Source organism: Salmonella sp. SSDFZ54, from assembly GCF_004010735.1.
Taxonomy (GTDB): domain Bacteria; phylum Pseudomonadota; class Gammaproteobacteria; order Enterobacterales; family Enterobacteriaceae; genus Salmonella; species Salmonella enterica.
In genome coordinates this window covers 979,563-1,899,874 of sequence record NZ_CP034819.1, presented here as the reverse complement: position 1 = coordinate 1,899,874, position 920,312 = coordinate 979,563, and the positions used below count along the sequence as shown (strand labels likewise).

The following is a 920,312-nucleotide window of genomic DNA, read 5'->3' as shown; positions in this document are numbered from 1 at the left end:
TTGACTGGGCGCGAACGGAACGGGGTATCCGCGAGTTTGATCCGCTGGTCGTGCGGGATTTTAAGGCAAAAGGGTTAACGCATGTCCGTATTCGTGTGGCAGGCGCGCCGACGGAAGCGCGCCTCATCCATTTGCGTAAGCTGGTAGAAGCCTGCGAATACTATGGCGTCATACCCATTATTGCCTATCAGGCGGATGCGTATAAAACCGATCCCAGCGCCAGCCATGAAAAGGAGCTGATCAACTGGTGGAGCGTGGTCGCGCGCTATTTTGGTCAGACATCCCCGCTTCTGGGGTTCGATCTCATTTATGAGCCTGCCGACAAACTCAATCATAATATGGCGTCGCTGAATCGCGTATATGACAAAACCATCCGCCTGATTCACGCCATTGATCCACAGCGGATGATTTTCGTTGCCCCCCGCATGCGCGCCGCGCCGGAGGATTTGTCGGCGCTTAAACTGCCGGCGCAAAGCCAGAACTATGTACTGGCGGAGTGGCACATCTTCCCGTGGGGCCCCCTGAAAAGCGGCGGTAAATATCCGTGGACATCAGGCACGGCGGCGGAAAAAGCGGCGATTCGGGCACGGATCAACGCTGCGGTTCGCTGGCAGCATAAGACTGGCCATGCAAGCTGGGTGGGCGGATGGGCGCCGGGAGAGTCGATAAAAATGACGCCGGTCGCTTCACAGTTCGCGTTTGCCCGTTTTATGGCCTGCGAGCTGAAAAAAGCGCATATTCCGTATGCGATAAACGCGGACACTCAGTTTTATGACGGCGAAGAAGGGGCGTGGCGTCCGGCGCAAGAGCCCCTGCTCAATGCGATGATCGCGCCGGAGTGTGAAACGCCCGGCAAAAAGCCGGGCGAGGGGAACGTTAAACCGTCTGTCCCTGATGCGATATCCGTGACGCCAGCGGCAGCCAGCACGCCAGGATCAGCAATCCCATAAGGGTCATCAACAGTCCCAGGCTGCCCTGACCGGTTTGCGGCAGCATTGCCGAAAGCCACGCCAGTACGCCGGAACCAATATTTTGCAGCCCGCCGACCAGCGCGCCAGCGGTGCCTGCGAGGAACGGAAACGGCTCCATCGCGCCGCTGGTGGCCAGTGGAAATAACATCCCGGCACCGAAGAAAAACAGCGCTGCGGGGATGAGTAGCGTCCAGACGTTCATCACGCCAAACCAGCCGGGAATCCACATCATAAGACCTGCCAGCAGACAGCAAATAACTGACTGCCACATCAGGGTTGAGAAGCGTTTATTCGGGCGTCCGGCAAACCAGGCGCCGAAGAACGCCGCCGGAATCGGCAGAATAAACAGAATGCTTACCACCATACTGCTGAGACCTAATACTGCCCCCATCAGCACGCCGGAACAGGCTTCAAAGACCGCAATGCCAGCCAGCCCGCCGATTAGCATCAGCAGATAACAGTTAAATGCGCCGTTGCCAAACAGCGTTTTATAGCTGGCGATCAGCCGTGTGCGCGGCGCGCCGGCGGGGCGGGTTTCCGGCATCCAGCGCGCCATGCTGAAGGTGACGCCAGCGCAAAGCACCAGCAGGAAAGCGTAACACGCGCGCCAGTTCCACAGGGTGTCCAGCAGACCGCCAATCAGCGGCGCTAACAGCGGGCTGACCAGAATCCCCATATTTAACAGGCTATTGGCATGACGAAGCTGCGTTCCTTCATACAGATCGCGCGGGAGCGTTCTCGCCATTACTCCGCCAACGCCGGTTCCCATCCCTTGCATGGCGCTGGCGGCAATCAACACCGTCAAACTATGCGTGGTCATGGCGATCAGGGTCGCTACCATAAAAATAGACATGCCGACGAGGATTACCGGGCGGCGCCCAACCCGGTCGGAAAGCGGGCCGTAAAACAGTTGCGAGACGCCGTAGGTCAGGAGGTAAGCAGCCATTACGCTCTGGACGGCGCCTTCCCGGACGTTTAGCGCTTGCGCCATATCGGCGATGGCGGGAATATAAATGGTTTGCGCCATCTGCCCTACGGCTACCAGTAACACCAACATCAACAACAAATTGACGTTTCTCTGCCTTTTCATTTCGCTGATTACTTTTCAAAAAAAGAAAAAATAAGAATAACTTGCTGCGCATTCCCATAAATGCGAGAGGAATCTATCACACCAGAAAAAGAAGGCCAGACAGCAACCAGCAATGGCAGACGAAGGAACGGCAGGATATGTAAACAAAAGCGGCAACAAATGTTGCCGAGAATGTGTTACGTCTGCGGCTGTCATTGGGCGATCATGACAGACGGAGTAAAATCGCCCCGAGGGCAATCCCGCCCGCCGCCACCAGACGTAGCCCGGCCACTTTCTCTTTAAGCAACAGCCAGGCTATCAGCGCGCCGAATAAAATCGACGTCTCACGCAGCGCGGCGACCACCGCCAGCGGCGCCTGGGTCATGGCCCATAGCGCCAGCCCATAAGATCCCATAGTGCCAATCCCGCCAAAAATGCCTTTTTTCCACTGTTGCGCCAGATAACGCGACGCTTCCCGCCGCCGCGCAATCATCGCCCAGGTTAACAGGCAGGCGCCGTTGAGAAAAAATGACCATAGCGTATAGCCCAGCGCCGTTTCGGAGAGTCTTACGCCGGTCCCGTCCACCAGCGTATATCCGGCAATAAAACAGGCGTTAGTTAATGCCAGCACGACACCACGTTGAGAGCTGGCGCGGCCATTACAGGCCATCCCAAGTATCGCCATGCAGATCACTGCGATGCCGACCCAGGCCATCGACGACAGGCTGTCGCCAAGAAACAGAACGCTAATGAGCGCCACCAGCAGCGGCGCGGTGCCGCGCATAAGAGGATAGGTCTGGCTCATGTCCGAGACCTGATAGGTTTTCGCCACCAGGACGGTATACACCACCTGGAGCGCGGTAGAGGCCGCTAAAAAAGGGATACTGGCGTGAGCTGGCTGCGGCGAGAAGGGCAAAAGGATCAATGCCATGACCGCCGCAGAACCGCTGACGCCGATCGCGGCGTAGAGCTTATCGTTTCCCGCTTTGACAATGGCGTTCCAGCTGGCATGTAGCAGCGCGGCGAACAGCAAAATGCAGAAAACGGAAAGGGTCATAGCGTCAGGCGTCGTTGAGGGTGTCATAAAAACGTAACATACCCGGGAAGCGAAAGACCAGCGGATAAGGTGAAAGGGGAGCGGTTGCCCGCTCCCCTTCGGTGCGGCTTGAATCTGAATTACTTAAGGTATTTCAGAACAGCATCAAGCAGTTGCAGTGCTGCAACAATGAGTTTCAGGATAAGAATGGTGATATCCACTACGCTCATACGCGTCTCCTGTGGTTAAGGAGCACTGCCAGCCGACGTACCTTTCCGCTGCCTGTTGCCAGCTGTTGCGCACGCGATCCCTTTTGCGAGGAATAGTGTGCGTGTTGACATAACACAGTGTGCTCACGAGGGGGTTAAGGCGCTGACGGCACCACCCGTTTCAGCCAGGACTTCGTTGCGCCGGTTTACGATGCGGCCCCCGCATAACACATTGTGTCAAAGACATTATAGTTAAGTACTGTATAAATGAACAGTAATTTATAGACAGAACGGAGCTTCTGATCCATACTCAAATTCATCAAAATTCGCGCCGAAATTGCGCGTTCTGCACAGAACGCGTATACTTCTGCTGTTGACATAACACAGTGTGCTTCGCGGCTACCACCCGCATTACGCTGTAAGAACCTCGCTTCGGCGAGGTTTTTTGTTTTCCGGCATTGTGAAACGCGTGATCATCAATCCCGGCGATTACCAGAGGGCGCTACGCTTATCACGCCTATACCCCAGGTGCGTAAATTCGTAGAAAAATGTGATCGATGACGCATTTTTGTGCAGATGAAAATTTTTCCGTTGTCATGCTGAAAGCGCTGTGCTTGTATAAAACGTGTTAATAACAAACAGACAAGGCCCCTAATGAACCCTTCCATGCTGAACGCGACCCTACTAACAACTGCGCCATCTCGCGCAGTGGTCGTCGTGCGTGTGGTGGTGGTCGTCGGCAATGCGCCGTAGGGTCCGGAACACACACGATTCCAAAACCCCGCCGGCGCAAACCGGGCGGGGTTTTTTGTTTAAGACACCTTCCCGGAACGTCGGCTCAGAATAAAAGGAATGGAGCATGGCAAGTTCGGGCACAACATCTACACCTCTGCGCTTTACGGGCGCGGAATTTATTGTTCATTTTCTGGAGCGTCAGGGGATTCGTATCGTCACCGGCATTCCCGGCGGTTCGATCCTCCCCGTTTACGACGCGTTAAGCCAAAGTACGCAAATCCGTCATATTCTGGCGCGCCATGAACAAGGCGCGGGGTTTATTGCGCAGGGGATGGCGCGGACGGAGGGTAAACCTGCTGTTTGTATGGCCTGTAGCGGGCCGGGCGCGACCAATCTGGTCACGGCTATTGCCGATGCGCGCCTGGATTCCATTCCGTTAATCTGCATTACCGGGCAAGTTCCGGCGTCCATGATCGGTACTGACGCGTTTCAGGAAGTGGATACCTACGGTATCTCTATCCCCATCACCAAGCACAACTATCTGGTCAGAAATATCAACGAGCTGCCTCAGGTGATGAGCGATGCTTTTCGTCTGGCGCAGTCGGGGCGTCCCGGCCCGGTGTGGATAGACGTTCCTAAAGATGTGCAGACGGCGACAATTGAGCTGGATGCGTTGCCGTCGCCGGCGGAAAAATCACCCCCGCCGGAGTTTAGCGCGGAGAGTATCCGCGAGGCCGCCGCAATGATTAACGCGGCGAAGCGTCCGGTGCTGTATCTGGGCGGCGGCGTGATCAATGCGCCGACACGCGTGCGCGAACTGGCGGAAAAAGCGCAACTGCCGACGACAATGACCTTAATGGCGCTGGGAATGCTGCCTAAGGCGCATCCGCTGTCGTTAGGAATGCTGGGGATGCACGGCGCGCGCAGTACCAATTTTATTCTGCAAGAGGCCGATTTACTGATTGTCCTGGGCGCGCGTTTTGATGACCGGGCGATTGGCAAAACGGAGCAGTTTTGTCCGAACGCCAAAATCATCCATGTGGATATCGATCGCGCCGAGTTAGGCAAAATTAAGCAGCCGCATGTGGCTATTCAGGCGGATGTCGATGATGTACTGGCACAGTTAATTCCCCATATCGAGGCACAGCCGCGGGAAGCATGGCATCAGTTGGTGGCGGACTTGCAGCAAGAATTCCCTTGCAGTATTCCCCAGGAAAATAACCCGCTTAGTCACTATGGGCTGATTAATGCGGTCGCCGCCTGTGTGGCCGACAACGCGATTATTACCACTGACGTAGGTCAGCATCAGATGTGGACCGCGCAGGCTTATCCGCTCAACCGTCCGCGTCAGTGGCTGACTTCCGGCGGGCTGGGCACCATGGGGTTTGGTCTGCCCGCGGCGATTGGCGCGGCGCTGGCGAATCCGGGCAACAAGGTGCTGTGTTTTTCCGGCGACGGTAGTTTGATGATGAATATTCAGGAGATGGCTACCGCCAGTGAAAACCAGTTGGATGTGAAAATTATCCTGATGAATAACGACGCGCTGGGACTGGTACATCAGCAACAGAGTCTGTTCTATAAACAGGGCGTTTTTGCGGCGACCTATCCGGGAAGCATCAACTTTATGCAGATTGCCGCCGGGTTTGGTCTGGATACCTGTGATTTGAATAACGAAGCCGATCCGCAGGCGGCGTTGCAGGCTATCATTCGTCGTCCTGGACCGGCGTTGATCCATGTGCGCATTGGTGCAGAAGAAAAAGTGTATCCGATGGTGCCGCCGGGCGCGGCAAATACAGAGATGGTGGGGGAATAAGCCATGCAGAAACAATCACATGATAACGTTATTCTGGAGCTGACCGTTCGCAACCACCCTGGCGTGATGACCCACGTCTGCGGGTTGTTCGCCCGACGCGCTTTCAACGTTGAGGGTATTCTCTGTTTACCGATTCAGGGTAGCGATCAGAGCCGCATCTGGCTTCTGGTCAATGACGATCAGCGGCTTGAACAGATGATCAGTCAGATCGATAAACTGGAAGACGTGGCGAAGGTGGTACGAAACCAGTCCGATCCCACCATGTTCAATAAAATTGCCGTCTTTTTTGAGTAAGTTATTCACTTTCCGAATCAGGCGTGATGACTTTGACGGAACCATTCCGACAGTGAGCGGCATAATCTGTCGGTAATGGGCGATCGCTAATCAGGACATCAAAGGCAGAAAGCGGACCAATGCTGGCAGGCGCGACCTCATCAAACAGGGCGTGACGCGCCAGCAAAATTTTGCGCAGACCACGCTCCATCGCTTTACGTTTGGCGGCAAGATCATCCGGGTTAAACCAGCTCACGCCAAAATGTTCATGTACGCCGCTGGCGGAAATAAACACTTTGCGCGGATTGAGCGAATCCAGCGCCGAAGGATTATTGGCATCATAAAAGGCATCGCTCTTGGCCCGATAGGTGCCGCCGCACAAAATCGCCGTGGCATTAGGCTTTTCATTCAGCGCGATAAATACCCGATGCGAGTAGCAAATCCCGGTAAAGGTAATATCATCCGGTATCATGCTGATAACTAATGGCATTTCCGGACCGTTATCAAAAAAAACCAGATCGTTTTCACGCACCAGGCCGGCGGCCAGGATCGCAACGGGAAGGTCGTCCCGATGATGCGTTTTTTTCGCCGGCAGCGGCATATTGGTTGAAGACGCAGGCTTATTTACCATGACGATATAGCCGCCGAGCAGCGTCAGCGGTAAAGGGTCATCATCCTGGCTGAGATCGCGGCGAATGGTCATCACCGAAACTTCCAGCATCCGCGCGGCGTCTTTCAGATGGATTCGATCGGTCTTTTTCAGTAACTCCATCAAGCGTCGGATACGTTCTTTTTGCTTGGTCTCCATTCACCCTCTCCACAAATCATGTTGTTATGTTCCATCAGTAACATTTATGTGTTTCTGAGAACATTACAGTGTGGCACTACTATACGTCTGGCCGTCAGGAAATAAAAGTGGGTTTATTCGCGTTTTATAACAATAAATAGTTAATTTTCAGTAAATTGTAACCCTAAAAATGATTTGATGCGCGTATGTTCCGCCAGGGATTGTTCACGAAGTAAATGGCAAAATGATCCTCTAATCGCGATCATAGTCACAAATGATACGGAAGTAACATGATAATGTTATTTTAATATCATTGTCGTGTGACGATTTCTGAGAGGGAGTAAAATGGATATCGCGGTTATTGGCTCTAACATGGTGGACCTTATCACCTACACCAACCAGATGCCTAAAGAAGGGGAAACTCTGGAAGCGCCGGCGTTTAAAATCGGCTGCGGCGGAAAAGGGGCGAACCAGGCCGTGGCGGCCGCTAAGCTCAATTCAAAAGTATTGATGTTGACCAAGGTGGGCGACGATATTTTTGCCGACAACACCATTCGTAATCTCGAATCCTGGGGGATCAATACGACGTATGTAGAAAAAGTACCGTGTACCAGCAGCGGCGTAGCGCCGATTTTCGTCAACGCCAACTCCAGCAACAGCATTCTGATCATCAAAGGCGCCAACAAGTTTCTCTCGCCGGAAGATATCGATCGCGCGGCGGAAGATTTAAAAAAATGCCAGCTTATTGTTCTGCAACTGGAAGTTCAGCTTGAAACGGTTTATCACGCAATAGAATTTGGCAAGAAACACGGGATTGAAGTGTTATTAAACCCTGCGCCAGCATTACGGGAATTAGATATGTCTTATGCCTGTAAATGCGATTTCTTTGTACCCAATGAAACCGAGCTGGAAATATTAACCGGTATGCCAGTGGATACCTATGACCATATTCGCGCAGCGGCACGTTCGCTGGTAGATAAAGGGCTGAACAATATTATCGTCACCATGGGTGAGAAAGGCGCGCTGTGGATGACGCGTGACCAGGAAGTCCATGTCCCGGCGTTTAGAGTGAACGCTGTCGATACCAGCGGCGCGGGCGATGCCTTTATCGGCTGTTTCGCGCATTACTACGTCCAGAGCGGGGATGTGGAAGCCGCCATGAAAAAAGCCGTCCTCTTTGCCGCTTTCAGCGTCACCGGGAAAGGCACCCAATCCTCTTATCCAAGCATTGAGCAATTTAATGAGTATCTTTCGTTGAACGAATAACAATCACCCTGCACTGTTAAAGGTAGCACTATGAACGATAAAAACATCGTTCAGATGCCCGACGGGTATCTGAATAAGACACCTCTGTTCCAGTTTATTTTGTTATCCTGTTTATTCCCATTATGGGGATGCGCAGCCGCGTTAAATGATATTCTGATTACGCAATTTAAAAGTGTATTTTCGCTGAGCAACTTTGCTTCGGCATTAGTACAAAGCGCCTTTTATGGCGGTTATTTTTTAATTGCTATTCCGGCCTCGCTGGTCATTAAAAAAACCAGTTATAAAGTGGCGATACTTATCGGCCTGACGCTATACATTGTCGGCTGTACGCTCTTTTTCCCGGCGTCGCACATGGCGACCTACACCATGTTCCTCGCGGCGATTTTCGCCATTGCGATTGGCCTGAGTTTCCTGGAAACGGCGGCGAACACCTACAGTTCGATGATCGGGCCGAAAGCCTACGCCACGCTGCGGCTGAATATCAGCCAGACCTTTTATCCGATCGGCGCGGCGGCAGGCATTTTATTGGGTAAATATCTGGTCTTTTCCGAAGGGGAAAGCCTGGAAAAACAGATGGCGGGCATGAATGCCGAGCAAGTCCACAACTTCAAGGTGCTGATGCTGGAAAACACTCTGGAACCCTATAAGTACATGATTATGGTTCTGGTAGTGGTGATGGTACTGTTCCTGCTGACGCGTTTCCCGACCTGTAAAGTCGCGCAAACCGCGAGTCATAAACGCCCCTCGGCGCTGGATACGCTACGCTATCTCGCCAGCAACGCCCGCTTCCGTCGCGGTATTGTGGCGCAGTTCCTGTATGTGGGAATGCAGGTGGCGGTCTGGTCGTTCACTATCCGTCTGGCGCTGGAGTTAGGCGATATCAATGAGCGCGATGCCTCAACCTTTATGGTCTACAGCTTCGCCTGCTTTTTTATCGGCAAGTTTATCGCCAACATTCTGATGACACGCTTTAACCCGGAAAAAGTCCTGATCCTTTACTCTGTGATCGGCGCGCTGTTCCTGGCCTATGTAGCGCTGGCGCCCAGCTTTAGCGCGGTATACGTGGCGGTGCTGGTCAGTGTTCTGTTTGGCCCCTGCTGGGCGACCATTTATGCCGGAACGCTCGATACCGTCGATAACGAGCATACCGAAATGGCGGGGGCGGTCATCGTGATGGCGATTGTCGGCGCGGCGGTGGTTCCCGCGATTCAGGGCTACGTGGCGGACATGTTCCACTCGCTACAGCTCTCATTCCTGGTTTCCATGCTGTGCTTTGTTTACGTTGGCGTTTACTTCTGGCGCGAAAGCAAAGTGCGCGGCAACCTGGCTGAAGTCGCCGCGTCCTGAGGAGATCAACCATGACAACACGTATTACATTATGGCGGGAGCTTTTTAGCGAGCAGCCGCGTATCTTGCTGGAAAATGATGATTTTACGGTTACGGCGTTTCGTTACGCCAGCGGCGTGGAAGGACTGAAAATACAAAACAGCCGCGGTCATCTGGTGATTCTGCCCTGGATGGGGCAGATGATTTGGGACGCGCAGTTTGACGGTCATGACCTGACTATGCGCAACATGTTCCGCCAGCCGAAGCCGGCAGCGGAAGTGGTGGCAACGTATGGTTGCTTTGCTTTCCATTCCGGACTATTGGCGAATGGCTGCCCGTCGCCGGAAGATACACATCCACTGCACGGCGAGATGCCCTGCGCTGCCATGGACGACGCCTGGCTGGAGTTAGAGGGCGACAGTCTGCGCGTGACCGGGCGCTACGAGTATGTGATGGGGTTCGGTCATCATTATCAGGCGCAACCTGCGGTGGTAATGCGTAAAGCAAGCGCGCTGTTTGATATTCAGATGACAGTGACTAACCTGGCTTCAGTCGCCATGCCGCTACAGTACATGTGCCACATGAACTATGCCTATGTGCCGAACGCCACGTTCCGCCAGAATATCCCGGATACCGCGCTGAAGCTACGCGAGTCGGTGCCGGCGCATGTCAAACCCACGGCGCAGTGGCTGGCGTTTAATCAACGACTTTTGCAGGGTGAAGCCTCGCTGGCAACGCTCAACGCGCCTGGCTTTTACGACCCGGAAATCGTGTTCTTCGCCGATGAACTGGACAGGTACACGGATACCCCGGAATTCAGTATGATCGCCCCGGATGGCACCACGTTCGTGACACGTTTCGCCAGTGCGGAGCTGAATTACGTGACCCGCTGGATTCTTTATAACGGCGATCAGCAGGTTGCCGCCTTTGCCCTGCCCGCGACCTGTCGGCCTGAAGGTTTTCTCGCGGCGCAACGAAATGGAACCTTGCTTCAACTGGAACCGCAGCAAACCCGGACGTTCACCGTCACGACAGGCATTGTCTGACCGCTCAAGGCTTGAACAGCCGCGCGCTTATCGTTAAGGTAAGCGCGTTTTTTTTATCCATCAGGACAGAATCCATGATCACCGTTGCCCTTATCGACGACCACCTTATCGTCCGCTCCGGCTTTGCACAGCTACTGGGGCTGGAACCTGATTTGCAGGTGGTCGCTGAGTTTGGTTCCGGGCGCGAAGCGTTGGCAGGCTTACCGGGGCGCGGCGTACAGGTGTGTATCTGCGATATCTCGATGCCGGATATTTCCGGACTGGAGCTGCTAAGCCAACTGCCAAAAGGGATGGCGACGATCATGCTCTCGGTTCACGATAGCCCGGCGCTGGTGGAACAGGCGTTGAACGCCGGCGCGCGCGGTTTCCTCTCTAAACGCTGTAGTCCGGATGAACTGATCGCCGCGGTGCATACGGTGGCGACGGGCGGCTGCTATTTGACCCCCGATATTGCCGTGAAACTGGCGGCGGGTCGGCAAGATCCGCTGACCAAACGCGAGCGTCAGGTGGCGGAAAAACTCGCCCAGGGTATGGCGGTAAAAGAGATTGCCGCCGAGCTGGGGCTGTCGCCAAAAACGGTGCATGTCCATCGCGCGAATCTGCTGGAAAAATTAGGCGTCAGCAATGACGTTGAACTGGCGCATCGCATGTTTGACGGTTGGTAATGAACACCTTTTTTTCCCGTTTAATCACCGTTGTTGCCTGCTTTTTTATTTTCTCCGCCGCGTGGTTCTGCCTGTGGAGCATCAGCCTGCATCTGGTAGAGCGCCCGGAGCTGGCGGCGCTACTCTTTCCCTTCGGCCTGCGCCTGGGACTTATGCTGCAATGCCAGCGCGGATACTGGCCAGTATTGCTGGGCGCGGAGTGGCTGCTGGTGTACTGGTTAGCGCAGGAAGTTGCGCTGGCCCATCTGCCGCTTTTGATGATCGGTGGTGTGTTGACGCTACTGCCCGTGGCGCTAACCTCACGTTACCGCCATCAGCGCGACTGGCGCACGTTATTGCTTCAGGGCGCGGCCCTCACCGCCGCGGCGCTACTGCAATCCCTGCCCTGGCTGGGGCAGGGAGAAGCGGCATGGAACGCGCTACTGCTGACCCTCACGGGTGGTCTGACGCTGGCCCCCATCTGCCTGGTTTTCTGGCACTATCTCACCAGCACTACCTGGCTGCCGCTGGGACCATCGCTGGTATCGCAGCCGGTAAACTGGCGCGGGCGGCATCTGATCTGGTATCTGCTGCTGTTTATCGTCAGTCTGTGGCTGCAACTGGGTTTACCTGCTGAACTTTCGCGCTTTACGCCGTTTTGCCTGGCGTTGCCGATTATCGCGCTCGCCTGGCATTATGGCTGGCAGGGCGCGCTCATTGCCACGCTGATGAATGCTATCGCGCTGATCGCCAGCCAGACCTGGCACGATCATCCCGTCGATTTATTACTTTCGCTGTTGGCGCAAAGCCTGACCGGGCTACTGCTTGGCGCGGGCATTCAGCGCCTGCGCGAGCTGAACCAGTCGTTGCAAAAGGAGCTGGCGCGCAACCATCGGCTGGCGGAGCGTCTTCTGGAGACCGAAGAGAGCGTGCGGCGCGATGTTGCACGTGAGCTGCACGATGACATCGGGCAGACCATCACCGCGATTCGAACCCAGGCGGGCATTGTGCAACGACTGGCGGCGGATAACGGCGGCGTGAAGCAGAGCGGGCAACTTATCGAGCAGCTTTCGCTGGGCGTGTATGACGCCGTGCGTCGCCTGCTGGGGCGCTTGCGCCCGCGCCAGCTAGACGACTTAACGCTGGCGCAGGCCATCCGTTCGCTGCTGCGCGAAATGGAGCTGGAAAGCCGCGGTATTGTCAGCCACCTCGACTGGCGAATTGACGAAACGGCGCTGAGTGAAAGTCAGCGCGTGACGCTGTTTCGCGTCTGTCAGGAAGGGCTGAATAACATCGTAAAACATGCCAATGCCAGCGCGGTGACACTCCAGGGCTGGCAGCAGGATGAGCGGCTGATGCTGGTGATTGAGGATGACGGCAGCGGCCTGCCGCCGGGCTCTCAGCAGCAGGGCTTTGGCCTGACCGGAATGCGCGAACGCGTGTCGGCGCTCGGCGGGACGCTAACTATCTCTTGTACCCACGGTACGCGGGTGAGCGTCTCGTTGCCCCAGCGTTACGTTTAAGGAAGGATAATGCTTTCGTTTTTAAAAGCCCCGGCCAACGCGCCGCTCATCACCGATAAGCACGAGGTTGACGCCCGCTATCGCTACTGGCGGCGGCATATCCTGATCACCATTTGGTTGGGTTACGCGCTGTTCTATTTCACCCGTAAAAGCTTTAACGCCGCCGCGCCGGAAATCCTTGCCAGCGGCATTCTGACCCGCAGCGATATCGGCCTGCTGGCGACGCTATTTTACATCACCTACGGGGTGTCGAAATTTGTCTCCGGCATCGTTAGCGATCGCTCTAACGCTCGCTATTTTATGGGCATCGGGCTGATTGCGACCGGCGTAGTGAATATTCTGTTCGGCTTCTCGACCTCGCTGTGGGCCTTTGCGCTGCTATGGGCGCTGAACGCCTTTTTCCAGGGGTTTGGATCGCCGGTTTGCGCCCGTTTGCTGACTGCCTGGTACTCGCGTACCGAGCGCGGCGGCTGGTGGGCGTTATGGAACACCGCGCATAATGTCGGCGGGGCGCTGATCCCTCTCGTTATGGCCGCTGTCGCCCTGCATTATGGCTGGCGCGTCGGGATGATGGTGGCCGGATTGCTTGCCATCGGGGTGGGCATGGTCCTCTGCTGGCGGCTGCGCGACCGTCCGCAGGCGATTGGTTTACCGCCGGTAGGCGACTGGCGGCACGATGCGCTGGAGGTCGCCCAACAGCAAGAGGGCGCGGGGCTAAGTCGCAAAGAAATCCTCGCTAAATATGTGCTGTTGAATCCCTATATCTGGCTGCTTTCGTTGTGTTATGTCTTAGTGTACGTGGTGCGCGCGGCGATCAACGACTGGGGCAACCTGTATATGTCCGAGACGCTGGGCGTAGATTTGGTCACGGCCAACACGGCAGTATCGATGTTTGAACTGGGTGGATTTATCGGCGCGCTGGTGGCGGGCTGGGGCTCGGACAAACTCTTCAACGGTAACCGCGGACCGATGAATTTAATCTTCGCCGCCGGGATTTTGCTCTCTGTGGGGTCGCTGTGGCTGATGCCGTTCGCCAGCTACGTGATGCAGGCGGCCTGTTTCTTCACCACCGGTTTCTTTGTCTTCGGCCCGCAGATGCTCATTGGCATGGCGGCGGCAGAGTGCTCGCATAAAGAGGCGGCGGGCGCGGCCACCGGCTTTGTCGGCCTGTTCGCCTATCTCGGCGCGTCGCTTTCCGGCTGGCCGTTAGCGAAAGTGCTGGAGATCTGGCACTGGACCGGTTTTTTTGCGGTTATCGCCATCGCGGCGGGGATCTCCGCGCTATTGCTGCTGCCATTTCTGAACGCTCAGGCCCCGCGCGAGACCCACGAAGCGTGATGCACCTCACCTTTTTGCGCTGAATGGGGCAAAACTAAGAAATTTTCCCGGTTTTGCCTGGACGCTGTCGCAGGCCCCTTTTCCTGTGGATTTTTACAATGCCTGCCATTCGCAGGTATAAAAATTAGCTCAGGAGTAATCCATGCTGGCCTTCTTAAACCAGGTGCGCAAGCCGACCCTGGATCTGCCGCTCGATGTGCGGCGTAAAATGTGGTTCAAGCCGTTCATGCAGTCCTATCTGGTGGTTTTTATCGGCTACCTGACCATGTACCTGATCCGCAAAAACTTTAACATCGCGCAGAACGACATGATCTCAACCTACGGGTTGAGCATGACCGAGCTGGGGATGATTGGCCTGGGCTTCTCGATCACCTATGGCGTGGGGAAAACGCTGGTTTCCTACTACGCTGACGGTAAAAATACCAAGCAGTTTCTACCGTTTATGTTGATCCTCTCCGCTATCTGTATGCTCGGCTTCAGCGCCAGCATGGGCGCGGGGTCAACCAGTCTGTTTCTGATGATCGCTTTCTATGCCCTGAGCGGTTTCTTCCAGAGTACCGGCGGATCGTGCAGCTACTCGACCATCACCAAATGGACTCCGCGTCGTAAACGCGGCACCTTTCTCGGCTTCTGGAATATCTCCCACAACCTCGGCGGCGCGGGCGCGGCAGGCGTGGCGCTGTTCGGCGCCAACTACCTGTTCGACGGTCACGTCATCGGCATGTTTATCTTCCCGTCGATTATCGCGCTGATTGTTGGCTTTATCGGTCTGCGTTTTGGCAGCGACTCCCCGGAATCTTACGGTCTGGGCAAAGCTGAAGAACTGTTCGGCGAAGAGATCAGCGAAGAGGACAAAGAGACTGAAGAAAACGAAATGACCAAGTGGCAGATCTTTGTTGAATATGTATTGAAAAACAAAGTGATCTGGCTGCTGTGCTTCTCCAATATCTTCCTGTATGTGGTACGTATTGGTATCGACCAGTGGTCAACCGTCTACGCCTTCCAGGAACTGAAACTTTCTAAAGAGGTGGCGATTCAGGGCTTTACCTTGTTTGAAGTGGGCGCGCTGGTCGGCACGTTGCTGTGGGGCTGGCTCTCTGACCTGGCGAACGGTCGTCGCGCGCTGGTAGCCTGTGTGGCGCTGGCGTTAATCATCGCCACCCTCGGCGTCTACCAGCACGCCAGCAACCAGTATGTCTATCTGGCCTCGCTGTTCGCGCTCGGTTTCCTGGTGTTTGGGCCGCAGCTATTAATTGGCGTGGCGGCTGTCGGTTTCGTACCGAAAAAAGCCATCGGCGCTGCGGACGGTATCAAGGGAACCTTCGCTTATCTTATCGGCGATAGCTTTGCCAAGCTGGGTCTGGGCATGATTGCCGACGGCACCCCCGTTTTTGGTCTGACCGGCTGGGCGGGCACCTTCGCCGCGCTGGACGCCGCCGCGATCGGCTGTATCTGCCTGATGGCGATGGTCGCCGTGATGGAAGAGCGCAAGATCCGCCGTGAGAAAAAAATTCAGCAAGTCAATATCGCTTAAATGTGTGCATTTGGTAACGTTTTGCCCGGCTTAACGCCGGGCTTTTTTATGCCTTGCGTTCGTCAGACAGGACATCCGGCGTCTGGCGTGAATGAAGACAGGCGTTAATAAATCACATCCTGACAGGCCAGAACGTCGACAGTTATAAATTTACCGTTATGATGGGCATCCTGTTTGGTGACGGATGTGCGCATGATTTGGTTGATTCTGGCCACGTTTGTGGTGGTGTTTATTGTGGGTTTTCGGGTGCTGACATCGGATACCCGCCGGGCGATTCGCCGCCTGAGCGAACGGCTGAATATTGATGTAGTACCGATAGAATCGATGATTGATCAGATGGGTAAAACGGCGGGCGGTGAATTTTTACAGTATCTGCATCGCCCTGATGAGTCGCATTTGCAAAATGCCGCTCAGGTGTTACTGATCTGGCAAATGGTGATTGTCGATGGCGGCGATCAGAATTTGCAGCGGTGGCATCGCTTGCTGCAAAAAGCGCGTTTAGCCGCGCCGATCACCGATACACAGGTACGGCTGGCGCTGGGCTTTTTGCGCGAAATGGAACCCGATATGCAGGAGATCAACGCGTTTCAACTGCGCTATAACGCCTTTTTTCAGCCGGAAGAGGGTGTCCACTGGCTGCATTGATACTCTTCACTATCTCGTTAACAAAAGACGAGATGAATGAGGCTGGCAAGGGCGGCGAGCCACGATTAACGGCCGGGTGGCGCGATTCATCGTTAACTAAATAAAGCGTAGCCGCCATCGTATTTGCTAAGGGTGAACCACAGAAGTAACGCACCGAATAACCGCTAACGACGCCAAAACATCAGAGGCTTATAGCTCATCATTTCCGTGACATATATCACGGAAATGTGATCTTGTTTTGAACACTAAAACTGTGACTCCTTGCCATACCTCCTGTCTCAAAATTTCTTATCATAAACTCGAAGTTGTACATGATTGTCTATAGACAACTCTAAATGTTTAGGCGCGCACCATGAAAACATTGAGTAAAAGTTCACACATCCCACTGTATCAACAGGTTGTGGAGTGGATAAGGGAAAGTATTTATAGCGGAGAATTAGTTGAGGATGACCGGATACCTTCAGAGTTTCAAATCATGGATATGCTGGAGGTGAGTCGCGGTACCGTTAAAAAAGCGGTTGACCAGCTTGTCCGGGAAGGTGTTCTTGTGCAAGTGCAGGGTAAAGGAACTTTCGTAAAGAAGGAAAATGTTGCTTACCCACTGGGTGAAGGTTTGCTCTCCTTTGCTGAAGCCTTAGCCAGCCAGAAGATAAACTTCACAACCAGTGTTATAACCTCCCGACTGGAGCCCGCTAACCGCTTTGTAGCAGAGAAACTGAGTATCAAACCGGGACAAGATGTTTTATTTCTTAAACGCCTTCGTTGTATTGGCGATGAAAAAGTCATGTTGATTGAAAATCGTATCAACATTGATCTCTGCCCCGGTATTATTGATGTAGATTTTACCAGGGAGAATTTATTTTCAGCAATAGAAAGATTATCTGATAAGAAAATAAGTTTTTCTGAAAGCCGTTACGCAGCTAAATTAATTGGTAATGAGCGAGGCCATTATCTTGATATTGGTGAAGACGCACCTGTTTTGCATTTGGAACAGTTGGTATTTTTCTCTAGAGGATTGGCCATTGATTTTGGTAACGTCTGGTTAAAAGGTAATAAATATTATCTTGGCACTATTTTACAGCGCCTGGATGCCTGACTAGCAAAGAGGAATCTATGCAGGATATTCATTTTCGCCGTCATTATGTTCGCCACCTCCCTAAAGAGGTGAGTCAGAATGACATAATCAAGGCTCTTGCCAGTCCGTTAATTAACGATGGTATGGTTGTATCTGATTTTGCCGATCACGTCATTACGCGAGAACAGAATTTTCCAACGGGTCTACCGGTTGAGCCTGTAGGTGTCGCTATTCCACATACTGATCACAGGTATGTTCGCCAAAACGCCATTAGCGTTGGAATACTGGCAGAACCCGTCAATTTCGAAGATATGGGCGGGGAACCAGATCCCGTACCTGTCAGGGTGGTGTTTATGCTTGCTTTAGGTGAAAGCAATAAGCAGCTCAACGTACTGGGTTGGATTATGGATGTGATCCAGGATGAGGATTTTATGCAGCAGTTACTGGTCATGAATGATGATGAAATTTATCAGTCAATTTACACACGCATATCTGAAAGAGGTGAAGTATGAGTAAAATGATACTATTTGTTTGCGCAACGGGTGTTGCTACTTCCACGGCTGTGGCAGAAAAAGTAATGGAATATTGTAAAGACAATGGGCTTGATGTTAATTATTCCCAAACTAATGTAGCCTCATTGCCAAACAATACCGATGGTGCAGCTTTGGTTGTATCAACAACGAAAGTTCCTTATGAACTGGATATTCCGGTTGTTAGTGGTCTGCCAATCATTACCGGAGTAGGTGAAGATAAAGTTCTTGAAAAAATAGTTTCAATCCTTAAAGGCCAAGCCTGATTTCATAAATAAAAAACAGATAAATTATCCAGGCGCTAACGCGAGGTCTGGTCACATCTGAATAAGAGGTCGGATATGAATGATATAGCACATACTCTCTATACCGTTGTGCAATATGTCCTGGGGTTTGGCCCAACGGTTTTATTGCCGCTGGTCCTTTTTTTCCTGGCATTGTTCTTCAAAGTAAAACCCGCTAAAGCACTTCGCTCATCGTTAATTGTCGGAATAGGGTTTGTCGGAATTTATGCCATCTTTGACATACTTACCAGCAACGTAGGCCCGGCTGCACAGGCAATGGTTGAGCGAACTGGTATTAGCCTTCCTGTTGTCGATTTAGGCTGGCCACCATTGGCCGCAATTACCTGGGGCTCACCAATCGCACCCTTTGTCATTCCGCTGACGATGCTGATTAATGTCGCCATGCTGGCCCTGAATAAGACACGTACTGTTGATGTCGACATGTGGAACTACTGGCACTTTGCCCTGGCTGGAACGCTGGTTTACTACAGCACAGGGAGTTTTGTTTTGGGTCTGTCCGCAGCCGCTATTGCCGCGATCGTGGTTCTCAAACTGGCGGACTGGTCTGCGCCATTAGTGGCAAAGTACTTCGGTCTGGAAGGTATTTCACTTCCGACCCTGTCATCTGTCGTCTTCTTTCCGATTGGATTGCTGTTCGACAAAATTATCGACAAGATCCCTGGTGTTAACCGTATTCATATTGATCCGGAAAACGTTCAGAAAAAAATGGGAATCTTCGGCGAGCCTATGATGGTGGGTACTATTCTGGGGGTCTTGTTGGGCATCATTGCCGGGTATGACTTTAAACATATCCTGTTGCTGGGGATCAGCATTGGCGGTGTCATGTTCATTCTTCCGCGTATGGTACGAATTTTGATGGAAGGTTTATTACCTCTGTCTGAAGCCATTAAGAAATATTTGAATGCCAAATATCCTGGCCGTGATGATCTCTTTATCGGACTGGATATCGCGGTAGCAGTAGGTAACCCAGCCATTATATCTACAGCACTGATTCTGACACCCATCTCTGTCTTTATTGCATTCCTTCTTCCTGGCAATAAAGTCCTGCCACTGGGAGACCTTGCGAACCTGGCAGTCATGGCTTCCATGATTGTACTGGCATGTCGTGGCAATATTTTCCGGGCTGTGATAACCGCAATTCCTGTTATTGTCGCCGACTTGTGGATTGCGACCAAAATTGCGCCATTTATTACCGGTATGGCTAAGGATGTCAATTTCAAAATGGCTGAGGGGTCAAGTGGTCAGGTATCAAGCTTCCTTGATGGCGGTAACCCCTTCCGTTTCTGGCTGCTTGAAATATTCAACGGAAATATTATTGCTATCGGGCTGATTCCTGTGCTTGCGCTGATTATTTATGGTGTTTTTCGCCTGACAAAAGGAACGGTCTATGCCTGATTACCACGCAGCGCTTGTCATTGACATTGGCACAACTAACTGCAAAGTCAGCTGTTATTCCTGTCATGACGTGTCAGTTCTGGAAGTCCGCAAGTTTCCGACGCCAACAATATCGTCGGACAAAGGCGAGGTAGATTTCGATATCGAAGCGCTGTGGCAGGCACTGCGACTGGTAATGGCTGAACTGGTGGCTTCAGTACCGTTTCCGGTAAAAAATATCAGTATTGCGAGTTTCGGTGAGTCTGGCGTCTTTGTGGATAAGGAGGGCGTCATTCTTACCCCGATGCTGGCCTGGTATGATCGACGTGGTGAATCTTATCTCTCGTCATTAAGCAAGGCAGAGGCTGAAGAACTGTATTCTATAACGGGATTGCCACCTCACAGTAATTACTCAGCATTTAAAATGAGATGGTTACTTGATAACTACTCCTTGCATGAAAGAAAAGATATCTGCTGGTTACATGCACCAGAAGTGTTGTTGTGGCGAATGACAGGTGCGAAAAAGACGGAAATATCCCTGGCCAGTAGAACGTTGTGTCTGGACATTGCTCGCCGTACCTGGTCTCGTAATGCTGCCGGGATTCTCGGCATACCGTTCGGTGTACTGGCTCCGTTGATAAAGCCAGGTGAAGTGGCCGGATGGATGACGGCAACGCTTAGAGAGGAATTGGGCTTATCTCATGAGGTAAAAGTCACACTCGCTGGACACGATCATATGGTCGGTGCCCGCGCATTACAGATGCAACCGGGCGATGTGCTGAATTCTACCGGCACGACAGAGGGTATTTTACTGCTGAATACACAGCCAACGCTTGATGTGCAGGCTCGCAGGGATAAGCTGGCAAATGGTTGTTACTCCGATGGTGAATTTTTCACGCTTTTCGCTTCTCTGCCTGTCGGCGGTTATGCGCTTGAATGGGTGAAAAAAACCTTTCGTTTAACTGATAAGGAAATAAGCACAGGCCTGGAAAAAGTCATGGAGCAATACCTCAAACCTTCCTGGTCTGTCGAGCATGTGCCGGTATTTATTCCTCATTTGCGGGGCTCGGGTTCGCCAAATAAAAATCGGCACACTCGTGGCCTGCTTTTTGGGCTGACGGATTCACTTCCTCCGGAGTCTCTGCTTGAGAGTGTCTTTATTGGCCTGGCGATGGAGTTTGCACACTGTCATGGGTGCTTTAATATCCCGGCGGGCAGGACAGTAAAAGTCATTGGCCCTGCGGTGAAAAACCCATACTGGCTCCAGTTGAAGGCTGACATCCTCCAGTGTCCAATTGAGGCCATTGCTTTTGATGAAACCGTCTCCCTTGGAGCATTGTTGATAGCCTGTCCGAATGTTGTCCCCCCGACTGTTCCTGTGGCTGAGCGATATTTTCCTGACGCGGTTCGTTCTGCAAAGTTGAAAATATATCAGCAGCAATGGCTGTCATTTTATCAATTTAAACTGCGGCAAGAAGGGGCGCTTATTAGTGAATAACTGTGATAACTCAATAGTTCGATAATTTACTTACACTGCTCACATAAATATCTGGAGTTAATATGCCTTTAGTTAATGGTAGGATCCTGCTTAATTGTATTCAGGAAAAACATGTCCTTGCGGGGGCATTTAATACAACGAACCTGGAGACAACAATTTCCATTCTTAATGCAATAGAACGTTCCGGATTGCCCAATTTTATTCAAATTGCTCCTACTAATGCACAGCTTTCAGGTTACGATTACATTTATGAAATAGTTAAGCGACATGCCGACAAAATGGATATTCCTGTCAGCCTGCATCTGGATCATGGGAAAACTCTGGAAGATGTTAAGCAGGCTGTCCGGGCCGGATTTACCTCAGTAATGATTGATGGCGCGGCGCTACCGTTCGAAGAAAATATTGCATTTACCCGAGAAGCTGTCGATTTCTGTAAATCATTTGGTGTTCCCGTCGAAGCGGAATTAGGCGCTATTCTGGGTAAGGAAGATGATCATGTCAGCGAGGCTGACTGCAAAACTGAACCTGAGAAGGTTCAGCGCTTTGTTGAGGAGACAGGGTGCGACATGCTGGCAGTGTCAATTGGTAATGTACATGGTCTTGAAGATATCCCACGCATTGATATCCCGCTATTACAACGCATCGCGTCTGTCAGTCCGGTACCTTTGGTTATTCATGGAGGTTCTGGTATCGACGCGGATATTCTTCGCAGCTTTGTTAATTACAAAGTAGCCAAAGTGAATATTGCGAGTGATTTGCGCAAAGCCTTTATTACTACTGTCGGTAAGGCTTGGGTAAATAATAACAACGAGGCTAATCTGGCGCGTGTCATGGCGAACGCAAAACAGGCAGTTGAGGATGATGTTTATTCTAAAATTAAGATGATGAATAAACATCACTCAGCATTCCGCAAAGTCTCTTAAGGAAAATATATGATTAGACAAACAGTACGCGTTATGAACAGTACGGGGCTTCATGCGCGGCCAGCCGCTACACTTGCGAAAATTGTCAAAAAATACCAGTCTTCATTAACGCTAGTTAATAATGACAAAGAAATTCCCATTAAAGGAATGATGAGTATTTTGGGGGCTGGCGTAAAGGGAAACACAATGATTGATTTAATTTGTGATGGACAGGATGAACTGGCTTTTATGGATGAATTAAAATCTGCATTTGCTGATGGCTTTGGTGAGTCAGTATAGTGCAATTCCCGTCAAACGGCGCAGGAAGTTGTAGAGGCTTCCTGCACTCATTATCGTATGAATCGTCTCCACCCGGAAAACAATCCCGTCTGAGACTGTTATTAAATTTGTTTAATTACCCGTTGTTGAAGTGCTCATTTCAACAACGGGACAGGCAAATTATAGATGAAAAGAAACTCAAAGCTCTTGCGGCGGAACTGACTAAAGGGATGACCCCGCGCGAAATTGTCGCTACGTTCGAAAAAATGGAGTATGCCGATCCAAAACTGGCGGTGAGTCGTTTTATTCTCAAGTTAGGTGACCACCTGAGCGATCACCTTTAAAGTTATACAGAATTACTGACAGACTCTTTAGAAATCGAAACCAGGAGAATATCTCACAGGAGACATCGCACCTTTCTTTCTAAGATCCTCTGGAATCTTTTTACCGAGATAAAGCTGTGCTATCGCAGGTGGCGCTACTTTTCCTCGAAATCCAAAGCGGGAATTTTGAGTAGCTTCAAACTCCTCGTCTTCATCCCATGAGGATATCTCTGGGAAATTCTCACGGGTAGATTTGAGCCACTCATCAGCGACATATACACCCCTTACGATTCCCTTCACTGTAGCCAATATAACTTCAGCCTTACGGGCACGCTCAACGCTGACCCGCCAGCTAAAACGTACGGCATCATAAAGATCCACATCTTTTGAACTTCTGTTAACAGAGATCATCAGGGCTTTATGTTGGAATACAATTGTTTCAGGTTGGTATGTGGCGATTAACTCTTTGATGTGTGCAGCACCATATTCATTACTGCCAGCACCGTTCATGATATTAGTTAAACCGGGGTAGGCGTCTATAAGGGCGGCTTCAACCTCGTAAGCGGTCTTTTCATCAGCTATACCGTGTCGGTGAATAACATGAATGACCTCAAGACCAGCTAATCTTATCTCTCGAAGTTGCTTGAGCTTGTTACTAAGTAACTCATCATCATCCACTGCTGCGACCTCACCGCGCATATGAGCAAATACACGATTGCCTTTTCCCTTCCCCACGTAGAAGGTACTTCCGTCCCTTGGATCAATTAATCGATACACATACCAGCCAAGGTGTTCAATTACTCCCGGTGGAAACTCATTAATATCCATGTCATAACGCCTATCAATTGATTCATAAAACCATGATACTGTCGATTAACAACTTATAGTACTCATTAATCTTTCCCGATGATTGATAAAGTGAGCAGCGTCTGCTGTTGGCGCTTAGCGGACATTTTAACTTTGCCCACCCCCAGACATCCGACTTAGTCTTAACAGACCATCGGTAAAACCCTCATACCAGCACCTTTAGCCCGTGTTTTTGGACAACATTAAGTAGTTTCAGTGACATCCCGCTGGGACGCTTGGCGCCGCTTTCCCACTTTTGAACCGTTGATACGCTGGTATTCAGGTACCGAGCGAAAACCGGCTGGCTAACGTTGAGTTCTTCTCGTAACGCTTTTATTTCAAGTGGCTGCAGGTCTTTGATGCTGCTTAAGCAGGTCGTGTCAAAACTGCGCATTGTCTCCTGGGGAATGGCATCCACGCTAAATAATCCAGATGCCGCGCTATGAATCGCTTCAAAGGCAGGGCTTTTGAATTTAGTTTTTGCTGACATGGCGCACCTCTACCAGTTCTTTGTTATTAATGAGTGCCGTTATCTGATCTTCGGTCAGGCAAGCATAGTGTTTTGCTAACTCACGGAAACCCGCGAGTTCGCGATAGCTAATGTTGGCCATATCCTGTTTGGCATACAGGAAGGTGTAAAACCAATGTTCGCCTCCCTTTGCCAACACAATTGCGCGATCGCGGTTTTGATTGAGACGTTTTTTATAAACTCCGCCGCCGAGATTATCTGCTTTTCCTTGCAGTACGGCGTTGATGGCCTCGCTTAACTCGTCGTCTTTTATCGTGTGGGACTTCGCTTCTCTGTTAAACCACCTGGTTTTGAAGATTCGCATCAGGTTGACATCCTGTAATCTAAAGTATAGCACCAGGTGATACACTATGTCTTACCTTTTGGTTTTGCACGCAGCGAGAGAAGATAATTCTCAACGCTCGACCAGCCTCGCAAAATGCAGCGCAACAATGTCAGTTGCTAAAACGTTAATCAGATCACATTTTGTAATGTTACACTGAGTGGATTTCCGCACTAAAACGACGCAGGTAACCACAATGAATGAAAATATCGCAGAAAAATTCCGCGCTGATGGGGTTGCCAGGCCTAACTGGTCAGCCGTTTTTGCCGTGGCGTTTTGTGTCGCCTGCCTGATTACCGTTGAGTTTTTGCCCGTTAGTCTGTTGACGCCGATGGCGCAGGATCTGGGGATCTCCGAGGGCGTCGCCGGTCAGTCGGTCACCGTTACGGCGTTTGTCGCGATGTTTTCCAGCCTGTTCATTACCCAGATTATTCAGGCGACCGACAGGCGTTATATCGTTATTCTGTTCGCCGTTTTGCTGACGGCTTCTTGTCTGATGGTCTCCTTTGCCAACAGCTTTACGCTGCTATTGCTGGGCCGCGCCTGTCTTGGGTTGGCGCTGGGCGGATTCTGGGCGATGTCGGCGTCGCTGACCATGCGACTGGTTCCCGCGCGTACCGTGCCGAAAGCGCTGTCGGTGATTTTTGGCGCGGTTTCCATCGCGTTAGTGATCGCCGCGCCGCTGGGCAGTTTTTTGGGCGGTATTATTGGCTGGCGTAATGTCTTTAACGCCGCTGCGGTGATGGGCGTACTGTGCGTCATCTGGGTGGTGAAATCACTGCCGTCGCTGCCGGGCGAACCTTCTCACCAGAAACAGAATATGTTTAGCCTGTTGCAACGCCCTGGCGTGATGGCCGGAATGATCGCCATCTTTATGTCTTTTGCCGGGCAGTTCGCTTTCTTTACCTATATTCGCCCGGTCTATATGAATCTGGCGGGCTTTGACGTTGATGGTCTGACGCTGGTGTTGCTCAGTTTTGGTATTGCCAGCTTCGTTGGCACTTCTTTCTCATCTTATGTCCTGAAACGTTCGGTAAAACTGGCGCTGGCCGGTGCGCCGCTGCTACTGGCGCTGAGCGCGCTGACGCTCATTGTGTGGGGAAGCGACAAAACCGTGGCGGCGGCAATAGCGATTGTCTGGGGACTGGCGTTTGCGCTGGTGCCGGTGGGATGGTCAACGTGGATCACTCGTTCCCTTGCCGATCAGGCGGAAAAAGCTGGTTCCATCCAGGTCGCGGTGATTCAACTGGCAAATACCTGTGGCGCGGCGGTGGGCGGTTATGCGCTCGACAATTTCGGGCTGCTTTCGCCGCTGGCGCTTTCCGGCGGTCTGATGCTGTTGACGGCGTTAGTCGTGGCGGCGAAAGTCCGTATTACGCCAATGAGTTGATATTGCTGCCATTTGTAGGCCGGATACGACGTTAGTCGTTATCCGGCAATAATAAATGCTTAATCAAAACCGTTATGCTCTGCGGTGGCGGCAAACCATTCTCCGCTTTTTTTCACCGTGCGCGTTTGGGTGGCTAAATCCAGTTGTACAAAACCATAGCGATTTTTATAGCCGTTCAGCCATGACCAGTTATCGATAAAGGTCCACATGTGGTAGCCAAGACAGTGACAGCCCTCGCTAATGCCTTTATGCAGCCATTTAAGATGCTCAGAGATAAAGTCAATCCGGTAATCATCGTGAATCTGTCCCGCTTGCACAAAACGCTGCTCGTTCTCAACGCCCATCCCGTTTTCGGAGATAAAACAGCGCGGATTGCCGTAATTATCCCGTAGGTTGGTAATGATGTCGTAAATTCCTGGCGCGTAAATTTCCCAGCCGCGGTAAGGGTTCATCTTGCGCCCCGGCATGTCGTAATAGTCAAATAACCACTCCGGCATAAACGGCGCTTGCGGATTCACCGCCGTATCACGGCATTTCACGCGGCGCGGCTGATAATAGTTAATCCCCAGTAAATCGATTTTGCCGTCGGCAATAAGCTGACGGTCGCCTGGCTGACAGGCAGGCAACTGGTCATAGGTTTTCAGCAGCGCCACCAAGTCCGCCGGGTATTCTCCCTTTAATACCGGGTCAAGAAAACTGCGGTTGAATAACAGATCCGCATGATGCGCGGCTTGCACATCGGCGGGATGCTGCGAGCGTGGGTAGGACGGCGTCAGATTCAGCACTACGCCGATTTCACCGTCGTAGCGCCCGGCGCGCCAGGCGCGCACGGCGGTCGAGTGCGCCAGCACGGTATGGTACGCCACGGTGGCCGCACGTTTAAAATCCACCACATTGGGATAGTGGAAGTCGTACAAATAGCCGCCCTCCACCGGCACAATCGGCTCGTTAAAGGTAAACCAGTGCTTCACGCGGTCGCCAAACAAGGTAAAACACGTTTGCGCGTACCGACCAAACGCCTCTACGACGTCGCGATTTTCCCAGCCGCCTTTCTCCTGCATGACCATCGGCATATCAAAATGGAACAGCGTAATAAACGGCGTGATGCCCTGCGCCAGTAGCTCGTCGATGACGTGATTGTAGAAGCTCACCGCTTGTGGATTCACCTCGCCTACGCCATCTGGAATGAGCCGCGCCCAGCTTAGCGAGGTGCGAAAACTGTTATGTTTTAACTGTTTCAGTAGCGCGATGTCTTGCTTCCAGTGGCGATAGAACGTTGAGGTTTCCGCTGGGCCGACGCCCTGGTGAAAACGATCAGGCTGGCGCTCGAACCACACATCCCACGTGGTCTGGCTTTTACCGCCATTCAGACTATCCCCTTCGGTTTGCAACGCTGAGCAGGCGCTGCCCCACCAGAAGTTATCGGGAAAACGGTATCGCATTGTCGTACTCCTTGATCGCGTAAATTCGCTCCAGAATACGCGATTTTGGCGAACAGAAACCGGTTACAGTCCGCATTTTCGCGGCCAAAAAACGGAAAAGGTGCGCTACATCTCCGGGCATTCCACCTTACCGAGAGCCTGCCAGTAGTTATGCTGATTGTTGCGCTCTATCGCGATCATCGCCTCCCGAATATGCTGCTGGTTCCCCTCGCTCGCCATGATTTTTTTCTCCCAGGCTTCATCGGTTAGCGCGCCTTTGGGCGTACACATTTTGCGCAAGTCCTTTAAAATCGTATTTTTTTCATGCGCCGACTGGAGCGAGCTAAACGGAGAGTCGGCATACGTGACGCCAGGTAGCGCGACAAGCGCGGCAATAAGCAGAAGCGTTTTTCGTTTCATAAACGGTATCCTTATCGGTTTGCACTTTTTCAAGAGTAAGTGTAGACCGTGCGACGTTCACTCATCGGGGCGTGCTATCCGTTGGCGTTGAAGTCAGGCAAAAGTGGGAAGGCGGTTTCTCGCTGCGCCTTCACTTTCTTGCGTGGCAGAATAGTGTATGTTCTGACTACTCTTTTATTTCGTAAGCGGTAGTGTAATGAGACGTATTGAGATCGTACTGGGAGAGCTGGAACGGCTGACGCGCGGGCTATGTCTTGCCGATTTGGCGCAGGAGACGGCGTTTACGGCGGAGGCGATAGGTTTCAATCTTGGGCTGGCGCGTAACTCCGTCAGCAAAGATCTCAATCAGTTATGGAATGACGGCCTGGCAATCAAAAGCCGTGGCCGCCCGGTCTATTTTCTGCATCGCCAGGCGCTGGAAACGTTGCTGGGACGACAGCTGGAAGAGTCTGAACGCGAGGTGCGGTCGGTGGCGGATGTGCTGCCGCATGAAGAGCATTACGCGCCCGACGATCCGTTTACCAGCCTGATTGGTTACGATCGCAGCCTGCGCGATGCGGTAGAAAAAGGCCGTGCGGCGGTGCTCTATCCGCACGGTTTACACGTTCTGCTTACCGGACCGTCCGGCGTCGGTAAAACCTTTTTTGCGGAACTGATGCACCGTTTCGCCTGTGAACAGGCGAGCGGCGCTATCCCGCCGCTGGTCTACTTTAACTGCGCGGAATACGCCCATAACCCGGAACTGCTCTCCTCGCATCTGTTTGGTCATCGGCAGGGGGCGTTTACCGGCGCGAATGAACATAAAACAGGCCTCGTGGAGCAGGCGGACGGTGGTTATCTGCTGCTGGACGAGGTGCACCGTCTGTCTTATGAAGGGCAGGAAAAGCTGTTCTCTATTCTGGATAAAGGCGAGTACCGTCCGCTTGGCGTGAGCAGCCAGCCGCGATCAATTTCGGTACGCCTGATTTGCGCCACTACCGAGCCGGTCGGGTCGGCGCTGTTACGTACTTTCCAGCGGCGTATTCAGGTATGCATTGATTTGCCGGGCATTCGCCAGCGCTCCGTTGAAGAACAGATCGAACTGATCGTGGGGTTCTTACAGCGGGAAAGCCGCAAAATAGAACGCACGGTCAGCATTGATAAACCGTTGTTGCTCTGGTTGCTGAATAAACCCCTGGAAGGCAATATCGGTCAGCTAAAAAGCGATATTCAGTTTCTTTGCGCTCAGGCGTGGGCATCGGGAATGACCGAGCATAACGACACGCTACAGCTGGATAAGCGGCTGGCGGAGATGTCGGTTAACCCGACGCCGGAACAGCGTCTATTGGTGGATACTCTGTTTGACGGTAAAGCGCGGCTAAATATAGACGCGCGCACGCTGCCCGCATTGAAGACGTCGCTGGCGACCGGGGCGGAAATTGAAGAGAGCGACCTCTTTTACAGCTTCCTGACGCGCGAGTATGTTAATTTGCGCAACAGTAACGTCCCCCCGGCGGAGACGCTGGCGATCCTGAAAAATAAACTCAGCTCGATTTTTGAATACGGTCTCTACAGCCGCGACAGCGTGGCGCATCCGCCGCGCTATGGCGACCAGATTGAAGAGCGCGTGACGCTGCTGATTGGCTGCGTAGAGCAGGTGTTGGGTTTTTCGCTGCCGGAAAATCTGGTTAACCCACTGCGTAAACACTTCCTGGCGCTGATAGGCTACGTGCAGCGCGGCCTGATCCCGCAGCTTTACTCTTCCAGTTTGATCCTGGATCGCTGCAAAGACGAATATGACAACGCCACGCTGCTGTGTCGGAAAATCAACGAACTGCTGCATATTCAGTGTCCGGCGACGGAAGTGGTCTGGCTATGCCTGTTCCTGAAAGAGTGCCGCCATTATCGTCAGCGCATCGATGCCAGCCCCGACTGCGGGGTCATTTTGATCGCCCACGGCGCGACCACCGCCACCAGTCAGGCGCAATATGTCAACCGCGTGCTGGAGCGCGAGCTGTTCAGCGCCATCGACATGCCGTTTGAACAGTCGGTGCATGACACGCTGGAAACGCTGACCCAAATGATTCAAACCCGCCAATATCGGCGGCTTATCCTGTTGGTGGACATCGGTTCATTGATCCATTTCGGCAGCACCATCAGTAAATTATTCCAGATAGATGTTTTGCTCATGCCGAATATCACGCTGACCAGTCTACTGGAAGTCGGGCTGGATTTAAGCTATGAAACCAGCGACTTACCACAGTTGACGGCGCTCCTGCAGAGTAAAAATATCCCCTGCCAGCTTTGTACGCCGCAGCAGGAGAACGGCGGCAAAGTGCTGGTCATCTCCTGTATTACCGGCATGGGAACGGCGGAAAAAATCAAAAAGGTGCTGGAGGAGAGCTTTGGCGAACTGATGTCGCAGGACACCAGGATGGTGATCCTTGATTATAACGAGGTACGTAGTCTGGAGCGCGTTCAGCAGGCATTGAATGCCAGCGAGCGGCTGGCGGGGATTGTCGGCACTTTCCAGCCGGGGCTGCCGGATATTCCGTTTATTTCGCTGGAAGAGCTTTTCTCCGAACAAGGGCCGGAACTGGTGTTGAGCCTGTTAACGCCCGATCTGTCCAACGCTGAACGCCGTCTGGAGATGGAGCGCAGCGCCATGCGCTTTATCAGCGCGCTAACGATGGAGAGCATCATCAACCATATTTCCGTGCTTAACCCGCAGCGTATTCTGAAAGAGATGGAGGGCGTTTTTAACCATCTGACGTCTTCGCTTTCCCTGAAACCAAGCCGCCAGGTGACACTGCGCTTCCTGATCCACTGCTGCTGTATGGTAGAGCGTATTGTGATTAACCGTAAACCGTTACAGATGGCGCTGGAAAGTCAGCTGAATCTGGACGCGCGCGCGTTTAGTGTCATCAAATCCGCTTTTCTGCCCATCGAAGACGCCTACGCCATCCGTTTATCGGATGCGGAATATTTTTATATCTACGAACTGCTCTATAGCTAATCCTTTTACTGGCGGGGCTTCGCGCCTCGCCAGACCTTTCTTCTTCCTCGCGTGACACAAATTCTGGCACAACCTTTGCTCTTCTGATGATGCGTTAGGCCGGATAGCGGCGTAAACGCCTTATCCGGCCTACCAGGAGTGTTCTGTAGGCCCGGTAAGCGCAGTGCCACCGGGCAATATATGCCGGTGTTCTCATGTAATTGCGCCAGGAGGCCATTTTGACTACCACACAACCGTTGCCCCACATCCTGCTGCTGACGCATGGCGGCTGGGGACAACCGCTTTGCAACAGCCTGCGTATGGTCACGGGCGAAATTAAAGGCGTGACGGAAATCGCGCTAATGCCTGTCGATACGCTGGGCGAGTTTTATCAACGCGTCGAGGCCGTGGTGAAAACGCTGCCGGAAGGCTCGCTGATCCTGACGGATTTTGTCGGCGGCACAACGTCCAACGTCGCGGCGCGGCTAAGCGCCGATTATCCGGTGGCGGTGATCGCCGGACTGAATGCGTCGCTACTGCTGGAGGCGCTGGACAGGCGCGAACAAGGGATGCTAACCGCCTGCGTGGACGAGTTAGTTGAGGCCGGGCGCAGTAGCTGCCTGGATGTGGTCGCCCATGTACGTCAGCTACAACAATCACTCTAAGGAAAACATCATGGCCAATATCGTTTTATGCCGCATCGACAGCCGTCTCATTCATGGGCAGGTTGTCACGAAGTGGGTCGGACAATCTCAGGCGAACCGGATAGCCGTTGTGAGTGATGAACTGGACGCCGATCCGTTTATGAAAAATATCTACCTGATGGCCGCGCCGCCAAATATCAAAGTGGATTGCTTCGGCAACCAGAGTTTTGCCGCTGCATGGAAAGAAAATCAGCTTGGCGACGGTAACGTGCTGGTGCTTTTTCCCTCACTGGCGGCGGTGCAGGACGCCATACAACTGGGCTTTGACGTCACCCGCATTCAGGTTGGCGGTCTCGGCGGCGGGCCAAACCGCAAGGCGGTTTTTCAGAATATTACGCTGGATGAAAAAGACGTCGGCATTCTTAACGACCTGAAAAACCGTGGCGTTCAGGTATTTTTCCAGACCATTCCGGAAGATAAGCCGCAGCCACTCGACGATATCCTGAAAAAATTCTAACCCTTTAATAGACACAAAATCATTCTGGATGCATCGAGGCGGCAACTGAGTGAATCCCCTGGAGCTTACTAAAGTAAGTGACTGGGGTGAGCGAAGGCAGCCAACAAAGAGGCAGCCTGAAGGATGAAGTGTATAGGATAACACTATGGATACCTTACTCTTTGCAAGCCTTATGGGGTTGTATTACTGGTTTGCCCGTTTACGCCTCGGCTACACCTTCTCCGCGATGCTGTTACAACCGGTGGTGATCGCGGTATTTGTCGGGCTTTTGCTTGGCAATATGCAGACCGCGATGATTATCGGCGCAGGGATGCAGCTCGTTTATTTGGGCGTGACCTCAACGCCGGGCGGCAACGTGCCGTCGGATCCGGCGCTGGCGGCCTGTATCTCCATTCCTATCGCGGTGAAGGCCGGTATGGACCCAAACCTGGCGATCGCGCTGGCAATCCCGTTTGGCGTGATTGGCGTGTTTCTCGATCAGCTTAGGCGCACGCTGAACGCCGCCTGGGTGCATATGGCGGATAAACACGCGGAAACGGCAAACATGGCGGGCATCATGCGTTGCGCCTTTCTTTACCCGGCATTGCTGGGGCTGGTGCTGCGCTTCCCGGTGGTCTTTGCCGCTAACTACTTTGGCCAGGATGTGGTGGAAAGTTTCCTTAAACTGATGCCGCACTGGTTAACCCACTCCTTTGAAATCATGGGCGGCATTCTGCCGGCGCTGGGCTTTGCCATCACCATTATGGTGATCGGTAAAAAGAGCCTGTTGCCGTGGTTTATCGGCGGGTTCTTCGCGGTGTTATACCTCAAGGTCGACATCATGGCGATGGCCATCTTCGGCACCTGTGTCGCCTTCCTGATTAAAGGCCTGGCGAAAAATGAAGGAGCAGCATGATGAGCAGTGACGTAATGCAACATGAACTGGTTGAGCGCGCGCGGGAAAGCGGGGCGCTGACCAAAGCAGATATCACCAAAGCCTGGTTTATCTACTGGCTGGGCGCCGAGGTTTCCAGCTCCTATGAGCGCTTACAAAGCCTGATTTTCTGCGCCTCGATGACGCCGATCATCAAAAAACTTTACCCACAAAAAGAGGAGCAGGTAGAAGCGCTAAAACGCCACCTTAACTTCTTTAACTCCGAGCAGACCTTCGGCGCGGTGATTCAGGGCATCTCTATTGCCATGGAAGAACAAAAAACGCGCGGCGAGCCGATTAACGACTCGTCTATCACCGGCATTAAAACGGGCCTGATGGGGCCGCTTGCCGGGATGGGCGACTCGATTATCTGGGCGGCGGTGATGCCGCTGTTGATAGCGATCTTTATTCCGTTCGCGGCAAATGGCAGCGCGATGGGCGGTATTATCCCGCTGATTCTCTACCCGGCGATCACCCTGGCGATCAGCTACGGCATGGTCCACAAGGGATATACGCTGGGGCGTGATTCGATTATCGGCCTGTTGCAAGGGGGGCGAATCAAAGAACTGATCTACGGGGCCAACGTGCTGGGTTTGATCATGATGGGCGCGCTTTCCGCCAGCTACGTCAAAATCACCACGCCGTTAAAAATTAGCGCCTTGAAAGGATCTGAAGTGGTGGTTCAGCAGATCCTCGACTCTATCGCGCCGGGCTTACTGCCACTGGCGGCGGTATTCGCCATCTACTTCTATCTGGTAAAAAAAGGGCCGCGCTACACCACCATTTTGCTGTCGATTGTCGCACTGAGCATAGTCTGTTCGTTGTTGGGAGTGCTGTAAATCATGACGCCGAATATCTATCAACAACTGGGGTTGAAAAAGGTCATTAACGCCTGCGGCAAAATGACCATTCTGGGCGTCTCAAGCGTCGCGCCGGAGGTCATGCAGGCCACCGCGCGCGCGGCTTCCGCTTTCGTCGAGATTGATGCGCTGGTGGAAAAAACCGGCGAACTGGTATCGCGCTATACGGGTGCTGAAGATAGCTATATCACCTCGTGCGCCTCGGCGGGTATTGCCATTGCCGTCGCTGCCGCTATCACCCACGGCGATCGGGCGCGCGTCGCCCTGATGCCGGACAGTACCGGTATGGCCAATGAGGTAGTGATGCTGCGCGGGCATAATGTGGACTACGGCGCGCCAGTCACCAGCGCCATTCGTCTTGGTGGCGGGCGCATAGTGGAAGTGGGGTCGAGCAATCTGGCGGCCCGCTGGCAACTGGAAAGCGCCATTAACGAAAAGACCGCCGCGCTACTGTATGTGAAATCACACCATTGCGTACAGAAAGGCATGTTGAGCATTGACGATTTTGTACAGGTGGCGCAGGCCAACCACCTGCCGTTGATTGTCGATGCCGCGGCGGAAGAGGATTTGCGCGGCTGGGTGGCGAGCGGCGCGGATATGGTTATCTACAGCGGCGCGAAAGCCTTTAATGCGCCAACCTCCGGGTTTATCACTGGTAAGAAAACGTGGATTGCCGCCTGCAAAGCGCAGCACCAGGGGATTGCCAGGGCAATGAAAATCGGCAAGGAAAACATGGTTGGGCTGGTGTATGCGCTGGAGAATTACCACCAGGGCCAGACGACCGTGACCGCAGCACAGTTACAGCCGGTCGCGGAAGCGATTTCCGCCATCCATGGGCTTTATGCCGATATCGAACAGGATGAGGCCGGGCGTGCAATCTGGCGTATTCGTGTGCGGGTGAACGCATCTGAATTGGGGCTGAATGCGCAGGACGTCGAAGCGCAGTTGCGCGGCGGCGAGATAGCGATTTACGCCCGCAAATATCAGCTTCATCAGGGGGTTTTTAGCCTCGATCCACGCACGGTAGCTGAAGGGGAAATGGCATTGATTGTGGCGCGACTCAGGGAGATTGCAGAACATGCAGCAGATTAATTTTTATCGTCAGCGGGTAGCGATTAACGTGCTGGCAAAGGATATCGCCAACGCGAAGGCTATCTATGAAGCCGCCGAAGGCCATGCGGTCATTGGCGTACTTTCCGCGCAGTTCGCTACGGTAGAAGAGGGCGTGCCGGAGGTGAAACGCTGGATGGCGGAGGTGCCGTCTATCTCAGTGGGTCTGGGCGCAGGCGACCCGGCGCAGTACTACAAAGCGGCGATGATTGCCGCCCATACTCACCCGGCCCACGTTAACCAGACCTTTACCGGCAGCGGCTTCGCGGCGGGCGCACTGGCGGCGACAGGCGGCGAGCAAACACATATTAACGCCCTGGTCAGCCCGACGGGAACGCCTGGCGAGGTGGTGATTTCTACCGGCGTCAGCAGCAGCCAGGGAACGCCAGCCCGCGTTTCCTGTGAAGCGGCGGTACGCATGATGCAGGATATGGGCGCACATGCGGCGAAGTTTTTCCCGATGGGCGGCGAAAAGTCGTTACCGGAACTCTATGCGCTGGCGACAACCGCCGCCCGCCACGGCATGACGCTCATCGAGCCGACCGGCGGTATCTCACTGGATAATTTCGGTATTATCCTGCAAACCTGCCTGGAAGCAGGCGTGCCGCGCGTCATGCCGCATGTTTACAGCTCGATTATCGATCCGCAAACCGGCAATACGCGCCCCGAAGACGTCATTCGGTTGATGGAGATAGTCAAAGCGCTGGTGTGAGATTTATCGCCGAAGAGCGCTACGTTTACCGGGCCTACAGATGACGTGTATTTGTAGGCCCGGTTAGCGTTACGCTACCGGGCGATAATGCGTAGCAGGCTGGGCAAAAAATGTACGTATTGCAGCCGTCAGTGATTCCCTTTCGAGCCTCCTCGCAGGGTTAAATTTTCCTGAATGCTGTCTGTATTTTTGGCGAGTACAGTGGCGTCATCTTATTCCTCAGGTGACGGATCGCCATGAAAAAAAGCCCCACGTCCACGCCTCATGATGCGGTATTTAAAACGTTTTTACGCCATCCGGATACCGCGCGGGATTTTCTCAATATTCATCTTCCCCATTCGCTAAGAATACGTTGCGATCTGACGACGTTAAAACTGGCGCCGGACAGTTTTATCGAGAAAAATTTACGCGCGTTTTATTCCGATGTCCTTTGGTCGCTAAAAACGTGTGAAGGCGACGGTTATATCTATGTCGTTATAGAGCATCAGAGTACGCCGGACGCGCATATGGCATTCCGGTTAATGCGTTACGCGACTGCCGCGATGCAGCGCCATCTGGATGCTGGCCATAAAACGTTACCGCTGGTGATTCCCATGCTGTTTTACCATGGCGCGAAAAGCCCGTATCCCTTTTCGCTTTGCTGGCTGGATGAGTTTGACGATCCTGCGCTGGCGCGTCAGCTTTATGCGACGGCATTTCCACTGGTAGACATTACGGTGGTGCCGGATAACGAGATTATGCAGCATCGACGTATCGCGATGCTGGAGCTGGTACAAAAGCATATACGTCAACGCGACCTGATGGGATTGGTCGAGCGCTTAGCGGTACTTCTGATTACGGGAAACGCTAATGACAGTCAGCTAAAAGCGCTGTTTAATTATTTGCTAATACAGCATGGCAGCACGCCTCGTTTTGGCAAGTTTATCCGCGAGGTGGCGCGTCGTGTTCCCCAACACAAGGAGAGATTAATGACGATCGTAGACAGAATACGTGAATCGGGGCGCAGAAAAGGTAAGCGTGAAGGCGTGCAACAAGGTATACAGCAAGGTATACATCAAGGTAAGCAGGAGGAAGCCTTGCGTATTGCGCATACGATGCTGGAACAGGGGATCGATCGAGAGATGGTGATGATGATTACCGGGCTTTCTGACGAAGAGATTAAGGCAAAGCGCCATTAAACTTTTCCCTCTTCCGCCCGGTCATCGTGATTATCAACAGCGTTAAGCGGCCCGCGCGCGTCGACGGGAATCGAGGGAGATCAGAATCACTGACGAGAGAATGAGCAGCGTGCCCAGCCAGTCCGGCAAGGTAAAACTAATCCCCAACAGCAGTAGCGACAGCAGGGCGCTGCTTAACGGTTCCGCGCAGCTTAAAATGCTGGCTTTGGGGCCACCAATCAGTTGCGCGCCTTTCAAATACAGGCTGAACGTCAGCGACGTACCGATCACCACAAGGTAGAAAAAGGCCAGAATCAGGCTGCCGCTCACCGCAAAGTGCGTTCCTTCTTTAGCGTAGAAGGGCAGCAGAATAAGGCCGCCAAAGGACATACTCCAGCCGACCACTGGCAGCGTGCCGTATTGGGCGATTAGCCTGGAAGGCCAGGTCGTATAAAAGGCGGCGGCAAATGCGGAGGCGATACCCCAGAACAGCGCGCCTGAAGAGATCGACAGCGATGTTGGATTGCCGTGAGTCACCAGTAAAAAGGTGCCGATAAGCGATGTAAGAATGGCGGTTAAGACCAGAATGCCTGGTCGTGTTCTTCGCGCTAATGCAAACCACGCTACAATAATGGTCGGCGATAAAAATTGCAGCACTGTCGCGGTGGCGGCATTGGATTTTTCAATCGTAAGCAGGAAGGTTAGCTGAACGGTGAGCGCGCCCACCACGGAGAAAATCAGCAGACTCAGTGCATCTTTGCGGTTTTTAAGAATCGAAAATATCTTATCGCCGTGCATAAAGGAGAAGGTCACCAGTATCAGCCCGGCGAATAACAAACGTATCATCGTCAGGAACTGTGACGACATACGGCTTTGCTCCATGATGTACTGCGCGCAAACACCTGAACTCCCCCACAATACGGCGGCAATCAGGACGTTTAGCATCCCTTTTCTGGTGGAACCCATTTTTTCCTCGTCATGTTGTTTTATTTTTTTACGTGCAGGCATCATAACAGAGCTATCGCCAGCATTAAGCAGGAATTTATTGTTTAATGATTTCAGACGAGCCTGTTATTGACATAATATTGTCATTTTTTTGTCATAGAAAATATCAAACAAACTTAAACAAATCGTCACTATCCCCGCCTTTGCACTTTACAGAACATATTGACTGACTATAATAAGCGCAAATTCATGCAGGAGTAATATGTTGGACAGTCACTTTTACGTAAATCATCTGGCAAGTTAACGCACGCTATTCCTGCGCTGCTTGCCGAACCGGTGGGCAGCAATCTCCCCTTGTGACGATTGTCATCCCAATAATGTTACAACACGCGCATTGTCGCGAGGTAATCGTCATGTTCATGTTTAAACACGCTTTATTTCCTCCGCCGTTAACACGACGCTAATTGCCTCAGGGCAGAAATTTGTCGTGTGCTAAATATAGCACGTACTTATTCTTCCAGAAAAAATGGAGGAACGTATGTTAATGTTTCCTTATATTTTGAATTTACTGGCCGCTATGCTGTTGGGCGCGCTGATTGGCGCGGAAAGACAATGGCGTCAACGTATGGCGGGATTACGCACTAATGCGCTGGTGGCGACAGGCGCCGCCGTTTTTATTCTGAGCTCCATGACGACATCGCCAGATAGCCCCGGGAGAATTGCGGCGCAGATTGTCTCTGGTATTGGCTTTCTGGGGGCGGGCGTCATCATGCGCGAAGGGATGAATGTGCGCGGACTGAACACTGCGGCAACGCTATGGTGTTCAGCGGGCATCGGCGTGTTATGCGGCTTAGGGCAGTTCAAAAATGCGCTGGCGGCGACGATCATTATTCTTTGTGCCAATATTTTATTGCGTGAAGCGGCGCAGCGTATAAATCAACTCCCGGTATCCGCCGAGGCAGAAAAACGTTATATCCTGAAAGTAACCTGTAATAAAGAAGATGAGAGCGCGGTTCGTCAGTGGTTACTGAATATCGTAAAAGAGGCCGCGATCTGTTTACAAGGGTTAGGTTCGGTCCCCGCTCAGGAACAGGGCTATAAAGAAATTCGTGCCGAGCTCGTGGGTCATGCTGATTATCGTAAAACGCGAGAACTGATTATATCCAGAATAGGTGATAACGATAATATCACCGCAATTCACTGGAGCATTGATAGTCAATAATAGTTTTTTATTCAATTTCAACATTACGCCAGGCGTATAAGGAGGGAATGATGGATATTCCCGAGTCGATAAAATAAAACCCACTCAAAATAGTGAGTAAGCAATAACCTTTTTTATGCATAGATAATTCTCCCGGGGCATTCACCTTTAAATCGTGAGTTTACTATTCCCTGGGCGTGATATGCAGGAAACACTACACCTTAATTTTGGGGATTCATCATGACTGACATGAACATTGAAAACCGGAAACTCAATCGCCCGGCGTCAGAAAATGATAAGCAGCATAAAAAAGTATTTCCGATCGAAGCGGAAGCTTTTCATAGCCCGGAGGAGACACTGGCGCGGCTGAACAGCCATCGTCAGGGCCTCACGATAGAAGAGGCCAGCGAACGGTTGAAAGTGTATGGGCGCAATGAAGTGGCGCATGAGCAAGTTCCTCCGGCGCTGATTCAGCTTCTGCAGGCATTCAATAACCCGTTTATTTACGTTCTGATGGCATTGGCAGGGGTTAGTTTCATCACGGATTACTGGCTCCCGTTACGCCGTGGCGAAGAGACCGATCTCACTGGCGTGCTGATTATTCTGACGATGGTCAGTTTGAGCGGGTTATTGCGTTTCTGGCAGGAGTTTCGCACTAACAGAGCAGCACAGGCGCTGAAAAAGATGGTTCGCACCACCGCCACGGTGTTGCGTCGTGGGCCGGGCAATATAGGCGCGGTGCAGGAAGAGATTCCCATTGAAGAACTGGTGCCGGGCGATGTGGTTTTTCTGGCCGCAGGCGATCTGGTGCCCGCCGACGTCCGTCTGCTGGCGTCGCGCGATCTCTTTATCAGCCAGTCAATTCTTAGTGGTGAATCATTACCCGTAGAAAAATACGATGTTATGGCTGATGTGGCAGGTAAAGACAGCGAGCAATTGCCTGACAAAGATAAGAGCCTGTTAGATTTGGGCAATATCTGTCTGATGGGAACCAATGTAACCAGCGGCAGAGCGCAAGCGGTCGTGGTTGCGACGGGAAGCCGTACCTGGTTCGGCTCGCTGGCGAAATCCATTGTGGGTACGCGTACCCAGACGGCTTTCGATCGCGGAGTCAACAGCGTGAGCTGGCTGTTGATACGCTTTATGCTGATCATGGTGCCGGTTGTCCTGCTGATCAATGGTTTCAGTAAGGGAGACTGGGTAGAGGCTTCGCTGTTCGCGCTGGCGGTTGCGGTGGGGTTGACGCCGGAAATGTTGCCCATGATTGTCAGTTCCAACCTGGCAAAAGGCGCGATTGCGATGTCGCGGCGCAAAGTGATCGTCAAGCGCCTGAACGCTATTCAAAACTTCGGCGCGATGGATGTGCTGTGTACAGATAAAACCGGCACCTTAACCCAGGACAATATTTTTCTGGAGCATCATCTGGATGTGAGCGGTGTAAAAAGCAGCCGGGTATTGATGCTGGCCTGGCTGAATAGTAGCAGCCAGAGCGGCGCACGGAATGTGATGGATCGCGCCATACTGCGTTTTGGCGAGGGCCGCATCGCACCATCGACAAAAGCGCGCTTCATTAAACGCGATGAACTGCCATTCGACTTTGTACGTCGCCGGGTATCGGTCCTGGTGGAGGATACGCAGCATGGAGACAGATGCCTGATCTGCAAAGGCGCTGTTGAAGAGATGATGATGGTAGCCACCCATCTTCGCGAAGGCGATCGTGTAGTGGCGCTGACGGAAACACGCCGCGAGCTGCTGCTGGCGAAAACCGAAGATTACAATGCGCAGGGATTCCGTGTATTGCTGATAGCGACACGTAAGCTGGATGGCTCCGGGAACAATCCGACATTAAGTGTGGAGGATGAGACCGAACTTACCATCGAAGGGATGCTCACTTTTCTCGATCCGCCGAAAGAGAGCGCCGGTAAAGCGATTGCCGCGTTGCGGGATAACGGCGTGGCGGTCAAAGTCCTCACCGGCGATAATCCGGTCGTGACGGCGCGTATCTGTCTGGAAGTGGGTATTGATACGCACGATATCCTGACCGGAACCCAGGTTGAGGCGATGTCGGATGCCGAACTGGCATCTGAGGTGGAGAAACGCGCAGTATTCGCCCGGCTGACGCCGTTACAAAAAACGCGTATTTTGCAAGCGCTACAGAGAAATGGTCATACCGTTGGTTTTCTTGGAGATGGGATCAACGACGCGCCCGCGCTTCGTGATGCGGATGTGGGAATTTCCGTCGATAGCGCCGCCGATATTGCTAAAGAGTCATCAGATATTATTCTGCTGGAAAAAGATCTCATGGTGCTTGAGGAAGGCGTTATCAAAGGGCGGGAAACCTTTGGTAATATCATTAAATACCTGAATATGACCGCCAGCTCTAATTTCGGCAATGTTTTTTCGGTACTGGTAGCCAGCGCGTTTATTCCGTTTCTGCCGATGCTGGCGATTCATCTGTTGATCCAGAATTTGATGTACGATATTTCGCAGTTGTCGTTGCCGTGGGACAAAATGGATAAAGAGTTCCTGCGTAAGCCGCGGAAATGGGACGCGAAAAATATTGGTCGTTTTATGCTATGGATTGGCCCAACGTCTTCTATTTTCGATATCACAACCTTTGCGCTGATGTGGTACGTCTTTGCAGCTAATAACGTAGAGGCGCAGGCGCTCTTTCAGTCCGGCTGGTTTATTGAGGGTCTGCTCTCGCAGACACTGGTCGTGCATATGCTAAGGACGCAGAAAATACCGTTTATCCAAAGTCGGGCGACGTTGCCGGTATTATTGACGACCGGCTTGATTATGGCGATAGGCATTTATATTCCATTCTCACCTCTGGGCGCGATGGTTGGACTGGAGCCGCTGCCACTGAGCTACTTCCCGTGGTTGGTGGCGACACTATTGAGCTACTGTCTGGTGGCGCAAGGCATGAAGCGCTTTTATATCAAACGCTTTGGCCAGTGGTTTTAATGATGTTTGAGGATCGCCCAGATGAATCGCTCACCCGATAAAATCATCGCGCTGATATTTTTACTGATTAGCCTGTTGGTGTTGTGTTTAGCCCTCTGGCAAATCGTTTTATAACGAGGTGACGCCATGCAAAAAAAAGGGTTGGACAAAATTTTTTATCAGGTTGTCCTGATAGCAATCATCCTGATTTTACTGACTATCTGGATACGATAAGCTGCTGTTGGCGAGCCCCGCTTAAAATAAGAATCGATGTAGTTGTTCTTTTTATGGCGGGGCGCTATTTTCATGGTATCCCACATCAGAAGGGCAATATCATGAATAATCGTCGTGGTTTAACCGCCGTCCTGGCGACGTTGATTACGTTTTCCCTGAGCGCTACGCCTGTGCTGGCGAATCCGGGAAATGGCAATGGCGGCGGACATGGTAATAACGCGGCTAATCAGGGTAATAACGGTAACGGACATAAAGGAAATGCCGGGCAAAAAACGGAACACCGTAAAAATGGCGGCAAACCGGATCACGTCGAGTCGGACATTAGCTACGTTGTCGCCAGGCAACTGGCAGTGAATTTAGGGCTGACGGGTTATCAGTCTTTACCTCCGGGGATTGCGAAAAATCTGGCGAGAGGAAAACCGCTGCCGCCGGGAATCGCTAAAAAAACGGTGCCGGCGTCTATGCTGGGACAATTACCTTATTATCCGGGCTATGAGTGGAAAATCGTTGGGGATAATCTGGTGCTGATCGCGCTCAGTACTGCGGTGGTCACGGCGATTATTAATGGCGTATTTGATTAAGAGCCTATCCCACCAGGCGTTATTGGCGCAGCCAGTTTGGACACGGACAGCGCGCAAAAACCGGAGCGTACACGTAGTACGTGAGGTTTGACTCGCTACGCTCGCCCTTCGGGCCGCCGCAAGCGGCGTTCAAAACGCTAATGCGTTTTGGCGAGCACTGCCCAGGTCCAAAATGGCAAGTAAAATAGCCCCATTAAATGGGGCTATTTAGTCTCTTCAGGGCGTTATTTATGCGCGTTGAGAATCCAGCAGTTCATTATTTTTTACTACTTCCTGCGCTTTGGTATAACTTTCAATCAGTAGCTGATAGGCTGGGAATATTTTGGTATATACATCCGCCCATTCTGCGGCATCTTCCCTATTCCAGGTACGTTGCAGCTCAGAGGCTACCGCCGCGGTATCCATTGGTACTACGCCCGCCTGCACCACGCGGGCCATCGTAATTTCCTGCGCCATTTTACTGTACGTACCGGAGGCATCAATTACCGCAAATACCTTGTACCCTTCCGCGACGGCGCTGATGGCTGGAAAAGCCATGCAGACACTGGTAATAGTACCGGCGATGATCAGCGTTTTACGGCCTGTCGCTTTTACCGCTTGTACAAAATCGGCATTATCCCAGGCATTAATTTCCCCTTTACGCGCGACATATTGCGCGTGGGGTGCATTCGCATGGATTTCCGGAATCAGCGGACCATTCGGTCCCTGTGGTACGGATGCGGTAGTAATGACCGGCATATTGCATAAGGTAGCGATCTTAGCCAGCGCCGCGGCGCGCGCGCGTAATTCCGGCATCGGCATGTCGCCGACGGTCTGAAACAGGCCACTTTGGTGGTCAATCAGCAGCATTACTGCGTCGTTAGCATCAATGGCAGGGCGTTGACCGTTAAAATTCGCGGGTGTAGACATAATTCATTCCTTGTTGTTGCCTTTCACTGATAGTCACTATCAGTGTTAAAGTCATTAATCGCCGGGGCGATTTCCGTTTTTAAGCTGATGACAGTAATCCGTTGCCGATCCTGGATTACCCTGGTGAGTTCTTTCTGAAGGAATATTCATCGGCATCACCTTCAGTCGATTTACTTTCACGCGAATTTGTTATCACAACAATATTCATATTATGAATAAATGTTTCTATTTTACATGTCAGAGAGGATTATTCATTGAAAAAACAAACTATGTCCCTGCAAATTGTTTCTGATAGATAGTTTTAAAATTATTTGGTATAAATTTGAAATATGTGTGTTAAGGATTAACTTATTTATATTTAAATAACATAAAGCACAGCTTAAATATTAAGTGGGAAGCGTGCTTTTATTAATTATGGCTACTGTAACTCTTAATAAATTGGAAACTATCCCTACATAACGAGTGCTGCTTTTTGGGATATTACAAGCCATTATAGGAACACATTGAATAAAACCTTGTCTTTCATGTGGGGTAGATTATCAGGATATTTTTTCTCATGATTTATCTATGAGATATTAAAGCGTAGTGGCACAGTAAATTTGGCCACTTGATTAAAGGTGATATTCTCACCTCAATACAAAACAGGAGACTTAACGAACAAGAAAACCAAACGTACTTTCACCCCTGAGTCTGCTATAATGAGAAAAGCGGTGTCTACGCTTACCTGTTAATGTCTTATGCCTCTCGCTCTTCTATATGATCGGTATGTGCAGGGGACAATCCATGTCCTGCTACGCAGCCACAGCATCAGACTATACTCAGTGGTGTCTATTAACCCTCTCCAACTACGTTATGTTTTGGCATGGTAACAATGCGATGTTATGGATAATTAACGATAATATTGAATTTAATCCAGAAATGAATCGCCTGGCGTCATTATCGAGGCCAGATCTCAACATTATTCTGACAACGCCCGCCAGCCGCTGCTTGCGCCTTCTGCTGGAAAACGCCCCCTCCGTCGTCTCACAACAAACATTCTTTCAAAAAGTGTGGGAAGAAGACGGCATGGTGGTGTCGGCAAATACGCTTTATCAGAATATCTCCATTATTCGCCGCGGATTACGTACCGTTGGCGAAAATGAAGATACGCTGATAATCACGGTTCCGCGTAGAGGCTTTCAGATTGAGCCTGGTGTGAGCCTCATGACCATCCGCAAAGACTTCGCTCAGGCAATAGAAAAAAAGGGTGAGACGCCACCGCGTATGTCAGGGCGTTGGTTTAAACATTATGTACCTGTACTTTGGATGACCGGGACATTTGCTGTCGGTATTTTGCTTGGCACTATAAGTTGGCAAACCGTTCCCGATAAGGATTTTTACGATCGCTACACGCTGGTTGAAACAACTCAGGGCTGTCATTTTTTCTCGCGGAATGAAGATATCGAAAGCGGTAGCCGCTTTGCAAGCTATAAGTCAATGATTCTAAAAACCGGTATGGATTGTCAGAAATACCCATGGGTCTATTTCCCTTCCAGCAGCCGCACCCCAGCGGTTACGGCATTGATTTGTCAGCAACCTTATAAAACGCGCGGTGATACAGGCTGCGTGACGCTTTTTTTCCGCGGGGTGACACATGGGTAAAAAGGCACTGATGTTAGCCTGCCTGACGCTACTGTTTCTGGGAGTAGGGCTTGGGCATCTTTTTCATTTGTATACGGAAAAGAACCGGGATCCAGAGAAATGTACGGCGCCTGTGATTGTGTTTTATAACAACACTCAGGCTAACCTGACGCTGGATTTTATGTATTCGCTGAAAAAACGCACTGGGGTGGTTTCCATCAGCGGAACGTATTACGTCGATAATAAAATGAGCGGCGTGATCCGCCGTGATGTTTCCTATGTATGGAGTGAAAATAAAGACAGCACCCATTTTATATCGACGGATATCAACAAAGTCACGCGTGACGAAACACTGTCCGATGCGGTTATCGAGACGGTTTTACCCGATTTTTATGTCTATCCAGGGAAAAGTATCAGTTACACCATCCTGACTCAGGGCCATCGTGGCTTTATGTTCACCATCGGGAAACGCCCGATATTTTTCTGTACACATTAAGCTGTTTTGGGAGCCGTTTATGGAACGTATCAGCCAAATGAAAGCGCTTCCGGGTAAAAGCCGCTGAAGATCAGCGGCTCTGTTGTTACCTGAATCAGAAACTGTATTTAACCCCCAGTAGGCCTTGGGTATTACTATAGCCCTGGTCACCTACCTGTTGCGCCACGTTACCCCATACGTTCAGGCGCGGGGTAATTTGCCCTTCAATGCCCACTTTCAGTTCACCAATATTTTTCGTACCACGCATATCGCTGCTGACATCGTCCATCTTCACGCTGGCAGGCTGCGTATTATGGATCCAGTTCGCCTCCACGAATGGCTGGAACTCTCGAGATTTATTGTCATCAATGGCATTGTGGCCGTTAATATAGGCTTTTACGCCCATGCGGGTTAGCAGATTACCGGCGGTATCATCCTTGACGAGGGTACCATTGGCTTCGCGATTGTCGTCAGCCTGCACGCCCATCCATACCACCTGCGCTTTGGGCTGCAACCAGTAGCTTTGATGCGCGCTTTCACCTAACCTGAAGCTGTAACCGGCTTCAACCGAGGCGGTAATTCCTTTGGATTTATATTTCTCAGCGGCCTGATCCTGACCCATGACCTTGTTATCAAACCAGTTGTACAGCATCCAGGTATCTACATAAGCCCCAGACCGATCGATATTGTTAGCATACCAGGTGCCGTAAAGGCCGACGCTGTAACCGGTGACTTGACCACGGGAATGATAGTCACTCACGGACGACTGCGTGCGGTTCTGGCTGTTGGCATAACCTGCCATTGCACCAATATGCCAACGGTCAAGACCGTCAGTGCTCCACTGTGCCAGATCGCCTCCCAGTTGTAACACATAGCTGTTGATGCGGGTTTTTAGCTGCCCGCTGCCATCGTTGAAGCGAGTATGGGCGCCGACGTTACGCATCCACAGGCTGGTGACCTTCTTCTCACCCGTCAGCATGTCGGTGTACTGGGTTTCACCCAGACGGTCATGGAGACGCGTCATGAACAGCGTATTTGCCGCATAGTTGTTGGCAAGGTAGCTGCCCACTTCCGGACGGAACTGATGTTCTGTTATCGGCGGTGTGTCAGATTGCCCTATGTCAGGAATTGTCGGATCAGGGATGACCGGGTCTACTGGCTCAGGGTCTACTGGATCAGGGTCCACCGGATCTGGAATCACAGGGTCAGGGATAACCGGGTCTACTGGATCAGGGTCCACCGGATCGGGAACGACAGGGTCAGGGATAACAGGGTCTACTGGATCAGGAATAATCGGTTCGTCCGGCTCAATGTAGCTGGTCAGATACCAGTTTTTACCTTTCTGCACCACGTTGTAGTCATAGGCTCCGGCAACAATACGGCTTGCTTTTTCGAAAGTACCGTTGGAATTGCCAGCAACGTTAACAATTTCAATACCTTCAATGGTTTGCGCCCCGGCTCCTCCAATATTATTTACTGCAACAAATGTGTTGCCTGAAGTATTGCCGAGAACCTGCAGCCTGTCCGTTTCGGAATCATCATCGTTGAGCACAGTATTAAAGACCAGCTTACCGCCGTTGCCTACATAATCTTCATTGATGGTGAGCGTTTGCCATGGTTCGCCATCTTCATGGCTGAAGTTAATGGTTGCGCCACTATTCAGCGTCAGGTCAGTGAGCGTTGAGCTGCTGGTCATATTCCAGGTCGCATCGCTCATTTGTACAGAGATAACGCCTGTGCCCGCCGTAGCGCTGGTGATGTACGACGCCCCGTCCCATCGCGAGTTGTCCGTCATATTGAGCTTAATTGTACTGTTCTGCTGCGGTAGCGTACCGCTGGCAGCGGTGGCGCCAGCAGCACGAATATCACCGTCGATGACGAAACGACCTCCTGAAGAACCGTCAACAATGCCGCCAGTTTCCGTGCTGATGGCGTAACTTTCGCTACTGTTATCGCCCGCCATAGTAATAGCCGCACCGCCTGCCAGATTAATGGCGCCTCGGGAGAGGGCGTATAAACCGGCAGGGGCTTTACTATAGGATGCAGCCTTACTGGCGCTGTTAACGCTAATAGCGGCATTCTCTCCCAAATTAACGGTAGCGTTAGTTGCATATACCGCGTGTGCGCTGGCACCGTTCACCGTAATAGTAGCGTTGTTGCCAAGCTCGGTTCTGGAGGAGGATGCTGCGTAAATCCCCGTTGAGGATGCGCCGGAGGTTTCGATGGTTGCATCGTCACCCAGACGAATCAACGAACCGCTTTGTCCGGTACGCAGCCCCTCCGAACTGTCGCCGGTAGTAACAATATGTGCACGATTGCCGACGACAATCGTATTTTTGGCACGTGACGCATCCCGCATGGCGTTGGCTGTAATTCCACGTCCCTGGCTACCGGTCGTTTTGATATACAGATCGTCGCCGACGTAAATATTGGCCGATCCGGTCCAACCCTGGCCCAGTGAGTTATATCCGGCGTTAATACCGTCACCATCCTGACCATCCACGTAGATGTTGGTACGGTCACCGGTAATAATAAATACCGGGTTATCCGGAGTATTTGCGCCGTGAGTACGGATGCCATCGACGTCTCTACCATTATTCGCGGCATTCGCCGACTGCGTCCGAATGGTCAGGTCGTTGCCAAAAATCACGCCCGGACTTCCCGTCCCGCTGTTTTGAATAACCGTGACAGTGTGTTCAAACGCCTCCGCACCCGGCCCATTAAGCGTGAGGCCATTGCCATAAACCGGGATGGTGCCGGTGTTCCACTGATAAACGTAGTTGGGCATAGTACCGACTTTGGTGAAACCGGTACTGGCCTGAGCGGGAATAATAGCCTGTAATTCCGGCGGCAACTGGCTGACCAGCCCACTGGATGGCAGACTATCAACGTCAACCCAGGCCGCCTGGGAGGGAAATACCATAGAGGCTAACGCTGCTGATACCGCTATGGCGATGAATGAGTAATTTTGGGGAGTTGGCATTCTGCCTCCTGCATTATGGCGTAAAGCGTCTTCCACATCGCAATAATATGGAAATAATAAAAATGGAAACGGATCTATAAAATATTTGATATTATTTTGTGAATGCTATGCCCTAGCTTATTTTCAAGCCGCAGCTTATGCACATAAAGTTTCTTAATATCAATATTGTCAATATTTACAATCTGCTGAATACTTATTCCTGATACAAAGCGCTTCAGTAATATAAATTCCGTATAGTTAAGCGTTCGTCCACGTTTACTGTTGGCGAGCCGACCGGTAAACAAGCGGTGCATCTTTTGCTGTTGCACAATATCATCGTCATCGGAATAAATAATTCCTTGTATTTTATTGCTTTTCAAAATCCAGTAATTGGCCAGCGGAGTTAAACTTCTGTCAGAAATCAGGACAATATGCATACCACTGTTTGCCAGACTGTCAGCCCATTGTAAATCGGTAAATCGTCGAAGATTCGGGAAAGAAAAATCAACAAAGATAAAACCGCTGGATAAATGGTTGTGTCTATCAAGCAATAACTTTTCAATAAACCCTTTTTTCAGGAAAGCATTACCATCTGGCCAGATGGAAAATGCCGCATTATGACAGTATTGCACCCGTACTGCGCTGTCAGGGAATAATTGACAGGATAAATCGCAACTAATGCAATGGACAATTTGTGAAGGCTTTCTCATCATCCTGAACGACTCCCGTCGATGTTTCTATTAATATTTCATTGGTAAATAAATGTGTCAATCCAGATAATATACCGTGCTACGGCTGTCAAAAGTCGCGAATTATTGTCAGTGTCATAAACTCCTGGAAAGACCTAAAATACAGCTTTAAGGAACCATGACAGATCCGACAGTCGTAATACATCATTTCGGATTTGTATTTCACCCATTGGGATTTTTATACATAATCTCCAATATCAGAAAAAATCTTAAAACAGCACTATTTGCTAAATCATGAGGGTGATAAATAACGGTTCTCAATACCATCTGTCTGCTGTCCTCGTCACTATCGGGGTGATGTGATGAAATATAAAAGTAATTCCTGTAAACCTGTAATGAATTCTTATTATTAAAACCTAATTTAAGATTTTTTCTTTTATTGCATTGTTATTCAATGACTTAATGGTGACATTTGTGCTCTCATCAACTTCTTATATACAAATTTAAGACTCTTTTATAGAGACGCATGTAAACTTTAAGGAGGTGTAATGCTAATGCCATGAGAAAATCTTGTAACTTAACGCTGGGAGTTATACCTTGCCAATAAGTCGATCTGACTTAATTCTGATCGTGATAGTCTGAGTAACCGACAGACTTATCGGTCGAGGCTACTTCAGCCTCTGGCTTCTCTTTTCAATTGCTCATCTGATGAAAACTCTTTCCCGGAGCACATTAGTGAGAAACAGGATGTGGTCAAACCTAATGTCCATAGATGTCGTCAGTCACTTCAGAAATATTCGCCTCCTGGCAGATATCTTTAACCGCTCGTCCAGCTTCGACCAACTTAATTACGGCGATGTTCTGATGCTCAGTGAGACGGGCTTTATGCATAGAGATTCCTTCGTCAGCAGATCGATGACGTGATCTCTAAATGTGAATAGCACGATTATGTGGGATACGTACAAAAAATTAAACTAACTACCAGTAAAAAGCAAACGCGCCCGCCGGGAGTGGCAGACATATTATGCGGTGAAATAAAGTTGAATAAATCTTGCGGGTGTAAATCAGGAAGGCGACTCGCAATAAATCACGCTGTCGCCCTGAATCAGGAATAGTGGTATTAAATTAATGCTGGGGCGTGGATCTGTAATACCTGTTCAGCTTCTTGCTGGAAAAACTGGCGTGTAATGCTGAAGAATTCATGCAGTTTATGATCTGGCGAAGGGACCAGCTCAAGCTGAAGTAATTGTTGCAGATCCCAGCCTTTTTCAATATGTTCCTCAAAAAGCTGTTCCAGCTCTTCCCAATGATTACGACGTTCCGTTTGAAGGAATCCGCTGTTCAGATTTAGTAGATCAATGGTGTACTCTGCCCTCTCCATTTCCTGGGCATTTAGCTCATCAGCCGGTACTATTCGGCCATCAGAAAGGTAAGCAAAATAACGAGAACAGTCAGGGAGGTGACAATGAATAAACTTTGCCATATCCACAGATTTATTCTTTCCCTGTGCGTGACCACCGAACGCGTTGATGCCAAGCTGGGGCAAACCATTCTCAGAGTCTAACGCGCTGGCTGCGAAATTTTGATAATCGAAGGTTCGCGCTGGCTGCTGGCTTTTATTTTCGACGTGTTCAATGTGATAGCCGAGGCCACGCAAATCAGCACGGATTTCGCTGTAACAGCAAAGGTGATATTGCTCATTGAGAAGCAGAGTCATTAAGGCTGCTTTATTCTCACGACCAAAGCGATGCCAGCGACGAGTTGATTGATCTGAATTTTGTGGTGGTTGCTCATGTGCAGTGAGTAAGGCATCCGTTCCACGTCGGGTTTTGATCACATGCCTCATTGCGCTTTCCCTTTCAACAGCTTCTGCCGGGCAATACTGCGCTGTAAGCGTTGAAGTTGCGGATGTTGATCACCCAGCGCCACCTGCAATGCAGCCATCAGTTGCTGTGCTTCTGGCTCGCCGAACTTCCCTTGATCCACCCATGCCGTCAGCTTTTGTAGATCGGCCTTTTCCTTAACCGGAGGCTGCGGATCGACACCCATCACACTTTGCAGCACGTCGTTACTCGGCTCGCCGTAGGTCGCTCCGAGCGGCATCAACGCTTTCCCGTTGCCATTCTCATCCTGCTCAAGCAGACGAATGGATTCGCGTTTTACCGTACTGAGCACCTGCGGGCTATGGGTCGTAACAATAAACTGGATCTGCGGAAATGCGCTGCGCAAAGACTGGATAATTTGCTGCTGCCAGGCTGGATGCAGGAACATATCGACTTCATCAATCAGCACTATCCCTTGGGTTTTTAACGCTGTGTCGACGCGCAAATGAGGGTTGAGTTTGACACAGCGAAACGCGATATCCGCCACCATCGCAACCGCATTACGCAGGCCGTCACTGAGCTGGGATAAGGGGATCTTGCCGTGCTGCGGGTGATTCATCACCAGTTGCTGGTTATGGCTGGAACTGTATTCCAGATCGTGCCAGCCTGTCACTTCCTGCGTCAGACAGTTAATGGCTTGCTGGATGGCTTGAATAGCTTCTTTCATCCGCTGAACACGAACACCTTCTTTTAACTTTGCTGAAGGTGATTCAAGTTGTGTGATTTGATGTTCACGGTAGCTAAGCCATAACCAGCTATACCATTGTTCAAATTGCTTATAATTTGATGTGGCAGAAAGGCAATCGTCATAACCAGACAAACGTGAAAAGGCGCTGTTATCCAGACGCTGTTCAGTAGGCTGTGCCTCATAACGTTCCTGATACCACAAGCGAGCAGTCCCCAGATAAAGCATTAGGGGAAGCTCAACCTGCTGCAAATTATGCTCTTCACGCACCAGCGTCTGAAGTTGTTCACCCCAACGGGTAAGCTGCGCCGCTGTCTTATCTTCATGCGGCGGCTGTTCTCCTCGCTTGTCGAGCATCCAGGTTGCCGTTTTTCCACTTTCCCATTCCCCGGTAGCCGTAATCATGGCCGGAGACGACATTTCCATGTTCAGCGCTTCGGGGCGGAAAACCAGACGTACATCTTCTGTACGGATCGCCAGCGATTTATCTTTTACGTAGAGGCTGGCATCAAAACCACGAATAAAGGGAAACAGCGCCAGGCGTATCGCATCTAGCACTGCCGTCTTGCCCGCGCCATTCGGTGCAACCAGAATCGTAATGTGCTCATCAAAAGTAATATCGAGCTGTCTGAAGCAACGAAAGTTAAGCAGTGAAAGTTTGTCGATTCTCATTACACCAGCCTCACCTGTTTTTATGTTTTAGTATAATAACATCTCTTGCCTGCAATCTTGCCCGCTTTAAGCGGGCAAAGGTTACGCCTTTTATCACGTTTTAACTATTTATCCTGTTGATTAACATGGTTTTTCTAAGGAATTAATAAAATCCTTTCCTGTCGTGTCCGTAGAATATCGACAGCCTGGAGACAAGGTGACTGTTGCTGGTAACCATATTCTTTGCGATCGATACCAACTCGTTCATGTTTTTTCTTCAGAAAGTTACGGCATCGACAAACGTAGCGCCTGCGTTGATAAACGTAAGGCTATAGTGCCTTCAAGTAGATGAGTAAGCTGCGACGTTACTGCTCGTATGAACACCATCCACCCTTATGATGTGAGCCTGTACCCCCATGTGGATGTTGACCCTTTGGGCAGGCAAGCGCACCGGATGATGCCGTGACGGTAATAAAAGCGATAATCATCGCTGTAAATAATCTCTTCATATATAACTCACATTAATAAATTAGAACATATTACTACCTACTACAGAATACGCATACTTGATACGGACTTAGGGGATAATATAACGCGTACTTTAGTTTAAATTCTATCCTTCATGTGGCATAGGTTATCAGGATAGGTTTTCGTTATGAATTTTATCTGGGATATTGAAGCAACATATTGGGGGGGATATGAGTTATAAATATGTTGGTAAGCATGGCTGTGATGTTGCATTGCGGATGGGCTATAAAGAATGCCCCGATGAAAATGCTTATGGTGATGCCTATTATATTAAAGATGGGTTAAAATGGATATTTAATATAACAGGCTTAAAAAAACGGCTTGGCGTATACAGCGACGACGATCTCCGTAAACAGAACTATGATGTAGATACCTATTATCGAGTTGAAAACCAACCGGAAGAAAGTGCAGATGATGAAATGCAATCGCTATATCATAATTTAGCGGTAGAAGAAGGAGAACCCGTGTATCTGGAGGGAGGCATGTATCTTTATCCGGATGGCTCTATACGTTGATCTCATAATTTTGGCCTGGTAAGCGTATCTCTTTTGAGAAAGGATGAGCCTGTAAGTATGACCCACAAGTTCGTTTGGTGATTAGTTAAGTCCCGCCCGCGTTAGTCCTGGCGTACTTTTATCCCTTCTTTGCAGACGATATCCCACAATAAATGGACGTTCGGTTTTAGCAATCGGTAAATGGTGATTAATAAAATAATATTCCACTTTCTCTATCCACCTTTCCTTTCGTATTATATGCAAGAACTAGTCTTAATAATAAGCAAATACTTTGTCCCGAAATAGAGGACGAATGGTGGGCATGAGAGAAGGATGTTGGCGGAAGATCACAGGAGTCAAAATTGCCATATAACCATTTGATTCAAATCGTTTATATTTTTCTATTCTAATTCATTTATACACATCCTTATACATATAATATCTATCGATTAATTGTTACACGTATCTTCACGCACGTTAACTCAGGGAAAAAATTTTTTTTCGAAAGAACTGTTCACACTGTTCACCTTTCTTTTTTCTCCTTTTATTTCAGTATGATAGGTGGTGAATAATGGGTGAAGGGTGAACATTCGATTCTTCACCTCCGGCATTCTGCCGGTGTGACTCATACCGGCGATTAGTCCCCTGCACTGAAAATCACGCAGGGAGAAAAAAGTTTTTTTTGATTTGATTGTTCACACTGTTCACCTTTCGTTTTTCTCTTTTAATTTCAGTGTGATAACGGGTGAATATACGGTGAAGGGTGAACAGTGGATTGTTCACCTTCGGGGGAGGTCGGGATAAAAAAAAGACCGGCAGATGCCGGTCAGGTGGGTCAGGTTGTTGCAGGGTCGTCACATTTTGGCAGCCAGTCGCCGTAGCTTTCCTCTTTCAGTGTCAGGTTGGTCTGTATCCCCTGTTTGGTATGGCGCTTCTCGTAATTCAGTCCGTATTCCTTCAGCATCACCGGCAGCCCCAGCCCGAACATTTTCAGACTGAGTACATTCCGGTAGCCGTTTGCCTCCATGTAGGCCAGATAGGCGTGATAGAGGTATTTACGGTAATTACGCGGGATGATACTGGCGTTCCCCATATACATGCCGCTGGTCTGCGGCAGGGTTTCCAGATAGCCGATAAAATCAAACGTCGGGTCGGCATCCCGTTTGATGTTCAGCGCCTCGTCTGAGTTCTGCTGGGACTGAAGCAGTGACCGGGCGAGCATCGGGTCGCTGAACTTCTGCATCAGGTGACGCACGATGACCGCCAGCTCGCGGGTGATTTTGTCCTTAAGCTGCGGGTCGCGCTCCTGCGGGGCTATCTGTTCCGGGAAGTGAATAATCACCCGCCGGCGTGACACGCCGCCGCTGCGGTCGGTGAAGCGCATCGGGTTATTGTTCACGGCCAGAATCACCGCCGGGATATGCGTGGAGTATGCATCCCGGTATTTCGGGTCAACGGACACCGCGTCGCCGCCGGTGATGGCCTTGAGTCCGGCACCGTCGCCGCTCCATTTTTCCTGGTCCGGCAGGCGTATCAGTGAGAAGCCAGTTAACGCGGCACGTTCACGCGGGGATTCCAGCGTCTCGATGGTGGCCGACGTGGCGTTATCCTCCCCGGCCAGCAGGGTGGCTATTTCGGCCATGATACTTTTGCCGCTGCCGCCGGGACCGGTCACCTCCAGAAAGAGCTGCCAGTCGTAGCGGTTTGCCAGCACCATAAACAGTGCGGCCAGAATCACGTCGCGTTTTTCCGCACGACCACCGGCAGCACGGTCAAGCCAGCGCCAGAACGCGGGGGCGTGGGTCTCCAGCGTTTCACCGTCCACCGGCGGGGTGAAATCCACATCGCACAGGGTACGCATCCAGTGTGACGGACTGTGCGGGTGGAACGTGCCGTTCTGCGTGTCGAGCACGCCGTTACGAAAGCCAATCAGGCGGCGGGATGGGGCTTCCTGCTGCGGAATAATCAGCTTCAGGGTGTCCACCACGGAGGCCACCTTCCCGGAGGAGAACGGCGCGCGCAGACGCTGAAACAGCCCGGCCACATCCCGGGCAAAGTCCTGTGGCGGCAGCACCTTCCAGACACCATTTTCATAGCGGGACAGAAGCTGGCCGTTGGCATCAACCGCGAGCGCCTCGCCGTAATGCTCATAGATACGCATGGCCTTTTCGCTGGTACTCATGGCGGAAAACTCCGCTTCGCTCATGGTGTCGAACGGGCTTTCAGCCGGTGGCCGGATGGCATCGTAAATGGCCTTACGGGTGGCCTCCCCGCCGTACTGCGTGAAGGCATCATTCCAGTCACCGAAGACCGGCGGCAGGGCAACAACGCCCTCACACGCATCTGCGGCTGCGGCGGCTTTTTTCTGGCCGTCACCGCTGAGGTCACGGTCTGCGGCAAGGACAATCTGACATGCCGGATGCTTCTGCCGGGCAAGGCTGGCCAGAGAAAGGAGGTTCACGGAAGAAAGCGCCACCATCACCGTTTCACCGGTCAGGTGATGTACGGTAAGTGCGGTCGCGTATCCCTCCGCTATCCACAGACGTTTTCCGGCCTGATTCTGTCCTTCAAGGGTGTGACAGGTGCCCCTGACCTGTCCGCCTTTCAGGGTGCGCTTACGGCCGTCAGCACTGATTAACTGAAGGTTAACCAGTTCGCCGCTGTCGTCATACAGTGGCACCACAAGGTCACCGGCGCGCCAGCTCACGCCACCGGCTCTGTGTGTGCCGGTCAGCATCCGGCATTCCCGGCCGGGAAAGCCCTTGCGGGTCAGGTAGGCGTTACCGGTTCCGGTACGGGTTTTCGCCATCAGGGTTTGTGCCAGTGCGGCGGCGTTCTTCCGGGCAGCGTCTGTTTCAGCAACGGCGGCGGCCGTCACTGCCTGGTCAGCCGGTGGCAGGCTGCCGGTCACGGCAGCCACCTTTGCGGCCGCGTCGGACGGGGAAACACCAAACACCTTTTCAACCAGTTTCAGGCCGTCACCGGCACCACACTGATTGCAGTACCAGGTGCCGCGCCCCTCCCTGTCATCAAAACGGAAGCGGTCACTCCCGCCACAGACCGGACAGGGCTGATGACGGTTCTTCAGCACCTGAATCCCCAGCGCCGGGAGAATACGCGGCCAGTGGCCGAGCGCATGGCTGACGGTGGCGGTTACGTTCATTTTCATGGTGTTGTTCTCCTTCAGTGCAGTACCGGCGCTTTTATGTGACGGGCACAGAGTTCATCCATCACAACCAGCCCGAGAAAGGACAGCGACGGCGCGGCCTTCAGGGGGCCGGATTCCATTAAATCTTCCAGCAGGGCACAGGCTATCTGACGCCCTTTTTCCTCACCGTGCTGGCGCAGATAAAAGCCTTCCAGCTCAGCGGCGATGGCCGCCTCCAGTGACTCAAGGGTGAGATGCGGGTAGCGGTGCTGACGTTCGCACACGGTCAGCCAGGCACAGGCGACAGCGCGACGGTAAAGGGCAGCGCGTAAGACGGGCGGTAAGGGTGTTTTCATTTGCTTTCCTCCCTGTGACAGATGACTGCATTCCGTGCCGGTTGCATTAACTGATAAGGCATATCTGCGTCTCCTGAAGACGTGCGTATCCCTGCGCGAATACGCACATTTAATTTTTCGGGTGTCGTTTTTTAATTACAGATAATTGCGGTAACTGTTATCCGGGGTGATTTCCGGGTCAGGCTCTGTGCGGGGAATTTCCCGCCATTCCCGCGCCACCGGTGCCGCCCGGCTGACCGGAACAGTGTCCTGCGGGTAAATATCCAGATATTTCTCCCGCCATTTCTGTAATTCCGGGTCTCCGGCCATTTCTTTCAGTACCGCATGCCGGTTTACAGGGCTGCGTTTAAACAGGTCAGGACGGTCACAGGTAAATTCCCGCAGAAAACGCCCCAGCGGGATGTCTGTGGTGCGCCCGTCAGCGAGGATACGCACAAGGATACTGAATTTACGGCGGTACGGGTTCCAGACAATGTCCGGGCAGCGGTACGGCATTTCCCACGGAATACCGTCTTCCAGAATGCCGACCACGGCCACATCGGGAAAACCGGCAGAACGGTAAATCTCACCGGGCTGGGGAAAATCAAACATGCGTCCTGTCTCCCCGGTCTTGCTGCTGGGCGAGAAAATCGCGGCACAGGCCTTTGGCTTTCAGTTCATTCAGCACAAAATCAATATCTTCATTCAGGTAACTGAAAATATGCGGAATGTAGAGCTGATGCAGGCCGGAGAGTTCACGGTGAATCAAATCACCCCCAACAAACTGGGATACGGCGCTGGCGCGGTTGAGCTTATGGTAAGCCTCAATGCTGAGGTGTTCACGGGCGTCATGACGCGCTGAGACGGTCTGAGGGGCTTTTTTATTACGCACGGGACACCTCCACCACCGGCAGACGGGCAGCAAGGGAGAGCACATAGTCACGGACAAGGGAACGGCGGGCGCTGCGTTCATCACCGGCGACGGTGCGAAGCATACAGATACGGGGATGACGGTCTGCGCGACGGACAGCCGCAAACACAAAGACAAATTCAGGGTGTGAGGGGGTAAGGGTCGTAGCCATAAGGCAACCTCCGATAACAGCGTAAATGACGCTATCGCCGGAGTTTCCACGCTCGATGGCGATAGCCCAGACGGGGGTGGAAATACCGGCGTTATCGGAAACCGGCCAGCCCGGAGGCTGCCCCGCCTGAGCTACCATTGACTCTGCGGTATAATGAGCGGACGCGGGCAGAATGCACGGAGTGCCATTTGCTCGACTGACCACACACCACACCATAATCTGGCGCTCTGTGGCGTTGATTGCGACACAAAAAAAGACGCATGGCGCGTCATATGTCGCCGATAACATACTCGGGTTTCCACGCCCGGCTGCCGATTTTGCGGCAGCGGAAAAACTATATCCGCAAATGCCGGAAAAAGGCAAGCCAGAAAAAGGGAGTTTTTGCAGAGCGGGCATCATCATGCGTCGTACCCCCGTTTGCGTCCGGCAATGCGCCCGGCCATCCATGCGGTGACTTCAGAGTGCAGCCAGGCCACATTTTTACCGCCAAGACTCACCTGCGGCGGAAATTCCCCCTTACGGATGAGTTCATAGATGGTCGAGCGTGACAGGCCGCACAGGTGCATCACTTCCGGCAGACGTAAAAAACGCTCCTGCGTGATGTCCGGCAGCGGCATCAGTGGCGTCACAGGGGCGGGAGACGGGGAAGAAAAAACAGCTTGCATCGGGCTACCTCGTTAATGTCCATACAGCACCGGATAAGTCCGTCCGGCTTCGGGTAGCGCTTTATTTTGTGAATATTTTCAGCAGACGCAACAGGGGGGATTTGTTCCGGCAGTCTTACAATGGCTGTGTGTTTTTTGTACATCAGCGCCAGATGGCTTTAAAACGCTCTGGAAGGAGCTGGAAAAAATTATAGTGAAATACAAATTGTTTTTTCTTATTTATTTCAGTGAATTAATAAAAATAAAAAGTAATAAACAGCACAAAAAGTCTATGAGCGGGTGAACAGTGGTGAACAGACGGTGAACAGTCATTACTGCGATTGTTCACCCTTTAACTTACTGTATTACTTATCTTTTTTCTTATGGTGAACAGAGGTGAACAGTAAAATATAAAAAAACAAACAGTAAGCCGGTTTTTCCTGCGACCTTTTCCTGGCTTGCCGGTCTGAGGATGAGTCTCCTGTGTCAGGGCTGGCACATCTGCAATGCGTCGTGTTGTTGTCCGGTGTACGTCACAATTTTCTTAACCTGAAGTGACGAGGAGCCGGAAAATGTCTGACAACACCATCCCTGAATATCTGCAACCCGCGCTGGCACAACTGGAAAAGGCCAGAGCCGCCCATCTTGAGAACGCCCGCCTGATGGATGAGACCGTCACGGCCATTGAACGGGCAGAGCAGGAAAAAAATGCGCTGGCGCAGGCCGACGAAAACGACGCTGACGACTGGCGCACGGCCTTTCGTGCAGCCGGTGGTGTCCTGAGCGACGAGCTGAAACAGCGCCACATTGAGCGCGTGGCACGCCGGGAGCTGGTACAGGAATATGACAATCTGGCCGTGGTGCTGAATTTTGAACGCGAACGCCTGAAAGGGGCGTGTGACAGCACGGCCACCGCCTACCGGAAGGCACATCATCACCTTCTGAGTCTGTATGCAGAGCATGAGCTGGAACACGCCCTGAATGAAACCTGTGAGGCGCTTGTCCGGGCAATGCATCTGAGCATTCTGGTACAGGAAAATCCGCTCGCCAACACCACCGGCCATCAGGGCTACGTCGCACCGGAAAAGGCTGTCATGCAGCAGGTGAAATCATCGCTGGAACAGAAAATTAAACAGATGCAAATCAGCCTCACCGGCGAGCCGGTTCTCCGGCTGACCGGACTGTCAGCGGCAACACTCCCGCACATGGATTATGAGGTGGCAGGCACACCGGCACAGCGCAAGGTGTGGCAGGACAAAATAGACCAGCAGGGAGCAGAGCTTAAGGCCAGAGGACTGCTGTCATGATGCGCTGCCCTTTCTGTCGTCATTCAGCGCATACCCGCACCAGCCGGTATGTGAGTGACAATGTCAAAGAAAGTTATCTGCAGTGCCAGAATATTTACTGTTCGGCGACATTTAAAACGCATGAGTCAATTTGTGCCGTGATTCGTTCTCCGGTCACGGAGGAAAAACCAGCATCGGCAAGCACAGCACCGGCTGTTGTCCGAAAAGTTAAAGGCTGTTACAGCTCACCATTCAACCATTAATCAGGAGACGGGGTGTGACCACAATGTCATTACAGCAGGCTTTTGAGGTCTGCCAGAATAACAAAGCGGCATGGCTTCAGCGCAAAAATGAACTGGCTGCGGCCGAACAGGAATATCTGCGGCTTCAGTCAGGAGAAGGCAGAAGCGTCAGTCGCCTGGACGAATTACGCAATATTATCGAAGTCAGAAAATGGCAGGTGAATCAGGCCGCCGGTCGTTATATTCGTTCGCATGAAGCCGTTCAGCACATCAGCATCCGCTACCGGCTGAATGATTTTATGCAGCAGCACGGCACAGCACTGGCGGCGGCACTGGCACCGGAGCTGATGGGCTACAGTGAGCTGACGGCCATTGCCCGAAACTGTGCCATACAGCGTACCACAGATGCCCTGCGTGAAGCCCTTCTGTCCTGGCTTGCGAAGGGGGAAAAAATTAATTATTCCGCACAGGATAGCGACATTTTAACGACCATCGGATTCAGGCCTGACGTGGCTTCGGTGGACGACAGCCGTGAAAAATTCACCCCTGCGCAGAACATGATTTTTTCGCGTAAAAGTGCAGAACTGGCATCACGTCAGTCTGTGTAAAATTCCCCGAAAATCCGCCCGTTTTTACTGAAAAAAGCCATGCATCGATAAGGTGCATGGCTTTGCATGCGTTTTCCCGCCTCATTTCCTGCAGACCAGGCCACGCCCGGCACGGCCTGAGCGTGACTGTGCAACTGCATTAAAACCGCCCTGCAAAGCGGGCGGGCGAGGCGGGGAAAGCACTGCGCGCACGAGAGTAAAACATTACTCAATTGAAAAATGTAACATTCCTCTCTCTCTCGGTGTAATGGTGTTGGGATGAACTAACCGTTCCATTTCAAAACCAAAATCATGATAAGCAGTATTATAAAAAGAGCTTAAAATAAATTTCACAAACGTTACCGGACATAATGGTGACGACAATGGTATCCGGCAATTTTTAAACTGACCTAGGGTTAGGTGTGCTGCTGGATGAATAACATCATTAGCGTCATCAGGGGCATAATCCACTCGTATCGGAACGGGTAAAATTGATTTTTGGACAATGTCAGCATAAAAGTTGCTTTCGTCTAAATATAACTCAGGGTCATTCTGGAATGATTCGTAATTAGGCGCGGGGAAATAACATAGTCTTTCTTTTACAAGTTTCATTCGACGATCAAACTGAAATAAAAGATGGAGTAACCCACCATCTAATAATTTGATATTATATTGCCTTTTTTCGTCCAAGAAGTTATAGATATCAACATACTCAATATTTCTTAATGCAATTGAAGTATCAGCGAATCCGCTATAGCTGACATAATAATATTCTTTATCCCGTGTTATTACAGGATAGTTTTGTGCGTCACTGATACCCACTGATATCAGATGAGATGTGATTTTTCTAATTGCTGCGCAAATGCTACTTGAGTTCATCTCATTCACCCTTCAGTTGCTTAATTAAAGCAAGGCGTAACTCTTCTGGTATATCTTCAACTCTAACTTGTCCATCCAATAGAACCATGAGATTATGGGCGTTCAATTTAGCTTGGTGTACTCTTTTTCTCTCTTGAGAAGTCATATCCCTGTTCACCAGTCGCATTTTTTTACGCTCTGCTTCTGTTGGGTATGTAAATTCCAGTTTAAATCCTCTTTGTTTCACCTCATTGTATTCGTTAATCAGGCCATCAAAGGAAGAACCCACACCACATACACGAAGCCATGCTTTAGTTCTTGTCATTGCAGTAAAAAGGATATTTCTACGCTTTGCCAGTTCATAATCCACGTTGCAATAATGAGCATCCATGATGTATACCATAGCTGCTTCGTTTCCCTTTGCTCTGAATATGGATGTAAATGTTACACTATTGTCTGAGAAAAACTCATCAGGAGAGCTTGTAATTCCAGCTATAGATGTATTAATTCCGTTTTGGAATAAAAGGTCACGCAGATAACCTACTTCATTTCTCATACGTATTGTATCTGGGTGAATTACAACAATGTCGCTAGGTAATATCTCTTCCTCATGAATATTTTTAAATATTTCCTGCGCAATCCAATTAGATTGAGAATGCTTGTCTTCAAATTTAACAAACTGGATCATCTCATCAATTGAGTTATGTGCACTCAATAGGGATGGGCTAGATTTCGTTGTCCTTGATAATATAACCTCCTTTCCCTCAACTAATTCACCATCTATTTTTTCATAACCAATCTCTGTCCATAATCCTTCAAAATCAAACATCTGAATTATTGGTTTATGATAAATACCAAACCCTAAAGCATGAGCCGTGGTTAAGATTGGGCCTGGATTTCGATAACAAATGTCTAAAGTTATATCTTGTTCTTCACTGGTGAAACTAACAATTGGTTTTCCATGCTCGTCTACTCCCCAAATTTGTTCAGGAGAAGGCATGGATGAATCCCCAAGATTTTGTAATTCATCATAAGCGTAAACTAATCGTTTCTTTTCCCCTAGCAAAGAATAACATATGCGGAGAAACTCAATTGAAAAATCTTGAGCCTCATCAATAAGGATGAAATCATATAATTTCTTATCTTCTTTTTTATTATCGAGGAAGTTCTTACAGGCAGCCTGAAAAGGTGTTTCATTAAATTCTGCAAGACGACGTGCGCCGTTATAATCGTAATAAGGTATATTATGTGCCACACATGCGTTGTAATATAAACCTTCTGTTTTAGAGCCGCCCCAGGCATGAATAATGTCTACGTTATCCCAATCAATTCCATTATCATCTGCGAATGCTGAGACTAAATGTTTTAGTTGCTCTTTGAGAGAGCGACTATTGAAAGTAACTGCTATTTTCCAGTGAGGATTTTGTGAGTGTATATGTGCAATTTTTCGAGCGAGAACAATAGTCTTACCTGAGCCAGCAAGCCCACGAATCCTTTGGACATTATCAATATTGACCAAGACGGCAGTCGTTTGACTAGAATCAAGAGTGGCAAGTGAATTCTCCAATTTTTTTAGTACGCTACCCTTTGAGTCAATCTGTCTGACATAGCTTCTTTTTCTCTTGGGCTTCAATTTTGAAAGTGATTGAACATGGGATAGTAAAGTTTCAAGAAGGGAACCATCATCCCAGGTAATGTCATTGAGAATAGATAATATTTCATCAACATTGGAACTAATGCTTAAACCACTGTCACAATCAAAATCATCAATATTTATACAGTTTGGTGCGAAAACAATACTGTTCACAGGTACGTTTAATATTCTGTTTTTAGTCAGTGCTTTTACTTCAGAAAGTTTTGCGACGAATTTCATGTGCATTTCGTCAATGATATCAATATCATCTTGGGTTAACTCTCTTTCCTCATTGAAATGGAAAATGACAACACCATGCTTTGATGAGCAAATTAGACCATCAAGAGTAACATTGTTTTCGCTCAGAAAAATAACAGGAAAACCGCGATAATAATATCCAGTTATATCATTTATCTTTCTTATTGAATTTTCTAGAATATCAGAAACAGTATGATTCTGAGGTTTCATTCCCAATATTTCAATCATTTTGAACTCCGGTAGATAAATTCATCAAAAAATCCGAGTATTTTTGCATCATATATTTTCTTTTATCAAGATACAAAGCATGATTATATGTGCCTCGGATAGTATTCTTATCAACATGTGCGAGCTGAATCTCAATCCATGCGCTCTCAAATCCCATTTCATGAAGAATTGTCGATAGTGTATGCCTAAAACCATGACCAGTAGTTCTTCCCTTATAACCTAATGATTCAATAACTTGGTTTACACTTTCTTTGCTTATCGGTTTTCTACGATCATTTCTGCCAATAAAAACATAGGGATAGTCCGATGTTATCGGTTGTAGTTGTTTAAACAGTTCAATTACCTGAGATGATAAAGGTACTATATGTGGCCGACGCATTTTCATCCGTTCAGCAGGTATTTCCCAGATACCTTTTATCAAATCAATTTCACTCCAAGTTGCAAAACGCATTTCCTGCGTCCTGACTCCTGTCATCATTAGGATCTTGGTTGCGTTTTTGGTAATAATACTTCCAGTATATGACTCTAGATCTCTAACAAAATGAGGTAGCTCTTCCGCGGATAAAAACGGATGATGCTTTTGCTTGGGAATAGCCAAAGCGATTGCTAAATCAGGCGCCGGATTGTATTCAGCACGGCCAGTGATGATCGCGTAGCGAAACACTTCTCCACATCGTTGGCGAACTTTTCTGGTTTTCTCCAACGCTCCACGTTTTTCGATGCGCTTAAGTACTTCAAGCAGTTCTAATGGCTTAATTTCAGATATTGGGCGTTTACCAATGAAAGGAAAAACATCCTGTTCGAATGTTTTAATAATTTCCTCCCGATAAGCGATAGTCCAGCGATCTGCTTTTGCTGCATGCCATTCTCTGCTAACTGACTCAAAAGAATTTTCAGTTGATAATTTTTGAGCAAGTTTCTGAGCCTTCCGTTCTTCTACTGGGTCTATGCCGTTTGCTACCTGCTTACGTGCAGTATCACGTTTCTCTCGTGCTTCTGCGAGGCTAACAAGTTCGTAACTACCAAATGACATTAGCCGTGCTTTACCGGCGAAACGAAAGCGGAAGCGCCAGCCCTTTGAACCGTCTGGCTTGATGAGTAGTGACAAACCGTGCCCATCATTCATTGTATATGGTTTGTCTTGTGGTTTTGCGCGTTTGATTTGTATATCGGTTAGAGCCATGTGTATAACTGAAAACTGCGTATGAAGATTCTATACACATTACTATACATATTTTTCGCGGATTCAGGGAGATGATCTCGGACTATTACGGACAAGATGATTATTTATAATATTGAATATAAAGGATTTTATGGAGTATCTCGGAACTGGCTGGATGAAGTTTGGCGGAAGATCACAGGAGTCGAACCTGCCCGGGACCGCTGGCGGCCCCAACTGGATTTGAAGTCCAGCCGCCTCACCGGAGACGACGATCTTCCGCGCCTCGATTGCTACATGGAGGCGCGCGCATTATAGCTACTTCCTGGCGTTTCCACATCCCCTCCCGTGCTTTTTTAACTTCCCTTTCCTTCTGCCATGATCGGTTTCATATAAACCCCCATAAAATCCATTAGTTACATTTCATCACACTTTTTGACGCTACCCTGATCACAGAAAACAAGAATCGTAATTTGATAACCAAATAACGGAATATTCACGCTCGCAGGGAAGGTTTACAAAAACTGTAACCGGTATCAGTGAGCGTTGTAAGCGTTAAGGATGCGTAATGAAAAGTGAGATTCTCTCCGTTAAGGAGAAGATTGGCTATGGTATGGGCGATGCCGCGAGCCACATCATCTTTGATAACGTCATGTTATATATGATGTTCTTCTATACCGATATTTTCGGCATTCCCGCTGGTTTTGTTGGCACCATGTTTTTACTGGCGCGTGCGCTTGATGCCATCTCCGACCCTTGCATGGGCCTGCTAGCCGACCGCACCCGCTCTCGCTGGGGCAAATTCCGACCCTGGGTGCTGTTTGGCGCGTTGCCGTTTGGTATCGTTTGCGTGCTGGCTTATAGCACGCCGGATCTCAGTCTGAACGGCAAAATGATTTATGCCGCCATCACCTACACGTTGCTTACCCTTCTGTACACTGTGGTCAACATCCCTTATTGCGCGTTGGGGGGTGTAATAACCAATGACCCAACGCAGCGTATCTCCCTGCAATCCTGGCGCTTTGTGCTGGCAACGGCGGGCGGAATGCTTTCTACCGTACTGATGATGCCTCTGGTGAAACTGATTGGCGGCGAGAATAAGGCGCTGGGCTTCCAGGGGGGTATCGCGGCGCTCTCGGTGGTGGCGTTCCTGATGCTGGCGTTCTGCTTCTTTACCACCAAAGAGCGCGTTGAAGCGCCTGCCACCCATACCTCCATGCGTGAAGACCTGCGTGATATCTGGCACAACGACCAGTGGCGCATAGTCGGCCTGCTCACCATCCTGAATATTCTGGCGGTATGCGTGCGCGGCGGGGCGATGATGTATTACGTCACCTGGATATTGGGCAAACCGGGCGTGTTTGTCGCCTTCCTCACCACCTATTGCGTCGGCAACCTGATTGGCTCGGCGCTGGCAAAACCGTTGACCGACTGGAAATGCAAAGTGAGCGTTTTCTGGTGGACCAATGCTTTACTCGCAGTAATCAGCGTGGCGATGTTCTTCGTACCGATGCACGCCACGATCGCTATGTTCGTCTTTATCTTTGTGATTGGCGTATTGCACCAGTTAGTCACGCCTATCCAGTGGGTGATGATGTCTGACACCGTCGACTACGGCGAATGGTGTAACGGCAAACGCCTGACGGGGATCAGTTTTGCCGGCACGTTGTTCGTGCTGAAACTGGGTCTTGCCCTCGGCGGGGCGCTGATTGGCTGGATGCTGGCAGGCGGCGGTTACGACGCGGCGGCGAAAACGCAAAACAGCGCCACGATCAGCATCATCATCGCTCTGTTCACTATCGTTCCGGCCATCTGTTATCTGCTGAGCGCCGCGATCGCTAAACGCTACTACACCCTGAAAAGCCCGTTCCTGAAAACCATTCTGGAACAACTAGCGCAGGGCGCACACCGCAACGAACAAGAATTTACCCATAAAGAATTGCAAAACTAAAGGAACAGACTATGAAAATTAGCGACGGAAACTGGCTGATCCAGCCTGGCCTTAATTTGATTCACCCGGTTCAGGTGTTCGACGTTGAACAGCACGGGAATGAGATGGTGGTCTATGCCGCGCCGCGCGATGTCCGCGAACGAACCTGGCAACTGGATACCCCGTTGTTTACCCTGCGCTTTTTCTCGCCGCAGGAAGGAGTGATAGGTGTACGGATGGAACACTTCCAGGGCGCTTTGGATAACGGCCCACATTATCCGCTCAATGTCTTGCAAGATATCAACGTGGAGATGCGGAACAACGCCGAATTTGCCGAACTCAAGAGCGGCAGCCTGAGCGTGCGCGTCACCAAAGGCGAGATCTGGTCTCTGGATTTTCTGCGCAACGGTGTACGTATCACCGGTAGTCAGTTGAAAAATAACGGCTATGTGCAGGACACCAATAGCGGGCGCAACTACATGTTCGAGCGTCTGGATCTCGGCGTGGGCGAAACCGTCTACGGGCTGGGCGAGCGCTTTACCGCGCTGGTGCGTAACGGTCAGACGGTGGAGACCTGGAACCGCGACGGCGGCACCAGTACCGAACAGTCTTACAAGAACATCCCGTTCTATATCACCAACCGTGGCTACGGTGTGCTGGTAAACCATCCGCAGTGCGTGTCGTTTGAAATTGGCTCCGAGAAAGTCTCCAAAGTCCAGTTCAGCGTTGAGAGCGAGTATCTGGAATACTTCGTCATCGACGGCCCGACCCCGAAAGACGTGCTGAACCGCTATACCCAATTTACGGGTCGTCCGGCGCTGCCGCCCGCCTGGTCGTTTGGCCTGTGGCTGACCACCTCATTTACCACCAACTACGACGAAGCGACCGTTAACAGCTTTATCGACGGTATGGCCGAGCGCAATCTGCCGCTGCACGTCTTCCACTTCGACTGTTTCTGGATGAAAGCTTTTCAGTGGTGCGATTTTGAATGGGACCCGGTGACTTTCCCCGATCCGAAAGGGATGATTCGCCGCCTGAAAGCGAAAGGGCTGAAAGTCTGCGTGTGGATTAACCCCTACATCGGCCAGAAATCCCCGGTCTTCCAGGAGCTGAAAGAGAAAGGATATTTGCTAAAACGCCCGGACGGCTCCTTGTGGCAGTGGGATAAATGGCAGCCGGGACTGGCGATTTACGACTTCACCAACCCGCAAGCCTGCGAATGGTATGCCGACAAGCTGAAGGGCCTGGTGGAGATGGGAGTGGACTGCTTCAAAACTGACTTCGGCGAACGCATTCCAACGGATGTGCAGTGGTTTGATGGTTCAGATCCACAGAAAATGCACAACCATTATGCCTACATCTACAACGAACTGGTGTGGAACGTGCTGAAAGAGACCGTGGGCGTTGAAGAGGCGGTGCTGTTCGCCCGTTCCGCCTCGGTGGGCGCGCAACAGTTCCCGGTGCACTGGGGCGGCGACTGTTACGCCAACTACGAATCGATGGCGGAAAGCCTGCGCGGCGGGCTGTCCATCGGCCTGTCAGGGTTTGGCTTCTGGAGTCATGATATTGGCGGATTCGAGAATACCGCGCCGGCGCATGTCTACAAGCGTTGGTGCGCATTCGGCTTGCTCTCCAGCCACAGCCGCCTGCACGGTAGCAAATCCTACCGGGTTCCGTGGGCCTATGACGACGAGTCCTGTGACGTGGTGCGCTTCTTCACCGAACAGAAGTGCCGGATGATGCCATATCTGTATCGGGAAGCGGCGCGTGCCAACGAAGCCGGTACGCCAATGTTGCGGGCGATGATGCTGGAGTTCCCGGACGATCCGGCGTGTGATTATCTTGATCGCCAGTACATGCTGGGAGATGCGGTCATGGTAGCGCCGGTATTTAGTGAAGCGGGCGACGTGGAGTTCTACCTGCCAGAAGGCCGCTGGACGCACCTGTGGCGCAACGATGAAGTGCAGGGCAGCCGCTGGCATAAACAGCAGCATGACTTCCTGAGTCTGCCAGTGTACGTGCGTGACAATACACTACTGGCGTTGGGCAACAATAGCCAGAAGCCCGATTACGCCTGGCATGAGGGTACGGCCTTCCAGTTATTCCATCTGGATGACGGTTGCGAAGCGGTCTGCGAAGTCCCTGCTACGGATGGTTCGACTATCTTTACGTTGCAGGCGAAACGCACAGGCAATACCATTACGGTGAGCGGCGAAGGCGAGGCGCGCAACTGGACGCTGTGTCTGCGTAATATTACGCAGATTAGCGGTACCAAATGCGGTTCATATGCGGGAAGTGAACTGGGCGTAGTGGTCACCCCGCAGGGAAATGAAGTGGTAATTACGCTTTAAATCTGAATCGCCGGATGGCGCCGTGAGCTGCGCTTATCCGGCCTACAAATGAGCAAGAACCGTAAGCCCGGTAAGCGCCATCGCCACCGGGCAAGCCCTCAATTACAGCGCTGGCTCCGTTGACGTAACTTCACCGCCGGACACCACGCCCGCTTGCATCGTCTGCGTTATCTGCTGCTTTTGTGCGTTGACCGCGTGTAATTGCCCGTTTACCGTCGGTTTCAACGGCGCATCGGCCTGAATATTGCCGCTGGCCGTGAGCTGAATATTGCCATCGCCAGCAATCGGTAATGCCGGCCAGCCCCACTGCTGTAGCACATCCATTGGTACGCCGCGTCCGTTCAGGCTGATTTGCGTCTGACGCTGCGGCAGTTGCGATACGCTGGCAGTGGCTTCCAGTATCCCTTTTCCAGTAAACGCGCTCAGATCGCTGATGTTGACCGTGCTGGCATTAGCCGTCAACGACAGCGACGGGCGGCGCACGTCCACACGGTTAAAGGTTGCCGCTGCGGCGTTGAGGGTCGCATTGCCGCTCCAGACGCCCCATTGATGATGTTGTACCAGCTCCAGGTTTGCGCCGTAGCCGTCAAGGGCGGTGATTTGCCACGGGAAGGCCGGGTCGATATCAATCACCAGATTGCGGCTGGCGCTGAATTTTTTCAGCGTCAGGCTGTTCAGCCAGTCGGGCAACGGCTTCATCCATAACTGCTTCCAGTTTTCCGGCAGCGTATACTCCAGCCCGGCGATAGCGGTATCGTCCAGAATAAGCGCTTTGCCTTCGCGTAACCAGGCGCCGGAAGTTCTGACCATACCGCCTTCCCAGCGGGTAGTGAACTGGCGTAGCGCAACGCCCTGTGGTGAAAATTCGGCGTTCAGGATTGGATCGAGCAAGTGCAGCGAGCCGTAAATAAACTCGCTGGCGTTCATCGATAATTTACCTTCCTGACTTTGCCAGTCTTCTTTGCGCAGAGTCAGATTGCGCAAACTCAGGTCAAGATCGGTGACTGCCCAGTCTGGTCCTTGCAGGCTGGAGTCCGTAACTTCAAGACGACCAATCTGCAAAGATGGAACCGTAGTAAGCGGCGCGAAAAACTCGCTCAGGGATTTATCGCTTTGTAACCGAATATCATTCAGCCGCAGATTTTCAACGACCCAACTACCATCAGCGTTACGCCGGGCGACGCCGGTTAACGCTCCGCGCGCCATATCGGCGCCAACGGTGTTTAACATCACCTGATCATGGTCGATACTGCCTTCAATAAGCACATTCGTGGCGGGAACGTCGTTTAACGTCAGCGAACCGGCGCTCAGTTGGATCTGGGCTTTATTGCCCAATACCCGACCGGCTTCGGGGCGCCAGGGCATAACGCCGCCGTTAACGCGCTGGGCGCTCAACCGCCATTCGCTACCGGGACTATTGAGCGCCATATTGCGAAGTTGCAGGCGGTCGGCCTCAAACGGGAAAGGGGCGGTTTGCACTGAAATATTCAGCGTGCCGTCCTGTAACAGAATCGTGTCGACATGCAGCGGCGCGGTTAACTGGCGAATGCTCAGACCGATATCTACGGTTTTCGCGACCAGGGTAGCAGGCTGACCATCACGACCAAAGGTCACATTCTCCAGTAAAAGATGGGATGGGGCGGAAAAACGATGATCCATCACGTCGAATGTGAGGTGATAACCGCTGTTCTCTGATACCCAGTTGCTGACATGATCTGCGCCCCAGCGCGTTTGCAGCAGAAAATAAAAGCCGAAAATCACCACTAAACAGGCGATCAGCACGTAGAGAAGCAACCTCCCAATCAATTTCATGGTCTTCCATCCCGTGAAATGCACATAGGGGATTTATGCACGATTTGCGTGCAATCCTCAAGACAGGAATGGTGAAAGAGCGTTACAGCAGCGGCGAATCGTGTCGCCGCCGCAGGGTTTTTACGGTTTTTCCGGCGGGAGAATCAGGTTCAGCACGATAGCCGTGATGCCGCCAGCGGCAATTCCGGATGAGAGCAGATTTTTCACCCATTCCGGCGCGAACTGCAGGATCTGCGGCTGTTGCGAGACGCCAAGACCCACGGCTAGCGACAGGGCGATAATCAGAATCGCGCGGCGGTTCAGTGGCTCACGCGAGACAATACGCACCCCGGAGGCGGCAATGGTGCCGAACATCACCAACGTGGCGCCGCCGAGCACCGGTTCCGGGATATGCTGCACAAAACCGCTTACCGCCGGGAACAGGCCGAGCACAATCAGCATCAGCGCGACGACAAATCCCACATAGCGACTGGCGACGCCGGTCAACTGAATTACGCCGTTGTTCTGACCGAAACAGGAATTCGGGAACGTATTAAATACCGCTGAAACAAATGAGTTCAGGCCGTTAGCCAGTACGCCGCCCTTTAGCCGTTTCATGTACAAGGGGCCGGATACCGGCTGCTCGGAGACATCAGAGGTAGCGGTGATGTCGCCGATGGTCTCCAGCGACGTAATCATAAAGACCAGCATCAACGGCAGTAACAGGTTCCAGTCAATGCCCAGACCATAATACAGCGGGGTCGGCACCATCAGGATGTCCTGTGAGACCGGCGTGTTATTCTCAGGCAACATGCCCATAAACCAGGCCAAAAGATAGCCAGCCGCCATGGCAATAACCAAAGAAGCCACGCGCAGGTAGGGATTACGCTGCCGATTCAGCAGGATAATAATGGCCAGGACGACGCCGGCCAGCAGCAGGTTTTTCGGTGCGCCAAAGGTGTTGTCGCTCATGGCGGCATAGCCGCCGCCGATGGAGGTTAGCCCCACCTGAATCAGCGACAGGCCAATAATCATTACCACGACGCCGGAGACTAACGGCGTGATAATCCGGCGCGCCAGATGTAGAATGCGAGAAAGCACCATCTCGGTGCAGCTTGCCAGCATCAGCGTGCCGAACAGCGCCGCCATCATCGTCGGGACGTCCGCGCCGCCGGTTTTCAGCGCGGTACCGCCCATAATCAGCGGGGCGACAAAGTTAAAACTGGTTCCCTGGATGGATAACAGCCCCGATCCTACCGGCCCCCACGCTTTGATTTGAATAATAGAGGCTACGCCGGAGGCGAACAGCGACATGCTGATAATGTGTTGCGTATCCTGCGCCGGTAAACCCAACGCCTGGCAGATTAACAGCGCTGGCGTGATTACCGCGACAAACATGGCCAGCAGATGCTGACAAGCGGCAAAAAGGGTTTGAGGGAGCGGCGGGCGATCTTCAAGACGGTAAATTAATTCGCTGTTTTGCGTCTGCGCAACCGGTTGCGCATCTGCCGGCTCGATGGCGTTAACGGACATCAGGGACATTCTCGTGGTGGAAAAGCGGTGATTTATCTGACCAGATGGTAAAAGCAAACGATTGCGAGCGAATATTCTTAATATTTAAAAAAGATAAATGCACCTTTTTATATAACTTTTTGCCTTTTTCTGCTTAAAATCCATGCCGAAGACTCGCAAAGAGCTACAAAACTGACTCAGGAAATGATTTGTGCGCACGTGTCACAGCGCACTACAGGAGCTTTAAATGTTTGAACTCGATACCTTATCGACCCTTGTCGCCGCCACGCTGGTGCTGCTACTGGGTCGCAAGCTGGTCCAGTCTGTCTCCTTACTGAAGAAATATACGATTCCGGAGCCGGTGGCAGGGGGGTTACTGGTCGCGGTTGCTCTGCTGGTACTGAAAAAAAGCGTCGGTTGGGAGGTCAACTTTGATATGACCCTGCGCGATCCGTTGATGCTGGCGTTTTTCGCGACGATCGGCCTTAACGCGAACCTTGCCAGCCTGCGCAAGGGGGGACGCGTTGTTGGCGTCTTCCTGGTCGTCGTGGTCGGATTACTGCTGATGCAGAATGCCATCGGTATCGGCATGGCGAGTCTGTTGGGGCTGGACCCGTTAATGGGGCTGATTGCCGGGTCAATTACGCTGTCCGGCGGACACGGTACCGGCGCGGCGTGGAGTAAACTGTTTGTCGAACGTTATGGTTTTGCCAGTGCCACCGAAGTTGCAATGGCATGTGCAACCTTTGGTCTGGTGCTGGGCGGGTTGATTGGCGGCCCGGTAGCGCGTTATCTGGTGAAACACTCCACCACGCCGGATGGAATGCCTGACGATCAGGCCGTGCCGACAGCCTTTGAAAAGCCGGATGTGGGTCGTATGATCACCTCTCTGGTGCTAATCGAAACTATCGCCCTGATTGCTATCTGTCTGACCGTGGGCAAAATCGTAGCGCAGCTACTGGCGGGAACGGTGCTTGAACTGCCGGTCTTCGTTTGTGTGCTATTTGTTGGGGTGATCCTCAGCAATGGCCTGGCGCTGGTGGGTTTTTATCGCGTATTTGAGCGTGCTGTTTCGGTGCTGGGGAACGTGAGTTTGTCACTGTTCCTGGCAATGGCGCTGATGAGCCTGAAGCTGTGGGAACTGGCGTCGCTGGCGCTGCCGATGCTGGCGATTCTGGTGGTACAGACCATCTTCATGGCGCTGTACGCGATCTTCGTCACCTGGCGTATGATGGGGAAAAACTATGATGCGGCGGTGCTGGCGGCGGGTCACTGCGGTTTTGGCCTTGGCGCAACGCCGACCGCCATTGCTAATATGCAGGCGATTACCGACCGTTTTGGCCCCTCGCATATGGCGTTCCTGGTGGTGCCGATGGTCGGCGCGTTCTTTATCGATATCGTCAATGCGTTGGTGATCAAGCTGTACCTGATGTTACCGATTTTCGCGCAATAAGGGTTTGTACGGCGGCATTAAAGCCGCCGTGCTCACTAGGCGTTGGAATAACGTTCGGTTTCCGGCATCCAGCGCTCAATCAGCGCTTGTGCCTGCTGCGGATAACGTTCGTGAATATGACGGGCAATACGCTGAACTTCGGGGATCATGGCTTGATCGCGCAGCAAATCAGCTACTTTAAATTCGGCGTTACCCGTCTGGCGCGTGCCCAGTAATTCCCCCGGGCCGCGAATCTCTAAATCTTTTTGTGCAATCACAAAGCCGTCGTTGCTGTCGCGCAATACCTGTAAACGCTTCTGCGCCGTTTTCGACAACGGCGATTTATAGAGCAGCACGCAGTGCGACGCGACCGCGCCACGGCCAACGCGTCCTCTGAGCTGGTGTAACTGCGCCAGGCCCAGTCGCTCCGGGTTTTCAATAATCATCAGGCTAGCGTTAGGAACATCGACCCCCACCTCAATCACCGTAGTGGCGACCAGCAGTTGCAGTTCGCCCTGCTTAAAGGCCTGCATCACCGCCTGTTTTTCGGCGGGCTTCATGCGGCCGTGTACCAGGCCGATATTCAACTCCGGTAACGCCAGCTTGAGCTCCTCCCAAGTGGCTTCCGCCGCCTGCGCTTCCAGCAGGTCAGATTCTTCAATCAGCGTACAGACCCAGTAGGCCTGACGGCCTTCGGTTGTGCAGGCGTTGCGCACACGATCAATGATTTCATGGCGACGGGTATCCGGAATCGCAACGGTAGTGACAGGGGTACGGCCCGGCGGTAGCTCGTCAATCACCGAGGTATCGAGATCGGCGTAGGCAGTCATCGCCAGGGTGCGAGGAATGGGCGTTGCGGTCATAATCAACTGATGCGGATGAAAGCCCTGCTGCTGGCCTTTTTCCCACAATGCCAGCCGCTGGTGGACGCCAAAGCGGTGCTGCTCATCGATAATGACCAGCGCCAGCCCGTTAAACTGCACCTGTTCCTGGAAGATAGCGTGGGTGCCGACAATCATCTGCACCTGACCGCTGGCAATAGCCTCTTGCTGCGCCTGACGCGCTTTACCTTTTTGCTTACCGGCCAGCCAACCCACTTCAACGCCCAACGGTTCGAACCAGTTGCGGAAATTATTTGCGTGCTGTTCAGCCAGCAATTCGGTCGGCGCCATCAGCGCCACCTGCTTACCATGAGCGATGGCGCGTAGCGCCGCCAGGGCGGCAACCAGCGTTTTCCCTGAACCGACGTCGCCCTGAACCAGACGCATCATCGGCACATCCAGCGCCATATCACGTTCGATCTCTGCCACCACCCGCGCCTGCGCGCTGGTGGGTTTAAACGGCAACGACGCCAGCAGCTTGTCTTTCAATATGTTGTTGGTACTTAGCGGCTGAGCGTGATAGCGCTGCGCGCCTGCGCGAAGCGCCAGCATACTGAGATTATGCGCCAGTAGCTCTTCAAGAATAAGCCGCCGCTGCGCTGGGTGTTTGCCGGTTTCTAAATCGGCGAGCTGGAGCGTCGGCGGCGGGCGATGCAAGGTACGTAGCGCCTCCGGCAGGCTCATCATACCCTGCGCCAGTTCCGGCGGCAGTAGTTCGGCAATGGCGCAGGTGTCGAGCAACTCCAGCGCCTGATCGGTAAGCTTGCGCAGTGTCGCTTGCTTCACGCCCTCGGTGGTCGGATAGACGGGGGTGAGTGTTTCCTGAAGTTCCGGCGTGCTGAGATCGCCCTGCAGGCGATATTCCGGATGGATCATCTCTGCGCCATACTTGCCGCGCTTCGCTTCCCCGTAGGCCAGCACACGTCGTCCCGTCGCCAGGCTGTTTTTCATCGCCGCGTTAAAATTGAAAAAGCGCATGGTAAGAATGCCGGAACCGTCGCTAATCTGGCAGGTCATCATCCGACGACCGCCGAAAGTGATATTGCAGTTCAGCACTTCGCCTTCAACGGTGGCGTAGATGCCAGGCAGCAGTTCGCCAATGGGGTAGAGATGGGTGCGGTCTTCGTAACGCAGAGGGAGGTGGAGCAGGAGGTCCTGCACGGTGTGCAGGCCAATTTTCGCCAGTTTACTGCTTTGCGCTGCGCCGACGCCTGTCAGGGAATTGAGCGGAACAGCGTCTAACAAGCGGCCTGACATGGTGATTACCCTGCCGCCTGCATCGTCGCCCACCAGTCAGCATCGGCGTCTATTTCGCCCTGCTGATTGACGCGAGGATAAGGCAGACCTTTACGTTTAGCGACTTTCGCCAGCACCGGATAACCACCCTCAAACAGCAGGCGCTGCTGTTCATCTTCCGGCAACATGCTATTTTCACGCAGATACATGCCCGCGTTCTGACGCTGGCGCTGGGCTTCATAAAGAATGAGCGCGGAGGCGACGGAAACGTTCAGCGACTGTACCATGCCGATCATCGGAATGATGATGTCCCGATCCGCCAGGGCTAATGCTTCCTGAGTAATACCGGTTTTCTCCTGACCCATCAGAATACAGGTCGGGCGCGTGTAATCAATCTCGCGAAAGTCTACGGCTTTATCAGAAAGATGGGTTGCCAGAATCTGCATTCCCCGTCCTTTCAAATGGGCTACCGCATCGCCAATGGTACGGTGAGTTTTCACCTGTACCCAACTGTTGCTGCCCGCCGCCGCGGAAGCCATGGTGCGCATCCGGCTACCAGGCCAGATGGCATGGACTTCATGGACGCCAACGGCATCTGCGGTACGAATGATTGCAGAAACGTTATGAGGTTTGTGGACTTGCTCCATGCAGACCGTGAGATCAGGCTGACGCCTGGCGAGCATTTCGCATATACGCGCATAACGTTTTGGATTCATAGCGCTAGTTTCGGTTACGGGTGACTTTAATAACGTCTGGCATCACGCGGATTTTGCGCATGATATTCGCCAGATGTACGCGATCGCGTGCGGTAAGGCGAATAAAGGTACTATAGACGCGACCATCTTTCTCTTCAGTATTCAGGCTTTGAATATTGGAGGTGGTGGTATTAATCGCCGCCGTCAGGTTAGCCAGCGCGCCCTGATGGTTAAACATTTCCACCTTGATTTCGGTAATGAATTCCTGCTCCGTCTCTTTGTCCCATTCGACCGCCATAAATTTCTCTGGCTCTTTCTGGTATCCACGGATATTACGGCAGGATTCGTGGTGGATCACCAGTCCTTTACCTGGGCTTACGTGAGCGATGATCGGGTCGCCTGGGATCGGACGACAACACTTCGCAAAGGTGATAAGCACGCCATCCGCGCCTTTAATCGGCAGGTGGCCGTGATTCGATTGCGCAACGGTCGGCACCACGGCTTCGCCTTGCTGCAGATTTTTCGCGACCACTACGCTCATCGCGTTGCCGAGACCGATCTCCGCCAGCAGATCGTCAAGCGTTGCCAGCTTCATACGATCCAGTTCGCGCTGAATATTTTCCTGCGGAATTTCCGCCAGCTTACGACTGCCGCCTAAAGCATGGTTAAGCAGACGACGGCCCAGGCTTACGGAGTCATCACGTTTGAGGTTTTTCAGCAACTGACGAATTTTAGCGCGCGCTTTAGAGCTGACGACAAAGTTCAGCCAGGCGGCGTTGGGACGCGCGCCCGGCGCGGTAATAATTTCGACGGTCTGACCGCTGCTAAGCGGCTGCGACAGCGGATAAGGCTGGCGGTCGACACGCGCGCCGACGCAGGCGTGGCCGATGTCAGTATGCACTGCATAGGCAAAATCCACCGGCGTAGCGCCAGCGGGCAGTTCGACAATGCGCCCTTCCGGGGTGAAAACGTAAATCTCATCCGGGAAGAGATCGGATTTTACGCTTTCGATAAATTCAAACGAACTACCGGCGCTCTGTTGTAGCTCCAGCAGGCTCTGCATCCAGCGCTGGGCGCGGATCTGCGCCGTGGTGCTGGTCTCACCGTGTTCTTTATACGCCCAGTGCGCCGCGACCCCCATTTCCGCCATCTGATCCATATCTTCGGTACGGATCTGGACTTCAACAGGAACGCCGTGCGGGCCGATCATTGAGGTGTGCAAAGACTGATAGCCGTTCGCTTTGGGAATGGCAATATAGTCTTTCACCCGTCCCGGACGCGGCTTATAGAGACTGTGCATCTGGCCGAGTACGCGATAGCAGGTATCGGAGTCATGAACGATGACGCGAAACGCGTAAATGTCCATGATCGAGTGAAAACGCTGCTCTTTGAGCACCATTTTACAGTAGATCGAGTAAAGATGTTTTTCGCGACCGCTAACGCGACACGGAATTCCCGCCTCTTGCAAACGTCCTTCGATTTCAGAGAGGATTTTTTGGATCATCTCTTTACGGTTGCCGCGCGCCGCTTTTACCACTTCTTTAATGACGCGGTAACGATTGGGATACAGCGCTTCAAAACCCAGCTCTTCCAGCTCGGTTTTAATGTGATGAATACCTAAACGGTGCGCCAGAGGACTGTAGATTTCCAGCGTTTCGCGGGCAATACGACGACGTTTATCCGGGCGTAATGAGCCCAGCGTGCGCATGTTATGGGTACGGTCAGCAAGCTTAATGAGGATGACGCGGATATCCTGCACCATCGCCATAATCATTTTGCGAAAGTTTTCGGCCTGCGCCTCTTTCTTATCGCGGAACTTGAGCTTATCAAGCTTAGACACCCCCTCTACCAGCTCGGCAACGCTTTTACCAAAAAGCTGTTCCATGTCCTGATAGGTGGCGGGGGTATCTTCAATCACGTCATGCAGCAGAGCGGCCATCAGCGTTTCGTAGTCGAGTTTCATCTCGGCCAGAATACAGGCCACCGCTACCGGGTGCGTGATATAGGGTTCACCGCTTGAACGTGTCTGGCCCTCGTGAGCGTCACGTGCAACGAGATACGCCTGCCGAAGACGCTTAATCTGGTCTTCCGGCAGGTAGGTTTGAATCAGTTGATTCAGGCTTTCAAACAGATACAAGGGCGACCCGCTTTGTGATTAACGACGACCTTCAGCAATAGCGGTAACGGCTTGTAATTCAGCGGCTTCCTGCTCTTGCTGTTCCTGGCGCTCGCGGACGTCGAGGATCTGGTTGTTAATCAGACCTTCTTCGATTTCGCGCAGCGCGATAACGGTAGTTTTATCGTTTTCTTCCGGTACCAGCGGATCCTTTCCGCCTACCTGCATCTGACGAGCGCGACGCGCGGCGACCAGTACCAGGTCAAAACGGTTACCAATTTTCTCTACAGCGTCCTGAACAGTTACGCGTGCCATACTTAAAATGCTCCACAGGTGAAGAAATGACTGGGCATGATACTGAAAGTGGGTTCAGTCTGCCAACAATTTGCTGATTAAAGCGTCATGACGCTGCTTTTGGCGGCTCATACGCAGACGTTCAGCGCGAATGATGGTTTTCAAGTCGCTTAACGCGGTATCAAAGTCGTCATTCACAATAAGATAATCATATTCGGCGTAATGGCTCATTTCTGCAACCGCTTGCGCCATTCGTTTGGCAATGACTTCTTCGCTATCTTGCCCGCGGCCGCGTAAACGGCGATCCAATTCGATCTTTGACGGCGGCAAAATAAAAATGCTGCGTGCTTGCGGCATCTTTTCGCGAATTTGCTGGGCGCCCTGCCAGTCGATATCCAGAAAAACATCAACGCCGGTTGCCAGCACTTGCTCAATGGTTTCGCGCGAAGTGCCGTAGTAATTGCCAAACACTTCCGCGTGCTCCAGAAACGCCTCCCTGCCAATCATGGTTTTAAACTCATCATGATTTACAAAGAAATAGTGCTCACCGTGCACTTCACCCGGACGCGGCGCGCGCGTGGTATGTGAAACGGAAACCTGAGTGTCATACAACGGTTGGGTTTTTAATAAAGCCTGAATCAGGCTGGATTTACCCGCGCCACTGGGGGCAGAAACAATATAAAGCGTACCTTGAGCCATGAGTATCTTACGTCTGTGATTATCGAAATAGAGCCTTGATACGGGCTTATTATACACATCGCCGTTATGCGACGTAGTCTTTGTCACACTTTTTGCGCCAGATTATTGCATTTTGCGTCCCTTTTTCCGCTTTTATCGCGTCGTTGCAGCAACCCACCAAAAAATCTGGAAAGCGGCTCGGATGATGCATTTTTACCTGTCGGTTTTTATTCACTAAAGCGCTATACCTGCCGGGCAATGTGCGCAGGAGGTCGTGATGAGATTATGGAAAAGTATGGCGTGGGGAATTTTATTGTGGCATTCGCAGAGTGGGGCGCTTTGCCCGGCCTGGCCGCCAGCAAGGGCCGCTGAAGAAATCGCCCGTTTACAGCAACAGCTCGCTGACTGGAATGACATCTACTGGAAACAAGGTGTTAGCGCGGTTGACGATAGTGTGTACGACCAACTCAGCGCAAGGCTGGTTCAGTGGCAACGCTGTGTTGGTCAGGATGTTTCATCTACTCCGGTTTCACCGCCGTTAAACGGTACAACAATGCACCCTGTTGCGCACACGGGCGTACGCAAACTTGCGGACCGACAGGCGGTAGAACAGTGGATGCGCGGGCGCAGCGAGCTTTGGGTACAACCAAAAGTGGATGGCGTAGCGGTAACGCTGGTTTATCAAAACGGTAAACTGGCCAGGGCTATCAGCCGGGGTAACGGACTACAAGGCGAGGACTGGACGCCAAAAATTCGCCTGATCCCCTCTATACCGCAGACAACACAAGGCGCGCTAGCTAACGCGGTGTTGCAGGGCGAAATCTTTCTACAGCGCGAGGGGCATATCCAGCAACGGATGGGCGGGATGAATGCGCGCTCGAAAGTCGCAGGAATGTTAATGCGCCAGGATAACGCCTCCGCGCTAAATTCGTTGGGTATTTTTATTTGGGCGTGGCCGGACGGTCCGGCAAATATGCCCGAAAGATTAAGCCAACTTGCTAAGGCTGGATTCAGTCTGACGAAGAAATATTCCCTGGTGGTAAAAGATGCCAGCGAGGTCGAGCGGGCGCGCCAGTCATGGCTGACGTCAGCGTTACCCTTTGTGACGGATGGCGTAGTGATACGCATGGCTAAAGAGCCCGCGGCACAATACTGGCGACCCGGGCAGGGCGACTGGCTGGCAGCATGGAAATATCCGCCAGTAGCGCAGGTCGCGCAAGTGAGCGCTATTCAGTTCTCGGTGGGGAAAAGCGGCAAAATTACCGTAGTAGCGTCGCTTGTCCCCGTTATATTGGATGATAAGCGGGTTCAGCGGGTCAATATCGGCTCTGTGAAACGTTGGAAAGCGTGGGATATCGCGCCGGGCGATCAGATCCTGGTGAGTCTGGCGGGGCAAGGCATTCCCCGGCTTGATGAGGTCGTCTGGCGGAGTCGTGAGCGGAGTAAGCCTGTACCGCCTGATAGCCATTTCAACTCGCTGACCTGCTTTTACGCGTCGGAAACGTGTCAGGAACAGTTTATCTCCAGGCTGGTATGGCTGGGGTCACGGTCGGCGTTGGGTCTGGACGGAATGGGCGAAGCCAGCTGGCGGGCCTTGCATCAGACGCATCGCTTTGAGCATATCTTCTCCTGGCTTGCCCTGACGTCAGCGCAAATAGCCAACACGCCAGGCTTTGCTAAAGGAAAAAGCGAGCAGATATGGCGGCAATTTAACCTGGCGCGCCGGCAGCCGTTTACCCGCTGGATCATGGCGATGGATATCCCCTTAACGCAGGCCGCATTACAGGCCAGCGGCGATCGCTCATGGGAGCAGTTATTAATGCGAACAGAGCAATACTGGCGGCAGTTGCCAGCGACGGGCGAGCGTCGTGCCGGGAGAGTTATCGACTGGCGGGATAATCCGCAGATCACAACGCTGAGCAGATGGCTGGCTGCTCAGCATATTCCCGGATTTGGGTCTTAGTGCCCTTCATGGCGGTAATAAAATACCGGCAGGCCAAGTTTAAGACGTAGCGCTAATAACCTTGCTGTAAAGCCAAACAGTAGCGTAGAGATAACGACGACATCCGGATTCATGACGTAATGTTGCAGCGCAATATAGAGCACCGCCGAGGCGAACGAAATGCCGGCATATAGCTCTTTTTGAAACACCAGTGGAATGCGTTTGCAGAACATATCGCGGAGCACGCCGCCAAAGACGCCGGTAGTGACGGCGGCTACCACGGCGATAATTGGCCCTTCGCCCATATCAAGGGCTATCTGAGCGCCAATAATAGAGAAAACCACCAACCCCAGCGCGTCAAGTACCAGGAAAAGCTTGCGTAAATAGGGCATGACGGGGGCAACAATGGTGGTCAATACAGCGGCAGTCGCCACAATAATGACATATTCGGGATGCTTCACCCAACCCAGCGGATAGTGACCGAGCAGAATGTCGCGAACCGAGCCTCCACCAATGGCGGTGGCGGTAGCAATAATAATTACGCCGAATGTATCCATGCGACGACGACCTGCAGCGAGTGCGCCCGTCATGGCCTCGGCAGTGATGCCAATTAAATAAAGAACGTGCAACAGCATGATTTCCCCCTAATTTACTGGGGGCGAAGATTAACGATTTGTGCGCTGTATCACGATTGAGATTTTCTAAGGCATTACAAGATTAATAAATTTTAGTAATGATTTTAAATTTATAATTAATAATTATTTATTATAAATATCAATAAATTGAACATCATTTTTGTGGTTTATTGTATGCGGGGTTTTTCTGTTTTGACTTAGATAAATTAAAATAACGGCGCCCTGGACGCGCCGCCGGTGAATCATTTCATTATGGCTGCTGTGCGGTAAGTTGTGTGATGAAGCGCTGGCGCGAGCGTTCCACATACTGTTGCAAGCCATTGGAATCAAAGAATGCCTGTGTATCGCCGTTACGAAGTTGCTGTCGTTTCTCCAGTAGCCCGAAGCGGTCACCTTTGTTGGCAATAAAGATATCAACATGCTGGGCGGCCAGTGTCTTAAAGCTACCCTGAATATCAGTAACCAGGTCAGGGTAATTTTTGTTGTTAATCAGCAGATAGTCGGGCGTGGCGAGACTATCTGCGTAAATTAGCGTCTTGCCGTTGCGGAGCGTTACGCGCCAGGAAGTTGAGCCGGGCAGATGTCCAGGCGTGAATAGCGCTGTCACGGTTATCCCTCCGAGGCTGATGCTTTCCTGGTTGTGGATAATTTTATCAGTGGTGACGGGCGGGAAGGGGAGCGCATCGCCAAGCGCAAAATCCTCTCGTCCACCCCTCGCCATCTGATCGGCGTTGGGTTGGCTGGCGACCAATTGTGCGCCGCTCCACGCTTTCAAACGTGCCATGCCCCCCGCTTGATCCAGCCGCGCATGGCTATTCAACAGATAGCGCACGTCTGTGAGGCGGAATCCTGCCGCTTCAATATTCGCTTTAATTTGCGGTGCGCTTTCATCCAACCCCGCATCAATAAGAATATGCCCTGCCGGAGTGGTCAGCAGAATAGAAGAGAGATTTTTCGTGCCGACATACCACACGCCTTCTGTGATTTGAAACGGCTTTATAGGCTTAGCCCACGCTTTAAACAGTGATAACGGAGGCGCGGGTGATAACGGTTGTGAAGGATCTAATGCCGCCATGGCAGGAAGTGCTGATGTTGAAAATATACATACAAAGAATAATGCATAGCGATTCATAATGTTCTCCTGATTGAAGCGCCCGCAGTATACCTGGCAGTAATTTAGCCAGGTTCAATAAGAGAGACGTTTAATGAACTTGCTGCAAATGGATATGAACCTGTTAAAAGTACTCTATGTGCTGCTGGAGACGAGCTCTACGGGGAAAACGGCGCAAAAGCTGGCTTTGTCGCCTTCTGCGGTAAGTCATGCGCTAATGAGATTGCGCGATGCGCTAAACGATCCGTTGTTTCGACGGGAAGGGAACCGCCAGATTGCTACGCCTTATGCGCAGGCGCTGCGTGACAAATTGGCGCCTGTGTTTGTTTCGCTTAATGAGGAGCTGTTTGGCGATAAAGAGAACGGCTCCCGTTGTTTTCGGGTGGTACTTCCTCCCGCATTGAACGCGCTGCTTACGCCCGTTCTCGCAGAGAAAGGTCATCTTCATCAGGCGGTGATCGAGTGCCTTCCTTTTGCCCGCCGACCCTGGCGTGATGAACTGTTGGATAGCTCGGTTGATTTGGTGCTGGCAATTGGCGACCATCAAAAGCAGGTCAGCGCTCTGCATTACGAGCGGGTGGGGACTACGCGTTTGATCGCGGTTTATGGCGCGCCATTGCGTTCACGTCTGGAGAATGCCACAGCGTTGAATTTTGCTGATCTACAGCATTATCAACACATTTACTGTTTGCCGTGGACAAAAGAGAACAACGAACTGGACAGGCAGCAGGCTCGTGCCGGGTTTGAACGTCCGCTGGCGTTTGTTTGTCATGATTACAGTCAACTGGCGCCTGCTGTCCAGTCGGCGCCGCTAATGGCGATTGTACCGCGCCCCTGGTATGAAAATTTATCCGATAAGCGCGGTCTTTTTGTCCTGCCGCTTGCCGGGGAGCAGGCGGAAGGCGCTATTTTTATGCAGTATCGGGCTTCAACGGTAGAGTGGAAGCGACGCCTTATCGACGCTATTCGCCGGAAATTAAAAACGTACTACCGATAAACGCGAGAGCCCGCATAAGGCGGGCGCTGTGACATATTGAGCGCCAGAATTATTCAATATTCTGGATCTGCTCGCGCATTTGCTCGATCAACACTTTTAATTCAATAGCGGAGTTAGTTACATCAGCGTTGATGGATTTGGAGGCCAGGGTGTTCGACTCACGGTTAAATTCTTGCATCATGAAGTCCAGACGGCGACCTACCGCCTCTTTTTTCTTCAGGATGTTGTAAGTCTCTTTGACGTGCGCTTCCAGACGATCCAGCTCTTCCGCCACATCAATGCGTTGCGCCATCATCACCAGCTCTTGCTCCAGACGGTTGTTTTCCAACTGAACCTGAGCATCTTCCAGCTTCGCGACCAGGCGCTCACGCTGCCATTGCAGGATTTCCGGCATATGCGCGCGGACTTTCGCTACTTCGGCGCTGACGCCTTCCAGACGTTGTTCAATCAGCGCTTTCAGCGCCTGGCCTTCCGTTTCGCGCGCGACGATAAAGTCATCCAGCGTACCGTCCAGTGCGGCTAAAATTTCTGCGGCAATCGCGTCCAGATCCTGCTCTTGCGCCGCCATGACACCTGGCCAGCGCAAAATATCAACCGGATTGATTTCCCCTTCGTCGCTCTGCATTTTGACCCAGTTTGCGGCGCTAACTAATTGTTTCGCGAGCTTTTCATTCAGAATAAGCTCGCCTTGCGCGCTGGCATCGGGTTCAAAACGCAGCATACATTCGACTTTGCCGCGCGTCAGGCGTGTACGAATGCGTTCGCGCACGACGGGTTCAAGACTACGGAACTGTTCCGGCAGACGAAAGTAAGTTTCCAGATAACGCTGGTTTACCGAGCGCATTTCCCAGGTCGCGCTACCCCATTCACCCTTGATTTCACGCCGGGCGTAGGCGGTCATACTGCGGATCATAGATGTTCCCGTTTTTAAAGGAGAGATGAGGGGATTATAGCTATCCAGGCCTTGTCAGGATAGGAATAACCATCGGAAGTCCGTATAATGCGCAGCCACATTCGTTTTAAGCCGGAGATCTCAATATGCGTCCAGCAGGCCGTAGCGCTAATCAGGTGCGTCCCGTAACCCTGACCCGTAACTATACAAAACACGCTGAAGGCTCGGTACTGGTCGAATTTGGAGATACCAAAGTGTTGTGCACTGCCTCCATTGAAGAGGGCGTTCCACGTTTTCTGAAAGGACAAGGCCAGGGGTGGATCACCGCAGAGTATGGCATGTTGCCTCGCGCTACCCATACCCGTAACGCGCGCGAAGCGGCAAAGGGTAAGCAGGGCGGTCGTACTATGGAAATTCAGCGTTTGATCGCGCGTGCGCTGCGTGCGGCGGTCGATCTGAAAACGCTCGGCGAATTTACCATTACGCTGGACTGCGATGTAATCCAGGCCGATGGCGGTACGCGTACAGCGTCTATTACCGGCGCCTGCGTGGCGTTGGCGGATGCGCTGAATAAATTGGTTGCCAACGGTAAGCTGAAAACCAACCCGATGAAAGGCATGGTGGCGGCGGTTTCCGTAGGCATCGTTAACGGCGAAGCGATCTGCGATCTGGAATATGTTGAAGATTCCGCCGCAGAAACCGACATGAACGTCGTGATGACTGAAGACGGCCGCATTATTGAAGTACAGGGTACCGCGGAAGGCGAGCCGTTCAGCCATGAAGAACTTCTCACTTTGTTGGCGCTGGCCCGAGGGGGAATTGAATCCATTGTGGCGACGCAGAAGGCGGCGTTAGAAAATTGATTTTAAGGCGACTGAAAAGTCGCCTTTTTTTTGTCCGTAAATTTCGTAAATGATGAAAGTAAGAAAAGGAGCGAATCCATGAAACCGTATCAGCGCCAGTTTATTGAGTTTGCGCTTAACAAGCAGGTACTAAAGTTTGGCGAGTTTACGCTGAAATCCGGGCGCAAAAGCCCCTATTTCTTCAACGCCGGGCTGTTTAATACCGGGCGCGACCTGGCGTTGTTAGGCCGTTTTTATGCCGAAGCGCTGGTGGATTCCGGTATTGAATTTGATCTGCTGTTTGGCCCCGCGTACAAAGGTATTCCGATCGCGACGACGACGGCGGTTGCGCTGGCGGAACATCACGATAAAGACCTGCCGTACTGCTTTAACCGCAAAGAGGCAAAAGATCATGGCGAAGGCGGGAGTCTGGTGGGCAGCGCGCTACAGGGCCGCGTGATGCTGGTGGATGACGTGATTACCGCAGGTACGGCGATTCGCGAGTCGATGGAGATTATTCAGGCGCACGGGGCTACGCTGGCTGGCGTACTGATTTCGCTGGATCGTCAGGAACGTGGCCGCGGCGAGATTTCCGCGATTCAGGAAGTGGAGCGCGACTATGGTTGTAAGGTTATCTCCATCATTACGCTGAAAGACCTGATTGCCTATCTGGAAGAAAAACCTGATATGGCTGAGCATCTGGCGGCTGTGCGAGCATACCGGGAAGAATTTGGCGTGTAAGCGAATTGCCCGGTGGCGCTTTACCGGGCCTATGTTTCTGTCGCCTGGATAAGGCGTGAGCCACTATCCAGTCAGCGTTACTGTAGCTGAGCGGCAATGAGCGGCCAGCGGGCGTCGAAATCGTCCGTTGGGCGGTATTTAAATTCGCTACGCACGAACCGTGAAAGCATACCTTCACAGAAGGCTAACAGTTGGCTTGCCAGCAGATTTTCATCCGTCGTGTAGCCTTCGCCTTCACGCATTCTTTTTTCTCGTAGCACCTGACGGAGCTGCACTTCGATGCGTTCAAAAAGCTGATTAATACGCCCCTGCAGGCGATCCTGTTCAAACATCAGCGCGTGCCCGGTAAGAATGCGCGTCAGGCCAGGGTTGCGTTCGCCAAAACCCAGAATCAGCAACACAATCAGGCGCAAACGCGTGCTGGTGTTTTTTTCATCTTTTAAAATCAGATTGATACGGGTAATCAGACTATCTTCGATAAACTCAATCAGGCTATCGAACATGCGGGTCTTGCTGGGAAAATGGCGGTATAGCGCCGCTTCTGAAACGCCGACCGAGGCCGCCAGTTTTGCCGTCGTGATGCGTTGGCTTCCATCGCTGGATTCAAGCATCAGCGCCAGTGACTGAAGTATTTCTTCGCGACGATTCCTTTTCGCAGTTTGTTTTTCTGCCATGTTACAAAATACCCCTGAAAATAAGCACTTGCCAGGCGAGCACCCACGCTATAACCGCAAACTCAGCGCTTGCGGCAGTATTATGACGTTATGGGGATGCGTAAAATTTACTTACGGCCAGAATGACCGAAGCCGCCCTCGCCACGTTCGGTGGCGTCAAATGCTTCCACCAGATTAAATTCGGCCTGAACGACCGGAACAAACACCATTTGCGCGATGCGTTCGCCCGGTTCAATGGTAAAACTGTCCTGACCACGGTTCCAGATCGAAACCATCAGTTGCCCCTGATAATCGGAATCAATCAGCCCGACCAGGTTGCCCAGCACGATACCATGTTTATGGCCCAGGCCAGAACGCGGCAACATGACTGCCGCCAGTGATGGATCGGCGATATGAATGGCCAATCCGGTAGGCACCAACGTCGTTGCGCCAGGCGCCAGTTCTACGGCGTCGTCGAGACAGGCGCGCAGGTCAAGCCCGGCAGAACCAGAAGTAGCATAAGTCGGCAGCGGAAACTGCTGACCAACACGCGGGTCCAGAATCTTAACGTCGATTTTTTTCATCATAACGGGTCACGATCTCGTCGAGTAATAATTGGCCCAGGAGTTCTTTTCGCTCAAGCGGTAAGACTTTATCTCCATCCTGCCAGAAAAGGTGTAAAGCGTTTTTATCGCTATTAAACCCCTGATTTGAAAGAGAAACATCATTTGCACAAATCAGGTCAAGGTTCTTACGGATACGTTTTTGCCGGGCGTATTCTTCCACATTATTCGTTTCCGCGGCAAACCCAACAACGTAGGGGCGATTGTCACTGAGTGCGGCCACCCCGGCGACAATGTCCGGGTTTTTGACCATTTTTATTAGTAATTCATCACCTTGCGCCGCCTGTTTTTTGATTTTTTCACTGGCGATAGTCTCTGCGCGATAGTCAGCCACGGCGGCGCAGCTAATGAAAATATGCTGCTGTTGAACGGCGGCCTGAACAGCGGCTTCCATGTCCAGCGCGGTTATGACATCAACCCGTTTTACAAAAGGCGGCGTCGGTAACGAAACGGGACCGGAGACCAGCGTGACATTTGCGCCGCGACGCGCGGCGGCCGCCGCAATAGCGAAGCCCATTTTACCTGAGCTGTGGTTGGAAATATAACGCACCGGGTCGAGCGGTTCGCGCGTCGGGCCTGCCGTAATCATGATATTAAGATGTCGCAGATCGTTGACGGCAGCGAAATGCGCGGCGGCCTTATCAACGATAACTAATGGGTCCAGCATTCGGCCTGGGCCTACATCGCCGCACGCCTGACTGCCGCTATCCGGCCCCCAAATGAACAGGCCGCGAGAGGCGAGCACCTCCAGATTATGTTGCGTGGCGGCAGCGCGGTACATCTGTTGGTTCATGGCCGGAAGAACGGCCACCGGGGCTGGCGTCGCCAGGCAGATGGTGGAGACTAAATCATTAGCCATACCCGATGCTACACGGGCGATCAGGTCGGCGGTCGCGGGGGCAAGAATCACCAGGTCGGCCCATTTCCCCAACTCGATATGCCCCATCGCGGCTTCAGCGGCAGGGTCAAGCAGACTGTCGGATACGGGATAGCCCGACACTGCCTGTAAGCTCAGGGGGGTAATAAAGGCTTTTGCCGCCTCGGTCATTGCTACGCGCACGTCAGCGCCGCGCTCACGTAAACGGCGCACCAGCTCCGGCGTTTTATACGCAGCAATACCGCCGCTAACGCCGAGAACAATTTTTTTACCGGCCAGGCTCATCATGTCTTTCCTGTGGGGTGACTTTGAAAGGCGGCTATTTTATCACAATCTCTACGGCGTCGTGTCGTTGCCTGCGTTCCACTTTGCGAGGCGCTACGCAAGAACAAAATCAGGGCGTCGATCTCTCCCAAAGGCTGTGCCACTATGCCGCTTCCTTAAAAAAGGAGGTGCGCGTATGGATACGTTGGACGAATTATTACCGCGTGAAAAAATGCTCAGATCCGGCATTGCTTCCCTCAGCGACGTGGAACTGCTGGCGCTTTTTTTACGTACCGGCACGCCGGGAAAAGATGTTATGACGTTGGCAAAAGAGATATTGCAGCACTTTGGGTCGCTGTATGGCCTGCTGTCGGCGGACTTTGCGCAGTTTCGCGGCGTAAACGGCATCGGCCTGGCGAAATTCGCGCAGTTGAAAGGCATTGCTGAGCTGGCAAGGCGCTATTACAGCGTGCGCATGAATGAGGAAAGTGCGTTGCTGAGTCCGGAAATGACGCGGGAATTTCTGCAAAGCCAACTGACGGGCGAAGAGCGTGAGATCTTTCTGGTGATCTTCCTCGATGCCCAGCACCGGGTGCTTCAGCACAGCCGCCTGTTTTCCGGCACGCTTAACCACGTAGAGGTGCATCCGCGTGAGATTGTTCGGGAAGCGATTAAACTCAATGCTTCAGCGGTCATTCTGGCGCATAACCACCCTTCAGGCTGCGCAGAGCCAAGTAAAGCAGATAAACTTATCACTGAGCGCGTGATAAAGTGTTGCCAGTTTATGGATATCCGGGTGCTCGATCACCTGATAATTGGGCGCGGAGAGTACGTTTCTTTTGCCGAACGCGGCTGGATTTAAGATTCTTTGCGCGATCCATCGGGATCTTTGTCTGTTCGGGACTTGAGCATATCGCCGGGTCAGCGTATACTACGCCACCTTTGAGAATCTCGGGTTTGGCATTTGGGCCTGGCAATCGAGAGTTCAATAGAACTGCGCGATGACCAGGCTGTAAAGCCTGACGAGGCGCCGATACCCCATACGAAGCTCGAGCTAATTTGATTTTTGGAGAATAGACATGTCCCGAGTCTGCCAAGTTACTGGCAAGCGTCCGGTGACCGGTAACAACCGTTCCCACGCACTGAACGCGACTAAACGCCGTTTCCTGCCTAACCTGCACTCTCACCGTTTCTGGGTTGAGAGCGAGAAGCGTTTTGTCACCCTGCGTGTATCTGCTAAAGGTATGCGTATCATCGATAAAAAAGGCATCGAAACAGTTCTGTCTGAACTGCGTGCCCGTGGCGAAAAGTACTAAGTACTAAGAGGAAATAAGTCATGGCTAAAGGTATTCGTGAGAAAATCAAGCTGGTTTCTTCTGCTGGTACTGGTCACTTCTATACCACTACGAAGAACAAACGTACTAAACCGGAAAAACTGGAACTGAAAAAATTCGATCCAGTTGTCCGTCAGCACGTGATCTACAAAGAAGCGAAAATCAAATAATTCTCGCTTTGATGTAACAAAAACCTCGCTTCGGCGGGGTTTTTTGTTTTCTGGCCGTCCCCATATTAATGAGACCTGCCACACAGCCGGAGACGTTATGCCTGAATTACCCGAAGTTGAAACCAGCCGCCGGGGTATTGAACCCCATTTAGTTGGCGCTACTATCCTGCACGCCCATATCCGTAACGGTCGTCTGCGCTGGCCGGTTTCAGACGAAATTTATCGTCTGAGCGATACACCCGTCCTTAGCGTTCAGCGTCGTGCTAAATATTTACTGCTGGAGCTGCCTGACGGCTGGATAATTATTCACCTGGGGATGTCGGGAAGCTTGCGGATACTGTCGGAAGCGCTGCCGGCGGAAAAGCACGACCATGTCGATTTGGTGATGAGCAATGGCAAAATTCTACGTTATACCGATCCTCGCCGCTTTGGCGCCTGGTTATGGACCAAAGAGCTGGAAGGGCATAACGTACTGGCGCATCTGGGACCGGAGCCGCTAAGCGATGAGTTTAATGGCGAATATTTGCGGCAGAAATGCGCGAAGAAGAAGACGGCGATTAAACCCTGGCTGATGGATAACAAGCTGGTGGTCGGCGTGGGGAATATCTACGCCAGCGAGTCGCTGTTTGCCGCTGGTATTCACCCTGACCGCCTGGCGTCGTCACTCTCGACAGAGGAGTGCGACCTGCTGGCGCGGGTGATTAAAGCCGTTTTGCTGCGCTCTATTGAACAAGGCGGGACAACGCTGAAGGATTTTCTGCAAAGCGATGGGAAGCCGGGCTATTTTGCGCAGGAGTTGCAGGTGTACGGGCGCAAAGGCGAGCCGTGTCGGGTATGCGGTACGCCGATAGTCGCAACGAAACACGCACAGCGTGCGACGTTCTATTGCCGTCACTGTCAGAAGTAAAACGCCAGGCCAGGCAAGGAAACTTATTTCAACTTATCCATTAGCGCCTGATACACGTTGTCCGGCAGAAAGTGGGTCACATCGCCCTGATGGCGCGCCACTTCTTTGACCAGCGACGATGAAATAAACGACCACTCTTTGGACGGCATCAGGAAAACGCTTTCCAGTTGCGGCATCAGATGGCGATTCATATGCGCCAACTGCATTTCATATTCAAAATCCGCCACCGCGCGCAGACCACGAATCAGGATATTCGCCTGTCTGTCGCGGGCGAAATTGGCCATCAGGTCGCTAAAGCCCACCACCTCTACGTTATCCAGGTGTGCGGTCGCTTTTTGCGCCAGCGCCACACGTTCGTCCAGGGTGAACATGGGTTTCTTGCCGGGGCTGGCGGCGATGGCCAGAATGACATGGTCGAACATCTGCGTTGCGCGCGTCACAATATCGAGATGACCGTTAGTAATCGGATCAAACGTACCTGGATAAATCGCCCGTTTTTGCATGACAGTCCTCAATGCGTTTTCGGTGGCAGATAAGGTTCCAGCAGTTGCAGCAGACGCTGGAGCGCGCCCTGATTTTGATACAGCACTTCAACTGCGTGACGTCCGTAGAAATTACGATAATCAGCGTCGGTCAGTAAAGAGGAAACTTCTTTTGCCAGCGTAGCCGCATCGGTAATCGTGATAAGTCCGCTCGCCTGATCCAGACGGGCGCAAATATCTTTAAAGTTAAAGGTATGCGGGCCCATCAGTACCGGAATCGCATGAGCGGCGGCCTCCAGCGGGTTATGACCGCCGCGTTCAACCAGCGAACCACCAACAAAGGCGAGATCGGCAATGCCATAGAGCAACATTAATTCGCCCATGGTATCGCCTACCACGACCTGGGTGCTGGCGGACGGCACTTCGCCCGAAGAGCGAGTGATGTAGCTTAACCCTGCCTGACGCACAAGATTGATAGCATCCGGGAAACGCTCCGGATGGCGGGGCACCAGAATCAGTAATAAATTCGGGAATTGATGTAATAACGCCTGGTGAGCGGCGATAACGATACTCTCTTCGCCATCGTGGGTGCTGGTGGCAATCCAGACCGGACGGTGCGGCGCCCACTGGCGGCGTAGCGTAACGGCTTTAGCCGCCAGCTGCGGCGTAACTGAAATATCAAATTTCAGACTGCCGGTGACCGTGACCTGATTGTTCTTCGCGCCCAATGCCACAAAGCGTTCGCCATCTTCTTCGTTTTGCGCGGCAATCAGGGTGATACGGCGCAGGAGCGTACGGACAAACTTGCCAAGCTTCGCATAACCCGCGGCGGAGCGGGCGGAAAGCCGCGCATTAGCGATAACCAGCGGAATATGACGTTTGTGCAGCGCAGCAATCAGATTTGGCCAGAGCTCAGTCTCCATGATCAATACCAGCTTAGGATCAATCTCATTGAGGAAACGATTGAGCGCATCGGGCAAATCATAAGGCAAGTAAACGTGCTGAACATCGTTGCCAAAGGCGGACTGGACGCGCTCCGAGCCGGTCGGCGTCATGGTCGTTACGGTAATAGGCAGATCGGGATAGCGATGACGTAGAGCGCGGACCAATGGGATGGCCGCCAGAGTTTCGCCCACCGAGACGGAATGCAGCATGATTCCGCCCGGTTTCAACGGACGGCGGTAGAATCCGTAGCGTTCACCCCAGCGTTTACGATAGGCCGGCGCTTTACGTCCACGCACCCAAAGCCGTATCCAGATCAGAGGCTGAATAAGGTAGAGAAGAGCGGTGTAAAGCAATTCGAGCATAGTAAATAGCTGACTTATGGATGTGCTGGGGATTCTATGTATTTAGCCTGGGCTTTACCATTACTTTTCCCATTTTTGCGCCAAATTGGCTCAGAAGCGAGGATTCCAGGCGCTGAACCCCATTATTTTTGCATTTTTACGCAATCCATTGAAATTTGCCGCCCTTGTCGCCCCAGACAATGGGAATGACCATTCACAAGAGAGGGGTAAATTAATATCTCTTTGAATTTATGATTAAAAAAATGATTGTGTATAAAAATTATTCGTATCGGATTGCTGCGAAAGAAGTGTTACACTAGCGCATCTAAAATGAGTGCGGTATTAGCCATCGGGTTGCTGTGAAGCCTGGGGCGGTAGCGTGCTTTTTTCTGCTTATTTATCCGGACAATTTCAACCAAAGAGTCGCTTGTGGAAAAGCCATTTCGAAGAATTCTGATTATAAAAATGCGTTTTCATGGAGACATGTTACTTACCACCCCTGTCATCAGTACGCTGAAGCAGAATTATCCCGATGCAAAAATCGATGTGCTTCTTTACCAGAACACCATACCGATATTGTCGGAAAATCCGGAGATTAATGCACTCTACGGCATCAGTAATAAAGGCGCAGGAACAAAAGAGAAGATCAAAAACGCGCTATCGCTAATCAAAAAATTGCGTGCTAACTCGTATGATCTGGTCGTCAATCTCACCGATCAGTGGAGCGTGGCGCTTATTGTGCGTTTTTTAAACGCAAAAATAAAAATCTCGCAGGATTTCGGTAATCGTCAGTCTGCTTTATGGAAAAAAAGCTTTACGCATTTAGTACCTTATGCGGGAGAACATGCTGTTGAGCGCACATTATCCGCGCTAAAGCCGTTAGCGCTAAAACAGTATGTCACGGAAACCACCATGAGCTATCGCCCGGAACATTGGGAAAACATGCGACAACAGCTCAAACAACTTGGTGTGACCCGACAATATGTTGTTATTCAGCCTACGGCACGGCAGCTATTTAAGTGCTGGGATAATGATAAATTCTCTCAGGTTATTGATGCCGTGCAGCGCCGCGGTTATCAAGTTGTACTGACGTCAGGCCCGGCCGCAGACGAGATGGCCTGCGTGGATGCTATTGCACGCGGCTGTGAAACAAAACCGGCTACTGGTCTGGCGGGTAAAACTCGCTTTCCTGAATTGGGCGCGTTGATTGACCATGCGGATCTCTTTATCGGCGTTGATTCGGCCCCTGGTCATATTGCCGCAGCAGTCAAAACGCCGGTCATTTGCCTTTTCGGCGCGACGGATCATGTGTTCTGGCGTCCCTGGACCGACGACATCATTCAGTTTTGGGCAGGAAATTATCAGCCGATGCCTGAACGGCATGAGCTTGATCGTAATAAAAAATACCTTTCCGTGATTCCGGCTGAAGATGTTATCGCCGCGACGGAAAAAATGCTGCCGCATGAGGCACGCACCATAGATTTGGACAGCCTGCTATGAGAGTTGCCTTTTGCTTATATAAATATTTTCCTTTTGGCGGTCTGCAGCGTGATTTTATGCGCATTGCCCAAACCGTGGCGGCGCGAGGTCATCAGGTTCGTGTTTATACTCAGTCATGGGAAGGGGAATGCCCGGATAATTTTGAATTAATCCGCGTGCCGGTTAAATCCCGGACGAACCACGGTCGTAACGCAGAATATTATGCCTGGGTGCAACACCATTTGCGTGACCATCCTGTCGATCGGGTGGTTGGATTCAATAAGATGCCGGGCCTTGATGTGTATTACGCCGCAGACGTGTGTTATGCCGAAAAAGTCGCACAGGAAAAAGGTTTTTTCTATCGCCTGACATCACGCTATCGGCATTATGCTGCTTTTGAACGCGCCACGTTTGAACACGGCAAGCCGACGCAACTATTAATGCTGACGAATAAGCAGATTGCTGACTTCCAAAAACATTATCAGACTGAAGCGGAGCGTTTCCATATTCTTCCTCCGGGGATTTACCCGGACAGAAAATATAGCCAACAGATCCCAAACAGTCGTCAAATTTATCGTCAGAAAAATGGTATCTCAGAACAGCAAAAATTACTGTTGCAAGTAGGGTCTGACTTTACCCGTAAAGGTGTGGATCGCTCTATTGAAGCGCTGGCATCGCTACCCGAATCTTTACGGCAAAATACGGTGCTCTATGTTGTCGGGCAGGATAAGCCGAAGAAGTTTGCAGCACTGGCTGAAAGAAGCGGCGTCGGCACGAATGTGCATTTTTTCTCCGGACGTAATGATATCGCGGAGTTAATGGCAGCAGCCGACCTTTTACTGCATCCAGCCTATCAGGAAGCTGCAGGTATTGTTTTGCTGGAAGCCATTACTGCTGGTTTGCCGGTGCTGACAACTGCGGTGTGCGGTTATGCACATTATATTGTGGATGCAAACTGTGGCGAAGCGATGACTGAACCATTCCGCCAGGATGCGCTAAATGAGGTTTTACTCAAAGCGCTGACACAGCCTTCCTTACGCAACGCCTGGGCTGAAAATGCGCGGTATTATGCTGATACCCAGGATTTATACAGCTTACCGGAGAAGGCCGCAGATATTATTACAGGTGATTTAGATGGTTGAGCTGAAAGCGCCGTTAACCACACTATGGCGCGGTAAAGATGCTTTTGAGGAAGTGAAAACGTTACAGGGCGAAGTGTTCAGAGAGCTGGAGACGCGTCGAACATTGCGGTTTGAGCTGGACGGTAAAAGCTACTTCCTGAAGTGGCATAAAGGCACTTCGCTGAAAGAAATTGTGAAGAACCTGATTTCGTTACGTATGCCTGTTCTGGGCGCTGACAGAGAATGGCACGCTATTCATCGTCTACATGAGCTGGGCGTTGATACGATGCACGGCGTTGGTTTTGGTGAAAAAGGCGTAAACCCGCTAACCAGAACATCATTTATTATCACCGAAGATTTAACGCCTACCATTAGCCTTGAAGACTACTGTGCTGACTGGGCTGTTAATCCACCGGACGCGCAGGTGAAGTGGATGATCATTAAGCGTGTTGCGACTATGGTACGTAAAATGCACGCCGGGGGAATTAACCATCGCGACTGTTATATTTGCCACTTTCTTCTGCATTTACCTTTCACTGGTCGCGAAGAGGATTTAAAAATCTCCGTAATCGACCTGCATCGCGCGCAGATACGCCAGCACGTTCCCCTTCGCTGGCGTGACAAAGATTTAATTGGGCTTTATTTTTCTTCAATGAATATTGGCCTGACTCAGCGAGATATATTCCGGTTTATGCGTGAGTATTTCTCTCTCCCCCTGCGAGAGATTTTGCAAAAAGAATCGGGGTTGATTCATCAGGCAGATGTTAAAGCCGCTCGAATTAAAGAAAGAACAATAAGAAAAAATCTGTAATTATAATAATTATGCACTCAGTGAGTAATTTATGAGTGAGACAAGGATAGACAGAATGTCTGACATTAAAAGTTATATTTCAAACCAAAAAAACATAATTCAACATGATGATTTTTTTGGAAGAAGACTGGACATTGCTCTTTGCTTTGATCATGGTTTTATAATGCCAGCAGGTGTGGCAATATATTCCATTATCGAAAATAATAAAGATATTGACTACGCCTTAAAGCAAAAGAGAGATGTCAGGTAAAAATTACTCTATAGGGTTATATTACTATTTTTGCTATTTAATATCTAAAGTCTTTAGATTAAGGTTTTAACTCTGGGGTATATATGAAAATAGCATTTATTGGCGAAGCGGTATCTGGTTTTGGAGGGATGGAAACCGTTATTAGCAACGTTATCCATACGTTTGAAAATAGCTCTCCGAAAATCAACTGTGAAATGTTTTTCTTTTGTCGTAATGACAAAATGGATAAAGCATGGCTAAAAGAGATTAAATATGCGCAATCATTCTCAAATATAAAATTAAGTTTCCTTCGTCGAGCTAAGCATGTTTATAATTTTAGTCAGTGGCTGAAAGAAACGTCACCGGATATTGTGATATGTATTGATGTCATCTCATGTCTTTATGCCAATAAAGCACGAAAGAAAAGTGGTAAACAGTTTATTATTTTCTCGTGGCCACATTTTTCGCTCGACCATAAAAAACATGCAGAATGTATAACGTACGCGGATTATCATCTGGCCATCAGTAGTGGTATTAAAGAACAGATGATGACACGGGGTATCTCAGCGCAAGATATTAGCGTCGTTTATAATCCTGTCTCTATTAAAACAATCATTGTGCCGCCGCCTGAGCGCGATAAACCCGCTGTATTTCTCTATGTAGGGCGTCTTAAATTTGAAGGGCAGAAAAGAGTTAAAGATTTATTTGATGGCTTAGCTCGTACGACAGGGGAATGGCAGTTACATATTATTGGTGATGGCTCAGATTTTGAAAAGTGCCAGGCCTATAGTCGGGAGCTTGGTATTGAGCAGCGTGTGATCTGGTATGGTTGGCAAAGCGCGCCGTGGCAAGTCGTACAGCAAAAAATAAAAAATGTCACCGCGTTACTACTTACCTCTGCATTTGAGGGATTTCCTATGACCCTACTGGAAGCAATGTCATATGGAATTCCGTGTATTAGTTCTGATTGTATGTCTGGTCCGCGCGATATGATTAAACCCGGTTTGAATGGTGAGCTTTACACCACGGGGACTATAGATGATTTTGTAGGACACCTTAATCGCGTTATTTCTGGTGAAGTAAAATATCAGCATGATATTATTCCCGGCACGATTGAGAGATTTTACGATGTGCTATATTTTAAAAATTTTAATAATGCGATATTCTCGAAATTACAAAAGTGATCACTATGAGCAGAAAATATTTTGAAGAAGAAGTCATTCAACAGACTTTAGATTATAACTATGCACAACATAGTGATGCTGCTAAATTTAATATAGCTTATGGGATTGATAAAAACTTTCTTTTTGGCTGTGGTGTCTCTATTGCATCGGTTCTCCTCGCTAACCCAGAGAAGGCGTTAGCTTTCCATGTTTTTACCGATTTCTTTGGCTCTGAAGATCAGCAGCGATTTGAGGCATTAGCAAAACAGTACGCTACGCAGATTGTTGTTTACCTAATCGACTGTGAGCGCTTAAAATCGCTACCCAGTACCAAAAACTGGACCTATGCAACATACTTTAGATTCATTATTGCCGATTATTTTTCAGATAAAACAGATAGAGTACTTTATCTGGATGCAGATATTGCATGTAAGGGGAGTATTCAGGAACTTATTGATCTTAATTTTGCTGAAAATGAGATTGCAGCTGTCGTTGCTGAAGGCGAGTTGGAATGGTGGACTAAGCGCTCGGTTAGCCTGGCAACGCCTGGGCTGGTTTCTGGCTATTTTAATGCCGGTTTTATTTTAATTAACATACCTCTTTGGACCGCAGAAAATATCTCTAAGAAAGCGATTGAAATGCTAAAAGATCCGGAGGTAGTACAGCGCATAACGCACCTTGATCAGGATGTATTAAATATATTGTTAGTGAATAAAGCGCGTTTTGTTGATAAAAAATTTAATACACAATTTAGCCTTAACTATGAATTAAAAGATTCAGTTATTAATCCAGTCGATGCTGAGACTGTATTTGTTCATTATATCGGGCCAACGAAGCCCTGGCATAGTTGGGGGGCTTACCCTGTGTCACAATATTTTTTACAGGCTAAGAGCAACTCACCATGGTCTCATTGTGCACTTTTAAATCCAGTCACTAGCCATCAGTTACGTTATGCGGCAAAGCATATGTTTAATCAGAAGCATTATACTTCGGGTATAAATTATTATATAGCCTACTTTAAACGTAAACTTCTTGAATAAAACCCATAGGTGATGTAATGGATTCATTTCCTGAGATAGAAATAGCTGAATATAAAGTTTTTGATGAAAGTAATAATAATAATGATGATAACGTATTAAACATTTCTTATGGGGTTGATGAAAACTATCTTGATGGTGTGGGGGTATCAATCGCTTCAGTTGTATTAAACAATAATATCCCGCTCGCTTTTCACATTATTTGTGATTCATACTCCCCGTGTTTTGTAAAATATATAGAGCGTTTAGCCGTACAGCATCACATAAAAATTTCTCTTTATCTTATTAAAGTAGAAAGCCTTGAGGTATTGCCTCAAACTAAAGTATGGTCGAGAGCAATGTATTTTCGTTTATTTGCTTTCGATTATCTCAGCAAGAAGGTAAATACACTACTTTATTTGGATGCCGATGTTGTATGCAAAGGATCTTTGCAAGATCTTCTACAGCTTGATTTGACAGAGAAGATTGCTGCGGTCGTAAAAGATGTTGATTCCATCCAGAATAAGGTAAATGAGAGATTAAGAGCATTTAATTTACAAGGTGGTTATTTTAACTCCGGCGTGGTTTTTGTTAACCTGAAATTATGGAAAGAGAATGCCTTAACTGAAAAGGCATTTTTACTTCTGGCAGGTAAAGAAGCTGACTCTTTTAAATATCCCGATCAGGATGTTTTGAATATTCTCCTACAGGATAAAGTCATTTTTCTACCGCGACCATATAATACCATTTATACTATCAAAAGTGAGTTGAAAGATAAGTCACATAAAAAATATAGCGATATAATTAATGATAATACTGTTTTAATTCATTATACGGGCGCTACAAAACCATGGCATGCCTGGGCAAATTATCCTTCAGTTATCTATTATAAAAATGCACGACTGAACTCGCCCTGGAAGGATTTTCCCGCAAAAGATGCGCGTACCATAGTCGAATTTAAGAAGCGATATAAACATCTTCTCGTGCAGGGTCATTATTTTAAAGGCCTTATGGCTGGAAGCGCATATCTTTATCGTAAACTTTTCCACAAATAATTCCCCTCCCCAAATCTCCATTATGATTATTGAAAAAAAGATTAAAAACTATACCGTCTTTGTCAAAAAAGACGGTGAAAAATACATTGAGATATTCAAAGATTTTCTATCTTATAATCATCAGGTTATTAAAGTCTTTCGTAATATAGAAGATACAAAAGTTGTATTGATTAATACAGACTACGGAAAATATATTCTCAAAGTATTTAGTCCAAAAGTAAAAAATACTGAACGCTTTTTCAAATCGTTAGTAAAAGGAGATTACTACGAAAAGCTTTTTCATCAGACAGATCGTGTGCGGCGTGAAGGGTTTACGGCGCTTAATGATTTTTACCTGCTGGCGGAAATTAAAACATTACGCTATGTAAAAACATACGTGATGATAATTGAGTATATTGAAGGTATTGAACTTGTTGATATGCCAGAAATTTCTGACGAGGTGAGAGGGAAAATCAAACAGTCGATATATTCTCTGCATCAGCATGGTATGGTTTCGGGCGATCCCCATAAAGGTAACTTTATCCTGCAAGGCAATGAGATCAGAATTATCGATTTGTCCGGAAAAAGACCTTCCAGACAACGAAAAGCAAAGGATCGTATTGATTTAGAAAGACATTATGGTATCAAAAATAATGTGAGAGATATCGGATTTTACTTATTGATTTATAAGAAAAAACTTCGAAATTTCTTGCGTCGTATTAAGGGTAAGGAAAAGCGCTGATCAATGTAGCACGTTTGGTTTAATTTAAGGGGCTGACTGACTTTTATTTGCTGCAGCGTTATGACATACTTGAGAGAATTTGAGAAGTAATATTAGTTATTGAATATAACATTTATTTATAGGTTGCATGATAAACATACGAGTTTTTTATGGGCAGCGTTAACTTCATAACTCACGCCGATGTTCTGCAACTTATTGCGAAAAGAACGGCTGAAGATTGTATTATTTTTCTTTCTGGTCCTACGTCCAGAAAGACGCCGCTGTCCTTGTTACGAATGAAAGATGTCATTGCAGTCAATGGTTCTGTTCAATATTTGCTAAACAATAACGTCAAGCCATTTTTGTACCTTCTGACGGATGTTCGCTTCCTCCATCGCCGGCGCGAAGATTTTTATAACTTTAGCCGTAACAGTCAGTTTACTATCGTCAATCTTGATGTGTACGAACAGGCTTCAGTGGATGATCAAAAATATATTGAAGAAAACTGTTTAATTATTCGCTCCTTTTATCGCCGAGAAAAAGGGGGCTTTTTAAAGAAAATTAAATTTAATATCCTCAAGCGGGTTCATAAAGCATTACTTATTTCAGTTCCCCTTTCGAAAAGAGGGAGACTGGCTGGATTTTGCAAGGATATCAGCATCGGGTATTGCTCTTGCCATACTATTGCTTATACTGCTATTCAGGTTGCCTATTCCCTCAAGTATGGCCGTATTATATGTTCTGGGCTTGACTTAACAGGGAGTTGCCCACGTTTCTATGACGAATCTACCAGCCCTATGCCATCTGAGCTTAGTAAAGACCTGTTTAAAATACTGCCATTTTTTACTTTTATGAGAAAAAATGTGAGTGATTTAAATATCTTTAATTTATCAGATGATACTGCAATTCATTACGATATTATTCCATATATTACAGCCTCGGAACTTGAGGATGAAATATATTACGATAAAATTGTCTAGATACTAGATAAATCATTATTTTGCGTTGCTTCGGCACGCATTTCTTTTTCTATAAAGTTAACTATTCTGGATTATAGCTATTATGATTAAAAAAATCATATTTACTGTTACTCCTATATTTTCAATTCCTCCACGTGGCGCGGCTGCGGTAGAAACCTGGATTTACCAGGTTGCAAAACGACTATCAATACCGAATGCTATTGCTTGTATAAAGAATGCTGGCTATCCTGAATATAATAAAATAAACGATAACTGTGATATTCATTACATTGGGTTTAGTAAAGTTTATAAGCGTCTTTTTCAGAAATGGACTCGTCTAGACCCACTACCCTATTCCCAGCGCGTCCTTAATATTAGAGATAAAGTGACTACGCAGGAAGATAGCGTCATTGTTATTCATAATAGTATGAAACTGTATCGGCAGATCAGAGAGCGCAATCCGAATGCAAAACTGGTTATGCACATGCATAACGCATTTGAACCAGAACTTCCTGATAAGGATGCAAAAATTATCGTGCCCAGTCAGTTTCTTAAAGCGTTTTATGAAGAAAGATTGCCCGCCGCTGCTGTTAGTATTGTGCCTAATGGTTTTTGTGCTGAGACTTATAAAAGAAACCCACAAAATAACCTCCGTCAGCAATTAAATATTGCGGAAGATGCCACCGTTCTCTTATATGCCGGGAGAATTTCGCCTGATAAAGGCATCCTGTTGCTTTTGCAGGCGTTCAAACAATTACGTACTTTAAGAAGTAATATTAAACTTGTCGTTGTTGGCGACCCTTATGCAAGCCGCAAGGGTGAAAAAGCAGAGTATCAAAAGAAAGTACTGGACGCCGCAAAAGAGATTGGAACGGATTGTATTATGGCTGGGGGGCAATCTCCCGACCAGATGCATAACTTCTATCATATAGCCGATCTGGTTATTGTGCCATCTCAGGTTGAAGAAGCATTTTGCATGGTAGCTGTAGAAGCGATGGCAGCAGGAAAAGCGGTTCTTGCCAGCAAAAAAGGGGGGATTAGCGAATTTGTGTTAGATGGCATAACGGGCTATCACCTCGCAGAACCTATGTCGAGCGACAGTATAATTAATGATATTAACTGTGCGCTTGCTGATAAGGAACGCCACCAGATTGCCGAAAAAGCAAAATCCCTGGTGTTTTCAAAATACAGTTGGGAAAATGTAGCTCAGCGTTTCGAGGAACAAATGAAAAGCTGGTTTGATAAGTGATTGAGTCCGGACGATGGAAAACGCGCTGATACCGTAATAAGTATCAGCGCGTTTTTTTTATCTATTTCTTAGCGCCAACAGAAAACCAGTAATGATACCAATTTGAGCAATATCGACCTGTTCAAAATTGCCACGAACGATATAAAAACCGACGAAAGATAAAAATAGCAAGAGATGAGCATTGTAGGGGCTTATCTCTACTTTCCTGAAGGTAGAGCTGGCTGTTTCCCTGATGATAGCGCCATATAAATAGACCAGGCTCGCCAGACCCAATATGCCTGCACTAAACCAGATGTACAGAATGGTATTATGCGGACCGATAGATTCTTTAAAGGTCCACGTTGGATAATCGACAACGCGTTTATTATAAACACCATCATACACATCATTACCATAGCCGTAGCCCTTGATCGGGTTTTCCTGAATCAGTATCCACGCGGTGCCCTGGGTTCCGTTAGTATAACGATATGAGCTATCTGTCTGCTGTAATTTATACAGTAAATGTTCTGGGTCTGGTTTGTTATTATGTTGAGTGATAACCAAAGCGCCGATAATGGCTAATAAAATGGCACCAACTCCTATTAACTTCCATTGGCGGTTCAGTATTGCCCACAGAACACCTACTATAAGCACCGCCAACCATGCCCCTCGCGATAGGGTTCCCAGAATAAAGAAAAGGTAGATAGCGCTAAGCACCAAAAAAACCAACTTAATTGCATTTTTTCTAAACAGCCAAATATTCAATAATGCTGGAAATAAGAAAACCATGGAATCGGACATATGTCGATGCGCATAGCTTATGAATGGCATAATCCCTTTATTATAGTCCTCGATATACAGAATACTCTCTGCAAGGCAGCGAAGCCCTAAACTTGTTAAAAAGGAGAAAAGTACTATTTTCGCAACCGTTTCTTTTGTTTCATCTTTTAATAGTACGGGGATTAATAAAGTATATAATAAGAAACCCTCCAGTACCGTATTTTCAAATTCCTTGAAACTTTCTTTCATATCTGGCGATATGAGTATGGAATAAACAAGGATTAATGATAATACTGCTACGCTATAAAATACGCTATTTTTGAAAAGAGGAGAAAAACTTTTCGGTGAGCGTGAGACCTGATAAATCGCGGTGATAACCATAAGTATGATTATCAAATGTTTATAACGCGTAATACCATCCAGAAAATACGTGGCAACAAAAAGAAAAACCAGCGCTTTATTCCAGATCGGCTTCCATTTCTCTTTATTTAACGTTAATGATGTGGTTAGCATCTTTTCTCCACAATAGGTTTGGGATGAGACAGAGTCTCTTTAATGAATCTTTCCAAATACGCTTGTGGCATCTAAATTCGCCAGGTTCTGTTCTGGTGAGCAGCATGCCATTTGGTTCTTCCCATAACCTCCAATTAACCCAGGGTCCGTTGGGCCATATAGCGTAATATTCGGTCTGTCGAGCGCGGCGGTGAGATGGCTCAGGCCGGTATCAACCGATACGACAAATTTTGCGCCAGCCAGCACTCTGGCGACCTCCTCCAGGCTCATGCGCGGTAACACATCCACATAGTCAAATCCTTCGGCCAGTCGTTTAGCACGGGCCTCCTCATGAGGCGCGCCCCAGGGAAGTTTTATCCGTAATCCGGTGTTGCCCACCAGGCCGATAAGCTCGCGCCAGTTTGCTTCCGGCCAGTGTTTATCATCGCGGGTCGTGGCATGTAAAAATACCGCATATGGATCGCTAACCGCCTGCTGGCAATGCAGAAAATGTTTTGCGATGGCATAATCGCCCTGCGACTGCGGTTTATCGTATCCCAGGCTTTTGGCGAACAGCTCGCGCGTCCGTTCAACCGCATGTTGTTGCTTTGCGATATGGTGTTTACGGTTATAAAACAGGCTGGCCAGCGGTTCGCGGGCGGTACTCCAGTCCATACCGTGCTTTATCCCATGCGCCAGACGCGTCACCAGCGCCGCGCTTTTTACCAGCCCCTGCGCATCAATCACAGCGTCGTATTGGTATGCGCATACCGCCCGATGAAAGGCTATGCGTTCCGCTTTAATGGGCGCGGAAAACCAGGCCTTGCGCCAACGGCGAATAGCGACGGGAATCACGCGATCGACAGCACTGTGCCAGGACGGAATTTGCGCAAACCCTTCTTCGACAACCCAATCAAATTGAATCCCCGGAATCGCCTGTTGCGCGTCGGTAAGCGCAGGCAGGGTATGTAATACGTCGCCCATCGATGATGTTTTAACGATCAAAACCCGCATTAAACGCCCTCTTCCGACAACAGCGAATGAAGCTCTTCCAGAACCCGCTGCGGCGTGATATCGATCAGGCTCTGGTGATAGCCTTGCGCCGTATCGCCTTTACGCACTTTGTGATAACCCGTAATGAGACGAATCACCCGGGCCTTATGAGACAGCGGTGGCGTGAAATCCGGGCTACTTGGGCCATACAAGGCGACCAGCGGGCGGTCGAGCGCCGCCGCGACGTGCATCAGCCCGGAATCGTTGGTGACGATGGCTTTACAGGCGGCTATCAGAATGACGGCCTGTTCCAGCTGGGTTTCCCCCGCCAGGTTGCGGCACCATGCCTGCTGCTCGCTATTCAGCGCCGCCAGGATCTCATTTCCGGCTTCATGGTCTTTTGCCGAGCCAAACAGTACGACCTGATACCCTTCGTTAATGAGTTGCTTTGCCAGTTCGGCGTAGTGATAGTGCGGCCAACGTTTTGCCGGGCCAAATTCCGCGCCGGGGCAAAAGCCGATCAGAGGACGTTCAGAAGATAGTGAAAAGTCGCTGCACATCAGCGACTTTTCACCCTCGCTAACCTGGAGCTGTGGCCAGAGTAGCGGCTGCGGCAGATCTTTCGCCGTGCGCATCACGCCCTTGTCATAAGCCAGCGCCACGTAGCGCTCCACCATCAGCGGCCAGGCGTCTTTATCAAGGACGCGCGCATCGTTCAGCAGGCCATAGCGCATTTCGCCGCGCCAGCCGGTACGGTGCGGGATATTGGCAAAGAAAGGAATCAGCGCCGATTTAAACGAATTTGGCAGCACCCAGGCGCGATCGTAGCGCTTCTCTCGCAGGCTATGGCCCAATCTGCGGCGCTCGCCGATTTCCAGCGCGCCGTGGCCCAGCGGCATGGGTATCGCCTCGTTAACTTCCGGCATACGCGATAACAACGGACGGCACCAGGCTGGCGCCATCACGTCGATTATCGCCTGGGGATAGCGCGCTTTAAGCGTGCGATAGAGACTTTGCGACATCATCATGTCGCCCACCCAGGACGGGCCAATGACCAAAATTTTCATACTTACGCGTCGCGGTTCAGCCAGGCCATATACTCCGTGACGCCTTCGGCGACGGTCTTAAAGGGTTTGTCATAGCCCGCGTTGCGTAGATTGGTTAAATCCGCCTGCGTAAACGCCTGATAGCGACCTTTCAGCTTATCCGGGAACGGAATGTATTCAATGCTGCCTTTTTTATGGTATGCCAGCGTCGCGTCGGCGACGGCCTGGAAAGATTCCGCACGGCCTGTGCCCAGGTTAAAGATGCCGGACTTGCCGCTTTCCAGGAACCACAGGTTAACGGCGGCCACATCGCCCACGTAAACGAAGTCGCGCTTGAAGTTTTCGCTGCCTTCAAACAGTTTCGGGCTTTCGCCGTTGTTTAACTGTGTATTCAGATGAAATGCCACGCTTGCCATGCTGCCTTTATGGCCTTCACGTGGTCCATAGACGTTGAAATAGCGGAAACCGACAATCTGCGAGTTCGCTTCTGGCAGGATCTGGCGCACATATTCATCAAACAGGAATTTAGAATAGCCGTAAACGTTAAGCGGTTTTTCGTATTCGCGCGATTCGATGAAATCAGACGTGCGACCGCCATAGGTGGCGGCAGAAGAGGCATAGAGGAACGGGATTTCGCGCTCAAGACAATAGTGCAGCAGCTCTTTGGAGTATTGATAGTTATTATCCATCATATACTTGCCGTCCCACTCGGTGGTGGAAGAGCAGGCGCCTTCATGGAAAATAGCTTCGATATCGCCGAGCTCTTCTCCGGACATAATCTGGATCAGGAAATCTTCCTTATCCATATAGTCAGCAATGTTCAGATCCACCAGGTTTACAAACTTGGTGCCGTCTTTCAGGTTATCCACCACCAGAATATCGGTGATACCTTTATCATTCAGGGCCTTAACGATATTGCTGCCGATAAAGCCCGCGCCGCCGGTAACGATGATCATAACTGTAACCTTTGAATTATGGTGTCAGAGACTGTCTCAGACATGAATGCTCTTATCATAACACTATTCATCCATTCACTGATAACCCGTGAGGATACGCGTGATTTATGCTGCATTTTAAAGAAGTGATGACGCGTCATCTCGTATCAACGTATCGCTTTGGGTAATATGTGCTGAAATTTGCCCAGTCTGGAGAATCGCAATGCGTGGGGATTTTTACAAACAGTTAACCAACGATCTGGAAACCGCTCGGGCGGAAGGATTGTTTAAAGAAGAGCGCATTATTACATCTGCGCAGCAGGCGGATATCACCGTGGCGGATGGAAGCCACGTTATTAACTTTTGCGCCAATAACTATCTCGGGCTGGCGAATCACCCTGAGCTGATTAATGCCGCAAAAGCGGGCATGGACAGCCACGGTTTCGGTATGGCGTCCGTGCGTTTTATCTGCGGCACCCAGGACAGCCACAAAGCGCTGGAGCAAAAGCTGGCAAGCTTCCTCGGCATGGAAGATGCGATTCTGTATTCCTCCTGTTTCGACGCTAACGGCGGCTTGTTTGAGACGTTGCTGGGCGCGGAAGACGCTATTATTTCCGACGCGCTGAACCACGCGTCTATCATTGACGGCGTGCGTTTGTGTAAAGCGAAGCGCTATCGCTATGCCAACAACGATATGGCTGAGCTGGAAGCGCGGCTGAAAGAGGCGCGTGAGGCCGGCGCGCGTCATGTCCTGATCGCCACCGACGGCGTGTTCTCAATGGATGGCGTCATCGCCAATCTGAAAGGCGTCTGTGATCTGGCCGATAAATACGATGCGCTGGTGATGGTTGATGATTCTCACGCGGTAGGCTTTGTCGGCGAAAACGGTCGTGGTTCCCATGAATACTGCGACGTAATGGGCCGCGTAGATATTATTACCGGTACGCTGGGCAAAGCGTTAGGCGGCGCATCCGGCGGCTATACCGCGGCGCGCAAAGAGGTCGTTGAGTGGTTGCGTCAGCGTTCCCGCCCATATCTGTTCTCCAACTCCCTGGCGCCGGCGATCGTGGCGGCTTCTATTAAAGTGTTAGAGATGGTGGAAGCGGGCGCAGAACTGCGCGATCGCTTGTGGGCGAACGCCCGGCAGTTCCGTGAGCAGATGTCTGCCGCGGGATTTACGTTGGCAGGCGCGGATCACGCCATCATCCCGGTAATGCTGGGAGATGCGGTTGTCGCGCAGAAATTTGCCCGCGAACTGCAAAAAGAGGGCATTTACGTTACCGGTTTCTTCTATCCGGTCGTACCAAAAGGTCAGGCGCGTATTCGTACCCAGATGTCTGCGGCGCATACGCCTGAGCAAATTACGCGTGCGGTAGACGCGTTCACGCGTATTGGTAAACAACTGGGCGTGATTGCCTGAGGATGTAAGATGAAAGCGTTATCCAAACTGAAAGCGGAAGAGGGCATCTGGATGACCGACGTTCCGGAACCGGAAGTCGGCCATAACGATTTGCTGATTAAAATCCGTAAAACAGCCATCTGCGGTACTGACGTTCACATCTATAACTGGGATGACTGGTCGCAAAAAACCATCCCGGTTCCGATGGTCGTGGGGCATGAATATGTCGGCGAAGTGGTCGGCATCGGTCAGGAAGTGAAAGGCTTTAAAATCGGCGATCGCGTCTCCGGCGAAGGTCATATCACCTGCGGTCATTGCCGCAACTGCCGTGGCGGTCGTACTCACCTGTGTCGCAACACCACCGGCGTGGGTGTCAATCGTCCCGGCTGCTTCGCGGAATACCTGGTCATCCCGGCGTTCAATGCGTTTAAAATCCCGGATAACATTTCTGATGATTTAGCCTCTATTTTCGACCCGTTTGGTAATGCGGTGCATACGGCGCTGTCTTTCGATCTGGTCGGCGAAGATGTACTGGTATCGGGGGCGGGGCCAATCGGTGTAATGGCCGCCGCGGTGGCGAAACATGTCGGCGCGCGTCATGTGGTGATTACTGACGTCAATGAATACCGTCTGGAGCTGGCGCGTAAAATGGGCGTCACCCGCGCGGTCAACGTCGCGAAAGAGAGCCTGAACGACGTCATGGCGGAGCTGGGAATGACCGAAGGGTTCGATGTGGGTCTGGAGATGTCCGGCGCGCCGCCGGCGTTTCGTACCATGCTGGACACCATGAATCACGGCGGTCGTATTGCGATGCTGGGGATTCCGCCATCAGATATGTCTATCGACTGGACAAAAGTTATCTTTAAGGGCTTGTTCATTAAAGGTATTTATGGTCGTGAGATGTTCGAAACGTGGTACAAAATGGCGGCGCTGATCCAGTCCGGTCTGGATCTGTCACCGATTATCACCCATCGTTTCTCTGTTGATGATTTCCAGAAAGGTTTTGACGCCATGCGTTCAGGCCAGTCAGGAAAAGTTATTCTGAGCTGGGATTAATATGTATAGAGACCCGATAATTTTATCGGGTCTGATATACGTTTCATCGTAAAAGGTTGGTGTCATTCACCAACCTTTTTTGTTAGGGAAAATCTGGAAAGCCGTAAAGAATTGTCATAGACATCAAGCATTCGTAATTGCGCTTTACTCTTATTTTACTCGCTAACGTCACGCTCTACTCTGAGTTTTGTGCTTGCTTTTTACTGTAAAAATTAATTATGGCGGCTTAATAGTTTCTTAATAGAGCCACAGTATAAAGGCAGGGTAAATTAAGGTTTTTCTGGTAATCGTTATGAAAAATAGTAAAACCAAAGTGAGTATCATTGTCCCGTTATATAATGCGGGAGCGGATTTTAATGCTTGCATGGCGTCGTTAATCGCGCAAACGTGGTCGGCGCTGGAAATTATTATTGTGAATGATGGATCGACGGATCATTCCGTTGAGATAGCAAAACATTACGCGGAACATTACCCGCATGTTCGACTGCTTCATCAGGCCAATGCTGGCGCATCTGTCGCCCGTAATCTTGGCCTGCAAGCAGCGACCGGCGATTATGTCGCCTTTGTCGATGCAGATGACCTGGTCTACCCGAAGATGTATGAAACGCTGATGACCATGGCGCTTAACGATGATCTGGACGTTGCGCAGTGCAACGCGGACTGGTGCGTCCGAAAAACCGGGCACGCCTGGCAATCTATTCCGACCGATCGTCTGCGTTCCACCGGGGTATTAAGCGGACCGGATTGGTTGCGTATGGCGTTGGCCTCGCGACGCTGGACGCATGTTGTCTGGATGGGCGTTTATCGACGTGCGTTAATTACCGATAACAATATTACTTTCGTTCCCGGACTACATCATCAGGACATATTATGGTCGACGGAAGTTATGTTTAATGCCACGCGCGTACGTTATACCGAACAATCATTATATAAATATTTCCTGCATGATAATTCGGTAAGCCGTTTGCAAAGACAAGGCAATAAAAATCTTAATTATCAGCGGCATTATATTAAAATTACGCGCTTATTAGAAAAGCTCAATCGTGATTATGCCCGTCGTATTCCGATTTACCCGGAGTTTCGCCAGCAAATTACCTGGGAAGCGTTACGCGTTTGTCATGCGGTACGTAAAGAGCCTGATATTTTGACCCGCCAGCGTATGATTGCCGAAATTTTTACTTCTGGCATGTATAGACGGATGATGGCTAACGTCCGCAGCGCGAAAGCGGCTTATCAGACGCTGCTCTGGTCTTTCCGGCTGTGGCAATGGCGCGACAAAACCTTGTCGCACCGTCGTATGGCCCGTAAGGCGCTCAATCTGTCTTAGCGCTCACGTTTTTAGGCGCGGCGATTTTCCCCCAGCCTTGCCACTGATGCTGAAACCAGACAACCACGGAACTTTGCGTAATGCTCTCGCCGATGACGCTGAAAAAGCGCGTAGCGTAGACCGGTTGCAGCGGTTTTTTCGGCTTGCACATCTTCACGCCGCGAAAGGGATTGCGCGGCGCGTCAATTTTCTGCGGCGTCACACCAGGTCGGGACGTATCTACCTGCGGTTCGTTGAGCAGGCTGCCTGGGCGTACCAGGGTGATATCCGCCGGCAGGCGATAAACCATCTGTTGCAGCACGCGAACCGTTGCGGGATGCGGATGTCCAATCGCGATAGCGGAACCGTTGCGACGGGCCAGTTCGATAGCGCGATTAAACTGACGGCGGATATCCGCCTCGTTTTGCGTATCGTCGAGGAACACTTTACGCTTGATCACTTTCACACCCGTACCGGATGCCGCGCGCATCGCCTGGCTATTGCCAATCGTCATGCTGTCGAGAAAATAGAGATTGTAATGTTCCAGCGCCTGCATAACTTTTTGCATACCGAACAGGCTGGAAGTCATTGCGCTGCCCATGTGGTTATTAAGCCCGACGGCATACGGCACGTTGTTTACCGCCTCGCGGATAATGCGCTCGATCTCATCGCTGCTCATATCTGGTCGCAGCGTATCCTTCTCCAGCGGCTGTTTGCTTAGCGGCGCCATCGGCAGATGGATTAACACCTCATGCCCGCTGTTGTGCGCTTTAGTTGCCATTTCGCGCGCGTGCGGCGCGTTGGGCAGTACGGCGACGGAAATGTTTGGCGGCAGCGCCAGAACCTGGTTTTCCGTGTGCGGGCGATAGCCAAAATCATCAATCACGATGGCGAGCTTGCCAGCGAAAACGGGATGTGCAAACGCCAGCAAAGTGGCCAGCGTGAGAATGGAGCGACGAAACTGAGGCAAAACTTATCTTCCCAACCACGGCTGTGGATTGACGGCCTGACCCTGGCGACGAATTTCGAAATAAAGCGAGGGTCTGCCCTGACCGCCGCTACTGCCCACAAGGGCGATAGGTTGTCCGGCGCGCACCTGCGCGCCTACGCTGACCAGCGCGCTCTGGTTATAGCCGTAAAGGCTCATATCGCCTTTACCATGCTCCACGACCACCACCAGGCCATAGCCTTGCAGCCAGTCCGCCAGAATCACCCTGCCGTCGGCGATGGCTTTGACCTCGGTGCCTTCCGACGCGCCGATCACCATCCCCTTCCAACGTAGCTCACCCTGCAGCCGTTCGCCATAGCGATGCAATATCGGGCCGCGTACCGGCCAGTATGCCTGACCGCGAGGCGCGCCCAGACCGCCGGTGCGGGACATTAGCGAACGCTCGCTTTCCGTCGGCTTATAGGTGCTGCCTTTACGCGAGGCTTCCTGCTGCTTATCGCGTACCGCCTGCGCTTCGCGGGCTTCACGCTCCGCTCGCGCTTTGGCCGCCGCTTCCGCCCGCGCGATACTGTTGCGTAGGCGTGATTCGTTGGCGCGCAGTTCGCTTAACTGTTGCTGGCCTTGCTGAATAGACGACTCCAGTCCGGCAAGCGTTTTCTTACGTTCATTACGCGCCTGCTCCAGCTTCGCCTGTTGGGCGCGCTGCTCATACAGCAACGTTTGTTGTTGGCTTTGCTTCTCTTCCAGCTCGGCTTTTTGCGTGGCGACCTGTTCGCGAGTCTGTTTCAGCTCGGCGATAGTCTCCTGGCGCGCCTGGTTCAGATAGCCGAAGTAGGCCTGCAGGCGTTGCCCACGCTGGCTCTCTTCTCCGCTAAGAATAAGCTGAATGCCGGTGTGTTCGCCCTGGCGGAAAGCGGCGTCCAACTGCGCGGCAAGATTACGCTCCTGGCTGGCTTTTTGCTGCTCCAGTTTGGCAATTGAGGCGTTCATCTCATCAATTTGCGCGTTTAACTGATCCAGAGTGCTTTGCGTTTCGCGCAGCTTACGCGCTGCGGCCGAGATGGCCTCTTCCTGGGCTTTCAGTTGTGCCAGGAGGCTGGCGCGCTGTTGCTGCTGCTGGCGTACGTCGCGTTCTTTCGCGGCGATATCGGCCTGAATAGATTTGAGTTGATCGCGGTCATCCGCGTGGGCGGAAAAGGCGCACAACAATACGCCAGCGCTAAGTACGCTGGCGTAGAACAAAGGCCTGACTGAAAACGTTCTTGGTTTCACGGCCTGTTGAATGGTGTTAATCGCCTTTCCCCTCATGGGGAGGGATTATTCCACGATGAACAGCGGCTTACCAGTCATCTCTTGCGGGATTTCCATCCCCATCAGCGACAGCATGGTAGGCGCAATGTCTGAAAGTTTGCCGCCTTCAACCGCCTTCACGTTTTTCTCGCCGACATAAATCAGCGGCACCGGCAGGTTGGTGTGGGCGGTATGCGCCTGACCGGTCGCCGGATCGCGCATCTGCTCCGCGTTGCCGTGGTCCGCGGTAATCAACAGTTGTCCACCAACGGACTCAACCGCTTTTGTTACCTGGTCAATGCAGTTATCCAACGCTTCCACCGCTTTGATGGCGGCTTCCATCACGCCGGTATGACCGACCATATCGCCGTTTGGATAGTTACAAATGATGGTGTCGTACTTACCGCTTTCGATCGCCGCGACCAATTTTTCAGTCAATTCTGCAGAGCTCATTTCCGGTTGCAGGTCATAAGTGGCCACTTTCGGGGAGTTGATCAGAATGCGCTCTTCACCAGCAAACGGTTCTTCTACGCCGCCGTTAAAGAAAAAGGTTACGTGCGCATATTTTTCCGTTTCGGAAATACGCAGCTGAGTTTTGTCGTTTTTCGCCATCCATTCGCCAAAGGTATTCGCCAGCGACGCTGGTGGGTAGGCAACGGCAGTTTTGATGTCGGCGGCGTATTCGGTCAGCATCACGAAGTTCAGATTAACCACTTTCTTACGCGCAAAGCCGTCGAAATCAGCGTTAACGAAAGCGCGGGTAATTTCGCGCGCGCGGTCAGCGCGGAAGTTCATGAAAATCAGCGTGTCGCCGTCTTCCATCGCCGCATCAGCCTGGCCCTCGGCGCGGATAACGGTCGCTTTGACAAACTCATCGTTTTCATCACGAGCGTAAGCGGCCTGCAGGCCAGCCACAGCGGTATCCGCCTGGAATTCGCCCTGCGCCAGGGTCATCAGATCATACGCTTTTTCCACGCGATCCCAACGGTTGTCGCGGTCCATAGCGTAGTAACGACCGACGATAGACGCCACGCGGCCTTTGCCCAGCGCGGCGAATTTGTCTTCGAATTTTTTCAGCGAGGCTTCAGCGCTGCGCGGCGGCGTGTCGCGACCGTCGAGGAAGGCGTGCAGATAGATTTTTTCTGCGCCGCGCTCTGCGGCCAGTTCCACCATCGCCATAATGTGATCTTCGTGGCTGTGGACGCCGCCCGCGGACAGCAGACCCATAATATGAACCGCTTTACCGGCGTTTTTCGCCTGGTCTACCGCATTGGTCAGGACTGGGTTAGCAAAGAAAGTACGTTCTTTAATTTCAACGTCCAGACGCGTCAGGTCCTGATAAACGATGCGGCCTGCGCCCAGGTTAACGTGGCCCACTTCGGAGTTGCCCATCTGGCGGTCAGGCAGACCCACTTCCAGACCGGATGCGTCGATCAGGGTATGCGGACGTTTTGCCCACAGAGCATCCATCACCGGGGTTTTGGCGTTTAAGATAGCGTTATCCTGCTGTTCTTCACGGTAGCCGTAGCCATCCAGAATCACCAGTACCATAGGTTTTTTAGAAACCGACATTGCGACAACCTCATACTCAATAGACAAAATAATTGCGTAATTTTACTACAGCTGAATCGATAAAATAGCCTCAGAAGATCAAAGAAAGGGATCGCGCTGGCGTGAGAAGGCAAGTAATAGCGTGATTTTTTTTCGTAGCGCCCCGCAAAAATGCATTCCAGTGCACGCTCTGGCTGTATTTGCGCCACTGCACAGGTATACTCCTTTCCTGGTTTTTTAATCACTACGTCGGGAGTTGTTACCCCCCATGCAAGAAATTATGCAATTTGTTGGCCGTCATCCCATACTGAGTATCGCCTGGATTGCGTTACTGGTGGCGGTTTTATTTACCACGTTCAAAGGTCTGACTTCAAAAGTTAAGGTGATTACACGCGGCGAAGCCACGCGCCTTATCAACAAAGAGGACGCCGTTGTTGTGGATTTACGTCAACGTGACGATTTCCGTAAAGGCCATATCGCTGGCGCGACCAATTTGCTGCCGAGCGAAATCAAAGCCAACAATGTTGGCGAACTGGAAAAGCACAAAGACAAGCCGATTATCGTGGTCGACGGTTCTGGTATGCAGTGCCAGGAGTCCGCTAACGCGCTGACAAAAGCCGGCTTTGAAAAGGTCTTTGTGTTGAAAGAAGGCGTAGCAGGCTGGAGCGGCGAGAATCTGCCTCTGGTGCGCGGTAAGTGATTACCCGTCGTTTTCATGACGTAAGGGGAATGACTTGCCCTTGCGTCGACATGAAATCCATCGGGTAAAAAACAGGAGCGAAGTCATGGCCAATATTGAAATCTACACCAAAGCAACCTGTCCGTTTTGCCATCGTGCAAAGGCGCTGTTAAACAGCAAGGGCGTGAGTTTCCAGGAAATTGCGATTGACGGCGACGCCGTGAAGCGTGAAGAGATGATCAAACGTAGTGGCCGAACGACGGTTCCGCAAATTTTTATTGATGCACAGCACATTGGCGGTTGTGACGACTTGTATGCGCTGGATGCGCGTGGTGGACTGGATCCGCTGTTGCGTTAAGGCGTACTCAAGTATTTAAGGACAACACTAAAGGGTTTTACACATGTCAGAACAAAATAACACTGAAATGGCTTTCCAGATCCAACGTATCTATACCAAGGATGTTTCTTTCGAAGCGCCAAACGCACCGCATGTTTTCCAGAAAGATTGGCAGCCAGAGGTTAAACTGGATCTTGATACGGCATCTTCCCAACTGGCGGATGACGTTTATGAAGTTGTGCTGCGTGTTACCGTAACGGCTTCCCTGGGGGAAGAAACCGCGTTCCTGTGCGAAGTTCAGCAGGCCGGTATTTTCTCCATCAGCGGTATTGAAGGTACTCAGATGGCGCATTGCCTGGGCGCATACTGCCCGAACATTCTGTTCCCGTATGCTCGCGAGTGCATCACCAGCCTGGTTTCACGCGGTACGTTCCCGCAACTGAACCTTGCGCCGGTCAACTTTGATGCGCTGTTCATGAACTATTTGCAGCAGCAGGCTGGCGAAGGTACTGAAGAACATCAGGATGCCTGATGAACCAAAGTAATGCGTCAATGACAGTCATCGGTGCCGGCTCGTACGGCACCGCTCTTGCCATCACTCTGGCGAGAAACGGCCACCAGGTTGTCCTGTGGGGCCACGACCCAAAACATATCGCGACCCTGGAGCACGATCGCTGCAACGTCGCGTTCCTTCCCGATGTGCCTTTTCCCGATACGTTACACCTGGAAAGCGACTTAGCAACCGCGCTGGCGGCCAGTCGTAACATTCTGGTGGTGGTGCCAAGCCATGTTTTCAGCGACGTGCTGCGGCAGATTAAACCGCTGATGCGTCCGGATGCGCGTCTGGTATGGGCGACCAAAGGCCTGGAAGCGGAAACGGGGCGCCTGTTGCAGGATGTCGCTCGCGAGGCGTTAGGCGATCAAATCCCGCTGGCGGTGATTTCCGGTCCGACGTTCGCTAAAGAGCTGGCGGCGGGTTTGCCGACGGCAATCTCGCTGGCCTCAACCGATGAGACCTTTGCCGACGATCTCCAGCAACTGTTGCACTGCGGAAAAAGTTTTCGCGTCTATATCAATGCGGATTTTATCGGCGTGCAGCTTGGCGGCGCGGTGAAAAACGTGATTGCGATTGGCGCGGGGATGTCTGACGGCATCGGCTTCGGCGCGAACGCCCGCACGGCGCTAATCACGCGTGGACTGACCGAAATGTCGCGGCTTGGCGCAGCGCTTGGCGCCGATCCCGCCACCTTTATGGGGATGGCGGGTTTAGGCGATCTGGTGCTGACCTGTACCGACAACCAGTCGCGCAACCGTCGTTTTGGCATGATGCTTGGCCAGGGCATGGACGTTAAAGGCGCGCAGGATAAGATTGGCCAGGTGGTCGAAGGCTATCGCAATACGAAAGAAGTTCGTGAATTGGCGCACCGTTTTGGTGTTGAAATGCCAATAACCGAGGAAATTTATCAAGTATTGTATTGCGGAAAAAACGCGCGCGAGGCAGCATTAACGTTATTAGGTCGCGCCCGCAAGGAAGAGCTGAGTCGCCACTAGCCGTAAGGAACTGTTTGCATAAACGACCCAACCCGCACAGAACGGGTTGGTCGTTTTCTGCCCGTCTGGAGTAAGCCATGCCGTGTGAAGAACTGGAAATCGTCTGGAAGAATATTAAAGCTGAAGCCCGCGCTTTAGCTGACTGTGAGCCTATGTTGGCCAGTTTTTATCACGCCACGCTACTCAAGCATGAAAATCTGGGCAGTGCGCTGAGCTATATGCTGGCAAATAAACTGGCTTCGCCCATCATGCCCGCTATCGCTATCCGTGAAGTAGTTGAAGAAGCCTATGCCGCCGACCCGGAAATGATCGCGTCGGCAGCCTGCGATATTCAGGCCGTGCGCACTCGCGATCCGGCGGTGGATAAATACTCCACGCCGCTGTTATATCTGAAAGGCTTTCATGCGCTACAGGCCTACCGCATTGGTCACTGGTTGTGGAATAAAGGTCGCCGCGCGCTGGCTATCTTCCTGCAAAATCAGGTTTCGGTCTCGTTTCAGGTGGATATTCACCCGGCAGCGAAAATTGGCCGCGGGATTATGCTCGACCATGCCACCGGTATTGTGGTGGGGGAGACGGCGGTTATTGAGGATGATGTGTCGATCCTGCAATCCGTCACCCTGGGCGGTACCGGGAAAACGAGCGGCGATCGTCATCCTAAAATCCGCGAAGGCGTGATGATTGGCGCGGGCGCGAAAATTCTCGGCAATATCGAGGTGGGGCGCGGCGCGAAAATTGGCGCAGGTTCCGTCGTTTTACAGCCTGTCCCGCCGCACACTACCGCCGCAGGCGTTCCGGCGCGTATTGTCGGCAAGCCGGGCAGCGATAAGCCGTCGATGGATATGGACCAGCATTTCAACGGGCTACACCATACGTTTGAGTATGGCGACGGCATCTGAATTGCGCGGTACAACTAAAAAACGCTGTTCCGATGGAGTGCAATCCCGGAACAGCGGAGCGAAGAATTCGCAATGTGGACAATCAGGCTGCGGATGATGTCAGCGTGATGCGATCCAGCGGGCCGACGATAAACAGATATGAAATGAGACCAATAAGTCCCATCGAGCCAACGTATAAAATGGCAAAGTCGAACGACTGAGTATTGGCAAGAATCACGCCGATGACCAGCGGCGTAACGATGCTTGCCATATTGCCGCACATGTTAAATACGCCGCCAGCAATACCCAGAACTTCCTTCGGCGAGGTGTCGCTGAGTACGCACCAGCCCAGGTTACCAAACCCTTTGGCAAAAAAGGCCAGACTCATCGCCGCAATGACCACAAATTCTGAAGAGGTGTAGTTGGCGATCACAATTACGCAAGAGAGCAACATACCGCAGATAACAGGCAGTTTCCGCGCGACGGTAAGGCTATAGCCGCGTTTGAGTAGCCAGTCGGAGAACACGCCGCCGAGCAGGCCGCCAATAAAACCGGCAATGGCTGGAATACTGGCCACAAAACCGACTTTCAGAATCGACATGCCTTTCGCCTGGTACAGGTAGGTCGGGAACCAGGTCAGGAAGAACCAGGTGATAGAGGTGACGCAGAATTGCCCGATGTAAACACCGATCATCATCCGGTTAACACAGACGGTTTTAATCTGCGCGAACGTTATTTTCTGCGGCTCCTTTTTACAGCCCAGAGAGGGCTCGCCACCACCGCTACGAATATAGTCAATTTCCGCTTGATTAACTTTTGGGTGGTGCATCGGATCTTTGACTTTCATTAACCAGAATATACCGAGCATCACACCAATAGCGCCAATATAATAGAAGACAAAATGCCAGCTTAAATTATGCAGAATGATCGTCATTAGCGGGGTGATAATGCCCAGCGAGATATATTGCGCAGCCTGATAAACTGAAGTAACGAAACCTCGTTCATTATTGGGAAACCATTGTACGCTTAAACGACTGTTCGCCGGAAAGGCAGGCGCTTCAATCGCGCCCATCAGCAGACGTAGAATAACCAGTACAATTAATGGGCTGCCATACAGATAGATCGTTCCCTGAAACATGGTTACTAACGACCAGCCAATCAATGCGCAACCGTAAACCAGTCGTGAACCGTAGCGGTCTAATAGCCAACCGCCGGGTAGTTGCATAATGACATAGGCAATACCAAATGAGGAGAAGGCCAGGCCCATCGCTTCCGGATCAAAACCTAATTCTTTACTCATTATTGGGGCAACTACGGATAGAGTTGCGCGATCCGCATAATTAAATACGGTAGCAAGAAATAAAAATATAAGAATGGTATGACGCACTTTTGTGCGCTTTATTATTGTGTTCATTATCTACTCCTCAGATAAGGGCAGAATGCATCCTGTAAGGTAAGAGAGGCGGGACGGATTCCCGCCAGTCGGGTTAAGGGCGTTTGCCAAATTCACATGTTAATTGTGTCCAGCGGCGCGCTTGTTCACTGAGCGTGAAACCCAGACCATGACGATCGGAAATCCACATGCGGCCATCGCGCAGCTCAAGTTGCTCGTTGAATAATGGGTTCAGCCACTCGAAATGTTCCAGCCACGGCTCCAGGGGATACGCTGCGGAAAGGTGCAGGTGTACTTCCATCGCAAAGTGCGGCGCCAGCTTACGCCCGTGTTTCGCCGCCAGATCCATAATCTTCAGGAACGGAGAGATACCGCCGACACGCGGCGCATCTGGCTGAACGAAATCGCTGGCATTGCCCAGAATCAACTGCTCGTGTTCCCGGAAACTGGTCAGCATTTCCCCGGTGGCGATAGGCGTATCCAGCGCGGCAGCAAGCTGGGCGTGGCCTTCGATGTCGTAAGCATCTAATGGTTCTTCAATCCAGATAAGATTGAACTGTTCCATTTTACGCCCCATGCGGATAGCCGTTTCGCGATCCCACTGCTGGTTAGCGTCAACCATTAACGGGAACTCATCCCCAAGCGCTTCACGTACTGCGGTTAAGCGGCGAATATCCTCAGCGCAGTTGGGTTGTCCGACTTTCAACTTAATACCGCCAATGCCGTTTTCGCGGGAAATCACCACATTTTTCAGCACTTGATCGAGCGGTGTATGCAAGAACCCCCCTGAGGTGTTGTAACACTGAACGGAGTCGCGGTGCGCGCCCAACAGTTTTGCCAGTGGCAGACCGGCACGTTTAGCCTTCATATCCCATAGGGCGATATCGATAGGGGAGATAGCCTGTACCGCCATCCCGCTACGCCCCACTGAGGCTCCGGCCCACAGCAGCTTGGTGTATATTTTGTCGATATCATTGGGATCTTCGCCCAGTAGATTGTCGGCTATCTCTTTGGCGTGAGCATAAATACCCTGGCCGCCAGCACGTTTGGAGTAGCTAAAACCAACGCCTTCAAAGCCATCGCGACTGCGGATTTCGGCAATGATGATTGCCACTTCGGTCAAAGGTTTCTGGCGCCCGGTCAGTACCTTCGCGTCACTCACTGGCGTCGCCAGCGGTAGAAAAGCCAGTGATAGCTTCACCCATTCGATACGATCGCCGGTTTCTGCCGCGGTTCTGGTATTCGCCGCTTTTGCATACGTTACGGCGTCGGAATTCGCGCTTAAAGCCATTTTTTTTCTCCTGATAATCACAAAATGATTGCGCTAACATTTTTATTATTAAGCGAACGCAGGATCCAGAAAGTTGATGTTGATTTGAACATTTGATCACATATGTCGTATAAAAAGCAGGATTTATTGCAAAATGGATCACGATCCAAAAATATCTGGGGAAATGCATAATACAAAATGATGGCGCTATCATTTTGTAATGACTGAGCTTGATAACCTACTGTATTTACGGCCTTTCCTGATGCGAAGCTGGCAATAGCCGCAGGCATGATGAATAATGCGCGGATAAATCAGCCAATCTTTGCAGGGGCATCAGACGTGAAGAGAACCAAATCACCTCGTGCGCCGACGCTGGAAGATGTAGCACGTAGCGCCGGGCTGTCTCCGATGACAGTCAGCCGGGCATTGAATTCGCCACAACTGGTTCGCCCCAAAACGGTTGAGAAAGTCATGCAGGCGGTTCGCGTCACAGGCTACATACCCAACGCGTTAGCCGGTGGTCTGGCGTCGCGACGGAGTAAATTAATCGCTGTCGTCGTGCCGCAAATTAACAACAACATGTTTGTCGATACCATCCAGTCACTGAGCGATGAACTGGCCCGACGCGGATATCACATATTGCTGTGCGTGGCGGGATATACCGAACAAACGGAAGCGGAGTTGGTGGCGACACTGCTTTCCCGCCGCCCCGATGGCGTGGTGCTTACCGGGATCCATCACACGATAGAACTGAAAAAGGTCATCCTGAACGCGGCTATTCCGGTGGTGGAAATTTGGGACTTAACGCCCACGCCGCTTGATATGCTGGTCGGTTTTTCCCATGAAAAAGTCGGGCAGGCGACGGGGGAGTATCTTTTGAGTAAGGGCTATCGTCGTCCCGGCTTGTTGTGGACCGCCGATCGCCGAGCCGCGCAACGTAAGCAGGGGTTATGTAGTGTTCTTCAACGCCACGCTATTCATGCCGTACCGCAGGTAGATGTCCCCCTTCCGGCATCGCTTTCGCTGGGGCGCAGCGGTTTAAGCCAGCTTTTTGACGAAGGGACGTTTGATGTCATTGTTTGCAGTTCTGATACCCTGGCCCAGGGGGCGATGATGGAGGCGGAAAGCCGTGGTATGCGCATTCCGCATGATTTAGCGGTTATTGGTTTTGGCGACCTTGATTTTGCCGCCAGCAATCGACCATCAATTACTACCGTAAGCGTTGACAGACGCGCCATTGGCCAGCGCGCCGCTACGCTGTTGGCCGATCGTATTGAACAGAAACCGTGCGCAGAAGCTATTGTGGATATTGGCTTTCATTTGATTGAGCGAGAGTCCGCATAAACGGGAACATGCCATCGGGATCGGCCAGGCCGGATCAGGCGTTAGCCGCCATCCGGCATTGAATATATTACGACCGCAATACCGCGCCGGGATATCCTAACTGGCGCCACGCTTCATACACCACCACCGACACCGCATTCGACAGGTTCATGCTACGGCTATCCGGCATCATCGGAATGCGAATCTTCTGCTCTTTAGGCAACGCATCGAGAATGCTGGCGGGCAGGCCGCGCGTTTCCGGGCCAAACATCAAATAATCGCCATCCTGATAACTTACGGCGCTATGGGCGGGCGTGCCCTTTGTCGTCAACGCAAACAGGCGCTGCGGATTTTCAGCGGCGACAAAGGCGGCATAATCGTGATGGCGCTGAACCGCGGCGAATTCGTGATAGTCCAGCCCTGCGCGGCGTAAGCGCTTATCATCCCAGGTAAACCCCATCGGTTCGATGATGTGCAGACGAAAGCCGGTATTGGCGCAAAGACGAATGATGTTGCCGGTATTCGGCGGGATTTCTGGTTCGAAGAGTACGATGTTAAGCATGATGCCCCCTTAAATGCGGGGGGCAGAATAGCAGAAATTTACCGGGCTCTCACGCGCCAGGCGTTCAGGCGGCATCGCCTTTGCTCATTGGCGCCAGCGCGGCGGGCAAACTTTTCCCCAGTTCCTGCACCAGTGAATCGCCACTGATTTCGCTAATGGATTTCGCGCCGGTCAGGGTCATGGCGACTTTCATCTCTTTCTCGATCAGGTCCAGCAGGTTGGCGACCCCCGCTTTTCCTGCCGTCGCCAGCGCGTAGAGATAGGCCCGACCCAGCAGTACGGTATCGGCCCCCAACGCAATCATACGCACGACATCCAGCCCGTTACGGATCCCGCTATCCGCCAGAATGGCGATATCGCCTTTCACCGCATCGGCAATGGCGGGCAGGGCGCGGGCGGAAGAGAGCACGCCATCGAGCTGGCGGCCGCCGTGATTCGACACCACGATACCGTCAGCGCCGAAACGTACCGCATCGCGGGCATCTTCTGGATCGAGGATCCCTTTGATCACCATTGGGCCGTCCCAGAATTCGCGTATCCACTCCAGATCTTTCCAGGAGATGGACGGATCGAAGTTATTTGCCAGCCAGCCGATATAGTCCTCAAGGCCGGTCGGTTTACCCAGATAGGCGGAAATATTGCCTAAATCATGCGGGCGACCGTTCAGGCCGACATCCCACGCCCATTTAGGGTGCATCACCGCCTGCCAGTAACGGCGCATGGCCGCGTTTGGGCCGCTCATCCCGGAGTGGGCGTCACGGTAGCGCGCGCCCGGCGTCGGCATATCCACGGTAAAGACCAGCGTGGAGCAGCCCGCCGCTTTTGCTCGTTCCAGCGCATTACGCATAAAGCCCCGGTCACGCAGTACATAAAGCTGGAACCACATCGGGCGCTTAATGGTTGGTGCAACTTCTTCAATCGGACAGACGGAGACGGTGGAAAGGGTGAACGGAATGCCCTTTGCGTCTGCGGCGGCGGCGGCCTGTACTTCGCCGCGACGGGCGTACATGCCGCACAGGCCTACCGGCGCTAATGCCACCGGCATCGACAACGTTTCGTTAAACAGGGTCGTTTCCAGGCTTAAATCGGACATATTTTTCAGCACGCGCTGGCGCAGAGCGACTTGCGACAGGTCTTCCACATTTCGGCGCAGGGTATATTCCGCATACGCGCCGCCGTCGATGTAGTGGAAGAGGAAAGGAGGCAACGTGCGCTGAGCTGCGGCGCGATAATCGCTGGCTGCTGAAATAATCATGATTTATTCTCCCTGGTCATCTCATTATGGTCGCCGGGCAGGCGGGTAATACGCGCCTGGCGGGCCTGGTCTTCATCAAATCGTTTAATCGTGGTGTGGACAAAACTGAGGTGCGCCATCATCGCTTTACGCGCGCCCTCGGCGTTACCGTCCAGAATGGCGTCCATCACTGCCTGGTGTTGTTCCGTCAGCTTTGAGAATACGGGCGGAACGAGATACATACGCTGGCGACTCTGTTTGACGGAGGATTGCAGGACGTCGAAGAAACCGCGCATGGTTTGCAACAGCACCACATTGTGCGAGGCTTCCGCGATCGCCAGATGAAAGCGCACGTCGGCCTGGGAGGCGAGATCCGGGTCTTCGCTGAGCGTCGCATCAAAGCAGAGTCTGATTTTCTCTTTGTCGGCAGCGGTGGCACGCATGGCGGCGTGCCAGGCCGTACTGGCTTCAATGGCGTGGCGGGCCTCCAGAATGTCGAAACTGTAGTCCGGATCGTTCGCCATCAGCATTTTCAGCGGTTGCACGATATTCTGTTCAGACCAGGTTTCGTGCTGCCAGCGGACAAATGTCCCGCCGCCGCGACGACTCACCAGCACGCCTTCACTGACCAGCTTCGCCAGCGCTTCGCGTAAAGAGTTGCGTGATACGCCAAGCTGTAGAGCCAACTGGCGCTCGGCGGGCAATTTCATGCCCGCTTCCAGGTTTTGTTCTTCAATCAGCGCCCGCACGCGAGAGGCAATCTCGTCTGACAGGCGTTTTGGCATCACAATCACGGAATCATCCAGGTTAAAACATAGGCCTGAAGCGTAGTGATCACGCCCACCATACAGGTGAAGATCAGGCTGTGTTTGACGGTAAAACGGAACAGATCGGACTCTTTCCCTACCAGTCCCACCGCCGCGCAGGCGATGGCGATAGACTGCGGCGAGATCATCTTCCCGGTTACGCCTCCAGTGGTATTCGCCGCCACCATCAGCACATCAGAGACGCCGATTTGCTGCGCCGCGGTAGCCTGTAGAGAGGCAAACAGCGCGTTAGATGAGGTATCCGAGCCGGTCAGGAAGACCCCCAGCCAGCCGAGGAACGGCGAGAAGAACGTGAAGGCGCTGCCGGTGTGCGCCAGCGCTAACGCCAGCGTGGAGGAAAGCCCGGAATAGTTCGAGATAAACGCGAACGCCAGCACCATGCCGATGGAGTAAATCGGCAACGCCAGCTCTTTCAGCGTGCTGCCAAAGGTCTGGATTGCGGCTGAGGGTTTCATTTTCAGCCAGACGATAGACAACAGCGCGGCAAACAGGATCGCCGTGCCGGTGGCGGAGAACCAGTCAAATTTATACACCGCCGCGTAAGCGGTCGCTTCGTGTACAACCGGCGGCATACGGGCGACCAGTTTATCGAGATACGGTACCGGAACGTTAATTACCCAGTCATACAGCGCGCCGCCGGGGGCAAACAACGCTTTAAACGGCGGTACGCTCCAGAGAGTGACCGTGGCGGTCAGGAACAGAAACGGCGACCAGGCGCGAACAATTTGCCCTGTCGTATAGCGGGTGCGGGCCAGCGTCTGATCGACCTGCGACGCGCCCATATCGCCGAAGCGGAAGATGCGCACCGGCTGCCAACGTTTGAGGAACAGCGTCAGGCACACCAGAGACACCAGTGAAGAGATGATGTCCGGCAGTTCCGGCCCGATAAAGTTGGAGCTGAGATACTGGGCGATAGCAAACGAACCGCCAGAGACCATCACCGCAGGCCAGGTTTCTTTCACGCCGCGCCAGCCGTCCATAATCGCCATAATCCAGAACAGGACGATAATGGTCAGGAATGGCAACTGGCGGCCTACCATCTGACCGATTTCAAAGCTGTCCAGGCCCGTGACCTGTCCGGCAACCAGAATCGGGATCCCCATCGCGCCAAAGGCGACTGGCGCGGTGTTTACAATCAGGCACAACCCTGCCGCATACAGCGGATTAAAGCCCAGACCCACCAGCAGCGCGGCGGTTATCGCCACCGGCGCGCCGAAACCCGCCGCGCCTTCAAGGAACGCGCCGAAGCAGAAGCCGACAATCAGCATTTGCAGACGTTGATCGGGGGTAATCGACAGAATTGACGAGCGAATAATGTCAAACTGCCCGGTCTTGACCGAAATTTTATAGACGAAGACCGCGGCGATGATTATCCAGGCAATCGGCCATAGCCCGTAGAAGAAGCCATACACGACCGATGCCAGCGCGTGATCGACCGGCATTTTATAGAACAGCAGCGCGACGGCGAGCGCGATAACCACCGTCCACGAAGCGGCAACGTAGCCTTTCAGCTTGAGTTTAATCAGGGCGAAAAAGAAGAACAGGATTGGGAGCGATGCGATCAGGCTGGAAAGCCAGATATTACCCGCCGGGTCATAGTTTTGTTGCCAGAGGTTCATTGCAGGTCTCCTGAGAACCACACGCATAATGGGATGAATCTTTGCTCATCTCGTTGGGGTCACATTATGTGTAAAAGTGGTCCTGCCAATATTGTTGTGTATGGATAATGACAACAAATAGTTAACCAGATGTTATTTATTGGCAACGGTATTGTAGAGTTAATTTAGTGAAATGTGAGTAGGCTGTGGTAACGGGCTAAAATTGGTAGGGCCAATTGAGGGGAGAGGACAGCAAAGGGAAGTGAAAAGGCAATGGCATTATGCCATTGCCTTTGATGTCGGGAGTGTTGTTACTTCATTACCACTGGAAGCCCGCGCCAATGGCCGCAGAGTAATCGCCCTGGCTGTTGCTGGTTCCTTGCAATTTATACACCCAGCCCCCGCTTTCACTTACCATGGAGACACCAATGGCGACGGCACTTTCACCATTAAACGTACCGCCAGCAATCGAGGTCATGTTGGCGCCCGGGGCGTAGGCTTGTGGCAGACCGGCCATCGCCATCGCTGAAGCGATACCGCCGCTCATCTTGTTTTCTACGCCTTTGATTTTGCTGTTCATTTCACCCATTTTCTGGTCGGTATAGGTGTTTGCTTCTTCGACGCTGCGTTTCAATTGCGCATAGTTAACCGCATCCGTATCATTCACCGCCGCTGAAACATTGCCGATCCGAGTGGTACCGCCACTCCCGTCTCCCAGGTTGAGCACGCTATAGTTAACCGAGCCATCTGCATTGGTTTCATAACGCACGGAGCCTGCTTCTGAGGCTTTCAGTTGCGCCACATTAACCGCGTCAGTGTTGTTCACCCCTGCGGCAACGTTGGTAATACGGCGTTGTTGAGTAGAAGAGCCGACAGACACAGTATTAGCTTCATCTGCGACGGAATTTGTGCCTAACGCCACGCTGTTTTCAGCGGCAGCAATAGAGCCAGAGCCAATCGCGACGCTGTCCGCACCCTGGGCATTTGCATCTACGCCATCGGTGTTGGTCTTGAAGTACTTGGTGCTACCGGTAGTGACGATATCGCCAATACCGTTTTCAATATTGGTGACGCGAGTATCAAGACTACTCACCTGCGTGTTCAGGTTATTGATGCTTTCGGTATTCGCGGCAACACGGCTGTCGGTGACTTTCAATTGACCAACGTTAACGGCATCGGTATCTGCCGAACCCGCCGCGACGTTAGTGATCTGACGTTGACCGTCTTCACTGCCGACAGAGAACTCACCGACAGAGTTCTGCGGTGTGTCCATGTTGTAGGCGGTGTAGTCAGTCTGTGCGCCGCGAGTGGTCTGAGAACCATTACCCATTGCAATACTGTTTGCATGGTAGGCGCGTGCGTTAGAACCGATAGCAATACCGTTGATGGCATCAGCCATCACCAGTGTATTCAGACCAATACCAATACCTGCATCAGCATTGACGATGGTCTTCGCACCCATTGCCAGTGAGTCAGTTCCGACAGCCAGTGAATCTTCTTCCGTTGAGTTTGCGTGGTAGTACTTGGTCGGTGTAGTAGTGACCGCACCAATGGCATTTTGTAACTGACGAACTGTTACCGCATCTTGCGCTTCAGAGCCGTCAGCAACGTTGGTAATTTGACGATAGCTTTCTCCATCCGTCCCCAATGACAACGCGCCCAGCAACTCTCTGTCTGTTGTATTGTAGCCAATGACGACGCCATCGCTTGTTACGCTCGTTTCTCGTATACCGGTTGTAATAGCGCGGTTAGAGGTGGAGCCACTGCCCAAAGCGATACTGCCATCAATGGTGCTGCTGCTGTTTTGGCCAAGAGCCAGGCTGCCAGCGCCAGAGGCGACGGCGTCGTAACCTACTGCCGTTGCGCCGTTACCCGTTGCGTATGCATCCTGGCCTTCAAGCCCGTTATCATTCGTACGGATGTATTTCACGCCGGTACCATTTTCCGTGATATAGGTTTCGCTGGTATCGCCGGCTAGTTGGCTAATAGATTCATTATACTGAGAAATCAGCATGTTAGTTTCATAGAGCTGAGAGCCATTAACAGCGTCAGTACTGTCACTGGCGATTTCACCTGCTGCTACATTGGTTATCTTATTGGTACCGCTGGTACCGTGGCTGGCGCTGAACGCACCCTCTTCGTCATCCCAGCTCAGTGCATCGGTACCAAGATTGGTGATGGACGTATTGATATCCGCGATAGCAGAGGTGTTTTGATCCACCTTCTGGTTGGTTTCATACAACTGTGAGCCGTTTACCGCGTCTGTACTGTCCTCAGAAAGCGCCCCGGCGGCGACATTGGTTATTTTACTGGTGCTTCCACCGTGGTTTGCGCTGAAAGCGCCGATGTCTTCGTCCCATAACAGAGCGTTATCAGTGAGGCCGGTAATGGACGTATTAATGTCGGAGACAGAAGTATTCAGGTTCTCAATCGCGCTGCTGTTCTGAGTGATGTTAGTGGTATTGGCGGCGATATCGGTCGTGTTCTGATCCACTTTTTCATTGGTTTCGAACAGCTGCGAGCCGTTAACCGCGTCGGTACTTTCTTCAGACAGCTCTCCGGCAGCAACGTTGGTGATTTTGTTTGTCGTACTACTTCCGTGGCTGGCAGAGAACGAACTTGTTGTTTCATTCCAGCTCAGATTGTCAGAGCTAAGATTGGTGATGGACGTATTAATATCTGCGATAGCAGAGGTGTTTTGATCCACCCTCTGGTTGGTTTCATACAACTGGGAGCCGTTCACCGCGTCTGTACTGTCCTCAGAAAGGTCCCCAGCGGCGACATTGATGATTTTACTGGCGCTTCCGTTGCGGTTAGCGCTGAATGCGCCAGAGACTGCATCCCATAGCAGTGCATCGTCGGTGAGCGTGGTAACTGAGTTGCTCAGGCTGTTGATACTGGTGGTGTTGGTGGCGATATCAGTGGTGTTCTGATTGATGCTGGTTGTATTGGCAGCGATATCAGTGGTGTTCTGAGACACATTTTCATTGGTGGCAAACAATTGTGAGCCGTTAACGGCGTCGGTGCTGTCCGAAGCCAGGGTACCCGCCGCCAGATTGGTGATTTTGCTGTCGCTTCCGTTGTGGTTAGCGCTGAATGCGCCAGAGGCTGCATCCCACAACAGGGCATCGTCGGTGAGCGTGGTGACGGAGTCGCTCAGGCTGTTAATATTGGTGGTGTTGGTGGCGATATCGGTTGTGTTTTGGTTAATGCTGTCGGTATTGGCAGCAATATCAGTGGTGTTCTGCGTCACATTGGCGTTGGTTGCAAATAGCTGAGAGCCGTTAACGGCGTCGGTGCTGCTTTCTGATATGGCTCCGTTACCAACGTTGACAATTTTGCGCTTTAGGGCATCACTCCCTACAGAAACTACGTTTTCTTCGGTCGCTGTAGAATTGCTCCCTATCGCGACGGAATTTTTTGCAGAGGTTACCGCCCCACTACCGAAGGCAATGCCATTTGCCGCATCTGACGTTACGGATGTATTGTAACCGAAAGCCATGCTATCCAGAGATGCGGCATTCGCCCCTAATCCTACCGTCAGGCTTCTTTCTGCTGATGATACGGTATCGCGTCCAAGCGCTATTGAATTTTTCCCTGAGGCATTTGCATTTGTTCCCAGTGCGATGGCGTAAAGATTTGAGGCAACTGCGTTTGTACCTACTGCCATAGAGTATTTAGCCGTAGAAGTGGTATGTGCACCTGCCCCTAGCGCCACTGAGCCTATACTCTCAGCAAGGCTATATCCGCCCAACGCAGTGCTGGAAGCCCCAGATGCCTTACTATAGTAACCTATTGCAATACCGGCACCCGCTACATATCCTTTGGACGGATCTTCTGCGACCTTTTCTTTAGTTGTTATTGTTGAATCAGCTTCGGCGCCTTCGCCAATGGCTATCCATCCATTCTCAGTGCCGATCCCTTTCCCTGTATCGTTCCCAGCATTGGCCAGTGCGTCCGCAGAAACCATAATGCTGCTAAGACTGATGAGTGCGGAAACCGCCAGCTTTCTGCGGCCGCTTTTTTTGCCGCGGCTTTTTGCGGTTTCGCTGGTGACAACAAATGTTCCCGTAGCGGCATTCCAGAGGACTCTAAATATTCTGTTCATGAATAAATGCTTTCCTTTTCTAAAATAATTGTATCAATGGCTATTATTTTTTTGGCTTCTTTTTCGTATCATTAATAGGCTGTATGCTGTCGAATATGACATTCTCCATGTTAATACCTATTTTTAGATACTTAAGATTATTGGGCGATACGCCTTTTAATGTTAGCGTGACGTTTGTCCATGCTCCCGGTAAGAGTTCGATTGTCGAATCCATTTTTGTGTTGAGCAGGAGTTGTCGCCAGCGAGGCAGATCTTTTGCCTCGGAAGGTTTTTTCGTACCCCATGTCATATTAAACGCAAGGTTTGATACGGGAATGCTGAGTAAGTTAACTAAATCAAGATGAATAACACTTCCATTATCTATTGGTTCAATAGATAGAATACGCCCGGCTAATCCGATATTGCCGTTGTTAATAATAAAATAGTGCGTTTGTGATGGGTCCAGTTCTGTATAGTCGAATAGCCGTTGTTTGCGTTCAACGCGGCCAACGACTTCGGCGACCTTTTGAGTCGTGTTGATAACCGTAGCTTGTTGTTTTTCTAGCAAATTCATCTTTGCTTCTTGTTCTTTTTGTTGTTTTTCTAACAGGTTTATCTTTGTTTCTTGTTCTTTTTGTTGTTTTTTCAGCTCTTCAACAAGGTGTTTATCTGCAAAGTAGTCACAACCAGATAAAAAGAATGTGAATCCCAAAGCAAGCAGGGGGATAAATTTTCCATTTTTGTGCATATAAAATATCCTTGTTAATAATTTATATAATATAAATAGTTAACCTGTTATTTATACAGCTAACTTATCATTTTGCGAGCATTGCCAATAGCCATTAATATATGGTTATAATTAAAACATTCATTGTTTCTATAGAAATGCGCAAATACCCGACGTTGTTTATCAATTACTCATAGCAATGCTTTATAAAAATATAATTATAATATTTATGTATGGGGATTTTTTTCAGGGATGATAATGTTATTTAATTTTGCGGGTCAATCATATTCTGCGGGATATAAGAAAAGAGGATGAAAAAAAATTCATTGTATAAATACAAACAGGCATGATAGTGGAATTTTTCATCTTGAAAAAGCAGGGACTACCGTTAAAAATGAACTTGTATATAAGCGGTGTAAATACTTCCAGGAAAAATTCGGAATATAGCCCGATGCTCTCAAGACACCCTCCGTACAACGGGTGTCCTGAGAGCCTGTGATGCGGAAGGTTTAGAACTCGCTCTTCGCGAAGCCTGTCATCTCTTTGAGCCCCATTTCCCGGCCCAGCGCCGTCATCGGGTGGACCACGATCAGGCCGCGTACGCTTTTTTTGAGTTTGCCCATATCGGCCTGCTCTTTTTTAGTGATCGCGCGGCGAAACGGCAGGTTCATCAGCTTCTGCGCTTCTTTACTCAGTTTCTGGCTGTGTACTTCGCGCAGACGGATAATTTCTGCTTCCAGCGTCTCTTTTTCTTTTTCCAGCTCCGCGTATTTATCGGCGGATTCAACCAGAGAGAGACCTGCCTGCTGGTGGCGAATAGCGTCAAGACGATCGCTCAGGCGTTTAATTTCGTTTTTTTCGACTTCTTTCATGGGATAGCTTCTGATAGAAATGGGATAGATACCTTATAGTATGCGCGCAGTGAGTGATTCTTCACAACTCATGACGTAAAGATAATCAATTATGGCAAGTATTACACTGCTCATTATTTAATTATCTCGTTGAGAATAAAATCCTTTTTGTCGAAAGAAAAGATGAAGCGCCCTTTTGTCGGCAAGAAAAGCGATTAAGCACATTTTCCTCAATGACAACGCTAAATTGATCCTAAACTCAAATAAGCGACCGCGGGAGTCAGACGCGGGTCCCACATGGAGGATCTATCATGGCAAAAATAGGTGAGAACGTACCATTTCTTATTGATAAAGCCGTCGATTTTATGGCGTCCAGCCAGGCGTTCCGTGAATACCTGAATAAAACGCCGCCGCGTGATTATGTTCCTTCCGAAGTGCCGTCGGAGAGCGCGCCCATTTATTTGCAGCGTCTGGAATATTACCGACGGCTGTACCGACCAAAAGAAGAAGAAAGAGGTTAACGGCGGGATTTACTTTTGAAAGGCCTTTTTTAAGCTGATTTTAGAAATCAGCTCGGTCAGAGAGAGGACCATCGTCGAACGCACCGCCTGCTGGTAGCGCTGAATTTGCATGGCGTATAGCGCCGCGTCGGACGTATCAAAATGCGGCGGCGGCGGTAGCGCCATGACGCAGTGCAGTTCGCCAAACGGCCCGAGGATTTCATCGTCGGTAAAGGCGTATTCATTGCCGTCGTGATTCAGCTCTTCGCGCAGCGCCATTAACAGCTCCGCATCTTCATATTCGGTGCGGCTGAGTACGCCCAGGCCATAGATAAGTTTCAGACGTACCGAAAGATCGCCCAGCGGCCCGTCGCCGTCCAGCAACGGTTCCACAGCGTATTTCACGGCATAGTCGTCTTTGCGAAACACCTGAAGCACCAGAATATTCACCGCCTCGGTCAATAACTCGACGGCGGTAATCAGGAAGCTCCGTACGGTTTTGCCAGCATTCAGACGCTCAAGCACACGATTTTCAAAGGCCTGGGTTTGTTCCATTATTGCCTGCATATCTGACAATCTGTTATTTGGGCGCAGGCTAACCTGCGCCGGATTCTGCGTCATTTGGTCGCGTTATATGCGTTAACCGCCTCCGCCACCACATCGCTATTGGCATCCAGCCCGGAAATTTGCGCCAGCGCGGCCTGCGGGCCTTTTTCGGTAATCAGAGCCGCCAACTCCTGCGCCTGCGGATCTTCATCACTACGGAAATGCATCGCCGCCGCTATCCCTTTGACCAGATTCACATGCGGCAGACCATATTCCAGGGTGCCAAGCAGCGGTTTGATCAGACGGTCGCTCGCGCTGAGTTTGCGTAGCGGCTGACGACCTACGCGTTCGACGTCATCTTTCAGATACGGGTTTTCAAAACGACCGAGGATTTTCTGAATGTATGCCGCATGTTTGTCGGCATCAAAACCGTAGCGTTTGATCAGCACCGCGCCGCTTTCTTCCATCGCGCCTTTCACCACCGCACGAATACTCTCATCGAGAATGGCGTCGCGAATGGTCTGATGACCGGCTAATTTGCCGAGGTACGCGGTTATAGCATGACCCGTGTTCAGCGTGAAGAGTTTACGTTCGACAAATGCCATCAGGTTATCCGTTAACTCCATCCCCGGAATGTTTGGCAACGCGCCTTTAAACTGGGTTTTATCGACGATCCACTCGCTGAAGGTTTCTACCGTCACTTCCAGCGGATCGTTGGTCGCAGAAGCAGATGGCGGCACAATACGGTCAACGGCGGAATCGACAAAGCCAACGTGCTGTTCAACCCAGGCTTTATCGCCATCCGCCAGCGCGTTCATTACGTGGCCTTTCAGCTGCGTGGTGCCGCGCACCATATTTTCACAGGCGATGATATTCAGCGGGGCATCCACGCCCTGCGCCTTACGTTTTACCAACCCTTTAGCGATGGCCGGAGCGATACGCTCAAGCACAACCGGACCCACGGCAGTAGTGATTAAATCAACGTGGGCAATCAGGTCGACAACATCATCGCCGATGCTGCTGACAGCGTTGACGCCGGAAACGGTATCCACCTGCTCATTTTCACCCACAACATGAACCTGATAGCTATGACGGGCATTCAGGGCATCGAGTACGACCTGGTTTACATCCGCAAACGTCAGTTGTATCCCCGCGTCAGCCAGCAGTTTGCCGATAAAGCCACGACCGATATTACCTGCGCCAAAATGTAATGCTTTCATAGTATTAACCTTCATTAATGTTTTTACCCGAGAGGGCTGGGGTGAGGGGCTGCATAGATTTCCCCTCAACCTAACCCTCTCCACAAGGGAGAGGATATCGCCTTCATATTTCGAACTGCAGATGCGTTGGCTCTCCTCGCTCACCCCAGTCACGTACTTATGTACGCTCCTGGGGATTCACTGCGTTGCCGCCTTCCTGCAGCTCGAACTATTTTGGGGATACTTAACTGTTAAGCTTTTTTACCTGCCAGCAGTTCCAGCACTTCATCCACGCTGGTGGTGTGCGCCAGACGTTCGATCACGGATTCATCATCCAGCGCGTTGGTCAGGCTGGTGATGACCTGGATGTGCTCATTGTTACGTGCGGCGATACCAATGACCAGACGGGCAATATCGTCTTCTTCTTCACCGAAGCGTACGCCTTCCGGATACTGGCAGAACACCACGCCGGTTTTCAGCACGCGGTCTTTCGCTTCTACTGTACCGTGCGGTACTGCGATGGATTCACCGAGGTAAGTCGGCGTCAGCTTTTCGCGGTCCAGCATCGCCTCGACGTATTCCGGCTCAACATAGCCGCCTTTCACCAGTTGTTCACCGGCAAAGCGAATCGCCTCTTCTTTGTTAGCGGCTTTACGGCCCAGGAAGATATTCTCCGCACCCAGTTTGAACAGGTTGTTATCACCCTCCTCAAAGCTGTCTTTCAGATGGTCGCGTACTTTCTCTTCATTAGTATTGTGGCGCTGTGCGGCAACCAGACGTTCGGTCAGGCTGGTGTACAGGCCGCTATCCAGGAAGTTGGTCAGCGAAATATGCTGCGCCTGCGGTACCTGACGCATCGCGCGCTCGGTAAGGTCACGGTGAGTAATGACCAGATCCACATCCGGCGGCAGATTGTTAATGGCGCTGTTGGTGACGGAGATCTGGCTCAGGCCCGCATCCTGTACTTTCTTACGCAGTACCCCTGCGCCCATCGCGCTGGAACCCATACCGGCATCGCAAGCCACGATGATTTTACGCACATGGCTCAGGTCGTTAGTCACGTCGCCAGCCGCCAGCGGAGAGGCGCCTTTAGATTCCGCTTTCATGTCATGCATACGACGGGTGGCCGCTTCAATGTCATCTTCTTCTTTCACTTTGCTGGTTTTCAGCAGAATTGCAGAAACCACGAAGGAGACCGCCATTGCCGCCACGATGGCAGCGATGTTAGCGAAGTAAGCGCCTTTTGGCGTCATCGCCAGTACGGCCAGAATGGAGCCAGGAGAAGCCGGAGAAACCAGACCGCCGTTCAGGATGGTCAGGGTAAATACGCCAGTCATACCGCCAAGGATAACGGCCAGGATCAGGCGTGGGTTCATCAGCACGTACGGGAAGTAGATCTCATGGATACCGCCCAGGAAGTGGATAATCGCCGCGCCGCCCGCAGACTGTTTAGCGCTGCCGCGACCGAAGAACATGTACGCCAGCAGGACGCCCATCCCCGGACCCGGGTTAGCTTCAATCAGGAAGAAGATGGATTTACCCATTTCATGGGACTGCTGGATACCCAGCGGTGAGAAGATGCCGTGGTTAATCGCGTTATTGAGGAACAGGATTTTCGCCGGTTCAACAAAAATGGACGCCAGCGGCAGCATATCGTGCGCCACCATGAAGTTAACGCCCGCCGCCAGAATTTTGGACAGGACTTCAACCGCCGGACCAATACCGAGGAACGCCAGGATGGCGAGGATCATACCGATGATGCCAGCGGAGAAGTTGTTCACCAGCATCTCAAAACCGGATTTGATCTTACCGTCTACCCAACTGTCGAATTTCTTAATGCAGTAGCCGCCTAATGGACCGGCGATCATTGAGCCGAGGAACATCGGCATATCCGCGCCGACAATAACGCCCATGGTAGTGATAGCGCCCACCACGCCGCCGCGTTCGCCGCCAACCAGACGACCGCCGGTATAACCGATGAGCAGCGGCAGCAGGTAGGTGATCATCGGACCAACCAGTTTCGCCAGCGTTTCGTTAGGCAACCACCCTGTTGGAATAAATAATGCGGTGATAATACCCCACGCGATAAACGCGCCGATATTAGGCATCACCATATTGCTGAGGAATCGACCAAAGCTTTGCACTTTGATCTTAATATCGGATGACATAAAAACACCCCTTCTTATGTTGCTGTCGCGCAGGCTGAAAGCCCGAGGTTTGTTAATGTAGCGGCAGAGGTAGCCGGACCCTGTAGTGTAGATACTGCGCAATCTGGCACTGAATCGTTCAACTGTCCAGACAGGGACAATTTATGTGATTTGTGTCACATAAATATAGGGGGTAGAGAGGTAATTGATGTGATATTGATCACAAAGTGGCTGTGTAAAAAAACAACGAATCTAATTTTTAGCCCTTAAAAGACCATTTTATGTGAGATATTTCACATTTTTATTTTGGTGCTTTGTTGAATTTTTGTGATCCTCTTCACAAGAAATTTTAAGCCCGGGTAACGCCAATACGATCCGGCAAACATTTTGTCGCGAGCCCTCTCACGTTATGTCATTCAGCAACCTCCTTTTGTGTCTCTTTTCGTCTTATTTGAGCCATACTATGATTTTTACTGGTTGGCAAAAAGGACACGGCATGAAACTCATCGGTAGCTACACCAGCCCTTTTGTGCGCAAAATCTCTGTTCTGCTACTCGAAAAAGGCATTACCTTCGAATTTATTAATGAACTACCCTACGAGGCGGATAACGGCGTGGCGCAATACAACCCTCTGGGTAAGGTGCCAGCGCTGGTGACGGAGAAAGGCGAGTATTGGTTCGATTCGCCGATCATCGCGGAATATATTGAGCTGCTGGATATCGCGCCAGCGATGCTCCCGCGTGACCCGATGGCAGCGCTTAAAGTTCGCCAGCTTGAAGCGTTGGCTGACGGCATTATGGATGCAGCGTTGGTTTCTGTACGCGAACAGGCGCGTCCGGCGGCGCAACAATCGGAAACGGAACTGCTGCGCCAGCGGGAAAAAATCAACCGCAGCCTGGATATGCTCGAAAGTTATCTGAGCGACGGGACGCTAAAAACGGATACGGTCAATCTGGCGACTATCGCGATTGCCTGTGCGGTAGGCTATCTCAACTTCCGCCGGGTCGCGCCTGGCTGGTGTGTTAGCCGCCCCCACCTGGTCAAACTGGTCGAAACGCTTTTTCAACGCGAAAGCTTTGCCCGCACCGAAGCGCCAAAGGCTTGACGCGCATTATGTCCGCCTGAGCAAACTCACGTTACAATCCCCCTTATGTCGATATCCCTCTCCCGCCAGGAGAGGGCCACCAACAGCCAGGCATTTTCATGACAAGCGAAACGCGTACACTCTACAGCCAGCTTCCTGCTATCGATCGCTTATTGCACGATAGCGCTTTTCTTTCTCTGCGCAATCGGTATGGCCATACCCAGGTGGTTGATCTGCTTAGGCGGATGCTTGACGACGCGCGCGACGTCATCCGGAATACGCAAACGCTTCCCGACTGGTACGCAGACTGGGCGCAAGAGGCGAAACTCCGGCTGGAAAATGCGGCGCAAAGCGCGCTGCGCCCGGTGATTAACCTGACGGGGACGGTGTTGCACACCAATCTTGGCCGCGCATTGCAGGCGCAAGAAGCGATTGAGGCGGTAACGCAGGCGATGCGCGCGCCGGTGACGCTGGAATACGATTTAGATGGCGCCGGGCGGGGGCATCGCGACCGGGCGTTGGCGACGCTGTTATGCCGAATCACCGGGGCGGAGGACGCCTGTATTGTCAATAACAATGCGGCGGCGGTATTGCTGATGCTGGCGGCGACCGCCAGCGGCAAAGAGGTGGTAGTTTCGCGTGGCGAGCTGGTCGAAATCGGCGGCGCGTTTCGTATTCCGGATGTTATGCGCCAGGCGGGCTGTACGCTGCATGAAGTGGGCACCACCAACCGGACGCACGCGAAAGATTACCGTCAGGCGGTAAATGAAAATACCGGGCTGTTGATGAAGGTGCATACCAGTAATTACAGCATTGAGGGCTTTACCAAAACGGTAGAGGAAGCGGAACTGGCGGAAATCGGGCGAGAGCTGGATATTCCGGTGGTGGCGGATCTGGGCAGCGGTTCGCTGGTGGATTTAAGTCAATATGGCTTACCCAAAGAGCCGATGCCGCAGCAGCTCATTGCCGCAGGCGTCAGCCTGGTAAGCTTCTCCGGCGATAAGTTGCTGGGCGGGCCGCAGGCCGGGATTATCGTCGGCAAAAAAGCGATGATTGCCCAACTGCAAAGCCATCCGCTGAAACGCGCTCTGCGCGCGGATAAAATGACGCTGGCGGCGCTGGAGGCAACGTTACGTCTGTATCTGCACCCGGAAGCGTTGGCGGAGAAATTACCCACCCTGCGTCTGTTAACTCGCAGTGAAGCGTCGATTCGCGAACAAGCGCAGCGGTTACAGGCGCGGCTGGCGGCACGTTACGGCGATGAATTTGCGCTGGAGGTTAAACCCTGCCTGTCGCAAATCGGCAGCGGTTCATTACCGGTAGACCGCCTTCCCAGCGCCGCCATGACCTTTACCCCGCACGACGGGCGTGGTAGTCGGCTGGAGGCGCTGGCGGCCCGCTGGCGCACGCTGCCTGTACCGGTCATTGGCCGAATTTATGATGGCCGTTTATGGCTGGATATGCGCTGTCTTGAAGACGAAAGCCGGTTTATGGAGATGATGCTGAAATGATTATTGCAACTGCCGGACACGTAGACCACGGTAAAACGACGTTGCTCCAGGCGATTACCGGAGTCAATGCCGATCGCCTGCCGGAAGAGAAAAAACGCGGGATGACTATCGATCTGGGCTACGCCTATTGGCCGCAGCCGGATGGTCGTGTGCTGGGCTTTATCGATGTGCCTGGACATGAAAAATTCCTCTCTAACATGCTGGCGGGCGTAGGCGGTATTGATCACGCTTTGCTGGTGGTCGCCTGTGATGACGGCGTCATGGCGCAAACGCGCGAGCATTTACAGATCCTGCAACTGACGGGCAATCTCCAGCTCACCGTCGCGCTGACCAAAGCCGATCGCGTGGACGAGGCGCGTATCAGTGAAGTACGTGAAGAGGTACTGGCGGCGCTCGACAACTATGGCTTCGCCGATACCGTTTTATTTGTCACCGCCGCCAATGAAGGACGCGGTATTGCAGAACTTCGCGCTCATTTACAGCAACTTCCTGCACGTTCGCACGCCGCGCAGCATCGCTTCCGTCTGGCTATCGACCGTGCGTTTACGGTGAAAGGGGCGGGACTGGTGGTGACCGGAACGGCGCTGAGCGGAGAGGTAAACGTGGGCGATACGCTATGGTTGACCGGCGTTAATACGCCGATGCGCGTACGAAGTCTACACGCGCAAAATCAGCCCACCGACCATGCGTATGCCGGGCAACGTATTGCGTTCAATATTGCGGGCGATGCGGAGAAGGAGCAGCTTAACCGCGGCGACTGGCTGCTTTCGGATGCGCCGGTGGGGGAGGCTTTTTCCCGGGTGATCGTTTCTCTGGCGCTTCATGCGCCGCTTTCCCAATGGCAGCCGCTACATATTCACCATGCCGCCAGCCATGTGACCGGTCGCGTCTCTTTGCTGGAAGGCGGGCTGGCCGAGCTGATCTTTGATACGCCGTTGTGGCTGGCCGATAATGACAGACTGGTGCTGCGTGATATTTCCGCACGTGCCACCCTTGCCGGCGCACGCGTGGTGACGCTTAAGGCGCCGCGTCGCGGTAAACGTAAGCCAGATTATTTGCACTGGCTTTCAACGCTTGCCGACGCGCAGGACGATAGCGCGGCGTTGGCCATTCATCTGGAACGCGGCGCCGTCAACCTGCCGGATTTCGGTTGGGCGCGTCAGCTTAATCCTGTCGGTATGCGTCAGCTTATTGAGCAACATGGTTTTATCCAGGCCGGAGACAATCTGTTAAGCGCGCCCGTCGCCGCCCGCTGGCAGCGTAAGATTCTTGATACGCTGGCGACCTACCACGAACAGCACCGCGATGAACCGGGGCCGGGACGCGAGCGTTTACGCCGCATGGCCCTGCCAATGGAAGATGAAGCGCTGGTCCTGATGCTGATCGAGCGGATGCGCGACGACGGCCTGATTCATAGCCATCACGGTTGGTTGCATCTGCCGGATCATAAAGCAGGATTTAGCGATGAGCAGCAGGCCGTCTGGCAAAAAGTTGAACCGCTATTTGGCGATGAGCCCTGGTGGGTACGCGATCTGGCGAAAGAGACCGGAACGGAAGAACAATTGATGCGGCTGGTGCTGCGGCAGGCGGCACAGCAAGGCATCATTACTGCGATCGTAAAAGATCGGTACTATCGTAACGATCGGATAGTCGCTTTCGCCAATATGATCCGCGAGCTGGATCAAGAGAGAGGATCAACGTGTGCGGCGGATTTTCGCGACAGGCTGAATGTAGGGCGGAAACTGGCCATTCAGATCCTTGAATATTTTGACCGGATTGGATTTACACGACGTCGTGGGAATGATCATTTATTACGTGATGCGTTATTATTTCCGCAAAAAGAATGAAATGGTTAAATTAAATAACAAATGAAGCAATACAATTATTGCGTTGCTTTTTATTTTTCTGGCTTCTTAAAATAGCCAGCGTGAACCTGTTATCAGAATAGTTTTGCCCATATTCTTTGCGCCTTAGTCAGGCGACTCACGATGAGATTGTGGAAATTTATCGCGCGGCGATGTAACGCCTTTGCCCGGTGGCGCGGACGCTTACCGGGCCTGCGTAGACGATGCAGGCCGGATAAGGCGTAACTCGTTAGCCTCGGTCGAGCTTTTGCTGCGCCAGCCAGACGGCGCCCAGCCTGCCCGCCTGATTTCCCAGTTGGCAGGGCTGAATCGGTACCTGGAGCGCCTCCCACATTTCAAACGTTTCAAGATGCCGCGTCAGGAGCGGGTAGAGCTTTTCCTGTTCGCTTATTCCTCCGCCGATCAGCACCACGCCCGGATCAAACATAGAGATCACGCTGTAAACGCCGCGTGACAGATAACGCGCCCAGTCATTGACCGCCTCACGCAGATGAACATCGGTCGCCATTCGTTCGAAGATCACATCCGCAGGCGGCATCTCTTCGGCGGGCAGCGCCAGCGCCTGGCGGCACGACGCCATTAATCCGCTGGTTGACGCGATCTTATGCATACTTTCGCCATTATTCCCGACCGGCATGACGCCGAATTCACCGGCATGGAAATGTGCGCCGCGATACAGTTCTCGTCCGACGATAATACCGCCGCCAATGCCGGTTCCAATGGTGATACAGACCATGTTTTCATAATGCTGCCCGGCGCCTCGCCACATTTCGCCCAGCGCCGCGCAGTTCGCGTCGTTCTCCACGACCAGCGGCAGATCGGTCAGCCCGCTGAACAACTCCATCAGGTTGACGTCATCCAGGTAAGCCAGCGCGCCCGCTTTTGCCGCATGACCGTTATGGGGATTAATATGGCCGGGGAAACTGACCCCGATTGCCGCAATGTCATAGTCCTGTTGGCAACGCGCCACCACATCCTGCCATTTGCGGGTAAACGTGGAGGCGTCCTCTGGCGTATCGAATTGATGATGGGTTAATTCTTCGCCGTCACTGTTAATCACGCCATATTTGACGTGAGTTCCTCCCACATCAATGCCGATATATTGCTGCATAGTGTTCTCCGTACGTTAAACAGGCACCTGTTTAGTATGGCTAAAACCAGACGGAGAAACGTAAAGGAAAGTAATTCGTGATTGCTGTCGTAAAGCGGGAAACCATTGGCGAAAAATTCACCAGTACCGTCTACCCTTGTGGAGTACCTTTACAATAAGGAGTTGGTCATGACGAACAATCCCCCTTCAACACGTATTCAGCCAAGTGAATACGGGTACCCACTGAAGTTAAAAGCCCGCTATGACAATTTTATTGGCGGTGACTGGGTTGCGCCCGCCGACGGCGAATATTATCAAAACCTGACGCCAGTGACCGGCCAGCCGCTATGTGAAGTCGCTTCCTCCGGTAAAAAAGATATCGATTTAGCGCTCGACGCCGCGCATAAGGCGAAAGATAAGTGGGCGCATACGTCAGTACAAGACCGTGCCGCTATCTTGTTTAAGATCGCCGATCGGATGGAACAAAACCTCGAACTGTTGGCGACAGCGGAAACCTGGGATAACGGTAAACCGATTCGTGAAACCAGCGCCGCCGACGTACCGCTGGCGATCGATCATTTCCGCTATTTCGCCTCCTGTATACGTGCGCAGGAGGGCGGGATCAGCGAAGTTGATAGCGAAACCGTGGCCTACCATTTTCACGAACCGCTTGGCGTCGTGGGGCAGATAATCCCGTGGAACTTTCCGTTGTTGATGGCAAGCTGGAAAATGGCGCCAGCGCTGGCGGCGGGTAACTGTGTGGTGCTTAAACCGGCACGCCTGACGCCGCTTTCCGTTTTGCTGTTAATGGAAGTCATTGGCGATCTGTTACCGCCGGGCGTCGTCAACGTCGTGAACGGCGCGGGCGGCGAGATTGGCGAATATCTGGCGACCTCGAAACGTATCGCGAAGGTGGCGTTTACCGGTTCGACGGAAGTGGGTCAACAGATCATGCAGTACGCCACGCAGAATATTATTCCTGTGACGCTGGAGTTAGGCGGTAAATCGCCCAATATCTTCTTTGCTGACGTGATGGATGAGGAAGATGCGTTCTTTGATAAAGCGCTGGAGGGATTTGCCCTGTTTGCCTTTAACCAGGGCGAGGTGTGTACCTGTCCAAGCCGTGCGCTGGTCCAGGAGTCCATCTATGAGCGCTTTATGGAGCGCGCTATTCGCCGGGTAGAGAGCATTCGCAGCGGGAACCCGCTAGATAGCGGTACACAGATGGGGGCGCAGGTCTCCCACGGCCAGCTTGAGACTATCCTCAATTATATCGATATCGGTAAAAAAGAGGGGGCCGATATTCTGACCGGTGGGCGACGCAAGGAGCTGGATGGCGAACTTAAAGAGGGCTATTACCTTGAGCCTACTATCCTGTTTGGTAAGAACAATATGCGCGTCTTTCAGGAGGAGATCTTTGGCCCGGTGCTGGCGGTAACCACCTTTAAAACCATGGAGGAGGCGCTGGAAATCGCTAACGATACCCAATACGGCCTGGGCGCTGGCGTCTGGAGCCGCAACGGCAATCTGGCCTATAAGATGGGGCGCGGCATTCAGGCCGGGCGCGTGTGGACCAACTGCTATCACGCCTATCCGGCACATGCGGCGTTTGGCGGCTATAAACAGTCGGGCATCGGGCGCGAAACGCATAAGATGATGCTGGAACACTACCAGCAAACCAAGTGCCTGCTGGTGAGCTATTCCGATAAGCCGCTGGGGCTGTTTTAACTACCAGGTAGGCAGCGACATGCTGCCTACTTTTTTTAGCTATATAAAGCCGCCGTTGCTTTTAGCTCATTACTAAAAGCATAGATATCATCTAAAGTTTCAATTGGATGACGTGTCTCATTTTTTTCTAAATCAAATAAACCTATATATTTTTGCGTGCGATTAAAATGCAGGCGGCATAGTGGTTTTCTATTGTTGTCATCGATCAATATACCAAAATAACTTTTTGTATCTCTATGTACGATTCTGGGAGCATCTATTACTGTTCTTGCGATCGCCTTAATAATATGGAATCCTTCAATTTCGTCCATTGTTGTTGTAATATCAATCTCTTCTTTACTTATAACTGAGTTATCTGTCGCATCGTTTTGAATGGATGGATCTATATGTAGTGCAGAGTTCCCACCCATAGCTGATTTTAATCTTTCATTAATTTGATTGTTAATATATTGACTGGCTGCTTTTTTTGTTAATAATGTAAAAGTATCTTTAACTTTTTGCGTTAACATGCCATCATATATTCTCGATGCAAAAAATTTTACAAATTCTTCTTCAGGAGCATTCATTTGGGTATGAAGAAGTTTCTTAATCAGGCTAACGTATTTTAATTCTCCTGCAGCATTTATTATTGATTCTAAATCGAACGCTGTTTTTGTTAGTTTTTTTATTTCTGGAACAACCGTTTCGTCTAAATCGGTAAGATTAATTTCAAGAAACGGTTTTTCATCCATTTTATTAGGTGCATCTAAGTCTGTGAAAAATTTATATTCTTGACCATTAGTTAATATAGATATTCTGGCATTGGTAACGTGAAAATAGCGGAACAGTTGAGAAGCATGATTTATATTAAGTGGTTCGCCAATTTTTTTACATTCGATCAATATCTGAACCTCACCATTTTTTAATATGGCATAGTCTATTTTTTCACCTTTTTTAGTACCAATATCACATACAAATTCTGGAATAACTTCGGTAGGATCAAAAACATCATAACCAAGCACGTTATTAATAAATGGCATAACAAAAGCATTTTTTGTGGCTTCTTCGGTTTCTATAGCACCAGATTGTTGTTTTATTTTTGATGTCAATGTATTTAGTTTTTCCATAAATTCAATGGACATAAAAGCTCCTTAAGTATCTTTTCATATCTGTGGTTTATTAATGTATGAATAAAATAAAATTTAGTAATATATTTTTTATCTATTGGTGGTGATAACTAATTAATATGATGCCATTCAAGAGATTAGATATATTGCAAGAATAGTATAGTAACTCTACTTCTTTGAAATTTATTAATAAATGAATGAAAAAAGGATCCAGGTCATAGATTCTATAGGCTTATTTATCTGGTTTAACAGTAATGTTACAATATGGATTATTTTTCATTCACCTGATTTTGTGGCTTTGGTTTAGTAAGCACTAGATTTGGGACTATTAGCAAGTAAAATGTATTCTGGCGAGCGTTCGGGTAGCCGTGAACGATAAAACTCTCTTGGGCAATAGCACTTGGTAGAAGGGTATGAATTAAGGAAATTCTTATTCAAGAAATTATTGAAAAAGATTTCTGCGTTATACTGTCCAGAGATAAAGGTATGTTACGGTGTATCCGATATAATAGTGCTTGATGATGACTACGCTTATCCGACCTACGCGCGTTACACTGTTCTGTAGGCCGGATAAGACACGGGAGCGGTAGTATTACTGCCCGTAATAGGCATTCGCGCCGTGTTTACGCAGATAGTGTTTATCGAGCAGTTCAGGCTGCATATCCGGTAGCTGCGGGGCCAGCTGGCGCGAGAACAGCCCCATATAGGCACATTCCTCAAGCACCACGGCGTTGTGGACGGCATCGGCGGCATTTTTACCCCAGGCAAACGGGCCGTGCGAATGAACCAATACCGCCGGGATTTGCGCCGGATCCAGACCGCGCTCTTCAAAGGTTTTAATAATCACCTCGCCGGTCTGATACTCGTACTCGCCGTTAATTTCCTCAACGGTCATCAGTCGGGTACAGGGGATTGCGCCATAGAAATAGTCGGCGTGGGTGGTGCCCCAGGCGGGCAGATCGAGCCCGGCCTGCGACCAGATCGTCGCATGGCGGGAATGGGTATGCACGATCCCACCGATCTGCGGATAGCGGCGATAGAGCGCCAGATGGGTCGCGGTATCGGACGACGGTTTTTTGTTGCCTTCAACGACCTTACCGTTGGCGATCTCTACCACCACCATATCGTCGGCGGTCATCACCTCATATTCGACGCCGGAAGGCTTAATGACCATTAGCTTGCGCGTCTCATCGACCGCGCTGACGTTGCCCCAGGTAAAGGTGACCAGCCCGTGCGCCGGGAGGGCCAGGTTGGCCGCCAGCACCTCGGCTTTCAGTTGCTCTAACATGTGAAACCTCCTTCCTGCATCCGTGATTCAATCCAGCGTCGGGCCTGGATAATTTCCAGCACCGGCTCACTGGCTTTCTCTGTCCACATCTCAATCAGAAATGAACCGCGATAATTCAGCTCATGCAGCGTTTTAAAAATGCCCACAAAATCAACGCATCCTTCGCCAAACGGCACGTCGCGGAACTGGCCGGGGCTGTCACCGGTCACCGGCAGCGTGTCTTTCAGGTGGATAGCGGCGATACGGTCGATACCCAGCTTCAGCTCGGCGGTGACGTCGTTCCCCCAGGCGCTGAGGTTGCCGACGTCCGGGTAGACGGTGAACCACGGTGACGAAAGCATCTCGTCCCACTTTTTCCACTTGCTGATGGAGTTCATAAACGCGGTATCCATGATCTCCACCGCCAGCATCACCTGCGCCGCTGCGGCCTGTTCCACCGCCCACGCCAGCCCTTCGGCGAAACGTTGCTGGGTGCCTTCGTCGTGCTCTTCGTAATAGACGTCGTAACCTGCCAGCTGGATGGTGCGGATCCCCAGGTCGCGCGCCAGGCGAATGGCTTTGGTCATGATTTCACGCGCCCGCTCGCGTACCGCTTCGTCGCGGCTGCCAAAAGGGAATCGACGATGGGCGGAGAGGCACATCGACGGGATGGCGACGCCGCTTTCCAGCATCGCGCTCACCAGCGATGCGCGCTGAGCCGAGGTCCATTCGAGGCGCGAAAGGCGTTCATCCGTTTCATCCACCGACATCTCAACAAAATCAAAACCGCAGCTTTTTGCCAGCACCAGCCGCTCCGGCCAACTGAGATCTTTCGCCAGGGCTTTCTCGTAAATACCTAATGGATGATTACGCATGCTTTTCTCCCCAGATGGCGTCAATTTGGGCGTGGAATTCGGCGGCGACCTGCGCCGGATGGGCGGCACCTGCCAGCGCGCGCCCAGCGATAAATGCCTTAACGTTAATGTCGCGGAACAGCGGCAGATCCACTGGGGTAATGCCGCCGGTAATCGATAGTTCAAGGCCGATGTCGGACAACGCCTTCATGCGTGCCAGGTCCGCTTCTCCCCACTGTTGCCCGCTGGCCTGCGCATCGCGTCCGCGGTGGTAAATCGCCTGGCGAACCCCGACGCGATACCAGTCTCGGGCGTCGTCCAGCGTCCAGTTGCCGAACAGTTCCATTTGAATTTCACCGCCGCAGGACTGGGCAACGGCATGGCCTTTCTCGACGGTCGCGAGCGGCGCAGCGCAGATGATAGTCATCCAGTTAGCGCCAGCGCTAAAAGCCTGCTGCGCCAGGGTTTCACCGGCATCGGCCACTTTCCAGTCGGCGACGATGATTTTTTCCGGGCACTGCGCTCGCAGGGCTTTCACCGCGCTAAGGCCTTCGGTTAAACAAAGGATGGTTCCGGCCTCAACGATATCGACATGATCCTGTAGCAGGGCGACATCGCGTTGGGCTGCTTCCAGACTGGTGTGGTCGAGCGCCAGTTGCAGTAATGGTCGGCTCATAATGCGTGCTCCTTAATACGGGCGTGATAGCCCTGTAGTGCGGTAATCAAATCCTGGTATTGGCGGTATTTACGTTGATAGAGGGCGTGCGCGGCCATGTCCGGCAGCAGCGTGCGCACCGGGTGCCGGAGGTCGCGTTGGGCCTCGTGGAAATCGCGATATACGCCGGTGCCGACGCGGGCTGCCAGCGCCGCGCCGAAGCAGCCGGTCTCCTCCACCTGCGGCAGCTCGATGCGTAAACCGCTGACGTCCGCCAGCATCTGCATCCAGACGTCGGAGTGGGCCGGGCCGCCGGTAACGTGCAGGGCGCAAACGTCGGTAAAACGTTCACGCATGCGGTTGAGGTGGGTCATATGGCTGAAGACCACGCCTTCATAAATCGCCTGCAGCAGGTGCGCGCGGGTGTGCAGCGCCTGCATGCCGTAAAAGCCGCAGGTCATCTCCAGTCCGGCATTGCTGCCGTAGAGAAACGGCAGAAAAAAGAGGTCGCTACCGGCTTTCGGCAGGCTGGCGACCGCCTGATTGATCTCGTCAAAAGAGAGGTAGCCCCACTGGGCGGTAAACCATTCAAGGTTGCCGGAGGAGGTCGGGCTGGCTTCGTGAACGATATACTGCCCGTCATTGACGTAGCGGCCATAGACGTAAGGGTGGGCCTCATGGTCGCGCAGGCCGTGAGCGATGCCGCTGGTGACGGCCCAGGTACCCATCACCGCATTGAGCGTTGATTCATCCTCAATACCGGCGCAAAGGGCGGTGGAAACCACATCAAACAGGCCGCCGACGACGGGGGTACCCGCCGCCAGACCGGTGATGGCGGCTGCCTGAGCGGTGATCTCCCCGCATATTTCGGCTGAACCCACCACGGGGGGCAGCGCGCTATCGATTTCACTGATGCCCAGCCATTCGGTCAGACGCGGGTCGTACTGGCCCGTCGCCATGTTGTAGAGGTTGGACTCGGAGATGTTGCTCTCCTCGCAGCCTTTCACGCCGGTTAAGCACCAGCGCAGATAGTCATGCGTCATCATGACGCAGCCTATCTGCGCGTAGCGCTGCGGCTCATTCTCTTTTACCCAGCGTAAAAGGGAGACCGGATGCCCGGTCCATAGAGTTTGTCGGGTCAGCGGGTAGAGTTTTTGCGGAACCGCTTCTTTTTGCCAGCGCTGGACAATTTCCATGGCGCGACGGTCGGAAGAGAGTATCGCTTTACCTAATGGCCGATCGCTTTTATCTAACAGGAACAGGCCCTTACCCTGAGCGGAAATACCCAGACCGCGGATTTGTGAGCCGCTCACCCCCGTGTGCGCCAGCAGTTTGCTGATGACCGAGCCGCACTGTTGCCACAGTTCGGTCATATCGCGTTCAACCCAGCCTGGCTGCGGGCTTAAAGCGTGCAGCGGCAGGCGTTGCACCGCTACTTCCCGGCCTGCGCCATCGTACAACCCGGCTTTTAGCCAACTCCCACCACAATCTAACCCCAGCCAGTAGTTGCTCATGACTTATTGCACCTCGTCCACGGCTTTCAGGAGATCGGCGCCCTGCGGGTTGTCTTTCAGGAACATATCGCGCACCTGGCTGCCCAGCGCATCGCTGAAGGCTTTACGGTCGATATCGGTCAGGACTTCAACTCCGGCTTCTTTCATGCCATCGATAATTTTTTGCTGATCTTCGGCGACCAGTTTGCGCTGATAGTCACCCGCTTCTTTGGCGGAACTCAGCAGTGCCTCCTGGAACTGCGGGCTTAAAGCGTCGAATTTGGCTTTATTGATCACCAGCAGCAGAGGCGAATAGGCGTGATGAGTGAGGGAGAGGTATTTCTGTACCTCATAGAATTTCGCTGACCACACGACGTTGATAGGGTGTTCCTGGGCATCAATCGTACGGGTTTCGAGGCCGGTATAGACTTCGGAGAACGGCATCGGAATAGGGTTCGCGCCGAAGATTTTAAAGGCCGCGATATTCATTGGGCTGTTGTTAGTGCGGATTTTTAAGCCTTTCAAATCGCCCGGCGTTTTTACCGGCGCGCGGGAGTTGGTGACGTCGCGCCAGCCGTTTTCCCAGTAGGCGAGGACTTTTAACCCTTTTGAATCGAGTGATTTTTTCAGTTCATCGCCGACTTTGCCGTCGAGCGTTTTATGCGCATGCGCGGTATCGCGAAACAGGAAGGGGACATCAAGTAAGTTGAATACAGGGGCCAGGCCGGTGAAATCGTTCGAACCGGACATTTCCATATCAATAGTTCCGCCGCGCACCCCGCTGATCATTGCCTGGGCGTTACCTAATGTGCTGTCAGGAAAGAGTTTTAGCGTTAATTCGCCGTTGGTTTTTTCTTTTAATAGTTCGTTAAATTTTTTCGCGGCAATATGTTGGGAGTCAGTTTGCGGTGTTTCATAACCAAAACGTAAAGATTGCGCCGCCAGAGACGACACGCTGAAAACCGTCAGACCAGCTATCAATAATGAACGAGCAATAACGTGTAATTTCATAATATTATCCTTTAATTAATCCATTTAAGCGGTGTGATAATTAGCTCGGGAATAAAAATAAATAAAACCAGCAGCGACATCAGGACGACAACGTAAGGGAATACGCCTCTTACCGCGTCATCAAATTTCAATTTTGCTACCCCGGAAATAACGTTGAGGACGTTGCCAACGGGCGGTGTGATTAATCCAATAGAGCAGTTAATAATGAACATAACGCCGAAATAAATCGGGTCAATATTGGCTTCTTTAACTAATGGCAATAATACAGGGGTAAGAATTAACACCGTTGGCGTTAAGTCCATCACCATACCGACGACCATAATTGAGATCATAATGACGATAAATAAGAGTCGCGGAGAGTCGACCAGCGGCTGCAGCAAATCTGACACCATCATGGGTAATTCCGCGATCGTAATCAGCCAGGCGGATACCTGAGCCGCGGCCACCAGAAACATGACGACTGACGTCGTTTTGGCGGCATTGACCAGCACGTGGTAGAGACTGGAAAACGTTAATTCCCGATAGATAACCACGGCGACAAAGAGGGCGTAAAACGCGGCAACCGCTCCTGCTTCCGTTGGCGTGAAAAGTCCGGAACGGAAGCCGCCGATAATAATCACCGGTAAAAACAGCGCCCAGATACCTGAAACCAATGATTGCCAGATTTCACGCGGTGTTGCTTTAGGCTGAGAAGGGAGATTTAATCGCCCGGCCTGCCACCACCAGGTGAGCATAAGCGCCGCGCCCATCATGATGCCCGGTGCGATCCCGGCCATAAACAGCTTGCTGATCGACAAGCCGCTGGAAACGCCGAAGATAATAAAAGGAATCGAGGGCGGAATAATTGGCGCAATGATCCCGCCGGAAGCGATTAACCCAACGGAGCGGTTGATCGGATAGTTTGCGGAGCGCATCATCGGCACCAGCAGCGCGGCGACCGCAGCGGTATCTGCTACCGCAGAGCCGGAAAGGCTGGCCATAATCATTGCCGCAATAACGCCCACGTAGCCCAGGCCGCCGGGCTTATGGCCGACCAGCTTCATCGGCAGGTCGACGATTCGCTTTGACAGGCCGCCCGCGTTCATGATTTCACCGGCCAAAACAAAAAAGGGAATGGCCAGCAGGGAGAAGCTGTCCGCGCCGTTAACCAAAGTTTGCGCCATAATCTGCACGTCAAACATATCCAGGTATGCCATCAGAGCAGCGCCGCAAAGCAGCAGCGACCAGGCGATGGGTAAACCTATCGCGATCCCGCCGAGCAGGCAGCAGAGAAATATCACCACGGCCATGATTAGGCTCCTTGCTGTGGTTGTTGAAAGGAATCGTTACGCGTTATTAAGTGATAAAGCCGACGCAGCTCGATTAACGCGATGGCAACGCTTGTGGGCAGACAGGCGATATACATCAGGCCGATCGGTAAACCGAGGATTGGCGAGTGATCGCTCCAGTCCTGCAACGCTTTTTGCAGGCTGCCCCAGCCTAATGCGATGCATAACAATAAAATCAGTGAATGCGTCAGCAGCGAGAGACGACGCTGATTCGCTGGCGAAAGTTTTTCCACCACAAAAGTGACCTGAACGTGAGCGTTATCCATAAATGCAACGATGGCGCCAATAAACGTCAGCCATACAAATAGATAACGTGATAGTTCATCTACCGACAAAATACTGCTCTCAAAACCGTAACGTAAAATAACGTTAATAAATACAATGCAGGAAAGTACGGCAATTAATACCGCAAGTATGCCCTCAAGTACCCGCTTCATAACGACTCCATCAGGTTATAGAAACTTATCTCTTTCGATGCTGAATAGTGGAACTTAATTTCTTATGTTTGGTTTATATTAGGTCGGCGCAACGTTGAGTTGCAGGCCGAGAATTAAGGTGATGATGTTTAATTCAGGTTAGCGGCGTGTGGCCTTTTTCATTATGTTAATACCATCGCGTAATATATTTATGCGGTGATTAATATCGGCGCTGGCATTGATTTCCAACAATTTAATACCGGTAAACTGCAACAGTTCGGGAGCTGCGGCGGTAATCAGTTCTTGAACATGTTTCTCCGTCATCAGGCTTTGTGGACAGAAAGGTGCAAACGGAGCATGGAGGTCCTGCCATTCGCCGTATTCTCCATCCAGCGTTGTACCGGAGAACATCAGCGCCCCGAGTTTTCCAGCATGTTTGGCCTGCTGCGTGTGGATCAGCGGTAGAGAGGTATCCCGCCCTTCAATAGCCGAGCGCGCCCAGTTAATGCAGACGCTTATGTCATAGTCGGCAATAGTTTCCAGTACGTTTACCAACGGTAAGAATCCTTTACGCGGTGCGGGGCCGGTCATCGCGTCGCAGTGTTCAAGCACCAGGTCGCAGGACCAGTCCCAGTTGGCAATCTCTTTTAATGAGCGCGCAAAGGCGTCGGTTGCCTGCGCTACGTTCGGATTGCCCGCCAGCGGGGCGGCATGAAGCTCAAGGGCTATGACTTTGCCGGGGGTTTTCGCATTGAGTTTATTTATCTTCTGATAAAGATGACGGTAGTATTCCACGCAGGCTTTACGCTGTTCCTCGTCACTGGACGCTAATCCAAAACCACCGTTTTCGCTACGGTGGCGCATGGTTTCCATTATCGCGGTGACCACGATTTGCCAGTTTCCCGGTGTATGGCGCAATAACCACTCGTCGCCGAGCGGGTGAAGATGTTCAAGACAAGGCTGCTCCAGCCCCCGGATATCCGGAGTATCAGAGAGTTGCCGCCAGAATTCCGTCTCTTCCTCTTCACTCTTCTGGTGAAATGAGGGTGCACAAGGGTACGCACCGATAATATAACCGGTATTATTTTTCATTTTGTGCTCCAGTAAACTCTATTTTATAAAACGTCTATGGCGACTTTTACGACTATTTTCCGTATCGGCGTAGCAATGCTTTTATTACAACCTGGACGATGAACATCCTGTGGGAAAAACAGGGCATAACTTCCCGGTATCATTTCAATGAATGATTCATGTTCACTGTCGTGATAAAAAATAATATCGCGCTGTTCTAATAATGACTCGCTGATTTGATTATTACCGGTATCAATGGCAACCCCAATTTTCTCTTCACCCCATGCCAGAAACTGAATATCCAGATAGCGGCGATGAACCTCCGGACGATTTTCAGCAGCATCGCGGGTGGTCATATCGATTATCTGCGCGAAGATATTTTGGCCGTCGATTTCCACTACGCCGGGTTCCAGCGTGCGAAAGTCCGTATTGCGCAGGAAATCGAGCGCCTGCTCTATGGCCGACGGTAACCGGCACGGATTAGGCTGCTCGATATGTCCAAAAATCATGATGTGGCTCCTTACAGCGCCTGAATTTTGGCCCAGACGCTGTCGTCAATGGTGATACCGTGACGGCGGTTGTCATCCAGCAGTTTGGTAAATTCGTGGCCGGGCAGCCGAATCGCGACGTTGTCGTCAGCACGTTCAGCAGTGGTGATGAAATCCATAATCCGCTGCAGTTTGGCATCGCGGGTTGCGCCATCGATCAGCTTATCCACTTCTATGGCGATGAAGATCTGCGAAACGCCATACTCATCGCTGTTTTCCTGGGTCACTTCGGCAACGGAAGAACCGTTGGAAAGCAGGGTGGCAATCATGTCCAGCACAATCGACAGACCAGAGCCTTTCCAGTAACCCATTGGTAAAATGCGGCGATTTTTCTCGATAACGCCCGGTTCTTTGGTCAAATTACCTTCATCGTCAAATCCACCGTCAACAGGAAGCTCGCGGCCGGCCAGGCGGTTAACCTCCAGCATGCCGTAAGAGAACATCGACATCGACATATCTACCATCGTGATCGGCGTAGACGGGATGGCGACGATCAACGGATTGGTACCGATACGGCACTCTTTCGCCCCCCACGGCGGCATGACGGCGATGGAGTTGGTCCAGCAAATGCCGATATAGCCTTTTTCCGCCGCCTGCCAGCCGTAGCTGCCGCCGCGCATCCAGTGGTTAGCATTACGTAACGCCACTAGGCCAATACCATGATCGGAAGCCAGCTCGATGGCCCGGTCCATCATCTTTTTCGCCGTCAGGTTGCCGATAGCGCGCTGAGCATCCCACTGTTCGATGGCGCCGAGGCTGGTAACCCGCTGCGGTTTAGCATCAGGAATAATGTCGCCGTTATCCAGTTGCTGAATGAAGCGGGGAAAGCGGTTCACGCCGTGGGAATAGACACCGGACTCAGTGGTGCGAGCGAACATTTCCGCGCAGGCGTCGGCGGTATCTTCCGCAATATTCCGCGACCGCAAGACGCGGTAGAAGGCCCCTTTTAACTCTTCGAAAGCTACTTTCATCCCTGTTCTCCTGGTCGATTGTCAGAAATTTTAGTGTGTTTTTTTGTCGATAAATTTCATAATGCGAAATGTGGTTCCAAATATATAGATCAAAAATTGACATGGCAACGCCAGAGAAGGTTTTTAAAAACGATTAAAATCATCGGTTTATGTTTTTTATGCTGATATCGTGAACTGCAACACACTTTGAGCTACCATCTGATCGCCCAAGAAAGGAGAGAGTTTTCTGATGAGCCAGAACAACGATAAAGAGAAGCCTGCGGGGAGTCAGAGCCTGTTTCGTGGCCTGATGTTGATAGAAATTTTGAGTAACTACCCGAACGGTTGCCCACTGGCGCACCTGTCGGAGCTGGCGGGGTTGAACAAGAGTACCGTCCATCGTTTGTTGCAGGGGCTTCAATCCTGCGGATACGTGACGCCAGCGCCGGCGGCCGGAAGCTACCGTCTGACGACAAAGTTTATTGCCGTCGGCCAAAAAGCCCTGTCATCGCTGAATATCATCCACGTTGCGGCACCGCACCTTGAGGCGCTCAACCTGGCCACCGGCGAGACGGTGAATTTTTCCAGCCGTGAAGATGACCACGCTATCCTGATTTATAAGCTGGAACCGACCACCGGTATGCTGCGCACGCGCGCCTACATTGGCCAGCATATGCCGCTGTACTGCTCGGCGATGGGGAAAATTTATATGGCGTTTGGTCAGCCGGATTATGTGGCGTCTTACTGGGAAAGCCATAAAGATCAGATCCAGCCGCTGACTCGTAATACCATTACCGATTTACCAGCAATGTACGATGAGCTGGCGCAAATTCGTGAAACCAGCATGGCGATGGATCGCGAAGAAAATGAACTGGGCGTTTCCTGTATTGCTGTGCCTGTGTTTGATATTCACCATCGAGTGCCTTACGCCATTTCTATTTCACTGTCGACGTCACGGCTAAAACAGATCGGCGAGAAAAATCTGCTCAAACCGTTGCGTGAAACCGCACAGGCTATCTCTAATGAGCTGGGATTTACCGTTCGCGAATAAGACAGCTCGCCAGGTTTTATCAGGCATCTGACAAAATTTGTCCGTTTGCGTAGTGGGATCAAAGCGGCGGGGAATGGCTCTCTGGCATTCTGGCGTTTTAACGCAGGGGGAGAACAATGAACCGGTTTATTATGGCGGATGCGTCGGCGTGTATCGGGTGTCGTACCTGCGAGGTCGCCTGCGTGGTGTCGCACCAGGAACAGCAGAATAGCGCGGCGGTGACGACGGCGGACTTTGTGCCGCGTATCCGGGTGATAAAAGAGGATAGCTTCACCACGGCCACGGTCTGCCATCAGTGTGAGGACGCGCCGTGCGCGAATGTCTGCCCGGTACAGGCGATTCGCCGTGATCGGGGGCATATCTTCGTGACGCCATCGCGCTGCATTGGTTGTAAAAGCTGTATGCTGGCTTGCCCATTTGGTGCGATGACCGTGGTGGCGTCCGCGTCAGGCGCGCAGGCGATTAAATGCGATCTTTGCTGGCATCGGGAAGCGGGGCTGGCGTGCGTGGAAGCCTGCCCGACCAGTGCGTTACAGTGCGTTGACGCAGCACACGTGCAGCGCCAGCGCCTCTATTCTCAACCTTTCTGAATGTCGTTCCGGCCTGCATGATGGCCGGAATAACCGTCAGCCTTCACGCCAGGCGCGTTCTATCTCTTCTGCCAGAATTTTTACGCCCGCCTCGATTTTGTCCGGTTCAGGCACGTAGTTCATCCGCATACACTGGTGTGTGTGCGGCCAGGGTTTATCCAGTCCGGGAAAGAAATAGTGGCCTGGCACCATCAGCACGCCGCGCGCTTTCAAGCGCTGATAGAGTAGCTCGGTGGTAATCGGCAGATCTTTAAACCACAGCCACAAAAATATTGCGCCTTCCGGTTTATGAATCAGGCAGCGTTCTTCGGATAAATAGCGACGAATGATCGCGATCGTCTGTTGAACGCGCTGATAGTAGAAAGGTTTGATAACCGTTTCCGACAGCCGCAGCAGATCGTTACGCTTAATCATTTCGCACATCATCGCCGGGCCCATGCCCCCGGGCGCAAGGCTGATGATGCCGTTCATGTTGGCAATGGCGGAAATCGTCTTATCATTGGCGATGATAATCCCGCAGCGGGAACCGGGCAGCCCCAGCTTCGAGAGGCTCATGCATAGGATAATATTGGGGTTCCACAGCGGGCGCGCCTCGCTAAAGATAATGCCCGGAAACGGTACGCCGTAAGCGTTATCAATCACCAGTGGGATGTTGTGCTGATTCGCCAGTCTGTCCAGCTTCATCAGCTCTTCGTCGGTGATAACGTTACCGGTTGGGTTGGTCGGGCGCGAGACGCAAATCATCCCCGTTTCTTCGCCGATGTGCAGATGCTCAAAATCGACGTGATACTTAAACTGGCCTTCCGGCAGCAGCTCAATATTCGGGCGCGCCGAAACGAAGAGGTCGTCTTCCAGACCGGAATCCGCATAGCCGATGTATTCCGGCGCAAGCGGGAATAGTACCTTTTTCGTACTGCCGTCGGCGCGACGTCCGGCGAAGAGATTAAATAAGTAGAAAAACGCGCTCTGACTGCCATTTGTCAGCGCAATATTCTGTGGTTCGATATCCCATCCCAGCGTTTCACGTAGCAGTACGGCCAGTGCATTCAGTAGCGCCGTTTTTCCCTGGGGACCGTCATAATTACAAAGCGCATCAGCGGCTTTGCCGCTTTCTACCATATCTGTCAGTAGCGTCTGGAAATAATCCTGCATTGCAGGGATGTGTGCCGGGTTACCGCCGCCAAGCATGATGGCTCCTGGCGTGCGTAAGCCGTCGTTGAGATCCTCCATCAGGCGGGTAATGCCTGAATGGCGGGTAAATTTATCGCCGAAAAGTGAAAATGTCATAACGGGTGATCTATCGAACTGTCTGTCAAAGTGGATAACCATAACGCTACAAATGGCGGGGCGCAAATGGGGGTCAGGCGGTGGTATTGATGTTTTATGCTACAAATTTTTATCAGGTTAGTTTTTTATTTTGAAGGGGCTACCGGTACGCGAGGAGACCGGTAGCGCCACGATTAGCGGCGGCCCGCCCAGACGACCATCACCGTATCGTCGCCGTACTGGCGTACAAAGCCGTACCCGTGTTTTAGCGTCAGCGTGGTTTGTTGGCCTGCGCCGATGGCGGGATGTTTGGCGCGGAACTGGCTAATATGCTGCCAGTGCGCGACGGCTGCGGCTGACTTTCCGCTCACGTCCTGCCAGTTCATATCTGAACGGGTGCCTTGCAGCGGGTCGGAGCCGGTGGGGCCGAAGGGACGAGCGGATTCATCGCCGTAAAAGATCTGCACCGCGCCCGGTGAAAGCAGCAGCAGTTCCGCCGCCTTATCACCGCCCTCACGGAAAAGGCGCGTATCATGCGAGGAGAGGTAACTTAATACGTTGAAATCCTGCATTTTATCCGCCATCTGCTGCCAGACTGGCCCCATTTCCGCCAGGCAATCGACCGCTTTCGCCGCCTGCTCCTGATAATCAAAATTGATCATCGCGTCGAAACCATAGCGATAATAATCACTTTTCATGACGCCGTGGCCCCACGCTTCGCCAGTCATCCAGAACGGGCTATCATCCAGCGCTTTGTCCGGATTGGCCTGCTTCCATTCATGTAACGCCGCGCTGGCCTGGGTTTTTAGCTGTTGCCAGGCAGGAAGCTCAACGTTTTTGGCCGTATCGACCCGGAACCCGTCAATGCCGTAATCATGCACCCACTGGCTTAACCAGTGAGTCAGATAATCCCGTGGCGTATAGCCCTCAATGAACTTTGCTTTAGTATCGGGTTTGTTGGCATAGAACACGGGTAGGCCGGAAGGCGTGGTAGATTCCGTTTTTATATCCGGCAGGAAGGCCAGCGACAGGGTTAAATCGTCAAATCCCGGACTGTCGTAGTCGCCAATATCGGTACGAATCCACTTTTTCCCCCACCATTTTTCCCAGGCGGCGCTGTCGCTGAAGTTGATGTAGTCGTTAAAGCTGTGCCAGCTTTGTCCGGCGGCGGGTCGCCAGTTTGTCCAGCGATCGCCGAGAATTTTTTGCCGTTCCGCGCCGGATAAATAGAGCGCGCCGAACTGATACTCCTGCATATCCGCCAGCGTGGCGTAACCGGCATGATTCATTACTACGTCAAATAAAATACGGATGCCGCGCTGGTGCGCGCCGTCGACCAGCGCGCGGAGATCGGCTTCGCTGCCCATATTGGCATCCAGCGTCGTCCAGTCCTGAGTGTAATAGCCGTGATAGGCGTAATGAGGAAAATCGCCTTTTGTTCCGCCGCCGACCCAGCCGTGGATCTGTTCAAACGGCGAGCTTATCCACAAGGCGTTCACGCCTAATTGCTGTAGATAGTCCAGTTGACTCGTCAACCCGCGCAAATCGCCGCCGTGGAAAGTGCCAATCTCTTGCATACCATCCTTATGGCGACCATAGCTGTGGTCGTTGGTTGCATCGCCATTGCGAAAGCGATCCGTAAGCACAAAATAAACGGTGGCGTTGCGCCAGTTAAAAGGCGCTGATGCATGGGTTTCCGCGCGTTCCAGCAATAAAAGCCCGTGGCTGTCGGCAGGTTGCAGCGTGATTTGCCCGTTTTGGACGGTATCGGTTTGACCACTGTAATAATCGCGCACTACCGTCCCTTCCGGAAAGGTCTGGCGAACATCCAGCGTGAGCGGCGAACCATCCCAGACGGGACACTGACGGGCGAGCTGCGCGGTGCGTTCAGGTTCAGTTTTTATCGATAACAGCAGGGTCGGCGTACCGGAGCGGGTATCTACCGTTATTGTATAGTCGCCATCTTTAAACAAACGCCATTGCGGCGGCGCGCCTTCGCAGGGTTTTAACGACAACATCTGGTTGAGTTTTATGGCGCCGGAGGGCTGCCAGCACTGCTGGTCAATATGGAGCGTTAACGCGCGTGTACCTTTTGTTAATGCAGCATGGCTGGTAAAGCGCCCGGTTTCCTGCGTCGAGAACGTCGGAAAACCGGGTGAGGTCCATGATGAGGCGATCGCGATACCGGGTATCAGCGTCAGAGCGAAGGCGGCAAGTTTCATCACGCTATCCTTTGTGGGCAATATTCATCAGCTTGCCTGGTTTTTAGGCGAATGAACTCCTCCCCAGCAGAGAGTCGCGCAGGAGGAGGCGCGAGGGTGAGCGACGAGGCGCAAAAAAACGCCTCTATTTGCGATAAGCACCACATTTTATTGGCATTATTGCTGCCTGTTATCGTTAATAGTTGACATAGTTTCGGATTAAGACTATTCCCTGAGGTGCTTTTTAAGCCTATTTTTGCTAGAATTTGGGGTTCAAACCTTAACTTCGTGAAAAATAAAAGGTGTTGGAATGTATCAATCCGACCAGGAGACCTAATGATATTGACTCCCATGCGACGATATGGGGCAATGATTCTTATGTTACTCACCATCGCATTTTCGGGTGAGGTGCTGGCAAAGACGCACGCAACACAAACGAGTCAAAAGTCCCACATAACTGAGACAAGTTATAAACAGGTTAGCAGTAAACAAGAGTATTCTCGCAATAGTGCAAAGAGCAGTTCACTTCCTGATTTGCGAAAATACCCTTCCGGAACCCCCAGAAAAAAAGCGTTTCTCCGGACCGTTATGCCTTACATCACTAGCCAAAATGCCGCGATTACCGCGGACCGTAATTGGCTGATCTCAAAACAGTACCAGAACCGCTGGTCGCCGTCTGAACGCGCGCGTATGAAAGATATCGCGAAGCGCTATAAAGTGAGCTGGTCCGGCAACACGCGTCGTATTCCGTGGAATACGTTGCTGGAGCGCGTCGACATTATCCCAACCAGCATGGTGGCGACGATGGCGGCGGCGGAAAGCGGCTGGGGAACCTCTAAACTGGCGCGTAGTAACAATAACCTGTTCGGCATGAAGTGCACGAAAGGGCGTTGTACCAATACGCCGGGTAAGGTGAAAGGTTACTCGCAATTCGCGTCGGTTGAGGAGTCGGTGAGCGCGTATGTCGCCAACCTGAACACGCATCCGGCTTATTCTTCTTTCCGCAAGTCGCGCGCCCAACTGCGTAAGGCGGATCAGGAAGTCACCGCCACGGCGATGATTCATAAGCTGAAGGGTTACTCTACCCAGGGGTCGCGCTATAACAACTACTTGTTCGCGATGTACCAGGACAACCAGCGTCTGATCGCCGCGCATATGTAATTCTGTGTGCCGGATGGCGCTACGCTATCCGGCTTACAAGGCGTCTGTAGGCTGGATAAACTATAACAACGCTTCACTATGCTGGTCGCGATACTCCTTAGGCGTAGTGACGTATTCCTTTTTAAACACCGAATAGAAATATTGCAGTGACGGGTAGCCGCACATTTGCGAAATTTCGTTTATCGCCAACGTAGTAGAAATCAACAAACTACGCGCTTTTTCCAGCTTTTCGGCGTGGATCAGCGCATGTATCGTCTCGCCAACTTCTTCCTTAAAACGTTTTTCCAGGTTTGAACGTGAAATCCCAACCGCGTCCAGCACCTGCTCGACTTTAATGCCCTTACAGGCATGGTTACGAATAAAGTGCATCGCCTGGATAACCGCCGGATCGGTCAGGGAGCGATAGTCTGTCGAGCGGCGCGCAATGACGCGCACCGGCGGCACCAGAATGCGCTGTAACGGCATCTCTTCGCGCGCCAGCAAACGGTGCAGCAGTTTCGCCGCCTGATAGCCCATTTGCCGCGCCCCCTGCGCGACGGAGGAAAGCGCGACGCGCGACAGGTAACGGGTTAACTCTTCGTTATCAATACCGATAACGCAAAGTTTTTCCGGCACCGGAATATGCAGGTGTTCACAGGCCTGCAATACGTGACGGGCGCGGGCATCCGTTACGGCAATGATGCCGGTTTGCGGCGGCAGCGTCTGAAGCCAGTCGGCGAGGCGATTTTGCGCGTGCTGCCAGTTTTCCGGCGCGGTTTCCAGCCCCTGATAGACTACGCCGCGGTATTTTTCCTCGGCGACCAGCTGGCGAAAGGCGTATTCCCGTTCCGCCGCCCAATGTTTGCGGCTGGAGTCGGGCAAACCGTAAAACGCGAAGCGGTTAACGCCTTTTTCTTTTAAATGCAGGAAAGCGCTTTCAACGAGCGCATGATTATCGGTGGCGATGTAATGAACGGCGGGATAATTTTCAGCAAGATGGTAAGAACCGCCGACCCCGACAATGGGTACGTCGACATCGGCTAATAATTGCGCGATATCGTCATCATCGTAATCGGCAATAACGCCGTCGCCTAACCACTCTTTAATGTTATCGATACGGGCACGGAAATCTTCCTCAATAAATATATCCCATTCGGATTGCGAGGCTTGTAAATATTCACCCACCCCCTCCACTACCTGACGGTCATAGGCTTTATTCGCGTTAAATAACAGAGTGATGCGGTGACGTTTATCAAACATGAGGATATATCCTGCAAAAGTGAACCTGGACTCATGGATACTATCAAAACGGCTGACATAACGGTCTGGCGAATGATGACAAATTATTTTGCGCCTGAAACGTTATGCGAAATTCATCACAGCAAACGGCGGATGACAATTGTCATTTCTTATCTATATATTACGGTTTTTTGTTTATTTGCCAGGATTCGATCGCGATCGCTTTTTTCTTCTGTGGTTTTCAGCGTTTTTTTGAGAGCCAGAGCACATTTGGGGATTCTCTTAATAGCGGTGTGAAATAACGTAATTGAGCAATAAATCAGGAAATTCCAGTATGACGTTATGTCGTTTACTTGCCGTCTTATCTGATTATGGAGCTCACTATGCAGGCTTATTTTGACCAACTCGATCGTGTTCGCTATGAAGGCCCTCAATCGACTAACCCGCTGGCATTTCGTCATTACAATCCCGACGAGCTGGTTTTAGGTAAACGTATGGAAGATCACCTGCGTTTCGCGGCCTGTTACTGGCATACCTTCTGCTGGAACGGCGCGGATATGTTTGGTGTAGGCGCGTTTAATCGTCCGTGGCAGCAACCGGGCGAAGCGCTGGAGCTGGCGAAACGCAAAGCGGACGTGGCGTTTGAATTTTTCCACAAACTGAATGTGCCTTTTTATTGCTTCCATGACGTGGATGTGTCGCCGGAAGGCGCGTCGTTGAAAGAATATAAAAACAACTTCGCGCAGATGGTGGATGTGCTGGCGGCGAAACAGGAGCAGAGCGGCGTAAAACTGCTGTGGGGAACGGCGAACTGCTTTACCAACCCGCGCTATGGCGCAGGCGCCGCCACTAACCCGGACCCGGAAGTCTTTAGCTGGGCAGCGACGCAAGTGGTTACGGCAATGAACGCCACGCATAAACTGGGCGGCGAAAATTACGTCCTGTGGGGCGGGCGCGAAGGTTATGAAACGTTGCTGAATACCGATCTGCGCCAGGAACGCGAACAGATTGGCCGCTTTATGCAAATGGTGGTCGAGCACAAACATAAAATGGGTTTCCAGGGCACGCTGCTGATTGAACCGAAACCGCAGGAACCGACAAAACATCAGTATGATTATGACGTTGCAACGGTCTATGGCTTCCTCAAACAGTTCGGCCTGGAAAAAGAGATCAAAGTGAACATTGAGGCGAACCACGCGACGCTGGCGGGCCATTCGTTCCACCATGAAATCGCGACCGCTATCGCGCTGGGTATTTTTGGCTCCGTTGACGCCAACCGCGGCGATGCGCAACTGGGCTGGGATACCGATCAGTTCCCGATTAGCGTTGAAGAGAACGCGCTGGTGATGTACGAAATCCTGAAAGCGGGCGGATTCACGACGGGCGGTCTCAACTTCGACGCCAAAGTTCGTCGCCAGAGCACCGATAAATACGATCTGTTCTACGGTCATATCGGCGCGATGGATACGATGGCGTTGTCGCTGAAAATCGCTGCGCGTATGGTTGAAGACGGCGAGCTGGATAAACGCGTAGCGAAGCGCTATGCCGGCTGGAATGGCGAGCTGGGGCAGCAGATTCTGAAAGGACAACTCTCCTTAGGCGAACTGGCGCAGTATGCGGAGCAGCATAATCTGGCGCCAGTACATCAAAGCGGTCATCAGGAGCTGTTAGAAAATCTGGTTAACCGTTATCTGTTTGATAAATAACCCTATCTACCGGGCGACTCCGCGTTAGCCCGGCCTGTAGTCGTGATTAGCCCGGTAAGCGTAGCGCTGCCGGGCGCTTTCAGTAAAGGAACCCACACTATGTATATCGGGATCGATCTTGGTACATCGGGTGTAAAAGCTATCCTGTTGAATGAGCAGGGCGATGTGCTGGCTACGCATACTGAAAAACTGACCGTATCGCGTCCGCATCCCTTATGGTCGGAACAGGAACCAGAGCAGTGGTGGCAGGCGACGGATCGTGCGGTTAAAGGTTTAGGTCGGCAACAGTCGTTAAGTGGCGTCCGGGCGTTGGGCATCGCCGGACAAATGCATGGCGCGACATTGCTTGATAGCCGTCAGCAGGTGCTGCGTCCAGCGATTTTATGGAATGACGGACGCTGTAGCGAAGAGTGCGCCTGGCTGGAAAAACAGGTGCCGCAGTCGCGTGCGATAACCGGTAATCTGATGATGCCCGGTTTTACCGCGCCCAAATTAGTCTGGGTGCAGCGCCACGAACCGGATATTTTCCGCCAGATAGACAAAGTTCTGCTGCCGAAAGATTTTCTGCGGCTGCGAATGACGGGCGTCTTTGCCAGCGATATGTCGGATGCGGCGGGAACGATGTGGCTGGACGTGAAAAAGCGCGACTGGAGCGACGTTATGCTCAACGCCTGTCATTTAACCCGACAGCAGATGCCAGCGTTATTTGAAGGTAGTGACATTACCGGAACGTTGCTGCCAGAGGTAGCCAGCGCATGGGGAATGCCAGCAGTACCTGTGGTGGCGGGCGGCGGCGACAATGCGGCTGGCGCGGTCGGCGTAGGAATGATCGATGCCGGACAGGCGATGCTCTCACTCGGAACATCGGGCGTCTATTTTGCCGTCAGCGACGGCTTTCTGAGTAAACCGGAGAGCGCAGTACACAGTTTTTGCCATGCGCTGCCGGAACGCTGGCATTTAATGTCTGTAATGTTGAGCGCCGCCTCTTGTCTGGACTGGGCGGCTAAACTCACCGGGCAGAAGAACGTCCCGACACTGATTGCCGCCGCGCAGCTGGCGGATGAGCATACCGATCCGATCTGGTTTTTGCCGTACCTGTCCGGCGAGCGCACGCCGCACAATAATCCGCAGGCAAAAGGCGTTTTCTTTGGTTTAACCCATCAGCATGGCCCGGCGGAACTGGCGCGGGCGGTACTGGAAGGCGTGGGATATGCTCTGGCGGATGGCATGGATGTGGTTCACGCCTGCGGCGTCAAACCCGCCAGCGTGACGCTTATCGGCGGCGGGGCGCGCAGCGAATACTGGCGTCAGATGCTATCTGATATTAGCGGGCTACAGCTTGATTATCGTACTGGCGGCGATGTGGGGCCAGCGCTGGGCGCGGCGCGTCTGGCGCAAATTGCGGTGAATAAACAGACTCCGCTCGCCGATGTATTGCCGCAGTTGCCGCTGGAGCAGGCGCATTATCCTGATGCGCAGCGTCATGCGGTTTATCAACAACGTCGTGAAACCTTCCGTCGACTCTATCAGCAGCTGTTGCCGTTGATGTCCTAAGTCAGAATGCCTTTCGGTTTTGGCTGAAAGGCATTTCCCGTAAATATTGATTCTATTGAATTATATCGAAGTAAGTATGTGTGTTTTCTGATTTTTATATTATTGCTGAGCAGGCGCCTTTTTCATCGCTATTTCTTCGCTTAATGTGTCTCACACAACCACAAGGAGAGTGAGATGGACGATCACGTTGCACGCAGGAAACGGATATTCGGCCTGGGAATGTTAGTTGTCGGTGCAGTGGTATACCTGGTGGGACTGTGGCCAGGCTGTCATACATTAAGCGAAAAGGGATATTTTTTTGCGGCAATCGTCATGTGCGGTTTTCCAGTCTTAATTCGCCAGGAACACACGGGGAATGACCGCTTGCTTTCTCGTTGCAAATCTTTGCTGTTGCTTGGCATCGGCATGGTCGCGGTCGGCGTATTTAACCTGGCGCTGGCGGGCGCGCTGAAAATACTGTGTCTGGTGGCGCTGGGGGTCAGTATATATGGAACCGATCTTTACGCTTCCTACAGTGATGATGAATGATGGCCGGAGCCATCATTCGTTTAGCTAACCCATTTCCGTTTATCAATACGCTGTAACAGCATGGAAAGTAGCAGGCTTCCTGTCACCGTCGCGGCAAAAACCCACACGATGTCTAACGGCGGCCAACGCTTTAACTCCAGACCATTAGTACGTAGCGCATGGATAATCAGCGCGTGGAAACCATAAATACCCAACGAGTGGCGGGAGATAAGCCCCAGTCCAGGTAACGTCCGCGCATTCAGCTTATTTTTAACTACCGTGAACAGTGAGACAGCGCAAATAAACACCATGGGACCGCAATACAGATACCAGGTATCGGCAAAATTTCCGCGCCAGCGTAATTCATGCAATGTGCCGCGAGAAATAACAAATACCGCGATGATGAACAGGGCAGTGCAGATAAGCGTCAGCGATGACTTTTGCGTCTCCATCATTCCAATGGCGCGGCCCAGGATACCGTAGAGAATGTAGTAGAACGTGTCGCCGCTGATATACAGATTGATGGGCAACCATTCAACGCCGCCGATTTTTTGCGGCACAGTATTTGGGTTAGCAATAATACCAATGATCACCATCAGCATCAGGAGCATTTTGCCGCTCACGTTTTTTACCTGGATTAATGGCGATACCAGGTAGATCACCGCAATCGCAAAGAAAAACCACAGGTGGTAAAACACGGGTTTTTGCAGCACATTTTTTAGCGAAAGCTCGACGTTGATCGAAGTAAAAAGTGAAATGTAAGCCAGGGCGACAACGCTGTAAAAGATAAGGCACAGGGCGATACGTAAAAAATGCCGCGGTTGCGCGCAGCGCTCGCCAAAAAAAAGATAGCCTGAAATCATAAAAAACAGGGGAACGCTAACGCGCGAAGCCGAATTCAGGACATTCGCAATATCCCAGTTTAGCGGGCTGACGCTGTGGGCGTTGGTGATGTACCACGTTGTAGTATGGATCATCACTACCATTAAACAGGCGATCCCTCGCAGGTTATCAATCCAGTTAATTTTAGGCTGCATCAGTTCCTCAGCTTCCGTTTGAATAGAGTTCCAGCGCGGTGGCTCACTGGAAAAATCCGACTTTCTACGCTACATCTTGTGATGGCGTAAGGAGATTCGCACAATGTTTCTGTTACCCACAAACCTTAATAATAAGACTGACCAGCAAACCAGACGGTAATAAAAATGATAATGAAGTATTTCTGTACTGTGATGATAGCCATCGCTCTGGTGGGATGCACAGCGACACCGCCACCGACGCAAAAAGCCCAGCAGAGTAAAGTGAGCCCAACACGCACGCTGGATATGGAAGCATTGTGTAAAGCTCAGGCGGCGCAGCGTTACAACACTGGCGCACAGAAAATTGCTGTTACCGGCTTCGAACAGTTTCAGGGGAGCTATGAGATGCGTGGTAATACCTTCCGTAAAGAGAGTTTTGTCTGCTCTTTTGATGCAGATGGGCAGTTTTTACATCTTTCTATGCGGTAAAAGCCGCGCCTGGTGAGGTGTGATGCCGCGAAATCCGGCAATTTTCGCTAAACAAACCGGTTTCATACTGTATATCTCGCATCCAGCGGGTATACTGGCTCCTTCCTTTAAATCCACACGTATCCAGCACGAAATAATATGCAAAAGTTTGATACCAGGACCTTCCAGGGCTTGATCCTGACCTTACAGGATTACTGGGCTCGCCAGGGCTGCACCATTGTTCAACCATTGGACATGGAAGTCGGCGCGGGAACTTCTCATCCAATGACCTGCCTGCGCGCGCTGGGGCCAGAGCCGATGGCGACTGCCTATGTGCAGCCTTCTCGTCGTCCGACCGATGGCCGCTACGGCGAAAACCCGAACCGCTTACAGCACTACTATCAGTTCCAGGTAGTGATTAAGCCGTCTCCGGACAACATTCAGGAGCTGTACCTCGGTTCTCTGAAAGAGCTGGGTATGGACCCGACCATTCACGACATCCGTTTCGTGGAAGATAACTGGGAGAACCCGACGCTGGGCGCCTGGGGACTCGGCTGGGAAGTGTGGCTGAATGGCATGGAAGTGACGCAGTTCACCTACTTCCAGCAGGTCGGCGGCCTGGAGTGCAAGCCGGTGACCGGTGAAATCACCTACGGTCTGGAACGTCTGGCGATGTATATCCAGGGCGTGGACAGCGTTTACGACCTGGTCTGGAGCGATGGCCCGCTGGGTAAAACCACCTACGGTGACGTGTTCCATCAAAACGAAGTGGAGCAGTCCACCTATAACTTTGAATACGCCGATGTGGATTTCTTATTCACCTGCTTCGAGCAGTATGAGAAAGAAGCCCAGCAGCTACTAGCACTGGAAAACCCGCTGCCGCTGCCGGCCTACGAGCGTATTCTGAAAGCCGCCCATAGCTTCAACCTGCTGGATGCGCGTAAAGCTATCTCCGTCACCGAACGTCAGCGCTACATTTTGCGTATTCGCACCCTGACCAAAGCAGTGGCAGAAGCTTATTATGCTTCCCGTGAAGCCCTCGGCTTCCCGATGTGCAACAAAGACAAGTAAGAGGCGGCCATGTCTGAGAAAACTTTTCTGGTGGAAATCGGCACTGAAGAGCTGCCACCAAAAGCACTGCGCAGTTTGGCTGAGTCCTTTGCTGCGAACTTCACTGCGGAGCTGGATAACGCCGGCCTCGCGCACGGTAACGTTGAATGGTTTGCCGCCCCGCGCCGTCTGGCGCTGAAAGTGGCGAATCTTGCTGAATCTCAGCCCGATCGCGAAGTCGAAAAACGCGGTCCGGCGATTGCCCAGGCGTTCGACGCCGAAGGCAAACCGAGCAAAGCGGCAGAAGGCTGGGCGCGCGGCTGCGGGATCACCGTTGATCAGGCCGAGCGTCTGAAGACCGACAAAGGCGAATGGCTGCTGTATCGCGCCCACGTGAAGGGCGAAAGTACCGAAGCGCTGGTGCCGAACATGGTAGCCACCTCGCTGGCGAAACTACCGATCCCGAAACTGATGCGCTGGGGCGCGTCTGACGTCCACTTCGTGCGTCCGGTGCACACCGTGACCCTGCTGTTGGGCGATAAGGTCATTCCGGCGACCATCCTGGGCATTCAGTCTGACCGCATCATTCGCGGCCATCGCTTTATGGGTGAGCCGGAGTTCACTATCGACAATGCTGACCAGTACCCGCAAATTCTGTTGGAGCGCGGTAAAGTCATTGCGGACTACGAAGCGCGTAAAGCCAAAATCAAAGCGGACGCCGAAGAAGCAGCACGCAAGATTGGCGGTAATGCCGACCTGAGCGAAAGCCTGCTGGAAGAGGTGGCCTCGCTGGTGGAATGGCCGGTGGTATTGACGGCAAAATTCGAAGAGAAATTCCTCGCCGTGCCTGCCGAAGCGCTGGTGTACACCATGAAGGGCGACCAGAAGTATTTCCCGGTTTATGACAACGCGGGCAAGCTGCTGCCGAACTTTATCTTCGTCGCCAACATCGAGTCGAAGGATCCGCAACAAATTATCTCCGGTAACGAGAAAGTGGTGCGTCCGCGTCTGGCAGATGCTGAATTCTTCTTCAATACCGACCGTAAAAAACGTCTGGAAGACCATCTGCCGCGTCTGCAAACCGTGCTGTTCCAGCAACAGCTGGGCACGCTGCGCGACAAGACCGACCGTATTCAGGCGCTGGCGGGCTGGATTGCCGGTCAGATTGGCGCTGACGTCAACCACGCCACTCGCGCGGGCCTGCTCTCCAAGTGCGACCTGATGACCAACATGGTCTTCGAGTTCACCGACACCCAGGGTGTGATGGGGATGCACTACGCGCGTCACGATGGTGAAGCGGAAGATGTCGCTGTGGCGCTGAACGAGCAGTATCAGCCGCGCTTTGCCGGTGATGACCTGCCGTCTAACCCGGTGGCCTGCGCGCTGGCGATCGCCGATAAGATGGATACTCTGGCGGGTATCTTCGGTATCGGTCAGCATCCGAAAGGCGACAAAGACCCGTTTGCGCTGCGTCGTGCCGCGCTGGGCGTGCTGCGCATCATTGTTGAGAAGAACCTCAACCTTGATCTGCAAACGCTGACTGAAGAAGCGGCGCGTCTGTATGGCGACAAGCTGACCAATGCCAACGTAGTCGATGATGTGATCGACTTTATGCTGGGTCGTTTCCGCGCCTGGTATCAGGATGAAGGTTACACCGTCGACACTATCCAGGCGGTACTGGCGCGTCGTCCGACCCGTCCGGCAGATTTCGATGCTCGTATGAAAGCGGTATCGCACTTCCGCACCCTGGAAGAAGCCTCTGCGCTGGCGGCGGCGAACAAGCGCGTCTCCAACATCCTGGCGAAAGCCACTGAGCCGCTGAACGATATCGTCCACGCCTCCGTACTGAAAGAAGCGGCGGAAATTGAGTTGGCCAGACATCTGGTTGTGCTGCGTGATAAGCTTCAGCCGTACTTTGCCGATGGTCGTTATCAGGAAGCGTTGATTGAGCTGGCTGCTCTGCGCGCGCCGGTGGATGAATTCTTCGAAAATGTCATGGTTAACGCGGAAGAGAAAGATATCCGTATCAACCGCCTGACGCTGTTGTCGAAACTACGCGAACTGTTCCTGCAGGTTGCGGATATTTCGTTACTACAATAAGCGTTCAGTTAATTAAAAAAACCTGCTTTCGGGCAGGTTTTTTTATAACATAAATAGTATCAGTCGATTCGCTAATAATTCTGTAACTCATAGACGCGGTTATTTCTATTGATTGGCAAAAAATATTTCAGGAATACATTAACGCTGGCGGTACGGATATTGGCGTTAGAATAGCTGCGGGTGCTTGAGACTGTTTGTCTCAGGTATTCACCAAAAGGCAGACAGAGAAAATCCCCACCTGACTATAAATCAAAAGTGCATTGCACCCATTATTGATCTCTTCAATAACGAAGCTATCCCCTACAGTATTTCAGAACGTCCAACCATGCCGATGATCGATGACATACTCATGAAGGCATTTGCCAGACTTGATGCGGGTACCAATCCGGTTCTTCATTCAGATCAGGGCTGGCAATACCGTCATTGATGGTACCAGTATCAGTTACGAGAGTTTGGCATCATCCAAAGTATGTCCCGCAAAGGCAACTGCCTTGATAATGCCTGTGCAGAATGTTTTTTCGGGACTTTAAAATCAGAAAGTTTTTACACCAGTAAATTTAAGGATATTGATGAACTTAAGATAGCTATTGAGGATTACATACGATACTACAATACCCGACGAATTAGCCTTAAATTTAACGGACTCAGCCCGGTTGAATAGCGCCTAAAGAGCTATCCAGGAAGAAATTAACAAGGTCTGTACAGGGATGCTATCAGGAAACCTGAACGTCGGTAGATACGCTCACGCAAATGTCTCAGGGCGTGAAGCGGACATTTAAATATTTGTTCCAGTGGCCAAATTTAGTGCACTACTACAGTATCGGTTGACACCTATCCTTTAAATCTGGTCGGCCTATGCATAAACAATCGATTTTTGAAGTCAAGGTTAGGACAGCTCTTCCCGCTTAACCAATGGAACGCTGTAATCAGGTCGAATACTCTTTGAACCCGGCATAGCTCGCATTTCTTGCGGGAAATGCCAGATATTAAAATCCTTATTCGGGAATGTATCGTAATGGAAAAAATCCCAGCCAAGCAGAGCAGCCATACGTTCAAAGGCAAGCTCCTTAGCCACTGATAGTTCTAGCCGAGGATTAAGGTACTTTAAGTACCCAGAATTCACAGCTCCGGTCAGAATGTCGACAACCTGTAATCCAAGATGATGCTTAGAGTCGTGCATCGTCACAGACTTAATCAGCTTCTTCATCCCTGCCCTAGCCAGCATGTTGTTAGCAACAATACCTGTCACTTCATCGTTCTTTTTGTATTTATCAATCTTCTGGTCGATGATCACCTCAACGTCACTCTTAATCTGCTTAGCAACGTTCTTAACGAGCATTGTGTACGTCTGGTAAAAAGCCAACTCCCTGTCCGTCTGCCAGTTGTTGTAAATGTTCTTAACTACAACAATTGAGTGGAAGCAGCACGAGTTCTTGAGCACCATAGCCAGCAGCTCAATGCAGATGTTTGCCTGCCCTGCACTGTTCTTAATCTTGGACCACTTCAACTCACCGACAATCCCGTACTTATCTTTTAATTTCTGGACGCGCTCATTGAAGATGTGTAACGTGTCTTTACGCACACACAGCAAACCAATGCCATAACAGCGGTCACTCCCTGTCGTACCACTCTCATCACCAAAAGCCACGTATTCCATACAAATACCCACATAAAATTAAATGGGTATTTTATGCTCAACCCAAGCGACAGACAATGTTTGTGGGTCTACTCAAGAGCCTTTAGGTATCTAGTGTATCCATACGCTCGCACAATCTACTCACGGCACTTGACGGGCAGGACGAAGGTCTTATATGAGCGAGGAGTAAAAGTTGATATGCAAGCAGCACAGCACTATGTGGCTGTTTATTGTTCTGACGCCACTGGTGGAAGAGATGTTCTTGCCTTCGAAATCAATTTTTCAATTACTTCCAGAGGAATGTTCTCTTCGTAACAGGTCAAAAATAATTCGTGAGTAATATCAGAAAAGAAGATCTCTGCAACTTGCCGTAAAGGAGATGTCTCGCTGACGTATAACTCTAGGTACATGCTATCACGCAATAGGGGTTCTACGCCGGCACCCCAGATTTTTCTGCGGCCTATAAGGGGCCGCTTGGAAAACGAAAGTTATCCCGCGTCAAGCCTGTTTTTTAGGGAGCCAGAATTTTACAAGCTGCTTTGAGCGAGTAACTGTAGTGACCTGCATTTATAAATGCTCAGGCCCGCATTTATCGCGTCATTTTTGCCCACAATACCTGCATCTATCCGGGTGACCAAACCCGGATTAACTACAAATGAACCTACATTCGAACGCTTCGACCTGCATTTCATTTTGACGAACCCACTTTATTTGTGACCAGCGGTTGTTCCATTAACTCAGCGGTCATCGTTGTTTCTGGTCTTTGATTCCTGTAATGACTAACTGCACTCAGAGCACCAGCGCCCATCAGCCCCGCTCGCCGACTGGCAAAGTATCCAGAAATCGAACGTTTTGTGGAACCCAACAGCCACGATTTTCAGTTGCAGATATTGCGGGTGGGCGATCAGCTAATCGTAAATGCAGGTCGAACCGATTTCAAATACAGGTCACTACATTTATCCTTACGGCAATTGTTGGCAGTAATAAGTTGGCAAGGTCGATCTCGAAGGGGTGGACTGGAAAAAAAGCTGGTTGAGGTGGATTAAAATGACTATGGAAGTTCACGGGTTTATTATTTCGTCTCCGTTCGTGTTCGTCTGCGATGGTAAGGTTTATCGCAGCCAATCGGGGAAAAACTGGACGGTCATATTTAGCCGTTACGGTACGCAAGCCTGGGGGAATGATACCTATGCTTCCCAGCGCGTTGACCGTGCCTGCCCGCCAAATCGTAACGAAGAAGTTCGTTTGGCTTTCCGTGGCGCAGTTATGCGCCACTTCAAGCTGAACTACACCCAAATTGAGGCGTTCTTCCAGCGTCAGATCGACGAGGGCAAGCAAATCCTGGTTGAAGGAAATTCGGTTAAACGCCATGTGGGTGGCCGTAGCAGCTACAGCACAGGCAGTAGCAGCACGACTGTATCTGCTCCCGCGCCCGCTCCAGTCAAAAAGGAATCCCCCCATCCGGCGCTTAAACATGGTTGCCCAGCGAGTCGCTTGGAAGAATTCCTGGCCTGGGAAAAAGCGCACCTTGGGATTTTGAATCGTGTCAAAATGCCCCAGCGCGTTGCCATGTTCTTGGGAACTTGGGAAGAACCGAAAGCGGTCGAACCTGAACCCGTGGTGGTCGAAGAACCCCAGGCTGAAGAACCGCAAGCCGAACGGTCGCTGGCTGAAGAACGCGAACACAAAGAAGATGTACCGTTCTATGGCCGTCGCCGTCGTGATCAGGGGAAATTCCGTGAAGATGTGATGCTTAACTGCGGTGGCCGTTGCGTCTACACGAATGCCATTGCGGTACGCTGTGAAGCCGCGCACCTTAAAGCCCACGCTCGCAAAGGTGGCGCGAGCTTTAAAAACGGTCTGCTGCTGCGCGCTGATATCCACAAGCTCTTTGACGCGGGACTATGCGCCATCGATCCACACACGCTTAAACTCTGGTTCGCGCCAGACCTGGTAAAAAAGACGCAGATCTCGCGGCCATTGATGGGATAACGATGCGCAAAACGCTGCTCCCTATCAACAAAGACAATATCGAAGGCCGCTGGGATGCCTTCGTTAAGATCTTGCTGGCATGATTAACTGGTCACAAACGTCCGCTGCTGGCACAAAGCGGACATCAGTATTCAAAAAATGAAAAAAGACGACTTGATGTATATCGTTTGCTATACATGGTGGTTGTGCTATTCTTGTAAAGCAAATGCTATACAAGGGGTGTCTCATGAAATCAGATGTTCAACTTAACCTTAGAGCTAAGGAATCGCAGCGGGCGCTCATTGATGCAGCTGCGGAAATCCTTCACAAGTCACGTACAGATTTCATTCTGGAAACGGCCTGCCGGGCTGCCGAGAATGTGATCCTTGACCGCCGTGTATTTAACTTTAACGATGAGCAATATGAGGAGTTCATTAATCTGCTTGATGCACCGGTCGCAGATGATCCCGTTATCGAAAAACTGCTGGCAAGGAAACCTCAGTGGGACGTGTAACAGCACCAGAACCTTTGTCCGCTTTTCATCAGGTAGCTGAGTTCGTCAGCGGTGAAGCTGTGCTCGATGACTGGTTGAAGCAAAAGGGCCTCAAAAACCAGGCTCTCGGAGCGGCCAGAACATTTGTGGTGTGCAAGAAAGACACGAAGCAAGTAGCCGGTTTTTACTCTCTGGCCACCGGTAGCGTCAACCATACAGAAGCGACAGGCAACCTTCGGCGTAACATGCCAGATCCCATCCCTGTCATTATACTTGCCCGTCTTGCTGTCGATCTCTCATTCCATGGAAAAGGGCTTGGGGCTGATTTACTTCATGATGCAGTGCTTCGTTGCTATCGGGTTGCCGAGAATATTGGTGTACGTGCAATCATGGTTCATGCACTTACCGAAGAAGCCAAAAATTTCTACATTCACCATGGTTTCAAATCATCACAAACTCAGCAGCGAACATTGTTCCTTAGGCTCCCTCAATAGAATGCAAAGACTGTTATGTTCAAATCGCTATAAGCGATAATTTGATAGAACGTCTAAGGTTAAATTCAGGAAGAATACGACGAACAAAATATTGATGAGACAGGAATCCGCGTGATGCAAGAAAGCAACGGAATGGATAATCCGATTGCGGACAATGTTATTTAGTTATAGCCAGAAACAAAAAAGAGCCCATGTATTAAATGGACTCTTTCGCTGATGCCTCGGTTAATCTGTCCAGGTTTTTGGGGTCAGTACAAAGTGAGCCCACCTCTGCCATTCTTGTGGCGTTATGCATTCTCAAGGCACTCTGTTAATTTTATCTTGTTGGCGTTTTATAGGCCCGATAACCCATTATGTTATCGGGCATTTTTTTAACGTAATGGTAATTCCGTCAGACAGGTCTGGCTGTCATCTCTGGTGGCAATGGCATGTGACGCCGTTTTACCGTTGTAGCTTACTTCCAGCGTCCCTTCCATATTGCGCGGTAGCCAAACACCGATAAATCCGTTTCGATAGCTTTGCATCTCTTTTTGTACGATGACAGCGCCTTTACTGTCTGTCACTTTTACAGTGAACGGTTTATTCGGCATTTCTCCCTGACAGCCGGAAAGGCTGTGGTTAAAACAGGGGTGTGTCCGCCATTCATAGGGCGCAAAAGAGAGATAGAATTTGTCGCCTAACGGCAGCGTATAAATCTGCTCTCCGTCAGATAATTTGAGCTCGGTACTGGTAATCGACGCGGAGTAAGGCAAAGGACGGCTCTGCGGCGTTTGATCAATCGTATCCACGATCTGCTCAACCGTTTTTCCCGCCAGCCCATGTTGCGCCAGAAAAGCGGATTCTGCGGATGCCGCAAGCGCGGAGCCGCTGGCGCATAAACCCAAAAGTAATAACCATGATGATTTCGACATAACTTCAATTCCTTGTGAACAATCTCCTTGCCTACTATAGGGGTTCCCCTAAGGGAAAGGTCAAAGGGACGCAGGGTAAAGTAATGCAAAGTTATGCTGGGGGAGAGGGGGGAATTGGAATAAAAAAATCCCCGCCATCAGGCAGGGATTCAAAATTCTGAGCTTTTTAAGCTTACAGGCTGGTTACGTTGCCAGCTGCCGGGCCTTTAGCGCCGCTTTCGATGGTGAAGGAAACTTTCTGACCTTCGTCCAGAGATTTGTAACCATCGTTCTGAATAGCGGAGAAGTGTACGAACACGTCTTTAGAACCGTCATCAGGAGTAATAAAGCCGAAGCCTTTATCAGCGTTGAACCATTTTACGATACCAGTCATTTTACCGGACATAGTGTATTACCTTTTAAAAAATAAGTGTGCCTTTCGGCGTTATGGCGTGCTTTACAGATTTTTTAAGCGTTAAGGAAATGCGCACTACGAGGGGTATCTAATGGATAACTCTTGAAGGGACTTGCCTTACTAAACTGCTTTAATGGTCTGTACGTCAAACCGTTGAGCACATTAACTCATGTAATGCCGGGCGATGCAACTTTTATTTTACTTTATTTCTCCAGGTCAGTAATCGGGCGGGGAAAACGGTCCTTACGCAGGACCGTTAAAACAGAAAGGGGTAAAAATTACTCCATCAATTGCTTACTTAAGCGTGGGTTCGCCTGTATCAGGCGCATCAATTTGAGCTCTGCTGGCGTGGGTTTTTCGCGTTTCGATTCCCATTCCTGAACCATGGCAACCGTTACGCCCAGCGCTCTGGCGAATTCATCTGTTTTTAGTCCCGTCCCTCTCCGTAACTGTTCAAATTCGGTAAAAGGATTGGGTTTTTGCGTCAGGGTGATCTTTCGCGTTTCATCTTTAAAAACAATTTGTTCTAGGCTGCTCAGCAGCTCAAACATCGGATCTTTATATTCCATTGAGAACTCCTGTAAATCACACAGCGGGATCGTGAAGTGCATCGAAGCCTCTTAAGAATAGTCGGGAAACTTGCGGGTGGGGGGCGACGCGCCGCCAGGAAGCGCTATCGATTCGTTTCGATGCCTTACGCTACGCGACTTTTAGGACGCTAACAATTTGATCCAGGAAGGTATATCCGTCTTTCAGAAAATAATTGTAAAGATTAAAAAAATATTACACTCCCCGCTGGAAAGCTTTCTTGCCGCGTTTTTTATCGCAGTGTCAGGCCAAAAATTAACAATAAAATAACAAATTAAGCATTGATGCAGATAAACATAATTTTCCGCTACAAGATCGCGTGGAAAGGGTATCCTGCAAGCCTGACCTGGACTATCCTTGTAAGCCGTCAGGCACGCAGGTGTCGTTGTGCGCATTTTTGGGTGAAAGGAGTATTAACAATGGCGACAGGTAAGCCCTGCTCTCGCTGGTTTGCGCCTGTTGTGGCGTTATTAATGGTGTTTAGCCTGAGCGGGTGTTTTGATAAAGAAGGCGATCAGCGCAAAGCGTTTGTCGATTTCCTGCAGAATACAGCAATGCGTAGCGGAGAGCGTTTACCAACGCTGACGGCCGATCAGAAAAAACAGTTTGGTCCGTTCGTGTCTGATTACGCGATACTGTATGGCTACTCGCAGCAGGTAAACCAGGCGATGGATTCCGGTCTGCGCCCGGTGGTCGATAGCGTTAACGCCATCCGCGTTCCGCAGGATTATATGACGCAACGCGAGCCGCTGCGGCAGGCAAATGGTTCGTTAGGCGTGCTGGCGCAACAGTTGCAGAATGCAAAACTGCAGGCTGATGCCGCGCATGGCGCGTTAAAGCAGGCCGATGACCTGAAACCTGTGTTTGATCAGGTCTACAAAAAAGTAGTCACCGTGCCGGCAGATGCTTTGCAGCCGCTGATCCCGGCGGCGCAGATCTTTACGCAGCAGTTGGTACAAGTGGGCGATTATATTGCGCAACAGGGCGAGCAGGTGAGCTTTGTCGCGAACGGCATTCAGTTCCCGACCTCACAGCAGGCCAGCCAATATAATGCGCTGATTGGGCCGTTGGCCTCGCAGCATCAGGCGTTTAATCAGGCCTGGACGGCGGCGGTAAACGCGACTCAGTAATGACAGTCTGCCCGATAAGCGCAAGCCAGCGCTTATCGGGCCTGTAGCGTTATCCCGCCGCCTGCGGATTGACGCAGTTCTTCTCTATTTTTCCCTGCAGCGCATCAATCAAATTATCCACCGCACAGGCCATCATGTTGTAGCGCGTCTCATGCGTTGCCGAGCCAATATGCGGCACCGCGACGACATTAGACATGTTCAGCAGGGGGGAATCCACGGATAGCGGTTCATGTTCAAAGACATCCAGACCTGCCGCATATATTTCACCGTTTTGCAGCGCGGCAATCAGCGCGTTTTCATCGACCACCGGACCGCGTCCGGCATTAATAAAAATGGCGGACGATTTCATTCTGGCAAACTGTGTTGCGCCAAACAGATGTCGCGTTTCTGCCGTTAGCGGCAGGATCACGCAGACAAAATCAGCCTCCTGCAACAACGTATCCAGATCGCAGTAGCGGGCGTTAAACCGGTCTTCCGCCTCCTGATGCCGCCGACGGGCGTGATAGAGAACCGGCATGGTAAACCCAAAGTGCGCTCGCTGCGCCAGCGCCATCCCGATACGCCCCATCCCAACGATACCGAGTGTTTTGTGATGCACATCGACGCCAAACCACGCCGGGCCAATGCTTTCCGTCCATTCACCCGCCTTAACCCGTTCTGCGACGTCTACCACGCGGCGGGCAGTGGTCAGCATCAACGCCATCACCGTATCGGCAACGGTTTCCGTCAAAACGGCAGGCGTGTGCATCAGGACTATTTTGCGGGCAGTAAGGGCGTCCACCTCGACATTATCGTATCCCACCGAGATGGTCGACGCCGCGCGTAGCGCCGGCATTTTTTCCAGCAGCGCGCGGTTAACGGTTTCGCTGGCGCCCAGAAGGCCTTGCGCGCTGGCAAATGCCTGCGCGTGTCGCGCTACCGTTTCCGGATGCAGGTTCGGTACCTGGATGACGGTACAATGCGCCTCCAGGCGATGCAGCAAATCATCAGGCAGGGTTTTGTAGAGAATGATGGACGGCTTCATGCGACTCTCCGTAAATCAAAAGGTAAGCGCGGCATGCGCCAACCGGAACAGGCTTATTATTAACCCGTTTAGCCATCATCGACCAGCCAATTTCCCCGCTGTCGGCAGCCGTGTCGTGGTAAATAATGAATACCGAGTAATGCGACGTGTATCCGGTCTGGAGAAGGAATGGCGAGGGAATAGTGCAGGCCGGGTAAAGCATGCCGCCTTACCCGGTACGGTAGTTTACTGCAATGGACTCAAGGTAATTTCGACGCGGCGGTTTTGCGCCTTACCTTCTGCCGTACTGTTGCTGGCGATCGGGTTCGCCGGACCCATTCCGCTGGTACGGATACGGCTGGCGTCGACGCCCTGGGTGATCAGCGAACTGGCGACGGAGTCAGCACGCTGCTGCGACAGACGCATATTCAGATCGTGGCTACCGGTACTGTCGGTGTAGCCCACCACATTGACGGCGGTCTTGGGATACTCTTTCAGCACCATCGCCACGCCGGTCAGCGTGTTAGCGCCTGCCGGTTTCAGCGTCGCGCTGCTGCTGTCGAAGGTGACATTATTCGGCATATTCAGAATGATATTATCGCCGCTTCGCGTCACGCTAACGCCTGTGCCCCGCATTTTGTCACGCAGTTTCGCTTCCTGTACGTCCATGTAGTAACCCACGCCGCCGCCCAGCGCCGCGCCAGCCGCCGCGCCAATCAGCGCGCCTTTACCGCGATCTTTTTTGGAGGAGGAGAGTGCGCCGATGCCTGCGCCGACCAGCGATCCAATACCCGCACCAATGCCGGATTTACCTGCTTCGCGTTCGCCGGTGTAAGGGTTTGTTGTGCAGCCAGATACTGCCAGGGCGCCGCTCACGATGGCAGCAATCACAAATACACGTTTTTTCATCTTAAATCCTTATCACTTTTTTATTTTTACCACAGCGACCGTGGCGGTTGATTATGACGTCTGCACATGAAGAAAATTCCAGGGAAAACTCTGAAATTTGTAAGTAACATTGATCGGCAAAATAAATAATCCCAATAATTCAGGAGCGAACCTTGACCCACGCACCATCGCGTCATTCGGTATTGACCGCCGCACACTGGGGGCCAGTCCGCGTTGAAACCGACGGAGAACGCATTTTTGCCTCGTATGGCGAACTCCCGACGGCACACCAGAACTCCCTGCAAACCGTTGTGCATGACCAGGTGCACAGTAAAACGCGGGTTCGCTTCCCGATGGTGCGTAAAGGGTTCCTGGCTTCCCCCGATAAGCCGCAAGGCATACGCGGGCAGGATGAGTTTGTTCGCGTAAGTTGGGATGACGCGCTGGATCTGATCCACGCTCAGCACAAACGTATTCGCGAAAGTTATGGGCCATCGTCCATCTTCGCTGGCTCCTACGGTTGGCGTTCGAACGGCGTATTGCATAAAGCGGCTACGCTATTGCAGCGTTACATGGCGCTGGCGGGAGGGTATACCGGCCATCTTGGCGATTATTCCACCGGCGCGGCGCAGGCTATCATGCCTTATGTGGTGGGTGGCAACGAGGTTTACCAGCAGCAGACTAGCTGGCCGGTGGTGCTGGAACACAGCGAGGTGGTGGTGCTCTGGAGCGCGAATCCGCTGAATACTCTGAAAATTGCCTGGAATGCCTCGGATGAACAGGGGCTCGACTATTTTGCGGCGTTGCGACAAAGCGGCAAGCGCCTGATCTGCATCGATCCGATGCGATCGGAAAGCGTCGACTTTTTTGGCGATAAGATGGAGTGGATCGCCCCGCATATGGGCACCGATGTGGCGTTAATGTTGGGGATCGCCCATACGCTGGTGGAAAACGGTTGGCAGGATGAAGCGTTCCTTGCCCGCTGCACAACGGGTTATGACCGCTTCGCCGACTATCTTTTGGGCACGACCGACGGTACGGCCAAAACAGCGGAATGGGCGGCGGAAATTTGCGGCGTTTCTGCGGTGAAAATCCGCGAACTGGCGGAAATATTTCATCATAACACCACTATGTTGATGGCCGGTTGGGGAATGCAGCGTCAGCAGTTCGGCGAGCAAAAGCACTGGATGATCGTTACGCTGGCCGCAATGCTGGGGCAAATTGGTACGCCTGGCGGCGGGTTTGGTTTTTCTTATCATTTTGCTAATGGCGGAAACCCGACGCGCCGCGCCGCCGTGTTAGCCTCGATGCAGGGAAGCATCCCTGGCGGGGTCGATGCGGTAGATAAAATACCGGTGGCGCGTATTGTCGAGGCGCTGGAAAACCCCGGTGGGTTTTACCAACACAATGGGATGGATCGCCGCTTCCCGGATATTCGTTTTATCTGGTGGGCGGGCGGCGCGAACTTTACCCATCATCAGGATACCAACCGTCTGATTCGCGCGTGGCAAAAACCGGAACTGGTCGTTATCTCGGAATGTTTCTGGACGGCCGCCGCGAAACACGCGGATATTGTTCTGCCTGCGACCACCAGCTATGAGCGTAACGATTTAACCATGACCGGCGACTATAGCAATCAACATTTGGCGCCGATGAAGCAGGTCGTGTCGCCCCGGTGGGAGGCGCGGAATGATTTTGACGTTTTTGCTGAACTGAGCGAACGGTGGGAAGACGGTGGTTACGCTCGGTTCACCGAAGGAAAAAGCGAGCTGGCGTGGCTGGAGACTTTCTACAATATTGCCGCCCAGCGTGGCGCCAGCCAGGGGGTGACGCTGCCGCCGTTTGCCGCATTCTGGCAGGCTAACCGTTTACTGGAGATGCCGGAAAATCCCGCCAACGCGCAGTTTGTGCGCTTCGCGGATTTTCGCCGCGATCCTGATAACCATCCGCTAAAAACGGCCAGCGGCAAAATCGAAATCTATTCTACGCGCATTGCCAGCTATGGTTACGCGGATTGTCCCGGTCATCCGATGTGGCTGGTGCCGGATGAGTGGCACGGGAACGCCGATGCGGGGCAGGTTCAGCTACTTTCCGCGCATCCGGCGCATCGTCTGCATAGCCAGCTCAACTACAGTTCATTACGGGAGCGGTATGCGGTAGCCGGACGCGAACCGGTGACGATTCATCCGCAGGATGCGACAACGCGCGGAATCGTCGATGGCGATACGGTACGCGTCTGGAATCATCGCGGGCAGGTTCTGGCGGGCGCGGTCGTTACCGACGGAATTCGGCCTGGCGTGATCTGTATTCACGAAGGCGCATGGCCGGACCCTGAACCTACCGCAGGCGGCATATGCAAAAACGGCGCGGTAAACGTCCTGACAAAAGATCTTCCCAGTTCCCGGCTGGGGAACGGTTGTGCGGGCAACACCGCGCTGGTCTGGTTTGAGAAATATACCGGCCCGGCGCTACCGCTTACGGCGTTTGATCCGCCTGCCAACTCATAATCCAGGTGGGGTGGGCGGTATCCTCCTGCCAGGCGCTATCTTCAATACGAAAACCAAGCGCATGGTAGAAGTTTACGGCGGATTGATTTTTCTGGTAAACCTCAAGGCTCAGCAGAGGAAAACGTTGCTGGACATATTCCAGAAGCGCTTTGCCAATGCCCTGTCTTAACGCGTCGGGGGCGACAAACAGCGCCCCGACAAAACGGGCTTCCAGTACGCTGACGAAGCCTTTCAGTTGTCCATTTTCCTCCCATACCCAGGTTTGCGCGGCGGGTAAATAGACGTCGCGTACAATTGCTTCGCTCTCGTGCCAGTAACGTTCTTCGATAAAGGGATGGGCATAAATGGTACTTTTCATCCACAGCGCCAGAATAGACGCCATGTCTTCACTCTGGGATTTGCGAATCATGTTTTTCTCCCGGATGGCAAAAACAGCCGGTAATATGGTCGTTGACCAGTCCGCACGCCTGCATAAAGGAGTAACAGATAGTCGTACCGACAAACTTGAAACCGCGTTTTTTCAATGCCTTAGCAAGCGCATCGGACGCAGGTGTTGAGGTAGGGATCTCATCCAGGCTGGCCGCCTGGGTGATCTGCGGCTGGCCATCAACGAATGACCAGACAAAATCGGCGAAAGACTCGCCGTTTTGCTCCATCGCAAGCCAGGCGCGGGCGTTACTGATAATGGCCTGAATTTTACCGCGATGTCGTATGATGCCCGTGTTCTGCAGCAGGCGTTCAACCTCCTCCTCCTGCATAGCTGCGATGCGTACCGGGTCAAACTGATGAAAACAGGCGCGGTAGTTCTCCCTCTTTTTAAGCACGGTGATCCAGGATAAACCGGCCTGTTGACCTTCAAGACAGATCATTTCAAACAGCTTTCTGCTATCGGTTTCCGGTACGCCCCACTCGTTATCATGATAGGCAATATAAAGGGGGTCCTGGCTGACCCAGTCGCAACGCTGCATAGACTTCCTCGTTATTGTGGTTACCGCGAAAATTTCCTTCAACCCGCCTTGACGGGCCCGCTAAAAGGACAATAGTTAATACAGGGCTGATGCCCGACATCCTTCATTCAATGACAATAATATCGCCGAATTCGGCTCTACTCTGGAGTCGCGTTGATGATTGTAAGAAAACGCCGTGGTCGCCGGACGTTGTGTTGTCTGGCGGGCCTTATGGCCTGCTCGTTTTTTATCAATACCACGTATGCCTGGCAACAAGAATATATCGCTGAAGCGGCTCCGGGGCATACGACGGAACGCTATACCTGGGACAGCGATCACCAACCGAATTACAACGACATACTGGCCGAACGTATTCAGTCTACGCAAAATACGGTGGGTCCGGTGCTTAGCCTGGCGGATGAAACCCCGCTTGATGCGACCAGCGGTATCAGTATGGGCTGGAATTTTCCGCTTTCCCGACGCGTGACCACTGGGCCGGTCGCGGCGTTGCATTACGACGGTTCGACGTCATCAATGTATAACGAATATGGCGATAGCGCGACGACATTAGCGCTTACCGATCCGTTATGGCATGCCAGCGTCAGCACGTTAGGCTGGCGGGTAAACTCGCAGTTCGGCGATGTCCGTCCCTGGGCGCAAATCAGCTATAACCAACAGTTTGGGGAAAATATCTGGAAAGCGCAGTCCGGGTTGAGTCGTATGACCGCAGGAAATCAGGCGGGAAACTGGTTGGATGTCACCGTAGGCGCGGACGTGTTACTTAACCCGCACATGGCAGCGTATGCGGCGTTTTCCCAGGCGGAAAACAGCGCTACGGATAGTGATTATTTGTATACCCTGGGGGTGAGCGCCAGGTTTTAACTTAAAAATTACCATCGAAACGCTGTGATAACAGATCTTGTGGCGGAAGTAGGGTGCTAACCTTCTGCGTTATCTTTGCGCTGTTAATCATCTCGCTGGCAGTTTCCACCACTATTCGCCAGCCGCAGCGAGAGGGGGTTAGCGAAGCGTCTGCGTAATACATGCAACACCAGGCGTACAGCGCACCCATTTGGTGCTCTTTATTTTTATTTAGCACAAATACCTAATCAATTGGAGTTAAAAAAACGTCTAATAAATAAGGAAGGCATTTAACTTATTTATGAATCAGAAGAAATAATATATTAATTATATTAATTTATTCTTAATAAAAATTTACATTTATGTACGTTACATTTGTAACATATTGATTTCTATTTTTTTTAAGATTAACTAAAAATTATTTTTATATATACTAATTATTGTATCCAATCCCCACCTCTATACACTCCATTTCCTCACAGAATGCAGATAACCCTAAGGATGCGTTCTGTTATCTACCGTCATAAATGGAGTTTTTAATGAAAAAAGTTGTTTTTGCTCTGTCTGCTCTCGCTGTAGTTTCCACTTCTGCTTTCGCTGCTGAATCTGGTGACGGCACCATTAAATTCACCGGTGAAATCGTTGACGCGCCATGCGTCGTTTCTACTGACTCTCAGAACCAGGAAGTTGTGCTGGGTCAGGTTAAGAAAAATATCTTCAAAGCCATTGGCGATAAATCTGTTTCCAAGCCTTTCCAAATCAAACTGGAAGACTGTGACATCACCTCTCAAACCAAAGTTAACGTGAGCTTCGCTGGCGTTGGAGATGCAGACGACGCGACACTGGTTTCTGTTAACACTGAAGCAGGTGCGGCAACTGGCGTGGGCATCGGTATCTACGACAACGCTAACAAGCTTGTTGAAATGAACACCGGTAAATCCACCACTACGCTGGCTGCTGGTCAGACCGTGCTGTACTACACCGCTAACTACGTTGCAACAAAAGATACTGTAACCACTGGTTACGGTAACGCAGAAGTGGACTTCAACCTGTCCTACGAATAATCGAATTTTCGTTAATACAGTCAATCATAATGGCAACGGAAATCCCGTTGCCATTTTTTCCAGCGGAGGCTCAGGAAGAGAATCATGAACCGCTCACGTTTGATATCTTGCACAGCACTGGTGCTGGCGCTGATTGCTCAAAACAGTTTTGCCGGTGGCGTGGCATTAAGCAGCACACGTGTTATTTATGACGGTAGTAGAAAGGAAGCTTCTCTTACGGTAAATAATAAAAGCACCACGGATGAATTTCTCATTCAGTCATGGATTGATGACGCTAACGGTAATAAAAAGACGCCCTTTATCATCACTCCACCGTTATTTAAATTAAGTCCGACTAAAAATAACGTTTTACGTATTGTTAATACGACGAGCACGTTACCGCAGGATCGCGAGTCCGTTTATTGGATTAACGTAAAAGCTATTCCTGCCAAAAGTGAAGACGCGGAAGCTAAAAACGTACTGCAGATCGCCGTACGTACCCGCTTAAAACTGTTCTATCGTCCGGCGGGCCTGAAAGGCAATAGCATGGACGGCTGGAACAAACTGCAGTTCACCAGCGCAGGGGCTAACCAGATCAAAGTGGAAAACCCATCTGCCTTTAACCTGACGTTTAATAAATTTTATGCCAACGGCCGTGATATTGAAAAAACGGGAATGGTTCCGGCAAAAGGCTCATTGAATATTGAACTGCCAGCCGGCACCGGCAAGGTAAGCGAAGTTAAATACAACATTATTAATGACTTTGGCACGGCTGGCGACATGTTGACACAGCGCGTTAACTAACACGTTTTAAAGGATTATTACTATGACATGGACGCATCTTCCTCTGGGCAATAAGACCTCGCGTTTTACGCAGTCTGCGCTTGCGCTGATGATAGCGAGTACGCTCCCCGCGTATGCGGGAACATTTAACCCGCGCTTTCTGGAGGATGTGCCGGGTATTGATCAGCACGTTGACCTTTCAATGTATGAATCCAATAAAGCTGAACACCTGCCAGGTAAATACCGCGTCTCGGTGGTGGTCAACGAAAAAAAAATGGAGTCTCGCACCCTGGAATTTAAGGCAGCGACAGAGGCGCAGCGCGCAAAAATGGGTGAATCCCTGGTGCCGTGCTTAAGCCGCGTGCAGCTTGAAGATATGGGCGTGCGTATTGATAGCTTCCCGGCGCTGAAAATGGCCCCGCCTGAAGCCTGCGTTGCTTTTGACGACATTATTCCCCAGGCCGCCAGCCATTTCGATTTTGCAGACCAGACCCTGATCATGAGCTTCCCGCAGGCTGCGATGAAGCAGACAGCGCGCGGTACAGTGCCAGAATCGCAGTGGGACGAAGGGGTGAATGCCCTGCTGGTGGATTATAACTTCTCCGGCAGCAACGCCAGCTATGACGCGCACGACAGTGAGACCAACTACAACAGCGACAGCTACTATCTGAACCTGCGCAGCGGTATGAATCTGGGGGCATGGCGGTTACGTAACTATAGTACCTGGACGCGAAACGACGGTAACAACACATGGGATAACATTGGCACATCCCTAAGCCGTGCCATTGTGCCGCTGAAATCACAGCTGACGTTGGGGGATACCTCCACTGCCGGTGATATTTTTGACAGCGTTCAGATGCGCGGGGTGCAGTTAACTTCCGACGAAGAGATGCTGCCTGACAGCCAGCGCGGGTTTGCGCCCGTCATCCGGGGTATTGCCAAAAGTAACGCCGAAGTCACCGTTGAGCAGAACAACTACGTTATTTACCGTACGTTTGTTCAGCCGGGTGCGTTTGAAATTAACGACCTGTATCCAACCTCAAACAGCGGCGACCTGACGGTCACCATTAAAGAATCGGACGGCAGTGAGCAGAAGTTCGTTCAGCCGTTCTCCTCGGTGGCGCTCCTCCAGCGTGAAGGCCATCTCAAGTACAGCCTTTCCGCCGGGGAATACCGTGCCGGGAACTATAATAGCGCCGAGCCGAAATTCGGGCAGCTTGATGCCATGTACGGCCTGCCGTATGGCTTTACCGTTTACGGTGGTGCGATCTTCTCTGACGACTATTACTCGCTGGCGGGAGGATTAGGTAAAAACTTCGGCTATATCGGCGCGATCTCCATCGATGTAACCCAGGCAAAAAGCAAGCTGGCAAATGAGGAGAATTCGGAAGGTCAGTCTTATCGTTTCCTCTACTCCAAGAGCTTTAACAGCGGTACCGATTTCCGTCTGCTGGGTTACAAGTATTCGACCAGCGGCTATTACACCTTCCAGGAAGCGACGGATGTGCGCAGCGATGCGGACAGCTCTTATAGCCAGTATCACAAACGTAGTCAGATTCAGGGCAACGTAACGCAGCAACTGGGCGCCTGGGGCTCGGTCTATTTTAACGTCACGCAGCAGGACTACTGGAACGATGAAGGTAAACAGCGTTCGCTGAATGCCGGTTATAACGGCCGTATTGGCCGCGTGAACTACAGCATTGCTTACACCTGGACGAAAAGCCCGGAGTGGGATGAGAGCGATCGTTTACTGTCATTCTCCATGTCGATTCCACTGGGACGCGTGTGGAGTAACTACCACCTCACGACCGATCAGCATGGCCGAACCAACCAGCAGTTAGGGGTGAGCGGCACCGCGCTGGAAGACCACAACCTGAACTATAGCGTGCAGGAAGGCTACGGCAGCAACGGCGTGGGTAACAGCGGCAGCGTGAACCTGGATTACCAGGGCGGCGTGGGTAGCGCCAGTCTGGGTTACAATTACAACCGTGACGGCCAGCAGGTGAACTACGGTTTGCGCGGCGGTGTAATAGCCCATAGCGAAGGTATCACTCTTTCTCAACCGCTGGGTGAATCCATGGCCATTATCTCCGCGCCGGGCGCGCGCGGCGCGCACGTGATCAACAACGGTGGTGTGGAAGTGGACTGGATGGGTAATGCGGTCGTGCCTTATCTCACCCCGTACCGTGAAACGGAAGTCTCACTGCGAAGCGACAGCCTGAACAACCAGGTTGACCTGGATACCGCCTCCGTCAACGTAGTGCCGACGCGCGGCGCGATTGTTCGTGCCCGCTTCGATACCCGAGTGGGCTATCGCGTGCTGATGAACCTGACGCAGGCCAATGGCAAAGCGGTGCCGTTTGGTGCTACCGCCACGCTGCTGGATACCACAAAAGAGTCCAGCAGTATCGTGGGTGAAGACGGTCAGCTTTATATCAGCGGGATGCCGGAGAAAGGTGCCCTTCAGGTGAACTGGGGTAAAGACCAGGCACAGCAATGCCGCGTGGCGTTTACGCTGCCGGAACAACAGGATAATACCGGCGTGGTGATGGCGAATGCCGTCTGCCGGTAACAGGGAAGGAAACGATTATGTTGAAAAAGTTGATAATGTTTGCGGGCCTGCTGGGTGGGTCGGTGCTGTTTTCTGGCCAGGTGCTGGCGGCAGCGGATTGGGGGGCGTGTACGCCTGACGGCGGGACTCATGTTTTTTCGGCCACGCTGAATAAAACCATCACCGATACGTCCAAGAATGCCTCAGGTATGGTTTTCCGTGATTTTTGGTCGTGGGATTTAGGGGGGGATTACGATGCTGTTTGTGAATGTCCAGAGGGGACTGCTACGGCATCGACATATTATAAAGCTACTTCCCCCCTCGCTCCTGGCCACAGCGAAGGCGAACGCCAATATTTTATTATCAATAATAATATCCAGATTTCAGTCGATGTTTGGGTTCAGGGACACTATCAGGATTATAAAACAGCGCCATTTTCTAATTTAGATAATCTGTCCGCCGCCAGAGCAGGCTGCACTGTGGGTGATGTACGGTTTACAACAGGAAGCAAAGGAAAATTATCTCTTTATATTAATCATCCATTTGTCGGTGAACTGCAAATACCGAGTACAAAGATACTGGACTTGTTTGGAACCCACAAAGTAGACGTTTATAATGCCAGTCCGTTGGCATCCGTATATTTAAGTGGGAGCATCATCGTTCCACAGGGCTGTGAACTCTCCAGCGGCAGCACGCTGGAAATTCCGTTTGGGGAATTTAAGGCCACTGATTTTAAAGATCGCAAAGGACAAGTTGCAAAGAACGCCACGAAATTCACCAAAGAGCTGCAGTTTAAATGCACCAATATTTCCGATGGCGTAAAGATCTTCCTGCGTATTGAGGGAATGCCAAACGCTAATGATTCGAATGCCATCGACATGGGCAACCCGGATATCGGTGCCATCATTGAGGGTGCTAACGGTAAAATTTTGGTGCCAAATGACGCCAGTGTTAATCAGGAGCTGAGCGTATCGGGTCTTGTTGACGACACGCACCGTACCGCCTCAACGACCATTTCGGCTTACCCCATCAGTACCACCGGCAAATTGCCGGCCGCCGGGGATTTCGAGGGAATTGCCACCATGCGTATTGATGTGGAGTAAGCAGGATGAAAAACCTTCATGCTTTGATGCCAGCGTGTTTACTGCTTACCACTTCCGCGATGGCGGCACCGTCGAATATCGGTTCTGCTGGTGATATCCACTTTACCATTACTATTAAGGCGGCTACCTGTGAACTGGAAAACGACAGTATCGACGTCAATATGGAGACTGTGGTGCTTCAGCGCCCGGTAAAAGTGGGTAAAGAGCTGAACCAGAAAAACTTTAGCATCGGCTTAAAAGATTGCGCGTATGCCACAAAGGCCAGCGTTACGATGGACGGTTCTCCAGACCCGACTGACCCCTCGCTTTTTGCCCTGGATAGCGGCGGCGCGACGGGCGTGGCGTTAAAAATTAAAACATCTGGTGGGACGCAACAATACCCCTCCAGTACCGACTCTACTCCTGTCGAACACACCGTCTGGTTTGATGGTACTAACAAGCTGAACTATATCGCCAGCTATGTGCCTGTTAAGCCGGATGCCACCGTTGGCCCAGCGAATGCGACGGTGAATTTTAGCGTCACATACGAATAATCACTGAGGGCCAGTTCGCTGGCCCTTTTCCATTTTTAGTGATTTTTTGTAAAAATCTTCTCCGATCACACTCTCCGTTGCCACTTTCCCCTCTGCTTGTGGTCTACTTAACCGTGCTTGTAGACTTTCTCACATCTGCGTTAGCCGCATATTTACCTGTTTGATTACAGAATCGTTGTACAGGTCGTTTTTATCCCGATTCCCAGGGTTTGTTTGCATGAGATACATTAAATCGATGACGCAACAGAAACTTAGTTTCTTGCTTGCGCTCTATATCGGTCTGTTTATGAATTGCGCCGTGTTTTACCGCCGTTTCGGCAGTTATGCGCAAGAATTTACCATTTGGAAAGGCCTCTCCGCAGTTGTCGAACTTGGCGCCACGGTGCTGGTCACTTTCTTCTTACTTCGTCTTCTTTCACTGTTTGGCCGACGCGTCTGGCGTGTGCTGGCCACGCTGGTGGTGCTGTTTTCCGCTGGCGCCAGTTATTACATGACCTTCCTGAACGTGGTGATTGGCTACGGCATTATTGCGTCTGTTATGACCACCGATATCGATCTCTCGAAAGAGGTGGTGGGGCTGCACTTCGTATTGTGGCTGATTGCCGTGAGCGTGCTTCCGCTCATCTTCATCTGGAGTAACCACTGTCGCTACACGTTGTTGCGCCAGCTACGTACGCCGGGGCAGCGTTTTCGCAGCGCCGCTGTAGTGGTACTCGCAGGCGTAATGGTGTGGGCGCCTATCCGCCTGCTGGATGTACAGCAAAAAAAGGTTGAACGGGCGACAGGTATCGACTTACCCAGCTATGGCGGCGTGGTGGCGAACTCCTACCTGCCCTCAAACTGGTTATCTGCGTTAGGGCTGTATGCCTGGGCGCAGGTAGATGAGTCGTCGGACAATAATTCGTTAATAAACCCGGCCAGGAAATTTACCTATGTTGCGCCGAAGGATGGGGATGACACCTACGTCGTTTTCATTATCGGTGAGACGACCCGTTGGGATCACATGGGGATTTTCGGCTACGAGCGTAATACCACGCCGAAACTGGCGCAGGAAAAAAATCTGGCGGCGTTCCGCGGCTATTCTTGCGATACCGCGACGAAGCTTTCTTTACGCTGTATGTTTGTACGGGAAGGCGGGGCGGATAATAACCCGCAGCGTACCTTAAAAGAGCAGAATGTTTTTGCCGTACTCAAACAGCTCGGATTCAGTTCCGATCTGTACGCCATGCAGAGCGAGATGTGGTTCTATAGCAATACCATGGCGGATAATATCTCCTACCGCGAGCAGATCGGCGCCGAGCCGCGTAACCGCGGTAAAACGGTTGATGACATGCTGTTGATTGATGAGATGCAGAACTCGCTTGCCCAGAACCCGGAGGGTAAGCATCTGATTATCCTGCATACTAAGGGGTCGCATTTTAACTATACGCAACGTTATCCGCGCAGCTACGCTCAGTGGAAGCCCGAATGTATTGGGGTCGATAGCGGCTGCACGAAAGCGCAGATGATCAACTCTTACGATAACTCCGTGACCTATGTGGATCACTTTATTACCAGTGTGTTCGATCAGCTGCGTGATAAAAAAGCGATTGTGTTCTACGCGGCTGACCACGGCGAGTCGATTAACGAACGCGAACATTTGCACGGTACGCCGCGCAATATGGCGCCGCCGGAGCAATTCCGTGTTCCGATGCTGGTATGGATGTCGGATAAATATCTTGCCAGTCCGCAACATGCGCAGATGTTCGCTCACCTGAAACAGCAGGCGGAGATCAAAGTGCCGCGTCGTCATGTGGAGCTGTACGATACGATAATGGGCTGCCTGGGGTATACATCGCCGGATGGCGGCATTAACCAGAACAACAACTGGTGCCATATTCCCGATGCGCAGAAAGTCGCCGCGAAGTAGGTTGTCTGCCGACTTTCTCGCCGATTGAATTGTATTTTGCGACTAAGGGATTGACGGGCGTGCGCCTGAGCAGTAAGATGCGCCCGCATTCGGTGATTGGCGCAGCCTGGTAGCGCACTTCGTTCGGGACGAAGGGGTCGGAGGTTCGAATCCTCTATCACCGACCAAATTCAGAAACCCTGCTCAACGAGCAGGGTTTTTTTGTATCTGAAGTCTGACGAGGATGAGAACCTCCGGGGGCAAGAGGTTCGACCCGAGCGAAGCGAGAGAACGTTGCGTCAGCAACGGCCCGCAGGGCGAGCCACGCAGTGGCGAGTCATCCTCTATCACCGACAGGTTGACGCTCTCACCACCAGTTCAGGCATGATCCCGTCGCTGTGGCTGACCTTCTTGCCCGCCAGTAAATCAAATAATAGTGTGATTGCCTGTCGCGCCACCTCATCAAGATGCATGTTCACTGCCGTCAGCGGCGGCAGCGATTCGCGCGCGCGGATACCATCATAGCGGGTGACCACGCGCATCCGCTCCGGGATAGCTACTGCTTGTTCCTGGAAAGCCCGTACCGCGCCGCTGGCAAAGGTGTCGATCAACACCAGCACGCCGTCAACGTCGGGATGTGCCTGTAATAGCTGCTGCGCGGCCTGGTAGCCGGCATTTTCACCCTCGCTTTCATTGAGAGAGTAGACGACGGGGTCCTGGCGCTCCGCGCACCAGCGCTGGTAAGCCGCTTCGCTCTCCAGAACTGATGTTCGCCGTGTGTTACCGACAAATAACGCACATTTGCTGGCACCGGAGGCCTCCAGATGCGTTAGCAGAAGCTGTGCTGTTGCCGCCGAGTGCAGCTCAACCCACGGCACAGGCGTGTCGGTCCCCGGCGTGCGGCCAATGGTGACGCAGGGAATGCCCGCTTGCGCCAGCGCCTGGAGCTGCGGGTCGTTCTCCGCCGGCTCAATCAGGATCGCCGCGTCAAAGCTGACGGCATCCAGTGGATTTGCCCCCGGCGGCACCAGAATCAGCGCATGCTGTTTTTCCAGCGCCATCATCGCGGACGTTAACGCCACCTCCATCATAAATCCCAGTCGTGACGCGCCGGAGGCAATCGCCAGCGGCACCGAAGAGAGCAAGGCAATGGTATTGGTTTTGCCGGTTCGCAACTGGCGGGCGCGAATATTCGGCGTGTAGTTGAGCGCAGCAATGGCCTCTTCAATACGCCGTCGCGTCTGCGGCTCGACAAAGCGGGTGTTGTGCAAGGCATTGGATACCGTCCCTGGCGACACGCCTGCATGGCGGGCAACATCAATCAACTTTGCGCGTTTTTTATTTTGAACAGCCATCTGCTTCCTGACCTGCGAAAATTTGCGCACAGGGTAGCATATTTACCAGACGGTAACGTTTGCTTTTTTTCAGTGAGGATCGTAAAAAACTCTTCATTAAAACGTTTTAATGGGGTATTTTGGCGCAAATTTATTCCTCAGGAGGCGATGTGGCACACTTAACTCAGGACTCGACTTTTACCCTTGGACGCCGTCCGGCGGGCCTTATCTACGCTGATAAGGCGAAGAGCTTTGGCGGCTATACGCTTTTTGCGCCGCAAACCGCCGAAGGGCGGGTTTACCTGGTGGACGAGCAGGGCGAAGTCGCGCATCAGTGGCAGCTTCCGGTTCGCGCCGGGCGTGATGCAGTGCTGCTGCCGAATGGTAATCTGGGTTATAACGGCAGCCACCGCACTTCAGCGAACCTCTATCCGGCGTGGGATCTCTGGCACGGCGGCGACTTCTACGAAGTGACGCCGGATAACGAAATCGTCTGGCATTACGAAGATATTTACCATCACCATGATGCGCAATGGTTGGCGAACGGTAATCTGCTGTATACCGCCGCGTCGCCGTTGCCTGCCGATATCGCCGCCCGTGTTACCGGCGGCGACCCGCGACGTGATGCGCCGGACGGCGTGATTCAGAGCGACGTCGTCAAAGAGGTCAATCGCGACGGTGAAGTGGTCTGGGAATGGCGTGCCTGGGAGCATTTGAATCCGGAAGATTTCCCGATTCATGATATTTTCGACCGCCGCCACTGGCCGATGATTAACGGCCTGTCCGTCACCCGTGATGGCCTGGTACTGATGAGCCTGCGCACGACGTCTGGCGTCATTGCCGTGGATAAAGAGAGCGGGAAGGTTATCTGGCATGCAGGGCCGGAAGTCGTAGCGCAGCAGCACACGCCGGTTGAGATGGAGAACGGGTCGATTCTGGTTTTCGATAACGGCAACCTGCGTCCCGGCGTCACCTCGCCGCATTCCACGGTGCTGGAGTTCGATCCGCAGACCAAAGCGATTACCTGGCAGTATCGCGATATCTTCCCGCCGGCATTTTTCTCGCCGTATATGGGGAGCGCGCAGCGGCTGGCGAACGGCAACACCTTTATCTGTGAATCGGCGTTTGGCCGCCTGTTTGAAGTCACCCCCGAAGGCGAAACGGTATGGGAATATATCATTCCGTTCTTTAATGAATATCCGGAGCACCTCAGTAAAGGCATTATTCCTGGAAAACAGAACAGCGCCTTCCGTGCGCATCGCTATGCCGCTGATGCCATTAGTTGGTTGAAATAATACAGACCGCCAGCCCGCGCTGGCGGTTATTTTTTTGATGTTTTATGGGAGTTAATCATGCCGCAACCTGGCCTTACTACGCCGGATAACGATGCATTACCCTGGCAAACCACCTTACTTTTGGCGCTTCAGCATGTGCTGGTCGTTGCCGCCACCCCCATTACCTCCGTCTTTCTGATCGCCAAAGCGCTCCACTTTACCGATACGGTGACCGCCTCGGTACTTAGCGCGACCTTTCTGATGTGCGGTCTGGGCGCTATTCTGCAAAGCCTGGGTGTGAAAGGGGTGGGCGCGCGTTTGCCGTTTATTATGGTACCGGGGGGCGCGCCGATTGCGATTTTCGTTGCGATCGCTTTACAGACCAATATCCAGACCGCGATTGGCGCCGTAATTCTGACCTCGCTGTTCTACTTTATCGCGTTGCCGATTTTCCGCCGCTGCCTGCACCATTTTCCCCCCTTTATCATTGGCATCATGCTACTAATGGTGTCGATTAACCTTATTCGCCTGTACGGCGGGTTGATCATTGGTCAGCCAGGGAGCGCCGACTTCGCTCATCCAACCAGTATCATTTTATCGCTGGGGACTATCCTGATAACGCTGATTTTCGCGCTGGCGTTTAGCGGTATTTTGCGCCAGCTGGCGGTGATGTTCGGCCTTTTAGCGGGAACGCTGCTGGGAATGGCGCTGGGTAGCACCGATTTTAGCGGTGTTGGTCACGGGCCGCTGTTTAGTTTCCCACAGCTTTTGCCGTTCGGCTGGCCGATTTTTGATCTCTCCGCCTCGCTGCCGTTGCTGATTTACGCGGTCATCTCTATGGCTGAAGCAACCGGGCAAACGATTGCTACCGCGGAAATAGTCAATTCCACGCAAAATGTGCAGCGGGCGATTCCACGTACCATTCGTGGTGATGCGGTAATGTCGCTGCTGGGGGGGATTTTTGGCACCTCCTTAATTATCACTTCCGGCGAAAATATTGGGGTGGTACGCACCACTAATGTGAAATCGCGTTTCGTGACTGCGGCTGCCGGAGGATTGTTAATCCTGATTGCCATATTCGCGCCGTTGGTACGTCTGGCGACCTGTCTGCCAGGTTCGGTGGTGTGCGGTACGGCGGTGATTGTCTTCAGCATTATCGGGGTTATCGGCATTGATATGATTGCGCGTGAGCCACTGCATACGCCGGGTAAAACCTACGCGCTGGCGATGGGGCTGGCCATGGGAATGCTACCTATACTGGTACCCGGCCTGTATCAGAATTTCCCGGCGGGCGTACAGATGGTCTTTGGCAACGGCATGGCAGCGGGGACGTTGACGGCGATTCTGGTGAACTCGTTGTTTAACTGGAGCGAAAAGCGCACGCAGGCCAGGGTCAAAAGTTAGTTTTTGTGATCGCGGTAGGCCGCACGACGGCCTACTTATTTACAATTTTGTGACATATTCGATGGTGTTTTTCAATGTCCGTATAACTCTTTTTTGCACACGGCTTATGGATAACCTCAGCATTTTCGCCTGTGCGTTTTAGCGTTAGTGGTATTAATCGCTCAGATAATCAACATATCGAAAGAAATTTTTCAATTAATGTCTAATTGTTAATCACTAACTGTTGCAAAATATTAAGTGAATAACTCTGCCTTTCTGCCTATAGCACAAATTTCCCTGCTGAAAATACCCTTCTGAACTTTTTTTAATCTTTGTTTGTTAATTCTCACCGTTGTTGTAAAAGCTGGTTACCTGTATTGACGTTTTGACATTCTATTGACAGATTGTAGGGAATGAGGGGCATTTTATGGAGAATCCGCACTGCAACTCAGTCGATTATGCGAACGGAATCCCCACCTCTCACTACTGACCTGACCAGGTAAAAAACAAAAAAGGCCGGGCGGTAAAAGCCTTTGCAAAGGGCAAAACAACATACATCACAATTGGAGCAGAAGAATGAGTATTTCCTTGAAGAAGTCAGGGATGCTGAAGCTTGGTTTGAGCCTGGTGGCCATGACCGTTGCAGCAAGCGTACAGGCCAAAACCCTGGTTTATTGTTCAGAAGGCTCGCCGGAAGGCTTTAACCCACAGCTCTTTACGTCTGGCACCACCTATGATGCCAGCTCCGTACCTATCTATAACCGTCTGGTTGAATTCAAAACCGGCACCACGGAAGTGATCCCGGGTCTTGCTGAGAAGTGGGACATCAGCGAAGACGGTAAAACCTATACGTTCCACCTACGTAAAGGGGTGAAATGGCAATCCAGCAAGGATTTCAAACCCACGCGCGAGCTGAACGCTGATGATGTCGTGTTCTCTTTTGACCGGCAGAAAAATGAGCAGAACCCGTACCATAAAGTGTCTGGCGGCAGCTATGAATACTTTGAAGGCATGGGGCTGCCGGATCTGATTAGCGAAGTGAAGAAGGTAGACGATCACACGGTGCAGTTTGTGCTGACGCGTCCGGAAGCGCCGTTCCTTGCCGATTTAGCCATGGACTTCGCCTCTATTCTTTCCAAAGAATATGCTGACAACATGCTGAAAGCCGGTACGCCGGAAAAAGTGGATCTGAACCCGGTCGGCACTGGCCCGTTCCAACTGGTGCAATATCAGAAAGACTCCCGCATTCTCTACAAAGCCTTTGACGGCTACTGGGGCACGAAGCCGCAGATTGACCGTCTGGTCTTCTCCATCACGCCTGACGCCTCTGTGCGTTACGCCAAACTGCAGAAGAACGAATGTCAGGTGATGCCGTATCCGAACCCGGCGGATATTGCGCGCATGAAAGAAGATAAAAACATCAACCTGATGGAGCAGGCCGGTCTGAACGTGGGTTATCTCTCCTATAACGTGCAGAAAAAACCGCTGGATGACGTCAAAGTTCGCCAGGCGTTGACCTATGCCGTGAATAAAGAGGCCATCATCAAAGCCGTTTATCAGGGCGCGGGCGTTGCGGCGAAAAACCTGATCCCGCCGACAATGTGGGGTTACAACGACGATATTAAAGACTATGGCTACGATCCGGAAAAAGCGAAGGCGCTGCTGAAAGAAGCCGGTCTGGAAAAAGGCTTCACCATCGATCTGTGGGCGATGCCGGTACAGCGTCCCTATAACCCGAATGCGCGTCGTATGGCGGAAATGATCCAGGCGGACTGGGCGAAGATTGGCGTTCAGGCCAAAATTGTCACCTATGAATGGGGCGAATACCTCAAGCGCGCTAAAGATGGCGAGCACCAGACGGTGATGATGGGCTGGACCGGCGATAATGGCGATCCGGATAACTTCTTCGCCACTCTGTTCAGCTGCGATGCCGCCCAGCAAGGCTCCAACTATTCAAAATGGTGCTACAAGCCGTTTGAAGACCTGATTCAGCCTGCGCGTGCGACCGATGACCACAACAAGCGTATTGAGCTCTATAAACAGGCCCAGGTTGTGATGCATGACCAGGCGCCAGCGCTGATCATCGCTCACTCCACGGTTTATGAGCCAGTGCGTAAAGAAGTTAAAGGCTATGTGGTTGATCCATTAGGCAAACATCACTTCGAAAACGTCTCTGTCGAATAATTAAAAGAGCGCTGCGCCCCGGTGTTGTGTAGGCCGGATAAGCGCAGCGCCATCCGGCGTAATGCTTTATCCGCGATGCAGTTTGCGTGGGATAAGATTTGTGAGCAATACAGACTCACGGTTCCAGGCCGTGGGTCATGAGAGAGAATTCGGGTTATGTTGCAGTTCATTCTCCGACGTTTGGGACTCGTTATCCCGACGTTTATCGGTATTACCCTTCTCACCTTTGCCTTTGTCCACATGATCCCCGGCGATCCGGTGATGATCATGGCGGGTGAGCGAGGTATTTCCCCTGAGCGCCATGCTCAACTGCTGGCTGAACTCGGTCTTGATAAACCGATGTGGCAGCAGTACCTCCATTATATCTGGGGGGTGATGCATGGCGATTTAGGCATCTCGCTGAAAAGCCGAATCCCTGTGTGGGACGAGTTTGTGCCTCGCTTTAAAGCGACGCTGGAACTTGGCGTCTGCGCCATGATTTTTGCCGTCGCCGTGGGGATTCCGGTGGGCGTGCTGGCCGCAGTGAAGCGCGGTTCTATCTTCGATCACACTGCCGTTGGCCTGGCGCTGACCGGTTACTCTATGCCTATCTTCTGGTGGGGCATGATGCTGATCATGCTGGTCTCCGTCCACTGGAACCTGACGCCGGTTTCCGGGCGCGTGAGCGATATGGTGTTCCTTGATGATACCAATCCGTTGACGGGCTTTATGCTGATCGACACCGCTATCTGGGGCGAAGAGGGTAACTTTATTGATGCGCTGGCGCATATGATCCTGCCTGCGATGGTGCTCGGCACAATCCCGCTGGCCGTCATTGTGCGTATGACCCGTTCGTCGATGCTGGAAGTGCTGGGGGAGGATTACATCCGTACCGCACGCGCCAAAGGGTTGACCAGGATGCGCGTCATTATCGTCCATGCTCTGCGTAACGCCATGCTGCCAGTCGTCACCGTGATCGGCCTGCAGGTCGGGACGCTGCTGGCGGGCGCGATTCTGACAGAAACTATCTTCTCGTGGCCCGGTCTGGGGCGCTGGCTGATCGATGCGCTGCAACGCCGCGATTATCCGGTAGTGCAGGGCGGCGTGTTACTGGTAGCGACGATGATTATTCTCGTCAACCTGCTGGTAGACCTGCTGTACGGCGTGGTGAACCCGCGTATTCGGCATAAGAAGTAAGGGGCCATCATGTCACAGGTTACTGAAAATAATGTTAATGCCGCACCGGCGCCCATGACGCCATTGCGGGAGTTCTGGCACTATTTCAAACGCAACAAAGGCGCGGTCGTCGGGCTGGCGTATGTTCTCATCGTGATCCTGATTGCGGTGTTTGCCAACTTTATTGCGCCGTACAACCCGGCAGAGCAGTTCCGTGATGCGCTGCTGGCGCCGCCGGTCTGGCAGGAAGGCGGCAGTTGGGCGCATATTCTGGGAACGGATGATGTTGGTCGCGATGTCCTCTCGCGCCTGATGTATGGCGCGCGTTTGTCACTGCTGGTCGGCTGTCTGGTGGTCGTCCTGTCGCTGGTAATGGGGATTATTCTCGGCCTGGTCGCGGGCTACTTCGGCGGTCTGGTCGATAACATCATCATGCGCGTGGTCGATATTATGCTGGCCCTGCCGAGCCTGCTGCTGGCGCTGGTGCTGGTGGCGATCTTCGGCCCCTCCATCGGCAACGCTGCGCTGGCGTTGACGTTTGTGGCGCTGCCGCACTATGTCCGCTTAACCCGCGCGGCGGTTCTGGTAGAGGTGAACCGCGATTATGTGACTGCCTCCCGCGTGGCGGGCGCAGGCGCAATGCGTCAGATGTTCGTCAATATTTTCCCGAACTGCCTTGCGCCGCTGATTGTTCAGGCGTCACTGGGCTTCTCTAACGCCATTCTCGATATGGCCGCCCTCGGCTTTCTTGGCATGGGCGCACAGCCGCCAACGCCGGAGTGGGGCACCATGCTCTCTGACGTATTGCAGTTCGCGCAAAGCGCCTGGTGGGTGGTGACCTTCCCGGGGCTGGCGATTCTGCTGACGGTACTGGCATTTAACCTGATGGGTGACGGTCTGCGTGACGCGCTCGATCCCAAACTGAAGCAGTAAGAGGTTCGAGATGGCGTTATTAAATGTAGATCAATTATCGGTGCACTTCGGTGACGAAGGGACACCGTTCAAAGCCGTCGACCGCATTAGCTACAGCGTGAAGCAGGGTGAGGTGGTCGGTATTGTCGGCGAGTCTGGTTCCGGCAAATCCGTCAGCTCGCTGGCGATTATGGGGCTTATCGATTACCCAGGCCGCGTGATGGCGGAAAACCTGCTCTTTAACGGACAGGATCTGAAGCGCATTTCCGAGAAGGAACGTCGCAACCTGGTGGGCGCTGAAGTGGCGATGATTTTCCAGGACCCGATGACCAGCCTCAATCCTTGCTATACCGTTGGCTTTCAGATTATGGAAGCCATCAAGGTACATCAGGGCGGGAACAAGAAAACCCGTCGTCAGCGAGCGATTGACCTGTTGAACCAGGTGGGCATTCCCGATCCGGCTTCTCGTCTGGATGTCTATCCGCACCAGCTTTCTGGCGGCATGAGTCAGCGCGTGATGATTGCGATGGCAATAGCCTGTCGACCAAAGCTGTTAATTGCTGATGAACCGACCACGGCGCTGGATGTGACCATTCAGGCGCAAATTATTGAGCTGCTGCTGGAGTTGCAGCAAAAAGAGAACATGGCGCTGGTGCTGATTACCCATGACCTGGCGCTGGTGGCGGAAGCGGCGCACAAAATTATCGTCATGTACGCCGGGCAGGTCGTCGAAACCGGCGCTGCGCAGGATATTTTCCGCGCGCCGCGTCATCCGTATACCCAGGCATTGCTACGTGCGTTACCAGAGTTTGCGCAAGATAAAGCGCGTCTGGCGTCGCTGCCGGGTGTGGTGCCGGGGAAATATGACCGACCGACGGGTTGTCTGCTTAACCCGCGCTGCCCCTACGCCACGGACAGATGTCGTGCGGAAGAACCTGCTCTCAACCAACTGGACGATGGACGTCAGTCAAAATGTCATTACCCACTCGATGATGCCGGGAGGCCCACACTATGAGCACGCATGAGGCCACCTTGCAACAGCCGCTGTTGCGGGCTATCGACCTGAAAAAACACTATCCGGTGAAGAAGGGGATCTTTTCTCCGGAACGGCTGGTAAAAGCGCTGGACGGCGTGTCGTTTAATCTCGAACGCGGTAAAACGCTGGCCGTAGTGGGGGAGTCCGGTTGTGGAAAATCGACCCTGGGTCGCCTGCTGACGATGATTGAAACGCCAACCGGTGGCGAGCTGTACTACCAGGGGCAGGATCTGCTCAAACACGATCCGCACGCGCAGAAACTGCGGCGGCAGAAAATTCAGATTGTGTTTCAGAACCCCTACGGTTCCCTGAATCCACGCAAGAAAGTGGGGCAAATTCTGGAAGAGCCGTTGCTGATCAATACCAGCCTGAGTAAAGCGCAGCGTCGTGAAAAAGCGCTGGCGATGATGGCGAAGGTGGGGCTGAAAACCGAGCACTACGACCGCTATCCGCATATGTTCTCCGGCGGCCAGCGTCAGCGTATCGCTATCGCCCGCGGTCTGATGCTTGATCCGGACGTAGTGATTGCCGACGAACCGGTCTCCGCGCTCGACGTGTCGGTGCGCGCCCAGGTGCTGAACCTGATGATGGATTTGCAACAGGATATGGGGCTGTCTTATGTCTTTATCTCGCACGACCTGTCGGTGGTGGAACACATCGCCGATGAAGTAATGGTCATGTACTTAGGTCGCTGCGTGGAGAAAGGGACCAAAGAGCAGATTTTTAACAATCCACGTCATCCCTATACCCAGGCGTTACTCTCCGCCACGCCGCGGCTGAATCCGGACGATCGCCGTGAGCGGATTAAGCTGACCGGCGAGTTGCCGAGTCCGCTGAACCCGCCGCCGGGCTGCGCCTTCAACGCTCGCTGCCGCCGTCGCTTCGGACCCTGTACGCAGTTACAGCCGCAGCTTAAAGAGTACGACGGCCAGTTGGTGGCCTGCTTTGCCGTCGATCAGGATGAAAATCCGCAGAACCCGCTGAGTTAATTGCGTTTTATGCCGGATGGCGGCTGCGCCTTATCAAGCCTACACCGTACCTGTAGGCCTGGTAAGCGTAGCGCCACCGGGCATGGCTCTCCGGTACGACTTATTCAATCAATTTTAATAACGGCGACAGGCACAACAATATTCCATATAACAGAATAAGCCAGGTTTTCAGGCCGCGTAATTTTTCCAGTTGCGCTACTTTATAAATCAGGAAAAAGGGAATAATACACGCGACAATGCCATAAAGCGGACTGCCTAACTGGAAAAAGACCAATACTGAGACGCGAAATGAAACCCAGATAACCAGAGTAACCACGATAAAGACACAGATACCAGATGTCAGTAACAGTGGGTTGACGTTTTTGACATCCATAATACGACTCAATACATTCAGCACAATACCTTTAAGCGCTTCGTGAAAACCTAAATAAATACCAAAGAACGCGGTAAGTACGGCAAAAATATTGAGGATGGTAGAGGTAATGTGGATGATATGGCCAGGGATTACCTGAGCTGCCAGCGCAAGGGCGGAAATATTCTGCTCGAACGCTGATACCGCCTCTTCATGGCTAATCGAAAAGGTAAACGAGAACGAGAAAAAGAGAATAATGGCAATCAGCGTAATATAGCTAATGCGATGCGTGCGAATCGCCATCCGGGTGGCCAGCACACGGTCAGGTTCGCGCTTACGATAGGCGATGTTCATTGGGTTTAGCACCTGAATGAAGACCGCAGAAAAGAAGCAAAATGGGATAGTGAGCAGTACGTCGCGAAAGAAAACCGATGCGGCGGGAAAGGCGGAAATATTATCAAGATTCCAGTGTGGGATCATCGCAAAACCGAATATCAGAATGATCCCGACTTTTACCACCACCATCGGGCCGGAAATTTTAAATAATAACTTTTCCCCGCCGGAGGCAATCGCCACCAGCACGGCGAAAATCGCGACTTTATAGATAATAGACTGTGAAAGATCGGCCTCAGTAAGGCCGAAGGTTTTGATATAGGAGGCGCTATCAAACACCACCGACAGGGAGTAAATAAACACCCCGTGAATAATCATAAGAAAATAGATTATACCGAGAAAAACGCCCCAGTTTTTGCCAAGATAGTGACTGATAATATCCGTATAATCGTCACAGGTTTCGCTTTCAGATAACGTTTTTAGATAAATATCCTGCACAATATAGGTAGCGGGATAGGCGATGATAAAAGCGGTAATAAATACCCAGATCCCCTTGAGACCGATTTGCACTGGCATTAAGACGGTACCGGCGCCGATCGCCATACCGATACACAAGAGCACCCAGCCAAAATCATATTTTGTAAACGGTAATCTCGTTGAAAGCGGTGTGGTCGTAGCGTTACTGTTATTTAATGGTAATGTGTCGTCCTGCATAGAGCCCCCTGCCCAAAATATACGCAGCTCTCTCATAAAGAATGCTGCCTATAACCAGGCTATAGTGCCTTGATACCCGATGCGGCAAACCGGTGACAGCGGTTCGCCGAGCAATCGTCAGAATGCTGCTTTTCTGCTGGCGCGTTCAAGGTCATGAATAATATCGTCGGGATCTTCAGGTCCCGCTGAAAGACGGATAAGTTCGTCGGTAATACCTGCTTTTAGCCATTCCTCTGGCGCAACAGGCGAATATGTCATAGACGCAGGATGCTGAACGAGGGTTTCGGTATCACCGGGACTGGCCGCGAGGAGGCATAATTTACAGAATTGAGCGGCTGACTGCCAGCCTCAGAAATGCTGAATGTATTCTGGCAAATAAAAGTAATCGTCTGCGAAGCGTCACGCAGATTGCACGTTAGCGCCGTGCCGGGACGGGGATTTTGCCGTAATATCAGCAGCAAGCCGGGTTTACCCGGTGAGGCGCAATGTTGCGGGGGCTTGATCCCCGGCGGCATAGGTTGCTGGATAGAGAAAACCCCCGCACGTTGACTGGTATAAACCTGGCAACCTGACGGGGGCTAACTTGAACCTCAACACATCAAGGATAGCCGCGAACGGTTGCCATTGCAACAAGGCGGCTATATGACGCTTACGCAGTTGGGCGTGGCCTTCTGGCACGATCTGGCGGCACCGATCATTGCTGGCATTATCGCCAGTGTGATCGTCAACTGGCTACGTGACAGGAAGTAACGCGTTTTGAGCGTTTGTCCGCCGTAATGGCAACATGCGCCCGAACCAGGCCGCAGGGGAAACCTTGCGGCCTTTTTCGGTTTACTGCGGGTAAGGCACCCAGTCGCCGCCATTCAGACGAACGTATGGCTTACCCTGGTACTGAATCACCACCGCATTAGCGTTTTCTGAAACCGGCGCGGTTTGCGGCAGATTGCTGGTCAGCTTGTTCCAGTTCACACTGTCTTCGGTAAAGAGCTTACCGTCCACGGCGCGTACGACCAGTTCGGAAATAGCCAGGTAGCTGCTCGGCTGGTTAATATCAATCGGCGCGCCCTCATGCGGGGCTTTCATGCCAAAAAATTTCACGCCCGCCGGGACATTGGTGATGGAGGGGCTGGGAATATCGCGCAGGCCTGAGATCTGCATTCTGTCGCCCTTCAGCGCGCCGCCGTGCTCCGGTACGACGACTACCATCACCTTACGCCCGGATTTCTCCAGTTCGGTAAAGAAGGCGTCCAGTTCATCGAACAGTTTCTGCGCGCGGATTTTATAATCCGCCGTTTTGCTGACGCCGGGAAAGTGGTTGCCATCGTGCAGCGGCAGCAGGTTAAAGAACGTCGCGGAACGGGAATTGGCTTCACGTTCTTCCCCTGTTAACCAGCGGTTCAGGACCGCCAGATCGTCATATACCGGCGAGCCGTCGAATGACAGCAGGGCGGTTGGCAGGCCGGACTGGTTCATCAGTTCGCTCTGCATACCGCCGTTTTCGCGAACTTCTTTCAGGAAGCCGCCAAATTCACCGTTATGATCCATCATCAGATGCTGAGTAAAGCCCAGTTTCGCCAGATTATCAAACAGATAACATTCATTATCGGCTGGTTGATAAAGTCGGGTATGCGAAGGTTGACCACAGCTGGCGCGCAGCAGACGAATGGCCGCCGGGCCGCTGTAAGACGTGCCGGAATTAAAGTGTTTAAACAAAATGTCAAAGTGCGACCATAGCGGATGTGACATCAAGCCTGCCGCTTCGACATCCGACCAGGAGAGCGAACAAATATTGATGACCAATAGGTCGAACGGCTGCGCATCAGGCGGAAGCTGCGCCGGGAACGTCGTTTTCCGCTTTTCTTCCGCGGCATAGAAGGTGTTCAACCAGGCGTTCAGATTCGCGGTCGTCGGCGGCGCGGTTTGCGCAGGCATATCGCCGATGACCGGCTTATCGCCCGCTGTCGCGACGGTAGCGGCTGCATTACCGCCAGTCGTCGTCACCGTATCGGTTGGCTGGCCTGCCGGCCACAGCGTAAAAACCGGGCCGGTTAATGTCAGGACATTCAGCCATACCATGATGGCGACCACAAACACCGTGACCCGAATCCACTGTGATAAAAAAAGCCAGGCAACCAGCAGTACGAAGATGGCGCCGATCATTTGCCAGTTAATAAAACGGGCGATCAGATCGAGCAGATAACCGGAGCTGAATTCCGCCACCTGCGTCCCCTGGCTCATAATGCTTTGCGGGCCGGGCAGCCAGGTATCATGCCAGAACAGCGCGAAGCCGACGGGAATGGCAATCCAGTGGCGCAACCGGTGAAGGCGATACTTTGGTATTGGCATGAGCAGAAACGCCATGAATACCAAATTCAGTAAAGGATGAAAATTCAGATAGCCTGCCCACAGCAGGCCAAACTTGACCAGAAAATAGAAGTTCCAGCCGGAAAGACCGCGCCAGTACTGCCAGAGCGGAGAAGGCATTGAAGGAGTTTGAGTATGCTGAGTCATTTTTTGTCTGCCTTGACTTTCGTAGCGCGGCGCAGAGTTCCGGCTGGTTTTACATAACGAGGTTTGGCAAATAGCAGCCGGGTTGTATCACTGATACGGCGTAGCGAATGACGCGCCAGATACCCCAGCGGAAAGAAAATCAGCGCGCAAAAAAGAATAATTTGCACGATATCGCTGATGGTCATCATGATGCACGCTCCGCGGTGTCGTCGAGCAATCGCAGGGGTTCAGGAATACGACGCCAGATGCGGCCATCGTGTTCGGCATTTATTACCGGGTCGGCGCGTTTTGCCAGCGGTAGCGGCGTTCCCCACAGTTCCGGCGACAATAAGCGCATCTGCACCAGCTCGGCGCTGATTTGTTTATCTTCGAACCAGACCATACGATTAGAGAAAATATCGCCCGTCGGCAAAGGGAAAATATGGTTTAACGCGGTATCCAGATCGTTGACCCGGCAGAATGATAAAAACAGCACCAGACGGTTGCCGCCGATGGTCATAATATCGCCGGTTCGGCTTGGCCGACATAATGTTAACGCCTGCTCAACCCGAATGCCCGGCACCGGGCGCAGCGCGACCAGAACGCCTTTCCCGTCGGCGGGGAGCAGGGTGTTGCTCATCATCGTATGGATGGCATCGCAGAAGATATCCCACGGCTGAAAACCGCGCAGTTTCAACGGCTGCGTCATTGACAGTAGCGTGGTGATGTCTTCCGGTACGTAACGGCTGAACTGCTGTCCCTGCACGCTTTCAATAAGCGTCAGGCAGCGTGAAAGCGGGGCGTTCCAGGGAATGATCATATTCGCGCCGCAGCCCAGCAGCAGGCGCTCATCGGTGGCGCGCAAACTGGCGATATTTTCGCGCACGACAATTTTCAGCGCGCTTCCCCGCTGGCGCCGCAAAGTATGAATGCGACGAGCAAGCGGCTCGATTTGGTTGTTCTGTGTAAGCGAAAAAATAATTGTCGCGGCCTGCGCCGTGCGCGCGTCGTTGAATAGCGCTTCGTTATTGTCGAAAAGCGTCCAGTGTTCCGAGAGCGGCGGCGCGCCTTCAAGGACGGCGACGTGGCTAAGAATGCGTTTTTCATCGCTACGCGGCTGAATTGCCGTCTCCTCCTGATGGGATAGCGTCCAGCGTTCGTCCTGCTGACACAGCAATAACTGCTGTCGGGCGCTGACGCCTTTTTCGTTACACCAGAAGGCAATATCGAACAAATGTTGGTCGCCCTGAAAACGTAAACTGGCGAGGCCGAAAAGTGAGCGATACTCGCCCATCAACAGCGAGGACTGTTTATCGCTATTATTACAAGGGTTAATAACCAACAATGAACAGTGATGAAAACGAGTCCATTTATTCATTTTTTCCAGCCATTTATGCAGGCTTTCTGACGTTATATTCCGCCACGTGTTATTTGCACAAATAAGAATGAAAAAGTAATGCGTCGGGTTAACAGAACAAAGCAAATCGTGGGGCAAAGAGTATAGCCCTTTTTCTGAATCCGGCATGGTAAATAAGCGGATTTTCTCCGGACCGTGAGATTCATCTAATTTGATTACTTTGCCAGGATCGCCTTCCATGCCGATGACGGCGACATTTGCATTCTCCGTTTGTGACGCAATCGTTTGATTCACCAGGCTGATGGCATCTTGCTGGCGATCGGCGTTAACCCACCAGACGCCGCCGGTTGGCATATGGCGCAGTTCATCCCATAATGATGAGATGCCGAGAGAAAATACGGGGTCCACAGTGTCCCTCATGTCACTATTTTAACTGTTTATCAGTTTACTAGCGAAAGCACAGAAATAAACCTAACATTGAAATTAAAACGCATCAGATTTAGCATGTGAATCAATTTGCCCGGCAGGATGCCCTGTAACTCTGCGCTTTGCATTTTTACACATTATAAATGATGTCACGGAAAGATGAAAAATGCGCGTTCTCCCGTATTGACGACGGGGCGTAATGCTGCCAGTGAGAAATATTTAAAAAGGAGCAACCAGAATGTATAACAATGAACCTGGCGCTCAGTCCGATCCAACGTTGGGCTACACTTTTCAAAATGATTTTCTGGCATTAAGCCAGGCGTTTTCACTACCCGAAATAGATTATACCGATATTTCCCAACGCGAACAGTTGGCGGCGGCGATTAAAAGATGGCCACTCCTGGCTGAATTTGCGCAACCACATTCATTAAGGAAGCCATGAATGGCGATTCTGGGACTGCAGGGCGTGCGCGGCGGGGTGGGAACCACATCTCTCACCGCAGCACTCGCCTGGGCGTTACAAATCTTAGGGGAAAATGTCCTGGTGATTGACGCCAGCCCCGATAACCTGCTGCGCATGTCGTTTAACGTCGACTTCGTCCATCAGGGCGGTTGGGCGCGATCGTTGCTGGACGGCCAGGACTGGCGCGATGCCGGATTACGTTATACCTCACAGCTTGATCTACTGCCGTTTGGACAGCTCACCGCGCAAGAGCGGGAAAATCCGCAGGCCTGGCAGGAGACGCTGGGAGAGATCGGATCGGCTATCCAGGCGCTGAAAGCGAGCGGGCGTTATAGCTGGATTTTACTGGACTTGCCCTACGGCGCGTCACCGCTGACAGGGCAGCTGGTGAGCCTCTGCGACCATACGCTGGCGATAGCCCAGGTTGACGCTAACTGCCATATTCGCCTTCATCAGCAGGCGTTGCCTGCCGGAGCGCATATTCTGATCAATGACTTACGCATTGGCAGTCAGTTACAGGACGATCTGTACCAGGTCTGGCTGCAAAGCCAGCGCCGGTTGCTGCCCATTGTGATCCATCGCGATGAGGCGATGGCGGAGTGCATGGCGTCGAAACAGCCGTTAGGCGAATATCGCAGCGATTCGTTAGCTGCCGAAGAGGTGTTAACGCTGGCGAACTGGTGCCTGCTGCATGATGCGGGCGACAAAACGTCCGCCGGGAGCCTGCGATGAGCGCCCTTTCCCGGTGGCTGCTTATCCCGCCGGTTAGCGCGCGTTTGAGCGAGCGCTATCAGGGTTACCGCCGCCACGGCGCGTCGCCGTTTAGCGCAGCGCTCGGCTGCCTGTGGATGATTCTGGCGTGGATAGTGTTTCCGCTTGAGCATCCGCGCTGGCAGCGTATTCGCGACGGGCATAAAGCGCTTTATCCGCATATTAACGCCGCCCGCCCGCGCCCGCTGGACCCGGCCCGTTACCTCATTCAGACCCTCTGGCTGGTGATGATCTCGTCGACTAAAGAACGTCATGAACCGCGCTGGCGGTCATTTGCGCGCCTGAAGGACGTTCGTGGACGTTACCATCAATGGATGGATACCTTACCGGAACGGGTGCGCCAAAAGACAACGCACCTGGAAAAGGAAAAAGAGCTGGGACATCTTAGCAACGGCGCCCGGCGTTTTATTCTGGGCGTTATCGTGACTTTTTCACTGATACTGGCGCTGATCTGTATTACGCAGCCATTTAACCCGCTATCGCAATTTATCTTTCTGCTGTTGCTATGGGGCGTTGCGCTGTTGGTACGACGTATGCCGGGACGCTTTTCCGCGCTGATGCTCATCGTGCTGTCGCTAACGGTCTCCTGTCGTTATATCTGGTGGCGCTATACCTCGACGCTAAATTGGGACGACCCGGTCAGTCTGGTGTGCGGACTGATTCTGCTGTTTGCGGAAACCTACGCCTGGATTGTGCTGGTGCTGGGGTACTTCCAGGTGGTGTGGCCGTTAAATCGTCAACCGGTGCCGTTGCCGAAAGAGATGTCGCAGTGGCCGACGGTGGATATTTTTGTACCGACCTATAACGAAGACCTTAATGTGGTCAAAAATACCATTTACGCTTCGCTTGGCATTGACTGGCCGAAGGACAAGCTGAATATCTGGATCCTTGATGACGGCGGGCGCGAATCATTTCGTCATTTTGCCCGACATGTTGGCGTGCATTACATTGCCCGCGCCACGCATGAACATGCCAAAGCCGGCAACATCAACAATGCGCTAAAACACGCGAAAGGCGAGTTTGTGGCGATCTTCGATTGCGACCATGTGCCGACACGCTCGTTTCTGCAAATGACAATGGGCTGGTTCCTGAAAGAAAAACAGCTGGCGATGATGCAGACGCCGCATCATTTCTTCTCCCCGGACCCGTTTGAGCGCAACCTGGGACGTTTTCGTAAAACGCCTAACGAAGGCACGCTGTTTTACGGACTGGTACAGGACGGTAACGATATGTGGGACGCCACTTTCTTTTGCGGATCGTGCGCGGTGATTCGCCGTAAGCCGCTGGATGAGATTGGCGGTATCGCCGTTGAGACGGTGACGGAAGATGCGCATACTTCGCTCCGGCTGCACCGGCGAGGTTATACCTCAGCGTATATGCGCATTCCGCAGGCGGCGGGGCTGGCGACGGAAAGCCTGTCGGCGCATATCGGGCAGCGTATTCGTTGGGCGCGGGGCATGGTGCAAATTTTCCGCCTCGATAACCCTCTGTTTGGTAAAGGCTTAAAACTGGCGCAGCGGCTGTGCTACCTCAACGCGATGTTCCATTTCTTGTCCGGCATTCCGCGCCTGATCTTTCTGACCGCGCCGCTGGCTTTTCTGCTGCTGCACGCCTATATCATTTATGCGCCTGCGTTGATGATTGCGCTATTTGTGATACCGCACATGGTCCACGCCAGCCTGACTAACTCGAAGATTCAGGGCAAGTATCGTCACTCTTTCTGGAGTGAAATCTATGAAACGGTACTGGCATGGTATATCGCACCGCCGACTCTGGTCGCGTTGATCAATCCGCACAAAGGGAAATTTAACGTCACGGCGAAAGGCGGGCTGGTGGAAGAGAAGTACGTCGACTGGGTAATCTCGCGTCCGTATATCTTCCTTGTCTTGCTTAACCTGCTCGGCGTGGCGGCGGGCGTATGGCGATACTATTACGGGCCGGAAAATGAAACGCTGACCGTCATCGTTAGCCTGGTGTGGGTCTTCTATAACCTGGTCATTCTCGGCGGCGCGGTTGCGGTTTCGGTAGAGAGTAAACAGGTCAGGCGCGCGCATCGGGTCGAGATTGCCATGCCGGGGGCTATCGCCCGCGAAGATGGACATTTGTTCTCCTGTACCGTACATGACTTCTCCGACGGCGGGTTAGGCATCAAGATCAACGGTCAGGCGCAGGTGTTGGAAGGGCAGAAAGTGAATCTGTTGCTCAAACGCGGGCAGCAGGAATATGTCTTTCCAACGCAGGTGGTGCGCGTAACGGGCAATGAGGTCGGACTACAACTGATGCCGCTCACCACCAAACAACATATTGATTTTGTGCAGTGTACCTTCGCGCGCGCCGATACGTGGGCGCTTTGGCAAGATAGCTTCCCGGAAGATAAACCGCTGGAAAGCTTGCTGGATATTCTGAAGCTGGGCTTCCGCGGATATCGCCACCTCGCGGAGTTCGCGCCGCCTTCAGTAAAAGTAATTTTCCGATCGTTGACGGCGTTAATTGCCTGGATTGTATCGTTTATTCCGCGTCGCCCGGAGCGGCAAGCGGCGATACAGCCGTCGGATCGGGTTATGGCTCAGGCTCAACAATGATGATAATGCGATGAAAAGAAAATTGTCCTGGATGTGTGCGGCGGTAATAGGATTAAGCGCGTTTCCTGCTTTCATGACGGCGGCGGCGCCTGCTACGCCGCCATTGATAAATGCTGAACCCACCGAGCCTGCGCCGTCGCCCGCAACTGAGGCGCCCGTCGTGGCGCAGACCGCGCCTTCGCGCGAGGTCAAGCTGACCTTTGCGCAAATCGCGCCGCCGCCGGGCAGTATGGCGCTGCGTGGCGTTAACCCTAACGGCGGCATTGAATTTGGTATGCGCAGCGATGAAGTGGCGTCGAAAGCGGTGCTGAATCTGGAATATACGCCCTCGCCGTCGCTCCTGCCGGTTCAGTCGCAGCTCAAGGTTTATCTCAATGATGAACTGATGGGCGTATTGCCGGTGACAAAAGAGCAGTTGGGGAAAAAGACGCTGGCGCAGGTACCTATCAATCCGCTATTTATCACCGACTTTAACCGGGTGCGGCTGGAGTTTGTCGGCCACTATCGCGACGTGTGTGAAAACCCGGCCAGCAGTACTCTGTGGTTAGACATCGGGCGAAATAGCGCCCTGGATCTGACCTATAACATGCTGGCGGTGAATAACGATCTGTCCCACTTCCCGGTGCCGTTTTTTGATCCGCGGGATAACCGTCCGGTGACGTTGCCGATAGTGTTTGCTGATATGCCGGACCTGGCGCAGCAGCAGGCGGCTTCTATTGTCGCGTCCTGGTTTGGCTCGCGGGCGGGCTGGCGCGGTCAGCGCTTCCCGGTGTTGTATAATCACCTGCCGGATCGCAATGCGATCGTGTTCGCCACCAACGATCGACGCCCCGATTTCCTGCGCGATCATCCTGCGGTTAACGCGCCGGTTATCGAGATGATGAGCCATCCGGATAATCCGTATGTGAAGTTGCTGATCGTGTTTGGTCGAGATGATAAAGACCTGTTGCAGGCGGCAAAAGGTATCGCGCAAGGGAATATTCTCTTCCGCGGTTCCAGCGTGGTGGTCAACGATGTAAAACCGCTGCTGGCGCGAAAACCGTATGATGCGCCGAACTGGGTGCGTACCGATCGCCCGGTCACTTTTGGCGAGCTGAAAACCTATGAAGAGCAGCTCCAGTCGAGTGGGCTGGAGCCGGCGCCCATCAACGTTTCTTTGAATCTGCCGCCGGACCTCTATTTGCTGCGTAGCAACGGTATTGATATGGATCTCAACTACCGTTATACCTCGCCGCCGACTAAAGACAGTTCACGGCTGGATATCAGTCTGAATAACCAGTTCCTGCAAGCCTTTAGCCTTAACAGCACGCAGGAAACTAATCGACTCCTGTTGCGCCTGCCGGTACTTCAGGGACTGCTGGATGGTAAAACGGATGTGTCTATTCCGGCGCTCAAACTGGGGGCGATGAACCAACTACGTTTTGACTTCCGCTACATGAATCCGATGCCGGGCGGGTCGGTGGACAACTGTATTACCTTCCAGCCGGTACCGAATCATGTGGTGATAGGGGATGACTCCACTATCGATTTTTCGAAATATTACCACTTTATCGCGATGCCGGATTTACGCGCGTTCGCCAATGCGGGTTTCCCGTTCAGCCGGATGGCCGACCTGTCTGACACGCTGGCGGTGATGCCGAAGACCCCAACCGAAGCGCAAATGGAAACGCTGCTGAATACGGTCGGCGCCATTGGCGGGCAGACCGGTTTCCCGGCAATTAATCTGACCATCACCGATGATAGCGCTCAGATAGCCGACAAAGACGCCGATCTGCTGATTATTGGCGCTATTCCGGGCAAGCTAAAAGACGATAAGCGTATCGATCTGTTGGTGCAGGCGACACAAAGCTGGGTAAAAACCCCGATGCGGCAGACCGCTTTCCCGTCGATTATGCCGGATGAGGCCGATCGCGCGGCGGATGCGCAGTCCACCGTCACCGCCAGCGGCCCGATGGCGGCGGTGGTGGGCTTCCAGTCGCCGTTTAATGATCAGCGCAGCGTGATTGCTCTGCTGGCTGATAGCCCGCGCGGTTACCAGCTACTGAACGACGCTGTGAACGACAGCGGTAAACGCGCCGCGATGTTTGGTTCCGTGGCGGTGATCCGCGAGTCCGGCGTTCACAGTCTGCGCGTTGGCGATATCTATTACGTCGGACATCTGCCGTGGTTTGAGCGGCTGTGGTATGCGCTGGCGAATCACCCGGTGCTGCTGGCGGTACTGGCGGCCCTCAGTGTGGTATTACTGGCGTGGGTATTGTGGCGTCTGCTACGTATTCTCAGTCGCCGTCGTCTCGACCCTGACCATGAGTAACGCATGATGACTATGCTGCGCGGATGGATAACGATGATCGTCATGCTGACGGCAATAAATGCGCAGGCAGCCTGTAGCTGGCCTGCGTGGGAACAGTTCAAGAAAGATTACATTAGCCAGCAGGGACGCGTTATCGATCCGGGCGATGCGCGAAAAATTACCACCTCCGAAGGGCAAAGCTACGCCATGTTCTTTGCCCTGGCAGCGAACGATCGACCGGCGTTCGCGCAACTTTTTAACTGGACGCAAAACAATCTGGCGCAGGGATCGCTGCGTGAACATCTGCCCGCCTGGCTGTGGGGGCAAAAAGATCCCGACACCTGGTCGGTGCTGGACAGCAACTCCGCGTCCGACGGCGATATCTGGATGGCATGGTCGCTGCTGGAGGCCGGTCGTCTGTGGAAAGAGACGCGTTATACCGAGGTGGGCACGGCGTTGCTAAAACGCATCGCTCGCGAAGAGGTCGTGAATGTGCCGGGGCTGGGCTCAATGCTGCTACCTGGCAAAATCGGCTTTGCCGAGGCGAATAGCTGGCGTTTTAACCCAAGCTATCTGCCGCCGCAGTTGGCGCAATACTTTAGCCGTTTTGGCGCGCCGTGGTCGACGCTACGGGAAACCAATTTGCGGCTTTTGCTGGAAACCGCGCCGAAAGGTTTCTCGCCGGACTGGGTGCGTTATGAAAGCAAGCAAGGCTGGCAGTTGAAAGCGGAAAAGACGCTGATCAGTAGCTACGATGCGATTCGCGTCTATTTATGGGCGGGAATGATGCATGATGGCGATCCGCAAAAAGCGCGTTTACTGGCGCGATTTAAACCGATGGCGACGTTAACGATGAAAAACGGCGTTCCACCGGAGAAAGTGGATGTCGTCAGCGGGAATGCGCAAGGGACGGGGCCGGTCGGGTTTTCCGCCGCTTTACTGCCTTTCCTGCAAAATCGCGACGCCCAGGCCGTGCAGCGACAGCGGGTCGCAGACCATTTTCCTGGCAGCGATGCCTATTACAACTATGTGCTGACTCTCTTTGGACAAGGCTGGGATCAGCACCGTTTTCGCTTCACCGTCAAAGGTGAATTATTACCTGACTGGGGCCAGGAATGCGTAAGTTCACGTTAAGTCTCATGCACGCTTTTTTGCCGGCTGGCGGTCGAAACGCCTTACCTGGCAAAAGGGGCGTTTCTCGGGCATTGTTGGGGTTATCGCTTGGTATGGCGCTAACACCGCTTGCCGGCGCAGCGACCTCCGCGCAGCAACAGTTGCTGGAGCAGGTTCGGCTGGGCGAGGCCACGCACCGTGAGGACTTAGTCCGTCAGTCGCTCTATCGCCTGGAGCTGATCGACCCCAATGATCCACAGGTTATCGCCGCCCGTTTCCGCTATCTGTTGCGCCAGGGGGATAGCGACGGGGCGCAGAAGCTACTTGACCGGCTGGCGCAACTGGCGCCGGAGTCGACGGCGTATCAATCTTCCCGCACCGCGATGCTGCTCTCCACGCCGCAAGGACGCCAGTCTTTGCAGGAGGCGCGTTTACTGGCGACGACCGGCCATACTGAACAAGCGATCGCCAGCTACGACAAGCTGTTTAAAGGTTATCCGCCGGAGGGCGAACTGGCGGTCGAATACTGGACGACCGTGGCGAAATTGCCCGCCCGCCGTCACGAAGCGATTAACCAGCTACAGAAAATCAATGCCGTCAGTCCGGGTAATAACGCTCTGCAAAATGCGCTGGCGCAACTGTTGTTCGCCAGCGGGCGGCGCGATGAGGGATTCGCGGTGCTAAAACAGATGGCGAAATCCAGTACGGGACGCAGCGCGGCCTCCGCCATCTGGTACCAGCAGATAAAAGATCTCCCGGTGAGCGACGCCAGCGTAAAAGCGTTGCAAGACTATCTGACGCAGTTTAGCGAAGGCGATAGCGTGTCTGCCGCCCGCGCCCAGCTTAACGAGCAGCAAAAACAGTTAGCCGATCCGGCGTTCCGCGCGCGCTCGCAGGGCATCGCGGCGGTTAATGCCGGAGAAGGCGGTAAGGCCATTGCGCAATTGCAGCAGGCGGTGAGCGCCCGGCAGGACGACAGCGAGGCGGTCGGCGCGCTGGGGCAGGCATACTCACAGCGTGGCGATCGCGCCCGCGCCGTCGCGCAGTTTGAAAAAGCGCTGGCGATGGCGCCGCACAGCAGCAGCCGCGATAAGTGGGAGAGTCTGCTGAAGGTCAATCGCTACTGGCTGTTAATTCAGCAGGGCGACGCGGCCTTAAAAGCGAATAATCTGGCCCAGGCGGAGCGTTTCTATCAGCAGGCGCGAGCAGTGGATAACACCGACAGCTACGCGGTACTGGGGCTGGGGGATGTGGCGATGGCGCGCAAAGATAATGCCGCCGCCGAACGTTATTATCAGCAGACGCTGCGTATGGATAGCGGTAATACCAATGCTGTACGCGGGCTGGCGAATCTTTATCGCCAGCAGTCGCCGCAAAAAGCCGCCGCGTTTATCGCTTCTCTTTCCGCCAGCCAGCGGCGCAGTATCGACGATATCGAACGCAGTCTGGAAAATGACCGTCTGGCGCAGCAGGCGGAAACGCTGGAAAGCGAGGGCAAATGGGCGCAGGCCGCAGACCTGCACCGTCGTCGGCTGGCATTAGATCCGGGGAGCGTGTGGGTGACGTACCGACTGTCACGCGATCTGTGGCAGGCCGGGCAGCACGCCCAGGCCGATGCGCAAATGCGCTCTCTGGCGCAGCAGAAGCCAAACGATCCGGAACAGGTCTATGCTTATGGGCTTTATCTTTCCGGCAGCGATCGGGACCGGGCGGCGCTGGCGCATCTCAATACCCTACCGACCAGCCAGTGGAACAGCAATATTCAGGAACTGGCGGGCCGATTGCAAAGTAACCAGGTGCTGGAAAGCGCTAACCGCTTGCGCGATAGTGGCAAAGAACGCGAAGCGGAAGCGTTGTTACGTCAGCAGCCGCCCTCTACGCGCATTGCGTTAACGTTGGCGGACTGGGCGCAGCAGCGTGGCGATAATGCGGCGGCCCGCGCCGCTTATGACGCCGTTCTGGCGCGGGAACCGGGTAATGTCGATGCCATGCTGGGGCGGTTGGAAATCGACATCGCACAGGGCGATAACGCCGCGGCGCGCGCTCAACTGGCGGCGCTGCCTGCGTCGCAAATCACCTCTATTAACATGCAGCGCCGCGTCGCGCTGGCGCAGCTCCAGCTTGGCGATATCACGGCGGCGGCGCGGACCTTTAACCGCATTACGCCGCAGGCAAAAGCACAGCCGCCATCAATGGAAAGCGCAATGGTATTGCGTGACGCCGCCGCTTTTCAGGCGCAAACGGGCGAGCCGCAGCGGGCGCTGGAGACCTACAAAGAGGCAATGGTCGCCGCGGCGATTACGCCGGTTCGTCCCCTGGATAACGATACCTTTACCCGCCTGACGCGCAATGATGAAAAAGATGACTGGCTAAAACGCGGCGTGCGTAGCGATGCGGCGGAGTTGTACCGTCAGCAGGATCTCAATGTCACGTTGGCGCACGATTATTGGGGATCGAGCGGGACTGGCGGTTACTCCGATCTGAAGGCGCATACCACGATGCTTCAAGTGGATGCGCCCTGGTCGGACGGACGGGCGTTCTTTCGTACTGATATGGTGAATATGGATGTTGGCCGTTTCTCTACGGATGCGGACGGAAAATACGATAATAACTGGGGTACCTGTACGCTGGAGAAATGCAGCGGACATCGTAGCCAGGCCGATACGGGCGCGAGCGTGGCGGTCGGCTGGCAGAATGAGACCTGGCGCTGGGATATCGGCACGACGCCGATGGGCTTTAATGTCGTTGATGTGGTCGGCGGCGTCAGCTATAGCGACGATATCGGGCCGTTGGGTTATACCCTGAACGCGCATCGTCGCCCGATCTCCAGTTCGCTGCTGGCGTTTGGCGGGCAAAAGGACGCCAGCAGCAATACCGGCACCAAATGGGGCGGCGTGCGGGCCAACGGCGGCGGCGTCAGTCTCAGCTATGATAAAGGCGAAGCAAACGGTGTCTGGGCGTCGCTCAGCGGCGACCAGTTGAGCGGTAAAAATGTGGAAGATAACTGGCGCGTGCGCTGGATGACCGGTTATTACTATAAGGTGATTAACGAGAATAACCGCCGCGTTACCGTCGGGCTGAATAACATGATCTGGCATTACGACAAAGATTTGAGCGGTTATTCACTGGGTCAGGGCGGTTATTATAGCCCGCAGGAATACCTGTCGTTTGCGGTGCCGGTGATGTGGCGGCAGCGTACGGAAAACTGGTCGTGGGAGCTAGGCGGCTCGGTATCCTGGTCGCACTCCCGCAACCGTACCATGCCGCGTTATCCGCTGATGAATTTGATTCCGGCGGATTATCAGGAGGATGCGCGTGACCAGACCAACGGCGGCGGCAGCAGCCAGGGATTTGGCTATACCGCGCGGGCGCTCATTGAACGCCGTGTTACTGCCAACTGGTTTGTGGGTACGGCTGTCGATATTCAGCAGGCGAAAGATTATACCCCCAGTCATCTGCTGCTGTATGTCCGTTATTCCGCGGCGGGCTGGCAGGGGGATATGGATTTACCGCCGCAGCCTCTGGTGCCTTACGCTGACTGGTAATCATTGCGTCAGGCCTACGAATTGACAGGCGTCGTAGGCCTGAGAAGCGCAGCGCCATCAGACGCTATCATTAACCGTTATTCAGAAAAGTCCTTTTCAGATACAGCCTCTCTTAATGCCGCTGCAATCGGGTATACTCAGGCGGCAGTCCGGGATATCCAGGGAGAGTCAATTTGCGCGTCAGCCGCTCGTTAACAATTAAACAGATGGCAATGGTTGCGGCCGTTGTCATGGTGTTTGTTTTTGTCTTTTGCACCGTTTTGTTGTTCCATCTGGTACAGCAGAACCGCTACAACACGGCTACGCAACTGGAAAGTATCGCGCGATCTGTTCGGGAACCTCTTTCTTCCGCGATTTTAAAAGCGGATCTCCCCGGCGCGGAAACCATTCTGGAAAGTATTAAACCTGCGGGCGTGGTGAGTCGCGCCGATGTGGTATTGCCGAATCAGTTCCAGGCGTTGCGTAAGCGCTTCATTCCTGAACGCCCCGTCCCGGTTATGGTGACGCGTCTCTTCGAACTGCCGGTACAAATTTCTTTGCCGGTTTATTCGCTGGAGCGTCCCGCCAATCCGCAACCGCTGGCCTACCTTGTATTGCAGGCGGATTCGTACCGTATGTACAAGTTCGTCATGAGCGCGCTCTCTACGTTAGTGACCATTTACTTACTTCTATCTCTGATCCTGACGGTGGCCATCGCCTGGTGCGTAAACCGCCTGATTGTGCATCCGCTGCGCAAAATTGCCCGCGAGCTGAACGACATTCCGCAGCAGGAGCTGATCGGACATCAGCTGGCGTTGCCGCGTCTGCATCAGGATGATGAAATTGGGATGCTGGTGCGCAGCTATAACCTCAACCAGCAGCTTATGCAGCGTCAACGCGAGGAGCAAACGGACAACGCGATGCGTTTTCCGGTTTCCGAGTTGCCCAATAAAGCCTTTTTAATGGCGCTGCTGGAACAGGTTATCACCCGCCAACAGACCACCGCGCTTATCATCGTGACGTGCGAAACGTTGCGTGACACGGCAGGCGTGCTGCAAGAAACGCAGCGGGAGATTCTATTACTGACGCTGGTTGAGAAGCTGAAGTCGGTGCTGGCGCCGCGCATGGTGCTTACGCAGGTCAGCGGGTATGACTTCGCCATTATCGCCCACGGCGTTAAAGAGCCGTGGCACGCCATTACATTAGGTCAGCAAATACTCACTATCATTAATGAACGACTGCCCATCCAGGGTATTCAACTGCGCCCAAGCTGCAGTATTGGCATTGCGATGTATTATGGCGATCTGACCGCCGAAGAGCTCTATGGTCGCGCCGTCTCCGCCGCCTTTACCGCGCGCCGAAAAGGTAAAAATCAGATCCAGTTCTTTGACCCGGCGCAGATGGAGGCCGCTCAACAGCGCCTTACCGAAGAGAGCGATATCCTTACCGCGCTGGATAACCATCAGTTTGCCATTTGGCTGCAGCCGCAGGTCGAGATGCGCAGCGGCAACGTATTAAGCGCCGAAGCCTTGTTACGTATGCAACAGCCGGACGGTAGCTGGGAATTACCAGATGGGCTGATTGAGCGCATTGAATCCTGCGGCCTGATGGTCACGGTGGGCCATTGGGTGCTGGAAGAGTCCTGCCGCCAGCTTGCCGCCTGGCAGGAGCGCGGCGTGACATTGCCGCTCTCCGTCAATCTTTCCGCGTTACAGCTCATGCACCCTGGCATGGTGTCGGATCTGCTGGAATTGTTAAATCGCTATCGTATTCAACCGGGTACGCTGATTCTTGAGGTCACTGAAAGCCGCCGCATCGACGATCCACACGCTGCCGTCGCTATCTTACGTCCGTTACGTAATGCTGGCGTGCGTATCGCACTGGATGATTTTGGCATGGGTTACGCGGGGCTGCGCCAGTTACAGCATATGAAGTCGCTACCGGTCGATATCCTTAAAATTGATAAAATGTTTGTCGATGGGTTACCGGATGATCACAGTATGGTGACGGCGATTATCCTGATGGCCCGCAGTCTTAATTTACAATTGATTGCCGAGGGCGTGGAGAACGAGGCGCAACGCGCGTGGCTGGAACAGGCGGGAGTCAACGTCGCGCAAGGCTTCCTGTTTGCTCGGCCCGTTCCCGCGGATATCTTTGAAGAGCGGTATCTGTCGCACGAAAATCCTGATTACAAAAGTTAAAAAAGGTCGCGCTTGTGCGAGCCAGCTCAAACTTTTTAACATTTTTGTTTCAATTATGATCTTGGCGCATTTCTGTCATGTTGTGTGGGTGTTATTTTAAGGCCGCAGGTTACTCATAACCTTACAAGACCTGTGGTTTTTACTTCAAGGACACCCTATGAAAACCTCTCTGTTCAAAAGTCTTTATTTTCAGGTCCTGACAGCAATCGCCATTGGTATTCTCCTTGGCCATTACTATCCTGAACTGGGCGCACAAATGAAACCGCTTGGCGACGCGTTCGTTAAGCTCATTAAGATGATCATCGCTCCTGTCATTTTCTGTACTGTCGTGACGGGCATCGCAGGCATGGAAAGCATGAAGGCGGTGGGGCGTACCGGCGCGGTCGCGCTGCTTTACTTTGAAATTGTCAGTACGATTGCGCTGATTATCGGTCTTATCATCGTCAACGTTGTGCAACCTGGCGCCGGGATGAACGTCGATCCGGCAACGCTGGATGCGCAGGCGGTGGCCGTTTATGCCGCACAAGCCAAGGAGCAGGGCATTATTGCCTTCCTGATGGATGTCATACCGGGCAGCGTGATCGGCGCGTTTGCCAGCGGCAACATTCTGCAGGTCTTACTGTTTGCGGTGTTGTTTGGTTTTGCGCTGCACCGTTTGGGCAGCAAAGGCCAGCTCATTTTCAATGTAATTGAGAGTTTTTCGCAGGTCATTTTCGGCATCATCAATATGATCATGCGCCTGGCGCCGATTGGCGCATTCGGCGCGATGGCCTTCACCATCGGTAAATACGGCGTCGGTTCTCTGGTGCAACTGGGGCAGCTCATTATCTGCTTCTATATCACCTGTATTCTCTTCGTGGTGGTGGTGCTGGGGACGATTGCACGGGTAACGGGCTTTAGCATTTTTAAATTTATTCGCTATATCCGGGAAGAATTACTCATTGTGCTCGGCACCTCCTCTTCCGAGTCAGCGTTGCCGCGTATGCTCGATAAGATGGAAAAACTGGGGTGCCGTAAGTCGGTGGTGGGGCTGGTGATCCCGACGGGGTATTCGTTCAACCTCGATGGCACCTCTATCTACCTGACGATGGCGGCGGTGTTTATCGCCCAGGCGACCAACAGCCATATGGATATCTTCCACCAGATCACGCTGCTGGTCGTGCTGCTGCTCTCGTCAAAAGGCGCCGCGGGCGTGACCGGAAGCGGCTTTATCGTGCTGGCGGCCACTATCTCCGCCGTGGGCCATTTACCGGTTGCGGGACTGGCGTTAATCCTCGGTATCGACCGCTTTATGTCCGAAGCGCGCGCGCTGACTAACCTGGTGGGTAACGGCGTGGCGACGGTGGTGGTTGCCAAATGGGTGAAAGAGTTAGATCACCAAAAGCTGGACGATGTGCTTAATAATCGTGCGCCGGATGGCAAAACGCACGAAATTTCCTCCTAATCTCGCCACTTATGCCCGTAGTCCCTTCCAGGACTGCGGGTGTTTGCGCATAATTGACCCCTGCGCCCAAAGCATACAGCATGATGCTTAGGGATTATTTCACTTCTTCCGTGACATTTTTAGGTTCTCGCGGTCTAACACGAAGTGTTTTTACGTCATATTCAGGCATCCCTGCCGGGGCTGTCTTTTTATTACCAGGATTGTTGATCAGGGGTTCACATGCAGGGCACAAAAATTCGACTCTTAGCGGGCAGTCTGTTGATGTTGGCCTCTGCCGGCTATGTGCAGGCAGATGCGCTCCAGCCCGATCCGGCATGGCAACAGGGGACGCTGGCTAATGGGTTACAGTGGCAAGTGTTGGCTACGCCTCAGCGCCCCAGCGATCGTATTGAAGTTCGTCTCCAGGTTAATACCGGTTCGCTCACCGAAAGTACGCAACAGAGCGGGTTCAGCCATGCGATTCCCCGTATCGCGCTAACGCAAAGCGGTGGTCTGGATGCCGCACAGGCACGTTCTTTATGGCAGCAAGGGTTTGATCCGAAACGTCCCATGCCGCCCGTTATTGTTTCTTATGATTCCACGCTCTATAACCTCAGTTTACCCAATAACCGTAACGATCTGCTGAAAGAAGCGCTGACCTATCTGGCTAACGTCTCCGGTAAATTAACCATTACGCCAGAGACGGTGAATCATGCGTTAAGCAGCGAAGATATGGTTGCGACGTGGCCAGCAGATACTAAAGAGGGCTGGTGGCGTTATCGGCTGAAAGGGTCGGCGTTATTGGGGCACGATCCCGCGGAACCGTTAAAGCAGCCGGTAGACGCAGCCAAAATTCAGGCTTTCTATGAAAAATGGTACACCCCGGATGCCATGACGCTGATTGTTGTCGGCAACATTGATGCGCGCTCCGTCGCCGAGCAGATCAATAAAACGTTCGGTACGCTGAAAGGTAAACGCGAAACGCCCGCCCCGGTGCCGACGCTTTCGCCGCTGCGGGCGGAATCAGTGAGCATTATGACCGATGCGGTGCGCCAGGATCGTCTCTCCATTATGTGGGATACGCCGTGGCAACCGATTCGCGAGTCGGCGGCGCTGTTGCGCTACTGGCAGGCGGATCTGGCGCGCGAAGCGCTGTTCTGGCATATCCAGCAAGAGCTTACTAAAAATAACGCGAAAGATATTGGTCTGGGGTTTGACTGCCGGGTTCTGTTTCTGCGCGCGCAGTGCGCCATCAACATTGAATCACCTAATGATAAGCTCAATACCAATTTGAGCCTGGTGGCGAATGAACTGGCGAAAGTACGCGATAAAGGTCTGTCGGAAGAGGAGTTTACTGCGCTGGTGGCGCAGAAAAATCTCGAATTGCAAAAGCTGTTCGCGACCTACGCGCGTACCGATACTGACATTTTGACTGGACAGCGTATGCGCTCGCTGCAGAATCAGGTGGTGGATATCGCGCCGGAGCAGTATCAGAAGCTGCGTCAGAATTTCCTCAACAGCCTGACCGTCGATATGCTCAATCAGAATCTACGTCAGCAGCTATCGCAGGAGATGGCATTAATTTTGCTGCAACCGCAAGGCGAGCCGGAATTTAATATGAAGGCGTTAAAGGCGACGTGGGATGAAATCATGGTCCCGACAACTGCCGCCGCTGTTGAAGCAGATGAGGCGCATCCGGAAGTGACGGAGACACCGGCGGCACAGTAAGCTGCCGCCTGCCGGCCCGGTAAGCGCAGCGCCACCGGGCAAGAGCAAATGACTTACTGCGGCATCGCGTCGTGCGGAATAATGGCCCCACGGTACTGAATCACCGTGCTGGCCGTCAGGTGTCCGCGCTTCGCGGCATCCGTCGCGCTGCCGCCCGTCAAACGAACGGCCAGATAACCGGCGCTGAAGGAGTCGCCTGCGGCAGTGGTGTCTATCACTTTCTCTTTCGGCAGTTTCACTGCCGGAACGTCAATGAGCGCCTCGCCCTGAATCGAGACCAGGCAAGAGTCCGCCCCGCGTTTTACCACCACTTCCTGCACGCCTGCCGCATGGGTGCGGGCAATGACCTCTTCCACCGGTTGTTGACCCCATAGCGCGTCTTCATCGTCCAGTGTCAGGAAGGCGATATCAGTACATTCCAGCATCTTTTGATAGACCTGCTGCGTTTCTTCGCGACTTGTCCATAAACGCGGGCGATAGTTATTATCAAAAATGACTTTCCCGCCGTTGGCCCGACATTCACGCAATAAAGACAGCAGCTTATCACGGCTGGTCGGGCTTAAAATCGCGAGGCTAATGCCGCTCAGGTAGAGATAATCGAAGGTCGCCAGCGCCTCGCAGATAGCCGCTGACTGCTCGCTCTCCAGCCAGAATTTCGCTGCCGCTTCGTTACGCCAGTAGTAGAAGGTACGCTCGCCAGTATCATCGGTTTCGATGTAATAGAGGCCTGGCAGGCGATTTTCCATCCGCTGCGTTAGCGAGGTATCCACATTTTCATGCTGCCACGCCTCCAGCATCTGTTGGCTGAAACTGTCGGTACCCAGCGCCGTCACATAGTGAACGGCCAGAGCGGCAGAATCGACCTGACGGGCAATATAAACGGAGGTATTCAGCGTGTCGCCGCCGAAGCCGCGCTGAACATCAGCGCCTTTCTGCGACAGCTCAATCATGCATTCGCCAATCACGGCAATCTTTTTAGACATAGTCGTGAACCTGATCTGTAAAAATTAGCGTTAGTGTGCGCTGTGGATGTTTAGTGGTCAATAATATTAAAACATCGGTCCATTATTTTTTTGAGCAAGTGCGTATTTTTGACAAGTTTCGGGGTCTGTTTTTATTTTGCCAGGGACCGAGGGTAAAGTTCTCTGCCTGAACGCCGATAACCTTTGACGAGTCCGGACAGTCACACTCCCATTAACAGGACAACTGAGATGATAAAGCAGGTTATCCAGCAGCTACGCGTTCCTGATGCAGGTATAGAAAATTTGCAGGAACGGCGCTATTGGCTGCAATGCGAGCGTGCCTATACTTACCAGCCGATATACCAGACGGATGGCCGTTTGATGGCGGTTGAACTTCTCACTGTCGTCACCCATCCTGATAACCCTTCCAGACGTATTGCCCCGGATCGTTATTTCGCGGAGTTAGCGGTTCGACACCGCATTGACGTAGTGAAAGAACAACTTCATCAGCTTGAACAAAAAGCGGATTTTTTCACTCGCCATCACTTATTGGCATCGGTCAATGTCGACGGCCCTACGCTGATTGCCATGCGACGACAGCCGGACATTCTGGCAGCGATGGAGCGCTTACCCTGGCTGCGTTTCGAACTGGTGGAACATATTCGTTTGCCGAAAGACTCCTCTTTCGCCTCGATGTGTGAGTTCGGCCCGCTGTGGCTGGATGATTTTGGTACCGGTATGGCCAATTTTTCAGCGCTGAGCGAAGTGCGTTATGACTACATTAAAGTGGCGCGCGAGCTGTTCGTCATGCTGCGCCAGTCCGCGGAGGGGCGCAACCTGTTCACTCTGCTGCTGCAACTGATGAACCGCTACTGCCGCGGCGTTATTGTCGAGGGCGTGGAGACGCTGGAAGAGTGGCGTGATGTGCAGCGTTCGCCCGCCTTTGCCGCCCAGGGCTATTTTCTTTCTCGACCCGTGCCGCTGATATCGCTCGAAGAGGTGATTCTGACCCTGTAACGCCAGACTGTTCCCGTAATACGTGGTATTACGAGGCGCGGTCATCCTCCTTTTTCGTCTGGCTGAACTATCTTTAGGACAGGCAAGGGAAGAAGTGAGGAAATAACACATGACTAAAGCAGGCAAAATAACCGCCGCCATCACAGGGACTTTCTTGTTGTTGATCGCCATAGTGATTTTGTTGATCGCAACATTTGACTGGAACCGCCTCAAACCGACCATCAACCAGAAAGTCTCTACCGAATTGAACCGGCCTTTCGCTATTCGCGGCGATTTAGGCGTGGTGTGGGAACGCCAAAAACAGGAGACCGGCTGGCGAAGCTGGGTACCGTGGCCGCATGTTCACGCGGAAGACGTCATTCTCGGCAATCCGCCGGATATTCCGGAAGTCACGATGGTGCATCTGCCACGCGTTGAGGCGACGCTTGCTCCGCTGGCGCTCCTGACCAAAACCGTCTGGCTGCCGTGGATCAAACTGGTGAAACCCGACGCGCGTCTTATTCGCCTGTCTGAGAAAACCAATAACTGGACCTTTAACCTCGCGCAAGACAAGAATACGGACCCCAATGCTAAACCTTCCGCCTGGTCCTTCCGGCTGGATAATATTCTCTTCGACCAGGGGCGAATCGCGATCGATGATAAGGTCAGTAAAGCGGATATCACTATTCTGGTCGATCCGTTAGGCAAACCGTTGCCGTTCAGCGAAGTGACGGGAACGAAAGGCAAAGCAGACAAATCCACCGTGGGCGACTATGTCTTCGGCCTGAAGGCGCAGGGGCGTTATAACGGGGAACCGTTGACCGGTACGGGCAAAATAGGCGGTATGCTGGCGCTACGCAGCGAAAGTACGCCTTTTCCTGTGCAAGCCGATTTCCGCTCTGGCAATACGCGGGTGGCTTTTAGCGGCGTGGTGAACGAGCCGATGAAAATGGGCGGCGTCGATCTGCGGCTTAAATTCTCTGGCGATTCACTGGGCGATTTATATGATTTAACCGGCGTGCTGCTGCCGGATACGCCGCCGTTTGAGACCGATGGGCGACTGGTGGCGAAAATTGACGCCGAAAAGTCATCGGTATTTGATTATCGTGGTTTTAACGGGCGCATTGGCGACAGTGATATCCACGGCTCCCTCACTTATACCACCGGTAAACCGCGCCCTAAACTGGAAGGCGATGTCGAATCGCGCCAGTTACGACTGGCCGATCTTGGGCCGCTGATTGGCGTGGATTCCGGGAAAGACGCTGAGCAGTCGAAACGGTCTGAACAGCGCAAAGGCGAGAAGAATGTTCAGCCGGCGGATAAAGTGTTGCCTTACGATCGCTTTGAAACCGACAAATGGGACGTTATGGACGCCGATGTCCGGTTTAAAGGCCGACGTATTGAGCATGGCGGCAGTCTACCGATTAGCGATCTTTCGACCCATATCATCCTGAAAAACGCCGACTTACGTCTACAGCCGCTGAAGTTTGGTCTGGCAGGCGGCAGTATTGTCTCCAACATCCATCTGGAAGGGGATAAAAAGCCAATGCAGGGGCGGGCGGATATACAGGCGCGTCGGCTGAAGCTTAAAGAACTGATGCCGGATGTGGAGCTGATGCAGAAAACGCTGGGCGAGCTGAACGGCGATGCGGATATTCGCGGGACGGGCAACTCGGTCGCCGCGCTGCTTGGCAACAGTAACGGCAATCTGAAATTATTGATGAATGATGGATTGATTAGCCGCAACCTGATGGAAATCGTGGGGCTGAACGTCGGCAACTATATTGTCGGGCAGATTTTTGGCGATGACGAAGTGCGGGTTAACTGCGCGGCGGCGAATCTCAATATTGCGAACGGCGTGGCGCGACCGCAAATTTTTGCTTTTGATACAGAAAATGCGTTGATTAACGTGACCGGTACGGCGAGCTTCGCCTCTGAACAGCTCGATTTAACCATTGATCCGGAAAGTAAAGGGATTCGTATTATTACGCTGCGATCGCCGCTGTACGTGCGCGGGACATTTAAAAATCCGCAGGCGGGCGTCAAGCCCGGCCCGCTGATTGCGCGCGGCGCGGTTGCGGCAGCGCTGGCGACGTTGGTAACGCCCGCCGCCGCGCTATTGGCGCTCATTTCGCCCTCTGAAGGCGAAGCCAATCAGTGCCGGACGATTTTAACGCAGATGAAGCAGTAACGTGAAACGTAGCGCCGGATGATGCCATCCGGCGCCCTATTACAACGCCTGATGACGCGTCTCATGGGTTAACAGCAGTGCAATCAGCGTCAGCGCCGCCATTGACGCCAGGTAAACCCCTACCGCCGCCAGCCCGTAGTGGCTTTGCAGCCATGCGGCAATATACGGCGCGACGGAAGCGCCCAGAATCGATGACACATTGTAGGAAAACGATGCGCCGGTATAGCGCACTTCCGTCGGAAATAGCTCCGGCAGCAGCGCTCCCATTGGGCCGAAGGTCAGCCCCATCAGGCTCAGGCCCAACAACAGGAACACGAATACCAGCGCTGGATTGCCTGAACCCAGCAGCGGGGTAAAGGCGAACAACGCGAAGAGAATGATGAGCGTGGTAATGATGACCATGCTTTTCCGACGGCCAAATGCGTCCGCCAGCAGGCCGGCGACGGGCACCATCACGCCGAAACCAATCACCGCCATCATCAGCATCCACAGTATTTCATTGCGCGGCAAGCCAAGCCCCACCGGCGCGGCGGCAGTGCTGTAAGTCATGGAATAGACGGTCATGATATAGAACAGCGTGTAGGTCGCCAGCATGATAAACGTGCCGAGAATGGTTACGCGGACATGCTTCGTCAGCAACGTGCCCAGCGGTATTTTTACCTGCTTTTTCGCTGCGGCGACTTTCGCAAACACCGGCGTTTCATGCAGCGACACGCGCACATACAGGCCGATAATCACCAGCACCGCCGAGAAGATAAACGGCACGCGCCAGCCCCAGCTCATAAACTGCTCGTCGGTCAGCAGCCAGGAGAGCAACAGGAAGGTGCCATTGGCAAAGAAGAAGCCGATCGGCGCGCCCAACTGCGGGAAGGAGCCATACAGCGCGCGTTTGCGCGGCGGCGCATTCTCCGTCGCTAATAACGCCGCGCCGCCCCATTCGCCGCCCAGCCCCAGTCCCTGACCGAAACGCGCCAGCGCCAGCAGCAGCGGCGCGAAAATACCTATCGTCGCGTAGCCCGGTAACAGACCGATAATGACCGTGGAGATCCCCATCGTCAGCAGCGAAGCCACCAGCGTGACTTTGCGGCCTACCCGGTCGCCGAAGTGGCCGAATAGCGCAGAGCCAATCGGACGCGCCACAAACGCGATAGCGAAGGTGGCGAGCGATTGTAGCGTTGCCGCAGTGGGATCGCCCTGGGGGAAGAAGATAAGGGGGAACACGATCACCGCAGCGGTGGCGTAAATATAGAAGTCGAAGAACTCAATTGCGGTGCCGATAAGCGAGGCAATAACGACTTTATTGCGTGAGTTTACCGGAACATGTTCCTGCTCATGGTCGAGTGTTGTGGCGGTTGCTTGCATACTATTTTCTTATTTTTAGCGAACGAATAGCCATATTACGCACAGCAAAAGTTATATTTCAATGTGTAACAAAAGCCAAAAATGGTCAAAAAAAGCGCAAAAAGGGGATAATGTTTAAGCCAGCCATTTTGCGTCTATGAAATGCTTCACATAATTTTAGAATTAGTGGATAAAACTGGTTTATGGTTAAATAAAAGTTAATTACTGGATTTATATGCTGAAACAATGAGATGAGGCGGAAGGACGTGCCTGATTGTACCGCCGGGTACGCTTTGCTTGCCCGGCCTGGGACCACACGCCAGTAGGCCGAATGACGACGCCGTGCGTGCCATTCGGCAGCAAGCCGCAGACTAGCGTTGCGTTTTACCCGGCATTCGCGGGTCGTCCTTGTATTCGGCGGTGGCTATCCAGGCCGCGCAGAATAACGTCAGGCGGGCAAAAAAGTAGAAGAATGCCATCAGACCGAGTACGGAGCCAAACGCCGCGCCGGAAGGCGATTTCACCAGTGACGGCAGCGTATAGGTCATAATGATTTTAATCACCTCAAAACCGATAGCGGCGATAAATGTCCCGCGAATCAACGCTTTTTTACGGGGACGATGGCGAGGCAGTCGCCAGAAAATCCAGAAAAAAAGTAGATAGTTGGCAAAAATAGAGATGGCCAGACCGATCAAATGCCAGGCCGGTTTTAACCATTCGATGCTGTCGAGGTACAAGGCGGAGATGATCATCTGCTGGGCGGAACCGGCAATGGAAGTAATGGACAGCGTAATGATTAAAGCGATTAATAATCCAATCAGCGAGATAAAATCGCGCAGATATTTGAGCCAGATTTTCTCCTGATCCTGCGGCTTGCGCTCCCAGACGTCCCGTGACTGGGCGCGAATCGCTTCCCGCAGGTTGCCCATCCAGTTAACGCCGGAATAGAGCGCGATACCCAGTCCGACCAGCCCTACCGTGGTACGCTGTTGAACCGCCGTATTAATCGTATTTTTAAGCGTGGACGCCAGCGTAGGATCGCTCACATTCATCAATATCTTGCTGAAAATATCTTCCAGTAGATTAGGGTGCGAGGCGAGGATAAAACCTGCCGCGGCAAAGGACACCATCATTATCGGGATCATCGACAGAAACGAAAAGTAGGTGATAGCCGCGCCAAACTGATTACCCAGTCGATCGTTAAAACGTTCGGTCGCGCGAATGAGGTGGGCCACCATTGGTTGACGCTGAATTTTTTGCATCAGGGTGGTGACGGAATGCAACGCCTGATTTGCCTTTTCGTTTTTTTCCGGGGCGTCATGCGGCTGCGTTTCTATTTTTTGTATCGGGTCGTGCTCCAGTTCCTGAATAGGGCGTTTTACGTCATTTTCCTGCGTCATCAGGTCGGTAGTCCTTCATCATTAATAGAATATGTCAGTATAGCTTCTCCCCGGTGGATGCTGAAAATGCGGCTACTCTGCGGCCTCTTTAATGGTTTCCGTCAGCCATACCATAAACAGGTGTACCCGGCGGGAAAGATTACGGCGATGGGGATAATGCAGCGTCACCGGCAGTGGAGCGGCGCGATATTGCGGTAAAATTTCAATGAGCGTTCCGGCGCGTAACGCCTCCCGTACAGCAATGCGCGGCGTCTGAATGATTCCTAATCCTGCCAGACAGGCCGTATGCCAGGTCTCCGTACTGTTTACCGTTAGCATTCCGCCGGTTTTTACCCACTGCATACCGTGGGGAGTTTCAAAGGCAAAACCCGGTGAAGAAACTCCCGGGGTCAATGAATAATGCACCACCGCATGTGAGGCGAGATCGTCAAGGTTTTCTGGATACCCAAAGCGCGCCAGGTATTGTGGGCTGGCGCAGTTCACTCTTCTCAGTTTGCCAAGCGGGCGCGTCAGTATCCCTGGCGCATGTAGCGGCTCTGTGCGCACCACGCAGTCGAAATCTTCCCGTAGTAAATCGACCTGTCGATCGCTACTACAAAGTTCCAGCGCAATGCCGGGATACTGATGCAAAAAAGTGGGCAGGCGCGGCATGATAAGGCTGTTTGCGAGACATGGCGGTATATCTACCCGTATTTTGCCGCTGATACTGGCGGGATCAGGTTGGAAAAGACCCTCCAGTTCATCCAGGTTACTCAACAGATCTTTTGCCCGTTCGTAGTAAACCATTCCGTCCTGAGTAAGCTGTACCCGCCGGGTGGTGCGGTGGAGCAGGCGGATGCCCAGTTGATGTTCTAACGCTTGTATTTGCCGTGAGACGCTGCCTTTGGGAAGGCCGATATCCTCTGCTGCACGGGAAAAACTTTCCCGTTCCGCCACGCGTACAAACAATTTCATTGCATATATTTTATCCATCATCAGGCTCTATTATTGTTTTTATTGAAACAGTGACGCTGAGGCGGCTGGTTTTATTGATTTTCTATCATCTAATAAGCCCTTTCGCAATCATTGCTCGCGTGACGAATACGTCTGATCGCGTTGCGCGGCGGATTTATCGTCTTCCGGCCAGGCTTTTTAGCGCCAAAAAGCCGATAAACGGGACGAGAGCGGTAAAACACGCTGATAGCCGCGGGTGTAGTGGGAGAGAGAAATGCATGTACATATACGGTATTGTCATTGACCCATCGTCGCGGTTTTCAGGCGGATTGGCTATTTTTTAACAAAATGTGCTACTTTATTTTTTGTAACACATCAGGTGAAAAGCAGATATTTCCTTTGTGACGCGCCAGGCGTACTCTTCATTAAATTAATATTCAAATTAGCCTTGGCTGTTCGCGCTAATAAGATATTCCTTACTTTAAAAGGCTAATTTTAGCGAATTCTGTAATCCCGATGTTGAAGCTGTAAATATTCATAACCTTTCTCTTCCTCAACCAATGACTATCGGTAAAATGGCCTATACCAAATGGCGACTTCTTATTTTACCCTACGGGTAATACCCTTCCTCATCTTGAGACTATTATTTTACCCAAGCGGAGAAAAGTAATGCAGGTAATCATGTTTGACAGGCAGTCAATATTTATTCATGGAATGAAAATCAGTTTGCAGCAGCACATTCCAGGAATAAGTATCCAGAGTGTCGGTCAGGCAGAAGAACTCTGGCAAAAAATAGAAAGCGCGCCGGATGCGCTGGTCATGCTGGATAGCGGCCTGGATGCTGAATTTTGCCGCGAGGTGTTACAAAGAATCGCGCAGCAATTTCCGGAGGTGAAGATTATTATCACGGCGATGGATGGCAGTCAAAAGTGGCTGCATGAAGTCATGCAATTTAACGTTCAGGCCGTGGTGCCACGCGATTCTGATGCCGAAACCTTTGTCCTTGCGCTCAATGCTGTCGCTCGCGGGATGATGTTTTTACCGGGGGATTGGTTAAATTCAACGGAGCTGGAGTCCCGTGATATAAAAGCGTTAAGCGCCCGCCAGCGGGAAATTTTACAGATGCTTGCCGCAGGAGAATCAAATAAACAAATTGGGCGGGCGTTAAATATTAGTACCGGGACGGTTAAAGCGCATCTGGAGTCGCTTTACCGGCGGCTGGATGTAAAAAATCGTACCCAGGCCGCCATGATGTTAAATGAATCGAATTAACGACGTTAAATTCGCAGTCCGCTTATTTCTGGCTGTGAAATATCACCCGTATTGATTAATGATAAAAAACGCTGATGTCCGATGCTGAACATCAGCGCAATAAGCGTTTCGCGTTGAAACCGATCATTAAGTTCCGGCAAACAATTCTGTAGCAGCATATCGCAGCTATTGAGGTCATCCAGCAAGAATGCCTCCGCCTGGTCGGGCGTAATGAACGTCAGCGTCTCATCCGGCGTCAACATATGCCCGTAACCAATCACCCAGTTACCCTGCCGATCGCGATACTTTTCCAGCGACAGACCCTGCCACTGTTTAATAAACGCGATGCAGGCGGAGCTAAAGCGAGATGAAATGTGCGGCATGGCATCTTTCTCATAAAAAGCGCGATTATAAAGTGTGCTGCACGCGTGGCTAGCGGTCAGACGGCCAAACGCAGGCAGGGAAAAGGTCTATGCCGTTCAGCGTCACGCCGCGTTGACAGAATGAAAAACTGATGTTTTTGGTTAGTAACCGATCTTCTTATAAATTTGCAATCATTAAGATTAAGTCACTGAAATGTGGCTAAATCTGTTATATCTATGAAAAAACATAATTAAAAGAAAACGAAGATCTCGTCGCGGGATCGTCTTTTTAGGGAAGATAATGACGAATAGCGCTTCGCAGGCGACACGCGCGCCTTTTGAACATAGCCTGGGGATTATCCGCCAGGCATCAATAGAAATCCTGCTGCTGCTGGGTATTCATACCACAGAGGGAAAAGAGCCCCGGTGGTTCATGGAACAACTTGAGCAGGCGCGTCTTAACCTGGGCGGTTGGGGCGCGGTGGCGAAAAAATTGCGGATAAATGACGCGCAGTTGAGCCAGTTTATGCTGCAACTGCGTCACCTTCAGCAGCATGTTCCCCAGTATGACAGCGGGCAAGAGGTGAGCGAAAATCAACTCCTTGCCGCGTTGCGTTTTGTCACCTCGCTGGAACATCTACGTCAGCAGCAGCCGCTACTGACGTATCAAACTGAGCTGGAAGACCCCGACCAGGAGGCGCATCTTGAGGCGCAGCGTCAGCTTCGGGCGATAGAACTGACGTTAAAAGCGCTTATTGCGCGCGCATGGCCGGATCGGGCGTCGCTGAATCACTACCTCAAGCAACATTTTGGCCCGGACCGTTTGCGCCAGTGGTTAAAACAGGGAGAAGATCAACATGCGCTGGAGGGCATGTTGTTCAGCGAACTGGCGCTTATGGTGGTCGATAAAAAATTGTTTGCCCGTCATTACGTCAGAATTTTTAATGATGCCTCAGCGTTAACGCTGTTCGCCGAGTCGCGCACCACTCTGCGTATGTTTCTGGATGATTGTCGCCTCGCGCGAAACGAGGTTATCGCCAGGCAGCCGCTCACCTCAGCGCAGCTTATGCTGCTAAACGTTCAGTATCAGCAAATCGTTCGGCCCATCCAGCGCGCCTATGCCGAAAAACGTACCCGCGTGAATCCCGCTTCGTTTCTGCTGGCGGATGAACGTGAATTGCGCCAGTTCTGGGAAACCGCGCGGCTTAAAGATCGGCAGGCCGGGGGAGATAAGCATGAGATTAGCGAGAGCATAGAACCACCGCGTAAGCGGCCTCCGCGTACGCCTGAAGAGCGTGAGCAACTTATTTCCGGCGCTTTGTGGGGCGCGGTTGGCGTCATGACGCTGGCGATACTGGCGGGCGCGTTCTGGCTATTTAGTTCGTCGTCGCCAGGCTCCGATAACGGGCAAGCTCCCGCAATGGCGCAGGATGAACCGCCGCGCGAGGCGCCTTCCGCGCGGGAAACGCTCAATCATATGGGGATTACCTGGGATGCGTTTACCATGCGGGCGGCGATAGAGCGCAATGATACGCGGGTGACGGCGCTGTTCCTCCAGGGCGGAATGAACTGGCAGCTCGCGTGGACGGAGCAGGCGTTTGCGGCAGGACATACCGAGGTGCTGCAACTGTTGTTGCGTTATCCCGCGCTGATGGATGAGGTCAAACCCTGCCGACGATTTATCACAACGTTAAGTCATGACATGTCGAGCGGCGCGCCGCTGACCGCGATGCATAAAACCTATTTGCAAACGTTTTGCACCGTTCCGGCTGTTGTGACGCGCCAGCAGCACGATACGGAGCAGGCCCGACTGCGCGCTCAGGCCCGGCCCAGCGCAGACAATAAAAAATGGCTGAAAATTCAGTCAGCCATTTATGATGCGATTCACTGAGGCCGGTGCAGGTTAAGGCTCTCCGTAAAGGCCAATCAGGCGGCGCACCACGCCATTGGTCCAGCCGAACCCATCCTGTAGCGGATACTCGCCCCCGCCGCCTTCGCGGGGCGTACCGCCGGAAATATGGTATTTCTCGATCAGTTTATGGTGCTCCTGATAAAAATGGTTCACCGTTTTTAACCAGTTATGGGCGATTTCATCGCCCAGCATATCGTCGCCATACCGTTTGAAGCCCTGAATCGCCATCCATTGCAGCGGTGCCCAGCCGTTCGGTTTATCCCACTGTTCGCCGGTTTCGTATTCGGTCGCCATAATTCCGCCGGGCGTTAACAGACGGCTACGTACCACATTTGCCAGGCGGTCGGCCTGCTCATGGTTCGCCATACCGACATACAGCGGCACGATACTGGCGGCGGAAAAGAGCGCCATTTCTTCGCGTCGCCAGTCATAGTCCCGATAACAGCCGTTTTCATCATCCCACAGATAATGGTTCACGGCGGCGCGTCGATCGCTGGCTTTCTGGCGAAATAGCGCCTCGGTGTCACGTTCGCCTTTCAGCGCTGAAATATTGGCGATAGCGCTCTCCAGTTTATACAGAAAAGCGTTCAAATCGATAGGGATAAACTGGGTCGTACGTATGCTGGCAAGCCGGCCCGCATCGCGTAGCCAGCGTGAAGAATAGTCCCAACCGGACGCCGCCCCGGCGCGCAAATCCCGGTAGACTTCATTGGGCGGACGACCGGAGTGTTTTGCGGTTTCGACATCCTCCAGCCAGGACTCGTCGCGCGGCGTGTCGCGATCGTCCCAGTAGCGGTTCAGCAGGGAACCGTCCGGCATCCGCACAACGTGGCGATAAGCCTGGTTGAGCGCCAGCGATTCGGCGCCGTCCATCCAGAAGGCGTATTCCATTTTGAGATGGTCGAGATAACGCCGCGCGCCGCGCACGCCATCTTCTTCGAACAGTTCAACCATCAGGGCGAAAACCGGCGGCTGCGAGCGGCTCAGATAATAGGTCCGGTTGCCGTTAGGAATATGACCATAGTTTTCAATCATCCAGGCGAAATTATCCGCCATACATTTAAGTAAGTCTTCGCGCCCGCTTTCCGCCAGACCCAGCATGGTAAAATAAGAGTCCCAATAATAGGTTTCGCTAAAACGGCCTCCCGGCACGATATAGGATTGCGGCAGCGCCAGCAGCGAAGACCACGGAATATGATCCTGCGGTTCGCGCGTCAGTATCGGCCAAAGCTGGTCAATATGTTCTTTGAGCGAGTTTTCGGGGTTAGAGACATACTCGCTGGATAAGGTTTCCGGTAGCCAGAAATGGTTCTCGACGAAGCGGCGTAAGTCAAAATCACGGTGGCGTCTGACCTTACGGTAGCGGATCAGGATATCAAGCGGGTCCATCTTCGGCGCGCAGTCCGGGAACGTTTTACTGTCTGGAAACAGTTTTGTTGACTGTACATGCTCGAACAGTTCGAGATACCGATCGGCAGGGGTCAGGGCGTCAGAGGCGGGAAGCCCCTCGATCATCTCCGGCTCCGGTTCCGCCTCGATCATTTCATCCAGCTTTAACTCGCACGGGTCTGTTTCATAAAGCAGATCGACATCAATAGTCAGATCTTCAGAAGGCGTGGGGTTTAATTTCTGGTTGAGCATAATGACAAGGACCTCCGGCTTGCGTCGTAAAAGATACGGGTGTTGCCCGGCTGTCTATTAAGCGTAGACATTCGCTTCGATACCTGAGTGGCAAAGTGTGCGATAGATCACATTTTGCAATTTGTCTCTCAAGAAAAACACTTCATAACTTACTGAATAGTATTGCGAAAATCCTATTTTCATGACGCCCGCCCCAGACCTAAAATCAGAACATTCGTTTCATAGCGGTATCACTACGTCACCGCATGGCGTGGATTCACAAGCAAAGGTAACGTAAATAGTTATAATACAAGCTATGGCACCATGATAATACAAATGGATACAAATGATCGAGCAACCCGACAGTAAAAGCGCCAAACCGCTTTATAAGCAGCTTGAAGCCGCCTTAAAAGAGGCCATTGCGCGTGGAGAGTATAAACCAGGCCAGCAGATCCCGACGGAAAATGAACTGAGCGCGCGCTGGCAGGTGAGCAGGGTCACGGTCCGTAAGGCGTTGGATGCGCTGACGCGTGAAAATTTGCTGACCCGTGTCTCCGGCAAAGGCACCTTTGTCTCTGGTGAGAAATTTCAGCGCAGCATGACCGGCATCATGAGTTTCAGCGAGTTATGCCAGTCCCAGGGACGTCGCCCGGGGTCACGCACTATCAAATCCGTTTTTGAATCGGTAGACGATGAGACAAAAGCGTTACTGAATATGAACGATGGCGAAAAAGCGGTCGTCATTGAACGTATCCGCTATGCCGACGATGTGGCGGTATCGCTGGAAACCGTACATCTCCCCCCACGTTTTGCGTTTTTGCTGGACGAAGATCTTAATAATCACTCTTTGTATGAATGCTTACGCGAGAAATACCATTTATGGTTTACCCACTCCCGTAAGATGATCGAACTGGTTTATGCCAGCTTTGAAGTCGCCCATTATCTTGGCGTCAACGAGGGTTATCCGCTGATCCTGATAAAAAGTGAAATGATTGATAACAAAGGAGAACTCTCCTGCGTTTCGCAACAGTTGATTGTCGGCGATAAAATACGGTTTACCGTATGATGTCAGCATTACGCTAACGAAGAGCAGGCTGAATCGGGATCCAGATCGCGGATCCCGATTTTTTTTGGTTTCCATCTTGATCAAATGTCTTTAAATGTCATATAAAAATAATAATACATTATGAGTCATTTATGGCGAATCCTCGCCTGTATCATTGATGGAACCAGAGGAAAGCATGATGGGTATGAAAGAGACAGTTAGCAATATTGTGACCAGCCAGGCAGAGAAAGGAGGCGTTAAACATGTCTATTATGTGGCGTGCGGCGGTTCTTATGCGGCGTTCTATCCGGCGAAAGCATTTTTAGAAAAAGAAGCGAAAGCGTTGACTGTCGGTCTGTATAACAGCGGAGAATTTATTAACAACCCGCCGGTAGCGCTGGGAGAAAATGCCGTTGTGGTTGTCGCCTCCCACAAAGGTAATACGCCAGAGACAATTAAAGCGGCTGAAATCGCCCGTCAGCACGGCGCGCCGGTCATTGGTTTAACCTGGATAATGGATTCACCGTTGGTGGCGCATTGCGACTATGTGGAAACGTACACGTTTGGCGACGGTAAAGATATTGCCGGAGAGAAAACGATGAAAGGCCTGCTGAGTGCGGTCGAACTGCTCCAGCAGACGGAAGGGTATGCGCACTATGACGATTTTCAGGATGGCGTCAGCAAAATCAACCGTATCGTCTGGCGCGCTTGCGAGCAGGTTGCGGAACGCGCGCAGGCGTTCGCGCAGGAATATAAAGACGATAAAGTCATTTACACCGTCGCCAGCGGCGCGGGCTATGGCGCAGCCTACCTACAGAGCATCTGCATCTTTATGGAAATGCAATGGATACATTCCGCCTGTATTCATAGCGGTGAGTTTTTCCACGGGCCCTTTGAAATTACCGATGCGAATACGCCTTTCTTCTTCCAGTTTTCCGAGGGCAATACGCGGGCGGTGGATGAACGCGCGTTAAACTTCCTGAAAAAATATGGCCGCCGGATTGAAGTTGTCGATGCGAAAGAGCTGGGGCTATCGACCATTAAAACCACGGTTATTGATTACTTTAACCACTCTCTCTTTAATAACGTTTATCCCGTTTACAATCGGGCGTTAGCTGAGGCGCGTCAGCATCCGTTAACGACGCGCCGCTATATGTGGAAAGTGGAATATTAATTACATCAGGATGGATAAAAAAGCAGGGACGCTTTTTATTGTAAAGACAAACAAGGAATAATGATGAGCATCAGCGTATTGGGTATTGGCGACAACGTTGTCGATAAATACCTGCATTCCGGCATCATGTACCCCGGCGGTAATGCATTAAATTTTGCTGTCTATGCGAAATTAGCAGACATCCCCAGCGCGTTTATGGGGGCGTTTGGCAATGACGACGCCGCGCAGCACGTACAGGATGTATTACACCAGCTACAGATAGACATCTCTCACAGCCGCCATTATACCGGCGAAAATGGGTATGCCTGTATCCGTCTCTCGCATGGTGATCGACAATTTGTCGCCAGTAACAAAAACGGCGTATTGCGGGAACATCCTTTTAGTCTGTCTGACGACGATCTTCGCTATATATCACAATTTACCTTAGTCCATTCCAGTATTAACGGCCACCTGGAATCGGAACTGGAGAAAATTAAACAACAAACCGTCTTACTCTCTTTTGATTTTTCCGGGCGCGGTACAGACGACTATTTTGAAAAGGTATGCCCGTGGGTAGATTATGGATTTGTCTCCTGTAGCGGGTTATCGCCAGATGAAATCAAAATAAAACTCAATAAACTTTATCGTTATGGCTGTCGGCATATTATTGCCACCTGCGGGCATGAAAAAGTTTATTATTTTTCCGGCGCGGATTATCTGGAGTGGCAACCTGCTTATATCGAACCTGTCGATACGCTGGGCGCAGGCGACGCCTTCTTAACCGGTTTTTTGCTTTCCATTTTGCAATCGGGTATGGCGGAACCCGATAAAGAAAGCGTGCTACGCGCCATGCGGCAGGGCGGGAAATCGGCGGCGCAGGTATTATCTCATTACGGCGCATTTGGTTTTGGTAAACCGTTTGCACAATAGGTTACGTCCCTCAATGTAAAGCGACACTCACTCCAGATAACCCAGGAGGAAGTATGTTTTGGACGGAATTATGTTTTATCCTTGTGGCCCTGATGATAGGCGCCAGGATCGGCGGCGTATTTTTAGGGATGGTCGGCGGGTTAGGCGTCGGCGTGATGGTTTTTATTTTTGGCTTGACGCCTTCTACGCCACCGATTGATGTTATTCTGATTATTCTTTCTGTTGTCCTGGCGGCCGCTTCTTTACAGGCCTCCGGCGGGCTGGATTTACTGGTCAAACTGGCGGAAAAAATTCTGCGTCGCCACCCTCGTTATATTACGTTATTAGCGCCGTTTATCTGTTATATCTTCACTTTTATGTCAGGAACGGGGCATGTCGTTTATAGCTTGTTACCGGTTATTTCTGAAGTCGCACGGGATTCTGGTATTCGACCGGAACGTCCTTTATCTATTTCCGTTATCGCATCGCAACAGGCGATCACCGCCAGTCCTATATCTGCCGCCATGGCGGCGATGATTGGTTTAATGGCGCCGTTGGGCGTCTCTATTTCAACCATTATGATGATTTGCGTGCCCGCCACGTTAATCGGCGTAGCGATGGGGGCAATAGCGACCTTTAATAAAGGAAAAGAGTTAAAAGACGATCCGGAATATCAACGTCGGCTTGCTGAAGGGTTAATTAAACCTGCGCAGAAAGAAAGTAAAAATACGGTGGTCACTGCGCGCGCCAAATTGTCGGTGGCGTTATTTCTGACCAGCGCGATCGTTATCGTTCTGTTAGGACTGATTCCGGCGCTGCGACCCATGGTAGAAACAGCGAAAGGGCTACAACCGCTTTCGATGTCCGCCGCTATCCAGATTACGATGCTCTCTTTTGCCTGCCTGATTGTGTTGTTATGCCGACCGCAGGTCGATCAAATTATCAGCGGTACGGTATTTCGGGCGGGCGCGCTGGCGATTGTCTGCGCCTTCGGCCTGGCCTGGATGAGTGAGACGTTCGTGAATGGTCATATCGCGTTGATTAAGGCAGAAGTGCAAACTCTATTGCAACAGCATACCTGGCTTATCGCCATTATGATGTTTTTCGTGTCCGCTATGGTCAGCAGCCAGGCGGCAACGACGTTAATTCTGTTGCCGCTGGGGCTGGCGTTAGGGTTGCCCGCTTATGCGTTAATCGGCTCCTGGCCTGCCGTTAACGGCTATTTCTTTATTCCGGTGGCGGGACAGTGTCTGGCGGCGCTGGCGTTTGACGACACCGGTACGACGCGTATCGGCAAATATGTGCTTAACCATAGTTTTATGCGTCCGGGATTAGTTAACGTGATTGTCTCGGTCATTGTCGGGCTGTTAATAGGAAAAATGGTTCTGGCCTGATTGTTATTCATGTTTTTATAGCACACGCCACTTATTATTTTTAATTCAGAGGAAGAAAATGAAAATTAGAGTTTTCATGGCCACCGTGTTGCTGCTCATCAGCCACTGTGTATTTAGCACAACGTCACTACCGCATATTGTTATTCTCGCGACAGGCGGTACTATCGCCGGGACGGCAGCCAATAATACGCAAACCGCCGGATATAAATCTGGTGAACTTGGCGTGCAAACATTAATAAATGCCGTGCCGGAAATGAATAATATCGCTCGCGTTGACGGCGAGCAGGTGGCGAATATTGGTAGCGAAAATATGACCAGCGATATTATCCTGAAACTTTCACAGAAGGTAAATGCGTTATTGGCGCGGGACGATGTTGACGGTGTGGTTATTACTCATGGCACTGACACGCTCGATGAAACCGCCTACTTTCTTAATTTGACCGTGAAAAGCGACAAACCGGTGGTGTTTACCGCTGCAATGCGGCCCGCGTCGGCAATCAGCGCCGATGGCGCAATGAACCTGCTGGAAGCGGTCACGGTGGCTGCTGACCCGAATGCGAAGGGACGCGGTGTAATGGTCGTTTTAAACGATCGTATTGGTTCGGCGCGCTTTGTAACGAAAACCAATGCCACGACTCTGGATACCTTTAAAGCGCCGGAAGAGGGCTATCTGGGGGTCATCGTTAATGGTCAGCCACAGTTCGAAACGCGGGTGGAAAAAATTCATACCCTGCGATCTGTTTTTGACGTACGTAATATCAAGAAATTACCCAATGTGGTGATTATTTACGGCTATCAGGACGACCCGGAATATATGTATGATGCGGCGATCGCCCATCACGCGGACGGTATTATTTATGCCGGAACCGGCGCAGGTTCAGTCTCGGTACGCAGCGACGCGGGGATTAAAAAAGCGGAGAAGGCCGGGATTATCGTGGTGCGTGCTTCCCGCACCGGAAACGGCGTAGTACCGTTGGATAAAGGGCAGCCAGGGCTGGTGTCTGACTCGCTCAACCCGGCGAAGGCGCGAGTCTTGCTGATGACGGCATTAACTCAGACGCGTAATCCGGAACTGATCCAGAGTTATTTCAGTACGTATTAATCATGAAGGCTTGTGCGCCCACCCTCGAAGATGGGCGCACAGAGCGATGAATGCAGGTCGGTGGCCTTTACGTAGTTGAATTCCGGTCTTACAGGTCGGAGTAGTCTAAGGCATGAGCAACATCCGCAAGCATTGGAAAAGAGCTTTGTCCACCATACTTTTGAATTGAGCACATGCTTATTTCAGCAGCAAAAGGGATGGCCTTTGTTAAAGGGATATTATTAACCAGGCAGTAGGCAATGCCGCCGATAAATGAATCGCCAGCACCTGTAGTATCAATAACTTCAGGGCAAAAGACCGCTGGAAAGTGCATGGTTGACTCATCCGAGGATAATACCGCGCCTTTTTCCCCTAATGTTATAATGACATTACTCCTAACCATTTTATGTAACTTAGCGGCACAAGAATGAGCGTCATCAATTGATGAAACTTCACTACCTGCCATAAAGCTGGCTTCTGTTTCATTAACGACCAGGTAATCAACAGAACTTAATGTTGATGGCGCTATACTTCTGGCTGGCGCATTATTAAGTATAACTTTGCATTGATACATACTGGCGACTTTAATAACATATTCAACGATATGTGAAGGTATTTCTGATTGCAGAATCACCAGCGGTTTTCCATCAAATAAATTATCGCTAATATCATTTTCGTTTAACAGATAGTTAGCTCCTTTAATAATGGTGCTACAATAATCACCGGACTCAAGGATCTGTACGATGCCGATACCTGTGGTGGTTCCCCGTTTCAATACGTTAGCAACGGAGACATTATTTTCATGTAGGGCATTAATGAGGTGCTCGCCATAAATGTCGTTCCCTACACACCCCACCATACTCACGTTCAATCCCAGTTTTGAGCACTGTACCGCTTGATTAGCACCTTTACCACCAGGCATTAACATCAATTCATTACCCGTAAATGTTTCTCCTACTTCAGGCAGACGATCTTGCTGAATAAGAATGTCGTAATTAAGACTTCCAATAACAACTACATCTCTTTTCATTTTATTTACCTTTAACTGACAGTGCGTTTGGAGATCACCGCGTTCCTGGTGCTTAATAAGCTATTCTTAGTTATCTCACTGGTTTTACTGGCGATAATAGTAAAAATAGCATCAAGAATATTTAGGTGTACAATTCGGGTAGTGGCGTTCTCTCCGGTGATAGGGTTATTTTTTACCGCAGAGATTATCGAATGACGACAAATCAGGCTAAGAGGACTATTAGGATAGTTCGTTAAGCAAATTGTTTCGGCACCTCTTTCATTTGCAATATTAACCATCTGAATAATGTCAGAAGTTTGTCCTGAGTGTGATACTGCGAGAAGAATATCACCCTGGCGCATAAGGGATGCGGACATCAGTTGCTTATGGCTATCACTGAATACAGTTGAAAAAATACCTATCTTCAATAGCTTATGGTTAAAGTCATCGCAGATGGACGCTGAGCCACCACAGCCAGCAATAAAAATTTTTGCTTCAGCGTTTTTATGGATAAAAAGCCAGGCAACTGATTTGATAATAGAGCAGTCAATAACATTTAACGCCTCTTGCAACGCCAGAATAGAATTCAAGAGTGTGCTTTCGAAAATTTTCTCTATGAATCCTTCAGAATCAGGAATGACAGGAATATCTACGGTATCTTCATTGTTGTTAATATTTTTAGAAATACTGAGCTTTAAGTCATGAAACCCTGTAAACCCGAGTTTTTTTGAAACCTTTGTAATGCTTGATACACTTACTTTAAGATAATGTGCAATATCGGTAATTGACATGTTTGATAAAGTCTGGGGATTATCATGAATGAAACGAGCGATTGCTCGTTCTTTTTTACCCAGTTCAGGAGCAAGGGTTTTTGCAAGTAAAAAAACTTCATTGCCATTAAGTCTGCTGTGCATAACTCCTCCTGTAGATGTAAAAATAAAACTACCATGCTATAACCATATTAAAATGTTATCTCGATCACAGCCTGTAAAATGTTTTATTTTTGCATTTTACTCGCAGTAAAATTTTTAAGACTAATATCATTAAATTACTTTATTTTCAGTAATATTTTATTGTAGATATTTACTGTGCTCATAATCTTTCTTATAAAAGCACCTGAGATACATAACAAGGTGACTATAATGAAATTTTCTTCGCGAATTAATTCTTTCCGCTCAAGACCTGAATTGTTTAATGCAGATAATAAGATGGATACATGTGATCTTATTACAAGAATGGGCAATGTAGATGGATTGACGCATATAGAGCTAAACTATCCTGAGCATTTTATTGGACAGGATAAAAAAATCATTAAACAATGTATTACAGATAACGGATTGAAAGTTAGCGGAATTGCACTACGTTACAATAAAGATTTTATTGATGGTGAATTTACTAACCCAGATTCTGTTCTTCGCGATAAAGCGATTGAGACAACGTTGGAAGCTGCTGAAGTTTGTAAGTTCCTGGGGGGCACTACTGTAACTTTATGGTTTGGCTATGACGGTTATGATTACCCATTTCAACAAGACTATTTTCGAGCGTATGAATTGCTGGTAAATGCCTTACGTAAGGTGACAAGTGCTCATCCAGATCTTCAGTTTAGTTTTGAATACAAGCCTTATGAACCACGGACCTTTTCTTATATTAGTGATGTTTCCTCAACCCTAATGTTAATTGATGATGTCGGTAACGATAACTTGGGGATTACACTTGATTTCTGCCATATGATAATGAAAAAGGAAAACCCAGCATTTTCATTATTCCAGTCAGCACGTAAAAATAGACTTGTAGGCTTCCATTTAAATGACGGATATGGTCATTTCGATGATGGTTTAATGTTAGGTTCAGTCCATCTGTTACAGACTCTTGAATATATTTACTATGCTAAACGCGTTAATTTCAATGGATTGATTTATTTTGATACTTTCCCTAGCCGCGAGGATCCAGTTGCAGAATGTGCGCTGAATATTCGAATGTATAAAGCACTTTCAGACTTTATAGATCAACTCAGTATTCCTGAGATAGAAGCGATGATCAAAAGCCAGGATGCACTAAAAGTACAGGGTATGTTGTTAAGCATGATAGCCAAATAATAAGAAACCACAACTTACCTCTTATCCGTTACCAGTCAGTGTATGACACTGGAGGGAATTATGTTTGAAAAATTAGGTCTGCCAAAAAATCTATTATGGGGCTACATTGGCCTGACAATATTTATGATAGGCGATGGCGTTGAACAAGCATGGATTTCGATTTGGCTTGTTGAAAAGGGTTTGTCTGTTGCCCAGGCATCTTATTTAATAACGGCTTATGGTATTACTGTTACTCTGGCCGCATGGGTTACGGGCGTACTGGTTCAAACGTTAGGGCCTCGTAAAGTGATGTTCTGTGGGCTTGTTGCCTTTATAATAGGTAGTATCGGTTTTATCGGCATTGGCCTGAAGAATATGGATTTGGTCTGGATGCTGCCCTTCTATGCTATTCGTGGGATCGGGTATCCTCTGTTCGCTTATTCATTTCTGATTTGGATTAATTACAGCACGCCTGTCGCGCGTCGATCCACCGCAGTTGGCTGGTTCTGGTTTACTTTCTCATTAGGACTTAGCGTTATTGGCCCTTTCTTCTCCTCAATAGCATTACCTGTACTGGGTGAAATTCATGTTCTGTGGGTTGGGTTACTGTTTGTTCTTATTGGTTCAATATTGGGTATTTGGGTCAACCGTGATGTTGTGCCGGCATCCGAGATTCACCCTTTTAGTGCAGGCGAATTATTAAAAGGTATCACCATCTTACAACGTCCGATTATTGCGATAGGGCTTGTAGTTAAATCAGTCAATGGTATTGCCCAATACGGACTGGCAACATTTTTACCTTTATACCTTATTAGTTATGGCTATAGTAAAACAGAGTGGCTACATATGTGGTCATCTGTTTTTCTGGTAGCTATTTTTGCGAATCTCTTTTTTGGTTTTTTTGGTGATAAATTCGGCTGGCGAAAAACAATCATGTGGGTTGGGGGATTTGGCTATGCCGTGGTCCTCTTACTTGTATGGGCTGTGCCGCAACTACTGGGACATAATTTTTACGTGATGGCATTCGTGCTCTGCCTATGTGGCGTGACGATGGCAGGCTACGTGCCTCTTTCGGCCTTGTTTCCCATGCTGGCCCCTGATAGTAAAGGAGCGGCAATGTCGGTTCTTAATCTGGGCGCTGGGCTTGGCGCCTTTATTGCCCCCGCAATTACCGCTTTATTCTATTCTTCTCTTGGGGCTGGCGGTGTGCTGGGTATTTATGCGGGTCTGTATGTGCTCAGCGGTGTACTTACTCCGTTCCTTAAGACTCCGGAAGAGTTGCGGCAACAGGTTGCGTTGCAAAATGAGAGAGCTTAATCAGTTACGTGTTGAGACTTCGTTAGCTTTTTAGTTGCTATCCGGCCTACATAATATAAAGCGCGTAGGCCGGATAATTATCGTCCGGTATGACGACGATTAACGCATGGTCACAAACTCTTCCGATGCGGTCGGGTGAATAGCGACGGTATTATCGAAGTCTTTCTTGGTAGCGCCCATCTTCAGCGCCACTGCGAAGCCCTGCAACATTTCATCCATGCCGAAGCCGATACCGTGGATACCCACAATTTTTTCTTCCGGCCCGACGCAGACCAGCTTCATACGGCACGGCTGGCGGTGCGTCGTCACCGCGGTATACATAGCGGTAAACGATGATTTATAGACTTTCACCTGCTCGTCGCCGTACTGCTCGCGCGCCTGCGGCTCGCTTAACCCGACGGTGCCGATAGGCGGATGGCTAAAGACCACGGTCGGGATGTTGCTGTAGTCCAGATGCTCGTCCGGCTTGTTGTTAAACAGGCGCTCGGAGAGACGGCGACCGGCGGCGACGGCGACTGGCGTTAGCTCTACCGCGCCAGTGTTGTCGCCAACGGCGTAAATACCTTCAATGTTGGTATTCTGGAATTTATCGACAATGATGTAACCTTTTTCATTGGTTTTCACGCCCGCTGCCGCCAGATTAATATTGTCGGTCGACGGTTCGCGACCAATGGCCCAGATCAGGCAATCAACGGTTTCACTGCGGCCATCTTCCAGTTCCAGAGTCAGACTGCCGTCGGCGTTTTTCACCACCGCTTTCGGCACGGCGTGAGTATGCAGTTGCGGGCCTTCGGCGTTCATCACCTCAACCAGCGTTTCGCTAATCATCGGGTCAAAACTGCGCAGCGGCGCATGTTTACGGACAAACAGATGCGTTTTCGCCCCCAGCGCGTTGATAACGCCAGCCAGTTCAACGGCGATATAACCTGCGCCTACCACTGCGACGCGTTCCGGCAAGGCAGACAGCGCAAAGAAACCGTCGGAATCAATGCCGTATTCCACGCCTGGAATCTCAGGATGGCTCGGACGGCCGCCGGTAGCGATCAAAATATGGTCGGCGGTGATGGTTTCGCCGTTCACTTCAATGGTTTTGGCATCGACAAAGCGGGCAAAGCCTTTAATCACATCCACGTTATTTTTGCCCAGCACGTTGTCGTATGAAGTATGGATGCGGTCAATATACGCGGTACGGCTGGCAATCAGCTTGCTCCAGTCGAACTGATTAATCGTGGTGTCAAAACCGTAGTCCGGGCCATACAGATGAATCGCTTCACGAATCTGCGCGGCATGCCACATCACTTTCTTCGGCACGCAGCCCACGTTAACACAGGTACCGCCCAGCTCTTTGGCTTCGATGAGCGCGCATTTCTGGCCGTACATAGCGGCGCGGTTAATCGAGGCGATACCGCCGCTGCCGCCGCCGATAGCGATGTAATCATAGTGTTTGGTCATGACCGCTCCTTTATGTTCGTTGTCGGACGGATAGATTCTGCGCTACCCGCCAAAATATTCGCGATTGTATACCTGAAGGTGAAAGGTTCCACCGATGGCTGTGATTACTCCGGCACGATCCAGCTTACCGAAGTGTGTCCGTGACCGTTTGGCGCCAACCTGCTGTGCAGCCACGGTAGCACGTTGTTCATCTGCTGCTCCAGTTTCCACGGCGGGTTAACCACGATCATACCGGACGCCGTCATCCCGCGCTGATCGCTGTCCGGGCGGATCGCCAGCTCAATTTGCAGGATTTTACGGATGCCGGTGGCCTCCAGATCATGAATCATGCGCTTAATTTGCTGGCGGAGCACCACCGGATACCATAGCGCGTATGTCCCGGTGGCGAAACGTTTATAACCCTCGCTGATGCCGCTGACTACCGCCTGGTAGTCGGTTTTCATTTCATAAGGCGGGTCAATGAGGATCAGACCGCGGCGGGAAACCGGCGGTAATTTGGCTTTCAGTTGCTGATAGCCGTCAGCGCGTTCCACACGGGCGCGGTTGTCTTTTTGAAACTCCGCGCGCAACAGTGGGAAGTCGCTGGGATGCAATTCCGTGAGTTGCAGACTGTCCTGCTCACGCAGCAACTGGCGGGCGATTAACGGGGAGCCCGGGTAGTAGCGTAACTGCCCGCTGCGGTTGAAATGTTTTACGACGCTAATATACGGTTCCAGTTCGGCGGGCAGGTCGTCCTGCTGCCAGATACGGGAGATGCCTTCCAGATACTCTCCGGTACGTTCAGCATGTTCGCTGCCCAACTGATAACGCCCCGCGCCCGCGTGCGTGTCCAGATAGAGAAACGGTTTTTCTTTCTCTTTTAGCGACTCGATGATCAGGCTCTGAACGGTATGTTTAAGGACGTCGGCGTGGTTGCCAGCGTGAAAGCTGTGACGATAACTGAGCATGGATGCAGATATTCCGGGAAGTAAACAAGTTAGCCGATAGTTTACCGCAGATCCGTAGAGATTACCGCTCTTGCGCTTTTATCGCCGTTGGCCAGGAGGAAAAACAAGTAGGCTGTGGCGTCAGAGCGTAAATAACGTCAACGAAGTGATGCAGGCGTCTGGATTGGCCTGTTTTACGGTCTTAAGGAAGGTGGCAAAATTTCGATTGAATAGGGTGTAGTTATGAAGGAAGCGCGTCTGTTTTCTTTGCCCTTCCGCTGTTATCCAGTCGACTGACCAGACTGAACGACCACTGACTCTCGTTGTTCCCGGTTTCGCCTCAATGATGCTGGTGAGTGGTATCGCGGTGGTGATACCGTCCGCGACTTCATAGAGGTACTGCATGTCAAAGTAGTAATCCGCGTTATAGCCGCGAGAACTGCCAAATTTTCGCAGCATCAGCGAAGAAGATGAAATTAATTTACGGCCATCTTGCAGATGCTTACTCCGACGGAAAATTTTCCGCCCAGGGAAAATAAAGAAAACAATAAATATCAGTACAATAACCTGTAATAACGTGGTCATATACAATCCTTGTATTCCAGAAACGAAAAAGTTGAGAATATTATACATGGGCAGTTTGCGCAAAAATGACAGCGATTGATGCCACGGCCCTGTTTTCAGAAAAACACCCATGAAAAGCCTATCTGAATTTAACGCTAATCATGCCGCGACGCGTCCACTGACTTACCCCTGTCGGGTCTTATTCTGAAATCGTTTTTATTATGATGATAGTGCTGGTTTTACCTTGTTTATTTGATTAAAACGATAGCGCTAATAATAGAAAAGAAAGGATTCATTGATGTTCCATTATGGAAAATGTGTCGTTCGCACGCTGTTTTTATTACTGGTTTGCTGTTCGCTGTCGGGCTGTCTTTCATTTGGGCTGATACTTGCCACCGATAAAGATGGCAATCGTCATCAGTCTACCTGGAAATCGGATACCGTTACCGCGCTTTCCTTAGGTAAAGATAGCAACGGGAAAACGGGCTGGGTGTTTGTTGGCGAACATTTTGACTACCTGTTGACCCAGGGCGGCGATAATGTGGTGGCGCTGTTAAAAGATGCGACTATTCGCCGGGATAAAATGCGAGTAAAGGATGGCGTTAAATTCCTGATTGATACAGATAAGAAGGAGTTTACGGGTGAAGTCAATGTGACTTACGCCTGGGTGGATGAGAAAGATAAACTGGCGGCGGTAGGCTACGGGTTTACTTGTGCAGACGGCGCGGCAAATTGCATGCTATCCGTCATGGACCTGAAGGGGACTATCCATCAGAAAAATAAAGATCAGAGCGTTACTCAGCAGCTAGCGTTTTACCATCCTTTCACCGTTGAGTTCTATCAGTATCAGCGCAGTATGTCCGGGGCAAAATTTGGCAGAGTGTTGCTGCCGGTAACTTTGGCGCTGGATATTGTCACTATGCCGCTACAGCTACTGATCTTCAGTCGTTAAAATTGGATTCAGCAGCAATGCCTACGTTCGGATGCTGGCGTTGCTGCACGGGTGAAATGAGCGCCCACCATCATTGAAATTCCCCCAACTATCCCCCATTCTAGATCCATAGCGAAAGCGCGATAGAGCGCTTCATTTCTTTTTTAGACCAGGACTGCGCATATGACCAATCCATTACTAACGTCTTTTTCACTGCCGCCTTTTTCTGCAATTAAACCGGAGCATGTGGTGCCTGCGGTCACCAAAGCGTTGGCCGATTGCCGGGCGGCGGTAGAAGGCGTTGTGGCGCATGGCGCGCCGTATAGCTGGGAAAACCTCTGCCAGCCGTTGGCGGAAGCCGACGATGTTCTGGGGCGTATTTTCTCGCCAATTAGCCACTTAAACTCGGTGAAAAATAGTCCGGAGCTGCGTGAAGCCTACGAACAGACGCTGCCGCTGCTGTCTGAATACAGCACCTGGGTTGGGCAACATGAAGGACTGTACAACGCGTACCGCGACCTGCGCGACGGCGATCATTACGCCACTCTGAATACCGCGCAGAAGAAAGCGGTTGATAACGCGCTGCGTGATTTTGAACTGTCCGGCATCGGCCTGCCGAAAGAGAAACAGCAGCGTTACGGCGAAATCGCCACTCGCCTGTCTGAGCTGGGCAACCAGTACAGCAATAATGTGCTCGATGCCACTATGGGCTGGACGAAGCTCATCACCGACGAAGCCGAGCTGGCGGGAATGCCGGAAAGCGCGCTCGCCGCCGCTAAAGCCCAGGCGGAAGCCAAAGAGCAGGAAGGCTACCTGCTGACTCTGGATATCCCGAGCTATCTGCCGGTGATGACCTACTGCGACAACCAGGCGTTGCGTGAAGAGATGTATCGCGCCTATTCCACTCGCGCCTCCGACCAGGGGCCGAACGCCGGTAAGTGGGATAACAGCCCGGTGATGGAAGAAATTCTTGCGCTGCGCCATGAACTGGCGCAACTGCTGGGCTTCGAAAATTATGCCCATGAATCGCTGGCCACCAAAATGGCGGAAAATCCGCAGCAGGTGCTCGACTTCCTGACTGATTTGGCGAAACGCGCCCGTCCGCAGGGGGAAAAAGAGCTGGCCCAGCTGCGCGCCTTCGCCAAAGCCGAATTTGGCGTTGAGGAGCTACAACCGTGGGATATCGCGTACTACAGTGAAAAGCAAAAACAGCACCTGTACAGCATCAGCGATGAGCAGCTACGTCCGTACTTCCCGGAAAACAAAGCCGTGAATGGCCTGTTTGAAGTGGTGAAACGTATTTACGGCATCACTGCCAAAGAGCGTACTGATGTTGATGTCTGGCACCCGGAAGTGCGTTTCTTTGAACTGTATGACGAAAATAACGAGTTGCGCGGCAGCTTCTACCTTGACCTGTACGCACGCGAACACAAACGCGGCGGGGCGTGGATGGACGACTGTGTCGGCCAGATGCGTAAGGCGGACGGCACATTGCAAAAGCCGGTCGCTTATCTGACCTGTAATTTCAACCGTCCGGTGAACGGTAAACCCGCTCTGTTTACCCATGACGAAGTGATCACCCTGTTCCACGAGTTTGGTCATGGCCTGCATCATATGCTGACCCGCATTGAGACCGCCGGGGTCTCCGGCATCAGCGGGGTGCCGTGGGACGCGGTCGAACTGCCAAGTCAGTTTATGGAAAACTGGTGCTGGGAGCCGGAAGCGCTGGCGTTTATTTCCGGCCACTATGAAACCGGCGAGCCGTTGCCGAAGGAACTGCTGGATAAAATGCTGGCGGCGAAAAACTATCAGGCGGCGCTGTTTATTCTGCGTCAGCTGGAGTTCGGTCTGTTTGATTTCCGTCTGCATGCGGAATTTAATCCGCAGCAAGGAGCGAAAATTCTTGAGACGCTCTTTGAAATCAAAAAACAGGTCGCCGTGGTGCCGTCACCGACATGGGGCCGCTTCCCACATGCGTTCAGCCATATCTTTGCTGGCGGCTATGCGGCAGGCTACTACAGCTATCTGTGGGCCGACGTACTGGCGGCGGACGCTTATTCCCGCTTTGAGGAGGAAGGCATTTTCAACCGTGAGACCGGTCAGTCGTTCCTTGATAACATCCTGACTCGCGGTGGTTCTGAAGAGCCGATGGAACTCTTTAAACGCTTCCGTGGCCGTGAACCACAGCTGGACGCGATGCTGGAGCATTACGGGATTAAAGGCTGATTTTACGTGCAAATCTGCTTAATGGATGAAACGGGCGCCACAGACGGCGCCTTATCTGTTCTGGCTGCCCGCTGGGGACTGGAGCATGACGAAGACAACCCGATGGCGCTGGTATTGACGCCGCAACATCTGGAGCTGCGCAAGCGCGACGAACCGAAGCTCGGCGGCATTTTCGTCGATTTTGTCGGCGGCGCGATGGCCCATCGACGTAAGTTCGGCGGCGGGCGCGGCGAAGCGGTGGCGAAAGCCGTTGGTATCAAAGGCGATTATCTGCCGGATGTGGTTGATGCCACGGCCGGACTGGGGCGCGATGCGTTTGTGCTGGCGTCCGTCGGCTGCCGCGTGCGGATGCTGGAGCGTAACCCGGTGGTTGCCGCGCTGCTCGATGACGGTCTGACGCGCGGCTATGCCGATGCGGACATTGGCGGCTGGCTTCAGGAGCGTTTGCAGTTGATTCATGCTTCCAGCCTGACGGCGTTGACTGATATCACGCCGCGCCCGCAGGTGGTCTACCTCGATCCGATGTTTCCTCACCGGCAGAAAAGCGCGCTGGTGAAGAAAGAGATGCGGGTGTTTCAGTCGTTGGTGGGGCCGGATTTAGACGCCGACGGACTGCTGGAACCGGCGCGTCAGTTGGCGACCAAACGCGTGGTGGTCAAACGTCCCGATTATGCGCCGCCGCTGGCGGATGTCGCGACGCCCAACGCCATCGTCACCAAAGGGCATCGGTTTGATATTTATGCCGGAACCCCTCTGACGGAGTAACGGATTGCCCGATGACGTTGCGCTTATCGGGCCTACGATTCTCAATTATTTGTAGGCCGGATAAGGCGTAAGCCGCATCCGGCACTGAGTATTACTGTTCGGTGCCTGGCGTATTAATCATTCGGTTTAACCACGGCACCATAATGGCCATCACCACGGTGACCGCCAGCGTTACCAGACCAATTTTGCTAAAGACGCCGGTATAAATTGGCAGCGTCTGTAACGGATCGGTGATGTTTTCCGGTACGGCAGTGAAGGTCGCCACATAACCGCCGAGCAGGAAGGCGGCGGCCTGGGTCAGGAACCACATTCCCAGAATAAAGCCCATCAGATGCTGCGGCACCAGAGCGGCGACCATTGCCAGCCCCAGCGCGCTAATCAGCAGCTCGCCCAGACTCTGGAACAGATACACCAGCACGATAAACCACGGCGACGTCAATCCTTGCGCATCGGCAAACCACATCCCGGCGGCGGCGGCGGTCAGAAAACCCAGCGCGCAGAGGAACATACCGAGCGTAAACTTCATCGGCATAGTCAGATCTTTGCCTTTGCTACCCAGTCGGGTGTAAACCGCTGCCAGTACCGGACTGGCGACGACCACCCAGAATGGGTTCAGCGCCTGAAAACTCACCGGGTTAATGGCGAATCCAAGAATTTCATGATGCACGTTATTAATCGCAAAGAAGTTCAGCGAGGTAGGCATCTGCGCATACAGAATGTAAAACAGCACGGCTTCAATCATCAGAATAAACGCCACGAACATTTTATTGCGGCCGGTTTTATCCAGACGAAACGCTTCGCGAAAGAAGAAAATAGTGACGACGATAGAAAGGACGATGAGCACCAGATTGGCAATCTTAACGTTGTGCATCAGCCAGGCGCAGAGGAAAATCATGACGACGGTGCCGAGCAGTACCAGCAGCAAATTGCGAAAACGTAGCGGTTTATGATCCGGTTCAGAACCGATATTTTTCACCATGCCACGGCAGGCGAAGTACACCAGAAGCGCAACAATTAAACCAGCGCCGCACAGATTATAGGTCACCGCATAGCCAAATTTATCGGCAATCACCGGTGCCAGCGATAGCGATAACAAAGAACCGATGTTAATCGACATATAAAACAGAGTGAAAGCGCCATCCAGCCGGGGATCTTTAGGCTGATAGCATTTAGAGAGCAGGCTGGCGGGATTGGCTTTAAATAACCCGTTGCCCACGGCAATCGTACCCAGTGCGATAAAAATCAGATCGGGATTTAATAGCGACATACCGGTCATAAAATAGCCAATCGCCAGCACAATCGCGCCCAGGACCAGGGTGCGTTTAGTCCCTAACAGATGGTCGCCAACATAGCCGCCGATGGAGATCAGGCCATAAACCAGCGCCGCAAAAGCGCCAAAGGTAATAAAGGCCTGTTCCTGAGAAAAACCCAATTGTTTAACGAAAAAGACCGCCAGGATGCCCTGGACGCCGTAATAGCCAAATCGTTCCCATAATTCTACAAAAAAGATCATGAAGAATGGACGAGGTTGCTGCAGCAAGCCCGTAGGTGCAGTTGTATTCATATTCCTTCGCCTTTTAATGCCATCCCGAAACGTATGAGCGCGTATATCAAAACGCGCCGAAAAGACTTACCCTGATATAGACTGCGGTTATTAGCCTGATCAATAGGTTATTATACAAATGATACGCAAACTAATTAGTGGATCACACTAATTATGTTTGGTGTGATGGAATGATGTACTGAGTACTGCGAAGAAGGGGGGATAAACAAAACGCCCACATAAGCGGGCGTTGTTGTTGATAGCCGGAATTTGCCTGATGGTTCAGGCCAACCTTATTGACTATAGACCAGATGCGGTTTTAGCCGCCAGCCGGCACGGCAAGTATTACTCTTCTTCGTCGCGCAGCGGAACAATCAGCATGTCAACGTGAACGGTGTTGATCAGCTGGCGCGCAGAAGACATCAGTTTGCTCCAGAAGTCCTGGTGATGACCGCAAACGACCAGATCCATATCGTATTTCTTGATGGCGTCAACCAGCACCTGGCCCAAGTCGCCGCTACCGCTCAGGGTTTCAGTGATAGGGTAGCCAGCGTTGGTAGACAGCTCGGTCAGCGCGTGGTGGGTTTCTTCGGAGATACGTTTCTGCATATCGCCCAGATTGACGTCAATCAGACCGGTGTACAGGTCAGAATAGTTCACATCAACGTGGATGAGGGAGATTTTCGCGTTGTAGGGGCGCGCCATAGAGACCGCTTTTTCAACCAGAACTTTACTTTCCGGGGAGAGATCAACTGCGATAAGAATGTGTTTATAAGCCATAGTGTTACTCCTTCCATAAGTTGTCGATGACCATTGAGCTACTGGCGTTTCTTATGCCGCCGCGTCACCCGCGTCCTGCGAACTCTATGCGCGGGGCTAGCTCAGCCGTTTACCATAACTATCCTTACATTATAGCGACCAGGATAATCCGTCAATCTGCCTTGCTTGCCAGTTAGTTAAACAAAATTTTCAGGGAATTGCATTGATAGTGATTAACCTTCTGGTAAAAAAATTAACTGATCTCCTACAATGTGTATAAGAGCCGTTCGAATGCGGAGCGCTAATATGGACGGCTTTCGTAGTACTCTTTCACTGATTGTCTGGCAGGGTATCGGGGAGCGGTAGTCCCGGAGAGGAACTCCGTGGGCGGGTCGCCGGGGAGGAGATATGATAAGCACCGTCTCACTATTCTGGGCTTTATGTGTCGTTTGCATTGTTAATATGGCGCGCTATTTCTCATCGCTACGCGCACTGTTAGTGGTACTTCGTGGTTGCGATCCTTTGCTCTATCAATATGTCGATGGCGGCGGCTTCTTTACCACGCATGGTCAGCCCAACAAACAGGTGCGCCTGGTATGGTATATCTACGCTCAGCGCTATCGCGATCATCATGATGAAGAATTTATTCGCCGTTGTGAACGCGTGCGCCGCCAGTTTCTGCTGACCAGCGCGTTATGCGGTTTGGTGGTGGTGAGCTTGATTGCGCTCATGATTTGGCACTGAATGAAAAAAGCGGGCCAGTTTCCTGACCCGCTCGTGTTAGATAAGCCTCCCGGATGACAGGCTCGGCTGCCTGATGACGCCGCTTGTAGCGGCCTGTCAGGCCTGTGTCGTTTCATCCTGACAGGCCGGATTAGCGACAGCGCTATCCGGCCCATTTGGCTTAAATAATCTTCAGGGAAAGCCAGTACAGCACGCCGGAAAGAATAATCGCCGCCGGTAACGTAAATACCCAGGCCATCAGAATGCTGGTCACGGTTTTACGCTGCAACCCGCCGCCATCAACGACCATGGTTCCCGCCACTGAAGAGGAGAGTACGTGAGTGGTAGAAACTGGCATACCGGTGTAGCTGGCAAGACCGATAGAGACTGCCGCCGTCATCTGCGCCGACATTCCCTGCGCATACGTCATGCCTTTTTTACCAATTTTCTCGCCGATAGTGGTCGCCACGCGACGCCAGCCGATCATCGTACCAATACCCAGCGCCAACGCCACTGCCATAATGATCCACACCGGCGCATACTCAATGGTGCTTAACATATCGGTCTTCAGCTTTTTCAGCAGGCGCTGGTCATCGCTGCTTACGCCAGGCAATTTCACGACTTTATCGGTCGTGTCGGAAATGCACAGCATAATGCGACGCAACTGACTACGCTGTTCAACGCTTAACTTGTCGTAGCTTTCCACGTTTGCCAGCATCCCTTTCGCACGGTTAAGCGCGTTAATGGTGTTAGCCGGATGGCAGTGGAATTCAGTCGGTTCAGTCGCGCCCGGTTCCGGAGAGGGAATCAGTTGGTCAACGCCGGTGACGGCTTTCAGCAGGTCAGGACGCTGCTCAAAGTACGTTTCGACATTGTTGATAGCATCGCGCGTACGGGTGATTTCGTAGCTGGAGGCATTCATATTGACCACGAAACCCGCAGGCGCGACGCCAATCAGCACCAGCATGACCAGGCCAATGCCTTTCTGACCATCGTTCGCGCCATGCGAAAACGCCACGCCGATAGCTGAGAGGATCAGCGCGATACGCGTCCAGAATGGCGGCTTTTTCTTGCCGTCTTTCTTTTCACGTTCGGCTGGCGTCAGGTGGATACGGGCGCGTTTCTTAGTACCGCTCCAGTAGCGGCGCAGCAAGAAAATCAGACCGCCGGCGAATACCAGACCGACAATAGGGGAGATAATGAGTGAACCGAAAATATTGATAACTTTCGGGATGTTAAGCGCATCCACCACTGACGTGCCGGTCATCATCGCATTGGTTAAACCGATGCCGATAATGGCGCCAATCAGCGTGTGGGAACTGGACGCCGGCAACCCGAAATACCAGGTACCGAGGTTCCAGATAATCGCCGCCAGCAACATGGAAAAGACCATAGCGAGGCCGTGCGCGGAACCCATGTTGAGCAGGAGATCCGTCGGTAGCATATGCACAATGGCATACGCCACGCTGAGACCCCCCAGCAAAACGCCAAAAAAGTTAAACACCGCCGCCATGACAACCGCCAGCTGCGAACGCATCGCACGGGTGTAAATCACGGTTGCGACTGCATTGGCTGTGTCATGGAAGCCGTTAATCGCTTCGTAGAACAGCACAAAAGCCAGAGCAAGCAATAATAAAAGCCCGGTATGTAAATCCAGGCCAGCAAACAAATGTAGCATAGGACGTTACGCCATTTTGAGGACATGAACGCGGCGCATTATCAGTGACTTTGGCGGCGCGGGCAAAGTGAAATATAGACTTTTTTTGATGTACTTCGTGCTTTGTTTGATATCACTAAAGAATTATCTTATATATTTCAGATAAATACCATTTTCAGGCGCTTTTCGCGCTGGTGCGACCACTGAGGAAACTTTACAATTCCCGCCCGAATTTGAGAGAGGAAGGCGACGTGGAAAGGTTTGATGCCGTTATTATAGGCGCTGGCGCAGCGGGCATGTTTTGCGCCGCGCAGGCAGGACAGGCGGGTAGCCGCGTGCTGCTCATCGATAATGGCAAGAAGCCAGGACGTAAAATCCTCATGTCCGGCGGTGGGCGCTGCAACTTTACTAATCTTTATGTTGAGCCTGCTGCGTATTTGAGCCAGAACCCCCATTTTTGTAAATCAGCGTTAGCCCGCTATACCCAGTGGGATTTTATCGATCTGGTCGACAGGTATGGGATAGCCTGGCATGAGAAAACGCTGGGACAGCTTTTTTGCGATGATTCCGCCCAACGCATTGTCGATATGCTGGTTGCCGAGTGCGACAAAGGCGGCGTAACGATGCGCCTGCGTAGCGAGGTATTGAGCGTCGAGCGTGATGAGTCGGGTTTCGTACTGGCGTTGAACGGCGAGACGGTGACTACGCAAAAGCTGGTGATTGCCAGCGGCGGCCTGTCGATGCCGGGGCTTGGCGCATCACCGTTTGGCTATAAAATCGCCGAACAGTTTGGTCTCAAGGTGTTGCCGACGCGCGCCGGGCTGGTGCCCTTTACGCTACATAAGCCGCTGTTAGAACAGCTCCAGACGCTGTCTGGCGTCTCTGTGCCCTGCGTGATTACCGCCCGCAATGGCACGGTATTTCGGGAAAACCTACTTTTTACCCATCGTGGGCTGTCCGGCCCCGCCGTTTTACAGATTTCCAGCTACTGGCAACCGGGGGAGTTAGTGAGCATTAACTTATTGCCGGACCTCTCGCTGGAAGATGTTCTCAATGAACAGCGTAACGCGCACCCGAACCAGAGTCTGAAGAACACGCTGGCGATGCATTTGCCGAAACGGTTGGTGGAGTGTTTACAACAGTTGGGGCACATCCCGGATGTATCGCTCAGACAGTTGAACGTTCGTGATCAGCAGGCGTTGGTTGACACGCTTACGGCCTGGCAAGTGCAGCCTAACGGCACCGAAGGCTATCGGACAGCGGAAGTGACGCTGGGCGGCGTGGATACAAACGAACTATCATCGCGGACTATGGAAGCGCGCCGCGTGCCGGGTCTCTATTTTATCGGCGAAGTGATGGACGTCACCGGCTGGTTGGGCGGCTATAACTTCCAGTGGGCGTGGTCGAGCGCCTGGGCCTGCGCGCAGGATTTGGCGGCAAAACGCTAAGTACCATTACAAACAATAAGCGAATAGACATCCCGGACAGAGGTGTTAGTATCGATTTATAGCAGTTATGAGTATGCGTGTTTCATTTACGGCCAGGAACGCTGATGATGACAACATTACTCCCTCTTTTCCGGGTACCTACATCATTCACTCCCTTTGACGGCGAGCGCTTCATCGGCGTCTGTTCGTCGTCTGGCCCCTTTTCTTTTTTCATTCTTATCCCGAATGGAAACCCCCGCTGAGCGCACGCCCGGCGGACTTTGTGACACGCATGGTTAGACAACAGGGATTACGGCGGGTCGATTATGGACAAAATGAAGCGTCATCTGGTGTGGTGGGGAGCGGGGATTCTTGTGGCGGTGGCCGCGATAGCCTGGTGGATGCTGCGCCCTGCGGGAATACCGGAGGGATTTGCCGCCAGCAACGGCAGAATTGAAGCCACCGAAGTGGATATTGCCACTAAGATTGCCGGGCGTATTGATACCATCCTCGTTTCGGAAGGACAGTTCGTTCGTCAGGGCGAGGTGCTGGCGAAAATGGATACCCGCGTACTGCAGGAGCAGCGGCTGGAGGCGATTGCGCAGATTAAAGAGGCCGAGAGCGCGGTTGCCGCCGCCCGCGCCTTGCTGGAGCAACGCCAGAGTGAAATGCGCGCCGCGCAGTCGGTCGTCAAACAGCGGGAAGCTGAGCTGGACTCCGTCTCTAAACGTCACGTGCGTTCCCGTTCGCTGTCACAGCGTGGCGCGGTATCTGTACAACAGTTAGATGACGATCGCGCGGCGGCGGAAAGCGCGCGCGCCGCCCTGGAGACCGCCAAAGCGCAGGTATCTGCGGCAAAAGCGGCGATTGAGGCGGCGCGTACCAGTATTATCCAGGCGCAAACGCGTGTGGAAGCGGCGCAGGCGACCGAGCGGCGTATTGTCGCCGACATCGACGACAGCGAATTAAAAGCGCCGCGCGATGGACGCGTGCAGTACCGCGTTGCGGAGCCGGGCGAAGTGTTATCGGCTGGCGGCCGGGTGTTGAACATGGTCGATCTCAGCGATGTTTATATGACATTTTTCCTGCCGACCGAACAGGCGGGGTTGTTGAAGATCGGCGGCGAAGCGCGACTGGTGCTGGACGCCGCGCCGGATCTGCGTATTCCGGCGACGATCAGTTTTGTCGCCAGCGTGGCGCAGTTCACACCCAAAACCGTGGAAACCCACGATGAACGGCTGAAGCTGATGTTCCGTGTCAAAGCGCGTATTCCGCCAGAGCTACTGCGACAGCATCTGGAATATGTCAAAACCGGTTTGCCGGGAATGGCCTGGGTTCGTCTGGATGAGCGCGTGCCCTGGCCTGACGCTCTAAGCGTGAGGCTGTCGCAATGACGTCGCTGACGCTGGTGCCTGTTCCTCCCGTGGCGCAGCTTGAGGGGGTGAGCCAGCATTACGGAAAAACGGTCGCGCTGAACAATATCACGCTGGACATTCCCGCCCGTAGTATGGTCGGGCTGATTGGTCCGGACGGGGTGGGTAAGTCGAGCCTGCTGTCGCTGATTTCTGGCGCGCGGGTGATTGAGCAAGGGAACGTTATCGTCCTGGGCGGCGATATGCGCGATGCGAAACATCGCCGCGACGTCTGTCCGCGCATCGCCTGGATGCCGCAGGGGCTGGGGAAAAACCTTTATCACACGTTATCGGTTTATGAGAACGTCGATTTTTTTGCTCGTCTCTTTGGTCATGACAAAGCTGAACGCGAAGCGCGTATTACCGAGCTGCTGAACAGCACCGGCCTGGCGCCGTTTCGTGACCGTCCTGCCGGGAAGCTGTCCGGTGGGATGAAACAAAAGCTGGGGCTGTGCTGTGCGCTGATTCATGACCCGGAATTGCTGATTCTTGATGAGCCTACCACCGGCGTGGACCCGCTCTCCCGCGCTCAGTTCTGGGACTTAATCGACAGTATCCGCCAACGGCAGACCAATATGAGCGTGTTGGTCGCAACGGCCTATATGGAAGAGGCGGAGCGTTTTGACTGGCTGGTGGCGATGAATGCGGGCGAGATACTGGCAACCGGCAGCGCGCAGCAACTGCGGGCAAAAACCCATAGCGCGACGCTGGAACAGGCGTTTATCGCCCTGTTGCCAGAAGCGCAGCGCCAGGCGCATAAGCCAGTGGTGATCCCGCCGTATCACGCTGAGCAGGAAGAGATTGCCATTGAGGCGAAAGATCTGACCATGCGCTTCGGTAAGTTCGTCGCGGTTGACCATGTTAATTTCCGCATTCCGCGCGGCGAGATTTTTGGCTTCCTCGGTTCAAACGGTTGCGGCAAATCGACCACCATGAAAATGCTGACCGGTCTGCTTCCCGCCAGCGAAGGCCAGGCCTGGCTATTTGGCCAGCCGGTAGACCCGAACGACATCGATACCCGTCGCCGGGTCGGGTATATGTCGCAGGCTTTTTCGCTCTATAACGAACTCACCGTGCGGCAGAATCTGGAACTTCATGCCCGCCTGTTTCATATTCCGCCAGCGGAGATCCCGGCGCGCGTCGCGCAGATGATCGAACGCTTTATGCTAACGGAGGTGGAAGATACGCTCCCCGCTTCGTTGCCGCTCGGTATCCGCCAGCGTTTATCGCTGGCGGTAGCGGTGATCCATCGCCCGGAAATGCTGATTCTTGATGAGCCAACGTCCGGCGTTGATCCGGTCGCCAGGGATATGTTCTGGCAGCTTATGGTCGATCTTTCGCGTCAGGATAAGGTGACGATTTTTATCTCGACCCATTTTATGAACGAAGCGGAACGTTGCGACCGAATGTCATTGATGCACGCCGGTAAAGTGCTCGCCAGCGGTACGCCGCAGGAATTGGTGCAACAGCGGGGCGCGGCCAATCTGGAGGCGGCGTTTATTTCCTGGCTACAGGAAGCTGCGGGAGCGGCGCCTGAAACCCCAATATCGCCATCCCAGACGCCCGCCGCGTCAGGTAAACCGTCGCGGCAGGGATTGAGCTTCCGGCGTTTGTTCAGCTACAGTCGCCGCGAAGCGCTGGAGCTACGCCGCGATCCGGTACGTTCCACGCTGGCGCTGCTGGGAACGGTAATTCTGATGCTGATTATGGGCTATGGCATCAGTATGGACGTGGAGAACCTGCGTTTTGCCGTACTCGACCGCGATCAAACCGTCAGTAGTCAGGCATGGTCGCTCAATCTGGCGGGATCGCGCTATTTTATCGAACAGCCGCCGCTCGCCAGCTATGACGAGCTTGACCGGCGGATGCGTTCGGGAGAGTTGGCGGTTGCCATTGAGATCCCGCCTAATTTTGGCCGCGATATTGCTCGCGGTACGCCAGCGCAGATTGGCGTCTGGGTGGATGGCGCCATGCCCAGCCGCGCCGAGACGGTGAAGGGGTACGTTCAGGCGATGCACCAAAGCTGGCTGCAGGAGGCGGCAAGTCGTCAGCCGAACCCGGTTAAACAGACCGGGCTGCTCAACATTGAAACGCGCTATCGTTATAACCCGGATGTGAAAAGTCTGCCCGCTATCGTGCCGGCGGTCATTCCGCTGCTGCTCATGATGATCCCGTCAATGCTTAGCGCCCTGAGCGTGGTGCGGGAGAAAGAGCTGGGGTCGATGATTAATCTGTACGTAACGCCGACGACGCGCAGCGAATTTTTGCTGGGTAAACAACTGCCGTATATCGCGCTGGGTATGCTGAACTTCTTGCTACTGTGCGCGCTGTCGGTCTTTGTGTTCGGCGTGCCGCTGAAAGGCAGCTTTCTCACGCTTACCCTCGCGGCGCTGCTTTACGTCATCATCGCCACCGGTCTGGGGCTGCTGATCTCCACGTTTATGAAGAGCCAAATCGCCGCTATTTTTGGGACGTCGATTATTACCCTCATTCCGGCAACACAATTTTCCGGCATGATCGATCCGGTGGCTTCGCTGGAAGGACCGGGAAGATGGATCGGCGAGATCTACCCGACCAGCCATTTTCTGACGATCGCGCGCGGGACGTTTTCCAAAGCGTTGGATCTGTCCGATCTCTGGCCGTTATTTATGCCGTTACTGATTGCCGTCCCGGTGGTGATGGGTCTGAGCATTCTGCTGCTGAAAAAACAGGAGGGGTAATGCGCGGATTACGTAATATTTATAATCTCGGCGTTAAAGAACTGCGCAGTCTGCTGGGCGACAAAGCGATGCTGTCGCTGATCGTCTTCGCCTTTACGATTTCGGTTTACTCCTCCGCTACCGTCCTGCCCGGTTCGTTGCATCTTGCCCCTATCGCCATCGCCGATATGGATCAGTCGCAGTTGTCGAACCGTATTGTGAATAGTTTTTACCGCCCGTGGTTTCTGCCGCCGGAGATGATTACGGCAACGGAAATGGATGCCGGACTGGATGCCGGACGCTATACCTTTGCGGTCAATATTCCGCCGAATTTCCAGCGTGATGTACTGGCCGGACGTCAGCCTGATATTCAGGTTAACGTCGATGCGACGCGCATGAGCCAGGCGTTTACCGGCAACAGTTATATCCAGAATATTATTAGCGGCGAGGTCAACAGCTTTGTGGCGCGCGCGCGGGGAGATAACGTTCAGCCGGTGTCGCTGGAGATTCGAATGCGCTTTAACCCGAATCTGGACCCGGCGTGGTTTGGCGGCGTGATGGCGATTATCAACAACATTACCATGCTGGCGATAGTGCTGACCGGATCGGCGCTGATCCGCGAGCGAGAACACGGCACGGTAGAGCATCTGTTGGTGATGCCGGTCACGCCCTTTGAGATCATGATGGCAAAAGTATGGTCGATGGGGCTGGTTGTGCTGGTGGTTTCCGGTTTGTCTTTGATGTTGATGGTGAAAGGCGTACTTGGCGTACCGATTGAAGGATCGATCCCATTGTTTATGTTGGGCGTAGCGCTGAGCCTGTTCGCCACCACTTCAATTGGGATTTTTATGGGCACCATCGCCCGTTCGATGCCGCAACTGGGGTTATTAATGATTCTGGTGCTGTTGCCGCTACAAATGCTTTCCGGCGGTTCCACGCCGCGCGAAAGTATGCCGCAGGCGGTGCAGGATATTATGCTGACCATGCCGACGACGCATTTTGTCAGCCTTGCCCAGGCTATTCTTTATCGTGGCGCAGGTTTGAGTATCGTCTGGCCGCAGTTCCTGACCCTGCTGGCGATAGGCGGCGTGTTCTTCCTGATAGCGCTGTTACGCTTCAGAAAAACGATTGGCACGATGGCGTAAACATTATTGCCGGATGGCGGCTGCGCCTCATCCGGCCTACAAACGACGACGTGCGAGCGTAGGCCGGGCAAGCGAAGCGCCCCCGGCAAGGCGCTGGGGCGTTAGTCTTCTTTCGGCAAGCACTGCAAGTGGCCGTGGCGCACGCCGCGCTGGGCGATAACATCATCGGCAAAATGCTGTACGTCGCCCATATCGCCCTTCAGAACGGCGATCTCCAGACAGTCATCGTGGTTGATATGGACGTGCAGCGTGGCGACGGATAAATCATGATGATGATGCTGGGTGGAGACGATGCGGCTGGCTAAATCCCGTTTCTCATGTTCATAAACATATGAAAGTACCGCGAAACCCTGTGTGCCGTGTTCCTGAGTGGCCTCCTGCGCCAGAGCGCCGCGCAGAATATCACGGATCGCTTCGGAGCGATTGTTATAGCCGCGTCGCTGGCTCAGGCTGTCCAGCGTTTCCAGTAAATCGTCATCGAGGGTGATGGTGACACGTTGCATCTGACTTAAACCTTTTGGTATGGCGCGTCGGCGCATGGGAAGCTCCGCATTTTGTAACACACGTCCGCCGCCAGAGGGAAAAATTAATGTGTCATAGCGCTTTCGTTATCGTCTGCGGCGTCAGCGTAAACGGTGTGGGGGTACAGACTGCCAGACTGAGCGTATCGAGCTGACACTGGCTGACCGACAAGGCAGAGGGCAACGTGCTGTCCACGCTGACGATTTGCCAGGCGCTGCCGCCGCGTTGTTTTACGATGGCTTCTTTACGCGTCCAGATACGCCAGAAGGCCGTCAGTTGTCGCTCCGGACGTTCCGCTTCCATTTCAGCATGTTCGCCGAGGCTGAATACCGCATTTGCTAGCGAACGCCAGTTATCGCGCGGGCGGATCACTTCAATATCGCAGCCGACTTCACCTTCGTCGCTAAGCAACAGAGCAATAGTGTCGCCGCTATGACTGAGGTTAAACCACAGCGGCGCTCCGGCGGAAAAAGCCGGTTTACCCTGTTCGCCATACACCATCTCCGGTAGCGGCGAGAGCGCACGGGAAAGCAGCACGCGCCCGGCCAGCCAGCTTGCCCGGCGAACGCCCTGCGGCGCCTGAGCGATTAACGCGTCGGGCAATTGACCTGCGCTTAATGTTGACACTTTTCCCAGAACGACCTGGTACATATCAGGACCAACGTTGCCTATGAAGAAGAGGAGATTGTAGCATCTGTCGCCTCATCCCGGTAAACGGCTTTTCGGTCGGCCTGGCCCCAGTAAGATCGCCAGTTTGCTGCCGCCTTTAGTGGTTTCCATCCAGATTTTGCAGACGCTGGTCAAAGGAACGGACAAGAGCATCCCGACCGGGCCTAATAGCCATCCCCAGACCAGTAACGAAAGAAATACCACCAGCGTGGACATTCCCAGACGATGGCCCATCATGCGTGGCTCCATAATGTTGCCAATCACCATATGGACCACCAAAAAGAGCGCGCCGACCAGTACGCACTCGTAAAAACCGTTAAATAACAGCGCCTGAATCATGGGGGGAACGGCGGAAATCACCGAGCCGATATTAGGAACGTAATTGAGCAAAAAGGCCAGTACGCCCCACATTAGCGCAAACTGAATACCCATTAACGCCAGTCCCAGCCAGATAATCGCGCCCGTCCATAAACTGAGCAGCGTTTTCAGCGCCAGATAATGCGAGACGCCTTTCAGGGCGCGGTGCAGGCCGGCAATATGGATTTGTGGATTGTTTAGCGCGAAACGTAATTTATAAGGCACGTGACGCACCTCAAACAGCATAAAAACCACGGTCATCACCAGCAGCACAATGCTTGCCATCGCGCCCGATACGCCGGTCATTAATGTTGTGGTGAAGAGCATGATTTTATCGGAATCCATCCCGCGGAGCATACGTTCCGGCGACATATGTAAATTCAGGAAGGGCATTAACTCCTGAAGGTGTAAGACCTTACGCGTCAGCTCCTTGCTGTATTTAGGCAGCATAGCGATAAATTCATTAAGCGATGCGGCAAGCACACCCACCAGCGCGGTAAGCACGATCAGCATGACGACCACCACGATAGTAATCGCCAGCGGTCGCTTCACGCCCCGACGAATAAACCAGGTCACTAATGGGTTAAGAACGATGGCGAAAAAGAGCGCCAGCAAGAGTTGTACAATAATATCCGCCGCGGCATGAATCCCGGCGAGAATAATAACCAGGGAGGCCAGTTTCAGCAGAATATGCATACCCGTTTTGTCGGGTTGAGCGGTTGCCATGAAGTTTTCCTTGTTGTGTTTTTTTCTAAGTGTAGCGGCTGCCCTGATACCGATAATCTGAATCTCACTACTGATTTTCACCGCGCGCCATGATAGAAAAGAAAACATGTTGTAAAAATGCGGTGATACTCATGCCCGAACCCGTCGCTGAACCGGCGCTAAACGGATTGCGCCTCAATCTGCGTATTGTCTCCATTGTGATGTTTAACTTTGCCAGCTATCTGACCATCGGCCTGCCGCTCGCCGTCTTGCCAGGCTATGTGCATGATGCGATGGGATTCAGCGCGTTCTGGGCGGGGCTTATTATCAGCCTGCAATACTTCGCCACTCTGTTAAGCCGTCCCCATGCCGGGCGGTATGCGGATGTATTAGGGCCGAAAAAAATCGTTGTCTTTGGCTTATGCGGCTGTTTTTTAAGCGGACTCGGCTACCTGCTGGCGGATATCGCCAGCGCCTGGCCGCTGATCAGTTTGTTGCTACTGGGGCTGGGTCGCGTGATTTTGGGGATTGGGCAAAGTTTTGCCGGCACCGGTTCGACACTGTGGGGCGTCGGCGTCGTCGGGTCGTTGCATATTGGTCGGGTCATCTCCTGGAACGGTATCGTCACCTACGGTGCAATGGCGATGGGCGCGCCGCTGGGCGTGCTGTGTTATGCCTGGGGCGGGTTACAGGGGCTGGCGCTAACGGTGATGGGCGTGGCGCTGTTGGCGATACTGTTAGCCCTTCCACGTCCGTCGGTGAAGGCGAACAAAGGCAAGCCGCTGCCGTTTCGCGCGGTGCTGGGGCGTGTCTGGCTGTATGGTATGGCGTTGGCGCTGGCCTCGGCAGGGTTTGGCGTCATCGCGACGTTTATTACCTTATTTTATGATGCTAAAGGCTGGGATGGCGCCGCCTTTGCGCTCACGTTATTTAGCGTCGCGTTTGTCGGCACGCGTTTGCTGTTCCCTAACGGCATCAATCGTTTAGGCGGGTTGAATGTCGCCATGATCTGCTTTGGCGTGGAGATTATTGGTCTGTTACTGGTGGGGACGGCAGCCATGCCGTGGATGGCAAAAATCGGCGTTTTACTCACGGGGATGGGGTTTTCGCTGGTCTTTCCGGCGCTGGGCGTGGTGGCCGTCAAAGCCGTGCCGCCGCAGAACCAGGGCGCGGCGCTGGCGACCTATACCGTCTTTATGGATATGTCTTTGGGGGTTACCGGGCCGCTGGCAGGGCTGGTGATGACCTGGGCGGGCGTGCCGGTGATTTATCTGGCGGCGGCCGGGCTGGTAGCGATGGCGCTATTGCTGACCTGGCGCTTAAAAAAACGGCCTCCGTCTGCACTGCCGGAGGCCGCATCATCATCGTAAAGGTTACTTAATAACTAACGTATTGATGATGTTTTCAGCCGTGGTTTGCGCTTTTTGCTGATTGTCCGCAGGCAGCGTGACCTGAATCGTCAGCAATTGGTTATCCACTTTGCCCAGCACGATGGAAGAGTACGCCGTCTGGCCCTTCGCGGAGATAATGCTGTCCAGTTGTTGCAACGTATGGCCTTTGAGCTCAATAGACTTATTGGTGACGACCTGAAGCTGCGGGTCGCGGCTACGCTGTTGCTCAAGCAGGCGGTTCGCCAGCACCGGCAACGCTTCATCGGTATTATCGCCGACGATAACAATCACCGCTTTCTGGCCCGTCGGGTCAGAATAAACGTGCATATTATTCGCCTGGGTGCCCAGCTTACCGCTTTGATCGGTCATATCCGCCGGCAGCGAGAAACTGAGTTTGCCATCCATCAGGCTGATGGGCTGACCGGAGGCCTGGCTTTCTGCGGCGGCGCTTTCTGCCGACGCTTTTGTATCGTTGTTATCACAGGCCGCAAGCCCCATAACCAGCAGGCCAATACCGGCATATTTAACCAAATTGCGCATTGACTTCTTCCTTTCGATAAACGGCCATAACGGCTCATTCGCTCATCTTATCACAACTCGGAAAACGAACCTTTAACTTGCCGGTAATGGGGAAATTTCAGATTTATCTGCCAGCTTTTTCAGCAACATATTCAGTAGAACGCCGTACATCGGCAGGAAGAAAATAATGCTGATGAGCACCTTAAAGCAATAATCCACCAACGCAATTTCCATCCAGTGCCCGGCCATAAAGGCATCGGGGCTTCGCCAGAACGCAATGAAGAAAAAGGCAAGGGTATCGCTGATATTGCCAAACAGCGTTGAAGCGGTCGGCGCCAGCCACCAGCGACGATTTTGGCGCAGGCGGTTAAACACATGGACATCAAGGATCTGTCCCAGCGCATAGGCCATAAAGCTGGCGGCGGCGATACGGGCGACAAACAGATTAAAGTTCGCCAACGCGGCGAAACCTTGCCAGGCGCCCATATAGAACAGCGATGACACCACATACGACACCAGCAGCGCAGGGATCATGACGGCGAAGATAATGCGGCGCGCCAGCGGTGCGCCAAAAATACGCACGGTAAGATCGGTGGCGAGAAAAATAAAAGGAAAACTAAACGCGCCCCAGGTCGTGTGGAAACCAAAAATAGTGATGGGGAGCTGCACCAGATAGTTACTGGAAATGATCACCAGTAAATGGAATAGCGATAGCCAGAACAACGCTTTTATGCGCTGTGATTGTGTAAACGGAGTCATATTGTGACCTTTTTGTTGGATGGGGTGAGGGAACCCAATAAAGAACCGCCGCATAATACTGTTTTGCGCTAGCATTGCAATGGCTAATTTTCACGCAATCGTTAACCTGCCTGGCTTACTGACGAAGATGGGCGTAAAATATCGCCGTTTTTCTACCATTGAGACGAAGATGAGCGATCTGTTTTCCTCCCCTGACCATACGCTTGACGCCCTGGGGCTGCGTTGCCCTGAACCGGTAATGATGGTGCGCAAAACGGTGCGCAACATGCAAACTGGCGAAACATTGCTGATTATCGCCGACGATCCGGCGACGACGCGTGATATTCCGGGGTTCTGTACCTTTATGGAACACGATTTGCTGGCGCAAGAGACGGAGGGTCTGCCGTACCGCTATTTATTGCGTAAAGCGCATTAACCGCACGGCAGATAGCATTCTGATTAGAAGCTTTCCCAGTTCGCCTGTTCTGCGGCGGGCTGTGGCGTTAAGCCTTTGCTTAACGGCGTCGGCGACGCCTCCCGACGAGGTTGTTTCTGGATGCGGAACGCGGCGACCGCCTGACGAAGCTCGTTAGCCTGATCTTCCAGCGCCGCCGCCGCTGCTGCGGATTCCTCTACCAGCGAGGCGTTTTGCTGCGTCACGCTGTCCATTTCCGATACCGCCTGCGCCACCTGCTCAATGCCTTTGCTTTGCTCATCGGAGGCAGAGGCGATTTCGCCCATAATATCGGTCACGCGGGTCACGGCGTTGACGATCTCTTTCATGGTTTCTCCCGCTTCGCGTACCTGCGTAGAGCCGGTATCAATGCGCGACACGGAGTTTTCAATCAGTACTTTGATCTCTTTGGCGGCCTGCGCGCTACGGCTGGCCAACGTGCGTACCTCTCCGGCCACAACCGCGAATCCTCGCCCCTGTTCGCCGGCGCGGGCGGCTTCTACCGCGGCGTTCAGCGCCAGGATATTAGTCTGGAAGGCGATACCGTCAATCACGCTGGTGATGTCCACAATTTTTTCCGAGCTTTCGGCGATATCGTTCATGGTGCTCACTACGTTATCCACCACGCGTCCTCCTTTACGCGCGGTTTCTGATGCGGTTTTCGCCAGACCCGTCGCCTGTCGTGCGTTATCGGTGTTTTGCCGTACCGTGGCGGTTAACTGTTCCATGCTGGCGGCGGTCTCCTCCAGCGCCGAGGCCTGCTGTTCGGTACGGGAAGAGAGGTCGCTGCTGCCGGCGGAAATTTCGCCTGCGCCAGTATAGATAGAGTCTGCGTTATCGCGCACCGCGCTGACGGTACGGATTAACGACTGCTGCATCGTTTTAAGACCGGCGGCCAGTTGGCCCATTTCACTGCGTCCTTCGGCCTCTATCTCATGGGTAAGATCGCCGTCGGCGATAGTTTGAATGTGCGCCATAATCCGTTGCAGCGGGCGGAGTAGAACGCGTTGCAGCCCCAGCCAGATAAACGCCAGTACGATGAGCACGATAAGTAGAATTATCCCCAGCGTCCATTGCATCTGGGTAAAACTGCTCTGATTCTGATCGCTGGCTAATTTTATTAATTGCGCATTTTGAGAGAGCCACTGGTCATATACCTGCTCCATGTCATCCTGCGCTTTTTGCGCGTCAAGGTTGCCATAGGCGGCGTAATTATCGGCTTTAAGATAGTGGATAGACTGCTGCAAAACGTCATACATCTGCTTAAAGCTGGCTTCGGCCTGGGCATCCAACGCCGGATCTTTGCCTGCGATCGCTTCGGAGTTCACGTAGTTGTTGAAATGCTTTTCCGCTTCGTTGAGCGACGCGCCAGCGTTGGTTAACAGCGTGTTCATGGCGTCCAGCGAGGCGGAATCGCGCTGATTTTTTAACATGCGTATCGCCACGCGGTTAATGGTGACGCGGGTTTCGATCAATGTCTGAAAACTGCCGCCCAGTTCCTGTTGTTGGTAACTCAGCGCGCTCGCATTCTGGAAATTCAGCCGATCGCTGCTGACGGCGGAATAAAACAGTATTCCTGTCACCAGCAATAAGGCGCTAAATATGCCCAGCGTCGCGATAACGCCGGTGATGACTTTGATATTTTTCATAGTGCCTAACATTCCTTATTTTGTAGACGGTATGATCAATATCGGTTGGATAAAAATTAACCTTACATCAAATCGCGCTATTTCTGATTAATGGTTTGATAAGTAATAGAAAATAAATAATTTTCGCGTGAATAATATGCACAAAGAAAGGAATACCGCGGGATAACCCGGCGACATGCCGCCGGGTGGGAGAAGATTAGTTTTTACGCAGCAAACGTAGCGCGTTGGCGGTCACTAATACCGTGGCTCCCGTATCCGCCAGGATTGCCAGCCATAGCCCGGTAAAACCCAGTAGCGTCGTCACCAGGAAAATGGCTTTCAGCCCCAGCGCAATGGTGATGTTCTGTCGGATATTCGCGTGGGTAGCGCGCGCCAGCGTAATCATCTGCGCTAACCCGCGCAGACGGTTATGAGTAAGGGCGGCGTCAGCCGTTTCCAGCGCGACGTCAGTACCGCTGCCCATCGCAATTCCGATACTGGCGGCTTTCATCGCGGGCGCATCATTAATGCCGTCGCCCACCATTGCCAGCGGCGCTTGTTGGTTAAGGGCGGTGACTGCCCGCACCTTGTCTTCCGGCAGTAGTCCGGCTTTAAACGCCAGATCCAGCTCGCCGGCAATCGCTGCCGCCGCCCGTGGGTTATCGCCGGTCAGAATCACGCCGTTAACGCCTAACTGATGCAGTTCGCGGATGGCGTCGCGCGCATCGTCACGCAACGTATCCTGGAGGGCGAGGACGCCAAGTACGGTCTCGTTACGCAGCACCAGAACCACCGTCTGCCCGGCGTTTTCCAGTTCGCTAATTTGCCCGGCAAACGCTGCCGCAGGCTGTTTTCCCGCCGCGCAAATCAGAATACGTTCGCCGTTAACCTGCGCTTCAATCCCGGTGCCGGCCAGCGTTCGCTGCGATTCCGCCGTCGGGATCGCCAGATCGCGTGTCTGCGCTTCGCGGACAATAGCCTGCGCCAGCGGGTGCGTAGCGCCTTGTTCTACGGCTGCCGCCAGCGCCAACAGTTCAGCCTCGCTGATACCGCTTGCCGGATGAATCGCCGTCACCCGTGGTTTACCGATGGTCAACGTACCGGTTTTATCAAAGGCGACCTGCGTGATACGGCCCAGTTGCTCCAGCGCTGCGCCGCCTTTTATCAATGCGCCGCGCCGTGCCGCCGCCGCCAGCCCGGAGGTAATGGCCGCGGGCGTGGAGATCACCAGCGCGCACGGGCAACCGATTAATAGCAGCGTCAGCCCTTTATAAATCCACTCCTGCCAGCCGCCATCGAACATCAGCGGCGGAATAAGCGTCACCAGCAGCGCGATGACCATAATGACTGGCGTATAGATGCGGCTGAAACGGTCAATAAACCGCTCAATGGGCGCACGGCGCTCTTCCGCCTCTTCAATCAGCGTCAGGATACGGTCAATCGCGCTGGCGCCAGGTTCAGATAGCACCTCCAGGGTGACGAGACGGTCAACGCTGGTCGCGCCAGCCGGGACTTTGTCGCCCGTTGCGCGCTCTACAGGGATAGACTCGCCGGTGAGCGCGCTTTCATCAAAGCTGGCGAAACCGGAAACCAGTTTACCGTCAGCGGGTAAGCGCCCCCCGGCGGCGACTTCGATAATATCGCCCGGTCGCAGGGTATTAATAGCGACCTCTTCCCGTACGCCGTCGCGCAGACGGGTCGCCGTTTCCGGTTTAAGCGCCATTAGCGCGCTGACGCCTTTACGGGCGCGGCTGGCGGCCCATCCTTCCAGGCGCTCGCCGATGAGGAACAGCAGCAATACCATTGCCGCCTCCGCCGTCGCGCCAATAAACAGCGCGCCAATGGCGGCGACGCTCATCAGCGTTTCAATAGCGAACCAACTGCCGCTTTTCATCAGCCGCAGCGCCTGGCGGGCAATAGGATACAGACCGACCAGAGTGGTGACGATAAAGGCCAGTTGGCCGAACGGGTGGTTAAATTGCTCCAGCCCCCAGCTTATCGCCATCATAATGATCAGCGTAATAAGCGGCAGGTTCTCTTTAAGACGAGATTCAGGCGCGGCGTCGCGCGAATCTTCGCTACGCAAGGTATAACCCGCCTTCTGTACGGCGCGTTCAATTTGCGCGCGGAGGTCGGTGTCGGCATCGACCACTAACTTTTCGGTGGCGAACAGAACTTGCGCCTGGTTGACACCGCGAATTTGGCGTACCGCATTCTCCACTTTTCGGGCGCAGGCGGCGCAGTCCATGCCGGAGATTTTCCAGGTATAGCGCGTGCCTGCCACGGCAGTAGAAACAGGCGCGCTGGACGCGCAATGTTCTTCGCAGCAGCAGCTATCGGCCTTCTGTATTGCCGGGGCTAATCTGAAGGAGGTAAAGGGCGGGACTTTTTTGCCATCGGTATCAGGGGTCGACATAACGTCCTCCGGTTGATGATAATTTTCTCATTAACCGGAGGATACACTCTGGAGTCGACTCCAGAGTCAAGCGCTATTATTTACAGGTACAGCGAGCGAACAATCAGGAAGTGTCCGGCAAAGTAGCAGGCGGCGGCAATTGCGTTATCCGCCCGGAAACGGCGGCGGTAATGGCTACCCAGCCAGACGATATTGCCGATGAACAGCAGCGTCGCGCCGGTAAAGGCCGAAAGGGCTGGCGCCGTTGGGCGGAAGAACCACAGTTCGCCCGCCAGCCAGACCATGACCAGCGTCATGGCGATAAAAGTACATACCGGCCAGCGTAGCTCCTCCAGTCGCGTCCAGATAACGGCGATAAGCAACGCGCCGACTATTAGTAACGCCAGCGGCAGCGGCCAGAAGAACGACAACGTCATTTGGCTGGCAAAGTAAATGGTGTAGAGCAGATGCGATAAGAAAAATGCCCCGACGGCGTACAGCAGGCGTTGACGCGGTAAGAGCGTTAACGCATCGCCGACCAGCGAGGCGCACAGTCCGGCCAACACAAGATAACTGATGGCGTCAAACATCGGCGCTTGCCAGGCCAGTAACAGCAACAGTAATAACGTGACGGGCTTAAAAACCCAGCGTTGCCAGGCTGGCCCGCGATAGGAGGCGTCCACATACAGCCATGCGGACAGGCAGACAGCGATAAACGACCAAAGCATCTTAATTCCTTGAATTCGTTATTTTTTCGCAAACGGTATGCTTGCGGCTCTATTATTCAGTGTAGAGGCCGTGACGGTCAGATGACAACACTATAACGGGCAGGGTATGCTTATTTCCGCATTTTCTGACAGGTTAACAGTATGAGTAAGCCACCGCTTTTCTTCATTATAATCATCGCATTAATCGTGGTTGCCGCGTCGTTTCGCTTCGTTCAGCAACGGCGGGAAAAAGCCGCTAATGAGGCGGCGCCGTTACAGCAAAAGCTGGTCGTGGTCAGCAGTAAACGGGAGAAGCCGGTTAACGACCGACGCTCTCGCCAGCAGGAAGTGAGCCCGGCGGGAACCAGTATGCGCTATGAGGCCAGTTTTAAGCCGCTCAATGGCGGTCTCGAAAAAACGTTCCGTTTACAAGCGCAGCAGTACCACGCTTTGACGGTGGGCGATCAAGGTACGCTGAGCTATAAGGGAACGCGGTTCGTCGGGTTTGTTAGCCGTACCCCGGATAACGAATAAACCGTCATCCGGCAGCAAACGTTATTTTTTGTTCTTAAACTTCTTCTGCCAGACCAGCAGCTCAAACACGCCGAACAGGAAAATGCGGATTTTTTCTCCCGTCGTCATCTGCGGACCCTCTTTCGGTATCGTTGATTTCAGCAACGCCAACTGCATACCGTGCATCAGCGCCATGAACACCAACGCCACGTTGACGAAGATATTGAGCGGGCGCGGGAAGGGATGCACCAGATTAAGAATCAAAAATGCCCACACGAAGAGCATTAATAAGCGGCCCAGATTAATCAACATCATTTTCTCCTTGCGCGTCGCGCTGATACAGACGATAAGCGACCTGTCCGGCCACCTTTTCTCGATACAATGCCCAGTTCGCCGGAACGGGCGGCAGACCGTTTTCCACCTCGCTTTCTACGTAGATTAGCGCGTCGTCGGCCAGCCATCCCTGGGTTTCCAGCAATTGTAACGTCTCTTCCAGCAGCCCTTTACGAAACGGCGGGTCGACAAAGACGACGTGATGCGGCGTCCCCGGCTGGCTGAGGAAGGCCAGAGTATTGGTATTGACGACGCGAGCATTGTTGGCTTTCAGCGTCGCCAGATTTTTTTGCAACTGCTGCGATACGGCGCGATCCATTTCCAGTAACGTTGCCTGGGCCGCATAACGCGATAGCGCTTCCAGACCCAGCGCGCCGCTGCCGGCAAAGCAATCCAGACAATGGGCGTCTACCATTACCGGAGCCAGCCAGTTAAATAACGTTTCGCGCACGCGATCGGTGGTGGGACGCAGACCCGGGCTGTCCGGAACCGGTAATTTACGGCCACGCCATTGCCCGCCAATAATGCGGATTTGGCCGCTGCCAGAGTGAGTCGGTTTTTTCATTTCTCTTGCTCGAACCGCCTGTTGCAAGTTATTCCAGGCGGTGATGTGAATTAAGTTAAGTGATAGACTATTTCATCATTTTTTTAGCTTCCATGTATATAGCGCCGCGAGGGGTGTAGTCGCAGATGGCAAAACAGAAAAAACGTGGCTTCTTTTCCTGGTTGGGCTTCGGTGATAAAGAGCAGAAGCAGGAACAGACCGAAGAACAGCAGATTGTTGAGGAACAACGACCGGTTGAGCCCCCTGTTGAAACGGCGGCAGACGTAGACGCGCAAACGCCCGCGCACAGCAAAGCAGAAACAGAAGCCTTTGCGGAAGAGGTGGTGGACGTTACTGAGAAAGTTCAGGAGAGCGAAAAACCGCAGCCGGTAGAGCCGGAGCCCGCGGCGGCCATTGAGACGGCAGCGCCGCAGAGCGCGGTGGAACGCGAGGAATTGCCGCTGCCGGAAGAGGTCAAAGACGAGTCTATCTCGCCGGAAGAGTGGCAGGCCGAAGCGGAAACCGTAGAGGTCATTGCCGCGGTAGAAGAAGAGGGCGAAAACGCGGCGAAATTCACCGACGAAGAGCTGGAAGCGCAGGCGCTGGCCGCTCAGGCGGCGGAAGAGGCGGTGATGGTTGTTCCGCCGGCGGAAGAAGACGCGCCGGTGGAAGCGATCGTTCAGGAGCAGGAAAAACCGACTAAAGAAGGTTTCTTTGCCCGCCTGAAACGCAGTCTGCTGAAAACCAAAGAAAATCTCGGTTCCGGATTTATCAGTCTGTTCCGCGGCAAGAAAATCGACGATGATTTGTTCGAGGAGCTGGAAGAGCAGTTGCTCATCGCTGATGTCGGGGTGGAAACCACGCGTAAGATTATCGCTAATCTGACGGAAGGCGCCAGCCGCAAACAGCTTAAAGATGCCGAGGCGCTGTATGGTCTGTTGAAAGACGAGATGGGCGAGATTCTGGCGAAGGTAGACGAACCGCTTAATATTGAAGGTAAAACGCCTTTTGTTATTCTGATGGTTGGCGTGAACGGCGTGGGTAAAACCACTACTATCGGTAAACTGGCGCGCCAGTTTGAGCAGCAGGGTAAATCAGTGATGCTGGCGGCGGGGGATACTTTCCGCGCGGCGGCGGTCGAACAGCTACAGGTCTGGGGACAGCGTAACAACATTCCGGTTATCGCCCAGCATACCGGCGCGGACTCCGCCTCGGTGATTTTTGACGCTATCCAGGCCGCGAAGGCGCGTAATGTGGATGTGTTAATTGCCGATACGGCAGGGCGTCTGCAGAACAAGTCGCACCTGATGGAAGAGCTGAAAAAAATCGTTCGCGTCATGAAAAAGCTGGACGAAGAAGCGCCACATGAAGTTATGCTGACCATTGACGCCAGCACCGGACAGAACGCGGTAAGCCAGGCCAAACTGTTCCATGAAGCGGTAGGCTTAACCGGTATTACCCTGACCAAGCTGGACGGTACGGCGAAAGGCGGGGTGATTTTCTCGGTAGCTGACCAGTTTGGCATTCCTATCCGTTACATTGGCGTGGGCGAACGTATCGAGGATTTGCGTCCGTTTAAGGCGGACGATTTTATTGAGGCACTTTTTGCCCGAGAGGATTAACAATGATTCGCTTTGAACATGTCAGCAAGGCCTATCTCGGCGGGAGACAAGCGCTGCAGGGAGTGACATTCCATATGCGGCCAGGCGAGATGGCGTTTCTGACCGGCCACTCCGGCGCGGGGAAAAGTACCCTGCTGAAGCTAATCTGTGGGATTGAGCGGCCCAGCGCCGGCAAAATCTTCTTCAGCGGGCATGATATTACGCGCCTGAAAAACCGCGAAGTGCCGTTTTTGCGCCGCCAGATTGGGATGATTTTCCAGGATCACCATCTGCTGATGGATCGCACGGTCTATGACAATGTGGCGATACCGTTAATCATTGCCGGCGCCAGCGGCGATGATATCCGTCGTCGTGTGTCGGCGGCGCTGGATAAGGTTGGACTACTGGACAAAGCGAGAAACTTCCCGATTCAACTCTCCGGAGGCGAACAACAGCGCGTGGGCATCGCCCGCGCGGTGGTCAATAAGCCAGCGGTATTGCTGGCGGATGAACCGACCGGGAACCTGGACGATGCGTTGTCGGAAGGGATTTTACGTCTGTTTGAAGAGTTTAACCGCGTAGGGGTGACGGTACTGATGGCGACGCACGATATTGGACTTATCTCCCGTCGTTCCTATAGGCAGCTCGTCCTGAGCGATGGACATCTGCATGGAGGCCTGGCCAATGAATAGGCGCGACGCGATTAACCAAATCAGGCAGTTCGGCGGACGGCTGGATCGACTGCGTAAGTCTCGCGGCGGAACAGGCGGCGGGCGCAACGCGCCAGGACGCCAGAAGCCGACGCCGAAACCGAACTCACGTAAAACAAATGTCTTTAATGAACAGGTGCGCTATGCCTGGCACGGCGCGCTGCAGGATCTGAAAAGCAAACCGCTGGCGACGTTTCTGACGGTGATGGTGATCGCCATCTCCCTGACGCTGCCCAGCGTCTGTTACATGGTCTATAAGAACGTCAACCAGGCGGCGACTCAGTATTATCCGTCGCCGCAGATCACCGTTTATCTGCAAAAAACGCTGGATGATGACGCGGCGGCACGGGTTGTTGGGCAGCTTCAGGCCGAGCAGGGCGTTGAGAAGGTCAACTACCTGTCCCGTGAGGACGCGCTGGGAGAATTCCGCAACTGGTCGGGTTTTGGCGGCGCGCTGGATATGCTGGAAGAGAACCCGCTACCGGCGGTGGCGGTGGTGATCCCCAAGCTGGACTTCCAGAGTACCGCCTCGCTTAATACGCTGCGCGACCGTATCTCGCAGATTAACGGCATTGACGAAGTCCGCATGGATGATAGCTGGTTTGCGCGCCTGGCGGCGCTCACTGGGCTGGTGGGCCGCGTGTCGGCGATGATCGGCGTGCTGATGGTCGCGGCGGTCTTCCTCGTTATCGGCAACAGCGTGCGCCTGAGCATTTTTGCCCGTCGCGATACCATTAACGTGCAAAAGCTGATTGGCGCGACCGATGGCTTTATCCTGCGTCCGTTCCTCTACGGCGGCGCGTTGCTCGGTTTTTCCGGCGCGTTTCTTTCACTGATATTGTCTGAAATTTTGGTGATGCGTTTATCATCGGCGGTAACTGAAGTGGCGCAGGTCTTCGGCACGAAGTTTGATCTCAATGGCTTATCGTTCGATGAGTGCCTGTTGCTGCTGCTGATCTGTTCCATGATCGGCTGGATCGCCGCCTGGCTGGCCACGGTGCAACATTTACGTCACTTTACTCCCGATTGATAAAATCGTGGTATAATCTTTCCCTGCAATGGGCTTCCGTTCGCAGGGAAAGAGTCCCTGTTGTCTCTTCCCCGCGCGTCATCTTTATGTCACAAGATTTGTGCAAATTATGCACAGTGTTACATTGAACTTGTGGATAAAATCACTGTCTGATAAAAGAGTGGGTGATATTCTCGTTGCTCATCGGCTTTGGCACGGTTGTTGCTCGCTGACGGTGCCAGGCAATACTGATTGAGAGGATTTGAATGACCAAAGAAATGCAAAATTTAGCTTTAGCCCCTGTTGGCAACCTGGAATCTTATATCCGGGCGGCGAACGCGTGGCCGATGTTATCGGCTGACGAGGAGCGGGCATTGGCTGAAAGGCTGCATTACCAGGGCGATCTGGAAGCAGCTAAAACGCTGATCCTGTCTCACCTGCGCTTTGTTGTTCATATTGCTCGTAACTATGCGGGCTATGGTCTGCCGCAGGCGGATTTGATCCAGGAAGGCAACATCGGCCTGATGAAAGCCGTACGCCGTTTCAACCCGGAAGTAGGCGTGCGTCTGGTCTCCTTCGCCGTACACTGGATTAAAGCAGAAATTCACGAATACGTGCTGCGTAACTGGCGTATCGTTAAAGTCGCAACCACGAAAGCGCAGCGTAAGCTGTTCTTTAATCTGCGTAAAACCAAGCAGCGTCTGGGCTGGTTTAATCAGGATGAGGTTGAAATGGTGGCGCGCGAACTGGGTGTTTCCAGTAAAGACGTGCGTGAGATGGAGTCGCGTATGGCGGCGCAGGACATGACGTTTGACATGTCTTCGGACGATGAGTCCGACAGCCAGCCAATGGCGCCGGTGCTGTATCTGCAGGATAAATCGTCTAACTTTGCCGACGGCATTGAAGACGATAACTGGGAAGAGCAGGCCGCCAACCGACTGACCGACGCGATGCAGGGGCTCGACGAGCGTAGCCAGGATATTATCCGCGCTCGCTGGCTGGACGAAGACAATAAGTCTACGTTGCAGGAGCTGGCCGATCGTTACGGCGTCTCCGCTGAGCGTGTGCGCCAGCTTGAAAAGAACGCCATGAAAAAACTTCGCGCTGCGATCGAAGCGTAATCTTCGCGAATTGCCAATGAACCCTCGAATGTGAATTCGGGGGTTTTGTTTTTTGTAGGCCGGATAAGGCGTTTACCCTGCCATCCGGTAACACGTTTGCCCGATGGCGCTTCGCTTATCTGGCTTACGGGCCCCTCCTCTCCCCCACCGACACAAATCTGTTATCTGAATGTAAATTTAGCTATTCCAAAATAATAAAAATCGGGTATGTTTTAGCAGAGTATGCTGCTAAAGCACGGGTAGCTAGCCAATAATCGAAATAAAGTGCTGAACAATAACACCACAACACACGTAACAACCAGAATAATGGGGATTATCAGGATGAATATGAAGGGTAAAACGTTATTGGCAGGATGTATCGCCCTGTCATTAAGCCATATGGCATTCGCCGAGGACATTAAAGTCGCGGTTGTCGGCGCGATGTCCGGTCCGGTGGCGCAGTATGGCGACCAGGAATTTACCGGTGCGGAGCAGGCAATTGCCGATATCAATGCGAAAGGCGGTATTAAAGGCGATAAGCTCGTCGCGGTGAAATATGACGACGCCTGTGACCCGAAACAGGCGGTAGCTGTCGCTAACAAAGTGGTGAACGACGGCATCAAGTATGTTATCGGTCACTTATGCTCCTCTTCCACACAGCCAGCGTCTGATATCTACGAAGACGAAGGTATCCTGATGATAACCCCGGCGGCGACCGCGCCGGAGCTGACCGCACGCGGCTATAACCTGATTTTGCGCACGACCGGCCTGGACTCTGACCAGGGGCCAACGGCGGCAAAGTATATTCTGGAGAAGGTAAAACCGCAGCGCATCGCGATTATCCACGATAAGCAGCAGTACGGCGAAGGGCTGGCGCGCGCGGTGCAGGACGGTCTGAAGAAAGGCGGCGTTAACGTCGTATTCTTTGACGGCATCACCGCTGGCGAAAAAGATTTCTCCACTCTGGTTGCGCGCCTGAAGAAAGAGAATATCGACTTTGTCTACTACGGCGGTTATCACCCGGAAATGGGGCAGATTTTGCGCCAGTCCCGCGCCGCAGGGCTGAAAACCCAGTTTATGGGGCCGGAAGGGGTGGCGAACGTGTCGCTGTCTAACATCGCCGGAGAGTCTGCGGAAGGCTTACTGGTCACTAAACCGAAGAACTACGATCAGGTGCCTGCAAACAAACCGATTGTGGATGCCATCAAAGCCAAGAAACAAGATCCTAGCGGCGCATTCGTGTGGACCACCTACGCCGCGCTGCAATCCTTACAGGCGGGGCTGAACCACTCCGACGATCCGGCGGAAATCGCCAAATACCTGAAAGGCGCCACGGTCGACACCGTAATGGGACCGCTGTCGTGGGATGAGAAGGGCGATCTGAAAGGATTTGAGTTCGGCGTATTTGACTGGCATGCGAACGGTACGGCGACAGACGCTAAGTAATTTTCCTGGCGCCTTTCGCGCTGCAGGTGCGTTGGCTACGTTATTCAACCCCGGTCACTTACTTATGTAAGCTCCCGGGGATTTCATAACTTGCCGCCTGCCTGCAACGCGAAATTCTTGGAAAATTGCGAGGTGGTTTTTATCTTTTCTCCCGGCATGTAGGCCGGATAAGCGTCAGCGCCATCCGGCTTTCTTTTAGCGCTTCTCCCAGCCGTCATGCTGTGCGGTAAAGCCTAACGCCTGCATAAACGCGGCCATCACGCTACGGTCTTCAACACCGACATCTGCCATCCACCACGACGAGACGTTGGGATTATCGCGGATGACTTCTTCTACCAGGTATTGTCCGACGCCGCGACGACGGGTGATTTCACGCACGCGTAAGGAATCCAGCGCGCCCTGCGTTCCGCTCAGCGTCACTCTTACGGCGCCCAACAAACGCTCGTTAAACCGCGCGGCATAAATCCGGTGCGTTTCATCTACGCTTAATGAGGAGGCGGAATATTCCGGCCAGATTTTGCCCAGATCGATCTGATCCTGAGCGCTAAAGTGTTCTAAACGAAGAATAGTCAGCTTCATCGACGGCTTGTCCCGATTTCAAAAGATGCGATCAGTGTACCGAAACAGGCAGGTCAGATGCTTTCTCTTTTTTGTGTCATTTACCAGGTTATTAATTTTTTAACAACGATAATTACAGTTTGAAGCATTAGAGAATGGAAAACAGGCAGCATAATTCCCTGAATGCTAGTGAATTATTCCGCTTAATATGCCGTTATTTTATGCTGACAAGTGTGCTTTTTTTTGTTTATCTATAGCGAAAAGCAGAATATTATCTTTCCTTAATAGACTGAAAAATATAGATTTTAATCTTATTATGCTTTAAATGCTGCGCTAACTCATTAATGAGTCAGTAAAAAGCGCATCATTTATAAAAAGTACAGTCTGCTTTTTAACCAGCAAAAAACAAAACATATAACATCACGAATGGGGATACAGGCACATGAAACGGAAAGCGAAAACGATAATCGCAGGGATTGTTGCATTAGCAGTCTCGCAGGGGGCAATGGCAGATGATATTAAAGTCGCCATAGTCGGGGCGATGTCCGGCCCGGTAGCGCAATGGGGCGATATGGAATTTAACGGCGCGCGCCAGGCCATTAAAGACATCAACGCTAAAGGCGGGATTAAAGGCGATAAGCTGGTCGGCGTAGAGTACGATGATGCCTGCGATCCAAAACAGGCGGTGGCGGTGGCCAACAAAATCGTTAACGACGGTATTCAGTACGTTATTGGTCACTTGTGTTCTTCTTCTACTCAGCCAGCATCCGATATCTATGAAGATGAAGGTATTCTGATGATCTCCCCGGGGGCGACTAACCCGGAGCTGACCCAGCGCGGCTATCAGTACATTATGCGTACCGCCGGCCTGGACTCCTCCCAGGGGCCAACGGCCGCGAAATACATCCTGGAAACGGTGAAACCGCAGCGCATCGCTATCATTCACGATAAACAGCAATACGGCGAAGGACTGGCGCGCTCTGTGCAGGATGGTCTGAAGCAAGGCAATGCCAATATTGTCTTTTTTGATGGTATTACCGCCGGCGAAAAAGATTTCTCCGCCCTGATTGCCCGCTTGCAAAAAGAGAATATCGACTTTGTGTATTACGGCGGCTACTACCCGGAAATGGGGCAAATGCTGCGCCAGGCGCGGGCTAATGGCCTGAAAACGCAATTTATGGGGCCGGAAGGCGTGGGTAACGCGTCGCTGTCCAATATTGCGGGCGGTGCGGCGGAAGGCATGTTGGTGACGATGCCAAAACGTTATGACCAGGACCCGGCGAATAAGGCGATTGTTGAGGCGCTGAAAGCCGACAAGAAAGATCCCAGCGGTCCGTATGTCTGGATCACCTACGCCGCCGTCCAGTCGCTGGCGACCGCAATGACGCGTAGCGCCAGCCATGCTCCACTGGATCTGGTGAAAGATCTTAAAGCTAACGGGGCTGATACCGTTATTGGGCCGCTGAAATGGGATGAAAAAGGCGATCTTAAGGGATTTGAATTTGGCGTCTTCCAGTGGCACGCCGACGGCTCGTCAACCGTCGCGAAGTAATGCCAGAAGATAAGTTATCCCACCGCCCGCACGCCGGGCGGGTTTAAAAAGGTTACCTTATGTCCGAGCAGTTTCTCTATTTCTTGCAGCAGATGTTTAACGGCGTCACGCTGGGGAGCACCTACGCGCTGATTGCTATCGGTTATACGATGGTGTACGGCATTATCGGCATGATCAACTTCGCTCATGGCGAGGTGTATATGATCGGCAGCTACGTCTCTTTTATGATCATCGCCGCGCTAATGATGATGGGAATAGACACCAGTTGGCTCCTGGTGGCCGCTGGATTTATCGGCGCGATTATTATTGCCAGCGCCTACGGCTGGAGTATCGAGCGAGTCGCTTACCGGCCCGTGCGCAACTCCAAGCGCCTGATCGCCCTGATTTCCGCCATCGGGATGTCCATCTTTCTGCAAAACTACGTCAGCCTGACGGAAGGTTCGCGCGACGTGGCGTTACCCAGCCTGTTTAACGGCCAGTGGATTGTGGGCAGCAGCGAAAACTTTGCCGCGTCCATCACCACCATGCAGGCGGTTATCTGGATAGTCACCTTTCTGGCTATGCTGGCGCTCACCATTTTCATTCGCTACTCCCGGATGGGCCGCGCCTGCCGCGCCTGCGCGGAGGATCTGAAAATGGCCAGCCTGCTCGGCATTAATACCGACCGCGTCATTGCGCTAACGTTTGTTATCGGCGCGGCAATGGCGGCGGTGGCGGGCGTGCTGCTCGGCCAGTTCTATGGCGTAATTAACCCCTACATCGGTTTTATGGCCGGGATGAAAGCGTTCACCGCGGCGGTGCTGGGCGGTATTGGCAGCATTCCGGGCGCGATGATCGGCGGTCTGATTTTGGGCGTCGCCGAAGCGCTCTCGTCTGCATATTTAAGTACCGAATATAAAGATGTCGTGTCGTTCGCTCTGCTGATTCTGGTACTGCTGGTGATGCCGACCGGTATCCTGGGGCGTCCGGAGGTAGAGAAAGTATGAAACCGATGCATATTGCGATGGCTCTGTTCTCTGCGGCGATGTTCTTCGTTCTGGCTGGCGTCTTCATGGGCGTACAACTGGAGCTGGACGGCACCAAACTGGTGGTGGATACCGCCGCCGACATCCGCTGGCAGTGGATCTTTATCGGTACGGCAGTGGTTTTTTTCTTTCAGTTGCTGCGTCCGATGTTCCAGAAAGCGGTGAAGCACGTCTCCGGACCGAAGTTTATTCTGCCAGCGATCGATGGCTCTACCGTTAAGCAAAAGCTGTTTCTGATGGCGCTGTTGGTTATCGCCGTGGCGTGGCCGTTTATGGTGTCGCGCGGTAGCGTCGATATCGCCACCATGACCATGATTTATATCATCCTCGGTCTGGGGCTGAACGTGGTGGTGGGGCTGTCCGGCCTGCTGGTATTGGGCTACGGCGGCTTTTACGCCATCGGCGCTTATACCTTTGCGCTGCTCAACCACTATTATGGTTTGGGTTTCTGGACCTGCCTGCCGCTGGCGGGACTGGTCTCCGCCGCCGCTGGTTTCCTGCTCGGCTTCCCGGTCCTGCGTCTGCGCGGCGACTATCTGGCGATTGTGACGCTCGGCTTCGGCGAAATCGTCCGTATCCTGTTGCTCAACAACACTGAAATTACCGGCGGCCCGAACGGCATCAGCCAGATCCCCAAACCGACGCTATTTGGTCTGGAGTTTAGCCGCAACACCCGCGAAGGCGGCTGGGATACCTTCAGCAATTTCTTTGGCGTGAAGTACGACCCATCCGACCGGGTCATTTTCCTCTATCTGGTGGCCCTGTTGCTGGTGGTCTTGTCGCTGTTTGTCATTAACCGCCTGCTGCGTATGCCGCTGGGCCGGGCGTGGGAAGCGTTGCGTGAAGATGAGATCGCCTGTCGCTCATTAGGTTTAAGCCCGACGCGCATCAAGCTGACCGCTTTTACTATCAGCGCCGCGTTTGCCGGTTTCGCCGGGACGTTGTTTGCCGCCCGCCAGGGCTTTGTCAGCCCGGAATCCTTCACCTTCGCCGAATCCGCCTTCGTGCTGGCGATTGTGGTGCTGGGCGGAATGGGCTCGCAGTTTGCGGTGATCCTGGCGGCGGTTCTGTTGGTGGTGTCGCGCGAGTTGATGCGCGATTTCAACGAATACAGCATGTTGATGCTCGGCGGTTTAATGGTGTTGATGATGATCTGGCGCCCGCAGGGATTGCTGCCGATGACGCGTCCGCAGTTGAAGCTGAAAAGTGGTCAGGCGAAAGGAGAGCAGGCATGAGTCAGCCATTATTAGCGGTTAACGGCCTGATGATGCGCTTTGGCGGTTTGCTGGCGGTCAACAATGTATCGCTGGAATTGCGTGAGCGGGAAATTGTGTCGCTGATTGGCCCTAACGGCGCGGGTAAAACGACGGTGTTTAACTGCCTGACCGGTTTTTATAAGCCGACAGGCGGTACGATCACGTTGCGCGAGCGGCATCTGGAAGGATTGCCGGGCCAGCAGATCGCCCGCATGGGCGTGGTACGTACTTTCCAGCATGTGCGCCTGTTTCGCGAAATGACGGTGATTGAAAACCTGCTGGTGGCGCAGCACCAGCAACTGAAAACGGGCCTCTTTTCCGGCCTGTTGAAAACGCCCGCTTTCCGCCGCGCGCAAAGCGAAGCGCTGGACCGCGCGGCGACCTGGCTTGAGCGTATTGGCCTGCTGGAACATGCCAACCGCCAGGCCAGTAATCTTGCCTACGGCGACCAGCGCCGGCTGGAGATTGCCCGCTGCATGGTGACGCAGCCAGAAATTCTGATGCTCGACGAACCGGCGGCTGGCCTTAACCCGAAAGAGACCAAAGAGCTGGATGAGCTGATTGCCGAACTACGTAACCATCACAACACCACTATCTTGCTGATTGAACACGATATGAAGCTGGTGATGGGCATTTCCGATCGCATTTACGTGGTGAACCAGGGCACGCCGCTGGCGAACGGCACGCCGGAAGAGATCCGCAACAACCCGGACGTCATCCGCGCTTATCTGGGTGAGGCATAAGATGGAAAAAACGATGTTAACGTTTGAAAAAGTCAGCGCCCACTACGGCAAAATTCAGGCGCTGCACGACGTCAGTCTGCACATCAACCAGGGGGAAATCGTTACCCTGATTGGCGCTAACGGCGCGGGGAAAACGACGCTGCTTGGCACCTTGTGCGGCGATCCGCGCGCCTCCAGCGGACGGGTGGTGTTTGACGGTAAAGACATCACCGACTGGCAGACGGCGAAAATCATGCGTGAAGCGGTGGCGATAGTGCCGGAAGGGCGGCGCGTCTTCTCGCGGATGACGGTGGAAGAGAATCTGGCGATGGGCGGTTTTTTTGCCGAGCGCGATCGGTTTCAGGAGCGTATCAAATGGGTGTACGAGCTGTTTCCGCGCCTGCATGAACGCCGTATCCAGCGAGCGGGCACCATGTCCGGCGGTGAACAGCAGATGCTGGCGATTGGCCGCGCGCTGATGAGCCAGCCGAGGCTATTGCTGCTGGATGAACCGTCGCTGGGGCTGGCGCCGATCATCATCCAGCAGATCTTCGACACCATTGAGCAGTTGCGCGAGCAGGGTATGACCATCTTCCTTGTCGAGCAGAACGCCAACCAGGCGCTGAAGCTCGCCGACCGCGGTTATGTGCTGGAAAACGGCCACGTGGTGCTATCCGATACCGGTGATGCACTGCTGGCGAACGAAGCGGTGCGCAGCGCCTATCTGGGCGGATAAGGCGCAGTTTACAGCTGCCATCTGGCAAACGCGCCCGGTGGCGCTACCGCTTACCGGACCTGGCGGATTACTCGGCATTCGGCAAATCAGTAGAACATTTTTCGTACCAACATGTTATAGTTGAGAATAGTTATCAAATATAACCACCGAAGAAGGAGCAAGGATGATACGTTCAGGCGCCTGCATAATGGGAACGCTGTTGTTCGCGGCTTCGTTCAGTGTTAACGCCTTAACCTCAAACGATTTTGATCCCCGCGATCCTGCTATCTGGCAAGAAGAAACCGCAACGCCTTATCCACTGGCCGCAACGACCTGCGAAGTGCGTCATCATCCGGATTGTGCAACGTGGGAGGATGAAAAATCCGACATTCAGCGTGAACGCGAGCGGCGAGATCAGCGGCGCTTACAAAATCTGTACAAAAAGTATTCTCATCGTGATTAACTGCTGACGCCAGCCAAATAACGCATGTCTGGTCAGCATTACGCTGTCAGACGTGCCGTAGCTCCCACTTTTCTTTTCCGGCGCTTTCACTGCCTTGCCATCTCTCTGTCGCCTTACTATCTTTTTTTTGTAATAAAAAAGTTATTTTTCTGTCATTCGAGCATGTCATGTTACCCCCGCGAACATAAAACGCGTGATATCGCGCATCCCGGCACAAAAAGAGAGATAACCGATGATATCGTTACGACATACAGCTTTAGGACTGGCGCTGAGTCTGGCATTTACGGGTCAGGCGTTGGCCGTCACCACTATTCCATTCTGGCATTCAATGGAAGGGGAGTTAGGCAAAGAAGTTGATTCACTGGCGCAACGTTTTAACCAGGCCAATCCGGATTACAAAATCGTTCCGGTCTATAAGGGGAACTATGAACAGAACCTGAGCGCCGGGATCGCGGCATTCCGTACCGGCAACGCGCCGGCAATATTGCAGGTTTATGAGGTTGGGACGGCGACCATGATGGCCTCGAAAGCCATTAAGCCGGTTTATGAAGTGTTTAAAGACGCCGGTATTAACTTTGACGAGTCCCAGTTTGTACCGACCGTTGCAGGCTACTACACCGATGCTAAAAGCGGGCATCTGCTCTCCCAGCCCTTTAACAGCTCCACGCCGGTACTGTACTACAACAAAGACGCCTTTAAGAAAGCCGGTTTAGATCCGGAGCAGCCGCCGAAAACCTGGCAGGAGCTGGCTGACTATACCGCGAAACTGAGAGCGGCAGGCATGAAATGCGGTTACGCCAGCGGCTGGCAAGGTTGGATCCAACTGGAAAACTTCAGCGCCTGGAACGGTCTCCCCTTCGCCAGTAAAAACAATGGTTTTGACGGTACAGATGCGGTGCTGGAGTTTAATAAGCCAGAGCAGGTGAAACATATCGCGCTGCTGGAAGAGATGAATAAAAAAGGCGATTTTAGCTATGTTGGGCGTAAGGACGAGTCTACCGAGAAGTTTTATAACGGTGACTGCGCGATGACAACCGCGTCCTCCGGCTCGCTCGCCAATATCCGCCAGTATGCCAAATTTAACTATGGCGTGGGTATGATGCCGTACGACGCGGATATCAAGGGCGCGCCGCAAAACGCTATTATCGGCGGAGCCAGCCTATGGGTCATGCAGGGTAAAGATAAAGAAACCTATACCGGCGTCGCCAAATTCCTCGACTTCCTGGCAAAACCGGAAAACGCTGCTGAATGGCATCAAAAAACTGGCTACCTGCCGATTACCACCGCCGCCTACGAGCTGACCCGCGAGCAGGGTTATTACGATAAAAACCCCGGTGCGGATATCGCCACTCGCCAGATGTTGAATAAGCCGCCGTTACCCTTCACCAAAGGCTTGCGTCTGGGCAATATGCCGCAGATTCGTACCATCGTGGACGAAGAGCTGGAAAGCGTCTGGACCGGGAAGAAGACCCCACAACAGGCGTTGGATACCGCAGTGGAGCGCGGGAATCAGTTGCTGCGTCGTTTTGAGAAAGCGAGCAAATCTTAAGTGTATAAGTGCCTGGTGGCGCTGCGCTTATCAGGCCTACAGCGTTTGTAGGCCGGATAAGGTGCTTGCACCGCCATCCGGCACCTTCCAGGAAAAGAACCTTCATGTCATCATTCCGTCCGGTGTTCCGCTCGCGCTGGCTGCCGTATTTACTGGTTGCCCCGCAGTTGGTTATCACCGTTATTTTCTTTATCTGGCCTGCGGGCGAAGCGCTGTGGTATTCGCTGCAAAGCGTCGATCCGTTTGGTTTTTCCAGCCAATTTGTCGGGCTGGAGAATTTTGTCGCGCTTTTTCACGACAGTTATTATCTCGACGCCTTCTGGACGACGATTAAATTCAGCGCGCTGGTCACGTTTAGCGGCCTGCTGGTCTCGCTGTTTTTCGCCGCCCTGGTGGATTACGTGGTGCGCGGCAGCCGTTTTTATCAGACGCTGATGCTGCTGCCTTATGCCGTCGCGCCCGCCGTCGCCGCCGTATTGTGGATTTTCCTGTTTAACCCGGGGCGGGGATTAATCACCCATTTCCTCGGCGAATTCGGCTATGACTGGAACCACGCGCAAAACAGCGGTCAGGCGATGTTCCTGGTGGTATTTGCGTCAGTCTGGAAGCAGATTAGTTACAACTTTTTATTCTTCTTTGCCGCGCTGCAATCCATTCCCCGCTCGCTGGTGGAAGCGGCGGCCATTGACGGCGCCGGGCCGATTCGTCGTTTCTTCCGGCTTTCTTTGCCGCTTATTGCGCCGGTCAGTTTCTTCCTGCTGGTGGTCAACCTGGTGTACGCCTTTTTCGACACCTTCCCGGTGATCGACGCCGCGACCGCCGGCGGGCCGGTACAAGCCACCACGACGCTGATTTATAAGATTTATCGCGAAGGGTTTACCGGCCTGGATCTCTCGGCGTCCGCCGCGCAGTCGGTGGTGTTGATGTTCCTCGTCATCATTCTGACGGTGGTGCAGTTCCGCTATGTAGAAAGTAAGGTGCGTTACCAATGATAGAGAATCGTCGCGGGCTGACAATATTCAGCCATACCATGCTGATTCTGGGGATCGCGGTCATTTTGTTTCCGCTGTATGTCGCGTTTGTCGCGGCGACGCTGGACGACCGCGCGGTGTTTGAGACGCCGATGACGCTGCTTCCCGGCACGCAGTTACTGGAGAATATCAAAACTATTTGGGTCAACGGCGTCGGTGTTAATAGCGCGCCATTCTGGCTGATGATGCTTAACAGTTTCATTATGGCGTTCAGCATTACGGTAGGCAAAATCACGGTATCTATGCTTTCCGCATTCGCCATCGTCTGGTTTCGTTTTCCCCTGCGTAACCTGTTCTTCTGGATGATTTTTATCACCCTGATGCTGCCGGTTGAAGTGCGTATCTTCCCGACGGTGGAAGTGATCGCCAACCTGAAAATGCTCGACAGCTATGCCGGTCTGACGCTACCGCTGATGGCGTCCGCTACCGCCACTTTCCTGTTTCGTCAGTTCTTTATGACGCTTCCGGATGAACTGGTGGAGGCGGCCCGTATTGACGGCGCGTCGCCGATGCGCTTTTTCCGCGACATCGTGTTGCCGCTGTCAAAAACCAACCTGGCGGCGTTATTCGTCATCACCTTTATCTACGGCTGGAACCAGTATCTGTGGCCGCTGTTGATTATCACCGACGTGAATCTTGGCACTGCCGTAGCGGGTATCAAAGGGATGATCGCCACTGGCGAAGGTACCACGCAATGGAACCAGGTGATGGCGGCAATGCTGCTCACCCTTATTCCCCCGGTTGTCATCGTTTTAGCCATGCAGCGCGCGTTTGTGCGTGGCCTGGTCGATAGTGAGAAATAAAATGGCTGGTTTAAAACTACAGGCAGTAACCAAAAGCTGGGACGGCAAAACCCAGGTAATTCAACCGCTGACGCTGGACGTGGCGGATGGCGAATTTATCGTGATGGTCGGGCCGTCCGGCTGCGGCAAATCAACGTTGTTGCGGATGGTGGCCGGTCTGGAACGCGTGACCAGCGGCGATATCTGGATTGATCGCAAACGTGTCACCGAGATGGAGCCCAAAGATCGCGGCATCGCGATGGTATTTCAGAACTATGCTCTCTATCCCCATATGAGCGTAGAGGAGAACATGGCGTGGGGACTAAAAATTCGCGGTATGAGCAAAGCGCATATTGAAGAACGCGTGCGGGAGGCGGCGCGCATTCTGGAGCTGGACGGCCTGCTTAAACGCCGTCCACGCGAGCTTTCCGGCGGTCAACGGCAGCGCGTGGCAATGGGGCGCGCGATCGTCCGCGAGCCGGCAGTCTTCTTATTCGACGAACCGCTCTCTAATCTCGACGCCAAGCTGCGCGTGCAGATGCGTCTGGAGTTACAACATCTGCATCGTCGCCTTCGTACCACCTCGCTCTATGTTACTCACGATCAGGTAGAGGCGATGACGCTGGCCCAGCGGGTGATGGTGATGAATAAAGGCGTCGCAGAACAGATTGGCACGCCGGTAGAGGTGTATGAAAAACCGGCCAGTCGCTTCGTGGCGAGCTTTATTGGCAGCCCGGCGATGAACCTGTTGGACGGCGTTATCAGCGCTTCCGGCGACCGTTTCGAATTGCCTGGCGGTCTGGCGTTGCCGATTGGTGCGGGCTATCGGGGTCATGCCGGACGTAAAATGACGCTGGGTATCCGCCCGGAGCATATTGCGTTAAGCTCGCAGGCGGAAGGCGGCGTGCCGTTAACGGTAGACACGCTGGAGATTCTGGGCGCGGATAATCTGGCGCATGGGCGCTGGGGCGATCAGAAACTGGTGGTGCGGTTGGCGCATCAGCAACGCCCGGCGGCGGGCAGTACGCTATGGCTGCATCTGCCGGAACATCAGCGGCATCTTTTTGATGGCGAAACAGGACAACGTGTATGAGTAACTGGCCTTATCCCCACATTGTCGCCCATCGCGGCGGCGGTAAACTGGCGCCGGAAAACACTCTGGCGGCGATTGACGTGGGCGCGCGATACGGGCACACCATGATTGAGTTTGATGCCAAGCTGTCGAAAGACGGCGAAATTTTCCTGCTGCATGACGATAACCTGGAACGCACCAGCAACGGTTGGGGCGTGGCGGGCGAGTTGAACTGGCAGGATTTATTGCGTGTGGACGCTGGCGGTTGGTTTAGCGGCGAATTTAAAGGCGAGCCGCTGCCGTTGCTCTCGCAGGTGGCGGAGCGCTGCCGTAAACACGGCATGATGGCGAATATTGAGATCAAACCGACAACGGGGAGCGGAAGGCTAACAGGACGCGTCGTGGCGTTGGCCGCCCGCGAACTGTGGGCCGGGATGACGCCGCCGCTGCTTTCTTCCTTTGAGATAGAGGCGCTGGAAGCGGCGCAGGCGGCAGCACCTGAACTGCCGCGCGGGTTACTGCTGGATAAATGGCGTGAAGACTGGCGTGAACTGACGACCCGTCTGGGCTGTGTTTCCCTCCATCTCAACCATAAATTACTCGATGAGACGCGAGTACAAGAGATTAAGGCCGCGGGTCTGCGGATTCTGGTGTATACCGTCAATCAGCCCCAGCGGACGGCAGAGCTGCTGCGCTGGGGCGTGGATTGTATCTGCACCGATCGTATTGATGACATCGGCCCTCACTTTCAGTTTTAAGGGCTGTCAGTTTTAAGGGCTGATGGTTTTCAGCGGGATGTCAGGCTGCGGCGTCCCGCTGCCCTGCTGCAACATTGGCTGGGAATGGTTTAGCATCCGGTCCGGATTTCCGCTGCCGCTGAGCATTCCGCCCTGCGTATTGGGCAGCGTTTGCTGGCCGAGCATACCGTTGCCCGGCTGTCCCTGCTGAACCCGCTGCGTATTGGCATTCAACTGCGACTGTAGATTTTGCTGCTGGCTGCGCGCCTGCGTTTGCATCTGTTGTTTCAACATACCCTGCTGCTGAATCTGCTGCGTTTGCATCTGCGTCTGCATACGCTGCTGGCTGGGAATCTTATAACCTGGCTGATTAGGATTATTCATAGTGTTAATTGGCTGGGCCAATACAGCAAAGGGTAACAAAGCCGTAATAAGTAGTAAGCGTTTCATTGTCGTCTCCTCCCGATGAGGCCTCTTTTTAAGTGTACCTCTATTTCGCCATGATGATGATTTTTTAAGCGTTGTGGACCAGGATTAAACGGGACATACACCCATTTATCTGGAGAAAAACAACGATGAAACCAACGTTTATGCGCTGGGTGGCGATCGCCGCTCTGCTGGCCGGGGGGACGTTTAGCGCGGTGGCCAATCCTCCCGTCGCGCCGCCAGTCTCCTATGGTGTTGAAGAAGATGTCTTTCATCCTGTGCGGGCGACGCAAGGGATGGTGGCGTCCGTGGATGCAATGGCGACGCAGGTTGGCGTGGATATCTTAAAGCAGGGCGGTAATGCCGTGGATGCCGCCGTCGCCGTGGGCTATGCGCTGGCTGTCACGCATCCGCAAGCCGGGAATCTGGGCGGCGGAGGATTTATGCTGCTGCGCACTAAAGATGGCGCTACCACGGCGATCGATTTTCGTGAAATGGCGCCTGCTGGCGCGACCCGTGATATGTTCCTTGACGATCAGGGTAACGCCGATGCGAAAAAGTCGCTGACGTCGCATCTGGCATCCGGTACGCCAGGTACCGTGGCGGGGTTCTCGCTGGCGCTGGAGAAATACGGCACGATGCCGCTGAATAAAGTGGTGCGTCCGGCGATGAAGCTGGCGGAAGAGGGTTTTGTGGTTAACGATGCGCTGGCCGACGACTTAAAAACTTACGGCAGCGAAGTGATCCCCAACCATGAGAACAGCAAAGCCATTTTCTGGAAAGACGGCGAGCCGCTGAAAAAAGGCGATAAGCTGGTCCAGAAGGATCTGGCGAAAAGCCTGGAAATGATTGCCGAAAACGGCCCGGATGCGTTTTATAAAGGGGCGATTGCTGACCAGATTGCCGGAGAAATGCAGAAGAACGGCGGTCTGATGACCAAAGAGGATTTAGCCAGCTATAAAGCCGTTGAGCGTACGCCAATCAGCGGTGACTATCGCGGGTATCAGGTCTTCTCCATGCCGCCGCCATCCTCGGGCGGTATTCACATCGTACAGATCCTCAATATCCTCGAAAATTTCGACATGAAGAAGTACGGCTTTGGCAGCGCCGATGCCATGCAAATCATGGCGGAAGCGGAAAAATACGCCTATGCCGACCGCTCAGAGTATCTGGGTGACCCGGACTTTGTGAAAGTGCCGTGGCAGGCGCTGACCAACAAAGCCTATGCGAAAACGCTGGCCGATCAAATTGATATCAACAAGGCCAAACCTTCCAGCCAGATCAAACCTGGCAAGCTCGCCCCGTATGAAAGCAACCAGACCACCCACTTCTCGGTGGTGGATAAAGACGGCAATGCCGTGGCGGTGACCTATACCCTGAACACCACCTTCGGCACAGGAATTGTGGCGGGAAATACCGGTATTCTGCTGAATAATCAAATGGATGATTTTTCTGCTAAACCCGGTGTACCTAATGTTTATGGCCTGGTGGGCGGCGATGCTAACGCGGTCGGTCCGAAGAAGCGTCCGCTGTCGTCGATGTCGCCCACTATCGTGGTAAAAGACGGCAAAACCTGGCTGGTGACCGGCAGTCCTGGCGGGAGTCGAATCATCACTACCGTGCTGCAAATGGTAGTGAACAGCATTGATTTCGGCATGAACGTCGCCGAAGCGACCAACGCGCCGCGCTTCCATCATCAATGGTTGCCGGACGAACTGCGGGTAGAAAAGGGCTTCAGCCCCGATACGCTAAAGTTGCTGGAACAGAAAGGGCAGAAAGTTGCGCTGAAAGAAGCGATGGGCAGCACCCAAAGTATTATGGTTGGACCGGATGGCGAACTGTACGGTGCGTCTGACCCGCGTTCCGTGGATGATTTAACGGCGGGATACTGATTTTTAATTCCAGGCCCGGTGTCAGACACCGGGCTATTTGCAGATTATGCCGTGAGTAATCGGGCTGGATTATCAATACAAAGCTTGCGCAGAGTATCCTTGTCTACTCCGCGAGCAGCCAGATAGGCGAGGAAGACATTCGGGACAAACCCCCAGCCATTTCCGCCATTTTTCGCCCACATCTGTTTGAGAAAAACATCATGGCTTAAAACGATTTGGTCGGCGTAACCCAGTGCAATCAGATTCGCTACTGCATCTGCGGTCTCCTGAACGCCCGGCGCGACACCTTCTTTTGGAAAGGTGATGTCCAGACCAATCATGTCAAATTCAAGCCATACGCCGCGGTCGAGCATTTTACGTTGATAGACGACATCTTTTCCTGAAGGGTCCGAATGCGCCAGCGAGACTTTTGCCGGAGAGACGTTCATTTCTTCCAGCACGATATCCAGCACCTCATCACCCAGTCGCAGCCACCCTGGCATATGGATATTCATCGCCGTGTGGGGGTTGTTACATTGTGCCAGAGACGCTGCCCGCAGGCTGTTACGCTCCGCTTGGGTAAACGCGGGAGATACGCCGATTTCACCGATCATGCCAGCGCGAATATCCGTCTCGCCAATACCCTGATTCAGTTCTTTATCAATGAGTGAGGCTAACAGCTCAACAGGTTTATGGATCCGGGTACTTTCAAATTTCTCCAGATAAGGTCCGGATGACGCAACGATATTCAAACCCGTTTTTAAGGCAACTTCTCGCAGCGCTGAGGCGTCCCGTCCAATGGATTCTGAACCGGTGGCGTCGACAATCGTCCTGCCGCCCAAAGACATAAAGTTATTGATTTCGAAGATAACATCATCAATCTCTTTGCGGTCCATGTTATCGGCGCAGCAGTATGGGTCGTGTTTCAGCCCCCACTGCAGGTCAGCACTGACTTTCTTTCCCACCAGTTGCTGTGAAAAAGCATAATGTGGCTCGTCTACGACCGAAGACAGATCGTTAAACAGATGTTCATGCGGTAGCGTCAGCCCCATATCCGTATGCGCCACCGGGCCTGTTACGGTTTGCAGGAAACCTTTCATTCTGACACCTCTATTCTTTGCGCCATTTTGGATGCTCTGTATTCAGGGATGGTGGTCACAATCGCACCGACTAACGCGAACAGCGTACCGATGATGGTGACCAGGTAGACCGTATTGCCTAATGAAGGGATCAATTCATCAATTAGCACTGAGCCAAGCAGTTGGCCTGCTGTTGACGCTACGCCCAGCATCAATAGTCCTAAGCCTCTCACCAGAATCGCCATTAGCCCGATGGACAGCAGACCCAGCGGACCACCGAGATACATCCACCATGTATCGGGTAACTGGATGGTGACATGGCCTAATGCGATACGTATCGCCAGCGCCGCGCCCAGGACACAAAAGCCGACGATGAAGTTCCATGTAATGGACACCAGCATGGAGCCCGTTGCCTCGGCGACTTTAGCATTCCCCGCAGGCTGCCAGCCAGCGAGTAACCCTGCCAAAAAGGGGAGGATAGCGAGCAGGATAAACGAGGTTGAGTGCCACTGTGGCGAGACGACAAAAATGGTGGCGATAACGGCGAACAATGCGCCAGTAATGCGCCATGGCGTAAAATATTTCTTCTCCTCCACACCGATGCCAAAACGGTCGCACAGCAGGCCGGAAAGAAGCAGGGCAGAAATTAATGCCGTTTGAAAGGTGGCAACGCCCAGCGCGCTGGCGGATGCGCCTTCAGAAAATACGACCATAGCCCCGCATAATCCTGCAAACCAATTCCATAGCGGGATTTTTCTCTTTTTAATCAGAGTAGGGATTGAGGCGAATTGCTGGCGTGTTTCTTTGCGCGCAATAATAATAAAAAACATGACGACCAGACCGCTGGCAAACGAGATTACTGCGCAAGCATTACCGTCTTGTAACCAATGTCCTAACTGCCCATTAACGGCAGACTGCATCGGGGAAAGCATACCGGCTAAGATGGTGGCAAGCATCAGTAAGGGGGTTGAGTACTTATTCTTGTTCATACATCAATCCTTATATTTTATAAAAGGAGTAACTTTCGTTACTCCATTGTTTTTTATTTTCTGGCGATGAATTGAAGCGTGTTGACCCACAGGTCGGTATAAAATGGCCATGACATAAACTGCTGGGTTCCCCAGTGTGGGGAGCAGTCGCTCATAAAGCAGGCGGTTTTACCCTGTTGGTATTCACCGAACACTAACAATGGGTCATTATTTATTGTTAATACGACATCGGCATCGTCTCTGGCGACGGCCTGGTTATATCCAAGAAATACCGGATAATCTGAGAACCCGTTAACAACAGGATGTTCAGGTGAGACAGCCTCAGCACAGATACCCTCGGGCTTTTCTACCCGGTCATCGCCATCAAGCATAATAACTGGCAGAACCTCAGCAAGAACGGTGTTCTTATAATTGGCTTTTGCCTCAATACCCATGAATGACAGATAACCGCCAATCATGAGTAGTCCACCGCCATTTTTGACGTACTCTTTAATAGACTCCAGAGCGTTTGGTTTTATTTTTAGCTGATAAAATGTCTCGTTTTGCAACAGGAAGGTATTACTACCAATGTCGCTAATAACAATCACATCGTAACGGTTTAATTCGTCAATACTCTCTGGAAAGGCAATTTGTACCGTGTGGGCAGGCATGTAATCAATATCAACGCCGCCCTTCCTCAAGCATTCCAGTAACCATGTGGCGCCTTCTTCATATTTACTGGAGGTGAAACTGTCATAACCTTTTGAATGAATCATATGAATATGCCAGGATTCTCCAATAAAGAGCACCTTTAGTTTTTTCTGCGTATTGTTCATAGTCTGCTCCTTGATTTAGTGAGTAGAGATAGTTTGTTTGTAATGTGAACCCTGAATACGATGAAGAACGGAGTCGTTTTCCGGCATATCAGAGGCATTAGGCGTTTCAACCGCAAGTGAGGCAAATGCGCTGGCGTAGCACAATGCGGATGCCAGTGACTTTCCTTTTGCAAGGCCAGATGCGAGGGCGCCATTGAAAGCGTCACCCGCTCCTGCCGTATTTTTTACAACTGCCGGAAATGCCGGGGAATAGATGAATTGTGTGCCATCATAAGCAAGCGAACCTTTGCTACCTAATGTAATAATGGTATTTTTGACGCCTTTCTGGTGAATAATTTTGGCCGCGCATTTGGCTGATTCGATATCATTAACCGCCATATTGGCCAGCAGGCCTGCTTCCGTTTCATTTGGCGTAATATAGTCAATGTTATCAATGATGGTGTTAACCATGTCATTGTACGGCGCTGGATTGATGATGACCGGTATGTCATTTTTTTGTGCAAGACGAATTGTTTGCTGCAGCGCTTCGTAATTCGTCTCCAGTTGGACAAGAACAATATCTGAATGAACAATGGCTTCTTTCTGAATGGTGATTTCATCAGGGGAAATTGTCATGTTGGCGCCAGGGTAGATAGCGATGACGTTATCTCCGGTATCTCCATTCACCATGATGGTTGCTGTACCTGTTTGTGTTTCTTTGGTCTGGTAGATAATACTTTTATGGATTTTTGATGAGTTTATAAAATTAATGGCGTAATCACTAAAATGATCTGAGCCGACTTTAGTAATAAAATGCACATCAGAGTCGGCATAGCTTGCTGCTAATGCCTGATTACAGCCCTTACCGCCGGGTGAAAAAATAAATTTATCGGCCAGCAATGATTCTCCCGTTGAGGGTAATCTCGGTAGATAACTGATGATATCAACATTGAACGAGCCAATAACACATACATTATTTTTCATGGCAGAGAGACCTTTTTTTATTTTTTGCGCTGATTCATATTTTTCCAGCACATAAGCAATTTCATTTTTTGCGACGTTATCAAGAGAATCAAGGGTAATAAATGCACCACCATGACAGCGAGTAAGATATCCCTGTCCGGCAAGTTCATTGAGATCTGAACGAATAGTTTCCTTTGTTACCTTGAGACTTTTCGCCAGATTTGAAACTTTTACAACTCCCGAAATACTGAGTTCCTTCAATATTCTATGATGGCGTTCAAATTTCATTTTTTACCTCACCGTGGTTAAATTAGTCCCGGGAGGAGTATATTGTTGTGATTGTCACCATAAAGTGATGGCAGAAACCAAAAAAAAACAAAAATGTAATATTAATATTGCTAAAATTACGGAAAAAACGGTGATAAAGCTTAAAGTGGCAATAACCATGAAATTCAGATGGTTATTGTTTTGATATAGGGGAAGTAGGTTGCAATAACTGGAATGTTGTGAAGGTTTGTGACGTTTCGCCCCACAGGGTGGGGCGGGGAAGCGCTATTTCACGCGCGCCATAAAGTACGCATCAACGTACTCACCGTTGCGCAGGCCGTATTTCTTACCAGTGCCTTCGATTTCAAAGCCGTACTTCTTATACACCGCCACGGCGGGCTCGTTATCAACAAACACCGTTAACTCGATACGCTCGACGCGCAGCCAGTTGTCACACATGTCGATCATCGTGCGGATCAGCGCGCTGGCAATGCCGCGATTGTGCCACCGGGCATCCACGCAGATACCAAAATCGGCCACGTGGCTGCGACGGGGACGTTGGGTGACCTGAATAGAAAGATGGCCAACGACAATATCGTCAATGCAGGCAACCAGTTGTTTAACCCCGGCTTGCTCGGTTAGCCGCGCCTGCCACATTTCGAGGGAAGGATGAGGAACCTGTAGCGTGTTGTGATACACCTCCGGCTGGGCGTGGATCTGACGAATGGCGTCGTAATCTTTCGGTTCAGCGTGGCGTATCACTATTTCACTCATTCCTTATCTCCTGCAGGGTTAATTGTGTATTTACACTCGCTGAGAAAGAAAATTCCGTCAACCGCATTTTTTTGCAAAAAGAAGTAGACAAGTGCGAATGAGAATGATTATTATTGCCTTGCATTCAGGGGAACCCCTACGGAGAACCTGAAAGCACGACATTGCTCACATTGCTTCCAGTATTATTTTGGCCAGCTTTTGCTGGCTTTTTTTTTGGTTTTGTTTCAGCCTGGCTTACTTGTCATTTTGTCCCCGGGAAGTGCTCGTGCTCCTCACGTACATTTAGTACGCTCCGGGCCCTGCGAGCTTGCCGTGAACAAACTGACCGCGACGCCGACGGCTGATCTTGAGGCATCTGCTTTTGTAGGCCCGAAAAGTCTTCTCCGCCACCGTCAAAGAATCCAACATTCAGTCTCCTCACGCTTTGCGCTATGGTGTAAACAATCATCTTCAAAAGGATCGTCTCATGACCTTACACTGCGCATTTATTGGATTCGGCAAAAGTACCACCCGTTACCATCTCCCCTATGTTCTGAATCGGAAAGATACCTGGCATGTCGCGCATATTTTCCGTCGTCACGCTAAACCGGAAGAGCAGGCGCCGCAGTATTCACATATTCACTTCACCAGCGATCTGGATGAGGTGTTGGGCGATCCGCAGGTAAAACTGGTGATCGTCTGTACGCATGCTGACAGCCATTTCGAATACGCCAAACGCGCGCTGGAAGCGGGTAAAAATGTGCTGGTTGAGAAACCTTTCACGCCGACGCTGGCGGAGGCAAAAGTGTTGTTCGACCTGGCGCGAAGCAAAGGACTGACCGTCACGCCGTATCAGAATCGGCGTTTTGATTCCTGTTTTCTTACTGCTAAAAAAGCGATTGAGAGCGGGAAACTGGGCAAGATTGTCGAAATTGAAAGCCATTTCGATTATTACCGCCCGGTAGCAGAAACCAAACCGGGCCTGCCGCAGGACGGCGCATTCTACGGACTTGGCGTCCACACTATGGATCAAATTATTTCGCTATTTGGCCGTCCGGATCATGTCGCGTATGACATTCGTAGCCTGCGTAATAAAGCGAATCCGGATGACACCTTTGAAGCGCAACTATTTTATGGCGATTTGAAGGCTATCGTTAAAACCAGCCACCTGGTGAAAATTGATTACCCGAAATTTATCGTGCATGGGACTAAAGGTTCGTTTGTGAAGTACGGTATCGATCAACAAGAAACCAGCCTGAAAGCGAACATTATGCCCGGCGAGCCGGGTTTTGCCGCTGACGAATCCGTCGGTGTGCTGGAATATGTCAATGACGATGGCGTGACCGTGAAAGAAGAGGTGAAACCGGAAACGGGTGACTATGGCCGCGTCTATGATGCGCTGTACCAGACGTTGACCGTCGGTACGCCTAATTACGTCAAGGAATCTGAAGTTCTTACCAACCTGGAAATCCTCGAACGTGCCTTCGAACAGGCAACGCCTGCGACGATAACCCTCGCTAAATAGCCCTTACAGACTCCTCTGCGCTTATTCATATTTTTTGAACAGAGGAGTCAATTTTCACCCTCTATGATCCCGGACGGAATGAGTCCACACTTATTCCATCGAAAACATCTGGGGGTGAACACAATGATCTACTTACGCAAAGCAAACGACCGCGGTCATGCGAATCATGGCTGGCTTGACTCCTGGCATACCTTTTCTTTTGCCGATTATTACGATCCGAACTTTATGGGGTTCTCGGCGCTGCGCGTGATTAACGATGACGTGATCGACGCAGGTCAGGGCTTTGGTACTCACCCCCATAAAGACATGGAAATCCTGACTTATGTGCTGGAAGGCGCGGTGGAGCATCAGGACAGTATGGGCAATAAAGAACAGGTTCCGGCCGGTGAATTCCAGATTATGAGCGCCGGGACCGGCGTTCGCCACTCCGAGTACAACCCGAGCAAAACGGATCGTCTGCGGCTGTACCAGATCTGGATCATTCCGCAAGAAACCGGCATCACGCCGCGCTACGAACAGCGCCGCTTCGACGCCGCGCAGGGCAAGCAACTGGTGCTTTCGCCAGATGCTCGTGATGGTTCGCTGAAGGTCCACCAGGATATGGAGCTGTACCGCTGGGCGCTGCTCAAAGATGAGCAGTCGGTGCATCAGATTGCCGCTGAGCGCCGCGTCTGGATCCAGGTGGTAAAAGGTAACGTGACCATTAACGGTACTAAAGCCACCACCAGCGACGGCCTGGCGATTTGGGATGAGCAGGCAATCTCGATTCATGCCGACAGCGACAGCGAAGTGTTGTTGTTTGACTTGCCGCCAGTCTAAAAATACACGTCATCCTTCAAGCCGCATCTGTGTTGGCTTTATTACTCGGCCCATCCATAGGCCTCGCCCCTTCGGGGCCGCTGCGAGCAGCGTTCAAATCTGCTCCCGGCAGATTTGTCGCTCACCCCGGTCGCGTACTTAATGTACGCTCCCGGGGATTTACTGAGGGACATCCTTGTCCCTCACCAGAGGCAACCTTCGGTTGTTCAAATTCGTTCCTGACGAATTTGTCACTGCGTCGCCGCCTTGATGCAACTCGAATGATTTTGTGTATTTCTCACAATAAAAAAACGACTTTTTTTCTCTGCGAAGGTTCACGCACGTCCGTGGTAAACTGGGCAAATCTATCCCTTTTATACCTTTCAGGACGATGAAAAAGAAAAGACCCGTACTTCAGGATGTGGCCGACCGTGTGGGCGTGACCAAAATGACGGTCAGCCGTTTTTTGCGTAATCCGGAGCAGGTCTCCGTCGCGCTGCGGGGTAAAATTGCGGCTGCGCTTGATGAGCTCGGGTACATTCCTAATCGCGCGCCTGACATTCTTTCCAACGCCACCAGTCGCGCCATTGGCGTTCTGCTGCCGTCTTTAACCAACCAGGTCTTTGCGGAAGTGTTACGCGGCATTGAGGCCGTCACCGATGCCCACGGGTATCAGACCATGCTGGCGCACTACGGCTATAAACCGGAGATGGAGCAGGAGCGCCTGGAATCGATGCTCTCCTGGAATATCGACGGCCTGATCCTCACTGAGCGTACCCATACGCCGCGCACCTTAAAAATGATCGAAGTCGCCGGGATTCCGGTGGTGGAACTGATGGACAGCCAGTCGCCGTGTCTCGATATTGCCGTCGGTTTTGACAACTTCGAGGCCGCCCGTCAGATGACCGCCGCGATTATCGCGCGTGGTCATCGTCATATCGCCTATCTGGGGGCGCGCCTCGACGAACGTACTATCATCAAGCAGAAGGGCTATGAACAGGCGATGCGGGACGCAGGCCTGGTTCCTTACAGTGTGATGATGGAGCAATCTTCATCCTACTCTTCCGGTATCGAACTCATGCGCCAGGCGCGACGTGAATACCCACAGCTTGACGGTATTTTTTGCACCAACGATGACCTGGCGGTGGGGGCGGCCTTCGAATGCCAGCGCTTGGGGCTAAAAATCCCGGGCGACATGGCGATCGCCGGGTTCCACGGTCATGACATCGGCCAGGTGATGGAACCGCGTCTGGCAAGCGTCCTGACGCCGCGCGAGCGAATGGGCAGCATTGGCGCGGAACGTCTGTTGGCCCGCATTCGCGGCGAAACGGTCACGCCAAAAATGTTAGATTTAGGTTTCACCTTGTCACCGGGCGGATCTATTTAGTCTGACAACTTTGAAGTAGCTCACACTTATTCACTTTTGGCACGAATGGTCATTGCGTCGTGAATGGTGCGGTTGGACAATGTTACCGATAACAGTTACCCGTAACAAATTTTGCAACTTGTAGAGTGGGGGCCCGCTTTGAGCACGACTAATCATGATCACCACGTTTACGTTCTGATGGGCGTATCAGGCAGCGGTAAATCCGCTGTCGCAAGCGCCGTGGCGCATCAGCTTCATGCCGCGTTTCTGGACGGCGATTTTCTGCATCCGCGCTGCAATATTGAAAAAATGGCTTCCGGCGAGCCGTTGAATGATGATGACCGCAAACCGTGGTTACAGGCGCTGAACGACGCCGCTTTCGCGATGCAGCGTACCAATAAAATCTCGCTGATCGTCTGTTCCGCACTGAAAAAACATTATCGTGACCTGCTGCGCGAGGGAAACCCGAACCTCTCCTTTATCTATCTGAAAGGTGATTTCGACGTCATTGAAAGCCGTCTGAAAGCGCGCAAAGGTCATTTCTTCAAAACCCAGATGCTGGTGACGCAGTTTGAAACGCTGCAAGAGCCGGGTGCCGACGAACGCGATGTTCTGGTGGTGGATATCGACCAGCCGCTGGAAGGCGTCGTGGCGAGCACCATTGAGGTCATCAATAAAGGCAGTACGCTGTGAGTACATTAACACTGGTTTTAACCGCCGTCGGTTCCGTCTTACTGCTGCTGTTTTTGGTGATGAAGGCGCGTATGCACGCCTTCGTCGCGTTAATGGTCGTCTCGATGGGCGCGGGGCTTTTTTCAGGGATGCCGCTTGATAAAATCGCCGCGACCATGGAAAAAGGGATGGGCGGCACGCTGGGATTCCTGGCGATTGTGGTCGCGCTGGGGGCGATGTTCGGCAAGATTCTGCATGAAACCGGCGCGGTCGATCAGATAGCCGTCAAGATGCTTAAATCCTTTGGCCATAACCGCGCGCACTATGCGATTGGCCTGGCCGGGCTGATTTGCGCGCTTCCGCTGTTCTTTGAAGTGGCGATTGTGCTGCTGATAAGCGTGGCGTTCTCTATGGCGCGTCATACAGGCACAAACCTGGTGAAGCTGGTCATTCCGCTGTTTGCGGGCGTGGCGGCAGCCGCGGCGTTTTTGTTGCCTGGGCCTGCGCCGATGCTGCTGGCTTCCCAGATGCATGCTGATTTCGGCTGGATGATCCTGATTGGGCTGTGCGCCGCCATTCCTGGCATGATTATCGCCGGGCCGCTGTGGGGGAATTTTATCAGCCGTTATGTTGAGCTGCGTATTCCTGACGACATTACCGAGCCGCATCTGGGTGAAGGTAAAATGCCTTCTTTCGGCTTCAGCCTGTCGCTGATCCTGCTGCCGTTGGTGCTGGTAGGGCTGAAAACGATCGCCGCGCGTTTTGTGCCGGAAGGTTCCACCGCTTACGAATGGTTTGAGTTTATCGGTCACCCCTTCACTGCGATTCTGGTCGCTTGTCTGGTAGCGATTTATGGCCTGGCGATGCGTCAGGGGATGCCGAAAGACAAAGTGATGGAAATCTGCGGCCACGCGCTGCAACCGGCGGGCATTATTCTGCTGGTGATTGGCGCAGGCGGGGTGTTCAAACAGGTACTGGTTGACTCCGGCGTCGGCCCGGCGCTGGGCGAAGCGTTAACCGGTATGGGACTGCCGATTGCCATTACCTGCTTTGTGCTGGCGGCGGCGGTGCGCATCATTCAGGGCTCCGCGACCGTGGCGTGTTTAACCGCGGTCGGTCTGGTGATGCCGGTCATAGAGCAACTGAATTTCTCCGGCGCGCAGATGGCGGCGCTCTCTATCTGTATCGCCGGCGGTTCAATTGTGGTTTCTCATGTTAACGACGCTGGCTTCTGGCTGTTCGGTAAATTTACCGGCGCGACCGAAGCGCAGACGCTGAAGACCTGGACGATGATGGAGACTATCCTCGGCACGGTCGGCGCGATTGTCGGGATGATTGCTTTCCAACTGCTGAGCTGAGTCTTGTTGCCCGGTGGTGCTGTGCTTACCGGGCCTGGAAACGGGCACATATCGACACCGTAAGCCGGGTAAGGCGTAATCGCTACCCGGTTTTTTTATTGAGGTGTGAATGCCAATCGCCCAACGACGTTTTGCCTCGCCATGTTTCAGTACGCGCATAAAAGCAGGCAAATTTCTACGCTGATCCATAATTAGGATCAATAAAATAGCGACGGAAATGATTCCCTTCCTAACGCAAATTCCCTGATAATCGCCACTGGACTTTCTGCTTGCGCGGTAAGGCAGGATAAGTCGCATTACTGATGGCTTCGCTATCATTGATTAATTTCACTTGCGACTTTGGCTGCTTTTTGTATGGTGAAGGATGCGCCACAGGATACTGGCGCGCATACACAGCACATCTCTTTGCAGGAAAAAAACGCTATGAAAAATGTTGGTTTTATCGGCTGGCGCGGAATGGTCGGCTCTGTTCTCATGCAACGCATGGTAGAGGAGCGCGATTTCGACGCTATTCGCCCTGTTTTCTTTTCTACCTCCCAGTTTGGACAGGCGGCGCCCACCTTCGGCGACACCTCCACCGGCACGCTACAGGACGCTTTTGATCTGGATGCGCTAAAAGCGCTCGATATCATCGTGACCTGCCAGGGCGGCGATTATACCAACGAAATTTATCCAAAGCTGCGCGAAAGCGGATGGCAGGGTTACTGGATTGATGCGGCTTCTACGCTGCGCATGAAAGATGATGCCATTATTATTCTCGACCCGGTCAACCAGGACGTGATTACCGACGGCCTGAACAATGGCGTGAAGACCTTTGTGGGCGGTAACTGTACCGTTAGCCTGATGTTGATGTCGCTGGGCGGTCTCTTTGCCCATAATCTCGTTGACTGGGTATCCGTCGCGACCTATCAGGCCGCCTCCGGCGGCGGCGCGCGCCATATGCGCGAGCTGTTAACCCAAATGGGTCAGTTGTATGGCCATGTCGCCGATGAACTGGCGACGCCGTCTTCCGCAATTCTTGATATTGAACGCAAAGTTACGGCATTGACCCGCAGCGGCGAGCTGCCGGTTGATAACTTTGGCGTACCGCTGGCGGGAAGCCTGATCCCCTGGATCGACAAACAGCTCGATAACGGCCAGAGCCGCGAAGAGTGGAAAGGCCAGGCGGAAACCAACAAGATTCTCAATACTGCCGCTGTGATTCCGGTTGATGGTTTGTGTGTGCGCGTCGGCGCGCTGCGCTGTCACAGCCAGGCGTTCACCATCAAGCTGAAAAAAGAGGTATCCATTCCGACGGTGGAAGAACTGCTGGCGGCACATAATCCGTGGGCGAAAGTGGTGCCGAACGATCGTGATATCACTATGTGCGAATTAACCCCGGCGGCGGTGACCGGTACGTTGACTACGCCGGTTGGTCGTCTGCGTAAGCTGAACATGGGGCCAGAGTTCTTGTCGGCGTTTACCGTAGGCGACCAGTTGTTATGGGGCGCCGCCGAGCCGCTGCGTCGAATGCTGCGCCAGTTGGCGTAGTGGCTATTGCAGCGCTTATCGGGCCTGCGTGTGGTTCTGTAGGCCGGATAAGGCGCGCTCGCGCCGCCATCCGGCGGGGGAATTTGTGTTAAACCAGGGGTGCATCGTCACCCTTTTTTTTGCGTAATACAGGAGTAAACGCAGATGTTTCATTTTTATCAGGAGTTAAGCAGAGCATTGGCTATTCTTTAAGGGTAGCTTAATCCCACGGGTATTAAGCCTAACCTGAAGGTAGGACGACGCAGATAGGATGCACAGTGTGCTGCGCCGTTCAGGTCAAAGAAGTGTCACTACCTGATGTTGAATTCAGTGAGATGGAGTGACGCCACAAAACAGGATGACAAACCATGTCCAGTCGTATCGATAGAGACGTGATTAATGCGCTAATTGCAGGACATTTTGCGGACCCTTTTTCCGTACTCGGAATGCACCAGACCCAAGCCGGACTAGAAGTCCGCGCCCTATTACCTGACGCCACCGACGTATGGGTGATTGAACCCAAAACCGGACGTAAAGTCGGCAAACTGGAATGTCTCGACGCTCGCGGTTTTTTCTGCGGCGTTTTACCCCGACGTAAAAATTTCTTTCGCTATCAGCTCGCCGTGACCTGGCACGGACAGCAGAACCTCATCGACGATCCTTACCGTTTTGGTCCATTAATACAGGAAATGGATGCCTGGCTATTGTCGGAAGGCACCCACCTGCGTCCTTATGAAACGCTGGGCGCGCACGCCGATACGATGGATGGCGTCACCGGCACCCGTTTCTCCGTCTGGGCGCCTAATGCTCGTCGCGTTTCGGTTGTCGGGCAATTCAACTATTGGGATGGGCGTCGCCACCCGATGCGTCTGCGCAAAGAGAGCGGTATTTGGGAGCTGTTTATCCCCGGCGCGCATAATGGACAACTGTATAAATTCGAGCTGCTTGATGCGAACGGTAATCTGCGCATTAAAGCCGATCCCTATGCTTTTGAGGCGCAGATGCGTCCGGAAACGGCGTCGATGATTTGCGGACTGCCGGAGAAAGTGACGCCAAGCGAAGAACGACAAAAAGCCAATCAGTTTGATGCGCCGATCTCGATTTATGAGGTGCATTTAGGTTCATGGCGCCGCCATACGGATAACAATTTCTGGCTGAGCTATCGTGAGCTGGCGGATCAGCTTGTGCCTTACGCCAAATGGATGGGCTTTACGCACCTTGAACTCTTGCCGGTCAACGAACATCCGTTTGACGGCAGTTGGGGCTACCAGCCGACCGGCCTCTACGCGCCGACCCGCCGCTTTGGTACGCGGGACGACTTCCGCTATTTCATCAATGCGGCCCATGCGGCGGGCCTTAACGTCATTCTCGACTGGGTGCCGGGCCATTTCCCGTCCGATGAATTTAGCCTCGCGGAGTTTGACGGCACCCACCTCTATGAGCACAGCGACCCGCGCGAGGGCTATCACCAGGACTGGAATACGCTGATCTACAACTATGGTCGTCGTGAAGTCAGTAATTATCTGGTGGGTAACGCCCTGTACTGGATGGAGCGTTTTGGGATTGATGCGCTGCGTGTCGATGCGGTGGCCTCTATGATCTACCGCGACTACAGCCGCAAAGAGGGCGAGTGGATACCGAACGAGTTCGGCGGTCGTGAAAACCTGGAAGCCATTGAGTTTCTGCGTAATACCAACCGCATTATTGGCGAGCAGGTGCCCGGCGCGGTCAGCATGGCGGAAGAGTCGACAGACTTCTCTGGCGTGACGCGTCCACCGGAAACGGGCGGCCTGGGGTTCTGGTACAAGTGGAATCTGGGCTGGATGCACGACACGCTGGACTACATGAAGCTGGACCCGGTGTACCGCCAGTATCATCACGACAAGCTGACCTTTGGTATGTTGTACAACCATACCGAAAACTTTGTTCTGCCGCTGTCGCACGATGAGGTGGTTCACGGCAAGAAATCCATTCTCGATCGTATGCCGGGCGATGCGTGGCAAAAATTCGCTAACCTGCGCGCCTATTATGGCTGGATGTGGGCCTTCCCCGGCAAGAAACTGCTGTTTATGGGGAATGAGTTTGCCCAGGGACGCGAGTGGAACCATGACGCCAGCCTCGACTGGCACCTGCTGGAGGGGGGCGATAACTGGCACCACGGGGTTCAGCGTCTGGTACGCGATCTCAACCACACCTATCGCCACCATAAAGCGTTGCATGAGCTGGATTTTGATGCTTACGGCTTTGAGTGGCTGGTGGTCGATGACAATGAACGCTCGGTACTGATTTTTGTACGCCGTGATAAAGCCGGTAACGAGATCATCGTCGCCAGCAACTTTACGCCCGTTCCTCGCCACGACTACCGCTTTGGCATCAACCAGCCGGGACGCTGGCGTGAAATTCTCAATACTGATTCGATGCATTATCACGGTAGCAACACCGGCAATGGCGGCGTGGTGCACAGCGATGAGATCGAAAGCCATGGCCGTCAGCACTCTCTTAGCCTGACGTTACCGCCGTTGGCGACGATCTGGCTGATGCGGGAGGGGGAATGACGCAGCTTGCGATCGGCGAAGCAACGCCGCATGGCGCAACGTATGACGGTCATGGCGTGAATTTCACGCTCTTTTCCGCCCATGCGGAGCGCGTAGAGCTGTGCGTTTTTGATTCCCGAGGGAATGAGCGTCGCTATGACCTGCCAGGACGTCGCGGCGATGTCTGGCATGGTTATCTGGCAGGCGCCAGGCCAGGTTTGCGCTATGGCTATCGCGTACATGGCCCGTGGCAGCCAGCGCAGGGGCATCGGTTTAATCCGGCGAAGTTACTGCTTGACCCTTATGCGCGCCGGGTCGAGGGCGAACTAAAAGATCATCCGCTGTTGCACGGCGGACACGATGAACCGGACTACCGCGATAACGCGGCGGTGGCGCCGAAAAGCGTGGTAATCAGCGACCATTATGACTGGGAAGATGACGCCGCGCCGCGCACGCCGTGGGGAAAAACGGTCATCTATGAAGCTCATGTCAAAGGGCTTACCTACCTGCATCCGGAGCTCCCCCAGGAGATACGCGGCACCTATAAAGCGCTCGGTCATCCGGTCATGGTGGCGTACTTCAAACAGCTTGGCATTACGGCGCTGGAACTGTTGCCGGTGGCGCAGTTTGCCAGCGAGCCGCGCCTGCAACGTATGGGGCTGACCAATTATTGGGGTTATAACCCGATGGCGATGTTCGCGCTGCATCCCGCCTGGGCCAGTTCGCCCGAGACGGCGCTGGACGAGTTTCGCGATGCGGTGAAAGCGCTGCATCGCGCGGGGATTGAGGTCATTCTGGACATCGTATTAAACCATAGCGCCGAGCTGGATCTGGACGGTCCAACCTTCTCCCTGCGCGGAATTGATAACCGTAGCTATTATTGGATAAGGGACGATGGCGATTATCACAACTGGACGGGGTGCGGCAACACGCTCAATTTAAGCCATCCCGGCGTGGTGGAATACGCGTGCGAGTGTTTGCGCTATTGGGTGGAAACCTGTCATGTCGATGGTTTTCGTTTTGATTTGGCGTCCGTCATGGGGCGCACGCCGACGTTTCGCCAGGATGCGCCGCTGTTCGCCGCGATTAAAGCGTGTCCTGTGTTATCAACGGTCAAGCTGATTGCTGAACCGTGGGATATTGGCGAGGGCGGCTATCAGGTCGGGAATTTTCCGCCACCGTTTGCCGAGTGGAACGACCATTTTCGCGATGCGGCCCGCCGATTCTGGTTGCCGCGTAACCTGACGACCGGGGAGTTTGCCTGTCGTTTCGCCGCTTCCAGCGATGTGTTTAAACGCAATGGCCGCGCGCCCGGCGCCTCTGTCAATCTGCTCACGGCGCATGACGGTTTTACGCTCCGGGACTGCGTCTGTTTCAATCAGAAACACAATGAGGCGAACGGTGAGGAAAATCGCGACGGCACCAACAGCAATTACAGCGACAATCATGGTAAAGAAGGATTAGGCGGTCCGCTTGATTTAATGGAGCGGCGGCGCGACAGCATTCATGCCCTGCTGGCGACGCTACTGCTCTCTCAGGGAACGCCGATGCTGCTGGCAGGCGATGAACACGGCCATAGCCAGCATGGCAACAATAACGCCTACTGTCAGGATAATGCCTTAACCTGGCTGGACTGGCAGCAGGCAAACCGTGGGTTAACCACATTTACCGCCGCGCTGATTCGTTTGCGTCAGCAGATACCGGCTTTAACCGGCAATAGCTGGTGGGAAGAAGGCGATGGCAACGTGCGTTGGCTAAATAAAAACGCGCAACCCTTGAGTGCGGATGAGTGGCAAAACGGGCCTAAGCTGATGCAAATTCTGTTGTCGGACCGTTTTCTGATTGCGATAAATGCCACGCTTGAGGTGACAGATATAGTTTTACCCGAAGGGGAATGGCGCGCCGTTCCCCCATTCGCTGGAGAGGATAATCCGGTGATAACGGCGGTCTGGCAGGGACCTGCGCATGGACTGTGTGTGTTCCAGAGAGGATAAAAAAGGAGTTAATCATGGTGAGTTTAGAGAAGAACGATCGTGTAATGTTGGCGCGCCAGCTGCCATTGAAATCTGTTGCCCTAATCCTGGCCGGCGGCCGCGGCACGCGTCTAAAAGATTTAACGAACAAACGCGCCAAACCAGCCGTCCACTTTGGTGGGAAGTTCCGCATCATCGATTTCGCCTTATCTAATTGTCTGAACTCCGGGATTCGCCGTATCGGCGTGATCACTCAGTATCAGTCCCATACGCTGGTGCAGCATATTCAGCGCGGCTGGTCACTGTTTAGCGAAGAGATGAACGAATTTGTCGATCTGCTGCCAGCCCAACAGCGTATGAAGGGCGAAAACTGGTATCGCGGCACGGCAGACGCGGTGACCCAGAACCTGGATATTATTCGTCGCTATAAAGCGGAATATGTCGTCATCCTGGCAGGCGATCATATCTACAAGCAGGACTACTCGCGTATGTTGATCGATCACGTTGAAAAGGGCGCGCGTTGCACGGTGGCCTGTATGCCGGTGCCGATCAAAGAAGCGACGGCGTTCGGCGTGATGGCGGTCGATGAAAGCGACAAGATTATTGATTTTGTCGAAAAACCGGCGAATCCCCCCGCAATGCCTGGTGACGCCAGCAAAGCGCTGGCCAGTATGGGCATTTACGTTTTTGACGCCGATTACCTGTATGAATTGCTGGCGGCAGACGATAAAGATGACGCTTCCAGCCACGATTTCGGTAAAGACATTATCCCCAAAATCACCCGCGAAGGTATGGCTTACGCGCATCCTTTCCCGCTCTCCTGCGTGCAGTCCGATCCACAAGCCGAACCGTACTGGCGCGATGTAGGTACGCTGGAAGCTTACTGGAAGGCGAACCTGGATTTAGCCTCGGTGACGCCGGAGCTGGATATGTATGACCAGAACTGGCCTATCCGTACGCATATGGAATCGCTACCGCCTGCGAAATTCGTGCAGGACCGCTCAGGTAGCCACGGTATGACGCTGAACTCGCTGGTCTCCGGCGGCTGCATTATCTCCGGTTCGGTGGTGGTGCAATCTGTGCTCTTCCCACGGGTGAGAATAAATTCTTTTTGTAATATTGATTCGGCAGTGTTGTTACCTGAGGTTTGGGTAGGGCGCTCCTGCCGTTTACGTCGCTGTGTTATTGACCGTGCCTGTATTATCCCGGAAGGCATGGTGATTGGTGAAAATGCGGAAGAGGACGCTCGTCGTTTCTACCGTTCAGAAGAAGGTATTGTACTGGTCACGCGTGAAATGCTGCGCAAACTGCAGGTCAAACAGGAGCGATAATGCAGGTTTTACATGTATGTTCAGAGATGTTCCCCCTGCTGAAGACTGGGGGGCTGGCGGATGTGATAGGCGCGTTGCCTGCGGCACAAATTGCGGATGGTGTTGATGTTCGCGTTCTGCTTCCAGGGTTTCCCGATATCCGTCGGGGGATACCCGATGCGCATGTGGTGAGCCGCCGCGATACTTTCGCAGGTAAGATATCGCTGCTGTTCGGGCATTATAACGGCGTGGGCATTTATCTGATCGACGCGCCGCATCTGTACGAGCGTCCAGGCAGTCCCTATCACGATACGAATTTATATGCCTATACCGATAACGTGCTGCGCTTTGCTCTGTTAGGGTGGGTCGGCTGTGAAATGGCCTGCGGACTTGATCCATTCTGGCGCCCCGACGTGGTGCACGCCCATGACTGGCACGCCGGGCTGGCGCCCGCCTATCTGGCGGCGCGCGGGCGGCCGGCGAAATCGGTCTTTACCGTACACAACCTGGCCTATCAAGGCATGTTTTATGCAAAGCATATGGATGACATCGAACTGCCGTGGTCATTCTTTAATATGCATGGGCTGGAGTTCAACGGACAACTCTCCTTTTTGAAGGCCGGTTTGTACTATGCCGACCATATTACGGCGGTGAGCCCGACCTATGCGCGTGAAATTACTGAACCGCAGTTTGCTTATGGTATGGAAGGCCTGCTGCGCCAGCGTCATCTGGAAGGGCGCTTGTCCGGCATACTGAACGGCGTGGATGAGAAGATCTGGAACCCGGAAGCCGATCTGCTGCTGGCGTCGCGCTACACGCGCGATACCCTGGAAGAGAAGGCGGAAAACAAACGTCAGCTACAAATTGCGATGGGGTTAAAGGTTAACGACAAAGTGCCGCTGTTCGCCGTGGTAAGCCGTCTGACCAACCAGAAAGGTCTGGATCTGGTGCTGGAGGCGTTACCGGGGCTGCTGGAGCAGGGCGGGCAGTTGGCGCTACTCGGCGCGGGCGATCCGGTGCTTCAGGAAGGGTTCCTCGCGGCGGCGGCGGAACACCCAGGGCAGGTTGGCGTACAGATCGGCTATCACGAAGCTTTCTCGCATCGCATTATGGGCGGCGCGGACGTTATTCTGGTGCCCAGTCGTTTCGAACCGTGCGGCTTAACGCAGTTATATGGCTTAAAGTATGGCACGCTGCCTCTGGTGCGGCGTACCGGGGGGTTGGCCGATACGGTCTCCGACAGTTCGCTGGAAAATCTGGCGGACGGTATCGCCAGCGGTTTTGTCTTCGAAGACAGTAACGCCTGGTCGTTGCTACGCGCGATTCGGCGTGCTTTTGTGTTGTGGTCACGGCCTTCGCTTTGGCGGTTTGTACAACGGCAGGCGATGGCGATGGATTTTAGCTGGCAAGTTGCCGCGAAATCATACCGCGAGCTGTACTATCGCTTGAAATAGTCATCCAGGAATCATTTATATGAATGCTCCGTTTACTTATGCATCGCCCACTCTCAGCGTTGAGGCGCTTAAGCATTCTATTGCCTATAAGCTGATGTTTACGATTGGTAAAGACCCGGTCATTGCCAATAAACATGAATGGCTGAACGCCACATTGTTCGCGGTGCGCGATCGTCTGGTGGAGCGCTGGCTGCGTTCTAATCGAGCCCAATTATCGCAGGAAACCCGGCAGGTTTATTACCTGTCGATGGAGTTTTTGATTGGTCGTACCCTTTCTAACGCGCTGCTCTCGCTGGGCATTTATGATGACGTTAAAGGCGCGCTGGAGGCCATGGGCTTAGATCTCGAAGAGCTGATCGATGAAGAGAATGACCCAGGGCTTGGTAACGGCGGCTTAGGACGGCTGGCGGCTTGCTTCCTGGACTCGCTGGCGACGCTAGGATTACCGGGTCGCGGGTATGGCATTCGCTACGATTACGGCATGTTTAAGCAGAATATTGTCGACGGGCGGCAAAAAGAATCTCCGGATTACTGGCTGGAATATGGCAACCCGTGGGAGTTCAAGCGCCACAATACACGCTATAAAGTGCTTTTTGGCGGGCGCATTCAGCAGGAAGGTAAAAAAGCGCGCTGGATTGAGACGGAAGAGATTCTGGCCGTCGCGTATGATCAGATCATCCCCGGTTACGACACCGACGCCACTAACACACTGCGGCTGTGGAATGCGCAGGCCAGTAGTGAAATCAACCTCGGTAAATTCAACCAGGGCGACTACTTTGCGGCGGTGGAAGATAAAAACCACTCTGAGAACGTTTCACGGGTGCTCTACCCGGACGATTCCACCTATTCCGGACGAGAGCTACGCCTGCGCCAGGAGTATTTTCTGGTCTCGGCGACGGTGCAGGATATCCTGCACCGTCATTATCAACTGCATAAAACCTATGAGAATCTGGCGGATAAAATCGCCATTCACCTCAATGATACGCATCCGGTGCTGTCAATTCCTGAGCTGATGCGCCTGCTGATTGATGAACATAAATTTAGCTGGGACGACGCGTTTGAGGTGTGCTGTCAGGTCTTCTCTTATACCAACCATACGCTGATGAGCGAGGCGCTGGAGACCTGGCCTGTCGATATGCTGGGGAAAATTCTGCCCCGTCACCTGCAGATTATCTTCGAGATTAACGACTATTTCCTGAAAACGTTGCAGGAGCAATATCCCAACGATACCAGCCTGCTTGGACGCGCGTCGATTATTGATGAGTCGAACGGCCGCCGGGTACGGATGGCCTGGCTGGCGGTGGTGGTCAGCCATAAAGTCAACGGCGTTTCTGAACTCCATTCCAACCTGATGGTGCAGTCGCTGTTCGCGGATTTTGCGAAGATTTTTCCGACCCGTTTTTGTAACGTCACTAACGGCGTTACGCCGCGCCGCTGGCTGGCGCTGGCAAACCCGCCGCTGTCTGACGTGCTGGATGAGAATATTGGTCGTACCTGGCGTACCGATCTTAGTCAGCTCAGCGAGCTGAAGCAGCATTGTGATTATCCGCTGGTCAATCATGCGGTGCGTCAGGCGAAGCTGGAAAATAAAAAACGGCTGGCGGTAGTGATAGCGCAACAACTGAATGTGGTGGTGAACCCTAAAGCGTTATTCGACGTGCAGATCAAGCGTATTCACGAATACAAGCGGCAGTTGATGAATGTACTGCATGTCATTACCCGCTATAACCGCATTAAAGAAAATCCGGAGGCCGACTGGGTGCCGCGGGTGAATATTTTTGCCGGTAAGGCGGCTTCCGCCTATTACATGGCAAAACACATTATTCATCTGATCAACGACGTGGCGAAAGTGATTAACAACGATCCGCAGATTGGCGACAAGCTGAAAGTAGTGTTTATCCCGAACTACAGCGTCAGCCTGGCGCAGGTGATCATTCCCGCTGCCGACCTGTCTGAGCAGATTTCGCTGGCAGGGACAGAAGCTTCCGGCACCAGTAACATGAAATTTGCCCTGAACGGCGCGCTCACCATTGGTACGCTGGATGGCGCGAACGTAGAGATGCAGGAGCATGTCGGCGAGGAGAATATCTTTATCTTCGGTAATACTGCCGAAGAGGTGGAAGCGTTGCGCAGGCAGGGTTATAAGCCTCGCGACTATTATGAAAAAGATGAAGAGCTACATCAGGCACTGACGCAGATTGGTAGCGGCGTCTTTAATCCGGAAGAGCCAGGCCGTTACCGCGATCTGGTAGATTCGCTGATTAACTTTGGCGATCACTATCAGGTGCTGGCGGACTACCGCAGCTACGTGGACTGCCAGGATAAGGTGGATGAGTTGTATCGTCGCCCGGAAGAATGGACGACGAAAGCGATGCTCAACATTGCCAATATGGGCTACTTCTCATCGGACAGAACCATCAAAGAGTATGCCGAAAATATCTGGCATATTGATCCGGTGCGGTTGTAGCGGTTTAACGCTTGAGAACGGGGCCAAACGGCCCCGTTTTTTATCGTGGTATATTCGGGGGGTATGCCGATATTCGTCTGCTGAATCTGTTAGCGGCACTTGGTCTCTGTCATGGAAAAAGGGTTGAGTACTGGTGTATAGTATTAGCAGAAAAATCCATAATTAATTGATAATAATATGAAAAAGATTACGACATCTATTCCGGCTCTCGATAAAATTATGCGCGTATTTGCTTACCTTCTGGAGTGCGATGGCGCAACGTTTACCCAGATCCATCAAAATTCAGGGATTGCGAAAAGCAGTACCTCATCTTTGCTCAACGGCATGGTGGAGCATGGGTTATTACGCCAGGAAAAAGACAAGTATTATCTGGGGCTACGCCTGTATGAATTAGGTAATAAAGCGGCGGAACAGTACGATATTAAAAAAATCGCGTTACCGATTCTTGAAGAGATTCGCGATAACACCGGCCTGACCTGCCATCTTGGCGTTCTGGAGGGCGATGCCCCTATTTACCTTCTGAAAGTCGAAAGCCCACAGGCTATTGTGATTCGAAGCTGGGAGGGCAAGCGTCTCTCATTACATAGCTCAGGGCTGGGAAAGGTGCTGATTGCATGGCTTAGCGGGGAAGAGCTGGAGGAGTTGCTGCCTCCAGATCAGATATTAACGCGTTTTACGGATACGACGATCACGGATGTGAATATCCTTAAGCAGGAGTTAGCAGGAATTCGCCGTCGCGGCTGGGGTTATGATAACGAAGAAGACTCCCTTGGCGTGCGCTGCATTGCGGTGCCGGTATTCAATACGCAGGGGAAAGTGATCGCCGCCCTGAGCGTATCCGGCGTTACGTTCCAGATCCCCGATGATAAACGCGAGTCGCTTGCTACGCTGATGATGGATGCCAGCCGTAGCCTGACGCGTCTGATGTGCTGAAATAAAAAGACATAGCGGGCAAGAAGCCCGCTTTCGTCATCGCTTAAAGTCCCGCACGCTGTAAGATCTGCTTCAAATTCGAAATATGTTCTTCATTTGCCGGCAAAACGGGGGGCATTACATGAGTTGAAATATCGACTCCGCTAAGCTGAATTGCCTTTTTGATTATCCCGAAGAAAGGTGAATCCAGGCTGTAAATAGTGGAAAGCGCGGACAGCCTGCGCTGTAATCCGAACATTGTCTCATACTCTTTTTCACACCACGCGCGGTAGATCCCGCAGGTTAGCTGCGGCGCAAAGTTCGCTGTCGCTGGGATCCCGCCGTTGCCGCCTAAGATAAGCGTATCCATCATATATTCATCATAGCCGGAGAAAATAACGAAGTCCGGACGCACTGGCCTGACATTATTGATGATTTCACGAATATGGCTGATATTATCAACGGTATCCTTAATGCCGATAATATTGGGGTGATCCTGCGCCAGCCGGGTAATTAAATCAACGCTAAGGTCCTGCCCCGTCAATGCTGGAAAGTTGTAGAGAATGACCGGGCTTTTTATGTTATTAGCCACGGTTTTGAAATGATGATAAATATACTCATCGGTCAATCTGGCATAGTAGGGATTGAGTACCAGCACGGCATCGACTTCGAGTCGGTCGGCATGTTGACCATACTCAATCACTTCCTGCGTGCTGGTGCTGCTAATACCTAATAGTACTGGAATACGGCGGTTAATATGACGGACGCAAAACTCTGCGGTTTCCAGACGCAGCGCATTGGTCATATGGCAAAATTCCCCCCCGCTGCCCAGCAGTAATACGCCATTGACCTTGCTTGCAATAAGATGATCCAGCAAGGTTGCCATGCCGACTTTATCTAACTCTCCCTGCGCATTAACAATGGTCGGAACTGGCGGAAATACGCCGTGAAATTTCGTAATCTGAGTCATGTATTGATCCTTAAAACAGGCGAGCCGTAGCCCGCCAGGGATATTATTTAAGCCAGGCTCCGGCCATTAATGATGTTGCATTAGCGGTGAACTGTTTAAAGACGCCGCGACGGTTTGAATAATCAGGTTTCTTCCAGCTTGCTCGACGCTCTTCAAGACAGCGGCGTATTTCCTCTTCTGTTTTAGGCATCCCGTCGATCCCTACAATATTGAGCTTGCGGCCTTTCACATCCATTTCGATTAAATCACCATCTTCCACCAGGGCAATCGGCCCGCCATCAGCGGCTTCTGGCGAGACGTGTCCGACACATGGCCCGCTGGTCGCTCCAGAGAAACGACCGTCGGTAATCAATGCGACTTTTCCGTCGAGGCGTTTGTCATACACGATGGCATCGGTGGTCATCAGCATTTCCGGTGCGCCAGAGCCTTTTGCGCCTTCGTAGCGAATGAAAATGACGTCGCCGGGTTCGATATGGTTATGGATGATGGCCTGCTGAGCGTCTTCTTCGGAGTTAAAGACCCGAGCAGGACCGGTATGGTGGTGCATATCCGGCGCACAGGCCGCGTATTTAATGACCGCTCCTTCAGGCGCGATGTTGCCTTTCAGTACCGCAATCGACCCTTTTTTGGTGGCATTTTCTGGTTTACGGATCACCTCCTCCGGACTGACTTTGTAATTGTTGAGGTAACCGTGGTTGCGGGTAAAGAAGCCGGATTGATGGAGCATTTCCAGGTTGTCGCCGAGCGTACGGCCAGTCACGGTAAGAACATCAAGATCCAGATAATCGCGCAGATACCATTGCACCATTGGCACGCCGCCAGCGAACCACATCATTTCGGTAACGTATTCACCGCTGGGCTGAATATTGGTCAGATAAGGGATTTCGTTATTGATCCGATCAAACAGTTCGGGCTTCAGCTCCCATCCAAGTTCATGAGCGATGGCCGGAAGGTGGATCATCGCATTGGTGCTGCCACCAATAGCAGCATGGACTTTGATAGCATTTTCAAACGCCGCAGGAGTCAGGATCTTATGGGTGGTGATATTTTTCTCCGCCAGATACAGCGCCTGGTGGCCTGCGGTTCTGGCAACGCGGCGAATTTCCGCCAGGGTCGATGGCAGCAAAGCGCTGCCTGGCAGGGCCAGCCCCAAGGCCTCCGACATGCACTGCATGGTACTGGCCGTTCCCATAAACTGGCAGGCTCCGGCGGTGGGGCAACCGCATTGCTGCATGGCTTCCACTTGCTGAATGCCGATTTCGCCTTTCTTCAACTTAGCAGTGATCCCGCCGAGGTCAGAAGTACTCATATTCGGTGCCGGACGCATAGAACCGCCGGGAATATGCAGCAGCGGCAGGTTCAGGCGTGCGGCGGCAATCAGATGCGCCGGGATAGATTTATCGCAGCTTGAGATCAGAATACCGGCATCATAAGGCACCACTGAGGCATGAATTTCGACCATGTTGGCAATAGCTTCTCGAGATGCCAGGATGTAATTCATTCCATCGTGGCCCTGACCCCAGCCGTCGCAGATATCCGTCACATGGTGACGGACGGCGCGCCCGCCGCTTTCATGAACACCCAGCACGGCTTCATCGCCCAGTTGGTTAAGATGGAAACTGCCCGGATGGCTTTCGCCATAGCAATCATCCACCAGGACCTGCAGTTTATTGACATCTTCTTTGCTGTAATTCATTCCAAGACGCAGGGCGTCGAGCTGCGACCACAGGTCGCGAGCATGCTGACATTTTTGGCTCATTTGGCGATTCCTTCCTGTTTAAGTGACGCACCCGGCGTCGAGGTGTTAGGCGTGTTGCTGCTACCTGCAGGACGAGCGGTAACAGAAGGCAAGCTGAAAAGCAGTCCAACGGCGATAAGCAGTGCGGCAACCAGTACGGTCATTCCTGCTGTTTGCGAGAACGTCACCGTTAACAGCCCGACGAGGTACGGACCGATAAAGCCGCCGATGTTGCCCAGGGCGTTGATCGTGCCGCGCACGCCGCCCAGAACGTTGGGGGCGAAGAGTAATGGCGGCAGCGTCCAGAATGGACCGGCATAGGCTTGCAGGAAGAACCCGCAAATAACCATCATGCCGTAGGCGAGCCAGACGTTATCTTTCAGTAATAAGGAGAGGGCGAGACAGACCGCGAAACCCAGCAGAGGAATAGCCGTGTAAAGGCGGCGATTCATCGTTTTATCACACCATTTGGCGATGTAATACTGACCGATAATGCACAGAACGTAAGGTGCCGCGGTGAGTACCCCAACGATGGTCATGCCGCTGCCGGTCAGGTGTTTAATCAGATTTGGCATCCACAGCGCGAAGCCATAGAATCCGACCTGTACGAAGAAATAGATACCAACAAGCTTCCACAGGTTGATGCTTTTTAATACGCCACGAATGCTGCTTTGCTCTCCGCCAATACTCAACGCGCGATCGGCCAGCAATTTTTGTTCGATCCAGGCGCGCTCTTTCGGATCCAGCCACTTTGCCTGATGCGGGTGATCGGAAACCAAAGGTAGCCAGACAAAGAGCAGTCCCAGAGAGAGCAAGCCTTCGATGATAAACATCTCCCGCCAGCCGTAGGTTTCAATAAGCCAGCCGGAAAGCGGCCCGGTAATAATAGAGGCGACGGCCAGGTTCATCTGGAAATAGGCGATAGCCCTGGCGCGCTCCTCATTTGGGAACCAGTGGCCAATCAGCGCCAGAATGGCGGGATACACAGCACCTTCCGCCACGCCGAGCACAAAGCGGATAATCAACAACTGCGTCGGTGTCTGAACAAAACCGGTCAGCAGGGCAAAGCCACCCCAGGCGACGATTGTCCAGGCAATTAACTTCTTGGCGCTTAGCCGCTCGGCTATCTGACCGCCGGGAATTTGCAGGAAGATATAACCAATAAAGAAGATCCCGGCGACCAGACCGGCAAAAGAAGCCGTCATGCCTAAATCTTCATCCATGCCGCCTGCGATCCCAATGGCGATATTGGTCCTGTCCATATAGGCCACGATATAAACGAGGATCGTGGCTGGAATAATATGCAGCCAGCGCCCTCGTGTGGTCGGTTTCTCTATTTCAATGCTCATCATTGCATCCCTTTAGTATCAAAAAATTATGTTCTGTATGTGGAACTATTGTTCTGTATATTGATACTATGCCGACGTATTCATACAGCGTCAATTCCATACTCTAAGGAAGGTTATATTTTGTGATTTGCTTCAAAAATGAACGGAGACAAGGTGAGAAAGAGCGGGTAACCCAATGGAAACTGCTCATTGGTCTAATACATAGCCAAAATTGTGCGCTGCCTCACAGGATAAGATGATGCTCTCACCTGGTCATTGTGCGTTCAGAGTAAACAGCATTAAATTCTTTATGTGGAATTTGTGTTCTTTATATTGAACTTTAATGCTTTTTAAGGAGAAACAATGGTTACTACCGCGATCTTTCCGTCACGATATGTTCAGGGTAAAGGAGCGTTGACAACGCATCTCCCGCAGGAATTGGCCGCACTCGGTCATAAGGCGCTGATTTTGCAGGATCCTGTTGTTCACAACACCTACCGGGATACAGTTGCAACAGCACTGCACGGGGTGATTGAATTTGATATCGAAGTGTTCAGTAGCGAGTGCAGTGATGAGGAAATTGCTCGCATCTCCGCACGCGCGCAGGAAATTGGCGCCGATGTGATTGTCGGTATGGGGGGGGGGAAAACCCTGGATACGGCAAAAGCAACCGGCGCCAGCCTGCGGTTGCCTATTGCCGTGGTTCCTACTCTGGCCTCAACGGATGCGCCGTGCAGTTCACTGGTTGTTATCTATACGCCAGAAGGGAAATTCAAACGCTACCTGATGATTCCACGTAACCCGACACTTGTGCTGGTGGACAGCAGTATTATTGCTGCCGCGCCGGTACGCTTTTTGGTTTCCGGGATAGGCGATGCGCTGGCAACCTGGTTTGAAGCGGAAGATTGCCGCATCAAAGGGGCAGGCAATATGACCACCAGGCCAGGACCGATGACCGCATTTGAGCTGGCGCGCTTTTGCTACACCACCTTGATGCGCTATGGGCGCCTGGCGAAGCTTGCCTGTGAACAACATCAGGTTACTCCGGCGCTCGAACATGTTATCGAAGCGAATACGCTATTATCCGGGCTCGGTTTTGAAAGCGGTGGGCTGGCGGCGGCGCACGCCATTCATAACGGTCTGACGGTACTGCCCGCCACGCACAAATACTGGCATGGGGAAAAGGTTGCGTTTGGCACGCTGGCAATGCTTATGCTCACCGATAGAGCGCCTGAGCTTATCGAGGAGGTTTATCAATTTTGTGAAGATATAGGCTTGCCCACCACGCTGGCGGATATTGGTCTGGCTGGCGTTAGCGATGATGAACTGCTGGCCGTTGCCAGGGCGTCTTGTCAAACTGGGGAAACGATGCACAACGAGCCGTTTACCATTACGCCGGAGGCCGTTCAGGCGGCATTGCGGGCCGCCGATGCTGTTGGGCAGGCGCGGAAAAAGATCGATCTTGCAGGTTAATGTGAGCCTGTAAATAAAAAACGGCAGCCGGAACTTTCAACTTCTGTCTGCCGCTATCGTGAATGTTTTAACGTCGCGATTTCAGAAAAATGCATGGGGGGTGCTCAGGACTACCGGGTTTATACTTGCGCTATCGCAGGGATTAGCGGATAGAAAAATGAAAAATGCTAAGTGGCTTTTTTTGTCAATCATAATGGCGTTTATCGGCGTGCCGCTGCTGGTGAACATTATTACGATTATCGTGGGGGGAATGTGGGCGTGCATTAGCGTTCTTGAAAATAGTATCCCCGTCGCGCAATCTATTGAGAAGGCGACCATTATCCCGGTAGCGCTTCTGGGCGCAGGGTTAATTTTTCTTTGTGGCCGAATATGGGGAAAGGGAAATGCATCAGAGGTAAATCCAGAATGGCGTGATTGCTGCCTGCTTATGCCCGCTCTGGTGGTGCTGATGGGGTGGGTCATCCTGATGTTTCTCACCGATCTTAATATTCACGCGATAGGGCGTAAACCCATCGCCCAGGTGGTGCAAACGCTTTGGTTAGTACCCAGCGTAATATCCTTTTTCAACGGCTGGGTATGGGCAGTGTTGCTCATCCCGGTTGGCTCGCAGCTCTGTTTTGCATTGGGGTATGGCGGTGCGCGTTGGGGAGTGCTACGCGGCGGTGCGGGCTACTCTTGTCGTAATCTGCTGGTGATTTGCCTGCTGTTTTTCGGGAGCTGTGCCGTATATCAGTCACATCTTTATGCCGTGAAGTATCCCGCTCCCGAGAGCAGTGAATATCTTTATTTCCGCGATTATCAGGCGCACACATGGGGCAACAAGCTAACCGGGCTGCGCGATGAACCGACACTTTTGCTCACCCAAAATTGGCCGCGGCTCGATGGCGCAACGGCTGGCTTGCCGTTATACGCCTCGGCTTTTTATGCGCTTACGCGCTTTCCGGATGATATCTGCCCTGAAGACTACCTTGAAAACCAGGGAACCATTGAAGCCTATCAAAATATCCTTAACGGCAATGCCGATCTTATTTTTGTCGCCCAGCCTTCCACTGCTCAAAAGCAATTGGCCGAGGCCAGTGGCGTAAAACTGGTTTACACCCCCTTTGCACGTGAAGCGTTTGTGTTTATCGTCAACCAAAACAATCCCGTGTCATCGTTGAGTGATGTACAAATTCGCGGCATTTTTAGCGGAAGAATCACCCACTGGAATGAGGTAGGCGGAGAGGCAATCGACATTAAGCCCTGGCAGCGACCGGAAAACTCTGGCAGCCAAACGGCGATGCTGGCGAAGGTAATGAAAGAAACAAAGCTGATGCCAGCGCAAACAACATCAGTGGCAACCGCGATGGGGGAAATGGTGGATATCGTGGCTGAGTATCGCAATACGCACAACGCCATTGGCTATACCTTTCGTTATTACGCTACGCAGATGCACAGCAATAAAGAGATTAAATTACTGGCGATAAACGATGTTGCGCCGACGGTTGAAAATATTCGTAACGGTAGTTACCCGTACACGGTTGATGTTTATATGGTCACCCGTGAACACCCCACAGCGGAAACACAAAAGCTGGTGGACTGGTTTCTAAGCCCGCAAGGGCAGCAGTTGGTGCAGGATGTGGGATATGTGCCGCTGTATCCGGCCGCGAAATAAAGGGACTAAATGGAAGATGTTAAATTATATGTGGAACGGGTAGGTGTAGACCCGGCCAGTGGCGCTGATATTCGTATTGCACGGCGTGAATCCACTTCGTGGCATAAAGATATTGTTGCTGAGCTGATTAATCAGGTTCTCCGGTGTGGCGCGGCATTAATCATCGTCGCTGTGCTGACCGCCTGCGATGATCGCCAGGTAAGCTATTTTCCTGATTATGCCGCCATACCGGAGCAATCCGGTATCTGGACCTGGCTACCTGTGTTCTTTCCATCGTCCGCCAGTGAAATAGAGATGACGTTTAACCTGGACAGCAATCTTTTTTATGCTGAATTTAGCGTGGCCGACGGTGATAAACGTGCGCATTTTGAAAGCGTGCTGGGGGAGGAGAGCGTGGTTCATTATGCCAACTTTCCTCATAAAAGCTGGTGTAAAACGGGGAAAACTCTCTGGAATAGCGAAGCGCGGGCAAAACCCTTCTTTATTACCCAAATAAGTGTCGATCGCTACCGTATCACTAATCATATGCCCGGCTGTACAAAACCCGGCGAGTGAATGCGGTATGTGGCGAAAAGGGCGGTATAAACCGCCCCGGATTTTATTACGACGCCAGTGAAAGTTGGTGTTTCTCAACATACGCCGCCAGCCACTGGGTGATGCGGGACTGCTGCTCGGCGGTCAGCCACATGCCTTCTTTGGTGCGACGCCAGATAGCATCTTCAGTACGGCGCACCCATTCGTGATCCACCAGGTACTTGAGTTCCGCTTCGTAAAACTCATGACCGAAATCTTCGCCTAAATCAAGCAGCGACGTGGCTTCGCCGAGAATCCACTCCGTGTTGCTGCCGTAAGTGCGCGAATAGTGGCGCGCCAGCGATTCCGTCAGGAACGGATAACGACGACGCAGCTTCGCCGCGTAATCTTCGCGGCTGCCGTCGATGTCGCCGCCGGGCAGTACGCACGTTTTGGTCCATGCCGGCCCGATGCCTGGATAATAAGACGCCAGTTTTTCCATCGCATGTTCGGCCAGCTTACGGTAGGTCGTGAGCTTACCGCCAAACACGGAAAGCAGCGGCGCTTTGCCGTTTTCATCATGAATATCAAGGGTATAATCGCGAGTGATCGCCTGCGGTGAGTCGGACTCATCATCGCACAGCGGACGGACGCCGGAGTACGTCCAGACGATGTCATCGCGCCCCAGTTGTTTCTGGAAGTGCGCGTTATAGACCTTCAACAGGTAATTAATTTCGCTCTCTTCAATTTTTACCGCTTTCGGATCGCCTTTATATTCGACATCGGTTGTGCCAATGATCGAAAACTCTTCCATCCACGGAATGACAAAGACGATACGCTTATCTTCGTTTTGCAGAATATACGCCTGCTTCTGATTATGGACGCGCGGCACGACGATATGGCTGCCTTTGATCAGGCGGATGCCATACGGCGACGGCAGGTGCATCCCTTCGTCGAAGAACTGTTTGACCCACGGTCCGGTGGCGTTAACCAGTCCGCGCGCCTGCCAGACATATTTTTTACCGGTGTCGATATCTTCCGCTTCGACAATCCACAGGCCATTTTCCCGACGAGCGGCGGTTGCGCGAGTACGGGTAAGGACTTCGCCGCCTTTACGCACCACCATCTGTGCGTTAGCCAGCACCAGACGCGCATCGTCTACCCAGCAGTCGGAATATTCGAATCCGCGCACGATTTCAGGTTTGAGCACCGAATCTGCGCCAAACCGCACACCGGTGGAACCGGGTAAGCTGGTACGTTTGCCGAGGTGATCGTACATAAACAGACCGATGCGGATCATCCAGGCTGGACGTAAATGCGGGCGGTGCGGCAGACGAAAACGCATCGGGAAGGCGATGTGCGGCGCCATTTTCAACAACACCTCACGTTCTGCCAGCGCTTCGCTGACCAGGCGGAACTCGTAGTGCTCAAGGTAGCGTAAGCCGCCGTGGATAAGTTTCGAACTGGCGGAAGAGGTTGCGCAGGCCAAATCCTGCGCTTCCAGCATGAGTACGGACAAACCGCGTCCGGCGGCATCAGCCGCGATGCCTGCACCGTTAATGCCCCCGCCTATCACGATCAGATCTTTGGTTTCCATGCTGCCCTCTTGCACTTTCGTTAAAGTTCAAAAATGTTCGTTATCGAACATAATAGCAAAGAAACGCGCTATTGGTAACATCGAAAAAACATTTTAGAGTGATATGTATAACATTATGGCGTTAAGCTACTCCGTCAACGTACACTGGGCGATAAAATGCCTTAATTGGCTTCACCGGCAATAATGAAAGAGCGATTCATGGAACAATTTGAATGTATCACTGTAGAAGAGGCGTATCAGAAACTGCACCAGGGCGCGGCGGTGCTGGTCGATATTCGCGATCCGCAAAGTTATGCCATGGGTCATGCGCCGCAGGCGTTTCACTTGACTAACGATACGCTGGGCGCGTTTATGCGTGAGCATGGTTTCGATACCGCCGTGATGGTAATGTGCTATCACGGCAACAGTAGTAAAGGCGCCGCGCAGTATCTGCTCCAGCAAGGCTATGATGCGGTTTACAGCATTGACGGCGGGTTTGAGGCCTGGCATCGCCGTTTCCCTGCCGATGTCGCGAATGGCGCGTAATCCCATAAAGATGCAGCCTCCGACGAGAAGGGTATATATACTGTCTTCTTTTGTATGGACTAAGCGACAGCAATAATGTTGATGATTACTTCCTTTGCGAATCCTCGCGTGGCGCAGGCATTTGTTGATTACATGGCCACCCAGGGCGTCATTCTTACTATTCAGCAACATAATCAAAGCGATATCTGGTTGGCAGATGAATCGCAGGCCGAACGTGTGCGGGTCGAGCTGGCGCGGTTTATAGAAAATCCCGGCGATCCGCGTTATCTGGCGGCTAGCTGGCAGTCCGGGCAGACTAACAGCGGGCTACGCTATCGCCGTTTTCCCTTTCTCGCCACGCTGCGTGAACGAGCCGGCCCTGTTACCTGGATCGTGATGCTCGCCTGCGTGCTGGTCTATATCGCGATGAGTCTCATCGGCGATCAGACGGTGATGGTGTGGCTGGCGTGGCCGTTCGATCCGGTTTTAAAATTTGAAGTCTGGCGCTACTTCACCCATATCTTTATGCACTTCTCACTGATGCATATTCTTTTTAACCTGCTGTGGTGGTGGTATCTCGGCGGGGCGGTAGAGAAGCGCCTGGGCAGCGGTAAATTAATCGTCATTACGGTGATAAGCGCGCTGCTAAGCGGCTATGTACAGCAGAAATTTAGCGGCCCGTGGTTTGGCGGACTGTCTGGCGTCGTCTATGCGCTGATGGGGTACGTGTGGCTGCGCGGAGAGCGCGATCCGCAAAGCGGAATTTACCTCCAGCGCGGCTTAATTATTTTTGCATTATTGTGGATAGTCGCTGGTTGGTTTGACTGGTTTGGCATGTCTATGGCGAACGGCGCGCACATCGCCGGGCTTATCGTCGGTTTAGCGATGGCCTTTGTTGATACGCTGAATGCGCGAAAACGAACGTGAGGCGTATCCGGCCTGTGGTCGAGATATTTTTCCAGGCCGGGTAGGGCGAATGCCGCTATCCGGCGCAAGGTTGGTTACTTTCAGAGATTATTCATGAAACAAACACAACGGCATGACGCGATCATTGAACTGGTGAAAAAACAGGGGTACGTCAGTACGGAAGAGCTGGTGGAGCATTTTTCTGTCAGCCCGCAAACCATTCGTCGGGATCTTAACGATCTGGCGGAACAGAATATGATTTTGCGCCACCACGGCGGCGCGGCGTTGCCCTCCAGCTCGGTGAACACGCCGTGGCACGATCGTAAGGCGACGCAAACGGAAGAAAAAGAGCGCATCGCTCGCAAAGTCGCGGCCCAGATTCCCAATGGTTCAACGCTGTTTATTGATATCGGCACGACGCCGGAAGCCGTAGCGCACGCCCTGTTAGGGCACAGTAATTTGCGGATCGTGACCAACAATTTGAACGTAGCGAACACGCTAATGGCGAAAGAGGATTTTCGTATTATCCTCGCCGGCGGCGAACTCCGCAGCCGCGACGGCGGCATTATTGGCGAAGCGACGCAGGACTTTATCGCCCAGTTCCGTCTCGATTTCGGCATTCTCGGTATTAGCGGTATTGATAGCGACGGCTCGTTGCTGGAATTTGACTACCATGAGGTACGCACCAAGCGCGCGATTATCGAAAATTCGCGCCACGTGATGCTGGTGGTGGATCACTCTAAATTTGGCCGTAACGCGATGGTAAACATGGGCAGTATTAGTATGGTCGATGCGGTCTACACCGATACCCTGCCGCCGCCGGGCGTGATGCAGGTGTTGACGGAGAACCATATTCAACTGGAGCTGTGTTAATTCTGTAAAACGTCCCACGTCAGCCCAAAACGCGCCAGGTACTTACGCAGCCGGTCAGCGTCATTCACCGTGGCTTTCCCCTGACGGGAAACGTTGAATAGCTGCCGCCCGGCGTCGGAAAGGGTTTTCGCCTGGCGGCAGACCGCAACGACGTTTTCCAGTTGCATACGGTCAAACAGATCCAGCGCCGTTGCGTCAATGCCCGGCAGTCCGTCGAGCGCGGAGGGGCGATGGTCATTCCAGCTATAGCGCAAACGCGCGATTTCATCGTCTACCGTTTCGACCGTGATTCGCCCGTTGTCCGCCAGCGTCGCCATGCGGGTGACGCTGGCGGAGAGTTCGCGGAAGTTACCGCGCCAGGCGGCCTGCGGCGAGGTGGCGAAGCTCAGCCAGGCGCGGCGCGCTTCGGTATTAAAACGCACGCTGTCGCCGGTTAGCGCCGCGTGGCGTTCCAGTTCGTAGTCAAGGTTTGGTTCAATATCTTCCTGGCGCTGACGCAGGCCCGGTAGTTCGAAGGTCCAGAGATTAATGCGCGCGTACAGGTCTTCGCGGAATGTCCCCTCCGCCACTCGCTGGCGCAGGTCGCGCACCGTGCCGGCAATCAACTGGAAATCGCTGCTGACCTGCTGGTCGCTGCCGAAAGGGTAAAAGCGTTTCTCTTCAATGGCTTTCAGCAACATGGCCTGTTCATCCGCGCCCAGCTCTCCCACTTCGTCAAGAAACAACATGCCGCCGTCGGCGCTGCGCAGCAACCCTGCACGCTCCTCTCTCGCGCCGGTAAACGCCCCCTTAACGTGGCCGAACAGCGCCGACATCGCCGTGTCGCCGCGCAGGGTGGCGCAGTTCACTTCGACAAACGGGCCGCTGAACTGGTGGCGGGCCAGTTTTAGTTCATAGATGCGACGGGCGAGAAACGACTTGCCCGCGCCGGTCGGGCCATTGAGCAGGATTGGCGAACGGGAGCGTATCGCGACGCGCTCAATTTGCTCAATCATCCGGTTGAAACACGGGTTGCGGGTTGCAATACCGGACTTCAGGAAGTTGAGCGTCTCCTCCCGCTCCTGGGCGAAGCGGGTGGCGATGTCATTGTAGCGGCTGAGGTCGAGGTCAATAATCGTCACGTCGCCCGTGCTATGCGATTTATCTTTTTTGCGCGGCGGCGAGGTCTGCGCTAATCGCGCCGGTAGATAGCGCGCTTCCGCCAGCAGGAACCAGCAGATCTGCGCGACGTGGGTGCCGGTGGTGATATGAATCAGATAGTCTTCATCTTCGGGATGAAAGGTATGGCTGCGGGCGAAATCGTGCAGGCAGGCGTAAACCTCTTCGAAGTCCCACGGGTTGCGGATCGCGATTTCTACGCCGACGACTTCCGTTTCCGGCGAGACGCTGGCGATATCCTTCTTTAATCCTTCAAACAGCGAGCGAGAGCGGGCATCGTACAGCAGTTCCAGGCGGTGAACGACCAGCGTCTCCTGCTGACACAGACACAAAGTAGGGCGCCATTTTTCCCAACGCTGACTGCCGCGTCCTGCATAGTCGAGCACCGTGCCGACAAAACCAAAGGCCACCGTTTTTCGCATCTTAGATTTCCTTCTAAAAGACGAGATAATTTTATCGCTTTTTAATGGCTGCCGTGCAGGCATTTTTCTTTCATCTGAACGTTAAATAAACAAAGTATTTAAAAATCAATAAATTATAAAATAATTTATTTTCTGGCACGCTGGTTGCAATAACTCTGGCATGGAGAATAACGGAAATGGGAAAAACAAATGGCTAATCCACTTTTGTTCCGTTCGCTGTTAAGGGACGCGCCGCTGGCCAACGCCAGCAATCAGCAAGGCGCAGCGGCCTTTGCCTTCACCCCGCGCCATAAACTGGCGCAAATGGTGATGACCGGCTGCATGAACGAGACTTTTTATGCCAGCGGCCAGGCGCAGCTAAATGATGTTCTGGCGACGGCGAAAGATCTCGACGATCTGTTTTTAGCGCAACTGGCGATTTATGGCCGCGAACGCGGGATGATGAAGGATATGCCCGCGCTGTTGACCGCTATTCTGGCGGCGCGTGGTTCGGCGCTGCTGCCGGTAGTATTTGCGCGGGTGATCAACAATGGCCGGATGCTGCGTAACTTTGTGCAAATGTTACGCAGCGGCGTGACCGGACGGCGCTCGCTGGGGACGCGGCCAAAGAAGCTGGTGCAGCGTTGGTTGCAGAACGCCAGCGAAGAGCGCTTATTGCAGGCATCGGTGGGCAATACGCCGTCGCTGGCGGATATCGTCAAAATGGTGCACCCACGGCCGCAGGCGGCGTGGCAGGAAGCCTTCTTCGCCTGGCTGATTGGTAAGCCGTGCGATAAGACGCAACTGCCGGAAAAAACGCGCGCGCTGCTGGCGTTTCGTGAAGGCGACATGGGCGCGGCCTTACCCGATGTGCCGTTTTTACTGCTGACCAACGCGCCGCTGAGTCGCGAACAGTGGGCACAACTGGCGCAGCGGATGAGTTGGCAAACGTTGCGGATGAATTTGAATACGCTGGCGCGTCATGACGTGTTTGAGAATACAACGCTTGCCGCCAGCGTGGCGCAGCAGCTGGCGGACAGAGCGCAGGTGCGCCAGTCCTGGGTTTATCCTTATCAGTTGCTGTCGGCGTGGAGCAATCTGCAAAGCGGCGTGCCGCAGGTTATTCGCGAGGCTTTAGCGCAGGCGATGGAGTACGCGCTGGAGAACATTCCGCCGTTTCGCGGCAATGTGGTGGTCTGCCCGGACGTGTCGGGGTCGATGAAGTCGTCGATAACCGGCTATCGCAAGGGGGCGACCAGTAAGATCCGCTGCGTGGACGTTGCCGGGCTGATCGCCGCCGCCGTGCTGCGTAATCATCCGCAGGCCCGCGTGCTGCCGTTTGAATGCGATGTGGTCGACGTGCGGCTTGATGCGCGCCAGTCGGTCATGCACAACGCGCAAAAGCTGGCGGCGGTTGGCGGCGGCGGCACCAACTGCTCCGCGCCGCTGCGTAGGTTGTTGAACGAGCGGGCGCGGGTGGATCTGGTGATTATGGTGTCGGATAACGAATCGTGGGTTGATAAATCGCGCCATGGCTCAACGGCCACCATGGAATGCTGGATCGAACTGAAAAAGCGCAACCCGCAGGCGCGCCTGGTGTGTATCGATCTGCTGCCTTACGGCACCACGCAGGCGGCGGAACGAAGCGATATTTTGAACGTCGGCGGCTTCAGCGACGAGGTGTTTACGGTGATAGATAACTTTGTTAACGGTCGCTATGGCAGCGCGCACTGGCTGGAAGAGATTGAAGCCGTGACGCTGTAAAGAGTATTCAGCGCGGCGCGAATGCTGGCCGGGATTACATCTTTCCCGATGCGTATCATCCCGGCTATGAATTTGTCGCGCGGCGCTGAAGGCACGAATGCTGGTGGATCTACACCTTGTATGGCCAGACGCAGGTTCGAATCCTGCCGGGGCTTAGCCCTGTAGCTCAACGGTAGAGCGGGTGATTCACCTTAACTTGTCGTGCCACCCTATTTTGGCGAATGCCTGTGGATCTACATTTGTTGCGGGTTCGAGACCCGTCAGAGCCCGGCTCTGTAGCTCAATGGTAGAGCGGTGTATTCACATAAACTTGTCGCCACCCTAATGATTAAAATGAGAAAAATGATGAATTACGAATTAATGACCACCCAGAACGCACCGGTAAAAATGTGGACCAAAGGCGTACCGGTAGAAGACGATGCCCGTCAGCAGCTGATCAATACGGCGAAAATGCCGTTTATTTTCAAACATATTGCCGTTATGCCGGATGTGCATTTGGGGAAAGGATCGACCATCGGTAGCGTGATCCCGACGAAAGGGGCGATTATTCCGGCGGCGGTGGGCGTGGATATCGGTTGTGGAATGAACGCGCTGCGTACCAGCTTAACGGCGGCCGATCTGCCGGAAAATCTGGCGGAACTGCGTAACGCCATAGAGGCCGCTGTGCCTCACGGGCGTACCACCGGACGCGGGCGTCGCGATGTGGGCGCATGGGGAAACCCGCCCGCCAACGTTGATGAAAAATGGGCGCAACTGGAAGCGGGATATCAGTGGTTAACGCAAAAATATCCGCGCTTTTTGAATACCAATAGCTATAAGCACCTGGGAACGTTGGGAACCGGTAACCACTTTATTGAGATCTGTCTGGATGAAACCGATCGGGTATGGATCATGCTGCACTCCGGTTCGCGCGGGATCGGTAACGCCATCGGCACCTATTTTATCGGCCTGGCGCAGCAAGAAATGCAGGAGCAGTTAGAAACGCTGCCGTCCCGCGATCTGGCGTATTTTAATGAAGGAAGCGAATATTTTGACGATTACCTGAAAGCGGTACACTGGGCACAGCAATTCGCCAGCCTGAACCGCGAGGCGATGATGGAAAACGCGCTGGCGGCGCTCCAGCGCTGCGTGGAAAAACCGATCGCCCTCGATATGGACGAGATCAACTGCCACCATAACTATGTGCAAAAAGAGCAGCACTTTGGCGAAGAGATCTATGTGACGCGTAAAGGAGCGGTTTCGGCGCGGCGCGGTGAGTTCGGTATCATTCCCGGTTCGATGGGGGCGAAAAGCTTTATCGTGCGCGGGCTGGGTAACGAAGAGTCGTTCTGTTCGTGCAGCCACGGCGCCGGGCGTGTGATGAGCCGAACGAAAGCGAAGAAACTGTTTAGCGTTGACGATCAGATTCGCGCCACCGCGCATGTCGAATGCCGTAAAGATGCGGACGTGATCGACGAGATCCCAATGGCGTATAAAGACATTGATGGGGTGATGGGGGCGCAGTCTGACCTGGTGGAAATCATGTACACCCTGCGGCAGGTGGTGTGCGTTAAAGGATAGAAAATGGCAAGGATCATCGCGCTGGATGGCGCACAGGGAGAGGGCGGCGGGCAGATTTTGCGCTCGGCGCTGAGTTTATCAATGATAACCGGCCAGCCGTTTGAAATGAGCGGCATCCGCGCCGGGCGCGCTAAACCGGGGCTGCTACGCCAGCATTTAACGGCGGTGCGGGCGGCAACGGAAATCTGCGGCGCGCAGGTGAACGGCGACGAGCTGGGCTCGCAACAGTTGCGTTTTACGCCGGGGCCGATTCGCGGCGGCGAGTACCGTTTCGCGATTGGCAGCGCGGGCAGTTGTATGCTGGTGCTGCAAACCGTCCTGCCCGCGCTGTGGTTTGCTGACGGTTCATCCCGCGTGGAGGTTCACGGCGGGACGCATAATCAGGCCGCGCCCAGCGCCGATTTTATCTGCCGCGTCTGGGAGCCGCTGTTGGCGAGGATGGGCATCAACCAGCGTACCACGCTGATAAAACACGGCTTTTATCCGGCAGGCGGCGGCGCGGCGGCAACGGTCGTCGAACCGGCAGCGTCTTTACGCGGTCTGACGCTGATATCGCGCGGCGAGACGCGGCGTATCACCGCCGAAGCTTTGCTGGCCTCGGTGCCTCACCACGTTGGCGAACGTGAAGTCGCAACGCTGGAAGCCTACTTCCCGCTGGCGGAGAAAAACGTCGTTGCGCTGGAAGGCGGCTGCGGGCCGGGCAATGCGCTGTTGCTGATGATCCAAAGCGAACAGTTGACCGAACTGTTCGCCGCGTTCGGCGTAAAAGGCACCAGCGCGGAAGCGGTAGCTAATCAGGTTGCGCATGAAGCGCGGCGCTATCTCGCAAGCCCGGCGGCGGTGGGAGAGCATCTGGCCGACCAGCTGATTTTACCGCTGGCGCTGGCGGGCGAAGGCGCGTTTACCGTGGCGCGGGCTTCCGCTCACTTGCTTACCAATATTGCGGTGGTGGAACGGTTTTTGCCGGTAACGTTCAACCTGGAGGAGGCGAGGGAGATGGTGCAGGTTATGGTAAGTAAAAAGGATAGCGGATCATGACATACCACGCTGATTTCCTTGATGCTGAACAACGCGTTGCTGACGCTATCCCGGAGAGGGATGTTAATCCCTTTTCCGGCCCTTCAACGATGCGGCGAAGAGTGCTGGTGAGTCAGGACGGCGAGCCGGTTATCGTGCTGTGTCTTTTTGTCGCGCTGGAAGAGGGGCGCTGGATCGTTGAGCAGTGCTTCAGCGGCATCATGAATAATGATAAGACTATTGCGATATTATACGGTCAGCACGTTCACTTATTTGATACGGATTCACATCAGGTTAAAAGCCTGTTTCTTGATGATTATGTTGGCCATATTTATTCAATACCCGATGTTTGGGATCATAAGACCTCGCTGAGCGAGAATTTCCTGGTCACAACCTTTCAGTATACGTTTCTTATCAACGTGAGTTCCGGCATTATCTGGCGATCGGAACCGTGTGGTATTGATGGCGTCATTATTCATGATATCCGGGAGGGTATTATTTATGGCAGTGGCGAATGGGACCCGCCGGATGGATGGGCGCCATTTAACCTGCGGCTGAGCGACGGCCATCGGGCCTGAAGCCAACTCAGCGTCTGGATTTACGTTTATGCTCCCGGCCTACAAAACCAGCAATATCAATATGATTTAAAATGACTCTGCAGGCCTGATAAGCGAAGCGTTATCAGGCACACGTTAAACCCCGTACCCCATCATCTTCAGCAACTGCTGCGCGTGCTGTACCGCGTCCTGGCGGTGCGCGACGCCGAGTTTCTGGTAGAGGTTGCGGATATGCGTCTTAATGGTGGTCGCGGCCACCGCCAGTTCACCGGCAATTTGTTCGTTGCTATAGCCTGAATAGATAAGCCCTAACACCTGCCATTCACGCTGGGTGAGCGGGCTGGTGCGAATAAGCTCCGGGACATCCGGATGGTTAAGCAGGCGCTCGACGAAGCCTTCGTCAAAATGGGCGAATTTATGCCGGTGATGTTGGTTAATCTCTCGCAGGATGCGCTGCGCGCGATGCTGCTCCATCTCCGGCAGCGTATTGAGCTGGATAAGCTGACGCAATTGTTGCGCCATGGCTTCGCCTTCAATCACAAAATGGCTGATAAATCCGGTCCGGTTGGCGAGCTGTAAGGCATCAAGCAATACGCGCTGGGCATCGTTTTTCCGCCCGGATTGCCAGTAAAGCTGATTGAGTAACAGCAGATTGCGGTTTAAATCGCTCATTAAGCGCAGGCTACGGGCATTCTCATTTAACTCTTCCAGCACGATTTCCGCAGGCTCGAATTCGCCCAGCAGGATCTGCGCGCGGGCGATATTCCGCCATTGCCCTTGCAGAAAATGGTTATTGGCAAACGCCGGTTTTGGCGTATGGCGTAACCAGTTGGCGGCGGATTTCTTGTCACCGGTTAACTGCCAGTAAATGACACGCACTTTATCAGCGTTAGAGATCCAGTCGCAGTGATAACGACCATTGCCTAATAAATTTTCCAGTCGGTTAAGCTGACTACGGGCATTATCCAGATCGCCGCGCGCCAGCGAGCACTGCACCAGTAACGTCAGGCACTGCAACTGTTGTTGCGGCTGGAAGGTGGACAGCACAGCGATACCGCTGCGCGCCGAGGCTTCCGCTTCGTCAAGGCGCGCCCACGCCCACAGCAATTGCGCGCGGATACGTACCAGAAACTCATGCATCGGCAGTTGTTCCAGATGTTGCTCTTTGATCAACTGGAAGGCTCTCTCCTGCGTTTCCCATGCGGCCTGCAGGAATCCCTGGGCGAACTGAATTTCGCTTTGTTGAATTAAGCTCCACAGCGCGTAATGCCAGACGTCATGATGGCGCGCCATTTGTTCGGTTTGCTGCATCAGCGATAAAGACTGGCTGAGATCGCCTTTACAGTGCAGCACTTCGCCGTGAACGGAGGTCGCGACAATGCGGCTATAAAACCAGGCGAGAGGAAGCTCATCCAGCGCCAGTTTCGCCAGCCGCTCAGCCTCCTCCGGATTGCCGTCGTTGATGGCGACCTGGGCGCGCAGCGCGTTAAATTCAGCATGCAGCGTGCCGTCCATAACCCCTTTGATCTCTTGCTCGGCGCGCGCCAGCAACGTATTCACTTCGCTGTAGCGGTGTTGGCTTTGCATCAGCCAGGCCTGTAACAACACCAGCCGCGGATTTTCCAGCAGGCTTTCCCACGGCAGCGCTTTTAATGACTCTTCCAGCAGCGCCAGTTCACTGTGATTAAACAGCCCCCACGCATGGTTAAGCAGGATATCGCGCAGCATTTGCGCGTCACCCGCCGCCAGCGCATGATGTATAGCTTCGCTGGGAAAACCCTGTTCCATCCAGCTTTCCGCGGCCGCACGGTGGATCTCCGGCAGTTCCGCCGCCAGTTCCCACTGGCAACGCTGGCGCAGAAAGCTACCAAACAACGGGTGATAGCTGAACCATTCGCCCGTGTCGTCCATGCGTTGCAGGAATAACCCCTGGCGCTCAATCTCCTCCAGCCGCATCTGGCCGTTTTCTTCGCCGGTCACGCGCACGATCAACGCGTCATTCATTGAGCGTAAAATCGCGCTTTTAAGTAAAAAATGTCGGGTGCTGACATCCACGTTATCCAGTACTTCGTCCACCAGATAATCAGAAAGGTGGCTGGCATTAATCCCGGCAAGACGGCGGGCGGAGTGATGCGCAGAGGTATGGTTCTGGCGCGCGGAGAGGGCGATCAACTGTAGCGCAGTGGCCCAACCGGCCACATCGTCGCACATGCGGCTGCTCTCAGAGGCTTCAATGGGCGACGAAAGACGACGGTCAAAAAATTGCTTTGCTTCCTGATGGTTAAAAGCCAACTGCTGGCTACCGATTTCCAACAGCTGATCGCGCACGCGCAGGTTAGCGATGCCCAGTTGCGGCAAATTACGCGATAACACCACCAGGGTGAAATTTTCCGGCTGATGCCGTAAGAAAAAGCGCATCGCGTCGTGAATCACCGGATTGGTAATCAAATGGTAGTCGTCAATCACCAGATAAAGCGGGCGATGCCACTGCGCCAGTTCAATAAAGAGCTGCGCGAAGAGGGACGTCAGGCTGGCATACTGACGTTTTTGCGCCATCGCTTCGCTGGTAGAGCAGTGTCCGCCGGTGGCCTGTTGGATAGCGGCAATTAAGTAACTGGCGAATCGCTCTTGCTGGTTATCGCCTTCGTCGAGAGAGTACCAGCCTAATTCATTTTTGCCCGCCGCCCACTGTGAGACAAGCGTGGTTTTCCCATAGCCAGCAGGACTGGTTACCAGGGCGAGCCTGAAATTGTTCGCGCCGGAAAGTTTAGCCAACAGCCGCTCACGAACCACGGTATGGTCGAGACGAACCGGACGACTTAATTTAGACGGAATCAACATAGCAATCACTTCACTGTGGGAAATGGGGGGAACTGCGATTTTTTTTGCGCTTCGTAATTAATAGATATAAGGTCGGCCAGAAAGCATTTTAATGCAAGCTAAGCAGACTTTTTATGTGTCTGAATTTGCACTCTGTCACAATTCTAAATAACGATATTAAAAAAGTATTCGGCGCGGTTGAAACGAGCGTCAGAGCTGGGCTGAGGTCATATTTCCGTTATTGTAAATAATGTCCTGGACATCATCCGGATTTAACACAATGGCGATACCAGGCGTTTAATTAATTATGTTTAGTGAGTGAATCTCCCGCCGCTGAATATTTCAGGTAAGAAACTATTTCGGCGTTCATATAATCTTTCGAAAATACCCCTTCGCGATTTACTGTTATTTCTGTTTATTCATTTGATTATGCGTAACACTGGGTGTCGTTGACAGGAATCGGCGCGTTTATACAGGGGTAAGTGGCGGCGATCACACTTTTATGCTCATCCCCGCTCCTCCTCCCTCCCTAATCAGTGCCGGGAGGAGGAAGGTCAACATCGAGCCTGGCAAACTAGCGATAACGTTGTTTTATTACCCGAGGACGGATTTCCTATGTCACAGCCAACCTTCAATAAAGATCAATTCCAGGCCGCCCTGACGCGTCAGTGGCAGCGTTTCGGTTTACTGTCGGCGTCCGACATGACGCCTCGTCAGTGGTGGCAGGCCGTTAGCGGCGCGCTGGCGGAATTACTGAGCGCGCAACCGGTAGCGCAGCCGACGAAAGGCCAGCGTCATGTGAACTACATTTCGATGGAATTTTTGATTGGCCGCCTGACGGGAAATAACCTGTTAAATCTGGGATGGTACCAGGACGTTAGCGATGTACTGAAAGCGCACGATATTAATCTGACCGATCTGCTGGAAGAGGAAGTCGATCCGGCGCTCGGCAACGGTGGTCTGGGACGTCTGGCCGCCTGCTTCCTCGATTCGATGGCCACCGTCGGGCAGTCCGCTACGGGCTATGGTCTGAACTACCAGTATGGGCTGTTCCGTCAGTCATTTGTTGAGGGCAAGCAGATGGAAGCGCCGGATGACTGGCATCGCGGCAGCTATCCGTGGTTCCGCCACAACGAGGTGCTGGACGTCCAGGTTGGGATCGGCGGTAAAGTCACCAAAGAAGGGCGCTGGGAGCCCGGTTTTGTGATTACAGGCCAGGCCTGGGATCTGCCGGTGTTAGGCTATCGTAACGGCGTCGCGCAACCGCTGCGTTTGTGGCAGGCGACCCACGCCCATCCGTTTGATCTGACCAAATTCAACGACGGCGCTTTCCTGCGGGCGGAACAGCAGGGTATCGATGCGGAAAAACTGACGAAGGTGCTTTATCCCAACGATAACCATACGGCGGGTAAAAAACTGCGCCTGATGCAGCAATACTTCCAGTGCGCCTGCTCGGTAGCGGATATTCTGCGTCGCCATCATCTGGCCGGACGCAAACTGCATGAGCTGGCGGATTACGAGGTCATTCAGTTGAACGATACTCACCCGACCATCGCCATTCCGGAACTGCTGCGCGTGCTGATTGACGAGCACCAGCTGAGCTGGGATGACGCCTGGGCTATCACCAGCAAAACCTTCGCCTACACCAACCACACCCTGATGCCAGAAGCGCTGGAGTGCTGGGACGAGAGGTTAATCAAAGCGCTGTTGCCGCGTCATATGCAGATTATCAAGCAGATTAACGACCGCTTTAAGACGCTGGTCGATAACACCTGGCCTGGCGATAAGCAGGTATGGGCAAAACTGGCGGTGGTGCACGACCGTCAGGTACGCATGGCCAATATGTGCGTGGTCAGCGGCTTTGCGGTCAACGGCGTGGCGGCGCTGCACTCCGATCTGGTGGTGAAAGATCTGTTCCCGGAATATCACCAGCTTTGGCCGAACAAATTCCACAATGTCACCAACGGCATTACGCCGCGTCGCTGGATCAAACAGTGCAATCCGCAGCTTGCGGCGTTGCTGGATAAAACGCTGAAAAAAGAGTGGGCTAACGATCTCGACCAGTTGATCAACCTCGAAAAATACGCTGACGACGCGAAGTTCCGTCAGCAGTATCGCGACATCAAGCGGGCGAACAAAGAGCGGCTGGTGAAATTCATCAAGGCCCGTACCGGGATTGAGATTTCAAGCAACGCGATTTTTGATATTCAAATCAAACGTCTGCACGAGTACAAACGTCAGCACCTGAACCTACTGCACATTCTGGCGCTGTACAAAGAGATCCGCGAAAACCCGCAGGCTGACCGCGTACCGCGCGTATTCCTGTTTGGCGCGAAGGCGGCGCCGGGCTATTACCTGGCGAAGAACATCATTTTTGCTATCAATAAGGTTGCGGAGGCCATTAATAACGACCCGGCGGTGGGTGATAAGCTGAAGGTGGTTTTCCTGCCGGATTACTGCGTCTCGGCGGCGGAAATGCTCATTCCGGCGGCGGATATTTCCGAGCAAATTTCTACTGCCGGGAAAGAGGCGTCCGGCACCGGCAACATGAAACTGGCGCTGAACGGGGCGTTGACAGTGGGAACGCTGGACGGCGCTAACGTTGAAATCGCTGAGAAGGTGGGTGAAGAGAATATCTTTATCTTTGGCCATACTGTGGAAGAGGTCAAGGCGCTCAAAGCCAAAGGCTACGATCCGGTGAAATGGCGTAAAAAAGACAAAGTGCTGGATGCGGTGCTAAAAGAGCTGGAAAGCGGTCAATACAGCGATGGCGATAAACATGCCTTTGACCAGATGCTGCATAGCCTCGGCAAACAGGGGGGCGATCCGTACCTGGTCATGGCGGACTTCGCCGCTTATGTCGAGGCGCAAAAGCAGGTGGATGCGCTGTATCGCGACCAGGAAGCGTGGACGCGCGCCGCGATCCTCAATACCGCGCGCTGCGGTATGTTCAGTTCCGATCGCTCTATTCGCGATTATCAGGCCCGTATCTGGCAGGCAAAACGCTAAGGGAGCGCGATGGAAAATAAACGTCTCGATAGTGCCGCGCTGGCGGCGGGGATCAGCCCCAGTTACATCAATGCTCATGGCAAACCGCAGTCTATTGGCGCTGAAACCAAGAGACGTTTGCTGGCGGCGATGCACGGCACGACAACAGGACCACAGGCGGTTGTGCCGAATGTGAAGGTTTATACCGCGGGTAAAAAAATGGCGTTGCCGGTAGAGGGGCATGGTGAGTTTGCCTGGCTGCTGACTACGGAAGAGGGCGTGCATTACAAAGGGCGCGTGACGGGCGGTAAAAAACTTAACCTGCCGGCTACGTTGCCGGAGGGCTACCACACCCTGACGTTGACCCAGGATGAACAGCGTACGCACTGCCGGATTATCGTCGCCCCGCCGCGATGCTATGAGCCGCAGGCGCTGCTGGAAGGGAAAAAACTGTGGGGGGCCTGCGTCCAGCTTTATACTCTGCGTTCAGAAAAAAACTGGGGTATTGGCGATTTCGGCGATTTGAAGTCGATGCTGGTCGATGTGGCGACACGCGGCGGCGCGTTTATCGGCCTGAACCCGATCCACGCGCTTTATCCGGCGAATCCGGAGAGCGCCAGTCCCTACAGCCCCTCGTCTCGTCGCTGGCTGAACGTGATATATATCGACGTCAACGCCGTCGAAGATTTCCGCCTGAGCGAAGAGGCGCAGGCATGGTGGCAAATGCCCGCCACACAGCAAAAGCTGCGACAGGCGCGCGATGCGCAATGGGTGGATTACGCTACCGTTACCGCGCTGAAAATCACGGCGCTGCGGATGGCGTGGACGCGGTTTGCCGCTCGCGACGATGCGCAAATGGCGGAGTTTCGTCACTTTATCGCCCGCGAAGGCGAGAGCCTTTACTGGCAGGCGGCATTCGACGCGCTGCATGCGTATCAGGTAAAAGAGGATGAGCAGCGCTGGGGCTGGCCAGCCTGGCCGGAGGCGTACCAGTCGGTAGAGTCTCCCGCTGTAAAACAATTCTGTGAAGCGCACCGCGAAGAGGTGGAGTTTTACCTCTGGCTTCAGTGGCTGGCCTGGCGCCAATTCGCCGCCTGCTGGGATACCTGCCAGAGTTTTAAACTACCGATTGGTCTGTACCGCGATCTGGCGGTTGGCGTAGCGGAAGGCGGCGCGGAAACCTGGTGCGACCGGGAGCTGTACTGCCTGAAAGCATCTGTCGGCGCGCCGCCGGATATCCTCGGCCCGCTCGGTCAGAACTGGGGGCTGCCGCCAATGGACCCGCATATTATTGTCGCCCGGGCGTATGAGCCCTTTATCGACCTGCTGCGCGCCAATATGCAAAACTGCGGCGCGTTGCGCATTGACCATGTCATGTCGTTGCTGCGTCTGTGGTGGATACCGTATGGCGAAACCGCGGATCGCGGGGCATATGTTCAGTATCCGGTTGACGATCTGTTGGCTATTCTGGCGCTGGAGAGCCAACGTCACCGCTGTATGGTGATAGGCGAAGATCTGGGGACGGTGCCAGTTGAGATTGTCGGCAAGCTGCGCGATAGCGGGGTCTATTCTTATAAAGTGCTGTGGTTTGAAAATGACCTTGAGAAAAACTTCCGCGCGCCAGGCGCGTATCCGCAACAATCGATGGCTGTCGCCTCGACGCACGATCTCCCCACGCTGCGCGGCTATTGGGAATGCGGTGACCTGACGTTGGGTAAAGCTCTGGGGCTTTATCCGGATGAAGTGATTCTGCGCGGGCTGTATGAGGATCGCGAGCGGGCGAAACAGGGGCTATTGGACGCGCTGCATAAATATGGCTGTCTACCAAAACGCGCCGGGCATAAGGCATCGTTAATGTCTATGACGCCAACGCTAAATCGCGGGCTTCAGCGCTACATCGCCGACAGTAACAGCGGTCTGTTGGGGCTTCAGCCGGAGGACTGGCTGGATATGGCCGATCCGGTTAACGTACCGGGCACCAGCGATCAGTATAAAAACTGGCGGCGGAAGCTCACCGCCACGCTGGAGCAGATGTTTGCCGATGAGGGTGTAAACAAGCTGATTAAGGACTTGGATAAGCGCCGAAAAGCGGCCGCGAAGAAGAAGTAATAAAGCCGGGGATTTCCCCGGCTTTATGATGGTGAGAGCACGTAGGCCTGATAAGCGCAGCGCCATCAGGCAATCCTGGCGCACATTGCTGCCTTATCCGGCCTACAATCCGTCTCGCTTAAACCACCATACCCAGTAGCAGACAGCCGATCAGGCCGCAGACGGAGATGATCGTTTCCAGCATCGACCAGGATTTAATGGTCTCGCCGATAGTCAAATTGAAATACTCTTTGAACAGCCAGAAGCCCGGGTCGTTGACGTGAGAGAAAATCACGCTCCCGGAACCGACTGCGATAACCATCAGTTCAGGGCTAACGCCGGTAGTGGCGATCAGCGGCGCCGCAATGCCGCCTGCGGTAATCGCCGCGACAGTCGCAGAGCCCAGCGCGATACGCAGCACCGCCGCGATAGACCACGCCATCAACAGCGGAGAGACATTGGTTTCATGCATCATTGAAGCGATGTATTTATCCACGCCGCTATCGACCAGCACCTGCTTGAACGCGCCGCCGCCGCCGATGATCAGCAGCATCATGGCGATAATTTTGATGGAAGAGACCAGCGTATCGTTAATCTGATCCATTGAACGCCCGCGGTTCAGGCCAAAGGTGAACATCGCAATCAGTACGGCAATTAACGTAGCCATTACCGGGTCGCCCAGGAACTCGGCAACGGGCAGGAAAGCGTGGCCTTTTGGCAGAATCATCTCGGCAACCGCACGCATCGCCATCAGAATCACCGGAACCAGCGACGTCCAGACGCTGACGCCAAAGCCCGGCATCTCTTCTTCCGTAAAAGTTTTCGCGCTGTACAGGCCTTCCGGGATCGGCTTATCGATGCCTTTCAGGAAACGGGCGTAAACCGGTCCGGCAAGGATCACGGTCGGGATCGCCAGAATCGTACCAAACAGCAGCGTCTTACCCATATCGGCATGGAAAATCGTGGCGATTGCGGTTGGACCCGGGTGCGGCGGCAGGAAGCCGTGTGTGACGGAGAGCGCCGCGGCCATCGGCACGCCGACGTACAGTAACGGGATATTCGCCGCTGCGGCAATGGTGAATACCAGCGGCAGCATCAGAACGAAGCCCACTTCATAGAACAGAGCGAAGCCGACGGTAAAGCCGGTTAACACTACGGCCCACTGAATATGCTTTTTACCAAATTTCGCGATCAGGGTAGTGGCGATACGTTGAGCGCCGCCGCAGTCGGCAAGCATTTTGCCCAGCATGGCGCCGAACCCCATAATCAGGGCCAGACTGCCAAGCGTACCGCCGACACCGGCTTTGATGGAGCCGATGACTTTATCCAGCGGCATTCCCTGCATCAACCCGACAGCGAGCGCTACCAGGACAAGGGCGATAAATCCGTTCATTTTGAAGCGGATCATCAGAAGAAGTAACAAGATAACACCGATAGCAACGATGACTAATGGCATGATTTACCTGGCCTTTACTTTGTTATGGGTAACGTCATTGTTTCGACGACAAATTCCTGTTGTTCCCGACGGGAACAGAGTCGCAATAGCACCAATACTGATTACCGTTGAAACGAATGAGCGTAGTCAGATGTTATATGGATGTTAGGTGCCCATAAGAATGATACGGGTAACATATGGGTGTTGAAAATGACCCTGGCAGGCAAAATTTAAATTATGAGACACAGGTCATGTTATCGGCGAAAGAAGAAGGACCATTGTTCTGAGATGTGGCTGATAGCGCCGGATGGCGGCGTATACGCCTTATTCGGCCTACGGTGGGGCAGACAAGGCCCGACAGGCGCAAGCGCCATCGGGCATGGATGCGGGGAAAATCTTAGTAGTAGGAGTGCTCGCCGCGCTGGTGTTCGGTCAGATCGCGAACCCCTTTCAGTTCCGGGAATTCATTCAGCAACTGTTTCTCGATCCCTTCTTTCAGCGTGACGTCAACCATCGAGCAACCGTTACAACCGCCGCCAAACTGCAGAATTGCATAGCCTTCATCGGTAATTTCCATCAGCGAGACGCGACCGCCGTGGCCCGCCAACTGCGGGTTAATCTGCGATTGCAGAGCATATTCCACGCGCTCCATCAGCGGCGCGTCATCGGCCACTTTGCGCATCTTCGCGTTTGGCGCTTTCAATGTGAGTTGAGAACCTAGCTGGTCGGTCACGAAATCAATTTCCGCGTCTTCCAGATAGGGCGCGCTCAGCTCGTCGACATAAGCGGTCAACAGGTCAAATTTCAGTGCAGTATCGGTGGCTTCTACGGCGTCGGGCGGACAATAAGAAACACCGCACTCTGCGTTAGGAGTGCCGGGATTAATGACAAATACGCGGATTTGCGTCCCTTCTTCCTGATTTGCCAGCAGTTTGGCAAAGTGCGCTTGTGCAGCATCGGAAATACGGATCATAGTAATGGCCTAATAGTTGACTATTTTAGTTGGTTATAATACGCCCATCATTGAGGCTCTACAAGGTTCGACACAGGCACCATACCTGGACAGTCGCTGCGCCGTTGCGCAAAAGCAGTTGCGCGATTTCCGCGACGGTACTTCCGGTAGTGACGACATCATCCACAATAACCATATGGAGACCCTGTACCGGCAATTCAAGGCGAAACGCGTTTTTCAAATTGCGTTTACGTAACCTGGCGCTGAGATGATGTTGTGTTGCGGTCGCCCGTACCCGCGTGATGGTCTGGCTGTCCCATGCGCAGCCAAGCCAGCGCGCTAACGGTTGGCATAACAGATCGCTTTGGTTAAATCCCCGCCGCCAGTGTCGGCGCGACCAGAGCGGAACGCTGACGATTCTGTCGGGAAGCTGCAAGCCAGTGCTGCGGCGCGCCATGAGGACTTCCTGCAACAGTAGACGCGCCAGTGCGACGGCAATTTCGCTGCGGCGGGTAAATTTAAGCTGATGCACCAGTAAACTCAAGGGCGGCGTATAGTCACTGACGCTCACCAGACGCTGCCAGGGCGGAGGTTTTTGCAGGCAGCGACCGCAGGGGAGCGAAGGATGCGCGGCAGGTAATCCGCATTGCGGACACAGACTGACGCGCTGGCGGACGGCGCGCGCGCATACGGAACAAATCCCCCAGTGGCTTAACGCCAGCGGCATTCGGCATAGCCAGCATAATCCCGGTACTGTTAGCATAGGTGCATCCTTGTTAGACAAAAGAGAACAGTAACTGATGAATGACATCTGGTGGCAGACCTACGGCGAGGGAAATTGTCATCTTGTGCTGCTGCACGGATGGGGATTGAACGCGGAGGTATGGCATTGCATTCGCGAGGAACTCGGCTCGCATTTTACGCTGCATCTGGTCGACTTGCCGGGCTATGGCCGTAGTTCGGGGTTTGGCGCTATGACGTTTGAAGAGATGACGGCGCAGGTAGCGAAAAACGCGCCGGACCAGGCTATCTGGCTTGGCTGGAGCCTGGGCGGCCTGGTGGCGAGTCAGATGGCGCTCACCCACCCTGAACGCGTTCAGGCGTTGGTGACAGTCGCCTCTTCGCCATGCTTTAGCGCGCGTGAGGGGTGGCCGGGAATAAAACCGGAAATCCTCGGCGGATTCCAGCAGCAGCTTAGCGACGATTTTCAGCGCACGGTGGAGCGTTTTCTGGCGCTGCAAACGTTAGGGACGGAGACGGCGCGTCAGGATGCCCGCACCTTAAAAAGCGTAGTGCTGGCGCAGCCTATGCCGGATGTAGACGTGCTCAATGGCGGACTGGAAATCTTAAAAACGGTCGATCTACGAGAAGCGCTTAAAAATGTGAACATGCCGTTTTTGCGTTTGTATGGTTATCTGGACGGTCTGGTGCCGCATAAAATCGTGCCTTTGCTCGATACGTTATGGCCGCACAGTACATCACAGATAATGGCGAAGGCGGCCCATGCGCCGTTTATCTCGCATCCGGCGGCGTTTTGTCAGGCGCTGATGACGCTAAAATCATCGCTGTAACCAGGGCGTTGCCGGGCCCGGACCATTCTGCCAGATTAATGGCTTTCAGACGCCAGATCGGCAGGCGCCAGCCCGGTAACCCTAAGCACGGTATCGCGATCGAAACCATCGTTTAGCATGGAGCGGGCAATGCGCAATGCGGCGAGCCGTTGGCCTTCCTGCTTGCCTTGCTGTAACCCGTTACGATGTCCTTCCTGACGTAATCTGTCTGCGATAGTCATGATCTTCTCCTTATGCTGTGGGATACGCATAGCCACCTGGCGGATAAACGTATTGAAGCGCGCGGCGTCGCCAGTGTGCATCATGTAATTAAACAAACTTTGAAGCTGGGTGTCATTAGCGTATCCCTTAACCAGCAGGGCGACCAGCTGTTCGACAAGCCCCATCAGATCACGCTGGCGGATGTGTTTTTGTATGAGTTCCAGCAGCGCGACCCGTCGGTGTCGCATAATCTCGTCGTCCGGCACGACCGTAATATCGACCAGAGGAAAGGCGGTGGCGTATAGCTTACGCGCCATCACCGGGTCGGCAAATTCATCCAGCCAGCATAATGAGAACGGATAGGGGCTGCGGTTTCCGTGATAAAACAGCATTGGCACCACTAACGGCAACGTCTTATGCCCGGCCTCCAGATGCCGTTGCATTGCAGCCATTGCGTAACGCATCAGCCGAAATGCCATATGCGCGTCCGGCGTACTCTGATGTTCAATAACCACGTAAATGTAACCTTCACCTTCACTTGTTTCCAGCGACCAAAGAATATCGGAATAATGGGGGCGTAAATCCTCTTCAATAAAGCTACCGGACTCCAGCCGTAACGTATTCAGATTACAGATTTGACGTAATGTCGTCGGGAGATGAATTTCCAAAAAATCCCGTGCAGTATCGGGGTGGCATAGAAACTGTTTGAATACCGCGTCATGCGGCGTGGATGTTGTTGAGGTCGCCATATCGATCCGTCATCGCTGAAGTTCAATGGCGTGACACTACGCGCAGACCGGGCTGATTGCAGTAGGGGATTAGCACGCTTGCGAGGCGCGTGGGGAGATAAATGCGCACGGCGGTAACGCTTTCATCTTTGTGGAAGGCATGACGCAAAATTGCCCGGCAGCGTGACGCGTACCGGGCAACATAACGCGGGATAAAGGTCGGATAAGACGCGTTACGTCGCTACCCGGCGAAGGCTAACGCAAGGCCCACCATTCGCGCAGGCAGGCTTTACCTTCCGGACAACTTTTACAGCTGCCTGAAAGGCAGCCGTCCGCTTCTTCCGGGATACGTACCGCTTTACCCATGATCTCCAGTTGATTCAGCATGGCGTCGATCATGGGCTGCGGAGCGTGCAGCGTATGGCTGATCTGCGTTGCCTCCATACGCCCCCGTAGCGCCAGTAGATCGCGAACCTGTATCAATGAAGCCATTTTTTACATCCCTTAGTGACAATTGCCCGCAGTGCCCGAACAACAGGAACTGACGTTTTTGCGGGTTGCCAGCAGTTCAATGTCTACACGGCTGCGGGCGCGGCGCAACAGGCTTAACACCACAACGTTAAAGACGATCACTGCCAGAATACAGATCAGGCTGTATGTCGGGTGTTGACTGAAGCTGGTAACCTGGTAGAACAGCGTGGCGAGCGAATAGGCGATATTCAGCCCCCACAGGATGGAGAAGCCCATCCAGCCGCGGCTGGACTCGCGGGCGATAGCGCCCATTACCGAGATACACGGTACGTAAAGCAGGACGAAAATCAGGTAACTGTACGCCGCCGCGGCGCTGCCGAATTTTTGATCCATCACGCCCATCGCGCCGGTCGCCATTTCGCCGTCGCCTTTACTCGCTTCGATCGGGTTAGCCAGTACGCTCAGGCTAAAGGTGTCTTTCAGGCTTTGCCAGGTATCGTCAACCGCGCCCAGCAGTTCATCGCCGAGGTGAAAGTCGGCAGGATTAAACGCTTCGTCCTGAATATTTTCGGCGGTGTAGAGCGTGTTCAGCGTACCGACGACAACTTCTTTCGCCATGGCGCCCGTAAACAGACCCACGGTCGCTTGCCAGTTATCCTCATGGACGCCGATCGGTTTAAAGACTGGTGTGATGACCCGGCTTACAGAGGCGAGGGCGGAGTCATTAATGTTATCGACGATTTTGCCGCTCAGCGAGAAACTGTTAAACGCGCTCAGGAAAATACTCACGATGATAATGACTTTACCGGCGCGTAGTACAAAACCTTTCAGGCGTTGCCAGGTCTGGATGATCAGGCTCTTGATATGCGGTACGTGGTAAACCGGCAGCTCCATCACAAACGGAGAGGCTTCGCCGCGCATAATGGTATGTTTCAGCATCAGGCCGGTTAATACCGCCATGACAATACCCAGCACGTATAGCGAGAAGACCGCCAGCGCGCCGTTTTGCCCGAAGAAGGCGGCGGCAAAGACGGCGAAAATCGCCAGGCGCGCGCCACAGGACATAAACGGCGCCATCATGATGGTCATCAGGCGTTCGCGCGGAGCGTCAAGCGTGCGGGCGCCCATCACGGAAGGTACGTTACAGCCGAAGCCGACAATCAGCGGCACGAAGGATTTACCCGGTAGTCCCAGCGCCTGCATCAGGCGATCCATGACGAAGGCCGCGCGCGCCATATAACCGGAGTCTTCAAGGAAGGAGAGGAACAGGTACATCATCCCGATTTGCGGCACCAGCGGCAGGACGGTATTGATCCCGCCGCCAAGACCTTGCGCCAGGAAGATGGTTAACCAATCCGGGAAGTGCAACGTGTAGCCAATCCATTGAATGCCATGAATAAAGATGGCGACGGAACCGGCATCAAACAGGGGTTGCAACGCGCCGCCGATGTTAATGGCGAGCAGGAACATCAGGTACATCACGAACAAAAAAATCGGTAAGCCGAGGAAGCGGTTCAGAATAATTTTATCGACCGCCCTGGTGAAGCGGCTGGGTTCGGCTGTCAGGGTATTGCTGACCACGTCGCAAATAGCGGCGATACACTGGTAACGGGCGTCGGCGATATGCAGCGCCGGGTCGTCCATTTCGTCCTTCAGACGGGCCAGGGAGGTGTCCAGGTTTTGCGCCGCCTCGCCTGCGTAAGCCCGGCTGTAGATATCGCCCTCCAGCATTTGCAGACCCAGCCAGCGGCGCTGTTGTAAAGGCATCTCCTGGGCCATCGCGTCGGCCAGGAAACCCGCTTCGCGCAGCAGCGGCTGGGCATAATGCACCAGTTCGACGTTGTCGTTAGCGTTGTGACGGTCAATGGCCAGTTTCAGCGCCTCGATACCGCGACCGCGAGTCGATACCAGCGGTACGACAGGGCAACCCAGACGCGTGGACAGAGCGTCGACATCAATACGAACCTGCTGTTTTTCGGCGATATCCAGCATGTTGAGCGCGACAATACAGGGAATACCCAGCTCCAGCAGTTGCAGCGTCAAATAGAGGTTGCGCTCCAGATTGGAGGCGTCCACAACGTTTATCAACAGGTCGGCGTCGCCGCTCAGGATGTAGTGGCAGGCGATCTGTTCGTCGAGAGAGGTTTGTGACGAGATGGTCGTCAGAGAATAGGTGCCGGGTAAATCTACCAGCGTGACCTGGTGGTCAGTTGTCGCGAACTGGCCCTCTTTACGCTCGACGGTGACGCCCGCCCAGTTCCCCACGCGCTGACGCGCGCCGGTGAGTTGGTTAAATAAGGTGGTCTTGCCGGAATTAGGATTACCAATTAAACCAATGGTTAATTTTTTCATTTTTATAGACTCACTGTATTAACAGGAAACCGCTTCCACTTCTATTAACGCCAAATCCTTTTTACGCAAAACCAGACTTACGCGTCGTGTTTCGATATGGATCGGATCGCCTAAGGGCGCGACGCGGACGACATTAAATGAAGAGCCGGGCAACATGCCGAGCGAAAGCAGTTTTTGACGATACGCCGGGCTGATTTCACGCGCAAAGCCGGTGATTTTCCACGCAGTGTCAGGAGTGAATTGCATACGACCTACTTGTTTCTTACTAACTGGATGTATACCTCATGCGGCGCTCAGGGGGGCGGCAGGAGACCCGATGTTTAGCCAACGAAGGAAAGAGTAAATAATCAACAACACAATGATAATGAGAATGGTTTCTATCTTCAACGATTAAAATGTGACGGAATGTACAAATAAGCGATAATTTGCGCCGATGTTGATATGGCTCAACATTTATTTGTCTTTTTGCAAATACCCCTAATGTGCAAATATTCACCGTTTTTAATGTTTAATTAAGGTTTCATCTGTTAATAAAGTGATAATTAATAGTGCGGATAGCAGAAGGAAATTAATTAACAGATTCTAATGGGTAAGATTTAATTGTTAATTAAAAAAGAAAGGGTTGGACGTATTGCAAAATCGCAGGCCGGATAAGAAGTAACCCGGCCTGCGTATTACCCAATTAGCGTTTTTTTCCCATTGCCGCTGCCAGCGCGTCCATCATGGCGCTGTTACCGGCTGGCTGGGCGTCACGACCGCGCGGTTTCGCCGCTTTAGATGCCGGGCGGTTGCCCTGAGCGCGATCGGCGCCGCCGCCGCGGCGAGCGGCGGTTTCGCCGGGCTGTTCGTCCAGACGCATCGTCAGCGCAATACGCTTACGTTGCAGATCCACTTCCAGCACTTTCACCTTCACGATGTCGCCCGCTTTCACCACGGTGTGTGGATCGTCGACGAACTTAGTCGACAGGGAAGAGATGTGGACCAGGCCATCCTGATGAACGCCGATATCGACAAACGCGCCGAAGTTAGTGACGTTAGTGACCGCCCCTTCCAGAATCATCCCCGGTAGCAGGTCGTTCATGGTTTCGACGCCATCGGCGAATTGCGCGGTTTTAAATTCAGGACGCGGGTCGCGGCCCGGTTTTTCCAGCTCTTTGATGATATCGCTCACGGTCGGCACGCCGAATTTATCGTCGGTAAAATCAGCGGCCTTGAGGTGACGCAATTCGTTGCTGTTGCCCATCAGATCTTTTAGCGCTTGCTGCGTCGCAGCCAGAATGCGTTCGACAACCGGATAGGCTTCCGGGTGGACGGTGGAGGCATCCAGCGGGTTATCGCCGTGGTTAATACGCAGGAAGCCCGCGCACTGTTCAAACGCTTTCGGCCCCAGACGGCTCACCTTCAACAGTTGCTGGCGGTTCTGGAACTGACCGTTCTCATCGCGCCAGGCGACGATGTTTTGCGCCATCATGCGCGTTAGGCCTGCGACGCGGGTCAGCAGCGGTACGGAGGCGGTATTCAAATCGACGCCGACGGCGTTTACGCAGTCTTCGACCACCGCATCCAGCTTACGCGCCAGCTGCGTCTGGCTGACATCGTGTTGATATTGGCCGACGCCGATCGATTTCGGATCGATTTTCACCAGTTCCGCCAGCGGATCCTGCAGACGACGCGCGATAGAGACCGCGCCGCGCAGGGAGACGTCGAGATCCGGAAACTCCTGCGCCGCCAGCTCAGAAGCGGAATACACGGACGCCCCCGCTTCGCTGACGATCACTTTCTGCGCCGTCACGTTCGGGAACTGTTTTTGTACGTCGAGATAGAAGCGTTCGGTTTCACGCGAGGCCGTACCGTTGCCAATCGCGACCAGTTCGACGTGGTATTTTTCGCACAGCGCGGCGATCACTGTAGCCGCTTTGGCCGCCTGACCGGTATGCGGATAAATGGTATCCGTCGCCACCAGCTTGCCGGTGCCGTCAACGACAGCGACTTTTACGCCGGTACGCAGGCCAGGATCAAGGCCCATCGTGGCGCGCAGGCCTGCGGGGGCTGCCATCAGCAGGTCGTGCAGGTTACGGGCAAACACGTTAATCGCTTCATCTTCCGCACGTTCGCGCACGGTGCCCATCAGTTCGGTTTCGAGGTGCATTAAGACTTTGATACGCCACGTCCAGCTCACTACGCCTTTGCGCCAGCTATCCGCCGGGGCGTTATTTAACCGCAGGCCGAGATGGTCCATGATGATTTGCTCGCAGTAGCTTTCTTTCGGCGGCTCATCAAACTGTGGGTCGGCATTGAGCGAAAGTTGCAGAATGCCTTCGTTACGACCACGGAACATGGCCAGCGCACGGTGAGACGGGACGTTAGCAATGGGCTCATGATGGTCGAAATAGTCGCGGAATTTTGCCCCTTCTTCCTCTTTGCCGTTCACGACTGTGGCGACCAGATGGGCGTTCTTCCACAGGTAATCACGCACTTTCGCCAGCAATGCGGCATCTTCGGCAAAGCGCTCCATCAGAATGTAGCGTGCGCCGTCGAGCGCGGCTTTCGTGTCCGCCACGCCTTTGTCGCCATCAATGTACTTTGCCGCTTCCACGTCAGGATCGTGGGACGGCTCGTTCCAGAGCAGATCGGCCAGCGGCTCAAGGCCGGCTTCAATGGCGATTTGTCCACGGGTGCGGCGTTTAGGTTTATAGGGCAGGTAGAGGTCTTCGAGCTCGGTCTTACTTAACGTAGCGTTGATGGCGCCAGCCAGCTCATCGGTCAGTTTGCCTTGTTCGGAAATGGACTTGAGGATGGCCTGACGCCTGTCTTCCAGCTCACGCAGATAGCCCAGACGCGTTTCCAGGTTACGCAACTGCGTGTCATCCAGACCGCCGGTGATTTCTTTACGATAACGTGCGATAAACGGCACGGTGTTCCCTTCGTCAAGCAGGCGAACGGCAGCTTCAACCTGTCCGGCATTTGCCTGGATTTCACCCGCAATAATGCGGCAGAAAGAATCATTCATCATGGGTTAGCTTCGTCTTCAGGATAAAAATCAGGGGATAGTTATACGGATTGGCTGGCAAAAATGCCAGCCATCAGCGGGGGCTTAGGATTCTTCTTGTCTTATTTGACGTATTCGATCGCATTGACGTACCAGTTTGCTTCGCCGACAGGGGTGTTGACCACCGCCAGATCGCCCACTTCTTTTTTCAGTAGCGCCCGCGCCATCGGCGAGTCGATAGAGATGTAATCCTTACGTCCGAAAATTTCATCGTAGCCGACAATGCGGAACTTCAGCGTATCGCCGTCATCATTTTCGATTTCCACCCAGGCACCGAAGAAGACTTTGCCCTCCTGCTGCGGGGAATAATCCACGATTTTGAGATTTTCCATGCATTTGGTCAGATATCTGACGCGTCTGTCGATCTCACGCAGGCGCTTTTTATTATACTGATAGTCGGCATTCTCGCTGCGGTCGCCCAGACTCGCAGCCCAGGTCACTTTTTTGGTGACCTCCGGGCGCTCTTCACGCCAGAGATAATTGAGCTCTTGTTTGAGTGTTTCGTACCCTTCGCGGGTGATCAGGGGCGTTTTCATCTCGTTGATTTACCTTTGCTGTCGATATTGCGCACACGGGGTATAACGTGATCGTCCCGACAGAATAAATAATGGGGTTGCCGATTAATTGTATATTTAAGCTGCTGTTAAATATGCTTTGTAACAATTTAGCCTGAAATTCATACCAGAATTTGCTGGTGACTCACGTGAGCTTTTTTAAGAATACACACTTACATTTGTTGCGAACCTTTGGGAGTACAGACAATGCAAGAGAATTATAAGATTCTGGTGGTTGATGACGATATGCGTCTGCGGGCGCTACTGGAACGTTATCTGACCGAGCAGGGCTTCCAGGTTCGAAGCGTCGCTAACGCCGAGCAGATGGATCGTCTGCTGACCCGTGAATCTTTCCACCTCATGGTACTGGATTTAATGCTGCCAGGTGAAGATGGTCTGTCGATTTGTCGTCGCCTGCGTAGTCAGAGTAATCCAATGCCGATCATTATGGTCACGGCGAAGGGTGAAGAAGTTGACCGTATCGTCGGGCTGGAAATCGGCGCCGATGACTACATTCCTAAACCGTTTAACCCGCGCGAGCTGTTGGCGCGTATTCGCGCCGTGTTACGTCGTCAGGCAAACGAACTGCCCGGCGCGCCGTCGCAGGAAGAGGCCGTTATCGCGTTCGGTAAGTTTAAACTGAACCTCGGTACGCGCGAGATGTTCCGTGAAGATGAACCGATGCCGCTGACCAGCGGGGAGTTTGCGGTACTGAAAGCGTTAGTCAGCCATCCGCGCGAGCCGCTCTCTCGCGATAAGCTGATGAATCTGGCCCGTGGCCGCGAGTATTCCGCGATGGAACGCTCCATCGACGTCCAGATCTCCCGCCTGCGCCGTATGGTGGAAGAAGATCCGGCACATCCGCGTTATATTCAGACCGTATGGGGCCTGGGCTACGTCTTTGTACCGGACGGTTCTAAAGCATGAGGCGAATGCGCTTCTCGCCGCGAAGTTCATTTGCCCGCACGCTGTTGCTCATCGTCACCTTGCTGTTCGTCAGCCTGGTGACGACCTACCTGGTGGTGCTGAACTTCGCGATTTTGCCGAGCCTCCAGCAGTTTAATAAGGTTCTGGCTTACGAAGTCCGTATGCTGATGACCGATAAGCTGCAACTGGAGGACGGCACGCAGTTAGTCGTGCCGCCTGCGTTTCGCCGGGAAATCTATCGCGAGCTGGGGATCTCTCTCTACACCAACGAAGCCGCCGAAGAGGCCGGGTTGCGTTGGGCGCAACACTACGAATTCTTAAGCCACCAGATGGCGCAGCAGTTAGGCGGCCCGACGGAAGTGCGCGTTGAGGTCAACAAAAGCTCGCCCGTCGTGTGGCTCAAAACCTGGCTGTCGCCCAATATCTGGGTGCGCGTGCCGCTGACTGAAATTCATCAGGGCGATTTTTCTCCGCTTTTCCGTTACACGCTGGCGATCATGCTCCTGGCGATAGGCGGCGCGTGGCTGTTTATTCGTATACAGAATCGACCGTTAGTGGATCTTGAACATGCCGCCCTGCAGGTAGGGAAGGGAATTATTCCGCCGCCGCTGCGTGAATATGGCGCCTCTGAGGTGCGCTCTGTGACTCGGGCGTTTAACCATATGGCAGCCGGCGTGAAACAATTGGCTGATGACCGTACGCTATTGATGGCGGGCGTCAGCCACGACTTGCGCACGCCGCTGACCCGTATTCGTCTGGCGACGGAGATGATGGGCGAGGAAGACGGTTATCTCGCGGAGTCGATCAATAAAGACATCGAAGAGTGTAACGCCATTATCGAACAGTTTATTGACTATCTGCGTACCGGTCAGGAAATGCCAATGGAGATGGCGGATCTCAATTCCGTGCTGGGCGAGGTGATTGCGGCGGAAAGCGGCTATGAGCGTGAGATTAACACTGCGCTTCAGGCAGGCAGTATCCAGGTGAAAATGCACCCGCTCTCGATTAAGCGCGCGGTGGCGAATATGGTGGTCAATGCTGCCCGCTATGGCAACGGCTGGATTAAGGTCAGCAGCGGCACCGAGTCGCATCGCGCCTGGTTCCAGGTAGAAGATGACGGGCCGGGCATTAAGCCGGAGCAGCGTAAACATCTGTTCCAGCCTTTTGTGCGTGGCGACAGCGCCCGTAGCACTAGCGGCACAGGGCTGGGGTTGGCGATTGTACAGCGCATTATCGATAACCATAACGGGATGCTGGAGATTGGCACCAGCGAGCGTGGCGGCTTGTCAATTCGCGCCTGGCTACCGGTTCCTGTGGCTCGCGTCCAGGGGACGACAAAAGAGGCATAAGAAAGGGAGGTATTATCCTCCCTTTCTTCTTAACGCTGGATGACGCTGTTCAAAGCCGCCATCCGGCCTGTTCCTTACAGCTTCGGTCCGGCGCTAACCAGCGCTTCGCCTGCCGGGGTATCCGTATACTTCTCGAAGTTCTCAATGAACAGTTTCGCCAGCGCGGTGGCTTTTTCCTGCCATTGTTCCGGCGACGCGTAGGTGTTACGCGGGTCGAGAATGTGGGTATCCACGCCTGGCAGTTCAGTCGGGATCGCCAGATCGAACAGCGGCAGACGGAAGGTTTCCGCGTTATCAAGAGAACCGTTCAGAATGGCGTCGATAATCGCGCGCGTATCTTTGATGGAGATACGTTTGCCGGTGCCATTCCAGCCGGTGTTAACCAGATAAGCCTGCGCGCCTGCTGCCTGCATACGTTTCACCAGCACCTCAGCATACTGCGTCGGGTGCAGCGTCAGGAACGCGGCGCCGAAGCAGGCGGAGAAGGTGGGGGTCGGTTCGGTGACGCCGCGTTCGGTGCCGGCCAGTTTAGCGGTGAAACCCGACAGGAAGTGGTACTGCGTCTGGTTAGCGGTTAAACGGGAAACCGGCGGCAACACGCCGAAAGCATCCGCCGTCAGGAAGATAACCTTGGTGGCGTGACCTGCTTTGGACACGGGCTTAACGATGTTATCGATATGATAGATCGGGTAAGAGACGCGGGTGTTTTCGGTTTTGGAACCATCGTCGAAATCTACGGTGCCGTCTTCGCGCACGGTGACGTTTTCCAGTAGCGCATCACGGCGAATCGCATGATAAATTTCTGGCTCAGCTTCTTTCGACAGTTTGATGGTTTTGGCGTAGCAGCCGCCTTCAAAGTTGAACACGCCGTCGTCATCCCAACCGTGCTCATCATCGCCAATCAGACGACGTTTCGGGTCGGTGGACAGAGTGGTTTTTCCGGTACCGGAAAGGCCGAAGAAGACCGCGACATCGCCTTTTTCACCCACGTTGGCGGAACAGTGCATTGAGGCGATACCTTTGAGCGGCAGCAGGTAGTTCATTACCGAGAACATCCCTTTTTTCATTTCGCCGCCGTACCAGGTGCCGCCAATAAGCTGAATACGTTCAGTCAGGTTGAACGCCACGAAGTTTTCCGAGTTCAGCCCTTGCTCTTTCCACTGCGGGTTGGTGCACTTCGCGCCGTTCATGACAATAAAGTCAGGTTTGAAGCCTACCAGCTCTTCGTCCGTTGGGCGAATGAACATATTTTTAACGAAGTGGGCCTGCCAGGCGACTTCCGTAATAAAGCGCACGGAAAGACGCGTATCGGCATTTGCGCCGCAGAACGCGTCAACAATGAATAAGCGTTTACCGGAAAGCTGATGCGTCACCAGACCTTTCAGGTGTTGCCAGGTTTCCTGGGAAAGCGGCTTATTATCGTTTTTACCTTTACCCTTATCGGACCACCACAGCGTATCACGCGTGGTGTCGTCGCGAACAATATACTTATCCTTAGGCGAACGACCGGTAAAAATACCGGTATCAACGGCAACAGCGCCCAGGTTAGTTAACACGCCACGCTCATAGCCTTCCAGACCAGGATTAAGTTCTTCCTGATAAAGGGTGTCGTAGCTGGGATTGTAAACGATATCCTGGACGTCGTTGATACCATAAGCCTTGAGATCTTGCGGGGTTAAATTGTTAACGCGCATATCACTGCTCCTTAGCCAATATATATTACCGAAAATAGTAAGGTTTTTTGAGGTTGGTTAACCGCGACAAGGCTCATAGATTTACGTATCTGGACAAAATCACGATTGACGAAAAACACTGTGACTCCTGTCACGCAGCGGCGGTTATTATGGCAGGAAACCTACTTTTGTTGTGGAAAATGTTCTGAAAACGTTAAAAGGAAGTGTTTTTGACCGACATAATGTGACTGTAATCGCATTCATGTAAGAAAGTTACGTAACACCAACATTAACAATATCGATTCACCTCTCTGCGTTTTTTTCTGAATTATGCATGACGACGCCTGGCGGTGAACAGATGATGCAATAATGCGACTTTCTCATCATTCTGGATAACGACATGGAAAGTGTAGCGCTTTCACGTACTACTCGCTGGGGTATGTTGCTCACCGGTTTGCTGCAGGGCGTCTTGTGCTACCTGCTGATGGCCTGGCTGGTACCACAAAATAGCGACTGGCTGTTCTATGGTATGCCTGCGACGATAGCGTTGTCGTCAATGCTATTGCTTACCGTGGTCTCTTTTAAACAGCGCGCGCTGTGGGGCTGGCTGGGGCTGACCTTTGTGGTCGTGCTGGCAATGAGCGGCTGGCTGAAATGGCAGGTTGAGGCGGTGGAGAAATGGCGCCTGGCCGAGCTCCTCTGGCTGTATGGTCTCCGTCTTGTGTTGATGGCGATGCTGGTATTACCCTGGATGCAATATCAGTTACATTCGCAAACCGGTTCGGCGCGTTATCCCCAGTTTTATCTGCGGTTATGGCATAACGTACTGACATTGTTTATCGTCCTGGTCGCCAACGGACTGTTCTGGCTGGTGCTTCTGCTCTGGAGCGCGCTATTCAGGCTGGTGGGCATCCGCTTTTTCAGCACCCTTTTCTTTGAAAATGAAGCCTTTATTTATGTGACCATCGGCCTGATTACGGCGCTGGCGGTCATTCTCGCCCGCACGCAGTCGCGCCTTGTGGCGGCGGTGCAAAAGCTGCTGACGCTGATCGCGACAGGTTTACTGCCAGTGGTGTCGCTGCTGGCATTGCTGTTTATTGTGACGTTACCCTTTACCGGACTGGAGGCGATTTCTGCGCGTGTTTCCGCTGCGGGGCTGCTATCCACGCTGACGCTGATGCTGCTGCTCCTCGTGGCGATTGTCAACGAACCGCAAAAGCGCGTATTACCCTATCCGCGCGTACTACGCGGCATGATTAGCGCCTCGCTGTGCGTTGCCCCGATATATATGCTGCTGGCGGGCTGGGCGTTATGGGTACGCATTCAGCAATACGGCTGGACGCCGGATCGTCTGTATGGCGCGCTGACGGCGTCTGTCTTGCTGGTATGGTCCTTCGGTTATCTGATCGGTCTGTTACGCCGCGGACGCGACCCTGGTGAGTGGCAAGGCAAGGTGATACTGAGCGTCTCTTTGTTGACACTGGTGATATTGCTGTTGCTGGCCTCGCCTGTACTTGATGTCTGGCGTATTAGCGTCAACAGCCATATGGCGCGTTACCATAGCGGTAAAATTACTGCGGATCAGATCAGCCTGTATATGCTGGATCACAGCGGTAAACCTGGCCAGGAAGCGCTGAAATCGTTGCGGGATGACGAGGCGTTTACGCAGAACAGAAAGCGCAATCGTGAACTGATGACGTTTTTGCAGAGAAATAAGATCTCTCCGACGGCGGACGATTTAGCGCGGGTGGTGATGATTGCGCCCGGTAGTCAGAAGCCGGATGCCGCATTTTGGGCGTTTGTCAAAGAGCAGCGTTATTCGGGCGCTTCCTGCCTTGAACCGGATGCCTGCGTGCTGGTGAGTCAGGATCTTAACGGCGACGGTCAGCCTGAGCAGGTGCTGTATAACTTTATTGTTGCCGAGAGCCAGGTCTACGGCTTAAAAGAGGGGAAATGGACGCAGAAAGCGTTCGCCCGATTGCCGGACGGGTTTTCTAAGACGCAACTGTTGCACGCGATTGCCGGGCATCGGTTAGACTCAGCTCCCAAAGCCTGGCGCGATATCATTGTTGATGGCCAGCGGTTGGATGTGGATTACTACAACGAGTAAGCTTTTTGCCGGATGGCGGCATAAATGCCTTATCCGGCCTACGGAGCGGGATGCTGTAGGCCAGATAAGCGCAGCGCCATCAGGCAATGATGTTGTCGACTGAAAGGCGATTAATGAACCTGTGGATCGGCAGGAGAGGCGTTGTTACGGATCTCCGCGATATCCATCGCATTGAACAGGTAATGATTGCCGCAGTAATCGCAGTGCATATCGATTTCACCTTCTTCCGCCAGAATGCTGTCCACTTCTTCATCCGGCAATGTTTTCAGCGCGCCCGCGCAACGTTCGCGTGAACAGGTGCATTTGAATTCAACATCTTGCGGATCGTAGAGCGTGACTTCTTCTTCGTGATACAAACGCCACAGCACGTCATTTGCCGGTAACGTCAGCAGCTCTTCGCTTTTAATGGTTTCCGTCAACATAGCCAGATGGTCGAAATCCTCCGCCTGCGCGTTCTGTGCCGGCATCACCTGGAGCAACATTCCACCTGCCGCCGGTTTACCGTCGACATCGCCGGTACGAATAAACAGGCGCGTCGGCAACTGCTCGGAGCGCAGGAAGTAATCTTCCAGGCACGCCGCCAGAGTATCGCCTTCCAGACCCACCACGCCCTGATAGCGTTCACCCTCTTCCGGCGTAATGGTGATCACCAGATAGCCGTTGCCAACCAGCGTTTTGAGATCCGCATTGTCAGGGATGTCGCCCTGAACGCGAGCCACGCCGCGCATCTGCTGCTGATTATTGCCATTGATCACCGCCAGGCTTAACGGCCCGTCGCCCTGGAGCTGTACCGTAATGTCGCCGGCAAACTTCAGCGTTGCGGTCAGCAGGCTAGTGGCGACCAGCAGTTCGGCCAGTACGTTTTTCACCGGCTGCGGATAGTTATGATTGTCGAGGATCTGTTGCAAGGTTTCCGAAACGGTCACCAGCTCGCCGCGAACGGCAAAGTTTTCAAACAGATAACGATGTAATTGGTCATGTTGCGGCATAATCATCTCTCTTGCGGGTGACAGTTATTCGCTGTCGCCGTGTTTAAATCGTAACAGGTCGCGGCGCTCTTTCTTGTCCGGTCGCCTGTCCGGATGCGGCATGGTCAGGGCGTTAAGCTTGCGCGCCTGCGCCATTTTTTCGCGTTTTTCCACGCTTTCCGCCGTCTCTTCATACAGAGCGGCGGCTTCGCTGGCCGGACGGCGCTGTTCGGTGATGGCTTTAACGATCACCGTCCGTTCGTCATTTCCCTGACGCAGGGTAAGGGTTGCGTTCAGCTCGACGATTTTGCTCGGCTTACTGCGCTGGCCGTTGTAATGCACCTTACCGCCTTCAATCATCTCGCGGGCCAGCGCGCGGGTTTTATAAAAACGCGCGGCCCACAGCCATTTATCCAGTCTGACCTCAACGGAGGACTTTTCTTTCATGGCGTCTCCTTCACATCAGCGAGGGGATCAGACGGCGGTAGTCGTTCAGGGACGGATGGCGCGTATAGTGCTTTTCCGCCAGACCGGAATCGGGATTCGTCACGCCAAGACAGTAGCGAATACCAAACCGGGCGGCGGCGTCGAGTATCGGTTCGCTGTCATCGATAAACAGCGTTTTCTCTGCGCTTATTCCCGTTTCCTCAGTGACAGCGCGCCATAACCGCTGATCCTCTTTGGGATAACCAAATGTGTGGGTGGAAAGTAATAAATCAAGGTGTGAGGCCAGACCGGTATGCTCCAGCTTCACCGCCAGGTTATGTGGATGCGCATTGGTGAGCAGAATCCGACGTTTTCCGCTGGCTTTTAACGCATTCAGAAACGGTACGGTATCGTCGCGCAAAACGGCGCGCGGTCCTTGCGCCGTCGTCATGGCGCAAATATCCAGACCCAGACGCTCGCTCCAGTAATCCAGACAGTACCAGTTTAGCGTATGCTGTACGGCATGATACTGCTGACGAATATATTCCTGCGCGTCCTGCGGCGAAATACCCTGCTGCGCGCCGTAGGTTTCCGGTACCAGCTTTTGCCAGAAATAGTTATCGAACGCGAGATCGAGCAGCGTGCCGTCCATATCCAGCAAAACGGTATCCACGTTTTGCCAGTCAATATCAATATGCATGGGGAACTCCAGGGTAACGCAATTTGCGCGACAGGGTAGCATACCCTGTCGCACGGCGGCGCTATCAGATGAGATTTTCCGGAGAGACGGTTAACCTGGGATTGAGGCAGCTTTCATAGTATTCCTGGATGTCCGCCATACGGGTACGGTGGCGTTGATAACGTCTGAACGCCTGAATACCGTTGTAGACCGCGCTCACTATCATTGCCAGCATCAGCAGCGTGGTGCCGAGGTAACGCCACCAGCCGGATTTATCGGGGATACGATGCAGGCTGATATGCTGCGTGCCGTTGGCATCGGTATACACGCTGGTGACAATGCCCTCGGCGCTAAATGGCGTCTGCATGAGCGTTTGCGCCAGACGCTGGAAGGCGCTCCACTGTTCCTGCGCGGGATAGTCATACAGCGGCGTTGACGGCCAGGCCTGATCAACCAGTTCGCTGCCTTCATCGCTGGCGATCAGGAATCCGCCGGGAGCGGGGCTATTCAGCGACTGGGCGGCACGCGCGGTCTCGCGAGAAATAAACGGCGCCGTTGAGGTCGTGACCAGATTTTCCAGCGACTCTGCGCTTACGGGGCGTAGCAGCACGTTGACGCCGTCCAGTTTGCCGGCGTTCGCGCGTTTCACCAGCGCGTTCCAGTCCTTACTGTTACCGAGATTAACCAGCGCATTTTTCAGACGCACGCACTCGTCTTCCGCCGCGCACAAATCAGCGGTTTTCAGAACAATATCGCCAAAGTCATCTAATAATACCATGCCCGATTTTTGGATCGCGGAGCGTAAAGATGCGCTGACGCGCGAGTCGTCTTCGGGTTTTGGATGGAGCTGACGATTTACCGCCTGGCTTAGCGCCATCGCTTTATTCACCAGGTCTGATTCCGGCAGCGGTAGCGCAGGCGCGTCATTCCAGATGATTTGCGAGCAATCGAACGGCATAAACGGTGAGTTAGACTGCCCGCTCCAGGTCGCGCCGGAATGAATATTACACATTCCTTTACCGCTCAGGTGCAGCGTATCGCCCACCCGCACGCCAGCTTTTTCAAGCTGTTTTACCGTTGTCGCTTCAATGGTTTGCGCGCCTTTCATCCACGATAGCGTGAACTTGATTGGCATATCCAGCGGGATCCAGAACAGCAGCATAAACAACACCAGCAGCGAACCGATAGCAATAACAGTGCTGCGTAACCAGTGCTGCAACGGGAAGTTTTTCACTTCATCATGCAGGGATAAAAACCGGCCCTGGCGGGCGACATGGCGATCAAGGTAAATATCAATATCCGTTTGTTGCCCAAGATCCTGCGTAATGTAGGGTTGCCAGTGGGCAGGGTAAATAAGGTCGATGATGCCCAGGGATATATTGTTAATCTGCTCCTGATTATTCTCCCCAAACAGTCCCCAGCGGCGGGGCGTTCCCCGCAGACAGTGAATTTCCCGCAGCGCGCTTTTCGACGGCGGCGCAAAAAGCCCCCAAAGTCCGGCTGCCAGCAGCAGGATCGCGCCGCCTATCATCCACGGTACAAAAACGTCTGGCGTTATCAGGCAGAAAAAGAATAACAAAAAGGAGGCGACGATTAACAACGCTTCGCGCAAGCCAGCCGGGCGGCTGAGCGCATATTCTTCGTGGGTCTCCTGACGGATATTCAACAGCTCAATCTGCTCGCTCTCTTCGCCGCGAATCGACGCCTGCGTAGAGGCAGTATTCTGTAGCGCGTAGCCGCGCGACTCCTGCATATACTCTTGCAGCGTATGGCCGTTTAAAGAGATCACCAGCGGCAGCGTATCCGTGAGGATCAGCTCAACGTTGTTTTCATCATTGATGTACTGTTCCCAGAAAGGCGGCAGATGGACTTCGACGGAGTCGAGGTAGTAGCGCCATTTATTAGGATCGTCAGTGGTAATGCCGTAGCGGGTGATGGAGTGGGTCAGTATCACGACACTGTTGCTTTCCGCGTTCAGCGTCAGCGAGATGGGCGCAGCACTGGCGCCTGTCGGCCCCGGAACTTGCTGGATCTGGCTAAGGTTATCGAGATAGTTTTCTACCGCGCTGCGCTCTTCGGGCAACAGTTTACGCGTTTGCGCGTCCTGAAAGGCGCTGATCCACGGTAAGCTTCCTCGTCTGGACTTTACCCGGAACCGCCATATTGCCAGTAGAGAGCAGGCCAGCAAAGCAGCTATAAAAATCAGAATGGTGCTCATGCTTTCCCCATCTTACTAAGTCTGTCAGGCGTGGTCAGTCGCACCCTGTCCAATAAACATTTTTCTGTGGTTGGCTATCGGCAAGCGTGGAGTTGAACTTGAGCATTGTAAAGCGCATCCCAGTGAAGGCAAATCATAGCAATACCACCAAAAACGGAATATCAGCAAATTCCTGGAGTTATTTCAACCTATTGACTTTTAATTTGAAATAAGAATTAATTTTTATTACGTTACATAAATGTAAATAAACGGCAATTCGCATTGCCGAAACCGTGCGGTATGTCGCACAATGACCACAGATTACACTGCAAAGATTCTCACAATGAGCAAATCATTACAAAAACCCACCATTCTGAAAGTGGAAACCGTCGCACAATCCCGACTGTTTAACGTAGAAAGCGTGGATCTGGAGTTCAGCAACGGCGTGCGTCGCGTGTATGAACGTATGCGACCATCAACCCGTGAGGCGGTAATGATTGTGCCGATCGTTGATGAGCATCTGATTCTTATTCGTGAGTATGCGGTGGGAACCGAATCCTATGAGCTGGGCTTCTCGAAAGGATTGATCGACCCGGGCGAGACCGTTTTTGAAGCGGCGAACCGGGAGCTCAAAGAAGAGGTCGGGTTTGGCGCGCATAACCTGACCTTCTTAAAAAAACTCAGCATGGCGCCCTCTTATTTTTCCAGCAAAATGAATATCGTGGTGGCGGAAGATCTCTATCCGGAGTCGCTGGAAGGCGACGAGCCTGAGCCATTGCCGCAGGTACGCTGGCCGCTGGCGCATTTAATGGATCTGCTGGAAGACCCCGATTTTAACGAGGCCCGCAACGTCAGCGCGCTGTTTCTGGTACGCGAGTGGTTGAAAGCGCAGGGCCGAATTGCCTGATGGCGTTGCGTTGATCAAGCCAACGGAAAGTTTGTCTCCCCGTTCGCCGTCATCCGCTAAACACAATAAGAAAGGCGCCGGAGCGCCTTTTTTGATCAGAACAGTTCGTGTGTTTCACCATTATCAATAATGGTGGTTCCCACCTCGTGTACCGCCTGTTGTGTCGGCTGCGTGCCTTCGATGAAATACTCTTCACGGCTGTTACCGCCGCTCGCCAGTTGTCCGGTACTGCGGTCGATATTCACCGTGACGATGCCCGGCGGCGGCGTTAGCGGCTGTTCCGGCACGCCTTCCAGCACGGCTTTCATATAGGCGTCCCATGCAGGTTGCGCGCTCTTCGCGCCGCCCTCATAGCCGGAGATTTGATCTTTGATCGCGCCGGAAGCGGTGGTGCGGCCTAAATCACGGCGGTGATCGTCAAAGCCGATCCATACGGAAGTGACGACGCCAGGACCATAGCCGGAGAACCATGCGTCTTTCGAGCTGTTGGTCGTACCGGTTTTGCCGCCGATATCGCGACGTTTAAGGTCGCGCGCCGCACGCCAGCCGGTACCCATCCAGCCGGGTTCGCCGAAGATATTGGTGTTCAGCGCGCTTTTGATCAGAAACGCCAGCGGCGTATTGATCACATGCGGCGCGTATTCCTGCGTGCCGTTTTGCGCGACCAGCGCCTGGTTTGCCTGTTCCAGCTCAGGCATCGGTACGGCGCTGTTTTGCTGCTCTTGCGAAACCGCGACCTCTTCCACATTGGTGTTTTCCAGCACGTCGGATTTCTGCGTATTGCCGTAAATGACCGGGATATCGCACTCCGGGCAGGCGATTTTCGGTTTCGCTTCGAAGATCACGCCGCCCTGATCGTTCTCAATCTTGCTGATGAAATACGGGTCGATCAGGAAACCGCCGTTCGCCATCACCGCATAACCGCGCGCAACCTGCATCGGCGTGAAGGAGGCGGAGCCCAGCGCCAGTGATTCGGTATGCACGATATTCTGCGCCGGGAAGCCGAAGCGTTGTAGATACTCCGCCGCATAGTCGACGCCCATGGCGCGCATGGCGCGTACCATCACCACGTTTTTCGACTGCCCCAGCCCCTGGCGTAAACGAATCGGTCCGGCGTACTGCGGCGGGGAGTTTTTCGGACGCCAGTCTGAACCTGCCCCGGCGTCCCAGCGGGAAATCGGCACATCGTTGAGCATACTGGCGAGCGTCAGCCCTTTATCCATTGCGGCGGTGTAGAGGAACGGTTTGATGTTCGACCCCACCTGACGCAAAGCTTGCGTCGCGCGGTTAAATTTACTCTGATTAAAATCGAAACCGCCGACCAGCGCCAGTACCGCGCCTGTTTGCGGGTTAAGCGAAACCAGCGCGGAGTTCACTTCCGGTACCTGCGCCAGCCACCAGTCGTTATCCACCTGACGAACCCAGATTTGCTGACCTGTCTGGACGACATCGGTAACTTTACGCGGCGTCGGCCCCTGCTGTGTATCCGAGCGGTAAGGCCGCGCCCAACGCATTCCTTCCATATGTAGCGAAACGGACGTACCGTCGGCAAGCGCAGCGGTCGCCTCTTGCGGATTAGCGCTGGTGACCACGGCGGGAAGCAGCGGTCCGTAGGTTGGCAACGCTTTCAACGTATCGGTAATTTTTTTACTGTCCCACGCCGTTTCGCCCACTTTCCATAGCACATTCGCCGGGCCGCGATAACCGTGGCGCATGTCATAGTCCAGCACGTTATTACGCACCGCCTGTTGCGCGGCCTGCTGCACTTTGCGGGTGATGGTCGTGTAAATACGATAACCATCTTCGTAAGCGCTTTCGCCATAACGGTTATACATTTCCTGGCGCACCATTTCCGACAGATAAGGCGCGGAGAAGGCGATTTCCGGCGCGTGATAATTTGCGTCGATAGGTTCGCTACGTGCCTGATCGTACTGCGCCTGAGTGATATATCCCTCGCTTAACATTCGCGAAAGCACTACGTTACGGCGCGCTATCGCCCGATCCATCGAGTAGAGCGGGTTAAAGGTAGAAGGCGCTTTAGGTAGTCCGGCGATAACCGCCATTTCGCTTAGACTAAGCTGGTCGACCGTCTTACCAAAGTAGACCTGTGCCGCCGCGCCAACGCCATAGGCGCGGTAGCCGAGATAGATCTTGTTCAGATAGAGTTCGAGGATCTCATTTTTATTCAGCAACTGCTCAATACGAATCGCCAGAAACGCTTCCTTGATCTTGCGCATCAGCGTGCGTTCGGGGCTAAGGAAGAAGTTTCGCGCCAGTTGCTGGGTAATGGTACTTGCTCCCTGCGATGCGTGACCGGAGAAGAGCGCGACGCTGGCCGCACGGAAAATACCTACCGGGTCAATGCCGTGATGCTCATAAAAGCGGCTATCTTCGGTGGCGATAAAGGCGTTGATCATTTCCGGCGGAATTTGATCGAGCGTAACGGGAATACGGCGTTTTTCGCCATATTGCGCGATAAGTTCGCCATCCGCGCTGTAAACCTGCATCGGAATTTGCAAACGCACATCTTTCAATGTCGCGACGTCAGGTAGCTGCGGCTCAATATAGCGATAAAGGCCATAAATCGAGCCTGCTCCCAGCAGGATGCAACATACTGCAAGGATCAATAAATACTTTACGAACTTCACTGGAGATTTCCCATTTAGTGTCATTTGGGCAGTTTATAAACAAACGCGCGGTAGTATAAAGGCAAGCCAGACGCATTGATATACCCGTTAACGCGACGGGTGATAAGGAGATCGACCGTTATGGCTTTTAAAACCTGGCAAATAGGATTGCATATTCAGCAGCATGAAGCGCTGGCCATCGCCGTTATTCGCGGCGCATCGGGCTGGTCCCTGCAACGTTGGTGGCGACTGCCGCTGATGAACGCCTCCACGGCAGAGGGTACGATTCCTGACCCGCAATCGCTGGCTCACGTACTGCGACCCTGGAGCCGTGAGCTGCCGCTACGTCACCGTATTTATCTCTCTTTTCCCGCAAATCGGACATTGCAACGCGCTTTTCCACATCCGCCGATGCGTCTGCGGGAACGTGAGCAAGTCGCATGGCTTTCACAAACGATGGCGCGTGAGCTGGATATGGATCCGGACTTATTGCGTTTCGACTTTCAGGATGATGCGCTAAGTCCCGCGTTCAACGTTACCGCCGTGCAAAGCAAAGAAATTTCAGCGCTGTTAACGCTGGCGCAAACGCTCAATGTGCGCATCGCTGCTGTAACACCCGATGCCTGCGCGTTACAGCGCTTGCTGCCGTTTATACCTTCGGGGCGGCAATGTCTGGTCTGGCGCGATGAGAGCCAGTGGCTGTGGGCGACGCGCTATGCGTGGGGGCGTAAATCGGCGCGCGAGGCGACGACGCTGCATGATCTTGCCGCGACGTTATCCGTCGTGCCGGAACATATTTCGTTATGCGCCGAAGGCGAATTCGACCCCTGGCGCGTCGTTACCGTCCGCCAACCGCCGGTTCCGCCGGACGGTTATCGCTTTGCGATTGCGCTGGGTTTAGCCATGGGGGAGATACGCTGATGGCGCATTCTGTCAATTTGCTCCCCTGGCGGCGCCAACATTACGTAGCGCGTCTGCGGCTGTGGTGCGTGGTATGGGGCGCGTCCCTGCTGCTGATAGCAAGCCTCGCGACGATCGCCCGGTTGGTTTTTTGGCAGGAGGGGAGGATTAATGAACTGCTACTGACGGCGGAAAACGGACGCACGACGGCGCTTGCGGCGAACATACCGCAGTTGCAGCAGCGTCAGCGGCAGCAACAGGCGCGATTACAACGTCAGGCGCAGCGTGAACTGACGCAAGCCTGGCAATCTATCTTGATTGACCTTGCCAACCTGTTGCCAGAGCAGGCATGGCTGACAAGCCTCAATTATCAGCAAGAGACGCTAGAGCTGGAAGGGCTGGCGAGAACGTTTGACGCCTTGCTCACGCTTGAGACATCGCTTCGTCACTATGTCAGTTTTCCGCTAAACCGCACGGGCGCCACGCGGCAGGATGCGCAAGGGCGCTGGCAGTTCCATTATCAGTTAACGAGGAGCGCCGCCCGTGAACGCGCTCTTTGATATCTGGTACGGGATGTCGCGCCGTGGTCGGGTTTTTTGTTGGTGTGCAGGCGTGCTGTGCCTGACGCTGACGGTTGCGTTATCTGTGGGCTATCCCGGCTGGAAGACGCTGGATACGCAACAAACGCGGTTAAGCCAGCAGCGCGAGGCCGCCCGGCAACAGTGGCGTCATCTGCGCCGTCTGAGCGTCGCGGCTGAACCGCTTTTCGGGGGCACCGTTGAAAATCCGCGTCCTTTTTCGCCGTTAGATTTCCAGGCGCCTCCCCTGCGTTTGCTGCACTGGCAGCCATCGGCGCAGGGGGGAGAAATAGCGCTGAAAACGTCCTGGGATGCGGTGCCGTCGCTGTTTGTCCGGTTGGCCGAAAGCGAGATGAGCGTAAGTCGGTTTTCATTGCGTAAAGAGGGGGCGGAATTATTGATGACGCTGCAACTGGAGCGCCTGGCGAATGAAGGCTAGCCGCGGTGTATTGCTCTGTTTTTGTTTGCTGACGTTGACGGGAATGCGCGATCCCTTCCGCCCGCCGGAAGATCGCTGCCGGATAGCGGAACTCTCGCAGTGGCGGTATCAGGGCGCGGTGCGTAAAGGCGAGCGATGGACAGGCATTCTTAAAGACAGCCAGCAAAAATGGCGACGAGTGGAAGAAGGGCAGACGCTGGAAAACGGTTGGACGATTGTCCGCCTGACGGCGGAAGCCTTAACGTTAACGACCGGTAAAAATTGTGCGCCGCCGCAGTGGCGGTGGCTACGTCAGGGAGCGGACAATGAAGCGATGGATAGCCATAATACTGATAGCCTTGATGCCCGCCGCGCAGGCGGGAAAAGCGGCGAAAGTGACGCTGGTGGTTGACGACGTCCCTGTGGTGCAGGTTTTGCAGGCTTTAGCCGAGCAGGAGCGGCAGAATCTGGTGGTGTCGCCGGACGTCAGCGGGACATTATCGCTACATCTGACGGATGTGCCGTGGAAACAGGCGCTACAGACGGTGGTCAATAGCGCGGGGCTGGTGCTGCGTCAGGAGGGGAATATTCTCCATGTTCATTCACAGGCCTGGCAGAAAGAACACAGTGCGCGGCAGGATGCCGAGCGGTTAAGGCTTCAGGCTAATTTACCGCTGGAAAACCGCAGCATTAGCCTGCAATACGCCGATGCCGCCGAACTGGCGAAAGCGGGCGAGAAACTCCTGAGCGCGAAGGGAACCATCATGGTAGATAAGCGCACCAACCGCCTGCTGTTGCGCGATAACCGCGCGGCCCTGGCGGAGCTGGAAAAATGGGTATCGCAAATGGATCTGCCGGTGGCGCAGGTGGAACTGGCGGCGCATATCGTCACCATTAACGAAAAGAGTCTACGGGAACTGGGCGTAAAGTGGACGCTGGCTGACGCGACGCAAGCGGGCGCGGTGGGTGACGTGACGACGCTTTCCAGTGATTTATCCGTCGCCGCCGCCACCTCACGCGTCGGGTTTAACATCGGGCGCATTAACGGACGCTTGCTGGATCTGGAGCTGTCAGCGCTGGAGCAAAAGCAGCAGTTGGATATTATCGCCAGCCCCCGGCTGCTGGCTTCCCATCTGCAGCCAGCCAGTATTAAGCAAGGCAGCGAAATTCCTTATCAGGTTTCCAGCGGCGAAAGCGGCGCGACCTCCGTGGAATTTAAAGAAGCGGTGCTGGGAATGGAGGTGACGCCCACCGTTTTGCAAAAAGGGCGCATCCGCCTGAAGTTACATATCAGCCAGAATGTCCCCGGTCAGGTACTACAACAGGCTGACGGCGAAGTGCTGGCGATAGATAAACAGGAAATTGAAACGCAGGTAGAGGTAAAAAGCGGCGAGACGCTGGCGCTGGGCGGTATTTTTTCGCGAAAAAATAAATCGGGTAGCGATAGCGTGCCACTGTTGGGGGATATTCCCTGGCTTGGTCAGCTCTTCCGCCATGACGGCAAAGAGGACGAGCGACGCGAATTAGTGGTGTTTATCACCCCCAGACTGGTGGCGACAGAATAATTTATGCATAAAAAAGCGCTGTTTTTGCACTGAACGCATCTGCGGGATTTGACGTGCGGATGTATTTAGCATACAAGGAGTACCGATTTGAGAGTCGTGCTTTTCGTTGCTTACGCATTGATTAATGCGCTTTGCCTTGCCTAAGGTGTGCATAAGACCGATGATAAACGGCTGAATGTCCGCTGATGCAGATGTATTGGTTCTGCGGATTGCGCACAATTGTTTGAAAGTAGAACAATTTGTAGGCCGGATATGTTGTTCTGGCCGCCATCCGGCAACGCTAACTCGGGTTTTGCAACAATCAGGCTTGGTGATTTATTCAGTTGCCAAACCCGCTTGAGTATTGAGATAATTTTCAGTCTGACTCTCGCAATATCTTATGAGGTTTCAGTTCATGTCCTGCTGCGCTGGGTGTCTGTGAAGCGGGTTTACCATTAACGAATAGTCTTAGTAGTACCGAAAAAATGGCAGAGAAACGCAATATCTTTCTGGTTGGGCCTATGGGTGCCGGAAAAAGCACTATTGGGCGCCAGTTAGCTCAACAACTCAATATGGAATTTTACGATTCTGATCAAGAGATTGAGAAACGAACCGGAGCTGATGTGGGCTGGGTCTTCGATGTTGAAGGTGAAGACGGCTTCCGTAATCGTGAAGAAAAAGTTATCAACGAATTGACGGAAAAACAGGGTATTGTGCTGGCAACCGGCGGTGGCTCTGTAAAATCGCGTGAAACGCGTAACCGTCTCTCCGCGCGTGGCGTCGTGGTCTACCTTGAAACGACCATCGAAAAACAACTGGCGCGCACGCAGCGTGATAAAAAACGCCCGCTGTTGCAGGTTGAAGCACCGCCTCGCGAAGTTCTGGAAGCGCTGGCTAACGAACGCAATCCGCTGTACGAAGAGATTGCCGACGTCACCATTCGCACCGACGATCAAAGCGCTAAGGTTGTGGCAAACCAGATTATTCATATGCTGGAAAGCAACTAATTCAAGCAGAATACGCTGGGTAAGCGGGCACAAGTAACTAAGGTGGATGTCGCGTCATGGAGAGGATTACAGTCACTCTCGGGGAACGTAGTTACCCGATCACCATCGCGGCTGGTTTGTTTAACGAACCAGCTTCATTCTTGCCGCTGAAATCAGGCGATCAGGTCATGTTAGTGACCAACGAAACCCTGGCGCCGCTTTATCTGGACAAGGTTCGCGGCGTACTCGAACGGGCGGGCGTTAACGTAGACAGCGTGATTCTTCCTGACGGCGAGCAGTATAAGAGCCTGACGGTGCTGGATACGGTGTTTACGGCGTTACTGAAAAAACCGCATGGTCGTGATACCACGCTGGTCGCGCTTGGCGGCGGCGTGATTGGCGATCTCACCGGTTTTGCGGCGGCCAGCTACCAGCGAGGCGTTCGTTTCATCCAGGTGCCAACTACCTTACTGTCGCAGGTTGATTCTTCCGTGGGCGGGAAGACCGCCGTCAACCATCCCCTTGGCAAAAACATGATTGGCGCGTTTTACCAACCCGCTTCTGTGGTTGTCGATCTTGATTGCCTGAAAACGCTTCCCGCACGCGAACTGGCATCGGGACTGGCAGAGGTGATCAAATACGGCATTATACTTGACGCGGACTTCTTCACCTGGCTTGAGGGTAATCTGGATGCGCTATTGCGTCTGGACGGCCCGGCGATGGCGTACTGTATTCGTCGTTGTTGCGAGCTGAAAGCCGAAGTTGTTGCCGCCGACGAGCGTGAAGCGGGCTTACGTGCTTTACTGAATCTTGGACATACCTTTGGCCACGCCATTGAAGCGGAAATGGGATATGGCAATTGGTTACATGGTGAAGCCGTTGCCGCAGGTATAGTGATGGCTGCGCGCGCATCCGAGCGTTTGGGGCAGTTCAGTTCTGCTGATACGCAGCGCATCATCGCTCTACTCGAACGGGCCGGGTTGCCAGTCAATGGCCCTTGCGAGATGTCCGCGCAGGACTATTTGCCGCACATGCTGCGAGATAAAAAAGTGTTAGCGGGGGAGCTGCGTTTAGTGCTTCCGCTGGCCATAGGGAAAAGTGAAGTGCGCGGCGGAGTGTCGCACGAAGTCGTTCTTAGCGCGATTGCTGACTGTCAGCAGGCGTAACAACAAGAAAGGTCAGACTGATATTGCGTAGATGTCAGTCTTTTAGCTTCAGGTTATGTGCAATGTCGTAAGCATTAACCTTTGAGTGGGGTGTTAAATGGATGAATTCAAACCAGAAGACGAGCTGAAACCCGATCCCAGCGATCGTCGTACTGGTCGTTCTCGTCAATCTTCAGAACGCGATAATGAGCCGCAGATCAACTTTGATGACGTTGATCTGGACGCCGACGATCGCCGTCCGACGCGTACGCGTAAAGCGCGTAGTGAAGAACCTGAAGTTGAAGAAGAGTACGAATCCGATGAAGACGATACGGTGGACGAAGAGCGTGTTGAACGCCGCCCACGTAAGCGTAAAAAAGCGGCCCATAAGCCAGCCTCTCGTCAGTACATGATGATGGGCGTTGGCGTACTGGTGCTGCTGCTGTTGATTATCGGTATCGGCTCCGCGCTGAAAGCCCCCTCTACGTCTTCCAGCGAGCCGTCGGCCTCTGGCGAAAAGAGTATCGATCTTTCCGGTAACGCCGCCGATCAGGCGAATGCGACCCAGCCTGCGCCGGGCGCCACCTCCGCAGAACAAACCGCGGGCAATACGTCGCAGGATATTTCGTTGCCGCCGATTTCTTCAACGCCGACGCAGGGACAGTCGCCTGTGGTTGCTGACGGTCAGCAGCGCGTGGAAGTGCAGGGCGATCTGAATAATGCGCTGACGCAGAATCCAGAGCAGATGAACAATGTTGCGGTGAACTCTACGTTGCCGACAGAGCCTGCAACCGTCGCGCCAGTTCGCAATGGCAGCACGACGCGTCAGGCGGCGGTTAGCGAACCTACCGAGCGTCATACCACGCGTCCGGAACGTAAACAGGCCGTCATTGAACCTAAGAAACCGCAGACCACGGCGAAAACCACCACTGCGGAACCGAAGAAACCGGTCGCGCCAGTGAAACGCACGGAACCGGCAGCGCCAGCCGCGACGCCGAAAGCGACCACCACGACGGCTGCGCCGACAGCGACGGCAAGCGCTGCGCCGGTACAAACAGCGAAGCCAGCGCAAGCCTCGACGACGCCTGTCGCAGGCGGCGGGAAAAGCGCCGGCAACGTTGGCGCATTAAAGAGCGCGCCATCCAGCCACTACACATTGCAGCTCAGTAGTTCTTCAAATTACGACAACCTGAACGGTTGGGCGAAGAAAGAGAACCTGAAAAATTATGTGGTATACGAGACGACGCGTAATGGACAACCGTGGTATGTGCTGGTAACGGGGATGTATGCTTCGAAAGAAGATGCTAAACGTGCGGTGTCCACCTTACCTGCCGATGTGCAGGCGAAAAACCCGTGGGCAAAACCGTTGCATCAGGTTCAGGCCGATCTGAAATAATCCAGGCTGTGTCCTGCAATTGCCTGTGAGTGTCGCTGACAGCTATTTTTGTTCAGGACAGGCGCGAGGGGCGCATTTGCTACCGTCAAATGCGCCGTAAAGCAACGCGGCACAGCCTAAAGCGCAGGATGCTGTCGGAGCTTTCTCCACAGCCGGAGAAGGTGTAATTAGTTAGTCAGCATGAAAAAAAATCGCGCTTTTTTGAAGTGGGCAGGGGGAAAATACCCTCTGCTTGATGATATCAAACGACATTTGCCAAAAGGCGAGTGCCTTGTCGAACCTTTTGTGGGTGCCGGATCGGTGTTTCTTAACACCGACTTTTCTCGTTATATCCTCGCCGATATCAACAGCGACCTTATTAGCCTCTATAACATCGTGAAGTTACGTACTGACGAGTACGTACAGGCTTCGCGCGAGCTGTTTATGCCTGAAACTAACCAGGCTGAGGTCTATTACCAACTCCGTGAGGAGTTCAACACCTGCCAGGACCCCTTTCGTCGGGCGGTACTGTTTTTATATCTGAATCGCTACGGTTATAACGGACTCTGTCGCTATAACTTGCGCGGGGAATTTAATGTACCGTTTGGTCGTTATAAAAGACCTTACTTCCCGGAAGCGGAGTTGTACCACTTTGCAGAAAAAGCGCAGAATGCGTTCTTTTACTGTGAGTCATACGCAGACAGTATGGCGCGTGCGGACAAGTCGTCGGTGGTCTATTGCGATCCGCCTTATGCGCCGTTGTCCGCCACGGCTAACTTCACAGCGTATCACACCAATAGTTTTAGCCTGACGCAACAAGCGCATCTGGCGGAAATCGCTGAGAATCTGGTCAGTAACCGGATACCGGTGCTCATTTCCAACCATGATACGGCGCTCACACGCGAGTGGTATCAACTCGCAAAATTGCATGTCGTCAAAGTTAGACGCAGTATAAGCAGCAACGGCGGCACACGTAAAAAGGTGGACGAACTGCTGGCTCTGTACCAACCAGGAGTCGCAACGCCTGCAAGAAAATAATTCTCAAGGAGAAGCGGATGAAACAGTATTTGATTGCCCCCTCAATTCTGTCGGCTGATTTTGCTCGCCTGGGTGAAGACACCGCCAAAGCGCTGGCTGCCGGTGCTGATGTTGTACACTTTGACGTCATGGATAATCACTATGTGCCGAACCTGACTATCGGCCCGATGGTGCTGAAATCCCTGCGTCAGTACGGTATTACCGCGCCAATTGATGTCCACCTGATGGTCAAGCCAGTCGACCGTATCGTGCCCGACTTTGCCGCCGCTGGCGCGAGCATCATTACTTTTCACCCGGAAGCCTCCGAACATGTTGACCGCACGCTACAGTTGATTAAAGAACACGGCTGTAAAGCGGGGCTGGTATTCAACCCGGCAACGTCGCTCAGTTATCTCGATTACGTCATGGACAAACTGGATGTGATCCTGCTGATGTCCGTGAACCCAGGCTTCGGCGGCCAGTCTTTTATTCCGCAGACGCTGGATAAACTGCGCGAAGTGCGTCGCCGCATTGATGCCTCCGGTTACGACATTCGCCTGGAAGTGGACGGCGGCGTGAAGGTGAACAATATCGGCGAGATCGCCGCAGCAGGTGCGGACATGTTTGTTGCGGGGTCGGCAATTTTCGATAAACCCGACTACAAAAAAGTGATTGATGAAATGCGCAGTGAGCTGGCAAAGGTAAGTCATGGATAAGTTGCAGAATATTCGGGGCGTCGCCTTTGATCTTGACGGTACGCTGGTGGATAGCGCGCCGGGTCTTGCCGCGGCGGTGGATATGGCGCTGTATGCGCTGGAACTGCCGGTCGCGGGCGAGGAGCGCGTAATTACCTGGATTGGTAACGGCGCAGACGTATTGATGGAACGCGCGCTGACCTGGGCTCGCGAGGAGCGCGCCACGCTGCGTAAGACGATGGGGAAACCGCCCGTTGATGAAGATATTCCTGCCGAGGAACAGGTACGCATTCTGCGTAAACTGTTCGACAGGTATTATGGCGAAGTGGCGGAAGAAGGCACCTTTTTATTTCCGCATGTCGCCGACACGCTGGGCGCGCTGCACGCCAGCGGATTGTCATTAGGTCTGGTGACGAATAAGCCAACGCCGTTCGTCGCGCCGTTGCTGGAATCGCTTGATATCGCCAAATACTTTAGTGTGGTTATCGGCGGCGATGATGTGCAAAATAAGAAGCCGCATCCGGAGCCGCTGTTGCTGGTGGCAAGCCGGCTGGGCATGATGCCGGAGCAGATGCTTTTTGTCGGCGATTCGCGTAATGATATTCAGGCTGCAAAAGCGGCGGGCTGCCCTTCGGTTGGCCTGACATACGGCTACAATTATGGCGAAGCGATCGCTCTTAGCGAGCCGGACGTCATTTATGACAGTTTTAACGATCTTTTGCCCGCACTTGGGCTTCCGCATAGCGATAACCAGGAAATAAAAAATGACTAAGCCCATCGTTTTTAGTGGCGCACAGCCCTCAGGTGAATTGACCATTGGCAACTATATGGGGGCATTGCGTCAGTGGGTAAACATGCAGGATGACTATCATTGCATCTACTGCATCGTAGACCAACATGCTATTACCGTGCGTCAGGACGCGCAGCAGCTACGTAAAGCGACGCTGGATACGCTGGCGCTGTACCTGGCATGTGGTATTGATCCTGAAAAGAGCACTATTTTTGTTCAGTCCCATGTGCCGGAACATGCGCAGCTTGGCTGGGCGCTGAACTGCTATACCTATTTCGGCGAGCTGAGCCGTATGACGCAGTTTAAAGATAAATCTGCGCGCTATGCGGAAAACATTAACGCCGGCCTGTTTGATTACCCGGTGCTGATGGCGGCAGACATCCTGTTGTACCAAACCAATCTGGTGCCGGTAGGCGAAGATCAGAAGCAGCATCTGGAACTGAGCCGCGATATCGCCCAGCGTTTCAACGGGCTGTATGGCGATATTTTCAAAGTACCGGAACCGTTTATTCCAAAATCCGGCGCGCGCGTGATGTCGCTGCTGGAGCCGACAAAGAAAATGTCCAAATCGGACGATAACCGTAATAACGTGATCGGCCTGCTGGAAGATCCGAAATCGGTAGTGAAGAAAATCAAACGTGCGGTCACTGACTCCGACGAGCCGCCGGTAGTGCGTTATGATGTGAAAGAGAAAGCGGGTGTCTCTAACCTGCTGGATATTCTTTCCGCCGTGACCGGTCAGAGCATTCCTGAACTGGAAAAACAGTTTGAAGGTAAAATGTATGGCCATTTGAAAGGCGAAGTGGCGGAGGCGGTTTCCGGAATGCTGTCTGAGTTGCAGGAGCGCTATCACCGTTTCCGCAACGACGAAGCGTTCTTGCAGAAGGTGATGAAAGACGGGGCGGAAAAAGCCAGCGCACGTGCGGCCGAAACGCTGAAAGCCGTTTACGAAGCCATTGGCTTTGTGGCGAAACCGTAAGGGTTATTGCTTGCCCGATGGCGCGAGCTTATCGGGCCTACAAACGAGCGTAAGTTGGACAAGGCATCTGCGCCGTACCGTTTATCAGACCTGTAAAAAAACCGGGAAAATCCCGGTTTTTTTGTATCTGCGCAGTCGTTTCTATTATTGATCGGCAGCCGGGCCGCAACCGCCAATAATTTTAGAAATAGAAATTGCAGGGTGCAGCAAATAATCGTAGCTGCAGTTATTTTTTTTGTTTTCGATATGACCAGTACAAGCAGTGAGCGTCGCCAGAACCCCTGCCACAACGGCAATTTTTACAAATTTAAACATTTCAAAATCCTTGTTGATAAAACGAGCACTACTGGTGGAATAAATATAAGATCTATTTAGCGTATAGTACGATAGCAATTAATGAATCATCCAGGTAGTCCAAATAAGGACTTTATCTTTACCAGGGGATATGATTTAAAAAGGCCGCTTAATAATAAGCGGCCTTTATTAGTGTTATATAATGTCGTTTATTTAACGAAATGTTTTCTTAACGTTAAGCATAAAGCCTTTATCGCTGATACCGTCTTCCTTCCACTGGTAGGCATCCAGATGTAGCGCGGTATCATTGCTGCTGTATTTCACGCCGATGGTTGCCAGACCATTAACGCCGCCGCCTTTTTGACCGTCATCCACGCCGAACGATTGACCCGCCGCACCCTGTAATGACGCTGTACGCTGGCTCTTGCTGTAGCTCAGGTTCGGGCCGCCTTCCAGGGTAGCGGTGGCGCTCCAGCCGTCTTTCCCAGCGTAATCCAGCTTCAGGCCGACAATAGAGTCTACCGCCGTTTCGTTGCCAGAGTTCATGGACAGGTTAAAATCTCCGGCGCTGCGCTCTTTGTAGCCATCTTCCATGGTGTGACGGAATTTCACTCCGGCATACGGCGTGACTTTCAGCGTATCACTCATCATGGTGAAAGTTTTCGCCCCTTCACTGCGAAACTCAAGGTACTGCTGACGCATGTCGGAATCGGCAATTTTGTTGACATCGCCATAGGCGACGGAGCGGCTGCTGTCGAGGTTATGCACGTCATAACGCAGGCTGTTGTTCCACGCCAGACCTTCATCAAACGCCATGCTGTGCTTCAGGCCAAAGAACTGGCTGTAGCCACCGGTCAGGCCGTTATCGCCTGCGGTTTTCGAACCGTCGCCATCCAGACGCGCAATACCGTACTCCAGCGTCAGATTCTGGCTGGCGGTGAGATCCAACGTCTGGCGTAATGCCAGCATGTCGTACTGGGTGTCGTTGCCCAGCTCCGCACGTGGGTCGCCTTTCGCTACGACGTTGAACGCCAGGCCATCTTTGATCTGCGGCGCGGCGTCGGCCAGCATGGTAAAGCGGTTGCTGAGTACACGCGCTTCACGGAATACCGTGGTGGCTTGGGCACCGCTCACCTGCTTGAGTGCGCTGTTCAGCTCGGCGGTAGTACCCACGTTGAGGCTGGTGTACAGCTCGTTGTTGGTGTAACCGGCGTCCAGCGCCTGCGCCACGTCGCTTACCGAGCTGTCGGTCGCCACATCGGCATAGGCGTTTTTGGTCATGGTGACGTCAACGTTGCCGTCGGCATCCTGGCTACCCTGGGCGTTCCAGACTACGGAAGTGGACTGAATCGCGCCTGCGTCGGACAGGTTGCTGCCCTCAACCACGTTGTCAAAGCTGACGGTGGTGTCGGCGGTGCCTGCGGTGAACCCGGTGTTAATTTCCACACCGTTCATGCTGGCGTTGCTGACCTTAAGCTTACCGGCGCTGCCGTCGGCGTTAGTGCCAACCACATAACCGTTCAGGTTGTTGGACGTGCCATCGGTGGTGGAGCCGGAAGTCATGTTACCGTCAGGTTCAACCGGCGTTCCCGGCAACGTATAGTCGGCATAATGCGCCTCGTCGCTGTTGCCGTTATTACCGTTTGTCCCTTCGACGTTAACGCTGTCACCCTGTTTAATGAGGCCGGAACCCGTCACGTTATCGTCAATGACGACCGTACCGTTATTGACCACATGACCTGCGCCCGCCACGCTGAACGCGTAAGAGTTATTGGCGTGAATATTAATCGTGCCGTTGTTCTCAATAACCGCGTCGGCGGTGGCATTTTTATCCAGCGCCATCGCCACCATACCCGTGTCGGTGGTGCCTTCTGTACCCAGTTCAATGGTGCCGTTGTTGACCAGTTGCGCATTCTTGCCGCCATACATACCGTAAGCGTTATTACCGCTGATATTCATGGTGCCGTCGTTGACCGCCACGTAATTGCTGTTGGCAGAAAAATCTACCGCGCGGCCATTATCCGCATCGTAGTTGATAACGCCGTTTGACTGGTTCCAGAAGAACGCGTGTTGATCCGGCGCGCTGCTTGCGCCACCGGCCGCATAAGCCAGTGTCGCCGTGGTAGCATTGACCGTACCGTCATTGATGAATGTAGCGCCTGCGCCCCAATAGTTAATCGCCCCCTTATTGGAGGTTGCCGTAAGATCCATCGTCCCTGTGTTATACAGCGTTCCGTTATTCGGATTCAGGTGAATGGCGTTTTTGTTGTTATCAAGGATCAGCGTGCCGGTATTAAAGAATTGTGCGTAATCGTTAATTTCCAGCATTGAGGCGTTGGTCGCGTCTGTTGCGGAGCCAAGCTGGAAGGTACCATCGTTGATGATGGCGCTATTCGCACCGGTGACTTTGGCGCCGGAGGTCATGGTGCCATCCGTGCCGTTAGTTAATACGCCGCCGGTCGTCAGGCTACGGCTGTCAATGGTGCCATTATTAACGATATCACCGCCATTTTGCGTCAGTTTACCGCTTATGGTGCCATCATTGACAAGGTTACCGGATACCTTGGTATCGCTATTGATAACACCGCTGTCGTTGTTGGTCAGCGTGCCGCTATCCAGGACTGTGATTGGCTTGCCGCTGACCTCTCCGGCATTATTGACGTTCCCTGTCACCACGGCGTTATTTTCAAGCGTGGTGCTTGTTCCGGCATCGGCAATAGTTGCGCCATCCGTGTAAGGGATTGAAACGTCACCGTTTGTTGGATTGTACTCTTCACTGTTTTGGCAATCGTCGCCAAAGCAGACCTGGCCATAGTTAATAATCAGGCCACTGCCGTCGGTCAGGAAGGGCTGGCCGTAATCGGCATCAATATTGATGATGCCGCTGGTGTCATTGATGACGGCGCCGCCGCTGAGCGCCGCCATCCCGACCAACTCGTTTGCCTGGCCGGTAACGCCGTCATCGGCGGTCAGGGTGATTACGCCCTGGTTAATGGCGGTACCGCCGTTGAGCGCCATCATGCCGAACCCGGCGTTGTTAACGGTAATGGTGCCGGTGTTGATAGCGGTGGCGTCGCCATAACCGCCATCGGTGGAGCCCGCTACCATTGCGGAACTGGTGACATAAAGTTGCGGCGGCGCCCAGTAAGTTTTGTTGGTGATATGGTTTTCATCATCCAGCGTCGGGACTAAACCGTCCAGGTAAATATCCCCGGCATTGGACGCCGTGCCTTTACTGGCGGATACGCCATATACTCCTGCGCCCTGCAAATATATGTGGGCGCCGGCATCGTTACTCACCTCGCCGTAACCCTCCGCCAGCATGGCGTAAAGCGTGTTGTTGCGCCACGCAAGCGGGAATCCGAATGCGCCACCATCCACAACCGGAGTTAATGACGACACTACCGTGATGGTTCCTCCCGTTTCATTGCTGAACGTGGAGCCCTGGCCATTGGCGGCGGTGATTGCATTACGGTTATCCTCACCGGTTGTGGCATAGGCGGTAATATCGCCGCTGTTTCCTCCCTGTGCGCCGCTGTTCGCCAGCAACAAAGAGACCGCGCCATTATCCACGATCGTTCCCTGATTATTGATCGTGGAGCCCTGACCCGTGGCGGTTAAGAGCGCATTTTCCATGTAATAACCAGCAGGCAGAAGTGTGCTGTTGACATTAATCGTTGAGCTTTGGTCTAACGTTAAGTTGCCGCCGTTTTGCACATAGGCCAGCGTCACCGCGCCGCCGGTGACGCTGGTAATATCAAGCGTGGACTGACCGCTTAGCGTTACGCTGCTGTCGCCGTTGATATTTATGCCGACAACGGGCGATTCGATGCCATCAGCATCCTGGGTGTAGTTGATATTAATACCGCCAGTTAAGTCCACGGAATTACCATCACCCGTTACACTAAGGCCAACGGCATTCAGATATTGCCCGTCTACATTACTCATATCGCTGACGTTAATGTTGAGCGTGCCGGTGAGATCCACCTGATTATTGTCGCCGCTGACGGACATCCCCTGCAGGGTATCAGTGCTGCCAGCCATCACGCTGTCGTTGTCATAATCGCCGTTGACTGTGACGTTACCGACAATATCCAGCGTGTTGTTATCCCCCGTAATGTCGATACCCGTTGCGCCACGATAGACGCTATCGCTGTCTTCGACGGCGGTTACATTGATATCGCCATCCAGCGTAACCTGTGACATATCTCCGCTCACCTGCGTACCGGTGCCGTTAAGGCTGACGTCGATATCCCCTTTATTTTTGAAGGTATTTTTTTCGCCTGCAATCACAAAACCCACCGAGTCCGCATCACGCACGGTGGCGTTGCCGGTATTTTTTGCTTCATTTCCGGTGCCGTAGGTGATGATACCCATCGCGCCGTCGGTGACCAGCAGATCGCCCGCCTGGGTCAGGCTGCCGTTGTCGCCATTGATAATCACGGCGGCAGAGTCCGCGCCATCCACCGCGATATCGCCGGTATTGGTGATATGGGCGTCGTCGCCGTCAATTCGCGTACCGACGGCGCCGTCAGAGATAGTTTGATTACCTTCGTTGATAACGAGCGCGTTGTCGCCATCGATATACAGCGCCGTGGCGTCTGCGCCGCTGACGGTGGTGCTCCCGGCGTTATCGATAACCACGTCGTCGCCGGTAATGTGGGCGCCTGTGCCGCCGTCGGTGATGGTCATATCACCGTCGTTGTTGACGCGGGCGTTATTGCCGTCAATGACGGTGCCGGTGGAGCCTGCGCCGCTGATGTTAGATGTACCGGTATTCTTAATCGTGGCGTTGTCACCGTCGATGATGATGGCGGTGCCGCCGCCGCTCACGGCAATGTCACCGGCGAAATTAGTGGTGGTGCCGTTGCCGGAAATCAGCGCGCCGGTGGCGTTGTCCACCGTTGAGTGGCCAGAAATGGTGTTGGTGGTGCCGTCGCCGGAGATAACCATGCCGGTGGCACCGTCGGTCACACTGGAGTCCCCGGTGAGCGTGTTGACGGTTCTATCGCCGGAAATAATCACGCCGGTGCGATCCTGGCCGCTGATATCCATGCCGCGATCGGAGTTATGCGCCTGGTCATCGCCGCTGATAACGGTGGTTTTATCGTCGGCAATAATCAGATAGCCACGGCTGTCGTACTTCCAGTAGAGACCGTTTTCCTGGGTGCCTTCAATCACGGCGGCATTGGCGTCGGTCACGTCCCAGTCGGTGACGTTCAGCGTTTTGCCGTCCGCGGTGGTGAGCTGCCACTGGTTGTCCTGTTCTGAATAATTCCACACGGCACCCTCGAGAACGCTGCCGTTATCCAGTTTGAAGCTATCGAAGGTCAGGGTGTCTTTGCCTTTATCGATGGTGACGCCGTTGCTGAAGGTAATAACCGAGTCATCCGGGGGCGTGTCGTCGTCATCGCCGCTATCATCGGGCGGGGTTACATCGTCATCGCCGCTATCATCGGGCGGGGTCACATCGTCATCGCCGCTATCGTCAGGCGGGGTTACATCGTCATCGCCGCTATCGTCGGGCGGGGTTACATCGTCATCGCCGCTATCGTCGGGCGGGGTTACATCGTCATCGCCGCTATCGTCAGGCGGGGTTACATCGTCATCGCCGCTATCGTCGGGCGGGGTTACATCGTCATCGCCGCTATCATCAGGCGGGGTTACATCGTCATCGCCGCTATCGTCGGGCGGGGTTACATCGTCATCGCCGCTATCGTCGGGTGGGGTCACATCGTCATCGCCGCTATCATCGGGCGGGGTCACATCGTCATCGCCGCTATCGTCGGGCGGGGTGACGTTGCCGCCATCGTCGGGCGGGGTAACGTCGCCGCCATTATCGGGCGTAGGGGGGGTATAAGAATGATTAGAATCTCCGCCACCGTTATTTTCAACGCCAATAGCCACACCTGCGACCAGTGCAGCAACGCCGCCAGCAACCCAGCCCCAGTGATTATCATTTTCAGGTGTAGCAAGGCAGGTCGGTGAGAGTTTTGCGCGTTTTTCTTTAGGCAGGGAGGAGATATTACTGGGACATTCTTTTTCATCATCGTTATTTTCTGCGGCGATGGCCGGAATGTAATAACTTTGTAGCGTTAAAGCGATAGCGATAGAAATAAGTTTTTTCTTTTGCATAGGGTTCATCCTTAATTAATATTTTCCTTGCGTACTAAACATATGCAGAGAGCGATACAGGCAATGATGAAATGGCCAGAAGAAAAATTATGCTTTAGTGTTTATTTTATCACCCGATAACCAGATCAGGTCAAATTGAGTGCTTAACGGTGTTATTTATTGTATGAATGAATAAGAGGTGAATTTGACGAGTAAAAGGGTTTTTAGGCAGAATTATTACTATTTAAATTTTTCTGGTGTATTTAAAGTTGATTTCTTAATTCACTTTTAAGTAAAAATAATTTGAGATTACGAGTAGTTGTAAAATAAAGCCCTGTTATTCAGGGCTTTATTTTAATTAATAATTAGAGAACCAATTTAATTTATCGCGTAAGCCAACGACCCGGCCAACGATAATCAGCGCCGGGCTTTCAACCTGTTGCGCTAATTCACCGAGCTGCGTCAGCACACCGTGGACGACGCGTTGCTTCACAGAGGTACCGTTTTCTACCAGCGCAACCGGCATATCGGCCTGCATACCGAATGCGATCAGTTTTTCCTGGATAGTCGCTGCCTGATTCAGCCCCATGTAGAACACCAGCGTCTGTTTTTCTGCCGCCAGGTTTTCCCAGTCCAGCTCGCCGCCGGTTTTCAGGTGACCCGTGACCAGACGTACGCTCTGGGCGTAATCGCGATGGGTTAGCGGAATACCGGAGTAGGCGGAGCAGCCGGAAGCCGCGGTAATCCCCGGCACTACCGAGAAAGGAATACCGGCATGACACAGCGTTTCCAGCTCTTCGCCGCCGCGACCAAAGATAAAGGGATCGCCGCCTTTCAGGCGTACCACGCGTTTACCTTTTTGCGCTTCACGCAGCAGGATCTGGTTGATTTCTTCCTGTGGGACGCAGTGGTAACCTGCGCGTTTCCCCACAAAGACCCGATCGGCATCGCGGCGTACCAGGTTCATAATGTCGTCGGAGACGAGGCGATCGTAAACCACGATATCCGCCTGTTGGATTTGTTGTAACCCTTTCAGCGTCAGCAGTCCGGCATCGCCCGGCCCGGCACCGACCAGCACGACTTCGCCACGGTGATCCAGCGGTTCGCTAAACAGGCGTTCGGTTGTCGCGTTAACCGCTTTCTCATCGGCATTCGCCAGCGACTGCGCCAGCCGGTCATTGACGAAAAATTTTTCCCAGAAGCGACGACGTTCGCCCATCGTGGCAAACTGCTTTTTCACTCGGGCGCGGAGTTGCCCGGCATAGCGCGCGACCTGCCCCAGATGCTGCGGCAGCAGCGATTCCAGTTTCTCGCGCAGCAGACGCGCCAGCACCGGGGAAGAGCCGCCCGAGGAGACGGCGACCATCAGCGGCGAGCGGTCAATAATGGAGGGCATGATAAAGCTGGCGGCTTTCGGCGCATCCACCACGTTGCAGAAGATACGGCGTGACTCCGCCGCGTCGCTGACACGCTGGTTGACGGTATCGTCGTCAGTGGCCGCGATCGCCAGCCAACACGAGTCGAGAAGCGTTTCGTCGAACGGACCCTCAACCAGAGTCAACATGCCTTCATTTGCCCATACGGTGAACTGTGGAATGAAGGTTAGCGCATTGACCGTTAAACGTGCGCCTGCTTCCAGCAGTAACCGTGCTTTGCGTTCTGCGACATCGCCACCGCCGACGATCAGACAGTCGCGGTCGCGTAATTGACAAAATATAGGCAAATGGTCCACGACATTACCCCTTAATGGTTGGCTGTAACCTTAATTTGGTTGGTTTTTTGCGGAACAGGACGCTCCGATTTCGGCGTAGCATACCAATAACCCAATCCCATGAACACGACGCCGGACAAAGTATTACCCAGAGTGACCCATAACAGGTTGTGTCCGATTCCGGACAGGGTATAGGCGTCGCTGTGATGACCAAACCAGGAGAGGGCGAACAGCGTCATATTCGCGACGGAGTGCTCGTAGCCGGAAGCGATAAACGCCAGCAGACACCACCAGATAGCAAGAAATTTTGCCGTGCCTTCGGTGCGGATCGCCATCCAGATTGCCAGACAAACCAGCCAGTTACACAGCGCGCCTTTGAAGAACAGTACCGTGGCGGGCGCGGTGGTTTTCGCCAGCGCGACTGAGTGAACGATGCTGGTATCAACCGGCAACAAACTGCCGCCGCCCCAGCTGTAAAGCAGGGCGACAAACACGGAACCGACCAGGTTGCCGAGCCAGGTTTGCGGCAGGATAGCCCACATTTGACCGTGGCTGATGGTGCCTGCTTTGACGCCCAGCGTCAGGAACATGGTGTGGCCGGTAAACAGTTCGGAACCGGCGATGATGACCAGCGTTAAGGCGATACCGAAGGTCGCTCCCATCACCAAAGGACGCACGGACGGGTCGAGCAGATTGCCGAGGGTGAAAATAAGAATGATGCCGAGACCGACATAAGCCCCGGCCATTGCCGAACTGACCCAGAAGCCGAGCGGATTATTCGCCGACAGGCGTGCGATGCGCGCAGCGTTAGCCGCACACTTATTGATAGTGTCTGTAAACATTTGATTATCCTTTTCTCACTTCATCCTTTGCACTGCCTCTTTGTTGGCTGCCCTCGCTCACCCCAGTCACATAGTGAACTATGCTCCTGGGGATTAATGAGGGACATCCTTGTCCCTCACCGAAGGCAGCCAGCGGCTGTTCAAATTCGTTCCTGACGAATTTGTTGCTCAGTTGCCGCCGCGATGCAGTACAAATGATTTTGTGATAACAATTAAAATGAAAAAAATACAAAAAAGGGGAGGCGTTGCGCCTCCCAAAAATAATTAACCGCGCAACTGCACCACGCCGTCTTTCACCCGCGCGTCGTACTGTTTCACAGAGAACTGCTCATCTTCCATGCACAAACCATCGCTCAGGCGGAAGCGCTGCTTTTTCAGCGGGCTGGCGACCCACAGTTCGCCCTGGTGTTCCGCAATCAGTCCACGAGACAGCACACTGGCCTCAAAGAACGGGTCGATGTTGCTGATCGCAAACACCTGATCGCTATGGTAAGGACGGAAAATCGCCACCTGTTCGCCGCCTGACAGCGCGCAGACGCCGGTTCCCGGCAGGATGTCATCGATTTTGCAGATGTTTTGCCACTGGCTCATGCGTTTTCCTCCACCAGAGTGACCGGGATACGTTCATACGGCGTGGCCGGACGATGTTGTTCGCGTTCTGGAACGACCTGGACATTTGGGTCGCGCTTGTCGCTGTTGATAAAGTGCTTAAAGCGAACCTGTGCGGATGGGGTGTTAACGGTTTCTGTCCACTCGCAGACCACCGCTTCACGCAGACGGGCCATCTCTTCTTCCAGATGTTCGTTCAGGCCCAGCTTATCGTCGATGATGACCGATTTCAGATACTCGATGCCGCCTTCCAGGTTGTCTAACCACGGCGCGGTACGGGTCAGTTTGTCGGCAGTACGGATGTAGAACATCATAAAGCGGTCGAGATACTTGAGCAGCGTGTCGCGATCGAGATCGGCTGCCAGCAGATCCGCATGACGCGGTTTCATCCCGCCGTTACCGCAGACGTACAGGTTCCAGCCTTTCTCCGTGGCGATGATACCCACATCTTTGCCCTGCGCTTCCGCACATTCACGGGTACAGCCGGAGACGCCGAACTTCATTTTGTGCGGGGTACGAATGCCTTTGTAGCGGTTTTCCAGCTCCACGCCGAAACCGACGCTGTCGCCCACGCCGTAGCGGCACCAGGTGCTGCCGACGCAGGTTTTCGCCATCCGCAGCGCTTTGGCGTACGCGTGACCGGTTTCGAAACCCGCTTCAATCAGCTGACGCCAGATTTCCGGCAGATCGTCTTTTTGCGCGCCAAACAGACCGATACGCTGAGAACCGGTAATTTTGGTATAGAGGTTAAACTCGCGGGCGATACGCCCCACGGCCACCAGACCTTCCGGGGTGATTTCACCGCCAGCGGAGCGCGGGATCACCGAGTAAGTACCGTCTTTCTGGATATTCGCCAGGAAGTTATCGTTAGTATCCTGTAGCGGCGTGTGCTGCGGTTTGAGGATGTATTCGTTCCAGCACGACGCCAGCAGCGAACCGACGGTCGGCTTACACACTTCGCAGCCGTAGCCTTTACCGTGTTTCGCCAGCAGTTCTTCAAAGGTTTTAATGCCTTCCACGCGTATTAAGTGGAACAGTTCCTGACGAGAATAAGCAAAGTGCTCGCACAGGTTGTTGTTGACTTCAATACCCTGTTTCGCCAGTTCGGCGTTCAGTACCTGCGTCACCAGCGGGATGCAGCCGCCGCAGCCGGTTCCGGCTTTGGTTTCCGCTTTCAGCGCCGCCACGGTATGGCAGCCTTTATTGATAGCGGCGATCAGATCGCCTTTAGTCACATCGAAGCAGGAGCAGATCTGCGCGCTGTCCGGCAGTTTATCCACGCCGATAGCGGGTTTACCACTGCCCGCGTGCGACGGCAGGATCAGCGAATCCGGGTTTTCCGGCAGTTCGATGGCGTTCAGTACCAGTTGCAGCAAATTGCCGTAATCGCTGGTGTCGCCGACCAGTACTGCGCCGAGCAGAGTTTTGTTATCTTCGCTGACAATAAGACGTTTGTAGACTTCTTTGCTTTCATCGAGGTAAACGTAGCTACGCGCGCCCGGCGTGCGGCCATGCGCGTCGCCGATGCCGCCGACGTCCACGCCCAGCAGCTTCAGCTTGGCGCTGAGATCCGCCCCTTCAAAGGCGTTTTCACTGCCGAGGATATGGTCAACGGCGACCTGGGCCATTTTATAGCCTGGTGCGACCAGACCGTAAACGCGGTTGTTCCAACTGGCGCACTCGCCGATAGCGTAGATATTCGGGTCAGACGTCTGGCAGGTGTCGTTAATCACGATACCGCCGCGCTGCGCGACGGCCAGGCCGCACTGGGTAGCCAGCTTGTCGCGGGGGCGAATACCGGTAGAGAAGACGATAAAATCGACTTCCAGCTCGCTGCCATCGGCAAAACGCATAGTCTTACGCGCTTCGTTACCCTGCTGAACAATCTCTTGCGTGTTTTTACTGGTGTGTACACGCACGCCCATGCTTTCGATCTTGCGACGTAGCTGCTCGCCGCCCATCTGATCGAGCTGCTCCGCCATCAGCATTGGCGCAAATTCAATGACGTGCGTTTCCACGCCGAGGTTTTTCAGCGCGCCAGCGGCTTCCAGCCCCAGCAGACCGCCGCCGACCACCGCCCCGCGCTTGCTGCGACGGGCGCAGGCTTCGATAGCGTTGAGGTCTTCAATGGTACGGTAAACGAAGCAATCCTGGGTTTCGGAGCCTTTAATCGGCGGGATCCACGGATAGGAACCGGTCGCCATGATCAGCTTGTCATAATAAACGGTACGACCCGCGCTGGAGTGAATCACTTTCTCCTGACGGTTAATGGTAATTGCGCGTTCGCCAACCAGTACCTTCACGCCGTGCTTCTCGTAAAATCCTTCACGCACCAGAGAGAGCTCTTCCGCGGTGTGGTGAGAGAAGTAGGATGACAGGTGGACACGGTCATAGGCTTTACGGGGTTCTTCACAGAACACGGTAATGTCGAACAGGCTAGCGTCGGATTTATCAAGGAGATCCTCAATAAAGCGGTGGCCGACCATACCATTACCGATAATAGCGAGTCTGACTTTGCTCATTTTTGCCTCGATTTCTTTTCTATTACCGCCTACCTTAACGATTCAGCAACCCCGCTTATTGATGTAAATCAAATTCACCTTTATATACCTCTTAATGGGTATATGGCTGATTTGTCTGGATTTTTATAAGTGGCGGAATTGTCAGGCTTTTCAGGTTTGTACAAATAACATACAAAATGAGGGGTTTTTAGACCAACAGGCCTACCTAGTCAGGAGGGGGATAGAGTGCCGGAGGGCGACGTCGCCATCCGGCAAGGATTATCAATGCGTAGCCGGCGCGCTATGCTGACGATGACGGGATACAAAGCCGAGCGCAAAGCACATCACAAAGACCACCGCATACAGACCATTCGCGGTGAGTAACGCCGCCTGTGGACCGCTGTGCGCCACAATCGGGCCGGTGACGACGAAGGTCAGCATCGTTCCGATAGTGCCGCAGGTCAGAATAAAGTTAACCAGCTTAGGCGAGGCCACTTTCGTTTGCTGCGATCCCAGCGTAATGATAGAGGTATAAATGGCGCTGGAGAAGAAGCCCAGCGTCAGAATAAACCACGGCATATGCGCCTGCGTGCCGGTAATAAACAGATACATCAGTACCGCCGCCATACCCGCCAGTACGGTCAGAATGCGTTGCAGATCGAAAAAGCGCAGGATAAAGCTGAACGCCCACATGCCAAACATATAGGACATCCAGAAATCACTCACCAGCGCCCCGGCGTCATTCAGGCTCATGCCGAGGCCTTTGGCGTATTCCGGCACCCAGGAGATAAAGCCCAATTGACCGAGGATATAGCACAGCGCGGCGACGGCGAGAAACAGTACGCCAATGCCCCATTTTTCTTTGACGACAGGCGCCTGAGAGTGCTGCGCATGTTTACCCAGCGCCGGAAATTCACAGCCGAAGGTCAGGATGAAAATCGCCAGGTAGACCAGGCCGATGCAGGCGTAGACCCAGTACCACTCAATACTACGCGCCAGCAGGAAGGCGGCGACCATAGGAAAAATCATCCCCGCCATGCTGAAGAAGGAGTCGGTAAACAGCAGTCGGGAACCGCGCTGACGCCCTTCATACAGTTGCGTAATCAGGAAGGTGCCAATCGACATGGTGATCCCGCTGACCAGCCCCAGCACAAACATCGCCGCTGAGAACAACGCCAGGCTGTGGCTGAACATCAGCCCGGCCACCGCCAGCACCATCAGGATAAAACCAAAGCGTAGCTGTGTTTTCAGCGGGATGATTTCCATCAACCACGCATTGAGGAAGATCGAGATCAAAATCCCGGCGTTCAGGAAAGTAAAGGTGTTACTCATGCTGGAAACGGGCAGATGAAAATAGTCTGCGATATTTCCCATCACCATCCCGGTGACAATCACCAGCGCCCCGGTCAGGGCGTAGGAAAGAAAGCTGATCCATGTGAGCTTGATGCGGTTGCTGTTAGTCATGTCTGGCCTTGAAGAGAAGTGAAGCGCGTGGAGGGCGCGTTAAGCGGGCAGATTTTAGGCGCTTTTGTGATGCATTTAAATAATTATTAGTGATAGTAATGTTCATTGCATTTTTTAATGTGATGTTTGTCACATCATATTGCAAGAATACGGCGTTGCGTCGTAACGTTACATTTGTTTCATATACGTAAAATTAGGTAAAGGGCTGGCCTGGCCCAGGAAGGCTCTTTAGAATCATTCCACTTGCTTTATTTCTGCTCTCTTTAAGGAAATCTCATGCTCAAATCGACTCTGGCGGCTGTCGCAGCTGTTTTCGCTCTTTCTGCTCTTTCTCCCGCAGCGTTGGCAGCAAAAGGCGATCCTCATGTGCTGTTAACCACCTCCGCCGGGAATATTGAGCTGGAGCTGAACAGCCAGAAAGCGCCGGTTTCTGTGAAAAACTTTGTCGATTACGTCAACAGTGGTTTCTATAACAACACTACGTTTCACCGCGTTATTCCTGGCTTCATGATTCAGGGCGGTGGTTTTAACGAGCAGATGCAGCAGAAGAAACCGAATCCGCCGATTAAGAATGAAGCCGACAACGGTCTGCGTAATACTCGCGGCACGATCGCGATGGCGCGCACCGCAGATAAAGACAGCGCCACCAGCCAATTCTTTATTAACGTCGCGGATAACGCTTTTCTCGACCACGGCCAGCGCGACTTTGGCTATGCGGTATTTGGTAAAGTGGTAAAAGGTATGGATGTCGCCGATAAAATCTCACAGGTACCGACGCACGATGTCGGGCCTTATCAGAATGTGCCGACAAAACCAGTCGTTATCCTTTCCGCGAAAGTCCTGCCATAAAACATGCCTGCGCGGGCGCGAGCCGCCCGCGTTTTCTCCCTGTCTCAGCGTAACCTGAAATTGCTGCTTATACTTGTGGTCAAGCACAGGCATATTCAGGGAGGCAAGGTGAAGAAACTTACCGATAAACAAAAGTCACGCTTTTGGGAACAGCGGCGCAACGTTAACTTCCAGCAAAGCCGCCGTCTCGAAGGTATTGAGATCCCCTTAGTAACCCTGACCGCCGATGAAGCGCTGGCACGTCTTGACGAGCTTCGGAGGCACTATGAGCGATAAATTTGGCGAAGGGCGCGATCCGTACCTCTATCCGGGGCTGAACGTGATGCGTAATCGGCTGGGGATTCATCAGGCCCAGCGACTGGCGCAAGCGGCATACGAAATGACCGCGCTCCGCGCCGCCACGATTGAACTGGGGCCGCTGATACGCGGCTTGCCTCATCTGTGCGCGATTCATCGCCAGCTCTATCAGGATATTTTCGACTGGGCAGGGCAACTGCGGGAGGTCGATATTTACCAGGGTGATACCCGTTTCTGCCACTTTGCCTATATCGAAAAAGAGGGCAACGCTCTGATGCAGGATCTGGAAGAAGAGGGCTATCTGGTCGGTCTGGCGCACGAGAAGTTTGTCGAGCGGCTGGCGCATTACTACTGTGAAATTAACGTGCTTCATCCGTTTCGTTTGGGGAGCGGGCTGGCGCAGCGCATCTTCTTTGAACAGCTGGCGCTACATGCAGGCTACGCGCTGAGTTGGCAAGGTATTGCGGTTGAAACATGGAAGCAGGCGAACCAGAGCGGCGCGATGGGCGATCTCTCCGCATTGCAGGCGATTTTTCAGAAAGCGATAAGCGAAGCTCGCGAAACTGAGTAAAATAGTGCGGTTCTACTGACCCGGAGCCGCCATGATCCTGCTTATCGATAACTATGATTCCTTTACCTGGAACCTCTACCAGTATTTTTGTGAACTGGGCGCGGAAGTGCAGGTCCGGCGCAATGATGCGCTGACGCTGGCGCACATTGACGCTTTGAACCCGCAAAAAATCGTTATCTCTCCTGGCCCCTGTACGCCGAATGACGCTGGCATTTCACTGGCGGTCATCCGCCATTATGCCGGACGTATTCCGATGCTGGGCGTTTGCCTGGGTCATCAGGCGATGGCGCAGGCCTTTGGCGCGTCGGTGGTGCGGGCAGCGAAAGTGATGCACGGTAAAACGTCACCTGTTACGCATAATGGACAGGGCGTGTTTCGGGGATTGCCCAGCCCGTTAACCGTGACACGTTACCACTCGCTGATTGTCGACCCTGCCACGTTGCCTGAGTGTTTTGAGATCACCGCCTGGAGCGAAACGCAGGAGATTATGGGCATTCGCCACCGCGAGTGGGATCTGGAAGGCGTGCAGTTCCACCCGGAAAGTATTCTCAGCGAACAAGGACACGCTCTGCTGGAAAATTTCCTCCGGCGTTGATTTGTGGTTGCTATTGAGTGATTTTTTATTCATATTTTGTGATTATAATTTCACTGGCATTTCTACTTAACCGGGTGGTAATGATATGGCAACTGAACAAACGGCTATTACGCGCGCAACTTTTGATGAGGTGATTCTGCCTGTTTATGCACCGGCGGACTTTATTCCGGTCAAAGGTAAAGGCAGCCGCGTATGGGATCAGCAGGGCAAAGAGTATATCGATTTCGCCGGCGGGATTGCAGTGACTGCGCTGGGCCATTGCCATCCGGCACTAGTCGAGGCGCTGAAATCCCAGGGGGAAACCTTGTGGCATACCAGTAACGTTTTTACCAATGAACCGGCGTTGCGTCTGGGACGTAAACTGATCGACGCCACGTTTGCCGAGCGCGTGCTGTTTATGAATTCCGGCACCGAAGCGAACGAAACCGCTTTTAAACTGGCGCGTCATTATGCCTGCGTGCGCCATAGCCCGTTCAAAACGAAAATCATTGCCTTCCATAACGCCTTTCATGGCCGTTCCTTGTTTACCGTCTCTGTCGGCGGGCAGCCGAAATATTCCGACGGCTTTGGGCCGAAACCCGCCGATATTATTCACGTTCCCTTCAACGATCTTCATGCGGTGAAAGCGGTAATGGATGACCACACCTGCGCGGTGGTGGTCGAGCCGATTCAGGGTGAAGGCGGCGTGCAGGCGGCTACACCGGAATTCCTCAAAGGGTTACGCGACCTGTGTGACGAGCATCAGGCGTTGCTGGTGTTTGATGAAGTGCAGTGCGGGATGGGGCGCACCGGAGACCTGTTTGCCTATATGCACTACGGCGTCACGCCGGATATCCTCACCAGCGCCAAAGCGTTAGGCGGCGGTTTTCCGGTGAGCGCCATGCTGACCACGCAGGAAATAGCCTCGGCCTTCCATGTCGGTTCGCATGGTTCAACCTATGGCGGTAATCCGCTGGCCTGTGCGGTGGCTGGCGCGGCATTCGATATTATTAATACGCCAGAAGTACTACAAGGCATTCACACTAAGCGGCAACAGTTTGTGCAACATTTGCAGGCGATTGACGAGCAATTTGACATTTTCAGCGATATTCGCGGCATGGGGCTGCTGATTGGCGCGGAGCTGAAGCCGGAGTACAAAGGTCGGGCGCGCGATTTTCTGTACGCAGGCGCGGAGGCCGGCGTGATGGTGCTCAATGCCGGAGCCGACGTGATGCGTTTTGCCCCGTCGCTGGTGGTGGAAGAGGCGGATATCAATGAAGGAATGCAGCGCTTTGCGCAGGCGGTAGGGAAGGTGGTGGCCTGATGGCGGATTGCCGGATAAGCGTAGCGCATCCGGCAGTCGGTCTTAACCTTTTGTATCCCGTAGCCGCTTACTCAGCCAGATACCGTGATGCGGACGCTGACGCCAGGCCATCGACGAAATGGTGTGCATGGTGTTCAGATGGCCAATGATGCGCTGTAAATGTTGTTCCAGAGTGCTCAATAAGCCATGTGACGGCATGTCCGGCGACTCCAGAATATTGACATCGCCGGAGCCGCCTGGCCTGTCGTACTCCAGGCGCTGCTGGCAGCGCTGAATCGCAATCTCGCAAGATTCCAGATAGCGCTGCGCCAGATCCGGCGTCAGCATGGTGTGTTCCCGCGCCAGCGTCGTCATGGCGTTGATATGCTCGACAATAAACTGGCTGTGCGTGACCCATAGTTTCATATCAGACAGATAGTGGGTATTGAATCCGGGTTCCTGCATTGCCTGATTTAACGAGTTGAATAACGTGTTATGCGCCTGGTTGACCCGCATTCTTTGATAAGCGAGCGGGGTGGCCTGCGGATCGTTACTGAGGATCAGTCGGATAGCTTCTTGATCGGCTTCCAGCGCATCATGGGCGTTTTTACGTAATAGCCCGCTTTGCCATTGCGGCCACAGCCAGACCATGCCGCCAAAGGCAATTAAACAGCCAATCAGCGTATCGATCAGCCTCGGCACAATAAACTGTTCTCCGTTTAACGTCAGTAACTGGATGGTGTATACCGCCGTCACCGTAAAGCCGACCGTCGCCCAGCCGTAGTTTTTACGAATAATCAGATAACTTGCCAGCGTTAGTACCAGCATGACCGCCAGCGTAATGCTTTCGGGAATATGTAAGTGCAGCGTGACGCCGGCAATCACCAGGCCGACCAGCGTTCCGACCGAACGGTGCAGAATACGTACGCGCGTCGCGCCATAGCCGTTTTGGGTGACAAACAGCACTGTCATGAGTATCCAGTACGGTTTAGGCAGGTGCAACGCGCTGCCCATCAGACTGGCGATGCTCATCATCACGCTAATGCGTCCGGCGTTGCGTAGCGCCGGCGATTTTAGCGACATATAATTTTTCAGCGCCGGAAGTAGCGGCAAACGACGCTGTTTATCGGCCATCAGGTCGCGGGCGTACAGCGGTCGCTGAGTACGCAGCACACGGGCGATTCGACTGAAGTGCCAATAGCAGAACTGGCCTACCGGATTTTCAGGATGCTGATTAGCGATCTTCTCCAGAGCGCCAATCTGTTTTTCCATGGAGAAGCGCGTCGGCAGACGATGATAAAGAATGTCATCCGCCAGCACGCGCAGACGGGCGGCGACCGTTTGCGCATTCCAGCGAATCACCTCTTCCGCATGGCTGCGTTCTACCAGTTTCTGTACCTCTTCCGGCTGATGCAAGCTGACGGAGATGTGCTCCTGCAAATCCATCGCTTCCTGAAAAGCCCGTAACAGGCGCTTGTAATCATTATTGTTGTGCGCCGAAAGCATATGCATCTGTTGGTAACACTGGGTAATGAGATCGACTGCTTTTTGCTGGCGTATCAGCAGGGGAGGCAGCGCTTTTTCCGGATCGATATGTTGGGTGAGCAGGCTGTATTTCGCTTCACAATAATCGGCCAGTTCACGGTATAACAAACTCAATGACTCGCGCAGCGGCTGTTCGCGCCATAGCCAGAACCAAAACCAGTTAAACACTCCGTACCATAGCGTGCCCAGCGCATAAATGAGCAGCGGCTCCCAGACGGGCATGTATCCCGCAAGACTCAGGGTAAAGATGGCGGCAATCAGCGATGCTGGCAGTAGCCGCGCGTGAAGCGGGCTAATTTCCGCCGTCACGCCAAGCACCAGCGTGAGCCCGGTCAGGATCAACGGCAGGGGGATGGATTCCGCCAGCAGAAGTTGCGTTACCAGACTGCATCCGGCGAACAGCGATGCGCCGATGATCAGACGTTTAAAAAAGCGTTTGTGCGGGGTATCCAGACCTGCAATGTTGCAGCAGGCGGGAACGAGAGAGAAAAGCAAGCCCAGGTGTAGCTGGCCTATCAATAAACCAACAGCCACAGGCAGGCACAGCACCAGCGTTTGCCGTAGTGCGTAATTAATCTCTGGGTGATAAATCAGTCTTCGCCACATCGATGCAAACAAAAATGGCGCATGATAAAACGCGCCATTCTGACGGGATTAACGGGTGCCGTAGACGACGATGGTCTTGCCATGCGCGGAGATCAGGTTTTGATCTTCCAGCATTTTCAAAATACGACCAACGGTTTCGCGGGAGCAGCCGACGATCTGGCCGATTTCCTGACGGGTGATTTTGATCTGCATCCCATCCGGGTGCGTCATGGCATCGGGCTGTTTCGCCAGATTCAGCAGCGTCTGAGCGATACGCCCGGTGACGTCAAGGAAGGCGAGGTTACCTACTTTTTCAGAGGTGACTTGTAAGCGACGAGCCATCTGGGAAGAGAGGCGCATCAGAATATCCGGGTTGACCTGGATTAATTGGCGAAATTTTTTGTAGGAAATTTCAGCGACCTCACATGCGGTTTTCGCACGTACCCAGGCGCTGCGTTCCTGGCCTTCTTCAAACAGGCCCAGTTCACCAATAAAATCACCCTGATTCAGATAAGAAAGGATCATTTCTTTCCCTTCTTCATCTTTGATCAGCACTGCCACGGAGCCTTTAACGATGTAGTACAGCGTTTCTGCTTTTTCACCCTGGTGAATCAGCGTGCTCTTTGACGGGTACTTATGAATGTGGCAATGAGACAAGAACCATTCAAGAGTCGGGTCTGTTTGCGGTTTGCCAAGCACCATGCGCGGTTATCCTCTGTTATAAGCTGTCTCCAGAGCCAGAAAACGGCACTGTCTCTGGGGTTGCAAAAATATACTTCCCGCTACCTGGGAAGGGGGCTACGAAAATAGATTGTAGCCTGTAATGTGATGTCCTCTGCATACATGCAGTACGTCAATGTATTACTGTAGCATCTTGTCTGTTTTAGCATAGCTTTCGCCGTGTGTCTCCTGGTGTCTCGCTTCAGCATGACCCAGGTCGCCTTCCATTGCGACTTTTGTTGTATGCGCGTAATCTTTCAGGAAAATTGAAACATTGGAGTTACGAAATATGCAAGCGCGTGTAAAGTGGGTTGAAGGGCTCACGTTCCTCGGAGAGTCCTCCTCCGGCCACCAGATTTTAATGGATGGCAACTCCGGTGACAAAGCGCCGAGTCCGATGGAGATGGTATTAATGGCGGCTGGCGGATGTAGCGCTATTGATGTGGTATCAATCCTGCAAAAGGGCCGTCAGAATGTCACCAACTGCGAAGTGAAGCTGACATCTGAGCGCCGGGAAGACGCGCCGCGCCTGTTTACGCACATTAATCTGCATTTTATCGTTACCGGCAGCGATCTGAAAGAGGCTGCCGTCGCGCGCGCTGTCGATCTCTCCGCGGAAAAATATTGCTCGGTGGCGCTAATGCTGGAAAAAGCGGTCAATATTACCCATTCGTATGAAGTGATTGCGGCGTAACACGTGATGCCGGATGGCGGCGTGGCCTTATCCGGCCTACCCGTTTTTATCTCGTAGGCCCGATAAGCGTAGCGCCATCGGGCATTTCACCGCGGTTATTCGATTTTTTGCCTTCCATTAATCGCTGCACCAGCGGCAACATAATCAGCTCCATCGCCAGCCCCATTTTGCCGCCCGGCACCACTAATGTATTAATGTGAGAAATAAACGAGCCCTGGAGCATCGCCAGGAGCCAGGGAAAATCGATCCCTTCCAGATTGCGGAAATGGATCACCACAAAACTCTCATCCAGCGAGGGAATACCCTTTGCGGCGAACGGATTGGACGTGTCGACGGTCGGCACGCGCTGGAAGTTAATATGGGTACGCGAGAACTGCGGCGTAATGTAATTGATGTAGTCGTCCATGGAACGCACCACGGAATCCATCACCGCTTCACGGGAGTGCCCGCGCTCGCTGGTGTCGCGAATCAGTTTCTGAATCCACTCGAGGTTGACGATAGGCACCACGCCAACCAACAGATCAACATGACGCGCGACATCATGTTGCGGGGTGACGACGCCGCCGTGCAGTCCTTCATAAAACAGCACATCGGTCGGTTCGGGAAGCGGCTGCCAGGGGGTAAACGTGCCGGGAACCTGATTCCACGGGACGGCTTCATCATAGGTATGCAGATATTTACGCGACTGGCCTTTACCCGTCTGCCCGTACTCAATAAAGGTATGTTCCAGTAGGCTGAAGTCATTGGCTTCAGGCCCGAAATAGCTGATATGCCGCCCGGCGTCACGCGCTTTGCGGATCGCCATGTCCATTTCCGGGCGGGTGTAACGATGAAAACTGTCGCCTTCCACCTCGGCGGCGTGCAGATTTAACTGCGCGAAAATTTTACGAAACGCGAGGCTGGTGGTGGTGGTCCCCGCGCCGCTTGACCCTGTTACTGCTATCACCGGATGTTTGGCTGACATGGCAACTCCATGATTGAGCTTTAGTAATAATGTATTGTCGGCAAAGGCGTTTTATTCGCGAAACTGCTTTTTCGGCATAATATTGACCGTTTCATGTAATTCAGACCATACCAGCACGGCCTCGCCGGATTGCAGTTGGCGTTTTACGTCAGCGACTTTTTGTTCAAGCGAACGTTCATGTTCACCATAATCGGTGCCTTCGCGCAACACAAAGCTTTCGATCAGGTTGTCCAGCGTGTCGGGGGCGAGCCCCTGCCAGGGAATGATCATGATGACGCCTCCAGGTACGTTGTCAGCCAGTCAGGAATTCGGCGTTCCAGCCACATTTCAGGGCGCAGCGGCGTACCGCCGATAAATCCTACGTGTCCGCCATGCTCAGTTAGCTGATACTCCACCTGCGGGGGCAGATCTTCCGCTTTAGGGATCACATGATGATCCATAAACGGATCGTCTTTAGCGTGAATAATCAGCGTCGGTTTAGCAATCTGGTTAAGCAACGGCATGGCGCTACACTGACGATAGTAGTCGATGGCGTCGGCAAAGCCGTGAATTTTCGCGGTGATCAGGTCGTCAAACTCGCGAATACGGCGCATTGATTTCAGTTGCGCCAGATTCACCGGCAGCGACCCGGGGTACGCCGCCAGCTTGCGTGACGCATTCGCTTTTAACAGATTAAGCAAATAACGCTGATAGACGCGGGAAAACCCTTTGTCCATATGGTAGCTACAGGCTTCGAGAACAAAGGGCGCAGAAACAATCACCGCCGCCTCGATGGGAATATCGCGGCCTTCTTTCGCCAGCAGGCACGCCAGCATATTACCGCCGAGCGAATAGCCCACGGCGGCTGTCGGAACGGCGCCGAACTCCCGCTGTAACCAGCGTAAAAACCAGGCTCCGTCCTCCGTTTCACCGGAGTGGTAAATACGATTCAGACGGTTGGGTTCGCCGCTACAGCCGCGAAAGTGCATCACCACGCCCAGCCAACCGCGCTTTTGCGCCGCCTCAATCAGCCCGTGGGCATAGGGGCTGTTCAGGCTGCCTTCCAGACCGTGAAAGACCACCAGCCGCGGTTTATGCTTTGCCTGTTGCGGTTCTTCGCTCCATGCCAGATCGACAAAATCGCCGTCCGGTAGCTCCAGCCGCTGCCAGTGGGCGTTGAACTTCACTTTGCGGCGGATTAAGCGCGGCAGCATAGTTTGTAAATGGCGATTACGAATGCCACGCATGGGAATAAATTCATGCGAGTCATTGACAGGCGGGGTCATTTCTGTGGACGTGATCTCAACCATAGCACCAGAACAATTGATAATTGGAAACAATACTATACCGCGCATAAGGTTCACAGATTAGTCAATATGTGATTTTACGTTCAATTGGTCGTCTGGCGAAATAAAATTGCGCCTCATTTCACCAGAGGGGGCGGTATGCAAGGCGCGCGCAATACCCCACAGAAATCGCGTGAACCTCTGCATCAGCCGAATTAATCGTGGTAGTGTGGCAACACGATAGTTATGTGACTCAAGGAGAAGGCATGTCGAAAACACTTTTACAGATCCATTTTAACTTTAGCGGCCCTTTTGGCGAGGAGATGACTCAGCAACTGGTCGGGCTGGCGGAGTCTATCAATGAGGAGCCGGGCTTCATCTGGAAAATCTGGACAGAAAGCGAGAAAAACCAGCAAGCTGGCGGCATTTACTTGTTTGAATCCGAAGAAACGGCGCAGGCTTATATTAAAAAACACACTGCGCGTCTGAAAAATCTTGGCGTTGATGAGGTGACGTTTACATTATTTGGCGTGAACGACGCGCTGACGAAAATAAATCACGGCAACCTTTGCCGCTAAATCACATAACGCAGGCTTCTGTTCCGGTGCTGCCGACCGCAACGGTAATCTTTATACCGGGACGAGTACCGAAGAGGCCTTTATGGACGAACAGCGGACAACGAACGTTCTCTTTCAGCGTGTGCAGCGCCTCGGCGGTGCGGGCGATGTTACCCTTCTCCACAAACATCATGAAGATGGTGAGCTTGCGGAAGGTAATGTCATCGGTGATTGACAGGTTCATCGCCCACCCCGCGCGTTAGTCGTTCTGCATCATTTGCTCAAGCTGCTCCTGCGCCTCAAGCCATGCCATTTCACACGCTTCCAGCCCGGATTTGGCGCTGGCCTGCAGTTGCAGACACTCGGTCATCTCCGCTTTACGGCTGGGGTCATACAGGCTGCTGTCGCCGAGCTTCTCTTCCGCCTGCGCTAACTGGGCGTTGAGCTTTTCCATCTCTTTTTCCAGACGGGTAATCTCTTTACGCAGCGGCTGCGTTAGAGTGCGTAGCTCGGCTTCGCGACGCTTCTGATCTTTGCGTGACTGGGCGCTGTTGGCGTTGTTTTCCTTCGGCGCGTCGTCGGCCTGGTTTTCCTGCTTCTGCACGTCACTCAGCCACTGCTGATAATCTTCCAGGTCGCCGTCGAACGGTTCGACCTTTTTGTCGTGAACCAGATAGAGGTCGTCAGTGGTGGAGCGAATCAGGTGGCGGTCGTGCGACACGACGACCAATGCGCCTTCGAAATCAATCAGCGCTTCGGTGAGCGCCTGACGCATGTCGAGATCCAGGTGGTTGGTCGGTTCATCGAGCAGCAGCAGGTTTGGACGCTGCCAGACGATCAGCGCCAGCACCAGACGCGCTTTCTCGCCGCCGGAGAAACGTTGCGTCTCTTCCGTTACTTTGTCGCCCTGGAAACCGAAGCCGCCGAGATAGTCGCGCAGCTTCTGCTCCAGTTCCTGCGGCGCCAGACGCGCCATATGTTGCAACGGGGATTCATCGGCGCGCAGGAACTCCAGTTGGTGCTGGGCGAAGTAGCCGAGCTTAATGCCTTTGGCGAGGCCGATTTCACCGTGCAACGGTTCCAGTTCGCCCGCCAGCAGCTTGATCAACGTCGATTTCCCCGCGCCGTTGCGGCCCAGCAGGCCGATACGCGAGCCGGGCACCAGGTTCAGCTTGATGGATTCCAGAATGATGCGATCGCCATAACCTGCGCTGACTTTTTCCATCTTCAGCAGCGGGTTCGGCAGGCTTTCCGGCGCGCGGAAGCTGAAATGGAACGGGTTGTCGACATGAGCCGGCGCAATCAACTCCATACGCTCGAGCATCTTGATACGGCTTTGCGCCTGCTTGGCCTTGGTGGCCTTGGCGCGGAAACGGTCGATGTAGCTTTGCAGATGCGCCACACGCTCCTGCTGACTCTCATACATCGCCTGCTGTTGCGCCAGGCGCGTGGCGCGCTGAACTTCAAACGCGCTGTAGTTGCCGGTGTACTCGAACAGAGTCTGCTGTTCGATATGGATAATTTTATCCACTATCGGGTCAAGAAAATCGCGATCATGGGAGATCAGAATCAGGGTGCCCGGATAGCTCTTCAGCCATTTTTCCAGCCAGATAACGGCATCCAGATCGAGGTGGTTGGTCGGTTCGTCGAGCAGCAGTAAATCGGAACGGCAAATCAGCGCCTGGGCCAGATTAAGGCGCATCCGCCAGCCGCCGGAAAAGTCGCTGACCGGACGTTCCAGCTGATCGTTAGAGAAGCCGAGACCGTGTAGCAGGCTGGCGGCGCGCGAACGAACGGTCCATGCGTCGATGGCATCCAGCTTACCGTGTATGGAGGCGATAGCATGTCCGTCGTTACGTTCGTTGGCGTCGTTAAGCTGCGCCTCCAGCTGCCGGTATTCACGGTCGCCGTCAATGACATACTCAATCGCTGGCTGAGGCAACGCAGGTGTTTCCTGATTCACCCACGCTAATTGCCAGGTTCCGGGCAGGGTAAAACTCCCGGCATCGGCGCTGATTTCATTTTTTAGCAATGCCAGCAGGGTAGATTTACCGCAGCCGTTTTTACCCACCATGCCGACTTTCTGGCCTGGATTAATGGTAGCCGAGGCATTGTCCAGTAGGACGCGCACGCCGCGACGAATTTGTAACGAGGAGAAAACAATCATAAGGCGCCGTATGTTCAGACTATGTTAATTTATCATTATGATAATGTAATATTCGGGCGTACCGCCGCGCTGGAGCGCAATGGTAGCTCAAAACAACAACGATACACAAAATCATTCAGGCCGCCTTTGGTGAGGGACAAGAATATCTCTCATTAATCCCCAGCGGCGGACATGGAGTACGTTTCTGAGTTGAACAAACGCTGTCAACGTAGAAGCGGCCTGAAGAATGGCATGTATCGACCCAAAACAACCGGGAGGGGGATTGATGTCTCAGCCAGCGAAAGTCTTGCTGTTGTATGCCCATCCGGAATCTCAGGACTCGGTTGCTAACCGGGTACTGCTTAAACCGGCCATACAGCACAATAACGTAACCGTGCACGATCTTTATGCGCGCTATCCTGATTTTTTTATCGATACGCCCTATGAACAAGCCCTGTTACGTGAGCACGACGTCATTGTTTTTCAGCATCCCCTTTACACCTATAGCTGTCCGGCTTTACTGAAAGAATGGCTTGATCGCGTTTTGAGTCGGGGGTTCGCCAGCGGACCAGGGGGAAACCAACTGGTGGGAAAGTACTGGCGTAGCGTGATTACGACCGGCGAGCCGGAGAGCGCTTACCGGTATGACGCGCTAAACCGCTATCCAATGAGCGATGTACTCCGCCCCTTTGAACTGACCGCGGCCATGTGCCGGATGCACTGGATGCCGCCCATTATTGTGTACTGGGCGCGCCGCCAGTCGCCGCAGACGCTGGCCAGTCATGCGAAAGCCTATGGCGAGTGGCTGGCGAATCCTGTGAGCGCGGGAGGCTATTGATGGAAGGTGCTGATTTATTGACCGCGGGAGTGTTGTTCCTCTTCGCGGCGGTGGCGGCGGTGCCGTTAGCCGCCAGGCTGGGCATCGGCGCGGTGCTAGGGTATTTGCTGGCGGGAATCGCCATCGGTCCGTGGGGGCTGGGATTTATCAGCGACGTTGACGAGATCCTGCACTTTTCCGAACTGGGCGTCGTGTTTCTGATGTTTATCATTGGTCTCGAACTCAATCCGTCCCGGCTTTGGCAACTGCGGCGCTCTATCTTCGGCGTCGGCGCTGCTCAGGTGCTGTTAAGCGCGGCGGTGCTGGCGGGATTATTGATGCTTGCTGATTTCTTATGGCAGGCGGCGGTCGTCGGTGGGATTGGCCTGGCGATGTCTTCGACGGCGATGGCGCTACAACTGATGCGCGAGAAAGGCATGAACCGTAGCGAGTCCGGGCAGTTAGGGTTTTCCGTCTTGCTGTTTCAGGATTTAGCGGTGATCCCCGCGCTGGCGTTGGTGCCTTTACTGGCGGGATCGGTCGACGAGCACTTCGACTGGTTTAAAGTGGCAATGAAGGTACTGGCTTTCGCGGTAATGCTGATTGGCGGTCGTTACCTGTTGCGTCCGGTATTTCGTTTTATTGCTGCGTCCGGCGTGCGGGAGGTCTTCACTGCCGCGACGCTGTTGCTGGTGTTGAGCGCCGCCTTATTTATGGACGCGCTGGGACTGTCGATGGCCCTGGGAACCTTCATTGCCGGCGTTTTACTGGCAGAGAGTGAATACCGGCATGAGCTGGAAAACGCTATCGATCCCTTTAAAGGTTTACTGCTTGGGCTGTTCTTTATCTCCGTCGGTATGTCGCTAAATCTCGGCGTACTTTATACCCATTTACTGTGGGTGGCGGCGAGCGTTGTTATTCTGGTCGTCATAAAAATGCTGACGCTGTATCTGCTGGCGCGGCTATATGGAATAAGAAGTTCTGAACGGATGCAGTTTGCCAGCGTGCTGAGTCAGGGGGGCGAGTTCGCTTTTGTGCTCTTTTCTACCGCCTCTTCTCAGCGCCTGTTTCAGGGCGATCAGATGGCGTTATTATTGGTGACTGTCACGTTATCAATGATGACCACGCCGCTACTGATGAAAGGGATTGATAAGTGGTTATCGCACCGCCTTAATGGCCCGGAAGAGAATGATGAAAAGCCGTGGGTTGAGGATGATAAGCCCCAGGTAATTGTCGTCGGCTTTGGCCGTTTTGGTCAGGTGATCGCTCGCTTATTGATGGCGAATAAGATGCGTATCACCGTGCTGGAACGCGATATCGGCGCCGTTAATCTGATGCGCAAATATGGTTATAAAGTGTATTACGGCGACGCTACACAAGTCGAGCTGCTGCGTTCTGCGGGCGCGGAGGCGGCGGAGTCGATAGTCATCACGTGTAATGAACCGGAAGACACGATGAAGCTGGTGGCGCTGTGTCAGCAGCATTTTCCTCATCTGCATATTCTTGCGCGAGCGCGTGGACGTGTGGAGGCCCATGAGTTATTACAGGCTGGCGTCACGCAGTTTTCCCGTGAAACGTTTTCCAGCGCGCTGGAATTGGGACGTAAAACTCTGGTGTCGTTAGGTATGCATCCGCATCAGGCGCAACGCGCGCAGTTGCATTTTCGCCGGCTGGATATGCGAATGTTGCGGGAACTGATCCCGGAGCATAGCGACATGGTACAGATTTCGCGCGCCAGAGAGGCCCGACGCGAACTGGAGGAGATTTTTCAGCGCGAAATGCAACAGGAACGGCGCCAGTTGGATGGCTGGGATGAATTTGAGTAGGGGTAAAACAATGGCAATCCGTAAACGTTTTATTGCAGGCGCGAAATGTCCGGCCTGTCAGGCGCAGGATACAATGGCGATGTGGCGTGAAAATAATGTCGATATTGTTGAATGCGTTAAGTGCGGGCATCAAATGCGGGAAGCGGATAAAGACGTTCGCGAGCATGTTCGCAAAGAAGAGCAAGTGATCGGGATTTTTCATCCGGACTAGCGATATGCCGCAGGTTTTTTTAAGCTAAGGGGTACACGGCTGCAGAATTCCGCTACAATCTGCGCCACTATTCTTCCCATGCTCAGGAGATATCATGAAAGTAGCAAAAGACCTGGTGGTCAGCCTGGCCTATCAGGTACGTACAGAAGACGGTGTGTTGGTTGATGAGTCTCCGGTGAGTGCGCCGCTGGATTACTTGCACGGTCACGGCTCCCTGATCTCTGGTCTGGAAACCGCGCTGGAAGGCCATGAAGTTGGCGACAAATTTGATGTCGCTGTTGGCGCGAACGACGCTTACGGCCAGTATGACGAAAATCTGGTGCAGCGTGTGCCTAAAGACGTCTTTATGGGCGTTGATGAACTGCAGGTAGGGATGCGTTTCCTGGCGGAAACCGACCAGGGCCCGGTACCGGTAGAGATTACCGAAGTGGAAGACGATCACGTTGTGGTTGATGGTAACCACATGCTGGCGGGCCAGAATCTGAAATTTAACGTAGAAGTTGTTGCGATTCGTGAAGCGACTGAAGAAGAACTGGCTCACGGTCATGTTCACGGCGCGCACGATCACCACCACGATCACGGTGAAGACGGCTGCTGTGGCGGTCATGGTCATGACCATGGTCACGAGCACGGCGGCGAAGGCTGCTGCGGCGGTGGTGGTAAAGGCGGCTGCGGTTGCCATTAATCCCCGTCGTCTTTCAAGCCACCGCGGTGTTGGCTACGCTTTCAAACCCCGGTCACATAGTTATCTATGCTCCCGGGGAATTTTCAAGCTTGCCGCCTTGCTGTGACTCGAAATCCTTAGGGTATTATCATTGGTTCGATAAATCATCGGGCACAAAAAAAGCGGGTTAACCCCGCTTTTTTTTCGTCTCAATAATGCGGCGGCGGCGTTTCTTCTGCCTGAGAGGCGATATTTGACGGCTGACTGGCTTTTAACTTTTCCGTGAGCAAACGCAGATGATCGCGCAGCTTCGCCATCTCCATTTCATGTGCGGTTACCGTCAGGTTTAGTTCTTCTATGGTAATCTCCTGGAACGCCAGACGGCTTTCCAGTTCAGCCAGACGAGCTTCCATCGTGATATCCTGCATGATGTACCTCTTTATGTTGTCTCCGTCGGCGGATTCTACTTAACTTTACCGGCTTTCACAGCAACCATTACGCGCACTACGAAACTAATTTAAACAAAAAGAGTCTGAAAAGAAGTGATAATAGGGCGTGTTCGTATGTTGATTTGTTCTGCAACGATTTATAGTACGCTTCTTACGTAAGTTAACATGGGGCGAGATGCCCCGGCCCTGGAGATATGGATGAAATCACTGTTTAAAGCCACGCTGCTGGCAACGACGATGGCCGTTGCTATGCACGCACCGATCACTTTTGCTGCTGATGCGGCGAAACCGGCAGCTACCGCTGATAGCAAAGCAGCATTTAAAAACGACGATCAAAAAGCGGCTTATGCGCTGGGCGCCTCGCTGGGTCGTTACATGGAAAATTCGCTTAAAGAGCAGGAAAAGTTAGGCATCAAGCTGGATAAAGAACAGTTGATTGCCGGCGTTCAGGATGCCTTTGCCGATAAGAGCAAACTGTCCGATCAGGAAATTGAGCAAACGCTGCAGACGTTTGAAGCACGTGTGAAGAGCGCTGCTCAGGCGAAGATGGAAAAAGACGCTGCCGATAACGAAGCAAAAGGTAAAACGTTCCGCGACGCTTTTGCTAAAGAGAAAGGCGTGAAAACCTCCTCTACCGGTCTGCTTTACAAAGTAGAGAAAGAAGGCACAGGCGAAGCGCCGAAAGATAGCGATACCGTTGTGGTGAACTACAAAGGTACGCTGATCGACGGTAAAGAGTTTGATAACTCTTACACGCGCGGCGAACCGCTTTCCTTCCGTCTGGACGGCGTTATCCCTGGCTGGACTGAAGGCCTGAAAAATATTAAGAAAGGCGGCAAGATCAAGCTGGTTATCCCACCGGCGCTGGCCTACGGTAAAACGGGCGTTCCGGGTATCCCGGCGAACTCCACCCTGGTATTCGACGTAGAGCTGCTGGATATCAAACCAGCGCCGAAAGCGGATGCTAAACCTGCCGATGCGGCTGACGCTAAAGCCGCAGATGCTGCTAAAAAATAAAAACTGAGAGCCGCCGCTTGTAATAGCGGCGGTTTTTTTTATTCAGGCTGGATATATTACTCACCATAATTTGATTTGCGGATAACGGCGCTTGCGCTGGTCGTTAAGGGCGAGACCGTAGGCTGAATGACCGCCAACGCACACGTAGTCTGAAATAGACGAGCAAATTAGTACTGGAAAGATGAACCCTCACTGTATTAATTTAATCATCCGCGTAAATAATGAGCCTGCCCTGAAAACATAACGACAGGCTCCTGAAAAGGAGTGTTTTTTTTCATGTCCAGGTCGCTTTTAACCAACGAAACCAGTGAACTTGATTTGCTGGATCAGCGTCCCTTCGAGCAAACCGACTTCGATATTCTGAAATCCTACGAAGCGGTAGTGGACGGGTTAGCGATGCTTATAGGTTCCCATTGTGAAATCGTATTGCACTCTTTGCAGGATCTAAAATGTTCAGCCATTCGTATTGCCAATGGTGAACATACGGGCCGTAAAATTGGCTCGCCGATTACCGACCTGGCGTTGCGCATGTTGCACGACATGACAGGGGCGGACAGTAGCGTGTCGAAATGCTATTTCACGCGCGCGAAAAGCGGTGTCTTGATGAAGTCGTTGACGATTGCCATTCGCAACCGCGAGCAGCGCGTCATTGGTCTACTGTGCATCAACATGAATCTTGATGTGCCATTTTCACAGATTATGAATACCTTTATTCCGCCGGAAACGCCGGAAGTCGGCTCAGCGGTTAATTTTGCCTCCTCAGTCGAAGATTTAGTCACCCAGACGCTGGAGTTCACGATCGAAGAAGTGAATGCCGATCGTAATGTCTCTAACAACGCGAAAAATCGTCAGATCGTCCTTAACCTGTACGAAAAAGGCATTTTCGATATTAAAGACGCCATTAACCAGGTAGCCGATCGTCTGAATATCTCAAAGCACACGGTTTACCTCTATATTCGCCAGTTCAAAAGCGGCGACTTTCAGGGGCAGGATAAATAATGCGTTATGCCATTATGGTCACCGGGCCGGCATATGGCACCCAACAGGCCAGCAGCGCATTGCAGTTCGCCCACGCGCTGCTCAATGAGGGGCATGAGTTAGCCAGCGTCTTTTTCTATCGGGAAGGTGTCTATAACGCCAATCTCCTGACCTCGCCGGCGAGCGATGAATATGATCTGGTACGCGCCTGGCAGAAATTGAATACGCAGCATGGCGTAGCGCTGAACATCTGTGTCGCGGCGGCGCTTCGTCGCGGTATTATTGATGAAACTGAAGCTGGCAGACTGGAGTTGCCGTCCGCCAATCTTCAGCCGGGCTTTACGCTAAGCGGCCTGGGCGCGCTGGCGGAGGCATCTCTCACCTGCGATCGGGTGGTGCAGTTTTAATGAAACGTATTGCATTTGTCTTTTCCACCGCGCCGCACGGTAGCGCCTCAGGCCGTGAAGGGCTGGATGCGCTGCTGGCGACGTCAGCGCTAACGGAAGCGCTGGGCGTCTTTTTTATCAGCGACGGCGTCTTTCAGTTATTACCGGGACAAAAACCAGACGCTGTGCTGGCGCGTGACTATATTGCTACTTTCAAGCTCTTTGATTTGTACGATATTGATCAATGTTGGATCTGCGCGGCATCGCTGCGCGAGCGTGGTCTGGAAAACGTTAATTTTGTGGTAGACGCCACGCCGCTGGAACCCGTGGCGCTACGCCGCGAGCTTGGCAACTATGATGTCATCCTGAGATTCTGAGGCGTTTATGCTGCATACCTTACCTCATTGCGCTTCGAGCGTTGATTTTCCCGCTTTGCTGCGCCTGCTAAAAGAGGGGGATGCGCTTTTGTTGCTCCAGGATGGCGTTACCGTCGCGATTGAAGGTAACCGCTTCCTTGAAAGTCTGCGCGATGCCCCCATAACGGTCTATGCCTTGAAAGAAGATATTGACGCCCGTGGTTTGGGTGGTCAAATTTCAGACAGTGTCGTCAGGGTTGACTATACTGAGTTTGTCAGACTCACGGTTAAGTATGCCAGCCAGATGGCCTGGTGATGGCGGGATCGTTGTATATTTCTTGACACCTTTTCGACACCGCCCTAAAATTCGGCGTCCTCATATTGTGTGAGGGCGTTTTATTACGTGTTTACGAAGCAAAAGCTAAAACCAGGAGCTATTTAATGGCAACAGTTAACCAGCTGGTACGCAAACCACGTGCTCGCAAAGTTGCGAAAAGCAACGTGCCTGCGCTGGAAGCATGCCCGCAAAAACGTGGCGTATGTACTCGTGTATATACTACCACTCCTAAAAAACCGAACTCCGCACTGCGTAAAGTTTGCCGTGTTCGTCTGACTAACGGTTTTGAAGTGACTTCCTACATCGGTGGTGAAGGTCACAACCTGCAGGAGCACTCCGTGATCCTGATCCGTGGCGGTCGTGTTAAAGACCTCCCGGGTGTTCGTTACCACACCGTTCGTGGCGCGCTTGACTGCTCCGGCGTTAAAGACCGTAAGCAAGCTCGTTCTAAGTACGGCGTGAAGCGTCCTAAGGCTTAATGGTTCTCCGTTAAGTAAGGCCAAACGTTTTAAATTAATGTCAAACTAAACTCGTAGAGTTTTGGACAATCCTGAATTAACAACGGAGTATTTCCATGCCACGTCGTCGCGTCATTGGTCAGCGTAAAATTCTGCCGGATCCGAAGTTCGGATCAGAACTGCTGGCTAAATTTGTCAATATCCTGATGGTAGATGGTAAAAAATCTACTGCAGAATCAATCGTATACAGCGCGCTGGAGACCCTGGCTCAGCGTTCTGGTAAATCTGAACTGGAAGCTTTCGAAGTCGCTCTCGAAAACGTTCGCCCGACTGTAGAAGTTAAATCCCGCCGTGTAGGTGGTTCTACTTATCAGGTACCAGTTGAAGTCCGTCCGGTCCGTCGTAATGCTCTGGCAATGCGTTGGATCGTAGAAGCTGCTCGTAAACGCGGTGATAAATCCATGGCTCTGCGCCTGGCGAACGAACTTTCTGACGCTGCAGAAAACAAAGGTACTGCAGTTAAGAAACGTGAAGACGTTCACCGTATGGCAGAAGCCAACAAGGCGTTCGCACACTACCGTTGGTAATCCCTTCGGAGTCATAGTCACCAGGCGGGCGCTTCAGGTAAGTCGCCCGTTTTGGATAACTTAACTGAACGCCTAAAGATATCAACGAGGAATCAAATGGCTCGTACAACACCCATCGCACGCTACCGTAATATCGGTATCAGTGCGCACATCGACGCCGGTAAAACCACTACTACCGAACGTATTCTGTTCTACACCGGTGTAAACCACAAAATCGGTGAAGTTCATGACGGCGCAGCTACCATGGACTGGATGGAGCAGGAGCAGGAGCGTGGTATTACTATCACCTCCGCAGCGACTACTGCATTCTGGTCTGGTATGGCTAAGCAGTATGAACCGCATCGCATCAACATCATCGACACCCCGGGGCACGTTGACTTCACTATCGAAGTAGAACGTTCCATGCGTGTTCTCGATGGTGCGGTAATGGTTTACTGCGCAGTTGGTGGTGTTCAGCCGCAGTCTGAAACCGTATGGCGTCAGGCAAACAAATACAAAGTTCCGCGCATTGCGTTCGTTAACAAAATGGACCGCATGGGCGCGAACTTCCTGAAAGTTGTTGGTCAGATCAAAACCCGTCTGGGCGCGAACCCGGTTCCGCTGCAGCTGGCAATTGGTGCTGAAGAAGGTTTCACCGGCGTTGTTGACCTGGTGAAAATGAAAGCTATCAACTGGAACGATGCCGACCAGGGCGTTACCTTCGAATACGAAGATATCCCGGCTGACATGCAGGACCTGGCTAACGAATGGCACCAGAACCTGATCGAGTCCGCCGCAGAAGCTTCTGAAGAGCTGATGGAAAAATACCTGGGTGGTGAAGAACTGACTGAAGAAGAGATCAAACAAGCTCTGCGTCAGCGCGTTCTGAACAACGAAATCATCCTGGTAACCTGTGGTTCTGCATTCAAGAACAAAGGTGTTCAGGCGATGCTGGATGCGGTAATTGATTACCTGCCATCCCCGGTAGACGTACCTGCGATCAACGGTATTCTGGACGACGGTAAAGATACTCCGGCTGAGCGTCACGCAAGCGACGACGAGCCGTTCTCTGCGCTGGCGTTCAAAATCGCTACCGACCCGTTTGTGGGTAACCTGACCTTCTTCCGTGTGTACTCCGGTGTGGTTAACTCTGGTGATACCGTACTGAACTCCGTGAAAACCGCACGTGAGCGTTTCGGTCGTATCGTTCAGATGCACGCCAACAAACGTGAAGAGATCAAAGAAGTTCGCGCGGGCGACATCGCGGCTGCTATCGGCCTGAAAGACGTGACTACCGGTGACACCCTGTGTGATCCGGAAAACCCGATCATTCTGGAACGTATGGAATTCCCTGAGCCGGTAATCTCCATCGCGGTAGAACCGAAAACCAAAGCTGACCAGGAAAAAATGGGTCTGGCTCTGGGCCGTCTGGCGAAAGAAGACCCGTCATTCCGCGTATGGACTGATGAAGAATCTAACCAGACCATCATCGCTGGTATGGGTGAACTTCACCTGGATATCATCGTTGACCGTATGAAGCGTGAATTCAACGTTGAAGCTAACGTGGGTAAACCTCAGGTTGCTTACCGCGAAGCGATTCGCGCGAAAGTTACCGACATCGAAGGTAAACACGCGAAACAGTCTGGTGGTCGCGGTCAGTATGGTCATGTTGTTATCGACATGTACCCGCTGGAGCCGGGCTCTAACCCGAAAGGTTACGAGTTCATCAACGACATCAAAGGTGGTGTAATTCCTGGCGAATACATCCCGGCCGTTGATAAAGGCATCCAGGAGCAGCTGAAATCTGGCCCGCTGGCGGGTTATCCGGTAGTTGATCTCGGTGTGCGTCTGCACTTCGGTTCTTACCATGACGTTGACTCCTCTGAGCTGGCGTTTAAACTGGCTGCGTCTATTGCCTTTAAAGAAGGCTTTAAGAAAGCAAAACCAGTTCTGCTTGAGCCGATCATGAAGGTTGAAGTAGAAACACCTGAAGAGAATACCGGTGACGTTATCGGCGACCTTAGCCGCCGTCGTGGTATGCTCAAAGGTCAGGAATCTGAAGTTACAGGCGTTAAGATCCACGCTGAAGTACCGCTGTCTGAAATGTTCGGATATGCAACTCAGCTGCGTTCTCTGACCAAAGGTCGCGCATCGTACACTATGGAATTCCTGAAGTATGATGATGCGCCGAACAACGTTGCTCAGGCCGTAATCGAAGCCCGTGGTAAATAAGCCGCAGGGTTAAAAACCAAAATCCCGTGCTCTCTCCTGAAGGGGAGAGCGCTATAGTAAGGAATATAGCCGTGTCTAAAGAAAAATTTGAACGTACAAAACCGCACGTTAACGTCGGCACCATCGGCCACGTTGACCACGGTAAAACTACCCTGACCGCTGCAATCACCACCGTACTGGCTAAAACCTACGGCGGTGCTGCTCGTGCATTCGACCAGATCGATAACGCGCCGGAAGAAAAAGCGCGTGGTATCACCATCAACACTTCTCACGTTGAATACGATACCCCGACCCGCCACTACGCACACGTAGACTGCCCGGGGCACGCCGACTATGTTAAAAACATGATCACCGGTGCTGCTCAGATGGACGGCGCGATCCTGGTTGTTGCTGCGACTGACGGCCCGATGCCGCAGACCCGTGAGCACATCCTGCTGGGTCGTCAGGTAGGCGTTCCGTACATCATCGTGTTCCTGAACAAATGCGACATGGTTGATGACGAAGAGCTGCTGGAACTGGTTGAAATGGAAGTTCGTGAACTTCTGTCTCAGTACGACTTCCCGGGCGACGACACTCCGATCGTTCGTGGTTCTGCTCTGAAAGCGCTGGAAGGCGACGCAGAGTGGGAAGCGAAAATCATCGAACTGGCTGGCTTCCTGGATTCTTACATTCCGGAACCAGAGCGTGCGATTGACAAGCCGTTCCTGCTGCCGATCGAAGACGTATTCTCCATCTCCGGTCGTGGTACCGTTGTTACCGGTCGTGTAGAGCGCGGTATCATCAAAGTGGGCGAAGAAGTTGAAATCGTTGGTATCAAAGAGACTCAGAAGTCTACCTGTACTGGCGTTGAAATGTTCCGCAAACTGCTGGACGAAGGCCGTGCTGGTGAGAACGTAGGTGTTCTGCTGCGTGGTATCAAACGTGAAGAAATCGAACGTGGTCAGGTACTGGCTAAGCCGGGCACCATCAAGCCGCACACCAAGTTCGAATCTGAAGTGTACATTCTGTCCAAAGATGAAGGCGGCCGTCATACTCCGTTCTTCAAAGGCTACCGTCCGCAGTTCTACTTCCGTACTACTGACGTGACTGGTACCATCGAACTGCCGGAAGGCGTAGAGATGGTAATGCCGGGCGACAACATCAAAATGGTTGTTACCCTGATCCACCCGATCGCAATGGACGACGGTCTGCGTTTCGCAATCCGTGAAGGCGGCCGTACCGTTGGCGCGGGCGTTGTTGCTAAAGTTCTGGGCTAATTACTCGTTAATTAGTTTTGAATTGAAGAGGGCGCTTCGGCGCCCTTTTTGTTGCCTGCTATTTAGCCGCTGTTATATTTATTCACCCTTTTTAACGCTTCTCCCGTGGCGTAAATCGCTTTGTGCTATTGTAATCATAACCATTCTCATTTACACTTTGTGCGGAAATTGAACGGGAGCGATCATGTACGTTTGTTTGTGTAATGGTATAAGCGATAAAAAAATCCGCCAGGCTGTACGACAATTTCATCCACAGTCATTTCAACAGTTGCGTAAATTTATTCCTGTGGGAAATCAATGTGGTAAGTGTATTCGCGCCGCGCGAGAAGTGATGCAGGATGAGTTAACGCAAATGCCGGAATTTAAAGAGATCGCCTGAGTCACACTCTTTTTTTTGACATCCCTGTAGCCCCATCTACGCTCTAGAGAGTGGAAGCGGAGGGACTATAAAATGAAAGGTGATGTTAAAATCATAAATTATCTCAATAAACTGTTGGGAAATGAGCTTGTCGCAATTAATCAGTATTTTCTTCATGCCCGTATGTTCAAAAACTGGGGGCTGACCCGGCTTAATGATGTTGAGTACCATGAATCCATTGATGAGATGAAACACGCCGATAAGTATATTGAGCGTATTTTATTTCTGGAAGGCATACCGAACCTACAGGATCTGGGCAAGCTGGGCATCGGTGAAGATGTCGAAGAGATGCTACGATCGGATCTCCGACTCGAACTGGAAGGCGCAAAAGATCTACGTGAGGCAATAGCCTATGCTGATAGCGTTCATGATTATGTCAGCCGGGATATGATGATTGAAATTCTTGCCGACGAGGAAGGCCACATCGACTGGCTGGAAACTGAGCTGGATTTGATTGCCAAACTTGGTATGCAAAATTATCTGCAATCACAAATTAAGGTGACCGATTAACCGTCTGGAAAGAAAACTTTCCAACCTGTTATGAAACCCGCCACCGCCAGCCATGGCCCAAAAGGTAGCGGGTTTATTAATGCCGATTTACCTCTCACCAGTAGCGCGACGCCAAACCTGCCACAGGCCAACATGGCGGCAAGGAAAACCAGTAACGGCAGTGTTTCCCAACAATGCCACGCCCCTAAGGCAGCAAGGTACTTGACGTCGCCATATCCAAGCCCCTCTTTCTGATAACGCAGGCGATAGCCCCAGTAAATTAACGCGAATCCACCATAGCCGGCGATAGCACCCCAAAGCGCATCCGGTAAACGCTCCGGCAGGCAAATCTGGTGATAAAGCAGACCACCCCACAGTAATGGACAGGTAAACCGGTCAGGCAGCAGTCCGGTACGCGCGTCGTATATGCCAAGTAATAAAGAGAACGACGCATAAAAAATGAGAAAGGGGAGGGCAACAAACATAAGCAAATCCTCGTCAAGGCTTGTGCTCACCTTTATAGATTTATGCGACAGCGACAACGACGTATTGCCAGGTTTGCCTGATACCTTCCAAAGAAAAGATGCGCGTTACCATCCCATGCGTACCATCTGGAATCGTGCTCGCATAAGAATAAAGCGCTTAATTTCTATCCGACACTTGCGTCAGGCTGAGATTTACGTATAATGCGCGGGCTTGTCGTAATTGACGGCAGGTTCGATTTGAACCTCGAATAGCCGATTTGGCTATTTAACAATGCTCCCAATCGGGGAGCTACGTAAGAACGGTTACACTCTCCCATCAATCGTAATGGGTGTGAGGAGTAATCATTTTCGTTTATAAAATAATTGGAGCTCTGGTCTCATGCAGAACCAAAGAATCCGTATCCGCCTGAAAGCGTTTGATCATCGTCTGATCGATCAATCAACCGCGGAAATCGTCGAGACTGCCAAGCGCACTGGTGCGCAGGTTCGCGGTCCGATCCCGCTGCCGACCCGCAAAGAGCGCTTTACCGTTCTGATCTCTCCGCACGTTAACAAAGATGCGCGCGATCAGTACGAAATTCGCACTCACAAGCGTCTGGTTGACATCGTTGAGCCAACCGAGAAAACCGTTGATGCTCTGATGCGTCTGGACCTGGCTGCCGGTGTAGACGTGCAGATCAGCCTGGGTTAATCAGGTCATCGAGCGATTGAGAGGTTGATACAATGATTGGTTTAGTCGGTAAAAAAGTGGGTATGACCCGCATCTTCACTGAAGATGGCGTCTCTATCCCAGTAACCGTAATCGAAGTTGAAGCAAACCGTGTTACTCAGGTTAAAGACCTGGCTAACGATGGCTACCGCGCTGTTCAGGTTACTACGGGTGCTAAAAAAGCTAACCGTGTCACCAAGCCGGAAGCGGGTCACTTTGCTAAAGCTGGCGTAGAAGCTGGCCGTGGTCTGTGGGAATTCCGTCTGGCTGAAGGCGAAGAATACACCGTAGGTCAGAGCATCAGCGTTGAACTGTTTGCTGACGTTAAAAAAGTTGACGTAACCGGTACCTCTAAAGGTAAAGGTTTCGCTGGTACCGTTAAGCGCTGGAACTTCCGTACCCAGGACGCTACTCACGGTAACTCCTTGTCTCACCGCGTTCCGGGTTCTATCGGTCAGAACCAGACTCCGGGCAAAGTGTTCAAAGGCAAGAAAATGGCAGGTCAGATGGGTAATGAGCGCGTAACCGTTCAGAGCCTTGACGTAGTACGCGTTGACGCTGAGCGCAACCTGCTGCTGGTTAAGGGTGGTGTTCCGGGTGCAACCGGTTGCGACCTGATCGTTAAACCAGCTGTGAAGGCGTAAGGGGATAGCAATGGAATTAGTATTGAAAGACGCGCAGAGCGCGCTGACTGTTTCCGAAACTACCTTCGGTCGTGATTTCAACGAAGCGCTGGTTCACCAGGTTGTTGTTGCTTATGCAGCTGGTGCTCGTCAGGGTACTCGTGCTCAGAAGACTCGTGCTGAAGTAACTGGTTCCGGTAAAAAACCGTGGCGCCAGAAAGGCACTGGCCGTGCGCGTTCAGGTTCTATCAAGAGCCCGATCTGGCGTTCCGGTGGCGTGACCTTCGCTGCTCGTCCGCAGGACCACAGTCAAAAAGTTAACAAGAAGATGTACCGCGGCGCGCTGAAAAGCATCCTGTCCGAACTGGTACGTCAGGATCGTCTGATCGTTGTCGAGAAGTTCTCTGTAGAAGCGCCGAAAACTAAGCTGCTGGCACAGAAACTGAAAGACATGGCTCTGGAAGATGTGCTGATCATCACCGGTGAGCTGGACGAGAACCTGTTCCTGGCCGCACGTAACCTGCACAAGGTTGACGTACGCGATGCGACTGGTATCGACCCGGTTAGCCTGATCGCCTTCGACAAAGTCGTAATGACTGCTGATGCTGTTAAGCAAGTTGAGGAGATGCTGGCATGATTCGTGAAGAACGTCTGCTGAAGGTGCTGCGCGCACCGCACGTTTCTGAAAAAGCGTCTACTGCGATGGAAAAAACTAACACCATCGTTCTCAAAGTTGCTAAAGACGCGACCAAAGCAGAAATCAAAGCTGCTGTGCAGAAACTGTTTGAAGTCGAAGTCGAAGTCGTTAACACCCTGGTCGTTAAAGGGAAAGTTAAACGTCACGGACAGCGTATCGGTCGTCGTAGCGACTGGAAAAAAGCTTACGTCACCCTGAAAGAAGGCCAGAATCTGGACTTCGTCGGCGGCGCTGAGTAAGTCGGAGGAGTAATACAATGGCAGTTGTTAAATGTAAACCGACATCTCCGGGTCGTCGCCACGTCGTTAAAGTGGTCAACCCAGAGCTGCACAAGGGCAAACCTTTTGCTCCGCTGGTTGAAAAAAACAGCAAATCCGGTGGTCGTAACAACAATGGCCGTATCACCACTCGTCATATCGGTGGTGGTCACAAACAGGCTTATCGTATTGTTGACTTCAAACGCAACAAAGACGGTATCCCGGCAGTTGTTGAACGTCTTGAGTACGATCCGAACCGTTCCGCGAACATCGCGCTGGTTCTGTACAAAGACGGCGAACGCCGTTACATCCTGGCCCCGAAAGGCCTGAAAGCTGGCGACCAGATTCAGTCTGGCGTTGATGCTGCAATCAAAGCAGGCAACACCCTGCCGATGCGCAATATCCCGGTTGGTTCTACCGTTCATAACGTAGAAATGAAACCAGGTAAAGGCGGTCAGCTGGCGCGTTCCGCTGGTACTTACGTTCAGATCGTTGCTCGCGATGGCGCTTATGTCACCCTGCGTCTGCGTTCTGGTGAAATGCGTAAAGTCGAAGCAGACTGCCGTGCAACCCTGGGCGAAGTTGGCAATGCTGAGCATATGCTGCGCGTTCTGGGTAAAGCAGGTGCTGCACGCTGGCGTGGCGTTCGTCCTACCGTTCGCGGTACTGCGATGAACCCAGTAGACCACCCACATGGTGGTGGTGAAGGTCGTAACTTTGGTAAGCACCCGGTAACTCCGTGGGGCGTTCAGACCAAAGGTAAGAAGACCCGCAGCAACAAGCGTACTGATAAATTCATCGTACGTCGCCGTAGCAAATAATTTTAGAGGATAAGCCATGCCACGTTCTCTCAAGAAAGGTCCTTTTATTGACCTGCACTTGCTGAAGAAGGTAGAGAAAGCGGTGGAAAGCGGAGACAAGAAGCCCCTGCGCACCTGGTCCCGTCGTTCAACGATCTTTCCTAACATGATCGGTTTGACCATCGCTGTCCATAATGGTCGTCAGCACGTTCCGGTATTTGTTTCCGACGAAATGGTCGGTCACAAACTGGGTGAATTCGCACCGACTCGTACTTATCGCGGCCACGCTGCTGATAAAAAAGCGAAGAAGAAATAAGGTAGGAGGAAGAGATGGAAACTATCGCTAAACATCGCCATGCTCGTTCTTCTGCTCAGAAGGTTCGCCTTGTTGCTGACCTGATTCGCGGTAAGAAAGTGTCGCAGGCTCTGGATATTCTGACCTACACCAACAAGAAAGCGGCTGTACTGGTCAAGAAAGTTCTGGAATCTGCCATTGCTAACGCTGAACACAACGATGGCGCTGACATTGACGATCTGAAAGTTACGAAAATTTTCGTAGACGAAGGCCCGAGCATGAAGCGCATTATGCCGCGTGCAAAAGGTCGTGCAGATCGCATCCTGAAGCGCACCAGCCACATCACTGTGGTTGTGTCCGATCGCTGAGACTCTGGAGACTAGCAATGGGTCAGAAAGTACATCCTAATGGTATTCGCCTGGGTATTGTAAAACCATGGAACTCTACCTGGTTTGCGAACACCAAAGAATTCGCTGACAACCTGGACAGCGATTTTAAAGTACGTCAGTACCTGACGAAGGAACTGGCTAAAGCGTCTGTATCTCGTATCGTTATCGAGCGTCCGGCTAAGAGCATCCGTGTGACTATTCACACCGCTCGCCCGGGTATCGTTATCGGTAAAAAAGGTGAAGACGTAGAAAAACTGCGTAAGGTCGTAGCGGATATCGCTGGCGTTCCTGCACAGATCAACATCGCCGAAGTTCGTAAACCTGAACTGGACGCTAAACTGGTTGCTGACAGCATCACTTCTCAGCTGGAACGTCGCGTTATGTTCCGTCGTGCGATGAAGCGTGCTGTACAGAACGCCATGCGTCTGGGCGCTAAAGGTATCAAAGTTGAAGTTAGCGGCCGTCTGGGCGGCGCGGAAATCGCACGTACCGAATGGTACCGCGAAGGTCGCGTACCGCTGCACACTCTGCGTGCTGACATCGACTACAACACCTCTGAAGCGCACACCACTTATGGTGTAATCGGCGTTAAAGTGTGGATCTTCAAAGGCGAGATCCTGGGTGGTATGGCTGCTGTTGAACAACCGGAAAAACCGGCTGCTCAACCGAAAAAGCAGCAGCGTAAAGGCCGTAAATAAGGAGCGTCGCTGATGTTACAACCAAAGCGTACAAAATTCCGTAAAATGCACAAAGGCCGCAACCGTGGTCTGGCTGCAGGCGCGGATGTTAGCTTCGGCAGCTTCGGCCTGAAAGCTGTTGGCCGTGGTCGTCTGACTGCCCGTCAGATCGAAGCAGCACGTCGTGCTATGACCCGTGCAGTTAAGCGTCAAGGTAAGATCTGGATCCGTGTATTCCCGGACAAACCGATCACTGAAAAGCCGCTGGCAGTGCGTATGGGTAAAGGTAAAGGTAACGTGGAGTATTGGGTTGCCTTGATTCAGCCGGGTAAAGTCCTGTATGAAATGGACGGCGTACCGGAAGAGCTGGCCCGTGAAGCATTCAAGCTGGCAGCAGCGAAACTGCCGATTAAAACCACCTTTGTAACTAAGACGGTGATGTAATGAAAGCAAAAGAGCTGCGTGAGAAGAGCGTTGAAGAGCTGAACACCGAGCTACTGAACCTGCTGCGTGAGCAGTTCAACCTGCGTATGCAGGCTGCAAGTGGCCAGCTGCAACAGTCTCACCTGTTGAAGCAAGTGCGTCGTGATGTCGCACGCGTTAAGACTTTACTGACTGAGAAGGCGGGTGCGTAATGACCGATAAAATCCGTACTCTGCAAGGTCGCGTGGTTAGCGACAAAATGGAGAAATCCATTGTTGTTGCTATCGAACGTTTTGTGAAACACCCGATCTACGGTAAATTCATCAAGCGTACGACCAAAATGCACGTACATGACGAGAACAACGAATGCGGTATCGGCGACGTGGTTGAAATCCGCGAATGCCGTCCGCTGTCCAAGACCAAATCCTGGACTCTGGTTCGCGTTGTAGAGAAAGCGGTTCTGTAATACAGTACGCATTCTCAACGAATAAACGGCTCAGCGATGGGCCGTTTATTTTTTCTACCCATATCTGATTTGCGGTGTTATAATGCCGCGCCCTCGATATGGGGTTTTTTTAACGACCTGATTTTCGGGTCTCAGTAGTAGTTGACATTAGCGGAGCACTAAAATGATCCAAGAACAGACTATGCTGAACGTCGCCGACAACTCCGGTGCACGTCGCGTAATGTGTATCAAGGTTCTGGGTGGCTCGCACCGTCGCTACGCAGGCGTAGGCGACATCATTAAGATCACCATCAAAGAAGCGATTCCGCGTGGTAAGGTCAAAAAAGGTGATGTGCTGAAGGCGGTAGTGGTGCGCACCAAGAAGGGTGTTCGTCGCCCGGACGGTTCTGTCATTCGCTTCGATGGTAATGCATGCGTTATTTTAAACAATAACAGCGAGCAGCCTATCGGTACGCGTATTTTTGGGCCGGTAACTCGTGAACTTCGTAACGAGAAGTTCATGAAAATTATCTCTCTGGCACCAGAAGTACTCTAAGGAGCGAATCATGGCAGCGAAAATCCGTCGTGATGACGAAGTTATCGTGTTAACCGGTAAAGATAAAGGTAAACGCGGTAAAGTTAAGAATGTCCTGTCTTCCGGCAAGGTCATTGTTGAAGGTATCAACCTGGTTAAGAAACACCAGAAGCCGGTTCCGGCTCTGAACCAACCGGGCGGCATCGTTGAAAAAGAAGCTGCAATTCAGGTTTCTAACGTTGCAATCTTCAATGCGGCAACCGGCAAGGCTGACCGTGTAGGCTTTAGATTCGAAGACGGCAAAAAAGTCCGTTTCTTCAAGTCTAACAGCGAAACTATCAAGTAATTTGGAGTAGTACGATGGCGAAACTGCATGATTACTACAAAGACGAAGTAGTTAACAAACTCATGACTGAGTTTAACTACAATTCTGTCATGCAAGTCCCTCGGGTCGAGAAGATCACCCTGAACATGGGTGTTGGTGAAGCGATCGCTGACAAGAAACTGCTGGATAACGCAGCAGCAGACCTGACAGCAATCTCCGGTCAAAAACCGTTGATCACCAAAGCACGCAAATCTGTTGCAGGCTTCAAAATCCGTCAGGGCTATCCGATCGGCTGTAAAGTAACTCTGCGTGGCGAACGCATGTGGGAGTTCTTTGAGCGCCTGATCACTATTGCTGTTCCTCGTATCCGTGACTTCCGTGGCTTGTCCGCTAAGTCATTCGACGGTCGTGGTAACTACAGCATGGGTGTCCGTGAGCAGATCATCTTCCCAGAAATCGACTACGATAAAGTCGACCGCGTTCGTGGTTTGGATATTACCATTACCACTACTGCGAAATCTGACGAAGAAGGCCGTGCTCTGCTGGCTGCCTTTGACTTCCCGTTCCGCAAGTAAGGTAGGGTTACTAAATGGCTAAGCAATCAATGAAAGCACGCGAAGTAAAACGCGTAGCTTTAGCTGATAAATACTTCGCGAAACGCGCTGAACTGAAAGCGATCATCTCTGATGTGAACGCAACCGACGAAGATCGTTGGAATGCGGTTCTTAAGCTGCAGACTCTGCCGCGTGATTCCAGCCCGTCACGTCAGCGTAACCGCTGCCGTCAAACTGGTCGTCCGCACGCTTTCCTGCGGAAGTTCGGGTTGAGCCGTATTAAGGTCCGTGAAGCCGCTATGCGCGGTGAAATTCCGGGTCTGAAAAAGGCTAGCTGGTAATTGTCACCAATTGAATCACGGGAGTAAAGACAGATGAGCATGCAAGATCCGATCGCGGATATGCTGACCCGTATCCGTAACGGTCAGGCCGCGAACAAAGCTGCGGTCACCATGCCTTCCTCCAAGCTGAAAGTGGCAATTGCCAACGTGCTGAAGGAAGAAGGTTTTATTGAAGATTTTAAAGTTGAAGGCGACACCAAGCCGGAACTGGAACTGACTCTTAAGTATTTCCAGGGTAAAGCTGTTGTAGAAAGCATTCAGCGTGTCAGCCGCCCAGGTCTGCGCATCTACAAACGTAAAGATGAGCTGCCGAAAGTTATGGCCGGTCTGGGTATCGCAGTTGTTTCTACCTCTAAAGGTGTTATGACTGATCGTGCAGCGCGCCAGGCTGGTCTTGGTGGCGAAATTATCTGCTACGTAGCCTAATCGGAGGAAAAAATGTCTCGTGTTGCTAAAGCACCGGTCGTTGTTCCTGCCGGCGTTGATGTCAAAATCAACGGTCAGGTTATTACGATCAAAGGTAAAAACGGCGAGCTGACTCGTACTCTCAACGATGCTGTTGAAGTTAAACATGCAGATAATGCACTGACCTTCGGTCCGCGTGATGGTTACGCAGACGGTTGGGCACAGGCTGGTACCGCGCGTGCCCTGCTGAACTCAATGGTTATCGGTGTTACCGAAGGCTTCACTAAGAAGCTGCAGCTGGTTGGTGTAGGTTATCGTGCAGCGGTTAAAGGGAATGTAGTAAACCTGTCTTTAGGTTTCTCTCACCCGGTTGACCATCAGCTGCCGGCAGGTATCACTGCTGAATGTCCGACTCAAACTGAAATCGTGCTGAAAGGCGCTGATAAGCAGGTGATCGGCCAGGTTGCAGCAGATCTGCGCGCCTACCGTCGTCCTGAGCCTTACAAAGGCAAGGGTGTTCGTTACGCCGACGAAGTCGTGCGTACCAAAGAGGCTAAGAAGAAGTAAGGTAACACTATGGATAAGAAATCTGCTCGTATCCGTCGTGCGACCCGCGCACGCCGCAAGCTCAAAGAGCTGGGCGCAACTCGCCTGGTGGTACATCGTACCCCGCGTCATATTTACGCACAGGTAATTGCACCGAACGGTTCTGAAGTTCTGGTAGCTGCTTCTACTGTAGAAAAAGCTATCGCTGAACAACTGAAGTACACCGGTAACAAAGACGCGGCTGCAGCTGTGGGTAAAGCTGTCGCTGAACGCGCTCTGGAAAAAGGCATCAAAGATGTGTCCTTTGACCGTTCCGGGTTCCAATATCATGGTCGTGTCCAGGCACTGGCAGATGCTGCCCGTGAAGCTGGCCTTCAGTTCTAAGGTAGAGGTGTAAGATGGCTCACATCGAAAAACAAGCTGGCGAACTGCAGGAAAAGCTGATCGCGGTAAACCGCGTATCTAAAACCGTTAAAGGTGGTCGTATTTTCTCCTTCACAGCTCTGACTGTAGTAGGCGATGGTAACGGTCGCGTAGGTTTTGGTTACGGTAAAGCGCGTGAAGTTCCAGCAGCGATCCAGAAAGCGATGGAAAAAGCCCGTCGCAATATGATTAACGTCGCGCTGAACAACGGCACCCTGCAGCACCCGGTTAAAGGTGTTCACACGGGGTCTCGTGTATTCATGCAGCCAGCTTCCGAAGGTACCGGTATCATCGCCGGTGGTGCAATGCGCGCCGTTCTGGAAGTTGCTGGGGTTCATAACGTTCTGGCTAAAGCATACGGTTCCACCAACCCGATCAACGTGGTTCGTGCAACTATTGATGGCCTGGAAAATATGAATTCTCCAGAAATGGTCGCTGCCAAGCGTGGTAAATCCGTTGAAGAAATTCTGGGGAAATAAACCATGGCAAAGACTATTAAAATTACTCAAACCCGCAGTGCAATCGGTCGTCTGCCGAAACACAAGGCAACGCTGCTTGGCCTGGGTCTGCGTCGTATTGGCCACACCGTAGAGCGCGAGGATACTCCTGCTGTTCGTGGTATGGTCAACGCGGTTTCCTTCATGGTTAAAGTTGAGGAGTAAGAGATGCGTTTAAATACTCTGTCTCCGGCCGAAGGCTCCAAAAAGGCGGGTAAACGCCTGGGTCGTGGTATCGGTTCTGGCCTCGGTAAAACCGGTGGTCGTGGTCACAAAGGTCAGAAGTCTCGTTCTGGCGGTGGCGTACGTCGCGGTTTCGAGGGTGGTCAGATGCCTCTGTACCGTCGTCTGCCGAAATTCGGCTTCACTTCTCGCAAAGCAGCGATTACAGCCGAAGTTCGTCTGTCTGACCTGGCGAAAGTAGAAGGCGGCGTTGTAGACCTGAACACGCTGAAAGCGGCAAACATTATCGGTATCCAGATTGAGTTCGCGAAAGTGATCCTGGCTGGTGAAGTCACTACTCCGGTAACTGTTCGTGGCCTGCGTGTTACTAAAGGCGCTCGTGCTGCTATCGAAGCTGCTGGCGGTAAAATCGAGGAATAAGTAGCAGATGGCTAAACAACCGGGATTAGATTTTCAAAGTGCCAAAGGTGGCTTAGGTGAGCTGAAACGCAGACTGCTGTTTGTTATCGGCGCGCTGATTGTGTTCCGTATTGGCTCTTTTATTCCGATCCCTGGTATTGATGCCGCTGTACTTGCCAAACTGCTTGAGCAACAGCGAGGCACCATCATTGAAATGTTTAACATGTTCTCTGGTGGTGCTCTCAGCCGTGCTTCTATCTTTGCCCTGGGGATCATGCCGTATATTTCGGCGTCGATCATTATCCAGCTGTTGACGGTGGTTCATCCAACGCTGGCAGAAATTAAGAAAGAAGGGGAGTCTGGTCGTCGTAAGATCAGCCAGTACACCCGTTACGGTACTCTGGTGCTGGCGATATTCCAGTCGATCGGTATTGCTACCGGTTTGCCGAATATGCCTGGTATGCAGGGCCTGGTGATGAATCCAGGCTTTGCATTCTATTTCACCGCTGTTGTAAGTCTGGTTACAGGGACGATGTTCCTGATGTGGCTCGGCGAACAGATTACTGAGCGCGGTATCGGTAACGGTATCTCAATCATCATCTTCGCTGGTATCGTTGCGGGACTCCCGCCAGCCATTGCCCATACTATCGAGCAAGCGCGTCAAGGCGACCTGCACTTCCTCGTGTTGCTGTTGGTTGCAGTATTAGTATTTGCAGTGACGTTCTTTGTAGTATTCGTTGAACGTGGTCAACGCCGTATTGTGGTAAACTACGCCAAACGTCAGCAAGGTCGTCGTGTCTATGCTGCACAGAGCACACATTTACCGCTGAAAGTGAATATGGCGGGGGTAATCCCGGCAATCTTCGCTTCCAGTATTATTCTGTTCCCGGCGACCATCGCGTCATGGTTCGGGGGCGGTACTGGTTGGAACTGGCTGACAACAATTTCGCTGTATTTGCAGCCTGGGCAACCGCTTTATGTGTTACTCTATGCGTCTGCAATCATCTTCTTCTGTTTCTTCTACACGGCGTTGGTTTTCAACCCGCGTGAAACAGCAGATAACCTGAAGAAGTCCGGTGCATTTGTACCAGGAATTCGTCCGGGAGAGCAAACGGCGAAGTATATCGATAAAGTAATGACCCGCCTGACCCTGGTTGGTGCGCTGTATATTACCTTTATCTGCCTGATCCCGGAGTTCATGCGTGATGCAATGAAAGTGCCGTTCTACTTCGGTGGGACCTCACTGCTTATCGTTGTTGTCGTGATTATGGACTTTATGGCTCAAGTGCAAACTCTGATGATGTCCAGTCAGTATGAGTCTGCATTGAAGAAGGCGAACCTGAAAGGCTACGGCCGTTAATTGGTCGCCTGAGAAGTTACGGAGAGTAAAAATGAAAGTTCGTGCTTCCGTCAAGAAATTATGCCGTAACTGCAAAATCGTTAAGCGTGATGGTGTCATCCGTGTGATTTGCAGTGCCGAGCCGAAGCATAAACAGCGCCAAGGCTGATTTTTTCGCATATTTTTCTTGCAAAGTTGGGTTGAGCTGGCTAGATTAGCCAGCCAATCTTTTGTATGTCTGTACGTTTCCATTTGAGTATCCTGAAAACGGGCTTTTCAGCATGGTACGTACATATTAAATAGTAGGAGTGCATAGTGGCCCGTATAGCAGGCATTAACATTCCTGATCAGAAACACGCCGTGATCGCGTTAACTTCGATCTACGGTGTCGGCAAGACCCGTTCTAAAGCCATCCTGGCTGCAGCGGGTATCGCTGAAAATGTTAAGATCAGTGAGCTGTCTGAAGAACAAATCGACACGCTGCGTGACGAAGTTGCCAAATTTGTCGTTGAAGGTGATCTGCGCCGTGAAATCAGCATGAGCATCAAGCGCCTGATGGATCTTGGTTGCTATCGCGGTTTTCGTCATCGTCGTGGTCTCCCGGTTCGCGGTCAGCGTACCAAGACCAACGCTCGTACCCGTAAGGGTCCGCGCAAACCGATCAAGAAATAATCGGGGTGATTGAATAATGGCAAAGGCACCAGTTCGCGCACGTAAACGTGTAAGAAAACAAGTCTCTGACGGCGTGGCTCATATCCATGCTTCTTTCAACAACACCATCGTGACTATTACCGATCGTCAGGGTAATGCGCTGGGTTGGGCAACAGCCGGTGGTTCCGGTTTCCGTGGTTCTCGCAAATCCACTCCGTTTGCAGCTCAGGTTGCAGCAGAGCGTTGCGCTGACGCCGTGAAAGAATACGGTATCAAGAATCTGGAAGTTATGGTTAAAGGTCCGGGTCCAGGCCGCGAATCTACTATTCGTGCTCTGAACGCCGCTGGTTTCCGCATCACTAATATTACTGATGTGACTCCGATCCCTCATAACGGTTGTCGTCCGCCGAAAAAACGTCGCGTATAACGCTTCGTTTTCCAGGTTAGTTGGAGAAAGAAAATGGCAAGATATTTGGGTCCTAAGCTCAAGCTGAGCCGTCGTGAGGGCACCGACTTATTCCTTAAGTCTGGCGTTCGCGCGATCGATACCAAGTGTAAAATTGAACAAGCTCCTGGCCAGCACGGTGCGCGCAAGCCGCGTCTGTCTGACTATGGTGTGCAGTTGCGTGAAAAGCAAAAAGTTCGCCGCATTTACGGTGTGCTGGAGCGTCAGTTCCGTAACTACTACAAAGAAGCAGCACGTCTGAAAGGCAACACCGGTGAAAACCTGTTGGCTCTGCTGGAAGGTCGTCTGGACAACGTTGTATACCGTATGGGCTTCGGCGCCACTCGTGCAGAAGCACGTCAGCTGGTTAGCCATAAAGCAATTATGGTAAACGGTCGTGTTGTTAACATCGCTTCTTATCAGGTTAGTCCGAATGACGTTGTTAGCATTCGTGAGAAAGCGAAGAAGCAGTCTCGCGTGAAAGCCGCTCTGGAGCTGGCTGAGCAGCGTGAAAAGCCAACCTGGCTGGAAGTTGATGCTGGCAAGATGGAAGGTACGTACAAGCGTAAGCCTGAGCGTTCTGATCTGTCTGCGGACATTAACGAACACCTGATCGTCGAGCTTTACTCCAAGTAAAGCTTAGTACCAAAGAGAGGACACAATGCAGGGTTCTGTGACAGAGTTTCTAAAACCGCGCCTGGTAGATATCGAGCAAGTGAGTTCGACGCACGCCAAGGTGACCCTTGAGCCTTTAGAGCGTGGCTTCGGCCATACTCTGGGTAACGCACTGCGCCGTATTCTGCTCTCATCGATGCCGGGTTGCGCGGTGACCGAGGTTGAGATTGATGGTGTACTACATGAGTACAGCACCAAAGAAGGCGTTCAGGAAGACATCCTGGAAATCCTGCTCAACCTGAAAGGGCTGGCGGTGAGAGTTCAGGGTAAAGATGAAGTTATTCTTACCTTGAATAAATCTGGCATTGGCCCTGTGACTGCAGCCGATATCACCCATGATGGGGATGTCGAAATCGTCAAGCCGCAGCACGTGATCTGCCACCTGACCGATGAAAACGCGTCTATTAGTATGCGTATCAAAGTTCAGCGCGGTCGTGGTTATGTGCCGGCTTCTACCCGAATTCATTCGGAAGAAGATGAGCGCCCAATCGGCCGTCTGCTGGTCGACGCCTGCTACAGCCCTGTAGAGCGTATTGCCTACAATGTTGAAGCAGCGCGTGTAGAACAGCGTACCGACCTGGACAAGCTGGTCATCGAAATGGAAACCAACGGCACAATCGATCCTGAAGAGGCGATTCGTCGTGCGGCAACCATCCTGGCTGAACAACTGGAAGCTTTCGTTGATTTACGTGATGTACGTCAACCGGAAGTGAAAGAAGAGAAACCAGAATTCGATCCGATCCTGCTGCGCCCTGTTGACGATCTGGAATTGACTGTCCGCTCTGCTAACTGCCTCAAGGCAGAAGCTATCCACTATATCGGTGATCTGGTACAGCGTACCGAGGTTGAGCTTCTTAAGACGCCTAACCTGGGTAAAAAATCTCTTACCGAGATTAAAGACGTGCTGGCTTCCCGTGGACTGTCTCTGGGTATGCGCCTGGAAAACTGGCCACCGGCAAGCATCGCTGACGAGTAACCGGATCACAGGTTAAGGTTTTACTGAGAAGGATAAGGTCATGCGCCATCGTAAGAGTGGTCGTCAACTGAACCGCAACAGCAGCCATCGCCAGGCTATGTTCCGCAACATGGCAGGTTCACTGGTTCGTCATGAAATCATCAAGACGACCCTGCCTAAAGCGAAAGAGCTGCGTCGCGTAGTTGAGCCGCTGATTACTCTTGCCAAGACTGATAGCGTTGCTAATCGTCGTCTGGCATTCGCCCGTACTCGTGATAACGAGATCGTGGCAAAACTGTTTAACGAGCTGGGCCCGCGTTTCGCGAGCCGCGCCGGTGGTTACACTCGCATTCTGAAGTGTGGCTTCCGTGCAGGCGACAACGCGCCGATGGCATACATCGAGCTGGTTGATCGTTCAGAGAAAACAGAAGCTGCTGCAGAGTAATCTGTAGTAACGTAAAAAAACCCGCTTCGGCGGGTTTTTTTATACCCTCCTGAACCCCACATATCTACAATAATTGTATTCTTTTCGTTCAATCCCTGGAGCGACGTATGTGGTTACTTGACCAGTGGGCAGAGCGTCATATTATCGAGGCACAGCGTAAAGGCGAGTTTGATAATCTGCCTGGCCGCGGCGAGCCGCTTATTCTGGACGATGACTCTCATGTGCCGGCGGAACTTCGTGCGGGTTATCGCTTACTCAAGAATGCGGGCTGTCTTCCCCCTGAACTGGAGCAGCGCAGAGACGCTATTCAGTTACTTGATATCCTCAACAGTATCCGGGAAGATGACCCTCGATACCATCAGGTTAGTCGCCAGCTCTCGCTGCTTGAACTAAAACTTCGGCAGGCTGGGTTGAGTACCGACTTTTTACACGGTGAGTATGCAGAAAAACTGCTGCATAAAATCAACGATAATTAACGGAGCTTGTATGTATCGCATTGGTGAGCTGGCAAAGCTGGCAGACGTAACGCCTGATACCATTCGCTACTATGAAAAACAGCAGATGATGGATCATGAGGTACGTACTGAAGGCGGATTTCGTCTGTATACCGAAAACGATCTTCAGCGTCTCAAGTTTATTCGTTATGCGCGACAGTTGGGTTTCACGCTCGACTCGATCCGCGAGCTTTTATCGATCCGAATTGATCCTGAGCACCATACCTGTCAGGAGTCAAAAAGTATTGTGCAAGAGCGATTGCAGGAGGTTGAAGCCAGGATTGCGGAACTGCAAACGATGCAGCGTTCGTTACAAAGGCTTAATGATGCTTGTTGCGGAACGGCCCACAGTAGCGTCTATTGTTCCATTCTGGAAGCCCTGGAGCAGGGGGCCAGTGGGGCGAAATCAGGATGTTGATTTATTGAACCGGCGGGGCTACACTCGCGCCGTTAATTTATACAATCGGGAGACATTATGAGTCGTTATCAACATAAGAAAGGGCAGATAAAGGACAATGCCATCGAGGCATTACTGCACGATCCCCTTTTCAGGCAACGCGTTGAAAAAAATAAGAAAGGCAAAGGAAGTTATCTGCGTAAAGGTAAACACGGTAATCGAGGGAACTGGGAGGCCAGTGGCAAGAAAGTAAGTGACTTTTTTACCACTGGCCTTCTGCTTATTAAGAACGGTTATTTTGTTCTTTCAGCAGATCGCGGATTTCGCCCAATAACACTTCCTCTTTAGAAGGCGCTGGCGGAGCTGCCGGCTCTTCTGCTTTTTTACGGTTGAGTCTGTTGATAAGCTTAATGGCAACAAAGATAGCAAAGGCCACAATCACAAAATCAAATACGTTCTGGATAAACACGCCGTAATGCATGACGACCGCCGGAATATCTCCCTGCGCTTCGCGTAACGTAAAAGCAAATTGTTTAAAGTCGATCCCGCCGATTAACAATCCCAACGGCGGCATAATGATATCGGCAACCAGTGAAGAAACAATCTTACCGAATGCCGCGCCAATAATGACACCCACTGCCAAATCCACAACATTCCCGCGCATCGCGAATTCGCGAAATTCTTTAATAAAACTCATTTTTATTCTCCCTATGCAGCTGACGTTATAAGTTTAACAAATGCTAAGGCATTTTCCATTTACGGCTTCTGTTTAGCGAAATAAATTAAACCTTGATAAATAAAGGGAATTAAAAAGGGCGCTGAATGAGCGCCCCTTAAATTAGAGGAAGAAAGGACTTGGCTGGAACAGACGTTCGACGTCGGTAATAAACTTTTTATCGGTCAAAAACATAATGACGTGATCGCCTTGTTCAATGCGCAAATTGTCATTAGCAATCATGACATCATTACCGCGAACGACCGCGCCAATAATGGTGCCTGGGGGCAGTTTAATTTCGTCAATGACGCGGCCAACCACGCGGGAAGTGCTTTCATCGCCGTGCGCGACGGCTTCGATGGCTTCGGCAACTCCGCGACGTAGTGAGGAAACGCCGACGATATCCGCTTTACGCACATGGCTCAGTAATGCAGAGATGGTGGCCTGCTGCGGAGAAATCGCAATATCTATAACGCTACCCTGCACAAGATCGACATAAGCTCGACGCTGAATCAACACCATCACTTTTTTGGCGCCCATCCGCTTAGCCAACATCGCGGACATGATATTGGCTTCATCATCGTTAGTGACCGCGATAAAGAGATCGACCTGATCAATATGCTCCTCCGCCAGCAATTCCTGATCGGAGGCGTCGCCAAAAAAGACGATCGTGTTTTGCAGTTTCTCAGCCAATTCTGCGGCGCGTTGTTGATCGCGTTCGATCAATTTAACGCTATAGTCTTTTTCCAGACGCCTTGCCAGCCCGGCGCCGATATTGCCGCCGCCCACCAGCATGATGCGCTTGTAGGGTTTTTCCAGACGCTGTAATTCGCTCATTACTGCACGGATATGCTGTGAAGCCGCAATAAAGAAGACTTCATCCCCTGCTTCCACGATAGTCGAGCCCTGAGGACGGATTGGTCTGTCATGACGGAAAATTGCGGCAACGCGGGTATCGATATGCGGCATATGTTCTCGCATTGTCGAGAGCGCGTTACCTATTAGTGGACCGCCATAGTAGGCTTTTACTACTGCCAGACTGACTTTCCCTTCAGCAAAGTTTACAACCTGTAATGCTCCCGGATACTCGATCAGACGATAAATATTATCGATAACCAACTGCTCCGGCGCGATCAGATGATCAATCGGAACCGCTTCAGAATGAAAGAGTTTATCCGCATCGCGAACATAGTCCGGGGAGCGAATGCGGGCGATACGGTTTGGAGTGTTGAAGAGTGAATAGGCTACCTGGCAGGCAACCATATTAGTTTCATCTGAACTGGTGACAGCGACCAGCATATCCGCATCGTCAGCGCCCGCTTCGCGCAACACGCGGGGATGCGAACCATGCCCCTGAACTACGCGTAGATCGAACTTATCTTGCAAACTGCGTAACCGTTCGCCGTTGGTATCAACCACCGTGATGTCGTTGTTTTCGCCGACCAGGTTTTCCGCCAGTGTTCCGCCAACTTGCCCTGCGCCCAGTATGATAATTTTCATCAGTCGTGGCCCGTTATCTCATCACTTCTTGATTAGCTTAGCGTAAAAGAACCCATCACCTTCTTCGCCGCCCGGCAGATTTTGCTGTCCTGGCTGATCAGGTGTTCCCGTTTCGCTGAGCGCGGCATCGGGAGTGCGTTGCAAAAAGGTTTTGATCTGATCGCGGTTTTCTTCCGGCAGTACGGAACAGGTGGCGTAAACCAGCGTCCCGCCGGGCTTCAGGCGCGGCCAGACGGCATCAAGAATTTCCGCCTGTAATTGCGCCAGTTCCGCGATATCGCGATCGCGACGCAGCCATTTGATATCTGGATGACGGCGAATGACGCCGGTTGCGGAGCAGGGCGCATCCAGCAGAATACGGTCAAACTGCTGCTCGCCGCACCATTGGGCGGGATAACGTCCATCCCCTTGTTTAACTGTCGCTTTCATCCCAAGACGCTTTAGGTTGTCGTAAACGCGGGAGAGTCGTTGTTCATCAATATCAACCGCCACCACGTCTGCTTCGGGGGCCACTTCGAGAATATGCGTGGTTTTACCGCCGGGCGCGGCGCACAAGTCTAAAATGTGCTCACCGTTCTGAGGAGCGAGAAAAACCGCACATCCCTGCGCAGAGACATCCTGGACAGTTACCCAACCCTCAGCAAAACCGGGTAAAGCATGTACCGGAGCTGGCGTTTCCAGACGTACAGCGTCGGGATAATCGGGATGGGGATATCCCTTCATGCCTGCGTCTTCAAGTAAGCCAAGCCAACCGTCGCGGGTGTGGTGTGTACGATTTACACGTAGCCACATCGGTGGACGCTGGTTATTCGCTTCAATAATGCGTTGCCACTGTGTGGGGTAAGCATTTTGCAAACGCTTTACCAGCCAACCTGGATGTAAAAAGCGCGCATCGCTGGTCGCAAACTCATTAAGCAACGTTTCCTGCTGGCGCTGGAACTGGCGCAGGACGCCGTTAATTAACCCTTTCAACTGCGGACGTTTGATGGAGACCGCGCCTTCAACGGTTTCAGCCAGCGCCGCATGGGGAGGAACGCGGGTGTACAGCAACTGATAAAAGCCGACCATAATTAAGTAATGCACTGTACGCTGCTTGCCGGTCATTGGACGAGACATCAGCTTATTGATCAGCCATTCCAGCTGTGAAAGGGTGCGCAGGACGCCAAAGCACAGCTCCTGAAGTAGCGCTTTGTCTTTATCGGCGACTTTTTGTTGCAGCGGCGGGAGCACATTACTTAATGATTGTCCCTGCTCGACGACCTGTTCAACGGCCTGTGCCGCCAGACTACGTAAATTGTTTTGTTTTTTCATATGTATAAAATAAAAATGCCCGGTAACACCGGGCTTATAAAGACGTGACCGTCAGGCAAGACGGTTACCAGGAATAAACCATTCCCGGCGTGAATTTAACAGATCCTGGGCGCTCATCGCTTTTTTGCCGGCAGGCTGAAGCGAAAGCAAATTTAATATCCCCTTGCCTGTTGCAACCTGAATGCCCTGTTTCGTCGCGGCCAGAATAGTTCCCGGCAGCGACTGCGTGGCGTCCTCAATGACGGACGCCTGCCAGACTTTTACCGGCTGACCGTCGATTTCCAGCCAGCTCATTGGCCACGGATTAAAGGCGCGAATGCAACGCTCCAGCTGTGCTGCGGAGAGAGACCAGTCAATACGCGCTTCTTCTTTACTGAGCTTTTCCGCATGAGTGACCAGCGCTTCATTCTGCGCTTCAGGCGTCGCTGTGCCGTCCGCCAGTTGTTTTAGTGTGGTAATTAACCCCTGCGGGCCAAGTTCAGCCAACTTATTATACAGTGAGCCACTGGTATCTTCTGCGGTAATCGGGCACGCAAGTTTATACAGCATGTCGCCGGTATCCAGCCCTACATCCATCTGCATAATTGTGACGCCGGTTTCCGCATCGCCTGCCCAGAGTGAGCGCTGAATAGGCGCCGCGCCGCGCCAGCGTGGAAGCAGAGAACCGTGAACGTTGATACATCCGAGACGGGGCATATCCAGCACTGCCTTTGGGAGAATCAGACCATATGCTACGACAACCATGACGTCGGCATGTAAGTCAGCAACCAGATGCTGGTTTTCCTGAGGACGAAGCGACACGGGCTGGAAAACGGGCAGGCCTTTTTCTTCCGCCAGCACTTTTACCGGGCTGGGCATCAACTTTTTGCCGCGACCTGCTGGACGATCGGGTTGGGTAAATACGCCGACAACGTTATGTCCAGAAGTTAACAGCGCGTCGAGATGACGCGCTGCAAAGTCAGGTGTACCCGCAAAAATAATACGTAGTGAATCTGACACGTTGGTTCTTGTCCTTTAAGCTCGGGCGTTCAGGCGGTCGAGTTTTTCTACTTTCTGACGAATACGTTGTTGCTTCAGCGGCGACAAATAATCGATAAACAGTTTACCGACCAGATGATCCATCTCATGCTGAATGCAAATTGCCAGCAAACCATCCGCTTCAAGCTCAAACGGGTTGCCGTCGCGATCCAGCGCGCGGATTTTCACTTTCTCGGCGCGCGGCACTAAAGCGCGCTGTTCCGGAATCGACAGACAGCCTTCTTCTATACCCGTTTCGCCACTTTTCTCCAGCAATTCCGGATTAATGAGTACCAGGCGCTCGTCGCGGTTTTCCGAAACGTCAATCACGATGATCCGCTGGTGGATATCGACCTGCGTTGCGGCCAGACCGATACCTTCTTCCGCGTACATCGTTTCGAACATATCATCGACGATACGCTGAATTTCTGCATTCACTTCTTCAACCGGCTTTGCGACTTTGCGAAGGCGCTCGTCCGGAATATGTAACACTTGCAAAACTGACATAATTATCCAGAGTTGTGTTCAGGAGTTGAAAAGATTATTACCTCTATTCTAGACAAATCCCCACCTGATTGACAGCATCAGTGACCAATCGCAAAGATTGTTCAGACTGCTTGTGGCAGGGGAGGGAAAGGATGGCCCGTACCGAAATTTGGTTACGTTTAATGTACGTCGGCGACCTTTATGGCGAGGCGATGTTGAACATGGCGAACTCGCTTATTCGCCAGCCTCAGATAAATCGCACGCACCTTCAGGAGGCTGGTCTTACCGCGCGACAAGCTGAACGTTTTTTACAGCTTCCAGCAGGTGTGCTTGATGAGACATTACGCTGGCTTGAACTACCGCAGCACCATTTTCTGTGTGCGGATAGTGAGATTTATCCTCCCCAACTGCGTGCTATTGACGATTATCCCGGCGCTATTTTTATTGACGGCGATCCTGCCTGTCTGCATACCTGCCAACTTGCCGTCGTAGGGAGCCGGAGCCACTCCTGGTATGGAGAACGCTGGGGACGTCTGCTTTGCGAAAGCCTTGCGAAAAGCGGTTTGACGATCACCAGCGGCCTTGCCCGGGGAATTGATGGCGTAGCACACAACGCCGCGGTGAGTATGGGGGGAAAAAGTGTAGCGGTGTTAGGGAATGGCTTGGCAAAGATTTATCCTCGCCGACATGCCATGCTGGCTGAAAACTTGATTGCCACCGGCGGCGCAGTGGTCTCAGAATTTCCGCTTTCAACGCCTCCGCTACCGCAACATTTTCCTCGCAGAAACCGTATCATCAGCGGACTGAGCAAAGGCGTGCTGGTGATTGAGGCGGCGTTGCGCAGCGGTTCGTTGGTGACGGCGCGCTGCGCGCTTGAACAGGGGCGGGACGTTTTTGCATTACCAGGTCCTATCGGTAGTCCGGGAAGCGAAGGCACACACTGGTTAATTAAACAAGGGGCCACGCTTGTGACGACGCCGGAGGATATTCTGGAAAATTTGCAATACGGCTTACACTGGTTGCCAACTACGGCGGAAAATTCACTTTATTCACTAAATCAGGATGAGGCGGCATTGCCATTTCCTGAGCTCCTGGCTAACGTAGGAGATGAGGTAACACCTGTTGACGTCGTCGCTGAACGTGCCGGCCAACCTGTGCCAGCGGTAGTGGCTCAGCTACTCGAACTGGAGTTAGCAGGATGGATCGCAGCTGTACCCGGCGGCTATGTCCGATTAAGGAGGGCAAGCCATGTTCGACGTACTAATGTATTTGTTTGAAACATACATCCATAACGAAGCCGAGCTGCGCGTGGATCAGGACAGACTGGAGCGTGATCTCACCGACGCTGGGTTTGATCGCGAGGACATCTACAATGCGCTGCTGTGGCTGGAAAAACTCGCTGACTATCAGGATGGCCTCGCGGAACCCATGCAACTTGCTTCCGACCCTCTTTCAATGCGCATTTATACGGTTGAAGAGTGTGAAAGGCTTGATGCCAGTTGCCGGGGGTTTCTGTTATTCCTTGAGCAGATTCAGGTGCTAAACCTCGAAACACGAGAAATGGTGATTGAGCGTGTGCTGGCGCTGGATACCGCAGAGTTTGACCTGGAAGACTTGAAATGGGTTATTTTGATGGTGTTATTCAACATTCCGGGCTGTGAAAACGCCTATCAGCAAATGGAAGAATTACTCTTTGAGGTAAATGAAGGTATGCTGCATTGATAGGTGTTAATGCTGCATGAGTGAATATGGCTAAATCAGCACTGTTTTCGGTGCGTAAAAATGAGCCCTGCCCGCAGTGCGGGGCCGAACTGGTAATTCGTTCCGGGAAACATGGTCCGTTTCTCGGCTGTTCTCGCTATCCGGAATGCGATTACGTTCGTCCGCTGAAAAGTCAGGCGGACGGGCATATCGTTAAAATTCTAGAGGGGCAACTGTGTCCTGAGTGTGGCGCCGTACTGGTGCTGCGTCAGGGGCGCTTTGGTATGTTCATCGGATGCAGTCAGTATCCGCAATGTGAACATACAGTGGTTATTGATAAACCGGATGAAACGGCGATAGCCTGTCCAGCCTGCCAGCAAGGACATTTGGTCCAGCGCCGTTCTCGTTACGGTAAAATCTTTCATTCCTGCGATCGCTACCCGGAATGTCAGTTCGTCATTAACTTCACACCGGTTGCGGGGGAATGCCCCGAGTGCCATTATCCGCTACTCATCGAAAAGAAAACCGCGCAGGGCGTGAAGCGCTTTTGCGCCAGTAAACAATGTGGAAAGCCGGTTCCGGTGGAATAAACAAGTGAATAATAACCTGCCAACAGGATCTATCGCCGCGGCGGTAGATCTCCTGAATAAAGAAAATGTCATCGCTTATCCAACAGAAGCCGTTTTCGGCGTCGGCTGCGATCCCGATAGTGAAACAGCCGTTACGCGCCTGTTGGCGTTAAAACAACGGCCCGTCGATAAGGGACTCATTTTGATTGCCGCCAGCTTTGAGCAGTTAAAACCTTATATTGATGACAGCATACTTACCGCCGCACAGCGTAAAGCAGTATTTGATTGCTGGCCCGGGCCGGTAACGTTTGTTTTTCCTGCGCCCGCGACAACGCCGCGGTGGCTCACGGGACGTTTTGATTCCCTGGCCGTTCGTGTTACCAACCACCCGCTGGTGGTCGCGCTATGCAATGCGTATGGCAAACCGCTGGTTTCCACCAGCGCCAATCTGAGCGGATTACCGCCATGCCGTACCGTTGAAGAGGTGCGTGCGCAATTTGGCGATGATTTTCCGGTGGTTGAAGGCGCAACGGGTGGGCGTTTAAATCCTTCAGAAATTCGCGATGCTCTGACGGGCGAACTGTTTCGACAGGGGTAATATGATGGAAACCTATGCTGTTTTTGGAAATCCGATTGCGCACAGCAAATCGCCATTTATTCATCAGCAATTTGCTCAGCAGCTAGATATTGTTCACCCCTATGGTCGCGTGCTGGCCCCCATTAATAATTTCATTAATACGCTTGATGCCTTTTTCGCGGCAGGGGGAAAAGGCGCAAACATTACAGTACCTTTTAAAGAGGAGGCGTTTGCGCGTTCGGATGAGTTAACGGAACGAGCATCGCTGGCGGGAGCCGTCAATACATTAAAACGGCTGGAAGATGGTCGTTTGCTTGGCGACAATACTGACGGTATCGGTTTATTAAGCGATCTCAAACGTTTAAATTTTATCCGCCCAGGATGGCGTATTTTGCTGATTGGCGCGGGCGGCGCATCCCGGGGCGTGCTGTTACCTCTGCTTTCTTTGGATTGCGCGGTCACTATCACTAACCGTACAGCTTCACGTGCCGAAGCGTTGGCGAAAATCTTTGCTCATACCGGCAGCGTTCATGCCATGGATATGGACAAGCTGGATGGTTGTGAGTTTGACCTGATTATTAATGCGACCTCCAGCGGCATACGCGGCGAAATCCCGGCGATACCAGCGTCACTTATTCACCCTTCCCTCTGTTGCTATGACATGTTCTATCAAAAAGGGAATACGCCATTTCTCTCCTGGTGTGTACAACAGGGCGCGAAACGTTACGCAGATGGGCTGGGAATGCTGGTGGGGCAGGCTGCACATGCCGTTTTGCTTTGGCACGGTGTATTACCGCAGGTCGAGCCAGTGATTGAGCTGCTACAGCAGGAATTATTAGCGTGAACCAGGCCATACAATTTCCTGACCGCGAAGAATGGGATACTGCTGCCAGCGCTGTCATCTTTCCCGCCCTGGTTAATGGGATGCAACTCACGTGTGCAATAAAAAAAGATGTACTAGCGTATCGCTTTGGTGGAGAAACAGCGGAGCAATGGCTGGCCATTTTTCGTGAGTATCGCTGGGACCTGGAAGAAGAGGCTGAAGCATTAATCCTGGCCCAGCAGGAAGACGATCACGGTTGGATATGGTTATCCTGAGAAAGATAGTCGTCTTTCCATTTTACATAGTTATTGGCGGAGTACTGCAGGCCCGATCTCTCAGCATCGCTCAGGGGGCGGATCTGTTTTACCGGACTGCCAAGATATAAATAGCCGCTTTCCAGCCGTTTGTGCTGCGGCACCAGGCTTCCCGCACCAATCATTACGTCATCTTCTATTATCGCGCCATCCAGCACAATGGAGCCCATACCGACCAGTACGCGGTTACCGATGGTACAGCCGTGCAGCATAACTTTATGGCCAACGGTAACATCTTCGCCAATGATTAATGGGTTGCCGTGTGGATTGGATGGAGACTTGTGGGTTACGTGAAGAACGCTGCCATCCTGAATGTTCGTACGAGCCCCTATCGCAACGTAATTCACATCGCCGCGAATCACCACAAGCGGCCAGATCCCGATATCATCCGCCAGACGGACATCACCAATAACCACGCTGCTGGTATCGATCATCACGCGCTGACCGATTTCAGGAAAAAGATCCTTATAAGGACGTAATGTGTCAGACATGTCTACCTCATCATAAATGAATAGTCATGAAGACTTTGGTTGCTTTAACGGCGTTGTGCAAGGGGAGATAGCATCAAAAAATCGCCACTTTGCGCAGGAATGGAGCGAAAGGGATGAAAAATCAACAAACAGAAAAAAAGATCCAAAAAACGCTTGTGCAAAAAAATGGGATCCCTATAATGCGCCTCCATCGACACGGCGGATGTGAATCACTTCACACAAACAGCCGGTCGGTTGAAGAGAAAAATCCTGAAATTCAGGGTTGACTCTGAAAGAGGAAAGCGTAATATACGCCACCTCGCGACGGTGAGCTGAAAGCCGCGTCGCACCTGCTCTTTAACAATTTATCAGACAATCTGTGTGGGCACTCGAAGATACGGATTCTTGACGTCGCAAGACGAAAAATGAATACCAAGTCTCAAGAGTGAACACGTAATTCATTACGAAGTTTAATTCTTTGAGCATCAAACTTTTAAATTGAAGAGTTTGATCATGGCTCAGATTGAACGCTGGCGGCAGGCCTAACACATGCAAGTCGAACGGTAACAGGAAGCAGCTTGCTGCTTTGCTGACGAGTGGCGGACGGGTGAGTAATGTCTGGGAAACTGCCTGATGGAGGGGGATAACTACTGGAAACGGTGGCTAATACCGCATAACGTCGCAAGACCAAAGAGGGGGACCTTCGGGCCTCTTGCCATCAGATGTGCCCAGATGGGATTAGCTTGTTGGTGAGGTAACGGCTCACCAAGGCGACGATCCCTAGCTGGTCTGAGAGGATGACCAGCCACACTGGAACTGAGACACGGTCCAGACTCCTACGGGAGGCAGCAGTGGGGAATATTGCACAATGGGCGCAAGCCTGATGCAGCCATGCCGCGTGTATGAAGAAGGCCTTCGGGTTGTAAAGTACTTTCAGCGGGGAGGAAGGTGTTGTGGTTAATAACCACAGCAATTGACGTTACCCGCAGAAGAAGCACCGGCTAACTCCGTGCCAGCAGCCGCGGTAATACGGAGGGTGCAAGCGTTAATCGGAATTACTGGGCGTAAAGCGCACGCAGGCGGTCTGTCAAGTCGGATGTGAAATCCCCGGGCTCAACCTGGGAACTGCATTCGAAACTGGCAGGCTTGAGTCTTGTAGAGGGGGGTAGAATTCCAGGTGTAGCGGTGAAATGCGTAGAGATCTGGAGGAATACCGGTGGCGAAGGCGGCCCCCTGGACAAAGACTGACGCTCAGGTGCGAAAGCGTGGGGAGCAAACAGGATTAGATACCCTGGTAGTCCACGCCGTAAACGATGTCTACTTGGAGGTTGTGCCCTTGAGGCGTGGCTTCCGGAGCTAACGCGTTAAGTAGACCGCCTGGGGAGTACGGCCGCAAGGTTAAAACTCAAATGAATTGACGGGGGCCCGCACAAGCGGTGGAGCATGTGGTTTAATTCGATGCAACGCGAAGAACCTTACCTGGTCTTGACATCCACAGAACTTTCCAGAGATGGATTGGTGCCTTCGGGAACTGTGAGACAGGTGCTGCATGGCTGTCGTCAGCTCGTGTTGTGAAATGTTGGGTTAAGTCCCGCAACGAGCGCAACCCTTATCCTTTGTTGCCAGCGATTAGGTCGGGAACTCAAAGGAGACTGCCAGTGATAAACTGGAGGAAGGTGGGGATGACGTCAAGTCATCATGGCCCTTACGACCAGGGCTACACACGTGCTACAATGGCGCATACAAAGAGAAGCGACCTCGCGAGAGCAAGCGGACCTCATAAAGTGCGTCGTAGTCCGGATTGGAGTCTGCAACTCGACTCCATGAAGTCGGAATCGCTAGTAATCGTGGATCAGAATGCCACGGTGAATACGTTCCCGGGCCTTGTACACACCGCCCGTCACACCATGGGAGTGGGTTGCAAAAGAAGTAGGTAGCTTAACCTTCGGGAGGGCGCTTACCACTTTGTGATTCATGACTGGGGTGAAGTCGTAACAAGGTAACCGTAGGGGAACCTGCGGTTGGATCACCTCCTTACCTGAAAGAAGCGTACTTTGCAGTGCTCACACAGATTGTCTGATGAAAAGTAAATAGCAAGGCGTCTTGCGAAGCAGACTGATACGTCCCCTTCGTCTAGAGGCCCAGGACACCGCCCTTTCACGGCGGTAACAGGGGTTCGAATCCCCTAGGGGACGCCAGCGTTCAAACTGATGAGGTCAAACCTCCAGGGGACGCCACTTGCTGGTTTGTGAGTGAAAGTCACCTGCCTTAATATCTCAAAACTGACTTACGAGTCACGTTTGAGATATTTGCTCTTTAAAAATCTGGATCAAGCTGAAAATTGAAACACAGAACAACGAAAGTTGTTCGTGAGTCTCTCAAATTTTCGCAACACGATGATGAATCGTAAGAAACATCTTCGGGTTGTGAGGTTAAGCGACTAAGCGTACACGGTGGATGCCCTGGCAGTCAGAGGCGATGAAGGGCGTGCTAATCTGCGATAAGCGCCGGTAAGGTGATATGAACCGTTATAACCGGCGATACCCGAATGGGGAAACCCAGTGTGATTCGTCACACTATCATTAACTGAATCCATAGGTTAATGAGGCGAACCGGGGGAACTGAAACATCTAAGTACCCCGAGGAAAAGAAATCAACCGAGATTCCCCCAGTAGCGGCGAGCGAACGGGGAGGAGCCCAGAGCCTGAATCAGCATGTGTGTTAGTGGAAGCGTCTGGAAAGGCGCGCGATACAGGGTGACAGCCCCGTACACAAAAGCGCATATGCTGTGAGCTCGATGAGTAGGGCGGGACACGTGGTATCCTGTCTGAATATGGGGGGACCATCCTCCAAGGCTAAATACTCCTGACTGACCGATAGTGAACCAGTACCGTGAGGGAAAGGCGAAAAGAACCCCGGCGAGGGGAGTGAAAAAGAACCTGAAACCGTGTACGTACAAGCAGTGGGAGCACAGGTTTACCTGTGTGACTGCGTACCTTTTGTATAATGGGTCAGCGACTTATATTCTGTAGCAAGGTTAACCGTATAGGGGAGCCGTAGGGAAACCGAGTCTTAATTGGGCGTTAAGTTGCAGGGTATAGACCCGAAACCCGGTGATCTAGCCATGGGCAGGTTGAAGGTTGGGTAACACTAACTGGAGGACCGAACCGACTAATGTTGAAAAATTAGCGGATGACCTGTGGCTGGGGGTGAAAGGCCAATCAAACCGGGAGATAGCTGGTTCTCCCCGAAAGCTATTTAGGTAGCGCCTCGTGAATTCATCTCCGGGGGTAGAGCACTGTTTCGGCTAGGGGGCCATCCCGGCTTACCAACCCGATGCAAACTGCGAATACCGGAGAATGTTATCACGGGAGACACACGGCGGGTGCTAACGTCCGTCGTGAAGAGGGAAACAACCCAGACCGCCAGCTAAGGTCCCAAAGTCATGGTTAAGTGGGAAACGATGTGGGAAGGCCCAGACAGCCAGGATGTTGGCTTAGAAGCAGCCATCATTTAAAGAAAGCGTAATAGCTCACTGGTCGAGTCGGCCTGCGCGGAAGATGTAACGGGGCTAAACCATGCACCGAAGCTGCGGCAGCGACACTGTGTGTTGTTGGGTAGGGGAGCGTTCTGTAAGCCTGTGAAGGTGTGTCGTGAGGCATGCTGGAGGTATCAGAAGTGCGAATGCTGACATAAGTAACGATAAAGCGGGTGAAAAGCCCGCTCGCCGGAAGACCAAGGGTTCCTGTCCAACGTTAATCGGGGCAGGGTGAGTCGACCCCTAAGGCGAGGCCGAAAGGCGTAGTCGATGGGAAACGGGTTAATATTCCCGTACTTGGTGTTACTGCGAAGGGGGGACGGAGAAGGCTATGTTGGCCGGGCGACGGTTGTCCCGGTTTAAGCGTGTAGGCTGGTTTTCCAGGCAAATCCGGAAAATCAAGGCTGAGGCGTGATGACGAGGCACTACGGTGCTGAAGCAACAAATGCCCTGCTTCCAGGAAAAGCCTCTAAGCATCAGGTAACATCAAATCGTACCCCAAACCGACACAGGTGGTCAGGTAGAGAATACCAAGGCGCTTGAGAGAACTCGGGTGAAGGAACTAGGCAAAATGGTGCCGTAACTTCGGGAGAAGGCACGCTGACACGTAGGTGAAGTGATTTACTCATGGAGCTGAAGTCAGTCGAAGATACCAGCTGGCTGCAACTGTTTATTAAAAACACAGCACTGTGCAAACACGAAAGTGGACGTATACGGTGTGACGCCTGCCCGGTGCCGGAAGGTTAATTGATGGGGTCAGCGCAAGCGAAGCTCCTGATCGAAGCCCCGGTAAACGGCGGCCGTAACTATAACGGTCCTAAGGTAGCGAAATTCCTTGTCGGGTAAGTTCCGACCTGCACGAATGGCGTAATGATGGCCAGGCTGTCTCCACCCGAGACTCAGTGAAATTGAACTCGCTGTGAAGATGCAGTGTACCCGCGGCAAGACGGAAAGACCCCGTGAACCTTTACTATAGCTTGACACTGAACATTGAGCCTTGATGTGTAGGATAGGTGGGAGGCTTTGAAGTGTGGACGCCAGTCTGCATGGAGCCGACCTTGAAATACCACCCTTTAATGTTTGATGTTCTAACGTGGACCCGTAATCCGGGTTGCAGACAGTGTCTGGTGGGTAGTTTGACTGGGGCGGTCTCCTCCTAAAGAGTAACGGAGGAGCACGAAGGTTGGCTAATCCTGGTCGGACATCAGGAGGTTAGTGCAATGGCATAAGCCAGCTTGACTGCGAGCGTGACGGCGCGAGCAGGTGCGAAAGCAGGTCATAGTGATCCGGTGGTTCTGAATGGAAGGGCCATCGCTCAACGGATAAAAGGTACTCCGGGGATAACAGGCTGATACCGCCCAAGAGTTCATATCGACGGCGGTGTTTGGCACCTCGATGTCGGCTCATCACATCCTGGGGCTGAAGTAGGTCCCAAGGGTATGGCTGTTCGCCATTTAAAGTGGTACGCGAGCTGGGTTTAGAACGTCGTGAGACAGTTCGGTCCCTATCTGCCGTGGGCGCTGGAGAACTGAGGGGGGCTGCTCCTAGTACGAGAGGACCGGAGTGGACGCATCACTGGTGTTCGGGTTGTCATGCCAATGGCACTGCCCGGTAGCTAAATGCGGAAGAGATAAGTGCTGAAAGCATCTAAGCACGAAACTTGCCCCGAGATGAGTTCTCCCTGAGACTTAGAGTCTCCTGAAGGAACGTTGAAGACGACGACGTTGATAGGCCGGGTGTGTAAGCGCAGCGATGCGTTGAGCTAACCGGTACTAATGAACCGTGAGGCTTAACCTTACAACGCCGAAGATGTTTTGGCGGTTGAGAGACGATTTTCAGCAGTGATTCCGGATTTTCGGGAACGAAAGATTTTACGCTGAGGCAAGGCGGCAAATGAAGGAAAGGAAGGAGCATACAGAAGTATGTGACTGACTTTGCGAATGCAGCCAACGCAGCATCGGTGTAAAAGATTCGTTTCCGGCAACAGAATTTGCCTGGCGGCCGTAGCGCGGTGGTCCCACCTGACCCCATGCCGAACTCAGAAGTGAAACGCCGTAGCGCCGATGGTAGTGTGGGGTCTCCCCATGCGAGAGTAGGGAACTGCCAGGCATCAAATTTAGTGTGCTGATATGGCTCAGTTGGTAGAGCGCACCCTTGGTAAGGGTGAGGTCCCCAGTTCGACTCTGGGTATCAGCACCACTTAATACGGTTAAAGTTCGGCATTTGAAAAAGAATTTGTCTGGCGGCAGTAGCGCGGTGGTCCCACCTGACCCCATGCCGAACTCAGAAGTGAAACGCCGTAGCGCCGATGGTAGTGTGGGGTCTCCCCATGCGAGAGTAGGGAACTGCCAGACATCAAATAAAACAAAAGGCTCAGTCGAAAGACTGGGCCTTTTGTTTTATCTGTTGTTTGTCGGTGGGCACTCTCCTGAGGAGGAGAAATCCGCCGGGAGCGGATTTGAACGTTGCGCAGCAACGGCACGGAGGGTGGCGGGCAGGACGCCCGCCATAAACTGCCAGACATCAAATAAAGCAAAAGGCTCAATCGAAAGATTGGGCCTTTTTGCATTTATCTCTCTATGGAAAAAGTTATCGGTTAATGGCGCCGACGCGTTTTAAACATCTTCGTAGAGTGGATAAAAACCGTTTTAGTCAACGTGATTTTCCGCCATATATCCGCCTGAACCATCGAATGTGAACCGTGCTGAAGTAGATGTACAAACGGCTTTTACTTACGCCTCTAATAAGCAATAGAGATATTCGCTGAGGACTAAGAATCTGGCCCATTAGGCTATTTTATTTGCCAGTTTGGCCCTGGGGCAGTGCTCAAAATCCTCATGTATTACGTGTATGCTCCGGTTTATATCCAGACTGTCTGTAATAATTTACGCCTAATGACCACGCTCTAAGTCTTACTGTATAAAGCGTGTTTGTAATGCGGCTTACGATGCTATCAAGCTACAATTTTGTCTGCATCGGACAAGGAATAGAATAAATACCATCGGGATGGGCGAGTAAGAAAAGAGAGCGTTTTATCGTGTTAACTTTCGGGGGATAGGCTGAACAGATTACGTCGCTGAGTATCCTTACGACCTTTATATTATTACTGAAAGCGCGGCATTGCCGCGCCTGCATGTATCATTTAGAAAGCGCAATGATACCCATCGTCAACCCTGCTACCGCCGCAGCGCCGCCAGCAATAGCGCCTGCTGTCTCCCAGTTATCCTGCGTTGTACCTTTCATACATGTATTGGTATGAACCAGCCGCCCTTGATCGTCATAAACCGGTACGCAGGGAGAATCATGTGCACAACCTGCCAATAAGGTGGTAAGCAATGCAACTGGAATTAGTCTTTTCATGGTGTTACCTCATTAATCAGCGTTTCGCGAAGTACAGCAACGTAAATGCTGGCTCTAACCGCTGCGAAAACGAGAGTTATTTTACCACCACAGAAAAAATGGCCGACATGAGGAATCATCTCAATTCATGTGAATTGTAAAAACTATGGAGAATGCAGAGGTAAGCGGAGAGGGGGAATAGCGGAGATAAAGACGTACCGTTTAAAAAGGCGTCCGAAGACGCCTCTGTTTACCGGTTAATCATGATGGCGATTAAATCGGCGTTTTACAACAACGAAGAATACTGGCACGAAGAAGATAGCTAATAAGGTTGCGGTTAACATTCCCCCCATAACCCCTGTGCCTACTGCGTTCTGTGCCCCACTACCTGCGCCACGACTGATAACTAACGGCATTACCCCGAGAATAAAGGCCAGCGAGGTCATTAGAATAGGACGTAAACGCATACGGGATGCTTCCAGCGTCGCTTCAATCAATCCACGTCCTTCTTTTTCCATGAGATCTTTGGCGAACTCGACAATCAGGATGGCGTTTTTAGCAGAAAGGCCAATAGTGGTTAACAAGCCAACCTGGAAGTAAACGTCATTGTTCAGACCGCGCAATGACGCTGCAAGCAGAGCGCCAACCACGCCGAGCGGTACGACCAGCATTACCGAGAACGGAATTGACCAGCTTTCATACAGAGCGGCAAGGCAGAGGAAAACGACAATGAGTGAGATTGCGTACAGCGCCGGCGCCTGGTTACCTGACAACCGTTCCTGATACGACATACCTGTCCAGTCATAGCCAATACCGTTTGGCAGCTGTGAAGCCAGGTTTTCCATTAACGACATGGCTTCACCGGTACTTCGTCCGGGCGCTGCTTCACCGAGCAGTTCCATTGACGGCATCCCGTTATAGCGTTCCAGGCGTGGCGAACCATAAATCCACCGTGCTGAGCTAAAGGTAGAGAAGGGCACCATCTCGCCATTAGCGCTGCGAACATAAAGATTGTTGATATCTCCCGGCAGCATACGGAACTGAGCGTCAGCCTGAACGTATACTTTTTTCACTCGTCCGCGATCGATAAAGTCGTTAACGTAATAGCCGCCCAACGCCGCGGAGATGGTTTCGTTGATATCAGACAGCGAAACACCGAGCGCCTGCGCTTTTTCTTGATCGACATCCAGCTTGAACTGTGGCGTGTCTTCCAGCCCGTTCGGGCGTACGCGCACTAATAGGTCAGGATGCTTCGCGACCATACCCAGGAGTTGATTACGCGCTTTTGTTAACGCATCGTGACCGAGTCCTCCCTGATCAATCAGTTCAAAGTCGAAACCTGTCGCGGTACCTAACTCGACAATTGCTGGCATGTTGAAAGGGAACACCAACCCGTCGCGAATCTGGCTGAAGGCGCGTGTCGCTCTGGCGATAACGGCTTCGACGCTATTTTCTTCACCGTTACGCTCTTCCCAGGGTTTAAGGCTGACAAATGCCATCCCTGAGTTTTGTCCCTGACCGCTAAAGCTAAAGCCGTTTACGGTAAACACGCTTTCGACGTTCGCTTTTTCATTATTCAGGTAGTAATGAGTGACTTGATCCAGCACTTTCTGCGTACGTTCTTGCGTAGCGCCAGAGGGGAGCTGAATCATGGTCAGGAATACCCCCTGATCTTCTTCCGGCAGGAAGGAGGTCGGGAGGCGTAAAAACAGAACCGCCATTCCGACTACAATAAGTAGATAGATAATGAGATAGCGACCCGTATTACGCACGATACCGCTTACGCTGTTAGTATAGTGGTTAACGCTGTGGTCAAACCTGGTATTGAACCAGCCAAAGAAGCCGCTTTTTTTCTCGTGATGTTCAGCAGATACGGGTTTAAGCAGCGTAGCGCACAGCGCTGGCGTCAGAATCAACGCAACCAGAACGGATAGCGCCATTGCTGAAACAATAGTAATAGAGAACTGGCGATAAATTGCCCCGGTCGAGCCGCCAAAAAAGGCCATCGGGATAAATACCGCAGACAGTACCATCGCGATACCAACCAGCGCTCCCTGAATCTGCGACATGGATTTTTCCGTCGCCTCTCGGGGAGAAAGGTTATCCTCCATCATTACACGTTCAACGTTTTCTACGACCACTATCGCATCATCAACCAACAGCCCTATCGCCAGTACCATGCCGAACATCGTCAGGGTATTGATGGAATAGCCAAAGGCGGCGAGCACCGCAAAAGTGCCTAGCAACACGACAGGAACAGCGATGGTAGGAATCAGGGTTGCCCGGATATTCTGTAAGAACAGATACATTACCAGGAACACCAGAATAATCGCTTCAAACAGCGTTTTTACCACTTCGTGGATAGATATTTTTACGAAGGGCGTTGTGTCATAAGGATAAACCACCTTCATTCCCTGAGGGAAGAAAGGCTGCAGTTCTGTCAGTTTCGCTTTGATTGCGGTTGCGGTATCCAGCGCGTTAGCGCCGGTCGCCAGTTTAATACCTAGACCGGAGGCCGGTTTACCGTTAATGCGCGCTACAACGTTATAGTTTTCACCGCCAAGCTCAATACGCGCGACATCTTTGAGATGGACGACAGAGCCGTCGGTATTGACGCGCAACGTAACTTTGCCGAACTCTTGCGGATCTTTCAGACGCGTTTGGGCGATGATTGAGGCGTTAAGCTGCTGGCCCGGTAATGCTGGCGTACCGCCCAGTTGGCCTGCCGCAATCTGGTCGTTCTGTACTTTTAACTGGTTGATGACGTCAACTGGCGTGAGTTGGTATTTATTTAGCAGATTCGCATCCAGCCAGATACGCATGGCGTACTGTGCGCCAAAGAGCTGAACGTCGCCCACACCATTCAGACGGCTGATAGAATCCTTAATGTTAGAGGCGACATAGTCAGAGATGTCGTCCTGGGTAGTGTTCGGATTATCCGAGACGAACCCGGCGACCATCAAAAAGCTGCTGCTGGACTTTTCAACGCTAATCCCCTGCTGCTGGACTTCTTGCGGCAGTAAAGGCGTGGCGAGCTGCAATTTATTTTGCACCTGAACCTGCGCGATATCCGGATCGGTTCCGGACTGGAAGGTCAGGGTGATGGTCACGCTACCAGCAGAGTCGCTGGTAGAGGACATATACATCAGGTTATCGATACCGTTCATATTTTGTTCGATAACCTGAGTGACCGTATCCTGTACCGTCTGCGCATCCGCGCCAGGATAGGTTGCAGAAATAGAAACCGCTGGCGGCGCAATGGTTGGATACTGCGCAACGGGAAGTTGCATTATTGCCAGTGCGCCAGCCATCATCAGGATAATGGCCAGAACCCAGGCGAAAATAGGACGTCTAATAAAAAAGTTTGCCATGTACGGTTACCTTATTGCGCCGTTTTCGCTGCAGGAGCATCGGTAGTGGCTTTCACCTGGACGCCCGGTCGCGCTTTTTGTAAGCCGCTGACGATGACTTTATCGCCCGGTTTTAACCCTTCGCTGATGAGCCATTTATCGCCAATAGCCTGCGCCGCCACGACATTGCGGGCTTCGACCTGGCTTTTATCGTTAACCACCATCACCATTGCGTCGCCGCGCGGCGTGCGGGTCACGCCCTGCTGGGGGACAAGGATGGCATTGGGCTGGACGCCTTCATCAATGCGTGCGCGAACAAACATACCGGGAAGCAGACTGTGTTGCGGGTTAGGGAAAACCGCCCTGAGCGTGATAGAGCCGGTGCTTTCATCTACGGTAACGTCGGAAAATTGCAGCGTGCCTTTAATCGGGTAGACCTGACCATTTTCCATTACCAGTTGAACCGTGCTACTGGCGCTGTCTTTATGCAGGTTACCTTGTTCGACGGATTGCTTGAGTCGCATAAAGTCGTTGCTTGATTGCGTCACGTCGACATAAATCGGGTCGAGTTGCTGCACGGTAGCCAGTTCAGTTGACTGACCATTAGTCACCAGCGCGCCTTCAGTCACATTAGATTTTCCTATACGGCCGCTGATGGGTGAGGTGACTTTGGTATACGCAAGGTTAATACGCGCGCTTTCAACAGCGGCTTTTGCCGCCACAACGGCGGCATCGGCCTGGCGGGCGTCGGCAATCGCCTGATCATATTCCTGTTGGCTGATATATTTTGTGCCGACCAGTGGAACATAGCGTTTGACCGTCAGGTGCGCGATAGCCGCAGCCGCTTCGCTTTTAGCAAGTTCGCCTTTAGCGCTGTCATAATCGGCCTGATAAGTGGCAGGATCGATCTGATAAAGCGACTGCCCGGCCTCTACATCGCTACCTTCGGTGAAGTTTCTTTTAAGCACGATCCCGCTCACCTGGGGGCGAACCTCCGCAATGCGAAATGCGGACGTACGTCCGGGAAGTTCGGTCGTTACGGCTAGCGGCGCTGTTTCGACCACATGGACGGTGACTTGCGGCTCGCCGGCATGAGCCTGGGTATCTCCCTGGTCATTACAACCGGCCAGCAGCGCAGCAGAGAATATGATGAATGAGGGCAGGAGTGAAAACCTGGCATGTTTCGTCATTACTGTTCCTTAAAAAACCGAAAGCTCGTTATTCACCGGATAACGGTAAGGCGTTAACGCGCGAAAAATAGAATAGCAGTGGGGTATCCTACAAATTATTAGCTTGTGATGTAAGCAATACTTATTTTGGGATGGGGTTCACGGCACATAAAAGCAAAAAAAAAGAACTATTCCCTGTCGTTTCATAATGTCCCGATTAGTAAAATCATGATGTTGAATAACATAATTAGAAATATATATTTTATATGAATATGTTTTATTAATTTATTTGTTTTTATTATTGATTTGGCGATATTGTGCGAAATAAAAATGGCTGTCTCTCGTCTGACTAAAAAGGACATGGTAAAGTTGTTTTTTGTGCTGAGTATTTTATCAGCGTATTTATCGTTTTTATGGTCCAGGATATCTTAATTATGGCGAAGAAAACGAAGGCGGATGCGCTTAAAACGCGGCAACATTTGATTGAAACCGCTATTGCGCAGTTCGCTTTGCGCGGCGTTGCCAACACGACGTTGAATGATATCGCTGACGCCGCTGATGTCACGCGGGGCGCCATCTACTGGCACTTTGAGAATAAAACGCAGTTGTTTAATGAGGTTTGGTTACAGCAACCACCTTTACGCGAACTTATTCAGGATAGGCTTACGGGATGCTGGAATGATAATCCTTTACAGGATCTACGAGAGAAATTTATTGCAGCCTTACAATATATTGCGGCAGTGCCTCGTCAGCAGGCATTAATGCAGATTTTATATCATAAATGTGAATTCCATAATGGTATGATATCGGAACAGGCCATTCGGGAGAAGATGGGTTTCCATCATCAGTCGCTGCTTGAAGTATTACAGCGATGTATGGATAAAAAACTGATCTCAGGCAGTCTTGATCTGGATGTCATATTAATTATTCTGCATGGTAGTTTTAGCGGAATAGTAAAGAACTGGTTAATGAATCCCACAAGTTATGATCTTTATAAGCAGGCGCCTGCATTAGTCGATAATGTATTAAAAATGCTAAGCCCGGATGGCAGTGTGAGGCAATTAATGCCAAATGAACAACAGGCGGAAGAAGCCTGAGATTATTTTGAGTTGATATTATATATTGGCCTTGTGAATATATTGGCAGAGTCCCGAATATCGCGAGCAATTTCCTCTGCCGTACGCGGCTTGCCAAGCAGGAACCCCTGAAGCGTATGGCATCCTAACTGGGTCAAAAATTGTTGCTGTGTTTCATTTTCTACCCCTTCTGCCACAATTTGCAGATTTAACGCTTTCGCCAGCGCGACAATAGCCGCAACAATAGTCGCGCCGTCGCCTGCCTCGCTGAGTTCATGTACGAAAGCGCGATCAATTTTTAGTTCGCACGCCGGAAGACGTTTCAGATAGAGAAGGCTGGAATAACCGGTGCCAAAGTCGTCAATAGAGGCCTTAACCCCCATTTCCGTTAATCTGGTGAGTATAGCGACGCTTTGCTCTGGCTTGTTCATCGCCGTGGTTTCGGTGATTTCCAGAATCAATAAATCGGGACGGATACTGTGTCGGGCCAGGCTCCGCGTAATGGTGTCCACAAGCCCGGGCTGCTCAAATTGTAAGGCGGACAGATTTACCGCCACTGACCATAAGGCGTATCCCTGTAAGTGCCACTCGCGGAGCTGTCGACACGCCTCGTCTATCACCCAGCTACCGATAGTGACGATAAGACCCGTTTTTTCCGCCAGCGGTAAAAACTGGTCAGGATTCAGTACGCCTTGTTTTGGATGATACCAGCGCAACAGGGCCTCAAATCCTACAATGGGGCCGGCAGGAGCCTGAAATTTAGGCTGATACACCAGCCTGAGCTCTTGTCTTTCCAGCGCCAGCCACAGGTCATTCATTAGCTGAAGTTGGGTTTGCGCCAGCATATTCATTGATGGCTGAAAGAAATGGTATCCGTTACGCCCTGTATGCTTCGTGTGGTACATCGCGGCATCGGCGTTGAACATCAGTTCCCGTTCGTTTTTTCCGTCCAGCGGATAGAGCGCTATTCCCACGCTAAGGGTGACGACCAGTTCGTACGGATCTATCGTAAAGGGCGCATCTATCGAATGTACCAGCGCGCTGGCAAGGGAAGCCGCTTCGTCAGGCGCGCTGACTTCTGCAAGCAGCACAAATTCGTCGCCGCCAATCCGCGCCAGGGTAAACTGCCCGCTCAGCGGTTGGTTCAGACGATGCGTGACCGCTACCAGTAGCTTATCGCCGATATCATGACCATAAGCGTCATTAACGGCTTTAAAGCCATCCAGATCCATAAACAGTAGCGCGAAAGACGAGCTTTCCCGATTCGCTTTGCTGATGGCCTGTTCCAGACGATCCTCAAGGAGTACCCGGTTTGGTAAACGGGTGAGCGTATCATGCAGCGCCAACTGCGCCAGTTCCTGGTTCGCCTGCGCCAGCGAAGAGGCAAGTAGTGCGGTGCGGGCCTGAAGCCGGGCGTCAAATAAAGAAACCAGAAGAGTAATGCCCAGGATAGTCAGCGCGACCACGCTGACAAGAACAGCCAGCCAGTTGCTATCGACGCCACGATGCTCCATCGGCCAGTTTTGGGGAAAGTGTGCGGCCTTCATGCCGGCGTAATGCATGCCGGCGATAGCTATCCCCATTAATACCGCAGCGCCTGCTCGCCTCAGGGCGACATCTGTTCCCTCATGACGCAGGCGGAACGTGAGCCACAGCGCGCCGCAGGACGCCAGTAGCGCGATAATGATAGAGAGGGCAACCCACGCGCTATTCCAGACGATAATGGAAGCAAATTGCAGCGCCGCCATCCCGGTATAATGCATTGCGCTGATGCCCAGTCCCATCACCAGCGCGCCCGGCAGTAAACGGCGCAGGCGCAGTTTTTCAGCGCTAACCAGCCATAGCGCAAACAGGGAGGAGCCGATCGCGATCAGCATGGAGAGGCCGGTGAGGAACGGATCGAAGCGCATGTTCATCGCGTGATCCATCGCCAGCATCCCGACAAAATGCATCGCCCAAATACCGACGCCCAGCGCGAAGCCGCCGCCCATTAGCCATATTCTGGCGTTTGATCGGGCGCTTCCGGCTACGCGTCCGGCCATATTTAATGCGGTATAGGACGCAAAAATAGCGACAGCAAATGAAACCGCCACAAGGATGTGGTTGTACTCACTAACCGGCATGTATCATTAGCTCATTGGTTATGCAGGAAAAGAACAGGACGAGACAGTATCACCCCTTCTTTTATCCTCAACGTGTTTTAATTCCCTGTTTTTATAAGGGATAAAAGAAATCCGGGCGATAAATAATCATAGGTTAAATCGCCCGATTCGCTACTCCAGATCGGTACAATTGATCAATTTAAGAGGGTTAACCGAGTCCATGTTTCGGCACTTATCCTGTTCAGTCGCCATCAATTCGATCCATTGCATCAAAAGCGCATCAAAAAGAAAAACGGAGACGGCAAAAACAACCAGCCACCAATACTTACGTATCATCGTCAAATCCTGTGTATTCATGCCCATGCGTGCTGGGAATATACATGAAATTTTGACGCTGAAAAGCGGACTTACAATGCTTTTACTTCTCTGAAGATAGCGCGTTTATCCCGACATTTCGCTGCTTTTTGGACAGGTTTTGTGTTTTTCTCTTTTTGACTTTTGCAAGTTCATTTTCTGAATAATGCGAAGTGACGCTCAATCTTCTGAGCCCCATTTTTACGTACTCATTATTGAGTTCAATACCGATAAACTTACGACCTGACGCCGCTGCGACAGCGCCTGTGGTGAAACTGCCCGCGAAAGGGTCCAATACGGTATCGCTCGGGTTAGAAGAGGCCAGTATGATCCGTTTTAACAGCGCGCTGGGCTTTTGCGTAGGATGGTTTTCATATTCATCCATCAGATAACGTACGCGAGGAAATGACCAGACGTTGCCCGGCACTTTTTTCTGATTGTATGGTTGGGGCGGGTTTTTTCGATAATCGATTAGCGCGCGCTTAGCGCCCGTCGTGGTTTCGACCAGAATCGCGTCACGGTTAAAGGTATAGCTTTTCGGGTTTTTTACCATCATCAGGATCGGTTCATACATAGAACCAAAGTATTTTTTCGCCTGCACCCCGGAACTATCATAGGACCAGACGATACGGCTTTTGATGGTAAAAAGAGTTCGGCATTTGAGATCGATATACGGCATATTTTCTGTGCTATTCATGATGTACATGGTGCCGTGTTTCTTCAGTACGCGGTGGCATTCATCAATGCATTCATACAGCCAGGCCAGAAAAGACGCTTCGTCCCAGGATTCCACCATACCGTCGAAATCTTTTCCGATATTGTAAGGCGGATCGGCAAAAATTAAGTCAATGCTTTCAGAAGGCAGTTTTTTAAGTTCTGTTAGCGCGTCACCGTGAATAATCTTCTTCGATTCATCGCCAAAGTACTGAGGTTCACATTCCGCTTTCATGACCAAATTCCATGTGATGCGTATAAAAAAGGCGCTTCCCCATGCCGAGTAGCGCCTTTTTAAACAAGCAGTTAGCTAATCGAAATTAGTTCATGCCGTATTTTTTTAATTTTTTACGCAGCGTACCACGGTTGATGCCCATCATCAGAGCAGCACGGGTCTGGTTACCACGGGTGTATTGCATCACCATGTCCAACAGGGGCTGTTCTACTTCAGCCAGTACCAGCTCATACAGGTCATTAACGTCCTGACCATTCAGTTGAGCAAAATAGTTCTTCAGTGCCTGTTTAACCGAGTCACGCAGGGGTTTTTGGGTTACCTGATCCTGAGAGTTAACGGTAGAAACGGTCAGTACGTCAGAATTTACGCGTTGTTCGAACATAGTTCTGTCAGCTCTTTATTTCTGTTTACGCAAAATTTTCGAAGTATGCCTCCAACGCCTCCAGCTGTTCGCTGGCGTCCTCAATAGCGTTGAATGTGCGCCGAAACTGGTCGTCTGGAGCGTGCTCCTGGAGATACCAGGAGACGTGTTTACGCGCGATTCGGTACCCTTTTGCCTGACCGTAAAAGTCATGCAGTTCCCGAACATGCGTGCAAAGCAAGCGCTTTACCTCTGCCAGCGGCAGCGGCGGAAGCAGCTCCCCAGTGTCCAGATAATGCTGGATTTCCCGAAAGATCCAGGGTCTTCCCTGAGCTGCGCGGCCTATCATCAGGGCATCCGCCCCTGTATAGTCGAGAACAGCTCTGGCTTTATGCGGGTTAGTAATGTCGCCATTCGCGATAATCGGAATGGAAACTTTCTGCTTAACTGCCCGAATACTGTCGTATTCAGCTTCTCCGTTGAACAAACAGGCGCGGGTGCGGCCATGGATGGTCAGAGCCTGAATACCACAATCTTCAGCCAGTTGGGCAATCTCTACGCAGTTACGGTGTTCCGGCGCCCAGCCGGTGCGAATCTTGAGAGTCACAGGAACGTCCACTGCGTTTACGACCCCGATGAGTATAGACTTCACTAAATCCGGGTACTGCAAGAGGGCTGAACCTGCCAGCTTACGATTCACTTTCTTCGCCGGGCACCCCATATTGATATCAATAATCTGGGCGCCGCTTTCCACGTTAATACGTGCGGCATCGGCCATCTCAACAGGGTCGCTACCGGCAATTTGCACCGTGCGAATTCCTGGCTCATCAACGTGCACCATCCGTAAACGAGATTTATCGCTTTCCCACACTTGCGGGTTAGAAGACATCATCTCGGATACTGTCAATCCTGCTCCCATCTCATAGCACAGCGTCCGGAAAGGTCTGTCAGTAATGCCAGCCATGGGCGCTGCGATCAGGCGATTTCTGAGCTGATATTGTCCGATGCGCATGAGTTAAGAAATGACCATACTGTGACTGCAAGGCGGCGTATATTACGCATTTTTTGCACGAGATGAAAGGCCAAACTTTGAACAATCCACTGTTGTAGATCAATGAATCGTGCTTAAAAACAGCAAAATAAATTTATAATTCAGTAAAATCATAGAGTTATTTATTGTCGGCGGTTTTGTACGCGCTTACAAATTCCCGTAACTTCTCTCTATTTCTTCGACCAGAAACAAGATAAACGGAATAATCTGCTTTTTTTATAAGCTAATTACCCCAAATGAATGGGATCGCCGTCTCGTTTCAGGACAAGATCACTTCCCGCTGCGCGTGACTTTTCTTCATTGCCAGTCGGAAGGGGGCGCACAGACGCGCTTTTGTGTTCATGAATGGCACGGATAAATTTTTCCAGCTGCGCTGAAGAGAGGGTTAGCGGATGCTGCAGAACAACCCAGACAGCATTTACTAAGCACGAGGACGATGGCTGCCACCCGTTAAAACGCCAGTATCTTTTGTCCGCTGATAGCAGCTGTTTATCCAGACGGATAGTGACAAAGAAGTTATTTCAGGCATTCATTTGATGAATTTAATGATGTCTCGGTGCCTGAAAGGCGTTAAGGCAGTTGTGTGGAGAAAAGCGTGGCCGGGCGACCACGCTGACAAGAATTATTTCTTACGGCCAGTAATGCGGCACCATTCTTCTTTTTCGACGACCGGGTCGAGAGTGAAAAGCTCGGCGTAAGCATCGCAGACGCTTTCCGCCTGGCTGGCGAGAATACCTGAAAGCCCCAGCAGACCGCCCTCAACGGGCAGTACGCTGATTAACGGGGCCAGTTCGCGTAATGGGCCTGCCAAGATGTTAGCGACGACCACGTCGGCTTTCATGGCTTCTGGCTGGTCTTTCGGCAGGTACAGCTCCAGCCGGTCAGACACGCCGTTGCGTTCGGCATTATCGCGACTGGCCTGAATAGCTTGCGGATCGATATCAATACCAATCGCCTTTGCCGCTCCCAGCTTCAGCGCGGCAATCGCCAGAATGCCTGAACCGCAGCCAAAGTCGATCACGGTTTTGCCGTTGAGATCGAGCCCGTCCAGCCATTGCAGACATAAAGAGGTGGTGGGGTGCGTACCCGTACCGAACGCCAGTCCCGGGTCGAGCATCACGTTGACGGCATTCTCGTCCGGAATGTCGCGCCAGCTGGGACAAATCCACAGACGCTCGCCAAAACGCATCGGATGGAAATTATCCATCCATTCGCGTTCCCAGTCTTTATCTTCCAGTTGTTCGATTTTATGGGCAAATCCGGCACCCAGCAGCGGATGTTGCTCCAGAATAGCGACAACGTCTTTCATGTCGGTTTCGGCGTCGAACAGACCGATCACATCGGTATCGCCCCACAGACGGGTTTCGCCCGGCAATGGCTCAAAAACCGGCGTATCGTGCGTATCCTGAAAGGTAATGGAAACGGCGCCCGCTTCCATCAGCGCATCACTCAGCTCTTCAGCATTCGCGCCGGTGGTATTCAGTTTCAATTGGATCCATGGCATGGCAAAACTCTTTATTTATCAGTAGACAATACGGTGGCTTGCGAAGCGGAAGAGCCGAATCGGTTTCCGATCAGAAAAGCCAATAAACTTAACAGTAACGCGGGCACAATCGGATGAAAGCCCTGGTACTGAATATTAAATGTGGCAAGCAGGGCATATAGCACGCCGCCCACGATCATGGCGCTTAATGCGCCTGCCGCGTTTGCCCGCTCCCAGTAAAGGCCCAGTACCAGCGGCCATAAGAACACCGCTTCCAGGCCGCCAAACGCCAGCAGGTTGAGCCAAATGATCATCTCTGGCGGTTTCCATGCTGCCAGCAGCAACAGCGCGCCTAGCAGTAATGTAATCGCTGCCGACATACGCTTCAGCCGGATCTCATTTTGCATCTGATCGGGGCGCAGGTTGAGATAGAGATCTTTAATGATCGTCGCGGAACTTTGCAGCAGTTGGGCGTTAATTGTTGACATGATCGCCGCCATTGGCGCAGCGAGGAAGATCCCGGCGGCAAACGGCGGCAAAACTTTCACCATTAGCGTTGGGATCACCAGATCCGGCACCGTCAGATCCGGAAGCACCGCGCGACCCAGCGCGCCGGCAAGGTGCATCCCGAACATTAAAATCGCCACGACAATCGTACCGATAATAATGCCCCGGTGTACCGCTTTACTGTCTTTATAGGAGATGCAGCGCACCGCCGTATGCGGCAGGCCAATCACGCCAAAACAGACCAGTACCCAAAAAGAGGTCATAAAGGCGGGAGAAAGTATGTCATCGGCGCCCTGCGGCGTTACCAGTTTGGGGTCGAGAGCGTCCAGCGTGTCAACGGCCTGACTTAGACCGCCCGCCGCATGCACCACGCCCACCAGCAGCACTATCGTGCCGACCAGCATCACCAGGCCCTGTAGCGTATCGTTAAGTACGCTGGCGCGAAAGCCGCCAAACGCCGTATAGAGTGCGATACTGACGCCAAATATTAGCAGGCCGGTTTCGTAGGGAATTCCCGCCGCGGTTTCCAGCAGTCGCGCGCCGCCGATAAATTGTACGGTCATTGCGCCAATAAACGCGACCAATAAACTCAGGCTTGCCAACCACACCAGCAGGCGGCTTTGGTAACGCGCGAATAGCATATCGTTAAGCGTGACGGCATTATAGCGACGCGCCAGGATAGCGAATTTTTTACCCAGAATACCCAGTGAAAGCCAGACGGCGGGAAGCTGGATCATCGCCAGCAAGACCCAGCCCAGACCGTATTTATAAGCCGCGCCGGGACCGCCGATAAATGAACTGGCGCTAATATAGGTGGCGGTAAGCGTCATCGCGAGCACGATCCCGCCCATCGAACGGCTGCCAAGAAAATATTCGTTTAAAAAGGTGCCGGCGGTACGCTTGCGCATAGCGTAAATCGAGACCCCGAAGACCACGACCAGATAGGCTACCAGCGGTAGAATGACCTCAAGCTGCATCGTCATCCTCCAGCGAAATATCGCGATAAATGAATTTCACCATCGCCCAGCACAGCAAAATAAAGACCAGCGGCGTCAATAAGCAGGCCATCTCGAACCAGTGCGGCAGACCGGTAATTCCCGGCGAGTCTCCAGGTAAGTAAGCAGCCACTAACCATGCCGCCAGATAGCAAAGGGTCAGCCACAGCGCCCAGCGCGCCTCTTTATGGGCCTGAACAAAACGAGCGTCCATTTTTTGTCCCTTATGGGTGAAGAAAGCGGGAATTGTACATGATGGGGCATCGCTATCCCCAGAAATAAAAAAGGCCGGATTCACCGGCCTTTTGAGACTAACGTGCGATTACTTTTCCTGAAGACCGAGTTTTTTCTCCAGATAGTGGATGTTGGTTCCACCGTGCTGGAAGTGCTCGTCATTCATGATGCGGGTCTGCAGATCGATATTGGTTTTGATACCATCGATAATCAGTTCCTGCAGGGCATTTTTCATACGGGCAATCGCCACGTCGCGGTTTTCACCGTAGCAGATGAGCTTGCCGATCATGGAATCATAGTACGGCGGCACCGTGTAGCCCGCGTAGATATGAGATTCCCAGCGAACGCCAAAGCCGCCAGGCGCATGGAAGCGCGTGATTTTGCCTGGGCTTGGCAGGAAGGTGTTCGGATCTTCGGCATTGATACGGCATTCTACCGCATGGCCTCGAACGACAACTTCGTCCTGTGTGATCGACAGCGGCTGACCCGCCGCGATGCGCAACTGCTCTTTGATCAAATCGACGCCGGTAATCATTTCAGTCACCGGGTGTTCAACCTGAATACGGGTGTTCATTTCGATGAAATAGAATTCGCCGTTTTCGAACAGGAATTCGAACGTTCCTGCGCCGCGATAGCCGATGTCTACGCACGCTTTCGCGCAGCGTTCGCCGATATAGCGACGCAGTTCCGGCGTAATGCCTGGCGCCGGGGCCTCTTCAACCACTTTCTGGTGGCGACGCTGCATGGAACAGTCGCGTTCCGCCAGATAGATAGCGTTGCCCTGGCCGTCCGCCAGCACCTGAATTTCGATGTGGCGTGGATTTTCCAGGTATTTTTCCATGTATACCATGTCGTTGCTGAAAGCCGCTTTCGCTTCCGCTTTGGTCATGGAGATGGACTGCGCCAGTTCAGCATCGCTACGAACCACGCGCATACCGCGGCCGCCGCCGCCGCCGGACGCTTTGATGATCACCGGATAGCCAATACGTTTGGCATGAGCGCGGTTCGCATTCATATCGTCGCCCAGCGGGCCGTCAGATCCTGGTACGGTCGGCACGCCCGCTTTTTTCATCGCGGTAATCGCGGACACTTTATCGCCCATCAGGCGGATGGTGTCCGCTTTCGGGCCGATAAAGATAAAGCCGGAGCGTTCAACCTGCTCGGCAAAATTGGCGTTCTCAGAAAGGAAGCCGTAACCCGGGTGGATTGCCACCGCGCCGGTGATTTCAGCGGCGCTAATGATAGCCGGGATGTTCAGATAACTTTTTACGGACGGTGCCGGGCCAATACAGACCGTCTCATCCGCCAGCAATACGTGTTTTAAATCGCGATCCGCGCTTGAGTGCACAGCGACGGTCTTGATGCCGAGTTCTTTACAGGCTCGAAGAATACGTAGTGCGATCTCGCCGCGGTTGGCGATGACAATTTTATCCAACATGTTCGCCTCGTTACTCGATGACGACCAGTGGCTCGTCAAATTCTACCGGTTGACCACTTTCGACCAGAATCGCTTTCACAGTACCTGCTTTGTCAGCTTCGATCTGGTTCATCATTTTCATGGCTTCAACGATGCACAGGGTATCGCCCACGTTCACTTTCTGGCCCACTTCGATGAACGCTTTCGCGTCCGGGCTTGGGGTGCGGTAGAAAGTACCAACCATTGGGGAGCGTACGATGTGACCACTGATTTCCGCTGCGGCAGGCGCTTCCATTGCTGGAGTAGCCGCTGGCGCGACAGCGTTAGACAGAGCGGGTTGTTGCATCATCGGCGCCGCATAAGCCTGCTGCATCACCGGAAAACCGGCGTTTGCCGTTGTGCGGCTGATGCGAACAGATTCTTCGCCTTCAGAAATTTCCAGTTCGGAGATACCTGATTCTTCAACCAGCTCGATCAGTTTTTTAATCTTACGAATATCCATGAGTGGGTTCCGTACTCTTTGTTTAGTGTGATTGTGACAGGCGTTTTAGCGCCGTCTGTAAAGCATGTGAATGACTGCCGCGGGTAAAATACCGCGCATCTTTGATTTGCCTGTTATGCCGTAGCACCCGAAGGTGAAATTCATGATTTGCCAGTCATTGTGTGGCTATCTTCTGCCATTTTCGGGCAAAAAACAAAATATACCTTCATTGCTCGATTGTCACCCTTTCTGCGAACGAAAATCGCCGTTGGGGAATGTAAAGTCGCACATTATAACTATTTCGTCGCAATTGGCAGCTAAATACTGGTCTTATCAGGGAAGATAATCAACCCGAAACATAAAAAGGACATTACCTGTTTTGCGTTTTGCAATCGACCGCACAGTTCACCAAACTAGCGCCACCACTGGCGAAACTTCCGGTAACGCAACGCTAAAAGGGCTAACGCTAATGCCGCGTAGATGACCGGTTGCGGTGATAAAATCTTTACCGACCACAGGTAATGTATGGGAGCCAGGATCGCGACAAGATAGACGACGTTATGCAGTGTTTGCCAGCGTTTGCCCAATTTACGCTGCGCAAATTGCGTTGAGGTCAACGTCAGCGCCAATAACACCAGCCAGCTAATGATCCCAAGCGTCAAATAAGGGCGTGAAATCAACTCGCTTCCTAACAACGCCAGGTTATGTATCCCCAGTTCCAGTAAGGCATAGCTGGTTAAATGCAGCGTAGCCCAAACGAAACACCATAATCCTAACAGGCGGCGTGTGCGTATCAATAATGGCTGTTTAGCGTAGCGCGCCAGCGGTGAAACCAGCAAGGTGGCGAGCAAAAATTTGAGCGCGGTTCTGCCGGTAAAGTGTTGGATATCCTTTACCGGGTCTGCGCTGAGTCCACCGTGATTTATCGCCCAAAAGAGCCACAGAAGCGGCAAAAAACCGGCAAGATGCAGACAAACTTTTAGCCAGGTTATCTGTTTTGCTGTCAGACGCACTTAAAAATTCTCCCGCAAATTGAGACCGCGATACAGCGAAGCGACTTCATTGGCGTAGCCGTTAAACAGCAGCGTCGGCTGTCTTTGTACATCGAGGATACCGCCTGAACCAATAAAGCGTTCGGTAGCCTGAGACCAGCGTGGATGATCCACATGCGGGTTCACATTGGCATAAAAACCATATTCGTTGGGAGCCGACAAATTCCAGGTGGTTGGCGGACGTTCGCGGGTGAGTTTAATGCTGACAATAGATTTAATACCTTTAAAACCATACTTCCATGGAACGATGAGTCGAATAGGCGCGCCGTTTTGCGGGGGTAACGCCTTACCATAGACGCCAACGGTCATCAGAGTCAGCGGATGCATGGCTTCGTCCAGACGTAGCCCTTCGACATAAGGGTATTTCAGTCCGCCGCCAATAAAGCGATCTTTCTGTCCTGGCATATCATCCGGCGCGTATAGCGTTTCGAATGCCACATATTTAGCGTGGCTGGTGGGCTGTGCCTGCGCGAGTAGCTTATATAAAGGGAAACCAATCCACGGTACGACCATGGACCACGCTTCGACGCAGCGCATTCGATAGATACGCTCTTCTAATGGGAAACGATGTGTTAAATCGTCGTAATCCAGCGTAAATGGCTTCGCGACTTCCCCGCTGATTTTCAACGTCCACGGTTCGGTTTTCAGACTTCCGGCATTGGCCGCCGGGTCGGCTTTATCAAGGCCAAACTCATAGAAATTGTTGTAGCCCGTCACCTTATCTTCCGGCGTTAACGCTAAATCGCTTCGCCAGGCGGCAGGCTGACTAAACTCAAGCGGTTTACCGGCAGGCGCTTTCGGACGATCGTTGCCTTTAAACCAACTGAAGAGATCGGCCTGCGCCGTTGAGGGTAAGGATAAGGCGGCCGCGCTGATGCCTAATGCTTTTAGCACCTGTCGGCGCTGCATAAAAAAAGCCGATTCCGCAGTCACATCGGCTTCTGTTAATGGACGTATCTTTTTCATCACAGACTCCCGGTCTACCCACCACAACATGGCGTGTAGTGAATATGACAGGGAGTGTGTCAATGTGTAAAAATAAATAGTTAATTAAGTGTAAATTTTTTTATACGTGACGTTATTTTATCTTCACCAGCGTACGGCCCTGAACCTGATTATTGATGATGGCATCGGCGAACTTCGGCGCATCCGCCAGCGTAATCTCTGTGGCGGCCTGAGCATAGAACGATTCCGGCAGATCCTTAACCAAACGCGCCCAGGCTTCTGCGCGACGTGCCGGTGGGGTCATCACCGAGTCCACCCCTTGCAAACGCACATTACGCAGAATGAATGGCATAACGGTGGTCGGCAGCGCGAAGCCGCCCGCCAGGCCGCAGGCGGCCACGCAACCGCCATAGTTCATCTGTGCCAGGACTTTCGCCAGCACTTTATCGCCAACGGTATCAATTGCACCGGCCCACAGCTGTTTTTCCAACGGGCGAGATTCAGCAAACTCATCGCGGCTGAGAATACGGTTAGCTCCCAGGCTCTTAAGATAGCCGTGGGTGCTTTCACGTCCTGATACTGCTGCAACCTGATAGCCCAGCTTATGCAGTAATGCAACGGCAGTGCTGCCCACGCCGCCGCTGGCGCCGGTGACGACAACCTCACCGTCTTGCGGGCGAATACCTGCATCTTCAAGCGCCATGACGCACAGCATGGCGGTAAAACCGGCGGTGCCGATGATCATGGCGTTACGGCTGCTCAGTCCCGCAGGCAGCGCGACCAGCCAGTCGCCTTTAACGCGTGCGCGTTCGGCCAGGCCGCCCCAGTGGTTTTCGCCCACGCCCCAACCAGTCAGTAGTACTTCCTGGCCTGCATGAAAGCGAGGATCTTCGCTTGCGTGAACGGTGCCGGCGAAATCAATACCAGGAATCATCGGAAAATGACGGATAATTTTCCCTTTTCCGGTGATAGCCAGAGCATCTTTATAATTCAGGCTGGACCAGTGGACATCCACCGTCACATCACCTGCCGGCAGTTGACTCTCTTCGAGATGTTGCACGGATGCGAGGGTTTTACCGTCCTGCTGTTCTAAGATCAACGCCTGCATAACCTGTCCTCACTTTACATGGTAGATTGGAAAAATAGCTACGAAGACTATACTCGCTAATTAAAACGTGATGCCGATGCAACGCAATAAATTGCCAGATAGATCCATTTTGGTAGTATGCCTGCTTCATTGCGCGCCGTGGCGAATTCCGCCTTCAGATTCGCTTTTTCATACTGTTTATAACCGTCGGAGTTAACTCAAGGATGCGATTAACGACGAAATTCTCAGCTTTTATCACGCTGCTCACGGGGTTAACGATCTTCGTGACTCTGATAGGTTGCTCGCTAAGCTTTTATAACGCCGTACAGTATAAGTATGTCAGCCGTGTGCAGGCGACGGCGACAGCCATTGATACGCACCTGGTGACCCATGATATTGTCTCGCTGACGCCGCAAATCGACGAGCTCATGATTGCTTCCGATATTGTGCGTGTCGATCTGTTGCAGGGGGAGCGCAGCGTCTACAGCCATTCTCGCGCCAGAGGTTATCGGCCAGCCGGCACCAGCGACATGTATCGCGAGCTGGTCGTACCGCTGATAAAACATCCAGGAATGTCGCTACGTCTGGTTTACCAGGACCCGATGGGTAACTATTTTCACTCACTGATCACCACGGCGCCGCTGACGCTGGCGATCGGTTTTATCGTTCTGATTTTGTTTTTATCGGTGCGCTGGCTGCAGCGGCAGCTTTCCGGGCAAGAGCTTCTGGAAATTCGCTCAACGCGCATTCTGAACGGCGAACGCGGGGCGAATGTCCGCGGTTCTGTTTACGAATGGCCAGCGCGCACCAGTAGCGCGCTTGATGTATTGCTTTCCGAAATTCAGTTTGCTCACGAACAGCGTAGCCGCCTGGACACCCTCATTCGCTCCTACGCCGCGCAGGACACCAAAACCGGACTCGGTAACCGTCTGTTCTTTGATAACCAGCTGGCGACGCTGCTGGAAGATCAGGAAAAAGTGGGAGTGCATGGCGTGGTGATGATGATCCGCTTGCCAGACTTCAATCTTCTGCGCGACAGCCTGGGAGGCAATCAGGCGGAAGAGCAGATGTTTATGCTTATCAATCTGCTATCGACATTTATTATGCGTTACCCAGGCTCGCTGCTGGCGCGTTATCACCGCAGCGACTTTGCCGTGCTGCTACCGCATCGAACGCTGAAAGAAGCGGAAAGTATTGCCGGACAACTTTTAAAAGCTGTCGATGCGCTACCGGCTAACAAAATGCTCGATCGTGACGATATGGTACATATCGGCATTTGCGCCTGGCGCAGCGGACAGTCCACCGAGCAGGTGATGGAACATGCTGAAGCCGCGGCGCGGAATGCCGCCCTGCAGGGGGGAAATAGCTGGGCTATCTACGACGACACTCTGCCGGAAAAAGGGCGCGGCAATGTGCGCTGGCGCACATTGATTGAGCAGATGCTGAACCGGGGCGGACCGCGACTTTATCAAAAACCAGCGGTCACGCGAGAAGGTCGCGTACATCATCGGGAATTGATGTGTCGCATCTATGACGGTAAAGAAGAGGTGAGCTCGGCGGAGTATATGCCGATGGTGTTGCAATTTGGTTTATCGGAAGAGTATGACAGATTACAAATTAGCCGCCTGATTACGTTGCTGGGCTACTGGCCGGATGAAAATCTGGCAATGCAGTTGACGGTTGAGTCGCTGATTCGTCCGCGTTTTCAGCGCTGGTTGCGCGATACGTTAATGCAGTGTGAAAAATCACAGCGAAATCGCATAATTATTGAACTTGCGGAGGCAGATGTTTGTCAACACATCAGCCGGTTACAACCCATCCTTCGCTTAGTCAATGCGCTTGGCGTTCGGGTGGCGGTGACACAGGCGGGTTTGACGCTGGTTAGCACGAGCTGGATTAAAGCGCTCAATGTGGAATTACTCAAGCTGCATCCGAGTCTGGTCAGAAACATTGAGAAGCGAACGGAAAACCAGCTTCTGGTTCAAAGTCTGGTAGAGGCCTGCGCGGGTACGCCTACGCAGGTTTACGCGACGGGCGTCCGTTCGCGCGGCGAGTGGCAGACGCTGACAAAACGCGGCGTGGCTGGTGGGCAGGGTGATTTTTTTGCCTCCTCCCAACTACTTGACACAAACGTGAAAAAATATTCGCAAAGATACTCGGTTTAACCTGCCGTTTAATTTGTTTTCACGTAGAATAACGCGCGCTGCGCCTCATGGGGGTGTGCTTGTCTGCTCGCCAGATTGTTGCAGCAAATATGCAGGTGAATGACCTTTGACAGGTTGCAAACGAAGGCGAGGATTGCTGCTGATTTTTTCAGCCCTGAGGGACTCAGGCCGAGATTTGTAACAAAGGAAACGAACTGCACTAATTTTCACCGTAGCAGATGATTTTTGCGCCTTGTCGCTGCTGCGTGTGGTTGGTAAAGTAAGCGGATTTTGTTTTCCGCCCCAGCTTTCAGGATTATCCCTTAGTATGTTGAAAAAATTTCGTGGCATGTTTTCCAATGACCTGTCCATTGACCTGGGTACCGCGAATACCCTCATTTATGTAAAAGGACAAGGCATCGTATTGAATGAGCCTTCCGTTGTGGCCATTCGTCAGGATCGTGCCGGTTCGCCGAAAAGCGTGGCTGCAGTCGGTCATGATGCGAAGCAGATGCTGGGCCGTACGCCGGGCAATATCGCTGCGATCCGCCCGATGAAAGACGGCGTTATCGCTGACTTCTTTGTGACCGAAAAAATGCTCCAGCACTTTATTAAACAAGTGCACAGCAACAGCTTTATGCGCCCAAGCCCGCGCGTACTGGTATGCGTGCCGGTCGGCGCGACGCAGGTAGAACGCCGCGCGATTCGTGAATCCGCTCAGGGCGCAGGCGCCCGTGAAGTCTTTTTGATCGAAGAGCCGATGGCGGCCGCGATCGGCGCAGGTCTGCCAGTTTCTGAAGCAACCGGTTCAATGGTTGTGGATATCGGTGGTGGTACCACTGAAGTTGCCGTGATCTCCCTGAACGGCGTGGTTTACTCTTCTTCTGTCCGTATTGGTGGTGACCGCTTCGACGAAGCCATCATTAATTACGTTCGTCGTAACTACGGCTCTCTGATTGGTGAAGCCACCGCAGAACGTATTAAACACGAAATCGGTTCCGCTTATCCGGGCGACGAAGTCCGCGAGATCGAAGTGCGTGGCCGTAACCTGGCGGAAGGCGTTCCACGCGGCTTTACCCTGAACTCAAACGAGATTCTGGAAGCGTTACAGGAACCGTTGACCGGTATCGTCAGCGCGGTAATGGTGGCGCTGGAACAGTGTCCGCCGGAGCTGGCGTCAGACATCTCCGAGCGCGGTATGGTGCTCACCGGCGGCGGCGCGCTGCTGCGTAACCTTGACCGTCTGTTAATGGAAGAGACGGGCATTCCTGTCGTGGTTGCTGAAGATCCGCTGACCTGTGTGGCGCGCGGCGGCGGCAAGGCGCTGGAAATGATCGATATGCACGGCGGCGACCTGTTCAGCGAAGAGTAGTTGGATACGGGCAGGATTATCCCTGGATTGTCCTGCCTCTCCGACGCGAGAATACGCATAGCCTATGAAGCCAATTTTTAGCCGTGGCCCGTCGCTACAGATTCGCCTTATTCTGGCGGTGCTGGTGGCGCTCGGCGTTATCATTGCCGACAGCCGCCTGGGGACGTTCAGTCAAATCCGAACGTACATGGACACTGCCGTCAGTCCTTTCTATTTTATTTCAAACGGCCCTCGTGAACTGCTCGACAGCGTGTCACAAACGCTGGCTTCTCGCGACCAGCTTGAGCTGGAAAACCGGGCGCTGCGCCAGGAATTACTGCTAAAAAACAGCGACCTGCTGATGCTGGGGCAGTACAAACAGGAGAACGCGCGGTTGCGCGAGCTGCTGGGGTCGCCGCTGCGTCAGGACGAGCAGAAAATGGTGACGCAGGTTATTTCAACGGTTAACGATCCTTACAGCGATCAGGTCGTTATCGATAAAGGCAGCGTTAATGGCGTATATGAAGGTCAACCGGTCATTAGCGACAAAGGTGTCGTAGGGCAGGTTGTCGCCGTGGCGAAACTGACCAGCCGCGTGTTGCTGATTTGCGATGCGACTCATGCGCTGCCGATTCAGGTACTGCGCAATGACATCCGCGTGATTGCCGCCGGTAACGGCTGCACTGACGATCTTCAGCTTGAACATCTGCCCGCCAATACCGATATTCGCGTTGGCGATGTGCTGGTAACGTCCGGACTTGGTGGGCGTTTCCCGGAAGGGTATCCGGTGGCGGTGGTCTCCTCCGTCAAGCTGGACACTCAGCGCGCCTATACCGTCATTCAGGCACGTCCAACCGCGGGTTTGCAGCGTTTACGCTATCTGCTGCTGTTGTGGGGAGCCGATCGTAACGGCGCCAATCCGATGACGCCGGAAGAGGTTCACCGCGTCGCCAATGAGCGCCTGATGCAGATGATGCCGCAGGTGTTGCCTTCTCCGGATGCGATGGGGCCGCCGGCGCCAGTGCCGGACCCGGCGACGGGGATTACTCAGCCATCTGCGGGCCAGACTGCGCCGGTATCAACGCAACCATCGCCTTCGGGCGCGACCACGCCGCCTGCGCGTGCGCCGGGAGGGTAATGGTGGCGAGCTATCGTAGCCAGGGGCGCTGGGTTATCTGGCTCTCGTTTCTTATTGCGCTGTTGCTGCAAATCATGCCCTGGCCGGACGACATCATTGTTTTCCGGCCAAACTGGGTTTTGCTCATCTTACTGTACTGGATTCTGGCCCTGCCGCACCGCGTAAATGTGGGGACGGGATTTGTGATGGGTGCCATACTTGATCTCATCAGCGGTTCCACACTTGGCGTGCGCGCTCTGTCGATGAGTATTGTCGCCTATCTGGTCGCTCTGAAATTCCAGCTCTTCCGTAACCTGGCGCTCTGGCAGCAGGCGCTGGTGGTAATGTTGCTTTCACTGGCCGTGGACATTATTGTTTTCTGGGCCGAGTTTTTAGTGATCAACGTCTCTTTCAGACCGGAAGTGTTCTGGAGTAGTGTAGTCAATGGCGTGCTGTGGCCCTGGCTCTTTTTGCTGATGCGTAAAGTACGCCAGCAGTTTGCTGTGCAATAAAGGTCGATATGACAACTCTGTATCTTGCTTCCGGTTCCCCGCGTCGCCAGGAATTATTGACTCAACTTGGATTTTCATTCGAGCAGGTCGTGCCTGGTATTGAAGAGCAACGGCGTGCTCAGGAAAGCGCGCAGCAGTATGTTGTTCGGCTGGCGCGCGAAAAGGCGCAGGCTGGCGTGGCGCTGGTTCCCCGTGATCTGCCGGTGTTGGGCGCGGATACGATAGTCGTGTTAAACGGCGAGGTGCTGGAAAAGCCGCGCGACGCCGCTCATGCCGCAGAAATGCTGCGTTTGCTTTCCGGAAATACGCATCAGGTGATGACTGCTGTTGCGCTTGCGGACTCGCAGCAGACGCTGGATTGTCTGGTGGTAACGGAGGTGACTTTCCGCACGCTTTCTGCGCAGGATATTACTGGCTATGTCGCCAGCGGCGAGCCTTTAGATAAAGCAGGTGCATACGGTATTCAGGGGCGGGGTGGCTGTTTTGTCAGGAAGATAAATGGCAGCTATCACGCCGTGGTCGGCTTACCGCTGGTTGAAACGTATGAGTTGTTGAGTCATTTTAACGCACTGCGTGATAAAAGGGATAAACATGACGGCTGAATTGTTGGTAAACGTAACGCCATCGGAAACGCGCGTGGCGTACATTGATGGCGGTATTCTTCAGGAAATCCATATTGAGCGCGAAGCGCGACGCGGAATCGTAGGCAATATCTACAAAGGTCGTGTAAGTCGTGTACTTCCAGGTATGCAGGCGGCTTTTGTAGATATTGGGCTGGATAAAGCCGCATTTCTTCATGCTTCCGACATTATGCCGCATACCGAATGCGTGGCAGGCGACGAGCAAAAACAGTTTACCGTGCGCGATATCTCCGAACTAGTGCGTCAGGGACAGGATCTGATGGTGCAGGTAGTGAAAGATCCGCTCGGCACGAAAGGCGCGCGTTTGACCACGGACATCACGTTGCCCTCCCGTTACCTTGTTTTTATGCCCGGCGCGTCACACGTTGGCGTTTCCCAGCGTATCGAAAGCGAAAGTGAACGCGAGCGCCTGAAAAAGGTGGTGGCGGAATACTGCGACGAACAGGGCGGGTTTATTATCCGTACCGCGGCGGAAGGCGTGTGTGAAGAGGATCTCGCGTCTGACGCCGCCTATCTCAAGCGCGTCTGGACGAAAGTCATGGAGCGCAAAAAGCGTCCGCAAACGCGCTACCAGATGTATGGCGAACTGGCGCTGGCGCAGCGCGTGCTGCGCGATTTCGCCGATGCGCAGTTGGACCGAATTCGCGTCGACTCACGTCTGACCTATGAGTCGCTGCTGGAGTTTACCGCAGAATACATCCCGGAAATGACCAGTAAGCTGGAGCATTACAGTGGCCATCAGCCGATCTTCGATCTTTATGACGTGGAAAATGAGATCCAGCGCGCGCTGGAGCGTAAGGTTGAACTCAAGTCCGGCGGTTATCTGATTATCGACCAAACCGAAGCGATGACGACGGTAGATATCAATACCGGCGCGTTTGTCGGACACCGTAATCTCGACGACACCATTTTTAATACCAATATTGAAGCGACTCAGGCCATTGCCCGCCAGCTACGCCTGCGTAATCTGGGCGGCATTATCATTATCGATTTTATCGACATGAATAATGAAGATCATCGCCGCCGGGTGCTGCATTCGCTGGAACAGGCGTTAAGTAAGGATCGCGTGAAAACCAGTATTAACGGTTTTTCGCCGCTGGGGCTGGTGGAAATGACCCGTAAACGGACTCGTGAAAGCGTGGAACATGTGCTTTGTAACGAGTGTCCAACCTGTCATGGCCGCGGGACGGTAAAAACGGTGGAAACCGTCTGCTATGAGATCATGCGTGAAATTGTACGTGTTCATCACGCTTATGACTCCGATCGCTTCCTGGTTTATGCTTCTCCTGCGGTGGCGGAAGCGCTGAAAGGCGAAGAATCACACGCGCTGGCGGAAGTCGAAATCTTTGTCGGCAAACAGGTTAAAGTTCAGGTCGAACCGCTTTATAACCAGGAGCAGTTTGACGTCGTAATGATGTAATTGAGTAGTAGCACCAGCGCATGTAGGCCGGATAAGGCGCAAGCGCCGCCATCCGGCAATATACCTTCAAGGGGTGTGAGTCGTATTTTTTGGCAGACAAGGAGAGACGCGTGAGGCGATTGCCGGGGATTTTATTGCTCACTGGAGCCGCGCTCATCGTCATTGCAGCGCTGCTGGTTAGCGGGCTGCGCCTGGCGTTGCCTCATCTTGACGCCTGGCGTCCAGCTATCCTGAATAAAATTGAGTCTGTGACCGGCGTGCCGGTGGCCGCCAGCCAACTCTCCGCAAGCTGGCAAAATTTTGGCCCTACGCTGGAAGCGCATAATATTCATGCCGCCCTGAAAGATGGCGGCGAACTGTCGATAAAACGCGTTACGCTGGCGCTGGACGTCTGGCAAAGCCTGTTGCATATGCGCTGGCAGTTTCGCGACCTGACCTTCTGGCAACTCAATTTCCGCACCAACACGCCTCTTCAAAGCAGTGACGGCGAAGGCATCGAAACCAGCCGTTTAAGCGATCTTTTCCTGCGGCAGTTCGATCATTTCGATCTGCGCGATAGCCAAATCAGTTTTCTAACGCTTTCCGGACAACGCGCGGAGCTGGCGATCCCACAGCTTACCTGGCTAAACGGCAAAGAGCGGCACCGCGCCGAAGGCGAAGTCAGCCTCTCCAGCCTGACCGGCCAGCACGGCGTGATGCAGGTGCGGATGGATTTACGCGATGACGACGGTTTGCTAAATAACGGCAGAGTCTGGTTACAGGCCGACGATATTGACGTCAAGCCGTGGCTGGGCAAATGGATGCAGGATAATGTGGCGCTCCAGACGGCGCGTTTCAGTCTGGAAGGCTGGATGACGCTCAGTAAAGGCGAAATCGCCGGAGGAGACGTCTGGCTGAAACAGGGCGGCGCAAGCTGGCTGGGCGATAACACGACGCACACGCTGTCTGTCGATAACCTGACGGCGCAGATTAGCCGCGAGCAGCCGGGCTGGCAGTTTTATATTCCGGACACACGGATTACGCTTGATGGTAAACCCTGGCCGAGCGGAGCCTTAACCGTGGCCTGGCTCCCGCAGCAGGACGTCGGCGGCGAGAATCACACACGTAGCGATGAGCTACGCATTCGCGCCAGTAATCTTGAACTGGCGGGGCTGGAAGCATTACGTCCGCTGGCGGCTAAACTGTCGCCTGTGCTGGGCGAAATATGGCAGGCTACGCAGCCGAGCGGAAAGATCGCCACACTGGCGCTGGATATTCCGCTACAGGCCACCGAAAAAACGCGTTTTCAGGCATCGTGGGAAAATCTTGCCTGGAAACAGTGGAAGCTGTTGCCCGGCGCGGAACATTTTTCCGGTACGCTGGCGGGAAGCGTAGAAGACGGGCAGATGAAGGTTGCGATGCAGCAGGCTAAGATGCCCTATGAAACCGTTTTTCGCGCGCCGCTGGAAATTGAAAACGGCGTCGCGACGCTTAGCTGGTTGAAGAATGAGAACGGCTTTCAGCTTGATGGCCGCGACATTGACGTCAAAGCAAAGGCGGTACATGCGCGCGGCGGGTTCCGCTATCTGCAACCGACGGGCGACGAACCGTGGCTGGGTATTCTGGCCGGAATCAGTACCGACGATGGATCTCAGGCGTGGCGCTATTTTCCGGAAAACCTGATGGGCAAAGCGCTGGTCGATTACCTTAGCGGCGCGATTCAGGGCGGCGAGGCGGATAACGCCACGTTGGTTTACGGTGGTAACCCGCACCTCTTTCCCTATAAGCATAACGAAGGTCAGTTTGAAGTGCTGGTGCCGCTACGCAATGCGACGTTTGCTTTTCAACCCGACTGGCCGGCGCTAAAAAATCTCAACATTGAACTGGATTTCCTGAACGACGGCCTATGGATGCGTTCGGATAGCGTCGATTTGGGCGGGGTGAAGGCCAGCAAACTCGCGGCGGCGATTCCGGATTATTCCAAAGAGAAACTGCTCATTGATGCCGATATTAACGGGCCGGGAAAAGCCGTTGGGCCTTATTTTGACGAGACGCCGCTAAAAGACTCGCTTGGCTCGACGCTGGCGGAGCTCCAGTTAGATGGCGATGTGAATGCTCGCTTACATCTTGATATTCCGCTGGACGGAGAACAGGTTACCGCCGAGGGCGATGTCTCGTTGCGTAATAACAGTCTGTTTATTAAGCCGCTAAACAGCACGCTCAAAAATTTGAACGGTAAATTCAGCTTTGTGAATGGCGCGCTAAAAAGCGGGCCGCTGACGGCAAACTGGTTTAATCAGCCGCTGAACCTGGATTTCAGTACGACGGAAGGGGCAAAAGCCTATCAGGTCGCCGTCAACCTGAACGGTAACTGGCAGCCAACGCGTATGGGCGTCTTACCGCCGCAACTGAATGACGCCCTGAGCGGCAGCGTGACGTGGAATGGTAAAGTCGGCATCGATCTTCCATATCACGCTGACACCACTTATCACATCGAGCTGAACGGCGATCTGAGAAATGTGAGCAGTCACTTACCTTCTCCGCTAAATAAACCCGCAGGCGAAGCCATTCCGGTGAACATTCAGGCTGACGGCAACCTGAAAAGTTTTGCGCTAACGGGGAGCGCAGGGAGTAAAAATCACTTTAACAGCCGCTGGTTATTAAATCAGAAGCTGACGTTGGATCGGGCTATCTGGACGACGGACAGCCGGACGATTCCGCCATTACCTGCTCAACAAGGCGTTGAGCTCAATCTGCCGGCGCTGGATGGCGCGCAGTGGCTGGCGTTATTCCAGAAAGGCGCGGCGGATAACGTGAGCAGTTCGGCCGAGTTTCCTCAACGCGTCACGTTGCGTACTCCCGCGCTATCGCTGGGCGGCCAGCAGTGGAACAATTTGAGCGTTGTTTCAGCCCCCTCGCTGAACGGAACAAAAATTGAAGCGCAGGGGCGTGAGGTGAACGCCACGCTGCTCATGCGCAACCATGCGCCGTGGCTGGCGAACATTAAGTACCTGTACTACAACCCTGGCGTCGCAAAAACGCACGCCTCGTCACCAACGCCGACATCGCCGTTGGCTTCGGCGAACACGATTAGCTTCCGCGGCTGGCCGGACTTACAGCTTCGCTGCGAAGAGTGCTGGCTGTGGGGGCAAAAATATGGGCGTATTGATGGCGATTTCGCCATCAAAGGCAATACGCTGACTCTGGCGAATGGCCTGATCGATACCGGATTCGCCCGTTTGAAAGCGAACGGCGAGTGGGTGAATGCGCCGGGTAATGAACGAACCTCGCTGAAAGGTAGTCTGCATGGTAGTAACCTCGACACGGCTGCCGGGTTCTTCGGCATCTCGACGCCAATCCAGAACGCGTCTTTTAACGTAGATTACGATCTGCACTGGCGAAACCCGCCCTGGCAACCTGAGGAAGCCACGCTCAACGGGATTTTACGTACGCGTCTGGGTAAAGGCGAGTTTACTGATCTCAGTAGCGGTCATGCCGGACAGTTACTGCGGCTGCTCAGTTTTGATGCGTTGCTGCGTAAGCTGCGGTTTGACTTCAGAGATACCTTTAGCGAGGGCTTCTATTTCGACTCTATTCATAGTACCGCGTGGATTAAAGATGGCGTCCTGCATACTGACGATACGCTGGTGGATGGGCTGGAAGCGGATATTGCAATGAAAGGTTCTGTTGATCTGGTGCGTCGTCGTCTTGATATGGAGGCCGTTGTCGCGCCGGAAATTTCCGCCACCGTGGGCGTCGCCGCCGCGTTTGCCGTTAACCCGATTGTCGGCGCGGCGGTATTTGCCGCCAGTAAAGTGTTGGGGCCGCTATGGAGCAAGGTCTCCATTTTGCGATATCGCATTACCGGTCCGGTCGATGCGCCGCAGATCAACGAAGTTCTGCGCCAACCGATAAAAGAAAGCCAGCAATGATTTGACGGGGGCGAGGAATTGCCCCACTCTCAGTAAATAGTCATGCCGGACGGCGCTGCGTTTATCCGGTTTGTACAATCTAACAACGTAGTCCGGATAAGGCGTGAACCGCCATCCGGCAGAAATCAACGAGTAGCAAAAACGATGAGTCTGAACCTGGTAAGTGAACAATTGCTAGCGGCGAATGGCCTGAACCATCAGGATCTGTTCGCTATTTTGGGCCAACTGGCCGAACGCCGTCTTGATTATGGCGACCTCTATTTTCAGTCGAGCTATCACGAATCCTGGGTTTTAGAAGACCGCATCATTAAAGATGGTTCATATAATATCGACCAGGGCGTTGGCGTTCGCGCCATTAGCGGCGAAAAAACCGGTTTTGCTTATGCTGACCAGATAAGCCTCCTGGCGCTGGAGCAGAGTGCGCAGGCAGCGCGAACCATTGTACGCGAGAACGGCGAAGGCAAGGTAAAAACGCTCGCCGCCGTAGCGCATCAGCCGCTCTACACCACCCTTGATCCACTGCAAAGTATGAGCCGCGAAGAGAAGCTGGATATCCTCAGACGCGTTGACAAAGTGGCGCGAGAAGCCGATAAACGCGTGCAGGAAGTTAACGCCAGCCTGACCGGCGTATATGAATTAATCCTCGTGGCGGCGACCGACGGGACGCTGGCGGCGGATGTCCGTCCACTGGTGCGGTTGTCCGTTAGCGTGCAGGTGGAAGAAGACGGTAAACGCGAGCGCGGCGCCAGCGGCGGCGGCGGTCGCTTTGGTTATGAGTATTTTCTTGCCGATCTCGACGGCGAGGTGCGCGCCGACGCGTGGGCGAAAGAAGCGGTACGCATGGCGCTGGTTAATCTCTCCGCGGTCGCTGCGCCAGCGGGGACGTTACCGGTGGTTCTGGGCGCCGGGTGGCCGGGCGTATTGCTGCACGAAGCGGTCGGTCACGGGCTGGAAGGTGATTTTAACCGTCGTGGGACATCTGTGTTTAGCGGTCAGATCGGCGAGCAGGTTGCCTCCGCGCTTTGCACCGTAGTGGACGACGGCACAATGATGAACCGTCGCGGCTCCGTTGCTATCGATGATGAAGGTACGCCAGGCCAGTACAACGTATTGATTGAAAATGGCGTGCTGAAAGGATACATGCAGGACAAGCTGAACGCGCGCCTGATGGGCGCTGCGCCGACCGGTAACGGGCGTCGCGAATCTTATGCGCATCTGCCGATGCCGCGTATGACGAATACCTATATGTTGGCGGGGCAGTCAACGCCGCAGGAAATTATCGAATCCGTTGAGTACGGCATCTATGCGCCTAACTTTGGCGGCGGTCAGGTGGATATCACCTCCGGCAAGTTTGTGTTCTCTACCTCGGAAGCGTATTTGATTGAAAACGGCAAAGTCACGACGCCGGTGAAGGGCGCGACGTTGATTGGATCAGGCATTGAAACGATGCAACAGATCTCCATGGTCGGCAATGACCTTAAGCTGGATAACGGGGTGGGGGTTTGCGGTAAAGAGGGGCAAAGTCTGCCGGTAGGCGTAGGCCAGCCGACGCTGAAAGTCGATAACCTGACGGTTGGCGGCACCGCATAACTGTCCGCCTTATCAGGCCTGTGGTGTGTGCCGCCCAGGCCTGATAAGCGCAGCGCCATCAGGAAATGTCTGCGTCGGGTGGCATCTGGCTACAATCGTCTTCAGCAATTACCCGGTGTTTTTATTTTTCTTTCCCTCGCCCGTGCATCCCCTGAAACAGGTGTGCGACATCGACAAAATAGTCAGTTAACGCGTTAATCACTACCTGCACTTTAAGCGGCAGCTTATCTTTTTCGGTGTAAAGCGCGTACACCGGACGGGGATCGGACTGATAGCGAGGCAGCAGGATCTCCAGATCGCCACGATTGATCTCATCGATCACCCACATCAGCGGCACATAGGCGATTCCGGTTCCGGCGGTCAGCCAGCGTACCAGCGTCATCGGATCGTTAGTGACGAACCGCCCCTGTGGAATCAGTCGGGTAGAAATTCCTTCCGGCGCGATAAGTTCAAACTCATTATCCGGGCGCACGCTATATTCCAGCCAGGAATGGCTACTGAGATCGGCGGGTTTTTCCGGGACGCCGTACTGAGCGAGGTACGGCTTGGCGGCGCACACAACCATCGGCATCGCGCCGAGTCGACGGGAAAACAGGCTGGAGTCTTGCAGCGCGCCCACGCGGATCACCACGTCCAGCCCGTCGGCAATTAAATCCGGGGCCGGAATTCCTGTCACCAGATTGACCGCCAGACCGGGATACTCTTTTAATAATTTTGCGGTAAGCCCGGCCAGCACATTTTGCGCCATGGTTGAAGAACAGCCGATACGCAATGTACCGATAGGCGTGTTATTAAAAGCGTAAAGCTGCTCGTGAACATCCTGCACTTCATGCAGCATACGACGACAGCCCTGATAATAGATTTTTCCAGCTTCGGTGAGCCCAATGCTGCGTGTGCTGCGGTTGAGCAATTTAACCTGAAGCTCATCTTCCAGTTTCGCCACAGTCTGGCTGATGGACGATACGCTCATTTGCAGCTGTCTGGCTGCGGCGGTAAAAGAGCCAAACTCGACAACTTTGGCGAATACCGACATTCGTTTTAATCGTTCCATTATTCACTCTGGCTTAAAAGTGATTTAGATCACATAATATAGATAACAGCATAACAATTACGTTAATATACTATTATTCGAATAAGAGCTATGTCGCTCTCGCCTGGCGTCTCTTGCCCTTCTCTGCGGCGATGTAGCTTAACAATCTATCGCCTGCTCTCTCTCAGAAATCAAGGTCAACATGAGTCTGTTTCCCGTTATCGTGGTGTTTGGTCTTTCCTTCCCACCGATATTTTTCGAATTGCTTTTGTCACTGGCTATTTTTTGGCTGGTGCGTCGGATGCTTGTGCCGACGGGCATCTATGATTTTGTCTGGCATCCGGCTCTGTTCAATACCGCGCTGTATTGTTGTCTGTTTTATTTAATATCGCGCCTGTTCGTTTGAGGTTGAAGTGAAAACACTAACAAGAAAACTCTCCCGTACGGCCATTACCCTCGTACTGGTTATTCTGGCCTTTATCGCCATTTTCCGCGCCTGGGTGTATTACACCGAATCTCCCTGGACGCGCGATGCCCGTTTTAGCGCCGATGTCGTCGCTATTGCCCCGGATGTCGCGGGCCTGATTACCCATGTAAACGTGCATGATAACCAACTGGTGAAAAAGGATCAGGTTCTGTTTACCATCGATCAGCCACGCTATCAAAAAGCGCTGGCGGAAGCGGAAGCTGATGTAGCCTATTATCAGGTCCTGGCGCAGGAAAAACGCCAGGAAGCCAGTCGCCGTAATCGCCTCGGCGTACAGGCGATGTCCCGGGAAGAGATCGATCAGGCGAACAATGTCTTGCAGACTGTACTGCATCAACTGGCTAAAGCCCAGGCGACGCGCGATCTGGCTAAACTCGATCTGGAACGCACCGTCATTCGCGCGCCTGCCGACGGCTGGGTGACTAACCTCAATGTTTATGCCGGTGAATTTATTACCCGCGGTTCCACAGCCGTCGCCCTGGTGAAAAAGAACTCTTTTTACGTGCAGGCCTATATGGAAGAGACCAAGCTGGAAGGCGTGCGTCCGGGATATCGTGCCGAAATCACGCCGCTTGGCAGCAACCGGGTATTAAAAGGTACCGTCGATAGCGTGGCGGCAGGGGTAACGAATGCCAGCAGTACCAGCGATGCGAAAGGGATGGCGACGATAGACTCTAACCTCGAATGGGTGCGTCTGGCCCAGCGTGTCCCGGTGCGCATCCGGCTCGACGAGCAACAGGGGAATTTGTGGCCTGCCGGTACGACGGCAACCGTCGTGATCACCGGTAAGCAGGATCGTGACGCAAGCCAGGACTCCTTCTTCCGTAAACTGGCGCACCGGCTGCGCGAATTCGGTTAATCGTCATGGGCATTTTCTCCATTGCCAACCAGCACATTCGCTTTGCGGTAAAGCTGGCGTGCGCCATTGTGCTGGCATTATTTATCGGCTTCCATTTTCAACTGGAGACGCCGCGTTGGGCGGTGCTGACCGCCGCGATCGTGGCGGCAGGCCCGGCATTTGCCGCTGGCGGGGAACCCTATTCCGGCGCTATCCGTTATCGCGGAATGTTGCGTATTATCGGGACGTTTATTGGCTGTATCGCCGCGCTTATCATTATTATCTCTATGATCCGCGCGCCGCTATTGATGATTCTGGTGTGCTGTGTCTGGGCCGGTTTTTGTACCTGGATCTCCTCTTTAGTACGGATCGAAAACTCTTATGCGTGGGGACTGTCAGGTTATACTGCGCTGATTATTGTGATTACCATTCAGACGGAGCCGCTGCTCACGCCGCAATTTGCGCTTGAGCGCTGTAGCGAAATCGTTATCGGCATTGGCTGTGCTATTTTAGCGGATCTGCTTTTCTCGCCGCGATCGATAAAGCAGGAGGTTGATCGCGAACTGGACAGTTTACTGGTAGCGCAATATCAGCTAATGCAACTTTGTATTAAGCATGGCGACAGCGAAGAAGTCGACAACGCCTGGGGCGATCTGGTGCGACGCACGGCGGCGCTGGAGGGGATGCGAAGTAATCTGAATATGGAATCTTCGCGCTGGGTACGCGCTAACCGCCGCCTGAAAGCGTTGAATACGCTTTCGCTCACGCTGATTACGCAATCCTGTGAAACTTATCTTATTCAAAACACGCGGCCGGAACTGATTACCGATACATTCCGGGAACTGTTCGAGACGCCGGTTGAAACGGTACAGGACGTCCACAGGCAGTTAAAACGGATGCGGCGTGTCATTGTCTGGACCGGTGAGCGCGAAACGCCCGTCACGCTTTATAGCTGGGTAGGCGCTGCGACGCGCTATCTGCTGCTTAAACGCGGCGTGATCAGCAACACCAAAATCAGCGCGACGGAAGAAGAGATCCTGCAAGGCGAGCCCGTAGTTAAAGTGGAATCCGCTGAACGCCACCATGCGATGGTGAACTTCTGGCGCACCACGCTTTCCTGCATTCTGGGGACATTATTCTGGCTATGGACCGGCTGGACATCGGGTAATGGCGCGATGGTGATGATTGCCGTGGTGACCTCGCTGGCGATGCGTTTACCCAATCCGCGCATGGTCTGCATTGATTTTATTTATGGCACTCTGGCGGCGTTGCCGCTGGGATTGCTCTATTTCCTGGTGATTATTCCCAATACGCAGCAAAGTATGCTGTTGTTATGTTTGAGCCTGGCGGTATTGGGGTTCTTTATCGGCATTGAGGTCCAGAAACGGCGTCTGGGGTCGATGGGGGCGCTGGCCAGTACGATTAACATTATTGTGTTGGATAATCCGATGACGTTCCATTTCAGCCAGTTCCTCGACAGCGCGTTGGGGCAAATTGTCGGCTGTATGCTGGCGTTTATCGTCATCCTGCTGGTGCGTGATAAATCCAAAGATCGAACCGGTCGCGTGCTGCTTAATCAGTTTGTTTCCGCTGCGGTCTCGGCAATGACGACCAACGTGGTACGTCGTAAAGAAAACCGTCTGCCTGCGTTATATCAGCAACTCTTTTTGCTGATGAATAAATTCCCTGGCGATTTGCCGAAGTTTCGCCTGGCGCTAACGATGATCATTGCTCATCAACGTCTACGCGACGCGCCGATACCGGTTAATGAAGATCTGTCAGTGTTCCACCGCCAGCTTCGTCGTACTGCAGACCATGTTATTTCCGCCGGAAGCGATGATAAACGGCGACGCTACTTTGGTCAGTTGCTGGATGAGCTGGATATCTATCAGGAGAAATTACGTATCTGGGAGGCGCCGCCGCAGGTGACGGAACCGGTTAAACGCCTGACGGGCATGTTACATAAATACCAGAACGCGCTTACCGATAGCTAACCCACAAGAACCGATGCCAAAAGCGTCGGTTTTTTTATGACTATACTTATTTGAGATACAAAAACAGCGCAAGAGTGCTCCGGGGCTAAAAGCGTTTCTGGAAGTGAAACCTCTGCATAATGATGCTTAGTAGTAAAACAGACAATTGTCTGTCGGGGATGGTGGCTGGCTATGAATGTCTATACTTTTGATTTTAATGATATTAAAAACCAAAGCGATTTTTATCGCGAGTTTACGCAGACGTTTGGTCTTGCCAGTGAGAAAGTAAGCGATCTTGATACATTATGGGATGCGGTAATGAGCGATATCTTACCCCTACCGCTAGAGATTGAGTTCGTTCACCTGCCTGATAAACTGCGCAGGCGCTACGGGGCGCTGATTTTACTCTTTGATGAAGCGGAAGAAGAGCTGGAGGGACGGCTACGATTTAATGTCCGGCATTGAAAAAGCATAAAAAAGCCCCCGACAGGCGGGGGCAAGTCGTCGGGTTAGACGACGAGGGTTTACTTATACAACTCGGCGGTGGCGTGCCAGTTATCACCTTCTTTTAATTCGATGATGCGATAGCTATTAGCGCCTGCTTTTTCGGCTTTAGCGACGATCTCCTGGCGCATATCCATTGGCGTACTGCCAATCTGCGAGACGGAAATGGTACCCATCGGTTGCAGATTCTGCGCCTGTTCCGCGTTGACCTGATGTACTGCGGCATTTGCGCCGAAAGAGAGCAGAGTGGCCAGGCCGAGTGATGCGATAATGTATTTCGTTTTCATGGTCTTTTATTCCTTTATAGGGTCAACCTCGCGGATTAATGGGCTTTTCTTATGCGATATCTCCGCGAAGCAATGACACGTTATATGCGATGGCAGGTGAATTTTATTTGTACAGTTCGGCAGTGGCGTGCCAGTTGCTGCCGCTACGCGCTTCGGTAATATGGTAGGCTGTAGCGCCTTGTTCATCCGCTTTTTTGCTCAGCATGGCATTCATATCCATAGGCGATGAGCCGATAGCGCTGACTGAAACCGATCCGATTGCTTCACGATTTTGCGCTTGCTCTGCGCTGATAGGTTCTGCGGCGAAAGCGCCAAAAGAGAGAACGGACAGAATACTTAATGTTGCAACAGTGGTTTTGATTTTCATGATTTTTACCTCGTCGAATTCCTTTACTGGGGTCTTTGTTTCGTGACCCTCATCACAAAATTAAGTATACACTAATCACGCAATTAATTAATACCACGCTAATTGTTTCTGCTTTTTAAAGACATTAAAAATTTTATTTTTTATAACGTTATGGAATTAAAATTGCTGTTTTTCGCCGCTGTCGTTTGAAAAATAAAAGAAAATCAATTGGTTAAAAAAATTGACATTTTGTGCGTTTTTTTGATTTTTCATTCATGTGGTGAATGTTTAAGGGCATGATTTGCCAAATGATAGCCGTACAGGAAAGCGGCGAGGGGGAGAGGACAAAAAGATGCCTCCGCCGTACGACGACGGAGGAAGTGGGACTAAAGCTCTTGTTCAAAAAGTTCCAGAATGGCTTCGTACAGATCTCTTACGGAAAAGCCGCTGGCAGGCGTGGTGAAGATAGTATCGTCGCCGGCAATCGTGCCGAGAATACCTTCTGCTTTCCCCAGTGAATCCAGCAGGCGCGCAATGAGTTGTGCCGCGCCGGGGCTGGTATGAATCACCACGACAGCGTCGTTATAGTCGATATCCAGCACCAGATTTTTCAACGGACTGGATGTTGTTGGGACGCCCAGTTCAGCCGGAAGACAGTACACCATTTCCATTTTTGCGTTACGTGTACGCACTGCGCCGAACTTAGTCAACATGCGCGAGACCTTGGACTGATTGATATTTTCAAAGCCCTGATCCTGCAACGCGAGGACGATTTCGCCCTGTGAGCTGAATTTTTCTTCTTTGAGGAGCGCTTTAAACGCTCTTACTAGTTCTTCTTGTTTAGCCGAGCTTCGCATAAGTCACCCGTAATATGGCGGTAGAAACAACATTATTGTGCATACAGATGAATTTTTATGCAAACAGTCTGCCTTGTTTAAGGCTGAAATAATGTTATGAAAGAGCGGAATTTTATCAAATTTCGTTATCAAGAAACATGCCTGTGTCACGCCTCGCAAATAAGATTAAAAGTAAATTAATTGTTATCAAAATGATGTTGTTTTGAGAGGATAGTAGGGTATATTGTCACCACCTGTAGGAACGTTGCTCTCTGGTTGCAGTCGATCCGGATTACGCAAATTAAATGCATAAAAGCCAAAATTGCGCGACTCCGCATTCTTGATGAGTGAGGATTGTAATCATTGAATTTGTGAATTAAGGTCGCCGCCGCGGAGCAATAGACACTTAGCTAATCATATAATAAGGAGTTTAGGATGAAAGTCGCAGTCCTCGGCGCTGCTGGTGGTATCGGTCAGGCGCTGGCATTACTTTTAAAAAACCAACTGCCTTCAGGTTCAGAACTCTCCCTGTACGACATCGCTCCAGTGACTCCCGGTGTGGCCGTTGATTTGAGCCACATCCCCACCGCTGTAAAAATCAAAGGTTTCTCCGGTGAAGACGCAACCCCGGCGCTTGAAGGCGCTGACGTAGTACTGATTTCTGCGGGTGTGGCGCGTAAGCCGGGTATGGACCGTTCCGACCTGTTTAACGTTAACGCCGGCATCGTGAAAAACCTGGTGCAGCAGATCGCTAAAACCTGCCCGAAAGCGTGCGTGGGCATTATCACCAACCCGGTGAACACCACCGTTGCGATTGCGGCGGAAGTGCTGAAAAAAGCAGGCGTATACGACAAAAACAAACTGTTTGGCGTCACCACGCTGGATATCATCCGCTCTAATACCTTTGTTGCAGAGCTGAAAGGTAAGCTGCCAACGGAAGTTGAAGTCCCGGTGATTGGCGGGCACTCCGGCGTGACGATTCTGCCGCTGCTGTCGCAGATTCCAGGCGTAAGTTTTACCGAACAAGAAGCGGCCGAGCTGACTAAACGTATTCAGAACGCCGGTACTGAAGTCGTCGAGGCGAAAGCCGGCGGCGGATCGGCAACCCTCTCTATGGGTCAGGCTGCCGCACGTTTCGGTCTTTCTCTGGTTCGCGCTCTGCAGGGCGAAAAAGGCGTGGTGGAATGCGCCTATGTGGAAGGCGACGGTCAGTATGCCCGTTTCTTCTCTCAGCCGCTGCTGCTGGGTAAAAACGGTGTAGAAGAGCGTAAATCCATCGGCACACTGAGCGCTTTCGAGCAACATTCGCTGGACGCTATGCTGGATACGCTGAAAAAAGATATTCAGTTGGGTGAAGATTTTATTAATAAATAAGCTGTTCCTGCCCGATGCCGGGGCTTTTGCTCCGGCTTCTTTGACTGTAAACAAGCCACGAAATCAAGTACTAAATCTGCTAAACTCCTCACGTCTTATCGGTTATTAACGAGAACGTCGTGAAAAAGATCCAAAGAACGCAAACCCGCGATCACATTACGCAAATGCTTCGCTATGAAATTCTTTCCGGCAATATAAAAGCGGGAGAAGAACTCGCGCAGGAAAGTATTGCGGAGCAGCTTGGTCTTTCACGAATGCCGGTTCGAGAAGCGCTACAGTCACTCGAACAGGAAGGTTTTTTAATCCGACTGCCCAACAGGCACATGCAGGTCGCGCATCTTGAGGCCGATCGCGTGAGTCATATTTTTCGCGTGATTGCCGCGATGGCCGCCGAAATGTTTTCGCTGATACCCAGCGAAGTAGGCGATGCCCTCCTGATATGTGCGCAAGCGCTGGCTGTCGCAGAAGATAAATCCTGCGAACTGGAGTGTCATGCGATGCTGATTTCTTATGTGAATAACCGCTATCTGGAAAAGGTGTATCAGCAGTTCCTGGACGGTTATGTCTCTTATGTTATTTTGCATCTGAAAAAAGATAATCAGGAGTCGGCGCAGCTTTTCGCTGAACTGGCTGACGTCATACGCCAGGGGCGGCGTGATGAGATTGGGCAAGTTATGCAGCGTTATTTCCTCTCTTTAGCAGAAATAATGCGTCAACATATGAAGGATTGGGAAAGTGCAGAAGCCTAAGTTAGGGAAGATTAAGCTTCTTTCAGCGAAAGAACAGGTCGCGGCAGTGCTGCGTAAAGCGATTCTTTCGAGGGAGTTAGTGGAAGGGCAGGAGATTACGTTAGAAGGCATTGCCGGAATGGTCGGCGTGTCCAGTATGCCAGTGCGCGAGGCGTTTCAGATTCTGGCGGCGGATGGGCTGATAAAAGTGCGCCCTAATAAAGGGGCGGTGGTGTTGGGCATCAATGAACAAACGATCCGTGAACACTATGAAATTCGCGCGCTGTTAGAAAGTGAGGCGGTGGCTAAAGCTTCTCGTCCTGGCACCGATATCTCGCGGATAGCCCAGGTGCATTATGCCGCTGAAAAGGCTCTCGCGGAAAATAACTCGGCGGAATACTCCGACCTGAATCAGGCATTTCATATGGAAATATGGAATGTTGCTGGCAACGAAAAAATGAAAATGTTGCTCTGTAATATGTGGAACGGCCTGTCGATGGGCCATAAGGTCACCGAAGAAGAGTATGCCGTGATTTCCATTCAGGAACATAAAAGTATTCTGCAAGCTCTTGAACTTCATGATGAAACATTGGCACGCCAGCGCATGCGCGAACACATTATTCGCTCAATGGAGAATATGCTGACCCGCTATGTTGGTGACCCTTCTGCCTGATCTTTTCGCCTGCGTGAGCATCGCAGGCGCTTCAACCAATTCTTCAATTCTATTAATCACGTCCAGTAACGATCTAACCACGATCTTGATGTAGATCCCACTCCTGCATCTTTCCTGAGAAACGATTTGACTTAGTTTTTGTATGGGAATAATTTCTCCCTGTCAACATTGGATACAATATCATATATCATTGATTGGATAATTATAAATATGGAACCCATTACCCTTACCTTATGTTTACTGGTGTTCGCTATCGTCATGTTTGTATGGGAAAAAGTGCCACTGGCCGTCACTTCCATGATTGTCTGCGTGGCCTTAGTGATCACCGGAGTTCTGAATATCAAACAGGCCTTTGCTGGCTTTATCGACACTAACGTCATCCTCTTTGTCGCGATGTTCATCGTAGGCGGTGCGTTGTTCGAGACCGGTATGGCAAACAAAGTGGGCGGCGTCATCACGCGCTTCGCGAAAACAGAAAAACAGCTGATCTTCACCATTATGGTGGTGGTGGGGTTGATGTCTGGCGTCCTCTCTAACACCGGTACCGCTGCGGTTTTGATTCCGGTGGTGATCGGCGTGGCGGCAAAATCGGGCTTCTCGCGTTCTCGTCTACTGATGCCGCTGGTTTTCGCCGCTGCGTTGGGCGGTAACCTGTCGTTAATTGGCGCGCCGGGAAATCTTATCGCGCAGTCTGCGCTACAGAATATTGGCGGCGGCTTTGGCTTTTTTGAATACGCAAAAATCGGTCTCCCGATGCTCATCTGCGGCATTCTCTACTTCCTGACTATTGGCTATCGCTTTCTGCCGAATAATGCGACCGGCGGTGAGGTGGGGAGCGTCGGGGAGCAACGTGACTACAGCCATGTTCCACAGTGGAAACAACGGCTCTCACTCGTGGTGTTGATCGCAACGATCCTCGGCATGATCTTTGAGAAGAAGATCGGTGTCAGCCTGGCCGTGACCGGTTGTATTGGCGCTCTTGTGCTGGTAGTAAGCGGCGTACTCACGGAAAAACAGGCCTATAAAGCCATTGATTCACAGACTATTTTTATCTTTGGCGGCACACTGGCGCTGGCAAAAGCGCTGGAAATGACCGGGGCAGGCAAGCTGGTTGCGGACTATGTAATCGGCATGCTGGGGCAAAACTCCTCACCGTTCATGTTGCTGATCGCCGTTTTCGCCTTATCCGTTGTGATGACCAACTTTATGTCCAATACCGCCACGACCGCGCTGCTGGTGCCGGTAAGTCTGTCGATTGCCGCAGGCATGGGGGCCGACCCGCGTGCGGTTCTGATGGCGACGGTCATTGGCGGTTCCTGCGCCTACGCAACCCCTATCGGTATGCCTGCCAACATGATGGTGCTCTCCGCGGGTGGCTATAAATTTGTCGACTACGCTAAGGCCGGTATCCCCCTGATTATCGTTTCAACCATTGTCAGCTTGATCCTGCTGCCAATCCTTTTCCCTTTTCATCCGTAATTAACGGAAGCTGTTCTGACTAAGGAGCATTTATGAGTAAAAGTGAACAGATATCCCATATGACCGACGTTATGGCCAAGTTTGTGGGATATACCGGCAAAGTTTTGCCTGATGATGTCACTGCAAAACTGGAAGATTTGCATAAGAAAGAGACCAGTAAACTGGCCGACGTCATCTTTACTACCATGATTGAGAACCAGCGTCTGGCGAAAGAGCTGGATCGACCTTCCTGCCAGGACACCGGTGTCATTCAGTTTCTGGTGGAGTGCGGGACGAACTTTCCGCTGATTGGCGAGCTGGAAGCGTTGTTGCGTGAGGCGGTGATCAAAGCAACTGTAGATTCTCCGCTGCGCCACAACAGCGTAGAAACTTTTGATGAATACAACACCGGTAAAAACGTGGGTAAAGGTACGCCGACGGTCTTCTGGGAGATCGTTCCCAATTCCGATCAGTGCAGCATTTATACCTATATGGCAGGCGGTGGTTGTTCTCTGCCGGGGAAAGCGATGGTGCTGATGCCGGGTGCAGGCTATGAAGGTGTGACCCGCTTTGTACTGGATGTGATGACCAGCTACGGCCTCAACGCGTGTCCGCCGCTGCTGGTTGGCGTGGGCGTAGCGACCTCTGTTGAAACGGCGGCACTGCTATCGAAAAAAGCGCTGATGCGTCCGATCGGTTCGCATAACGAGAATGAGCGTGCAGCCTCGCTGGAAAAAATGCTGGAAGACGGCATTAACAAAATTGGCCTGGGGCCGCAGGGGATGTCCGGTAATACCTCCGTTATGGGCGTGAACATTGAAAACACCGCGCGTCATCCTTCTACCATCGGCGTGGCGGTAAACGTCGGCTGCTGGTCGCACCGTAAAGGGCATATCGTTTTCGATAAAGATTTGAATTACACCATTACGTCTCACAGCGGAGTGAATTTCTGATGACTAAAAAAATCCTGACTACGCCAATTAAAGATGAAGATTTAGCGGATATTAAGGCTGGCGATATTATTTATCTCAACGGTCATATTGTTACCTGCCGTGACGTAGCCCATCGCCGTTTAATTGAAGGTGGTCGCGAACTTCCGGTAGATGTTCGCGGCGGCGCTATTTTACACGCTGGCCCCATTGTCCGCCCAATTAAAGGCGAAGACGATAAGTTTGAAATGGTCTCCGTGGGACCAACCACCAGCATGCGTATGGAGAAATTCGAAAAAGAATTTATTGCGCAGACCGGCGTGAAATTAATTGTGGGTAAAGGCGGTATGGGTAAAGGTACCGAAGAGGGCTGTGCTGAACACAAAGCGCTGCACTGCGTATTCCCTGCCGGTTGTGCGGTTGTAGCCGCCGTGTGCGTGGAAGAAATTGAAGATGCCCAATGGCGCGATCTGGGGATGCCGGAAACGCTGTGGGTCTGTCGGGTTAAAGAGTTTGGCCCGCTGATTGTTTCTATTGATACCCATGGGAATAATCTGTTTGAACAGAACAAAATTATTTTTAATCAGCGTAAAGAGATCGTCGCTGATGAAATATGCCAGAACGTAAGTTTTATCAAATAAACCTGATTACGTAAATTGCACGATAATGGTGGTAATACGTTATGACGATAATAATAACCAAGGGCTCTGGCCGGGGGCGGTTCAGGGAAATCCACCCTTATTATTTCATCGTCATAAATAGCCCCATTATCGTGCCTCCTGCCTGAAGGCTATTTTATGACTAATGCAGCTCTGCTATTAGGTGAAGGCTTCACCCTGATGTTCCTCGGCATGGGGTTCGTGCTGGCGTTTCTGTTCCTGCTGATTTTCGCCATCCGCGGCATGTCCGCCGTGATTACTCGCTTCTTCCCGGAACCCGTCGCCGCGCCCGCACCGCGCGCCGTTCCCGCCGTGGACGACTTCACCCGCTTAAAGCCGGTGATTGCCGCCGCCATTCACCATCACCGCCTTAACGCTTAATTTCCGGAGGGATCCATGACTATTGCCATTACCGATGTCGTCCTGCGCGACGCCCACCAGTCCCTGTTCGCCACCCGCCTGCGTCTTGACGATATGCTGCCGATTGCCGCTCAGCTCGACGACGTGGGCTACGGCTCGCTGGAGTGCTGGGGCGGCGCCACCTTTGACGCCTGTATCCGCTTTCTCGGCGAAGACCCGTGGCTGCGCCTGCGCGAACTCAAAAAAGCCATGCCGAAGACTCCCCTGCAGATGCTGCTGCGCGGCCAGAACCTGCTCGGCTACCGCCATTACGCCGATGACGTGGTGGAACGCTTCGTCGAACGCGCGGTGAAAAACGGCATGGATGTGTTCCGCGTCTTCGATGCCATGAACGACCCGCGCAATATGAAAGCCGCACTGCAGGCGGTGCGCAGCCACGGCGCGCACGCCCAGGGCACGCTCTCCTACACCACCAGCCCGGCGCACACCCTGCAGACCTGGCTGGATTTAACCGAACAGCTGCTGGAAACCGGCGTTGACTCGATTGCCATCAAGGATATGTCCGGCATTCTCACGCCGATGGCGGCGTATGAGCTGGTCAGCGAAATCAAAAAACGTTTTGAGGTGCGCCTGCACCTGCACTGTCACGCCACTACCGGGATGGCGGAGATGGCCCTGCTGAAGGCTATCGAGGCTGGCGTCGACGGCGTGGACACGGCGATTTCCTCCATGAGCGCCACCTACGGCCACCCGGCCACCGAAGCGCTGGTGGCGACGTTGGCAGGTACTGAGCACGACACCGGGCTGGATATCCTGAAGCTGGAGAGCATCGCGGCCTACTTCCGCGAGGTGCGCAAAAAGTACCACGCCTTTGAAGGCCAGCTGAAGGGCTACGACAGCCGCATTCTGGTGGCCCAGGTGCCGGGCGGGATGCTCACCAACCTGGAAGGCCAGCTGAAGCAGCAGAACGCGGCGGACAGGCTGGACCAGGTGCTGGCGGAAATCCCCCGCGTGCGCGAGGACCTCGGCTTTATTCCGCTGGTGACCCCGACCTCACAGATTGTCGGCACCCAGGCGGTGCTCAACGTCCTGACCGGCGAGCGCTACAAAACCATTGCCAAAGAAACGGCGGGCATTCTGAAAGGCGAATACGGCCACACCCCGGTGCCGGTGAACGCGGCACTGCAGGCGCGGGTGCTGGAAGGGGGCGCTCCGGTGACCTGCCGTCCGGCGGATTTACTCAAACCGGAGCTGGCTGAACTGGAAGCGGACGTCAGGCGCCAGGCGCAGGAGAAGGGCATTCAGCTTGCGGGAAACGCCATTGACGACGTGCTCACCGTGGCGCTGTTCCCGCAAATCGGCCTCAAATTCCTCGAAAACCGCCACAACCCGGCGGCGTTTGAGCCATTGCCGCAGGCGGAAGCCGCGCAGCCGGTGGCAAAAGCAGAGAAGCCTGCCGCCTCCGGTATCTACACCGTGGAAGTGGAAGGCAAAGCCTTTGTGGTGAAGGTCAGCGACGGCGGCGATATCAGCCAGCTCACTGCGGCTGCACCTGCTGCCTCTTCTGCTCCTGCCACCGCCCCGGCAGGCGCCGGCACCCCGGTCACCGCCCCGCTGGCGGGCAACATCTGGAAGGTGATTGCCACTGAGGGCCAGACGGTGGCGGAAGGCGATGTGCTGCTGATTCTGGAAGCCATGAAGATGGAAACCGAAATCCGCGCCGCGCAGGCCGGGACGGTACGCGGTATCGCGGTGAAGTCCGGGGACGCGGTCTCCGTGGGCGACACCCTGATGACGCTGGCGTAACGGAGAACTGAAATGGAAAGTCTGAACGCCCTGCTTCAGGGCATGGGGCTGATGCACCTTGGCGCAGGCCAGGCCATCATGCTGCTGGTCAGCCTGCTGCTGCTGTGGCTGGCGATAGCGAAGAAGTTCGAGCCGTTGTTGCTGCTGCCGATTGGCTTCGGCGGGCTGCTCTCCAACATCCCGGAAGCGGGCATGGCGCTGACCGCGCTGGAAAGCCTGCTGGCGCATCACGACGCCGGGCAGCTGGCGGTGATTGCCGCGAAGCTTAACTGCGCGCCGGACGTGCACGCCATTAAAGAGGCATTAGCGCTGGCGCTGCCGTCGGTGCAGAGCCAGATGGAGAACCTGGCGGTGGACATGGGCTACACGCCGGGGGTGCTGGCGCTGTTCTATAAAGTGGCGATTGGCTCCGGCGTCGCGCCGCTGGTCATCTTCATGGGCGTGGGCGCGATGACCGACTTTGGCCCGCTGCTGGCCAACCCGCGCACCCTGCTGCTCGGCGCGGCGGCGCAGTTCGGCATCTTCGCCACCGTGCTGGGGGCGCTGACGCTGAATTACTTCGGCCTGATTTCCTTCACCCTGCCGCAGGCGGCGGCCATCGGCATTATCGGCGGCGCGGACGGCCCGACGGCGATTTACCTGTCGGGCAAGCTGGCGCCGGAGCTGCTGGGGGCCATCGCGGTGGCGGCGTACTCGTATATGGCGCTGGTGCCGTTAATCCAGCCGCCGATTATGCGCGCGCTGACCAGCGAGAAAGAGCGCAAAATCCGCATGGTGCAGCTGCGCACCGTCAGCAAGCGGGAAAAAATCCTCTTCCCGGTGGTGTTGCTCATGCTGGTGGCCCTGCTGTTGCCGGACGCCGCACCGCTGCTGGGGATGTTCTGCTTTGGCAATCTGATGCGTGAAAGCGGGGTGGTGGAGCGTCTGAGCGACACGGTACAGAACGGTCTGATTAATATCGTCACCATCTTCCTCGGGCTGTCGGTGGGCGCGAAGCTGGTGGCGGACAAGTTCCTGCAGCCGCAGACGCTGGGCATTCTGCTGCTGGGGGTGATTGCCTTTGGTATCGGGACTGCCGCCGGGGTGCTGATGGCGAAGCTGCTGAACCTGTGCAGTAAGAACAAAATCAACCCGCTTATCGGTTCGGCGGGGGTGTCGGCGGTGCCGATGGCGGCACGCGTATCGAACAAAGTGGGGCTGGAGTCGGACGCACAGAACTTCCTGCTGATGCACGCGATGGGGCCGAACGTGGCGGGGGTTATCGGTTCGGCCATTGCGGCGGGCGTGATGCTGAAATACGTGCTGGCGATGTAATCCAATCTAACCGGGGGCAGTGATTCTGCTCCCGCAAAATGAGGACACAGTAATGAGTGAAATGGTTGCGTTTCGGCAAGGTACATCCATGCCATCCAGAGAAACCATCTTGCATTATGTTGTTGAGACGGTGAATCAGATAACTGAGCTTGAGCCAGCGCTGCATTTGCTGCCGTGGTCTGGCGTCAACTCAGCAATATATGAGCAACGTTTTGCACAGTGTTACGACGAGGGGCTTTGTGCCGCACAGACGTCGGCACCGAATGTTCCGCAGGGGATTCTGCCATCGACCGATTGGGCTCAGGGTATCGGGTTACTCTGTTTTGCCGCAGGGTATATGAGCGCAGGCGAGCGGCCATTAACACACAATCAGTTATGCGATTTCGTCAAACAGGCGGCTGTTGGTTTATCGCCGATTGAGGGGGAGGCGGCGAGCGGTTTCTCGACGGTACGTAGTATTGCATTACCCGTATTCAGGCGATTACAACGCGATGGTCACGCGTCTCGGATCCTGCTGTTACAAACGTTGCTGCATCTGGTCGCCTGGAAAAGCGCATCGCAGTATGCGCGTCAACAGGCGCAACGACTGCTCTGGATGGGCGGCATTCTGGGGGAAGGGGGGGAGCACAGCCTGCTTACACTGGATAAGGCGCTGCGTGAAGAGGCCGTCGGGGAGAAAAGTCTCCCCGCTCTGCTGATCTTCACGAGTTTCCTGGCGCATTTTCCGGCAGGGCCAGTCTTCATTGACTAGCCGTCGAACGACGCGGGCAAAAGCCGCGTCGTTTTAGTTCGACGCCGGGTATTCCTGCACCGTCACCTGGAACGTGAGCTGCTTATCATCCCGCATTACCACGACCGGAATGACGGAGCCCGGGCGGATTTCCGCCACCTGATCCATCGTCTCCAGCGCGGACACAGCGGGTTTATTATTGACCGAAATAATCAAATCATTAACCTGAATACCGGCAAGCGCGGCGGGGCCGTTTGGCGTCACTTCATTAACGACAATGCCCTGAATCGGGTCCATGCCGCTACCCTGCTGCGCGTGCAGCGGCGCGATTTCTCGTCCGCCAATACCGATATAGCCGCGAATCACGCGACCGTCGCGGATAAGCTTATCCATAATTTTCGTGGCTAGCTGGAAGGGAATCGCAAAACCAAGGCCTTCCGGCGTTTCGCCATCGTTACTCTTATCAAAGGAGAGGGTGTTGATCCCCATCAGTTCGCCTAACGAGTTGACCAGCGCGCCGCCGGAATTACCGTGGTTAATCGAGGCGTCGGTCTGGAGAAAATTCTGTCGCCCCGTCGGGTTCAGGCCGATACGACCCGTTGCGCTGATGATCCCCTGGGTGATGGTCTGTCCCAGATTATATGGGTTGCCGATAGCCAGTACGACGTCGCCAATATGCGGTGTACGCTTTGTATTAATCGGGATGGTAGGCAGCCCGCCAGTGGCGTTGATCTTCAGCACCGCCAGGTCGGTAAGCGAATCGGAGCCAACCAGTAGCGCTTCAAAGACGCGGCCATCCTGTAGCGCGACGATAATCTGATCGGCATCGTTAATCACGTGCTTGTTGGTAATAATATAACCGCGTTGATCCATGATCACGCCGGAACCCAGCGTGCGGATCTCCAGTTGATTATGCGCGGTACTGTTCATACTGCGGTTATAGACATTGACGACGGCAGGCGCGGCGCGGCGAACCGCAAAATTATAACTGGCTGGCGTCTCATCGGTACTGTCGAATTGCGGGACGGCGATAGGATTAATTTTGCGCAAAGAAGGCATGACGGCCAACAGAATAGCGCCGACAATTAAACCTATTGCGACCGAACGTAAGAGCTTCACAAACATGATGGAGGCGTCGTTAAAAAAGGGAACGGCAGCAGCATACCATGAGTTAACCGGACATCACATCGCAGGCTGATGCCCGGTTTAAGACAGGATTAGCGCAGCAATAGATAAATGTTCTCGTTGCCGCGTACTACCTGAAGAGCAATGATGGACGGTTTTGCCGCCATCACTTTGCGCATTTCGGCGATAGAACTGATGCGATCGCGATTAACGCCGATGATAACATCATCTTTTTGCAAACCGGCCTGCGCGGCAGGACTGCTTTTTTCGACGCTATCAACCTTAACGCCTTTCGTCCCGTCTTTCAGCTGGCCGTCGCTCAACGTCGCGCCTTGCAACGCCGGGGCGATCATTTCGGCGCTGGCGGAAGAAGAGGTATTGGAATCCAGCGTGACTTCCACCTCCAGCGGCTTACCATCGCGCAGCAGGCCCAGCTTCACTTTCGTGCCCGGTTCGGTGGTGGCGATACGTGAACGCAGTTCGGCAAAGCTATTCAGCGGCTTACCGTTAAGACTGATAATCACGTCTCCGGATTTCACCCCGGCCTTCGCCGAACCTGAATTGGGTAAAACCTCGCTGACAAAAGCGCCACGCTGAACGTTCAGTTTGAATGCCTTGGCGATATCAGCGGTCATTTCAGTGCCTTTAATTCCCAGCAATCCGCGTTTGATTTCGCCGAACTGAATCAACTGCTGTGCCAGCGTCTGCGCCATATTGGAAGGAATAGCAAAGCCAATGCCGATGCTCCCGCCCCCTGGCGCGAGGATCGCGGTATTAATCCCGATCAGCTCGCCGTTCAGGTTAAGCAGCGCGCCGCCGGAGTTGCCGCGGTTAATAGAGGCATCGGTTTGAATAAAGTTCTCAAGCCCTTCCAGATTAAGTCCGCTGCGTCCCAGCGCTGAAATAATCCCGGAGGTGGCGGTTTGTCCAAGACCAAACGGATTACCGACCGCCACGGCAAAATCGCCGACGCGGAGTTTGTCGGAATCGGCGATGGCAATTTGCGTTAACTTGCTGGGATTCTGAATTTGTAACAGAGCGATATCGCTCTGGTCGTCGCCGCCGATCAGCTTCGCGTCGAATTCGCGTCCGTCATTCAGTTGAATACTGATCTTCTGTGCCTGATTAATCACATGATTATTGGTTAATACATAGCCTTTCGCGGCATCGATAATCACCCCCGAACCGAGTCCTTCAAACGGCTGGGACGGCTGGTCTGGCAGATCCTCGCCAAAGAATTTTTTAAACTCCTCCGGCACTTTTTGGCTCTGGGCGGCGGTTCCCTCGACTTTTACGCTGACGACAGCAGGCAGCACTTTCTCCAGCATAGGGGCAAGGCTTGGCAGCGTCGCCTGGCCTGGCACCTGGCCTGGTATCGATGCAAGGGCTGGAAACGGTGCCGAAAGAGTTAATCCGACACTTAACGCTAATGCACTTAACAGCTGGGTGTGTTTTTTCATGGATGCTGCTCTCGTACCTTGAATGAACGGATAGACAATTCAAAACAGATTGATGTTATTGAATTTTCAGCCTGGTAACAATGATAATAGCTGGGACAGGAAAGATAGAGAGAGGGCGCAAGCGATGCGCCCGATAATTTTCTTAACGGCGTGCGATTAATCGCGTTTCGCGCCGCTACGTAACAGGCCAGACGCGCCTTCAGAATAATCACGTGGCATTTGTACTGGCGCCTGATCGTTGCTCGCCTCAGACTCCGCCAGACGGTTACGGAACGGATTCGACTCCGCAGACATTTCCGGCAGCAGGCTGCTGGAGCTTTTCGCCATATGCTGATACAGCTGGCGGTAATCATGCGCCATGGTATCCAGCAGTTCCGCGCTGCGGGCAAAGTGGCTAACCAGCTCTTCACGGTACTCTTCCAGCTCAGCTTTGTTTTTTTCCAGTTCGTACTGCAATGCCTGCTGTTGACGTAACTTACGATTACCAAAACGCATGGCCACGGCACCAATGATGATACCGACGACTAATCCAATTAGCGCATATTCCCAGGTCATGAACATCTCCCGTTGTCTTATGTTTCCGTAGGGTGTTGGCTCCAGGCTCCATGCCCGCGCCTGATTATGCCACTATAACCGCTAATTCCGTAGAAGTGGAATCCCGACAGCATATCGCGTAGTGTAGAACGGCCTTTTTTTCGTCAGCCGTGAACGACGGCACATCGATTTTCAAGGAATAACAATAACATTATGCAAAGCCTTTCCCCTACATCGCGTTATCTCCAGGCACTCAACGAAGGCACCCATCAGCCTGACGACGTACAGAAAGAGGCGGTCGACCGTCTGGAAACCCTTTATCAGGCGCTCACCGCGAAAAAATCGTCGGCTACGCCACCCGGCGGTCTGATAGCGCGACTGGGGAAATTATTAGGCAAAAACGAACCGGACGCGCAAATACCGGTTCGCGGGCTGTATATGTGGGGGGGCGTGGGGCGCGGCAAAACCTGGCTCATGGATCTCTTCTACCACAGCCTGCCGGGCGAGCGAAAACTACGTCTGCATTTTCATCGGTTTATGCTGCGCGTGCATGAAGAGCTTACCGCGTTACAGGGACAGATCGATCCGTTAGACATTATTGCCGATCGGTTTAAAACCGAGACGGACGTACTGTGTTTCGATGAGTTTTTCGTCACCGATATTACCGACGCCATGCTGCTGGGCGGTTTAATGAAAGCGCTGTTTGCACGCGGCATTACGCTGGTCGCGACCTCCAATATTCCGCCGGATGAACTCTACCGCAACGGTTTGCAACGCGCCCGCTTCCTGCCGGCTATCGATGCCATTAAACAGCACTGCGACATTATGAATGTGGACGCCGGCGTCGATTACCGGCTGCGGACGCTGACGCAGGCCCATTTATGGCTAACGCCGCTTAATGATGAAACCCGGCGGCAAATGGATAAACTGTGGCTGGCGTTAGCGGGGGCCGCGCGCGAGCACGCTCCGACGCTGGAAATCAATCATCGCCCTTTATCCACCCTGGGCGTTGAAAACCAAACGCTAGCGGTCTCTTTCGCTACGCTGTGCGTCGAGGCCCGCAGCCAGCATGATTACATTGCGCTCTCAAGGTTATTTCATACGGTTCTGCTGTTTGACGTGCCGGTCATGACGCCGCTGATGGAGAACGAAGCGCGCCGCTTTATTGCGCTGGTGGATGAGTTTTACGAGCGCCACGTTAAGCTGGTGGTCAGCGCCGCCGCGCCGTTATATGAGATTTATCAGGGGGAGCGGCTCAAGTTTGAATTTCAGCGCTGTCTGTCGCGCCTGCAAGAGATGCAGAGTGCGGAGTACCTCAAGCGGGAGCATATGCCGTAAGCCGGACAAGCGCAGCGCCCCGGCATTGTGCGGTATCATATCTGTGCAACCTCCCCTACCGGAGGGTGAACCAGGCCTGAACAAAACCCGCGGCAAATCGCAAAAAGGGGTCGATCTTTGACCTGGACTTCTCTATAATCCTGCGACCCCACGTTACAAGAGAGTTTTTTCCCAAACTTTCTCTGTGCCGGCCAAACATATCCGAGGGGGTAGGTTTACCGGACTTTGTCGTGTGAACCTCAACTATTTAAAACGTTTGGGTGTTCACCAACGTGTAACTTATTTATTTGGGTAAGCTTTTAATGAAAACTTTTACAGCTAAACCAGAAACCGTAAAACGCGACTGGTATGTTGTTGACGCGACCGGTAAAACTCTGGGCCGTCTGGCTACTGAACTGGCTCGTCGCCTGCGCGGTAAGCACAAAGCGGAATACACTCCGCACGTAGATACCGGTGATTACATCATCGTTCTGAACGCTGACAAAGTTGCTGTAACCGGCAACAAGCGTACTGACAAAGTGTACTATCACCACACCGGCCACATCGGTGGTATCAAACAAGCGACCTTTGAAGAGATGATTGCCCGCCGTCCTGAGCGTGTGATTGAAATCGCGGTTAAAGGCATGCTGCCAAAAGGCCCGCTGGGTCGTGCTATGTTCCGTAAACTGAAAGTTTACGCGGGCAACGAGCACAACCACGCGGCACAGCAACCGCAAGTTCTTGACATCTAATCGGGATTATAGGCAATGGCTGAAAATCAATACTACGGCACTGGTCGCCGCAAAAGTTCCGCAGCTCGCGTTTTCATCAAACCGGGCAACGGTAAAATCGTTATCAACCAACGTTCTCTGGAACAGTACTTCGGTCGTGAAACTGCCCGCATGGTAGTTCGTCAGCCGCTGGAACTGGTCGACATGGTTGAGAAACTGGATCTGTACATCACTGTTAAAGGTGGTGGTATCTCTGGTCAGGCTGGTGCGATCCGTCACGGTATCACCCGCGCTCTGATGGAGTACGACGAGTCCCTGCGTGGCGAACTGCGTAAAGCTGGCTTCGTTACTCGTGACGCTCGTCAGGTTGAACGTAAGAAAGTCGGCCTGCGTAAAGCACGTCGTCGTCCGCAGTTCTCCAAACGTTAATGGGTTTCTGCTTCGGCAGACAACTGTTAGCGAAAAACCCGCCTCGGCGGGTTTTTTTATGGCTAAAGTCCGAATCCAGTCTCTTTTCCTCCCTATCTTTAGCATTATTCTCATCTTATTCATCTTTCATGCACGCTCAGAGAAAAGGAAGTCACAGTGGGATTTTTTAACGCATTGTTTACTAAGAAAGAGTCGTTAATGCTGTCGAATAAATGGGAATTCTTTATAACAACGGTGGATGACCATGTTACGGGTATACGTGTGGATATTGGCGCCATTCAGGATGAAAAATTTGATCGCCTTATCCATACCTGGTTCTTACGTGTTCATTACACCAACTGTTATGAAAATGGTTTGCCGCAGCCCGATGAAACACAGCGTTTAAATCGTATAGAGGACTGGCTTGATGAAAAGGGGAAGACGTTTCCGATCTGGCTGGTGGGTGTGGTTACCCAACAAGGCTGGCGCGATTTTGTGTTCATGTCGGAAGAGGATCTTAACTGGGAAAATACGCTGGATAAATTGCTCGCTGGTGGCCCGGAAATCTCTTTTAGTTATAGAGAGAGTCACAATGATAAAGGAAACTTTTACCGCCAGTTCTTGTATCCAACCCGATACGACTGGAACTGGATACACGATTCCCGTGTGTGCCGGGGATTACAGGAACAAGGTGATGATCTGACGCTTCCGCGCGCTATTGATTATTATGCGACATTGCCTACAGAAGTCGCAGCGCGTGACCTGGCGCAAGATATTGCTGCATTACCGTATGGCATAACGCTGGTCAGTATTCGAATGAATGACCCGCAACAGGGGTTTATGGCGTCTTTTATCAGCACCGATGCTCCGCAACAATGGCATATGACAGAAATCACTTGCCAGCTTACCGATCTGGCTGAAAAACATGGCGGCAGTTTTGATGGCTGGGGCGCACCGGTAGTACAGGCATAACAGGCGAAAGACAATATCTCAGGTGGGGCGAGCATTTCAGACCAGGAATATCTCTTTTTCCTCATTTCCAGAATCGACTCACCACAAAGGTCACAAAATCTGGTAAACTATCATCCAATTTTCTGCCCAAATAGCGGGGAATGTTCATTTTTTGTCTCGTTTCTGAGCAATGATGGCTTTTTTCGCCCTGGGTGACATAACATCTGGCTGGTCACATTGTGGCTGGTAGCAGTAAAAATTCTGAATATACCTGGAGGTTTTCATGGCTGTCGCTGCCAACAAACGTTCGGTAATGACGCTGTTTTCTGGTCCTACTGACATCTATAGCCATCAGGTCCGCATTGTGTTGGCTGAAAAGGGTGTTAGTTTTGAGATCGAACATGTGGAAAAGGACAATCCACCTCAGGATCTGATTGACCTCAACCCGAATCAAAGCGTTCCGACACTGGTGGATCGTGAGCTGACCCTGTGGGAATCTCGCATCATTATGGAATATCTGGATGAGCGTTTCCCTCATCCGCCGCTGATGCCGGTTTATCCGGTCGCGCGCGGTGAAAGCCGTCTGTACATGCACCGTATTGAAAAAGACTGGTATACGCTGATGAACGTCATCGTAAACGGGTCTGCTTCCGAGGCCGACTCTGCGCGTAAACAACTGCGTGAAGAGCTGCTGGCGATTGCGCCGGTATTTGGTCAGAAACCGTATTTCCTGAGCGACGAATTCAGCCTGGTTGATTGCTACCTGGCGCCTCTCCTGTGGCGTTTACCGCAGTTGGGTATTGAATTCAGCGGCGCAGGGGCGAAAGAGCTGAAAGGCTATATGACCCGCGTCTTTGAACGTGATTCTTTCCTGGCTTCTTTAACCGAAGCTGAACGTGAAATGCGCCTCGGTCGGGGTTAACCTGTATGGATTTGTCACAGTTGACGCCGCGTCGTCCCTATCTGTTGCGTGCTTTCTACGAGTGGTTGCTGGATAACCAGTTGACCCCGCATCTGGTGGTGGATGTGATGCTGCCTGGCGTGCATGTCCCTATGGAATATGCGCGCGATGGGCAAATCGTCCTCAATATTGCGCCGCGGGCGGTAGGTAATCTGGAGCTGTCTAATGATGAAGTGCGTTTTAATGCGCGCTTCGGCGGCGTTCCCCGTCAGGTTTCTGTGCCTTTGGCTGCGGTGCTGGCGATTTACGCCCGTGAAAACGGCGCAGGCACTATGTTTGAGCCTGAAGCCGCCTATGATGAAGACGTTGTCAGCTTAAATGATGATGACAATACCGCAGGCGCGGAAAGCGAGACCGTGATGTCCGTCATTGATGGCGATAAGCCCGACCACGATGACGACAGTAGCCCTGATGACGAGCCGCCTCCGCCGCGTGGCGGACGTCCGGCGCTACGCGTAGTAAAATAATCAACAGGCCCTGAAGGGCCTGTTTTGTTTGGTCTCCTCGCGGGTTCACCCTGCTTTTGAAGCTGTGTTACGATAAGCTTGCTATTATTTGCCACCGACCACTCATGAATGGACGTTATGAACGCATTTGATTCGCAAGCAGAAGATTCACCGACATCCCTCGGGCGTAGTTTGCGCCGCCGTCCGCTGGCGCGTAAAAAACTGTCTGAAATGGTTGAGGAAGAGCTGGAGCAGATGATCCGCCGTCATGAGTTTGGCGAGGGAGAACAGCTACCGTCTGAACGTGAATTAATGGCCTTCTTCAATGTGGGACGTCCCTCCGTGCGTGAAGCGTTAGCTGCGCTGAAGCGTAAAGGTCTGGTGCAAATCAATAACGGCGAACGCGCCCGCGTCTCGCGCCCCTCTGCTGATACCATCATCAGCGAACTGTCGGGTATGGCGAAAGATTTTCTTACTCATCCTGGCGGCATCGCTCACTTTGAACAGCTACGGCTTTTCTTTGAATCCAGCCTGGTGCGCTATGCGGCGGAACATGCCACCGACAAGCAGATCGCGTTGTTAACGAAAGCGCTGGAAATTAATAGCCAGTCGCTGGATGACAACGCGCTGTTTATTCGTTCGGATGTCGAGTTTCACCGGGTGCTGGCTGAAATTCCCGGCAATCCGATCTTTATGGCTATTCATGTTGCTCTGCTGGACTGGCTAATCGCCGCTCGCCCAAGCGTTCCCGATCGTGAGCTGCATGAACATAATAACGTGAGTTATCAACAGCATATTGTGATTGTTGATGCCATTCGCCAGCGAGATCCCGATAAAGCGGATCGCGCTCTGCAAACCCACCTCAATAGCGTTTCCGCTACCTGGCACGCGCTCGGTAAAAAAAGTCAAAAAATGCGGTAGCGATCGCGCCTCCGATCCCAGTTTAGTGAAGCAGATCGCACTATAAGCGTTCTGTATTATTTGCTGCTTATTTGATCTGGTATAACAGGTATAAAGGTAGGTAGTTAATATATTCATCATCCGTAGAGGTAGGTATGGCAAAAGCATTGCAAGGCGTAATGGCGGCGTTGTTGACCCCATTTGATCATCAGCAGCAACTGGATAGCGAAAGCCTGCGCCGTCTGGTGCGTTTTAACATCGGCCAGGGTATCGACGGGCTGTACGTTGGCGGTTCCACCGGGGAAGCATTCGTACAGAGCCTTGCTGAAAGAGAGCAGGTGCTGGAGATTGTCGCCGAAGAGGCGAAGGGAAAAATCACGCTGATCGCCCATGTCGGGACGGTAAGCACCGCAGAAAGCCAGCAGCTTGCCAGCGCCGCAAAGCGTTACGGTTTTGATGCGGTCTCTGCGGTGACGCCTTTTTATTACCCTTTCAGTTTTGAAGAGCACTGTGACCATTATCGGGCAATCATTGATTCCGCAGATGGATTGCCGATGGTGGTATACAACATTCCGGCGTTAAGCGGTGTAAAACTTACCCTCGATCAGATCAATACGCTGGTGACATTACCGGGCGTGAGCGCGCTGAAGCAAACCTCCGGCGATCTCTTCCAGATGGAGCAGATCCGCCGTGCGCATCCGGATCTGGTGCTGTACAACGGTTATGACGAAATCTTCGCTTCCGGCCTGCTGGCGGGCGCGGACGGCGGTATCGGCAGCACGTACAACATTATGGGCTGGCGTTATCAGGGGATTGTTCAGGCATTACGTGAGGGCGATGTGGCGAAAGCGCAGCGTCTGCAAACCGAGTGCAATAAGGTTATTGATTTACTGATTAAAACCGGCGTATTCCGCGGCCTGAAAACGGTCCTGCATTATATGGACGTGGTATCGGTGCCGCTATGTCGTAAACCGTTTGCGCCTGTTGATGAAAAATATCTGCCGGCGCTCAAGGCGCTGGCTCAACAACTGATGGAAGAAAAGGCGTAACAGCATAATGCCGGGGGCGCTACGCTTGCCCGGCCTACAACAGTGTGAGCGGTAGGCCGGATAAGGCGGAGCCGCCATTCGGCATAACGACAACAAAAATCGTCGGGAGAGTAAAATGAGTACTTCTACCCAGAACATCCCGTGGTATCGCCATCTCAACCGGGCGCAGTGGCGGGCATTTTCCGCTGCCTGGCTGGGATATCTGCTTGATGGTTTTGATTTTGTGTTGATTGCTCTTGTACTGACTGAGGTACAAAGCGAATTTGGGCTGACGACGGTACAGGCGGCAAGCCTGATTTCTGCGGCTTTTATCTCTCGCTGGTTCGGCGGGTTATTACTGGGCGCGATGGGCGATCGCTATGGGCGTCGTCTGGCGATGGTCAGCAGCATCATTCTGTTTTCGGTGGGAACCCTGGCATGCGGGTTTGCGCCCGGTTACACCACCATGTTCATCGCCCGACTGGTGATTGGTATGGGCATGGCGGGCGAATATGGTTCCAGCGCGACCTATGTGATTGAAAGCTGGCCAAAACATTTACGCAATAAGGCCAGTGGTTTTCTGATTTCCGGCTTCTCCGTCGGCGCGGTCGTTGCCGCGCAGGTGTACAGCCTGGTGGTGCCTGTCTGGGGCTGGCGCGCGCTGTTTTTCATTGGCATTTTGCCAATTATCTTCGCTCTCTGGCTGCGAAAAAACATTCCGGAAGCGGAAGACTGGAAAGAGAAACACGCGGGTAAAGCGCCGGTACGTACGATGGTCGACATTCTTTATCGGGGCGAACATCGCATCATCAACATTTTAATGACTTTCGCCGCCGCCGCTGCGCTGTGGTTCTGTTTTGCCGGTAACCTACAAAATGCTGCGATTGTGGCGGGGCTGGGACTACTGTGCGCGGTTATCTTTATCAGCTTTATGGTGCAGAGCAGCGGTAAACGCTGGCCCACTGGCGTCATGCTGATGCTGGTGGTACTGTTTGCTTTCCTCTATTCCTGGCCGATTCAGGCGCTATTACCCACTTATCTGAAAACCGAGCTGGCCTACGATCCGCATACGGTGGCGAATGTCCTGTTCTTTAGCGGATTTGGCGCGGCGGTTGGTTGCTGCGTAGGCGGTTTTCTTGGCGACTGGCTGGGAACGCGTAAAGCATATGTCTGTAGCCTGCTGGCCTCGCAAATCCTCATTATTCCGGTCTTTGCGATTGGCGGCACAAACGTCTGGGTTCTGGGTCTGCTACTGTTTTTCCAACAGATGTTGGGGCAGGGGATTGCCGGGATTCTACCGAAACTGATCGGCGGTTACTTCGATACCGATCAGCGCGCGGCGGGGCTGGGCTTTACTTATAACGTCGGCGCGCTCGGCGGCGCGCTGGCGCCGATCCTGGGAGCGCTGATCGCTCAACGTCTGGATTTGGGCACTGCGCTGGCATCGCTCTCTTTCAGCCTGACGTTTGTCGTGATCCTGCTTATTGGGCTTGATATGCCGTCTCGCGTACAGCGTTGGCTACGTCCGGAAGCGTTACGCACCCACGATGCTATTGACGACAAACCGTTCAGCGGAGCCGTACCGCTTGGCAGTGGTAAAGGTGCCTTTGTAAAAACGAAAAGTTAATCCGCTTGCCCGGTTTTCAACCGGGCAATATTTGTAAGGGAGTAGTATGTCGTTACTTGAACAACTGGATAAAAATATTGCCGCTTCTGGCGGCCTGATTGTCTCCTGCCAGCCCGTTCCGGGCAGTCCGCTGGATAAGCCGGAGATTGTAGCGGCAATGGCATTGGCGGCGGAACAGGCGGGCGCGGTTGCGGTGCGTATTGAAGGCATAGACAACCTGCGTATGACCCGCTCGCTCGTTTCGGTACCCATTATCGGCATTATCAAACGCGATCTGGACGACTCTCCAGTGCGCATTACCCCTTTTCTCGACGATGTAGATGCGCTGGCGCAGGCCGGCGCAGCTATTATCGCCGTTGATGGAACCGCTCGGCAACGGCCGGTAGCCGTTGAGGCGTTGTTGGCGCGCATTCATCACCACCATCTACTGGCGATGGCCGACTGCTCATCCGTGGACGATGGTCTCGCCTGTCAACGGTTGGGCGCGGACATTATCGGCACGACAATGTCCGGCTACACCACCCCCGATACGCCGGAGGAACCCGATCTGCCCTTAGTCAAAGCGTTGCATGACGCCGGATGCCGGGTAATAGCCGAAGGGCGCTATAACTCGCCAGCACTGGCGGCGGAGGCGATCCGCTATGGCGCATGGGCGGTGACGGTGGGGTCCGCCATTACCCGTCTGGAACATATCTGTGGATGGTATAACGACGCATTAAAAAAGGCGGCGTCATGACTACGTTAGCAATCGATATTGGCGGTACTAAACTTGCCGCCGCGCTCATCGACAACAACTTGCGCATTAGCCAGCGTCGCGAGCTACCGACCCCCGCGAGCAAAACGCCGGATGCGTTACGTGAAGCATTAAAGGCGCTGGTTGAACCACTACGGGCAGAGGCGCGTCAGGTAGCGATAGCTTCTACCGGGATCATTCAGGAAGGGATGCTGCTGGCGCTAAACCCCCATAATCTGGGCGGCTTGCTACACTTTCCGTTAGTACAAACACTGGAAACAATCGCAGGCCTGCCGACGCTGGCGGTGAACGACGCGCAGGCGGCGGCCTGGGCGGAGTATCACGCGCTCCCTGACGATATCCGCGATATGGTATTTATCACCGTTTCAACCGGCGTTGGCGGCGGCGTTGTCTGTGACGGCAAGCTCCTTACCGGAAAAGGCGGTCTGGCCGGGCACCTGGGACACACCCTGGCGGACCCACACGGGCCCGTATGCGGCTGTGGACGCGTTGGCTGCGTAGAGGCCATCGCCTCCGGACGAGGGATGGCCGCGGCGGCGCGGGACGATCTGGCGGGATGCGACGCCAAAACCCTATTTATTCGCGCTGGCGAAGGTCATCAGCAGGCGCGACATCTGGTAAGCCAATCCGCGCAGGTAATAGCGCGAATGATCGCCGATGTGAAAGCGACTACCGACTGCCAGTGTGTGGTCATTGGCGGCAGCGTAGGGTTAGCTGAGGGATACCTGGAGCAGGTTCGCGCGTTTTTGATGCAAGAGCCTGAGCCTTATCACGTGGCGCTGAGCGCCGCTCGCTATCGGCATGACGCAGGATTATTAGGCGCTGCTTTGTTAGCTCAAGGAGACACATTATGATGATGGGGGAAGTACAGTCGTTGCCTTCTTGCGGGTTGCATCCGCGACTGCTGGATGCCTTGACTCTCGCGCTGGCGGCAAGGCCGCAGGAGAAAGCGCCGGGGCGCTATGAATTGCAGGGCGACAATATCTTTATGAATGTAATGCAGTTAACGACGCAAATGCCGGCCGAGAAGAAAGCGGAATTGCATGAACAATACATTGATATTCAGCTACTACTAACCGGCGTCGAGCGTATTGCGTTTGGGATGTCCGGTGCCGCTCGCCAGTGCGAGGAGATGCACGTTGAAGAGGATTACCAGCTTTGTAGTCAAATTGCCGACGAGCAGACTATTACGCTGCAAGCGGGGATGTTTGCTGTGTTTATGCCGGGAGAACCGCATAAACCGGGATGTGCAGTGGGTGAGCCGGATGACATCAAGAAAGTGGTAGTGAAAGTACGCGCCAGTTTGCTGGCGGCCTGAATCTCTTGCCGGAGCAGTCTTCCGAACGCAGCCCCCTTACGGGGCTGCGTGGTGAATGTGCCGGAGAGCGCGGGTATGACGGGTTAACGCTTAAACGTCACGGCTTCCGGCTGGGTCAGGTGCAGCGTCGTCTGGCTCGGCACCGTCTCGGCAATCACCCGCCCGTGGCGAATCGAGTAACGCGCAGGCGTCTGGCGACGTACCGCATCGAATCCATTCTCAGCGGGTAAGATAACCAGATTCGCGGCATTGCCGACGCTCAGACCGTAGTCCTGTAAATGCAGGGTTTTTGCGCTGTGGGTAGTGATCAGATTTAACCCGTCGTTGATTTGCCCATACCCCATCAACTGGCAAACGTGTAACCCCATATGCAGCACCTGCAGCATATTTGCCGTGCCTAATGGATACCACGGGTCGAAGACGTCATCATGGCCAAAGCAGACATTGATCCCCGCTTCCAGCATCTCTTTCACTCGCGTGACGCCACGACGTTTAGGGTAAGTGTCAAATCGCCCTTGCAGATGAATATTCACCAGCGGGTTGGCGACGAAGTTAATCCCCGACATTTTCAACAGGCGGAACAGGCGTGACGCATACGCGCCGTTGTACGAGTGCATAGCCGTGGTGTGGCTGGCGGTCACGCGCGCCCCCATGCCATCACGATGCGCCAGCGCCGCGACCGTTTCGACAAAGCGAGACTGCTCGTCATCAATTTCGTCGCAGTGCACATCGATCAAGCGATCGTATTTCTGCGCCAGGGCGAAGGTTTTGTGCAGCGATTCAACGCCATATTCCCGCGTGAACTCAAAGTGCGGAATGGCGCCAATAACGTCAGCGCCCAAACGCACGGCTTCCTCTAACAGCGCTTCACCGTTAGGATAAGACAGAATACCTTCTTGCGGAAAGGCGACGATTTGCAGGTCTACCCACGGCGCAACCTCTTGCTTCACTTCCAGCATGGCTTTCAGCGCGGTGAGCGTAGGATCTGAAACGTCAACGTGAGTACGAACGTACTGGATGCCATTAGCCATCTGCCATTTCAGGGTCTGCATCGCGCGCGCTTTCACATCTTCATGCGTGAGCATTGCTTTACGTTCTGCCCAGCGCTCAATCCCTTCAAACAGTGTGCCGGACTGGTTCCAGCTCGGTTCACCCGCCGTTTGCGTGGTATCCAGGTGGATATGTGGCTCAACAAACGGTGGAATAGCCAGACCGCCTTCGGCATCAAGCACTTCGCCCTGCGGTAACGATGCGGCTTCCTGAGGCTCAATCTGGCTAAAGCGCCCGTTTTCAATCGTAATCTGCCATAATCCTTCGTGTCCCTGCAGACGCGCCTGACGAATGGTGATGTTATTGTTCTGCATGGCTGACCTCTGGTGATTTAGCAAGGCTGCGGTTGAAAAGTGGATTCAGCAGGATATAGCTGAAGACGCCGCCGAGTACGGCGTTGACGGGCACAATACCAGGAACATAATGTCCGGCGGCGATGCCCAGCGCGACGGAAAGAATAGCAATCCAGTTAACGGGAATAAAGCGCACGGTGTTGAAGTCGGCATAGCGGCGGCGGTTCACCAGATAGTCGGCAATAATCACTCCGCCAATCGGTGGGATGGCAGATGACAGGAACGTCAGCCAGCCGACAAAATTATTGTAAAGCCACAGCGCGCACACGGTACCGATAATCCCGTTCACCACCGACAGCGTGCGGCTGGAAAGACCGGTAATATTGGCGAAGCCCAGACCCGATGCGTACAGCGCGTTATCGTTGGTGGTCCAGATATTCAGGCCGAGCACCACGATCGCGGGCAGCAGCAGCCCCTGCGCTATCATCACGTCAGAGATATCCGCCTGACCGACGGCGGCAGCGCCTGCCGCGCCAAAGATAAACATCAGCGAGTTGCCGAGGAAAAAAGCGACCATCGCAATCAGTACGGCGCTTTTGGCATGACGCCCGAAGCGGACGAAGTCGGCGGTCAATGTACCGGCGCTGACAAACGAGCCCACCACCAGCGCCAGCGCGCTGGAAAAATCCAGCGGCGTCTGCGGCACTATCGTTTTTAAATGCTCCAGCCCACCCACGCCGCTGATCGCCAGCCAGACGGAGTAGCTGCCCAGTATAACGATCGCGGGTACGGCAATGATAGACAAAATGGTCAACGCCGAGATGCCGAAAAAAATGGTCAGGGTCATCAGCAGACCCGAAACGGCAATCAGGATATTGGCATCAATGCCCGTCGCTTTACTGACCGGAATAGCGAACATCGCTACGCCAACGCCAAACCAGCCTACCTGTGTGCCGCCTAGCAGCAGCGAGGGAAGCCATGATCCTTTAACGCCAAAGGAGTAACGTGCAAGGAGGTGGGTGGAGAGTCCGGTTTTTGCGCCGATGTAACCAAGAAATGCAGTGTAGATACCGAGGAGGAGATTACCGAAGAGAACTGCGAGGAAGAAATCATTATAAGAAAGACCGGTGCCGAGTGTCCCTCCGGTCCACATACTGGCGGAAAAAAACGTTAAACCCAACATGACAAACGTCAGTGGAATCACGCCCTTCCGCGCCGCCAGAGGGACGGGGCCCTGGCTATAATTGTTGTCCTGCGACACAACGCCTCCATGAATTTTGCCCAAAAAATCCGCCGCATAATATACAGTTCTCAGAATAAAGCAAACGTTTTCGTATGATATTTTTTTGATAATTATTCATGGCATTAATGGTTCGCTAGTTTTTCTCCGTTGTCAGTGAACCACCGCGTGTGAGTTGAGTTTCCAGCATGGTTTGCGAACGAATAAGTTCGTCTGTGAGTAATTTTTCGTCGGGCAACTGCACTTTGTACTCGCTCGCCATGATGGTGTTTGGCAGGCCAGTCAGCGCGTAATGCGCTTCCCCCGCGCCTTTCCCTGCGCACAAAACCAAGCCGACTGGCGGGTTTTCTCCGGGCATTGTCCAGTGCTCTTTGGCATAGTTCAGGTACATATTCATCTGCCCGGCATCCGCATAACCGAATTTGCCTACCTTCAGGTCAACGAGCAACAGGCAGCGCAAGCGACGATGGAAGAACAGCAGATCGACGCGGAACCAGCTGTCGTCTATGCGTAGTCGGCGTTGGCGGCCAACAAAAGCAAAATCGTCACCAAGTTCCAGCATAAAGTCCATCAGGTGGCTGAGCAGCGCGTCTTCGAGATCTGATTCGGAATACTCGTCCTTCAGGTTAAGAAATTCCAGTATGAACGGGTCGCGTATGGCTTGCTCCGGCAAAACGTTTGGCTCGGCGGGGGCAGGCTGCTGCAACATGGCGGATTTGTCGTGGGACAGTAGTGTTCGTTCGTAAAACTGAGTGGCGATTTGCCTGTCGAGCTGCCTAACTGACCAGCCGTTACGTAGCGTCTCTTTCTCGTAAAAAGTGCGGGCATCGGGATTTTTTACCGACAAGAGGCGGACATACGCTGACCAGGGGAGAGGGAATGTTTTGGCGAGCGGTATGAGATTTGAAGATTCCGCAGACAGTGTCTGCGGAATTTCAATATGTTGAAAACAAAGATAAAATGTACGGATTTGCCATAGGTTTCTGGTGGAAAAACCGCGCTTATAGCGCTGACTTAAATCTACCGATAATCGTTCGATAAGCTGAGTACCATAGGCCGCTCGCGCTTCTCCTCCCTGTTCAAATTCGACAATACGTCGGCCAATTTCCCAGTAGGTGGCAGTCATAATGGCATTGATGCTGCGCACGGTCTCGGTACGTGCCGTATCGACCAGACGAATAATACCGTCATGAATTTGCTGATATTCATCAGACTGTGGCGCTAAAGTTGGATTCGTCATGTCATCCCTTACGTGATAGTTTCATTGTGAAATTAGAACGCTATCAATACGCTTCAGGCGTAAACGGATCAATCTATGAACGGATTTTACATGGCATTACATCTCGATTTACGAGCGGGTTTCCAGAATCGGCAGGAGAGATATTGAGGAGAGGAATATCGGTTCCCCAGCCATCAGCACAAGGCATCAACCGGGGAGCCGGAAGGGTTACACTTCGAGGTAGTTCATAATCCCGTCAGCCGCCTTACGGCCTTCGGCAATCGCCGTTACCACCAGATCGGAACCGCGCACGATGTCGCCACCGGCGAAGATTTTCGGGTTGCTGGTCTGGAAAGCATTATCGCTGCGTTCCGGCGCGATAATTCGTCCCTGCGAGTCCAGTTCCACGCTGTGTTTCGCCAGCCATTCCATGCTGTGTGGACGAAAACCAAACGCCATCACCACCGCATCAGCCGGAACCACATGCTCGGAACCGGCGACGATATCCGCCCGTCGACGGCCTTGGGCATCCGGTTCGCCCATTTCAGTGCGCACCATTTTTACGCCGCTCACTTTGCCGTTGGCATTGACTTCAATGCCCAGCGGTTGAACGTTAAACTGAAACTCGACACCTTCCTCGCGCGCGTTTTTCACTTCGCGTCTGGAACCCGGCATGTTCTCTTCATCACGACGATAAGCACAGGTTACGTGCGTTGCGCCCTGGCGTATGGAAGTGCGTACGCAGTCCATTGCGGTATCGCCGCCGCCCAGCACCACCACGCGTTTGCCTTCCATGCTGACATATGGTTCGTCGCTGGTTTCGCCAAACCCCATGATCTGCTTCGTATTGGCGATCAGGAACGGCAGAGCGTCGAAAACCCCGTCCGCATCTTCATTTTCCAGCCCGCCGCGCATCGACTGATAGGTGCCGACGCCAAGGAATACCGCATCGTAATCTTTCAGCAGATCTTCAAGCTGTACATCACGACCCACTTCGGTATTAAGTTTGAACTCAATACCCATGCCGGTGAAGATCTCGCGACGACGGGTCATCACCTCTTTTTCCAGTTTGAAAGCTGGAATACCGAAGGTCAGCAGGCCGCCGATTTCCGGATGGCGATCAAAGACCACCGCCTTCACGCCGTTGCGGGTCAGCACGTCGGCGCACGCCAGCCCTGCCGGACCTGCGCCGATAATCGCTACCCGTTTGTCCGTCTGGCGCACGCCGGTCATATCCGGGCGCCAGCCCATTTCGAACGCTTTATCGTTGATATAGCGCTCAATGTTACCGATGGTCACTGCGCCGAACTCATCGTGCAGCGTACAGGAGCCTTCGCACAGGCGGTCCTGCGGGCAGACGCGGCCACACACTTCCGGCAGGGTGTTAGTCTGGTGCGATAGCTCTGCCGCCTCAAAAATACGCCCTTCGTTAGCCAGTTTCAGCCAGTTCGGGATGTAGTTATGTACCGGACATTTCCACTCGCAGTAGGGATTCCCGCAGGACAAACAGCGATCCGCCTGGGCTTTCGCCTGACCTTCAGAAAACGGTTCGTAGATTTCAACAAACTCGATCTTACGGATCTTCAGCGGTTTCTTCGGCGGATCAACGCGCTGCAGGTCGATAAATTGATAAACATTCTGGCTCATTTCAATTCCTTACTGCGCCTGCACGCGCAATTCTGCCGCACTACGACTACGGTGGCCCAACAGGGCTTTGACATCGCTGGACTTGGGCTTCACTAACGCGAATTGGGTTGAGAAGCTTGACCACCTGGACAGGATCTCTTCGCCGCGTTGCGAACCAGTATGCTGTACGTGCTCGGTGATCAGGCCGCGCAGATGCTCTTCGTGGATAGCCAGCGAATCAACGTCCAGTACTTCTACCAGTTCCGGGTTCACGCGTTTACGGAATTCGCCATCTTCGTCCAGCACATAGGCGAAGCCGCCGGTCATGCCCGCGCCGAAGTTAACGCCGGTTTTACCCAGCACGCAGACGATGCCGCCGGTCATGTATTCACAGCCGTTGTCGCCGATGCCCTCTACTACGGTAATCGCCCCGGAGTTACGCACGCCGAAACGTTCGCCCGCGCGGCCCGCCGCGTACAGACGGCCACCGGTCGCTCCATACAGGCAGGTGTTGCCGATAATGCTGGCTTTATGACTGAGGAAGGCGGAACCTACCGGTGGTCTGATGGCGATCAAACCGCCTGCCATACCTTTACCGACATAGTCGTTGGCATCGCCAGTCAGATATAACTCTACGCCGCCCGCGTTCCACACGCCAAAGCTCTGGCCTGCGGTACCGCTGAAGTGTGCTTTAATCGGATCGGAAGCCAGCCCCTGATCGCCGTGGGTCTGTGCGATGTAGCCGGAAAGCGACGCGCCGACGGAACGATCGGTGTTGCGGATGTCGAACCAGAAGGTTTTGCTCTGGCGCGCATCGACAAACGGTTTCGCCTGCTGCAACAGTTGCGCATTCAGCACGCCGTTATCAAACGGCGGGTTATTTTCGGTGCAGTACAGCGCTTTACCCGGATGAGGTTCAGCGGTTTCCAGTAGACGAGACAGCGCCAGCTTCTGCTGTTTAGCGGTGAAGCCCTCCAGCTCTTTCAGCAGGTCGGTGCGGCCAATCAAATCCACCAGGCGGGTCACGCCAAGCGAAGCCATCAGCTCGCGCACTTCGCGGGCGATAAATTCAAAGTAGTTGGTTACTTTGAACGGCAGGCCGTGATAGTGGTTCTTACGCAGTTTTTCATCCTGCGTCGCCACGCCGGTTGCGCAGTTGTTCAGATGGCAAATGCGCAGGTATTTACAGCCCAGTGCCACCATCGGGCCGGTGCCGAAGCCGAAACTTTCTGCACCGAGAATTGCCGCTTTGATGATATCGACGCCGGTTTTCAGACCGCCGTCCACCTGCAGACGAATCTTGTGACGCAGACCGTTGGCGACCAGCGCCTGCTGCGTTTCGACCAGACCCAGTTCCCACGGACAGCCAGCGTATTTCACCGAAGAGAGCGGGCTGGCGCCGGTACCGCCGTCGTAACCGGCGATAGTGATCAGGTCCGCATAGGCTTTCGCCACGCCGGTCGCGATGGTGCCAACGCCCGGTTCGGACACCAGCTTCACGGAGATCATCGCCTTCGGGTTGACCTGTTTGAGGTCGAAAATGAGCTGCGCTAAGTCCTCGATAGAGTAGATATCGTGGTGCGGCGGCGGGGAGATCAGCGTCACGCCCGGCACTGAATAGCGCAGTTTAGCGATATACGGAGTGACTTTATCCCCCGGCAACTGACCGCCTTCGCCCGGTTTCGCGCCCTGCGCGACTTTAATCTGAATCACATCGGCATTGACCAGGTACGCTGGCGTCACGCCAAAGCGACCGGAAGCCACCTGCTTGATGCGCGACACTTTATTGGTGCCGTAGCGCGCCGGGTCTTCGCCGCCTTCGCCGGAGTTGGAGTTGCCACCGAGGCTGTTCATCGCTTCCGCCAGCGCTTCGTGCGCTTCCGGACTTAATGCGCCAATAGACATGGCTGCGGTATCAAAGCGTTTAAACAGCTCACTGGCGGGCTCAACCTCGTCGATAGTCACCGCCTCGCCGTCTGGATGTATCGCCAGCAGATCGCGCAGCGTTGCCGCCGGACGCTCATTGACCAGTTTGGCGTATTCCTGATAATCGCTGTACTCGCCGCTCTGTACCGCCTGTTGCAGGGTACGCACGACATCCGGGTTATAGGCGTGATATTCGCCGCCGTGGACGTACTTCAGCAGGCCGCCCGGGCTAATGGGTTTGCGCGCCAGCCAGGCGCGTTTGGAGAGATTCAGCAGATCCTGCTGGAAGTCATCAAAGCTCGCGCCGCCGATACGGCTGACCACGCCCTGGAAGCACAGGTTTACCACATCATCGTGCAGCCCGACCGCTTCAAACAGTTTGGAGCAGCGGTAAGAGGCAATGGTCGAAATGCCCATTTTGGACATAATCTTGTACAGCCCCTTGTTGATGCCGTTACGGTAGTTCTGCATCACGGTACGGTAGTTTTTAGCGATGGCCTGGGTATCAATCAGGCGCCCCAGCGTTTCGTAGGCCAGGTACGGATAGATGGCCGTTGCGCCAAAGCCGAGCAGTACCGCAAAGTGATGCGGATCGCGGGCGCTTCCGGTTTCTACGATGATGTTGGCGTCGCAGCGCAGGCTTTGTTCCACCAGACGCGTTTGCACCGCGCCCACCGCCATCGGCGCGGGCACCGGCAGGCGATTCTTACCGATATTGCGATCCGAGAGGACCAGCAACACGGTGCCGTTACGCACCATCTGTTCCGCTTTATCGCACAGCGCCTTAACCGTCGCGTCCAGTGTGGTTTCGGTGACATCAAAGGTAATGTCAAGCCAGTCGGCGCGGTAGTGATGCTCGCTCATGGTAGTGAGCTGTTTGAAATCGGAGTACAGCAGAATTGGCGATTTAAAACTCAGGCGATGGGCCTGACCTTCCGCTTCGCAGAAGACGTTCATTTCGCGACCGATGCTGGTGGCGAGCGACATGACGTGCGCTTCACGCAGCGGGTCGATAGGCGGGTTAGTGACCTGCGCGAACTGCTGGCGGAAGTAGTCGTAAATAATACGCGGCTGGCTGGAGAGCACGGCAAAGGGGGTGTCGTCGCCCATTGAACCGACGGCTTCCTGGCCGTTTTCGCCCAATACGCGGATAACCGAGTCCAGCTCTTCGGCGCTGTAGTTAAACTGTTTCTGATAGCTGGCGAGCAGGTCATCGTCCAGTTCGCGGCTACCGACTTCTTCATCTGGCAACTCTTCAAACGGCACCAGACGGCGAACATTCTTTTCCATCCACGCTTTATACGGATGGCGGCTTTTCAGATCGTCATCGGTTTCCGCGGAATGCAGAATACGTCCGCCGCGGGTGTCGATCACCATCAGTTCGCCTGGGCCGACGCGGCCTTTCTCGACCACTTCATCCGGCTGATAGTCCCAGATACCGACTTCGGAGGCGCAGGTGATCAGCTTGTCTTTGGTAATGACATAGCGTGCCGGGCGCAGGCCGTTACGGTCAAGGTTACAGGCGGCGAAGCGCCCGTCGGACATCACGATGCCTGCCGGACCGTCCCACGGCTCCATATGCATGGAGTTAAAGTCAAAGAAGGCGCGCAGATCCTGGTCCATATCGGGGTTGTTCTGCCAGGCGGGCGGCACCAACAGGCGCATGGCGCGGATAATGTCCATCCCGCCTGCCAGCAGCAGTTCCAGCATGTTGTCCAGCGAGCTGGAATCCGAACCGGTTTCGTTAACAAACGGCGCAGCGGACTGTAAATCCGGGATCAGCGGCGTCTGGAATTTATAGGTACGGGCGCGCGCCCACTGGCGGTTGCCGGTGATGGTGTTAATCTCGCCGTTATGCGCCAGGTAGCGGAACGGCTGCGCCAGCGGCCAACGCGGCACGGTGTTAGTGGAAAAGCGCTGGTGGAACAGGCAGATGGCCGATTCCAGACGCAGATCCGCAAGATCCAGGTAGAAGCGCGGCAGATCCGCCGGCATACACAGACCTTTATAAATGTTGACCAGGTTCGACAGGCTGCATACGTAGAAATCTTTGTCGTTCTGCAGGCGTTTTTCAATGCGTCGGCGGGCGATAAACAGACGGCGCTCCATATCGCGCGGACGCCAGCCCGCCGGAGCGTTGACAAAAATCTGCTCAATACGCGGCAGGGAGGAGAGGGCGATTTCACCGAGCACGCCTTCATTGGTTGGCACATCGCGCCAGCCGACAATCGATAGGGTTTCCTGTTGTAATTCTTCTTCGACAATATGGCGTGACGCGGCGGCCAGTTCAGGATCTTTATTCAAAAAGATCATCCCGACGGCGTAGTTTTTGGCTAAGCGCCAGCCGCGCTCTTCGGCCACGATGCGAAAGAAACGGTCAGGTTTTTGTAACAGCAAGCCGCAACCGTCGCCGGTTTTACCGTCGGCAAGGATCGCGCCACGGTGCTGCATCCGGGCCAGCGCGTGTATGGCGGTACGCACTACCTTGTGGCTAGGTTCGCCTTCTATGTGGGCGATCAGGCCGAAACCACAGTTATCCTTCTCAAGGGATTTATCGTACAACATATCAGTGAACCTCCCCAGGCTCTACGGGACGCTCTCCCAACCGACGGCGCGCGGGCACAGCAAGAGCATGGCGACGGGGCTGGCGCATCATACGCTTACCTCGCATTCGCCCTCTTTGTGTCCTTTGCGCATTGGTAAATACGGTTAAGAGGGAATCTCAATTACTGCATAAATATGATGAGCAGACGGCTCATCCAGAAAGCTTCCAGCGGATCCCCAACTTATCGGGAATCCACACCCAGGTCAAATGGCAAACTGATTTATGCAAAAGTGTGCTGTAGCACAGATAACTTTTTGAATCTGTTGAAATTAAAAGGTTTTTATAGAAGGGCTGCTAATACGGAGCGGCAGAAAGCCTGTGATCTGTCTCACTATAAGAGCCGCTCGCCAGGCATTATCTGACCTTGCTTTTTCAAAAATCTTGGCATTTTATGCTGTTTTAAGCGTGAGCAGTATTGAATGCTACTGTTTTTATCGATGACCCAGCAAACGCTGAAAAAAGAGGGGAATATCAGGAAAAATCATCAGCGGGATTATGAATGAAATATCGTTTATTTTGCTTGATTATGCAATGGATAAAAGCCTTCCGGGACGATTGATCCAGGTCATCGCCAAAGGAGACTAAAAATGGCAGGCTTTGGCCTCTTTTTAAGAGGCGGTCTATCAGATTATGCAGTTACAGAAATTAGTCAATATGTTTGGTGGGGATCTTTTACGTCGGTATGGGCAAAAGGTTCATAAGCTGACGCTTCATGGCGGTTTTAGCTGCCCTAATCGCGACGGCACCATCGGGCGTGGCGGTTGCACCTTCTGTAATGTCGCCTCTTTTGCCGATGAGGCGCAGCAGCATCATTCGATTGCCGAGCAGCTTGCGCATCAGGCGCATCTGGTGAACCGCGCTAAACGCTATCTGGCCTATTTCCAGGCCTACACCAGCACCTTTGCGGAAGTGCAGGTGCTGCGTTCCATGTATCAACAGGCGGTCAGCCAGGCCAGTATCGTCGGGTTATGCGTCGGTACGCGTCCGGATTGCGTCCCGCAGGCAGTAGTAGATTTACTGTGTGAATATAAAGATCAAGGCTACGAGGTGTGGCTGGAACTGGGATTGCAAACCGCGCACGATAAAACCCTGCGCCGAATTAACCGCGGGCATGACTTCGCCTGCTATCAGCGTACCACCCGGATTGCCCGGGAGCGCGGGCTGAAAGTGTGCGCGCATCTGATTGTGGGGCTGCCGGGCGAAGGGCAGGCAGAATGCCTGCAAACCATGGAGCGTGTGGTGGAGACGGGCGTTGACGGTATTAAACTGCATCCGTTGCATATTGTGAAAGGCAGTACGATGGCCAAAGCCTGGGAAGCGGGGCGGCTGAACGGCATCGAACTGGACGACTACACGCTAACGGCAGGTGAGATGATTCGTCATACGCCGCCGGAGGTGATTTATCACCGAATTTCAGCCAGCGCTCGCCGTCCGACGCTGCTTGCCCCGCTGTGGTGCGAGAATCGCTGGACGGGGATGGTTGAGCTGGACAAATACCTGAATGAGCATGGCGTGCAGGGCTCTGCGCTGGCCCGTCCCTGGATACCACCTGTAGCGTAGCGTGATGAGGGGCGCTACGCATATTTCGCACAATATTCAACGCGGTTCCCATAATTGGGTATTATGTGCGAAGTTGTGGTGAAGGAATCCTCTATGAAGCAAATTCGTATGCTGGCGCAATACTATGTCGACCTGATGATGAAATTGGGTCTGGTGCGCTTTTCCATGCTCCTGGCGTTGGCATTGGTGGTGCTGGCGATTGTCGTGCAGATGGCGGTGACCATGGTGTTGCATGGTCAGGTTGAAAGTATCGACGTTATTCGCTCCATCTTTTTTGGCCTGTTAATTACGCCCTGGGCGGTCTATTTCTTATCCGTTGTTGTTGAACAACTGGAAGAGTCAAGGCAGCGACTGTCGCGTCTGGTGCAAAAGCTGGAGGAGATGCGCGAGCGCGATCTCAAGCTTAACGTACAGTTGAAGGACAATATTGCCCAGCTTAATCAGGAAATTGTCGATCGCGAAAAAGCGGAAGCGGAGCTGCAAGAGACATTTGAACAGCTAAAAGTAGAAATTAAAGAGCGTGAAGAGGCGCAAATCCAGCTAGAACAGCAATCCTCTTTTCTGCGCTCCTTTCTGGACGCCTCGCCGGATTTGGTTTTTTATCGTAATGAGGATAAAGAGTTTTCCGGCTGTAACCGCGCAATGGAATTGCTAACCGGCAAGAGCGAAAAACAGCTGGTGCATTTGAAGCCGGAAGATGTGTACTCTCCCGAAGCGGCGGAGAAAGTCATTGAAACCGATGAAAAAGTATTCCGCCATAACGTCTCCCTGACCTACGAACAGTGGCTGGATTATCCGGACGGACGAAAGGCCTGCTTTGAAATTCGTAAAGTGCCTTATTACGACCGTGTCGGTAAACGTCATGGCCTGATGGGATTTGGTCGTGATATTACCGAACGTAAGCGTTATCAGGACGCGCTGGAACGCGCCAGCCGCGACAAGACCACATTTATCTCTACCATCAGTCATGAGCTGCGCACTCCGCTTAACGGCATCGTCGGTTTAAGCCGCATCCTGCTGGATACCGATCTCACCGTCGAACAGGAAAAATACCTTAAAACAATCCATGTCTCCGCCGTGACGTTAGGCAATATTTTCAATGATATCATTGATATGGATAAGATGGAGCGGCGTAAGGTTCAGCTTGATAACCAACCGGTTGATTTCACCAGCTTTATGGCCGATCTGGAAAACCTTTCCGGTTTGCAGGCGCAGCAAAAAGGGCTACGTTTTGTGCTTGAGCCGACGCTGCCGCTGCCGCACAAAGTCATTACCGACGGAACGCGTCTGCGCCAGATTTTATGGAATTTGATCAGCAATGCGGTGAAGTTTACTCAGCAGGGCCAGGTGACGGTGCGGGCGCGCTATGATGAAGGCGACATGCTGCACTTTGAAGTGGAAGATTCCGGGATCGGCATTCCGCAGGATGAGCAGGATAAAATTTTCGCCATGTATTATCAGGTGAAAGACAGTAACGGCGGCAAACCGGCAACGGGTACCGGTATCGGGCTGGCGGTCTCCCGTCGGCTGGCGAAAAATATGGGCGGCGATATTACCGTTTCCAGTCTGCCGGGCAAAGGATCGACCTTTACGCTAACGGTTCATGCGCCAGCGGTGGCGGAAGAGGTGGAGGACGCCTTTGATGAAGACGACATGCCGCTGCCCGCGCTGCATGTTCTGCTGGTCGAAGATATTGAACTGAACGTGATTGTGGCGCGTTCAGTACTGGAAAAACTGGGGAACAGCGTGGATGTCGCGATGACCGGCAAGGCGGCGCTGGAGATGTTCGCGCCGGGCGAATATGACCTGGTCTTACTGGATATTCAGCTACCGGATATGACGGGTCTGGATATCGCCAGAGAACTAACCCGTCGCCACACGCGGGAAGATTTACCGCCGCTGGTAGCGCTTACGGCTAACGTTCTGAAAGATAAAAAAGAGTATCTGGACGCTGGTATGGACGATGTGCTGAGTAAGCCGCTGTCGGTGCCAGCCTTAACCGCGATGATTAAAAAATTCTGGGATGCCACCGATAAAGAGGAGAGTACCGTGACGCCTGAAGAGAGCGATAAAGCGCAAGCGCTGCTGGATATCCCGATGCTGGAACAATACATCGAGTTGGTTGGGCCTAAATTGATCACCGACGGTCTCGCGGTGTTTGAAAAAATGATGCCTGGCTATTTAAGCGTGCTGGAGTCCAATCTGACGGCGCGTGACAAAAAAGGCGTTGTTGAGGAAGGGCATAAGATTAAAGGCGCCGCCGGTTCGGTAGGGCTGCGTCATCTGCAACAACTTGGCCAGCAAATCCAGTCGCCGGATCTTCCCGCCTGGGAAGATAATGTCGCGGAATGGATTGAAGAGATGAAGCAGGAGTGGCAGCACGATGTCGCGGTGCTGAAAGCCTGGGTGGCAAACGCGGAAAAAAAATGACCCCGGTTTGACCGGGGTGCGCGAATACTGCGCCAACACCAGGGAAATCGTGGCTGCGCCGTGCTTATTATGATGATGTCAAAGGCGCAGTCCTGTTTTCAGGCCGCACGCAGTTAAGATAGCAAATCCTAAATGATTTGTTACATGAATCATTTAAATGTGTGAAGCGTAGCATTTTAATCAAAATTATTAATGGGCTTGAGTCGGTTGCAGGAGGATGTTCACCATGAAAAAAATTGGCGTAGTGCTCAGCGGATGCGGCGTCTATGACGGCGCCGAAATTCATGAGGCCGTTCTGACGCTGTTGGCCATTGCCCGCAGCGGCGCGCAGGCTGTCTGCTTCGCGCCGGATAAACCACAAGCGGATGTTATTAATCACCTGACCGGCGAAGCGATGGCGGAAACGCGTAACGTCCTGATTGAGGCGGCGCGTATTACGCGGGGCGATATTCGTCCCCTGTCCCAGGCTCAGCCAGAGGAGCTGGATGCGCTCATTGTGCCTGGTGGTTTCGGCGCGGCGAAGAACCTGAGTAATTTCGCCAGCCAGGGGAGCGAATGCCGGGTGGATAGCGATGTCGTCGCGCTGGCGAAGGCCATGCACCAGTCCGGCAAGCCGCTGGGATTCATCTGTATCGCGCCCGCAATGTTGCCGAAAATCTTTGACTTCCCGCTACGTCTGACAATAGGGACGGATATTGATACCGCTGAAGTACTTGAAGAGATGGGCGCCGAACACGTACCTTGCCCGGTTGATGATATCGTTGTGGACGAGGATAACAAGGTCGTGACCACCCCTGCCTATATGCTGGCGCAGGATATCGCCCAGGCGGCAAGCGGCATTGATAAATTAGTGTCGCGCGTGCTGGTTCTGGCGGAATGAGCAAACGACGCATCGCGCCGTTAACGTTTTTGCGCCGTTTACTTTTACGTATCCTTGCTGCGCTCGCCGTCTTTTGGGGCGGCGGCATTGCGCTGTTTAGCGTGGTTCCGGTGCCTTTTTCGGCGGTGATGGCGGAACGGCAGATTAGCGCCTGGCTCGGCGGAGAGTTCGGTTATGTGGCGCATTCTGACTGGGTCAGTATGGCGGATATCTCGCCGTGGATGGGGCTGGCGGTAATTGCGGCGGAAGACCAGAAGTTCCCTGAGCACTGGGGCTTTGATGTTCCGGCGATTGAAAAAGCGCTGGCGCATAATGAGCGGAATGAGAGCCGTATTCGCGGCGCCTCTACGCTTTCGCAGCAAACGGCGAAAAATCTCTTTTTATGGGATGGACGCAGTTGGCTGCGCAAAGGTCTGGAGGCCGGGCTAACGCTGGGCATTGAAACTGTCTGGAGCAAAAAGCGCATTCTCACGGTTTATCTGAATATCGCGGAGTTTGGCGATGGTATTTTCGGCGTGGAGGCTGCGGCGCAACGGTATTTTCATAAACCTGCCAGTCGCTTGAGTATGTCTGAAGCCGCGTTGCTGGCGGCGGTATTGCCAAATCCGTTACGCTATAAGGCGAATGCGCCTTCCGGCTATGTGCGTAGCCGGCAGGCGTGGATTATGCGCCAGATGCGCCAACTGGGCGGGGAATCTTTTATGACGCGCAACCAGCTTAATTAATTTTGCCGATTGGCGGCGCGAACGCCTTATCCGGCCTGCGATCTGTGTCGTCCAGGCCTGATAAGTACAGGCCATTAAGCTTCGTGAGAAGTAAGCGCCAGCCGTTTCTTGTCTTTTGGCTGCGCGCCCCTCTCCAGGGCAACGGTCAGCGCAGGCTGGGCGATAAACCGCTGCCACACTCTCTCCAGTTTGCGTTCACAGCACCATGTTGACCAGGTTGCCAGCGGGATAAAGGTACTTTCCCCCAGATTGTCGCAAACCACCGGAACCACTTCTGACTCGCTGATACGCTGGCACAGGATGTTTTGCGGCTTCAGCGACATCGTCACAATATGGTTATCCAGCAGGTAACGTTTCAGTTTTTTCAGTAGCCGCCGCAGGACAGCGACATCCTCTTCATAACGACATTGCGCGGCGAACTCGGTCAGGGTAATAGAGGGCGCGCCGTTGAAATCGGTAATCATGTCGTAGACATAGCCAGTGCCGCAATCGGTTTCTACCGTGCCGTAATAACGGGGGATAGCGCTCCAGTCTGTCAGGTAGCGAGACAGATGCGCATAGTAGCTCAGTTCACGCCGAATCTCTTTATCACCGCCGTGGTCACGGTTGTAAATGACTTTTATGCAACGCCGGGCATTATCCGGATGCGTATAGCATTTACGATGTCGACCGGCGCCCAGCGGAGTCTGTTTCGATAAGAGGATCATGACAAGTCCTGGAAAAATTTATTCACATAAATTTAGTATGGACAAAGAACTTAAACAAAACCTAAACGAAATTTTTTAAGGTTTTCTTAATGTTTTTATGCATAGGTAAAGCGCACGAAATGTACAAATCTTACGAAAGGGTGGGGCTGCGGGACAAGTGGCAGGCAGGCGTAACACGCCCGGTTTTGGGGTGACTGTCATCAAATACCGGGACGGCGTTGGGGGAAATAGAGTATAGAGGGGGAGGTTTAGTCTTCGTCAAAGCCGGAATTGAACAGCGCGATAACCGCCGCCAGCGCTTCAACTTCTTGCGGGCCGGTGGCTTCAATTTCAATCTGACGCCCTTTGGCGGAGTCGAGCATTAACAGCGCGATGACGCTGTTCGCTTCCGCTTCGGTGCCTTCGTCATTGCGTAATAGCACCTCGGCGTCAAAACCCTGCATCAGTTCGAAAAGCTTCATGGCAGGCCGGGCATGCATGCCCAGCTTATTGGTGACTTCAACAGTTTGCTTTACGGTCATGTTTTGCGTTTTTCCAGCGTGCGATGGCGAGACTGGACATTTTTACCGCGCGAGCGGAAGTAGTCTGCCAGCTGTTCTGCAATATACACCGAACGGTGTTTCCCGCCGGTACAACCGATAGCGACGGTAAGGTAGCTGCGGTTGTTGGTCTCCAGCATCGGTAACCATAGCTCAAGATAGCTGCGAGTCTGATAGATAAAATTGTGAACTTCTGTGTGTCGGTCAAGAAACGCGGCTACCGGCTTATCAAGCCCGGTCATGGGGCGCAGTTTTGGGTCCCAGTGCGGGTTGGGCAGAAAGCGGACATCGAACACATAGTCCGCATCAATCGGGATACCATGTTTAAAGCCGAAGGACTCAAATACCATCGTCAGTTCGCGCTCGCGTTTGCCCAACAGCCGGGTACGCAGCATCTCCGCCAGCTCATGGACGGACATTTCTGAAGTGTCGACGATCAGATCCGCACGTGAGCGTAACGGCTCCAGCAAGTCACTCTCTTTATCGATCGCACTCTCTAAAGAAAGATTTTTGCTGGAAAGCGGATGCAAACGGCGCGTGTCGCTGTAGCGGCGAATCAAGGTATTGCGGTCGGCATCAAGAAACAGCAATTGCGGCGAGAAAGCGCCAGGCAGATTATTCATCGCCTGTTCAAAAATCTCAGGTGATTCAGGCATATTGCGCACATCAATGCTGACGGCGGCGGAAATCTGGCGATCGGCCAGCGTTCGCGCCAGATCGGGCAACAGCACGACGGGGAGGTTATCCACGCAGTAAAATCCCATATCTTCCAGCGCGCGCAGAGCGACAGATTTACCTGATCCGGAACGCCCGCTGACGATCATCAGTACCATGTACCGTTTCTCCTCACAACGACAGAAATAAATGCCATTGAGTTGTTATGCCTCATTCTGCTCACCTTCGGTGTCAGTAATGATTTGATACAGCTCTTCATCATTCAGCGCCGCGCGCAGGCGGCGGCAGATCGTTTTATCCGCCAGACGTTTCGCCACCAGCGACAGCGTGTGCAGATGCGTTTTAGTTTGATCGGCGGGCACCAGCAGGGCGAAGAGGAGATCGACCGGCTGGTTATCGATGGCGTCGAACGCGATTGGCGTTTCGAGCTGAACGAACACGCCGACGGCGCGTAAGGTATCTTCTTCCAGTTTCCCGTGCGGGATGGCGATACCATTACCAATACCGGTACTGCCCATTTTTTCGCGTGTCAGAATGGCTTCAAACACGACCTGAGGAGGTAAACTGAGCTGTTTTGCCGCCAGTTCGCTGATGATTTCCAGCGCGCGTTTCTTACTCTGACAATGAACGCCGCTACGCGTACACTCCTGGTTAAGTACACTGCTCAGTTGTAGAGTCGTATCGTTATTTATCATAATTTCACCTAAGAACCTGTCCTGTCAGGTTGATGGCCAGGTTCGGAGCGCTAACTGTACAAATGGCCCGTTGTGTCACACAACAGGCCGTCCTGCACTGGCTAACTGCCCGGACAATTAGTGTTGTTTCAGTTTATCTTTATGCCTTGTTAACTGCCTTGCCAGTTTATCAATCAAGCCGTCAATGGCGGCATACATATCCTGGCCTTCCGCGCTGGCGTGAATTTCGCCGCCGTTAACGTGTAGCGTCGCATCCGAGATGTGCGTGACCTTCTCCACTTTCAACACCACGTATACCTGATTAATCCGCTCAAAATACTGTTCAAGTTTGGCGAATTTTGTCGTCACAAATTCACGCAGGGCTTCAGTAATTTCGACATTATGTCCGGTGATATTGAGCTGCATAGTGTCTTCCTTATCGGTTGGGTCAAACCAGCTGTTTGCGTTGGTTTGACGGCGGAATGGATAAAGACTCTCGGTACTTCGCAACAGTGCGGCGCGCCACCATGATACCTTGTTCTGACAGCAGAGAGGTTAACTTGCTGTCGCTCAGTGGTTTCGCGGGGTTTTCCGCCGCAATTAACTTCTTCACCAGCGCGCGAATCGCGGTGGAAGAGGCTTCGCCTCCGCCTTCGGTATTGACGTGGCTGGAAAAGAAATATTTGAGTTCAAAAATACCGCGCGGGCTGTGCAAATACTTCTGCGTGGTCACGCGGGATATAGTGGATTCGTGCATCTCGACGGCCTGGGCGATATCCGCCAGTACCATCGGTTTCATATATTCTTCGCCCTGTTCAAAAAAGGCTTGCTGTTGCTCGACGATGCAGCGACTGACGCGCAGCAGCGTGTCGTTGCGGCTTTCAAGGCTTTTTATCAGCCATTTCGCATCCTGTAAATTACTGCGGATGAACTGGCTGTCGGCATCGTTGCGCGCGCTATTGCACATGGCGGCATAGTGCTGGTTAATCTGTAAACGGGGAATACTGTCGCTATTAAGCTCCACCGTCCAGCGACCGTTATGCTTGCGTACCAGCACATCCGGGATAACGTACTCCGGCTCGCCGGTCTGGATCGATTGACCGGGTCTGGGATCGAGCGACTGAATCAGGTTTACCGCCTCTTTCAGCACCTCTTCTTTCAGTCGGGTAACGCGCATCAACGTGCGGAAATCGTGGTTGGCCAGCAGATCAAGGTGATCGCAGATAATAAGCCGCGCCTCTTCCAGCCACGGCGTGGATTTGTCGAATTGTGAAAGCTGGATCAGCAGACAGTCGCGAAGATCTTTTGCCGCGACGCCCACCGGATCAAAACGCTGAATGCGCTTCAGAACGGCTTCGACCTCATCGAGATCCACCTCTACATCGCCCATGCTTTCGCGAATTTCGTCCAGGGATACGGTGAGATAGCCGGTATCATCTACCGCATCGACAATGGATGTCGCAATAGCGCGATCGGTGTCCGAGAAGGGCGTTAGCTCAACCTGCCACATCAGATAATCCTGCAACGACTGCGTCGTTTCGCCCTGATAGACGGGCAGCTCATCGTCGATATAATCGCCGCTGGGGCCGGATGGCGTCCCGGCGGTGTAAATTTCATCCCAACTGGCGTCAAGCGGCAGCTCTTCCGGCATCTCTTTTTGTTCGAGCGCGTCGGCGGTATCGAGAGGATCATTATCCTGAGGTTGCTGAGTGTCGATTTCGTCATGAAGATCGGTTTGCTCAAGCAGCGGGTTATTTTCCAGCGCTTGCTGGAGTTCCTGCTGAAGTTCCAGCGTAGACAACTGCAACAGACGGATGGCCTGTTGTAGCTGAGGCGTCATCGCCAGTTGTTGGCTAAGCCTGAGTTGCAAACCTTGCTTCATATTCAGAGTCGTTTTCTCCCGCTAGAGCAGCATAGCCCTCTACCCTATCAGAGTCTGAAGTCTTCCCCAAGATATACACGCTTAACGTGTTCGTCTTGCAGGATTTCTGTCGGCGTACCGTGGGCAATAAGGTGGCCCTGGCTCACGATATAGGCACGTTCACAGACTGCCAGCGTCTCACGGACGTTATGGTCGGTGATCAGCACGCCGAGCCCGCTATCGCGCAGATGCTCGATAATGCGTTTGATGTCGATAACGGAAATCGGGTCAACGCCGGCAAAGGGTTCATCCAGCAGGATAAATTTGGGATTAGCGGCCAACGCGCGGGCTATTTCTACACGACGGCGTTCACCACCGGACAGCGCCTGTCCCATGCTGTCGCGCAGATGCTCGATATGAAACTCTTCCATCAGCTCGTTGGCGCGGTCTTCTCGCTGTTCTGCGGTCAAATCGTCACGAATTTGCAGTACCGCCATCAGGTTATCAAATACGCTGAGACGGCGGAAAATAGAGGCTTCCTGCGGCAAATAGCCGATACCGCGGCGCGCGCGCGCGTGCAGCGGCAGCAGACTGATATCTTCATCATCGATGATGATATTGCCCGCGTCACGCGGCACGATACCGACGACCATATAAAAGGTGGTGGTTTTACCCGCGCCGTTTGGACCGAGCAGCCCGACAATCTCCCCGGAGTTAACGGTCAGACTGACATCTTCCACTACGCGACGGCCTTTATAGGCCTTCGCCAGATTCTTTGCAGTTAATGTTGCCATAACGAATTAGTTACTCTTCTTTTGCGCCGGAGTCTGGCCTTTGTTTTTGTCTTGCAACTGCGACGGCACCAGAACGGTGGTGACGCGTTTGCCTTTCTCGCTGAAGGCCTGCATTTTCTGCTCTTTCACCAGGTAGGTGATTTTGTCGCCGGTAATGTTGCTGTCAAGCTGCTCCAGATAAGCGTTGCCGGTCAGCACCACAAAATCTTTCGCCAGCTCGTAATGCATATGGGAAGCGTGGCCTTTCACCGGCTTACCGTTGTCCTGCATCTGGTAGAAGGTGGCCGGATTGCCGTAACCGTCGATCACCTCTTTCCCCTGTTCGCCGCCAGGGCGGGTAACCACGACTTTATCGGCGTTGATCTTAATCGTGCCCTGGGTCATTACCACGTTGCCCGTAAAGGTCACGACGTTGCCTTGCATATCCAGCGACTGTTGATCCGAGTCAATATGAATAGGCTGTTCGGTATCGCCCGTGACGGCGAAGGCCGGAATGCTGGCGGCCAGCAGCGAGCCGGCAAGCATAAGATTAAGGCTGAGTTTGTTTGTTTTGAATTTCATAAGAGGTTCTAACCTTTTCAATCAGCTCGGCGTTCTTGCTGCGTAAGTTACCGCGCATTTTCAGTCCGCTGGAGTTAAATGTTGTGCCGTATAACGTCACCAGATCGTTCGAGGTAACATCCTGCGTCACCAGATTAATCTGCGCGTTATCGGTGGTAATTCTGCGTAATTGAGCGTCAGGCACCAGGGCGTTGACTTCAACATGGCCATACAGATAGAGCATCCGATCGTTAGTCAATTTGGCTTTATCGGCCTTGATCGACCATGTCGGCACTTTATCCTTATCAAAGGTGGTTAATACCGGTTGCGTAAACCATGAGACCGCCTGATCGGAAAAATATTCAACGTGCTGCGCGATCAGACGATAGCTCAACGCGCCTTCCGGACTGTACACGACGGTATCCGTATGCTCGCTTTTATACGTGGGATCGTTGCTGTTGACCATCACGGCAGCAGGATCGTCTTTATCCGCCAGATTGATACCAATCAGTACCAGAATGGCCAGCGACAGTAGAATGATAACCCAACGTCTGGTTTTACTCATATCGATTGCCCTTTGGCCTCATCCAGCTTGCCCTGCGCCAGCAGCAGCAAATCGCACACCTCACGTACCGCGCCGCGCCCGCCGGCAATGTGCGTCACATAGTCAGCGCGGGGGATCAGCAGCGGATGCGCATCCGCAACGGCAACGCTTAACCCCACTTTTTCCATCACTGGCCAGTCAATCAGATCATCGCCGACATAGGCAACATTTTCCGGCGCAATGGCCAGTTTTTCCAGCAGATCGCTAAAGGCGATCAGCTTATTCGACTGTCCCTGATAAAGATGGACAATCCCCAGCGTGGCGCAGCGATCTTCTACAAGTTTAGCCTTTCGTCCGGTAATAATGGCAACCTCGATATTGGAGGTCAAAGCACAGCGAATACCATAGCCGTCACGAACGTTGAAAGCCTTCAGCTCTTCGCCGTTATTGCCCATATAAATCAGGCCGTCAGACAATACGCCATCCACGTCCAGGATGAGCAGGCGGATATTCTCCGCTTTGGTCATGACATGGGTGCTGACGGGGCCATAACAGGTCGCAAGCGACGCACCTGCTTTACTCATCGTTAATTATCCTTGAGTTTCTACACGACGCCTGCACGCAGGAGATCATGCATATGTAACACACCGAGTAACTGGTCGCCATCAGCAACCAGTACGGAGGTGATATGGCGGGACTGCATTAAATTCAGCGCATCGACAGCGAGAATACCGGGACGCACGCGAATGCCCCCTGGCGTCATCACCTCGGCGATCCCCAACTGGCGCATATCGCCGCCCATATCGAACACGCGACGTAAATCGCCGTCGGTGAAGATACCGTCGATCTTCATGGATTCATCGCAAATGACGGTCATACCGAGATTTTTACGCGTAATTTCTAACAGCGCATCACGCAGGGTGGCATGTTTATTAACATGCGGGATCTCATCGCCAGTATGCATAATATCGCTTACACGCAGCAGTAGCTTACGTCCCAGCGCGCCGCCAGGATGCGACAGAGCGAAATCCTCGGCAGTAAAGCCGCGCGCTTTTAACAACGCCACGGCGAGCGCGTCGCCCATCACCAGCGTTGCGGTGGTACTACTGGTAGGCGCCAGGCCTAACGGACACGCTTCTTTGGGCACTTTAACACACAGATGCACATCTGCCGCACGCGCCATGCTGCTTTCCGGTCGCCCGGTAATGCAAATTAACGGTACGTGCAGACGTTTAAGCACCGGTATTAGCGCCGCGATCTCGCTGGATTCGCCGGAGTTGGAGATAGCGATAACCACATCCTGCGGCGTAACCATCCCCAAATCGCCGTGCGCGGCTTCGCCTGGATGTACAAAAAAGGAAGAGGTGCCGGTACTGGCGAATGTGGCGGCCATTTTCCGTCCGATATGGCCGGATTTCCCCATCCCCATGACCACCACTTTTCCGGTGCAGTTGAACATTTTTTCACAGGCCAGCGTGAAATGCTGGTTGATATATTGATCAAGCTCCGCCAGGCCTTCACGTTCAATTTCCAGGACCTCTTTGCCTGCCTGCTGAAAGTCAAACCCCGGTTGCAACGCTAAATGCGACATAATCCGTTTCCAGTTATCCAACAAGAAGTGGCGATAGCCAATAGAGCATCGCCAGCCATACGATAAACCCGCCGGTCAGCAGTATACCTGCGCCCCGACCAATCTGACGCGGATGCCGCCAGCAAAGTAAAGCGAAAACCACGCTAACCAGCAACATCACGCTATAATCACGCCCAAACGCCAGCGGGTTGATCTCCCCCGGCGCGATCAGCGCAGGCAGTCCCAGCACGATGGCGAGATTAAAAATATTGGCGCCAATGAGATTACCAACGGCAATATCATTTTCGCCTTTTCGCACGCCGGCAATCGCCGTCGCCAGTTCTGGCAGACTGGTGCCGACGGCGATGACTGTCAGACCGAGCGTTAATTCACTCATGGCGAAATAGTTCGCCAGCACCGTAGCGTTATCGATTACCATGCGCGTCGCCATCGGCATGATGACCAGCGCAATGCCCAGCCATAAGAACGCGACGGGGAGCCCGCCTTCGCGCGGCAGCTCCGCCAGTTGTTCGCGGGTGAGGCTGTCATTCCCCTGGCGTTCGGCCAGACGCGCGATTTTAACAATGAATAACAGCCATAGCACAGCCAGAAGCAGGAGAAAGATACCATCACTGCGGCTTAACTGTCCGTCATGCAGTACGGAACCGGCTACCACGCTAACAAATAACATTAATGGCAATTCGCGACGTAGAACATCGGAATGCACGGTAAATGGACGAACCAGCGCCGCCAGCCCTAAGATCAGCAAAATATTGGTGATGTTAGAACCGAGCGCCGCGCCGACGGCCAAATCGAGCTGACCGTGTAGCGATGCGGCGGCCGACACAATAATTTCCGGCAGCGAGGTGCCGATACTCACGACCGTCATCCCGATGATCAGCGGGGGAATACCGAATGTACGGCATAAAATAGAGGCCGCAAACACCAGACGATCGGCGCCGTAGGCCACCAGAAGCAAACCAATTATGAGTAGCGCCATCGCTAAAAGCATCTAAAGTCCTTTCTTCAGGTATACTCGCCGGTCCCCTGGAAGGGATATCTGGAAGCCGTAACGAAGTCCTAATTTTGACTTTATGCGGCTAAAAAGTAAAACGAATGCCAGCTTTCGCTAACCCTGTCAGTTAATATTCTGTAATTATGTCGAACCCATGGTTAAATTCAGCGCCATGGTTACCTCAACAAGGCAATACGAAGGATGAATCAATGGGTCAGTCTGCGGCCAATTTAGTCGATATGCGCGACGTCAGCTTTTCCCGTGGCGAACGCTGCATTTTCGATAATATTTCCCTGACGGTGCCGCGCGGGAAGATCACGGCGATCATGGGGCCGTCGGGCATCGGTAAAACCACGCTGTTGCGCCTGATTGGCGGACAGATCCCGCCGGATAAGGGCGAGATCTTATTTGATGGCGAGAATGTGCCGGCCATGTCCCGTTCGCGGCTCTACACCGTCCGTAAACGTATGAGTATGCTGTTTCAGTCGGGAGCGCTGTTTACCGACATGAACGTGTTTGACAATGTGGCCTATCCGCTACGGGAGCACACCAATTTACCCGCGCCGCTGCTAAAAAGCGTCGTGATGATGAAACTGGAAGCTGTCGGGCTGCGCGGCGCGGCAAAACTGATGCCTTCCGAGCTCTCCGGTGGGATGGCGCGCCGCGCCGCGTTGGCGCGCGCCATCGCTCTGGAACCGGATCTCATCATGTTCGATGAGCCGTTTGTCGGCCAGGACCCGATTACCATGGGCGTTCTGGTGAAGCTGATTTCAGAATTGAACAGCGCGCTGGGCGTGACCTGCGTGGTGGTCTCGCATGATGTGCCAGAGGTGCTCAGTATTGCGGATCACGCCTGGATCATGGCGGACAAAAAAATCGTCGCTCACGGTAGCGCTCAGGCGTTGCAGGAGAATACGGACCCGCGCGTGCGTCAGTTCCTTGACGGTATTGCCGACGGGCCGGTTCCGTTCCGCTATCCGGCGGGCGACTATCACCTTGATTTACTCGAAACAGGGAGTTAAGCCACTCATGCTGTTAAATGCGCTGGCAGCACTCGGACACAGCGGGATCAAAACCGTCAGGACGTTCGGGCGCGCCGGGTTAATGTTATTCAATGCGATTATCGGTAAGCCGGAGTTTCGCAAACATGCGCCGCTGCTGGTGCGCCAGCTTTATAATGTGGGCGTCTTGTCGATGCTTATCATTATTGTCTCCGGCGTATTCATCGGTATGGTGCTGGGGCTGCAAGGCTATCTGGTTCTGACTACTTACAGCGCGGAGACCAGTCTTGGCATGTTAGTGGCGCTTTCGCTGCTGCGCGAGCTGGGGCCGGTGGTCGCGGCGTTGCTGTTTGCCGGGCGGGCCGGGTCGGCGTTGACGGCGGAAATCGGCCTGATGCGGGCGACGGAGCAGCTCTCCAGTATGGAGATGATGGCGGTCGATCCATTGCGCCGGGTGATTTCGCCGCGCTTCTGGGCGGGCGTGATTTCGTTGCCGCTACTGACCATTATCTTTGTGGCGGTCGGTATCTGGGGCGGCTCGCTGGTCGGCGTAAGCTGGAAGGGAATCGACGCCGGGTTCTTCTGGTCCGCGATGCAGAATGCCGTCGACTGGCGTATGGACCTGGTGAACTGTCTGATAAAGAGCGTGGTGTTCGCCATTACGGTAACATGGATTGCGTTATTCAACGGTTATGACGCAATACCGACTTCTGCCGGGATTAGCCGGGCAACGACGCGTACCGTGGTTCACGCATCGTTGGCCGTTCTGGGGCTGGATTTTGTGCTGACCGCACTGATGTTTGGGAATTGAGTTCATGCAAACGAAAAAAAATGAAATTTGGGTAGGCGTTTTTTTGCTGGTAGCGTTGCTGGCGGCGCTGTTTGTTTGCCTGAAGGCGGCAAATGTGACCTCTATGCGCACGGAGCCGACCTATAAGGTTTATGCGACCTTCGATAACATCGGCGGTCTGAAAGTGCGCTCCCCGGTACGCATCGGCGGGGTGGTTGTCGGGCGGGTTGAAGATATCTCGCTTGATCCGAAAACATACCTGCCGCGCGTAACGCTCGACATCGAAGAGCGTTATAACCATATTCCCGATACCAGCTCGTTGAGTATTCGTACTTCCGGGCTGCTGGGGGAGCAATATCTGGCATTAAACGTCGGTTTTGAAGATCCTGAGCTGGGAACGTCTATCCTCAAAGATGGGAGTACGATTCAGGACACCAAGTCTGCAATGGTGCTGGAAGATATGATTGGCCAGTTCCTTTATAACAGCAAAGGCGACGACAATAAGAATTCTGGCGATGCGCCAGCCGCAACGGAAGGTCATACTGAAGCCACAACGCCCGCGGGCGAAACGAAATAATCTCAGGAGAATTGAGGCATGTTTAAACGACTGATGATGGTGGCCCTGCTGGTCATTGCGCCATTAAGCGCAGCAACGGCAGCGGATCAGAGCAATCCTTATAAACTGATGAACGAGGCGGCGCAGAAAACGTTTGATCGCCTGAAAAACGAACAGCCGAAAATTCGTGCCAATCCGGATTACCTGCGAGACGTTGTTGATCAGGAACTTCTGCCGTACGTGCAGGTAAAATATGCCGGCGCGCTGGTGTTGGGCCGCTACTACAAAGAGGCGACCCCGGCGCAGCGTGAAGCCTATTTTGCAGCGTTTCGCGAATACCTGAAACAGGCATACGGTCAGGCGCTGGCGATGTACCACGGTCAGACTTACCAGATAGCGCCTGAGCAACCGCTGGGCGATGCGACCATTGTGCCTATCCGTGTAACGATTATCGATCCCAACGGTCGTCCGCCGGTACGCCTGGATTTCCAGTGGCGCAAAAACACCCAGACCGGCAACTGGCAGGCGTATGACATGATTGCGGAAGGCGTCAGCATGATCACCACCAAGCAAAATGAGTGGAGCGACCTGCTGCGTACTAAAGGCATCGACGGCCTGACCGCACAACTGAAATCTATCTCTCAACAGAAAATTACTTTGGACGAGAAACAGTAATGACGCCGCAACTCACCTGGACGCGTGAGGCGGACACTCTGGTGCTGGCGGGAGAGCTGGATCAGGACGTGTTGGCGCCGCTATGGGACGCGCGCGTAGAAGCGATGAATGGCGTTACCCGTATCGACCTGAGCCAGATCTCCAGGGTAGATACGGGGGGACTGGCGCTGCTGGCGCACCTTGTGAACCAGGCAAAAAAGCAGGGCAATGCCGTGTCGCTGTCTGGCGTTAACGACAAGGTTTACGCGCTGGCGCAATTATATAACTTGCCCGAAGACGTACTTCCCCGTATGTAATGAATGCCGGATGGTTTATCCGGCCTACACTTCGCATGATCCCCGTAGGCCGGATAAGTTGCGTTAGCAGCACCATCCGGCACTTTTACCGCGCTGATTTATCAGCGTAATCTTTTGCTTATTTAAGACGGCGCGACTTTGCTCTAAGATGTTGGGCTGTTTTCACTATTTGACGAATAAAGAACCCATGGAAAATCATGAAATTCAGAGTGTGCTGATGAATGCCCTCTCCCTCCAGGAAGTCCACGTCTCCGGCGATGGCAGTCACTTTCAGGTTATTGCCGTGGGCGAGATGTTTGACGGCATGAGCCGGGTCAAGAAACAGCAAACGGTCTATGGGCCGCTAATGGAGTACATTGCGGACAACCGTATCCATGCCGTATCGATCAAAGCATATACCCCGGCGGAATGGGCGCGCGATCGTAAACTTAACGGATTTTAAGCTACGGGTAACCTGCCGGTAGCGGAGATGAATGCTTAACTGAGAATACAATAATGGATAAATTTCGTGTACAGGGGCCAACGACGCTCCAGGGCGAAGTCACAATTTCCGGCGCCAAAAACGCCGCGCTGCCGATCCTGTTCGCCGCTCTGCTGGCAGAAGAACCGGTAGAGATCCAAAACGTTCCAAAACTGAAAGACGTGGATACGTCGATGAAGCTCCTGAGCCAATTAGGCGCGAAAGTGGAACGCAATGGATCGGTACACATTGACGCCAGCCAGGTGAACGTGTTCTGCGCGCCTTATGATCTGGTTAAGACCATGCGCGCCTCGATATGGGCGCTGGGGCCGCTGGTTGCCCGTTTTGGTCAGGGACAAGTCTCTCTGCCGGGGGGCTGTACTATTGGCGCGCGTCCGGTTGATCTGCATATTACCGGTCTGGAACAACTGGGTGCGACCATCAAGCTGGAAGAGGGCTACGTAAAGGCCTCCGTCGAAGGGCGTCTTAAAGGGGCGCATATCGTGATGGATAAGGTCAGCGTCGGCGCGACCGTCACCATTATGTGCGCCGCTACGCTGGCGGAAGGGACGACCATCATTGAAAACGCCGCGCGCGAGCCGGAAATTGTCGACACCGCTAACTTCCTGGTTACGCTGGGGGCGAAGATCGCCGGGCAGGGCACCGATCGTATTACGATCGAGGGTGTAGAGCGTCTGGGCGGCGGCGTTTATCGTGTGCTGCCGGATCGTATCGAAACGGGGACTTTCCTGGTGGCGGCTGCGATCTCTCGCGGCAAAATCCTCTGCCGTAACGCGCAACCGGACACTCTGGACGCGGTACTGGCGAAACTGCGCGATGCTGGCGCGGATATCGAAGTGGGCGAGGACTGGATTAGTCTGGACATGCACGGCAAACGACCGAAGGCGGTCAATGTCCGTACCGCGCCGCATCCGGCATTTCCGACCGATATGCAGGCGCAGTTCACGTTGCTGAACCTGGTGGCGGAAGGGACGGGCTTTATCACTGAAACCGTCTTTGAAAACCGTTTTATGCACGTGCCTGAACTCAGCCGCATGGGCGCGCGTGCGGAAATTGAAAGCAATACCGTCATATGCCATGGCGTAGAAACGCTCTCTGGCGCCCAGGTCATGGCGACAGATCTGCGAGCATCTGCGAGCCTGGTGCTGGCGGGCTGTATTGCGGAAGGCACGACGATTGTGGATCGCATTTATCACATCGATCGCGGTTATGAGCGCATCGAAGACAAACTGCGCGCGCTAGGCGCGAATATTGAACGCGTGAAAGGCGAATAACCTTCTGTACGCTTAATAACCCCCGCGAACGCGATTGCGGGGGTTATTTTACAGGCACTTACTCTACATTCTGTTTGTCTTTATTACGCGCTCTCATAAGCCGCGTTCTGTCGATAAACTCATGCGTGCGCGGATCGTGATAACGCGATGGCCAAATAACCCAGGGTTCCGTTCCCAATGCTTTCGCGATAATCAACTCTCCTTTCGGCCACGGGCGCGTTAATGCATTGGCCAGCGTGGATGAACTCAATCCATTCCGGCGTGACTCAGCGGCCATTGAAGTCCCTTTTTTACGTAGTCCGGCAATGATATCGGCCGGATGCCAGTCAATAAGCTTGCTTTCCATACATCCATCACTCCTTAGGTTAATCACTTACGGTTTTAACAACCCGACGACGTTCGATACTATAACGCTTCGTGAAGGAATGTTCTAAAAAGTTCATGTAAGTGGCGGCAATATTCAGAATATGCCAGGGGAAATCCTGGATGAGTATGTGAAAGACAGGCGATAGGGTATCTGGAGTTTATTAGAACTTAATGGGATATCCCGCGCAGTACGCGGGATAAGAGAACGGCATTAACGATCGCGCTGCACCGCGATGTGTGCGAGACCGATAAGCGCCTCACGCCATGGAGTATCCGGCAATATCTGCAACGCGGATATCGCTTTGTCGGCTTCTTCTTCCGCTCGCTGACGCGTCCATTCCAGCGAGCCGCAGGTGGTCATCGCTTCCAGAACCGGTTCCAGAAGATGACGGCCATTACCTTGTTCAATAGCGGTACGGATCATCGCTGACTGTTCTGGCGTACCGTGGCGCATGGCGTGAAGCAACGGTAAGGTAGGTTTGCCCTCATTGAGGTCATCACCCACATTTTTACCGAGATGCTCGCCGTCGGCACTGTAATCCAGCAGATCGTCAATGAGCTGGAAAGCCGTACCAAGGTAGCGGCCATAGTCCTGCAACCCTTTCTCTTGCTCAGGCGTACAACCGGCAAGAATACCGGAGCACTGGGCGGCGGCTTCGAACAGACGGGCCGTTTTACTGTAAATCACCCGCATGTAATTTTCTTCGGTAATGTCCGGGTCATTCACGTTCATCAATTGCAGCACTTCGCCTTCTGCAATCACGTTGACCGCTTCCGACATCACTTCCAGCACTTTTAACGAGCCGAGGCTGGTCATCATCTGGAAGGCGCGGGTATAGATAAAGTCGCCGACCAACACGCTGGCGGCATTACCGAAAGCGGCATTTGCCGTCGCTTTGCCGCGACGCATATCGGATTCATCCACCACATCATCATGTAGCAGCGTCGCCGTGTGGATAAACTCGATCAGAGCGGCGATAGTCACGTGCGCGTTACCCTGATAACCCACCGCGCGCGCGGCAAGAACGGCAATCATCGGACGAATGCGTTTTCCGCCGCCGCTAATAATGTAATATCCTAGCTGATTAATCAGTTGAACGTCGGAATTAAGCTGTTCAAGGATTGTCGCATTGACACCCGCCATATCTTGCGCGGTTAACTCGTTGATTTTTTCTAAATTCATCGCAAAAGCCGGGCTTATCGCCCCGATTATCCCATGTCTGAATGAGGTAACGTAGGGTTTATGGTTAGAAATATACCCTGATTGTACTGAAAAAACGCCGCAGATAAACGTTACCGTATGCGTTGTGTTTTTTTTCTTCATGTATTGATGGTAGCACTTGTCAAAGCCGTGCAATTTGCGTAATATTCGCGCCCTATTGTGAATATTTATAGCGCGCTCTGAATCATTGAAAGGTGTGCGCGGAAGCGGAGTTTTTTATGTACGCGGTTTTCCAAAGTGGTGGTAAACAACACCGAGTAAGCGAAGGTCAGACCGTTCGCCTGGAAAAGCTGGACATCGCAACTGGCGAAACTATCGAGTTCGCTGAAGTTCTGATGATCGCAAACGGTGAAGAAGTCAAAATCGGCGTTCCTTTCGTTGATGGCGGCGTAATCAAAGCTGAAGTTGTTGCCCACGGTCGTGGCGAGAAAGTTAAAATCGTTAAGTTTCGTCGCCGTAAACACTACCGTAAGCAGCAGGGCCATCGTCAGTGGTTCACTGATGTGAAAATTACCGGCATCAGCGCTTAAGATTAGGGGAGCAGATTAAATGGCACATAAAAAGGCTGGCGGCTCGACTCGTAACGGTCGCGATTCTGAAGCTAAACGTCTGGGCGTAAAACGCTTTGGCGGTGAAGCAGTTCTGGCAGGCAGCATCATCGTTCGTCAACGTGGTACTAAATTCCACGCTGGCACCAACGTTGGTTGCGGTCGTGACCACACTCTGTTTGCTAAAGCAGACGGTAAAGTGAAATTCGAAGTTAAAGGCCCGAAAAACCGTAAATACATCAGCATCGTTGCTGAGTAAGTTTTTTGTGGTCCGGTAACGGATGAAAGCCCCGCACCTGTTGCGGGGCTTTTTACATTCGATGGCCGACTAAAATATACCCGTGTGGCTGTGCGAATGCCGTTAACGGGTCTTTGCAGGGAACACGGCATGAAGCAGCAGGCAGGCATTGGCATTCTTTTAGCGCTCACTACCGCGATGTGCTGGGGAGCGTTGCCAATAGCAATGAAGCAAGTGCTGGAGGTGATGGAGCCTTCAACCATTGTCTTCTACCGCTTCTTAATGGCCAGTATTGGCCTCGGGGCGATACTGGCAGTAAAAAGAAAGCTGCCGCCGCTGCGTATTTTTCGTAAGCCGCGCTGGTTGGTGTTATTGGCGATAGCGACCTGCGGACTGTTCGGTAATTTCATTTTGTTCAGTTCTTCCCTGCAATATTTAAGCCCAACCGCGTCGCAGGTTATCGGCCAGCTCTCGCCGGTTGGCATGATGGTCGCCAGCGTCTTTATTCTGAAAGAAAAGATGCGCGGTACGCAGGTGATTGGCGCGCTGATGTTATTGAGCGGGCTGGTGATGTTTTTTAACACCAGTCTGATCGAGATTTTTACCCGACTGACCGACTACACCTGGGGCGTTATTTTTGGCGTAGGCGCGGCGATGGTGTGGGTGAGCTATGGCGTGGCGCAAAAAGTATTATTGCGACGTCTGGCCTCGCAGCAGATCCTGTTTTTACTGTACACTTTATGTACGATAGCGCTCTTGCCGCTGGCAAAACCGATGGTGATAGCGCAACTGAGCGACTGGCAGCTCGCCTGTTTGATTTTCTGCGGGCTAAATACGCTGGTAGGATATGGCGCCCTGGCGGAAGCGATGGCGCGTTGGCAGGCGGCGCAGGTGAGCGCGATAATCACGCTTACACCGCTATTTACCCTGCTGTTTTCAGATCTTTTATCTATGGCCTGGCCCGATTTCTTCGCCAGACCGATGTTAAACCTTTTAGGTTATCTCGGTGCGTTTGTCGTGGTTGCGGGCGCGATGTATTCCGCCATTGGTCATCGTATTTGGGGCGGTTTACGCAAGCATGAAACGGTGGTTTCGCAACCCCGCTCAGGCGAATGATTTACGGAGAATAAAATGAAGTTTGTTGATGAAGCATCGATTCTGGTCGTTGCAGGCGATGGCGGTAATGGCTGTGTGAGCTTCCGCCGCGAAAAATATATCCCGAAAGGCGGCCCGGACGGCGGTGATGGCGGCGACGGCGGCGACGTCTGGATGGAAGCCGATGAAAACCTGAATACGCTGATCGATTACCGCTTTGAAAAATCGTTCCGCGCTGAACGTGGTCAGAATGGCGCGAGCCGCGACTGTACCGGTAAACGCGGTAAAGACGTGACCATCAAAGTGCCGGTCGGTACGCGCGTTATCGACCAGGGAACCGGTGAAACGATGGGCGACATGACCAAACACGGTCAGCGTCTGTTGGTCGCGAAGGGCGGCTGGCATGGGTTAGGCAATACCCGTTTTAAATCCTCGGTTAACCGTACGCCGCGCCAGAAAACCAATGGTACGCCGGGCGATAAGCGCGACCTGCTGCTGGAACTGATGCTGCTGGCGGATGTCGGGATGCTGGGGATGCCAAACGCCGGTAAATCAACGTTCATTCGCGCGGTATCGGCAGCAAAACCGAAAGTCGCGGACTATCCGTTTACCACGCTGGTGCCGAGCCTGGGCGTGGTACGTATGGACAGCGAAAAGAGTTTTGTGGTGGCCGACATTCCGGGGTTGATCGAAGGCGCGGCGGAAGGCGCGGGCCTGGGGATTCGCTTCCTGAAGCACCTCGAACGTTGCCGCGTACTGCTGCACCTCATTGATATCGATCCGATCGACGGTTCCGATCCGGTGGAAAACGCCCGTATCATTATTGGCGAACTGGAAAAATACAGCCAGGATCTGGCGGCTAAACCGCGCTGGTTAGTGTTCAACAAGATCGATCTGATGGATAAAACCGAAGCGGAAGAGAAAGCGAAAGCGATCGCCGAAGCGTTGGGCTGGGAAGGGAAATACTATCTGATTTCCGCTGCCAGTCAGCTAGGGGTGAAAGATCTCTGCTGGGATGTGATGACCTTTATCATCGAGAATCCGATCGCGCAGGCTGAAGAAGCAAAACAGCCGGAAAAAGTCGAGTTCATGTGGGACGATTATCATCGCCAGCAGTTGGCTGAAGTGGAAGAAGACGCAGACGATGACTGGGATGACGACTGGGATGAAGACGACGAAGAAGGCGTCGAGTTCATCTACAAACGTTAATCTCGTAGCCGGATGGCGCTTACGCTTATCCGGCCTATAAAAGCCAACGGGCCGCATTTGCGGCCCGTTTTATTATGTTCTTTGTTGGCCGGATAAGACGAGTTAGCGCCGCCATCCGGCAATAATGCACTCAGTTATTCTGATAAATATCCTTGTACAATCGACTCTCGAAGCGTACCAGCGGAATACGTCGATTACGCTGATCGGCAGGTGGAACCGCGTAGCCGGACAAATACTGTACAAATGCCATCCGTTGTCCGCTTGCGGTGGTAATAAAGCCCGCCAGATTATACACGCCCTGCAGTGATCCGGTTTTCGCCGAAACCTTACCGTCTACGCCCGCCTGATGCAGCCCGGCGCGGTATTGTAATGAACCATCATAGCCCGCCAGCGGCAGCATAGAGATAAAGTTCAGCTCGTTATCGTGTTGGGCGATATATTGCAGCACCTGCATCATCGTGGCGGGAGCGATCAGGTTATGGCGGGAAAGACCGGAACCGTCGGCAATAATGGTATTGCCGATATCAATTCCCGCCTGTTGGCGTAGGATCTGGCGAACGGCATCCGATCCCGCCCGCCAGGTGCCAGGCACGTTAAACCTGACATGACCAATCATCCGAAAAACAGTATCGGCGATCATGTTGTCTGACTTTTTCAGCATAATCTTAAGCAGATCGTGCAGTGGCGCCGACTGTTTACTGGCGACGATCGTTCCGGGCTCGTTAACCTGCGTCTGGCGCAGCAGCGTGCCGCGGTAAGTTATCCCGGCCTCTTTCAGTTCCTGCTTGAGGATCGCGCCCGCGTAGCTGGCGCCGTCCTGAATAGCAAAGGCCAGCGGCAGCGGGTCGGCGCGCTGTGGTAAACAGCCGGTAAGCGTATAACGGTTCAAATCGCCAGGCACCACATCCAACTCGCAATACTGCGCGTCTGCCGAACCGCGCGGCAGAGTCCGTACCTGGCTGAACATCGTTACCGGATAATAAGAGGCCACGCGAATAAAGGCTAAATCGTTTGGTTTTTGCGCGCTATAAAGCGACACAGAAAAACAGTTGCGGTCAACAATGGCGGCGGCGGGAGGCGCGCTGAAACACTGCGTCAGGTCGTTCCACGGCCAGCCTGGCGCTTTATCGTGGCTGGCGAAAATCGACGTATCGATAAGCACATTACCGTCGATTTGCGTGACGCCGGACTTTTTCAGCGTCGCGACCATATTGCGAATATCCTGACGTCTTAGCGTTGGATCGCCACCGAAGCGCGCAATTAAGTCACCTTTCAGGATGCCGTTATCGACGTTGCCTTTAGTCTCCAGCGTGGTCGTAAAACGGAAATCCGGGCCGAGTTGAATCAGCGCCGCCAGCGCGGTAATCACCTTTTGGGTACTGGCGGGAAGCGCCATCTGCTGACTATGATAATCAATAGCCGGCGCGGGCGCGCCAATCTTTTGCACCATCAGCGCGAGGTTGGCGCCGGCCGGAAGCTGTTTGATGTATTCGTCAATATTCGCGGCCTGAACGCTGAACGCTATACTGGTGGTCAATCCGATGATAAATCTGGAAAATCGCATAATCTCGCGCTAACACCCTGGAAACAAGCCGTCATACTACGGCGCAACGCCCTAAAAAGTAAACGATGACCCATAGGGAACTCCAGGGTAAAATGGTTATCAAAGAGGAAATTGTAGCTGACCTGGGACTGCGCGCCCGGGTTGGTGTTTTTTTGCTTCTGACCCTGGTATGGCATATGCCGGGGCTGGCTTAGCAGCCGGGGTAGAGTTCATTGCCCCCTACAGGAATGTTCAAGAGGTATAACAAATGCAAGCTATTCCGATGACCTTACGCGGAGCCGAAAAACTGCGCGAAGAGCTGGATTTTCTGAAATCTGTGCGCCGTCCTGAAATCATCGCCGCTATCGCCGAAGCGCGCGAACATGGCGATTTAAAAGAAAACGCGGAGTATCATGCTGCACGCGAACAGCAGGGTTTCTGCGAAGGGCGCATTAAAGATATCGAAGCAAAACTGTCGAATGCGCAGGTGATTGACGTCACCAAAATGCCGAACAATGGTCGCGTGATTTTCGGCGCTACCGTCACGGTGCTGAACCTGGACACCGACGAAGAGCAGACCTATCGTATTGTTGGCGATGATGAGGCGGATTTTAAGCAAAATCTCATTTCGGTAAACTCGCCAATCGCTCGCGGCCTGATCGGCAAAGAGCAGGATGACGTCGTGGTGATCAAAACGCCTGGCGGCGATGTGGAATACGAAGTGCTTAAAGTGGAATACCTTTAAGCAGTACTCAATACGCAAATTGTTGGTGTATTGTAAAGAAAGGAAAAAGGCCGCATAGCGGCCTTTTATCAACGGAGAGAGCGTGGCATTTTGCTCTCCTGCTCGTGGAAAACCCCTCGTTTTACACAGATTTTGTGTTCGACTTTAGGATATCCTTAACGCGGCAGCGAGATTTTACGCTCTTTAGTTGGGCGATACAGCACCAGCGTTTTACCGATGACCTGTACGTTACAGGCGCCGGTTTCGCGCACGATAGCGTCCACGATCAAGGTTTTTGTTTCGCGATCTTCCGAGGCGATTTTCACCTTGATAAGTTCATGGTGCTCTAACGCTTGTTCAATCTCGGCCAGTACCCCTTCGGTCAAACCATTATTGCCAAGCATAACAACAGGCTTGAGCGGATGTGCCAGACCTTTTAGGTGCTGTTTTTGTTTAGTACTCAGATTCATCGTATATTTTTGCTTACGTTGGGATTGAAAACGGGTCATTCTACCGCCATCTCCCTTATATCGCCAAATAGGCGTGTAGAAATTTACGCCATTGGCTACGATGAACTGCCCCGACGGGAAAGTTAAATGACAGGTAAAAAGCGTTCTGCCAGCTCAAGCCGCTGGCTTCAGGAACACTTTAGCGATAAATATGTTCAACAGGCGCAGAAAAAGGGGCTACGCTCCCGTGCCTGGTTTAAACTTGATGAAATACAGCAAAGTGACAAACTTTTTAAGCCGGGAATGACGGTAGTCGATCTCGGCGCTGCGCCAGGAGGCTGGTCACAGTATGTGGTCACGCAGATTGGCGGCAAAGGCCGCATCATCGCTTGTGATCTTTTACCTATGGATCCTATCGTTGGTGTGGACTTTCTTCAGGGCGATTTTCGTGATGAACTTGTCATGAAAGCGTTACTGGAACGCGTGGGTGACAGTAAAGTACAAGTTGTCATGTCGGATATGGCACCAAACATGAGCGGAACACCGGCGGTGGATATCCCCCGCGCCATGTATCTGGTGGAGCTGGCGTTAGAGATGTGCCGCGATGTGCTGGCGCCAGGCGGAAGTTTTGTAGTGAAGGTGTTCCAGGGCGAAGGTTTCGATGAGTATCTAAGGGAAATTCGCTCCCTGTTTACGAAGGTTAAAGTTCGTAAGCCGGACTCTTCGCGTGCGCGTTCGCGTGAAGTGTACATTGTAGCGACCGGGCGAAAGTGATAACCGGCAGATTTCAGACGTAAGGTTTGAAAGAAACTGGATATAGAGTATCCTGACGCTGTTTTTAACACAGTTGTAATAAGAGGTTAATCCCTTGAGTGACATGGCGAAAAACCTAATACTCTGGCTGGTCATTGCCGTTGTGCTGATGTCAGTATTCCAGAGCTTTGGGCCCAGCGAGTCTAATGGCCGTAAGGTGGATTACTCTACCTTCCTGCAAGAGGTCAATCAGGACCAGGTTCGCGAAGCGCGTATCAACGGACGTGAGATCAACGTTACCAAGAAAGATAGTAACCGTTACACGACTTACATTCCGATTAATGATCCGAAGCTGCTTGATAACCTGCTGACTAAAAACGTCAAGGTTGTTGGCGAACCACCTGAAGAGCCAAGCCTGCTGGCTTCTATCTTCATTTCCTGGTTCCCGATGCTGTTGCTGATCGGCGTCTGGATCTTCTTCATGCGTCAGATGCAGGGCGGCGGTGGCAAAGGCGCCATGTCGTTCGGTAAGAGCAAGGCGCGTATGCTGACGGAAGATCAGATCAAAACCACGTTTGCTGACGTCGCGGGCTGTGACGAAGCGAAAGAAGAAGTGGCGGAACTGGTTGAATACCTGCGTGAACCGAGCCGTTTCCAGAAGCTGGGCGGTAAAATTCCGAAAGGCGTCCTGATGGTCGGCCCGCCGGGTACCGGTAAAACCCTGCTGGCAAAAGCCATTGCGGGTGAAGCGAAGGTGCCATTCTTTACGATTTCCGGTTCTGACTTTGTGGAAATGTTCGTCGGTGTCGGCGCGTCTCGTGTGCGTGACATGTTCGAACAGGCCAAAAAAGCGGCGCCGTGCATTATCTTCATCGATGAAATCGACGCCGTAGGCCGCCAGCGTGGCGCAGGTCTTGGCGGTGGTCACGATGAACGTGAGCAGACGTTGAACCAGATGCTGGTTGAGATGGACGGCTTCGAAGGTAACGAAGGTATCATCGTTATCGCCGCAACTAACCGTCCGGACGTCCTTGACCCGGCGCTGCTGCGTCCTGGTCGTTTCGACCGTCAGGTGGTGGTAGGCCTGCCGGATGTTCGCGGTCGTGAGCAGATTCTGAAGGTGCATATGCGTCGCGTACCGTTAGCGACGGATATTGATGCGGCGATCATTGCGCGCGGTACGCCGGGCTTCTCCGGTGCGGACCTGGCGAACCTGGTCAACGAAGCGGCGCTGTTTGCCGCACGCGGCAACAAACGCGTAGTGTCGATGGTTGAGTTCGAGAAAGCGAAAGACAAAATCATGATGGGCGCCGAACGTCGCTCCATGGTGATGACGGAAGCGCAGAAAGAGTCGACCGCGTACCACGAAGCGGGCCACGCGATTATCGGTCGCCTGGTGCCGGAACACGATCCGGTGCACAAAGTGACGATTATCCCGCGCGGTCGTGCGCTGGGCGTGACCTTCTTCCTGCCTGAAGGCGACGCGATCAGCGCCAGCCGTCAGAAGCTGGAAAGCCAAATCAGCACGCTGTACGGCGGCCGTCTGGCGGAAGAGATTATCTACGGCGTTGAGCATGTTTCTACCGGCGCGTCGAACGACATTAAAGTCGCGACTAACCTGGCGCGTAACATGGTCACCCAGTGGGGCTTCTCGGAGAAACTCGGTCCGTTGCTGTACGCGGAAGAAGAGGGCGAAGTGTTCCTCGGCCGTAGCGTCGCAAAAGCGAAACATATGTCTGATGAAACTGCGCGTATCATCGACCAGGAAGTGAAAGCGCTGATTGAACGTAACTACAATCGCGCTCGTCAGATCCTGACTGACAATATGGATATTCTGCACGCGATGAAAGATGCGCTGATGAAATATGAAACCATCGATGCGCCACAGATTGATGACCTGATGGCGCGTCGTGAAGTGCGTCCGCCTGCGGGCTGGGAAGATCCAAACGGCACCAATAACTCTGACAGCAATGGTACGCCTCAGGCGCCGCGTCCGGTTGATGAACCACGCACGCCGAACCCGGGCAACACGATGTCAGAGCAGCTGGGCGACAAATAAGCGTTTGTTGTACAACATTATGTTTAGCGCTCACCGAAACCCTGGGGCTTGCCCCGGGGTTTTTCTTTTTTTAACTCACCACAAATAAAACAGGGATTTTGACCATGAAACTCTTCGCTCAGGGCGCCACGCTCGATCTCACTCATCCGCATGTTATGGGGATTCTGAACGTAACGCCGGATTCGTTCTCCGACGGCGGCGCGCATAACACGCTGATTGAGGCGGTGAAACATGCGAATTTAATGGTGAATGCCGGGGCGACAATTATTGATGTGGGGGGGGAATCAACGCGACCAGGCGCGGCGGAAGTGAGCGTGGAAGAAGAGCTGGATCGCGTTATTCCGGTACTGGAAGCAATCGCGCAACGCTTTGAAGTGTGGATTTCTGTGGATACCTCTAAACCCGAGGTGATCCGTGAAGCGGCAAGGGCGGGCGCGCATATTATCAATGATGTCCGTTCGCTCTCCGAACCCGGCGCGTTGGAAGCGGCAGCGGAAACCGGCTTGCCGGTCAGTCTTATGCACATGCAGGGCAACCCCAAAACCATGCAGGAGGCGCCGAAATATGACGATGTCTTTGCCGAGGTGAATCGCTACTTTATTGAGCAAATAGCACGTTGTGAGAAGGCCGGCATCGCAAAAGAGAAATTGTTGCTCGACCCCGGATTCGGTTTCGGTAAAAATCTCTCTCACAATTATACCTTACTGGCGCGACTGGGTGAGTTTCATCATTTTAACCTGCCGCTGCTGGTGGGAATGTCACGTAAAACGATGGTTGGTCAGTTACTTAACGTGGGACCATCAGACCGTCTGAACGGCAGCCTTGCGTGCGCGGTAATTGCCGCGATGCAGGGCGCGCAGATCATTCGCGTCCATGACGTCAAAGAAACCGTAGAGGCGATGCGGGTGGTAGAAGCCACTCTGTCTGCAAAGGGAAACAAACGCTATGAGTAATCGTAAATATTTCGGTACCGATGGGATTCGCGGACGTGTAGGCAATGCCCCCATTACACCTGATTTCGTGCTTAAACTGGGTTGGGCTGCCGGAAAAGTGCTGGCGCGTCATGGCTCGCGTAAAATCATTATCGGTAAAGATACGCGTATTTCCGGCTATATGCTGGAGTCAGCGCTGGAGGCGGGCCTTGCCGCTGCGGGGCTGTCGGCCTCGTTTACCGGACCTATGCCAACGCCAGCCGTCGCCTATCTGACGCGGACTTTCCGCGCGGAGGCGGGTATCGTTATCTCGGCTTCACATAACCCGTTCTATGATAACGGCATTAAATTCTTCTCTATCGACGGTACGAAACTGCCTGACGATGTGGAAGAAGCCATCGAAGCCGAAATGGAAAAAGAGATCACCTGCGTAGACTCCGCCGAGCTGGGGAAAGCGAGCCGCATCGTCGATGCCGCCGGACGCTATATTGAGTTCTGTAAAGGCACCTTCCCGAACGAACTGAGCCTCAATGGCCTGAAAGTGGTTGTGGATTGCGCCAACGGCGCTACCTACCATATCGCGCCGAATGTGCTGCGCGAGCTGGGCGCGACCGTTATCGCCATCGGCTGTGAGCCAAACGGCGTCAACATTAACGAAGAAGTGGGCGCGACCGACGTGCGCGCGTTGCAGGCGCGCGTGTTGGCGGAGAAGGCGGACCTCGGCATCGCGCTTGACGGCGACGGCGACCGGGTCATCATGGTTGACCATGAAGGCAATAAAGTCGATGGCGATCAGATTATGTATATCATCGCGCGCGAAGGGCTGCGCCAGGGGCAACTGCGCGGCGGCGCGGTGGGGACGCTGATGAGCAATATGGGGCTGGAGCTGGCGCTCAAGCAGCTTGGCATTCCGTTTGCCCGGGCGAAAGTGGGCGACCGCTACGTGCTGGAAAAATTGCAGGAAAAAGGCTGGCGCATCGGCGCGGAAAACTCTGGTCACGTTATTCTGCTGGATAAAACGACCACTGGCGACGGTATTGTAGCGGGGCTACAAGTTCTGGCGGCGATGGTGCGTAATCATATGAGTCTGCACGATCTGTGCAGCGGTATGAAAATGTTCCCGCAGATTCTGGTTAACGTGCGTTACACCGCTGGTAGCGGCGATCCGCTGGAAAATGAAGCGGTGAAAGCGGTAACGGCAGACGTAGAAGCCACGCTCGGCAATCGTGGGCGGGTACTGCTACGTAAATCCGGTACCGAACCGCTGATTCGCGTGATGGTGGAAGGCGAGGATGAAGCGCAGGTTACGGCATTCGCCCATCGTATCGCGGATGCGGTAAAAGCCGTTTAAGTGACTAAAAAGGCGGCGGTTGCCGCCTTACTGCCCGCAAAAAACAACGCTTTTGCTGTTTTTTTCCGCAGTTGATACAATGCGCTTAAATTGCCCTTGCGAAGGTCATTCGCTTTGGTTAGTATTCACACCCGCTTCAGTGGGAAACAGTAAAAATCCCGCTTTATTGGTAGAAGCATTGGTACGCGGCAACTCCGCAAGGAACAGGTTGATTATGTACGAAGCTCTTTTAGTTGTTTTCCTTATTGTGGCAATTGGCCTTGTAGGTCTGATCATGCTGCAGCAAGGTAAAGGCGCTGATATGGGAGCCTCCTTCGGAGCAGGCGCTTCCGCTACGCTATTTGGTTCAAGTGGTTCTGGTAACTTCATGACCCGAATGACGGCGGTATTGGCGACGCTGTTCTTCATCATCAGTCTGGTGTTGGGTAATATCAATAGCAACAAAACCAATAAAGGAAGCGAGTGGGAAAATCTGAGCGCGCCGGCGAAGACCGAGCAGACTCAACCTGCTGCACCGGCCCAGCCGACCAGCGATATCCCGCGCTAATAGCAGTATCCGTGCCGAGGTGGTGGAATTGGTAGACACGCTACCTTGAGGTGGTAGTGCCCAATAGGGCTTACGGGTTCAAGTCCCGTCCTCGGTACCAATATTCCGAAAGAAAGACGCTGAAAAGCGTCTTTTTTTTCGTCTGTTGAAACTGCTCTCAGAGAGGAGGTTGAAGCACGCTTACACGCGTCCCTGGCATGGCCCCGTCAATACGTTGAGATAGCCCTCCATACATACTCATGTATGTCCTCTCTGGTGATCTCCCTGCGTCAGGTTCACTCCACCGATTACGAGATCATCTCCGTTCATTGAAGACGGTAGTTGCTCAGCTATAATCTGAAATGCTTGTATCTGTTATCCCCCTCCATATCTTTTGCTCAAGTAGTTTTATCTAATCTTCCTTTGCACTGAGCCGAATATCTAAGGAAGAGATTAATGAGTTTATTTTTCGATCGTGCTGGATTGATTGCCGAATTGCGCACATCCAATTTGAGCTCTGCTATTCAGGAGAAAGTCGTGCAACAGGCACGTGCTGCTATTTCATTTAAACGTTGTCTGCGGGATATGGAAACAGTAAAGGTGGGGGCATCGCGGTTGGGCGGTCTACCCGACTGGCCATTAGGACAAAACTGGCCTATACGAAAAAAATCGGTTAATGCCACATCTCGCGTGCTAAAGCTGAAAGCTGAAAAAACGCGAAATGCCATGTTTGTTCATGAAATGAAAATGAGTTATGAACTGCTTAATGAAGGGCGTAAGCTGCTTGGGCAGCCAGCGGAAGATTTTGACGAGGAGAGGTGTCGGTTGGTGCAGCAACGGTTATTAACCGAAATTGACATCCGCATAGAGAATCAGTTGGTTGATTTTCCGCTTGCTTTTGTTGCCCAACTAAATTTGAGTGACCTGGCGTTACTCCCGGGGTTTGATCCACTGCTTCCCAGGCGGGGGTTATTGAGCTTCTTTGTCGATGTTACCTGGGAAGATCGGCAGCCCTTTGTTTTCTGGCACGATGTTGAGGTAGATACATTAAGCACGCTAGCTGTGCCAGATGACTTGCTGGCTTTTTACAATAAGATTGAATTTCGTGAACCATGGCAATTGTGTACACAGGTTGAGTGCCTGGAACCTCTTTCCGTTATCAGTGTTCCGTCAGTCTGCGAGGGGTTAAGCGTTACGCAGCAGAAAGCGTATGAATCATGGTATGACGCGTTAAGTGATTACGAACAGGATAACCCGTATCGAGTTGATGCCTGCTATTCCGGCGATCTTCTGGGAGGGTGGACAATTCCTCTCCAACGTAGTGTGGAAGATGAACTGAATCAAAATGATACAAGGTGGCGACAGCTTTTTAGCTGGGATGAAGAAATTCATTCTACAACAGCATTACTGGCTGTCGCTGGGCCGGATTTTGGCGGGGGCATTGACTATATAATGATGACTGAAAAAGACATGGCTGCACAATGCTTTGACAGGGTGCGAAACGTTGTCCAGTTAGATTAACCGGCAAATCAGCCATTTGCATCAACCTGGGGTGATGTTCCACAAAAAAGGCCGCTTTCGCGGCCTGTTGCATCAACGACGCGGGCTTATTTGCCTTTGTTTTCCAGATTCTCAACCTGCGGCAGACCGGTCGCGGAAGAGGCGGTTAACAGACCGGCTTTCGCGTAGCCGAACAGTTTCTCGCGGGTATCGGTAATGTCCAGATTACGCATGGTCAACTGACCGATACGATCGTCCGGTGAGAACACGGAATCGCCTTTTTCCATGGTCAAACGTTCTGGCTTATAGGTCAGGTTGTCTGACACGGTGTTCAGGATGGAGTAGTCGTTGCCGCGACGCAGTTCCAGCGTCACTTCACCGGTAATCTGGCTGGCGACCCAACGTTGCAGGCCGTCACGCAGCATCAGCGCCTGCGAGTCGAACCAGCGGCCCTGATACAGCAGTTTGCCCAACTGACGACCATGAGAGTGATATTGCTCAATGGTGTCTTCGTTGTGAATACCGGTCAACAGACGCTCGTAAGCGATGTGCAGCAGCGCCATTCCGGGGGCTTCATAAATACCGCGGCTTTTTGCTTCAATGATGCGGTTTTCAATTTGGTCGCTCATACCCAGGCCGTGACGGCCGCCGATGCGGTTTGCTTCCAGCATCATCTCAACATCATCGCTGAAGGTTTTACCGTTCAGGGCAACAGGGTGACCCTGCTCGAAGCGGACGGTCACCTCTTCTGCCGGGATCTTCACGCTCTCGTCCCAGAACTTCACGCCCATAATCGGGTTGACGATCTTGACGCTGGAGTTAAGAAACTCCAGATCTTTCGCTTCATGCGTGGCGCCCAACATGTTGGAGTCGGTGGAGTAGGCTTTTTCGACTGACATCTTATAGTCGAAACCGCAGGCAATCATAAATTCAGACATCTCATGGCGACCACCCAGCTCATCGATAAAGTCGGTATCCAGCCACGGTTTGTAAATCTGTAATTCAGCATTCGTCAGCAGGCCGTAACGATAGAAACGTTCAATATCGTTGCCTTTATAGGTGCTGCCGTCGCCCCAGATATTCACGCCGTCTTCTTTCATCGCGGCGACCAGCATCGTGCCGGTCACGGCACGGCCCAGCGGCGTGGTATTGAAATAGGTCAGTCCGCCAGTCGTATTATGGAAAGCGCCGCACTGAATCGCTGCGATCCCTTCTGCAACCAACTGCTTGCGGCAATCAATCAGGCGAGCATTCTCTGCGCCATACTCCATTGCGCGACGAGGAATGGCGTCATAGTCATCCTCATCCGGTTGTCCCAGATTCGCAGTATAAGCATATGGGACAGCTCCTTTTTGTCGCATCCACAGCAGCGCGGCGCTGGTGTCCAGACCGCCGGAAAAAGCGATACCAATACGTTGACCTGCTGGAAGATGCTTAAGAATCGTCGTCATAGAATAGAACCCTGCTTGATTGACTGATAATGAGATCGGTTTCTGCTTTAGTGCATTTTTATGCAAAATAAATGAGTTTTCATTTAATCATCTTTTAGCAGAGACAGGAAGCGTTTAGTGAAGGTTTACTGAAATAACGTTGTGAAATGCATGTATAAGCCGGAGAGGTGGGATGAGTATAACGAAGAGTGGTATTCATTCATCTGCATATTGGGAATAGGGTTGACATAACTCATGCCTGGTCACTATACTGTGCGCAGATTTTACGTCCCGTCCTCGGTACCAAATCCCAGCAGTATTTGCAAATTTTGCCCAAAACGAGTAGAATTTGCCACGTTTCAGGCGCGGGGTGGAGCAGCCTGGTAGCTCGTCGGGCTCATAACCCGAAGGTCGTCGGTTCAAATCCGGCCCCCGCAACCACTTTCCCTTAGAGTTCTTTTTCAAATATACTGTGAAGATTATGTCCTTCGTAGCTGGATTTGAAAAAAATTCTTTCGGAAGGTACACCAGACCGCCGTTGCGGTTATAGGGTTCAGTTATCTAAAGCCCCGATTTATCGGGGTTTTTTGTTATCTGACTACAGAATAACTGGGCTTTAGGCCCTTTTTTTATGTCTTGGGGGTGGGCTTGTCCACATTAGAGCAAAAATTAACAGAGATGATTACAGCGCCAGTTGAAGCCTTAGGCTACGAGCTGGTCGGCATCGAATTTATTCGCGGTCGCACATCCACACTGCGCATCTATATTGATAGTGAAGATGGCATCAATGTTGATGGTTGTGCTGATGTGAGCCACCAGGTAAGCGCGGTGCTGGACGTTGAAGATCCTATCTCCGTGGCTTACAACCTTGAAGTCTCGTCACCGGGTCTTGACCGTCCTATGTTCACTGCCGATCATTATGCGCGTTTCCAGGGTGAAGAAGTCGCGCTGGTTCTTCGCATGGCGGTACAGAACCGTCGCAAGTGGCAGGGCATTATCAAAGCGGTGGACGGTGAAATGATTACCGTCACAGTCGAAGGCAAAGATGAAGTGTTCGCGCTGAGTAATATCCAGAAGGCGAACCTGGTTCCCCACTTTTAACAGTCTGGATGAGGTGAAAAGCCCGCGATGAACAAAGAAATTTTGGCTGTTGTTGAAGCCGTCTCCAACGAAAAAGCGCTGCCACGCGAGAAAATTTTTGAAGCGCTGGAAAGTGCGCTGGCGACAGCAACAAAGAAAAAATACGAGCAGGAGATCGATGTTCGTGTAGAAATCGATCGTAAAAGCGGTGATTTTGATACTTTCCGCCGTTGGTTGATCGTTGAAGAAGTGACCATGCCGACGAAGGAAATTACGCTGGAAGCGGCGCGTTTTGAAGACGAAAGCCTGAATGTCGGCGACTATGTTGAAGATCAGATTGAATCTGTCACCTTTGACCGTATCACCACGCAGACTGCGAAACAGGTTATCGTACAGAAGGTCCGTGAAGCTGAACGCGCGATGGTTGTCGATCAGTTCCGCGACCAGGAAGGCGAAATCGTCACTGGCGTGGTGAAGAAAGTGAACCGCGACAATATCTCTCTGGAAATTAAATCCGAAGGGATGGCCGGTAACGCTGAAGCGGTGATTCTGCGTGAAGATATGCTGCCGCGCGAAAACTTCCGCCCTGGCGACCGTATTCGCGGCGTGCTGTATGCTGTTCGACCGGAAGCGCGTGGCGCGCAGCTGTTCGTCACCCGTTCCAAGCCGGAAATGCTGATCGAACTGTTCCGCATCGAAGTGCCGGAAATCGGCGAAGAAGTGATTGAAATTAAAGCGGCGGCTCGCGATCCGGGTTCTCGTGCGAAAATCGCAGTGAAAACCAACGATAAACGTATCGATCCGGTCGGCGCTTGCGTGGGGATGCGCGGCGCGCGCGTTCAGGCGGTCTCTACCGAACTGGGCGGTGAGCGTATCGATATCGTGCTGTGGGATGATAACCCGGCGCAGTTCGTCATTAATGCGATGGCGCCGGCAGACGTCGCGTCTATCGTGGTGGACGAAGATAAACATACCATGGATATCGCCGTTGAAGCCGGTAATCTGGCGCAGGCGATCGGACGTAATGGTCAGAACGTCCGCCTGGCTTCGCAATTGAGCGGCTGGGAACTCAACGTAATGACCGTTGATGACTTGCAGGCTAAACATCAGGCTGAAGCACATGCCGCTATCGAGATCTTTACTAAATATCTTGATATTGATGAAGAGTTCGCGACCGTTCTGGTAGAAGAAGGTTTCTCCACGCTCGAGGAACTGGCCTATGTGCCAATGAAAGAACTGCTGGAAATTGACGGCCTTGATGAGCCGACCGTTGAAGCACTGCGCGAGCGTGCTAAAAACGCACTGGCCACTCTGGCGCAGGACCAGGAAGCAAGCCTCGGTGATAACAAACCGGCTGACGATCTGCTGAATCTGGAAGGATTAGATCGCGATATGGCTTTCAAACTGGCGGCTCGTGGTGTTTGTACGCTGGAAGATCTCGCCGACCAGGGCATTGATGATCTGGCTGATATCGAAGGGTTGACCGACGAAAAAGCCGGTGAGCTGATTATGGCTGCCCGTAATATTTGCTGGTTCGGCGACGAAGCGTAATAAACTGTAGCAGGAAGGAACAGCATGACAGATGTAACCCTAAAAGCGCTGGCCGCAGAGAGACAGGTTTCCGTGGATCGCCTGGTACAGCAGTTTGCTGATGCAGGTATCCGGAAATCTGCTGACGACTCTGTGTCCGCACAAGAAAAACAGACTTTACTGGCGCACCTGAACCGCGAAGCGGTTTCTGGTCCCGATAAACTGACGCTGCAGCGTAAAACGCGCAGCACCCTGAATATTCCTGGTACCGGTGGAAAAAGTAAATCGGTACAAATCGAAGTCCGCAAGAAGCGCACCTTTGTGAAACGCGATCCGCAAGAGGCTGAACGCCTGGCCGCGGAAGAGCAGGCGCAGCGTGAAGCGGAAGAGCAAGCCCGTCGTGAGGCAGAAGAACAGGCCAAACGCGAGGCGCAACAAAAAGCTGAACGCGAGGCCGCAGAACAAGCTAAGCGTGAAGCCGCTGAAAAAGCGAAACGTGAAGCTGCGGAAAAAGACAAAGTGAGCAATCAACAGACTGACGATATGACCAAAACCGCCCAGGCCGAAAAAGCCCGCCGTGAGAATGAAGCTGCAGAGCTGAAGCGTAAAGCGGAAGAAGAAGCACGTCGCAAACTCGAAGAAGAAGCGCGTCGTGTAGCAGAAGAAGCTCGCCGCATGGCGGAAGAAAACAAATGGACCGCAACGCCTGAGCCAGTAGAAGACACCAGTGACTATCATGTCACCACTTCTCAGCACGCGCGCCAGGCCGAAGACGAAAACGATCGTGAAGTAGAAGGCGGTCGTGGTCGTGGCCGTAATGCAAAAGCGGCGCGTCCGGCGAAAAAAGGCAAACATGCCGAATCCAAAGCCGATCGCGAAGAAGCGCGTGCTGCGGTTCGCGGCGGTAAAGGCGGCAAGCGTAAAGGGTCTTCTTTACAGCAAGGCTTCCAGAAGCCCGCTCAGGCCGTTAACCGCGACGTGGTGATCGGTGAAACCATCACCGTTGGCGAACTGGCGAACAAGATGGCGGTGAAAGGCTCTCAGGTCATCAAAGCGATGATGAAGCTGGGCGCCATGGCCACCATCAACCAGGTCATCGACCAGGAAACCGCACAGCTGGTTGCCGAAGAGATGGGCCACAAAGTTATCCTGCGTCGTGAAAACGAACTGGAAGAAGCGGTAATGAGCGACCGTGATACCGGCGCTGCGGCTGAACCGCGCGCACCGGTTGTGACCATCATGGGCCACGTTGACCACGGTAAAACCTCTCTGCTGGACTACATTCGTTCCACGAAAGTAGCCTCTGGCGAAGCGGGCGGCATTACCCAGCACATCGGTGCTTACCACGTTGAAACTGACAACGGGATGATCACCTTCCTGGATACCCCGGGTCACGCCGCGTTTACTTCTATGCGTGCTCGCGGCGCCCAGGCAACGGATATCGTGGTTCTGGTGGTAGCGGCAGACGACGGCGTGATGCCGCAGACTATCGAAGCTATCCAGCACGCGAAAGCGGCAGGTGTGCCGGTCGTGGTTGCGGTGAACAAAATCGATAAGCCGGAAGCCGATCCGGATCGCGTTAAGAACGAACTGTCCCAGTACGGCATTCTGCCGGAAGAGTGGGGCGGCGAGAGCCAGTTTGTTCACGTGTCTGCGAAAGCAGGTACCGGTATTGACGAACTGCTGGACGCTATCCTGCTGCAGGCCGAAGTTCTGGAACTGAAAGCGGTACGCAAAGGTATGGCGAGCGGTGCGGTTATCGAATCCTTCCTGGATAAAGGTCGTGGTCCGGTGGCTACCGTGCTGGTTCGTGAAGGTACGCTGCATAAGGGCGATATCGTGCTGTGTGGCTTCGAATACGGCCGCGTGCGTGCGATGCGTAACGAACTGGGTCAGGAAGTGCTGGAAGCGGGTCCGTCCATTCCGGTGGAAATCCTCGGCCTGTCCGGCGTTCCGGCTGCGGGTGACGAAGTGACCGTCGTTCGCGACGAGAAGAAAGCGCGTGAAGTTGCTCTGTATCGTCAGGGTAAATTCCGTGAAGTTAAACTGGCGCGTCAGCAGAAATCTAAACTCGAGAACATGTTCGCCAACATGACCGAAGGCGAAGTTCACGAAGTGAACATCGTGCTGAAGGCCGACGTACAGGGTTCCGTGGAAGCGATCTCCGACTCCTTGCTGAAACTGTCTACCGACGAAGTGAAAGTGAAGATCATCGGTTCTGGCGTAGGTGGTATCACCGAAACCGACGCGACCCTGGCGGCGGCATCCAACGCCATTCTGGTGGGCTTCAACGTTCGTGCTGATGCCTCTGCGCGTAAAGTGATTGAATCCGAAAGTCTGGATCTGCGTTACTACTCCGTCATCTATAACCTGATCGACGAAGTGAAAGCGGCGATGAGCGGCATGCTGTCTCCAGAACTGAAACAGCAGATCATCGGTCTGGCTGAAGTGCGCGATGTGTTCAAATCGCCGAAATTCGGCGCGATCGCGGGCTGTATGGTTACCGAAGGTACGATTAAACGCCATAACCCAATCCGCGTTCTGCGCGACAACGTGGTTATCTATGAAGGCGAGCTGGAATCCCTGCGCCGCTTCAAAGATGACGTTAACGAAGTCCGTAACGGCATGGAATGTGGTATCGGCGTGAAGAACTACAACGACGTTCGCGTTGGCGATATGATTGAAGTATTCGAGATTATCGAGATCCAACGTACCATCGCTTAATCTTCGTCGTCTTTTGGGCCGCAACGGCGTTGGCTGCGCTCGCTCACCCCGGTCACATAGTTATCTATGCTCCCGGGGATTTACGAGCTTGCCGCCTTGTTGCAATCCAAAATCCTTAGAAGATGATTAGGCGTAGGCCGGGTAAGCGAAGCGCCACCCGGCAAGAAATTTAAAAAGGGGCTTATGGCCCCTTTTTTGTCTTTATTCTGGAGAATTTATTATGGCGAAAGAATTTGGTCGCCCTCAGCGCGTAGCGCAAGAGATGCAGAAAGAGATCGCGCTCATCCTGCAACGCGAAATCAAAGATCCACGTGTAGGTATGATGACCACCGTATCGGGTGTTGAAATGTCCCGCGATCTGGCATACGCCAAAGTATTCGTGACGTTCCTCAACGATCAGGACGAAGCGGCTGTGAAAAACGGCATTAAGGCCCTGCAGGAAGCGTCTGGTTTCATCCGCAGCTTGCTGGGTAAAGCGATGCGTCTGCGCATCGTGCCGGAACTGACCTTCTTCTACGACAACTCGCTGGTGGAAGGGATGCGTATGTCCAACCTGGTGACTAACGTGGTGAAACATGACGAAGAACGTCGTGTGAACCCGGACGACAGCAAGGAGGACTGATGAGTCGTCCTCGTCGTCGTGGCCGCGACATTCACGGCGTTCTGCTGCTGGATAAGCCGCAGGGTATGTCCAGCAATGACGTGCTGCAGAAAGTTAAGCGCATCTACAATGCCAACCGCGCCGGGCATACCGGCGCGCTGGACCCGCTGGCGACCGGCATGTTGCCGATTTGCCTCGGCGAAGCGACAAAATTTTCGCAGTACCTGCTGGATTCTGACAAACGCTATCGTGTTATTGCCCGTCTGGGGCAGCGCACGGATACCTCTGACGCCGATGGTCAAATCGTGCAGGAGCGTCCGGTGACTTTCAGCGCTGAGCAGCTTGCGAGCGCGCTGGAGACCTTTCGTGGGGATATCGAACAGATTCCCTCGATGTATTCGGCGCTGAAGTATCAGGGCAAGAAACTGTACGAATATGCCCGCCAGGGTATCGAAGTGCCGCGCGAAGCCCGCCCGATTACCGTCTACGAACTGCTGTTTATTCGCCATGAAGGTAACGAGCTGGAGCTGGAAGTTCATTGCTCCAAAGGCACCTATATCCGTACCATTATTGATGATTTAGGTGAGAAACTGGGCTGTGGCGCGCACGTAACCTACCTGCGTCGTCTGACGGTCAGCAAGTATCCGGTGGATCGTATGGTGACGCTGGAGCACTTGCGCGAGCTGGTAGCACAGGCGGAACAGCAGGGCGTTCCGGCGGCGCAGTTGCTCGATCCATTATTGATGCCAATGGACAGTCCAGCTTCGGACTATCCTGTTGTTAATCTGCCGTTAACATCTTCGGTATACTTCAAAAATGGCAACCCGGTTCGTACCACGGGCGCGCCGTTGAAGGGACTGGTTCGTGTGACGGAAGGTGAAGACGATAAATTTATCGGTATGGGCGAAATTGACGACGAAGGCCGTGTCGCGCCTCGTCGGCTGGTAGTAGAGTACCCAGCGTAATGTCGCTTCGTCTTGCGATAAGAGAGCGCTGCGAGTAGAATACCGCCGCTTAACGTCGCGTAAATTATTTAACAGTTTACGCGGCGTACACTGGGATCGCTGAATTAGAGATCGGCGTCCTCTCATTCTTAAATACTTTGGAGTTTTAAAATGTCTCTAAGTACTGAAGCTACAGCTAAAATCGTTTCTGAGTTTGGTCGTGACGCAAACGACACCGGTTCTACCGATGTTCAGGTTGCTCTGTTGACTGCACAGATTAACCACCTGCAGGGTCACTTTGCAGAGCATAAAAAAGATCACCACAGCCGTCGTGGTCTGCTGCGTATGGTTTCTCAGCGTCGTAAACTGCTCGACTACCTGAAACGTAAAGATGTTGCACGCTACACCGCGCTGATTGAGCGTCTGGGTCTGCGTCGCTAATTCTTTCGAGTTTCAGAAAGAGGGGGCCTTCATGGCCCCTTTTTTCCAGCAGATGGCAGCAATTCGCTGGAAACTAATGTATTGTTGCTATGAATGATCTTCCGTTGCAGAGGTTCGCGCGGCTAATGAGAGGCTTTACCCGTATCAGGGTTAGGGTTGTCATTAGTCGCGAGGATGCGCAGAAGATCGGGTATTAACGACGGCGCGTATTATGCCGTCAAAAATTGGAAAGGATATTATTTTGCTTAATCCGATCGTTCGTAAATTCCAGTACGGTCAGCATACCGTTACGCTGGAAACTGGCATGATGGCGCGTCAGGCCACTGCCGCTGTTATGGTAAGCATGGATGACACCGCCGTATTCGTTACCGTTGTCGGCCAGAAAAAAGCCAAGCCAGGCCAGGACTTCTTCCCACTGACCGTTAACTATCAGGAGCGTACCTACGCTGCTGGTCGTATCCCGGGCAGCTTCTTCCGTCGTGAAGGCCGTCCAAGCGAAGGCGAAACCCTGATTGCGCGTCTGATTGACCGCCCGGTTCGTCCGCTGTTCCCGGAAGGCTTCGTTAACGAAGTGCAGGTTATCGCGACCGTCGTTTCCGTTAACCCGCAGGTTAACCCGGACATCGTTGCCATGATCGGCGCATCCGCTGCGCTGTCCCTGTCCGGCATTCCGTTCAACGGCCCAATCGGCGCGGCGCGCGTAGGTTACATCAATGACCAGTACGTGCTGAACCCGACCCAGGACGAGCTGAAAGAAAGCAAGCTGGACCTGGTGGTTGCCGGTACCGAAGCGGCTGTGCTGATGGTGGAATCCGAAGCTGAACTGCTGAGCGAAGACACTATGCTGGGCGCGGTGGTATTCGGTCACGAGCAGCAGCAGGTTGTTATCCAGGCGATCAACGATCTGGTGAAAGAAGCCGGCAAACCGCGTTGGGACTGGCAGCCGGAAGCCGTCAACGACGCGTTGAACGCGCGTGTTGCTGCGCTTGCTGAATCTCGTCTGAGCGACGCGTACCGCATCACCGATAAACAAGAACGCTATGCTCAGGTTGACGTAATCAAATCCGAAACCATCGAGCAGCTTATTGCAGAAGATGAAACTCTGGATGCTAACGAGCTGGGCGAAATCCTGCACGCCATCGAGAAAAACGTGGTACGTAGCCGCGTACTGGCAGGCGAGCCGCGTATTGATGGCCGTGAAAAAGACATGATCCGTGGTCTGGACGTGCGCACTGGCGTACTGCCGCGTACTCACGGTTCCGCTCTGTTTACCCGTGGTGAAACGCAGGCGCTGGTTACTGCGACTCTGGGTACTGCCCGTGACGCGCAGGTGCTTGATGAACTGATGGGCGAGCGCACTGACAGCTTCCTGTTCCACTACAACTTCCCTCCGTACTCCGTAGGCGAAACCGGCATGGTCGGTTCTCCGAAGCGTCGTGAAATTGGTCACGGTCGTCTGGCGAAGCGCGGCGTGCTGGCAGTGATGCCGGACATGGATAAATTCCCGTACACCGTTCGCGTGGTGTCTGAAATCACCGAATCCAACGGTTCTTCCTCTATGGCTTCCGTGTGCGGCGCTTCTCTGGCGCTGATGGACGCTGGCGTGCCAATTAAAGCCGCCGTAGCAGGTATCGCTATGGGTCTGGTGAAAGAAGGCGACAACTACGTTGTACTGTCTGACATTCTGGGCGACGAAGATCACCTGGGCGATATGGACTTCAAAGTGGCGGGTTCCCGCGACGGTATCTCTGCGCTGCAGATGGATATCAAAATTGAAGGTATCACCAAAGAGATCATGCAGGTTGCGTTGAACCAGGCTAAAGGCGCGCGTCTGCACATCCTGGGCGTGATGGAACAGGCGATCAACGCGCCGCGCGGCGATATCTCTGAATTCGCGCCGCGTATCCATACCATCAAGATCAGCACGGACAAGATCAAAGACGTGATCGGTAAAGGCGGTTCTGTGATCCGCGCGCTGACTGAAGAGACCGGCACCACCATCGAAATCGAAGATGACGGTACTGTGAAGATCGCGGCGACCGACGGTGAAAAAGCGAAATACGCTATCCGTCGTATCGAAGAGATTACCGCGGAGATCGAAGTCGGCCGTATCTACAATGGTAAAGTGACCCGTATCGTTGACTTTGGCGCGTTTGTTGCCATCGGCGGCGGTAAAGAAGGTCTGGTTCACATCTCTCAAATCGCGGATAAGCGTGTAGAGAAAGTGACCGACTATCTGCAGATGGGTCAGGAAGTCCCGGTTAAGGTTCTGGAAGTTGACCGCCAGGGCCGTGTACGTCTGAGCATTAAAGAAGCAACCGAGCAGTCTCAACCTGCGGCTGCGCCGGAAGCTCCGGCGAGCGAACAGGCCGAGTAAGGTAGCCTTTTGCCCTCCGCAGTGCGGAGGGCTTTAGACCTGGCTGGACGCCTTGTTGAGCCACCGGGGAACAGGACGTTCATTCAATCGTTGTCTTCGGGAGTGGGAAATGAAGCCTTTTTTGCGCTGGTGTTTCGTTGCGACAGCACTTACGCTTGCAGGATGCAGTAATTCCGCCTGGCGTAAAAGTGAAGTCCTCGCAGAACCATTGCAACCGACTTTACAGCAGGAAGTGATTCTGGCGCGTATGGAACAGATTCTTGCCAGTCGGGCTTTAACCGATGACGAACGCGCACAGCTTTTATATGAGCGCGGAGTGTTGTATGATAGTCTTGGTTTGAGAGCATTAGCGCGAAATGATTTTTCACAAGCGCTGGCAATCAGACCGGATATGCCTGAAGTATTCAATTACTTAGGCATTTATTTAACGCAGGCAGGCAATTTTGATGCTGCCTATGAAGCGTTTGATTCTGTACTAGAGCTTGATCCAACTTACAACTACGCGCACTTAAACCGCGGTATCGCATTGTATTACGGCGGCCGTGATAAGTTAGCGCAAGATGATCTGCTGGCGTTTTATCAAGACGATCCCAATGATCCTTACCGCAGCCTGTGGCTGTATCTTGTTGAGCAGAAGCTTAATGAGAAGCAGGCGAAAGAAGCGTTAAAAGCACGCTTCGAAAAATCGGATAAAGAGCAATGGGGATGGAACATTGTCGAGTTCTACCTGGGCGACATTAGCGAAGCAACGCTGATGGAAAGGCTCAAGGCGGACGCAACGGATAACACCTCGCTCGCTGAGCATCTCAGTGAAACCAACTTCTATTTAGGTAAGTATTACCTAAGTCTGGGGGATTTGGACAGCGCCACGGCTCTGTTCAAACTGGCGGTGGCCAACAACGTTCATAACTTTGTTGAGCACCGATACGCATTGTTGGAATTATCGCTCCTGGGCCAGGACCAAGATGACCTGGCAGAATCGGACCAGCAATAGCTGACGAACATATCAGCCCGTAATCTTTTTGATTGCCATCACCTTCGCGGGTGAGGGCGTTGTTGTTCGTTAATACACCTACTTTGAGCCGGTTCACACTTTTCAATGAAAATTGCAGATCAATTTCATGATGAGTTATGTAGACTGGCCGCCATTAATTTTGAGGCACACGTACTACATGGCTGAATTCGAAACCACTTTTGCAGATCTGGGGCTGAAGGCTCCTATCCTTGAAGCCCTTACCGATCTGGGTTACGAAAAACCATCTCCAATCCAGGCAGAGTGCATTCCGCATCTGCTGGGCGGTCGCGACGTGCTGGGCATGGCCCAGACCGGTAGCGGCAAAACCGCAGCGTTCTCTTTACCGCTGCTCAACAATCTTGATCCTGAGCTGAAGGCACCTCAGATTCTGGTGCTGGCGCCAACCCGCGAACTGGCGGTACAGGTTGCCGAAGCCATGACGGATTTCTCTAAACACATGCGCGGCGTAAACGTGGTTGCCCTGTACGGCGGTCAGCGTTATGACGTGCAGTTACGCGCCCTGCGTCAGGGGCCGCAGATCGTTGTCGGTACGCCGGGACGTCTGCTTGATCACTTAAAACGCGGCACCCTCGACCTCTCTAAACTGAGTGGTCTGGTGCTGGATGAAGCCGACGAAATGCTGCGTATGGGCTTCATCGAAGACGTTGAAACTATTATGGCGCAGATCCCGGAAGGTCATCAGACCGCTCTGTTCTCCGCCACCATGCCGGAAGCGATTCGTCGCATTACCCGCCGCTTTATGAAAGAGCCGCAGGAAGTGCGCATTCAGTCCAGCGTGACTACCCGTCCTGACATCAGCCAGAGCTACTGGACTGTCTGGGGTATGCGTAAAAACGAAGCGCTGGTGCGTTTCCTGGAAGCGGAAGACTTTGATGCGGCGATTATCTTCGTGCGTACCAAAAACGCGACCCTGGAAGTAGCAGAAGCGCTGGAACGTAGCGGCTACAACAGCGCCGCGTTGAATGGCGATATGAACCAGGCGCTGCGTGAGCAGACTCTGGAACGCCTGAAAGATGGTCGTCTGGACATCCTGATCGCTACCGACGTTGCGGCACGTGGTCTGGACGTTGAACGTATCAGCCTGGTGGTGAACTACGATATTCCGATGGACTCCGAGTCCTACGTTCACCGTATCGGTCGTACCGGCCGTGCGGGTCGCGCCGGTCGCGCGCTGCTGTTCGTTGAGAACCGCGAGCGTCGTCTGCTGCGCAACATCGAACGCACCATGAAGCTGACCATTCCGGAAGTGGAACTGCCGAACGCAGAACTGCTGGGTAAACGCCGTCTGGAAAAATTCGCCGCGAAAGTTCAGCAGCAACTGGAAAGCAGCGATCTGGATCAGTACCGTGCGCTGCTGGCGAAAATCCAGCCGTCTGCCGAAGGTGAAGAGCTGGATCTCGAAACGCTGGCCGCCGCACTGCTGAAAATGGCGCAGGGCGAGCGTCCGCTGATTCTGCCGCCGGATGCGCCGATGCGTCCTAAGCGTGAATTCCGTGACCGTGACGACCGTGGTCCGCGCGATCGTAATGACCGTGGCCCGCGTGGCGATCGTGAAGAACGTCCGCGTCGTGAACGTCGTGACGTTGGCGATATGCAGTTATACCGCATTGAAGTGGGCCGTGATGACGGCGTTGAAGTTCGTCATATCGTGGGCGCTATCGCTAACGAAGGCGATATCAGCAGCCGTTACATTGGTAACATTAAGCTGTTCGCGTCTCACTCCACCATCGAGCTGCCGAAAGGTATGCCGGGCGAAGTGCTCCAGCACTTCACGCGTACCCGCATTCTGAACAAGCCGATGAATATGCAGCTGTTGGGTGATGCTGTTCCGCACGCGGGCGGCGAACGTCGCGGCGGTGGTCGTAGCTTCAGTGGCGAACGTCGTGAAGGCGGTCGTAATTTCAGCGGCGAACGTCGTGAAGGTGGTCGTGGCGATGGTCGTCGCTTCAGCGGCGAACGTCGTGAAAGCCGTGGTCCGCGTCGTGATGACTCTACCGGTCGCCGTCGTTTCGGCGGTGATGCGTAACTCACGCTGACCTGCGCATTCACAGCGTAAAGTAAAATATACAGCCCCGATCGTCACAATCGGGGCTTTTTTTATTTCTTTTGTACTCATGTACTGGTACAGTGCAGCGTATTGAGAGATAGTCACATTATAAATGACTGGAGAGAGAGCTGAATGGCAACACTTACCACCACCCAAACGTCACCTTCGCTGCTTGGCGGCGTGGTGATTATCGGCGGCACCATCATTGGCGCGGGGATGTTCTCCCTGCCGGTGGTCATGTCCGGGGCGTGGTTCTTCTGGTCGATGGCGGCGCTGGTCTTTACCTGGTTTTGTATGCTGCACTCCGGGCTGATGATCCTCGAAGCCAACCTTAACTACCGCATTGGTTCGAGTTTCGACACCATCACCAAAGATCTGTTGGGGAAAGGCTGGAACGTGGTAAATGGCATCTCTATTGCCTTTGTGCTCTACATCCTGACTTACGCCTATATCTCGGCGAGCGGCTCAATTCTGCATCATACCTTTGCTGAGATGTCGCTGAACGTTCCGGCGCGAGCGGCAGGTTTTGCCTTTGCGCTGCTGGTGGCGTTTGTCGTGTGGCTGAGTACGAAGGCGGTCAGCCGGATGACGGCGATTGTGCTGGGCGCGAAAGTGATTACTTTCTTCCTGACCTTCGGCAGCCTGTTGGGGCACGTTCAGCCTGCCACGTTGTTTAACGTGGCTGAAAGCCACGCGTCATATACGCCGTACCTGCTGATGACGCTGCCATTTTGTCTGGCGTCGTTTGGTTATCACGGTAACGTACCGAGCCTGATGAAATATTACGGCAAAGATCCGCGTACCATCGTCAAATGCCTGATTTATGGGACGTTACTGGCGCTGGCGCTCTATTCCGTCTGGCTGCTGGGGACGATGGGCAACATCCCGCGTCCGGAATTTATCGGCATTGCGCAGAAAGGCGGCAATATTGATGTGCTGGTACAGGCGTTGAGCGGCGTGCTGAACAGCCGCAGCCTGGATCTGCTGCTGGTGGTGTTCTCTAACTTTGCGGTAGCCAGTTCCTTCCTTGGCGTGACGCTGGGGCTGTTTGACTATCTGGCGGATCTGTTTGGCTTTGATGACTCGGCAATGGGGCGTTTTAAAACGGCGCTGCTGACGTTTGTGCCGCCAATTGTCGGTGGCCTGCTGTGGCCGAACGGTTTTCTGTACGCCATTGGCTATGCAGGTTTAGCTGCAACTATCTGGGCGGCCATTGTGCCTGCGCTGTTGGCGCGTAAATCTCGCGAACGTTTCGGCAGCCCAAAATTTCGCGTCTGGGGCGGTAAACCGATGATTGCCCTGATTCTGGTCTTCGGTGTCGGCAACGCGGTTATCCATATTCTGTCGAGCTTTAATTTGCTGCCGGTGTACCAGTAACGTTATTGTGCCGGATGGCGGTTGCACCTTATCCGGCCTACTTGATGCTGTAGGCCCGGTAAGCGAAGCGCCACCGGGCAAAACAACGCACTACCCCAACAATTCCTGCTTCACATCCATCGCCAAATCAAACGAATGCAGCCGCGCCTGATGATCGAAAATCTGCCCATTTACCATAATTTCATCCGCCTTGGTCTCCCGCAGGATGGATTCCAGCCCGTGGCGGACTTTCGCTTTATCACCGACCAGCGACATACTCAGCGCCTGCTGCACGCCATACTGCTCGGATGGCGACCAGAAGGTCTCCATATTCTCAATCGGCGGCGGCAGTTGGCCGGTTTCCCCACGGCGTAGCTTCACAAAAGCCTGCTGTATGGAGGTAAACAGGAATTCGGCGTCGCGGTTGCTGTCGGCGGCGATAATATTGATACACACCATCGCGTACGGTTTTTCCAGCCGCGCTGAAGGTTTGAACTGGGTACGGTACAGATGCAGCGCCTGGAACAACATATCCGGCGCGAAATGCGAAGCAAAGGCGAACGGCAGGCCAAGCTGGGCCGCCAACTGTGCGCTATACAGGCTGGAGCCCAGCAGCCAGACCGGGATCTGCTCGCCGTAGCCGGGCACCGGGCGCACATGCGGATTAGGGTCGCGAGCGTCGAACCAGTCCACCAGCTCTGCGACATCGCGTGGAAAGTTATCGATATCGCCGCTCATATGGCGACGCAGTGCGCGCATCGTCGGCTGATCGCTACCCGGCGCGCGTCCCAACCCTAAGTCGATACGTCCCGGGTAGAGCGTATTCAGCGTGCCGAACTGCTCGGCAATCACCAGCGGTGAATGGTTAGGCAGCATCACGCCGCCGGAGCCAAGATGTAATGTTGTGGTATTGGCCGCCAGATAACCAATCAATACCGAGGTCGCCGCGCTGGCGATACCGGTCATGTTGTGATGTTCCGCCAGCCAGTAGCGGTGATAACCGCGCTTTTCAGCCAGCCGTGCGAGAGCCAGCGAGTGCGTGAAGGCTTCTTTTGCCGAAGATCCTTCAGGGATCGGCGCCAGATCCAGCACCGAGAACGGAATAGTTTTGTCAGTCATAACGGCTCACTTTGTTACCGGTTAATCTTTTAATACTGCATTAAAGATTAGCGAATGTTGTTAACAAAGTGAGCTTTATGAGACTGACGGCAAAAACAATGCCCGATAGCGCTGCGCTTATCGGGCCTACGGGAGCGCTATTTGTAGGCCGGATAAGGTATTGATGCCGCCATCCGGCTAGGCCTGTAGCTCCAGCCCGGCCAGCCGCTTCCAGTAGCCGTTACAGTCGCTATGCGCGGCAAGCGGTAATGGTGCGCCGCCGTTTTCGTTAGCGCGAAAGGCATCAAGCATGGCAAATGTCTCCGTACCCAACGGCGACAGCCGCACGATATCGACCAATCCCTGCATCGACGTCAGTTCGTTGCCAAGGTTATAGACATAGCCGCTCATGGTCTGAATACCGTTAAGCACAAACACCTGCTGATTCTCTTGCGAGAGCACGTCACGACCGTTTGGATACTTGATACAGCAGGTTTCGCACTCATCTTTCGGGCGGTCTTCCGAACGGGCGGTAAAGCAGCGAGCGGAGTAGGCCAGCGGCAGATGCCCGTAGCTCAACACTTCCACTTCAAACTGATTGCGGATGCCCAGTTCATCGCACTGATTAAGCAAATTCACCAGCCAGTCGCGGGACAGCTCCACCGGCATACACCAGCGTACCATGCCTTCTTTCAGCAACCGGCGCAGCGTGACCGCGTTGTAGCAATTCAGCGCATGGCCGGCGACAAACGGCAGTTTGCGCTCGGCGCACAGATTCACCACGCCAAGATCGCTGGCTTCCAGCAGAAAATCGCCGTTGTCCACATAGCGTTTCAGCTCGCTTAATTCAGATGACGCCTGTACCAGCGCCAGGGTGGAGAGCGCCACCTGCTTACCGCTGGCGGCGAGGGATTTCGCCATTTCCAGCCAGTCGCCGACTTTGGTCGCGCGACGCTTGCTGCACACCGCTTCGCCCAGATAAATGACGTCAGCGCTGCTCTTTGCGGCCTGCTGATAAAAATCTTCCAGCGTCTCTTTCGGCCAGTAATAAAGCACCGGTCCTAAGGAATATTTCATAGCTCCTCTCACTGCCATTTACGGTGATATGCGCCAAGCGTGGTTTGGGTGCCTTCGGACATCGCGCCGAGCGTCTCCATCCAGTCGCGCTGTGGAACGAAGTTTTGCGGGGCGGCTTTGCAGCAATCGATCGCCTGGCGCCACACTTTCGCCACCTGGCTGACGTAGGCCGGGCTGCGCTGGCGGCCTTCGATCTTCACCGAAGCGATGTTCGCCGCCATGAGCTCCGGCAGCAGTTCCAGCGTGTTCAGGCTGGTTGGCTCCTCCAGCGCGTGGTAGCGCTCGCCGTCCACTAAATAGCGGCCTTTACACAGCGTTGGGTAGCCCGCGTTTTCGCCATCCTGGTAACGGTCAATCAGGACATCATTCAGGCGCGATTCCAGCCCCTGCGGCGTTTGCTGCCAACGGACAAAGCGGGCGGGAGAGCAGGCGCCGACGGTATTGGGCGACTCCCCCGTCAGGTAGGAAGAAAGATAGCAGCGACCTTCCGCCATAATGCACAGGCTGCCAAACGCGAATACCTCCAGCGGCACCGGCGTGACGCGGGCCAGTTGTTTTACCTGGTGAATCGACAGTACACGCGGCAGTACTACGCGGTGGACATCAAAGTTGCGGTGATAAAAGCGAATCGCCTCTTCGTTGGTTGCCGAGGCCTGAACGGAAACATGGCGCTCAATATGTGGGTAACGCTCTGCGGCATATTCCAGCATAGCGAGGTCGGCAAGAATCAGTGCGTCGGCGCCAAGCTGCGCCGCCATATCCACGGCGCGCTGCCAGCGGGCATAGCCGTCCGGATGCGCAAAAGTATTAATGGCGATGTGTAATTTGCGGCGATGCTGGTGAACAAAACTCACCGCTTCCTGCAATTTTTTTTCGGTAAAGTTAAGGCCGGCAAAATGACGGGCATTGGTATCGTCTTTTAACCCGATATAAACGGCGTCAGCGCCGTTTTCGATGGCCGCCTTCAGCGCCGGGAGATTTCCGGCAGGGCAGAGCAGCTCCATAATTTATCCTGAGGGTTACGTCTGAGACGCAAAATTGTTAACGAACAGGGATTTTAGTTAACCTTGCTGCGACAATTTTTGATTTAAGGCAGTTAAAGGCGTATTGGTAACACCAATAATGGGGTAGAAAATCAGACCCAATTGTTGATTTACGCCGCCATGTGATTTATTGGATATGGCAAAATAACAGGACTATTGAAACAGGGAGTAAAGCTCGTGTTAGATAAACTGCGTTCACGCTTAGTCCATGCTGGCCCGTCTCTGATGAGTGTACCGGTTAAACTGACGCCCTTTGCGCTAAAGCGCCAGGTTCTGGAACAGGTTCTGAGCTGGCAGTTTCGTCAGGCGCTGGCCGATGGAGAGCTGGAATTCCTCGAAGGTCGTTGGTTAAGCATTCATGTTCGTGACATCGACTTAAAATGGTATACCACAGTTGAAAATGAAAAGCTGATCGTTAGCCAGCAGGCGGATGCCGACGTCAGTTTTAGCGCCGACGCCAGCGATCTGCTAATGATCGCCGCCCGTAAACAGGATCCGGATACGCTCTTTTTCCAGCGTCGACTGGTCATTGAAGGCGATACTGAGTTAGGGTTGTATGTGAAGAATCTGATGGACGCCATCGAACTGGAGCAGATGCCGAAAGCGTTACGCGTTATGCTGCTGCAACTGGCGGATTTTGTTGAGGCGGGTATGAAAAACTCGCCGGAAACCAAACAGACCTCGGTAGGTGAACCATGCTAATTCGAGTAGAAATTCCCATTGATGCGCCTGGTATTGATGCGCTGTTACGCCGTTCATTCGAAAGCGATGCGGAAGCGAAGCTGGTTCACGATTTGCGTGAAGATGGTTTTCTGACGCTCGGACTGGTGGCCACGGATGATGAAGGTCAGGTGGTGGGCTATGTCGCCTTTAGCCCGGTTGATGTGCAGGGCGAAGATTTACAGTGGGTCGGCATGGCGCCGCTGGCGGTCGATGAAAAGTATCGCGGGCAAGGGCTGGCGCGCCAGTTAGTGTATGAAGGGCTGGATTCGCTCAACGAGTTCGGCTACGCGGCGGTCGTGACGCTGGGCGACCCGGCGTTATATAGCCGCTTCGGTTTTGAACTGGCCGCGCATTACGATCTTCACTGCCGTTGGCCCGGTACGGAAAGCGCTTTCCAGGTACACCGTTTGGCTGAGGATGCGCTGGAAGGCGTGACGGGGCTGGTGGAGTATCACGACCACTTCAATCGTTTTTAAGCACCGGCGTTTGCAGGCTGGACAGCAGCGCCTCAAACGCTTCGCGTTCCGTCACAAGGCGCTCCTTCTGGCGCTTTGTGAGCTGTTTGATGCGATACTCTATGCGCAGGGCCAGCGAGCGATCGCCGACCTGCGCCGCAAACGCCAGCGTTAACTCGCCTTTTCCCCGTAATGCTTTTGCGCCTTTTCCCGTTTGATGCTGCCTGTAACGACGCGCCACATCGGTGGTTATTCCGGTGTAAAGCGCATTGTCTGCAGTACGAATCAGATACAGATACCAGGGTGTCATTGTCGCCATCAGCATGATAATTTTCAGGTTCCCAGTATAAGCGAGAATAAAGATGGACACACTTACCGCTATTGGCCGTTGGCTGGCGAAACAACACGTGGTGACCTGGTGCGTACACCATGAGGGAGAGCTGTGGTGCGCCAATGCGTTTTATTTGTTTGATGCGCAAAACGTCGCGCTGTATCTGTTAACGGATGATAAAACCCGCCATGCGCAAATGTCTGGCGCGTGCGCGCCAGTTGCGGGAACGGTCAATGGTCAGCCGAAAACGGTGGCGCGCATTCGCGGCGTACAGTTTAAAGGGGAAATTCGCCGTCTGGAGGGGCAGGAGAGCGACGCCGCGCGTAAAGCTTACCTTCATCGCTTCCCGGTCGCCAGGGTGCTGCCAGCGCCGGTATGGGAAATCCGGCTGGATGAAATTAAATTCACCGACAACACGCTGGGGTTTGGTAAAAAACTGCACTGGTTACGCGACTCACGCGCCCAGCAGGCGTAGCGCCTCGCGGTTAAATGCCGGCAGGTCGTCAGGCGTGCGGCTGGTCACCAGCTGATCTTTATCGACGACGACTTCCTGATCGTAAAATTCCGCGCCCGCATTCTTCACATCGATAATAATCGGTTTCACCGCCGTGAGTTTGCGGCCACGAATGACATCGGCGCTGATCAACAACTGTGGGCCGTGGCAAATGGCAAAAACCGGTTTACCGCTGTTAACGAAATCGCGGGTAAAATCCACGAAACGGCTGTCGCCGCGCAGGTAGTCCGGCGAATGACCTCCCGGCAATAGCAAGGCGTCGAACTCGTCGGGACGAACGTCATCAATAGCCTTATCAATGGTGACGCTGGCCTCGCCTTTTTTTCCTTTCACCGTTTTACCCGCCTCTTTTTCGATGGTGATGACCTCATGGCCGGCCTGACGGAATTCTGCTGCCGGCGAGGTAAATTCTGAATCTTCAAATTCATCGGTAATCAAAACGGCAATTTTCTTACTCATGCGTTTCCTCCGCAGTGGTGGCGTCGGGTAAGGCAAATTTTCCACAATGATGGATACTTACCTCGTAGACTATTAAGCCTGGTCGATAGGGCCGAGAGTGCAAGGTGGACAAATCTGTAAAGGAGCGAGGATGAGTCAGGTACTGATTACCGGCGCGACCGGACTGGTCGGCGGACATCTGCTGAGAATGTTAATCAACACGCCGCAGGTGAGCGCTATCGCCGCGCCGACGCGTCGCCCGCTGACGGATATTGTCGGCGTTTATAACCCTCACGATCCGCAGCTTACCGACGCGTTAGCTCAGGTGACCGACCCGGTAGATATTGTTTTTTGCTGCCTGGGCACGACCCGGCGTGAAGCGGGAAGTAAAGCGGCGTTTATTCATGCGGATTATACGTTGGTGGTTGATACCGCGCTGACCGGGCGTCGACTGGGCGCGCAGCACATGTTGGTGGTCAGCGCAATGGGAGCAAACGCGCACTCTCCGTTTTTCTACAATCGGGTGAAAGGAGAAATGGAGGAGGCGTTAATCGCGCAAAATTGGCCTCGTTTGACGATTGCCCGGCCTTCTATGCTGCTCGGCGACAGAACAACGCGGCGGGTGAATGAAACGCTTTTCGCTCCGCTATTTCGGCTGTTGCCAGGAAACTGGAAATCGATTGATGCGCGGGATGTGGCGCGGGCCATGCTGGCGGAAGCGCTGGCGCCAGCACAAGAAGGCGTGACGATTCTGACCTCATCGCAACTGCGGGAAAAAGCGGGGTAGCGAAGCCGGATGATTTACCGGATGGCGACGCGGTTTACACATTCTTATCGCCACCCGGCACACCGGTTACTTAATATACGTAAAGGCGGTGGTCACGCGTTTCACGCCGCTCACCCGGCTGGCGATGTCCGCTGCCGCTTTACCTTCACGTTCAGTCACCAGGCCCAGCAGGAACACTTCGCCATTTTCGGTGGTGACTTTCACGTTTGACGATTTTACCTGATCGCTGGTCAGTAGCTGTGAGCGAACTTTCGTGGTGATCCAGGTATCGTTAGAGGCGGTCCCCAGGCCGATAGGCTGACCCTGGCGAATCTCGTTATAGACCTCGGTGGTGCCTTCAACGCCCATCGCTATCTGTTTAGCGCGTGCGGAGAGTTCGCTGTTTGGCGACTGGCCCACTAACAAAACTTTGCCCTGATAAGCCGTGACATTGATGCGCGTCTCTTTTTTGATTTGCTCATCTTTCGACAGCGCGCTGCTGACACGCAGTTCCAGCGTTCCGTCATCCACCTGGGTGCCCACGCTACGCGGGTCGGTTGCGGCTTTGGTGCCGACGGCTGCCGTACCCACTACCGCGGCGGCGACGCAACCTTGCAATAGCAACGCAGAAATAAGGACTGCGAGCGGCGAAAATGCCTTCATGTGTACTCCTTAATCATCCTGGTGAGGAAAAAGCGTGTTATCGATCAAATCGCACAGGCAGTTTACCGTCAGCATATGCATTTCCTGAATGCGCGCGCTGTGGTGTGAAGGGATACGAATTTCAACATCCTGCGGCCCTAATAGTCCGGCCAGCTCGCCCCCGTCATACCCGGTTAGCGCCACAATGGTCATGTCACGTGTGACGGCTGCTTCAACGGCTTTTACGATATCGCGACTATTACCACGCGTAGAGATCGCCAATAAAACATCGCCTGCATGTCCCAGCGCCCGGACTTGTTTTGCATAAACTTCATCGTGCAGGCGATCGTTAGCGATCGCAGTTAAGACCACATTATCGGTATTTAGTGCAATGGCGGGTAAACTGGGTCGCTCCGTTTCAAAGCGGTTAATCATGCTGGCAGCAAAATGCTGTGCGTTGGCCGCGGACGTCCCGTTTCCACAACAGAGGATTTTGTTGCCGTTAAGCAGGGAATGAACCAGCGTCATGGCGGCGCGGGAAATGGCATCCGGAAGCGCTTCCGCCGCAGCAATTTGAGTTTGAATGCTTTCTGTAAAGCAAACTTTGATTCTTTCGAGCACGCTAATCCTTAAAATCTTCAATTATGAGTGGTCGTTAAACGCATCCCGAAACCACTCAATCTCATTTCCGGTGAAGGCTAACACATCGAACCGACAATCCACAGTATCAAAACTCCCATTCTGGCGGGCGAGCCACAAGCGGGCAGTATGTAATAATTTGTGTTGCTTGCTGCGGGTCACACTAGCCGCCGCGCCGCCATAAAGCCCGGAGCGCCGATAGCGGACCTCAACAAAAACCGTCGTTTTTCCGTCGCGCATGATCAGATCGATTTCGCCGCCGCGCTCGCGCACGTTGGCGGCGATAAACCGCAGTCCTTTGCTTTCCAGCCAGCGACGCGCGGCAGCTTCCCACGCGTCGCCAGCCTGTTTACGCGTTAGCTGGCGGGAACAATCTCCCCTTGCTGGTATTTGAGCCATGATAACTTCCTGTTAATCACACAATCCGGGCTGGCGGTTAATGCGCCGGTATTACCATTGATCTCAAACCCCTGCACCTGACGCATCTGCGAAAAGTGGTTCGCCAGCGTCCAGGCATCCACGCCCATGGCGTACATCCGCGCCAGAGAATAGTCGTTATGTACAGCGCTCAGCGCCTGCTGCATCAACGGCATATTGCCGCCTGCCAGCATAGGAATTTCACTGTATTGTAAACCCTCCATTTCCAGACGGAAGTCGGGGCCGGAGGTGCCTTGCGCGCTGCGAGAGCTGGCATACAGCGTCGCGCCGCTCTGGGTGCCGTTACGCATGGCGATCATCGGTTTGATAAAGCCAATCTCTTCCGGCGTAGCCAGAATATAGACCGCGTCTACGCGTCCGCCGCCGGTGATTTGCGCGTCGGTCGGCGGCGCAGGGATAGTCAGACCGCCAATGGTGACGCCAGGCTGTGCAGGCACGCTGGCGGCGACCGGACTGCCCGTCAACGCGATACCCGCGCCGCCGTTCACGCCCATTTTCAGCTCGGCTACGGAGCCGAATTTTTGCTGTAACACGATGCCGCCGCCCAGTTTTTGCCACTCCTGGGTGAAGGCGTTCGCCACGCGATCGCCAAGCGTGCTGCGTGGGATCAACAGCAGCGGCGACTGCTTGCCCTGGTCATAAATATGATGCGCCGCATCACGGGCTTCATCTTCTGGAGAGAGCGCGAAATAGCAGATATTAGGGAAGCTACGTACCGTTTCCGGCTGGTTGAGCGCCAGCACGTTGAGCGGCGTGTTGCTTTTCATCAGCGCTTCCACATTGTTTTTCAACAGCGGCCCGACCACGATACTGGCGCCGTCTTGCTGAACCTGAGCAAGCACCTGATCCAACGGCTGGGAAGAGGTATCGTAGATTTTTAATTCAGCGGAGGGATCCGCCGGCGCGCTTGCTGTAGCAGGGGGAGTTTGTGGCGCGCTGACTGGCGTAGCGGACTGGGCTGGAGCGTCATCAGTCAGATCGCTCACCGAGGCCTGCGACGGACTGGCGACGCCGTTGGTCATTTGTGGCTGCGTCTCCTCCACGCCAGGTTCTACCGGCGCGTCAGGCGCGGCGGCAGGCTGCATCTCTACCGCCTGGGTGCCGAGGTTTTTCGCGGCTTCGAAACCTTGCTGGATGGTACGGCCAAACACGGCAGCCTGACCGTTCAGCGGCAGCAGCAGAGCGATTTTGCTGGTGGAAGCTGGTTTAAAACGTTGTACATTGACGAGCTGCGTCGGCAGCATTTTCGCCCCCGGATTTTGCGGGTAGCGTTTTTGCCAGTCGGCGATCCCGGCTTTCAGCATGTCTGGATCGTTGCGGTTGTCAAACCAGACGCGTTGCAGATCCAGCCAGCCCTGAAGCACATTTTCATCAGCGTTGATAACTAACGTCCTGGCCTGATCCGGCGTCATGGCGGAGAGCGCCTGCCAGGTGGCGTCGATATTTTTTTGTTTATCTTTCGCCGCCAGTAGCGGTTCCTGGGCGATTAACGCCCGCAACAGGGTAAGCGACGGGCGTCCCTGGCTGGCAACGATCTGCGCCTGCCAGTAACGCGCTTGCTGATTTGGCGCAAAGTCGGCGGGTTTTAGTTTATCCAGCAAGGCCTGCGCGCCTGCGACATCTTTTTGCGCCAGTTTGATTTCTACCGCTAATAAAGACTGTTCGCGACGCTGGGTATCGTTCAGATTTTGCGGGAGTTGGTTGAACAGGTCGACGGCCTGCTGGCTTTTTCCTTCTTTCAGCAGTGCATGAATGGCGAGTAATTGCCAGTTGGTCTTGCTATCATCTGCGCTTTGCTGCATCTGATGCAGGTAAAAGGCGGAGTCAGCTTGCGCTGAACCCTGCATATAGGCTGCGCTTTGATCTGGCGCCTGGGTGCCGCACCCGGCGAAAAGTAGCGCAGCCAGGACGACAGGCAGCGCGCGTGCGGCGTTCAAACGAGAAAATGTTGAGGGTACCATACTGTATCCAGTGATATTTTTTTACGCAATGCTCAATATTAAATCGGCAATACGGACGACACAATGAAACAAAACGAATCGGCGGATAATTCTCAGGGCCAACTCTTTATTGTACCTACTCCTATCGGTAATCTGGCGGATATCACCCAGCGTGCGTTGGAGGTGTTACAGGCTGTAGATCTGATTGCCGCCGAGGATACTCGTCACACCGGTTTATTGCTGCAACATTTTGGGATTAATGCCCGATTGTTCGCGCTGCACGACCATAACGAACAACAAAAAGCGGAAACGCTGGTCGCGAAGCTAAAAGAAGGGCAGAACATTGCGCTGGTTTCCGACGCCGGTACGCCGCTGATTAACGATCCGGGCTACCACCTGGTGCGTACCTGCCGTGAAGCGGGGATTCGCGTGGTGCCGCTACCGGGGCCATGTGCGGCGATTACCGCCCTGAGCGCCGCTGGCCTGCCATCTGACCGTTTCTGCTATGAAGGCTTTTTACCGGCGAAATCCAAAGGCCGCCGTGATGCGCTAAAAGCCATTGAAACGGAACCGCGAACGCTGATTTTTTATGAGTCAACCCACCGCCTGTTAGATAGCCTGGAAGATATCGTCGCGGTATTGGGAGAATCCCGTTATGTGGTGCTGGCGCGTGAGCTGACCAAAACCTGGGAAACCATTCACGGCGCGCCCGTTGGCGAGCTGCTGGCGTGGGTCAAAGAAGATGAAAACCGTCGCAAAGGCGAAATGGTGCTGATTGTCGAAGGCCATAAAGCGCAAGAAGACGACCTGCCCGCCGACGCGCTGCGCACGCTGGCGCTGCTACAGGCAGAACTGCCGCTGAAAAAAGCGGCGGCGCTGGCAGCAGAAATTCACGGCGTGAAGAAAAATGCGCTGTATAAGTATGCGCTGGAGCAGCAGGAAGAGTAAAAGCGAGCGCCCGGGAACCGCCTTTTATCGCCATCGCGTTAATACTCAATCAGGTGATTGATGTGGGTAAAGTGATGGGGGCATTGGGCGGTAATAGCGGACCGGACCTTTCCTTCGGGCTTACTCTCGCGATCAGCAGCGCATAACCGACTCCTTTTTAGACGATCATTAGTTCCACGCCTGTTTTCGCTAATGCCGCTTTATCCTGTTTGCTGATGGTGTCATCGGTTATCACACAGTCGATCTTGTCCATCGGCAATACCTGGTTAAAGCCGCGACGGTTAAATTTGGTCGCGTCCAGTACCGCGATAACTTTGTGTGCCGCCGCCGCCATGACGCCGCTAATGGAATAACCTTCGTTAAACGTGGTAATACCGTTTGTCGCATCAATGCCATCCGCCCCGACAAACATGACATCGGCGCTGATGCCGTGTAGCGATCGTTCCGCAATCGTGCCGTGCATTGAGTGGGTTTTATGCCGTACCGTACCGCCGCAGACCACCAGCGTGAGATCTTTATTTTCTGATAGCGTAAAAGCGGCAGGCAAGCTGTTAGTGATCACCGTAATATTGCTTTTTCGCGCGAGCGCTTCCGCAATCAGTAATGTTGTGCTCCCGCTATCCAGAATGATGGTCATTCCTTCTTCAACCATTGCCGCAGCCGCCTGGGCAATCCGCTTTTTCGGATCGCTGGCGAGTTGATACCGATCTTCCAGAATGACTTCCTGATTGTCGCCTTCCGCCAGATGACTTCCCGGTTTTGCCGCGCCGCCATGAAAACGGGTGACAAGGCCTTTCTCTTCCAGCAGACGCAGGTCAGCACGGATAGTCACTTCAGAAATACCAAAGGTATTTGAAAGATCCATCACCAGCACGCTGCCTTGCGTATTAATCAGGTCGACAATTTTATTTCTTCGCTCAAATGAGTTCATATTGATTTGCCTGATAATTAACTGTAACTAGTTTAAACGAAGGATTGCGAAAGGTGAACGCTAAATTTCGAAAGGAAATGTGAGCCAGCGCAGGTTGCTGGCTCGTACCATCAGGAAAGTTGAAGTAAGATTTTGCCCTGCATGGGCGCGCCATTAAGCGCTTTGACTGCTTCTGCAAAGCTTTCCGCATCGCCGCGATGGGCAATGAGAGGGGCCAGTTGAAGACGTTTTTCAGCCAACAGGCGCGCTGCGGTTTCCCATTCTTCTCCTGGCCATGGCGCGGAGTAGTTCATCCAACTGCCGAGGAGCGTGAGCTCTTTACGCAAAATTAACCCGAATGTGCGCGTTGTCAGGGTGAGATCGTGATGTAACGTCCCCACCAGCGCCAGTTGCGCGCGCGGCCCGGCGATATCGATAGCCAGCGAGACGGTCTGGGGAGTTCCTGCCGTTTCGAGAACCAGTTGATCAAACTGAATGTCGGACAACGCGGTCTGGATGTCGTCGGCGGTCATTTCCCGGCTATTACACGTATGCGTTGCGCCGAGCGCTTTCGCCAGTTCCAGTTTCTGCGGATTGATATCAATCGCCGTTACGCTTCGCGCGCCCAGTTCCCGCGCGCACTGTAAGGCCAACAGGCCAATTGTCCCGGCCCCGACGATAATTACGTTTTTCCCCTCGCAGCCCTGCGCCAGATGAAAGGCGTGTAAGCCCACGGTAATCGGTTCGATAAACGCGCCATCTTCAATTGACATATCAGACGGCAAGCGGAAAAGATTGGCCCGTTTGACCACCACATATTCCGCATTACCGCCTTCGCTGCGCGATCCTACAAACTGATACTGTTTGCATAAAGAAAAGTAACCGCGTTCGCATTGCGGACAGTGAAAGCAGGGAAGAAGCGGGACACAAGCGACGGCATCGCCGGGCTGCATATCCGTTACGCCTGTGCCGTAGGATTCAACGTAGCCGCTGAATTCATGACCTAACGTAATAGGATAATAATGGGCGCCCTGCGCGAAAATACGCGGGATATCCGACCCGCAAAGCCCTGAGCTAACGACCTTGACCAACACATCGTCCTCGGCTTGCAGTTGTGGTAAGGGGCGTTCTTCAACGCGCACGTCTCCCTCAGCGTGAATAACCACTGATTTCATAACATTCTCCAGGAAGGTGAGGGGAGCGATTGCTCCCCTAAAATTAAGAGGCGATTTGACTTTGCTGTAGCGCCGTGGCTTTCTCAGCCGCGACAAACTGTCGGGCGCGACGCCAGGTCAGCAGTACGCCAGCCAGATAGATAATGGCAATGACGGCGAAGCCGACGATATTCTGCCAGGTAAAAAGTTGAATCAGCAGCCAGGTGATGGGGGAACCGCCCTGATCCAGCGAGGCGACTTGTCCGCCAGCTTTTAGCGCTCCGGCATTGGCAGCCAGTTGGGTATGCAGGCCAATCGTCTGGGTGGCTATCCACAGGGTGATACCCATAATAATGACACCTGAAATCAGCGTGCGGAACAGGTTGCCCTGGTGTACCGCAACCGCCATCGCAATAAAGAAACCGATGGTGGCGAGGTCGCCGAACGGCAGCACCTGGTTCCCCGGTACTAAGACGGCAATCAGGATGGTCAGCGGAATGAATATCAGGCTCGCGGAGACAACAGAGGTATGACCGAGCAGTAGCGCTGGATCAAGGCCTATCAGGAACTCCTGCCCGCCAAATTTGGCCTGTAGACGTTTACGCGCATGTTTGGCGATAGGCGTTAGGCCATCCATAATAGGTTTAATGACGCGTGGCATAAGCAGCATCACCGCTGCGGTTTTGACCGCCAGTTGCAGAACGGCTTTGGTGTCGTAGCCTGCCAGTACACCAATCACCAGCCCCATCACGAAGCCGACAGTCACCGGCTCGCCAAACGGTCCGAAGCGTTTCTGGACATCGTCTGCGCTAAAGTGAATACGATTGAGGCCCGGAATTTTTTCGATAATGGTATCAACGAGCACCGCCACGGGGCCCAGGTACGCGGATGAACCGTGTGGGATTGCAATCCCCTCCAGGCCAAAATAGTCGCGGGTATCTTTGGCAAACCAGTCCCCCAGTTTGTAGACAAAGGCGGCATGAACCACAACGCCCAGAATCCCCAGCCAGTATGAACCGGTCGCCAGATGCAGCATGGCGCCCGTGAAGGTCATGTGCCAGATATTCCAGATATCGACATTCACCACGCGGGTCATGCGGGTCACCAGCATCAGGACGTTAACCCCGATGGCGACAGGGATCGCGACCAGCGCGATTTGTGACGCCCAGGTCATGGGCGATGAACCTGGCCAGCCGACGTCAATAACGTGGAGATTGATTTGGAAATGTTCCGCCATGGCTTTCGCCGCGGGGCCGATAGAATCCAGCATCAGGCCGATGACCAGACCAATACCCACGAAGCCGATACCAATATGCAAACCCGATTTAAAACAATCCCCAAGCTTCATTCCCAGCAGTTTAGAGAACACAATGATCACCAGAGGCAACATCACCGTTGGGCCTAAGTCGAGGATATAACGCATTATTTCGCTAAACATACGTTACCCCATGAGAATGGACAGAATTTTTTGCTGTAATGCTTCAATACCCACGCCGGAAACAAAAGGCATACCGTGAACGACGGGAATATCGCCGAAGGCGCGATCGACCCTGGCAGTGGTACAGATAAGATCGGCGCCGTCCATATAGGTTTCGATTTCGGTGACCCGGCATTGCACTAAGTCGAGCTCAATATGGTTGGCATCACATAGCTCTTTAATTTCTTCCGCAGCCATCGTTGAGGTTGCAACCGCACCGCCACAGGCCACAATTACTTTACGTTTCATAGGGTATTCCTCATTATTATCAATTTATTATCAAACCTGGACGCACTGCTCAGGCTCAAGGATGGTTTCCTGAAAGCGTATCGCCAGTTCGGCATCCGGCGCGCTTAACAGGGCATCGAGGGTGCTTGGGTTCTGTAGCTCACTAAACAGGCGGCGCAGAAGTTTTAGCTGTGCCGCCGGGTTTTCAACGATTAAGGCGATGATTAACGAAACGGCAATCTCTTCGTCATCATCCGCCTGTTGAAACATGACCGGCTTATCTGGACGAATCAGATAGATAGCGGGTGATTTCGCATGAACCGCCTCGCAATGAGGGATAGCGACGGCGTGACGCTCCAGCGCAATGCCGGTAGGAAAAGACGCTTCACGTTCCACCAGCGCCTGCGGATAACTATCATGTACCACGCCTTTCGCCAGCATCTCTTTGCCAATGTGCGCCAGCGCCTGTTGGCTCGAGTCGAATGTGATTCCGGTTCGGACAAATAGTTGGCTCATAAATTCTCCATTATTCAGGCGACATCCGGCGTGCAACCGAAGCGATAAGCGCGCAGAACATCCTGAATTTTGTCAATAATCAGGTTATGCGGCGTGGGGGTGAGCACGCCCTCAGACAGGCGTTCAAACTGTACGGGCATAAACTGGCTAATTAATCCCAGCGGCAATGTGACGTTGTTCAGATTGGCGATTAACTTTTCTACGCTTTGACGAATACGCGGGTGCGGCCAGTAATAGCGAATACGGTCAGACAAACTAAAGTGGATGTCGACCATCGCCTGGCTCCAGGTTGGACGGTAGTATTTTTTCCAGTAGCCCGGTTCGTTTAGCATAACTTCATCAATGACCTCCAGTACCCGACTACGTTGTTCCGGGGAGATCAGCTCGTTTTCCATTTGCGCAAGTGCGAAAATGGCTTCGCGCAGCGCGAAAGTGAGCGCCGGGCCGACCTTCAGAATGGCGTAATGATCGCGTACCAGCGCACGGTAGGCCTGGCGAGTTTGGTAATCGGTGGAGTGTGCTTCATAGACCATCGGCGTTTCTTTTATCCAGTCGGAAAGCGCTTTAGCGGCCTGCGGTTGATAGTGGATAATCTGGGTATAGTCGAATTCTACGCCCGGCTGTACGACAATCGCGATAACCCGGTTCAATGCCTCCTCCAGCCCCAGGGCGCGAAAAGCAGCCTGATGCGTTTGCAGCGTGCGGGCCGCATCCTGTTCGCGGGTAACATGCACGGCGTTAATGGCGCTGGCTTCCCCGCCAGGAACCGGAACTTCAGTGCCGATAACATAGGTTAAATGGCGTTTTTGTTCGTCGGTCGCCGTCGTTTCCGCTGCCTGGCAAAGCAGGGCGGCGCGTTTAGCGACAACCATTGGGTCCAGCGGCGTCGGGTCGTCAGCGCAGGACATAGAGGCATCAAGATGGATTTTGCTAAACCCGGCAGCGACGTAAGCCTTAATGAGTTCGACGGATTTTTCCATCGCCGTATCTGCAGGTTCGTTTTGCCAGCAGTTAGGTCCCAGGTGATCGCCGCCTAAAATAAGCCGTTCTCGTGGAAAACCCACTTCCTGGGCGATGCCATAGACAAAATCACGAAAGTCAGCCGGTTTCATGCCGGTATAACCGCCAAACTGATTAACCTGGTTAGAGGTCGCTTCGATCAGAACTTTGTTCCCGCTATTCAGATCAAAACGTAATGCGGATTCAATCACCAGCGGGTGTGCTGAACATACGGAACAGATCCCTATCTGTTCTCCTGCTTTGTGACGAGAAATTATTTCTTTCACTTCTGGCTCCGATATCTTTTGTTTATCTTCATAATATTTTTGGTTTGAAGGCAAAGGATAATAATGGCTTTCGTGATCCAGCTATGAAAACGCCCTTTGCCGTGCTAAATCCGGGGGCTTTAGAGCTTCCCTTCACAACCGCAGTCGGCAATCACTTTACGTACAACCTCTTTCATGGCCGCTTTCGCCGGGATCATGTAATGGCGGGGATCGCTGGCCTCTGCGTGTTGCGTTAAATAGTTTTTAAGCGCGCCGGAAAAGGCGATTTTAAGCTCGGTCGCGACGTTAACTTTGCAGATGCCCAGCGAAATAGCGCGGGTAATATCGCGGGTCGGCAGGCCAGAGGCGCCGTGAAGGACTAAGGGGACATCAACCCGCTGACGAATTTCCGTCAGTCGTTCAAAATCAAGTTTTGGTTCAGCGGTGTAGAGGCCGTGAGCGGTGCCGATAGCAATGGCTAACGAGTCGATACCCGTTTTTTCTACAAATTCCCGGGCCTGTTCCGGATGGGTATAAAGCGCATCTTTGCCGTCAACGATAAGATCGTCTTCCTGCCCGCCGAGACGCCCAAGTTCAGCTTCAACGCTGACATCGTAGCGATGACAGTAATCAACCACGCTTTTCACCAGCGCAATATTGTCGGCAAAGGGGAAATGCGACCCGTCGATCATGACCGAGCGTACCCCGGCGGCGACTTTCATTTTGATGTCGGCCAGTTTTTCATGATGATCGAGATGTACCGCGAGAGGATGGTTCCAGCTTTTCGCCAGTTCTGCGGCGATGGCCACGATATTACCGACGCCTGCGTAGCTAAAGGTGCCTGGCGTACCGGCGACAATCAGCGGAGAGCGCAATTCTGCGGCGGTTTCCACCACCACTTGCAATGTCTCCAGGTTGTGGATGTTAAACGCCGGCACAGCATAGCCTTCCTGCTGCGCCTTCTTTAGCATTGTTCTGCCTGAAATGATAAACATCCTTCCTCCGAAATCTTTCGTTTGTTTTCTTTGAAAGAATTTATAGGCTTTCGGAATGTTTTTTTGTGATTTTGATCTGATAAATGAAAGTTTCGAAATAAAATGGAAGTTATCGAAAGTAAGGCATAAAAAAAGCATGTCGGGCAGACATACTTCAGGCTACAGACTAAGGGCGAAAAAATACCGGGTAGCGCTGGCGCTTACCCGGTCTACAGATTATGCGGTTATACCCTGATCGGAGAAGGGTACTGACTGGATCAGGTCACTGGCGCCGGGTTAAATATCGCCAGTTGGTTATGTAGGCCCCACTGGTCCGAGAAAGTCTTTTTCCGGCCGCTGGCGACATCGAGAATAAAGTGAAACAGCTTCCAGCCCACATCTTCGATTGTCTCTTCACCCGTGGCGATGGTGCCTGCATTGATATCCATTAAGTCATACCAGCGGTTCGCCAGCTCGGTACGCGTCGCCATTTTAATTACCGGCACCGCCATCAGCCCGTACGGCGTGCCGCGTCCGGTGGTAAAGACCTGTACGGTAATGCCGGAAGCGACCTGCTGCGTGCCGCAGACGAAATCGCTGGCGGGCGTCGCGGCGTAAATCAGGCCGCGTTTGGTGGGGCGTTGGCCCGGCGACAATACTTCGACAATGGCGCTCTTACCCGATTTAGCGATAGAGCCCAACGCTTTTTCCACGACGTTCGCCAGGCCGCCTTTTTTGTTGCCAGGGGACGGGTTAGCGCTGCGATCGGTTTTCCCCATATCAAGATAGTTATCGTACCAGGCCATCTCATCCAGCAGGCGTTTACCCACGGCTTCGTTGATGGCGCGCGGCGTCAGAAGATGAATGGCATCGCGCACTTCGGTGACCTCCGAGAACATGACGGTCGCGCCGCAGCGTACCAGCAGATCGGAAGCATAACCCACCGCCGGGTTTGCCGTGACGCCGGAAAACGCATCGCTGCCGCCACACTGCATCCCGACGACCAGCTCGGAGGCCGGGCAGGTTTCGCGCTGGCGCTGGTTCAGTTTCGTCAGATGGCGTTCGGCGACCTGCAAAATATCGTCGACCATTGATTTAAAGCCGACATGCTGCTCGTCCTGTAAACGCACAATACTGGCGCTTTCAACGGCGATGGCGGGAACATCCTCGGTGCCTTCCAGCAGTCGTTCCGGCTGCAGTTTTTCGCAACCGAGGCCAATCACCATCACTTCGCCGCCAAAATTGGGGTTGAGCGCGATATTATGAATCGTGCGAATCGGCACGACCGCCGCCGGCGCGTTGATTGCCACGCCGCAGCCGTACAGATGGTTTAGCCCTACAACGCCATCGACATTCGGGTATTTGGGCAGCAGATCGCGCTCAATCACTTTCACCACATAATCGACCACGCCCGCCACACAGTGCACGCTGGTGGTAATGCCAAGCAGATTTTTGGTGCCGACGCTGCCATCGGCGTTACGATAGCCCTCAAACGTATAGCCTTCCAGCGGCGGCAGCGGTTCCGGTACTTTGGTCGCCAGCGGTAGCGTATTCAGCGGCGGCGCTTTTGGCAGTTCAACCAGCGACTCGTCGATCCAGCTTCCGCGTGGGATGTCGCGTACCGCATAACCGATGACTTCGCCATAACGGATGATTTCGCCGTGAGCGGGGATATCCGTCAGAGCAACTTTATGGCCTTGCGGAATATGTTCAGTCAGTTCCAGGCCATCCGGAAAACGTGTTCCGGCTTTAAGACCGTGGTCATTAACAATAATTGCGACATTATCGGTTTCATGTACTTTTATATAAAACGCCGATGGCGATTCCTGGCGAATTTCGATATTGGCCATTGTTCAACATTCTCCAGCCTGGATGATAGAAATAGGATTATCTATTTTGGTTATGGTTAAATCGTTAAATCTCAATATAAGAAATAAAGTTCATGCATAATGAAATAAGAATGACAGGAGTATAAATATAAGAATGTGATCCAGATCACCGCAAATTATGAAATTTTTTATGTAGGCCGGGTAAAGCGTAAATGTGTGCATTAGCGCCCAGTATCATGGGCGTATGCTCAAAAATAAGCGTTAAATAATCCCTTTTTAATGAGCGTTTGCACAATGATTATCCGCCATAGGCTGTTTATACTGAATGGCGAATTCAGTGTATCTGACGAGTTATTTGAAAATACCATGATAATAATAAAAGACGATAAAGATATCAGAACGGTATATTGTGCTACAGGATGTGTACCACATTAGAAATAGAATGCGGAGACCCATTCTGATTTCAGATAAGCATTTTATTGTCGTTGCTATAAGTTATGGTGGCGGCATCACATGTAGAGAATTAAAGAAATAAGCGAAGGTATAAGCGATGAATAACGCTATTTTCCCGAATAAGTTTAAAGCGGCGCTGGCGGCGCAACAGGTGCAGATTGGCTGCTGGTCTGCACTGGCAAGCCCAATCACCACCGAAGTTCTTGGTCTGGCGGGATTTGACTGGCTGGTGCTGGATGGCGAACATGCGCCGAACGATGTGACCACCTTAATTCCGCAGTTAATGGCATTGAAAGGCAGCGCCAGCGCGCCTGTGGTACGTGTGCCAACCAATGAACCGGTCATTATCAAACGGATGCTGGATATTGGGTTTTATAACTTCCTGATCCCCTTTGTTGAAACGCAAGAGGAAGCGGCTCGCGCCGTCGCCTCGACGCGTTACCCGCCGGAAGGCATTCGCGGCGTCTCCGTTTCTCACCGCGCGAATATGTTCGGTACGGTGCCTGATTACTTTGCGCAGTCAAACAAAAACATCACCATTATTGTTCAAATCGAAAGCCAGTTGGGTGTCGACAATGTTGATGCCATCGCCGCAACGGAAGGCGTTGATGGCATTTTTGTCGGCCCAAGCGATTTGGCCGCCGCGCTGGGTCATCTCGGCAATGCTTCTCACCCTGACGTGCAGCAGACGATTCAACATATTTTCGCCCGCGCTAAAGCGCACGGTAAACCGTGCGGCATTCTGGCGCCGGTAGAGGCGGATGCCCGCCGTTATCTGGAATGGGGCGCGACCTTTGTCGCCGTTGGCAGCGATTTAGGCGCATTCCGCGCCAGCACGCAGAAGCTTGCCGACACCTTTAAAAAATAATCCTGGTATGGAAAGAGAGAACGCTATGACGATGAAAGTTGGCTTTATTGGCTTAGGCATCATGGGTAAGCCCATGAGCAAAAACTTACTGAAAGCAGGGTATTCGCTGGTGGTGTCCGATCGTAATCCTGAAGCGATTGCTGACGTCATTGCCGCAGGCGCGGAAACGGCCTCTACGGCGAAGGCGATCGCTGAACAGTGTGACGTCATCATCACGATGCTGCCTAACTCTCCGCATGTGAAAGAGGTTGCGCTGGGCGAGAACGGTATCATCGAAGGCGCGAAGCCGGGAACCGTATTGATTGATATGAGTTCTATCGCGCCGCTGGCAAGCCGTGAAATCAGCGATGCGCTGAAGGCGAAGGGCGTTGAGATGTTGGATGCGCCGGTCAGCGGCGGCGAGCCGAAGGCGATTGATGGCACGCTGTCGGTGATGGTAGGGGGCGATAAAGCCATTTTCGACAAGTACTACGACCTGATGAAAGCGATGGCGGGTTCCGTGGTGCATACCGGCGATATCGGCGCAGGCAACGTCACAAAACTGGCTAACCAGGTGATCGTGGCGTTGAATATCGCCGCCATGTCTGAAGCGCTGACGCTGGCGACTAAAGCGGGCGTCAACCCGGATCTGGTCTATCAGGCGATTCGCGGCGGTCTGGCTGGCAGCACGGTACTGGATGCGAAAGCGCCGATGGTCATGGACAGAAACTTTAAGCCAGGTTTCCGTATCGATCTGCACATTAAAGATCTGGCGAATGCGCTGGATACCTCCCACGGCGTTGGCGCGCAGCTCCCGCTGACCGCCGCCGTTATGGAAATGATGCAGGCGTTACGCGCGGATGGACACGGTAATGACGACCATAGCGCGCTGGCGTGCTACTACGAAAAACTGGCGAAAGTGGAAGTCACTCGCTAACGACGTTGTGCCCGGATGGCGTGTAGCGATCCGGGCCTGAATTTCAGGCTGGATAAGTGAAACGCCATCCGGCGTTGTGCAGTAACAGGCTACCACTATGAAAATCGTAATTGCCCCCGACTCCTATAAAGAAAGCCTTTCTGCCGCCGAGGTAGCGCAGGCGATAGAAAAAGGATTTCGGGAAATTTTCCCCGATGCGCAATATGTCTCTGTTCCGGTTGCCGATGGCGGCGAAGGAACGGTCGAAGCCATGATTGCCGCGACGCAGGGCGTTGAACGCACCGCATGGGTGACCGGGCCGTTGGGTGAAAAAGTGAAAGCCTGCTGGGGAATGTCCGGGGATGGTAAAACCGCGTTTATTGAAATGGCGGCGGCCAGCGGACTGGCGCTGGTTCCACCAGAAAAACGCAACCCTTTGATTACTACCTCGCGGGGAACGGGGGAGCTGATATTGCAGGCGCTGGAAAGCGGCGCAAGCAATATCATTATCGGCATTGGCGGCAGCGCGACAAATGACGGCGGCGCAGGGATGATGCAGGCGTTAGGCGCAAAACTGCGCGATGCAAACGGCGCGGATATCGGTTACGGTGGCGGAAGCCTTCATTGTCTAAGCGACATTGATATTTCAGAGCTCGATCCCCGTTTAAAACTCTGCGCGATTCGTGTCGCTTGCGATGTCTCTAATCCTCTGATCGGCGACAACGGCGCATCACGAATTTTTGGGCCGCAGAAAGGCGCGACCGAAGAGAACATTGTTGAGCTGGACAGAAATCTTGCTCACTATGCCGACATCATAAAAAAATCGCTGAATGTCGACGTAAAGGCGGTGCCCGGCGCAGGCGCGGCAGGCGGTATGGGGGCGGCGTTAATGGCTTTTCTCGGCGCGGAATTACGCAGCGGGATCGAAATTGTCACGGCGGCACTGAACCTGGAGGAGCATATCCACGACTGTACGCTGGTGGTGACGGGAGAAGGGCGGATTGATAGCCAAAGTATTCGCGGTAAAGTGCCGATTGGCGTCGCGAATGTGGCGAAAAAATATCATAAGCCAGTGATTGGCATTGCCGGCAGCCTGACGCACGATGTAGGGATAGTGCATCACTATGGCATCGACGCTGTCTTTAGCGTACTCACGCGCATCGTGACGCTGGAGGAGGCTTTTCGGGGCGCTTTTGACAATATTTATCGGGCATCCAGAAATGTTGCTGCCGCTCTGGCGATAGGAATGCGCAGCGCAGGGTGACAAAGTCGCGCGAACCCTCTATACTGCGCGCCGAAGCTGACCAGACAGTCGCCGCTTCGTCGTCGTCCTTTCGGGGAGACGGGCGGAGGGGAGGAAAGTCCGGGCTCCATAGGGCAGGGTGCCAGGTAACGCCTGGGGGGGAAACCCACGACCAGTGCAACAGAGAGCAAACCGCCGATGGCCCACGCAAGTGGGATCAGGTAAGGGTGAAAGGGTGCGGTAAGAGCGCACCGCGCGGCTGGTAACAGTCCGTGGCACGGTAAACTCCACCCGGAGCAAGGCCAAATAGGGGTTCATAAGGTACGGCCCGTACTGAACCCGGGTAGGCTGCTTGAGCCAGTGAGCGATTGCTGGCCTAGATGAATGACTGTCCACGACAGAACCCGGCTTATCGGTCAGTTTCACTTCTTCATAAAACCCGCTTCGGCGGGTTTTTGCTTTTACAGGGCGACAGGATGAATGACTGTCCACGACGCTATACCCAAAAGAAAGCGGCTTATCGGTCAGTTTCACCTCTTCATAAAAACCGTCAGTGTAAGCTGGCGGGTTTATGCTTTTACCGGGCGGCAGGATGAATGGCTGTCCACGACGCTATACCCGAAAGAAAGCGGCTTATCGGTCAGTTTCACCTCTTCATAAAAACCGTCATTGTAAGCTGGCGGGTTTATGCTTTTACCGGGCGGCAGGATGAATGGCTGTCCACGACGCTATACCCGAAAGAAAGCAGCTTATCGGTCAGTTTCACTTCTTCATAAAACCCGCTTCGGCGGGTTTTTGCTTTTACAGGGCGACAGGATGAATGACTGTCCACGACACTATACCCAAAAGAAAGCGGCTTATCGGTCAGTTTCACCTCTTCATAAAACCCGCTTCGGCGGGTTTATGCTTTTACCGGGCGGCAGGATGAATGGCTGTCCACGACGCTATGTCCAAAAGAAAGCGGCTTATCGGTCAGTTTCACCTCTTCATAAAACCCGTCAGTGTAAGCTGGCGGGGTTTTGCTTTTACAGGGCGGCAGGATGAATGACTGTCCACGACGCTATACCCAAAAGAAAGCGGCTTATCGGTCAGTTTCATCTCTTCATAAAACCCGCTTCGGCGGGTTTTTGCTTATCAGGCCGGTGAAGGGTATAGAGGTTGCAGAAGACGCCAGCGTCACTATCCGGCAATTAATTGACAGCCGTGGTGACATAATATTATTCGTTTTTGTGATGAGAAACACAAAACGCTATGGATTGCGCTCTTTTTAGTTGAAGTGAAAAGCAATCGATTTCTTTCACAAAATTACATTCTGAAAAACAGCAAGAAAGCGGTGTAAATTATTTGTTGTAAATGAAAATTAAATGTATGAAATATTTTGGTTAAAATTTTATTAAATGTTTCTTTACAAACAAATAAGGTAAAAAAATGTGACGCGTAACGGTTTTTAAGCGCATTTACCTTCGGTTTATACTTAAATTTGAGAAATTACGCTTTAAATTTAACGCTGGAATTGCCGATAAAATGTCCCGTAATTGATTGAAATATCGTCTTCATGGGATGTCGAAAATAGGAGGTAAAATAGACTGGTTATCGCCATAATATATCGTTATCCCGACCCTATTTTTTGATTGAAATCAGACTAAGTTGCTGTTTTATTTTTGTAACTCATTGAAGTAATAGGCTTTCTTTATTTAATAAAGACCATCTAAAAATTGCGGTAAGTTAATTTGTGAGTGGTCGCACATAACCTTTAAGATTTAATTTGCTACACTTCCTGCCGTTCACAATGTTATTTCAGAGCGGTAGATATGAATACTCTTGTTCTCCCTAAAACACAGCATTTGGTGGTCTTTCAGGAAGTCATTAGAAGTGGTTCTATCGGTTCTGCCGCAAAATCGTTAGGGTTAACCCAGCCCGCCGTCAGTAAAATCATTAGCGATGTTGAGGCCTATTTTGGCGTTGAGCTAATTGTACGTAAAAATACCGGCGTTACGTTGACCGAAGCGGGACAGGTACTGCTTTCCTGGTCTGAATCTATCACCCGCGAAATGAAAAACATGATCAACGAGATGAACAGTATGACGTGCAATACCGTTGTCGACGTCTCGTTTGGCTTTCCTTCGCTGATTGGCTTTACCTTCATGTCCGATATGATTCATAAGTTCAAAGAGGTCTTTCCAAAAGCGCAGGTATCCATGTACGAAGCCCAGCTCTCTTCATTCCTGCCGGCCCTGCGCGACGGGCGGCTGGACTTTGCTATCGGTACGCTCAGTAATGAAATGCAGCTACAGGATCTGCATGTCGAGCCGCTGTTTGAATCAGAGTTTGTCCTGGTAGCCAGCAAGTCCCGAACATGCACCGGCACCATCACACTGGAATCGTTAAAAGACGAACAGTGGGTGTTGCCGCAAACGAATATGGGCTACTACAGCGAATTACTCACCACTCTACAACGAAATGGCATCAGCATCGAAAACATTGTTAAAACAGATTCCGTTGTCACAATATATAATCTTGTTCTCAATGCTGATTTCTTAACTGTTATTCCCTGCGATATGACCACGCCTTTTGGCTCTAATCAATTTATCACGATACCCATAAAAGACACGTTACCCGTCGCACGTTATGCGGCGGTATGGTCTAAAAATTATCGTATCAAAAAAGCCGCTTCAGTATTAGTGGAATTGGCTAAGCAATATTCATCATATAATGGATGCAGACGCAGGCAGTTAATAGAAATTGAATGATATGGAATAAACATATTTAGCGAAATTGACGCCACCTGTTTCTTTTGAACAGTGGGCAACGGTAACTTATTTTTAATACCCAGGTTAAGAGGTTATAATGCACATTACATACGATCTCCCGGTTGCAATTGAAGATATCCTCGAAGCGAAAAAAAGACTGGCGGGGAAGATATATAAAACGGGAATGCCTCGCTCTAACTATTTTAGTGAACGTTGCAAAGGCGAAATATTTCTCAAGTTTGAAAATATGCAGCGTACGGGTTCATTTAAAATTCGTGGCGCTTTTAACAAACTTAGCTCGTTAACGGAGGCGGAAAAACGTAAAGGCGTCGTGGCCTGTTCCGCAGGTAATCATGCACAGGGCGTTTCTCTTTCTTGCGCAATGCTGGGTATTGACGGCAAAGTCGTGATGCCGAAGGGCGCGCCAAAGTCAAAAGTGGCGGCCACCTGTGATTATTCGGCGGAAGTGGTGCTCCACGGTGACAACTTCAATGACACCATTGCTAAGGTGAGTGAAATTGTCGAAACCGAAGGCCGCATTTTTATTCCGCCTTACGACGATCCAAAAGTCATTGCCGGGCAGGGCACTATTGGTCTGGAAATTATGGAAGATCTGTACGATGTCGATAATGTCATCGTGCCTATTGGCGGCGGCGGTTTAATTGCAGGTATTGCCATTGCGATTAAATCGATTAACCCGACCATTAAAGTTATCGGCGTACAGGCCGAAAATGTTCACGGTATGGCGGCGTCTTATTACGCTGGCGAAATAACCACGCACCGAACGACCGGCACCCTGGCGGATGGTTGTGATGTCTCCCGCCCGGGTAATTTAACCTATGAAATTGTTCGTGAATTAGTCGATGACATTGTTCTGGTTAGCGAAGATGAAATTCGTAACAGCATGATCGCTTTAATTCAGCGCAATAAGGTTATTACTGAAGGCGCTGGCGCTCTGGCCTGCGCCGCACTATTAAGCGGGAAATTAGATAGCCATATTCAGAACAGAAAAACGGTCAGTATTATTTCTGGCGGCAATATCGATCTTTCTCGTGTATCACAAATTACGGGTTTAGTTGACGCTTAATCTTTTCGTGAGGATAGGATATGAGTACTACTGATAGCATTGTATCCAGCCAGGCAAAACAGTCGTCATGGCGTAAATCGGACACGACGTGGACGCTGGGTTTATTTGGTACCGCCATCGGCGCCGGGGTGCTGTTCTTCCCTATCCGCGCCGGGTTTGGCGGGCTTATCCCCATTCTGCTGATGCTGGTTTTAGCTTATCCCATTGCGTTCTATTGTCACCGGGCGCTGGCGCGTCTGTGTTTATCCGGATCTAATCCGTCCGGCAATATTACGGAAACGGTCGAAGAGCACTTTGGTAAAACGGGCGGAGTAGTTATCACGTTCCTTTACTTCTTTGCGATTTGTCCGCTGCTGTGGATTTATGGCGTCACCATCACTAACACGTTCATGACGTTTTGGGAAAACCAGTTGCAGATGCCAGCGTTGAATCGCGGTTTCGTGGCGCTGTTCTTGCTGCTGCTGATGGCCTTTGTGATCTGGTTTGGTAAAGATCTGATGGTTAAGGTGATGAGTTACCTGGTATGGCCATTTATCGCCAGCCTGGTGCTAATCTCATTATCGCTGATTCCTTACTGGAACTCGGCGGTTATCGATCAGGTTGATCTCAGTAATATCGCGCTGACCGGGCACGATGGCATACTGGTTACGGTGTGGCTGGGAATCTCTATCATGGTGTTCTCCTTTAACTTTTCGCCCATCGTCTCTTCCTTCGTGGTGTCTAAGCGGGAAGAGTATGAGAAAGAGTTTGGCCGCGAATTTACCGAGCGTAAATGTTCACAGATCATCTCGCGCGCCAGTATGCTGATGGTCGCCGTGGTGATGTTCTTCGCCTTTAGCTGCCTGTTTACGCTCTCTCCACAGAACATGGCGGATGCGAAAGCGCAGAACATTCCGGTACTTTCCTACCTGGCCAACCATTTCGCCTCTTTGTCGGGGACAAAATCTACTTTTGCAACGGTGCTGGAGTATGGCGCGTCTATCATCGCGCTGGTTGCTATTTTCAAATCTTTCTTCGGTCACTACCTGGGGACGCTGGAAGGGCTGAACGGCCTGGTGCTGAAATTCGGTTATAAAGGCGATAAAACCAAAGTCTCTATGGGCAAGCTTAATACCATCAGCATGATCTTCATTATGGGGTCTACCTGGGTCGTAGCTTACGCAAACCCGAACATTCTGGACCTGATTGAAGCGATGGGCGCGCCGATTATCGCCTCGCTGTTATGCCTGCTGCCGATGTACGCCATTCGTAAAGCGCCGTCGCTGGCGAAGTACCGTGGTCGTCTGGATAACGTGTTCGTCACCCTGATTGGTCTGCTGACCATCCTGAATATTGTCTACAAATTGTTCTAATCCTCACGTTTAGCCTGCGTTCCGCCCCAGGGCGCGGACGCAGGCTGACATCGACGGAGGCACTACATGAATGAATTTCCGGTCGTTCTGGTCATTAATTGCGGATCATCTTCTATCAAATTCTCTGTACTGGATGTCGCTACCTGTGATGTTTTAATGGCGGGAATAGCAGATGGAATGAATACTGAAAACGCCTTTTTATCTATTAATGGCGATAAGCCGATAAACCTCGCGCACTCTAATTATGAGGACGCGTTAAAAGCCATTGCCTTTGAGCTGGAAAAACGTGATTTAACGGATAGCGTGGCATTAATTGGCCACCGTATCGCGCACGGTGGAGAGCTATTTACACAGTCCGTCATTATTACCGATGAGATTATCGATAATATTCGTCGGGTATCACCTTTAGCGCCGCTGCATAATTACGCTAATTTAAGCGGCATTGACGCGGCGCGACACCTTTTCCCGGCCGTGCGTCAGGTGGCGGTATTTGATACCAGTTTCCACCAGACGCTGGCGCCGGAAGCCTATTTATACGGATTGCCGTGGGAATATTTTTCCAGCCTGGGTGTGCGTCGCTACGGCTTTCACGGTACGTCGCATCGCTATGTTTCGCGGCGCGCGTATGAACTGCTTGACCTCGATGAAAAAAACTCGGGTCTGATTGTCGCGCATCTGGGCAATGGGGCGTCTATCTGCGCGGTACGCAATGGTCAGAGCGTGGATACCTCAATGGGGATGACGCCGCTTGAGGGGCTGATGATGGGTACTCGCAGCGGCGACGTTGATTTCGGCGCGATGGCGTGGATAGCCAAAGAAACCGGGCAGACGTTGAGCGATCTGGAGCGAGTGGTGAATAAAGAGTCCGGTTTGCTCGGCATCTCCGGGTTGTCATCCGACCTTAGAGTCCTGGAAAAAGCCTGGCACGAAGGACATGAGCGCGCCCGGTTAGCGATAAAAACATTTGTCCACCGTATCGCCCGTCATATTGCCGGACACGCGGCATCGTTACATCGGCTGGATGGCATTATTTTTACCGGCGGTATTGGTGAAAATTCAGTATTAATTCGCCAGTTGGTAATTGAACATTTGGGCGTACTGGGGCTTACGTTAGACGTTGAAATGAATAAGCAGCCGAATTCTCACGGCGAGCGCATTATTTCCGCTAACCCTTCTCAGGTTATTTGCGCTGTTATTCCCACGAATGAAGAGAAAATGATTGCCCTTGATGCCATTCATTTAGGCAACGTGAAAGCACCAGTGGAATTTGCATAACTTAACGGCTGTTCTGTAGAGAGATTATTTTTCATGAAGGTAAATATCGATACCAGCGATATGCTGTATGCCGAAGCATGGCGTGATTTTAAAGGTACGGACTGGAAAGAAGAAATTAATGTCCGTGATTTTATTCAGCATAACTATACGCCCTATGAGGGGGATGAATCTTTTCTCGCCGACGCGACGCCAGCGACCACGGCGTTGTGGGAAAAGGTGATGGCGGGGATACGTATCGAGAACGCGACCCATGCGCCGGTGGATTTCGATACCAACATCGCGACGACGATTACCGCGCACGATGCGGGGTATATTGAAAAAGAGCTGGAAAAAATCGTCGGTTTACAAACGGATAAGCCGCTTAAACGCGCTTTGCATCCGTTTGGCGGCGTTAACATGATCAAAAGTTCATTTCACGCTTATGGCCGCGAAATGGACGCCGATTTTGAATATACCTTTACCGACCTGCGGAAAACCCATAATCAGGGCGTATTCGATGTTTACTCGCCGGATATGCTGCGCTGCCGTAAATCCGGCGTATTAACCGGTTTGCCGGATGGTTATGGTCGCGGGCGCATTATTGGCGATTATCGTCGTGTCGCGCTGTATGGCATCCGTTATCTGGTGCGCGAACGCGAGCTGCAATTCGCCGATCTGCAGTCGAATCTGGAGCAGGGACAGAATCTTGAGGCGACGATTCGCCTGCGTGAGGAGTTGGCGGAGCATCGTCGCGCGCTGCTGCAAATGCAGGAGATGGCGGCGAAATACGGCTACGATATCTCCCGCCCGGCGCGGAACGCGCAGGAAGCGGTACAGTGGCTCTACTTCGCTTATCTGGCGGCGGTAAAATCGCAAAATGGCGGTGCAATGTCGCTGGGAAGAACCGCCTCGTTCCTTGATATCTACATTGAGCGCGATTTCAACGCGGGTCTTCTGACAGAGCAGCAGGCGCAGGAGCTGATCGACCATTTCATCATGAAGATCCGCATGGTGCGCTTCCTGCGCACGCCGGAATTTGATTCGCTCTTTTCCGGCGATCCGATCTGGGCCACCGAAGTTATTGGCGGGATGGGGCTTGATGGCCGCACGCTGGTGACGAAGAACTCTTTCCGTTATCTGCATACCCTGCACACGATGGGGCCAGCGCCGGAGCCGAACCTGACCATACTGTGGTCAGAAGCGTTGCCGGTGGCATTCAAGAAATATGCTGCGCAGGTCTCCATCGTGACCTCATCTTTGCAGTATGAAAACGACGATTTAATGCGTACCGACTTTAACAGCGACGATTATGCTATCGCTTGTTGCGTCAGCCCGATGGTCATCGGTAAGCAGATGCAGTTCTTCGGCGCGCGCGCCAACCTTGCCAAAACGTTGCTGTACGCTATCAATGGCGGCGTTGATGAGAAACTGAAAATCCAGGTTGGGCCGAAAACCGCGCCGTTAACGGATGAGGTGCTGGATTACGACACGGTAATGGAGAGCCTCGACCATTTTATGGACTGGCTGGCGGTGCAGTACATTAGCGCGCTGAACATCATTCACTACATGCACGATAAGTACAGCTATGAAGCTTCGCTGATGGCGCTGCACGACCGTGATGTGTATCGGACGATGGCGTGCGGCATCGCCGGACTGTCGGTGGCGGCGGATTCCCTGTCCGCCATCAGGTACGCTCAGGTGAAGCCGATCCGCGACGAAAATGGCCTTGCCATCGACTTTGCTATTGAAGGCGAGTATCCGCAGTACGGCAACAACGATGAGCGCGTGGACAGCATCGCCTGCGACCTGGTGAAACGCTTTATGCAAAAAATTAGCGTGTTGCCGACGTATCGCAGTGCGGTGCCGACGCAGTCCATTTTGACCATCACCTCGAACGTCGTGTACGGGCAGAAGACCGGCAATACGCCGGATGGACGCCGCGCCGGAACGCCATTCGCGCCGGGGGCGAACCCGATGCATGGTCGTGACCGCAAAGGGGCGGTAGCCTCGCTGACGTCGGTGGCGAAACTGCCGTTTACCTACGCCAAAGACGGTATTTCATACACCTTCTCGATTGTGCCTGCGGCGCTCGGGAAAGAAGATGCGGTGCGGAAAACCAATCTTGTCGGCCTGCTGGACGGCTATTTCCATCATGAAGCACAGGTAGAAGGCGGGCAGCATCTGAACGTCAATGTCATGAACCGTGAAATGTTGCTGGATGCGATTGAACATCCGGAAAACTACCCGAACCTGACGATCCGCGTTTCCGGCTATGCCGTGCGCTTCAATGCGCTGACTCGCGAGCAGCAACAGGACGTTATTTCGCGCACCTTTACTCAGGCGATGTAACGTGAACGGGGCGATCGTGTGGATCGCCCCGCGACGGATCTTCACTGAACGGTAATCTTAGGGGGAGATATGATTAGCGCATTTGATATTTTTAAGATTGGCATTGGACCTTCAAGCTCCCATACCGTAGGGCCAATGAATGCAGGAAAATGTTTTATCGATCGGCTGATCGGCAGCGGCGACCTGCCGCGAACGACGCGCATCACGGTTGATCTTTACGGATCGCTATCGCTGACGGGCAAAGGCCACGCGACCGATACCGCCATCATTATGGGCCTGGCGGGCAATACGCCGCAGGATGTTAATATTGATAGCATTCCGGCGTTTATCCAGGAGGTTGCCCGCAGCAGCCGTTTATCGGTGGCGGGTGGCGCGCATGTGGTGGATTTTCCCGTCGCCGACAGTATTCTCTTTCACGCTGAAACCCTGGCGCGCCATGAAAACGGTATGCGAATTACCGCCTGGCACGGGCAAACGCCGCTTTTACACAAAACGTATTACTCTATTGGCGGCGGCTTTATTGTCGAAGAGGAACGCTTTGGTCAGTCGCACGATGTAGAAAAATCGGTGCCGTATGATTTTCATTCCGCCAGCGAACTGTTGACGCTGTGTGAAAGACAGGGGCTCTCGGTTTCCGGCCTGATGATGCAAAATGAACTGGCGTTGCGGAGCAAAGAGCAGATTGACGCTGGCTTTGCCCGCATCTGGCAGGTGATGGCGACCGGAATTGAACGTGGCATGAATACTGAGGGCGTGCTGCCGGGGCCGCTGAACGTTCCACGCCGCGCGGTAGCGTTACGGCGTCTGCTGGTCTCCAGCGATAATCTTTCCCGCGATCCGATGAACGTCATCGACTGGATTAACATGTTCGCCCTGGCCGTGAGCGAAGAGAACGCGGCGGGCGGGCGAGTGGTCACCGCGCCGACCAACGGCGCGTGCGGCATTATTCCTGCGGTGCTGGCCTATTACGACAAATTCCGTCGTCCGGTCAATGCCAACTCTATCGCCCGCTATCTGCTGTCGGCGGGGGCGATTGGCATGCTGTACAAGATGAACGCCTCGATATCCGGCGCGGAAGTGGGGTGTCAGGGCGAGGTTGGCGTCGCGTGTTCGATGGCGGCGGCGGGGCTGACAGAACTGCTGGGCGGCAGCCCGGCGCAGGTCTGTATTGCGGCGGAAATTGCGATGGAGCATAACCTTGGCCTCACCTGTGACCCGGTGGCGGGTCAGGTACAAATCCCTTGTATTGAACGTAATGCGATTAACGCCGTTAAAGCGGTAAATGCGGCGCGAATGGCGCTACGCCGTACCTCTGAGCCGCGGGTTTCGCTCGATAAAGTGATCGAAACCATGTACGAAACGGGTAAAGACATGAACGACAAATATCGCGAGACGTCGCGCGGCGGTCTGGCGATTAAAGTCGTTTGTGGATAGGCCCGACAGACGCAGAGTGAGCAGGCTATGGGATAACGTAGAAGACAGAAGTTGAGAAAAGGGCGCACCAAAGTGCGCCCTTTTTTGTTGTGATACGCGTCAAATAGAGAAAATAACAATATTAAACCAATAGTAAATAGAAAATAATTCTTAACCCACAATAAATGCAGGCGTTTTATTGGTAAGTTTTTCTCTTATCGTGCGCGTATGATTTTCTTATTACAAGAAAGTACCTGCACCTCACGTTCTGCATATCGCCTTGCTGCGGCACGAAAAATAAAAAAACCTCTACCTACACATTGAGCGAGAATTCTATGGAATCGGCTAGTAATACCAGCGTAATCCTCGACGCATCAGCCCCGGCGCGTCGGGCAGGGATGACAGAAAGCGAATGGCGTGAAGCCATCAAATTTGATAGTACCGACACCGGTTGGGTCATTATGAGTATCGGGATGGCGATCGGCGCAGGGATCGTTTTTCTTCCTGTCCAGGTTGGCCTGATGGGACTTTGGGTCTTTTTACTTTCTTCTATTATTGGCTATCCGGCCATGTACCTGTTCCAGCGGCTGTTTATTAATACGCTGGCGGAATCCCCGGAATGTAAAGACTACCCCAGCGTGATCAGCGGCTATCTGGGCAAAAACTGGGGTATTTTATTAGGCGCGCTGTACTTTGTGATGCTCGTCATCTGGATGTTCGTCTATTCTACGGCGATTACTAACGACAGCGCCTCTTATCTGCATACTTTCGGCGTAACGGAAGGATTACTTTCCGATAGTCCATTTTATGGTCTGGTGCTGATCTGCATCCTGGTGGCGATTTCCTCACGCGGTGAAAAATTACTGTTCAAAATCTCCACCGGCATGGTGCTGACCAAGCTACTGGTAGTGGCGGCGCTGGGCGTCTCTATGGTGGGGATGTGGCATCTGTATAACATTGGCGCGCTGCCGCCGATGGCCCTGCTGATTAAAAACGCCATTATTACCCTGCCATTTACGCTGACCTCGATTTTGTTTATCCAGACGTTAAGCCCAATGGTGATCTCTTACCGTTCACGCGAAAAATCTATTGAGGTCGCACGTCATAAAGCGCTGCGCGCCATGAATATCGCGTTTGGCGTCCTGTTCGTTACCGTCTTTTTCTATGCGGTTTCCTTTACCCTGGCGATGGGGCATGACGAAGCGGTGAAAGCCTATGAGCAGAATATTTCCGCCCTGGCGATCGCCGCGCAATTTATTAGCGGCGATGGCGCAGGCTGGGTCAAAGTGGTTAGCGTAATTCTGAACATCTTTGCCGTCATGACCGCCTTCTTTGGCGTTTATTTAGGATTCCGCGAAGCGACGCAAGGCATTGTGATGAATATCCTGCGCCGCAAAATGCCCGCCGAGAAGATTAAGGAAAATCTGGTACAGCGCGGCATTATGATTTTCGCTATTTTGCTGGCCTGGAGCGCCATTGTGCTCAACGCGCCGGTACTGAGCTTCACCTCTATTTGTAGCCCTATCTTCGGTATGGTGGGTTGTTTAATTCCGGCATGGTTGGTCTACAAGGTTCCCGCATTGCACAAATATAAAGGCGCTTCGTTGTACCTGATTATTATTACCGGCCTGCTGCTATGCGTTTCTCCGTTCCTGGCATTCTCTTGATATACCTGAGATTAAGGTTGTTGTTATGTTTGAATCTAAAATAAATCCATTGTGGCAAAGTTTTATCCTGGCCGTACAGGAAGAAGTAAAACCGGCGCTGGGGTGTACTGAGCCAATTTCACTGGCGCTGGCGGCAGCGGCGGCGGCGGCTGAACTTGACGGCACTGTTGAACGCATTGACGCATGGGTTTCGCCCAATCTGATGAAAAATGGTATGGGCGTTACCGTTCCAGGAACGGGAATGGTAGGGTTACCGATCGCCGCGGCGCTGGGCGCATTGGGCGGTGATGCGAAAGCCGGGTTGGAGGTGTTAAAAGACGCTTCCGCTAAAGCCGTTGCCGATGCAAAAGCGATGCTGGCCGCCGGACATGTCGCAGTGATGTTGCAGGAGCCATGTAACGATATCCTGTTTTCACGGGCGAAAGTGTATAGCGGCGATAGCTGGGCATGTGTCACGATCGTCGGCGATCATACAAATATTGTGCGGATAGAAACCGACAAGGGCGTGGTATTTACCCGGGCCGATAATGCGCAGGAAGAAGAAAAAACCTCGCCACTGGGAGTGCTGTCTCATACCTCGCTGGAAGAGATCCTGGCGTTTGTGAATGCGGTGCCCTTTGACGCTATCCGCTTTATTCTCGATGCGGCCAGGCTAAACGGCGCGTTGTCGCAGGAGGGCCTGCGTGGTTCCTGGGGGCTGCATATCGGTTCGACGCTGGCCAAACAGTGCGATCGCGGTCTGCTGGCGAAAGATCTCTCCACGGCGATTTTGATCCGTACCAGCGCGGCGTCAGACGCCAGAATGGGCGGCGCCACGTTGCCCGCGATGAGCAACTCCGGCTCCGGCAACCAGGGGATTACCGCCACGGTGCCAGTCATGGTGGTTGCTGAACATGTCGGCGCCGATGACGAGCGTCTGGCGCGCGCGCTAATGTTATCGCATTTGAGCGCTATCTATATTCACCATCAGCTTCCGCGTTTGTCGGCTCTGTGCGCGGCAACCACGGCGGCGATGGGCGCGGCGGCGGGTATGGCGTGGCTGATAGATGGTCGTTATGACACTATCGCAATGGCTATCAGCAGTATGATCGGCGATGTCAGCGGGATGATTTGCGATGGCGCGTCGAATAGCTGCGCGATGAAAGTCTCTACCAGCGCGTCGGCGGCGTGGAAAGCCGTACTGATGGCGTTGGATGATACGGCGGTGACCGGAAACGAAGGGATTGTGGCGCACAATGTCGAACAATCTATTTCGAATTTGTGTTCGCTGGCGTGTCGCTCAATGCAGCAGACAGACAAGCAGATCATCGAGATTATGGCCAGTAAAGCGCATTAATAATAACGCCCCGGCATGTCGTCGGGGCAGCGTGTTGCCCGATGGCGCTGCGCTTATCGGGTCTACCCGTTATCAGCCGGATCGGGCGCTTGCGTCGCCATCCGGCATGATTTCAGGCTGCGGCCTCTTCTTCTGCCAGCCGGGCTTCGGCGTCCGCCACGATGGCTTCCAGTTCGGTTAGCATCTCTTCATAGCCCAGCGGCACAGTGGCGCTCATCGCCTCCTGTACGGTAGGTTTTACCACGGGCTGACGTTTCTTCGCCGATTTTTTGCTCATCTTGTGACTCCTTTTCTGGCTGACTACACCGGTAAATCTACCAGTAATGCGCGCAGCGGCGTATCGGCAACCAGCGTAATGTTAGGTTCATCACGAATAAATGCGCCATCTCCGCAGGTTAACGCCTCGCGTTCTTCGTTGTGCGTCAGCGCGTGGAACGTACCGTGAATCGACTGCAAATAGGCGCGCGGCCCGTGAAGCTGGAAATTAAGCGATTCGCCTTTCTCCAGCGTAATATGATGTACCCATACCTGTTGGCGCAGTTGTAAGCTGTTTTGCTCACCGTCGGGCGAGGCAAGAAGCTGTTGTTGCGCCGCCAGGAGTGGGATTTTTTGTACCAGCGCGTTTTCCCGTTCAGGACAGGCGTCAAGCCACAGTTGCATTCGGGTTAACGGCTTAACTTTGCTGAGATTATGTTCGCTGTAGCTAATGCCTGGCTGCGCGGCGAGCAGTAGCGCTTCGCCCGCTTTAGCCTGTACATGGTTGCCGTCGCTGTCGCGGTATTCCGCTTCGCCGTCCAGAATCAGGTTTAAAATATCCACCTTTGGATAAGTTCGAGGCTGAAAAGAGGCGCCCGGCGCCAGCACTTCCTGGTTCAGTACGCGCAACGACGCGTAGCCCAGCAGTGTAGGGTCGAAGTAGTGTCCAAAGGAGAAGGTATAGCGGGCCTGTAGCCATCCGTAGTCTGCCTGTCCACATTGTTTGGCGGTTCGGGTCGTAATCATCGTTATTAACCTCTCTTTACTTCCTTTTATGTTAAGGGGCTGGACGCTGCATTGTTAGCCAGATATTCTGCCCGGTATGTTCAAATTTCCTGAATGAGAACGTTATGGCTAAAGAGAGAGCGCTGACGCTTGAAGCATTGCGTGTGATGGACGCCATTGACCGCCGGGGCAGTTTTGCCGCAGCGGCTGATGAGTTGGGGCGGGTGCCCTCCGCGCTGAGTTACACCATGCAGAAGCTGGAAGAAGAGTTGGACGTTGTACTGTTCGATCGCTCCGGCCATCGTACAAAATTCACCAACGTCGGACGTATGCTGCTGGAACGCGGGCGGGTATTGCTGGAAGCGGCAGACAAGTTAACGACGGATGCTGAAGCGTTGGCCCGCGGTTGGGAAACGCATCTGACGCTGGTCACTGAAGCTCTGGTACCGACGCCTGCTTTTTTTCCGCTGATCGACCGGCTGGCCGCTAAAGCCAATACGCAGCTTTCATTGATTACCGAAGTACTGGCTGGCGCATGGGAGCGGCTTGAGCAGGGACGGGCGGATATCGTTATCGCCCCGGATATGCATTTTCGATCGTCGTCGGAAATTAACTCCCGTAAGTTGTATACGTTAATGAATGTGTATGTCGCCGCGCCTGACCACCCTATTCATCAGGAGCCGGAGCCGCTTTCGGAAGTGACGCGGGTTAAATACCGCGGCGTAGCGGTAGCGGATACCGCGCGCGAGCGGCCGGTATTAACGGTACAACTGCTGGATAAGCAGCCACGTCTGACGGTAAGCACGATTGAAGATAAACGTCAGGCGCTGCTGGCCGGGCTTGGCGTCGCGACCATGCCATATTCGATGGTGGAACAGGATATTGCCGAAGGGCGGCTACGCGTGGTCAGCCCGGAATCGACCAGCGAAATCGATATTATTATGGCCTGGCGGCGCGACAGTATGGGGGAGGCAAAAGCCTGGTGCCTGCGGGAAATACCTAAGCTATTCGCCGGAAAATAAATAGCGCGCGGCGCTTTAAAAGCGGCGCCGCGCCGCCATCAGGAAAAACGTTTCGGATCGGGGCCGAAGCGGTTGTCGCCCGGCGTACCATTCTGGCAGTTGAACGCGATGATGATAAGCCAGCCGATAATGGGGATAAGTAGCAACAGTAGCCACCATGCGGAGCGGTCAGTGTCATGCAGACGACGGAACTGCACGGCCCACCACGGTAAAAAGATCAGAACGCCGTAAATGGTGGTCAGAACGCCTTCACCCCCGGCGCGTTGCCAGCCAAGCATGGCGTCCAGCAGGCCCAACACAAAGGTAAAGATGATATTGACCAGAATAAACATCCAGTACTCTTTGCGTCGCGCGCGGCCGCCAAATCCCAGATAATTTTTTAAAACCTTTAAATACCAATCCATTTTCGCCTCAATAATGGTTCAATCACTTGTTTTTAAAGTAATCAAACTAAGAATAGCCGCGAATGAAATGTTGGTAAATATTTGTGGTATTTATTAATAAGGCATCCCGGAGGACGCCTGAAATTAGCCAAAGCGCACGTCGCGCCCGTGAGGTTCGAGCAGATCCTGCCACGGTCCGACAGAAATGATACCTGTGGGGTTAATCGTTTTATGGCTACGGAAATAGTGGTGACGAATATGGTCAAGATTAACGGTTTCAGCAATGCCCGGTATTTGATAGATATCGCGCAGGAAACCGTACAGATTCAGGTAGTCGCTGATTCGGTATTTGTCGCATTTGAAATGAGTCACGTAAACCGGATCAAAGCGTACCAGGGTCGTCCATAAGCGGATATCCGCCTCGGTCAACTGGTCGCCCGTCAGATAGCGGTGCTGTCCGAGAATCTGTTCCAGGCGCGCCAGCGCAGTAAATACCTTTTCTACCGCTTCATCATACGCTTGCTGGCTGGTGGCGAAGCCTGCTTTATAAACGCCGTTATTAACGTTGTCATAAATCCAGCCGTTTAACTCGTCAATTTTGCTTTGCAGCGCGGGGGGATAGTAATCCCCGGCTTTAGCGCCCAGCCCATCGAAGGCGGAGTTAAACATACGAATGATTTCGGCGGACTCATTGCTGACGATAGTATGATTTTTTTTATCCCATAAGACCGGTACGGTGACGCGGCCGCTGTAGTGTGGATCGGCGTGCAGATACAACTGGTAGAGAAATTCATGCTGATAGAGGGTATCGCCGGTGGCCGCCGGAAAATTATCATCAAACGTCCAGCCGTTTTCCAGCATCAATGGATTCACGACGGAAACCGGAATAAACGGCTCCAGACCTTTCAGTTTACGGAAAATGAGCGTGCGATGCGCCCAGGGGCAGGCAAGGGAAACGTACAGATGGTAACGATCTTTTTCTGCGGCGAATCCGCCTTCGCCGGAAGGTCCGGGCGCGCCGTCAGCGGTAAGCCAGTTGCGGAAAGCCGACGCTGAACGCTGAAATTTCCCCCCGGAAGATTTGGTGTCATACCAGGTGTCGTGCCAGACGCCATCGATCAGTTGTCCCATGTCTCTCTCCTTCAGATGACAAAAGCGAGGCGCTATTCCCTCGCTTTTTTAATTGAGTATAGATTGCTTACCACTTTTTATTCAGCAGACGGTCAAGGCTGAACGCGCCAGGCCCGGTTAACGCCAGTAATAAGAAACCACCGGCAATGGTCAGGTTTTTCATAAACATCAGCGAGTTTACACCTTCTGCAAAATTGCTATGGAAGATCAATGCCGTCAGCAACGTAAAACCAGCGGTAAAAAGCGCAGTGGTGCGGGTGAGGAACCCCAGCAGAATCGCCAGACCGCCGCCGAACTCAAGCAGTATGGTGAGCGGCAGCAGGAATCCTGGTACGCCCATCGCTTCCATATACTGCTGTGTGCCCGCATAGCCGCTAATTTTTCCCCATCCTGCGGTAATAAACAGAACTGGCATTAAAATACGCGCTATCAGTACACCAACATCTTCTAATTTTTTCATTTTATTCTCCAGGAGGCCGATTCGGCGGCTGCTGCTATTTTCATGAGAAATGACGCGGTTTGGCGCATCATTGTTATTGCTGGAGAGAATCATAAACGTGGCGTGCAGGAATTGTTAGCAAGGAAAATTGCCAATTTTTTTCAAAAAATTTGAGTAATTGATAAAGAGACGATATGCATAAAAGTATCGCGCCACCAGGTGTAATCGGGCGATAACCTGATGGCGCGATGCTATAAAAGAAAAGATATTAACCGCGGAGCTGTTGTTGACGGAGGGTAGTTTTTACCAGGCGCCAGGCGCTCCAGATACCCAGGCCGCGTTTCGCCCAGCGTACCAACATATTAGGATGACGGATGGTCCAGATGGCCATTACGCTGCTACCGACCAGCGCCCAGGAGCGCAGGCTTAACACCGTATTCCAGCCGCGATCGTACGCGCCGGTGGTCTCCAGCCAGTCGCGACGGCTGGCGGACAGATCCAGCCGTTGCTGCTGGATCTGACTGAGAAGCAGCGCTTTACGTTTTTCGCGTTCGCCTTTGCTGCTCACGACTGATCGTCCTCCAGAATTTGCCGATCGTTAGCCAGTTCGTGCCGCGTATGGCGCAATAGCGTGGACTGACGCGCTTTGCGCAAAGTCCAGATGCCGCCGATTAGCGCAAGCACTAACAGCACAACAGTGGTAGCGATCATCGCGTTCAAACGGTACTGAGGATCGATAGCCCAGATGACCAGAACCATCAGGCTCATTAAGCCAAACGCCGCGAAGAGCATGGTAAGACCTACCATCAGCAAAAGCTGAAAGAGGTTCGCTTTCTCTTCTTCCAGTTCTACTACCGCCAGTCGCAGCCGGGTTTCCACCATCTCAACGATAATGGTGATAATCCGCTGCCCGATACCCAGTACGCTTTTGCCTGGTCCTTGTGCCTGTCGAGAGTCCGCCATAATTAACGACGCGTCAGCAGTACGCCCAACACCAGACCGACAGCGGCGCCAATGCCTACGCCTGTCCAGGGATTTTCGCGCACATAATCATCGGCACGGGCGGCGGCGACGCGAGTCTGTTTGGCAATCACATCACCCGTTTCGCCCAGGCGGTAACGGCTCTCTTTCAGCGCGCGCTCGGCTTTGCTACGAATCTTACTCAACTCTTCTTTCGACTTTTCGCCCGAAGAGCTCAGCACTTCTTCAAGCGTATCGGTCAGGGATTTCAACTCAGCGCGCAGATGTTCCGTAGTGTTATCTTTCGACATAGTTTTCTCCAGGTGAGTGAGTATTTACATTCGGCGTTAATTTAGTAGTCTCTGGCCTCAAGTTTTTTTAGCTCATCCTGAGCCTCGGCCAGCTTACGTTCACGTTTGTCTATTTTATCCGCATCGCCTTTTGCTTTTGCCTCGGCTAAATCACGTTGGCGTTCGGCTACCTCTTCTTTTTGCTCAGCGATCTTTTTCTGATGCTCGGCGCGCAGCTTGCTGTCAGTACAATTGGCGCGTACTTCGCTGAGCGCCTTGTTCAGACCCTCAATACGGCGCTGATTGTTGTGCTTTTCAGCGTAGCTAATTTCCTTTTGTATATCCTGCTCTTTTTCCTGACAAAGCGAATTAGCGTAGCTACCGGCGCTAAGTGTAAAAAGCGTGATAGCCAAAGCGATGCGGTATTTCATTCCTGAACTTTCCCTTATGTTCGGACCCGTTGTCCGGGGCGGTGATCCCGATAATAACGCGGTGGGTTAAACACCGCTTTATTAATCATAGTCATTAAACAATGAAATCACCAAAGTGAGTGATATGATTCGGATTCCTGGAGATTAGCCAAAGCGGTGTGAGCTTTCCCGTAAGCGGGACAGCCACTGTACCGTTTCGTTGTCATCGTCCTGCTGAGCGACGACATAACCGTGTGGTAACGTTTGATCAAGCACTGTTTTTGCTGCGGCGCTTTGCGCAGGGGAATCGAAGGTAATGAGCAACATGTCATTTTTAGGCGTAATGCTTTTAAAATGAATGCCGTTCGCATCCAGATGATGCAGAACTGAGAAGCCGTCTGGCATACTGGCGCCCTGGTTAACCGCGCGAATGGCCAGCGTCGACTCTTGCTGACGCAGCGTTGACCACGTCATCATGAGTATGGTCAGCATCAGTAGAAAAGCGCTGATCCAAATGAGTTGTCGGGCAGTTATGCGTGGTTTAAGCATAAGTTATCCCCGGCTCCCATACTTCTTTTTCCACAGCATGACCAGTGAACCCGCCAGGCCAAAAAAGAGCAGCACCACGGGCAGCAGCATCAGGCATGACATTAACTGATCTTCATATTTCATAAAGACGGGCGTTTTGCCCAGCAGATAGCCCAGCGACGTCAGGATAAGCACCCACAACAAGCCGCTCATCCAGTTGAAGAACTGAAAGCGCGCGTTATTCAGGCCGGATATGCCGGCAATGGTGGGCAGCAGCGTTCTGACAAACGCGATAAAACGGCCTATCAATAATGCCGACAGGCCGTGCTTATGGAAAAGGTGATGGGCGCGTTGATGATAATGTGCGGGGAGATGAGAGAGCCAGTTTTGCACGGTGCGGGTATTCCCCAGCCAGCGGCCCTGAATATAGCTGACCCAGCAACCCAGGCTGGCCGCGACGGTAAGCAGCAAAATGGTTTGTGGATAACCCATCGCGCCTTTGGCGATCAGCACGCCGACCAGGATCAACAGGCTGTCGCCAGGCAAAAAGGCGGCAGGGAGCAGCCCATTTTCCAGAAACAAAATCATAAATAACACAAAATATAACATGCCAATCATGGAAGGATTGGCCAGTGTTTCAAAGTCCTGAGCCCACAGGGCATTCAGCAATTGAGTCAGTAGTTCCATTCAGTATTCCTGGAGAATCGGTTAACGTCACGCCGGTGATCTGAGGTTTGCACTGCCGCAACAGAGTTGGAGTTTTTATCAGCGTTGCGGAAACGGCAAATTCGCGGCCTGAACTATTCCTTGTTAAGTTGTGAAGTAAGCAAGCACTAACACACAAAAATTCAAAATGCATCTAATTGTAACAAAGGTCAACGAAGTCCGTTATAGAAATTACGCGTCGTTGAGCTTTGATTTTGCTTATCGCAAAGGAGGGTGGCGAGAGGATTTACACAGGCTGACACTTTATACTGTATGCTGACCGAGCGCCGCGGCAGACGCCATCTACATATAACGTTACGCGAGGATGTCGCGCGTGAACATCAATTCGCTTTAGGTCACAGCCTATGGATTGGGAGATTCAGATCTATCGTCACGCCGGATGGCACGCGCCATCCGGCATCGATAATCACTTAGCTACGCAAGGCGTTATTCGCCAGACGTTCGTCCTCTGCCTGGCAGGCTGCCGCAGTGAACAGAACATCGGTAGATGAGTTCAGCGCCGTTTCACACGAATCCTGCAATACGCCGATAATAAAGCCGACCGCCACTACCTGCATCGCGATATCGTTCGGAATGCCAAACATGTTGCACGCCAGCGGGATCAGCAGCAATGAACCGCCTGCCACGCCGGAGGCGCCGCAAGCACACAGCGAGGCCACCACGCTCAGCAGCAGCGCTGTAGGCAGATCCACCGGGACGCCTAACGTATGGACTGCCGCCAACGTCAGAACCGTAATGGTAATTGCCGCGCCGGCCATATTGATAGTGGCGCCCAGCGGAATGGAAACGGAGTAAGTATCCCTGTCCAGATTCAGTTTTTCGCACAGCGCCATATTTACTGGAATATTGGCGGCAGAGCTGCGGGTAAAGAAGGCATAAACACCGCTTTCACGCAGGCAGGCGAACACCAGCGGATAAGGGTTGCGACGAATTTTCCAGAATACCAACAGTGGGTTGACCACCAGCGCGACCAGCAGCATACAGCCAATCAAGACGACCAGCAGGTGCGCATAGCCCCACAGGGTGGAGAAGCCGGTGGTTGCAAGCGTTGATGAAACCAGACCAAAAATACCGACTGGCGCGAAACGGATCACCAGTTTCACCATAAAGGTCACGGCGTTAGACATATCGTTCACGAGGTTTTTGGTGGTTTCATTACCATGACGCAGGGCAAATCCCAGACCGACGGCCCATACCAGAATCCCGATATAGTTAGCGTTCAGCAGCGCGTCGATGGGGTTCGACACCATGCTCATCAGCAGACCGCGCAAGACTTCTACAATGCCGGACGGCGGCACGATATCCTGGGCGCTACTGGACAGATGCAGCGTTGAAGGGAAGGCGAAGCTGAACACAACGGCCGCCAGCGCGGCTGAAAAGGTGCCTAGCAGGTAAAGAAAGAGAATAGGGCGAATATTGGTTTTTTGGCCGTGCTGGTGGTTGGCGATCGAGGCCATTACCAGCATCAGCACCAGAACGGGGGCGACCGCTTTTAAGGCGCCGACGAACAGGGTGCCAAGCAAGCCAACCGCTTCTGCCGCAGGCTTAGAAATCCATGCCAGTAAAATCCCCAGTACCAGACCCACTAAAATTTGTTTAACCAGACTGCCTTGCGCTAAACGCTGCAGTAGCCCTGATGCTCGTTGCGTAGCCATTTCATATTCCTTGTATTGTGTTGCTGGTCATCCCCTGTACGCTCTTACGGCGCATCTTTCAGGATGTAACAAAGTGTTTGCCTGGTTGAGTATAAGGAAAGTTGAAGGTTCGGGAAGCGAAATATCCTGGATTTTTTGCTGTGATCATGTTTTATAACTTTGTATTAACAGTATTGTGACATGTTAAACAAAAACGCCCGACAGGTGTGCGCTGCCGGGCGTTTTTGACGGGGCTGGTTTACCCCGATAAAAGATTATTGCGCTCGTAGTTTCTTATCGCGCTGATGGTTAACCCAGGCGTTAATCACCAGCGTAATGGTCAGAATACCAAACACTACGCCCAGCGAAATCGCGATAGGAATATGGTAGAAGTCGACGATCAGCATCTTAATGCCGATAAAGACCAGAATGACCGCCAGACCATATTTCAGCATCGAGAAGCGTTCCGCCACGCCGGACAGCAGGAAGTACATCGCGCGCAGTCCTAAGATGGCAAACAGGTTAGAGGTCAGTACGATGAACGGGTCGGTGGTGACCGCAAAGATCGCCGGAATACTGTCAACGGCGAAGATCACATCGCTGAACTCAACCATAATCAGCACCAGCAGCAGCGGCGTGGCATACAGCAGGCCGTTTTTACGTACGAAAAAGTGCTCGTTCTCGATCGTATCAGTCATGCGCAGATGCCCGCGCAGCCAACGCACCATCGGTTTTTCGCCAATGCCGGATTCGTCTTCCTTCGCCAGCGCCATTTTTACGCCGGTAAACAGCAGGAAGGCGCCGAACACATACAGCAGCCATTCGAACTGAGTGATAAGCCAGGTACCGGCGAAAATCATGATAGTACGCAACACGATCGCGCCAAGAACCCCATACACCAGCACCCGGCGTTGCAGAGCCGGAGGGACGGAGAAATAGCTAAACAGCATCAGCCAGACAAAGACGTTATCTACGGCCAGCGACTTCTCAATCAGATAGCCGGTAAGGAACGCCAATGCCTGCGGGTCAGCAACTTCGCGCCCTTGCGTTTCAGCCAGATACCACCAGAAAGCGGCGTTAAACAGTAGCGAGAGCGTTACCCACAGGATTGACCATCCTGCCGCTTGTTTCATCGACATCGCATGTGCGCCGCGGCGCCCCTGCAACAACAGGTCGATGGATAGCATTATCACCACAACAACCGCGAATCCACCCCATAATAATGGCGTACCGACAGTATTCATTATTTCTCCCTATGCAAAAAAAAACGGCTAACGCCGAATGGCATTAGCCGCTGCTTTTATGCATAGACCTTGCCATTCGGCAAGGTCTCACTTACAACAATAAAGGAATACGCTGACGCATTCCTTTATGGCTGCCCGGTGACCGGATGTGGTTTTGCACACATCGTAATGACGATCGACCGGCAATGAAGTTACTCCCCTTTGCGCGTAACAAAGTATGACAGGCCACGCGTAGAGTCAATGGCCTGTAACATATGATTTACATAATTTTACGCAGTAAGGGGATGAGTCAGATCGTCCGCCGGGAAGATGACCCCAGTTTGACGGCGTATTTCTGTCAGCCATTTTGCCGTGGCGCGACTTAGCGACAACCCCGGATGTTCCACGGCGTGGTTTTCAATAAGCTGGGCAAACGCCCCGGCTTCATACAGCATGGTATTAATATGCTGAGGCTGTGTCAGATCCTGCATCAGCGCGCCGCGCGGCGCAAAACACACTTTCTGGCATTCCGACAGCTTTTCAATGACCAGCGATCCCCTCTCGCCCTGAATTTCACTGGCCAGTACCGAGTCGCTGACTTTGGAATGCTGTAGCGTGACGCTAAAATCGCCGTAATCCATAACCACGACGCCGTGCGCATCTACTCCGCTTTCCAATAAATTCGCCGACGCCTGAACACTGCGCGGCTCGCCCCATAGCGCGATCGCCGACGCCAGACAGTAATACCCGATATCCATAATCGAACCATTGGAGAAGGCCGGATTAAACGTATTCGGATTTTCACCGTTCAGATAGCGCTGATAACGTGAAGAGTACTGGCAGTAATTTAGGAATGCTTTATGCATTCTGCCGATTTTCGGCAACGATTCCCGCAGCAGCAGGAAATTGGGCAGGCAGGCGGTTTTAAAGGCTTCAAACAGTACCCGCTGATTATCGCGCGCGCAGGCGATAGCGGCATCAACCTCCGCCAGGTTAGAAGCCAGCGGCTTTTCGCACATGACATGCTTTTTATGCTGCAAAAAGCGCTGCGTCTGGGAGAAATGCAGGGAATTCGGGCTGGCGATATAAACCGCCTCAATCGCGTCGCTTTGCGTCATCGCTTCCAGCGAGGTAAACAGATGCTCGACGGGATAATCATTTGCGAAAGACTGCGCCTGTTCAAGACTACGGGAGTAAACGGCGGCGAGCCTGAATTTGCCGGTTTCATGGGCGGCGTCGACAAACTGGCGCGTGATCCAGTTAGTCCCAATTACAGCGAAACGTATCATAAACGTCAGCGGACTCCAGAAAGGGATTTTTCGTCAATGTAGCACGCCTTTCCGCCCTTGCCAGTGCGCTGCGACGCACTCTGGCATTTTACTGGCGAGAAGGGCACCCGTGTGCGCTATCAGCCCCAATAGTGACGCCAGCGCCCAGATATTTAGGCTGACGGTGCAAAATTTTGGCATCCAGCACCGCGCTAACCCGCGCCAGCTTTTCCCGAAGTCGTGTGTAGGTTCCGTGCCTTTTATTCAGATCCGGCGCGTTAACGCCGATAGCGTCAATGCCATATTGTTGCGCCAGCCAGATCGCCCGTTGATTATGAAATGCTTGCGAGATAATCGTAATGCGGCTTTCGCCAAACACTTTCCGGGCGCGAACTACGGAGTCCAGCGTGGAGAATCCGGCATAATCACAAAAAATGGCCGCTTCCGGCACACCTTTCGCTATCAGCGCCTGCTGCATCGCCGAAGGTTCATCGTACTCTTTTTTGCCATTATCGCCGCTGACTAACAGCCACTTCACTTTACCGGCGTGATACAACGCGGCGGCAGTATTAATCCGCCGGGTAAAATACCGATTGCCGGGTTTAGCGCCTAACACCAGCCCGACGTTGCGGGCGGGAACGGTCTGAATGTCATTCCATGTCAGATGCTGTGAGGCGTTGACGATAAGCCAGTTGGAATAGAAAAGCGCGACGCCTGCTGCGACAAGCAGAAAACACGCCACTGTTAACGCCCGGCGTGTAAAACAGAGGCGGCGGATAAAACGGGCACATTGTGAGAGCATGGTTGTTGCGCGGTTCCGTTGGCGGTGGATAAAAAATACCCTCTACAGATCGTCATCCTTGACGTGGCGGCAGGCAATGAGCGAAATGTGAACGCGCCGATTTTATGCCCACGCCGTTAAAAAGATACGGGGGAAGGGGCATTTTCAGAATTTATTGTGCCGACAGCGCCTGATGCGTCAGCCACAGTCGCGTATCAAACTCCAGTTGATGGTACTGCGGTTCCATATGGCAGCAGAGCTGATAAAACGCTTTGTTATGATCTTTCTCTTTCAGGTGCGCCAGCTCGTGAACCACAATCATCCGTAAGAATGGCTCCGGAGCGTTGCGAAACACGGTGGCGACGCGGATCTCCGCCTTTGCCTTGAGCTTGCCGCCCTGAACGCGCGAGACAGCGGTATGCAGTCCCAGCGCATTTTTCAGCACATGGATCTTGCTGTCATACATCACTTTATTAATGGGCGGCGCATTGCGTAGAAACTGACTTTTCAGTTCCTGAGTATAGTGATATAGCGCTTTGTCAGTGGCGTAATCATGCGCGCCGGGATAACGTTTTTCCAGCACCGCTCCCAGGCGCTGCTCGGCGATTAAGGCGCGCACCTGGGCAAGGAGATGTTCCGGATACCCCTGAAGGTAAGTTAGTGAGGTCATCAAAGCTCCATGTTGCTGATAAAAAGTGTATACTCACGCACCCTTTTCAGGGATAACGCCGCAATTTTACCATTCAGGAGGCCTAATGAGCCACGTAGACGACGGTTTCCGTTCACTGACGCTGAAACGTTTTCCGCAAACGGATGATGTTAACCCGCTTCTGGCGTGGGAGGCGGCCGATGAGTATCTGCTGCAACAGTTGGATGAGACGGAAATTCGCGGCCCGGTGCTGATCCTGAATGATACGTTTGGCGCGCTAAGCTGTGCGCTGGCGGAGCATTCGCCATACAGTATTGGCGATTCGTATTTAAGCGAACTGGGTACGCGAGAGAATTTACGCCATAACGGCATCGCGGAGTCCAGCGTAACGTTTCTCGACAGTACCGCTGACTACCCGCAGGCGCCGGGCGTGGTATTGATTAAGGTACCGAAAACGCTGGCGTTGCTGGAACAGCAGTTACGCGCTTTGCGTAAGGTCGTTACGGCGCAAACGCGTATTATCGCCGGCGCGAAAGCGCGAGATATTCATACCTCTACGCTGGAACTGTTTGAAAAAGTGCTGGGCCCAACCACGACGACGCTGGCGTGGAAGAAAGCGCGCCTGATTAACTGTACCTTCAGTCATCCGCAACTGGCCGACGCGCCGCAAACGCTAAGCTGGAAACTGGAAGATACAGGCTGGACGATTCACAACCACGCGAATGTGTTTTCTCGTACCGGATTGGATATCGGCGCGCGCTTCTTTATGCAGCATTTGCCGGAAAACCTCGACGGGGAGATTGTCGATCTCGGCTGCGGCAATGGGGTGATTGGCCTGAGCTTACTGGCGAAAAATCCGCAGGCGAACGTGGTATTTGTCGATGAATCGCCGATGGCGGTAGATTCCAGCCGTTTGAATGTAGAAACGAACCTGCCGGAAGCATTCGAACGCTGCGAATTTATGATCAACAACGCGCTCTCCGGCGTGGAGCCGTTCCGTTTTAACGCTGTGTTCTGCAACCCGCCGTTCCACCAGAAACATGCGCTGACGGACAATATCGCCTGGGAGATGTTCCATCACGCCCGCCGCTGCCTGAAAATCAACGGCGAACTGTATATTGTGGCGAACCGCCATCTGGACTATTTCCACAAGCTGAAGAAGATTTTCGGTAATTGCGCGACGATAGCAACCAACAATAAATTTGTTATTTTGAAAGCGGTGAAGCAGGGACGCCGTCGATAAGGCGCTCAAGCGTCATACCGGCCTATAAAACCGGTATGACGGCGTAAGCCCGATAAGCGCAGCGCCATCAGGCAAAGTCGTTAAATCTCCAGCGCCAGTCGGGTGCCCTGGGCAATCGCCCGTCGGGCATCCAGCTCCATCGCGACATCGCATCCGCCGATAAGATGTACCGTTTTACCTGCGGCGCGTAACGGGTCCGCCAGCTCGCGGCGAGGTTCCTGTCCGGCGCAGATCACCACATGATCCACTTCCAGCAACTGCGGTTCGCCGCCGATCAAGAGATGTAATCCGTCGTCGTCGATCTTCTGGTAACTGACCGCCGGGATCATCTTCACGCCGCGCGCCAGTAACGTCGCGCGATGGATCCAGCCGGTGGTTTTACCTAATCCTTCGCCCGGCTTGCTGGCTTTGCGTTGCAGCATGACGATTTGCCGTGGACTACGTGCCAGGCGTGGGCCTTCCGGGCGCAGACCGCCTGCCTGTTGCAGGCTGGTATCAATTCCCCATTCCGTACAAAATTCAGCAATATTTTGGCTGGTGGATTCGCCGTGCTGGCTCAGATACATGGCCGTGTCAAAACCGATCCCGCCGCAGCCGATGATCGCCACTCGTTTACCAACCGGCGCCTTATCGCGCAATACCTCCAGGTAGGTCAATGCCTTTGGATGATCGATACCGTCTATCGGCGGGCGTCGCGGTACTATTCCGCAGGCGAGGATCGCTTCGTCAAAGGGCTGAAGATCCTCTGCGTTCACCCGTTGGTTCAGTTTCAGCGTAACGCCAGTAACATCGATCATTCGACGGTAGTAGCGCAGCGTTTCGTAAAACTCCTCTTTACCCGGGATCTGCCTGGCGATAGTAAACTGACCGCCAATTTCACTCTGGGCGTCAAACAGCGTGACATGATGGCCGCGCGACGCGGCGTTAATCGCGAAAGCCAGCCCCGCCGGGCCTGCGCCGACAACGGCCAGATTCTTTTTGCGTATGGCCGGCGTTATCGGCATGTGGGTTTCGTGACAGGCGCGTGGGTTCACCAGACAGGAGGTCACTTTGCCGATGAAGATCCGATCCAGACAGGCCTGATTACAGCCGATACAGGTGTTGATCTCATCTGCGCGTCCGGATTGCGCTTTAGTCAGGAATTCGGCATCGGCAAGGAAGGGACGCGCCATCGACACCATATCGGCATCGCCGCGCGTCAGGATCGTCTCGGCGACCTGCGGATCGTTAATGCGATTGGTCGCGATCAGCGGAACCGACACATGACCTTTGAGTTTCCGCGTCACCCAGCTAAAGGCGCCACGCGGTACTGGCGTGGCGATGGTCGGGATTCGCGCCTCATGCCAGCCAATGCCGGTATTAATTAGGCTTGCGCCTGCGGCTTCAATGGCTTGCGCCAGTTGTACCGTTTCGTCGAACGTGCCGCCATTTTCCACCAGATCGAGCATCGACAGGCGATAGATAATAATAAAGTCGTTCCCTACCCGCTGGCGTACCGCGCGTACTACCTCAACCGCGAAGCGCATACGATTGGCATAGTCGCCGCCCCATTCGTCATCGCGATGGTTAGTTCGCCGGGTGAGAAATTCATTAATCAGATAGCCCTCTGATCCCATCACCTCTACGCCGTCGTAGCCTGCTTCCCGCGCCAGCTGCGCGCAATGCGCGAAGTCGTCGATTAACTGCAAGATTTCATCATGCGTCAGTTCATGCGGCATAAAGCGGTTGATTGGCGCCTGAATTGCCGACGGCGCGACCAGGTGCGGCTGATAGCTGTAACGCCCGGTGTGCAGAATTTGCAGCGCGATTTTACCGCCTTGCGCATGTACGGCATCGGTCACCACGCGGTGAGGCGTTAACTGGCTGGCATCGTTCAGCATCGCGCCGCCGGTCATCACGACCCCGGAGGGAACGGGCGCAATACCGCCGGTGACGATTAACGCTACGCCGTGTCGCGCGCGCTCGGCATAAAATGCCGCCAGGCGCTCGGCGCCATCAGGATGTTCTTCCAGACCCGTGTGCATCGATCCCATCAGCACGCGGTTTCTGAGAGTAGTAAAGCCCAGATCGAGCGGGGCGAACAGCGATGGGTAGCTCATAAGCGTATCCAGTATGTAAAATTATTGTTATGTGGTCGGATGAGTTACTACTGTAGCCGTCGCGAGGTAAAAGGGAAAAGGGGAATGTGGTGATTGTGATGGGATTCAAAAAAGAGGCCGCGACCCGGGGAAAACAGGCCGGATAAGCACAGCGCCATCCGGCATCGTTTTTAAACCTCTTCAACGCTCACCTGCATCGCCGCCAGCGCATTACGCGCTGATTTCAACACCTGTTCGCACAGTTCAATGGTTAGCGTGAGCGGTGGCTCAATACGAATTGTTTTCGCATTATTCAGCGTACCAGCGACCAGCACGCGTTGACGGAACATCTCACTGGCAAAACGGTAGCCCGTTTCGTTATCGACAAATTCAATGGCCATCAACATACCTTTGCCGCGAGCATCGTGTACCAGATTGGGATATTCACGCGCAAGTTGTCGAAAACCATCCAGGAGCGTATCGCCTTTTTGTTCCGCCTGGGCCGGGAGATTTTGCTCCAGCAGGACGTTAATGGTCGCCAGCGCGGCAGCACAAGCCAGCGGATTACCGCCAAAAGTGGTGGTATGCAGGAAGGGGTTGTCGAACAGAACCGAAAACACCTCTTCAGTCGCGATGGTGGCGCCAATCGGCATCACGCCGCCGCCCAGGGCTTTCGCCAGACACAGAATATCAGGCTGCACATTTTCGTGCTCACAGGCAAACATCTTGCCGGTACGCCCCATGCCGGTTTGTACTTCATCCAGAATCATCAGCGCGCCGAATTCGTCACAGAGCTTACGTACCTCTGTCAGGTATCCCTGTGGCGGCAGGATCACGCCGCCTTCACCCTGAATAGGCTCCAGAATCACGGCTGCTATCTCGTCGCCCGTTTTTTTGCCTTCGCTAAATGCCATGCTCATCGCGTCGATATTGCCAAACGGCACATGGCGGAAGCCCGGCAGTAAAGGCATAAAGGGTCTGCGGAAGGTGGATTTGGCCGTGGCGGAGAGCGCGCCCAATGATTTGCCATGAAATGCGCCGCTGGTGGCGATAAAGGTAAACTTGCCGCGCGGCGACTGATACGCTTTTGCCAGTTTTAGCGCCGCTTCGACGGATTCGGTGCCGCTGTTACAGAAAAAGCTGTACTTGAGTTTCCCCGGTGTCAGCGCCGCCAGCGTTTTTGCCAGCATCGCCCGCAAGGGATCAAGTAACTCCTGGCTGTGGAGAGGTTGTTTTGCGAGTTGATTCTGGACGGCGGATACCACAACAGGATTACGGTGCCCCACGTTAAAGATGCCAAACCCCCCAAGACAGTCGATAAACTCCTGCCCCTGGGTGTCGACAAGCGTATTCAAACTGCCCGCTTGCCACTCTACGGCTCCGTAATCCCCGCCGGCGGTAACAGATTTCCGGTATTCCAGAAATCCTGGATTTACATGCTCTTTAAAGTAGTCAATGACCTCTCGGTTTAGTGCTTTCATTTCCTCATGGTTTAGCGTTCGCTTCTCGATGAGATTCAGTGCGTGCGCGCTACAGGCCAAAGCCGATGCGCTGGAAGGTAACCTGTTCAAAATGAGCTCCAGAGGGCCGTGTATCACATGATACTGAATTAAGTATTGCAGGGATTAGCGGGGGTCTAAGCCCATAGTGAAAATCGGGATAAACACCAGGAATAATCACATTTACACAACATTTAATGTCATGTGTTAACAATTGGATGCATTTTGAGCAGATCTTGTTTTACGGTTTACGGTGTGTTGCGTTAGCGGCGGCGTGAGAAAAAGGTGAGCCAGGGCAGATTTTAAAGAAAAAGGTTGTCCACGCTAAACAATTTCATAATGAAAATAAGGCGCAGGATGAGGTGAAAATCGTACAAATATTAAGGATTAATCGCAAATTGCGATCCAGAGCAATTTTAACAACTAAAGATAAATAGATTAGCGCCGAAATAACATCTGAGCGAAAAATTAACATCCAGATAACCTGCACAGGACGCTATCATGTCTTCTCATCCCTACGTCAGCCAGCTAAATACCCCGCTGGATGATGATACCACTCTGATGTCTACGACCGACCTGGAAAGCTATATCACTCACGCCAATGACACTTTTGTCCAGGTGAGCGGCTATCAGTTAAACGAGTTACTGGCGCAGCCACATAATCTGGTGCGTCATCCGGATATGCCGAAAGCTGCCTTCGCAGATATGTGGTATACCCTAAAACAGGGCGAACCGTGGAGCGGCATTGTGAAAAACCGGCGTAAAAACGGCGACCATTATTGGGTGCGGGCCAACGCGGTACCGATGATACGTGAAGGGCGTGTGACGGGATATATGTCGATCCGTACCCGCGCCACGGATGATGAGATTGCCGCCGTCGAGCCTTTATATCAGGCGCTAAATGAAGGGCGGTGTAGTAAACGTATTCATAAAGGCCTGGTGGTTCGTCAGGGCTTGCTGGGCAAACTGCCCGCTATGCCTGTTCGCTGGCGAGTGCGTAGTATTATGGGGCTAATGGCCGTAATGCTGGCGTTGGCGCTGTTCGGTACGGATGCCTCATGGCAGGCGTTGTTGTTGGGCGCGTTGGCGATGCTGGCAGGTACGGCGCTATTTGAATGGCAAATTGTGCGTCCCATTGAAAATGTGGCGACGCAGGCGCTGAAAGTGGCGACCGGCGAACGCAACAGCGTACAACATCTTAATCGTAGCGATGAGTTGGGGCTGACGCTGAGGGCCGTGGGGCAGCTTGGCTTGATGTGCCGCTGGCTGATCAATGACGTATCAAGTCAGGTTTCCAGCGTCAGAAACGGCAGTGAAAGGCTGGCGAAGGGTAACAATGATCTGAACGAACACACCCGTCAGACCGTGGAGAATGTTCAGGAAACGGTAACGACCATGAACCAGATGGCGGAGTCCGTGAAGCTCAATTCCGAGACGGCTTCCGCTGCGGATAAGCTTTCCATGGCGGCCAGTAGCGCGGCGACTCAGGGAGGTGAGGCGATGGATACGGTGATTAAAACGATGGATGATATCGCTCACAGTACGCAACGTATCGGGACGATCACCACGCTAATTAACGATATCGCTTTTCAGACGAATATCCTGGCGCTGAATGCGGCGGTAGAAGCGGCGAGAGCGGGCGAGCAGGGGAAAGGGTTTGCCGTGGTTGCTGGCGAGGTACGCCATCTTGCCAGCCGCAGCGCTAACGCGGCGAACGATATTCGTAAATTAATTGATGCCAGCGCAACAAAGGTGCAGTCAGGCTCCGAGCAGGTTCACGCCGCAGGCCGTACCATGGATGACATTGTAGCCCAGGTGCAAAATGTCACCCTGCTTATCGCACGGATCAGCCAGTCGACTCAGGAACAGACAGATGGGCTTTCCAGCCTGACTCGCGCCGTGGACGAGTTGAACCGCATAACCCAGAAGAATGCGGCGCTGGTGGAAGAGAGCGCACAAGTCTCCGCGATGGTAAAACACCGTGCCAGCCGGCTGGAGGATGCGGTCACGGTACTGCATTAAGTTTATTTGTAGGTAGCAACGGTAATGACATCCGCCCGGTAGCAACAAGCTTACCGGGCGGATGTGCTCTGATAGAAGGCGGTGCCTGCCATCATAGAGAGTATCAGTGGCCTGTGATGTTAAAAATAATGTGATATTTATTCCTTCTTCTTGTCTACCTATTAATAGGTATAAGCTCAGTTGATAAATAAGAAATGGTTAACCTTTTAGCGTATTTCTTTCATTATTAGTGCCAATTTATGTCACTTTTGGTTCATCTTTCTGTGAACAATAAATATTACTTACTAATAATGTTCCGAAATAAAAAGCGATCAATATCATAAAGTTAGTAACATTATTGCCGATAAATCTTCCTGTATGAGGATATGCAATCCCAGGGAGAAAATATGTTTTTGCATAACATTAAAATACGTTCAAAATTATTTATGGCCTTTGGCTTATTCATTGTTCTCATGGTGGTGAGTTCCGCTCTGTCTTTGTTTAGCCTTGATCGGGCTAATACGGGTATGCAGGACATTATTACCAATGATTATCCCACCACGGTAAAAGCCAATCTGTTAATCGATAATTTTAATGATTTCATCATCGCGCAGCAGCTCATGTTACTGGATGAAGAGGGGCGCTGGAGCCAGAGCTCGCAGAAAGAACTCAGTGAGATAAGCCAGCGTATTTCGGCGTTACTGGATGAGCTTTCCAGGGAAAATAGTCACGATGCGGATTCACAGAAAATCATTAATGAGATCCGTGAAGCGCGCCAGCAATACCTGGAGTCCAGATTCCGTATTTTGAAAGATATTCAAAGCAATAATCGTCAGGCGGCCATTCAGGAGATGATGACCAGAACGGTGCAGGTGCAAAAAGTCTATAAGGACAAAGTCCAGGAACTTATCGCTGTTCAGGACGCGCAGATGCATGAAGCGAGCGTGCAGGTCAAAGAGGATTTTAAAAATAATCGGACGCTGTTAATCACTTTGGCGCTGATAAGCATCGCCGCCGGAGGCGTAATGGGATGGTATATTGTGCGTTCTATTACCCGGCCGCTTGATGACGCAGTACGCTTTGCCGAGGCGATCGCCGATGGCGATCTGACTCGTCATATCACCACCGACTATAAAGATGAAACAGGCGTACTACTGCAAGCGTTAATGGCGATGAAAACGCGTCTGCTGGATATCGTACAGGAAGTGCAAAACGGTTCGGAGAGTATCTCCACGGCGGCGGCGCAAATTGTCGCCGGTAACCAGGATTTGGCGGCGCGTACGGAAGAGCAGGCCAGCTCGGTTGAAGAAACGGCGGCGTCGATGGAACAGATTACCGCCACGGTTAAAAATACGGCTGACCATACCAGTGAAGCGACCAAACTCTCTGCCGGTGCCGCCAGCGTGGTGAAAAACAATGGGGAGATGATGAATCAAGTGACGCAGAAAATGCGCGTCATTAACGACACGGCAAATCGTATGTCGGATATCATCAATATCATTGATTCCATTGCCTTTCAGACCAATATTCTGGCGCTGAACGCGGCGGTTGAAGCGGCGCGCGCGGGCGAACATGGACGTGGTTTTGCCGTTGTCGCCGGAGAGGTTCGCCAGTTGGCGCAGAAGAGCGCCTCGTCGGCCAGTGAAATCCGTAATTTGATTGAAGATTCAACCAGTCAGACTCAGGAAGGGATGCACCTGGTGGAGAAAGCCAGCGCCCTGATTAATGGCATGGTGGATAACGTCGAAGAGATGGATGTGATATTACGTGAGATTGGGCAGGCCAGCCGCGAGCAAACTGACGGTATTTCGCAGATTAACAGCGCGATTGGCCTGATTGACGCCGCCACGCAACAAAACTCCTGCCTTGTGGAAGAGTCTGTTGCCGCCGCAGCGTCGCTGAACGAACAGGCGTTACATTTAAAAGAGCTGGTTAACGTGTTCCGCGTCCGCGAAGAGGACACGCAGCCCGCTTAATCCAGTTCGGCGATTTCCAGCGCCGCGCGATCAATCACGCCGATAATGCGTTTGATTTGCGCGTCGTTGATATCGCTGTGGTTTATCCGCAGATCCAGCACGGCCTTGAAGTTATCCAGCGCCCGCTTCATCTGCGGATTTTTACGTAACTCCATGCCCACACAACGGGCTTTTAGCCGCGCCTGAATATGCGTCAGATGTTCGCGATTTTCATCAAGCCATTGCGCGCCGTTCGCGGTAATCGCGATTTTTTTCCGCCCGCCTTCTTCGTCGCTAATCGTGATAAATTGCTGATCCTGTAAAAAATCCAGCGTAGGGTAGATCACGCCAGCGCTTGGCGTATAGCCACCCCCCGTCAGGTTTTCTATCGCTTTAATCAGTTCATAGCCGTGGCTGGCGTCCCGGGTCAGGATATCAAGAATGACCAGCCGAAGTTCCCCGTGGCCAAAAAATCGCTGACGTCGACCACCGCCCTGTCCATGACGACCACAGCCGTGTCCGTGACGGTGTTCGCCGCCGCAACTGGCGTTCTCATGCTGATGCGCGCTATGGCAGCCTTCATGCTGATGTTCTCGATCTTTGCAGCAACCATCGTGCTTATGATCCCGGTTTTTGCAACACCCTTCATGTTGATTTTGCATCATTGCCTCCTGCTTATTTAGATATATCTAATTTATATCTAAATGATGCTTTTTAGCAAGGGTAAAAGCGATTGTTTCTATAAGCCATTAATTTATAAGTTTTTATTTTAAGGTTATAGTTAGCGACGTGTTGCCAGAACACTATCAAAAAACAGTTGCATTTTTACTGATTAACAATCATTATCATTTAAAACTTTAATTTAGATATATCGTATTACTTCACGAAGGCAAAAAATGACGACATCATCCGCACGCTACCCACAGCGTGTTCGTAATGAACTGCGTTTTCGCGAGCTGACCGTTCTGCGGGTAGAACGTATTAGCGCAGGATTTCAGCGGATCGTACTTGGCGGCGAGGCGCTGGACGGTTTCATCTCCCTGGGCTTTGACGATCACACGAAAGTTTTTTTCCCTGAGTCAGGCTGTCGCTTTACGCCCCCGACAGTCACTGAGGAAGGCATTATCTGGGGGGAGGGCGTTCGTCCGGTCTCCAGGGATTACACGCCGCTGTATGATGAGGCGCGTCGCGAGCTGGCGCTGGATTTCTTTATCCACGATGGCGGCGTAGCCAGCCGTTGGGCAATGGAAGCCCGTGAAGGCGATACACTGACGATTGGCGGGCCGCGCGGCTCGCTGGTGGTGCCGGAAGATTATGCCTGTCAGGTTTATGTCTGCGATGAGTCCGGTATGCCTGCGCTACGTCGTCGTCTGGAATCGCTTAGCCGTCTGCCTGCGCGCCCTGCGGTAACCGCGCTGGTGAGCATTCAGGATGCGGCATACCGCGATTATCTCGCCCATTTGACGGACATTACTGTGGAATATGTTGTTGGCGGCGATGAACAGGCAATGCAAACGCGCCTGTCGCAGCTGACAATACCAGAATCAGACTATTTCATCTGGATTACTGGCGAAGGCAAAACGGTAAAACGTTTAAGTCAGTGCTTTGAAAAGGGGTTTGATCCACACCTGGTACGTGCGGCAGCCTATTGGCATCGTAAATAGCGGTATGGGGCGAGCCCTGTCAGAAACAAAAAAGCCACTCTTTAGAGTGGCTTAATTATATGATTTTAAAGATAAAATTTGGTGGCCCCTGCTGGACTTGAACCAGCGACCAAGCGATTATGAGTTAGAATGCAACTTCTTACCTGAAAATACTTATCTATAATTTTCAGTAACTTAATTGATATGAAAATACTGTATAAATAACCAGAAATACTCTAAAATACTCCTTTGCGGTATCCTATAGGTATCCTAGAGCAAAACAAGCGATTTTCAGGATACCCCGATCGCTTGGTGTGGAGTGTTTGTGGAAACATTCAAATTTACGAAAACTAAGCTCGAAAACCTCCCACCTGCCGAACGTGGCCAGGTTGAGTACGGCGATACCATCGTTAATGGTCTGCGCATCCGTATTGGCACCAGTGGTGTGAAAAGCTTCTGTATCTCACGTAAGAGAAATGGAAAATTCATCCGGGCCACGCTGGGCCGTTTTCCGGATCTTACTATTGATAATGCCAGGGCAAAGGCACTCGAAATGTTGGGTGACGTAGCGACCACCGGGAAAAATCCTAATGTGGAAAAGCGTGTCAATGAGAAGGCATCTGTCACGCTTGCTGATGCGCTGGATGCCTATATTAAGAACCGTGGCCACCGCCTTAAACCCACAACCGAAAAGCAATATCGCGCTATCTTGCAAAATTACTCCGGCGACTGGATGAAACAGTCCCTCGCTACTATTTCGCGTGATCGTGTTGAGCATCGTCACAAAGCAGTAACTGATGGTTCAGTCTGGTTTGGCGCTGATAAAGAAACGCTCAGGGCTGGGGTAGGAAGCGGTAGCAAAGCTCAGGCTGACCTGTGGGCCAGAGCTCTGCGCGCCGTATATCGTTTCGCACATGATCATTATCGTGATGAAGAAGGGAGAACGCTGTTACCTGACCCGCCAACACAGGTGCTGAGTACAAAGCGTCAGTGGCATGGCACGATCAGAAAGACAGAGCGCATCCGCACCCATGACTTTGCTCGTTGGTTAAATGCCGTCGCTGTAGTTCGTGATAAGGCCGAAGAAGGACGAGATGATGTAGCTGCCGCAATATGTGACGCTGTAGAAATGTCGATGTTCACCGGGCTGCGTAAATCTGAAATATTCGAACTAACCTGGAATCGGGTGAATATTGGCGGTCGTTATTTCTGGATAGATACCACCAAGAACGGCGATCCGCTCGAGCTTCCGATCACTGAAACTCTGCTGAATCTGTTCCGGCGCCGACTGAAAATGAAAAACGGAAATGAGGCTTTAGTGTTTCCTGGAGTTAAAGGAGTCATTAAAGAATATCGCCATGTAATTGATCGAATCAGTGCCGCCACCGTCCCAGACCCCAATCCTGATTTGCTCCAGCCAATCCCATTCAAATGGCACGATGCCCGCCGTACATTCGGTACAGTTGCCGAGCTGGTGGGCGTTGGTAGTTATATCCTCAAGCGACTAATGAACCACCGAACGATGAGAAGTGCAGATGTTACTCAGGGCTATCTTCATTTTGGTGCTGATGAACTACTCGAGCCAGCTATCAGAATTGAACGGGCTGTTCTTGAATATGCTGGCTTGGTGGAAAGTAAAAGAGGAATAGATGCTCAGTTACTGTCCGTCATGGAAAATTTAAGTGATGAAGATAAACGTAAGCTTTTATTTGATCTGCTGAATTCTAACAATGCTGAGGAAAAATCATGAGCCTGGAAAAATACTTAGATTCTGGACGGCTAAATTTTGTTGATGTTTTCATGCGCACTGCTAGAAATTTTGGAGATCTACAATTTAACTATAAAAGAGACTTAGGTAACGAACTAAAAAAAGATATCAACAGAATATCTCGTGGGCATTTGAAGTCTATTTTACAAAAAATGCGCAAAGATAAACCGTCAAAGGATGATGCTGATTTTGAAGAGCAAACACTGGCCAAGGTGTTTTTTATATTGGAGGCTCATGATTTTACTACATTAGCGGAAGATATGGCTTTAGTTATTGAAAGAAGAAATATAAAAGAGCGCTGTCAGAAAATTATATATAAAGAAATTGCTGAGGGCTCAGCATTTAAGCAGCGTAGCATTGCGGCATCTGGCCCACGACACCGCCTATATGATGAAATCGTGGCAATTATGAAATCTACCTGGAAACATAATCCGGCACTTTCAAAAAGAAAAATGATCTCAAAATTATTGATACGTTATGAAGATAAAGTGGATGAAAAAACGCTAAAAGATTGGATAACAAAAGGAAAACTGGCTCCACCAAGACCCAGACAGAACAAAAATTCAGATCTGGTTATCCCACCAGAATATGCCAGCAAAAAAATATTTGAGGGAGGGGGGAAGTAGCTCCTCACCCCCATAATCATGTACTCACCTTATAGAAAAAAATCAAAAAATTATAGTAGCTCCGTTGCTAACCAGACATACACGGAGCTACTTATGCATTTGGTTGAATCGAATTATTCTAAAAGACTCACTCGTAATGAGGCCGCAGCTCATCTTGGTGTGAACCCATAGACGCTGGCGAACTGGGCGCATACTGGCAAGGTAAAAATTCCCTTTCATAAGGTCGGTAGGAAGGTCATTTACTTCAAGTCTGATCTGGATGCTTATCTGGATTCCACCCGCAGAACGCAGACGGTTTAAGGAGCTGGATATGGCACATAAAACAAAGGCGGCCATGCCGGGCCGCTATTTATCTAAGATGTTCATTTCTATTTATAACATCTTATGCATCCATAATGAGATAGGCTCAATGATTTTTATGTATCCTCCATATGCCCAAACAAATGTGCCAAATATTGTTAAACCGACACCGATGACCTCTGCTTTTATTTCTTCTCGTACTTCAATGCGAGCTTTTGAAATATTTTCTTCTCTCATTCTCTTAGATTCTTCAGGACTTAGCGGAGGACCTGTAACCCCACTACGTGAGTTAATTTCAGCTTCGCGGTTAGATAGTTTTTTTAAAGTTGTGAATTTTATTGTATACAGTAATCCGAATACTGAAATGATCGCTCCAGAGCTTGCAAATAAATTCATGTCATTAAGATATTGCCCAAATAAAAAACTTGCACCGCAGAATACAATTAATAGGATTAGTGATGTTTTTGCACCAAGTATCTTGAAAAAGATGGTTCTGAATTTTTTCATTACTAATTATCTCAATATTATAAGCGTGATTCAATTTTTTGGCTCAATACCACGTCTCCGTAACTCCGCTCTACCTAACTCCTTTAGCCAGTTACTGGTACTGGTGTTTTCAGCTTGCGCTAGCTCATCAAATTGTTTGCGTAGTTCAGCAGGAATGCGGATTGGTAGCATTGGTGACTTGCCGCCACCCTTAGGTTGTTTATCTCGAGATATTGACATGTATATGCCTATAGGTTTATGGTTAACTCAAATAGGCATATACAATAACATGTGTGAGTCTATAAAAACAACGCCCCGTAGTGCTCGCAACACATACAGGGCGTCTAACCAAACCGTTAGTTGAGGTAACAGTTATGGCTGATAAACAGCATACCCAAACTCACCCCAAATTTACATGGCTATTCCTCGGTATAACGAAAGGACAGACCTGCACGCCTGTAGTTATCCGCATCGCTGCCGACACCGAAGAAGAAGCTCACGAGTGGTATTTCCGCAGGGATCTGACCTTTGTTACAAAGATTCGCTCTGAATGTTTGCTGTACCAGTACGTCAACGGCGCCTATGAGTTGACGATTCCCGGACAGGAGGTACTTCATGGCTAACAAAACCACCCTGATAAATGACCTCCCCATTTGGCAGGAAGTTGATAGCGCGTTGGGGCAGGTTTTGTCCCTACAAATTGCGCTTGAGCTGGCTGCTCATGAAATGGATAAGGACGATGTTGTTGCCGCGATGTGTGGCATACGGCATCTGGTTTACCACGTGGCTGGGGAACTCGAGAATGTTGGCAAAATGGAGGTGCGTCATGCCTAACCAGCCACAAGTTTACGAAATTTTTGACGTGGTTCGTCGGTCTGATGGGATGGTTATGAATCATATCTCATCTGGCAATCGCTATATGGTCTATACGCTAAACGGATTGGTATCGGTTAGGACATTAATGGCAGACGAAATTGTGGGTACTCCTAAACTCTTTGAGCTGATTCTTGAACGCGCCGGTTATCGCGTAACACCAGTCAAAAAGGACTAACGCCATGAAAAAGAAAATTAACAGCTTAACTGCTGGTGGTCAGACTCGGCCTGAAATCCTTCCGGGCGATATTTTCAAGGATAACCGGGGCGAACGGGTAACGGTGAAAATGGTTACTGATAACCGGATTACGTATATCAGGGAGGGTTATTCCGGAGAGTGTGTTTTCCCGGTCGAACGGTTTGAAAGGGAGTTCAGCCTGGTGAAACGTCAGACATTCAGCGAATGGTGCAAGTCAAACAACACAGTAGAAAAAATTCAGTATTTGCGGGCTTTAATTGCTGCTAAGAGAGCTGGCAAATGAAACGTGCTCCGAACTTAAAATTTCTGCCAAAGGAAAAATTCACAGAGGCAATCATTTTTGCCGGGGCTGATGCTTACGCTCATGCAAAGGGATGGGAAGAGGGCCTGGGTAAACAAATTGCCGAAGATACAACGCCTCCTGTCTGGCTGGGGCCTAAGCAACTGGCGGAACTGGATAACCTGCAAATTATTGATAAGGGGCGGCATAGTGCTCGTGTATATCTGGCAGGGAACATTGAACCGAGACTGATAAACGCCATTGGCGAGAAGCTGGCGCAGGCAGGAGTGCAAGATGCCAAGCTATACAAGGGGATTCCCGACCACCAGCCGGAGAACTGGAAAGAGTATCTTTCACGTTTGCGCGAACGGATTGAGGATTCTGTACTAGAGGATTCTATGCGTCATAGTTTGCCGCTGAGCGTTGGATCTGATGGATATGACCAAGAACAAGATTACACGCTAAAAAGCTATCTCCCTGCTAACAGCCTGAGCAGTATTTACGGCCCCAGTGGATCTTACAAAAGTTTTCTAGCTGTATCCTGGGCCTGCCATGTTGCGGGGGGATTTAAATGGGCTGGAAAATCTGTCTCACCAGGTGCTGTGATGTACGTTGTTGGAGAAGGGGGGATCGGTGTTCCACGCCGTATTAAAGCATGGGAGAAATTGCATCATGTGAAGCTGGATAATCTTTTTCTGGTCAATCGTCCTGTCTTCCCGGTGCGTCGTGAGGAAACAGAAGAGATGATAAAAGCTGCAAAGGATGTGAAATACCGAACGGGACAGCCGGTACGCCTGATCGTCGTAGATACGCTGGCCCGTTGTTTTGGCGGTAATGATGAGAATGATGCCCGGGATATGGGGGCGTTTATTGAAGGCTGCGACGTTATAAAGCGTGAAACCGGTGCCACATTACTAGTGGTCCACCATTCTGGTAAGGATGATACAAAGGGAGCTCGGGGCTCCAGCGCATTCAGGGCTGCACTTGATGCAGAGTTTAACATTCGGCGTGAGGGGGAAGGTGGGGCAATAATTCTTACCTGCACCAAGATGAAAGATGCAGAAGAACCCAAACAAGCTGCTTTCGATTTGCGTACGGTAGAACTGTTCACCGACCGCGATGGTGAAATAGTCTCGTCGCTGGTTGTTCGTGATATACCACGTGAAGCAAGGGAGTTGGACCCTGAACTGGCGGAGATTAAGAATCTGACGGGCAATCATGCAGCACTCTGGCAGAGTATTCGCAGCAGGAAAGCAAAAGGAGAAACATGCAACAAAGCTGTTTTGCGTGATGATATGGAGGCCATGATGGGAGATAAGGCTAGAAAATCCTTTCACCAAATGGCTGGAGAAACTGATCCGCGATGGGCTAATAGAGGTCGATTATCAAGGCGTGATTACACTACTCTCAGGCGAATAATTGCGGCAGCAAATGCGGTTGGTGCGCTAATTATTTAAAATCTGTGCTGTTGCCGCACTTCTTTCATATATACCTGGAAAAAGTGCGGCGGTAAGTTGATATGTCCTTAACTCCGCATGAGCACTGGGTTTGTGCCATTTTAACCCATATTGCTTGCCGCACTCACATGCGGCAAAAGAAAATGCGGCGTGAAATGCGCAAAGAGCGGCAAGGGTGATTTGGATTTTAGAACGTAAGCGAGCAAAGGTACTATGTACACTTTGATTCAGCTTGTTCGTACTACATTATCGCCATTCACTCCTCATCACTCCAATTCACAATACTATGCTAATCCTACAGATCTTTTAAAGATCTTGTGTGTTGTGATCTTGCGCAATGAGAAATGTTGTGCCATTATCCTTACAAGTTGAGTTCTATCTGCTTAAGGAGGTTAGAATTATGGACTTGTCCAAGGCTAACTTTTACAGTTTTATCGACCAATATGCTGACATAACTGGCGCGTCGCCAAGTACTGCAGGTAACGTCCGTAGCGTTTGCTATTTGGTTAAAGAGTCCCTTTCTGACAGTGTACCTGCAGATAAGTGGGATACGACCGGCATTATTAACACTTACGTTATGGCCAATGGTATTGCTGAGGATACGCAAAAATCCTACATCAGCCGCTTTAACGGAGCTGTCGCAAAATTTATTGCGTATGAGAAAGGCGAAGATGTGACAGTGAAGCAGCGTAGATCGCCTGTGAAAAACAGCCAATCATCGCCGGTCAGTTTGCAGAATACTTTAGTCAAAACCTTTGAACTGCCGATTCCTCTTCGTGACGAACTTACCGTAATCATTGGTAATCTTCCTCGTGATTTGACCAAAGACGAGGCGAGAAGGATCAGTACCATTATTGAGTCCTTTGCGGTTTCACAACCAGCAAACGACTAAACAAAAAAGCCCTGCTTGGTAGCAGGGCTTTAGGGGGAAGAAAATGGATTTTCTTCCAGAGTGCAGATTAACCGCAGCTCTTTAAGCGTGAGAACTTAAGAATAGCGGTTAACCTGCGTAGTTACAAGGCTGGATAGGATTACAGCTTGTACATAAAAACAGGTAATGTTTATGGCTAACGGAATCTGTCCAAAATGTGGTAACGCTTGTGAGGTCATATTTAGACCCTACAAACGCAACCCTGACGGGACCCTGAGTTATCCTAAACGGGCGAAGGTATTTGCTATCCCCGTGTGCAACTGCTAAGTGTTAGTTGCTTTGAAATCAACCCGACTTCGGTCGGGTTTTTTGTATTCAAAACATCCTTCTATAAGATAAATTATCTAGCGGATCTACTTAGCTAAATAATCAACCACTTATCAGTCAATTGATATAATAGACAGTATCGCATACTTTAAAGTTTGCTTTGTTTTTTAATGCATTGAATTTATTGGTTAATTTTCAAAATCAGAAAGGTTAGTGGTTTAAGGGATATTTATTTAATTTTATAGGTCTGGAGTCGAGACATGCCAATCACAAATGAAGAACGTATTGAACATATGGAAAAGTTTAATCTAACCAGTTTGGACACAATGCCTACTGCTGATTACCGGGAGGCATTAGAACAAGAAGCTTTTTTTTGGGACGATCCGCACGGTTTCATTATGCATACCCTTTCTGGGGAACGTATCGTCACAAATACAGAACAACTTGATGCCTTACTTGAGCATTTGGAAGGATACAGGGCTCTGTTACCAGATCCCCCGATGTGGATGAGCGAGAAGTAAACAACAGGCCTGGACTAGTGCCAGGCCTGTAATCAGTCAGAAGTCGATATCAACTTCTCTTTGAAATTTTGAAGTTAGACTAAGCGCCTCGCTCGGGCATTTCCCGTTCTCAACTAGCGCAGACCAAAACTCATTATCGTAGCAACCGTCAAGGTACAGATATCGGCAAATATCGATTAAATCACCTCTATTCCATCCTTTAGAGCTGTAGCCTCGAACGCCTAATTCATCCTCCAGGTCATAAAATGTGAGCCCTTCATTTTTACGCCAAGCATCATCAAGACGCTTTAACAGAAACTCTACTTTCTCTTTTGATGCGGTGAAATACTGAGCATAAAACTCGTGAGGTTTACGGGGGACGCTGCCATCGGTATCGCTCATCAATGGGTAAACGCCGGACTCCCAGGCGTGGAGATATGCGTCGCTAAATTCATCATGATGCTTGCCAATGTGAAGAATCTGTATCCTTTGCTGAGCGAACAAGGCACCCATAACGTCATTTTCAGTCATAAAATCCCTTATTAATTTAATGGTTTCCGTCTCGCATAATAATTTTACTCGCTTGTTTTGTAAATTATTTGTGCGTCATCTTTCAAGACTGTTCGGAGTAAAAATACATCATTTACAACGATAATTTGATCCATATCTTGAAGAGTGGCCCTCAGACGTGAGCCGCCACTGTCCACCCGGTTCTTCCGGCAGATCCGCGGTTTTCTCTCCGGGTGGACATCCCTTAAAGCGCTGGTTTCACGTCTCAACGTTAATTGTTACGGAAACCACTCCATGAAGAAATTACTCGAATTACGTCAGCAAAAAACCGAAATCAAAACGCAGATGCGTAACCTGCTTGAAAAAGCCGACAGCGAAAAACGCAGCCTGACCGATGAGGAAGGCACGCAGTTTGACGAACTCCGCATCCGCGCCGGGACACTCGATACTGAAATCAGTCGCTACGAAGCCATAGCCAGCGAAGAACGTAACCAGCCAGGCCACCCGGTGAACGAAAACGGCGTAAGCAACGACGAACTACGTACCTACATTCTGACCGGGGAAGCCCGCAGCCTGTCTACCAGCGTTCCGGAGGACGGTGGCTATACCGTTATTCCTGAACTTAACAAACAGATTATGCAGCAGCTTAACGATGAGTCCGTTATGCGCAAAATCTGCACCGTGAAAAAAATCGGCAGTAACGAGTTTAAACAGCTTGTCTCTGTGGGCGGAGCGGGGGTGAACCACGGCGAGGAAGGAAAAGCCCGTGGTGAGACAACTACGCCGAAACTGGAAGAAGTCAGTATCCGCCTGTTCCCGGTTTACACCTATCCGAAGACCACGCAGGAAATTATCGATTTTTCTGGTGTGGATATCATGGGCTGGCTGTCCTCTGAAATTGGCGATGCTTTCGTCGATACCGAAGAAGCGGATCTGGCATCTGGAGACGGCGTGAAAAAAGCGAAGGGTTTTCTCTCTTACCCACTCAGCCCGGACGGTGACAAAACGCGTCCGTTCGGCACAATCCAGAAGGTCACCGTGAGTGTACTTAATGCGGATTTTCTGATTGACCTGAAATTTAAACTTCGTGCGAAGTATCGCAAAAATGCCGTATGGGTAACGAACTCCACCACGGCGGCCTCCGTTCAGAAACTGAAAAACGGTAACGGGGATTACATCTGGCGCGACCGTTTACAGGCAGGTGATCCAGATACGCTGCTGGGCCTCCCGGTTGAATATCTCGAAACCATGCCGGACGACCTGATCGGTATTGGCGACTTTAAACGTGGCTATTTCATCGTTGACCATGAGACAGGCACCCGCACCCGCCCGGATAACATCACCGAACCGGGCTTTATCAAAATTCATACGGATAAATACCTGGGCGGTGGTGTGGTTGATTCCGGCGCCATCAAGCTGCTCGAAATCTCTGCTTCCTCCACCAAATAATTCACAGGGGCTTCGGCCCCTTTCTGGTCTTTATGGAGTCCGTTATGGATACCGTTAATTTTGAAATCCGCACCTCTGAACTTATCGCCAAAGAGCGCAGGCTGGTGGGCTATGCGGTGCGCTGGAACAGCCTGTCAGAAATTATCTGGGACGAATTCCGCGAACAGTTTACGCCGGGAGCATTTGCTGGCTATCTCGCATCCGGTAATGATGTGCGCTGTTTATTTGAACATGACTATACCCAACTGCTGGGGCGTACCAGATCCGGCACGCTGATACTGTCGGAAGATGATACGGGTCTGCGATTTGAACTAACACCACCTAATACTCAGTTAGGTAATGATGTGCTGGAGCTGGTGGAACGGGGCGATATAGAAGGCATGTCGTTTGGATTCCGGGCGTTGAAAGAGAACTGGGATATTACCCAGTCGCCTTATCTGCGTATCGTCACCGCTGCTGAACTGCGAGAAATTACGATCACTTCTCTGCCTGCTTACCCGGAGTCCGGTGTGGAAATTGCACACCGCTCGCTTTATTCCCAGTATCCTGAGTTACGCCGCGCTGGCGATAACCGCCGACGCTGGGCCGAACTGGTGGAGATCTGATATGTGGACTCTCTGGCCTTTCAGCCGTAAGGCAGAACAACGCAGCATGGCCATCGATGAATGGCTGGCGATGGTGGGCATACCTAATACCGGATCCGGCGAATATGTATCTGCGGGGACGGCGGAATCTCTGCCGGCTGTCATGAACGCCGTATCGGTCATCAGTGAAGCAGTGGCAACCATGCCCTGTTATCTCTACCGGGTAACGAATGATAAAGGGCGTGAGGCGCGGGAGTGGCTGAGTAATCACCCGGTTGATTATCTGCTGAATGAGCAGCCGAACGACTGTCAGACACCGTACCAGTTTAAACGCACGATGATGCGGCACTGTCTGCTGAACGGTAACGCTTATGCGGTGATCCGCTGGGGCCGTGACGGACAGCCTGAATCATTGCATCCATATGCACCGGGGACCGTAGTTCCGGAGCGTCTGTCCAGACACCGTTACAAATACACTATTACTGAACCCTTTAGCGGAATCACCCGTACTTATCTTCAGGAAGAGATTCTGCATCTGCGTTATGCCACGGACGATGGTTTTCTGGGGCGCTCACCGATAACCATCTGCCGGGAAGCGCTGGGCCTTGGACTGGCCCAGCAGCGCCACGGCGCTAACATCATGAAAGAGGGCATGATGGCGGCGGGCATTGTCAAAGCAAAAGACTGGCTTGACGGCGTGAACGGTAAAAAAGCCCTGGATGCACTGGAGCGGTACAAGGGTGCACGAAATGCCGGGAAAACGCCCATTCTTGAAGGAGGAATGGATTACGAAAAATTGGGCATGAGTAATCAGGATGCTGAATGGCTGGCTTCCCGGCGTTTTTCCATTGAAGACATTGCCCGTATGTTTAATGTTTCTCCGATCTTTCTTCAGGAATACAGCAACAGTACCTACAGCAACTTTAGCGAAGCGAGCCGCGCATTTCTCACTATGACCATGCGTCCCTGGCTGGCGAATTTCGAACAACAAATCAAATCCGCTTTGCTGGTGGCCCGTCCTGCATCCGGTACCCGTTACCAGGTTGAGTTCGATTCTGCTGACCTTCTCCGCGCTACACCAACCGAACGCTACGCCACTTACGAACGCGGTATTAAAAACGGGATTATGAATCCGAATGAAGCCCGCGAACGTGAGGGGATGCCACCGCGTGAAGGTGGGGACGAATTCAGCCAGGCATGGAAGCAGCAGATCGAAGTAAATAACAATAAAAGTAAGGAGGGTAGCGAATGAGAGCCGGAGGATTAAAACATCGTATAACGCTGCAGCGCTATGAACAAAGTCAGGGGCCATTGGGAGAACCGATAAAACGCTGGGTGGACTACGCCACGATCTGGGCTGAGGTAAAAGGTATCTCTGGCCGGGAGCTTCTGGCTACCGGTTCGTGGTCCTCTGAGGCCACAGTCAGAATATGGATACGCTATCGCAGTGATGTTAAGCAGGGACACAGGGTGAAATATCTGTCACCCGCAGTCAGTGGTGATATTTACGGTATAGAGGCGGCCCTTCCGGATAACGACCGCACCAGTCTTGAGCTCCTTTGTAAAGGAGGCGTGGCCAATGGCTGAATTAATAACTCTGGAAGAAGTAAAACTGCATTGCCGCATCGACGGGGATGATGAGAACGCCCTGATAAACGGGTATATCGTCGCCGCGCTGGAGATTTGCCAGAAACATATCGGCAGGCGTTTTGATGACGGACTCGAGTTTAATCCTGCGCTGAAGGTCGGGTGTCTGCTACTGGTCGGTCACTGGTATGAGCACCGGGAAATAGTGGCGGAAAAAACGTCCGAGCTTCCCTTTAGCACTTCGTCATTGTGGAACTACTACCGGGAACCTGGAGTGTATTAAATGCCATGGCAACCTTTACGACGCTGTACAGAGCCCGGATGTAATAAACGGGTAAAGTCCGGCAAATGTGATGAACACAAACGGAATGCACAACGGCAGAGTGATAGCCGACGAGGCACACGCACAGAACGCGGTTACTCCAACCGATGGGGAGAATACCGGCTCCTCTTTCTGAAGACTAATCCGCTGTGCGCCCACTGCCATAGTGCTGGCGTCTATAAGCAGGCAACTATCGTTGATCACATCATACCTATTGAGGGCGAAGGTGATGTGTTGTTCTGGCCATCCAGTAACCACCAGCCGTTATGTGCTGCCTGTCATGGTCGCAAGACAGCCACAACGGACCCGCTAACTAAGCAGCAGCGTAAAGCCGGAATGTTCCGGGAACAGGAAGAAGCAGCGCAGCGCCGCAACGACTGGGTCTATGAGGTTGCTCATGAGTGAACAGGAATACATGAGTCAGCGTGAACGGGGTGGGGGAGGTTTCAAAGACAACCCCCTCCCGGCGAGGAACCACCCGCTCCCTCAAATTTTTATGCACAGTGATTTTTTTGAAAATAAAACGAAAAGGAAAATAGTGATTTATGCCAAGACCACCGAAACCGCCCGCTTACCTTGATGAAATCGCGGCGCAGCAGTGGAAAGCAAAGGCGAAGCAACTGGCGGAACGTGGTGATCTGACGCCTGCCGACTGGAACAACCTTGAGCTTTATTGCGTCAACTATTCGATGTACCGCAAAGCTGTGGAAGACCTTGCCACACGGGGATTCAGCATTGTGAACAGCCAGGGCGGTGAGAGCCGGAACCCGGCACTGAGCGCAAAGGCTGATGCCGAAAAAATTCTCATAAAAATGTCGTCGTTGCTGGGCTTTGATCCGGTGAGCCGTCGCCGTAACCCGCCTGAAACTGAAGAGGAAGACGAACTTGACCGTATGGAATGATTACGCCAGCGCTATTAAATCTGGCGAAATTCCGGCCTGTAAGCGGGTAAAACAGGCCGTCGAAAGGTACTTTTCAGACCTGAATGATCTCCGTTATGAGTTTGATACGGCGACAGTAGAGCGGTTTATCGCGTTCTCGCGACTTTGCCCTCACGTCAAAGGTCCGTTGCGCGGCCAGCCAATCGCGCTGGAACCGTGGCAGCAATTCGCCTTCGCTAATCTGCTGGGCTTTAAGGTCAGGGAGACAGGTCGCAGAAAGTACAGCAGCGCCTTTATCGAAGTGCCGCGCAAGAATGCCAAATCCACTGTGGCCGCCATGCTGGCTAACTGGTTCCTGGTAATGGAAAAAGGCCAGCAGGATATTTACACGGCGGCGGTGAGTCGGGATCAGGCCCGTATCGTGTTCGACGATGCCCGCCAGATGTGCCTGCTGTCAAAACCGCTGAAAAAGCGCGTCAATATTCAGGCGCACAAGATCATTTTCCCGAAGAGCAACAGCCTGTTAAAACCGCTGGCGGCAAAAGCGGCCACTATTGAAGGGACTAACCCAAGCCTGGCGATTGTCGATGAATACCACCTTCATCCGGATAACGGAGTTTATTCCGCGCTTGAGCTGGGTATGGGCGCACGTCCTGAGGCGATTTTGTTCGCCATCACTACTGCCGGGAGTAACGTCGTTTCCGCCTGTAAACAGCATTATGACTACTGCTGCCAGATTCTGGCCGGGGAAGAGAGCAACGATTCTCTGTTTGTCCTGATCTACGAGTTGGACGACGAAAGCGAGGTTGAACAGCCGGAAATGTGGAGCAAGGCTAACCCTAACCTGCATGTGTCCGTTGACGCCGCGAAACTGGAATCCACCATCCAGAAAGCTCGTAGCATACCGTCGCAGTGGGTGGAAATGCTGACCAAACGTTTCAATATCTGGTGTCAGGGATCCACGCCGTGGATGGGGGCCGGGGCATGGGATGCCTGTGCACTCGATTATGCTGAAGAAGATCTGGCCGGAATGGAGTGTTACGCCGGGTTTGATCTGTCCTCAACCAGCGATATTACCAGTGTAAGTTACGCTTTCCAGTTCGACAGGGAGATCCGACTTCTTACCCGTCATTATCTGCCGGAAGCGCAGCTGCTTAACGTCGCTAACAAAAACCGCACCATCTATCGCCAGTGGGTGAACGCGGGCTGGATACGCACCACGCCCGGCGACTGTATCGACTATGACCGCATCCGTGATGATATCCTGCGAGATGCTGAAAAATTCAGTATCCGGCTGGTGGGCTTTGATACGTGGAACGCGACGCATTTGCGTACCCAGTTACAGGGGGCGGGGCTCGATGTGGAGCCTTTCCAGCAAACTTATCTGCGGTTCAGCCCGGTTGCTAAATCTTTTGAGGTGTTCGTTAACCGTAAGGTATTACGCTATCGTGGCGATCCGGTTCTGTCCTGGGCTATGGGTAACGTGGTGATGGAGTCCGACGCTAACGCCAACATAAAACCTAACAAAAAGAAATCCGGTAACAAGATCGATCCTGCGGTCGCAGCGTTGATGGCGTTCGGTACTTTCCAGGCAGAGCATGAAGAATTCGCTTTTGATATGAGCATGTTTCACAAAGAAAGATTGTTGAAGTTCAATGGTATATAGAATGCTTTTGATGTTAATTTAAACGTAAAAGCATGAATGTAAAAACGTTACTCGTTACTGCATATTTAGAACGATGAGGAAATTAAAATGTCATTTTCGGCAACTGTGTTGAATGTGCTAATTGCATCTCCATCAGATGTACCTGAAGAAAGGGAAGCTATTACAGAGAGTCTTTATGAATGGAATGCCTTAAATTCACAAACGACTGGTTTTGTATTGTTACCAGTAAGGTGGGAGTCCCACAGTGCTCCAACAATGGGGGATAGGCCGCAGGGCATCATTAACAATCAGGTGGTTAGAAACTGCGATATGTTAATTGGTGCTTTTTGGACTCGTTTAGGGTCTCCAACAGGTGTTGAAGAAAGTGGCACCGTTGAGGAGATTAAGTGGTTTTTGAAACAACAAAAACCAGTGATGCTTTACTATTCAAAAAAACAAGTGGATCTCGATCTTATTGATACACAACAGCTTGAGAAATTAAAAGAATTTAAAAAAAGCATCAGAGACAAAGGGATACAAGAGCAATATACGAATGTTGATGAGCTTAAAATGAAGCTATCGCGTCAGTTAACAATCGTTTTGCGAGAAGTTTCAGTTAACACAGTGGTGGATGTGAAAGCTGTTGTAAGTATCCCGCATAATCGTGCCATTCACATTTAGAGATCATCCGGCATAATCAATCTGCCAACGAAGGAGATCGCTATGCGTAAAGCCCGTTTTACTGAGCATCAGATCATCACTGTGATTAAGTCGGTTGAAGCTGGACGAACCGTTAAAGATGTCTGCCGGGAGGCCGGTATCTCTGAGGCCACCTACTATAACTGGAAGTCCAGATACGGCGGCATGGAAGCTTCTGATATTAAAAAGATAAAAGATCTTGAGGACGAGAACCGACGCCTCAAACAGATGTTTGCCGACCTGAGCCTTGAGAACCGGGCGCTGAAAGACGTTATCGAAAAAAAGCTTTAAAACCAGCCTTTAAGCGTGAGCTGGTCACTCATCTGATAACGGCATTCGGACTCAGTATCCGTCAGGCCTGCCGGAGCCTGAACCTGAGCAGAACGGTTTATCATTACCGTCCGGATAACACACGTGACGAACCCGTTATTACCGCATTGCAGGCAGCAGCTGAACGGTATCCACGATACGGTTTTCCGAAGCTTTTTCAGGTTCTGCGGCGGCAGGGATACATGTGGAATCACAAAAGGATCCACCGTATTTATTGTCTGCTGAAGCTGAATTTTCGCCGTAAGGGCAAACAACGGCTGCCGGTGCGTAACCCCTCGCCACTGGCCACACCGGAAGCGCTGAACCAGAGCTGGTCTGTCGATTTTATGCATGATGCCCTGGTCTGTGGGCGTCGTTTTCGCACGTTCAATGTCGTTGATGACTTTAACCGTGAGGCGTTGTCGATTGAAATAGATCTGAATCTGCCAGCCCCACGAGTGGTCCGTGTACTCGACAGGATCGCGGCAAATCGTGGCTATCCGGTCATGCTACGCATGGATAATGGTCCGGAATTTATCTCACTTGCACTGGCTGAATGGGCAGAGCAACATGCAGTAAAACTGGAATTTATTCAGCCGGGTAAGCCGACGCAGAACGCTTTTATTGAGCGCTTTAACCGAACATACCGTACAGAAATACTCGATTTTTATCTGTTCAGAACGCTGAATGAAGCGCGGGAAATCACGGAAAGATGGGTGTCAGAATATAACTGTGAACGCCCTCATGAATCACTGAACAATATGACGCCGGAGGAATATCGGCAACACAATCATTTGGCCGGGATCTCAAAAAATGCCTGGAACTAAAACGGGTCTATTTACACTGTCAAGGCAGCGAAAAGTCACGAAGATAAGAAATTTGATGCCGATAGCTCTACGCTTGCTACTTCGAGCCCAAAAGCTAAGGTAAAAAAAACTACTAGCTCTAATGAGATCCGCTTAATTGATTACACCGAAAAGGCGTTTGTAGTGGTAGGAGACACAAATGATTATGCGGAACAACTTAAAGAACTGAGCGGAAAATGGATAACTGTTCGTTGGGGTGGGAAAGCTTGGATGTTTTCTAAGAAGCGATTAAGTGAAGTCTCTGAACTTTTGGATTTAGCGCCAGAAATGTTAAGTGAGGATGAAGCACTCTAAGAGTGGGTGGCCCGGCTTTCGCCGGGCCGGGCTTGTTACGCTGTTACTTACGTAATACATAGACAAGAGCAACACTAACTGGCAGAGCAACAAATGGGCTTAGACCAATATTGCTTAGCGTCATTAGCAAGCCACTCAAGGCAAGCATACGCTTTGACAGCAGGTCTGAGCCCTTAATAGAGTTAGTCATTGAGACCTCCATTAGGGGTTTCTGCCGTCTCATGAAGAGTTGGGAGCAAGAAATACAGACCCGTAGCGCTTGTGTTCTTAGAACATCTTCCAGTGAAAGAGGCCGCTACGACCCAACTGGACGTTTAGGCTTTTAGCCAAACCGTTACTCCAAAATACCTAGTTAAAGTATCCTATAGGTATCCTAGAGATTCTTTAAATTCGCGATTCCTCGCAAATCCTTGATATTTGGTGGCCCCTGCTGGACTTGAACCAGCGACCAAGCGATTATGAGTCCCAAACTTAAAGCTTATAAAACAATAAGTTACTTTGATTTCAACGCCTTGCGCCGTCGAATAGTGGGGAATATGAAAGCATAGTGAATAGGTTTGCTGCCATTTTGCTGCCATCAAATCAGATTTAAGGGGTTGTACTCCACTGCTTCTGTCAGATGGTCTGGGGCGAAATGAGCATAGCGCATCGTCACCTTAATATCAGTGTGTCCAAGGATACGCTGCAGTACAAGAATGTTACCCCCGCGCATCATAAAGTGGCTTGCAAATGTGTGCCGTAGAACGTGTGACAGCTGCCCGTCAGGTAGCTCAATCCCCGCTCGCTTAATTGCCCCACGAAACGCAGAATAGCACCCCGTAAAGACTGGTTTTGATGTTCTTACTTTTGGGAGTATTTCGTAAAGCTCATCACTTATTGGAACGGCGCGGTTTTTCTTGCCCTTGGTTTTGATATAAGTGATTTTGCCGGGGCTTATTTGCTTGCCTGTCAGTGACTCCGCCTCGCCCCATCGTGCTCCGGTTGCAAGGCATATTTTTACGATGGTTACTAAATCTACCGCTTTGCTTTTCTCACACTCTGCCAGCAGTTGCTTGACTTCTTCGACTGTTAGCCAAGCCAGCTCTGCCTCGTCTATTTTAAATTCCCGGACGTTTTCGAGCGGATTGGGCGCGCTCCAGTCATCCAGTCTTTTCAGTTCGTTGAACATGGCGCGGAAATACGCCAGCTCAAGATTGACAGTACGGGGAGTCACTGCTTTTACCCGATCTGAACGTGTAATTTTCCCGCTTAAACGCTGTTCACGGTAGGTTGCAAAAAGTTTGGCGTTAAATTCAGTGGCGAGAGGGTTTCCCATAGCAAAGCAGGCAAATTCCATTGCACCTTTACGCTTGAGGCCATCAGAGAGTGTAACGCCATGTGCGTTGAACCAGGTTTCAACAAGATCAGTAACTCGCCGCTTATCTGCTTTTTCTCCTAACCAAGGCTTGTCCTGCGCTTGATCCTTAATGTGACGCTCAAAGGCCATGGCTTCGCCCTTGGTGGCGAATTGGCGACGGATGCGCCGCCCATCCCTACCGTTGGGGAAGACCTGAGCCTGCCACTTACCATTAGCTAACTTTGAGACAGCCATAATCAGTTTTTAGAGCAAATTCGCTTTGATTTACTGATAGTGCCGTCATTGCAAACAAATTTGCCATCAGATGTGCAGTGTGAGACGCCACCTTTTTTCCCAGAGCATGGGTAATTGCGTGCATATGATGGCTGTGTTGCCAAAAACACTAAACCTAACGTAACGATTGCCATTAATTTTTTCATGCTAGTAGCCTTAACTTATTTCCGTATAAAGTCGAATTCGCTCATTCTGTAAATGCTGTTTTGCTGATCACCCTACCGTTAACCTCAATATCCGATGGGGTGCATTCAAAGGATGCGGGACCATTCTCTACACGTAAGCGTCCGCCAGGAAGGCGATAAACTTGCCTGATGCTCAGAAAACCATCTAATTTAATCAACCAGATTCCATCGTTGATTTCTCCCCTGAACTCATCCACAAGATAGAAAGCCTTTTCAAACTTCACCAAGAACGGAGCTGTTGTATCTGGGGGGATAAGGCAGGAGTCATAACGGACCTGTTCAGATGATGAGTAAATCCCGTTTGAGATTTCTTTTAATTGCAAAAGCAATCCATTGTCATTGATTATTTTTGTGGTGGGAGTGCCTTGTCCTGTAGTTAACCAAAGCATGGATGCACCTGTATCAAGATGGCAGGCAATGAGCCAGTCATGCGGAAAAGTATCGCGCATCCAACGGTTTGCCATAGTGCTCTGGGATACCCCAAGGTGATCGCACAAAGCCTGTCTGGTACTGAATCCATAGGCCTGGAGAATACGAGTTATCGCTTCCTTCCCACCACTTTGAGATGGGAAATTGTATTCTGAGATCGCGAGAGGGGTCTCTTTTGTGTTTGACATATTTAAAATGCGATCCTATCATCGGTTTTGTGGTGTTCGGAATGATTGCGAATAGTTCCGAATAGTGAAGTTTTTAAACACAAACTGAGGAATAGTGCATCATGAAAAGCAATTTTTCAATGCGCCCCAGCATCAACCTTGTGGTATCTGAGCCATTCATCACACTGGATGAGTTCTGTCGCCGTACTGGTTACAAGCCTAGTTATGCCCGTCAAATGATCCGGGAAAACCGCCTGCCCATCAGGAAAAAAGCCGGAGTTAACAGCCTTATCGAAATCAACATGTTCGCGTTGACGATGGAAGCGGCCCAAGGCTGCGAAGTCGCAATGCAAGCCTGATAGTTCCATTTTGGGATAGAAAAGGATTTACATCATGTTTGATTATCGTGTTTCCAAACATCCGCATTTTGACGAAGCCTGCCGGGCTTTTGCGCTGCGTCACAACATGGCGAAGCTGGCAGAACGCGCGGGAATGAACGTCCAGACGCTGCGTAACAAGCTGAACCCGGAGCAACCGCATCAGCTCACTCCATCGGAAATCTGGCTGCTTACCGATCTTACTGAGGACTCCACGCTGGTTGACGGTTTTCTGGCGCAGATTCACTGCCTGCCATGCGTACCGATGAACGAAGTGGCAAAAGAGAAGCTGCCGCATTACGTCATGAGCGCTACTGCTGAAATCGGACGTGTTGCTGCCGGTGCCGTATCGGGTGATGTGAAAACCACCGCAGGCCGCCGCGATGTTATCAGCAGCATTAACTCTGTTACTCGTCTGATGGCACTGGCTGCCGTTTCGATGCAGGCGCGTTTGCAGGCTAACCCGGCGATGGCAAGCGCGGTGGATACCGTGACGGGCCTCGGCGCTTCGTTCGGTCTGATCTGAGGTGGTTATGCTGACTAAAGAACCATCTTTCGCGTCACTTCTCATAAAGCAAAGCCCGGCAATGCACTACGGTCATGGCTGGATCATGGGGAAAGATGGCAAGCGCTGGCACCCGTGCCGCTCTCAGGATGAACTGCTGGCTGACCTGTCCACAACCAAACAGGGGAAATCATGGCTATTGAAGGCGCTACGGCGACTGTTCCATTAAGCCCCGGTGAACGCCTGGATGGCCTGAACCATATTGCGGAATTGAGGGCTAAAGTGTTTGGTCTGAATATTGAGCCGGAGCTTGAAAGGTTTATTAAAGATATGCGCGACCCACGCGACGTAAATAATAAACAGAATGAGCGGGCACTGGCAGCCATTTTTTATATGGCAAAAATTCCGGCAGAACGTCACGGCGTCAATATTAGTGATCTGACTACTGACGAAAAGCGGGAACTGGTGAAAGCAATGAATCATTTTCGTGCAGTGGTGAGCTTATTTCCAAAACGGCTAACCATGCCGAATTAATCCACAACAGAAATTAATGGCGTAAACCCGCCGGGCTTCTTATTGCCCAAATTCAGGAGAAACAACTATGCGAAATATTGAAACCCGTACCACTAAAACCGGACCAGATGATGCTGGACTCAACCTGCTGCTGACTGAGGCACGCAAAGAAGAACGCCGTGGACGCGCAGATGTGATGGCTGCGCGTCTGGATTCTTTAGCTGCTCGTATCGTGTCACGTCAGCTTAACCACACGGAAGCGGCTGAGCTGCTGCGTCAGGAAGCTGTGAAGATTCAGAACGAAGCACAGGAGATCCACTGATGGCTGATTCAATGGACCTCGTACAGCTGCGCGTTGAAGAAGAACGCCAGCGCCACATCCACACCGCCCGCAATAAAGCGCCGGGCGTTTCCCGTGTTCTCTGCATTGATTGCGATGCGCCGATCCCGCCAGCTCGCCGCCGCGCCATTCCGGGCGTGCAGTGCTGCGTCACTTGTCAGGAAATAGCAGAGCTGAAAGGCAAACATTACAACGGAGGTGCTGTATGAGCACTATCCTGAAATGGGCGGGAAATAAAACCGCCATCATGCCGGAACTGAAAAAACACCTTCCTGCTGGCCCGCGACTGGTTGAACCTTTTGCGGGTTCATGCGCTGTAATGATGGCGACAGACTATCCTCATTATCTTGTCGCGGATATTAACCCTGATTTAATAAATCTATATCGGGAGATAGCAACAAACGCATCAGATTTTATTGAGCGTGCCAAACATCTGTTTAAAACATTCAATAGTGAAGATGGTTATTATGATAGCCGAGATTCATTCAATCACGATAAAGCCCCTGAATGGCGCGCGCCGCTGTTTTTATTCTTAAATCGCCACTGTTACCGTGGTCTTTGCCGTTATAACAAAAAGGGTGAGCTTAACGTCCCTTACGGTAATTATAAAAAACCGTATTTTCCTGAAAATGAAATACGCGCTTTTGCTGAAAAAGCTACCCGCGCCACGTTCATTTGCGCCAGCTATGACGAAACTTTGGCATTGTTAGTGCCTGGGGATGTTATTTATTGCGATCCGCCTTATGACGGTACTTTCAGTGGCTATCACACTGCCGGTTTTACTGAGGACGATCAGTATCATCTGGCCTCTATTCTTGAGCGCCGTGCATCAGAAGGCCATCCGGTCATCGTTTCGAACAGCGACACTTTCCTGACTCGTTCCCTGTATCGCAATTTCACTCATAACCGCATTAACGTAAAACGCAGCATTGGTATTGCTGCAGGCGAAGGGAAAACCGCAGACGAACTAATTGCTGTACTCAAACCGAAAGTATGGGCTGGCTTTGATCCAGCTGGCGGCCCTGATTACTCGGTCGTGCATGAGGTGCGCGCGTGATTCATCACGAAGTTGAAAAGCACGGCGGTGCAGAAGATTCCGCCGCTGCTTTTGCCTGGAATGTACCTAAAAAGGCGATTAACCCCTACATGGACCCGGCGGAAGTAGCGCCGGTTTCTGCGCTTTCAAACCTGATTACTCTCTATGCTGCGGATAACGAGCAGGAGCAGCTGCGCCGCGAGGCCCTGAGTAATGAGGTCTGGGAACGCTATTTCTACAATGAATCCCGTGATCCTGTTCAGCGAGAAATGGAGCAGGATCAGCTGATAAGCCGCGCCAAAATGGCCCGCGAGCAGCAGCAATTCAATCCCGATCTGGTCATCGTTGCTGACGTGAGCGCCCAACCGGCGCACATCAGTAAGCCGCTGCTTGAACGGATTAAATATTTCGAGGGTCTGGGCAAGCCGAAGGCTTATTCCCGCTATCTGCGTGAAACCATCAGGCCGTGCCTTGAACGCCTGGAGCGCGTGCGTACCAGCCAGATTTCTGCGTCATTCCGTTTTATGGCGAGCCACGACGGGCTGGAGGGCCTGCTGGTTCTGCCGGAAATGAACCAGGAGCAGGTCAAGCGGTTATCTACCCTGGTGGCGGCACACATGAGCATGTGTCTGGATGCTGCCTGCGGTGAGCTGTTTACGGATGAAGACGTTACGCCGGAAGAGATCCGCCGGTCATGGGAAAGGGTGGCCGCTGAGGCAATGCGCCTTGATGTTATCCCGCCTGCTTTCGAGCAGCTGCGCCGCAAAAAGCGCCGCCGTAACCCGGTCCCATACGAACTTATTCCGGGCTCGCTTGCCCGTATGCTTTGCGCGGACTGGTGGTATCGCAAGCTGTGGCAGATGCGGTGTGAATGGCGGGAAGAACAGCTGCGTGCTGTCTGCCTGGTTAACAAAAAGGCGTCCCCGTATGTCAGCTATGAGGCAGTGATCCACAAACGCGAACAGCGCCGCAAATCACTGGAGTTTTTCCGCTCGCATGAGCTGGTTAACGCCGAAGGTGACACGCTGGATTTGGAAGAAGTGGTAAACGCCAGCAGCAGCAATCCGGCGCACCGGCGCAACGAAATGATGGCCTGCGTTAAGGGGCTGGAGCTGATCGCAGAAATGCGTGGCGAATGCGCCGTGTTCTATACCATCACCTGCCCGTCACGCTTTCACGCGACGCTTAATAACGGCAGGCCAAACCCGAAATGGACCAGTGCTACGGTCCGCCAGAGCAGCGATTACCTGGTGAATATGTTCGCCGCCTTCCGTAAGGCGATGCACAAAGCCGGGCTGCGCTGGTATGGCGTCCGCGTTGCTGAACCACATCATGACGGCACTGTGCACTGGCACCTGCTGTGCTTCATGCGCAAGAAAGACCGCAAATCCATAACCGCGCTGCTGCGTAAATTCGCCATTCGTGAGGACCGGGAGGAGCTGGGCACCAATACCGGGCCGCGCTTCAAGTCCGAGCTTATCAACCCCCGCAAGGGTACGCCGACCAGTTATATCGCCAAATACATCAGCAAAAACATCGACGGTCGCGGGCTGGCGCAGGAAATCAGTAAAGAAACGGGCAGATCACTGCGCGATAACGCTGAGAACGTGAACGCCTGGGCTTCGCTGCACCGTGTCCAGCAATTCCGCTTCTTTGGTATCCCTGGCCGCCAGGCGTACCGCGAGCTGCGCCTTCTGGCTGGACAGGCTGCCAGAGTGCAGGGGGACAAGAAGGCAGGCGCGCCGGTACTGGAAAACCCGCGTTTGGATGCTGTGCTGGCCGCAGCTGATGCTGGCTGTTTTGCCACCTACATCATGAAGCAGGGCGGCGTTTTGGTTCCCCGTAAACATCACCTTGTCAGGACTGCCTACGAGCTCAACGAGGAGCCGAGCGCCTACGGCGATCATGGTGTTCGTATTTATGGCATCTGGTCCCCGCTCATTGAGGGCCGGATCTGCACTCATGCAGTGAAGTGGAAAATGGTTCGTAAAGCCGTTGACCTTCAGGAGGCGACAGCCGACCAGGGCGCTTGCGCCCCTTGGACTCGTGGCAATAACTGTCCCCCTGTTGAAAATCTGAACAAATCAGGGGGTGATTTACCCGATATTAAAACCATGGATGAGAAGGAGCTGCAGGAATATCTCCACAACATGGGCCATAAGGAACGGCGGGAGCTGACAGCCAGGTTAAGGCTGGTAAAACCGAAGCGGAAAAAAGCATATAAACAGAATATTTCGGATCAGCAGCGCCTGCAGCTTGAGGCAGAACTGAGTTCCAGAGGGTTCGATGGTAGCGAGTCAGAGATTGACCTGCTTCTGCGCGGCGGCAGTATTCCGTCAGGTGCCGGGCTGCGTATTTTATACCGCAACCACCGTCTGCAGGAAGATGACAAATGGCGTCAGTGGTACTGATGCCGCCGCTTTAACAATTCTTGCTCTTATTGATCCGCATCAGAGCGATCTAATTGACAGATAAAAAACGGTTTACATTCGCAAATCCCTACTATACTGTAATTATAAACAGTGGATATATATACAGTTGTTGTGTGTCCGAGGTAGTGATAGGAGGGAAAATGCAGGATTATCTTTTGGAGTCATTGAAGCTCCAGCGCATTGATTTTTTTATCAAGCTTGTAGCGGCTAGTGAGTGCAGCGATGAAGAAAAACGGCTGGCTATCCAGTGGGTGTCCGAACTGACCGACGAGCTGATGGCGAAAATCCGCAGCCATGAATACTGCCGGTCGATGGACGTAACCAGTTAAGGGGAATCTGTATGCGCATTGAAATAATGATCGATAAAGAGCAGAAGATTAGCCAGGCTACACTGGACGCCCTTGAATCCGAGCTTTACCGTAATTTGCGCCCTCTGTATCCCAAAACAGCAATTCGTATCCGTAAGGGCAGCGCCAACGGCGTCGAGCTGAGCGGGTTAAAACTGGATGAAGATAAAAAGCGAGTGATGGAAATAATGCAGCAGGTCTGGGAGGACGACAGCTGGTTACATTAGCGAACGTTGCGGACGATAAAACTGGTTTTTACCGTCCGCAACGTTGAACAACGAGCCACGCGAGGCGTTAGTGCTGTTGTGCATGTCTATGCCGCATGAAATCGCATGATCGTTTGAGGATCGTTTTTGCTCAGGCCCGCCAGAACTGGCGGGCTTTTGCTTATGTCATGCAGGTGCATGAAAACCACTACACAAAGCGGGCAGGCGTGGCGGGGATACGAGCGCGCAGTTCGGGGTTAAATCCCTAAAATCAGGCGCATCCTCCGGCCCGCTGGCGGCTTCAATCCTAAAGGGTAGGGGTAGAGGCAAAAAATATCAGCGCCCCGCAGAAGGCTGCTGGCGCGTTGGTAGGGCATAAGCAACAGATGGCTTTTTGTGCGGATAAAAACAAGTGAGCCAAAAAAGATGTTGAATAGGATGCAAGGTTGCCTGTAGATTTTGTGTTCTATCACAAGTTGCAGTGATAGGTGGCAGACCTTGAAAAGATTCTGCTAAAGTCCCATTAAAGATTTATAGTCTTTGTCCGAAAATGACATTAAAGTAGTCGCCTTTAGTGCTGTTAGTGTAAGGGACAAGGAATTGAACTTAGAGCAGATTGCTAGTCTAAGCATCAGTAATCTTCAGATGCTTCTAGACAACATGAAGATGCCGATAGCTGTCGGTCCTATCAATGACGAAGACTATGTAATCTTGACTTCAGGTTTTGCTCAGCTTGAATGGGATCATGGTTTTTCACGTTATGGAAACCGGGACGATAAGTTTGAGTTTTGTCTGAAACTGTTGTCTGGTCCGCTAAGGCATATTCCATCTGGCGCAGCTTTGTGTACCTTTGATGAGGACACTGGTGTTATTGAGATTCATTTTGTTGAATCCTTCGTGAAGGACGGTGACGTAGGTCATCCTCTTTACGGCAACATGTTTATGATCACGCTTTGGGGTGTGTATCTGTTTGGGGCTGCTGTCGGGTGTACAGAGATTAGAATCCCGGAAGCTCTGAATCATAGAGTGGCTGCCCACTACAAAAAATTTGGCTTCGAAGGTGATATCAACTTGCTTTCGGCACCATTTGCTACAATCAGTGATGTAGTAAGACGCTATATTACTTCTAACAAACAGTAGATAAATTTTTGCGCAGTGGTACAATGCTGCGCCAACCATCCACCACCGGATGATGAGGCTAGGCCTCTAAGAGGAAATCATGACTATGACGCATAGTGACAAGAAAACTCAGAAGCATTACTCAGTATCTGACGTTTTCACCCGTATGGGCGTCGCAATGGAAGAACTACTTCAGGCGGCCCCACACATGATGCAGGAAGGCAAGTTTGAAGGGAATGAGCTGCATGGCAGACTCAAAGAGAAGCAGAAAGCTGCTTAATTCCATACTGCGTTTTGCATGAAGCCCGGACAAACCGGGCTTTTTTATGCCTGTTATTCAGCTTCCAGAGCGTAAGGACTGAAGCTGATCACTTCATCACCCAACCATTCGTTTATCTCTTCGAAGCGCTTTTGAAGTGGGATGAGTTCATTGCGAACAAAGACGCGACTTGCCTTTTCAACATCACCAAATCCGCCGGTATTCGTTGGAATAATCCCCATCAGCTGCGGCGGCACGCGATGAGCTGCCAGCATGTCATCACGGCTCACATTCTTGATGTTAAGAAACTCATCTTTCGCTGCGACTTCTGACAACGGGATGATCTGAATGCCGTCTTTCTTGCCGTTCGGGCTGTACATAAACAGGTTGCGGAAGTTGCCTGGCCCTTTCGATTTTTTCAGCGCTTCGCGTATGTTGTCCACGTCTTTCTGATCGGCGGCGGGGTCGCTCATGTACATGATAAAACCAGCATGGCTACCGTTTAGGTAATACTTACGGCGAAACAGCGTGGCCGATTCATTCAGCAGGGCGGAGGGAATGGCGGAGAGGTATTCCGGCATCCCGTAAAGCTCCTGGTTAACGTCGGGTTCCATCAGGTGAAACACGCTTCCCTCATCGAACTGATAGGGCTGCGAGTTGTAGCCATACTGTGCAAACCAGTAGGTGTCCTGGTCAATGCCACGACGGGTATATTTGGCAAGCGAGGCGCACAGCTCCATGATCTGCCCTAACCGGTTCATGCGTTTTTCAAGGTAGGCATTGCCGAATACCAGAAAGTCCTGGGCGAACCGGGAAAAGGCTTGCTTAGACAGCCAGCGGTGAGGGATGAAGGTACTGGTAAGAATATTGCGTTTTACCTGAATAGCGCTGGAGTGATGCACGGCGGCGCGGTAAGTTCGCGCCAGGCCATCCATGCTGATCGGTGGTTCGTACCAGCGGTCTACCTGCACGCACTCCAGGTAATCAAATAACTCCCGGCGGTCCATCACGGGGATCGGATCGCCAAAAGTAAACGCCTCCGCATGTGCATTACTGACCATGTTGGCCGTATTGGTGGCGGTCTGGCCGCGCGGTGCCTTGCTGCGGTTTTTGCGGTTAGCCATTAAAAAATCTCCACGATGTTGCTGGTACTGGCGGAAGCTCCTGCCAGTGGTTCGTTATAAAGTGCGTGCATGGTTGCCCAGGCTAAATCCGCGTGGCTGGCTTCCTCTGTGCGGGCTGCTTCGTAGGTTGGCCGGTTGCCGCTGGCGGTGGTTGAACGGCGAATGGACATAAAGGACTGCGCGATATCCAGCATCCCCGCATCAAACTCCAGACGGCGCCCGCTGATGATGTCGTAGGCTTTAAGCACCAGGGCATTTTTTACGGTCGGGTTGTAGACAAACTCACGCGCGGCAGGGAAGAACTGCTTAACCGTTTTGTAAACGCCATCGCCAACGCCGGTCGAGTCAATGCCGATGTAGGTCACGTTGTAGCGTCTGGTGATTTCCTCAATCGCTGAGGCCTGGGCGCGGAAGTCCATCCCGCGCCACTGGTGACGCTCAAGGATACGGAATTTACCGCCGGGGACGACGGGAGGCGCAATGACCACGCAACCGGCGCTGTCACCGTTCTGCGTTCCTTTTGCCGGGTCATAGCCGATCCAGACAGGGTGGTATGCAAACGGACGCAGTAAAAGCGGTTCGAAATCGTCCCACACATCCCAGCTGTCAACCATGCAGGACTGCAGCAACGCCAGCGGGAACACGGACGCCAGGTCGTCAACAAACTGACACATCAGCAGGTTGTTGTATTCGTCCGGGCTGTACTCCAGGCGCAGCTGGTCCAGGTCGAAAAGGTTACACCCGCCGTTTACGGCATCTTCAATGGTGACTATCTGGCGGTACTGGCCGTCAGGGCATAAAACGCCGTGCGCCAGGCTACTGTGAGAAAGGTCAAATTCTACCCTGTCGGCTTTCGGGCGCCCTTTATTGAACAGGGCGCCAGACCAGAACGGGTAGGCGCTGTGCGTCAGGCTGGAAGGTGTAGAAAAATAGGTCTGGCGCCATTTTTTGTGCAGCGCCATACCGGAGGCCACCTTACGCAGCTCCTGGAATTTAGGTATCCAGAAATACTCATCAAGATACAGATTGCCGTGATAGCTCTGCGCGGTACGGGCATTTGTACCGAGGAAGTAAAGACAGGCGCCGTTAGGCAGCACCATCGGATCGCCTTTCAGCTCAACATCCACCTCTTTTGCGAAGTCGATGATGTACTGTTTAAAAACGTGTGCCTGAGCTTTACTCGCTGACAGAAAGATTTGATTTCGCCCCGTGGTCAGGGCGTCTATCAACGCTTCACGGGCGAAATAGTAGGTTGCACCGATCTGGCGTGACTTTAAGAGGTTGCGGATACGGTGTTTGATACCAGCGTCCCACCAGTGGCGCTGGTACTCGAACATACCGGCGCGGAAAATCTCTTCCAACTTTTCGATCTGTTCGTCGGTAAACAGGTTTTTTTCCGGCGGCTTGCGCGGGCCTTTATTGCGGTTGGCCACGTTGGGGTTCAGGTCTGCTTCATTCCCGCCATTGTTAAATTTGCCGATCCTGGCCTGTCGTTCGGACTGACGCGCCAGCAAGTCAATTTCTTTAAAATCCTTTCCTTCTTTCTGCTCCTTCATGACGAGCTGGCAGTAACGTGCGGCGGTGGTGAGCTGCATCTGATCCAGTGGGCCATATTCGCCCCACTTATCGCGTTTTTTCCAGCTGTGAACGGTTGCAACTTTCTCGCCCAGCATTTCAGCAATGCGGGCTACGCGGTATCCCTGAAAGTACATCAGCATTGCCTGACGACGGGGATCGAGGTCTGCGGGGGTCAGTGTTGTCATGGCACAAACATACGGCCTCAAATCAGCACTTTCCCCGGCTTCGCATTGTGTGGGAGTTCGCACAAACCCAACGCGTTGTTTACACGCGCCTATCACCGCAAACATAAGGCTCTGAACGTGTTACGAACTAACTAACCGGAGCCGGACCGATGGCAAAAAAATCTAAGCGTTTTCGTATTGGGGTCGAAGGGGCCACCACTGACGGGCGCGTAATTGAACGTGACTGGATCACCCAGATGGCGGCGAGCTATAACCCGCAGGTATACACCGCGCTGATCAATATGGAACACATCAAGGGTTTTACCCCTGATGGGCCTTTCCGTCGTTTTGGCATGGTGGAAAAACTGGAAGCGGAAGAAATCACCGAAGGGGCTTTGTCCGGGAAGATGGCGCTGTATGGCTGGATTGCCCCGACGGACGATCTGGTCACCATGACCGGTAACTGGCAGAAGCTTTTCACCTCAATGGAAGTTAACACCAGTTTTGCCGATACCGGCTCCGCTTATCTGGTTGGTCTGGCGGTTACTGACGATCCGGCAAGCCTCGGTACTGAAATGCTGCAGTTCAGCGCCAGCGCAGAACATAACCCCCTGGCGCGCCGCAAGCTGGACAAAGACAACCTGTTTACCGCAGCTCTTGAAACGCTGATCGAGTTTGAGGACGTGCCGGAAAAAACCAGCCTGTTTACCCGCGTGAAAGAGCTACTGTCCCGCAAAGGCGCCGATGATAACGCCCGCTTTGCTGATGTGAATCAGGCTGTTGAAACCATCGCGCGTGAGCATCAGACGCTGGCGGAGCAGGTCAGCACCCATCAAACCGATTTCAGCAACAAGCTGAGCAATATGCAAAAGGTTGTTGATGAGACAACCAGCGCACTCTCCACCCTGCGTGAGCAGCTTTCCACTCAGGACAGCCGCAGCGAACGCCGCCCTAATGCGACCGGCAATAACGGCGCAGAACAAACCACCGATTGCTGACGGAGCAAAAGCACAATGAAAAAAGAGACACGTTTTAAATTCAACGGCTATCTGACGCAGCTCGCCAAACTCAACGGCGTATCTGTGAGCGATATCGCCTCGAAATATACGGCTGAGCCGTCAGTCGCGCAGACGCTGGAAACGAAAATCCAGGAGTCTTCCTCGTTCCTGCAGCAAATCAACATTATCCCGGTTGATGAGCAGTCCGGCGAGCGTCTGGGGCTGGGTATTGGTTCCAGTATTGCCGGAAATACTGATACCACCCAGAAAGACCGTGAACCCGTTGATCCGACTTACATCGACGGTGAAGGGTACAAGTGTACCCAGACCAACTCTGATACGGCGCTGCCCTATGCGAAGCTGGATTTATGGGCCAAATTCCAGGACTTCCAGACGCGCATCCGTGACGCCATCATTACCCGCCAGGCGCTTGACCGCATCATGATCGGCTTCAACGGCGTGAAGCGTGAGAAAACGTCAGACCGCGCGACCTATCCACTGCTGCAGGATGTGAATATCGGCTGGCTGGAGAAAATCCGCCAGGAGAAACCCGTTCAGGTAATGGATAAGATCGTGTCCGAAGGCGAGGTGATTTCTCAGACTATCCGTGTTGGTAAAGGCGGTGATTTCCTGAATCTGGACGCGCTGGTTATGGGCGCCGTGAATGAGAAAATCGCGCCGTGGTATCAGGAAGATACGGAGCTTGTGGTTATCGTCGGGCGCCAGTTACTGGCGGATAAATATTTCCCGATCGTCAACCGTGACCAGCCAAACAGCGAAGCGATGGCGGCCGATCTCATCATCAGCCAGAAGCGTATCGGCAACCTCCCGGCCGTTCGTGCGCCGTTCTTCCCGGCTAATGCCATGCTGATCACCCGCCTGGATAACCTGTCTATTTACTGGCAATCAGGCTCCCGCCGCCGTTCGGTCATCGACAATCCGAAGCGTGACCGCGTGGAGAACTTCGAGTCCGTTAACGAGGCGTATGTTGTCGAAGATTACGATGGCGTTTGCCTGGTTGAGAACATCGAACTGTTACCCGTGCAGGCAGGTGGCAATGCCAGCCCAGCGCTGACAACTGAAACCATCCAGGAAATCGTCACGGCAGCGGTGAAAGGCGCGCTTGATGCGCAGGCAGCTGGCGGTGCTGGCGCCGGAGCGTGATAAATGAATCCGTTCCGTGCTCACACTCAGTATGTACAGGCACAGGATGCCGCCCGGCAGGGCGGCAGTAATGCCAGCCTGACGGGCTACAACCAGATGCTGTTACAGCTGACAGAACACCGCAGGCGCCTTAAAACCGTCCAGTCAAATGAGCGCAAGGCTCAGCTCAAACGTGAGTTTCTTCCCGCTTATGCCTCATGGATTGCCGGTTTACTGGATGCTGACGCGTCAGGCCAGGACGACGTGGCGATGTACGTCATGATCTGGCGCATTGATGCCGGAGACTATACCGGCGCGCTGGACATTGCCCGTCATGCCATTAAACACGGCTGGGTCCTGCCGCAGCGCTTCAACCGGACCTGCGGGACCGCTGTTGCGGAAGAGTTTGCCGACGCGGCAATGCGCGCTTTTTCTGCCGGTGAATCATTCAGTGCCGCCATTCTTACCCAGGTGCTCGATATCGTTGAAGGTCAGGATATGCCGGATCAGTCCCGCGCCCGACTTCATAAGGCGATGGGCTACGCGCTGCGGGATAACGATCAGGCAGTGGCGGCACTTAACCATCTGAAGCGTGCCCTGCAGCTGGATAACAGTTCTGGCGTCAAAACCGAAATCAACAAGCTTGAAAGCCGATTGCGACAGGCAATGTCGGCTTAACGAATCGTGCCAACGCGCGGGGCGGCACGGGGTGGCGACAGGCTTTATGCCGCGTCAAAACCCCGTCCACCGCCCAACTATTTGGGAGTGCCAGAAATATGCAATTCGTTTCGCCGGAACAGGCCGGGGAAAGTACCCAGGACGTGATTAAAAACACCAGTTTCTGGCCTGATGTCAGGGTTTCAGAGTTCCGCCGTGATATGCGCATGGATGGGAGTGTCACCGATCCACGCCTGCGTCTGGCGTTGCTGACAGCGATTGCTGAAGTTAACGCCGATCTTTATGAGTTCCGCGAGAAACAACGGGCGCAGGGGTATGAGAGCCTGGCCGACGTCCCTGCTGATGTGATCGACGGCGAAAGCCAGCGGCTCATGCTGTATCGCCGTGCGGTGTTTTGCTGGGCAAAAGCAAACCTGGTTGAGCGCTATCGCGATTTTGACGCAACCGGCGACGGAAGCAAGAAAGCCGAAGATATCGAAACAACCTTAGGCGAGCTGTGGCGCGATGTGCGCTGGGCAGAGTCCCGCCTGCGCGATATGCCGCATATGACGGTGGAGCTGATTTGATGAAAGTGCGTGCGCATCAGTATGACACGGTGGACGCACTCTGCTGGCGCCATTACGGACGCACGCAGGGAGTCACTGAACAGGTGCTGCAGGCGAATCCGGGGCTGGCTGAATATGGCCCCTTTTTACCGCACGGGCTGCAGGTGGAGCTGCCGGACATTACGGCGTCAACCACGGCGCAGACCGTCCAGCTATGGGACTGAATTATGACGCTTGAACGAATCAGCGCCTTTATCACTTACTGCATCGCCGTGCTGCTGGCATGGCTGGGCGATCTGTCGCTCAAGGATGCGTCAACGGTTGGCGGCGTACTGATTGGCGTGCTGATGCTGGCTATCAACTGGTACTACAAACACCAGTCTTTCAAATTGTTACGTGGCGGCAAAATTTCGCGGGGGGAATATGAATCCTTCAATCGTTAAGCGCTGCCTTGTCGGGGCGGTGCTGGCTATCGCCGCCACGCTGCCCGGATTTCAGTCGCTTCATACCTCCGTTGAGGGGCTGAAACTGATTGCCGATTACGAGGGATGCCGCCTGCAGCCTTATCAGTGCAGCGCGGGCGTGTGGACTGACGGGATCGGCAATACGTCCGGTGTGGTGCCGGGCAAAACTATCACGGAACGGCAGGCGGCGCAGGGGTTAATAAACAATGTGCTGCTGACTGAAAAAAGGCTGGATGCCTGCCTGACAGTGAAGCCCCCGCAACATGTCTACGATGCGCTGGTGAGCATTGGTTTCAATGTGGGGACCGGCGCGATCTGCAGGTCAACCATGGTGTCATTTATCAATCGCCAGCAGTGGTGGCAGGCATGCAACCAGCTACCTCGCTGGATTTACGTTAACGGTGTGAAAAATAAAGGTCTGGAGAACCGCCGCGCGCGGGAAATGGCCTGGTGCTTAAAAGGAGCATAACGGAATGAAAAAGAAAGTCATGAGCGTTTTTTTCCAGCTGGCATGGGTTGCGCTGTTGGTTATCAGCCTGCTGTATCCGCGCAGCGGTGCGCCGGTTCTGGTTGGTGCGTCTGTCCAGGTGTCATGCTTCCTCGCCTGGCTGCTTGCTGCGCTGTGCACCGTCGGGTGGTTCGCCGGAGATCGGGCGCGCGATGAGGTCAGGGCGGCATTGCTGAAATTCAGGGCGCACCCCGTAAAACCCGTGCGTACATGGGTAATCAGGCTGCTTATTGTTCTGTGCCTGGCGTTTTCGGGATGGGTGATCACCCTGGTCTTCTACCTGCTGACTCTGGTTTTGTATCAGATTGCCCGCGCGCAGCTTCATGAGCCGATGGCGGCCTGATGCGTGCGCTGGCGGTAGTGCTGGCCCTGGCACTTGCGGCGCTGGGCTGGCAGTCGTGGCGGCTTAACAATGCCAGCCACACCATCGAGACGCAGGGCGTGGCGCTGAAAAGCAAAGCGCAGGAGCTGACGAAGAAAAACAGCCAGCTAATCGGCCTGTCCATTCTGACCGAAACCAACAGCCGGGAGCAGACGCGGCTTTATGCGGCAGCGGAACAGACCACCGCACTGCTGCGAAGCCGTCAGCGCCGGATCGAGGAACTGAAACGTGAAAACGAGGATTTGCGCCGCTGGGCTGACACTCCTTTGCCTGCTGACATTATCCGGCTGCGGGAGCGTCCGGCCCTTGCCGGAGGTGCAGCTTACCGTGAGTGGCTGTCCCAGAGTGACGCAGTGCCGCCTGGAAAGGTCAGCGCCGCGCAGTAACGGCGATCTGAATGCGGTGCTGGATGAAACTGAGGCCGCCTGGGCGGTCTGTGCTGACAAAGTGGACACGATTATTGCGTGTCAGGAGCGAGACAGTGAACAAACCGCAGTCCTTACGCAGCGCCCTGAATAAAGCGGTTGCCTATGTCCGGGACAACCCGGACAAGCTGCACCTTTTCGTTGATAACGGCTCACTGGTGGCAACAGGAGCCAGCTCCATGTCATGGGAATACCGCTACACCCTGAATGTGGTGATCGAGGATTTCAGCGGCGACCAGAATCTGCTGATGGCTCCAGTCCTGCTGTGGCTCAGTACCAGCCAGCCGGATGCCATCAACAACCCGGATCTGCGCGAAAAACTGTTCACCTTTGAAGTGGATATTCTGCGCAACGATGTGTGCGATATCAGTATGAATCTGCAACTGACTGAGCGTGTGCTGGTCAGCACTGACGGCAGCGTGTCGAGCGTTGAAGCGGTGCCGGAGCCGGACGAACCCGAAGAAATGTGGACGGTGAAACGTGGATGAGCTGCAGAGGGTGGATGACTGGCTGACGGCGCTGCTGGCAAATCTGGAGCCTGCTGCACGCAACCGTATGATGCGGCAACTGGCGCAACAGCTGCGCCGGACGCAGCAGCAGAACATCAGGCTACAGCGTAATCCTGACGGCAGCGGCTATGAGCCGCGACGGGTGACAGCCCGCAGCAAGAAGGGGCGCATCAAACGCCAGATGTTTGCAAAGCTTCGCACCACAAAATACCTGAAAACCGCCGCCAGTGCGGACTCCGCCAGCGTGCAGTTTGATGGCAAGGTGCAGCGCATTGCCCGTGTTCACCATTACGGCCTGCGTGATCGCGTCAGCCGAAAAGGCCCGGAGGTCCGCTACGCAGAGCGCCGCTTGTTAGGCGTGAATGATGAGGTGGAAACCATCACCCGTGACACTCTGCTGCGCTGGCTGGCGGGGTGATCTTTGTGTCACCGCTGGCACAAGCGCCCACGCTGCCTCCCTTTCCCCTCTGATGGCAACCTTTCGTTATGAATGCACAACTGACCGAAATCATGCGCCTTATCACTAACCTGATCCGCACCGGCACCGTGACCGAAGTGGACCGGGAAAACTGGCTGTGCCGGGTGAAAGTGGGCGAGCTTGAAACTAACTGGATTAACTGGCTGACGCTGCGTGCCGGTGGCGCCCGTACATGGTGGTGCCCGTCGCCGGATGAGCAGGTGGTGGTGCTGAGCATGGGCGGCAATCTGGAAACCGCTTTTGTGCTGCCCGCCATCTACTCCAATCAGTTTGCGCCGCCGTCGGATTCTGTGGACGGCTGCGTGACGGAGTACCCGGACGGGGGCTGGTTTGAGTATGAACCCGCCACCGGGCGGTGGCATGTCCGGGGTATCAAATCCATGGTGATCGAGGCGGCGGACAATATCACCCTCAAAACCGGTGAGTTTGTGGTGGAGGCTGATACCACGCGCATTAACAGCGAGATGGTGATCAATGGCGGCGTCACCCAGGGCGGCGGCGCGATGAGTTCCAACGGGATCGTGGTGGATAAACACGGTCACACCGGCGTGAAGTCCGGCGGTGATACGTCAGGAGGCCCGGTATGACGCTGTATATCGGCATGAGCCAGGGTAACGGCAAGGCCATTACTGATACGGACCATCTGCGCCAGTCAGTGCGGGATATTCTGCTGACGCCGCAGGGCAGCCGGATTGCCCGTCGGGAATATGGTTCCCTGCTATCCGCCCTGATTGACCAGCCGCAGAACCCGGCGCTACGCCTGCAGGTCATGTCTGCGGTCTATGTGGCGCTGAGTCGCTGGGAGCCACGGCTTACGCTGGATTCCATCACCATCAGCAGCAATTTTGACGGCTCCATGGTGGTTGAGCTTACCGGGCAGCGCAATAACGGCGCGCCGGTTTCCCTTTCGGTAACTACAGGAGCAGACAATGGCAGTGATTGACCTTTCCCGGTTGCCCGCGCCGCAGATAGTGGACGTGCCGGATTTTGAGACGCTGCTGGCTGAGCGCAAAGCCGCTTTTGTGGCCCTTTATCCGGCGGATGAGCAGGACGCGGTACGGCGCACGCTGGCGCTGGAATCTGAACCCGTCACCAAGCTGCTGCAGGAAAGCACCTACCGCGAAATCCTGCTGCGCCAGCGTATTAACGAGGCCGCGCAGGCGGTCATGGTGGCGTATGCCATCGGCGGCGATCTCGATCAGCTGGCAGCTAACTACAACGTGAAGCGCCTGACGGTAGTACCTGCCGACAATGACGCTGTGCCGCCGGTTGCTGCCGTCATGGAAAGCGATGAGGAGCTGCGTCTGCGTGTCCCGGCTGCATTTGAGGGATTGTCCGTTGCGGGACCGACGGCGGCCTATGAGTTTCACGCCAAAAGCGCGGACGGGCGCGTGGCAGATGCCAGCGCAACCAGCCCGGCACCGGCGGAGGTGGTGCTTACCGTGCTGAGCCGTGAGGGTGACGGTACGGCAGAGGCTGATCTGCTGGCGGTGGTGGAGCAGGCGCTTAACAGCGAGAACGTGCGCCCGGTGGCGGACCGCCTGACGGTGCGCAGCGCCGAAATTATCCTGTACAGCGTGGATGCAACGATTTTTCTTTATCCGGGACCGGAGGCTGAGCCGGTGATGGCAGAAGCAAAAGCCAGCCTGCAGAAGTACATCGCCAGTCAGACGCGGCTGGGCCGTGATATCCGTCGCAGTGCCATTTATGCCGCGCTGCACGTTGAGGGCGTCCAGCGTGTGGAGCTGGCCTCCCCGCTTGCAGATGTTGTGCTGGATAAGACGCAGGCGGCGTCCTGTACTGAATGGAGCGTAACCAACGGGGGCACGGATGAATAGCCTGCTGCCGCCCGGTTCATCGCCGCTTGAGCGCCGACTGGCGCAGACCTGCAGCGGTATTTCAGATCTGCAGGTGCCGCTGCGCGATTTGTGGAACCCGGCAACGTGTCCGGTCAGATTTCTGCCGTATCTGGCGTGGGCGTTTTCCGTTGACCGCTGGGATGAGAACTGGCCGGAAGAAACCAAACGTGACGTTATTCGCAGTGCGTATTTCATTCACTGCCACAAAGGCACGATAGGCGCAGTCAGGCGAGTTATTGAGCCGCTCGGTTACATCATCAACGTTACGGAATGGTGGGAGACAGGCGACCCGGCAGGCACATTTCGTCTTGATATTGGTGTACTGGAAAGCGGTATTACTGAGGAAATGTATTTAGAAATGGAGCGGCTCATTGCAGATGCAAAGCCAGCCAGCCGCCATCTTATCGGCCTCAATATTATTCAGGATGTGCCTGGCTATCTGTACACCGGCGCGTTGACGTATGACGGCGACATCATCACGGTTTACCCGGATAAGTGAGAGGACAATGACAGTAAAATATAAAACGGTCATCACCAAAGCCGGTGCAATCAAGCTGGCTGCAGCGACCGTCCCGAACGGGAAAAAAGTGAATTTTACGGCGATGGCAATCGGCGACGGTGGCGGTACATTGCCGGTGCCTGATGCCAACCAGACAAAGCTCGTCAATGAAGTCTGGCGCTATAAACTGAACAAAATCAGCCAGGACAATAAGCATCAAAATTATGTGGTCGCGGAGCTGCTTATCCCGCCTGAAACCGGCGGTTTCTGGATGCGCGAAATGGGGCTCTATGACGACACTGGCACGCTGATTGCCGTCGGTAACATGGCGGAAAGCTATAAACCTAAACTTGATGAGGGGTCAGGCCGCGCACAGACCGTGCGTATGGTCATCATGGTAAGCGATATCGAGTCAGTCGAGCTGACGATTGATACCTCAACGGTGATGGCAACGCAGGACTATGTCGACGATAAGCTCGCTGAGCATGAGCAGTCCCGCCGTCATCCTGACGCCACGCTCACTGAAAAGGGTTTCACGCAGCTCAGCAGTGCGACCGACAGCGCGTCTGAGGCGCTCGCAGCAACGCCGAAAGCGGTTAAGGCGGCGTATGACCTTGCTAATGGTAAATATACGGCTCAGGACGCAACCACGGCGCAAAAGGGTATCGTCCAGCTCAGCAGTGCAACCGATAGTACGTCTGAGACGCTCGCAGCGACCCCGAAAGCGGTGAAAATCGCAATGGAGAATGCCAGTGCGCGACTCGCAAAAGAAAGGAATGGCGCTGATATTCCTGATAAGCCTATGTTTGTTCAGAATATTGGGCTGGGAAATGTGCTTTTCAAAGGTGACGGACGGTTCCTCGCGGGAACATTCGTCAGTGATGACGTTGACCGGGTCTCTATCGGTGCGCGGGCGGCTACAGGCTGTCAGTTTATGCGTGCGCATCAGGCTCCTGATGCACCAGATCAGGTAAGTTACTGGCAAATTATCACTCTTACTGAGGTCGTGAGTCCCACGTCCGTGGTGGATGTGCTGGCCATCAGTGGCAATAACGTATTGTTTGGTCATGGCACCGGTGCGGGTATTACCTCATGGCGTAATGTGGCGATGCTGGAAGGTGCTGCCTTTACAGGGGATATTTCCGCTTCCAATGTACGCGGCAGCACTTCTGTCACAGTTGGGGATGGCACAGGAGGACTGACTAAAGGTGGCGCTGATGGGGCTGGGTTTGACGGTAACAACCTGAATATCAAGTCCTGGAATGGTATTGGCTTTCAGTGCTCTTCAGATGACGTTATCCGGGCTTATATCAGCACAAAACTAGGGATTATCGCGGCCAGTGAATCTGTGTATGCAGGTAGCGCTAATCTGTATAAAAACGGTGATGTCTATGGTGACAAATGGAGCACCGGAAATGGTCCTAACTGGCTGAGTTTGTTCCTGGAACATCATGATTCACAAATCAGAAATGATCTGACGACATGGACATCAAATAATTTTCCGACAAAATCTGATGTTTCAGGCGCTCTTTCATTAAAACCAGGGCGTCAGTACATCACTCAGATCGGTGTTTATCAGAATGACAAAACAAAGCCATTTATGCTTCATGATGATAACAGTGGAATATTCCTGGCACCTATGTCCTCAGCAGGATTAGGTGCGAATGGATGGCATAAAGATTCCTCCACCGGGGTGATTACACAGTGGGGTTCTGGCAATGTCCCCGGAAGTCAACAGCAACGAGTTAACTTCCCAATGACATTTCCCAATACCTGTACGACTGTTATTGCCAGTGACACAGGAGCTGGCTCAATAGCCCTATCAACTATGTCAAAGGATAATGGCGGTTTTACTGTTAGGGGTGCTTCGTCAACTTTTGGCTTCAACTGGTTTGCAATGGGATACTGACATGTCACAAGAAAGCAGAAGTAACATGTATATTTACGATGCCAAAACAAATGGCTTTTATGCGGTCTTGCTTAAAGAAAGCTATGAGTTGGCAGGGACATGGCCAAAGGCTGGAGTAGAAGTTACTGAAGAAGAGCACAAGGCTCTGATGGATGGCCAGTCAACAGGAAAAGTAGTTTCAGCCGATAGTGAAGGTAAGCCGGTTCTTACTGATATAGAGATTGATTATGTTGCTTTAGCAACAGCAGAACGCGACAGGCGCTCGGCTGCTGTCACGGCAAAAATCAATCAGCTTATGGAAGCTCAGGATGATAACGATATTACGGCGACAGAACTGCTGGAACTTTCAGCACTGCGAGAATATCGAACTAAACTAAGACGAATGGATTTAACTGCTGCGCCGGATATTAACTGGCCTGAACCTCCCGAAGATTAATCCCGTCCCCGCAACTGCGGGGATTTTTTTACCCCTTCCATTGTGCCATTCACCATACATAGCCCGGCGCGTGCGCAGCGTGCATATCAACCAGAACATAGGCACACCCCCTGTAAACCGGAGAGACTGCCATATGGCTCAGGATTACCACCACGGGGTGCGCGTTGTTGAAATCAACGAGGGCACCCGACCTATCACCACGGTGAGCACCGCCATCGTGGGCATGGTCTGCACCGGCGATGATGCTGATGCGTCCATGTTTCCCCTCAATAAGCCGGTTCTGCTGACCGATGTGCTGACCGCCAGCGGTAAAGCGGGTGAGTCCGGCACGCTGGCCCGTTCGCTGGATGCGATTGCAGACCAGGCTAAACCCGTAACCGTCGTTGTGCGCGTGGCGCAGGGCGAAACCGAAGCGGAAACCACCTCCAACATTATCGGCGGCGTGACCGCTGATGGTAAAAAAACGGGCATGAAAGCGCTGCTTTCGGCGCAGTCGCAGCTGGGCGTCAAGCCGCGAATCCTCGGCGTGCCGGGACACGACACGCAGGCGGTTGCTACTGAACTGTTGAGCGTGGCGCAGAGTCTGCGCGGGTTTGCCTACCTGTCAGCCTACGGCTGCAAAACGGTGGAAGAAGCGATTGCCTACCGCGCTAATTTCAGCCAGCGCGAGGGGATGCTGATTTGGCCTGACTTCATCAACTTTGACACCGTGCTGAATGCAGATGCGACGGCCTATGCCTCCGCCCGCGCGCTCGGCCTGCGCGCCAAAATTGACGAGCAGACCGGCTGGCACAAAACCCTGTCCAACGTGGGCGTGAACGGCGTCACCGGAATTTCCGCCGATGTGTTCTGGGATCTGCAGGACCCTGCAACCGATGCGGGACTGCTCAACCAGAATGACGTCACCACGCTTATCCGCAAAGACGGCTTCCGCTTCTGGGGTTCCCGATGCCTCAGTGACGATCCGCTGTTTGCCTTTGAGAACTACACCCGCACGGCGCAGGTGCTGGCAGACACCATCGCAGAAGCGCACATGTGGGCGGTAGATGGCGTGCTCAACCCGTCGCTGGCCCGTGACATTATCGAAGGTATCCGCGCCAAGCTGCGCAGCCTGAAAACGCAGGGCTACATCATCGGCGCAGACTGCTGGCTGGATGAGTCGGTGAACGATAAAGACTCCCTGAAAGCCGGGAAACTCACCATCGACTACGACTACACGCCTGTGCCGCCGCTTGAAAATCTGATGCTGCGCCAGCGCATCACCGATCGCTACCTGGTCGATTTTGCCAGCCGTGTCAGCGCATAAGGGGGATACATGGCATTACCACGCAAGTTAAAACACCTGAACCTGTTCAACGACGGGAACAACTGGCAGGGGATCGTTGAGTCTCTGACCCTGCCGAAATTCACCCGCAAGTTTGAGAAGTATCGCGGCGGCGGTATGCCGGGCGCAGTGGATGTGGACATGGGGCTGGATGACGGCGCACTGGACACGGAATTTTCAATCGGCGGCACCGAACTGCTGTTATTCAAGCAGATGGGCAAGGCAACCGTTGACGGCATCCAGCTGCGTTTCACCGGTTCCATTCAGCGTGACGATACTGGCGAAGTGCAGGTCGTTGAGCTGGTTGTGCGCGGGCGTCATAAAGAAGTGGATTCCGGTGAGTGGAAAACCGGCGAGAGCAGCAGCACCAAGGTCAGTAGCACCAACAGCTACGCGAAGCTGACCATTAACGGCGAAGTGCTCTATGAGGTCGATCTGGTCAACATGGTTGAAATCGTTGACGGCGTGGACCTGATGGAAGAACACCGTAACGCCCTCGGCCTCTGATTAACCTTAACGGCGCGGGCAGCCGCGCCAGTAGTTTATTAACAGGAAACGAACATGAGCGACAAACTGACTGAAAAGACCGTAAAACTGGATACTCCCATCATGCGCGGTAAAACTGAAATTACCGAAATTGTGCTGCGCAAGCCGCAGTCCGGCGCACTGCGTGGCACCCGTCTGCAGGCCATTATGGATATGGACGTGGGCGCGATGATGACTGTGATCCCGCGAATCTCCACTCCGACGCTGACCGCGCAGGAAATGGCAGAGCTGGACCCCGCCGATCTGACAGCAATGGCTGTAGAGGTGGTGACTTTTTTGTTGCCGAAGTCGGTGCTTGCCGATTTGCCGACAACCTGACGGTTGATGATCTGGTGGCAGATATTGCCACCATCTTTCACTGGTCGCCGTCCATCACTGACGTTATGCCGCTGACTGATGTGCTGGAGTGGCGGCATAAGGCAATTCAGAGAAGCGGGGCCAGCGATGAGTGATAATAACCTGCGACTGCAGGTAGTTCTGGGGGCGGTGGATAAGTTAACCCGCCCATTTAAAAATGCACAGGCTGGCTCTAAGGAGCTGGCATCAGCTATTCGACAAACCCGCGATCAGATTAAAAAGCTGAGTGATGCTGGAGGTCAGCTTAAATCTTTCGATCAGCTAACTCAAAGTGTTAGCCGTACTGGTGCCGAACTGGATCAGGCGAGGCTACGTGCTCAAATGATGACGCGCGAAATGTCATCTTTGGAATCCCCGACAAAAAAACAAACGCAGGCGCTTGAAGCTCAGTGGCGTGCTGTTTCACGTCTTGAACAAAAACAGCAACAGGAAACTCGCCAGATGGCGGCAGCCAGGGCTGAGCTTTATCGGCTGGGGTTATCTGCTGGGGGCGGAGCGCGTGAGACGGCACGGATTGCACGAGAAACTGAGCGGTATAACCGACAGTTGGCTGAGCAGGAGCGCAGGCTGCGTGACGTTGGCGAGCGTCAGCGAAAGCTCAACGCCATCAAAGCCAAGGCTGAAAAGACCCGCGAGTTAAGGAACTCTCTGGCAGGTAATGGTGCAGGGGCGATGGCGGCTGGGGTAACTACTGGCATGACGTTGTTGGCTCCAGTAAAAGCCTATTCAGAATCAGAAAATGCAGCGAATCAGCTCGCCGGTTCAATGATGGGACCGGGCGGAAAGGTAGCGCCTGAATTTGAAAAAATTAACCGGCTTGCAGTTGCTTTGGGCGATAAGCTGCCGGGAACAACAGCCGACTTTCAGAACATGATGACTATGCTACGCCGTCAGGGTATGTCGGCGCAGGTCATCCTGGGCGGCTTGGGAGAGTCAGCAGCTTATCTTGGCGTGCAGTTACAGATGGCTCCCACTGCAGCAGCTGAGTTTGCGGCTAAGTTACAAGATGCTACTCAGACCTCAGAAAAAGATATGATGAATCTGATGGACGTGATCCAGAAAGGATTCTACGCGGGGGTAGATTCAGGAAATATGCTGCAGGGGTTCTCAAAAATCAGCAGCGCGATGGATATTATTCATAAAAAGGGATTGGACGCGGCTAAGACATTTGCTCCTCTATTAGTTATGGCTGATCAGGCTGGTATGGCTGGAGAGTCAGCTGGTAATGCCTACCGAAAAGTATTTCAGTCCGTCATGAATACGGAAAAAGTGAAGGATGCTAATGATGAACTAAAAGGCACTGGCGTTAGGTTCGATTTTACTGATGGAAAGGGGGAGTTTGGCGGGCTGGAGAAAATGTACACGCAATTAGCTCAACTCCAAAAGCTTAATACTGAGAAAAGGTTAGCTACGTTAAAAGGTATTTTTGGGGATGATGCGGAAACGCTGCAGGTGCTAAATATTATGATTACCAAAGGCATCTCAGGGTATCGTGAAACGGCTTCAAAGCTACAAAATCAGGCTTCTCTGCGCGAGCGTGTTGATGCCTCCTTAAATACTCTTGGTAATAAATGGGAAGCCGCTACAGGTTCCTTTACCAATGCTATGGCTAGTATCGGTGAAACAGTTGCCCCTGCATTAAAGAAGCTGGCTGACTGGTTGGGTGAACTGGCTTCGCGTCTGGATGGTTTTGTTAAACGACACCCACAATTGACCTCTGCGCTGTTTAAGCTGGCAGCTGGCTTTGCCATTGTTGCCACCGCCGCTGGGGTTGTTTCACTGGCGCTGGCGTCCGTGTTAGGGCCGATGGCAGTAGTGCGAATGAGCGCAGGGGTGATGGGGCTAAAATTTTCATCTGCATTTGGTCTTATTGGGAAAGCAATCAGTTCTGTTGGCAAGTCAGTTATATGGCTGGGCCGATTGATGTTTGCAAATCCTATACTGGCTGTCATTGGGCTGATCGCCGCTGGTGCTATTTATATCTGGCACAATTGGGACACGCTTGGGCCAAAGTTCAAGGCCATGTGGGATGCCGTATGTAATGCCACAGGTACGGCATGGGATTGGATTAAAGAAAAGGCCAGCGCCGCATGGGAGGGGATTAAATCACTGTTCTTTAATTATACCTTGCCGGGATTAATAGCTAAAAATTGGGATGCAATAAAATCTGGCGTTTCTGAGGCGTGGGCTAATATCAGGCAATCTATTAGTGATAAATGGAATTCGATCTTGGCTGATGTTGCCGCGCTTCCTGCGAAGTTTCAGGACATGGGCAGCGCCATTATTGACAGTATTCTTAATGGAATTAATGCCAAATGGGAGACACTAAAAAGCAAGCTTTCCTCAGTCACCGATTATCTGCCTGACTGGATGACCGGAAATAATAAAACACAAGGCAAAGCACAGGTGCAGGTGGTTGGTGGAGCAGCGGCTGCTGCGGTTCCGTTTGCAGGCATGTATGACAGCGGTGGCACGATCCCGCGTGGTCAGTTTGGCATCGTCGGGGAGAACGGCCCCGAAATAGTGAACGGTCCCGCAAATGTGACCAGCAGACGGCGCACTGCTGCGCTGGCTTCCGTCGTTGCAGGCGTCATGGGCGTAGCGGCAGCGCCTGCAGAGGCTGCTCCACTACATCCTTACAGTCTGCCTACTGTGGCATATAAACAAAGCCAGCCAGCGAAACCAGCCAGCGCGCCGCCTGTGATGCACTTTGAAACTCACGCGCCTATCACAATCTATGCTCAGCTAGGGCAAAGTGCGCAGGATATTGCCCGTGAAGTTGCCCGACAGCTTGACGAACGCGAGCGCAAGACCAGGGCTAAAGCACGCAGCAATTTCAGTGATCAAGGGGGATATGAATCGTGATGATGGTACTGGGGTTATATGTCTTCATGCTGCGCACAGTGCCATATCAGGAGCTGCAGTATCAGCGAAGCTGGCGACACGCCGTAAACAGCCGGGTGAACCGGCGACCATCAACGCAGTTTCTTGGCCCGGATAATGACTCGCTGACGTTATCTGGCGTACTACTGCCGGAAGTCACCGGGGGCAGGCTGTCATTGCTCGCGCTGGAGCAAATGGCAGAGCTGGGAAAAGCATGGCCCCTGATTGAGGGAAGCGGGACCATTTACGGCATGTTTGTGATCGAGAGCCTGAGTCAGGCAAAAACGGAATTTTTTGAAAGCGGAATGCCTCGCCGTATTGAGTTTACGCTGACCCTGAAAAGGGTTGATGAGTCGCTGTCCGATATGTTCGGCAGTCTCAGCGATCAGCTCAGTAACCTGCAGGACTCTGCAACGTCTGCGATAGGTAATATTAAAAATACGGTTGGAGGGTTGCTGCAGTGAATTTTAGCTCTGATCTTTTTGACCTGAACAGCAAAAGCCCGGCTTTCAGTATCACCATTGAAGGTAAGGACGTGACTACCGCGCTGGATGCGCGCCTGATAAGTCTGACGCTGACCGATAACCGGGGTTTTGAGGCTGACCAGCTTGATCTGGAGCTGGACGACACCGACGGGCAGATCGTTCTGCCACGACGTGGTGCCGTTATTCAGCTGGCGCTGGGGTGGAAGGGCCAGCCGCTTTTCCCAAAAGGGGCATTTACGGTGGATGAGATTGAGCACAGCGGTGCTCCTGATCGTCTGACTATCCGTGCCCGTAGCGCTGATTTCCGTGAAACCCTCAATACCCGGCGCGAAAAGTCATGGCACCAGACAACCGTTGGCGATGTGGTAAAGGAAATTGCAGCACGGCATAACCTCAAAATGGCGCTGGGTAAAGACCTGACGGACAAGGCGCTGGATCACATGGACCAGACCAATGAAAGCGATGCCAGTTTCCTGATGAAGCTGGCGCGCCAGTATGGGGCGATTGCTTCCGTGAAGGATGGAAACCTGTTGTTTATCCGGCAGGGGCAGGGAAGAACGGCGAGCGGCAAGCCGCTGCCGGTTATCACCATAACCCGCCAGGCCGGTGACGGTCATCGTTTTACCCTGGCTGATCGTGGTGCTTATACCGGCGTAATTGCCAGTTGGCTGCATACCCGCGAACCCAAGAAAAAAGAAACAACCAAGGTTAAGCGCCGTCGGAAGAAAACCTCCGCGCCAAAAGAGCCGGAAGCAAAACAGGGTGATTATCTGGTGGGAACGGATGAAAACGTGCTGGTTCTTAATCGTACTTACGCAAACCGCAGCAATGCTGAGCGTGCGGCAAAAATGCAGTGGGAGCGCCTGCAGCGTGGTGTTGCGTCATTCTCTCTGCTGCTCGCTGAGGGCCGGGCAGATCTCTACACCGAAATGCCAGTAAAAGTGAGCGGCTTTAAGCAGCCTATCGACGATGCCGAATGGACCATTACAACTTTGACGCATACGGTCAGCAAGGATAATGGTTTCACTACCAACCTTGAGCTTGAAGTAAAGATAGATGGCTTAGAGATGGAATAATTTTGTTCACAAAACGGATGTCTGATGTATCATTATGTGATTAATTAAATCGGCGGGGAGACAGGGATATGATGAATTGTCCGAAATGTGGACATGCGGCACATACCCGTAGCAGTTTTAGAGTTTCTGATAACACAAAAGAACGATACTGCCAGTGCCAGAATATCAACTGTGGCGCAACTTTTGTTACTCATGAAACTGTTGTGAGATACATCGCTACCCCCAACCTAATTGACCACGCCCCGCCACACCCATCAATGGGAGGGCAGGGCCATATGAGCTTTTAAAGCCACTGATAAGGTTTACATTTTTTCGATTAAACTGGTTCTGTATTTTTCAGCCTGCTTGAAATCCATGGAACCAGTTTTTTTACACTCAATCCCACCGCCATTTATTTTGTAGCCCTGATCGGATGTGACGTTCCATAGAGTGATTTTTTTGATTGTCTCTGGATTCCACTTGTTCATAAAGTAGTCGTCACATATCGCACTGAACATGGATTTAGCCGCATCTATCATTAGTGCTTGCTTGTTATATCTGATGGTCAGCTCACCACCTTCCAATACCTGAGTCCTAGTATCATAACCAGCTATCAGGTTTTCTATGGAGTTGGGTATTTTGTCCGCGAATGCGCTCTGAGATGCGATTAGTAACAGAGCTACTAAAGGTTTTTTCATGCGAGATCGTCCTTTAAAAGTAAGAGTACGTGAAAAACCTGCTGCCATTTTGCTGCCACTGGCTCTAAAGATAAGAAAAAGCCACCTAAAAAAGGTGGCTTAACTTAATGATTTTAAAGATAAAATTTGGTGGCCCCTGTTGGGTTTGAACCAACGACCAAGCGATTATGAGAACTATTATGACCAATCTAAAAACAATAACTTATTTAAAAAACATTGAGTTATAAAATTAATATAGGGCTAAAAAAGGCAAAATATCTAAGTTTGTGCGACACTTTTGAGACACTTTAGTGGGTTGAGCTTCGCTGCTTCTTCAAGGTGGTTAGGTGCAAAATGAGCATAGCGCATAGTCATTTTGATATCGGTATGACCCAGTATTTTCTGTAATACAAGGATGTTCCCGCCGTTCATCATAAAATGACTGGCGAAAGTGTGGCGTAAAACGTGAGTTAACTGCCCAGCCGGTAGTTCTATTCCCGCACGTTCCAGGGCTGAACGAAAAGCATAATAGCAAGGTGAGAACAGATTTCCGTTCTTTTTTGGGAGTTCTGCCGCAAATTCAGGGTCTAAGGGAATAGTGCGGTTACGTTTCCCCTTTGTTTTAGTAAATGTGATTTTCCCTGCCGCTATCTGGCTACGTTTTAGTTTTTCTGCTTCACTCCATCGAGCGCCGGTTGCAAGACACACTTTTACAACCATTTCCAGATCCCTGGCGGAACTGCGCCGACACTCTTCAAGCAGCAACTCAATTTGTTCGGTGGTAAGAAAAGCCATCTCGCTTTCGTCGGTTCTGAACTGACGAACATTTTCGAGAGGATTAGGGGCTTGCCATTCTCCAAGTCTTTTTAACTCATTGAAAACAGCCAAAAAGTAAGCGTGCTCAAGGTTCATGGTTCGTGGTGAAACCTTCAATACTCGCTTGGTTCTGGCAAAATTGCCATCAAGGCGCTTTGCTCGGTATGCAGTAAAAAGCTGGGCGCTGAATTCTGTAGCCAGTGGTGATCCCATACATTCAGCAGCCCAGAGCATAGAGCTTTTTCGCTTTTCCCCATCCTTCAATGTGATGCCATGTCTATCAAACCACAAATTTACAAGGTCAGAGAGGCGTCGGTTATCTTTACCATCACCGAGCCACGGTGAATCCTCTATTTTCTGAAGTGTATAATTTTCAAAGGCCAGCGCTTCCCCCTTAGTAGAGAATTTTTTGCGGACGCGTTTGCCTTCTTTTCCATTCTTTCTATCAACGGTATAGAAATCAGCGATCCATTCTCCAGAGGGAAGTTTACGAACACTCATAATCGATACCTATAACGTTTTTCAGCCAATCGTGAAAGTAATATTTCTTATGTCCCTCAGTTACTAACATTGTTTGAAATCTGCTTGAAATAAAGGTTCGTCTTTCCTTTCTTAAATGGCAAAATCCTGATAAATAATAGTCATTTTTATCATTTTTTAATACTTGGTCTATATCCACGGTTCTTCTTTCTTTACCATTAGATGATAAATATGTGAATGATGTTGTTATTGGCGAAAATTTGGCAATTACATATGGTTCATTAGCTGCTTTACGTATTTCTTTTGCTTGCTCAAACAAATCGGAGAGATCAATTTTCAACACCTTTCTACACAGTTCCACAAAATCATAAGTCTGTGAATTAATTTTAATTCTAGATTGTATTTCTCTTTCCTTTACCAGAGTAATCTCACCTGTGGATTGGTCTACTAGATAAAAATAAAAATCACCATCCTTGTGAATTTCTAATTGTGTAAAAATACCCTCTCTACGCTCTTTCTCAGAGAGTATGCGAAATGAAACTGGTTTAGTCGTTCCGCTCCATACAACAACAGGCCTATTGTGAAATGGTTTCTTCTCAGCAGTAGGAACAGATGCGGGAGTAGGCATAGGATTTCGTGTGAGCGAATCTACGTAAGTTTCATAAGAATTTACATTATGGCTACGCGATTTCTGTATTTTTTTTGTTGATTTCGCCTTGAGTAGCAATGGCTTAATTAGCCATTTATGAAAAAAGAAAAGCAGTAATATTGAAAATAATGGAGCCAGAATAAAACGTGCGGTACTTGATACGTTTTCGTCTATGCTAAACCCAATCGCGCATATCATTAATAAAAATACGATTACTGCTTTTAGTAAATTTAAAAACAATATCTTTAACATATCAATAATGTTCCCTTGCATTGATGAATCAGCTTATTGTTAGAACAACCCGACCAATAACAACAATATCATCAATAGCACAATCAAATGCCATTCCAACACCGCTTACTCTAACCTTTCCCACGGGGATGCGTGTCAGTGTTCTAACGCTGGTTTTACCTTCAACTTCGACAAGCCAAACATCGTCATAAACTTCAGTAAAGTGTTGATCAACAATGTATTGCATTGTGTTATCAATCACACAGATAGGATTCTGCGGTAAAGGTTTGCCAGGTAAAAAAGTAACCTTATCGAGCATTAGGAAACCAGACTCATAGAGTTTTCCGTCCACAATCTTCTTGCGTGGCAGTTTCATGATGTCTAATTCGTCATCGTTAAACTTTCTACCTTGTCCAGTCGCAAGCCATTCCAGAGTAGCTCCTGTTTCAGCCATACATCTAACAACGATATCAGCTGGAAAAAAATCCCTCTTATACCGGTTAGCCAGACTGCTGCTTGCTATATCAAGATGTTCAGCTAGGGCTAGTTTTGTGTTGAATCCATACGCTTGGATAACTCTATCTAGTACCTCAGATCCGCCCTGAGAAAACTCAATTTGTAGGTTCACGAAAGTTTTACCTTGAAATCTTGTGCGGAGTGAGTTTAAACTCCGCTTTGTAGGTTTAAGTGAATATTGACAGTTACAGCCCTGTATTGCCGTACAGGTTAACTTATGGAGTTTGCCTCATGCGTCCGAACATTACAATCATCATCCCAGAACCATACCTGCCTTTAGACGAGTACTGCCGCCGTACTGGCACCAACAAAGAAACCGCCAGGAACCTCATCGAATACGGAAAGTTACCTATTAAGCCGAAGGGTAAGCAGAAGAAAGGCCTGGTCGAAGTCAACATGGCCGCGCTCACTATTCAGGCTTTAAGTGAATGTGACATTTCGCTTAACGCGTAATCCATCCTACGGATTAGGGAGAGGCAAACAATGTTTGATTACCAGACCTCTAAACATGCGCACTTTGATGCGGCTTGCCGAGCATTTGCAACTGAGCACAATCTGGAAGATGTGGCCGCTGCCGTTGGTATGAGACCACAGATCCTGCGTAACAAACTGAACCCAGCACAACCGCACCGCTTAACCTGTGACGAGCTTTTAGCCATTACGGATTACACCGAAGATGCGCGTTTACTGGATGGGATGCTGGGGCAGATTAACTGCCTTCCATCCGTGCCGGTGAACAATGCTACAGAAGCCAACATGCAACTGTGTGCTCTTAGCGCCACAGCCAGTGTGGGCGCAATTGCTGGGGAAGCCGTATCAACTGGTCATATGACCGCCGCCCGCCGTACACAAATTCTTGATCGCGCTCGCGATGCTATCCGTAGCCTTTCCGTGTTGGCTTACACCGTTGAAAGCCGTATCCATTCTGCGCCGGTTTTAGCCGCGGCGGTGGATCTGGTCACGACGAATGCCACTGGCCTGATGTGAGGGAACATTATGAAAGCGTTTGTGACTTACCTGAAAAAAGAATCACCGGCTATGCAGTTACCCAGTGGTTCAACCGGTTGGATAGAACTGCCGAACGGCCAGCGCTGGAATCCTGGTCACACCTATAAATTCAATGCACATGAGTCTGTCCAGATGAAGGGCGGTTCTGTTCTGCGTTTCCTGACGACTAAAACCCGCCGCCTGCTGGGAATGGTTGGGGGGCGTTATGGCAATTAACCAGGAACAGCAAAAGCGTGGGCTGGATCATCTTAAAAATATTCGGCGCAAATATTTCAGTACTAGCAGTGAAGCCGCTGAATGGTGGGACAACCTGACACCAGAATGGCGCGGGGTGGTTCTTCATGCTGCTGCAATCAATTCCAGAAACGGCGTTTTTAAACGCAGCTTAAGTAATTGTTGCTGGCGCGAACTTTTTGAGCGGTTGGAGTATCGGGACATGATACAGCTGCGCCAGGGAATTTCCCGTGCTCGTTTAACTTTTAGCGGATTCGGGAGTTTACGGGACAGTGATTTCTCCAGACGAACCGCTGAACGTCCAGTAAAAATCGTCCATCCCATTAATACCAGGAACAAAGTGCAGATGATTATCGCACCTCATATTGTCCATAAATTGCAGCAGGGGAATCACTGATGAGCATTATTTCTGTAGAGGGTAAATCGTTGGGGGCTGAACTGGCTGTGTGGGGAGTCCCGCATAACTACGCGGTAGCGTTTGCAGAGAAAAGCGCCAGTAAAAATGGCCGTATTGCGTTGCATCCGTTCTTCTTCAATGACACCGAACACATGACTAACCAGCGCCACTGGCTGGCGATCAATGCCGCTTTCTGGTGCTGCGTGTACCGCGAAGCTGAGAGCAAAGAGGCACAGATTGAAGCGCTGGCGGGGATTCGCGCAATTTTCTATACAGCCGGGGCGCTGGGTGTTGGCGAGATAAAGGCGCTGATCCAGGAGTGGTGGCGGACAACCTATGAACTGCACCTGATTCCGGCACCGAACTACTCAGCCGCCACAGTACAACCCACTTTTCACTAATTAACTGCCCGAATTTTTTGGCCACGGTTCAAGTGGTCGGGGGATTCTTTTGCCTTAAGGAACTGAAAATGAATAAAGAAAGAGAAATTTTTGCCAAAAAACAATTCGAATATCGGATTGAGTCTGCTTTTTCCGTGTGGCAGGACATGCTCACCAAAGCCACGCAGGAAGGCAAAGCCGCAACTGCTGATCTTTGTTCCACCCGTCTGGATAAGCTGGCCACTCATGCGGCCAATGAAGGTTTAAGTGCAGCGGAAATCGTTGAGTTAATCCGCGAAGAAGCCGCAGCAATTTGCAGCAAAGGGGGCGCGGCATGGAACTGAATACTAAGCAATTGAAGTATTCTATCAGCCTGTTAGCACAACAGTGGCTTGACGATAATCGCCTATTTATTGATACCGAAACCACGGGGCTGGGTGATGATGCAGAAATAGTAGAAATATGCATCATTGATAGCCATGGATTTATTCTGCTTAACACGCTTGTTAAACCTACTAAGCCTATTCCTGATGAAGCAATTGCCATTCATGGGATCACAAATGAAATGGTTGCCTATGCTCCTGCGTGGACAGATATATGCGGCGCAGTGGAAGAACTTATTAGACGTTTTGGCTTTGTTATCTATAACGCCGATTATGATCTCCGGTTAATTCGTCAGACCTACGCATTGAATGGAAGACCTTCTGAAGGTGCGCCATGGATGCTTGCTGCTCATTCTGTTTGCGCAATGAAACTATATGCAGAATATCGTGGCGAGCCGGGGAAATATCACGGTTATAAATGGCATAAGTTAGTTGATGCCGCCGCGCATGAAGGAGTTGTGATCGAGGGGAAGGCACACCGTGCTTTAGCTGATTGCAAAATGACATTAGGTGTCATCAAAGCTTTAGCGCAAGGCGGTGCAAAATGACAATCAAAGTCCACACGATAAAAATTGCGCCTAAATATCTTGATGCCGTTATTGCTGGTCAGAAAAAAGCAGAGCTGCGCAGAAATGATCGTAACTATAAGGTCGGTGATGTTCTTTCATTGAAGGAATGGAAGCACGGCAAATACACCGGTAGAGAATGGTCAGCGGTGATAACTCATGTTCTGCCGATAAATGAGGTTGTTGCTGGCTTTGAAAGCTGGGTTGTTTTGTCCATTAATTCAATGTCTCTTTTTGACGTTGCTGCTTACCTCTACAACAACGGTGGCTTGTTTCAGTTGCAGGCGGGGGCTAAACATGGCCGTTAAAACTCCGCTTAAATGGGTGGGCAGCAAAGCCCGCCTTATGCCTAAGCTGCGTCAGCATCTGCCAGAAGGTAAACGCCTGGTTGAACCGTTCGCCGGTTCCTGTGCTGTCATGATGAATACGGATTATGACGAGTATCTGATCGCAGATGTGAATTCTGATCTGGTTAATCTTTATAAGGCAATGGCATATCACACGGATGCATTGCTGAATGAGCTGGAGACTTTGTTTACTGCCGGTTCGTTAGGTGATGAAGAAAGCCGCGCAGTTTTCTATTACGCGGTACGTGATGCTTTCAACCAGTCAGGTAAATCCTTTGGTTCGGAATCCGTTGAAGCTGCTGCGCGTTTCCTGTACCTGAACCGACACTGCTTTAACGGTCTGTGCCGGTACAATCGCCGCGGTCAGTTCAATGTTCCGTTCGGTAAGTACAAAAAGCCTTATTTCCCTGCTGATGAAATCCGCGCCTTTGCTGAAAAAGCAAAGCGCGCAACGTTCATTACTGCCCACTATTCAGAAACGCTCGATTTGGTTCGGGACGGGAATGACGTTGTTTACTGCGATCCGCCTTATCTGACTGATAGCGATAATTTCACCGCTTACCATGAGCGTGGTTTTTCGCACATGGATCAGGGGCGGCTGGCGCGTAAGCTGCGGCGCCTGGCTGAACGTGGAATTCAGGTAGTAGCGTCAAACAGCGATCTGGAAATGGTGCATTACCTTTACGCAGGGTTTGAAGCCTTAAAGGTTAATGCGCCGCGTAGTGTTGGGGCGGCAGCTGCAAGCCCGAAAATGGCGGCAGAACTGATTCTTAAATGGCCTTTACCGGCGACTCCTGAGGCCAGCGCATGACGCTGGCAATAAACGAAGATTGCTACGCCGTTGATGCCTGGCGGCGTGAAACCTTCGCACCAGGTACACCGGCAGACGTGACAATCACGGAGCGCCGCCTGTGGGCTGTAAACCCGCAGGATCATAAATGGCGTGCTCAATACCTGCATGAAATACCCGACTGGTTAGCCGGGTATTTTGGCCGTCGCTACGAAAAGCTTTTTACTGGCCCTGACGGGCGTCGCCGTGCCAATACATTCCTGCGTCAGACTATTGGAGGGAATGTATTGCCACGTCTGCGCAAAGTGGCTGCTCGTTATAAGCTGGCCGCTGATGCAATAGACCTTCCTTTTGGCAAGTCGCTGGAACGCCTGCCGTCACTTGACCGCCCGGAACTTAAAAAACTGGCTGGCCAGATATCTGGCTGGATCTCCCAGTCGCTGTATGACTTCACCGAACGGTTTGATTCCGGCACTGATGACACTAAAGAGCTGCACCGCCGAACGATGGAGTCTTATCGCTATCTTTGTGCGTACAGCCTGATGCTGAATAATCAGCCGCCATACTGGGCAGAACATGAAGCTAATGCCGGGCAACTGGAAACACGTAAGGCTGAATCCGGCATTCTTCGCATGATGGCACCTGAATGGTGGTATCTGCGCCTGAAGCGAGCGCGTGACGTACAGCGTGAGCATATGGCCATAGCCGTGGGGCAGGTGCAGAAAGCGGCCAGCGCTTATGTATCCCGTAAAACCCTGGGGGAATGGATAGAACAGAAAAAGCGAAATCTGGAGTTCTTTAAAAAGTTTGATCTGCTGAATGATGAAGGGCTGCGCATTGCACTGGACAGCATGGTACACCGCAGCGTTGCAAATCCGGCGATCCGTCGCTGTGAACTAATGGTAAGAATGCGAGGATTTGAAGATATGGCCAATGAAGAAGGGCTGGCCGGTGAGTTTTACACTATCACCGCGCCATCTCGTTTCCATGCGGTACACAGCAAAGGGGGCTTTGTATCGCAATGGGATGGAAGTACGCCGCAGGATACCCAGCGCTATTTATGTGGCGTATGGGCAAAAGCCCGCGCCGCGATCTCGCGTGCGGGTATCCATGTATTTGGGTTCAGGGTTGTCGAACCTCACCATGACGGGACACCGCACTGGCATATGTTGCTGTTCATGCGCCCGCAGGACGTGGGCACGGTGCGCGATATTCTTTGTTATCACGCCAGAATTACCGATTCCGAAGAACTGCAAACGCAAAATGCGCTAAAGGCACGTTTCCATGTTGAAGCTATCGATCCCGCTAAGGGGTCAGCGACGGGCTACATCGCCAAATACATTTCCAAAAACATTGATGGATTTGCGCTGGATGGCGAGCAGGACGAAGAAACCGGCGAAAACCTGCGGGATATGGCCAAATCCGTTTCTGCATGGGCTTCACGCTGGCGTATTCGCCAGTTTCAGCAGATTGGTGGTGCGCCGGTGACGGTCTGGCGTGAGCTTCGTCGGTTGCGGGATCAGGTGCTGACCGATCGCAGAATGGATGCGGTTCTGGCTGCTGCTGATGTCGGGGACTGGGCTGCATATACCCAGGCGCAGGGCGGCGCGCTGGTTGCCCGCCGTGATCTGGTTGTTCGTCTGGCCTATGAAATTACGGAACAGGGTAACGAATATGCGGAGGACGTGCAGCGCGTACAGGGTGTTTATTCTCCTTTGGTTCCAGATTCAGAGGTCTGCACCCGTCTGGTTAAGTGGCAGAAGGTTGCGAAGTTGGCCGAAGCGTCAGCGGAGGCGGGTTTTTCTGGCGGCAACGCCGCCCCTTGGAGTTCTGTCAATAACTGTACGGAGGGTGGAACCCGCAGACGGTTAAAACTGGAATTAAGAAGCCGGGGGTTCGATGGTTCTGATGAAGAAATAGACATACTGAAACGAGGGGGAGGGCTTCGTTTCGGTCAGTCAGCACTCATTTACCGGAACGGACGACTACAGGAGAAGCAAAACGAGCCAATGCAGGAGCTTTGGCCGGGATGGTTATGACGCTGTAACTCTGTGAAACATATCTATTTGTCACCTGGTTAACAGAAAAATATGTTTCACAATTAGTGCTTAAAGGTGTACTGTATGTTTATACAGTTATTGTTTGTATGGGAGGGTAAATGGATATTCTGGAGGCGTCGGCACAGCTGGAACGCATTGAGTTGTTGGCCAAGATTGCCCATATTTACGAAAGTAACCAAAGAGAGAAAACGATAGCTTTGTATTGGATTGGAGAGATTGCAGGAGAAATGCGGGAAAAGGTTAGTAAAGCGATGAAAAGCCCCCAAAAAGGGGGATTGTCAGGCGGCGGGAGTCGCTTTCAGTAAGTCTAATGCCATCTGACGCTGATCGGGTGAAAGGGCATTCAGTATTTTTTGTACCATAGCATCACCTGTTTTAGCGCTTGGGCTGAGAGTGTGGGAGAACGTCAGATTCATGACAAACGTGTGGCCACACTCAACATCTGAACAGGCGCAGTAAATATCGGCAATCTGCCGGTGTTTCCGGTTCGTTTTACGAATAACAGCTTTTGAGCCGCATTCCGGGCATTCGATTTTCAGAACTCGCATATTCCATGCTCCAGCTGTTAAATGATGCCTGGATTTTAGCCTTTTTTGCCTCATACCGCACCCTTATCCGTTGATTCTGTGTAACTTAAATCAAAGTTCAGGTGCAGGTTTTCCGGTATTTCTGGATCATTGTTTACGGCCATCATAAACCGGCGCTGAACAGGGGCGACTTCGCTTTTTTTATAAATCCGTTCGGCCTTTTCTACGTCACCCAGTCCGGCAGTATTTTGCGGGACAATGCCGGCAAGCCCGGCAGGAAAACGGTGCGCGTTCAGAATGTCCTGGGCACTGATATTCTTGATGTTGGCAAATTCATCCTTAGCGGAAATATCCCCCATTTCAATGAATTTGATGGCGTCACCGTCTCCGCCGGGAATGTTTACCAGGATGGTGGAGAAGTTGCCGATCCCTTTGCTGTCACGCAGCTGCTGTTCAATTTCCTCTTCCATTTCATCCGTCATGCTGGGATCGCGCGTGTAGAGAATGCCGCCAGTGTGGGCGCCATTGTGGTAGTAACGGCGACGGAAAATGACCGCTTCACTGTTGAGTAATGCAGAATGTACGCCGCCGATGTAGTCCGGCAGTCCGTAAATATGCTGTTGCGGGTCATACATTTTGATGAAGATAATATCTTCTTCAGGCCATATCTGCGGTTCGCCTTCCTGTAGCACCACGTAATCACCAGGTTGATCAGTTGCGTTGTTCCTGTCTTTCCTGCGTCGGATATAGAGGCCGGGTAAGGGTTCCAGTCCGATCACGTCTCCCCATCCGTTACGAACTTTTCCAAGCGCAATATCCCCAAATGTGATGTAGTCAAAAGCTGCGGCTTCCAGCTGGTCGTAAGTCAGGCCGCCAGACAGATAATCAGACACAATCATGTTTTTACGGGCGTGGATGATGCCGCCATGCTGACCGTTAAGGTTAATCAGTTGTGCCAGTGCCAGCCGGTCAATTGGCTGGGTAAAATGATCGGCGGCATTGTCGTACCAGATATCCCGGTAGTCGGTGCCGGTAGTCAGAACCGGTTCCGGTTTGCCGAACGTAATGATGCTCATTTTTTTTGACTTATCGCCGCGCTGGCCGCGCTTAACGAAGTGTTTCTTTTTACTCATGCTGCCTTGTTCCTTAAATTCCAGCGTGATTTAGGTTTATTTTCATAGTTCAGAGGTTCGTTATGCAGGGCGTGGGTTATCGCCCAGAACGCTTCGGCGTGTCCTGTGTCCTGGCTGCGGTCTGCAACAAAGGTCATGGCATTACCGCTTTGTGTGGTTGTGCGGCGTACGGACATAAAGCTGGCCGGGATCTCTTTCAGGTTTTTGTCCCATTCAATTCGCTGACTTTCGACCACGTCAGCCGCCTTCAGTACCAGCTGATTTTTCGTGTTCAGGTCGTAACGAATGGCGACGGCCACACGCATGGCAAAATGCTGAATGTTGTCAAAAACGCCCTGGCCAATACCGGTAACGTCCACGCCCAGATAGGTGAAGTTGTATTTTTTAAACAGCTGCTCGATCTGCTTTGCCTGGTACCGGAAGTTCATTCCTTTCCAGTAAATCACCTTCAGAACGCGGAATTTCTCCACGGCGAACATCGGCGGCGCCACAATCACAAAACAGGACAAATCCCCGCTGCGAGCCGGGTCAAAGCCGCCCCATACTGGCCTGTCACCAAATGGCCGGGCGGCGTCCGGGTTATGATCCTGCCAGGTATCCACTTCCACGCCGCAGGCTTCCAGGTCGGAAAAGCTGAAAACGGAATCTTTACTGTCCACGAACACGCACATATAGAGCATGTTGAAAGTGGCTGTGTTGTAGCGGTTGCGCAGCTTCTCGATGTTGGCCAGATTGAAGCCGCCCGCAATGGCATCCTCCATCGTAATGACGTAGCGCCACTGGCCATCCGGACAAACCCGCCCGCCGTCGCGCAATTCATCAAAGGTCGGAAACTTAATGGCAGTACGTTTTTTACTGCCCTGTTTCCATTCATCGCCTGTCCAGAACGGGTACGCCTGGTGAGTTTTAGCTGACGGTGTTGAAAAGTAGGTGGTACGCCACTTGTCATGTGTGGCCATTGCGCTGGCCACTTCATTAAGTTTTGTGAAATTTGGAACCCAGAAATATTCATCACAGTACAGGTGGCCGCTGTAGGACTGGGCGGTGTTCTTGTTGGTGGACAGGAAGCGCAGCTCCGCGCCGTTGGACAAGCGGATGGGGTTACCGGTCAGCGTGATCCCGAAATACTGTTCAGCAATATTTACGATGTAAGACCGGAACACTTCCGCCTGCGGTTTTGATGCCGACAGGAAGATTTGCGGATCGCCTGTCATGACCGCGTTTTCAAAGGCTTCAAATGCAAAATACCAGGTCGCACCTATCTGGCGGCTTTTGAGGATGTTTCTGACCAGCTGGCCAATGTTCCGGCGCAGGTGTTTCTGGTATTCAAAAAGATGTTCTTCCGCCCAGGTGTCAAAATCCTCCTGCGTCAGCGAGGAAATATCGTTTTTCTTGTATTTCCGTTTGCGGCGGGGTTCGTCATCATTGCTGTCCCGCGCATCTGCCTGCCCGGAGTTCTGACCGCTGGCCATCTTTTCTTTATGCTTATTGCTTTGCGCACGCAGTTTTGTGGCATGAGCAATGAGCATGTCCATTTCTTTCAGGTCGAGATCGGTTTTGTTATCCCGGCTGGCCAGTAGCTGGTAGCGGCGTTCGATAGCCTCTTCAGTGCTTTCAAAACTGAGCAAATCAGCCCAGCTATATTTTTCAGCCCAGTAGTAAACGATCCGCGCATTCGGCAGATTTAATTCAGATGCAATTTCTTTTGGCGTATAGCGGCGCAGATAAAGTGCGCGGACAACGCCTTTTAATTCTTCAGAGTATTTAGCCATGCGGTAATTATGCCGTGGCTGTAATAAAAAAACGGTGGTGATAATTCGTCTGTATTCGGTAAAGCGTTATATCCGAACTGTTCAGAATAAAACGTAATGCAGCAATGGTTTTATTTGGCAATAATTGATTTGCAGCGTCAGGGAGTGGAACAGGGGGGATATGTCACATTTAAAAACTGACTGGCTGTGTGTTGCTACTGAAGGGGATACCGTTGACGGACGGATTATTGAACGTCAGTGGATTATCGATATGGGGGAAACCTATGACTATAACCACTATGTCGCTTTAATCTGGCCGGAACACCAGAAAGGCGGGGGTAATTTCGGTGAAGTACTGGAAGCCACCTGGCGGGACGGGGATGACGGACTGGCGCGGTTGTATGTCAGTCTTTGCCCGAATATGCGGCTGATATACGCTAACGAAGAAGACCAGCTTCTTTTCTTCTCCATAGAGCCGGAGGAAGACTGGCGCGGAACAGGACGAACATACCTCAAGGGACTGGCAGTGACGGATACTCCTGCCAGCATTGGCACCACACGGCTGCGCTTCAGTCGGCAGCGCAAATTATCTGAACAGGGTTATTACCGTTATGTAATTTCCCGCGATGGCAAAATTAAGCAGGAAGGAAAAATGAAGAACTGGCAAAATTTGTTTGGTATTAAACCGAAGTTTGAAGATGAAACGCCGCCAGATAATACCGCGCAGGGTGATGATAAGTTACAGGCACTGGCAAACGCGGTAAACGAGCTGGAAGGCCGTGTGGCCAAAATTGAAAATCAACTGAATGATGTTCAGGGTGATGTGGATACTATTGCGGAAGTGGTGGATACAGAAGAATTTGCCGCCATTCGTGATAATGCAAAAGATATCGTTAAGCGTTTTAACGATTTGGGAAATAAATCAGTCCGTACACCAGGACGCAAAATTTCAGAGAAAGCCGGGAAGTTTAATTTCCTGTAATTCACTTTAGCGCTGATTAGTTTCAAATATTTTTATTATCGCTTAATCGCGAGGGAGTTTTATGCACCTTAATAACCGTGCGCGGGAATTACTGGACGGATATTCGGCGGGCATGGCGCAGCAGTTTGGGGCGCGTGATGCCAGTCGTTATTTTTCCCTGAATAACCCGCAGGAAAATGCGCTGCGTCTTGCGCTGCTGGAATCCGTCGAATTCCTGGACATGCTTACCTGTCTGGATGTTGATCAGCTGAGTGGCCAGGTGATTTCCGTTGGTTCTTCCGTATTACACACAGGACGTAGTGAAAGTGGCCGTTTTATTCGCCAGGTTGGTGTGGACGGAAACGACTATTCACTGGTGGAAACAGACAGCTGCGCCGCGTTGCGCTGGGATCTGCTTTCGGTCTGGGCAAACGCCGGTAAAGATGAAAACGAGTTTTACAACCTTGTCCAGGCATTTACCACGCAGGCTTTTGCACTGGATATGTTGCGTATCGGCTTTAACGGTAAGAGCCGCGCAAAAACCACTGATCCCGAAGCTAACCCGAACGGTGAAGATGTGAATATCGGCTGGCATGAGCGCATGAAAACGCTGCTGGGCGGCAATCAGATTATGACCGATCCGGTGGTGCTGGATGCAGCCGGGGATTACAAATCACTGGATGCAATGGCGTCAGACCTGATTAACGCCAAAATTCCGGCGCAGTTCCGCAATGACCCGCGTCTGGTGGTTCTGGTAGGGGCTGATCTGGTTGCAGCTGAACAGTATCGCCTGTATCAGGCCGCAGACCGTCCGACTGAAAAAATCGCAGCGCAGTTGCTGGGGAATACCATTGCTGGCCGTCCGGCCATTATCCCGCCTTTTATGCCGGGAAAACGCATGGTGGTGACGCCGCTGAAAAATCTGCACATCTATACCCAGCGCAATACCCGTATGCGTAAGGCGGAGTTTGTGGAAGACCGTAAGCAGTTTGAAAACAAATACCTGCGCAATGAAGGATATGCGGTGGAAGTGCCGGAACTGTATGCGGCCATTGATGAATCCGCCGTAACTATCGGCAAGGTTTCCGAACCAGCGGAGGGCTGATAAATGGCACTTTCTCCCGCGCAGCGTCACAGCCAGCGCATTGCGATGGAACAAAAGCTGAAGCGAAGCCAGGCGCTGGAAACCACGGAAAGTATGCACCTTCTGGTCAAAGCGCTGGAAACGGATGTGGAACACGTACGCAGCCTGCCGACAATCGCGGATCGCATTGAGTTTAAAAGGGATGTGTTGCTGCCGCGCTGGGTACCGACTGTTGAAGCGTATCTGGAAAGCAAGCAGGTGTACGCCAATCCGGTATTTGCCTGGTGTGTTATCTGGCTGTTTGACGTGGGCGAGCTGGATCAGGCGCTGGAATGGGCTGATATCGCAATCAGTCAGCAACAGGCCACACCGGATCAGTTACGCAGCAATTTTCCCACGTTTGTGGCCGATACGATGCTGGCATGGGCGCAGGAAAGCGCCGGGCGCGGAGAAAGTATTGAGCCGTATTTCTCCCGTACGTTTGAACGTGTGGCAGGGGTATGGCGACTGCATGAGCAGGTAACAGCCAAGTGGTACAAATTTGCGGGGCTGGGGCTGCTGCGCAATGAGGATGGCCAGCAAACTGCTGCGGGTGTGGATGATATTGAAACGCTGGAAAAAGCCGATCATTTGCTGGCCATCGCAGAAAAACACTACTCAAAAATTGGCGTCAGAACAGCGCGGCAGACCATTGCCGCCCGTGTCCGAAAACTGACGCAGGGGTAAAGACTACCGTACGCCAGGCGGACGCGGTGGAGGGCAAAACACCTTGTGTGTCATTGCGCCGTGGAAACCGGTCAGTCCGCCTTTTTCGGGGGATTTATGTTTAGTGGAAAACCGCTGGATTATCAGGACGAGCCGCTGGCCAATAACGGTTTCTGGCCGGATCTGAACCTGAAGGATTTTCAGGCGCAGCGGTCACTACCGCCAGATATTGACGCTGATACCATCAGCCAGGCGCTGCTTGCCGCTGTCGCGGAGGTGAATGCCGAGCTGGAAAACGTGGAGGCCAGCTGGAAAGCGAAAGGCCATACGCTGGCGGCAGATGTGCCGGGTGTAAAGATGGGCGGACTTAACAGCCTGTGCGCCCAGTACATGAAAGCCGTTTTTGCCAGGGCAAAAGCGGATCTGTTGGGTGAGTTCGCCACTATCGGACGGCGTGATACCCATCCGGGGCAGGAAAGCCAGGAGACACGGGCCGGGTTACTGGCTGAGGCGTCCGTGGTGATCCGTCGCATGAAGGGGCTTAAACGGGCAACGGTGAAAAAAGTATGAGCCAGACGCAGATCCAAAGCCTGACCGCTTTTTTTCAGGAGAACGTTCCGCCGCGGGCGATGCAGTCATTTGACAGCGTACTGGATGAAATGAAGTTCATCCCCGCCGCGAAGGATTACGGGCTGGGGCAATATCGCCAGGCGGTTATTCGGTATGACGCAGTTCTGAGCTGGGCGCGTTTTCCCTATCGCCTGTGTCCGCCGCAGTTACTTATGTCCTTACTGGCGGCGTGGCTGGACGATGCAGACAGAGACCTGCTGGATGAAGTCGGGCTGAGTGAAGCCGAACCTGACTGGGATGTGTCGGTGGAAGATGAGGAAACCGCCACTGTGGTGCTGACCGTTCCGATGGTGGAAGAACTGGTGATCAGGCAGGACGAAAACGGGGCTATTCCGTGGCGTGGTGAACGCTGGTCACTGGCAGATCCTGAAATCTGGACGGCGTTAACTGCCAGCATTTTCAGTGTGGATGAAACCGGGGCGCCGGTGAGCGGGGAAATATGATAGCCGGTGGCGAGCTGAATAAAAAACAGCTGACTGAATTACGTAATGCGCTGGCCAGTATGGAGTTGCCACCGCAGAAGCGCCAGCGGCTGATCTGGCGTCTGGCGAAATATGGCGTGATTGCTGCTGCAAAAAGACATGTTCGTAACCAGGAATCCCCGGACGGCCAGAAATGGCCGGGACGTAAGACAAAACGCAAAGGGAAGATGCTGCGTAACCTGCCAAAGCTGCTTCATATCCGCGAAATGCCTGAGATTCAGGCCGTACGGATCTATTTGCAGGGCGGCGGGTACCGGAACGGGGAAGCGCCGGTTCCGGCAGGAACCGTAGGTTATGCGCAACAAAACGGAATGCGGGTAAAGGTCAGCCGCAGCAGTCAGCCACGTAAGGCGGACGCCGGAAAAATGGCGACACCTGCCCAGGCTAAAAAACTGCGTGCGCTGGGATATCGGGTGAGAACCGGAAAACGCTGGAAAAAGCCCACGCTGGGCGATATCACGCGGACGATACCATACAGCCAGGCCGGATTACTGATTCGAAAGCTGAGTGGTAAAGCAGTGAAAACCAGCTGGACAGTGGATCTTCCTGCCCGCGTATTTCTGGGCATGAATGACGATGAATTTGATAAAGCGCTGGCGCGTCAGCTTCAGGCTATAGGCTTTGGCTGGAATGTAAAGGCGCAGGATATTAAGGGGAAAACATGACCTGGCCAACCGTGACCGTTAACCAGGTAAACCAGCTACTGGGTGAAACCAATGAGGTGGAGCGCACGTTGCTGTTTATCGGTACGGGTACCAAAAATGTGGGTAAAACGCTGGCTGTTAACGCACAGAGTGACTTTAACGCGCTACTGGGTGAGGGGAGCAGCCCGTTAAAAAGTGATGTACTGGCGGCAATGGCGAACGCCGGCCAGAACTGGTGGGGATTTGTTCATGTACTGGCCGCAGACAGTGAGCCGGGCGCGTGGGTGGATGCCGTCAAAGCTGCACAGGTTTCCTGCTCGGTGGAAGGCGTGGTGCTGTCGGATGATGTGGCGGCAAAAGAACAGATTAACCAGGCGGCAACGCTGAGATCTGAACTGATTGCGCAATACGGGCGCTGGGTGTGGTTCATCCTGGCGGTTCAGGGAATGCAGGAGGATGAAGCCCAGGCGGATTACCTGAAACGTCTGTCCACCCTTCAGCAGGGTATTGCAGAGAAAGCGATTCAGCTGGTTCCGCGTCTGTGGGGGAATGAACCGGGCGTGCTGGCCGGTCGCCTGTGTAACCGGGCGGTGACGGTTGCTGACAGTCCGGCGAGGGTGAAAACCGGGGCGTTGCTTAATCTGGGCAGCGATGAACTGCCGGAAGATGGCACCGGGAAAACACTGGAGCTGGCCACCCTTAAAGCGCTGGAAGCGCAGCGCTACAGCGTGCCGATGTGGTATCCGGATTATGACGGCTTTTACTGGGCTGACGGACGTACGCTGGATGTGGAAGGGGGGGATTATCAGTCCATTGAGACGCTGCGTATTGTGGACAAGGCCGCCCGTCGTGTCCGCCTGCTGGCTATCGGTAAAATTGCCGATCGTTCGCTGAACAGTACGCCGGGCAGCATCGCGGCACACCAGACGTTGTTTGCCCGCCCACTGCGCGAAATGTCCACGGCGGCCAACATTAACGGTGTGTCGTTTCCGGGAGAGGTGAAGCCGCCGCAGGATGGAGATGTCTCTATTGTCTGGAAGAGCAAGAAGGCGGTGGATATTTACATTGTGGTACGCACGTATGAAGTGCCGCTGCAAATCACTATCAGCCTGTTACTGGATGCCAGTCTGGAGGCCGCAGCATGACCAAACGTATTTCAGGCATGTCATTTGATGCCTACATCGATGGTGAACTGATCCATATAGAAAAAATTTCGCTGGATATCACGGATAACAGCGCCGCCGCCCAGACCCGTGGTGTGCCGGACGGCCATGTTGATGGTGATGTGGCCGCAGAGGGAGAAATTGAAGTCAGTTCTAAAGTGCTTCAGGTACTGACAGCCAAAGCCCGCGCCGCAGGTTCGTGGCGAGGTATTGAACCGCTGGATTTTCTTTTCTACGCCAAAGCAGGCAGTGAAGAAGTGAAGGTCGAGACGTTCGGCAATAAATTGCAGTTAAGCAATCTGCTGGATATTGATCCAAAAGGCGGCAGCGTATCCACGCACAAAATTAAATACTTCGTGACCAGTCCGAAGTTCGTCAACATCAACGGGGTTCCGTATCTGGAAGCGGAAGCTACGGAAAATCTGATCGGGTAAGGAAAAGGGATGCAGGACTACGAAAAAGGGTTTATTGCGCTGGCAATTATGGGGGCGCTGATTGCCCTGGGCAAGATGCTGAACAGTGACGAGCCGATCACGGCACGTCTGGTTCTGGGGCGTGTCATTGTGGGAAGCGCGTTATCAGTAGCGGCAGGGGTGGCGCTTTACTTCGTACCGGATATCCATCCGCTTGCGCTTGCCGGCATTGGTTCAGCGTTGGGGATTCTTGGCCTTAATGGTGTTGAAGCCTGGCTACGTAAGAAAGGGATCGGTTTTCTGGGGAAGGGGGCTGACAAATGACACTGAGTGAAAAACAGCAGCTGTTTACCGTTATGGTGGCAAATCTGATCCACTGGGCAGAAGAACACGGCTACCGGCTGACGTTCGGGGAGGCGTACCGCACGCCGGAACAGGCGGCGCTGAACGCGAAAAAGGGCAGCGGTATTACCAACAGTCTGCATACACGGCGTCTGGCAGTGGATTTTAACCTGTTTGTTAACGGCCAGTACCAGACCCGCACAGAGGATTACCTGCCGCTGGGCGAATACTGGGAGTCACTGGGCGGCAGCTGGGGCGGGCGCTTCAAATCCAGGCCGGATGGTAATCATTTCAGTCTGGAACATGATGGGGTTCGCTGATGGATCGTGTGGTGGCGGGCTGGCTTGTGACGGTTGTTCTGGCCTTCTGGGCAGGCTGGAAGGCGGCTAACTGGCAGCGTGACAGTATCGATCTGGCCATCAGCCGGTCAGCCAGCGCTACCGGGGAAACGCTGGCGAGCATGGCCAGTGAATCCGGGCGAAAACTGGAAGAACAACTGGAGGCTTTGAAAAATGCACCGCCGCGTGAAATTCGTACGGAGGTGGTTAAGCCGGTGTTTACTAACGTGTGCCTGTCTGACGACTTTGTCCGCATGTACAACGACGCCGCCGCCAGTACCGAACGTGCGTTATCAGGAAAACCTGAAAACTAAATGCGTCACGCAGCTGCCGCGCCTGAAAGGGACTACGGGTAAAGATGCTGCGGAACTGTTGAATGCGTATCTTGAAATTTATGGTCAGTGCGCAGCACGCCATAATCAGTTAATAGATGAAATTAATCGTAGAGAGAGTCTTTTATATGGAAAAAATTAAACTGTGTGTCTGTGGGACTGATATTATTTTTGAACCAAATCAGACCGCCTATAATAAGTTTATTAATGAAATGGCAATGGACAATAAAGTGGCACCTGCGCATAACTACCTGACGCGTATTGTTGCAACGGAAAGCAAGGAAGCTTTAGCTGAAATATTAAAACGTCCGGGCGCTGCGCTTCAGCTTGTCAGTAAGGTTAATGATATTTACGCCCCTGAACTGGAAATTGAAGTAAAAAACTGACAAAGCGAGTCCGGGCAATTGAACAGAACGGACTCGAACAATATTTAATACTTCGCCGTCATTATTTACCACATGGTCAGGATTCCGTTGACGATATTGCCGCCGCTATCTGGCTGGATAATCGTCACTGGGAATATACAGGAATTGCTGTAGCCAATGGTGTGGCTAAAGCATTTAAAGGCACAGAATGAAACAGTTAGATTTTACATTAAGCCTGATTGATAAGTTGTCCCGCCCGTTAAAACAGGCACAGAGCAGCGTCACCGGCTTTGCGGAAAAATCAAAAGCGGCCTTTATGCAGATTGGCGGTGGTGTGCTGGCTTTAGCGGGTACAGGAATGGCCATACGGGGTGCGTTATCACCGGCAATTGAAATGTATGATGCGCTGAATGATGCAGCATCAAAAGGGATTGATGATCAGGCATTAAAAGCCGTACAGCGGGATGCGCTGCGCTTCAGTACAACTTATGGTGCCAGTGCGGTGGAATTTGTTCAGTCCACTGAAAGCATTAATTCCGCTATTGCCGGGCTGACCGGTAATGAACTGCCGAAAGTGACAAAAGTTGCTAATACCCTGGCGTTTGCCCTGAAATCCACCGCCGCAGAAACGGCGGAATTTATGGGGCAGATGTTTGGTAATTTTTCCGCCGATGCGGAGCGTCTGGGCAAGGTTCAGTTCGCTGAGCAACTGGCCGGAAAAATGGTGTATATGCGCAAGGTCTTCGGTACCGAAATGGGCACTATCAAAGACCTGATGGAAGGGGCGCGGGGCGTCGGTACCAACTACGGCGTCGGACTGGATGAACAGCTGGCCGTACTGGGGCAGCTTAACCGCACGCTGGGAACGGAAGCCAGCAGCGCTTACGAAGGCTTTATGACGGGGGCAGTTGAAGGGGCAAAAAAACTGGGTCTGTCCTTTACGGATGCCACCGGCAAAATGCTGTCCATGCCTGAGATGCTGATTAAATTGCAGGGCAAATACGGCAAGAGCCTGGAAGGGAATCTGAAAGCCCAGGCGGAACTGGATGCGGCATTCGGTGACAGTTCGGCTGTGGTCAAACACCTTTACGGTAATGTGGCGCTTCTCCAGAGGAACATCACCGAACTGGGCGGATCTGACGGTCTGAAACGTACGCAGGAGATGGCCAGTAAACTGGTGAAACCGTGGGATCGGTTTGTACAAATCCTGAAAGCTATTCAGACCGTAATAGGGCTGACACTAATCCCGGTATTGTATCCGGTGCTGAACCGTCTGGCGGATATGGGACAGACATTTGCCAGATGGATGCAGCTATTTCCCAACATTGCCCGTGTTATCGGCTATGCCGCTATGGCTTTGCTGGGGTTTGCGGCAGTGGGCGCTGTAGCCAATATCGTCATGGGAGTTTCAAAGTTCATCATGATGGGTTGGAAGGGGGTATGGAAGTTACTTACAGCGGTTACTAAAATCGATACGGCCTGGACGTGGCTTAACACAAAAGCAAAGCTGGCGTGGGCTAATGTAATGAAATCATTGCGAGGCATTCTTCTTGCACTCCGTATGCAAGCTATTATGACAGGCACTGCCATTAATTTTATGAGCTGGCCGGTCTTGCTTGTGATCGGGGCGATAGCGTTGCTTGCGGCGGGTTGTTGGTTGCTGATTAAACACTGGGATACGGTGAAAGCGGCTGTTATGGAAACATCCGCGTTTCAGGCATGTGCCAGGGTGGTGGCGTGGCTGGCCGGGGTGTTTTCCACAGCGTGGCAATTTATCAGTGAAGGATGGAACAGTTTTATTGCGCTATTAACAGGGTTTTCACCCTCACAGGCATTAAGTGGACTGGCGTCGGGTATTGTATCCATGTTTGATAATGTCTGGCAGTCCGTTAAAGGTGGTTTTCTGAAATCGTGGAACTGGATTGTTGAGAAGCTAAATAAAATACCCGGCGTTGATATCTCAATGGCTAATGAAACCTCTTCGCCACCATTAACAGTAAATAGTTTATCTACAGGTGGCGAGCTAAAAGGTATTGATAAAGGTGGTATCAGTAAATCTGTCAGTAATAACTCAAGGGCTGTAACGGATAACAGCCGGAAAATTAATACTGTCAATATCTATCCAAAAGAAATGATAACGCCGGGGCAGTTAATGGAGTTTCAGGAGCTGGGCGTATGAATGAAATCCTGTATGTTGATTTATTAATTCAGGGGAATGACTTTGTCCTGAATACCGGTAATGAACCTGAATTATGTAATAACCGTAAAAGTATCGGGCAGGACATTATTCATTCCATTATTGAAAGCGGTCTGGCGACAGAATTAATCGCCGAGAGAAGCCCGACCATGCGGGCAGATATTTTTACCCGTATGGAATTGCTGATTGAAGATGATGAGCGCATCGTTCCGGGGACGGTGGAAATCGGTGAAGAAAGCCGGACACGGTTGTGGATCACGGCCAGTACTTATGACTTTGGCGGAATATCGGTACAGGTGGATTTATGACGGAAAAGCCACAGGTTGACTTTGAAGAGGTGGTGAAAGCCAGCGGTATGCCGGTGACGGAAGAAGAGATTCGCGATCGCTTTAATGCCATTGCGACGGAGGAGGGGATTATCACGAATACCTCCCGTATGTCTCCGTTCTGGCGACTGGTCACGGCCATTGTAACCGCGCCGGTGATGTGGCTGAAGGAGGTTCTGATCTCCACCGTACTGGCCAATATGTTTGTGGCCACGGCCAGTGGAAGCATGTTACGGCTGCTGGCATGGGCGGTGAATATCACGCCGAAGCCCGCCAGCGCTGCACAGGGCGTTATCCGTTTTTACAAGGAAGACGCCAGCGCCGTGGTGACGGTGAAGGCCGGAACGGTGATACAGACAGAACGTATTAACGGCAGGGTGTATGAACTGGCCATCACGGAAGATGTGGTGATTGCCTCCGGTACCGCCAGCGCACTGCTGCCGGTAAAGGCAACGGGAACGGGCGGCGCATATAACCTTGCGCCGGGATATTACCGCATTCTGCCGGTGGCCGTGGACGGCATCAGCCATGTGGCCAGTGAAGAAAACTGGCTGACCGTACCGGGCGCGGATGAGGAAAGCGATGATGAACTGCGTGAGCGTTGCCGTAACCAGTTTAACCTGGTGGGCAACTACCATACGGACGCGGTGTACCGGTCGATGATAGCCGGTGTTGCCGGACTGAGCATTGACCGGATTTTCTTTGAGCACGAAGCACCGAGGGGGCCGGGGACAGCCAACGCCTATTTATTGCTGGACAGCGGCGTGGCTTCTGCGCCGTTTGTGGATGCCGTGAATGACTATATCAACACTCAGGGACATCACGGCCACGGGGACGATATGCAGTGTTATGCCATGCCGGAAACCCTGCACGATCTGGTGGTCACTGTCTGGGTCAGGAACCTGAACAACATCAGTGATGATGAACAGAAGCGCCTGAAGGACGGTATTGAAAACCTGATCCGGTGCGCCTTCCGGGAAAATACGGACTATGACGTCAGAAGGACGTGGCCGTATTCACGGTTCTCCTTCTCGCAGCTGGGGCGCGAAATCCATAAAAATTTTCCGGTAACAGAATCGCTGAATTTTTCGCTGGATGACATTGCCAGTGAGCTGAATGTGCCGCGCCTGAAATCGCTTGTGGTGAGTATTGAGAATGAATGAGTTCATGAAAAAACTGGCCGGAATGGTACTTCCCTCCTGGATGGACAGGGGAGAGCCGCGAAAACTGCTGCAAACGGCGCGGCGATTCTGGGCGGAGGTGTACGTCTGGGTGACGTGGCCACTGAACCAGTTTGATCCGCTGACCTGTACACCGGCGTTACTTAACCTGCTGGCGTATGACCGGGACATTTCCCGCTTTGACGGGGAGCCGCTGGAACTGTTCCGCAGGCGTGTGGCGTATGCCTTCGTGAATGCGCGTGACGCCGGTTCTGTTGAGGGATTTATCAGTATCTTTGAGCGTCTGGGGATCGGGTACGTTGAACTGATGGAGCGCCAGCCGGGTATTGACTGGGATGTGATTCAGGTTCGCGTCACGGACAGCCAGATTGCAACTAACACGCAGCTGATGATCCAGATTATCCGGCAGTACGGGCGGACATGCCGCCGTTACCAGTTTGAAGTGATCACGTCCGAACGGCTGACTATCCGGGCGGGATGGGATCAGGGGGAATATGTGGTTTATCCGGCAGCACTGAGCGGTACGGAAACCAACAACGCGACATACAGCGCAGGGTTATAAGGGGATTATATGTCACAGACAGCAATTACACTGGCATTTGAACAGTGGAAAGCGCAGCAGGGCACCACGGGGGAGCCTGTTCTGCTGGATGAATTTGTGTTCGCTAATGTGCCGGCACTTGACCCGGATCAGCCGGTTGACCGCAATGAAACCCTGCCACCGGCTGAACAGATTGTTCACCGGCAGGCCGTCAGCCGTAAGGGCGTGGTGAATGACAACGCTGTGGTGCATTCCGTCGTACTGGGGGCTGATGTGGGGGATTTTTCCTTTAACTGGATTGGTCTGATTAATAAGGCCAGCGGTACGCTGGCAATGATTGTTCATGCGCCATTACAGCAAAAACTTAAAACAGCTGAAGGGCAACAGGGGAACGTGCTTACACGCTCGTTTCTGATGGAATATAACGGCGCACAGGCTGAAACCGGAATTAATACGCCTGCTGAGACCTGGCAGATTGACTTTACCGCGCGTATGGCCGGAATGGACGAGCGCCAGCGCCTGGAAAATATCGACATCTTCGGGGCGGCGGCGTTTTTTGGGGACGGCTATCTGGTCGGGAAAAGCGGGAATCAGTTTTATGTGACCAAAGGTACCGGCTATGTGGCAGGTCTGCGCACAACGCTTGCAGAAAACCTGAATATTACCGTGACAACCAGGCCAGTCAAAGTCTGGCTGGATGTATGCTGGACAGGAACGCTTACCAGCGTGTGGGGTGTGCAGTCCCGTATTACGGTTGCTGACAACCTGGCGGATTATGTGCAAAACGGCGTACAGCATTATGTGTTTGCGGTGGCGGGTATTGATGAAAACGGCAATATTACGGATTTACGCCCGAAAGGGACACTGAATGAGCAGCAGGCCAGCGATGCGCTGAGAAAACATGAGCAATCCCGTAATCATCCGGACGCCACTACCAGCGCGAAGGGGTTCACTCAGTTAAGCAGCGCGACAGACAGCACCAGTGAAGAACAGGCCGCTACGCCGAAAGCAGTCAAGATTGCTATGGATAATGCCGCAGCACGACTAGCGAAAGACAGGAACGGATCGGATATTCCTGATAAACCTCTGTTTGTTCAAAATATTGGACTGGGAAATGTGCTTTTCAAAGGTGATGGCAGGTTCCTCGCGGGAACATTTGTCAGTGACGCAATTGACCGAACATCAATTGGTGCCAGGGCGGCTACAGGCTGTCAGTTTATGCGCGCACATCAGGCACCTGATGCGCCAGACCAGGTAAGTTTCTGGCAAATTATTACCCTTAGCGAGGTGGTAAGTCCGACCACTGTTGTGGATGTTCTTGCAGTCAGTGGCAATAACGTATTGTTTGGTCACGGTACAGGAGCAGGTATTACCTCATGGCGTCATGTGGCGATGCTGGAGGGGGGCGCCTTTACGGGGGGGATTTCTGCTCCAAATATGCGTGGCGATACCCTGGTTACGGTTGGGGATGGCACTGGTGGGATGGCTAAAGGTGACGTTGATGGTGCAGGTTTTAATGGTAACAATCTGAACATTAAGTCATGGAATGGTATCGGATTTCAGAACTCAGAAGACCTGGCTATCCGGGCATATATCAACACCCGACTCGGTGTTATCGCAGCTGCTGAAAATTTGCAGGCCGGAAATGCGATATTCAACAAAAACGGCGATGTTTACGGCGATATATGGGGCACAGGCAGCGGGCCTGGCTGGTTGAGTGCGTATATTGCAGGCAGACCGTTACGACAATACATCACCATGGTCGGTGTGTACCAGAACGACAAAACAAAGCCATTTATGCTTCATGATGATGGTTCTGGTGTATTCCTTGCTACAACTGACATGCTAAGTGGGTATGTTCAGTCAATTCGATTCGGTGCCGTTGAGCATGGAAACTTATATCGTTCGCCCGGATTTGCAGACCAGTTAGGTTACGTCATTACAGGTGTTGAGAATGGAGACTCGAACGATACACCAGACCGGATCCAACGACGCTTGTTACAGCTTAAAGTGAATGGTCAGTGGTATACGGTAGGGACATAAAAATGAGACATTTTAAAAAATTCACTAAAACAACGGAATTAACCCCTGTTCAGCAGGAGTTATCAGAGAACTGCAGCGTTCAGTTTATCCACGATGAATCAGGTGTTGACTGGTATGTGCTACAGAAATTATTTCAGCCAGACACACTGAAAATACAGTATGACAAAACAGGGCTGATTATTGCTGCGGATAAAGATGCAACAAAGTTATTTCCGCTGAATTGCTCTGTTGTGGAACTCGCTGATACTGATATTCCTGATGGTTTCCAGGCTGGTAATTTTACCTATAGCAACGGCGTTATCGCACCTGTTCAGGTTGATTATGTTGCTTTAGCGACAGCAGAACGCGACCGGCGCATGGCGTCGGTCACGTCAAAAATCAATCAGCTTATGGAAGCGCAGGATGATAGTGATATTACTGATGCCGAGCTGGTCGAACTTTCCGATTTACGTGAAGTGCGTACAAAATTGCGCCGTCTGGATCTGACTGGTGCGCCAGATATTGACTGGCCGGAGGTACCGGATGTGGCGTGAAGCGCGTCTGGCTTTTACGGATTCTCTGGCTGCGCTGGATTGTTCCGTCGTTCCGGCGCATCCGTGGATTCACGGTCTGGGGCAGCAGACTGATAACGGGGCATACCTGAGTCCGGTCAATGCAATCCATTATCTGGCGGAAAGGCTGGCCGGAACGGGAGGCAATACCGATGTGGTGATCATGATGGTAACGGGACAGACCCATGAAAACTTCATGAAGGGGCTTAACAGCCTGGTGGATGTTTTCCCCGCGCCCGCATTCACCCAGGTTAGACGTCTGGCTGAGTCTGCGGCGACACTGGCTACTGAGAAAATGCAGATCCCCGCGAAAGCCGGGGCAGGACTGCCGGTTGCCATTCCGCTGTCCGTTCCGACCAGCAGGGCAGCGTTATCCGCTGCCGCTATCAGTGAGGCGCAGAAAGCGGCTGGCGCCGGATTCAGCCTGGACGGGCTGAAACAACAGCTGGGGGAATTTACGCAACTGCGTGACAGCCTGATTAACGATGTGGCCAGCGGCCTTGCTGATTTGCAGGGGAAAAGCGCCAGGGCATGGGTATTTACGGCCAGTGGCGACACCGCCGCCACCCTTCTGGCGCTGGTAAAGGACATTCCGCAGCCTTCAGCTGTTTATACTGCGGCAATCATGCTGGCCGGAAAAAATCTTGATGGAATAAGGGGCATGATTCATGACGTCGATCCCGACACTGGCGCTTAATGGTGAGGCCATTCTGCTGAAAAACATGCGCGTGACCGTTTCCCAGCAGTTTCAGGATAAAGACCAGTCCGGCCAGACCAGCGCGACCACCAAATCAGAGCAGGGGGCAAAGGGCAAAGAGCTGCGTATCAGCGGCGAAATCCCCTTTAAAAACCCGGAGATCCTGACGCGTATTTTTGAACTGGCCAGCGCCACCGATGCAGACGGGAAACGCATGAAATACCGCGTTGCGCATGAGGTGGCCAGAGCAGTGAATTTTCGTGAGGCCACCTTCAGCGGAATGCTGGATGCACCGCCGCAGGACGGGAAAATGGCCTGGCTGGTCACGTTCACCCTGGCGGAACATGTCAGCGTACAGGAGAAGCGGGAAGCCAGGGCAACCGGTAAAACAACGGCAAAAAAACAGACGGCCAGCAGTACGGGACAATCCGGTGGCCAGAGTGCCGGAGAGGATGAAGAAAAACTGACGTGGTTTGAACGCAGGGTGCTGAAGCCCGTCAATGATGCTTTAGGTTAATGATGAAACCAGTAAAACGCCTTTACCTTTCAACGGATGAAATACACCTGGCTGACGCCAGTCTGGTGCTGGAGCTGAACAGCTGTGGACGTGGCTTTATTACGGCACAGACAACCACAGACTACACCGGCAAACTGGTACGGCTGGATGTGGGGTATTCCGGTTTACTTCTGCGCTGGTTTACCGGCTATGTGGAGCGCTCACAGCCTGCCGAAAACGGTTATCAGCGTCTGTTTGTCCGCGAGCTGGCTGGCGTGTTTGAGCGGATGTGGCCATGCTCATTTCAGCATCCCACACTGCGCGATGTGGCCGGATGGCTGGAGGAAAACAGCGGGATCAGCATTGCGGTACCGGATGTGCCGTACAGTGATAAACCGATCCCCCATTTCACCCATAACGGGACGGGATACCAGCTGCTGAATAACCTGGGCAGGGCATTCAGTATCACGGATTACATCTGGTATCCATTGCCGGATGGTTCGCTGTATGTCGGCGGCGCAGAAAAGGCGCTGTTTGCCGGACGCCCGGTAGAAATCCCGGCAGAGTTCAGCCAGGGAACGGCGGGCGGTAATTCCATGACATTGCCGGTGATCCAGAGTCTTCGTCCGGGCGTGGACGTGAACGGGGAACGCGTGACCAAAGTTCATCTGACGAATGACACAATGACCATCACCTGGACACCACGGAACCGCGCCACAGGTCAGCCATTGCAGAAAACACCGGCGCAGCGTCAGATAGAAAACCATTACCCGGAACTGGCTTCAGGTCTTCACCTGCCCAAACTGGCCAGGGTGGTGGCACCCAGCGAGGCCGTAAAAAGCGGTAATTTTGCCGACCCGTTCCGGCCACGGTACGCTGTTGACGTGCAGCTGCTTGACGCGGACGGCAACCCGGACAACCAGACGCCGGTATATTCCGCCGTACCGCTGCCAGTGCCAATGGCCGGTAACGATTCGGGAATGTTCCAGTTTCCACCGGAAGGAACGCTGGTAGAGGTGGCGTTTACGGGCGGCAGGCCGGATAAGCCCTTTATCAGGCAGACGCTGCCGGATGGCACCAGTCTGCCGGACATTAAGCCCGGCGAACAGCTGCAACAGCAGCGGGCGGAAGTCTCGCAACGCGTGACACAGGCAGGAGACTGGGTACGCCAGACGGATCAGACCATCAGTGAAACATCGATGGCGCGGACGGTGAAAGCCGATACGGAACGGCGCGAACTGGTCAGCCGTGAAACCACGGTGAAAGCCACGGATAAAATCACAGTACTGGGTACCGCCACGCTGATGGCTGGAGCCATACAGCAGGTCAGCGCTGGCGACTTCAGCCAGGCGGTAAAAGGAAACCGGCTGGCCAGTATTACAGGAAATGAAGAAACCGAAATCGCCGGGCAGCAGTCCACGAAAGTGGCCGGTGCCATGAATGTTGATGTGGGGGGAACCCTGACAGAAAAGATTGCCGCATTGCGTAAGTCGGTGGCATCGGGCGGTCAGCAAATTATGGGGCCAACCGTCCATATTGGCAGTGAGAGCGTCAACACACTGACCATGATGCTGGACACCATTGATTTACTGGCAGAGCTGGCGCAGCAGTGCGCGAGCCATTCACACCCCAGTGTTGGCACGCCGACCAATGCCGGAGCATTCAACCAGACGGCAGTAAAGGCCGGGCAGACCCGGAGCAAGTACCAGAACATCATCGCCTGATTCTCTCTTTTCAGCCCGCATAATGCGGGTTTTTTTACATCCTTCATCAGGCGTCACCAGACGCATTCTAAGCGCTTCTTTTATCTGACCACTACCGCGCAACACCACAAAAGGATCTGTGCTGTCACGTTACGCTGACGACGCCACACGTTGACAAAATAAATCTTTCGCAGACAAAAACGGCGCTACACCGCACCCGCCTGCGGTTTCTGGATCGTAAAAATTTTTCAGTTTTATTTTTCTTCAAATCATATCGCCAGCCCGCACCAGTACTGGCAGTTTTGCGGAGACTGGAAACTGAAAAGATTGAAAGGAATTTCAGTAATTTTCAGTTTGAAGGATCGATAAAGGATCTAACGGAAAACGTAACACACAGATAAATAAGGTGAAAATAAATTTTATGTGAGTTGCGGTGGATCGTTTGTGTGCCAGTGCGTTCTGGCGGTAAACGTGATAAGCCCAGCGGCGGCGGGGCTTCAGGGGAGTTTATTGATTTTTACAGAACTGAAAAGCGTCGCAGAGCTTGCAGAGGTCGAGAGAACAGATTTTGCACACATATGGTTCAGGTACAACTGAACAAAAGTAGAGTTATGTGCCGAGTTTGCGACGCGGGCTGTAGAGAGTGTGATCCACCACAATGAATTTTTTATCCAGCCATTGCGTCACTTGGGCGGGCTGAACGCCGGTCAGTCGGGCAAAGGATGCCTGATTGCCATTGTAGTATTTCTTGATGTAGTCGATAAGTGGCATCAGTACACTCTCTATAGTGATTATCATATAGTAAAATACTATATGATAATTTTAATTAAAAAAATAGCAGCCGCAAAACCGCAGAGGTATCAAAGCAGTCTGATCGGTTTCTATCTGGGAATGAAAAATATCAGCGCGACACTTTTGCGACACTGGGGGTTATGAAAACAAAAAAGCCACTCGTTAGAGTGGCTTAATCATATGATTTTAAAGCTAAAATTTGGTGGCCCCTGCTGGACTTGAACCAGCGACCAAGCGATTATGAGTCGCCTGCTCTAACCACTGAGCTAAGGGGCCGTGGCGGTGGATTATAATGTAACTTTACGCTGTAATCCAGCCGTAACCGTGCGGGTGCTGTTTTTATAAACAATGTGTTTTCAACCCGTTATACTTAAAGAACGTTGTATTGCTCAGGAGTAATAATGGTTAAGGACATACTGGCGCCAGGGCTACGGGTGGTTTTTTGCGGCATCAATCCGGGACTCTCCTCGGCGAATACCGGCTTTCCGTTTGCGCATCCCGCGAATCGTTTTTGGAAAGTTATTCATTTGGCCGGTTTCACCGATCGACAGTTGAAACCGGAAGAGGCGGAAAAATTACTGGATTTTCGCTGCGGGGTAACGAAACTCGTCGACCGACCGACGGTACAAGCGACTGAGGTGAAGTTGCATGAATTACGTAGCGGCGGACGCAACCTGATTGAAAAGATAGAGGACTACCAGCCCGCGGCGCTGGCGGTGCTTGGTAAACAGGCTTTTGAACAGGGATTCAGCCAGCGCGGTATCGCCTGGGGTAAACAAAAGATCGCCATTGGCGCGACGATGGTGTGGGTGTTGCCGAATCCCAGCGGCTTAAACCGAATTAAAACGGAAAAACTGGTCGAGGCCTATCGCGAACTGGATCAAGCGCTCATTATGCGTGGGCTATAGCAATGGGGAATGAGGGCGCGAATACTCGCGTTGTGTAGAGATTCTGCAGGCCAAATAGGGCGCTCGCGTATGACCGGATAAAAAAACGCCGCCTTGCGGCGGCGTTTATACGTATGCGGCGAATTAATCGTCGAGGAAGCTGCGCAGCACTTCAGAACGGCTCGGGTGGCGCAGTTTACGCAGCGCCTTCGCTTCGATCTGACGGATACGTTCGCGGGTAACATCGAACTGTTTACCCACTTCTTCCAGCGTGTGGTCGGTGTTCATATCGATACCGAAACGCATACGCAGCACTTTCGCTTCACGAGCGGTCAGGCCAGCCAAAACGTCGTGAGTGGCGGCACGCAGGCTCTCGGTAGTGGCAGAGTCCAGCGGCAGCTCGAGGGTGGTATCCTCGATGAAATCACCCAGATGCGAATCTTCATCGTCGCCGATCGGCGTTTCCATGGAGATTGGCTCTTTGGCAATCTTCAGCACCTTACGAATTTTATCTTCCGGCATCAGCATCCGTTCAGCCAGCTCTTCCGGCGTTGGCTCGCGGCCCATCTCTTGCAGCATCTGGCGAGAAATACGGTTGAGCTTGTTGATGGTCTCAATCATATGCACCGGAATACGGATGGTGCGCGCCTGATCCGCGATAGAACGGGTGATCGCCTGACGGATCCACCAGGTTGCGTAGGTGGAGAACTTGTAACCGCGACGGTATTCGAACTTATCTACCGCTTTCATCAGACCGATGTTGCCTTCCTGAATCAGGTCAAGGAACTGCAAGCCACGGTTGGTGTATTTCTTGGCGATAGAAATAACCAGACGTAAGTTCGCTTCAACCATCTCTTTTTTCGCACGGCGGGCTTTCGCTTCCCCGATAGACATGCGACGGTTGATGTCTTTCACCTGTTCGATGGTCAGACCGGTTTCTTCTTCAATCTGCCGCAGTTTTTGCAGACAGCGTTGCACTTCTTCCGCGACATCGTGCAGTTTTTCCGACCACGGTTTGTTCATCGCGATAGCGGCGTTGAACCAGGTTTCGCTGGTTTCGTTACCGGTAAACAGCGTGATAAAGTTCTTCTTCGGCATTTTGCACTGCTCGACGCAGAGCTTCATGATCAAACGTTCCTGAGTACGCACGCGATCCATCATCACGCGCATACTGTTGACCAGATAGTCGAATTGCTTCGGTACCAGACGGAACTGTTTGAACACTTCAGACAGCTTCAGAATCTCTTCCTGCGCGGCAGCATGGCTGCGGCCTTTCGCTTTGATGGTGTCGCGCGTAACGACGTATTGCGCGCGCAGCTCAGCGAATTTTTCGCGTGCCAGTTCAGGGTCAATGCTGTTGTCGTCATCGGCGGCGTCATCGTCGCCGTCTTCTTCATCTTCGTCTTCGTCATCATCCAGGTCTTCCTGGGAGAGCTCAGAACCGACGTGAGTTGCGGTCGGCGCCATCTCTTCTTCCGCGTTCGGATCGACAAAGCCGGTGATAAGATCGGACAAACGAGCCTCTTCAGCCTCAACGCGATCGTACTGTTCCAGCAGATAGGTAATGGCTTCCGGGTATTCGGCAACGGAGCATTGAACCTGGTTGATCCCGTCTTCGATACGTTTAGCGATGTCGATTTCGCCTTCCCGGGTCAACAGTTCAACAGTGCCCATTTCACGCATATACATGCGTACCGGGTCAGTCGTACGACCGATTTCAGACTCAACACTGGACAGAACTTGTGCAGCAGCTTCTTCCGCATCTTCATCGGTGCTGGTGGTATTTTCAGCCAGCAGCAGATCATCGGCATCAGGCGCTTCTTCCATTACCTGAATACCCATGTCGTTGATCATTTGGATGATATCTTCAATTTGATCTGAATCGACGATATCTTCCGGCAGATGGTCATTGACCTCAGCATAGGTCAGATAGCCTTGCTCCTTACCACGGGTGACAAGAAGTTTCAGCTGTGACTGCGGGTTTTGCTCCATAAGACGGTATCCACACTTATTCGTTTGATTGGTGTCGACGGTATAGCTGTCGACATTTAAAGCGAGGGCATACTTATATTTTGGCCGCTGCCTCTCACTGCGGCTGTCGGGGGCTTCCCGATCGATATGCGGCATTTAAGCCGTTAAATTCATTTTCTGGCCAGCTCCTGGTTTAACGTCCAGAGCTCTCGGCGTTCTTCGCTGCTTAAACCATGAGTGCGATCGCGAGCGATCAGCTCTTCTTGTCGCAGTTGCAGCAGCGAATCAAACATATGGTTGAGTGAGTCGGTAAAGGTCTTTTCGGCAATCGCCTTATCTGCTATATCGTCCCACATCGATAATTTTTCAAGGGTCGCAGCATCATTTGTGCCACGGTAGAGTTCCAGAAGTTGTCCGGTAGTAAGACCTGGCTGAGCCAAACAAGTTTTGACCAATTCTTTAAATAAGCCAAGTCCAGGCAGCTTATTCTGATCCAGCGCGTCTAAGGGCGGCACTAACGGCGCGAGATCCGGGTTTTGCACCAGTAATCCTATCAGTATACGCATGGTCGTACGTTTTAGCTGCGGAGCCGGGCGGGAAACGCCGCTTTCCGCCTGTTTTGGCACTAAACGATCAAGCTGACTATCATCGAAAATGCCTAACTTCAGCCCCAACGTCTGGCGCAGCTGAATACGGTGCGCGTCGCCAGGCACCTGATTAATGAGCGGCAGCGCCAGCGCGGCTAACTGCGTGCTGCCATCCGGCGAGCTTAAATCCACCTGCGGCAGGAGGCTATTAAACAGAAACGTAGAGAGCGGCTGCGCCTGCTCCATCCGCGCTTCAAAAGCCGCCTTGCCTTCTTTACGCACCAGCGTATCCGGGTCTTCGCCGTCAGGTAAAAACATAAAGCGTACCTGCCGACCGTCGGTCATATAAGGCATTGCTGTTTCCAGCGCTCTCCAGGCGGCATCACGGCCAGCTCGGTCGCCGTCGTAACAGCAAATTACGTTGTTCGTCGCCCGGAATAACATATGCATATGGTCTGCCGTGGTTGAGGTACCCAGCGAAGCGACCGCATAGTTAATGTCGTATTGCGCTAGTGCGACGACATCCATATAACCTTCGACCACAAGCAAGCGTTGCGGTTCAGCACTATATTGCTGAGCCTCATAAAGACCATATAGCTGGCGGCCTTTATGGAAAATGTCCGTTTCCGGAGAGTTAAGGTATTTCGGCGTGTCGTTCCCCAGAACTCGGCCGCCAAAACCAATCACCCTGCCGCGTTTGTCCCGAATAGGGAACATGACCCGATTACGGAAACGATCGTAAGTGCTGCCCTGCTCGTTATTGACCAGCATCCCGGCATCCAGCAACAATGCCTTGTTATCGCTGTTATTACCGAAGCGCTTTAACGCGTTATCCCAACCTGGCGGCGCGAAGCCAATGGCGAAACGCTGAATAATTTCAGCGCTCAGACCGCGCTTTTGCAGATAGTCACGCGCAGGTTTTGCCGCAGGGTGGGTAAGCGACTGCTGATAAAAGTCATTCAGACCATTCATCAACTGATAGAGGTTTTGCCGTTGATGGCGCTCTATCTGGCTAAGCCCGGTGCCTGCTTCATAGGGAATTTCCAGGTTATGCATGGCCGCTAATTCTTCGACGGTTTCGACAAATTCGAGCTTGTCGTAATTCATCAAAAAGTCGATCGCATTGCCATGCGCGCCGCATCCAAAGCAGTGATAAAACTGTTTTTCACCGTTTACGGTGAAAGAAGGGGTTTTCTCATTATGGAATGGACAACACGCGTGATAGTTCTTGCCCTGTTTCTTGAGTTTTACGCGCACGTCGATCAGATCGACGATATCGGTTCTCGCCAGCAGGTCATTAATGAATACGCGTGGGATTCGTCCAGCCATATGCCCCTTTTATACACGTCATTCTTCAGGCTGCCGTAGTGTTGGCTACGCTCGCTCACCCCTGTCGCTGACTTGCGTAAGCGCCGGGGACTTGCTCTCTTGCCGCCTGGACGCAGCATGAATGATTTTGTGTATATGCTAATGCATAAACGAAAACAAGCCGCGCATTCCTTTCGGAAGCACGGCCTTACAACTACAACTCGATCTGAATTGAGAGCAGCCCGCTCTCAAAAGATTAGTACAGACGAGTACGGCGTGCGTTTTCGCGAGCCAGTTTCTTCGCGTGACGTTTCACTGCAGAAGCTTTAGCGCGCTTACGTTCGGTCGTCGGTTTTTCATAGAACTCACGACGACGAACTTCCGCCAGAACACCTGCTTTTTCGCAGGAACGCTTGAAGCGACGCAGAGCTACGTCGAACGGCTCGTTTTCACGTACTTTAATTACCGGCATGTGCCTCTCACCTTTGATTAATTCGGTTTGCCGCTGGCATCAACGCCAGCTTATTTCAAAATGGTGCGGAATTTTACTGCAATTGCTGCTGCTTTGTAAAGCACCGCGGCCTTTTTTGAACGGGACTTTTATAAGGTGAGGGAGTATACACGAAGTCGGGACTGAGGGTATACATCCACCCGCATTCGACCTACACTGCGCGGTATTAGAGCGAGGTAAAACAAGTCATGCGTGTACTGGGTATTGAAACATCTTGCGATGAAACCGGCATCGCTATTTACGACGACAAAAAAGGTCTGTTAGCCAACCAATTGTATAGTCAGGTGAAATTACATGCTGACTACGGCGGCGTAGTGCCTGAACTGGCTTCCCGCGATCATGTGCGTAAAACCGTGCCGCTGATTCAGGCGGCATTAAAAGAAGCCGGTCTGACGGCGAGCGATATCGACGCGGTGGCCTATACCGCAGGCCCGGGCCTGGTCGGCGCGCTGCTGGTCGGCGCAACCGTCGGGCGTTCGCTGGCATTTGCCTGGAATGTGCCGGCCATTCCTGTACACCATATGGAAGGTCATCTGCTGGCGCCGATGCTGGAAGATAACCCTCCGGAATTCCCGTTTGTGGCGCTACTGGTCTCCGGCGGACATACGCAGCTCATTAGCGTGACCGGAATCGGTCAGTACGAACTGCTGGGAGAGTCGATTGACGATGCCGCCGGTGAAGCGTTTGATAAAACCGCCAAATTGTTGGGGCTGGATTATCCTGGCGGCCCGATGCTGTCGAAAATGGCGTCGCAGGGGACGGCGGGACGTTTTGTCTTTCCGCGCCCGATGACCGATCGCCCGGGGCTGGATTTTAGTTTTTCCGGTCTGAAAACCTTTGCCGCTAACACCATTCGTAGTAATGGCGACGACGAACAAACTCGCGCTGATATCGCGCGCGCTTTTGAAGATGCGGTCGTGGATACGCTGATGATCAAGTGCAAGCGCGCGCTGGAAAGCACCGGTTTTAAGCGTCTGGTCATGGCGGGCGGCGTCAGCGCTAACCGCACGCTGCGCGCGAAGCTTGCCGAAATGATGCAAAAACGCCGCGGCGAAGTGTTCTATGCGCGCCCGGAATTTTGTACCGACAACGGGGCGATGATCGCCTATGCCGGAATGGTGCGGTTTAAGGCGGGCGTTACGGCGGATCTTGGCGTAACGGTACGTCCGCGCTGGCCGCTGGCCGAGCTGCCGGCGGCGTAAAAGCGGAAAAAGGGGGCGACATCATGCCGCCCCAACGGGTTTACAGCAAAACGACGGGCATCCACAACAGCCTGGAGACGATCAGCAGCACCAGGAAAATCAGGCCGAAAATCGCGCCTAACCACGCCAATGGTGGAAGGGTGACGCGCGGCGGATTCGATATGTACGCCCATCACCGAGCTATTGCCGGTCAACCCTTGTGGGCCAATCCCTAGACGGTTGAGGCCCTCTTCCAGACGCAGTTCCAGCTCAATCTTTCTGGCGTTTCTTTTTCAGCTTCGTCCAGATTTTCGTCTCCTGGCGACGCCACAGACGCTGGATGTTGTCATGATGGCGCAGCAAAATGAGACATGACAGCATCGACACCGGGAAGGTGAACTGCGGTTTAAACCACCAGACGTAAAACGGCGCAATCAAGGCGCTGACAATCGCCCCTAACGATGAATAACCGCTTAACAGGACCGTCAGCAGCCAGGTGCCAGCCATAACGCCGGTTAAATCCCAGCCGATGGGCGCAATGGCGCCAAATGCGGTTGCTACGCCTTTCCCACCTTTAAAGCCAAAAAAGACCGGCCAGATATGCCCCAGACAGGCGGCGATAGCGATAAGCCCCAGCCAGAAAGGGGTAACGCCTAACGCATACGCGCCCCAGACGGGCAACATGCCTTTAAGGATGTCAAAAATAAGTACCGCGACAGCCGCTCCCTTGCCACCGATTCGTAATACGTTCGTCGCGCCCGGGTTGCCGGAGCCGCTTTCACGCGGATCGGGCAGCCCGGCGATGCGGCAAACCAGAATGGCACTGGAAATTGAGCCGCAGAGGTACGCGAAGAGGATCATTCCAGGCGCGATTGCACTCATAAGCTGTTCCGTATTGAAAGTGTCGTTTTATTTACTATTTCTGTGGATAATACGCACATTTCGCCGGAAGTGGTATCCGGGTTAGCCAAAAAGCAGGCAGGTCGTGATGGATATTGTATTTATAGAGCAACTTTCGGTAATCACCACTATCGGTGTTTACGACTGGGAACAGACTATCGAGCAAAAACTGGTGTTCGATATCGAAATGGCATGGGATAACCGCAAGTCGGCGAAAAGCGATGATGTCGCAGATTGTCTAAGTTACGCGGATATCGCCGACACGGTGATAAATCATGTTGAAGGCGGGCGTTTTGCTCTGGTCGAGCGTGTGGCGGAAGAGGTGGCGGATCTACTGCTTAGCCGATTCAATTCTCCGTGGGTTCGCATCAAACTGAGCAAGCCTGGCGCCGTCGCGCGCGCGGCGAACGTAGGGGTAATTATTGAGCGTGGCAATAATCTGAAATAAAAATAAATAATTTTATATTTTTTAAACCAAACGGTTATATATGGGGTCTTAACGCGAGATCCATTTTTGCAGTGTTTTTCATTTTAGGGGTTTATTGATGAGCGATATGCACTCGCTGCTGATAGCGGCAATTTTGGGTGTGGTCGAAGGATTGACGGAGTTTTTGCCGGTATCCAGCACGGGCCATATGATTATTGTGGGTCATCTGCTGGGGTTTGAAGGCGATACGGCCAAGACATTCGAAGTGGTGATTCAACTTGGATCTATTCTGGCGGTCGTGGTGATGTTCTGGCGGCGGTTGTTTGGCCTCATCGGTATTCACTTTGGCCGCCCGCTACAGCGTGAAGGTGAAAGTAAAGGTCGATTAACGTTGATTCACATCCTGCTGGGCATGATTCCGGCGGTGGTGCTGGGGTTAGTCTTTCATGACACGATCAAGTCGCTATTTAACCCGATTAACGTGATGTACGCGCTGGTGGTAGGCGGTCTGTTGCTGATTGCCGCCGAGTGCCTGAAGCCGAAAGAACCGCGCGCGCCGGGGCTGGATGATATGACGTATCGTCAGGCGTTTATGATTGGCTGTTTCCAGTGTCTGGCGCTGTGGCCGGGCTTCTCGCGTTCCGGAGCGACTATTTCCGGTGGGATGCTGATGGGCGTCAGCCGTTACGCCGCCTCTGAGTTCTCGTTCTTACTGGCTGTGCCGATGATGATGGGCGCAACGGTTCTGGATCTCTACAAAAGTTGGTCATTCCTGACCGCAGCGGATATTCCGATGTTCGCAGTGGGCTTTGTGACGGCGTTTGTGGTGGCGCTGATCGCCATCAAGACCTTCCTGCAACTGATTAAGCGTATCTCGTTTATTCCGTTTGCGATTTACCGCTTTGTGGTGGCGGCTGCCGTTTACGTTGTCTTCTTCTGATGATTGACCTGCCGGATGGCGGCGTACCGCCTTGTCCGGCCTAACTGTTTTGTCGGTCTGATAAGCGCAGCGCCATCAGGCAATTTATCGTGCCGGATGGCGTTTAGCTGGCGGGGTTCGGGCAGCGCTTCTCTTTCCAGTTGGCGACCGCTGCAATTCGTCGCTTTGTCAGCTCCTCGCGAATCTCAATGCCCTTAAATCCGGCCTCCACCACCTCTTTCGTCGGTACCGTCTGCGCCACCTGCCAGGCTTCGCGCAGCCAGCGCCCCTGCGGGTAATCCGACGCTTCAAATCCGGTACGTCCACGGACATCGGCCTCGCTGGTCAGCGCAATCTGCTCGACGCGCTGCGGTTTACGCCATGCATCAATGGCGTCAAACAGCTTAACGATCGTTTTCGGCTGGAGTATCGGAAAGGTGTGGATCAGATCGTGGTATTCGGCGACCAGTTTAGCTAAATCACGCAGGTCATTGGGGACGCGCAAACGCTGGCATAACTGTTCGACCAGTTTCACGCCCGCCGGGCCGTGGCCATGATGGCGCGGCCAGAGGTTTTTCGGCGTTAAGCCTTTGCCCAGATCATGACAAAGCGTGGCGAAACGGACATCAAGCTGCGGACTGAGCATAGCGGCCATCGACAGCGTCATCAGCGTATGAACTCCGGTATCAATTTCCGGATGCCACTTTGCCGGCGCGGGTACGCCAAACAGGGCGTCGATTTCCGGAAACAGGACGCGCAGGGCGCCGCAGTCGCGCAATACCTGGAAGTAAACCTGCGGATTGCGGGTGGTAAGCGCATTTTCCGTCTCTTTCCATACCCGTTCCGGCGTCAGATGTTCCAGCTCGCCTGCCGCGGTCATTTCGCGCATTAGCGCCAGTGTTTCATCGGCGATACGGAAACTAAGATGAGCGTAACGGGCGGCAAAACGCGCCACGCGCAATACGCGCAAGGGATCTTCGCCAAACGCGGGAGAGACATGGCGCAGTAGACGCGCCTCCAGATCCCGGCGCCCGTGGTAAGGGTCGATAATCTGGCCGTCATCGTCGCGCGCCAGAGCGTTAATGGTCAGATCGCGACGCTGGAGATCGGCTTCCAGGGTAACGTCCGGCGCGGCATAACAGGTGAAGCCCGTGTAGCCGGAACCGGATTTACGCTCAGTACGCGCCAGCGCGTATTCTTCGTGAGTTTGCGGATGGAGAAACACAGGAAAATCACGGCCTACCTGCTGGTAGCCCGCATCAAGCATCTCCTGCGGCGTGGCGCCGACAACGACCCAATCTTTATCTTTAACCGGTAGCCCTAACAACGCATCCCGAACCGCACCACCGACCAGATAAATCTTCACGCCACTTTCCTTTTAAAAACGATCATCCTCTAATGATAAGACAGTGCCGCAGAGAAGGCGATTTAGTTCATCCAGCGGTCTTTGCGTTTACGGCTTGGGATCATATGCGGCAGCACCAGCCCTAACAGCAAGCCAATACCCAATACGCCGCCGCCATACATAAACCACTGCATAATAATGGTGCGCTGTTTGTCATCCAGTTGCAGATTCGCGGCGCTAACTTTTTTCTGCGCGACAATCAGCTCGTTTTTCAGCTTCTGGTTCTCTTCTTTTAGCCCGTTGATGACGCTGTCGCTTTGCGCCACTTTCTGCTGCATGTCGGCGGTGCGCTGATTCCACGTGGTATCAATATTGTTGAGTTTATCGGTCAACGTTTTGACCTGATTTTCCAGATCCGGCACGCGGGTACGCAGGCTTGGCGTAGTATTCAGTTCTTTTAACGGTATCCAGGCAGTACGACCAGAACTGTCTTTAATTTGACCATAGTTGGCATCGCTCTGTAAGAGCGTGACTTCCTCGCCGGCGTTGACGGTACCCACAAGGCGATAATTATCTCCCGGACCGCTGCGGACCCAGGTATTCAGTTCATCAGAAACGTAACGCGTCTCTTCAGCATGAGAGACGGCGGTGGCGCTAAGCGCAAGTAAAGTTAGTCCAATCAGGCGTAATTTTGGCATCAGGCTGTCGTTATTGTCAGAGAAAGTGGAACGATAGTAACGGCATCAGTGTCGCTACGCAAAGTAGTCGACATCAATCGGAATCATCTGTGTCGCCTTTGCCGCTACGTCAAACTTTTACGCCCGTCAAATTGCTCGTTGCATGGCAATTTGGCGCAAAATACTATCTACTGACAAAAATAATGCGGGTAAGTTCGCCAAGAATCTTCCCAGATGTGACATAACCCATAAGTACAAGGCCATGGCTCAGGAAATCGAATTAAAGTTTATCGTCAATCACGACGCCGTAGATGCGCTGCGAAATCATCTTCATACGCTCGGCGGCGAGCATCATGCGCCCAGCCAGTTGCTGAATATCTACTTCGAAACGCCTGATAACTGGCTACGCCGCCATGATATGGGGCTGCGTATTCGTGGTGAAAATGGGCGCTATGAAATGACCATGAAAATTGCCGGCCGGGTAACGGGCGGGCTGCACCAGCGACCCGAATACAATGTCGCGCTAAGCGAACCCGTGCTGGATCTGACGCAACTTCCGGCGGAGGTCTGGCCGGATGGCAACCTGCCCGCCGGCCTGGCATCAAGCGTACAGCCGCTGTTCAGTACCGATTTTTACCGGGAAAAATGGTGTCTGGACGTTGACGGCAGCAGGATTGAAATTGCGCTCGATCTCGGCGACGTAAAAGCGGGCGAGTTTGCCGAACCGATTTGTGAGCTGGAGCTTGAGTTGCTTCGCGGCGATACGCGCGCCGTGTTAAAACTGGCGAAGCAACTGCTGTCGCAAACCGGTTTGCGTCAGGGCAGTCTGAGTAAGGCGGCGCGAGGTTATCACCTGGCGCAGGGGAATGCGCCGCGAGAGAATACACCAACGACAATTCTGCGGACCGCCGCGAAAGCCACGGTAGAGCAAGGGCTGGAGGCCTCGCTGGATCTGGCGTTGTCACAGTGGCAGTACCATGAAGAGCTCTGGCTGCGCGGCGACGAGTCGGCGAAAGAACACGTGCTGGATGCTATGGGATTAGTGCGCCATGCCTTAATGCTTTTTGGTGGCATTGTTCCACGTAAAGCGAGCGCTCACTTACGTGATCTACTTACCCAGGCGGAAGCGACGATGACATCCGCGGTGTCCGCCGTCACAGCCGTTTATAGTACGCAAACGGCGATGGCGAAACTGGCATTGACGGAATGGCTGGTGACGAAAGCCTGGCAGCCATTTCTGGACGCGAAGGCGCAGGCCAAAATGGCCGATTCTTTTAAGCGTTTCGCCGACATTCATCTTTCTCGTCATGCTGCTGAATTAAAAAAAGTTTTTGGACAACCGCTGGGTGATAAGTATCGCGACCAGTTGCCGCGTTTGACTCGCGATATCGACAGCGTTTTACTGCTGGCTGGGTATTATGATGCGATGGTCGCGCAGGCATGGCTGGAGAACTGGCAGGGATTGCGTCACGCCATTATTACCGGGCAACGTATTGAAATTGAACATTTCCGTAATGAGGCCATTAACCAGCAGCCGTTCTGGTTGCACAGCGGAAAACGATAATCAGAACCGTAGAAAGCGCCTGATGACGCTGCGCTTATCAGGCTTACGGTATGCGGACTTGTAGGCCGGGTCAGGCGAAATGCCGCCATCCGGCATTATTTAAAGGATATCCCCTAAATGACGCCGCTCTCTTCACCCTTATCGCAGTACTGGCAGACCGTTGTTGAGCGCCTACCAGAAGGATTTACTGAGACATCGCTTAGCGTGCAGGCGAAGTCAGTACTTACATTTAGCGATTTTGCGCTGGATAGCGTGATAGCGCATCCGGAGTGGCTTGCCGAACTGGAATCCGCATCGCCGCAGGCTGATGAATGGCGACATTATGCTGGCTGGTTACAGGAGGCGTTGGCAGGTGTCTGTGACGACGCCTCGCTGATGCGTGAACTGAGGTTTTTTCGTCGTCGCATCATGGTACGCATCGCCTGGGCGCAGACGCTGTCGCTGGTGGACGATGAGACTATTTTACAACAGTTGAGCCATCTGGCGGAGACGCTCATTGTGGGCGCGCGCGACTGGCTGTATGCCGCCTGTTGCCGCGAATGGGGAACCCCCTGTAACCCGCAGGGCGTTCCGCAGCCGCTGTTGATTTTAGGCATGGGCAAGCTGGGCGGCGGCGAACTGAATTTTTCGTCTGATATCGATCTGATTTTCGCCTGGCCGGAACATGGCGAGACCCGGGGCGGGCGTCGTGAACTCGATAACGCCCAGTTTTTTACGCGTCTCGGGCAGCGGCTGATCAAAGCGCTGGATCAGCCCACAATGGATGGTTTTGTCTATCGGGTGGACATGCGCCTGCGACCGTTTGGCGACAGCGGCCCGCTGGTACTGAGTTTTGCCGCGCTGGAGGAGTACTATCAGGAGCAAGGACGCGACTGGGAACGCTACGCCATGGTGAAAGCGCGGCTAATGGGCGATAACGACGACGCCTGGTCTCGTGAATTACGCGCCATGCTGCGGCCTTTCGTTTTCCGCCGCTATATCGATTTCAGCGTCATCCAGTCGCTACGTAATATGAAAGGGATGATCGCCCGCGAAGTGCGACGCCGCGGTTTGAAGGACAACATTAAACTTGGCGCGGGCGGTATTCGGGAAATTGAGTTTATCGTGCAGGTATTCCAGCTCATCCGCGGCGGACGCGAGCCGTCGCTACAGTCGCGTTCGTTACTGCCGACGCTGGATGCTATCGCTGCGCTGCATTTGCTGCCTGAGAATGACGTGGCGCAACTGCGCGTGGCCTATCTTTTTCTACGTCGTCTGGAGAATCTGCTGCAAAGCATCAATGACGAACAGACGCAAACGTTGCCTGCCGACGATCTGAATCGGGCGCGGCTGGCCTGGGGAATGAAGGCGGAGAACTGGCCGCAGCTTGTTGGCGAACTGACGGATCATATGGCTAATGTACGCCGCGTATTCAACGAATTAATTGGCGATGATGAAGCCGATACCCCGCAGGAGGAAGAACGTTCAGAGCCGTGGCGTGAAGTATGGCAGGATGCGCTACAGGAGGATGATTCGACGCCAGTGCTGGCGCATTTAGCCGATGAGGATCGGCGACAAGTTCTGACCCTCATCGCTGACTTCCGTAAGGAACTGGATAAACGCCCTATCGGCCCGCGCGGGCGGCAAGTGCTGGACCAACTGATGCCGCACCTGCTTGCTGATGTCTGCTCTCGCGAAGACGCCGCTGTTACGCTATCGCGGATAACGCCGTTGCTGGCGGGGATTGTCACTCGCACCACCTATCTGGAGCTGCTGAGCGAATTTCCTGGCGCGCTGAAACACCTGATTATGCTCTGCGCCGCTTCGCCAATGATAGCGAGCCAACTGGCGCGTTATCCGTTGTTGCTTGATGAACTGCTCGACCCCGGCACGCTTTATCAGCCGACGGCTACCGACGCTTACCGCGACGAATTACGTCAATATTTACTGCGCGTGCCGGAAGAAGACGAAGAACAACAACTGGAGGCATTACGCCAGTTTAAACAGGCACAGCTTTTGCGGATTGCGGCGGCGGATATTGCCGGTACGCTGCCGGTGATGAAAGTGAGCGATCACCTCACATGGCTGGCGGAGGCGATGATTGATGCTGTGGTGCAGCAGGCGTGGACGCAAATGGTTGCGCGTTATGGTCAGCCAGCGCATCTGGACGAGCGCCAGGGGCGGGGGTTTGCGGTTGTCGGTTATGGCAAGTTGGGCGGATGGGAGCTGGGCTACAGTTCCGATCTGGATCTCATCTTCCTGCATGACTGTCCGATGGACGTCATGACCAACGGCGAACGCGAAATCGACGGGCGGCAGTTTTATCTGCGCCTGGCGCAGCGCATTATGCATCTGTTCAGTACGCGCACCTCCTCCGGCATTTTGTATGAGGTGGATGCGCGTCTACGCCCCTCTGGCGCGGCGGGAATGCTGGTGACTTCAGCGGACGCGTTTGCCGATTATCAGCAGCATGAAGCCTGGACCTGGGAACATCAGGCGTTGGTACGCGCTCGCGTGGTATATGGCGACCCGCAGCTTACCTTACAGTTTGATACGGTACGCCGCACTATCATGACGACGGCGCGCGACGGCAAGACATTGCAGACTGAAGTGCGTGAAATGCGCGAGAAAATGCGGGCGCATCTCGGCAATAAGCATCGTGATCGTTTTGATATTAAAGCTGATGAAGGCGGTATTACGGATATTGAGTTTATCGCGCAATATCTGGTACTGCGCTACGCTCATGAAAAACCTAAATTAACGCGATGGTCTGATAACGTGCGCATCCTGGAGCTTCTGGCGCAAAACGGCATTATGGATGAACACGAGGCGCAGGCGCTGACGGTAGCCTACACCACACTGCGTGATGAACTGCACCACCTGGCGTTGCAGGAGCTTCCCGGTCATGTGGCGCAGACATGTTTTAGCAAAGAGCGCGCGCTGGTGCAGGCAAGCTGGCGGAAGTGGCTGGTAGCCGTTTGAATTATGCTATTATCGCGCGCAAATTTTGAATCTCTCAGGAGACAGGAATGAAAGTAAATCTGCCAGCGTTTGAACGTGCAGGCGTCATGGTTGTGGGTGATGTAATGCTGGATCGCTATTGGTATGGCCCCACTTGCCGTATTTCACCGGAAGCGCCGGTGCCCGTGGTTAAGGTAAATACCGTTGAGGAACGTCCGGGCGGCGCGGCGAACGTGGCGATGAACATTGCGTCTCTGGGAGCGAACGCCCGTCTGGTCGGCCTGACGGGTATTGATGACGCCGCGCGCGCGCTGAGCAAAACGTTGGCGGAGGTCAATGTGAAGTGCGACTTCGTTTCTGTGCCGACGCATCCGACGATTACCAAACTGCGTGTGCTATCACGTAATCAGCAGCTCATTCGTCTTGATTTTGAAGAAGGCTTTGAGGGGGTGGACCCGCAGCCGTTGCACGAGCGTATCAACCAGGCGCTGGGATCGATCGGCGCGCTGGTATTGTCCGATTATGCCAAAGGCGCTCTGACCAGCGTGCAGACTATGATTTCCCTGGCGCGCCAGGCGGGCGTGCCGGTGCTCATCGATCCGAAAGGAACGGATTTTGAACGTTACCGCGGCGCCACGCTGCTGACGCCAAACCTTTCTGAATTCGAGGCGGTCGCGGGGAAATGTAAAAGCGAAGACGAACTGGTTGAACGCGGCATGAAGCTCATTGCCGATTACGACCTTTCCGCGCTGTTGGTCACGCGTTCCGAACAGGGAATGACGCTGCTGCAACCGAATAAAGCGCCGCTACATATGCCGACGCAGGCGCAGGAAGTTTATGATGTTACCGGTGCGGGCGATACGGTGATCGGCGTGCTGGCGGCGACGCTGGCGGCGGGAAATACTCTGGAAGAGGCGTGTTATTTCGCCAATGCGGCGGCGGGCGTAGTGGTAGGTAAACTCGGGACGTCAACGGTTTCCCCTATTGAGCTGGAAAACGCAGTGCGCGGACGCGCGGATACCGGCTTCGGCGTCATGACCGAAGAGGAGTTGAGACAGGCCGTCGCCAGCGCGCGTAAGCGTGGCGAGAAAGTGGTTATGACCAACGGCGTTTTCGATATTCTGCACGCGGGCCACGTCTCTTATCTGGCGAACGCGCGCAAACTGGGCGACCGCCTGATTGTTGCGGTCAATAGTGACGCCTCGACTAAACGTCTGAAAGGCGAAAGCCGTCCGGTTAATCCGCTCGAACAGCGTATGATCGTGCTGGGCGCGCTGGAGTCGGTCGACTGGGTTGTCTCTTTTGAAGAGGATACGCCGCAACGACTGATTGCCGGTATTCTGCCGGATCTGCTGGTAAAAGGCGGCGACTATAAGCCGGAAGAGATCGCGGGCAGCGAAGAGGTCTGGGCCAACGGCGGTGAAGTCATGGTGCTGAACTTCGAAGATGGTTGTTCCACGACCAATATCATCAAAAAGATCCAGACCGAGAGCGAGAAGTAAAACCGCGTCATCAGGCGTTACAGACGCAGCGGGCGCTGATTTTGAAGGCGCGTCGGACATTTTGTTTCGACGCGTATCTCGCGGTTGACGCTGCTTTTTTTTCGACCTAAAGTAAAGGAATAAGGGTGAGAGGGGATCTCTCCCCCCTCTGATTGGCTGTTAGTAAGCTGCGAAACTTATCAGTAACAGAACAATCAGTATGATGACCTGGTGCATCATAACCCTTTCCTTATTAAAGCCCCTTCCTCGGGAGGGGCTTTCCCGTTTCAGCCCCTTGCTGACATCGCGATTGTTGGTGAGTGGCCTGTCTGGCGCAAGGGCTTTATCCCGCCGATTTTGCGTTACTGGATCGCCTACGCAAAATGGCCTGCTGGTCATAACGCTTTGTACAGACAAGGTGGAAAAAAGATAAAAAAATCCCCGGCCTTATGGCCAGGGACAGGAGATATAGCGGGGAGTTATTGCTCTTTTACCGTTGCTTCGCGATTAATCTCATCCGTTGCCGATGAAACCAACGGCGTGGTCAGCGCCTTTAGCGAGCCGCCAGCGATGCCAATCTCGTTTAACAGCGAATCGATCAGCGGTGCCTGGGTACGATAGGTGAGCGCGGCAGATAAGGCTTGTTCCGCCAGGTTTCCCCCGTTAGCGCCGCCAGCGGCGACGTCGCCCGCCGTCGCGCTGCGATTGAGGCCATCGACCTGAATAATCTTAATGCCGTCGATGGATTTCATCGGTTCAACAGACTTCTCAATAACAGCAGGCAACGATTGTAAGAGCGCTAGTTTAAATTTGAGGCTGGTTTGTTCGTCAGATAGTACGTTGATAGCGTCATTCAGCGCCCGTTGCGCTTCGGCTTCCGCCAGACCTTTTTTACGCGTTGCTTCCGCCAGACCTTTTTTACGCGTTGCTTCCGCCAGTTCGATGATGGCGGCGGCTTGCAATTCTGCCGCTTCTTTCTCTGCTTTTGCCCGAACGGTCAGTTCGACCGCTTTGGTTTCCGCATCTTGCGCCGCGGCGATCAGAGCGACCTGCTTGGCGCGATCCGCTTCGGCGGTCTGGCGGGTGGTTTCTACGTTTTGCTGGGCGCGAACCGCATCGGCCAGCGCGTCGTTGGCGCGCGCTTCCGCTTGTGATTGCTGCTCGGATTTGGCGGCAATGGCGATAGATTTCGTCTGGTTGGCGATTTCTGTCACCTGTTGCTGTTCGATCTCTTTAATACGTACTTCACGCTCGGCCTCAACTTTCCTGGACCGTACTGCTTGCTCACGTTCGATCTCCGTCTCCTGGATCTGCCGCTCAGCAAGAATGCGCGTCTGTTCTGCTTCACGATGGCGCTCGGCCTCAAAAGCGGCAATTTTAGCGTTTTGTTCGGCGGTGCGGGTTTTAACCTGTTGCTCCTGCTCCAGAGTCATAAAGGCTTCTTGTTGCTCGATTTCCAGCTTGCGCTCAAGCGCGTCGCGGTTCTTTTCGCGCACCGCCACTTCCACATCCTGTTCCACTTCATTACGTTCACGACGGCGGCGTTCGGTTTCCTGCGTCAGTTTCGTCAGACCTTCGGCATCAAAGGCGTTGTTTGGGTTGAAATGTTCTTTGGACGTTTGGTTAAAGTTGGTTAATGAGACGCTTTCCAGTTCCAGGCCGTTTTTCGACAAATCTTCCGCAACGGTGTTTTGTACGCCCTGAACGAAGTTTTCACGCGTATCCTGTAGCTCATGCATCGTCATCTGGGCCGCGGTAGCGCGTAAGGCGTCAACGAATTTATCCTCAACCAGCATACGAAGATCTTCCGGCGACAGCGTTCGCTGGCCAAGCGTTTGTGCGGCGGTAGCAATACCTTCAACAGAGGGTTTTACACGCACGAAGAAAGCGACGACCACGTCAACGCGCATACGATCTTTGGTGATCAGGCTATCGACGGTAGCACGGCTGACTTCAAGTTTTAGGGTATTCATATTGATCGGAATAATTTCGTGAAAGATTGGCATCACAATAGCGCCGCCGCTCATCACCACTTTTTGCCCGCCAAGCCCGGTACGGACAAACGCCTGTTCCGCAGATGCGCGGCGATAGAGGCGAGCAAAAATGATCCCGATAATTAGTAAGACGATAACCGCAACGATGGCGGTAAACATCCATGATGGCAATATGCCAAAAACATCATCCATTATGTAAGTTCCTCTCAATTAAACGTAGAAGGTACGCTCAGCCAAATAGCGCGTTGCGGAAAGTCGGCAGACAATCAGCACCTTGTCTCCTTTTTTAAATTCTTTTCCCTTTTCGGGTTCCAGCAGTAAATAGTGAATCTGGCCGAACTTATCGGTAAATTTTCCTTCGCAAGGTGTACCGGCGACGGCGGCGTGGCCGGTAATAATCGCCATGCCGCCGATAAATTCCTCTTCCCTGAGGGCGGAGCTTTCATCTCTGGGTAGCCAGGGCGCGAGGATTTTTCCGCTGTAATGCACGGCAAAGACCGACAGGACAATGCTCAACGGGACCAGCAGCAGATTGCTGAGCGGCGCTTGCCAGAGCATGATCCCGCCATGCTGGATGAGGATGCCGAAGAGGCCGAAATAACCGGCCAATAGACAGAGGACGACCAGGGCGGGAACGCGTCCAATATTCAGATAATGAAGCGCCTGGCCCGCAGGGCCGGATGACAGGGCGTCATAATGATCGAGATGGGCGTCGAGCGCGCCTGAAAGAAAGTGGCCAAAAATCAGAGAAATCATCTCCAGCACGCCGATAAAGAAAACGAACGCAATGGCAAACAGATAGGGGCTGTTATACTCCGCAAATAAGGTCATATTTTCTATCCTTGTCGCCGCCTTCAGAAGGGTGTTCGCGTGATAATTTTCATGCTTGTTATTTCACTGCGTTACAATATCATGTGACCCATATCTCCTTAAGTCCGAAAAGCGATTTATCCGTCGTTATCTTTGGTGAATATTGTGATTTTGCGCATTAAATTTGCGCACGTTATGTATAAAACCGCCGTACATATAGGGAAATACTGAAATCAGAAAAAGCATATAGCCTTAACAGAATTCAATAACTGGAGGGTATGCTGATGAACAACAATAACGTCTATTCATTAAATAATTTCGATTTTCTGGCGCGCAGTTTTGCCAGAATGCAGGCGGAGGGGCGTCCTGTTGATATCCAGGCGGTAACCGGCAATATGGACGAGGAGCACCGCGACTGGTTTTGCAAGCGTTACGCGCTTTACTGCCAGCAGGCGACTCAGGCGAAAAGGTTAGAATTAGAACACTAATGCAGGCTTCCTTTACAGGTGCAGGGCATTATTCAGATCTTATATGAGCGGGCCGTCAGGCCCGTTCACGTTTTTACTCTTGTGGATCGACTGGCGGGATGGCGGGCGCAGGTTTTACTTCTTCAGGCTTGTCGCGAGCTTCCAGTTCGCTGAGGCGTTGCTCCAGCAGCGCCAGTTTTTCCCGGGTGCGCAGCAAGACCTGAGTCTGGACATCAAACTCTTCGCGGCTCACCAGATCGAGACGCGTCAGCTGAGATTGCAGCGTTTGACGGATTTTTTTCTCGATATCTTCCCCGAACTCGCGAATACCTTTCGGCATTGACTCATGAACCTGGCGTGCGATTTGCTCAATTTTTTTCGGGTCAATCATTGTGGTTTCCCTGAACTGATAAGTGTTAGCTCTTATTGTAGTGCGATATGTGGACGCCATAAACCAGAATTGTGTGACGTCATACGGAGTAAAGGCGTTGATGAAGGTAATCAATAGCGTTATAGTTAACTCGCTTATTCTCAGGGCGGGGCGAAATTCCCCACCGGCGGTAAATCAGCGATGTTTAACGCATTTCTCATCACGGCGCGCCGTGACGGAACGCGGAGAGCAGGTTGAAAGCCCGCGAGCGCTTTTTGCCATAGCGAAAAGGTCAGCAGATCCGGTGTAATTCCGGGGCCGACGGTTAAAGTCCGGATGGGAGAGGGTAACGATCCAGTCGGGCATGGACCCGCTCACGTTATTTTTTTGCCGCTTGTCGGCACTCCTAAGACTGCCCTGATTCTGGTAACCATAATGTTAATGAGGTTTTTTTACCATGAATCAGACGCTACTTTCCTCTTTTGGTACGCCTTTTGAACGTGTTGAACTTGCACTGGATGCGCTGCGTGAAGGACGCGGTGTGATGGTGCTTGATGATGAAGATCGTGAAAACGAAGGCGATATGATTTTCCCCGCAGAGACGATGACCGTAGAACAGATGGCGTTAACCATTCGTCACGGTAGCGGTATTGTTTGCCTGTGTATTACTGAAGATCGTCGTAAGCAGCTCGACTTGCCAATGATGGTGGAAAACAACACCAGCGCCTACGGTACCGGTTTTACCGTGACCATTGAAGCCGCAGAAGGCGTGACCACCGGCGTTTCCGCCGCTGACCGTGTCACTACGGTGCGCGCGGCAATTAAGGATGGCGCAAAACCGTCCGATCTTAACCGTCCGGGGCACGTTTTCCCACTGCGCGCTCAGGCGGGCGGCGTGCTGACGCGCGGCGGTCATACGGAGGCGACCATCGATCTGATGACGCTGGCCGGTTTTAAACCTGCAGGTGTACTGTGCGAGTTGACTAACGACGATGGGACGATGGCGCGCGCGCCGGAGTGTATCGCGTTTGCAGGCCAGCATAATATGGCGGTAGTCACGATTGAAGATCTGGTGGCTTACCGCCAGGCGCATGAGCGCAAAGCCAGCTGATCGAACGGATCATGGTTGAAAAAAGCCGATGAGATGTCATCGGCTTTTTTGTATTCCTTCGGTGCCATATCGTTCAGTTTCAAAGAACGACGAATAAGCTGAATGGTAAAATTATTGTGAGAAAAGCAGAGGCCTGAATGCAGACCTCTGCTTTGGTTTATCTATTCAGGTTATTTGCCTCTGGCCAGTTTCAATGCCCAGGCGCCGCTCATCACCAGCAGCAGAATCAGGCACAACCCAAAGGCCAACATACATGCCTGCGCCATGTTCATAAAGTGCCAGGGCGGAAGCAGATACCAGCCTTCGGACTGCTGGTAGAGATCGACAAACCACTGCTGTACGCTACTGAGCGTTACGCCATCAGGGACGATAGGCGCGTCATAACCGCAGTCTCCGGTAGGTTTAAACCACTCCGGTGCCCATTCCGCCAACGGTAAGTTGAAAGGAAAGGTCGGGTCAGTCGAACATCCTTGCACGCCAAAAAGTGAATCGGGGTCCGCATTATGTACCGCATGATGGATACCATTAAGCTTAATAGAAAACTTAATGCCCATAATGCTGCCATAAAACGCCGCGATGCAGCCAATCAGCTTCAGCACGATATTTTTGGGATTTATTGCCGCAATCACCCCGCCAATTACCATCACAAACATCGCGTAACGAATGTAAACACACTGTTCGCACGGCGCCATGTAGAGATAGATTTGGAAGAACGAGTGCGCCAGGATAATTAACCCTCCCATCGCGATGGCCATTAACAGCCACAGAAAGCGCTGTTCCTGCCATCTCACCAGCGTATCTACTGGTCTTGCGCGTAGGTCTCGCCATAATCCCTTAATAAAATCCATAATCGTTTCCCTGCTTATTTTTTAGTGGCCAGTTCCCGAACGAGTTCAGCCATAGAATCGATGGATTTGATGTTTTTGGTATAGATAAGGTACTTGCCGTTGACGACGTAAGCCGGAACACCCTGAATTTTGGCAACGTCATAGGCTGCTTTCCATTTTTCCAGAGTCTCCTGAACGGCAGGATCTTTCAGCGCCGCTTCAAAATCAGCCTGGCTCATGCCTGCGGCGTCCAGCCCGGTTTTAATAAATGCCGCCGGATCTTTCCCATCTGACCAGCGCTCTTTCTTATCATGGTAAGCCGCATACCAGGCGAACTTCGCTTTTTTGAATTGTGATTTAGCATCAAATAACGAAATCCCGGCAGCTTTATCTTTGGCGATCAGGACTGCAAATACTTCGCTGGCCTGTTTGCCATATTCGCCTTTTGTTTCCAGGTGGAACGGAGTGAACGTAACGAGATCGGCTACTTTGTCAGAAACCGGACCTGTTACGGCTTTGTCATATTTGTAGCAGAAAGGGCAGGCGTAGCTAAATACCTTAATCAGCGTTTTATCCGCATTAGGAATCGGTTTCTCCAGAACCATATAATCTGTGCCCTCGGTAAAAGCCGATGCCGCAAAAGGAGTGACCAATGCCGCGGTTAATACTACGCTTTTAAATAAAGAGGTAATCCATTTAGATGACATATTAATTCCTTCCCGTTATTTATTTAAACATTTGCGTTGGATGAACCAGTAATGCACGATAGTGAGTCTGGTTGGGTTTATCCGACAGCACATCAATTTCAACTTTCACTTCTTTCGTTTTATAGTCAATCTCATTCAGTTTGCCGACTGTGGGTTTACCAACGTCGAACAGGTTAATAGAACCGCCAAAGCCGAACATGGTGTCGCGGTCTTTTTGATATTCAACAACCGAGGTAATAGGACTATAGAAATCATATCCACGTTCTTTACCGTATTCCCAAACTTGTTGTACGGTGCCTTTCTTCTCATCGATCTTATATTCGACAAAACGGGAATATTTCATGGTCGGTAGAGCCGGTTGCTCCAGGCCGCGACCATCGCCGTTATCAAAGACCGTTAACGTGCCTTTGCTGGAAAGCCATGCCGTATGTTGGGTATAGGTGAAATCGAAATCGGTGTCCTTACACTTGCCGTTTTCGTCACAGGTCAACGGCTTACCATGATCGTCTACCGGTTTCAGCAATTTACTGGCTAGCTGCTTATTCCAGCCTTTAGACGGTGCCAGTATCCATTTCACCTGCTTATCGCGACCAATTTTTACAATACCCTGATGGCGGGAAGAAAGGATGATGGAGTCGTCTTTCGCGTCATAAGCGATAGAGTTGACGTGCGCCCAGTTACGACCGGCACCAACGCCAAGCGCATCGCCATACGGCGTATCCGGTTCGAGTTTCGCCTGCTGTCCGGCATGGGCCAGATCGACGTTCACGCATACTGCGCCCGCATCCAGCGCGCCGAGCAGCGCATCACGCATAGGGTCGAGGATTTTGGTTAAATCCCAAACGTCTACTACGCGGCCAGACTTATCGACCTCAATGATTTGGTCACGAATAGTATGAACATGTATGCCGTCTTCTTTGCGGTAATCGCGTTTGCCGACGCGCAGCAGTACGGTGCCGTTCACGGTTTCGATGGATTCATGAGACGCATCCAGGAACCCGCGCGGTAGTTTATGATCGGCAAGAATTTGCCCCATCATGTCAAACTCGTACCAGTGTTGGCCCTGCACCGCGGTAAAGGTGCCGCGAGGCGTTTCACGAATACCCATCAGGTAGCCGCGTTTGTTGATATTCATATCGTGGCCGTCGTAGAAGGTATCTTGATCCAGCCACCAGCGGTATTCACCCTGGGTGTCGACCACAAACGTATAAGGGGCGATATCGAAAGGCAAAGCCCCGCCCGCCGGACCGGCATCAAGAATGCCCGCATTTTTATCTTTTTCGCCGTGCCAGTGAAATTCAGCGCCCTGCGGCGTAAAGGTATGGGTATTTACCAGATAAAGGCGATCTTCAAATCCTGGCGCAACTTTAATAACTTTCGTTTGCTGGAGATCTGAAATAGAACGGTTATCCATATAATGGTTGACGATGGCGGACGTCTGCACCACATAGTCATCCTTCATGGCTTTGCCGTTTTCTTTATATTCTACCGTGACGTTGTTGGCAAATTTCTGATAAAGGCCAAAAATAGGAATACCGTCATAGGTTTCTAAAGACTCTTTCCCAACGGTATAAGTAACAGGAACGCCTTTTTCCCCTTTGCCATGTACAGTAACTTTAACGTCTGAAATAACATGGCTATCTAATTCCACCAGTGCGGTGAGAGGGGCATTACCGTAAGGATCGACAACGACTGCGCCTAATTTCCCTGCGGGCTGCGCCGGTTGAAAACCTGCGGCAAACGTACTGGCTGCGGTGAGTCCGCATGTCAGTGCGACGGCACCGGCAAGTATTGTTTTCCGGTATTGGTCAAACATGGATATATCTCCTTATATACAACTTCTAAATATAATACTTCTGAATATACTATGTTTTTATGAATGATAAATGAGGTAAATGATTGGTCTTTAAATATAAGTCATGATGCTGTTACTTATTTTAAAGTATATTCTGTATCAATATTTTTTAATTGCCTGAGTGAGTCGATAGTAGGAGTGTGATATTTTAAGAACAATATAAATTAGTACGAAGTGTGATCTTATCGACATTGTTTTCTGCTTAATACCTCTTTCATTATTGTGTTTCACCACTGATTTATATGATCAAAATCATTTATTTGTTCCACAAATATGCCAGTATATGAATACGTCAAAATAAGGGTATGTAAAATTTTAACGTTAAATGTTTAGTGATGTTAAATTTTAAGGGTAAAAAGGATGTTTATTGCCTGGTATTGGATAATATTAATCGTTCTGGTGGTAGTAGGGTATATTTGCCATATGAAGCGTTATTGCAGAGCGTTTCGGCAGGACAGAGATGCATTACTTGAAGCGCGAACGAAACGTTTTCGCCAGACGAGCGAAGGCGACAGCGTGATGAATGAGCAGAAATAGCGCATATCCTTGACGGGCAGCCGGATGTTGCCTGGCTAAAGGCCTGCATCCGGCGCGACGTTTCTCTTAACCGATACCTATAGTCTGCAAAATGACGAGACTGAGCCCCATGATGGACATACCGCAAAGCACGCCATAGCTGGGGTTATTGTTAGGATCGATCTCTTTTGCCAGCGGCATCAGTTCATCGACGGAGAGCGCCACCATAATACCGGCGACTGCCGCCATGATAGCCGCCATAACGATTGGCGAAACCAGGCTGCCCAAAATCAGCCACGCCAGCACGCCGCCAAGAATTTCCGCCATGCCGGAGATACCGGCCCAAAAAATCGCGGTACGTTTTGAGCCCGTCGCGGCATAAACCGGGCCGGCAACCGCCAGACCTTCAGGAATATTGTGCAACGCCACCGCCAGTGCGATGCCGAAACCCAGTTCAAGATTGCTGCTGGCAGTGACAAAGGTGGCGATCCCTTCCGGAAAGTTATGCAGGCTAATGCCGAGCGTCAATAAAATCGCAGTGCGTTTTATCGAGCCGGGAAGCGGCTGCTGCCTTTTTTGCACCAGATCCTGCGGATGAGCGTGAGGAAGCAGGCGATCCAGCCCGAAGTAGCCCAACAGGCCGATAATAAACATTCCGTAGCCCAGTACGGGCGACATTCCCTCGGTATCAAGCGCGGCGGGCAGCATCTCCATCAGCGAGATGAGCAGCATGATCCCTGCGGCGAAACCCAGCGAAAAAGCCAGCACGCGGTTAGACGGTTTTTGGCCGAGAACGCCAAGAAATGCGCCAATAAAGGTGGCGGCGCCCGCCAGTAAGGTCAGAATAAGTGGTACTGACATCCATTACTCCTTATCAATTTGCCGTCCGAACCTGACCTTCAAAATAACTGATGATCTTCATCATAGTTATCTGAGTTCTTCCTCTGTGAAGAAAGCGTATGGTGATGTTAACAAAATGTCTTTCCTGTAAGGATAACATCATGTCTTTAACGTGTATGCCAGCATTGTTTTTGGGGCATGGCAGCCCGATGAACGTGCTGGACGATAACGATTATACCCGCGCCTGGCGGCGATTGGGGGAAGCCCTGCCGCGACCACAGGCGATAGTGGTGGTGTCGGCGCACTGGTATACCCGCGGGACGGGCGTCACAGCGATGGAAAGGCCGCAAACTCTCCATGATTTTGGCGGTTTTCCGCAGGCGCTGTATGACACGCATTATCCGGCCCCTGGATCGCCTGCGCTGGCGCAGCGTCTGGTTGAACTGTTGGCTCCCGTTCCCGTCGCGCTCGATAAAGAAGCGTGGGGATTTGATCACGGCTCCTGGGGCGTATTGATCAAGATGTACCCGAATGCGGATATCCCGATGGTGCAGCTTAGTGTTGATAGTACCAAACCGGCGGCATGGCATTTTGAGGTGGGTCGTAAGCTGGCGACGCTGCGTGACGAAGGCGTGATGCTGGTGGCCAGCGGGAATGTGGTTCATAACCTGCGGACTGTGCGTTGGCACGGTGACAATATACCGTATCCCTGGGCGGCGTCATTTAATGACTTTGTGAAAGCCAATCTGACGTGGCAGGGGCCGGTAGAACAGCATCCGCTGGTGAATTATCTGCAACATGAAGGGGGGGCCTTATCGAACCCGACGCCGGAGCACTTTTTACCTTTGCTGTATGTACTTGGCGCCTGGGACGGCAAGGAACCTATCACCATCCCGGTCGACGGTATTGAGATGGGCAGTATAAGTATGTTGTCGGTGCAGGTGGGGTAGGCCGGATAAGGCGCTGAATGATTGCCCGATGGCGCTACGCGCATCGGGCTTACAGGAGAATCTATCCTTCGACAAAAATATGCGGATAGAAGCGGGAGAGATCCTGGGTGATCAGCGCCCGATCTTCACGGATACCAATTCCGGCGGGCTGATCGTTAATCAGCCAGCTACCAATCAGGGTGTAACTGTCGCCGAATTTTGGCAGCGGATAGAACTGTTGCACGATCATACCCTCTTCGCCATACGGGCCTTCCACGGATTCGATCGTTTTACCGTTCTCAATAATCGATACGTTCGCCCCTTCGCGGGAGAAGATCGGTTTCACGACATATTTATCCATTGGCGGATGTTCTTCTTCGGCGAAATACGCAGGCAACAGATTCGGATGGTCAGGGAACATCTCCCACAACAGCGGCAACAACGCTTTATTGGAGATAATGCTTTTCCAGGCCGGTTCCAGCCAGCGCACGCCGGCATCTTCCAGCTTGGTGGAAAACATCTCGCGCAGCATAAATTCCCACGGATAGAGCTTGAACAGGTTCGCAATGACCTGATCCTGCAGATCCGTAAATTGGCCTTTTTCCCCCAGACCAATATCGTCGATATAGAGAAATTCGGTGGCGATTTCCGCTTCGGCCGCGCAGTCCTGTAAATACTGAATGGTGCCGCGATCCTCAACCGTATCGCGACAGCAGGTGAGATGCAGCAACTGAAAACCGTACTGCTCGCGAAGTTCAGCAAAGCGTTCAATCAGCTTTTCCTGCAGGCTATTAAACTGATCGCTGCCTTCCGGCAGATTGCCCGCGTTGATCTGATCTTCCAGCCAAATCCACTGAAAAAACGCCGCTTCATACAGCGATGTTGGCGTGTCGGCATTATTTTCGAGCAGCTTAGGCTCGCCGATGCCGTCCCAGGCCAAATCGAGGCGGGAATAGAGCGACGGTTGTTGCGTTTGCCAGGACTGGCGAACAAAACCCCAGGTATGTTTTGGAATACGAAACTTCGTCATCAGTTCATCGCTGGCGATGACGCGTTCTACTACCTTGAGGCACATCTGGTGCAGCTCGGCGGTAACGTCTTCCAGTTTTTCCACCTGGGCGAGCGTTAACTTGTAATAAGCGTCTTCACACCAGTACGGTTCACCATACATAGTGTGAAAATTAAACCCGTATTCAGTCGCTTTATCGCGCCAGTCCGGGCGCTCGGTAATACTGACTCTTTCCATGCGTATCAGCCGCCCATCGAACGTGTTGAAGTACCGGCAGCGCTACGCTGCATGGTGCTCTGTTTGGCGACGGATTCGCCAAAACCGCCGCGGGTAACGGTTGTTGTGGTGGCCGGTTTCGGCGCCATCGCGGTTTTTGGTACGGTCATTGTCCGGCCCGGTTGCGCCGCGCCGTAGTTTTTACCTGCCGCATCGGTATATTTGCCGTATGCAGGGCTGGCCGGGTTTTTCGAGCTAAACAGCGGCTGTTGCGCAAAGCCTGCGCCGCCGCCCATCAGACGCCCCATCATGTAACCTGCCATAAGCGGCATCCAGAAACTGCCGCTGGATTGTTGGGCCTGCGCCTGATTTTCCGGCGCCATGCCAGCCTGTGCGGGCGCTTGCTGGCACTGACCTTCGCCAAACTCAGCGACGCAATCTTCGCGTGTAGCGTACTTAGGCGCAGTACGTTCGGCCTCTTTCAGCGCATTGTTATACGCGGTTGTACACTCCGCGCTTTTGCCCGGATTCGCCGCTGAACAGTCATCAGCGTTTTGATACAGCGATACGGTTTCATCGCTTTTTTTACAGCCAGCCAGCATAAAAACAGCCGTAACCGCCAGGGCGACCGGCGTTAAATGCCGCGCGCTCCAGCTTTTGCGAAATGATGCGTGATGGATGGATTTTGTCCGTTTCATATTTGTCTTCCAGGACCCAGTGGTAAATACAACATGCGTTCAGAATAGAGGATGACTGGTCGAAATTGAAGCGAGAAAAGGCGAGAATGCGGCGGAATAGCAGGATCTTTACGTTGTCTTACGTTCAGGCGCGGCTTTATGACAGGTAGCGCCGCGCTTACCAGACCTACAAGGGCATAGGTCTGATAAACGTAGCGCCAGCGAATAACTTATCAATGCCGGAATGGATTGCCGTTATTGCTGTTGGCGCGAGCGGCGGTCGGCTGTACTGCCGGCGCGGCGCTATGGGCATTATAACCGTCTGCGGCAGCATCCTGCTCTGGCGTTTCCGGCGCTACGCTTTCCGGCGACGTCGGGATAGGTTTACCCAACGTACTGTTAAGCGCGAGCAGATCCTGCTCGTTCAGCGTACCGAGCGCATATTTGATATTTAACTGATTAATCAAATAGGTATAACGCGCGTTGGCCAGTTGCTGCTTGGCATCATACAGAGTGGTGGTGGCATCCAGTACGTCAACAATGGTACGTGTACCGACCGAGTAACCGGCTTCCATTGCATCCAAAGAACTTTGCGCGGAAACGACTGCCTGTTTATACGCGTTGATGCTGCTGATGGAGGCGTTAATATTGTTAAAGGAAGAACGTACGGTCTGCACCACGCTACGGTGCGCGCTTTCCAGCTGTTCGCTTGCGCCGACGAAGTTATACTGCGCCTGTTTTACCTGCGAGTTAACCATCCCGCCTTGATACAGCGGCAGGGAGAAGTTCAGGCCGATTTTATTCTGCCCCATGTTGCTATCGTCGTACTGGGCGGAGTTGGTTTTAGAACCGCTATAAGAGGTATCAGAAATGCCGGTTGAGGCCGTTAAATTCAGCGTCGGCAGATGGCCATCCTGCGCCTGACGGATTTGCTCGCGCGCCAGATCCTGACTTAAACGCGCCTGCAACAGCGACAGGTTACGGTTTTCCGCTTCCTTCAGCAGCGCATTAACAGCTTTGGGTTTGTCGGTTTTAAAATGCTCGACGTTAAGCGACGCCAACTCCGGGTAATAATTGCCGGTTACCTGGCGCAGTTCTTCTACCGCGTTATCCAGGTTGTTGCGGGCAGTCACTTCATTCGCCAGTACGGTATCATATTGCGCACGGGCGTTTTGCACGTCGGTAATGGCGACCAGACCCACGTTAAAACGTTGCGTCGTTTGATCTAACTGACGGTAGATAGCCTCTTTTTGCGCCTGGGTATAGGAAAGCACATCAATAGCGTTCAATACCTTAAAATACGCGTTCGCGGTATTGAGGATCAGCGTCTGCTGATCGGTCTGATAGGTGACATCCTGAATGCCTGCTGCTTTTTCTTGCAGGGTGAGCCCACGCCATTTCGACATATCAAATAGCGTCTGCGTTAATTGCAGAGAAGCGCTGGTTTCATTGGAGTTGATACCGTTCGCATCGCGATAACCGTTGCTGTAGGTGTAGTCGGCACCTAAACCCAGTTGCGGCAGTAAAGGACTACGCGCTTCGTTAATTTTTTCGAATGCAGCATCGCGATCGGCAGCGGATTTACGCAATTCCGGGTTGCTCAGGCGTGCTTGCTGATAAACTTGCATCAGGTTCTCTGCCTGGCTTAGTGTGCTGAACCCCGACAGGCTCAGGCCGATAAGGATGGGGAGCAATTTCTTCATTTGCATTCCTTGTTGTGAAGCAGTATTTAGCGCTGATCAATTTGTAAAAATAATTGCTGATTCTAGCAGAATCCGCCACTGCAAAAAGTTGGCGTTACGTGCCATACGAGCCTTAATTGGCACCAATTTACCACAAGGGTGATAAAACAGCAGTCAACCACCCTTGAAATTCATCATTTAATCATTATTGCTAGCAGGGCAGCACAATGCGTAAATCAGACAACTTGCCAGTTACTTTCACCAAAAGCGATGTAGAAATTATTGCACGGGAAACGCGCTATCGCGGTTTTTTTTCATTGGATGTGTATCGATTCCGCCATCGTTTATTCAACGGAGAAATGAGTGGCGAGGTAAAGCGCGAAATTTTTGAGCGCGGGCACGCCGCCGTCTTGCTACCCTTTGACCCTGAACGCGACGAGGTGGTGCTGGTCGAACAGATTCGTATTGCCGCGTATGACACAAGCGTTACGCCGTGGCTGCTGGAGATGGTCGCCGGCATGATAGAAGAAGGCGAAACCATTGAGGCGGTCGCCCGGCGGGAGGCGATGGAAGAAGCGGGGCTGACCGTAGGCCGCACCCGACCGGTCATCAGTTACCTGGCGAGTCCAGGAGGAACCAGCGAGCGCTCATCTATTCTGGTGGGTGAAGTGGACGCCACGACCGCGGCAGGTATTCATGGTCTGGCGGATGAAAACGAAGATATTCGGGTTCATGTGGTAAGCCGGGAACAGGCATACCAGTGGGTAGAAGAGGGGAAAATCGACAACGCAGCCGCAGTCATCGCTTTGCAATGGCTTCAGTTGCATCATCAAGAGTTAAAAAACGAGTGGAAAAAATGAAGCGTTATACACCTGACTTCCCAGAAATGATGCGTTTGTGCGAAACCAATTTTTCGCAATTGCGCCGCCTGCTGCCGCGCAATGACGCCCCCGGTGAAACGGTGAGCTATCAGGTGGGCAACGTACAATATCGGTTAACGATTGTGGAATCGACCCGATACACTACGCTTGTAACGATCGAGCAAACGGCGCCAGCCATCACCTACTGGAGCCTGCCGTCGCTGACGGTGCGCCTCTACCATGATGCGATGGTGGCTGAAGTGTGTTCAAGCCAGCAGATCTTTCGCTTCAAAGCGCGGTATGATTATCCAAATAAAAAGTTGCATCAACGCGACGAAAAGCATCAAATTAATCAGTTTCTGGCCGACTGGCTACGATTCTGTTTAGCACATGGAGCGATGGCGATTCCGGTTTATTAGCGTCGTGAAACCTAAGGACACCATTTGGAAAGCCTGTTAACCCTACCTCTGGCTGGTGAGGCCCGAGTCAGGATTTTACAAATTACAGATACTCACCTGTTTGCCGAAAAGCATGAAACGCTGTTAGGCGTCAATACCTGGGAAAGTTACCAGGCCGTGCTGGAGGCTATTCGGGCGCAACAGTATGAATATGATCTGATCGTGGCGACCGGCGATCTGGCGCAGGATCAATCCGCTGCGGCTTATCAGCATTTTGCTGAGGGTATCGCAAGCTTTCGCGCGCCTTGCGTTTGGCTACCGGGCAATCATGATTTTCAGCCGGCAATGTACAGCGCGCTGCAAGAGGCGGGGATTTCCCCGGCTAAACGCGTGTTAATCGGTGAACAATGGCAGATTTTGTTGCTGGATAGCCAGGTGTTTGGCGTTCCGCATGGCGAACTGAGCGAGTTCCAACTGGAATGGCTTGAGCGTAAGCTCGCCGATGCGCCAGAGAGACAGACATTGCTCCTTTTGCACCACCATCCGTTGCCGGCAGGGTGCAGTTGGTTGGATCAGCACAGCTTGCGTAATGCCGGTGAGCTGGATAGCGTGCTGGCGAATTTCCCGCGTGTAAAATATCTGTTATGCGGACATATTCACCAGGAGCTGGATCTTGACTGGAACGGTCGCCGTCTGCTGGCGTCGCCGTCAACCTGCGTACAGTTCAAACCGCACTGCGCGAACTTTACGCTGGATACTATCGCGCCGGGCTGGCGTACGCTGGAGCTCCGGGCGAACGGCGTCCTGGAGACGGAAGTGCATCGCCTGCAGGATACCCGGTTCCGACCCGATACCGCTTCGGAAGGATACTGATGTCTACGCTTCTCTATTTGCACGGATTCAACAGTTCCCCTCGCTCGGCAAAAGCGTGCCAGCTAAAAAACTGGCTGGCGGAGCGTCATCCGCATGTTGAGATGATCGTCCCTCAACTACCGCCGTATCCTGCCGATGCGGCGGAGTTGCTGGAATCTCTCGTGCTTGAGCATGGCGGTGCGCCATTAGGGCTGGTAGGATCGTCGCTGGGTGGTTATTACGCCACCTGGCTGTCGCAATGTTTTATGCTGCCGGCTGTGGTGGTGAATCCCGCCGTGCGGCCCTTTGAATTACTGACCGACTATCTCGGTCAGAACGAGAACCCCTACACCGGGCAGCAATATGTGCTAGAGTCTCGCCATATTTATGATCTTAAAGTCATGCAGATTGACCCGCTGGAAGCGCCGGACCTGATCTGGCTACTGCAACAGACGGGCGATGAAGTGCTGGATTACCGCCAGGCGGTGGCATATTACGCCTCCTGCCGTCAGACAGTGACCGAGGGTGGTAATCACGCATTCACGGGCTTCGAAGATTATTTCAACCAGATTGTCGATTTTCTTGGACTGCACAGTTGCTGACAATCAATTCGAATTGCTAATTAAACCATGACGCAAACTTATAACGCTGATGCCATTGAGGTACTCACTGGGCTTGAGCCGGTACGCCGCCGCCCGGGGATGTACACCGATACGACCCGCCCCAACCATTTGGGTCAGGAAGTAATTGATAATAGTGTGGATGAAGCACTGGCAGGTCACGCCAAACGCGTGGATGTCATTTTACATGCCGATCAATCGCTGGAAGTGATTGACGACGGACGCGGGATGCCGGTGGATATCCATCCGGAAGAGGGGGTTCCGGCGGTAGAACTGATCCTCTGTCGACTTCATGCCGGCGGTAAATTCTCCAATAAGAACTATCAGTTCTCTGGTGGTCTGCATGGGGTGGGGATTTCGGTCGTGAATGCCCTGTCAAAGCGCGTGGAAGTGACCGTGCGCCGCGACGGTCAGGTCTATAACATCGCGTTTGAAAACGGCGAAAAAGTGCAGGATTTGCAGGTTGTCGGCACTTGCGGTAAACGTAATACTGGCACCAGCGTCCATTTCTGGCCGGACGAAAGTTTCTTCGACAGCCCGCGTTTTTCTGTCTCTCGCTTAATGCACGTTCTGAAAGCAAAAGCGGTGCTGTGTCCCGGCGTGGAAATCACTTTTAAAGATGAAGTGAATAACAGCGAGCAGCGCTGGTGCTACCAGGATGGTCTGAACGACTATCTGGGCGAAGCGGTAAACGGCCTGCCGACGCTGCCGGAAAAGCCGTTTATCGGTAATTTTAACGGTGAAACGGAAGCGGTTGACTGGGCGCTATTGTGGCTGCCGGAAGGCGGCGAATTACTGACGGAAAGCTACGTCAACCTGATCCCGACCATGCAGGGCGGCACTCACGTGAATGGCCTGCGTCAAGGGTTGCTCGACGCGATGCGCGAATTTTGCGAATACCGCAATATTCTGCCGCGCGGCGTCAAACTGTCGGCGGAAGATATCTGGGATCGCTGCGCTTATGTGCTCTCCGTGAAAATGCAGGACCCGCAATTTGCCGGGCAGACCAAAGAGCGTCTGTCGTCGCGTCAATGTGCGGCATTTGTTTCCGGCGTGGTGAAAGATGCCTTCAGCCTGTGGCTGAACCAGAACGTGCAGGCGGCGGAACAACTGGCAGAGATGGCGATTGCCAGCGCGCAGCGGCGACTGCGCGCCGCAAAAAAAGTGGTACGCAAAAAGCTCACCAGCGGTCCGGCGTTGCCGGGGAAACTGGCGGACTGTACCGCGCAGGATCTTAATCGGACCGAGCTGTTCCTTGTGGAAGGGGATTCGGCGGGCGGTTCCGCCAAGCAGGCGCGCGATCGCGAATATCAGGCGATCATGCCGCTCAAAGGTAAGATCCTTAACACCTGGGAAGTCTCTTCCGATGAAGTGCTGGCCTCGCAAGAGGTGCATGATATTTCCGTGGCGATCGGTATCGATCCGGACAGCGACGATCTGAGTCAGCTGCGCTACGGCAAGATCTGTATCCTGGCGGATGCGGACTCCGATGGTTTGCATATCGCTACTCTGCTTTGCGCGCTGTTTGTCAGACATTTCCGCGCGCTGGTGAAGAATGGTCATGTCTACGTCGCGCTACCGCCGCTATACCGTATCGATTTGGGTAAAGAGGTCTATTACGCGCTGACGGAAGAAGAGAAGGCAGGCGTACTGGAACAACTGAAGCGTAAGAAAGGCAAGCCGAACGTACAGCGTTTCAAAGGCCTGGGTGAAATGAACCCGATGCAGTTACGCGAAACCACGCTTGATCCAAATACTCGCCGCCTGGTGCAGCTCACCATTAGCGATGAAGACGATCAGCGTACTAACGCGATGATGGATATGCTGCTGGCGAAGAAACGTTCTGAAGATCGACGCAACTGGCTACAGGAAAAAGGCGATCTCGCGGATCTCGACGTGTAACGGTTGTTGCACGCTTTATCCGGTCTGCGTGCCGCAGGCCGGATAAGCGAATCCGACATGACGCCGCAGCCTGATGGCGACACTTGCGCATCGCATCAGGGCGACGTCAGACGAGGGTAATAACTTAAACGCCGGATTCCAGAATACGAATATTCATTTCCAGCACATCGTCTTTTACCGCGTCGCTATAGGCTTTCATATGCGGGGTTTGCAGATGCGCCTCAAGGTGCGCAACGCTTTCCCACTGTTCAATCATCACGATCGAGTCAGGCGCCAGAGTCTGAAAACTCACGCCCGCGGCGTGATCCACCATCGGCGCGTAACCGTGGCACCCCTCTTCTTTAAGAACGGTTGGAATAATTTTCGCAAACTGATCGAGGACGGCCTGACGGTGATGTTGGCCCGGACGTGTGCGAATTTCGGCAATGACGGTAAGCATGGTTAACTCCTTCTAATTCCAGGATGACCAGTTAAGCAAAAATTTCGCTCAGATGCTTGCGATATTCTGCGGTATAGCGCGGAACATCAGGCATTTTAATCACGTCGTTGGCAATAAACGTTGGCAGCGCGTCCATGCCCAGGAACTGGTTGGCTTTATGGAATGGCAGATAGACGCCATCTACGCCTACGCCGTGGAAAAACTGATCTTTTTCGGTAAATGCTTCCATCGGCGCGTTCCACGTCAGTGACAGCATATATTTTTTCCCCTGCACCAGACCGCCGGAACCGTACTTTTTAGCGGCATCGGAACGCGTGCGGCCATCGCTGGCATAGAGCGTACCGTGACCTTCGGTAAAGACATCATCCATATATTTTTTTACTGTCCATGGCGCGCCCATCCACCAGCCTGGCATCTGCCAAATCACCACGTCAGCCCAGACGAAATTCTGCACCTCTTCTTTAATGTCATAGTCGCTGTCGGCGCGGACGATCTTAACCTGATGACCCAGATCGCGCAGAAGCCCATCGGCAACTTCGGTCAGGGTGTCATTTAACTGGCCGTTGGAGTGCGCGAATTTTTTCGCCCCGTTGATAATCAGGATGTTACTCATTTTGTGTCCTCAAGAAATGCGTTTGCTGCTGATTCTACGCTCACGGGCGGTGCGGTGAAATTAGCAAAATGTGCAAAGTCTTTTGCGTTTTTGGCAAAAATCTCTGCTACCAGCGTACTACGGCCTCAAATCCACCTTCCGCGGCGTTGCCAAACGACACCGTCATGCCGTGCAGCGTAGCGATGCGACGGACGATTGATAATCCCAGACCGCTGCCGGTCACACTTTGGCCTGGCGGGCGGTAAAAACGCTCGCCGATATGCGTCAGAATCTCTGGCGCTACGCCGGGGCCATTATCTCTGACGGTGAAGCTGCGGGCATGTAAGGTAACGTCGACGACGCTGCCTTGCGGACTGTAGCGAATCGCATTATCCAGCAGGTTACGCACTAACAGGCTTAAGAGTAGCGGCTGGCCGGTACGTATGACGTCATGGGCGTTAAGCTGTAAACGCACGTCGATATTCGCCTGCTGCGCCGGATGATAAATATCCATTACCGCGGACTGCAGCAGCTCTTCCAGCGAAATCTCCGCTACATCCTGCAAATTATTGAGCGAGTCGAGACGCGATAACGTCAGTAGCTGATCGACCAGCCGCGTGGCGCGATCGATCCCCGCATGGAGCTGGGTCAGCGCTTTATCACGCGATAGCGGATCGTCGCCCGAGAGCTGCGCCACCTCGGTTTGTACTTTCAGCGCGGCCAGCGGGCTGCGCAATTCATGGGCGGCGTCGGAGGTAAATCGCCGTTCGCGCACCATCATGGAGTGGATGCGGCTAAAAAGCTGATTAAGCGCTTCGACCAGTGGGCGAACCTCGCTCGGTACGCCTTTGGCGTCGAGCGGCGTTTCCGATTCCGGCGACCGGAAGCGTAGCGCCTGCGCCAGTTTTTTCAACGGTCTGAGCTCGCGGTGAAGCAGGAGCAATAAAATCAGCAGCATGAAGGGAAGGGCGATCAGCCACGGCGTTAATTGCGCCGCCACGATCGCCAGCGCCATATCTTCGCGGTAATCCCACTCCTGACCGACGACGATACGATACTTGCCGTCCGCCGAGTTCAACCACAAAAAACGCCAGAGGTCGTTGTCATCCTTCAGATAGCCATTGTCGAAACCTTCCCGGCGATAGCGATACGGAATATCCTGGCCGTTGTCGCCATCATGCAGCAACATTTTGCCATCAGCGGAAAAGATGGCGAACGCCAGCGCATCGTCATCGATATGCCCATGTTTTAATTTCTTTGGCGTATGCGCCATGCGCTGCGGGGCGTTGATCTCGTTAAGATCGAGGGTGCTAAGCCGTCTGGCGAACAACATCAACTGTGTGTCAAACAGCTCGTCGACATTATCCGTCGTCTTTCTCCAGGCCACAAAACTGGAAATTGCCCAAGTGATGGAGACCAGAATCAGGAAAATAAGCGTCAGCCTGACGCGCAGGCTGAGACGTTGCGTCAATTTCATGCGTCACCCAGGGTGTAGCCGATGCCGTGTACGGTGCGAATAAATTCGCTGCCGAGCTTGCGGCGTAAATGATGAACATGGACTTCCACTGCATTGCTGGACACGTCGTCATCCCAGTTATACAGCTTCTCTTCAATAAGCTTGCGCGGCAGCACGCGACCTTTGTTGCGCAGTAAGAGTTCCAGCAACGCGAACTCTTTTGGTTTTAAGGCCAGCGGTTCGCCGGCAAGCGTCGCGACGAGATTGCCTGGATTGAGCGTCACCTGGCCGTGGCGCAATTCGCTACTGGCCTGACCGCTGGCGCGGCGTACCAGCGCCTCCAGACGGGCGGCGACCTCAATGAGCGCGAAAGGTTTACATAAATAGTCATCGGCGCCCAGACGTAGCCCCTCGACGCGCTCTGCTAACGCGTCGCGCGCCGTCAGGATCAGTACCGGTTCCTGTTTACCCTTTTCGCGCCATTCGCGCAAAATATCCCGTCCGTCCATGCCTGGCAGCGTCAAATCTAAAATAACCGCATCATAAGGCGCGCTGTAAAGCGCCTCTTTGCCCGGACGTCCCTCGGTAAACCAGTCGACGCTGAAACCCATTTTACTCAGGCCCGCTTTTATGCCATCGCCAATAAGTGTGTCATCTTCTACCAGTAAAATTCGCATCTGTTCTTCCTTGCGGTAACTCGCGTTGCCGTCAGTTAACCTTGTCGCCGCAGGCGATGTACAGAAAAAAAGATTCTTTTTTTGCCTTAAGAAGTTGTTAAGGATTACCTTATTAAATGGATCTGAAACGACATGAAAGGGAAAAGTAATCATGAAAAAATTAGCTGCAATCGTTGCCGTTATGGCACTGTGTTCTACCCCGGTTCTGGCGGCTCAGCAGGGCGGTTTCTCCGGCCCGTCGGCGACGCAAACGCAAGGCGGCGGATTTGTCGGCCCGAACGGCAGCAGCACGACGGTAGAGAGCGCTAAATCGCTGCGTGACGATGCGTGGGTAACGCTGCGCGGGAATATCGTCGAGCGCATTTCCGACGACCTGTATGTGTTTAAAGATGCGACCGGTACTATCAATGTGGATATTGACCACAAGCGCTGGAACGGCCTGACCGTAACCCCGCAGGATACCGTTGAAATTCAGGGTGAAGTGGATAAAGACTGGAACTCTGTCGAAATCGACGTAAAACAGATTCGTAAAGTGAATCCGTAATCCCACATTGCGCAAGATCGGTCAGGATTCACAGCCGCCCGGTGGGCAGAATAGGCCACAAGGAGGCAGTGATGAATGACCTGATCAGCGCGGCTTATTCCGAACGTCTGCGGCGCGTTTGCGACCACATTGAGCGTCATCTGGATGAGCCTCTGTCGCTTGAGGTGTTAAGCCGGATGGCGCACAGCTCGCCGTTTCATTTTCACCGGCAGTTTACCGTCTGGAGCGGGCTTCCGCTCTATCGCTATATCCAGTGGCTGCGTTTGCGCCGGGCGTCATGGCGGCTGGCGTTTAATCCGCAGGATAAAGTTATCGATATCGCGCTGGATGCCGGGTTTCAGAATCCGGAGTCGTTCACACGTGCTTTCAAAACCGCGTTTGGTCAAAGCCCGCGCCGGTTTCGGCAATCGCCGGACTGGCTGGCCTGGCACCAGCGCGTTCCTAAACTTGCGTTACAGGAGCAGCATGTCATGGACGTAAAAATCGTTGAATTTCCACCTACCCGCGTTGCGATGCTGACGCATCTGGGGCATCCGGATAAGGTCAACGCCAGCGCGGCGAAATTTATTGCATGGCGGCGCGAAACGGGCCAGTCGCCGATTGCCAGCAGTCAAACTTTTGGTATTGCCTGGCACGACCCGCAGACGACGCCGCCGGATCAATTCCGCTTTGATATCTGCGGCAGCGTCCACCAGCCGATAGCCGAAAATGACGTTGGCGTGGTGAATAGCGAGATTCCTGGCGGGCGCTGCGCGGTGGTACGCCATCAGGGATCGCTCGACAGCCTCCCGGAGAGCGTGTGGTATTTATTCCGCGAATGGCTACTGGCCAGCGGCGAGACGCTGCGCGATTTTCCGGTCTTCTTCCAGTACCTGAATTTCGTCAATGAGGTGGCGGAACATGAGCTGCTGACGGATATCTATCTGCCGCTTCGTTAACTTCCTCGTCACCTGGCTCACGGTTTGTGACTCAGACCGTGAGATAGGGTATTATCTGCGGCAATATTGCCGTCCGAACGGTCAGCATGCAGATTGAGGATCCCCTGTTAATGAGCGATATGGCAGAGCGCCTTGCGCTACATGAATTTACGGAAAACGCCTACTTAAACTACTCCATGTACGTGATCATGGATCGTGCGTTGCCGTTTATTGGCGACGGCCTGAAGCCGGTACAGCGCCGCATCGTCTATGCGATGTCAGAGCTGGGGCTGAACGCCAGCGCTAAATTTAAAAAATCCGCCCGTACCGTCGGTGACGTACTGGGTAAGTATCATCCGCACGGCGACATCGCCTGCTATGAAGCCATGGTGCTGATGGCGCAGCCGTTCTCTTACCGTTACCCGCTGGTCGATGGCCAGGGGAACTGGGGCGCGCCGGATGATCCGAAGTCATTCGCGGCAATGCGTTATACCGAATCTCGCCTGTCCAAATATGCCGAGCTGCTATTAAGCGAACTCGGCCAGGGGACGGCGGACTGGGTGCCAAACTTCGACGGCACGATGCAGGAACCGAAAATGTTACCGGCGCGTCTGCCGAACATCCTGCTGAACGGCACCACCGGTATTGCGGTGGGGATGGCAACAGATATCCCGCCGCACAACCTGCGCGAAGTGGCGAAAGCGGCGATTACGCTGATTGAGCAGCCGAAAACTACGCTGGATCAGTTGCTGGATATCGTCCAGGGGCCGGATTACCCGACCGAAGCGGAGATCATTACCCCACGTGCGGAAATTCGTAAAATTTACGAAAACGGGCGGGGCTCCGTGCGTATGCGCGCGGTATGGACCAAAGAAGACGGCGCCGTGGTAATTTCCGCGCTGCCGCATCAGGTGTCTGGCGCGAAAGTGTTGGAGCAGATTGCTGCGCAGATGCGTAATAAAAAACTGCCGATGGTGGACGATCTGCGCGATGAATCGGATCACGAAAACCCGACGCGTTTAGTGATTGTCCCGCGCTCCAACCGTGTGGATATGGAACAGGTGATGAACCATCTGTTCGCCACCACCGATCTGGAAAAAAGCTACCGTATTAACCTGAACATGATCGGTCTGGATGGTCGTCCGGCGGTGAAAAACCTGCTGGAGATCCTTACCGAGTGGCTGGCGTTCCGCCGCGACACGGTACGTCGTCGTCTGAACTATCGTCTGGAGAAAGTGCTTAAACGCCTGCATATCCTCGAAGGTCTGCTGGTGGCGTTTCTCAACATCGACGAAGTGATTGAGATTATCCGTAGCGAAGACGAGCCAAAACCCGCGCTGATGTCGCGTTTCGGCATCAGCGAAACCCAGGCGGAAGCGATTCTCGAACTGAAACTGCGTCATCTCGCCAAACTGGAAGAGATGAAAATTCGCGGCGAGCAGGACGAGCTGGAAAAAGAGCGTGACCAGTTGCAGGGCATTCTCGCGTCCGAACGCAAAATGAATACCTTGCTGAAAAAAGAGCTACAGGCAGATTCCGATGCCTATGGCGACGATCGCCGTTCTCCGCTGCGTGAGCGCGAAGAAGCTAAAGCGATGAGCGAACACGACATGCTGCCGTCCGAACCGGTGACTATCGTGCTGTCGCAGATGGGCTGGGTGCGCAGCGCCAAAGGTCATGATATTGATGCGCCGGGGCTTAACTATAAAGCGGGCGACAGCTTTAAAGCCGCGGTGAAAGGTAAGAGCAATCAACCGGTGGTGTTTATTGATACCACCGGGCGCAGCTATGCTATTGATCCCATTACGCTTCCGTCGGCGCGTGGGCAGGGCGAGCCGCTGACCGGCAAACTCACGCTGCCGCCGGGGGCGACCGTGGAGCATATGCTGATGGAAGGCGATGACCAGAAACTGCTGATGGCGTCGGATGCGGGCTACGGCTTCGTTTGTACGTTTAACGATCTGGTTGCCCGTAACCGTGCCGGTAAAGCGTTGATTACACTGCCGGAAAATGCGCACGTCATGCCGCCGCTGGTGATTGAAGACGAGCACGATATGCTGCTGGCGATTACCCAGGCCGGACGGATGTTGATGTTCCCGGTAGACTCTCTGCCGCAGCTGTCGAAAGGCAAAGGGAATAAGATCATTAATATCCCCTCTGCGGAAGCGGCGAAAGGCGATGATGGACTGGCGCACCTGTACGTGCTGCCGCCACAAAGCACTCTGACTATCCATGTCGGGAAGCGCAAAATCAAACTGCGCCCTGAAGAGTTACAAAAGGTGGTCGGCGAACGCGGACGCCGCGGCACATTAATGCGCGGCCTGCAGCGTATCGATCGCATTGAGATTGATTCACCGCATCGTGTAAGTCATGGCGACAGCGAAGAGTAAGAGAGGGGCGCCCGTAGGCCGGACAAGGCATCTAAGCCGCCATCCGGCGCTCTGCCGTTGCCGGATGACGACGCAGTAGCGTCTTATCCGGCCTACGGTTTCAGATCGGATTAACATTAAAATTTCCCGTAAAACCGTTGTTTATTCGTGCATTGCGATTAACAATACGTTTTTCCAGAGAGCCACACTTACCAAAATCCTAACCTGAATTTCAGGTGACGTAGAATGCCGGGCTCTTAGGCCTTCAGAGGTTGTTATGCTATATATTTTTCGTCTTATTGTTACCGTTATTTACTCCATTCTGGTCTGTGTTTTCGGTTCTATTTACTGCCTTTTCAGCCCACGTAACCCAAAACACGTGGCGACGTTTGGACATATGTTCGGTCGTCTGGCCCCGCTGTTTGGCCTGAAAGTGGAGTGCCGCAAACCCGCCGACGCGGAAAACTATGGCAATGCTATCTATATCGCTAACCATCAGAATAATTATGATATGGTCACGGCGGCAAATATTGTGCAGCCGCCAACGGTGACGGTGGGGAAAAAAAGCCTGCTTTGGATCCCGTTTTTTGGGCAACTGTACTGGCTGACCGGTAATCTGTTGATTGACCGTAATAACCGCGCCAAAGCGCATAGCACCATTGCGGCAGTGGTTAACCATTTTAAAAAGCGCCGTATTTCTATCTGGATGTTCCCTGAAGGTACGCGTAGCCGGGGACGCGGTCTGCTGCCGTTTAAAACCGGCGCGTTTCATGCGGCTATCGCGGCTGGTGTGCCGATCATTCCTGTCTGCGTTTCCAACACCTCTAACAAAGTCAATCTAAACCGCCTGAACAACGGACTGGTTATTGTGGAAATGCTGCCGCCAGTCGACGTCAGCGAATATGGTAAAGATCAGGTTCGCGAGCTGGCGGCCCACTGCCGTGCGTTAATGGAGCAAAAAATCGCGGAACTTGATAAAGAGGTTGCGGAACGTGAAGCGACCGGTAAGGTTTAAGCAGCCTTACTCTGTTATTGTAGAAATCATTTTTTCAGGCACAACTCTTTAGCCTGTTTTACATGGAGCTTATATGTCATTCAGTCGGCGTCAGTTTCTTCAGGCATCGGGAATCGCACTATGTGCAGGCGCGATTCCCCTCAGGGCGAATGCTGCCGGTCAGCAACAGCCGTTGCCTGTTCCGCCGTTGCTGGAGTCCCGTCGCGGGCAGCCGTTGTTTATGACGCTACAGCGAGCGCACTGGTCCTTTACGCAAGGCACGCGCGCGCCGGTCTGGGGAGTGAACGGTCGTTATCTGGGGCCGACAATCCGCGTCTGGAAAGGCGATGACGTTAAACTCATCTATAGCAACCGCCTGGCGGAAAATGTCTCCATGACGGTTGCTGGTTTACTGGTGCCGGGGCCGCTGATGGGTGGCCCGGCGCGTATGATGTCGCCGAACGCGGACTGGGCGCCGGTGTTGCCGATTCGTCAGAGCGCCGCCACGCTGTGGTATCACGCTAATACGCCTAACCGTACCGCGCAGCAGGTGTATAACGGCCTGGCCGGAATGTGGCTGGTCGAAGACGACATCAGTAAAACGCTGCCCATTCCGAACCATTACGGCGTGGATGATTTTCCCGTCATTATCCAGGATAAACGGCTGGATAACTTTGGGACGCCGGAGTACAGCGAACCGGGAAGCGGTGGTTTTGTCGGCGATACGCTGCTGGTGAACGGCGCGCAAAGCCCCTATGTCGAAGTGTCCCGCGGCTGGGTGCGGTTACGGTTGTTGAACGCCTCGAACTCGCGGCGCTATCAGCTTCAGATGAGCGATGGCCGGGCGCTGCATGTGATTTCAGGCGATCAGGGCTTTTTACCTGCGCCGGTTTCCGTCAAACAGTTGTCACTGGCGCCCGGCGAGCGACGTGAAATCCTGGTTGATATGACCAACGGCGACGAAGTCTCGATCACCTGCGGGGAGGCGGCCAGCATAGTCGATCGGATTCGCGGTTTCTTTGAGCCTTCCAGTATTCTGGTTTCTACCCTGGTGCTGACGTTACGGCCAACCGGATTGCTGCCGCTGGTGACCGATAATCTGCCGATGCGTCTGTTGCCGACGGAGATCATGAGCGGCGCGCCTGTCCGCAGTCGGGACATCAGTCTTGGCGACGATCCGGGGATTAACGGCCAACTGTGGGATGTGAATCGCATTGATATTACCGCCCAACAAGGCACCTGGGAGCGCTGGACGGTACGCGCCGATATGCCGCAGTCGTTCCATATTGAGGGCGTCTCTTTCCTGATTCGTAACGTCAACGGCGCTATGCCGTTCCCGGAAGATAGAGGCTGGAAAGATACCGTCTGGGTGGATGGGCAAGTCGAACTGCTGGTCTACTACGGTCAGCCGTCCTGGCCGCACTTCCCGTTCTATTTCAACAGCCAGACGCTGGAAATGGCTGACCGCGGCTCGATTGGGCAAATGCTGGTGAATCCGGCGTCGTAAAGCGTCCGAGTACGGGTCTGAATAGCGCAGACCCGTCAGGGTTTTCAGGAAGGAGCAAACAACGTGGGAAGCAGCAGACTCAACTGCGGGAAGTAGCAAATCATCGCCATGACCACAAAGAGTGCCAGAAACATCGGTAATAGCGGTTTGACGACTTTATCAATACTGATTTTGCCGATACTGCAACCGACGAACAAAATAGTGCCTACCGGGGGCGTACACAGTCCGATGGTTAAATTGAAAACCATAATAATGCCAAAATGGACAGGGTCGATTCCCAGATGTTGAGCAATGGGAAGGAAAATAGGCGTAAAGATTAGAATAGCCGGGGTAATATCCATAAACGTCCCGACGAATAACAAAATGAGATTGATAATCAGCAAGATGACCCATTTATTTTCGGACACGCTGGTAATCATTTCATTAATCAGTTCAGGAACATCGGCATTGGTCATCGCCCATGACATTCCCATTGAGCAGCCGACCAGTAAGAGAACAATAGAGCTGGTTACTACCGAATCCAGCAGAATATCGCGCAACTTACTCACATTAATTTCTCGATAAATGGCCGCCAGCGCCAGGCTATAGATTACCGCGATCGCAGAGGCCTCTGTTGGCGTAAATACGCCGCCGATAATGCCGCCGATAATAATAAATATCAGCAACAGGCTGGGCAATGAATCGCGGAATACCGACAGAAACTGCCGCAGGTTGATACGTTCGGCAACCGGGTAATGGTGGCGATGGGCATACAGCGCCGCTACCGTCATTAAAGCCAGCGCGGTTAAGATGCCGGGCAGGTAGCCCGCCAAAAACAGGGCGGCGACAGAGGTGCCGCCGCTAGCCAGCGAATAGACAATTAGCACATTGCTGGGCGGGATCATCAGGCCAATCGGCGCCGAAGCAACGTTGATCGCCGTAGAGAATGCCGGAGAGTAGCCCTCTTTTTCCTGTAATGGCGACATGATGCCGCCCACCGCGGCTGCAGAAGCGACCGCCGAGCCGGATATCGCGCCAAACAGGGTGTTCGCCAGAATATTGCAGTGCGCCAGCGAACCGGGAAGGCGGCCAACTAACGCCTGAGCCAGATTCACCAGGCGCCGGGCGATTCCCCCAGTATTCATGATATTGCCGGCTAACACAAAAAAGGGGATCGCCAGCAGCGTAAAGCCATCGAGACCGACGGTCATTTTTTGTGAAATAACCGAGATTGCCGCATCCGGGGGAAGGGCTATCAGGATTGAGAATAAGGACGACAGCCCGATAGCGAATGTAATAGGAACGCCGACCGCCAGCATAATGGCAAAGCTGCCAAATAAAACAATTATTGGGTAAATATATTCAAAGTCCATATATCCCTCGTTAGCGAAGATGGCGCTGATGATAATTATCAATAACGTTCACAATGGTGTAGTACACCAGGATGACGCCGCTAATCGGCATGACCCAATAGACTTTATCCATAGGCCATTTTAATACCGGGGACATTTGGCTGACGTGCGCCGCTTTTTCAACAATAATATCACCGCCGTACACCATAAAAATCAGCGCGAACACGGTAATAATCACCTGAATGATACTGTCGAGCACGAGGGCGGGCGTTCGGGAGAGTTTTTGCGCTAACAAATCGATAGCTAAATGTTTTTTTAATCCGGCGGTATAGACGCCGCCTAACAGAATCATCCACATAAAAAGAATCTGGGTGAATTCGTCTAGCGTGCTGCTTGGCGCGTTGAATATAAAGCGCGCCGCCACCTGCCAGGATACGCAGGCAACCATGACCGCCAGAATAATACAGCAGCACCCGGCCAGTATTTTGTTCAGTGCATTGGTGAGTATTAGCATATTACATCCTGTAAAGGGCAGGAGACCCCTGCCCGGCAGATTTACATATTCTCGATGTATTCCAGATCCTTCGCTGACTGAGCATCTTTCGCGCGGAACTCATCAAACAAGGGCTTAACACGCTGTTTGAACGCGGATTTATCGATATCAACAACGGTCGCGTTCATGGCCTTCATGCTCTCATAAGCCTCTTTTTCCGCGGCGGGCCAGATGACGTCTTTCATTTGCTGCATGGATTCATCTGCGGCTTTATATAACGCTTTCCGCTCTTTATCGCTCAATTTGTTAAGTACTTTGGTACTGATGACCAGGACATCCGGCACCATCGTGTGCTCGTCGCGGGAATAGAATTTCGCCACCTCCGCATGACGCATATCGGCATAAACCACGGGGTTGTTTTCGCCGCCATCGACCACGCCTTGCTGGAGCGCGGTATAGAGTTCGCCTTGCGCCATCGGCGTCGGCACACCGCCGAGCGCTTTCACCATCGCGATAGCGCTGGGGCTTTGCTGCACTCTGATTTTCATACCGGCTAAATCGTCGGGTTGAGTGATGGGCTTACTGGCGTAAAAACTGCGGGCGCCGCCGTCGTACCAGGTTAAGCCGACGAAGCCTTTGCTTTCGGAGGACGCGAGAATGCGTTTCCCTAAGTCGCTTTTCAGTACGTTGTAGTAGTGATCGCGGTCACGGAATAAAAACGGCAGGCTAAACACGCTATATTCCGGCGCAAAAGACTCCAGCGATGCCGCATTGACTTTCACCATTTGCAGAGCGCCGGAGTTCATCAATTCCAGCGATTCACGTTCGTTGCCCAGCGTGGCGTTGGGGTAAATACGAATATTTAATTCGCCGTCCGAATAGGCTTTCGCTTTATCGGCCAGATAGCTCATCGCTTTGTGAACGGCGTGGCTTTTATCCTGATTGTGGCTCAGTTTCAGCGTGGTTTTGGCGAGCGTTGGAAATGCCAGTAGCAAACAGCCGGCCAGTAATACCGCTGATGTTGTGAATGAACGTGTGTTTTTCATATCTGCTTCCTTATAGGTTGGGATTCCTGTGGTTATCGTTGATTAATTAATAACCTGCTGATACGTAAGGTGTTGCGTTGGGGAAAGGCGTGGTGATGGTGTTCTTTATCCCCTGAATTCTGTCAGCCAATTTAATTTAATCAATAGACCAAAGAAAGAGATCTGGTTCACAGAAGAAAGTCATGGTAAAAACAGTGTCGTGAGCAATTCAGCGAAGTTTTTTTATATATTGCTGATAATGTGATGTTTTTTTACTTTTTGTTGTTATGACGATACTGCGTTTTTAGACGTGTGTATAATTAATTGCATACCAATTTGAAGATATTCATAAGACCAATTTCAAACACCTCAGGCCAGGCCGTTGAAAGTTGTTTCTATTTCGCGCCAGCCCTGCATATAAGGCGATAATCTCCTTCATTTTCGCTATAGATACGGCTTATAATCCCCGACCTTTGATTATTTTTTTGCCAATCGTTTTGGAAGCAATATGAGCGCTATCTCCCTGATCCAACCGGATCGCGACCTTTTCTCCTGGCCGCAGTACTGGGCCGCCTGCTTTGGGCCGGCACCGTTTTTGCCGATGTCACGTGACGAGATGGATCAACTTGGCTGGGATAGCTGCGACATTATTCTGGTAACCGGCGACGCTTACGTCGACCATCCGAGCTTCGGCATGGCGATTTGCGGTCGTATGCTGGAAGCGCAGGGCTTCCGTGTGGGGATCATCGCCCAGCCTGACTGGAACAGCAAAGACGACTTTATGCGTCTGGGCAAACCGAACCTGTTCTTCGGCGTGACCGCTGGCAATATGGATTCGATGATTAACCGCTACACCGCCGACCGTAAGCTGCGCCATGACGACGCCTACACCCCGGACAACGTCGCGGGCAAGCGTCCGGACCGCGCCACGCTGGTCTATACCCAGCGTTGCAAAGAAGCGTGGAAAGATGTCCCGGTGATCCTTGGCGGCATTGAGGCCAGTCTGCGCCGTACCGCGCATTACGACTACTGGTCTGATACTGTGCGTCGTTCAGTGTTAGTCGATTCCAAAGCCGACATGCTGATGTTTGGCAACGGCGAGCGTCCGCTGGTGGAAGTGGCGCATCGTCTGGCAATGGGCGAAACCATCGATCAGATTCGTGATGTGCGTAACACTGCGATTATGGTTAAAGAAGCGCTGCCTGGCTGGAGCGGCGTCGACTCCACTCGTCTGGACACGCCGGGTAAAATCGATCCAATTCCCCATCCCTATGGTGAGGATCTGCCGTGCGCGGATAACAAGCCGGTCGCGCCGAAAAAGCAGGAAGCTAAAGCGATTACCGTGCAGCCGCCGCGTCCGAAGCCGTGGGAAAAAACCTATATCCTGCTGCCATCCTTTGAAAAGGTGAAAGGCGACAAGGTGCTGTACGCCCATGCGTCGCGTATTCTGCATCACGAAACTAACCCTGGCTGCGCGCGGGCGCTGATGCAAAAACACGGCGACCGCTATGTCTGGATCAACCCGCCCGCCATACCGCTCTCCACTGAAGAGATGGATAGCGTGTTTGCGCTGCCGTATCAGCGTGTGCCGCACCCGGCTTACGGCAATGCCCGTATTCCGGCCTATGAGATGATCCGCTTTTCGATCAATATCATGCGCGGCTGCTTTGGCGGCTGCTCTTTCTGCTCGATCACTGAACATGAAGGGCGCATCATTCAGAGCCGCTCGGAAGACTCTATTATCAACGAGATCGAAGCGATCCGCGACACGGTGCCGGGGTTTACCGGCGTGATCTCCGATCTGGGCGGTCCTACCGCGAACATGTATATGCTGCGCTGTAAGTCGCCGCGTGCGGAGCAGACCTGTCGTCGCCTGTCATGCGTCTATCCGGATATCTGTCCGCATATGGATACTGACCATACGCCGACGATCAATCTTTATCGCCGCGCCCGTGAGCTGAAAGGGATTAAGAAAATCTTAATTGCCTCCGGCGTGCGCTACGACATCGCCGTAGAAGATCCTCGCTACATTAAAGAGCTGGCAAGCCATCATGTGGGCGGCTATCTGAAGATTGCGCCGGAGCATACTGAAGAAGGTCCGCTGTCGAAAATGATGAAGCCGGGTATGGGCAGCTACGATCGCTTTAAAGAGTTATTTGACCTTTACTCTAAGCAGGCTGGAAAAGAGCAGTATCTGATCCCGTATTTTATCTCCGCGCATCCGGGCACGCGGGACGAGGATATGGTGAATCTGGCGCTGTGGCTCAAGCGCCACCGCTTCCGTCTGGATCAGGTGCAGAACTTCTACCCGTCGCCGTTGGCGAATTCGACCACCATGTATTACACCGGCAAAAACCCGCTGGGTAAAATTGGTTATAAGAGTGAAGATGTGGTGGTGCCGAAGGGAGACAGGCAACGTCGCCTGCATAAGGCGCTGCTGCGTTATCACGATCCGGCGAACTGGCCGCTGATTCGCCAGGCGCTGGAAGCGATGGGGAAAAAGCATTTGATTGGCGGTCGCCGTGAGTGTCTGGTGCCTGCGCCGACCATTGAAGAGATGCGCGAAGCGCGTCGCCAGAACCGCAACACGCGCCCGGCGTTGACCAAGCATACGCCGGTGGAACATCAGCGGCAGGGGCTTGCTGCGAATAAGAAGCGCGGGAAAAGCGCGGGGCGTTAATTACCTTTGAATCTGTTGCTTCTGGAAGCTAATGTTTTTGGAAGTAACAGACATCTAAATATATTGTGTCGGTCTTTAGTAATTGCTAAATTACGGGGAGCTTTATATTTTATTTAAATATTATTGATTGTATAAATTAATTATATATTACCTTAATGATTAAGGCATGATGCTTGTATACAGCCCCAGAGGAGGGGATATCATGGGTATGATTATTATTCCCTGTTTTATCGTAATTGCTATAATAGCTGTTGTTATATTCATAATGGCTATTAAAGCATGTAGTATGGAAAAACGTGAAGACAGGCAAATGACTCTTGCAGGGATAATTTTAATGGGTGTTATTGCCGCTATTCCTGGATGGTTTTTGTACGAAATATTTAGCCACGCGCCGTAATATTTAACCTACCAGGGTCGATATATTAAAATAGATAAGAAGTATATAATCTAAGGTATAATGCCTGATGGCGCTGCGCTTATCAGGTCTATGAATAGCACAGTTTTGTAGGCCGGATAAGGTGCTTACACCGCCATCCGGCAGAAGTGCTCCGTATTTATGCCTCACGAATTCTGGCCGCCAGCGCGGCCAGTTTTTCATCATCAGCCCGTTCATGATCGTGCGACGACAGATATCCTTCATACTGTTCGAAAAATTTATTCTGCCGCGATTCAATCGGTTTCCAGTGGGTTAAATCGCCAGTACCGTGCATGGGGCTTAATTTACTGTGCACATGGTCTACGCCGAAACCTTCGAAGAACATTCCCGTACGACTGACATCCGGGAAAGCCTTATCCAGTTTCTTAGCCACTTTTTGGGTCGCCAGCATCAGGTCCGCTAACGCCTGCGGCGGTAGATCGAACGCGTAGCTGGGGTAATGTTTTTTCGGGATCACTACGGTAAACCCATCGGTATTCGGAAAAATCGACAAAAAAGCCAGGTGATGCTCATCTTCCCAAACTTTATGACAAGGTGCTTTACCTTCAACTATTTGACAGAAAATGCAGGTCATTCCATTTCTCCGTTAACCGAGGGGCTTATCGATGCGTTAAGCGTTTAATACAACCCCAGCACTTTCCACCATGCGAGGCCGACTGTCAAAAAGACCGCCTGATTAAAGAGGCTGATAATAAATCCCGTTCGCCACCAGACGCCCGTCGGTACATAGCCGGCGCCAAAAAGAATGGGGCCGCGTGCGTGGGTATACTGCGTAAGAGAGCAGTACAGGCTGCTGGTAAACGCCAGCATAAGCGCCATCGGCGCTGCCGGTATATTCAGATGCAGACCGACACCCAGAAACACCGCATACAGCGCGGCGATTTGTGCGTTGCCGCTGGCGAAAAAATAGTGGGTATAAAAATAGGCTGCGTTAAGCAGCAGCAGGATGATTATCCAACTGGTTCCATGCATCGTACTGCCGATGCTGTCGCCAATCAGGTTGCCAAACCAGTTGGTGAATCCTAGTTTCTTCAACTGGTTAGCCATCATCAGCAGCGCGGCAAACCAAATCAACGTATCCCAGGCGCCTTTTTCGCTTTTAACGTCTTCCCAGGTGAGTACGCCGCTCAGTAATAAAATCGAGAGACCGACAAAAGAGGCCGTCGTGGCATCCACGCCGAGCGAGCTGCCAAAAATCCATAGCACCAGCAACACGCCGACGGTCGCCAGCATGAGCCACTCGCCGCGCGTCATACTGCCCATTTGCGCCAGCTCTTTGCGCGCCAAATCCGGCGCATCCGGCGTATGTTTAATTTCCGGACGCGTCAGCCAGTAGACCAGCAGCGGGACGATAAGAAAAGAGACCAGGCAAGGCAGGAGCGCGGCGATAAACCAGCTTCCCCAGCTCAACGTAACGCCGGCGTTCGCCGCCAGTTTTACCGCCAGCAGGTTACCCGTATAACCGGTCATAAACAGTGCGGCGGTGACGTCGTTAACATTGCCAATACAGGTGATCAGAAAGGTGCCGATTTTGCTGCGAGACTCATCTTCCGGATGTGAATCAAAGCTGCGCGCCAGCGAGTCGGCGATCGGGTAAATCACGCCGCCGCAGCGCGCGGTGTTACTGGGCATCGCGGGGGAGAGGATCAGATCGGCAAACGCCAGACCATAGGCCAGACCCAGCGTTCGTTTACCTAACAGACGGATCATTTGTAGGGCGATACGCCGACCCAGCCCGGTTTTGATAAACCCACGGGCAATCATAAAGGCGACGACGATAAGCCAGATCAGCGAGCTGTTCAGCTCGCTCAACGCCGTGGTAATCGCGCCGCTGGCCGTTTTGTCGCCGGCAGCATAGGCGAGCGCAAAGACGGTGATGCCGATAATACCGACCGCGCCAATAGGCAGCACTTTCGCCACGATAGAGGCGATCGTCGCGACAAAAATAATCGCGGAATGCCAGGCCGGCGCGCTTAACCCGGAAGGGGGCGTTAGCTGCCACAGTCCGGCGGCGATAACCAGAATAAGAATTAATGGGAGCCATTTGACGCCCTGAGATTTTTTTTCCGCCACAATCACACATCCATAAATATTTTATATGTATTAAGTAAATTCATAATAAATATGAATAAATATTCACAAAATCAGAATAATTCTGCGCTTGTGTGTGGGGGAAATATACTGTTAAATGCGCGTAATTGTTTCTTAATGTTTCGGAATGCAAAAAAGCCCGACGACATCGTCGGGCATGGCGTGCGATAAATCTGGCTTAACCGCCGAACTGATCCGGATCGGGGCCGAGGCGTTTGCCTTGATCCAGTTTTGCGATCTCGCCTAATTCATCTTTATCGAGACGGAAATCCCAGACAGCAAAGTTTTCCGCGATACGGGAAGGGGTGACGGATTTCGGAATGACGACCAGCCCGCAGTCCAGATGCCAGCGAATAACAATCTGGGCGGGCGTTTTGCCGTATTTATCCGCCAGTTCGCGAATCACTTTCTGATCGAATACGCCTTCGCCGCCCTGCGCCAGCGGGCTCCAGGACTCGGTCTGGATTTTATGCGTCGCATTCCACGCATGTAGCTGGCGCTGTTGCATCAAGGGGTGAAGCTCGATCTGGTTGATCACAGGGGTAACGCCGGTTTCATCGATCAGACGCTGGAGGTGATGGATCTGAAAGTTACAGACCCCGATACTCTTTACCAGCCCCTCTTTTTGCAGCGCGATCATGCCTTTCCAGGCGTCGACATAGTGATCGATAGCCGGTACGGGCCAGTGCATCAGATAGAGATCGAGATAATCAAGCTGCAGTTTTTTCAGGCTCTCCTGCAGGGCTTCGCGGGGACGTTTTTGATCGTCATTCCACAACTTGGTGGTGATAAACAGCTCTTCCCGCGCTACGCTCGCTGCTTTTAGCGCTTTGCCGACGCCTTCTTCATTCTGATATGCTGTGGCGGTATCAATCGATCGATAGCCCACCTCCAGCGCTTTATGAATCGCCGCGATCACCTCTTCATTGCTTGCTTTCCAGACTCCCAGCCCAAGTTGTGGCATTACGTTGCCATCCTGTAGCCTGATAATGGTTGGATTAGCCATGATGTGTTCCTCTTTTAATTGGCTCGCCGGAGTCGGGTCCGGCGAGACTAAGTGACTTAAGTCTGGACGAAATGGCCAAAAACGAAAGTCAGAGGCGAAAAAACCTTAGCGCGCCGCTTCATAAATCCGACGGCTGACATCCAGCGTAATATCCTGATTTTCACCTAAATTTGTGCATCCATGCGCCTCAAGTTTAGCCAGTAGCGCCGGAATAGCGCTGCCATCCAGACCGTAATCGGACAGACGGGTAGGCACGCCCATCTGTTCAAAGAAACGGCGGGTGGCGGCAATGGCGGCATCAATACGCTCGTCGTCGGAACCGTCGGTGATATTCCATACACGTTCAGCATATTGCAGGAGTTTTGCGCGTTTAACGTCTCGTTTTTCGTTCCATAGCGCAGGCAGAATGATAGCCAGCGTTTGGGCATGATCGAGACCGTGCATCGCGGTAAGCTCATGGCCCAGCATATGCGTCGCCCAGTCCTGCGGAACCCCAGCGCCAATCAGGCCATTTAACGCCTGAGTAGCGGCCCACATCACGTTAGCGCGGACGTCATAGTTTTCAGGCTCTTGCAGCGCTTTGGGACCTTCTTCGATCAGTGTGAGTAAAATGCCTTCGGCGAAACGATCCTGAATTTTGCCGTTAACCGGGTAAGTGACGTACTGCTCAACGGTATGGACGAAAGCATCCACGACGCCGTTCGCAACCTGGCGCGGCGGCAATGTATAGGTGTAGACCGGGTCCAGTACGGCAAACACCGGTTGCACGAACGAGGAGTGGAAGGCTTGTTTGTCGCCAGTGGTTTTACGGGAAATGACTGCGCCGGCGTTCGATTCTGAGCCGGTTGCCGGTAGGGTTAGCACAGACCCCATCGGGATTGCGCTACGAATCTCAGTACCGCCGGTTTCCAGAATGTGCCACGGATCGACGCCGTCCGTATACTGCGCCGCTGCGGCGATAAATTTGGTGCCGTCCAGTACGGAACCGCCGCCAACGGCCAGCAGGAAGGTAATATTTTCGTCGCGCACAAGCTGCACGGCCTTCATCAGCGTTTCATAGGACGGGTTCGGTTCAATACCGCCAAACTCCCGAACATCCAGTCCTTTTAACGCTTCCTGAACTTGCGCCAGTACGCCGGTCTTTTTCACGCTACCGCCGCCATAGGTAATCAGCACGCGGGCGTCCTGCGGGATCTGATCGCGGAGATCGACGATAGCGCCTTTACCAAACAGAATGCGGGTAGGGGTATGTAATTTGAAATTTTTCATTGCTCATTCCCTTATGTGGGTAAAAAGAGGGCAGGCGGCTGTCTGCCTGATGGTCATCATTGTGGTCTTGTGAGAGATGTCTCTCAATGCACATTTCTGCCAATGTTTTGCCTATTTCTCCAGAATGCTGGAGAAAATCGCTAAAAATGCGCACAATCCAGCGGAGTGGATTTGATAAAAAAATGGCGCGTTATGAATCGTGAAGCAATTTGCTTACAGTTGGCGGATAAAATTAATCATTTAAAAAATAATGATAAAATAATCAGCGAGCGGCTGGCGGGCATTCGTCTGTTGTATGGTGTTGAACCGGGGCCGCGCACGCCGGTCATGTATCAGCCTGGCATCATATTTCTCTTTTCCGGCCATAAAATTGGCTATATTAACAAGCGCAAGTTTCGTTATGACGCTAATGAATATCTCTTACTGACCGTGCCGCTCCCTTTTGAATGCGAGACCTGGGCGACGCCGGAGGTACCGCTGGCCGGTATTCGGCTCGATATTGATGTGCTGCAACTGCAAGAGTTGCTCATGGACATTGGCGAAGATGAGCGTTTCCAGTTGCCGATGGCGGCCAGTGGGATTAACTCCGCCACGCTGTCGGACGAGATTTTATGTGCGGTGGAAAGATTGCTGGATGTGATGGAGCGCCCGCTGGATGCGCGGATTCTGGGAAAACAGATTATTCGCGAAATTCTTTATCATGTGCTGATGGGGCCGCGCGGCGGGGCGCTGCTTGCGCTGGTTAGTCGCCAGACGCACTTTAGCCTGATCAGTCGCGTACTTAAACAGATCGAAATGAAATACACCGAGAACCTGAATGTTGAGCAACTGGCGGCAGAAGCGAACATGAGCGTGTCGGCGTTTCACCATAATTTTAAGGCGGTCACCAGCACCTCGCCGTTGCAGTATTTAAAAAGCTACCGACTGCATAAAGCGCGGATGATGATGATTCACGACGGTATGAAGGCCAGCGCCGCGGCGATGCGGGTCGGCTATGAGAGCGCATCGCAGTTTAGCCGGGAGTTTAAACGTTATTTTGGCGTTACGCCGGGCGAAGATGCGGGAAGAATGCGGACAATGCAAGGGAGCTAAGTGGGGCATCCCGCCACGGGTCAACGAAGCGTAACCGGGCCATCCTGGCCGATTATGGATACGTCAGGCGTTACAGTATTTCTTTTTAATCACCACGACCAGCGTACCTAACAGTCCGGCGACCAGTAGCGCGACGGGAAGGATCATTAAAAATGTCATTACCTGGTCTTCATGGCGCTTAACAAACGGGATCATACTGAGCGCGTAGCCGAAGCTGGTCACGACAGTCACCCACAGCAGGCCGCTTAACCAGTTAAAAAACTGAAACCGGCGGTTGGACAGGCCGGAAATACCCGCCATTGTTGGCAGCAGCGTGCGGACAAACGCCAGAAAGCGCCCGGCAAGCAACGCTAACAAACCGTGGCGGTCAAACATGCAGGTGGCGCGCTGATGATATTTTGCCGGAAGCTGCGCCAGCCAGCCTTTGACGGTACGCGTATTACCGAGCCAGCGTCCCTGGATATAACTTAGCCAGCAGCCGAGACTGGCCGCGGTGGTGAGAATGCCAATCGTCGGCAAAAAATGCATCACATCCTGGGCGATCAACGCGCCTGCCAGTAGCAGCAGACTATCGCCAGGTAAGAATGACGCTGGCAGCAGACCGTTTTCTAAAAATAGCGTGGCGAACATGACAAAGTAGACGACGCTAACAACGTGTGGATTCGCCAGCGCGGCAAAATCATGTTGCCAGAGCGCAGCGATAATATCTTGAATGACAGCCATGAACTTTCCTGTGGAACAGCATTTATGCTTTTATTCGCCTATTGTACTCCTGAATCGTCCGGGATGCCTTGATCCCGGACGCAACAAACGCAGACTTTTCCACGGAAATTGTCTGCATATATGTCCATCCCCGGCAACTTTACACAATTCTGGCGAAGCCGGCGGCTAAATCAGCGATCAAATCATCAACACTCTCTAAACCAATATGCACCCGAACCAGCGTACCGGTAAAATCTACGCCGCCTGCGGGACGAATCGCGGCGATCTGTTCCGGCTGATTAGCAATAATCAGCGATTCGTAGCCTCCCCAGGAGTAGGCCATACTGAACAGCGAAAAGTTATCCAGATAGGCTGATAATTCTGCCTCGGTCAGCTTTTTATTGAGCACAAAGGAGAACAGACCGCTGCTGCCTGTAAAGTCTCGTTTCCAGAAGGCATGACCTTTGCTACCCGGTAGGGCCGGATGATTAACGCGCGCGACCTGAGGATGGTTCGCCAGCCATGCGGCGATTTTGAGGCTGCTTTCTTGATGCTGGCGCAGTCGGACACCGAGTGTGCGCAGACCGCGGCTGGTCATATAAGCCGTGTCGGCGTCGAGCATTTGCCCCATCAGATAGGCGTTTTCCCGCAATTGTTCCCAGCAGCGCGCATTTGCAACGGCAGTCCCGACCATCGCATCAGAATGACCAATCAGATATTTAGTGCCCGCCTGGATAGAGATATCAATATCGAACTCCAGCGCTTTGAACAGAACGCCAGCCGCCCAGGTATTATCAATCATGATGACGGCTTCTGGCGCGACGCGTCTGACCGCACTGACAATGGTCGGAATATCATGTACCTCCATGGTAATAGAACCGGGGGATTCCAGAAAAACGACTTTCGTGTTCGGCTGAATATGTTGCGTGATATCAGCGCCGATGAGCGGGTCGAACCAGCTTGTCGTCACGCCCAGTTTGCCGAGAATTTTGCTGCAGAAATCCTGGCTGGGTTCATAGGCTGTGTTGGTCATCAGGATGTGGTCGCCCTGCTCAACGAATGCCAGAATGGTGTTGGCGACCGCCGCCGCGCCGCACGGGAAGAGCGCGCATCCGGCGCCGCCTTCCAGTTCACACATGGCTTCCTGGAGTGAAAAGTGGGTCAGCGTTCCCCGGCGTCCGTAAAATAATTCGCCGTTGGCGCGATTGCGGGTAGCGTGTTTTTTGGCCTCGACGGTGTCAAACACCAGTGAAGAAGCGCGTTGAATCACACTATTCACTGAGCCAAGCGTGTATTTTTTGCTGCGTCCTGCGTTTACCAGTTTGGTATCCAACTGTTTATCCGTCATGTTGCGTTTCCTGATTTTAACCGTCTGGATGTCTAAACTAGCATGAATATAACCATCTGCACCCTGGCGACGTGTGATACAGATGAAAATTTTGCCAAAATAAAAACAGGTGGCTTTTTTAATGCGTAAGCGCAAAGAAAAAGCAGTAAAGGTGCGGCAGTATGTAAATAGTAATGAGAACGACTATCAATTCGACGTTGTTTTGATATTATTATGCTCAGATTTTGTGATTTGCGTCCTGGAGATACAGAGTGGGTAATAATTTGATGCAGACGGATCTTTCCGTCTGGGGCATGTATCAGCACGCTGATATTGTCGTGAAGTGCGTGATGATTGGTTTGATTCTGGCGTCAGTCGTCACCTGGGCTATCTTCTTCAGTAAAAGCGTTGAATTTTTCACTCAAAAGCGCCGCTTAAAGCGCGAACAACTGCAATTAGCCGATGCGCGCTCCTTAGATCAGGCTTCCGACATTGCGGCAGGTTTCAGCGCAAAAAGCCTCAGCGCACAGCTCATCAATGAAGCGCAGAATGAACTGGAACTCTCTCAGGGCAGCGAAGATAACGAAGGGATTAAAGAACGTACCGGCTTCCGTCTGGAACGTCGCGTCGCGGCAGTTGGCCGCTACATGGGACGAGGCAACGGTTATCTGGCGACGATCGGCGCCATTTCCCCATTCGTCGGGTTGTTTGGCACCGTATGGGGCATTATGAATAGCTTCATCGGTATTGCGCAAACGCAGACCACCAACCTGGCGGTGGTTGCTCCTGGGATTGCGGAAGCGCTGCTGGCGACGGCGATTGGGCTGGTAGCCGCGATCCCGGCGGTCGTCATTTACAACATCTTCGCACGTCAGATAGGCAGTTACAAAGCAACGCTGGGCGACGTGGCGGCGCAGGTATTGCTGCTGCAAAGCCGCGATCTTGATCTGAATGCGAGCGCCAGTGCGCAGCCGGTACGCGCCGCGCAGAAATTACGGGTAGGGTAATGCGTCATGGCAATGCGTCTTAACGAGAACCTGGATGACAACGGCGAAATGCATGAAATCAACGTGACGCCGTTTATCGATGTCATGTTGGTTCTGCTGATTATCTTTATGGTGGCTGCGCCGCTGGCGACGGTAGACGTCAAGGTGAATCTGCCCGCTTCTACCAGTACGCCACAGCCGCGTCCGGAAAAACCGGTTTATCTGTCGGTGAAAGCGGATAACACCATGTTTATCGGTAACGATCCGGTGACGGATGATACGATGATTGCCGAGCTAACGGCCCTGACGGAAGGGAAAAAGGATACTACGATTTTCTTCCGCGCGGATAAAACCGTAGAGTATGAAACCCTGATGAAAGTGATGGATATGCTGCATCAGGCGGGCTATCTCAAGATTGGTCTGGTCGGCGAAGAGACCGCGAAAGCGAAATAAGTATTCTGCTGATGCTGTAGGCCGGGTAAGGCGAAGTCGCCACCCGGCTTTTTTATTGCCTAAGATGGCGCCTTGCGTAACAGAAGTGCGCCATCTTAATCGACTTCATGCGTTAGCCTAAATGCTCCCCACCGCACACGCCGTGCACTTCTGCGGTAACGTAACTGGATTCCTGGCTTGCCAGATAGACATACACCGGCGCCAGCTCTGCCGGTTGGCCGGCCCGCTTCATTGGCGTCTGCTGACCAAACTGCGGAATTTTATCCTGGGTTTGACCGCCGGAAATTTGCAGCGCTGTCCAGATAGGGCCAGGCGCGACAATATTCACGCGAATTCCTTTTTCCGCCACCTGTTTCGCCAGGCCACGGCTGTAATTGAGGATTGCCGCCTTGGTTGCCGCATAATCCAGCAGGTGCGGACTGGGCTGATACGCCTGGATAGACGACGTCGTGATAATACTGGCGCCTTTTGGCAGCAGCGGAATCGCTTCCTGGGTTATCCAGAACAGGGCAAAAACGTTAACGGCGAAGGTTTGCTGAAATTGCTCGCTGGTCAGATCTTTTATCTCCGGGATTGCCGTCTGTTTACCGGCCACCAGCGCCAGAATGTCCAGACCGCCCAGCGCTTCACGCGCCTTATGGACCAGCGAACGGGCGAAAGATTCGTCGCTAAGATCGCCTGGCAATAACACCGCTTTACGGCCGCACTCCTCAATCAGCGCTTTAACCTGCTGGGCGTCCTCTTCTTCCGCTGGCAGATAGTTGATCGCGACATCTGCGCCTTCACGCGCGTAAGCGATAGCGGCAGCGCGCCCAATCCCGGAGTCGCCCCCTGTCACCAGCGCCTTACGATCTTTAAGGCGACCACTGCCGACATAACTTTTTTCACCACAGTCAGGAACAGGCGTCATTTTCGCCTGGACGCCGGGCGCCGGCTGTTTTTGCTTAGGATACTCGCCGGTGTAATACTGCGTGGTAGGGTCGTATAGATGAGACATTGAGCTTCTCCCTTCAGGTTGAACACCCTTTAAGCGTAGACACTTTTACTACCGTAAGAGGGAGAATCAGAACGATCCTTATGCTTCGCCCGTATTCACAACAGAGTTAACTAGCCATGAAGGTTATTTTTCTTGCCGTGCGACGGTGGTGACGTTGCGCGTCCGGTAGTCGCCATCGGAAAGCTTACGCATCAGACGTAAGGTTGCCGTCTCGCGAGCCAGCAGATGCTGCCAGTCACTTTCAAGACGAGACATAATTTTGTCTCGTAATTCAGGATGCTGCTCGATAATGGCATTGATGGTCGCGCCATAAATCTCCTCTTTGACCTGTAACGCATACATCTCCCGTCGGTTTTGCCACTTCAGGCGCACTAACGCCGCCGGTATGGATACCACCTCCTGCGTTACCTTTTCCAGGGTGGCATTTTTACTGGCGATTAGCGCTGCAAGATTTTGCTTTAAGATAAATTCATCACTTTTATGGTTGTCTAAAGCCAAATAAACGTTATTGTCTTCAACTTCTTTCATCTTTATCTTCCAGTGAATAAAATAGCGGCATATTGGTTTCGCGAGTGATTAAATTAAGCCAAATGGCATTGCCTTTTTCATTTATCATTGCGGTTTTATCCGCCAGTATTTTACTTAGCGTTTGGGCATCAATATCGCCTTCTGCCTGTAGTGCGTTTATCAGGCGGGCAAACGTTTCAATTTTAGCCACACAATACAGACGTTCTTTAATATGACGGTCGCGTTCTTCAAATAATACGTTTCTGTGTTGCCCGGCAGCGTTAGCGCTAATTAAAATATCGGGCTCGAAATCGCTGAGTTTTGTCTTTCCCTTAGGCAAATTTTTACTGTTTTCTGTGGCTTCAGGGGGCGGCGATGACAGGCGAAAATGAGAGGAAACCAGATGCTCAGGAAGCATGACTAAATATCCTTTACGATCAGTGGTATACTATTTTTAATAGTGTAGGTTTCGTTGACAATAACATGGCGTAATTTTAAAATCAAAAAAAATGGAGCCTGCTATGAACAGTATTTTTTATTCTGTTATTATATTGCTATTACTGACCGGCGCGATACTCTTCCTGATGTGGGAGGTTAATAAAAAACGTCCTGGTGGAAAAGTCGTAAATTTAAATCAAACTGAACCCATGACAAAGGAAGAGGGCGAAGATCATTTCTCAGTATTAATGAATTCGATAACGCCGGTATGGTACTGGCGCGTTAACCATGAATATATCGATTTCCTTCATGCAACGATAAAACGAATGACAATGACTGAGTTGAATGAAACGCCTGGATTATTTGACGCACAGCGTCGTTGCAGCGACCTTAACTCTGCCGTTTATAAGTATTACGACAATATTAAGAAGCGTTGTCTGAACGGAGAAAAGGTGCCGTATTCGGATTTGGACGTCCTGAATTTACGCCAGTGTTTTCGTGAGTTCAGTCTTGAAGCCTACCCGGCGTTGGTCGCGCTGGTATGGCCGGAATATCAGCGCCCACAGGTTAAACTGGATGAGATTTAGAGCCTATCCCATTAGGGCTATTTTACTTGCCATTTTGGACCTGGGCAGTGCTCGCCAAAACGCGTTAGCGTTTTGAACGCCGCTAGCGGCGGCCCGAAGGGCGAGCGTAGCGAGTCAAACCTCACGTACTACGTGTACGCTCCGGTTTTTGCGCGCTGTCCGTGTCCAAACTGGCTGCGCCAATAACGCCTGGTGGGATAGGCTCTTAACTGCATGTTGATCTGATGTTGCATGGTTGAGATATACTGTTGCTGGTTTTAGTTACCTGACAGGTCCCTATGGAACGCTTTCTTGAAAATGTAATGTATGCGTCTCGCTGGCTGCTCGCGCCGGTGTATTTTGGCCTCTCTTTGGCGCTGATCGCTTTAGCGCTAAAATTTTTCCAGGAAATTCTACACGTTCTGCCGAACGTTTTTGCCCTGGCGGAAGCCGATCTGATTCTGGTGCTGTTATCGCTGGTTGATATGACGCTGGTCGGCGGATTGCTGGTAATGGTCATGTTCTCCGGGTATGAGAATTTTGTCTCTCAGCTGGATATCTCTGCGGGCAAGGAGAAGCTGAACTGGCTGGGGAAAATGGATGCGACTTCGCTAAAAAATAAGGTGGCGGCATCGATAGTCGCTATCTCTTCCATTCACCTGTTACGCGTGTTTATGGATGCGAAAAACGTCCCGGATAACAAATTAATGTGGTATGTCATCATCCATCTGACCTTTGTCCTGTCGGCGTTCGTGATGGGCTATCTGGACAGATTGACGCGACATAACCATTGAGCCGCCGTCCACGGCGGGGCAGTCGGGCAAAGGATGCTGAGCCCGGCTGTAAAACAGCGCTTCTTTAACGGCGGATAACCGCCTCCCTGCAGCCTTACGCAATATTTTTACTACATCTATTCATTTACTCAGTAATAAGACTAAAAGATTTTCTCTGCGTTCACAGATATATAACATCTGCGGGTACGTAAACGGCGATAACTGTAAAAAAATGGAGAATGCATTATATATTCTCCGCGCCTTGCCGATAACGAGAGTGCGTCATCATCAGATGACTAATCTCTTATATTCAGCAAGGAAATTCATATGCGTTTGCTGCAAAACTTTACTATTCGTATGGTCATGCTGACGATACTGGGACTTTTTTGTCTACTCTGGTCGGGGGTGGGGTTATACAGCGTCCATGCTTTATCCGAAGTTTCGGAAGGAAATGATATTGACCGGCATCTTGTGCGGCAAATGACGGTGCTAAGCCAGGGTAACGATCAATATTTCCGCTTTGTTACCCGCCTTAGCCGCGCGATGGATGTAAAAATCGGCGGCGGCACGCCCGATTTTGCGCCCGCCCGGCAGTCGCTCGAGAATATGCGTCAGAAGCTGGAGGAGATGAAAGCGCTATCGCCAGGGCCGATGAACCCTGATATCTCAAGGGAGGTCTTGTCCAACTGGCAGGCCTTGCTGGAGAAAGGCGTCGTTCCTCAAATGCAACTGGCGCAGCAAGGATCGCTAACCGCCTGGAGCGAACATGCCAGTACGGTCACGCCCGCACTCAGTCGCGCGTTCGGCGCCAGCGCGGAACGGTTTAGTCATGAAGCTGGCGCCATGCTGGATAACACACGTGTGATGGTCGATGGTAAAACCTATACCATCCGCATCCTGCTTATTACGGCGGTGATTCTGGGCATTGCTATCCTGATTTTTACCGATCGCTATCTGGTTGCAATGATGGTGAAACCGCTGGAGCGCATCCGTCAGCAGTTTCAGCGTATCGCGCAAGGCGATCTTAGCCAGCCGATTGAAGCGTTGGGGCGTAACTGCGTAGGCCGGTTGGTGCCGCTACTGCGCGCGATGCAGGACAGTTTACGCGAAGCCGTGAGTACGATCCGCGCCGGAAGCGACAATATCTGGCGCGGCGCGACGGAAATTTCTACCGGTAATAACGATCTCTCTTCCCGAACGGAAGAACAGGCCGCCGCGCTGGAAGAAACTGCCGCCAGCATGGAACAGCTTACCGCAACGGTAAAAATGAACGCCGAACACGCTCGCCAGGCGAGTCAGCTTGCGGATGCCGCCTCGCTAACGGCAGGAAAAGGCGGTGAACTGGTTTCCGATGTGGTAGAAACAATGAACGGTATTTCCGCCAGTTCGCAGCAGATCGCCGAAATTACTACCGTGATTAATAGTATTGCTTTCCAGACCAATATTCTGGCCTTGAACGCAGCGGTAGAAGCGGCCAGAGCGGGCGAGCAGGGACGCGGCTTCGCGGTGGTCGCCGGTGAGGTACGTAACCTGGCCAGCCGCAGCGCGGGGGCGGCGAAAGAAATTGAAGCCTTAATTGGCGAATCGGTACGTCGCGTAGCGCAGGGCGCGCAGTTGGTCCAGGAGACGGGCGCGACGATGGAAGCCATCCTGCGCGGCGTCACGGAAGTGACGACGATTATGAAACAGATCGCATCCGCCTCCGAAGATCAGAGTAAAGGTATCTCTCAGGTTGGCGTGGCGATCACGCAAATGGATAGCGTTACGCAACAAAACGCCGCGCTGGTTGAGCAGGTTTCCGCGGCGGCGGCGGCGCTGGAACGGCAGACGGAGGATTTGCAACGCTCCGTACAGCAGTTCCGGCTTTCCGCTAGTGAGCCGCAACAATGCGTAACGGCGAAAGCGGCGCCTGGCGTTCAGCGAATGGCGTCGGCTCCCGCACAGTCTACTGATGAATGGGTTTCCTTCTGATGTGAAGCAAAAAAGCGCGTAATGCGCTGGCCTTCATTTAACCAGTCGCTATATAATTTATTATATAGCGACTAAGGAGGTCAGATGAATAATCATTTTGGGAAAGGGTTAATGGCCGGGTTGCACGCGCCTTATGCATATAGCGCGCATCATGCGGTGAATTTCTGTTCTGAGTATAAACGTGGCTTTGTATTGGGTTTTACACACCGTATGTTCGAAAAGACCGGCGATCGTCAACTTAGCGCGTGGGAGGCCGGAATTCTGACGCGTCGCTATGGTCTGGATAAAGAAATGGTGATGGATTTCTTTAAAGAGAATCATTCCGGGATGGCGGTTCGCTTCTTTATGGCCGGTTATCGACTCGAAGGTTGATCCAACAGGGGTATTATCTTGCTTTAATTAATTACACTATCGCCTCTTCCCTTCGTTTTACTGTTCCGTCGAAGTATTATGGCGCACATAACCATAAAAAAAGTGTGGTAAATGGCGTACCGATCGCAATAACTTCTTCGCGAACAGTGCAAAATAAAAGCCAGGTCTTCGTAACGGAATAACTATAAAATGACTGGAGATAATACTCTCATCACTTCTCACGGCATTAACCGTCGTGATTTCATGAAGCTTTGTGCAGCACTGGCCGCTACTATGGGGCTCAGTAGCAAAGCCGCCGCAGAAATGGCAGAATCGGTATCCAATCCACAGCGTCCGCCCGTTATCTGGATTGGCGCTCAGGAGTGTACCGGTTGTACCGAATCACTGCTTCGTGCTACACACCCAACCGTTGAAAACCTCGTTCTGGAGACCATCTCTCTGGAATACCACGAGGTGCTTTCCGCCGCATTCGGTCACCAGGTCGAAGAAAACAAACATAACGCTCTGGAGAAGTATAAAGGGCAATATGTTCTGGTGGTGGATGGTTCTATCCCACTAAAAGATAACGGTATCTACTGCATGGTTGCCGGCGAGCCGATCGTGGATCACATCCGCAAAGCCGCTGATGGCGCAGCCGCGATTATCGCTATCGGTTCCTGCTCGGCATGGGGCGGCGTTGCTGCGGCTGGCGTAAACCCAACCGGCGCTGTCAGTCTGCAGGAAGTCTTACCGGGCAAAACGGTTATCAATATTCCAGGTTGTCCGCCAAACCCGCATAACTTCCTGGCGACCGTCGCGCATATCATCACTTACGGCACGCCGCCGAAGCTGGATGCGAAAAATCGTCCAACCTTTGCCTATGGCCGTCTGATTCATGAGCATTGCGAACGTCGTCCACACTTCGACGCAGGCCGTTTTGCCAAAGAATTTGGCGACGAAGGCCACCGTCAGGGCTGGTGTCTCTACCATCTTGGCTGTAAAGGGCCGGAAACCTGGGGCAACTGTTCTACGTTACAGTTCTGTGACGTTGGCGGCGTCTGGCCAGTGGCGATCGGTCATCCTTGCTATGGCTGTAACGAAGAAGGTATCGGCTTCCATAAGGGCATTCACCAGCTTGCTCATGTCGAAAACCAAACTCCGCGTTCAGAGAAACCTGACGTCAATATGAAAGAAGGCGGCAATATCTCTGCGGGCGCTGTCGGTCTGCTTGGCGGCGTAGTCGGTCTGGTTGCCGGCGTCAGCGTGATGGCGGTACGTGAACTGGGGCGTCAGCAAAAGAAAGATAACGCTGACTCACGGGGAGAATAACCGTGAACAGACGTGACTTTATTAAAGCAGCCTCCGGTGGAGCATTGCTGTTGGGCGCCGCGCCGTCTGTCAGCCATGCGGCTGCAGAAAACCGTCCGCCGATTCCAGGTTCGCTGGGTATGCTGTATGACTCCACTCTGTGCGTGGGCTGTCAGGCCTGCGTCACAAAGTGTCAGGATATCAACTTCCCGGCGCGTAACCCGGAAGGGGAGCAGACCTGGTCGAACAACGACAAGCTGTCGCCGTATACCAATAACATTATTCAGGTATGGCGTAGCGGTACGGGCGTGAACAAAGATCAGGAAGAGAACGGCTATGCCTACATCAAGAAACAGTGTATGCACTGCGTCGATCCTAACTGCGTTTCCGTTTGCCCGGTGTCGGCGCTGAAAAAAGATCCGAAAACCGGCATCGTCCACTATGACAAAGATGTCTGCACCGGCTGCCGTTACTGTATGGTCGCCTGCCCGTACAACGTACCTAAGTACGACTACAACAACCCGTTTGGCGCGCTTCACAAGTGTGAGTTGTGTAACCAGAAAGGCGTTGAGCGTCTGGATAAAGGCGGTTTGCCTGGGTGTGTGGAAGTTTGTCCGGCAGGGGCCGTCATTTTCGGTACTCGTGAAGAGCTGATGGCGGAAGCGAAAAAACGTCTGGCCCTCAAACCAGGCAGTGAATATCACTATCCGCGCCAGACGTTGAAAACGGACGACACCTATCTGCATACGGTGCCTAAATACTACCCACACCTCTACGGTGAAAAAGAGGGCGGTGGTACTCAGGTGCTGGTGCTGACAGGCGTTCCTTATGAAGATCTGGATCTGCCGAAGCTGGATGACCTTTCAACCGGAGCGCGCTCCGAGCATGTTCAACACACGCTTTATAAAGGCATGATACTACCCCTGGCTGCGCTGGCGGGCTTAACCGTGCTGGTTCGTCGTAATAGCAAAAACGACCATCACGATGGAGGAGACGATCATGAGTCATGATCCAAAACCGCTGGGCGGAAAAATCATCAGTAAACCGGTCATTATTTTTGGACCGTTAATCGTCCTGTGTATGCTCCTTATCGTGAAGCGTCTGGTCTTCGGGTTGGGCTCCGTTTCCGACCTGAACGGCGGTTTCCCGTGGGGCGTCTGGATTGCCTTTGACCTGTTGATCGGCACTGGCTTTGCCTGCGGCGGTTGGGCGTTGGCATGGGCGGTGTATGTCTTTAACCGTGGGCAATACCATCCGTTGGTGCGCCCGGCGTTGCTGGCAAGCTTGTTTGGTTACTCGCTGGGCGGCCTGTCGATCACTATCGACGTCGGTCGTTACTGGAACCTGCCGTACTTCTACATTCCAGGTCACTTCAACGTGAACTCGGTACTGTTTGAGACGGCGGTCTGTATGACCATCTACATCGGCGTGATGGCGCTGGAGTTTGCGCCTGCCCTGTTTGAACGTCTGGGCTGGAAAGTGTCGCTCAAGCGTCTGAATAAGGTGATGTTCTTTATTATCGCGCTGGGCGCGCTGCTGCCGACGATGCACCAGTCCTCAATGGGGTCATTGATGATCTCGGCGGGCTATAAAGTGCATCCGCTATGGCAAAGCTATGAAATGCTGCCGCTGTTCTCGGTTCTGACCGCGTTTATCATGGGCTTCTCTATTGTCATATTTGAGGGTTCGCTGGTTCAGGCTGGCCTGAAAGGAAACGGTCCGGATGAGAAAAATTTGTTTGTTAAGCTGACGAATACCATCAGCGTGCTGCTGGCGATTTTCGTCGTCCTGCGCTTTGGCGAACTGATTTATCGCGACAAGCTGTCCTATGCGTTTGCCGGCGATTTTTACTCCGCTATGTTCTGGATTGAAGTCGTCCTGATGGTCTTCCCGTTAGTGGTACTGCGTGTGGCGAAACTGCGTAATGACTCTCGTATGCTGTACCTGTCGGCGCTGAGCGCGCTGTTGGGTTGCGCGACGTGGCGTCTGACCTATTCGCTGGTGGCATTCAACCCGGGTGGCGGCTACCACTACTTCCCAACCTGGGAAGAATTGTTGATTTCTATTGGTTTTGTGGCTATTGAGATTTGTGCATACATCGTACTCATTCGTCTACTGCCGATACTTCCTCCTTTAAAACAAAACGATCATAATCGTCATGAGGCGAGCAAAGCATGAGCCAGAGAATTACTATTGATCCGGTAACCCGTATTGAGGGTCATTTACGCATTGACTGCGAAATTGAGAACGGCGTCGTATCCAAAGCATGGGCGTCCGGCACCATGTGGCGCGGTATGGAAGAGATTGTGAAGAACCGCGATCCGCGCGATGCGTGGATGATTGTGCAGCGTATTTGCGGCGTTTGTACGACAACTCACGCGATCTCTTCCGTTCGTGCGGCAGAAAGCGCGCTGAATATTGATGTTCCCGTCAACGCGCAGTATATCCGTAATATTATTCTGGCGGCGCATACCACCCATGACCACATTGTCCATTTCTACCAGCTCTCTGCGCTGGACTGGGTGGACATTACCTCTGCGCTGAAAGCCGATCCGGAAAAAGCTTCTGCGATGCTGGATGGCGTGTCGAGCTGGCACCTGAACAGCGCGCAAGAGTTCACGAAAGTTCAGAACAAGATCAAGGATCTTGTCGCCAGCGGTCAGTTAGGTATTTTCGCCAATGGCTACTGGGGGCACCCGGCAATGCAGTTACCGCCGGAGGTCAACCTGATTGCGGTCGCCCACTATCTGCAGGCGCTGGAATGTCAGCGTGACGCTAACCGCGTGGTGGCGTTGCTGGGCGGTAAATCGCCGCATATCCAGAACCTGGCGGTCGGTGGGGTGGCGAACCCGATCAATCTCGACAGTATCGGTACGTTGAACCTTGAACGCCTGATGTACATCAAATCGTTTATCGATAAGCTGAGCGATTTTGTCGAGCAGGTGTATAAAGTGGATACCGCAGTCATCGCGGCCTACTATCCGGAATGGCTGGAGCGCGGCAAAGGCGCGGTGAACTACCTGAGCGCGCCGGAATTCCCGACCGACGGTAAAAACGGCAGTTTCCTGTTCCCGGGCGGTTACATTACCAATGCCGATCTGTCGACATACCGTCCGATCACCTCTCACTCCGACGAATTCCTGATTAAAGGTATTCAGGAGAGCGCGAAGCACGCCTGGTACAAAGATGAAGCGCCGCAGGCGCCGTGGGAAGGCACTACGATCCCGGCTTACGACGGTTGGTCGGATGACGGTAAATACTCATGGGTCAAGTCGCCGACATTCTACGGCAAAACCGTCGAAGTCGGGCCGCTGGCGAACATGCTGTGTAAACTGGCTGCAGGTCGTGAATCCACCCAGACCAAGCTCAATGAAATCATTGCGCTTTATCAGAAGCTGACCGGTAAAACGCTGGAAATGGCGCAACTTCACTCTACGCTGGGTCGTATCATCGGGCGTACCGTTCACTGTTGTGAACTGCAAAACATATTGCAGGATCAATACAACGCGCTGATTGTAAATATCGGCAAAGGCGATTACACCACGTTTGTTAAGCCGAACATTCCGGCGACGGGCGAGTTCAAAGGCGTGGGCTTCCTGGAGGCGCCGCGCGGTATGCTGTCTCACTGGATGGTGATTAAAGACGGCATTATCAGTAACTATCAGGCAGTGGTGCCATCGACCTGGAACTCAGGTCCGCGTAACTTCAACGATGACGTGGGGCCGTACGAACAGTCGCTGGTCGGTACGCCGATCGCCGATCCGGCGAAGCCGCTGGAAGTGGTACGTACCATCCACTCCTTCGACCCTTGCATGGCGTGCGCGGTACACGTGGTGGACGCCGATGGCAATGAAGTGGTCTCGGTGAAGGTTTTGTAATGCGGATATTAGTCTTAGGGGTCGGCAATATTTTGCTGACCGATGAAGCCATCGGGGTGCGTATTGTTGAAGCGTTAGAGCAACGATACACCCTGCCGGATTTCGTTGAGATTCTGGATGGCGGTACGGCGGGAATGGAACTTCTTGGCGATATGGCGAGTCGGGATCATTTGATCATTGCCGACGCCATCGTGTCGAAAAAGAACGCGCCGGGAACCATTATGGTACTGCGCGACGATGAAGTTCCAGCGCTGTTCACCAACAAAATCTCCCCCCATCAGCTTGGACTGGCCGACGTATTGTCGGCCCTCCGCTTTACCGGCGAGTTTCCGAAGAAACTGACCCTGGTCGGCGTTATTCCACAGTCGCTGGAACCGCACATCGGCTTAACGCCAACCGTCGAGGCGATGATTGAACCTGCGCTTGAGCAGGTTCTTGCTGCGCTGCGTGAATCCGGCGTCGAAGCAATTCCTAAGGAGACGGCGCATGTCTGAAACGTTTTCCGGATTCGACACGGCGCCCGTCGCCCGGGTTCAGGCGGCGTTTGAAGAGATAGCCCATCGTTCGATGCACGATCTTTCTTTTCTGCATCCGACTATGCCGGTGCATGTCTCTGATTTTACGTTGTTTGAAGGACAATGGACGGGCACGGTAATTACGCCGTGGATGTTAAGCGCATTAATCTTCCCTGGCCCGGACCAGATCTGGCCCGGGCGTACCGTCGGTGAAAAACTCGGTCTGCAACTGCCTTATGGCACGATGACGTTTACCGTTGGCGAACTGGAAGGCGTTTCGCAATATCTTGCCTGCTCGTTGATGTCGCCGCTTTCCCGTAGCCTGTCGCCGGAAGAGGGCGTCCGGCTGGCGGATGACTGCGCGCGGATGCTGCTATCCCTGCCGGTAAGCAATCCTGATGCGCCGCAGACAAGCCGGCGTGCGTTGCTGTTTGGCCGTCGGAGCTGTGAGAATGCATGAGCTGTCTCTTTGCCAAAGCGCCGTTGAAATTATTCAGCAGCAGGCAGAACAGCACGGCGTGGCGCGCGTCACCGGCGTATGGCTGGAGATAGGCGCGCTTTCGTGCGTTGAAGAGCGCGCGGTTCGTTTCAGCTTTGATATCGCCTGCCAGGGGACTTTAGCGCAAGGGTGCGAATTGCACATCGACTACAGACCGGCCCAGGCCTGGTGCTGGGATTGCAGTCAGGTGGTGGAAATTCTCAGGCATGACGCGCAATGTCCGCATTGTCATGGCGATCGCCTGCGGGTGGATACCGGCGATTCGTTGAAAGTAAAAAGTATTGAGGTCGAATAACCCGCATTTTATTTCAGGTGGTTAATTATGTGTATTGGCGTCCCCGGTCAGGTGCTGGCCGTCGGAGATGATATTCACCAGCTTGCGCAGGTGGAAGTGTGTGGCATCAAACGTGATGTCAATATTGCTCTGATTTGTGAAGGTAAGCCAGCCGATCTGATAGGGCAATGGGTATTGGTACACGTTGGTTTTGCGATGAGCATCATTGACGAAGACGAAGCGAAAGCCACGTTAGATGCGCTGCGCCGCATGGAGTACGACATCACCAGCGCGTGATCCCTTAATCACCTCTATTATATCGCTCTATAATCGTTGTATAATTATTTATATATCGATTATGGGGCGAAACCTATGAATAAATTTTTGCGCCAGCTCTCTCTGCTGGCGTTGCTTTTTTGCTGGCCGTTAATGTCACAGGCGGCGCGTACTTTTACCGATCAACTTGGCCGCCAGGTCACGGTTCCCGATACCGTCGACAGAGTGGTGGTGCTCCAGCATCAAACGCTCAATCTCCTTGTACAGATGAATGCCACTGACAAAATCGTTGGGGTCATGGCGAACTGGAAACAGCAATTAGGCGACGGCTATGCGCGTCTGGCGCCGGAACTGGCGCAAAAAGCCTCGCTGGGCGATCTAACGCACGTTGATCCTGAAAAACTGGTGGCGCTGCGCCCGCAGGTGGTGTTTGTCACGAATTACGCTCCGCAGGAGATGATCGACAAGATCAGCCGTCTTGGCATTCCGGTGGTGGCGATTTCGCTGCGCCATGATGTTGCTGGCGAGCAGGCTAAAATGAACCCGACCCTGGCCGATGAAGAGCAGGCTTATAATCGCGGGCTGCGTGAAGGAATAACGCTGATTGGCGATATCGTCAATAAACCGCAGGAGGCGAAAGCGCTGATTGAGGCGATGGATAAAGGTCGCAAGATGGTCAGCGACCGTTTGCAGTCGGTTCCTGAAAATGAGCGGGTTCGCGCCTATATGGCGAATCCGGAGTTGACCACCTACGGTTCCGGTAAATATACCGGTCTGATGATGGCCCATGCGGGGGCGCTGAATGTAGCGGCATCCTCGGTGAAAGGCTTTAAGCAGGTGACAATGGAGCAGGTGATCGCCTGGGATCCACAGGTGATCTTTGTCCAGAATCGCTATCCAAAGGTCGTCAATGAGATCCTGCACAATCCCCAGTGGCAGGTCATTGACGCGGTGAAGCATCATCGGGTTTACCTGATGCCGGATTATGCCAAAGCCTGGGGATATCCGATGCCGGAGGCGGTGGGAATTGGCGAACTGTGGATGGCGAAAAAACTCTATCCGGAAAAATTCCACGATATTGACATGCAAAAGGCCGCTAACGACTGGTATCAACGTTTTTACCGTACTGACTATCAGGGCGTACAGTAATGCGAATACTGGCTGCGGGGAGCTTGCGCGTCGTCTGGCCGCAGCTAATGGCGGCGTTTCAGGCGGATGCGGTATGTGATTTCGGTCCGGCGGGGCTGTTACGTGAACGCATCGAAGCGGGCGAAGCGTGCGACTTTTTTGCTTCGGCGAACCTGGCGCATCCGCAGGCGCTGCTGGAAAGCGGGCGGGCGCTGCGGGTCGCGCCTTTTACGACGAACCGTTTGTGTCTGAGCGTGCGGGCACAGGCGATGCGTGAAGGCGAGGACTGGCTGTCGCTGTTAACCCGGCGGGATCTGCGGATCGGCACCTCAACAGCAGGTTGCGATCCTTCCGGCGATTATACGCAACAGCTTTTTTCGCGGATGGGCAAGGAGGGCGAAGCGGTCCGAAAACGCGCGGTAGCGCTGGTTGGCGGCAGACAGACTTTGCCGTTACCGGCGGGCCGGCTGGCGGCGGAATGGCTCATCAATCATGATTACACCGATATCTTTATCGGCTATGCCAGCTATGCTCCCAGGCTACGGCAGGTTAATTCGCTGCGAGTGGTTGATATCCCGGAACCTTATAATCCCGTGGCTGAATATGGCTTTGCCTGCCTGAGCGAGCAGGGAAAAACGCTTGCCGACTTTTTACTGTCAGCACGGGCGAGGTTGATTCTCATGCAACATGGGTTTAGTGAAGCGCCGCATATGACACACTCGCAGAACTGATAAGCGAAGCGTCAGCAGGGAATACCATGCCGGATGACGACATTACTACCCCATCCGGCATTATGGTTTAACTTTGACGTTTATCTTCGGTATGGTTTTCGAAGTCGCTGGCGTCATGGCGTTCGTGAAGCTGTTCGTTCAATGGGCCGTTGGTCCGGTTGACAATGCGCCCCCGCTTTACCGCCGGACGTTCGGCTACCTGTTTCGCCCAGCGTTGTACGTTTTGATAACTTCCGGCATCCAGAAACTCCGCTGCATCATAGACATTCCCCAGCACCACGTTGCCGAACCACGGCCAGATGGCCATATCGGCAATAGTGTACTCTTCTCCCGCGACATACGGGTGGTGAGCTAACTGCTTATCCAGCACGTCCAGCAGACGCTTGGCTTCCATGGTGAAGCGATTAATGGCGTACTCAATTTTTACCGGCGCATAATGATAGAAATGACCGAAACCGCCACCGAGGAACGGCGCCGCGCCCTGTAGCCAGAACAACCAGTTAAGGGTTTCTGTGCGCTTAGCCAGATCCTGCGGCAGGAAATGGCCAAACTTATCCGCCAGATAAACAAGAATTGCGCCCGACTCAAAAACCCGAATCGGTGGGTTGTGTGAGTGATCGCGCAGCGCCGGGATTTTTGAGTTCGGATTGATGTCAACAAAGCCGCTGGAGAACTGATCGCCCTCGCCGATGCGAATCAACCAGGCGTCATATTCGGCGCCGGTCACGCCCAGCGCCAGGAGCTCTTCCAGCATAATGGTCACTTTCTGGCCGTTAGGCGTCCCCAGCGAATAAAGCTGTAACGGATGTTTGCCGACGGGCAGCGTTTTGTCGTGCGTCGGGCCGGAAACCGGGCGATTAATGTTAGCGAACGCGCCGCCGCCGGATTTATCCCACGTCCAGACTTTTGCGGGTTGATAAGTATTATCTGCCATATTGACCTGCCTTCACAGTGGTGGTGTTGAAGCAGTGTAGCAGCTTGCTAACCGGACATTTAACCGATTGGGACATTCCGGCGAGTGAAATTTTAACCTTCTGGCCTCAGTGTGCCTTATTGAGGTGTATGATTATGTCGACCTCTGTCCGGTTAGTGTCACAGAGCAGACAATCAGAGCGAAATCACGCCAGGCTGCTCAGGCGGTCTTGTTTTGAGGTAAGTGCATGAGCAAAGGAACCACCAGTCAGGATGCCCCCTTCGGGACATTATTGGGTTACGCCCCCGGCGGCGTAGCGATCTACTCTTCAGATTACAATTCCCTCGATCCGTGGGACGACGACGACGCAGCTTTTCGTAGCTACATCGACGATGAATACATGGGGCATAAATGGCAGTGCGTGGAATTTGCCCGCCGTTTTCTCTTTCTGAATTATGGCGTTGTTTTTACTGACGTCGGCATGGCCTGGGAAATCTTCTCGCTGCGTTTTCTGCGCGAGGTCGTGAATGACAATATTTTGCCTTTGCAGGCCTTCCCGAACGGTTCGCCGCGCGCGCCGGAGGCCGGGGCGCTGCTCATCTGGCAAAAGGGCGGCGAGTTTAACGAAACCGGGCACGTTGCGATTATCACCCAGCTCCTGGATAACAAAATTCGTATTGCTGAGCAAAACGTTATCCACACGCCATTGCCGCCAGGGCAGCAGTGGACTCGCGAACTGGAAATGGTCGTAGAAAACGGGTGTTACACCCTGCGCGACACCTTTGATGACACGACGATTTTAGGCTGGATGATCCAGACCGACGACACGCAATACAGTTTGTCACAGCCTGACATCGCGAATCAGTCGCTGGCGATTCGCGGCGCAAGACTGCCAGAGAAAGGTCAGTTTGACGGTCAGTGGCTGGATGAGCGCGATCCGTTACAAAAAGCCTATGTACAGGCGAACGGGCACGTTATCAATCAGGACCCGTACCAGTATTTTACCATCACCGAGAGCGCTGAACAGGAGCTTATCAAAGCGACCAATGAGTTGCATTTGATGTACCTGCACGCCACGGACAAAGTTTTAAAAGACGATAATCTGCTGGCGCTATTCGATATCCCCAAAATTCTTTGGCCGCGTCTGCGCCTCTCCTGGCAGCGCCGTCGTCACCATATGATCACCGGTCGTATGGATTTCTGCATGGATGAACGCGGGCTGAAAGTCTATGAATACAATGCCGATTCCGCATCATGCCATACCGAAGCGGGATTAATTCTCGAAAAATGGGCTGAGCAGGGCTATACCGGTAAAGGGCATAACCCGGCGGAGGGCTTAATTAACGAGCTGGCAGGCGCCTGGAAACACAGTAAAGCGCGTCCTTTCGTCCATATCATGCAGGATGATGATATCGAGGAGGACTATCACGCGCAGTTTATGCAGCAGGCGCTGCATCAGGCTGGTTTCGCGAGCAAAATTCTCCGCGGGCTGGGCGAGTTGCGCTGGGATGACGCCGGGCAGTTGATCGATGGCGACGGACGGCTGGTGAATTGTGTCTGGAAAACCTGGGCGTGGGAAACGGCGATGGAGCAGATACGCGAAGTCAGCGAGACGGAGTATGCCGCAGTGCCTATTCGTACCGGGCACCCGGAAAATGAAGTCCGGCTGATTGATGTATTACTGCGCCCGGAAGTGTTGGTGTTTGAACCGCTGTGGACGGTGATCCCGGGTAACAAAGCGATCCTGCCCATCCTGTGGTCGCTCTTCCCGCATCATCGCTATTTGCTCGACACGGATTTTACCGTTAACGATGAGCTGGTGCAGACCGGCTATGCGGTAAAACCGATTGCCGGACGTTGCGGTAGTAATATTGATTTGGTGAGCCATCAGGAAGAGCTCCTGGATAAAACCAGCGGCAAGTTCGCCACGCAGAAAAATATCTATCAGCAGTTGTGGTGCCTGCCGAAGGTCGCCGGGAAGTATATTCAGGTCTGTACGTTTACCGTGGGCGGTAACTACGGCGGTACGTGCCTGCGCGGCGATGATTCATTAGTCATTAAAAAAGAGAGCGATATTGAACCGTTAATCGTCATCAAAGCGTAACGGGGTCATTCTCGTCGGGATATCGGCGTGGGTGCCGATATCCCGCCTGTTGTGTTTACCAGCGAACGGCTGTCAGCTTGCCATTTACTGGTAACATATGAGAAATAATATCACAAATTATTCTTAACTTTTCTGACGCAGGCGGTGACGCTCGCCGCGTTGGCGCATCCGTTTCCTGATTTTCGACTACTCGATACTTTTTGCGGCTGGTTACGCCGCCCCCCTCCCTTTGGATTTAGGTCATGCCTGTTTGGTTGGTAAACGGACAGCATAATATATTGACGAGTTCAAATGACATTATTAGTCATATAAAAAGTTTACGTTAGGTTATTTTTCTATCGCAAAAGTTTGCGTTTAAACCCTGTCTGCAATCTTCGGAACGAGATATAGATACACCTAAGTAAATGCAGTTAATTATTATTCAACTATTATTGTCAGCCTTGTGAATGATATTTTCGTATAAAGTGAAGCGACTTCCATTATGACTATTAATGGTATTATTGAATAGTTTACTCTGTAATTATTTAAGTTTAGTGGACGTTTTGTCTTATTCTGGTGAACGTATGGTTATGGCAGATGACAGCCGATTTTCATTATGTTAGCATGAGTTGATAATACTTTATCCAGGCATAGATCAGGATGTCCACATATAATAAGGAGAATGGTATATGTTTAAAAAAGTATTAGGCTTGCGCCACTGGAATAATAATGTTGTAAAAATACCGCCGCCAGCAGCAGAATCTGGCGCTAATGCATCTGACGTGGTGGTGGATACTCCTGAGCCTTATGAGCGGATACTGTGTCAAAAAATTCTGATGGGGATCTCGACGATCGATATCATTCGTAATGCCATCATTAAGTCCTGTGAGCAGCTCAACATTGAAAAAGAACGCATTAATGAACTTAACGAACAGAATGATAAAGCCAGAAGTTCATTAAAATCGCTCGTGGAATTTATCACCGAAATTGGCACGACTTCATCGGATATTGGCTGTCGTATGGGCGACTTAAATACCTCCTTAACGCAAATTAATGCGTGTATTAAAGAGATACAGAAGATCGCTAACCAGACCAATTTGATAGCGATTAACTCCGCGATCGAGGCCGCGCGCGTAGGAGATGCCGGGCGTGGCTTTAGCGTTATTTCGAAAGAAGTGAAAAACCTGTCCGAAGATGTTAAACACAGTTCGAAAAGCGTCAGTACGTTAACCTCTGTAATCAAAGATAATACGGCCAGAGTGAGTGAGGTGCTGGATAACCAACAGCCGGTTATTGATAATATTACGACTAACATAAATCAAATTGTGGAGTCTATTGGCATCGTCATCGATAAATCGCTGAGCATGAAATCGGTCATGCAGTACATCTCTACGGTGCAGTTTTTGAATATTGTCAAAGTTGACCATGTTATCTGGAAAATGGAAGTCTACAAATTACTCTTAAATAAAGACATAAACAGTAAAATAACGATGCACGATCAGTGTCGGCTGGGGAAATGGTACTACGGTTTTGAAGGGCAGCAGTTTAGCAACTACTACAGTTTCCGTAGTCTGGAAGCGCCGCATAAAGAGGTGCATACCGCTGGTCACTCTGCGCTGAACTATTTTGCCGCAGGCGATATGAATGCGATGTCGCAAGAACTCGACAGAATGGAGCGATCCAGTAATGAGGTGGTTAACCAGCTGGAAATGCTGGCTGTCGATTTATTAAAGGAAACCACAGTGTGAAGTCATGAGTTATTACCGTATAACCAACAGGAGCCATCATCAACAGGACTGATGTATCACACTTTCTGCACTGGAGTTATTCCGGACAGAGAAAAAAAGCATGACGCAAAAGATGGCTGTGTTTGTTTACCCGAATCACTTACCTTAGTAAGTGATTCGGGATTAATCAGCAACCTCTTTGCTTTTTATCGGTGGCCAGTCTTTGGCTGGAAAAATGCGTTACTGCTAAATTTCTCACTCTCTTACCGCCTTCCTGCCCCTTGAAATACCTGAAACCTGTGCTCACAGATTAATAGCGATTATTTAATCGTGAAATAACGCTGGGCATTATTGAAGCAGATATCCTGAACCATACGGCTTAGCATCGCTTCATCATCAGGAATCTCTCCGTCCTGCGCCCACTGTCCCAGCAGGTTACAGAGAATACGACGGAAATATTCATGTCGCGTATAAGAAAGGAAACTGCGGGAGTCGGTCAGCATCCCGACAAACTGACTTAGCAGTCCCATTTGCGACAGTTGCTCCAGTTGGCGCAGCATCCCGTCTTTCTGATCGTTAAACCACCAGCCGGAACCAAACTGCACTTTTCCGGCAATTCCCGGCCCCTGGAAGTTACCGATCATGGTCGCCAGGACTTCGTTATCACGTGGGTTCAGGCAATAGAGGATAGTCTTGGGCAGTTCATTAGTCACATCCATACTGTCGAGCAAACGGGAGAGCGCCCAGCTAATGTTATTATCGCCAATGGAGTCAAAGCCGGTATCCGGCCCCAGCAGGCGGAACATCCGGGTATTATTATTACGGATCGCGCCAATATGTAGCTGCATCACCCAGCCGCGCGCGGCGTACTGACGGCCCAGCCAGACCAGCACCGCCGTGGTAAACTGGGCGATCTCAAGTTCGCTCAGCGTTTCGCCAGCCAGACGTTTGCCCAGAATGGCGTCAAGCTGCGCGTCGTCGGGCACCGGCGCAAATCGCAGCGTTTCAATGCCATGATCGGACGCGCGGCAGCCGCAGGCGGCGAAATGGTCGAGGCGGCGAGTGAGCGCCTGACGTAAATCGTCGAAACGGGTAATGCTGACATCTGCCGCCGCTTCCAGTTTCCCCAGGTAATCGACAAAGCCGTCCAGTTCGATTTTGAAAACTTTGTCGGGGCGCCAGCTTGGCGCGACTTCAATATCAATGCTGTCGTCGGCGGCTATCTGGCGGTGATATTCCAGAGAATCTATCGGGTCGTCGGTGGTTCCGACCATCCGCACATTCATCTGCTGCATAATACCGCGCGCGGAAAAGGCCGGCGTCGCCAGTTTCTCATTACACTGCGTCCAGATACTTTCCGCGGTATCCGGTCCGAACAGCGTACCTGTAATGCCAAATGGACGGCGTAGTTCAAGGTGCGTCCAGTGATACAGCGGATTGCCCAGCGTTTTTGGTACGGTATTGGCCCAGGCCATATATTTTTCATAATCGCTGGTCTCTTTGCCGGTGATCAGCGACTCATCCACGCCTGCGCTTCGTAGCGCTCGCCATTTATAGTGGTCGCCTTCCAGCCAGATCTGACCGAGGTTATCGAAACGGCGATCGTCGGCGATTTCCTGCGGACTTAAATGGCAGTGGAAGTCATAAATCGGCATGGGCGCGGCGTATTTATGGTACAGCGTGCGGGCAATGTCGTTTTTAAGTAGAAAATCTTCAGTCATAAACGTAGCCATGATTTATCTCCTTACTTAGCCAGCGCTTCTACCGTGGCTTTCGCGCCATTCTGCAATAGCTGTTGGTAAGCGTCGGTAACGGCTTGCACAAATTCGTGGTTCTTCGGCAGGTCGCTGCCAAAGATAGACTCGATGGCCAGTAGCCCGCGAACGCGTTCTTCCGGCGTCTGATATTGCTGATGAATCGCCTGATACTGCGCTAGCAGCGGATCGACGACATCAATGGTTTTACCTTGTTCATCGATACCGCCGACGTAACGCATCCATCCGGCGACGCCCAGCGTCAGGCGGCGATAGTCATCGCCCTGTTGCAAGTGCAGACGTACCGGGTCCAACAAACGCTGCGGCAGTTTCTGACTGCCATCCATCGCGATCTGCCAGGTGCGGTGTTTCAACGAGGGGTTAGTGAAACGCGCGATCAACAAATTCGCATACCCTTCCAGATCGGTGCCTTCCGGCATTGACAACGTCGGCGCTTGTTCATCAAGCATCAGCGCCAGCGCCGCGCGACGGTAAGCCGGGTTGGTCATGGTATCGGCGATAGTGTCATACCCGCCGAGATAACCCAGATAGGCGAGGAAAGAGTGACTGCCGTTAAGCATACGCAGCTTCATCATCTCAAACGGTACGACGTCTGCAACGAATTGCGCGCCGACGGTGTCCCAGTCCGGGCGACCATTCACAAAGTTATCTTCGATGACCCACTGGCGGAAGGGTTCGCAGGCGATAGCGCAAGGATCATAAACCCCTAACTGGTCGGCAACCAGCTGTAGCGTCTCTTCAGTCGCTGCCGGAACAATGCGGTCAACCATGGTGCAGGGGAAGGTCACATTGTCGGCAATCCATGCGGCGAGGGCGGCATCGCGAGCTTTTGCCAGGCCGAGGACGGCAGCCTTCGCGACGTGACCATTCTCGCGTACGTTATCGCATGACAACACGGTAAAAGCTTTCAGTCCTTGCTCCCGGCGCATGTTTAGCGCTTCGACAATATAGCCAATGGCGGATTTAGGCTGCTGTGGATGGGCAAGATCGTTTTGGATCAGCGGGTTATTGACATCAAGCTCGCCGCTGGCGGGGTCGGTGCAGTAGCCTTTTTCGGTCACGGTTAAGGAGACGATGGCGGTTTCCGGGCGCGCCATTGCCGCCAGAATCCCTGCATGGCCGTCGAATTCAGGGTGCAGCGCTTCTTTCATTGAACCGATAATTTTCAGTTCGGTGCTTTCTGCGCCGCGTTCTGCAACGGTGTACAGCAGATTTTGCGCTTTCAGGTTCGCGATCAGCCGCGCGTCGTTACCCGGCATCAGGTTCACTTCACAAATGCCCCAGTCGCTGTCGCTCTTTTCCAGTAAATGATGGGTAAAGAGCGCCTGGTGCGCGCGGTGAAACGCCCCGCAGCCCAGATGCACAATACGGGATACCAGACGTGATTTGTCCCAGTTTGGGCGGGCGACGGAAACCTGGGCGGTGGCGATATTCTGTTCCATTGCAAACTCCTGTCATTCGACGTCTTCGCCCGCGATCTCCGGGGCGAGGCATGTTGCTATTGCATTGAGTAGGGGAAATCGCATGACGCGTCGCGCCATGCGAAAGAAGGTTATTTGCTAAAGAAAGCGCGCTGGATAGCCAGTTCGACGCCGCGGACTTCCGCAAGCCCTTTCAGACGGCCAATGGCGGAATAACCCGGATTCGTTTTCTTCTTCAGATCGTCCAGCATCTGATGACCGTGGTCCGGGCGCATTGGGATCAGATCGTCGCTACCTTCGGCTTTACGACGGTGCTCTTCTTCCACAATCGCTTTAACGACTTCATACATATCCACATCGCCGTGCAAATGGGCGGCCTCGTGGAAGGTCTTCGGATTCTCTTCGCGCAGCGTAGAACGCAGATGCGTAAAGTAGATGCGCGGACCAAATTGCTTGATCATATCAACCAGATCGTTGTCGGCGCGCACGCCGTAAGATCCGGTACACATGGTGAAGCCGTTCGCCATGCTATTAACGGTTTCCACCATCCATTGCATGTCTTCAATGGTAGAGACAATGCGCGGCAGGCCGAGAATAGGGCGCGGCGGATCGTCAGGGTGAACGGCCATACGCACGCCAACCTCGTCGGCAACCGGAATAATGGCTTTCAGGAAATAGGCAAAATGTTCACGCAGTTTTGCTTTATCGATATCTTTATACGTCGCCAGGTGTTGACGGAACTGATCCAGCGTATAGCCTTCTTCCGCGCCAGGTAAACCGGCAATAATGTTGCGGGTCAGACGTGCTTTGTCTTCCTCGCTCATGGTGGCGAAACGCCGCTCTGCCTGAGCAATCTCTTCTGCCGTATAGTCGGCTTCTGCTCCCGGACGCTTCAGGATGTGCAGTTCGAACGCGGCGAATTCAATCTGGTCAAAACGCAACGCTTTTGAACCATCCGGCAATACGTATTCCAGATCCGTACGTGTCCAGTCCAGCACCGGCATAAAGTTATAGCAAACCGTATAGATACCGCATTGCGCCAGGTTACGCAGCGTTTGCTGGTAGTTTTTGATCCATAAATCGTACTGACCGGTGTGGGTTTTGATATCTTCGTGGATAGGTACGCTCTCTACCACAGACCACTCCAGACCCGCCTCTTCAACGATTGCTTTACGTTTCTGGATCTCGTCTACCGACCAAATTTCTCCATTCGGGATATGGTGTAACGCCGTTACCACGCCGGTTGCGCCAGCCTGGCGTACATCTGACAGCGTTACCGGGTCGTTAGGTCCGTACCAGCGCCAGGTTTGTTTCATATCTCGTTTCCTCTTCTTGCGATAACGTCTTCGTGGTTGACCCATTGCCAGCCAACATCGAAACGTGCTTTGTAAACCCGTTCTGACCCCTAAATTCAACCAAAATTTTTCTCATGTCAACCTTATTGTCTAAATTGGCTAACCAAATCACAAATATCATCATTCACGGTCTGCCAATTTTATTTATTTGATCTGTGTCAATTTTTGCTGGGTGAAAAGCATTCACCATTCAACTTGAAATGAGTTGATGTATTTATTTCAAGAATATTAAGTGCGGGAGTTGCCGCCAGATTTTGACCGGTCCGGATGAGAAAATATTGATTGGTCAACCAATTTTTGTGATTTCAGTTTTCCCGCTACAGGTCAGACGGCGCGGAGCTAATGTTTTTTAACGAGGCTTTATCATGAAGATGACAAAATTAAGATGGTGGATTATCGGCCTGGTCTGCGTAGGGACCATCGTAAACTACCTGTCCCGTAGCTCGCTTAGCGTTGCGGCGCCAGCTATGATGAAAGAACTCCATTTTGATGAGCAACAATATTCCTGGGTGGTGAGCGCCTTCCAGCTTTGTTACACCATTGCGCAGCCGATCACCGGCTATTTGATGGATGTCATCGGACTGAAAATCGGCTTCTTTATCTTTGCCTTGTTGTGGTCGCTGATCAACATGGCGCACGCGCTGGCCGGCGGCTGGATAAGTCTGGCATTTCTGCGTGGTCTGATGGGGCTAACCGAAGCGTCAGCGATTCCGGCCGGGATTAAAGCCAGCGCCGAATGGTTCCCGACGAAAGAACGCGGTATTGCGGGGGGCCTGTTTAATATCGGTACTTCAATTGGCGCGATGCTGGCGCCGCCGCTGGTGGTCTGGGCGATGCTGACCTTTGCTGATAGCGGCATCGGTACTGAAATGGCGTTTGTGATTACCGGTGGGATCGGCGTGCTGTTCGCCATCACCTGGTTCCTGATTTATAACTCGCCAAATAAACACCCGTGGATCACCCACAAAGAGCTGCGTTATATCGAAGACGGCCAGGAAAGCTATCTCCAGGACGATAATAAAAAACCGGCCGTTAAAGAGATCGTTAAAAAGCGTAACTTCTGGGCGTTGGCGATTACCCGTTTTCTGGCTGACCCGGCATGGGGAACGCTGAGTTTCTGGATGCCGCTGTATCTGATTAACGTGATGCATCTGCCGTTAAAAGAGATCGCCATGTTTGCCTGGCTGCCGTTCCTGGCGGCGGACTTCGGCTGCGTTGCAGGCGGTTTCCTGGCGAAGTTCTTCATGGAAAAGATGCACATGACCACGATCAATGCGCGTCGTTGTAGCTTTACCATCGGCGCTGTTTTGATGATTTCGATCGGTTTTGTCAGCATTACGACTAACCCGTATGTCGCCATTGCATTGATGAGTATTGGCGGTTTTGCGCACCAGACGCTGTCTACCGTTGTGATTACCATGAGCGCTGACCTGTTCAAGAAAAATGAGGTCGCGACGGTTGCCGGTCTGGCAGGATCTGCGGCATGGATGGGACAGTTAAGCTTCAACCTGTTTATGGGGGCATTGGTCGCTATTATCGGTTACGGCCCGTTCTTCATTGCACTCAGTCTGTTCGATATTATCGGCGCCATCATCCTGTGGGTACTGATTAAAGATCCAGAAAAGCACCACCCGCCAATGACGGAACAGCCGCTGGCGTCTCACCGCTAAAGCTGTCTCGGTTTCACTGGCCTGATAAGCGAAGCGCTACCGGGTTCTAACGGCCACCTTCGGGTGGCCGTCTTCATTACCCTTATCGGTAAAAATACGCGTTGGTTTTATACCAGCGCGTTATCATTTAGTTTGCCTGATTATTTTCAGATGCTGAAAATAATATTGTGGTAAGGGTTATTGTTTTTCGCCTGGATTTTTATCGACTCTCCGTCTCGCTGCGATCATCGATAAAGTCCCCTTTATGTAAATAAAGGTTCAATGCTTCTACTCTTTTCTCCATATATTTTGCGCAGCTTCACAAAAAATAACCTGATGTCGTAATGTCCGCTCCCTAATATTCTCTATGCGCTATACGTTAATTTAAGTTTAAATTTCATGCCGGGGATATCACGATGTCACGTAATTTTACTGTTTCAGCCTGTCAGTATATTGTTACTAAAATAAACACTTTTGAAGATTTCATAACAAAGGTAAGGATACTTCTTAATAAAAGTCAGGGTGCTGATGTCGTTATCTTCCCGGAGCTATTTACCATTGAGTTATTTACATTATTGAAAAAATGGCAAGAAAGACCCATTTCACACCTTACTTTAATTGATCAGTTCACGGATGCCTATAAGCAGCTTTTTCAACAGGAAGCGAAAGAAAGAGGACAGTTCATTATTGCTGGCTCTCATCTGGAGCAGACCGGAGCAGATCGCTATGAGAATGTTGCGCATATATGGGGACCCGATGGCGAACATTATGCTCACAGTAAGACGCATATCTTCCCGGCTGAACGGGGTTGGTATACTCAGGAAGGCGATAAAATGGCTGTTTTTCAACTGCCATTTGCAAAGGTGGGTTTTAATATTTGTTATGAAGCAGAAATACCGGAGTGTGCTGCGACGCTGGCGGAACAGGGTGCTGAGTTAATTTTAACGCCTTCCGCTACGTTTACTGAACAGGGATTTTGGCGAGTCAGACATTGTTGCCACGCACGTTGTATTGAAAATCAAATTTATCTTGTTCACTGTTGCCTGGGCGGAAACCCGGGTGGACCACTGCCAGGCTGCTGGGCCCGAAGTTCAATTTTAAGCCCCTGTGATGTCGTGTGGAAAAATCCACAAGGTATTATCGCAGAGGCGCACGTCAATCAAGAGGATGTCATTTCAGGAGAAATTAACCTCGATGTTCTATATGAAAATAGACTTGGGGGGGCAGCAACAACGTTCAAGGACAGACGCAGAAAAGCAGGCATATATAATATCTGGCCATCACACATTAAATAACAGAATGTGTCCCTTCTATGTATTAGCTGGAGGTCGTTATGGGATATTTAAAATTACCTGAGGGTAAAAGGATTGCGGTCAATCTTGGTGTTGATGTAGATGCTCAGTCTTTATGGCTGGGCGGATTTAATCGACCGTCGCCATCCTTTATGTCACGAGGAGAGTTTGGTGCTCAAGTTGGCGTACCAAGGCTTCTGAAATTGTTCAAAGAAAATAATATCAAAACCACCTTTTTTATTCCCGGACACACTGTAGACACCTTCCCGGAAATCAGTAAAGCAATTTTTGATGCCGGGCATGAAATCGCTCACCATGGCTACTATCATGAAAATCCGACGCTGGTGAATCGTGATACAGAACGCCGACTTATGGATCTGGCGTTCGCCTGTTATAAAAGACATTTCGGCATACGCCCTGTGGGATACCGTTCTCCCTATTGGGATTATAGCGAGAATACGCTGGATCTTCTGGAGGAAGCCGGTTTTCTCTATGACAGTAGCCTGATGGCGAGAGATCTTGTGCCTTACCATCCTCAACGTTGGCAGGTGAATTGGGAGACGGGAAATATCGCAGGCCCGGCCAGCGCGATTCTGGAAATTCCTGTTAGCTGGTATCTGGATGATTTTCCCGCACTGGCGTATACCGGCAACCAGGAGGGGATGAGCGATACTGACGGTGTTCTGCGACGCTGGAAGGATATTTTTACCTATGCTTATAACCATCAGGAAAACGGTTTATATGCGATGGCTCTTCATCCGCAGATAATCGGTCATGGGCATCATATGATGATGTTGTCACGTTTGATTGAACATATTAAAGGGCATGATGGCGTATGGTTTGCAACCTGTGAAGAGATAGCCAGTGTCTGGGTGGATGACGAAGAGGATCGACAAAAAATGCTCCGTCCTGATGTTCGTGGCGTAGCGCCGGTTCCGGATGATTATGGCTGGCCGGGCAAATGATATCACCTCATGACAATGTTAATATCAGTCGGGTAACGGATTACCCGGGCAGAAGTTACCTGTTTGCCCGCTCGGTAATGCATATTGTCCATCAGAAAGGGAGACTATCCCGGGACGTATAAAATCTTTTTTATTTCGGTCAAAACGTTAATCAACGAGAATAGTTTGTTTTTTGATTTAAATCATTTTTTGTGTTCACAGGAAAATAAGCAAATAACATTTATAATGTGAGTATTAAGAAAAATAAAATTTCCACAGTGATTAATTTTTATTTAACGCTTTGATTTTTAATGTTTTTGTATGTGTTGATTGATGTAAATCAATTTGTATTTTTTTATTAAATAAGTAAAAATTAAGTTGATATTTGCTTTTTGATGTGTTTTTTATATATAGCTGATTATTATTCTGAAATGTCAATTTTTGAATAACGACGCTGTGATACCGGCACCAGGGATACTTTGCGATAAAAGGGATTGAATATGGCAGAGAGCATTCAGTATAACCTCAATTGTATTTGGCCACAGCGGGCCAAAACCCTCTATTGCATTGCAACCAGTGGAATAACGTTCATCAGACGTGGGTAAACGTTGGCAAAATCCCTGCAAACCTGGCGCTTTTCACGCTGTGTTTTTTGGTAGTTGCGCTTTTAATAAGAGTCACAAGCGTTGGCCGCCGGTATTCGTCTGGCTGCTGAACTGCCACCTGATCAACAAGGAGATAAATCATGGATGCGATTTTTTTAAAGCTCGACAATATCAAAGGCGAAAGCCAGGTTGGAGGCTTTGAAGATCAGATAGAGATCATGTCTTATAGCCACAATGTGGCAATGCAGGTAAATAACGATGTTAGCCTCACGGAGCGGACCTCCGGGCGTGCGCATGTTGGTGAAATGTCGCTCACCAAATTTGTCGACCTCGCCACGCCTGTGCTCAATGAGTACTGCTGTAGCGGGAGGCTAATTAGAACCGCGGTGCTGACGTTGTGCCGCAATGACGACGGCAAAATGCGGTCGCTTATCGTTTATACCCTGACAAACGCGCTGATATCACAACTCAGTGTTAGCGGCGGCGCCGGCGGTAAGCCGGTGGAAACGATGTCGCTGAACTTCACGAAAATCAAATGGCAAATCACTGCCGAGAAATCAGACAGCGCTCAACAGGAGTCCAGAGCGTCAGTATGGGATCTGGCGATGGACCAGATAGGGAAATGATGATGACGCCAACCATTCCGGTCGCGCTATTCGACAGGCTCTTGGTTGAGGGGATAAGCCCACATGAATTGGTACGCTGCAAGTTAATGTGTTTATTCAACTCTTGCGCCGTGCCAGGTGGCGAGACATTACCGCCGCTGCTCACTCGGGGTATGCCGGAATGGCACGAGGTGAATGTGGGTGACAAACGGGTTCTCAACTGGTTTTGCCGTGAGCTTCGCGCTGCTATTTTACGTTATGAACCGAGCATCAACATGTTGAAAGTCAGTGTAAAAGATGCCCATCATCAGACGCTGGCGTTGTCTTTGGAAGCGATGTTACAGGATGAGTCTGAACCGTTAAGGCTGGAGATAGCCTACTCTAACGGTAGATGGCGCTAGTAATGCAGGAAGGAACGCCGGGCCGGGCGTTTAACATTACCCACAAGCAATAAAACGCAGCGAACGAACCTGATAATCAGGCAGACAGTCCACCTTTCGGTATGGTTGATCTGCCTGCATCATTTTCAGGATGGTTAATAACGGACCATGACCGATTTAAGTTCGGTATAGTCATCAATAAACGCGCTGCCAAATTCACGACCAATGCCCGATCCTTTCATCCCTCCAAAGGGTACCGCGGGATCGAGGAAGGTATGCATATTGACCCACACCATGCCAGCATCAATATCTTCAGCGTAGCGTAATGCCTTAGACATATTTTCCGACCACACACTTGCAGCAAGGCCGAATGGCGAAGCGTTGATATGCGAAAGCGCCTCTTTTTCATTCTGATAACCGATAAAGCTACAGACAGGGCCAAAGGTCTCCTCGTGCATCAGCGTACTGTTTTTACTACGCACTTTTACCGCCGTCGGCTGTAAAAAGTACCCTTCGCCGGGTAAAGTTTCACCGCCGTAAACAATGGTATCCCCTTCTTCCCGTGCGCGTTGAATCAGACGCAGCACTTTTTCAAGCTGAACCTGATTCGCTAGCGGGCCCATCACCGTTTTTTCATCTAAAGGGGAGCCGGGCACGATCTCCGATAACCGTTGCCTGAGGAGCGTCATGACCGTATCCAGTTTTTCCTGGGGCAGATAAAAACGCTCTGCGGCAGCACAAATCTGTCCTTGATTCAGATAACCGGCTTCAAGAATACCGTTGACCATGGCTTGTGCCGTGAGATCATTGAGAAACAGCGCCGCATTTTTCCCTCCTAGTTCGAGGGTAACGCGTTTTCCTGACGATGTTGCCGAACGCCGGACTTTCTCACCTGTCGCAACTGATCCGGTGAAACTCACTTTGGCGCAATCTGGATGCGCGATCAGCTGTTGCGCTATCTCACCGCCAGCACCGTTTACCACGTTAATTACGCCATCAGGGAAACCTGCCTCTTTAGCCAGCTCAGCGACTCGCAGCAGTGTCAGCGGGGTATATTCACTTGGTTTAATGACGATGGTGCAGCCACATACCAGCGCTGCGGCCAGCTTCCAGATAGCAATCATAATTGAGAAATTCCACGGCACAATACCGACGACCACGCCAATGGGTTGGCGTTGGGTAAACGCTGTGTATCTCTCTTCTCCCATTGATGGCAGGGAGACATTCAGCGTTTCACCGGTTATTTTTCCTGCCCAACCGGCAAAGTAACGCAGGAAGGCCACTGACTGATCGAGTTCAAGACCGCGCGACAGCATAATCGTTTTACCTGAACAGACGCTTTCCAGTTGAGCTAACTCTTCACGATGAGCGGCAAGAGTATCAGCCAGTTTCAGCAGTAATGCGCCGCGTTGTAACGTTGGCATTTTACGCCAGACATCAAACGCCCGTCTGGCGCTCTGCATGGCCTGTTCTGCCTGCGCAGGGGTTGCCGACACAACGTCGGCGATAATTTTGCCGGTGGCTGGGTTAGTGACCGAAAAGTTCGTGCCGTTTCCGGCCTGACGTTCACCTGCAATAAATTGTCCGTGTCGTTGGCGTAAAAAAGTCGTTACTTCGGCAAGTAATGTCACATCGCTCATCAGAAGTGCCTGTAGGTCAGGAATGTACGTTTTTCCATCCCAACATACTTTTTCGGAACTGAATATCGTTCCAAAGAACGTCATTCTTCCGGACGATATTTTGTAAAACGTTACCGTGCTGTGATAGCGGTCTTAGTCAAGCGTGATGACAAGGTAACGCGATGAATACAAAAATCGATGCGTTGAATTACTACGGCGCGACGAAAAAATACCCGTTGCATTTTCCTGCTCTGCAAGAGGATATTGATGCCGATGTGGTGATCATTGGCGGTGGCTTTTCAGGCATCAATACCGCGCTGGAACTGGCGGAGCAGGGGATCACTAATGTTGTCGTTCTGGAAGCCCGTCATCTTGGGTATGGCGGCACCGGACGAAACGGCGGTCAGGTAATGGCCGGTATAGGTCACGACATCGAAGCCGTTAAAAAATATGTAGGCGCAGCGGGAATGGAGACGCTGTTTAAAATCTCGAACCTCGGCGCGGGTATTATTCGGGAGCGAATTCGTAAATACCATATTGATGCTGATTTTGTCCCCGGATATGGTTATCTGGCCTACAACCAGCGGCAGTTAAAAACGCTGCAACAATGGGAAAAAGAATTCAAAGCCGCTACGCCGGAAGACGATATTGAACTCTATACCGGTAAAGACGTGCAGCAGGTTATTGGTTCCGACGTCTACTGCGGTGTTCTCAAGCATATGGGGGGAGGGCATGTCCACTCGCTGAATTTATTGCTGGGCTCCGCTCAGGCTGCGAATTCGCTGGGGGTGAAGATATTCGAATATTCACCTGTGGTTGAGGTCAGTTACGGTAAAACTGTGCGGGTACGTACTGCGATGGGCAGCGTAAAAGCGGCCAAATTGCTGTGGGCCTGTGATAGTTTTCTCAATAATCTGGAACCAGAAATTTATAAGAAAACGCTGGTTACTTATTCTTATCAGGTCTCTACAGAACCTCTCTCCAGCGAGCTTGTTGAGCGGATCAGTCCCTTGCGCGGGGCTTTTAGTGATATCCGCCCGGTGATAAATTACTACCGTCTCACAAAAGAAAACCGTCTGCTGTTTGGCAGCGCCACAAGGTTTCTTGAATATACCCCGCACGATTTTGCTGCCTGGAACCGCACTCTGTTGACGGAGGTCTTCCCTTATTTGAAAGACGTTAAAATCGATTTTGCCTGGGGCGGACCGATGGCCTGTAGCGCGAATCTGTTTCCGCAGATTGGCACGCTTCGTGAGCACAATAATGTTTTTTATGTTCAGGGTTATTCCGGATTTGGCGTCACGCCTTCCCATATTGTATGCAAAATCCTGGCCGAAGGAATAAATGGCGGTTCCGAGCGGTATCGTCTGATGAGTAGCATTCCCCACGCGACAATTTATGGTCGCGACAGTTTACGTCTATTGCTGGTCAGTGCGGGAAAACTGATACATCAAACAGCCGGTTTCTGGAAAGGCCGGAATTAACCAGGAGAACATTAATGCACGCTTTTAAACTCAATCAACCTGTTCCTGAATTACAGCCAGTCGGGAGTGTCAGCCTGTTAGGGGCGTTGCCAACAGAAGGCGATCCTCAGGTCGCCGTTGCGATGATTTACGGTAAACCTGAGGATGTATTTACCTGTGGACTGTTTTCATCGACCCGCGGCGGTTTCACGATGATTTATCCCTTTACCGAGCACGCAACCGTGCTGGAAGGGGAAGTGGAACTCACTGTTGCGGGTCAGGAACCGATACGTTTTTCACCAGGCGATAGTTGGTTTGTTGAACAGGGAACCGAAGTGGCATGGAAAGTTTTAACGCCCCGTTTTGTAAAACATTATCTGGCAAACGTCGAAAGCCACAAACAGGGTTGAATCCTTTAATTGTTCGTCAGTAGCGTTGGCATCACTGGGGAGAATAACGCGCTCCCCACTTGCTATTAGCGCATGCGGGGACGGCGTCACAACGTTATTTACCGTTATCCCTCTTCAGGACGATACCTGTTAGATACGGTGCCTGCCATAAATAAGCGTTATTCCGGAGCGGTAATTTATTGTTGTAATAATAGTGAAGAGGTTGACCATGTTTAAAAACAGACTTGCCAGCCATCTTGAACGTGGCGTTATTGGTTTCCCCACGACGCTTGCCAGCTCCGTCGGGCTGATTATGGCAAGCCCGGTGATCCTGACCGTGACCAGTGGTTTTGGCTCAGGGGGAGATACCTTTGCTCTTGCGGTATTACTGGCATTTATTATGATGCAAGCGCAGATTACCACCTTTGCCGAAGCGGCAACGCTTATTCCCACGACTGGCTCCGTCTACGACTATATTTCCTGCGGGATGGGGCGTTTTTTCGCTATCACCGGTGCGCTTTGCGCTTACCTGATCGTACACATTTTTGCCGGCACGGCAGAAACGATTCTCGCTGGCGTCATGGCGCTGGTGAACTTTGAGTCTGTTAGCGAACACGTGGCCATGCAGCACAATACCTGGATGGTTGGCGTCGGCATGGTAGTGGTTTTCGGGTTACTGAATGCCATTGGTGTTGAAGTATTTGGCAAGGTGGAAGTGTTTCTTACATTCGGTATGTGGACTACCCTGACCATCTTCGGTTTATGCGGGATCCTGTTATCCCCGGTCACTCATCATTCCGGGTGGTTTGGCGCACCGCTTGATGTCAGTAATCTTTCTGGTCTGTTTGGTTATATTGGCATGGCGATGTTTATGTTCGTCGGTTGTGAACTGGTCACGCCAATGGCGCCGGAAATTAAAAAAGCGCATCGTACGATTCCCAGAGCGATGGCGCTTGGCCTTTTAGCGGTGGCAGGTTGTATGTTCCTCTATGGCGCTGCGATTAACCGGCAGGTAAATAATGTGGTGGTCGATGCGGCAAACCATATCTTTTTACTGGATACGCCGATGGCTATTCCCGCCTTTGCCAATCGTGTCATGGGACATGTCGGGCAATACTGGCTGGGCGTGGGGTTGTTGTTAGCGGGATGTGCGACGATTAATACGCTAATGGCGGCAGTACCGCGTATTATATACGGCATGGCGCTGGACGGCGCTTTGCCGCGGTTTCTGACCTGGTTGCACCCCCGCTTTAAAACACCGGTCATCGCCATCACATTCGGTGTTGCGATTCCCTGTTTACATGCCTGGTATCTGAACGGTGATATCGACCACATTGTTCCGCTGATCCTCGCTGCGGTCTGCGCCTGGGGAGTAGCTTATCTGCTGGTAACGTTATCGGTCGTTATCTTACGTATTCGGCGCCCCGATTTACCACGCGCTTACCGGGCCCCCTGGTTTCCCTTACCTCAGATTATTTCGAGCGTGGGTATTATTATCGCCATTATTAATATCGCGCCTCCAGGAATGAACAGTCGGGATGTACTTATACCATTCGGTATTATGCTTGGATTGACTGCCGCCTATGCCTTATTCTGGACATTATGTGTGCAACGGGTTAATCCTTTCCTCCCGCTTCCGGTAGAAGAGGTCGTGGAACGGGCGATGGGCAATTATGAAAAGCGAAACAATGAAGAGATGACGCCAGATGTCCTCCGTCCCCTGGTTTAAGAGCACATTAATGAACATGGTGTTACGTGATTTGAGCGGCTGGCGTTGTGAAAAATTGACCGAACATAGCGCCGTGCTGCATCTGAATGCATTTACCCAGGTTATCTGCCATGTTCAGCAAAAACGGTTATTCATGGCCAGTATTCACAGTTGTGAATTCAGGGTGAAAGGCACAATCAATTATCCTTTGCAGGGCAAAATTCGCGCTCATCAGCCCGGATGGCTGAAACGTTATCCCGTCATTTTTACTGGCAGTAAAAGTACCGCCGGGCTGATTAGCTATCTTAATCGTTTCCCCAATTTACAACAGGCTCTGAGTGAACTGGATTATCGTCGGTTTACTCTGGTTTTACATCATAAGGAATGGTATTGCAGCATTGAGCTATGGGCTGCTAGCGAAGTGGTTTGTAAAATGCCGCCGCTGCGCCGTTATCTGCGGCTTGAGCGGCACCAGCGTGTTCTTCTGCTTAGTGTGATAAATATGATCAATCAGGCCATGAATCAATGGCTGCAACAGGATACCGACGCCAGATAATATGACATTTTATTGCGGCATCAGCTCAGAGAGTGGTATTAATTTAGGCATATATGACAATGGGGAAAAGACCCGCAATTGACGCGGGTGAAAAAGAACGCTTTCACATATGCTGTGAATGTTGTACCGAGGACATTCTGGTTCGGGAAACCAGTTCCGTGCGATTTATCACTTCAGTTTTAGCAAAAATATTACGTAAATGCGTTTTCACTGTTGAGAGAGAAATATTCAACTGACGGGCAATCAATTTGTTGCTGGCCCCTTCGCAGACCATTCCCACAATTTCACGCTCTTTGGCGGTCAATATTGACGTCAGATTGTTGTCTTCCTGAAGAGAATCATGAATTGCCAGTCCCAGTAATGGTTGTACTGCCTGGGCTCGCAAACGCTCTTCGCTGGAAAAAGGTATATCGCGCATTAATGAAATGCCCGCGATAATACGATGGCCCCGACGAATAAAGATCTCAATCATGTCGCACACATGATTAGGTAGCATAAATTCATGATAATAATGGCGATGACGAGCACAGATGCCGGGCGTCATCGTCGCTACGGTAATAACCTGTTGGCCGAATCGGGAAGGCGATAGCGGGTCTAATGGTTGAAAATGCTCCAGATATTGTTGGTGTGTGCTATTAGAAATATTATGTAAAACATAGGCTTCCGGCTTTAAATAAGCATTAACACGATAAAAAACCGCCGACGACAGAGGAATGAGTTGCGCAATGCTCTGTAAGCAATGGAGAGTGATCCCGTCATTATGGCCAGTAGTTGATAAGGCTGACATGTTATCTCCTTCCATCCGGATGAGCGCGTCGGGGCGCAGTAAAATAGTGGTATGCTGAAACATACAATTTACATTCGGTTAACACAATCATTCACATGTTAATAATGTGACGTGTGTTGCGATATTTTTTATAACCGATTGAAAATAAATGTTTTTAATTTAAATCTTGTCTGGTTTTCTAAAAAACAATTAAAAATTATTAATATAATTTTTTTCTGTCGCGGTTGACTCATCTCCTGAAAATGCCGTGGGTTCTCGTCCTTCAGGACGATATTCTTTTGAGATGACTGTTCTATGATTTTCTGTAATAGCGCAGGTTAACAGAGACTTAATTTCTGGTTCAGACAGGATTTGCTAAATAACGTTTCAATAGCGTCATGCGCTATGCAGAAAACCGGCGTTTTTACCCACAAAAAGCGGTGGCTGCCAGTATATTTTAATGAACAGTAGTGAACATGGAGATTGGAATAACCTGTTGATTTTATAAGTAAAATCTGGCTATTTAGGGCATCCACATCTGAAGGGTTGGTGCCCGGACTTGGAGAAGTCCTTTGGGCTAATGGACTGTTAAAGCTATTTTTGACCGTTTATCAAGACCACCACAAAACTAACCCTTACAGAATTATCTACGTGATTTGCCTGGTGTGGGTTCGATTCCTGCTACTGTCTGATAATTGTTGAACCAGTTCTTCTGTATAGGGTATCAGCAGAGCAGGCTTTCGAAATTTGACACCCAGTAAGAATCGGTGTGAGACACTCAAGGTTTTTCCTGCCGTCTATTCGTCATTGAAGAATGATAGTATTTTTATGAGAATAAGAGACAAAAATATAGAGGCGCCTATATAAATCCCTCGTTCTGTCCAGGCATCCAGACGAAATAACCAATAGACACATAAAAAAACAAGTAGCCCACCAATAATTGACGCGAGATCGCCAATGATTTTTTTGAGCATATATTTAAAAGTACCTTCATTATATTTCATGGTTTTTCTTTTTGTGTCGCCATTACCATTATTATGACAGTTAATTTTATGCTGAAGAATAACCCTGTCATTATCTGTTTTCTGGCATATCTTATTAGGCGTAAACGTCAACAGGCGTAGCGCATGATAGTAATTTTCTTGTTTTGAAGGCCAGTTTCTATCAACGATTAAATAATCCACTGTACGTATACTATAACGATGCTGACCTGATAAAAATGATACATATTATCAAGTGGAACAGAAAAATGATAATTGCTCTCACCTGGAATTTTAAGCCACTCGTCTGTGTCAAAGACAGAACTAAAGCGGCATGAACCACTTAAATAACGCAGAGTAACCTCGTCATTAATGATACGCTCATCTCAGTATCCAACATCCAGACTCCTGGAAATTTACTGCATTCCTGTAACTCAAATTATTTAGAGTATATTAATATCGGATATTCCTTTTTAATTAACGCCAATCTCCATACTTTCCAGTGACTTTAATATGTATGGCGTAAAATCAATCAACTGATTATCTATTTTTCTGATTAAACTGCCTGCGCCGCATAAAGCATGTGAGCCATCAATCATACAAAAATAAAATTTCTTTTTTATGTTATCATCTTCGTATATTGTTTTATCCATCTCCGAAATATTCTCATCAATGATTAAGAAACCCTGTGCATTCACTGAACTTATATTATATAAAACTGATGGTTTAAATTCATTATTTGTTTTTGTTGCATCATCATCTATCACCCATATGTTTTTATTTTTATCAAAAACGATGTGCTGTATATGTGAGCCATACTCACCAACATCATACACCTCTCTGCTATATGAACAACTCCATAATGTAATTGGATAAAACTCAGGATCATAAACATGGTTTTTATCATTGAGATCTTTAATATTTTCATTTAAGAAAAAGTAATCATTAAATTTTACGTTCTTACACTCAGGGGTTTCCACGCGATAGTCAATCCTTGCATCAATGCGAAGCATTCTTACAGAATATTTCGACTCACTTAATTTGTCTGGTAATGATATAGATGGAATAATATTTGCTTTCAAAGGTAAGATAAGAAACAAACTAATGATAGTGATTTTTTTCATGGCTTTTATCCTGGTTGAGCTTGGTGGAGTTATTTGATTCGATAAGCTTATCATCATCTTTTTTCGGTTGATAAAAATAACCAGAGCCAGAAAATAAAAACATCCGATAATAATTACCACCAGATTCAGCAGACATATATATATCTTTTTTGATACATTTTGATTCTGATTTTATATCAGGAAAACAATAAAATTCATCCTCGGCATCATAGGGCGATAATTTTTGATAACCGTCACCAAAATCCCATATATATACCGAAAAATCATTTTCAGGGAGATTATATTTTTCCAGAATTTTTCTTTCATTTTCTCTCCACCAATTCAGCTTTCCCCTGTCCGTAATGGGGAAATGCCTGGCAAGAATGTTAATGTCTTTACCTGAATAATAATGGACATCCACGATTTCTACTGGTCTGCCTGACCATAAGTATATAACAACAGAACAAAATAATATGGCGATTGTCACAATATAAATGAATTTTTTCGTTATTACCCATGACACAATCACATTCCTTATGCAAAATATCGGACTATGCTATGTTAACAATACAAACAAATACCTTGCCGACAATACATACCAAATCAGGAGTAATATCCTCTGACACCTGAGATTTTTACGGTGGTATTTATTTCTGTAATATACACTTCATCCTTTAAGCTGCCTCTTTGTTGGCTGCGCTCAGAAACCCCGGTCACAGAGTTATCTATGCTCCCGGGGATTTCTTCCCTTGCCGCCGCGATGCATCTTGAATGATTTTGTGTATAAATGGCTTAAACTCATACCCCTCTTTCTCATAATGTTGAAGTACAAACCAAATTTTAAAGACATCCCAATGGCTATAAAGCCAATGTGTTATATCATTACTGTCAAGACTAAAATGATCCTGCATCCTGTAATGCCCGTTTGCTGCGTAGGCATTTTTGATACATTCAATGATGTTATGGTAACGTGTGTGGCATACATATCATGAACAGATAATCTCAGCCCGTAGCTATAGGCCCTCCACGATTTTATTTCCCTCTGTCGGCAATTGTTCCGCATCTTTTGTTGTTGCCTTTTGCTTCCCTGAAGATGTAGAACCGTTACCCGTGTCGACTGTAGGTACATTTGACGGTACAGGGTAATTTGATTTATTCAACAACCCTTATTATGGTGAAAAATAACTATCTATAGGCATCAAAGCGTTACAGATCTTTCCATCAAATAATTCAAAATCATGGACGTTTACTAAAAATTTATCTTTATATGAGTAATGAGCACCAACCACTGGAATAGTAAAAATCTCGATCTCTTCATTTTTTTTATTTATTATTAACATGCCATCAAAACCATGAGGTATTTGATCGTCACTAAAATTATTTAATGATAGTCTAATATTTATTATAGATTTATTATTCCCAGCCAAAAAGGAATTAATTAAAGAATCGGTTATTCCATGAGGATAAGTATCAACATATACTATTCGTATAGAGTTCCCCGCTCTTTCATTCCAACAGGATTTATTGACCGCATATATCCTTTCATCAGCTCTATATTCTTTAAAATATTCCTTCCCTTCAGGGTTACCCCATACGAATAAATAATATCCTCGCTCACCAGCGCTGACAGAAAATGTCACAATCCAGATAAAGAGGAATATATATTTAGCCATATCATCTATCTCTTACATTAGATTTTTTTGAACGGATGTAAATTCGCCACCGCAAAGGTGTCCGACTCCTGGCTGTCAGCCTCCAGCGTGGAACTTTAGCGGGCGAGAGTTCGTCAGGCTCATACTTTATCGTGTTTCCAGAACATGAAACAATGTACAAAAATAGACTCTTAGTGAGTAGGCCGTAGGATCTTTCCCTACAGCCTCTCACAAACCGTACGTAAAGCTCTCACTTCATACGATTCGCGTCAGATAAATATATCCTCTGGCACTACGGTTCAGTGTAAAAACACTCAGGATTATGCCTTTGATGGTCGCCCCATTAACTGACATGTTTTTGCCTTTTAACAGTCACTGCATTATCATCCCGGTTCCGGTTGACAAACTCCTCACCACTGATCGCTACTTATTTTCCTTAAAACAGGGGAGTCTCTGAGACTTCCGCCAGCGTTTTAGCTCTTCAATAACTCCTTCAGGACTATCTTCTCGTTCCTCTGATGGATAAAATATCAAATCACCGCCATCAGGGTGTTGAGTAATTTTATTAAAATGGCGTAGAAGATTATCAATAAACTTCGATAATTCATCTCCAGTCAACTCTTTAGGAGGCTCAAAAAAATTATTTAAAAACTCGATAAACTCATCTTCTGTATAATCTTCAAGGTTATTTTTTAGTTCCATTTTCACCTCAAACCTTACTTATGCAATCGTATATGATTTTTAGGAGTGTTTATCATAAGGTTATCAACATCAAACACCATTCCTCCATACTGGATCTTTCCAACGTGGTGAATTTCATAAGTCCACCTACCTCCGACTTGTTGCCTTATCAAGGAGTACGGCGCTCGACCTCTTTTTATCAAAGTTTGATTCGATTTACTAAACTGCGCCAGTAACTCTGGGCATTCCCCTACACCTGATTTTCATTTACTTTTCTTAAAACAAGGCAATCCTTGAGATGCTCTCCATTCTTTAATTATGTTCAGAATACCCTCAGGTGTTCCATCACTTTCCGTTTCAGGATAATAGATAAGATCTGTTCCATCTGGGTATTCAGTGATCTTCTCAAAATACTCAAGCAATGGATCTAATGTTTCATCTGTATCCGACTCGTTTTCAGAAAATATCACTCTCAAGAAATCAATGAACTCACTTTCCGTATAATCACTAATATTTTCTTTTAATTTCATAGATCGCCTGTGTATGTCAATATGGTGTTCACACGGAGATTGTCTACATTGTAAACATCGCCTCTATTTGCAACTTCATCTATATGATGAAGCTCGAACCTCCGTTTTCCGACTCTGTCAACTTTTCTTACCTTTGATGCCTTACCTGATTTCACTCGAGTCATATAACCACCCCGCCACAGTCCACCGCATCACTCATTCTGGCAACGGGCAGGCCGTCAATAAATACCGAGGGGAGACCCGCTATAATCACGGTCTCGTAATAATCGTCGTACTGGGTGCCTTTATCGTTGAGTCGGGCGGCTGTGGGCATTTTTCTCCATAGCTTCATTACTAAATAATAAGTTGTGAGATTATCCTGGAAAATAAGAATAATTATTTATTAGAAGTTAATAAGTGATAGGATTATTGTACTTACTGCAACTCCAATAGAAATAATTAATTCTTTTGATAAAAATCTAAACTCTGAATCTTTTTTATGCAAATCCAGGATATTAATTAATTCATTTTCTCTTCGATTTGATGGCATAATTCCATCTGGGAATGTATGTATTGGTTTTCTCAATGCACTGCTGATTTTTTTAAAATTTGTTATTAAATAAAGCTTTTCTTTCTTTTTTATGAATTTGGATATAACATGAGTATTCTGTTTGTGTACTAATTTTTTTAGTTACCATGACACGGATTCATTATCAATGATAATCTTACCATCAGAAAATTCAATTTTTTGAATAAAGAAAAATTTTTATTTTCCCGCCCAAAATGTATGCAGGTTCCAAATCAAACATTTCATTATCAGCTAATGCGCCTAATTTTTTAACCGTGCGATCAAAAAGATAATTATTGTTATCATCCACTAAATCAAATCCTTCCTGACTTGAAGATGCAAGAAAAGATGCAATTTCGCTGTCAAGAATATTTTTTGTTTTATTGATAAACCTATTTTCATTAAAAATGATCTTATTAAGTAAAGGTAAGATGGTAATATTTCCTCCTGTGAACCATGGCCTGATTTAATGCTATCATTGGATGCATCATCTGGTGTTTTTAGTCTTTCATTCTTATTCCAGCTTGCACCTGTTGAACTGTTGATACCTCTGGAGGGTGAAGCTGACGACAATGGTTGCCGCCGGCGTTAATCCGTCCACATCCAGCGTAAAACGCAGGCCATTTTGTGACATAACCTTATTCTGGATTTATTGGCGAAAAAGGAACCACGGTCCGCTCGTGGCAGTGGCAATGGGGAGGACAGCCGCTTCAGGCACGCTACCGCCAAAGTTTCCGGCATCCACCATCTCCCATATATGAAACGTAACAGACGTAACTCATTGCTGGCACGGGCTTTTTGTCTCCGTTCCCGGACAAAAACAGCATCCCACCATTAAGGCGGAATGCTGTGGATTTACTCTTATGCTTCCAGCGGCGCACGCCAGTCATCAGCACCTGAAGTGCCTGTTGAAACGTGTTCCCACTCAATTTTGCGGTAAGCCAGAGAAACTCTAACCAGATGTGTGAACTCACGTTTGGTGTTGTCCTGGCAGTGCGGCATACCGGAAAGTGTCGATAGCCGGTATCCGGCCTTGTTGTAGGTGTCGATATAGCCCAGCAATTCAGGCAGGCGTTTCAGGGGAAGGGCGGGGTGATGCTGGGTTATAACAGGAGTTACAACGCCATCCAGATCGAATGCCGGATTATATTTAATCGTTCCCTGCTGTACGGCGTGGCGCATAATTTTGGTCAGATGCTGGCGTATACGTCCGGCAACATCATGCACACCTTTATCATCAATGTCTCTGACCAGTCGCGCGCGATGTAGGATTTAAGTCGCCGAAATATACATTGCGCCGATATCAGGGAAAACGTAGTGTTGGAGGCAGACAAGAATTTTATTGGCGTGACCTTCTGACCAGAGTTTCAGGCAGCCTGTATGCCACAATCTAGAGATGTACTGGAACATTAGTCATTCATTGATAACCTTTTTTCGTCCCGGCGCTGCTGAGAAGGGGTAAAGCCGGATTTTAGTACGCGCCGGGTGGCATCGCGTTTTTCGCGGACAAGGGCGAATGAGGTTTCGGGATAAGGACCGAATGATACCCCGGACTCTTTTCCCTCAAAACGATATTTGAAATACCAGATACGAAAACCGTTGGGTTTTACCAGAAGATACAGGCTGAGTGTATCAGCGAGTTTGTAGGGTTTATCAGAAGGCTTTGCACTACGGGCTTGTTTGTCGGTTAATGCCATTTGAGGGCACTCCTTTATCTAACCGGACTGAGCACCGAGTTGACCACCAAAAGCCCCTGATTTGGGCGGATAAATAGAAATTCGCTGGGAAGAGTTTATCCACTAACTCATTGAATTAAAAACACATGGGGATTTTTAAGGAAGTATAAAAAGGAAAGGTGGTGCCCGGACTCGGAATGAAACTGGTTATATAACCAATTGTTTTGTATCGACTGTTTTATCCTTGTTCTTTTTGAGGCCACCAATGAGGCCCCCATGTGCAATTCGAATTCTTTTGACGCTATAATCCCTCTTTCTTGTGGTTTGTTGTAATCATTTTGTCTGGTTCGATATGCTGAATCGCGGAATCGAAGTGACAACAAAATACAGAGATTTATAAAATACCTGGCTACCTGTGTTAGGGAGCGTTAACGCACAGATTTTGTTTATGGCTGCCAGAAATGATCTGATGGTTTGTCGTCTGGCTCTGCAAGTACCCTGTTGATATCCCGGGAACCATGAACGATACGTTCGATACGAACTTCAGTATCCAGTACCCTGAACAGCAGAAGGTAACGACCATACGAACAACCTCTGATCCCAGCCCCTAACTCGGGTCTTTCTCTGTAGAGTACTGGCGATTCGGCTATCAACAGACATTGTTGGTAAAGCTCTTCGGTAAAACTGATTGCACGGACAGGATTATCCTGAGCGATCCAGTCACCTATAGCTTCAAGATCGTGTTCTGCTAATGGTGAAACAGTCAGTTTCATATTGGCTGTTCACCTTCTGCCATCTTTTTGTATTTGTGCGTCAGTCGCCCGAATACCTCTTCAGCACTTTTACTTTCACCGCTGTTGATGCCTGCGGCCACGGCGCTCTGGAGTGATTCAAGCTTTATCTGCTGTTCCCGTTCTTCCAGAGCACGAAGTCCGGCACGAATGACTTCACTTGTATTGTTGTACCGACCACTTTCTATTTGTTCGCGGATAAACGTTTCAAAGTAAGGACTGAGGGATACACTGGTAGGCATGGTTATTTTCTCGCCGATTGATTACTATCAATTAATAATAGTTAATATTCGCGAATTGTAAAATACCTCTTTTATGCCTTGCGGCTTTTGTTCACTGTGCTTGCCAGGGCTTCCGGGTAGTGTCTGGCAATAATATCATTAAGCCTGTCAACCAGCTCTGGTTTCCTGAACGTGATGTGCGCGGAGCCCTTCTTAAAGTATCTGATGCTGAACATCTCATCTTCATAGTCCTCTTTACCCTGAACAGACTGGATGTGATCATCCAGATGAATGGTGATGTTTTCCCGGTTGTCGGGGATCGGTTTGCCGCTGAACAGGTGCAGCATTCTTTCCAGATCGGCAAGTCGATCGGCCTGTTGTCCGGTGATAAGATGAAACCCCCACCGGTCCCACCTCACCAGATTGTTGACGATAATTTTACTGCCAAATTTGCAGGGTGAATTGGTTTTGTAATTCCAGCTCAGTCCTCTGAAAACGTTGAGCACCCCTCGCTCAAACACTTCATCTTTGTTCTGGTGCAGTTGTTCAAACGTGCTCAGGATATTTGCTTCGCTGATTTCCGGAAAATTATCGTACTCCAGTGACCGGTACCATGTATCACGGGCTTGTGCATCCATTAATGACAGCATCCCTGAACGTTGCATCAGATCACGCCAGATTTCGCGGTCAAGGTTGCGGGTGATGGCTTTCATTGCGGTTTCCGGTTTTTCCATCAGCCAGCAACCGCAGCGAAAATCCTGTTTCATGGCCCAGTCCAGTGCAGTTTTACCTCCGATGCTTTCCGTCAGCACCGAGATTTCTGCCAGTTGCCGGATAAGTGTGTCGATTTGCAGCAGCGCACTCTTTCGTACAGCCAGAATGTGGCGGATGCTGGTTGAGCCGATAACGTCCGTATGCCCGTTGACCACTTCCGGACGGGGGGCTGTGATTTCAGACATAATCGATATTCCTTTTTGCAGATAAATGAAAACGCCAGCCCTGTTCAGGCTGGCGTCAGTGGAATGAAGTCTGGTGAGTAAGACTCACCGGTTCTGTTGCAGAAGCTGCAACTGGCGCAGGATACGGATATCCTCCCTGGCCTGTTCGATACAGGGCAACAGTGCTGCCGAATCCGTTCTATCCTCATCGTTGTCAAAGATAATTCCCGATTCGCAGTCGATATTGTCCTGTAGCCACGCAATCAGAATATCCAGTGCGGTTTCCGTGGTTAATGATTTCATGTTGTTCCTGGTTACCAGTCGAAAGTGGGCAGGTCCGGCAGACATTCAGCGCTGGCATCCAGATGAATGAGACTGACGCCATAACGTCGGGTAAGTGTGACAACCAGACGACGGAACGTTTTTGACAGGCCCAGGCGCTTAAGCCGCAGAACCGGGTATGACCACGCATCGGTACGTAACAGATATCCGCTACCTGTGAAATGAATCCATTCTGATTCGCCGGTGCCATTCGTCTGATGTGACAGCGAGTACAGCCAGGCGTTGTCCTTTGCCGTGATATGCGCGGTACTGCAGCGTATGCCGGTAAGGGCCGCCGCAGATGATGGCGTGCGCTCTGCTGATGTCCGGTCAGATTCATCAACAACACGAAGGGAGTAACCGTTATCGCAGACCACGTTAATCAGTTCAGCGAGAGTAACACCATCGACGTCAACGACAATGCGCCCCATGTTCAGTGCCTGCACGTTAATGCTGTCGGCTTCCAGCGTCAGGGCCAGTTTCATTGTTTCGCCCCCGGATGTTTACCCAGGGTAATGTTATTTACCGTTCTGTAATTGTCGCGGGCCATCAGGCCGGTTGCCCGGCGGGCCCGGAGGATATCAATACTGTTTCCTAGATTCTACGTCAGTACTTCAAAAAGCATAATCAAAGCCTTGATAAATATGCATTCCTTCGAAATTCAGCTTTCACCCATTGGGTGAAAGAAAAGTGCTCAAAAATATGTTAAATTATCAGCTTTTATGACTCGATATATGGTAAAATAATAGTAAGAAAAGTAGTAAAAAGGGGTTCTAATTATGATTAATAAAATTGATTTCAAAGCTAAGAATCTAACATCAAATGCAGGTCTTTTTCTGCTCCTTGAGAATGCAAAAAGCAATGGGATTTTTGATTTTATTGAAAATGACCTCGTATTTGATAATGACTCAACAAATAAAATCAAGATGAATCATATAAAGACCATGCTCTGCGGTCACTTCATTGGCATTGATAAGTTAGAACGTCTAAAGCTACTTCAAAATGATCCCCTCGTCAACGAGTTTGATATTTCCGTAAAAGAACCTGAAACAGTGTCACGGTTTCTAGGAAACTTCAACTTCAAGACAACCCAAATGTTTAGAGACATTAATTTTAAAGTCTTTAAAAAACTGCTCACTAAAAGTAAATTGACATCCATTACGATTGATATTGATAGTAGTGTAATTAACGTAGAAGGTCATCAAGAAGGTGCGTCAAAAGGATATAATCCTAAGAAACTGGGAAACCGATGCTACAATATCCAATTTGCATTTTGCGACGAATTAAAAGCATATGTTACCGGATTTGTAAGAAGTGGCAATACTTACACTGCAAACGGTGCTGCGGAAATGATCAAAGAAATTGTTGCTAACATCAAATCAGACGATTTAGAAATTTTATTTCGAATGGATAGTGGCTACTTTGATGAAAAAATTATCGAAACGATAGAATCTCTTGGATGCAAATATTTAATTAAAGCCAAAAGTTATTCTACACTCACCTCACAAGCAACGAATTCATCAATTGTATTCGTTAAAGGAGAAGAAGGTAGAGAAACTACAGAACTGTATACAAAATTAGTTAAATGGGAAAAAGACAGAAGATTTGTCGTATCTCGCGTACTGAAACCAGAAAAAGAAAGAGCACAATTATCACTTTTAGAAGGTTCCGAATACGACTACTTTTTCTTTGTAACAAATACTACCTTGCTTTCTGAAAAAGTAGTTATATACTATGAAAAGCGTGGTAATGCTGAAAACTATATCAAAGAAGCCAAATACGACATGGCGGTGGGTCATCTCTTGCTAAAGTCATTTTGGGCGAATGAAGCCGTGTTTCAAATGATGATGCTTTCATATAACCTATTTTTGTTGTTCAAGTTTGATTCCTTGGACTCTTCAGAATACAGACAGCAAATAAAGACCTTTCGTTTGAAGTATGTATTTCTTGCAGCAAAAATAATCAAAACCGCAAGATATGTAATCATGAAGTTGTCGGAAAACTATCCGTACAAGGGAGTGTATGAAAAATGTCTGGTATAATAAGAATATCATCAATAAAATTGAGTGTTGCTCTGTGGATAACTTGCAGAGTTTATTAAGTATCATTGCAGCAAAGATGAAATCAATGATTTATCAAAAATGATTGAAAGGTGGTTGTAAATAATGTTACAATGTGTGAGAAGCAGTCTAAATTCTTCGTGAAATAGTGATTTTTGAAGCTAATAAAAAACACACGTGGAATTTAGGTATTCATGTTGTTGTTATTTCGTCTCTTTCAGAATAAGGAATCCCATGGTTAAAAAATCACTGCGCCAGTTCACGCTGATGGCGACGGCAACCGTCACGCTGTTGTTAGGAAGTGTGCCGCTGTATGCGCAAACGGCGGACGTACAGCAAAAACTTGCCGAATTAGAGCGGCAGTCGGGAGGCAGACTGGGTGTGGCATTGATTAACACAGCAGATAATTCGCAAATACTTTATCGTGCTGATGAGCGCTTTGCGATGTGCAGCACCAGTAAAGTGATGGCCGTGGCCGCGGTGCTGAAGAAAAGTGAAAGCGAACCGAATCTGTTAAATCAGCGAGTTGAGATCAAAAAATCTGACCTTGTTAACTATAATCCGATTGCGGAAAAGCACGTCAATGGGACGATGTCACTGGCTGAGCTTAGCGCGGCCGCGCTACAGTACAGCGATAACGTGGCGATGAATAAGCTGATTGCTCACGTTGGCGGCCCGGCTAGCGTCACCGCGTTCGCCCGACAGCTGGGAGACGAAACGTTCCGTCTCGACCGTACCGAGCCGACGTTAAACACCGCCATTCCGGGCGATCCGCGTGATACCACTTCACCTCGGGCAATGGCGCAAACTCTGCGGAATCTGACGCTGGGTAAAGCATTGGGCGACAGCCAACGGGCGCAGCTGGTGACATGGATGAAAGGCAATACCACCGGTGCAGCGAGCATTCAGGCTGGACTGCCTGCTTCCTGGGTTGTGGGGGATAAAACCGGCAGCGGTGGCTATGGCACCACCAACGATATCGCGGTGATCTGGCCAAAAGATCGTGCGCCGCTGATTCTGGTCACTTACTTCACCCAGCCTCAACCTAAGGCAGAAAGCCGTCGCGATGTATTAGCGTCGGCGGCTAAAATCGTCACCGACGGTTTGTAATAGCGGAAACGGAATGGGGAAACTCATTCCGTTTTTGTTTATCGCCTTAGACGGCAAAAGTGCTGTCGCCCACCTGCGCTTGCGCATACCAGGCCATAAGCTCCGTGGTTCCTGGTTCTCCTTCCGCTGGAGCCCAGTGCGCATAGTCATCGGCAGCCACGGGTTGATAGCCACCGTGTTTTACTTCAAAAATTATGCCACCGGTATCCAGCGACAGCACGGCATGCCAGGTTCCTGCGGCCATCTCCAGCACCGTACAGGTTTCCCCTGTTTATTAACTGAGAACGGGTACAGGCGCTGAATCCTGGCTGGTCGGTACGTACCAGTGCGTATTTTTCAACGAGAAAGTTCACCGCATCGCACAGTGAAATGCCTGCCTCAATATGCTGCTCAATCACACGTTCATCAGCGAACGGTGTGTCATTCAGTGTGAGGCCGTAATGCTGGTCCAACAGTCGGGTGAGCAGTGTCTGCCAGATGGTGACGGGAGACGGGCAGCGCGATGCCTCCCGTACGTGTGTGTCAGGTAATGTTTTCATCTTAAGTTCTCTGTAACTGGTAGTGCTAAAGGTGAGATATTCGGGGTTATGAGGTGGTTGCGGGTGCCAGTGTCGGATAAACAGCCATATAAACGTAACCACAACTGCTGAGGGTATCGGCTTTGCAGGTCAGCCCTTTTGCATACAGCGTGACGGTATGCTGATGGCGGGGATTCAGTTCACCGCTGGTGAGCATGAGTTCCAGTTGTTTCATCAGCAGCGGAAAGGCCTGGTCCAGATGGTACGCATCCGCGTCGCTGAACCGGCCTCTGATACCGGCGCGGTCTGCAAGGTAATGCAACCGGTTACCCTCCTGCACCAGACGTGCCCCAAAACAGGGCGTCACGGTGCAGGGTAGCCCCCACCAGGGGCGGTCGTTGTTATCGTCGGGATGCGTTGTCCCGGGGAGAGTGTCTGACACGATAAAATCCTCACAGAAAATTGGTTAAGAATGGTCCGGTGGTGGCGATAATTCTGCTCTTCTGAATGCCCTTCCAGACTCAGTTCAGGGTGACGCTCATCAGCCGGACATACGGGCCAAAACTGTCCTTACGGCGTTCAGCAAACACGGCCAGCACACCGGGAATATCCTGCACTTCACGACCGGTATACGCTTCAGCACTGCCGTGCCAGCGGTATTTGCCGGTACAGAACGGAAAAAGACGGGATGCCGGATGCTGACGGTGAATACGCATGGCTTCGCCACGGGTGATGATTTTCATAGTGGGATACCTCTGAAGACAGAAGATAAAAGTGAAAACAGGTGTGATATGGTTGTGGCGGTGACGGGTTAAAGCAGACCGTGTTCCGCAAAGGAGAAAACCTGGTTGCCACCAACTATCAGATGGTCCGGTACCCGGATATCCACCAGGGCCAGTGCCTGTACCAGGCGTTCCGTGATAAGGCGATCTGCCTTACTGGGGGTGACTTCACCGGACGGGTGGTTGTGTGCCAGTATCACGGCAGCGGCATTGTGGTACAGGGCACGTTTAATTACCTCCCGGGGATGGACTTCCGTGCGGTTGATGGTGCCTGTGAAGAGGGTTTCACCGGCAATCAGCTGATTCTGGTTGTTCAGATACAGTACCCGGAACTCTTCCCGCTCCAGTCCCGCCATGTTCAGAATCAGCCATTCCCGTGCCGCATGCGTGGAGGTGAAGGCCACACCGGGTTCATGAAGATGGCGGTCCAGGGTTTTCAGGGCCCGCAGAATGAGGCTGCGCTCGCCGGGCGTCATCTCTCCGGGCAGAAAGGAAAGCTGTTGCATTGTGCTTCTCTCCATTCAGTCGATGATGCGCATAATGGCGTTGCATTCCGGATGCTGCAGGGCGTAATCCCGCAACCGATAATAATGGACCGTCATGGCATAATTCTCTGTACGACAGGCGTGATGACTGTACGCCATCAGACAGGCGGCAATGCCGGCGGCTTCCGGGCTCATTTCAGCGCGGTTGCCGTTCATGGCATTGAACAGTACCCATGTTTCGTCATCATCGTCATCCGGTTCGGGTACCATAAATGCCCCACCGTTGTTCAGGGTGTACAGATTCCAGATACCACCGCAGTAGTCTTCGCAAAGACGGTCCATCCAGCCGAAGACACGGGGCTCCAGGGTCACCCACTGTGGAATGAGGCCAAAATGTTGCGGCCAGAAACTGATGCGCTGTTCATCAGGGACGGGAGTGGCAACCAGTTGAGACTGGTTATTCCCTGGTGCAGTGGTTACGGAAACAGAAGGCGTGGTGGAGCTATGCGAAAAGGTTGTCATGAGATGATTCCTTATAAAAAGTAAATGAATGGAAGAATGCCCGGGGACTGGTACAGACGTGAGTCAGGGTTGCACTTTCAGGGAAACAGCATCAGCGCATGCTCTCCAGCAGCGTTTCTGCCATCACCCACAATGCGCGATTGAGCTTAATGTCCGTGTCGATGCTGTGAATGGCACGGGTGTGGATACGTTTTCCTTTAGCGCTGCGACCAGAAATCCCGCCTTTCAGCATATTTTCCTGGATGGTCTGATAAGCACTCCACAGGTCCTTACCGTAATCCTCCCGGCGTCGTGGCGTCAGAATGTCGGCGGTGGTGACGGGCTGATGTTCGTCACCATAACGGTAAGTCAGTGCCGCCTGTGCCAGCGCCTGGCGTGCCGGTGGCGGCAGGACCAGCGACTGCATGGCATCACGCTTTTCCTCAATCCGGTCAAAAACGCCCACCACTTCGTAAGCCCCTTCAATGACTCTGTCCACCACATTTCCCCGGTGCGGAACACGCACTTCCCCCAGAGACTGACCACAGACGCAGCCGTTCTGGCAGACGAACCTGAAGTAACCCGGCAGCATCTGGTAGCTGGAGGTACCGTCATGGGAGTTCAGCAGGATGATTTCAGGGACATGTTGTCCGTTTATCTCCCCGTCACGGCGCAGACGCAGCATGTGTTTGGTATACCCCCGGCGGCCCGGGTCACGTACGCGGGTCTGGCAGGCAAAGAAGGGCTGAAAGCCTTCCCGCTGCAGGCTTTCCAGCACGGTGATGGTGGGGATCCAGGTATAGTTCTCGCTTCTGGATGTGTGCTTATCTTCCCCGAATACGCTGGGGACGACCTGCATCAGTTCTTCGCGAGTTAAGGGGCGGTCACGGCGTATCTGGTTCGCATAACCAAAACGACTTGCTAATCGCATGATTTGCTCCTTATGAATGAGTTAGCGATATAAATGAAAAAGCCGCGCCTCCCGGAGAAGACGCGGCCTGATGGATGAAATGAATGACGTTTATTGTCTGAGAAGCCCTTCACTGGCGAGCCACACATTAAGCTGTTTTCCGGCATCGGATTCAAAATTCCAGTACCGCCAGCGCAACTGACCTTCAGCATTACGGATAACCAGCCGGAAATGCGTTCCCTGGTCATCTTCAATAAGCACATTGCGGTAAGCTGTTGTGACGGCAACCGCCTGTTCGCGTGAGAAAGGGCCTTCGGGCAATTAAACAGGGTGACAGTCCGACATACCGGCTATTTTCCGATAAATTCAACGCTGGCACCGGTGGCATTACCGTCAGCACCAACCGTGACGGTCACTTTGTCGTACGCACGGTCTTCAGGATTGAACACTTCAAACTCAACCTTATTGCCTTTTACTTCGTAAGAGCCAAAATCAGCGGTTTCTGTTGTTTCCTCGTCATATTCCCGGGCGTATGCCAGCCGGGCAGCCTGCAGGACGGAATCTTTATTAATGGCGGGTGTCTGTTTCGGGGAAAAACCGGCAAGTGATGTGACAAATTTCGGACAGACCTTCAGCATATCACCGCGGGTGAATTCCATTCGTACACCAAATGCCTGTAAAACGGACACATCACGCTCTGCTATGGAGTGAACGGCTTTTTTGACCATTTCCGGCGCCTGTCCGACTTCCACCTCAACAGCCCTGAATCCTGTCTGCTGATTACACATTTGTGATGTGGGGATCAGGTTACCGTTAATACTGATACGGCTGCCCAGGAGCGTCTGTACGCCATTCGGGCATCCCTGCATCAGGCCGGTAATACCAATCGTGCCATTTTTCAGCATTACCAGCGCCTGACCATCTTCCGTCATGGTCTGACACCAGCCGTTTTTGACAGCCCAGTTACCGGCGGAGGTGGAGAAGGATGCCACAGTGAACAGCAGGGGAAAAAGCATTCTGGTATTCATGACTGACCTCTGAAATTAAAGAGCGTGTTATTGATAATGACAGACGGTATACGGCAGTGGTTACCGTAATCCGTTGTCGTGTAAAGGTATACGGTTGCCACGGGGGACTCCGGGGCGCTCAGAACAGGTGATCCCACAGTGTGACCAGTAGGTGGATAATGCGGGCCCGGGCTTTACGCAGAAGCTGTAACATCCAGGCCGGAAAACTGAACCGGGCAACGGCGTCGTCAAAACTTTTCCCGATGGCGTCACCAAAAGTCTGTTGTGCGTGTTTCCGGGCCTGTTCAGAGCGGTTTTCCCCCCGGATATGTGAATAAACCGCGCTGGTTGCCTGTGGTGGCAGTGCGTGGATCATCAGTGACACCAGTGCCGGAAGATTCCAGCCGACAGGCGCTGCAACGGAGAGTACCGGAAATGATGACGGGAACAGGGTGGCCACCCGGGCTGTTACTGTCGCCAGTGAGAGTTCCTGCTGACGGGACGGGCATTTTTCTGCGTCGTTCCATTCTTCAGCAGGAAACACGCGATCGGCATGGCTGAGAACAAACAGAAAACGCGAGGGATCTGCACCTTCATTCAGTAAAAACTGATGCATGGCAATATCAGCAGCATACGCACGTTCATCAGCCCGCAGGATCCAGATAATCAGATCCAGTTCCGGCAGTAACTGACGGTAAAGCTCCCGGTATTCCTGATCATGCTGCGGTGTTTCACCAATGCCGGGCAGATCGACCAGCGTCATTCTGCGTTCACCAATCTGCAGGGTGAGGCGATGAGCCTGGCGGGTGCAGCCGTTCAGGGGATGCGTGGCGCAGATACGGGACTGAAAAATGGCATTACACAGACTGCTTTTGCCGGTGCCGGATTTACCCATAATGCCAATCACGGGCTCGTAATGAATAACACCGTGGAGATGTTCAAGGATTTTCTGGCGAATTTCTTCAGGAAGAAACGTCAGATATGATTTCACTTGTGCGGAGAGGGAAGAATGGCTGAATGACATACCGGTATCCTGTTGATTTCACTGAACCGGATCACACTAATCCGGTTTATCATTCAGGTAATATGGGCGTGAAAAAATCTGGAGTGACAAAGTGTGGAGGGAAGAGATGACTGCACAACAGATTGATGCATTACGCGACATTGTTAATAAGGCCAGAGTTACCGCCATTTGTAAAAGTCCGGCCTGGAAATATACTCTGCGAATACTGAAGCGCAGCAGACTCGTGTACAGAGGAGAACGGTCAGAATCGTTTGATCCGGAGAAACATTTTAATCGTTATACGGTGCGTTATCTGTACCTGCTTAACATAATGGCACTTGAGCTAAAGTCAGATACACGGATTAAGGTTGAGGTAGGTCAATGGTATCGCATGACGGGTAAACGTTTATCACTTAATGTCCCGCCTTTTATGCTGATTCCGCGTAATATCCGGAGAAAAGTGGATGGATTCAGACAATCAGAAGGCGAAGCAACAAAACAAACGGCTCAACCGTTCACGGGCAGTTTGTATGAGGTTTTGAGCAGGGATAACGATTCGGCTGAGCTGGACGCCTGGTTTGCTGAACCACCGCTGACACGACAGGAAGTGCGGGAGGGGAGGCGTGTCACAGATTTTAATCCATGGGCGCAGTCTTCGTTTATTTGCCGTTCAGCATCCCCGACGTTTGAACTTTTTTACCAGGAATATAAGCGACTGGGATTAAGTGTTTTTTTTGATCCGGAAAATAGAAAACCTTTTGAAAGTATAAAAAAACATTTCGGGGATAAACCACAGTTACTGGAGAGACTGGGGGATGTGTTGTTTTTCACGTCGCTTTATAACCAGGGATGTTTAGGGGAGTTTGTCAATGCGCTTGTGGAAAAGGAGGACATTTATCTGAAAGCGTCCCCCGGGGAAGAAAAGCTGAAAGCACACCAGAAAATGATTAACTACATTGAAGAGTTCTGCAACAAAATGACGGAAAAGTATCTGATATCCGCAGCCAGGAGACACTACCAAAAGAAGAAAATCGGCAGGAGCAGAAGTGGTGAAAGTTAATACAGTCTGTGGTTCTGAATCACCAGCCTGTGGTTCTGAATCAGATGTTCCAGGACAGCCTGTTGTGTTGTTTTCAGTTCTCTGGTCAGTCTGTCCAGAGTACGTTTTGCATCTGATGATATTTTAACGTTGATTTGTACCCGCTTATCTTTTTTTCCGTCGGTAAACTGTTTTCGGAATGCATTGTGCATCTTGTCGAAAAATTTTTCTTTTGCGGCAACCCCATAGTGAAGTACTTTTGGCTGCTGTAAGTATGGTGTATCTGCGGGGAATAAAATTTTTAGTAAAACTACGATAGCAATGTATCTTTCGTTATCACTTACAGGATAAAACCAGGAAAGATACGTGTGCGGGATGCGTGCATTGATATATTTCCATGCCCATTCGAGTTGTTCTGTATTCTTTTTAAGCCATTTGGCTTCGTTTCTCTTTTCGATCTGCAGCCAGTTTTGATGCATTGTTGAGATGAAGCAATCTGATTGATTGTCAAGGATTAATGCATTAATCCATTTGCTTATAACATCCAGTCTCATTTCATGATCTGAAGGAATTGTTGTTATGGGTATACTCCCCGCAGGAATCAGCCCCATCATGGCTGTATTGAACCCTAATTCATTACGAACCCCAAGGAGTTTGGGATCTGTGTTAATTATAACTAACCAGAACCAGAATGCTGCAATTTCATTTTTTTTAACCCATTCAGGTATGTGATTATCTGTCAGTTGTTTATCATTCAACAAATACTCAATTGTTTCATTTTCCCAGCTATATCCATTCACGTTATAACCATCTTCATATTGTTTCATCTGATTACGCCTCAATCGCATTCTCTTCTGGTGATTTTCACTATCACATGGAAATCGAATATGCAAGGAAGTTAACAAAAAAACATTGCATCCGGACTTGTGTTCAAAAAGCAATCACTTCAAGGCTTGATCACTCTGTGAGATGCTGAAGAACTATTCTCTAACTATTCACGATCTATTCTTGATCTATTCATAATAAATTAAAACATGCTATCAACTACTGCTCATATCCTCCTTGGGTGTGTCGTTGTACTGTTCGACTGTTCTTGTGGTCAGATTAACAATCTGAAGAGTAAAAGCGACAGTAATCTGTCTGTTATAGTGGCGATAAAAACACTGAATGCGCATCCTGTATGTGAAATCCTGTCATGTGGAGCAGTAAGCAATGACAGGCATGCATGTTATATGTGAAGGGGGCCGGGAGACGACATAATCAGTATGGCTGTCATTCTGGTTGTAAAACGCGATCACTTTCCGGGGGTAAAAGATGATATGGAAGCTGACAAACGGTTTGCTTCGGATTGTCTTTTCTGGGGCCTGAAATACGGGGACAGAAAAATAATTCCAGAGTAAATCTGCTCCGTTTTCAGAACAAAAATCCCCATGCTGGCCGTGAAAAACTGAAACGAACATTCAGTCTGCATGAGTGTCTGAAGATGTTGAGAATGTCGGTATGATACTATATACACATGTTTTTATTAAGTGTTATATACATATCTTTTTAAATAGATAATTCTACACATATTTTACTAAGTGTTTTTACTAAGCATTTCAGTAAGTGTTATACACGTATTTTCTACTAAGTGTTTTACCAGACATACACATGTTTTCATAAACAATTCTACAAGTGTTTTCATTAAGTATTGTTATACACATTGCTTTGTCTGATACACATCCAGTTTAGTAAACCTGTCAGTCCTGTTTTTACGTTAACTAAAATCAGCTTAATGCTACTACAAAACAATCTTTCCTGTTTAAGCAATCAATATGATATTCTATTTTTCTGATGTTACATTTAACCTTTTATGAGTTTTCGTGTTTTTAGTCGTTAACCTGAGACAAGTGTTTTTATGTAAAACGCAAATCCGGCTGAGATAACCTGGCGTGATTTACTGTGTGCTTACGATGATTTTGTTAAATGGTTTTATGGATGATTTTGTAGCGATAAGATTGATGAGATGATTAACTGGCCCTGGTGTTTTTTCTCAGTGCAAGGTGATTATCTTCATCATAAGGCTCTTTTCAGAAAAAGCGTGATGATTGGTTCTGGTGTTTTGATTCAGATGAGATTTACGTTATCGATGGTTAATCGTTTTTATGGTGTGTTGAAAAGTAACGTTTTCAGGATAAGAAAATCGATTCTGATGTTGGTGGTTTTTGTTCTCGGGGCAGGGTTATCTGTAAACAGGTTTTAAACGCGCTATTCGGCTCTGTGATTGAGTTTTGTGGTTAAGCTGTAGGTTTTGGTATTGTTGTTGATTCACAGCAGCAGAAAGCGTTCTGATTGCGTTTTTGGTGTTTTGTTTGCACGTTCTGTTGATCCGTTTCCCTTCGGGCTTTGTAGTTTTTAAAAACCATTTATGCCGTTGTTGTGTGTTTTACCCTGCGTGTAGGTTTATCTTTTCTTCGTGGGGGATTCATTCTGTTTTAATCAGGAGCCATTGGCGTTGCTCAATGGCGGGATGCCGTAAAGTTTTACCGCAGTGATTAATGATGTGAAGTCAATCCAAATCAACGGAGATCTCTCATCATGAATCAACCAATACACAATGCTTACTGGTTATCCCGTTTTGACAGCCTTCTCGACAGTGCCCTAGTGCAGCACCGTGCCGTCTCGTTAATTCGGGTGGATTTACGTTTTCCTGAGTATATGCCTGCCACTATTATGGATACCGATTTAGATTCAGCAGTGATTTCTCGTTTTTTCGAATCCCTGAAAGCAAAAATTCAGGCTTACCAGCGGAAAAAACGACGTGCCAACAAGCGTGTGCGTGCAACCACTCTGCGTTATTTCTGGTGTCGGGAGTTTGGCAAGGAAAAAGGCAGGAAACATTATCACGTGATATTACTGCTCAACAAAGATACCTGGTGCTCGCCAGGGGATTTCACCGTTCCTTCTTCGCTGGCGACGCTGATCAAGCTGGCATGGTGCAGTGCTCTGCATCTCGAGCCCTGGCAGGGTAATGGACTGGTTCATTTTTCCAGGCGGACGCCTTTCCGTAAACCGACATCATCTGATGCTCGCCCTTCTTCCGATGATACGCCTTTGTCGGGTGGATGTTCTGAAACCAGGAAGGCTTCAGACAAAAAGCCGGGTGAAGCCGCTGTTCTCTGGGTCAAGCGTGGTGATGTGGAAGCGATGCAGAAAGCCATGGAGAGAGCCTGTTATCTCGTGAAGTATGAGACGAAGCAGCATGACGGTTCTGGGCAACGTAATTATGGTTGCAGTCGTGGGCCGGGGCGTCTACTGGATGGCAGGTGAGCCCTGTAAAACGGCATCCGGTGCCTGAGCATACGTCACGTAATTAACTGTCTTGACCAACAAAATTATGGAGTAACCTGATGGCAGGATTCATTACATTTCTTTGTTCTTTCTGAGTATCGCATTCAGGATGGTCAGCAGTTTGCGCATACAGGCTACCAGCACCGCCGTAGTCATTACGCCGATGCCTTTAATGTTGCTCAGGTGCTCAGCTGGTTCTTTAAAATGGTTCCGGATGTGGGTGTTCATCTTCCAGCGCTTTGATGATATTAATGTTTTTTTTTGCTTTGCGGGTGAGCCGGGTACAACCTGTTTTGCTCAGTAACTGGCATTGCGATCAACTGGTGTCTGCAAACGACTATGGCATTAAGAACCTGACGTTCTGCATCCGGCAAAGTCCGGATAAAGCGGTCTCGTTCCGGATGGTAATTAATAACTGCAGCCATCTGGGCAAAAAAACCGCGCATCATGCGGGTCAGTCTTCGCCAGATATCCCATCGCACGGGCAAAGTCACGAGCTTGCCTGGGGTTAACTACGGCGATCTCAAAACCTTCGGGCTGAAACGCACAGGTTATGGCGGCCTTCCATCAACACAAAGGCCATATCGTGCTGCCTCAGTTCAGCGATGATGAAATCAACGCCGTCAGCACCACTGGCAACAGAAAACCGTTCAATAGTGTTGCTGGCGGCAATATCCAGCGTTGTTTTGGACACATCGGTATCAACACAAAGTGGATTTGGCAGACTCATTATTGCCCATTCTTGCTAATGCGTTATGGAGTACGGACAACTGTTCGGGTTTCAGATGAGTGGCTCAGCGTATGCGCCATTTGCTTACATATGGGCTTAAACCCTAAGGGGCCCCAGGCTGCATACGCTTTGCCAAATCTGTTCGCTGCTCATGATAACGAAGAACCAGGATACAAGGTGGAAGATCCTCAACGCTCAGGGGCGCAATGTTCCCTGTGTTTCATGCCCCCATCGTTTGTTGCTGTGGTGCCAGACTTCTGAGGCACCTCCATGTCGTTTTGCTTTTGTCAGCATCATAAATGCGTCGGGACTGGTGAATGGATACAAGCCATTTTATTATCGACGTCAGCGAACATACTCACAATGTCGGTATATTTCTGAACTGAACAGTAAGTTTTGCGTTGATTACAGTATGCGAAGGAGGTCCATTACAATGAATCCCGATTATGTGCAATCCTTGCAGACATCCCACCACTTCCCAGCTGATTTAACCTACAGATTATTTCCTAGTGAGCTTGCGTATCTCATTGACGACTTATATGAAAGTACCCAACTTCCGTTGGAGCTCATTTTTAATACTGTACTGGCAACGCTCTCACTCTCCTGTCAGTCATTGGTTGACGTTGTTCATCCTCACACCAACATGCCGGAACCCTGCTCACTTTATCTGTTGGCAATCGCAGAGCCAGGCGCGGGAAAAACAACGATAAACAGACTGGTGATGAACCCCTGTTACGAATTTGCCGATCGACTCATTCAACAATACGAAGAGAGAAACAAAGATTATAAGACTGAACTACAGATCTGGAATACCCGGCAGAAAGCGCTTGCTGCCAATTTAAGAAAGGTTGTTAACCGGGGGTATCCGGGGGAACAGGAAGAAGAGGCGCTGCGTAATCACGAAAGAAATAAACCGACACGTCCGGTTCGACCGAATTTTATCTATGAAGATGTTTCGCTTAAAGCGCTTGTGGAAGGGCTCAATGAACATCCTGAGGCAGGGGTTATTTCTGATGAGGCGGTCACTTTTTTCAGAAGCTATCTGAAAAATTATCCGGGCCTGTTGAATAAAGCATGGAGTGGGCAACCGTTTGATTTTGGACGGGCTGACGAGAAATACCATATCGCGCCACGTCTGACATTTTCGTTAATGTCTCAGCCGGATGTCTTTACGAATTATATAAATAAAAATGACGTACTGGCGTGGGGAAGCGGATTTCTTTCCCGGTTTCTGTTCAGTCAGGTTGTAAGTTCTTCCTGGATACGTGATTATACGAGAGGTGAGTTCAGAACAATATCAACCCTGGAGAACTTTCATAAAAAGATTAACGGATTCCTGTTAAACCACAACATTAATTTCCCCGGCATGAGCACCGAAAGGAAGACATTAAAACTTGCGAAGAAAGCGTTGGGGGAGTGGCAGGAAAACCAGATTAAGATTGAAAGAAAAGCGCTTGCAGGCGGGGAGTGGGAACACATCAGAGATATTGTTCTGAAAGCAGGTTCTAATATACTGAGGATAGCTGGAATATTCACCTGCTATTGCTATAAAGATGCTGAGGAAATTGAATCAATTGCGCTTTTTAAAGCTATGCATCTCATGGACTGGTATCTGGAGGAGGCGAGCACAATATTTTATCCCATGTCTGCACGATGCCAGTTTGAACAGGATGCCTGTGAACTGTATGCATGGATTATGACCCGAATAAGGCAGAATAATTGGCGTGCTATCAGGAAAACAGACATTGAAAGATATGGTCCCAATCGACTGAGAAGAGCAGAAAAACTTACACCTGTACTCAATCAGTTAATCTGTCAGGGGTATTTATGTATCATCAGAATGCGATCGCATCAGGCACTTTATGTTTCTGTTTATTGTAACAATGGTTACCTCCTTCCTTTAGGCGCAATGTATTACGAACAGTTTGATATTGTTCTACCCGAGAATATTCATAAAGCGAAAGCATATCACGTTAATATTCCACCGGAATTAATTCCGTCATTTGCGTCACCTTTTTCAGAGTATAGCTTATTTTGAAATAACCTTACACAGATAAAACAAAATCAACCAACCTTCATTCGGAGGTTGGTGATAAGGCGTTTTGCATATCCTGCACCTATGCAAATGTTCACCAATTATGGGGGGGGAATGAGAATTTCTCTGAAAAAACCGCTACGGTAGCAACAGTAGCAGCACATGCACCACATCTGTGATTTAATTTTGTTTTCATAATGACCTGCTGTCAGAGCTGGTTGAATACAGGAGTGTGCGCACTGGTGGAAGCATGGCTTTCGTTTTTTATTGATCGAAAGTGAATCGAAAGATTATTTTTAACATAGATTAAAGCTAATCATTAACCATATTGTGTGAGTTTTCATATATAACTTCGTTTGATTTTCGTCGTGATGAGTGTAGGTGTATATGATAATGTCGGTCTCTGCCTGAATAACGAATGGTTATCACTGTTACTGAAAAGAGATGCTGTTCAAGTTTGCATTTCAATAGGAGAGTGAAGAAAAATGATTTGATATTTTTTCTGTAAGATAATGGTTTGTCATGTTCGTATTCAGAACGGATGATTTCTTATTTTTACTCATCAAACATGGATAATTTTAATTTAGGTTTATTACTATAATTAGTATCTACCCCTTTATTTATCATCCATCTCTGCCCTTCATTTTCCCTCTCTGTCTTTACACATTCCATTACTCTTATTCTCATCCAGTTATATTCACTCCCTTCCTTGTCTAATCTTCATTGTCACCATTATCATGGTATCCACCTTCTCCATTCCTCAATCATAACTACTGTAACTCATATGATACTCAGATAAGTTATTCTCTACTACGCTATTGCTGATATCCATCTGTTCCTGTTTTCAGTAAAATAATAATTTATTTTAATTTTATCCATCATGAGCTGTATTTGCTTAACAATGATTGTTTATCTGATATGTTTTAACCATTCTGGTAAATATCAATACTTCTGTCATCACTGATTAACTGAATGCTTACTCTTTAATAAGGTATCCATTATTCTGTAACGATTAGCCGAGCAGGGTAAATAACAGAATTAATAGAGTGAATTTCTGATTGTGTTTGTTCGTTCCTGATTATCTTGTATTTTAAATAAAATGAAAATTATCCATCCATGGTATGTTTCATTCTGGTACCGTGTACCCGTTAACGTTCATATCTTGAACATGAGTTGTTTTTAACAGATAAAATGAGTGCGTGTAAGTTTATTGGGTTACAGGTATCGTGTTGGCCTTGTACACGGTTTTTTAGAACCATTGAGAGCAAGTTTGTAATTTATGATGGTGATTAGTCGTAATATGTTTCTTGAACTTCTGATCGTGGGTTTTTATCGCATATTTTGCAGTATTTCGTGATGTTTATTGATTCTGTATTTTATTCACTCCTCGTTTATCTCATCTCTTTAGCTAATACCATCAGATAATCCATTTATTTCTGCACAACGCTACGTGTCGTTAATAACCGACGTATCCATTCTGTTACAGCATGCCTGATAAATACCGTCTGTAAGTTATTACCGTTTTAGATCTGATTATGAGCGAAAGCATTAATTCGTTTACAGCACTTAAAACGTCATTAACTTTCAGGAGTCATCAGCATGCCTAAATCTTACACACCAAACTGGTTTTTTACCGCTTTACTTGACAATCACATCAATCAGTTGGTCGCACGCTATTCCCGTCTGCGGGCCTTACGCATGGATTTCTTCTACAGGAAAGATACGCCTGATTTCTTACAACCTGATCATCGCTGGCTTGAATTGCAGTTGCGTATGCTGCTGGAGCAGGTGGAACAATTTGAAAATATCGTTGGTTTCTTCTGGGTGATTGAATGGACGGCTGATCATGGTTTTCATGCGCATGCGGTTTTCTGGCTCGATCGTCAGAGGGTTAAAAAAATATATCCCTTTGCGGAGCGGATTACGGAATGCTGGCAGTCTATTACGCATAACAGCGGTTCGGCACACCGCTGTACATATCAGCCGCATTATACATACAACATCAACATTCCTGTGCGCCACAACGATCCTGAAAGCATCGATAATATTCGCGGTGCCCTGCATTATCTGGCGAAAGAAGAGCAAAAAGACGGGCTGTGTGCCTACGGCTGCAGTGAAGTTCCTGAGCGTCCTGCTGCAGGGCGTCCTCGTAAGCCTCACTTCTGAAGCTTAAGGCCTGAGCCTCCGCTCCTGGAAACACTCCGTCGGTAAAAATCTACCGCCCTGATTAATGATGTGAACTGAAGTCAACGGAGATCATTCACCTTAAACCCACCTCAGGAATTTTACACCTGTCTGGTCTCCTGACTGTCCTGGCATACGACATCTGCCATCCCCGGTTCCACGGTTATCACATCAACAATCTCAGTACACGACGCCTTCAGTTTCACCATACGCTCGTCTTTCGCTGGCGGGGATGCGTCGTGCGTTTCCATATGGAGCATATCTTATGAATGGTATCCCTCATTTCGACTATAGCCTGGCGCCCTTCTGGCCGTCTTATCAGAACAAAATCATCGGTGTTCTCAACCGTGCGCTGCGTGAACAGTCCTGCTCCCGGGTACGGCGGATCCTGCTTCGTCTGCCGTGGGAACATGACAACGCCTTCAGTGACAGAAAAATCTGGTTCGGTATGGATTTTATCGAAACCGTCAGTGCGCTGATGAATGCAACACCCGGACGTGACCTCTGCTGGCTCCTGACCCGTCATCCTGAAAAACCGGAATACCACGTGGTGTTATGCGTCAGACAGGAGTATTTCGATGGCCCTGAACTGGACCGGCTGATTCTGGATGCCTGGAGCAACGTACTGGGCTTCGCGTCACCGGGTGAAGCGGCACCGTACCAGAAGCAGATAACACGGGATGTGGTGCTGGACAGTCGTTCACCGGACTGCGAAGACATCCTCAAAGAGTTGATATGGGCGTTCAGTGATTTCGCCCGCGATCGTCGTGGTGTGCGCGATCCGGAAGCCCGTTACCTCGCCGGTAATCCCTGGTATCCCGTAGCAGGCCAGCTCTGAAAACACCGTTCAGCAGATTAATCCGCATTTGCACAACCTTCATAAATCTCATAAAGGACATTCTGACCATGTTGACCTCAATGACAGGCCACGACAGCGTGTTGCTGCGTGCTGACGATCCCCTGATCGACATGAACTACATCACCAGTTTCACCGGTATGACCGACAAATGGTTTTACAAGCTGATCAGTGAAGGCCATTTCCCGAAACCCATCAAGCTGGGCCGCAGCAGCCGCTGGTACAAAAGTGAAGTGGAGCAGTGGATGCAGCAGCGAATTGAGGAATCACGAGGAGCAGCAGCATGAAACGTGTTGTGATGCCGGTACGCTGGCAATGTGCAAAATGCCGGCGCTGGTATTGCGGAAATCAGCCCTGTCCCTGGTGCTGGCGACATTACCGTTCATTTTCCTGCTGACCCTCTCCGGTCAGCCAGCAGGTTGTAGCTCTTTCCTGACTGATTCGTCATTCCATTCACATTGTTTATAACTGGCATTACACCGGTGTTGATGCGCACCTTCCCGTGTGTCTGCACCGGCTTAACAAAATTCAACAGGGTTTGAAAAGGAACATTTCGTGCAAATAACCGAAGCCTTAATTTCAGAGCCGGGAGACATCCGGCGTTTTGTTCAGCAGGCGGTGGACCACTGGCCGCGTCTGCTGGCAGTCCACTTCACGCTCCATTCGGCTGAAGGAAACATCAACGGGCAACAGATTCAGGCATTCTGTACTTCCTTTTACCGACAGGTGCACGAACGTATTACTGAGCGTAATCACACTGCCTGTCCATCCTCGCCGGTGGTATTACGCTGGTTGCGGGAACAACATGGAGGAGCAACAATACGATGCCTGTTGCTGCTCAGCCAGACGAGCATTTGCCATCCGCGGGCCAGTGCCACGGTTGATGAAGAATGTTCGCAACGGGTGGATTTATTGCAACAGACCTGGAAGGTGATAAGCGCTGGCGGACAATGCCAGGTTGAAAGGTGTTTTCGGGTTGCCCGGGGTGATACATCTGGCCAGTATGTTGCGTTAAAAACAGTCGCATTGTCTCTGGGGTTACCGGTTGTGATCGCCATTACCCATCGTCCGGTACAGCGCTGTACATTGATTACAGCTCAGTGAATCAGCGCAGTTGTGCAGTCAACGAGGTTTTCTGGCTTTTCGTCGGTCATTCAGCATCATTAAACGGGTCTCTGCCTCTTTCTGTTCCTGTGGTGTCACTTCCCCGCACGGCTGACCGTTCAGGTTGTAACGGGCGCCACCTGCTATTAACGCACGGTAATAGCGCGGAGACTGCACATAAGACGCCACTGCTGCATGTAATGTACCAGCGCCAAACGCCAGTTCTCGGATGGCGATATCCTGTATCAGGTCGTCAGGTATCCCCACTTTAAGTGGTTTTGTTTTTTTCCCGGTTGAATGACTCAGGCCAGAGTTCCACAAGACGAATAATGCGCTTACGGTTTTTGCTCTGGCGTTTTGTCATGTCGCCACGGTGTTTTATCAGCAGGTTTCTGTTTATCGTTCAACTGTGGTATCTGGTCACCGGCCTTCATTTTGTATGCTGTGTCCGTTTTATCCTGCAGCGGCGTTGCCGGTGATTTACTGAAAATACCCTGCGGTTTACGGTTAATGGTCAGAGTTACCATCAATTTTGTTACCTCGCGCTGTCAATGGAAGTAGTACCTCATCCGATATCTGAAAATGTTTTCCGGTGGATGTTACAGCGAATTTCATGTAAGACATGTTGTTGTCGGTATTGTTCAGTACTGTGCGTTGTGAGCGTATTCGTTATCAGACAGAGGGGCAGGGAACAAACGTCAGAGGTTAAGGATATCCGGGAACAAATGGCGTAAACGGACATCTCAGTGCCTGAGAAACAGTACAGGTCAGGCCATCATGGCCTGCAAACAGAGCCCTGGCGACCCCGTGGCCGAAAACGAAACAATAACCCGCGCGCAGTGCGAGGAATCCGGATGTGAAGCAATCAGCAGGTAATATTAATGGCAGGACCAGCAGGTTCTTTAAACAAACGAAGGTGGTGACTCCAATTAGTAGAACATATATTTTTCGATAAAGGCACCGATGACTTTTTCATGAAGTTCTACAGAGCGCGAGAAACAGATAGTTCTGCGGGCCAGACGTTTGATTCGGGTTCTCAGAGGTAGATGTTGCGCTCAATGCGCTGAGTAAAAATCTTACCAGTCAGATGCTTCTCCTTCGGTAACTCTCTGGTGTAACTACCCCATTCGTCAGTGGTCAACATACCGATGGTAAAAGGGCAAGCAGCGCCAGCAATTCACGACAGGTTTAATCAGTCCGTAGGCCAAAAGTGTAGGCCAGAACGCCACCAGTTTTCGTGTTGTACGTGTACCAGAGCCAGTGCTGTCGCGCTTTACTGCCGACAAAACTCCATTGCTCATCAAGTTCGCAGATGAGAGCCATATCAGCATGAGCGACCGGGTATGACGTTATTCTTCGTGGCGAGAGTTTTTTAAAGTCCGGATGACAGTATTAATGCCGATTTTCAGCGTACGGGCAGTATCGCGAACTCCGGCACCGTTGAAAGCCATTTCAGTGATTTGCTCTTTAACTCCCGGTTTACGGGCCTCGTAACGGTAAGTGAGCTGAAGCACTCGATGACAGTCACGGCAGCGAAATCGATCATGTCCTTTGGGTTCTTCCCGTGACGGTAAACCTGAACGGACTGGCAACAGGAGCAATGAAGGTTAACTGTGACCATGAAAGAACCTTAAAAGTGGCTATTATACCCCTAATTCAACTAATTGGAGTCATGACCGTATTCATAATGGATTAGGTTCAGCAGTTGCTGAAGTGCTTGTAGAAACTTGTCCTGTGCCCATGCGTCGGGTGGGGGTTAAAGAGCGGTATGGCCAGGTTGAAACTCAGGACTTTTTACAGAGAGAGTACGGGTTAACCGCGCAAGCTATTGTGGCGGCAGCCAGAGAGCTATTGTAATTCATGGAGTTTGTTTACCATTCTGTTTTTCTTAAAAGTGAGTGTCTGTGCGGTCACTAAACTCGGTAATAAAGCAGTTCATTGCAGGATAAGAAGCGTTTGGTTGTGTCGTTTTACCGTAAGAACCGACCGCCGTATGTATCCATTAAGCCAGTATTGGTAACGTAGGTGCCCACCTTTTCAAACTGGTGGGCGCCTGTTATGGAGCAAAAACATTATCCGCAGAACCCCGCAGATCATTTTCAAATGAGTTAAACTTCAAATGGTTAAACTGGTTTTGCAACCAGGAGCCTCTGTTGCCCGTATTGCCCGGGAACACGATATCAATGATAACCTCCTGTTCAAATGGCTCAGACTCTGGCAGAACGTAAGGTAAAGGGAGATGAAAAAGGCAATAGCAGAACTGAGTGACAGTGAAACCATTCTGGCGTACAGGGTTGGATGGTGAAACTGATAAAAAACCCCCTCTGAAATTCTGTCAGAGGGGCTAGTCAATAAGGGAATAATATTCAACATGAAGATGTCTTCTGGGAATGTTTATATAGCAAATGCTTTCACTCCGGTAATTAATTTCCGTGATTAACTGCTTTCGATCAATAAAGGAATTGCAAAAGTGTGATCTTGTTCACGACATCGTGGATAATAATATGCCTGATGTCTGAATCCGGAAACAGTGCTCTGGCGGGTTTCATGTGAAGTTGACGGATAAAAAATCCGCACGACCAGACAGACGTGCGGTTTACGAAATTCGTAACAAGAGGCTTTTCTACGGATCACGTGGTGCGTGCCACGTGAAATTTTTGTAGCGCAAAATGTGCAATGTGTAAATACAAGGAAGGAAAAAAGTTAAATTGGTAGAAGTCCATGCCTGCCACATGTACGTCTGCATTCCTCGTTTTGAACAGAATTCTCACCAGACATCGTGAATTTCTCATTCAATCATCAGAGATATTAACCAGGATTTTTATTGTTTTGTGATATCAGCAGTGCAGGTATACAGACGTTAAAGTAATCAGGTTTATTATAACCACCTTTACAAAGTTGTATATGTTTATAATTTAATGATTTTAATGCCAGTCGTTTTCTGCTGCTTAAATTGAGGTCGCATATTATACACAATAATATTCCTGGCATTATTAAATTAATAAAAGAGGATTCTTATCACTGTATTTTTGCTCCGCACTACCGTTCTGGCTGGTGAAGTAATAATACAGGAGAATAACAGAATGCTTAAAAGACGTGATGCTTTTTTAAAGAAAAGCGCGCTGGCAGTGAGTGTGGCCCTGCTGCTCTCGGCTCAGGCTCAGGCTGTTTTGACAGGGCCTGTTGATGCTAATTCTTCCAGCTTACTGATTGGAGAAAACTCTTTTATTACGAATTCAACTGGTACAGCTAATAACACTTTCCTTTTGGGAGGTGGCGCTTTTAACATGGATTCACCAGGAAGTCTTCAGTTTGGCTCTTTTTCGGGAGTGTATAATTCTCCACACAGTGTCACCCTGGGAAGGGATGCCGGTCAGGCTGAGTCAAAATATGGTGTTGCCATAGGTAAGAGCGCTGAGGTACTTAATTCACAGCAGAGTGTTGCTATTGGGGGATGGGCTGGAATAGAAAATTCTTCAGGCTCTGTAGCTCTGGGCCATGGCTCACAGGTGTCGGGAGAAAATAACGTGGTATCTGTTGGTGCCGGACCTGAGGGATATGGAGAGAGTGTCAAAGGAGCACCGGAAACCCACTCTATTGTAAACAAGACATTTTTATCTTTTATATTCAATGGCTTATTTTCCTGCTAATTGGTAATACCATGAAAAATACCATGCTCAGAAAAGGCTTAACAATATTTTGAAAAATTGCCTACTGAGCGCTGCCGCACAGCTCCATAGGCCGCTTTCCTGGCTTTGCTTCCAGATGTATGCTATTCCGCTCCTGCAGCTAATGGATCACCGCAAACAGGTTACTCGCCTGGGGATTCCCTTTCGACCCGAGCATCCGTATGAGACTCATGCTCGATTATTATTATTATAGAAGCCCCCATGAATAAATCGCTCATCATTTTCGGCATCGTCAACATAACCTCGGACAGTTTCTCCGATGGAGGCCGGTATCTGGCGCCAGACGCAGCCATTGCGCAGGCGCGTAAGCTGATGGCCGAGGGGGCAGATGTGATCGACCTCGGTCCGGCATCCAGCAATCCCGACGCCGCGCCTGTTTCGTCCGACACAGAAATCGCGCGTATCGCGCCGGTGCTGGACGCGCTCAAGGCAGATGGCATTCCCGTCTCGCTCGACAGTTATCAACCCGCGACGCAAGCCTATGCCTTGTCGCGTGGTGTGGCCTATCTCAATGATATTCGCGGTTTTCCAGACGCTGCGTTCTATCCGCAATTGGCGAAATCATCTGCCAAACTCGTCGTTATGCATTCGGTGCAAGACGGGCAGGCAGATCGGCGCGAGGCACCCGCTGGCGACATCATGGATCACATTGCGGCGTTCTTTGACGCGCGCATCGCGGCGCTGACGGGAGCCGGTATCAAACGCAACCGCCTTGTCCTTGATCCCGGCATGGGGTTTTTTCTGGGGGCTGCTCCCGAAACCTCGCTCTCGGTGCTGGCGCGGTTCGATGAATTGCGGCTGCGCTTCGATTTGCCGGTGCTTCTGTCTGTTTCGCGCAAATCCTTTCTGCGCGCGCTCACAGGCCGTGGTCCGGGGGATGTCGGGGCCGCGACACTCGCTGCAGAGCTTGCCGCCGCCGCAGGTGGAGCTGACTTCATCCGCACACACGAGCCGCGCCCCTTGCGCGACGGGCTGGCGGTATTGGCGGCGCTGAAAGAAACCGCAAGAATTCGTTAACTGCACATTCGGGATATTTCTCTATATTCGCGCTTCATCAGAAAACTGAAGGAACCTCCATTGAATCGAACTAATATTTTTTTTGGTGAATCGCATTCTGACTGGTTGCCTGTCAGAGGCGGAGAATCTGGTGATTTTGTTTTTCGACGTGGTGACGGGCATGCCTTCGCGAAAATCGCACCTGCTTCCCGCCGCGGTGAGCTCGCTGGAGAGCGTGACCGCCTCATTTGGCTCAAAGGTCGAGGTGTGGCTTGCCCCGAGGTCATCAACTGGCAGGAGGAACAGGAGGGTGCATGCTTGGTGATAACGGCAATTCCGGGAGTACCGGCGGCTGATCTGTCTGGAGCGGATTTGCTCAAAGCGTGGCCGTCAATGGGGCAGCAACTTGGCGCTGTTCACAGCCTATCGGTTGATCAATGTCCGTTTGAGCGCAGGCTGTCGCGAATGTTCGGACGCGCCGTTGATGTGGTGTCCCGCAATGCCGTCAATCCCGACTTCTTACCGGACGAGGACAAGAGTACGCCGCAGCTCGATCTTTTGGCTCGTGTCGAACGAGAGCTACCGGTGCGGCTCGACCAAGAGCGCACCGATATGGTTGTTTGCCATGGTGATCCCTGCATGCCGAACTTCATGGTGGACCCTAAAACTCTTCAATGCACGGGTCTGATCGACCTTGGGCGGCTCGGAACAGCAGATCGCTATGCCGATTTGGCACTCATGATTGCTAACGCCGAAGAGAACTGGGCAGCGCCAGATGAAGCAGAGCGCGCCTTCGCTGTCCTATTCAATGTATTGGGGATCGAAGCCCCCGACCGCGAACGCCTTGCCTTCTATCTGCGATTGGACCCTCTGACTTGGGGTTGATGTTCATGCCGCCTGTTTTTCCTGCTCATTGGCACGTTTCGCAACCTGTTCTCATTGCGGACACCTTTTCCAGCCTCGTTTGGAAAGTTTCATTGCCAGACGGGACTCCTGCAATCGTCAAGGGATTGAAACCTATAGAAGACATTGCTGATGAACTGCGCGGGGCCGACTATCTGGTATGGCGCAATGGGAGGGGAGCAGTCCGGTTGCTCGGTCGTGAGAACAATCTGATGTTGCTCGAATATGCCGGGGAGCGAATGCTCTCTCACATCGTTGCCGAGCACGGCGACTACCAGGCGACCGAAATTGCAGCGGAACTAATGGCGAAGCTGTATGCCGCATCTGAGGAACCCCTGCCTTCTGCCCTTCTCCCGATCCGGGATCGCTTTGCAGCTTTGTTTCAGCGGGCGCGCGATGATCAAAACGCAGGTTGTCAAACTGACTACGTCCACGCGGCGATTATAGCCGATCAAATGATGAGCAATGCCTCGGAACTGCGTGGGCTACATGGCGATCTGCATCATGAAAACATCATGTTCTCCAGTCGCGGCTGGCTGGTGATAGATCCCGTCGGTCTGGTCGGTGAAGTGGGCTTTGGCGCCGCCAATATGTTCTACGATCCGGCTGACAGAGACGACCTTTGTCTCGATCCTAGACGCATTGCACAGATGGCGGACGCATTCTCTCGTGCGCTGGACGTCGATCCGCGTCGCCTGCTCGACCAGGCGTACGCTTATGGGTGCCTTTCCGCAGCTTGGAACGCGGATGGAGAAGAGGAGCAACGCGATCTAGCTATCGCGGCCGCGATCAAGCAGGTGCGACAGACGTCATACTAGATATCAAGCGACTTCTCCTATCCCCTGGGAACACATCAATCTCACCGGAGAATATCGCTGGCCAAAGCCTTAGCGTAGGATTCCGCCCCTTCCCGCAAACGACCCCTGGAAGCCCCGTAGCGACGCGGAGAGGGGCGAGACAAGCCAAGGGCGCAGGCTCGATGCGCAGCACGACATAGCCGGTTCTCGCAAGGACGAGAATTTCCCTGCGGTGCCCCTCAAGTGTCAATGAAAGTTTCCAACGCGAGCCATTCGCGAGAGCCTTGAGTCCACGCTAGATCTATCTCATCTGCGCAAGGCAGAACGTGAAGACGGCCGCCCTGGACCTCGCCCGCGAGCGCCAGGCGCACGAGGCCGGCGCGCGGACCCGCGCCACGGCCCACGAGCGGACGCCGCAGCAGGAGCGCCAGAAGGCCGCCAGAGAGGCCGAGCGCGGCCGTGAGGCTTGGACGCTAGGGCAGGGCATGAAAAAGCCCGTAGCGGGCTGCTACGGGCGTCTGACGCGGTGGAAAGGGGGAGGGGATGTTGTCTACATGGCTCTGCTGTAGTGAGTGGGTTGCGCTCCGGCAGCGGTCCTGATCAATCGTCACCCTTTCTCGGTCCTTCAACGTTCCTGACAACGAGCCTCCTTTTCGCCAATCCATCGACAATCACCGCGAGTCCCTGCTCGAACGCTGCGTCCGGACCGGCTTCGTCGAAGGCGTCTATCGCGGCCCGCAACAGCGGCGAGAGCGGAGCCTGTTCAACGGTGCCGCCGCGCTCGCCGGCATCGCTGTCGCCGGCCTGCTCCTCAAGCACGGCCCCAACAGTGAAGTAGCTGATTGTCATCAGCGCATTGACGGCGTCCCCGGCCGAAAAACCCGCCTCGCAGAGGAAGCGAAGCTGCGCGTCGGCCGTTTCCATCTGCGGTGCGCCCGGTCGCGTGCCGGCATGGATGCGCGCGCCATCGCGGTAGGCGAGCAGCGCCTGCCTGAAGCTGCGGGCATTCCCGATCAGAAATGAGCGCCAGTCGTCGTCGGCTCTCGGCACCGAATGCGTATGATTCTCCGCCAGCATGGCTTCGGCCAGTGCGTCGAGCAGCGCCCGCTTGTTCCTGAAGTGCCAGTAAAGCGCCGGCTGCTGAACCCCCAACCGTTCCGCCAGTTTGCGTGTCGTCAGACCGTCTACGCCGACCTCGTTCAACAGGTCCAGGGCGGCACGGATCACTGTATTCGGCTGCAACTTTGTCATGCTTGACACTTTATCACTGATAAACATAATATGTCCACCAACTTATCAGTGATAAAGAATCCGCGCGTTCAATCGGACCAGCGGAGGCTGGTCCGGAGGCCAGACGTGAAACCCAACAGACCCCTGATCGTAATTCTGAGCACTGTCGCGCTCGACGCTGTCGGCATCGGCCTGATTATGCCGGTGCTGCCGGGCCTCCTGCGCGATCTGGTTCACTCGAACGACGTCACCGCCCACTATGGCATTCTGCTGGCGCTGTATGCGTTGATGCAATTTGCCTGCGCACCTGTGCTGGGCGCGCTGTCGGATCGTTTCGGGCGGCGGCCGGTCTTGCTCGTCTCGCTGGCCGGCGCTGCTGTCGACTACGCCATCATGGCGACGGCGCCTTTCCTTTGGGTTCTCTATATCGGGCGGATCGTGGCCGGCATCACCGGGGCGACTGGGGCGGTAGCCGGCGCTTATATTGCCGATATCACTGATGGCGATGAGCGCGCGCGGCACTTCGGCTTCATGAGCGCCTGTTTCGGGTTCGGGATGGTCGCGGGACCTGTGCTCGGTGGGCTGATGGGCGGTTTCTCCCCCCACGCTCCGTTCTTCGCCGCGGCAGCCTTGAACGGCCTCAATTTCCTGACGGGCTGTTTCCTTTTGCCGGAGTCGCACAAAGGCGAACGCCGGCCGTTACGCCGGGAGGCTCTCAACCCGCTCGCTTCGTTCCGGTGGGCCCGGGGCATGACCGTCGTCGCCGCCCTGATGGCGGTCTTCTTCATCATGCAACTTGTCGGACAGGTGCCGGCCGCGCTTTGGGTCATTTTCGGCGAGGATCGCTTTCACTGGGACGCGACCACGATCGGCATTTCGCTTGCCGCATTTGGCATTCTGCATTCACTCGCCCAGGCAATGATCACCGGCCCTGTAGCCGCCCGGCTCGGCGAAAGGCGGGCACTCATGCTCGGAATGATTGCCGACGGCACAGGCTACATCCTGCTTGCCTTCGCGACACGGGGATGGATGGCGTTCCCGATCATGGTCCTGCTTGCTTCGGGTGGCATCGGAATGCCGGCGCTGCAAGCAATGTTGTCCAGGCAGGTGGATGAGGAACGTCAGGGGCAGCTGCAAGGCTCACTGGCGGCGCTCACCAGCCTGACCTCGATCGTCGGACCCCTCCTCTTCACGGCGATCTATGCGGCTTCTATAACAACGTGGAACGGGTGGGCATGGATTGCAGGCGCTGCCCTCTACTTGCTCTGCCTGCCGGCGCTGCGTCGCGGGCTTTGGAGAAATTCTTCAAATTCCCGTTGCACATAGCCCGGCAATTCCTTTCCCTGCTCTGCCATAAGCGCAGCGAATGCCGGGTAATACTCGTCAACGATCTGATAGAGAAGGGTTTGCTCGGGTCGGTGGCTCTGGTAACGACCAGTATCCCGATCCCGGCTGGCCGTCCTGGCCGCCACATGAGGCATGTTCCGCGTCCTTGCAATACTGTGTTTACATACAGTCTATCGCTTAGCGGAAAGTTCTTTTACCCTCAGCCGAAATGCCTGCCGTTGCTAGACATTGCCAGCCAGTGCCCGTCACTCCGCGGTCTTCACTGCGTGATCGAGTTGATCGACACCCGCCGTGACACGCTCCATGAAGTGCCTGCCTGCGTCTGTTAGCCGAACGCCCCGCGCATGGCGCTCAAATAGCAGGACACCAAGGTTATCCTCCAGCGCTTTCACACGCGCGCTGACGCTCGACTGGCTGATACCAAGTGCCTTGGCCGCATGCCGAAAATTCAGATGCTCGGCGACGGCGATGAACTGAACAAGGGAAATGAGCGGTATCCTGCCAGACAGGATACCGACATTCACGAGGTTTCGATGGTTAGTGCGCCGCATCGGAGCGGGCCTGCTACCAGTCGTCGGTTAGACGACTGGCGACTTCTCGGTGGCAGCCCCACGGAGCCGAAGGAGCACCAGCCCCAACGAAACCAGTACCGCCATCGCCGTGGCGTAACAGATCACGGGCCACGCTGTGTCACCGTTTAAAAGTGCCACCGCCAATGTCCCGACAATGCTGACTATCAGGCTTTGAACGCAGAAGTAGAACGCGACCGCTGATCCCGCGATGTCGTCGAACTCTGCCAAAGCGCCGTTCGCGGTAACGGACACCGTGAAGACAATACCGACCGCGACAACCCACATCGGTAGGATGAAGGTGAGGAATGACGGCGAGCCGTAAAGTTCGCCGATCCCCAACAGGACCGCTCCGCAAACAAGCAACGCCATCCCACGCGCCACGCATCCTGCGATGCCCCATCTGGCGACAAAGGACTTCGCGAAACGGGTTGTCACGATCATTACAAGCGCGACAGTGGCGAAGGCAAAGCTGAATCCGATCTCGGAATATTCCGCTTGGCCTATGAGCACACGGGGAGCCGTCGAGAAGAAGACGAAGTAGGTGCCCATACCGGCGCTAAAGCCGACAGTGTAAACCCAAAAAGCCGGACTCGCGAAGATCGGCAAGACAGATCGGCGCGTCTTGACTTGATCCAGAGGGCGGGTTTCGTGCCACCTGAAACCCGCATTTAGGAGTGCGAGCATCGCCAGTATAGCCAAAGTAATGAATATCGCCTGCCATCCCAAGAACTCGCCGATCAATGTTCCGGCGATAGGGCCGAGCGCAGGCACGAACGCCAGCATCGAACTGAAAAGGCCGTAGATGACGACACCCTCAGGACGGTTGGCATAAACGTCGCGAACCGTCGCGAACGTCGCCACCAGCATGGCCGACGCGCCCACTGCTTGAAGTAGACGGAAAGCGACAAAGGCCGGTGCAGTTGAAGACCAAGCTGCTCCCAGAGACGCAATGACGAAAGCCGTTGCGCCCGCAAGTAGAATTGGCCGTCGCCCGATTCTGTCTGAGAGCGGACCAAAAATCACCTGGCCCACGCCGAGCATCACCATATAGAGGCTCAACGTGAGTTGGATCATAGCGGGCGTCGTGTTCAGGATGCCGGGCATCGCTGGAACGACAGGGAGATAAATATCCATCGCCAGTGAAGCGAGGATGTCGAAAGGAGCCATCAGCAGCAGTGCTGCCGGCAGCGTATAGGCCCACGCGGGGCGTGTGGTGGTCATGACGAATCAACCCTCGATTAAGGAATACCGGGCGACGTCTGCTCGTCAGCAATCAGATGAGACTAGCCTTACAGAGCGCCGCAACAACAATACTGGTTGTTGCGGCTTACTTGTCTGCTGACTTGGAATTTCCCATCTGATTACTCCACGCTTACGAATATGAATTGCTACATTTTATCCGATTATCTTTTGCTTCGCAATGCGGCATGGGCGCACTCAGCGTTCCAGCCCCCTCTGCCGCCCTAACTGCCACGACACCGACCCGCCCTGCACGATGCCCATAACCTCGCGGCCGAGTTGGCGGTCGATGATCGGCCGCCACGGGACAAGGGTGAACTCATGGGATTTCTCGACCACGGCGAACTTGCCGCTCGATAGATGCACGGTTCCGGTAAACTTGCCGCTGACGCTCTCGCCGTCCGTGGCGGCGCGGAACGGCAGGCCCTTACTCAAAGCCATATCCGATCCGACGCCGGCTACCTCGCGCTCCCGCAGGATGGCGAGAAGGTTGCGCCGGTAGAAGACGCGGCTGTCCCGGCTGCGGGTGGCGTCGCCCTGTTCGATATGGTGCTCGCGGCGCTGGTCCATGGCTTCGCGGACTTGTTGCCCGAAGCCGGTTGGCGCAAGGTCGGCCGTCTCGCCGTGGATCAGCCGCCGGTCCAGCCAGGTCGCGCCGTCCGATCCGATCTGTTTGTTCAGATCGACCGGGGAAAGGACGCGAACGCTGGCCTGACTGTCTCGGCCGGCGTCATGGGCGGCGGCACGGCTGACCAGATCATTGGGGATGCGCCATTGGTCGGCGTCGATCCGCTCGACGATACCGGCCCGGCGTAGCGCCTCCAGCCGGCGCACATGGGCATCGACATAGCCCTCATAGTCGCCGCCTGGAACGCGGCACGTATAGGAAGAATAAACGCCCTTTTCACCCAAGTCCAACAGCTTTGGACCGCAGTTGACTCTTTCGACACCCCTGCGATGCAACCCAATCCGGCTGACGGGGAGCCAGCAACGCTGAAAATTTACCCTCCTCTTTCCCACTAGCGGCTCCTTTTCCGACAACCAGCACGGCGGATCCCTGCCGCGGCGCTGTGAACGCAGCATTTTGATTGGTATCGTTGGCCTTCAGGCTCGTCAGTCAAACAGACCCAGGAGCAGCTCAGCCGGTGGCGCCCGGCTTTCGGGTAACGCCCTGGTCCCGCTGGTTTCGGCTTTGTGCTTCAGGTGATCAAGGATCTGCTTGATCACTATAGGGTCTTCAATGCAGGCGATGACTTTCATGGCGCCGCCGCAGCCGCTGCAGGTCTCGATGTCGATATTGAAAACACGCTTGAGCCGTTGCGCCCATGTCATCGACGCTCGCCGTTGTGCTGGTGTTGCCGGTTCATCAGCCACCCTGACCTTGTTGCCCCTGCCCCGTTTTGCCGGCGTGACCAACGCCCGGTGCCGACTGTTGGGTGCGAACACCCCGTGGAAGCGGGTTAGGTTGACTCTGGGCTTCGGTACCAGGGCGGCCAGCCTTGCAATGAAATCCAATGGTTCGAAAATGACGTGCGTGGTGCCGTCCCGGTACGGCGTCTTGAGCTGGTAGCGCACGTTGCCGCCTCGTGTTAACGACAGCCGCTTCTCGGATACCGCCGGGCGGCTGATGTACCGGCACAGCCGTTCGAGCTTCTTGCGTTCATCGGCCCTGGCCGCCACGCCGGCGTGCAGGCTGGACCCGGCTACCTTGCCAATCCCGTCACCGAACGGATCACCACTGGTCGGCAGAGTTTGCAAAGTGAACAACTCTGCCCCGCCTGCTTCTCTCCTTTCAGAAGCCAGTATGTTGCCATGCCCCGTCTTAATGGTGAGCGCTGAACCATACCTGCTTTTTCCAGTAATAACAGGTAATAGCGGGCCTGGTAATCCGTTACCGCCAGCGCCTCCGCAATTTCTGCCGTTTTCCCTCCATCATGCCTGTTCAGAAATTCCAGTATTTCATTCTTCATATATTCACTCATCTCACTGTAACAAAGTTTCTTCGAATAATAAAAATCATGCTTTCTGTTATCAACGGAAAGGTATTTTTATTCTCTGTGTTTGCTGTGTTTGCTGTGTTTGCTTTATTTGTGCAATTTAGTGAATTTGCTTTTTATTTGCTTTATTTGATATGTATCACATTTTGCGTTTTATTTTTCTGTGAAAAGAAAGTCCGTAAAAATGCATTTAGACGATCTTTTATGCTGTAAATTCAATTTACTATGATGTTTTTATCTGAGCGCATTCTTATTATTAGTGTTTTATTCTAGTTTAATTTTATTTTGTGGGTTAAAAGATCGTTTAAATCAATATTTACAACATAAAAAACTAAATTTAACTTATTGCGTGAAGAGTATTTCCGGGCCGGAAGCATATATCCAGGGGCCCGACAGAAGGGGGAAACATGGCGCATCATGAAGTCATCAGTCGGTCAGGAAATGCGTTTTTGCTGAATATACGCGAGAGCGTACTGTTGCCCGGCTCTATGTCTGAAATGCATTTTTTTTTACTGATAGGTATTTCTTCTATTCACAGTGACAGGGTCATTCTGGCTATGAAGGACTATCTGGTAGGTGGGCACTCCCGTAAGGAGGTCTGCGAGAAATACCAGATGAATAATGGGTATTTCAGTACAACACTTGGGAGACTTATACGGCTGAATGCTCTTGCAGCAAGGCTTGCACCTTATTATACAGATGAGTCGTCGGCATTTGACTGAATGATGGCATTCCGGAGTTATCTTACAGATAAAAAGAAGTCCTTATCAGAAAGCAGACAGGTTATATCAGTATTCTGTCGATAAATAACCTGCCCTGAAAATACGAGAATATTATTTGTATTGATCTGGTTATTAAAGGTAATCGGGTCATTTTAAATTGCCAGATATCTCTGGTGTGTTCAGTAATGAAAAAGAGGTTGTTATTTATGATTAAGTCGGTTATTGCCGGTGCGGTAGCTATGGCAGTGGTGTCTTTTGGTGTAAATGCTGCTCCAACTATTCCACAGGGGCAGGGTAAAGTAACTTTTAACGGAACTGTTGTTGATGCTCCATGCAGCATTTCTCAGAAATCAGCTGATCAGTCTATTGATTTTGGACAGCTTTCAAAAAGCTTCCTTGAGGCAGGAGGTACATCCAAGCCAATGGATTTAGATATTGAGTTAGTAAATTGCGATATTACAGCTTTTAAACAAGGTCAAGCACTGATGAATCCCCTAATGATTTTTATCAAAATCATTAGGGGATTCATCAGGACTCAGTATAAATCCAAGACAAAATCCCCCCGTGAATGCATTTAATAAAGACTTTAATGTTCTGTTAAAGGTGCGGATATAAAATGCATAAATAAAAGAAAGAGATCCGGTGATTATACCGGTGCAAAAATATGTTGTCCATTCAGGTACCGTATTTTGTAAAACAGTATAATGAGATATAGCGGATGCCCACAACATATACCAGCACAAACCACCTGTAATAAGATATGTTATTGCTGTGGAAAACCATTTCCTGTATTTATTTTCAGGGTAATTGTTCTTGCCCATCAACGCATTTCCAGAATATTTAAAATAACCTGTCACCGAAACGGAATAAAGGCGCAATAACCATAACGGGAAAATATGCGCCTCTGGTAATCGGCAGTGTTACTTCAGACAGTGAGTTTCCCATTCCTTGACTGCAAATGTATCCATCATACCTGAAATATAGTCAACCACTGCTCGTTTTTTGCTGATTTCAAATATACAGGAATCTGGTTGGGGTAAGGTGAATTTAAGTTCAGGAGGCAGAAATTTATAATTCTCTCCTTCATTGTAAAAGTCATATAAATCCCTGATTATTTTATTTCCCCTGAACTCATAGGTGAGGATATTACGTTTTCGCATGATGACTTTAAAGAGAAGTTTTTTGAGTCCTTCGGATAACGCATTCAGTTTCCCGAACCCCAGTTCCTGAAAACCATTCAGGTTCGTTACTACAGAAATATCTGCAACGAGGCGATTGACAATATTTGAAGTTAACTCCTTGCGGAATATGATGGCAAATTCTTCTGAGGTTTTCAGTAAGTTAGCCTGAAAAGCGGTGTTTCTCGACTGAGTAACGATTTCCCTGAACTGTTCCCTCGCTCCCCGGAATTCGTCAGAAATCTGAAACTCATATTCAATATCTTCAATCGTGACCATGTTCCTGCTAAGGGCATCTTCCAGGTCATGCGCGGCGTAGGCAATCTCATCCGCGAGATCCATTATCTGCGCATCAATCGTTTTCTCTCCGGGATTCAGATCGAGCTGATTTTCAGCAAGCAGGTTAATGTAAAAATAGTAATCATCATCATAAATGAACTTGCCGGCAGTAGCTGCAGCGCGGGGGATGGGATACTTAACAACCGAAAGTAAACTACGGTGAGTCAGATTTAATCCGTTGCAGTATGAAAATTTCTTCTCCAGTTTTCTCAGGATACGTAGCGCCTGTGCATTACCTTCATAGCCGCCGATTTCTTCAGACAGTTCATTAAGCAGTTTTTCACCGGAATGACCGAAAGGAGGATTTCCGATGTCATGCGCCAGCGCTGCCAGTTCAACCACCACCGGGTTAATCAGTTTGAGGTCTGACGCGATACTTCGGGCGATCTGAGCAACCTCAAGACTGTGCGTTAATCTGTTTCTGTTGAATTTTTCAGGATCAATTTCAAAAAGTTGCATCTTTCCCTGCAGCCTGCGAAATGATGATGAATACAGAATACGCGCGTAATCCCGTTGATAATTATCCCGGCTTCTTGTTTCACCATCGGGGGACGGGTGCTCTCTGGTATCAGCAAGCGCACTGATAAGTTTTTGTTCCTGCTCTTGCGCAAATTCTTTTAATTCATTGCAGTACATATTTCTTCCTTTCTGGAGCATGTTACCAAATCAGAATACCGGATGAACAAAACTGGTGGCTACATCCTGTAGGGATTATGTATTAGTAAGCTCTGGCCATTAGTGCCATTTCAGGTTATGTGATCCTACCCACGTAATATGGACACAGGCCTAAGCGAGGTTCTTGTTTTCAAATTGTTCCGGACTGAGGCCGCCACACCAACTGTGCCGCCGCCACCGATTGTAATCACATTCGATATAATTAAACACCGTTGCCCGCATTATTTCCCGGCTGATAAAGTGTTCTCCATGGATACATTCCACTTTCAGCGAATGAAAGAAGCTTTCCACGCAGGCATTATCGTAGCAGCAACCTTTTGCGCTCATACTTCCACGCAGATTATGCCGCTTCAGTTGCGCCTGATAATCTGCTGAACAGTACTGGCCTCCACGGTCCGTGTGAACGATAACGTTCCGGGGCCTCTTACGCCGCCACAGCGCCATCTGCAGGGCATCGCAGGCCAGTTGCGCCGTCATGCGTGGCGACATTGACCAGCCAATAACGGCACGTGACCACAGGTCAATGACCACTGCCAGATACAGCCAGCCTTCATCTGTACGTAAGTACGTGATGTCTCCTGCCCACTTCTGGTTCGGGCCACTGGCGTAAAAATCCTGCTCCAACAGATTTTCTGACACAGGCAGGCCGTGTGCGCGGTAGCTGACCGGGCTGAACTTCCGGGAGGCCTTTGCCCTCAGTCCCTGACGGCGCAGGCTTGCCGCCACGGTTTTTACGTTAAAGGGGTAACCCTGAGCACGCAGTTCATCCGTCAGGCGTGGGGCACCGTAACGCTGTTTTGACCGGGTAAAAGCCGCGAGGACAACGCTGTCGCAGTGTTGGCGGAACTGCTGACGCGTGCTTATCCTTGTCCGCCGCTGACACCACGTATACCAGCCGCTGCGGGCCACCCGGAGCACGCGGCACATTGCTTTGATGCTGAACTCAGCCTGATGTTTTTCAATAAAGACATACTTCATTTCAGACGATTCGCAAAGTATGTCGCGGCCTTTTGGAGGATAGCCAGTTCCTCTGCCTGCTCCGCCAGTTGCCGCTTCAGGCAGGCATTTTCAGCGGCCAGTTCACTTTCACGCTCTGACGAACTCATTTGTTGCTGCAGTTTGCTGCGCCACGCATAGAGCTGTGATTCATACAGGCTGAGTTCACGGGCTGCGGCAGCAACACCGATGCGTTCAGCAAGTTTCAGGGCTTCACTGAGAAATTCAGGCGAATGCTGTTTACGGGGTTTTTACTGGTTGATACTGTTTTTGTCATGTGAGTCACCTCTGACTGAGAGTTTACTCACTTAGCCGCGTGTCCACTATTGCTGGGTAAGATCAAGTCTTACTTACCCTGTGAACCATGTTGATATTGATACTATATTGACTATATGCCATACAGGTGGTAATGATTAGTTACTACCATACAGGAAAAGGTAGAAAATGACTCTTTTGGTAACGGCTGAGTGTGTTGACGATCTGATAAACGATGTTCATCAAGCTATCCTAGCGGATGGACTCAGTAACGATCCTACAAAAGGATCAACTCTAGAGATTCTTGGTGCCTATCTTGTCCTTACCGACCCCCGCCGAAGAATAAGTAGAACAGAATCCCGAGGAAAACTAATTAGTTGCTTAGGTGAATTTCTGTGGTATCTCTCAGCTCAGAACGATCTTGAGTTTATAAAACACTTCATACCACGTTACGCTGAATCCGCTGAGTCAGATGGGAAAATACATGGTGGTTACGGGCCACGGTTGTTTAATATGCGTGGTTTATATAATCAGCTAAAAAATGTTATCAACCTTTTGCAGGAGAAAAAACCTACCAGACGTGCAGTAATACAGCTTTTCGATGCCTCAGACTTGGTGCCCTCAAAAACTGAACAGCGAGAATACGTAGATATTCCTTGTACAATATCTATGCAGTTTATTGTCAGATGTGAAGAGCTGCATCTATTTGTTTGTATGCGTTCTAACGATGCCTTTATGGGGCTGCCTCATGATGTATTTGCGTTCACGATGCTACAGGAATTAGTTGCCCGCTTGATAGGATGCGAATTGGGTCACTATCATCACTTTGTATCCAGCCTACATCTCTATAAAAATGATTTAGAAAAAGTGAAGGCTCTTCAGAAAGAGGGGTTCATGAGCACCCTACCAGTCATGGGATCGATGCCTGAAATGCATTCCTTAGATGATATCTTACCCCTGCTTGAGGCAGAAAAAGCTCTTCGAGAGAATAAGGAATTTGATATTGACACTACTTCCTTGAATGACTACTGGAAGGATTTATTGCGTATATTAAAAATCCACTTTTTGTTACGTTCACATACACCCAACCACAAAGGACTAGCCTTCCAAGAGTTGGCTGCAATGAAAAATCAGGAATATCGGTTTATTTTTGAAGGAAGACTACAATGAAAAGACATAATCAAATCAGTCAGCTGGTTAGTAATTTGCAAAATTTTAGCCGCAATGAACACAACCTAAATGGCCTAAGTTCTCCTGCCTGCTTTGATGTTTTAGCCTGTCAGATTATCGACAGTATACGTCGTATACGCTATGTGGAAACTCTTGCATTACGGACCGATTATATGACTCCGTTACGAAAAGAGCCGAATTCTGATGTTTTTGATCCTCTCCGCGCTGCCTGCCTTTATCTTCGTGACAACAATTACGATGAAGCCTGCTGGCTGGTTTTCCTTGCCACACATTTCGGCAAGAGTAACAAAACCGGCTGGATTTTGTGTCGAGATATATACAGTGGACTCGGTACACAAACGTGGACATGGGATACGATAACTGATGACTTTGCTGCTTTTGAACAATGGTTCGCCAGCGTCTCTGATGAGTTGACAGCTAACAGTAGCCTAAGACAATATGGTAACCATCGGAAATATGAAACGAAGAAATATCACTCTCGTCGTTCAATACCTGCGGTTTTTCGCTCTTACATCGGATTCATTGGTGCTACACACAGTCATGAGGCTAGGTTTGCAGAGGCCAAGAGCTTTTCATCTTCACCAGAATCTTTATTCGAACTATTGTATTCAGGGCTAAATGCCGTGATCTCATTTGGACGAACCGCAAAATTTGATTACCTAACTATGCTCAAGAAAACGGGACTTCTGGATGTAGAGCCGGGTCATGCTTTTCTGAATGGAGCAACCGGGCCCCTTCAAGGAAGCCGGCTACTTTTCAGCAATAGCCGGACTGCTGGTGACACAATAGACGTATTGAATGAAAAACTAGCTGACCTTGCGGCAATTATTCCTGCACCCTACTTGAGAATGCAGGTTATTGAAGATGCGTTGTGCAACTGGCAGAAATCACCTGACCGTTATGTCTATTTCGGCGGCTGATATCAGACGATATCTTCTTTACGGAATCTCACTTTAAACCGATTAAGGTGAGAAAAAGGTATATTACCTTCATGCTGCAAATATCCCAGTACGATCCCTTTGGATACCCCCATTTTCCTAGCTAACCGGATGATCTCTTTCCAATGCCGGACACCATAGCGACTAAGTTGCTGCCGGTATTCTTCTGGGATAAGAACATCAACGGCAAATTTATCTGCTTCCTTTTCCTCTTCCGACGAAAGACTATCTTTACCTTCTACGCGAACTCGGACAGCTTCATGCAAGATGAGATGCCCAATCTCATGAAACAGCGTAAACCAAAAATGGTCATCGGTCAGATAACGGAAACTCATGACTAGGGTTGCGCGATCTGGTGTAAAAAAGCAGGTAGCACCACTTGCCCGACATCCCTTTGGCGTTGGCAACACAACGAGAGAAACTCCAGCAGTGGCGAGAAGGTCGCGAATGTAAGGGATAAAAATCCTCATGTCGGGTTCATTTGTAGCTTTGCGCAGTTCTGGCAACAATGCTATCAGCCCCTCTTTATCCCATACAGCACAGTTTTGGTTTGAGGTAAGTTGTGCAGCCCTAGTCAGCCACACCAAATCGGCCATAGGCTCGGTTGCCAGATTAAGAGATTTACGAAAAGCGACCAAAGGAGCATCTGACTGAATTTTATAAAAAAAATCATTGACGGAATTTATTCCGAAAAACGATAGGCAGTGCTGGAATTTACTTTCCCGAGTTGTAGTTTTGGGGATCCAACCAAACTCCATCATATCACGTACAGGCAATGATTCGAGCCAATCATTATTCACTTTCTCGAGGTATCCAATTTGCTGGCGATAAGCGACTTCGCGCTTGATCCAGAAGTCTGTCGATACGTTGAATAACTCCTCAAGCTTACAAGCCAGAGACTCATTGAGTCGGATTTTTCCTTCAAGAAGTTGCTGACCCCGGATAAGAGACAATCCAATCCTCTTACTCAGTTCTTCACCAGAAAGCCCATGTTCATCCATTAGATCTATAATTGTATCACCGGGTGGAGATACCCAGTCAGGCTGGAAGTCCTGCGTAACTATCATTTCACGTCACCTATGAACACTAACCGTATCCGGCTAACTCGGGACCAGTTAATTGTATTATCTTGATTTTTGGGCTGAACTGTATTCCCACAGACAAATCCCATTTTTACATCACCGAGAATGGTAATTGTAATACACTCTTCCCCATCCTCAAAGCAGACCTCCGGCGAACCTACGGGCAACAGTAATATGTTGTCTGTCACGGAAAGATCGGAAAGTCGCGAGCGTAGTCTTGATGCCACTTTGTCACCAAAGATCTCATTTGCCTCATGCATACTCTCGCAAATAGTCCTTAACTTCTTGCTTTGAAAGGTAATGAACAAAATTATCCACTTTTATTTTTCTTGGTTGCTACGTTTATAGCAAACTCAACGCTCATTCACAAAATGAGATGTAGCGAATTAATGGACTCTGCACATATTAAATGTTAATGATGGACTTAAAATCACGGATTCGTAAGGGAAACATGAAAGGTAAACATCAAGACACTAAAGCCCTGTCTGACGTGCTAGCGGAAATGCAACGGCAGGATGCCAAATGGGGGGCAGACCGTAATCAAGATCCTTTTATCTGGGGAGCGATTCTCGGAGAAGAGGTGGGAGAATTTCATCAGGCTGTCCTCCATGATCGTTTTGGTGGTAAAGCAGCCGGTACCAGTAGGGAGGAAGCAGTACAAATTGCTGCTGTTGCACTGCAAATCATCGAATATTATGATCGCGTAATAGATCGATAAATTAGAATTAATCAACTAAGAGTCTTTTACACGCGAAGATGAACTCTGGCAGCCATCTACCTTCGTGGGCCTGTAGAACACATCTAATTGCAATACTCCCAGTTAATCACTAACCAGCCTCTCCAGTAAGGCTGGTCGATTAGGTTTAATTAAACAGATATAACAAGCAATTCACTTGGTATTACGCGGTTCACACAGACTTCTTTAGTTGTGTCATATCCTATAACTTTCAGAGGCTTATTTACGGTATTATCACGAACGGTGCAAAAGTGGCTCTTCCGCAACCTAGGTGGAGATTTTCATGCCAGTGGACTCATTACCCTCTGCCTAAGTAGTTCAAATCCGGCTCGACCATACATCAGATGTTTCAGCATCTTCAGGCGATTTACATGACCTTCGACAACACCGTTACTCCAGCGGCTGCTGGTTGCCTCACATATAGCCGCAGCATCAGCTTCCATCCCCGCAGCCACGCGCCGAAGTTCTGCTGAACCGTTTTCGTGGACTCGAGTGAACCAACTGCTTAGATTTGATTTATTTGGGGTTTTCAGAATACGGTAGAACTCAAGTACTAGTTGCTGCGCTATTTTCAGCGCCGGTTCTTTTTCACACATCAGACTAATAAATCGGGAAGCATAATTTTCTTCACCCCTGATTATTATCCAGGGCATCAACCAGCGGCTTACCCGGGACACTGAAGGAAGTCTGGCGGCAGTAGTAACTGGTGGGTTCCAGCCTTTACGCCATTTGGCAACAGCATCCCTGACGATGGTTTCACTGCCTGTAACCCCCGGGCCACCATTTCCCGCCATATCCAGTCGCTGGTGTGCTGAATTGGTCATGTATGAAGGAAGATATCAATGGTGGTATCTCCCTTTCAAAAGGAAGTGAAAAGCTTGATGCCTGCTGCCAGGCAATCAATATTACGTGCTTTTAACGACTATCCTAAATGGTGGTAGCTATGCAGAGCTCCCGGTCCTAGCGCTGGGAGCTTATCGCTTATCTTTACCGTAAGCGTAAACGGACCGCCGTATGTAGCCATTAAACCAGTATTGGTAACGTAGATACCCACCTTTTCAAAAGGGAAGTGGATAAAAGATAGCGAAAATGCGAAGAGTTGATTAATGCATTGAAACAAAATTCATTAATGATGAACTTGGAGAAAAGCTCCATCGTTTTATTGGCTCAAAAAACATATCCCATAGATGATCAGCCATACCTTCATTGGTTAGCAAGGTATCCTGTGAGTAGCCATGGCTGAAGATGCCCATTGATGGGCGAAAACCAAGGATCTGACCGTTAGAGCAGTTATGTCGTTAAACACATCACCACCATATGCCATCCGGCTCACTTCGTCGGCCAAATTAGTGTGATATTCTTTCCAGAAATGCTGTTGTATCCACGACATAAGGCGATGATTGATGGAGCAGTCTCTCAATTTTGAAATGTTGCGCAGCCAGTGGCCGGAACTGGCTGAACTCGCGTGTATGGCGGAACGCTATGTTCACTCCGATCCGGAAAGTTGTCTGGTCAAGCTGCGCAACTACACCGAATTGATGGTGCGCTGGTTGTATCGTCAGGAGCGGTTGCCGGAAGGTATTAAGGCTAATCTTTACGATTTAATGAATGCTGATGTCTTTACCAGCATGATGCCGGAAGCCATCATCATGAAAATGGATGCGCTGCGTATCCATGGCAACCGTGCCGCGCACGGCGGACGTATCAAAGCTAAAGATACTTACTGGCTGCTCAAAGAAGCGTATTTGTTGGGAATTTGGCTGTATGTTCGCTACGCCCACGGTAATGTTGATGACTGCCCCAAATTTACACTCCCTCCATTAACACAATCTTCAGGTCGTGCAGATGAAAAACGTCTGGAAGATGCAATCAGGGCTCAGGATGAAAGCCGTGAGCGCGAACTGGCGCTGCAACGCGCACTACAGCAAGAACAGGAAAAGGCCGAACACCTCACTCAACGCCTGAATGAAGCCAGAGCGCGTAACCAGCATGTTGCCGATATTCTCTCTATTGATGAAGCGGAAACCCGCCGTCGCCTGATTGACTCTCGCCTGCTTGCTGCTGACTGGAATGTAGGCGAAGGCCTTAAAAATACCGATCAGGTTACGCAGGAACATCCCGTTAAAGAACAACCTACCGCGACCGGAGACGGTTATGCGGACTATGTCTTGTGGGATGAGGCACACAAACCGCTGGCGGTGGTGGAAGCAAAAAAAACCAGCGTCAATGCCGAGCAAGGACGAATTCAGGCCCGGCTGTATGCAGACTGGCTGGAAAAAGAATACGACCAGCGTCCGATCATCTTCTACACCAACGGCTATGATATCTGGCTGTGGGATGACCATAAAACTCATGGTTATCCCCCGCGTCGGGTGTTTGGCTTCTACAGCAAGGAAAGCCTGCAATATCTTATTCAACAGCGTGAAACCCGTCTTCCGCTGAACAGTGTGCCGCACGTAAAAGATAACGAAGGTAAGGCCGTTGCCGGACGTTTGTACCAGCTTGAAACCATTGCCCGTGTCAGCGAGCGGTTTACCAACAAATACCGGCAATCGCTAATTGTTCAGGCTACGGGTACAGGCAAAACCCGCGTGGCAATAGCGCTAAGCAAACTAATGATTGATGCCCGCTGGGTAAAACGCGTCCTGTTTCTTTGCGACCGCAAGGAACTACGTAAACAGGCGGCGAATGCCTTTAATCAATTCACCAATGAGCCGCTGTATGTGGTCGGGAAATCGAAAAAAGCAGACAGGCAGAATGCTAGGATCTACATCGCCACCTATCCTGGTATGATGAAAATCATGGACCATTTCGATGTTGGTTATTTCGATTTGATCATCGCCGATGAATCCCATCGCTCTATCTACAACGTTTACGGCGATCTGTTTAAGTATTTTGATGCCCTCCAGATTGGCCTGACGGCCACGCCGATTGACATGGTGAGTAAAACCACTTTCGGCCTGTTTGGTTGTGAAGGACGTATTCCTACCGCCAACTACAGCCTGGAAGATGCCATCGCCGATAACAATCTGGTTCCCTATGAGGTTGTCACGCACACCACAGAATTCCTGCGCGAAGGCATCAAACGGGAGAAATTAAGCGACGCACAAATCCGCGAGCTGGAAGAACAAGGCATAGATCCCAATACGCTGGAGTTTGATGGCAAGGCGCTGGATGAGGCGATCTACAACAAAGACACCAACCGCTATATCCTGCGTAACCTGATGGAAAATGGCCTGAAAGATCGGGACGGCCAGTTGCCAGGTAAAACCATCATTTTCGCCCGTAACCACAAACACGCGCTGCTGTTGAATGAATTATTCGACGATATGTACCCGCAGTTTGCCGGGCGCTTCTGCCAGGTCATCGACAATTACGATCCCCGCGCCGAGCAACTGATTGATGATTTTAAAGGGCTGGATGAAAGCACCAACAAAGAGCTGACCATCGCTATCTCCGTTGACATGCTCGATACCGGTATTGATGTCCCGGAAATTGTGAATCTGGTCTTTGCCAAACCGGTCAAATCAAAAGTGAAGTTCTGGCAGATGATTGGCCGTGGTACGCGCCTCTGTCCGGGGTTGTACGGTTACGACGATAACGGCAAACCTCTGGATAAACAGAAATTCCGCATTTTCGATCACTGGGGCAATTTTGAGTATCACGAACTGCATACCGAAGAGGCCGAAGTCACAGCGACAAAATCGCTTGCACAAAAACGCTTCGAAGCGTGGGTTATGCTGGGGGCCGCTGCGCAACGTAAATTCGACAAACAGGCGGTGGATTTAGTTGCTCACCAGCTACGCGAGCAAATCAATGCACTGGATGAAAAGTCGATTGCCGTCCAGGAAAAGTGGCATCAAAAAGCGCAGTACAGCGATGAAAAAGTGCTGCGCCAGCTTTCCCCGAAAACACAGCAGGATTTGCTATCTGTCCTGGCCCCGCTGATGCAGTGGCTGGACGTGCGCGGGCAAAGCGACGCTATGCGCTTTGATATGGATATTCTGGCGGCGCAAACTGCCCGTTATACCAACCCGGAAGAGCTGGATGTGCTCTGGCCGGTCATCGTCGAAAAAGTGGAGCGCCTGCCGCCGCATTTGGCGCAGGTCCAACAGCAAGGACCGCGGATCAATCAGCTTCGTGATTTAGGCTGGTGGAAGCAGGCCAGCCTGGAAGAGCTGGAAGATATCCGCATTCATCTGCGCGGCATCATGCACCTGATGGAAAAAGACGCGACGCCGAAATTTGGTTCGATACAGGTGGATATTACCGAAGATGCGAACCTGATTCAGACGGAAAACCGCAAAACCAACATCCGCTCGATTGACTTCAAACTCTATCGCCAGCAGGTGCAGGGAGCGCTGGAGCCGCTGTTCCAGCAAAATCCGGTGCTGAAGAAAATCCGCAACGGCGAGCCTGTGACGCAAAGCGAGCTGGATGAACTGGCTAAACTGGTGCTGATCCAGAACCCTAACGTTGATATCCGGGCACTGAAAGAGTTCTACCCGCAGGCGACCGCCAGCCTGGATAAACTATTGCGTACCATCATCGGGATGGACAGCGACGCGGTGGAAGTGCGCTTTGCTCAGTTCGCCGCTGATAACAGCCTGACCAGCCAGCAATTGCGCTTCCTGTCATTGCTGAAAAACCACATTCGCGATTACGGCACCATTGAAATGCGGCAGCTCTTTGAACAGCCTTTTACGCATATCCACAACGAAGGCGTTACCGGTGTGTTCCCTGATATAGAGCAGATCGCCCGCCTACAAAAGATAGTCGAAGAGCTGGGTGTTGTGACCGACGCAGCAACGGTATAATACGCACATGACAAGCCCCGGCAGCGGGGCTTTTGTATTTAAAACAGGATATAAAAGCTAACAATGATCACTGGTGACTTAAAAAGTAAAATCGACGGCCTGTGGGAAGATTTCTGGGTGGGTGGTATCACCAACCCGCTGACCGTAATCGAACAGATCACCTATCTAATGTATTCCCGGATGCTGGATACTCAGGAACAACGCGACGAGAAGCGTAAACAAATCGCGGGTATTGATTTTAAACCGCGTTTTGCACCAGAACAGCAGGAGTTCCGTTTCAGTCACTATAGCAATCTTGGCTCGGATGAGATGATGGAAGTGGTGCGCGATGGTGTATTCCAGCATTTTCGTCAGCTCGGCCAGGCTGATGCGTCGAAGGTAACGCTGCTGGGCAACTTTATGAAAGATGCCCGTCTGGAGATTGTTAAGCCTTCATTGCTGACCAAAGCGGTTGAGGTGATCAAAAACCTGCCATTGGATCGCGGCGACACCAAAGGCGACCTTTACGAATACCTGTTAAGCAAGCTGACCACTGCCGGAATCAACGGCCAGTTTCGCACACCGCGCCACATTATCCGCACGATGGTTGAAATGATGGAGCCGAACCCCGCCCGCGGCGAGACGATTTGCGATCCGGCCTGCGGCACCGGTGGCTTTCTGGCAACCAGCTATGAATATCTACTGGAGAAGTACAGCTCGCTGGAATCCATTCATACCGAGATTGGCACCAACGAACGTGGTGAGCTGGAAGAGCAAAAAATCTTTACCGGCGATCTGTTGACCCCGTGGCGTAACCATGTGGATAACAATATGTTCCACGGTTACGACTTTGACACCACAATGTTACGTATCGCCGCCATGAACCTGATTATGCACGGCGTGGAAGCGCCGGATATCCACTATCAGGACACCATGAGCCAGAGCTTCAGCACAAACTTCCCGCAGGCCAGTAAAAACGCTTTCAACCTGATTCTGGCAAACCCGCCGTTTACCGGTTCACTGGACGAAGAAGATATCGACTCCACGCTGTCGGCAATGGTGAAAACCAAAAAAACCGAACTACTGTTCCTGGCGCGTATTCTGCAAATGCTGAAAGTGGGCGGGCGCAGTGCCACTATCGTGCCGCAGGGCGTGCTGTTTGGCTCCAGTAAGGCGCACCAGTCACTTCGCAAAACGCTGGTGGAAGATAACCAACTGGAAGCGGTGATCAACCTGCCTTCCGGCGTATTTAAACCTTACGCTGGCGTGGCGACGGCGATCCTGATCTTTACCAAAGGCGGTCAGACGGACGAGGTCTGGTTCTACGATCTGCAAAATGATGGCTACAGCCTGGATGACAAGCGTAACCCAATTAAAGACAACGACCTGCCGCATCTGCTGGCAAGCTGGAAGCATTACCGTACTTTACGCGGGCTGCCGGTTGATAACTTTATGGGTGAGAAGTTAGCCTCGTTGCTGAAACAGCAGTACCCGGAAGGGATTGATGCTGGCGTTGATTTTAAAGATCGCACTCAGGCGGCGTTTATAGTGCCAAAAGAAGATATTGCTGCCCAGAAATACGATCTCTCTATTAATCGTTATAAAGAAGTGGTGTATCAGGCTGAGGAGTATGAAGATCCGAAGGTGATATTGAAGCGGTTAAAAGATCTGGAAAAAGAGATTCTGGCGGATCTGGATGAGCTGGAGGGGATGCTGTGAAAAAAAATCAATTGGTCACACTTGGCAAACATATAGACATATTGTCCGGGTGTGCATTCCCTTCAAGTGGATTCAATAGGAACAATGGTGTTCCACTAATCCGTATTAGAGATATTCTTTCAGGAAAAACCGAAACTTATTATGAAGGCAGTTATGACTTAAAATATCTTATTAAAAAAGGTGATTTACTAGTTGGGATGGATGGAGATTTCAACCGTGAGTATTGGAAAGGTACTGATGCGTTGTTAAATCAACGGGTATGTAAAATTACGCCAAATCCTGAAACACTTGATAAAAATTTTCTATATCATTTCTTGCAAAAGGAATTGGATAAAATTCATGCTACAACAGATGTTGTGACTGTAAAACATTTGTCTGTAAAAAAGATACAAGATATTAAAATTAGGCTTCCTTCATTAAAAGAACAAAAACGCATTGCTGCTATTCTTGATAAAGCTGATGCTATACGCCAAAAGCGCGAACAAGCCATCAAACTGGCTGATGATTTTTTGCGGGCTAAGTTTCTAGAGATGTTTGGAACTCCTGCAAACAACATACATCGTTTCCCGAAAGGAACGATTCGCGACTTGGTTGATTCAGTAAATTATGGAACTTCAGCAAAAGCCTCTATTGATTCTGGTGAATATCCTATATTACGGATGGGTAATATAACATATCAAGGTAGGTGGGATTTTACAGATTTAAAATATCTTGATCTCAGTGTAAAAGAAAAGGATAAATATTTGGTTAAAGAAGGCGATCTTCTTTTCAATCGTACTAACAGTAAGGAACTTGTTGGTAAAACAGCTGTGTATGAAGAAGACAGGCCTATGGCATTTGCTGGATATTTAATCCGCGTTAGACCTAATTCTATCGGAAATAACTACTATATTTCAGGGTATCTTAATTCCATCCATGGCAAAATCACATTGATGAATATGTGTAAAAGTATTGTTGGCATGGCTAATATTAATGCACAGGAATTGCAGAATATAGAGATATTAATCCCACCTAAGCATCTACAAGATGAGTATGAGATTATTTATAAAAAAATAAAAAAAGGACTAAGCATTTATGATAAAAGCGCAATGCAACTTCAACTTTTAGCATCAAACCTATCGAATAAATATTTCATGTAAGGTTCATTATGAAATTAACTAAACTTGTACTTGAAAATTTCAGATCTGTTAGAGAGCGGCAGGAAATTGATTTTGCACCTGTAACATTACTATTGGGGCCAAACAGCGCGGGCAAGACTACTATTTTAATTGCATTATTTTATCTTCAACAAATATTAGACCGTGAGCAGTGTGATCCTATATATTTAGAAGCTATGGGGAACAGGCGCATAGATGGATTTAGATCTCTAGTCCATAATGGGGATCTGAATAATGTAATTACTATTGGTATCGGTTTCGATCCTGAACAAACAATAGGTGTAGAATATAAAACATATTTAGAAGAACTTGGTGATATTTTCGATATTCATTTTATAAAAATGAAAGACATTGCAGATGAAACTGAAAAGGTTTATGTAGAGTTTAAAATCGCATGGTCACAATTGCACAGAGCAGCATATATAAAGAACTATGCTGTTTCTATAAATAATGAATTTATTGGAGAGCTAAGTAATGATGAGTATACTAAATCATCTTTAGTAAATAGATTGAACTTTACTCATCCGTTGCTTCTTCCTATTGATTATAATTTATGGCTTGAATCTATTGATAAGGAAGGATTAGATACGATTGCCAGTGAATTTGAAATATCTTTAAATGACTTAATTCCTGGCTTAGAACGTAATAAAAGTGGTGCAACAGAGCGAGTAAAAACTGTTGATTATATATTTGAAGAAGATAAAGAAAAACCAATGTTTCCTGTTTTTTTAAAGACGAAAATTGGTGCGTTACCTCAACTGGGAAGAACTGTTGATACAAATTTGAAAGTTTTTGATATATCCGAGCCAGTTGAGTATTTTAATCGAGATATAATCACCAGAGTGCTAACGCAAGTTTTTACTTCTCCGTTAGATAAATTAAATAATTATTTAAAGGCTAGCGTATCTATTGGACCGTTAAGAATTATACCTGATTCTTCATTTACGCCAAATCCTTATCCAGAACAAAATGGATGGTTTGATGGTACATCAGCATGGGATAAGCTGTGTTTATCTCAACAAAATGATAGTGATTTGATTAAAAAAGTAAGTGATTGGTTTTCCAATAGAGATAAACTAAACACTAATTATAATATATTTAGTGGAGGAGAATTTGATATAAAAACCTCCCCTCAACTTTTAGGTCTGAAAGATAATGTTTACTTCTGTAAAATAGATTCAAGCCAAATGTTATTTCCAAATCAAGTCGGTGTCGGATTAACTCAGATAGCACCTCTTATTATTGCAGCCAATATAGTTCAGGATGGATTAATTGCTATAGAGCAGCCTGAGCTACATATTCATCCCGCTTTACAACTCGCTGTAGGTGATCTGTTTACCCAATATCCCCTTGATGTTAAAAGACCTATGTTTTTAGTCGAAACACATAGTGAGCACATTTTGCTTCGAATTTTAAAAAGAATTAGACAAACAACGGACAATGAATTACCTGAATCAAATTACCCAGTAAAACCTGATTTTATATCAGTGATCGTTTTCGAGGATAATAATGGTTCGACTGTTACTAGGAAAATAGATATTACTGATGATGGTGACTTCAAACAAAAATGGCCCAAAGGTTTCTTCGAAGAAAGAAGGGGAGAGCTTTTTTAATGTTCTACGAATGCGCCATTTCACCAGAGGCTTTGTTTGAGATCGCAATTGATCGGAGAAATTATCGTGACTTCATAAAAGGATTTTCTACGGGCGGTAACTTTCTCTATAGTGAATTACCAAAGCTGAAGAGAAATAAAAAACAATTGCTTGGGCTATTAAATGCTAATCATAGTGAACTTCAAAAAAAACGATTAGAGGACCTTATTATTTTTTTGAAAAATAATAAGGTTAGTAGGGTTTATGATTATGTTGGTGACATGTCATGGTCAGATAACATCTCTGCTGTAAATCGAATTGAACAATTTGATCATGTAGTGAGTTCTACTCCTTGTGATAACCTTGATGTAACTAATATAGATGATTTCTTTGGGTTAAATTATGCTCGGCAAAAAATTGTTGCTAGAATTGCTGAGGATATGATATCTATAATCTCACGCTTATTAAAAACATCAGAGCATATTATTATAGTTGACCCATACTTTAGTGACAAACAAAGATGGTGGAATGTATTTATTTCATTACTTAGCGTTAGTGCTAATAACTCTTATAAAAAAAATTTAAAGATAGATGTTATATTTGATGGGAGTAAAGAAAACTCCCCAACGGTGAATTATTTGGCTAATAAGTTGAACCGCGAAAACCTTGTCTTTCCAGACGATTTTAAATTATCAGTAACATTTAAGTCTTTAACTTCTCGCGAGGGTAATGAATGTCTGCATAATAGATATGTTCTTTCTAATGTTGCTGGAGTTTGTTTCATGCATGGTTTAGATGAGGGAGAAGGAACGGATGATGTCTCAATTTTGTCGAAAGAGGGATATAATAAAAGATGGGAACATTACACTACGAATAATGTTTTTGATTTAATAGAAGAGCGTGAAGTTATATGTTAAGTATTTCCCTTACTGTTTTCAATTAAATCCTACAAACTTATTAGGACCCTTTAAAATTTATTCAACACGCCAATAAAAAATCTAATTCTATTAATCTTGACCTGGTCTATCAAAATGATAGACCAGGCTTCTGTTATCTACATTACTTCTAGTGAAATAGCCAACCAATCGTCCCTATAAGGCAGGTTAAATAGTTTTAATTTAGCAAATTTGATAAACAACTCACTCGCCATTACCCCGATTGATCTTCGCATAGTCAAACGGCGTAATCGCTCTCTCCCGATTGGCATCCAGAAAATCTGCCCACCACTGCAGCATCAGCTTGCGCTCATCCAGATGCTCCGCTTTATGGATATACGCTGCCTGCACTGAGTTACGTCCATGTGGCTCATCTGACGTTCAGCCGCTTTATCTCGTGCTGTTCTGGTCTCAATACTTCCATGCCGTTGCAATTACCTCTTAAACCATTCCTTATCATTTTCATGTCTTCGATAAGAAATCTTCATCATTCATGATCGATTTTGTCGATCGATTCGATCGAATTTTCTCTTTTTACCTTGTCTTTTGCATGGTTTTAAAATGAGCAACCTTCTTTATCGGGTGGGGTAAGAACCAACGGAGATGATTGAAATGAAAAAGGTTATTGCTGTTTCAACACTTGCAATGGCAGGCATGTTTTCGGCCCAGACTCTGGCTGATGAGAACAAAACTGGCTTTTATGTGACCGGTAAAGCCGGTGTTTCTGTTATGTCACTTTCAGAGCAACGTTTCGTTGATGGTGAAGGGGCATGGGCGGATAAATACAAAGGCAGTGACAAAAGTGATACGGTTTTTGGCGCAGGCCTTGCGGTGGGATACGATTTTTATCAGCACTACAATGTGCCGGTGCGTACTGAAGTGGAGTTTTATGGCCGCGGTAACGCTGAATCAAAATATCGTCTGAGTTATTGGGAAAGTGCCGGTGGTGCCGAGTTCGATGATGCACAGAACAAGCTCAGTGTAAACACGCTGATGCTGAATGCGTATTATGATTTCAGAAACAGCAGTGCATTCACGCCATGGATATCTGCTGGTCTGGGTTATGCACGGGTTCATCATAAAACTTCGTACATATATACCGATAACAGCCCGGCAGGCAGTGAAGTTTATTCAGCTTCAGCGTCAAAATACGAAAACAACCTGGCATGGAGCCTGGGTGCCGGTGTTAAATACGATGTGACGCAGGATTTCAGCCTTGACCTCAGCTACCGGTATCTGGATGCAGGGGATTCCACTCTGACTTATAAAGATGAGGATGGTGCTAAATATAAATCCTCTGTTGATGTCAGAAGTAACGAGTTTATGTTAGGTGCAACATATAACTTCTGACAGCCATTTCTGCCTGCGCTTTGGAGCACAGTAAAGTGCAGGTATGACAAATCAATAACAGATATCCTGATGATATTCTCCCTCTGGCAACTAATAATTTCAGATGAATGAAATATAAATAGAGCAAAAATATTACTTTCGTTGATTTTTTACAGGGGGCAGGTAGCGCGCAGTATGGTTGTCAGTCTGTTAAATGAAAAAGGACTGTTGTTGGGACACGTTGTTTTTTGTCATATCAGCCCTTCCGGAAACAATAAACCGTATTACGAAGGAGGCTCCCGGACATCTGGTTTAAAGTTTGAACATAATCAAATAAAAATCTGTTGCCGGAGGGCGTAGTTTTGTGGAACTGACAAATGATGTCAGGAGTATTTATATAATTCACTTACACAAGAGTAATACTACAGGTGCAGTGATTTATGGTTGACTCAACGAGAAATCGCTCAGCGGAGCGTTTGATTGATATCCTTGTTGAATTACAAAATTATGGCGTGGTCAGTCGCTATAATTTGATGAAAAAATACAACATCACTGAGCGAACAGCATATCGTGATCTGAATATGCTTTCTCCCTTTATTGAAGCCTGTGGCGATGGAAAATACCGGCTTATTTCGGCAAGAGCAGGAAACCAGAGCAAAGAATCACTGCACAAATCTCTGGCCAGGTTACTGGATACTGATGCGATTTTTCCTGAACGGGATGAAGGTTTCTGGCAGAAATTAGAAAACAGGGCAACCGAAAGGCATATTCGTGTTCAGTTTCATAACCCTGAGCACACCATCAGGGATGATTTAAGAAAATATCTTGATGTTCTTGAAAAAGCGATCTGCAACAGTAATGTTTGCCAGATTGCATATGCCGGTAAGACCAGAATCGTTCATCCCTATAAATTAACTAATCAGAGAGGTATATGGTATTTGCTGGCTACTGAAGAGAACAAGTTAAAGTCGTTTTCATTAGCTAAAATAAAATGGCTGGATATAAAAAAAGAAAAGTTTGCAAAGAGTGATGAAATCCAGTCACTGGTAAGTGAGTCATGTGACCCGTGGGTGAGCGACAAAACATTTGATGTTGTGTTGTTCATTTACAGTAATATCGCCCATTATTTTTTGCGACGGGACTTACTTCCTTACCAGCAATTGCTACACAAACATGACAATGGCATTACGCTGTCATGCAAGGCTGCACATAAAAATCAAATTGTCCCGTTGATTTTATACTGGCTACCGAATGTTGAAATTATTGAACCAGTATGGCTGAAAGAAGCCGTGTTAACAATGTTAGGAAAATACCTTACTGCTGAGAATGTTTCCTGAAATATTTCAGTTGACTGATGATAAAGCAATCTGTACAGGAGGAAAAGAATGGCGTTACCTTTTATTATTTTGGGTGTGGCTGCCGGCGCTGCGGCATTCGGCGGAAAAAAAGCTTACGATGGATATCAAAAAAAGTCAGAAGCAGAGGATATCCTCGAAAAAGCAAAAGAGCGTTACGAGGAGCATAAAGAAAAATTTGAGCAGGCTGAAGCTCAGACATCATCAAAATTAACAACGCTCGGAAATAAAGAGCTTGAGATTGGTAAAGATTTCAGTGAGTTCGACAGGATTGCTGCTGAGCTCCTGGCGCGTCTGGAAAAAGAGGGCAATAAAGACCTGAAACTGAGTGTCCCGCAACATAACATCAATAAGATTCAGAACCTGGCCATTTCAGCGACAGAATATCTCAGTACGGTCGTTGCTGCCGGAGTTTCCGGGGCTGCTGCGGGTTTTGCTGTGTATAGCGGAGTGATGGCATTTGCTGCGGCTTCTACAGGTACACCCATTGCAGCGCTTTCTGGTGCCGCGGCTTATAACGCGACGATGGCGGCAATTGGTGGGGGCTCACTGGCTGCAGGGGGCATGGGAATGGCCGGCGGCGCAATGGTATTAGGCACCGCAGTGGCTGCACCGTTGATTGCCATTGCGGGCTGGGCTTACGACAGACATGCGACGAAAGCTCTTGAAAATGCCCATCAGTGTGCCTGCGATGTTGCACGGGCAGTTAAGAAAATGAATCTGGCCCGGGAGCATTTTGCAAAAGTTAATCAATACGTTGATGAAATTCTCGCTGCACTGAACAGAATGCATGCTGTATTTATTAAACACTATTTTGAGCCGCTTAAATCCATGCATTCTGTTATTACAGAACAACAGGATATCAGTGTATCAGATGAAGTCATTGTGCTTATTGACCATGGATATTCACTGGCCGCTATTATGACGGATATTATTACAACGCCACTGTTTAAACCGCGGAAACAGGAAAATGGTGAGGCAGTGATAAAAGATAACGTTATTGAAATGGAAACGGATGATAATGGAATGAACGTTATTAATAAGGATGAGCTGGATGATGTACTGGCCAGTTCGGTTGTGAAATTTGATGATTTTTCATCCCAGAGTTAATGATTTACCGGGCGTTAAAGCCCGGCTTTACAAGAAGTGAAATAACATGAATGTGGAAAAATTTGACTGGACAGAAGAGTTACATCAGACCATGGTGAAGAGCCTGGTTACATCATTCGGGCTGGATTTTCTGTTGCTAAATGATCGTAAGGGTGGTGATGTTGACACTATCCATAATGTGCGTAATGGCATTTATGCCACGGAGGCTGAGCGACAGCGGTATGAAGGTCGTGGCGAATATGATTCTCATCATTACCACAGCCATGAGAACTATATCGCGACGAACCGGGAAGGAAAGCGTGCGCATCAGGCAGGGACTCTTACTGATGCATATACAGGCGAGGTGTTTGCTTCTGACGACAAAAAAAATCTGGATCATATTATTTCCGCTAAAGAAATTCATGATGATCCGGGGAGAATTCTTGCTGAACGGGATGGTGCAGAACTGGCAAATGACGCTTCAAATCTGGCATTCACTCATGAGTCGCTCAATAAATCAAAGAAAGCAGACTCAATGGATGCGTTTATTTGCACGCTGCAGAAAAACAGAGAAGATACGTTAAGGCAGATAGCAGAGCTTGAATCTCAGGCAACGCTGACAGAAAAGGAAAAGAAACGTCTGATAAGTCTGAGAAAAAAAGCTGATGCAGATACTGAGCGTATGGAAAGGGCTGATAAATATGCCCGGGAAAAATATGAGGCCACGATTAATCAGAGCTATTACCTGAGTAGTAAGTTTGCTACTGCTGTCGCCAGTGCTTCGCTTAATTCCGGTTTTCGTATGGGGACGCGACAGATGTTGGGGCTTATTCTTGCCGAGATCTGGTTCGAACTGAGGGAACGAATCCCGCATATTATCAGGCAGCAACGGAACTCATTCAGCGCCGGCAAATGCCTGTCCGAAATAACGTCAGCATTACGTGCCTGCCAGGAACGAGTACAGGAAAAATTCAGTTCTTTTTTAATTGCCTTTAAAGATGGTGTCATCGGAGGGATACTGTCAGGTATTACCACAACGCTGTTAAATATATTCCTGACAACGGAAAGAATGATTGTCCGGCTTATCAGGGAAATGTGGAACAATCTCGTTCAGGCCTTTAAAGTCCTGGTATTTAATCCGGAGGGATTATCGCCGGGGCAGTTAGCCAAAGCGGTCACTAAACTGATAGCAGCAGGTGTGGCTGTTGCCGGAGGGGTGATGATAAATGAGGCGATGGCGCAGATCCTTATTTTCCCATTTGGTTCAGAGCTTGCTGCCTTTTGTGGTGCGCTGACGACAGGTATTCTCGGGCTGGTGATGAATTATTATCTCGAATATAGCGAGGTTATGCAGCGGGTATGGGCATTTCTGGACAAATTTAAGGACAAATTCCAGCGGTCACTGGAATACTTTCAGGCAGTCAATGCTGAACTTGATCGCTATCTTGTGGAACTTACTGCACTGGAATTTTCTGTTGATGCTGCCGAGTTAAATCATTTTTCACTTCATCTGGATAGCGTAAACAGTGAGATAGAGCGCGGACTTCTGCTGAGAGAAGAAGTCCGCCGACGAGGGATTGCGTTGCCGTTTGAGTCAGGAAATGTGGCTTCTGTTCGTGACTGGTTAAATAAGCGATGAAATTACACCCTCCATTTCCCTGTAACCAGTGTGGGGCCTGTTGTCGTCATGTCAACAGGGCGGGTGAAACGCAATGTCTGGATCGTGGTGACGGTATTTGCCGTTACTATCAGACTGATTCTCATTTGTGTGCAATTTATGATAAACGCCCACAGATTTGCCGGGTTGAAGACCAGTATTTACTGAATTATCAGTCTCAGTACAGCTGGCAGGAGTTTATTGCATTAAACCAGGCCGCATGCCTTATTCTGAATAAACTGTAATACCATTAATGGCGGCGTCAGTACAGAAACTGAGAGAACATAAAGCAGTAAAATGTCATACCGTTCAGCAGCCAGCGTTGCCTTCCCCGGCTGCTGTTATTGTAAGGCATTTTCGTTAAGAATGCAGAAGGAGAGGAGCGTGAGATTGCTGTTAAAAGGGCTCGTCGGAATGGCGCTGGCCTGGCTTGTTATTGGTTTCGGGATGGAGTTATTTTTTCTCGCCGATCGGGTTCATCCGGCATTAAGAGTAATCGTTGGCCTGGGGATGTTATTCCTGATGATAATGATTGCGGGTGGTATGTGCGGTTCTCTTCTGTCACGAAAGAAAACATCATGACGTTCCTGTTTACGCCGCTACATTTGTGGTGGCTTTATGATTATTCAGAATAATGAATTCACCTGTCGCGGCATGTTCAGCGACCAGCGCCGGACAGAAATATCGCTTTTTCTCAATTATTATGAAAATTAATCTTCCGTTCATACACTGGTCACGGATTAGCAATGATAAGCGCCTCGTGTTATCAGTGGTTGTCTTTACCCTTTCTAATCTCCTTGTATCCTCAGGAGCGCATCTGATTTACCGGATATTATTCTTTATCCTGGCACTTCTTATTATTAAGGCAATGAAATCGATTACGTTGCGTTTGATTCTTGCCTTCCCGTTCACATTACTGACTGCTGCAGATATCAGTATCAGCCTGTATTCATGGTGTACATTTGGCACAACATTTAATGATGGTTTTGCAATCAGTATCCTTCAGACAGATCCTGATGAAGTAATAAGAATGTTCAGGATGTATGTTGTTTATGTTATCGCATTTATTATCCTCTTTTTATTGTTCTTCTGTTCAGCAATAAATAAAACGTCCTCATTGCCATCGGAAAAGGTCACGGTAATTACATTTTTATTGTTAATTACAGTAACGTTATATTCTTCCTTCCAGTTTGCGTTGAAGAAACAGTATCAAATAAATGAAGTTGATCCTTACATAGTCGCTTCCCGGTTTGCCACATATACCCCTTTCTTTAATCTGAACTATTTTGCACTGGCCGCAAAGGAGCATCAGAGATTAATGACGATTGCTGATACCATACCTCACTACGATCTGGTGATTACGGATAACAACACTGACGTATTTGTTCTGGTGATTGGTGAATCTGCAAGGACTGATAACATGTCCATTTACGGGTATTCGCGCCCTACCACACCAGAGCTTCAGAAACAGAAATCACGACTGAAACTGTTCACTCAGGCAATCAGTGGCGCACCTTACACCGCGCTGGCTGTTCCACTGGCGTTATCTGCCGATAGTGTACTGCATCATGATATCCGTAATTACCCTGATAACATTATCAACATGGCGAATCAGGCGGGGTTCGATACCTGGTGGCTCAGTGCGCAGTCCGCTTTCCGACAGAACGGAACGGCTGTGGCCAGTATCGCCATGCGGGCCAGAAACAGAATTTATGTCAGAGGCTATGATGAGTTACTGCTCCCACACCTGGCTGAAGCACTGAACAGTAATCCGGGGAGCAGGAAACTGATTGTTCTGCATCTGACGGGCAGCCATGAACCGGTTTGCAGTAACTGGCCCAGAGATAAAGCCGTGTTTAAACCGCTGGATACAGAAGAAGTCTGTTACGATAATTCCATTCATTATACCGACAGTTTGTTGGGACAGGTTTTCACCATGCTGGAAACGCGTCAGGCATCCGTCATGTATTTTTCAGATCACGGTCTGGAGTATGACCCGACAAAAGAACATGCCTATTTTCATGGTGGAATAAAACCCAGTCAGCAGGCTTATCATGTTCCGATGTTTATCTGGTACAGCCCGGCACTGGGAGAGCATGTCGATCGCCAGACGGTGAACAGCGTTTTTTCCACTGCGTATAATGATTATCTGATTAATGCATGGATGGGCGTAACCAGACCGGCTCAACCGAAAACGCCGGAGGAGGTGATTACCCGCTGGCAGGGGAAATCCGTGGTTTTTGATGCCAGTCATAACGTGTTTGATTACAAAGTATTACGAAAGAACTTTAATGAACTCCAGGAATAATTCGTTAAAGTAATTTACGACTCTATTCTTTTTTAAAGGAAACTTTCAGAAAATGCCCCCAGGGCGATAACCTGGGGAAGGGGGACTGTGTTATTACTGGTGGATAAATTATTACTTGTTTGAAAGATACACTAATGCAATATCTACTGATGCTGGATGCTTGAGTGTTTCATTCCTGCTGCTGAAAACGGCAATATCCAGGGCCAGACATATTCACCGTTAATATTTCTGCATTTCTGTACAATTTCCTCAGAAAGTGTCTCATCAATTCTTTCCCGCAACAGCTTCTGCTGTCTTAAAATGCTTTCGCATATTTCGAAATCATCTTCCTGCATCAGCATTTCGGCGCATTTAATGATTTCTGCTCGTTCATGCAGCACAGAGGAATGGTTATAGAGCCAGTTTACAAACAGCAATGCTTCCGGATATTGTCCCCATAATGGTGAGTATGTTGCATAGTAATCTTCTGCCGTATCCAGAGAGCCGGAGAAGTTATGCCGCACAGCAAGTGGAAATGGATGCAAATTTCCGCACAGCATTTCCGCGATGTAAGTGTTTGTAGCAAAGCCATGACGAAAAGCTGTGGCAGCCTTAACATGTTCCCCATTCAGAAAATGCAGAAGACCAAGTTCATACCAGTAAGGTGAAAATTCATCAGCATGCTCTTTCAGTACACTGAAGGCTTGCTTATGATCGCCTGTTCGTAACAGTTCTGAGCCCAACAACCAGCGGGCACCCTGATTATCTTCAGGATTGTATGCCAGTATTTTATCAGTGAGCATAACCGCATCCTGATGACGCTGTAAGTGCACATTTGCGAGAATTGTTGCATAAAGCGCGCGCAGATAAGGGCGGTTTTCGGGATGCATCCAGATGATTTCACCACTGAAACTTTCCGGGATGAGACGATTACCTGCCGCCAGTCCTTTAAGAGCGGCGTTCAGTGCCTTACGCGGGGCATTCTGCTCCAGAAATGCATATGCCAGATGAGCGTGTATATCAATAAAGTCAGGCTCCTGTTGAGCAAGGCGTCTGAGTTTGTTGATATAACCCGTCTCACTGATTTCATCAGTGTCGTATGCATCAAGCACTTCTTCAAACTCCCCCAGTAATGGGCCAAACCAGGTATCCGGAAATACGAAACGACCCTGGTTATTGTTCACTTCAAAGCGGGTGATGCTGCCAACTTACTGATTTAGTGTATGATGGTGTTTTTGAGGTGCTCCAGTGGCTTCTGTTTCTATCAGCTGTCCCTCCTGTTCAGCTACTGACGGGGTGGTGCGTAACGGCAAAAGCACCGCCGGACATCAGCGCTATCTCTGCTCTCACTGCCGTAAAACATGGCAACTGCAGTTCACTTACACCGCTTCTCAACTCGGTACGCACCAGAAAATCATTGATATGGCCATGAATGGCGTTGGATGCCGGGCAACAGCCCGCATTATGGGCGTTGGCCTCAACACGATTTTACGTCACTTAAAAAACTCAGGCCGCAGTCGGTAACCTCGCGCATACAGCCGGGCAGTGACGTCATCGTCTGCGCGGAAATGGACGAACAGTGGGGCTATGTCGGGGCTAAATCGCGCCAGTTCGCCCGGATGTTGGGACTTGAACCGAAGAACACGGCGGTGCGGAGTCCGGAGAGTAACGGCATAGCAGAGAGCTTCGTGAAAACGATAAAGCGTGATTACATCAGTATCATGCCCAAACCAGACGGGTTAACGGCAGCAAAGAACCTTGCAGAGGCGTTCGAGCATTATAACGAATGGCATCCGCATAGTGCACTGGGTTATCGCTCGCCACGGGAATATCTACGGCAGCGGGCCAGTAATGGGTTAAGTGATAACAGGTGTCTGGAAATATAGGGGCAAATCCACTGCATGACAAAGTCATCGGGCATTATCTGAACATAAAACACTATCAATAAGTTGGAGTCATTACCGACGAAGCGATAGCGATAATGACTGAAAGCGGAAAAATAAAAACAAATTGAATAATGTGTTTGGTAATGAATTTATCGGGGGGAATTGGGCATATCTACCGCTTACGTCGAGCCGCTCACACCCGGTCAATGACCTGACAATCTCCCGGCAAGTCCCGACGTCGGGACTTGCGCCCCTGACACCGAAAAATAGCAGGAACCCGCTCGCTACGGGTCCTCAGCTCAGTGCAAACCTGACTCAGCTCCTGCATTGCATCCCCGAAATTACCACACTCAGTACTTCATCACCTGCCACCAATACCCGTGTCAGTCCTTCGTGACCTGACGCAATTACCCGACTCAGAGCTTCAGAGTCAGCCGCCGGTACCTGCCCGGTGCTCGCCCCTGCGCAACCAAGATAAATCGACCATTGGCAGACTGCGATCATTCGTATGCATCGCTGATGACGCGCCCGAAAAACGCGTTAATGTAAGTGTGGAACAATACTTTGTTACTATGCATCAAAAAAAGTATTTGAAACGTAATCGGGCACCGTAACGATCATCGGTAATGTCACAATTACTATATCTACAGTTACTATCCAGAATTGAGTAATAAGCCCCGAGGTAAATATTAAAGTTCTCCATATCCATCACATTAGCAAACTGATAAGATGCATGAATGGTGTGAATGTTGTATATTCCTTCACCATCAATCCAGCAACCATTATTACACACGACACCACTAAATTCATCAATCTTATTATGTGCGTAGATATAACCCAGTTCGAAACGTTTCCACAGAGCATTAATACTGGCAGTGAAATCTTTCTCATTACTGGCATCCAAATAGGCGGTATTAAGAGTAACCACGATGCCATTTTCCGGATCTGTTTTCAGACCGTTCCATGTCATGCTAATACCATAACCGGAACGATTGGACTGATCGACAAAATTCCCCTTATTATCGGTATAGCCATAAGCATTTTTTACCACGTTCGCTTCCATCGCTGCGGAGACTGTGAATTCTTCCGTTGGCGACCAGGCAATTACCGGGCGCAGATAAGCGACATTTTTCTGCTGCTCCATATATCGTCCATGATAATTACCGTTATTATATAAAGATGTTCCGTCTTCAAGTAACGTGTTTAACTCAAAATACCAGTTATCGAGTTGTTTACTGATGAGGAAATTACCACCAGCGTCAGAACGACCGCGTCCCTCTTTCATCATATAGATATAACCACGGCCATCAGCATAAATATCATTAGCTGTATTACCGGAATACTCAATGAAAGTATCCTGATTTAGAGGGAACATATCGTAAGCTTCAAAACGACCGACTTTCACTTTCCACTCGTCATCTTTTCCAAAAAAGAATAATGCATCATCAATATTCACTGAACCGTGCATATCCGCCAGTGGTTGTGCTGAAAATCCAGCGAAATAACCATTATCAAGCTTACGGGTACCGTCAAAACCTAATAGAATACGGCCATTAAGGTCCCACCGTTCATTCACTGACTCACTGTTCGCCCCGGAACTTATCATTACTAACTGACCGGGTTTACTGGCAGCATCTATATTAAACTCCACATCACCATAAAACTTCAAATCATTGTAACCAGAGAGCAGAAAACCTGGAGAAGATGTTTTTTCTTTTGTTGACTCAACTACTGCATAGCTGTTAGCATCTTTTTTATTCTGCTCTGAACTAATTTGACGTATTTCAGAATGTTGTTCTATATCAAAACTCTTTAACATTCTTTCTGCTTTTTCCGCCCTTTTTTCTGCAGCTTCCAGGCGTTCTTCCAGCAATGCCATTCTTTGTTCAAGCGTTAGCCCCCCTGTTTTTGCTGCACACGCATTGTATTCCAGTAATAAAAAAAGAGATAAACCCAAAAGTAACTTATTCATTTTACCCCCTTAAATAAAAACAAATGTGGGTACTCTTATATTCTCTGTATCAACACAAAATACCATTCATATTCTTCACCAGACTGGTATATATAATCGCAACACATTACCAAAAGCACACAGCAAAGATAATTAATGTGTACTGGCAAAGTAATGACAGATAATGTCAGAAAAAATACTGATATCGATATGTCTCAGGTCAGCATCCATAAAGTGCCATCAGTTAATATCGCATCGCCATGAGCGGCATATAACGATAATTGTCTCGAGTCCGCTTGCGGATAAATACGACTTGATAAGGTTGCCTCACCATCGTTAACAAACACTTCAACAGATGAACGATCCAAGAAAATACGAAGAGTCAGATATTCTGTATCAGGAAGTTCAACACTGCGGTAACCATCCAACCCTTCCTCAGGGTAATAGCGCCACAGTACCAGTCGCCCGGCCTGATTATCCACATAAAGTCGCAGACCGTCTCCAAGGCGGACGCCATAGTGCTCCGCATGACTGTCAACCGTATGCCACGTCACCAATAATTCTGCGGCCTGTACATTTTCGGTCAGTAATTGCAAACCCTGTAACCTTACAGGGGATAATGGCTGGCATTTTTTGCGCAGAGATTCGACTTCACGCACAGGTCGCTGGCACAGCCGGCCATCGCGCTCAAAAACCTCTCTGGGCAGCGTCAGACATCCTGCCCAGGCTTCACTGCGGGTGGGCACGGGTGAATCCCACATATTCATCCATGCCATAATGATACGCCTGCCGTCCTCAGCCAGCATGGACTGTGGAGCATAAAAGTCATGACCATAATCCAGCTCTTCAAATCCCCCTTTCAGCGCAAAGACAGAACCAGGCTTCCAGCTCCCTGCCAACACACCGCTCTGAAAAAGGTTACGGAACCGATAACCGGAAGGGGGCATCCCCTGTGGTGAGAACATCAGCCAGTGAAAATTACCACACCTGAAGAAATCGGGGCATTCCCACATATAACTTTTTCCGGCTGCGGAATGAGCAAGAACATGCTCCAGATGCCAGTCCCGCAAAGATGTCCCGCGATACAACAGAACTTGCCCATTGTCAGAAGCGTCCCGGGCACCAATGACCATCCACCAGGAGCCGTCTTCGTGCCAGACTTTGGGATCACGGAAATGCATTATACCTTCCGGAGGTGTCAGCACACAGCCCTGCTTCTCAAAGTGAATACCATCATGACTTGTAGCCAGACACTGTACTTCACGGATAATGCTGTCATTACCACGATCATCGAGACAAATATGACCAGTATAAATAAGTGATAGCACGCCATCATCATCCACGGCACTCCCTGAAAAACAGCCATCACGATCATATTTATCTCCGGGTGCCAGCGCGATAGGTTCGTGTTGCCAGTGCAACATGTCGGTACTGGTGGCATGCCCCCAGTGCATTGGCCCCTGATATGCGCTTGCAGGATGATGCTGGAAGAACGCATGGTAACGCCCATTGAAGTAAATAAGGCCATTTGGATCATTCATCCAGCCGGCAGGTGGAGCCAGATGAAAAATCGGGTACCAGGCATTACCACGACGTGCGCAAAGTTTTTCAAGGGCAGACTGTGCCAAAGCAAGACGCTGTTTCATCAGTTAATCTCCGAATGCGCTGCAGGGGCTTTTTCTACAGAAGGGTGTACGCTCCCGCGGGAAGAACTCAGCGTGAAAACTGATATCACGGTAACAGTCAGAGCAATCATCCCGAGCACAAAATACGTATTCTGGAATCCCATACGATCATACAGGTGGCCGGCAAAGGTAGAGAGAAGTATTGCAGCAAGTTGTTTGGAAAACTGAAAACCTATTAAATAAACGGTCGCTGACAGTCGGGTGTCAAACACTGCCGTAATATATTTGAACGCCCCAACCAGCAAAAATGGAACTTCAAGAGCGTGAAGCATTTTCAGAATCACCACTTCTGTCGCGGTGGTGGCAAAAGCAGAACCGGTAATGCGGATGGTCATAATTCCCCCCGCAACAAGCAGGGTATTTTTGGCACCAATGCGATGAATTATCCATGGTGTACAGAACATGATAATGGCATTACAAATCTCCCCCGCAGTGGTAGCAAATCCGAATGCTTTTATTCCTGCCTGAGGAGTGTCAAAGAATGAACGAAAAAATGTGGCAAACTGCTGATCAAATACATCATAGACACAGGCCACACCAATCGTGTAGAGAACAAACATCCACATCTGACGCATGCGAAACAGGCTGAAGACCATTCTGGTCGAAATCAGGGAAGAATTGGCACCCAGTGTATTCATAACCATTGCCGTCTGGCTGGTACTGGGGCGCGCCAGAAACAACAGAAGAAGCAACAATAATGCGCTTCCTGACCCCATCCAGAAAACCAGAGAAGGATCGACATTAAAAAGCATTCCAGCCATAGCCGCACATAACGCCCAGCCCAGACACCCGAACATCCTCGCTTTACCGTATTCAAATCCACGACTGCGACTGACCCGCTCTATATAAGCTTCAATAGCTCCGGCACCTGCAGAAAACACAAAACCAATAAAGACACCGCCAGTCAGTGCGCCTGCCCAGATATTGAAGCGCAGCAGGGGCGCAAATACATATAAAAAAAAGGGGGCGAAAAATACAAGTAACAGGCTGATACTCCAGATCAGGTTTTTTTTCAGTCCCAGGCGATCTGATATGACCCCAAGCAATGGCTGGAAACTGATGGCAAACAGAGAAAGACATGAAAAGACTATACCTGTATCCGTTTTACTCAGTCCGACCACATCGGACAGCCATACAGGCAAAAACGGAAAACAGGTTGCCATGATGAAAAAGTAGAGAAAGAAGAACAGACCGAAAATCCAGAAATCGGGATTTTTATGCGTACTTGCAGAATTCATTATTCTTACCCTCACGGGATAATATTGAGAAACAGGACGGAGCTGAGGCTCCGTACCTCTCTTCACACAGCTCTTTCAAGTGCTATCAAAATCGCACTCTCCGGATCCAGTACGGGGAGCTGAATCCCTCCCTGTGCCAGCCATTCACCACTGGCCTCAAGGCTCTGATTCATCCAGACAGGTAATTTGCGCATGGTATGACCGCCTTCACCAACCACCTGGAGGTCCGGGTGATCAATAACCCGAAGCCGGTAACGCACTTCCGCCGCCAGACCGGGAAAACGAAGTATGCCTGGTAAGGTGTAATCCGGCATTGCAAGCTGGCTGATCATAAAAAGTGCCTGAGACTGATCAGGGCTGACGACTCCCTGAACCTGTATCGAAGGATCTGGCATATCCACACGCCAGAGAACTCCTGTATGAATCAGTTGTCGCCATTCTTTATAGAGCAAGGCATACCGGCGATAACCGTCAGATTCCTTCGCATCTGCGGCCACCGGATCCAGCTCCAGCCCCATATGGCCGAACAATGCCGTCAGCCCACGAAAAGCGATGCTGTGCTGCCGGAAAGTTGCATGGCAGCGGCGATGGCCAATATGCGCCCCCATCACCTCAGGAGGGAAAAAGTAACTCATGCCACGTTGTATGGTGCAGCGCTCCAGGGCATCATTATTGTCAGATGCCCAGAACCGGTGTGTGCGTTTCAGGACTTCGAAGTCAATACGCCCCCCACCGGAAGCACAGGACTCAAACTCAACATGTGGAAAACGTTCACGGAGGAGATCAAGCAATCGATAGAACTGACGGGTCTGTGCATCTGCTGCCGCACGGCCTTCATGCCCTGCCTGTACAAGCTCACGATTCATGTCCCATTTCACATAATCAACCGGATGTTCTCCCAGTAACCATAAGAAACGTTCATAAATGTAAGCAAAGGCCTCTGGAATATTCAGGTTAAGAACATACTGATATCTTCCGGTTGGCTGGGAATATCCAGGCATTGACAATACCCAGTCAGGATGAAGACGAAACAGGTCAGAATCCGGGTTAATCATTTCCGGCTCAACCCATATGCCAAATTCCATACCGAGAGATTTCACATGTTTAATAACCGGCATCAGCCCGTTCGGGTATTTCTGTTCATCGGTATACCAGTCGCCCAGAGCCGCGCGGTCATCGTTACGTCCTTTAAACCAGCCATCATCAATAATGAAACGTTCAACGCCCAGTGCTGCTGCACGCTCAGCCATCTGCATGATGTAATCAGGATTGTGATTGAAATAAATACCTTCCCAGGTATTGAGATGTACAGGGCGGGGTTTTTGCTCAGGGAAACGGATAATTTCATCACGCAAAAAACGATGGTATTGCTGACTCATTCCATTCAGGCCATCCGCAGAGTGGCAGGCATATAGCCACGGGGTGTACAGGGTTTCATTCTTCCTGAGAGCCTTCTCACCCGGCATCCACAGAGCCTCAGCCTGAACGTAACGCCTGCCGTCAGTTTTTGCCTCACATCTCATGCGGTGATTTCCACTCCACCCCAGATGCACAGCCCACACCTCTCCCTGTTGTTCCGAGAAGCCTGGCGTGCCGACAATCAGCGCCGGAAAATGCTCATGAGATGTCCGCCCTCTGCGATTTTCCAGAACAAAAGCATCATGAGTGAGACGTACCCTGTGCGGCTGAAATTCACGAGTCCAGCGTCCGTGAAAAGCCATGACTTCTTCCGCACGTTCCGCTAAAGGTAAAGTGATGGCGAAACGATTTATCTGCCAGTCCCCCTCTCTGAGGTTGGTCAGTGCATGACGAACTTTCAGAATTCCTGATGGCGTCATCACCAGCTCGCTGACCAGACGCAGGCCGGCTACCGAATCTTCACTGGTAAGTCTCAGAGTGTTTTCGGTATGTTCCACGTCAACTGTATAAAAAACAGGAGATGCATCCAGCCCATTCCTGTGTCCTTCCAGTCCCGGAGAGCTAAAAAGTCCCAGGGCATTTTCAGCCATCAGTGTTAGTGGCGTATCAATATCCAGACGACCATTCGCAACCGGTCTTTCCAGGCTGGCACAGTCATCCGGTGAGAAATGTTTCAGTGCAGAGCCCCACCAGATAATTTCTGCATGTGGACGGGTTTTAATAATTAAATCAGAGCGAGGACTGCTCAGTCTGCAGTACTTTGAAACCATAAGACATTCTCCTTTCTCAGGGATGCCTTACTGTTGATCCGAAACGTTTCGGGTATCAACCAAAACGTTTCGGATATGTGAGCTGGATAAAAAAATCAGGAGCAAGGAGGATGAATCGTCTTTCCCGGATAAAATACCGGGTTCCAGACAACCTGTAGTGGTTTTGATGATGAATCAGTAATTATCTGATATATCATCTCGGAAATCTGGCGACCAACGAGGCTTCGTGTTGACTGAATAACTGCAGCCACATCCAGCTCAATAATACTGTCCTGTGGCAAACCATCATATACAACCAGAGATACCGCATCTTTTCCTGAAAGACGACCGCTCAACTGCAGTGCCATGGCAGCACCATCTCCACTCAGGTCATTGTCAGTAATAATAGCTGTTGGTGGTATCGGTAGTGACATTAACTCCATCACGGCCTGATATCCTGCTCGCCGTGTGGGAGAAACCAGCCGCAGCCATGTATCTTCCAGTTCATGCTCATTCAGTGCATCAAGCCATCCCTGACGTCTTGCAACAACATAGCTATGTGAAGTGTCTTCACTCAACAATGCAATACGTTTATGTCCCAAAGCAATCAGTTTCTGGGTTGCCTGTCCAGTCCCGGCATGATTATCAAAGTCAAACCACGCACAGGGCAGACCAGATGGTACCCGACCAAGAGCCAGAAATGGAATACCTGCTTTATGAAGGTGTGTGATACGGGGATCGTCATCCAGAGTGTGTGCAATGATGAGAGCATCAACCCTGCGACTTTCAACAAGCCGCATATAGCTGTGGCAATCGGCATGCTCATCATCAGCTATCAGTAGTAAGTCAATATCATGGTGAGCAAGTTCCCGGCTGATGCAACTGACCATATCCATAAAAACACCACTGTTAAATGGCACATCACGTCCAGGATAAACCAGACCGACAGCATCGGTTTTACCGGTTTTGAGTCTTCTTGCCTGAGTATTAGGACGGTAACCGCGTCGACGAGCTTCAGCTTCCACCCGTGCACGGGTGGAAGCTGACACATCTGCATAGCCTCCAAGAGCCCGACTGACAGTGGTGACAGAAACTCCGAGTGCAGTGGCAATCGCCTTAAGTGACATATTATCTCCTGCTAATTATTATAGTAGACCGTCCCCCTAAATCTCCAGACAACCAATATCACTTATTGTAAGTTAACGGAATCCCTCTGATCTTACAGATCAGAGGGAAAGGTTATTGATTGTGAGAATAATTTCAGGACAAAGTGTAATTAACTCTCCTGGATGGAAAGTGAATCAATGTAGTCAGCGTACCATTGCATCATTTCACGGCGACCATCGAGATACAGGGCATGATTATAGGTACCCCTGATGGAATTTTTATCCACATGAGCTAACTGCATTTCAATCCAGGCAGAATTAAAGCCCTGTTCGTGCAGAATGGTACTCATGGTGTGACGAAAACCATGACCGGTTGCCCTGCCATCGTAACCGATACGTTTGAGCACCATATTGATGCTGGCTTCGCTCATTGGCTTGTTGATATCACAACGTCCCGGGAAAACCAGCCGGTATTGTCCGGAGAAAGTTTTGAGCTGCAGCAGAATGTCAGTGGCCTGTCGTGACAGTGGTACGACATGTTTACGTCGCATTTTCATGCGGCTTTCAGGGATTGTCCACAGGGCATTATCAAAATCAATTTCTGACCATTCAGCGGACCGTAGTTCAATCGTTCTGAGGCCTGTCAGAAGCAGCAGATTTGTCGCCATGCGGGTAACAGGACTGCCATGATATTCAGCGAGCTTCCGGAGAAAAACAGGGAGCTCATCTGCTCTCAGGTGGGGGAAATGTGCAGCTTTTGGCGCCGCCAGCGTACTGGTCAGTTCAGATGCCGGATTGACAGTGGCTCGTCCGGTGGCGATGGCATAACGAAAAATCTGATTACAGTATTGACGCACCTTACGAAGTTTTTCCAGCGAGCCACGTTTTTCTATGCGGCGCAGAATTTCCAGCATTTCCAGCGGGAGGATATCAGTAACGCTTCGTTTGCCCAGATACGGGAAAATATCTTTATCCAGAGCCTCCAGTACGCTTCTGGCGTAACTTTCAGACCATGACAAAGATTTATGCTGATGCCATTCCGTAGCAAGGGCATGGAACGTATTGGTGGCAGAGATTTTCTGAGTGAGTTTTTCCTTTCGCTTCTTTTCGCCCGGGTCGCCACCTTCGGAGATAATTTTTCGGGCATCGTCGCGTTTGATTCTGGCTTCAGCAAGGGAGACGTCGGGATAGACGCCGAGGGCCAGTTTTTTCTCTTTTCCTGCTATCCGGTATTTAAGCCGCCAGTAGCGGGCACCCGTGGTTTTTACCAGCAGATATAAACCACGTTCGTCAGAGAGTTTATAGTCTTTTTCTTTAGGTCTGGCTGTTTCGACCTGTCTGGCTGTAAGTGCCATATGGGGGCTCCTGAAACTGACTGAACACAATGAGCCCCCACCGGTGCCCCCAATGAACGCTTGATTGAGAGAGAGTTCAGTAGAGTTCGGTGGAGTTCAGGATGTTCAGATTGCTTGTAACGATGTGATTATACTTGAGTTTCGTGGAGTTCGGGAGATGAATCTGGAAGTGAAAGTGGTGCCCGGACTCGGAATCGAACCAAGGACACGGGGATTTTCAATCCCCTGCTCTACCGACTGAGCTATCCGGGCAACGAGGCGCATTAAACCGTAATCGCCTCGCTTCGTCAACGAAATTTCTTCAAATCAACGTAGACTGCACAATCTATCACCACTTTGTTGTTATTGCACGCAGAGTCAGGCAAAAAACATCGCCCATGCGGCGGAGATCGGCATCGCCAGCAACAGCGCCGGGAGCATGTTCACTACCGGAAACATTTTGATTCCACATACACGCAAGCCGGTTGCCACCAGCAGCAGTCCGCCCACAGCGCTAAAGTCGCCCATCATTGCCGGCGTAGTCAGTGGAAGAATGAGAGTGGCGCAGGCGGCAAGCGTTAACTGGATAATCAACATCGGTGCGCAAATCGCCGAAACGGCGATGCCAAGCGAACAGGCGAAAATAATGGCAGTGAAAAAATCCAGAAAAGATTTAGCGATCAAAATGTTTGGATCGCCGGTCATCCCTTCATGCATCGCGCCGAAAATACCGGTGCCGCTGGCGCAAAAAAGTACAATGATAGCGACGTAACTTTGAATAAATGAGTCGTGTGTTGGCTTCTTACCCGATGCCATAAATAATTGTTGGATTTTCGCGACTGCGCCATTAATGCCTTTTTCCAGCAAACAAAACTCGCCGATAAGCGCGCCGACCAGCGTCGCCAGCACCATCACCGGAAGATTAGCGCACTTCATCACCAGCAGAATGCCAATTCCCAGAGAGCACAGACCAAAAATAGACGTCATTGAGACGCGAATCCGTTCTGGCAGACGCTGACTTAACAGCGCGCCAATAACGCCGCCGAATAAAATTGCGCCAGCGTTAATAAAAGGTCCAATTACCACAATGACTCCTGTTATTTGTCTTTCAAATTGCCTTATTATCACGCGATTAAGCTGTTAATAGCTTGATTATCTGTGACGTATAGAGCGCTGATTTTACCTTGCGCCGTCTGGTGAAAGGTGCCATGATTGCGCGAAATTTCTCCTGCCAGCATGGGGCTCGCCGGGATGAACATAGCGCCTTTATATTGTCTTCACTGTCGCCTGACTGCGCGAGGTTTGCCCCTTTCTTTCCTTTTTTTTGTCATCCCCGCTATGCGGTGAGGGCAGCGCACGCTCACTGCAGGACAACAGTAAAATCAGAAACAGTCTGTTTTTACTGATGTCTGGCGGTCGGAGCTGGTATCCAGTTTGACCCGGCATCTCGTTGGGCAAGGCATCGGCCTTGTCCGGGGTTACTCTACTCCCGAAACGGGTATTTGCGCTTATGAAATCAATGAATATTGCCGCCAGCGGTGAACTCATCCCCCGTCTCTCCACCCACCGAAACGTAGTGGCGCTGGACAGTACCGACTTTACCGATGTGGCCGCAGTCGTCATTACCACTGCCGACAGCCGTAGCGGTATTCTGGCGTTGCTTAAACGCACCGGTTTTCACCTGCCGGTGTTTATGCTTGCGGATGAACCCGTCAGCGCGCCTGTCGGCGTTACGGCGGTAATAGGCGGGAACGCGCAGGAATGGCTGGAGCTGGAAAACGCAGCCTGTCGCTACGAAGCGGAACTTCTGCCGCCCTTTTATGGCACCCTGACCCAGTATGTCGACATGGGGAATAGTACCTTTGCTTGCCCGGGGCACCAGCATGGCGAGTTTTTTAGAAAACATCCCGCAGGCCGCCATTTTTATGACTTTTTTGGTGAAAACCTGTTTCGTGCGGATATGTGTAACGCCGATGTGAAACTTGGCGATCTGCTAATACATGAAGGTTCTGCCAAACACGCGCAGAAATTTGCGGCAAAAGTGTTTAATGCGGATAAAACCTACTTTGTGCTGAATGGAACTTCGGCGGCGAATAAAGTGGTCACCAACGCCCTGCTGACGCGCGGCGATCTGGTGCTGTTTGATCGTAATAATCACAAATCCAACCACCACGGCGCCCTGATTCAGGCCGGGGCGACGCCAGTCTATCTTGAAGCGGCGCGTAACCCGTTTGGTTTTATCGGTGGTATTGATGCGCACTGTTTTGATGAAACGTACCTGCGCGACCAGATTCGTGACGTGATGCCGGAAAGCGCCGATGCGTCGCGTCCGTTCCGCCTGGCGATCATTCAGCTGGGTACCTATGACGGCACTATTTACAACGCCCGTCAGGTGGTGGATAAAATCGGGCATCTCTGCGATTACATTCTGTTTGACTCCGCGTGGGTAGGCTATGAGCAGTTTATCAATATGATGGCGGATACCTCGCCGTTGCGGCTGGAGCTTAATGAAAACGACCCAGGGATCTTTGTGACCCAATCGGTACATAAGCAACAGGCGGGGTTCTCACAAACCTCGCAGATCCACAAAAAAGATAACCATATTCGCGGCCAGGCGCGTTTTTGCCCGCACAAACGCCTGAACAACGCCTTCATGTTGCACGCCTCGACCAGCCCGTTCTACCCGCTGTTTGCGGCGCTGGATATCAATGCCAAAATCCACGAAGGGGAGAGCGGTCGCCGCCTGTGGGCGGAGTGCGTTGCGCTGGGCATTGACGCGCGTAAAGCCATTCTCGCCCGTTGCAAACTGCTTCAGCCCTTTATTCCATTGGAGGTTGACGGCAAGCCGTGGCAGGCATATCCGACGGAGACCATTGCCAGCAATCGTCGTTTCTTCAGTTTTGAACCCGGGGCGAAATGGCATGGCTTTGAGGGTTATGCGGATGACCAGTATTTTGTCGACCCCTGTAAACTGTTACTGACCACGCCAGGTATTGATGCCGATAGCGGGCGGTACACCGAATTCGGCATCCCGGCGACCATTCTCGCCCACTATCTGCGTGAGAACGGTATTGTGCCTGAGAAGTGCGATCTCAACTCGATTCTGTTCTTGCTGACACCCGCCGAGAGCGAAGAGAAACTGGCGCGGCTGGTCGCGATGCTGGCGAAATTTGAACGGCACATTGAAGACGATACGCTGCTTGCGGATGTATTGCCGACGGTTTTTCAGAAATACCCGGTGCGCTACCGCGATTACACCCTGCGTGAGCTATGTCAGGAGATGCACAACCTGTACGTTAGCTTTGACGTTAAGGATCTGCAAAAAGCGATGTTTCGCAAAGAAAGCCTGCCGCATGTGGCGATGAACCCACAGGACGCCAACAGCGCCTTTATTCGCGGCGATGTAGAGCTGGTGCGTATCAGCGAGGCGGATGGGCATATTGCTGCCGAGGGGGCATTGCCATACCCGCCGGGCGTACTGTGCGTGGTGCCGGGGGAGATTTGGGGCGGCGCGGCGCAGCGTTATTTTTTGGCGCTGGAAGAGGGCATCAATCTGTTGCCCGGTTTTTCGCCGGAATTGCAGGGAGTGTATAGCGAGACCGATGCCGATGGAATTCAACGTTTGTACGGATATGTTTTAAAGTAACGTTGCCTGCAGGCCGGATAAGGCATTTACGCCTTATCCGGCCTGCGAAACAGGGCAAGAATTAATGTGCAACGGGTTGCGAACCTGCCGGAACGCGAACGTGTTTGTATTTGAACAAGGCTACGAACGCGAAGGCCAGCACCAGCGAGTAGCCTGCGAAGATGAGCCACACGGTCTGCCAGTCGGTAATGCCGTTTTGAGTGTAATACTCCACCACTTTACCGCTCACAATGCCGCCCAGGATACAGCCGAAGCCGTTGGTCATCATCAGGAACATCCCCTGCGCGCTGGCGCGGATTTCCGGACGTACTTCTTTTTCGACAAACACCGAGCCAGAAATGTTGAAGAAGTCGAAGGCGCAGCCGTACACAATCATCGACAATACCAGCAGAACGGTACCGAACGGCGTCGGGTCGCCATAAGCGAACAGGCCGAAACGCAGCATCCACGCCACAATACTGATAAGCATAACGTTCTTAATACCATAACGGCTCAGGAAGAACGGAATGGTCAGGATGAATAACGTTTCAGAAATCTGCGAAATCGACATCATCACCGAGGCGTGCTGCACGATAAAGCTACTGGCGAATAGCGGATCTTTATCAAAGCTATGCAGGAAGGTGTTGCCAAACATGTTGGTGATCTGCAGTTCCGCGCCCAGCATCATGGAGAAGATGAAGAAAATCGCCATCCGCTTATTTTTAAACAGCGCAAAAGCGTCAAGGCCCAGCATTGATGTCCAGCTCTGGTTTTTCTGTTGGTTCGCCACCGGAATGTGCGGCAGGGTAAAGGTAAACAGTACCAGCAGAACGGAAAGCGTCGCGCCGATATAAAGCTGCATATGGCTCAGCTCGAAACCGGAGAAACTCACGCCCCACATCGCCAGAATAAAGCCAATGGTACCCCAGATACGGATAGGTGGGAAGTCAGTCACAATATCCATGCCGGCAGACTGCAGGCGGTAATACGATATAGTATTGATCAAGCCCAACGTCGGCATATAGGCCAACGAGTTAAGCAGGATCACAAAGAACATCGCCCCAGGCGTAGTGACTTCCGCGGCCATGAATAGCGTGATGGCGCCGACAACATGACACAGGGCATAGACCCATTTCGCGCTCAGCCATTTGTCAGCCACAATGCCTAACAAGGTCGGCATAAAGACGGCGGCAATCCCCAGTGAACTATAAACTGCGCCAATAGATGCGCCGTCAAATTTTAAGGTGACGAACATATACGAGCCCAGGGTAGTGAGCCAGCTTCCCCACAGACAGAACTGCAGAAAAGAGAGTATTTTAAGCTGCAGCTTAAGATTCATGTTAATTTCCTCACACCTGAGAGCGGATGAATGTTTTAAAAGGCACATTTGCCGTTGTGATTTGGTGTGATTCTATCAATGAGAGGCGGGCTTTTTTTGTTACCTGTGACAAATATTTGCAAACAATTTCTGATTGCAAAGCAAAAGGGTGACGGAGTTAACACTTTTACCTTTCCCGCCTCTGTCATTTGCCAACCAGAGGCGGGATGCGATGGTTTATCAGCGGCGATACGATCGCTGGGCGGAATTCACCTTATACAGATAGCGGCGCGACTCCGCAGATGGATGTCGGGTGGTTAATATCTGGTACACATCCCCCGGCGACATGCGGTTAATCATATTCGCGGCCTGAATCTTATCGTTCGAGAATACGCGTAATACGCTGCCTGCGCCGCCATTGTAGGCGGTAATGACCGCATAGCGCCGCGACGTCGGATTCTCGATACCGCTCAGATAGACATTATTCAACATCGCCAGATACGCTGTGCCGGTATCGATATTGCTGGCGGGGTCGAACAGGAAGTTACGGCTTGGCGTGCCGGACTTACCCTGAGAACGGAAAACATCTTTCCCGGCGCTGTGTTGCACTACCTGCATCAGGCCCAGCGCATCCGCGTGGCTGACCGCATACGGGTTAAACGAGGACTCCGTTTGCATAATCGCCAGAATCAGCGACTCGTCAACGCCGTATTTACGGGAGGCCTGGCGTACCATGCCAATGTATTTATGCGCGCGTTTATCAAGGTGGTTCGGCACCAGATTAATGGTGACGCTGTAAATAATACGCAGGCCGTTACTGCGGCTTTTGAGCCGCGTTTTCAGCAAGTAATCCGCGAATGTCGTGGCGCGGCCTTCCCAGCGAATAGGCTGGCCGGTATTGTCGAGGACCTGACCATACAGGAAGGGTTCTTTAGAAATTTTTATGTCATCGACATCGGAGTAAAGATCGACGGAGGTTGGGTCGTCACCCATGAGCAACGTTTTAATAATGGCCCGGCGCAGATGTGCGGTAGGTTCCGTCCCGGCGATGGTTTCAACGGTAATGGTCCCATCATCAAAGTTGATGTGGCTACGGGTCTGGAACTGATCGGTATATTTGACGTAGTCTTTCGGCCCGGCAATCAGGACTTCCTTATATCCCCACAGATTTTCAATATTGTTGGCAAATTGCCCCATCAAAATATCAAAGCCGTTGGTATCCTTGACCCAGGCTTCATTATACGTCTCGCCTTTTTTGGTCGAACTGGAGCAGGAGATGAGCAACGGCGCAATAACAGCAAGCGCGAGTAATTTTTTCATCATTCCGGGAGTGCATGTTGTGTTGTCGTTATGCCATGTTGCCGGGCAGCGGCGCTAAGGGCTTATCCGGCATAACTCACAGGCCGAATAAGCGCAGCCTCATTCAGCAACGGGCCTATTTTTTATCTTCCGGCGTATAACCTTCGATATGAACGTCTTTGCCTTCGAACAGGAAGCTCACCATCTCCTGTTCCAGCAGTTTACGGTGCTCGGCGTTCATCATGTTGAGCTTTTTCTCGTTAATCAACATGGTCTGCTTATGCTGCCACTGCGCCCACGCGTCCTTAGAGATCTCGTTATAGATACGTTTTCCCAGTTCGCCAGGGTAGAGCTGAAAATCTTGCCCTTCAGCGTCGCGTTGCAGGTAAGTACAAAAAATCGTTCTGCTCATAAGTCATCCTCTTCATCGACCGGGGCGTTAAACTGGCGCTCCGGTACGTAACTGCTGTAACAAGCGCTCCACGGGGGCCGCCAGTCCGACTGACGGCGGTTGCGCTAAGTTATACCAGAGCGCGCTGCCTTCATCCATGCAGGCGTCCAGTGACGACACGGGAAGCCACATAGGCACAATATCCAGATGGAAATGGCTAAATGTGTGGCGAAACGCATTAAGCTGGGTCAAATTATCAGCGTTAACATGCCGTTGCGCCAGCCATTCACGTAATTCATCTTCGCTGGCGAACTGCGGAAAGCAGTAGAGTCCGCCCCATAAACCGCTGGGAGGGCGCTGCGCCAGGAAAATCTCCTGATTATGCTGTAACAATAAAAAGTAACCCGTCCGCTCCGGCAACGTCTGTTTCGGTTTCTTGCCCGGATAGCGTGACCAGCTTTCATGCGCAGCGGCGATACAACCGTTTTGCAGCGGACACAGGGCGCACTTTGGCTTTGAACGCGTACAAACCATCGCGCCCAGATCCATCATCGCCTGATTAAAACGCTCCACGCCGCGTGCGGGCGTCACTTGCTCGCTCAGCGTCCACAGCGTATTCTCCACCTCTTTTTTTCCAGGCCAGCCGCTAACAGCATAACAGCGAGCCAGCACACGTTTAACGTTTCCATCAAGAATCGGATAATGTTTACCTAACGCGAGGGAGAGAATTGCGCCGGCGGTTGAACGCCCGACGCCGGGTAGCGCGGCGATTTCGGCAAAAGTTTGCGGGAATTCTCCACCGTGAAGCGTCGCCACCTGTTGCGCCGCTTTATGCAAATTACGCGCGCGGGCGTAATAGCCGAGCCCGGTCCATAAATGGAGCACTTCATCCAGCGGCGCATTCGCTAAATCTGTTACCGTGGGAAAGCGCGCCATAAATCGCTCAAAGTAAGGAATCACCGTCGTCACCTGCGTTTGTTGCAACATGACTTCCGAGAGCCATACTTTGTAAGGCGTCTTGTTAATTTGCCAGGGCAGCGTTTTCCGCCCGTATTTGTCGTACCAGTCCAGAACCTGGGCTGAAAATTGAGACGCTTGCATGGAAACTCATTCATTATTGCCGGGGGCAAGATTGCAGCACAGAGGCCGCAGGGTGTAAACCGGAACTTTCCGCAGTGCGCTTCATGCTTGCATCCGGCAACTAACTTTGGATAATGCCCGTTTTCAGAACTCAAACACAGCAGACTACACTTTTATGAAAAACGACGTCATTTCACCGGAATTTGATGAAAACGGTCGCCCGCTGCGCCGTATTCGTAGTTTTGTTCGTCGCCAGGGGCGACTGACAAAGGGGCAAGAACACGCGCTGGAAAACTACTGGCCGGTGATGGGCGTCGAGTTCAGCGAAGCGCCGGTAGATTTCGCCACGTTGTTTGGTCGCGAAGCGCCGGTGACGCTGGAGATTGGTTTTGGCATGGGGGCGTCTCTCGTGGCGATGGCGAAAGCGCGCCCGGAGCAGAATTTCCTCGGCATTGAAGTGCATTCGCCCGGTGTCGGCGCGTGTCTGGCGTCCGCTCATGAAGAGGGCGTTGAAAACCTGCGCGTCATGTGCCACGACGCGGTAGAAGTGTTGCATACAATGATTCCTGACAATTCTTTATCGATGGTTCAGCTCTTTTTCCCTGACCCGTGGCATAAAGCGCGTCATAATAAACGCCGTATCGTTCAGGTGCCGTTTGCTGAACTGGTATTGAGCAAGCTGAAATTGGGCGGCGTTTTCCATATGGCGACCGACTGGGAAGCGTATGCGGAACACATGCTTGAAGTCATGTCTTCTATCGACGGGTACAAAAATCTGTCAGAGAGCAATGATTATGTACCGCGCCCGGAATCGCGCCCGGTAACGAAATTTGAACAACGTGGCCATCGTCTTGGTCATGGCGTATGGGACTTAATGTTCGAGAGGGTGAAATAATGGCAAAGAACCGTAGTCGTCGTCTGCGTAAAAAAATGCACATTGACGAATTCCAGGAATTAGGATTTTCGGTGGCATGGCGTTTTCCGGAAGGTACATCTGAAGAGCAGATCGATAAGACTGTCGATGACTTTATTAATGACGTTATTGAGCCTAATAAACTGGCGTTTGACGGCAGCGGCTACCTGGCCTGGGAAGGGCTGATTTGTATGCAGGAAATCGGTAAATGTACCGAAGAACATCAGGCGATTGTGCGTAAGTGGCTGGAAGCGCGCAACCTTGAAGAAGTCCGAACCAGCGAACTTTTCGACGTTTGGTGGGACTAATGAGTACAGGGTCGGCAAATGCCGGCCCGCTTTGTCTTGAGGGAAAGTTATGATGCGCAAAACGCTGCTGGCGGCAGTGCTAACGTTTACGGCGATGGCCGCTCATGCAGATTACAAATGCAGCGTCACGCCGCGTGACGATGTGATCCTGAGTCCACAAACGGTGCAGGTGAAAGGTGAAAACGGCAACCTGGTGATCACGCCGGACGGCAATGTGATGTACAACGGTAAGCAGTACACCCTTAGCGCCGCGCAGCGCGAGCAAGCGAAAGATTACCAGGCGGAGCTGCGAAGCGCGCTGCCGTGGATTGATGAGGGCGCCCGATCGCGCGTCGAAAAAGGCCGCGTGGCGCTGGATAAAATCATCGCTAAAGAGGTGGGCGAAAGCAGCAACATGCGTAGCCGTCTGACGAAGCTTGATGCGCAATTAAAAGCGCAAATGAACCGCATTATCGAACATCGTACGGATGGCCTGACGTTCCACTATAAGGCTATCGACCAGGTGCGTGCCGACGGTCAGCAGTTGGTGAATCAGGCGATGGGCGGTATTTTGCAGGACAGCATTAACGAAATGGGCGCCAAAGCGGTGCTTAAAGGCGGCGGCAATCCTTTACAGGGCGTGATGGGCAGCCTCGGTGGTTTGCAAACCGCTATCCAGAACGAATGGAAAAACCAGGAGAAAGATTTCCAGCAGTTTGGCAAAGATGTCTGTAGCCGCGTAGTGACCTTAGAAGATAGCCGCAAAGCGCTGGTTGGCAGCCTGAAGTAATCTTTCCTTTTTAAACAATGGCGCAGATCGTATCTGCGCCTTTTTATTCTGTTTTTTCCTGCATTTTGTTATCCATCTCTAAAAAATACTCTCTGTCGGATATATATCGCTGGTTAATCGTATGGCGTCACATTATTCGTCTGCAATATAGAGATAATGCGACCAGTTGACATAACTGGAGATATAACATGGAGTTTTTCAGGAAAACGGCATTAGCTGCTCTGGTAATGGGTTTCAGCGGCGCAGCGTTCGCTTTACCGAATATCACCATCTTAGCGACCGGCGGAACGATCGCTGGCGGTGGTGATTCAGCAACAAAATCAAATTATACGGCAGGTAAAGTCGGCGTCGAAAATCTGGTGGATGCCGTTCCTCAATTGAAGGACATTGCGGTAGTGAAAGGCGAGCAGGTCGTTAACATTGGCTCGCAGGATATGAACGATGAAGTCTGGCTCACGCTGGCGAAAAAAATCAATACCGAGTGCGACAGCACCGACGGTTTCGTGATCACCCACGGTACTGATACGATGGAAGAGACCGCTTATTTCCTCGATCTGACCGTGAAATGCAATAAACCGGTGGTACTGGTCGGCGCGATGCGTCCTTCCACGTCAATGAGCGCAGATGGCCCGTTCAACCTCTATAATGCGGTAGTAACAGCGGCTGATAAACAGTCTGCCAACCGCGGCGTGCTGGTGGTAATGAATGATACCGTCATGGACGGACGCGACGTCACTAAGACCAATACGACTGACGTGGCGACGTTTAAAGCGGTTAACTACGGCCCGCTGGGTTATATCCACAACGGTAAAATTGACTACCAGCGTACGCCAGAGCGTAAACATACCACCTCCACCCCGTTCGACGTGTCGAAGCTGACCGCGTTGCCGAAAGTCGGTATCGTTTATAACTATGCGAATGCGTCCGATCTGCCGGCAAAAGCGCTGGTAGACGCGGGTTATGACGGGATCGTGAGCGCAGGCGTGGGTAACGGCAACCTGTATAAAACGGTCTTTGATACCCTGGCGACCGCCGCGCACAACGGTACGGTAGTGGTGCGTTCTTCACGTGTGCCGACGGGCGCAACCACGCAGGATGCGGAAGTTGACGATGCAAAATACGGCTTTGTCGCTTCCGGCACGCTGAACCCGCAAAAAGCGCGTGTCTTACTGCAACTGGCGTTAACCCAGACTAAAGATCCAAAACAGATCCAGTCGATGTTCAATCAGTATTAAAGATAATGCCCCGGTCGGAAGGCCGGGGCTATCTTTGGAAGACCTCTCGCACAACCAACACTATTATCTTGCTAATTATCATCCTGGTTATGATAATCGTGGGCGTCATGTCTCTGGACGGGAGGTCCACAAGTGGTTCGACAATGGATTGCTGGCGCAGCGCTGTTTGCCCTGATTTCAGGCTATAGTTGGGCAGAGGTTGCTCAACCCTCCGATAACATCTTAAAAGAACAGTTTAGTAAGCAGTACCACGGCATACTTAAACTGGATTCCATTACCTTAAAAAATCTTGATTCGACGGGCAATCAGGCCACCTGGTCTGCCGAAGGGGATATTTCTTCCCGTGAAGATATGTATACCGGCGTTGGTATGGCGGCGGATTATTATTTTGTTGAAAAAACCTGGACCAAAGATCGTCCCGTTAAATTTTCTGCCATGTTAACCAGCAAAGGGACGCCAGCCTCTGGCTGGACGGTGAGCTATTACTCATTACAAATGGCAGCCAGCGATCAGGGCCGGGCTATTGACGACATTAAAACGAATGATAAATACCTGATCGTCAACAGTGATGACTTTAACTATCGGTTTGGCAACATTGAAGCCTCCTGGCGTGCGCAGAAAGCGTCGATCCCCGGTCTTGAAGAACAACTCTCTGCCCTGGATAAGAAAATAGCGGTAGCTAAAAAAGAAGCGGACGCATATTGGGGAAAAGGCGCTGATGGGAAACCGTTGACCCGCGCCGAGGCGTTTAAAAAGACGTTAAAAGAGCGCGATGATTATGTAAAAGCCAACGATAGCAGCGTATATGCCGAGAAATACGAAAAAGAGGTCTATCAACCGGCATTAGACGCGTGTCGTAAGCAGAGTGAGCCGTGCAATGAAGCGGCTATTCAGCAGAAAAGAGATTTAGACATACACGAGCAACGGCGGCAGGTATTTTTGAAATCAGAAGAGCTGCGTCGAAAAGCGCAGAATGACTGGATAACGTTAGAGAAAGGGCAATATCCGCTGAATATAGCGGTACAGAAACTTCAGATGCAACAGAGTGATATCCGCATGAAAATCATGGATATTAATGACGGTTACGAGCGCTGGAAAAAAGATACGGACGATTTGCGTCGTAAAGGGGTTATTAAATAATGCGCTTGCCGGCGGCGCATTAACCGCCACAGGTCGGTAAGCGTCGCGCCATCAGGTATTTTACCCGCTGGCGCGACAGGCTTATTCCTTGTTATTCCGCGAGAAACAACTCAAGAAGAGAGTTTAAAAACAGTTTACCGTGCCGGGTAATCTGCCAGTATTGCTCGCATTCGGTCAGGTAGCCCTGGGCAATAGCCTCGTCGATTGGCTGACGAATAACCGCTTCCGTAAGCCCGGTGTAGTCGACAAATTCGGCGCGAGGCGCGCGCTCCAGCAACCGAAAACGATTCATAAAGAACTCAAAGGGTTTATCGTCATCACTCACGTCACGCTGGCTTTCCTGGTAACGTCCCTGCATATAACCGCGTGGGTGACGGGTTTTGGTGGTGCGCAAGATCCTGCTGTCCGGGAAGGTGACTTTACCGTGGGCGCCGCAGCCAATACCCAGATAGTCGCCAAAGCGCCAGTAGTTCAGATTATGCTGGCACTGATAACCGGGTTTGGCATAGGCCGACGTTTCGTATTGCTGATAGCCCGCGGCGGTTAATAACTGGTGGCCCTGCTCAAAGATATCCCACAGCGCGTCATCGTCCGGTAAAACCGGCGGACGCGAACCGAACAAAGTGTTGGGTTCAATCGTCAATTGATACCATGAGAGATGCGGCGGATTAAGCGCAATCGCCTGTCGCAAATCATTCAGCGCCTCTTCCAGCGTTTGATCCGGCAATCCATGCATCAAGTCGAGGTTAAAGCTGCGTAGCCCAAGTCCATTTGCCAGTCTTGCTGCCCGCATCGCCTCTTGTGGACCGTGAATACGGCCAAGACGTTTCAGCTTAGGCTCACTAAAGCTCTGCACGCCAATGGAGATCCGGTTTACGCCGGCGCGCTGATAGTCGATGAAGCGGTCGGCTTCGACCGTGCCGGGGTTCGCTTCCATGGTAATTTCCGCATCCGCCGCCAGATTCAGGCGCGCACGCACGCCGTCCAGCAGCGTTTGCATCGCCGGCCCGGAAAGCAGGCTTGGCGTACCGCCGCCAATAAAAATGGTCTTTACTTCACGCCCTTGCGCCCAGGCGACATCGGCGTCCAGATCGTTTAACAGATGCTGGACGTAGTCGTCATGCGGCACCTCGCCCTTCAACGCATGGGAATTGAAGTCGCAATATGGACATTTTTGTACACACCAGGGAATATGAATATAAAGACTGAGCGGCGGTAGTTTAGCCATTGCGTAACGCATCCAGCAGCAGCTTGAGCGCTTGTCCACGATGGGAAATCGCGCTTTTTTCTTCACGGGTCAGTTCTGCGGCGGTTTTGCCTTCAGACGGTACGAAGAAAATAGGATCATAGCCAAATCCGCCATTTCCGGCCGCCTGGCGAGTAATGACGCCAGGCCAGCTACCGTGACAGACTATCGGTGTGGGATCTTCCGCATGACGCAAATAAACCAGTACACAATGGAATCGCGCCTGGCGTTTGTCGTCCGGAACATCCCGTAGAGTATGCAGCAGTTTTTCCAGATTTTGCTGATCTGTCGCGTTTTCGCCAGAATAGCGCGCGGAATAGATACCCGGCGCGCCGCCTAAAACGTCAACGGCCAGACCGGAGTCATCGGCAATGGCGGGTAGACCGGTCATTTTAGCGGCATGGCGCGCTTTGAGAATCGCGTTTTCAATAAACGTCAGGCCGGTTTCTTCCGCGGAGTCAACGCCCAGTTCCGTTTGCGCTACCACATCAAGCCCAAAATCGCTTAACAGCGACGCGAGCTCGCGCACTTTACCGGCGTTGCCGGTTGCGAGAACAACTTTTTGCATGGAATACCTACTCAGTTAACGCCGCAATTTCCGGCGGGATCTGTTGCGGGTGAATAATTTTTACCTGTTTGTGACGGCCCAGCTCGCCTTTTTCGATGACGATCTGACTTTTCGCCACGCGAAACTGTTTACCGAGAAACTTGATCAGATGGCTGTTTGCCTGACCGTCAACCGGCGGGGCAGTAATGGCGACTTTCACCTCGTCGCCATGTAAGCCCACAATACTGTCGCGGCTGGCTTTCGGCTGAATATAAAGCCGTAACACCAGACCGTCTTCGCAGCGAGTCACAGCACTCATAACGCCATCCACAGCCCCGGCAGCAACATGTTGCCTGTCGCTTGTAAGACTTCAGCGATCCCCATATTAACGACATACAGTAGCAGCACCAGAACCATCGGCGAGAAGTCGATGCCGCCCATCGCAGGCAGTATACGGCGAATCGGGCTGAGCAGCGGCTCGGCAAGCTGAATCAATACATATTCAATCGGGCTACGACCCTGGCTCACCCAGCTCATGATAGCCATGACCAGCAGCACCCAGAAGATCAGCAGGCCGATTGTTTTAAGTAAGATAAGCACCGCGGCAATCCAGATAATCGCCTGAAACGTAATGACCTTAAACAGCACTATCGCCTTAATAACGCTAAGAATAAACGCCACCAGCAGGGAAGCGCTGTCGATCGGCCCCATTGGTGGGATAATACGACGCAGCGGTCCGATGATGGGCTGCGTAATTTTCACCACGAACTGGGAAAAAGGGTTGTAAAAGTCACAGCGGGCCCACTGCATCCACACGCGCAATAATAGCACCATGGTATACAGCTCAATTACCGTTGAGAGCAGGAAGGTCAACGTATTCATGGCGTTCCTCAGTTTTCCTTAATTTTGTGTGTAATCACGAGCACCAAAGATAGCGGTGCCGATGCGCACCATTGTGCTACCTGCCGCAATCGCGGCTTCCATATCGTCGCTCATACCCAGAGATAGGGTATCAACGTCAGGGTAGCGCGCTTTCAGCCCGGCAAATGCTACAGCCATTTGACGTGCGACTTCAAACTGCCTTACATAATCTGACTCTGGCGCCGGGATCGCCATCAGTCCGCGAAGCCGCAGACGCGGCAGTGTAGCCACCGCAGCGGCCAGCTCATCCAGTTCCGCCAGCGGAATGCCTGATTTGCTGTTTTCATCGCTGATATTAATTTGGATCAGAACATTTAGCGCCGGCAGATTATCCGGACGCTGTTCGCTCAGCCGCGAGGCGATACGCAAGCGATCGATGGTATGACACCAGTCAAAATGCTCGGCCACCAGCCGACTTTTGTTGGACTGTAAAGGGCCAATAAAGTGCCAGTGCAGGCCTTCCACTTTCGCTTCCTGAAAGTGGCGGATTTTTTCCACCCCCTCTTGTACATAATTTTCACCAAATGCCCGTTGTCCGGCGGCAATGGCTTCTGCGATGTCGCTCGCAGGTTTGGTTTTACTCACTGCAAGCAACGTAACTTCTTCTGAAGAGCGGCCGCAACGCGTCGCCGCGGCGGAGATTTTGTCCCGGATGTGTGCCAGGTTATGCGCGATATCGTTCATTTTCCGAGGATGTTTATATGAATATGGAAGAAATTGTGACGCTTAGTGTAAAGCATAACGTCTCGGATCTACACCTGTGTAACGCCTGGCCTGCGCGATGGCGCAAACAAGGACGCATGGAGACTGCGCCTTTTACCGCGCCAGATGTCGACAGGCTTCTGCTTGATTGGCTTAATGACGCGCAACAATATCAGTGGCGAACGCACGGTCAGCTTGATTTCGCCGTCTCGCTGTCTGGCACGCGGCGCCTGCGCGCCAGTGCGTTCACACATCAACAGGGAACGTCGCTGGCGCTACGGCTATTGCCCGAGCGTTGTCCTGATCTGGCGGAAATCCAGACGCCGCCGATAGTACCCGCACTGCTTGCCAGCGAGAACGGACTGATTCTGGTCACTGGCGCTACTGGCTGCGGGAAATCCACTACGCTGGCGGCGATGGTGGGACATCTTAATCAACATGCCGATAAACACATCCTGACGCTGGAAGATCCTATTGAGTACCGTTACACCAGCAAGCGTTGCCTGATACAGCAGCGGGAAATCGGCCAGCATTGCGCCACTTTTGCCGCCGGGCTGCGCGCGGCGTTGCGTGAAGATCCCGATGTCATTTTGCTGGGAGAGCTGCGTGACAGCGAGACCATTCGCCTGGCGCTGACGGCGGCGGAAACGGGGCATCTGGTACTGGCAACCCTGCATACTCGCGGTGCGGCGCAGGCGGTGGAAAGATTAGTGGATAGTTTTCCGGCGCAGGAAAAAGAACCGGTACGCAGCCAACTGGCGGGTAGTCTGCGCGCCGTACTATCACAAAAACTGGAGGTCGACAGACAGGATGGGCGCGTGGCGTTGTTTGAATTACTGATTAATACGCCAGCCACAGGGAATTTGATCCGTGAAGGCAAACTCCATCAGTTGGCCCACGTGATACAAACCGGGCAGCAGCAGGGGATGATGACATTCGCCCAGAGCGCGCAATGGCGTCAGGCGCAGGGACGACTGTAGCGAAGATGGCGGCGTAGGGGCGTTGTAAAGTGTTGGCTGGCGCGGTGGATTGAACGGCATGCAGGCTTGTATCCTGGCGAACCGGCGTTAAAATCGCAGCTTTGTTAAAACCACAGCGAAGCCATTTAACGATGTCATCACAACCGAATCAAAGCCTGATAGATGGCATTCGCTGTCTGCAATATCTGGTCTCCAGCGACCGTGCTATCGGATGTCGCGAGCTTGCCCGGCTGATGGATATTAATACCACGCGCGTTAATCGCCTGTTAATGACGATGGCCTCTATTGGACTCACGATGCAGGATGAGCACCGACGCTATTTACCCGGGCCAGGCATTCATGCTTTGGCGGCGCAGGCGATTCGCGGTTCAGCGCTGTTCTCCCATGCGTTGCCTATCCTTGAGCGCCATGCGCCCAAAGACATCGTGGTGGCATTAGGCGTGCTATGGGAGGATCAGATTATCTATATTTATCACTCTACGCCGGGTTCGCAGGGAAGTCAGGCGTTGGCGGGGTTTCGCATGTGCCCGGCCTGGCAGTCGGTAACAGGAGTGGCGTTACTGGCGGCAGAAAGCGATGAGGCGCTAATGCAGCGTTTTACTCCGGAGCAGTGGCGTAATCTGGCGCCGCATGTGGCGCAGCAGCGCCAGCGGGGATACGTGCTGTGGCATCACGCTGATGGTGAAGTTTCTATGGCGCAACCGCTAGACAAGCACGCCGCAGCGCTGGCCTTTGCGGGAATGTGGCGGATTGATGAGGCGGAGGCGGCTGCGCGTTTACAGGCGTTGAAGGCATTAAACCAGCTTATTGCCCAGTAAGCCTGGCAACCGTGACCGCGTTATCCGCCTGCTGACAAAAACGGCTTTAATACCCCTGTTCAAAATAGCTTTCGAGGATAATCACGGCGGAGGCCGAGTCCACTTTGCCTTTATTCAGCGCGCGATACCCACCTCGTTCAAACAGACCGGAGCGTGCTTCAACGGTGCTGAGTCGTTCATCGTGCAGCGTGACAGTTACCCCGAAGCGCCCATGAATACGGTTGGCGAATTTACGGGCGCGCGCCGTCAGCGGTTGTTCAGTGCCATCCATATTGAGCGGTAGCCCGACAATAATTTCGTCCGGCTGCCACTCTTTCAGCAAACGTTCAATGAGCGTCCAGTCGGGCGTGCCGTCCTGTGCTTTGATTGCCGGAAGCGGACGGGCGGTGCCGGTAATGCGTTGTCCTATTGCAACGCCGATGCTTTTTGTGCCGAAGTCAAAGGCCAGTAAGGTGCCGCTCATCAGGCGTGCCCCGCAACGCCAGGCATGGTCAGAATATCAATGCCAATAAGTTTTGCCGCTTCGCGCCAGCGCTCGGCAATGGGCGTTTTGAACAAAATATTGAGATCGGCGGGCGCGGTAAGCCAGGCGTTATCAAGCAACTCTTGTTCAAGCTGGCCTTTATCCCAGGAGGCGTAGCCCAGCGCGACCAGCACATCGGAAGGCTGTTGTTGGGTACCTAACGTTTCCAGCACATCGCGGGAGGTGGTAATCACGGTATTGTCTGAGATACGAATGCTGGAGGCGAAACGTGACGGCGGAGTATGGAGAATAAATCCGCGATCTTCCGCCAGCGGGCCGCCGAGCATCACGGCTTTATCAAGACGAATTGCCGAATCGCGCGGTTCCGGCGTAATTTTTAGTTTTTCCAGAATCCCTTCAATTTGCAGATTTTCCAAAGGCTTATTAATAATAATCCCCATAGCGCCGTCCTGGTTGTGCTCGCAAATATACACCACGGAACGGCGGAAAATCGGGTCCTGGAGCGCAGGCATGGCAATAAGAAAGTGATGCTGTAAATTCATTGTCAGAGGTTCTGTTTCCTGGTTCAAAAAAACGACAGCGTTCAGTATGTGGGGAAAGCGGACGGTTGTCACTCATATAAGCCGTCTTTTGCCAAAGGACGGCGGCCTTATCGGGCAATAGATTGCCGGATGGCGATGCTGATGCGCCGCCTTATCCGACCGGGGCGGCGTGATTGCTCAGGCCCGGTAAGCGCACGCCACCGGGCAATAAACGTTTACTTCGCCAGACGCGCTTCGATGGCGTCCATCAACATCCCGGTGATAGAGATCGGGTATTCCGCTTCAATTTCACGCACGCAGGTTGGGCTGGTCACGTTAATTTCCGTTAAGCGGTCGCCGATAATATCCAGACCGACGAAAATAAGCCCTTTGGCTTTAAGCGTCGGCCCAACGCGGCGGGCGATTTCCCAGTCGCTTTCGCTCAACGGACGGGGTTCGCCGCGACCACCAGCCGCCAGGTTGCCGCGGGTTTCGCCGCCCTGCGGAATACGCGCCAGGCAGTAAGGCACCGGCTCGCCGTCGACGACCAGGACGCGCTTATCGCCATCTTTGATCGCGGGCAAATAGTTCTGCGCCATGCAGTAGCGGTTGCCCAGCTCGGTCAGCGTTTCGGCAATAACGCCTATGTTAGGATCGCCTTCCTTAACGCGGAAAATGGACGCGCCGCCCATACCGTCCAGCGGTTTCATAATGATATCGCCGTGCTTTTCCCAAAACGCTTTGAGCTGCGCTTTATTGCGCGTTACCAGCGTTTCCGGCGTCAGATCGGCAAACCAGGCGGTATACAGTTTTTCATTACAGTCGCGCAGGCTTTGCGGTTTGTTGACGATCAGCGTCCCTTCTTCTTCAGCGCGTTCCAGAATATAGGTCGCATAAATAAACTCGGTATCAAACGGCGGATCTTTACGCATCAAAATGACGTCCAGATCGGCGAGTTTAATCTCCTGCTCGCTGCCGAACTCGTACCATTTATCGTAATTTTGCTCCACGCTCAACGTTCGCGTGCGGGCGCGGGCTTCGCCGTTAATCAGATAAAGGTCGGCCATCTCCATATAATGAAGTTCATAACCACGACGTTGGGCCTCCAGCAGCATAGCGAAACTGGTGTCTTTCTTGATGTTGATGTGTGCGATGGGGTCCATCACGATGCCGAGCTTGATCATTATTTTCTCCGTTAACGCTTCATCCTAAGTCGCCAAAACGCACCTGTAGCGCGGTAATGGCGGTGAGCGCGGTTGTCTCAGTACGCAGAACGCGAGGTCCTAACAGAATATCAGTAAACTGATAGCGCGCGGTCATCGCGATTTCGTCCGCCGACAGCCCGCCTTCCGGGCCGATCAGCAGTCGGACGCGTTCAACCGGCAGCGGCAGAGTGTTGATGCTGGCATGGGCGCGCGGATGAAGATTGAGCTTCAGCCCGGAATCTTGCTCGGCGCACCAGGCTTCCAGCGCCATCGGCGGGCGAATTTCCGGCACCCGGTTACGCCCGCATTGTTCGCAGGCGGCGATGGCGATCTTTTGCCACTGCTGGCGCTTTTTGTTCAGACGTTCATTATCCAGTTTAACGCCACAGCGCTCAGAGAACAGTGGCGTAATGAGGCTTACACCTAGTTCGATCGATTTCTGGATAGTAAATTCCATTTTTTCACCGCGCGACATCACCTGGCCCAGATGGATATGTAGCGGCGATTCACGATCGTCGATTTCGCCTTTCATCACTTGCACTTCAACGCTTTTCTTACTGGCGCTAATGATTTCAGCATCGAATACCTGATTGCTGCCGTCAAACAGCTGTAACGCTTGTCCCGGTCCCATGCGCAGTACACGACCAATATGGTTGGCCGCATCTTCGCATAACGAAATCTGCGTACCGGACGTCAACAATTCAGGGTGATAAATGCGGGGAATACGCATAATAAAAAAATCCGCGTCATGGCCCCGGCGTTTGGCTATCCAGGGCATGGGTTAACAAGAATCCCGCTAGTGTAGGTTAGCTCTTTCGCGCCTGGCAAGCGCGTTGCACATAGGGATTATGATTACCCTGGACCTTCGCGATACGCGCATCGCGCTCGCACTCCCAGGCGGTAACGGGGTACTGCTTATCCCAGACGTTAAAAAGCTGCGTTTGTTGGCGGGAAAGTTTCAGTTGGTATTGGTCGCGCATATAAAAATAAGTGCGGGCGATTGCGCCACGGGCGCGGGCGGGCGGCTCGGCGAGCTTCGCTTTGAAATCCACTTTCATGGCGCACTGCCCGTACTGACCTTCGCCGCCGTTCCACTGGCTATACATAAAGTTGCCGCGATCGCCATTCACTTCGCCAATCGCGGGTTGCAGGTTATGCATATCGCTTTCCATTTTGCGGTAGACCGGGTCTTTAGCGCAGTTTTTTCGCCCGCCGTCCTGCCAGCACTGGCGCTGATGACCGAATTGCCAGGCGGGGACAACGTGCTCCCACTCAATGCGTCTGGCGCGATTCTCGTTTTTACGCACCTTATAGCCGCAGGACTCCAGGTCTACGACGCCTTTTTTACCCTGCCAGCGGATTTGGCACCCGCAGTAAAAGCTGCCGGGCGCGTCAGCATTGACTTTGACGCTCGCCGCTTTGGCCTGAGAAAAATTGTTAATGCCATCGGCCAGGGCCTGGCCTGAAAACGCTGCGGCCAGCAACGCAGCGGCAAAAGAAAAATTACGGTACATTGCACACTCCATAGCAAAACGAGCCCGCAACGTAACGAAAGTTGTGTCTGTATGCAATCAGTCCGCTCAGGAAAGTTCCCGGACGTTTCGGGAACTACCCGGCGACCAGTGGTTCACCGCAGTGAACGCAACGATAAACCGCTTCGCCGCGTACTACCCGATTATGACGGCGGACGGTGAGTTGATGTTGCTGGCATTGGCAATGGTAGGGAAAGGTATTGCGCCGTACGGATTGCAGAGCAAATTGATGAGTACGTCTGGCCGGAACGCCCAGCACGCTTTCCATCATCCACTTCCATTCCTTGCCATGCGGAGCCTTGCGTCCGAAGTGCTTCCACACCAACAGATGCGCCAGTTCATGCGGCACGACCTCTGCAATAAAGGTGTCGATGTTTTCCAGCAGTAACACCGGGTTGAGGCGGATTTCGTAGCTCTCCAGCCAGGCGGTGCCCGCCGAGGTGCCGCGTTGCGTATACACCAGTTTCGGCTCCGGATAATGTCTATCGAGCTTGAGGTTCGCCTGGGCGAGATTTTCCCGCAGACGGCGCATCACGGCCTGCTGGATAGCGATAGGGAGACGAGGGGTTTTCATAGCGGCAGAGAATAGTGCGACGGAAGAGGGACTGCAAGAAAAACGCTTCCTCCTGTGGCAGGAGGAAGCGTGGAGGGATTAGTCGTGGGCGCCGATTTCGCGCAGTTTACGACCTTTCATCAGGTTACGTTCAATGTGTTCCAGCGAAACGTGTTTGGTTTCCGGCACCAGCCACAGGGTCAGCAGGATAAACAGCACGTTCAGGCCAGCGTAGACCCAGAAAGTGTTGGCGTTACCCAGATTGTTCAGCATGGTCAGGAACGTTGCGCCGACGATCATATTGGCGATCCAGTTGGTCGCGGTGGAGCAGGTGATGCCGAAATCGCGGCCTTTCAGCGGCTGGATTTCGGAGCACAGTACCCAAATCAGCGGACCAGCGCTCATCGCAAATCCAATGATGAACATCAGCAGCATAGCGATAGCGAAGTATTGCGCAGACGGCGAATGGATGCCGATGTGCATCATCGTACCCAGAATCCCCATACCAATCGCCATGACCAGGAAGCCCAGCGTCAGGGTCGGCTTGCGGCCCCAGCGGTCAACCAGGCCGATAGCGATGAAGGTTGCCAGCACGTTAGTCAGACCAACAATAACGGTGCCCCACATCTGCTCCGTGGTATTCGTGTACCCCGCCAGTTCGAAGATTTTCGGCGCGTAATACATAATGACGTTCATCCCGGTAAATTGCTGCATGACCTGCAACAAAATGCCAAGAAACACGGCGCGGCGGAAGTTGCTGTTCTCTTTGAACAGCGCCCAACCGCTCTGTTTAACCTGCAAACTTTCGCGAATTTCATCGAGCTCACGTTTTGCTTCCGCACTGGTGTCACGCAGGCGCAACAGGACGCGTTCAGCATCATGGAAACGGCGTTTCGCCGCAAACCAGCGCGGGCTGTCCGGCAGGAAGAAGACGCCGATCAGCAGCAGAATGGCCGGGATGATGATCACGCCGAGCATCCAGCGCCATGCGCCGCTGTAGCTGAACGCGGTATCGGACAGATAAGCGCCCAGAATCCCGATGGTGATCATGAGCTGGTACATTGAGATCATACTGCCGCGAATTTTTTCCGGCGCGATCTCGGACAGGTACAACGGTGCAGTGTAGGAAGCGACGCCGACGGCCAGACCCAGCAGCACGCGAGAAATAATCAGGACTTCAACGTTAGGCGCCGCAGCGGAGAACAGCGAACCGGCGACGAACAGGATAGCGCCGATCATCAGGCTTTTTTTACGACCCAGCTTAAAGGAGAGCCAGCCGCTGCCGACAGCGCCGACGGCCGCGCCAAACATCATGGAGCTGACCACCCATTCCTGAGTGTGTGCGGTAATCTGAAACTCGTCGGTAATGAAGGGTAAAGCACCGGCGATAACGCCGATATCCAGGCCAAAAAGTAATCCTGCCAGGGCTGCAAGAAAGCAGACAAAAAATGTCATGGCCTTGTTGGAACGCCCTTGTTTTTTATTGTCAGGCATTATGCCCTCCGGTTGGGTTAGCAATTTTATCGATGTTAAGAGTAGGTGAGTACGCCGTAAAAAGATGTGAGGCTAATCACAATGGTGTAATCGTTTACACTGCTATTTATCTCGGTGATTATTTAATTATCTGAAAAATAATAGTTTTAATAATCTTATAACCATATCAATCGCCTGGTATTCAGACAAAGTTGAAAAATTATGTAATATTTTCATCGCAGAATTAGCATACCGATAGTGATGCGGTCAGTTCTTAATGAAAATGAATGTAACCGCTTTCATGATGACTGAAACTGAATGATAAAAAGTGTAGTCGAAGAAACGAAAGGGGAGAGTGGATTGTGCTGCGCATCACAAAAAGGTCAGTATAAATTCACGCTGGAATATCTGATAACGTTGCGTGTATCAGCAATGATAAAGGCCAGCAGGGCGCTGGCCTTGATAAGTACGGTATGGTTTACCTGACTGAAAAACAGCGTCAGGCGCGGGCGATTATTTCAGACCGGCAGCATCGCGCAGCAGTTGCGCTTTGTCGGTTTTTTCCCATGGGAAGTTTTCGCGACCGAAGTGGCCGTAAGCCGCAGTTTCTTTGTAGATCGGGTGCAGCAGATCCAGCATCTGAATCAAGCCGTACGGGCGCAGGTCGAAGAATTCGCGCACCAGCAGAATCAACTGTTCAGCAGGCACTTTTTCAGTACCGAACGTTTCCACCATGATGGACGTCGGCTCCGCTACGCCGATAGCGTAGGAGACCTGGATTTCACAGCGATCCGCCAGACCTGCCGCCACGATGTTTTTCGCGACATAACGCGCAGCGTAAGCTGCAGAACGGTCAACTTTAGACGGATCTTTACCGGAGAAGGCGCCGCCGCCGTGACGCGCCATACCGCCGTAGGTATCAACGATGATCTTACGACCGGTCAGACCACAATCGCCCATCGGGCCGCCGATAACAAAACGCCCGGTTGGGTTGATAAAAAACTTAGTGGACGTATTTAACCATTCAGACGGCAGAATGGGTTTGATGATCTCTTCCATCACCGCTTCTTGCAGCGATTTTTGGTCGATATCTTCTGCGTGCTGCGTAGAGAGAACCACGGCGTCAATACCGACGATTTTGCCGTCGTCATACTGGAAAGTGACCTGGCTTTTTGCATCCGGACGCAACCATGGCAGGGTGCCATTTTTACGCACTTCAGCCTGACGCTGTACCAGACGGTGCGCGTAGGTGATTGGCGCAGGCATCAGTACGTCGGTTTCATTTGTCGCGTAGCCAAACATCAGGCCCTGGTCGCCCGCGCCTTGTTCCAGCGGGTCTGCGCGGTCAACGCCCTGGTTGATATCCGGAGACTGTTTGCCAATTGCGCTCAGTACCGCGCAAGAGTTGGCGTCAAAGCCCATGTCGGAATGCACATAGCCAATTTCGCGCACCGTATTACGGGTAATCTCTTCGATATCGACCCAGGCGCTGGTGGTGATCTCACCGCCAACTAAAACCATGCCGGTTTTAACGTAGGTTTCACAGGCGACGCGTGCTTTCGGATCCTGTTGCAGGATAGCGTCCAACACGGCATCAGAGATTTGGTCTGCGATTTTGTCAGGATGCCCTTCTGATACGGACTCAGACGTAAAAAGGTGTTTTGCCATATTTAATTTCACCTAAGGAGAATTTAGTTAGCTCAAACTGTTGTGCGGAATAGTCATGACAGAAGATTCTACCATGAGTCTGAAGGTTACTGACACTGGCAGTCTGAGTGTTAATCAGTATGGATGGATTAACATCTGGACGGCTATTTTAGGTCACTTCTTCGCCCAATTTCCAGCTTTTTTTGAAGGCCGTCGCAATGTCGGTCAAAATCAGGCGGTAAACGTTTCTGATAATGCTGACATTATGCGCATTTATGCTTTGCTTTTTTTCTGCGTTCTGGGTATAAAACGCGACGCGCGGCTCATACAAAAGCACACGACGTTTTCTTCGTGTCGCCACTTCCAGCCGGGTTAAAACGTTGCTTTGGCTTGTGGGTTCGTCTTACGAGGCGGCCGTGGAGGTGATACGAGATAATGAACCGTTGTATTCTGCTGAATCTGTCGCATCGTTCTGGTGCGCGCATGTCCCCCGCAATCTGCATCTCTGCTTTGCATACCTGCCGATGTTATACCCATCTCGGCGCTTCTCAGGATTCCAGAGCCGGCAATGGCGCTGAAGACTGAACAAGGGCGCTCTTGTTAACGCAAGAGTTTTCTCGTGGTTTCGCCGAACCGTTATCTGTGAGTTCGGTTACGTGTTTACAATGATATGAAAAAGAAACCGGTCGCGCAGGCGGAGCATCAGCGCTATCTGCTGGAAAATCCGCTTGTCTATGGGTTGTTATCGCGTCTTCGGATTGCGATAGTAGTCAACTGTTTTACACTTGCTAATAAAAATTGAGGTTCGCTATGTCTGACGACATGTCTATGGGTTCGCCTTCGTCAGCAGGCGAACAGGGTGTACTACGCTCCATGCAGGAGGTTGCAATGAGCTCCCAGGAAGCCAGCAAGATGCTGCGCACTTACAATATTGCCTGGTGGGGCAATAACTACTACGACGTCAACGAGCTGGGCCATATTAGCGTATGCCCCGATCCCGACGTACCGGAAGCGCGTGTCGATCTTGCCAAACTGGTGAAAGCGCGCGAAGCGCAAGGTCAGCGTCTGCCGGCGCTGTTCTGCTTCCCACAGATCCTGCAACACCGTTTGCGTTCAATTAACGCGGCGTTTAAGCGTGCGCGTGAATCTTACGGTTATAACGGCGACTACTTCCTCGTTTACCCGATTAAGGTCAATCAGCATCGCCGCGTGATCGAGTCCCTTATCCATTCCGGTGAACCGTTGGGGCTGGAAGCGGGGTCAAAAGCGGAATTGATGGCGGTGCTGGCGCATGCCGGCATGACCCGTAGCGTGATCGTCTGTAATGGTTATAAAGACCGTGAATACATTCGGCTGGCGTTGATTGGCGAGAAGATGGGCCATAAGGTTTATCTGGTCATCGAAAAGATGTCTGAAATCGCGATTGTGCTGGAAGAGGCCGAGCGCCTGAACGTGGTTCCTCGCCTGGGCGTGCGTGCGCGTCTGGCCTCTCAGGGGTCCGGTAAGTGGCAATCCTCCGGCGGCGAAAAATCAAAATTCGGCCTGGCGGCGACGCAGGTGCTGCAACTGGTGGAGACCCTGCGTGACGCCGGGCGTCTGGACAGTCTGCAACTGTTGCACTTCCACCTGGGATCGCAGATGGCGAACATTCGCGATATCGCGACCGGCGTGCGCGAGTCCGCGCGTTTCTATGTTGAGCTGCATAAGCTGGGCGTTAATATCCAGTGCTTCGACGTGGGCGGCGGTCTGGGCGTGGATTATGAAGGTACCCGTTCGCAGTCCGACTGTTCGGTGAACTATGGCCTGAACGAATATGCCAATAACATCATCTGGGCGATTGGCGATGCCTGCGAAGAGCATGGTTTACCGCATCCGACGGTGATTACCGAGTCTGGGCGCGCCGTCACTGCGCACCATACGGTACTGGTCTCTAACATTATCGGCGTGGAGCGTAACGAATACACGGATCCGACTGCCCCTGCTGAAGATGCGCCGCGCGCGCTGCAAAATCTGTGGGAAACCTGGCAGGAGATGCATAAGCCTGGCACCCGCCGCTCGCTGCGTGAATGGCTGCATGATAGCCAAATGGATCTGCACGATATTCATATCGGCTACTCTTCCGGCGCGTTTAGTTTGCAGGAGCGCGCCTGGGCGGAGCAACTTTATCTCAGCATGTGCCATGAAGTGCAGAAGCAACTGGACCCGCAAAACCGTGCGCATCGTCCAATTATCGACGAACTGCAAGAGCGGATGGCGGACAAAATGTACGTCAACTTCTCGCTGTTCCAGTCGATGCCGGACGCGTGGGGAATCGATCAGCTCTTTCCGGTACTGCCGCTGGAAGGGTTAGATCAGGTACCGGAACGTCGTGCCGTGCTGCTGGATATAACCTGTGATTCCGATGGCGCTATCGACCACTATATCGATGGCGACGGTATCGCCACGACGATGCCGATGCCGGAATACGATCCAGAGAATCCGCCGATGCTCGGCTTCTTTATGGTCGGCGCCTATCAGGAGATCCTCGGTAACATGCACAACCTGTTTGGCGATACTGAAGCGGTTGACGTGTTTGTCTTCCCGGATGGTAGCGTCGAGGTTGAGCTGTCGGACGAAGGCGATACCGTTGCGGATATGCTGCAATATGTGCAACTGGATCCAAAAACGCTGTTAACGCATTTCCGCGACCAGGTAAAACAGACGGATCTGGACGATGCGTTGCAGCAGCAGTTCCTTGAGGAATTTGAAGCGGGACTGTACGGTTATACTTATCTTGAAGATGAGTAATTAAGAGTATTCCGCTTGTGGGTCGATTTAATTATTTAAGTCGACCCTTTTATATTTTATAAATTCTTAATTATCAGCGGCGTCTCTTCTCTATATGATTTTATGGGCCTACAATCCCCCTAATAATTAAAAAGGGGTGTGAGTATGAGCAAATTTAAATTTAATGCCGTCATTGTTGGCTTGTTTTTGCTGTTAGGCGGCTGTTCCAGCGGAATGCAATCTAATAATGGCTCTTCATCCGACGTCGGCACCGCCTGGGGCGGCGACGTGTATTCATCGGTACAAAGCGTTTCGGTAGAACGTGCCGATCGAGAACCTGCCGAAATGGTGATAATAAATTACTCCACTCAATATCCGTCAGGTTACGATAAAGTTTATAGTATACGTATCAGCGATCTTGAATATGCTGTGCGCGACGCTAATTTTAATTCGATTCCAATTACTCGTCGCTACAACGCATCAATGGGACAATGGCAATATAGTATTCCTGCAAGATCAGGGATGAACTATCAGTTATATATCCGTAATTACAGTCATGATACCAATTACGAAATCGTCGCAACGGTTGATGGCCTGGACGTGTTGAACGGAAAAGCAGGCTCGCTGAATCATCATGGCTATATTGTTAACGCCGGCGATTCACTGGCGATTAAAGGGTTTCGCAAAGATAAACACACTGAGGCGGCATTCCAGTTCGCCGACGTAGCTGACGCTTATGCGGCCCACTCCGCGCAGGGCGACGTACGCAACATCGGCGTCATTGGCTTTGCCGCTTTTGCATTGCAGGGTAAAGCAACAAATACGCTACCGCCTTGTTCCTCGCAGGCTTTCCCGGCGGACAACAACGGGTATGCGCCGCCGCCCTGCCGCAAATAAACCCGGCATCAAACGTCAAATATGCGTTATGGGAATCAGCACCTTTCCTGCCGAGTCTGGTGGGGAAGGACTGTGTGACGCGCATAGCCGTAGGTTGCGGGAAAGAAACGACCACTCTCTGGCAGGGAAATTGTTTACCATAAACATTAGGATTTGTTTACACTACCCTCAAGTGGAGCAATTGCTGTCTACATAGGTATGTGCATGGAACAAATTTTAACCAAGCGGCGCTATTTTGATATAGGGCTGCAAATAGAAGAACTACTCTATTCAGGGGTATTTAAAGCTGGCGAGCGACTTCCGGCGGAGAGAGAACTCAGCGAGCGTTTTCAAACCAGCCGCACGACGATTCGTGAGGCGATTATTATGCTTGAGCTGAAGGGAGTGGTAGAGGTTAAGCAAGGCGCAGGCACTTACTTTATTGATAGTCTGGAAAAAATCAATCAAAAAGCGCTCTTGCCTTACTCAGACATTGGCCCCTTTGAATTGCTACAGGCCCGGCAGGTCATCGAAAGTAACATCACCGGTTTTGCCGCTACGCAAATCAGATTTAATGAACTTAAGCAGCTTAAACGTATTATTGAGCAGCAGGAAAAGCAGATTGGCGGCGACAGCGACAAATTTGAAGAACTGGATCGCCAGTTCCACAATATCATCGCGGAATCCACGCAAAATCGTGTATTAATGAAACAATCTGCCGAGCTGTGGCGGGCTGTCAGGACCGAAAATCCGCGCTGGAAGCAGTTAAACTATAAGTATTTACATAAGAAAGAGTTAAGAATGAAATGGGTGGAAGATCACCGTAGTATCTTCCTTGCATTGCAAAAACGCGATGCTGAGCAGGCCAGACAGGCTTCGTGGACCCATCTTGAAAACAGTAAAAATGAGCTGGTAAAAATCTTCCAACAGGATGATTCGCTGGAAGATTTTGATGATTTTTTCTTCGCCACCTGACGGCTATTTTCAGGCGGATGACATTTTTGTCAGCGATTAACCGGGCCTGCCGCCAAAAACAAGCCCGGAGAGAGGGAATCAGGCTTCGTAAACGCTCAGCTTATCCCAGTCAAACTCTACGCCAATGCCGTAGGTGTCTGGTGCCACGGCGCGATAATTGTCGACCACCAGCGGATGTTTGGTATATTGATCGGGAAGCTGTGAACCTCCAGTCAGCCAGTCTCGAATGCGGAAACCAGGCTGACGTGTAATTCCTGCATACCGAGCGAGCATACCAAACGACCGCCATTCGTCGACAGACGCGCCGCCTTCAACCAGCCATTTTCCACAGCGGCAGTTTTTCACGTTTGCCTTTCAAATCCCAAAGGGCGATATCCACCGCAGACATCGCAGACATCGCAGACATCGCAGACATCGCAGACATCGCAGACATCGCAGACATCGCAAACGACGCGATGCCTCCGCAACCCACATAGTGAATATGCTATTCCATAAAGTCATAGATATCGTCAATCGCAGCGCCCTCTTTCCCTGACAGTACCGGGGCAAGATCGTGGTCGATCATCGCTTTAATTGCATACCCTCCCTTTCCGCCGGTATAGGAATATCCGGTGCCAGTTGAACCGTCTTCCAGCGTAATCGTCGTGGTTACCAGTTCGAAATGGCTATTATGCCATGTTTCGCGTCAACTAAGACCTCGGCCAGAGGGGCTTTGAAAGCTTTGTTTCAACGTGCCTAATCTGCGTCTTCATCAATTTTTTCCTGTGTTCAATCAATGGATTAATTTGCCAATTACGTCTAAAGGCGGCTTACTCCTCATCGCTTTAGCAGCGACCCGGATGATCAAAACCGTAACTGATGTTCTTAGGTTAACGTTGATGCTGATAATAAATTGAGTTCATTAATTCACTAGACAAATTATCAGGTTTGGTTTGCTGTGTTTCGGGTAATTATTGAACCAATCATGCGTAACATATACGCTCGCAGCGGGCGCGTTATTTAATAAGAGATTGTTTTTCATGGTATTTAATGATTTCGGATTGTATGGGTGGTATGCCAATTCGTGGCCGATTCTTCTAATCAAAATCACGATTTTGTGAATCGTAAAATTTATCCTGAGAAGTGCATTTTATAACTAATTGATAAATAAATTATTTTTATTCATTGGCTATTAGTCAGCATACCAGGGTAAAGAATATGGTGCCATGAGTGTGATCATATTCACGGATTTTGGTATGGTGTTTAAGCAGAATTGGTAAACAAAACAGGAGTGGGAAAAATTCATGGACACCATAGCTCGCCAGTTAGACGCCGCAAGGCACCAATTCAAAACGACTTATTCACGTCAGGGAATGGAAGCCAACATCGTACATATTGGATTTGGCGCCTTTCACCGTGGTCATCAGGCTGTTTATAACGATCTCACGAATGAGATAACCGGCAACCGCTGGGGGATTTTTGAACTAAATCTGTTCGGCGATGCGGAGCTGGTGGATGCGCTAAATGCGCAACAGGGGCTGTTTTCAGTGGTGGAAACGTCAGCCAGCGCCATCAATAGTCGCCTGGTTCGTACCATCACCGGCGCGTTGCATACGCCGAAGTCAGGTATTCAGGCGGCGATCGAGAAGCTGACTGAGCCGCAGGTAAAAATTGTTTCGTTGACGATAACGGAAAAAGGTTACTGCACCGATCCACGGTCCAGAACGCTCGATCTCAGCCATCCGCTCATCAAACACGATCTTGCCGATCCTGAACATCCCCGGTCAGCACTCGGACTGATCGTCGAAGCGCTACGGATACGCCGCCAGCAAGGGCTTCCCCCGTTTAGTGTACTGTCGTGCGATAACATTCCGGAAAACGGTCATTTGACCAAAACGGCGATCGTTACGTTTGCCGATAATCTTGATCCGCAACTGGCGGCCTGGATAGCGAAGCATGTCACCTTTCCTGGCACCATGGTCGATCGCATCGTGCCGGCAATGACGCCAGAGCAATTTGACATGATTAAAGACCAGATCGGTTTTGCCGATCCCTGCGGCATCGTATGCGAGGATTTCCGTCAGTGGGTTATCGAAGATAATTTCGTTGCCGGTCGTCCTGACTGGGATAAAGCAGGGGCGATGTTCGTCTCGGACGTGCTTCCCTATGAAGAAATGAAACTTCGTATGCTGAATGGCAGCCATTCGTTTCTCGCCTATAACGGCAGCCTGGCTGGATATGAGTTTATCTATCAGTGCATGGAAGACGACGCTTTTAAAACCGCCGTACATCATTTAATGACGGAAGAGCAGGCAAAATCGCTGCGCCCGAATTTGGCGGTAGATGTACATCAATATGCGCAGTTGCTCATTGAGCGATTCAGCAACCCGAATATTAAACATAAGACCGGACAGATTGCGATGGACGGTTCTCAGAAGCTGCCTCAGCGGGCCGTCGATCCTTATCTGACGCTCCAGGCGCGCGGCGTTAAGGGCAGGGCGTTGGCGACGCTGATTGCGGGCTGGCTCCATTACGTCATTAATACACTCTCTCAGGGGCAGAGTGTGGCCGACCCGCTCAATGATACCTTCAATGCGGCTATTAAAAATAAAAACACGCGATGGGAACAAGCGCTGTCTTTGCTGCAGATAAATAGCATCTTTGGAACGCTGGCCAGCGACAACGCAGACTTTTTAAACAACATTCAGCAGGCCTTTAACCATATTGAATTACATGGCGTCACGGCCACCATTCACCGTTTATCTTCAAAGGGTTAAGTATGAAAACGCTTATCTGTAATAATCCGGGAAATATCGAATACATTGAAAGGGATATTCCTCATTTAAAAGACGATGAAGTACTGTTAAAAATTAAAGCGGTTGGTATTTGCGGCACCGATATCCATGCGTTTGCCGGTCGCCAGCCCTTTTTTGCCTATCCGCGCGTGCTGGGTCATGAAATTTGCGGCGTGGCTGAAATGTTAGGTAAATCGTGCAGCACGGCGAAGGTCGGCCAACGCTATAGCGTTATTCCCTGTATTCCTTGCGGCGCTTGCGCAGCCTGCCGGGAAGGAAAAACCAACTGCTGTGAGAACGTCTCGCTGTATGGTGTTCACCAGGACGGCGGCTTTAGCGAATATCTGGCCGTTCGTGAACAAAATCTGGTTGAACTGTCGGATAACCTCACCGACAGCGCGGGCGCGCTGGTTGAGTGTTTCGCCATCAGCGCCCATGCAGTACGCCGCGCTGACGTGAAGCCGCAGCAAAACATTGTGGTGGTCGGCGCCGGGCCGATTGGGCTGGCCGCCGCCGCGATAGCAAAAGCCAAAGGCGCTCGCGTCGCGGTAGCTGATATTGACGCCGAACGCCGTCGTCTGGTCGCCGAAAAGGTAGGCGTTGCAACGCTCGATCCGTCGTCAGACGACTATATTGATGCGCTGAAAGCCTGTTTCTCCGGTGAATTAGCCGGCACTGTGCTTGATGCCACCGGCAATAAATCCTCCATGAGCCGCGCTGTCGATCTGATTCGTCACGGCGGAAAAATCGTCTTCATCGGGCTGTATATCGGCGAGCTCGTCATTGACGATCCGACCTTCCATAAAAAAGAGACCACGCTATTGAGCAGCCGTAACGCGACGCGGGAAGACTTCGAATGTGTCATTGAGCTAATGGCTCAGGGCGCTATTAGCGAAACAATGATGAAAAACCAGGAATTCGATTTCTATACGTTCGGCAACCAGTACCAGAAGAACGTGGTAGAAAACAAAAAATTGGTTAAAGGCGTTATCAAATTTTAATAGCGGGATAGTTATGTCAACAATATTAGTCAAAGAAAATGAATTGAAAGCGCTGGCGTTTAATAAACTCACCCAGGCGGGTCTTGACGCGCAAACGGCGCAGCAGGTAGCCGACGTTTTGGTTCATGCCGATATTACCGGCGTTCACTCCCACGGCGTTATTCGCGTAGAGCACTATTGTACCCGCCTGAACGCAGGCGGGCTCAATCCAAAAGCAACATTCAGCATCGAACAGATTTCGCCTTCAGTCGCTATTCTGGACTCTGATGATGGAATGGGACACTGCGCGCTGATAAAGGCGACAGATCACGCTATTAGTCTGGCGAGAGAGACGGGGCTGGGTTTCGTCAGCGTCAAAAATACGTCCCACTGCGGCGCGCTCTCGTGGTTCATTGAGCAGGCGACAAGCCAGGGAATGGTGGCTATCGCCATGACGCAAACGGATACCTGTGTTGCGCCGTATGGCGGCGCGGAGCGCTTTCTGGGGACTAACCCAATCGCCTTCGGCTTCCCCGTTAAAGACAGCCATCCGATGATCGTCGATATGGCGACCAGCGCCATTGCGTTTGGTAAAATTCTGCACGCCAAAGAAACCGGGAAACCAATAGGTCACGGCCTGGCGCTGGATAAAGAGGGACATATCACGACCGATCCGCATAAAATTGAAAATCTGCTGCCCTTTGGCGGACACAAAGGTTCTGGTATTGCCCTGGCGATTGATGCGCTCACGGGCGTCCTGATGGGGGCAAACTTTAGCAACCATATTGTTCGGATGTATGGCGACTATGACAAGATGCGCAAGTTAGCGAGTCTGGTTATCGTTATTGATCCGCAGATGTTGGGCAATCCGCTGTTTTCCTCAATAATGAGCACAATGGTCAATGAGCTAAGGGCTGTAAAACCGATGCCCGGTGTTGATAAAGTGCTGGCGCCAAACGATCCGCAAATCGCCTATAAAGAAAAATGTTTAAAAGAAGGTATTCCTGTGGCTGAAGGTATTTACCAGTACCTGATTGGCTGATAATTATAATCACGACCATTATTTAGGATAACTATAGTATGCTATATGGAAATATAGAGCAGCTTACTTTATTACCTTACGTTAACCACATTATTAAAAAACTTATCATCGAAGCGGTGAAGATAGCTGAAGATCAGCCTGCTGGTAGATATGAACTTTCTTTCCCGGAGTCATTTCTTATGATAAGCGAAGGAGAAACACACTCTTCGTTAAACCGCAAAGCTGAACTTCATAAAAAATATATCGATGTTCAGATTTTACTAAGCGGTTATGAGGAGATTGGCTATTCCAACAAAATTGATACCAGGATAAAGGAGCTTGAGCATCTTCCTGATGACATCATCTTTCCTGAATGTGTCGCTAATGAGCAGTTCGTTACATTAAATCCTGGCGATTTCGCGCTTTTTTATCCCAACCAGATCCACCGTCCGCTTTGTACGCGTGGTAAACCTGCGCCGGTTAAAAAAGCGATTGTGAAAATTCCGGCCACGGCATTTAGCGAGTTAAGCTCGCCCTGTCAGACGAAGGAATAAAGAAAGCGCCAAATGCAATTCAGGAAAGGACCTTCAAGTCATCCTGAATTACAGCCAGAATGAATAAGGTGGCACTTTTCTGACTTCAGAGCCTTTTCGCGTTGAGGCTAATCGCGGAAAGGCTTTTTACGTTCTGTAAAAAGAGGATGCGGGGTCTCCCCGGTAAATAAGTGAAAATGATACGAATCGATTTTGATATTGTTTTTTGTTCAATCTGAATAATATGGTCTTTTACACGGAAAGTGATTGGCGAGGTGTTATGAATCATATTTTTAAATTAGCATTTATTTTTATTATCAATATTATATTTTTAATAAATGCTTCAGCAACAACGATGGACAAAGATAAATTTGTGGAAGCGAATGGTATCAAAATTCATTACGTTGAAGAGGGCGAGGGGCCTCCGCTGCTGTTGATTCACGGTGGTGGTCTGACGGCGAAAAGCTGGCAGGGATTAGCGAAAGAGGCATCTCGATATTTTCGCGTCATCATGCCGGACAGTCGTGGACATGGATTGACCAATAACCCGCAAGGAACGTTTAGTTATGATCTGATGGCGGAAGATATGGCGGCTTTTGTTAAAGCGCTGAAGCTGGAAAAACCGCTGGTGATGGGTTACAGCGATGGCGGCATGGTCGTTCTGAAGTTAACCAGCCGATACCCGGATCTAGCGCGCGCTGCTATCGTCGGCGGCGCAACGCATCGCTTTGCTACGACCCATTACATGCAGGGGATGGAAATTTTTTATGGTAAAGGAATGCCTCAGGGGCAATTGACGGATCGCGATCTGGATAAAATGGCTTCGGATGCGCCCGGGATGGTTAAATTTTATCAGAACATGCATCATCCAGAGCAAAAAGACTACTGGCGCACGTTCCTCAAAGGTGTCTGGCCAATGTGGACAACGCCCACATCGCTGGCGGAAGAAGAGGTGAAAAAAATCCACATTCCTGTGCTATTACTGGACGGCGACCGGGATGAATTTTTCACCGTTGAAGAAGTTACCGAGCTGTACCGGCTGCTGCCTCAGGCGGAGATGACCCTCATTCCCGGTAGCGGTCACGCCATTTTCCTGACGCCAGGAAAAACACCGCTGTTTTACGCATTAGTGCTTGAGTTTTTACAGCGGCAAATCCCTAAGGCCTCTTAACTGGCCGCGATGGACGTATGAGCCTACTGATTTGCGCTGGATATATATTTTTTTCGGGCGTTGTCTACTGTACCTGGCTAAACTGACTTCAATAATGCGGTCTGTCAGAGTAAACTTTGAGCCGTAAACAAATTCAAACCCTTCCTCGTCGGGCCTAACGACGCGGGAGGGTTTTTTTATATTGACTAAGAAGAGGTTTTTGCCATGAGCACCTTAGGTCATCAGTACGATAACTCACTGGTTTCTAATGCGTTTGGTTTTTTACGTCTGCCAATGAACTTCCAGCCGTATGACAGCGATGCCGACTGGGTGATCACTGGCGTACCGTTTGATATGGCAACGTCCGGTCGCGCTGGCGGCCGTCATGGCCCGGCGGCGATCCGTCAGGTGTCGACCAACCTCGCCTGGGAACATCACCGTTTCCCGTGGAATTTTGACATGCGCGAGCGCCTGAACGTCGTGGACTGCGGCGATTTGGTGTATGCGTTTGGCGATGCCCGTGAAATGAGCGAAAAATTACAGGCGCACGCTGAAAAACTGCTGTCTGCAGGCAAGCGTATGCTCTCTTTCGGCGGCGACCACTTCGTCACGCTGCCGCTGCTGCGCGCCCACGCGAAACATTTTGGCAAAATGGCGCTGGTACATTTTGACGCGCATACCGATACCTACGCTAACGGCTGCGAATTCGATCACGGCACGATGTTCTACACCGCGCCGAAAGAAGGCCTGATCGATCCGCATCATTCGGTACAGATCGGTATTCGCACTGAGTTTGACAAAGACAATGGCTTTACCGTGCTGGATGCCTGCCAGGTCAACGATCGCGGCGTGGATGATATTCTCGCTCAGGTGAAACAGATCGTCGGCGATATGCCGGTCTATCTGACCTTTGATATCGACTGTCTGGACCCGGCGTTTGCGCCTGGCACCGGTACGCCGGTGATCGGTGGTTTGACCTCCGATCGCGCCATTAAGCTGGTACGTGGTCTGAAAGATCTGAACATTGTCGGTATGGATGTAGTGGAAGTCGCGCCGGCTTACGATCAGTCGGAGATCACCGCTCTGGCGGCCGCGACGCTGGCATTAGAAATGCTCTATATCCAGGCGGCGAAGAAAGGCGAGTAAGTTGTTTTGCCGGATGGCGCTGCGCTTATCTGGCCTACAGCTGATTGATGCTTGTAGGCCGGATAAGGCGTTCACGCCGCCATCCGGCGCTGTTTGGGGATTATTTGATCCCGTCTGCGCTCATACGATCGCGCACATGCTGTGCGCGTGCGGCGGACGCCGGGTGATCGTCGAACATTGAGCTTTGACGACCCGCTTCCAGTTTTGCCAGTTTCTCAAAGCTGGTGGCGAGTCCTGCCGGACTGATACCGCGTTTGCGCAACAGATCGTAAGAATAATCATCCGCTTCGGACTCCTGACGCTGCGAGAACTGCGAGTTCACCAGTTTTTCGCCAAGATCGCCAAGCTGCGATTGCGACAGGCTGCCGACTACTCCTCCTGCCGATGCCGCCGCGACGCGCACGGCGTTAGTGCCCAGCGCGACCTGCATCCCTTTCTTTACATGACCCAGCGCGACATGGCCCATTTCATGGCCGATCACGGCTTCAACTTCGTTGTCGGTCATCATATCCATCAGTCCGCTGTAGACGCGAATACAACCGTTCGCCATGGCAAACGCGTTGACGTCTTTCGTCTCGTAAACCTTATAGTTCACCGGCTGGCCGTTAATGTTATCCCCCAGCGCGGCGGCAATTTTTGTCAGTCGTTTAGCGTATTCGCTGCTCGCCGGCGCGATTTTCGCTTTGCTGTCGAGCTCTTGACAGGATTGATCGCTCAGCGCTTTTACCTGCGCATCGCTTAACGTATAGGCCTGAAAAGCTTCAGCGCCCGAAGAAAGCAGTCCATTAGAGTCCATATTCTGGCAACCGGTCAGCACCGTCGCCATGCCCAAAGCAAGCAGTAAAGCGCGAATTTTCATTTTTCTCTTCCATACGAATTAATATTATTTTGAAATGCGCCCGTTGCAGATGAATTAGCGCCTGGGTTAAGTATAAAGAAAAGCGTGGCAGGCAAGTTAGCTAATTGCGCAACATGCGAGCACGATCCGGAGATTTCTGAAGCGGTAAAAGGATGTTCCATGTACATGACGCGCGGCTTGGGGTAAATTGTTGGC

The 920,312-nt window shown here is 51.9% G+C and carries 894 protein-coding genes, 8 tRNA genes, 4 rRNA genes, 2 other RNA genes, 31 pseudogenes and 1 riboswitch (1 of these 940 only partly in view); of the genes and pseudogenes, 558 read left to right on the top strand and 381 right to left on the bottom strand.

Annotated elements, in window-relative coordinates; genetic code table 11:
- Nucleotides 1-950, top strand: partial view of a cellulase family glycosylhydrolase gene (locus EOS97_RS09505; protein WP_000238925.1) — the 3' portion only. It extends 136 nt beyond the left edge of the window; only the last 950 of its 1,086 coding nucleotides appear in the window; its start codon lies off the left edge, out of view; it ends in the stop codon at nt 948-950.
- Here the strand turns inward: EOS97_RS09505 and emrD are convergent.
- The 4 genes and pseudogenes from emrD to EOS97_RS09485 form a co-directional block, all read right to left on the bottom strand.
- On the bottom strand, nt 877-2,061 hold the full coding sequence (gene emrD, locus EOS97_RS09500; protein ID WP_000828744.1) for a multidrug efflux MFS transporter EmrD: 1,185 nt from the start codon (nt 2,059-2,061) through the stop codon (nt 877-879). The two genes, EOS97_RS09505 and emrD, sit on opposite strands and share 74 nt — an antisense overlap.
- Before the next feature lie 202 nt (nt 2,062-2,263).
- A complete protein-coding gene (locus tag EOS97_RS09495) occupies nt 2,264-3,124 on the bottom strand; it encodes a DMT family transporter (protein WP_001531658.1) in 861 nt (286 codons plus the stop codon).
- Nucleotides 3,125-3,216: 92 nt separating this feature from the next.
- Nucleotides 3,217-3,306, bottom strand: a complete 90-nt coding sequence (gene tisB, locus EOS97_RS09490; protein WP_000117642.1) for a type I toxin-antitoxin system toxin TisB — start codon at nt 3,304-3,306, stop codon at nt 3,217-3,219.
- Nucleotides 3,303-3,417 (bottom strand): annotated as a pseudogene (locus tag EOS97_RS09485) (hypothetical protein). Before EOS97_RS09485 ends, tisB begins: the two are co-directional and overlap by 4 nt.
- 522 nt (nt 3,418-3,939) lie before the next feature.
- Here EOS97_RS09485 and ivbL point away from each other — a divergent pair.
- The 3 genes from ivbL (at nt 3,940) to ilvN (ending at nt 6,127) form a co-directional block, all read left to right on the top strand.
- Entirely contained in the window at nt 3,940-4,038 is a 99-nt protein-coding gene (ivbL, locus tag EOS97_RS09480; RefSeq protein ID WP_001541152.1) for an ilvB operon leader peptide IvbL, read from the top strand.
- Nucleotides 4,039-4,144: 106 nt separating this feature from the next.
- Nucleotides 4,145-5,833 carry an acetolactate synthase large subunit gene (gene ilvB, locus EOS97_RS09475; protein WP_000168435.1) on the top strand — a complete coding sequence of 563 codons (1,689 nt, stop codon included), beginning with the start codon at nt 4,145-4,147 and terminating at the stop codon, nt 5,831-5,833.
- Between the two features lie 3 nt (nt 5,834-5,836).
- On the top strand, nt 5,837-6,127 hold the full coding sequence (gene ilvN, locus EOS97_RS09470) for an acetolactate synthase small subunit (RefSeq protein ID WP_001171826.1): 291 nt from the start codon (nt 5,837-5,839) through the stop codon (nt 6,125-6,127).
- A 1-nt stretch (nt 6,128) separates the two neighbouring features.
- Here ilvN and EOS97_RS09465 read toward each other — a convergent pair whose 3' ends face one another.
- Nucleotides 6,129-6,914, bottom strand: coding sequence for a DeoR family transcriptional regulator (locus EOS97_RS09465; protein ID WP_000448637.1), 786 nt, complete (start codon nt 6,912-6,914; stop codon nt 6,129-6,131).
- A 324-nt stretch (nt 6,915-7,238) separates the two neighbouring features.
- Here EOS97_RS09465 and rbsK point away from each other — a divergent pair, with 324 nt between their 5' ends.
- From rbsK to EOS97_RS09390, 15 genes are all read left to right on the top strand, one after another.
- A complete protein-coding gene (gene rbsK, locus EOS97_RS09460) occupies nt 7,239-8,159 on the top strand; it encodes a ribokinase (protein ID WP_000350272.1) in 921 nt (306 codons plus the stop codon).
- Nucleotides 8,160-8,189: 30 nt separating this feature from the next.
- Nucleotides 8,190-9,506 (top strand): L-fucose:H+ symporter permease, encoded by a 1,317-nt coding sequence (fucP, locus tag EOS97_RS09455; RefSeq protein ID WP_000998359.1) that lies wholly within the window; start codon nt 8,190-8,192, stop codon nt 9,504-9,506.
- A gap of 11 nt (nt 9,507-9,517) precedes the next feature.
- Nucleotides 9,518-10,531 carry an aldose 1-epimerase family protein gene (locus EOS97_RS09450; RefSeq protein ID WP_000213203.1) on the top strand — a complete coding sequence of 338 codons (1,014 nt, stop codon included), beginning with the start codon at nt 9,518-9,520 and terminating at the stop codon, nt 10,529-10,531.
- A 74-nt stretch (nt 10,532-10,605) separates the two neighbouring features.
- Nucleotides 10,606-11,196, top strand: a complete 591-nt coding sequence (gene uhpA, locus EOS97_RS09445; RefSeq protein ID WP_000633672.1) for a transcriptional regulator UhpA — start codon at nt 10,606-10,608, stop codon at nt 11,194-11,196.
- The gene (uhpB, locus tag EOS97_RS09440; protein ID WP_001091268.1) at nt 11,196-12,698 is read left to right on the top strand and encodes a signal transduction histidine-protein kinase/phosphatase UhpB; all 1,503 of its coding nucleotides are present in this window, start codon (nt 11,196-11,198) and stop codon (nt 12,696-12,698) included. Before uhpA ends, uhpB begins: the two co-directional genes overlap by 1 nt.
- 9 nt (nt 12,699-12,707) lie before the next feature.
- The gene (locus EOS97_RS09435) at nt 12,708-14,036 is read left to right on the top strand and encodes an MFS transporter (RefSeq protein WP_000948173.1); all 1,329 of its coding nucleotides are present in this window, start codon (nt 12,708-12,710) and stop codon (nt 14,034-14,036) included.
- A 142-nt stretch (nt 14,037-14,178) separates the two neighbouring features.
- The gene (gene uhpT / locus EOS97_RS09430) at nt 14,179-15,570 is read left to right on the top strand and encodes a hexose-6-phosphate:phosphate antiporter (protein ID WP_000879181.1); all 1,392 of its coding nucleotides are present in this window, start codon (nt 14,179-14,181) and stop codon (nt 15,568-15,570) included.
- Nucleotides 15,571-15,762: 192 nt separating this feature from the next.
- Nucleotides 15,763-16,215 carry a DUF1198 domain-containing protein gene (locus tag EOS97_RS09425; protein WP_001519640.1) on the top strand — a complete coding sequence of 151 codons (453 nt, stop codon included), beginning with the start codon at nt 15,763-15,765 and terminating at the stop codon, nt 16,213-16,215.
- Between the two features lie 352 nt (nt 16,216-16,567).
- A complete protein-coding gene (locus EOS97_RS09420; protein WP_000854956.1) occupies nt 16,568-17,311 on the top strand; it encodes a GntR family transcriptional regulator in 744 nt (247 codons plus the stop codon).
- Between the two features lie 17 nt (nt 17,312-17,328).
- A complete protein-coding gene (locus EOS97_RS09415) occupies nt 17,329-17,802 on the top strand; it encodes a PTS sugar transporter subunit IIA (protein ID WP_001152237.1) in 474 nt (157 codons plus the stop codon).
- Nucleotides 17,799-18,086: a PTS sugar transporter subunit IIB gene (locus tag EOS97_RS09410; protein ID WP_000041396.1), complete on the top strand. Its 288-nt coding sequence runs from the start codon at nt 17,799-17,801 to the stop codon at nt 18,084-18,086. Before EOS97_RS09415 ends, EOS97_RS09410 begins: the two co-directional genes overlap by 4 nt.
- Before the next feature lie 75 nt (nt 18,087-18,161).
- Complete coding sequence (locus EOS97_RS09405; protein WP_000997824.1) at nt 18,162-19,520, top strand: PTS galactitol transporter subunit IIC; 1,359 nt, start codon at nt 18,162-18,164, stop codon at nt 19,518-19,520.
- Entirely contained in the window at nt 19,513-20,997 is a 1,485-nt protein-coding gene (locus EOS97_RS09400) for an L-fuculokinase (RefSeq protein WP_001113559.1), read from the top strand. Before EOS97_RS09405 ends, EOS97_RS09400 begins: the two co-directional genes overlap by 8 nt.
- A 62-nt stretch (nt 20,998-21,059) precedes the next feature.
- A complete protein-coding gene (locus EOS97_RS09395; protein WP_001131797.1) occupies nt 21,060-21,920 on the top strand; it encodes a class II aldolase in 861 nt (286 codons plus the stop codon).
- A 9-nt stretch (nt 21,921-21,929) separates the two neighbouring features.
- Entirely contained in the window at nt 21,930-22,199 is a 270-nt protein-coding gene (locus tag EOS97_RS09390) for an HPr family phosphocarrier protein (RefSeq protein WP_000621109.1), read from the top strand.
- A 350-nt stretch (nt 22,200-22,549) separates the two neighbouring features.
- On the opposite strand, the gene EOS97_RS09385 is transcribed toward EOS97_RS09390, so the two are convergent.
- From EOS97_RS09385 to EOS97_RS09375, 3 genes are all read right to left on the bottom strand, one after another.
- Nucleotides 22,550-23,329 (bottom strand): hypothetical protein, encoded by a 780-nt coding sequence (locus EOS97_RS09385; protein WP_000353908.1) that lies wholly within the window; start codon nt 23,327-23,329, stop codon nt 22,550-22,552.
- A 184-nt stretch (nt 23,330-23,513) separates the two neighbouring features.
- Nucleotides 23,514-23,837, bottom strand: coding sequence for a DNA-binding transcriptional regulator (locus EOS97_RS09380; protein ID WP_001274846.1), 324 nt, complete (start codon nt 23,835-23,837; stop codon nt 23,514-23,516).
- Entirely contained in the window at nt 23,821-24,180 is a 360-nt protein-coding gene (locus tag EOS97_RS09375) for a type II toxin-antitoxin system RelE/ParE family toxin (RefSeq protein WP_001217953.1), read from the bottom strand. Before EOS97_RS09375 ends, EOS97_RS09380 begins: the two co-directional genes overlap by 17 nt.
- A gap of 214 nt (nt 24,181-24,394) precedes the next feature.
- Between EOS97_RS09375 and nepI the strand changes: the two genes are divergently transcribed.
- Nucleotides 24,395-25,588, top strand: a complete 1,194-nt coding sequence (gene nepI / locus EOS97_RS09370) for a purine ribonucleoside efflux pump NepI (protein WP_001004799.1) — start codon at nt 24,395-24,397, stop codon at nt 25,586-25,588.
- Between the two features lie 59 nt (nt 25,589-25,647).
- Here nepI and EOS97_RS09365 read toward each other — a convergent pair whose 3' ends face one another.
- The gene (locus EOS97_RS09365; RefSeq protein WP_001270471.1) at nt 25,648-27,030 is read right to left on the bottom strand and encodes a glycoside hydrolase family 1 protein; all 1,383 of its coding nucleotides are present in this window, start codon (nt 27,028-27,030) and stop codon (nt 25,648-25,650) included.
- A 105-nt stretch (nt 27,031-27,135) separates the two neighbouring features.
- Complete coding sequence (locus EOS97_RS09360) at nt 27,136-27,429, bottom strand: YicS family protein (RefSeq protein WP_000824212.1); 294 nt, start codon at nt 27,427-27,429, stop codon at nt 27,136-27,138.
- Between the two features lie 196 nt (nt 27,430-27,625).
- Here EOS97_RS09360 and dagR point away from each other — a divergent pair, with 196 nt between their 5' ends.
- The 8 genes from dagR (at nt 27,626) to EOS97_RS09315 (ending at nt 36,337) form a co-directional block, all read left to right on the top strand.
- The gene (gene dagR / locus EOS97_RS09355) at nt 27,626-30,424 is read left to right on the top strand and encodes a transcriptional regulator DagR (RefSeq protein ID WP_001252671.1); all 2,799 of its coding nucleotides are present in this window, start codon (nt 27,626-27,628) and stop codon (nt 30,422-30,424) included.
- A gap of 218 nt (nt 30,425-30,642) precedes the next feature.
- Nucleotides 30,643-31,068 (top strand): PTS sugar transporter subunit IIA, encoded by a 426-nt coding sequence (locus EOS97_RS09345; protein ID WP_000214106.1) that lies wholly within the window; start codon nt 30,643-30,645, stop codon nt 31,066-31,068.
- A gap of 10 nt (nt 31,069-31,078) precedes the next feature.
- A complete protein-coding gene (locus EOS97_RS09340; protein ID WP_001284295.1) occupies nt 31,079-31,564 on the top strand; it encodes a PTS system mannose/fructose/N-acetylgalactosamine-transporter subunit IIB in 486 nt (161 codons plus the stop codon).
- A gap of 145 nt (nt 31,565-31,709) precedes the next feature.
- On the top strand, nt 31,710-32,459 hold the full coding sequence (locus EOS97_RS09335) for a PTS sugar transporter subunit IIC (protein ID WP_000380259.1): 750 nt from the start codon (nt 31,710-31,712) through the stop codon (nt 32,457-32,459).
- A complete protein-coding gene (locus tag EOS97_RS09330; protein ID WP_001526325.1) occupies nt 32,456-33,316 on the top strand; it encodes a PTS system mannose/fructose/sorbose family transporter subunit IID in 861 nt (286 codons plus the stop codon). Before EOS97_RS09335 ends, EOS97_RS09330 begins: the two co-directional genes overlap by 4 nt.
- Nucleotides 33,317-33,319: 3 nt before the next feature.
- The gene (gene dgaE, locus EOS97_RS09325) at nt 33,320-34,429 is read left to right on the top strand and encodes a D-glucosaminate-6-phosphate ammonia lyase (RefSeq protein ID WP_000188468.1); all 1,110 of its coding nucleotides are present in this window, start codon (nt 33,320-33,322) and stop codon (nt 34,427-34,429) included.
- Nucleotides 34,416-35,159 (top strand): 2-dehydro-3-deoxy-phosphogluconate aldolase, encoded by a 744-nt coding sequence (locus tag EOS97_RS09320; RefSeq protein ID WP_001186147.1) that lies wholly within the window; start codon nt 34,416-34,418, stop codon nt 35,157-35,159. The genes dgaE and EOS97_RS09320 overlap by 14 nt, the downstream gene beginning before the upstream one ends.
- A gap of 236 nt (nt 35,160-35,395) precedes the next feature.
- Nucleotides 35,396-36,337: an Rpn family recombination-promoting nuclease/putative transposase gene (locus EOS97_RS09315; protein WP_000749538.1), complete on the top strand. Its 942-nt coding sequence runs from the start codon at nt 35,396-35,398 to the stop codon at nt 36,335-36,337.
- Nucleotides 36,338-36,379: 42 nt separating this feature from the next.
- Here EOS97_RS09315 and EOS97_RS09310 read toward each other — a convergent pair whose 3' ends face one another.
- The gene (locus tag EOS97_RS09310; RefSeq protein WP_000535970.1) at nt 36,380-37,282 is read right to left on the bottom strand and encodes an EamA family transporter; all 903 of its coding nucleotides are present in this window, start codon (nt 37,280-37,282) and stop codon (nt 36,380-36,382) included.
- Nucleotides 37,283-37,787: 505 nt separating this feature from the next.
- On the opposite strand from EOS97_RS09310, the gene EOS97_RS09305 reads away from it, so the two are divergent.
- From EOS97_RS09305 to cigR, 5 genes are all read left to right on the top strand, one after another.
- Entirely contained in the window at nt 37,788-38,483 is a 696-nt protein-coding gene (locus EOS97_RS09305; RefSeq protein WP_000392697.1) for an MgtC family protein, read from the top strand.
- 219 nt (nt 38,484-38,702) lie between these two features.
- Nucleotides 38,703-41,429: a magnesium-translocating P-type ATPase gene (gene mgtA, locus EOS97_RS09300; RefSeq protein WP_000131292.1), complete on the top strand. Its 2,727-nt coding sequence runs from the start codon at nt 38,703-38,705 to the stop codon at nt 41,427-41,429.
- Between the two features lie 21 nt (nt 41,430-41,450).
- Nucleotides 41,451-41,543, top strand: coding sequence for a protein MgtR (gene mgtR / locus EOS97_RS09295; RefSeq protein ID WP_001082118.1), 93 nt, complete (start codon nt 41,451-41,453; stop codon nt 41,541-41,543).
- 12 nt (nt 41,544-41,555) lie between these two features.
- Nucleotides 41,556-41,642 (top strand): magnesium transporter protection protein MgtU, encoded by an 87-nt coding sequence (mgtU, locus tag EOS97_RS27365; RefSeq protein ID WP_251009859.1) that lies wholly within the window; start codon nt 41,556-41,558, stop codon nt 41,640-41,642.
- Nucleotides 41,643-41,743: 101 nt separating this feature from the next.
- Complete coding sequence (cigR, locus tag EOS97_RS09290) at nt 41,744-42,223, top strand: anti-virulence regulatory inner membrane protein CigR (RefSeq protein ID WP_001065326.1); 480 nt, start codon at nt 41,744-41,746, stop codon at nt 42,221-42,223.
- A 228-nt stretch (nt 42,224-42,451) separates the two neighbouring features.
- Here cigR and EOS97_RS09285 read toward each other — a convergent pair whose 3' ends face one another.
- On the bottom strand, nt 42,452-43,132 hold the full coding sequence (locus EOS97_RS09285) for an isochorismatase family protein (protein WP_000106461.1): 681 nt from the start codon (nt 43,130-43,132) through the stop codon (nt 42,452-42,454).
- Nucleotides 43,133-43,915: 783 nt separating this feature from the next.
- Between EOS97_RS09285 and EOS97_RS09275 the strand changes: the two genes are divergently transcribed.
- Both EOS97_RS09275 and EOS97_RS09270 read left to right on the top strand, forming a co-directional pair.
- Nucleotides 43,916-44,773, top strand: coding sequence for a transcriptional regulator (locus tag EOS97_RS09275; RefSeq protein ID WP_001278062.1), 858 nt, complete (start codon nt 43,916-43,918; stop codon nt 44,771-44,773).
- Nucleotides 44,774-44,783: 10 nt separating this feature from the next.
- Nucleotides 44,784-45,248, top strand: a complete 465-nt coding sequence (locus EOS97_RS09270) for a hypothetical protein (protein ID WP_001521985.1) — start codon at nt 44,784-44,786, stop codon at nt 45,246-45,248.
- Between the two features lie 94 nt (nt 45,249-45,342).
- Here the strand turns inward: EOS97_RS09270 and misL are convergent, their stop codons facing one another.
- The 7 genes and pseudogenes from misL to EOS97_RS27490 form a co-directional block, all read right to left on the bottom strand.
- Nucleotides 45,343-48,210 (bottom strand): intestinal colonization autotransporter adhesin MisL, encoded by a 2,868-nt coding sequence (gene misL, locus EOS97_RS09265; protein ID WP_001143037.1) that lies wholly within the window; start codon nt 48,208-48,210, stop codon nt 45,343-45,345.
- A gap of 74 nt (nt 48,211-48,284) precedes the next feature.
- The gene (locus EOS97_RS09260; protein WP_000984812.1) at nt 48,285-48,902 is read right to left on the bottom strand and encodes a helix-turn-helix transcriptional regulator; all 618 of its coding nucleotides are present in this window, start codon (nt 48,900-48,902) and stop codon (nt 48,285-48,287) included.
- 735 nt (nt 48,903-49,637) lie between these two features.
- The gene (locus EOS97_RS27175; protein ID WP_000548509.1) at nt 49,638-49,769 is read right to left on the bottom strand and encodes a transposase; all 132 of its coding nucleotides are present in this window, start codon (nt 49,767-49,769) and stop codon (nt 49,638-49,640) included.
- A 229-nt stretch (nt 49,770-49,998) separates the two neighbouring features.
- Entirely contained in the window at nt 49,999-50,595 is a 597-nt protein-coding gene (locus tag EOS97_RS09255; RefSeq protein ID WP_000173547.1) for a retron system putative HNH endonuclease, read from the bottom strand.
- Between the two features lie 125 nt (nt 50,596-50,720).
- Nucleotides 50,721-50,942: a hypothetical protein gene (locus EOS97_RS09250; RefSeq protein WP_127836141.1), complete on the bottom strand. Its 222-nt coding sequence runs from the start codon at nt 50,940-50,942 to the stop codon at nt 50,721-50,723.
- Nucleotides 50,927-52,118 (bottom strand): annotated as a pseudogene (locus tag EOS97_RS09245) (AAA family ATPase). Before EOS97_RS09245 ends, EOS97_RS09250 begins: the two are co-directional and overlap by 16 nt.
- Nucleotides 52,119-52,252: 134 nt before the next feature.
- Nucleotides 52,253-52,416: pseudogene (locus EOS97_RS27490) on the bottom strand (TA system toxin CbtA family protein); the annotation flags it as partial.
- A 379-nt stretch (nt 52,417-52,795) separates the two neighbouring features.
- On the opposite strand from EOS97_RS27490, the gene EOS97_RS09235 reads away from it, so the two are divergent.
- Nucleotides 52,796-53,140, top strand: coding sequence for a hypothetical protein (locus EOS97_RS09235; RefSeq protein WP_000120776.1), 345 nt, complete (start codon nt 52,796-52,798; stop codon nt 53,138-53,140).
- A gap of 814 nt (nt 53,141-53,954) precedes the next feature.
- On the opposite strand, the gene EOS97_RS09225 is transcribed toward EOS97_RS09235, so the two are convergent.
- The 6 genes from EOS97_RS09225 to EOS97_RS09200 all read right to left on the bottom strand — a co-directional run bounded on the left by EOS97_RS09225 (nt 53,955) and on the right by EOS97_RS09200 (nt 58,349).
- Nucleotides 53,955-56,288 carry a primase-helicase zinc-binding domain-containing protein gene (locus EOS97_RS09225; RefSeq protein ID WP_085407991.1) on the bottom strand — a complete coding sequence of 778 codons (2,334 nt, stop codon included), beginning with the start codon at nt 56,286-56,288 and terminating at the stop codon, nt 53,955-53,957.
- A 14-nt stretch (nt 56,289-56,302) separates the two neighbouring features.
- On the bottom strand, nt 56,303-56,623 hold the full coding sequence (locus EOS97_RS09220; protein WP_000856729.1) for a DUF5375 domain-containing protein: 321 nt from the start codon (nt 56,621-56,623) through the stop codon (nt 56,303-56,305).
- Between the two features lie 135 nt (nt 56,624-56,758).
- Nucleotides 56,759-57,214, bottom strand: coding sequence for a hypothetical protein (locus tag EOS97_RS09215; RefSeq protein ID WP_000459301.1), 456 nt, complete (start codon nt 57,212-57,214; stop codon nt 56,759-56,761).
- Nucleotides 57,207-57,494 carry a hypothetical protein gene (locus EOS97_RS09210; RefSeq protein ID WP_001244666.1) on the bottom strand — a complete coding sequence of 96 codons (288 nt, stop codon included), beginning with the start codon at nt 57,492-57,494 and terminating at the stop codon, nt 57,207-57,209. The genes EOS97_RS09215 and EOS97_RS09210 overlap by 8 nt, the downstream gene beginning before the upstream one ends.
- The gene (locus EOS97_RS09205; protein WP_000980232.1) at nt 57,487-58,086 is read right to left on the bottom strand and encodes a host cell division inhibitor Icd-like protein; all 600 of its coding nucleotides are present in this window, start codon (nt 58,084-58,086) and stop codon (nt 57,487-57,489) included. Before EOS97_RS09205 ends, EOS97_RS09210 begins: the two co-directional genes overlap by 8 nt.
- The gene (locus EOS97_RS09200) at nt 58,083-58,349 is read right to left on the bottom strand and encodes an AlpA family transcriptional regulator (protein WP_001149160.1); all 267 of its coding nucleotides are present in this window, start codon (nt 58,347-58,349) and stop codon (nt 58,083-58,085) included. Before EOS97_RS09200 ends, EOS97_RS09205 begins: the two co-directional genes overlap by 4 nt.
- Before the next feature lie 551 nt (nt 58,350-58,900).
- Between EOS97_RS09200 and EOS97_RS09190 the strand changes: the two genes are divergently transcribed.
- From EOS97_RS09190 to EOS97_RS27165, 4 genes are read left to right on the top strand one after another with little or no spacing between them, the layout of a single operon-like run.
- Nucleotides 58,901-59,635 carry a hypothetical protein gene (locus tag EOS97_RS09190; protein WP_010835747.1) on the top strand — a complete coding sequence of 245 codons (735 nt, stop codon included), beginning with the start codon at nt 58,901-58,903 and terminating at the stop codon, nt 59,633-59,635.
- On the top strand, nt 59,632-59,877 hold the full coding sequence (locus EOS97_RS09185; protein WP_071666152.1) for an ogr/Delta-like zinc finger family protein: 246 nt from the start codon (nt 59,632-59,634) through the stop codon (nt 59,875-59,877). Before EOS97_RS09190 ends, EOS97_RS09185 begins: the two co-directional genes overlap by 4 nt.
- A gap of 14 nt (nt 59,878-59,891) precedes the next feature.
- Complete coding sequence (locus tag EOS97_RS09180; RefSeq protein ID WP_001748909.1) at nt 59,892-60,464, top strand: phage polarity suppression protein; 573 nt, start codon at nt 59,892-59,894, stop codon at nt 60,462-60,464.
- Between the two features lie 52 nt (nt 60,465-60,516).
- A complete protein-coding gene (locus EOS97_RS27165) occupies nt 60,517-60,726 on the top strand; it encodes a hypothetical protein (RefSeq protein WP_223601999.1) in 210 nt (69 codons plus the stop codon).
- On the opposite strand, the gene EOS97_RS09175 is transcribed toward EOS97_RS27165, so the two are convergent.
- From EOS97_RS09175 to EOS97_RS09160, 4 genes are all read right to left on the bottom strand, one after another.
- The gene (locus EOS97_RS09175; RefSeq protein WP_001697486.1) at nt 60,669-61,322 is read right to left on the bottom strand and encodes a DUF2290 domain-containing protein; all 654 of its coding nucleotides are present in this window, start codon (nt 61,320-61,322) and stop codon (nt 60,669-60,671) included. The two genes, EOS97_RS27165 and EOS97_RS09175, sit on opposite strands and share 58 nt — an antisense overlap.
- Before the next feature lies 1 nt (nt 61,323).
- Nucleotides 61,324-63,420, bottom strand: coding sequence for a DEAD/DEAH box helicase (locus EOS97_RS09170; RefSeq protein WP_001697485.1), 2,097 nt, complete (start codon nt 63,418-63,420; stop codon nt 61,324-61,326).
- A complete protein-coding gene (locus EOS97_RS09165) occupies nt 63,413-64,603 on the bottom strand; it encodes an integrase arm-type DNA-binding domain-containing protein (RefSeq protein ID WP_001697482.1) in 1,191 nt (396 codons plus the stop codon). The genes EOS97_RS09170 and EOS97_RS09165 overlap by 8 nt, the downstream gene beginning before the upstream one ends.
- A 162-nt stretch (nt 64,604-64,765) precedes the next feature.
- A tRNA-Sec gene (locus EOS97_RS09160) sits at nt 64,766-64,860 on the bottom strand.
- A gap of 287 nt (nt 64,861-65,147) precedes the next feature.
- Here EOS97_RS09160 and EOS97_RS09155 point away from each other — a divergent pair.
- Both EOS97_RS09155 and yicI read left to right on the top strand, forming a co-directional pair.
- Entirely contained in the window at nt 65,148-66,530 is a 1,383-nt protein-coding gene (locus EOS97_RS09155; protein ID WP_000834259.1) for a glycoside-pentoside-hexuronide family transporter, read from the top strand.
- An 11-nt stretch (nt 66,531-66,541) separates the two neighbouring features.
- Nucleotides 66,542-68,860, top strand: a complete 2,319-nt coding sequence (yicI, locus tag EOS97_RS09150) for an alpha-xylosidase (RefSeq protein WP_000703005.1) — start codon at nt 66,542-66,544, stop codon at nt 68,858-68,860.
- A gap of 102 nt (nt 68,861-68,962) precedes the next feature.
- Here yicI and EOS97_RS09145 read toward each other — a convergent pair whose 3' ends face one another.
- Complete coding sequence (locus EOS97_RS09145) at nt 68,963-70,672, bottom strand: AsmA family protein (RefSeq protein ID WP_000766662.1); 1,710 nt, start codon at nt 70,670-70,672, stop codon at nt 68,963-68,965.
- Between the two features lie 120 nt (nt 70,673-70,792).
- Nucleotides 70,793-72,184 carry a xanthine/proton symporter XanP gene (xanP, locus tag EOS97_RS09140; RefSeq protein WP_000115430.1) on the bottom strand — a complete coding sequence of 464 codons (1,392 nt, stop codon included), beginning with the start codon at nt 72,182-72,184 and terminating at the stop codon, nt 70,793-70,795.
- A 226-nt stretch (nt 72,185-72,410) separates the two neighbouring features.
- Here xanP and gltS point away from each other — a divergent pair, with 226 nt between their 5' ends.
- Nucleotides 72,411-73,616 (top strand): sodium/glutamate symporter, encoded by a 1,206-nt coding sequence (gltS, locus tag EOS97_RS09135; RefSeq protein ID WP_000462255.1) that lies wholly within the window; start codon nt 72,411-72,413, stop codon nt 73,614-73,616.
- A 35-nt stretch (nt 73,617-73,651) separates the two neighbouring features.
- Here the strand turns inward: gltS and recG are convergent, their stop codons facing one another.
- From recG to gmk, 5 genes are read right to left on the bottom strand one after another with little or no spacing between them, the layout of a single operon-like run.
- A complete protein-coding gene (recG, locus tag EOS97_RS09130) occupies nt 73,652-75,733 on the bottom strand; it encodes an ATP-dependent DNA helicase RecG (protein ID WP_000016751.1) in 2,082 nt (693 codons plus the stop codon).
- Between the two features lie 5 nt (nt 75,734-75,738).
- Nucleotides 75,739-76,428, bottom strand: coding sequence for a tRNA (guanosine(18)-2'-O)-methyltransferase TrmH (gene trmH, locus EOS97_RS09125; RefSeq protein WP_001068433.1), 690 nt, complete (start codon nt 76,426-76,428; stop codon nt 75,739-75,741).
- A gap of 4 nt (nt 76,429-76,432) precedes the next feature.
- On the bottom strand, nt 76,433-78,544 hold the full coding sequence (gene spoT / locus EOS97_RS09120; RefSeq protein WP_000280481.1) for a bifunctional GTP diphosphokinase/guanosine-3',5'-bis pyrophosphate 3'-pyrophosphohydrolase: 2,112 nt from the start codon (nt 78,542-78,544) through the stop codon (nt 76,433-76,435).
- 18 nt (nt 78,545-78,562) lie between these two features.
- A complete protein-coding gene (rpoZ, locus tag EOS97_RS09115) occupies nt 78,563-78,838 on the bottom strand; it encodes a DNA-directed RNA polymerase subunit omega (protein ID WP_000135058.1) in 276 nt (91 codons plus the stop codon).
- 54 nt (nt 78,839-78,892) lie between these two features.
- Nucleotides 78,893-79,516, bottom strand: coding sequence for a guanylate kinase (gmk, locus tag EOS97_RS09110; protein ID WP_000046966.1), 624 nt, complete (start codon nt 79,514-79,516; stop codon nt 78,893-78,895).
- A 256-nt stretch (nt 79,517-79,772) separates the two neighbouring features.
- Here gmk and ligB point away from each other — a divergent pair, with 256 nt between their 5' ends.
- Nucleotides 79,773-81,458, top strand: coding sequence for an NAD-dependent DNA ligase LigB (gene ligB, locus EOS97_RS09105; protein ID WP_001241827.1), 1,686 nt, complete (start codon nt 79,773-79,775; stop codon nt 81,456-81,458).
- On the opposite strand, the gene EOS97_RS09100 is transcribed toward ligB, so the two are convergent.
- Complete coding sequence (locus tag EOS97_RS09100) at nt 81,455-82,072, bottom strand: trimeric intracellular cation channel family protein (protein ID WP_000924334.1); 618 nt, start codon at nt 82,070-82,072, stop codon at nt 81,455-81,457. The genes ligB and EOS97_RS09100 overlap by 4 nt on opposite strands.
- Nucleotides 82,073-82,322: 250 nt before the next feature.
- The gene (locus EOS97_RS09095; protein ID WP_001082963.1) at nt 82,323-83,204 is read right to left on the bottom strand and encodes an HARLDQ motif MBL-fold protein; all 882 of its coding nucleotides are present in this window, start codon (nt 83,202-83,204) and stop codon (nt 82,323-82,325) included.
- Nucleotides 83,205-83,277: 73 nt separating this feature from the next.
- Here EOS97_RS09095 and EOS97_RS09090 point away from each other — a divergent pair, with 73 nt between their 5' ends.
- The gene (locus EOS97_RS09090; protein ID WP_001050866.1) at nt 83,278-84,180 is read left to right on the top strand and encodes a LysR family transcriptional regulator; all 903 of its coding nucleotides are present in this window, start codon (nt 83,278-83,280) and stop codon (nt 84,178-84,180) included.
- Between the two features lie 49 nt (nt 84,181-84,229).
- Here EOS97_RS09090 and EOS97_RS09085 read toward each other — a convergent pair whose 3' ends face one another.
- Entirely contained in the window at nt 84,230-85,093 is an 864-nt protein-coding gene (locus EOS97_RS09085; RefSeq protein WP_000621352.1) for a YicC/YloC family endoribonuclease, read from the bottom strand.
- A 125-nt stretch (nt 85,094-85,218) separates the two neighbouring features.
- On the opposite strand from EOS97_RS09085, the gene rph reads away from it, so the two are divergent.
- Both rph and pyrE read left to right on the top strand, forming a co-directional pair.
- Entirely contained in the window at nt 85,219-85,935 is a 717-nt protein-coding gene (gene rph / locus EOS97_RS09080; RefSeq protein ID WP_001247078.1) for a ribonuclease PH, read from the top strand.
- Between the two features lie 78 nt (nt 85,936-86,013).
- Entirely contained in the window at nt 86,014-86,655 is a 642-nt protein-coding gene (gene pyrE, locus EOS97_RS09075) for an orotate phosphoribosyltransferase (protein ID WP_000806167.1), read from the top strand.
- A gap of 77 nt (nt 86,656-86,732) precedes the next feature.
- Here the strand turns inward: pyrE and slmA are convergent, their stop codons facing one another.
- From slmA to coaBC, 3 genes are all read right to left on the bottom strand, one after another.
- Nucleotides 86,733-87,329 (bottom strand): nucleoid occlusion factor SlmA, encoded by a 597-nt coding sequence (gene slmA, locus EOS97_RS09070; RefSeq protein WP_000818608.1) that lies wholly within the window; start codon nt 87,327-87,329, stop codon nt 86,733-86,735.
- Between the two features lie 107 nt (nt 87,330-87,436).
- Complete coding sequence (gene dut, locus EOS97_RS09065; protein WP_000976078.1) at nt 87,437-87,895, bottom strand: dUTP diphosphatase; 459 nt, start codon at nt 87,893-87,895, stop codon at nt 87,437-87,439.
- Nucleotides 87,873-89,093 (bottom strand): bifunctional phosphopantothenoylcysteine decarboxylase/phosphopantothenate--cysteine ligase CoaBC, encoded by a 1,221-nt coding sequence (gene coaBC, locus EOS97_RS09060; protein ID WP_000050176.1) that lies wholly within the window; start codon nt 89,091-89,093, stop codon nt 87,873-87,875. The genes dut and coaBC overlap by 23 nt, the downstream gene beginning before the upstream one ends.
- Nucleotides 89,094-89,268: 175 nt before the next feature.
- Between coaBC and radC (EOS97_RS09055) the strand changes: the two genes are divergently transcribed.
- The 4 genes from radC (EOS97_RS09055) to mutM all read left to right on the top strand — a co-directional run bounded on the left by radC (EOS97_RS09055) (nt 89,269) and on the right by mutM (nt 91,483).
- Nucleotides 89,269-89,934 (top strand): DNA repair protein RadC, encoded by a 666-nt coding sequence (radC, locus tag EOS97_RS09055; protein ID WP_000380129.1) that lies wholly within the window; start codon nt 89,269-89,271, stop codon nt 89,932-89,934.
- A 217-nt stretch (nt 89,935-90,151) separates the two neighbouring features.
- Entirely contained in the window at nt 90,152-90,388 is a 237-nt protein-coding gene (gene rpmB, locus EOS97_RS09050) for a 50S ribosomal protein L28 (protein WP_001519051.1), read from the top strand.
- A 20-nt stretch (nt 90,389-90,408) separates the two neighbouring features.
- The gene (gene rpmG, locus EOS97_RS09045; protein ID WP_001051798.1) at nt 90,409-90,576 is read left to right on the top strand and encodes a 50S ribosomal protein L33; all 168 of its coding nucleotides are present in this window, start codon (nt 90,409-90,411) and stop codon (nt 90,574-90,576) included.
- Nucleotides 90,577-90,673: 97 nt separating this feature from the next.
- Nucleotides 90,674-91,483, top strand: a complete 810-nt coding sequence (gene mutM / locus EOS97_RS09040) for a bifunctional DNA-formamidopyrimidine glycosylase/DNA-(apurinic or apyrimidinic site) lyase (protein WP_001114516.1) — start codon at nt 90,674-90,676, stop codon at nt 91,481-91,483.
- 23 nt (nt 91,484-91,506) lie between these two features.
- Here the strand turns inward: mutM and coaD are convergent, their stop codons facing one another.
- Nucleotides 91,507-91,986: a pantetheine-phosphate adenylyltransferase gene (gene coaD / locus EOS97_RS09035; protein ID WP_001171882.1), complete on the bottom strand. Its 480-nt coding sequence runs from the start codon at nt 91,984-91,986 to the stop codon at nt 91,507-91,509.
- 8 nt (nt 91,987-91,994) lie between these two features.
- On the bottom strand, nt 91,995-93,272 hold the full coding sequence (waaA, locus tag EOS97_RS09030; protein WP_000891580.1) for a lipid IV(A) 3-deoxy-D-manno-octulosonic acid transferase: 1,278 nt from the start codon (nt 93,270-93,272) through the stop codon (nt 91,995-91,997).
- Nucleotides 93,273-93,680: 408 nt separating this feature from the next.
- Between waaA and rfaQ the strand changes: the two genes are divergently transcribed.
- The 10 genes from rfaQ to EOS97_RS08980 all read left to right on the top strand — a co-directional run bounded on the left by rfaQ (nt 93,681) and on the right by EOS97_RS08980 (nt 103,033).
- Entirely contained in the window at nt 93,681-94,751 is a 1,071-nt protein-coding gene (gene rfaQ, locus EOS97_RS09025) for a lipopolysaccharide core heptosyltransferase RfaQ (RefSeq protein WP_001805169.1), read from the top strand.
- Nucleotides 94,748-95,872, top strand: a complete 1,125-nt coding sequence (locus EOS97_RS09020; protein ID WP_001261577.1) for a glycosyltransferase family 4 protein — start codon at nt 94,748-94,750, stop codon at nt 95,870-95,872. The genes rfaQ and EOS97_RS09020 overlap by 4 nt, the downstream gene beginning before the upstream one ends.
- The gene (rfaP, locus tag EOS97_RS09015; RefSeq protein WP_000229825.1) at nt 95,865-96,662 is read left to right on the top strand and encodes a lipopolysaccharide core heptose(I) kinase RfaP; all 798 of its coding nucleotides are present in this window, start codon (nt 95,865-95,867) and stop codon (nt 96,660-96,662) included. Before EOS97_RS09020 ends, rfaP begins: the two co-directional genes overlap by 8 nt.
- 55 nt (nt 96,663-96,717) lie before the next feature.
- Nucleotides 96,718-96,912 (top strand): hypothetical protein, encoded by a 195-nt coding sequence (locus EOS97_RS09010; RefSeq protein ID WP_001537634.1) that lies wholly within the window; start codon nt 96,718-96,720, stop codon nt 96,910-96,912.
- Nucleotides 96,913-96,995: 83 nt separating this feature from the next.
- Nucleotides 96,996-98,075: a lipopolysaccharide 1,6-galactosyltransferase gene (waaB, locus tag EOS97_RS09005; RefSeq protein WP_000683979.1), complete on the top strand. Its 1,080-nt coding sequence runs from the start codon at nt 96,996-96,998 to the stop codon at nt 98,073-98,075.
- A 5-nt stretch (nt 98,076-98,080) separates the two neighbouring features.
- Nucleotides 98,081-99,094, top strand: a complete 1,014-nt coding sequence (gene waaO, locus EOS97_RS09000) for a lipopolysaccharide 3-alpha-galactosyltransferase (protein ID WP_000088475.1) — start codon at nt 98,081-98,083, stop codon at nt 99,092-99,094.
- A 17-nt stretch (nt 99,095-99,111) separates the two neighbouring features.
- Entirely contained in the window at nt 99,112-100,125 is a 1,014-nt protein-coding gene (gene rfaJ / locus EOS97_RS08995; protein WP_000376873.1) for a lipopolysaccharide 1,2-glucosyltransferase RfaJ, read from the top strand.
- 22 nt (nt 100,126-100,147) lie between these two features.
- Nucleotides 100,148-100,846: a lipopolysaccharide core heptose(II) kinase RfaY gene (gene rfaY, locus EOS97_RS08990; protein WP_000582810.1), complete on the top strand. Its 699-nt coding sequence runs from the start codon at nt 100,148-100,150 to the stop codon at nt 100,844-100,846.
- A 149-nt stretch (nt 100,847-100,995) separates the two neighbouring features.
- Nucleotides 100,996-101,805, top strand: a complete 810-nt coding sequence (gene waaZ, locus EOS97_RS08985; protein WP_000536017.1) for a 3-deoxy-D-manno-oct-2-ulosonate III transferase WaaZ — start codon at nt 100,996-100,998, stop codon at nt 101,803-101,805.
- A gap of 82 nt (nt 101,806-101,887) precedes the next feature.
- On the top strand, nt 101,888-103,033 hold the full coding sequence (locus EOS97_RS08980) for a lipopolysaccharide N-acetylglucosaminyltransferase (RefSeq protein ID WP_000591822.1): 1,146 nt from the start codon (nt 101,888-101,890) through the stop codon (nt 103,031-103,033).
- A 57-nt stretch (nt 103,034-103,090) separates the two neighbouring features.
- On the opposite strand, the gene rfaL is transcribed toward EOS97_RS08980, so the two are convergent.
- Genes rfaL through rfaD form a run of 4 tightly spaced genes read right to left on the bottom strand, consistent with a single transcriptional unit; the run spans nt 103,091 to nt 107,279 of the window.
- Entirely contained in the window at nt 103,091-104,305 is a 1,215-nt protein-coding gene (gene rfaL, locus EOS97_RS08975) for an O-antigen ligase RfaL (RefSeq protein ID WP_000958466.1), read from the bottom strand.
- Between the two features lie 39 nt (nt 104,306-104,344).
- Entirely contained in the window at nt 104,345-105,298 is a 954-nt protein-coding gene (rfaC, locus tag EOS97_RS08970; RefSeq protein WP_001264610.1) for a lipopolysaccharide heptosyltransferase RfaC, read from the bottom strand.
- The gene (gene rfaF / locus EOS97_RS08965; RefSeq protein WP_000699196.1) at nt 105,298-106,344 is read right to left on the bottom strand and encodes an ADP-heptose--LPS heptosyltransferase RfaF; all 1,047 of its coding nucleotides are present in this window, start codon (nt 106,342-106,344) and stop codon (nt 105,298-105,300) included. Before rfaF ends, rfaC begins: the two co-directional genes overlap by 1 nt.
- A gap of 2 nt (nt 106,345-106,346) precedes the next feature.
- Nucleotides 106,347-107,279, bottom strand: a complete 933-nt coding sequence (rfaD, locus tag EOS97_RS08960; RefSeq protein WP_000587771.1) for an ADP-glyceromanno-heptose 6-epimerase — start codon at nt 107,277-107,279, stop codon at nt 106,347-106,349.
- Between the two features lie 202 nt (nt 107,280-107,481).
- Between rfaD and kbl the strand changes: the two genes are divergently transcribed.
- From kbl to EOS97_RS08945, 3 genes are all read left to right on the top strand, one after another.
- Nucleotides 107,482-108,678, top strand: a complete 1,197-nt coding sequence (gene kbl / locus EOS97_RS08955) for a glycine C-acetyltransferase (RefSeq protein WP_001213790.1) — start codon at nt 107,482-107,484, stop codon at nt 108,676-108,678.
- Between the two features lie 9 nt (nt 108,679-108,687).
- Nucleotides 108,688-109,713, top strand: coding sequence for an L-threonine 3-dehydrogenase (gene tdh / locus EOS97_RS08950; RefSeq protein WP_000645991.1), 1,026 nt, complete (start codon nt 108,688-108,690; stop codon nt 109,711-109,713).
- Between the two features lie 292 nt (nt 109,714-110,005).
- A complete protein-coding gene (locus EOS97_RS08945) occupies nt 110,006-111,040 on the top strand; it encodes a glycosyltransferase (protein WP_000798200.1) in 1,035 nt (344 codons plus the stop codon).
- On the opposite strand, the gene EOS97_RS08940 is transcribed toward EOS97_RS08945, so the two are convergent.
- Genes EOS97_RS08940 through gpmM form a run of 3 tightly spaced genes read right to left on the bottom strand, consistent with a single transcriptional unit; the run spans nt 111,027 to nt 114,830 of the window.
- Entirely contained in the window at nt 111,027-111,989 is a 963-nt protein-coding gene (locus EOS97_RS08940; RefSeq protein ID WP_001135519.1) for a divergent polysaccharide deacetylase family protein, read from the bottom strand. The genes EOS97_RS08945 and EOS97_RS08940 overlap by 14 nt on opposite strands.
- A 3-nt stretch (nt 111,990-111,992) precedes the next feature.
- Nucleotides 111,993-113,252 carry a murein hydrolase activator EnvC gene (gene envC / locus EOS97_RS08935; protein WP_058814511.1) on the bottom strand — a complete coding sequence of 420 codons (1,260 nt, stop codon included), beginning with the start codon at nt 113,250-113,252 and terminating at the stop codon, nt 111,993-111,995.
- 33 nt (nt 113,253-113,285) lie between these two features.
- A complete protein-coding gene (gpmM, locus tag EOS97_RS08930) occupies nt 113,286-114,830 on the bottom strand; it encodes a 2,3-bisphosphoglycerate-independent phosphoglycerate mutase (RefSeq protein ID WP_000116575.1) in 1,545 nt (514 codons plus the stop codon).
- A 247-nt stretch (nt 114,831-115,077) separates the two neighbouring features.
- On the opposite strand from gpmM, the gene EOS97_RS08925 reads away from it, so the two are divergent.
- From EOS97_RS08925 to cysE, 5 genes are all read left to right on the top strand, one after another.
- Nucleotides 115,078-115,509: a rhodanese-like domain-containing protein gene (locus tag EOS97_RS08925; protein WP_001156179.1), complete on the top strand. Its 432-nt coding sequence runs from the start codon at nt 115,078-115,080 to the stop codon at nt 115,507-115,509.
- An 85-nt stretch (nt 115,510-115,594) separates the two neighbouring features.
- Nucleotides 115,595-115,846, top strand: coding sequence for a glutaredoxin 3 (gene grxC / locus EOS97_RS08920; protein ID WP_001273795.1), 252 nt, complete (start codon nt 115,595-115,597; stop codon nt 115,844-115,846).
- A gap of 43 nt (nt 115,847-115,889) precedes the next feature.
- Nucleotides 115,890-116,357: a protein-export chaperone SecB gene (gene secB / locus EOS97_RS08915; RefSeq protein WP_000003370.1), complete on the top strand. Its 468-nt coding sequence runs from the start codon at nt 115,890-115,892 to the stop codon at nt 116,355-116,357.
- Nucleotides 116,357-117,376, top strand: a complete 1,020-nt coding sequence (gene gpsA, locus EOS97_RS08910) for an NAD(P)H-dependent glycerol-3-phosphate dehydrogenase (protein ID WP_001076596.1) — start codon at nt 116,357-116,359, stop codon at nt 117,374-117,376. The genes secB and gpsA overlap by 1 nt, the downstream gene beginning before the upstream one ends.
- 77 nt (nt 117,377-117,453) lie before the next feature.
- A complete protein-coding gene (cysE, locus tag EOS97_RS08905; protein ID WP_001112114.1) occupies nt 117,454-118,275 on the top strand; it encodes a serine O-acetyltransferase in 822 nt (273 codons plus the stop codon).
- Between the two features lie 82 nt (nt 118,276-118,357).
- Here cysE and EOS97_RS08900 read toward each other — a convergent pair whose 3' ends face one another.
- Nucleotides 118,358-119,668 (bottom strand): MFS transporter, encoded by a 1,311-nt coding sequence (locus EOS97_RS08900; RefSeq protein ID WP_001092104.1) that lies wholly within the window; start codon nt 119,666-119,668, stop codon nt 118,358-118,360.
- Nucleotides 119,669-119,741: 73 nt separating this feature from the next.
- Nucleotides 119,742-120,938: an L-talarate/galactarate dehydratase gene (locus EOS97_RS08895; protein WP_001218249.1), complete on the bottom strand. Its 1,197-nt coding sequence runs from the start codon at nt 120,936-120,938 to the stop codon at nt 119,742-119,744.
- A 318-nt stretch (nt 120,939-121,256) separates the two neighbouring features.
- Here EOS97_RS08895 and EOS97_RS08890 point away from each other — a divergent pair, with 318 nt between their 5' ends.
- Complete coding sequence (locus tag EOS97_RS08890) at nt 121,257-122,261, top strand: LacI family DNA-binding transcriptional regulator (RefSeq protein ID WP_001805166.1); 1,005 nt, start codon at nt 121,257-121,259, stop codon at nt 122,259-122,261.
- Nucleotides 122,262-122,328: 67 nt separating this feature from the next.
- On the opposite strand, the gene trmL is transcribed toward EOS97_RS08890, so the two are convergent.
- From trmL to EOS97_RS08855, 7 genes are all read right to left on the bottom strand, one after another.
- Nucleotides 122,329-122,802, bottom strand: a complete 474-nt coding sequence (trmL, locus tag EOS97_RS08885) for a tRNA (uridine(34)/cytosine(34)/5-carboxymethylaminomethyluridine(34)-2'-O)-methyltransferase TrmL (protein ID WP_000932335.1) — start codon at nt 122,800-122,802, stop codon at nt 122,329-122,331.
- 64 nt (nt 122,803-122,866) lie between these two features.
- Complete coding sequence (lldD, locus tag EOS97_RS08880; RefSeq protein WP_000586988.1) at nt 122,867-124,057, bottom strand: quinone-dependent L-lactate dehydrogenase; 1,191 nt, start codon at nt 124,055-124,057, stop codon at nt 122,867-122,869.
- Nucleotides 124,054-124,830 carry a transcriptional regulator LldR gene (lldR, locus tag EOS97_RS08875; RefSeq protein WP_000636696.1) on the bottom strand — a complete coding sequence of 259 codons (777 nt, stop codon included), beginning with the start codon at nt 124,828-124,830 and terminating at the stop codon, nt 124,054-124,056. Before lldR ends, lldD begins: the two co-directional genes overlap by 4 nt.
- Nucleotides 124,827-126,482, bottom strand: coding sequence for an L-lactate permease (lldP, locus tag EOS97_RS08870; protein ID WP_001055309.1), 1,656 nt, complete (start codon nt 126,480-126,482; stop codon nt 124,827-124,829). The genes lldR and lldP overlap by 4 nt, the downstream gene beginning before the upstream one ends.
- A 298-nt stretch (nt 126,483-126,780) precedes the next feature.
- Nucleotides 126,781-130,569: a YadA-like family protein gene (locus tag EOS97_RS08865; protein ID WP_127836140.1), complete on the bottom strand. Its 3,789-nt coding sequence runs from the start codon at nt 130,567-130,569 to the stop codon at nt 126,781-126,783.
- A gap of 43 nt (nt 130,570-130,612) precedes the next feature.
- Nucleotides 130,613-131,296 (bottom strand): DUF3251 domain-containing protein, encoded by a 684-nt coding sequence (locus EOS97_RS08860; protein WP_000549449.1) that lies wholly within the window; start codon nt 131,294-131,296, stop codon nt 130,613-130,615.
- A 488-nt stretch (nt 131,297-131,784) separates the two neighbouring features.
- Nucleotides 131,785-132,147 carry a YibL family ribosome-associated protein gene (locus tag EOS97_RS08855; protein WP_000665687.1) on the bottom strand — a complete coding sequence of 121 codons (363 nt, stop codon included), beginning with the start codon at nt 132,145-132,147 and terminating at the stop codon, nt 131,785-131,787.
- A 290-nt stretch (nt 132,148-132,437) separates the two neighbouring features.
- Between EOS97_RS08855 and EOS97_RS08850 the strand changes: the two genes are divergently transcribed.
- Nucleotides 132,438-132,647 carry a hypothetical protein gene (locus EOS97_RS08850; protein ID WP_001062555.1) on the top strand — a complete coding sequence of 70 codons (210 nt, stop codon included), beginning with the start codon at nt 132,438-132,440 and terminating at the stop codon, nt 132,645-132,647.
- Nucleotides 132,648-132,656: 9 nt separating this feature from the next.
- On the opposite strand, the gene mtlR is transcribed toward EOS97_RS08850, so the two are convergent.
- The 3 genes from mtlR to mtlA form a co-directional block, all read right to left on the bottom strand.
- On the bottom strand, nt 132,657-133,247 hold the full coding sequence (gene mtlR, locus EOS97_RS08845) for a mannitol operon repressor MtlR (RefSeq protein ID WP_000193201.1): 591 nt from the start codon (nt 133,245-133,247) through the stop codon (nt 132,657-132,659).
- Nucleotides 133,244-134,392, bottom strand: coding sequence for a mannitol-1-phosphate 5-dehydrogenase (mtlD, locus tag EOS97_RS08840; RefSeq protein WP_000645392.1), 1,149 nt, complete (start codon nt 134,390-134,392; stop codon nt 133,244-133,246). Before mtlD ends, mtlR begins: the two co-directional genes overlap by 4 nt.
- 230 nt (nt 134,393-134,622) lie before the next feature.
- Nucleotides 134,623-136,539: a PTS mannitol transporter subunit IICBA gene (gene mtlA / locus EOS97_RS08835; protein ID WP_000093287.1), complete on the bottom strand. Its 1,917-nt coding sequence runs from the start codon at nt 136,537-136,539 to the stop codon at nt 134,623-134,625.
- A 475-nt stretch (nt 136,540-137,014) separates the two neighbouring features.
- On the opposite strand from mtlA, the gene EOS97_RS08830 reads away from it, so the two are divergent.
- The 3 genes from EOS97_RS08830 (at nt 137,015) to selB (ending at nt 140,960) form a co-directional block, all read left to right on the top strand.
- A complete protein-coding gene (locus EOS97_RS08830) occupies nt 137,015-137,623 on the top strand; it encodes a glutathione S-transferase (RefSeq protein WP_000766681.1) in 609 nt (202 codons plus the stop codon).
- Between the two features lie 98 nt (nt 137,624-137,721).
- Entirely contained in the window at nt 137,722-139,113 is a 1,392-nt protein-coding gene (selA, locus tag EOS97_RS08825; protein ID WP_000200199.1) for an L-seryl-tRNA(Sec) selenium transferase, read from the top strand.
- On the top strand, nt 139,110-140,960 hold the full coding sequence (gene selB, locus EOS97_RS08820; RefSeq protein WP_000582407.1) for a selenocysteine-specific translation elongation factor: 1,851 nt from the start codon (nt 139,110-139,112) through the stop codon (nt 140,958-140,960). The genes selA and selB overlap by 4 nt, the downstream gene beginning before the upstream one ends.
- Before the next feature lie 247 nt (nt 140,961-141,207).
- Here selB and EOS97_RS08815 read toward each other — a convergent pair whose 3' ends face one another.
- The gene (locus EOS97_RS08815; protein WP_001188274.1) at nt 141,208-142,089 is read right to left on the bottom strand and encodes an ROK family protein; all 882 of its coding nucleotides are present in this window, start codon (nt 142,087-142,089) and stop codon (nt 141,208-141,210) included.
- 168 nt (nt 142,090-142,257) lie between these two features.
- Between EOS97_RS08815 and aldB the strand changes: the two genes are divergently transcribed.
- Nucleotides 142,258-143,796 (top strand): aldehyde dehydrogenase AldB, encoded by a 1,539-nt coding sequence (gene aldB / locus EOS97_RS08810; protein WP_000183999.1) that lies wholly within the window; start codon nt 142,258-142,260, stop codon nt 143,794-143,796.
- Nucleotides 143,797-143,831: 35 nt separating this feature from the next.
- On the opposite strand, the gene EOS97_RS08805 is transcribed toward aldB, so the two are convergent.
- The 11 genes from EOS97_RS08805 to yiaK form a co-directional block, all read right to left on the bottom strand.
- A complete protein-coding gene (locus tag EOS97_RS08805; RefSeq protein ID WP_000020985.1) occupies nt 143,832-144,917 on the bottom strand; it encodes a type I restriction endonuclease in 1,086 nt (361 codons plus the stop codon).
- Nucleotides 144,918-145,494: 577 nt separating this feature from the next.
- Nucleotides 145,495-146,190 (bottom strand): L-ribulose-5-phosphate 4-epimerase, encoded by a 696-nt coding sequence (araD, locus tag EOS97_RS08800; RefSeq protein WP_000893168.1) that lies wholly within the window; start codon nt 146,188-146,190, stop codon nt 145,495-145,497.
- Nucleotides 146,184-147,044 carry an L-ribulose-5-phosphate 3-epimerase gene (locus EOS97_RS08795; RefSeq protein WP_001244040.1) on the bottom strand — a complete coding sequence of 287 codons (861 nt, stop codon included), beginning with the start codon at nt 147,042-147,044 and terminating at the stop codon, nt 146,184-146,186. The genes araD and EOS97_RS08795 overlap by 7 nt, the downstream gene beginning before the upstream one ends.
- On the bottom strand, nt 147,037-147,699 hold the full coding sequence (gene ulaD / locus EOS97_RS08790) for a 3-keto-L-gulonate-6-phosphate decarboxylase UlaD (protein WP_000089540.1): 663 nt from the start codon (nt 147,697-147,699) through the stop codon (nt 147,037-147,039). Before ulaD ends, EOS97_RS08795 begins: the two co-directional genes overlap by 8 nt.
- Nucleotides 147,696-149,192 (bottom strand): FGGY-family carbohydrate kinase, encoded by a 1,497-nt coding sequence (locus tag EOS97_RS08785; protein ID WP_000074082.1) that lies wholly within the window; start codon nt 149,190-149,192, stop codon nt 147,696-147,698. Before EOS97_RS08785 ends, ulaD begins: the two co-directional genes overlap by 4 nt.
- A 3-nt stretch (nt 149,193-149,195) precedes the next feature.
- A complete protein-coding gene (gene yiaO, locus EOS97_RS08780) occupies nt 149,196-150,182 on the bottom strand; it encodes a 2,3-diketo-L-gulonate TRAP transporter substrate-binding protein YiaO (protein ID WP_127836139.1) in 987 nt (328 codons plus the stop codon).
- Nucleotides 150,183-150,193: 11 nt separating this feature from the next.
- The gene (yiaN, locus tag EOS97_RS08775) at nt 150,194-151,471 is read right to left on the bottom strand and encodes a 2,3-diketo-L-gulonate TRAP transporter large permease YiaN (RefSeq protein ID WP_000301822.1); all 1,278 of its coding nucleotides are present in this window, start codon (nt 151,469-151,471) and stop codon (nt 150,194-150,196) included.
- A gap of 2 nt (nt 151,472-151,473) precedes the next feature.
- The gene (gene yiaM / locus EOS97_RS08770; protein ID WP_000832313.1) at nt 151,474-151,947 is read right to left on the bottom strand and encodes a 2,3-diketo-L-gulonate TRAP transporter small permease YiaM; all 474 of its coding nucleotides are present in this window, start codon (nt 151,945-151,947) and stop codon (nt 151,474-151,476) included.
- Nucleotides 151,948-152,085: 138 nt separating this feature from the next.
- Nucleotides 152,086-153,018 (bottom strand): DUF4862 family protein, encoded by a 933-nt coding sequence (locus EOS97_RS08765; RefSeq protein WP_000794965.1) that lies wholly within the window; start codon nt 153,016-153,018, stop codon nt 152,086-152,088.
- A 23-nt stretch (nt 153,019-153,041) separates the two neighbouring features.
- Nucleotides 153,042-153,506 (bottom strand): YhcH/YjgK/YiaL family protein, encoded by a 465-nt coding sequence (locus EOS97_RS08760; protein WP_000576112.1) that lies wholly within the window; start codon nt 153,504-153,506, stop codon nt 153,042-153,044.
- A gap of 11 nt (nt 153,507-153,517) precedes the next feature.
- On the bottom strand, nt 153,518-154,516 hold the full coding sequence (gene yiaK, locus EOS97_RS08755) for a 3-dehydro-L-gulonate 2-dehydrogenase (protein ID WP_000861181.1): 999 nt from the start codon (nt 154,514-154,516) through the stop codon (nt 153,518-153,520).
- 229 nt (nt 154,517-154,745) lie between these two features.
- Between yiaK and yiaJ the strand changes: the two genes are divergently transcribed.
- Nucleotides 154,746-155,546: an IclR family transcriptional regulator YiaJ gene (gene yiaJ, locus EOS97_RS08750; RefSeq protein ID WP_000081338.1), complete on the top strand. Its 801-nt coding sequence runs from the start codon at nt 154,746-154,748 to the stop codon at nt 155,544-155,546.
- A 116-nt stretch (nt 155,547-155,662) separates the two neighbouring features.
- Nucleotides 155,663-156,136 (top strand): 4Fe-4S dicluster domain-containing protein, encoded by a 474-nt coding sequence (locus tag EOS97_RS08745; protein ID WP_001078815.1) that lies wholly within the window; start codon nt 155,663-155,665, stop codon nt 156,134-156,136.
- Between the two features lie 36 nt (nt 156,137-156,172).
- On the opposite strand, the gene avtA is transcribed toward EOS97_RS08745, so the two are convergent.
- Nucleotides 156,173-157,423: a valine--pyruvate transaminase gene (gene avtA, locus EOS97_RS08740; protein ID WP_000144379.1), complete on the bottom strand. Its 1,251-nt coding sequence runs from the start codon at nt 157,421-157,423 to the stop codon at nt 156,173-156,175.
- A 173-nt stretch (nt 157,424-157,596) separates the two neighbouring features.
- Nucleotides 157,597-159,624 carry an alpha-amylase gene (locus EOS97_RS08735; protein ID WP_000761300.1) on the bottom strand — a complete coding sequence of 676 codons (2,028 nt, stop codon included), beginning with the start codon at nt 159,622-159,624 and terminating at the stop codon, nt 157,597-157,599.
- Nucleotides 159,625-159,939: 315 nt separating this feature from the next.
- Here EOS97_RS08735 and EOS97_RS08730 point away from each other — a divergent pair, with 315 nt between their 5' ends.
- The gene (locus EOS97_RS08730; protein WP_001575119.1) at nt 159,940-160,764 is read left to right on the top strand and encodes a protein bax; all 825 of its coding nucleotides are present in this window, start codon (nt 159,940-159,942) and stop codon (nt 160,762-160,764) included.
- 60 nt (nt 160,765-160,824) lie between these two features.
- Here EOS97_RS08730 and xylR read toward each other — a convergent pair whose 3' ends face one another.
- A complete protein-coding gene (xylR, locus tag EOS97_RS08725) occupies nt 160,825-162,003 on the bottom strand; it encodes a D-xylose utilization transcriptional activator XylR (protein ID WP_000459824.1) in 1,179 nt (392 codons plus the stop codon).
- 362 nt (nt 162,004-162,365) lie between these two features.
- Between xylR and xylA the strand changes: the two genes are divergently transcribed.
- The 3 genes from xylA (at nt 162,366) to EOS97_RS08705 (ending at nt 165,770) form a co-directional block, all read left to right on the top strand.
- Complete coding sequence (gene xylA / locus EOS97_RS08715) at nt 162,366-163,688, top strand: xylose isomerase (protein WP_001149561.1); 1,323 nt, start codon at nt 162,366-162,368, stop codon at nt 163,686-163,688.
- A 99-nt stretch (nt 163,689-163,787) separates the two neighbouring features.
- Nucleotides 163,788-165,242: a xylulokinase gene (xylB, locus tag EOS97_RS08710; protein ID WP_000275322.1), complete on the top strand. Its 1,455-nt coding sequence runs from the start codon at nt 163,788-163,790 to the stop codon at nt 165,240-165,242.
- Nucleotides 165,243-165,416: 174 nt separating this feature from the next.
- On the top strand, nt 165,417-165,770 hold the full coding sequence (locus EOS97_RS08705) for a YiaA/YiaB family protein (protein ID WP_000340932.1): 354 nt from the start codon (nt 165,417-165,419) through the stop codon (nt 165,768-165,770).
- Nucleotides 165,771-165,790: 20 nt separating this feature from the next.
- Here EOS97_RS08705 and EOS97_RS08700 read toward each other — a convergent pair whose 3' ends face one another.
- Entirely contained in the window at nt 165,791-166,786 is a 996-nt protein-coding gene (locus EOS97_RS08700) for an acyltransferase (protein WP_001182583.1), read from the bottom strand.
- 165 nt (nt 166,787-166,951) lie between these two features.
- Between EOS97_RS08700 and EOS97_RS08690 the strand changes: the two genes are divergently transcribed.
- The 4 genes and pseudogenes from EOS97_RS08690 to EOS97_RS27160 form a co-directional block, all read left to right on the top strand.
- Nucleotides 166,952-167,254 (top strand): YsaB family lipoprotein, encoded by a 303-nt coding sequence (locus EOS97_RS08690; protein WP_000605592.1) that lies wholly within the window; start codon nt 166,952-166,954, stop codon nt 167,252-167,254.
- Nucleotides 167,255-167,392: 138 nt separating this feature from the next.
- Entirely contained in the window at nt 167,393-168,304 is a 912-nt protein-coding gene (gene glyQ / locus EOS97_RS08685; protein WP_001168551.1) for a glycine--tRNA ligase subunit alpha, read from the top strand.
- Nucleotides 168,305-168,313: 9 nt separating this feature from the next.
- Complete coding sequence (gene glyS, locus EOS97_RS08680) at nt 168,314-170,383, top strand: glycine--tRNA ligase subunit beta (protein ID WP_001291733.1); 2,070 nt, start codon at nt 168,314-168,316, stop codon at nt 170,381-170,383.
- A gap of 259 nt (nt 170,384-170,642) precedes the next feature.
- Nucleotides 170,643-171,044: pseudogene (locus tag EOS97_RS27160) on the top strand (transposase); the annotation flags it as partial.
- Between the two features lie 225 nt (nt 171,045-171,269).
- On the opposite strand, the gene EOS97_RS08670 reads toward EOS97_RS27160, so the two are convergent.
- The gene (locus EOS97_RS08670) at nt 171,270-172,040 is read right to left on the bottom strand and encodes a DUF3800 domain-containing protein (protein ID WP_000456879.1); all 771 of its coding nucleotides are present in this window, start codon (nt 172,038-172,040) and stop codon (nt 171,270-171,272) included.
- 1,026 nt (nt 172,041-173,066) lie between these two features.
- Between EOS97_RS08670 and EOS97_RS27155 the strand changes: the two genes are divergently transcribed.
- From EOS97_RS27155 to EOS97_RS08650, 3 genes are all read left to right on the top strand, one after another.
- A complete protein-coding gene (locus EOS97_RS27155; protein ID WP_001804716.1) occupies nt 173,067-174,011 on the top strand; it encodes an HNH endonuclease signature motif containing protein in 945 nt (314 codons plus the stop codon).
- Nucleotides 174,012-174,216: 205 nt separating this feature from the next.
- Nucleotides 174,217-174,504, top strand: coding sequence for a DUF1778 domain-containing protein (locus EOS97_RS08655; RefSeq protein ID WP_000965889.1), 288 nt, complete (start codon nt 174,217-174,219; stop codon nt 174,502-174,504).
- Nucleotides 174,492-174,977 carry a GNAT family N-acetyltransferase gene (locus tag EOS97_RS08650; protein ID WP_000533909.1) on the top strand — a complete coding sequence of 162 codons (486 nt, stop codon included), beginning with the start codon at nt 174,492-174,494 and terminating at the stop codon, nt 174,975-174,977. The genes EOS97_RS08655 and EOS97_RS08650 overlap by 13 nt, the downstream gene beginning before the upstream one ends.
- A gap of 371 nt (nt 174,978-175,348) precedes the next feature.
- Here EOS97_RS08650 and cueP read toward each other — a convergent pair whose 3' ends face one another.
- The 3 genes from cueP to EOS97_RS08635 form a co-directional block, all read right to left on the bottom strand.
- On the bottom strand, nt 175,349-175,888 hold the full coding sequence (gene cueP / locus EOS97_RS08645) for a copper-binding periplasmic metallochaperone CueP (RefSeq protein WP_000047140.1): 540 nt from the start codon (nt 175,886-175,888) through the stop codon (nt 175,349-175,351).
- Nucleotides 175,889-176,060: 172 nt separating this feature from the next.
- On the bottom strand, nt 176,061-176,273 hold the full coding sequence (cspA, locus tag EOS97_RS08640) for an RNA chaperone/antiterminator CspA (protein ID WP_000014594.1): 213 nt from the start codon (nt 176,271-176,273) through the stop codon (nt 176,061-176,063).
- Between the two features lie 287 nt (nt 176,274-176,560).
- Nucleotides 176,561-176,851, bottom strand: coding sequence for an HTH-type transcriptional regulator (locus EOS97_RS08635; protein WP_000455790.1), 291 nt, complete (start codon nt 176,849-176,851; stop codon nt 176,561-176,563).
- A gap of 438 nt (nt 176,852-177,289) precedes the next feature.
- Here EOS97_RS08635 and EOS97_RS08630 point away from each other — a divergent pair, with 438 nt between their 5' ends.
- Nucleotides 177,290-178,000 (top strand): DUF3053 domain-containing protein, encoded by a 711-nt coding sequence (locus tag EOS97_RS08630; protein ID WP_127836138.1) that lies wholly within the window; start codon nt 177,290-177,292, stop codon nt 177,998-178,000.
- Between the two features lie 49 nt (nt 178,001-178,049).
- Here EOS97_RS08630 and ghrB read toward each other — a convergent pair whose 3' ends face one another.
- Nucleotides 178,050-179,024 carry a glyoxylate/hydroxypyruvate reductase GhrB gene (gene ghrB, locus EOS97_RS08625; RefSeq protein WP_000804670.1) on the bottom strand — a complete coding sequence of 325 codons (975 nt, stop codon included), beginning with the start codon at nt 179,022-179,024 and terminating at the stop codon, nt 178,050-178,052.
- Nucleotides 179,025-179,249: 225 nt separating this feature from the next.
- Nucleotides 179,250-179,912, bottom strand: coding sequence for an OmpA family lipoprotein (locus tag EOS97_RS08620; protein WP_000747548.1), 663 nt, complete (start codon nt 179,910-179,912; stop codon nt 179,250-179,252).
- A 152-nt stretch (nt 179,913-180,064) separates the two neighbouring features.
- Here EOS97_RS08620 and EOS97_RS08615 point away from each other — a divergent pair, with 152 nt between their 5' ends.
- Entirely contained in the window at nt 180,065-182,398 is a 2,334-nt protein-coding gene (locus EOS97_RS08615; protein ID WP_000148459.1) for a molybdopterin guanine dinucleotide-containing S/N-oxide reductase, read from the top strand.
- On the opposite strand, the gene EOS97_RS08610 is transcribed toward EOS97_RS08615, so the two are convergent.
- A complete protein-coding gene (locus EOS97_RS08610; RefSeq protein WP_000619905.1) occupies nt 182,367-182,807 on the bottom strand; it encodes an N-acetyltransferase in 441 nt (146 codons plus the stop codon). The two genes, EOS97_RS08615 and EOS97_RS08610, sit on opposite strands and share 32 nt — an antisense overlap.
- Nucleotides 182,785-183,366, bottom strand: a complete 582-nt coding sequence (tag, locus tag EOS97_RS08605; RefSeq protein WP_001188420.1) for a DNA-3-methyladenine glycosylase I — start codon at nt 183,364-183,366, stop codon at nt 182,785-182,787. The genes EOS97_RS08610 and tag overlap by 23 nt, the downstream gene beginning before the upstream one ends.
- Nucleotides 183,367-183,522: 156 nt before the next feature.
- Here tag and EOS97_RS08600 point away from each other — a divergent pair, with 156 nt between their 5' ends.
- The 9 genes from EOS97_RS08600 to EOS97_RS08560 all read left to right on the top strand — a co-directional run bounded on the left by EOS97_RS08600 (nt 183,523) and on the right by EOS97_RS08560 (nt 192,464).
- Nucleotides 183,523-184,227, top strand: coding sequence for an autotransporter outer membrane beta-barrel domain-containing protein (locus EOS97_RS08600; protein WP_000637063.1), 705 nt, complete (start codon nt 183,523-183,525; stop codon nt 184,225-184,227).
- 518 nt (nt 184,228-184,745) lie between these two features.
- Complete coding sequence (gene lpfA, locus EOS97_RS08595; RefSeq protein ID WP_001518613.1) at nt 184,746-185,270, top strand: long polar fimbria major subunit LpfA; 525 nt, start codon at nt 184,746-184,748, stop codon at nt 185,268-185,270.
- 84 nt (nt 185,271-185,354) lie between these two features.
- Nucleotides 185,355-186,053 (top strand): long polar fimbrial chaperone LpfB, encoded by a 699-nt coding sequence (lpfB, locus tag EOS97_RS08590; RefSeq protein ID WP_001082125.1) that lies wholly within the window; start codon nt 185,355-185,357, stop codon nt 186,051-186,053.
- Nucleotides 186,054-186,075: 22 nt separating this feature from the next.
- Nucleotides 186,076-188,604: an outer membrane usher protein LpfC gene (gene lpfC, locus EOS97_RS08585; RefSeq protein WP_000220316.1), complete on the top strand. Its 2,529-nt coding sequence runs from the start codon at nt 186,076-186,078 to the stop codon at nt 188,602-188,604.
- 17 nt (nt 188,605-188,621) lie between these two features.
- Nucleotides 188,622-189,686, top strand: coding sequence for a long polar fimbrial protein LpfD (gene lpfD, locus EOS97_RS08580; protein ID WP_000914250.1), 1,065 nt, complete (start codon nt 188,622-188,624; stop codon nt 189,684-189,686).
- A 5-nt stretch (nt 189,687-189,691) separates the two neighbouring features.
- Nucleotides 189,692-190,219, top strand: coding sequence for a long polar fimbrial protein LpfE (gene lpfE, locus EOS97_RS08575; RefSeq protein WP_000792961.1), 528 nt, complete (start codon nt 189,692-189,694; stop codon nt 190,217-190,219).
- A gap of 217 nt (nt 190,220-190,436) precedes the next feature.
- Complete coding sequence (gene eptB, locus EOS97_RS08570; RefSeq protein ID WP_001269263.1) at nt 190,437-192,128, top strand: kdo(2)-lipid A phosphoethanolamine 7''-transferase; 1,692 nt, start codon at nt 190,437-190,439, stop codon at nt 192,126-192,128.
- 90 nt (nt 192,129-192,218) lie between these two features.
- Nucleotides 192,219-192,295: transfer RNA gene (locus EOS97_RS08565), tRNA-Pro, on the top strand.
- Nucleotides 192,296-192,330: 35 nt separating this feature from the next.
- Nucleotides 192,331-192,464: non-coding RNA, RtT sRNA (locus EOS97_RS08560), on the top strand.
- On the opposite strand, the gene EOS97_RS08555 is transcribed toward EOS97_RS08560, so the two are convergent.
- A complete protein-coding gene (locus EOS97_RS08555; RefSeq protein ID WP_000290690.1) occupies nt 192,455-193,462 on the bottom strand; it encodes a substrate-binding domain-containing protein in 1,008 nt (335 codons plus the stop codon). The genes EOS97_RS08560 and EOS97_RS08555 overlap by 10 nt on opposite strands.
- 149 nt (nt 193,463-193,611) lie before the next feature.
- On the opposite strand from EOS97_RS08555, the gene EOS97_RS08550 reads away from it, so the two are divergent.
- From EOS97_RS08550 to dppF, 7 genes are all read left to right on the top strand, one after another.
- Nucleotides 193,612-194,736 (top strand): aryl-sulfate sulfotransferase, encoded by a 1,125-nt coding sequence (locus EOS97_RS08550; RefSeq protein WP_000940825.1) that lies wholly within the window; start codon nt 193,612-193,614, stop codon nt 194,734-194,736.
- 57 nt (nt 194,737-194,793) lie between these two features.
- Nucleotides 194,794-196,119, top strand: a complete 1,326-nt coding sequence (locus EOS97_RS08545) for a uracil-xanthine permease family protein (protein ID WP_001136077.1) — start codon at nt 194,794-194,796, stop codon at nt 196,117-196,119.
- Between the two features lie 555 nt (nt 196,120-196,674).
- Entirely contained in the window at nt 196,675-198,282 is a 1,608-nt protein-coding gene (gene dppA / locus EOS97_RS08540) for a dipeptide ABC transporter periplasmic-binding protein DppA (RefSeq protein WP_000028047.1), read from the top strand.
- A 156-nt stretch (nt 198,283-198,438) separates the two neighbouring features.
- Complete coding sequence (gene dppB / locus EOS97_RS08535; RefSeq protein WP_000938843.1) at nt 198,439-199,458, top strand: dipeptide ABC transporter permease DppB; 1,020 nt, start codon at nt 198,439-198,441, stop codon at nt 199,456-199,458.
- A 9-nt stretch (nt 199,459-199,467) separates the two neighbouring features.
- On the top strand, nt 199,468-200,370 hold the full coding sequence (gene dppC, locus EOS97_RS08530; RefSeq protein ID WP_000084690.1) for a dipeptide ABC transporter permease DppC: 903 nt from the start codon (nt 199,468-199,470) through the stop codon (nt 200,368-200,370).
- A gap of 10 nt (nt 200,371-200,380) precedes the next feature.
- Nucleotides 200,381-201,364: a dipeptide ABC transporter ATP-binding protein gene (gene dppD, locus EOS97_RS08525; RefSeq protein ID WP_001196509.1), complete on the top strand. Its 984-nt coding sequence runs from the start codon at nt 200,381-200,383 to the stop codon at nt 201,362-201,364.
- Entirely contained in the window at nt 201,361-202,374 is a 1,014-nt protein-coding gene (gene dppF, locus EOS97_RS08520; protein WP_000103562.1) for a dipeptide ABC transporter ATP-binding subunit DppF, read from the top strand. The genes dppD and dppF overlap by 4 nt, the downstream gene beginning before the upstream one ends.
- Before the next feature lie 100 nt (nt 202,375-202,474).
- Here dppF and EOS97_RS08515 read toward each other — a convergent pair whose 3' ends face one another.
- On the bottom strand, nt 202,475-203,773 hold the full coding sequence (locus tag EOS97_RS08515) for an aromatic amino acid transport family protein (protein WP_001150171.1): 1,299 nt from the start codon (nt 203,771-203,773) through the stop codon (nt 202,475-202,477).
- 117 nt (nt 203,774-203,890) lie between these two features.
- Nucleotides 203,891-204,043: pseudogene (locus EOS97_RS27150) on the bottom strand (PLP-dependent transferase); the annotation flags it as partial.
- A 372-nt stretch (nt 204,044-204,415) separates the two neighbouring features.
- Here EOS97_RS27150 and EOS97_RS08505 point away from each other — a divergent pair.
- The gene (locus EOS97_RS08505) at nt 204,416-204,523 is read left to right on the top strand and encodes a type I toxin-antitoxin system toxin Ldr family protein (protein ID WP_001537650.1); all 108 of its coding nucleotides are present in this window, start codon (nt 204,416-204,418) and stop codon (nt 204,521-204,523) included.
- Between the two features lie 81 nt (nt 204,524-204,604).
- Here the strand turns inward: EOS97_RS08505 and bcsG are convergent, their stop codons facing one another.
- The 3 genes from bcsG to bcsE are packed head-to-tail and all read right to left on the bottom strand — an operon-like array spanning nt 204,605 to nt 208,040.
- Nucleotides 204,605-206,284 carry a cellulose biosynthesis protein BcsG gene (gene bcsG / locus EOS97_RS08500; protein ID WP_000192022.1) on the bottom strand — a complete coding sequence of 560 codons (1,680 nt, stop codon included), beginning with the start codon at nt 206,282-206,284 and terminating at the stop codon, nt 204,605-204,607.
- Nucleotides 206,281-206,472 (bottom strand): cellulose biosynthesis protein BcsF, encoded by a 192-nt coding sequence (gene bcsF / locus EOS97_RS08495; RefSeq protein WP_000988321.1) that lies wholly within the window; start codon nt 206,470-206,472, stop codon nt 206,281-206,283. The genes bcsG and bcsF overlap by 4 nt, the downstream gene beginning before the upstream one ends.
- On the bottom strand, nt 206,469-208,040 hold the full coding sequence (gene bcsE / locus EOS97_RS08490) for a cellulose biosynthesis c-di-GMP-binding protein BcsE (RefSeq protein ID WP_001205769.1): 1,572 nt from the start codon (nt 208,038-208,040) through the stop codon (nt 206,469-206,471). The genes bcsF and bcsE overlap by 4 nt, the downstream gene beginning before the upstream one ends.
- A 244-nt stretch (nt 208,041-208,284) precedes the next feature.
- On the opposite strand from bcsE, the gene bcsR reads away from it, so the two are divergent.
- From bcsR to EOS97_RS08440, 9 genes are all read left to right on the top strand, one after another.
- Nucleotides 208,285-208,488, top strand: coding sequence for a cellulose biosynthesis protein BcsR (gene bcsR / locus EOS97_RS08485; RefSeq protein WP_000282616.1), 204 nt, complete (start codon nt 208,285-208,287; stop codon nt 208,486-208,488).
- Complete coding sequence (gene bcsQ, locus EOS97_RS08480) at nt 208,489-209,241, top strand: cellulose biosynthesis protein BcsQ (RefSeq protein WP_000996115.1); 753 nt, start codon at nt 208,489-208,491, stop codon at nt 209,239-209,241.
- Entirely contained in the window at nt 209,238-211,862 is a 2,625-nt protein-coding gene (gene bcsA, locus EOS97_RS08475) for a UDP-forming cellulose synthase catalytic subunit (protein WP_001275329.1), read from the top strand. Before bcsQ ends, bcsA begins: the two co-directional genes overlap by 4 nt.
- A 10-nt stretch (nt 211,863-211,872) precedes the next feature.
- Nucleotides 211,873-214,173 (top strand): cellulose biosynthesis cyclic di-GMP-binding regulatory protein BcsB, encoded by a 2,301-nt coding sequence (gene bcsB, locus EOS97_RS08470; protein ID WP_000823809.1) that lies wholly within the window; start codon nt 211,873-211,875, stop codon nt 214,171-214,173.
- 3 nt (nt 214,174-214,176) lie between these two features.
- A complete protein-coding gene (gene bcsZ, locus EOS97_RS08465; RefSeq protein WP_000988802.1) occupies nt 214,177-215,286 on the top strand; it encodes a cellulose synthase complex periplasmic endoglucanase BcsZ in 1,110 nt (369 codons plus the stop codon).
- Complete coding sequence (gene bcsC / locus EOS97_RS08460; RefSeq protein WP_001225187.1) at nt 215,268-218,810, top strand: cellulose synthase complex outer membrane protein BcsC; 3,543 nt, start codon at nt 215,268-215,270, stop codon at nt 218,808-218,810. Before bcsZ ends, bcsC begins: the two co-directional genes overlap by 19 nt.
- 173 nt (nt 218,811-218,983) lie before the next feature.
- A complete protein-coding gene (hmsP, locus tag EOS97_RS08450; RefSeq protein ID WP_023165856.1) occupies nt 218,984-220,990 on the top strand; it encodes a biofilm formation regulator HmsP in 2,007 nt (668 codons plus the stop codon).
- Between the two features lie 157 nt (nt 220,991-221,147).
- Nucleotides 221,148-222,434 carry a C4-dicarboxylate transporter DctC gene (gene dctA / locus EOS97_RS08445; RefSeq protein ID WP_000858228.1) on the top strand — a complete coding sequence of 429 codons (1,287 nt, stop codon included), beginning with the start codon at nt 221,148-221,150 and terminating at the stop codon, nt 222,432-222,434.
- A gap of 219 nt (nt 222,435-222,653) precedes the next feature.
- Nucleotides 222,654-224,141 (top strand): pitrilysin family protein, encoded by a 1,488-nt coding sequence (locus tag EOS97_RS08440; protein WP_001163182.1) that lies wholly within the window; start codon nt 222,654-222,656, stop codon nt 224,139-224,141.
- 53 nt (nt 224,142-224,194) lie between these two features.
- On the opposite strand, the gene EOS97_RS08435 is transcribed toward EOS97_RS08440, so the two are convergent.
- Nucleotides 224,195-225,124, bottom strand: coding sequence for a sugar kinase (locus EOS97_RS08435; protein ID WP_000037575.1), 930 nt, complete (start codon nt 225,122-225,124; stop codon nt 224,195-224,197).
- A 228-nt stretch (nt 225,125-225,352) separates the two neighbouring features.
- Between EOS97_RS08435 and pdeH the strand changes: the two genes are divergently transcribed.
- Both pdeH and EOS97_RS08425 read left to right on the top strand, forming a co-directional pair.
- The gene (gene pdeH, locus EOS97_RS08430; RefSeq protein WP_000595624.1) at nt 225,353-226,120 is read left to right on the top strand and encodes a cyclic-guanylate-specific phosphodiesterase; all 768 of its coding nucleotides are present in this window, start codon (nt 225,353-225,355) and stop codon (nt 226,118-226,120) included.
- A 109-nt stretch (nt 226,121-226,229) separates the two neighbouring features.
- Entirely contained in the window at nt 226,230-228,290 is a 2,061-nt protein-coding gene (locus tag EOS97_RS08425; RefSeq protein WP_000158680.1) for an AsmA family protein, read from the top strand.
- A gap of 39 nt (nt 228,291-228,329) precedes the next feature.
- Here the strand turns inward: EOS97_RS08425 and EOS97_RS08420 are convergent, their stop codons facing one another.
- The 3 genes from EOS97_RS08420 to EOS97_RS08410 all read right to left on the bottom strand — a co-directional run bounded on the left by EOS97_RS08420 (nt 228,330) and on the right by EOS97_RS08410 (nt 232,003).
- Nucleotides 228,330-229,652, bottom strand: coding sequence for an MFS transporter (locus tag EOS97_RS08420; RefSeq protein WP_001148981.1), 1,323 nt, complete (start codon nt 229,650-229,652; stop codon nt 228,330-228,332).
- Nucleotides 229,653-230,002: 350 nt separating this feature from the next.
- Nucleotides 230,003-231,031, bottom strand: coding sequence for an inner membrane protein YhjD (gene yhjD, locus EOS97_RS08415; RefSeq protein WP_000191231.1), 1,029 nt, complete (start codon nt 231,029-231,031; stop codon nt 230,003-230,005).
- Nucleotides 231,032-231,103: 72 nt separating this feature from the next.
- The gene (locus EOS97_RS08410) at nt 231,104-232,003 is read right to left on the bottom strand and encodes a LysR family transcriptional regulator (RefSeq protein ID WP_000358046.1); all 900 of its coding nucleotides are present in this window, start codon (nt 232,001-232,003) and stop codon (nt 231,104-231,106) included.
- Nucleotides 232,004-232,633: 630 nt separating this feature from the next.
- Here EOS97_RS08410 and EOS97_RS08405 point away from each other — a divergent pair.
- Complete coding sequence (locus EOS97_RS08405) at nt 232,634-233,236, top strand: response regulator transcription factor (RefSeq protein ID WP_001196081.1); 603 nt, start codon at nt 232,634-232,636, stop codon at nt 233,234-233,236.
- A gap of 5 nt (nt 233,237-233,241) precedes the next feature.
- Here the strand turns inward: EOS97_RS08405 and EOS97_RS08400 are convergent, their stop codons facing one another.
- Nucleotides 233,242-233,598, bottom strand: a complete 357-nt coding sequence (locus EOS97_RS08400) for a lysozyme (RefSeq protein WP_001120251.1) — start codon at nt 233,596-233,598, stop codon at nt 233,242-233,244.
- Nucleotides 233,599-233,878: 280 nt separating this feature from the next.
- On the opposite strand from EOS97_RS08400, the gene EOS97_RS08395 reads away from it, so the two are divergent.
- Entirely contained in the window at nt 233,879-235,468 is a 1,590-nt protein-coding gene (locus tag EOS97_RS08395; protein WP_000185004.1) for an STY4199 family HEPN domain-containing protein, read from the top strand.
- A 12-nt stretch (nt 235,469-235,480) separates the two neighbouring features.
- On the opposite strand, the gene EOS97_RS08390 is transcribed toward EOS97_RS08395, so the two are convergent.
- Complete coding sequence (locus tag EOS97_RS08390) at nt 235,481-237,130, bottom strand: alpha,alpha-trehalase (RefSeq protein WP_000934257.1); 1,650 nt, start codon at nt 237,128-237,130, stop codon at nt 235,481-235,483.
- Between the two features lie 325 nt (nt 237,131-237,455).
- Here EOS97_RS08390 and EOS97_RS08385 point away from each other — a divergent pair, with 325 nt between their 5' ends.
- The 5 genes from EOS97_RS08385 to fraE all read left to right on the top strand — a co-directional run bounded on the left by EOS97_RS08385 (nt 237,456) and on the right by fraE (nt 242,712).
- The gene (locus EOS97_RS08385) at nt 237,456-238,175 is read left to right on the top strand and encodes a GntR family transcriptional regulator (protein ID WP_000572566.1); all 720 of its coding nucleotides are present in this window, start codon (nt 237,456-237,458) and stop codon (nt 238,173-238,175) included.
- Between the two features lie 175 nt (nt 238,176-238,350).
- Nucleotides 238,351-239,328, top strand: coding sequence for a 6-phosphofructose-aspartate deglycase (gene fraB, locus EOS97_RS08380; RefSeq protein ID WP_010989080.1), 978 nt, complete (start codon nt 238,351-238,353; stop codon nt 239,326-239,328).
- A 63-nt stretch (nt 239,329-239,391) separates the two neighbouring features.
- On the top strand, nt 239,392-240,237 hold the full coding sequence (fraD, locus tag EOS97_RS08375; RefSeq protein WP_000028430.1) for a fructose-aspartate kinase: 846 nt from the start codon (nt 239,392-239,394) through the stop codon (nt 240,235-240,237).
- 53 nt (nt 240,238-240,290) lie between these two features.
- Complete coding sequence (locus tag EOS97_RS08370; RefSeq protein WP_000498931.1) at nt 240,291-241,610, top strand: anaerobic C4-dicarboxylate transporter family protein; 1,320 nt, start codon at nt 240,291-240,293, stop codon at nt 241,608-241,610.
- A 58-nt stretch (nt 241,611-241,668) separates the two neighbouring features.
- Nucleotides 241,669-242,712 (top strand): fructose-asparagine asparaginase, encoded by a 1,044-nt coding sequence (gene fraE, locus EOS97_RS08365; protein WP_000702755.1) that lies wholly within the window; start codon nt 241,669-241,671, stop codon nt 242,710-242,712.
- An 88-nt stretch (nt 242,713-242,800) separates the two neighbouring features.
- On the opposite strand, the gene EOS97_RS08360 is transcribed toward fraE, so the two are convergent.
- Together EOS97_RS08360 and EOS97_RS08355 are read right to left on the bottom strand one after the other, a co-directional pair.
- Nucleotides 242,801-243,721 carry a ribokinase gene (locus EOS97_RS08360; RefSeq protein WP_000817628.1) on the bottom strand — a complete coding sequence of 307 codons (921 nt, stop codon included), beginning with the start codon at nt 243,719-243,721 and terminating at the stop codon, nt 242,801-242,803.
- Nucleotides 243,722-243,732: 11 nt separating this feature from the next.
- The gene (locus EOS97_RS08355; RefSeq protein WP_000556200.1) at nt 243,733-244,614 is read right to left on the bottom strand and encodes an SIS domain-containing protein; all 882 of its coding nucleotides are present in this window, start codon (nt 244,612-244,614) and stop codon (nt 243,733-243,735) included.
- 228 nt (nt 244,615-244,842) lie between these two features.
- Between EOS97_RS08355 and EOS97_RS08350 the strand changes: the two genes are divergently transcribed.
- A complete protein-coding gene (locus EOS97_RS08350; protein WP_000672849.1) occupies nt 244,843-245,796 on the top strand; it encodes a sugar phosphate isomerase/epimerase in 954 nt (317 codons plus the stop codon).
- A 60-nt stretch (nt 245,797-245,856) separates the two neighbouring features.
- Complete coding sequence (locus tag EOS97_RS08345; RefSeq protein WP_000461964.1) at nt 245,857-247,092, top strand: MFS transporter; 1,236 nt, start codon at nt 245,857-245,859, stop codon at nt 247,090-247,092.
- Nucleotides 247,093-247,191: 99 nt separating this feature from the next.
- Here EOS97_RS08345 and gorA read toward each other — a convergent pair whose 3' ends face one another.
- The 3 genes from gorA to EOS97_RS08330 form a co-directional block, all read right to left on the bottom strand.
- Entirely contained in the window at nt 247,192-248,544 is a 1,353-nt protein-coding gene (gene gorA, locus EOS97_RS08340; protein ID WP_000160772.1) for a glutathione-disulfide reductase, read from the bottom strand.
- 104 nt (nt 248,545-248,648) lie between these two features.
- Entirely contained in the window at nt 248,649-249,491 is an 843-nt protein-coding gene (locus tag EOS97_RS08335) for a 23S rRNA (adenine(2030)-N(6))-methyltransferase RlmJ (RefSeq protein ID WP_000954242.1), read from the bottom strand.
- 120 nt (nt 249,492-249,611) lie between these two features.
- Nucleotides 249,612-250,055: a hypothetical protein gene (locus EOS97_RS08330; protein WP_000209571.1), complete on the bottom strand. Its 444-nt coding sequence runs from the start codon at nt 250,053-250,055 to the stop codon at nt 249,612-249,614.
- Nucleotides 250,056-250,332: 277 nt separating this feature from the next.
- On the opposite strand from EOS97_RS08330, the gene EOS97_RS08325 reads away from it, so the two are divergent.
- The 3 genes from EOS97_RS08325 to rsmJ all read left to right on the top strand — a co-directional run bounded on the left by EOS97_RS08325 (nt 250,333) and on the right by rsmJ (nt 253,956).
- Entirely contained in the window at nt 250,333-250,986 is a 654-nt protein-coding gene (locus EOS97_RS08325; protein ID WP_000469193.1) for a hypothetical protein, read from the top strand.
- Nucleotides 250,987-251,148: 162 nt separating this feature from the next.
- Nucleotides 251,149-253,191 (top strand): oligopeptidase A, encoded by a 2,043-nt coding sequence (gene prlC, locus EOS97_RS08320; protein ID WP_000184178.1) that lies wholly within the window; start codon nt 251,149-251,151, stop codon nt 253,189-253,191.
- Nucleotides 253,192-253,197: 6 nt separating this feature from the next.
- Nucleotides 253,198-253,956 (top strand): 16S rRNA (guanine(1516)-N(2))-methyltransferase RsmJ, encoded by a 759-nt coding sequence (rsmJ, locus tag EOS97_RS08315; RefSeq protein WP_001165127.1) that lies wholly within the window; start codon nt 253,198-253,200, stop codon nt 253,954-253,956.
- Nucleotides 253,957-254,047: 91 nt separating this feature from the next.
- On the opposite strand, the gene dtpB is transcribed toward rsmJ, so the two are convergent.
- Together dtpB and uspA are read right to left on the bottom strand one after the other, a co-directional pair.
- Nucleotides 254,048-255,520, bottom strand: coding sequence for a dipeptide/tripeptide permease DtpB (gene dtpB / locus EOS97_RS08310; RefSeq protein ID WP_001098280.1), 1,473 nt, complete (start codon nt 255,518-255,520; stop codon nt 254,048-254,050).
- A gap of 324 nt (nt 255,521-255,844) precedes the next feature.
- The gene (gene uspA / locus EOS97_RS08305) at nt 255,845-256,279 is read right to left on the bottom strand and encodes a universal stress protein UspA (protein WP_000323565.1); all 435 of its coding nucleotides are present in this window, start codon (nt 256,277-256,279) and stop codon (nt 255,845-255,847) included.
- Between the two features lie 387 nt (nt 256,280-256,666).
- On the opposite strand from uspA, the gene uspB reads away from it, so the two are divergent.
- Entirely contained in the window at nt 256,667-257,002 is a 336-nt protein-coding gene (gene uspB, locus EOS97_RS08300) for a universal stress protein UspB (RefSeq protein ID WP_000626193.1), read from the top strand.
- A 160-nt stretch (nt 257,003-257,162) separates the two neighbouring features.
- Here the strand turns inward: uspB and pitA are convergent, their stop codons facing one another.
- Nucleotides 257,163-258,659, bottom strand: coding sequence for an inorganic phosphate transporter PitA (gene pitA, locus EOS97_RS08295; RefSeq protein WP_000902764.1), 1,497 nt, complete (start codon nt 258,657-258,659; stop codon nt 257,163-257,165).
- Between the two features lie 230 nt (nt 258,660-258,889).
- Here pitA and EOS97_RS08290 point away from each other — a divergent pair, with 230 nt between their 5' ends.
- The 4 genes from EOS97_RS08290 to EOS97_RS08275 all read left to right on the top strand — a co-directional run bounded on the left by EOS97_RS08290 (nt 258,890) and on the right by EOS97_RS08275 (nt 265,321).
- Nucleotides 258,890-260,086 carry an NAD(P)/FAD-dependent oxidoreductase gene (locus EOS97_RS08290; protein ID WP_000439220.1) on the top strand — a complete coding sequence of 399 codons (1,197 nt, stop codon included), beginning with the start codon at nt 258,890-258,892 and terminating at the stop codon, nt 260,084-260,086.
- A gap of 305 nt (nt 260,087-260,391) precedes the next feature.
- A complete protein-coding gene (locus EOS97_RS08285) occupies nt 260,392-261,459 on the top strand; it encodes an HlyD family secretion protein (RefSeq protein ID WP_000359836.1) in 1,068 nt (355 codons plus the stop codon).
- Nucleotides 261,456-264,197, top strand: coding sequence for a ribosome-associated ATPase/putative transporter RbbA (gene rbbA / locus EOS97_RS08280; protein ID WP_000202927.1), 2,742 nt, complete (start codon nt 261,456-261,458; stop codon nt 264,195-264,197). The genes EOS97_RS08285 and rbbA overlap by 4 nt, the downstream gene beginning before the upstream one ends.
- On the top strand, nt 264,197-265,321 hold the full coding sequence (locus tag EOS97_RS08275; RefSeq protein WP_001214764.1) for an ABC transporter permease: 1,125 nt from the start codon (nt 264,197-264,199) through the stop codon (nt 265,319-265,321). The genes rbbA and EOS97_RS08275 overlap by 1 nt, the downstream gene beginning before the upstream one ends.
- 101 nt (nt 265,322-265,422) lie before the next feature.
- Here the strand turns inward: EOS97_RS08275 and nikR are convergent, their stop codons facing one another.
- From nikR to EOS97_RS08260, 3 genes are all read right to left on the bottom strand, one after another.
- A complete protein-coding gene (nikR, locus tag EOS97_RS08270) occupies nt 265,423-265,824 on the bottom strand; it encodes a nickel-responsive transcriptional regulator NikR (protein WP_001190057.1) in 402 nt (133 codons plus the stop codon).
- A gap of 91 nt (nt 265,825-265,915) precedes the next feature.
- On the bottom strand, nt 265,916-266,494 hold the full coding sequence (gene acpT / locus EOS97_RS08265) for a 4'-phosphopantetheinyl transferase AcpT (protein WP_000285378.1): 579 nt from the start codon (nt 266,492-266,494) through the stop codon (nt 265,916-265,918).
- Nucleotides 266,495-266,545: 51 nt separating this feature from the next.
- Nucleotides 266,546-267,595 (bottom strand): AI-2E family transporter, encoded by a 1,050-nt coding sequence (locus EOS97_RS08260; protein WP_000179589.1) that lies wholly within the window; start codon nt 267,593-267,595, stop codon nt 266,546-266,548.
- Between the two features lie 89 nt (nt 267,596-267,684).
- Between EOS97_RS08260 and EOS97_RS08255 the strand changes: the two genes are divergently transcribed.
- Nucleotides 267,685-268,944, top strand: a complete 1,260-nt coding sequence (locus tag EOS97_RS08255; RefSeq protein WP_077905455.1) for an MFS transporter — start codon at nt 267,685-267,687, stop codon at nt 268,942-268,944.
- A 3-nt stretch (nt 268,945-268,947) separates the two neighbouring features.
- On the opposite strand, the gene EOS97_RS08250 is transcribed toward EOS97_RS08255, so the two are convergent.
- Nucleotides 268,948-269,505, bottom strand: a complete 558-nt coding sequence (locus EOS97_RS08250; protein WP_001245277.1) for a DcrB family lipoprotein — start codon at nt 269,503-269,505, stop codon at nt 268,948-268,950.
- Nucleotides 269,506-269,577: 72 nt separating this feature from the next.
- The gene (locus EOS97_RS08245; RefSeq protein WP_000187489.1) at nt 269,578-270,243 is read right to left on the bottom strand and encodes a 7-cyano-7-deazaguanine/7-aminomethyl-7-deazaguanine transporter; all 666 of its coding nucleotides are present in this window, start codon (nt 270,241-270,243) and stop codon (nt 269,578-269,580) included.
- Between the two features lie 169 nt (nt 270,244-270,412).
- Here EOS97_RS08245 and tusA point away from each other — a divergent pair, with 169 nt between their 5' ends.
- Nucleotides 270,413-270,658 (top strand): sulfurtransferase TusA, encoded by a 246-nt coding sequence (gene tusA / locus EOS97_RS08240; protein WP_001541054.1) that lies wholly within the window; start codon nt 270,413-270,415, stop codon nt 270,656-270,658.
- Nucleotides 270,659-270,681: 23 nt separating this feature from the next.
- Here tusA and EOS97_RS08235 read toward each other — a convergent pair whose 3' ends face one another.
- The 3 genes from EOS97_RS08235 to EOS97_RS08225 form a co-directional block, all read right to left on the bottom strand.
- Nucleotides 270,682-272,325 carry a methyl-accepting chemotaxis citrate transducer gene (locus EOS97_RS08235; RefSeq protein WP_000789692.1) on the bottom strand — a complete coding sequence of 548 codons (1,644 nt, stop codon included), beginning with the start codon at nt 272,323-272,325 and terminating at the stop codon, nt 270,682-270,684.
- 196 nt (nt 272,326-272,521) lie between these two features.
- The gene (gene zntA / locus EOS97_RS08230) at nt 272,522-274,720 is read right to left on the bottom strand and encodes a Zn(II)/Cd(II)/Pb(II) translocating P-type ATPase ZntA (RefSeq protein ID WP_000106672.1); all 2,199 of its coding nucleotides are present in this window, start codon (nt 274,718-274,720) and stop codon (nt 272,522-272,524) included.
- 80 nt (nt 274,721-274,800) lie between these two features.
- Nucleotides 274,801-275,427, bottom strand: coding sequence for a lysoplasmalogenase (locus EOS97_RS08225; RefSeq protein WP_000964735.1), 627 nt, complete (start codon nt 275,425-275,427; stop codon nt 274,801-274,803).
- Nucleotides 275,428-275,568: 141 nt separating this feature from the next.
- On the opposite strand from EOS97_RS08225, the gene EOS97_RS08220 reads away from it, so the two are divergent.
- Entirely contained in the window at nt 275,569-275,940 is a 372-nt protein-coding gene (locus EOS97_RS08220) for a DUF2500 domain-containing protein (RefSeq protein ID WP_000042852.1), read from the top strand.
- Nucleotides 275,941-275,961: 21 nt separating this feature from the next.
- Here the strand turns inward: EOS97_RS08220 and EOS97_RS08215 are convergent, their stop codons facing one another.
- Together EOS97_RS08215 and rsmD are read right to left on the bottom strand one after the other, a co-directional pair.
- On the bottom strand, nt 275,962-276,231 hold the full coding sequence (locus EOS97_RS08215; RefSeq protein WP_000906759.1) for a DUF1145 family protein: 270 nt from the start codon (nt 276,229-276,231) through the stop codon (nt 275,962-275,964).
- Nucleotides 276,221-276,817: a 16S rRNA (guanine(966)-N(2))-methyltransferase gene (gene rsmD / locus EOS97_RS08210; protein WP_000743275.1), complete on the bottom strand. Its 597-nt coding sequence runs from the start codon at nt 276,815-276,817 to the stop codon at nt 276,221-276,223. The genes EOS97_RS08215 and rsmD overlap by 11 nt, the downstream gene beginning before the upstream one ends.
- Before the next feature lie 125 nt (nt 276,818-276,942).
- Between rsmD and ftsY the strand changes: the two genes are divergently transcribed.
- The 5 genes from ftsY to livJ all read left to right on the top strand — a co-directional run bounded on the left by ftsY (nt 276,943) and on the right by livJ (nt 282,662).
- Nucleotides 276,943-278,418, top strand: coding sequence for a signal recognition particle-docking protein FtsY (gene ftsY, locus EOS97_RS08205; protein ID WP_001118691.1), 1,476 nt, complete (start codon nt 276,943-276,945; stop codon nt 278,416-278,418).
- A gap of 2 nt (nt 278,419-278,420) precedes the next feature.
- Nucleotides 278,421-279,089 carry a cell division ATP-binding protein FtsE gene (gene ftsE, locus EOS97_RS08200; protein ID WP_000617729.1) on the top strand — a complete coding sequence of 223 codons (669 nt, stop codon included), beginning with the start codon at nt 278,421-278,423 and terminating at the stop codon, nt 279,087-279,089.
- Complete coding sequence (gene ftsX, locus EOS97_RS08195) at nt 279,082-280,137, top strand: permease-like cell division protein FtsX (RefSeq protein WP_001081705.1); 1,056 nt, start codon at nt 279,082-279,084, stop codon at nt 280,135-280,137. Before ftsE ends, ftsX begins: the two co-directional genes overlap by 8 nt.
- A 245-nt stretch (nt 280,138-280,382) precedes the next feature.
- Nucleotides 280,383-281,237 carry an RNA polymerase sigma factor RpoH gene (rpoH, locus tag EOS97_RS08190; RefSeq protein WP_000159621.1) on the top strand — a complete coding sequence of 285 codons (855 nt, stop codon included), beginning with the start codon at nt 280,383-280,385 and terminating at the stop codon, nt 281,235-281,237.
- A 321-nt stretch (nt 281,238-281,558) separates the two neighbouring features.
- Nucleotides 281,559-282,662, top strand: a complete 1,104-nt coding sequence (gene livJ, locus EOS97_RS08185; protein WP_001528146.1) for a branched chain amino acid ABC transporter substrate-binding protein LivJ — start codon at nt 281,559-281,561, stop codon at nt 282,660-282,662.
- An 83-nt stretch (nt 282,663-282,745) separates the two neighbouring features.
- On the opposite strand, the gene EOS97_RS08180 is transcribed toward livJ, so the two are convergent.
- Both EOS97_RS08180 and panM read right to left on the bottom strand, forming a co-directional pair.
- Nucleotides 282,746-282,880 (bottom strand): hypothetical protein, encoded by a 135-nt coding sequence (locus tag EOS97_RS08180; protein WP_001517957.1) that lies wholly within the window; start codon nt 282,878-282,880, stop codon nt 282,746-282,748.
- The gene (gene panM / locus EOS97_RS08175) at nt 282,858-283,241 is read right to left on the bottom strand and encodes an aspartate 1-decarboxylase autocleavage activator PanM (RefSeq protein ID WP_000778873.1); all 384 of its coding nucleotides are present in this window, start codon (nt 283,239-283,241) and stop codon (nt 282,858-282,860) included. Before panM ends, EOS97_RS08180 begins: the two co-directional genes overlap by 23 nt.
- 421 nt (nt 283,242-283,662) lie before the next feature.
- Between panM and livK the strand changes: the two genes are divergently transcribed.
- The 11 genes from livK to ugpQ all read left to right on the top strand — a co-directional run bounded on the left by livK (nt 283,663) and on the right by ugpQ (nt 294,145).
- The gene (gene livK, locus EOS97_RS08170) at nt 283,663-284,772 is read left to right on the top strand and encodes a high-affinity branched-chain amino acid ABC transporter substrate-binding protein LivK (RefSeq protein WP_000822976.1); all 1,110 of its coding nucleotides are present in this window, start codon (nt 283,663-283,665) and stop codon (nt 284,770-284,772) included.
- 59 nt (nt 284,773-284,831) lie between these two features.
- A complete protein-coding gene (gene livH / locus EOS97_RS08165) occupies nt 284,832-285,758 on the top strand; it encodes a high-affinity branched-chain amino acid ABC transporter permease LivH (RefSeq protein WP_000003005.1) in 927 nt (308 codons plus the stop codon).
- Nucleotides 285,755-287,032: a branched chain amino acid ABC transporter permease LivM gene (livM, locus tag EOS97_RS08160; RefSeq protein ID WP_000803764.1), complete on the top strand. Its 1,278-nt coding sequence runs from the start codon at nt 285,755-285,757 to the stop codon at nt 287,030-287,032. The genes livH and livM overlap by 4 nt, the downstream gene beginning before the upstream one ends.
- Nucleotides 287,029-287,796, top strand: a complete 768-nt coding sequence (livG, locus tag EOS97_RS08155; RefSeq protein WP_000082083.1) for a high-affinity branched-chain amino acid ABC transporter ATP-binding protein LivG — start codon at nt 287,029-287,031, stop codon at nt 287,794-287,796. The genes livM and livG overlap by 4 nt, the downstream gene beginning before the upstream one ends.
- A gap of 1 nt (nt 287,797) precedes the next feature.
- Nucleotides 287,798-288,511: a high-affinity branched-chain amino acid ABC transporter ATP-binding protein LivF gene (gene livF, locus EOS97_RS08150; protein ID WP_000416114.1), complete on the top strand. Its 714-nt coding sequence runs from the start codon at nt 287,798-287,800 to the stop codon at nt 288,509-288,511.
- Nucleotides 288,512-288,674: 163 nt separating this feature from the next.
- Nucleotides 288,675-288,953 carry a hypothetical protein gene (locus EOS97_RS08145; RefSeq protein ID WP_000621260.1) on the top strand — a complete coding sequence of 93 codons (279 nt, stop codon included), beginning with the start codon at nt 288,675-288,677 and terminating at the stop codon, nt 288,951-288,953.
- 232 nt (nt 288,954-289,185) lie between these two features.
- Nucleotides 289,186-290,502, top strand: a complete 1,317-nt coding sequence (gene ugpB, locus EOS97_RS08140) for a sn-glycerol-3-phosphate ABC transporter substrate-binding protein UgpB (RefSeq protein WP_000624749.1) — start codon at nt 289,186-289,188, stop codon at nt 290,500-290,502.
- 104 nt (nt 290,503-290,606) lie between these two features.
- On the top strand, nt 290,607-291,494 hold the full coding sequence (ugpA, locus tag EOS97_RS08135) for a sn-glycerol-3-phosphate ABC transporter permease UgpA (protein WP_000094074.1): 888 nt from the start codon (nt 290,607-290,609) through the stop codon (nt 291,492-291,494).
- A complete protein-coding gene (gene ugpE, locus EOS97_RS08130; protein WP_000572196.1) occupies nt 291,491-292,336 on the top strand; it encodes a sn-glycerol-3-phosphate ABC transporter permease UgpE in 846 nt (281 codons plus the stop codon). Before ugpA ends, ugpE begins: the two co-directional genes overlap by 4 nt.
- A 1-nt stretch (nt 292,337) precedes the next feature.
- A complete protein-coding gene (locus EOS97_RS08125) occupies nt 292,338-293,408 on the top strand; it encodes a sn-glycerol-3-phosphate import ATP-binding protein UgpC (RefSeq protein ID WP_000907842.1) in 1,071 nt (356 codons plus the stop codon).
- Nucleotides 293,405-294,145, top strand: a complete 741-nt coding sequence (gene ugpQ / locus EOS97_RS08120) for a glycerophosphodiester phosphodiesterase (RefSeq protein ID WP_000073549.1) — start codon at nt 293,405-293,407, stop codon at nt 294,143-294,145. Before EOS97_RS08125 ends, ugpQ begins: the two co-directional genes overlap by 4 nt.
- Before the next feature lie 12 nt (nt 294,146-294,157).
- On the opposite strand, the gene EOS97_RS08115 is transcribed toward ugpQ, so the two are convergent.
- Nucleotides 294,158-294,574, bottom strand: a complete 417-nt coding sequence (locus EOS97_RS08115; protein WP_000826035.1) for a DUF2756 family protein — start codon at nt 294,572-294,574, stop codon at nt 294,158-294,160.
- 125 nt (nt 294,575-294,699) lie between these two features.
- Between EOS97_RS08115 and ggt the strand changes: the two genes are divergently transcribed.
- Complete coding sequence (gene ggt / locus EOS97_RS08110; protein ID WP_000805090.1) at nt 294,700-296,442, top strand: gamma-glutamyltransferase; 1,743 nt, start codon at nt 294,700-294,702, stop codon at nt 296,440-296,442.
- Nucleotides 296,443-296,486: 44 nt separating this feature from the next.
- Here the strand turns inward: ggt and EOS97_RS08105 are convergent, their stop codons facing one another.
- The 5 genes from EOS97_RS08105 to yhhY form a co-directional block, all read right to left on the bottom strand.
- A complete protein-coding gene (locus EOS97_RS08105) occupies nt 296,487-297,521 on the bottom strand; it encodes a phosphotriesterase (protein ID WP_000675709.1) in 1,035 nt (344 codons plus the stop codon).
- Nucleotides 297,518-298,489: a DMT family transporter gene (locus EOS97_RS08100; RefSeq protein WP_001038948.1), complete on the bottom strand. Its 972-nt coding sequence runs from the start codon at nt 298,487-298,489 to the stop codon at nt 297,518-297,520. Before EOS97_RS08100 ends, EOS97_RS08105 begins: the two co-directional genes overlap by 4 nt.
- Before the next feature lie 53 nt (nt 298,490-298,542).
- A complete protein-coding gene (locus tag EOS97_RS08095; RefSeq protein WP_001066509.1) occupies nt 298,543-299,304 on the bottom strand; it encodes a glutamine amidotransferase in 762 nt (253 codons plus the stop codon).
- Nucleotides 299,305-299,319: 15 nt separating this feature from the next.
- Nucleotides 299,320-300,534: a PfkB family carbohydrate kinase gene (locus EOS97_RS08090; RefSeq protein WP_000667436.1), complete on the bottom strand. Its 1,215-nt coding sequence runs from the start codon at nt 300,532-300,534 to the stop codon at nt 299,320-299,322.
- A gap of 264 nt (nt 300,535-300,798) precedes the next feature.
- A complete protein-coding gene (gene yhhY, locus EOS97_RS08085; protein ID WP_001290279.1) occupies nt 300,799-301,287 on the bottom strand; it encodes an N-acetyltransferase in 489 nt (162 codons plus the stop codon).
- Between the two features lie 466 nt (nt 301,288-301,753).
- On the opposite strand from yhhY, the gene EOS97_RS08075 reads away from it, so the two are divergent.
- The 5 genes from EOS97_RS08075 to gntU all read left to right on the top strand — a co-directional run bounded on the left by EOS97_RS08075 (nt 301,754) and on the right by gntU (nt 306,985).
- Nucleotides 301,754-302,791 (top strand): oxidoreductase, encoded by a 1,038-nt coding sequence (locus EOS97_RS08075; protein WP_000172396.1) that lies wholly within the window; start codon nt 301,754-301,756, stop codon nt 302,789-302,791.
- Nucleotides 302,792-302,914: 123 nt separating this feature from the next.
- Nucleotides 302,915-303,610, top strand: a complete 696-nt coding sequence (locus EOS97_RS08070) for a pirin family protein (RefSeq protein WP_000639789.1) — start codon at nt 302,915-302,917, stop codon at nt 303,608-303,610.
- Nucleotides 303,611-303,980: 370 nt separating this feature from the next.
- Nucleotides 303,981-304,976, top strand: a complete 996-nt coding sequence (gene gntR / locus EOS97_RS08065; RefSeq protein ID WP_000730242.1) for a gluconate operon transcriptional repressor GntR — start codon at nt 303,981-303,983, stop codon at nt 304,974-304,976.
- 138 nt (nt 304,977-305,114) lie between these two features.
- Nucleotides 305,115-305,648 (top strand): gluconokinase, encoded by a 534-nt coding sequence (gntK, locus tag EOS97_RS08060; RefSeq protein WP_000108342.1) that lies wholly within the window; start codon nt 305,115-305,117, stop codon nt 305,646-305,648.
- On the top strand, nt 305,645-306,985 hold the full coding sequence (gene gntU, locus EOS97_RS08055; RefSeq protein WP_000105950.1) for a gluconate transporter: 1,341 nt from the start codon (nt 305,645-305,647) through the stop codon (nt 306,983-306,985). The genes gntK and gntU overlap by 4 nt, the downstream gene beginning before the upstream one ends.
- Here the strand turns inward: gntU and EOS97_RS08050 are convergent.
- Nucleotides 306,908-307,282, bottom strand: a pseudogene (locus EOS97_RS08050) (MarC family protein); the annotation flags it as partial. The gene gntU and the pseudogene EOS97_RS08050 overlap by 78 nt on opposite strands.
- Before the next feature lie 126 nt (nt 307,283-307,408).
- Between EOS97_RS08050 and asd the strand changes: the two are divergent.
- The 7 genes from asd (at nt 307,409) to EOS97_RS08015 (ending at nt 319,165) form a co-directional block, all read left to right on the top strand.
- On the top strand, nt 307,409-308,515 hold the full coding sequence (gene asd / locus EOS97_RS08045; RefSeq protein WP_000799936.1) for an aspartate-semialdehyde dehydrogenase: 1,107 nt from the start codon (nt 307,409-307,411) through the stop codon (nt 308,513-308,515).
- Between the two features lie 347 nt (nt 308,516-308,862).
- On the top strand, nt 308,863-311,049 hold the full coding sequence (gene glgB / locus EOS97_RS08040) for a 1,4-alpha-glucan branching enzyme (protein WP_000098553.1): 2,187 nt from the start codon (nt 308,863-308,865) through the stop codon (nt 311,047-311,049).
- Nucleotides 311,046-313,022: a glycogen debranching protein GlgX gene (gene glgX / locus EOS97_RS08035; RefSeq protein ID WP_000192491.1), complete on the top strand. Its 1,977-nt coding sequence runs from the start codon at nt 311,046-311,048 to the stop codon at nt 313,020-313,022. The genes glgB and glgX overlap by 4 nt, the downstream gene beginning before the upstream one ends.
- Nucleotides 313,023-313,036: 14 nt before the next feature.
- Nucleotides 313,037-314,332 carry a glucose-1-phosphate adenylyltransferase gene (glgC, locus tag EOS97_RS08030; RefSeq protein ID WP_000253994.1) on the top strand — a complete coding sequence of 432 codons (1,296 nt, stop codon included), beginning with the start codon at nt 313,037-313,039 and terminating at the stop codon, nt 314,330-314,332.
- Nucleotides 314,332-315,765, top strand: a complete 1,434-nt coding sequence (gene glgA / locus EOS97_RS08025; protein ID WP_001197665.1) for a glycogen synthase GlgA — start codon at nt 314,332-314,334, stop codon at nt 315,763-315,765. The genes glgC and glgA overlap by 1 nt, the downstream gene beginning before the upstream one ends.
- Before the next feature lie 19 nt (nt 315,766-315,784).
- Nucleotides 315,785-318,232 carry a glycogen phosphorylase gene (gene glgP / locus EOS97_RS08020; protein WP_000993422.1) on the top strand — a complete coding sequence of 816 codons (2,448 nt, stop codon included), beginning with the start codon at nt 315,785-315,787 and terminating at the stop codon, nt 318,230-318,232.
- 177 nt (nt 318,233-318,409) lie between these two features.
- Nucleotides 318,410-319,165 (top strand): IclR family transcriptional regulator, encoded by a 756-nt coding sequence (locus EOS97_RS08015; RefSeq protein WP_000724553.1) that lies wholly within the window; start codon nt 318,410-318,412, stop codon nt 319,163-319,165.
- A 43-nt stretch (nt 319,166-319,208) separates the two neighbouring features.
- Here EOS97_RS08015 and EOS97_RS08010 read toward each other — a convergent pair whose 3' ends face one another.
- From EOS97_RS08010 to EOS97_RS08000, 3 genes are read right to left on the bottom strand one after another with little or no spacing between them, the layout of a single operon-like run.
- Nucleotides 319,209-320,114, bottom strand: coding sequence for a dihydrodipicolinate synthase family protein (locus EOS97_RS08010; RefSeq protein ID WP_000192193.1), 906 nt, complete (start codon nt 320,112-320,114; stop codon nt 319,209-319,211).
- Between the two features lie 43 nt (nt 320,115-320,157).
- Complete coding sequence (gene ilvD, locus EOS97_RS08005) at nt 320,158-321,873, bottom strand: dihydroxy-acid dehydratase (RefSeq protein ID WP_000078494.1); 1,716 nt, start codon at nt 321,871-321,873, stop codon at nt 320,158-320,160.
- Nucleotides 321,870-323,204 (bottom strand): MFS transporter, encoded by a 1,335-nt coding sequence (locus EOS97_RS08000; protein WP_001518078.1) that lies wholly within the window; start codon nt 323,202-323,204, stop codon nt 321,870-321,872. The genes ilvD and EOS97_RS08000 overlap by 4 nt, the downstream gene beginning before the upstream one ends.
- A gap of 339 nt (nt 323,205-323,543) precedes the next feature.
- Here EOS97_RS08000 and EOS97_RS07995 point away from each other — a divergent pair, with 339 nt between their 5' ends.
- From EOS97_RS07995 to EOS97_RS07985, 3 genes are all read left to right on the top strand, one after another.
- Nucleotides 323,544-324,653, top strand: coding sequence for a glycerol dehydrogenase (locus EOS97_RS07995; RefSeq protein ID WP_000258840.1), 1,110 nt, complete (start codon nt 323,544-323,546; stop codon nt 324,651-324,653).
- A 157-nt stretch (nt 324,654-324,810) separates the two neighbouring features.
- Nucleotides 324,811-326,307, top strand: coding sequence for a PstS family phosphate ABC transporter substrate-binding protein (locus EOS97_RS07990; RefSeq protein ID WP_000786180.1), 1,497 nt, complete (start codon nt 324,811-324,813; stop codon nt 326,305-326,307).
- 9 nt (nt 326,308-326,316) lie between these two features.
- Nucleotides 326,317-326,862, top strand: coding sequence for a hypothetical protein (locus EOS97_RS07985; protein ID WP_000390373.1), 546 nt, complete (start codon nt 326,317-326,319; stop codon nt 326,860-326,862).
- Nucleotides 326,863-326,908: 46 nt separating this feature from the next.
- Here the strand turns inward: EOS97_RS07985 and glpD are convergent, their stop codons facing one another.
- A complete protein-coding gene (glpD, locus tag EOS97_RS07980) occupies nt 326,909-328,417 on the bottom strand; it encodes a glycerol-3-phosphate dehydrogenase (protein WP_000448178.1) in 1,509 nt (502 codons plus the stop codon).
- 198 nt (nt 328,418-328,615) lie between these two features.
- Between glpD and glpE the strand changes: the two genes are divergently transcribed.
- From glpE to EOS97_RS07965, 3 genes are all read left to right on the top strand, one after another.
- The gene (gene glpE, locus EOS97_RS07975) at nt 328,616-328,942 is read left to right on the top strand and encodes a thiosulfate sulfurtransferase GlpE (RefSeq protein ID WP_000434523.1); all 327 of its coding nucleotides are present in this window, start codon (nt 328,616-328,618) and stop codon (nt 328,940-328,942) included.
- A gap of 75 nt (nt 328,943-329,017) precedes the next feature.
- Nucleotides 329,018-329,848 carry a rhomboid family intramembrane serine protease GlpG gene (gene glpG / locus EOS97_RS07970; RefSeq protein WP_000928702.1) on the top strand — a complete coding sequence of 277 codons (831 nt, stop codon included), beginning with the start codon at nt 329,018-329,020 and terminating at the stop codon, nt 329,846-329,848.
- A 93-nt stretch (nt 329,849-329,941) separates the two neighbouring features.
- The gene (locus tag EOS97_RS07965; protein WP_000815085.1) at nt 329,942-330,700 is read left to right on the top strand and encodes a DeoR/GlpR family transcriptional regulator; all 759 of its coding nucleotides are present in this window, start codon (nt 329,942-329,944) and stop codon (nt 330,698-330,700) included.
- Here EOS97_RS07965 and rtcR read toward each other — a convergent pair.
- The gene (gene rtcR / locus EOS97_RS07960; protein ID WP_001232874.1) at nt 330,697-332,280 is read right to left on the bottom strand and encodes an RNA repair transcriptional activator RtcR; all 1,584 of its coding nucleotides are present in this window, start codon (nt 332,278-332,280) and stop codon (nt 330,697-330,699) included. The genes EOS97_RS07965 and rtcR overlap by 4 nt on opposite strands.
- 189 nt (nt 332,281-332,469) lie before the next feature.
- Between rtcR and EOS97_RS07955 the strand changes: the two genes are divergently transcribed.
- The 4 genes from EOS97_RS07955 to EOS97_RS07940 all read left to right on the top strand — a co-directional run bounded on the left by EOS97_RS07955 (nt 332,470) and on the right by EOS97_RS07940 (nt 337,178).
- A complete protein-coding gene (locus EOS97_RS07955; protein WP_000013006.1) occupies nt 332,470-334,023 on the top strand; it encodes a TROVE domain-containing protein in 1,554 nt (517 codons plus the stop codon).
- 345 nt (nt 334,024-334,368) lie between these two features.
- The gene (gene rtcB / locus EOS97_RS07950) at nt 334,369-335,583 is read left to right on the top strand and encodes an RNA-splicing ligase RtcB (RefSeq protein ID WP_127836213.1); all 1,215 of its coding nucleotides are present in this window, start codon (nt 334,369-334,371) and stop codon (nt 335,581-335,583) included.
- 3 nt (nt 335,584-335,586) lie between these two features.
- A complete protein-coding gene (gene rtcA / locus EOS97_RS07945; protein WP_000101026.1) occupies nt 335,587-336,621 on the top strand; it encodes an RNA 3'-terminal phosphate cyclase in 1,035 nt (344 codons plus the stop codon).
- Entirely contained in the window at nt 336,618-337,178 is a 561-nt protein-coding gene (locus EOS97_RS07940) for a hypothetical protein (protein ID WP_000220922.1), read from the top strand. The genes rtcA and EOS97_RS07940 overlap by 4 nt, the downstream gene beginning before the upstream one ends.
- Before the next feature lie 114 nt (nt 337,179-337,292).
- Here the strand turns inward: EOS97_RS07940 and malT are convergent, their stop codons facing one another.
- Nucleotides 337,293-339,998: an HTH-type transcriptional regulator MalT gene (gene malT, locus EOS97_RS07935; protein ID WP_000907043.1), complete on the bottom strand. Its 2,706-nt coding sequence runs from the start codon at nt 339,996-339,998 to the stop codon at nt 337,293-337,295.
- Between the two features lie 594 nt (nt 339,999-340,592).
- Between malT and malP the strand changes: the two genes are divergently transcribed.
- Complete coding sequence (gene malP / locus EOS97_RS07930; RefSeq protein ID WP_000082257.1) at nt 340,593-342,986, top strand: maltodextrin phosphorylase; 2,394 nt, start codon at nt 340,593-340,595, stop codon at nt 342,984-342,986.
- Nucleotides 342,987-342,995: 9 nt separating this feature from the next.
- Complete coding sequence (gene malQ, locus EOS97_RS07925; RefSeq protein WP_000428707.1) at nt 342,996-345,074, top strand: 4-alpha-glucanotransferase; 2,079 nt, start codon at nt 342,996-342,998, stop codon at nt 345,072-345,074.
- Nucleotides 345,075-345,192: 118 nt separating this feature from the next.
- On the opposite strand, the gene gntT is transcribed toward malQ, so the two are convergent.
- From gntT to gntX, 3 genes are all read right to left on the bottom strand, one after another.
- Entirely contained in the window at nt 345,193-346,509 is a 1,317-nt protein-coding gene (gene gntT, locus EOS97_RS07920; RefSeq protein ID WP_001131741.1) for a gluconate transporter, read from the bottom strand.
- Nucleotides 346,510-346,885: 376 nt separating this feature from the next.
- Complete coding sequence (gene nfuA / locus EOS97_RS07915; protein WP_000619387.1) at nt 346,886-347,461, bottom strand: Fe-S biogenesis protein NfuA; 576 nt, start codon at nt 347,459-347,461, stop codon at nt 346,886-346,888.
- Nucleotides 347,462-347,519: 58 nt separating this feature from the next.
- The gene (gntX, locus tag EOS97_RS07910) at nt 347,520-348,203 is read right to left on the bottom strand and encodes a DNA utilization protein GntX (protein ID WP_000958735.1); all 684 of its coding nucleotides are present in this window, start codon (nt 348,201-348,203) and stop codon (nt 347,520-347,522) included.
- A 37-nt stretch (nt 348,204-348,240) separates the two neighbouring features.
- Between gntX and bioH the strand changes: the two genes are divergently transcribed.
- Nucleotides 348,241-349,011, top strand: coding sequence for a pimeloyl-ACP methyl ester esterase BioH (gene bioH / locus EOS97_RS07905; protein WP_000998137.1), 771 nt, complete (start codon nt 348,241-348,243; stop codon nt 349,009-349,011).
- 35 nt (nt 349,012-349,046) lie between these two features.
- Here the strand turns inward: bioH and EOS97_RS07900 are convergent, their stop codons facing one another.
- The 6 genes from EOS97_RS07900 to greB all read right to left on the bottom strand — a co-directional run bounded on the left by EOS97_RS07900 (nt 349,047) and on the right by greB (nt 356,348).
- The gene (locus EOS97_RS07900; RefSeq protein WP_000235955.1) at nt 349,047-349,961 is read right to left on the bottom strand and encodes an Rpn family recombination-promoting nuclease/putative transposase; all 915 of its coding nucleotides are present in this window, start codon (nt 349,959-349,961) and stop codon (nt 349,047-349,049) included.
- Between the two features lie 234 nt (nt 349,962-350,195).
- The gene (feoC, locus tag EOS97_RS07895; RefSeq protein WP_000157587.1) at nt 350,196-350,432 is read right to left on the bottom strand and encodes a [Fe-S]-dependent transcriptional repressor FeoC; all 237 of its coding nucleotides are present in this window, start codon (nt 350,430-350,432) and stop codon (nt 350,196-350,198) included.
- 12 nt (nt 350,433-350,444) lie between these two features.
- On the bottom strand, nt 350,445-352,763 hold the full coding sequence (gene feoB / locus EOS97_RS07890) for a Fe(2+) transporter permease subunit FeoB (protein WP_000736983.1): 2,319 nt from the start codon (nt 352,761-352,763) through the stop codon (nt 350,445-350,447).
- Nucleotides 352,764-352,781: 18 nt separating this feature from the next.
- Entirely contained in the window at nt 352,782-353,009 is a 228-nt protein-coding gene (feoA, locus tag EOS97_RS07885; protein ID WP_001160955.1) for a ferrous iron transporter A, read from the bottom strand.
- A 436-nt stretch (nt 353,010-353,445) separates the two neighbouring features.
- Nucleotides 353,446-355,776: a Tex family protein gene (locus EOS97_RS07880; RefSeq protein ID WP_000980653.1), complete on the bottom strand. Its 2,331-nt coding sequence runs from the start codon at nt 355,774-355,776 to the stop codon at nt 353,446-353,448.
- A gap of 98 nt (nt 355,777-355,874) precedes the next feature.
- Entirely contained in the window at nt 355,875-356,348 is a 474-nt protein-coding gene (gene greB / locus EOS97_RS07875; RefSeq protein WP_000856695.1) for a transcription elongation factor GreB, read from the bottom strand.
- A 225-nt stretch (nt 356,349-356,573) separates the two neighbouring features.
- On the opposite strand from greB, the gene ompR reads away from it, so the two are divergent.
- Entirely contained in the window at nt 356,574-357,293 is a 720-nt protein-coding gene (gene ompR / locus EOS97_RS07870) for a two-component system response regulator OmpR (RefSeq protein WP_001157751.1), read from the top strand.
- A complete protein-coding gene (envZ, locus tag EOS97_RS07865) occupies nt 357,290-358,642 on the top strand; it encodes a two-component system sensor histidine kinase EnvZ (protein WP_001253818.1) in 1,353 nt (450 codons plus the stop codon). The genes ompR and envZ overlap by 4 nt, the downstream gene beginning before the upstream one ends.
- Nucleotides 358,643-358,716: 74 nt before the next feature.
- On the opposite strand, the gene pckA is transcribed toward envZ, so the two are convergent.
- Entirely contained in the window at nt 358,717-360,336 is a 1,620-nt protein-coding gene (pckA, locus tag EOS97_RS07860) for a phosphoenolpyruvate carboxykinase (ATP) (protein WP_001265689.1), read from the bottom strand.
- Between the two features lie 379 nt (nt 360,337-360,715).
- Between pckA and EOS97_RS07855 the strand changes: the two genes are divergently transcribed.
- Nucleotides 360,716-362,425, top strand: a complete 1,710-nt coding sequence (locus tag EOS97_RS07855; protein ID WP_000446450.1) for a DUF4153 domain-containing protein — start codon at nt 360,716-360,718, stop codon at nt 362,423-362,425.
- 110 nt (nt 362,426-362,535) lie between these two features.
- On the opposite strand, the gene hslO is transcribed toward EOS97_RS07855, so the two are convergent.
- From hslO to igaA, 4 genes are all read right to left on the bottom strand, one after another.
- The gene (gene hslO / locus EOS97_RS07850) at nt 362,536-363,414 is read right to left on the bottom strand and encodes an Hsp33 family molecular chaperone HslO (RefSeq protein ID WP_001804940.1); all 879 of its coding nucleotides are present in this window, start codon (nt 363,412-363,414) and stop codon (nt 362,536-362,538) included.
- Between the two features lie 24 nt (nt 363,415-363,438).
- Nucleotides 363,439-363,840, bottom strand: coding sequence for a ribosome-associated heat shock protein Hsp15 (gene hslR / locus EOS97_RS07845; protein WP_000660719.1), 402 nt, complete (start codon nt 363,838-363,840; stop codon nt 363,439-363,441).
- Between the two features lie 10 nt (nt 363,841-363,850).
- A complete protein-coding gene (gene yrfG, locus EOS97_RS07840) occupies nt 363,851-364,519 on the bottom strand; it encodes a GMP/IMP nucleotidase (RefSeq protein ID WP_001520508.1) in 669 nt (222 codons plus the stop codon).
- A 64-nt stretch (nt 364,520-364,583) separates the two neighbouring features.
- Entirely contained in the window at nt 364,584-366,716 is a 2,133-nt protein-coding gene (igaA, locus tag EOS97_RS07835; protein WP_000104092.1) for an intracellular growth attenuator protein IgaA, read from the bottom strand.
- A gap of 322 nt (nt 366,717-367,038) precedes the next feature.
- Here igaA and nudE point away from each other — a divergent pair, with 322 nt between their 5' ends.
- Nucleotides 367,039-367,602 carry an ADP compounds hydrolase NudE gene (gene nudE, locus EOS97_RS07830; RefSeq protein WP_000045725.1) on the top strand — a complete coding sequence of 188 codons (564 nt, stop codon included), beginning with the start codon at nt 367,039-367,041 and terminating at the stop codon, nt 367,600-367,602.
- Nucleotides 367,603-367,697: 95 nt separating this feature from the next.
- Here the strand turns inward: nudE and mrcA are convergent, their stop codons facing one another.
- Nucleotides 367,698-370,250 carry a peptidoglycan glycosyltransferase/peptidoglycan DD-transpeptidase MrcA gene (gene mrcA, locus EOS97_RS07825; protein WP_000673808.1) on the bottom strand — a complete coding sequence of 851 codons (2,553 nt, stop codon included), beginning with the start codon at nt 370,248-370,250 and terminating at the stop codon, nt 367,698-367,700.
- Nucleotides 370,251-370,370: 120 nt separating this feature from the next.
- Between mrcA and EOS97_RS07820 the strand changes: the two genes are divergently transcribed.
- The 12 genes from EOS97_RS07820 (at nt 370,371) to trpS (ending at nt 380,656) form a co-directional block, all read left to right on the top strand.
- Nucleotides 370,371-371,150 (top strand): hypothetical protein, encoded by a 780-nt coding sequence (locus tag EOS97_RS07820; RefSeq protein WP_000874742.1) that lies wholly within the window; start codon nt 370,371-370,373, stop codon nt 371,148-371,150.
- Complete coding sequence (locus EOS97_RS07815; RefSeq protein WP_000951385.1) at nt 371,150-371,689, top strand: PilN domain-containing protein; 540 nt, start codon at nt 371,150-371,152, stop codon at nt 371,687-371,689. The genes EOS97_RS07820 and EOS97_RS07815 overlap by 1 nt, the downstream gene beginning before the upstream one ends.
- Complete coding sequence (locus EOS97_RS07810; protein WP_000992484.1) at nt 371,673-372,146, top strand: hypothetical protein; 474 nt, start codon at nt 371,673-371,675, stop codon at nt 372,144-372,146. Before EOS97_RS07815 ends, EOS97_RS07810 begins: the two co-directional genes overlap by 17 nt.
- A complete protein-coding gene (locus tag EOS97_RS07805) occupies nt 372,136-372,537 on the top strand; it encodes a HofP DNA utilization family protein (protein ID WP_000648115.1) in 402 nt (133 codons plus the stop codon). Before EOS97_RS07810 ends, EOS97_RS07805 begins: the two co-directional genes overlap by 11 nt.
- A complete protein-coding gene (gene hofQ, locus EOS97_RS07800; RefSeq protein WP_023165842.1) occupies nt 372,452-373,690 on the top strand; it encodes a DNA uptake porin HofQ in 1,239 nt (412 codons plus the stop codon). Before EOS97_RS07805 ends, hofQ begins: the two co-directional genes overlap by 86 nt.
- Before the next feature lie 464 nt (nt 373,691-374,154).
- A complete protein-coding gene (gene aroK / locus EOS97_RS07790) occupies nt 374,155-374,676 on the top strand; it encodes a shikimate kinase AroK (RefSeq protein ID WP_000818621.1) in 522 nt (173 codons plus the stop codon).
- Nucleotides 374,677-374,732: 56 nt separating this feature from the next.
- Complete coding sequence (gene aroB / locus EOS97_RS07785) at nt 374,733-375,821, top strand: 3-dehydroquinate synthase (protein WP_000439824.1); 1,089 nt, start codon at nt 374,733-374,735, stop codon at nt 375,819-375,821.
- A 97-nt stretch (nt 375,822-375,918) separates the two neighbouring features.
- Complete coding sequence (gene damX, locus EOS97_RS07780) at nt 375,919-377,196, top strand: cell division protein DamX (RefSeq protein ID WP_000343147.1); 1,278 nt, start codon at nt 375,919-375,921, stop codon at nt 377,194-377,196.
- 180 nt (nt 377,197-377,376) lie between these two features.
- A complete protein-coding gene (gene dam / locus EOS97_RS07775; RefSeq protein WP_000742132.1) occupies nt 377,377-378,213 on the top strand; it encodes an adenine-specific DNA-methyltransferase in 837 nt (278 codons plus the stop codon).
- 17 nt (nt 378,214-378,230) lie between these two features.
- Complete coding sequence (gene rpe, locus EOS97_RS07770; protein WP_000816286.1) at nt 378,231-378,908, top strand: ribulose-phosphate 3-epimerase; 678 nt, start codon at nt 378,231-378,233, stop codon at nt 378,906-378,908.
- Nucleotides 378,901-379,659, top strand: coding sequence for a phosphoglycolate phosphatase (gene gph / locus EOS97_RS07765; protein WP_000359652.1), 759 nt, complete (start codon nt 378,901-378,903; stop codon nt 379,657-379,659). Before rpe ends, gph begins: the two co-directional genes overlap by 8 nt.
- Nucleotides 379,652-380,656 carry a tryptophan--tRNA ligase gene (trpS, locus tag EOS97_RS07760; RefSeq protein ID WP_000165562.1) on the top strand — a complete coding sequence of 335 codons (1,005 nt, stop codon included), beginning with the start codon at nt 379,652-379,654 and terminating at the stop codon, nt 380,654-380,656. Before gph ends, trpS begins: the two co-directional genes overlap by 8 nt.
- A gap of 144 nt (nt 380,657-380,800) precedes the next feature.
- Here trpS and EOS97_RS07755 read toward each other — a convergent pair whose 3' ends face one another.
- The 7 genes from EOS97_RS07755 to tsgA form a co-directional block, all read right to left on the bottom strand.
- Nucleotides 380,801-380,971 carry a YhfL family protein gene (locus EOS97_RS07755; protein WP_000472323.1) on the bottom strand — a complete coding sequence of 57 codons (171 nt, stop codon included), beginning with the start codon at nt 380,969-380,971 and terminating at the stop codon, nt 380,801-380,803.
- A 192-nt stretch (nt 380,972-381,163) separates the two neighbouring features.
- Nucleotides 381,164-387,085, bottom strand: a complete 5,922-nt coding sequence (locus EOS97_RS07750) for an autotransporter domain-containing protein (protein WP_060565562.1) — start codon at nt 387,083-387,085, stop codon at nt 381,164-381,166.
- A gap of 337 nt (nt 387,086-387,422) precedes the next feature.
- Nucleotides 387,423-388,796 carry a siroheme synthase CysG gene (gene cysG, locus EOS97_RS07745; RefSeq protein ID WP_000349891.1) on the bottom strand — a complete coding sequence of 458 codons (1,374 nt, stop codon included), beginning with the start codon at nt 388,794-388,796 and terminating at the stop codon, nt 387,423-387,425.
- A gap of 11 nt (nt 388,797-388,807) precedes the next feature.
- Nucleotides 388,808-389,617, bottom strand: coding sequence for a nitrite transporter NirC (nirC, locus tag EOS97_RS07740; RefSeq protein ID WP_000493576.1), 810 nt, complete (start codon nt 389,615-389,617; stop codon nt 388,808-388,810).
- Nucleotides 389,618-389,881: 264 nt separating this feature from the next.
- Nucleotides 389,882-390,208: a nitrite reductase small subunit NirD gene (nirD, locus tag EOS97_RS07735; RefSeq protein ID WP_000084817.1), complete on the bottom strand. Its 327-nt coding sequence runs from the start codon at nt 390,206-390,208 to the stop codon at nt 389,882-389,884.
- Nucleotides 390,205-392,748, bottom strand: a complete 2,544-nt coding sequence (nirB, locus tag EOS97_RS07730; RefSeq protein WP_000049260.1) for an NADPH-nitrite reductase large subunit — start codon at nt 392,746-392,748, stop codon at nt 390,205-390,207. The genes nirD and nirB overlap by 4 nt, the downstream gene beginning before the upstream one ends.
- Nucleotides 392,749-393,009: 261 nt before the next feature.
- The gene (tsgA, locus tag EOS97_RS07725; RefSeq protein WP_000185212.1) at nt 393,010-394,191 is read right to left on the bottom strand and encodes an MFS transporter TsgA; all 1,182 of its coding nucleotides are present in this window, start codon (nt 394,189-394,191) and stop codon (nt 393,010-393,012) included.
- A gap of 276 nt (nt 394,192-394,467) precedes the next feature.
- Between tsgA and ppiA the strand changes: the two genes are divergently transcribed.
- The 5 genes from ppiA to EOS97_RS07700 all read left to right on the top strand — a co-directional run bounded on the left by ppiA (nt 394,468) and on the right by EOS97_RS07700 (nt 397,806).
- Nucleotides 394,468-395,040, top strand: a complete 573-nt coding sequence (gene ppiA / locus EOS97_RS07720; RefSeq protein ID WP_000920478.1) for a peptidylprolyl isomerase A — start codon at nt 394,468-394,470, stop codon at nt 395,038-395,040.
- Nucleotides 395,041-395,148: 108 nt separating this feature from the next.
- Nucleotides 395,149-395,316: a YhfG family protein gene (locus EOS97_RS07715; RefSeq protein ID WP_001519136.1), complete on the top strand. Its 168-nt coding sequence runs from the start codon at nt 395,149-395,151 to the stop codon at nt 395,314-395,316.
- A complete protein-coding gene (locus tag EOS97_RS07710; protein WP_001280665.1) occupies nt 395,306-395,908 on the top strand; it encodes a putative adenosine monophosphate-protein transferase Fic in 603 nt (200 codons plus the stop codon). Before EOS97_RS07715 ends, EOS97_RS07710 begins: the two co-directional genes overlap by 11 nt.
- Nucleotides 395,909-395,939: 31 nt before the next feature.
- A complete protein-coding gene (pabA, locus tag EOS97_RS07705) occupies nt 395,940-396,503 on the top strand; it encodes an aminodeoxychorismate synthase component 2 (RefSeq protein WP_000601879.1) in 564 nt (187 codons plus the stop codon).
- 85 nt (nt 396,504-396,588) lie between these two features.
- On the top strand, nt 396,589-397,806 hold the full coding sequence (locus EOS97_RS07700) for an aspartate aminotransferase family protein (protein ID WP_000190021.1): 1,218 nt from the start codon (nt 396,589-396,591) through the stop codon (nt 397,804-397,806).
- Between the two features lie 42 nt (nt 397,807-397,848).
- On the opposite strand, the gene EOS97_RS07695 is transcribed toward EOS97_RS07700, so the two are convergent.
- Nucleotides 397,849-399,936, bottom strand: a complete 2,088-nt coding sequence (locus tag EOS97_RS07695) for a YccS/YhfK family putative transporter (RefSeq protein ID WP_000269311.1) — start codon at nt 399,934-399,936, stop codon at nt 397,849-397,851.
- A gap of 48 nt (nt 399,937-399,984) precedes the next feature.
- Nucleotides 399,985-400,617 carry a cAMP-activated global transcriptional regulator CRP gene (gene crp, locus EOS97_RS07690; protein ID WP_000242758.1) on the bottom strand — a complete coding sequence of 211 codons (633 nt, stop codon included), beginning with the start codon at nt 400,615-400,617 and terminating at the stop codon, nt 399,985-399,987.
- A 307-nt stretch (nt 400,618-400,924) separates the two neighbouring features.
- On the opposite strand from crp, the gene EOS97_RS07685 reads away from it, so the two are divergent.
- Nucleotides 400,925-401,329 carry an OsmC family protein gene (locus EOS97_RS07685; RefSeq protein ID WP_001148919.1) on the top strand — a complete coding sequence of 135 codons (405 nt, stop codon included), beginning with the start codon at nt 400,925-400,927 and terminating at the stop codon, nt 401,327-401,329.
- A 46-nt stretch (nt 401,330-401,375) separates the two neighbouring features.
- Here EOS97_RS07685 and EOS97_RS07680 read toward each other — a convergent pair whose 3' ends face one another.
- The 3 genes from EOS97_RS07680 to EOS97_RS07670 are packed head-to-tail and all read right to left on the bottom strand — an operon-like array spanning nt 401,376 to nt 403,627.
- Entirely contained in the window at nt 401,376-402,293 is a 918-nt protein-coding gene (locus tag EOS97_RS07680; protein ID WP_001733415.1) for a phosphoribulokinase, read from the bottom strand.
- Nucleotides 402,294-402,344: 51 nt separating this feature from the next.
- The gene (locus EOS97_RS07675; protein WP_000586568.1) at nt 402,345-402,563 is read right to left on the bottom strand and encodes a YheU family protein; all 219 of its coding nucleotides are present in this window, start codon (nt 402,561-402,563) and stop codon (nt 402,345-402,347) included.
- Nucleotides 402,560-403,627, bottom strand: coding sequence for a hydrolase (locus EOS97_RS07670; protein WP_001214115.1), 1,068 nt, complete (start codon nt 403,625-403,627; stop codon nt 402,560-402,562). Before EOS97_RS07670 ends, EOS97_RS07675 begins: the two co-directional genes overlap by 4 nt.
- Before the next feature lie 197 nt (nt 403,628-403,824).
- Here EOS97_RS07670 and EOS97_RS07665 point away from each other — a divergent pair, with 197 nt between their 5' ends.
- Nucleotides 403,825-404,136: a monooxygenase gene (locus EOS97_RS07665; protein WP_000047690.1), complete on the top strand. Its 312-nt coding sequence runs from the start codon at nt 403,825-403,827 to the stop codon at nt 404,134-404,136.
- A gap of 1 nt (nt 404,137) precedes the next feature.
- On the opposite strand, the gene EOS97_RS07660 is transcribed toward EOS97_RS07665, so the two are convergent.
- Nucleotides 404,138-404,359 (bottom strand): LysR family transcriptional regulator, encoded by a 222-nt coding sequence (locus tag EOS97_RS07660; protein ID WP_001054028.1) that lies wholly within the window; start codon nt 404,357-404,359, stop codon nt 404,138-404,140.
- Between the two features lie 15 nt (nt 404,360-404,374).
- Entirely contained in the window at nt 404,375-406,282 is a 1,908-nt protein-coding gene (locus tag EOS97_RS07655) for an ABC transporter ATP-binding protein (RefSeq protein ID WP_127836136.1), read from the bottom strand.
- A gap of 265 nt (nt 406,283-406,547) precedes the next feature.
- Between EOS97_RS07655 and kefG the strand changes: the two genes are divergently transcribed.
- The 4 genes from kefG (at nt 406,548) to slyD (ending at nt 409,800) form a co-directional block, all read left to right on the top strand.
- Entirely contained in the window at nt 406,548-407,099 is a 552-nt protein-coding gene (gene kefG / locus EOS97_RS07650; protein WP_000081820.1) for a glutathione-regulated potassium-efflux system ancillary protein KefG, read from the top strand.
- Nucleotides 407,099-408,904, top strand: a complete 1,806-nt coding sequence (gene kefB / locus EOS97_RS07645; protein ID WP_023165773.1) for a glutathione-regulated potassium-efflux system protein KefB — start codon at nt 407,099-407,101, stop codon at nt 408,902-408,904. The genes kefG and kefB overlap by 1 nt, the downstream gene beginning before the upstream one ends.
- A 10-nt stretch (nt 408,905-408,914) precedes the next feature.
- Nucleotides 408,915-409,115 carry a YheV family putative zinc ribbon protein gene (locus EOS97_RS07640; protein ID WP_001007735.1) on the top strand — a complete coding sequence of 67 codons (201 nt, stop codon included), beginning with the start codon at nt 408,915-408,917 and terminating at the stop codon, nt 409,113-409,115.
- A 94-nt stretch (nt 409,116-409,209) separates the two neighbouring features.
- A complete protein-coding gene (slyD, locus tag EOS97_RS07635; RefSeq protein WP_000861341.1) occupies nt 409,210-409,800 on the top strand; it encodes a peptidylprolyl isomerase in 591 nt (196 codons plus the stop codon).
- A 188-nt stretch (nt 409,801-409,988) separates the two neighbouring features.
- Here the strand turns inward: slyD and EOS97_RS07630 are convergent, their stop codons facing one another.
- The gene (locus EOS97_RS07630) at nt 409,989-410,207 is read right to left on the bottom strand and encodes a protein SlyX (RefSeq protein ID WP_001152701.1); all 219 of its coding nucleotides are present in this window, start codon (nt 410,205-410,207) and stop codon (nt 409,989-409,991) included.
- A gap of 219 nt (nt 410,208-410,426) precedes the next feature.
- Here EOS97_RS07630 and fkpA point away from each other — a divergent pair, with 219 nt between their 5' ends.
- The 11 genes from fkpA (at nt 410,427) to bfr (ending at nt 418,742) form a co-directional block, all read left to right on the top strand.
- Nucleotides 410,427-411,245: an FKBP-type peptidyl-prolyl cis-trans isomerase gene (gene fkpA / locus EOS97_RS07625; RefSeq protein ID WP_000838229.1), complete on the top strand. Its 819-nt coding sequence runs from the start codon at nt 410,427-410,429 to the stop codon at nt 411,243-411,245.
- A gap of 276 nt (nt 411,246-411,521) precedes the next feature.
- Nucleotides 411,522-412,244, top strand: coding sequence for a transcriptional regulator (locus tag EOS97_RS07620; RefSeq protein WP_000091471.1), 723 nt, complete (start codon nt 411,522-411,524; stop codon nt 412,242-412,244).
- Nucleotides 412,244-412,630: a sulfurtransferase complex subunit TusD gene (gene tusD, locus EOS97_RS07615; RefSeq protein WP_001268011.1), complete on the top strand. Its 387-nt coding sequence runs from the start codon at nt 412,244-412,246 to the stop codon at nt 412,628-412,630. The genes EOS97_RS07620 and tusD overlap by 1 nt, the downstream gene beginning before the upstream one ends.
- Entirely contained in the window at nt 412,630-412,986 is a 357-nt protein-coding gene (tusC, locus tag EOS97_RS07610) for a sulfurtransferase complex subunit TusC (RefSeq protein WP_000820705.1), read from the top strand. The genes tusD and tusC overlap by 1 nt, the downstream gene beginning before the upstream one ends.
- A gap of 7 nt (nt 412,987-412,993) precedes the next feature.
- Nucleotides 412,994-413,281: a sulfurtransferase complex subunit TusB gene (gene tusB, locus EOS97_RS07605; protein ID WP_000903401.1), complete on the top strand. Its 288-nt coding sequence runs from the start codon at nt 412,994-412,996 to the stop codon at nt 413,279-413,281.
- 125 nt (nt 413,282-413,406) lie between these two features.
- Complete coding sequence (rpsL, locus tag EOS97_RS07600) at nt 413,407-413,781, top strand: 30S ribosomal protein S12 (RefSeq protein WP_000246815.1); 375 nt, start codon at nt 413,407-413,409, stop codon at nt 413,779-413,781.
- A 95-nt stretch (nt 413,782-413,876) separates the two neighbouring features.
- Entirely contained in the window at nt 413,877-414,347 is a 471-nt protein-coding gene (gene rpsG, locus EOS97_RS07595) for a 30S ribosomal protein S7 (protein WP_001138043.1), read from the top strand.
- 96 nt (nt 414,348-414,443) lie between these two features.
- Nucleotides 414,444-416,558 (top strand): elongation factor G, encoded by a 2,115-nt coding sequence (fusA, locus tag EOS97_RS07590; RefSeq protein ID WP_000124693.1) that lies wholly within the window; start codon nt 414,444-414,446, stop codon nt 416,556-416,558.
- Nucleotides 416,559-416,629: 71 nt separating this feature from the next.
- A complete protein-coding gene (tuf, locus tag EOS97_RS07585; RefSeq protein WP_000031748.1) occupies nt 416,630-417,814 on the top strand; it encodes an elongation factor Tu in 1,185 nt (394 codons plus the stop codon).
- A gap of 184 nt (nt 417,815-417,998) precedes the next feature.
- The gene (gene bfd, locus EOS97_RS07580) at nt 417,999-418,193 is read left to right on the top strand and encodes a bacterioferritin-associated ferredoxin (RefSeq protein ID WP_000289082.1); all 195 of its coding nucleotides are present in this window, start codon (nt 417,999-418,001) and stop codon (nt 418,191-418,193) included.
- Nucleotides 418,194-418,265: 72 nt separating this feature from the next.
- On the top strand, nt 418,266-418,742 hold the full coding sequence (gene bfr, locus EOS97_RS07575) for a bacterioferritin (RefSeq protein WP_000675530.1): 477 nt from the start codon (nt 418,266-418,268) through the stop codon (nt 418,740-418,742).
- On the opposite strand, the gene hopD is transcribed toward bfr, so the two are convergent.
- Nucleotides 418,739-419,206, bottom strand: a complete 468-nt coding sequence (gene hopD / locus EOS97_RS07570) for an A24 family peptidase (protein WP_000495849.1) — start codon at nt 419,204-419,206, stop codon at nt 418,739-418,741. The two genes, bfr and hopD, sit on opposite strands and share 4 nt — an antisense overlap.
- Nucleotides 419,207-419,585: 379 nt before the next feature.
- On the opposite strand from hopD, the gene rpsJ reads away from it, so the two are divergent.
- The 31 genes from rpsJ (at nt 419,586) to EOS97_RS07415 (ending at nt 434,478) form a co-directional block, all read left to right on the top strand.
- Entirely contained in the window at nt 419,586-419,897 is a 312-nt protein-coding gene (gene rpsJ, locus EOS97_RS07565) for a 30S ribosomal protein S10 (protein WP_001181005.1), read from the top strand.
- A gap of 32 nt (nt 419,898-419,929) precedes the next feature.
- Nucleotides 419,930-420,559, top strand: coding sequence for a 50S ribosomal protein L3 (rplC, locus tag EOS97_RS07560; protein WP_000579838.1), 630 nt, complete (start codon nt 419,930-419,932; stop codon nt 420,557-420,559).
- Between the two features lie 10 nt (nt 420,560-420,569).
- Nucleotides 420,570-421,175 (top strand): 50S ribosomal protein L4, encoded by a 606-nt coding sequence (rplD, locus tag EOS97_RS07555; RefSeq protein WP_000424395.1) that lies wholly within the window; start codon nt 420,570-420,572, stop codon nt 421,173-421,175.
- On the top strand, nt 421,172-421,474 hold the full coding sequence (rplW, locus tag EOS97_RS07550) for a 50S ribosomal protein L23 (protein ID WP_000617546.1): 303 nt from the start codon (nt 421,172-421,174) through the stop codon (nt 421,472-421,474). The genes rplD and rplW overlap by 4 nt, the downstream gene beginning before the upstream one ends.
- Nucleotides 421,475-421,491: 17 nt before the next feature.
- Nucleotides 421,492-422,313, top strand: a complete 822-nt coding sequence (rplB, locus tag EOS97_RS07545) for a 50S ribosomal protein L2 (RefSeq protein WP_000301869.1) — start codon at nt 421,492-421,494, stop codon at nt 422,311-422,313.
- A 16-nt stretch (nt 422,314-422,329) separates the two neighbouring features.
- Nucleotides 422,330-422,608, top strand: coding sequence for a 30S ribosomal protein S19 (gene rpsS / locus EOS97_RS07540; RefSeq protein ID WP_001138115.1), 279 nt, complete (start codon nt 422,330-422,332; stop codon nt 422,606-422,608).
- A gap of 14 nt (nt 422,609-422,622) precedes the next feature.
- Nucleotides 422,623-422,955: a 50S ribosomal protein L22 gene (rplV, locus tag EOS97_RS07535; RefSeq protein ID WP_000447529.1), complete on the top strand. Its 333-nt coding sequence runs from the start codon at nt 422,623-422,625 to the stop codon at nt 422,953-422,955.
- Between the two features lie 17 nt (nt 422,956-422,972).
- Complete coding sequence (rpsC, locus tag EOS97_RS07530; RefSeq protein WP_000529945.1) at nt 422,973-423,674, top strand: 30S ribosomal protein S3; 702 nt, start codon at nt 422,973-422,975, stop codon at nt 423,672-423,674.
- Between the two features lie 12 nt (nt 423,675-423,686).
- Nucleotides 423,687-424,097, top strand: coding sequence for a 50S ribosomal protein L16 (gene rplP / locus EOS97_RS07525; RefSeq protein WP_000941208.1), 411 nt, complete (start codon nt 423,687-423,689; stop codon nt 424,095-424,097).
- The gene (gene rpmC / locus EOS97_RS07520; RefSeq protein ID WP_000644742.1) at nt 424,097-424,288 is read left to right on the top strand and encodes a 50S ribosomal protein L29; all 192 of its coding nucleotides are present in this window, start codon (nt 424,097-424,099) and stop codon (nt 424,286-424,288) included. Before rplP ends, rpmC begins: the two co-directional genes overlap by 1 nt.
- Nucleotides 424,288-424,542, top strand: a complete 255-nt coding sequence (rpsQ, locus tag EOS97_RS07515) for a 30S ribosomal protein S17 (RefSeq protein WP_000130101.1) — start codon at nt 424,288-424,290, stop codon at nt 424,540-424,542. Before rpmC ends, rpsQ begins: the two co-directional genes overlap by 1 nt.
- Nucleotides 424,543-424,705: 163 nt before the next feature.
- Nucleotides 424,706-425,077 (top strand): 50S ribosomal protein L14, encoded by a 372-nt coding sequence (gene rplN / locus EOS97_RS07510; protein ID WP_000613954.1) that lies wholly within the window; start codon nt 424,706-424,708, stop codon nt 425,075-425,077.
- Nucleotides 425,078-425,087: 10 nt separating this feature from the next.
- Nucleotides 425,088-425,402, top strand: coding sequence for a 50S ribosomal protein L24 (rplX, locus tag EOS97_RS07505; protein WP_000729185.1), 315 nt, complete (start codon nt 425,088-425,090; stop codon nt 425,400-425,402).
- A 14-nt stretch (nt 425,403-425,416) separates the two neighbouring features.
- On the top strand, nt 425,417-425,956 hold the full coding sequence (gene rplE / locus EOS97_RS07500) for a 50S ribosomal protein L5 (RefSeq protein WP_001096206.1): 540 nt from the start codon (nt 425,417-425,419) through the stop codon (nt 425,954-425,956).
- 14 nt (nt 425,957-425,970) lie between these two features.
- The gene (rpsN, locus tag EOS97_RS07495; protein ID WP_001118932.1) at nt 425,971-426,276 is read left to right on the top strand and encodes a 30S ribosomal protein S14; all 306 of its coding nucleotides are present in this window, start codon (nt 425,971-425,973) and stop codon (nt 426,274-426,276) included.
- A gap of 33 nt (nt 426,277-426,309) precedes the next feature.
- On the top strand, nt 426,310-426,702 hold the full coding sequence (rpsH, locus tag EOS97_RS07490) for a 30S ribosomal protein S8 (protein WP_000062611.1): 393 nt from the start codon (nt 426,310-426,312) through the stop codon (nt 426,700-426,702).
- A gap of 12 nt (nt 426,703-426,714) precedes the next feature.
- The gene (rplF, locus tag EOS97_RS07485; RefSeq protein ID WP_000091939.1) at nt 426,715-427,248 is read left to right on the top strand and encodes a 50S ribosomal protein L6; all 534 of its coding nucleotides are present in this window, start codon (nt 426,715-426,717) and stop codon (nt 427,246-427,248) included.
- 9 nt (nt 427,249-427,257) lie between these two features.
- On the top strand, nt 427,258-427,611 hold the full coding sequence (rplR, locus tag EOS97_RS07480) for a 50S ribosomal protein L18 (RefSeq protein WP_000358956.1): 354 nt from the start codon (nt 427,258-427,260) through the stop codon (nt 427,609-427,611).
- 14 nt (nt 427,612-427,625) lie between these two features.
- A complete protein-coding gene (gene rpsE / locus EOS97_RS07475) occupies nt 427,626-428,129 on the top strand; it encodes a 30S ribosomal protein S5 (RefSeq protein WP_000940121.1) in 504 nt (167 codons plus the stop codon).
- A 3-nt stretch (nt 428,130-428,132) separates the two neighbouring features.
- On the top strand, nt 428,133-428,312 hold the full coding sequence (rpmD, locus tag EOS97_RS07470) for a 50S ribosomal protein L30 (protein WP_001140434.1): 180 nt from the start codon (nt 428,133-428,135) through the stop codon (nt 428,310-428,312).
- Between the two features lie 3 nt (nt 428,313-428,315).
- Nucleotides 428,316-428,750, top strand: coding sequence for a 50S ribosomal protein L15 (gene rplO / locus EOS97_RS07465; protein ID WP_001238917.1), 435 nt, complete (start codon nt 428,316-428,318; stop codon nt 428,748-428,750).
- 7 nt (nt 428,751-428,757) lie between these two features.
- Nucleotides 428,758-430,089, top strand: coding sequence for a preprotein translocase subunit SecY (gene secY, locus EOS97_RS07460; protein WP_001118864.1), 1,332 nt, complete (start codon nt 428,758-428,760; stop codon nt 430,087-430,089).
- A 31-nt stretch (nt 430,090-430,120) separates the two neighbouring features.
- Entirely contained in the window at nt 430,121-430,237 is a 117-nt protein-coding gene (rpmJ, locus tag EOS97_RS07455) for a 50S ribosomal protein L36 (protein ID WP_000868187.1), read from the top strand.
- Between the two features lie 146 nt (nt 430,238-430,383).
- Complete coding sequence (gene rpsM / locus EOS97_RS07450) at nt 430,384-430,740, top strand: 30S ribosomal protein S13 (RefSeq protein WP_127836135.1); 357 nt, start codon at nt 430,384-430,386, stop codon at nt 430,738-430,740.
- 16 nt (nt 430,741-430,756) lie between these two features.
- Nucleotides 430,757-431,146, top strand: coding sequence for a 30S ribosomal protein S11 (rpsK, locus tag EOS97_RS07445; RefSeq protein ID WP_001029758.1), 390 nt, complete (start codon nt 430,757-430,759; stop codon nt 431,144-431,146).
- A gap of 33 nt (nt 431,147-431,179) precedes the next feature.
- The gene (gene rpsD, locus EOS97_RS07440) at nt 431,180-431,800 is read left to right on the top strand and encodes a 30S ribosomal protein S4 (protein WP_000135226.1); all 621 of its coding nucleotides are present in this window, start codon (nt 431,180-431,182) and stop codon (nt 431,798-431,800) included.
- 25 nt (nt 431,801-431,825) lie between these two features.
- Nucleotides 431,826-432,815: a DNA-directed RNA polymerase subunit alpha gene (gene rpoA, locus EOS97_RS07435; protein WP_001162094.1), complete on the top strand. Its 990-nt coding sequence runs from the start codon at nt 431,826-431,828 to the stop codon at nt 432,813-432,815.
- 40 nt (nt 432,816-432,855) lie between these two features.
- Nucleotides 432,856-433,239 carry a 50S ribosomal protein L17 gene (gene rplQ / locus EOS97_RS07430; RefSeq protein ID WP_001216370.1) on the top strand — a complete coding sequence of 128 codons (384 nt, stop codon included), beginning with the start codon at nt 432,856-432,858 and terminating at the stop codon, nt 433,237-433,239.
- 107 nt (nt 433,240-433,346) lie between these two features.
- Nucleotides 433,347-433,715, top strand: a complete 369-nt coding sequence (locus EOS97_RS07425) for a DUF1992 domain-containing protein (RefSeq protein ID WP_000266515.1) — start codon at nt 433,347-433,349, stop codon at nt 433,713-433,715.
- A 10-nt stretch (nt 433,716-433,725) separates the two neighbouring features.
- The gene (gene zntR / locus EOS97_RS07420; protein WP_000285585.1) at nt 433,726-434,151 is read left to right on the top strand and encodes a Zn(2+)-responsive transcriptional regulator; all 426 of its coding nucleotides are present in this window, start codon (nt 433,726-433,728) and stop codon (nt 434,149-434,151) included.
- A 57-nt stretch (nt 434,152-434,208) separates the two neighbouring features.
- Nucleotides 434,209-434,478 (top strand): alternative ribosome-rescue factor A, encoded by a 270-nt coding sequence (locus tag EOS97_RS07415; RefSeq protein WP_001543084.1) that lies wholly within the window; start codon nt 434,209-434,211, stop codon nt 434,476-434,478.
- On the opposite strand, the gene mscL is transcribed toward EOS97_RS07415, so the two are convergent.
- The 5 genes from mscL to def form a co-directional block, all read right to left on the bottom strand.
- Nucleotides 434,414-434,827 (bottom strand): large-conductance mechanosensitive channel protein MscL, encoded by a 414-nt coding sequence (mscL, locus tag EOS97_RS07410; RefSeq protein WP_000008119.1) that lies wholly within the window; start codon nt 434,825-434,827, stop codon nt 434,414-434,416. The two genes, EOS97_RS07415 and mscL, sit on opposite strands and share 65 nt — an antisense overlap.
- A gap of 141 nt (nt 434,828-434,968) precedes the next feature.
- Nucleotides 434,969-436,345: a Trk system potassium transporter TrkA gene (gene trkA, locus EOS97_RS07405; RefSeq protein ID WP_000691374.1), complete on the bottom strand. Its 1,377-nt coding sequence runs from the start codon at nt 436,343-436,345 to the stop codon at nt 434,969-434,971.
- 21 nt (nt 436,346-436,366) lie between these two features.
- Entirely contained in the window at nt 436,367-437,656 is a 1,290-nt protein-coding gene (gene rsmB / locus EOS97_RS07400; RefSeq protein WP_000744616.1) for a 16S rRNA (cytosine(967)-C(5))-methyltransferase RsmB, read from the bottom strand.
- Between the two features lie 51 nt (nt 437,657-437,707).
- On the bottom strand, nt 437,708-438,655 hold the full coding sequence (fmt, locus tag EOS97_RS07395; protein ID WP_001285165.1) for a methionyl-tRNA formyltransferase: 948 nt from the start codon (nt 438,653-438,655) through the stop codon (nt 437,708-437,710).
- 15 nt (nt 438,656-438,670) lie between these two features.
- Entirely contained in the window at nt 438,671-439,180 is a 510-nt protein-coding gene (def, locus tag EOS97_RS07390; RefSeq protein ID WP_000114987.1) for a peptide deformylase, read from the bottom strand.
- A 131-nt stretch (nt 439,181-439,311) separates the two neighbouring features.
- Between def and dprA the strand changes: the two genes are divergently transcribed.
- Genes dprA through EOS97_RS07360 form a run of 6 tightly spaced genes read left to right on the top strand, consistent with a single transcriptional unit; the run spans nt 439,312 to nt 443,104 of the window.
- A complete protein-coding gene (dprA, locus tag EOS97_RS07385; protein WP_000124529.1) occupies nt 439,312-440,436 on the top strand; it encodes a DNA-protecting protein DprA in 1,125 nt (374 codons plus the stop codon).
- Nucleotides 440,408-440,881, top strand: a complete 474-nt coding sequence (gene smg, locus EOS97_RS07380; protein ID WP_000460663.1) for a DUF494 family protein Smg — start codon at nt 440,408-440,410, stop codon at nt 440,879-440,881. Before dprA ends, smg begins: the two co-directional genes overlap by 29 nt.
- Before the next feature lie 26 nt (nt 440,882-440,907).
- A complete protein-coding gene (locus EOS97_RS07375; protein WP_001129708.1) occupies nt 440,908-441,450 on the top strand; it encodes a type I DNA topoisomerase in 543 nt (180 codons plus the stop codon).
- A 4-nt stretch (nt 441,451-441,454) separates the two neighbouring features.
- Entirely contained in the window at nt 441,455-442,027 is a 573-nt protein-coding gene (gene tsaC, locus EOS97_RS07370) for an L-threonylcarbamoyladenylate synthase type 1 TsaC (RefSeq protein WP_001063613.1), read from the top strand.
- A 4-nt stretch (nt 442,028-442,031) separates the two neighbouring features.
- Nucleotides 442,032-442,850 (top strand): shikimate dehydrogenase, encoded by an 819-nt coding sequence (aroE, locus tag EOS97_RS07365; RefSeq protein ID WP_000451202.1) that lies wholly within the window; start codon nt 442,032-442,034, stop codon nt 442,848-442,850.
- Nucleotides 442,847-443,104: a DUF1488 domain-containing protein gene (locus EOS97_RS07360; RefSeq protein WP_001070575.1), complete on the top strand. Its 258-nt coding sequence runs from the start codon at nt 442,847-442,849 to the stop codon at nt 443,102-443,104. Before aroE ends, EOS97_RS07360 begins: the two co-directional genes overlap by 4 nt.
- Here the strand turns inward: EOS97_RS07360 and EOS97_RS07355 are convergent.
- Nucleotides 443,080-443,634, bottom strand: a complete 555-nt coding sequence (locus EOS97_RS07355) for a gamma carbonic anhydrase family protein (RefSeq protein ID WP_001285628.1) — start codon at nt 443,632-443,634, stop codon at nt 443,080-443,082. The two genes, EOS97_RS07360 and EOS97_RS07355, sit on opposite strands and share 25 nt — an antisense overlap.
- Before the next feature lie 113 nt (nt 443,635-443,747).
- Here EOS97_RS07355 and EOS97_RS26760 point away from each other — a divergent pair, with 113 nt between their 5' ends.
- From EOS97_RS26760 to rrf (EOS97_RS07320), 7 genes are all read left to right on the top strand, one after another.
- Entirely contained in the window at nt 443,748-443,900 is a 153-nt protein-coding gene (locus EOS97_RS26760) for a hypothetical protein (RefSeq protein WP_000795911.1), read from the top strand.
- A gap of 208 nt (nt 443,901-444,108) precedes the next feature.
- Nucleotides 444,109-445,650, top strand: a 16S ribosomal RNA gene (locus tag EOS97_RS07350).
- An 85-nt stretch (nt 445,651-445,735) separates the two neighbouring features.
- Nucleotides 445,736-445,811, top strand: a tRNA-Glu gene (locus EOS97_RS07345).
- Between the two features lie 232 nt (nt 445,812-446,043).
- Nucleotides 446,044-448,948: ribosomal RNA gene (locus EOS97_RS07340) — 23S ribosomal RNA — on the top strand.
- A 196-nt stretch (nt 448,949-449,144) separates the two neighbouring features.
- A 5S ribosomal RNA gene (rrf, locus tag EOS97_RS07330) occupies nt 449,145-449,260 on the top strand.
- Nucleotides 449,261-449,274: 14 nt separating this feature from the next.
- Nucleotides 449,275-449,350: transfer RNA gene (locus EOS97_RS07325), tRNA-Thr, on the top strand.
- A 39-nt stretch (nt 449,351-449,389) separates the two neighbouring features.
- Nucleotides 449,390-449,505: ribosomal RNA gene (rrf, locus tag EOS97_RS07320) — 5S ribosomal RNA — on the top strand.
- The 16S, 23S and 5S rRNA genes sit together here with 2 tRNA genes alongside, the layout of an rRNA operon.
- A gap of 784 nt (nt 449,506-450,289) precedes the next feature.
- Here the strand turns inward: rrf (EOS97_RS07320) and EOS97_RS07315 are convergent.
- From EOS97_RS07315 to EOS97_RS07305, 3 genes are all read right to left on the bottom strand, one after another.
- Nucleotides 450,290-450,511: a membrane protein gene (locus EOS97_RS07315; RefSeq protein WP_000825645.1), complete on the bottom strand. Its 222-nt coding sequence runs from the start codon at nt 450,509-450,511 to the stop codon at nt 450,290-450,292.
- A 236-nt stretch (nt 450,512-450,747) separates the two neighbouring features.
- Complete coding sequence (locus tag EOS97_RS07310; protein ID WP_001273292.1) at nt 450,748-453,861, bottom strand: efflux RND transporter permease subunit; 3,114 nt, start codon at nt 453,859-453,861, stop codon at nt 450,748-450,750.
- A gap of 11 nt (nt 453,862-453,872) precedes the next feature.
- Nucleotides 453,873-455,030, bottom strand: a complete 1,158-nt coding sequence (locus EOS97_RS07305; RefSeq protein ID WP_000160383.1) for an efflux RND transporter periplasmic adaptor subunit — start codon at nt 455,028-455,030, stop codon at nt 453,873-453,875.
- A gap of 413 nt (nt 455,031-455,443) precedes the next feature.
- On the opposite strand from EOS97_RS07305, the gene envR reads away from it, so the two are divergent.
- Nucleotides 455,444-456,106, top strand: a complete 663-nt coding sequence (envR, locus tag EOS97_RS07300; RefSeq protein ID WP_001085725.1) for an acrEF/envCD operon transcriptional regulator — start codon at nt 455,444-455,446, stop codon at nt 456,104-456,106.
- Nucleotides 456,107-456,108: 2 nt separating this feature from the next.
- Here the strand turns inward: envR and EOS97_RS07295 are convergent, their stop codons facing one another.
- The 14 genes from EOS97_RS07295 to EOS97_RS07230 all read right to left on the bottom strand — a co-directional run bounded on the left by EOS97_RS07295 (nt 456,109) and on the right by EOS97_RS07230 (nt 469,124).
- On the bottom strand, nt 456,109-458,208 hold the full coding sequence (locus EOS97_RS07295) for a bifunctional diguanylate cyclase/phosphodiesterase (protein ID WP_001145336.1): 2,100 nt from the start codon (nt 458,206-458,208) through the stop codon (nt 456,109-456,111).
- 150 nt (nt 458,209-458,358) lie between these two features.
- Nucleotides 458,359-458,523 (bottom strand): DUF2556 family protein, encoded by a 165-nt coding sequence (locus EOS97_RS07290; RefSeq protein ID WP_000620015.1) that lies wholly within the window; start codon nt 458,521-458,523, stop codon nt 458,359-458,361.
- Nucleotides 458,524-458,605: 82 nt separating this feature from the next.
- Entirely contained in the window at nt 458,606-459,490 is an 885-nt protein-coding gene (yhdJ, locus tag EOS97_RS07285) for an adenine-specific DNA-methyltransferase (RefSeq protein WP_000642611.1), read from the bottom strand.
- A gap of 85 nt (nt 459,491-459,575) precedes the next feature.
- The gene (fis, locus tag EOS97_RS07280) at nt 459,576-459,872 is read right to left on the bottom strand and encodes a DNA-binding transcriptional regulator Fis (protein WP_000462905.1); all 297 of its coding nucleotides are present in this window, start codon (nt 459,870-459,872) and stop codon (nt 459,576-459,578) included.
- 25 nt (nt 459,873-459,897) lie between these two features.
- Nucleotides 459,898-460,863 (bottom strand): tRNA dihydrouridine synthase DusB, encoded by a 966-nt coding sequence (gene dusB, locus EOS97_RS07275; RefSeq protein ID WP_001219664.1) that lies wholly within the window; start codon nt 460,861-460,863, stop codon nt 459,898-459,900.
- A gap of 266 nt (nt 460,864-461,129) precedes the next feature.
- Nucleotides 461,130-461,387: a carbonic anhydrase family protein gene (locus tag EOS97_RS07270; protein ID WP_223195069.1), complete on the bottom strand. Its 258-nt coding sequence runs from the start codon at nt 461,385-461,387 to the stop codon at nt 461,130-461,132.
- 137 nt (nt 461,388-461,524) lie between these two features.
- Nucleotides 461,525-462,406 carry a 50S ribosomal protein L11 methyltransferase gene (gene prmA / locus EOS97_RS07265; RefSeq protein WP_001145849.1) on the bottom strand — a complete coding sequence of 294 codons (882 nt, stop codon included), beginning with the start codon at nt 462,404-462,406 and terminating at the stop codon, nt 461,525-461,527.
- An 11-nt stretch (nt 462,407-462,417) separates the two neighbouring features.
- On the bottom strand, nt 462,418-463,869 hold the full coding sequence (gene panF, locus EOS97_RS07260; RefSeq protein ID WP_001175747.1) for a sodium/pantothenate symporter: 1,452 nt from the start codon (nt 463,867-463,869) through the stop codon (nt 462,418-462,420).
- A complete protein-coding gene (locus EOS97_RS07255) occupies nt 463,859-464,101 on the bottom strand; it encodes a YhdT family protein (RefSeq protein ID WP_000340018.1) in 243 nt (80 codons plus the stop codon). Before EOS97_RS07255 ends, panF begins: the two co-directional genes overlap by 11 nt.
- Nucleotides 464,102-464,209: 108 nt before the next feature.
- On the bottom strand, nt 464,210-465,559 hold the full coding sequence (gene accC / locus EOS97_RS07250; protein ID WP_000884627.1) for an acetyl-CoA carboxylase biotin carboxylase subunit: 1,350 nt from the start codon (nt 465,557-465,559) through the stop codon (nt 464,210-464,212).
- Nucleotides 465,560-465,569: 10 nt separating this feature from the next.
- Nucleotides 465,570-466,040, bottom strand: a complete 471-nt coding sequence (accB, locus tag EOS97_RS07245) for an acetyl-CoA carboxylase biotin carboxyl carrier protein (protein ID WP_000354626.1) — start codon at nt 466,038-466,040, stop codon at nt 465,570-465,572.
- Nucleotides 466,041-466,432: 392 nt separating this feature from the next.
- Entirely contained in the window at nt 466,433-467,032 is a 600-nt protein-coding gene (msrQ, locus tag EOS97_RS07240) for a protein-methionine-sulfoxide reductase heme-binding subunit MsrQ (RefSeq protein WP_001240053.1), read from the bottom strand.
- Nucleotides 467,033-468,037, bottom strand: a complete 1,005-nt coding sequence (msrP, locus tag EOS97_RS07235) for a protein-methionine-sulfoxide reductase catalytic subunit MsrP (RefSeq protein WP_000723876.1) — start codon at nt 468,035-468,037, stop codon at nt 467,033-467,035.
- A 112-nt stretch (nt 468,038-468,149) separates the two neighbouring features.
- Nucleotides 468,150-469,124, bottom strand: coding sequence for an MDR family oxidoreductase (locus tag EOS97_RS07230; RefSeq protein ID WP_001148246.1), 975 nt, complete (start codon nt 469,122-469,124; stop codon nt 468,150-468,152).
- A 203-nt stretch (nt 469,125-469,327) separates the two neighbouring features.
- On the opposite strand from EOS97_RS07230, the gene csrD reads away from it, so the two are divergent.
- The 8 genes from csrD to tldD all read left to right on the top strand — a co-directional run bounded on the left by csrD (nt 469,328) and on the right by tldD (nt 481,789).
- Nucleotides 469,328-471,268 carry an RNase E specificity factor CsrD gene (csrD, locus tag EOS97_RS07225; RefSeq protein WP_001241381.1) on the top strand — a complete coding sequence of 647 codons (1,941 nt, stop codon included), beginning with the start codon at nt 469,328-469,330 and terminating at the stop codon, nt 471,266-471,268.
- Nucleotides 471,269-471,575: 307 nt separating this feature from the next.
- Nucleotides 471,576-472,619, top strand: coding sequence for a rod shape-determining protein MreB (gene mreB / locus EOS97_RS07215; protein WP_000913396.1), 1,044 nt, complete (start codon nt 471,576-471,578; stop codon nt 472,617-472,619).
- 64 nt (nt 472,620-472,683) lie between these two features.
- Nucleotides 472,684-473,736: a rod shape-determining protein MreC gene (mreC, locus tag EOS97_RS07210; RefSeq protein WP_000802538.1), complete on the top strand. Its 1,053-nt coding sequence runs from the start codon at nt 472,684-472,686 to the stop codon at nt 473,734-473,736.
- Between the two features lie 2 nt (nt 473,737-473,738).
- A complete protein-coding gene (mreD, locus tag EOS97_RS07205; protein WP_000179403.1) occupies nt 473,739-474,227 on the top strand; it encodes a rod shape-determining protein MreD in 489 nt (162 codons plus the stop codon).
- A gap of 8 nt (nt 474,228-474,235) precedes the next feature.
- Nucleotides 474,236-474,829, top strand: a complete 594-nt coding sequence (locus EOS97_RS07200) for a nucleoside triphosphate pyrophosphatase (protein ID WP_000210306.1) — start codon at nt 474,236-474,238, stop codon at nt 474,827-474,829.
- Nucleotides 474,819-476,288 (top strand): ribonuclease G, encoded by a 1,470-nt coding sequence (gene rng / locus EOS97_RS07195; protein ID WP_000123188.1) that lies wholly within the window; start codon nt 474,819-474,821, stop codon nt 476,286-476,288. Before EOS97_RS07200 ends, rng begins: the two co-directional genes overlap by 11 nt.
- Before the next feature lie 110 nt (nt 476,289-476,398).
- Nucleotides 476,399-480,199: an AsmA2 domain-containing protein YhdP gene (yhdP, locus tag EOS97_RS07190; protein ID WP_001253502.1), complete on the top strand. Its 3,801-nt coding sequence runs from the start codon at nt 476,399-476,401 to the stop codon at nt 480,197-480,199.
- A 144-nt stretch (nt 480,200-480,343) separates the two neighbouring features.
- Nucleotides 480,344-481,789 carry a metalloprotease TldD gene (tldD, locus tag EOS97_RS07185; protein ID WP_000055940.1) on the top strand — a complete coding sequence of 482 codons (1,446 nt, stop codon included), beginning with the start codon at nt 480,344-480,346 and terminating at the stop codon, nt 481,787-481,789.
- A 121-nt stretch (nt 481,790-481,910) separates the two neighbouring features.
- Here tldD and aaeR read toward each other — a convergent pair whose 3' ends face one another.
- On the bottom strand, nt 481,911-482,840 hold the full coding sequence (gene aaeR / locus EOS97_RS07180; protein ID WP_000440300.1) for an HTH-type transcriptional activator AaeR: 930 nt from the start codon (nt 482,838-482,840) through the stop codon (nt 481,911-481,913).
- Nucleotides 482,841-483,021: 181 nt separating this feature from the next.
- Here aaeR and aaeX point away from each other — a divergent pair, with 181 nt between their 5' ends.
- From aaeX to EOS97_RS07160, 4 genes are all read left to right on the top strand, one after another.
- Nucleotides 483,022-483,225, top strand: coding sequence for a p-hydroxybenzoic acid efflux pump operon protein AaeX (aaeX, locus tag EOS97_RS07175; RefSeq protein WP_000051840.1), 204 nt, complete (start codon nt 483,022-483,024; stop codon nt 483,223-483,225).
- A 7-nt stretch (nt 483,226-483,232) separates the two neighbouring features.
- Nucleotides 483,233-484,165 (top strand): p-hydroxybenzoic acid efflux pump subunit AaeA, encoded by a 933-nt coding sequence (gene aaeA / locus EOS97_RS07170; RefSeq protein WP_000855138.1) that lies wholly within the window; start codon nt 483,233-483,235, stop codon nt 484,163-484,165.
- 5 nt (nt 484,166-484,170) lie between these two features.
- Complete coding sequence (gene aaeB / locus EOS97_RS07165) at nt 484,171-486,138, top strand: p-hydroxybenzoic acid efflux pump subunit AaeB (RefSeq protein WP_000510913.1); 1,968 nt, start codon at nt 484,171-484,173, stop codon at nt 486,136-486,138.
- A gap of 171 nt (nt 486,139-486,309) precedes the next feature.
- The gene (locus tag EOS97_RS07160; RefSeq protein WP_001103887.1) at nt 486,310-486,582 is read left to right on the top strand and encodes a hypothetical protein; all 273 of its coding nucleotides are present in this window, start codon (nt 486,310-486,312) and stop codon (nt 486,580-486,582) included.
- A gap of 59 nt (nt 486,583-486,641) precedes the next feature.
- On the opposite strand, the gene yhcN-B is transcribed toward EOS97_RS07160, so the two are convergent.
- From yhcN-B to argR, 3 genes are all read right to left on the bottom strand, one after another.
- Entirely contained in the window at nt 486,642-486,908 is a 267-nt protein-coding gene (yhcN-B, locus tag EOS97_RS07155) for a DUF1471 family stress response protein YhcN-B (RefSeq protein WP_000853277.1), read from the bottom strand.
- 103 nt (nt 486,909-487,011) lie between these two features.
- Nucleotides 487,012-487,275: a peroxide/acid stress response protein YhcN gene (gene yhcN, locus EOS97_RS07150; RefSeq protein ID WP_000695693.1), complete on the bottom strand. Its 264-nt coding sequence runs from the start codon at nt 487,273-487,275 to the stop codon at nt 487,012-487,014.
- 365 nt (nt 487,276-487,640) lie between these two features.
- Entirely contained in the window at nt 487,641-488,111 is a 471-nt protein-coding gene (gene argR, locus EOS97_RS07145) for a transcriptional regulator ArgR (RefSeq protein WP_001257852.1), read from the bottom strand.
- A gap of 414 nt (nt 488,112-488,525) precedes the next feature.
- Here argR and mdh point away from each other — a divergent pair, with 414 nt between their 5' ends.
- The 10 genes from mdh to EOS97_RS07095 all read left to right on the top strand — a co-directional run bounded on the left by mdh (nt 488,526) and on the right by EOS97_RS07095 (nt 498,142).
- A complete protein-coding gene (gene mdh, locus EOS97_RS07140; protein WP_000861586.1) occupies nt 488,526-489,464 on the top strand; it encodes a malate dehydrogenase in 939 nt (312 codons plus the stop codon).
- Nucleotides 489,465-489,583: 119 nt separating this feature from the next.
- Nucleotides 489,584-490,213 (top strand): GntR family transcriptional regulator, encoded by a 630-nt coding sequence (locus EOS97_RS07135; protein WP_000723774.1) that lies wholly within the window; start codon nt 489,584-489,586, stop codon nt 490,211-490,213.
- Nucleotides 490,200-490,865 carry a GntR family transcriptional regulator gene (locus EOS97_RS07130; RefSeq protein ID WP_001171581.1) on the top strand — a complete coding sequence of 222 codons (666 nt, stop codon included), beginning with the start codon at nt 490,200-490,202 and terminating at the stop codon, nt 490,863-490,865. The genes EOS97_RS07135 and EOS97_RS07130 overlap by 14 nt, the downstream gene beginning before the upstream one ends.
- A gap of 210 nt (nt 490,866-491,075) precedes the next feature.
- Nucleotides 491,076-492,344: an SLC13 family permease gene (locus tag EOS97_RS07125; RefSeq protein ID WP_000433390.1), complete on the top strand. Its 1,269-nt coding sequence runs from the start codon at nt 491,076-491,078 to the stop codon at nt 492,342-492,344.
- A 32-nt stretch (nt 492,345-492,376) separates the two neighbouring features.
- Nucleotides 492,377-493,276 (top strand): L(+)-tartrate dehydratase subunit alpha, encoded by a 900-nt coding sequence (gene ttdA, locus EOS97_RS07120; protein WP_000045349.1) that lies wholly within the window; start codon nt 492,377-492,379, stop codon nt 493,274-493,276.
- The gene (gene ttdB, locus EOS97_RS07115) at nt 493,276-493,893 is read left to right on the top strand and encodes a L(+)-tartrate dehydratase subunit beta (protein ID WP_000162405.1); all 618 of its coding nucleotides are present in this window, start codon (nt 493,276-493,278) and stop codon (nt 493,891-493,893) included. Before ttdA ends, ttdB begins: the two co-directional genes overlap by 1 nt.
- Before the next feature lie 156 nt (nt 493,894-494,049).
- Nucleotides 494,050-494,292, top strand: a complete 243-nt coding sequence (locus EOS97_RS07110; RefSeq protein ID WP_000180120.1) for an oxaloacetate decarboxylase subunit gamma — start codon at nt 494,050-494,052, stop codon at nt 494,290-494,292.
- 15 nt (nt 494,293-494,307) lie between these two features.
- Entirely contained in the window at nt 494,308-496,077 is a 1,770-nt protein-coding gene (gene oadA / locus EOS97_RS07105) for a sodium-extruding oxaloacetate decarboxylase subunit alpha (protein ID WP_127836134.1), read from the top strand.
- A 12-nt stretch (nt 496,078-496,089) separates the two neighbouring features.
- On the top strand, nt 496,090-497,391 hold the full coding sequence (locus EOS97_RS07100; RefSeq protein ID WP_023165833.1) for an oxalacetate decarboxylase subunit beta: 1,302 nt from the start codon (nt 496,090-496,092) through the stop codon (nt 497,389-497,391).
- Between the two features lie 19 nt (nt 497,392-497,410).
- Nucleotides 497,411-498,142: a triphosphoribosyl-dephospho-CoA synthase gene (locus EOS97_RS07095; RefSeq protein ID WP_000602025.1), complete on the top strand. Its 732-nt coding sequence runs from the start codon at nt 497,411-497,413 to the stop codon at nt 498,140-498,142.
- Between the two features lie 33 nt (nt 498,143-498,175).
- On the opposite strand, the gene degS is transcribed toward EOS97_RS07095, so the two are convergent.
- The 3 genes from degS to zapG form a co-directional block, all read right to left on the bottom strand.
- Nucleotides 498,176-499,246, bottom strand: coding sequence for an outer membrane-stress sensor serine endopeptidase DegS (gene degS / locus EOS97_RS07090; RefSeq protein ID WP_000497705.1), 1,071 nt, complete (start codon nt 499,244-499,246; stop codon nt 498,176-498,178).
- Between the two features lie 92 nt (nt 499,247-499,338).
- Nucleotides 499,339-500,706 (bottom strand): serine endoprotease DegQ, encoded by a 1,368-nt coding sequence (gene degQ / locus EOS97_RS07085; RefSeq protein WP_000716690.1) that lies wholly within the window; start codon nt 500,704-500,706, stop codon nt 499,339-499,341.
- Nucleotides 500,707-500,862: 156 nt separating this feature from the next.
- Nucleotides 500,863-501,261 carry a Z-ring associated protein ZapG gene (gene zapG / locus EOS97_RS07080; RefSeq protein ID WP_001519074.1) on the bottom strand — a complete coding sequence of 133 codons (399 nt, stop codon included), beginning with the start codon at nt 501,259-501,261 and terminating at the stop codon, nt 500,863-500,865.
- A gap of 192 nt (nt 501,262-501,453) precedes the next feature.
- Between zapG and zapE the strand changes: the two genes are divergently transcribed.
- From zapE to nanQ, 12 genes are all read left to right on the top strand, one after another.
- Nucleotides 501,454-502,578, top strand: a complete 1,125-nt coding sequence (gene zapE, locus EOS97_RS07075; RefSeq protein WP_001191220.1) for a cell division protein ZapE — start codon at nt 501,454-501,456, stop codon at nt 502,576-502,578.
- A 302-nt stretch (nt 502,579-502,880) separates the two neighbouring features.
- Nucleotides 502,881-503,309 carry a 50S ribosomal protein L13 gene (gene rplM, locus EOS97_RS07070; protein ID WP_000847559.1) on the top strand — a complete coding sequence of 143 codons (429 nt, stop codon included), beginning with the start codon at nt 502,881-502,883 and terminating at the stop codon, nt 503,307-503,309.
- 15 nt (nt 503,310-503,324) lie between these two features.
- Nucleotides 503,325-503,717 (top strand): 30S ribosomal protein S9, encoded by a 393-nt coding sequence (gene rpsI / locus EOS97_RS07065; protein ID WP_000829815.1) that lies wholly within the window; start codon nt 503,325-503,327, stop codon nt 503,715-503,717.
- A gap of 198 nt (nt 503,718-503,915) precedes the next feature.
- Nucleotides 503,916-504,668, top strand: coding sequence for a DUF695 domain-containing protein (locus tag EOS97_RS07060; protein WP_077906546.1), 753 nt, complete (start codon nt 503,916-503,918; stop codon nt 504,666-504,668).
- A 262-nt stretch (nt 504,669-504,930) separates the two neighbouring features.
- Nucleotides 504,931-505,569, top strand: coding sequence for a stringent starvation protein SspA (gene sspA, locus EOS97_RS07055; protein ID WP_000257298.1), 639 nt, complete (start codon nt 504,931-504,933; stop codon nt 505,567-505,569).
- A 5-nt stretch (nt 505,570-505,574) separates the two neighbouring features.
- Entirely contained in the window at nt 505,575-506,075 is a 501-nt protein-coding gene (gene sspB, locus EOS97_RS07050) for a ClpXP protease specificity-enhancing factor (protein WP_000366112.1), read from the top strand.
- Between the two features lie 108 nt (nt 506,076-506,183).
- Nucleotides 506,184-506,975 (top strand): transcriptional regulator NanR, encoded by a 792-nt coding sequence (nanR, locus tag EOS97_RS07045; RefSeq protein ID WP_000382927.1) that lies wholly within the window; start codon nt 506,184-506,186, stop codon nt 506,973-506,975.
- Nucleotides 506,976-507,109: 134 nt separating this feature from the next.
- Nucleotides 507,110-508,003 (top strand): N-acetylneuraminate lyase, encoded by an 894-nt coding sequence (gene nanA, locus EOS97_RS07040; RefSeq protein WP_001029667.1) that lies wholly within the window; start codon nt 507,110-507,112, stop codon nt 508,001-508,003.
- Nucleotides 508,004-508,118: 115 nt separating this feature from the next.
- Nucleotides 508,119-509,609, top strand: a complete 1,491-nt coding sequence (gene nanT, locus EOS97_RS07035) for a sialic acid transporter NanT (protein ID WP_000108071.1) — start codon at nt 508,119-508,121, stop codon at nt 509,607-509,609.
- A gap of 46 nt (nt 509,610-509,655) precedes the next feature.
- Nucleotides 509,656-510,345 carry an N-acetylmannosamine-6-phosphate 2-epimerase gene (locus EOS97_RS07030; protein ID WP_000054439.1) on the top strand — a complete coding sequence of 230 codons (690 nt, stop codon included), beginning with the start codon at nt 509,656-509,658 and terminating at the stop codon, nt 510,343-510,345.
- Complete coding sequence (gene nanK, locus EOS97_RS07025) at nt 510,342-511,217, top strand: N-acetylmannosamine kinase (RefSeq protein ID WP_000208984.1); 876 nt, start codon at nt 510,342-510,344, stop codon at nt 511,215-511,217. The genes EOS97_RS07030 and nanK overlap by 4 nt, the downstream gene beginning before the upstream one ends.
- Nucleotides 511,214-511,681, top strand: coding sequence for an N-acetylneuraminate anomerase (gene nanQ / locus EOS97_RS07020; protein ID WP_000979900.1), 468 nt, complete (start codon nt 511,214-511,216; stop codon nt 511,679-511,681). The genes nanK and nanQ overlap by 4 nt, the downstream gene beginning before the upstream one ends.
- A gap of 83 nt (nt 511,682-511,764) precedes the next feature.
- Here nanQ and EOS97_RS07015 read toward each other — a convergent pair whose 3' ends face one another.
- The 5 genes from EOS97_RS07015 to gltB form a co-directional block, all read right to left on the bottom strand.
- A complete protein-coding gene (locus tag EOS97_RS07015) occupies nt 511,765-513,045 on the bottom strand; it encodes a cytosine deaminase (RefSeq protein WP_001180669.1) in 1,281 nt (426 codons plus the stop codon).
- Nucleotides 513,032-514,285, bottom strand: coding sequence for a cytosine permease (codB, locus tag EOS97_RS07010; protein ID WP_000076262.1), 1,254 nt, complete (start codon nt 514,283-514,285; stop codon nt 513,032-513,034). Before codB ends, EOS97_RS07015 begins: the two co-directional genes overlap by 14 nt.
- 115 nt (nt 514,286-514,400) lie before the next feature.
- The gene (locus tag EOS97_RS07005; protein ID WP_000184305.1) at nt 514,401-515,504 is read right to left on the bottom strand and encodes a YhcG family protein; all 1,104 of its coding nucleotides are present in this window, start codon (nt 515,502-515,504) and stop codon (nt 514,401-514,403) included.
- A 207-nt stretch (nt 515,505-515,711) separates the two neighbouring features.
- The gene (gltD, locus tag EOS97_RS07000) at nt 515,712-517,130 is read right to left on the bottom strand and encodes a glutamate synthase subunit GltD (RefSeq protein ID WP_000081636.1); all 1,419 of its coding nucleotides are present in this window, start codon (nt 517,128-517,130) and stop codon (nt 515,712-515,714) included.
- A gap of 9 nt (nt 517,131-517,139) precedes the next feature.
- Complete coding sequence (gltB, locus tag EOS97_RS06995; protein WP_023165834.1) at nt 517,140-521,600, bottom strand: glutamate synthase large subunit; 4,461 nt, start codon at nt 521,598-521,600, stop codon at nt 517,140-517,142.
- Nucleotides 521,601-522,270: 670 nt separating this feature from the next.
- On the opposite strand from gltB, the gene EOS97_RS06990 reads away from it, so the two are divergent.
- The 4 genes from EOS97_RS06990 (at nt 522,271) to mtgA (ending at nt 527,235) form a co-directional block, all read left to right on the top strand.
- The gene (locus EOS97_RS06990) at nt 522,271-523,200 is read left to right on the top strand and encodes a TIGR01212 family radical SAM protein (protein WP_001176887.1); all 930 of its coding nucleotides are present in this window, start codon (nt 522,271-522,273) and stop codon (nt 523,198-523,200) included.
- A gap of 93 nt (nt 523,201-523,293) precedes the next feature.
- Nucleotides 523,294-525,630 (top strand): aerobic respiration two-component sensor histidine kinase ArcB, encoded by a 2,337-nt coding sequence (gene arcB / locus EOS97_RS06985; protein WP_000809827.1) that lies wholly within the window; start codon nt 523,294-523,296, stop codon nt 525,628-525,630.
- Between the two features lie 226 nt (nt 525,631-525,856).
- Nucleotides 525,857-526,510: an isoprenoid biosynthesis glyoxalase ElbB gene (elbB, locus tag EOS97_RS06980; protein WP_000719811.1), complete on the top strand. Its 654-nt coding sequence runs from the start codon at nt 525,857-525,859 to the stop codon at nt 526,508-526,510.
- A complete protein-coding gene (gene mtgA, locus EOS97_RS06975) occupies nt 526,507-527,235 on the top strand; it encodes a monofunctional biosynthetic peptidoglycan transglycosylase (RefSeq protein ID WP_000044646.1) in 729 nt (242 codons plus the stop codon). Before elbB ends, mtgA begins: the two co-directional genes overlap by 4 nt.
- 74 nt (nt 527,236-527,309) lie before the next feature.
- Here the strand turns inward: mtgA and yrbL are convergent, their stop codons facing one another.
- The 12 genes from yrbL to EOS97_RS06910 all read right to left on the bottom strand — a co-directional run bounded on the left by yrbL (nt 527,310) and on the right by EOS97_RS06910 (nt 536,151).
- The gene (yrbL, locus tag EOS97_RS06970) at nt 527,310-527,942 is read right to left on the bottom strand and encodes a PhoP regulatory network protein YrbL (protein ID WP_000602199.1); all 633 of its coding nucleotides are present in this window, start codon (nt 527,940-527,942) and stop codon (nt 527,310-527,312) included.
- Nucleotides 527,943-528,190: 248 nt separating this feature from the next.
- The gene (gene npr, locus EOS97_RS06960) at nt 528,191-528,463 is read right to left on the bottom strand and encodes a PTS phosphocarrier protein NPr (RefSeq protein WP_000216797.1); all 273 of its coding nucleotides are present in this window, start codon (nt 528,461-528,463) and stop codon (nt 528,191-528,193) included.
- Nucleotides 528,460-529,314, bottom strand: a complete 855-nt coding sequence (gene rapZ / locus EOS97_RS06955) for an RNase adapter RapZ (RefSeq protein ID WP_000243749.1) — start codon at nt 529,312-529,314, stop codon at nt 528,460-528,462. Before rapZ ends, npr begins: the two co-directional genes overlap by 4 nt.
- A 45-nt stretch (nt 529,315-529,359) precedes the next feature.
- The gene (gene ptsN, locus EOS97_RS06950; RefSeq protein WP_000609332.1) at nt 529,360-529,851 is read right to left on the bottom strand and encodes a PTS IIA-like nitrogen regulatory protein PtsN; all 492 of its coding nucleotides are present in this window, start codon (nt 529,849-529,851) and stop codon (nt 529,360-529,362) included.
- A 117-nt stretch (nt 529,852-529,968) separates the two neighbouring features.
- On the bottom strand, nt 529,969-530,256 hold the full coding sequence (gene hpf / locus EOS97_RS06945) for a ribosome hibernation promoting factor (RefSeq protein ID WP_001176589.1): 288 nt from the start codon (nt 530,254-530,256) through the stop codon (nt 529,969-529,971).
- 22 nt (nt 530,257-530,278) lie between these two features.
- Complete coding sequence (gene rpoN / locus EOS97_RS06940; protein ID WP_000809020.1) at nt 530,279-531,712, bottom strand: RNA polymerase factor sigma-54; 1,434 nt, start codon at nt 531,710-531,712, stop codon at nt 530,279-530,281.
- Between the two features lie 47 nt (nt 531,713-531,759).
- Nucleotides 531,760-532,485 carry an LPS export ABC transporter ATP-binding protein gene (gene lptB / locus EOS97_RS06935; protein ID WP_000224104.1) on the bottom strand — a complete coding sequence of 242 codons (726 nt, stop codon included), beginning with the start codon at nt 532,483-532,485 and terminating at the stop codon, nt 531,760-531,762.
- A 6-nt stretch (nt 532,486-532,491) separates the two neighbouring features.
- On the bottom strand, nt 532,492-533,046 hold the full coding sequence (lptA, locus tag EOS97_RS06930) for a lipopolysaccharide ABC transporter substrate-binding protein LptA (RefSeq protein WP_000669770.1): 555 nt from the start codon (nt 533,044-533,046) through the stop codon (nt 532,492-532,494).
- The gene (lptC, locus tag EOS97_RS06925; protein ID WP_000047845.1) at nt 533,015-533,590 is read right to left on the bottom strand and encodes an LPS export ABC transporter periplasmic protein LptC; all 576 of its coding nucleotides are present in this window, start codon (nt 533,588-533,590) and stop codon (nt 533,015-533,017) included. The genes lptA and lptC overlap by 32 nt, the downstream gene beginning before the upstream one ends.
- Complete coding sequence (gene kdsC / locus EOS97_RS06920) at nt 533,587-534,153, bottom strand: 3-deoxy-manno-octulosonate-8-phosphatase KdsC (RefSeq protein ID WP_000030029.1); 567 nt, start codon at nt 534,151-534,153, stop codon at nt 533,587-533,589. Before kdsC ends, lptC begins: the two co-directional genes overlap by 4 nt.
- Before the next feature lie 20 nt (nt 534,154-534,173).
- Nucleotides 534,174-535,160, bottom strand: a complete 987-nt coding sequence (gene kdsD / locus EOS97_RS06915) for an arabinose-5-phosphate isomerase KdsD (RefSeq protein ID WP_000018617.1) — start codon at nt 535,158-535,160, stop codon at nt 534,174-534,176.
- A 13-nt stretch (nt 535,161-535,173) separates the two neighbouring features.
- Nucleotides 535,174-536,151 (bottom strand): calcium/sodium antiporter, encoded by a 978-nt coding sequence (locus EOS97_RS06910; RefSeq protein WP_000922736.1) that lies wholly within the window; start codon nt 536,149-536,151, stop codon nt 535,174-535,176.
- Between the two features lie 212 nt (nt 536,152-536,363).
- Here EOS97_RS06910 and mlaF point away from each other — a divergent pair, with 212 nt between their 5' ends.
- From mlaF to murA, 7 genes are all read left to right on the top strand, one after another.
- Nucleotides 536,364-537,176, top strand: a complete 813-nt coding sequence (mlaF, locus tag EOS97_RS06905) for a phospholipid ABC transporter ATP-binding protein MlaF (protein WP_000531566.1) — start codon at nt 536,364-536,366, stop codon at nt 537,174-537,176.
- A 7-nt stretch (nt 537,177-537,183) separates the two neighbouring features.
- Nucleotides 537,184-537,966, top strand: coding sequence for a lipid asymmetry maintenance ABC transporter permease subunit MlaE (gene mlaE, locus EOS97_RS06900; protein WP_000925786.1), 783 nt, complete (start codon nt 537,184-537,186; stop codon nt 537,964-537,966).
- Nucleotides 537,967-537,970: 4 nt separating this feature from the next.
- Entirely contained in the window at nt 537,971-538,522 is a 552-nt protein-coding gene (gene mlaD / locus EOS97_RS06895; RefSeq protein ID WP_001193591.1) for an outer membrane lipid asymmetry maintenance protein MlaD, read from the top strand.
- A gap of 18 nt (nt 538,523-538,540) precedes the next feature.
- Nucleotides 538,541-539,176 (top strand): phospholipid-binding protein MlaC, encoded by a 636-nt coding sequence (gene mlaC, locus EOS97_RS06890; RefSeq protein WP_000476475.1) that lies wholly within the window; start codon nt 538,541-538,543, stop codon nt 539,174-539,176.
- Nucleotides 539,176-539,472, top strand: coding sequence for a lipid asymmetry maintenance protein MlaB (gene mlaB / locus EOS97_RS06885; RefSeq protein ID WP_000188843.1), 297 nt, complete (start codon nt 539,176-539,178; stop codon nt 539,470-539,472). Before mlaC ends, mlaB begins: the two co-directional genes overlap by 1 nt.
- A gap of 187 nt (nt 539,473-539,659) precedes the next feature.
- Nucleotides 539,660-539,914, top strand: coding sequence for a BolA family iron metabolism protein IbaG (gene ibaG, locus EOS97_RS06880; RefSeq protein ID WP_001518349.1), 255 nt, complete (start codon nt 539,660-539,662; stop codon nt 539,912-539,914).
- 53 nt (nt 539,915-539,967) lie between these two features.
- Nucleotides 539,968-541,227 (top strand): UDP-N-acetylglucosamine 1-carboxyvinyltransferase, encoded by a 1,260-nt coding sequence (gene murA, locus EOS97_RS06875; protein WP_000357288.1) that lies wholly within the window; start codon nt 539,968-539,970, stop codon nt 541,225-541,227.
- Nucleotides 541,228-541,285: 58 nt separating this feature from the next.
- On the opposite strand, the gene sfsB is transcribed toward murA, so the two are convergent.
- Both sfsB and ispB read right to left on the bottom strand, forming a co-directional pair.
- The gene (sfsB, locus tag EOS97_RS06870; RefSeq protein ID WP_000444167.1) at nt 541,286-541,573 is read right to left on the bottom strand and encodes a DNA-binding transcriptional regulator SfsB; all 288 of its coding nucleotides are present in this window, start codon (nt 541,571-541,573) and stop codon (nt 541,286-541,288) included.
- Nucleotides 541,574-541,804: 231 nt separating this feature from the next.
- Nucleotides 541,805-542,776: an octaprenyl diphosphate synthase gene (gene ispB, locus EOS97_RS06865; protein WP_001047354.1), complete on the bottom strand. Its 972-nt coding sequence runs from the start codon at nt 542,774-542,776 to the stop codon at nt 541,805-541,807.
- Nucleotides 542,777-543,033: 257 nt separating this feature from the next.
- Between ispB and rplU the strand changes: the two genes are divergently transcribed.
- From rplU to cgtA, 4 genes are all read left to right on the top strand, one after another.
- Nucleotides 543,034-543,345 carry a 50S ribosomal protein L21 gene (gene rplU / locus EOS97_RS06860; RefSeq protein ID WP_000271396.1) on the top strand — a complete coding sequence of 104 codons (312 nt, stop codon included), beginning with the start codon at nt 543,034-543,036 and terminating at the stop codon, nt 543,343-543,345.
- A gap of 19 nt (nt 543,346-543,364) precedes the next feature.
- Nucleotides 543,365-543,622 carry a 50S ribosomal protein L27 gene (rpmA, locus tag EOS97_RS06855; RefSeq protein ID WP_000940593.1) on the top strand — a complete coding sequence of 86 codons (258 nt, stop codon included), beginning with the start codon at nt 543,365-543,367 and terminating at the stop codon, nt 543,620-543,622.
- Nucleotides 543,623-543,751: 129 nt separating this feature from the next.
- Nucleotides 543,752-544,717, top strand: a complete 966-nt coding sequence (locus tag EOS97_RS06850; RefSeq protein WP_000813052.1) for a DMT family transporter — start codon at nt 543,752-543,754, stop codon at nt 544,715-544,717.
- 15 nt (nt 544,718-544,732) lie between these two features.
- Nucleotides 544,733-545,905, top strand: a complete 1,173-nt coding sequence (gene cgtA, locus EOS97_RS06845; RefSeq protein WP_000673556.1) for an Obg family GTPase CgtA — start codon at nt 544,733-544,735, stop codon at nt 545,903-545,905.
- Between the two features lie 130 nt (nt 545,906-546,035).
- Here the strand turns inward: cgtA and dacB are convergent, their stop codons facing one another.
- Nucleotides 546,036-547,469 (bottom strand): serine-type D-Ala-D-Ala carboxypeptidase, encoded by a 1,434-nt coding sequence (dacB, locus tag EOS97_RS06840; protein WP_001212675.1) that lies wholly within the window; start codon nt 547,467-547,469, stop codon nt 546,036-546,038.
- Between the two features lie 247 nt (nt 547,470-547,716).
- Between dacB and greA the strand changes: the two genes are divergently transcribed.
- On the top strand, nt 547,717-548,193 hold the full coding sequence (gene greA / locus EOS97_RS06835; RefSeq protein WP_001148008.1) for a transcription elongation factor GreA: 477 nt from the start codon (nt 547,717-547,719) through the stop codon (nt 548,191-548,193).
- 155 nt (nt 548,194-548,348) lie between these two features.
- Here greA and yhbY read toward each other — a convergent pair whose 3' ends face one another.
- Nucleotides 548,349-548,642, bottom strand: coding sequence for a ribosome assembly RNA-binding protein YhbY (gene yhbY / locus EOS97_RS06830; RefSeq protein ID WP_001592995.1), 294 nt, complete (start codon nt 548,640-548,642; stop codon nt 548,349-548,351).
- 126 nt (nt 548,643-548,768) lie between these two features.
- Here yhbY and rlmE point away from each other — a divergent pair, with 126 nt between their 5' ends.
- The 7 genes from rlmE (at nt 548,769) to EOS97_RS06795 (ending at nt 555,763) form a co-directional block, all read left to right on the top strand.
- Complete coding sequence (gene rlmE / locus EOS97_RS06825) at nt 548,769-549,395, top strand: 23S rRNA (uridine(2552)-2'-O)-methyltransferase RlmE (RefSeq protein WP_000145974.1); 627 nt, start codon at nt 548,769-548,771, stop codon at nt 549,393-549,395.
- A 103-nt stretch (nt 549,396-549,498) separates the two neighbouring features.
- Entirely contained in the window at nt 549,499-551,433 is a 1,935-nt protein-coding gene (ftsH, locus tag EOS97_RS06820; RefSeq protein WP_001107481.1) for an ATP-dependent zinc metalloprotease FtsH, read from the top strand.
- A 104-nt stretch (nt 551,434-551,537) separates the two neighbouring features.
- On the top strand, nt 551,538-552,386 hold the full coding sequence (gene folP / locus EOS97_RS06815; RefSeq protein WP_000764711.1) for a dihydropteroate synthase: 849 nt from the start codon (nt 551,538-551,540) through the stop codon (nt 552,384-552,386).
- Nucleotides 552,379-553,716 (top strand): phosphoglucosamine mutase, encoded by a 1,338-nt coding sequence (gene glmM / locus EOS97_RS06810; protein WP_000071169.1) that lies wholly within the window; start codon nt 552,379-552,381, stop codon nt 553,714-553,716. Before folP ends, glmM begins: the two co-directional genes overlap by 8 nt.
- A 214-nt stretch (nt 553,717-553,930) precedes the next feature.
- Nucleotides 553,931-554,263, top strand: a complete 333-nt coding sequence (gene secG / locus EOS97_RS06805; RefSeq protein ID WP_000272680.1) for a preprotein translocase subunit SecG — start codon at nt 553,931-553,933, stop codon at nt 554,261-554,263.
- A 13-nt stretch (nt 554,264-554,276) separates the two neighbouring features.
- Nucleotides 554,277-554,363 (top strand) — tRNA-Leu (locus tag EOS97_RS06800).
- Between the two features lie 335 nt (nt 554,364-554,698).
- Complete coding sequence (locus EOS97_RS06795) at nt 554,699-555,763, top strand: YwqG family protein (RefSeq protein ID WP_000051507.1); 1,065 nt, start codon at nt 554,699-554,701, stop codon at nt 555,761-555,763.
- 86 nt (nt 555,764-555,849) lie between these two features.
- Here the strand turns inward: EOS97_RS06795 and argG are convergent, their stop codons facing one another.
- Nucleotides 555,850-557,193, bottom strand: a complete 1,344-nt coding sequence (argG, locus tag EOS97_RS06790; RefSeq protein ID WP_000207648.1) for an argininosuccinate synthase — start codon at nt 557,191-557,193, stop codon at nt 555,850-555,852.
- A gap of 343 nt (nt 557,194-557,536) precedes the next feature.
- Here argG and EOS97_RS06785 point away from each other — a divergent pair.
- The 12 genes from EOS97_RS06785 (at nt 557,537) to mtr (ending at nt 571,329) form a co-directional block, all read left to right on the top strand.
- Nucleotides 557,537-557,613, top strand: a tRNA-Met gene (locus EOS97_RS06785).
- A gap of 207 nt (nt 557,614-557,820) precedes the next feature.
- The gene (gene rimP / locus EOS97_RS06780) at nt 557,821-558,273 is read left to right on the top strand and encodes a ribosome maturation factor RimP (protein WP_023204988.1); all 453 of its coding nucleotides are present in this window, start codon (nt 557,821-557,823) and stop codon (nt 558,271-558,273) included.
- A gap of 27 nt (nt 558,274-558,300) precedes the next feature.
- Nucleotides 558,301-559,803: a transcription termination factor NusA gene (nusA, locus tag EOS97_RS06775; protein ID WP_001031038.1), complete on the top strand. Its 1,503-nt coding sequence runs from the start codon at nt 558,301-558,303 to the stop codon at nt 559,801-559,803.
- Nucleotides 559,804-559,827: 24 nt separating this feature from the next.
- Nucleotides 559,828-562,506, top strand: coding sequence for a translation initiation factor IF-2 (gene infB, locus EOS97_RS06770; protein WP_000133064.1), 2,679 nt, complete (start codon nt 559,828-559,830; stop codon nt 562,504-562,506).
- Between the two features lie 220 nt (nt 562,507-562,726).
- On the top strand, nt 562,727-563,128 hold the full coding sequence (rbfA, locus tag EOS97_RS06765; RefSeq protein ID WP_001040208.1) for a 30S ribosome-binding factor RbfA: 402 nt from the start codon (nt 562,727-562,729) through the stop codon (nt 563,126-563,128).
- Nucleotides 563,128-564,072 (top strand): tRNA pseudouridine(55) synthase TruB, encoded by a 945-nt coding sequence (gene truB / locus EOS97_RS06760; RefSeq protein WP_000089678.1) that lies wholly within the window; start codon nt 563,128-563,130, stop codon nt 564,070-564,072. Before rbfA ends, truB begins: the two co-directional genes overlap by 1 nt.
- Nucleotides 564,073-564,222: 150 nt before the next feature.
- Nucleotides 564,223-564,492: a 30S ribosomal protein S15 gene (gene rpsO / locus EOS97_RS06755; protein ID WP_000059465.1), complete on the top strand. Its 270-nt coding sequence runs from the start codon at nt 564,223-564,225 to the stop codon at nt 564,490-564,492.
- Between the two features lie 241 nt (nt 564,493-564,733).
- The gene (gene pnp / locus EOS97_RS06750) at nt 564,734-566,869 is read left to right on the top strand and encodes a polyribonucleotide nucleotidyltransferase (RefSeq protein WP_001670767.1); all 2,136 of its coding nucleotides are present in this window, start codon (nt 564,734-564,736) and stop codon (nt 566,867-566,869) included.
- A 109-nt stretch (nt 566,870-566,978) separates the two neighbouring features.
- Entirely contained in the window at nt 566,979-567,863 is an 885-nt protein-coding gene (gene nlpI, locus EOS97_RS06745) for a lipoprotein NlpI (RefSeq protein WP_127836133.1), read from the top strand.
- 105 nt (nt 567,864-567,968) lie between these two features.
- Nucleotides 567,969-568,049: a protein YrbN gene (gene yrbN / locus EOS97_RS06740; protein WP_010723222.1), complete on the top strand. Its 81-nt coding sequence runs from the start codon at nt 567,969-567,971 to the stop codon at nt 568,047-568,049.
- A complete protein-coding gene (gene deaD / locus EOS97_RS06735) occupies nt 568,042-569,931 on the top strand; it encodes an ATP-dependent RNA helicase DeaD (RefSeq protein ID WP_000807248.1) in 1,890 nt (629 codons plus the stop codon). Before yrbN ends, deaD begins: the two co-directional genes overlap by 8 nt.
- Nucleotides 569,932-570,084: 153 nt before the next feature.
- Nucleotides 570,085-571,329 (top strand): tryptophan permease, encoded by a 1,245-nt coding sequence (gene mtr / locus EOS97_RS06730; RefSeq protein WP_000224387.1) that lies wholly within the window; start codon nt 570,085-570,087, stop codon nt 571,327-571,329.
- 90 nt (nt 571,330-571,419) lie between these two features.
- Here mtr and EOS97_RS06725 read toward each other — a convergent pair whose 3' ends face one another.
- From EOS97_RS06725 to EOS97_RS06715, 3 genes are all read right to left on the bottom strand, one after another.
- Nucleotides 571,420-572,427 carry a luciferase-like monooxygenase gene (locus EOS97_RS06725; protein ID WP_127836132.1) on the bottom strand — a complete coding sequence of 336 codons (1,008 nt, stop codon included), beginning with the start codon at nt 572,425-572,427 and terminating at the stop codon, nt 571,420-571,422.
- Between the two features lie 177 nt (nt 572,428-572,604).
- Nucleotides 572,605-573,501, bottom strand: coding sequence for a U32 family peptidase (locus EOS97_RS06720; protein ID WP_001540959.1), 897 nt, complete (start codon nt 573,499-573,501; stop codon nt 572,605-572,607).
- On the bottom strand, nt 573,492-574,487 hold the full coding sequence (locus EOS97_RS06715; RefSeq protein WP_000421308.1) for a peptidase U32 family protein: 996 nt from the start codon (nt 574,485-574,487) through the stop codon (nt 573,492-573,494). Before EOS97_RS06715 ends, EOS97_RS06720 begins: the two co-directional genes overlap by 10 nt.
- Nucleotides 574,488-574,703: 216 nt before the next feature.
- Here EOS97_RS06715 and EOS97_RS06710 point away from each other — a divergent pair, with 216 nt between their 5' ends.
- Both EOS97_RS06710 and EOS97_RS06705 read left to right on the top strand, forming a co-directional pair.
- Nucleotides 574,704-575,228 (top strand): SCP2 domain-containing protein, encoded by a 525-nt coding sequence (locus EOS97_RS06710; RefSeq protein ID WP_000884721.1) that lies wholly within the window; start codon nt 574,704-574,706, stop codon nt 575,226-575,228.
- Nucleotides 575,222-575,725, top strand: coding sequence for a GNAT family N-acetyltransferase (locus EOS97_RS06705; protein ID WP_000908562.1), 504 nt, complete (start codon nt 575,222-575,224; stop codon nt 575,723-575,725). Before EOS97_RS06710 ends, EOS97_RS06705 begins: the two co-directional genes overlap by 7 nt.
- On the opposite strand, the gene EOS97_RS06700 is transcribed toward EOS97_RS06705, so the two are convergent.
- On the bottom strand, nt 575,712-576,029 hold the full coding sequence (locus EOS97_RS06700) for a GIY-YIG nuclease family protein (RefSeq protein ID WP_000928379.1): 318 nt from the start codon (nt 576,027-576,029) through the stop codon (nt 575,712-575,714). The two genes, EOS97_RS06705 and EOS97_RS06700, sit on opposite strands and share 14 nt — an antisense overlap.
- Before the next feature lie 37 nt (nt 576,030-576,066).
- Here EOS97_RS06700 and EOS97_RS06695 point away from each other — a divergent pair, with 37 nt between their 5' ends.
- Nucleotides 576,067-576,510, top strand: coding sequence for a YhbP family protein (locus EOS97_RS06695; protein WP_000380402.1), 444 nt, complete (start codon nt 576,067-576,069; stop codon nt 576,508-576,510).
- On the opposite strand, the gene yhbO is transcribed toward EOS97_RS06695, so the two are convergent.
- Nucleotides 576,490-577,008, bottom strand: a complete 519-nt coding sequence (yhbO, locus tag EOS97_RS06690) for a protein/nucleic acid deglycase (RefSeq protein WP_000037599.1) — start codon at nt 577,006-577,008, stop codon at nt 576,490-576,492. The two genes, EOS97_RS06695 and yhbO, sit on opposite strands and share 21 nt — an antisense overlap.
- Nucleotides 577,009-577,138: 130 nt before the next feature.
- Here yhbO and EOS97_RS06685 point away from each other — a divergent pair, with 130 nt between their 5' ends.
- Nucleotides 577,139-577,774 carry an NAD(P)H-binding protein gene (locus EOS97_RS06685; RefSeq protein WP_001517952.1) on the top strand — a complete coding sequence of 212 codons (636 nt, stop codon included), beginning with the start codon at nt 577,139-577,141 and terminating at the stop codon, nt 577,772-577,774.
- A 66-nt stretch (nt 577,775-577,840) separates the two neighbouring features.
- On the opposite strand, the gene dolP is transcribed toward EOS97_RS06685, so the two are convergent.
- Genes dolP through EOS97_RS06665 form a run of 4 tightly spaced genes read right to left on the bottom strand, consistent with a single transcriptional unit; the run spans nt 577,841 to nt 581,433 of the window.
- Nucleotides 577,841-578,416, bottom strand: coding sequence for a division/outer membrane stress-associated lipid-binding lipoprotein (gene dolP / locus EOS97_RS06680; RefSeq protein WP_000643280.1), 576 nt, complete (start codon nt 578,414-578,416; stop codon nt 577,841-577,843).
- Nucleotides 578,417-578,425: 9 nt separating this feature from the next.
- Nucleotides 578,426-579,016 carry a DnaA initiator-associating protein DiaA gene (gene diaA, locus EOS97_RS06675; protein ID WP_000893481.1) on the bottom strand — a complete coding sequence of 197 codons (591 nt, stop codon included), beginning with the start codon at nt 579,014-579,016 and terminating at the stop codon, nt 578,426-578,428.
- A 21-nt stretch (nt 579,017-579,037) separates the two neighbouring features.
- Complete coding sequence (locus EOS97_RS06670; protein ID WP_000057285.1) at nt 579,038-579,433, bottom strand: YraN family protein; 396 nt, start codon at nt 579,431-579,433, stop codon at nt 579,038-579,040.
- On the bottom strand, nt 579,391-581,433 hold the full coding sequence (locus EOS97_RS06665) for a penicillin-binding protein activator (RefSeq protein WP_000249230.1): 2,043 nt from the start codon (nt 581,431-581,433) through the stop codon (nt 579,391-579,393). Before EOS97_RS06665 ends, EOS97_RS06670 begins: the two co-directional genes overlap by 43 nt.
- Before the next feature lie 63 nt (nt 581,434-581,496).
- Between EOS97_RS06665 and rsmI the strand changes: the two genes are divergently transcribed.
- Nucleotides 581,497-582,360, top strand: coding sequence for a 16S rRNA (cytidine(1402)-2'-O)-methyltransferase (gene rsmI, locus EOS97_RS06660; RefSeq protein WP_000812295.1), 864 nt, complete (start codon nt 581,497-581,499; stop codon nt 582,358-582,360).
- A gap of 157 nt (nt 582,361-582,517) precedes the next feature.
- Here the strand turns inward: rsmI and EOS97_RS06655 are convergent, their stop codons facing one another.
- The 8 genes from EOS97_RS06655 to garD form a co-directional block, all read right to left on the bottom strand.
- Nucleotides 582,518-583,291, bottom strand: coding sequence for a DeoR/GlpR family DNA-binding transcription regulator (locus tag EOS97_RS06655; RefSeq protein WP_001083899.1), 774 nt, complete (start codon nt 583,289-583,291; stop codon nt 582,518-582,520).
- A 110-nt stretch (nt 583,292-583,401) separates the two neighbouring features.
- Nucleotides 583,402-584,445, bottom strand: coding sequence for a galactitol-1-phosphate 5-dehydrogenase (gatD, locus tag EOS97_RS06650; protein WP_000844181.1), 1,044 nt, complete (start codon nt 584,443-584,445; stop codon nt 583,402-583,404).
- 43 nt (nt 584,446-584,488) lie between these two features.
- On the bottom strand, nt 584,489-585,862 hold the full coding sequence (locus EOS97_RS06645; RefSeq protein ID WP_000490604.1) for a galactitol-specific PTS transporter subunit IIC: 1,374 nt from the start codon (nt 585,860-585,862) through the stop codon (nt 584,489-584,491).
- 3 nt (nt 585,863-585,865) lie between these two features.
- Nucleotides 585,866-586,150, bottom strand: coding sequence for a PTS galactitol transporter subunit IIB (gene gatB / locus EOS97_RS06640; protein WP_000824293.1), 285 nt, complete (start codon nt 586,148-586,150; stop codon nt 585,866-585,868).
- A gap of 30 nt (nt 586,151-586,180) precedes the next feature.
- On the bottom strand, nt 586,181-586,645 hold the full coding sequence (gene gatA / locus EOS97_RS06635) for a PTS galactitol transporter subunit IIA (RefSeq protein WP_000080445.1): 465 nt from the start codon (nt 586,643-586,645) through the stop codon (nt 586,181-586,183).
- A gap of 14 nt (nt 586,646-586,659) precedes the next feature.
- Nucleotides 586,660-587,931, bottom strand: a complete 1,272-nt coding sequence (gene gatZ, locus EOS97_RS06630; RefSeq protein WP_127836131.1) for a tagatose-bisphosphate aldolase subunit GatZ — start codon at nt 587,929-587,931, stop codon at nt 586,660-586,662.
- Between the two features lie 119 nt (nt 587,932-588,050).
- Nucleotides 588,051-588,905: a tagatose bisphosphate family class II aldolase gene (locus EOS97_RS06625; protein ID WP_000469979.1), complete on the bottom strand. Its 855-nt coding sequence runs from the start codon at nt 588,903-588,905 to the stop codon at nt 588,051-588,053.
- A gap of 257 nt (nt 588,906-589,162) precedes the next feature.
- Nucleotides 589,163-590,734: a galactarate dehydratase gene (gene garD / locus EOS97_RS06620; RefSeq protein ID WP_001273720.1), complete on the bottom strand. Its 1,572-nt coding sequence runs from the start codon at nt 590,732-590,734 to the stop codon at nt 589,163-589,165.
- Nucleotides 590,735-591,263: 529 nt separating this feature from the next.
- Here garD and garL point away from each other — a divergent pair.
- From garL to EOS97_RS06555, 12 genes are all read left to right on the top strand, one after another.
- Nucleotides 591,264-592,034, top strand: a complete 771-nt coding sequence (gene garL / locus EOS97_RS06615; RefSeq protein ID WP_001057715.1) for a 2-dehydro-3-deoxyglucarate aldolase — start codon at nt 591,264-591,266, stop codon at nt 592,032-592,034.
- 25 nt (nt 592,035-592,059) lie between these two features.
- On the top strand, nt 592,060-592,950 hold the full coding sequence (gene garR, locus EOS97_RS06610; protein ID WP_000178106.1) for a 2-hydroxy-3-oxopropionate reductase: 891 nt from the start codon (nt 592,060-592,062) through the stop codon (nt 592,948-592,950).
- A gap of 97 nt (nt 592,951-593,047) precedes the next feature.
- Nucleotides 593,048-594,193, top strand: a complete 1,146-nt coding sequence (gene garK, locus EOS97_RS06605; RefSeq protein WP_000706465.1) for a glycerate 2-kinase — start codon at nt 593,048-593,050, stop codon at nt 594,191-594,193.
- Nucleotides 594,194-594,225: 32 nt separating this feature from the next.
- Nucleotides 594,226-594,600, top strand: an RNA gene (gene rnpB / locus EOS97_RS06600) — RNase P RNA component class A.
- A gap of 1,383 nt (nt 594,601-595,983) precedes the next feature.
- On the top strand, nt 595,984-596,922 hold the full coding sequence (gene tdcA / locus EOS97_RS06590; protein WP_001094907.1) for a transcriptional regulator TdcA: 939 nt from the start codon (nt 595,984-595,986) through the stop codon (nt 596,920-596,922).
- A 97-nt stretch (nt 596,923-597,019) separates the two neighbouring features.
- Complete coding sequence (tdcB, locus tag EOS97_RS06585) at nt 597,020-598,009, top strand: bifunctional threonine ammonia-lyase/L-serine ammonia-lyase TdcB (protein ID WP_000548368.1); 990 nt, start codon at nt 597,020-597,022, stop codon at nt 598,007-598,009.
- A 20-nt stretch (nt 598,010-598,029) separates the two neighbouring features.
- A complete protein-coding gene (gene tdcC, locus EOS97_RS06580) occupies nt 598,030-599,361 on the top strand; it encodes a threonine/serine transporter TdcC (protein WP_000108129.1) in 1,332 nt (443 codons plus the stop codon).
- A 66-nt stretch (nt 599,362-599,427) separates the two neighbouring features.
- On the top strand, nt 599,428-600,636 hold the full coding sequence (gene tdcD / locus EOS97_RS06575) for a propionate kinase (RefSeq protein WP_001001855.1): 1,209 nt from the start codon (nt 599,428-599,430) through the stop codon (nt 600,634-600,636).
- A gap of 33 nt (nt 600,637-600,669) precedes the next feature.
- Entirely contained in the window at nt 600,670-602,964 is a 2,295-nt protein-coding gene (gene pflB, locus EOS97_RS06570) for a formate C-acetyltransferase (RefSeq protein WP_000867324.1), read from the top strand.
- A gap of 69 nt (nt 602,965-603,033) precedes the next feature.
- Nucleotides 603,034-604,398 carry an L-serine ammonia-lyase gene (tdcG, locus tag EOS97_RS06565; RefSeq protein ID WP_000622085.1) on the top strand — a complete coding sequence of 455 codons (1,365 nt, stop codon included), beginning with the start codon at nt 603,034-603,036 and terminating at the stop codon, nt 604,396-604,398.
- Between the two features lie 314 nt (nt 604,399-604,712).
- On the top strand, nt 604,713-606,044 hold the full coding sequence (locus EOS97_RS06560; protein WP_000443189.1) for an amino acid permease: 1,332 nt from the start codon (nt 604,713-604,715) through the stop codon (nt 606,042-606,044).
- Between the two features lie 25 nt (nt 606,045-606,069).
- Nucleotides 606,070-607,380 carry a serine dehydratase subunit alpha family protein gene (locus tag EOS97_RS06555; RefSeq protein WP_000463073.1) on the top strand — a complete coding sequence of 437 codons (1,311 nt, stop codon included), beginning with the start codon at nt 606,070-606,072 and terminating at the stop codon, nt 607,378-607,380.
- 112 nt (nt 607,381-607,492) lie between these two features.
- On the opposite strand, the gene EOS97_RS06545 is transcribed toward EOS97_RS06555, so the two are convergent.
- Together EOS97_RS06545 and EOS97_RS06540 are read right to left on the bottom strand one after the other, a co-directional pair.
- Nucleotides 607,493-607,657 (bottom strand): hypothetical protein, encoded by a 165-nt coding sequence (locus tag EOS97_RS06545; RefSeq protein ID WP_000039328.1) that lies wholly within the window; start codon nt 607,655-607,657, stop codon nt 607,493-607,495.
- 23 nt (nt 607,658-607,680) lie between these two features.
- Nucleotides 607,681-608,382, bottom strand: coding sequence for a pirin family protein (locus EOS97_RS06540; protein ID WP_000633548.1), 702 nt, complete (start codon nt 608,380-608,382; stop codon nt 607,681-607,683).
- 104 nt (nt 608,383-608,486) lie between these two features.
- Between EOS97_RS06540 and yhaJ the strand changes: the two genes are divergently transcribed.
- Nucleotides 608,487-609,383: a DNA-binding transcriptional regulator YhaJ gene (yhaJ, locus tag EOS97_RS06535; protein ID WP_001041026.1), complete on the top strand. Its 897-nt coding sequence runs from the start codon at nt 608,487-608,489 to the stop codon at nt 609,381-609,383.
- A gap of 38 nt (nt 609,384-609,421) precedes the next feature.
- Here the strand turns inward: yhaJ and EOS97_RS06530 are convergent, their stop codons facing one another.
- From EOS97_RS06530 to EOS97_RS06465, 14 genes are all read right to left on the bottom strand, one after another.
- Nucleotides 609,422-609,787, bottom strand: coding sequence for a DUF805 domain-containing protein (locus EOS97_RS06530; RefSeq protein ID WP_000384139.1), 366 nt, complete (start codon nt 609,785-609,787; stop codon nt 609,422-609,424).
- Nucleotides 609,788-609,910: 123 nt separating this feature from the next.
- Nucleotides 609,911-610,897, bottom strand: coding sequence for a glutathione S-transferase family protein (locus EOS97_RS06525; RefSeq protein WP_000531151.1), 987 nt, complete (start codon nt 610,895-610,897; stop codon nt 609,911-609,913).
- A 67-nt stretch (nt 610,898-610,964) separates the two neighbouring features.
- Nucleotides 610,965-611,357, bottom strand: a complete 393-nt coding sequence (locus EOS97_RS06520) for a DoxX family protein (protein ID WP_001592732.1) — start codon at nt 611,355-611,357, stop codon at nt 610,965-610,967.
- A gap of 247 nt (nt 611,358-611,604) precedes the next feature.
- The gene (locus EOS97_RS06515) at nt 611,605-611,904 is read right to left on the bottom strand and encodes a YqjK-like family protein (protein ID WP_000095496.1); all 300 of its coding nucleotides are present in this window, start codon (nt 611,902-611,904) and stop codon (nt 611,605-611,607) included.
- Nucleotides 611,901-612,299: a phage holin family protein gene (locus EOS97_RS06510; protein ID WP_000785623.1), complete on the bottom strand. Its 399-nt coding sequence runs from the start codon at nt 612,297-612,299 to the stop codon at nt 611,901-611,903. The genes EOS97_RS06515 and EOS97_RS06510 overlap by 4 nt, the downstream gene beginning before the upstream one ends.
- Before the next feature lie 2 nt (nt 612,300-612,301).
- Nucleotides 612,302-612,607: a YqjD family protein gene (locus tag EOS97_RS06505; protein ID WP_000031219.1), complete on the bottom strand. Its 306-nt coding sequence runs from the start codon at nt 612,605-612,607 to the stop codon at nt 612,302-612,304.
- Nucleotides 612,608-612,648: 41 nt separating this feature from the next.
- Complete coding sequence (locus EOS97_RS06500; protein ID WP_000877297.1) at nt 612,649-613,017, bottom strand: DUF1090 domain-containing protein; 369 nt, start codon at nt 613,015-613,017, stop codon at nt 612,649-612,651.
- A gap of 144 nt (nt 613,018-613,161) precedes the next feature.
- A complete protein-coding gene (gene mzrA / locus EOS97_RS06495) occupies nt 613,162-613,545 on the bottom strand; it encodes an EnvZ/OmpR regulon moderator MzrA (RefSeq protein ID WP_000917516.1) in 384 nt (127 codons plus the stop codon).
- 3 nt (nt 613,546-613,548) lie between these two features.
- Nucleotides 613,549-614,211 (bottom strand): DedA family general envelope maintenance protein YqjA, encoded by a 663-nt coding sequence (gene yqjA, locus EOS97_RS06490; RefSeq protein ID WP_000422143.1) that lies wholly within the window; start codon nt 614,209-614,211, stop codon nt 613,549-613,551.
- 449 nt (nt 614,212-614,660) lie between these two features.
- On the bottom strand, nt 614,661-615,905 hold the full coding sequence (gene sstT / locus EOS97_RS06485) for a serine/threonine transporter SstT (RefSeq protein ID WP_000235363.1): 1,245 nt from the start codon (nt 615,903-615,905) through the stop codon (nt 614,661-614,663).
- A gap of 254 nt (nt 615,906-616,159) precedes the next feature.
- Nucleotides 616,160-617,128 carry a TerC family protein gene (locus EOS97_RS06480; RefSeq protein ID WP_001098833.1) on the bottom strand — a complete coding sequence of 323 codons (969 nt, stop codon included), beginning with the start codon at nt 617,126-617,128 and terminating at the stop codon, nt 616,160-616,162.
- Between the two features lie 269 nt (nt 617,129-617,397).
- Entirely contained in the window at nt 617,398-618,396 is a 999-nt protein-coding gene (locus EOS97_RS06475; RefSeq protein WP_127836129.1) for a Gfo/Idh/MocA family protein, read from the bottom strand.
- A gap of 88 nt (nt 618,397-618,484) precedes the next feature.
- Complete coding sequence (locus EOS97_RS06470; protein ID WP_000951045.1) at nt 618,485-619,177, bottom strand: vancomycin high temperature exclusion protein; 693 nt, start codon at nt 619,175-619,177, stop codon at nt 618,485-618,487.
- A 151-nt stretch (nt 619,178-619,328) separates the two neighbouring features.
- The gene (locus EOS97_RS06465) at nt 619,329-619,826 is read right to left on the bottom strand and encodes a M48 family metallopeptidase (RefSeq protein ID WP_000202966.1); all 498 of its coding nucleotides are present in this window, start codon (nt 619,824-619,826) and stop codon (nt 619,329-619,331) included.
- Between the two features lie 85 nt (nt 619,827-619,911).
- On the opposite strand from EOS97_RS06465, the gene rlmG reads away from it, so the two are divergent.
- Complete coding sequence (rlmG, locus tag EOS97_RS06460; RefSeq protein WP_000019989.1) at nt 619,912-621,048, top strand: 23S rRNA (guanine(1835)-N(2))-methyltransferase RlmG; 1,137 nt, start codon at nt 619,912-619,914, stop codon at nt 621,046-621,048.
- 80 nt (nt 621,049-621,128) lie between these two features.
- Here rlmG and EOS97_RS06455 read toward each other — a convergent pair whose 3' ends face one another.
- Together EOS97_RS06455 and ygjG are read right to left on the bottom strand one after the other, a co-directional pair.
- The gene (locus EOS97_RS06455; RefSeq protein WP_000121517.1) at nt 621,129-623,147 is read right to left on the bottom strand and encodes an NADPH-dependent 2,4-dienoyl-CoA reductase; all 2,019 of its coding nucleotides are present in this window, start codon (nt 623,145-623,147) and stop codon (nt 621,129-621,131) included.
- 170 nt (nt 623,148-623,317) lie between these two features.
- Nucleotides 623,318-624,697, bottom strand: a complete 1,380-nt coding sequence (gene ygjG, locus EOS97_RS06450; RefSeq protein ID WP_001520281.1) for a putrescine aminotransferase — start codon at nt 624,695-624,697, stop codon at nt 623,318-623,320.
- A gap of 429 nt (nt 624,698-625,126) precedes the next feature.
- Here ygjG and EOS97_RS06445 point away from each other — a divergent pair, with 429 nt between their 5' ends.
- Both EOS97_RS06445 and EOS97_RS06440 read left to right on the top strand, forming a co-directional pair.
- A complete protein-coding gene (locus EOS97_RS06445) occupies nt 625,127-626,647 on the top strand; it encodes a PAS domain-containing methyl-accepting chemotaxis protein (protein ID WP_000094645.1) in 1,521 nt (506 codons plus the stop codon).
- A gap of 386 nt (nt 626,648-627,033) precedes the next feature.
- Nucleotides 627,034-628,602, top strand: coding sequence for a methyl-accepting chemotaxis protein (locus EOS97_RS06440; protein WP_000478462.1), 1,569 nt, complete (start codon nt 627,034-627,036; stop codon nt 628,600-628,602).
- On the opposite strand, the gene EOS97_RS06435 is transcribed toward EOS97_RS06440, so the two are convergent.
- A complete protein-coding gene (locus EOS97_RS06435) occupies nt 628,599-629,246 on the bottom strand; it encodes a PadR family transcriptional regulator (protein WP_000983434.1) in 648 nt (215 codons plus the stop codon). The genes EOS97_RS06440 and EOS97_RS06435 overlap by 4 nt on opposite strands.
- 231 nt (nt 629,247-629,477) lie before the next feature.
- On the opposite strand from EOS97_RS06435, the gene EOS97_RS06430 reads away from it, so the two are divergent.
- The 12 genes and pseudogenes from EOS97_RS06430 (at nt 629,478) to EOS97_RS06370 (ending at nt 637,932) form a co-directional block, all read left to right on the top strand.
- Nucleotides 629,478-630,245 carry a siderophore-interacting protein gene (locus tag EOS97_RS06430; protein WP_000213679.1) on the top strand — a complete coding sequence of 256 codons (768 nt, stop codon included), beginning with the start codon at nt 629,478-629,480 and terminating at the stop codon, nt 630,243-630,245.
- A gap of 304 nt (nt 630,246-630,549) precedes the next feature.
- Nucleotides 630,550-631,974: an integrase family protein gene (locus EOS97_RS06425; RefSeq protein ID WP_000447271.1), complete on the top strand. Its 1,425-nt coding sequence runs from the start codon at nt 630,550-630,552 to the stop codon at nt 631,972-631,974.
- On the top strand, nt 631,971-632,618 hold the full coding sequence (locus EOS97_RS06420) for a hypothetical protein (RefSeq protein WP_000051126.1): 648 nt from the start codon (nt 631,971-631,973) through the stop codon (nt 632,616-632,618). Before EOS97_RS06425 ends, EOS97_RS06420 begins: the two co-directional genes overlap by 4 nt.
- A 93-nt stretch (nt 632,619-632,711) precedes the next feature.
- Nucleotides 632,712-632,918: pseudogene (locus EOS97_RS27145) on the top strand (helix-turn-helix domain-containing protein).
- Nucleotides 632,919-632,928: 10 nt separating this feature from the next.
- Nucleotides 632,929-633,768, top strand: a complete 840-nt coding sequence (locus EOS97_RS27485; protein WP_001650766.1) for a hypothetical protein — start codon at nt 632,929-632,931, stop codon at nt 633,766-633,768.
- A 10-nt stretch (nt 633,769-633,778) separates the two neighbouring features.
- A complete protein-coding gene (locus tag EOS97_RS06400) occupies nt 633,779-634,027 on the top strand; it encodes a host cell division inhibitor Icd-like protein (protein WP_000764070.1) in 249 nt (82 codons plus the stop codon).
- On the top strand, nt 634,020-634,238 hold the full coding sequence (locus tag EOS97_RS06395; RefSeq protein ID WP_001284750.1) for a hypothetical protein: 219 nt from the start codon (nt 634,020-634,022) through the stop codon (nt 634,236-634,238). Before EOS97_RS06400 ends, EOS97_RS06395 begins: the two co-directional genes overlap by 8 nt.
- Entirely contained in the window at nt 634,231-634,455 is a 225-nt protein-coding gene (locus EOS97_RS06390; protein ID WP_001133617.1) for a hypothetical protein, read from the top strand. The genes EOS97_RS06395 and EOS97_RS06390 overlap by 8 nt, the downstream gene beginning before the upstream one ends.
- Nucleotides 634,456-634,459: 4 nt before the next feature.
- Nucleotides 634,460-634,759 carry a DUF4222 domain-containing protein gene (locus EOS97_RS06385; protein ID WP_000727198.1) on the top strand — a complete coding sequence of 100 codons (300 nt, stop codon included), beginning with the start codon at nt 634,460-634,462 and terminating at the stop codon, nt 634,757-634,759.
- Nucleotides 634,756-636,213, top strand: coding sequence for a helicase RepA family protein (locus tag EOS97_RS06380; RefSeq protein WP_001650765.1), 1,458 nt, complete (start codon nt 634,756-634,758; stop codon nt 636,211-636,213). Before EOS97_RS06385 ends, EOS97_RS06380 begins: the two co-directional genes overlap by 4 nt.
- Before the next feature lie 400 nt (nt 636,214-636,613).
- The gene (locus tag EOS97_RS06375) at nt 636,614-637,105 is read left to right on the top strand and encodes a hypothetical protein (protein WP_000365968.1); all 492 of its coding nucleotides are present in this window, start codon (nt 636,614-636,616) and stop codon (nt 637,103-637,105) included.
- Between the two features lie 566 nt (nt 637,106-637,671).
- Nucleotides 637,672-637,932 carry a hypothetical protein gene (locus EOS97_RS06370; RefSeq protein WP_001123052.1) on the top strand — a complete coding sequence of 87 codons (261 nt, stop codon included), beginning with the start codon at nt 637,672-637,674 and terminating at the stop codon, nt 637,930-637,932.
- A 36-nt stretch (nt 637,933-637,968) separates the two neighbouring features.
- Here the strand turns inward: EOS97_RS06370 and EOS97_RS06365 are convergent, their stop codons facing one another.
- On the bottom strand, nt 637,969-638,442 hold the full coding sequence (locus tag EOS97_RS06365; protein WP_000138190.1) for a hypothetical protein: 474 nt from the start codon (nt 638,440-638,442) through the stop codon (nt 637,969-637,971).
- 273 nt (nt 638,443-638,715) lie between these two features.
- Here EOS97_RS06365 and EOS97_RS06360 point away from each other — a divergent pair, with 273 nt between their 5' ends.
- The 11 genes from EOS97_RS06360 (at nt 638,716) to EOS97_RS26750 (ending at nt 647,057) form a co-directional block, all read left to right on the top strand.
- Nucleotides 638,716-639,870 carry a phage major capsid protein gene (locus EOS97_RS06360; protein ID WP_000734563.1) on the top strand — a complete coding sequence of 385 codons (1,155 nt, stop codon included), beginning with the start codon at nt 638,716-638,718 and terminating at the stop codon, nt 639,868-639,870.
- Nucleotides 639,871-639,914: 44 nt separating this feature from the next.
- A complete protein-coding gene (locus EOS97_RS06355) occupies nt 639,915-640,475 on the top strand; it encodes an HK97 family phage prohead protease (protein ID WP_000381911.1) in 561 nt (186 codons plus the stop codon).
- Nucleotide 640,476: 1 nt separating this feature from the next.
- Nucleotides 640,477-641,706: a phage portal protein gene (locus EOS97_RS06350; protein ID WP_000269850.1), complete on the top strand. Its 1,230-nt coding sequence runs from the start codon at nt 640,477-640,479 to the stop codon at nt 641,704-641,706.
- Entirely contained in the window at nt 641,703-642,041 is a 339-nt protein-coding gene (locus EOS97_RS06345; RefSeq protein ID WP_001201223.1) for a phage head closure protein, read from the top strand. Before EOS97_RS06350 ends, EOS97_RS06345 begins: the two co-directional genes overlap by 4 nt.
- The gene (locus tag EOS97_RS06340; protein ID WP_000818875.1) at nt 642,034-642,324 is read left to right on the top strand and encodes a head-tail connector protein; all 291 of its coding nucleotides are present in this window, start codon (nt 642,034-642,036) and stop codon (nt 642,322-642,324) included. The genes EOS97_RS06345 and EOS97_RS06340 overlap by 8 nt, the downstream gene beginning before the upstream one ends.
- Nucleotides 642,325-642,768 carry an HNH endonuclease signature motif containing protein gene (locus tag EOS97_RS06335; protein WP_023165946.1) on the top strand — a complete coding sequence of 148 codons (444 nt, stop codon included), beginning with the start codon at nt 642,325-642,327 and terminating at the stop codon, nt 642,766-642,768.
- Between the two features lie 140 nt (nt 642,769-642,908).
- Entirely contained in the window at nt 642,909-643,265 is a 357-nt protein-coding gene (locus tag EOS97_RS06330; RefSeq protein WP_001137908.1) for a phage terminase small subunit P27 family, read from the top strand.
- A complete protein-coding gene (locus tag EOS97_RS06325) occupies nt 643,249-644,910 on the top strand; it encodes a terminase large subunit (protein WP_000219413.1) in 1,662 nt (553 codons plus the stop codon). The genes EOS97_RS06330 and EOS97_RS06325 overlap by 17 nt, the downstream gene beginning before the upstream one ends.
- Before the next feature lie 87 nt (nt 644,911-644,997).
- Complete coding sequence (locus EOS97_RS06320) at nt 644,998-645,570, top strand: hypothetical protein (protein ID WP_053521170.1); 573 nt, start codon at nt 644,998-645,000, stop codon at nt 645,568-645,570.
- Nucleotides 645,571-645,612: 42 nt separating this feature from the next.
- A protein-coding gene (locus EOS97_RS06315) for an IS3 family transposase (RefSeq protein ID WP_095055964.1) occupies nt 645,613-646,724 on the top strand; the annotation gives its coding sequence in 2 pieces (ribosomal slippage) (nt 645,613-645,874 and nt 645,874-646,724; 1,113 coding nt in all).
- 162 nt (nt 646,725-646,886) lie between these two features.
- Nucleotides 646,887-647,057, top strand: coding sequence for a hypothetical protein (locus EOS97_RS26750; RefSeq protein WP_153260180.1), 171 nt, complete (start codon nt 646,887-646,889; stop codon nt 647,055-647,057).
- 43 nt (nt 647,058-647,100) lie between these two features.
- Here the strand turns inward: EOS97_RS26750 and EOS97_RS26745 are convergent, their stop codons facing one another.
- The 3 genes from EOS97_RS26745 to EOS97_RS06300 form a co-directional block, all read right to left on the bottom strand.
- Nucleotides 647,101-647,247 (bottom strand): hypothetical protein, encoded by a 147-nt coding sequence (locus EOS97_RS26745; protein ID WP_001804916.1) that lies wholly within the window; start codon nt 647,245-647,247, stop codon nt 647,101-647,103.
- A 387-nt stretch (nt 647,248-647,634) separates the two neighbouring features.
- Nucleotides 647,635-648,648, bottom strand: a complete 1,014-nt coding sequence (locus EOS97_RS06310) for a tyrosine-type recombinase/integrase (protein WP_015386347.1) — start codon at nt 648,646-648,648, stop codon at nt 647,635-647,637.
- Nucleotides 648,649-648,874: 226 nt separating this feature from the next.
- The gene (locus tag EOS97_RS06300; RefSeq protein ID WP_015386349.1) at nt 648,875-649,489 is read right to left on the bottom strand and encodes a phage repressor protein CI; all 615 of its coding nucleotides are present in this window, start codon (nt 649,487-649,489) and stop codon (nt 648,875-648,877) included.
- 101 nt (nt 649,490-649,590) lie between these two features.
- Between EOS97_RS06300 and EOS97_RS06295 the strand changes: the two genes are divergently transcribed.
- The 12 genes from EOS97_RS06295 (at nt 649,591) to EOS97_RS06240 (ending at nt 656,623) form a co-directional block, all read left to right on the top strand.
- Nucleotides 649,591-649,827 carry a hypothetical protein gene (locus EOS97_RS06295; protein ID WP_015386350.1) on the top strand — a complete coding sequence of 79 codons (237 nt, stop codon included), beginning with the start codon at nt 649,591-649,593 and terminating at the stop codon, nt 649,825-649,827.
- 34 nt (nt 649,828-649,861) lie between these two features.
- Nucleotides 649,862-650,371 carry a phage regulatory CII family protein gene (locus EOS97_RS06290; protein ID WP_015386351.1) on the top strand — a complete coding sequence of 170 codons (510 nt, stop codon included), beginning with the start codon at nt 649,862-649,864 and terminating at the stop codon, nt 650,369-650,371.
- Between the two features lie 7 nt (nt 650,372-650,378).
- The gene (locus tag EOS97_RS06285; protein WP_015386352.1) at nt 650,379-650,579 is read left to right on the top strand and encodes a phage filamentation protein Fil family protein; all 201 of its coding nucleotides are present in this window, start codon (nt 650,379-650,381) and stop codon (nt 650,577-650,579) included.
- Entirely contained in the window at nt 650,543-650,884 is a 342-nt protein-coding gene (locus tag EOS97_RS06280) for a DUF5347 domain-containing protein (protein WP_000963477.1), read from the top strand. Before EOS97_RS06285 ends, EOS97_RS06280 begins: the two co-directional genes overlap by 37 nt.
- A 67-nt stretch (nt 650,885-650,951) precedes the next feature.
- The gene (locus tag EOS97_RS06275; protein ID WP_001744223.1) at nt 650,952-651,185 is read left to right on the top strand and encodes a DUF2732 family protein; all 234 of its coding nucleotides are present in this window, start codon (nt 650,952-650,954) and stop codon (nt 651,183-651,185) included.
- Nucleotides 651,185-651,412 (top strand): TraR/DksA family transcriptional regulator, encoded by a 228-nt coding sequence (locus EOS97_RS06270; RefSeq protein ID WP_039505139.1) that lies wholly within the window; start codon nt 651,185-651,187, stop codon nt 651,410-651,412. The genes EOS97_RS06275 and EOS97_RS06270 overlap by 1 nt, the downstream gene beginning before the upstream one ends.
- Complete coding sequence (locus EOS97_RS06265) at nt 651,409-652,260, top strand: DNA adenine methylase (protein ID WP_079792110.1); 852 nt, start codon at nt 651,409-651,411, stop codon at nt 652,258-652,260. The genes EOS97_RS06270 and EOS97_RS06265 overlap by 4 nt, the downstream gene beginning before the upstream one ends.
- Nucleotides 652,257-654,650, top strand: a complete 2,394-nt coding sequence (locus tag EOS97_RS06260; protein WP_039505137.1) for a replication endonuclease — start codon at nt 652,257-652,259, stop codon at nt 654,648-654,650. The genes EOS97_RS06265 and EOS97_RS06260 overlap by 4 nt, the downstream gene beginning before the upstream one ends.
- A 161-nt stretch (nt 654,651-654,811) precedes the next feature.
- Nucleotides 654,812-655,000, top strand: coding sequence for a hypothetical protein (locus EOS97_RS06255; protein WP_001154443.1), 189 nt, complete (start codon nt 654,812-654,814; stop codon nt 654,998-655,000).
- Between the two features lie 11 nt (nt 655,001-655,011).
- Nucleotides 655,012-655,245 carry a DinI family protein gene (locus EOS97_RS06250; protein WP_001217561.1) on the top strand — a complete coding sequence of 78 codons (234 nt, stop codon included), beginning with the start codon at nt 655,012-655,014 and terminating at the stop codon, nt 655,243-655,245.
- A gap of 624 nt (nt 655,246-655,869) precedes the next feature.
- A complete protein-coding gene (locus EOS97_RS27130; protein ID WP_053216779.1) occupies nt 655,870-656,364 on the top strand; it encodes a hypothetical protein in 495 nt (164 codons plus the stop codon).
- Nucleotides 656,365-656,449: 85 nt separating this feature from the next.
- On the top strand, nt 656,450-656,623 hold the full coding sequence (locus EOS97_RS06240; RefSeq protein ID WP_223195148.1) for a hypothetical protein: 174 nt from the start codon (nt 656,450-656,452) through the stop codon (nt 656,621-656,623).
- A gap of 53 nt (nt 656,624-656,676) precedes the next feature.
- Here the strand turns inward: EOS97_RS06240 and EOS97_RS06235 are convergent, their stop codons facing one another.
- Nucleotides 656,677-657,726 carry a phage portal protein gene (locus EOS97_RS06235; RefSeq protein WP_053216774.1) on the bottom strand — a complete coding sequence of 350 codons (1,050 nt, stop codon included), beginning with the start codon at nt 657,724-657,726 and terminating at the stop codon, nt 656,677-656,679.
- A complete protein-coding gene (locus EOS97_RS06230) occupies nt 657,726-659,489 on the bottom strand; it encodes a terminase ATPase subunit family protein (RefSeq protein ID WP_017382378.1) in 1,764 nt (587 codons plus the stop codon). The genes EOS97_RS06235 and EOS97_RS06230 overlap by 1 nt, the downstream gene beginning before the upstream one ends.
- Nucleotides 659,490-659,638: 149 nt before the next feature.
- Between EOS97_RS06230 and EOS97_RS06225 the strand changes: the two genes are divergently transcribed.
- The 29 genes and pseudogenes from EOS97_RS06225 (at nt 659,639) to EOS97_RS06105 (ending at nt 677,259) form a co-directional block, all read left to right on the top strand.
- The gene (locus tag EOS97_RS06225) at nt 659,639-660,466 is read left to right on the top strand and encodes a GPO family capsid scaffolding protein (RefSeq protein WP_053216773.1); all 828 of its coding nucleotides are present in this window, start codon (nt 659,639-659,641) and stop codon (nt 660,464-660,466) included.
- A gap of 15 nt (nt 660,467-660,481) precedes the next feature.
- A complete protein-coding gene (locus EOS97_RS06220; RefSeq protein ID WP_053216772.1) occupies nt 660,482-661,630 on the top strand; it encodes a phage major capsid protein, P2 family in 1,149 nt (382 codons plus the stop codon).
- Nucleotides 661,631-661,633: 3 nt separating this feature from the next.
- Nucleotides 661,634-662,287: a phage terminase small subunit gene (gene gpM, locus EOS97_RS06215; RefSeq protein ID WP_006777754.1), complete on the top strand. Its 654-nt coding sequence runs from the start codon at nt 661,634-661,636 to the stop codon at nt 662,285-662,287.
- 98 nt (nt 662,288-662,385) lie between these two features.
- Entirely contained in the window at nt 662,386-662,853 is a 468-nt protein-coding gene (locus EOS97_RS06210; RefSeq protein ID WP_047746799.1) for a head completion/stabilization protein, read from the top strand.
- Nucleotides 662,853-663,056, top strand: a complete 204-nt coding sequence (locus tag EOS97_RS06205; protein WP_000868184.1) for a tail protein X — start codon at nt 662,853-662,855, stop codon at nt 663,054-663,056. Before EOS97_RS06210 ends, EOS97_RS06205 begins: the two co-directional genes overlap by 1 nt.
- Before the next feature lie 3 nt (nt 663,057-663,059).
- Nucleotides 663,060-663,275: an HP1 family phage holin gene (locus tag EOS97_RS06200; protein ID WP_000171565.1), complete on the top strand. Its 216-nt coding sequence runs from the start codon at nt 663,060-663,062 to the stop codon at nt 663,273-663,275.
- On the top strand, nt 663,256-663,765 hold the full coding sequence (locus EOS97_RS06195) for a lysozyme (RefSeq protein WP_032266129.1): 510 nt from the start codon (nt 663,256-663,258) through the stop codon (nt 663,763-663,765). Before EOS97_RS06200 ends, EOS97_RS06195 begins: the two co-directional genes overlap by 20 nt.
- A 4-nt stretch (nt 663,766-663,769) precedes the next feature.
- Entirely contained in the window at nt 663,770-664,147 is a 378-nt protein-coding gene (locus EOS97_RS06190; RefSeq protein ID WP_032266128.1) for a DNZ54_00345 family protein, read from the top strand.
- Nucleotides 664,144-664,572, top strand: a complete 429-nt coding sequence (gene lysB / locus EOS97_RS06185; RefSeq protein WP_164848160.1) for an Rz-like lysis system protein LysB — start codon at nt 664,144-664,146, stop codon at nt 664,570-664,572. Before EOS97_RS06190 ends, lysB begins: the two co-directional genes overlap by 4 nt.
- Nucleotides 664,457-664,705: an Rz1-like lysis system protein LysC gene (lysC, locus tag EOS97_RS27125; RefSeq protein ID WP_223195149.1), complete on the top strand. Its 249-nt coding sequence runs from the start codon at nt 664,457-664,459 to the stop codon at nt 664,703-664,705. Before lysB ends, lysC begins: the two co-directional genes overlap by 116 nt.
- A complete protein-coding gene (locus tag EOS97_RS06180; protein WP_001039961.1) occupies nt 664,668-665,099 on the top strand; it encodes a phage tail protein in 432 nt (143 codons plus the stop codon). The genes lysC and EOS97_RS06180 overlap by 38 nt, the downstream gene beginning before the upstream one ends.
- Nucleotides 665,092-665,538, top strand: coding sequence for a phage virion morphogenesis protein (locus tag EOS97_RS06175; RefSeq protein ID WP_039505111.1), 447 nt, complete (start codon nt 665,092-665,094; stop codon nt 665,536-665,538). The genes EOS97_RS06180 and EOS97_RS06175 overlap by 8 nt, the downstream gene beginning before the upstream one ends.
- Nucleotides 665,539-665,606: 68 nt before the next feature.
- Nucleotides 665,607-666,185 (top strand): phage baseplate assembly protein V, encoded by a 579-nt coding sequence (locus EOS97_RS06170; protein WP_023223445.1) that lies wholly within the window; start codon nt 665,607-665,609, stop codon nt 666,183-666,185.
- Entirely contained in the window at nt 666,182-666,541 is a 360-nt protein-coding gene (locus EOS97_RS06165) for a GPW/gp25 family protein (protein ID WP_023223444.1), read from the top strand. The genes EOS97_RS06170 and EOS97_RS06165 overlap by 4 nt, the downstream gene beginning before the upstream one ends.
- Nucleotides 666,528-667,436, top strand: coding sequence for a baseplate assembly protein (locus tag EOS97_RS06160; protein WP_023223443.1), 909 nt, complete (start codon nt 666,528-666,530; stop codon nt 667,434-667,436). Before EOS97_RS06165 ends, EOS97_RS06160 begins: the two co-directional genes overlap by 14 nt.
- Nucleotides 667,429-667,956, top strand: coding sequence for a phage tail protein I (locus EOS97_RS06155; protein WP_039505106.1), 528 nt, complete (start codon nt 667,429-667,431; stop codon nt 667,954-667,956). The genes EOS97_RS06160 and EOS97_RS06155 overlap by 8 nt, the downstream gene beginning before the upstream one ends.
- Nucleotides 667,919-668,404, top strand: a pseudogene (locus EOS97_RS27120) (phage tail protein); the annotation flags it as partial. The gene EOS97_RS06155 and the pseudogene EOS97_RS27120, both read left to right, overlap by 38 nt.
- Before the next feature lie 60 nt (nt 668,405-668,464).
- Nucleotides 668,465-668,581: pseudogene (locus tag EOS97_RS27115) on the top strand (tail fiber protein); the annotation flags it as partial.
- A 33-nt stretch (nt 668,582-668,614) separates the two neighbouring features.
- Nucleotides 668,615-668,713 (top strand): annotated as a pseudogene (locus EOS97_RS27110) (phage tail protein); the annotation flags it as partial.
- Nucleotides 668,714-669,400: pseudogene (locus tag EOS97_RS27105) on the top strand (tail fiber protein); the annotation flags it as partial.
- A gap of 466 nt (nt 669,401-669,866) precedes the next feature.
- Nucleotides 669,867-670,301, top strand: coding sequence for a tail fiber assembly protein (locus EOS97_RS06145; protein ID WP_024147848.1), 435 nt, complete (start codon nt 669,867-669,869; stop codon nt 670,299-670,301).
- A gap of 133 nt (nt 670,302-670,434) precedes the next feature.
- Nucleotides 670,435-671,607: a phage tail sheath protein gene (locus tag EOS97_RS06140; RefSeq protein ID WP_039505102.1), complete on the top strand. Its 1,173-nt coding sequence runs from the start codon at nt 670,435-670,437 to the stop codon at nt 671,605-671,607.
- 9 nt (nt 671,608-671,616) lie between these two features.
- Nucleotides 671,617-672,132, top strand: coding sequence for a phage major tail tube protein (locus EOS97_RS06135; protein ID WP_039505100.1), 516 nt, complete (start codon nt 671,617-671,619; stop codon nt 672,130-672,132).
- A 54-nt stretch (nt 672,133-672,186) separates the two neighbouring features.
- Nucleotides 672,187-672,489, top strand: a complete 303-nt coding sequence (locus EOS97_RS06130; protein ID WP_032233623.1) for a phage tail assembly protein — start codon at nt 672,187-672,189, stop codon at nt 672,487-672,489.
- 14 nt (nt 672,490-672,503) lie between these two features.
- Nucleotides 672,504-672,623: a GpE family phage tail protein gene (locus EOS97_RS06125; RefSeq protein WP_000763315.1), complete on the top strand. Its 120-nt coding sequence runs from the start codon at nt 672,504-672,506 to the stop codon at nt 672,621-672,623.
- A complete protein-coding gene (locus EOS97_RS06120; RefSeq protein ID WP_058800070.1) occupies nt 672,616-675,393 on the top strand; it encodes a phage tail tape measure protein in 2,778 nt (925 codons plus the stop codon). Before EOS97_RS06125 ends, EOS97_RS06120 begins: the two co-directional genes overlap by 8 nt.
- On the top strand, nt 675,390-675,875 hold the full coding sequence (locus EOS97_RS06115; RefSeq protein WP_058800071.1) for a phage tail protein: 486 nt from the start codon (nt 675,390-675,392) through the stop codon (nt 675,873-675,875). Before EOS97_RS06120 ends, EOS97_RS06115 begins: the two co-directional genes overlap by 4 nt.
- Nucleotides 675,872-676,972: a phage late control D family protein gene (locus EOS97_RS06110; protein WP_058800072.1), complete on the top strand. Its 1,101-nt coding sequence runs from the start codon at nt 675,872-675,874 to the stop codon at nt 676,970-676,972. The genes EOS97_RS06115 and EOS97_RS06110 overlap by 4 nt, the downstream gene beginning before the upstream one ends.
- Before the next feature lie 68 nt (nt 676,973-677,040).
- Nucleotides 677,041-677,259 (top strand): ogr/Delta-like zinc finger family protein, encoded by a 219-nt coding sequence (locus EOS97_RS06105; RefSeq protein WP_039505088.1) that lies wholly within the window; start codon nt 677,041-677,043, stop codon nt 677,257-677,259.
- A 15-nt stretch (nt 677,260-677,274) separates the two neighbouring features.
- On the opposite strand, the gene EOS97_RS06100 is transcribed toward EOS97_RS06105, so the two are convergent.
- From EOS97_RS06100 to EOS97_RS06085, 4 genes are all read right to left on the bottom strand, one after another.
- The gene (locus tag EOS97_RS06100; RefSeq protein WP_039505087.1) at nt 677,275-677,649 is read right to left on the bottom strand and encodes a hypothetical protein; all 375 of its coding nucleotides are present in this window, start codon (nt 677,647-677,649) and stop codon (nt 677,275-677,277) included.
- Between the two features lie 258 nt (nt 677,650-677,907).
- A complete protein-coding gene (locus tag EOS97_RS06095) occupies nt 677,908-678,945 on the bottom strand; it encodes a tyrosine-type recombinase/integrase (protein WP_001748617.1) in 1,038 nt (345 codons plus the stop codon).
- Nucleotides 678,932-679,825: a WYL domain-containing protein gene (locus EOS97_RS06090; RefSeq protein ID WP_001748619.1), complete on the bottom strand. Its 894-nt coding sequence runs from the start codon at nt 679,823-679,825 to the stop codon at nt 678,932-678,934. Before EOS97_RS06090 ends, EOS97_RS06095 begins: the two co-directional genes overlap by 14 nt.
- A gap of 28 nt (nt 679,826-679,853) precedes the next feature.
- Nucleotides 679,854-680,432, bottom strand: a complete 579-nt coding sequence (locus tag EOS97_RS06085) for a phage repressor protein (RefSeq protein ID WP_001748620.1) — start codon at nt 680,430-680,432, stop codon at nt 679,854-679,856.
- 119 nt (nt 680,433-680,551) lie between these two features.
- Between EOS97_RS06085 and EOS97_RS06080 the strand changes: the two genes are divergently transcribed.
- The 11 genes from EOS97_RS06080 (at nt 680,552) to EOS97_RS06030 (ending at nt 686,790) form a co-directional block, all read left to right on the top strand.
- Complete coding sequence (locus tag EOS97_RS06080) at nt 680,552-680,773, top strand: hypothetical protein (RefSeq protein ID WP_001247709.1); 222 nt, start codon at nt 680,552-680,554, stop codon at nt 680,771-680,773.
- A gap of 30 nt (nt 680,774-680,803) precedes the next feature.
- Nucleotides 680,804-681,307 carry a phage regulatory CII family protein gene (locus EOS97_RS06075; protein ID WP_000460877.1) on the top strand — a complete coding sequence of 168 codons (504 nt, stop codon included), beginning with the start codon at nt 680,804-680,806 and terminating at the stop codon, nt 681,305-681,307.
- A 9-nt stretch (nt 681,308-681,316) separates the two neighbouring features.
- On the top strand, nt 681,317-681,544 hold the full coding sequence (locus tag EOS97_RS06070) for a phage filamentation protein Fil family protein (RefSeq protein ID WP_000643375.1): 228 nt from the start codon (nt 681,317-681,319) through the stop codon (nt 681,542-681,544).
- Entirely contained in the window at nt 681,534-681,959 is a 426-nt protein-coding gene (locus EOS97_RS06065; protein ID WP_024139063.1) for a hypothetical protein, read from the top strand. The genes EOS97_RS06070 and EOS97_RS06065 overlap by 11 nt, the downstream gene beginning before the upstream one ends.
- Complete coding sequence (locus tag EOS97_RS06060) at nt 681,959-682,360, top strand: hypothetical protein (RefSeq protein ID WP_001748623.1); 402 nt, start codon at nt 681,959-681,961, stop codon at nt 682,358-682,360. Before EOS97_RS06065 ends, EOS97_RS06060 begins: the two co-directional genes overlap by 1 nt.
- Before the next feature lie 146 nt (nt 682,361-682,506).
- A complete protein-coding gene (locus EOS97_RS06055; RefSeq protein ID WP_071592686.1) occupies nt 682,507-682,683 on the top strand; it encodes a DUF2732 family protein in 177 nt (58 codons plus the stop codon).
- Complete coding sequence (locus EOS97_RS06050) at nt 682,674-683,270, top strand: 3'-5' exonuclease (RefSeq protein ID WP_000422609.1); 597 nt, start codon at nt 682,674-682,676, stop codon at nt 683,268-683,270. The genes EOS97_RS06055 and EOS97_RS06050 overlap by 10 nt, the downstream gene beginning before the upstream one ends.
- Nucleotides 683,267-683,596, top strand: coding sequence for a DUF3850 domain-containing protein (locus EOS97_RS06045; RefSeq protein ID WP_000153512.1), 330 nt, complete (start codon nt 683,267-683,269; stop codon nt 683,594-683,596). Before EOS97_RS06050 ends, EOS97_RS06045 begins: the two co-directional genes overlap by 4 nt.
- Entirely contained in the window at nt 683,586-684,446 is an 861-nt protein-coding gene (locus EOS97_RS06040; protein ID WP_001748626.1) for a Dam family site-specific DNA-(adenine-N6)-methyltransferase, read from the top strand. The genes EOS97_RS06045 and EOS97_RS06040 overlap by 11 nt, the downstream gene beginning before the upstream one ends.
- On the top strand, nt 684,443-686,464 hold the full coding sequence (locus tag EOS97_RS06035; RefSeq protein WP_001748627.1) for a replication endonuclease: 2,022 nt from the start codon (nt 684,443-684,445) through the stop codon (nt 686,462-686,464). Before EOS97_RS06040 ends, EOS97_RS06035 begins: the two co-directional genes overlap by 4 nt.
- A gap of 119 nt (nt 686,465-686,583) precedes the next feature.
- Complete coding sequence (locus EOS97_RS06030) at nt 686,584-686,790, top strand: hypothetical protein (RefSeq protein ID WP_000353141.1); 207 nt, start codon at nt 686,584-686,586, stop codon at nt 686,788-686,790.
- Here the strand turns inward: EOS97_RS06030 and EOS97_RS06025 are convergent.
- Genes EOS97_RS06025 through EOS97_RS06015 form a run of 3 tightly spaced genes read right to left on the bottom strand, consistent with a single transcriptional unit; the run spans nt 686,764 to nt 689,917 of the window.
- Complete coding sequence (locus EOS97_RS06025) at nt 686,764-687,087, bottom strand: ogr/Delta-like zinc finger family protein (protein ID WP_001552031.1); 324 nt, start codon at nt 687,085-687,087, stop codon at nt 686,764-686,766. The two genes, EOS97_RS06030 and EOS97_RS06025, sit on opposite strands and share 27 nt — an antisense overlap.
- A complete protein-coding gene (locus EOS97_RS06020) occupies nt 687,084-688,145 on the bottom strand; it encodes a phage portal protein (RefSeq protein ID WP_001650413.1) in 1,062 nt (353 codons plus the stop codon). The genes EOS97_RS06025 and EOS97_RS06020 overlap by 4 nt, the downstream gene beginning before the upstream one ends.
- The gene (locus EOS97_RS06015; RefSeq protein WP_001650412.1) at nt 688,142-689,917 is read right to left on the bottom strand and encodes a terminase family protein; all 1,776 of its coding nucleotides are present in this window, start codon (nt 689,915-689,917) and stop codon (nt 688,142-688,144) included. The genes EOS97_RS06020 and EOS97_RS06015 overlap by 4 nt, the downstream gene beginning before the upstream one ends.
- Nucleotides 689,918-690,077: 160 nt before the next feature.
- On the opposite strand from EOS97_RS06015, the gene EOS97_RS06010 reads away from it, so the two are divergent.
- The 23 genes and pseudogenes from EOS97_RS06010 to EOS97_RS05905 all read left to right on the top strand — a co-directional run bounded on the left by EOS97_RS06010 (nt 690,078) and on the right by EOS97_RS05905 (nt 707,111).
- Nucleotides 690,078-690,878: a GPO family capsid scaffolding protein gene (locus EOS97_RS06010; protein ID WP_000018798.1), complete on the top strand. Its 801-nt coding sequence runs from the start codon at nt 690,078-690,080 to the stop codon at nt 690,876-690,878.
- Between the two features lie 61 nt (nt 690,879-690,939).
- Nucleotides 690,940-691,962 carry a phage major capsid protein, P2 family gene (locus tag EOS97_RS06005; RefSeq protein ID WP_000550496.1) on the top strand — a complete coding sequence of 341 codons (1,023 nt, stop codon included), beginning with the start codon at nt 690,940-690,942 and terminating at the stop codon, nt 691,960-691,962.
- A gap of 3 nt (nt 691,963-691,965) precedes the next feature.
- Nucleotides 691,966-692,667: a phage terminase small subunit gene (gene gpM / locus EOS97_RS06000; RefSeq protein WP_001218535.1), complete on the top strand. Its 702-nt coding sequence runs from the start codon at nt 691,966-691,968 to the stop codon at nt 692,665-692,667.
- 96 nt (nt 692,668-692,763) lie between these two features.
- Nucleotides 692,764-693,216 (top strand): head completion/stabilization protein, encoded by a 453-nt coding sequence (locus tag EOS97_RS05995; protein ID WP_001680743.1) that lies wholly within the window; start codon nt 692,764-692,766, stop codon nt 693,214-693,216.
- A complete protein-coding gene (locus EOS97_RS05990; protein ID WP_000084220.1) occupies nt 693,213-693,719 on the top strand; it encodes a phage tail protein in 507 nt (168 codons plus the stop codon). The genes EOS97_RS05995 and EOS97_RS05990 overlap by 4 nt, the downstream gene beginning before the upstream one ends.
- Nucleotides 693,716-694,423 carry a hypothetical protein gene (locus EOS97_RS05985; protein WP_000560084.1) on the top strand — a complete coding sequence of 236 codons (708 nt, stop codon included), beginning with the start codon at nt 693,716-693,718 and terminating at the stop codon, nt 694,421-694,423. The genes EOS97_RS05990 and EOS97_RS05985 overlap by 4 nt, the downstream gene beginning before the upstream one ends.
- Nucleotides 694,420-695,547, top strand: a complete 1,128-nt coding sequence (locus EOS97_RS05980) for a DUF2586 domain-containing protein (RefSeq protein WP_000220204.1) — start codon at nt 694,420-694,422, stop codon at nt 695,545-695,547. The genes EOS97_RS05985 and EOS97_RS05980 overlap by 4 nt, the downstream gene beginning before the upstream one ends.
- The gene (locus tag EOS97_RS05975) at nt 695,544-695,999 is read left to right on the top strand and encodes a phage protein (RefSeq protein WP_000166743.1); all 456 of its coding nucleotides are present in this window, start codon (nt 695,544-695,546) and stop codon (nt 695,997-695,999) included. The genes EOS97_RS05980 and EOS97_RS05975 overlap by 4 nt, the downstream gene beginning before the upstream one ends.
- 9 nt (nt 696,000-696,008) lie before the next feature.
- Nucleotides 696,009-696,302 (top strand): phage holin family protein, encoded by a 294-nt coding sequence (locus EOS97_RS05970; protein WP_001154425.1) that lies wholly within the window; start codon nt 696,009-696,011, stop codon nt 696,300-696,302.
- Entirely contained in the window at nt 696,299-696,640 is a 342-nt protein-coding gene (locus tag EOS97_RS05965; protein ID WP_000175560.1) for a M15 family metallopeptidase, read from the top strand. The genes EOS97_RS05970 and EOS97_RS05965 overlap by 4 nt, the downstream gene beginning before the upstream one ends.
- Nucleotides 696,640-696,972 carry a hypothetical protein gene (locus EOS97_RS05960; protein ID WP_000376375.1) on the top strand — a complete coding sequence of 111 codons (333 nt, stop codon included), beginning with the start codon at nt 696,640-696,642 and terminating at the stop codon, nt 696,970-696,972. The genes EOS97_RS05965 and EOS97_RS05960 overlap by 1 nt, the downstream gene beginning before the upstream one ends.
- Nucleotides 696,944-697,132, top strand: a complete 189-nt coding sequence (locus EOS97_RS27100) for a hypothetical protein (RefSeq protein WP_001270303.1) — start codon at nt 696,944-696,946, stop codon at nt 697,130-697,132. Before EOS97_RS05960 ends, EOS97_RS27100 begins: the two co-directional genes overlap by 29 nt.
- Nucleotides 697,119-697,376, top strand: coding sequence for a putative phage tail assembly chaperone (locus EOS97_RS05950; protein WP_000411339.1), 258 nt, complete (start codon nt 697,119-697,121; stop codon nt 697,374-697,376). Before EOS97_RS27100 ends, EOS97_RS05950 begins: the two co-directional genes overlap by 14 nt.
- A 187-nt stretch (nt 697,377-697,563) precedes the next feature.
- Nucleotides 697,564-699,534, top strand: coding sequence for a phage tail tape measure protein (locus EOS97_RS05945; RefSeq protein ID WP_001650410.1), 1,971 nt, complete (start codon nt 697,564-697,566; stop codon nt 699,532-699,534).
- The gene (locus EOS97_RS05940; RefSeq protein ID WP_001002797.1) at nt 699,531-699,860 is read left to right on the top strand and encodes a DUF2590 family protein; all 330 of its coding nucleotides are present in this window, start codon (nt 699,531-699,533) and stop codon (nt 699,858-699,860) included. The genes EOS97_RS05945 and EOS97_RS05940 overlap by 4 nt, the downstream gene beginning before the upstream one ends.
- The gene (locus EOS97_RS05935) at nt 699,857-701,041 is read left to right on the top strand and encodes a baseplate J/gp47 family protein (protein ID WP_000136922.1); all 1,185 of its coding nucleotides are present in this window, start codon (nt 699,857-699,859) and stop codon (nt 701,039-701,041) included. The genes EOS97_RS05940 and EOS97_RS05935 overlap by 4 nt, the downstream gene beginning before the upstream one ends.
- Complete coding sequence (locus EOS97_RS05930) at nt 701,034-701,621, top strand: phage tail protein (protein ID WP_001001827.1); 588 nt, start codon at nt 701,034-701,036, stop codon at nt 701,619-701,621. The genes EOS97_RS05935 and EOS97_RS05930 overlap by 8 nt, the downstream gene beginning before the upstream one ends.
- A 9-nt stretch (nt 701,622-701,630) precedes the next feature.
- Nucleotides 701,631-702,596, top strand: a pseudogene (locus EOS97_RS27480) (phage tail protein); the annotation flags it as partial.
- A 45-nt stretch (nt 702,597-702,641) separates the two neighbouring features.
- Nucleotides 702,642-703,643: pseudogene (locus EOS97_RS27360) on the top strand (phage tail protein); the annotation flags it as partial.
- A gap of 2 nt (nt 703,644-703,645) precedes the next feature.
- Nucleotides 703,646-704,176: a tail fiber assembly protein gene (locus EOS97_RS05920; protein WP_001215677.1), complete on the top strand. Its 531-nt coding sequence runs from the start codon at nt 703,646-703,648 to the stop codon at nt 704,174-704,176.
- Entirely contained in the window at nt 704,166-704,891 is a 726-nt protein-coding gene (locus EOS97_RS05915) for a hypothetical protein (protein ID WP_000267951.1), read from the top strand. The genes EOS97_RS05920 and EOS97_RS05915 overlap by 11 nt, the downstream gene beginning before the upstream one ends.
- Entirely contained in the window at nt 704,863-705,408 is a 546-nt protein-coding gene (locus EOS97_RS05910) for a hypothetical protein (protein WP_000200796.1), read from the top strand. The genes EOS97_RS05915 and EOS97_RS05910 overlap by 29 nt, the downstream gene beginning before the upstream one ends.
- A complete protein-coding gene (locus EOS97_RS05905) occupies nt 705,408-707,111 on the top strand; it encodes a hypothetical protein (protein ID WP_000977534.1) in 1,704 nt (567 codons plus the stop codon). The genes EOS97_RS05910 and EOS97_RS05905 overlap by 1 nt, the downstream gene beginning before the upstream one ends.
- Nucleotides 707,112-707,699: 588 nt before the next feature.
- Here the strand turns inward: EOS97_RS05905 and EOS97_RS26740 are convergent.
- Together EOS97_RS26740 and EOS97_RS05895 are read right to left on the bottom strand one after the other, a co-directional pair.
- Nucleotides 707,700-707,861 carry a hypothetical protein gene (locus tag EOS97_RS26740; RefSeq protein WP_001128281.1) on the bottom strand — a complete coding sequence of 54 codons (162 nt, stop codon included), beginning with the start codon at nt 707,859-707,861 and terminating at the stop codon, nt 707,700-707,702.
- Nucleotides 707,862-708,082: 221 nt separating this feature from the next.
- Nucleotides 708,083-708,158: transfer RNA gene (locus tag EOS97_RS05895), tRNA-Ile, on the bottom strand.
- Nucleotides 708,159-708,283: 125 nt separating this feature from the next.
- Here EOS97_RS05895 and mug point away from each other — a divergent pair.
- Nucleotides 708,284-708,790, top strand: coding sequence for a G/U mismatch-specific DNA glycosylase (mug, locus tag EOS97_RS05890; RefSeq protein WP_000237776.1), 507 nt, complete (start codon nt 708,284-708,286; stop codon nt 708,788-708,790).
- A gap of 123 nt (nt 708,791-708,913) precedes the next feature.
- On the opposite strand, the gene rpoD is transcribed toward mug, so the two are convergent.
- The 3 genes from rpoD to rpsU all read right to left on the bottom strand — a co-directional run bounded on the left by rpoD (nt 708,914) and on the right by rpsU (nt 713,107).
- Nucleotides 708,914-710,761 carry an RNA polymerase sigma factor RpoD gene (rpoD, locus tag EOS97_RS05885; protein WP_001519776.1) on the bottom strand — a complete coding sequence of 616 codons (1,848 nt, stop codon included), beginning with the start codon at nt 710,759-710,761 and terminating at the stop codon, nt 708,914-708,916.
- Nucleotides 710,762-710,910: 149 nt separating this feature from the next.
- A complete protein-coding gene (gene dnaG / locus EOS97_RS05880; RefSeq protein ID WP_000918865.1) occupies nt 710,911-712,656 on the bottom strand; it encodes a DNA primase in 1,746 nt (581 codons plus the stop codon).
- A gap of 235 nt (nt 712,657-712,891) precedes the next feature.
- Nucleotides 712,892-713,107 carry a 30S ribosomal protein S21 gene (gene rpsU, locus EOS97_RS05875; protein WP_001144069.1) on the bottom strand — a complete coding sequence of 72 codons (216 nt, stop codon included), beginning with the start codon at nt 713,105-713,107 and terminating at the stop codon, nt 712,892-712,894.
- Nucleotides 713,108-713,334: 227 nt separating this feature from the next.
- Between rpsU and tsaD the strand changes: the two genes are divergently transcribed.
- A complete protein-coding gene (gene tsaD / locus EOS97_RS05870) occupies nt 713,335-714,348 on the top strand; it encodes a tRNA (adenosine(37)-N6)-threonylcarbamoyltransferase complex transferase subunit TsaD (RefSeq protein WP_001264391.1) in 1,014 nt (337 codons plus the stop codon).
- Between the two features lie 122 nt (nt 714,349-714,470).
- Here tsaD and EOS97_RS26730 read toward each other — a convergent pair.
- Nucleotides 714,471-714,599 (bottom strand): annotated as a pseudogene (locus tag EOS97_RS26730) (fumarate hydratase); the annotation flags it as partial.
- Complete coding sequence (gene plsY, locus EOS97_RS05860; RefSeq protein ID WP_001272784.1) at nt 714,598-715,209, bottom strand: glycerol-3-phosphate 1-O-acyltransferase PlsY; 612 nt, start codon at nt 715,207-715,209, stop codon at nt 714,598-714,600. The gene plsY and the pseudogene EOS97_RS26730, both read right to left, overlap by 2 nt.
- 106 nt (nt 715,210-715,315) lie before the next feature.
- Here plsY and folB point away from each other — a divergent pair, with 106 nt between their 5' ends.
- On the top strand, nt 715,316-715,675 hold the full coding sequence (gene folB, locus EOS97_RS05855; protein WP_000355776.1) for a bifunctional dihydroneopterin aldolase/7,8-dihydroneopterin epimerase: 360 nt from the start codon (nt 715,316-715,318) through the stop codon (nt 715,673-715,675).
- A 97-nt stretch (nt 715,676-715,772) separates the two neighbouring features.
- A complete protein-coding gene (bacA, locus tag EOS97_RS05850; protein WP_001281933.1) occupies nt 715,773-716,594 on the top strand; it encodes an undecaprenyl-diphosphate phosphatase in 822 nt (273 codons plus the stop codon).
- A 103-nt stretch (nt 716,595-716,697) separates the two neighbouring features.
- Here the strand turns inward: bacA and EOS97_RS05845 are convergent, their stop codons facing one another.
- Together EOS97_RS05845 and EOS97_RS05840 are read right to left on the bottom strand one after the other, a co-directional pair.
- On the bottom strand, nt 716,698-717,939 hold the full coding sequence (locus EOS97_RS05845) for a multifunctional CCA addition/repair protein (protein WP_127836128.1): 1,242 nt from the start codon (nt 717,937-717,939) through the stop codon (nt 716,698-716,700).
- Between the two features lie 62 nt (nt 717,940-718,001).
- Nucleotides 718,002-718,616, bottom strand: a complete 615-nt coding sequence (locus tag EOS97_RS05840; protein ID WP_001125344.1) for a TIGR04211 family SH3 domain-containing protein — start codon at nt 718,614-718,616, stop codon at nt 718,002-718,004.
- 241 nt (nt 718,617-718,857) lie between these two features.
- Here EOS97_RS05840 and EOS97_RS05835 point away from each other — a divergent pair, with 241 nt between their 5' ends.
- The 3 genes from EOS97_RS05835 to hldE all read left to right on the top strand — a co-directional run bounded on the left by EOS97_RS05835 (nt 718,858) and on the right by hldE (nt 724,601).
- Nucleotides 718,858-720,159: an inorganic triphosphatase gene (locus tag EOS97_RS05835; protein WP_000046229.1), complete on the top strand. Its 1,302-nt coding sequence runs from the start codon at nt 718,858-718,860 to the stop codon at nt 720,157-720,159.
- Nucleotides 720,160-720,276: 117 nt separating this feature from the next.
- A complete protein-coding gene (gene glnE / locus EOS97_RS05830; protein WP_023165939.1) occupies nt 720,277-723,120 on the top strand; it encodes a bifunctional [glutamate--ammonia ligase]-adenylyl-L-tyrosine phosphorylase/[glutamate--ammonia-ligase] adenylyltransferase in 2,844 nt (947 codons plus the stop codon).
- Nucleotides 723,121-723,167: 47 nt separating this feature from the next.
- A complete protein-coding gene (gene hldE, locus EOS97_RS05825; protein ID WP_000867682.1) occupies nt 723,168-724,601 on the top strand; it encodes a bifunctional D-glycero-beta-D-manno-heptose-7-phosphate kinase/D-glycero-beta-D-manno-heptose 1-phosphate adenylyltransferase HldE in 1,434 nt (477 codons plus the stop codon).
- Nucleotides 724,602-724,760: 159 nt separating this feature from the next.
- Here the strand turns inward: hldE and EOS97_RS26905 are convergent, their stop codons facing one another.
- The 3 genes from EOS97_RS26905 to EOS97_RS05810 all read right to left on the bottom strand — a co-directional run bounded on the left by EOS97_RS26905 (nt 724,761) and on the right by EOS97_RS05810 (nt 727,405).
- Nucleotides 724,761-724,820: a type I toxin-antitoxin system Ibs family toxin gene (locus EOS97_RS26905; RefSeq protein ID WP_001804776.1), complete on the bottom strand. Its 60-nt coding sequence runs from the start codon at nt 724,818-724,820 to the stop codon at nt 724,761-724,763.
- A 239-nt stretch (nt 724,821-725,059) separates the two neighbouring features.
- Complete coding sequence (locus EOS97_RS05815; RefSeq protein ID WP_000342884.1) at nt 725,060-726,766, bottom strand: flotillin family protein; 1,707 nt, start codon at nt 726,764-726,766, stop codon at nt 725,060-725,062.
- Between the two features lie 18 nt (nt 726,767-726,784).
- Nucleotides 726,785-727,405: an OB-fold-containig protein gene (locus EOS97_RS05810; RefSeq protein WP_000171739.1), complete on the bottom strand. Its 621-nt coding sequence runs from the start codon at nt 727,403-727,405 to the stop codon at nt 726,785-726,787.
- Nucleotides 727,406-727,662: 257 nt separating this feature from the next.
- Here EOS97_RS05810 and glgS point away from each other — a divergent pair, with 257 nt between their 5' ends.
- The gene (gene glgS, locus EOS97_RS05805) at nt 727,663-727,872 is read left to right on the top strand and encodes a cell surface composition regulator GlgS (RefSeq protein WP_000928927.1); all 210 of its coding nucleotides are present in this window, start codon (nt 727,663-727,665) and stop codon (nt 727,870-727,872) included.
- A 73-nt stretch (nt 727,873-727,945) separates the two neighbouring features.
- Here glgS and ubiK read toward each other — a convergent pair whose 3' ends face one another.
- Nucleotides 727,946-728,242 (bottom strand): ubiquinone biosynthesis accessory factor UbiK, encoded by a 297-nt coding sequence (gene ubiK, locus EOS97_RS05800; protein WP_000566824.1) that lies wholly within the window; start codon nt 728,240-728,242, stop codon nt 727,946-727,948.
- Between the two features lie 132 nt (nt 728,243-728,374).
- Nucleotides 728,375-728,573: riboswitch (FMN riboswitch) on the top strand.
- A 105-nt stretch (nt 728,574-728,678) separates the two neighbouring features.
- On the opposite strand from ubiK, the gene ribB reads away from it, so the two are divergent.
- Nucleotides 728,679-729,332, top strand: a complete 654-nt coding sequence (ribB, locus tag EOS97_RS05795; protein WP_001076978.1) for a 3,4-dihydroxy-2-butanone-4-phosphate synthase — start codon at nt 728,679-728,681, stop codon at nt 729,330-729,332.
- Between the two features lie 170 nt (nt 729,333-729,502).
- Here the strand turns inward: ribB and dsbI are convergent, their stop codons facing one another.
- Genes dsbI through EOS97_RS05780 form a run of 3 tightly spaced genes read right to left on the bottom strand, consistent with a single transcriptional unit; the run spans nt 729,503 to nt 732,682 of the window.
- Nucleotides 729,503-730,180 carry a protein-disulfide oxidoreductase DsbI gene (gene dsbI / locus EOS97_RS05790; protein WP_000345576.1) on the bottom strand — a complete coding sequence of 226 codons (678 nt, stop codon included), beginning with the start codon at nt 730,178-730,180 and terminating at the stop codon, nt 729,503-729,505.
- A gap of 14 nt (nt 730,181-730,194) precedes the next feature.
- On the bottom strand, nt 730,195-730,866 hold the full coding sequence (locus EOS97_RS05785; protein ID WP_000096230.1) for a thiol:disulfide interchange protein DsbA/DsbL: 672 nt from the start codon (nt 730,864-730,866) through the stop codon (nt 730,195-730,197).
- A 19-nt stretch (nt 730,867-730,885) separates the two neighbouring features.
- Nucleotides 730,886-732,682 (bottom strand): aryl-sulfate sulfotransferase, encoded by a 1,797-nt coding sequence (locus EOS97_RS05780; protein ID WP_000460265.1) that lies wholly within the window; start codon nt 732,680-732,682, stop codon nt 730,886-730,888.
- Nucleotides 732,683-733,081: 399 nt separating this feature from the next.
- Between EOS97_RS05780 and EOS97_RS26725 the strand changes: the two genes are divergently transcribed.
- Nucleotides 733,082-733,258 (top strand): hypothetical protein, encoded by a 177-nt coding sequence (locus EOS97_RS26725; protein ID WP_000469259.1) that lies wholly within the window; start codon nt 733,082-733,084, stop codon nt 733,256-733,258.
- A 66-nt stretch (nt 733,259-733,324) separates the two neighbouring features.
- Here EOS97_RS26725 and zupT read toward each other — a convergent pair whose 3' ends face one another.
- A complete protein-coding gene (gene zupT, locus EOS97_RS05775) occupies nt 733,325-734,098 on the bottom strand; it encodes a zinc transporter ZupT (protein ID WP_000115874.1) in 774 nt (257 codons plus the stop codon).
- 140 nt (nt 734,099-734,238) lie between these two features.
- Here zupT and ygiD point away from each other — a divergent pair, with 140 nt between their 5' ends.
- The gene (gene ygiD / locus EOS97_RS05770) at nt 734,239-735,027 is read left to right on the top strand and encodes a 4,5-DOPA dioxygenase extradiol (protein WP_001520560.1); all 789 of its coding nucleotides are present in this window, start codon (nt 734,239-734,241) and stop codon (nt 735,025-735,027) included.
- Nucleotides 735,028-735,088: 61 nt separating this feature from the next.
- Here the strand turns inward: ygiD and EOS97_RS05765 are convergent, their stop codons facing one another.
- The 3 genes from EOS97_RS05765 to tolC all read right to left on the bottom strand — a co-directional run bounded on the left by EOS97_RS05765 (nt 735,089) and on the right by tolC (nt 738,617).
- Entirely contained in the window at nt 735,089-736,252 is a 1,164-nt protein-coding gene (locus EOS97_RS05765) for a glutathionylspermidine synthase family protein (protein WP_000442836.1), read from the bottom strand.
- A 5-nt stretch (nt 736,253-736,257) separates the two neighbouring features.
- A complete protein-coding gene (locus EOS97_RS05760) occupies nt 736,258-736,929 on the bottom strand; it encodes a DUF1190 family protein (protein ID WP_127836127.1) in 672 nt (223 codons plus the stop codon).
- 212 nt (nt 736,930-737,141) lie between these two features.
- Complete coding sequence (gene tolC / locus EOS97_RS05755) at nt 737,142-738,617, bottom strand: outer membrane channel protein TolC (protein ID WP_001663008.1); 1,476 nt, start codon at nt 738,615-738,617, stop codon at nt 737,142-737,144.
- A 200-nt stretch (nt 738,618-738,817) separates the two neighbouring features.
- On the opposite strand from tolC, the gene nudF reads away from it, so the two are divergent.
- The 5 genes from nudF to parE are packed head-to-tail and all read left to right on the top strand — an operon-like array spanning nt 738,818 to nt 743,222.
- Nucleotides 738,818-739,450, top strand: coding sequence for an ADP-ribose diphosphatase (gene nudF, locus EOS97_RS05750; RefSeq protein WP_001231950.1), 633 nt, complete (start codon nt 738,818-738,820; stop codon nt 739,448-739,450).
- A complete protein-coding gene (locus EOS97_RS05745) occupies nt 739,447-739,869 on the top strand; it encodes a DUF1249 family protein (protein WP_000833404.1) in 423 nt (140 codons plus the stop codon). Before nudF ends, EOS97_RS05745 begins: the two co-directional genes overlap by 4 nt.
- A gap of 24 nt (nt 739,870-739,893) precedes the next feature.
- Nucleotides 739,894-740,721 (top strand): 3',5'-cyclic-AMP phosphodiesterase, encoded by an 828-nt coding sequence (gene cpdA, locus EOS97_RS05740; protein WP_000444735.1) that lies wholly within the window; start codon nt 739,894-739,896, stop codon nt 740,719-740,721.
- A complete protein-coding gene (yqiA, locus tag EOS97_RS05735) occupies nt 740,721-741,302 on the top strand; it encodes an esterase YqiA (RefSeq protein ID WP_000105725.1) in 582 nt (193 codons plus the stop codon). The genes cpdA and yqiA overlap by 1 nt, the downstream gene beginning before the upstream one ends.
- Before the next feature lie 27 nt (nt 741,303-741,329).
- Nucleotides 741,330-743,222, top strand: a complete 1,893-nt coding sequence (gene parE, locus EOS97_RS05730) for a DNA topoisomerase IV subunit B (protein WP_000195318.1) — start codon at nt 741,330-741,332, stop codon at nt 743,220-743,222.
- A 124-nt stretch (nt 743,223-743,346) separates the two neighbouring features.
- Here parE and EOS97_RS05725 read toward each other — a convergent pair whose 3' ends face one another.
- The 4 genes from EOS97_RS05725 to qseB all read right to left on the bottom strand — a co-directional run bounded on the left by EOS97_RS05725 (nt 743,347) and on the right by qseB (nt 746,386).
- Complete coding sequence (locus tag EOS97_RS05725; RefSeq protein ID WP_000958587.1) at nt 743,347-743,661, bottom strand: putative quinol monooxygenase; 315 nt, start codon at nt 743,659-743,661, stop codon at nt 743,347-743,349.
- Nucleotides 743,662-743,692: 31 nt separating this feature from the next.
- On the bottom strand, nt 743,693-744,274 hold the full coding sequence (locus EOS97_RS05720; protein WP_000065416.1) for an NAD(P)H-dependent oxidoreductase: 582 nt from the start codon (nt 744,272-744,274) through the stop codon (nt 743,693-743,695).
- Between the two features lie 106 nt (nt 744,275-744,380).
- Nucleotides 744,381-745,730 carry a quorum sensing histidine kinase QseC gene (gene qseC / locus EOS97_RS05715; RefSeq protein WP_000779327.1) on the bottom strand — a complete coding sequence of 450 codons (1,350 nt, stop codon included), beginning with the start codon at nt 745,728-745,730 and terminating at the stop codon, nt 744,381-744,383.
- Complete coding sequence (qseB, locus tag EOS97_RS05710; RefSeq protein WP_001221574.1) at nt 745,727-746,386, bottom strand: quorum sensing response regulator transcription factor QseB; 660 nt, start codon at nt 746,384-746,386, stop codon at nt 745,727-745,729. Before qseB ends, qseC begins: the two co-directional genes overlap by 4 nt.
- A 151-nt stretch (nt 746,387-746,537) precedes the next feature.
- Between qseB and EOS97_RS05705 the strand changes: the two genes are divergently transcribed.
- The 5 genes from EOS97_RS05705 (at nt 746,538) to ftsP (ending at nt 752,717) form a co-directional block, all read left to right on the top strand.
- Nucleotides 746,538-746,930: a YgiW/YdeI family stress tolerance OB fold protein gene (locus EOS97_RS05705; protein WP_000731552.1), complete on the top strand. Its 393-nt coding sequence runs from the start codon at nt 746,538-746,540 to the stop codon at nt 746,928-746,930.
- 71 nt (nt 746,931-747,001) lie between these two features.
- Entirely contained in the window at nt 747,002-747,868 is an 867-nt protein-coding gene (locus EOS97_RS05700) for a GyrI-like domain-containing protein (RefSeq protein ID WP_000998808.1), read from the top strand.
- A 110-nt stretch (nt 747,869-747,978) separates the two neighbouring features.
- The gene (parC, locus tag EOS97_RS05695) at nt 747,979-750,237 is read left to right on the top strand and encodes a DNA topoisomerase IV subunit A (protein ID WP_107238611.1); all 2,259 of its coding nucleotides are present in this window, start codon (nt 747,979-747,981) and stop codon (nt 750,235-750,237) included.
- A 256-nt stretch (nt 750,238-750,493) separates the two neighbouring features.
- The gene (gene plsC / locus EOS97_RS05690) at nt 750,494-751,231 is read left to right on the top strand and encodes a 1-acylglycerol-3-phosphate O-acyltransferase (protein WP_000965730.1); all 738 of its coding nucleotides are present in this window, start codon (nt 750,494-750,496) and stop codon (nt 751,229-751,231) included.
- Between the two features lie 73 nt (nt 751,232-751,304).
- Nucleotides 751,305-752,717, top strand: coding sequence for a cell division protein FtsP (gene ftsP, locus EOS97_RS05685; RefSeq protein WP_000010658.1), 1,413 nt, complete (start codon nt 751,305-751,307; stop codon nt 752,715-752,717).
- 44 nt (nt 752,718-752,761) lie between these two features.
- Here ftsP and EOS97_RS05680 read toward each other — a convergent pair whose 3' ends face one another.
- Genes EOS97_RS05680 through EOS97_RS05670 form a run of 3 tightly spaced genes read right to left on the bottom strand, consistent with a single transcriptional unit; the run spans nt 752,762 to nt 755,587 of the window.
- Entirely contained in the window at nt 752,762-754,069 is a 1,308-nt protein-coding gene (locus EOS97_RS05680; protein ID WP_000345259.1) for a TRAP transporter large permease, read from the bottom strand.
- A 10-nt stretch (nt 754,070-754,079) separates the two neighbouring features.
- Nucleotides 754,080-754,562: a TRAP transporter small permease gene (locus EOS97_RS05675; RefSeq protein ID WP_000906484.1), complete on the bottom strand. Its 483-nt coding sequence runs from the start codon at nt 754,560-754,562 to the stop codon at nt 754,080-754,082.
- A gap of 41 nt (nt 754,563-754,603) precedes the next feature.
- The gene (locus EOS97_RS05670; protein WP_000799372.1) at nt 754,604-755,587 is read right to left on the bottom strand and encodes a TRAP transporter substrate-binding protein; all 984 of its coding nucleotides are present in this window, start codon (nt 755,585-755,587) and stop codon (nt 754,604-754,606) included.
- A 487-nt stretch (nt 755,588-756,074) separates the two neighbouring features.
- Between EOS97_RS05670 and EOS97_RS05665 the strand changes: the two genes are divergently transcribed.
- Nucleotides 756,075-758,246, top strand: coding sequence for a YgiQ family radical SAM protein (locus tag EOS97_RS05665; protein ID WP_001274459.1), 2,172 nt, complete (start codon nt 756,075-756,077; stop codon nt 758,244-758,246).
- A 202-nt stretch (nt 758,247-758,448) separates the two neighbouring features.
- Nucleotides 758,449-758,643 (top strand): hypothetical protein, encoded by a 195-nt coding sequence (locus tag EOS97_RS05660; RefSeq protein ID WP_000525384.1) that lies wholly within the window; start codon nt 758,449-758,451, stop codon nt 758,641-758,643.
- A gap of 157 nt (nt 758,644-758,800) precedes the next feature.
- Here the strand turns inward: EOS97_RS05660 and EOS97_RS05650 are convergent, their stop codons facing one another.
- The 4 genes and pseudogenes from EOS97_RS05650 to yqhD all read right to left on the bottom strand — a co-directional run bounded on the left by EOS97_RS05650 (nt 758,801) and on the right by yqhD (nt 763,048).
- Nucleotides 758,801-759,256 carry an HIT family protein gene (locus EOS97_RS05650; RefSeq protein WP_000128242.1) on the bottom strand — a complete coding sequence of 152 codons (456 nt, stop codon included), beginning with the start codon at nt 759,254-759,256 and terminating at the stop codon, nt 758,801-758,803.
- A gap of 44 nt (nt 759,257-759,300) precedes the next feature.
- Nucleotides 759,301-760,786, bottom strand: a pseudogene (locus EOS97_RS05645) (DASS family sodium-coupled anion symporter).
- Nucleotides 760,787-760,951: 165 nt separating this feature from the next.
- Nucleotides 760,952-761,779: a 2,5-didehydrogluconate reductase DkgA gene (gene dkgA / locus EOS97_RS05640; RefSeq protein ID WP_000013100.1), complete on the bottom strand. Its 828-nt coding sequence runs from the start codon at nt 761,777-761,779 to the stop codon at nt 760,952-760,954.
- 105 nt (nt 761,780-761,884) lie between these two features.
- Nucleotides 761,885-763,048 carry an alcohol dehydrogenase gene (gene yqhD, locus EOS97_RS05635; protein WP_000787714.1) on the bottom strand — a complete coding sequence of 388 codons (1,164 nt, stop codon included), beginning with the start codon at nt 763,046-763,048 and terminating at the stop codon, nt 761,885-761,887.
- Nucleotides 763,049-763,240: 192 nt separating this feature from the next.
- Here yqhD and EOS97_RS05630 point away from each other — a divergent pair, with 192 nt between their 5' ends.
- Nucleotides 763,241-764,140, top strand: a complete 900-nt coding sequence (locus EOS97_RS05630; protein WP_001804896.1) for an AraC family transcriptional regulator — start codon at nt 763,241-763,243, stop codon at nt 764,138-764,140.
- A 63-nt stretch (nt 764,141-764,203) separates the two neighbouring features.
- Here the strand turns inward: EOS97_RS05630 and yghB are convergent, their stop codons facing one another.
- Both yghB and metC read right to left on the bottom strand, forming a co-directional pair.
- Nucleotides 764,204-764,863, bottom strand: coding sequence for a DedA family general envelope maintenance protein YghB (gene yghB, locus EOS97_RS05625; protein WP_000268444.1), 660 nt, complete (start codon nt 764,861-764,863; stop codon nt 764,204-764,206).
- 139 nt (nt 764,864-765,002) lie between these two features.
- Nucleotides 765,003-766,190 (bottom strand): cystathionine beta-lyase, encoded by a 1,188-nt coding sequence (metC, locus tag EOS97_RS05620; RefSeq protein ID WP_000130270.1) that lies wholly within the window; start codon nt 766,188-766,190, stop codon nt 765,003-765,005.
- 251 nt (nt 766,191-766,441) lie between these two features.
- Between metC and exbB the strand changes: the two genes are divergently transcribed.
- Together exbB and exbD are read left to right on the top strand one after the other, a co-directional pair.
- Nucleotides 766,442-767,176 carry a tol-pal system-associated acyl-CoA thioesterase gene (exbB, locus tag EOS97_RS05615; RefSeq protein ID WP_000527859.1) on the top strand — a complete coding sequence of 245 codons (735 nt, stop codon included), beginning with the start codon at nt 766,442-766,444 and terminating at the stop codon, nt 767,174-767,176.
- Between the two features lie 6 nt (nt 767,177-767,182).
- Nucleotides 767,183-767,608 carry a TonB system transport protein ExbD gene (gene exbD / locus EOS97_RS05610; RefSeq protein WP_001251476.1) on the top strand — a complete coding sequence of 142 codons (426 nt, stop codon included), beginning with the start codon at nt 767,183-767,185 and terminating at the stop codon, nt 767,606-767,608.
- A 112-nt stretch (nt 767,609-767,720) separates the two neighbouring features.
- Here the strand turns inward: exbD and EOS97_RS05605 are convergent, their stop codons facing one another.
- The 3 genes from EOS97_RS05605 to EOS97_RS05595 form a co-directional block, all read right to left on the bottom strand.
- Nucleotides 767,721-768,605: an SDR family oxidoreductase gene (locus EOS97_RS05605; protein WP_000019032.1), complete on the bottom strand. Its 885-nt coding sequence runs from the start codon at nt 768,603-768,605 to the stop codon at nt 767,721-767,723.
- A 123-nt stretch (nt 768,606-768,728) separates the two neighbouring features.
- Complete coding sequence (locus tag EOS97_RS05600) at nt 768,729-769,133, bottom strand: hypothetical protein (RefSeq protein WP_000665656.1); 405 nt, start codon at nt 769,131-769,133, stop codon at nt 768,729-768,731.
- Entirely contained in the window at nt 769,120-769,530 is a 411-nt protein-coding gene (locus EOS97_RS05595) for a hypothetical protein (protein ID WP_000936441.1), read from the bottom strand. The genes EOS97_RS05600 and EOS97_RS05595 overlap by 14 nt, the downstream gene beginning before the upstream one ends.
- A 103-nt stretch (nt 769,531-769,633) precedes the next feature.
- Between EOS97_RS05595 and EOS97_RS05590 the strand changes: the two genes are divergently transcribed.
- From EOS97_RS05590 to EOS97_RS05525, 14 genes are all read left to right on the top strand, one after another.
- Nucleotides 769,634-770,137 (top strand): ESA_00282 family adhesion-associated protein, encoded by a 504-nt coding sequence (locus tag EOS97_RS05590; protein ID WP_001084410.1) that lies wholly within the window; start codon nt 769,634-769,636, stop codon nt 770,135-770,137.
- Nucleotides 770,138-770,415: 278 nt separating this feature from the next.
- Nucleotides 770,416-770,910 (top strand): TIGR00645 family protein, encoded by a 495-nt coding sequence (locus EOS97_RS05585; protein WP_000439335.1) that lies wholly within the window; start codon nt 770,416-770,418, stop codon nt 770,908-770,910.
- Between the two features lie 306 nt (nt 770,911-771,216).
- Nucleotides 771,217-772,860 (top strand): methyl-accepting chemotaxis protein, encoded by a 1,644-nt coding sequence (locus EOS97_RS05580; RefSeq protein WP_001238435.1) that lies wholly within the window; start codon nt 771,217-771,219, stop codon nt 772,858-772,860.
- A gap of 84 nt (nt 772,861-772,944) precedes the next feature.
- Nucleotides 772,945-773,232 (top strand): DUF2623 family protein, encoded by a 288-nt coding sequence (locus EOS97_RS05575; RefSeq protein WP_001059119.1) that lies wholly within the window; start codon nt 772,945-772,947, stop codon nt 773,230-773,232.
- Between the two features lie 189 nt (nt 773,233-773,421).
- The gene (gene hybO, locus EOS97_RS05570) at nt 773,422-774,540 is read left to right on the top strand and encodes a hydrogenase 2 small subunit (RefSeq protein ID WP_000145429.1); all 1,119 of its coding nucleotides are present in this window, start codon (nt 773,422-773,424) and stop codon (nt 774,538-774,540) included.
- A 2-nt stretch (nt 774,541-774,542) separates the two neighbouring features.
- A complete protein-coding gene (gene hybA / locus EOS97_RS05565; protein WP_001081721.1) occupies nt 774,543-775,529 on the top strand; it encodes a hydrogenase 2 operon protein HybA in 987 nt (328 codons plus the stop codon).
- Nucleotides 775,519-776,697, top strand: coding sequence for a Ni/Fe-hydrogenase cytochrome b subunit (gene hybB / locus EOS97_RS05560; RefSeq protein ID WP_000017678.1), 1,179 nt, complete (start codon nt 775,519-775,521; stop codon nt 776,695-776,697). The genes hybA and hybB overlap by 11 nt, the downstream gene beginning before the upstream one ends.
- Nucleotides 776,694-778,397 (top strand): hydrogenase 2 large subunit, encoded by a 1,704-nt coding sequence (hybC, locus tag EOS97_RS05555; RefSeq protein ID WP_000083044.1) that lies wholly within the window; start codon nt 776,694-776,696, stop codon nt 778,395-778,397. The genes hybB and hybC overlap by 4 nt, the downstream gene beginning before the upstream one ends.
- Nucleotides 778,397-778,891, top strand: a complete 495-nt coding sequence (locus EOS97_RS05550) for a HyaD/HybD family hydrogenase maturation endopeptidase (protein ID WP_001221962.1) — start codon at nt 778,397-778,399, stop codon at nt 778,889-778,891. Before hybC ends, EOS97_RS05550 begins: the two co-directional genes overlap by 1 nt.
- Nucleotides 778,884-779,372 carry a hydrogenase-2 assembly chaperone gene (gene hybE / locus EOS97_RS05545; protein WP_000004951.1) on the top strand — a complete coding sequence of 163 codons (489 nt, stop codon included), beginning with the start codon at nt 778,884-778,886 and terminating at the stop codon, nt 779,370-779,372. The genes EOS97_RS05550 and hybE overlap by 8 nt, the downstream gene beginning before the upstream one ends.
- Nucleotides 779,365-779,706 (top strand): hydrogenase maturation nickel metallochaperone HypA, encoded by a 342-nt coding sequence (gene hypA / locus EOS97_RS05540; RefSeq protein ID WP_000544945.1) that lies wholly within the window; start codon nt 779,365-779,367, stop codon nt 779,704-779,706. Before hybE ends, hypA begins: the two co-directional genes overlap by 8 nt.
- Before the next feature lie 27 nt (nt 779,707-779,733).
- Nucleotides 779,734-779,982 (top strand): hydrogenase maturation factor HybG, encoded by a 249-nt coding sequence (gene hybG / locus EOS97_RS05535; RefSeq protein ID WP_000334887.1) that lies wholly within the window; start codon nt 779,734-779,736, stop codon nt 779,980-779,982.
- A 75-nt stretch (nt 779,983-780,057) separates the two neighbouring features.
- Nucleotides 780,058-781,110: an ABC transporter substrate-binding protein gene (locus tag EOS97_RS05530; protein WP_001032017.1), complete on the top strand. Its 1,053-nt coding sequence runs from the start codon at nt 780,058-780,060 to the stop codon at nt 781,108-781,110.
- Nucleotides 781,110-781,820, top strand: coding sequence for a molybdate ABC transporter substrate-binding protein (locus EOS97_RS05525; RefSeq protein ID WP_001220942.1), 711 nt, complete (start codon nt 781,110-781,112; stop codon nt 781,818-781,820). The genes EOS97_RS05530 and EOS97_RS05525 overlap by 1 nt, the downstream gene beginning before the upstream one ends.
- 67 nt (nt 781,821-781,887) lie before the next feature.
- Here the strand turns inward: EOS97_RS05525 and yghU are convergent, their stop codons facing one another.
- Entirely contained in the window at nt 781,888-782,754 is an 867-nt protein-coding gene (gene yghU, locus EOS97_RS05520) for a glutathione-dependent disulfide-bond oxidoreductase (RefSeq protein ID WP_000774851.1), read from the bottom strand.
- A gap of 226 nt (nt 782,755-782,980) precedes the next feature.
- Between yghU and gss the strand changes: the two genes are divergently transcribed.
- Together gss and EOS97_RS05510 are read left to right on the top strand one after the other, a co-directional pair.
- Nucleotides 782,981-784,837, top strand: coding sequence for a bifunctional glutathionylspermidine amidase/synthase (gss, locus tag EOS97_RS05515; RefSeq protein WP_000033690.1), 1,857 nt, complete (start codon nt 782,981-782,983; stop codon nt 784,835-784,837).
- Nucleotides 784,838-785,505: 668 nt separating this feature from the next.
- On the top strand, nt 785,506-786,564 hold the full coding sequence (locus EOS97_RS05510) for a methyl-accepting chemotaxis protein (RefSeq protein WP_000475247.1): 1,059 nt from the start codon (nt 785,506-785,508) through the stop codon (nt 786,562-786,564).
- A 299-nt stretch (nt 786,565-786,863) separates the two neighbouring features.
- Here EOS97_RS05510 and uxaC read toward each other — a convergent pair whose 3' ends face one another.
- The 3 genes from uxaC to uxuA all read right to left on the bottom strand — a co-directional run bounded on the left by uxaC (nt 786,864) and on the right by uxuA (nt 791,055).
- Complete coding sequence (gene uxaC / locus EOS97_RS05505) at nt 786,864-788,276, bottom strand: glucuronate isomerase (RefSeq protein ID WP_000190180.1); 1,413 nt, start codon at nt 788,274-788,276, stop codon at nt 786,864-786,866.
- An 11-nt stretch (nt 788,277-788,287) separates the two neighbouring features.
- Nucleotides 788,288-789,760, bottom strand: coding sequence for a fructuronate reductase (locus EOS97_RS05500; protein WP_000437127.1), 1,473 nt, complete (start codon nt 789,758-789,760; stop codon nt 788,288-788,290).
- A gap of 110 nt (nt 789,761-789,870) precedes the next feature.
- Entirely contained in the window at nt 789,871-791,055 is a 1,185-nt protein-coding gene (gene uxuA, locus EOS97_RS05495; protein WP_000815487.1) for a mannonate dehydratase, read from the bottom strand.
- Between the two features lie 404 nt (nt 791,056-791,459).
- On the opposite strand from uxuA, the gene EOS97_RS05490 reads away from it, so the two are divergent.
- The 5 genes from EOS97_RS05490 (at nt 791,460) to iraD (ending at nt 796,590) form a co-directional block, all read left to right on the top strand.
- Nucleotides 791,460-792,764: an MFS transporter gene (locus EOS97_RS05490; protein ID WP_000784371.1), complete on the top strand. Its 1,305-nt coding sequence runs from the start codon at nt 791,460-791,462 to the stop codon at nt 792,762-792,764.
- A gap of 395 nt (nt 792,765-793,159) precedes the next feature.
- Complete coding sequence (locus EOS97_RS05485) at nt 793,160-794,038, top strand: carbon-nitrogen hydrolase family protein (protein WP_000089259.1); 879 nt, start codon at nt 793,160-793,162, stop codon at nt 794,036-794,038.
- Between the two features lie 38 nt (nt 794,039-794,076).
- Nucleotides 794,077-795,000, top strand: coding sequence for a polysaccharide deacetylase (locus tag EOS97_RS05480; protein ID WP_000540892.1), 924 nt, complete (start codon nt 794,077-794,079; stop codon nt 794,998-795,000).
- A gap of 724 nt (nt 795,001-795,724) precedes the next feature.
- Entirely contained in the window at nt 795,725-796,210 is a 486-nt protein-coding gene (locus tag EOS97_RS05475) for an Hcp family type VI secretion system effector (protein ID WP_000338761.1), read from the top strand.
- A complete protein-coding gene (gene iraD / locus EOS97_RS05470; protein ID WP_001805643.1) occupies nt 796,210-796,590 on the top strand; it encodes an anti-adapter protein IraD in 381 nt (126 codons plus the stop codon). Before EOS97_RS05475 ends, iraD begins: the two co-directional genes overlap by 1 nt.
- Nucleotides 796,591-796,724: 134 nt before the next feature.
- Here iraD and EOS97_RS05465 read toward each other — a convergent pair whose 3' ends face one another.
- Complete coding sequence (locus tag EOS97_RS05465) at nt 796,725-798,209, bottom strand: NAD-dependent phenylacetaldehyde dehydrogenase (protein ID WP_001286407.1); 1,485 nt, start codon at nt 798,207-798,209, stop codon at nt 796,725-796,727.
- Between the two features lie 161 nt (nt 798,210-798,370).
- On the opposite strand from EOS97_RS05465, the gene EOS97_RS05460 reads away from it, so the two are divergent.
- The 4 genes from EOS97_RS05460 to EOS97_RS05445 all read left to right on the top strand — a co-directional run bounded on the left by EOS97_RS05460 (nt 798,371) and on the right by EOS97_RS05445 (nt 802,304).
- Complete coding sequence (locus tag EOS97_RS05460; protein ID WP_001092825.1) at nt 798,371-799,672, top strand: FAD-binding oxidoreductase; 1,302 nt, start codon at nt 798,371-798,373, stop codon at nt 799,670-799,672.
- Between the two features lie 14 nt (nt 799,673-799,686).
- A complete protein-coding gene (locus EOS97_RS05455; RefSeq protein WP_000542984.1) occupies nt 799,687-800,061 on the top strand; it encodes a cupin domain-containing protein in 375 nt (124 codons plus the stop codon).
- Nucleotides 800,062-800,269: 208 nt separating this feature from the next.
- A complete protein-coding gene (locus EOS97_RS05450) occupies nt 800,270-801,769 on the top strand; it encodes an APC family permease (RefSeq protein ID WP_000475961.1) in 1,500 nt (499 codons plus the stop codon).
- Nucleotides 801,747-802,304, top strand: coding sequence for a DUF3156 family protein (locus tag EOS97_RS05445; RefSeq protein WP_000100107.1), 558 nt, complete (start codon nt 801,747-801,749; stop codon nt 802,302-802,304). Before EOS97_RS05450 ends, EOS97_RS05445 begins: the two co-directional genes overlap by 23 nt.
- A 103-nt stretch (nt 802,305-802,407) precedes the next feature.
- On the opposite strand, the gene EOS97_RS05440 is transcribed toward EOS97_RS05445, so the two are convergent.
- The 19 genes and pseudogenes from EOS97_RS05440 to EOS97_RS05330 form a co-directional block, all read right to left on the bottom strand.
- Nucleotides 802,408-803,091 carry a LuxR family transcriptional regulator gene (locus tag EOS97_RS05440; protein WP_001275358.1) on the bottom strand — a complete coding sequence of 228 codons (684 nt, stop codon included), beginning with the start codon at nt 803,089-803,091 and terminating at the stop codon, nt 802,408-802,410.
- Between the two features lie 1,432 nt (nt 803,092-804,523).
- Entirely contained in the window at nt 804,524-805,174 is a 651-nt protein-coding gene (locus tag EOS97_RS05420; RefSeq protein WP_023165943.1) for a hypothetical protein, read from the bottom strand.
- Nucleotides 805,152-805,676, bottom strand: coding sequence for a DUF943 family protein (locus EOS97_RS05415; protein ID WP_001805649.1), 525 nt, complete (start codon nt 805,674-805,676; stop codon nt 805,152-805,154). Before EOS97_RS05415 ends, EOS97_RS05420 begins: the two co-directional genes overlap by 23 nt.
- A gap of 202 nt (nt 805,677-805,878) precedes the next feature.
- Nucleotides 805,879-806,064, bottom strand: coding sequence for a DUF3289 family protein (locus EOS97_RS05410; protein WP_001729072.1), 186 nt, complete (start codon nt 806,062-806,064; stop codon nt 805,879-805,881).
- Nucleotides 806,065-806,322: 258 nt separating this feature from the next.
- Nucleotides 806,323-806,826: a hypothetical protein gene (locus EOS97_RS05405; protein ID WP_001151808.1), complete on the bottom strand. Its 504-nt coding sequence runs from the start codon at nt 806,824-806,826 to the stop codon at nt 806,323-806,325.
- A 402-nt stretch (nt 806,827-807,228) separates the two neighbouring features.
- Entirely contained in the window at nt 807,229-807,507 is a 279-nt protein-coding gene (locus EOS97_RS05400; RefSeq protein ID WP_000421098.1) for a bacteriocin immunity protein, read from the bottom strand.
- A 14-nt stretch (nt 807,508-807,521) separates the two neighbouring features.
- Complete coding sequence (locus tag EOS97_RS27475; protein WP_327326953.1) at nt 807,522-807,689, bottom strand: hypothetical protein; 168 nt, start codon at nt 807,687-807,689, stop codon at nt 807,522-807,524.
- A gap of 60 nt (nt 807,690-807,749) precedes the next feature.
- Nucleotides 807,750-808,016 carry a bacteriocin immunity protein gene (locus EOS97_RS05390; RefSeq protein ID WP_000768132.1) on the bottom strand — a complete coding sequence of 89 codons (267 nt, stop codon included), beginning with the start codon at nt 808,014-808,016 and terminating at the stop codon, nt 807,750-807,752.
- Complete coding sequence (locus EOS97_RS27470) at nt 808,013-808,180, bottom strand: hypothetical protein (protein WP_001805650.1); 168 nt, start codon at nt 808,178-808,180, stop codon at nt 808,013-808,015. The genes EOS97_RS05390 and EOS97_RS27470 overlap by 4 nt, the downstream gene beginning before the upstream one ends.
- Nucleotides 808,177-808,329: a PAAR domain-containing protein gene (locus EOS97_RS05380; protein WP_001805651.1), complete on the bottom strand. Its 153-nt coding sequence runs from the start codon at nt 808,327-808,329 to the stop codon at nt 808,177-808,179. The genes EOS97_RS27470 and EOS97_RS05380 overlap by 4 nt, the downstream gene beginning before the upstream one ends.
- A 406-nt stretch (nt 808,330-808,735) precedes the next feature.
- Nucleotides 808,736-808,873, bottom strand: a complete 138-nt coding sequence (locus EOS97_RS27090; protein ID WP_022630125.1) for a T6SS immunity protein Tdi1 domain-containing protein — start codon at nt 808,871-808,873, stop codon at nt 808,736-808,738.
- Nucleotides 808,874-809,424: 551 nt separating this feature from the next.
- A pseudogene (locus EOS97_RS26900) lies at nt 809,425-809,565 on the bottom strand (type VI secretion system tube protein Hcp); the annotation flags it as partial.
- A 54-nt stretch (nt 809,566-809,619) separates the two neighbouring features.
- Nucleotides 809,620-810,260 (bottom strand): annotated as a pseudogene (locus tag EOS97_RS26895) (tyrosine-type recombinase/integrase); the annotation flags it as partial.
- Nucleotides 810,261-810,685: 425 nt separating this feature from the next.
- A complete protein-coding gene (locus EOS97_RS05355) occupies nt 810,686-811,012 on the bottom strand; it encodes a type II toxin-antitoxin system RelE/ParE family toxin (protein ID WP_000779483.1) in 327 nt (108 codons plus the stop codon).
- Nucleotides 811,009-811,272, bottom strand: coding sequence for a type II toxin-antitoxin system ParD family antitoxin (locus EOS97_RS05350; protein WP_025492088.1), 264 nt, complete (start codon nt 811,270-811,272; stop codon nt 811,009-811,011). Before EOS97_RS05350 ends, EOS97_RS05355 begins: the two co-directional genes overlap by 4 nt.
- 71 nt (nt 811,273-811,343) lie before the next feature.
- Nucleotides 811,344-812,210 (bottom strand): DUF4942 domain-containing protein, encoded by an 867-nt coding sequence (locus EOS97_RS05345; protein WP_032153714.1) that lies wholly within the window; start codon nt 812,208-812,210, stop codon nt 811,344-811,346.
- A gap of 84 nt (nt 812,211-812,294) precedes the next feature.
- Nucleotides 812,295-812,492, bottom strand: coding sequence for a DUF957 domain-containing protein (locus tag EOS97_RS05340; protein ID WP_000839265.1), 198 nt, complete (start codon nt 812,490-812,492; stop codon nt 812,295-812,297).
- Between the two features lie 11 nt (nt 812,493-812,503).
- Nucleotides 812,504-812,995, bottom strand: coding sequence for a DUF5983 family protein (locus EOS97_RS05335; protein ID WP_023155722.1), 492 nt, complete (start codon nt 812,993-812,995; stop codon nt 812,504-812,506).
- A pseudogene (locus tag EOS97_RS05330) lies at nt 812,992-813,117 on the bottom strand (TA system toxin CbtA family protein); the annotation flags it as partial. The gene EOS97_RS05335 and the pseudogene EOS97_RS05330, both read right to left, overlap by 4 nt.
- 172 nt (nt 813,118-813,289) lie before the next feature.
- Between EOS97_RS05330 and EOS97_RS05325 the strand changes: the two are divergent.
- The gene (locus tag EOS97_RS05325) at nt 813,290-814,552 is read left to right on the top strand and encodes an IS1380-like element ISEcp1 family transposase (protein WP_000608644.1); all 1,263 of its coding nucleotides are present in this window, start codon (nt 813,290-813,292) and stop codon (nt 814,550-814,552) included.
- 252 nt (nt 814,553-814,804) lie between these two features.
- Nucleotides 814,805-815,680, top strand: coding sequence for an extended-spectrum class A beta-lactamase CTX-M-55 (locus EOS97_RS05320; RefSeq protein ID WP_015387340.1), 876 nt, complete (start codon nt 814,805-814,807; stop codon nt 815,678-815,680).
- A 46-nt stretch (nt 815,681-815,726) separates the two neighbouring features.
- On the opposite strand, the pseudogene EOS97_RS05315 reads toward EOS97_RS05320, so the two are convergent.
- The 10 genes and pseudogenes from EOS97_RS05315 to EOS97_RS05270 all read right to left on the bottom strand — a co-directional run.
- Nucleotides 815,727-815,948: pseudogene (locus tag EOS97_RS05315) on the bottom strand (cupin fold metalloprotein, WbuC family); the annotation flags it as partial.
- A gap of 1 nt (nt 815,949) precedes the next feature.
- Nucleotides 815,950-816,219 (bottom strand): annotated as a pseudogene (locus tag EOS97_RS05310) (TA system toxin CbtA family protein); the annotation flags it as partial.
- A gap of 46 nt (nt 816,220-816,265) precedes the next feature.
- A complete protein-coding gene (gene cbeA, locus EOS97_RS05305; RefSeq protein ID WP_032153712.1) occupies nt 816,266-816,640 on the bottom strand; it encodes a type IV toxin-antitoxin system cytoskeleton bundling-enhancing antitoxin CbeA in 375 nt (124 codons plus the stop codon).
- Nucleotides 816,641-816,719: 79 nt separating this feature from the next.
- Nucleotides 816,720-816,941 carry a DUF987 domain-containing protein gene (locus tag EOS97_RS05300; RefSeq protein ID WP_000692345.1) on the bottom strand — a complete coding sequence of 74 codons (222 nt, stop codon included), beginning with the start codon at nt 816,939-816,941 and terminating at the stop codon, nt 816,720-816,722.
- A gap of 68 nt (nt 816,942-817,009) precedes the next feature.
- On the bottom strand, nt 817,010-817,486 hold the full coding sequence (radC, locus tag EOS97_RS05295; protein ID WP_001186715.1) for a DNA repair protein RadC: 477 nt from the start codon (nt 817,484-817,486) through the stop codon (nt 817,010-817,012).
- 15 nt (nt 817,487-817,501) lie between these two features.
- Nucleotides 817,502-817,987 carry an antirestriction protein gene (locus EOS97_RS05290; protein WP_032153711.1) on the bottom strand — a complete coding sequence of 162 codons (486 nt, stop codon included), beginning with the start codon at nt 817,985-817,987 and terminating at the stop codon, nt 817,502-817,504.
- Between the two features lie 91 nt (nt 817,988-818,078).
- A complete protein-coding gene (locus tag EOS97_RS05285; protein ID WP_001234693.1) occupies nt 818,079-818,897 on the bottom strand; it encodes a DUF932 domain-containing protein in 819 nt (272 codons plus the stop codon).
- A 90-nt stretch (nt 818,898-818,987) separates the two neighbouring features.
- Nucleotides 818,988-819,197, bottom strand: a complete 210-nt coding sequence (locus EOS97_RS05280) for a DUF905 family protein (RefSeq protein WP_023155727.1) — start codon at nt 819,195-819,197, stop codon at nt 818,988-818,990.
- Nucleotides 819,198-819,226: 29 nt separating this feature from the next.
- A complete protein-coding gene (locus EOS97_RS05275; protein ID WP_023155728.1) occupies nt 819,227-819,904 on the bottom strand; it encodes a hypothetical protein in 678 nt (225 codons plus the stop codon).
- 118 nt (nt 819,905-820,022) lie between these two features.
- On the bottom strand, nt 820,023-820,907 hold the full coding sequence (locus EOS97_RS05270) for a GTPase family protein (protein WP_024166630.1): 885 nt from the start codon (nt 820,905-820,907) through the stop codon (nt 820,023-820,025).
- A 106-nt stretch (nt 820,908-821,013) separates the two neighbouring features.
- Here EOS97_RS05270 and EOS97_RS05265 point away from each other — a divergent pair, with 106 nt between their 5' ends.
- Entirely contained in the window at nt 821,014-821,946 is a 933-nt protein-coding gene (locus EOS97_RS05265; protein ID WP_023155730.1) for a hypothetical protein, read from the top strand.
- Here the strand turns inward: EOS97_RS05265 and EOS97_RS05260 are convergent.
- Nucleotides 821,943-822,752 carry a hypothetical protein gene (locus tag EOS97_RS05260; protein ID WP_032153709.1) on the bottom strand — a complete coding sequence of 270 codons (810 nt, stop codon included), beginning with the start codon at nt 822,750-822,752 and terminating at the stop codon, nt 821,943-821,945. The two genes, EOS97_RS05265 and EOS97_RS05260, sit on opposite strands and share 4 nt — an antisense overlap.
- 1,750 nt (nt 822,753-824,502) lie before the next feature.
- On the opposite strand from EOS97_RS05260, the gene EOS97_RS05245 reads away from it, so the two are divergent.
- The gene (locus EOS97_RS05245; RefSeq protein WP_032153707.1) at nt 824,503-825,234 is read left to right on the top strand and encodes an inovirus Gp2 family protein; all 732 of its coding nucleotides are present in this window, start codon (nt 824,503-824,505) and stop codon (nt 825,232-825,234) included.
- 93 nt (nt 825,235-825,327) lie between these two features.
- Here EOS97_RS05245 and EOS97_RS27085 read toward each other — a convergent pair whose 3' ends face one another.
- Nucleotides 825,328-825,483, bottom strand: a complete 156-nt coding sequence (locus EOS97_RS27085) for a hypothetical protein (protein ID WP_020923993.1) — start codon at nt 825,481-825,483, stop codon at nt 825,328-825,330.
- A gap of 23 nt (nt 825,484-825,506) precedes the next feature.
- Between EOS97_RS27085 and EOS97_RS27080 the strand changes: the two genes are divergently transcribed.
- Complete coding sequence (locus EOS97_RS27080; protein WP_223362175.1) at nt 825,507-825,767, top strand: hypothetical protein; 261 nt, start codon at nt 825,507-825,509, stop codon at nt 825,765-825,767.
- Nucleotides 825,768-825,778: 11 nt separating this feature from the next.
- Here EOS97_RS27080 and EOS97_RS27075 read toward each other — a convergent pair whose 3' ends face one another.
- Nucleotides 825,779-825,985, bottom strand: coding sequence for a hypothetical protein (locus EOS97_RS27075; RefSeq protein WP_025492114.1), 207 nt, complete (start codon nt 825,983-825,985; stop codon nt 825,779-825,781).
- Nucleotides 825,986-826,418: 433 nt separating this feature from the next.
- Here EOS97_RS27075 and EOS97_RS05235 point away from each other — a divergent pair, with 433 nt between their 5' ends.
- A complete protein-coding gene (locus EOS97_RS05235; RefSeq protein ID WP_001067608.1) occupies nt 826,419-828,023 on the top strand; it encodes a YfjI family protein in 1,605 nt (534 codons plus the stop codon).
- 1,596 nt (nt 828,024-829,619) lie between these two features.
- The gene (locus tag EOS97_RS05230) at nt 829,620-830,186 is read left to right on the top strand and encodes an inovirus-type Gp2 protein (RefSeq protein WP_032153705.1); all 567 of its coding nucleotides are present in this window, start codon (nt 829,620-829,622) and stop codon (nt 830,184-830,186) included.
- Nucleotides 830,187-830,305: 119 nt separating this feature from the next.
- On the opposite strand, the gene EOS97_RS26715 is transcribed toward EOS97_RS05230, so the two are convergent.
- Nucleotides 830,306-830,455: a hypothetical protein gene (locus EOS97_RS26715; protein ID WP_001421645.1), complete on the bottom strand. Its 150-nt coding sequence runs from the start codon at nt 830,453-830,455 to the stop codon at nt 830,306-830,308.
- A gap of 14 nt (nt 830,456-830,469) precedes the next feature.
- On the opposite strand from EOS97_RS26715, the gene EOS97_RS05225 reads away from it, so the two are divergent.
- The 3 genes from EOS97_RS05225 to EOS97_RS27465 all read left to right on the top strand — a co-directional run bounded on the left by EOS97_RS05225 (nt 830,470) and on the right by EOS97_RS27465 (nt 832,164).
- Nucleotides 830,470-831,042, top strand: a complete 573-nt coding sequence (locus EOS97_RS05225; protein WP_032153703.1) for a hypothetical protein — start codon at nt 830,470-830,472, stop codon at nt 831,040-831,042.
- A gap of 68 nt (nt 831,043-831,110) precedes the next feature.
- Nucleotides 831,111-831,347 carry an AlpA family transcriptional regulator gene (locus EOS97_RS05220; protein WP_000958154.1) on the top strand — a complete coding sequence of 79 codons (237 nt, stop codon included), beginning with the start codon at nt 831,111-831,113 and terminating at the stop codon, nt 831,345-831,347.
- A 268-nt stretch (nt 831,348-831,615) separates the two neighbouring features.
- Nucleotides 831,616-832,164, top strand: a complete 549-nt coding sequence (locus tag EOS97_RS27465) for a hypothetical protein (protein ID WP_032153702.1) — start codon at nt 831,616-831,618, stop codon at nt 832,162-832,164.
- Between the two features lie 18 nt (nt 832,165-832,182).
- Here EOS97_RS27465 and EOS97_RS27460 read toward each other — a convergent pair.
- Both EOS97_RS27460 and EOS97_RS05190 read right to left on the bottom strand, forming a co-directional pair.
- Nucleotides 832,183-832,691, bottom strand: a pseudogene (locus EOS97_RS27460) (ProQ/FINO family protein).
- Between the two features lie 402 nt (nt 832,692-833,093).
- Nucleotides 833,094-833,785 (bottom strand): annotated as a pseudogene (locus EOS97_RS05190) (IS1 family transposase).
- 59 nt (nt 833,786-833,844) lie between these two features.
- On the opposite strand from EOS97_RS05190, the pseudogene EOS97_RS05185 reads away from it, so the two are divergent.
- The 7 genes and pseudogenes from EOS97_RS05185 to EOS97_RS05135 all read left to right on the top strand — a co-directional run.
- Nucleotides 833,845-834,021: pseudogene (locus tag EOS97_RS05185) on the top strand (transketolase family protein); the annotation flags it as partial.
- A gap of 188 nt (nt 834,022-834,209) precedes the next feature.
- Nucleotides 834,210-834,385 (top strand): annotated as a pseudogene (locus tag EOS97_RS27060) (transposase); the annotation flags it as partial.
- An 862-nt stretch (nt 834,386-835,247) separates the two neighbouring features.
- Nucleotides 835,248-835,814 carry a hypothetical protein gene (locus EOS97_RS05165; protein WP_000919994.1) on the top strand — a complete coding sequence of 189 codons (567 nt, stop codon included), beginning with the start codon at nt 835,248-835,250 and terminating at the stop codon, nt 835,812-835,814.
- 240 nt (nt 835,815-836,054) lie between these two features.
- Nucleotides 836,055-836,870, top strand: coding sequence for a sulfonamide-resistant dihydropteroate synthase Sul2 (gene sul2, locus EOS97_RS05155; protein WP_001043260.1), 816 nt, complete (start codon nt 836,055-836,057; stop codon nt 836,868-836,870).
- A gap of 60 nt (nt 836,871-836,930) precedes the next feature.
- Complete coding sequence (gene aph(3'')-Ib / locus EOS97_RS05150) at nt 836,931-837,734, top strand: aminoglycoside O-phosphotransferase APH(3'')-Ib (RefSeq protein ID WP_001082319.1); 804 nt, start codon at nt 836,931-836,933, stop codon at nt 837,732-837,734.
- Nucleotides 837,734-838,570 (top strand): aminoglycoside O-phosphotransferase APH(6)-Id, encoded by an 837-nt coding sequence (locus tag EOS97_RS05145; RefSeq protein WP_000480968.1) that lies wholly within the window; start codon nt 837,734-837,736, stop codon nt 838,568-838,570. The genes aph(3'')-Ib and EOS97_RS05145 overlap by 1 nt, the downstream gene beginning before the upstream one ends.
- Before the next feature lie 305 nt (nt 838,571-838,875).
- The gene (locus tag EOS97_RS05135) at nt 838,876-839,118 is read left to right on the top strand and encodes a transposase (RefSeq protein WP_000844627.1); all 243 of its coding nucleotides are present in this window, start codon (nt 838,876-838,878) and stop codon (nt 839,116-839,118) included.
- A 31-nt stretch (nt 839,119-839,149) separates the two neighbouring features.
- Here EOS97_RS05135 and tetR(A) read toward each other — a convergent pair whose 3' ends face one another.
- Nucleotides 839,150-839,800, bottom strand: a complete 651-nt coding sequence (tetR(A), locus tag EOS97_RS05130; protein ID WP_000164043.1) for a tetracycline resistance transcriptional repressor TetR(A) — start codon at nt 839,798-839,800, stop codon at nt 839,150-839,152.
- A 105-nt stretch (nt 839,801-839,905) separates the two neighbouring features.
- Here tetR(A) and tet(A) point away from each other — a divergent pair, with 105 nt between their 5' ends.
- Complete coding sequence (tet(A), locus tag EOS97_RS05125) at nt 839,906-841,105, top strand: tetracycline efflux MFS transporter Tet(A) (protein ID WP_000804063.1); 1,200 nt, start codon at nt 839,906-839,908, stop codon at nt 841,103-841,105.
- On the opposite strand, the pseudogene EOS97_RS05120 reads toward tet(A), so the two are convergent.
- From EOS97_RS05120 to EOS97_RS27355, 6 genes and pseudogenes are all read right to left on the bottom strand, one after another.
- A pseudogene (locus EOS97_RS05120) lies at nt 841,072-841,260 on the bottom strand (IS91 family transposase); the annotation flags it as partial. The gene tet(A) and the pseudogene EOS97_RS05120 sit on opposite strands and share 34 nt — an antisense overlap.
- 111 nt (nt 841,261-841,371) lie before the next feature.
- Nucleotides 841,372-841,677, bottom strand: a complete 306-nt coding sequence (locus EOS97_RS05115; protein ID WP_001255015.1) for a LysR family transcriptional regulator — start codon at nt 841,675-841,677, stop codon at nt 841,372-841,374.
- Nucleotides 841,678-841,704: 27 nt separating this feature from the next.
- Entirely contained in the window at nt 841,705-842,919 is a 1,215-nt protein-coding gene (floR, locus tag EOS97_RS05110) for a chloramphenicol/florfenicol efflux MFS transporter FloR (protein ID WP_023300759.1), read from the bottom strand.
- Nucleotides 842,920-843,135: 216 nt separating this feature from the next.
- The gene (locus EOS97_RS27055; RefSeq protein ID WP_021598067.1) at nt 843,136-844,020 is read right to left on the bottom strand and encodes a DUF3363 domain-containing protein; all 885 of its coding nucleotides are present in this window, start codon (nt 844,018-844,020) and stop codon (nt 843,136-843,138) included.
- 30 nt (nt 844,021-844,050) lie between these two features.
- Nucleotides 844,051-844,707, bottom strand: a pseudogene (locus EOS97_RS05100) (IS91-like element ISVsa3 family transposase); the annotation flags it as partial.
- Nucleotides 844,641-844,919, bottom strand: coding sequence for a FaeA/PapI family transcriptional regulator (locus EOS97_RS27355; RefSeq protein ID WP_001349530.1), 279 nt, complete (start codon nt 844,917-844,919; stop codon nt 844,641-844,643). The gene EOS97_RS27355 and the pseudogene EOS97_RS05100, both read right to left, overlap by 67 nt.
- Before the next feature lie 422 nt (nt 844,920-845,341).
- On the opposite strand from EOS97_RS27355, the gene EOS97_RS05080 reads away from it, so the two are divergent.
- Both EOS97_RS05080 and papA read left to right on the top strand, forming a co-directional pair.
- On the top strand, nt 845,342-845,656 hold the full coding sequence (locus EOS97_RS05080) for an adhesin biosynthesis transcription regulatory family protein (RefSeq protein ID WP_000930062.1): 315 nt from the start codon (nt 845,342-845,344) through the stop codon (nt 845,654-845,656).
- Nucleotides 845,657-845,862: 206 nt separating this feature from the next.
- Nucleotides 845,863-846,126: pseudogene (gene papA, locus EOS97_RS05075) on the top strand (P fimbria major subunit PapA); the annotation flags it as partial.
- A gap of 450 nt (nt 846,127-846,576) precedes the next feature.
- On the opposite strand, the gene EOS97_RS05065 reads toward papA, so the two are convergent.
- Nucleotides 846,577-847,809 (bottom strand): deoxyguanosinetriphosphate triphosphohydrolase family protein, encoded by a 1,233-nt coding sequence (locus EOS97_RS05065; protein WP_000271619.1) that lies wholly within the window; start codon nt 847,807-847,809, stop codon nt 846,577-846,579.
- Nucleotides 847,810-847,959: 150 nt separating this feature from the next.
- Nucleotides 847,960-849,121, bottom strand: a pseudogene (locus EOS97_RS05060) (IS3 family transposase).
- A gap of 167 nt (nt 849,122-849,288) precedes the next feature.
- Between EOS97_RS05060 and EOS97_RS05055 the strand changes: the two are divergent.
- Both EOS97_RS05055 and EOS97_RS05050 read left to right on the top strand, forming a co-directional pair.
- A complete protein-coding gene (locus tag EOS97_RS05055; RefSeq protein ID WP_000174035.1) occupies nt 849,289-850,269 on the top strand; it encodes a thymidylate synthase in 981 nt (326 codons plus the stop codon).
- Nucleotides 850,266-851,210 carry a hypothetical protein gene (locus tag EOS97_RS05050; RefSeq protein WP_000820616.1) on the top strand — a complete coding sequence of 315 codons (945 nt, stop codon included), beginning with the start codon at nt 850,266-850,268 and terminating at the stop codon, nt 851,208-851,210. The genes EOS97_RS05055 and EOS97_RS05050 overlap by 4 nt, the downstream gene beginning before the upstream one ends.
- Before the next feature lie 2 nt (nt 851,211-851,212).
- On the opposite strand, the gene EOS97_RS05045 is transcribed toward EOS97_RS05050, so the two are convergent.
- On the bottom strand, nt 851,213-852,295 hold the full coding sequence (locus tag EOS97_RS05045) for an XRE family transcriptional regulator (protein ID WP_000637419.1): 1,083 nt from the start codon (nt 852,293-852,295) through the stop codon (nt 851,213-851,215).
- A 466-nt stretch (nt 852,296-852,761) separates the two neighbouring features.
- Here EOS97_RS05045 and EOS97_RS05035 point away from each other — a divergent pair, with 466 nt between their 5' ends.
- Nucleotides 852,762-853,028, top strand: coding sequence for a MazG-like family protein (locus tag EOS97_RS05035; protein ID WP_032153698.1), 267 nt, complete (start codon nt 852,762-852,764; stop codon nt 853,026-853,028).
- A 299-nt stretch (nt 853,029-853,327) separates the two neighbouring features.
- On the opposite strand, the pseudogene EOS97_RS05030 reads toward EOS97_RS05035, so the two are convergent.
- Nucleotides 853,328-853,842, bottom strand: a pseudogene (locus EOS97_RS05030) (transposase); the annotation flags it as partial.
- Nucleotides 853,843-854,449: 607 nt separating this feature from the next.
- Here EOS97_RS05030 and EOS97_RS05020 point away from each other — a divergent pair.
- From EOS97_RS05020 to EOS97_RS05000, 5 genes are all read left to right on the top strand, one after another.
- Nucleotides 854,450-857,863 (top strand): DEAD/DEAH box helicase family protein, encoded by a 3,414-nt coding sequence (locus EOS97_RS05020; RefSeq protein WP_000438165.1) that lies wholly within the window; start codon nt 854,450-854,452, stop codon nt 857,861-857,863.
- Between the two features lie 63 nt (nt 857,864-857,926).
- The gene (locus EOS97_RS05015) at nt 857,927-859,561 is read left to right on the top strand and encodes a class I SAM-dependent DNA methyltransferase (RefSeq protein WP_000627728.1); all 1,635 of its coding nucleotides are present in this window, start codon (nt 857,927-857,929) and stop codon (nt 859,559-859,561) included.
- Nucleotides 859,558-860,700 carry a restriction endonuclease subunit S gene (locus EOS97_RS05010; protein ID WP_000742120.1) on the top strand — a complete coding sequence of 381 codons (1,143 nt, stop codon included), beginning with the start codon at nt 859,558-859,560 and terminating at the stop codon, nt 860,698-860,700. Before EOS97_RS05015 ends, EOS97_RS05010 begins: the two co-directional genes overlap by 4 nt.
- An 8-nt stretch (nt 860,701-860,708) precedes the next feature.
- The gene (locus EOS97_RS05005; RefSeq protein ID WP_000778955.1) at nt 860,709-862,331 is read left to right on the top strand and encodes an AAA family ATPase; all 1,623 of its coding nucleotides are present in this window, start codon (nt 860,709-860,711) and stop codon (nt 862,329-862,331) included.
- On the top strand, nt 862,331-863,227 hold the full coding sequence (locus tag EOS97_RS05000; protein ID WP_000499115.1) for a hypothetical protein: 897 nt from the start codon (nt 862,331-862,333) through the stop codon (nt 863,225-863,227). The genes EOS97_RS05005 and EOS97_RS05000 overlap by 1 nt, the downstream gene beginning before the upstream one ends.
- Before the next feature lie 222 nt (nt 863,228-863,449).
- Here EOS97_RS05000 and EOS97_RS04995 read toward each other — a convergent pair.
- Nucleotides 863,450-863,628, bottom strand: a pseudogene (locus EOS97_RS04995) (integrase); the annotation flags it as partial.
- A gap of 229 nt (nt 863,629-863,857) precedes the next feature.
- Between EOS97_RS04995 and EOS97_RS04990 the strand changes: the two are divergent.
- The 6 genes from EOS97_RS04990 to EOS97_RS04955 all read left to right on the top strand — a co-directional run bounded on the left by EOS97_RS04990 (nt 863,858) and on the right by EOS97_RS04955 (nt 870,983).
- Nucleotides 863,858-864,595 (top strand): outer membrane protein, encoded by a 738-nt coding sequence (locus tag EOS97_RS04990; protein ID WP_001398114.1) that lies wholly within the window; start codon nt 863,858-863,860, stop codon nt 864,593-864,595.
- Nucleotides 864,596-865,014: 419 nt separating this feature from the next.
- Complete coding sequence (locus tag EOS97_RS04985; RefSeq protein ID WP_000228490.1) at nt 865,015-865,911, top strand: YafY family protein; 897 nt, start codon at nt 865,015-865,017, stop codon at nt 865,909-865,911.
- A gap of 48 nt (nt 865,912-865,959) precedes the next feature.
- Complete coding sequence (locus EOS97_RS04980) at nt 865,960-867,039, top strand: hypothetical protein (RefSeq protein ID WP_001207396.1); 1,080 nt, start codon at nt 865,960-865,962, stop codon at nt 867,037-867,039.
- A 46-nt stretch (nt 867,040-867,085) separates the two neighbouring features.
- The gene (locus tag EOS97_RS04975; protein ID WP_001100182.1) at nt 867,086-868,657 is read left to right on the top strand and encodes an ATP--cob(I)alamin adenosyltransferase; all 1,572 of its coding nucleotides are present in this window, start codon (nt 867,086-867,088) and stop codon (nt 868,655-868,657) included.
- A 402-nt stretch (nt 868,658-869,059) separates the two neighbouring features.
- Nucleotides 869,060-869,257, top strand: coding sequence for a hypothetical protein (locus tag EOS97_RS04965; protein WP_001238004.1), 198 nt, complete (start codon nt 869,060-869,062; stop codon nt 869,255-869,257).
- 52 nt (nt 869,258-869,309) lie between these two features.
- On the top strand, nt 869,310-870,983 hold the full coding sequence (locus EOS97_RS04955) for a sulfatase-like hydrolase/transferase (RefSeq protein WP_025492097.1): 1,674 nt from the start codon (nt 869,310-869,312) through the stop codon (nt 870,981-870,983).
- Nucleotides 870,984-871,126: 143 nt separating this feature from the next.
- Here EOS97_RS04955 and EOS97_RS04950 read toward each other — a convergent pair whose 3' ends face one another.
- On the bottom strand, nt 871,127-872,161 hold the full coding sequence (locus EOS97_RS04950; protein ID WP_032153697.1) for a tetratricopeptide repeat family protein: 1,035 nt from the start codon (nt 872,159-872,161) through the stop codon (nt 871,127-871,129).
- 49 nt (nt 872,162-872,210) lie between these two features.
- On the opposite strand from EOS97_RS04950, the gene EOS97_RS04945 reads away from it, so the two are divergent.
- The gene (locus EOS97_RS04945; protein WP_023181049.1) at nt 872,211-872,486 is read left to right on the top strand and encodes an IS1 family transposase; all 276 of its coding nucleotides are present in this window, start codon (nt 872,211-872,213) and stop codon (nt 872,484-872,486) included.
- On the top strand, nt 872,405-872,848 hold the full coding sequence (locus EOS97_RS27455; protein ID WP_021547728.1) for an IS1 family transposase: 444 nt from the start codon (nt 872,405-872,407) through the stop codon (nt 872,846-872,848). Before EOS97_RS04945 ends, EOS97_RS27455 begins: the two co-directional genes overlap by 82 nt.
- Before the next feature lie 577 nt (nt 872,849-873,425).
- Here the strand turns inward: EOS97_RS27455 and EOS97_RS04935 are convergent.
- From EOS97_RS04935 to EOS97_RS04900, 8 genes are all read right to left on the bottom strand, one after another.
- Nucleotides 873,426-874,820 (bottom strand): carbohydrate porin, encoded by a 1,395-nt coding sequence (locus EOS97_RS04935; protein ID WP_001037798.1) that lies wholly within the window; start codon nt 874,818-874,820, stop codon nt 873,426-873,428.
- 194 nt (nt 874,821-875,014) lie between these two features.
- Complete coding sequence (locus tag EOS97_RS04930) at nt 875,015-876,445, bottom strand: glycoside hydrolase family 32 protein (protein WP_000813678.1); 1,431 nt, start codon at nt 876,443-876,445, stop codon at nt 875,015-875,017.
- Nucleotides 876,445-877,722, bottom strand: a complete 1,278-nt coding sequence (locus EOS97_RS04925) for an MFS transporter (protein WP_001083368.1) — start codon at nt 877,720-877,722, stop codon at nt 876,445-876,447. The genes EOS97_RS04930 and EOS97_RS04925 overlap by 1 nt, the downstream gene beginning before the upstream one ends.
- Before the next feature lie 62 nt (nt 877,723-877,784).
- Nucleotides 877,785-879,911, bottom strand: a complete 2,127-nt coding sequence (locus tag EOS97_RS04920; RefSeq protein ID WP_000253907.1) for an alpha-galactosidase — start codon at nt 879,909-879,911, stop codon at nt 877,785-877,787.
- A gap of 95 nt (nt 879,912-880,006) precedes the next feature.
- Nucleotides 880,007-881,017 (bottom strand): substrate-binding domain-containing protein, encoded by a 1,011-nt coding sequence (locus tag EOS97_RS04915; RefSeq protein WP_000053331.1) that lies wholly within the window; start codon nt 881,015-881,017, stop codon nt 880,007-880,009.
- Between the two features lie 149 nt (nt 881,018-881,166).
- Nucleotides 881,167-882,351 (bottom strand): integrase arm-type DNA-binding domain-containing protein, encoded by a 1,185-nt coding sequence (locus tag EOS97_RS04910; RefSeq protein WP_001218742.1) that lies wholly within the window; start codon nt 882,349-882,351, stop codon nt 881,167-881,169.
- 176 nt (nt 882,352-882,527) lie between these two features.
- Nucleotides 882,528-882,603 (bottom strand) — tRNA-Phe (locus EOS97_RS04905).
- A gap of 105 nt (nt 882,604-882,708) precedes the next feature.
- Nucleotides 882,709-883,416, bottom strand: a complete 708-nt coding sequence (locus EOS97_RS04900) for a DUF554 domain-containing protein (RefSeq protein ID WP_000234466.1) — start codon at nt 883,414-883,416, stop codon at nt 882,709-882,711.
- 424 nt (nt 883,417-883,840) lie between these two features.
- Between EOS97_RS04900 and EOS97_RS04895 the strand changes: the two genes are divergently transcribed.
- A complete protein-coding gene (locus EOS97_RS04895; protein WP_000839730.1) occupies nt 883,841-885,976 on the top strand; it encodes an ornithine decarboxylase in 2,136 nt (711 codons plus the stop codon).
- A 61-nt stretch (nt 885,977-886,037) separates the two neighbouring features.
- Here EOS97_RS04895 and EOS97_RS04890 read toward each other — a convergent pair whose 3' ends face one another.
- The 4 genes from EOS97_RS04890 to mutY form a co-directional block, all read right to left on the bottom strand.
- Nucleotides 886,038-887,294 (bottom strand): nucleoside permease, encoded by a 1,257-nt coding sequence (locus tag EOS97_RS04890; protein ID WP_001049803.1) that lies wholly within the window; start codon nt 887,292-887,294, stop codon nt 886,038-886,040.
- Between the two features lie 219 nt (nt 887,295-887,513).
- Entirely contained in the window at nt 887,514-888,596 is a 1,083-nt protein-coding gene (mltC, locus tag EOS97_RS04885; protein WP_000976288.1) for a membrane-bound lytic murein transglycosylase MltC, read from the bottom strand.
- 112 nt (nt 888,597-888,708) lie between these two features.
- Complete coding sequence (locus EOS97_RS04880; RefSeq protein WP_000091706.1) at nt 888,709-888,984, bottom strand: oxidative damage protection protein; 276 nt, start codon at nt 888,982-888,984, stop codon at nt 888,709-888,711.
- A 27-nt stretch (nt 888,985-889,011) separates the two neighbouring features.
- Nucleotides 889,012-890,064, bottom strand: coding sequence for an A/G-specific adenine glycosylase (gene mutY / locus EOS97_RS04875; RefSeq protein WP_001148952.1), 1,053 nt, complete (start codon nt 890,062-890,064; stop codon nt 889,012-889,014).
- Between the two features lie 154 nt (nt 890,065-890,218).
- Here mutY and trmB point away from each other — a divergent pair, with 154 nt between their 5' ends.
- From trmB to EOS97_RS04850, 5 genes are all read left to right on the top strand, one after another.
- Nucleotides 890,219-890,938 carry a tRNA (guanosine(46)-N7)-methyltransferase TrmB gene (trmB, locus tag EOS97_RS04870; protein ID WP_000786893.1) on the top strand — a complete coding sequence of 240 codons (720 nt, stop codon included), beginning with the start codon at nt 890,219-890,221 and terminating at the stop codon, nt 890,936-890,938.
- A complete protein-coding gene (locus tag EOS97_RS04865) occupies nt 890,938-891,264 on the top strand; it encodes a YggL family protein (protein ID WP_001107559.1) in 327 nt (108 codons plus the stop codon). Before trmB ends, EOS97_RS04865 begins: the two co-directional genes overlap by 1 nt.
- Nucleotides 891,265-891,313: 49 nt before the next feature.
- Nucleotides 891,314-892,033 (top strand): DUF2884 domain-containing protein, encoded by a 720-nt coding sequence (locus tag EOS97_RS04860; protein WP_000984827.1) that lies wholly within the window; start codon nt 891,314-891,316, stop codon nt 892,031-892,033.
- Between the two features lie 188 nt (nt 892,034-892,221).
- Nucleotides 892,222-893,268: an L-asparaginase 2 gene (ansB, locus tag EOS97_RS04855; protein ID WP_000394188.1), complete on the top strand. Its 1,047-nt coding sequence runs from the start codon at nt 892,222-892,224 to the stop codon at nt 893,266-893,268.
- A gap of 132 nt (nt 893,269-893,400) precedes the next feature.
- Nucleotides 893,401-894,408: a DUF1202 domain-containing protein gene (locus tag EOS97_RS04850; protein WP_000252198.1), complete on the top strand. Its 1,008-nt coding sequence runs from the start codon at nt 893,401-893,403 to the stop codon at nt 894,406-894,408.
- Nucleotides 894,409-894,499: 91 nt separating this feature from the next.
- Here the strand turns inward: EOS97_RS04850 and hemW are convergent, their stop codons facing one another.
- Genes hemW through EOS97_RS04825 form a run of 5 tightly spaced genes read right to left on the bottom strand, consistent with a single transcriptional unit; the run spans nt 894,500 to nt 897,806 of the window.
- The gene (gene hemW, locus EOS97_RS04845; RefSeq protein ID WP_001096520.1) at nt 894,500-895,636 is read right to left on the bottom strand and encodes a radical SAM family heme chaperone HemW; all 1,137 of its coding nucleotides are present in this window, start codon (nt 895,634-895,636) and stop codon (nt 894,500-894,502) included.
- Nucleotides 895,629-896,222: an XTP/dITP diphosphatase gene (locus tag EOS97_RS04840; protein WP_001174769.1), complete on the bottom strand. Its 594-nt coding sequence runs from the start codon at nt 896,220-896,222 to the stop codon at nt 895,629-895,631. The genes hemW and EOS97_RS04840 overlap by 8 nt, the downstream gene beginning before the upstream one ends.
- A gap of 7 nt (nt 896,223-896,229) precedes the next feature.
- Nucleotides 896,230-896,520, bottom strand: coding sequence for a DUF167 family protein YggU (gene yggU / locus EOS97_RS04835; RefSeq protein ID WP_001277203.1), 291 nt, complete (start codon nt 896,518-896,520; stop codon nt 896,230-896,232).
- Nucleotides 896,517-897,083, bottom strand: a complete 567-nt coding sequence (locus EOS97_RS04830; protein ID WP_001094848.1) for a YggT family protein — start codon at nt 897,081-897,083, stop codon at nt 896,517-896,519. Before EOS97_RS04830 ends, yggU begins: the two co-directional genes overlap by 4 nt.
- An 18-nt stretch (nt 897,084-897,101) precedes the next feature.
- Entirely contained in the window at nt 897,102-897,806 is a 705-nt protein-coding gene (locus EOS97_RS04825) for a YggS family pyridoxal phosphate-dependent enzyme (RefSeq protein ID WP_000997791.1), read from the bottom strand.
- 17 nt (nt 897,807-897,823) lie between these two features.
- On the opposite strand from EOS97_RS04825, the gene EOS97_RS04820 reads away from it, so the two are divergent.
- Nucleotides 897,824-898,804, top strand: coding sequence for a type IV pilus twitching motility protein PilT (locus EOS97_RS04820; RefSeq protein WP_001055658.1), 981 nt, complete (start codon nt 897,824-897,826; stop codon nt 898,802-898,804).
- Nucleotides 898,805-898,935: 131 nt separating this feature from the next.
- Complete coding sequence (locus tag EOS97_RS04815; RefSeq protein ID WP_000098324.1) at nt 898,936-899,622, top strand: IclR family transcriptional regulator; 687 nt, start codon at nt 898,936-898,938, stop codon at nt 899,620-899,622.
- A gap of 46 nt (nt 899,623-899,668) precedes the next feature.
- Here EOS97_RS04815 and ruvX read toward each other — a convergent pair whose 3' ends face one another.
- The 8 genes from ruvX to metK form a co-directional block, all read right to left on the bottom strand.
- A complete protein-coding gene (ruvX, locus tag EOS97_RS04810; protein ID WP_000017096.1) occupies nt 899,669-900,085 on the bottom strand; it encodes a Holliday junction resolvase RuvX in 417 nt (138 codons plus the stop codon).
- A complete protein-coding gene (locus tag EOS97_RS04805; protein WP_001053167.1) occupies nt 900,085-900,648 on the bottom strand; it encodes a YqgE/AlgH family protein in 564 nt (187 codons plus the stop codon). The genes ruvX and EOS97_RS04805 overlap by 1 nt, the downstream gene beginning before the upstream one ends.
- Nucleotides 900,649-900,863: 215 nt before the next feature.
- The gene (gshB, locus tag EOS97_RS04800; RefSeq protein ID WP_000593248.1) at nt 900,864-901,811 is read right to left on the bottom strand and encodes a glutathione synthase; all 948 of its coding nucleotides are present in this window, start codon (nt 901,809-901,811) and stop codon (nt 900,864-900,866) included.
- Between the two features lie 19 nt (nt 901,812-901,830).
- Nucleotides 901,831-902,562, bottom strand: coding sequence for a 16S rRNA (uracil(1498)-N(3))-methyltransferase (gene rsmE / locus EOS97_RS04795; RefSeq protein WP_001222488.1), 732 nt, complete (start codon nt 902,560-902,562; stop codon nt 901,831-901,833).
- A gap of 76 nt (nt 902,563-902,638) precedes the next feature.
- Nucleotides 902,639-903,346 (bottom strand): deoxyribonuclease I, encoded by a 708-nt coding sequence (gene endA, locus EOS97_RS04790; protein WP_000286124.1) that lies wholly within the window; start codon nt 903,344-903,346, stop codon nt 902,639-902,641.
- Nucleotides 903,347-903,440: 94 nt separating this feature from the next.
- On the bottom strand, nt 903,441-903,938 hold the full coding sequence (locus EOS97_RS04785; protein WP_000856775.1) for a SprT family zinc-dependent metalloprotease: 498 nt from the start codon (nt 903,936-903,938) through the stop codon (nt 903,441-903,443).
- 78 nt (nt 903,939-904,016) lie between these two features.
- Entirely contained in the window at nt 904,017-905,411 is a 1,395-nt protein-coding gene (gene galP / locus EOS97_RS04780; RefSeq protein ID WP_001113171.1) for a galactose/proton symporter, read from the bottom strand.
- A gap of 492 nt (nt 905,412-905,903) precedes the next feature.
- Nucleotides 905,904-907,058, bottom strand: a complete 1,155-nt coding sequence (gene metK / locus EOS97_RS04775) for a methionine adenosyltransferase (RefSeq protein WP_001062140.1) — start codon at nt 907,056-907,058, stop codon at nt 905,904-905,906.
- A gap of 55 nt (nt 907,059-907,113) precedes the next feature.
- Here metK and EOS97_RS04770 point away from each other — a divergent pair, with 55 nt between their 5' ends.
- The 6 genes from EOS97_RS04770 to EOS97_RS04745 all read left to right on the top strand — a co-directional run bounded on the left by EOS97_RS04770 (nt 907,114) and on the right by EOS97_RS04745 (nt 911,654).
- Nucleotides 907,114-907,413, top strand: coding sequence for a hypothetical protein (locus EOS97_RS04770; RefSeq protein WP_001543499.1), 300 nt, complete (start codon nt 907,114-907,116; stop codon nt 907,411-907,413).
- A gap of 59 nt (nt 907,414-907,472) precedes the next feature.
- Nucleotides 907,473-907,622 carry a hypothetical protein gene (locus EOS97_RS27420; RefSeq protein ID WP_001751809.1) on the top strand — a complete coding sequence of 50 codons (150 nt, stop codon included), beginning with the start codon at nt 907,473-907,475 and terminating at the stop codon, nt 907,620-907,622.
- A gap of 85 nt (nt 907,623-907,707) precedes the next feature.
- Nucleotides 907,708-907,839, top strand: coding sequence for an acid stress response protein YqgB (gene yqgB / locus EOS97_RS04760; RefSeq protein ID WP_000729109.1), 132 nt, complete (start codon nt 907,708-907,710; stop codon nt 907,837-907,839).
- An 8-nt stretch (nt 907,840-907,847) separates the two neighbouring features.
- A complete protein-coding gene (gene speA / locus EOS97_RS04755) occupies nt 907,848-909,824 on the top strand; it encodes a biosynthetic arginine decarboxylase (RefSeq protein ID WP_001278580.1) in 1,977 nt (658 codons plus the stop codon).
- Between the two features lie 144 nt (nt 909,825-909,968).
- Nucleotides 909,969-910,700 (top strand): hypothetical protein, encoded by a 732-nt coding sequence (locus EOS97_RS04750; RefSeq protein ID WP_000032798.1) that lies wholly within the window; start codon nt 909,969-909,971, stop codon nt 910,698-910,700.
- A 153-nt stretch (nt 910,701-910,853) separates the two neighbouring features.
- Complete coding sequence (locus EOS97_RS04745) at nt 910,854-911,654, top strand: FadR/GntR family transcriptional regulator (RefSeq protein WP_001576357.1); 801 nt, start codon at nt 910,854-910,856, stop codon at nt 911,652-911,654.
- 78 nt (nt 911,655-911,732) lie between these two features.
- Here the strand turns inward: EOS97_RS04745 and EOS97_RS27415 are convergent, their stop codons facing one another.
- Together EOS97_RS27415 and EOS97_RS27410 are read right to left on the bottom strand one after the other, a co-directional pair.
- Nucleotides 911,733-911,999, bottom strand: coding sequence for a hypothetical protein (locus EOS97_RS27415; protein WP_023165945.1), 267 nt, complete (start codon nt 911,997-911,999; stop codon nt 911,733-911,735).
- Nucleotides 911,965-912,288: pseudogene (locus tag EOS97_RS27410) on the bottom strand (hypothetical protein). Before EOS97_RS27410 ends, EOS97_RS27415 begins: the two are co-directional and overlap by 35 nt.
- A 649-nt stretch (nt 912,289-912,937) precedes the next feature.
- Between EOS97_RS27410 and EOS97_RS04735 the strand changes: the two are divergent.
- The 6 genes from EOS97_RS04735 (at nt 912,938) to speB (ending at nt 919,258) form a co-directional block, all read left to right on the top strand.
- Nucleotides 912,938-914,410 (top strand): mannitol dehydrogenase family protein, encoded by a 1,473-nt coding sequence (locus tag EOS97_RS04735; RefSeq protein ID WP_000379527.1) that lies wholly within the window; start codon nt 912,938-912,940, stop codon nt 914,408-914,410.
- Between the two features lie 2 nt (nt 914,411-914,412).
- A complete protein-coding gene (locus EOS97_RS04730; protein WP_000853913.1) occupies nt 914,413-915,429 on the top strand; it encodes a zinc-binding alcohol dehydrogenase family protein in 1,017 nt (338 codons plus the stop codon).
- A gap of 13 nt (nt 915,430-915,442) precedes the next feature.
- Complete coding sequence (locus EOS97_RS04725; RefSeq protein ID WP_000104231.1) at nt 915,443-916,450, top strand: Ldh family oxidoreductase; 1,008 nt, start codon at nt 915,443-915,445, stop codon at nt 916,448-916,450.
- A 38-nt stretch (nt 916,451-916,488) separates the two neighbouring features.
- Nucleotides 916,489-916,983, top strand: coding sequence for a YhcH/YjgK/YiaL family protein (locus tag EOS97_RS04720; RefSeq protein WP_001805224.1), 495 nt, complete (start codon nt 916,489-916,491; stop codon nt 916,981-916,983).
- 223 nt (nt 916,984-917,206) lie between these two features.
- Entirely contained in the window at nt 917,207-918,133 is a 927-nt protein-coding gene (locus tag EOS97_RS04715) for an alpha/beta fold hydrolase (protein WP_077906537.1), read from the top strand.
- A 204-nt stretch (nt 918,134-918,337) separates the two neighbouring features.
- Nucleotides 918,338-919,258 carry an agmatinase gene (speB, locus tag EOS97_RS04710; RefSeq protein WP_000105550.1) on the top strand — a complete coding sequence of 307 codons (921 nt, stop codon included), beginning with the start codon at nt 918,338-918,340 and terminating at the stop codon, nt 919,256-919,258.
- A gap of 100 nt (nt 919,259-919,358) precedes the next feature.
- Here speB and EOS97_RS04700 read toward each other — a convergent pair whose 3' ends face one another.
- The gene (locus tag EOS97_RS04700; protein WP_000701825.1) at nt 919,359-920,117 is read right to left on the bottom strand and encodes a M48 family metallopeptidase; all 759 of its coding nucleotides are present in this window, start codon (nt 920,115-920,117) and stop codon (nt 919,359-919,361) included.
- Between the last annotated feature and the right edge of the window lie 195 nt (nt 920,118-920,312).

Coding starts and splice junctions, on each gene's coding strand:
- emrD (WP_000828744.1), bottom strand. CDS start 2,061: ATGAAAAGGCAGAGAAACGTCAATTTGTTGTTGATGTTGGTGTTACTG.
- EOS97_RS09495 (WP_001531658.1), bottom strand. CDS start 3,124: ATGACACCCTCAACGACGCCTGACGCTATGACCCTTTCCGTTTTCTGC.
- tisB (WP_000117642.1), bottom strand. CDS start 3,306: ATGAGCGTAGTGGATATCACCATTCTTATCCTGAAACTCATTGTTGCA.
- ivbL (WP_001541152.1), top strand. CDS start 3,940: ATGAACCCTTCCATGCTGAACGCGACCCTACTAACAACTGCGCCATCT.
- ilvB (WP_000168435.1), top strand. CDS start 4,145: ATGGCAAGTTCGGGCACAACATCTACACCTCTGCGCTTTACGGGCGCG.
- ilvN (WP_001171826.1), top strand. CDS start 5,837: ATGCAGAAACAATCACATGATAACGTTATTCTGGAGCTGACCGTTCGC.
- EOS97_RS09465 (WP_000448637.1), bottom strand. CDS start 6,914: ATGGAGACCAAGCAAAAAGAACGTATCCGACGCTTGATGGAGTTACTG.
- rbsK (WP_000350272.1), top strand. CDS start 7,239: ATGGATATCGCGGTTATTGGCTCTAACATGGTGGACCTTATCACCTAC.
- fucP (WP_000998359.1), top strand. CDS start 8,190: ATGAACGATAAAAACATCGTTCAGATGCCCGACGGGTATCTGAATAAG.
- EOS97_RS09450 (WP_000213203.1), top strand. CDS start 9,518: ATGACAACACGTATTACATTATGGCGGGAGCTTTTTAGCGAGCAGCCG.
- uhpA (WP_000633672.1), top strand. CDS start 10,606: ATGATCACCGTTGCCCTTATCGACGACCACCTTATCGTCCGCTCCGGC.
- uhpB (WP_001091268.1), top strand. CDS start 11,196: ATGAACACCTTTTTTTCCCGTTTAATCACCGTTGTTGCCTGCTTTTTT.
- EOS97_RS09435 (WP_000948173.1), top strand. CDS start 12,708: ATGCTTTCGTTTTTAAAAGCCCCGGCCAACGCGCCGCTCATCACCGAT.
- uhpT (WP_000879181.1), top strand. CDS start 14,179: ATGCTGGCCTTCTTAAACCAGGTGCGCAAGCCGACCCTGGATCTGCCG.
- EOS97_RS09425 (WP_001519640.1), top strand. CDS start 15,763: ATGATTTGGTTGATTCTGGCCACGTTTGTGGTGGTGTTTATTGTGGGT.
- EOS97_RS09420 (WP_000854956.1), top strand. CDS start 16,568: ATGAAAACATTGAGTAAAAGTTCACACATCCCACTGTATCAACAGGTT.
- EOS97_RS09415 (WP_001152237.1), top strand. CDS start 17,329: ATGCAGGATATTCATTTTCGCCGTCATTATGTTCGCCACCTCCCTAAA.
- EOS97_RS09410 (WP_000041396.1), top strand. CDS start 17,799: ATGAGTAAAATGATACTATTTGTTTGCGCAACGGGTGTTGCTACTTCC.
- EOS97_RS09405 (WP_000997824.1), top strand. CDS start 18,162: ATGAATGATATAGCACATACTCTCTATACCGTTGTGCAATATGTCCTG.
- EOS97_RS09400 (WP_001113559.1), top strand. CDS start 19,513: ATGCCTGATTACCACGCAGCGCTTGTCATTGACATTGGCACAACTAAC.
- EOS97_RS09395 (WP_001131797.1), top strand. CDS start 21,060: ATGCCTTTAGTTAATGGTAGGATCCTGCTTAATTGTATTCAGGAAAAA.
- EOS97_RS09390 (WP_000621109.1), top strand. CDS start 21,930: ATGATTAGACAAACAGTACGCGTTATGAACAGTACGGGGCTTCATGCG.
- EOS97_RS09385 (WP_000353908.1), bottom strand. CDS start 23,329: ATGGATATTAATGAGTTTCCACCGGGAGTAATTGAACACCTTGGCTGG.
- EOS97_RS09380 (WP_001274846.1), bottom strand. CDS start 23,837: ATGTCAGCAAAAACTAAATTCAAAAGCCCTGCCTTTGAAGCGATTCAT.
- EOS97_RS09375 (WP_001217953.1), bottom strand. CDS start 24,180: ATGCGAATCTTCAAAACCAGGTGGTTTAACAGAGAAGCGAAGTCCCAC.
- nepI (WP_001004799.1), top strand. CDS start 24,395: ATGAATGAAAATATCGCAGAAAAATTCCGCGCTGATGGGGTTGCCAGG.
- EOS97_RS09365 (WP_001270471.1), bottom strand. CDS start 27,030: ATGCGATACCGTTTTCCCGATAACTTCTGGTGGGGCAGCGCCTGCTCA.
- EOS97_RS09360 (WP_000824212.1), bottom strand. CDS start 27,429: ATGAAACGAAAAACGCTTCTGCTTATTGCCGCGCTTGTCGCGCTACCT.
- dagR (WP_001252671.1), top strand. CDS start 27,626: ATGAGACGTATTGAGATCGTACTGGGAGAGCTGGAACGGCTGACGCGC.
- EOS97_RS09340 (WP_001284295.1), top strand. CDS start 31,079: ATGGCCAATATCGTTTTATGCCGCATCGACAGCCGTCTCATTCATGGG.
- EOS97_RS09335 (WP_000380259.1), top strand. CDS start 31,710: ATGGATACCTTACTCTTTGCAAGCCTTATGGGGTTGTATTACTGGTTT.
- EOS97_RS09330 (WP_001526325.1), top strand. CDS start 32,456: ATGATGAGCAGTGACGTAATGCAACATGAACTGGTTGAGCGCGCGCGG.
- dgaE (WP_000188468.1), top strand. CDS start 33,320: ATGACGCCGAATATCTATCAACAACTGGGGTTGAAAAAGGTCATTAAC.
- EOS97_RS09320 (WP_001186147.1), top strand. CDS start 34,416: ATGCAGCAGATTAATTTTTATCGTCAGCGGGTAGCGATTAACGTGCTG.
- EOS97_RS09315 (WP_000749538.1), top strand. CDS start 35,396: ATGAAAAAAAGCCCCACGTCCACGCCTCATGATGCGGTATTTAAAACG.
- EOS97_RS09310 (WP_000535970.1), bottom strand. CDS start 37,282: ATGGGTTCCACCAGAAAAGGGATGCTAAACGTCCTGATTGCCGCCGTA.
- EOS97_RS09305 (WP_000392697.1), top strand. CDS start 37,788: ATGGAGGAACGTATGTTAATGTTTCCTTATATTTTGAATTTACTGGCC.
- mgtA (WP_000131292.1), top strand. CDS start 38,703: ATGACTGACATGAACATTGAAAACCGGAAACTCAATCGCCCGGCGTCA.
- mgtR (WP_001082118.1), top strand. CDS start 41,451: ATGAATCGCTCACCCGATAAAATCATCGCGCTGATATTTTTACTGATT.
- mgtU (WP_251009859.1), top strand. CDS start 41,556: ATGCAAAAAAAAGGGTTGGACAAAATTTTTTATCAGGTTGTCCTGATA.
- cigR (WP_001065326.1), top strand. CDS start 41,744: ATGAATAATCGTCGTGGTTTAACCGCCGTCCTGGCGACGTTGATTACG.
- EOS97_RS09285 (WP_000106461.1), bottom strand. CDS start 43,132: ATGTCTACACCCGCGAATTTTAACGGTCAACGCCCTGCCATTGATGCT.
- EOS97_RS09275 (WP_001278062.1), top strand. CDS start 43,916: ATGTCCTGCTACGCAGCCACAGCATCAGACTATACTCAGTGGTGTCTA.
- EOS97_RS09270 (WP_001521985.1), top strand. CDS start 44,784: ATGTTAGCCTGCCTGACGCTACTGTTTCTGGGAGTAGGGCTTGGGCAT.
- misL (WP_001143037.1), bottom strand. CDS start 48,210: ATGCCAACTCCCCAAAATTACTCATTCATCGCCATAGCGGTATCAGCA.
- EOS97_RS09260 (WP_000984812.1), bottom strand. CDS start 48,902: ATGATGAGAAAGCCTTCACAAATTGTCCATTGCATTAGTTGCGATTTA.
- EOS97_RS27175 (WP_000548509.1), bottom strand. CDS start 49,769: ATGCATAAAGCCCGTCTCACTGAGCATCAGAACATCGCCGTAATTAAG.
- EOS97_RS09255 (WP_000173547.1), bottom strand. CDS start 50,595: ATGACTCTGCTTCTCAATGAGCAATATCACCTTTGCTGTTACAGCGAA.
- EOS97_RS09235 (WP_000120776.1), top strand. CDS start 52,796: ATGAGTTATAAATATGTTGGTAAGCATGGCTGTGATGTTGCATTGCGG.
- EOS97_RS09225 (WP_085407991.1), bottom strand. CDS start 56,288: ATGAAAATGAACGTAACCGCCACCGTCAGCCATGCGCTCGGCCACTGG.
- EOS97_RS09220 (WP_000856729.1), bottom strand. CDS start 56,623: ATGAAAACACCCTTACCGCCCGTCTTACGCGCTGCCCTTTACCGTCGC.
- EOS97_RS09215 (WP_000459301.1), bottom strand. CDS start 57,214: ATGTTTGATTTTCCCCAGCCCGGTGAGATTTACCGTTCTGCCGGTTTT.
- EOS97_RS09205 (WP_000980232.1), bottom strand. CDS start 58,086: ATGATGATGCCCGCTCTGCAAAAACTCCCTTTTTCTGGCTTGCCTTTT.
- EOS97_RS09200 (WP_001149160.1), bottom strand. CDS start 58,349: ATGCAAGCTGTTTTTTCTTCCCCGTCTCCCGCCCCTGTGACGCCACTG.
- EOS97_RS09190 (WP_010835747.1), top strand. CDS start 58,901: ATGTCTGACAACACCATCCCTGAATATCTGCAACCCGCGCTGGCACAA.
- EOS97_RS09185 (WP_071666152.1), top strand. CDS start 59,632: ATGATGCGCTGCCCTTTCTGTCGTCATTCAGCGCATACCCGCACCAGC.
- EOS97_RS09175 (WP_001697486.1), bottom strand. CDS start 61,322: ATGAACTCAAGTAGCATTTGCGCAGCAATTAGAAAAATCACATCTCAT.
- EOS97_RS09170 (WP_001697485.1), bottom strand. CDS start 63,420: ATGATTGAAATATTGGGAATGAAACCTCAGAATCATACTGTTTCTGAT.
- EOS97_RS09165 (WP_001697482.1), bottom strand. CDS start 64,603: ATGGCTCTAACCGATATACAAATCAAACGCGCAAAACCACAAGACAAA.
- EOS97_RS09155 (WP_000834259.1), top strand. CDS start 65,148: ATGAAAAGTGAGATTCTCTCCGTTAAGGAGAAGATTGGCTATGGTATG.
- yicI (WP_000703005.1), top strand. CDS start 66,542: ATGAAAATTAGCGACGGAAACTGGCTGATCCAGCCTGGCCTTAATTTG.
- EOS97_RS09145 (WP_000766662.1), bottom strand. CDS start 70,672: ATGAAATTGATTGGGAGGTTGCTTCTCTACGTGCTGATCGCCTGTTTA.
- xanP (WP_000115430.1), bottom strand. CDS start 72,184: ATGTCCGTTAACGCCATCGAGCCGGCAGATGCGCAACCGGTTGCGCAG.
- gltS (WP_000462255.1), top strand. CDS start 72,411: ATGTTTGAACTCGATACCTTATCGACCCTTGTCGCCGCCACGCTGGTG.
- recG (WP_000016751.1), bottom strand. CDS start 75,733: ATGTCAGGCCGCTTGTTAGACGCTGTTCCGCTCAATTCCCTGACAGGC.
- trmH (WP_001068433.1), bottom strand. CDS start 76,428: ATGAATCCAAAACGTTATGCGCGTATATGCGAAATGCTCGCCAGGCGT.
- rpoZ (WP_000135058.1), bottom strand. CDS start 78,838: ATGGCACGCGTAACTGTTCAGGACGCTGTAGAGAAAATTGGTAACCGT.
- gmk (WP_000046966.1), bottom strand. CDS start 79,516: ATGGCTCAAGGTACGCTTTATATTGTTTCTGCCCCCAGTGGCGCGGGT.
- ligB (WP_001241827.1), top strand. CDS start 79,773: ATGAGATTATGGAAAAGTATGGCGTGGGGAATTTTATTGTGGCATTCG.
- EOS97_RS09100 (WP_000924334.1), bottom strand. CDS start 82,072: ATGCTGTTGCACGTTCTTTATTTAATTGGCATCACTGCCGAGGCCATG.
- EOS97_RS09095 (WP_001082963.1), bottom strand. CDS start 83,204: ATGAATCGCTATGCATTATTCTTTGTATGTATATTTTCAACATCAGCA.
- EOS97_RS09090 (WP_001050866.1), top strand. CDS start 83,278: ATGAACTTGCTGCAAATGGATATGAACCTGTTAAAAGTACTCTATGTG.
- EOS97_RS09085 (WP_000621352.1), bottom strand. CDS start 85,093: ATGATCCGCAGTATGACCGCCTACGCCCGGCGTGAAATCAAGGGTGAA.
- rph (WP_001247078.1), top strand. CDS start 85,219: ATGCGTCCAGCAGGCCGTAGCGCTAATCAGGTGCGTCCCGTAACCCTG.
- pyrE (WP_000806167.1), top strand. CDS start 86,014: ATGAAACCGTATCAGCGCCAGTTTATTGAGTTTGCGCTTAACAAGCAG.
- slmA (WP_000818608.1), bottom strand. CDS start 87,329: ATGGCAGAAAAACAAACTGCGAAAAGGAATCGTCGCGAAGAAATACTT.
- dut (WP_000976078.1), bottom strand. CDS start 87,895: ATGATGAAAAAAATCGACGTTAAGATTCTGGACCCGCGTGTTGGTCAG.
- coaBC (WP_000050176.1), bottom strand. CDS start 89,093: ATGAGCCTGGCCGGTAAAAAAATTGTTCTCGGCGTTAGCGGCGGTATT.
- radC (WP_000380129.1), top strand. CDS start 89,269: ATGGATACGTTGGACGAATTATTACCGCGTGAAAAAATGCTCAGATCC.
- rpmB (WP_001519051.1), top strand. CDS start 90,152: ATGTCCCGAGTCTGCCAAGTTACTGGCAAGCGTCCGGTGACCGGTAAC.
- rpmG (WP_001051798.1), top strand. CDS start 90,409: ATGGCTAAAGGTATTCGTGAGAAAATCAAGCTGGTTTCTTCTGCTGGT.
- mutM (WP_001114516.1), top strand. CDS start 90,674: ATGCCTGAATTACCCGAAGTTGAAACCAGCCGCCGGGGTATTGAACCC.
- coaD (WP_001171882.1), bottom strand. CDS start 91,986: ATGCAAAAACGGGCGATTTATCCAGGTACGTTTGATCCGATTACTAAC.
- waaA (WP_000891580.1), bottom strand. CDS start 93,272: ATGCTCGAATTGCTTTACACCGCTCTTCTCTACCTTATTCAGCCTCTG.
- EOS97_RS09020 (WP_001261577.1), top strand. CDS start 94,748: ATGAGAGTTGCCTTTTGCTTATATAAATATTTTCCTTTTGGCGGTCTG.
- rfaP (WP_000229825.1), top strand. CDS start 95,865: ATGGTTGAGCTGAAAGCGCCGTTAACCACACTATGGCGCGGTAAAGAT.
- EOS97_RS09010 (WP_001537634.1), top strand. CDS start 96,718: ATGTCTGACATTAAAAGTTATATTTCAAACCAAAAAAACATAATTCAA.
- waaB (WP_000683979.1), top strand. CDS start 96,996: ATGAAAATAGCATTTATTGGCGAAGCGGTATCTGGTTTTGGAGGGATG.
- waaO (WP_000088475.1), top strand. CDS start 98,081: ATGAGCAGAAAATATTTTGAAGAAGAAGTCATTCAACAGACTTTAGAT.
- rfaJ (WP_000376873.1), top strand. CDS start 99,112: ATGGATTCATTTCCTGAGATAGAAATAGCTGAATATAAAGTTTTTGAT.
- rfaY (WP_000582810.1), top strand. CDS start 100,148: ATGATTATTGAAAAAAAGATTAAAAACTATACCGTCTTTGTCAAAAAA.
- waaZ (WP_000536017.1), top strand. CDS start 100,996: ATGGGCAGCGTTAACTTCATAACTCACGCCGATGTTCTGCAACTTATT.
- EOS97_RS08980 (WP_000591822.1), top strand. CDS start 101,888: ATGATTAAAAAAATCATATTTACTGTTACTCCTATATTTTCAATTCCT.
- rfaL (WP_000958466.1), bottom strand. CDS start 104,305: ATGCTAACCACATCATTAACGTTAAATAAAGAGAAATGGAAGCCGATC.
- rfaC (WP_001264610.1), bottom strand. CDS start 105,298: ATGCGGGTTTTGATCGTTAAAACATCATCGATGGGCGACGTATTACAT.
- rfaF (WP_000699196.1), bottom strand. CDS start 106,344: ATGAAAATTTTGGTCATTGGCCCGTCCTGGGTGGGCGACATGATGATG.
- rfaD (WP_000587771.1), bottom strand. CDS start 107,279: ATGATCATCGTTACCGGCGGCGCGGGCTTTATCGGCAGCAATATCGTT.
- kbl (WP_001213790.1), top strand. CDS start 107,482: ATGCGTGGGGATTTTTACAAACAGTTAACCAACGATCTGGAAACCGCT.
- tdh (WP_000645991.1), top strand. CDS start 108,688: ATGAAAGCGTTATCCAAACTGAAAGCGGAAGAGGGCATCTGGATGACC.
- EOS97_RS08945 (WP_000798200.1), top strand. CDS start 110,006: ATGAAAAATAGTAAAACCAAAGTGAGTATCATTGTCCCGTTATATAAT.
- gpmM (WP_000116575.1), bottom strand. CDS start 114,830: ATGTCGGTTTCTAAAAAACCTATGGTACTGGTGATTCTGGATGGCTAC.
- EOS97_RS08925 (WP_001156179.1), top strand. CDS start 115,078: ATGCAAGAAATTATGCAATTTGTTGGCCGTCATCCCATACTGAGTATC.
- grxC (WP_001273795.1), top strand. CDS start 115,595: ATGGCCAATATTGAAATCTACACCAAAGCAACCTGTCCGTTTTGCCAT.
- secB (WP_000003370.1), top strand. CDS start 115,890: ATGTCAGAACAAAATAACACTGAAATGGCTTTCCAGATCCAACGTATC.
- gpsA (WP_001076596.1), top strand. CDS start 116,357: ATGAACCAAAGTAATGCGTCAATGACAGTCATCGGTGCCGGCTCGTAC.
- cysE (WP_001112114.1), top strand. CDS start 117,454: ATGCCGTGTGAAGAACTGGAAATCGTCTGGAAGAATATTAAAGCTGAA.
- EOS97_RS08900 (WP_001092104.1), bottom strand. CDS start 119,668: ATGAACACAATAATAAAGCGCACAAAAGTGCGTCATACCATTCTTATA.
- EOS97_RS08895 (WP_001218249.1), bottom strand. CDS start 120,938: ATGGCTTTAAGCGCGAATTCCGACGCCGTAACGTATGCAAAAGCGGCG.
- trmL (WP_000932335.1), bottom strand. CDS start 122,802: ATGCTTAACATCGTACTCTTCGAACCAGAAATCCCGCCGAATACCGGC.
- lldD (WP_000586988.1), bottom strand. CDS start 124,057: ATGATTATTTCAGCAGCCAGCGATTATCGCGCCGCAGCTCAGCGCACG.
- lldP (WP_001055309.1), bottom strand. CDS start 126,482: ATGAACCTCTGGCAACAAAACTATGACCCGGCGGGTAATATCTGGCTT.
- EOS97_RS08865 (WP_127836140.1), bottom strand. CDS start 130,569: ATGAACAGAATATTTAGAGTCCTCTGGAATGCCGCTACGGGAACATTT.
- EOS97_RS08860 (WP_000549449.1), bottom strand. CDS start 131,296: ATGCACAAAAATGGAAAATTTATCCCCCTGCTTGCTTTGGGATTCACA.
- EOS97_RS08855 (WP_000665687.1), bottom strand. CDS start 132,147: ATGAAAGAAGTCGAAAAAAACGAAATTAAACGCCTGAGCGATCGTCTT.
- EOS97_RS08850 (WP_001062555.1), top strand. CDS start 132,438: ATGGCAAAAATAGGTGAGAACGTACCATTTCTTATTGATAAAGCCGTC.
- mtlR (WP_000193201.1), bottom strand. CDS start 133,247: ATGACGCAGAATCCGGCGCAGGTTAGCCTGCGCCCAAATAACAGATTG.
- mtlD (WP_000645392.1), bottom strand. CDS start 134,392: ATGAAAGCATTACATTTTGGCGCAGGTAATATCGGTCGTGGCTTTATC.
- mtlA (WP_000093287.1), bottom strand. CDS start 136,539: ATGTCATCCGATATTAAGATCAAAGTGCAAAGCTTTGGTCGATTCCTC.
- EOS97_RS08830 (WP_000766681.1), top strand. CDS start 137,015: ATGAAACTCATCGGTAGCTACACCAGCCCTTTTGTGCGCAAAATCTCT.
- selA (WP_000200199.1), top strand. CDS start 137,722: ATGACAAGCGAAACGCGTACACTCTACAGCCAGCTTCCTGCTATCGAT.
- selB (WP_000582407.1), top strand. CDS start 139,110: ATGATTATTGCAACTGCCGGACACGTAGACCACGGTAAAACGACGTTG.
- EOS97_RS08815 (WP_001188274.1), bottom strand. CDS start 142,089: ATGCAGCAATATATCGGCATTGATGTGGGAGGAACTCACGTCAAATAT.
- aldB (WP_000183999.1), top strand. CDS start 142,258: ATGACGAACAATCCCCCTTCAACACGTATTCAGCCAAGTGAATACGGG.
- EOS97_RS08805 (WP_000020985.1), bottom strand. CDS start 144,917: ATGTCCATTGAATTTATGGAAAAACTAAATACATTGACATCAAAAATA.
- araD (WP_000893168.1), bottom strand. CDS start 146,190: ATGTTAGAGCAACTGAAAGCCGAGGTGCTGGCGGCCAACCTGGCCCTC.
- EOS97_RS08795 (WP_001244040.1), bottom strand. CDS start 147,044: ATGCGTAATCATCCATTAGGTATTTACGAGAAAGCCCTGGCGAAAGAT.
- ulaD (WP_000089540.1), bottom strand. CDS start 147,699: ATGAGCCGACCATTACTGCAACTGGCGCTCGACCACACCAGTCTGGAA.
- EOS97_RS08785 (WP_000074082.1), bottom strand. CDS start 149,192: ATGAGCAACTACTGGCTGGGGTTAGATTGTGGTGGGAGTTGGCTAAAA.
- yiaO (WP_127836139.1), bottom strand. CDS start 150,182: ATGAAATTACACGTTATTGCTCGTTCATTATTGATAGCTGGTCTGACG.
- yiaN (WP_000301822.1), bottom strand. CDS start 151,471: ATGGCCGTGGTGATATTTCTCTGCTGCCTGCTCGGCGGGATCGCGATA.
- yiaM (WP_000832313.1), bottom strand. CDS start 151,947: ATGAAGCGGGTACTTGAGGGCATACTTGCGGTATTAATTGCCGTACTT.
- EOS97_RS08765 (WP_000794965.1), bottom strand. CDS start 153,018: ATGAAAAATAATACCGGTTATATTATCGGTGCGTACCCTTGTGCACCC.
- EOS97_RS08760 (WP_000576112.1), bottom strand. CDS start 153,506: ATGATTTTTGGACATATCGAGCAGCCTAATCCGTGCCGGTTACCGTCG.
- yiaK (WP_000861181.1), bottom strand. CDS start 154,516: ATGAAAGTAGCTTTCGAAGAGTTAAAAGGGGCCTTCTACCGCGTCTTG.
- yiaJ (WP_000081338.1), top strand. CDS start 154,746: ATGAGCCAGAACAACGATAAAGAGAAGCCTGCGGGGAGTCAGAGCCTG.
- EOS97_RS08745 (WP_001078815.1), top strand. CDS start 155,663: ATGAACCGGTTTATTATGGCGGATGCGTCGGCGTGTATCGGGTGTCGT.
- avtA (WP_000144379.1), bottom strand. CDS start 157,423: ATGACATTTTCACTTTTCGGCGATAAATTTACCCGCCATTCAGGCATT.
- EOS97_RS08735 (WP_000761300.1), bottom strand. CDS start 159,624: ATGAAACTTGCCGCCTTCGCTCTGACGCTGATACCCGGTATCGCGATC.
- EOS97_RS08730 (WP_001575119.1), top strand. CDS start 159,940: ATGATATTGACTCCCATGCGACGATATGGGGCAATGATTCTTATGTTA.
- xylR (WP_000459824.1), bottom strand. CDS start 162,003: ATGTTTGATAAACGTCACCGCATCACTCTGTTATTTAACGCGAATAAA.
- xylA (WP_001149561.1), top strand. CDS start 162,366: ATGCAGGCTTATTTTGACCAACTCGATCGTGTTCGCTATGAAGGCCCT.
- xylB (WP_000275322.1), top strand. CDS start 163,788: ATGTATATCGGGATCGATCTTGGTACATCGGGTGTAAAAGCTATCCTG.
- EOS97_RS08705 (WP_000340932.1), top strand. CDS start 165,417: ATGGACGATCACGTTGCACGCAGGAAACGGATATTCGGCCTGGGAATG.
- EOS97_RS08700 (WP_001182583.1), bottom strand. CDS start 166,786: ATGCAGCCTAAAATTAACTGGATTGATAACCTGCGAGGGATCGCCTGT.
- EOS97_RS08690 (WP_000605592.1), top strand. CDS start 166,952: ATGATAATGAAGTATTTCTGTACTGTGATGATAGCCATCGCTCTGGTG.
- glyQ (WP_001168551.1), top strand. CDS start 167,393: ATGCAAAAGTTTGATACCAGGACCTTCCAGGGCTTGATCCTGACCTTA.
- glyS (WP_001291733.1), top strand. CDS start 168,314: ATGTCTGAGAAAACTTTTCTGGTGGAAATCGGCACTGAAGAGCTGCCA.
- EOS97_RS08670 (WP_000456879.1), bottom strand. CDS start 172,040: ATGGAATACGTGGCTTTTGGTGATGAGAGTGGTACGACAGGGAGTGAC.
- EOS97_RS27155 (WP_001804716.1), top strand. CDS start 173,067: ATGACTATGGAAGTTCACGGGTTTATTATTTCGTCTCCGTTCGTGTTC.
- EOS97_RS08655 (WP_000965889.1), top strand. CDS start 174,217: ATGCTATACAAGGGGTGTCTCATGAAATCAGATGTTCAACTTAACCTT.
- cueP (WP_000047140.1), bottom strand. CDS start 175,888: ATGTCGAAATCATCATGGTTATTACTTTTGGGTTTATGCGCCAGCGGC.
- cspA (WP_000014594.1), bottom strand. CDS start 176,273: ATGTCCGGTAAAATGACTGGTATCGTAAAATGGTTCAACGCTGATAAA.
- EOS97_RS08635 (WP_000455790.1), bottom strand. CDS start 176,851: ATGGAATATAAAGATCCGATGTTTGAGCTGCTGAGCAGCCTAGAACAA.
- EOS97_RS08630 (WP_127836138.1), top strand. CDS start 177,290: ATGGCGACAGGTAAGCCCTGCTCTCGCTGGTTTGCGCCTGTTGTGGCG.
- ghrB (WP_000804670.1), bottom strand. CDS start 179,024: ATGAAGCCGTCCATCATTCTCTACAAAACCCTGCCTGATGATTTGCTG.
- EOS97_RS08620 (WP_000747548.1), bottom strand. CDS start 179,912: ATGAAAAAACGTGTATTTGTGATTGCTGCCATCGTGAGCGGCGCCCTG.
- EOS97_RS08610 (WP_000619905.1), bottom strand. CDS start 182,807: ATGATTCGCAAATCCCAGAGTGAAGACATGGCGTCTATTCTGGCGCTG.
- tag (WP_001188420.1), bottom strand. CDS start 183,366: ATGCAGCGTTGCGACTGGGTCAGCCAGGACCCCCTTTATATTGCCTAT.
- EOS97_RS08600 (WP_000637063.1), top strand. CDS start 183,523: ATGATTGTAAGAAAACGCCGTGGTCGCCGGACGTTGTGTTGTCTGGCG.
- lpfA (WP_001518613.1), top strand. CDS start 184,746: ATGAAAAAAGTTGTTTTTGCTCTGTCTGCTCTCGCTGTAGTTTCCACT.
- lpfB (WP_001082125.1), top strand. CDS start 185,355: ATGAACCGCTCACGTTTGATATCTTGCACAGCACTGGTGCTGGCGCTG.
- lpfC (WP_000220316.1), top strand. CDS start 186,076: ATGACATGGACGCATCTTCCTCTGGGCAATAAGACCTCGCGTTTTACG.
- lpfD (WP_000914250.1), top strand. CDS start 188,622: ATGTTGAAAAAGTTGATAATGTTTGCGGGCCTGCTGGGTGGGTCGGTG.
- lpfE (WP_000792961.1), top strand. CDS start 189,692: ATGAAAAACCTTCATGCTTTGATGCCAGCGTGTTTACTGCTTACCACT.
- eptB (WP_001269263.1), top strand. CDS start 190,437: ATGAGATACATTAAATCGATGACGCAACAGAAACTTAGTTTCTTGCTT.
- EOS97_RS08555 (WP_000290690.1), bottom strand. CDS start 193,462: ATGGCTGTTCAAAATAAAAAACGCGCAAAGTTGATTGATGTTGCCCGC.
- EOS97_RS08545 (WP_001136077.1), top strand. CDS start 194,794: ATGCCGCAACCTGGCCTTACTACGCCGGATAACGATGCATTACCCTGG.
- dppA (WP_000028047.1), top strand. CDS start 196,675: ATGAGTATTTCCTTGAAGAAGTCAGGGATGCTGAAGCTTGGTTTGAGC.
- dppB (WP_000938843.1), top strand. CDS start 198,439: ATGTTGCAGTTCATTCTCCGACGTTTGGGACTCGTTATCCCGACGTTT.
- dppC (WP_000084690.1), top strand. CDS start 199,468: ATGTCACAGGTTACTGAAAATAATGTTAATGCCGCACCGGCGCCCATG.
- dppD (WP_001196509.1), top strand. CDS start 200,381: ATGGCGTTATTAAATGTAGATCAATTATCGGTGCACTTCGGTGACGAA.
- dppF (WP_000103562.1), top strand. CDS start 201,361: ATGAGCACGCATGAGGCCACCTTGCAACAGCCGCTGTTGCGGGCTATC.
- EOS97_RS08515 (WP_001150171.1), bottom strand. CDS start 203,773: ATGCAGGACGACACATTACCATTAAATAACAGTAACGCTACGACCACA.
- EOS97_RS08505 (WP_001537650.1), top strand. CDS start 204,416: ATGACGCTTACGCAGTTGGGCGTGGCCTTCTGGCACGATCTGGCGGCA.
- bcsG (WP_000192022.1), bottom strand. CDS start 206,284: ATGACTCAGCATACTCAAACTCCTTCAATGCCTTCTCCGCTCTGGCAG.
- bcsF (WP_000988321.1), bottom strand. CDS start 206,472: ATGATGACCATCAGCGATATCGTGCAAATTATTCTTTTTTGCGCGCTG.
- bcsE (WP_001205769.1), bottom strand. CDS start 208,040: ATGAGGGACACTGTGGACCCCGTATTTTCTCTCGGCATCTCATCATTA.
- bcsR (WP_000282616.1), top strand. CDS start 208,285: ATGTATAACAATGAACCTGGCGCTCAGTCCGATCCAACGTTGGGCTAC.
- bcsQ (WP_000996115.1), top strand. CDS start 208,489: ATGGCGATTCTGGGACTGCAGGGCGTGCGCGGCGGGGTGGGAACCACA.
- bcsA (WP_001275329.1), top strand. CDS start 209,238: ATGAGCGCCCTTTCCCGGTGGCTGCTTATCCCGCCGGTTAGCGCGCGT.
- bcsB (WP_000823809.1), top strand. CDS start 211,873: ATGAAAAGAAAATTGTCCTGGATGTGTGCGGCGGTAATAGGATTAAGC.
- bcsZ (WP_000988802.1), top strand. CDS start 214,177: ATGATGACTATGCTGCGCGGATGGATAACGATGATCGTCATGCTGACG.
- bcsC (WP_001225187.1), top strand. CDS start 215,268: ATGCGTAAGTTCACGTTAAGTCTCATGCACGCTTTTTTGCCGGCTGGC.
- dctA (WP_000858228.1), top strand. CDS start 221,148: ATGAAAACCTCTCTGTTCAAAAGTCTTTATTTTCAGGTCCTGACAGCA.
- EOS97_RS08440 (WP_001163182.1), top strand. CDS start 222,654: ATGCAGGGCACAAAAATTCGACTCTTAGCGGGCAGTCTGTTGATGTTG.
- EOS97_RS08435 (WP_000037575.1), bottom strand. CDS start 225,124: ATGTCTAAAAAGATTGCCGTGATTGGCGAATGCATGATTGAGCTGTCG.
- pdeH (WP_000595624.1), top strand. CDS start 225,353: ATGATAAAGCAGGTTATCCAGCAGCTACGCGTTCCTGATGCAGGTATA.
- EOS97_RS08425 (WP_000158680.1), top strand. CDS start 226,230: ATGACTAAAGCAGGCAAAATAACCGCCGCCATCACAGGGACTTTCTTG.
- EOS97_RS08420 (WP_001148981.1), bottom strand. CDS start 229,652: ATGCAAGCAACCGCCACAACACTCGACCATGAGCAGGAACATGTTCCG.
- yhjD (WP_000191231.1), bottom strand. CDS start 231,031: ATGACGCAGGAAAATGACGTAAAACGCCCTATTCAGGAACTGGAGCAC.
- EOS97_RS08410 (WP_000358046.1), bottom strand. CDS start 232,003: ATGGATAAAATATATGCAATGAAATTGTTTGTACGCGTGGCGGAACGG.
- EOS97_RS08405 (WP_001196081.1), top strand. CDS start 232,634: ATGCAGGTAATCATGTTTGACAGGCAGTCAATATTTATTCATGGAATG.
- EOS97_RS08400 (WP_001120251.1), bottom strand. CDS start 233,598: ATGCCGCACATTTCATCTCGCTTTAGCTCCGCCTGCATCGCGTTTATT.
- EOS97_RS08395 (WP_000185004.1), top strand. CDS start 233,879: ATGACGAATAGCGCTTCGCAGGCGACACGCGCGCCTTTTGAACATAGC.
- EOS97_RS08390 (WP_000934257.1), bottom strand. CDS start 237,130: ATGCTCAACCAGAAATTAAACCCCACGCCTTCTGAAGATCTGACTATT.
- EOS97_RS08385 (WP_000572566.1), top strand. CDS start 237,456: ATGATCGAGCAACCCGACAGTAAAAGCGCCAAACCGCTTTATAAGCAG.
- fraB (WP_010989080.1), top strand. CDS start 238,351: ATGATGGGTATGAAAGAGACAGTTAGCAATATTGTGACCAGCCAGGCA.
- fraD (WP_000028430.1), top strand. CDS start 239,392: ATGAGCATCAGCGTATTGGGTATTGGCGACAACGTTGTCGATAAATAC.
- EOS97_RS08370 (WP_000498931.1), top strand. CDS start 240,291: ATGTTTTGGACGGAATTATGTTTTATCCTTGTGGCCCTGATGATAGGC.
- fraE (WP_000702755.1), top strand. CDS start 241,669: ATGAAAATTAGAGTTTTCATGGCCACCGTGTTGCTGCTCATCAGCCAC.
- EOS97_RS08360 (WP_000817628.1), bottom strand. CDS start 243,721: ATGAAAAGAGATGTAGTTGTTATTGGAAGTCTTAATTACGACATTCTT.
- EOS97_RS08355 (WP_000556200.1), bottom strand. CDS start 244,614: ATGCACAGCAGACTTAATGGCAATGAAGTTTTTTTACTTGCAAAAACC.
- EOS97_RS08350 (WP_000672849.1), top strand. CDS start 244,843: ATGAAATTTTCTTCGCGAATTAATTCTTTCCGCTCAAGACCTGAATTG.
- EOS97_RS08345 (WP_000461964.1), top strand. CDS start 245,857: ATGTTTGAAAAATTAGGTCTGCCAAAAAATCTATTATGGGGCTACATT.
- gorA (WP_000160772.1), bottom strand. CDS start 248,544: ATGACCAAACACTATGATTACATCGCTATCGGCGGCGGCAGCGGCGGT.
- EOS97_RS08335 (WP_000954242.1), bottom strand. CDS start 249,491: ATGCTCAGTTATCGTCACAGCTTTCACGCTGGCAACCACGCCGACGTC.
- EOS97_RS08330 (WP_000209571.1), bottom strand. CDS start 250,055: ATGACCACGTTATTACAGGTTATTGTACTGATATTTATTGTTTTCTTT.
- EOS97_RS08325 (WP_000469193.1), top strand. CDS start 250,333: ATGTTCCATTATGGAAAATGTGTCGTTCGCACGCTGTTTTTATTACTG.
- prlC (WP_000184178.1), top strand. CDS start 251,149: ATGACCAATCCATTACTAACGTCTTTTTCACTGCCGCCTTTTTCTGCA.
- dtpB (WP_001098280.1), bottom strand. CDS start 255,520: ATGAATACAACTGCACCTACGGGCTTGCTGCAGCAACCTCGTCCATTC.
- uspA (WP_000323565.1), bottom strand. CDS start 256,279: ATGGCTTATAAACACATTCTTATCGCAGTTGATCTCTCCCCGGAAAGT.
- uspB (WP_000626193.1), top strand. CDS start 256,667: ATGATAAGCACCGTCTCACTATTCTGGGCTTTATGTGTCGTTTGCATT.
- pitA (WP_000902764.1), bottom strand. CDS start 258,659: ATGCTACATTTGTTTGCTGGCCTGGATTTACATACCGGGCTTTTATTA.
- EOS97_RS08285 (WP_000359836.1), top strand. CDS start 260,392: ATGGACAAAATGAAGCGTCATCTGGTGTGGTGGGGAGCGGGGATTCTT.
- rbbA (WP_000202927.1), top strand. CDS start 261,456: ATGACGTCGCTGACGCTGGTGCCTGTTCCTCCCGTGGCGCAGCTTGAG.
- EOS97_RS08275 (WP_001214764.1), top strand. CDS start 264,197: ATGCGCGGATTACGTAATATTTATAATCTCGGCGTTAAAGAACTGCGC.
- nikR (WP_001190057.1), bottom strand. CDS start 265,824: ATGCAACGTGTCACCATCACCCTCGATGACGATTTACTGGAAACGCTG.
- acpT (WP_000285378.1), bottom strand. CDS start 266,494: ATGTACCAGGTCGTTCTGGGAAAAGTGTCAACATTAAGCGCAGGTCAA.
- EOS97_RS08260 (WP_000179589.1), bottom strand. CDS start 267,595: ATGGCAACCGCTCAACCCGACAAAACGGGTATGCATATTCTGCTGAAA.
- EOS97_RS08255 (WP_077905455.1), top strand. CDS start 267,685: ATGATAGAAAAGAAAACATGTTGTAAAAATGCGGTGATACTCATGCCC.
- EOS97_RS08250 (WP_001245277.1), bottom strand. CDS start 269,505: ATGCGCAATTTGGTTAAATATGCCGGTATTGGCCTGCTGGTTATGGGG.
- EOS97_RS08245 (WP_000187489.1), bottom strand. CDS start 270,243: ATGACTCCGTTTACACAATCACAGCGCATAAAAGCGTTGTTCTGGCTA.
- tusA (WP_001541054.1), top strand. CDS start 270,413: ATGAGCGATCTGTTTTCCTCCCCTGACCATACGCTTGACGCCCTGGGG.
- EOS97_RS08235 (WP_000789692.1), bottom strand. CDS start 272,325: ATGAAAAATATCAAAGTCATCACCGGCGTTATCGCGACGCTGGGCATA.
- zntA (WP_000106672.1), bottom strand. CDS start 274,720: ATGTCGACCCCTGATACCGATGGCAAAAAAGTCCCGCCCTTTACCTCC.
- EOS97_RS08225 (WP_000964735.1), bottom strand. CDS start 275,427: ATGCTTTGGTCGTTTATCGCTGTCTGCCTGTCCGCATGGCTGTATGTG.
- EOS97_RS08220 (WP_000042852.1), top strand. CDS start 275,569: ATGAGTAAGCCACCGCTTTTCTTCATTATAATCATCGCATTAATCGTG.
- EOS97_RS08215 (WP_000906759.1), bottom strand. CDS start 276,231: ATGTTGATTAATCTGGGCCGCTTATTAATGCTCTTCGTGTGGGCATTT.
- rsmD (WP_000743275.1), bottom strand. CDS start 276,817: ATGAAAAAACCGACTCACTCTGGCAGCGGCCAAATCCGCATTATTGGC.
- ftsY (WP_001118691.1), top strand. CDS start 276,943: ATGGCAAAACAGAAAAAACGTGGCTTCTTTTCCTGGTTGGGCTTCGGT.
- ftsE (WP_000617729.1), top strand. CDS start 278,421: ATGATTCGCTTTGAACATGTCAGCAAGGCCTATCTCGGCGGGAGACAA.
- ftsX (WP_001081705.1), top strand. CDS start 279,082: ATGAATAGGCGCGACGCGATTAACCAAATCAGGCAGTTCGGCGGACGG.
- rpoH (WP_000159621.1), top strand. CDS start 280,383: ATGACCAAAGAAATGCAAAATTTAGCTTTAGCCCCTGTTGGCAACCTG.
- livJ (WP_001528146.1), top strand. CDS start 281,559: ATGAATATGAAGGGTAAAACGTTATTGGCAGGATGTATCGCCCTGTCA.
- EOS97_RS08180 (WP_001517957.1), bottom strand. CDS start 282,880: ATGACGGCTGGGAGAAGCGCTAAAAGAAAGCCGGATGGCGCTGACGCT.
- panM (WP_000778873.1), bottom strand. CDS start 283,241: ATGAAGCTGACTATTCTTCGTTTAGAACACTTTAGCGCTCAGGATCAG.
- livK (WP_000822976.1), top strand. CDS start 283,663: ATGAAACGGAAAGCGAAAACGATAATCGCAGGGATTGTTGCATTAGCA.
- livH (WP_000003005.1), top strand. CDS start 284,832: ATGTCCGAGCAGTTTCTCTATTTCTTGCAGCAGATGTTTAACGGCGTC.
- livM (WP_000803764.1), top strand. CDS start 285,755: ATGAAACCGATGCATATTGCGATGGCTCTGTTCTCTGCGGCGATGTTC.
- livG (WP_000082083.1), top strand. CDS start 287,029: ATGAGTCAGCCATTATTAGCGGTTAACGGCCTGATGATGCGCTTTGGC.
- livF (WP_000416114.1), top strand. CDS start 287,798: ATGGAAAAAACGATGTTAACGTTTGAAAAAGTCAGCGCCCACTACGGC.
- EOS97_RS08145 (WP_000621260.1), top strand. CDS start 288,675: ATGATACGTTCAGGCGCCTGCATAATGGGAACGCTGTTGTTCGCGGCT.
- ugpB (WP_000624749.1), top strand. CDS start 289,186: ATGATATCGTTACGACATACAGCTTTAGGACTGGCGCTGAGTCTGGCA.
- ugpA (WP_000094074.1), top strand. CDS start 290,607: ATGTCATCATTCCGTCCGGTGTTCCGCTCGCGCTGGCTGCCGTATTTA.
- ugpE (WP_000572196.1), top strand. CDS start 291,491: ATGATAGAGAATCGTCGCGGGCTGACAATATTCAGCCATACCATGCTG.
- EOS97_RS08125 (WP_000907842.1), top strand. CDS start 292,338: ATGGCTGGTTTAAAACTACAGGCAGTAACCAAAAGCTGGGACGGCAAA.
- ugpQ (WP_000073549.1), top strand. CDS start 293,405: ATGAGTAACTGGCCTTATCCCCACATTGTCGCCCATCGCGGCGGCGGT.
- EOS97_RS08115 (WP_000826035.1), bottom strand. CDS start 294,574: ATGAAACGCTTACTACTTATTACGGCTTTGTTACCCTTTGCTGTATTG.
- ggt (WP_000805090.1), top strand. CDS start 294,700: ATGAAACCAACGTTTATGCGCTGGGTGGCGATCGCCGCTCTGCTGGCC.
- EOS97_RS08105 (WP_000675709.1), bottom strand. CDS start 297,521: ATGAAAGGTTTCCTGCAAACCGTAACAGGCCCGGTGGCGCATACGGAT.
- EOS97_RS08100 (WP_001038948.1), bottom strand. CDS start 298,489: ATGAACAAGAATAAGTACTCAACCCCCTTACTGATGCTTGCCACCATC.
- EOS97_RS08095 (WP_001066509.1), bottom strand. CDS start 299,304: ATGAACAATACGCAGAAAAAACTAAAGGTGCTCTTTATTGGAGAATCC.
- EOS97_RS08090 (WP_000667436.1), bottom strand. CDS start 300,534: ATGAAATTTGAACGCCATCATAGAATATTGAAGGAACTCAGTATTTCG.
- yhhY (WP_001290279.1), bottom strand. CDS start 301,287: ATGAGTGAAATAGTGATACGCCACGCTGAACCGAAAGATTACGACGCC.
- EOS97_RS08075 (WP_000172396.1), top strand. CDS start 301,754: ATGACCTTACACTGCGCATTTATTGGATTCGGCAAAAGTACCACCCGT.
- EOS97_RS08070 (WP_000639789.1), top strand. CDS start 302,915: ATGATCTACTTACGCAAAGCAAACGACCGCGGTCATGCGAATCATGGC.
- gntR (WP_000730242.1), top strand. CDS start 303,981: ATGAAAAAGAAAAGACCCGTACTTCAGGATGTGGCCGACCGTGTGGGC.
- asd (WP_000799936.1), top strand. CDS start 307,409: ATGAAAAATGTTGGTTTTATCGGCTGGCGCGGAATGGTCGGCTCTGTT.
- glgB (WP_000098553.1), top strand. CDS start 308,863: ATGTCCAGTCGTATCGATAGAGACGTGATTAATGCGCTAATTGCAGGA.
- glgX (WP_000192491.1), top strand. CDS start 311,046: ATGACGCAGCTTGCGATCGGCGAAGCAACGCCGCATGGCGCAACGTAT.
- glgC (WP_000253994.1), top strand. CDS start 313,037: ATGGTGAGTTTAGAGAAGAACGATCGTGTAATGTTGGCGCGCCAGCTG.
- glgA (WP_001197665.1), top strand. CDS start 314,332: ATGCAGGTTTTACATGTATGTTCAGAGATGTTCCCCCTGCTGAAGACT.
- glgP (WP_000993422.1), top strand. CDS start 315,785: ATGAATGCTCCGTTTACTTATGCATCGCCCACTCTCAGCGTTGAGGCG.
- EOS97_RS08015 (WP_000724553.1), top strand. CDS start 318,410: ATGAAAAAGATTACGACATCTATTCCGGCTCTCGATAAAATTATGCGC.
- EOS97_RS08010 (WP_000192193.1), bottom strand. CDS start 320,114: ATGACTCAGATTACGAAATTTCACGGCGTATTTCCGCCAGTTCCGACC.
- ilvD (WP_000078494.1), bottom strand. CDS start 321,873: ATGAGCCAAAAATGTCAGCATGCTCGCGACCTGTGGTCGCAGCTCGAC.
- EOS97_RS08000 (WP_001518078.1), bottom strand. CDS start 323,204: ATGATGAGCATTGAAATAGAGAAACCGACCACACGAGGGCGCTGGCTG.
- EOS97_RS07995 (WP_000258840.1), top strand. CDS start 323,544: ATGGTTACTACCGCGATCTTTCCGTCACGATATGTTCAGGGTAAAGGA.
- EOS97_RS07990 (WP_000786180.1), top strand. CDS start 324,811: ATGAAAAATGCTAAGTGGCTTTTTTTGTCAATCATAATGGCGTTTATC.
- EOS97_RS07985 (WP_000390373.1), top strand. CDS start 326,317: ATGGAAGATGTTAAATTATATGTGGAACGGGTAGGTGTAGACCCGGCC.
- glpD (WP_000448178.1), bottom strand. CDS start 328,417: ATGGAAACCAAAGATCTGATCGTGATAGGCGGGGGCATTAACGGTGCA.
- glpE (WP_000434523.1), top strand. CDS start 328,616: ATGGAACAATTTGAATGTATCACTGTAGAAGAGGCGTATCAGAAACTG.
- glpG (WP_000928702.1), top strand. CDS start 329,018: ATGTTGATGATTACTTCCTTTGCGAATCCTCGCGTGGCGCAGGCATTT.
- EOS97_RS07965 (WP_000815085.1), top strand. CDS start 329,942: ATGAAACAAACACAACGGCATGACGCGATCATTGAACTGGTGAAAAAA.
- rtcR (WP_001232874.1), bottom strand. CDS start 332,280: ATGCGAAAAACGGTGGCCTTTGGTTTTGTCGGCACGGTGCTCGACTAT.
- EOS97_RS07955 (WP_000013006.1), top strand. CDS start 332,470: ATGGCTAATCCACTTTTGTTCCGTTCGCTGTTAAGGGACGCGCCGCTG.
- rtcB (WP_127836213.1), top strand. CDS start 334,369: ATGAATTACGAATTAATGACCACCCAGAACGCACCGGTAAAAATGTGG.
- rtcA (WP_000101026.1), top strand. CDS start 335,587: ATGGCAAGGATCATCGCGCTGGATGGCGCACAGGGAGAGGGCGGCGGG.
- EOS97_RS07940 (WP_000220922.1), top strand. CDS start 336,618: ATGACATACCACGCTGATTTCCTTGATGCTGAACAACGCGTTGCTGAC.
- malT (WP_000907043.1), bottom strand. CDS start 339,998: ATGTTGATTCCGTCTAAATTAAGTCGTCCGGTTCGTCTCGACCATACC.
- malP (WP_000082257.1), top strand. CDS start 340,593: ATGTCACAGCCAACCTTCAATAAAGATCAATTCCAGGCCGCCCTGACG.
- malQ (WP_000428707.1), top strand. CDS start 342,996: ATGGAAAATAAACGTCTCGATAGTGCCGCGCTGGCGGCGGGGATCAGC.
- gntT (WP_001131741.1), bottom strand. CDS start 346,509: ATGCCATTAGTCATCGTTGCTATCGGTGTTATCTTGTTACTTCTTCTG.
- nfuA (WP_000619387.1), bottom strand. CDS start 347,461: ATGATCCGTATTTCCGATGCTGCACAAGCGCACTTTGCCAAACTGCTG.
- gntX (WP_000958735.1), bottom strand. CDS start 348,203: ATGCTAACAGTACCGGGATTATGCTGGCTATGCCGAATGCCGCTGGCG.
- bioH (WP_000998137.1), top strand. CDS start 348,241: ATGAATGACATCTGGTGGCAGACCTACGGCGAGGGAAATTGTCATCTT.
- EOS97_RS07900 (WP_000235955.1), bottom strand. CDS start 349,961: ATGGCGACCTCAACAACATCCACGCCGCATGACGCGGTATTCAAACAG.
- feoC (WP_000157587.1), bottom strand. CDS start 350,432: ATGGCTTCATTGATACAGGTTCGCGATCTACTGGCGCTACGGGGGCGT.
- feoB (WP_000736983.1), bottom strand. CDS start 352,763: ATGAAAAAATTAACCATTGGTTTAATTGGTAATCCTAATTCCGGCAAG.
- feoA (WP_001160955.1), bottom strand. CDS start 353,009: ATGCAATTCACTCCTGACACTGCGTGGAAAATCACCGGCTTTGCGCGT.
- EOS97_RS07880 (WP_000980653.1), bottom strand. CDS start 355,776: ATGATGAATGATTCTTTCTGCCGCATTATTGCGGGTGAAATCCAGGCA.
- greB (WP_000856695.1), bottom strand. CDS start 356,348: ATGAAAACGCCCCTGATCACCCGCGAAGGGTACGAAACACTCAAACAA.
- ompR (WP_001157751.1), top strand. CDS start 356,574: ATGCAAGAGAATTATAAGATTCTGGTGGTTGATGACGATATGCGTCTG.
- envZ (WP_001253818.1), top strand. CDS start 357,290: ATGAGGCGAATGCGCTTCTCGCCGCGAAGTTCATTTGCCCGCACGCTG.
- pckA (WP_001265689.1), bottom strand. CDS start 360,336: ATGCGCGTTAACAATTTAACCCCGCAAGATCTCAAGGCTTATGGTATC.
- EOS97_RS07855 (WP_000446450.1), top strand. CDS start 360,716: ATGGAAAGTGTAGCGCTTTCACGTACTACTCGCTGGGGTATGTTGCTC.
- hslO (WP_001804940.1), bottom strand. CDS start 363,414: ATGCCGCAACATGACCAATTACATCGTTATCTGTTTGAAAACTTTGCC.
- hslR (WP_000660719.1), bottom strand. CDS start 363,840: ATGAAAGAAAAGTCCTCCGTTGAGGTCAGACTGGATAAATGGCTGTGG.
- yrfG (WP_001520508.1), bottom strand. CDS start 364,519: ATGCATATTGATATTGACTGGCAAAACGTGGATACCGTTTTGCTGGAT.
- igaA (WP_000104092.1), bottom strand. CDS start 366,716: ATGAGCACCATTCTGATTTTTATAGCTGCTTTGCTGGCCTGCTCTCTA.
- nudE (WP_000045725.1), top strand. CDS start 367,039: ATGAGCAAATCATTACAAAAACCCACCATTCTGAAAGTGGAAACCGTC.
- EOS97_RS07820 (WP_000874742.1), top strand. CDS start 370,371: ATGGCTTTTAAAACCTGGCAAATAGGATTGCATATTCAGCAGCATGAA.
- EOS97_RS07815 (WP_000951385.1), top strand. CDS start 371,150: ATGGCGCATTCTGTCAATTTGCTCCCCTGGCGGCGCCAACATTACGTA.
- EOS97_RS07805 (WP_000648115.1), top strand. CDS start 372,136: ATGAAGGCTAGCCGCGGTGTATTGCTCTGTTTTTGTTTGCTGACGTTG.
- hofQ (WP_023165842.1), top strand. CDS start 372,452: ATGAAGCGATGGATAGCCATAATACTGATAGCCTTGATGCCCGCCGCG.
- aroK (WP_000818621.1), top strand. CDS start 374,155: ATGGCAGAGAAACGCAATATCTTTCTGGTTGGGCCTATGGGTGCCGGA.
- aroB (WP_000439824.1), top strand. CDS start 374,733: ATGGAGAGGATTACAGTCACTCTCGGGGAACGTAGTTACCCGATCACC.
- damX (WP_000343147.1), top strand. CDS start 375,919: ATGGATGAATTCAAACCAGAAGACGAGCTGAAACCCGATCCCAGCGAT.
- dam (WP_000742132.1), top strand. CDS start 377,377: ATGAAAAAAAATCGCGCTTTTTTGAAGTGGGCAGGGGGAAAATACCCT.
- rpe (WP_000816286.1), top strand. CDS start 378,231: ATGAAACAGTATTTGATTGCCCCCTCAATTCTGTCGGCTGATTTTGCT.
- gph (WP_000359652.1), top strand. CDS start 378,901: ATGGATAAGTTGCAGAATATTCGGGGCGTCGCCTTTGATCTTGACGGT.
- trpS (WP_000165562.1), top strand. CDS start 379,652: ATGACTAAGCCCATCGTTTTTAGTGGCGCACAGCCCTCAGGTGAATTG.
- EOS97_RS07755 (WP_000472323.1), bottom strand. CDS start 380,971: ATGTTTAAATTTGTAAAAATTGCCGTTGTGGCAGGGGTTCTGGCGACG.
- EOS97_RS07750 (WP_060565562.1), bottom strand. CDS start 387,085: ATGCAAAAGAAAAAACTTATTTCTATCGCTATCGCTTTAACGCTACAA.
- nirC (WP_000493576.1), bottom strand. CDS start 389,617: ATGTTTACAGACACTATCAATAAGTGTGCGGCTAACGCTGCGCGCATC.
- nirD (WP_000084817.1), bottom strand. CDS start 390,208: ATGAGCCAGTGGCAAAACATCTGCAAAATCGATGACATCCTGCCGGGA.
- nirB (WP_000049260.1), bottom strand. CDS start 392,748: ATGAGCAAAGTCAGACTCGCTATTATCGGTAATGGTATGGTCGGCCAC.
- tsgA (WP_000185212.1), bottom strand. CDS start 394,191: ATGACTAACAGCAACCGCATCAAGCTCACATGGATCAGCTTTCTTTCC.
- ppiA (WP_000920478.1), top strand. CDS start 394,468: ATGCTCAAATCGACTCTGGCGGCTGTCGCAGCTGTTTTCGCTCTTTCT.
- EOS97_RS07710 (WP_001280665.1), top strand. CDS start 395,306: ATGAGCGATAAATTTGGCGAAGGGCGCGATCCGTACCTCTATCCGGGG.
- pabA (WP_000601879.1), top strand. CDS start 395,940: ATGATCCTGCTTATCGATAACTATGATTCCTTTACCTGGAACCTCTAC.
- EOS97_RS07700 (WP_000190021.1), top strand. CDS start 396,589: ATGGCAACTGAACAAACGGCTATTACGCGCGCAACTTTTGATGAGGTG.
- EOS97_RS07695 (WP_000269311.1), bottom strand. CDS start 399,936: ATGTGGCGAAGACTGATTTATCACCCAGAGATTAATTACGCACTACGG.
- crp (WP_000242758.1), bottom strand. CDS start 400,617: ATGGTGCTTGGCAAACCGCAAACAGACCCGACTCTTGAATGGTTCTTG.
- EOS97_RS07685 (WP_001148919.1), top strand. CDS start 400,925: ATGCAAGCGCGTGTAAAGTGGGTTGAAGGGCTCACGTTCCTCGGAGAG.
- EOS97_RS07680 (WP_001733415.1), bottom strand. CDS start 402,293: ATGTCAGCCAAACATCCGGTGATAGCAGTAACAGGGTCAAGCGGCGCG.
- EOS97_RS07675 (WP_000586568.1), bottom strand. CDS start 402,563: ATGATCATTCCCTGGCAGGGGCTCGCCCCCGACACGCTGGACAACCTG.
- EOS97_RS07670 (WP_001214115.1), bottom strand. CDS start 403,627: ATGCGCGGTATAGTATTGTTTCCAATTATCAATTGTTCTGGTGCTATG.
- EOS97_RS07665 (WP_000047690.1), top strand. CDS start 403,825: ATGTCGAAAACACTTTTACAGATCCATTTTAACTTTAGCGGCCCTTTT.
- EOS97_RS07660 (WP_001054028.1), bottom strand. CDS start 404,359: ATGAACCTGTCAATCACCGATGACATTACCTTCCGCAAGCTCACCATC.
- EOS97_RS07655 (WP_127836136.1), bottom strand. CDS start 406,282: ATGATTGTTTTCTCCTCGTTACAAATTCGTCGCGGCGTGCGCGTCCTA.
- kefG (WP_000081820.1), top strand. CDS start 406,548: ATGTCTCAGCCAGCGAAAGTCTTGCTGTTGTATGCCCATCCGGAATCT.
- kefB (WP_023165773.1), top strand. CDS start 407,099: ATGGAAGGTGCTGATTTATTGACCGCGGGAGTGTTGTTCCTCTTCGCG.
- EOS97_RS07640 (WP_001007735.1), top strand. CDS start 408,915: ATGGCAATCCGTAAACGTTTTATTGCAGGCGCGAAATGTCCGGCCTGT.
- slyD (WP_000861341.1), top strand. CDS start 409,210: ATGAAAGTAGCAAAAGACCTGGTGGTCAGCCTGGCCTATCAGGTACGT.
- EOS97_RS07630 (WP_001152701.1), bottom strand. CDS start 410,207: ATGCAGGATATCACGATGGAAGCTCGTCTGGCTGAACTGGAAAGCCGT.
- fkpA (WP_000838229.1), top strand. CDS start 410,427: ATGAAATCACTGTTTAAAGCCACGCTGCTGGCAACGACGATGGCCGTT.
- EOS97_RS07620 (WP_000091471.1), top strand. CDS start 411,522: ATGTCCAGGTCGCTTTTAACCAACGAAACCAGTGAACTTGATTTGCTG.
- tusD (WP_001268011.1), top strand. CDS start 412,244: ATGCGTTATGCCATTATGGTCACCGGGCCGGCATATGGCACCCAACAG.
- tusC (WP_000820705.1), top strand. CDS start 412,630: ATGAAACGTATTGCATTTGTCTTTTCCACCGCGCCGCACGGTAGCGCC.
- tusB (WP_000903401.1), top strand. CDS start 412,994: ATGCTGCATACCTTACCTCATTGCGCTTCGAGCGTTGATTTTCCCGCT.
- rpsL (WP_000246815.1), top strand. CDS start 413,407: ATGGCAACAGTTAACCAGCTGGTACGCAAACCACGTGCTCGCAAAGTT.
- rpsG (WP_001138043.1), top strand. CDS start 413,877: ATGCCACGTCGTCGCGTCATTGGTCAGCGTAAAATTCTGCCGGATCCG.
- fusA (WP_000124693.1), top strand. CDS start 414,444: ATGGCTCGTACAACACCCATCGCACGCTACCGTAATATCGGTATCAGT.
- bfd (WP_000289082.1), top strand. CDS start 417,999: ATGTACGTTTGTTTGTGTAATGGTATAAGCGATAAAAAAATCCGCCAG.
- bfr (WP_000675530.1), top strand. CDS start 418,266: ATGAAAGGTGATGTTAAAATCATAAATTATCTCAATAAACTGTTGGGA.
- hopD (WP_000495849.1), bottom strand. CDS start 419,206: ATGTTTGTTGCCCTCCCCTTTCTCATTTTTTATGCGTCGTTCTCTTTA.
- rpsJ (WP_001181005.1), top strand. CDS start 419,586: ATGCAGAACCAAAGAATCCGTATCCGCCTGAAAGCGTTTGATCATCGT.
- rplC (WP_000579838.1), top strand. CDS start 419,930: ATGATTGGTTTAGTCGGTAAAAAAGTGGGTATGACCCGCATCTTCACT.
- rplD (WP_000424395.1), top strand. CDS start 420,570: ATGGAATTAGTATTGAAAGACGCGCAGAGCGCGCTGACTGTTTCCGAA.
- rplW (WP_000617546.1), top strand. CDS start 421,172: ATGATTCGTGAAGAACGTCTGCTGAAGGTGCTGCGCGCACCGCACGTT.
- rplB (WP_000301869.1), top strand. CDS start 421,492: ATGGCAGTTGTTAAATGTAAACCGACATCTCCGGGTCGTCGCCACGTC.
- rpsS (WP_001138115.1), top strand. CDS start 422,330: ATGCCACGTTCTCTCAAGAAAGGTCCTTTTATTGACCTGCACTTGCTG.
- rplV (WP_000447529.1), top strand. CDS start 422,623: ATGGAAACTATCGCTAAACATCGCCATGCTCGTTCTTCTGCTCAGAAG.
- rpsC (WP_000529945.1), top strand. CDS start 422,973: ATGGGTCAGAAAGTACATCCTAATGGTATTCGCCTGGGTATTGTAAAA.
- rplP (WP_000941208.1), top strand. CDS start 423,687: ATGTTACAACCAAAGCGTACAAAATTCCGTAAAATGCACAAAGGCCGC.
- rpmC (WP_000644742.1), top strand. CDS start 424,097: ATGAAAGCAAAAGAGCTGCGTGAGAAGAGCGTTGAAGAGCTGAACACC.
- rpsQ (WP_000130101.1), top strand. CDS start 424,288: ATGACCGATAAAATCCGTACTCTGCAAGGTCGCGTGGTTAGCGACAAA.
- rplN (WP_000613954.1), top strand. CDS start 424,706: ATGATCCAAGAACAGACTATGCTGAACGTCGCCGACAACTCCGGTGCA.
- rplX (WP_000729185.1), top strand. CDS start 425,088: ATGGCAGCGAAAATCCGTCGTGATGACGAAGTTATCGTGTTAACCGGT.
- rplE (WP_001096206.1), top strand. CDS start 425,417: ATGGCGAAACTGCATGATTACTACAAAGACGAAGTAGTTAACAAACTC.
- rpsN (WP_001118932.1), top strand. CDS start 425,971: ATGGCTAAGCAATCAATGAAAGCACGCGAAGTAAAACGCGTAGCTTTA.
- rpsH (WP_000062611.1), top strand. CDS start 426,310: ATGAGCATGCAAGATCCGATCGCGGATATGCTGACCCGTATCCGTAAC.
- rplF (WP_000091939.1), top strand. CDS start 426,715: ATGTCTCGTGTTGCTAAAGCACCGGTCGTTGTTCCTGCCGGCGTTGAT.
- rplR (WP_000358956.1), top strand. CDS start 427,258: ATGGATAAGAAATCTGCTCGTATCCGTCGTGCGACCCGCGCACGCCGC.
- rpsE (WP_000940121.1), top strand. CDS start 427,626: ATGGCTCACATCGAAAAACAAGCTGGCGAACTGCAGGAAAAGCTGATC.
- rpmD (WP_001140434.1), top strand. CDS start 428,133: ATGGCAAAGACTATTAAAATTACTCAAACCCGCAGTGCAATCGGTCGT.
- rplO (WP_001238917.1), top strand. CDS start 428,316: ATGCGTTTAAATACTCTGTCTCCGGCCGAAGGCTCCAAAAAGGCGGGT.
- secY (WP_001118864.1), top strand. CDS start 428,758: ATGGCTAAACAACCGGGATTAGATTTTCAAAGTGCCAAAGGTGGCTTA.
- rpmJ (WP_000868187.1), top strand. CDS start 430,121: ATGAAAGTTCGTGCTTCCGTCAAGAAATTATGCCGTAACTGCAAAATC.
- rpsK (WP_001029758.1), top strand. CDS start 430,757: ATGGCAAAGGCACCAGTTCGCGCACGTAAACGTGTAAGAAAACAAGTC.
- rpsD (WP_000135226.1), top strand. CDS start 431,180: ATGGCAAGATATTTGGGTCCTAAGCTCAAGCTGAGCCGTCGTGAGGGC.
- rpoA (WP_001162094.1), top strand. CDS start 431,826: ATGCAGGGTTCTGTGACAGAGTTTCTAAAACCGCGCCTGGTAGATATC.
- rplQ (WP_001216370.1), top strand. CDS start 432,856: ATGCGCCATCGTAAGAGTGGTCGTCAACTGAACCGCAACAGCAGCCAT.
- EOS97_RS07425 (WP_000266515.1), top strand. CDS start 433,347: ATGTGGTTACTTGACCAGTGGGCAGAGCGTCATATTATCGAGGCACAG.
- zntR (WP_000285585.1), top strand. CDS start 433,726: ATGTATCGCATTGGTGAGCTGGCAAAGCTGGCAGACGTAACGCCTGAT.
- EOS97_RS07415 (WP_001543084.1), top strand. CDS start 434,209: ATGAGTCGTTATCAACATAAGAAAGGGCAGATAAAGGACAATGCCATC.
- mscL (WP_000008119.1), bottom strand. CDS start 434,827: ATGAGTTTTATTAAAGAATTTCGCGAATTCGCGATGCGCGGGAATGTT.
- trkA (WP_000691374.1), bottom strand. CDS start 436,345: ATGAAAATTATCATACTGGGCGCAGGGCAAGTTGGCGGAACACTGGCG.
- rsmB (WP_000744616.1), bottom strand. CDS start 437,656: ATGAAAAAACAAAACAATTTACGTAGTCTGGCGGCACAGGCCGTTGAA.
- def (WP_000114987.1), bottom strand. CDS start 439,180: ATGTCAGTTTTGCAAGTGTTACATATTCCGGACGAGCGCCTTCGCAAA.
- dprA (WP_000124529.1), top strand. CDS start 439,312: ATGGCCCGTACCGAAATTTGGTTACGTTTAATGTACGTCGGCGACCTT.
- smg (WP_000460663.1), top strand. CDS start 440,408: ATGTTCGACGTACTAATGTATTTGTTTGAAACATACATCCATAACGAA.
- EOS97_RS07375 (WP_001129708.1), top strand. CDS start 440,908: ATGGCTAAATCAGCACTGTTTTCGGTGCGTAAAAATGAGCCCTGCCCG.
- aroE (WP_000451202.1), top strand. CDS start 442,032: ATGGAAACCTATGCTGTTTTTGGAAATCCGATTGCGCACAGCAAATCG.
- EOS97_RS07355 (WP_001285628.1), bottom strand. CDS start 443,634: ATGTCTGACACATTACGTCCTTATAAGGATCTTTTTCCTGAAATCGGT.
- EOS97_RS26760 (WP_000795911.1), top strand. CDS start 443,748: ATGAAAAATCAACAAACAGAAAAAAAGATCCAAAAAACGCTTGTGCAA.
- EOS97_RS07315 (WP_000825645.1), bottom strand. CDS start 450,511: ATGAAAAGACTAATTCCAGTTGCATTGCTTACCACCTTATTGGCAGGT.
- EOS97_RS07310 (WP_001273292.1), bottom strand. CDS start 453,861: ATGGCAAACTTTTTTATTAGACGTCCTATTTTCGCCTGGGTTCTGGCC.
- EOS97_RS07305 (WP_000160383.1), bottom strand. CDS start 455,030: ATGACGAAACATGCCAGGTTTTCACTCCTGCCCTCATTCATCATATTC.
- envR (WP_001085725.1), top strand. CDS start 455,444: ATGGCGAAGAAAACGAAGGCGGATGCGCTTAAAACGCGGCAACATTTG.
- EOS97_RS07295 (WP_001145336.1), bottom strand. CDS start 458,208: ATGCCGGTTAGTGAGTACAACCACATCCTTGTGGCGGTTTCATTTGCT.
- EOS97_RS07290 (WP_000620015.1), bottom strand. CDS start 458,523: ATGATACGTAAGTATTGGTGGCTGGTTGTTTTTGCCGTCTCCGTTTTT.
- yhdJ (WP_000642611.1), bottom strand. CDS start 459,490: ATGAAAGCGGAATGTGAACCTCAGTACTTTGGCGATGAATCGAAGAAG.
- fis (WP_000462905.1), bottom strand. CDS start 459,872: ATGTTCGAACAACGCGTAAATTCTGACGTACTGACCGTTTCTACCGTT.
- dusB (WP_001219664.1), bottom strand. CDS start 460,863: ATGCGCATCGGACAATATCAGCTCAGAAATCGCCTGATCGCAGCGCCC.
- prmA (WP_001145849.1), bottom strand. CDS start 462,406: ATGCCATGGATCCAATTGAAACTGAATACCACCGGCGCGAATGCTGAA.
- panF (WP_001175747.1), bottom strand. CDS start 463,869: ATGCAGCTTGAGGTCATTCTACCGCTGGTAGCCTATCTGGTCGTGGTC.
- EOS97_RS07255 (WP_000340018.1), bottom strand. CDS start 464,101: ATGGACGCTCGTTTTGTTCAGGCCCATAAAGAGGCGCGCTGGGCGCTG.
- accC (WP_000884627.1), bottom strand. CDS start 465,559: ATGTTGGATAAAATTGTCATCGCCAACCGCGGCGAGATCGCACTACGT.
- accB (WP_000354626.1), bottom strand. CDS start 466,040: ATGGATATTCGTAAGATTAAAAAACTGATCGAGCTGGTTGAAGAATCA.
- msrP (WP_000723876.1), bottom strand. CDS start 468,037: ATGAAAAAGATACGTCCATTAACAGAAGCCGATGTGACTGCGGAATCG.
- EOS97_RS07230 (WP_001148246.1), bottom strand. CDS start 469,124: ATGCAGGCGTTGATCTTAGAACAGCAGGACGGTAAAACCCTCGCATCC.
- csrD (WP_001241381.1), top strand. CDS start 469,328: ATGCGATTAACGACGAAATTCTCAGCTTTTATCACGCTGCTCACGGGG.
- mreB (WP_000913396.1), top strand. CDS start 471,576: ATGTTGAAAAAATTTCGTGGCATGTTTTCCAATGACCTGTCCATTGAC.
- mreC (WP_000802538.1), top strand. CDS start 472,684: ATGAAGCCAATTTTTAGCCGTGGCCCGTCGCTACAGATTCGCCTTATT.
- EOS97_RS07200 (WP_000210306.1), top strand. CDS start 474,236: ATGACAACTCTGTATCTTGCTTCCGGTTCCCCGCGTCGCCAGGAATTA.
- rng (WP_000123188.1), top strand. CDS start 474,819: ATGACGGCTGAATTGTTGGTAAACGTAACGCCATCGGAAACGCGCGTG.
- tldD (WP_000055940.1), top strand. CDS start 480,344: ATGAGTCTGAACCTGGTAAGTGAACAATTGCTAGCGGCGAATGGCCTG.
- aaeR (WP_000440300.1), bottom strand. CDS start 482,840: ATGGAACGATTAAAACGAATGTCGGTATTCGCCAAAGTTGTCGAGTTT.
- aaeX (WP_000051840.1), top strand. CDS start 483,022: ATGAGTCTGTTTCCCGTTATCGTGGTGTTTGGTCTTTCCTTCCCACCG.
- aaeB (WP_000510913.1), top strand. CDS start 484,171: ATGGGCATTTTCTCCATTGCCAACCAGCACATTCGCTTTGCGGTAAAG.
- EOS97_RS07160 (WP_001103887.1), top strand. CDS start 486,310: ATGAATGTCTATACTTTTGATTTTAATGATATTAAAAACCAAAGCGAT.
- yhcN-B (WP_000853277.1), bottom strand. CDS start 486,908: ATGAAAACGAAATACATTATCGCATCACTCGGCCTGGCCACTCTGCTC.
- yhcN (WP_000695693.1), bottom strand. CDS start 487,275: ATGAAAATCAAAACCACTGTTGCAACATTAAGTATTCTGTCCGTTCTC.
- argR (WP_001257852.1), bottom strand. CDS start 488,111: ATGCGAAGCTCGGCTAAACAAGAAGAACTAGTAAGAGCGTTTAAAGCG.
- mdh (WP_000861586.1), top strand. CDS start 488,526: ATGAAAGTCGCAGTCCTCGGCGCTGCTGGTGGTATCGGTCAGGCGCTG.
- EOS97_RS07125 (WP_000433390.1), top strand. CDS start 491,076: ATGGAACCCATTACCCTTACCTTATGTTTACTGGTGTTCGCTATCGTC.
- ttdA (WP_000045349.1), top strand. CDS start 492,377: ATGAGTAAAAGTGAACAGATATCCCATATGACCGACGTTATGGCCAAG.
- ttdB (WP_000162405.1), top strand. CDS start 493,276: ATGACTAAAAAAATCCTGACTACGCCAATTAAAGATGAAGATTTAGCG.
- EOS97_RS07110 (WP_000180120.1), top strand. CDS start 494,050: ATGACTAATGCAGCTCTGCTATTAGGTGAAGGCTTCACCCTGATGTTC.
- oadA (WP_127836134.1), top strand. CDS start 494,308: ATGACTATTGCCATTACCGATGTCGTCCTGCGCGACGCCCACCAGTCC.
- EOS97_RS07100 (WP_023165833.1), top strand. CDS start 496,090: ATGGAAAGTCTGAACGCCCTGCTTCAGGGCATGGGGCTGATGCACCTT.
- degS (WP_000497705.1), bottom strand. CDS start 499,246: ATGTTTGTGAAGCTCTTACGTTCGGTCGCAATAGGTTTAATTGTCGGC.
- degQ (WP_000716690.1), bottom strand. CDS start 500,706: ATGAAAAAACACACCCAGCTGTTAAGTGCATTAGCGTTAAGTGTCGGA.
- zapG (WP_001519074.1), bottom strand. CDS start 501,261: ATGACCTGGGAATATGCGCTAATTGGATTAGTCGTCGGTATCATCATT.
- zapE (WP_001191220.1), top strand. CDS start 501,454: ATGCAAAGCCTTTCCCCTACATCGCGTTATCTCCAGGCACTCAACGAA.
- rplM (WP_000847559.1), top strand. CDS start 502,881: ATGAAAACTTTTACAGCTAAACCAGAAACCGTAAAACGCGACTGGTAT.
- rpsI (WP_000829815.1), top strand. CDS start 503,325: ATGGCTGAAAATCAATACTACGGCACTGGTCGCCGCAAAAGTTCCGCA.
- EOS97_RS07060 (WP_077906546.1), top strand. CDS start 503,916: ATGCTGTCGAATAAATGGGAATTCTTTATAACAACGGTGGATGACCAT.
- sspA (WP_000257298.1), top strand. CDS start 504,931: ATGGCTGTCGCTGCCAACAAACGTTCGGTAATGACGCTGTTTTCTGGT.
- sspB (WP_000366112.1), top strand. CDS start 505,575: ATGGATTTGTCACAGTTGACGCCGCGTCGTCCCTATCTGTTGCGTGCT.
- nanR (WP_000382927.1), top strand. CDS start 506,184: ATGGACGTTATGAACGCATTTGATTCGCAAGCAGAAGATTCACCGACA.
- nanA (WP_001029667.1), top strand. CDS start 507,110: ATGGCAAAAGCATTGCAAGGCGTAATGGCGGCGTTGTTGACCCCATTT.
- nanT (WP_000108071.1), top strand. CDS start 508,119: ATGAGTACTTCTACCCAGAACATCCCGTGGTATCGCCATCTCAACCGG.
- EOS97_RS07030 (WP_000054439.1), top strand. CDS start 509,656: ATGTCGTTACTTGAACAACTGGATAAAAATATTGCCGCTTCTGGCGGC.
- nanK (WP_000208984.1), top strand. CDS start 510,342: ATGACTACGTTAGCAATCGATATTGGCGGTACTAAACTTGCCGCCGCG.
- nanQ (WP_000979900.1), top strand. CDS start 511,214: ATGATGATGGGGGAAGTACAGTCGTTGCCTTCTTGCGGGTTGCATCCG.
- EOS97_RS07015 (WP_001180669.1), bottom strand. CDS start 513,045: ATGCAGAACAATAACATCACCATTCGTCAGGCGCGTCTGCAGGGACAC.
- EOS97_RS07005 (WP_000184305.1), bottom strand. CDS start 515,504: ATGACGAATCCAACTTTAGCGCCACAGTCTGATGAATATCAGCAAATT.
- gltD (WP_000081636.1), bottom strand. CDS start 517,130: ATGAGCCAGAATGTTTATCAATTTATCGACCTGCAGCGCGTTGATCCG.
- gltB (WP_023165834.1), bottom strand. CDS start 521,600: ATGTTGTACGATAAATCCCTTGAGAAGGATAACTGTGGTTTCGGCCTG.
- EOS97_RS06990 (WP_001176887.1), top strand. CDS start 522,271: ATGCAGTTACAGAAATTAGTCAATATGTTTGGTGGGGATCTTTTACGT.
- arcB (WP_000809827.1), top strand. CDS start 523,294: ATGAAGCAAATTCGTATGCTGGCGCAATACTATGTCGACCTGATGATG.
- elbB (WP_000719811.1), top strand. CDS start 525,857: ATGAAAAAAATTGGCGTAGTGCTCAGCGGATGCGGCGTCTATGACGGC.
- mtgA (WP_000044646.1), top strand. CDS start 526,507: ATGAGCAAACGACGCATCGCGCCGTTAACGTTTTTGCGCCGTTTACTT.
- yrbL (WP_000602199.1), bottom strand. CDS start 527,942: ATGATCCTCTTATCGAAACAGACTCCGCTGGGCGCCGGTCGACATCGT.
- npr (WP_000216797.1), bottom strand. CDS start 528,463: ATGACCGTAAAGCAAACTGTTGAAGTCACCAATAAGCTGGGCATGCAT.
- rapZ (WP_000243749.1), bottom strand. CDS start 529,314: ATGGTACTGATGATCGTCAGCGGGCGTTCCGGATCAGGTAAATCTGTC.
- ptsN (WP_000609332.1), bottom strand. CDS start 529,851: ATGATAAATAACGATACGACTCTACAACTGAGCAGTGTACTTAACCAG.
- hpf (WP_001176589.1), bottom strand. CDS start 530,256: ATGCAGCTCAATATCACCGGACATAATGTCGAAATTACTGAAGCCCTG.
- rpoN (WP_000809020.1), bottom strand. CDS start 531,712: ATGAAGCAAGGTTTGCAACTCAGGCTTAGCCAACAACTGGCGATGACG.
- lptB (WP_000224104.1), bottom strand. CDS start 532,485: ATGGCAACATTAACTGCAAAGAATCTGGCGAAGGCCTATAAAGGCCGT.
- lptA (WP_000669770.1), bottom strand. CDS start 533,046: ATGAAATTCAAAACAAACAAACTCAGCCTTAATCTTATGCTTGCCGGC.
- lptC (WP_000047845.1), bottom strand. CDS start 533,590: ATGAGTAAAACCAGACGTTGGGTTATCATTCTACTGTCGCTGGCCATT.
- kdsC (WP_000030029.1), bottom strand. CDS start 534,153: ATGAGTAAAGCAGGTGCGTCGCTTGCGACCTGTTATGGCCCCGTCAGC.
- kdsD (WP_000018617.1), bottom strand. CDS start 535,160: ATGTCGCATTTAGCGTTGCAACCGGGGTTTGACTTTCAGCAGGCAGGC.
- EOS97_RS06910 (WP_000922736.1), bottom strand. CDS start 536,151: ATGCTTTTAGCGATGGCGCTACTCATAATTGGTTTGCTTCTGGTGGCC.
- mlaF (WP_000531566.1), top strand. CDS start 536,364: ATGGGTCAGTCTGCGGCCAATTTAGTCGATATGCGCGACGTCAGCTTT.
- mlaE (WP_000925786.1), top strand. CDS start 537,184: ATGCTGTTAAATGCGCTGGCAGCACTCGGACACAGCGGGATCAAAACC.
- mlaD (WP_001193591.1), top strand. CDS start 537,971: ATGCAAACGAAAAAAAATGAAATTTGGGTAGGCGTTTTTTTGCTGGTA.
- mlaC (WP_000476475.1), top strand. CDS start 538,541: ATGTTTAAACGACTGATGATGGTGGCCCTGCTGGTCATTGCGCCATTA.
- mlaB (WP_000188843.1), top strand. CDS start 539,176: ATGACGCCGCAACTCACCTGGACGCGTGAGGCGGACACTCTGGTGCTG.
- ibaG (WP_001518349.1), top strand. CDS start 539,660: ATGGAAAATCATGAAATTCAGAGTGTGCTGATGAATGCCCTCTCCCTC.
- murA (WP_000357288.1), top strand. CDS start 539,968: ATGGATAAATTTCGTGTACAGGGGCCAACGACGCTCCAGGGCGAAGTC.
- sfsB (WP_000444167.1), bottom strand. CDS start 541,573: ATGGAAAGCAAGCTTATTGACTGGCATCCGGCCGATATCATTGCCGGA.
- ispB (WP_001047354.1), bottom strand. CDS start 542,776: ATGAATTTAGAAAAAATCAACGAGTTAACCGCGCAAGATATGGCGGGT.
- rplU (WP_000271396.1), top strand. CDS start 543,034: ATGTACGCGGTTTTCCAAAGTGGTGGTAAACAACACCGAGTAAGCGAA.
- rpmA (WP_000940593.1), top strand. CDS start 543,365: ATGGCACATAAAAAGGCTGGCGGCTCGACTCGTAACGGTCGCGATTCT.
- EOS97_RS06850 (WP_000813052.1), top strand. CDS start 543,752: ATGAAGCAGCAGGCAGGCATTGGCATTCTTTTAGCGCTCACTACCGCG.
- cgtA (WP_000673556.1), top strand. CDS start 544,733: ATGAAGTTTGTTGATGAAGCATCGATTCTGGTCGTTGCAGGCGATGGC.
- dacB (WP_001212675.1), bottom strand. CDS start 547,469: ATGCGATTTTCCAGATTTATCATCGGATTGACCACCAGTATAGCGTTC.
- greA (WP_001148008.1), top strand. CDS start 547,717: ATGCAAGCTATTCCGATGACCTTACGCGGAGCCGAAAAACTGCGCGAA.
- yhbY (WP_001592995.1), bottom strand. CDS start 548,642: ATGAATCTGAGTACTAAACAAAAACAGCACCTAAAAGGTCTGGCACAT.
- rlmE (WP_000145974.1), top strand. CDS start 548,769: ATGACAGGTAAAAAGCGTTCTGCCAGCTCAAGCCGCTGGCTTCAGGAA.
- ftsH (WP_001107481.1), top strand. CDS start 549,499: ATGGCGAAAAACCTAATACTCTGGCTGGTCATTGCCGTTGTGCTGATG.
- folP (WP_000764711.1), top strand. CDS start 551,538: ATGAAACTCTTCGCTCAGGGCGCCACGCTCGATCTCACTCATCCGCAT.
- glmM (WP_000071169.1), top strand. CDS start 552,379: ATGAGTAATCGTAAATATTTCGGTACCGATGGGATTCGCGGACGTGTA.
- secG (WP_000272680.1), top strand. CDS start 553,931: ATGTACGAAGCTCTTTTAGTTGTTTTCCTTATTGTGGCAATTGGCCTT.
- EOS97_RS06795 (WP_000051507.1), top strand. CDS start 554,699: ATGAGTTTATTTTTCGATCGTGCTGGATTGATTGCCGAATTGCGCACA.
- argG (WP_000207648.1), bottom strand. CDS start 557,193: ATGACGACGATTCTTAAGCATCTTCCAGCAGGTCAACGTATTGGTATC.
- nusA (WP_001031038.1), top strand. CDS start 558,301: ATGAACAAAGAAATTTTGGCTGTTGTTGAAGCCGTCTCCAACGAAAAA.
- infB (WP_000133064.1), top strand. CDS start 559,828: ATGACAGATGTAACCCTAAAAGCGCTGGCCGCAGAGAGACAGGTTTCC.
- rbfA (WP_001040208.1), top strand. CDS start 562,727: ATGGCGAAAGAATTTGGTCGCCCTCAGCGCGTAGCGCAAGAGATGCAG.
- truB (WP_000089678.1), top strand. CDS start 563,128: ATGAGTCGTCCTCGTCGTCGTGGCCGCGACATTCACGGCGTTCTGCTG.
- rpsO (WP_000059465.1), top strand. CDS start 564,223: ATGTCTCTAAGTACTGAAGCTACAGCTAAAATCGTTTCTGAGTTTGGT.
- nlpI (WP_127836133.1), top strand. CDS start 566,979: ATGAAGCCTTTTTTGCGCTGGTGTTTCGTTGCGACAGCACTTACGCTT.
- yrbN (WP_010723222.1), top strand. CDS start 567,969: ATGAAAATTGCAGATCAATTTCATGATGAGTTATGTAGACTGGCCGCC.
- deaD (WP_000807248.1), top strand. CDS start 568,042: ATGGCTGAATTCGAAACCACTTTTGCAGATCTGGGGCTGAAGGCTCCT.
- mtr (WP_000224387.1), top strand. CDS start 570,085: ATGGCAACACTTACCACCACCCAAACGTCACCTTCGCTGCTTGGCGGC.
- EOS97_RS06725 (WP_127836132.1), bottom strand. CDS start 572,427: ATGACTGACAAAACTATTCCGTTCTCGGTGCTGGATCTGGCGCCGATC.
- EOS97_RS06720 (WP_001540959.1), bottom strand. CDS start 573,501: ATGGCAGTGAGAGGAGCTATGAAATATTCCTTAGGACCGGTGCTTTAT.
- EOS97_RS06715 (WP_000421308.1), bottom strand. CDS start 574,487: ATGGAGCTGCTCTGCCCTGCCGGAAATCTCCCGGCGCTGAAGGCGGCC.
- EOS97_RS06705 (WP_000908562.1), top strand. CDS start 575,222: ATGCTAATTCGAGTAGAAATTCCCATTGATGCGCCTGGTATTGATGCG.
- EOS97_RS06700 (WP_000928379.1), bottom strand. CDS start 576,029: ATGCTGATGGCGACAATGACACCCTGGTATCTGTATCTGATTCGTACT.
- EOS97_RS06695 (WP_000380402.1), top strand. CDS start 576,067: ATGGACACACTTACCGCTATTGGCCGTTGGCTGGCGAAACAACACGTG.
- yhbO (WP_000037599.1), bottom strand. CDS start 577,008: ATGAGTAAGAAAATTGCCGTTTTGATTACCGATGAATTTGAAGATTCA.
- EOS97_RS06685 (WP_001517952.1), top strand. CDS start 577,139: ATGAGTCAGGTACTGATTACCGGCGCGACCGGACTGGTCGGCGGACAT.
- dolP (WP_000643280.1), bottom strand. CDS start 578,416: ATGAAGGCATTTTCGCCGCTCGCAGTCCTTATTTCTGCGTTGCTATTG.
- EOS97_RS06670 (WP_000057285.1), bottom strand. CDS start 579,433: ATGGCTCAAATACCAGCAAGGGGAGATTGTTCCCGCCAGCTAACGCGT.
- EOS97_RS06665 (WP_000249230.1), bottom strand. CDS start 581,433: ATGGTACCCTCAACATTTTCTCGTTTGAACGCCGCACGCGCGCTGCCT.
- rsmI (WP_000812295.1), top strand. CDS start 581,497: ATGAAACAAAACGAATCGGCGGATAATTCTCAGGGCCAACTCTTTATT.
- EOS97_RS06655 (WP_001083899.1), bottom strand. CDS start 583,291: ATGAACTCATTTGAGCGAAGAAATAAAATTGTCGACCTGATTAATACG.
- gatD (WP_000844181.1), bottom strand. CDS start 584,445: ATGAAATCAGTGGTTATTCACGCTGAGGGAGACGTGCGCGTTGAAGAA.
- EOS97_RS06645 (WP_000490604.1), bottom strand. CDS start 585,862: ATGTTTAGCGAAATAATGCGTTATATCCTCGACTTAGGCCCAACGGTG.
- gatB (WP_000824293.1), bottom strand. CDS start 586,150: ATGAAACGTAAAGTAATTGTGGCCTGTGGCGGTGCGGTTGCAACCTCA.
- gatA (WP_000080445.1), bottom strand. CDS start 586,645: ATGAGCCAACTATTTGTCCGAACCGGAATCACATTCGACTCGAGCCAA.
- EOS97_RS06625 (WP_000469979.1), bottom strand. CDS start 588,905: ATGTTTATCATTTCAGGCAGAACAATGCTAAAGAAGGCGCAGCAGGAA.
- garD (WP_001273720.1), bottom strand. CDS start 590,734: ATGGCCAATATCGAAATTCGCCAGGAATCGCCATCGGCGTTTTATATA.
- garL (WP_001057715.1), top strand. CDS start 591,264: ATGAATAACGCTATTTTCCCGAATAAGTTTAAAGCGGCGCTGGCGGCG.
- garR (WP_000178106.1), top strand. CDS start 592,060: ATGACGATGAAAGTTGGCTTTATTGGCTTAGGCATCATGGGTAAGCCC.
- garK (WP_000706465.1), top strand. CDS start 593,048: ATGAAAATCGTAATTGCCCCCGACTCCTATAAAGAAAGCCTTTCTGCC.
- tdcA (WP_001094907.1), top strand. CDS start 595,984: ATGAATACTCTTGTTCTCCCTAAAACACAGCATTTGGTGGTCTTTCAG.
- tdcB (WP_000548368.1), top strand. CDS start 597,020: ATGCACATTACATACGATCTCCCGGTTGCAATTGAAGATATCCTCGAA.
- tdcC (WP_000108129.1), top strand. CDS start 598,030: ATGAGTACTACTGATAGCATTGTATCCAGCCAGGCAAAACAGTCGTCA.
- tdcD (WP_001001855.1), top strand. CDS start 599,428: ATGAATGAATTTCCGGTCGTTCTGGTCATTAATTGCGGATCATCTTCT.
- pflB (WP_000867324.1), top strand. CDS start 600,670: ATGAAGGTAAATATCGATACCAGCGATATGCTGTATGCCGAAGCATGG.
- tdcG (WP_000622085.1), top strand. CDS start 603,034: ATGATTAGCGCATTTGATATTTTTAAGATTGGCATTGGACCTTCAAGC.
- EOS97_RS06560 (WP_000443189.1), top strand. CDS start 604,713: ATGGAATCGGCTAGTAATACCAGCGTAATCCTCGACGCATCAGCCCCG.
- EOS97_RS06555 (WP_000463073.1), top strand. CDS start 606,070: ATGTTTGAATCTAAAATAAATCCATTGTGGCAAAGTTTTATCCTGGCC.
- EOS97_RS06545 (WP_000039328.1), bottom strand. CDS start 607,657: ATGAGCAAAAAATCGGCGAAGAAACGTCAGCCCGTGGTAAAACCTACC.
- EOS97_RS06540 (WP_000633548.1), bottom strand. CDS start 608,382: ATGATTACGACCCGAACCGCCAAACAATGTGGACAGGCAGACTACGGA.
- yhaJ (WP_001041026.1), top strand. CDS start 608,487: ATGGCTAAAGAGAGAGCGCTGACGCTTGAAGCATTGCGTGTGATGGAC.
- EOS97_RS06530 (WP_000384139.1), bottom strand. CDS start 609,787: ATGGATTGGTATTTAAAGGTTTTAAAAAATTATCTGGGATTTGGCGGC.
- EOS97_RS06525 (WP_000531151.1), bottom strand. CDS start 610,897: ATGGGACAACTGATCGATGGCGTCTGGCACGACACCTGGTATGACACC.
- EOS97_RS06520 (WP_001592732.1), bottom strand. CDS start 611,357: ATGAAAAAATTAGAAGATGTTGGTGTACTGATAGCGCGTATTTTAATG.
- EOS97_RS06510 (WP_000785623.1), bottom strand. CDS start 612,299: ATGGCGGACTCTCGACAGGCACAAGGACCAGGCAAAAGCGTACTGGGT.
- EOS97_RS06505 (WP_000031219.1), bottom strand. CDS start 612,607: ATGTCGAAAGATAACACTACGGAACATCTGCGCGCTGAGTTGAAATCC.
- EOS97_RS06500 (WP_000877297.1), bottom strand. CDS start 613,017: ATGAAATACCGCATCGCTTTGGCTATCACGCTTTTTACACTTAGCGCC.
- mzrA (WP_000917516.1), bottom strand. CDS start 613,545: ATGCTTAAACCACGCATAACTGCCCGACAACTCATTTGGATCAGCGCT.
- yqjA (WP_000422143.1), bottom strand. CDS start 614,211: ATGGAACTACTGACTCAATTGCTGAATGCCCTGTGGGCTCAGGACTTT.
- sstT (WP_000235363.1), bottom strand. CDS start 615,905: ATGGCTACGCAACGAGCATCAGGGCTACTGCAGCGTTTAGCGCAAGGC.
- EOS97_RS06480 (WP_001098833.1), bottom strand. CDS start 617,128: ATGAATACTGTCGGTACGCCATTATTATGGGGTGGATTCGCGGTTGTT.
- EOS97_RS06475 (WP_127836129.1), bottom strand. CDS start 618,396: ATGATACGTTTCGCTGTAATTGGGACTAACTGGATCACGCGCCAGTTT.
- EOS97_RS06470 (WP_000951045.1), bottom strand. CDS start 619,177: ATGCTCTCACAATGTGCCCGTTTTATCCGCCGCCTCTGTTTTACACGC.
- EOS97_RS06465 (WP_000202966.1), bottom strand. CDS start 619,826: ATGACCTCACTAACTTACCTTCAGGGGTATCCGGAACATCTCCTTGCC.
- rlmG (WP_000019989.1), top strand. CDS start 619,912: ATGAGCCACGTAGACGACGGTTTCCGTTCACTGACGCTGAAACGTTTT.
- EOS97_RS06455 (WP_000121517.1), bottom strand. CDS start 623,147: ATGAGCTACCCATCGCTGTTCGCCCCGCTCGATCTGGGCTTTACTACT.
- EOS97_RS06445 (WP_000094645.1), top strand. CDS start 625,127: ATGTCTTCTCATCCCTACGTCAGCCAGCTAAATACCCCGCTGGATGAT.
- EOS97_RS06440 (WP_000478462.1), top strand. CDS start 627,034: ATGTTTTTGCATAACATTAAAATACGTTCAAAATTATTTATGGCCTTT.
- EOS97_RS06435 (WP_000983434.1), bottom strand. CDS start 629,246: ATGATGCAAAATCAACATGAAGGGTGTTGCAAAAACCGGGATCATAAG.
- EOS97_RS06430 (WP_000213679.1), top strand. CDS start 629,478: ATGACGACATCATCCGCACGCTACCCACAGCGTGTTCGTAATGAACTG.
- EOS97_RS06420 (WP_000051126.1), top strand. CDS start 631,971: ATGAGCCTGGAAAAATACTTAGATTCTGGACGGCTAAATTTTGTTGAT.
- EOS97_RS27485 (WP_001650766.1), top strand. CDS start 632,929: ATGGCACATAAAACAAAGGCGGCCATGCCGGGCCGCTATTTATCTAAG.
- EOS97_RS06400 (WP_000764070.1), top strand. CDS start 633,779: ATGGCTGATAAACAGCATACCCAAACTCACCCCAAATTTACATGGCTA.
- EOS97_RS06395 (WP_001284750.1), top strand. CDS start 634,020: ATGGCTAACAAAACCACCCTGATAAATGACCTCCCCATTTGGCAGGAA.
- EOS97_RS06390 (WP_001133617.1), top strand. CDS start 634,231: ATGCCTAACCAGCCACAAGTTTACGAAATTTTTGACGTGGTTCGTCGG.
- EOS97_RS06385 (WP_000727198.1), top strand. CDS start 634,460: ATGAAAAAGAAAATTAACAGCTTAACTGCTGGTGGTCAGACTCGGCCT.
- EOS97_RS06380 (WP_001650765.1), top strand. CDS start 634,756: ATGAAACGTGCTCCGAACTTAAAATTTCTGCCAAAGGAAAAATTCACA.
- EOS97_RS06375 (WP_000365968.1), top strand. CDS start 636,614: ATGGACTTGTCCAAGGCTAACTTTTACAGTTTTATCGACCAATATGCT.
- EOS97_RS06370 (WP_001123052.1), top strand. CDS start 637,672: ATGCCAATCACAAATGAAGAACGTATTGAACATATGGAAAAGTTTAAT.
- EOS97_RS06365 (WP_000138190.1), bottom strand. CDS start 638,442: ATGACTGAAAATGACGTTATGGGTGCCTTGTTCGCTCAGCAAAGGATA.
- EOS97_RS06360 (WP_000734563.1), top strand. CDS start 638,716: ATGAAGAAATTACTCGAATTACGTCAGCAAAAAACCGAAATCAAAACG.
- EOS97_RS06355 (WP_000381911.1), top strand. CDS start 639,915: ATGGATACCGTTAATTTTGAAATCCGCACCTCTGAACTTATCGCCAAA.
- EOS97_RS06350 (WP_000269850.1), top strand. CDS start 640,477: ATGTGGACTCTCTGGCCTTTCAGCCGTAAGGCAGAACAACGCAGCATG.
- EOS97_RS06345 (WP_001201223.1), top strand. CDS start 641,703: ATGAGAGCCGGAGGATTAAAACATCGTATAACGCTGCAGCGCTATGAA.
- EOS97_RS06340 (WP_000818875.1), top strand. CDS start 642,034: ATGGCTGAATTAATAACTCTGGAAGAAGTAAAACTGCATTGCCGCATC.
- EOS97_RS06335 (WP_023165946.1), top strand. CDS start 642,325: ATGCCATGGCAACCTTTACGACGCTGTACAGAGCCCGGATGTAATAAA.
- EOS97_RS06330 (WP_001137908.1), top strand. CDS start 642,909: ATGCCAAGACCACCGAAACCGCCCGCTTACCTTGATGAAATCGCGGCG.
- EOS97_RS06320 (WP_053521170.1), top strand. CDS start 644,998: ATGTCATTTTCGGCAACTGTGTTGAATGTGCTAATTGCATCTCCATCA.
- EOS97_RS26745 (WP_001804916.1), bottom strand. CDS start 647,247: ATGACTAACTCTATTAAGGGCTCAGACCTGCTGTCAAAGCGTATGCTT.
- EOS97_RS06310 (WP_015386347.1), bottom strand. CDS start 648,648: ATGGCTGTCTCAAAGTTAGCTAATGGTAAGTGGCAGGCTCAGGTCTTC.
- EOS97_RS06300 (WP_015386349.1), bottom strand. CDS start 649,489: ATGTCAAACACAAAAGAGACCCCTCTCGCGATCTCAGAATACAATTTC.
- EOS97_RS06295 (WP_015386350.1), top strand. CDS start 649,591: ATGAAAAGCAATTTTTCAATGCGCCCCAGCATCAACCTTGTGGTATCT.
- EOS97_RS06290 (WP_015386351.1), top strand. CDS start 649,862: ATGTTTGATTATCGTGTTTCCAAACATCCGCATTTTGACGAAGCCTGC.
- EOS97_RS06285 (WP_015386352.1), top strand. CDS start 650,379: ATGCTGACTAAAGAACCATCTTTCGCGTCACTTCTCATAAAGCAAAGC.
- EOS97_RS06280 (WP_000963477.1), top strand. CDS start 650,543: ATGGCTATTGAAGGCGCTACGGCGACTGTTCCATTAAGCCCCGGTGAA.
- EOS97_RS06275 (WP_001744223.1), top strand. CDS start 650,952: ATGCGAAATATTGAAACCCGTACCACTAAAACCGGACCAGATGATGCT.
- EOS97_RS06270 (WP_039505139.1), top strand. CDS start 651,185: ATGGCTGATTCAATGGACCTCGTACAGCTGCGCGTTGAAGAAGAACGC.
- EOS97_RS06265 (WP_079792110.1), top strand. CDS start 651,409: ATGAGCACTATCCTGAAATGGGCGGGAAATAAAACCGCCATCATGCCG.
- EOS97_RS06255 (WP_001154443.1), top strand. CDS start 654,812: ATGCAGGATTATCTTTTGGAGTCATTGAAGCTCCAGCGCATTGATTTT.
- EOS97_RS06250 (WP_001217561.1), top strand. CDS start 655,012: ATGCGCATTGAAATAATGATCGATAAAGAGCAGAAGATTAGCCAGGCT.
- EOS97_RS27130 (WP_053216779.1), top strand. CDS start 655,870: ATGCTTCTAGACAACATGAAGATGCCGATAGCTGTCGGTCCTATCAAT.
- EOS97_RS06240 (WP_223195148.1), top strand. CDS start 656,450: ATGACGCATAGTGACAAGAAAACTCAGAAGCATTACTCAGTATCTGAC.
- EOS97_RS06235 (WP_053216774.1), bottom strand. CDS start 657,726: ATGGCTAACCGCAAAAACCGCAGCAAGGCACCGCGCGGCCAGACCGCC.
- EOS97_RS06230 (WP_017382378.1), bottom strand. CDS start 659,489: ATGACAACACTGACCCCCGCAGACCTCGATCCCCGTCGTCAGGCAATG.
- EOS97_RS06225 (WP_053216773.1), top strand. CDS start 659,639: ATGGCAAAAAAATCTAAGCGTTTTCGTATTGGGGTCGAAGGGGCCACC.
- EOS97_RS06220 (WP_053216772.1), top strand. CDS start 660,482: ATGAAAAAAGAGACACGTTTTAAATTCAACGGCTATCTGACGCAGCTC.
- gpM (WP_006777754.1), top strand. CDS start 661,634: ATGAATCCGTTCCGTGCTCACACTCAGTATGTACAGGCACAGGATGCC.
- EOS97_RS06210 (WP_047746799.1), top strand. CDS start 662,386: ATGCAATTCGTTTCGCCGGAACAGGCCGGGGAAAGTACCCAGGACGTG.
- EOS97_RS06205 (WP_000868184.1), top strand. CDS start 662,853: ATGAAAGTGCGTGCGCATCAGTATGACACGGTGGACGCACTCTGCTGG.
- EOS97_RS06200 (WP_000171565.1), top strand. CDS start 663,060: ATGACGCTTGAACGAATCAGCGCCTTTATCACTTACTGCATCGCCGTG.
- EOS97_RS06195 (WP_032266129.1), top strand. CDS start 663,256: ATGAATCCTTCAATCGTTAAGCGCTGCCTTGTCGGGGCGGTGCTGGCT.
- EOS97_RS06190 (WP_032266128.1), top strand. CDS start 663,770: ATGAAAAAGAAAGTCATGAGCGTTTTTTTCCAGCTGGCATGGGTTGCG.
- EOS97_RS06170 (WP_023223445.1), top strand. CDS start 665,607: ATGAATGCACAACTGACCGAAATCATGCGCCTTATCACTAACCTGATC.
- EOS97_RS06165 (WP_023223444.1), top strand. CDS start 666,182: ATGACGCTGTATATCGGCATGAGCCAGGGTAACGGCAAGGCCATTACT.
- EOS97_RS06160 (WP_023223443.1), top strand. CDS start 666,528: ATGGCAGTGATTGACCTTTCCCGGTTGCCCGCGCCGCAGATAGTGGAC.
- EOS97_RS06155 (WP_039505106.1), top strand. CDS start 667,429: ATGAATAGCCTGCTGCCGCCCGGTTCATCGCCGCTTGAGCGCCGACTG.
- EOS97_RS06145 (WP_024147848.1), top strand. CDS start 669,867: ATGTCACAAGAAAGCAGAAGTAACATGTATATTTACGATGCCAAAACA.
- EOS97_RS06140 (WP_039505102.1), top strand. CDS start 670,435: ATGGCTCAGGATTACCACCACGGGGTGCGCGTTGTTGAAATCAACGAG.
- EOS97_RS06135 (WP_039505100.1), top strand. CDS start 671,617: ATGGCATTACCACGCAAGTTAAAACACCTGAACCTGTTCAACGACGGG.
- EOS97_RS06130 (WP_032233623.1), top strand. CDS start 672,187: ATGAGCGACAAACTGACTGAAAAGACCGTAAAACTGGATACTCCCATC.
- EOS97_RS06120 (WP_058800070.1), top strand. CDS start 672,616: ATGAGTGATAATAACCTGCGACTGCAGGTAGTTCTGGGGGCGGTGGAT.
- EOS97_RS06105 (WP_039505088.1), top strand. CDS start 677,041: ATGATGAATTGTCCGAAATGTGGACATGCGGCACATACCCGTAGCAGT.
- EOS97_RS06100 (WP_039505087.1), bottom strand. CDS start 677,649: ATGAAAAAACCTTTAGTAGCTCTGTTACTAATCGCATCTCAGAGCGCA.
- EOS97_RS06095 (WP_001748617.1), bottom strand. CDS start 678,945: ATGAGTGTTCGTAAACTTCCCTCTGGAGAATGGATCGCTGATTTCTAT.
- EOS97_RS06090 (WP_001748619.1), bottom strand. CDS start 679,825: ATGTTAAAGATATTGTTTTTAAATTTACTAAAAGCAGTAATCGTATTT.
- EOS97_RS06080 (WP_001247709.1), top strand. CDS start 680,552: ATGCGTCCGAACATTACAATCATCATCCCAGAACCATACCTGCCTTTA.
- EOS97_RS06075 (WP_000460877.1), top strand. CDS start 680,804: ATGTTTGATTACCAGACCTCTAAACATGCGCACTTTGATGCGGCTTGC.
- EOS97_RS06070 (WP_000643375.1), top strand. CDS start 681,317: ATGAAAGCGTTTGTGACTTACCTGAAAAAAGAATCACCGGCTATGCAG.
- EOS97_RS06065 (WP_024139063.1), top strand. CDS start 681,534: ATGGCAATTAACCAGGAACAGCAAAAGCGTGGGCTGGATCATCTTAAA.
- EOS97_RS06060 (WP_001748623.1), top strand. CDS start 681,959: ATGAGCATTATTTCTGTAGAGGGTAAATCGTTGGGGGCTGAACTGGCT.
- EOS97_RS06055 (WP_071592686.1), top strand. CDS start 682,507: ATGCTCACCAAAGCCACGCAGGAAGGCAAAGCCGCAACTGCTGATCTT.
- EOS97_RS06050 (WP_000422609.1), top strand. CDS start 682,674: ATGGAACTGAATACTAAGCAATTGAAGTATTCTATCAGCCTGTTAGCA.
- EOS97_RS06045 (WP_000153512.1), top strand. CDS start 683,267: ATGACAATCAAAGTCCACACGATAAAAATTGCGCCTAAATATCTTGAT.
- EOS97_RS06040 (WP_001748626.1), top strand. CDS start 683,586: ATGGCCGTTAAAACTCCGCTTAAATGGGTGGGCAGCAAAGCCCGCCTT.
- EOS97_RS06035 (WP_001748627.1), top strand. CDS start 684,443: ATGACGCTGGCAATAAACGAAGATTGCTACGCCGTTGATGCCTGGCGG.
- EOS97_RS06030 (WP_000353141.1), top strand. CDS start 686,584: ATGGATATTCTGGAGGCGTCGGCACAGCTGGAACGCATTGAGTTGTTG.
- EOS97_RS06025 (WP_001552031.1), bottom strand. CDS start 687,087: ATGAGGCAAAAAAGGCTAAAATCCAGGCATCATTTAACAGCTGGAGCA.
- EOS97_RS06020 (WP_001650413.1), bottom strand. CDS start 688,145: ATGAGTAAAAAGAAACACTTCGTTAAGCGCGGCCAGCGCGGCGATAAG.
- EOS97_RS06015 (WP_001650412.1), bottom strand. CDS start 689,917: ATGGCTAAATACTCTGAAGAATTAAAAGGCGTTGTCCGCGCACTTTAT.
- EOS97_RS06010 (WP_000018798.1), top strand. CDS start 690,078: ATGTCACATTTAAAAACTGACTGGCTGTGTGTTGCTACTGAAGGGGAT.
- EOS97_RS06005 (WP_000550496.1), top strand. CDS start 690,940: ATGCACCTTAATAACCGTGCGCGGGAATTACTGGACGGATATTCGGCG.
- gpM (WP_001218535.1), top strand. CDS start 691,966: ATGGCACTTTCTCCCGCGCAGCGTCACAGCCAGCGCATTGCGATGGAA.
- EOS97_RS05995 (WP_001680743.1), top strand. CDS start 692,764: ATGTTTAGTGGAAAACCGCTGGATTATCAGGACGAGCCGCTGGCCAAT.
- EOS97_RS05990 (WP_000084220.1), top strand. CDS start 693,213: ATGAGCCAGACGCAGATCCAAAGCCTGACCGCTTTTTTTCAGGAGAAC.
- EOS97_RS05985 (WP_000560084.1), top strand. CDS start 693,716: ATGATAGCCGGTGGCGAGCTGAATAAAAAACAGCTGACTGAATTACGT.
- EOS97_RS05980 (WP_000220204.1), top strand. CDS start 694,420: ATGACCTGGCCAACCGTGACCGTTAACCAGGTAAACCAGCTACTGGGT.
- EOS97_RS05975 (WP_000166743.1), top strand. CDS start 695,544: ATGACCAAACGTATTTCAGGCATGTCATTTGATGCCTACATCGATGGT.
- EOS97_RS05970 (WP_001154425.1), top strand. CDS start 696,009: ATGCAGGACTACGAAAAAGGGTTTATTGCGCTGGCAATTATGGGGGCG.
- EOS97_RS05965 (WP_000175560.1), top strand. CDS start 696,299: ATGACACTGAGTGAAAAACAGCAGCTGTTTACCGTTATGGTGGCAAAT.
- EOS97_RS05960 (WP_000376375.1), top strand. CDS start 696,640: ATGGATCGTGTGGTGGCGGGCTGGCTTGTGACGGTTGTTCTGGCCTTC.
- EOS97_RS05950 (WP_000411339.1), top strand. CDS start 697,119: ATGGAAAAAATTAAACTGTGTGTCTGTGGGACTGATATTATTTTTGAA.
- EOS97_RS05945 (WP_001650410.1), top strand. CDS start 697,564: ATGAAACAGTTAGATTTTACATTAAGCCTGATTGATAAGTTGTCCCGC.
- EOS97_RS05940 (WP_001002797.1), top strand. CDS start 699,531: ATGAATGAAATCCTGTATGTTGATTTATTAATTCAGGGGAATGACTTT.
- EOS97_RS05935 (WP_000136922.1), top strand. CDS start 699,857: ATGACGGAAAAGCCACAGGTTGACTTTGAAGAGGTGGTGAAAGCCAGC.
- EOS97_RS05930 (WP_001001827.1), top strand. CDS start 701,034: ATGAATGAGTTCATGAAAAAACTGGCCGGAATGGTACTTCCCTCCTGG.
- EOS97_RS05920 (WP_001215677.1), top strand. CDS start 703,646: ATGAGACATTTTAAAAAATTCACTAAAACAACGGAATTAACCCCTGTT.
- EOS97_RS05915 (WP_000267951.1), top strand. CDS start 704,166: ATGTGGCGTGAAGCGCGTCTGGCTTTTACGGATTCTCTGGCTGCGCTG.
- EOS97_RS05910 (WP_000200796.1), top strand. CDS start 704,863: ATGACGTCGATCCCGACACTGGCGCTTAATGGTGAGGCCATTCTGCTG.
- EOS97_RS05905 (WP_000977534.1), top strand. CDS start 705,408: ATGATGAAACCAGTAAAACGCCTTTACCTTTCAACGGATGAAATACAC.
- EOS97_RS26740 (WP_001128281.1), bottom strand. CDS start 707,861: ATGCCACTTATCGACTACATCAAGAAATACTACAATGGCAATCAGGCA.
- mug (WP_000237776.1), top strand. CDS start 708,284: ATGGTTAAGGACATACTGGCGCCAGGGCTACGGGTGGTTTTTTGCGGC.
- rpoD (WP_001519776.1), bottom strand. CDS start 710,761: ATGGAGCAAAACCCGCAGTCACAGCTGAAACTTCTTGTCACCCGTGGT.
- dnaG (WP_000918865.1), bottom strand. CDS start 712,656: ATGGCTGGACGAATCCCACGCGTATTCATTAATGACCTGCTGGCGAGA.
- rpsU (WP_001144069.1), bottom strand. CDS start 713,107: ATGCCGGTAATTAAAGTACGTGAAAACGAGCCGTTCGACGTAGCTCTG.
- tsaD (WP_001264391.1), top strand. CDS start 713,335: ATGCGTGTACTGGGTATTGAAACATCTTGCGATGAAACCGGCATCGCT.
- plsY (WP_001272784.1), bottom strand. CDS start 715,209: ATGAGTGCAATCGCGCCTGGAATGATCCTCTTCGCGTACCTCTGCGGC.
- folB (WP_000355776.1), top strand. CDS start 715,316: ATGGATATTGTATTTATAGAGCAACTTTCGGTAATCACCACTATCGGT.
- bacA (WP_001281933.1), top strand. CDS start 715,773: ATGAGCGATATGCACTCGCTGCTGATAGCGGCAATTTTGGGTGTGGTC.
- EOS97_RS05840 (WP_001125344.1), bottom strand. CDS start 718,616: ATGCCAAAATTACGCCTGATTGGACTAACTTTACTTGCGCTTAGCGCC.
- EOS97_RS05835 (WP_000046229.1), top strand. CDS start 718,858: ATGGCTCAGGAAATCGAATTAAAGTTTATCGTCAATCACGACGCCGTA.
- glnE (WP_023165939.1), top strand. CDS start 720,277: ATGACGCCGCTCTCTTCACCCTTATCGCAGTACTGGCAGACCGTTGTT.
- hldE (WP_000867682.1), top strand. CDS start 723,168: ATGAAAGTAAATCTGCCAGCGTTTGAACGTGCAGGCGTCATGGTTGTG.
- EOS97_RS05815 (WP_000342884.1), bottom strand. CDS start 726,766: ATGGATGATGTTTTTGGCATATTGCCATCATGGATGTTTACCGCCATC.
- EOS97_RS05810 (WP_000171739.1), bottom strand. CDS start 727,405: ATGACCTTATTTGCGGAGTATAACAGCCCCTATCTGTTTGCCATTGCG.
- glgS (WP_000928927.1), top strand. CDS start 727,663: ATGCTGATGAACAACAATAACGTCTATTCATTAAATAATTTCGATTTT.
- ubiK (WP_000566824.1), bottom strand. CDS start 728,242: ATGATTGACCCGAAAAAAATTGAGCAAATCGCACGCCAGGTTCATGAG.
- ribB (WP_001076978.1), top strand. CDS start 728,679: ATGAATCAGACGCTACTTTCCTCTTTTGGTACGCCTTTTGAACGTGTT.
- dsbI (WP_000345576.1), bottom strand. CDS start 730,180: ATGGATTTTATTAAGGGATTATGGCGAGACCTACGCGCAAGACCAGTA.
- EOS97_RS05785 (WP_000096230.1), bottom strand. CDS start 730,866: ATGTCATCTAAATGGATTACCTCTTTATTTAAAAGCGTAGTATTAACC.
- EOS97_RS05780 (WP_000460265.1), bottom strand. CDS start 732,682: ATGTTTGACCAATACCGGAAAACAATACTTGCCGGTGCCGTCGCACTG.
- EOS97_RS26725 (WP_000469259.1), top strand. CDS start 733,082: ATGTTTATTGCCTGGTATTGGATAATATTAATCGTTCTGGTGGTAGTA.
- zupT (WP_000115874.1), bottom strand. CDS start 734,098: ATGTCAGTACCACTTATTCTGACCTTACTGGCGGGCGCCGCCACCTTT.
- ygiD (WP_001520560.1), top strand. CDS start 734,239: ATGTCTTTAACGTGTATGCCAGCATTGTTTTTGGGGCATGGCAGCCCG.
- EOS97_RS05765 (WP_000442836.1), bottom strand. CDS start 736,252: ATGGAAAGAGTCAGTATTACCGAGCGCCCGGACTGGCGCGATAAAGCG.
- EOS97_RS05760 (WP_127836127.1), bottom strand. CDS start 736,929: ATGAAACGGACAAAATCCATCCATCACGCATCATTTCGCAAAAGCTGG.
- tolC (WP_001663008.1), bottom strand. CDS start 738,617: ATGCAAATGAAGAAATTGCTCCCCATCCTTATCGGCCTGAGCCTGTCG.
- nudF (WP_001231950.1), top strand. CDS start 738,818: ATGCGTAAATCAGACAACTTGCCAGTTACTTTCACCAAAAGCGATGTA.
- EOS97_RS05745 (WP_000833404.1), top strand. CDS start 739,447: ATGAAGCGTTATACACCTGACTTCCCAGAAATGATGCGTTTGTGCGAA.
- yqiA (WP_000105725.1), top strand. CDS start 740,721: ATGTCTACGCTTCTCTATTTGCACGGATTCAACAGTTCCCCTCGCTCG.
- parE (WP_000195318.1), top strand. CDS start 741,330: ATGACGCAAACTTATAACGCTGATGCCATTGAGGTACTCACTGGGCTT.
- EOS97_RS05725 (WP_000958587.1), bottom strand. CDS start 743,661: ATGCTTACCGTCATTGCCGAAATTCGCACACGTCCGGGCCAACATCAC.
- EOS97_RS05720 (WP_000065416.1), bottom strand. CDS start 744,274: ATGAGTAACATCCTGATTATCAACGGGGCGAAAAAATTCGCGCACTCC.
- qseC (WP_000779327.1), bottom strand. CDS start 745,730: ATGAAATTGACGCAACGTCTCAGCCTGCGCGTCAGGCTGACGCTTATT.
- qseB (WP_001221574.1), bottom strand. CDS start 746,386: ATGCGAATTTTACTGGTAGAAGATGACACACTTATTGGCGATGGCATA.
- EOS97_RS05705 (WP_000731552.1), top strand. CDS start 746,538: ATGAAAAAATTAGCTGCAATCGTTGCCGTTATGGCACTGTGTTCTACC.
- EOS97_RS05700 (WP_000998808.1), top strand. CDS start 747,002: ATGAATGACCTGATCAGCGCGGCTTATTCCGAACGTCTGCGGCGCGTT.
- parC (WP_107238611.1), top strand. CDS start 747,979: ATGAGCGATATGGCAGAGCGCCTTGCGCTACATGAATTTACGGAAAAC.
- plsC (WP_000965730.1), top strand. CDS start 750,494: ATGCTATATATTTTTCGTCTTATTGTTACCGTTATTTACTCCATTCTG.
- ftsP (WP_000010658.1), top strand. CDS start 751,305: ATGTCATTCAGTCGGCGTCAGTTTCTTCAGGCATCGGGAATCGCACTA.
- EOS97_RS05680 (WP_000345259.1), bottom strand. CDS start 754,069: ATGGACTTTGAATATATTTACCCAATAATTGTTTTATTTGGCAGCTTT.
- EOS97_RS05675 (WP_000906484.1), bottom strand. CDS start 754,562: ATGCTAATACTCACCAATGCACTGAACAAAATACTGGCCGGGTGCTGC.
- EOS97_RS05670 (WP_000799372.1), bottom strand. CDS start 755,587: ATGAAAAACACACGTTCATTCACAACATCAGCGGTATTACTGGCCGGC.
- EOS97_RS05665 (WP_001274459.1), top strand. CDS start 756,075: ATGAGCGCTATCTCCCTGATCCAACCGGATCGCGACCTTTTCTCCTGG.
- EOS97_RS05660 (WP_000525384.1), top strand. CDS start 758,449: ATGGGTATGATTATTATTCCCTGTTTTATCGTAATTGCTATAATAGCT.
- EOS97_RS05650 (WP_000128242.1), bottom strand. CDS start 759,256: ATGACCTGCATTTTCTGTCAAATAGTTGAAGGTAAAGCACCTTGTCAT.
- dkgA (WP_000013100.1), bottom strand. CDS start 761,779: ATGGCTAATCCAACCATTATCAGGCTACAGGATGGCAACGTAATGCCA.
- yqhD (WP_000787714.1), bottom strand. CDS start 763,048: ATGAAAAATTTCAAATTACATACCCCTACCCGCATTCTGTTTGGTAAA.
- EOS97_RS05630 (WP_001804896.1), top strand. CDS start 763,241: ATGAATCGTGAAGCAATTTGCTTACAGTTGGCGGATAAAATTAATCAT.
- yghB (WP_000268444.1), bottom strand. CDS start 764,863: ATGGCTGTCATTCAAGATATTATCGCTGCGCTCTGGCAACATGATTTT.
- metC (WP_000130270.1), bottom strand. CDS start 766,190: ATGACGGATAAACAGTTGGATACCAAACTGGTAAACGCAGGACGCAGC.
- exbD (WP_001251476.1), top strand. CDS start 767,183: ATGGCAATGCGTCTTAACGAGAACCTGGATGACAACGGCGAAATGCAT.
- EOS97_RS05605 (WP_000019032.1), bottom strand. CDS start 768,605: ATGTCTCATCTATACGACCCTACCACGCAGTATTACACCGGCGAGTAT.
- EOS97_RS05600 (WP_000665656.1), bottom strand. CDS start 769,133: ATGAAAGAAGTTGAAGACAATAACGTTTATTTGGCTTTAGACAACCAT.
- EOS97_RS05595 (WP_000936441.1), bottom strand. CDS start 769,530: ATGCTTCCTGAGCATCTGGTTTCCTCTCATTTTCGCCTGTCATCGCCG.
- EOS97_RS05590 (WP_001084410.1), top strand. CDS start 769,634: ATGAACAGTATTTTTTATTCTGTTATTATATTGCTATTACTGACCGGC.
- EOS97_RS05585 (WP_000439335.1), top strand. CDS start 770,416: ATGGAACGCTTTCTTGAAAATGTAATGTATGCGTCTCGCTGGCTGCTC.
- EOS97_RS05580 (WP_001238435.1), top strand. CDS start 771,217: ATGCGTTTGCTGCAAAACTTTACTATTCGTATGGTCATGCTGACGATA.
- EOS97_RS05575 (WP_001059119.1), top strand. CDS start 772,945: ATGAATAATCATTTTGGGAAAGGGTTAATGGCCGGGTTGCACGCGCCT.
- hybO (WP_000145429.1), top strand. CDS start 773,422: ATGACTGGAGATAATACTCTCATCACTTCTCACGGCATTAACCGTCGT.
- hybB (WP_000017678.1), top strand. CDS start 775,519: ATGAGTCATGATCCAAAACCGCTGGGCGGAAAAATCATCAGTAAACCG.
- hybC (WP_000083044.1), top strand. CDS start 776,694: ATGAGCCAGAGAATTACTATTGATCCGGTAACCCGTATTGAGGGTCAT.
- EOS97_RS05550 (WP_001221962.1), top strand. CDS start 778,397: ATGCGGATATTAGTCTTAGGGGTCGGCAATATTTTGCTGACCGATGAA.
- hybE (WP_000004951.1), top strand. CDS start 778,884: ATGTCTGAAACGTTTTCCGGATTCGACACGGCGCCCGTCGCCCGGGTT.
- hypA (WP_000544945.1), top strand. CDS start 779,365: ATGCATGAGCTGTCTCTTTGCCAAAGCGCCGTTGAAATTATTCAGCAG.
- hybG (WP_000334887.1), top strand. CDS start 779,734: ATGTGTATTGGCGTCCCCGGTCAGGTGCTGGCCGTCGGAGATGATATT.
- EOS97_RS05530 (WP_001032017.1), top strand. CDS start 780,058: ATGAATAAATTTTTGCGCCAGCTCTCTCTGCTGGCGTTGCTTTTTTGC.
- EOS97_RS05525 (WP_001220942.1), top strand. CDS start 781,110: ATGCGAATACTGGCTGCGGGGAGCTTGCGCGTCGTCTGGCCGCAGCTA.
- yghU (WP_000774851.1), bottom strand. CDS start 782,754: ATGGCAGATAATACTTATCAACCCGCAAAAGTCTGGACGTGGGATAAA.
- gss (WP_000033690.1), top strand. CDS start 782,981: ATGAGCAAAGGAACCACCAGTCAGGATGCCCCCTTCGGGACATTATTG.
- EOS97_RS05510 (WP_000475247.1), top strand. CDS start 785,506: ATGTTTAAAAAAGTATTAGGCTTGCGCCACTGGAATAATAATGTTGTA.
- uxaC (WP_000190180.1), bottom strand. CDS start 788,276: ATGGCTACGTTTATGACTGAAGATTTTCTACTTAAAAACGACATTGCC.
- EOS97_RS05500 (WP_000437127.1), bottom strand. CDS start 789,760: ATGGAACAGAATATCGCCACCGCCCAGGTTTCCGTCGCCCGCCCAAAC.
- uxuA (WP_000815487.1), bottom strand. CDS start 791,055: ATGAAACAAACCTGGCGCTGGTACGGACCTAACGACCCGGTAACGCTG.
- EOS97_RS05490 (WP_000784371.1), top strand. CDS start 791,460: ATGAAGATGACAAAATTAAGATGGTGGATTATCGGCCTGGTCTGCGTA.
- EOS97_RS05485 (WP_000089259.1), top strand. CDS start 793,160: ATGTCACGTAATTTTACTGTTTCAGCCTGTCAGTATATTGTTACTAAA.
- EOS97_RS05480 (WP_000540892.1), top strand. CDS start 794,077: ATGGGATATTTAAAATTACCTGAGGGTAAAAGGATTGCGGTCAATCTT.
- EOS97_RS05475 (WP_000338761.1), top strand. CDS start 795,725: ATGGATGCGATTTTTTTAAAGCTCGACAATATCAAAGGCGAAAGCCAG.
- iraD (WP_001805643.1), top strand. CDS start 796,210: ATGATGACGCCAACCATTCCGGTCGCGCTATTCGACAGGCTCTTGGTT.
- EOS97_RS05465 (WP_001286407.1), bottom strand. CDS start 798,209: ATGAGCGATGTGACATTACTTGCCGAAGTAACGACTTTTTTACGCCAA.
- EOS97_RS05460 (WP_001092825.1), top strand. CDS start 798,371: ATGAATACAAAAATCGATGCGTTGAATTACTACGGCGCGACGAAAAAA.
- EOS97_RS05455 (WP_000542984.1), top strand. CDS start 799,687: ATGCACGCTTTTAAACTCAATCAACCTGTTCCTGAATTACAGCCAGTC.
- EOS97_RS05450 (WP_000475961.1), top strand. CDS start 800,270: ATGTTTAAAAACAGACTTGCCAGCCATCTTGAACGTGGCGTTATTGGT.
- EOS97_RS05445 (WP_000100107.1), top strand. CDS start 801,747: ATGTCCTCCGTCCCCTGGTTTAAGAGCACATTAATGAACATGGTGTTA.
- EOS97_RS05440 (WP_001275358.1), bottom strand. CDS start 803,091: ATGTCAGCCTTATCAACTACTGGCCATAATGACGGGATCACTCTCCAT.
- EOS97_RS05420 (WP_023165943.1), bottom strand. CDS start 805,174: ATGAAAAAAATCACTATCATTAGTTTGTTTCTTATCTTACCTTTGAAA.
- EOS97_RS05410 (WP_001729072.1), bottom strand. CDS start 806,064: ATGCAGGATCATTTTAGTCTTGACAGTAATGATATAACACATTGGCTT.
- EOS97_RS05405 (WP_001151808.1), bottom strand. CDS start 806,826: ATGGCTAAATATATATTCCTCTTTATCTGGATTGTGACATTTTCTGTC.
- EOS97_RS05400 (WP_000421098.1), bottom strand. CDS start 807,507: ATGGAACTAAAAAATAACCTTGAAGATTATACAGAAGATGAGTTTATC.
- EOS97_RS05390 (WP_000768132.1), bottom strand. CDS start 808,016: ATGAAATTAAAAGAAAATATTAGTGATTATACGGAAAGTGAGTTCATT.
- EOS97_RS27470 (WP_001805650.1), bottom strand. CDS start 808,180: ATGACTCGAGTGAAATCAGGTAAGGCATCAAAGGTAAGAAAAGTTGAC.
- EOS97_RS05380 (WP_001805651.1), bottom strand. CDS start 808,329: ATGCCCACAGCCGCCCGACTCAACGATAAAGGCACCCAGTACGACGAT.
- EOS97_RS05355 (WP_000779483.1), bottom strand. CDS start 811,012: ATGAAACTGACTGTTTCACCATTAGCAGAACACGATCTTGAAGCTATA.
- EOS97_RS05350 (WP_025492088.1), bottom strand. CDS start 811,272: ATGCCTACCAGTGTATCCCTCAGTCCTTACTTTGAAACGTTTATCCGC.
- EOS97_RS05345 (WP_032153714.1), bottom strand. CDS start 812,210: ATGTCTGAAATCACAGCCCCCCGTCCGGAAGTGGTCAACGGGCATACG.
- EOS97_RS05340 (WP_000839265.1), bottom strand. CDS start 812,492: ATGAAATCATTAACCACGGAAACCGCACTGGATATTCTGATTGCGTGG.
- EOS97_RS05335 (WP_023155722.1), bottom strand. CDS start 812,995: ATGAAACTGGCCCTGACGCTGGAAGCCGACAGCATTAACGTGCAGGCA.
- EOS97_RS05325 (WP_000608644.1), top strand. CDS start 813,290: ATGATTAATAAAATTGATTTCAAAGCTAAGAATCTAACATCAAATGCA.
- EOS97_RS05320 (WP_015387340.1), top strand. CDS start 814,805: ATGGTTAAAAAATCACTGCGCCAGTTCACGCTGATGGCGACGGCAACC.
- EOS97_RS05300 (WP_000692345.1), bottom strand. CDS start 816,941: ATGAAAATCATCACCCGTGGCGAAGCCATGCGTATTCACCGTCAGCAT.
- radC (WP_001186715.1), bottom strand. CDS start 817,486: ATGCAACAGCTTTCCTTTCTGCCCGGAGAGATGACGCCCGGCGAGCGC.
- EOS97_RS05290 (WP_032153711.1), bottom strand. CDS start 817,987: ATGACAACCTTTTCGCATAGCTCCACCACGCCTTCTGTTTCCGTAACC.
- EOS97_RS05285 (WP_001234693.1), bottom strand. CDS start 818,897: ATGCGATTAGCAAGTCGTTTTGGTTATGCGAACCAGATACGCCGTGAC.
- EOS97_RS05275 (WP_023155728.1), bottom strand. CDS start 819,904: ATGAATACCAGAATGCTTTTTCCCCTGCTGTTCACTGTGGCATCCTTC.
- EOS97_RS05270 (WP_024166630.1), bottom strand. CDS start 820,907: ATGTCATTCAGCCATTCTTCCCTCTCCGCACAAGTGAAATCATATCTG.
- EOS97_RS05265 (WP_023155730.1), top strand. CDS start 821,014: ATGACTGCACAACAGATTGATGCATTACGCGACATTGTTAATAAGGCC.
- EOS97_RS05260 (WP_032153709.1), bottom strand. CDS start 822,752: ATGAAACAATATGAAGATGGTTATAACGTGAATGGATATAGCTGGGAA.
- EOS97_RS05245 (WP_032153707.1), top strand. CDS start 824,503: ATGAATCAACCAATACACAATGCTTACTGGTTATCCCGTTTTGACAGC.
- EOS97_RS27085 (WP_020923993.1), bottom strand. CDS start 825,483: ATGAACACCCACATCCGGAACCATTTTAAAGAACCAGCTGAGCACCTG.
- EOS97_RS27080 (WP_223362175.1), top strand. CDS start 825,507: ATGTTTTTTTTTGCTTTGCGGGTGAGCCGGGTACAACCTGTTTTGCTC.
- EOS97_RS27075 (WP_025492114.1), bottom strand. CDS start 825,985: ATGAGTCTGCCAAATCCACTTTGTGTTGATACCGATGTGTCCAAAACA.
- EOS97_RS05235 (WP_001067608.1), top strand. CDS start 826,419: ATGAATCCCGATTATGTGCAATCCTTGCAGACATCCCACCACTTCCCA.
- EOS97_RS05230 (WP_032153705.1), top strand. CDS start 829,620: ATGCCTAAATCTTACACACCAAACTGGTTTTTTACCGCTTTACTTGAC.
- EOS97_RS26715 (WP_001421645.1), bottom strand. CDS start 830,455: ATGGAAACGCACGACGCATCCCCGCCAGCGAAAGACGAGCGTATGGTG.
- EOS97_RS05225 (WP_032153703.1), top strand. CDS start 830,470: ATGAATGGTATCCCTCATTTCGACTATAGCCTGGCGCCCTTCTGGCCG.
- EOS97_RS05220 (WP_000958154.1), top strand. CDS start 831,111: ATGTTGACCTCAATGACAGGCCACGACAGCGTGTTGCTGCGTGCTGAC.
- EOS97_RS05165 (WP_000919994.1), top strand. CDS start 835,248: ATGCTTAAAAGACGTGATGCTTTTTTAAAGAAAAGCGCGCTGGCAGTG.
- sul2 (WP_001043260.1), top strand. CDS start 836,055: ATGAATAAATCGCTCATCATTTTCGGCATCGTCAACATAACCTCGGAC.
- EOS97_RS05145 (WP_000480968.1), top strand. CDS start 837,734: ATGTTCATGCCGCCTGTTTTTCCTGCTCATTGGCACGTTTCGCAACCT.
- EOS97_RS05115 (WP_001255015.1), bottom strand. CDS start 841,677: ATGCGGCGCACTAACCATCGAAACCTCGTGAATGTCGGTATCCTGTCT.
- floR (WP_023300759.1), bottom strand. CDS start 842,919: ATGACCACCACACGCCCCGCGTGGGCCTATACGCTGCCGGCAGCACTG.
- EOS97_RS27055 (WP_021598067.1), bottom strand. CDS start 844,020: ATGCTGCGTTCACAGCGCCGCGGCAGGGATCCGCCGTGCTGGTTGTCG.
- EOS97_RS27355 (WP_001349530.1), bottom strand. CDS start 844,919: ATGAGTGAATATATGAAGAATGAAATACTGGAATTTCTGAACAGGCAT.
- EOS97_RS05080 (WP_000930062.1), top strand. CDS start 845,342: ATGGCGCATCATGAAGTCATCAGTCGGTCAGGAAATGCGTTTTTGCTG.
- EOS97_RS05065 (WP_000271619.1), bottom strand. CDS start 847,809: ATGTACTGCAATGAATTAAAAGAATTTGCGCAAGAGCAGGAACAAAAA.
- EOS97_RS05055 (WP_000174035.1), top strand. CDS start 849,289: ATGACTCTTTTGGTAACGGCTGAGTGTGTTGACGATCTGATAAACGAT.
- EOS97_RS05050 (WP_000820616.1), top strand. CDS start 850,266: ATGAAAAGACATAATCAAATCAGTCAGCTGGTTAGTAATTTGCAAAAT.
- EOS97_RS05045 (WP_000637419.1), bottom strand. CDS start 852,295: ATGATAGTTACGCAGGACTTCCAGCCTGACTGGGTATCTCCACCCGGT.
- EOS97_RS05035 (WP_032153698.1), top strand. CDS start 852,762: ATGAAAGGTAAACATCAAGACACTAAAGCCCTGTCTGACGTGCTAGCG.
- EOS97_RS05020 (WP_000438165.1), top strand. CDS start 854,450: ATGGAGCAGTCTCTCAATTTTGAAATGTTGCGCAGCCAGTGGCCGGAA.
- EOS97_RS05015 (WP_000627728.1), top strand. CDS start 857,927: ATGATCACTGGTGACTTAAAAAGTAAAATCGACGGCCTGTGGGAAGAT.
- EOS97_RS05005 (WP_000778955.1), top strand. CDS start 860,709: ATGAAATTAACTAAACTTGTACTTGAAAATTTCAGATCTGTTAGAGAG.
- EOS97_RS05000 (WP_000499115.1), top strand. CDS start 862,331: ATGTTCTACGAATGCGCCATTTCACCAGAGGCTTTGTTTGAGATCGCA.
- EOS97_RS04990 (WP_001398114.1), top strand. CDS start 863,858: ATGAAAAAGGTTATTGCTGTTTCAACACTTGCAATGGCAGGCATGTTT.
- EOS97_RS04985 (WP_000228490.1), top strand. CDS start 865,015: ATGGTTGACTCAACGAGAAATCGCTCAGCGGAGCGTTTGATTGATATC.
- EOS97_RS04980 (WP_001207396.1), top strand. CDS start 865,960: ATGGCGTTACCTTTTATTATTTTGGGTGTGGCTGCCGGCGCTGCGGCA.
- EOS97_RS04975 (WP_001100182.1), top strand. CDS start 867,086: ATGAATGTGGAAAAATTTGACTGGACAGAAGAGTTACATCAGACCATG.
- EOS97_RS04955 (WP_025492097.1), top strand. CDS start 869,310: ATGAATTCACCTGTCGCGGCATGTTCAGCGACCAGCGCCGGACAGAAA.
- EOS97_RS27455 (WP_021547728.1), top strand. CDS start 872,405: ATGCCGGGCAACAGCCCGCATTATGGGCGTTGGCCTCAACACGATTTT.
- EOS97_RS04935 (WP_001037798.1), bottom strand. CDS start 874,820: ATGAATAAGTTACTTTTGGGTTTATCTCTTTTTTTATTACTGGAATAC.
- EOS97_RS04930 (WP_000813678.1), bottom strand. CDS start 876,445: ATGAAACAGCGTCTTGCTTTGGCACAGTCTGCCCTTGAAAAACTTTGC.
- EOS97_RS04925 (WP_001083368.1), bottom strand. CDS start 877,722: ATGAATTCTGCAAGTACGCATAAAAATCCCGATTTCTGGATTTTCGGT.
- EOS97_RS04920 (WP_000253907.1), bottom strand. CDS start 879,911: ATGGTTTCAAAGTACTGCAGACTGAGCAGTCCTCGCTCTGATTTAATT.
- EOS97_RS04915 (WP_000053331.1), bottom strand. CDS start 881,017: ATGTCACTTAAGGCGATTGCCACTGCACTCGGAGTTTCTGTCACCACT.
- EOS97_RS04910 (WP_001218742.1), bottom strand. CDS start 882,351: ATGGCACTTACAGCCAGACAGGTCGAAACAGCCAGACCTAAAGAAAAA.
- EOS97_RS04895 (WP_000839730.1), top strand. CDS start 883,841: ATGAAATCAATGAATATTGCCGCCAGCGGTGAACTCATCCCCCGTCTC.
- EOS97_RS04890 (WP_001049803.1), bottom strand. CDS start 887,294: ATGAATCTTAAGCTGCAGCTTAAAATACTCTCTTTTCTGCAGTTCTGT.
- mltC (WP_000976288.1), bottom strand. CDS start 888,596: ATGATGAAAAAATTACTCGCGCTTGCTGTTATTGCGCCGTTGCTCATC.
- EOS97_RS04880 (WP_000091706.1), bottom strand. CDS start 888,984: ATGAGCAGAACGATTTTTTGTACTTACCTGCAACGCGACGCTGAAGGG.
- mutY (WP_001148952.1), bottom strand. CDS start 890,064: ATGCAAGCGTCTCAATTTTCAGCCCAGGTTCTGGACTGGTACGACAAA.
- trmB (WP_000786893.1), top strand. CDS start 890,219: ATGAAAAACGACGTCATTTCACCGGAATTTGATGAAAACGGTCGCCCG.
- EOS97_RS04865 (WP_001107559.1), top strand. CDS start 890,938: ATGGCAAAGAACCGTAGTCGTCGTCTGCGTAAAAAAATGCACATTGAC.
- EOS97_RS04860 (WP_000984827.1), top strand. CDS start 891,314: ATGATGCGCAAAACGCTGCTGGCGGCAGTGCTAACGTTTACGGCGATG.
- ansB (WP_000394188.1), top strand. CDS start 892,222: ATGGAGTTTTTCAGGAAAACGGCATTAGCTGCTCTGGTAATGGGTTTC.
- hemW (WP_001096520.1), bottom strand. CDS start 895,636: ATGGCTAAACTACCGCCGCTCAGTCTTTATATTCATATTCCCTGGTGT.
- EOS97_RS04840 (WP_001174769.1), bottom strand. CDS start 896,222: ATGCAAAAAGTTGTTCTCGCAACCGGCAACGCCGGTAAAGTGCGCGAG.
- yggU (WP_001277203.1), bottom strand. CDS start 896,520: ATGAGTGCTGTGACTCGCTGCGAAGACGGTCTGGTGTTACGGCTTTAT.
- EOS97_RS04830 (WP_001094848.1), bottom strand. CDS start 897,083: ATGAATACGTTGACCTTCCTGCTCTCAACGGTAATTGAGCTGTATACC.
- EOS97_RS04825 (WP_000997791.1), bottom strand. CDS start 897,806: ATGAACGATATCGCGCATAACCTGGCACACATCCGGGACAAAATCTCC.
- EOS97_RS04820 (WP_001055658.1), top strand. CDS start 897,824: ATGAATATGGAAGAAATTGTGACGCTTAGTGTAAAGCATAACGTCTCG.
- EOS97_RS04815 (WP_000098324.1), top strand. CDS start 898,936: ATGTCATCACAACCGAATCAAAGCCTGATAGATGGCATTCGCTGTCTG.
- ruvX (WP_000017096.1), bottom strand. CDS start 900,085: ATGAGCGGCACCTTACTGGCCTTTGACTTCGGCACAAAAAGCATCGGC.
- EOS97_RS04805 (WP_001053167.1), bottom strand. CDS start 900,648: ATGAATTTACAGCATCACTTTCTTATTGCCATGCCTGCGCTCCAGGAC.
- gshB (WP_000593248.1), bottom strand. CDS start 901,811: ATGATCAAGCTCGGCATCGTGATGGACCCCATCGCACACATCAACATC.
- rsmE (WP_001222488.1), bottom strand. CDS start 902,562: ATGCGTATTCCCCGCATTTATCACCCTGAATTGTTGACGTCCGGTACG.
- endA (WP_000286124.1), bottom strand. CDS start 903,346: ATGTACCGTAATTTTTCTTTTGCCGCTGCGTTGCTGGCCGCAGCGTTT.
- EOS97_RS04785 (WP_000856775.1), bottom strand. CDS start 903,938: ATGAAAACCCCTCGTCTCCCTATCGCTATCCAGCAGGCCGTGATGCGC.
- galP (WP_001113171.1), bottom strand. CDS start 905,411: ATGCCTGACAATAAAAAACAAGGGCGTTCCAACAAGGCCATGACATTT.
- metK (WP_001062140.1), bottom strand. CDS start 907,058: ATGGCAAAACACCTTTTTACGTCTGAGTCCGTATCAGAAGGGCATCCT.
- EOS97_RS04770 (WP_001543499.1), top strand. CDS start 907,114: ATGACAGAAGATTCTACCATGAGTCTGAAGGTTACTGACACTGGCAGT.
- EOS97_RS27420 (WP_001751809.1), top strand. CDS start 907,473: ATGAACCGTTGTATTCTGCTGAATCTGTCGCATCGTTCTGGTGCGCGC.
- yqgB (WP_000729109.1), top strand. CDS start 907,708: ATGAAAAAGAAACCGGTCGCGCAGGCGGAGCATCAGCGCTATCTGCTG.
- speA (WP_001278580.1), top strand. CDS start 907,848: ATGTCTGACGACATGTCTATGGGTTCGCCTTCGTCAGCAGGCGAACAG.
- EOS97_RS04750 (WP_000032798.1), top strand. CDS start 909,969: ATGAGCAAATTTAAATTTAATGCCGTCATTGTTGGCTTGTTTTTGCTG.
- EOS97_RS04735 (WP_000379527.1), top strand. CDS start 912,938: ATGGACACCATAGCTCGCCAGTTAGACGCCGCAAGGCACCAATTCAAA.
- EOS97_RS04730 (WP_000853913.1), top strand. CDS start 914,413: ATGAAAACGCTTATCTGTAATAATCCGGGAAATATCGAATACATTGAA.
- EOS97_RS04725 (WP_000104231.1), top strand. CDS start 915,443: ATGTCAACAATATTAGTCAAAGAAAATGAATTGAAAGCGCTGGCGTTT.
- EOS97_RS04720 (WP_001805224.1), top strand. CDS start 916,489: ATGCTATATGGAAATATAGAGCAGCTTACTTTATTACCTTACGTTAAC.
- EOS97_RS04715 (WP_077906537.1), top strand. CDS start 917,207: ATGGTCTTTTACACGGAAAGTGATTGGCGAGGTGTTATGAATCATATT.
- speB (WP_000105550.1), top strand. CDS start 918,338: ATGAGCACCTTAGGTCATCAGTACGATAACTCACTGGTTTCTAATGCG.
- EOS97_RS04700 (WP_000701825.1), bottom strand. CDS start 920,117: ATGAAAATTCGCGCTTTACTGCTTGCTTTGGGCATGGCGACGGTGCTG.